Source organism: Chryseobacterium sp. PTM-20240506, from assembly GCF_048296755.1.
GTDB lineage: Bacteria > Bacteroidota > Bacteroidia > Flavobacteriales > Weeksellaceae > Chryseobacterium > Chryseobacterium proteolyticum.
The window spans coordinates 403,701-1,326,446 of record NZ_CP182581.1; the positions used below are offsets into that span (position 1 = coordinate 403,701).

The 922,746-nt window shown below is 36.6% G+C and carries 805 protein-coding genes, 7 tRNA genes, 1 other RNA gene, 2 pseudogenes and 1 riboswitch; of the genes and pseudogenes, 454 read left to right on the top strand and 361 right to left on the bottom strand.

Annotated features, from left to right (window positions below; genetic code table 11):
- Window positions 1-7 precede the first annotated feature (7 nt).
- Window positions 8-1,273 carry an MFS transporter gene (locus ACNFU2_RS01740; RefSeq protein WP_418123441.1) on the top strand — a complete coding sequence of 422 codons (1,266 nt, stop codon included), beginning with the start codon at window positions 8-10 and terminating at the stop codon, window positions 1,271-1,273.
- A 61-nt stretch (window positions 1,274-1,334) separates the two neighbouring features.
- Here ACNFU2_RS01740 and ACNFU2_RS01745 read toward each other — a convergent pair whose 3' ends face one another.
- Window positions 1,335-1,829: a hypothetical protein gene (locus tag ACNFU2_RS01745; RefSeq protein ID WP_418123443.1), complete on the bottom strand. Its 495-nt coding sequence runs from the start codon at window positions 1,827-1,829 to the stop codon at window positions 1,335-1,337.
- 227 nt (window positions 1,830-2,056) lie between these two features.
- On the bottom strand, window positions 2,057-2,920 hold the full coding sequence (locus ACNFU2_RS01750; RefSeq protein WP_418123445.1) for a helix-turn-helix domain-containing protein: 864 nt from the start codon (window positions 2,918-2,920) through the stop codon (window positions 2,057-2,059).
- A gap of 342 nt (window positions 2,921-3,262) precedes the next feature.
- Here ACNFU2_RS01750 and ACNFU2_RS01755 point away from each other — a divergent pair, with 342 nt between their 5' ends.
- Entirely contained in the window at window positions 3,263-4,393 is a 1,131-nt protein-coding gene (locus ACNFU2_RS01755; RefSeq protein WP_418123447.1) for a 1-acyl-sn-glycerol-3-phosphate acyltransferase, read from the top strand.
- Window positions 4,394-4,513: 120 nt separating this feature from the next.
- Here ACNFU2_RS01755 and ACNFU2_RS01760 read toward each other — a convergent pair whose 3' ends face one another.
- Window positions 4,514-5,143, bottom strand: coding sequence for a class I SAM-dependent methyltransferase (locus tag ACNFU2_RS01760; protein ID WP_418123449.1), 630 nt, complete (start codon window positions 5,141-5,143; stop codon window positions 4,514-4,516).
- 1,011 nt (window positions 5,144-6,154) lie between these two features.
- Between ACNFU2_RS01760 and ACNFU2_RS01765 the strand changes: the two genes are divergently transcribed.
- The 7 genes from ACNFU2_RS01765 to ACNFU2_RS01795 all read left to right on the top strand — a co-directional run bounded on the left by ACNFU2_RS01765 (window position 6,155) and on the right by ACNFU2_RS01795 (window position 57,411).
- The gene (locus ACNFU2_RS01765; RefSeq protein WP_418123451.1) at window positions 6,155-31,969 is read left to right on the top strand and encodes an SDR family NAD(P)-dependent oxidoreductase; all 25,815 of its coding nucleotides are present in this window, start codon (window positions 6,155-6,157) and stop codon (window positions 31,967-31,969) included.
- Window positions 31,970-31,982: 13 nt separating this feature from the next.
- Complete coding sequence (locus ACNFU2_RS01770; RefSeq protein WP_418123454.1) at window positions 31,983-35,138, top strand: SDR family NAD(P)-dependent oxidoreductase; 3,156 nt, start codon at window positions 31,983-31,985, stop codon at window positions 35,136-35,138.
- Between the two features lie 66 nt (window positions 35,139-35,204).
- Window positions 35,205-52,511: an amino acid adenylation domain-containing protein gene (locus ACNFU2_RS01775; RefSeq protein WP_418123456.1), complete on the top strand. Its 17,307-nt coding sequence runs from the start codon at window positions 35,205-35,207 to the stop codon at window positions 52,509-52,511.
- 117 nt (window positions 52,512-52,628) lie between these two features.
- Window positions 52,629-54,917, top strand: a complete 2,289-nt coding sequence (gene fabD, locus ACNFU2_RS01780) for an ACP S-malonyltransferase (protein ID WP_418123458.1) — start codon at window positions 52,629-52,631, stop codon at window positions 54,915-54,917.
- A complete protein-coding gene (locus ACNFU2_RS01785; protein WP_273647758.1) occupies window positions 54,918-55,889 on the top strand; it encodes an acyltransferase domain-containing protein in 972 nt (323 codons plus the stop codon). It abuts the gene before it with no gap.
- An 82-nt stretch (window positions 55,890-55,971) separates the two neighbouring features.
- The gene (locus ACNFU2_RS01790; protein ID WP_273647759.1) at window positions 55,972-56,625 is read left to right on the top strand and encodes an MBL fold metallo-hydrolase; all 654 of its coding nucleotides are present in this window, start codon (window positions 55,972-55,974) and stop codon (window positions 56,623-56,625) included.
- Window positions 56,626-56,667: 42 nt separating this feature from the next.
- A complete protein-coding gene (locus ACNFU2_RS01795; RefSeq protein WP_273647760.1) occupies window positions 56,668-57,411 on the top strand; it encodes a 4'-phosphopantetheinyl transferase family protein in 744 nt (247 codons plus the stop codon).
- Between the two features lie 5 nt (window positions 57,412-57,416).
- Here the strand turns inward: ACNFU2_RS01795 and ppk1 are convergent, their stop codons facing one another.
- The gene (gene ppk1, locus ACNFU2_RS01800; RefSeq protein WP_273647761.1) at window positions 57,417-59,441 is read right to left on the bottom strand and encodes a polyphosphate kinase 1; all 2,025 of its coding nucleotides are present in this window, start codon (window positions 59,439-59,441) and stop codon (window positions 57,417-57,419) included.
- A 382-nt stretch (window positions 59,442-59,823) separates the two neighbouring features.
- Between ppk1 and ACNFU2_RS01805 the strand changes: the two genes are divergently transcribed.
- Together ACNFU2_RS01805 and ACNFU2_RS01810 are read left to right on the top strand one after the other, a co-directional pair.
- Window positions 59,824-60,183 (top strand): VOC family protein, encoded by a 360-nt coding sequence (locus ACNFU2_RS01805; protein ID WP_273647762.1) that lies wholly within the window; start codon window positions 59,824-59,826, stop codon window positions 60,181-60,183.
- Between the two features lie 141 nt (window positions 60,184-60,324).
- Complete coding sequence (locus ACNFU2_RS01810; RefSeq protein WP_418123462.1) at window positions 60,325-61,209, top strand: serine hydrolase; 885 nt, start codon at window positions 60,325-60,327, stop codon at window positions 61,207-61,209.
- A 64-nt stretch (window positions 61,210-61,273) separates the two neighbouring features.
- Here ACNFU2_RS01810 and ACNFU2_RS01815 read toward each other — a convergent pair whose 3' ends face one another.
- Window positions 61,274-62,113 carry an alpha/beta fold hydrolase gene (locus ACNFU2_RS01815; RefSeq protein WP_273647764.1) on the bottom strand — a complete coding sequence of 280 codons (840 nt, stop codon included), beginning with the start codon at window positions 62,111-62,113 and terminating at the stop codon, window positions 61,274-61,276.
- A 228-nt stretch (window positions 62,114-62,341) separates the two neighbouring features.
- Between ACNFU2_RS01815 and ACNFU2_RS01820 the strand changes: the two genes are divergently transcribed.
- Window positions 62,342-63,925, top strand: coding sequence for a Na+/H+ antiporter (locus tag ACNFU2_RS01820; protein WP_172283436.1), 1,584 nt, complete (start codon window positions 62,342-62,344; stop codon window positions 63,923-63,925).
- A gap of 35 nt (window positions 63,926-63,960) precedes the next feature.
- Here the strand turns inward: ACNFU2_RS01820 and ACNFU2_RS01825 are convergent, their stop codons facing one another.
- The 3 genes from ACNFU2_RS01825 to ACNFU2_RS01835 are packed head-to-tail and all read right to left on the bottom strand — an operon-like array spanning window position 63,961 to window position 67,492.
- Entirely contained in the window at window positions 63,961-64,305 is a 345-nt protein-coding gene (locus ACNFU2_RS01825) for a nuclear transport factor 2 family protein (RefSeq protein WP_172283434.1), read from the bottom strand.
- Between the two features lie 29 nt (window positions 64,306-64,334).
- Window positions 64,335-66,659, bottom strand: coding sequence for a chlorophyllase/cutinase-like alpha/beta fold protein (locus ACNFU2_RS01830; RefSeq protein WP_418123464.1), 2,325 nt, complete (start codon window positions 66,657-66,659; stop codon window positions 64,335-64,337).
- A 50-nt stretch (window positions 66,660-66,709) separates the two neighbouring features.
- Window positions 66,710-67,492, bottom strand: coding sequence for a hypothetical protein (locus ACNFU2_RS01835; RefSeq protein ID WP_273647766.1), 783 nt, complete (start codon window positions 67,490-67,492; stop codon window positions 66,710-66,712).
- A gap of 284 nt (window positions 67,493-67,776) precedes the next feature.
- Between ACNFU2_RS01835 and ACNFU2_RS01840 the strand changes: the two genes are divergently transcribed.
- Window positions 67,777-68,751, top strand: a complete 975-nt coding sequence (locus ACNFU2_RS01840) for a T9SS type A sorting domain-containing protein (RefSeq protein WP_306611940.1) — start codon at window positions 67,777-67,779, stop codon at window positions 68,749-68,751.
- A gap of 81 nt (window positions 68,752-68,832) precedes the next feature.
- On the opposite strand, the gene ACNFU2_RS01845 is transcribed toward ACNFU2_RS01840, so the two are convergent.
- From ACNFU2_RS01845 to ACNFU2_RS01860, 4 genes are all read right to left on the bottom strand, one after another.
- The gene (locus ACNFU2_RS01845; protein ID WP_306611942.1) at window positions 68,833-69,462 is read right to left on the bottom strand and encodes a response regulator; all 630 of its coding nucleotides are present in this window, start codon (window positions 69,460-69,462) and stop codon (window positions 68,833-68,835) included.
- An 11-nt stretch (window positions 69,463-69,473) separates the two neighbouring features.
- Window positions 69,474-71,477, bottom strand: a complete 2,004-nt coding sequence (locus tag ACNFU2_RS01850) for a sensor histidine kinase (protein WP_273647769.1) — start codon at window positions 71,475-71,477, stop codon at window positions 69,474-69,476.
- A gap of 155 nt (window positions 71,478-71,632) precedes the next feature.
- Entirely contained in the window at window positions 71,633-72,244 is a 612-nt protein-coding gene (locus tag ACNFU2_RS01855; RefSeq protein WP_418123468.1) for a DUF2306 domain-containing protein, read from the bottom strand.
- Between the two features lie 212 nt (window positions 72,245-72,456).
- On the bottom strand, window positions 72,457-73,497 hold the full coding sequence (locus tag ACNFU2_RS01860) for a helix-turn-helix domain-containing protein (protein ID WP_418123470.1): 1,041 nt from the start codon (window positions 73,495-73,497) through the stop codon (window positions 72,457-72,459).
- 378 nt (window positions 73,498-73,875) lie between these two features.
- Between ACNFU2_RS01860 and ACNFU2_RS01865 the strand changes: the two genes are divergently transcribed.
- Genes ACNFU2_RS01865 through ACNFU2_RS01885 form a run of 5 tightly spaced genes read left to right on the top strand, consistent with a single transcriptional unit; the run spans window position 73,876 to window position 79,715 of the window.
- Entirely contained in the window at window positions 73,876-74,859 is a 984-nt protein-coding gene (locus tag ACNFU2_RS01865) for an L-histidine N(alpha)-methyltransferase (RefSeq protein ID WP_273647772.1), read from the top strand.
- Between the two features lie 20 nt (window positions 74,860-74,879).
- A complete protein-coding gene (gene egtB / locus ACNFU2_RS01870) occupies window positions 74,880-76,052 on the top strand; it encodes an ergothioneine biosynthesis protein EgtB (RefSeq protein WP_273647773.1) in 1,173 nt (390 codons plus the stop codon).
- 9 nt (window positions 76,053-76,061) lie between these two features.
- Window positions 76,062-76,976, top strand: a complete 915-nt coding sequence (locus ACNFU2_RS01875; RefSeq protein ID WP_273647774.1) for an ABC transporter ATP-binding protein — start codon at window positions 76,062-76,064, stop codon at window positions 76,974-76,976.
- Complete coding sequence (locus tag ACNFU2_RS01880) at window positions 76,976-78,541, top strand: ABC transporter permease/substrate-binding protein (RefSeq protein ID WP_306611946.1); 1,566 nt, start codon at window positions 76,976-76,978, stop codon at window positions 78,539-78,541. The genes ACNFU2_RS01875 and ACNFU2_RS01880 overlap by 1 nt, the downstream gene beginning before the upstream one ends.
- 4 nt (window positions 78,542-78,545) lie before the next feature.
- Complete coding sequence (locus ACNFU2_RS01885; protein ID WP_273647776.1) at window positions 78,546-79,715, top strand: MalY/PatB family protein; 1,170 nt, start codon at window positions 78,546-78,548, stop codon at window positions 79,713-79,715.
- A 50-nt stretch (window positions 79,716-79,765) separates the two neighbouring features.
- Here the strand turns inward: ACNFU2_RS01885 and ACNFU2_RS01890 are convergent, their stop codons facing one another.
- From ACNFU2_RS01890 to ACNFU2_RS01905, 4 genes are all read right to left on the bottom strand, one after another.
- Window positions 79,766-80,011 carry a redox-active disulfide protein 2 gene (locus tag ACNFU2_RS01890; protein WP_200245706.1) on the bottom strand — a complete coding sequence of 82 codons (246 nt, stop codon included), beginning with the start codon at window positions 80,009-80,011 and terminating at the stop codon, window positions 79,766-79,768.
- A 61-nt stretch (window positions 80,012-80,072) separates the two neighbouring features.
- Complete coding sequence (locus ACNFU2_RS01895) at window positions 80,073-80,759, bottom strand: alpha/beta fold hydrolase (RefSeq protein WP_273647777.1); 687 nt, start codon at window positions 80,757-80,759, stop codon at window positions 80,073-80,075.
- A gap of 4 nt (window positions 80,760-80,763) precedes the next feature.
- The gene (locus ACNFU2_RS01900) at window positions 80,764-83,340 is read right to left on the bottom strand and encodes a phosphatidylglycerol lysyltransferase domain-containing protein (protein ID WP_273647778.1); all 2,577 of its coding nucleotides are present in this window, start codon (window positions 83,338-83,340) and stop codon (window positions 80,764-80,766) included.
- Between the two features lie 117 nt (window positions 83,341-83,457).
- Window positions 83,458-83,844 (bottom strand): Fur family transcriptional regulator, encoded by a 387-nt coding sequence (locus ACNFU2_RS01905; protein WP_172283402.1) that lies wholly within the window; start codon window positions 83,842-83,844, stop codon window positions 83,458-83,460.
- A 90-nt stretch (window positions 83,845-83,934) separates the two neighbouring features.
- On the opposite strand from ACNFU2_RS01905, the gene ACNFU2_RS01910 reads away from it, so the two are divergent.
- The 3 genes from ACNFU2_RS01910 to ACNFU2_RS01920 all read left to right on the top strand — a co-directional run bounded on the left by ACNFU2_RS01910 (window position 83,935) and on the right by ACNFU2_RS01920 (window position 86,995).
- Window positions 83,935-84,273 (top strand): MerC domain-containing protein, encoded by a 339-nt coding sequence (locus ACNFU2_RS01910; protein WP_273647779.1) that lies wholly within the window; start codon window positions 83,935-83,937, stop codon window positions 84,271-84,273.
- A gap of 6 nt (window positions 84,274-84,279) precedes the next feature.
- Window positions 84,280-85,482, top strand: a complete 1,203-nt coding sequence (locus tag ACNFU2_RS01915; RefSeq protein WP_273647780.1) for a GTP-binding protein — start codon at window positions 84,280-84,282, stop codon at window positions 85,480-85,482.
- Between the two features lie 97 nt (window positions 85,483-85,579).
- Window positions 85,580-86,995 carry an alkaline phosphatase gene (locus ACNFU2_RS01920; protein ID WP_418123476.1) on the top strand — a complete coding sequence of 472 codons (1,416 nt, stop codon included), beginning with the start codon at window positions 85,580-85,582 and terminating at the stop codon, window positions 86,993-86,995.
- A gap of 173 nt (window positions 86,996-87,168) precedes the next feature.
- Here ACNFU2_RS01920 and ACNFU2_RS01925 read toward each other — a convergent pair whose 3' ends face one another.
- Both ACNFU2_RS01925 and ACNFU2_RS01930 read right to left on the bottom strand, forming a co-directional pair.
- A complete protein-coding gene (locus ACNFU2_RS01925; RefSeq protein ID WP_306612903.1) occupies window positions 87,169-88,164 on the bottom strand; it encodes a phytase in 996 nt (331 codons plus the stop codon).
- Between the two features lie 44 nt (window positions 88,165-88,208).
- Window positions 88,209-91,019 (bottom strand): TonB-dependent receptor, encoded by a 2,811-nt coding sequence (locus ACNFU2_RS01930; RefSeq protein ID WP_418123478.1) that lies wholly within the window; start codon window positions 91,017-91,019, stop codon window positions 88,209-88,211.
- 350 nt (window positions 91,020-91,369) lie between these two features.
- Between ACNFU2_RS01930 and ACNFU2_RS01935 the strand changes: the two genes are divergently transcribed.
- Window positions 91,370-94,012: a glycoside hydrolase family 2 TIM barrel-domain containing protein gene (locus ACNFU2_RS01935; RefSeq protein WP_306611954.1), complete on the top strand. Its 2,643-nt coding sequence runs from the start codon at window positions 91,370-91,372 to the stop codon at window positions 94,010-94,012.
- A gap of 121 nt (window positions 94,013-94,133) precedes the next feature.
- Window positions 94,134-95,456: a serine hydrolase domain-containing protein gene (locus ACNFU2_RS01940; RefSeq protein ID WP_273647785.1), complete on the top strand. Its 1,323-nt coding sequence runs from the start codon at window positions 94,134-94,136 to the stop codon at window positions 95,454-95,456.
- Between the two features lie 46 nt (window positions 95,457-95,502).
- Here the strand turns inward: ACNFU2_RS01940 and ACNFU2_RS01945 are convergent, their stop codons facing one another.
- The gene (locus ACNFU2_RS01945; RefSeq protein ID WP_273647786.1) at window positions 95,503-95,937 is read right to left on the bottom strand and encodes an organic hydroperoxide resistance protein; all 435 of its coding nucleotides are present in this window, start codon (window positions 95,935-95,937) and stop codon (window positions 95,503-95,505) included.
- A 357-nt stretch (window positions 95,938-96,294) separates the two neighbouring features.
- Between ACNFU2_RS01945 and ACNFU2_RS01950 the strand changes: the two genes are divergently transcribed.
- Window positions 96,295-97,575 carry an epoxide hydrolase family protein gene (locus tag ACNFU2_RS01950; protein ID WP_273647787.1) on the top strand — a complete coding sequence of 427 codons (1,281 nt, stop codon included), beginning with the start codon at window positions 96,295-96,297 and terminating at the stop codon, window positions 97,573-97,575.
- Between the two features lie 74 nt (window positions 97,576-97,649).
- On the opposite strand, the gene ACNFU2_RS01955 is transcribed toward ACNFU2_RS01950, so the two are convergent.
- The 3 genes from ACNFU2_RS01955 to ACNFU2_RS01965 all read right to left on the bottom strand — a co-directional run bounded on the left by ACNFU2_RS01955 (window position 97,650) and on the right by ACNFU2_RS01965 (window position 99,410).
- Window positions 97,650-98,054 carry a hypothetical protein gene (locus ACNFU2_RS01955; protein ID WP_172283382.1) on the bottom strand — a complete coding sequence of 135 codons (405 nt, stop codon included), beginning with the start codon at window positions 98,052-98,054 and terminating at the stop codon, window positions 97,650-97,652.
- A gap of 158 nt (window positions 98,055-98,212) precedes the next feature.
- Window positions 98,213-98,893 (bottom strand): MFS transporter, encoded by a 681-nt coding sequence (locus tag ACNFU2_RS01960; protein ID WP_418124931.1) that lies wholly within the window; start codon window positions 98,891-98,893, stop codon window positions 98,213-98,215.
- Window positions 98,793-99,410 carry an MFS transporter gene (locus ACNFU2_RS01965; RefSeq protein ID WP_418123482.1) on the bottom strand — a complete coding sequence of 206 codons (618 nt, stop codon included), beginning with the start codon at window positions 99,408-99,410 and terminating at the stop codon, window positions 98,793-98,795. The genes ACNFU2_RS01960 and ACNFU2_RS01965 overlap by 101 nt, the downstream gene beginning before the upstream one ends.
- A 364-nt stretch (window positions 99,411-99,774) precedes the next feature.
- Here ACNFU2_RS01965 and ACNFU2_RS01970 point away from each other — a divergent pair, with 364 nt between their 5' ends.
- Window positions 99,775-101,352 carry a Na+/H+ antiporter gene (locus ACNFU2_RS01970; protein ID WP_418123484.1) on the top strand — a complete coding sequence of 526 codons (1,578 nt, stop codon included), beginning with the start codon at window positions 99,775-99,777 and terminating at the stop codon, window positions 101,350-101,352.
- Here ACNFU2_RS01970 and ACNFU2_RS01975 read toward each other — a convergent pair whose 3' ends face one another.
- Complete coding sequence (locus ACNFU2_RS01975; protein WP_273647790.1) at window positions 101,353-101,688, bottom strand: hypothetical protein; 336 nt, start codon at window positions 101,686-101,688, stop codon at window positions 101,353-101,355.
- 566 nt (window positions 101,689-102,254) lie between these two features.
- On the opposite strand from ACNFU2_RS01975, the gene ACNFU2_RS01980 reads away from it, so the two are divergent.
- On the top strand, window positions 102,255-102,464 hold the full coding sequence (locus ACNFU2_RS01980) for a hypothetical protein (protein WP_228457038.1): 210 nt from the start codon (window positions 102,255-102,257) through the stop codon (window positions 102,462-102,464).
- Between the two features lie 149 nt (window positions 102,465-102,613).
- Here ACNFU2_RS01980 and ACNFU2_RS01985 read toward each other — a convergent pair whose 3' ends face one another.
- A complete protein-coding gene (locus tag ACNFU2_RS01985) occupies window positions 102,614-103,261 on the bottom strand; it encodes a DUF1349 domain-containing protein (protein WP_418123486.1) in 648 nt (215 codons plus the stop codon).
- Window positions 103,262-103,367: 106 nt separating this feature from the next.
- On the opposite strand from ACNFU2_RS01985, the gene ACNFU2_RS01990 reads away from it, so the two are divergent.
- The 12 genes from ACNFU2_RS01990 to ACNFU2_RS02045 all read left to right on the top strand — a co-directional run bounded on the left by ACNFU2_RS01990 (window position 103,368) and on the right by ACNFU2_RS02045 (window position 115,008).
- The gene (locus ACNFU2_RS01990; RefSeq protein ID WP_418123488.1) at window positions 103,368-104,120 is read left to right on the top strand and encodes a response regulator transcription factor; all 753 of its coding nucleotides are present in this window, start codon (window positions 103,368-103,370) and stop codon (window positions 104,118-104,120) included.
- A gap of 93 nt (window positions 104,121-104,213) precedes the next feature.
- On the top strand, window positions 104,214-104,609 hold the full coding sequence (locus ACNFU2_RS01995) for a helix-turn-helix domain-containing protein (RefSeq protein ID WP_418123490.1): 396 nt from the start codon (window positions 104,214-104,216) through the stop codon (window positions 104,607-104,609).
- Between the two features lie 59 nt (window positions 104,610-104,668).
- The gene (locus ACNFU2_RS02000) at window positions 104,669-105,424 is read left to right on the top strand and encodes an SDR family oxidoreductase (RefSeq protein ID WP_418123492.1); all 756 of its coding nucleotides are present in this window, start codon (window positions 104,669-104,671) and stop codon (window positions 105,422-105,424) included.
- 250 nt (window positions 105,425-105,674) lie between these two features.
- Window positions 105,675-106,931, top strand: coding sequence for an aminotransferase class I/II-fold pyridoxal phosphate-dependent enzyme (locus tag ACNFU2_RS02005; protein ID WP_418123494.1), 1,257 nt, complete (start codon window positions 105,675-105,677; stop codon window positions 106,929-106,931).
- 8 nt (window positions 106,932-106,939) lie between these two features.
- On the top strand, window positions 106,940-107,578 hold the full coding sequence (locus ACNFU2_RS02010; RefSeq protein WP_172283368.1) for a TetR/AcrR family transcriptional regulator: 639 nt from the start codon (window positions 106,940-106,942) through the stop codon (window positions 107,576-107,578).
- Window positions 107,579-107,670: 92 nt separating this feature from the next.
- A complete protein-coding gene (gene dnaX, locus ACNFU2_RS02015; protein WP_172283367.1) occupies window positions 107,671-108,756 on the top strand; it encodes a DNA polymerase III subunit gamma/tau in 1,086 nt (361 codons plus the stop codon).
- A gap of 281 nt (window positions 108,757-109,037) precedes the next feature.
- On the top strand, window positions 109,038-109,373 hold the full coding sequence (locus tag ACNFU2_RS02020; RefSeq protein ID WP_172283366.1) for a hypothetical protein: 336 nt from the start codon (window positions 109,038-109,040) through the stop codon (window positions 109,371-109,373).
- Window positions 109,374-109,786: 413 nt separating this feature from the next.
- The gene (locus ACNFU2_RS02025; RefSeq protein ID WP_172283365.1) at window positions 109,787-110,866 is read left to right on the top strand and encodes a chorismate mutase; all 1,080 of its coding nucleotides are present in this window, start codon (window positions 109,787-109,789) and stop codon (window positions 110,864-110,866) included.
- 273 nt (window positions 110,867-111,139) lie between these two features.
- The gene (rsgA, locus tag ACNFU2_RS02030) at window positions 111,140-112,066 is read left to right on the top strand and encodes a ribosome small subunit-dependent GTPase A (protein ID WP_172283364.1); all 927 of its coding nucleotides are present in this window, start codon (window positions 111,140-111,142) and stop codon (window positions 112,064-112,066) included.
- Window positions 112,067-112,074: 8 nt separating this feature from the next.
- On the top strand, window positions 112,075-112,890 hold the full coding sequence (locus ACNFU2_RS02035; protein WP_418123498.1) for a helix-turn-helix domain-containing protein: 816 nt from the start codon (window positions 112,075-112,077) through the stop codon (window positions 112,888-112,890).
- A gap of 124 nt (window positions 112,891-113,014) precedes the next feature.
- Entirely contained in the window at window positions 113,015-114,205 is a 1,191-nt protein-coding gene (locus ACNFU2_RS02040) for a multidrug effflux MFS transporter (RefSeq protein WP_418123500.1), read from the top strand.
- A gap of 386 nt (window positions 114,206-114,591) precedes the next feature.
- Window positions 114,592-115,008 (top strand): nucleoside-diphosphate kinase, encoded by a 417-nt coding sequence (locus ACNFU2_RS02045; protein ID WP_034687444.1) that lies wholly within the window; start codon window positions 114,592-114,594, stop codon window positions 115,006-115,008.
- Between the two features lie 128 nt (window positions 115,009-115,136).
- Here ACNFU2_RS02045 and ACNFU2_RS02050 read toward each other — a convergent pair whose 3' ends face one another.
- The gene (locus tag ACNFU2_RS02050) at window positions 115,137-116,975 is read right to left on the bottom strand and encodes an alpha-L-fucosidase (RefSeq protein ID WP_418123503.1); all 1,839 of its coding nucleotides are present in this window, start codon (window positions 116,973-116,975) and stop codon (window positions 115,137-115,139) included.
- A 117-nt stretch (window positions 116,976-117,092) separates the two neighbouring features.
- Here ACNFU2_RS02050 and ACNFU2_RS02055 point away from each other — a divergent pair, with 117 nt between their 5' ends.
- Window positions 117,093-117,608 (top strand): DUF1772 domain-containing protein, encoded by a 516-nt coding sequence (locus tag ACNFU2_RS02055; protein ID WP_418123505.1) that lies wholly within the window; start codon window positions 117,093-117,095, stop codon window positions 117,606-117,608.
- Window positions 117,609-117,819: 211 nt separating this feature from the next.
- Here ACNFU2_RS02055 and rpe read toward each other — a convergent pair whose 3' ends face one another.
- Together rpe and ACNFU2_RS02065 are read right to left on the bottom strand one after the other, a co-directional pair.
- Window positions 117,820-118,470 (bottom strand): ribulose-phosphate 3-epimerase, encoded by a 651-nt coding sequence (gene rpe, locus ACNFU2_RS02060; RefSeq protein ID WP_172283359.1) that lies wholly within the window; start codon window positions 118,468-118,470, stop codon window positions 117,820-117,822.
- Window positions 118,471-118,577: 107 nt separating this feature from the next.
- The gene (locus ACNFU2_RS02065; RefSeq protein WP_418123507.1) at window positions 118,578-119,654 is read right to left on the bottom strand and encodes a M28 family peptidase; all 1,077 of its coding nucleotides are present in this window, start codon (window positions 119,652-119,654) and stop codon (window positions 118,578-118,580) included.
- A 51-nt stretch (window positions 119,655-119,705) separates the two neighbouring features.
- Here ACNFU2_RS02065 and ACNFU2_RS02070 point away from each other — a divergent pair, with 51 nt between their 5' ends.
- The gene (locus ACNFU2_RS02070) at window positions 119,706-120,410 is read left to right on the top strand and encodes a DUF4294 domain-containing protein (protein WP_172283355.1); all 705 of its coding nucleotides are present in this window, start codon (window positions 119,706-119,708) and stop codon (window positions 120,408-120,410) included.
- 13 nt (window positions 120,411-120,423) lie between these two features.
- Here the strand turns inward: ACNFU2_RS02070 and ACNFU2_RS02075 are convergent, their stop codons facing one another.
- Both ACNFU2_RS02075 and mnmD read right to left on the bottom strand, forming a co-directional pair.
- On the bottom strand, window positions 120,424-120,840 hold the full coding sequence (locus tag ACNFU2_RS02075) for an NUDIX domain-containing protein (RefSeq protein WP_172283353.1): 417 nt from the start codon (window positions 120,838-120,840) through the stop codon (window positions 120,424-120,426).
- A gap of 173 nt (window positions 120,841-121,013) precedes the next feature.
- The gene (gene mnmD / locus ACNFU2_RS02080; protein WP_306611978.1) at window positions 121,014-121,691 is read right to left on the bottom strand and encodes a tRNA (5-methylaminomethyl-2-thiouridine)(34)-methyltransferase MnmD; all 678 of its coding nucleotides are present in this window, start codon (window positions 121,689-121,691) and stop codon (window positions 121,014-121,016) included.
- 85 nt (window positions 121,692-121,776) lie between these two features.
- On the opposite strand from mnmD, the gene ACNFU2_RS02085 reads away from it, so the two are divergent.
- From ACNFU2_RS02085 to ACNFU2_RS02100, 4 genes are all read left to right on the top strand, one after another.
- Window positions 121,777-122,850 (top strand): branched-chain amino acid aminotransferase, encoded by a 1,074-nt coding sequence (locus tag ACNFU2_RS02085; protein WP_172283349.1) that lies wholly within the window; start codon window positions 121,777-121,779, stop codon window positions 122,848-122,850.
- A 90-nt stretch (window positions 122,851-122,940) separates the two neighbouring features.
- Entirely contained in the window at window positions 122,941-123,450 is a 510-nt protein-coding gene (locus ACNFU2_RS02090) for a hypothetical protein (protein ID WP_172283347.1), read from the top strand.
- A gap of 78 nt (window positions 123,451-123,528) precedes the next feature.
- Entirely contained in the window at window positions 123,529-124,566 is a 1,038-nt protein-coding gene (locus ACNFU2_RS02095) for a peptidylprolyl isomerase (RefSeq protein WP_306612905.1), read from the top strand.
- A gap of 188 nt (window positions 124,567-124,754) precedes the next feature.
- Window positions 124,755-125,918 (top strand): retropepsin-like aspartic protease, encoded by a 1,164-nt coding sequence (locus tag ACNFU2_RS02100; protein WP_306611981.1) that lies wholly within the window; start codon window positions 124,755-124,757, stop codon window positions 125,916-125,918.
- Between the two features lie 126 nt (window positions 125,919-126,044).
- Here ACNFU2_RS02100 and ACNFU2_RS02105 read toward each other — a convergent pair whose 3' ends face one another.
- From ACNFU2_RS02105 to ACNFU2_RS02135, 7 genes are all read right to left on the bottom strand, one after another.
- Entirely contained in the window at window positions 126,045-127,409 is a 1,365-nt protein-coding gene (locus ACNFU2_RS02105; protein ID WP_172283343.1) for a M28 family peptidase, read from the bottom strand.
- 2 nt (window positions 127,410-127,411) lie between these two features.
- Window positions 127,412-128,770 carry a M20/M25/M40 family metallo-hydrolase gene (locus ACNFU2_RS02110; protein WP_306611983.1) on the bottom strand — a complete coding sequence of 453 codons (1,359 nt, stop codon included), beginning with the start codon at window positions 128,768-128,770 and terminating at the stop codon, window positions 127,412-127,414.
- Window position 128,771: 1 nt separating this feature from the next.
- A complete protein-coding gene (locus ACNFU2_RS02115; protein WP_172283340.1) occupies window positions 128,772-130,178 on the bottom strand; it encodes a M28 family peptidase in 1,407 nt (468 codons plus the stop codon).
- A 56-nt stretch (window positions 130,179-130,234) separates the two neighbouring features.
- A complete protein-coding gene (locus tag ACNFU2_RS02120; RefSeq protein ID WP_273647798.1) occupies window positions 130,235-131,479 on the bottom strand; it encodes a DUF1015 domain-containing protein in 1,245 nt (414 codons plus the stop codon).
- A gap of 2 nt (window positions 131,480-131,481) precedes the next feature.
- A complete protein-coding gene (locus ACNFU2_RS02125; protein ID WP_306611986.1) occupies window positions 131,482-132,447 on the bottom strand; it encodes a D-2-hydroxyacid dehydrogenase in 966 nt (321 codons plus the stop codon).
- 122 nt (window positions 132,448-132,569) lie between these two features.
- On the bottom strand, window positions 132,570-133,634 hold the full coding sequence (gene serC, locus ACNFU2_RS02130; protein WP_306611988.1) for a 3-phosphoserine/phosphohydroxythreonine transaminase: 1,065 nt from the start codon (window positions 133,632-133,634) through the stop codon (window positions 132,570-132,572).
- Window positions 133,635-133,755: 121 nt separating this feature from the next.
- The gene (locus ACNFU2_RS02135) at window positions 133,756-134,106 is read right to left on the bottom strand and encodes a 4Fe-4S binding protein (protein ID WP_048510542.1); all 351 of its coding nucleotides are present in this window, start codon (window positions 134,104-134,106) and stop codon (window positions 133,756-133,758) included.
- A gap of 59 nt (window positions 134,107-134,165) precedes the next feature.
- On the opposite strand from ACNFU2_RS02135, the gene ACNFU2_RS02140 reads away from it, so the two are divergent.
- The 4 genes from ACNFU2_RS02140 (at window position 134,166) to ACNFU2_RS02155 (ending at window position 136,899) form a co-directional block, all read left to right on the top strand.
- Window positions 134,166-135,200, top strand: a complete 1,035-nt coding sequence (locus ACNFU2_RS02140) for an acyl-CoA reductase (protein WP_418123514.1) — start codon at window positions 134,166-134,168, stop codon at window positions 135,198-135,200.
- Between the two features lie 24 nt (window positions 135,201-135,224).
- Window positions 135,225-135,677 (top strand): peptidylprolyl isomerase, encoded by a 453-nt coding sequence (locus tag ACNFU2_RS02145; RefSeq protein ID WP_418123515.1) that lies wholly within the window; start codon window positions 135,225-135,227, stop codon window positions 135,675-135,677.
- A 33-nt stretch (window positions 135,678-135,710) separates the two neighbouring features.
- Entirely contained in the window at window positions 135,711-136,397 is a 687-nt protein-coding gene (locus ACNFU2_RS02150) for a Bax inhibitor-1 family protein (RefSeq protein WP_345988903.1), read from the top strand.
- Window positions 136,398-136,530: 133 nt separating this feature from the next.
- The gene (locus ACNFU2_RS02155; RefSeq protein ID WP_418123517.1) at window positions 136,531-136,899 is read left to right on the top strand and encodes a VOC family protein; all 369 of its coding nucleotides are present in this window, start codon (window positions 136,531-136,533) and stop codon (window positions 136,897-136,899) included.
- Between the two features lie 123 nt (window positions 136,900-137,022).
- Here the strand turns inward: ACNFU2_RS02155 and ACNFU2_RS02160 are convergent, their stop codons facing one another.
- The 5 genes from ACNFU2_RS02160 to ACNFU2_RS02180 form a co-directional block, all read right to left on the bottom strand.
- Window positions 137,023-137,271, bottom strand: a complete 249-nt coding sequence (locus tag ACNFU2_RS02160) for a DUF6952 family protein (RefSeq protein WP_027375263.1) — start codon at window positions 137,269-137,271, stop codon at window positions 137,023-137,025.
- 2 nt (window positions 137,272-137,273) lie between these two features.
- On the bottom strand, window positions 137,274-137,579 hold the full coding sequence (locus tag ACNFU2_RS02165; protein WP_172283318.1) for a thioredoxin family protein: 306 nt from the start codon (window positions 137,577-137,579) through the stop codon (window positions 137,274-137,276).
- 61 nt (window positions 137,580-137,640) lie between these two features.
- Window positions 137,641-138,273 (bottom strand): peroxiredoxin, encoded by a 633-nt coding sequence (locus ACNFU2_RS02170; protein ID WP_172283316.1) that lies wholly within the window; start codon window positions 138,271-138,273, stop codon window positions 137,641-137,643.
- Between the two features lie 149 nt (window positions 138,274-138,422).
- Entirely contained in the window at window positions 138,423-141,362 is a 2,940-nt protein-coding gene (locus ACNFU2_RS02175; protein ID WP_418123521.1) for an insulinase family protein, read from the bottom strand.
- 12 nt (window positions 141,363-141,374) lie between these two features.
- A complete protein-coding gene (locus tag ACNFU2_RS02180) occupies window positions 141,375-142,568 on the bottom strand; it encodes a pyridoxal phosphate-dependent aminotransferase (protein WP_172283312.1) in 1,194 nt (397 codons plus the stop codon).
- A 121-nt stretch (window positions 142,569-142,689) separates the two neighbouring features.
- Between ACNFU2_RS02180 and ACNFU2_RS02185 the strand changes: the two genes are divergently transcribed.
- The 5 genes from ACNFU2_RS02185 (at window position 142,690) to ACNFU2_RS02205 (ending at window position 148,449) form a co-directional block, all read left to right on the top strand.
- On the top strand, window positions 142,690-144,027 hold the full coding sequence (locus ACNFU2_RS02185) for a M20/M25/M40 family metallo-hydrolase (protein ID WP_418123523.1): 1,338 nt from the start codon (window positions 142,690-142,692) through the stop codon (window positions 144,025-144,027).
- An 87-nt stretch (window positions 144,028-144,114) separates the two neighbouring features.
- The gene (gene rsmG / locus ACNFU2_RS02190) at window positions 144,115-144,750 is read left to right on the top strand and encodes a 16S rRNA (guanine(527)-N(7))-methyltransferase RsmG (RefSeq protein ID WP_273647805.1); all 636 of its coding nucleotides are present in this window, start codon (window positions 144,115-144,117) and stop codon (window positions 144,748-144,750) included.
- Window positions 144,751-144,812: 62 nt separating this feature from the next.
- Window positions 144,813-145,217, top strand: coding sequence for a hypothetical protein (locus ACNFU2_RS02195; RefSeq protein ID WP_418123525.1), 405 nt, complete (start codon window positions 144,813-144,815; stop codon window positions 145,215-145,217).
- Window positions 145,217-145,753, top strand: coding sequence for a DUF922 domain-containing protein (locus ACNFU2_RS02200; RefSeq protein WP_273647807.1), 537 nt, complete (start codon window positions 145,217-145,219; stop codon window positions 145,751-145,753). The genes ACNFU2_RS02195 and ACNFU2_RS02200 overlap by 1 nt, the downstream gene beginning before the upstream one ends.
- Window positions 145,750-148,449: a PD-(D/E)XK nuclease family protein gene (locus ACNFU2_RS02205; protein ID WP_273647808.1), complete on the top strand. Its 2,700-nt coding sequence runs from the start codon at window positions 145,750-145,752 to the stop codon at window positions 148,447-148,449. Before ACNFU2_RS02200 ends, ACNFU2_RS02205 begins: the two co-directional genes overlap by 4 nt.
- A gap of 110 nt (window positions 148,450-148,559) precedes the next feature.
- Here the strand turns inward: ACNFU2_RS02205 and ACNFU2_RS02210 are convergent, their stop codons facing one another.
- From ACNFU2_RS02210 to ACNFU2_RS02225, 4 genes are all read right to left on the bottom strand, one after another.
- The gene (locus ACNFU2_RS02210) at window positions 148,560-150,503 is read right to left on the bottom strand and encodes a T9SS type A sorting domain-containing protein (RefSeq protein ID WP_418123528.1); all 1,944 of its coding nucleotides are present in this window, start codon (window positions 150,501-150,503) and stop codon (window positions 148,560-148,562) included.
- A 161-nt stretch (window positions 150,504-150,664) separates the two neighbouring features.
- Window positions 150,665-151,843, bottom strand: a complete 1,179-nt coding sequence (locus ACNFU2_RS02215) for an acyl-CoA dehydrogenase family protein (protein WP_273647810.1) — start codon at window positions 151,841-151,843, stop codon at window positions 150,665-150,667.
- A 159-nt stretch (window positions 151,844-152,002) separates the two neighbouring features.
- On the bottom strand, window positions 152,003-152,794 hold the full coding sequence (locus tag ACNFU2_RS02220; RefSeq protein WP_172283297.1) for an NUDIX hydrolase: 792 nt from the start codon (window positions 152,792-152,794) through the stop codon (window positions 152,003-152,005).
- A gap of 22 nt (window positions 152,795-152,816) precedes the next feature.
- Complete coding sequence (locus ACNFU2_RS02225; RefSeq protein ID WP_273647811.1) at window positions 152,817-154,007, bottom strand: MFS transporter; 1,191 nt, start codon at window positions 154,005-154,007, stop codon at window positions 152,817-152,819.
- Window positions 154,008-154,184: 177 nt separating this feature from the next.
- Here ACNFU2_RS02225 and ACNFU2_RS02230 point away from each other — a divergent pair, with 177 nt between their 5' ends.
- Genes ACNFU2_RS02230 through ACNFU2_RS02255 form a run of 6 tightly spaced genes read left to right on the top strand, consistent with a single transcriptional unit; the run spans window position 154,185 to window position 164,658 of the window.
- A complete protein-coding gene (locus tag ACNFU2_RS02230) occupies window positions 154,185-157,094 on the top strand; it encodes a SusC/RagA family TonB-linked outer membrane protein (protein WP_273647812.1) in 2,910 nt (969 codons plus the stop codon).
- A gap of 11 nt (window positions 157,095-157,105) precedes the next feature.
- Window positions 157,106-158,659 (top strand): RagB/SusD family nutrient uptake outer membrane protein, encoded by a 1,554-nt coding sequence (locus ACNFU2_RS02235; RefSeq protein ID WP_273647813.1) that lies wholly within the window; start codon window positions 157,106-157,108, stop codon window positions 158,657-158,659.
- Between the two features lie 4 nt (window positions 158,660-158,663).
- On the top strand, window positions 158,664-160,094 hold the full coding sequence (locus ACNFU2_RS02240) for a glycoside hydrolase family 30 protein (protein WP_273647814.1): 1,431 nt from the start codon (window positions 158,664-158,666) through the stop codon (window positions 160,092-160,094).
- 3 nt (window positions 160,095-160,097) lie between these two features.
- A complete protein-coding gene (gene bglX, locus ACNFU2_RS02245) occupies window positions 160,098-162,320 on the top strand; it encodes a beta-glucosidase BglX (protein WP_273647815.1) in 2,223 nt (740 codons plus the stop codon).
- Between the two features lie 45 nt (window positions 162,321-162,365).
- Complete coding sequence (locus ACNFU2_RS02250; RefSeq protein WP_273647816.1) at window positions 162,366-163,175, top strand: glycoside hydrolase family 16 protein; 810 nt, start codon at window positions 162,366-162,368, stop codon at window positions 163,173-163,175.
- A 43-nt stretch (window positions 163,176-163,218) separates the two neighbouring features.
- Entirely contained in the window at window positions 163,219-164,658 is a 1,440-nt protein-coding gene (locus ACNFU2_RS02255; protein ID WP_172283285.1) for a glycoside hydrolase family 30 protein, read from the top strand.
- An 88-nt stretch (window positions 164,659-164,746) separates the two neighbouring features.
- Here ACNFU2_RS02255 and ACNFU2_RS02260 read toward each other — a convergent pair whose 3' ends face one another.
- From ACNFU2_RS02260 to ACNFU2_RS02270, 3 genes are all read right to left on the bottom strand, one after another.
- A complete protein-coding gene (locus ACNFU2_RS02260) occupies window positions 164,747-165,481 on the bottom strand; it encodes a hypothetical protein (protein ID WP_306612026.1) in 735 nt (244 codons plus the stop codon).
- Between the two features lie 215 nt (window positions 165,482-165,696).
- Window positions 165,697-166,509, bottom strand: a complete 813-nt coding sequence (locus ACNFU2_RS02265; protein WP_172283283.1) for an enoyl-ACP reductase FabI — start codon at window positions 166,507-166,509, stop codon at window positions 165,697-165,699.
- A 120-nt stretch (window positions 166,510-166,629) separates the two neighbouring features.
- Window positions 166,630-166,929: a hypothetical protein gene (locus tag ACNFU2_RS02270; protein WP_172283282.1), complete on the bottom strand. Its 300-nt coding sequence runs from the start codon at window positions 166,927-166,929 to the stop codon at window positions 166,630-166,632.
- Window positions 166,930-167,069: 140 nt separating this feature from the next.
- Here ACNFU2_RS02270 and ACNFU2_RS02275 point away from each other — a divergent pair, with 140 nt between their 5' ends.
- A complete protein-coding gene (locus ACNFU2_RS02275) occupies window positions 167,070-167,633 on the top strand; it encodes a DNA-3-methyladenine glycosylase I (RefSeq protein ID WP_273647819.1) in 564 nt (187 codons plus the stop codon).
- Window positions 167,634-167,665: 32 nt separating this feature from the next.
- Window positions 167,666-168,508 carry a hypothetical protein gene (locus tag ACNFU2_RS02280; protein WP_273647820.1) on the top strand — a complete coding sequence of 281 codons (843 nt, stop codon included), beginning with the start codon at window positions 167,666-167,668 and terminating at the stop codon, window positions 168,506-168,508.
- Between the two features lie 43 nt (window positions 168,509-168,551).
- On the opposite strand, the gene ACNFU2_RS02285 is transcribed toward ACNFU2_RS02280, so the two are convergent.
- Both ACNFU2_RS02285 and ACNFU2_RS02290 read right to left on the bottom strand, forming a co-directional pair.
- Window positions 168,552-169,406 (bottom strand): nucleoside phosphorylase, encoded by an 855-nt coding sequence (locus ACNFU2_RS02285; RefSeq protein WP_172283279.1) that lies wholly within the window; start codon window positions 169,404-169,406, stop codon window positions 168,552-168,554.
- 7 nt (window positions 169,407-169,413) lie between these two features.
- A complete protein-coding gene (locus tag ACNFU2_RS02290; RefSeq protein WP_172283278.1) occupies window positions 169,414-169,881 on the bottom strand; it encodes a hypothetical protein in 468 nt (155 codons plus the stop codon).
- Between the two features lie 196 nt (window positions 169,882-170,077).
- On the opposite strand from ACNFU2_RS02290, the gene ACNFU2_RS02295 reads away from it, so the two are divergent.
- The 3 genes from ACNFU2_RS02295 (at window position 170,078) to ACNFU2_RS02305 (ending at window position 175,334) form a co-directional block, all read left to right on the top strand.
- Window positions 170,078-171,931, top strand: a complete 1,854-nt coding sequence (locus ACNFU2_RS02295; RefSeq protein WP_273647821.1) for a cytochrome-c peroxidase — start codon at window positions 170,078-170,080, stop codon at window positions 171,929-171,931.
- 299 nt (window positions 171,932-172,230) lie between these two features.
- Complete coding sequence (locus ACNFU2_RS02300) at window positions 172,231-174,378, top strand: alkaline phosphatase PhoX (protein ID WP_273647822.1); 2,148 nt, start codon at window positions 172,231-172,233, stop codon at window positions 174,376-174,378.
- A 56-nt stretch (window positions 174,379-174,434) separates the two neighbouring features.
- Window positions 174,435-175,334: a leucine-rich repeat domain-containing protein gene (locus ACNFU2_RS02305; RefSeq protein WP_273647823.1), complete on the top strand. Its 900-nt coding sequence runs from the start codon at window positions 174,435-174,437 to the stop codon at window positions 175,332-175,334.
- Window position 175,335: 1 nt separating this feature from the next.
- On the opposite strand, the gene ACNFU2_RS02310 is transcribed toward ACNFU2_RS02305, so the two are convergent.
- Window positions 175,336-175,659, bottom strand: coding sequence for a translation initiation factor (locus ACNFU2_RS02310; RefSeq protein ID WP_172283272.1), 324 nt, complete (start codon window positions 175,657-175,659; stop codon window positions 175,336-175,338).
- Window positions 175,660-175,854: 195 nt separating this feature from the next.
- On the opposite strand from ACNFU2_RS02310, the gene ACNFU2_RS02315 reads away from it, so the two are divergent.
- From ACNFU2_RS02315 to ACNFU2_RS02340, 6 genes are all read left to right on the top strand, one after another.
- A complete protein-coding gene (locus ACNFU2_RS02315; protein WP_418123537.1) occupies window positions 175,855-176,796 on the top strand; it encodes a DUF2268 domain-containing putative Zn-dependent protease in 942 nt (313 codons plus the stop codon).
- Between the two features lie 244 nt (window positions 176,797-177,040).
- Window positions 177,041-178,591 (top strand): 2,3-bisphosphoglycerate-independent phosphoglycerate mutase, encoded by a 1,551-nt coding sequence (gene gpmI / locus ACNFU2_RS02320; protein ID WP_273647825.1) that lies wholly within the window; start codon window positions 177,041-177,043, stop codon window positions 178,589-178,591.
- Window positions 178,592-178,746: 155 nt separating this feature from the next.
- On the top strand, window positions 178,747-179,724 hold the full coding sequence (locus ACNFU2_RS02325; protein WP_273647826.1) for an acyl-ACP desaturase: 978 nt from the start codon (window positions 178,747-178,749) through the stop codon (window positions 179,722-179,724).
- A 91-nt stretch (window positions 179,725-179,815) separates the two neighbouring features.
- On the top strand, window positions 179,816-180,247 hold the full coding sequence (locus ACNFU2_RS02330; protein WP_172283266.1) for a BT0820 family HAD-type phosphatase: 432 nt from the start codon (window positions 179,816-179,818) through the stop codon (window positions 180,245-180,247).
- Window positions 180,248-180,356: 109 nt separating this feature from the next.
- Complete coding sequence (map, locus tag ACNFU2_RS02335) at window positions 180,357-181,166, top strand: type I methionyl aminopeptidase (protein ID WP_418123540.1); 810 nt, start codon at window positions 180,357-180,359, stop codon at window positions 181,164-181,166.
- Window positions 181,166-181,933 (top strand): class I SAM-dependent methyltransferase, encoded by a 768-nt coding sequence (locus ACNFU2_RS02340; protein ID WP_273647828.1) that lies wholly within the window; start codon window positions 181,166-181,168, stop codon window positions 181,931-181,933. The genes map and ACNFU2_RS02340 overlap by 1 nt, the downstream gene beginning before the upstream one ends.
- Window positions 181,934-181,991: 58 nt before the next feature.
- Here ACNFU2_RS02340 and ACNFU2_RS02345 read toward each other — a convergent pair whose 3' ends face one another.
- Complete coding sequence (locus tag ACNFU2_RS02345; protein WP_273647829.1) at window positions 181,992-182,318, bottom strand: DMT family transporter; 327 nt, start codon at window positions 182,316-182,318, stop codon at window positions 181,992-181,994.
- Between the two features lie 161 nt (window positions 182,319-182,479).
- Window positions 182,480-183,043 (bottom strand): Crp/Fnr family transcriptional regulator, encoded by a 564-nt coding sequence (locus ACNFU2_RS02350; protein ID WP_273647830.1) that lies wholly within the window; start codon window positions 183,041-183,043, stop codon window positions 182,480-182,482.
- Window positions 183,044-183,347: 304 nt separating this feature from the next.
- Here ACNFU2_RS02350 and ACNFU2_RS02355 point away from each other — a divergent pair, with 304 nt between their 5' ends.
- From ACNFU2_RS02355 to ACNFU2_RS02380, 6 genes are all read left to right on the top strand, one after another.
- The gene (locus ACNFU2_RS02355) at window positions 183,348-184,349 is read left to right on the top strand and encodes a LacI family DNA-binding transcriptional regulator (protein ID WP_418123543.1); all 1,002 of its coding nucleotides are present in this window, start codon (window positions 183,348-183,350) and stop codon (window positions 184,347-184,349) included.
- A 33-nt stretch (window positions 184,350-184,382) separates the two neighbouring features.
- A complete protein-coding gene (locus tag ACNFU2_RS02360) occupies window positions 184,383-185,279 on the top strand; it encodes a carbohydrate kinase family protein (protein ID WP_418123545.1) in 897 nt (298 codons plus the stop codon).
- A gap of 75 nt (window positions 185,280-185,354) precedes the next feature.
- Window positions 185,355-186,230, top strand: coding sequence for a GTPase Era (gene era / locus ACNFU2_RS02365; RefSeq protein ID WP_172283251.1), 876 nt, complete (start codon window positions 185,355-185,357; stop codon window positions 186,228-186,230).
- A 66-nt stretch (window positions 186,231-186,296) separates the two neighbouring features.
- Window positions 186,297-186,725: a DoxX family protein gene (locus tag ACNFU2_RS02370; RefSeq protein ID WP_273647833.1), complete on the top strand. Its 429-nt coding sequence runs from the start codon at window positions 186,297-186,299 to the stop codon at window positions 186,723-186,725.
- 215 nt (window positions 186,726-186,940) lie between these two features.
- Complete coding sequence (locus tag ACNFU2_RS02375; protein ID WP_172283247.1) at window positions 186,941-189,343, top strand: alpha/beta hydrolase family protein; 2,403 nt, start codon at window positions 186,941-186,943, stop codon at window positions 189,341-189,343.
- An 86-nt stretch (window positions 189,344-189,429) separates the two neighbouring features.
- Window positions 189,430-189,966, top strand: a complete 537-nt coding sequence (locus tag ACNFU2_RS02380; protein WP_172283245.1) for a hypothetical protein — start codon at window positions 189,430-189,432, stop codon at window positions 189,964-189,966.
- 47 nt (window positions 189,967-190,013) lie between these two features.
- On the opposite strand, the gene ACNFU2_RS02385 is transcribed toward ACNFU2_RS02380, so the two are convergent.
- On the bottom strand, window positions 190,014-190,703 hold the full coding sequence (locus ACNFU2_RS02385) for an HAD family hydrolase (RefSeq protein WP_273647834.1): 690 nt from the start codon (window positions 190,701-190,703) through the stop codon (window positions 190,014-190,016).
- A 77-nt stretch (window positions 190,704-190,780) separates the two neighbouring features.
- Here ACNFU2_RS02385 and ACNFU2_RS02390 point away from each other — a divergent pair, with 77 nt between their 5' ends.
- Window positions 190,781-191,350, top strand: coding sequence for a Crp/Fnr family transcriptional regulator (locus tag ACNFU2_RS02390; RefSeq protein ID WP_273647835.1), 570 nt, complete (start codon window positions 190,781-190,783; stop codon window positions 191,348-191,350).
- 27 nt (window positions 191,351-191,377) lie between these two features.
- Here ACNFU2_RS02390 and ACNFU2_RS02395 read toward each other — a convergent pair whose 3' ends face one another.
- The 8 genes from ACNFU2_RS02395 to ACNFU2_RS02430 form a co-directional block, all read right to left on the bottom strand.
- Window positions 191,378-192,745, bottom strand: a complete 1,368-nt coding sequence (locus ACNFU2_RS02395) for an MATE family efflux transporter (protein WP_273647836.1) — start codon at window positions 192,743-192,745, stop codon at window positions 191,378-191,380.
- Between the two features lie 71 nt (window positions 192,746-192,816).
- A complete protein-coding gene (locus tag ACNFU2_RS02400; RefSeq protein ID WP_172283238.1) occupies window positions 192,817-194,001 on the bottom strand; it encodes a sigma-54-dependent transcriptional regulator in 1,185 nt (394 codons plus the stop codon).
- A gap of 56 nt (window positions 194,002-194,057) precedes the next feature.
- Entirely contained in the window at window positions 194,058-194,717 is a 660-nt protein-coding gene (locus ACNFU2_RS02405; protein WP_418123549.1) for a YggS family pyridoxal phosphate-dependent enzyme, read from the bottom strand.
- 112 nt (window positions 194,718-194,829) lie between these two features.
- Complete coding sequence (locus ACNFU2_RS02410; protein ID WP_273647838.1) at window positions 194,830-195,696, bottom strand: polysaccharide deacetylase family protein; 867 nt, start codon at window positions 195,694-195,696, stop codon at window positions 194,830-194,832.
- Between the two features lie 126 nt (window positions 195,697-195,822).
- The gene (locus ACNFU2_RS02415) at window positions 195,823-196,551 is read right to left on the bottom strand and encodes a DUF72 domain-containing protein (protein ID WP_306612047.1); all 729 of its coding nucleotides are present in this window, start codon (window positions 196,549-196,551) and stop codon (window positions 195,823-195,825) included.
- A gap of 59 nt (window positions 196,552-196,610) precedes the next feature.
- Window positions 196,611-199,475: a heavy metal translocating P-type ATPase gene (locus ACNFU2_RS02420; protein ID WP_273647840.1), complete on the bottom strand. Its 2,865-nt coding sequence runs from the start codon at window positions 199,473-199,475 to the stop codon at window positions 196,611-196,613.
- Between the two features lie 280 nt (window positions 199,476-199,755).
- Window positions 199,756-200,316: a helix-turn-helix domain-containing protein gene (locus ACNFU2_RS02425; protein ID WP_273647841.1), complete on the bottom strand. Its 561-nt coding sequence runs from the start codon at window positions 200,314-200,316 to the stop codon at window positions 199,756-199,758.
- Window positions 200,313-200,708, bottom strand: coding sequence for an acyl-CoA thioesterase (locus ACNFU2_RS02430; RefSeq protein WP_172283226.1), 396 nt, complete (start codon window positions 200,706-200,708; stop codon window positions 200,313-200,315). Before ACNFU2_RS02430 ends, ACNFU2_RS02425 begins: the two co-directional genes overlap by 4 nt.
- Before the next feature lie 577 nt (window positions 200,709-201,285).
- Here ACNFU2_RS02430 and ACNFU2_RS02435 point away from each other — a divergent pair.
- Window positions 201,286-201,642 (top strand): RNA recognition motif domain-containing protein, encoded by a 357-nt coding sequence (locus ACNFU2_RS02435; RefSeq protein WP_172283224.1) that lies wholly within the window; start codon window positions 201,286-201,288, stop codon window positions 201,640-201,642.
- Window positions 201,643-201,769: 127 nt separating this feature from the next.
- Here the strand turns inward: ACNFU2_RS02435 and ACNFU2_RS02440 are convergent, their stop codons facing one another.
- Both ACNFU2_RS02440 and ACNFU2_RS02445 read right to left on the bottom strand, forming a co-directional pair.
- Entirely contained in the window at window positions 201,770-202,237 is a 468-nt protein-coding gene (locus ACNFU2_RS02440; RefSeq protein WP_172283222.1) for a BlaI/MecI/CopY family transcriptional regulator, read from the bottom strand.
- Window positions 202,238-202,245: 8 nt separating this feature from the next.
- The gene (locus tag ACNFU2_RS02445) at window positions 202,246-202,848 is read right to left on the bottom strand and encodes a phosphatase PAP2 family protein (RefSeq protein WP_273647842.1); all 603 of its coding nucleotides are present in this window, start codon (window positions 202,846-202,848) and stop codon (window positions 202,246-202,248) included.
- 125 nt (window positions 202,849-202,973) lie between these two features.
- Between ACNFU2_RS02445 and pdhA the strand changes: the two genes are divergently transcribed.
- The 7 genes from pdhA to ACNFU2_RS02480 all read left to right on the top strand — a co-directional run bounded on the left by pdhA (window position 202,974) and on the right by ACNFU2_RS02480 (window position 209,726).
- A complete protein-coding gene (gene pdhA, locus ACNFU2_RS02450) occupies window positions 202,974-203,975 on the top strand; it encodes a pyruvate dehydrogenase (acetyl-transferring) E1 component subunit alpha (protein WP_172283218.1) in 1,002 nt (333 codons plus the stop codon).
- Between the two features lie 96 nt (window positions 203,976-204,071).
- Window positions 204,072-205,688, top strand: a complete 1,617-nt coding sequence (locus ACNFU2_RS02455; protein ID WP_345988801.1) for a pyruvate dehydrogenase complex dihydrolipoamide acetyltransferase — start codon at window positions 204,072-204,074, stop codon at window positions 205,686-205,688.
- Between the two features lie 140 nt (window positions 205,689-205,828).
- Window positions 205,829-206,497, top strand: coding sequence for an ABC transporter ATP-binding protein (locus ACNFU2_RS02460; protein WP_172283214.1), 669 nt, complete (start codon window positions 205,829-205,831; stop codon window positions 206,495-206,497).
- Window positions 206,498-206,509: 12 nt separating this feature from the next.
- Complete coding sequence (locus ACNFU2_RS02465; RefSeq protein ID WP_273647844.1) at window positions 206,510-207,079, top strand: murein L,D-transpeptidase catalytic domain-containing protein; 570 nt, start codon at window positions 206,510-206,512, stop codon at window positions 207,077-207,079.
- Between the two features lie 37 nt (window positions 207,080-207,116).
- Window positions 207,117-207,794, top strand: coding sequence for a RadC family protein (gene radC / locus ACNFU2_RS02470; protein ID WP_172283210.1), 678 nt, complete (start codon window positions 207,117-207,119; stop codon window positions 207,792-207,794).
- Window positions 207,791-208,711 (top strand): hypothetical protein, encoded by a 921-nt coding sequence (locus tag ACNFU2_RS02475; protein ID WP_273647846.1) that lies wholly within the window; start codon window positions 207,791-207,793, stop codon window positions 208,709-208,711. The genes radC and ACNFU2_RS02475 overlap by 4 nt, the downstream gene beginning before the upstream one ends.
- 184 nt (window positions 208,712-208,895) lie before the next feature.
- On the top strand, window positions 208,896-209,726 hold the full coding sequence (locus tag ACNFU2_RS02480) for a phytanoyl-CoA dioxygenase family protein (RefSeq protein WP_306612055.1): 831 nt from the start codon (window positions 208,896-208,898) through the stop codon (window positions 209,724-209,726).
- On the opposite strand, the gene ACNFU2_RS02485 is transcribed toward ACNFU2_RS02480, so the two are convergent.
- Window positions 209,721-210,467 carry an FkbM family methyltransferase gene (locus tag ACNFU2_RS02485; RefSeq protein ID WP_273647848.1) on the bottom strand — a complete coding sequence of 249 codons (747 nt, stop codon included), beginning with the start codon at window positions 210,465-210,467 and terminating at the stop codon, window positions 209,721-209,723. The two genes, ACNFU2_RS02480 and ACNFU2_RS02485, sit on opposite strands and share 6 nt — an antisense overlap.
- Before the next feature lie 185 nt (window positions 210,468-210,652).
- Between ACNFU2_RS02485 and ACNFU2_RS02490 the strand changes: the two genes are divergently transcribed.
- Together ACNFU2_RS02490 and ACNFU2_RS02495 are read left to right on the top strand one after the other, a co-directional pair.
- Window positions 210,653-211,165 (top strand): hypothetical protein, encoded by a 513-nt coding sequence (locus ACNFU2_RS02490; RefSeq protein ID WP_273647849.1) that lies wholly within the window; start codon window positions 210,653-210,655, stop codon window positions 211,163-211,165.
- 22 nt (window positions 211,166-211,187) lie between these two features.
- The gene (locus tag ACNFU2_RS02495) at window positions 211,188-211,799 is read left to right on the top strand and encodes an inorganic pyrophosphatase (protein WP_172283200.1); all 612 of its coding nucleotides are present in this window, start codon (window positions 211,188-211,190) and stop codon (window positions 211,797-211,799) included.
- A 126-nt stretch (window positions 211,800-211,925) separates the two neighbouring features.
- Here ACNFU2_RS02495 and ACNFU2_RS02500 read toward each other — a convergent pair whose 3' ends face one another.
- Entirely contained in the window at window positions 211,926-213,653 is a 1,728-nt protein-coding gene (locus tag ACNFU2_RS02500; RefSeq protein ID WP_273647850.1) for an amidohydrolase, read from the bottom strand.
- Between the two features lie 132 nt (window positions 213,654-213,785).
- Between ACNFU2_RS02500 and ACNFU2_RS02505 the strand changes: the two genes are divergently transcribed.
- Window positions 213,786-216,527, top strand: coding sequence for a sodium-translocating pyrophosphatase (locus ACNFU2_RS02505; protein WP_172283198.1), 2,742 nt, complete (start codon window positions 213,786-213,788; stop codon window positions 216,525-216,527).
- Window positions 216,528-216,590: 63 nt separating this feature from the next.
- On the opposite strand, the gene ACNFU2_RS02510 is transcribed toward ACNFU2_RS02505, so the two are convergent.
- The gene (locus tag ACNFU2_RS02510; protein WP_273647851.1) at window positions 216,591-217,730 is read right to left on the bottom strand and encodes an aminotransferase class I/II-fold pyridoxal phosphate-dependent enzyme; all 1,140 of its coding nucleotides are present in this window, start codon (window positions 217,728-217,730) and stop codon (window positions 216,591-216,593) included.
- A gap of 89 nt (window positions 217,731-217,819) precedes the next feature.
- Here ACNFU2_RS02510 and ACNFU2_RS02515 point away from each other — a divergent pair, with 89 nt between their 5' ends.
- The 4 genes from ACNFU2_RS02515 (at window position 217,820) to ACNFU2_RS02530 (ending at window position 220,284) form a co-directional block, all read left to right on the top strand.
- Entirely contained in the window at window positions 217,820-218,872 is a 1,053-nt protein-coding gene (locus tag ACNFU2_RS02515; protein WP_418123558.1) for a M28 family metallopeptidase, read from the top strand.
- Between the two features lie 93 nt (window positions 218,873-218,965).
- Window positions 218,966-219,409, top strand: a complete 444-nt coding sequence (locus ACNFU2_RS02520) for a GNAT family N-acetyltransferase (RefSeq protein WP_306612061.1) — start codon at window positions 218,966-218,968, stop codon at window positions 219,407-219,409.
- Window positions 219,406-219,774 carry a glyoxalase gene (locus tag ACNFU2_RS02525; RefSeq protein WP_172283190.1) on the top strand — a complete coding sequence of 123 codons (369 nt, stop codon included), beginning with the start codon at window positions 219,406-219,408 and terminating at the stop codon, window positions 219,772-219,774. Before ACNFU2_RS02520 ends, ACNFU2_RS02525 begins: the two co-directional genes overlap by 4 nt.
- A gap of 6 nt (window positions 219,775-219,780) precedes the next feature.
- Window positions 219,781-220,284 carry an endonuclease V gene (locus tag ACNFU2_RS02530; RefSeq protein WP_273647854.1) on the top strand — a complete coding sequence of 168 codons (504 nt, stop codon included), beginning with the start codon at window positions 219,781-219,783 and terminating at the stop codon, window positions 220,282-220,284.
- Between the two features lie 147 nt (window positions 220,285-220,431).
- On the opposite strand, the gene ACNFU2_RS02535 is transcribed toward ACNFU2_RS02530, so the two are convergent.
- Genes ACNFU2_RS02535 through ACNFU2_RS02545 form a run of 3 tightly spaced genes read right to left on the bottom strand, consistent with a single transcriptional unit; the run spans window position 220,432 to window position 224,402 of the window.
- Entirely contained in the window at window positions 220,432-222,021 is a 1,590-nt protein-coding gene (locus ACNFU2_RS02535) for an MFS transporter (protein WP_273647855.1), read from the bottom strand.
- Between the two features lie 5 nt (window positions 222,022-222,026).
- The gene (locus ACNFU2_RS02540) at window positions 222,027-223,073 is read right to left on the bottom strand and encodes an HlyD family secretion protein (RefSeq protein WP_172283185.1); all 1,047 of its coding nucleotides are present in this window, start codon (window positions 223,071-223,073) and stop codon (window positions 222,027-222,029) included.
- Window positions 223,074-223,082: 9 nt separating this feature from the next.
- Window positions 223,083-224,402, bottom strand: coding sequence for a TolC family protein (locus ACNFU2_RS02545; protein ID WP_273647856.1), 1,320 nt, complete (start codon window positions 224,400-224,402; stop codon window positions 223,083-223,085).
- A gap of 166 nt (window positions 224,403-224,568) precedes the next feature.
- On the opposite strand from ACNFU2_RS02545, the gene ACNFU2_RS02550 reads away from it, so the two are divergent.
- The 7 genes from ACNFU2_RS02550 (at window position 224,569) to ilvA (ending at window position 233,383) form a co-directional block, all read left to right on the top strand.
- On the top strand, window positions 224,569-225,357 hold the full coding sequence (locus tag ACNFU2_RS02550; RefSeq protein WP_273647857.1) for a helix-turn-helix transcriptional regulator: 789 nt from the start codon (window positions 224,569-224,571) through the stop codon (window positions 225,355-225,357).
- Between the two features lie 768 nt (window positions 225,358-226,125).
- Window positions 226,126-227,025 (top strand): aminotransferase class IV, encoded by a 900-nt coding sequence (locus ACNFU2_RS02555; RefSeq protein WP_172283179.1) that lies wholly within the window; start codon window positions 226,126-226,128, stop codon window positions 227,023-227,025.
- A complete protein-coding gene (ilvD, locus tag ACNFU2_RS02560) occupies window positions 227,018-228,700 on the top strand; it encodes a dihydroxy-acid dehydratase (protein ID WP_418123563.1) in 1,683 nt (560 codons plus the stop codon). Before ACNFU2_RS02555 ends, ilvD begins: the two co-directional genes overlap by 8 nt.
- Window positions 228,701-228,710: 10 nt before the next feature.
- Window positions 228,711-230,450, top strand: a complete 1,740-nt coding sequence (gene ilvB / locus ACNFU2_RS02565) for a biosynthetic-type acetolactate synthase large subunit (protein WP_418123565.1) — start codon at window positions 228,711-228,713, stop codon at window positions 230,448-230,450.
- An 8-nt stretch (window positions 230,451-230,458) separates the two neighbouring features.
- Window positions 230,459-230,998, top strand: coding sequence for an acetolactate synthase small subunit (gene ilvN / locus ACNFU2_RS02570; RefSeq protein WP_228457034.1), 540 nt, complete (start codon window positions 230,459-230,461; stop codon window positions 230,996-230,998).
- Window positions 230,999-231,066: 68 nt separating this feature from the next.
- A complete protein-coding gene (ilvC, locus tag ACNFU2_RS02575; protein ID WP_273647860.1) occupies window positions 231,067-232,128 on the top strand; it encodes a ketol-acid reductoisomerase in 1,062 nt (353 codons plus the stop codon).
- Window positions 232,118-233,383 (top strand): threonine ammonia-lyase IlvA, encoded by a 1,266-nt coding sequence (gene ilvA / locus ACNFU2_RS02580; protein ID WP_418123568.1) that lies wholly within the window; start codon window positions 232,118-232,120, stop codon window positions 233,381-233,383. Before ilvC ends, ilvA begins: the two co-directional genes overlap by 11 nt.
- A 440-nt stretch (window positions 233,384-233,823) precedes the next feature.
- Here the strand turns inward: ilvA and ACNFU2_RS02585 are convergent, their stop codons facing one another.
- On the bottom strand, window positions 233,824-234,387 hold the full coding sequence (locus ACNFU2_RS02585; protein ID WP_273647862.1) for a 5' nucleotidase, NT5C type: 564 nt from the start codon (window positions 234,385-234,387) through the stop codon (window positions 233,824-233,826).
- Between the two features lie 81 nt (window positions 234,388-234,468).
- On the opposite strand from ACNFU2_RS02585, the gene ACNFU2_RS02590 reads away from it, so the two are divergent.
- Window positions 234,469-235,218, top strand: coding sequence for a DeoR/GlpR family DNA-binding transcription regulator (locus tag ACNFU2_RS02590; RefSeq protein WP_172283170.1), 750 nt, complete (start codon window positions 234,469-234,471; stop codon window positions 235,216-235,218).
- A 43-nt stretch (window positions 235,219-235,261) separates the two neighbouring features.
- Here the strand turns inward: ACNFU2_RS02590 and ACNFU2_RS02595 are convergent, their stop codons facing one another.
- The 3 genes from ACNFU2_RS02595 to ACNFU2_RS02605 all read right to left on the bottom strand — a co-directional run bounded on the left by ACNFU2_RS02595 (window position 235,262) and on the right by ACNFU2_RS02605 (window position 237,061).
- The gene (locus ACNFU2_RS02595) at window positions 235,262-235,435 is read right to left on the bottom strand and encodes a hypothetical protein (protein ID WP_172283168.1); all 174 of its coding nucleotides are present in this window, start codon (window positions 235,433-235,435) and stop codon (window positions 235,262-235,264) included.
- Between the two features lie 83 nt (window positions 235,436-235,518).
- On the bottom strand, window positions 235,519-236,466 hold the full coding sequence (locus tag ACNFU2_RS02600) for an MBL fold metallo-hydrolase (protein WP_418123571.1): 948 nt from the start codon (window positions 236,464-236,466) through the stop codon (window positions 235,519-235,521).
- A gap of 523 nt (window positions 236,467-236,989) precedes the next feature.
- Window positions 236,990-237,061 (bottom strand) — tRNA-Arg (locus tag ACNFU2_RS02605).
- 165 nt (window positions 237,062-237,226) lie between these two features.
- On the opposite strand from ACNFU2_RS02605, the gene ACNFU2_RS02610 reads away from it, so the two are divergent.
- Together ACNFU2_RS02610 and ACNFU2_RS02615 are read left to right on the top strand one after the other, a co-directional pair.
- A complete protein-coding gene (locus ACNFU2_RS02610) occupies window positions 237,227-238,024 on the top strand; it encodes an SDR family oxidoreductase (protein ID WP_172283165.1) in 798 nt (265 codons plus the stop codon).
- Window positions 238,025-238,100: 76 nt separating this feature from the next.
- Window positions 238,101-239,015 (top strand): helix-turn-helix domain-containing protein, encoded by a 915-nt coding sequence (locus tag ACNFU2_RS02615; protein ID WP_172283163.1) that lies wholly within the window; start codon window positions 238,101-238,103, stop codon window positions 239,013-239,015.
- A gap of 37 nt (window positions 239,016-239,052) precedes the next feature.
- Here the strand turns inward: ACNFU2_RS02615 and ACNFU2_RS02620 are convergent, their stop codons facing one another.
- Both ACNFU2_RS02620 and ACNFU2_RS02625 read right to left on the bottom strand, forming a co-directional pair.
- A complete protein-coding gene (locus tag ACNFU2_RS02620) occupies window positions 239,053-239,625 on the bottom strand; it encodes an AAA family ATPase (RefSeq protein ID WP_418123574.1) in 573 nt (190 codons plus the stop codon).
- A 30-nt stretch (window positions 239,626-239,655) separates the two neighbouring features.
- Window positions 239,656-240,642, bottom strand: coding sequence for a GlxA family transcriptional regulator (locus ACNFU2_RS02625; RefSeq protein WP_418123575.1), 987 nt, complete (start codon window positions 240,640-240,642; stop codon window positions 239,656-239,658).
- 120 nt (window positions 240,643-240,762) lie between these two features.
- Between ACNFU2_RS02625 and ACNFU2_RS02630 the strand changes: the two genes are divergently transcribed.
- Window positions 240,763-241,212 carry a DUF1569 domain-containing protein gene (locus ACNFU2_RS02630; RefSeq protein WP_418123577.1) on the top strand — a complete coding sequence of 150 codons (450 nt, stop codon included), beginning with the start codon at window positions 240,763-240,765 and terminating at the stop codon, window positions 241,210-241,212.
- Between the two features lie 70 nt (window positions 241,213-241,282).
- Window positions 241,283-242,431 carry a hypothetical protein gene (locus ACNFU2_RS02635; RefSeq protein WP_418123579.1) on the top strand — a complete coding sequence of 383 codons (1,149 nt, stop codon included), beginning with the start codon at window positions 241,283-241,285 and terminating at the stop codon, window positions 242,429-242,431.
- A gap of 50 nt (window positions 242,432-242,481) precedes the next feature.
- On the opposite strand, the gene ACNFU2_RS02640 is transcribed toward ACNFU2_RS02635, so the two are convergent.
- Together ACNFU2_RS02640 and ACNFU2_RS02645 are read right to left on the bottom strand one after the other, a co-directional pair.
- A complete protein-coding gene (locus ACNFU2_RS02640; RefSeq protein WP_418123581.1) occupies window positions 242,482-243,921 on the bottom strand; it encodes a S41 family peptidase in 1,440 nt (479 codons plus the stop codon).
- A 51-nt stretch (window positions 243,922-243,972) separates the two neighbouring features.
- On the bottom strand, window positions 243,973-245,829 hold the full coding sequence (locus tag ACNFU2_RS02645; protein ID WP_418123583.1) for a helix-turn-helix transcriptional regulator: 1,857 nt from the start codon (window positions 245,827-245,829) through the stop codon (window positions 243,973-243,975).
- 233 nt (window positions 245,830-246,062) lie between these two features.
- Between ACNFU2_RS02645 and ACNFU2_RS02650 the strand changes: the two genes are divergently transcribed.
- Genes ACNFU2_RS02650 through ACNFU2_RS02670 form a run of 5 tightly spaced genes read left to right on the top strand, consistent with a single transcriptional unit; the run spans window position 246,063 to window position 249,122 of the window.
- The gene (locus ACNFU2_RS02650) at window positions 246,063-246,386 is read left to right on the top strand and encodes a DUF4870 domain-containing protein (protein WP_172283152.1); all 324 of its coding nucleotides are present in this window, start codon (window positions 246,063-246,065) and stop codon (window positions 246,384-246,386) included.
- Window positions 246,387-246,405: 19 nt separating this feature from the next.
- Window positions 246,406-246,879 carry a hypothetical protein gene (locus tag ACNFU2_RS02655; RefSeq protein ID WP_273647871.1) on the top strand — a complete coding sequence of 158 codons (474 nt, stop codon included), beginning with the start codon at window positions 246,406-246,408 and terminating at the stop codon, window positions 246,877-246,879.
- Window positions 246,879-247,376: a hypothetical protein gene (locus ACNFU2_RS02660; RefSeq protein WP_345988735.1), complete on the top strand. Its 498-nt coding sequence runs from the start codon at window positions 246,879-246,881 to the stop codon at window positions 247,374-247,376. Before ACNFU2_RS02655 ends, ACNFU2_RS02660 begins: the two co-directional genes overlap by 1 nt.
- 29 nt (window positions 247,377-247,405) lie before the next feature.
- Complete coding sequence (locus tag ACNFU2_RS02665; RefSeq protein WP_306612076.1) at window positions 247,406-248,386, top strand: hypothetical protein; 981 nt, start codon at window positions 247,406-247,408, stop codon at window positions 248,384-248,386.
- Window positions 248,387-248,390: 4 nt separating this feature from the next.
- Complete coding sequence (locus ACNFU2_RS02670) at window positions 248,391-249,122, top strand: hypothetical protein (protein WP_172283145.1); 732 nt, start codon at window positions 248,391-248,393, stop codon at window positions 249,120-249,122.
- A 362-nt stretch (window positions 249,123-249,484) separates the two neighbouring features.
- Here ACNFU2_RS02670 and ACNFU2_RS02675 read toward each other — a convergent pair whose 3' ends face one another.
- Window positions 249,485-250,591, bottom strand: a complete 1,107-nt coding sequence (locus ACNFU2_RS02675; RefSeq protein ID WP_172283143.1) for an epoxide hydrolase family protein — start codon at window positions 250,589-250,591, stop codon at window positions 249,485-249,487.
- A 309-nt stretch (window positions 250,592-250,900) separates the two neighbouring features.
- Here ACNFU2_RS02675 and ACNFU2_RS02680 point away from each other — a divergent pair, with 309 nt between their 5' ends.
- Entirely contained in the window at window positions 250,901-251,539 is a 639-nt protein-coding gene (locus tag ACNFU2_RS02680; RefSeq protein ID WP_418123587.1) for an NAD(P)-dependent oxidoreductase, read from the top strand.
- 54 nt (window positions 251,540-251,593) lie between these two features.
- On the opposite strand, the gene uvrA (ACNFU2_RS02685) is transcribed toward ACNFU2_RS02680, so the two are convergent.
- Window positions 251,594-254,386 carry an excinuclease ABC subunit UvrA gene (gene uvrA / locus ACNFU2_RS02685; protein ID WP_418123589.1) on the bottom strand — a complete coding sequence of 931 codons (2,793 nt, stop codon included), beginning with the start codon at window positions 254,384-254,386 and terminating at the stop codon, window positions 251,594-251,596.
- Window positions 254,387-254,992: 606 nt separating this feature from the next.
- On the opposite strand from uvrA (ACNFU2_RS02685), the gene ACNFU2_RS02690 reads away from it, so the two are divergent.
- Both ACNFU2_RS02690 and ACNFU2_RS02695 read left to right on the top strand, forming a co-directional pair.
- Window positions 254,993-256,801, top strand: a complete 1,809-nt coding sequence (locus tag ACNFU2_RS02690) for a TonB-dependent receptor plug domain-containing protein (RefSeq protein WP_418123591.1) — start codon at window positions 254,993-254,995, stop codon at window positions 256,799-256,801.
- A 53-nt stretch (window positions 256,802-256,854) separates the two neighbouring features.
- On the top strand, window positions 256,855-257,571 hold the full coding sequence (locus tag ACNFU2_RS02695; RefSeq protein WP_418123593.1) for a DUF2490 domain-containing protein: 717 nt from the start codon (window positions 256,855-256,857) through the stop codon (window positions 257,569-257,571).
- Here ACNFU2_RS02695 and ACNFU2_RS02700 read toward each other — a convergent pair.
- The 10 genes from ACNFU2_RS02700 to ACNFU2_RS02745 form a co-directional block, all read right to left on the bottom strand.
- On the bottom strand, window positions 257,568-258,014 hold the full coding sequence (locus tag ACNFU2_RS02700; RefSeq protein ID WP_172283136.1) for a phosphohydrolase: 447 nt from the start codon (window positions 258,012-258,014) through the stop codon (window positions 257,568-257,570). The two genes, ACNFU2_RS02695 and ACNFU2_RS02700, sit on opposite strands and share 4 nt — an antisense overlap.
- Before the next feature lie 79 nt (window positions 258,015-258,093).
- On the bottom strand, window positions 258,094-258,429 hold the full coding sequence (locus ACNFU2_RS02705; protein WP_273647878.1) for a YegP family protein: 336 nt from the start codon (window positions 258,427-258,429) through the stop codon (window positions 258,094-258,096).
- Between the two features lie 112 nt (window positions 258,430-258,541).
- A complete protein-coding gene (locus tag ACNFU2_RS02710) occupies window positions 258,542-260,332 on the bottom strand; it encodes an acyl-CoA dehydrogenase family protein (RefSeq protein WP_172283132.1) in 1,791 nt (596 codons plus the stop codon).
- A gap of 109 nt (window positions 260,333-260,441) precedes the next feature.
- Window positions 260,442-261,620 (bottom strand): thiolase family protein, encoded by a 1,179-nt coding sequence (locus ACNFU2_RS02715; protein ID WP_172283130.1) that lies wholly within the window; start codon window positions 261,618-261,620, stop codon window positions 260,442-260,444.
- Between the two features lie 49 nt (window positions 261,621-261,669).
- Window positions 261,670-262,023 (bottom strand): four helix bundle protein, encoded by a 354-nt coding sequence (locus ACNFU2_RS02720; protein WP_273647880.1) that lies wholly within the window; start codon window positions 262,021-262,023, stop codon window positions 261,670-261,672.
- Between the two features lie 39 nt (window positions 262,024-262,062).
- Window positions 262,063-264,468 (bottom strand): 3-hydroxyacyl-CoA dehydrogenase NAD-binding domain-containing protein, encoded by a 2,406-nt coding sequence (locus ACNFU2_RS02725; RefSeq protein ID WP_418123597.1) that lies wholly within the window; start codon window positions 264,466-264,468, stop codon window positions 262,063-262,065.
- A 62-nt stretch (window positions 264,469-264,530) separates the two neighbouring features.
- Window positions 264,531-264,980 carry a MarR family winged helix-turn-helix transcriptional regulator gene (locus ACNFU2_RS02730; RefSeq protein ID WP_418124934.1) on the bottom strand — a complete coding sequence of 150 codons (450 nt, stop codon included), beginning with the start codon at window positions 264,978-264,980 and terminating at the stop codon, window positions 264,531-264,533.
- A gap of 164 nt (window positions 264,981-265,144) precedes the next feature.
- On the bottom strand, window positions 265,145-266,068 hold the full coding sequence (locus ACNFU2_RS02735; protein WP_418123599.1) for an ABC transporter ATP-binding protein: 924 nt from the start codon (window positions 266,066-266,068) through the stop codon (window positions 265,145-265,147).
- Between the two features lie 345 nt (window positions 266,069-266,413).
- Window positions 266,414-267,385 carry an iron chelate uptake ABC transporter family permease subunit gene (locus ACNFU2_RS02740; RefSeq protein WP_418123600.1) on the bottom strand — a complete coding sequence of 324 codons (972 nt, stop codon included), beginning with the start codon at window positions 267,383-267,385 and terminating at the stop codon, window positions 266,414-266,416.
- Window positions 267,386-267,408: 23 nt separating this feature from the next.
- Window positions 267,409-267,975 (bottom strand): TlpA family protein disulfide reductase, encoded by a 567-nt coding sequence (locus tag ACNFU2_RS02745; RefSeq protein WP_172283120.1) that lies wholly within the window; start codon window positions 267,973-267,975, stop codon window positions 267,409-267,411.
- Window positions 267,976-268,004: 29 nt separating this feature from the next.
- Between ACNFU2_RS02745 and ACNFU2_RS02750 the strand changes: the two genes are divergently transcribed.
- Both ACNFU2_RS02750 and ACNFU2_RS02755 read left to right on the top strand, forming a co-directional pair.
- Complete coding sequence (locus ACNFU2_RS02750) at window positions 268,005-269,129, top strand: iron-sulfur cluster-binding domain-containing protein (protein WP_418123603.1); 1,125 nt, start codon at window positions 268,005-268,007, stop codon at window positions 269,127-269,129.
- Complete coding sequence (locus ACNFU2_RS02755) at window positions 269,126-269,743, top strand: SanA/YdcF family protein (protein ID WP_418123605.1); 618 nt, start codon at window positions 269,126-269,128, stop codon at window positions 269,741-269,743. Before ACNFU2_RS02750 ends, ACNFU2_RS02755 begins: the two co-directional genes overlap by 4 nt.
- Here ACNFU2_RS02755 and ACNFU2_RS02760 read toward each other — a convergent pair.
- A complete protein-coding gene (locus ACNFU2_RS02760) occupies window positions 269,740-272,352 on the bottom strand; it encodes a BamA/TamA family outer membrane protein (protein WP_172283114.1) in 2,613 nt (870 codons plus the stop codon). The genes ACNFU2_RS02755 and ACNFU2_RS02760 overlap by 4 nt on opposite strands.
- On the opposite strand from ACNFU2_RS02760, the gene ACNFU2_RS02765 reads away from it, so the two are divergent.
- Window positions 272,338-273,063 carry a TrmH family RNA methyltransferase gene (locus ACNFU2_RS02765; protein WP_411246912.1) on the top strand — a complete coding sequence of 242 codons (726 nt, stop codon included), beginning with the start codon at window positions 272,338-272,340 and terminating at the stop codon, window positions 273,061-273,063. The genes ACNFU2_RS02760 and ACNFU2_RS02765 overlap by 15 nt on opposite strands.
- Before the next feature lie 78 nt (window positions 273,064-273,141).
- Here ACNFU2_RS02765 and ACNFU2_RS02770 read toward each other — a convergent pair whose 3' ends face one another.
- The 5 genes from ACNFU2_RS02770 to porQ form a co-directional block, all read right to left on the bottom strand.
- Entirely contained in the window at window positions 273,142-273,639 is a 498-nt protein-coding gene (locus ACNFU2_RS02770) for a phosphoribosyl-ATP pyrophosphatase (protein WP_172283110.1), read from the bottom strand.
- 3 nt (window positions 273,640-273,642) lie between these two features.
- On the bottom strand, window positions 273,643-273,951 hold the full coding sequence (locus ACNFU2_RS02775) for a phage holin family protein (protein ID WP_172283108.1): 309 nt from the start codon (window positions 273,949-273,951) through the stop codon (window positions 273,643-273,645).
- A gap of 82 nt (window positions 273,952-274,033) precedes the next feature.
- Window positions 274,034-274,381: a YtxH domain-containing protein gene (locus ACNFU2_RS02780; protein ID WP_172283107.1), complete on the bottom strand. Its 348-nt coding sequence runs from the start codon at window positions 274,379-274,381 to the stop codon at window positions 274,034-274,036.
- Window positions 274,382-274,477: 96 nt separating this feature from the next.
- Window positions 274,478-275,152, bottom strand: a complete 675-nt coding sequence (cmk, locus tag ACNFU2_RS02785; RefSeq protein WP_273647888.1) for a (d)CMP kinase — start codon at window positions 275,150-275,152, stop codon at window positions 274,478-274,480.
- Window positions 275,153-275,215: 63 nt separating this feature from the next.
- Window positions 275,216-276,205, bottom strand: a complete 990-nt coding sequence (gene porQ / locus ACNFU2_RS02790; RefSeq protein ID WP_172283105.1) for a type IX secretion system protein PorQ — start codon at window positions 276,203-276,205, stop codon at window positions 275,216-275,218.
- A gap of 167 nt (window positions 276,206-276,372) precedes the next feature.
- On the opposite strand from porQ, the gene pyrH reads away from it, so the two are divergent.
- Together pyrH and frr are read left to right on the top strand one after the other, a co-directional pair.
- Window positions 276,373-277,080: a UMP kinase gene (gene pyrH / locus ACNFU2_RS02795; protein ID WP_172283104.1), complete on the top strand. Its 708-nt coding sequence runs from the start codon at window positions 276,373-276,375 to the stop codon at window positions 277,078-277,080.
- A 112-nt stretch (window positions 277,081-277,192) separates the two neighbouring features.
- A complete protein-coding gene (frr, locus tag ACNFU2_RS02800; RefSeq protein ID WP_172283103.1) occupies window positions 277,193-277,747 on the top strand; it encodes a ribosome recycling factor in 555 nt (184 codons plus the stop codon).
- Between the two features lie 166 nt (window positions 277,748-277,913).
- Here frr and ACNFU2_RS02805 read toward each other — a convergent pair whose 3' ends face one another.
- From ACNFU2_RS02805 to ACNFU2_RS02815, 3 genes are all read right to left on the bottom strand, one after another.
- Window positions 277,914-279,365, bottom strand: coding sequence for an LptF/LptG family permease (locus ACNFU2_RS02805; RefSeq protein ID WP_273647889.1), 1,452 nt, complete (start codon window positions 279,363-279,365; stop codon window positions 277,914-277,916).
- A 65-nt stretch (window positions 279,366-279,430) separates the two neighbouring features.
- Window positions 279,431-280,078, bottom strand: coding sequence for a LolA family protein (locus ACNFU2_RS02810; protein WP_273647890.1), 648 nt, complete (start codon window positions 280,076-280,078; stop codon window positions 279,431-279,433).
- A gap of 68 nt (window positions 280,079-280,146) precedes the next feature.
- Entirely contained in the window at window positions 280,147-282,660 is a 2,514-nt protein-coding gene (locus tag ACNFU2_RS02815; protein WP_418123610.1) for a DNA translocase FtsK 4TM domain-containing protein, read from the bottom strand.
- Between the two features lie 634 nt (window positions 282,661-283,294).
- Between ACNFU2_RS02815 and ACNFU2_RS02820 the strand changes: the two genes are divergently transcribed.
- From ACNFU2_RS02820 to ACNFU2_RS02855, 8 genes are all read left to right on the top strand, one after another.
- Window positions 283,295-284,986, top strand: coding sequence for a hypothetical protein (locus tag ACNFU2_RS02820; protein ID WP_418123612.1), 1,692 nt, complete (start codon window positions 283,295-283,297; stop codon window positions 284,984-284,986).
- A 44-nt stretch (window positions 284,987-285,030) separates the two neighbouring features.
- Window positions 285,031-285,531, top strand: a complete 501-nt coding sequence (locus ACNFU2_RS02825) for a hypothetical protein (protein ID WP_273647893.1) — start codon at window positions 285,031-285,033, stop codon at window positions 285,529-285,531.
- A gap of 264 nt (window positions 285,532-285,795) precedes the next feature.
- A complete protein-coding gene (locus ACNFU2_RS02830; protein WP_273647894.1) occupies window positions 285,796-286,443 on the top strand; it encodes a cysteine hydrolase family protein in 648 nt (215 codons plus the stop codon).
- Between the two features lie 62 nt (window positions 286,444-286,505).
- The gene (locus ACNFU2_RS02835; protein WP_172283096.1) at window positions 286,506-287,087 is read left to right on the top strand and encodes a Crp/Fnr family transcriptional regulator; all 582 of its coding nucleotides are present in this window, start codon (window positions 286,506-286,508) and stop codon (window positions 287,085-287,087) included.
- 196 nt (window positions 287,088-287,283) lie between these two features.
- A complete protein-coding gene (ccsA, locus tag ACNFU2_RS02840) occupies window positions 287,284-290,550 on the top strand; it encodes a cytochrome c biogenesis protein CcsA (protein ID WP_273647895.1) in 3,267 nt (1,088 codons plus the stop codon).
- A gap of 182 nt (window positions 290,551-290,732) precedes the next feature.
- The gene (locus tag ACNFU2_RS02845) at window positions 290,733-291,599 is read left to right on the top strand and encodes an SPFH domain-containing protein (RefSeq protein ID WP_418123615.1); all 867 of its coding nucleotides are present in this window, start codon (window positions 290,733-290,735) and stop codon (window positions 291,597-291,599) included.
- 69 nt (window positions 291,600-291,668) lie between these two features.
- Entirely contained in the window at window positions 291,669-291,863 is a 195-nt protein-coding gene (locus tag ACNFU2_RS02850) for an Arc family DNA binding domain-containing protein (protein WP_418123617.1), read from the top strand.
- Window positions 291,864-292,115: 252 nt separating this feature from the next.
- A complete protein-coding gene (locus ACNFU2_RS02855) occupies window positions 292,116-293,285 on the top strand; it encodes a hypothetical protein (RefSeq protein WP_418123619.1) in 1,170 nt (389 codons plus the stop codon).
- A gap of 108 nt (window positions 293,286-293,393) precedes the next feature.
- Here ACNFU2_RS02855 and ACNFU2_RS02860 read toward each other — a convergent pair whose 3' ends face one another.
- Window positions 293,394-293,591 (bottom strand): hypothetical protein, encoded by a 198-nt coding sequence (locus ACNFU2_RS02860; RefSeq protein WP_172283065.1) that lies wholly within the window; start codon window positions 293,589-293,591, stop codon window positions 293,394-293,396.
- Between the two features lie 133 nt (window positions 293,592-293,724).
- On the opposite strand from ACNFU2_RS02860, the gene ACNFU2_RS02865 reads away from it, so the two are divergent.
- The 10 genes from ACNFU2_RS02865 to ACNFU2_RS02910 all read left to right on the top strand — a co-directional run bounded on the left by ACNFU2_RS02865 (window position 293,725) and on the right by ACNFU2_RS02910 (window position 305,200).
- Window positions 293,725-295,275: an aldehyde dehydrogenase family protein gene (locus tag ACNFU2_RS02865; RefSeq protein ID WP_273647897.1), complete on the top strand. Its 1,551-nt coding sequence runs from the start codon at window positions 293,725-293,727 to the stop codon at window positions 295,273-295,275.
- Between the two features lie 106 nt (window positions 295,276-295,381).
- Window positions 295,382-296,707: an L-lysine 6-transaminase gene (gene lat / locus ACNFU2_RS02870; RefSeq protein ID WP_418123622.1), complete on the top strand. Its 1,326-nt coding sequence runs from the start codon at window positions 295,382-295,384 to the stop codon at window positions 296,705-296,707.
- 63 nt (window positions 296,708-296,770) lie between these two features.
- Window positions 296,771-297,001 (top strand): DUF2007 domain-containing protein, encoded by a 231-nt coding sequence (locus tag ACNFU2_RS02875; RefSeq protein ID WP_273647898.1) that lies wholly within the window; start codon window positions 296,771-296,773, stop codon window positions 296,999-297,001.
- 155 nt (window positions 297,002-297,156) lie between these two features.
- Complete coding sequence (locus ACNFU2_RS02880) at window positions 297,157-297,669, top strand: GNAT family N-acetyltransferase (protein WP_172283053.1); 513 nt, start codon at window positions 297,157-297,159, stop codon at window positions 297,667-297,669.
- A gap of 116 nt (window positions 297,670-297,785) precedes the next feature.
- A complete protein-coding gene (locus ACNFU2_RS02885) occupies window positions 297,786-298,241 on the top strand; it encodes a transcriptional regulator (protein ID WP_172283050.1) in 456 nt (151 codons plus the stop codon).
- A 6-nt stretch (window positions 298,242-298,247) separates the two neighbouring features.
- A complete protein-coding gene (locus ACNFU2_RS02890; protein ID WP_172283048.1) occupies window positions 298,248-299,432 on the top strand; it encodes an efflux RND transporter periplasmic adaptor subunit in 1,185 nt (394 codons plus the stop codon).
- Window positions 299,432-302,578 (top strand): efflux RND transporter permease subunit, encoded by a 3,147-nt coding sequence (locus ACNFU2_RS02895; protein WP_172283046.1) that lies wholly within the window; start codon window positions 299,432-299,434, stop codon window positions 302,576-302,578. The genes ACNFU2_RS02890 and ACNFU2_RS02895 overlap by 1 nt, the downstream gene beginning before the upstream one ends.
- An 89-nt stretch (window positions 302,579-302,667) precedes the next feature.
- On the top strand, window positions 302,668-304,083 hold the full coding sequence (locus ACNFU2_RS02900) for a TolC family protein (protein WP_172283044.1): 1,416 nt from the start codon (window positions 302,668-302,670) through the stop codon (window positions 304,081-304,083).
- 143 nt (window positions 304,084-304,226) lie between these two features.
- Entirely contained in the window at window positions 304,227-304,721 is a 495-nt protein-coding gene (locus ACNFU2_RS02905) for a GNAT family N-acetyltransferase (protein WP_418123626.1), read from the top strand.
- Complete coding sequence (locus tag ACNFU2_RS02910) at window positions 304,721-305,200, top strand: MarR family winged helix-turn-helix transcriptional regulator (protein ID WP_172283040.1); 480 nt, start codon at window positions 304,721-304,723, stop codon at window positions 305,198-305,200. Before ACNFU2_RS02905 ends, ACNFU2_RS02910 begins: the two co-directional genes overlap by 1 nt.
- 430 nt (window positions 305,201-305,630) lie before the next feature.
- Here ACNFU2_RS02910 and ACNFU2_RS02915 read toward each other — a convergent pair whose 3' ends face one another.
- Together ACNFU2_RS02915 and ACNFU2_RS02920 are read right to left on the bottom strand one after the other, a co-directional pair.
- A complete protein-coding gene (locus ACNFU2_RS02915; protein WP_172283038.1) occupies window positions 305,631-306,008 on the bottom strand; it encodes a membrane lipoprotein lipid attachment site-containing protein in 378 nt (125 codons plus the stop codon).
- A 216-nt stretch (window positions 306,009-306,224) separates the two neighbouring features.
- Entirely contained in the window at window positions 306,225-306,458 is a 234-nt protein-coding gene (locus ACNFU2_RS02920; RefSeq protein ID WP_172283036.1) for a hypothetical protein, read from the bottom strand.
- A gap of 257 nt (window positions 306,459-306,715) precedes the next feature.
- Here ACNFU2_RS02920 and ACNFU2_RS02925 point away from each other — a divergent pair, with 257 nt between their 5' ends.
- Window positions 306,716-307,312: a Crp/Fnr family transcriptional regulator gene (locus tag ACNFU2_RS02925; protein WP_418123628.1), complete on the top strand. Its 597-nt coding sequence runs from the start codon at window positions 306,716-306,718 to the stop codon at window positions 307,310-307,312.
- Between the two features lie 85 nt (window positions 307,313-307,397).
- Here ACNFU2_RS02925 and ACNFU2_RS02930 read toward each other — a convergent pair whose 3' ends face one another.
- Complete coding sequence (locus ACNFU2_RS02930) at window positions 307,398-307,994, bottom strand: Crp/Fnr family transcriptional regulator (protein ID WP_172283032.1); 597 nt, start codon at window positions 307,992-307,994, stop codon at window positions 307,398-307,400.
- A 439-nt stretch (window positions 307,995-308,433) separates the two neighbouring features.
- On the opposite strand from ACNFU2_RS02930, the gene ACNFU2_RS02935 reads away from it, so the two are divergent.
- Window positions 308,434-308,507, top strand: a tRNA-Ala gene (locus ACNFU2_RS02935).
- Between the two features lie 337 nt (window positions 308,508-308,844).
- Window positions 308,845-309,039, top strand: coding sequence for a bacteriocin-like protein (locus ACNFU2_RS02940; protein WP_407933714.1), 195 nt, complete (start codon window positions 308,845-308,847; stop codon window positions 309,037-309,039).
- A gap of 165 nt (window positions 309,040-309,204) precedes the next feature.
- On the opposite strand, the gene ACNFU2_RS02945 is transcribed toward ACNFU2_RS02940, so the two are convergent.
- The gene (locus tag ACNFU2_RS02945) at window positions 309,205-309,855 is read right to left on the bottom strand and encodes a hypothetical protein (protein ID WP_418123631.1); all 651 of its coding nucleotides are present in this window, start codon (window positions 309,853-309,855) and stop codon (window positions 309,205-309,207) included.
- Between the two features lie 153 nt (window positions 309,856-310,008).
- Between ACNFU2_RS02945 and ACNFU2_RS02950 the strand changes: the two genes are divergently transcribed.
- The 16 genes from ACNFU2_RS02950 (at window position 310,009) to ACNFU2_RS03025 (ending at window position 327,452) form a co-directional block, all read left to right on the top strand.
- The gene (locus ACNFU2_RS02950; protein WP_228457032.1) at window positions 310,009-310,578 is read left to right on the top strand and encodes a C40 family peptidase; all 570 of its coding nucleotides are present in this window, start codon (window positions 310,009-310,011) and stop codon (window positions 310,576-310,578) included.
- A gap of 160 nt (window positions 310,579-310,738) precedes the next feature.
- On the top strand, window positions 310,739-311,551 hold the full coding sequence (locus tag ACNFU2_RS02955) for a 2,3,4,5-tetrahydropyridine-2,6-dicarboxylate N-succinyltransferase (RefSeq protein ID WP_172283025.1): 813 nt from the start codon (window positions 310,739-310,741) through the stop codon (window positions 311,549-311,551).
- Between the two features lie 28 nt (window positions 311,552-311,579).
- Entirely contained in the window at window positions 311,580-312,749 is a 1,170-nt protein-coding gene (locus tag ACNFU2_RS02960; RefSeq protein WP_418123634.1) for a glycosyltransferase family 87 protein, read from the top strand.
- Between the two features lie 4 nt (window positions 312,750-312,753).
- Window positions 312,754-313,683 (top strand): glycosyltransferase family 2 protein, encoded by a 930-nt coding sequence (locus ACNFU2_RS02965; protein WP_172283022.1) that lies wholly within the window; start codon window positions 312,754-312,756, stop codon window positions 313,681-313,683.
- Window positions 313,684-314,460: a polysaccharide deacetylase family protein gene (locus tag ACNFU2_RS02970; protein ID WP_172283020.1), complete on the top strand. Its 777-nt coding sequence runs from the start codon at window positions 313,684-313,686 to the stop codon at window positions 314,458-314,460. It abuts the gene before it with no gap.
- Window positions 314,457-315,554, top strand: coding sequence for a glycosyltransferase family 4 protein (locus ACNFU2_RS02975; RefSeq protein WP_418123637.1), 1,098 nt, complete (start codon window positions 314,457-314,459; stop codon window positions 315,552-315,554). The genes ACNFU2_RS02970 and ACNFU2_RS02975 overlap by 4 nt, the downstream gene beginning before the upstream one ends.
- A gap of 247 nt (window positions 315,555-315,801) precedes the next feature.
- Window positions 315,802-316,659: an ATP phosphoribosyltransferase gene (gene hisG / locus ACNFU2_RS02980; protein ID WP_172283016.1), complete on the top strand. Its 858-nt coding sequence runs from the start codon at window positions 315,802-315,804 to the stop codon at window positions 316,657-316,659.
- A gap of 2 nt (window positions 316,660-316,661) precedes the next feature.
- Entirely contained in the window at window positions 316,662-317,945 is a 1,284-nt protein-coding gene (gene hisD, locus ACNFU2_RS02985) for a histidinol dehydrogenase (RefSeq protein ID WP_418123640.1), read from the top strand.
- Window positions 317,946-318,971 (top strand): histidinol-phosphate transaminase, encoded by a 1,026-nt coding sequence (gene hisC, locus ACNFU2_RS02990; RefSeq protein WP_306612146.1) that lies wholly within the window; start codon window positions 317,946-317,948, stop codon window positions 318,969-318,971.
- A gap of 2 nt (window positions 318,972-318,973) precedes the next feature.
- Window positions 318,974-320,068: a bifunctional histidinol-phosphatase/imidazoleglycerol-phosphate dehydratase HisB gene (hisB, locus tag ACNFU2_RS02995; RefSeq protein ID WP_306612148.1), complete on the top strand. Its 1,095-nt coding sequence runs from the start codon at window positions 318,974-318,976 to the stop codon at window positions 320,066-320,068.
- A 1-nt stretch (window position 320,069) separates the two neighbouring features.
- Complete coding sequence (gene hisH, locus ACNFU2_RS03000; RefSeq protein WP_306612149.1) at window positions 320,070-320,648, top strand: imidazole glycerol phosphate synthase subunit HisH; 579 nt, start codon at window positions 320,070-320,072, stop codon at window positions 320,646-320,648.
- A 2-nt stretch (window positions 320,649-320,650) separates the two neighbouring features.
- The gene (hisA, locus tag ACNFU2_RS03005) at window positions 320,651-321,373 is read left to right on the top strand and encodes a 1-(5-phosphoribosyl)-5-[(5-phosphoribosylamino)methylideneamino]imidazole-4-carboxamide isomerase (protein WP_306612151.1); all 723 of its coding nucleotides are present in this window, start codon (window positions 320,651-320,653) and stop codon (window positions 321,371-321,373) included.
- Window positions 321,366-322,130 (top strand): imidazole glycerol phosphate synthase subunit HisF, encoded by a 765-nt coding sequence (gene hisF, locus ACNFU2_RS03010; protein WP_273647914.1) that lies wholly within the window; start codon window positions 321,366-321,368, stop codon window positions 322,128-322,130. Before hisA ends, hisF begins: the two co-directional genes overlap by 8 nt.
- Window positions 322,117-322,704: a bifunctional phosphoribosyl-AMP cyclohydrolase/phosphoribosyl-ATP diphosphatase HisIE gene (hisIE, locus tag ACNFU2_RS03015; RefSeq protein WP_306612154.1), complete on the top strand. Its 588-nt coding sequence runs from the start codon at window positions 322,117-322,119 to the stop codon at window positions 322,702-322,704. Before hisF ends, hisIE begins: the two co-directional genes overlap by 14 nt.
- A gap of 231 nt (window positions 322,705-322,935) precedes the next feature.
- Window positions 322,936-325,056 (top strand): TonB-dependent receptor, encoded by a 2,121-nt coding sequence (locus ACNFU2_RS03020; protein ID WP_418123644.1) that lies wholly within the window; start codon window positions 322,936-322,938, stop codon window positions 325,054-325,056.
- A gap of 398 nt (window positions 325,057-325,454) precedes the next feature.
- The gene (locus ACNFU2_RS03025) at window positions 325,455-327,452 is read left to right on the top strand and encodes a glycoside hydrolase family 97 protein (RefSeq protein WP_306612158.1); all 1,998 of its coding nucleotides are present in this window, start codon (window positions 325,455-325,457) and stop codon (window positions 327,450-327,452) included.
- A 68-nt stretch (window positions 327,453-327,520) separates the two neighbouring features.
- On the opposite strand, the gene ACNFU2_RS03030 is transcribed toward ACNFU2_RS03025, so the two are convergent.
- The 9 genes from ACNFU2_RS03030 to thrS form a co-directional block, all read right to left on the bottom strand.
- Entirely contained in the window at window positions 327,521-328,699 is a 1,179-nt protein-coding gene (locus tag ACNFU2_RS03030) for a M28 family peptidase (protein WP_418123646.1), read from the bottom strand.
- Window positions 328,700-328,827: 128 nt separating this feature from the next.
- A complete protein-coding gene (locus tag ACNFU2_RS03035; RefSeq protein WP_306612162.1) occupies window positions 328,828-330,012 on the bottom strand; it encodes a M28 family peptidase in 1,185 nt (394 codons plus the stop codon).
- Between the two features lie 127 nt (window positions 330,013-330,139).
- Window positions 330,140-331,315: a M28 family peptidase gene (locus tag ACNFU2_RS03040; protein WP_306612164.1), complete on the bottom strand. Its 1,176-nt coding sequence runs from the start codon at window positions 331,313-331,315 to the stop codon at window positions 330,140-330,142.
- 110 nt (window positions 331,316-331,425) lie between these two features.
- Window positions 331,426-331,770 (bottom strand): 50S ribosomal protein L20, encoded by a 345-nt coding sequence (gene rplT / locus ACNFU2_RS03045; protein ID WP_172282993.1) that lies wholly within the window; start codon window positions 331,768-331,770, stop codon window positions 331,426-331,428.
- Between the two features lie 121 nt (window positions 331,771-331,891).
- A complete protein-coding gene (gene rpmI, locus ACNFU2_RS03050) occupies window positions 331,892-332,089 on the bottom strand; it encodes a 50S ribosomal protein L35 (protein WP_034676300.1) in 198 nt (65 codons plus the stop codon).
- A gap of 180 nt (window positions 332,090-332,269) precedes the next feature.
- Entirely contained in the window at window positions 332,270-332,833 is a 564-nt protein-coding gene (locus tag ACNFU2_RS03055; RefSeq protein ID WP_172282991.1) for a hypothetical protein, read from the bottom strand.
- A gap of 173 nt (window positions 332,834-333,006) precedes the next feature.
- The gene (locus ACNFU2_RS03060) at window positions 333,007-333,828 is read right to left on the bottom strand and encodes an alpha/beta fold hydrolase (RefSeq protein ID WP_306612175.1); all 822 of its coding nucleotides are present in this window, start codon (window positions 333,826-333,828) and stop codon (window positions 333,007-333,009) included.
- A gap of 191 nt (window positions 333,829-334,019) precedes the next feature.
- Complete coding sequence (gene infC / locus ACNFU2_RS03065) at window positions 334,020-334,550, bottom strand: translation initiation factor IF-3 (RefSeq protein WP_172282988.1); 531 nt, start codon at window positions 334,548-334,550, stop codon at window positions 334,020-334,022.
- Window positions 334,551-334,621: 71 nt separating this feature from the next.
- Complete coding sequence (thrS, locus tag ACNFU2_RS03070) at window positions 334,622-336,541, bottom strand: threonine--tRNA ligase (protein ID WP_172282986.1); 1,920 nt, start codon at window positions 336,539-336,541, stop codon at window positions 334,622-334,624.
- Window positions 336,542-336,634: 93 nt separating this feature from the next.
- On the opposite strand from thrS, the gene ACNFU2_RS03075 reads away from it, so the two are divergent.
- Together ACNFU2_RS03075 and ACNFU2_RS03080 are read left to right on the top strand one after the other, a co-directional pair.
- Window positions 336,635-337,828 carry a DUF4932 domain-containing protein gene (locus ACNFU2_RS03075; RefSeq protein ID WP_273647922.1) on the top strand — a complete coding sequence of 398 codons (1,194 nt, stop codon included), beginning with the start codon at window positions 336,635-336,637 and terminating at the stop codon, window positions 337,826-337,828.
- 8 nt (window positions 337,829-337,836) lie between these two features.
- Window positions 337,837-338,796: a dipeptidase gene (locus ACNFU2_RS03080; RefSeq protein ID WP_418123652.1), complete on the top strand. Its 960-nt coding sequence runs from the start codon at window positions 337,837-337,839 to the stop codon at window positions 338,794-338,796.
- 52 nt (window positions 338,797-338,848) lie between these two features.
- Here the strand turns inward: ACNFU2_RS03080 and ACNFU2_RS03085 are convergent, their stop codons facing one another.
- The gene (locus tag ACNFU2_RS03085; protein ID WP_306612181.1) at window positions 338,849-340,393 is read right to left on the bottom strand and encodes a hypothetical protein; all 1,545 of its coding nucleotides are present in this window, start codon (window positions 340,391-340,393) and stop codon (window positions 338,849-338,851) included.
- A 146-nt stretch (window positions 340,394-340,539) separates the two neighbouring features.
- On the opposite strand from ACNFU2_RS03085, the gene ACNFU2_RS03090 reads away from it, so the two are divergent.
- The 4 genes from ACNFU2_RS03090 to leuB all read left to right on the top strand — a co-directional run bounded on the left by ACNFU2_RS03090 (window position 340,540) and on the right by leuB (window position 344,964).
- Window positions 340,540-341,703, top strand: a complete 1,164-nt coding sequence (locus ACNFU2_RS03090; RefSeq protein ID WP_273647925.1) for a 2-isopropylmalate synthase — start codon at window positions 340,540-340,542, stop codon at window positions 341,701-341,703.
- 38 nt (window positions 341,704-341,741) lie between these two features.
- On the top strand, window positions 341,742-343,130 hold the full coding sequence (leuC, locus tag ACNFU2_RS03095; RefSeq protein ID WP_172282978.1) for a 3-isopropylmalate dehydratase large subunit: 1,389 nt from the start codon (window positions 341,742-341,744) through the stop codon (window positions 343,128-343,130).
- A 120-nt stretch (window positions 343,131-343,250) separates the two neighbouring features.
- On the top strand, window positions 343,251-343,850 hold the full coding sequence (gene leuD, locus ACNFU2_RS03100) for a 3-isopropylmalate dehydratase small subunit (RefSeq protein ID WP_172282977.1): 600 nt from the start codon (window positions 343,251-343,253) through the stop codon (window positions 343,848-343,850).
- Window positions 343,840-344,964, top strand: a complete 1,125-nt coding sequence (gene leuB / locus ACNFU2_RS03105; protein ID WP_172282975.1) for a 3-isopropylmalate dehydrogenase — start codon at window positions 343,840-343,842, stop codon at window positions 344,962-344,964. Before leuD ends, leuB begins: the two co-directional genes overlap by 11 nt.
- 75 nt (window positions 344,965-345,039) lie before the next feature.
- On the opposite strand, the gene ACNFU2_RS03110 is transcribed toward leuB, so the two are convergent.
- The 10 genes from ACNFU2_RS03110 to ACNFU2_RS03155 all read right to left on the bottom strand — a co-directional run bounded on the left by ACNFU2_RS03110 (window position 345,040) and on the right by ACNFU2_RS03155 (window position 355,908).
- The gene (locus ACNFU2_RS03110) at window positions 345,040-345,225 is read right to left on the bottom strand and encodes a hypothetical protein (RefSeq protein ID WP_172282973.1); all 186 of its coding nucleotides are present in this window, start codon (window positions 345,223-345,225) and stop codon (window positions 345,040-345,042) included.
- A 10-nt stretch (window positions 345,226-345,235) separates the two neighbouring features.
- Window positions 345,236-345,841, bottom strand: a complete 606-nt coding sequence (locus ACNFU2_RS03115) for a DUF4230 domain-containing protein (RefSeq protein ID WP_172282971.1) — start codon at window positions 345,839-345,841, stop codon at window positions 345,236-345,238.
- 3 nt (window positions 345,842-345,844) lie between these two features.
- Window positions 345,845-346,411: a thioredoxin gene (locus ACNFU2_RS03120; protein WP_273647927.1), complete on the bottom strand. Its 567-nt coding sequence runs from the start codon at window positions 346,409-346,411 to the stop codon at window positions 345,845-345,847.
- 3 nt (window positions 346,412-346,414) lie between these two features.
- Window positions 346,415-346,882: a nucleoside triphosphate pyrophosphohydrolase family protein gene (locus ACNFU2_RS03125; protein WP_172282968.1), complete on the bottom strand. Its 468-nt coding sequence runs from the start codon at window positions 346,880-346,882 to the stop codon at window positions 346,415-346,417.
- A gap of 194 nt (window positions 346,883-347,076) precedes the next feature.
- Complete coding sequence (locus tag ACNFU2_RS03130; protein ID WP_418123656.1) at window positions 347,077-347,496, bottom strand: hypothetical protein; 420 nt, start codon at window positions 347,494-347,496, stop codon at window positions 347,077-347,079.
- Window positions 347,497-347,509: 13 nt separating this feature from the next.
- Complete coding sequence (locus tag ACNFU2_RS03135; protein WP_418123658.1) at window positions 347,510-348,217, bottom strand: hypothetical protein; 708 nt, start codon at window positions 348,215-348,217, stop codon at window positions 347,510-347,512.
- A gap of 421 nt (window positions 348,218-348,638) precedes the next feature.
- Window positions 348,639-350,873 carry a reprolysin-like metallopeptidase gene (locus ACNFU2_RS03140; RefSeq protein ID WP_418123660.1) on the bottom strand — a complete coding sequence of 745 codons (2,235 nt, stop codon included), beginning with the start codon at window positions 350,871-350,873 and terminating at the stop codon, window positions 348,639-348,641.
- Between the two features lie 249 nt (window positions 350,874-351,122).
- Window positions 351,123-354,053, bottom strand: coding sequence for a reprolysin-like metallopeptidase (locus ACNFU2_RS03145; protein ID WP_273647932.1), 2,931 nt, complete (start codon window positions 354,051-354,053; stop codon window positions 351,123-351,125).
- 201 nt (window positions 354,054-354,254) lie between these two features.
- The gene (locus tag ACNFU2_RS03150) at window positions 354,255-354,752 is read right to left on the bottom strand and encodes a DinB family protein (protein WP_273647933.1); all 498 of its coding nucleotides are present in this window, start codon (window positions 354,750-354,752) and stop codon (window positions 354,255-354,257) included.
- A gap of 16 nt (window positions 354,753-354,768) precedes the next feature.
- Entirely contained in the window at window positions 354,769-355,908 is a 1,140-nt protein-coding gene (locus ACNFU2_RS03155) for an acyl-CoA dehydrogenase family protein (RefSeq protein ID WP_172282956.1), read from the bottom strand.
- Window positions 355,909-356,103: 195 nt separating this feature from the next.
- Between ACNFU2_RS03155 and ACNFU2_RS03160 the strand changes: the two genes are divergently transcribed.
- From ACNFU2_RS03160 to ACNFU2_RS03185, 6 genes are all read left to right on the top strand, one after another.
- Window positions 356,104-357,978: an endonuclease gene (locus ACNFU2_RS03160; protein ID WP_273647934.1), complete on the top strand. Its 1,875-nt coding sequence runs from the start codon at window positions 356,104-356,106 to the stop codon at window positions 357,976-357,978.
- Window positions 357,979-358,182: 204 nt separating this feature from the next.
- On the top strand, window positions 358,183-358,788 hold the full coding sequence (locus ACNFU2_RS03165; RefSeq protein WP_172282953.1) for a SatD family protein: 606 nt from the start codon (window positions 358,183-358,185) through the stop codon (window positions 358,786-358,788).
- A gap of 1 nt (window position 358,789) precedes the next feature.
- On the top strand, window positions 358,790-359,485 hold the full coding sequence (locus ACNFU2_RS03170) for a DUF3307 domain-containing protein (RefSeq protein WP_306612199.1): 696 nt from the start codon (window positions 358,790-358,792) through the stop codon (window positions 359,483-359,485).
- Between the two features lie 32 nt (window positions 359,486-359,517).
- Entirely contained in the window at window positions 359,518-360,237 is a 720-nt protein-coding gene (gene purC, locus ACNFU2_RS03175) for a phosphoribosylaminoimidazolesuccinocarboxamide synthase (protein WP_172282949.1), read from the top strand.
- A gap of 110 nt (window positions 360,238-360,347) precedes the next feature.
- A complete protein-coding gene (purF, locus tag ACNFU2_RS03180; RefSeq protein WP_306612201.1) occupies window positions 360,348-361,841 on the top strand; it encodes an amidophosphoribosyltransferase in 1,494 nt (497 codons plus the stop codon).
- Between the two features lie 166 nt (window positions 361,842-362,007).
- Complete coding sequence (locus ACNFU2_RS03185) at window positions 362,008-362,955, top strand: glycerophosphodiester phosphodiesterase family protein (RefSeq protein WP_306612203.1); 948 nt, start codon at window positions 362,008-362,010, stop codon at window positions 362,953-362,955.
- A gap of 101 nt (window positions 362,956-363,056) precedes the next feature.
- Here ACNFU2_RS03185 and ACNFU2_RS03190 read toward each other — a convergent pair whose 3' ends face one another.
- The 3 genes from ACNFU2_RS03190 to ACNFU2_RS03200 form a co-directional block, all read right to left on the bottom strand.
- Window positions 363,057-363,761 (bottom strand): porin family protein, encoded by a 705-nt coding sequence (locus ACNFU2_RS03190; RefSeq protein ID WP_418123665.1) that lies wholly within the window; start codon window positions 363,759-363,761, stop codon window positions 363,057-363,059.
- 498 nt (window positions 363,762-364,259) lie between these two features.
- Window positions 364,260-364,820, bottom strand: a complete 561-nt coding sequence (locus ACNFU2_RS03195) for a porin family protein (protein WP_273647937.1) — start codon at window positions 364,818-364,820, stop codon at window positions 364,260-364,262.
- Window positions 364,821-364,962: 142 nt separating this feature from the next.
- The gene (locus ACNFU2_RS03200) at window positions 364,963-365,610 is read right to left on the bottom strand and encodes a porin family protein (protein WP_172282940.1); all 648 of its coding nucleotides are present in this window, start codon (window positions 365,608-365,610) and stop codon (window positions 364,963-364,965) included.
- Between the two features lie 509 nt (window positions 365,611-366,119).
- Between ACNFU2_RS03200 and ACNFU2_RS03205 the strand changes: the two genes are divergently transcribed.
- A complete protein-coding gene (locus ACNFU2_RS03205) occupies window positions 366,120-366,482 on the top strand; it encodes a hypothetical protein (RefSeq protein ID WP_418123667.1) in 363 nt (120 codons plus the stop codon).
- A gap of 59 nt (window positions 366,483-366,541) precedes the next feature.
- The gene (locus tag ACNFU2_RS03210) at window positions 366,542-366,892 is read left to right on the top strand and encodes a hypothetical protein (protein ID WP_306612208.1); all 351 of its coding nucleotides are present in this window, start codon (window positions 366,542-366,544) and stop codon (window positions 366,890-366,892) included.
- A gap of 75 nt (window positions 366,893-366,967) precedes the next feature.
- Here ACNFU2_RS03210 and aroB read toward each other — a convergent pair whose 3' ends face one another.
- Window positions 366,968-368,014 carry a 3-dehydroquinate synthase gene (aroB, locus tag ACNFU2_RS03215; protein ID WP_306612209.1) on the bottom strand — a complete coding sequence of 349 codons (1,047 nt, stop codon included), beginning with the start codon at window positions 368,012-368,014 and terminating at the stop codon, window positions 366,968-366,970.
- A gap of 101 nt (window positions 368,015-368,115) precedes the next feature.
- On the opposite strand from aroB, the gene ACNFU2_RS03220 reads away from it, so the two are divergent.
- Entirely contained in the window at window positions 368,116-369,285 is a 1,170-nt protein-coding gene (locus ACNFU2_RS03220) for a pseudouridine synthase (RefSeq protein ID WP_194304269.1), read from the top strand.
- Window positions 369,286-369,480: 195 nt separating this feature from the next.
- Here ACNFU2_RS03220 and pncA read toward each other — a convergent pair whose 3' ends face one another.
- A complete protein-coding gene (gene pncA, locus ACNFU2_RS03225; RefSeq protein ID WP_306612213.1) occupies window positions 369,481-370,086 on the bottom strand; it encodes a bifunctional nicotinamidase/pyrazinamidase in 606 nt (201 codons plus the stop codon).
- A 266-nt stretch (window positions 370,087-370,352) separates the two neighbouring features.
- Between pncA and ACNFU2_RS03230 the strand changes: the two genes are divergently transcribed.
- The 5 genes from ACNFU2_RS03230 (at window position 370,353) to ACNFU2_RS03250 (ending at window position 373,634) form a co-directional block, all read left to right on the top strand.
- Entirely contained in the window at window positions 370,353-371,495 is a 1,143-nt protein-coding gene (locus ACNFU2_RS03230; RefSeq protein ID WP_306612215.1) for a DEAD/DEAH box helicase, read from the top strand.
- Window positions 371,496-371,678: 183 nt separating this feature from the next.
- Entirely contained in the window at window positions 371,679-372,215 is a 537-nt protein-coding gene (locus ACNFU2_RS03235; RefSeq protein ID WP_172282930.1) for a YfiT family bacillithiol transferase, read from the top strand.
- Window positions 372,209-372,670 (top strand): DUF1569 domain-containing protein, encoded by a 462-nt coding sequence (locus ACNFU2_RS03240; protein WP_306612218.1) that lies wholly within the window; start codon window positions 372,209-372,211, stop codon window positions 372,668-372,670. The genes ACNFU2_RS03235 and ACNFU2_RS03240 overlap by 7 nt, the downstream gene beginning before the upstream one ends.
- Window positions 372,667-373,047 (top strand): bacillithiol system redox-active protein YtxJ, encoded by a 381-nt coding sequence (gene ytxJ / locus ACNFU2_RS03245; RefSeq protein ID WP_172282928.1) that lies wholly within the window; start codon window positions 372,667-372,669, stop codon window positions 373,045-373,047. Before ACNFU2_RS03240 ends, ytxJ begins: the two co-directional genes overlap by 4 nt.
- Window positions 373,044-373,634, top strand: coding sequence for a Crp/Fnr family transcriptional regulator (locus ACNFU2_RS03250; RefSeq protein ID WP_172282926.1), 591 nt, complete (start codon window positions 373,044-373,046; stop codon window positions 373,632-373,634). Before ytxJ ends, ACNFU2_RS03250 begins: the two co-directional genes overlap by 4 nt.
- On the opposite strand, the gene ACNFU2_RS03255 is transcribed toward ACNFU2_RS03250, so the two are convergent.
- Window positions 373,631-375,055, bottom strand: coding sequence for a PLP-dependent aminotransferase family protein (locus tag ACNFU2_RS03255; protein WP_172282924.1), 1,425 nt, complete (start codon window positions 375,053-375,055; stop codon window positions 373,631-373,633). The genes ACNFU2_RS03250 and ACNFU2_RS03255 overlap by 4 nt on opposite strands.
- An 89-nt stretch (window positions 375,056-375,144) precedes the next feature.
- Between ACNFU2_RS03255 and ACNFU2_RS03260 the strand changes: the two genes are divergently transcribed.
- The 24 genes from ACNFU2_RS03260 (at window position 375,145) to ACNFU2_RS03375 (ending at window position 396,595) form a co-directional block, all read left to right on the top strand.
- On the top strand, window positions 375,145-376,029 hold the full coding sequence (locus ACNFU2_RS03260) for a DMT family transporter (RefSeq protein ID WP_418123673.1): 885 nt from the start codon (window positions 375,145-375,147) through the stop codon (window positions 376,027-376,029).
- Between the two features lie 258 nt (window positions 376,030-376,287).
- Window positions 376,288-376,527, top strand: a complete 240-nt coding sequence (locus tag ACNFU2_RS03265; protein WP_273647943.1) for a hypothetical protein — start codon at window positions 376,288-376,290, stop codon at window positions 376,525-376,527.
- A gap of 258 nt (window positions 376,528-376,785) precedes the next feature.
- Window positions 376,786-377,265 carry a Crp/Fnr family transcriptional regulator gene (locus ACNFU2_RS03270; RefSeq protein ID WP_418123675.1) on the top strand — a complete coding sequence of 160 codons (480 nt, stop codon included), beginning with the start codon at window positions 376,786-376,788 and terminating at the stop codon, window positions 377,263-377,265.
- Window positions 377,266-377,276: 11 nt separating this feature from the next.
- The gene (locus ACNFU2_RS03275; RefSeq protein WP_418123677.1) at window positions 377,277-377,381 is read left to right on the top strand and encodes a hypothetical protein; all 105 of its coding nucleotides are present in this window, start codon (window positions 377,277-377,279) and stop codon (window positions 377,379-377,381) included.
- A 41-nt stretch (window positions 377,382-377,422) separates the two neighbouring features.
- Window positions 377,423-378,037 carry a Crp/Fnr family transcriptional regulator gene (locus ACNFU2_RS03280; RefSeq protein WP_418123679.1) on the top strand — a complete coding sequence of 205 codons (615 nt, stop codon included), beginning with the start codon at window positions 377,423-377,425 and terminating at the stop codon, window positions 378,035-378,037.
- A 220-nt stretch (window positions 378,038-378,257) separates the two neighbouring features.
- A complete protein-coding gene (locus ACNFU2_RS03285) occupies window positions 378,258-379,067 on the top strand; it encodes a hypothetical protein (RefSeq protein ID WP_418123681.1) in 810 nt (269 codons plus the stop codon).
- A 72-nt stretch (window positions 379,068-379,139) separates the two neighbouring features.
- On the top strand, window positions 379,140-379,730 hold the full coding sequence (locus tag ACNFU2_RS03290; protein WP_418123683.1) for a DUF892 family protein: 591 nt from the start codon (window positions 379,140-379,142) through the stop codon (window positions 379,728-379,730).
- Between the two features lie 21 nt (window positions 379,731-379,751).
- Complete coding sequence (locus ACNFU2_RS03295) at window positions 379,752-380,099, top strand: hypothetical protein (RefSeq protein WP_273647947.1); 348 nt, start codon at window positions 379,752-379,754, stop codon at window positions 380,097-380,099.
- An 11-nt stretch (window positions 380,100-380,110) separates the two neighbouring features.
- Window positions 380,111-380,491, top strand: coding sequence for a hypothetical protein (locus ACNFU2_RS03300; RefSeq protein WP_418123685.1), 381 nt, complete (start codon window positions 380,111-380,113; stop codon window positions 380,489-380,491).
- 39 nt (window positions 380,492-380,530) lie between these two features.
- Window positions 380,531-382,666, top strand: coding sequence for a catalase (locus tag ACNFU2_RS03305; RefSeq protein WP_418123687.1), 2,136 nt, complete (start codon window positions 380,531-380,533; stop codon window positions 382,664-382,666).
- 48 nt (window positions 382,667-382,714) lie between these two features.
- The gene (locus ACNFU2_RS03310; protein WP_418123689.1) at window positions 382,715-383,884 is read left to right on the top strand and encodes a zinc-dependent alcohol dehydrogenase; all 1,170 of its coding nucleotides are present in this window, start codon (window positions 382,715-382,717) and stop codon (window positions 383,882-383,884) included.
- 44 nt (window positions 383,885-383,928) lie between these two features.
- Complete coding sequence (locus ACNFU2_RS03315; protein WP_273647951.1) at window positions 383,929-384,429, top strand: CinA family protein; 501 nt, start codon at window positions 383,929-383,931, stop codon at window positions 384,427-384,429.
- A gap of 4 nt (window positions 384,430-384,433) precedes the next feature.
- Window positions 384,434-385,234, top strand: a complete 801-nt coding sequence (locus ACNFU2_RS03320; protein WP_418123691.1) for an SDR family NAD(P)-dependent oxidoreductase — start codon at window positions 384,434-384,436, stop codon at window positions 385,232-385,234.
- Window positions 385,235-385,239: 5 nt separating this feature from the next.
- Window positions 385,240-385,992, top strand: a complete 753-nt coding sequence (locus ACNFU2_RS03325; RefSeq protein WP_194304268.1) for an SDR family oxidoreductase — start codon at window positions 385,240-385,242, stop codon at window positions 385,990-385,992.
- Window positions 385,993-385,997: 5 nt separating this feature from the next.
- Window positions 385,998-387,467: an alpha-amylase gene (locus tag ACNFU2_RS03330; RefSeq protein WP_418123694.1), complete on the top strand. Its 1,470-nt coding sequence runs from the start codon at window positions 385,998-386,000 to the stop codon at window positions 387,465-387,467.
- Window positions 387,468-387,491: 24 nt separating this feature from the next.
- A complete protein-coding gene (locus tag ACNFU2_RS03335; RefSeq protein ID WP_306612248.1) occupies window positions 387,492-387,635 on the top strand; it encodes a hypothetical protein in 144 nt (47 codons plus the stop codon).
- A gap of 44 nt (window positions 387,636-387,679) precedes the next feature.
- On the top strand, window positions 387,680-389,191 hold the full coding sequence (locus ACNFU2_RS03340) for an FAD-dependent oxidoreductase (RefSeq protein WP_418123696.1): 1,512 nt from the start codon (window positions 387,680-387,682) through the stop codon (window positions 389,189-389,191).
- 17 nt (window positions 389,192-389,208) lie between these two features.
- Window positions 389,209-389,865 (top strand): DUF6766 family protein, encoded by a 657-nt coding sequence (locus ACNFU2_RS03345; protein WP_411246972.1) that lies wholly within the window; start codon window positions 389,209-389,211, stop codon window positions 389,863-389,865.
- An 84-nt stretch (window positions 389,866-389,949) separates the two neighbouring features.
- Window positions 389,950-390,630 (top strand): response regulator transcription factor, encoded by a 681-nt coding sequence (locus tag ACNFU2_RS03350; protein WP_418123698.1) that lies wholly within the window; start codon window positions 389,950-389,952, stop codon window positions 390,628-390,630.
- 119 nt (window positions 390,631-390,749) lie between these two features.
- Entirely contained in the window at window positions 390,750-392,036 is a 1,287-nt protein-coding gene (locus ACNFU2_RS03355) for a sensor histidine kinase (protein WP_418123700.1), read from the top strand.
- Window positions 392,037-392,123: 87 nt separating this feature from the next.
- Window positions 392,124-392,867 (top strand): hypothetical protein, encoded by a 744-nt coding sequence (locus ACNFU2_RS03360; RefSeq protein ID WP_418123702.1) that lies wholly within the window; start codon window positions 392,124-392,126, stop codon window positions 392,865-392,867.
- A gap of 64 nt (window positions 392,868-392,931) precedes the next feature.
- Entirely contained in the window at window positions 392,932-393,360 is a 429-nt protein-coding gene (locus ACNFU2_RS03365) for a hypothetical protein (RefSeq protein ID WP_418123704.1), read from the top strand.
- Window positions 393,361-393,365: 5 nt separating this feature from the next.
- Window positions 393,366-395,789, top strand: coding sequence for a TonB-dependent receptor domain-containing protein (locus ACNFU2_RS03370; RefSeq protein WP_418123706.1), 2,424 nt, complete (start codon window positions 393,366-393,368; stop codon window positions 395,787-395,789).
- A gap of 17 nt (window positions 395,790-395,806) precedes the next feature.
- Complete coding sequence (locus tag ACNFU2_RS03375; RefSeq protein ID WP_418123708.1) at window positions 395,807-396,595, top strand: phosphatase PAP2 family protein; 789 nt, start codon at window positions 395,807-395,809, stop codon at window positions 396,593-396,595.
- Window positions 396,596-396,632: 37 nt separating this feature from the next.
- Here ACNFU2_RS03375 and ACNFU2_RS03380 read toward each other — a convergent pair whose 3' ends face one another.
- Window positions 396,633-398,087: a PLP-dependent aminotransferase family protein gene (locus ACNFU2_RS03380; RefSeq protein ID WP_418123710.1), complete on the bottom strand. Its 1,455-nt coding sequence runs from the start codon at window positions 398,085-398,087 to the stop codon at window positions 396,633-396,635.
- A 100-nt stretch (window positions 398,088-398,187) separates the two neighbouring features.
- On the opposite strand from ACNFU2_RS03380, the gene ACNFU2_RS03385 reads away from it, so the two are divergent.
- Genes ACNFU2_RS03385 through ACNFU2_RS03395 form a run of 3 tightly spaced genes read left to right on the top strand, consistent with a single transcriptional unit; the run spans window position 398,188 to window position 399,797 of the window.
- Window positions 398,188-398,643 carry a cupin domain-containing protein gene (locus ACNFU2_RS03385; RefSeq protein WP_273647963.1) on the top strand — a complete coding sequence of 152 codons (456 nt, stop codon included), beginning with the start codon at window positions 398,188-398,190 and terminating at the stop codon, window positions 398,641-398,643.
- Window positions 398,644-398,674: 31 nt separating this feature from the next.
- A complete protein-coding gene (locus ACNFU2_RS03390) occupies window positions 398,675-399,559 on the top strand; it encodes a dihydrodipicolinate synthase family protein (protein ID WP_418123712.1) in 885 nt (294 codons plus the stop codon).
- Between the two features lie 4 nt (window positions 399,560-399,563).
- Complete coding sequence (locus tag ACNFU2_RS03395; protein WP_306612258.1) at window positions 399,564-399,797, top strand: thioredoxin family protein; 234 nt, start codon at window positions 399,564-399,566, stop codon at window positions 399,795-399,797.
- Between the two features lie 83 nt (window positions 399,798-399,880).
- Here the strand turns inward: ACNFU2_RS03395 and ACNFU2_RS03400 are convergent, their stop codons facing one another.
- A complete protein-coding gene (locus tag ACNFU2_RS03400) occupies window positions 399,881-400,387 on the bottom strand; it encodes a pyridoxamine 5'-phosphate oxidase family protein (protein WP_411246974.1) in 507 nt (168 codons plus the stop codon).
- A gap of 287 nt (window positions 400,388-400,674) precedes the next feature.
- Between ACNFU2_RS03400 and ACNFU2_RS03405 the strand changes: the two genes are divergently transcribed.
- From ACNFU2_RS03405 to ACNFU2_RS03425, 5 genes are all read left to right on the top strand, one after another.
- A complete protein-coding gene (locus tag ACNFU2_RS03405; protein ID WP_418123714.1) occupies window positions 400,675-401,913 on the top strand; it encodes a Na+/H+ antiporter in 1,239 nt (412 codons plus the stop codon).
- A 136-nt stretch (window positions 401,914-402,049) separates the two neighbouring features.
- The gene (locus tag ACNFU2_RS03410; RefSeq protein ID WP_418123716.1) at window positions 402,050-402,844 is read left to right on the top strand and encodes a helix-turn-helix domain-containing protein; all 795 of its coding nucleotides are present in this window, start codon (window positions 402,050-402,052) and stop codon (window positions 402,842-402,844) included.
- 179 nt (window positions 402,845-403,023) lie between these two features.
- On the top strand, window positions 403,024-403,980 hold the full coding sequence (locus ACNFU2_RS03415) for a nitrilase family protein (protein ID WP_418123718.1): 957 nt from the start codon (window positions 403,024-403,026) through the stop codon (window positions 403,978-403,980).
- A gap of 138 nt (window positions 403,981-404,118) precedes the next feature.
- The gene (locus tag ACNFU2_RS03420; protein ID WP_418123720.1) at window positions 404,119-404,727 is read left to right on the top strand and encodes a Crp/Fnr family transcriptional regulator; all 609 of its coding nucleotides are present in this window, start codon (window positions 404,119-404,121) and stop codon (window positions 404,725-404,727) included.
- Window positions 404,728-404,817: 90 nt separating this feature from the next.
- Window positions 404,818-405,462 (top strand): NADPH-dependent F420 reductase, encoded by a 645-nt coding sequence (locus ACNFU2_RS03425; protein ID WP_418123722.1) that lies wholly within the window; start codon window positions 404,818-404,820, stop codon window positions 405,460-405,462.
- Between the two features lie 50 nt (window positions 405,463-405,512).
- On the opposite strand, the gene ACNFU2_RS03430 is transcribed toward ACNFU2_RS03425, so the two are convergent.
- The 4 genes from ACNFU2_RS03430 to ACNFU2_RS03445 form a co-directional block, all read right to left on the bottom strand.
- Complete coding sequence (locus tag ACNFU2_RS03430; RefSeq protein WP_418123724.1) at window positions 405,513-405,872, bottom strand: rhodanese-like domain-containing protein; 360 nt, start codon at window positions 405,870-405,872, stop codon at window positions 405,513-405,515.
- Entirely contained in the window at window positions 405,869-406,171 is a 303-nt protein-coding gene (locus ACNFU2_RS03435) for a DUF3817 domain-containing protein (protein ID WP_418123726.1), read from the bottom strand. Before ACNFU2_RS03435 ends, ACNFU2_RS03430 begins: the two co-directional genes overlap by 4 nt.
- Before the next feature lie 2 nt (window positions 406,172-406,173).
- Window positions 406,174-406,632, bottom strand: coding sequence for a hypothetical protein (locus ACNFU2_RS03440; protein WP_418123728.1), 459 nt, complete (start codon window positions 406,630-406,632; stop codon window positions 406,174-406,176).
- Between the two features lie 70 nt (window positions 406,633-406,702).
- On the bottom strand, window positions 406,703-407,293 hold the full coding sequence (locus tag ACNFU2_RS03445) for a TetR/AcrR family transcriptional regulator (RefSeq protein ID WP_418123730.1): 591 nt from the start codon (window positions 407,291-407,293) through the stop codon (window positions 406,703-406,705).
- Window positions 407,294-407,479: 186 nt separating this feature from the next.
- Here ACNFU2_RS03445 and ACNFU2_RS03450 point away from each other — a divergent pair, with 186 nt between their 5' ends.
- From ACNFU2_RS03450 to ACNFU2_RS03460, 3 genes are all read left to right on the top strand, one after another.
- Window positions 407,480-408,709, top strand: a complete 1,230-nt coding sequence (locus ACNFU2_RS03450) for an MFS transporter (protein ID WP_418123732.1) — start codon at window positions 407,480-407,482, stop codon at window positions 408,707-408,709.
- A gap of 184 nt (window positions 408,710-408,893) precedes the next feature.
- Window positions 408,894-409,472 (top strand): nucleosidase, encoded by a 579-nt coding sequence (locus ACNFU2_RS03455; protein WP_418123734.1) that lies wholly within the window; start codon window positions 408,894-408,896, stop codon window positions 409,470-409,472.
- Between the two features lie 179 nt (window positions 409,473-409,651).
- Window positions 409,652-410,542: an MBL fold metallo-hydrolase gene (locus tag ACNFU2_RS03460; RefSeq protein ID WP_418123736.1), complete on the top strand. Its 891-nt coding sequence runs from the start codon at window positions 409,652-409,654 to the stop codon at window positions 410,540-410,542.
- A 20-nt stretch (window positions 410,543-410,562) separates the two neighbouring features.
- Here the strand turns inward: ACNFU2_RS03460 and ACNFU2_RS03465 are convergent, their stop codons facing one another.
- From ACNFU2_RS03465 to ACNFU2_RS03475, 3 genes are read right to left on the bottom strand one after another with little or no spacing between them, the layout of a single operon-like run.
- Window positions 410,563-411,018 (bottom strand): PCC domain-containing protein, encoded by a 456-nt coding sequence (locus tag ACNFU2_RS03465; protein WP_172282837.1) that lies wholly within the window; start codon window positions 411,016-411,018, stop codon window positions 410,563-410,565.
- Between the two features lie 21 nt (window positions 411,019-411,039).
- Window positions 411,040-411,216 carry a helix-turn-helix domain-containing protein gene (locus tag ACNFU2_RS03470; protein WP_418123738.1) on the bottom strand — a complete coding sequence of 59 codons (177 nt, stop codon included), beginning with the start codon at window positions 411,214-411,216 and terminating at the stop codon, window positions 411,040-411,042.
- An 8-nt stretch (window positions 411,217-411,224) separates the two neighbouring features.
- Window positions 411,225-411,632, bottom strand: coding sequence for a Crp/Fnr family transcriptional regulator (locus ACNFU2_RS03475; protein WP_418123740.1), 408 nt, complete (start codon window positions 411,630-411,632; stop codon window positions 411,225-411,227).
- Between the two features lie 562 nt (window positions 411,633-412,194).
- Here ACNFU2_RS03475 and ACNFU2_RS03480 point away from each other — a divergent pair.
- Window positions 412,195-412,536, top strand: a complete 342-nt coding sequence (locus tag ACNFU2_RS03480) for a helix-turn-helix transcriptional regulator (protein ID WP_172282833.1) — start codon at window positions 412,195-412,197, stop codon at window positions 412,534-412,536.
- A 6-nt stretch (window positions 412,537-412,542) separates the two neighbouring features.
- Here the strand turns inward: ACNFU2_RS03480 and ACNFU2_RS03485 are convergent, their stop codons facing one another.
- Window positions 412,543-413,274, bottom strand: coding sequence for an MBL fold metallo-hydrolase (locus ACNFU2_RS03485; RefSeq protein WP_418123743.1), 732 nt, complete (start codon window positions 413,272-413,274; stop codon window positions 412,543-412,545).
- A gap of 166 nt (window positions 413,275-413,440) precedes the next feature.
- Here ACNFU2_RS03485 and ACNFU2_RS03490 point away from each other — a divergent pair, with 166 nt between their 5' ends.
- The gene (locus tag ACNFU2_RS03490; protein WP_418123745.1) at window positions 413,441-413,971 is read left to right on the top strand and encodes a GNAT family N-acetyltransferase; all 531 of its coding nucleotides are present in this window, start codon (window positions 413,441-413,443) and stop codon (window positions 413,969-413,971) included.
- Here ACNFU2_RS03490 and pdeM read toward each other — a convergent pair.
- The 4 genes from pdeM to ACNFU2_RS03510 form a co-directional block, all read right to left on the bottom strand.
- Window positions 413,968-414,612, bottom strand: coding sequence for a ligase-associated DNA damage response endonuclease PdeM (gene pdeM, locus ACNFU2_RS03495; protein ID WP_172282827.1), 645 nt, complete (start codon window positions 414,610-414,612; stop codon window positions 413,968-413,970). The two genes, ACNFU2_RS03490 and pdeM, sit on opposite strands and share 4 nt — an antisense overlap.
- 144 nt (window positions 414,613-414,756) lie before the next feature.
- The gene (locus ACNFU2_RS03500; RefSeq protein WP_418123747.1) at window positions 414,757-417,207 is read right to left on the bottom strand and encodes a ligase-associated DNA damage response DEXH box helicase; all 2,451 of its coding nucleotides are present in this window, start codon (window positions 417,205-417,207) and stop codon (window positions 414,757-414,759) included.
- Window position 417,208: 1 nt separating this feature from the next.
- Window positions 417,209-418,789 (bottom strand): ATP-dependent DNA ligase, encoded by a 1,581-nt coding sequence (locus ACNFU2_RS03505; protein ID WP_418123749.1) that lies wholly within the window; start codon window positions 418,787-418,789, stop codon window positions 417,209-417,211.
- Entirely contained in the window at window positions 418,786-419,808 is a 1,023-nt protein-coding gene (locus tag ACNFU2_RS03510; RefSeq protein ID WP_418123751.1) for a ligase-associated DNA damage response exonuclease, read from the bottom strand. Before ACNFU2_RS03510 ends, ACNFU2_RS03505 begins: the two co-directional genes overlap by 4 nt.
- A 216-nt stretch (window positions 419,809-420,024) precedes the next feature.
- Between ACNFU2_RS03510 and ACNFU2_RS03515 the strand changes: the two genes are divergently transcribed.
- From ACNFU2_RS03515 to ACNFU2_RS03530, 4 genes are all read left to right on the top strand, one after another.
- Window positions 420,025-420,813, top strand: a complete 789-nt coding sequence (locus tag ACNFU2_RS03515) for an SDR family oxidoreductase (protein ID WP_273647981.1) — start codon at window positions 420,025-420,027, stop codon at window positions 420,811-420,813.
- Between the two features lie 72 nt (window positions 420,814-420,885).
- Entirely contained in the window at window positions 420,886-421,287 is a 402-nt protein-coding gene (locus tag ACNFU2_RS03520; RefSeq protein WP_418123752.1) for a GlcG/HbpS family heme-binding protein, read from the top strand.
- 18 nt (window positions 421,288-421,305) lie between these two features.
- A complete protein-coding gene (locus ACNFU2_RS03525) occupies window positions 421,306-422,127 on the top strand; it encodes a helix-turn-helix domain-containing protein (protein ID WP_418123753.1) in 822 nt (273 codons plus the stop codon).
- Window positions 422,128-422,133: 6 nt separating this feature from the next.
- Complete coding sequence (locus ACNFU2_RS03530; protein ID WP_418123755.1) at window positions 422,134-422,634, top strand: hypothetical protein; 501 nt, start codon at window positions 422,134-422,136, stop codon at window positions 422,632-422,634.
- A gap of 23 nt (window positions 422,635-422,657) precedes the next feature.
- Here ACNFU2_RS03530 and ACNFU2_RS03535 read toward each other — a convergent pair whose 3' ends face one another.
- The 7 genes from ACNFU2_RS03535 to ACNFU2_RS03565 form a co-directional block, all read right to left on the bottom strand.
- Window positions 422,658-423,572 (bottom strand): helix-turn-helix domain-containing protein, encoded by a 915-nt coding sequence (locus tag ACNFU2_RS03535; protein ID WP_172282815.1) that lies wholly within the window; start codon window positions 423,570-423,572, stop codon window positions 422,658-422,660.
- Window positions 423,573-423,601: 29 nt separating this feature from the next.
- Window positions 423,602-423,856 (bottom strand): Atu4866 domain-containing protein, encoded by a 255-nt coding sequence (locus ACNFU2_RS03540; RefSeq protein ID WP_418123757.1) that lies wholly within the window; start codon window positions 423,854-423,856, stop codon window positions 423,602-423,604.
- Between the two features lie 5 nt (window positions 423,857-423,861).
- Entirely contained in the window at window positions 423,862-424,713 is an 852-nt protein-coding gene (locus ACNFU2_RS03545) for an SDR family NAD(P)-dependent oxidoreductase (RefSeq protein WP_172282811.1), read from the bottom strand.
- A gap of 110 nt (window positions 424,714-424,823) precedes the next feature.
- Entirely contained in the window at window positions 424,824-425,744 is a 921-nt protein-coding gene (locus tag ACNFU2_RS03550) for a helix-turn-helix domain-containing protein (RefSeq protein ID WP_306612292.1), read from the bottom strand.
- 59 nt (window positions 425,745-425,803) lie between these two features.
- Window positions 425,804-426,523, bottom strand: a complete 720-nt coding sequence (locus ACNFU2_RS03555) for an SDR family oxidoreductase (protein WP_273647987.1) — start codon at window positions 426,521-426,523, stop codon at window positions 425,804-425,806.
- Window positions 426,524-426,632: 109 nt separating this feature from the next.
- Window positions 426,633-427,094: a PPC domain-containing DNA-binding protein gene (locus ACNFU2_RS03560; protein WP_306612295.1), complete on the bottom strand. Its 462-nt coding sequence runs from the start codon at window positions 427,092-427,094 to the stop codon at window positions 426,633-426,635.
- A 20-nt stretch (window positions 427,095-427,114) separates the two neighbouring features.
- Complete coding sequence (locus ACNFU2_RS03565) at window positions 427,115-427,957, bottom strand: NAD(P)-dependent oxidoreductase (protein WP_273647989.1); 843 nt, start codon at window positions 427,955-427,957, stop codon at window positions 427,115-427,117.
- A 316-nt stretch (window positions 427,958-428,273) separates the two neighbouring features.
- On the opposite strand from ACNFU2_RS03565, the gene ACNFU2_RS03570 reads away from it, so the two are divergent.
- From ACNFU2_RS03570 to ACNFU2_RS03590, 5 genes are all read left to right on the top strand, one after another.
- Complete coding sequence (locus ACNFU2_RS03570; protein ID WP_273647990.1) at window positions 428,274-428,900, top strand: chloramphenicol acetyltransferase; 627 nt, start codon at window positions 428,274-428,276, stop codon at window positions 428,898-428,900.
- Between the two features lie 154 nt (window positions 428,901-429,054).
- Window positions 429,055-430,242: an MFS transporter gene (locus ACNFU2_RS03575; protein WP_273647991.1), complete on the top strand. Its 1,188-nt coding sequence runs from the start codon at window positions 429,055-429,057 to the stop codon at window positions 430,240-430,242.
- 106 nt (window positions 430,243-430,348) lie between these two features.
- Window positions 430,349-431,047, top strand: coding sequence for a DsbA family oxidoreductase (locus ACNFU2_RS03580; protein ID WP_273647992.1), 699 nt, complete (start codon window positions 430,349-430,351; stop codon window positions 431,045-431,047).
- Window positions 431,048-431,161: 114 nt separating this feature from the next.
- Window positions 431,162-431,956, top strand: a complete 795-nt coding sequence (locus ACNFU2_RS03585) for a helix-turn-helix domain-containing protein (RefSeq protein ID WP_273647993.1) — start codon at window positions 431,162-431,164, stop codon at window positions 431,954-431,956.
- Between the two features lie 70 nt (window positions 431,957-432,026).
- A complete protein-coding gene (locus tag ACNFU2_RS03590; protein WP_273647994.1) occupies window positions 432,027-433,043 on the top strand; it encodes a S41 family peptidase in 1,017 nt (338 codons plus the stop codon).
- Window positions 433,044-433,136: 93 nt separating this feature from the next.
- Here the strand turns inward: ACNFU2_RS03590 and ACNFU2_RS03595 are convergent, their stop codons facing one another.
- On the bottom strand, window positions 433,137-434,234 hold the full coding sequence (locus ACNFU2_RS03595) for a taurine catabolism dioxygenase TauD (protein ID WP_273647995.1): 1,098 nt from the start codon (window positions 434,232-434,234) through the stop codon (window positions 433,137-433,139).
- 213 nt (window positions 434,235-434,447) lie between these two features.
- Here ACNFU2_RS03595 and ACNFU2_RS03600 point away from each other — a divergent pair, with 213 nt between their 5' ends.
- From ACNFU2_RS03600 to ACNFU2_RS03640, 9 genes are read left to right on the top strand one after another with little or no spacing between them, the layout of a single operon-like run.
- A complete protein-coding gene (locus ACNFU2_RS03600) occupies window positions 434,448-435,971 on the top strand; it encodes a pyridoxal phosphate-dependent decarboxylase family protein (RefSeq protein ID WP_306612301.1) in 1,524 nt (507 codons plus the stop codon).
- On the top strand, window positions 435,943-438,369 hold the full coding sequence (locus ACNFU2_RS03605; protein ID WP_273647997.1) for a GNAT family N-acetyltransferase: 2,427 nt from the start codon (window positions 435,943-435,945) through the stop codon (window positions 438,367-438,369). Before ACNFU2_RS03600 ends, ACNFU2_RS03605 begins: the two co-directional genes overlap by 29 nt.
- On the top strand, window positions 438,362-439,675 hold the full coding sequence (locus ACNFU2_RS03610; protein WP_273647998.1) for a lysine N(6)-hydroxylase/L-ornithine N(5)-oxygenase family protein: 1,314 nt from the start codon (window positions 438,362-438,364) through the stop codon (window positions 439,673-439,675). The genes ACNFU2_RS03605 and ACNFU2_RS03610 overlap by 8 nt, the downstream gene beginning before the upstream one ends.
- A 6-nt stretch (window positions 439,676-439,681) precedes the next feature.
- Window positions 439,682-441,490, top strand: a complete 1,809-nt coding sequence (locus ACNFU2_RS03615) for an IucA/IucC family protein (protein WP_273647999.1) — start codon at window positions 439,682-439,684, stop codon at window positions 441,488-441,490.
- Window positions 441,487-442,890, top strand: a complete 1,404-nt coding sequence (locus ACNFU2_RS03620) for an MATE family efflux transporter (protein ID WP_273648000.1) — start codon at window positions 441,487-441,489, stop codon at window positions 442,888-442,890. Before ACNFU2_RS03615 ends, ACNFU2_RS03620 begins: the two co-directional genes overlap by 4 nt.
- 1 nt (window position 442,891) lies before the next feature.
- Complete coding sequence (locus tag ACNFU2_RS03625; RefSeq protein ID WP_172282766.1) at window positions 442,892-443,137, top strand: acyl carrier protein; 246 nt, start codon at window positions 442,892-442,894, stop codon at window positions 443,135-443,137.
- A 4-nt stretch (window positions 443,138-443,141) separates the two neighbouring features.
- Window positions 443,142-444,530, top strand: a complete 1,389-nt coding sequence (locus tag ACNFU2_RS03630) for an AMP-binding protein (RefSeq protein WP_273648001.1) — start codon at window positions 443,142-443,144, stop codon at window positions 444,528-444,530.
- Window positions 444,517-446,961 carry a TonB-dependent receptor gene (locus tag ACNFU2_RS03635; RefSeq protein ID WP_273648002.1) on the top strand — a complete coding sequence of 815 codons (2,445 nt, stop codon included), beginning with the start codon at window positions 444,517-444,519 and terminating at the stop codon, window positions 446,959-446,961. Before ACNFU2_RS03630 ends, ACNFU2_RS03635 begins: the two co-directional genes overlap by 14 nt.
- A 2-nt stretch (window positions 446,962-446,963) precedes the next feature.
- Entirely contained in the window at window positions 446,964-448,172 is a 1,209-nt protein-coding gene (locus ACNFU2_RS03640; RefSeq protein ID WP_273648003.1) for a PepSY-associated TM helix domain-containing protein, read from the top strand.
- Window positions 448,173-448,215: 43 nt separating this feature from the next.
- Here the strand turns inward: ACNFU2_RS03640 and ACNFU2_RS03645 are convergent, their stop codons facing one another.
- The gene (locus ACNFU2_RS03645) at window positions 448,216-449,706 is read right to left on the bottom strand and encodes a PLP-dependent aminotransferase family protein (RefSeq protein WP_172282759.1); all 1,491 of its coding nucleotides are present in this window, start codon (window positions 449,704-449,706) and stop codon (window positions 448,216-448,218) included.
- A 65-nt stretch (window positions 449,707-449,771) separates the two neighbouring features.
- On the opposite strand from ACNFU2_RS03645, the gene ACNFU2_RS03650 reads away from it, so the two are divergent.
- The 17 genes from ACNFU2_RS03650 to ACNFU2_RS03730 all read left to right on the top strand — a co-directional run bounded on the left by ACNFU2_RS03650 (window position 449,772) and on the right by ACNFU2_RS03730 (window position 471,565).
- The gene (locus tag ACNFU2_RS03650) at window positions 449,772-450,389 is read left to right on the top strand and encodes a hypothetical protein (protein ID WP_273648004.1); all 618 of its coding nucleotides are present in this window, start codon (window positions 449,772-449,774) and stop codon (window positions 450,387-450,389) included.
- Window positions 450,347-451,504 (top strand): aminotransferase class I/II-fold pyridoxal phosphate-dependent enzyme, encoded by a 1,158-nt coding sequence (locus tag ACNFU2_RS03655; RefSeq protein ID WP_273648005.1) that lies wholly within the window; start codon window positions 450,347-450,349, stop codon window positions 451,502-451,504. Before ACNFU2_RS03650 ends, ACNFU2_RS03655 begins: the two co-directional genes overlap by 43 nt.
- Before the next feature lie 151 nt (window positions 451,505-451,655).
- Window positions 451,656-452,273, top strand: a complete 618-nt coding sequence (bioD, locus tag ACNFU2_RS03660) for a dethiobiotin synthase (protein WP_273648006.1) — start codon at window positions 451,656-451,658, stop codon at window positions 452,271-452,273.
- Window positions 452,266-453,264, top strand: coding sequence for a biotin synthase BioB (gene bioB / locus ACNFU2_RS03665; RefSeq protein WP_273648007.1), 999 nt, complete (start codon window positions 452,266-452,268; stop codon window positions 453,262-453,264). The genes bioD and bioB overlap by 8 nt, the downstream gene beginning before the upstream one ends.
- A gap of 216 nt (window positions 453,265-453,480) precedes the next feature.
- On the top strand, window positions 453,481-454,764 hold the full coding sequence (gene bioA / locus ACNFU2_RS03670; RefSeq protein ID WP_273648008.1) for an adenosylmethionine--8-amino-7-oxononanoate transaminase: 1,284 nt from the start codon (window positions 453,481-453,483) through the stop codon (window positions 454,762-454,764).
- A 247-nt stretch (window positions 454,765-455,011) separates the two neighbouring features.
- Window positions 455,012-455,548: a GNAT family N-acetyltransferase gene (locus tag ACNFU2_RS03675; protein ID WP_418123767.1), complete on the top strand. Its 537-nt coding sequence runs from the start codon at window positions 455,012-455,014 to the stop codon at window positions 455,546-455,548.
- 78 nt (window positions 455,549-455,626) lie between these two features.
- On the top strand, window positions 455,627-456,442 hold the full coding sequence (locus tag ACNFU2_RS03680) for an alpha/beta hydrolase (protein WP_273648010.1): 816 nt from the start codon (window positions 455,627-455,629) through the stop codon (window positions 456,440-456,442).
- 158 nt (window positions 456,443-456,600) lie between these two features.
- A complete protein-coding gene (locus ACNFU2_RS03685; protein ID WP_273648011.1) occupies window positions 456,601-457,308 on the top strand; it encodes a DUF421 domain-containing protein in 708 nt (235 codons plus the stop codon).
- 334 nt (window positions 457,309-457,642) lie between these two features.
- Window positions 457,643-459,490: a chloride channel protein gene (locus ACNFU2_RS03690; RefSeq protein WP_273648012.1), complete on the top strand. Its 1,848-nt coding sequence runs from the start codon at window positions 457,643-457,645 to the stop codon at window positions 459,488-459,490.
- Window positions 459,491-459,533: 43 nt separating this feature from the next.
- Complete coding sequence (locus tag ACNFU2_RS03695) at window positions 459,534-460,214, top strand: response regulator transcription factor (protein WP_172282743.1); 681 nt, start codon at window positions 459,534-459,536, stop codon at window positions 460,212-460,214.
- Window positions 460,214-461,581 carry a HAMP domain-containing sensor histidine kinase gene (locus tag ACNFU2_RS03700; protein ID WP_273648013.1) on the top strand — a complete coding sequence of 456 codons (1,368 nt, stop codon included), beginning with the start codon at window positions 460,214-460,216 and terminating at the stop codon, window positions 461,579-461,581. The genes ACNFU2_RS03695 and ACNFU2_RS03700 overlap by 1 nt, the downstream gene beginning before the upstream one ends.
- A gap of 100 nt (window positions 461,582-461,681) precedes the next feature.
- On the top strand, window positions 461,682-462,380 hold the full coding sequence (locus ACNFU2_RS03705; protein WP_273648014.1) for an MgtC/SapB family protein: 699 nt from the start codon (window positions 461,682-461,684) through the stop codon (window positions 462,378-462,380).
- Window positions 462,381-462,489: 109 nt separating this feature from the next.
- Window positions 462,490-465,195, top strand: coding sequence for a magnesium-translocating P-type ATPase (gene mgtA / locus ACNFU2_RS03710; RefSeq protein WP_418123771.1), 2,706 nt, complete (start codon window positions 462,490-462,492; stop codon window positions 465,193-465,195).
- A 67-nt stretch (window positions 465,196-465,262) separates the two neighbouring features.
- Complete coding sequence (locus ACNFU2_RS03715) at window positions 465,263-466,402, top strand: efflux RND transporter periplasmic adaptor subunit (RefSeq protein ID WP_306612314.1); 1,140 nt, start codon at window positions 465,263-465,265, stop codon at window positions 466,400-466,402.
- A gap of 8 nt (window positions 466,403-466,410) precedes the next feature.
- On the top strand, window positions 466,411-469,509 hold the full coding sequence (locus tag ACNFU2_RS03720; RefSeq protein ID WP_418123773.1) for an efflux RND transporter permease subunit: 3,099 nt from the start codon (window positions 466,411-466,413) through the stop codon (window positions 469,507-469,509).
- 1 nt (window position 469,510) lies between these two features.
- Window positions 469,511-470,806: a TolC family protein gene (locus ACNFU2_RS03725; protein WP_418123775.1), complete on the top strand. Its 1,296-nt coding sequence runs from the start codon at window positions 469,511-469,513 to the stop codon at window positions 470,804-470,806.
- A 9-nt stretch (window positions 470,807-470,815) separates the two neighbouring features.
- On the top strand, window positions 470,816-471,565 hold the full coding sequence (locus ACNFU2_RS03730; protein WP_306612318.1) for a porin family protein: 750 nt from the start codon (window positions 470,816-470,818) through the stop codon (window positions 471,563-471,565).
- 266 nt (window positions 471,566-471,831) lie between these two features.
- Here the strand turns inward: ACNFU2_RS03730 and ACNFU2_RS03735 are convergent, their stop codons facing one another.
- From ACNFU2_RS03735 to ACNFU2_RS03760, 6 genes are all read right to left on the bottom strand, one after another.
- Window positions 471,832-472,908, bottom strand: a complete 1,077-nt coding sequence (locus tag ACNFU2_RS03735; protein WP_306612320.1) for an NAD(P)H-dependent flavin oxidoreductase — start codon at window positions 472,906-472,908, stop codon at window positions 471,832-471,834.
- Window positions 472,909-472,934: 26 nt separating this feature from the next.
- On the bottom strand, window positions 472,935-473,309 hold the full coding sequence (locus ACNFU2_RS03740; protein WP_306612322.1) for a nuclear transport factor 2 family protein: 375 nt from the start codon (window positions 473,307-473,309) through the stop codon (window positions 472,935-472,937).
- 71 nt (window positions 473,310-473,380) lie between these two features.
- A complete protein-coding gene (locus ACNFU2_RS03745) occupies window positions 473,381-474,112 on the bottom strand; it encodes an SDR family NAD(P)-dependent oxidoreductase (protein WP_172282728.1) in 732 nt (243 codons plus the stop codon).
- Window positions 474,113-474,116: 4 nt separating this feature from the next.
- Window positions 474,117-474,335, bottom strand: a complete 219-nt coding sequence (locus ACNFU2_RS03750) for a tautomerase family protein (protein WP_172282726.1) — start codon at window positions 474,333-474,335, stop codon at window positions 474,117-474,119.
- Window positions 474,336-474,356: 21 nt separating this feature from the next.
- The gene (locus ACNFU2_RS03755) at window positions 474,357-474,899 is read right to left on the bottom strand and encodes a YceI family protein (RefSeq protein WP_273648024.1); all 543 of its coding nucleotides are present in this window, start codon (window positions 474,897-474,899) and stop codon (window positions 474,357-474,359) included.
- A gap of 108 nt (window positions 474,900-475,007) precedes the next feature.
- Window positions 475,008-475,658: a Crp/Fnr family transcriptional regulator gene (locus ACNFU2_RS03760; protein ID WP_306612325.1), complete on the bottom strand. Its 651-nt coding sequence runs from the start codon at window positions 475,656-475,658 to the stop codon at window positions 475,008-475,010.
- A gap of 306 nt (window positions 475,659-475,964) precedes the next feature.
- Here ACNFU2_RS03760 and ACNFU2_RS03765 point away from each other — a divergent pair, with 306 nt between their 5' ends.
- The 5 genes from ACNFU2_RS03765 to ACNFU2_RS03785 all read left to right on the top strand — a co-directional run bounded on the left by ACNFU2_RS03765 (window position 475,965) and on the right by ACNFU2_RS03785 (window position 484,830).
- Window positions 475,965-476,297 carry a hypothetical protein gene (locus ACNFU2_RS03765; RefSeq protein WP_306612326.1) on the top strand — a complete coding sequence of 111 codons (333 nt, stop codon included), beginning with the start codon at window positions 475,965-475,967 and terminating at the stop codon, window positions 476,295-476,297.
- A gap of 82 nt (window positions 476,298-476,379) precedes the next feature.
- The gene (locus tag ACNFU2_RS03770) at window positions 476,380-480,717 is read left to right on the top strand and encodes a CusA/CzcA family heavy metal efflux RND transporter (RefSeq protein ID WP_418123779.1); all 4,338 of its coding nucleotides are present in this window, start codon (window positions 476,380-476,382) and stop codon (window positions 480,715-480,717) included.
- Window positions 480,718-480,724: 7 nt separating this feature from the next.
- Window positions 480,725-481,873: an efflux RND transporter periplasmic adaptor subunit gene (locus tag ACNFU2_RS03775; protein WP_418123781.1), complete on the top strand. Its 1,149-nt coding sequence runs from the start codon at window positions 480,725-480,727 to the stop codon at window positions 481,871-481,873.
- 201 nt (window positions 481,874-482,074) lie between these two features.
- Window positions 482,075-483,616 (top strand): MDR family MFS transporter, encoded by a 1,542-nt coding sequence (locus ACNFU2_RS03780; protein ID WP_273648028.1) that lies wholly within the window; start codon window positions 482,075-482,077, stop codon window positions 483,614-483,616.
- 35 nt (window positions 483,617-483,651) lie between these two features.
- Window positions 483,652-484,830, top strand: a complete 1,179-nt coding sequence (locus ACNFU2_RS03785) for an acetyl-CoA C-acyltransferase (protein ID WP_273648029.1) — start codon at window positions 483,652-483,654, stop codon at window positions 484,828-484,830.
- Between the two features lie 82 nt (window positions 484,831-484,912).
- Here ACNFU2_RS03785 and ACNFU2_RS03790 read toward each other — a convergent pair whose 3' ends face one another.
- On the bottom strand, window positions 484,913-485,779 hold the full coding sequence (locus tag ACNFU2_RS03790; protein WP_273648030.1) for an alpha/beta fold hydrolase: 867 nt from the start codon (window positions 485,777-485,779) through the stop codon (window positions 484,913-484,915).
- A gap of 95 nt (window positions 485,780-485,874) precedes the next feature.
- Between ACNFU2_RS03790 and ACNFU2_RS03795 the strand changes: the two genes are divergently transcribed.
- Window positions 485,875-486,759 carry a LysR family transcriptional regulator gene (locus ACNFU2_RS03795; protein WP_273648031.1) on the top strand — a complete coding sequence of 295 codons (885 nt, stop codon included), beginning with the start codon at window positions 485,875-485,877 and terminating at the stop codon, window positions 486,757-486,759.
- Between the two features lie 19 nt (window positions 486,760-486,778).
- Here the strand turns inward: ACNFU2_RS03795 and ACNFU2_RS03800 are convergent, their stop codons facing one another.
- Window positions 486,779-487,312 (bottom strand): carboxymuconolactone decarboxylase family protein, encoded by a 534-nt coding sequence (locus tag ACNFU2_RS03800; protein ID WP_273648032.1) that lies wholly within the window; start codon window positions 487,310-487,312, stop codon window positions 486,779-486,781.
- A gap of 152 nt (window positions 487,313-487,464) precedes the next feature.
- On the opposite strand from ACNFU2_RS03800, the gene ACNFU2_RS03805 reads away from it, so the two are divergent.
- A complete protein-coding gene (locus ACNFU2_RS03805) occupies window positions 487,465-488,322 on the top strand; it encodes a helix-turn-helix domain-containing protein (protein WP_172282705.1) in 858 nt (285 codons plus the stop codon).
- A 283-nt stretch (window positions 488,323-488,605) separates the two neighbouring features.
- Here ACNFU2_RS03805 and ACNFU2_RS03810 read toward each other — a convergent pair whose 3' ends face one another.
- Complete coding sequence (locus ACNFU2_RS03810) at window positions 488,606-488,950, bottom strand: mannan-binding lectin (protein WP_172282703.1); 345 nt, start codon at window positions 488,948-488,950, stop codon at window positions 488,606-488,608.
- Window positions 488,951-489,328: 378 nt separating this feature from the next.
- Window positions 489,329-490,741, bottom strand: a complete 1,413-nt coding sequence (locus ACNFU2_RS03815; protein WP_418123785.1) for a PLP-dependent aminotransferase family protein — start codon at window positions 490,739-490,741, stop codon at window positions 489,329-489,331.
- Window positions 490,742-491,035: 294 nt separating this feature from the next.
- Here ACNFU2_RS03815 and ACNFU2_RS03820 point away from each other — a divergent pair, with 294 nt between their 5' ends.
- Window positions 491,036-491,959 (top strand): DUF3078 domain-containing protein, encoded by a 924-nt coding sequence (locus ACNFU2_RS03820; RefSeq protein WP_172282699.1) that lies wholly within the window; start codon window positions 491,036-491,038, stop codon window positions 491,957-491,959.
- Window positions 491,960-492,037: 78 nt separating this feature from the next.
- On the opposite strand, the gene ACNFU2_RS03825 is transcribed toward ACNFU2_RS03820, so the two are convergent.
- Both ACNFU2_RS03825 and ACNFU2_RS03830 read right to left on the bottom strand, forming a co-directional pair.
- Entirely contained in the window at window positions 492,038-493,255 is a 1,218-nt protein-coding gene (locus ACNFU2_RS03825) for an MFS transporter (protein ID WP_418123788.1), read from the bottom strand.
- A 77-nt stretch (window positions 493,256-493,332) separates the two neighbouring features.
- Window positions 493,333-494,181: a helix-turn-helix domain-containing protein gene (locus ACNFU2_RS03830; protein ID WP_273648034.1), complete on the bottom strand. Its 849-nt coding sequence runs from the start codon at window positions 494,179-494,181 to the stop codon at window positions 493,333-493,335.
- Window positions 494,182-494,413: 232 nt separating this feature from the next.
- Between ACNFU2_RS03830 and ACNFU2_RS03835 the strand changes: the two genes are divergently transcribed.
- The 5 genes from ACNFU2_RS03835 to ACNFU2_RS03855 all read left to right on the top strand — a co-directional run bounded on the left by ACNFU2_RS03835 (window position 494,414) and on the right by ACNFU2_RS03855 (window position 502,263).
- Entirely contained in the window at window positions 494,414-495,514 is a 1,101-nt protein-coding gene (locus tag ACNFU2_RS03835; RefSeq protein WP_273648035.1) for a sensor histidine kinase, read from the top strand.
- A complete protein-coding gene (locus ACNFU2_RS03840; RefSeq protein ID WP_306612337.1) occupies window positions 495,511-496,275 on the top strand; it encodes a LytR/AlgR family response regulator transcription factor in 765 nt (254 codons plus the stop codon). The genes ACNFU2_RS03835 and ACNFU2_RS03840 overlap by 4 nt, the downstream gene beginning before the upstream one ends.
- Before the next feature lie 255 nt (window positions 496,276-496,530).
- On the top strand, window positions 496,531-497,652 hold the full coding sequence (locus ACNFU2_RS03845) for an efflux RND transporter periplasmic adaptor subunit (RefSeq protein WP_306612339.1): 1,122 nt from the start codon (window positions 496,531-496,533) through the stop codon (window positions 497,650-497,652).
- Window positions 497,653-497,692: 40 nt separating this feature from the next.
- The gene (locus tag ACNFU2_RS03850; RefSeq protein ID WP_418123791.1) at window positions 497,693-500,845 is read left to right on the top strand and encodes an efflux RND transporter permease subunit; all 3,153 of its coding nucleotides are present in this window, start codon (window positions 497,693-497,695) and stop codon (window positions 500,843-500,845) included.
- A 2-nt stretch (window positions 500,846-500,847) separates the two neighbouring features.
- Window positions 500,848-502,263 carry an efflux transporter outer membrane subunit gene (locus ACNFU2_RS03855; RefSeq protein WP_418123793.1) on the top strand — a complete coding sequence of 472 codons (1,416 nt, stop codon included), beginning with the start codon at window positions 500,848-500,850 and terminating at the stop codon, window positions 502,261-502,263.
- Window positions 502,264-502,359: 96 nt separating this feature from the next.
- On the opposite strand, the gene ACNFU2_RS03860 is transcribed toward ACNFU2_RS03855, so the two are convergent.
- The gene (locus ACNFU2_RS03860; RefSeq protein ID WP_418123795.1) at window positions 502,360-502,911 is read right to left on the bottom strand and encodes a DUF6624 domain-containing protein; all 552 of its coding nucleotides are present in this window, start codon (window positions 502,909-502,911) and stop codon (window positions 502,360-502,362) included.
- 35 nt (window positions 502,912-502,946) lie between these two features.
- A complete protein-coding gene (locus ACNFU2_RS03865; protein ID WP_172282683.1) occupies window positions 502,947-503,411 on the bottom strand; it encodes an SRPBCC family protein in 465 nt (154 codons plus the stop codon).
- Between the two features lie 238 nt (window positions 503,412-503,649).
- On the opposite strand from ACNFU2_RS03865, the gene ACNFU2_RS03870 reads away from it, so the two are divergent.
- Window positions 503,650-505,464, top strand: coding sequence for a hypothetical protein (locus ACNFU2_RS03870; RefSeq protein ID WP_418123797.1), 1,815 nt, complete (start codon window positions 503,650-503,652; stop codon window positions 505,462-505,464).
- 96 nt (window positions 505,465-505,560) lie between these two features.
- Here ACNFU2_RS03870 and ACNFU2_RS03875 read toward each other — a convergent pair whose 3' ends face one another.
- From ACNFU2_RS03875 to ACNFU2_RS03885, 3 genes are read right to left on the bottom strand one after another with little or no spacing between them, the layout of a single operon-like run.
- Window positions 505,561-506,277 carry a GLPGLI family protein gene (locus ACNFU2_RS03875; RefSeq protein WP_418123799.1) on the bottom strand — a complete coding sequence of 239 codons (717 nt, stop codon included), beginning with the start codon at window positions 506,275-506,277 and terminating at the stop codon, window positions 505,561-505,563.
- Between the two features lie 46 nt (window positions 506,278-506,323).
- On the bottom strand, window positions 506,324-506,662 hold the full coding sequence (locus ACNFU2_RS03880) for a hypothetical protein (protein WP_418123801.1): 339 nt from the start codon (window positions 506,660-506,662) through the stop codon (window positions 506,324-506,326).
- Window positions 506,663-506,675: 13 nt separating this feature from the next.
- Window positions 506,676-506,981: a hypothetical protein gene (locus tag ACNFU2_RS03885; protein ID WP_418123803.1), complete on the bottom strand. Its 306-nt coding sequence runs from the start codon at window positions 506,979-506,981 to the stop codon at window positions 506,676-506,678.
- A gap of 615 nt (window positions 506,982-507,596) precedes the next feature.
- Between ACNFU2_RS03885 and ACNFU2_RS03890 the strand changes: the two genes are divergently transcribed.
- The 3 genes and pseudogenes from ACNFU2_RS03890 to ACNFU2_RS03900 all read left to right on the top strand — a co-directional run bounded on the left by ACNFU2_RS03890 (window position 507,597) and on the right by ACNFU2_RS03900 (window position 510,591).
- On the top strand, window positions 507,597-508,541 hold the full coding sequence (locus ACNFU2_RS03890; protein ID WP_418123804.1) for an aldo/keto reductase: 945 nt from the start codon (window positions 507,597-507,599) through the stop codon (window positions 508,539-508,541).
- A 133-nt stretch (window positions 508,542-508,674) separates the two neighbouring features.
- Window positions 508,675-509,673, top strand: a complete 999-nt coding sequence (locus ACNFU2_RS03895; RefSeq protein ID WP_306612356.1) for an aldo/keto reductase — start codon at window positions 508,675-508,677, stop codon at window positions 509,671-509,673.
- A gap of 16 nt (window positions 509,674-509,689) precedes the next feature.
- Window positions 509,690-510,591 (top strand): annotated as a pseudogene (locus tag ACNFU2_RS03900) (helix-turn-helix domain-containing protein).
- Between the two features lie 65 nt (window positions 510,592-510,656).
- On the opposite strand, the gene ACNFU2_RS03905 reads toward ACNFU2_RS03900, so the two are convergent.
- A complete protein-coding gene (locus ACNFU2_RS03905) occupies window positions 510,657-511,274 on the bottom strand; it encodes a DUF892 family protein (RefSeq protein WP_418123807.1) in 618 nt (205 codons plus the stop codon).
- A gap of 265 nt (window positions 511,275-511,539) precedes the next feature.
- On the opposite strand from ACNFU2_RS03905, the gene ACNFU2_RS03910 reads away from it, so the two are divergent.
- Window positions 511,540-511,974 carry a low affinity iron permease family protein gene (locus ACNFU2_RS03910; RefSeq protein ID WP_273648046.1) on the top strand — a complete coding sequence of 145 codons (435 nt, stop codon included), beginning with the start codon at window positions 511,540-511,542 and terminating at the stop codon, window positions 511,972-511,974.
- A gap of 5 nt (window positions 511,975-511,979) precedes the next feature.
- Here the strand turns inward: ACNFU2_RS03910 and ACNFU2_RS03915 are convergent, their stop codons facing one another.
- Window positions 511,980-513,245 carry an NAD(P)/FAD-dependent oxidoreductase gene (locus tag ACNFU2_RS03915; RefSeq protein WP_172282669.1) on the bottom strand — a complete coding sequence of 422 codons (1,266 nt, stop codon included), beginning with the start codon at window positions 513,243-513,245 and terminating at the stop codon, window positions 511,980-511,982.
- A gap of 115 nt (window positions 513,246-513,360) precedes the next feature.
- Here ACNFU2_RS03915 and ACNFU2_RS03920 point away from each other — a divergent pair, with 115 nt between their 5' ends.
- Window positions 513,361-514,356: an aldo/keto reductase gene (locus tag ACNFU2_RS03920; RefSeq protein ID WP_418123809.1), complete on the top strand. Its 996-nt coding sequence runs from the start codon at window positions 513,361-513,363 to the stop codon at window positions 514,354-514,356.
- Between the two features lie 56 nt (window positions 514,357-514,412).
- On the opposite strand, the gene ACNFU2_RS03925 is transcribed toward ACNFU2_RS03920, so the two are convergent.
- Complete coding sequence (locus tag ACNFU2_RS03925) at window positions 514,413-515,879, bottom strand: PLP-dependent aminotransferase family protein (RefSeq protein WP_418123811.1); 1,467 nt, start codon at window positions 515,877-515,879, stop codon at window positions 514,413-514,415.
- 267 nt (window positions 515,880-516,146) lie between these two features.
- Here ACNFU2_RS03925 and ACNFU2_RS03930 point away from each other — a divergent pair.
- The 6 genes and pseudogenes from ACNFU2_RS03930 to ACNFU2_RS03955 all read left to right on the top strand — a co-directional run.
- Window positions 516,147-516,209, top strand: a pseudogene (locus tag ACNFU2_RS03930) (carboxymuconolactone decarboxylase family protein); the annotation flags it as partial.
- Between the two features lie 33 nt (window positions 516,210-516,242).
- On the top strand, window positions 516,243-516,485 hold the full coding sequence (locus ACNFU2_RS03935; protein ID WP_418123813.1) for a carboxymuconolactone decarboxylase family protein: 243 nt from the start codon (window positions 516,243-516,245) through the stop codon (window positions 516,483-516,485).
- Window positions 516,486-516,488: 3 nt separating this feature from the next.
- Entirely contained in the window at window positions 516,489-516,920 is a 432-nt protein-coding gene (locus ACNFU2_RS03940) for a GNAT family N-acetyltransferase (RefSeq protein WP_411247094.1), read from the top strand.
- Between the two features lie 75 nt (window positions 516,921-516,995).
- Window positions 516,996-517,403 carry a GNAT family N-acetyltransferase gene (locus ACNFU2_RS03945; protein ID WP_273648051.1) on the top strand — a complete coding sequence of 136 codons (408 nt, stop codon included), beginning with the start codon at window positions 516,996-516,998 and terminating at the stop codon, window positions 517,401-517,403.
- Window positions 517,404-517,631: 228 nt separating this feature from the next.
- Window positions 517,632-520,403, top strand: a complete 2,772-nt coding sequence (gene acnA, locus ACNFU2_RS03950) for an aconitate hydratase AcnA (protein ID WP_418123816.1) — start codon at window positions 517,632-517,634, stop codon at window positions 520,401-520,403.
- A gap of 27 nt (window positions 520,404-520,430) precedes the next feature.
- The gene (locus tag ACNFU2_RS03955) at window positions 520,431-520,889 is read left to right on the top strand and encodes an NUDIX hydrolase (protein ID WP_172282663.1); all 459 of its coding nucleotides are present in this window, start codon (window positions 520,431-520,433) and stop codon (window positions 520,887-520,889) included.
- A 2-nt stretch (window positions 520,890-520,891) separates the two neighbouring features.
- Here the strand turns inward: ACNFU2_RS03955 and ACNFU2_RS03960 are convergent, their stop codons facing one another.
- The 5 genes from ACNFU2_RS03960 to ACNFU2_RS03980 form a co-directional block, all read right to left on the bottom strand.
- A complete protein-coding gene (locus ACNFU2_RS03960) occupies window positions 520,892-521,503 on the bottom strand; it encodes an alpha-ketoglutarate-dependent dioxygenase AlkB family protein (RefSeq protein WP_273648053.1) in 612 nt (203 codons plus the stop codon).
- A gap of 69 nt (window positions 521,504-521,572) precedes the next feature.
- Window positions 521,573-521,743 carry a lmo0937 family membrane protein gene (locus ACNFU2_RS03965; RefSeq protein WP_172282659.1) on the bottom strand — a complete coding sequence of 57 codons (171 nt, stop codon included), beginning with the start codon at window positions 521,741-521,743 and terminating at the stop codon, window positions 521,573-521,575.
- Window positions 521,744-521,846: 103 nt separating this feature from the next.
- The gene (locus ACNFU2_RS03970; RefSeq protein WP_418123819.1) at window positions 521,847-522,071 is read right to left on the bottom strand and encodes a hypothetical protein; all 225 of its coding nucleotides are present in this window, start codon (window positions 522,069-522,071) and stop codon (window positions 521,847-521,849) included.
- Window positions 522,072-522,083: 12 nt separating this feature from the next.
- A complete protein-coding gene (locus ACNFU2_RS03975) occupies window positions 522,084-522,311 on the bottom strand; it encodes a glutathione synthase (protein ID WP_306612377.1) in 228 nt (75 codons plus the stop codon).
- Between the two features lie 198 nt (window positions 522,312-522,509).
- Complete coding sequence (locus tag ACNFU2_RS03980; protein ID WP_418123820.1) at window positions 522,510-523,280, bottom strand: XRE family transcriptional regulator; 771 nt, start codon at window positions 523,278-523,280, stop codon at window positions 522,510-522,512.
- 61 nt (window positions 523,281-523,341) lie between these two features.
- Between ACNFU2_RS03980 and dinB the strand changes: the two genes are divergently transcribed.
- Complete coding sequence (gene dinB / locus ACNFU2_RS03985) at window positions 523,342-524,505, top strand: DNA polymerase IV (RefSeq protein WP_418123822.1); 1,164 nt, start codon at window positions 523,342-523,344, stop codon at window positions 524,503-524,505.
- Window positions 524,506-524,509: 4 nt separating this feature from the next.
- Window positions 524,510-527,563: a DNA polymerase III subunit alpha gene (locus ACNFU2_RS03990; RefSeq protein WP_418123824.1), complete on the top strand. Its 3,054-nt coding sequence runs from the start codon at window positions 524,510-524,512 to the stop codon at window positions 527,561-527,563.
- Window positions 527,564-527,567: 4 nt separating this feature from the next.
- Here ACNFU2_RS03990 and ACNFU2_RS03995 read toward each other — a convergent pair whose 3' ends face one another.
- Window positions 527,568-528,386 carry a hypothetical protein gene (locus ACNFU2_RS03995; RefSeq protein WP_418123826.1) on the bottom strand — a complete coding sequence of 273 codons (819 nt, stop codon included), beginning with the start codon at window positions 528,384-528,386 and terminating at the stop codon, window positions 527,568-527,570.
- A 563-nt stretch (window positions 528,387-528,949) separates the two neighbouring features.
- Here ACNFU2_RS03995 and ACNFU2_RS04000 point away from each other — a divergent pair.
- From ACNFU2_RS04000 to ACNFU2_RS04030, 7 genes are all read left to right on the top strand, one after another.
- Window positions 528,950-530,713, top strand: coding sequence for a TonB-dependent receptor plug domain-containing protein (locus ACNFU2_RS04000; protein WP_418123828.1), 1,764 nt, complete (start codon window positions 528,950-528,952; stop codon window positions 530,711-530,713).
- Window positions 530,674-531,906: a TonB-dependent receptor domain-containing protein gene (locus tag ACNFU2_RS04005; RefSeq protein ID WP_418123830.1), complete on the top strand. Its 1,233-nt coding sequence runs from the start codon at window positions 530,674-530,676 to the stop codon at window positions 531,904-531,906. The genes ACNFU2_RS04000 and ACNFU2_RS04005 overlap by 40 nt, the downstream gene beginning before the upstream one ends.
- 6 nt (window positions 531,907-531,912) lie before the next feature.
- On the top strand, window positions 531,913-533,376 hold the full coding sequence (locus tag ACNFU2_RS04010; RefSeq protein ID WP_418123832.1) for a RagB/SusD family nutrient uptake outer membrane protein: 1,464 nt from the start codon (window positions 531,913-531,915) through the stop codon (window positions 533,374-533,376).
- A 232-nt stretch (window positions 533,377-533,608) separates the two neighbouring features.
- A complete protein-coding gene (locus ACNFU2_RS04015) occupies window positions 533,609-534,268 on the top strand; it encodes a phosphatase PAP2 family protein (RefSeq protein ID WP_418123833.1) in 660 nt (219 codons plus the stop codon).
- 272 nt (window positions 534,269-534,540) lie between these two features.
- Window positions 534,541-535,233 carry an MgtC/SapB family protein gene (locus tag ACNFU2_RS04020; RefSeq protein ID WP_418123835.1) on the top strand — a complete coding sequence of 231 codons (693 nt, stop codon included), beginning with the start codon at window positions 534,541-534,543 and terminating at the stop codon, window positions 535,231-535,233.
- Window positions 535,234-535,379: 146 nt separating this feature from the next.
- Entirely contained in the window at window positions 535,380-536,564 is a 1,185-nt protein-coding gene (locus ACNFU2_RS04025) for an MFS transporter (protein WP_172282630.1), read from the top strand.
- A complete protein-coding gene (locus ACNFU2_RS04030; RefSeq protein WP_273648063.1) occupies window positions 536,558-537,307 on the top strand; it encodes a DeoR/GlpR family DNA-binding transcription regulator in 750 nt (249 codons plus the stop codon). Before ACNFU2_RS04025 ends, ACNFU2_RS04030 begins: the two co-directional genes overlap by 7 nt.
- A gap of 227 nt (window positions 537,308-537,534) precedes the next feature.
- Here ACNFU2_RS04030 and ACNFU2_RS04035 read toward each other — a convergent pair whose 3' ends face one another.
- The 5 genes from ACNFU2_RS04035 to ACNFU2_RS04055 form a co-directional block, all read right to left on the bottom strand.
- Window positions 537,535-538,278: a succinate dehydrogenase cytochrome b subunit gene (locus tag ACNFU2_RS04035; RefSeq protein ID WP_273648064.1), complete on the bottom strand. Its 744-nt coding sequence runs from the start codon at window positions 538,276-538,278 to the stop codon at window positions 537,535-537,537.
- Complete coding sequence (locus tag ACNFU2_RS04040; protein ID WP_273648065.1) at window positions 538,248-539,000, bottom strand: SDR family oxidoreductase; 753 nt, start codon at window positions 538,998-539,000, stop codon at window positions 538,248-538,250. Before ACNFU2_RS04040 ends, ACNFU2_RS04035 begins: the two co-directional genes overlap by 31 nt.
- Before the next feature lie 220 nt (window positions 539,001-539,220).
- Window positions 539,221-539,640: a cupin domain-containing protein gene (locus ACNFU2_RS04045; protein WP_273648066.1), complete on the bottom strand. Its 420-nt coding sequence runs from the start codon at window positions 539,638-539,640 to the stop codon at window positions 539,221-539,223.
- A gap of 178 nt (window positions 539,641-539,818) precedes the next feature.
- On the bottom strand, window positions 539,819-540,106 hold the full coding sequence (locus tag ACNFU2_RS04050) for a DUF6150 family protein (protein WP_172282622.1): 288 nt from the start codon (window positions 540,104-540,106) through the stop codon (window positions 539,819-539,821).
- A gap of 107 nt (window positions 540,107-540,213) precedes the next feature.
- On the bottom strand, window positions 540,214-541,062 hold the full coding sequence (locus tag ACNFU2_RS04055) for an AraC family transcriptional regulator (protein ID WP_172282620.1): 849 nt from the start codon (window positions 541,060-541,062) through the stop codon (window positions 540,214-540,216).
- 87 nt (window positions 541,063-541,149) lie between these two features.
- Here ACNFU2_RS04055 and ACNFU2_RS04060 point away from each other — a divergent pair, with 87 nt between their 5' ends.
- The 27 genes from ACNFU2_RS04060 to ACNFU2_RS04190 all read left to right on the top strand — a co-directional run bounded on the left by ACNFU2_RS04060 (window position 541,150) and on the right by ACNFU2_RS04190 (window position 568,932).
- Window positions 541,150-542,340, top strand: coding sequence for an MFS transporter (locus ACNFU2_RS04060; protein ID WP_273648067.1), 1,191 nt, complete (start codon window positions 541,150-541,152; stop codon window positions 542,338-542,340).
- 182 nt (window positions 542,341-542,522) lie between these two features.
- Window positions 542,523-543,353, top strand: a complete 831-nt coding sequence (locus ACNFU2_RS04065) for a helix-turn-helix domain-containing protein (RefSeq protein ID WP_418123840.1) — start codon at window positions 542,523-542,525, stop codon at window positions 543,351-543,353.
- 52 nt (window positions 543,354-543,405) lie between these two features.
- The gene (locus tag ACNFU2_RS04070) at window positions 543,406-544,539 is read left to right on the top strand and encodes an FAD-dependent oxidoreductase (RefSeq protein ID WP_418123842.1); all 1,134 of its coding nucleotides are present in this window, start codon (window positions 543,406-543,408) and stop codon (window positions 544,537-544,539) included.
- A gap of 146 nt (window positions 544,540-544,685) precedes the next feature.
- Window positions 544,686-545,312, top strand: coding sequence for a TetR/AcrR family transcriptional regulator (locus ACNFU2_RS04075; protein WP_418123844.1), 627 nt, complete (start codon window positions 544,686-544,688; stop codon window positions 545,310-545,312).
- 100 nt (window positions 545,313-545,412) lie between these two features.
- Entirely contained in the window at window positions 545,413-546,699 is a 1,287-nt protein-coding gene (locus tag ACNFU2_RS04080; protein WP_418123846.1) for a TolC family protein, read from the top strand.
- 15 nt (window positions 546,700-546,714) lie between these two features.
- Window positions 546,715-547,644 (top strand): HlyD family secretion protein, encoded by a 930-nt coding sequence (locus tag ACNFU2_RS04085; RefSeq protein ID WP_172282610.1) that lies wholly within the window; start codon window positions 546,715-546,717, stop codon window positions 547,642-547,644.
- 83 nt (window positions 547,645-547,727) lie between these two features.
- Window positions 547,728-548,669, top strand: coding sequence for an ABC transporter ATP-binding protein (locus tag ACNFU2_RS04090; protein ID WP_418123848.1), 942 nt, complete (start codon window positions 547,728-547,730; stop codon window positions 548,667-548,669).
- A complete protein-coding gene (locus ACNFU2_RS04095; protein WP_418123850.1) occupies window positions 548,659-549,402 on the top strand; it encodes an ABC transporter ATP-binding protein in 744 nt (247 codons plus the stop codon). The genes ACNFU2_RS04090 and ACNFU2_RS04095 overlap by 11 nt, the downstream gene beginning before the upstream one ends.
- 2 nt (window positions 549,403-549,404) lie before the next feature.
- Complete coding sequence (locus ACNFU2_RS04100; RefSeq protein WP_418123852.1) at window positions 549,405-550,511, top strand: ABC transporter permease; 1,107 nt, start codon at window positions 549,405-549,407, stop codon at window positions 550,509-550,511.
- Window positions 550,508-551,632: an ABC transporter permease gene (locus ACNFU2_RS04105; RefSeq protein ID WP_418123854.1), complete on the top strand. Its 1,125-nt coding sequence runs from the start codon at window positions 550,508-550,510 to the stop codon at window positions 551,630-551,632. The genes ACNFU2_RS04100 and ACNFU2_RS04105 overlap by 4 nt, the downstream gene beginning before the upstream one ends.
- A 127-nt stretch (window positions 551,633-551,759) precedes the next feature.
- Window positions 551,760-552,086: an ArsR/SmtB family transcription factor gene (locus ACNFU2_RS04110; RefSeq protein WP_172282600.1), complete on the top strand. Its 327-nt coding sequence runs from the start codon at window positions 551,760-551,762 to the stop codon at window positions 552,084-552,086.
- A gap of 57 nt (window positions 552,087-552,143) precedes the next feature.
- Window positions 552,144-552,617 (top strand): DUF6428 family protein, encoded by a 474-nt coding sequence (locus tag ACNFU2_RS04115; protein ID WP_418123856.1) that lies wholly within the window; start codon window positions 552,144-552,146, stop codon window positions 552,615-552,617.
- 33 nt (window positions 552,618-552,650) lie between these two features.
- Complete coding sequence (locus ACNFU2_RS04120; RefSeq protein ID WP_172282596.1) at window positions 552,651-553,268, top strand: protein-tyrosine-phosphatase; 618 nt, start codon at window positions 552,651-552,653, stop codon at window positions 553,266-553,268.
- A gap of 10 nt (window positions 553,269-553,278) precedes the next feature.
- Window positions 553,279-554,313, top strand: a complete 1,035-nt coding sequence (gene arsB / locus ACNFU2_RS04125) for an ACR3 family arsenite efflux transporter (protein WP_418123861.1) — start codon at window positions 553,279-553,281, stop codon at window positions 554,311-554,313.
- Between the two features lie 77 nt (window positions 554,314-554,390).
- On the top strand, window positions 554,391-554,786 hold the full coding sequence (locus ACNFU2_RS04130) for a DoxX family protein (protein WP_273648078.1): 396 nt from the start codon (window positions 554,391-554,393) through the stop codon (window positions 554,784-554,786).
- Window positions 554,787-554,864: 78 nt separating this feature from the next.
- The gene (locus ACNFU2_RS04135) at window positions 554,865-555,935 is read left to right on the top strand and encodes a sensor histidine kinase (protein WP_418123863.1); all 1,071 of its coding nucleotides are present in this window, start codon (window positions 554,865-554,867) and stop codon (window positions 555,933-555,935) included.
- Window positions 555,916-556,617: a LytR/AlgR family response regulator transcription factor gene (locus ACNFU2_RS04140; protein WP_418123865.1), complete on the top strand. Its 702-nt coding sequence runs from the start codon at window positions 555,916-555,918 to the stop codon at window positions 556,615-556,617. The genes ACNFU2_RS04135 and ACNFU2_RS04140 overlap by 20 nt, the downstream gene beginning before the upstream one ends.
- A gap of 147 nt (window positions 556,618-556,764) precedes the next feature.
- Window positions 556,765-559,785, top strand: coding sequence for a SusC/RagA family TonB-linked outer membrane protein (locus tag ACNFU2_RS04145; protein ID WP_418123867.1), 3,021 nt, complete (start codon window positions 556,765-556,767; stop codon window positions 559,783-559,785).
- 11 nt (window positions 559,786-559,796) lie between these two features.
- Complete coding sequence (locus ACNFU2_RS04150) at window positions 559,797-561,236, top strand: SusD/RagB family nutrient-binding outer membrane lipoprotein (RefSeq protein ID WP_418123869.1); 1,440 nt, start codon at window positions 559,797-559,799, stop codon at window positions 561,234-561,236.
- An 866-nt stretch (window positions 561,237-562,102) separates the two neighbouring features.
- Window positions 562,103-562,981, top strand: coding sequence for a DUF3347 domain-containing protein (locus tag ACNFU2_RS04155; RefSeq protein ID WP_418123871.1), 879 nt, complete (start codon window positions 562,103-562,105; stop codon window positions 562,979-562,981).
- A gap of 15 nt (window positions 562,982-562,996) precedes the next feature.
- The gene (locus ACNFU2_RS04160) at window positions 562,997-563,491 is read left to right on the top strand and encodes a DUF305 domain-containing protein (RefSeq protein WP_172282580.1); all 495 of its coding nucleotides are present in this window, start codon (window positions 562,997-562,999) and stop codon (window positions 563,489-563,491) included.
- 57 nt (window positions 563,492-563,548) lie between these two features.
- Window positions 563,549-564,193 carry a DUF3347 domain-containing protein gene (locus ACNFU2_RS04165; RefSeq protein WP_418123873.1) on the top strand — a complete coding sequence of 215 codons (645 nt, stop codon included), beginning with the start codon at window positions 563,549-563,551 and terminating at the stop codon, window positions 564,191-564,193.
- A gap of 1 nt (window position 564,194) precedes the next feature.
- The gene (locus ACNFU2_RS04170; RefSeq protein WP_172282577.1) at window positions 564,195-564,647 is read left to right on the top strand and encodes a heme-binding domain-containing protein; all 453 of its coding nucleotides are present in this window, start codon (window positions 564,195-564,197) and stop codon (window positions 564,645-564,647) included.
- 23 nt (window positions 564,648-564,670) lie between these two features.
- Entirely contained in the window at window positions 564,671-566,971 is a 2,301-nt protein-coding gene (locus ACNFU2_RS04175; protein WP_418123875.1) for a multicopper oxidase domain-containing protein, read from the top strand.
- 145 nt (window positions 566,972-567,116) lie between these two features.
- Window positions 567,117-567,578, top strand: a complete 462-nt coding sequence (locus ACNFU2_RS04180) for a PA2169 family four-helix-bundle protein (RefSeq protein WP_418123876.1) — start codon at window positions 567,117-567,119, stop codon at window positions 567,576-567,578.
- A gap of 33 nt (window positions 567,579-567,611) precedes the next feature.
- On the top strand, window positions 567,612-568,397 hold the full coding sequence (xth, locus tag ACNFU2_RS04185) for an exodeoxyribonuclease III (RefSeq protein WP_172282571.1): 786 nt from the start codon (window positions 567,612-567,614) through the stop codon (window positions 568,395-568,397).
- A gap of 109 nt (window positions 568,398-568,506) precedes the next feature.
- Window positions 568,507-568,932: a hypothetical protein gene (locus tag ACNFU2_RS04190; RefSeq protein ID WP_172282569.1), complete on the top strand. Its 426-nt coding sequence runs from the start codon at window positions 568,507-568,509 to the stop codon at window positions 568,930-568,932.
- A 73-nt stretch (window positions 568,933-569,005) separates the two neighbouring features.
- Here the strand turns inward: ACNFU2_RS04190 and ACNFU2_RS04195 are convergent, their stop codons facing one another.
- Both ACNFU2_RS04195 and ACNFU2_RS04200 read right to left on the bottom strand, forming a co-directional pair.
- Window positions 569,006-571,897, bottom strand: a complete 2,892-nt coding sequence (locus tag ACNFU2_RS04195; protein WP_418123878.1) for an AsmA-like C-terminal region-containing protein — start codon at window positions 571,895-571,897, stop codon at window positions 569,006-569,008.
- Window positions 571,898-572,181: 284 nt separating this feature from the next.
- Window positions 572,182-572,499, bottom strand: coding sequence for a DMT family transporter (locus ACNFU2_RS04200; RefSeq protein WP_418123880.1), 318 nt, complete (start codon window positions 572,497-572,499; stop codon window positions 572,182-572,184).
- Between the two features lie 394 nt (window positions 572,500-572,893).
- Here ACNFU2_RS04200 and ACNFU2_RS04205 point away from each other — a divergent pair, with 394 nt between their 5' ends.
- The 3 genes from ACNFU2_RS04205 (at window position 572,894) to mug (ending at window position 575,342) form a co-directional block, all read left to right on the top strand.
- Window positions 572,894-573,799, top strand: a complete 906-nt coding sequence (locus tag ACNFU2_RS04205; protein WP_273648091.1) for a helix-turn-helix domain-containing protein — start codon at window positions 572,894-572,896, stop codon at window positions 573,797-573,799.
- Window positions 573,800-573,875: 76 nt separating this feature from the next.
- On the top strand, window positions 573,876-574,712 hold the full coding sequence (locus ACNFU2_RS04210; protein ID WP_306612418.1) for an SDR family NAD(P)-dependent oxidoreductase: 837 nt from the start codon (window positions 573,876-573,878) through the stop codon (window positions 574,710-574,712).
- 129 nt (window positions 574,713-574,841) lie between these two features.
- Entirely contained in the window at window positions 574,842-575,342 is a 501-nt protein-coding gene (gene mug / locus ACNFU2_RS04215; protein ID WP_273648093.1) for a G/U mismatch-specific DNA glycosylase, read from the top strand.
- Window positions 575,343-575,361: 19 nt separating this feature from the next.
- On the opposite strand, the gene ACNFU2_RS04220 is transcribed toward mug, so the two are convergent.
- From ACNFU2_RS04220 to ACNFU2_RS04230, 3 genes are all read right to left on the bottom strand, one after another.
- Window positions 575,362-575,967 (bottom strand): DNA-3-methyladenine glycosylase, encoded by a 606-nt coding sequence (locus tag ACNFU2_RS04220; protein WP_273648094.1) that lies wholly within the window; start codon window positions 575,965-575,967, stop codon window positions 575,362-575,364.
- Between the two features lie 239 nt (window positions 575,968-576,206).
- Complete coding sequence (locus tag ACNFU2_RS04225) at window positions 576,207-578,378, bottom strand: S9 family peptidase (protein WP_273648095.1); 2,172 nt, start codon at window positions 578,376-578,378, stop codon at window positions 576,207-576,209.
- Between the two features lie 11 nt (window positions 578,379-578,389).
- Window positions 578,390-579,784: an aminopeptidase P family protein gene (locus ACNFU2_RS04230; protein WP_273648096.1), complete on the bottom strand. Its 1,395-nt coding sequence runs from the start codon at window positions 579,782-579,784 to the stop codon at window positions 578,390-578,392.
- A gap of 183 nt (window positions 579,785-579,967) precedes the next feature.
- On the opposite strand from ACNFU2_RS04230, the gene ACNFU2_RS04235 reads away from it, so the two are divergent.
- The 7 genes from ACNFU2_RS04235 to ACNFU2_RS04265 all read left to right on the top strand — a co-directional run bounded on the left by ACNFU2_RS04235 (window position 579,968) and on the right by ACNFU2_RS04265 (window position 587,373).
- A complete protein-coding gene (locus tag ACNFU2_RS04235; protein WP_273648097.1) occupies window positions 579,968-580,846 on the top strand; it encodes an AraC family transcriptional regulator in 879 nt (292 codons plus the stop codon).
- 96 nt (window positions 580,847-580,942) lie between these two features.
- On the top strand, window positions 580,943-581,848 hold the full coding sequence (locus ACNFU2_RS04240; RefSeq protein ID WP_273648098.1) for a dihydrodipicolinate synthase family protein: 906 nt from the start codon (window positions 580,943-580,945) through the stop codon (window positions 581,846-581,848).
- Window positions 581,849-581,864: 16 nt separating this feature from the next.
- Window positions 581,865-583,346: an aldehyde dehydrogenase (NADP(+)) gene (locus ACNFU2_RS04245; RefSeq protein ID WP_273648099.1), complete on the top strand. Its 1,482-nt coding sequence runs from the start codon at window positions 581,865-581,867 to the stop codon at window positions 583,344-583,346.
- Between the two features lie 3 nt (window positions 583,347-583,349).
- The gene (locus tag ACNFU2_RS04250; RefSeq protein WP_273648100.1) at window positions 583,350-584,348 is read left to right on the top strand and encodes a 4-hydroxyproline epimerase; all 999 of its coding nucleotides are present in this window, start codon (window positions 583,350-583,352) and stop codon (window positions 584,346-584,348) included.
- 8 nt (window positions 584,349-584,356) lie between these two features.
- Window positions 584,357-585,622 (top strand): NAD(P)/FAD-dependent oxidoreductase, encoded by a 1,266-nt coding sequence (locus tag ACNFU2_RS04255; RefSeq protein WP_273648101.1) that lies wholly within the window; start codon window positions 584,357-584,359, stop codon window positions 585,620-585,622.
- Between the two features lie 81 nt (window positions 585,623-585,703).
- Entirely contained in the window at window positions 585,704-586,651 is a 948-nt protein-coding gene (locus ACNFU2_RS04260) for an alpha/beta hydrolase family esterase (RefSeq protein ID WP_273648102.1), read from the top strand.
- A gap of 227 nt (window positions 586,652-586,878) precedes the next feature.
- Window positions 586,879-587,373: a GNAT family N-acetyltransferase gene (locus tag ACNFU2_RS04265; RefSeq protein WP_273648103.1), complete on the top strand. Its 495-nt coding sequence runs from the start codon at window positions 586,879-586,881 to the stop codon at window positions 587,371-587,373.
- A gap of 45 nt (window positions 587,374-587,418) precedes the next feature.
- Here the strand turns inward: ACNFU2_RS04265 and ACNFU2_RS04270 are convergent, their stop codons facing one another.
- The gene (locus ACNFU2_RS04270) at window positions 587,419-588,747 is read right to left on the bottom strand and encodes a hypothetical protein (RefSeq protein ID WP_273648104.1); all 1,329 of its coding nucleotides are present in this window, start codon (window positions 588,745-588,747) and stop codon (window positions 587,419-587,421) included.
- Between the two features lie 230 nt (window positions 588,748-588,977).
- Between ACNFU2_RS04270 and ACNFU2_RS04275 the strand changes: the two genes are divergently transcribed.
- The 11 genes from ACNFU2_RS04275 to ACNFU2_RS04325 all read left to right on the top strand — a co-directional run bounded on the left by ACNFU2_RS04275 (window position 588,978) and on the right by ACNFU2_RS04325 (window position 603,084).
- Window positions 588,978-589,394: an RrF2 family transcriptional regulator gene (locus ACNFU2_RS04275; protein WP_172282551.1), complete on the top strand. Its 417-nt coding sequence runs from the start codon at window positions 588,978-588,980 to the stop codon at window positions 589,392-589,394.
- A gap of 79 nt (window positions 589,395-589,473) precedes the next feature.
- Entirely contained in the window at window positions 589,474-590,187 is a 714-nt protein-coding gene (locus ACNFU2_RS04280; protein ID WP_172282549.1) for a phosphoadenylyl-sulfate reductase, read from the top strand.
- 10 nt (window positions 590,188-590,197) lie between these two features.
- Window positions 590,198-591,106, top strand: a complete 909-nt coding sequence (cysD, locus tag ACNFU2_RS04285; protein ID WP_273648105.1) for a sulfate adenylyltransferase subunit CysD — start codon at window positions 590,198-590,200, stop codon at window positions 591,104-591,106.
- Between the two features lie 47 nt (window positions 591,107-591,153).
- On the top strand, window positions 591,154-592,392 hold the full coding sequence (locus ACNFU2_RS04290) for a sulfate adenylyltransferase subunit 1 (RefSeq protein ID WP_273648106.1): 1,239 nt from the start codon (window positions 591,154-591,156) through the stop codon (window positions 592,390-592,392).
- Window positions 592,393-592,395: 3 nt separating this feature from the next.
- Complete coding sequence (epsC, locus tag ACNFU2_RS04295) at window positions 592,396-593,226, top strand: serine O-acetyltransferase EpsC (protein WP_273648107.1); 831 nt, start codon at window positions 592,396-592,398, stop codon at window positions 593,224-593,226.
- 27 nt (window positions 593,227-593,253) lie between these two features.
- Complete coding sequence (cysK, locus tag ACNFU2_RS04300) at window positions 593,254-594,165, top strand: cysteine synthase A (protein WP_418123887.1); 912 nt, start codon at window positions 593,254-593,256, stop codon at window positions 594,163-594,165.
- Between the two features lie 26 nt (window positions 594,166-594,191).
- Window positions 594,192-595,037 (top strand): uroporphyrinogen-III C-methyltransferase, encoded by an 846-nt coding sequence (cobA, locus tag ACNFU2_RS04305; protein ID WP_273648109.1) that lies wholly within the window; start codon window positions 594,192-594,194, stop codon window positions 595,035-595,037.
- The gene (locus tag ACNFU2_RS04310; RefSeq protein WP_273648110.1) at window positions 595,027-596,736 is read left to right on the top strand and encodes a diflavin oxidoreductase; all 1,710 of its coding nucleotides are present in this window, start codon (window positions 595,027-595,029) and stop codon (window positions 596,734-596,736) included. The genes cobA and ACNFU2_RS04310 overlap by 11 nt, the downstream gene beginning before the upstream one ends.
- Window positions 596,737-596,775: 39 nt before the next feature.
- The gene (locus ACNFU2_RS04315; RefSeq protein ID WP_273648111.1) at window positions 596,776-598,449 is read left to right on the top strand and encodes an NADPH-dependent assimilatory sulfite reductase hemoprotein subunit; all 1,674 of its coding nucleotides are present in this window, start codon (window positions 596,776-596,778) and stop codon (window positions 598,447-598,449) included.
- A gap of 236 nt (window positions 598,450-598,685) precedes the next feature.
- Complete coding sequence (locus tag ACNFU2_RS04320) at window positions 598,686-601,562, top strand: TonB-dependent receptor (RefSeq protein WP_273648112.1); 2,877 nt, start codon at window positions 598,686-598,688, stop codon at window positions 601,560-601,562.
- Window positions 601,563-601,566: 4 nt separating this feature from the next.
- Entirely contained in the window at window positions 601,567-603,084 is a 1,518-nt protein-coding gene (locus ACNFU2_RS04325) for a TSUP family transporter (protein ID WP_273648113.1), read from the top strand.
- A gap of 88 nt (window positions 603,085-603,172) precedes the next feature.
- Here ACNFU2_RS04325 and ACNFU2_RS04330 read toward each other — a convergent pair whose 3' ends face one another.
- Window positions 603,173-603,961: a PhzF family phenazine biosynthesis protein gene (locus ACNFU2_RS04330; RefSeq protein WP_418123891.1), complete on the bottom strand. Its 789-nt coding sequence runs from the start codon at window positions 603,959-603,961 to the stop codon at window positions 603,173-603,175.
- Window positions 603,962-604,060: 99 nt separating this feature from the next.
- Window positions 604,061-604,546: a DoxX family protein gene (locus ACNFU2_RS04335; RefSeq protein WP_273648115.1), complete on the bottom strand. Its 486-nt coding sequence runs from the start codon at window positions 604,544-604,546 to the stop codon at window positions 604,061-604,063.
- A 719-nt stretch (window positions 604,547-605,265) separates the two neighbouring features.
- Here ACNFU2_RS04335 and ACNFU2_RS04340 point away from each other — a divergent pair.
- The gene (locus tag ACNFU2_RS04340) at window positions 605,266-606,057 is read left to right on the top strand and encodes a hypothetical protein (protein ID WP_273648116.1); all 792 of its coding nucleotides are present in this window, start codon (window positions 605,266-605,268) and stop codon (window positions 606,055-606,057) included.
- Here ACNFU2_RS04340 and ACNFU2_RS04345 read toward each other — a convergent pair whose 3' ends face one another.
- On the bottom strand, window positions 606,058-606,966 hold the full coding sequence (locus ACNFU2_RS04345) for a helix-turn-helix domain-containing protein (RefSeq protein ID WP_273648117.1): 909 nt from the start codon (window positions 606,964-606,966) through the stop codon (window positions 606,058-606,060).
- A gap of 30 nt (window positions 606,967-606,996) precedes the next feature.
- On the bottom strand, window positions 606,997-607,920 hold the full coding sequence (locus tag ACNFU2_RS04350; RefSeq protein WP_273648118.1) for an NAD-dependent epimerase/dehydratase family protein: 924 nt from the start codon (window positions 607,918-607,920) through the stop codon (window positions 606,997-606,999).
- Window positions 607,921-608,232: 312 nt separating this feature from the next.
- Between ACNFU2_RS04350 and ACNFU2_RS04355 the strand changes: the two genes are divergently transcribed.
- On the top strand, window positions 608,233-608,739 hold the full coding sequence (locus ACNFU2_RS04355; RefSeq protein ID WP_273648119.1) for a hypothetical protein: 507 nt from the start codon (window positions 608,233-608,235) through the stop codon (window positions 608,737-608,739).
- Window positions 608,740-608,766: 27 nt separating this feature from the next.
- Here the strand turns inward: ACNFU2_RS04355 and ACNFU2_RS04360 are convergent, their stop codons facing one another.
- On the bottom strand, window positions 608,767-609,462 hold the full coding sequence (locus tag ACNFU2_RS04360; protein ID WP_273648120.1) for a VIT1/CCC1 transporter family protein: 696 nt from the start codon (window positions 609,460-609,462) through the stop codon (window positions 608,767-608,769).
- Between the two features lie 468 nt (window positions 609,463-609,930).
- Between ACNFU2_RS04360 and ACNFU2_RS04365 the strand changes: the two genes are divergently transcribed.
- Window positions 609,931-610,200 (top strand): bacteriocin-like protein, encoded by a 270-nt coding sequence (locus tag ACNFU2_RS04365; RefSeq protein ID WP_273648121.1) that lies wholly within the window; start codon window positions 609,931-609,933, stop codon window positions 610,198-610,200.
- 122 nt (window positions 610,201-610,322) lie between these two features.
- Here ACNFU2_RS04365 and ACNFU2_RS04370 read toward each other — a convergent pair whose 3' ends face one another.
- Complete coding sequence (locus ACNFU2_RS04370; RefSeq protein ID WP_418123895.1) at window positions 610,323-611,117, bottom strand: CPBP family intramembrane glutamic endopeptidase; 795 nt, start codon at window positions 611,115-611,117, stop codon at window positions 610,323-610,325.
- A 159-nt stretch (window positions 611,118-611,276) separates the two neighbouring features.
- Complete coding sequence (locus tag ACNFU2_RS04375) at window positions 611,277-612,047, bottom strand: T9SS type A sorting domain-containing protein (RefSeq protein ID WP_273648123.1); 771 nt, start codon at window positions 612,045-612,047, stop codon at window positions 611,277-611,279.
- A 290-nt stretch (window positions 612,048-612,337) separates the two neighbouring features.
- Here ACNFU2_RS04375 and ACNFU2_RS04380 point away from each other — a divergent pair, with 290 nt between their 5' ends.
- The 9 genes from ACNFU2_RS04380 (at window position 612,338) to ACNFU2_RS04420 (ending at window position 619,057) form a co-directional block, all read left to right on the top strand.
- A complete protein-coding gene (locus ACNFU2_RS04380) occupies window positions 612,338-613,138 on the top strand; it encodes a helix-turn-helix domain-containing protein (protein ID WP_273648124.1) in 801 nt (266 codons plus the stop codon).
- A gap of 26 nt (window positions 613,139-613,164) precedes the next feature.
- Window positions 613,165-613,989 carry an SDR family NAD(P)-dependent oxidoreductase gene (locus tag ACNFU2_RS04385; RefSeq protein WP_418123898.1) on the top strand — a complete coding sequence of 275 codons (825 nt, stop codon included), beginning with the start codon at window positions 613,165-613,167 and terminating at the stop codon, window positions 613,987-613,989.
- Window positions 613,990-614,262: 273 nt separating this feature from the next.
- Window positions 614,263-614,871 carry a dual specificity protein phosphatase family protein gene (locus ACNFU2_RS04390; RefSeq protein WP_273648126.1) on the top strand — a complete coding sequence of 203 codons (609 nt, stop codon included), beginning with the start codon at window positions 614,263-614,265 and terminating at the stop codon, window positions 614,869-614,871.
- A gap of 45 nt (window positions 614,872-614,916) precedes the next feature.
- A complete protein-coding gene (locus ACNFU2_RS04395) occupies window positions 614,917-615,777 on the top strand; it encodes a PhzF family phenazine biosynthesis protein (RefSeq protein WP_306612442.1) in 861 nt (286 codons plus the stop codon).
- Window positions 615,778-616,115: 338 nt separating this feature from the next.
- Entirely contained in the window at window positions 616,116-616,820 is a 705-nt protein-coding gene (locus tag ACNFU2_RS04400) for a hypothetical protein (protein WP_273648127.1), read from the top strand.
- Between the two features lie 129 nt (window positions 616,821-616,949).
- Entirely contained in the window at window positions 616,950-617,357 is a 408-nt protein-coding gene (locus tag ACNFU2_RS04405; protein ID WP_273648128.1) for a GNAT family N-acetyltransferase, read from the top strand.
- Window positions 617,358-617,590: 233 nt separating this feature from the next.
- Window positions 617,591-617,986 carry a VOC family protein gene (locus ACNFU2_RS04410; protein ID WP_273648129.1) on the top strand — a complete coding sequence of 132 codons (396 nt, stop codon included), beginning with the start codon at window positions 617,591-617,593 and terminating at the stop codon, window positions 617,984-617,986.
- Between the two features lie 204 nt (window positions 617,987-618,190).
- The gene (locus ACNFU2_RS04415) at window positions 618,191-618,856 is read left to right on the top strand and encodes a DMT family transporter (RefSeq protein ID WP_418123901.1); all 666 of its coding nucleotides are present in this window, start codon (window positions 618,191-618,193) and stop codon (window positions 618,854-618,856) included.
- Between the two features lie 42 nt (window positions 618,857-618,898).
- Complete coding sequence (locus tag ACNFU2_RS04420; RefSeq protein ID WP_418123903.1) at window positions 618,899-619,057, top strand: hypothetical protein; 159 nt, start codon at window positions 618,899-618,901, stop codon at window positions 619,055-619,057.
- Window positions 619,058-619,127: 70 nt separating this feature from the next.
- On the opposite strand, the gene ACNFU2_RS04425 is transcribed toward ACNFU2_RS04420, so the two are convergent.
- Window positions 619,128-619,733 (bottom strand): DUF1062 domain-containing protein, encoded by a 606-nt coding sequence (locus ACNFU2_RS04425; RefSeq protein WP_306612447.1) that lies wholly within the window; start codon window positions 619,731-619,733, stop codon window positions 619,128-619,130.
- 497 nt (window positions 619,734-620,230) lie between these two features.
- Between ACNFU2_RS04425 and ACNFU2_RS04430 the strand changes: the two genes are divergently transcribed.
- The 5 genes from ACNFU2_RS04430 (at window position 620,231) to ACNFU2_RS04450 (ending at window position 622,973) form a co-directional block, all read left to right on the top strand.
- Entirely contained in the window at window positions 620,231-620,560 is a 330-nt protein-coding gene (locus tag ACNFU2_RS04430; protein WP_172282498.1) for an ArsR/SmtB family transcription factor, read from the top strand.
- 73 nt (window positions 620,561-620,633) lie between these two features.
- Window positions 620,634-621,119 (top strand): SRPBCC domain-containing protein, encoded by a 486-nt coding sequence (locus ACNFU2_RS04435; RefSeq protein ID WP_273648131.1) that lies wholly within the window; start codon window positions 620,634-620,636, stop codon window positions 621,117-621,119.
- Window positions 621,120-621,254: 135 nt separating this feature from the next.
- A complete protein-coding gene (locus ACNFU2_RS04440) occupies window positions 621,255-621,833 on the top strand; it encodes a YdeI/OmpD-associated family protein (protein WP_273648132.1) in 579 nt (192 codons plus the stop codon).
- A gap of 18 nt (window positions 621,834-621,851) precedes the next feature.
- On the top strand, window positions 621,852-622,265 hold the full coding sequence (locus ACNFU2_RS04445; RefSeq protein WP_172282493.1) for a DoxX family protein: 414 nt from the start codon (window positions 621,852-621,854) through the stop codon (window positions 622,263-622,265).
- A gap of 150 nt (window positions 622,266-622,415) precedes the next feature.
- Window positions 622,416-622,973 (top strand): DUF4256 domain-containing protein, encoded by a 558-nt coding sequence (locus ACNFU2_RS04450; RefSeq protein WP_172282491.1) that lies wholly within the window; start codon window positions 622,416-622,418, stop codon window positions 622,971-622,973.
- 263 nt (window positions 622,974-623,236) lie between these two features.
- Here ACNFU2_RS04450 and ACNFU2_RS04455 read toward each other — a convergent pair whose 3' ends face one another.
- Entirely contained in the window at window positions 623,237-624,208 is a 972-nt protein-coding gene (locus ACNFU2_RS04455) for a hypothetical protein (protein WP_306612452.1), read from the bottom strand.
- A 239-nt stretch (window positions 624,209-624,447) separates the two neighbouring features.
- Here ACNFU2_RS04455 and ACNFU2_RS04460 point away from each other — a divergent pair, with 239 nt between their 5' ends.
- Both ACNFU2_RS04460 and ACNFU2_RS04465 read left to right on the top strand, forming a co-directional pair.
- Window positions 624,448-624,948 (top strand): hypothetical protein, encoded by a 501-nt coding sequence (locus ACNFU2_RS04460; RefSeq protein ID WP_306612454.1) that lies wholly within the window; start codon window positions 624,448-624,450, stop codon window positions 624,946-624,948.
- 58 nt (window positions 624,949-625,006) lie between these two features.
- The gene (locus ACNFU2_RS04465; RefSeq protein ID WP_306612456.1) at window positions 625,007-625,336 is read left to right on the top strand and encodes a hypothetical protein; all 330 of its coding nucleotides are present in this window, start codon (window positions 625,007-625,009) and stop codon (window positions 625,334-625,336) included.
- A gap of 48 nt (window positions 625,337-625,384) precedes the next feature.
- Here ACNFU2_RS04465 and ACNFU2_RS04470 read toward each other — a convergent pair whose 3' ends face one another.
- Window positions 625,385-626,416 carry a threonine aldolase family protein gene (locus ACNFU2_RS04470; protein ID WP_306612458.1) on the bottom strand — a complete coding sequence of 344 codons (1,032 nt, stop codon included), beginning with the start codon at window positions 626,414-626,416 and terminating at the stop codon, window positions 625,385-625,387.
- A gap of 85 nt (window positions 626,417-626,501) precedes the next feature.
- Between ACNFU2_RS04470 and ACNFU2_RS04475 the strand changes: the two genes are divergently transcribed.
- A complete protein-coding gene (locus ACNFU2_RS04475; protein ID WP_172282483.1) occupies window positions 626,502-627,155 on the top strand; it encodes a metal-dependent transcriptional regulator in 654 nt (217 codons plus the stop codon).
- A 60-nt stretch (window positions 627,156-627,215) separates the two neighbouring features.
- On the opposite strand, the gene ACNFU2_RS04480 is transcribed toward ACNFU2_RS04475, so the two are convergent.
- A complete protein-coding gene (locus ACNFU2_RS04480; protein WP_306612461.1) occupies window positions 627,216-629,645 on the bottom strand; it encodes a TonB-dependent receptor in 2,430 nt (809 codons plus the stop codon).
- A gap of 417 nt (window positions 629,646-630,062) precedes the next feature.
- Between ACNFU2_RS04480 and blaIND the strand changes: the two genes are divergently transcribed.
- Entirely contained in the window at window positions 630,063-630,785 is a 723-nt protein-coding gene (blaIND, locus tag ACNFU2_RS04485; RefSeq protein WP_306612463.1) for an IND family subclass B1 metallo-beta-lactamase, read from the top strand.
- Between the two features lie 131 nt (window positions 630,786-630,916).
- Here blaIND and ACNFU2_RS04490 read toward each other — a convergent pair whose 3' ends face one another.
- The 3 genes from ACNFU2_RS04490 to ACNFU2_RS04500 are packed head-to-tail and all read right to left on the bottom strand — an operon-like array spanning window position 630,917 to window position 633,958.
- Window positions 630,917-632,056, bottom strand: coding sequence for a hypothetical protein (locus tag ACNFU2_RS04490; protein ID WP_172282477.1), 1,140 nt, complete (start codon window positions 632,054-632,056; stop codon window positions 630,917-630,919).
- A 26-nt stretch (window positions 632,057-632,082) separates the two neighbouring features.
- Window positions 632,083-632,985 (bottom strand): TssN family type VI secretion system protein, encoded by a 903-nt coding sequence (locus ACNFU2_RS04495; RefSeq protein ID WP_306612465.1) that lies wholly within the window; start codon window positions 632,983-632,985, stop codon window positions 632,083-632,085.
- A 55-nt stretch (window positions 632,986-633,040) separates the two neighbouring features.
- On the bottom strand, window positions 633,041-633,958 hold the full coding sequence (locus ACNFU2_RS04500) for a type VI secretion system baseplate subunit TssG (protein WP_228457021.1): 918 nt from the start codon (window positions 633,956-633,958) through the stop codon (window positions 633,041-633,043).
- Window positions 633,959-634,301: 343 nt separating this feature from the next.
- On the opposite strand from ACNFU2_RS04500, the gene ACNFU2_RS04505 reads away from it, so the two are divergent.
- The 5 genes from ACNFU2_RS04505 (at window position 634,302) to ACNFU2_RS04525 (ending at window position 638,779) form a co-directional block, all read left to right on the top strand.
- Window positions 634,302-635,093 carry a S1/P1 nuclease gene (locus tag ACNFU2_RS04505; RefSeq protein ID WP_273648137.1) on the top strand — a complete coding sequence of 264 codons (792 nt, stop codon included), beginning with the start codon at window positions 634,302-634,304 and terminating at the stop codon, window positions 635,091-635,093.
- A 237-nt stretch (window positions 635,094-635,330) separates the two neighbouring features.
- The gene (locus ACNFU2_RS04510) at window positions 635,331-636,197 is read left to right on the top strand and encodes a sigma-70 family RNA polymerase sigma factor (protein ID WP_055859010.1); all 867 of its coding nucleotides are present in this window, start codon (window positions 635,331-635,333) and stop codon (window positions 636,195-636,197) included.
- 318 nt (window positions 636,198-636,515) lie between these two features.
- A complete protein-coding gene (locus tag ACNFU2_RS04515) occupies window positions 636,516-637,109 on the top strand; it encodes a hypothetical protein (RefSeq protein ID WP_273648138.1) in 594 nt (197 codons plus the stop codon).
- A gap of 23 nt (window positions 637,110-637,132) precedes the next feature.
- On the top strand, window positions 637,133-637,642 hold the full coding sequence (locus ACNFU2_RS04520; protein ID WP_273648139.1) for a GNAT family N-acetyltransferase: 510 nt from the start codon (window positions 637,133-637,135) through the stop codon (window positions 637,640-637,642).
- Window positions 637,643-637,660: 18 nt separating this feature from the next.
- Window positions 637,661-638,779: an FAD-dependent monooxygenase gene (locus ACNFU2_RS04525; protein ID WP_306612472.1), complete on the top strand. Its 1,119-nt coding sequence runs from the start codon at window positions 637,661-637,663 to the stop codon at window positions 638,777-638,779.
- A 126-nt stretch (window positions 638,780-638,905) separates the two neighbouring features.
- Here the strand turns inward: ACNFU2_RS04525 and ACNFU2_RS04530 are convergent, their stop codons facing one another.
- From ACNFU2_RS04530 to ACNFU2_RS04565, 8 genes are all read right to left on the bottom strand, one after another.
- Window positions 638,906-639,379, bottom strand: a complete 474-nt coding sequence (locus tag ACNFU2_RS04530; protein WP_418123913.1) for a DUF3347 domain-containing protein — start codon at window positions 639,377-639,379, stop codon at window positions 638,906-638,908.
- Window positions 639,380-639,491: 112 nt separating this feature from the next.
- A complete protein-coding gene (locus tag ACNFU2_RS04535; protein ID WP_306612476.1) occupies window positions 639,492-639,869 on the bottom strand; it encodes an HYC_CC_PP family protein in 378 nt (125 codons plus the stop codon).
- Between the two features lie 170 nt (window positions 639,870-640,039).
- On the bottom strand, window positions 640,040-642,271 hold the full coding sequence (locus ACNFU2_RS04540) for a TonB-dependent receptor plug domain-containing protein (protein WP_306612478.1): 2,232 nt from the start codon (window positions 642,269-642,271) through the stop codon (window positions 640,040-640,042).
- A gap of 44 nt (window positions 642,272-642,315) precedes the next feature.
- The gene (gene kdsA, locus ACNFU2_RS04545; protein WP_306612480.1) at window positions 642,316-643,125 is read right to left on the bottom strand and encodes a 3-deoxy-8-phosphooctulonate synthase; all 810 of its coding nucleotides are present in this window, start codon (window positions 643,123-643,125) and stop codon (window positions 642,316-642,318) included.
- 114 nt (window positions 643,126-643,239) lie between these two features.
- Entirely contained in the window at window positions 643,240-643,770 is a 531-nt protein-coding gene (locus tag ACNFU2_RS04550) for a DUF1697 domain-containing protein (RefSeq protein WP_273648143.1), read from the bottom strand.
- A gap of 61 nt (window positions 643,771-643,831) precedes the next feature.
- Entirely contained in the window at window positions 643,832-645,316 is a 1,485-nt protein-coding gene (locus tag ACNFU2_RS04555; RefSeq protein ID WP_418123917.1) for a hypothetical protein, read from the bottom strand.
- A 100-nt stretch (window positions 645,317-645,416) separates the two neighbouring features.
- Complete coding sequence (locus tag ACNFU2_RS04560) at window positions 645,417-648,902, bottom strand: DUF2723 domain-containing protein (protein ID WP_306612482.1); 3,486 nt, start codon at window positions 648,900-648,902, stop codon at window positions 645,417-645,419.
- A 177-nt stretch (window positions 648,903-649,079) separates the two neighbouring features.
- On the bottom strand, window positions 649,080-652,565 hold the full coding sequence (locus ACNFU2_RS04565; RefSeq protein WP_273648146.1) for a DUF2723 domain-containing protein: 3,486 nt from the start codon (window positions 652,563-652,565) through the stop codon (window positions 649,080-649,082).
- Window positions 652,566-652,789: 224 nt separating this feature from the next.
- Between ACNFU2_RS04565 and ACNFU2_RS04570 the strand changes: the two genes are divergently transcribed.
- The 4 genes from ACNFU2_RS04570 to ACNFU2_RS04585 all read left to right on the top strand — a co-directional run bounded on the left by ACNFU2_RS04570 (window position 652,790) and on the right by ACNFU2_RS04585 (window position 658,041).
- Complete coding sequence (locus ACNFU2_RS04570; protein WP_273648147.1) at window positions 652,790-653,827, top strand: PLP-dependent cysteine synthase family protein; 1,038 nt, start codon at window positions 652,790-652,792, stop codon at window positions 653,825-653,827.
- An 80-nt stretch (window positions 653,828-653,907) separates the two neighbouring features.
- Entirely contained in the window at window positions 653,908-655,179 is a 1,272-nt protein-coding gene (locus ACNFU2_RS04575; RefSeq protein ID WP_172279656.1) for an aminotransferase class I/II-fold pyridoxal phosphate-dependent enzyme, read from the top strand.
- A gap of 130 nt (window positions 655,180-655,309) precedes the next feature.
- On the top strand, window positions 655,310-655,777 hold the full coding sequence (locus ACNFU2_RS04580) for a glucosaminidase domain-containing protein (protein ID WP_273648148.1): 468 nt from the start codon (window positions 655,310-655,312) through the stop codon (window positions 655,775-655,777).
- A 74-nt stretch (window positions 655,778-655,851) separates the two neighbouring features.
- Entirely contained in the window at window positions 655,852-658,041 is a 2,190-nt protein-coding gene (locus ACNFU2_RS04585; RefSeq protein ID WP_273648149.1) for a B12-binding domain-containing radical SAM protein, read from the top strand.
- Between the two features lie 113 nt (window positions 658,042-658,154).
- Here the strand turns inward: ACNFU2_RS04585 and ACNFU2_RS04590 are convergent, their stop codons facing one another.
- The 3 genes from ACNFU2_RS04590 to atpD form a co-directional block, all read right to left on the bottom strand.
- Window positions 658,155-658,973: a hypothetical protein gene (locus tag ACNFU2_RS04590; protein ID WP_273648150.1), complete on the bottom strand. Its 819-nt coding sequence runs from the start codon at window positions 658,971-658,973 to the stop codon at window positions 658,155-658,157.
- A gap of 79 nt (window positions 658,974-659,052) precedes the next feature.
- Window positions 659,053-659,334, bottom strand: coding sequence for a FoF1 ATP synthase subunit delta/epsilon (locus ACNFU2_RS04595; RefSeq protein ID WP_172278362.1), 282 nt, complete (start codon window positions 659,332-659,334; stop codon window positions 659,053-659,055).
- 89 nt (window positions 659,335-659,423) lie between these two features.
- Window positions 659,424-660,932: a F0F1 ATP synthase subunit beta gene (gene atpD / locus ACNFU2_RS04600; protein WP_172278364.1), complete on the bottom strand. Its 1,509-nt coding sequence runs from the start codon at window positions 660,930-660,932 to the stop codon at window positions 659,424-659,426.
- Window positions 660,933-661,253: 321 nt separating this feature from the next.
- Here atpD and ACNFU2_RS04605 point away from each other — a divergent pair, with 321 nt between their 5' ends.
- Entirely contained in the window at window positions 661,254-662,180 is a 927-nt protein-coding gene (locus ACNFU2_RS04605) for a bifunctional riboflavin kinase/FAD synthetase (protein ID WP_273648152.1), read from the top strand.
- Window positions 662,181-662,216: 36 nt separating this feature from the next.
- Here the strand turns inward: ACNFU2_RS04605 and ACNFU2_RS04610 are convergent, their stop codons facing one another.
- Both ACNFU2_RS04610 and ACNFU2_RS04615 read right to left on the bottom strand, forming a co-directional pair.
- The gene (locus ACNFU2_RS04610) at window positions 662,217-665,960 is read right to left on the bottom strand and encodes a DUF3857 domain-containing protein (RefSeq protein WP_273648153.1); all 3,744 of its coding nucleotides are present in this window, start codon (window positions 665,958-665,960) and stop codon (window positions 662,217-662,219) included.
- A 7-nt stretch (window positions 665,961-665,967) separates the two neighbouring features.
- Window positions 665,968-666,321 carry an MmcQ/YjbR family DNA-binding protein gene (locus ACNFU2_RS04615; protein ID WP_273648154.1) on the bottom strand — a complete coding sequence of 118 codons (354 nt, stop codon included), beginning with the start codon at window positions 666,319-666,321 and terminating at the stop codon, window positions 665,968-665,970.
- A gap of 239 nt (window positions 666,322-666,560) precedes the next feature.
- Here ACNFU2_RS04615 and ACNFU2_RS04620 point away from each other — a divergent pair, with 239 nt between their 5' ends.
- Window positions 666,561-667,217 carry an NAD(P)H-binding protein gene (locus ACNFU2_RS04620; protein ID WP_273648155.1) on the top strand — a complete coding sequence of 219 codons (657 nt, stop codon included), beginning with the start codon at window positions 666,561-666,563 and terminating at the stop codon, window positions 667,215-667,217.
- Window positions 667,218-667,322: 105 nt separating this feature from the next.
- On the opposite strand, the gene ACNFU2_RS04625 is transcribed toward ACNFU2_RS04620, so the two are convergent.
- From ACNFU2_RS04625 to ACNFU2_RS04675, 11 genes are all read right to left on the bottom strand, one after another.
- Window positions 667,323-667,838, bottom strand: coding sequence for a VOC family protein (locus tag ACNFU2_RS04625; RefSeq protein WP_306612490.1), 516 nt, complete (start codon window positions 667,836-667,838; stop codon window positions 667,323-667,325).
- 79 nt (window positions 667,839-667,917) lie between these two features.
- On the bottom strand, window positions 667,918-668,493 hold the full coding sequence (locus ACNFU2_RS04630; protein WP_172278374.1) for a glutathione peroxidase: 576 nt from the start codon (window positions 668,491-668,493) through the stop codon (window positions 667,918-667,920).
- A 48-nt stretch (window positions 668,494-668,541) separates the two neighbouring features.
- Complete coding sequence (locus ACNFU2_RS04635; RefSeq protein ID WP_273648156.1) at window positions 668,542-669,204, bottom strand: histidine kinase; 663 nt, start codon at window positions 669,202-669,204, stop codon at window positions 668,542-668,544.
- Between the two features lie 139 nt (window positions 669,205-669,343).
- Window positions 669,344-670,069 (bottom strand): 3-deoxy-manno-octulosonate cytidylyltransferase, encoded by a 726-nt coding sequence (gene kdsB / locus ACNFU2_RS04640; RefSeq protein WP_418123923.1) that lies wholly within the window; start codon window positions 670,067-670,069, stop codon window positions 669,344-669,346.
- Window positions 670,070-670,126: 57 nt separating this feature from the next.
- The gene (locus tag ACNFU2_RS04645) at window positions 670,127-671,092 is read right to left on the bottom strand and encodes a phosphatase PAP2 family protein (protein ID WP_418123925.1); all 966 of its coding nucleotides are present in this window, start codon (window positions 671,090-671,092) and stop codon (window positions 670,127-670,129) included.
- Between the two features lie 96 nt (window positions 671,093-671,188).
- Window positions 671,189-672,442 carry a pyridoxal phosphate-dependent aminotransferase gene (locus ACNFU2_RS04650; protein ID WP_273648159.1) on the bottom strand — a complete coding sequence of 418 codons (1,254 nt, stop codon included), beginning with the start codon at window positions 672,440-672,442 and terminating at the stop codon, window positions 671,189-671,191.
- A 136-nt stretch (window positions 672,443-672,578) separates the two neighbouring features.
- Window positions 672,579-674,294, bottom strand: a complete 1,716-nt coding sequence (locus ACNFU2_RS04655) for a phospho-sugar mutase (RefSeq protein WP_273648160.1) — start codon at window positions 674,292-674,294, stop codon at window positions 672,579-672,581.
- 187 nt (window positions 674,295-674,481) lie between these two features.
- Complete coding sequence (locus tag ACNFU2_RS04660) at window positions 674,482-675,180, bottom strand: GIN domain-containing protein (RefSeq protein WP_306612496.1); 699 nt, start codon at window positions 675,178-675,180, stop codon at window positions 674,482-674,484.
- Between the two features lie 6 nt (window positions 675,181-675,186).
- A complete protein-coding gene (locus ACNFU2_RS04665) occupies window positions 675,187-675,897 on the bottom strand; it encodes a DUF3667 domain-containing protein (RefSeq protein WP_273648162.1) in 711 nt (236 codons plus the stop codon).
- A gap of 24 nt (window positions 675,898-675,921) precedes the next feature.
- Entirely contained in the window at window positions 675,922-676,872 is a 951-nt protein-coding gene (locus tag ACNFU2_RS04670; RefSeq protein ID WP_172278390.1) for a glycosyltransferase family 2 protein, read from the bottom strand.
- 17 nt (window positions 676,873-676,889) lie between these two features.
- On the bottom strand, window positions 676,890-677,468 hold the full coding sequence (locus tag ACNFU2_RS04675; RefSeq protein ID WP_172278392.1) for a DUF4199 domain-containing protein: 579 nt from the start codon (window positions 677,466-677,468) through the stop codon (window positions 676,890-676,892).
- A 132-nt stretch (window positions 677,469-677,600) separates the two neighbouring features.
- Between ACNFU2_RS04675 and ffs the strand changes: the two genes are divergently transcribed.
- Window positions 677,601-677,698: signal recognition particle sRNA small type (ffs, locus tag ACNFU2_RS04680), an RNA gene on the top strand.
- Between the two features lie 15 nt (window positions 677,699-677,713).
- Here ffs and ACNFU2_RS04685 read toward each other — a convergent pair.
- The 6 genes from ACNFU2_RS04685 to gyrA all read right to left on the bottom strand — a co-directional run bounded on the left by ACNFU2_RS04685 (window position 677,714) and on the right by gyrA (window position 684,617).
- Window positions 677,714-678,400: a metal-dependent hydrolase gene (locus tag ACNFU2_RS04685; protein ID WP_411247407.1), complete on the bottom strand. Its 687-nt coding sequence runs from the start codon at window positions 678,398-678,400 to the stop codon at window positions 677,714-677,716.
- 97 nt (window positions 678,401-678,497) lie between these two features.
- The gene (locus tag ACNFU2_RS04690) at window positions 678,498-678,947 is read right to left on the bottom strand and encodes an SRPBCC family protein (RefSeq protein ID WP_418123929.1); all 450 of its coding nucleotides are present in this window, start codon (window positions 678,945-678,947) and stop codon (window positions 678,498-678,500) included.
- Between the two features lie 15 nt (window positions 678,948-678,962).
- On the bottom strand, window positions 678,963-679,892 hold the full coding sequence (menA, locus tag ACNFU2_RS04695; RefSeq protein ID WP_418123931.1) for a 1,4-dihydroxy-2-naphthoate octaprenyltransferase: 930 nt from the start codon (window positions 679,890-679,892) through the stop codon (window positions 678,963-678,965).
- A 67-nt stretch (window positions 679,893-679,959) separates the two neighbouring features.
- Complete coding sequence (locus tag ACNFU2_RS04700; protein ID WP_172278400.1) at window positions 679,960-680,796, bottom strand: 1,4-dihydroxy-2-naphthoyl-CoA synthase; 837 nt, start codon at window positions 680,794-680,796, stop codon at window positions 679,960-679,962.
- Window positions 680,797-680,966: 170 nt separating this feature from the next.
- Window positions 680,967-681,992: a tetratricopeptide repeat protein gene (locus ACNFU2_RS04705; protein WP_411247413.1), complete on the bottom strand. Its 1,026-nt coding sequence runs from the start codon at window positions 681,990-681,992 to the stop codon at window positions 680,967-680,969.
- A gap of 24 nt (window positions 681,993-682,016) precedes the next feature.
- Window positions 682,017-684,617: a DNA gyrase subunit A gene (gene gyrA / locus ACNFU2_RS04710; RefSeq protein WP_273648167.1), complete on the bottom strand. Its 2,601-nt coding sequence runs from the start codon at window positions 684,615-684,617 to the stop codon at window positions 682,017-682,019.
- Between the two features lie 148 nt (window positions 684,618-684,765).
- Between gyrA and ACNFU2_RS04715 the strand changes: the two genes are divergently transcribed.
- Window positions 684,766-685,080, top strand: a complete 315-nt coding sequence (locus ACNFU2_RS04715) for a DUF4286 family protein (protein ID WP_172278406.1) — start codon at window positions 684,766-684,768, stop codon at window positions 685,078-685,080.
- A gap of 316 nt (window positions 685,081-685,396) precedes the next feature.
- On the opposite strand, the gene ACNFU2_RS04720 is transcribed toward ACNFU2_RS04715, so the two are convergent.
- From ACNFU2_RS04720 to ACNFU2_RS04730, 3 genes are all read right to left on the bottom strand, one after another.
- Entirely contained in the window at window positions 685,397-685,636 is a 240-nt protein-coding gene (locus ACNFU2_RS04720) for a hypothetical protein (RefSeq protein WP_172278408.1), read from the bottom strand.
- A 134-nt stretch (window positions 685,637-685,770) separates the two neighbouring features.
- Window positions 685,771-686,271 carry a GNAT family N-acetyltransferase gene (locus ACNFU2_RS04725; protein WP_273648168.1) on the bottom strand — a complete coding sequence of 167 codons (501 nt, stop codon included), beginning with the start codon at window positions 686,269-686,271 and terminating at the stop codon, window positions 685,771-685,773.
- Between the two features lie 4 nt (window positions 686,272-686,275).
- On the bottom strand, window positions 686,276-686,788 hold the full coding sequence (locus ACNFU2_RS04730; RefSeq protein ID WP_172278412.1) for a DUF421 domain-containing protein: 513 nt from the start codon (window positions 686,786-686,788) through the stop codon (window positions 686,276-686,278).
- A gap of 143 nt (window positions 686,789-686,931) precedes the next feature.
- On the opposite strand from ACNFU2_RS04730, the gene ACNFU2_RS04735 reads away from it, so the two are divergent.
- The gene (locus tag ACNFU2_RS04735; protein ID WP_172278414.1) at window positions 686,932-687,471 is read left to right on the top strand and encodes a hypothetical protein; all 540 of its coding nucleotides are present in this window, start codon (window positions 686,932-686,934) and stop codon (window positions 687,469-687,471) included.
- A gap of 33 nt (window positions 687,472-687,504) precedes the next feature.
- On the opposite strand, the gene ACNFU2_RS04740 is transcribed toward ACNFU2_RS04735, so the two are convergent.
- The 3 genes from ACNFU2_RS04740 to uvrA (ACNFU2_RS04750) form a co-directional block, all read right to left on the bottom strand.
- Window positions 687,505-687,639, bottom strand: coding sequence for a bacteriocin-like protein (locus ACNFU2_RS04740; protein WP_172278416.1), 135 nt, complete (start codon window positions 687,637-687,639; stop codon window positions 687,505-687,507).
- A 125-nt stretch (window positions 687,640-687,764) separates the two neighbouring features.
- Window positions 687,765-688,160, bottom strand: a complete 396-nt coding sequence (locus ACNFU2_RS04745) for a hypothetical protein (protein WP_172278418.1) — start codon at window positions 688,158-688,160, stop codon at window positions 687,765-687,767.
- 349 nt (window positions 688,161-688,509) lie between these two features.
- Window positions 688,510-691,338, bottom strand: a complete 2,829-nt coding sequence (gene uvrA / locus ACNFU2_RS04750) for an excinuclease ABC subunit UvrA (RefSeq protein ID WP_418123936.1) — start codon at window positions 691,336-691,338, stop codon at window positions 688,510-688,512.
- Between the two features lie 155 nt (window positions 691,339-691,493).
- Here uvrA (ACNFU2_RS04750) and ACNFU2_RS04755 point away from each other — a divergent pair, with 155 nt between their 5' ends.
- The 3 genes from ACNFU2_RS04755 (at window position 691,494) to ACNFU2_RS04765 (ending at window position 693,186) form a co-directional block, all read left to right on the top strand.
- Window positions 691,494-692,057: a Crp/Fnr family transcriptional regulator gene (locus ACNFU2_RS04755; RefSeq protein WP_418123938.1), complete on the top strand. Its 564-nt coding sequence runs from the start codon at window positions 691,494-691,496 to the stop codon at window positions 692,055-692,057.
- Window positions 692,058-692,192: 135 nt separating this feature from the next.
- Window positions 692,193-692,867 (top strand): type 1 glutamine amidotransferase domain-containing protein, encoded by a 675-nt coding sequence (locus ACNFU2_RS04760; RefSeq protein ID WP_418123940.1) that lies wholly within the window; start codon window positions 692,193-692,195, stop codon window positions 692,865-692,867.
- Window positions 692,868-692,886: 19 nt separating this feature from the next.
- A complete protein-coding gene (locus tag ACNFU2_RS04765) occupies window positions 692,887-693,186 on the top strand; it encodes a putative quinol monooxygenase (protein WP_273648173.1) in 300 nt (99 codons plus the stop codon).
- Window positions 693,187-693,237: 51 nt separating this feature from the next.
- On the opposite strand, the gene ACNFU2_RS04770 is transcribed toward ACNFU2_RS04765, so the two are convergent.
- The 3 genes from ACNFU2_RS04770 to ACNFU2_RS04780 form a co-directional block, all read right to left on the bottom strand.
- On the bottom strand, window positions 693,238-695,121 hold the full coding sequence (locus ACNFU2_RS04770; protein ID WP_172278428.1) for a type VI secretion system baseplate subunit TssF: 1,884 nt from the start codon (window positions 695,119-695,121) through the stop codon (window positions 693,238-693,240).
- Window positions 695,122-695,142: 21 nt separating this feature from the next.
- A complete protein-coding gene (locus ACNFU2_RS04775) occupies window positions 695,143-695,583 on the bottom strand; it encodes a GPW/gp25 family protein (protein WP_172278430.1) in 441 nt (146 codons plus the stop codon).
- Window positions 695,584-695,773: 190 nt separating this feature from the next.
- Window positions 695,774-697,189 carry an APC family permease gene (locus tag ACNFU2_RS04780; protein ID WP_418123943.1) on the bottom strand — a complete coding sequence of 472 codons (1,416 nt, stop codon included), beginning with the start codon at window positions 697,187-697,189 and terminating at the stop codon, window positions 695,774-695,776.
- Window positions 697,190-697,333: 144 nt separating this feature from the next.
- On the opposite strand from ACNFU2_RS04780, the gene ACNFU2_RS04785 reads away from it, so the two are divergent.
- A complete protein-coding gene (locus tag ACNFU2_RS04785) occupies window positions 697,334-697,849 on the top strand; it encodes a DUF4920 domain-containing protein (RefSeq protein ID WP_418123945.1) in 516 nt (171 codons plus the stop codon).
- Between the two features lie 64 nt (window positions 697,850-697,913).
- Here ACNFU2_RS04785 and ACNFU2_RS04790 read toward each other — a convergent pair whose 3' ends face one another.
- Window positions 697,914-699,023, bottom strand: coding sequence for a M14 family zinc carboxypeptidase (locus tag ACNFU2_RS04790; protein ID WP_418123947.1), 1,110 nt, complete (start codon window positions 699,021-699,023; stop codon window positions 697,914-697,916).
- A gap of 830 nt (window positions 699,024-699,853) precedes the next feature.
- On the opposite strand from ACNFU2_RS04790, the gene ACNFU2_RS04795 reads away from it, so the two are divergent.
- The gene (locus tag ACNFU2_RS04795; protein WP_418123949.1) at window positions 699,854-700,393 is read left to right on the top strand and encodes a helix-turn-helix transcriptional regulator; all 540 of its coding nucleotides are present in this window, start codon (window positions 699,854-699,856) and stop codon (window positions 700,391-700,393) included.
- Between the two features lie 55 nt (window positions 700,394-700,448).
- On the opposite strand, the gene ACNFU2_RS04800 is transcribed toward ACNFU2_RS04795, so the two are convergent.
- The 34 genes from ACNFU2_RS04800 to atpB form a co-directional block, all read right to left on the bottom strand.
- The gene (locus ACNFU2_RS04800; protein WP_273648180.1) at window positions 700,449-701,468 is read right to left on the bottom strand and encodes a T9SS type A sorting domain-containing protein; all 1,020 of its coding nucleotides are present in this window, start codon (window positions 701,466-701,468) and stop codon (window positions 700,449-700,451) included.
- Window positions 701,469-701,649: 181 nt separating this feature from the next.
- Window positions 701,650-702,822: a proline dehydrogenase family protein gene (locus ACNFU2_RS04805; protein ID WP_172278440.1), complete on the bottom strand. Its 1,173-nt coding sequence runs from the start codon at window positions 702,820-702,822 to the stop codon at window positions 701,650-701,652.
- 64 nt (window positions 702,823-702,886) lie between these two features.
- A complete protein-coding gene (locus ACNFU2_RS04810; protein ID WP_172278442.1) occupies window positions 702,887-703,816 on the bottom strand; it encodes a UbiA family prenyltransferase in 930 nt (309 codons plus the stop codon).
- Between the two features lie 11 nt (window positions 703,817-703,827).
- On the bottom strand, window positions 703,828-704,754 hold the full coding sequence (locus tag ACNFU2_RS04815) for a mevalonate kinase (protein ID WP_273648182.1): 927 nt from the start codon (window positions 704,752-704,754) through the stop codon (window positions 703,828-703,830).
- A gap of 177 nt (window positions 704,755-704,931) precedes the next feature.
- Complete coding sequence (locus tag ACNFU2_RS04820; RefSeq protein WP_273648183.1) at window positions 704,932-707,097, bottom strand: T9SS type A sorting domain-containing protein; 2,166 nt, start codon at window positions 707,095-707,097, stop codon at window positions 704,932-704,934.
- 180 nt (window positions 707,098-707,277) lie between these two features.
- Window positions 707,278-708,768, bottom strand: a complete 1,491-nt coding sequence (locus ACNFU2_RS04825) for an MFS transporter (protein WP_273648184.1) — start codon at window positions 708,766-708,768, stop codon at window positions 707,278-707,280.
- A 199-nt stretch (window positions 708,769-708,967) separates the two neighbouring features.
- Window positions 708,968-710,146, bottom strand: coding sequence for an acetyl-CoA C-acyltransferase (locus ACNFU2_RS04830; protein ID WP_273648185.1), 1,179 nt, complete (start codon window positions 710,144-710,146; stop codon window positions 708,968-708,970).
- Window positions 710,147-710,209: 63 nt separating this feature from the next.
- Window positions 710,210-710,629, bottom strand: coding sequence for a hypothetical protein (locus ACNFU2_RS04835; protein ID WP_306612517.1), 420 nt, complete (start codon window positions 710,627-710,629; stop codon window positions 710,210-710,212).
- Window positions 710,626-711,012 (bottom strand): hypothetical protein, encoded by a 387-nt coding sequence (locus ACNFU2_RS04840; protein ID WP_172278454.1) that lies wholly within the window; start codon window positions 711,010-711,012, stop codon window positions 710,626-710,628. The genes ACNFU2_RS04835 and ACNFU2_RS04840 overlap by 4 nt, the downstream gene beginning before the upstream one ends.
- 76 nt (window positions 711,013-711,088) lie before the next feature.
- Window positions 711,089-712,156, bottom strand: a complete 1,068-nt coding sequence (locus tag ACNFU2_RS04845; protein WP_418123953.1) for a hypothetical protein — start codon at window positions 712,154-712,156, stop codon at window positions 711,089-711,091.
- A gap of 82 nt (window positions 712,157-712,238) precedes the next feature.
- A complete protein-coding gene (locus tag ACNFU2_RS04850; RefSeq protein ID WP_273648189.1) occupies window positions 712,239-712,991 on the bottom strand; it encodes a hypothetical protein in 753 nt (250 codons plus the stop codon).
- A complete protein-coding gene (locus ACNFU2_RS04855; protein ID WP_172278460.1) occupies window positions 712,969-713,511 on the bottom strand; it encodes an RNA polymerase sigma factor in 543 nt (180 codons plus the stop codon). Before ACNFU2_RS04855 ends, ACNFU2_RS04850 begins: the two co-directional genes overlap by 23 nt.
- Window positions 713,512-713,670: 159 nt before the next feature.
- On the bottom strand, window positions 713,671-715,053 hold the full coding sequence (locus tag ACNFU2_RS04860) for a nucleoside permease (protein WP_418123956.1): 1,383 nt from the start codon (window positions 715,051-715,053) through the stop codon (window positions 713,671-713,673).
- A gap of 21 nt (window positions 715,054-715,074) precedes the next feature.
- Window positions 715,075-715,674, bottom strand: a complete 600-nt coding sequence (locus ACNFU2_RS04865) for a bifunctional nuclease family protein (RefSeq protein WP_172278464.1) — start codon at window positions 715,672-715,674, stop codon at window positions 715,075-715,077.
- 107 nt (window positions 715,675-715,781) lie between these two features.
- The gene (locus ACNFU2_RS04870; RefSeq protein ID WP_172278466.1) at window positions 715,782-716,729 is read right to left on the bottom strand and encodes an electron transfer flavoprotein subunit alpha/FixB family protein; all 948 of its coding nucleotides are present in this window, start codon (window positions 716,727-716,729) and stop codon (window positions 715,782-715,784) included.
- 43 nt (window positions 716,730-716,772) lie between these two features.
- Window positions 716,773-717,519, bottom strand: coding sequence for an electron transfer flavoprotein subunit beta/FixA family protein (locus ACNFU2_RS04875; protein WP_065394252.1), 747 nt, complete (start codon window positions 717,517-717,519; stop codon window positions 716,773-716,775).
- Between the two features lie 148 nt (window positions 717,520-717,667).
- Window positions 717,668-718,375: an SDR family oxidoreductase gene (locus ACNFU2_RS04880; protein WP_273648191.1), complete on the bottom strand. Its 708-nt coding sequence runs from the start codon at window positions 718,373-718,375 to the stop codon at window positions 717,668-717,670.
- Between the two features lie 79 nt (window positions 718,376-718,454).
- The gene (locus ACNFU2_RS04885) at window positions 718,455-719,486 is read right to left on the bottom strand and encodes a T9SS type A sorting domain-containing protein (RefSeq protein ID WP_273648192.1); all 1,032 of its coding nucleotides are present in this window, start codon (window positions 719,484-719,486) and stop codon (window positions 718,455-718,457) included.
- Window positions 719,487-719,876: 390 nt separating this feature from the next.
- Window positions 719,877-720,749 (bottom strand): T9SS type A sorting domain-containing protein, encoded by an 873-nt coding sequence (locus ACNFU2_RS04890; RefSeq protein ID WP_273648193.1) that lies wholly within the window; start codon window positions 720,747-720,749, stop codon window positions 719,877-719,879.
- 308 nt (window positions 720,750-721,057) lie between these two features.
- The gene (locus tag ACNFU2_RS04895; RefSeq protein ID WP_273648194.1) at window positions 721,058-722,437 is read right to left on the bottom strand and encodes a dipeptidase; all 1,380 of its coding nucleotides are present in this window, start codon (window positions 722,435-722,437) and stop codon (window positions 721,058-721,060) included.
- Window positions 722,438-722,605: 168 nt separating this feature from the next.
- The gene (locus ACNFU2_RS04900; protein WP_172278476.1) at window positions 722,606-722,881 is read right to left on the bottom strand and encodes a hypothetical protein; all 276 of its coding nucleotides are present in this window, start codon (window positions 722,879-722,881) and stop codon (window positions 722,606-722,608) included.
- A gap of 140 nt (window positions 722,882-723,021) precedes the next feature.
- Complete coding sequence (locus tag ACNFU2_RS04905; protein WP_418123959.1) at window positions 723,022-724,092, bottom strand: THUMP-like domain-containing protein; 1,071 nt, start codon at window positions 724,090-724,092, stop codon at window positions 723,022-723,024.
- Window positions 724,093-724,359: 267 nt separating this feature from the next.
- Complete coding sequence (locus ACNFU2_RS04910) at window positions 724,360-724,800, bottom strand: DinB family protein (protein WP_418123961.1); 441 nt, start codon at window positions 724,798-724,800, stop codon at window positions 724,360-724,362.
- Entirely contained in the window at window positions 724,797-725,963 is a 1,167-nt protein-coding gene (locus ACNFU2_RS04915) for a methylmalonyl-CoA mutase family protein (protein WP_273648197.1), read from the bottom strand. Before ACNFU2_RS04915 ends, ACNFU2_RS04910 begins: the two co-directional genes overlap by 4 nt.
- A 43-nt stretch (window positions 725,964-726,006) precedes the next feature.
- Window positions 726,007-726,360 (bottom strand): FtsB family cell division protein, encoded by a 354-nt coding sequence (locus ACNFU2_RS04920; RefSeq protein WP_172278484.1) that lies wholly within the window; start codon window positions 726,358-726,360, stop codon window positions 726,007-726,009.
- Window position 726,361: 1 nt separating this feature from the next.
- Window positions 726,362-726,976, bottom strand: coding sequence for a uridine kinase (gene udk / locus ACNFU2_RS04925; RefSeq protein ID WP_273648198.1), 615 nt, complete (start codon window positions 726,974-726,976; stop codon window positions 726,362-726,364).
- Between the two features lie 130 nt (window positions 726,977-727,106).
- Window positions 727,107-727,412 (bottom strand): ATP-dependent Clp protease adaptor ClpS, encoded by a 306-nt coding sequence (locus ACNFU2_RS04930; RefSeq protein WP_172278488.1) that lies wholly within the window; start codon window positions 727,410-727,412, stop codon window positions 727,107-727,109.
- A gap of 11 nt (window positions 727,413-727,423) precedes the next feature.
- Window positions 727,424-728,782, bottom strand: a complete 1,359-nt coding sequence (locus ACNFU2_RS04935; RefSeq protein WP_172278490.1) for a hemolysin family protein — start codon at window positions 728,780-728,782, stop codon at window positions 727,424-727,426.
- Window positions 728,783-728,887: 105 nt separating this feature from the next.
- Complete coding sequence (atpG, locus tag ACNFU2_RS04940; RefSeq protein WP_172278492.1) at window positions 728,888-729,751, bottom strand: ATP synthase F1 subunit gamma; 864 nt, start codon at window positions 729,749-729,751, stop codon at window positions 728,888-728,890.
- Window positions 729,752-729,837: 86 nt separating this feature from the next.
- Entirely contained in the window at window positions 729,838-731,415 is a 1,578-nt protein-coding gene (gene atpA, locus ACNFU2_RS04945) for a F0F1 ATP synthase subunit alpha (RefSeq protein WP_172278494.1), read from the bottom strand.
- A gap of 18 nt (window positions 731,416-731,433) precedes the next feature.
- On the bottom strand, window positions 731,434-731,973 hold the full coding sequence (gene atpH, locus ACNFU2_RS04950; RefSeq protein WP_172278496.1) for an ATP synthase F1 subunit delta: 540 nt from the start codon (window positions 731,971-731,973) through the stop codon (window positions 731,434-731,436).
- A 2-nt stretch (window positions 731,974-731,975) separates the two neighbouring features.
- Window positions 731,976-732,470, bottom strand: coding sequence for a F0F1 ATP synthase subunit B (locus tag ACNFU2_RS04955; protein ID WP_172278498.1), 495 nt, complete (start codon window positions 732,468-732,470; stop codon window positions 731,976-731,978).
- Window positions 732,471-732,576: 106 nt separating this feature from the next.
- Window positions 732,577-732,795, bottom strand: a complete 219-nt coding sequence (locus ACNFU2_RS04960) for an ATP synthase F0 subunit C (protein ID WP_007844726.1) — start codon at window positions 732,793-732,795, stop codon at window positions 732,577-732,579.
- 47 nt (window positions 732,796-732,842) lie between these two features.
- Window positions 732,843-733,970, bottom strand: coding sequence for a F0F1 ATP synthase subunit A (atpB, locus tag ACNFU2_RS04965; protein WP_411247467.1), 1,128 nt, complete (start codon window positions 733,968-733,970; stop codon window positions 732,843-732,845).
- 460 nt (window positions 733,971-734,430) lie between these two features.
- Between atpB and ffh the strand changes: the two genes are divergently transcribed.
- A complete protein-coding gene (ffh, locus tag ACNFU2_RS04970; protein WP_172278502.1) occupies window positions 734,431-735,792 on the top strand; it encodes a signal recognition particle protein in 1,362 nt (453 codons plus the stop codon).
- Between the two features lie 66 nt (window positions 735,793-735,858).
- On the opposite strand, the gene ACNFU2_RS04975 is transcribed toward ffh, so the two are convergent.
- The 4 genes from ACNFU2_RS04975 to ACNFU2_RS04990 all read right to left on the bottom strand — a co-directional run bounded on the left by ACNFU2_RS04975 (window position 735,859) and on the right by ACNFU2_RS04990 (window position 739,249).
- A complete protein-coding gene (locus ACNFU2_RS04975) occupies window positions 735,859-736,494 on the bottom strand; it encodes an outer membrane protein (protein ID WP_418123967.1) in 636 nt (211 codons plus the stop codon).
- A gap of 233 nt (window positions 736,495-736,727) precedes the next feature.
- Complete coding sequence (locus ACNFU2_RS04980; RefSeq protein WP_345988051.1) at window positions 736,728-737,384, bottom strand: outer membrane beta-barrel protein; 657 nt, start codon at window positions 737,382-737,384, stop codon at window positions 736,728-736,730.
- Window positions 737,385-737,596: 212 nt separating this feature from the next.
- Entirely contained in the window at window positions 737,597-738,094 is a 498-nt protein-coding gene (locus ACNFU2_RS04985) for a hypothetical protein (RefSeq protein ID WP_172278508.1), read from the bottom strand.
- 195 nt (window positions 738,095-738,289) lie between these two features.
- Entirely contained in the window at window positions 738,290-739,249 is a 960-nt protein-coding gene (locus tag ACNFU2_RS04990; RefSeq protein ID WP_172278510.1) for a PhoH family protein, read from the bottom strand.
- A 362-nt stretch (window positions 739,250-739,611) separates the two neighbouring features.
- Here ACNFU2_RS04990 and ACNFU2_RS04995 point away from each other — a divergent pair, with 362 nt between their 5' ends.
- The 6 genes from ACNFU2_RS04995 (at window position 739,612) to rplI (ending at window position 744,917) form a co-directional block, all read left to right on the top strand.
- Complete coding sequence (locus ACNFU2_RS04995) at window positions 739,612-740,439, top strand: SAM hydrolase/SAM-dependent halogenase family protein (protein WP_273648201.1); 828 nt, start codon at window positions 739,612-739,614, stop codon at window positions 740,437-740,439.
- Window positions 740,440-740,502: 63 nt separating this feature from the next.
- On the top strand, window positions 740,503-741,813 hold the full coding sequence (locus ACNFU2_RS05000; protein ID WP_172278514.1) for a dihydrolipoamide acetyltransferase family protein: 1,311 nt from the start codon (window positions 740,503-740,505) through the stop codon (window positions 741,811-741,813).
- Between the two features lie 236 nt (window positions 741,814-742,049).
- Window positions 742,050-743,408, top strand: a complete 1,359-nt coding sequence (locus ACNFU2_RS05005) for a chloride channel protein (protein ID WP_273648202.1) — start codon at window positions 742,050-742,052, stop codon at window positions 743,406-743,408.
- 144 nt (window positions 743,409-743,552) lie between these two features.
- A complete protein-coding gene (rpsF, locus tag ACNFU2_RS05010; protein ID WP_172278518.1) occupies window positions 743,553-743,894 on the top strand; it encodes a 30S ribosomal protein S6 in 342 nt (113 codons plus the stop codon).
- 30 nt (window positions 743,895-743,924) lie between these two features.
- Window positions 743,925-744,227, top strand: coding sequence for a 30S ribosomal protein S18 (gene rpsR, locus ACNFU2_RS05015; RefSeq protein ID WP_007844708.1), 303 nt, complete (start codon window positions 743,925-743,927; stop codon window positions 744,225-744,227).
- 180 nt (window positions 744,228-744,407) lie between these two features.
- A complete protein-coding gene (gene rplI, locus ACNFU2_RS05020; protein WP_172278520.1) occupies window positions 744,408-744,917 on the top strand; it encodes a 50S ribosomal protein L9 in 510 nt (169 codons plus the stop codon).
- A gap of 77 nt (window positions 744,918-744,994) precedes the next feature.
- Here rplI and ACNFU2_RS05025 read toward each other — a convergent pair whose 3' ends face one another.
- Window positions 744,995-745,798 (bottom strand): helix-turn-helix domain-containing protein, encoded by an 804-nt coding sequence (locus tag ACNFU2_RS05025; protein ID WP_418123973.1) that lies wholly within the window; start codon window positions 745,796-745,798, stop codon window positions 744,995-744,997.
- Between the two features lie 137 nt (window positions 745,799-745,935).
- Here ACNFU2_RS05025 and ACNFU2_RS05030 point away from each other — a divergent pair, with 137 nt between their 5' ends.
- The 4 genes from ACNFU2_RS05030 (at window position 745,936) to ACNFU2_RS05045 (ending at window position 751,401) form a co-directional block, all read left to right on the top strand.
- Window positions 745,936-747,273, top strand: a complete 1,338-nt coding sequence (locus tag ACNFU2_RS05030) for a TolC family protein (protein ID WP_418123975.1) — start codon at window positions 745,936-745,938, stop codon at window positions 747,271-747,273.
- A gap of 4 nt (window positions 747,274-747,277) precedes the next feature.
- Window positions 747,278-748,324 carry an HlyD family secretion protein gene (locus ACNFU2_RS05035; RefSeq protein WP_418123977.1) on the top strand — a complete coding sequence of 349 codons (1,047 nt, stop codon included), beginning with the start codon at window positions 747,278-747,280 and terminating at the stop codon, window positions 748,322-748,324.
- Window positions 748,325-748,433: 109 nt separating this feature from the next.
- A complete protein-coding gene (locus ACNFU2_RS05040) occupies window positions 748,434-749,996 on the top strand; it encodes a hypothetical protein (protein WP_418123979.1) in 1,563 nt (520 codons plus the stop codon).
- 16 nt (window positions 749,997-750,012) lie between these two features.
- Window positions 750,013-751,401: an aldehyde dehydrogenase gene (locus tag ACNFU2_RS05045; protein WP_418123981.1), complete on the top strand. Its 1,389-nt coding sequence runs from the start codon at window positions 750,013-750,015 to the stop codon at window positions 751,399-751,401.
- A gap of 32 nt (window positions 751,402-751,433) precedes the next feature.
- Here the strand turns inward: ACNFU2_RS05045 and ACNFU2_RS05050 are convergent, their stop codons facing one another.
- Complete coding sequence (locus ACNFU2_RS05050; protein ID WP_418123983.1) at window positions 751,434-752,006, bottom strand: thioredoxin family protein; 573 nt, start codon at window positions 752,004-752,006, stop codon at window positions 751,434-751,436.
- Between the two features lie 79 nt (window positions 752,007-752,085).
- Between ACNFU2_RS05050 and ACNFU2_RS05055 the strand changes: the two genes are divergently transcribed.
- Genes ACNFU2_RS05055 through ACNFU2_RS05065 form a run of 3 tightly spaced genes read left to right on the top strand, consistent with a single transcriptional unit; the run spans window position 752,086 to window position 754,567 of the window.
- Window positions 752,086-752,970 carry a lysophospholipid acyltransferase family protein gene (locus ACNFU2_RS05055; protein WP_172278532.1) on the top strand — a complete coding sequence of 295 codons (885 nt, stop codon included), beginning with the start codon at window positions 752,086-752,088 and terminating at the stop codon, window positions 752,968-752,970.
- Between the two features lie 6 nt (window positions 752,971-752,976).
- Complete coding sequence (locus ACNFU2_RS05060) at window positions 752,977-753,963, top strand: glycosyltransferase family 2 protein (protein ID WP_418123985.1); 987 nt, start codon at window positions 752,977-752,979, stop codon at window positions 753,961-753,963.
- A gap of 49 nt (window positions 753,964-754,012) precedes the next feature.
- Window positions 754,013-754,567: a 3'-5' exonuclease gene (locus ACNFU2_RS05065; protein ID WP_172278536.1), complete on the top strand. Its 555-nt coding sequence runs from the start codon at window positions 754,013-754,015 to the stop codon at window positions 754,565-754,567.
- A 2-nt stretch (window positions 754,568-754,569) separates the two neighbouring features.
- Here the strand turns inward: ACNFU2_RS05065 and apaG are convergent, their stop codons facing one another.
- The 7 genes from apaG to glgB all read right to left on the bottom strand — a co-directional run bounded on the left by apaG (window position 754,570) and on the right by glgB (window position 765,121).
- Window positions 754,570-754,956: a Co2+/Mg2+ efflux protein ApaG gene (gene apaG, locus ACNFU2_RS05070; protein ID WP_194304229.1), complete on the bottom strand. Its 387-nt coding sequence runs from the start codon at window positions 754,954-754,956 to the stop codon at window positions 754,570-754,572.
- Window positions 754,957-755,039: 83 nt separating this feature from the next.
- Window positions 755,040-756,290 carry a 2-oxoglutarate dehydrogenase complex dihydrolipoyllysine-residue succinyltransferase gene (odhB, locus tag ACNFU2_RS05075; protein WP_172278540.1) on the bottom strand — a complete coding sequence of 417 codons (1,251 nt, stop codon included), beginning with the start codon at window positions 756,288-756,290 and terminating at the stop codon, window positions 755,040-755,042.
- A 39-nt stretch (window positions 756,291-756,329) separates the two neighbouring features.
- Window positions 756,330-759,146 (bottom strand): 2-oxoglutarate dehydrogenase E1 component, encoded by a 2,817-nt coding sequence (locus tag ACNFU2_RS05080; RefSeq protein WP_418123987.1) that lies wholly within the window; start codon window positions 759,144-759,146, stop codon window positions 756,330-756,332.
- A 123-nt stretch (window positions 759,147-759,269) separates the two neighbouring features.
- Window positions 759,270-760,310, bottom strand: coding sequence for an SRPBCC domain-containing protein (locus ACNFU2_RS05085; RefSeq protein ID WP_172278544.1), 1,041 nt, complete (start codon window positions 760,308-760,310; stop codon window positions 759,270-759,272).
- Window positions 760,311-760,379: 69 nt separating this feature from the next.
- On the bottom strand, window positions 760,380-761,648 hold the full coding sequence (locus ACNFU2_RS05090; protein ID WP_345988030.1) for a glucose-1-phosphate adenylyltransferase: 1,269 nt from the start codon (window positions 761,646-761,648) through the stop codon (window positions 760,380-760,382).
- 115 nt (window positions 761,649-761,763) lie between these two features.
- Entirely contained in the window at window positions 761,764-763,170 is a 1,407-nt protein-coding gene (locus ACNFU2_RS05095) for a glycogen synthase (RefSeq protein WP_418123990.1), read from the bottom strand.
- A gap of 1 nt (window position 763,171) precedes the next feature.
- Window positions 763,172-765,121, bottom strand: a complete 1,950-nt coding sequence (gene glgB / locus ACNFU2_RS05100) for a 1,4-alpha-glucan branching protein GlgB (protein ID WP_418123991.1) — start codon at window positions 765,119-765,121, stop codon at window positions 763,172-763,174.
- A gap of 215 nt (window positions 765,122-765,336) precedes the next feature.
- On the opposite strand from glgB, the gene ACNFU2_RS05105 reads away from it, so the two are divergent.
- The 9 genes from ACNFU2_RS05105 (at window position 765,337) to ACNFU2_RS05145 (ending at window position 774,739) form a co-directional block, all read left to right on the top strand.
- A complete protein-coding gene (locus tag ACNFU2_RS05105; RefSeq protein WP_418124886.1) occupies window positions 765,337-766,458 on the top strand; it encodes an alpha/beta hydrolase-fold protein in 1,122 nt (373 codons plus the stop codon).
- A 5-nt stretch (window positions 766,459-766,463) separates the two neighbouring features.
- A complete protein-coding gene (locus ACNFU2_RS05110; RefSeq protein WP_418123993.1) occupies window positions 766,464-767,879 on the top strand; it encodes a M17 family metallopeptidase in 1,416 nt (471 codons plus the stop codon).
- A 140-nt stretch (window positions 767,880-768,019) separates the two neighbouring features.
- Window positions 768,020-769,231, top strand: a complete 1,212-nt coding sequence (locus ACNFU2_RS05115) for an ATP-grasp domain-containing protein (protein WP_172278554.1) — start codon at window positions 768,020-768,022, stop codon at window positions 769,229-769,231.
- Between the two features lie 34 nt (window positions 769,232-769,265).
- Window positions 769,266-769,979: an alpha/beta hydrolase-fold protein gene (locus tag ACNFU2_RS05120; RefSeq protein ID WP_418123996.1), complete on the top strand. Its 714-nt coding sequence runs from the start codon at window positions 769,266-769,268 to the stop codon at window positions 769,977-769,979.
- 53 nt (window positions 769,980-770,032) lie between these two features.
- The gene (locus tag ACNFU2_RS05125; RefSeq protein WP_172278558.1) at window positions 770,033-770,986 is read left to right on the top strand and encodes an ATP-grasp domain-containing protein; all 954 of its coding nucleotides are present in this window, start codon (window positions 770,033-770,035) and stop codon (window positions 770,984-770,986) included.
- 35 nt (window positions 770,987-771,021) lie between these two features.
- Window positions 771,022-772,140, top strand: a complete 1,119-nt coding sequence (locus ACNFU2_RS05130) for a carboxylate-amine ligase (RefSeq protein ID WP_172278560.1) — start codon at window positions 771,022-771,024, stop codon at window positions 772,138-772,140.
- 31 nt (window positions 772,141-772,171) lie between these two features.
- A complete protein-coding gene (locus ACNFU2_RS05135; protein ID WP_418123998.1) occupies window positions 772,172-773,005 on the top strand; it encodes a type 1 glutamine amidotransferase in 834 nt (277 codons plus the stop codon).
- A gap of 75 nt (window positions 773,006-773,080) precedes the next feature.
- Complete coding sequence (locus ACNFU2_RS05140) at window positions 773,081-774,265, top strand: hypothetical protein (RefSeq protein WP_418124000.1); 1,185 nt, start codon at window positions 773,081-773,083, stop codon at window positions 774,263-774,265.
- Between the two features lie 24 nt (window positions 774,266-774,289).
- Window positions 774,290-774,739: a hypothetical protein gene (locus ACNFU2_RS05145; RefSeq protein ID WP_418124002.1), complete on the top strand. Its 450-nt coding sequence runs from the start codon at window positions 774,290-774,292 to the stop codon at window positions 774,737-774,739.
- Window positions 774,740-774,781: 42 nt separating this feature from the next.
- Here ACNFU2_RS05145 and cphA read toward each other — a convergent pair whose 3' ends face one another.
- Window positions 774,782-777,409 carry a cyanophycin synthetase gene (cphA, locus tag ACNFU2_RS05150; RefSeq protein WP_418124004.1) on the bottom strand — a complete coding sequence of 876 codons (2,628 nt, stop codon included), beginning with the start codon at window positions 777,407-777,409 and terminating at the stop codon, window positions 774,782-774,784.
- A gap of 199 nt (window positions 777,410-777,608) precedes the next feature.
- On the opposite strand from cphA, the gene ACNFU2_RS05155 reads away from it, so the two are divergent.
- The 3 genes from ACNFU2_RS05155 (at window position 777,609) to ACNFU2_RS05165 (ending at window position 779,797) form a co-directional block, all read left to right on the top strand.
- Window positions 777,609-778,496: a cyanophycinase gene (locus tag ACNFU2_RS05155; protein WP_172279675.1), complete on the top strand. Its 888-nt coding sequence runs from the start codon at window positions 777,609-777,611 to the stop codon at window positions 778,494-778,496.
- Between the two features lie 124 nt (window positions 778,497-778,620).
- Window positions 778,621-779,463 carry an isoaspartyl peptidase/L-asparaginase gene (locus ACNFU2_RS05160; protein ID WP_418124005.1) on the top strand — a complete coding sequence of 281 codons (843 nt, stop codon included), beginning with the start codon at window positions 778,621-778,623 and terminating at the stop codon, window positions 779,461-779,463.
- Between the two features lie 97 nt (window positions 779,464-779,560).
- Window positions 779,561-779,797, top strand: a complete 237-nt coding sequence (locus ACNFU2_RS05165) for a YtxH domain-containing protein (RefSeq protein ID WP_172278571.1) — start codon at window positions 779,561-779,563, stop codon at window positions 779,795-779,797.
- Window positions 779,798-779,847: 50 nt separating this feature from the next.
- Here the strand turns inward: ACNFU2_RS05165 and ACNFU2_RS05170 are convergent, their stop codons facing one another.
- Window positions 779,848-780,648, bottom strand: a complete 801-nt coding sequence (locus ACNFU2_RS05170) for a class I SAM-dependent methyltransferase (protein WP_418124006.1) — start codon at window positions 780,646-780,648, stop codon at window positions 779,848-779,850.
- Window positions 780,649-780,708: 60 nt separating this feature from the next.
- The gene (locus ACNFU2_RS05175) at window positions 780,709-781,371 is read right to left on the bottom strand and encodes a GNAT family N-acetyltransferase (protein ID WP_418124007.1); all 663 of its coding nucleotides are present in this window, start codon (window positions 781,369-781,371) and stop codon (window positions 780,709-780,711) included.
- A 159-nt stretch (window positions 781,372-781,530) separates the two neighbouring features.
- Between ACNFU2_RS05175 and ACNFU2_RS05180 the strand changes: the two genes are divergently transcribed.
- Window positions 781,531-782,472, top strand: coding sequence for a ketopantoate reductase family protein (locus ACNFU2_RS05180; protein WP_418124009.1), 942 nt, complete (start codon window positions 781,531-781,533; stop codon window positions 782,470-782,472).
- 53 nt (window positions 782,473-782,525) lie between these two features.
- On the opposite strand, the gene hisS is transcribed toward ACNFU2_RS05180, so the two are convergent.
- From hisS to ACNFU2_RS05200, 4 genes are all read right to left on the bottom strand, one after another.
- A complete protein-coding gene (gene hisS / locus ACNFU2_RS05185) occupies window positions 782,526-783,893 on the bottom strand; it encodes a histidine--tRNA ligase (RefSeq protein WP_306612568.1) in 1,368 nt (455 codons plus the stop codon).
- Window positions 783,894-783,985: 92 nt separating this feature from the next.
- Complete coding sequence (locus tag ACNFU2_RS05190) at window positions 783,986-784,618, bottom strand: MgtC/SapB family protein (RefSeq protein ID WP_273648217.1); 633 nt, start codon at window positions 784,616-784,618, stop codon at window positions 783,986-783,988.
- 203 nt (window positions 784,619-784,821) lie between these two features.
- Entirely contained in the window at window positions 784,822-785,277 is a 456-nt protein-coding gene (locus ACNFU2_RS05195; RefSeq protein WP_228456952.1) for an HRDC domain-containing protein, read from the bottom strand.
- Between the two features lie 13 nt (window positions 785,278-785,290).
- A complete protein-coding gene (locus ACNFU2_RS05200; protein ID WP_172278583.1) occupies window positions 785,291-785,626 on the bottom strand; it encodes a single-stranded DNA-binding protein in 336 nt (111 codons plus the stop codon).
- Between the two features lie 172 nt (window positions 785,627-785,798).
- Here ACNFU2_RS05200 and ACNFU2_RS05205 point away from each other — a divergent pair, with 172 nt between their 5' ends.
- From ACNFU2_RS05205 to ACNFU2_RS05260, 12 genes are all read left to right on the top strand, one after another.
- Window positions 785,799-786,695, top strand: coding sequence for an arginase family protein (locus ACNFU2_RS05205; RefSeq protein WP_273648218.1), 897 nt, complete (start codon window positions 785,799-785,801; stop codon window positions 786,693-786,695).
- A gap of 10 nt (window positions 786,696-786,705) precedes the next feature.
- Window positions 786,706-787,302, top strand: a complete 597-nt coding sequence (locus tag ACNFU2_RS05210; RefSeq protein WP_172278587.1) for an HPP family protein — start codon at window positions 786,706-786,708, stop codon at window positions 787,300-787,302.
- 4 nt (window positions 787,303-787,306) lie between these two features.
- On the top strand, window positions 787,307-787,651 hold the full coding sequence (locus ACNFU2_RS05215) for a hypothetical protein (RefSeq protein WP_172278589.1): 345 nt from the start codon (window positions 787,307-787,309) through the stop codon (window positions 787,649-787,651).
- 25 nt (window positions 787,652-787,676) lie between these two features.
- Window positions 787,677-788,582, top strand: a complete 906-nt coding sequence (locus ACNFU2_RS05220; protein ID WP_418124013.1) for a TIGR01777 family oxidoreductase — start codon at window positions 787,677-787,679, stop codon at window positions 788,580-788,582.
- 86 nt (window positions 788,583-788,668) lie between these two features.
- On the top strand, window positions 788,669-790,924 hold the full coding sequence (locus ACNFU2_RS05225) for an ATP-binding cassette domain-containing protein (protein ID WP_418124015.1): 2,256 nt from the start codon (window positions 788,669-788,671) through the stop codon (window positions 790,922-790,924).
- A 119-nt stretch (window positions 790,925-791,043) separates the two neighbouring features.
- The gene (locus tag ACNFU2_RS05230; protein ID WP_418124017.1) at window positions 791,044-791,625 is read left to right on the top strand and encodes a Crp/Fnr family transcriptional regulator; all 582 of its coding nucleotides are present in this window, start codon (window positions 791,044-791,046) and stop codon (window positions 791,623-791,625) included.
- 67 nt (window positions 791,626-791,692) lie between these two features.
- Window positions 791,693-792,052, top strand: a complete 360-nt coding sequence (locus ACNFU2_RS05235; protein ID WP_273648222.1) for a DUF4406 domain-containing protein — start codon at window positions 791,693-791,695, stop codon at window positions 792,050-792,052.
- On the top strand, window positions 792,039-792,620 hold the full coding sequence (gene nudK, locus ACNFU2_RS05240; RefSeq protein WP_345988003.1) for a GDP-mannose pyrophosphatase NudK: 582 nt from the start codon (window positions 792,039-792,041) through the stop codon (window positions 792,618-792,620). Before ACNFU2_RS05235 ends, nudK begins: the two co-directional genes overlap by 14 nt.
- A gap of 133 nt (window positions 792,621-792,753) precedes the next feature.
- Complete coding sequence (locus tag ACNFU2_RS05245; RefSeq protein ID WP_418124019.1) at window positions 792,754-793,335, top strand: hypothetical protein; 582 nt, start codon at window positions 792,754-792,756, stop codon at window positions 793,333-793,335.
- A gap of 383 nt (window positions 793,336-793,718) precedes the next feature.
- Complete coding sequence (locus ACNFU2_RS05250; protein WP_418124021.1) at window positions 793,719-794,261, top strand: hypothetical protein; 543 nt, start codon at window positions 793,719-793,721, stop codon at window positions 794,259-794,261.
- A gap of 52 nt (window positions 794,262-794,313) precedes the next feature.
- On the top strand, window positions 794,314-794,694 hold the full coding sequence (locus tag ACNFU2_RS05255; protein WP_418124023.1) for a VOC family protein: 381 nt from the start codon (window positions 794,314-794,316) through the stop codon (window positions 794,692-794,694).
- Window positions 794,695-794,707: 13 nt separating this feature from the next.
- Window positions 794,708-795,241 (top strand): Crp/Fnr family transcriptional regulator, encoded by a 534-nt coding sequence (locus ACNFU2_RS05260; RefSeq protein ID WP_172278607.1) that lies wholly within the window; start codon window positions 794,708-794,710, stop codon window positions 795,239-795,241.
- A 13-nt stretch (window positions 795,242-795,254) separates the two neighbouring features.
- Here the strand turns inward: ACNFU2_RS05260 and ACNFU2_RS05265 are convergent, their stop codons facing one another.
- The gene (locus ACNFU2_RS05265) at window positions 795,255-795,716 is read right to left on the bottom strand and encodes an Lrp/AsnC family transcriptional regulator (RefSeq protein ID WP_172278609.1); all 462 of its coding nucleotides are present in this window, start codon (window positions 795,714-795,716) and stop codon (window positions 795,255-795,257) included.
- 154 nt (window positions 795,717-795,870) lie between these two features.
- Window positions 795,871-796,057, top strand: a riboswitch (cobalamin riboswitch).
- 258 nt (window positions 796,058-796,315) lie between these two features.
- On the opposite strand from ACNFU2_RS05265, the gene metE reads away from it, so the two are divergent.
- Complete coding sequence (metE, locus tag ACNFU2_RS05270; RefSeq protein ID WP_418124025.1) at window positions 796,316-798,625, top strand: 5-methyltetrahydropteroyltriglutamate--homocysteine S-methyltransferase; 2,310 nt, start codon at window positions 796,316-796,318, stop codon at window positions 798,623-798,625.
- A gap of 131 nt (window positions 798,626-798,756) precedes the next feature.
- The gene (locus tag ACNFU2_RS05275) at window positions 798,757-800,526 is read left to right on the top strand and encodes a hypothetical protein (protein WP_418124027.1); all 1,770 of its coding nucleotides are present in this window, start codon (window positions 798,757-798,759) and stop codon (window positions 800,524-800,526) included.
- A gap of 138 nt (window positions 800,527-800,664) precedes the next feature.
- Here the strand turns inward: ACNFU2_RS05275 and ACNFU2_RS05280 are convergent, their stop codons facing one another.
- Window positions 800,665-800,787 carry a hypothetical protein gene (locus ACNFU2_RS05280; protein ID WP_418124029.1) on the bottom strand — a complete coding sequence of 41 codons (123 nt, stop codon included), beginning with the start codon at window positions 800,785-800,787 and terminating at the stop codon, window positions 800,665-800,667.
- A 286-nt stretch (window positions 800,788-801,073) separates the two neighbouring features.
- On the opposite strand from ACNFU2_RS05280, the gene ACNFU2_RS05285 reads away from it, so the two are divergent.
- Window positions 801,074-801,520 (top strand): KTSC domain-containing protein, encoded by a 447-nt coding sequence (locus tag ACNFU2_RS05285; protein ID WP_418124031.1) that lies wholly within the window; start codon window positions 801,074-801,076, stop codon window positions 801,518-801,520.
- 154 nt (window positions 801,521-801,674) lie between these two features.
- On the opposite strand, the gene ACNFU2_RS05290 is transcribed toward ACNFU2_RS05285, so the two are convergent.
- The 4 genes from ACNFU2_RS05290 to ACNFU2_RS05305 form a co-directional block, all read right to left on the bottom strand.
- Window positions 801,675-804,860, bottom strand: a complete 3,186-nt coding sequence (locus ACNFU2_RS05290; RefSeq protein ID WP_418124033.1) for an efflux RND transporter permease subunit — start codon at window positions 804,858-804,860, stop codon at window positions 801,675-801,677.
- Between the two features lie 7 nt (window positions 804,861-804,867).
- Window positions 804,868-805,929 (bottom strand): efflux RND transporter periplasmic adaptor subunit, encoded by a 1,062-nt coding sequence (locus ACNFU2_RS05295; protein WP_172278619.1) that lies wholly within the window; start codon window positions 805,927-805,929, stop codon window positions 804,868-804,870.
- Between the two features lie 9 nt (window positions 805,930-805,938).
- Window positions 805,939-807,306 carry a TolC family protein gene (locus ACNFU2_RS05300; protein WP_172278621.1) on the bottom strand — a complete coding sequence of 456 codons (1,368 nt, stop codon included), beginning with the start codon at window positions 807,304-807,306 and terminating at the stop codon, window positions 805,939-805,941.
- Between the two features lie 97 nt (window positions 807,307-807,403).
- Window positions 807,404-807,997, bottom strand: coding sequence for a TetR/AcrR family transcriptional regulator (locus tag ACNFU2_RS05305; protein WP_172278623.1), 594 nt, complete (start codon window positions 807,995-807,997; stop codon window positions 807,404-807,406).
- Between the two features lie 181 nt (window positions 807,998-808,178).
- Between ACNFU2_RS05305 and ACNFU2_RS05310 the strand changes: the two genes are divergently transcribed.
- Window positions 808,179-812,093 carry a T9SS type B sorting domain-containing protein gene (locus ACNFU2_RS05310; protein ID WP_418124036.1) on the top strand — a complete coding sequence of 1,305 codons (3,915 nt, stop codon included), beginning with the start codon at window positions 808,179-808,181 and terminating at the stop codon, window positions 812,091-812,093.
- Window positions 812,094-812,132: 39 nt separating this feature from the next.
- On the opposite strand, the gene ACNFU2_RS05315 is transcribed toward ACNFU2_RS05310, so the two are convergent.
- From ACNFU2_RS05315 to recQ, 7 genes are all read right to left on the bottom strand, one after another.
- Window positions 812,133-812,957, bottom strand: a complete 825-nt coding sequence (locus tag ACNFU2_RS05315; protein ID WP_273648231.1) for a S1 RNA-binding domain-containing protein — start codon at window positions 812,955-812,957, stop codon at window positions 812,133-812,135.
- Between the two features lie 199 nt (window positions 812,958-813,156).
- Window positions 813,157-813,996, bottom strand: coding sequence for an arylamine N-acetyltransferase family protein (locus tag ACNFU2_RS05320; protein ID WP_418124038.1), 840 nt, complete (start codon window positions 813,994-813,996; stop codon window positions 813,157-813,159).
- Window positions 813,997-814,027: 31 nt separating this feature from the next.
- The gene (locus ACNFU2_RS05325) at window positions 814,028-814,900 is read right to left on the bottom strand and encodes a DUF4476 domain-containing protein (RefSeq protein ID WP_273648233.1); all 873 of its coding nucleotides are present in this window, start codon (window positions 814,898-814,900) and stop codon (window positions 814,028-814,030) included.
- A gap of 109 nt (window positions 814,901-815,009) precedes the next feature.
- Complete coding sequence (gene lpdA / locus ACNFU2_RS05330) at window positions 815,010-816,413, bottom strand: dihydrolipoyl dehydrogenase (protein WP_273648234.1); 1,404 nt, start codon at window positions 816,411-816,413, stop codon at window positions 815,010-815,012.
- Between the two features lie 128 nt (window positions 816,414-816,541).
- Window positions 816,542-816,940 carry a cupin domain-containing protein gene (locus ACNFU2_RS05335; RefSeq protein ID WP_273648235.1) on the bottom strand — a complete coding sequence of 133 codons (399 nt, stop codon included), beginning with the start codon at window positions 816,938-816,940 and terminating at the stop codon, window positions 816,542-816,544.
- Window positions 816,941-816,988: 48 nt separating this feature from the next.
- Window positions 816,989-818,074 (bottom strand): glycosyltransferase, encoded by a 1,086-nt coding sequence (locus tag ACNFU2_RS05340; protein ID WP_273651050.1) that lies wholly within the window; start codon window positions 818,072-818,074, stop codon window positions 816,989-816,991.
- Window positions 818,075-818,123: 49 nt separating this feature from the next.
- Window positions 818,124-820,328: a DNA helicase RecQ gene (gene recQ, locus ACNFU2_RS05345; RefSeq protein ID WP_172278637.1), complete on the bottom strand. Its 2,205-nt coding sequence runs from the start codon at window positions 820,326-820,328 to the stop codon at window positions 818,124-818,126.
- Between the two features lie 161 nt (window positions 820,329-820,489).
- Here recQ and ACNFU2_RS05350 point away from each other — a divergent pair, with 161 nt between their 5' ends.
- The 5 genes from ACNFU2_RS05350 to ACNFU2_RS05370 all read left to right on the top strand — a co-directional run bounded on the left by ACNFU2_RS05350 (window position 820,490) and on the right by ACNFU2_RS05370 (window position 827,140).
- Window positions 820,490-821,449: a KpsF/GutQ family sugar-phosphate isomerase gene (locus tag ACNFU2_RS05350; RefSeq protein ID WP_273648236.1), complete on the top strand. Its 960-nt coding sequence runs from the start codon at window positions 820,490-820,492 to the stop codon at window positions 821,447-821,449.
- Window positions 821,450-821,563: 114 nt separating this feature from the next.
- Complete coding sequence (locus ACNFU2_RS05355; RefSeq protein WP_418124042.1) at window positions 821,564-822,259, top strand: type 1 glutamine amidotransferase domain-containing protein; 696 nt, start codon at window positions 821,564-821,566, stop codon at window positions 822,257-822,259.
- A gap of 175 nt (window positions 822,260-822,434) precedes the next feature.
- Window positions 822,435-823,262 carry a twin-arginine translocase subunit TatC gene (tatC, locus tag ACNFU2_RS05360; RefSeq protein WP_273648238.1) on the top strand — a complete coding sequence of 276 codons (828 nt, stop codon included), beginning with the start codon at window positions 822,435-822,437 and terminating at the stop codon, window positions 823,260-823,262.
- 277 nt (window positions 823,263-823,539) lie between these two features.
- On the top strand, window positions 823,540-825,171 hold the full coding sequence (locus tag ACNFU2_RS05365; RefSeq protein ID WP_306612594.1) for a M1 family metallopeptidase: 1,632 nt from the start codon (window positions 823,540-823,542) through the stop codon (window positions 825,169-825,171).
- 112 nt (window positions 825,172-825,283) lie between these two features.
- Complete coding sequence (locus ACNFU2_RS05370) at window positions 825,284-827,140, top strand: peptidase M61 (RefSeq protein WP_273648240.1); 1,857 nt, start codon at window positions 825,284-825,286, stop codon at window positions 827,138-827,140.
- A 61-nt stretch (window positions 827,141-827,201) separates the two neighbouring features.
- On the opposite strand, the gene ACNFU2_RS05375 is transcribed toward ACNFU2_RS05370, so the two are convergent.
- From ACNFU2_RS05375 to pepE, 3 genes are all read right to left on the bottom strand, one after another.
- A complete protein-coding gene (locus ACNFU2_RS05375; RefSeq protein WP_273648241.1) occupies window positions 827,202-828,371 on the bottom strand; it encodes a sensor histidine kinase in 1,170 nt (389 codons plus the stop codon).
- Window positions 828,372-828,378: 7 nt separating this feature from the next.
- Window positions 828,379-829,752 carry a D-alanyl-D-alanine carboxypeptidase/D-alanyl-D-alanine-endopeptidase gene (gene dacB, locus ACNFU2_RS05380; RefSeq protein ID WP_306612597.1) on the bottom strand — a complete coding sequence of 458 codons (1,374 nt, stop codon included), beginning with the start codon at window positions 829,750-829,752 and terminating at the stop codon, window positions 828,379-828,381.
- A gap of 100 nt (window positions 829,753-829,852) precedes the next feature.
- Entirely contained in the window at window positions 829,853-830,548 is a 696-nt protein-coding gene (gene pepE / locus ACNFU2_RS05385; protein ID WP_306612599.1) for a dipeptidase PepE, read from the bottom strand.
- Window positions 830,549-830,740: 192 nt separating this feature from the next.
- Between pepE and ACNFU2_RS05390 the strand changes: the two genes are divergently transcribed.
- Window positions 830,741-831,292, top strand: coding sequence for a tetratricopeptide repeat protein (locus tag ACNFU2_RS05390; RefSeq protein ID WP_306612601.1), 552 nt, complete (start codon window positions 830,741-830,743; stop codon window positions 831,290-831,292).
- Window positions 831,293-831,336: 44 nt separating this feature from the next.
- On the opposite strand, the gene ACNFU2_RS05395 is transcribed toward ACNFU2_RS05390, so the two are convergent.
- Window positions 831,337-831,825, bottom strand: a complete 489-nt coding sequence (locus ACNFU2_RS05395; protein WP_306612603.1) for a YdeI/OmpD-associated family protein — start codon at window positions 831,823-831,825, stop codon at window positions 831,337-831,339.
- Between the two features lie 213 nt (window positions 831,826-832,038).
- Between ACNFU2_RS05395 and fsa the strand changes: the two genes are divergently transcribed.
- Window positions 832,039-832,692 carry a fructose-6-phosphate aldolase gene (gene fsa, locus ACNFU2_RS05400; RefSeq protein ID WP_172278659.1) on the top strand — a complete coding sequence of 218 codons (654 nt, stop codon included), beginning with the start codon at window positions 832,039-832,041 and terminating at the stop codon, window positions 832,690-832,692.
- 53 nt (window positions 832,693-832,745) lie between these two features.
- On the opposite strand, the gene ACNFU2_RS05405 is transcribed toward fsa, so the two are convergent.
- The 3 genes from ACNFU2_RS05405 to ACNFU2_RS05415 form a co-directional block, all read right to left on the bottom strand.
- A complete protein-coding gene (locus ACNFU2_RS05405) occupies window positions 832,746-833,633 on the bottom strand; it encodes a GLPGLI family protein (RefSeq protein ID WP_306612605.1) in 888 nt (295 codons plus the stop codon).
- A 62-nt stretch (window positions 833,634-833,695) separates the two neighbouring features.
- Window positions 833,696-835,543, bottom strand: a complete 1,848-nt coding sequence (locus tag ACNFU2_RS05410; RefSeq protein ID WP_306612607.1) for a M56 family metallopeptidase — start codon at window positions 835,541-835,543, stop codon at window positions 833,696-833,698.
- A gap of 1 nt (window position 835,544) precedes the next feature.
- Window positions 835,545-835,910, bottom strand: coding sequence for a BlaI/MecI/CopY family transcriptional regulator (locus tag ACNFU2_RS05415; RefSeq protein WP_172278665.1), 366 nt, complete (start codon window positions 835,908-835,910; stop codon window positions 835,545-835,547).
- A 331-nt stretch (window positions 835,911-836,241) separates the two neighbouring features.
- On the opposite strand from ACNFU2_RS05415, the gene ACNFU2_RS05420 reads away from it, so the two are divergent.
- Window positions 836,242-836,823 carry a hypothetical protein gene (locus ACNFU2_RS05420; protein ID WP_172278667.1) on the top strand — a complete coding sequence of 194 codons (582 nt, stop codon included), beginning with the start codon at window positions 836,242-836,244 and terminating at the stop codon, window positions 836,821-836,823.
- A gap of 72 nt (window positions 836,824-836,895) precedes the next feature.
- Here ACNFU2_RS05420 and ACNFU2_RS05425 read toward each other — a convergent pair.
- The 4 genes from ACNFU2_RS05425 to ACNFU2_RS05440 all read right to left on the bottom strand — a co-directional run bounded on the left by ACNFU2_RS05425 (window position 836,896) and on the right by ACNFU2_RS05440 (window position 837,301).
- Window positions 836,896-836,968 (bottom strand) — tRNA-Met (locus ACNFU2_RS05425).
- A gap of 38 nt (window positions 836,969-837,006) precedes the next feature.
- A tRNA-Met gene (locus ACNFU2_RS05430) sits at window positions 837,007-837,079 on the bottom strand.
- A gap of 38 nt (window positions 837,080-837,117) precedes the next feature.
- Window positions 837,118-837,190 (bottom strand) — tRNA-Met (locus ACNFU2_RS05435).
- 38 nt (window positions 837,191-837,228) lie between these two features.
- Window positions 837,229-837,301 (bottom strand) — tRNA-Met (locus ACNFU2_RS05440).
- 101 nt (window positions 837,302-837,402) lie between these two features.
- Between ACNFU2_RS05440 and ACNFU2_RS05445 the strand changes: the two genes are divergently transcribed.
- The 5 genes from ACNFU2_RS05445 to ACNFU2_RS05465 all read left to right on the top strand — a co-directional run bounded on the left by ACNFU2_RS05445 (window position 837,403) and on the right by ACNFU2_RS05465 (window position 840,669).
- The gene (locus ACNFU2_RS05445; RefSeq protein ID WP_172278669.1) at window positions 837,403-838,014 is read left to right on the top strand and encodes an L-threonylcarbamoyladenylate synthase; all 612 of its coding nucleotides are present in this window, start codon (window positions 837,403-837,405) and stop codon (window positions 838,012-838,014) included.
- A gap of 156 nt (window positions 838,015-838,170) precedes the next feature.
- Window positions 838,171-838,929 (top strand): peroxide stress protein YaaA, encoded by a 759-nt coding sequence (gene yaaA, locus ACNFU2_RS05450; RefSeq protein ID WP_418124048.1) that lies wholly within the window; start codon window positions 838,171-838,173, stop codon window positions 838,927-838,929.
- Entirely contained in the window at window positions 838,930-839,778 is an 849-nt protein-coding gene (gene prmC / locus ACNFU2_RS05455; RefSeq protein WP_418124050.1) for a peptide chain release factor N(5)-glutamine methyltransferase, read from the top strand.
- A gap of 56 nt (window positions 839,779-839,834) precedes the next feature.
- Window positions 839,835-840,221, top strand: a complete 387-nt coding sequence (locus ACNFU2_RS05460) for a 5-carboxymethyl-2-hydroxymuconate Delta-isomerase (RefSeq protein WP_418124052.1) — start codon at window positions 839,835-839,837, stop codon at window positions 840,219-840,221.
- Between the two features lie 88 nt (window positions 840,222-840,309).
- A complete protein-coding gene (locus tag ACNFU2_RS05465) occupies window positions 840,310-840,669 on the top strand; it encodes a DUF4180 domain-containing protein (RefSeq protein WP_172278677.1) in 360 nt (119 codons plus the stop codon).
- Here ACNFU2_RS05465 and ACNFU2_RS05470 read toward each other — a convergent pair.
- The 7 genes from ACNFU2_RS05470 to ACNFU2_RS05500 all read right to left on the bottom strand — a co-directional run bounded on the left by ACNFU2_RS05470 (window position 840,620) and on the right by ACNFU2_RS05500 (window position 849,407).
- The gene (locus ACNFU2_RS05470) at window positions 840,620-841,636 is read right to left on the bottom strand and encodes an NAD-dependent epimerase/dehydratase family protein (protein ID WP_418124054.1); all 1,017 of its coding nucleotides are present in this window, start codon (window positions 841,634-841,636) and stop codon (window positions 840,620-840,622) included. The two genes, ACNFU2_RS05465 and ACNFU2_RS05470, sit on opposite strands and share 50 nt — an antisense overlap.
- Entirely contained in the window at window positions 841,633-842,418 is a 786-nt protein-coding gene (locus tag ACNFU2_RS05475) for an SDR family NAD(P)-dependent oxidoreductase (protein WP_418124056.1), read from the bottom strand. The genes ACNFU2_RS05470 and ACNFU2_RS05475 overlap by 4 nt, the downstream gene beginning before the upstream one ends.
- A 144-nt stretch (window positions 842,419-842,562) precedes the next feature.
- The gene (locus ACNFU2_RS05480; protein WP_418124058.1) at window positions 842,563-843,663 is read right to left on the bottom strand and encodes a helix-turn-helix domain-containing protein; all 1,101 of its coding nucleotides are present in this window, start codon (window positions 843,661-843,663) and stop codon (window positions 842,563-842,565) included.
- A gap of 32 nt (window positions 843,664-843,695) precedes the next feature.
- Entirely contained in the window at window positions 843,696-844,349 is a 654-nt protein-coding gene (locus ACNFU2_RS05485; protein WP_172278685.1) for a rhomboid family intramembrane serine protease, read from the bottom strand.
- 14 nt (window positions 844,350-844,363) lie between these two features.
- Window positions 844,364-846,952 carry a DNA gyrase/topoisomerase IV subunit A gene (locus ACNFU2_RS05490; protein ID WP_418124060.1) on the bottom strand — a complete coding sequence of 863 codons (2,589 nt, stop codon included), beginning with the start codon at window positions 846,950-846,952 and terminating at the stop codon, window positions 844,364-844,366.
- A complete protein-coding gene (locus ACNFU2_RS05495; RefSeq protein ID WP_273648257.1) occupies window positions 846,952-847,437 on the bottom strand; it encodes a hypothetical protein in 486 nt (161 codons plus the stop codon). Before ACNFU2_RS05495 ends, ACNFU2_RS05490 begins: the two co-directional genes overlap by 1 nt.
- An 86-nt stretch (window positions 847,438-847,523) precedes the next feature.
- Complete coding sequence (locus tag ACNFU2_RS05500) at window positions 847,524-849,407, bottom strand: DNA topoisomerase IV subunit B (protein WP_172278691.1); 1,884 nt, start codon at window positions 849,405-849,407, stop codon at window positions 847,524-847,526.
- Between the two features lie 219 nt (window positions 849,408-849,626).
- Here ACNFU2_RS05500 and ACNFU2_RS05505 point away from each other — a divergent pair, with 219 nt between their 5' ends.
- From ACNFU2_RS05505 to ACNFU2_RS05530, 6 genes are all read left to right on the top strand, one after another.
- On the top strand, window positions 849,627-852,482 hold the full coding sequence (locus tag ACNFU2_RS05505) for a sensor histidine kinase (RefSeq protein ID WP_306612615.1): 2,856 nt from the start codon (window positions 849,627-849,629) through the stop codon (window positions 852,480-852,482).
- Window positions 852,451-853,179, top strand: a complete 729-nt coding sequence (locus ACNFU2_RS05510; protein WP_273648259.1) for a LytR/AlgR family response regulator transcription factor — start codon at window positions 852,451-852,453, stop codon at window positions 853,177-853,179. The genes ACNFU2_RS05505 and ACNFU2_RS05510 overlap by 32 nt, the downstream gene beginning before the upstream one ends.
- A 275-nt stretch (window positions 853,180-853,454) precedes the next feature.
- Entirely contained in the window at window positions 853,455-854,684 is a 1,230-nt protein-coding gene (locus ACNFU2_RS05515) for a T9SS type A sorting domain-containing protein (protein ID WP_418124064.1), read from the top strand.
- Between the two features lie 185 nt (window positions 854,685-854,869).
- Entirely contained in the window at window positions 854,870-855,580 is a 711-nt protein-coding gene (locus ACNFU2_RS05520; RefSeq protein ID WP_273648262.1) for a hypothetical protein, read from the top strand.
- A gap of 3 nt (window positions 855,581-855,583) precedes the next feature.
- Window positions 855,584-856,246: a YiiX/YebB-like N1pC/P60 family cysteine hydrolase gene (locus ACNFU2_RS05525; protein ID WP_273648263.1), complete on the top strand. Its 663-nt coding sequence runs from the start codon at window positions 855,584-855,586 to the stop codon at window positions 856,244-856,246.
- Window positions 856,247-856,381: 135 nt separating this feature from the next.
- Window positions 856,382-857,530: a methionine aminotransferase gene (locus ACNFU2_RS05530; protein ID WP_273648264.1), complete on the top strand. Its 1,149-nt coding sequence runs from the start codon at window positions 856,382-856,384 to the stop codon at window positions 857,528-857,530.
- A gap of 21 nt (window positions 857,531-857,551) precedes the next feature.
- Here ACNFU2_RS05530 and cls read toward each other — a convergent pair whose 3' ends face one another.
- The 3 genes from cls to ACNFU2_RS05545 all read right to left on the bottom strand — a co-directional run bounded on the left by cls (window position 857,552) and on the right by ACNFU2_RS05545 (window position 860,913).
- A complete protein-coding gene (gene cls, locus ACNFU2_RS05535; RefSeq protein WP_418124069.1) occupies window positions 857,552-859,018 on the bottom strand; it encodes a cardiolipin synthase in 1,467 nt (488 codons plus the stop codon).
- A gap of 104 nt (window positions 859,019-859,122) precedes the next feature.
- A complete protein-coding gene (locus ACNFU2_RS05540) occupies window positions 859,123-859,887 on the bottom strand; it encodes an SDR family NAD(P)-dependent oxidoreductase (RefSeq protein WP_172278707.1) in 765 nt (254 codons plus the stop codon).
- Window positions 859,888-859,974: 87 nt separating this feature from the next.
- On the bottom strand, window positions 859,975-860,913 hold the full coding sequence (locus ACNFU2_RS05545; RefSeq protein WP_273648266.1) for a helix-turn-helix domain-containing protein: 939 nt from the start codon (window positions 860,911-860,913) through the stop codon (window positions 859,975-859,977).
- Window positions 860,914-861,063: 150 nt separating this feature from the next.
- On the opposite strand from ACNFU2_RS05545, the gene ACNFU2_RS05550 reads away from it, so the two are divergent.
- The 3 genes from ACNFU2_RS05550 (at window position 861,064) to ACNFU2_RS05560 (ending at window position 861,891) form a co-directional block, all read left to right on the top strand.
- A complete protein-coding gene (locus ACNFU2_RS05550) occupies window positions 861,064-861,219 on the top strand; it encodes a bacteriocin (protein WP_172278712.1) in 156 nt (51 codons plus the stop codon).
- 141 nt (window positions 861,220-861,360) lie between these two features.
- Window positions 861,361-861,519 (top strand): hypothetical protein, encoded by a 159-nt coding sequence (locus tag ACNFU2_RS05555; RefSeq protein ID WP_273648267.1) that lies wholly within the window; start codon window positions 861,361-861,363, stop codon window positions 861,517-861,519.
- Between the two features lie 198 nt (window positions 861,520-861,717).
- Complete coding sequence (locus ACNFU2_RS05560) at window positions 861,718-861,891, top strand: bacteriocin (RefSeq protein WP_273648268.1); 174 nt, start codon at window positions 861,718-861,720, stop codon at window positions 861,889-861,891.
- Window positions 861,892-861,978: 87 nt separating this feature from the next.
- On the opposite strand, the gene ychF is transcribed toward ACNFU2_RS05560, so the two are convergent.
- The 7 genes from ychF to ACNFU2_RS05595 all read right to left on the bottom strand — a co-directional run bounded on the left by ychF (window position 861,979) and on the right by ACNFU2_RS05595 (window position 869,393).
- On the bottom strand, window positions 861,979-863,070 hold the full coding sequence (ychF, locus tag ACNFU2_RS05565) for a redox-regulated ATPase YchF (protein WP_273648269.1): 1,092 nt from the start codon (window positions 863,068-863,070) through the stop codon (window positions 861,979-861,981).
- A gap of 113 nt (window positions 863,071-863,183) precedes the next feature.
- Window positions 863,184-863,735: a ferritin gene (locus ACNFU2_RS05570; protein WP_418124072.1), complete on the bottom strand. Its 552-nt coding sequence runs from the start codon at window positions 863,733-863,735 to the stop codon at window positions 863,184-863,186.
- Window positions 863,736-863,968: 233 nt separating this feature from the next.
- Window positions 863,969-865,573: a glycoside hydrolase family 10 protein gene (locus ACNFU2_RS05575; RefSeq protein WP_273648270.1), complete on the bottom strand. Its 1,605-nt coding sequence runs from the start codon at window positions 865,571-865,573 to the stop codon at window positions 863,969-863,971.
- Between the two features lie 126 nt (window positions 865,574-865,699).
- Complete coding sequence (gene typA / locus ACNFU2_RS05580) at window positions 865,700-867,505, bottom strand: translational GTPase TypA (RefSeq protein WP_273648271.1); 1,806 nt, start codon at window positions 867,503-867,505, stop codon at window positions 865,700-865,702.
- Window positions 867,506-867,691: 186 nt separating this feature from the next.
- A complete protein-coding gene (locus ACNFU2_RS05585; RefSeq protein WP_373428008.1) occupies window positions 867,692-867,949 on the bottom strand; it encodes a DUF1294 domain-containing protein in 258 nt (85 codons plus the stop codon).
- Window positions 867,950-868,042: 93 nt separating this feature from the next.
- Complete coding sequence (locus tag ACNFU2_RS05590; RefSeq protein ID WP_172278727.1) at window positions 868,043-868,579, bottom strand: type 1 glutamine amidotransferase domain-containing protein; 537 nt, start codon at window positions 868,577-868,579, stop codon at window positions 868,043-868,045.
- A 136-nt stretch (window positions 868,580-868,715) separates the two neighbouring features.
- The gene (locus tag ACNFU2_RS05595; protein WP_273648272.1) at window positions 868,716-869,393 is read right to left on the bottom strand and encodes a YceI family protein; all 678 of its coding nucleotides are present in this window, start codon (window positions 869,391-869,393) and stop codon (window positions 868,716-868,718) included.
- Between the two features lie 223 nt (window positions 869,394-869,616).
- Between ACNFU2_RS05595 and ACNFU2_RS05600 the strand changes: the two genes are divergently transcribed.
- Both ACNFU2_RS05600 and ACNFU2_RS05605 read left to right on the top strand, forming a co-directional pair.
- Window positions 869,617-871,740: a Tex family protein gene (locus ACNFU2_RS05600; protein WP_418124076.1), complete on the top strand. Its 2,124-nt coding sequence runs from the start codon at window positions 869,617-869,619 to the stop codon at window positions 871,738-871,740.
- A gap of 10 nt (window positions 871,741-871,750) precedes the next feature.
- Complete coding sequence (locus tag ACNFU2_RS05605; protein ID WP_273648274.1) at window positions 871,751-872,320, top strand: RDD family protein; 570 nt, start codon at window positions 871,751-871,753, stop codon at window positions 872,318-872,320.
- A 54-nt stretch (window positions 872,321-872,374) separates the two neighbouring features.
- On the opposite strand, the gene ACNFU2_RS05610 is transcribed toward ACNFU2_RS05605, so the two are convergent.
- The 3 genes from ACNFU2_RS05610 to ACNFU2_RS05620 all read right to left on the bottom strand — a co-directional run bounded on the left by ACNFU2_RS05610 (window position 872,375) and on the right by ACNFU2_RS05620 (window position 875,637).
- A complete protein-coding gene (locus tag ACNFU2_RS05610) occupies window positions 872,375-873,946 on the bottom strand; it encodes a M20/M25/M40 family metallo-hydrolase (protein WP_273648275.1) in 1,572 nt (523 codons plus the stop codon).
- 165 nt (window positions 873,947-874,111) lie between these two features.
- A complete protein-coding gene (locus ACNFU2_RS05615; protein WP_418124079.1) occupies window positions 874,112-875,260 on the bottom strand; it encodes a hypothetical protein in 1,149 nt (382 codons plus the stop codon).
- A gap of 200 nt (window positions 875,261-875,460) precedes the next feature.
- Window positions 875,461-875,637, bottom strand: a complete 177-nt coding sequence (locus tag ACNFU2_RS05620; RefSeq protein ID WP_089026768.1) for a histone H1 — start codon at window positions 875,635-875,637, stop codon at window positions 875,461-875,463.
- 360 nt (window positions 875,638-875,997) lie between these two features.
- Between ACNFU2_RS05620 and ACNFU2_RS05625 the strand changes: the two genes are divergently transcribed.
- The 6 genes from ACNFU2_RS05625 to ACNFU2_RS05650 all read left to right on the top strand — a co-directional run bounded on the left by ACNFU2_RS05625 (window position 875,998) and on the right by ACNFU2_RS05650 (window position 884,143).
- Window positions 875,998-879,339: a DEAD/DEAH box helicase gene (locus ACNFU2_RS05625; protein ID WP_273648277.1), complete on the top strand. Its 3,342-nt coding sequence runs from the start codon at window positions 875,998-876,000 to the stop codon at window positions 879,337-879,339.
- 106 nt (window positions 879,340-879,445) lie between these two features.
- Window positions 879,446-880,360 carry a helix-turn-helix domain-containing protein gene (locus tag ACNFU2_RS05630; RefSeq protein WP_172278741.1) on the top strand — a complete coding sequence of 305 codons (915 nt, stop codon included), beginning with the start codon at window positions 879,446-879,448 and terminating at the stop codon, window positions 880,358-880,360.
- Window positions 880,361-880,451: 91 nt separating this feature from the next.
- Window positions 880,452-881,657, top strand: a complete 1,206-nt coding sequence (locus ACNFU2_RS05635) for an MFS transporter (RefSeq protein WP_273648278.1) — start codon at window positions 880,452-880,454, stop codon at window positions 881,655-881,657.
- Window positions 881,658-881,889: 232 nt separating this feature from the next.
- A complete protein-coding gene (locus ACNFU2_RS05640) occupies window positions 881,890-882,948 on the top strand; it encodes a sensor histidine kinase (RefSeq protein WP_273648279.1) in 1,059 nt (352 codons plus the stop codon).
- A gap of 3 nt (window positions 882,949-882,951) precedes the next feature.
- Complete coding sequence (locus ACNFU2_RS05645) at window positions 882,952-883,686, top strand: LytR/AlgR family response regulator transcription factor (protein ID WP_273648280.1); 735 nt, start codon at window positions 882,952-882,954, stop codon at window positions 883,684-883,686.
- A 55-nt stretch (window positions 883,687-883,741) separates the two neighbouring features.
- The gene (locus tag ACNFU2_RS05650; RefSeq protein ID WP_273648281.1) at window positions 883,742-884,143 is read left to right on the top strand and encodes a hypothetical protein; all 402 of its coding nucleotides are present in this window, start codon (window positions 883,742-883,744) and stop codon (window positions 884,141-884,143) included.
- A 325-nt stretch (window positions 884,144-884,468) separates the two neighbouring features.
- Here the strand turns inward: ACNFU2_RS05650 and ACNFU2_RS05655 are convergent, their stop codons facing one another.
- Window positions 884,469-886,013, bottom strand: a complete 1,545-nt coding sequence (locus ACNFU2_RS05655; protein ID WP_273648282.1) for a tetratricopeptide repeat protein — start codon at window positions 886,011-886,013, stop codon at window positions 884,469-884,471.
- Window positions 886,014-886,742: 729 nt separating this feature from the next.
- Here ACNFU2_RS05655 and ACNFU2_RS05660 point away from each other — a divergent pair.
- Entirely contained in the window at window positions 886,743-887,267 is a 525-nt protein-coding gene (locus tag ACNFU2_RS05660) for an SRPBCC family protein (protein WP_306612639.1), read from the top strand.
- A gap of 278 nt (window positions 887,268-887,545) precedes the next feature.
- On the opposite strand, the gene ACNFU2_RS05665 is transcribed toward ACNFU2_RS05660, so the two are convergent.
- From ACNFU2_RS05665 to ACNFU2_RS05690, 6 genes are all read right to left on the bottom strand, one after another.
- Window positions 887,546-888,349, bottom strand: a complete 804-nt coding sequence (locus ACNFU2_RS05665; protein WP_273648284.1) for an SDR family oxidoreductase — start codon at window positions 888,347-888,349, stop codon at window positions 887,546-887,548.
- A gap of 16 nt (window positions 888,350-888,365) precedes the next feature.
- Window positions 888,366-890,027 (bottom strand): FAD-binding dehydrogenase, encoded by a 1,662-nt coding sequence (locus ACNFU2_RS05670; RefSeq protein ID WP_306612641.1) that lies wholly within the window; start codon window positions 890,025-890,027, stop codon window positions 888,366-888,368.
- 907 nt (window positions 890,028-890,934) lie between these two features.
- A complete protein-coding gene (locus tag ACNFU2_RS05675; RefSeq protein ID WP_306612643.1) occupies window positions 890,935-891,540 on the bottom strand; it encodes a hypothetical protein in 606 nt (201 codons plus the stop codon).
- An 11-nt stretch (window positions 891,541-891,551) separates the two neighbouring features.
- On the bottom strand, window positions 891,552-892,685 hold the full coding sequence (locus tag ACNFU2_RS05680) for a lactonase family protein (RefSeq protein ID WP_306612645.1): 1,134 nt from the start codon (window positions 892,683-892,685) through the stop codon (window positions 891,552-891,554).
- 133 nt (window positions 892,686-892,818) lie between these two features.
- Window positions 892,819-894,120, bottom strand: coding sequence for a M20 metallopeptidase family protein (locus ACNFU2_RS05685; protein WP_273648287.1), 1,302 nt, complete (start codon window positions 894,118-894,120; stop codon window positions 892,819-892,821).
- Window positions 894,121-894,424: 304 nt separating this feature from the next.
- On the bottom strand, window positions 894,425-895,216 hold the full coding sequence (locus tag ACNFU2_RS05690) for a hypothetical protein (RefSeq protein WP_273648288.1): 792 nt from the start codon (window positions 895,214-895,216) through the stop codon (window positions 894,425-894,427).
- A 207-nt stretch (window positions 895,217-895,423) separates the two neighbouring features.
- Between ACNFU2_RS05690 and ACNFU2_RS05695 the strand changes: the two genes are divergently transcribed.
- Window positions 895,424-896,455: a helix-turn-helix domain-containing protein gene (locus tag ACNFU2_RS05695; protein WP_273648289.1), complete on the top strand. Its 1,032-nt coding sequence runs from the start codon at window positions 895,424-895,426 to the stop codon at window positions 896,453-896,455.
- A gap of 307 nt (window positions 896,456-896,762) precedes the next feature.
- Here the strand turns inward: ACNFU2_RS05695 and pgl are convergent, their stop codons facing one another.
- The 3 genes from pgl to gndA are packed head-to-tail and all read right to left on the bottom strand — an operon-like array spanning window position 896,763 to window position 900,409.
- Window positions 896,763-897,473: a 6-phosphogluconolactonase gene (pgl, locus tag ACNFU2_RS05700; RefSeq protein ID WP_273648290.1), complete on the bottom strand. Its 711-nt coding sequence runs from the start codon at window positions 897,471-897,473 to the stop codon at window positions 896,763-896,765.
- 25 nt (window positions 897,474-897,498) lie between these two features.
- Window positions 897,499-898,980, bottom strand: coding sequence for a glucose-6-phosphate dehydrogenase (gene zwf, locus ACNFU2_RS05705; protein ID WP_172278766.1), 1,482 nt, complete (start codon window positions 898,978-898,980; stop codon window positions 897,499-897,501).
- A 10-nt stretch (window positions 898,981-898,990) separates the two neighbouring features.
- Window positions 898,991-900,409: an NADP-dependent phosphogluconate dehydrogenase gene (gene gndA, locus ACNFU2_RS05710; protein ID WP_273648291.1), complete on the bottom strand. Its 1,419-nt coding sequence runs from the start codon at window positions 900,407-900,409 to the stop codon at window positions 898,991-898,993.
- A 371-nt stretch (window positions 900,410-900,780) separates the two neighbouring features.
- Here gndA and ACNFU2_RS05715 point away from each other — a divergent pair, with 371 nt between their 5' ends.
- From ACNFU2_RS05715 to ACNFU2_RS05725, 3 genes are all read left to right on the top strand, one after another.
- On the top strand, window positions 900,781-901,140 hold the full coding sequence (locus ACNFU2_RS05715; protein WP_172278770.1) for a prevent-host-death protein: 360 nt from the start codon (window positions 900,781-900,783) through the stop codon (window positions 901,138-901,140).
- Window positions 901,141-901,384: 244 nt separating this feature from the next.
- A complete protein-coding gene (locus tag ACNFU2_RS05720; RefSeq protein WP_273648292.1) occupies window positions 901,385-902,755 on the top strand; it encodes a T9SS type A sorting domain-containing protein in 1,371 nt (456 codons plus the stop codon).
- Between the two features lie 373 nt (window positions 902,756-903,128).
- Window positions 903,129-903,359: a hypothetical protein gene (locus tag ACNFU2_RS05725; protein WP_418124086.1), complete on the top strand. Its 231-nt coding sequence runs from the start codon at window positions 903,129-903,131 to the stop codon at window positions 903,357-903,359.
- A gap of 119 nt (window positions 903,360-903,478) precedes the next feature.
- Here ACNFU2_RS05725 and ACNFU2_RS05730 read toward each other — a convergent pair whose 3' ends face one another.
- The 5 genes from ACNFU2_RS05730 to ACNFU2_RS05750 all read right to left on the bottom strand — a co-directional run bounded on the left by ACNFU2_RS05730 (window position 903,479) and on the right by ACNFU2_RS05750 (window position 910,381).
- Complete coding sequence (locus tag ACNFU2_RS05730) at window positions 903,479-903,670, bottom strand: winged helix-turn-helix transcriptional regulator (protein ID WP_418124889.1); 192 nt, start codon at window positions 903,668-903,670, stop codon at window positions 903,479-903,481.
- Between the two features lie 195 nt (window positions 903,671-903,865).
- Entirely contained in the window at window positions 903,866-904,870 is a 1,005-nt protein-coding gene (locus ACNFU2_RS05735; RefSeq protein ID WP_273648294.1) for an SDR family oxidoreductase, read from the bottom strand.
- Window positions 904,871-905,434: 564 nt separating this feature from the next.
- A tRNA-Arg gene (locus ACNFU2_RS05740) sits at window positions 905,435-905,506 on the bottom strand.
- A 71-nt stretch (window positions 905,507-905,577) separates the two neighbouring features.
- Window positions 905,578-907,344, bottom strand: coding sequence for a TonB-dependent receptor (locus ACNFU2_RS05745; RefSeq protein WP_273648295.1), 1,767 nt, complete (start codon window positions 907,342-907,344; stop codon window positions 905,578-905,580).
- Window positions 907,345-907,417: 73 nt separating this feature from the next.
- On the bottom strand, window positions 907,418-910,381 hold the full coding sequence (locus ACNFU2_RS05750) for a tetratricopeptide repeat protein (RefSeq protein WP_273648296.1): 2,964 nt from the start codon (window positions 910,379-910,381) through the stop codon (window positions 907,418-907,420).
- 176 nt (window positions 910,382-910,557) lie between these two features.
- On the opposite strand from ACNFU2_RS05750, the gene ACNFU2_RS05755 reads away from it, so the two are divergent.
- Window positions 910,558-912,240 (top strand): APC family permease, encoded by a 1,683-nt coding sequence (locus tag ACNFU2_RS05755; RefSeq protein ID WP_273648297.1) that lies wholly within the window; start codon window positions 910,558-910,560, stop codon window positions 912,238-912,240.
- Window positions 912,241-912,513: 273 nt separating this feature from the next.
- Window positions 912,514-912,828: a DUF962 domain-containing protein gene (locus ACNFU2_RS05760; RefSeq protein ID WP_273648298.1), complete on the top strand. Its 315-nt coding sequence runs from the start codon at window positions 912,514-912,516 to the stop codon at window positions 912,826-912,828.
- Between the two features lie 106 nt (window positions 912,829-912,934).
- Here the strand turns inward: ACNFU2_RS05760 and ACNFU2_RS05765 are convergent, their stop codons facing one another.
- Window positions 912,935-914,956, bottom strand: a complete 2,022-nt coding sequence (locus tag ACNFU2_RS05765) for a hypothetical protein (RefSeq protein WP_273648299.1) — start codon at window positions 914,954-914,956, stop codon at window positions 912,935-912,937.
- 150 nt (window positions 914,957-915,106) lie between these two features.
- Between ACNFU2_RS05765 and ACNFU2_RS05770 the strand changes: the two genes are divergently transcribed.
- Window positions 915,107-915,454, top strand: coding sequence for a DUF4377 domain-containing protein (locus ACNFU2_RS05770; protein ID WP_172278784.1), 348 nt, complete (start codon window positions 915,107-915,109; stop codon window positions 915,452-915,454).
- A gap of 47 nt (window positions 915,455-915,501) precedes the next feature.
- On the opposite strand, the gene ACNFU2_RS05775 is transcribed toward ACNFU2_RS05770, so the two are convergent.
- Window positions 915,502-916,434 carry an SPFH domain-containing protein gene (locus ACNFU2_RS05775; protein ID WP_418124090.1) on the bottom strand — a complete coding sequence of 311 codons (933 nt, stop codon included), beginning with the start codon at window positions 916,432-916,434 and terminating at the stop codon, window positions 915,502-915,504.
- Between the two features lie 76 nt (window positions 916,435-916,510).
- Window positions 916,511-917,866 carry a deoxyguanosinetriphosphate triphosphohydrolase gene (locus tag ACNFU2_RS05780; protein ID WP_172279687.1) on the bottom strand — a complete coding sequence of 452 codons (1,356 nt, stop codon included), beginning with the start codon at window positions 917,864-917,866 and terminating at the stop codon, window positions 916,511-916,513.
- Window positions 917,867-917,936: 70 nt separating this feature from the next.
- Between ACNFU2_RS05780 and ACNFU2_RS05785 the strand changes: the two genes are divergently transcribed.
- The 3 genes from ACNFU2_RS05785 (at window position 917,937) to ACNFU2_RS05795 (ending at window position 920,359) form a co-directional block, all read left to right on the top strand.
- The gene (locus tag ACNFU2_RS05785) at window positions 917,937-918,671 is read left to right on the top strand and encodes a DNA-formamidopyrimidine glycosylase family protein (RefSeq protein WP_273648300.1); all 735 of its coding nucleotides are present in this window, start codon (window positions 917,937-917,939) and stop codon (window positions 918,669-918,671) included.
- 244 nt (window positions 918,672-918,915) lie between these two features.
- Window positions 918,916-919,626 carry a glycosyltransferase family 32 protein gene (locus ACNFU2_RS05790; RefSeq protein WP_172278790.1) on the top strand — a complete coding sequence of 237 codons (711 nt, stop codon included), beginning with the start codon at window positions 918,916-918,918 and terminating at the stop codon, window positions 919,624-919,626.
- 121 nt (window positions 919,627-919,747) lie between these two features.
- Window positions 919,748-920,359, top strand: coding sequence for a DapH/DapD/GlmU-related protein (locus ACNFU2_RS05795; RefSeq protein WP_273648301.1), 612 nt, complete (start codon window positions 919,748-919,750; stop codon window positions 920,357-920,359).
- Between the two features lie 18 nt (window positions 920,360-920,377).
- Here ACNFU2_RS05795 and ACNFU2_RS05800 read toward each other — a convergent pair whose 3' ends face one another.
- Window positions 920,378-920,611: a DMT family transporter gene (locus tag ACNFU2_RS05800; protein WP_418124093.1), complete on the bottom strand. Its 234-nt coding sequence runs from the start codon at window positions 920,609-920,611 to the stop codon at window positions 920,378-920,380.
- A 664-nt stretch (window positions 920,612-921,275) separates the two neighbouring features.
- Between ACNFU2_RS05800 and ACNFU2_RS05805 the strand changes: the two genes are divergently transcribed.
- Both ACNFU2_RS05805 and ACNFU2_RS05810 read left to right on the top strand, forming a co-directional pair.
- Window positions 921,276-921,782, top strand: a complete 507-nt coding sequence (locus ACNFU2_RS05805; protein ID WP_273648303.1) for a MepB family protein — start codon at window positions 921,276-921,278, stop codon at window positions 921,780-921,782.
- A 71-nt stretch (window positions 921,783-921,853) separates the two neighbouring features.
- Window positions 921,854-922,576 carry an AAA family ATPase gene (locus tag ACNFU2_RS05810; protein WP_273648304.1) on the top strand — a complete coding sequence of 241 codons (723 nt, stop codon included), beginning with the start codon at window positions 921,854-921,856 and terminating at the stop codon, window positions 922,574-922,576.
- Window positions 922,577-922,746: the final 170 nt, after the last annotated feature.

Consider the following 922,746-nt stretch of genomic DNA (forward strand, 5'->3'; position numbering starts at 1 on the left):
AGAAATTATGGAACAACAACCTTTGCCCTTTACGGGCTATCAGAAGTTTGTCATATTTATTTTAGCAATTACCCAGTTTACGGTAATATTGGATTTTATGGTAATGTCTCCACTGGGCGATATGCTCATGAAATCACTTAGCCTAAAACCTTCAGCTTTTGGCTTTGCCGTTTCTGCCTACGCTTTCAGTGCGGGAGTTTCAGGATTGCTGACGGCGGGTTTTGCCGACAGATTTGACAGGAAAAAACTTTTACTATTTTTTTACATCGGATTTATTATCGGAACTATTTTTTGCGGTATGGCACAATCTTATGCGGCCCTGGTCGCCGCGAGAATTATTACAGGCCTTTTTGGAGGAGTGATAGGCTCTATTTCTATGGCTATTATAACTGATTTGTTTGTGCTGCAACAAAGAGGTAGGGTAATGGGATTTATTCAGATGGGCTTCGGAGGAAGCCAGGTTCTTGGGGTGCCTATCGGGCTTTATCTGGCTAATAAATGGGGCTGGGAAGCACCTTTCTGGATGGTAGCGGCTTTGAGTGTCGTTATTGCTGTTTTAATTTTCCTGAAATTGCAGCCTGTAAACAAACATCTTTCGGTACAACGGGATAAATCTGCTTTTCAGCATTTGTGGCATACAATTGCAAAAAGTAATTACAGGGTAGGATTTGCCGCTACAGCCTTACTTTCGATCGGAGGTTTTATGATGATGCCTTTCGGAAGTGCGTTTGCAGTTAATAACCTTGGGCTTACCAACGAACAGCTTCCTATGTTATTTATGGTTTCTGGGGTTAGCTCATTGGTGATCATGCCTTTGATCGGAAAATTAAGTGATAAAGTAGATAAGTTTAAAATATTTGCAATAGCTTCAGTATGGATGATGGGGATGTGCGTGCTTTATACTAACCTGTCCGTAACTCCGTTATGGCTGGTGATGATATTTAATATCCTGATGATGATTGGTATTATGAGCCGTATGATTCCTTCTTCTGCTTTAACGAGTGCCATTCCGGATTTACAGGACCGTGGCGCTTTCATGAGCATTAACTCTTCTCTGCAGCAAATAGCAGGTGGAATATCTGCAGCGGTTGCAGGCGTGATCGTTACCCAAGAAAGTAAAGGGGCTCCCTTAGAGCACTATAATATAGTGGGATATGTGATCGTTGCCATTTCTATATTAGGTATCTTCTTAATGTGGAGAGTGGACAACTTAGCAAAAAAGAAAACCGTTGATAAAGCTCCCATAGAAGAGCCTGTTCCTTTATCGGAGTAAATACAATGCAAAATAAAAATGTTCGGATTTTCCGAACATTTTTTTAAGCAAAGAATGAAATTTAGAATGACACTTGTTGATTGGATCTTTTTTGTTTGATGTACTGGTATACCGAACCCGCGAGAAACAGAATAAAGAGCGCTCCCAACGTTTTTCCTATAATAGGGTCGCTGATATCTTTTGCCAATGGATGTCCTAATGGAACACGGGTAAAAGTTTCATTAACCGTGGGCACGAGTGACAGAAAAAAGCTGAAAGAGAGTGAGAAATTTTCAAAATACCGTGCTCTGTTACTGTTTTGCTTTTTTGAAAAAAGAAAATATGCGGCAGACACCAAAACGATGATAAAGATGGAAAAAATATGTCCTGCATTAAAACCTCCATGCTTTGAAATTCCCAATGCTGTAAGTGAGGTGATAAGGGTTCCGTAAAAATATATTTTTCCCGGTAGTCTGCTAAGATCGATCTTGCCGTATTTAATAAATGATAGTAATGCTCCTGCAATGGCAGCAATTCCAATAATCGTATGGAATATTCCTAAACCTGATAGTCCCATTTTATGATGTTTTTAATTTATAAATCCTTTATTTGAAAAAATACAGTTCAATTGTTTTTTTTCAATATTTTCCCAAGAGGAACATTGCAAAGTTGCGTCAGAAAAAAAGAAATAGCTTTGCGATTTCGTTCAATTGTTTGGTATTTTGGTTCATAAAAAAGCATCCTTAAACCAGTTTTAAGAATGCTATAAGGGACGATTTTTAACAGAAATAAGTAAGTGGAATATTATATCGGGTTATCGTCTTTTATTTTTTGACGGTAGTTCGTTGGACTCTGATGATATTTTTCACCAAAGCTTTTTGTAAAATTAGCCAGATCATTGAATCCGCATTCAAATGCAATATCAGTGATGCGCTGATCTGAAACCGCAAGAAGTTCGGCAGCTTTTTCAAGCCTTTTGTTTCTTATATAGTTGGCAGGGGTATCATTATAGAGTTTTGAAAATTCTCTTTTAAAGGAAGACACACTCAGGTTAGCCCGTCCTGCAAGCTGTTCGATCGTTAATTGTGAAAACAGATTGGCTTCAATGATTTGCTTGAAAGTGTAAGTTGTAGGAGAAAAAAGCTGTGATAATATCACTTGTATTGCTTCCGCATTTTGGGTTTGAGCTAACAAAAGTATAATTTCCTTGAGCTTCAGGATCAGGATATCTTCATTTACCAAAGACGGATTCTCAAAATAAAACAACAGTCCTTCAATATATTTTTGAATTAAAAATTCATTGTTGATTTTTTCATTGGATTGATTTGAAATGATGTTTCCGGGAGGATGAAGTAATAAAGGCAATTCCCGATCGTAGATTTTCTTTAGTATGTCCGGATAAAAAGTAACAATTACAACTTCACAGTTAGTCTCGGAGGCAGCATGATAGATTTGCTTACCGGAGGTGATACAATTGAGAAGTAAAGAATAATGGGTAGGTATATTAATTTCATCATTATTCTTCTTATATTGTAGTTCCCCTTTTAAAACATATAGAAAACACGCCTGTTCGGTAACTGGAAAATCATAATTAAAAGGTGAGGTCAATGCAATTTTTTGCATTAATGTCTTACCAAACAGGTCATATTTTTTATAATCATTTACCATAACTTTATTTTTTATCCGGTCCTGTAATGGATAGCACTATCATCGAGAGAATGTTTTGCATACCATTAAAATATCTATCAAATATAGATCAGAAAATCTAATTTTAAGTGAGAACGTAATAAAACAAAATTTTATCAGCTGTTTTTTAAATATCTCGACATTATTAATCAAGATATTGGTCAATAGTACTTTGTTGTACCGGTCAGTTTTTCAATCTGTATTTTCTTTTTAAACATAAACTTTCAATAATCAATTTACCGAATAACAATTATGACATGAATCATCGGGCGTAGTCAATATTTTTTTGTTCTTTTGCAGTGCTTTTAATTTTTAAATAATAATATGTCAAAATTTGATGATATCAGGCCTTTTTATGATGATGAAGTTAATGATGCTCTGAAGAGTGTTGCAAAACATCCTATGATGAAGGCGTTGATGCGTTTTACTTTTCCTGATCAGGACGAAGAATTTTGGCTTGGACAATTTAAAGATATTCATTCCATTAGCGATTTTCAACACCACTTTATAGCGTATACCGTTCGCCAGATCCTGAAGCAAAGCTCTGAAGGATTAAGTACTTCCGGATTCGAAGACCTGGATAAGGATACAGCCTATCTGTTTGTTTCCAGTCATCGTGATATTGTTCTGGATACCTCTCTGCTCAATTTGGTATTGCTGGATGAGGGACTTGTAATGACATCTTCGGCAATTGGGGATAATCTGGTACAGAAATCATTCCTTCATATCCTTGCAAAACTGAATCGTAATTTTTTAGTTCAGCGTGGACTGCCGATCCGTGAACAACTAAACAGTTCAAAGATCATGTCCGAATATATTTATGAGCTGCTTACTAAAGAAAACCGATCTGTATGGATTGCACAAAGAGAAGGCCGAACCAAAGACGGCAATGACGCTACACAACAAGGAGTTCTGAAAATGCTTGCCATGGCAGCAGGGGAGCAGTCATTAACCGACTTCTTTAAAAGTCTGAAAATAGTTCCGCTATCTATTTCATATGAATATGATCCTACAGATGTTCTGAAGATGCCGCAACTTATGGCGAAATCAAGAAATGAAGTTTATATTAAAGATAAGGATGAGGATTTTACAACAATGCTAAGCGGAGTGCTGGGCCAGAAAAAACGCATTCACCTGCATGCAGGAAAGGTACTTGGGACTGAACTTGATGAAATCGGGTCAGAATTTGATAACAAGAACAAACAGCTACAGGCCATTGCTCAGGTAATCGATGATTCTATTATCCGGAATTATAAACTCTGGCCAACAAATTTCATTGCCTACGACCTTTTGCATAAGACCAGTCAATATTCCGGATGTTATACGGAAAATGAAAAGATGCTGTTCGAAAGAAGAATGGAAATGCGTATCGACATTTCCGATGCAGAGCTGAAACAAAGCTTTTTAGCAATGTATGCAAATCCGGTTATCAATAAAAATAAATACAATAAATAGCAGGCTTTAGCATATTTGAAATCTGTAAAATAGAATTCTTTTTTAATGCGAAAAGGGAATGAGATAAACCTGTAAACTTAAACTCTTCTGAGTTTTATCATGTATAATATAACACACAGGTCAATTCAGTTTTCCGATCAATACCATGTCAGTAATCATCACACCATCATTATCGGAAGAATTAAAACGTTTTACCTGCAACATATCAAAATTATTTTCCTGGAAAGCTTTTGCTAAATAATCTTCCTGATGGTAATAAAGGTAAACCTGATCTCCTAAACTGGATGTGATCAATCCTGATTTGCTATAATCATCTTCCATCGTACTCAAATAAAATACACCTCCGGGCTTTAACAATGCGGAGACATCTTTGATTAAGGTGATCGCTTCATCACGTGTTAAATAAGGAAGGCAGAAGCCACAAACAATTCCGTCAAATTTTTTTTGGAGCTTATGAATATCCCGGCAATCCATCAGTTGAAAATCTGCTGTAGGATTATTGGCTTGGGCAAGATCAAGCATTTTCGAGGATAAATCGATTCCTAATATGTTGTATTCTGGTTTTCTGTCCAATAAATATTTAGTAATATTTCCCGGACCACAGGCAATATCAAGAATATCGGCACGATCAGCCTCTATTTGATCGCAGAAGAAATTAAAAGTGTTCCCAAACAAGCTTACATCCATGAACTTATCCTGGTATATTTTTGCGGCTTTATCAAATGCCTCAACGGGTTTTAATATTTTCATGATTATAGATTTTGGTATACCAATTTAAATAAATATTATCAATCTCTAAGAAAAAGTAGGGCAGTTTTGAATATATACTTAAAATGGATTCATGATCAATTGACTAGAATAAGCAAAAGTCATGTTATTAATACTCGATTTGTCAATTTCACCTGATAACATAAATGAGTAAAATTGAAGACTTACAAGCTTTTTGCTGGTTTTTGCTTTAAGTGCAATTGAAAGGATTCTTCATCTAAACCTTATTTTTAGTTAATTAAGAAAATGTGAACAACATAAAATTATGCGATAAACGAAATTTAGGGTTGAAGGATGAAGATTTAGGTTACTCTATTATGGGTGTTTCACCGTAAAATGAAAAAATGATATTAATAAAGCTTAAAAATAAAATGATTTATAGATTTCCATTATTAGACTTTTTAATTTCAAATTATTGACTAGATCATATTGGACTATATTGTTATGCGATAAAGCTTTACAGTTAATAAAAAATTCACCCTGATGTGATTATTGTTATGCAGAGAATAATATTGGTCTAAAAGCTTTATAATGAATAAACTAACTGCAATATCTCAATTTGTTATATTTAATTTAATTAAACAACCTTATAATTTAATATTATTTTAATGCTGTTTGTATTAATAAAAAACTTACATTAGCATATCACCAAAATGAGACATAAAGAATCAAAAAGTATGAAAAGCCTATGAATAAAGGCTTTATATGTTAAAACTAAATGAACAAAATTAAATTTCTATGAAAAATGTGTCAACACAAAAAAAAATTAAACACCTGTTCAGGGTCTTTGAGACTTTTAATCCTAACCTGAACAAATTTTCATCTACGGATCACATTCACTCTTCCAAAATATCGAATTTAATACGGCATTAATCATCTACCGCTAAATATTCTATAGAATACACTTTATGTGAGGCTATTTTAGAACAACCCAATGATTATAAGATCAGGTGGGTGGGATAGCTTGTTTCTATTTTAAAAAAACAGATCAACATGGAAGATACTTCAAAAAATAATCTTCAGCTGGATAACCAGTTGAACAGGACAGATATTGCCGTTATTGGAATGTCATGCAGATTTCCCGGAGCGGATAATTATCATGATTTTTGGAATAACCTTATCAATGGAACCTTCAGTGTAACGGAGATTCCGGAATCGCGTTGGGATTGGCGGGAATACTATGGTGATCCCGCGTCGGACATACCAAAAACTAATAGCAAATGGGGAGGATTTATCAATGATATGGATAAATTTGATCCTTTATTCTTTAATATATCCCCTAAAGAAGCTAAATATATTGACCCCCAGCACAGAGTCTTTTTAGAGGCAGCGTGGCATGCAGTGGAAGATGCAGGATACAGCACGGAGAGCCTGTCTGGCAAAAAAGTAGGAGTGTATGTTGGGGTTTCCAAAAATGATTACGCAGAAATGCTGCAATCTACGCATCAGGAGATTAGCTCGTTCGTTTCTACTGGTACGGTACATTCTATTTTGGCGAACAGGGTTTCTTTTTTCCTTGATATCAGAGGGAAAAGTGAAGTGGTAGATACCGCTTGTTCCAGTTCTTTGGTGGCATTGCATAATGCTATCAGGGATATTCGTTCAGGAAATTGCGAATCTGCTCTGGTAGGTGGTGTGAATGCATTGATTACACCAACCATGTATTTGTCTCACGGGAAATCAGGGATGCTCTCCTCAGAAGGTAAATGCAAAACCTTTGATGAAAGTTCTGACGGATACGTACGTGGAGAAGGAGTAGGATGTATTTTCATAAAACCATTGTCTGCGGCAATAGCAGATAACGATCGTATTATCGGTGTGATTAAAGGAACAGCAGTGAATCATAATGGCCGTTCCAATTCATTGACTTCCCCAAGCGTACGTGCACAGGCTGAAGTAGTAAATGCTGCTTTGGAAGATGCTGCTTTGGAAGCAGGAAATGTAAGCTATATTGAAGCACACGGTACGGCAACGCCATTGGGTGATCCTATTGAGATCAGTGCTTTGAAAAAAGTCTACAGTCAGTATGGAGCGGATGAAAATATCAATTGCACTTTAGGGGCACTAAAAACCAATATCGGACACCTGGAAAGTGCTGCGGGTATAGCTGGGCTTATCAAAGTTTTGCTATGTATGCAGAATGGAAAAATTCCGGGGATATTGCATCATAAAAAGCTGAATCCATATATCGATTTAAAAGGAAGTCCTTTTGTTATTTCTACTGAAAATACAGAATGGAAGCCTTCTGAAAGCGGAATTCAAAGTGGAGCATTGACAGCCGGGGTAAGTTCTTTTGGAATGGGGGGAGTAAATGCACATGTTATTTTACAGGCGTATGATGGAGAACAAATCAGAAATACGGAGGAAAACGTAAAGAGTTATACCATCCCATTATCTGCAAGAACAGAAAAACAGTTAAAAGCATATGCTGAAAGAATTACAGATTTTATAAGAAAAAATAGGGCAGAATTACGCATACAAGATATTGCCTTTACCCTTCAAAACGGAAGAGATACAATGGCTGCTAAAGCTGTTTTCGTAGTTTCTGACGTAGAAGATCTTATTAAGCAGTTAGAAGAATATATTTCCACAGGAAAAATTAACAAAACCGAGACGGATGCTGAAAATCAACTGGCTGATGGTGTAAGAATTTCTTTACCGGGATATCCTTTTGAAAGAAGAAGATGCTGGATGGATGGAGCTTCTGTTTCAGTGTCCACTTCAAATTCAGCAATTGTTCGGGAAGTGGGATCACCATTGATGCAGTTTTTAAACAAAGATCAGCAACAATGGGAATATGAAGCTCTTTTACAATCAACAAATTATTTTATTCGTGATCATGTAGTGCAAGGCGAATGCATGATGCCGGGGGTTGCTTATCTGGAAATTGCAAGATCGGTAGCAGAACAGGCTTGTGGACGTCCGGTTAATGAATTGAATGATGTATGCTGGATGCATTCGGTAAAAGTATATGAAGAGAATGTTCCTTTACAGATCAAACTTACACCAATAAATACAGGATTTTCATTTGAAATCACAACTACTGACGGGGTTCACGCCAATGGAAATGTCTCACTGAAAAGCAATACAACTTCCGCAGGATCTATTGACTTGCAAAAAATAAAACAACGTTGCTCCACTGTAAAAACAGCAGAAGAAATCTATCATGAATTCGCAAAAGAAGGTTTGGCTTACAAGGAAACTTTCCAAACCATCACAGAAGGCTTTTTTGCCGCTGATGAAGCAATATGCCTATTAAAACCTACTAAAAAAGAAAATCCGGTTTCCTCAAAAGTCTGGGAACCGTCTTTATTGGATGGGGTTTTTCAGACCGTTGTTGGATTATGCATCTGGGGTCATGTAGAAGCCCAACATCAGTTATTACCATTTTATTTAAAAGCGATCCGTTGTTATGGTAATCTGGCAGATGCTCATTATGCTTATGTCAAAAAATCAGATACATACCAGAATGGAAACAGGTTTTCATTTGATCTGTTTTTGTGTGATGAACATGGAAATGTGATCCTTGAATTTAATGAATTTGTGAAAAGAGCTTATAAATCAGGACCTGTGACCATTGAGGAAACGGCTGTACCTGTTATTGAGAGCTTACATTATACGACCGATTGGCTAGAAAGACCATTAGGAATCCACGCAGAAAGACCTGCTTCTGTTATTATTTTTGATACGGACGCTTTATTATATGAAAAGATAAAGGCAGAATTAGGTTATACAAAACCAGTTTTGGTATTACCGGGGGATTCTTATGAGAAAAAAGATCAATACACCTATCAGCTTGATGTTGCAGATACGGCATCTTTTAAAAATCTGCTTAAAGATCTTGAAGAAGACGGAATGGTTACAGATAACTGGATCTACAGATGGGGGATGAGCCGTGGTGAGAAGGTCGCTGAAAATATGCAGGATATTTATGCATTATTGTATCTGTCACAAGCTTTAATTACTGCTGAATATTCAGGACGCATTAAATTACTGTTTGCATACAATTATAATGATACAAAATCTGCTGCGATACAGCAAATGGCAGGTGGATTTGCGAGAACCTTGGCTTATGAGAATCCAAGAATTTCAATTCTAACACTGGGAATCAGTGAGGCAGATATATCTTCTTATAAGGATATCATTGTGCAGGAGATGACGCATTATGTGATGGCTCCTCTCCTGGAAGTAATTTACCGTAACAGTCTAAGACAGGAAAGAACCGTTGTTCCGGTAAAACAACTGGACAATGCATCATCAGAACTGTTGTTAAAAGAAAACGGATGTTATATCATTACTGGTGGCACCGGTGGTTTAGGAATGGTATTCGCGGCTTATTTGGCGGAACACTATAAGGCCAATATTATATTAATAGGCCGAAGCTTAAAGAATGAAGCCATTGAAGAAAAGCTTCAGCAATTAAAACAACTTGGAGGAAATGCATCATACTACAGAGCTAATGTGGCTGATAAAAGAGCACTTTCTGTGACTATTTCCAAAATCAAAAAGAAATTTAAAACGATTAACGGAGTCATTCATGCAGCTGGTCTGATTGAAGACTCTTTTATCATCAATAAAAAAGCAGATTCATTTGAAAGAGTGATCACTCCAAAAGTATATGGAACGATCAATCTGGATGAATGCCTTCAGAATGAAACGCTTGATTTCTTTATCGTATTTTCTTCAATAGCTTCATTGATGCCTAATCAGGGACAATGTGACTATGCTTCTGCTAACAATTTCCTTGATCACATGATGGAAATCAGGAACAGAAGAGAAATAGAAAAAGGAAATCATGGAATCAGCCTGGCTATTAACTGGCCTTTATGGGAAAGCGGAGGAATTAGTGTTTCCGATGAAGAAAGAGAGCATTTATGGCAGGTATTCGGAATGAAACCGATGCTTAATGAAGATGCCTTAAAAGGTTTTGTAAAATTATTAAGCACAGACAATAACTCAACATCAGGTCAGGCGGTATTGATTGAAGGAATTGCAGCTAAAATAGAATCTCACCTAAGTGTCGAGCATGTATTTGATCAAGCCCATAGTGAAAAAAGAGACTCTGAAAAAGGTGATTTCTCTTCAATACTTAGAAATATGATTGCTGATATTTTACCTAAAACTTCAGTAATAAAAGATACAGACAGCTTCAATAAACTAGGTCTTGATTCTTCAGGATTGGTAAAGCTTTCTGCAAAATTGACTGAATATGTGGGAGCAACAATCAATCCTGTTTTATTGATTGAATACAATACCATCAAAAATCTTGCTGCTAATATTGCCAACGAGGTTCCATCTTTTGATCCTGAAAAGATCAAAGAATCTCTGCCAAACGACACTAAAAAGAGTTATATAGCAACTACTTCATTGGTAGATGCTGAACGATCAGACGTAAAGAACTTACTGTTTAGAAAACGATATAGCAATGAAGAATTCTTCATGCAGGATCATGTGGTGGATGGAAAATACAATGTTCCGGGAGCCTGCTACATTGAAATGGGAAGACAGGCTGCCACATTGCTTGGAAAAAGGATTTGCAGTTTATCCAATAATTACTGGCCGGAAGTATTATCATCAGCAGGACCTGCAATCAATGCTTTTATTCAGATGGTACCAAAGGGTTCATTGTATGCTTACGAAATATTTAGTGAAGATACCAATGGTCGAAAAACAGTACATGCAATGGGTGATGTCAACATGGAAACATTCATTGAACCGGGCGAACTGGGAACTTTTGATATTCAGGCAGCTCAAGAAAAATTAAATATAAGTATAAGCAGGGAAACGGTTTATGAACAAATCATCGCTGAAGGATTACACGTAGGACCTTCTTTTATGCCGATGAAGGAACTGTGGACCAACAAAGAAGAAGCTCTAGGACACCTAATCTTGCCTTTACACGTGGCAGAAACATTGTCAGATTATATTTTACATCCGAGTATGCTTACAGGAGTATTCCAGACCGCTATTATTAATAATAAGCCTAATGGCTTGGAAAATTCCAAATACATTCCGGTGGCCATAGATGAGATTGTATTTACAGGTCAGATTCCTGCGGAGTGTTACGTACATACCATAGCTCACGAAGCTAACAAAACCAGAAGCGGCATCAGAAAATTTGATGCTCAGGTGATGGATATTGAAGGAAATATTATTGCTAAACTTAATGGGTTTTCAATCAAAGAAACAACCAATGCATCCAATACTATAACTTCAACTCAATCAGTAGCCCCAAGAGTGAAAGCTGTTGAGAGTGGTGAACTTGCGATAGAGCGTATTGAAAGTCTTTTGAAAGCTTTGTTACACGAAGGAGTTGGTCTGGAAGAAGAGGAAATGGATGCTGAAACATCTTTTGAAGAACTGGGAATTAACTCCAGAATGATCATCGATCTGAATAGATTGTTAGCAAAAACCTTCGGAAACTTATCCAAAACCCTATTTTTTGAATACCGCAATATCAATGAGCTGGCAGGGTATTTTCAGAAAAAACATGTGGGTGTATTAAAAGATCTATTAGGTGAACCGGAAGAAATTGATTCAACACCGGAAAGGGTAGAAGAGATTGCTTCTGTTGAGCATTCAACAGAAAAAAGCACAAACAAAGACATTGCTATTGTTGGAGTGAGTGGAAAATATCCAAAATCGAATACGCTTTCTGATTTCTGGGATTTGATGAAAAAAGGAGACGACTGTATTGAAGAAATTCCGCAGGATCGTTTTGATTATAAGGGACATTTTGATGAAGATAGAGAAAATGGACTGTTATATGCCCGTTGGGGTGGTTTTATCAATGATGTTGATCAATTTGATCCATTATTTTTTAATATCTCACCAAGAGAAGCAGAGAAAATCGATCCTCAGGAAAGGTTATTTTTAGAGGTAGTCTGGTCCACGTTGGAAGATGCCGGAATTACCCGTGAGAAACTCACAGAACAATCTAAGAAAGTAGGTGTTTTCGTAGGTGCATTATGGCAGCCATACGTTAACCTTGGAATAGAAGAAACAGCCAAAGGAAATCCTGTCGCTCCAAGTGGCCTTTTATACAGTATTCCTAACAGAGTTTCTTACTTCTTTAACTGGACAGGGCCAAGTATGGCCATAGACACTGCTTGTTCTGCATCATTAACGGCTTTACATTATGCCTGTGAAAGCATCAGAAGCGGAGAATCGGAAAGCTGTATTGCCGGAGGTGTGAACTTATCATTGTCATTGAGCAAATATTTATTCCTGAGTCAGAATAATTTCTTAGCCAGTGACGGACGTTGCAGAAGCTTTGGTATTGGAGATGGTTATGTACCAGGTGAAGGGATCGGTGCAGTTTTGCTTAAACCTCTGGAAAAAGCAATTGCGGATGGTGACCAGATTTATGGGGTGATCAAAGGAACTACCGTTAATCATAATGGAAGAACCAATGGATATACCGTACCAAGTCCTAATTTACAAGGGGAATTGATTCAGTCTGCTTTGCAAAAGACCGGAATTGATCCACGCACCATATCGTATGTAGAAGCTCATGGAACAGGAACATCTTTAGGAGATCCTATTGAAATGACGGGACTTTGTAAAGCTTTTGATGAATATACAGATGATAAACAATTTTGTGCCATCGGTTCTGTAAAATCAAACATCGGGCATTTGGAAGCCGCAGCGGGTATTGCAGGACTGACAAAAATTCTGTTACAGTTTAAACACCAGCATTTAGTACCATCTATTCATTCTGCAACACTGAATCCGAATATCAGTTTTGAAGATACACCCTTCTATGTTCCTCAAAGTTTAGTGCCATGGAAAAGACCGTTGATCATTAATCAGAACGGACAATCTGAAGAATTGCCATTAAGAGCGATGTTAAGTTCTTTTGGTGCCGGGGGAAGCAATGCTCATCTTATTATCGAAGAATTCAGAATACCAGAACAGACTTCTAAAAATGAATTAGAACAGGATCCTGCGATCATTGTCTTATCAGCTAAAAATGAAGAACGCCTTCAGGAACAGGTGTTTAACTTAAAATATAGTTTAGAAAAAGATAACACCTTATCATTGGCGGATATCGCTTATACTTTACAAACAGGAAGAGAAGCCATGGAAAACCGGGTAGCCTTTGTTGTGAAGGATATTCCATCATTAATAGGTGTACTGGATGACTTTTTAAAAGATACAGATTCTCAAAAAACATATACAACAGGAACCTGTAAAATAGGAACTAAAGGAGAAGAAAAATCTACCGAAGTTCAGAATAGGATCAAGGTCGGGGATTGGACTGGAATTGCTGATCTATGGATACAAGGATTCTTATTCGACTGGAATTTGCTTTACGCTGGAAAACAACCTCGTAAGATCAGTCTGCCTACCTATCCTTTTGCAAGGGAACGCTACTGGCTTCCTAATGCTGAAGGAAAATTGAATCCAACAGGAAAAATTGTTGACAGAACATTACATCCACTGGTACACCAGAATACATCTGACCTGGATCAACAACAGTTCAGCAGCACTTTTAGTGGTGAAGAATCATTCTTAGCGGATCATCAGGTACGCCATAATAAAATCTTACCAGGAGTTGCTTATCTGGAGCTGGCAAGGGCTGCGGGTAAATTCAGTACCCATAAGCAAGTTACCCAACTTAAAGAAGTAAGCTGGATCAATCCTTTCTGGGTTCATCAATCAGAAACACTTCACATAGGATTACACCGCGATCAGGAAGATGTGGTTTATGAAATATACAGTGGCCATGAAGACACCCTGATTACTCATAATAGTGGAAGACTTTCCAATGTTTTAACGGCAGCTCCTGAAAAAATGAATATTCAGCAGCTTAAAAAAGACTGTGTCAATGAAATCACAGGATCAGAATTGTATAACGCCTTTGATTTAAAAGGATTAAACCTGAAGAGCAGTTTTCAGCAGGTAGAGACCTTATATGTGGCAGAAGAATATGCTTTGTCAAAAATAAAATTGGTGAATAACGAAGGTTGCGTATATCCGCCTTGTATTATGGATAGCCTTCTTCATGCCATTTATGGTTTAATGGATTCTTATTCATTGGTACTGCCTTTTTATGCAGGAGAAATTAATTTCTATAAAGGACTTGAAGAAGCCCAGGAGCTTTGGGGTTATGCGGTGAGAAAAAAAGAAGGAGATAACGACAAGGTTGTAACTGCCGATTTTTATTTATTAAATGAAAACGGAGAAGCATTATTATCCTTTAAAGACTTTATCTTCCTGCCTTTGGGAAGCAAGGATTCCGATCATTCAGGAATAAAGACTTCTTCGAATGAAAAAGGAAAAGTAGTGTATTATCAACAGGAATGGAAAGAAGAAGCCTTAAGCTCAGAACAACTTGAAACCGCCAATCAGATAATTCTTATTGCTGGTGGTGCCATAGATTTGTGCGATAAGCTTCAGGAAGAACTGGGACTGGAAGTTATATCCATCAACCAGGAAAAGCCAGTGGCTTTCTTCAATTCCGTATTATCTAAAATAAAAGAAAAAATAAAGGAGAAAGGGCGTACTCAAATTACGATCGTTTGTCAGAACAGTGATTACCCTGAGTATGGTTTTGTATCCGGATTGCTTAAAACAGCACATCTTGAGTATCCTGGAATTACAGGTAAAGTACTTGCCGTGGATCATTTATCCGTTAAGAATTTGGGAGAACTTACTTCAATGATTGAAGCGGAGCAGCATAATAAAGATGTTGAAGTAGCCTATACTAATGGTGTAAGAACCGTGAAAAGATCAGTGTCTGTAAGTTTTGACTCCCAAAATACAGAAGGTATAACCTTTAAAAAAGGAGGAGTTTACCTTTTAACGGGTGGTGCAGGAGGCTTAGGTTTGAAGATCGCAGAGCATATTTGCAGTAAAAATAATATTACACTGGTACTAGCAGGCAGAAGTGTATGGTCTGAAACCATTAAGACTTTAGTGTCTAAAATACCTGGAGCTGTTTATCATCATTGTGATCTGAGCAACTTTGAAGAAACCCAGAAACTGGTACATCTTATTAATCAGGAATATGGTCCTTTAAATGGCGTGATTCACAGTGCAGGTGTCCTTAGAGATAGTTATATCATCAATAAAACATCTTTACAGGTGGATGAGGTTTTTGCAGCTAAAGTAGAGGGGACAAAAAACATTGATGAAGCGACCAAAGATCAGCCATTAGATTTTATGGTATTCTTCTCTTCCATAACAAGCATTAAAGGAAATGCCGGACAGGCGGATTATGCTGCTGCTAATGCTTATTTGAATACGTATGCGACTTACCGAAATACAGAAAGGAATAGTAAAAAAGCAAACGGTAAAACTTTAAGCATCTGCTGGACTTTATGGAAAGATGGCGGAATGCAGGTGAATGAAGAAGACATAAAGCATTTGGAAACACACCTGGGATCACTTTCACTTCCATCCGCAGATGGTATAAGGGCTTTTGATACTTTACTAAAAAATGGGAAAGGAGAAATTCTGGTTACCTATGAAAACACTCATGAAGATGTACAGATTTCTAAAATTAAGGTAGAAGATGCTCCAATAGCCCAAGTAGCTATTGGTCAATCTGAAATTTCAGAAAAAGTTTCAGGTAAAATTATCGAAACAGTAGCAGTGTTGTTAAAATTAAACTCTGCGGCTATTAAAAGAGACAAAGCATTTGGTGATTACGGTTTTGAGTCTGTTTCATTAACCAGATTTGCCCGCCAGTTAAATGCATTTTATGAGCTTAAATTATTACCCACTGTTTTTTATAATTATCCGACGATCAATGATCTGAAAGATTTTTTAATGGAAGAACATTATGCGTCAGTAACTCAAAAACACAGCTCATCTGTAGTTGTAAAATCAGAAGAGGTTCAACCTGCCACGATCATACACAAACGAGTTGCTTTCAATAATGAGGGACGTACCGCATTACCAAAAACAGCTGTGAATGTCATCAGTAACAATACTGATACAATACAAAAAGCAGTTGCTATTATTGGGATCAGTGGACGTTTCCCTGGGTCAGATGATTTAGATGCTTTCTGGAAAAATATCAGTCACAATAAAGATCTGATCACTGAAATTACCCCAGACCGATGGGATTGGAAAGCGTATTACGGAGATCCGTTAAAAGAAAAAAATAAGACCAAAGCTAAATGGGGCGGACTGATCTCCGACATTGATAAATTTGATCCTTTATTCTTTAACATCTCTCCGCGTGAAGCAGAACTGATGGATCCACAACAAAGAATCACTCTGGAGGCCGTATATCATGCTCTTGAAGATGCAGCAATTGCACCGGATAAGATCAAAGGAAGTGACACCAGTATTTTTATTGGAGTTTCCACATCCGACTATTCTATGTTAGTGAATAATCAGTCTGATTTAACCGGACAGGGACATTATGCAACCGGATCAGTACATTCTATCCTGGTCAACAGAATATCTTATTTATTAGATATTCGTGGGGCAAGCGAGCCTGTGGATACCGCTTGTTCTAGTTCACTGATTGCCATTCACCGTGCCGTAGCACACATCAGAAACGGAGATAGCAAAATGGCAATTGCCGGAGGGGTAAATGCACTTCTTTCTCCGGAATTGACTCTTTCATTCAGTGAATCTGGAATGCTAAGCGTAGATGGACGTTGTAAAACATTTGACGAAAGTGCTAATGGTTATGTACGTGGTGAAGGAGTAGGAGTGGTGATCTTAAAATCATTGGAACAGGCAGAAGCAGACGGAGATCATATTTACGGAATTATCCGTGGAAGCGCAGAAAACCATGGTGGAAAAGCCAATACATTAACTTCTCCAAACCCGAATGCTCAAAAAGAACTGTTGGTTAAAGCGTATAGCAGAGCAGGAGTTCATCCGGCAGATGTAAGCTATATAGAGGCTCATGGAACAGGAACTTCGCTGGGAGATCCCATTGAAATAGAAGGATTGAAATTGGCTTTTAATACTTTATATAAACAGAGAAATCAAACTTCGGCAGAAGCTGCCTATTGCAGTATTGGAAGTGTCAAAACAAATATTGGCCACCTGGAAGCTGCTGCAGGAATTGCAGGGGTAATGAAGGTCATCCTGGCGATGAAACATAAAACACTGCCTGGAAATCCTCATTTGATTCAGACCAACCCATATTTAAATCTGGATGGAAGTCCGTTCAGGTTGCAACAAAATACAACCGACTGGAATGTTGCTGACAACAAACCAAGAATCGCTGGAATCAGCAGTTTTGGTTTTGGTGGAGCCAATGCCCATTTAATTATAGAAGAATATATTCCTGCTACCAGAAAAGAAATTGTGGAAGGACAGCCTGCTGTTATTCTACTGTCTGCAAAAAATGCAGACCGGTTAAAAGCTAAAGCATTGCAGTTGAAAATGTTCTTGCAAGCTCATCCGGATACTGATTTACACGAACTGGCTTATACGTTACAATCAGGACGTGAAGCGATGGAAGAGCGTCTTGCATGGATTGCAGAAAGCCAGGAAGATCTATTGACTCAGTTGGAGAACTACACCAATGGCAATAGCTTTGGATTCTATCAAGGAAATATCAATCAGGAGCAAATCGGCTTCCTTCTCGAGGGAACTGCAGGAAAAGCCTATGTGGAAACAGCTTTTAAAAATAATGAGATCAAAAGCCTTGCTCAGCTGTGGGTAAAAGGAATTGATGTTGATTGGAAACTATTATACACAGATATGTTACCAAAACGCATCAGTCTCCCTGTTTATCCATTTGCAAGACAACGGTACTGGATCCCTGATTCTCCTAAAAGAATAGTGCATGCACCAATCACAGAAAATCATCTGCATCCCTTGTTACATACCGATGAATCTAATGGTAAGCAAAAACAATACGCGGCAGTATATGATGGAACTGAATCTTTCCTTTATGATCACATCGTAAATGATGAGAAAATACTTCCGGGAGTAGCCTATCTGGAAATAGCGAGAGCAGCAGGGGCTTTGAGCTCCCAAAAGCAAGTGGTAAAATTAAAAAATGTGAGTTGGCTGAACCCGCTAAAACTTGAAAATGGAATGGTCTCTATTGCCGTTACATTGGATCCAGAACCAACAGGTCTTAATTACAAAATTTATAATCAGAAAAATAGCCAGCTTCTTTATGGAAACGGTTTGATCATTACCGGTGAGGGAGAACCTCTCGGAAGATATGATCTGGAAATGATGAAAGCGGCCTGCTCAAAGGTTATTCCTGGAGCAGAAGTTTATCACAATTTCAAAGAAAACGGATTGAACCTTGGAAAGAGCTTCAGAGGAGTTGCCCAAATTAACGTAGGGGAGAATATCGCTTTATCAGAGATCCGTCTTGAAGAACTGGAAGGTTGCATGTATACACCGGGTATTATGGACAGTCTCTTGCATACTATTTACGGATTGGTTATTTCAGGAGGAGAAGCCTATTCATTGGAGTTACCCTATTTTGTAAAAGAAGTATATTTTTATGAGCCTATAACAGATGCTTCAGTATTGTGGGGCTATGCCAGAAAAAGTGAAAATTACAAAGACGGCGATCAGGTCGTTGCATACGATCTGGATCTCCTGAATAATGAAGGAGATGTATTGTTAAGCTTCAAAGATTTTGTGGCACTTCCCTTGGATGGTCTTGAAACTACGGTACAGGAAGATACTCCTGACGAAACTGTTGAAAAATCGGTTGACGAACAAATAACAGCACCAGTTGAAGCAAGTTTGCTAAAGAAAAAAGCGACCGATAAGATCATCAGTATTGTTGCTGAATTAGTAAGAATGGAGCCTGCCGAAATTGAAAATGATAAAAAATTCGGAGATTATGGGTTTGATTCCATTTTATTAACCCGTTTCAACAATGAGCTCAACGGTTATTATGATCTGGATCTGATGCCAACGGTCTTTTATAATTATGCAACCATCAATAAACTGGCTGCATTTATGACAGAAGAATATACGGAGGCACTCACTGCATTGCACGGAGAATCTCCTGCTGCTCCAATAGCTAATCCGGTTGAAAAAATCACAATAAAAAAGAGCGCTTTTTCAACAACCTTTGCAACACCTGTAAAGCAATCAGTAAAACAGTTCACTCCTTACAAACCAAAACCACAATCCGTCAATGAACCTATTGCTATTATTGGGATGAGTGGACGCTTTCCGGGATCACCGGATCTGGATACTTTCTGGAAAAATATCAGCGAAAATAAAGACCTGATCACAGAAGTTCCCGCAGACCGATGGGATTGGAAAAAATATGACGGAGATCCTTTAACGGAAAAGAATAAAACCCGATCCAAGTGGGGAGGTTTCCTTACCGATATCGATAAGTTTGATCCTGCATTTTTCAGTATTTCTCCCATGGAGGCTGAGCTAATGGATCCTCAACAACGTATTCTCATGGAGTCCGTATACCAGGCGCTGGAAGACGGTGGAATTGCAACAGAAAGCATTAAGGGGACCAATACCGGAATATTTATAGGAGTTTCTGCCTCTGACTATTTGATACGCCTTCGCCATGAAACCGATTTAGCGGGACAAATGCATACCACTACAGGCTCCGTACATTCCATGATGGTGAACAGGATTTCCTATTTACTGGATATCAATGGACCAAGTGAACCGGTAGATACGGCCTGTTCAAGTTCATTAATTGCCATCCACAGGGCGGTTGAAAATATCAGAAACGGTATGTGTAATATGGCCATTGCAGGAGGAGTGAATGCACTACTTTCTCCAGAGTTGACTCTTTCTTTCAGCCAATCAGGAATGTTGAGCAAAGACGGAAGATGTAAAACGTTTGACCAGAGTGCCAATGGATACGTAAGAGGAGAAGGAGTAGGAATTATTGTCCTTAAATCATTGAAACAGGCCATTGCAGATGGTGATCCTATTCATGCGTTGATCAGAAGTACCGCAGAAAACCATGGGGGAAGAGCGAACACCTTAACTTCACCTAATCCGATTGCACAAAGAGATCTTTTGCTTCATGCCTATCGCAGTGCCGGAATTGATCCGCGTGATGTGAGTTATATTGAAGCTCACGGAACCGGAACACCTCTTGGAGATCCGATAGAAGCAGAAGGACTGAAGCTTGCATTTAAAGATTTATATAAAGATAAAGGACTTCAACAGCCTACAGAACCGCATTGCAGTATCGGAAGTGTAAAAACCAATATCGGACACCTGGAATCTGCAGCAGGTATTGCAAGTACTATTAAAGTACTACTGTGTATGAAACACAATACATTGCCAGGAAATCCACACTTAAAAAATCCTAATGAATACCTGAAATTAAACGGAAGTATCTTCCAGTTGCGAACAGAGACAGGTCCCTGGATCAGATCCGATAACCGTCCTAAAATTGCGGGAATCAGCAGTTTCGGATTCGGAGGCGCCAATTCACATATTATCATTGAAGAATACCGACCTGATCAGACAACTCCTTATCAGGAAGACGGCCAGTCCATTATTATACTTTCTGCAAAAACTAAAGACAATCTGAAACAGCAGGTGAGTAACCTTTTAGATTTTGTTCAAAAAAATCCTGAAGCGAATCTTTTTGATATCGCCTATACCCTGCAAACGGGCAGGGATGAGATGGAAGAAAGACTGGCCTTGGTCGTAACCAATAAAATCGAATTGATGAGCAGACTGACAGATTATCTTTCAGGAAATTCAGAACATGGATTTACGGGAAATATAAAACAGGATAAAACGGGTTCCGGAAATGCCTATATCAGTATTGCCATTGACAATAAAGACCTCAATTCATTGGCAGGCTTATGGGTTAAAGGAGCATCTGTAGATTGGAACCTGCTATATATCAACGGACGTCCTTCGAAAATCAATTTACCTGTTTATCCGTTTACCAAAAACAGATACTGGATCCCTGTCAGTTCATTCCTGCTAAAAACAATGGCAAATACCAGAATTCATCCATTACTGCATATGAATGAATCGGATTTAAATGAACAAAAGTATACCAGTATTTTTACAGGTGAGGAAGTTTTCCTGAGCGATCATAAAGTAAGAAACGAAAAGATATTGCCGGGAGTTGCTTATCTCGAACTGGCAAGAATTGCCGGAACATTGAGTACAGGCCAAAAGGTAACACAACTTAGAAATATCAGTTGGGTCAATCCGATTTCCATCGTGGATGACTATGCAAAGATTTCAACCGCGATTTATAGGGATGGTGATCAGCTTTGTTATGAGGTCTATAACGATAAAGAAGTGGTACATGGTAATGGTCAGATATCCACCGATAAGCTTATCCAGCCGGAAAAAATGGACATCAATGCTTTGAAGGCTAAAGCCGATAAGGTATTGGATGGGAAAGGAATGTACAATGAATTTTTGGCTGCAGGACTTGATCTCGGTGCTGCCTACCAGGGAGTTCAAAAGATGTATGCAGATGACCATGGTTGTTTAGCTAAAATTAATCTGACAAGCCTTGAAGGCTTTATGTATACTCCTGGAATCCTTGACAGTATGCTCCATACCATTTATGGTTTCCAGCAACTCGCTGACGAAACGTATTCATTGGCACTTCCTTATTTTATGGGAGAGATGAGCTGCTACCAGACATTAGAAGGACAATCATTGTGGGCATATGCACGAAAAAATGAGCAAACCAAATCAGAAGATAAGCTGGCAGCATACGATATTGATCTGATCAATGATCATGGTGTCGTTTTAGTAAGTTTCAGAAACTTTGTAGCCCTTCCGTTAGATGGTTTTAAACCCACAAAGTCTGTTAAAAAAGATATTGATACATTTATCTATCAGCCGGTTTGGGAAGAAATGGTTGCAAAAGACTCCTCCAAAGTACGTGAAACTGAGAAACAGTTCATTTGGCTTGCAGGAGGTACAGATTCATTGGCAGAAACATTAAAAGAAAGATTGGGAATCCCGGTACAGACCATTGCAATCGATCAGCCAATCGAATATTTTACTACAATACTTGAACAGCTTAAAAGTTACTTGAAGAAAAATACTTCAATGCATATCACAGTGGTTTACCCAAATCATCAGTATCCACAGGCAGGGTTTATTACCGGTTTGTTAAAAACGGCAGTTCAGGAAAATCCTGGAGTTACCGGACAGACCATCGGTGTAGACAGCTTCGATCCTGATTTTCTGGCAGAATTACTGAAAAATGAAGTAAGTAAAAATGCTGAAATCCGTTATGATCAGGGTATTTTCAAAACAAAACAGTTCAGACCGGTAGTAAAAGATATTCTAGCGGTAGATCAAATGGCGATCCGTGAAAATGGAGTATACCTCATTACAGGTGGTGCCGGTGGTCTCGGACAGATTTTCGCGAAGCATATAAGCAAAACTAAAAATGTGAAAATTATCCTGACAGGTAGAAGAACGGCAGATCAGGAAATAGAAAAACTACTGTCTGAAATTCCGGGAACAGTATATTATTCATGCGATATTACAGATTATCAGGACACAGAGCGATTGCTTACAACCATCAAAGAAACCTATCAGGGATTGAATGGAATTATCCATAGTGCCGGAACGTTGAAAGATAGTTTTATTCTGAATAAAACCCAGGAACACTTGGAACAGGTGCTTCATCCTAAAATTACAGGAACGAAGGTATTAGATGAAGTAACAAAAGACGAACCTCTTGATTTTATGATGTTCTTTTCATCCGTTGCAGCGGTGACAGGGAATGCAGGACAATCAGATTATGCGTCGGCCAACACCTATCTGGATCATTATGTGGAATACCGAAATGAAGCGGCTGCCAAAGGACAGAGATCAGGAAAAACAATCAGTCTGAACTGGCCATTATGGAAGTCCGGTGGAATGCAGGTAAGTGCAGCAGGAGAAAAATACCTTGAAAGTCAGTTTGGTATGATTCCAATGGCAACACAAACAGGTCTTGAGATGTTCGATCTTATTCTGAAAGCTCAATCAGGACAATATGCGGTGTATTTTGGTAAAGAAGAAGGAATTTCCAAAACGACAGGTAATGCAGTTGCAAATACCACTCAAAAAAATGTTTCAGTACCTAAAAGTACAAATGAAAACGTAGGTGGTTCAAAAACGGCGAAAGATAAGATCGTTAGAGAAGTGAGTGAAATTGTAGCAAAACTGCTTAAAATGGAGGTTTCGACGGTTGACCAGGAAACAGAATTTGGTGAATATGGTTTTGATTCCCTTTTAATGACCCAGTTTACCAGTTCATTGAATAATTTCTATGATCTTAAATTAATGCCTACGGTATTTTATAACTATCCGGCTATTGGAGTATTTTCAGAATTCCTGATCAAAGAATATCCAAACCTTGCAATAGAAAGTAAAAATGATTCAAGGGCTGTTACTCCAGCTCAGGATTCAACTCGATTTGATCAATTTTCCGGGCGTAAAAACAGAAAACATTCTTCACAATACAACAGCTCACCGGTAAAGGCAGCTCAAAAGCCAGCTGAAGAGGGAATTGCTATTATAGGGATCAGCGGACGTTTTCCGGGATCACCTGACATCAATACTTTCTGGGAGAGAATTAAAAATAATGAAGACCTGATCACAGAAATCCCTGAAGATCGATGGAGCTGGCAGGAATATTACGGAGATCCTCAAAAAGAAAGCCGCAAAACCAAAGCAAAATGGGGTGGATTTATCAGCGATATCGACAAATTTGATCCTTTATTTTTCAATATTTCGCCTAAAGAAGCTGCTTTAATGGATCCTCAGCAAAGAATTACCCTTGAAGCTGTATACCACGCTTTGGAAGATGCAGGAATAGCCACTTCCGCATTAAGAGGAACCAATACCGGAACCTTTATCGGAGTATCTGCGGTAGATTATTCCATGTTATTGAATAACGGAACCGATCTTACAAGTCTGGCACAGTTTTCCACAGGTGCCGCTCATTCGATATTGGTAAACAGAATTTCTTATCTATTGGATATTCATGGACCAAGTGAGCCGGTGGATACTGCGTGTTCAAGTGCATTAATTGCCATTCATCGAGGCGTAGAACACATCAGAAACGGACATTGCGATATGGCCATTGCAGGTGGAGTCAACGCCATACTGTCTCCGGAACTGACGCTTTCCTTCAGCAGTGCAGGGATGTTGAGCGAAGATGGAAGATGTAAAACTTTTGATCAGCGTGCCAATGGTTATGTCCGTGGAGAAGGAGTGGGAATTGTGATCCTCAAGTCTTTAAGCAAGGCTGTAGCTGATGGTGATCATATCTACGGAGTGATCCGTGGAACGGCTGAAAACCATGGTGGAAGAGCTAATACGTTAACCTCTCCGAATCCCAATGCACAAAGAGATCTATTGGTAAAAGCATACCGAAATTCAGATATAGATCCACGTGATATCAGCTACATAGAAGCACATGGGACAGGAACAGCGCTGGGTGATCCTATAGAAATTGAAGGGCTTAAGCTTACATTCAATACATTATATGAGGATAAAGGACTACAGCAAACACAAAAAGCCTATTGCAGCATTGGTAGTGTAAAAACAAATGCCGGACATCTTGAGTCTGCAGCCGGAATGGCCGGATTAGCAAAAGTATTGATGGCCATGAAGCATAAAGTTTTACCTGGTAATCCGCACTTGCAAAATCCAAATGCCTATTTACAAATGGAAAATACCCCATTCCGTTTACAGAAAGAAACTACAGAATGGACCAGCGAAGGAAATAAGCCACGAATTGCCGGGATCAGCAGTTTCGGATTTGGAGGAGCCAATGCACACATCATTATTGAAGAATATCAGTCATCAAAATTGACTCATAAAATAGATGGCAGTGCTATTATTCCATTATCGGCAAAGACAAAGGGGCAACTTCAACAACAGATTATCAATCTTAAGAACTATCTGGAGCTGAATCCTCAGCTTGATATACATAATGTCGCTTATACTTTGCAAAATGGGCGTGAAAAGATGAAGGAAAAAGCGGTATTTATAGCAGCTAATACCAAAGATCTTATCAACCTTCTTTCTGAAAAAAGAGATCTGAATGTTCCTGTTTGCAAACCGGAAGAAAATAATAGAGCTTTAATTTCAACGGCAGAAAACTGGTTAAGCGGAGTATTAAAAGATTGGTCTGCTTGTTATCTGGGTCAGAAACCAGCTAAAATAAGTTTACCAGTGTATCCGTTTGCACGTAATCGTTATTGGATTCCGGAAGGAAAAAAGACATTAGCCGTTTCTGCAAAAGAGCCAGATCAGGAACTATTTGAATATTCTTCAGAAAACATAACAATAGAAGAAAGAGCTGAACCTGCTGATGTAAAGACTAAAACAGCTCAGGATAACAGTTGGCTGATGGAAAAATTAATTCAGATCGCAGCAGCAACGATTGTGTTGCCTGAAGAAGATTTTGATACGACCACTCAGTTTAAAGACTATGGTTTTGATTCCATTATGGGTGTTGAATTGGTAAACAATATCAATTCCGAGCTGAATATCACCATCAAGGCAACTGATTTATACAGTTATCCTAACATTAATTTAATGACGGATTATGTGTTAAAGAATTTCTCTGAAGAATTGCAGGCTCCTGTTGAGGTTCATCACTATGCTGTTGCAGATAAAACCATATTAACCGAAAAGAAAAGTCAGGCTGCTGAAAATAAAGTTTCAAAGCATTCTTATTCCACCGCTGAAATTGCGATTATAGGAATCAGTGGACAATTCGGAACGGCCAATGATCTGAATGAATACTGGAAAGTATTGGCTGAAGGGCAGTGTCTTGTCAAAGAGATAAAGGATGAGAAATGGAGGAGAGATGATAACAATGTGGAAGGACAGAAAAGATGGGCAAGCTGTTTGGAAAATCCGGACTATTTTGATCCTTTATTCTTTAAACTTTCAGGGTCTGAAGCAGAAATGATGGATCCTATGCAGCGGTTATTCCTTGAACATAGCTGGAAAGCTATTGAAGATGCAGGAATTGACCCAGACTCTCTTTCATCTCTGAAATGCGGTGTATATGCAGGAGCAGGACACAGTGATTATATTGCTGGAACTGAAGGAACATTACCTTCGGCGCTTTGGGGAAATTCAAGTGCGATATTGGCCTCAAGAATTTCTTATTTCCTTAATTTAAAAGGACCTGCAATAGCCGTCAATACAGCTTGTTCAAGCTCTTTGGTTGCAATGGATCTTGGATTTAACAGTCTTCAAAGAGGCGATACAGATCTTGTTTTGGCGGGTGGTATCAATATTATCAATTCTGCCCATTCACATGATATGGCGGTAAGAGCGGGTATGCTGTCTGCAGATGGACGATGCTACACCTTTGATAGTAGAGCTAATGGCTTTGTGATGGGAGAAGGTGTTGGTGTTGTTGTTTTGAAAAGGCTGGCAGATGCAGAACGGGATAACGACCGTATTTATGGAGTGATCAAAGGAAGTCTGACCAACCAGGACGGAACAACCAATGGTATTACCGCTCCAAGTGTAGTATCTCAGGAAGAACTGGAGAAAGAAGTATATGACAGGTTTAATATCAATCCTGAAACCATCACCTACGTGGAAGCTCACGGAACAGGTACGGGATTAGGAGATCCTATAGAATTTGAAGCTTTAAATGCATCATTCAGAGCGTACACCAATCAACAGAATTTCTGCAGTCTGGGAAGTGTGAAAACAAATATAGGTCATGCTTTAGAAGCTGCCGGAGTGGCTAGTGTTTTAAAAGTACTTCTGGCAATGAAACATAAACAATTGCCGCCTAGCATTAATTATGAGAAGCCTAATGCGTTAATCAATTTTAAAGAGAGTCCATTTAAAATACAGGATACACTAACCGATTGGAATACACCGGCTAATACAAAAAGAAGAGCGGCCATCAGCAGCTTTGGTTTTAGTGGAACCAATGCGCACATGGTTATTGAAGAATACATCCCTCAGGAAAAGAAAGAGATTAAGCATAGCGGAGATGTATTGATTGTATTGTCAGCTAAAAGCAGAGAACAATTGATTGTACAGGCTGAACAGCTTGTTAAACATATTAAAAATGAACCGTTGATCAGCTTATATGATATTGCTTACACCTTGCAGGTCGGAAGATCAGCAATGGAAGAAAGATTGGCTATTCCAGCAAAAACAATTGAGGATCTGGTTGATCGACTTACTGATTTTACAATCGGAAAAGAAGGGCATTATTTTACTGGAAATATCAGACATTATAAAAAAGAAGTCAGCCGATCTTCCGAAGCATCTGCGATTCAAAATGCTTTAGCCAATAAATTCTGGACAGCTGTAGGAGAATATTGGGTAAAAGGATTTCCTGTAAAATGGAATGTATTATATCAGGAAACGAAGTGTAATAAAGTGAGTCTACCTCATTATCCTTTTGCAAGAGAAAGATATTGGCTGAAATCTGAACAGAAAATAGTTACAAGTTCTGCTATTGCACATCCATTATTGCATCAGAATAATTCCAGTCTAAAGAATTGTTTGTTTAGCAGTCTGCTGAATGGAAGTGAATCTTTTTTAAGAGATCATAAGGTCTTTGGAGAACAGGTTCTGCCTGGAGTCGCTTATCTTGAAATGGCCCGTGTAGCAGGTGAGATGGGTGCTGAGGTTTCAATAGCTCAATTAAGAGAAGTGAACTGGTTACAACCTGTAAAGGTTAATACTGAACCAGTACAACTTCATATTAATATTGAAACTTTGAATAATGAATGGACTTATAAAATCTATTCAGGTCCGGATGAGAAACAGTTGCATGGACAAGGAATAATGGGATCGGTTTCCAACGTAGTTCCTCAGATCAAAAACATCAATAAGTTACGAAATAGCTTTATTTCAAAAATGGATAAAGCAGCCTATTATGAATTGTTCAGATCTATTGGATTGGACTATGGAACAACCTTCCAGGGAGTTCAGGAGGTTTGGTATAATGAGGAGTCTGCATTATCAAGAATTGAGCTAACTCCAGAAGCTGGATTTACTTTATCCCCTGGAATGATGGATGGCGCATTACAAACCTGCATGGCGATCAGTCTTTCTGATCAAAGCCAGCAATTGATGTTGCCATTCAGTGTAAGGGAGATCAATATCTATAAGCCTTTATCACAAGAAATCTGGTGTTATGTGAGAAAAAACAGTTCAGGTAAACAATCCAGCAGTTATGAGATTGAAATGCTGAATCAGCAGGGTGAGGTTCTGATCAGTTTCACTGAGTTAGTGGTTTTAACATTAGAAAACAACAACAGTACATCTTCGGTGGCTCATGAGAATAAACGTCAGAATAAGGAAACTTCAGAGAGTGGTATTGGATTGTACCTGTATGCTAATGAATGGCAGAAAGCAGGTGTAGAGGAATTTAATTCAAAAAGAACAAACACATCAGTTGCTCCTTTGGTATTTTTGGCGGGTGGTTCTGCAGTATTAGCAGAAAAGCTGGAAGAGAGCCTGGAATGTGAAGTAAAGATGATTCATGAAAATGCTCCGGAAGAAACTTTCATTCAGATTCTTGAAGAAATACAGCAAAGAAAACCTGTAGGGCAAATGATTCAATTGGTATATCCTGCCGGAGAAGAAATGGATTATAGTTTTCTTTCAGGATTATTGAAAACAGCAGTACAGGAAAGCTTAGTGTCCGCAGGAAAACTAATTGAAGTAGACAATCTGTCGATTAACGGATTGAATGAATTAGTGAGGATTTTACAAATTGAACAGGAAAATACCGATGCTGAAGTTCGATATCACCTTGGAAGAAGAGAAGTAAAAAAACTGAAAGTTTTAAACATAAACGACAATCAAGAGGTAAAAACAGCCGCTAAAGAAAATGGTGTTTATCTGATCACTGGAGGTGCAGGCGGATTGGGATTATTATTTGCAGATTACTTCAATCAGACTGCAGGCACAAAAGTAATATTGGTCGGCAGAAGTGAGCTTAATGCTTCACAAAAAAGTAGATTAAGAAAATTGTCCAGCACCGCTTACGAACAATGCGATATTACTGATCTTGGAAGCGTAACGGCTTTAATGAAAAAAATCAAAAATGAATATGGCCGTATTGATGGTATTATTCATAGTGCTGGGGTAACCAGAGATAGCCTGATGATTCACAAGACAGCAGCTGAGGTTAGGGATGTTTTCTCTGCTAAAGTAAAAGGAGCTAAAAACATTGATCTGGCAACCAAAAATGAAAATCTTGATTTCACGGTTTATTTTTCATCATTAGCGGGAATATTCGGGAATACAGGACAGTCGGATTACGCATCAGCTAATTTGTGGCTGGATCATTTTGCTTCACATCGCGAAATGGAACGGCTTCGTGGAAAAAGAACAGGAAAGACAGTAAGCATCAACTGGCCATTATGGAAAGAGGGCGGAATGCAGATCAGCACAGAACACGAGAAATATATGGCGCATCATTTTGGTTTATGGCCAATGCTGACTGCTGATGGACTTCGTGCTTTTGACACTTTATTGAACAGCAATTTCAATCAGGGAATTGTCATCTATGGAGATCCTGAAAAACTGGGAATAGAAAAAGGAAGTTCACTACTTCAAAAAGAAGTGGCAAAAGAAACTCCGGTTTCCCAGGCTGATGACCATTTATATGAAGCATCTATAGAATATATTGGGACATTGATAGCCGGAACCTTAAAGATCCCTGTGGCTAAATTACAGCAGGATATTCCTTTTGAAGAATTTGGTATCGATTCTACGATAGTCGTAAGATTGACGAACCTATTGGAAGAAAAACTCGGTAAGGTTTCAAGAACCGTATTTTTTGAATGTCAGACCTTGGGTGAATTGGTTTCTCATTTCCTGAAAACCCATCGCAATGAACTTATGAAACTAACAGGATCAGCAACAACCGTTGATCATAAGAAAGTAGCCTTTACAGATCAGGTAAAAAATATACAATCTACAGCATCTGATAAGGCAGTAGATCAACGAACAGAAACTCCTGAAAAAGAACTTCCTGAATCATTAATACTATCTGAAGAGATTGCCATTATCGGATTGAGTGGAAAATATCCTGATGCTAAGAATCTGGATGAGTTTTGGGAGAATCTTAAATCAGGAAAAGACAGCATCAGAGAAATCCCTGAAGACCGTTGGAAGATCAGCGATTTTTATGATCCTGTAAAAGGTAAAGAAGGCAAAACCTATAGCAAGTGGGGTGGATTTATGAAAGATATTGATCTTTTTGACCCTTTATTCTTTAATATTTCTCCAAGGGAAGCAGAAATCATGGATCCTCAGGAAAGACTTTTCTTACAAACGGTATGGGAAACCATGGAAGATGCGGGATATACAAAAGCCAAACTTCAGGGGAAAGTAAATGAAACAAGCGGTATGTCAGGACAGGTTGGAGTATATGTAGGAGTAATGTACGAAGAATATCAGTTATTCGGAGCAGAAGAAACAGCAAAAGGAAATCCGACAGCTTTACTGGGCAACCCAAGCGGTATTGCCAACCGGGTATCTTACTTTTTCAATTTCCACGGACCTAGTATGGCGGTAGATACGATGTGTTCTTCTTCTTTAACGGCAATCCATATGGCTTGTAAAGATTTACAGTCAGGAGAAATAGAAATGGCTGTTGCAGGAGGAGTCAATCTAAGTTTGCACCAAAACAAATTTTTAATTTTAAGTGAAGGTGGATTCGCCTCCAGCAAAGGCCGATGCGAGAGTTTCGGAGAAGGTGGAGAAGGCTATGTACCGGGTGAAGGAGTTGGAGCTGTGTTACTAAAACCTTTAAGCCGTGCTGTTGCTGACGGTGATCGTATTTACGGAGTGATTAAAGGAACAGCTGTCAACCATGGCGGCAAAACCAATGGTTACACCGTCCCGAATCCAAAAGCTCAGACTGCGGTCATTAAAGCGGCCATGAAAAAAGCAGGAATTCAGCCGGAAGATTTCAGCTATATAGAAGCACACGGAACAGGAACAAGTTTAGGAGATCCTATAGAATTGACCGGATTAAAGAATGCATTCGAATCTGATGCTAAACAATTTTGCAGCGTAGGTTCCGTAAAATCGAACATTGGGCATTGTGAATCAGCAGCAGGAATATCAGGATTAACAAAGGTGTTGCTTCAAATGAAACATCGTCAATTGGTTCCTTCTCTGCATTCTGAAGTACTCAACCCGAACATCGATTTTGAAAACAGTCCATTTAGAGTACAACAGTCTCTGGAAGAATGGTCAACACAAGATAATAAGGCACGGATCGCTGGAATCAGTAGTTTCGGTGCAGGAGGAAGTAATGCCCATATCATTATTCAGGAATATGTTAGCCCGCAGCCTGAGAATCGAAACGTTTCCGGACCAGCAATTATTGTATTGTCAGCTAAAAATGGAAACAGACTCCGGGAGAAGGTTTCAGATCTGAAGAATTTTGTTGAAAAAAATGCAGAAATCAATCTTCATGATCTTGCTTATACCTTACAGACAGGACGAGACGCATTGGAAGAGCGTTTGGCATTTTTAGCCGAAAGCAAAGCTGATCTGCTCTTACAACTGAATAATTATCTCAACCACCATCTTGAAGAATTGCTTACCGGAAATGTCCGTAAAGATGATTCAGGGTTCATGCTGGAAGGAAAAGCTGGAAAAGCTTATCTGGAAAGTGCTCTCCAGGAAAGGGAAAGCGAGTCTCTGATCAAATTATGGATCAAAGGAGCGGTTATCGATTGGGACGTGTTATATCAGGATGATAAACCATCCATCATCGGTTTGCCATCTTATCCTTTTGCAAGGGAAAGCTACTGGTTTGCCAAAAAGGAGGAAGATCCTGTAAAACATACGATTCAGGTACAGCCTATAAAACAAGTTCGGGATGAACAAAAACTACATCCTCTTTTACACGCTTATAAAAATTAATTGACTTATTATCATGAAACAACACCAATTCAACAGTATATATAACGGAAAAGAATTTTTTTTAACGGATCATAAAGTGCTTGGAACAAAGGTACTGCCTGGGGTCACTTATCTTGAGATGGCCCGCGCGGCAGGAGAATATGTTGCCGGAAAAGACGTTACTCAACTCAGGGATATTAGTTGGCTACAACCCGTTAAGATCAGTGACGCATCCGTTCAGCTTTATATGAACGTCGTGGAGCAGGGAGATGGATTAACCTATGAAATCTTTAGCGGTGAAGCCGATACTCAATTGCACACCAGAGGTATTTTAGGGACAGCTGACCAGCAGTCTCCGGAAATAAGAGATATCAACCATCTTCGTGATCTTTTTAAAGATTCCGGAAGCCATAAAGAAGGTGCAGATTATTATAAAATAATGAATTCCATTGGGCTTGAATATGGGAAAACCTTTCAGGGGATCCAGGAAATTTTTCACAATGGAAAAGCAGCTTTATCAAGAATAGCTTTATCAGCGGCAGAAGGCTTTGTATGGACTCCGGGAATGATGGATAGTGCGCTGCAAACCTGTATGGGAATTAGCCTTGCGGATCAGAATCAACAATTGATGCTGCCCTTCAGTGTCCGAGAAATGAATATTTACCAGGCGCTTCCGGAAGAGATCTGGTGTTATGTCACCAAAAACAGATCCGGTAAACTGGCTAATAGCTATGATATTGAATTATTGAACAATTTCGGAGAACTGGTAATTCGTTTTTCTGAATTTGTTGTAGTACCTATGGAAAAGAATGCTAAAACAAATGATAGCGTTAATGTAATTCCAGAACTCCACTTATACAATTATAATTGGAAAGCTGAAGCTTTAGATGAGGTCAATGCAGGATTATCAAAAACTGAAACAGGTGATGCTCCATTGGTAGTATTGGCAGGTGGATCTGCTGTATTGGCTGAGAAATTAAGCGAAAGATTGGAATGTGAAATAAAAACAATTAACGAAGGAACACCAGAGTCTGTTTTTATCCAGGTTTTAGAAGAAATACAAAATAAAAAGTCTGCTCAACTGCAGATTCATTTTGTTTATCCTGTTGCAGACGAGCTTGAATATGGTTTCATTTCAGCGATGTTGAAAACAGCCGTACAGGAAAATCAAATTTTACAAGGGAAAACAATCGGTGTAGAAGGCCTTTCGATCAATGAACTGGATGAATTGACAGAGATTTTACAGGAAGAACAAAGAAACCATGAACCGGAAGTACGTTATCAATCCGGGCAAAGAGAAGTTAGAAGCTTAACAGGAATTTCTGATAAAAATCCGGGATTAAAAACAGAGATCAAAGAAAATGGAGTGTACCTGATCACAGGTGGAGCTGGCGGACTGGGATTGATCTTCGCAGATTATTTGAATACAATACCGGGAACACAATTAATTCTGACAGGCAGAAGCGAATTAAACCCTACACAACAGGAAAAAATTAAAGGATTTAGAAATGCACAGTACGAGCGTTGTAATGTTACGGATTTAAAGTCTGTTACAGATTTAATTAAAAAGATAAAAAATAACTATGGTCATCTGGATGGAGTGATTCACAGTGCAGGAACTACCCGGGATAGCTTAATTACCAAAAAAACTACATCAGAAATTCATGATGTCTTCTCTGCTAAAATTACCGGAGCTCAGCATATAGATCAGGCAACAAAAGATGAGCAACTTGATTTTATGATGTTTTGTTCATCATTAGCAGGTGTATTTGGAAATACAGGACAGGCAGATTACGCCGCTGCTAATGCCTGGTTGGATTATTTTGCCAACCACAGAGAGAAAGAATGTAACCAAGGAAAAAGAACAGGCAAAACGTTAAGCATCAACTGGCCTTTATGGAAAGAAGGCGGAATGCAGATCGATGCAGACCAGGAAAAATATATGTCCAGCCATTTTGGATTATGGTCAATGCCTACTTCTGATGGGATTTCCGCTTTTGAAACTTTGTTGAACAACATTTCATCGCAAAGCGTTGTGGTATATGGAGAAGAAGATAAGTTGAACTCATGGATGAATGGGTCTTCAACTTCTAAGACCAGCCAAAAGAAAACGGGTGGAAATGATAAAGCATTGTATGCCGCGTCCATGATCTATTTAGGAGATGTAATGACGAAAGAACTCAGAATGAAGAATCATAAGCTGGAACCGGATACATCTTTTGAACAATACGGAATCGATTCTATCATGATCACAAAACTGACCAATCGTCTGGAAAGCATCTTCAACAATATCCCACGGACCTTATTTTTTGAATGCCAGACATTAGCTGAAGTCACCGAGTTTTTCGTTGATGCTTACCCTGAAAAATTAATCGAGCTTACTGGTGTAAAAACAGCATTGTCAGAAGAAACAGTTATTTCTAAACCAATAAATGAGGGCATTAAAAACGATATAAAACCTGCTTCCCAGGTTGTGGAAAAACCTATTACAAGAAATATCTCAGCTGTTAATGAGCCTATTGCCATTATCGGACTTTCAGGGAAATATCCTCAGGCTAAAAATCTTTCAGAATTTTGGGATAACCTGAAATCAGGAAAAGACAGTATTACAGAAATCCCTGCAAACCGCTGGGATCTTACAGATTTTTATGACGAAGAAAAAGGAAAGGCAGGAAAAAGCTATAGCAAATGGGGCGGATTTATTGATGAAATAGATCATTTTGATCCCTTGTTTTTTAATATCTCTGTTCGTGAAGCAGAATTAATGGATCCACAGGCACGTCTTTTTCTTCAAACAGCCTGGGAAACATTCGAAGATGCAGGGTATCCTAAAAAGAAACTGGAAAGAGGAAGAGATAAAGATGCTACCCAGCCGCAGGTAGGTGTTTATGTAGGGGTGATGTATGAAGAATATCCTTTATTTGGAGCTGAAGAAAATGCAAAAGGTAATTTCGTAAATCCTGGCGGAAGCATCAGCAGCATTGCCAACCGGGTATCTTACTTTTTCAATCTGAATGGGCCCAGTATGGCAGTAGATACCATGTGTTCTTCTTCTTTAACAGCAATACATCTTGCTTGCGAAAGCATCCAGAATGGTAATTGTACAATGGCTTTAGCCGGAGGAGTAAATATCAGTGTACATCCGAATAAATATCTGATGCTGAGCCAAGGGATGTTTGTCTCCAGTTAAGGCAGATGCGAAAGCTTTGGAGAAGGAGGAGAAGGTTATGTTCCGGGTGAAGGAGTGGGTGCTGTATTGCTAAAATCGTACAGCCAGGCATTAGCAGATGGAGATCGTATCTATGGTTTAATTAAAGGGACCGCTCTTAATCACGGAGGTAAAACCAACGGGTATACCGTACCGAATCCAAAAGCACAGGCTTCCGTAATCAAAGCTGCCATGAAAAAGGCGGGTGTAAAGGCTGAAGATTTCAGCTATATCGAGGCGCACGGTACCGGAACAAGTCTTGGAGATCCTATTGAAATAGCAGGATTAAATAAAGCTTTTGAATCTAAAAACAAACAATTCTGCAGCATTGGCTCCGTAAAATCCAATATTGGGCATTGCGAATCAGCAGCAGGAATATCGGGATTAACCAAGGTTCTGTTACAAATGCAGCACCGCCAACTGGTACCTTCTCTGCACTCTACGATACTAAATCCTAACATAAAATTTGAAAATACACCATTTAAAGTTCAACAAGAACTTGAAGAATGGCCTGTTGTAAATAATAAACCAAGGCTTGCCGGAATCAGTGGATTTGGTGCAGGAGGAAGCAACGCACATCTGATCATAGAGGAATATGTAGGTGAAAATGTTGCTTACAGACAGCAAATGCCATTGGTAATTGTATTATCAGCCAAAGACGAAGAGAGATTAAAAGTAATTGTTGAGAACCTCAAAAAGCATATTGAAAATCATTCCGAAATCAATCTTGATGATCTTGCTTACACGCTTCAAACGGGAAGAGAAGCAATGGAAGAAAGACTGGCTTTTATTGCAGAAGATAGAGAAGACTTGCTTTCTCAGCTGTCTTGTTATCTGGAAAAGAATACACAGAATTTATACATCGGGAATATCCACAATGATCAACTGGGAATTTCTCTGGAAGGAAAGTCTGGGATGGCTTATCTGGAAAGCATCATCAGAGAAAAAGAGAGTCATTCTTTAGCTCAGTTATGGGTAAAAGGTGTGAATATTGACTGGAATCTGATTTACAATGATGCCAAACCATCTGTTATTAGTTTACCATCTTATCCTTTCGCGAATGAACGTTACTGGTTTCCAAAAGGAGACGGAGAATTAGTATTAAAAGCAGGTTCAAAACTTCACCCTTTATTGCATACTAATACTTCTAACCTTAGAGAACAGCAGTTTACCAGCATTTTTACAGGGAAAGAATTGTTTTTAACGGATCATCTGGTACATGATGTTAAGACATTACCGGGAGTTGCTTATCTGGAGTTGGCAAGAGAAGCAGGCGAGCAATCTTTACAGGCAAAAATTACAAAATTAAAAGAGGTTAGCTGGTTACATCCAATTGAGATCAACGATAAGGAGCAAACTGTTTTTACCAGTGTGTTTACTTCAGAGAATGAAATAGAATTTGAAGTCTATACCCAGGACGATGCCGAACAGGTACATTGCAGAGGGATTTTATCTACTGATGAATTGTTCATTCCTGAACAGAAAAATATAAAAACAATCAAAGAACGATTAACTCATACAATAAGTGGAAGTGACTGTTATACTTTATTCCAGGAATCTGGATTAGACTATGGTAAAAGTTTCCGTGGCATCCGGGAGATGTATTATGATGAAGACGAAGTTTTATCAAGAGTTTCCTTACCAAAGGATCGAGCTTTGGTTTTAACTCCGGGAGTTCTGGACAGTGCATTACAATCATGCATAGGAATGCAGCTGGCAAAAAGCACCAAAGAGATTTTATTGCCATTTAGCGTAGCTGAAATAGAGTTGTATCAGGATTTAACAGATGAATTGTGGTGTCACATTAAGAAAAATAAAGCAGGGAAGAGAATTAGCAGCTATGACATTGATCTTTTGAATAATCAAGGACAGGTTGTTCTTCGTTTCAAAGAATTGGTATTGTTACCTGTGAATGGTTTTGTAGCCAATGATAGTGTTAATGATACCGAAATGGTTCCGAAAGGACTTAGCTTATTAGCTGATCATTGGAAGTATCAGCCAGAACCTGTACAATCTCTTAGAGATACAATGCCGATCATCATATTGGCAGGAGGATCCGGGACCATGGCCGATGATCTTTACAATCATTTCTCATTAACGGTTACGGCCATTAATACAGTAAAAGAGGAAGATTTCTTTATGGATATGCTTTCTCTGGCAAAAACAGTAATGCCTCATAAAAAGGCAACTCATATTGTCGTTGCTTGTAGTCAGGATCAGTATTATCAGTATGGTTTTATTACTGGTTTACTAAAAACGTTAACCCAGGAAAATCCTAGAATTACGGGAAAACTGATCAGCATAGAAGATCAGGCATTTCAAAATCTTGAAGAATTGGGTGGTATTTTGATGAATGAAAAACAGAATCCAGACCATGAAGTGCGTTATTCAGCAGGAAAACGCGAGGTGAGATCAATGGAAAATAGGTTGATTGATTCTTCCACAGCTCCCGTTCACATCAAGTCAGACGGAGTATATCTGATTACTGGCGGGGCTGGTGGATTAGGGTTGATCTTTGCGCAATATCTTAATAAAACAGAAGGAGCAACAATAATTTTAACGGGCAGAAGTCCACAGTTGAATCCTTCTCAACAAAAAGCTGTTGATCAATTAGATAATGCATTGTATTATCCTTGTGACATCAGTGATGAGTCAGCAGTCAATGATCTTATTCAAAATATCATTGAAAAACATACGAAACTTGACGGTGTTATTCATAGTGCGGGAGTGATCCGTGACAGTATGATCCTTCAGAAAACAAAAAAGGAAGTAAAAGAAGTCTTTGCGGCTAAAATAAAAGGAACCAGAAATCTGGATATGGCAACGAAAGACCTTCCATTAGAGTTTATGATCACTTGCTCTTCCGTAGCGGGGGTCAATGGAAACGCCGGACAGTCTGATTATGCTTCAGCAAATACCTGGATGGATAATTATGCCCATTACAGAGAAAGTGAACGGATGAATGGCAGGCGTTATGGAAAGACCTTAAGCATTAACTGGCCACTCTGGAAAGAAGGCGGAATGCAAATCAGTGCTGAAGCTGAAATCTATATGATGCAACACTTTGGTTTGGCACCGATGCCAACTGATGTGGGTATTAAGGCATTTGAAAGCTTAATGAATAGTGGAATTACCCAGGGAATGGTACTGTTTGGAGATACTAAAGAGGAGAAGGTTTTGGTGGAGAAACCAGAAGAAATATCCTATTCACCAACAGAAACTTCTGTCAATAATGATAGTCTTTACAATGCGTCCATAATCTATCTGCGTGGCCTTCTGGCAAAAGAGTTGAGAATGCCTGAAGAAAAATTAAAGGCTGAAGTTCCTTTTGAGCAGTACGGAATTGATTCCGTATTGGTGATCAGGCTTTCTAATTGCCTGCAGGACGTATTTGGTAAGTTACCCCGTACCTTATTCTTTGAATACCTGACCCTGAAAGAGCTTTGTGGCTACTTTATGGAAGCTCATCGTTCATTACTTTTAGAATTAACAGGATTGGCTGTAGTTAAAGCTTCGGCACCTTTGACAAAAGAAGTTATAAAAACTGAGAGACCTGTTGATGTTCAAAACAGACGCCAGCGTTTTTCAATGGTACAACAACAATCTGGGAATAAAAACATCAACGAAGATATTGCCATTATCGGTATCAGCGGACGTTATCCGGATGCCAATAACCTGGAAGAATTCTGGGAGAATCTTAAAATCGGAAAAGACTGTATCACACAGGTTCCGGCGGACCGTTGGAATGCAGATGAAATGTATCATGAAGAAAAAGGTCGCCCTGGAAAAAGCTACAGCAAATGGGGTGGGTTTATGAATGACATTGATAAGTTTGACCCCTTATTTTTCAGTATCTCACCAAGAGAAGCAGAATTGATGGATCCTCAGGAACGTCTTTTCCTGCAGACCGTATGGGAAACGATAGAAGATGCGGGATACACCCGTGACAGTATACGTTCAGAAGATGCCGAAACCGGAATTGCTAAGAAAATCGGAGTCTATGCCGGAGTAATGTATGAAGAATACCAGTTATTTGGTGCTGAGGAAAGAATGAAAGGGAATTTTGTAACGCCGGCCGGTATAGCAAGCAGTATTGCCAACAGAATTTCATACTTCTTTAATTTCAATGGTCCGAGTATGGCCGTTGATACGATGTGCTCTTCTTCCTTAACGGCTATTCATTTAGCATGTAATGATCTGATTGTTGGAAATACCGATGTGGCTGTTGCCGGAGGAGTAAACATTAGCGTACATCCAAATAAATATCTGATGCTGAGCCAGGGACGTTTTGTGTCTGGTGCAGGCCGTTGTGAAAGCTTTGGTATGGGTGGAGATGGATATGTACCTGGAGAAGGTGTTGGAGCGGTATTATTAAAGCGTGTAAGCGAAGCGATTAAAGATGGTGACCATATTTATGGTTTAATTAAAGGAACCGCATTAAACCACGGCGGTAAAACGAATGGATATACCGTTCCAAATCCAAAAGCTCAGGCTGCAGTAATTAAAGCTGCGATCGAGAAAAGTGGCGTTAAGGCAAGTGATTTAAGCTATGTAGAAGCCCACGGGACAGGAACTAGTCTTGGAGATCCGATCGAAATAGCAGGCCTGAACAGAGCATTTGAAACTACAGAAAAACAGTTTTGCAGCATCGGTTCTGTCAAATCCAATATCGGACATTGTGAATCGGCAGCAGGAATTTCAGGATTAACCAAAGTGATCTTACAGCTTAAGCATCAGCAGTTGGTTCCTTCATTACATTCCGCTGTTCTAAATCCGGATATTGATTTTGAAAACAGTCCTTTTAAAGTACAGCAGGAGCTTGAAGCATGGCCAACAAATGAAGGGAAACCTCGTATCGCCGGGATCAGTGGATTTGGCGCAGGAGGAAGCAATGCTCATATCATCATTGAAGAATATGCAGCTTTACCAGCCAGGAAATTGGACTATAAAATGCCTGTGATCATTGCATTGTCTGCAAAACATGCCAGCAGAATTGCCATCCAGGTGGAGAATCTGAAAAATTTCTTAGAAAAAAACAGTCAGGCAAATTTATATGATGTTGCCTATACCTTACAGGTAGGTAGAGAGGAAATGGAGGAAAGGCTGGCATTCATTGCGACTGATAAAGAAGATCTGATGGTTCAGTTAAGCGATTATCTGGATCAAAAAACAATGAATCCAATCAGAGGAAATATTCGTAAAAAAGATGAAAACTACATCCAGCACACAAAAGATTTGCTTTCTATAGCAATGGCTTGGGTGAATGGAGTGGATACAGACTGGAGTTCTCTTTATCCTAAAGGATTTCCTTCAAGAATCAGTTTGCCGGCTTATCCATTTATAAAAGATCGATACTGGATTCCTATCGTTAACGACGGAATTGTACAATATGGTCAGAATAATCTGCACCCATTATTGCACAGCAATGATTCTGACCTGAATGAGCAGAAATTTATCAGCACCTATACGGGAGAAGAAGATTTCTTAACACAGTGTGAGATCACCAATTATAAAGAACTGCCATCTTCTGCCTTATTAGAACTCGCAAGAGAAGCGGGAGAAAGAAGTTTACGTCAGCGTATTACCCAATTGAAGAATGTGTCATGGGTTGATCCGATCAGAGTAAACGGAGTTCCTGCCAATGTTCAGATCAACCTCTTTAACGCAGGAAATGAAATTGGGTATGAAATCTACACAAAACATAAAGAAAATAAGACACAGCTTAATGGTCAAGGCTTACTGAATACGGAATTTCAGCAGCCCCATGATCAAAAGAATATTGAAGATTTAATACAATACTATCAGTATTCTATTGAAAAAGAGGCGCTTTACAACTTGTTTGCAAAAGCAGGTAAGACTTATGCAGCTGACTTTCAGGGAGTGGAAATATTGTATTTCGATAAACTTGATGCACTGGCAAAAATCGTATTACCGGTTACTGATGAATTTATTCTTTCTCCGGGAGTATTGGACAATATCGTACAAACCAGCACAGGTTGGTTGTTAAGTCAGGGAGAACAATCTCTTTATCAGCCTTCAGATGCTGCTGAAATAACCATTTTTGGAACATTACCATCAGTGATCTGGTGCCATGCAACATTTGAGAAAAAGCAAAGTGGAGCTTTCTGTTGTCAAATGGATATTATGGATGAAGAGGGAACTGTTTTACTGCATTTCAGGGATTTGGTATTGTCACCTCAGGTTACCTCTCAAAGCACTTCGGGTAAAGCTTCATCCATTGCTCACAAACCTATGTGGGACAGGATAATTACCCAGCCGGAAGCTTCAGTTTTAATTGAAGGAAAACAGATCCTTGTTACCGGAGGTTCAGATCCGGTATTTGGTGAAGAACTTGGAAAATGGCTAATGAATCAAGGTGCGGAGGTGACCGCTACAGAAACTTTAGATGCAGTTCCTGATGATGTAGCAGGTGTTTACCTTTTACAGGGATTAACTGAAATAGGGGATGACTCATTAATGGATGATCATTCTGCAAGAGAATTAGCCGTATTTACTAGCATAAAACAATTATTAGATGCAGGAATCAAAGACTTGAAACTTACCGTATTCACTTCTAATACACAGAAAGTTTTGCCGGATAGTAAGGTAACTTCTGCAGGCAGTGGGATGATAGGAATGACAGGAGCTTTGATAAAAGAACAACCTCAATGGTCAGTTAACCGGATTGATCTGGGTCTATCTGCATTGAAAAATCCTGCGAAAATCAATTGGGCAGATCTATTTACAATCAGTCTTGATAATAAAGAAAATGCAGTTACTGCTTTGAGAAACGGGCATTATTACAGACAGCATTTGTATCCTATTGTATTACCTGAAGTAAATTCTTCAACGTTTAGAAACGGAGGAACTTATGTATTGCTAGGGGGTGCAGGAGGATTAGGAAAAGCAACTACAGAATACCTGGTAAAGAACTATCAGGCGAAGATCATCTGGTTGGGAAGAAGAGTCGCTGATGAAGCAATTATGATAGCTCAGGAAGAAATTGCCAAACTGGGACAAAAACCTGAATACTACTCATGTGATGCTACTGATCCAAAACAGGTTGAAAAAGCTTATAAACTAATTAAAGAAAATCACAGCGAGGTTCACGGTCTGTTTCACTCAGCAATTGTTTTGCATGATATGCTTTTGAAAAATATGACTGAAGATGATTTTAAAAAAGCGTTCATGCCTAAATCTCTGTCCAGCCAGAATTTGGTACATATATTCAAAAACGAACCTCTTGATTTTATCTGTTTCTATTCCTCAGCACAATCTTTGGTACATGCTCCGGGACAAGCTAATTATGCGTCAGGGTGTTCTTTTAAAGATAGTTATGCGCTTAATGTAAACCACCTGTTGAATATCCCTGTTAGGATCATCAATTGGGGATATTGGGGCGAGATCGGTATTGTAGCGGCAGATGGTTATAAAGAAAAAATGAAGCAGGCAGGTATTGAAAGCATAGAGACGGAAGAGGGAATGCACTTGCTTGAAACCGTGTTAAACAACAATGAACAACAGATCGTTGCTTTGAAACTCTCTGCTGCAACGGCTGCTGCTATGCCTACCATGCATCATGAGAAGGAGATTTCACAAGTCAAATCCAGTTCCGTATTACAAATGGAAGAAGCGGATGCTCTTATTTATCCAAAAGCAGATGAGCAGGATCAGATATTTGAAATGCTTTGCTGTAAAGGAATCTTGAAAGTATTACTTCAACTTGGACTGGAAGAAAAGCAGACTACGGGTCAAACAATCAGTAGTTTAAGATCTCAGCTTTCCATTAGTGACAAATACGAACAGTTATTTTCTGTTTTGATTCATTTATTGGAGACAAAAGGATATGTAACCGTAAAAGACGCTCAGGTTTTTGTGGCGGAGGAAACAAAAGACGCTCTTAATGATTTTGATTTCGTACAGCAGATGAGTGAACTTGTGATGAATGGACAGGAATATCGTCCTCATGGAACACTGCTTAAGATTTGTCTGGAGTCCTTCATAGAAATCATAACAGGAAAGATACAGGCTACTTCAGTGATGTTTCCTGGGGGAAGCATGGATTACGTAAGCGGTATTTATAAAGGAAATGCACAATCCGATTACTTCAACGATTTGTTGACAGGGATCATCAAAAATAGTGTTGCTACCAGTATTCCTTATTTGAAACCGGGTGAAAAGATCAGAATATTGGAAGTAGGAGCAGGAACAGGAGGAACAAGCCAGTTTGTTTTCAGAGCGTTGGAACCTTATAAAGACCATCTTTTCTACTTATACACGGACCTTTCACACAGTTTCCTTCATTATGCAGAGCAACAGTTTAAAACAATGGCACCGTATCTGGAAACAGCTATTTTGAATATAGAATCGGATCCTTCCGATCAGCAGATAGAACTAGGCAGTTATGATATCGTGATTGGTGCTAACGTAGTGCATGCCACTAAAAACATGGCCGTAACCCTGAATAATATCAAAGCTTTATTAAAACAGGATGGCCTACTGATCATGAATGAAATAGCACGCACAGAAATATTTACCACATTAACTTTCGGATTATTAGACGGATGGTGGCTGTATGAAGACCGCGGAATACGATTAAACGGAAGTCCTGGACTATCATCAGAAAGCTGGCAAAATGTGTTGAAAGAAACGGGTTATCTTCAAGCAATAAGCTATCCTCAGGGAGAAGTCCTTTCACAACAGATCATTTGTGCTACCAGCGATGGAAAGATCATTTCCGAAATAAAACAACCAGAAAAAAAACATGAAATCAAAATGGTGCCTCCTGTTATACAACAGACTACAGCAGCACCAAAACAGAAAATGCCTGTTATGAAAAAAACAATAGATAATAATAGCCTGATCCAACAGCTGACCAAAATAGCTGCCGATTTAATCAAACTTCCACCAGGCGATTTTGATATAGAATGCCAGTTTATGGATTATGGTTTTGATTCCATCCTGAGTATGGAACTCATCAAAAATATCAATGAAAAACTGAAGGTGGATCTGAAATCTACAGATATTTTCAGCTATGGAACCATCCAGCAGCTTGCTGAGCATTTAATGCAGAACTTTAGCGAAGCATTACAAGTTGAAGTGGCTGTTGAAACTTCAGTTCAAGCTTCAGTTCGTGAAGTGGAAACACCTTTGAAAACAAGATTTACTGCCCCTGTTAAAGCTCAGGAACCAGTATATCGCCATGAAAATGATATCGCCATCATTGGGATGAGCGGACAGTTTGGAGCTGCCAACGATCTGGATGCATTTTGGGAAGTTTTGAAAAATGGAAAAAGTCTGATCGGTGATGTACCTGCAGACAGATGGCAGGGATATACTCACAATGAAGGACCAAAATGGACAGGCAGTTTTTTACGGGATATTGATAAATTCGACCCTGTTTTCTTTAAGATTTCAGGAAATGAGGCCGAAATGATGGATCCGCAACAGCGTTTGTTCCTGGAGCATTGCTGGAAAGCCATTGAAGATGCAGCGATTAATCCGAAAAGTTTAAAAGGCAGCAAGTGTGGAGTATATGCAGGAGTGGCTCCAAGTGATTACAATATCCGGGAATGTGAGGAAGCTTCAGTAATGTGGGGGAATTCCAGCGCCGTATTAGCAGCAAGAATATCTTACTTCTTAGATCTGAAGGGAGCTGCAATTTCTGTGGATACAGCGTGCTCAAGTTCTCTTTTGGCGATGGATATGGGGTGCAGCAGCTTACAAAAAGGAGAAACCGACCTGATTATTGCGGGTGGAATCAATATCATGACAACGCCTGGTTTTTATTCTCTGGCCAGCAGAGCCGGAATGATGTCTTCCACAGGACAATGCCATACTTTTGATAAAAAAGCGGATGGATTTGTTCCGGGTGAAGGGGTAGGAGTTGTGATCATGAAACGTCTTGCGGACGCAGAACGAGATGGAGACAGAATTTATGGAGTGATCAAAGCCAGCTTAACCAATCAGGATGGAGCTTCCAATGGAATTACAGCACCAAGTGTTCTGGCACAACAGGAACTTGAAAAGGAAGTCTATAAAAAGTTCAATATCAATCCTGAGACCATCAGCTATGTAGAAGCACATGGTACAGGAACCAGTCTGGGAGATCCTATTGAGTTGGATGCCTTGACGAATGCTTTCAGAAAGTATACAGAAAAAACACAGTATTGCAGAATCGGAAGCGTTAAAACCAATATTGGTCATACATTAGTTGCTGCAGGAGTAGCAGGTGTTCTGAAGATCATGCTTTCTTTAAAACATAAACAATTGGTACCCACCTTGAATTTTGAAGAATGCAATCCTTTAATTGATCTTGTCAATAGCCCTTTCCAGGTAGGAAGTGAATTAACTGATTGGAAAACAGAAAATCAGGCACCAAGAAGAGCGGCCATCAGCAGTTTTGGTTTTAGTGGAACGAACGTACATATGGTCATTGAAGAGTATCCGGAAAATAAAGTGTCATCAATTTCTACCGAACCGGCATTGATCATTATTTCTGCAAAAAATGCAGAAAGACTTAAAAATCAGGTTAGTAAATTGCTGTCTTGGTTAGAAAGAAATCCACGAACTAATATTCAGGATATAGCTTATACCCTGCAAGTCGGAAGAGAACCGATGGAAGAACGTTTTGCTCTACTTGCTGCAGACCAGGCCGATCTGATGCTTCAGTTGGATGGATTCCTGAAAGGGAATACTGAAAACCTGATGATCGGAAACATCAAAAAGGATAAAGCAGACTTTTTACTGGAAGGCGGAGCTGGTAAGGCATATATTGACTATGCTATTGCCCATGGTGAGATCAAATCGTTAGCAGTGTTATGGACAAAAGGAATAACCATCAACTGGGATTTATTGTACCAGGAACAACGTCCGAATAAAATCAGTCTTCCTACATATGCTTTTGCCCGTCAGAGTTACTGGATTCCGGAGGTTAAATCTACTGTCAACCGTCAGCAAACAAGTTATCTGCATCCACTGATCCACCGTAATACCTCAACAGTTAAATCTTTCCAGTTCTCCAGTACTTTTACAGGAAACGAAGAATTTTTAAGTGATCATAAAATACAGAATGAGATTATATTACCGGGTGTAGCTTACCTTGAAATGGCAAGAATTTCAGGAACCGAGCTTTTATCAGAAAAGATAACCGTTCTTAAAAATATCGCATGGATGAGTCCTGTACGTGTCAATGGAAAGGCAGAAGAGGTGCATATTCGTTTGAAAAGCATTAATGAAGAACTTAGTTATGAAATCTATTCATTGAATGGACAAGAGCAGCTTCATAGCCAGGGTCGTATTTCAACGCAATCTTTGCCAGTGAAGAGTTCATTTGATCTTACATCTATTCAAAACAGAATGTCAGAGAGTGTGGACCGAGCAACATGTTATGATATTTTCAGACAGATGGGACTTCAATACGGAAATAGTTTCATGGGAATTGAGCATATGTATTACTCATCCTCAGAAGCATTGTCGAAGATTACATTACCAAAATTACAAGGATTCAGTGTTTCTCCGGGTCTTTTGGATAGTGCATTGCAAACCTGTATGGGAATGGGCTTTATCGATAAAAAACCGGTTACTCAGCTTCCATTTAGTGTTAAAGAAGTTGTATTCTATGAAGAACTGCCTCTTAATATCTGGAGTTATGCCAGAAAAAGCAAAGCCAATCAGGGAAATGGAGCTGTAATTACCTATGATGTAGATATTCTGGATGATCATGGAAAAGTATTGATGAGTTTCCATGATTTTGTTACCCTTCCGGTAGATGGAACTGAGAAAACAGAATGGTCGGATGCTGCAACAGATGCCTGCATATTTACGATGAATTGGGAAGAATGTGCTGCAGAAAGCTTTGCCGGACATGATAACGAAGCGATTCCAATGGTCTTGTTGGTAGACAGCCCGGCACAACTTGCGGAAAATCTTAAAACAGAATTGGGAATTGAAACCACAACGATCGATGGGGCAGTTGCCGAAGATTACCTGATTGATGTGATGTCTGTAATTAAAAAAAGAGCATTAGAGAAAAATACGTCCCATTTACTGATCGTTTGCTGTATTGCAGATTATCTGGATTACGGCTTTATATCGGGGCTGCTTAAAACAGCAAGTCTTGAAAATCCGGGAATCACAGGGAAGATCATCAGTGTGGAGCGACTTTCTGTAAAAGATGCACCGGAACTGACCTCAATTTTACAGACAGAACTAGGTACTGCCGATGCAGAGATCCGTTATGAGTCCGGGCTTAGAAAAGTGAAAAAAATTAACGAAATTAATATTTCGGATAATGACGGATTAAAAATTAAAGAAAACGGAGTGTATCTGATCGTAGGGGGAGCAGGAGGAATAGGCAGATTATTCGCTACCCACATCAACAAAATACCAAAAACGAAAGTAATCTTAACAGGTAGAGGTCAGCTAGATGAAGAAAAAGAAGCTTTCATTGCGGGTCTTGCTCATGGAGATTACTTCAGTTGTGATGTGAATAATAAAGAAGAGGTTGTGAGTTTACTGGATCAGATTAAAGAAAAATACCACCGAATAGATGGAATCATCCACAGTGCAGGGGTAACCCAGGACAGTTTGATCGTCAATAAAATTCCTGATGAAGTTGAAAAAGTTTTTGCTGCTAAAGTAAATGGCGTTAAGAACATTGACGAAGCCACCAAAGATGAAGCTCTTGATTTTATGGTGCTGTTTTCCGGATTAGCCGCCATCACAGGAAATGCAGGCCAGGCAGATTATGCAGCCGCTAATGTCTATCTGGATAATTATGCCGTGTACAGGGAATCTGAGCGCAATAAAGGGAAACGACAAGGGAAAACGATCAGCATCAATTGGCCATTCTGGAAAGAAGGTGGAATGGTAATGGACGAGACCAATCAGGAATATTTAGACAAACAATATGGATTGTCTCCTTTACCTAAGTCGGTTGGAATTAACATTTTTGATCAATTATTAGGCAGTAATTACACCCAGGGAATCGTAACCTATGGAAAAGTTGATAAAATACGATCTCAATTACTGAACAGATTAGTAGTAAAACAGAAACAGGTACAAGCGCATGCTATGCCTAAAAGTGCTGAATTACAGGATAAGGTCGCATCAAAATTATTGGAGATCACGGCTCAGCTGTTGAAATTATCCGAAAGCGATATTGAAAGGGATGAAAAACTGAGTGATTACGGATTTGACTCCATTTTACTGATCAAGTATTCTAATGAACTCAATGATTTCTATGATACGGACCTGACTCCTGCTGTTTTCTATAATTATCCAACGATCAATGATCTGGCTGATTTCCTTCTCGAAGAATATCAGGAGAAAATAACAGCCGTTCATCAGCCTGAAGCATTATCGGATAGTACCATCAATGATGTAGAAGAAATTCAGGAGGAAGAATCACCAAGATATCCGCTTTCAGAAGGTCAGAAAGGACTTTGGTTTATACAGCAACTGGAACCTGAAAATACAAATTATAATGTTCCTGTATCGTTTATTATTCCGGGAACCATCGATTATAATGTCATGAAAAAAGCATTTCAGCTAACGCTTGATGAATATCCGGTTCTTAAGTCCCGTTTTCTTACTGATGAAACCGGAGAGATTTATAATCAAATTCAAAATGTATCAGAAGTTGAAGTGGATGATCAAGAGCTTGCTGAAGGTCAGAACATCAATGAAGTTTCATGGAATCTGGTAAGAAAACCATTCAATCTGGAGATAGAATTACCGGTAAGATTATATGTCAGAAGAGACCTTGCAGCCCATAATAATTATATTCTATTGGTATTTCATCATATCATTTTTGATGGAATGTCAAGCTCTGTGTTTATAGCTTCTCTTTTTGAAAAATGCCAAAAACTTTTAGACGGAGAAAAAATAGTGGCTAAAGAACCTGATTTTGCCTATTTCAGTTACGTAGAATGGGAAAAGAATTTCATTCTAAGTAAGAAAGGAGAGAAAAGTCTGGCGTATTGGAAAAAGAATTTATCTGGGACACTACCCATAATTAATTTGCCTTACGATTTGTACAAGCAGAACAGTACCAAAACAACTACGATTGGTATTGAAAGAATAAAGCTTGTGGAGGAGAAAGTAGATCAGCTCAAAGAATTAGGCAAAAAGCTGAAAGTCAATCTTTCTGTCTTATTCTCAGGGATCTATGCAATGTTACTTCATAAGTTGACCACAGAGGAAGACCTATTGATCTTGATGCCGACTGCAGGACGTCCTAAAAAGGAGTATGAAAACAGTATTGGTTATTATGTCAATATGATGATATTGCGTAACAGAGTGTCTGGAAACCAGACTTTTGCAGAGTTGGTGAAAAATATTCAAAAAGGAATGATAAATGGAATGTCTCATGCAGCTTATCCTTTGCCTAAATTATTATCAGATCTGAATTTAGACCGTTTCGGTAATAGAGAAACACCATTCAAAGTATCATTCATTTATCAGAACATCTTTGATGAAATATTAACGGGAGGTGGTTCAGGTATTGAAATTTATGATGAAGTATATCAGGAAACGGCTCACGTGTATTCTTTGGAAATACAGGATCTGAGAAAAGAAATCATTGTAAGCCTGAAATATGATCAGGATGTATTCAGTCCGGAGCTGATACAACAACATATGGGATATTTCATGGAGCTAATGAATGGTGTTCTGGAAAATACAGCAAGACAGATAAAAACGTATGAAGTTCTATCCAAAGAAGAAATCAATTACTTCCTTTACGAAAGAAATGACACAGCGGTTGAATATCCGAAACATAAAACATTATCTGATCTTTTCGAAGAGCAGGTCCTTAAAACCCCTGATCAAATTGCAGTAGTGCACGATGGGAGACGAATTACGTATGCTGAATTAAATGAAATGGCGAATCGTTTAGCGGGAGAACTTGTAAAATCAGGTCTTCCGGCTAATGCTCCTGTTGCGATGGTTTCCCATAAAAGCTTAGAGCAGGTTTGGGGCGTATTGGGAATTCTGAAAGCTGGTGGACATTATATTCCTGTTAAAGGCAGCCTGCCTGAAAACAGGATGAATGAATTGATTAAACAGACGGAATCCACTATCGTTTTGGTACAACCGGATTATATGGATAAGGTAAGCTTCTCTGAGGAAGTGAAAATAATCCTTCTGGAAGAAAGGACTTTCGCCGAAGAATCAGCGGATCATGAAACTGTAAAAGTTCCGGATACAGAACTGGCTTATATCATTTTTACTTCAGGATCTACCGGAAAACCGAAAGGGGTAATGATCGATCATCGTGGGGCTGTCAATACCTTGTATGATATGAATGCAAGATTTGGCATTACTTCAGATGATAATGTATTTGGAATATCCGATCTCAACTTTGACCTTTCTGTTTACGATATATTCGGAACATTTGCCTGTGGAGCAACATTGATCCTACCTCTGGAAACAGAAGGATTGAATCCCGATATCTGGCTTCGTTATGTGAAAGAAGAACAGGTGACTGTTTGGAATTCAGTACCTCAGATCGTGAATTTGTTGATAGAAAGACAGGAAGATACTTCTGAAATGCATCTTTCCAGCTTAAGAATGTACTGGATGAGTGGAGACTGGATTCCTTTGGATGTACCGGGCAGAATAAAAAAGATCAATCCGGACAGTGCTGTGATCAGCCTTGGTGGAGCAACAGAAGGTTCTATATGGTCTATTCATTATCCGATCGGTGAAATCAATCCGTCATGGAAGAGTATTCCTTACGGGTATCCTTTAGGTAATCAGGAAATGTATGTTTTAGATATCAACCTTTCTCCTTGCCCAGTGAATGTTCCCGGAGATATTTATATCGGCGGAATTGGGGTAGCTAAAGGCTATCACCAGGATCCAGAAAAAACAGCTGCCAGTTTTATTGAACATCCCGGAATGCAGAAACAATTATATCGTACCGGAGACATTGGCTGTCAGCATCCTGACGGATTTATTGTATTCCTTGGAAGACAGGACGGACAGGTTAAGATCAATGGATTCAGAGTTGAGTTAGGAGAGGTGGAAACCATTTTGCAGTTATCTCCGCTCGTAAAACAAGGCTTGGTTCTAACGGTAGAAGATGATAACAGAAATAAAAGACTGGTTGCATATGTCGTAGCAAATGATGTTTTTGACAAAGAAGAAATGCAAAAGCATTTAAGAGCTCATCTGCCTGAATATATGGTTCCTTCCATATTCATTGAAATAGATAAAATTCCGTTGTCTTCTAATGGTAAGGTTGATCGGAAAGCTTTGCCAAGCGTTGATCCAAATGATATTAATCAAAGTGAGTTTACAGCACCATCGGATGAAACAGAACATAAGCTGGCGGAGATATGGATCAGGCTATTAAAATTAAATAGGGTAGGTATTCATGATGATTTTTTCGATGTGGGTGGAAACTCATTAACGATGATTCAGTTAGCCCATAAGATCAATACTGCATTTGATAAAGACATTCAGCTGATCCACATCATGAAGAATCCAACGATTGCAGGAATTAAAATACTGATCAATGGTAATGAAGAGTCCTGTGAAGAATCTGTTTTAACATTAAGAGAAGGAAATATGGAAGAAGTAACTTTTGTTATTCCAGGTGCGCTTGGGTCAACAGAAGGTTACTTTACCCTGGCAGGTAATTTACCTGGGGAAGGAGCTGTTTATGGACTGCAGATGAAGGGGATCACAGCGGATGAAGCTCCTAATAAAAGTATTGAAACAATGGCATCTTATAACCTGGAACAGATTAAACAGACGGGAGTCATTGGAGGTATCAATTTATTGGCACACAGTTATGGTGGTATTGTAATCTATGAGATGATCAGACAGGCGAAGGAATTGGCCATCGAAATCGACAAGGTTATCTTCCTGGATTGCTTCACAGATCCGCTTTCTTCTTTCAATTCCTTAGAGGAAGCTCAAAAATTGGGAACTTATTTCAGATCACTGATCCAATTCAGTCAGCCATGGTTGAGTGACGATGCCGTAGAAGAGCTTGTGAAACAACTGCCGCAAGAGGATTATATGCCATTTATCTGTGATACAGTCCATACACTTCCAGCTAAAACAGTAGCCAGAATGTGGGAGGTATTCCGGGCCTCTATTTCAGCGGTTTACAAGATGGAAGAAAAGCTGGATCAAACTTTAATTTTCGTAGAGGCAGATAATACGAAACTTTCAGGCGAAGATTGGGGAGATCAGGGAGCTGCTGCAGGCTGGGATCAATATTTCAGCGATGTGCAGATCATCCCTACAGAGGCCAATCACTTTACCATTGTGAATACACCATATTGTACAGAATGGTTAACTAAAATAAATACCGAAGAAAATATAAAACAGACACTTTAATAATCACAATAAACACACAATAAGACATATGAAACACCCATGCCAAAAATTATTTTAACACACAAGAAAATGATTATGGGTGTTCCATATGACCATAAAAACAATAAATATTAGCATATGAAAGCAGTAATGTTTCCGGGGCAGGGATCCCAATACAAAGGAATGGGAAAAGACCTGTTCAATCAGTTCAGAAAAGAAACAATTTTAGCATCAGAAATATTAGGGTACGACCTTGAAGAATTATGCATCAAAGATCCTGAACGTCAGTTGGGGAAAACACAATTCACACAACCTGCATTATATACGGTAAATGCATTTACACATTATGCCAACTCATCAGGAAGTAAACCCGACTTTTTCATTGGACACAGTCTGGGAGAATATAATGCCCTGTTAGCAGCAGAAGCATTCAGCTTTGAAACCGGATTAAAGCTGGTTCAGAAAAGAGGAGCTTTGATGGCTGCGGCATCCGGAGGTGGAATGGCAGCGGTATTGGGACTTAAAGTGGATGCCGTACAAAAACTTTTAGCAGAAGGAGGATACAGCGATATAGATATCGCCAATATCAATACTCCGACTCAGATTGTAATAGCGGGACCTCAGGATTCCATTGACAGGATCGTGCAGGAATTTGAAGAACGTAAGATTAAAATATTTCCTCTTTTTGTAAGCGCTCCTTTCCATTCAAGATATATGAAACCTGCGGCTACAGAATTTAAAGATTATCTTCAAAACTTTAGTTTTTCAGCCTTAAAGACTCCTGTGATTGCAAATGTTACAGCAAAACCTTATCCTGATGGACAGATCATTGAGCTTTTGGCTCAGCAGATTGAAAGCTCTGTACAGTGGACAGATACCATCCGGACTTTAATGGGGAAGGGAGTTACCGAATATGAAGAAACAGGAAGTGTTATTTTAACTAAAATGGTCAATGAAATTACAGAAAACTGTACGCCATTGATCCATGAAGAGGAAATTGTAATCGAAACAGCAAAACCTCATGTTAACGGATCAGTGAATGGTAAGGTAAATGGGGAAGCTTCAAAAAAAGAATGCCTTTCCACCCGCTTGGGAAGCCATGAATTCCGTAAAGATTATGGTCTTAAATACGCATACGTTGCAGGATCTATGTACCGAGGAATTGCTTCACCTCAATTAGTAGTACGCTTGGGAAAAAACGGATTCATGGGATTTTTGGGAACAGGAGGAATGCCATTGACAGAAATAGAAAAGAATATTATTAAAATTCAGGAAGAACTGACCCATGGAGAACCGTATGGCGTTAACTTCCTGCATAATTTAAATGATCCGGCTTCTGAAATGAAAGCTATCGAGCTTTTACTTCTTTATGGAGTAACGAATATTGAAGCTTCGGCCTATATGCAGATGATGCCTGCTTTGGTGTATTACAGATTAAAAGGTTTACAGAAAGGACCAAACGGTGAAGTAATATGTAAGCATAACATTATTGCCAAAGTTTCCAGACCAGAGGTTGCAGAAGTGTTTATGCGTCCCGCCCCTGAAAAAATTGTGAGACATCTTCTGGAAGAAGAGTTGATCACTCCCGAACAGGCAGCACTTTCCAAAAAGGTACCGATGAGTTATGATATTTGTGTGGAAGCAGATTCAGGTGGGCATACCGATCGTGGAATTGCTATGGTTTTGTTACCGTCTATCCAACGTTTAAGAGCAGATATTATGGCGGAATATGCTTATGATAAAGGAATACGAGTTGGATTGGCAGGAGGAATAGGTACCCCTCAGGCAGCAACATGTGCGTACATCATGGGAGCCGACTTTATAGTAACAGGCTCTGTGAATCAATGTACGGTAGAAGCAGGAACCAGCGATGCTGTAAAAGACCTTTTACAGGACATCAATGTACAGGATACCGATTATGCGCCGGCAGGAGATATGTTTGAAATTGGTGCTAAAGTACAAGTGCTTAGAAGGGGAGTGTTGTTTGCTGCAAGGGCAAATAAACTATACGCATTATACAATCAGTACAACAGTTTAGACGAGATCCCTGAAAAGACCTTAACACAATTGGAAAAAACGTATTTTGAAAAAAACATTAGTGAAATATGGAACGAAGTACGCGAATATTGTAGAAATGTGGGAGCTGAGGCAGAGATTACCAAAGCGGAACAGAATCCTAAAAATAAAATGGCTTTGGTCTTCCGTTGGTATTTTGGGTATACCAATAGACTGGCTTTTGAAGGAAATATTGAGAATAAAGCCAATTTCCAGATCCATACAGGTTCTGCACTTGGAGCATTTAATCAGTGGGTCAAAGGTACTCCGATGGAAAGCTGGAAAAAACGCCATGTTGACGAGATTGGAGTCAATATTATGGTAGGAGCAGCAAAATTATTAGAAAACACAGCATTAATGGTAAATAATTAGATGACAGAAAACGAGTTTAAAAAACATATTGTATTCTTATTTTCCGGACAAGGAAGCCATTATCGCGGGATGGGACGGGAATTGTACGAACAGCACCCGAAATTTAAAAGCTGTCTTGAAAGACTGGATCAAATGGTACAAAAGCAGCTCAACTACTCATTGATTGATGAACTGTATACCAACACAGAAGAATCGTTCGATGAGTTGTTGATCACCCATCCTGCAATTGTTGCTGTTGAGATTGCTTTGTATGAAGTTCTATTGGAAATGGGAATTAAACCGGATTTTATATCGGGTAACAGTTTGGGTGAATTTGCGGCAGGTGTTGCTAATGGAGTATGGGATGCTGCCAGTGCTGTTGAAGCTGCAATAGAACAGGCTAAATCCATCTGCCGTGCTGATATTGAAGGTGGTATGCTGGTAGTTTTTGCCGAAGAAATAAAATTGAGAAGTCTCTATAAACAACATCAGCTATTTCTTGCATCAGATAATTTTAAAGGACATTTTACTTTATCAGGTAAAACGTCTCACTTAGAAGTATTTGAAAGTAAATTGTCTGAAGAAGGAATGAGTACTTTTCGGCTTCCTGTCAATGTTCCTTTTCATTCTCCATTAATGAAAACTGCAAAAGCAGATTTCGATCAGTACAGCAGTTCAGCCAGTGCTTTTAAAGCTCCATCCAAAGGATTTATATCGGGTTTTGAAGCGAAAGAAATCAATGAGCTGACAGCTGATTATTTCTGGCAGGCGATAAGTCAGTATTCTAATTTTACAAAAATAATTGATCTTCTGGAAGCCAAAGGTCCCTGTCTGTATATAGACATGGGACCTTCGGGAACCAGTGCTGCATTTGTTAAATACAATCTGCAACCTGAAACTTCTTCTGAGGTACTAACCATTATGAGCCCTTACAGAAGAGAAATTGAGCAGCTGGAAAAATTACAGCAAAAAATAAAAGATACAGTAGTATGAACACCCATGTCAAAAATTTTTTGACACCCTGGGAAGTGATGATGGGCATTCCATCTGATCTTAAAAAAATAAATATAAACAGATGAAAGTAGAAGTTTTCCTCGTATCTGGTCAAGGTATTAAAAATCAATGTTACCTCATTCATGATAACCATTCCGGAATATTGATCGATCCGGCATGGGACTATGAGTTGATCAGCAGTTTTTTGAAAGACAACCATATTACATTGAGAGGGGTTTTATTGACTCACTCTCATTACGATCATACAGATCTGGCCTCCATTTTTGCAGTATATTATGGGGTACCGGTATATATGTCAGCCATTGAAATCAGACAATATGAATTTACATGCCCTAATCTCATCGCTATCCAGCATTTGCAGGATGTCATGGTAGGTCAGTTTAGTGTAACGGCCTTACTGACTCCGGGACATACGAAAGGAAGTGTTTGCTATCTCATTGATAAGCATTGTTTTACAGGAGATACTATTTTTATTGAAGGAGTGGGCATCTGTGACAATAGTGGAATCAATTCCCTTTATGATTCCGTACAGTTTATAAAACAATATTTACCCCAGCAGGCCTTAATCTGGCCGGGACATTCGTTTGGTGAACAGCCGGGAAAAGAACTAAGTTTTCTACTGCAGAACAACATCTATTTCCTTTTGAACAGAAGAGATGCTTTTACAGATTTCAGGATGCGGAAGAATCAGCCAGACCCTTTTTCTTTCAAATAATAATGCTAATTTTATGCGTTTATTGACGATGAACTTATTGCTATGAATGTATCCATACAAAATAATAGTGCAGTTGAAAAATTAGCTTTACAGAGAGCAGATGGTTTGTATCCTGCTGCTATTGCAGTAACTCAGCACTCGCTGGCTCACTTGAAAGAAATACGACATTCTTTTTTGCATCAGGAAGAACTGGACTTTTTTGGTACATTAAAGTTACCTAAAGTTCAGCACAGTTATTTGCTGGGTAGATACGCTGCCAAAACTGCATTAAGTGCATTTATGAATGAAGTTGTTTTACCAGATACAAAAATAGTTTCCGGAATATTCCAGCAGCCCGTTCTTCATTTATCCGGAGCGGGAAATATCCAATTAAGTATTTCTCATACTACAGAAATGGGGATAGCTGTGGTATTTCCGGAAGGACATCCGATGGGGGTAGACGTAGAAGCTGTTAGTGCAGAGCAGTCAGATACCATTAAAGGAGTTATTACTCCTCATGAGAAAGATAAGCTTTTGGATATTGATGGTGATGAAAACAAAAGTCTTACTGTTTTATGGACGATAAAAGAAGCCCTGTCCAAAGTCCTGAAAACCGGTCTTATGACTCCTTTTCATTTATATGAAATTGAGGATATTGAGCATAAAGGAAATGTTATCGTTTGCAGCTTTATCAATTTTCCTCAATATCAATCCATATCCTGGGTGTCAAAAGGACATGCATGGTCCATTGTATTACCTAAAAAAAGTAGTTTGGATACAGCAGTGATTTCACGATTGTGTTTGTAGAACAGTTATTTTTTCTTTGACTTTTTCTCTTTCTTTTTGTACCAAAGATAAGTAGCCTGTTGAGATGAGCTATCCGGTTGCCCGGCCTGGTCTTCGGAAATACTCTGGCCTTTACTGTTAATGATCCTCTTTTTGGTATGGTCATTCAGCTCCATATTGATAATAGCGTTAATCTCCTGCATGATTTTTTTATCCTTTATAGGAAAGGCAACTTCTATTCTGCGGTTGAGATTCCTGCTAAGCATATCTGCCGAAGAAAGGTAAATTTTTTCTGCTCCATCATTGTGAAATCGATAGATACGGGAGTGTTCAAGATAACGGTCTACAATCCTGTAAATCTTGATGTTTTCCGTATAACCTTTAATTCCCGGCAGCAGAGTGCAGATCCCCCTCACAATAAGGGTAATTTCAACTTTTGCATTATTGGCTTCAATTAGTTTACTGATGATTTCCTTGTCATTAAGACCGTTGATCTTCATGAATACTGCTCCTTTCTTGCCATTCTCAACATTTTGTATTTCAATATCAATATGCTGTAAGATATTTTCTTTAAGATTAAATCCTGCGACCCATAAATTAGAAATAGGGTAATTTTTTTCTTTGGTTTTAAAAAACCTGAATACCTGCTTCAGATCATCCGTATATTCTTTTTGAGAGGTGAAAAAGCCAAAATCGGTGTATGTTTCTGCTGTATTTTCATTGAAATTTCCTGTTGATAGGTAAGCATAATTCTTTGTCTTTCCTGCATTTTTTAAGGTTAATAGAGCCACCTTGGCATGTACTTTAAGATTAGGCATACTGTAAATGATCCTGATTCCGGCCCTTTGCATCTCGTTGGCCCAGAAGAGGTTGTTGTTTTCGTCGAATCTGGCTTTTACCTCAACAAAAACAGTTACTTTTTTTCCATTTTTTGCAGCGCTGATCAGAGCATTAGCAATGAGGGACTGTGAAGATATGCGGTACAGGGTTACTTTTATTTCCGTTACATCTTTATGAATAGCAGCCTCGTTAAAAAACTGTAGGACATAATGATAAGATTGATATGGGAAATGGAGCAGCTGGTTTTCTTCACCAATGACTTCAAATATTGATTTCTTGGTCTCAAACGGGAAATATTTCAGCGGTGGGAAATTTTCGTTCTGAAGATCCGGAAAATTGGGATTAGGAAACTTAAACAGATCAAAAAAATTATGATGAGTACCACCTTCAATCATTTCGTAGTCCTTCAGATGGAATGCATTTTTACATAGCTTTCTCATTTCTTCGGGCATATTAAAATCATACAGGAATCTTGTAGATGAACCCGATTTTCTTTCCTGCAGTTTCTTTTTGATCTTGGAAACCAGATTTCCGCTAGCTTCGTCCTCAATCAGGTAATTTTCATCCCGGTTAAGTTTAATAGCAAATGCTGTAGAGGTTTTCTGGTCAGGGAATATATAATGCAGACATTTTTTAATTATTGTGTCTATGGATATGATGTAATTTTTTCCTTTTACAGGGCTCAGTAATTTATACCGGTTCAGCTTATCAGCTGGTATATTGATGTAACAATAGGTGATTTCGCCATTTGTATTTTTTAGCCGGATCAATAAGTAAAGCTGCCTGTTATTTAAAAAATACTCCTGATTTTCGTCTTCTGACAAATAAACAATTTGGATATAAGAAAGGATGGTTGTTTTAAAGTGACTGTCGATCTCCTCTGTATGCAGGGGGAGCAAAGACTGATTTTCGTAATAGATGATCTTATTTTCGTGAAGTTCCGGGATAATCTGCTTTTTCCATATCGAGCCGAATGTATTCTGCTGGCGGTTAATTTCCTTACTAACCTTCTCAAACAAACTGCTTTTTTCAGGAATAGAATGCAGATCGCTGATCTTTACCCGGTAAAATTCATCAAGATTGGAAGAATGAATGGCAAGGAATTTTATTCTTTCATACAGAGGATTGGTTTTATCAGCCGCTTCCTGTAAAACACAGTCATTAAAAGATAACCAGGACAATTCGGATGGAAATATATATTTTTTAGACATTTTATAATTGTTGAAGTCAAATATAGATAAGGATGGAATTCAAATTTCATTTAGAAAATCCTCTTTCAAAATTTCATTAAGCGATATTGAATGTGAAATTAATACAATTTTTAATATCAAAACCATAATTCATGGTTAGTTTGCGAAATATTAATACTGGAAATTAGATAAGACCCGGTTATTGTGATAAAGCAAAATATAGGTGATCTTAAATATTGATTCCTGATCAAAATAGACATGAAATGAGGCTGAACATGTACAAATACAGGGATAAGCAATAGAGAAAAAGCGTAATCGTTAGCGCTTGATTATTAAATAATCTATTGAATCTATATTTTAAATTAAAAAATAATAGCTAAATTCACTTTTTAACAAAAAGAAGATGAAGCTTAATCATATCAATTTAGTTGTTGCCAATGTTGAAAAGACAACAAAATTCTTTCAGACCTATTTCGGTTTTAAATGTGTAGATGTAAAAGGAGATTATATCGTTAGTGTATTAAAGGGAGAAGGTAATTTTACACTGGTATTGATGAAAAACCGAGAAGGAACTCCTGCTTACCCCGAAGCCTTTCACATAGGATTTATGCTGGACACCATAGAACAGGTTAATGATATATACCAACGTTTAAAAACGGGAGGTATCGTAGGAGAACAGGAACCCCGCAAAATAAGGGATAGCTTTGGTTTTTATTTCAGCTATGAAAACCTGATGATAGAGGTGGGGCATTATTATGAATAGTTTTTGGTTTGATTAAGGTAGAGGATTTTAAGATTTTGATTTTGTAAATCTTATACGAATGTTTTAGATAATAGGTTGAATGGAATCAGGAAAAACTAAAAATTTAAAATAGAAAAACAATAATAAAACAAACACATTCAGATGAAAAAAGGGTTTATGTATTTTTTGCTGGTCATTTTTATGACGTCGTGCAGGAGTACTTCTGTGGAAACAAATTTAACAAATGACATCAATAAATTGATAGATGGCAAAAAAATGGACATAGGAGTTTCTGTCAGAAATAATGAAGGAAATGAATTAGTTAAGATTAATAATGATAAGAAATACAGGCTATACAGTGTATCAAAATACTTTTTAGGTCTTTATATTTTACATCTTGTAGATCAGGGAAAGATGAATCTGAATCAACAGATTGTATTTTCTAAAGAAGATTTAAGACCAGATACCTATAGCCCTCTGAGAGATAGTATTCCCCAGGGAACAACAATGTCTCTTAAACAGTCCGTCTCTTTTATGCTTAAACGTAGTGATAATAATATATTCGATAAGCTTGCGAATCATGTTCCCGGAAGCTTTGGCGGCCTCAATACTTTTATCCATGAAATTCGCATGGGAAATCCGGGAGATTTCAGTATTATGTATGATTATACCAGTCCTTTAAAAGACTTTGAATCAAATAGGATTACCCCTGGTTTTGCTACAAAAATCCTTTATCAGGTTGAAAAGAAGAAAATATTATCTCACGAAAGTTTTGATCTGCTAAAAAACGGAATGGAACATTCGGTAACAAATACCAGAATACAGGGATTGATACAAAATAAAACAAAATCATTTCATAAATCAGGAACATCAGGCAGGGACAATGGTGTGCTCCGGGCATGTAATGATATTGGAATTGTAAATCTTCAAGATGGTAAATCTTTCAGTATTGCCGTATTTATATCCGACTCCCATGAAGACAATAAGACCAATGATGATGTAATAGCAAAAATAACGGACTTAGTGTATAGTAAGTTGAACAAATAAATGCTCATGTACTTTATGTGTCTGATTTGTATGTTTATGGACGGACTTTAACACTGTACTTTTCTTAAATTATTTCCCGTAAAAATAACGGCCATATATTGTCTTTGAATTGTTCACGGAAAATGCCAAAATGCCCGATAGTATCAGTATTAAAATCTTTTGGAACCAGATGAATTCTGGTCAGATCTGCCCTTTCATATTTTTTACTGAGCCAGTCAACGGCTTTTCTGGGGGCAAAATGATCATCTTCAATGCTAACAGAAATTAAAGGGGTTGTGATGTTTTTGAAAAATAGATCCTGCTTCGGAATATGATCAAAAAGATAATTAGGTGACAAACACCATTTTCCCCATTGTTTAGCAACATTTTTAGGTAAATTTTCCATACCGCTGATTCTTTTGGAAGGAAGGTAATTAAAAAAGCTGATCAGTAGAGGAAACATCGCTTTCCAATAAGTCCATAACTTATATTTTTGAAACCCTTTCCAGAATTTCCAGTATCCGCTCTGGGCTGCGACAAGAATAATTTTACCAGCCTCTGTAGAAGATGATGATAACCCGATAAGCTGACCTCCGATACTGTGCCCCAATAAAATGATATTCTGGTCCGGATAATTCTTTTTAGTGTATTCTGTTACAGCATGCAAATCGGTTTTTCCCCAGTCTGAAGCACCATTATTCAGTTTTTGAATAGGCTTTTTAAGAGATTCTCCTATACCAAGGTAGTCAAAAGTAATGACTGAAACTCCATGATCAGAAAGGAATTGTGCAAACTTTTTATAATAAGATTGTTTTACTCCGGTAGCTGATGATATGATCAGAATATTTTTACTGTCAGGAACTTCGTAAATATGGGCAGAAACAGGATACCCTTCATTGGTTTTGATTTCTACTGTTTTCATCATATTTGGTTATGTAGTTTGAATAAATAATGATTTCTCATTATTAAGAGGTTTTTGATAAAATAGTGAATAAAAATTTTTAATAAATGTAAGCCATAATTTTTTTAATAAGAGAAGAATTGCCTTGATTTTAAGTGTTATACATAATTTTTATTGAAAGTAATCTCCGAAAATACTATTTTTAAAATCCGTATCATTTCAAATAATTATTTCAAACAACGAGTAACGAATATGCACGAACTATTACCTTTCATGTTAGCCTTGATTATAGCAATTGTATTGATCGAAATGTTGGCTGAAAAACTGAGAATTGCATATCCCATACTTCTTGTTGTTGCCGGGCTGCTGATCAGTTTTATTCCCGGGCTGCCAGGCATACAGATTGATCCGGACCTTATATTCTTTATTTTCCTGCCGCCTATTCTCTTTGAAGCTGCATGGAGTATTTCATTTAAAGAAATGAAAAAGTGGTGGCGGATCATTGGAAGTTTTGCGTTTCTGGTTGTATTTTTTTCCGCGCTCACAGTTGCATTGATATCTAATTATTTTATTCCGGGTTTTACCCTTGCATTAGGTTTTCTGTTAGGAGGAATTGTATCGCCTCCCGACGCGGTTAGTACGGGAGCAATTATGAAGTTTGTGAGAATTCCAAAATCCACCTCCGCAGTTCTGGAAGGTGAAAGCTTACTGAACGATGCCTCATCGCTTATTATTGTCCGCTTTGCTTTAGTAGCTATAGGAACGGGACAATTTATTTTCCAGACGGCGATTACGGATTTCTTCTGGATGGTTATAGGAGGAATAGGAATCGGACTTTTAGGAGGATGGCTCTTTATCCAGGCTCATAAAAGACTGCCTACGGATGCACCTTCAGATATTGTGTTTACACTGGTGGAATCCTATCTGCTGTATTGGGTGGCTGAACAGGCACATAGTTCAGGTGTGCTGGCCGTAGTCGCCGGTGGATTGTTTTTATCCACCCGGAGGCTTACTTTTCTCAGTAGTGCCAGCAGGATCAAAGGGCTCAGTTTTTGGGAAGCGCTGATCTTTATTTTAAATGGTATCGTATTTATGATCATCGGATTAGCTCTTCCGGAAATTGTGAAGGGGCTTAGGGCAGATGGGATTCCTTTAAGAACAGCAATTTTTTATGGAGCCCTTGTTACGGTAATTTTAATTGCTACCCGGATGATCTCTTCTTATGCCGCACTGATTGCAACTGTTATGTTCAGGCCCAGTGTTGCTCCCGGAAGAGGTTTAAGCCGCCGGAGAATACTTGGCTTACCGCTGTTATTAGGTTGGACAGGAATGCGGGGTGTGGTGTCATTAGCCGCTGCTTTATCTATTCCGTTGACCTTACCGACCGGAGAAGCTTTTCCACATAGAAATCTGATATTGTTCGTCACCTTTACAGTGATACTTTTTACACTTCTTATCCAGGGGCTTACTCTTCCTCTTATCATTGAACGCTCAAAATTGTTTGATTACGGCAGGGAATTACCGGAGGATGAAGCAAAAATGAAAGTAAAAAACCATCTTGTGGTAGAAACAATACGTTTGTTAAAAGAAAAACAAAAAATGGGGGAGTATGAAGATCCTCATTTACAAAAGATGATTGACCAGTGGGAATATAAAATAAGCCAGCCGGAACATTTGAGAATGACCGAACGGACCAAACAGAATTACCTCGAATTGCTGGAAAATCAGCGTAAGTTCTTATCGGGACTTAACAAAGATCCTGAATTGCATGAAGAATACATCAATTGGCAAATATATCAGATCGATCTGGAAGAAGAGAGAATCAGACTTTTATAAATCAATAAAACGGGCTTTGGCCCGTTTATTTTTTATTAATCAGTATAAAATGCATGCATCCTTTTCACCTTGCCCTCATCATTAAAGAACATCACCTCAATTGCTTTTTTGTTCATAATGGATTGGTAATACAATGCAACGGAATTGATACCGTAAGTGACATCATACAGTTCAAAATGCAAATCGGGTACCTTCTCAAGAGCACGCCCCCAATATTCTCTAACAGCTTCTTTTCCTTTAAGGGTATCTTCACCTGATGTGAATGTTTTGATCATCGGAGTAGTGATCTCGATATCATCTGCATAATGGCTCAGGATGTCTTCCAAATTATGAGAATTCCAGGAGTTGATCCAAAGGTTGGCAAAATTTTTAATGTCCATAGAATATTTAGTTTTTTAGGGTCAATAGATTAATGGGTAGAAGTAGGAAGTTTAACAAAGCTGATGTCATCCAGAATAACTACACCTTCCGGAGTTTTATCAAAGATCAATGAGATCGATTTCAGCTTATCCAGATCCAGTTCCGGATACTTTTTTCTGACGGTATCAAGGTCAAAATAAAAATAGTCTGGAATAGATTCTGCATCAGGATTATCATTGAAAAAACTGAATTTGGTTAAGTTCTTTTTCAGTTGAGGTTGTAAAGGTGCACAGTCACTCAAAAGGAAATGTGCTTTTTTTCCGTTTTGATCCGTCAGCTCAATACTGAAATCGATGGCCTTTTTTTGCAGATCTTTTTTTACGGACTCCTCCTTTTTAGTTTCTTTTTTTCCTTTCCGGGCTGCTACCGAAGATTCATCGCTCTCTGCAAGATTAAATGCCAATGCTTTTCCCTTTAAATCCTGGCGGAGGCTGTCAGGGAAAGTAAAAGTATATTTTCCTGGTTTATTACCGTTTTCACTGTGATTCCACCCGATATAAGCAGCTCTTGAAATTTGACTGTTCCAGATCAGCTTCTGCTGGGCTTCCCGCCATAAGCTAAGGTTTTCACCCGTGATCTGTACGCCTTTTAAAGTGGCAGTAGATAGGTTGAGATCTTCTTCATAACGGGCAACAAATGTCGTTTCACTATCCTCAAACTGATTGAAATAAATATGGTTCGGAAGCCATTTTCGTCCATACCGATAATCTGTAAAAAGAGGTTTGTAGACGTTTTCTCCTTTCAGGTTAACATCTAAAAAAGCGGATATGTATACTTTTGCGATCTGTTGTTGTTCCTTTTCAGGCATCAGGTTTTTCATATTGAACTGATTAATATACGGACTGCTGGAATCATAGCTTCCCCATGAAGTATTGAACTGTCCGTGGTTTGCCTGATGAACATACAATCCAGCTTTGAGTCCCTTATAATGCCGTGAATACTGAATCCGTTTATATGTGGCAAGTCCGCCGTAAGACTGCATGTCCATATCATGAACTCCCTGGATGACAAAATAATTGATGTCTTCCAGGGGTGCTAAAATAGATGCCGGCTGATACTGTCCGTCCACCGGTGCAATAGCTATGTAAGCTTTTATATTAAAATTAAAATCGAATCTTTCATTGGCATTGTCAGGAAAATAAGGCAGCTTATTGAACAGCGCAGCGTGCGACATGGCTTCCCCACCTCTGGAATGTCCTATGAGCGCAATCTGATCCATATTGATCCTGTTAAAAAACGGATTACGAGGATCCTGATTCCATTTTCTCCAAAGCTGCAGATGTTTAAGCATCAGCCAGCCTCTTGCTCCGTTTTCGTCTTTGAATCCTTTTTGGTCGATATCCGTAAAACTTGTATTCAGGAAATTTTCATCAACGGATGCTACAATATATCCTTTGCTTGCCAGAAGCTTACCCAGATAATCATATCCTTTTTCAGACCAGTCCTGGGCCAGATGATTGCCATGAACGATCAATACCAAAGGAGCCTTTCCATTGAGATTTTCAGGATACCAAACCATTGCATTCAGGGGAAGTTGCGTTTTATCAAATCCAAAATAGCGTGTACGGAGTTTACCGGACATTCCATCCCATGAGTTAAGAAGTATGGAGCCGTCTACAGAAGCTGTTTTAATATTTACATCCCGGCCATAGATCGTACGGTGTTTGTCTTTTCCCGATCCGTAAGTAAGGAAAGCTACTTTGTATTTTCCCGGAAGGGAAGGGTCAGGAGCATTGATCGGGAGGGGAAGTTTCCCGGACATTTTATAATTTTTAACTGCTGAAGGAGTATTCCCCGAATCCAAATAAATATAACCGCCAATCACGATTCCAAGAATTCCAATAAAAAGTGAAGTTGCGGTAAGTATTTTCTGACGCAATGACCAGCTTGTTTTAGATTTGGATCTCCAATAGAACAAAGCTCCAAAGGTAAGAGAAGGAAAAAGAACAAGAAATACAATCAATACCCAGCGAAATGTAGATGTAATTAAAATAAGATAGAAGAAAAAAAACAGGGTAAAACCGATTGCATGTCTGAAATTAGAAGGTGTTCTGCCTATTAAGCCGGCCAACCAGCCTATTAATCCGCCAATAAGGTAACTTACCAGAAGTGAAATCAGCAGAAATAAAATGAAATTTCCCCATCCTATGGCAGGAAGGAATTTATCCGCGGATACCAGAATGAAAAAAATACAGGAACTCAAAAGAATGCCATACCCGCTTGCTTTTAATGTCTGACGGCTTGGAGCAATCGAGTTTTCTAAACGTTGAAACCAACCTGTTATTTTTTTCCATAGTGAAGTTTTTTCGTTCATAATATATTGCTTGGTGTTTGTTTTTATAAAATGGAAGTCTACTCTAGAAGCTACAAATCAACTGCTGAAAAAGGAGGGTGGAAGTACTTGGGATCAGCATATTCAAATTCGAAATTCAGTTCAGCGATCAGTCTGGCTGAAGAGATTTTCTTTCCTTCCGGTTTTGTGGTATCTGTGTTCAATATGTTTTTCTGAATACTGATGACTTCTGATTTGGTGGGATGAAGTGGGGCAACCACATTATAGATTCTGGAAGAACATTGCTTTTCAATCATTTTCTCAATAACCGAACAAATGTCGTTGTAGTGAATATGATTGACAAAAAAATTGAGATTTGAGACATTATATTTGCTTAGAAAACGATCATCTCCCATGAGACCAGCCAACCTTAAAATATTAGTTTGGGGATATCTGGTTCTGATCATTCTTTCTCCGGAAATCTGATCAGGAGATACATCTTCCTCGATAAATTCTTTACTGAGATCAGGATATACCCCTGTTGTACTCATAAGAAAAATCTGTCCGTCATAATCTTCTATAAATGAAAAAAGATTCTGGATCCTGTTGTATAAAGAACTTGCACAGCAGCTTTTTCCCGAAATGGGAATAGTAATGATCAGGACATCCAGTTCATTGATAATCTGCCATTGATCCATTTTTTCAGTCAGCAGATAATCGGGAAAATTGACAAGGTAAGGATGAAATCCTTGTTTTTCCAAGTGCTTAGCCTTGTCCGGACTTGTTATTGTTGTATAGACCTCAAAGGTTTCGGACAATTTTGTTGCAATCCTTGATCCCAGCCAGCCACAACCGATTATTCCTGCTTTTTTCATATTAACTTTTTTTATCTCCTTCCTAATTATAATGATGTGAATTCGAACTTGTGTACTATTATTTTTTTTAAGTAGGTGAAATTAATCAATTTATTTAGTATATACCTGCTGTCAGGTAGAAAAAAATACGCTCCGGCAGGTATTGGAGGGGCCTCTTTATGCAGGTAAATTTGCTTTTATAATTGATGAAAGGAAGGGTAATAGCTTGTAACCATATTTTCGCTGGATCTGGAATTCATTTCATGGATTTAACAGTATATATTTTAACACCAAACAATAACAAAATGAAAAAATTAATCTGTACTTTTTTATTTTTAACAGGGTTGAGCATTGCGGCACAACCCACAGTGACGAGAGCGGCACTTGATAAAATTAACATTACCACTGATGTTTATCATGCCAATGTTTCGGCATCTTTGAATCCGGGACCTTCCGGAGCCGGACAAACCTGGGATTTCTCATCTTATGTAGGCACACCCGTAATCAGTACTAAACTATATCCGTGTCCGGGGCATGCTAATTGTTCTAAATTTCCAACGGCCAACAGAATAAGCGAATTGGTAGGAGGAAGTACTTACGATTATCTTCTCAATAGTGATACGGAAGCCACAACTATTGGTAATTACAGTACACCGGGAGATGTAATGATGACCTATACTGATCCCTTGATCAATTACAAATTTCCTGTTAATTACCTTCAGGAATTTACAGATACTTATCAGATCAATATTCCTGGTACGGTAGAGAACGGACAGGAAAACTTTAAAGTAGACGGATATGGCACTGTGATAACACCTAACGGAACTTTTCAGAATGCTTTGAGGATTAAGAGAGTAAGAACGGCAACCCAAACCAGCGGCGGAGTATCTCAGGACTATCATAATGAATCGTATCAATGGGTCACTGAATCCAACGGACCAGTTCTGGTAATTGCATTTAATACATTTACAACTAACGGACAAACCACGACCCAGCCTTCATTGGCATATTTTTCACCGTCGTCTACATTATCTACGATAGATATGGATAACAAAAAAGATGAGATTGTGATTTATCCTAATCCGACATCAAAATTCATCACAATAAAATCTAAAGATGACATTAAGAATATCAGTATTATCAGCCTAGATGGTAAAGTTGTTCAGAAAACACAGAATTCCGGAATGATCGATGTTTCAGAGCTGCCTAATGGAATATATGTGGTTCACGGAGAATTAAAAAGTGGGAAAATTATTTCGAAAAAAATCAGTAAACAGTAATTTTTTTCATTTTTTATGATGGAAAGGTACTATCCGCTTTGGATAGTACTTTTTATTTTATGTGGAGATCATTTCCTTTTGTCAAAGTCCGTTTTCTTTTGCAAATTTTAAAAGTTCAACCACATTACGGACCTCACATTTGTTCAATAAATTTCTCCGGTGAGTTTGTACTGTAAGATAGCTTAAGAAAAGGATATCCGAGATCTCCTGTGTCGATTTACCTTCCGATACCAGCTTTAGAATTTCTTTCTCCCTTTGGGTTAACCTGGGAACCGATTTAAGATCATAAATACTGGTCTTTTCAACAATTGTTTCAATTTCTGAGCTAAAAGCCATTTCTCCGGATACAGCCTTATTAATGCAGGATTTGAATTCTTCGAGTGACGCATTTTTTAGCAAATATCCATGTGCTCCGTTTTTGATCATTTGTAAAATAATGCTTCTTTCGGACTGGCTGCTCATTGCCAATACGATGATTTTAGGATGGTTTTTTTTTATTTTCAGGCACAGATCGATGCCATTGATGTCCGGAAGAAATACATCCAGCAGAACAACATCTGCTTTACCAAGATGCTCATAATTGAGGAGCGCTTCACCGGTATTAAAGCTCCGGACAATTTCCACATCATCTGATTTCGAAAAAAGCATTTGCAGTCCCTCAGCGATAATAGGATGGTCATCAACAATAATTGTTTTGTAGGGTTTTGTCATGATGGGTGCAGTTAAATGGATAATTCAATATTAAAAGTAGTAGGATGATTTGCAGAAGATTGGATGTCTATTTTTCCATTAAAAAGTTCCACTCTGCTTTTTAGATTTTTCAATCCCTGCCCTGTAAAGTTCTTGATTTGACTGGTATCGAAACCTTTACCATTATCTTCTACCGTAATGAAAAAACGGGATTGATTCTGGCTGCAGTCCACCAGGATTTCTGTACAGGATGAATGTTTCAAAGCATTGTTCAGTAATTCCTGAATAATTCTGTAAATCATAATCTGAATATTTTCCGGAATATCAGACCGGATCTGATTGGCCTGGAAATAAATACGGATGTCATCGGTTTCCAACATATGGCAGAGGTCATTTAATGCATGTTCCAGACCTAATTTGAGAAGCGTTTCCGGAATAAGGTTAAAAGAAATCTGCCGTAATTCAGTAATTGAATTGTTCAGGATTCCATTCATATTTTCAATTTCATCCTTCGATGCAGGTCCCGAAGAACTGCTTATCTTTAAAAATCTGGTTCTAAGGGAAGATAGCATACTTCCCACGCCGTCATGGAGGTCCCGGGCTATTCTCTTACGTTCATCTTCTTCTCCTCTGATCACCGCCTGCATGACTTCTATTTCCTTCTGATTTTTTAAGCTTTCCAGGTTTTGTACATAATTAAGGGACTGTTGGGTGGCTATTTTCTTCTGATTTTTTGAATTGATCCAAAGGAAGATAACAAGTAATAACAGAATAACCGAAACCGCAACCAGCAAACCATAGTAAAGTTTATTGTTCTGTGCAACCAAACGATCACGTTCGCGTTGAGCTTCAAGCTGGCTGATCTTCTTCTCATTTTCCGCCCGGTTAAACTTGGCTTCAAGAGCTGCTATTTTTTCCTGATACTCACTCAGGTTGAGGCTGTCATTGATCGTATTGTATCTGGACAGGTATTTATAAGCATTTTTGGTATCCCCCAGACTTTCAAAGGTCTGCGCCAGTTCCTTGGTATAGTTTCTCTGGTCAAGGGCAAAATGGGTCGTGCTTCCTATAAGATCCAGCAGCAGGTTTTTAGCATCTTCGAGCCGGTTCAGAGCTTTCAGGGGTTCATATTTGGAAAACTTCAGTCGATTGGTTAAAAGGATATCATGATGGAGGGTACTGTTTACAATCCCTTTATCATAACTTTTTAAAGCATTATTAAACTGTCCGAGTCTGTAAAAATAAAAGCCCTCAGCTGTATAATAGCTACCGTTGAGATTAGAATCCGGATATTTTCTAATGATATTGTATGCGATATCAAGAGATTTTTTAGCCTCCGCCAACATATGAAGGCGGCTTTTGTTTTCAGCATCTATAATATAGATGTCGGCCTTTGTTTCCTGGTAAGTATATGTAGATCTGGAGGCCTGTTCAATATATTCCTTAGCGGTTTTCAGGTAGCTGTCTGCCTTAATCCTTTCATCATAGTTCATGAAAATGGTTGCAACGGATTTGTAAAGAATACTCAGAGTTTCCAGATCGTTTCCTTTTTTACCCGTAGGGATGGCTTCATTGATGAGAATTTTCATCCCTTCCAGCTCATTGTTCTGTAAAACTTTGATAAGAGATATGTTTTTCAGGATAAAAGCCTGTAATGAATATGAGTCCTTGGTTTTATATTTCCTGAGCTCAGTAAGAGCAAGGTTGAGCTGCTTACCATAATTGTCAAAATCTCCCTTGCTTACTAATCCTGCCGCATTATAATAAATAGCCGCAGCTTTTAAGAAAGGATATTTGAGTGCTATCTTATTGGCAGTAAGGAGATATCTGTCAGATAGCTCGTTCTTTTTACTTCTTCTGAATAGATCGGCCAGCTTAAAACTGTTTATTCCTCGTATGCTGTCTGACTTGGTTGTCTGTATAACATGAGTAAGGCTGTCGATATAAGGACCATCATCATCAAGGGTGTAAAACCTTTGAGAATAAGAAAAACTGAAAGTGAAAGATACCAGTAACAGGAGTAATTTTCTTTTCATACGTATAAATTGTGATCTTTGGTGCAGCAAAAATAAAATTCTTACTTATACAAATATACATTTATCACCATTTAAATGGTAGATACTTAAGTGCAGTTCGTGGATTTTTATCTGGTTAAACAACTCAAGCCTTCATGAGACATCTTTTCAAAACATTATTGATTCTGCAATGAGTGAGTTTTATTAATATAATATGCTACTAAGAGATTTGGAACCCAGCATAGCCAGGCAACAATAAGGTAGGATATATTTGGTGTCCCTATAGCTATTTTTAATAAAGGCATCCACAGTCTTAGTGTTACTGCTGCAAAAGTACAGGCATAGCTATAGGTCATCAGTTTCTGATGCTGTAAAACATCACCTCTTTTTATCTTTAAAAATGCGGCAACGGTTGTAGAAAACCAAATCATTCCCAGGCTTATAAAACCTAATGAAGAAATAATTCCTCCATTAGCAAAGAAGCCAATATATATACCCGATACTGAGCTGATAATTACTGAGAATATATATGTTTTACCTATTATTCTGTGTAAAACTTTATGCTTATTCCTAAATGTTGCCCCAAACTGTCTCCATCCAATAAAAAGAGAGATACCCCCGAAGATTATATGGCTAAAGAAAAGAGCTCTCCAGACTGTATCATGAACAACTTCAGGAAGCTTGGTTTGTAAAAAAGTATGTTTGTGATCAACAAAAAGATAAATTAAAGGATATAGTCCGATTAATAATGCAAAAATAACCAGGATAACGAACAAAAATATTTTCATAGTAAAAGAGCTTGAGTTAAATGGCTTAACAATAGGGTGTTAAATGTTGTTTTTTTAGCAAAAGTGCGGATTGTTAAAAAAATAAATGCCCCAGAATGTAAGGTGGAACTAATTTCATACACATAAAATAACTGATTGAGCGGATTGTTTTGTGGAAGTCGAATAATTATTTTCTTTCTAACCTCTAACCTCTAACCTCTAACCTCTAACCTCTAACCTCCAATCTCAAGATTCTGCTCCTTTAAAAAGTCTCTCGGGGAACAATTCATATATTTTTTAAAATTGCGGTTAAAAGCAGTTTTGGAATTAAACCCACATTCAAATGCCAGTGAAAGAATAGTGAATTTTTGATTTTCCGGAAGGATAGCGATTCTTTTAAATTCTTCAATCCTTTGTATATTGATGTAATCGTAGAAGTTTTTGTCTTCAATGGTATTGATAACCTGAGAAAGAGTATTGGGATGTACTTCGATACTGCCGGCCAGTGTAGCCAGGTTTATTTCGGGATCTTTGAAAAGTTGTTCAGATTGCATTTTGGAAGTCAGCCTGGTGTAGATTTCCTGGATTGAGGCTTCGTTTAAAATCGATTTCTGATATTTAATCTGTTGATTTTCATTAGGCGGTGTGGTATCATCTTTTTCAGTATCTTTTATTTTTGGCTCTGGTAAATTTAAAATTCCTGCTTTGGTAATTCCGAAATAAGCCGCCAGTAATATAAAAATTACAACTGAGGTAAATGTGATTCTGTCATCTTTAAGGATAACTAAGATCCAGATTACAGCGATTCCAAAAATAAGGTAATATACCCAGTTCAAGTTGATCCTTTCAATGTTAGAATACTGTTTTGCAATACTGTCTTTGTATTTTTTTAATGATCTGATACTAAGTATGATATATGTAATTCCGGAAATATAAATAAGTATATTGATATTTTCTCTTATGTTTTGATACCTCATTCCGCCATTATGATAAATTAAAATCTTATCTTTTGTCGAAAGTAAATAGAAATCCCACAAAATAAGATACACGACCAAAGGAGGAATGAAATGCAGAATCCTCAGATATCTGCGATTGTTTTGCTGAGTAAGCGTAAGGACATATACATAAAGCATAGGTCCATGTATCAAAGGAAGAGGAATCTCTAATCCCAATAAATAGGGAGTAGTAATATTGTTTTCGGAAAAATTTAAATAAAATAATGTCAAATGAATCCCAATGATAAAGAACCATAATGCCAAAAGGTAATCTGCCATCATTTTCCTTTTCTTACCTAAAATGAGAAAAGAAGAAAAATAAGCAATAAAGATTCCTGATAAATAGAACATGTTACAATACCAAACCGAGTAATGACCAAAAATAAAATATTAAAATCATATTTCTGAGGTATATTTTATTTAACGGACATTTTTCAGGGTTGGGAGTGAATAACCTGCTATTAATAAGAACTTTTTAATATGAATTTTGACTTTTAAATTTTCATAATTTTATTAAAAAGATGGAAAATAGAATAGCTAAATCAAAATTTAAGTGTACATTTAATTATATTGAATGCGCCAAGCAACTACTTTTATGAAGAGTAATGAGGAGGACGGTAATTTGTAGTGCTTACCGAACTATAATGAAAACGTAAAATGAACTCAAACACCAATTCACAAATAAAAAACAATCACAATAAGACCGGAAATTTTTTCCTCGATGTAAAAAAAGGACTGGATAGCAATCCCAAAAGATTATCTTCAAAATATTTTTATGATGAAGTAGGAGACCGGCTTTTCCAGAAGATAATGGCAATGCCTGAATACTATCTTACCCAATGTGAGCTTGATATATTTCAAAATAAAACAGCCGATATCGCTAATCTGATAGGTTTTGACAATACTCCTTTCGATCTGATCGAACTGGGGGCAGGTGATGCTATGAAATCGACCTATCTTCTTAAATATATGATAGATAAGGGGTTGGATTTTACTTATATGCCCATTGATATTTCAGGTAATATTTTATCTGTCCTGGATCAGAAATTAAAAAAGGAGATACCTGATTTAAAAGTTACCCAGCTCGAGGGAGAATATTTTCAAATGCTCAATAAAGCGGCCTCGCTTTCCTCAAGAAGAAAAGTCATTTTGTTTTTGGGAGGGAACATCGGTAATATGGAACTCGAAGAGGCTAATGCATTTTGTATAGGATTGAAAGATCACTTGAATCCCGGAGACAGGATTCTGATAGGGTTTGATCTTAAAAAAAATCCTCACACCATCTTAAATGCCTATAACGACGCCACCGGTATAACAGCAGCTTTTAACCTTAATCTTCTTACGCGTATCAATAAGGAACTTAATGCTGATTTTAATATTGAGCAATTTCAGCATTATCAGACGTATGATCCTGTAAGCGGAGCATGCAGGAGTTATCTCGTGAGTCTGGCCGATCAGGTGGTAAATATAGATCATACGGAGATTATATTTAAGGAAAATGAACTGATAGATATGGAGGTTTCACAGAAATTTTCTGAGGCCGATATAAAAGAATTGGCAAAGAAAACGGGCTTTGAGATTGACGGAGAAATTAAAGACTCGAAGAAATGGTTTATTGACTCCGTCTGGAAGTTTAAATAAATAATAAAAAATCTAAAAAGATGATAGCAAATCCTAAGATTATTGATGCCGTAACGACTTACAGGAATATTCGCAGCCATTCGTTGGCTATTTGTGCTCCTCTTGAGACTGAAGATTTTGTCGTACAGCCTATCGTGGATGTAAGCCCGCCAAAATGGCATTTAGGACATACCACATGGTTTTTTGAAACCTTTATTCTCGTTCCGAATTTTCCGGGGTACACTGTTTTTGATCCTCAATATAATTTTGTATTCAACAGCTATTACGAAACCATAGGAGCAAGAGTCATCCGTACAGACCGGGGTAATTTGAGCCGCCCTTCAGTGGCAGATGTGTATCGCTACAGGGAATATGTGGACCGCCAGATGACTGCTTTTCTTCAGAGTGAATTTATGAACCCTTCCATTGAGCCGCTTTTGGAGCTGGGACTCAATCATGAACAACAACACCAGGAGTTGTTGCTTACGGACATCAAATATATTTTAGGTCACAATCCTCTTTTCCCGGCGTACCGGAAAGATAAGGAAGAGAGCAAGGAAATAGTTCTGACCGGTGAAATGATCAGATTAAGTGAAGGGGTGTATGAAATTGGTTTTAATGGTAATGGCTTTTGCTTTGATAACGAACTGGGAAGACATAAAGTATACCTCAACAATTTTGAAATAAGTGACCGTCTGGTTACCAATGGCGAATATCTGGAATTTATAAATGACAACGGATATAGGGATTTCAGACATTGGCATGCAGAGGGTTGGGACTGGGTGAAACAAAATGAGGTGAAATCACCGCTATATTGGCATTGGATCGATGAAAAATGGATGTATTATACCTTAGACGGTTTACAGGAAGTAGATCCTGACGAAGCGGTTTGTCACATCAATTTCTATGAAGCTTCAGCTTTTGCAGCATGGAAAGGAATGCGTCTTCCAACCGAAGCGGAGTGGGAGGTTGCTTCCGTACATTTTCAGTGGGGAGAAAGGTGGGAATGGACGGGAAGTGCTTATTTACCATATCCCGGATTTAAAAAAGAAGCGGGTGCCGTAGGCGAGTATAACGGAAAGTTTATGGTCAATCAAATGGTTTTAAGAGGGGCTTCCGAAGCTACACCGAAAGGGCATAGCAGAAATACATACAGGAATTTCTTTCATGCAAGTCTTCAGTGGCAGTTTACAGGAATAAGATTAGCGAGATAAGTCCTGCCTATGATTAAAGTAGAATCACTCACCAAAAAATTTGATGACCGGATTGCCGTTGATCATATCTCTTTCGAAGCACAGGATAAAGAAATTCTGGTGCTTCTCGGAACAAGCGGTTGTGGAAAAACCACAACCCTGAAAATGATCAACCGTCTGATAGAAGCTGATTCTGGTGATATCTGGATTGACGGACAAAATATTCTTGAAAAGAAACCGGAAGAACTCCGCATGCATATTGGCTTTGTTATGCAGCATGCCGGGCTTTTTCCTCATTATAACATCCGCCGGAATATTGCTGTGGTTCCCGAGCTGCTCAAATGGGAGAAAAAGAAGATCAGAAGCAGAACGGAAGAACTTATGGAAAAGCTTCACCTGCCGGAAGAACTGCTTTCCCGTTTTCCCCAGGAATTAAGCGGCGGACAGCAGCAACGGGTCGGGATCGCAAGAGCTTTAATAGCAGATACCCCAATATTATTAATGGATGAGCCTTTTGGAGCATTAGATAATATTACTAAAGCGGATATTCATTCTGAATTTAAATCATTAGAGGAACTTAAAAATAAAACCATTATTCTTGTTACACATGATGTACAGGAAGCCTTCGAGCTGGGGCAAAGGATCTGCCTTATGAATGAAGGAAAGATTGTCCAGATCGGAACTCCCAAGGAAATGCTCTATCATCCTGCCGGGGATTTTGTGAAAAATTTCTTTGCAGAAAACAGGCTTTTGCTTGAATATAAAGTTGCCACGCTGGATAATATAAGTCCTTTTCTTGAACAGAACGAAAGTTTGAGGGAAGAATTTGATAGAAAGGAAAATGTGTGGAATATTTTACAGAAACTCAGTGCAGATAAAAGCTATTCGGATCAGTACGAAAAACTGAGCGAGGCATTTAACCTTTACAGAAAAGCACAGGCATAATGACACAGCAGAACCTCTGGCAATTTATTGCCGAACAGCAGGATAAACTTCTTCTCCAGATTATACAGCATCTTGGGCTTACTTTTGTATCATTACTCCTGGCAATAATTGTGGGTGTTCCGTTAGGAATATTCATCGCCAGAAAGAAATTATTTGCCAACCCTGTCCTGGGAACTGCCGGTATACTGCAAACCATTCCGAGTATAGCTTTACTTGGATTTATGATTCCTGCCTTTGGCATCGGGGCTACTCCAGCCATTGTAGCATTACTGATATATGCCCTTCTACCAATTATACGGAATACCTATACTGGAATTACGGGAGTAGATCCTTCGGTTGTAGAAGCTGCCCAGGCAATGGGAATGAACAAAAAACAGCTCTTGTTCAAAGTAGAGCTTCCATTGGCAATGCCTGTAATCATTGCAGGAATAAGGACAGCCGCAGTAATCAATGTAGGTGTGGCAACTTTAGCCTCATTTGTTGCGGCAGGAGGATTAGGAGAATTTATATTTGGAGGAATCTCCCTTAATAATACCAATATGATTTTAGCAGGAGCCATCCCGGCTGCGTTACTGGCTATTATCCTGGATCAGCTGATTGCTGTTTTACAGAAATCCGGCTATAGGAGGCTTCGTAAGATGCTGTTCATTATTCCCATAGTTTTGGTTATTATTGGAGGTGTATATGTGTTTAATTCCTACTCCGGAACCAAGCTTAAAGCAGGTTTTACGCCTGAATTTATGGGAAGGCAGGATGGAGATATTGGCTTGAGATCAGTATACGGGCTTAATGCCAAACCACTTATTGTAAGTGATGCCATTATGTATAAAGCAGCTTACGATAAGGAACTGGATCTCATAAGTGGATATTCTACAGACGGAAGGATTAAAGCCTATGATCTGTATGTACTGGAGGACGATAAAAAAATATTTCCACCGTATTTTGCCGCACCCATTATAAAGACAAAAACATTACAAAAGTTTCCGCAGCTGCAAGAAACGCTCAATTTGCTGGCAGGAAAATTCAATGACTCTGTCATGACGGATCTTAATTATCGGTCTGATTACCTCCACCAAACCCCGGAAAAAATTGCAAAGGACTTCCTGAAGCAGCATGATCTTTTCAAAAATTCCCGAAAAGGGAATGGAGGGACGGTGCGGATCGGCTCCAAAATTTTTGGAGAGCAATATATTCTTACAGAAATGTATAAGATGCTTATTGAAGGCAATACGGATTATAAAGTAGAAACCAAAACAGGCTTGGGAGGAACGAAAATTTGTTTCGATGCATTAGTTAATGATGCCATTGATTTCTATCCTGAATATACGGGAACAGGCCTTTTGGTCCTTTTAAAACCTTCGGAAACAATTTTAAAAGAGGTGAGCCCAAGTCCTGAAAAAACCTACAACTATGTAAACGCGGAATTTAAAAAACAATATGGTATAGAATGGCTTCAGCCTTTAGGGTTTAATAATTCCTACGCCCTGATGATGCGACGGGAACAGGCCCGGCAATTAAACATAAAAAATATTTCAGATCTCAAAAACTATCTAGATACTCCTTAATTCAATGACTTATAATTTCGACGAAATAATCTCCAGACGAGGCACCAATTCCATCAAATGGGATTCTGTGGCAGATGATAATGTACTCCCCATGTGGGTGGCTGATATGGACTTTAAAACCCCTCCTGAAATCATAAATGCTCTTTCACGGAAAGCTGAACAGGGAATGTTTGGATATAGCTTTACTCCCCATGCACTTTATGATGCAATTATCAGTTGGTGGGAAACAAGTCATGAGGTCAGTTTAAAAAAAGAATGGCTGCTTCCTGTTCCGGGAATGATTCCGGTAATTTCTGCTATTGTAAGAACATACCTTCAGCCGGGAGATCATATTATAGTACAATCACCTGTATACAACCATTTTTTTTTACTGATTGAAAATTGCGGATGCCATGCGGTTGAAAATCATCTGATCTACGAAAACGGAAACTATCAGATTGATTTTGAAGACCTCGAAATGAAGGCTTCAGACCCTCAGAATAAAATGCTGCTGCTTTGTAGTCCCCACAACCCTGTAGGAAGAGTATGGACAAGACAGGAACTGGAAAAAATAGCTTCAATATGTTCGAGACATAATGTGATGGTTATCTCTGATGAAATTCACGCCGATATCGTGTATAAAGAAAACAAGCATGTGCCATTTCTTTCTGTAGCGGAAGATTATGATCTACTTTCTGTAACCTGCGGTTCTCCCTGTAAAACATTTAATTTGTCCAGCCTGCCTGTGTCATATGTTATTACTAAAGATCAGGAGTTTAAAAAACAAATTTCAAAAATATTATCCGTACAGGAGACTTATGGTATCAATCCATTTGCGGCTGAAGCTTTAATTGCTGCCTATACACATGGAAGGGACTGGATGGAGGAATTAAAAGAATATTTGTATAATAATTATCTGTTTTTAAAAGATTTCTGCAAAGATCATTTACCCAATATAACCATTGGCCTATTACAGGCGACCTACCTTGTATGGCTGGATTGCCGGATTTTGGGTAAAGGATCTGAAGAACTTTCAAAACTCCTGTTTAAGGAAGAAAAATTGTGGCTGAATCCGGGAACAATGTATGGCAGTTCCGGGGAAGGTTTTTTGCGAATGAACATTGCCTGTCCCAGAGAAGTTTTGGAAGAAGGTTTAAAACGGTTTGAAAAATATATCAATAAGAAACGGGATTAACTTATATTCCTATTTTAAAAGCCTTTCAATAATTCTGGAAGGCTTTTATTTTATAGATTTCTATCGGCCTTTTCTTTTTTAAGTTGCTTCCATTTATTAATATTTACAATTAAAATAGGAACCAGAGCGATAGGAATCACGGCCAAAGCACTGAATTTGTGTTTGAATGTTAGAAAAAGATTACTAAAGAATAAAAGTGGAATAGCAACCATAAGCAAAATGGTTATTGCTTTTGAATTTTTTTCCTGATTAATGAGTTCCTCATTGGTGTATTCTGTTATTGGTTTATTTTTCATATTATTTTTTGTTGATGACTTCAAGGTTATTAATTTTTCCAACCGGTGCGGTCGCTGTATTTTATAAATTAAGATTGATAAAGTTGGCCAGCATCTTCGTATTATTTCCGTAATGATGGTTTCCCGGAATATGTTTCATCTTATAATTACTACCCAGCTTTATTTCATAATACGGAAAATGGGCAAATTCAAAATCACTTACAATAAGCAGTACAGGAACTGTTCCCATTTTGTTGATCTCCGGGATGACCTGTACACTTCCTTTGGGCTCAACTCCAAAATATTCATCCAGGTGAATCTGAAAGTCATTGCTTTTGGAAGGCCCCATAATAAATACTTTTTGGATCTTGCTTTTCAGATCAGGAGTAAAACGGTTATATACAAATGGAGTTACATCAGCACCAAATGAAAACCCAAGAAGAACTACTTTTTGATTTTTCCGTCCCTGCAATTGCTGGTTGATGTAATTCTCTATATCTCCGGAAGTTTGTTCCGGTGTTTTTTTATTCCAGAAGTAAGCCTTCGTGTCCAAAGCAAACACATCATACCCTAATTTGTGGAGATCTGTACCCAGGCCTTTTGTAAAAGTATTAAAGCCGGCGTCGCCACTGATGTAAAAGATAACAGGTTTGTCGGTGTTTGAATTCCATTCCGTTATTTTGAAGTCATTATCTTTTTGACAGCCTGAAAAAATGATCAGTAGGGATAATGATAGGAGATTGCCGAATTTTCGTAGTCTATTCATCATTTTTCTATGGTTTCATCACTTTATTTAATGCCGTTGGTATCTGGAGCAGTTCAAAATCACTGTTATAAACAAGATACTGATCTTCCCAGAGACTGGCATATTTCTCTTTAAAGTTTCGCAGTGTTTGATAATGTTTAAAGCTACCGACCCTCTGATATGCAAACTTCATGATATCCTCAGCCGTATTATGGGTCTGTTGTATCCCTGCCATTGGAGTCATTCCCATGTTTATGTATTTCAGGTTTTTGCTTTTGGCATATTCTACAAGTTTTACGATCAGTACATCAGTACTGCCGTTGGGAGCATCTTCAGTTTTTCTGATCATATCATAGCTGCACTCGTCAGGAGCACAATGGGGAATTATATTCAGAAATGCAACGCATCGTCCGTTATTATCAGAAATGGTAATAAGATCCTGGTTTCTTACCGTATCGCGATCAAACATTCCCTCTGCAAAAACAATTTCCTTTTTATCAAATTCCCTGAGCCATTCATCAGAAACACTTTGGATCTGGTCTATAGTTTTATCATCCTGAGGCGCATATCGTATTTCCGTAATATAACCGGACTTTTCAACCGCATTGATGCCATTCCTGATCGTCTTTTTATCTTTTCCTGTAAGCGTAAAACCTTCAGCATCCAGGATGGCATCCTGACCGATAAACAATTTTTGTTTTTTTAAGGGATTAAAATAAATAATACCACTTTCACTCACTCTGTAATAGCAGGTTTTTAAATTGTTTTTCTTACAGAACAGATCGAATTCCCTGATCAGGTCTGTTTTGTGATGTTCAGCGCATACGGGCTCTTCGAGAACAACTGCAAATCCATTCGCCGTACGAAAAGACACAACCCCATTAATTTCTTCAGAAAAATAAAACTCCTTTTCTTTGGCCAACTTAAAATAATCCAATGAAGATGTTCCGAATTCTTCTATCAGCTGTTTAGCGTTAATGGCATTTTCTTTCTCATCTTTCACGACCCAGGAATGAGTTCTGTAAAACGAAAGAATGAGCACCAACCAGGAAATTACCCCAAGAATATAGTTAAGGTTCTGGAAATCCCGTGCAAATCCGGTAAGAGGGGTAAGTCCCGAATCTTTGAACAGCAGGAATGTGTACAATGTATAATAAAGGGCTTCTTTCTTTGTAAAATCAATGCCGAAATGGGATTTACTGATAAAGTAAAAGCTGAAATAGTTGAAAATAAGGATAATGGTGAATATTCCTAAAAACCAGCTGAAACCTCTTTGTAAAGAAACGATTTTAGTCGTAAAGATATACTCCTTTCTGCTGTACCAGAGAAGTCCCAAAGTAAATGCAGAAAATAAGGCCTCCTCATAGTCAAGTGCTTTAGACAAATTAAAAATAATGGATACTATGGTGAGTACTACTGCAAAATACCAGGCTCTTTTATATCCCCGGAAAAGATTAGCGGAGGTTACAAGCAGCAAGACCCCGGAAATGAGCGTGATCATTTTGGAAATATGGATCAGCTCCCAGGGCAGATACCCTTTCAGGATGTGTAAACGATCCGTAAGGGCTGGAGTAATTACCGAAAGGATATTGATGATGCCCAATAAAAAAATCATAACTACAGGTAAAATACGGGCCAATAGTTTCCGTCCGCTCCATAGGTAAGCAAAAATCCCAAGAACCAATGGAATCCAGAATTCAAAAAAACGGTAGAGCAGAGTAATGCCTAAACCGTCAGCGTGGCTGTATCCGAAGTTCGTAAGAATATAGGTAAGCGAAAACTCCACGGCTCCCAAGCCACGGAGGAAAGGGGAGACGATCATCAGTAGAATCGAAACAACATACGATATCGCTGCAGCAGAAAATGATGCCGGAACTCCGAAAGCATACATGGCAATCAGGAGATGGAAAACACCACAGAATTCAATAAGTACTGAAACTAAAATAGTGATCCAGAAATACTTTCTGTCGATTTCATTATTGAATATCTCATCTATGGAAGCAATGAATTTAGGAAATTTCCGATCCAGAAACTGGTAGAAGGAATTTTTCTTACGGAACGAAACGAATACTGAATAACTGCCTAAAAGAATAGCAGCCAAGACAATAATCCCCACCCAGCTGTCATTGAAGCTTTTATTGATCAGGACTGCGTAAGCAATTAACGGGATTCCTACGATCATTACCGTTAGTAATCCTACAAATCCATAAATTGCACTTGCCTGATGGATCTTGGAGGATTTATATCCTTTTGTTCTGATATTCCTGGGAAGGTATGCCAGCGAGCTTACACCTCCGGCAGGAAGAAATACACTGAGAAAGTTTCGTTTTAAAAATAAAACGGTGGCATCAGATATCCCTACATTCAGTTGGGTTGCACGAAAGCTCGTTACATACATTAAACCTTGGAGCAGGACATAAATCAATGTTAAAAGTATACCTGTCAGAACCCAGCTTAATTTTGAGTTTTGCAATTGAGGGCCTATGGTTGCGAGTTCGTGTCTTTCACTGCGGAAAAATACGAAGGCCAGTAATAAAATAATAACTGCCAGAAATTCTTTCCAACGAACCAGCCTGAAGATTTTTGAAAATTTTATGTTTTTCATATTCGTGATATAGAACCCTTTCATGTATTTTTTACGCTGAAATGTCCTGAAATCAAAAATAAATAAAAAACGTGTAGCAATTCACAGATATTTTACTTTATTTAAAGTAACCTGTTGTTAGTTCTGATAGCATTTCGGACAGATTCCACTTACCACAAAATTGTAGCTTTTGGCAACAAAGTGTTTAGGGAGTGTTATTTCAGGAACCACATTTTCTATGCATGTTACAGACAAGCATTTTTCACAATTAAAGTGAATATGATTATGAGAGTGATCATTTTCTGTGCAATGATGGCATTTTGCGTAATTTACAACACCATCCACATTAACGATCTTATGGATTTTTCCTTCCTCTTCAAGACGGTCGAGCACGCGGTAAGTGGTAACACGGTTGCACAGATCCCCGATTTTTTCCTGGATAGCAGTGTGAGATAATGCGCTGTCAGAGCTATTAATAATGTTTAATATTTCTGTTTTGGCCTGGGTGTTTCTGACTTGTTTCATGATTTTATTGCAACTTTGTTGCATTAATTAAAATTAATATCTACATTTGCAACAAAGTTACGATAAGTATTTTAAACTTAAATATCATTTATGAAATCAAAAATTTTAGATGCAGTAGGTATTTCCGCAGCGGTTTTATGCCTGATTCATTGTATTGTCTTTCCTTTACTGATGATCGTTCCCCTTGGAATATCCCACAATCCCTATATCGATCTGGCGTTTCTGCTCATCGGAGCCATCGTAGTTTATAGAGTCACGAAGAAAATCTCAAAAACATGGCTGAAATGGTGGTTTTGGATCTCCATTCTTTTAATCTCCGTGTCTGTATTGGTAGACCTGATTTTTGAAATCCATATTCCTTTAATATATGTTGGAGCTGCAGGTTTAATTGCAGGCCATATTTTCAATTTTAATAATCATCAACATTAACCTATTATGGAGAATAAACTTCCCGTAACCGTGCTCAGCGGATTTCTTGGTGCCGGAAAAACGACATTACTGAATCACGTTTTACACAATAAAGAAGGTTTAAAAGTAGCGGTAATCGTTAATGATATGAGTGAAATCAATATCGATGCACGCCTTGTAGAAAATCAGGGTACATTATCCCGTACAGAAGAGAAGCTGGTGGAAATGAGTAATGGCTGTATCTGCTGTACTCTTCGCGAAGATCTGATGATTGAAGTAGAACGGCTGGCAAAAGAGAAAAGATTTGATTATCTCTTAATTGAAAGCACCGGTATCAGTGAGCCTGTTCCAGTAGCACAAACTTTTACCTATGCAGATGAGGAAAACGGGATTGATCTTTCCGCATTCAGCTATGTAGATACAATGGTTACTGTAGTGGATTGCTTTAATTTTTTTAAAGATTTTGGCTCCAACGAGTTATTAATGGACCGCGATCTTACTGATATGGAAGGTGATTTCCGTACGATCGTAAATCTGCTGACGGATCAGATAGAGTTTGCCAATGTAATCATATTGAATAAGACGGATATGGTAAACTCAGAAACTATTGGCTTTTTAAAAGCAACCATCGGAAAGTTGAATCCTGCTGCAAGGATTATCACTTCTGAATTTGGGAAAGTAGCTCCCGGGGAAATACTGAATACTCATTTATTTGATTTTGAAGAAGCCCAACAATCTGCCGGATGGCAGAAAGAGCTGGAAGCAGAACATCATACTCCGGAAACTGAAGAATATGGAATAGGATCATTTGTTTTCAGAAACAAAAAGCCATTCCATCCGATGAGGTTATGGACCTATCTGAACGAACAATATCCGGAAGGTGCTTTACGGGCAAAAGGTTTATTCTGGCTTGCTTCACGTCCTGATGACGCATTGAACTTTTCGCAGGCAGGCGGTTCTTTCCGTCTTGAAAAAGCAGGAGTATGGTGGTCCAGTATGCCTATGAGCAATAGAGTGCAGTATTCTTCATTTCTGCAAAATCAGGAATTTATAGAAAGCCGGTGGGATAAAAACTGGGGGGACCGCATCAATGAATTGGTCTTTATCGGGCAGAATTTAGATCAGGAAAAGATGATGGCAGATCTGGAGTATTGTCTCTTAACCGGAGATGAAAAGAAAATGTTTGATGAATCTGTAATTTTTCAGGATCCTTTTCCGCAGAATATATGATCAATTCTGTTAAAATTAAATTTACAATTAATTAATGCAACATTGTTTCATTATTAAATTTTAATTATCTATATTGCATCGTGAAATGTTAATGAAAATGAACAGACGAAAGTTTCTAAAAGGTTCGGCATTGCTTTCCGGATTGTTTGCAATTAATCCGGTTAATGTTCTGGCCACCGAACCTGCTGTAAAACCCAAATCCTACAAAAAAGCTAAGAATATCATTTTTATGGTAAGCGATGGAATGAGTTCCGGAACACTGGCGTTAGCGAACCTGTATTCCCAGAATATCCTTGGGAAAAGTGGAAACTGGATCAATTTATATAAAGAAAATAAAGTATCCAGAGCATTTATGGATACTGCCTCTGCGAGTTCAATTGTTACCGATTCTGCTGCTGCAAGCTCATCTTTCGGTGGTGGGTTCAGGGTAAAGAATGGCGTACTAAATATCGGCGCTAATGGTGAAAAATATGTTCCCATCTGGCAGAAATTTAAAAAAGCGGGTAAAAAAACAGGATGTGTCACTACTGTAACCATTACCCATGCCACACCTGCCGGCTTTTGTATCAATTCAGCCAGCAGGAATGCCGAGCCTGAAATTGCGGAAATGTATGCTGAAATAGGATTTGACGTGATGATGGGGGGAGGAGATGAATTTTTTAATCCCGCGAAAAGAGAAGACAAAAAAGATGTATACGGTTTGTATAAACAAAAAGGATATCAGATTCTAAAAAACCGTTCGGATCTGCAGAATATCGATAAAAGCAAACCGGTATTAGGAGTATTCAATACAGGAGCACTACCTTATTCAATTGATAGGGCTAATATAGCAGCTTTACAATCTACACCAACAATTGCTGAGATGGCAAAGACGGCAATAGACCAGATGAAAGATCATAAAGAAGGTTTTGTGCTTCAGATTGAAGGAGGTAAGGTGGACTGGTCTGCACATGCAAATGATGTTGCGGCACTTATCCATGATCAGATTGCTTTCGAAGAAGCTGTAAAAGTAGCTGTTGATTTTGCTGAAAAAGATAAGAACACATTGGTTATTATCACCACAGATCACGGCAATGCCAATCCGGGAACAATTTATGGCGCGGATGCTACCCGAAACTTCAATACTATTGCCCATTATAAATTCACCAATGAATATGTCCTGAATGCAATCCATCCCGATTTTAACCTGCAGCAAACGAAAGACTGGATCTATGAGACCAACGCCATAAGCCTGGCTGATGATGAAGCTAAAAGTCTTTTAAGTTTCTACACCAGTCTTGATAAAGAAGGTGGGTTATATAATTATAAAAAGCTTCCCTTTAAACTGTATTCGGAAATTCAGAAAAAGCATAATTCTGTTGGCTGGATCAGCATGGATCACTCGGGTGATTATGTGGAACTTGCCATGTTCGGGCCGGGAAGTGAACTGCTAAAACCTTTCGTAAAAAACACAGATTTACATTATATCATGCTTGAAGCCACAGAGCTTTCAGCACATACCGGTAAGCTTTGATCTTGCGGTATCCGGATTTCAGAATAAATATTTTTTTTTCATATTTATATCTTTTGGTGGAAAGAAGCCTTTACGTAATAGTAAAGGCTTCTTGTTTTTCTATATTAAAAATAGATTTCAACCGTGGTATTTCAATGATGAATATATTTTACATCAGTTATCCATACTGAAAATCAGTTCTTTATCTGGCTTTTAATTCTATCTTCAATCGTTCTCCAGTCATACAGATGAAAAACCTTTCCGTTGCTCATTGCTACAAACATCCCTTTTGGAAACTTTGGACCAAGGTTTACGTTTGTAACCTCCGAACCATCGCTTTCACTGGTTGAAACCGGAATTTCTGCAATCTTTCCTTTTGACGGATTTTCCCTCATATAGACGTTGAAAGTATCTTTTTGCTGGTTGGAAACAAGGATATATCCATTCTTTGAAGAAGTAGGGTAGATGGAAATTCCTTCCACATCAGATGTGAAATCACCCTTTCCGAAAACCAGAAGTTCCTCATTTCCTTTAGATGGATCTGCATAATACTGATGCACCCCGAATTGTTCATCAGAATAATAAATATATCCTGCTTCATCATCCACCGCAATGCTTTCTATTTCTTTCAAGCCACTGTATTTTCCAAACTTCCGTACAACCTCGCCCGTAATTTTCCCTTCTTTTTCGGTTAATTTATATTGCCACAAATAGCCATCTGCCGGTCCGGATTTTCTTCCGACAACAGCAAAAAAATCGCCTGTTTCAGGGTTTTTATAAAGAGAAATTCCCATGGGAGATCGCTCTTTTTCACCATCAAAAACAGGGAATGCACCAACTTCCTTTAATTCAGGAAGAGAATAAAGTCTAACTGTATTCGTTTCCCTTTCTGTAACGGCAGCAAAATCTATTGTATTTCCGTGTAAATAAAATCCATATTCGAGATCTACATTATTCGGACGTTTTAAGCCCGTAACTTTGTTAATGATCTTTCCATTCAGGTCGAAAGCATACAGCCCGCCATTGGTATCCTTATCGGTACCTATGATAATGCTTTTTGAAGCATCTTCCGGATTGATCCAGATAGCCGGGTCATCGGTATCATAACCGACCTGTTCTGTAATAACAGTTGGTTCTATTTTTTTTCCCAATTCATTTTGTCCTGCACAATTAATGAGCAAAGGTAACATGATGAGAGCAACACGTGTATTTATCTTTATCATTCTGTATAACATTAAAAATCAAACTTTACACCCATCGTAAACCGGGGCCTGTAATATTCTACCTGAGCTGTTCTGCTTTGAATTCCCTGATAGTACCTTAACGGCTGATTCGTTAAATTATTGGCTTCAGCAAATACTCTCAGCTGGCTGGTAATTTTGAATGAGGCATTTGCGTCAAGGAACAACTGCTTGTCATAATAGCGGTCATCGAACGAATTTCCACCCAGTTCATCAATATAAGAAGATGCATAATTCATAGAAACCCTTGCTGAAAAACGTTTATTTTCCCACGACAGAGATCCGTTGAACATGTGGGGAGCTGCTCCCGGTAATCCTACATCTGTTCTTTCCACACCTTCTTCGTTCGTAATTCCTTTGGCTTTGGATTTAGTATAGGTATAATTAACATATACTCCAAGACCCTTCCAGAATGCCCCCGGAATAAAGTCCAGCTGTCTCTGTAAAGCGACCTCAAAACCATAGATGTCTACATTATCTCCATTTCTTTGTTGCGTAAATCTCCAGTTACTCTCCCCGTCAGGAATAGGATTGGTCTGACCTGTAAAATCTTGTGAAAAATCCGCCGCTGTATAGTTTTTTCTGGAATAGGTATAAATAAAGTCTTTCAGGTTTTTATAAAAGACACCTCCTGAAAGAATCCCCACTGATTTAAAGTACTTTTCTGCCATGAAATCGAAATTATACGCATATGTTGCTTTAAGATTTGGATTTCCTGCAGATATCAGCTCATCTGCCAAAATAACGTTTAAGAAAGGTACGAGTGCATAATAATTAGGACGTGCCAAAGCCGTAGTAAAAGCAGCCCGGAAAACAAGATTCTGTTCCGGAACATATTTGAAGGAAATATTAGGTAAAATATTAGTGTATGTGTTTTTATTATTGATCTTTCCTACAAGATTTTCTTCATCCATTACATAGTTTCCTGTATAATCAATTGTGGTCGTTTCAAGACGCGCACCGGCAATCATAGAGAATTTGTCACTGAGATCCTGATCCCATCGGATATATCCGGCATATATATGCTCTTTTGCACGGTAGTTACTGGAAAGGAATTCTTCCGGCTTAAGTTCTCCTTTAAATAGATTGGGATTAAACAGATCCAGTCCTCCCATGTACGACGTACTTACAAAAGCCCCCGGAACATAATTACCCGGCTGAAAGTTATAACCATCAAAATAGGTAGTTGGAACCGTTAAAAGACTTCCCAAACTGTTAAGCGGTTCAAAAGCATAATAATCATTTTCTCTTTCTTTTTGTTTTATACGTAAACGCGCTCCCACACGTAATCTTCCTTTCTGATCCTCAATCACAGAAAGTGGGAAACGTAGATTTACTTTTGCTCCGAATTCCTTTTCCTGGGTGAAACTGTTGGAATCAGAAAGATCACTTAATTTATAACTCCCGAGATTATCTGATGTTGCAGGATTGATCATTGGTCTTTCCGGATCACTGAGGTCACTCAGGAAATTTACGTTTTTACGTTCAAACTCTATATGTCGTTCATGAGGCTTTTTTTCACTGGCGGTAGCATAATTCATAGACCAGTCCAGATCAATTTTGGAACCCAGGAGATGTTCTCCTCTTAATGCATAGTTCTGAACTTTCTGTTTTTCAAGACGCGTATTATCGTTAGCAGCATCTCCACCTTTATCTTGTCTCGTAATACTTCCGCTCCATCCTGTGATTTCAGTTTCATCCGTATTATACACAGGTTTTATTTTGTAGCCCAAAGCATACCTGTTTTCCTTATCATTCCTGAAATTATACATTGCAGAAGCATAAATTTTGTTTTTCGAATTGAATTCATAATCCATATTCAGGTCAAAACTATGTCGTATACGATGTTCATTATAATAACGAACTCCCATTTTACTGATATAGGCTGTCTTTGCAATATCTTCGGCAAGGCTCCAGGTCGGTTCTATATTATCCGATCCGAAATTGTTATTATTATAGGAAAAACTAAAAACGGCACCCAGTTTATTATTCAGAAATCGGTTTCCATATACGAAGCCTGCGGTATAATTTCCCTTTTCACGAATCGGATTGTATCCGCCTGCTAATGTTGCGGAAATTCTTTGCCCGTTAGGTGAAGCTCTTGTAATAAGATTTACAGATCCACCTATTGCATCCGCATCCATATCCGGCGTCAATGTTTTGTTGACTTCAATTGTTGCAATCATATCGGACGGAATCAGATCCATTTGAACATTTCTGTTATCACCTTCTGCAGATGGGATACGGTCACCGTTTAAAGTCACCGAATTCAGATTGGGAGCGAGCCCTCGGATGATAAGATTTCTTGCTTCCCCCTGGTCATTCTGTATCGTAATTCCAGGAACTCTTTTCAAAGCATCCCCAATATTGGCATCCGGAAAACGCCCAATCTGATCAGAAGAGATTACATTGGTAATATTGGCATTATTCTTTTGTTTATTCAGGGCTCTGGCCTGGTTCCGTAAAGTGGCCCCGGTTACCACAACCTCTTTAATCTGGGTTTCTTTTCTGGTAAAAATGATGTTTTGTCTGGTGTTTTTATCTGCTTCCACCACAATGTTGTATTCATTACTGCCATATCCCATATAATCTACCTTCATTGTATAATTTCCCGCAGGAACATTCAGGAAAACAAAATTTCCATGCTCATCCGATGTCGTATAAATGTTTCCAGGTGCAAGGGAGATCTTTGCTCCCGGTAATGTAATTTTCGAATCATCATTGATATTTCCGGAAACGGTCCCGGATTGTGCATAAAAATAGATGGATGCACACAATAGAACAGACGTTAAAATTTTCTTCACTTTAGTATATTAATTCTCAGTGTAAAAATAGGTTCTAAAGCTTGGAACGGGCTGAAATTAAGATGAACGTTGCTTTAATAAATTATTAATAATATGTGAGTTTTTATGTTTAAATTTTAATGTAATTATAAACAAATAAAGTTGTTTTTTAATTAAATGGATAGGACTTGAACTAAAAGCATATGGAATGTCTTACAATGAAATATAAGAATGGTTTTTATATTAAAATGTGAATTAACTAAAAGAAAGAAAAAAAACTAAAGCACGATAATTTCTATTAAATTTGTATTTGTCTCTATTTGAGACAATAATTACATTGTAACAAATAATTATTTCCAAAATCCCGAAGTATGACCTATTCGATAAGAAATCTGATTATAGTATTCCTGTCATTAATTCCGTTTGTGTCTTTTTCACAAAGGATCAAGCAAAGTATTAATACTTCCTGGCAATTTCACAGAGGAGTTGAAAAAGATGATAATAAAAAAGGATATTGGGAGCAGGTAAATATTCCCCATACATGGAATGTTGAAGATGTTATGGATGATGAACCCGGGTACTATCGGGGAATAGGATGGTACCAGAAAGAATTGTACATTCCTGAGGGTTGGAAGGATAAAAACATATACCTCTATTTTGAAGGGGCCAGCCAGGTTGCAGAAGTATTTGTAAATGGTAAAAGGGCGGGGGTACATCGAGGATCTTATCTTGCATTTAGTTTCAATATTACCAGCCTTTTAAACGAAGGAAAAAATACAATCAGGGTAAAAGTGGATAACAGCCATGATCCTGATATTCCCCCGCTTGGAGGAGATTTCAGCGTATATGGTGGTATTTACCGGGATGTCTATCTCATTGCAGTAGACAAAAACCATTTCGATATGGATAATTATGCAAGTAGCGGTGTGTTTATTTCTACTCCTTCCGTAAGTGAAGAATCTGCCAGTGTTCAGATCAGGGGGAAAGTTTCTGTCAGCAAAAAGGTTAAAATTACAACAACGATTTATGATAAAGAAGGCAAAGAGGTCGCCGTTTCTGAAACGGATCCTGATAAGGATGGAAGCTTTACGGTTCAGGTAAAAAACATCAAAAAACCAAATTTATGGAGTCCTGAAAATCCTTACCTGTATAAAGTTGTGAATGTATTGAGAGATGCAAAAAATGAGATCGTATATGACGAGGTGGTCAATCCTTTAGGTTTTAGATGGTATCATTTCGATGCTGAAAAAGGATTTTATCTGAACGGTAAACCCTATAAAATTATGGGAGCAAGCAGGCATCAGGATTTTAAAGGCATGGGATCTGCTCTTTCCGACGCCTTGCATATCAATGATGTGCAATGGCTGAAGGATATGGGTGGAAATTTTTTAAGGGTTTCTCATTATCCCCAGGATCCTGCTGTTATGGAAGCATGTGATCGCCTTGGAATATTAACTGCTGTGGAAACACCGGGTAACAATCAGATCACCGAAAGTGAAGTTTACACTCATAATATGCTCGATATGCAACGTGAAATGATACGGCAGAATTATAATCATCCGAGCGTAGTTATATGGAGTTATATGAATGAGGTTCTTATTCAGCCCTTGTATAAGGACAAAACACCGGAAAGAGAAAAGTATTGGAAAAATCTTCATGAGCTTGCTCTGAAAATGGAAAATCTCTGCCGGGATGAAGATAAGGAAAGATATACTATGATTGCATTTCACGGAGATTTCGATTTATATAAAAAAGTTGGACTTATCGATATACCTAAAATCGCGGGATGGAATTTATATCAGGGATGGTATGGAGGGAAATTCGGAGACTTTGAAACTTTTGTTTTAAAGCATCATAAAGAATTTCCTTTAAAACCTTTGATTATTTCCGAGTTCGGAGCAGATTCAGATTACCGGCTTCACAGTTTCAGCCCTGTAATTTTTGATAAAACCCAGGAATATGCTAATCTTTATCATGAATCCTATCTTAAGATCATTAAAAAATACGCCTTCATTGCAGGTGCCATTGTATGGAATCTTGCAGAGTTTGGAAACGAAAGCCGTCAGGAAGCCGTTCCTCATATTAACAACAAAGGATTACTTACGACGGACCGAAAACCAAAAGACAGCTATTTCATATACAAAGCAGCATTGGCTCAACAGCCTTTTGTGAAAATTGGAGGCTCGGACTGGTTGTACCGGGCACAGCAGGCGGACCCCGGAAGTAATACAGAAGCCACTCAACCGGTAACAGTGTATAGCAATCAGAAAGAAGTGAAGCTTTGGAATAACGGACAATTGATTGGCATACAAAATGTGAAAGACGGGAAAGCTGTCTTTGCATGCAGTTTTAAAAATGGACTTAACACCCTCAAAGCTGTTACGGACAGAGGTGACGAAGATCTTATAGCCATTGATTTTCATGTAATTGCCAATCAGTTGAAAAATACGGAAAATACATTTACAACTTTAAATGTAAGTTTGGGAGATCAGAGAATGTTTGAAGATGAAGTAACGAAAGAAAGCTGGGTGCCTGAGCAGGAGTATAAACCGGGAAGCTGGGGATATGTAGGCGGAAAAGTGTATCGGGAAGATGAAAAAAGTGAAAAGTACGGTTCAAGAAGAAATATACTGGGAACTGCTTATGATGCAATGTATGAAACACAGCGTGTTGGTCTGAAAAGCTTTAAAGCTGATGTCCCTGACGGACTTTACGAAATTACACTGCACTTTGCGGAGCTCCTTACCCCTACGGAACAGGAAAAGTTGGTGTATAACCTTGAAAGCAATACCCGGTCAGAAAATAAGTTGGGATATACTCGGAAATTTGATGTTTCCCTGAATGGTTTTATTTTTCTTGAAAATCTTTCAGACGATAATCATCTTGCTCCTATTACAGCATACAGTACAAAAACTACTATTTTGGTAAATAGAGGACAGGGAATAACAGTTGGTTTTATTCCTCATGAAGGCGAAGCCATTTTAAATGGAATACAGCTTAGGAAGATATTTTAGTATCAAAATAGAGGATTTGGATAAGGCTGGGTACAGGTAAAAAAATAAACTTATTACTATATTTTTCTAACTTTAAATCGGATTATTCGTAAAGCCTTTTACCACCAAAAAACCAATAATTATGAAATATCAATTTTCGCTGATGCTTTTTTTACTGTTCTTTTCACTGGGTTTTAGTCAGGAAGGTTCGCAACTAAATGTAGGTGTGGAAAATACTACAATAAAAAAGGAAGCAGATGAATATTTTTCATCTCTTACAGCTCTAAGGCAGTTTAATGGAAATGTTATAATTGCAAAAAATGGAGTGGTGCTTCTCAATAAAACATACAATTTACAAAACGGACCTAGGGATATGCTGATCAATAGAAACAGTACATTTATTATTGCTTCTGTTTCAAAGGTTTTTGTAAAATATGGAATCCTGAAATTGGTAGAACAGAACAAAATATCGCTTAACGATCATTTGTCAAAGTTTTTGTCTGGTTTTCCGGAAGGAGAAAAAATCACCATCCGGCATCTTATGCAGCATCAGTCTGGCTTACCAAGGGAAATTACAGATTATGAAAAGTTTGATAAATTATCCGGTGACCAGATCATTGAATTGGCTAAAAAGGAAAAACTTTTATTTGAACCCGGATCCCAGACATTATACTCCAATATTGGATTTTTATTATTGCATAACATTATTAACAAAGTAGCTTCTGAGGGTTATCTAAAATTCATAAAAAAAGAAATATTTGACCCTATTGGTCTTCACAATACCAATGAATATAATGGTAAGAGTCCGATTAAAAATTTTGTGAATGGATTTGATATAGAAGATGGGAAAATAATTAAAGCTTCTGCAAAGGAACTCGATCGGTTTGAAACCGGCAATTACGCTTCAACGATTGATGATCTTTTCCATTTCTCCCAAGAAGGTTTTAATGGTAAACATCTTCAAAAAGATCTTATTAAAGAATTGTTTGACGAAAATGATGTATTGGCACAAGCTGGCGGCAGACCTGGATACCGGGCTTATTTTTATAAAAACCGGAAAACCGGATTTGATTTCATTTTTCTAAGCAACTACACCGGAGTTCCTTTTCAACAGGTGACGCAAGATATCGTGAAGATATTTGAAGGAAAAGCATACCATGTTCCTCGAGCAATAAAAAGACAAAAGATTAGTCTATCTGAAAATGTAATGAAGCGGTATGAAGGAAAATACATTCTCGAAATCGACCAATCTCAATATTTAGTCATTACCATTAAGGAGGGAAAATTGTACATTACTAACAAAGATGGCGAGACCTCAGAAGGTGTCCCTGATTCTGAATTTACATTCTTTTTTGATCCTGCCTCAAATGACGGACTGATATTTACCTTAAACAAAGATACAGGAGTTTATGAACTCGAGATGATATCGGATGGATTACATCTTAAAACTAAAAAGGTAAATTGATTAAATTCTAAAAAAATCCACAACTTCAATGTTGTGGATTTTCTTTTTAAATAAGAGTAGTACTTACCTTGATATTACCGTGTATTGCCTTAGAATAGGGGCAGGTCTGATGAGCGAGTTCTGTTAATTGCTGTGCAATCTCTCTTTCCAAACCAGGAAGAGCAATAGAAAGCCGGGCCTGTAAAAGGAAGTCTTCCCCATTCATTCCCAGATCTACTTCGGCATCCACATAAGTCTCAGAAGGGATTAGTACTCCCAATTTTTTGGCAGCAAGACCTAAAGCTCCGATATAGCAGGCGGACCATCCTGCAGCAAATAACTGTTCCGGATTTGTCCCCGCCATTTTTGATCCCGGAGGAGATAATAACAGATCCAGATTTCCATCATCACTTTTAGCGTTGCCTTGTCGTCCTCCCGTAGTTTTTGTTTTCGCAGTATAGAGTACTTTTACTATTTCTGCTGTTTTTTGATCATTGTTCATGAGTGTAAATTTTAGTTAATAATTGTTGAAATACTTTGCAAAGAAAGTCTGAATCTTCTTCGGTTACCAGCTTCATAAGGGTGAAACAGACATTTTGGAGGATGAGGCGGGCAAATAGGATCTGGGATATTTTTCAGGGGTTTTAGGAAGAACAATTTTGAAGGATATACTATGATTAGAGCAGAAAATAATGATCAGAATAAGTACTCAAAAAGCGGGTGTAGATTTTAAGTTTTGAAATGACCGGTTTATCGTTCATTTAGTCTTATTGGACCTGATGATGATTGATCTGCGACGAGCAGCACAATACATTTGCCGAAAAAATAATTAAAAAATCAACTTCTTAAAATCAAAACAATGGAAACAAAAGCAAACAATTTAAAAACGACTATTACTGCAGGTGTATTTATGTTATTATCAGCAACATCTTTTGCACAGAATACAACAAAAGAAACTGAAACCATCCGCCCTTACCATGTACGTATTCCCAAAACTGCCATCAAAGAACTTCGCCAGCGGATCAATGCGACCAGATGGCCAGGTAAAGAGACGGTAACAGACCAGTCACAAGGAGTAAGACTAAACCAGATTCAGGATCTTGTAAAATACTGGGGAAATAGTTATGACTGGCATAAGGCGGAAAATAAACTAAATGCCTATCCACAGTATATAACTAAAATAGATGGGTTGGATATTCATTTCATTCATGTACGGTCGAAATATAAAAATGCAATGCCTTTGATTATTACGCATGGTTGGCCAGGGTCTGTATTTGAAGAATTAAAAGCCATTGAACCTCTTACAGATCCTGTAAAATATGGTGGAAAAGCTGAAGACGCTTTTGATGTAATAATTCCTTCTATGCCTGGTTACGGGTTTTCAGAAAAACCTAAAACAACAGGTTGGGATGTTGAAAGGATAGGCAAAAGCTGGGATGTTCTGATGAAACGTCTGGGTTATCATCATTATGTAGCCCAGGGAGGAGATTGGGGTGCGGTTATTGCCGATGCGATGGGCCGTCAGGCTCCGGAAGGGCTTCTGGGAATCCATGTCAATATGCCTGCAACTGTGCCTGCAGAAATAGCTGATATTCTAAAAGCGGGAGGCCCGGCACCTGAAAGTTTGTCAGAAAAAGAAAAAGCAGCTTTTGCCTCATTGAATAAATTATATACCCGCGGCGGTGGTTATGCTGCAATGATGGTAACACGTCCTCAGACACTTGGTTATGGACTAACAGATTCACCTGCAGGACTAGCCTCTTTTTTCCTGGATAAATTCAATGAATGGACATACAGTGGTGGAAATGCTGAAAAATCCCTGACGAAAGATGAGATGCTTGATGATATCAGTTTATATTGGTTCACGGATACCGCTGTTTCATCTGCACAACTATACTGGGAAAATAATAATAACAATTTTAATGTCGTAGAGCAGAAAACAAGAGACATCAAAGTGCCTGTAGCCATTACTGTATTTCCCGGAGAAATTTATCAGGCTCCCAAAACATGGGCAGAAAAGGCATATCCTAACCTGATGTATTTTAATGAAGTTACAAAAGGAGGACACTTTGCATCCTGGGAAGAGCCCCAGATTTTTGCACAGGAACTCCGGTCGGCATTTAAGCCTTTAAGAAAATAAATGGGATAAAACAGAAACAAAAAAATCCACAGCTTCAGAAAGCTGTGGATTTATATATAGTTGTTATGTTTACATTATTGGTGATATTGCATTCGTGTAAAGGCCTCTTTTCCGAAAAGGCATGAAAAAATATTCTGAAACTCATGAATGTATCTGCACCGGATTGAGTTGCCGTAAATCTTTAAACCTTCTACGATTTTTTTGGGGCTCAGATCGATGTCATATTTAATAAACTCTTCCGGTCGCTCATACCGGATGCGTTGTTCAGAACTGTATGTTCTTGAAAAACCGAATTCTTCCAGCCATTCTTCAGTGATCTGGATTGGATTGATGGCATCAGCCGGGGCAGAGATACTTTGGATATCATTTTCAATTTTTACAAAATAATCTTTTGCATTATTTTGGAAGATCTCTGTGATTGTGAAAATTTGATTTTTGTACTCAACTAAATTTCTAATCTTTAAGTCTGCAACGTTCATAATATTTAGTGTTAAGGAGGTTATTAAAAATGATGTGTGTTAATAAATAGAGTTGCAAATACTATGCCTGACAGAATATATTTTATTTAAATATATGTTAATGTATTAGGTTAATATTTATGGATTATAAAATATTACTTGAAATAAATGATTATTACTTACGATACTTTGTGGATATTGTTAAATTTTAAGGATGCAAGCAGAAAGGCTGTAAGTATAGCTACAATAAGGAATATGATAAAATAACTCCACGAAGTGCCGTGTAGTAAATAACCGGTGCCACTCCCTAGAATACTGGAACCAAAATAATAAAATAGCCAATACATAGAAGTTGCAGAAGATTTTCCTTCTTTTGCACGGAGCGCTGTCATTTGGCTCGCCATAGTATGGGCCGCAAAAAAAGAAAGTGTAAATAATCCGAGTCCGAAAATAACAATGTAGATATTTTCCGAAAGAAGAAGGATAACGCCGGCAATCATAAATAATATTGATCCTTTCAGAATATTCTTCTGTTCCGTTCTCTTTGATAAACGGCTGGTAATCATCGTTCCGAACACTCCGAATGTATACATCAAAAATATAAATGCAATATAAAAATGATTGAGCGAGAATGGAACGGCTTCCAAACGGAATGTAAGATAATTATATACACTTACAAAAGCTCCCATCAACAGCGCCGCAACAAAATACAACCTTAGCATATAAGAGTCTGTAAGGAATCTCTTCATCTGTTTTATTTTAAGGTGATAATCTACTTTTTGCGGATTGAAAAATTTTGATCCGGGAAAAAGCCTCCAGAATAGTAAACCAAGGATAAGGCTCTCGATGCCTATGATCAGGACTGCTTTCTGCCAACAATTCTCCTGAAAGAAGTGTCGCCAATATTCTTCCGCTCATTCCTCCTATTGTATTCCCGCTAAGATACATACTTATAGCCAGGGCAACCACAGATGTATGGACCTCCTCGGTGAGATAGGCCAGAGCTACCGCGGACACACCGGAAATCACAAAACCTTTTAGAATGCCAATGAATATCAATACGGTAAGACTTGGAATCCATGCCGAAATAATAGTGAGAACAGCTGAAGACAGAAGGGAAAATGCCATTAATCCCTTTCTTGAATAGCTGTCTGCATTAAAAGCAAAGAAAAAAAGGCCTGCTGCCATTCCTATTGTAGAAGAAGAAACGAGCAAAGAGCTGTCTCCTACGGTCGTATGGAAATGATCTGCTACCAAAGGAAGCAATGGCTGGAAAAGATAAAGTTGGGCAAATACAGATAATCCGGAAAGAAAAATACATAATTTAATGTAATGAAAACGTTTGCTTTTTCTTTCTGCTTTTTCAGATAAGTTCATGGGATACATATTCCTTTACTTCATAACCATAAAGGATTATACAAATTTCCAGATAAATTTTCAATTTGAAAAACGTTTATTTTTGATAATATAAATCGTTATAAGCGATCATGAAAAATAAATTCTTCACACTCTGATTAAAAAAGCTCTTTTTTAAATTTGAATATCTTCTAAATAATATCAACGGACTAAGGAATTCTTATCATCAACAGTGATTTCTGTTTTACGGTTTTAAAAGCGATGAAATAGAAACAAATGTTAGATTTTTTAAGGAATGACCTCTTGTAAACGTTTTATAAATTCAATTTTTTTTTTGGATTAAAAGTCAGCAAATCATTATCATTGTATTTCTAAACATGATAAAATGATTGAAAATTTCCCCTTTTATCTGTCACTTATTGTTGCTATCGTATTACTTATAATGCTGGCCAATAAAATAAAGGTGGCTTATCCTGTTCTTTTGGTAATTGCAGGATTACTGATTAGTTTTATTCCCGGTATTCCCGCCATAAAGGTTGATCCGGAACTTATCTTTATTATTTTTCTTCCACCCTTGCTTTATGAGGCAGCCTGGTCTATTTCCTGGAAGGAATTATGGAAATGGCGGCGCATTATCGGAAGTTTTGCCTTCGTTGTTGTTTTTCTTACTGCAATTTCCGTCGCTTTTGTAGCTAATTATTTCATACCCGGATTTTCTTTGGCATTAGGGTTTTTGCTGGGAGGAATTGTTTCTCCGCCGGATGCTGTAAGTGCAGGTGCCATTCTTAAATTTGTGAAAGTTCCCAAAAGGATGTCATCAATCCTGGAGGGGGAGAGCCTTTTAAACGATGCTTCTTCTCTTATTATTTTACGTTTTGCAATGGTAGCTGTAGCTACCGGGCAATTTGTATGGCATGAAGCGGCGTTAAGCTTTTCCTGGATGGTTGTAGGAGGACTCGGAATCGGCCTGGTCATAGGATGGATTTTCATGGAGTGCCATAAATACCTGCCTACAGATGCCAATATGGATACCATTCTTACAATTGTAGCCCCTTACATTATGTACATCTGTGCTGAAGAAGTGCATAGTTCCGGTGTACTTGCGGTAGTGAGCGGCGGCCTGCTACTCTCTAATCACAGGCATCGTGTATTAAGTGCTTCATCACGTTTACGGGGAATCAATGTTTGGGAAAGTTTCGCCTTTGTATTAAACGGTTTGGTGTTTGTGCTAATCGGATTAGACCTTTCTGAAATTACTTCAGGACTGGAAGGAGTAAGTCTTTCTGCAGCAATAGGATATGGCCTTTTAATAACGGGTGTGTTGATAGTTGTCCGGATTTTGTCTGCTTATGGAGCCGTGATCATTACTCTTATTGCCAGAAATTATATTACGGTAGCGGATAAGAGAAGTCCCGGATTCAAAGCTCCATTAATCATGGGATGGACGGGAATGCGTGGGGTAGTTTCTTTAGCAGCAGCACTTTCAATACCTATTAAGTTATATCCTGGTGGTCCTGATTTTCCTCAGCGAAACCTGATTTTATTTATTACTTTCATTGTTATATTGACCACATTACTGCTTCAGGGTCTGACCCTGCCTTTTATAATCAGAAAAGTAAATATGCCCTCCTTTAATGATCATCTTCCGGATGAAGAAGCCGATGAACAAATTAAAAGAGAAATGGCTCAATATACGCTTGAACATATCACGAATAATTATGGAGAAATGTTGAAGACAAGTCCTTTCTTACAAAACATACATGACAAGTGGCAGGGAAAAATAGGAGATGATGCTCAGATCAGGATTTCTCCGGAAGTTAAATCTGCATACATGGCTATCCTAAACCAACAACGGACCTGGCTGGTAGATCAGAATCATGGTGACCGCTATGATGAAGACATTATCAGAAAGCATCTGATGAGAATTGATCTTGAAGAAGAAAGAATAAGATATACCCATTAATCAATCCATGTTCAATGAGGAAAGAAGCCTCTGCAAATATTCGTTTTCCTTTAATACCTTTTGATAGGACTGCCTCGCGTAAGAAGGCGAAAGCTTATACACTTCCGTGATGGTGTGAAACTCTTCGGTTTCAATATCTTGATTGAGGTGAACGGAGTAATCGCTAATATATTTATCAATAATTCTTTTCTTCATTTCGCATAAAGTACAATTCCTTATTTTCTGCAGAGAATTTAATATAAGAGATTTATCTCCATGGAAATTAATGATATTTTTCACAAATGATAAATTATGCTTATCCTGCAATTGGTAGTGGGATTCATCTTCAAAAATCATAATCTGGCAATAGTTTTTAATTTGTTTAGAATTTTTTAAACCAATTCCATTATTTGTGTTTAAATTTTTCACTTCAAAAATCTGACCAAAATATATAAATTATGATGGAAAAAGTTTTTTCAGAATTTTTTATATGATTGTTTGTGGTTGCTTACCGGTTTCCAATAAAATCTATAGCTAATGTAGAATTATTTCTACGTATTGTGACTTTTTATTCTATGCAATTTATTTTAATAAAAAGTAAGGGAGTCTTATTTTTGTTACACTGCTTTTATAATCCCGATAAGGTTCATTTTAGAAGGATAATCTTTATTAATTATAGAGCATAACAATATTTAACATACTTTTAAGTACAAGTGTTTAAGGCTGGAAACCTCTTGAAGAGATTTTCAGCCTTATCTTTTATTTAATGAAGCAAAGTTTTTGATTAAATATATTCATGTAGATTGTGTTAGAGTAATATATGTTTAATCAATTGCATACTAATTATTTATATGGATTTTTAAGAAGGAAGTAAGCTTATATTTTTGGTCTCTTTTTTGATGCTAATCAGCAAACACAAAACAATGATGAAAGAAAAATTTAAGCATTTGCTTGGAAAAACACGTCGTGAAATAGTAGAAGAAATAGGTGATGGTTTTAATTTTCCGCATAATGAAATCTGGACCTATGAGGTAGGGAAAACCTGGATTGGAAGAAAAATTATTTTGTCAATCAGGTTCAAGAATAAGAAGGCTTCCGAGATCGCTTTTTATAAAAGCTTTAAAAAATGTTAAACATATATTTAGTTTAGTTCCTAATTGCTACCATATATTTTCTGAATTTATTGAAAAAATGAAACTGAAATATCAATATGTCAATGAAAAACCTCCCAAAAATGGGAGGTATTAAAAAATTGACTGTATATTGAAATGTAACTCAATCGTTATTGATGATTGTCAAGCCATTGTAAACGACGTTCATCGGGTAAATGCTTAACTTTAAAATTTTCGAAAACAGCATTAAATCCTGCTCCGTCAGGACATGCAGCCATTAACCCGACCATTACCGGAGTATTGTCCTGTAGATGGGCATTGCGCATCATGATGTAATTTTTATCGTCGAAAGAATAAAATACTTCTACTGCATCCAGTCTCCTTACTGCCTTTATCCATATCGCTGAAGGGATTTTATCCAGGGTAATGACACTCCAGTCGCTCGTCGTATGAGTAACGACCGTACTTAGATTATACTTTCCGTCTACAAATTCGATTCCGGCTTTGATGTAGTTTTCTTTATCCACCCTCAGTATCAAGCCCATCTGATCAAATCTGGCCTTGTAGTTTCCGTTTATTTTTACTTTAGCTTCAAATTCACCACCATAAGTGGTATAATAAAATGGTGCATCATCTACTGTAAAGCCGTAATGAGAGATTCTCCAATAATCACTTTGCGGAGTTACAAACATAGACAATGTATTGCCCTTAATCTCCCATTTTTCAGGTTCATTAAACCACATCATTTTTTCTAATGTCTGGGCGAAAGTTGTATTGATAAACAATAGGGTGCAAAAACTTAAAATGATTCTCCTCATGACGCAAAATATCTTTTCATATCAATATATAACTGAATGTAAATTATTAATTTAGCAAAAGTAAAACTTAACAATAGTATCATCAATACTGATAAATAACCATTTTATGAAGATTGTAGAAACATTGAATGAAACATTGCTGATTAAAGGGATAAATAAAAGCAATGAATGTTTATTAGATATTGATGTGTATAAAAACATAGCTCGTGTGTATACCCAAATGGAAAACACCATTTCTGTATTAAGTGATATGCAGGAAAACAGAAGCTACGTTTATAAATCCGATACTGCCCTGGAACTTGGATTGGAAAGGGAGATAGAGCCACTAATCATAAATTCCATCTGGGAAGAGGAAATCCTGAAGAGAATACATCCTGATGATAAGGTTAAAAAATACATTCATGAACTGAGATTTTTCAAGCTGATGGATTCTTTTAAACCGGAAGAAAGAACCCATTATAACGTTTTATCCAGAATAAGGATGAAAGACAAGAATGGGGAATATGTCTTTGTGCAGCACCGTATGTTTTATTTCTATTCTCCTTACAATAACAAACTGAGATTTGCCCTCTGTCTTTATAATGTCGCTATTGATCAGTCTATACTTTTACCTCCGGACTTTCTGATCATTAATTCAATAAAGGGGAAGATTGTTGCGGAGGATAAACTCAATTACAGAAACATTTTATCGCAGAGAGAAATGGAAATTTTAAAATATGTAGGAGAGGGTTTTACCAGTAAGGAAATTGCAGACTTACTTTTTATTAGTGTAAATACAGTAAGCCGTCACAGGCAAAATATCCTTGAAAAGCTGAAAGTAAAAAATTCAATACAGGCATTCAATGACAGCTTTCATTGATTAATGAAGGCTAATCTTCCGAAAAGTTCACCATAAACTTGCGTAATATCTTTTTAAATTGGTATTTTTAGTAAAACACATAACGATACTTATATGAAAAAAGACGTAAGAAATTTGAAGAGGGGAGAAGAAATCACCAATAGTTATATGGTATTCTTAGATAGGCATATTCAGGATGTTATTTCCGGCAATGTATCTGAATTTATGGAAGTGAATGAGATTGCGGACAGCCTGGCTGTTTCTCACACCCACCTTACGGATACGGTAAAGAAAGAAACCGGGAATCATCCTTGTTATTTTTATGATACTAAAATCGTAGAGCAGATACAGGTAATGCTTGCACAAAGCGATTTTTCAATTGCTGAAATAGCCAGGATATTTACTTATGATCCCTCCAACTTTTCAAAATTTTTTAAAAAGTTTACAGGAATTACACCTGGAGAATACAGAAAAAGAACAAAGACAAAAGTTCCAAAAAGTTCACCATAAAAAAACTATTCCTAATGCTCACATTTGTAAGACATAACTAATTAAAAAGAAACATAATTATGTCAAAAAATGATTTAAAAGGAAAAGTGGTTTTAATCGCCGGAGGAGGAAAAAATCTTGGTGGATTATTAAGCAGAGATTTTGCCTCAAAAGGAGCAAAGCTTGCTATTCACTATAACAGTGAAAGTTCAAAAGCAGAAAGTGAAAAGACTTTAAATGAAGTTAAAGCGTTGGGAGCGGAAGCTTTTCTGTTTCAGGGGGATCTTACAAAAGTTGAAAACATCACAAGATTATTCGACGAAACGATAAAAACTTTCGGTGGAATTGACATTGCGATCAATACTGTAGGTATGGTTCTTAAGAAGCCTTTTGTGGAAACGACAGAAGCAGAATATGATTCTATGTTTAACATCAACTCCAAAGTGGCATATTTCTTTATTCAGGAAGCTGGAAAGAAATTAAATGATCACGGGAAAATTTGTACGATTGTTACATCGTTACTGGCTGCTTATACCGGATTGTATTCCACATATGCAGGAGCAAAAGCTCCGGTTGAGCATTTTACGAGAATGGCTTCCAAAGAATTTGGTAATCGTGGTATTTCTGTAACTGCTGTTGCACCGGGACCAATGGATACCCCGTTCTTTTATGGACAGGAAAGTGATGATGCTGTTAATTATCATAAATCTGCTTCTGCTTTAGGTGGGCTAACAGACATAAAAGATATTGCACCTCTTGTAGAGTTTTTGGTAAGTGACGGATGGTGGATTACGGGTCAGACCATATTTGCAAACGGAGGATACACAACAAGGTAGATCTCTTATTCAACCGATAAAAAAGGTGATTGTTTATGCAGTCACCTTTTTCTTTTTCTTCAGTATGACTCTGTATTTGGCCTGTGAATGTTATAATTAATTATTATAAATGGATTTTGTTGTAAAATTATTTGATTTTTAATTGGTAAGATCAAAATATGGTATTTATAATAAATTTTCGATGAAAATTAAAATCAAGAAGAGTGAATTATTTATATATTTGCCTGCTAAACAACTAATAATATAAAGGATGAGTATCGATTTTACAACAGCGACATTTAAGGATTTTGAGAATATTCCTGATTATGATATCGCTCAGAGGGCAGAATATTTTTACGAATTCCTGGATCACATGAAAACCAGGGGACACATGAATTATAGACTGAAAAATAATTCAGCAGCCGATGCAGTGTTAAATATCAGCATTGCAGATCGCAATAAGGAGTATGTAAGTTTTGTATCAAGTGATTATTTAGGGTTTACACAACACCCGAAAGTAAAGCAGGCAGCTATTGAAGGAATTGAAAAATATGGTACGGGTACAGGAGCCTCACCGCTTATTGGGGGGTACTTTGATTATCATAATATTTTGGAAAAAAAAATCTCTGCCTTTTTTGGGAGGAATGAAGATGAAGTAGTCTTGTTTACTACCGGATATGCAGCTAATAGTGCGACTTTGCAGATTTTAATGCAGAAGGAAGATATTGCTATACTGGACATGGGAGTGCATGCAAGCGTACATGAAGGATGTGCTTTTACCAATAAAAAAACATTTCCTCACAATAATTTGGAAGCTTTGGAACATATTTTGAAGATGTCTGAGAGTATGTACCGTACAAAGCTCGTTATCATTGACGGAGTCTACTCTCAGGAGGGTGATACTTCACGGGCCAAGGAAATATATGATCTTGTGAAAAAATACAATGCCTATCTTATGATAGATGATGCCCATGGTGTTGGAGTTTTGGGAAAAACAGGAAGAGGAGCTTTAGAGGATGACGGTTTATTGGATAAAGTGGATTTTATAACAGGAACTTCGAGTAAGACTTTCGGTAACCTGGGAGGATATGTTATTGCAAATAAAAAAATAGCATCATTCCTAAAGTTTCAATCGAGACAACATATATTCTCTGTTACAGCGCCACCTTCTTCCGCCGGAATAGTAAAAGCAATTGATCTTGTTGATGAAGAACCCATTTGGAAAGATAAACTGTGGGAAAATATCAATTATCTAAAAACAGGTCTTAATGATCTGGGATTGGATACAGGAATTACCTGTTCTGCTATTATCCCGGTAAAGATTGGAGATCAAAATAAAATGTGGGATATCGGTAGAATATTAATCGAAAACGGAGTTTACACGAATCCTATCATGTATCCGGCCGTAGCGAGAAAAGATGCCCGTATCCGGATGACGGTAACAGCGCGACATGAAAAAGAACATTTAGATAAAACGCTTAATGTCTTTGATGATATTAATAAAAAAATGCATATTGCGAAAAAATAATAATAATTATGCCTAGAAAAGTGGTGCAAGGTCCTATAAGGGACAAAGAAAAAACAAAACAGAAACTGCTTGCTGCAGTGGGTAAAATTCTGAGAGTAAAAGGCTATGCCGGACTGAAAGTAAGTAAAATTGCAGCGGTTGCCGGTTTTGATAAAAAACTTATCTATGAATACTTTGGCAGTACAGATAAGCTTATTGACGAATATATTAAATCTCAGGATTATTGGAGTAAATTCAGCCCGAATATTGAGGAGGAAGTACAGGTTGGAAAAGGTAAAGAAGCCCTTACTCAAGGAATTCTTATGCAATTCGAGAGTCTGAAGAAAAATAAAGAATTACAGAAAATCATTCTGTGGGAACTTTCTGAAAGTAAGCCTATCCTTAAAAATATCTTAAAGCAAAGAGAAGATGTTGGGGCTAATTTATTTGAAAATGTTACAGACCCATATTTCGGAGAAGATGCAACAAGTTTTAGAGCTTTATTGGCTTTAATTGTAGCTGGTGTTTACTATCTTAATCTTTTCCCGGCCTATAACGGAACCGAATTTTGTGGTCTTGATATGAGAACGACTGAAGGAAGAGCCGAGATTGAAAAGGTGATTGTGGAGTTAATAGATAACGCCTACAAGAAAAAAGCTGCTCAGTAAAAATTTTCCTGTTTGATGTGAGATATATTTTTTGTGGATAATTTGAAGACTTTTGACTTTCAAATTAGAACTATATTTCTTATTTTTGACCAATGGAAAATTTTATCGTATCTGCAAGAAAATACCGCCCGCAAGAGTTTGACACTGTTGTTGGACAATCCCATATTACAGATACTTTAGAACATGCAATTGAAGAGAACCAGTTAGCACAGGCTCTACTATTTTGTGGGCCTCGTGGTGTTGGTAAGACAACCTGTGCCAGAATTCTGGCCAGAAAGATCAACGAAAAGGATGGTTCCGTTTCAGAAGACGGTTTTGCTTATAATATTTATGAGCTCGATGCTGCCTCAAACAACTCAGTGGATGATATTCGGGAACTGATCGACCAGGTTCGTTTTGCACCGCAGGTTGGCCAGTATAAGGTATACATTATTGATGAGGTGCATATGCTGTCTTCTGCAGCCTTCAATGCTTTTCTTAAAACACTGGAAGAGCCGCCCGCTCACGCAATTTTTATTCTTGCAACAACGGAAAAACATAAGATCATTCCTACGATTTTATCCCGTTGCCAGATATATGATTTCAAAAGGATCGTTATTGAGGATATTCAGGGGCATTTAAGAAATATAGCCCAGAAAGAAAATATCCAATATGAAGATGATGCTTTATATCTTATTGCGCAGAAAGCAGACGGTGCATTAAGGGATGCCCTTTCGATTTTCGACAGGCTTTCTACATTCTCCCAGAAAAATATTACATTGGCTAAAGCTGCTGAAGTACTTAATATTCTTGATTACGATCAGTATCTCAATATTCTGGACCTGGCTAAAGACAATAAGATTCCTGAAACCCTTTCCGCATTCAATGAAATTGTAAAAAAAGGTTTTGATCCGCATATTTTTATCGCAGGACTTGGAAACCATTGTAGGGACCTCATGATGGCTCAAAATGCTTCAACGATAGATTTAATTGAGGTAGGAGAGAAAACAAAAACTAAATTTGTAGAGCAAAGCCAGAAATGGAATGTTCAGCAATTGATTGATGCCATTGAAATCTGCAACCATGCAGACATCAACTATAAAAATTCCAAAAACCCGAGACTTACTGTAGAAATTGCATTAATGCAATTATGTTCATTGACTGCCCAGGCAGACGTTGCTAAAAAAAAAAGTTTATAATACTAGCTCCGTTTCTTAGTGAGAAACAGGAAATAAAACTTCCCAAACAGGAAAAATCAGAGCCAGTAAAACAGGACAGCATTGAAAAACCTTCGACTCCCATAGGTCATCAGGCTGAACCCACGATAAGAAAAACATCCAAACCTTTATCAAAAGGTATTTCTTCAGGATTCAGCATTAATTCTTTTTTAAATAAAGAGGAAAAAGAAGAAAAGGAAGAAGCTGTTGTTACTAAAGCTGATAATCTTCCGCAGCATCATTTTACCGAAACGGATTTGTTAATGGAATGGAATTTATTTTTAAAACAAATCCAATTCAAACAAGCAGTAGTTTTCAATGCTATAAAATCTTTTAAACTGGTTAAAATTGATGAGACAACAGTACAGGTTTTATATCCTTCGGACTCAGCAAAAGCTGAATTTGATAAAATAAGTGGAGAATTTTTCAATCATTTTAAAAGAAAAGTACTTAATTATTCAATTGAAATTGATTATAAAAAAGACGTTCAAAACCTTAAGATAGAGGTGGTTACGAAGAAAAAAATATTCGAAAAGTTCGTTGAGAAAAATCCTTTATTAAAAGATCTTGATGATTTAATGAAGTTTGATTTGACATAATTTTATATCTTTGTCAAATCTTTTTGTTCAAAATGGATTTTTGACAAAAACAAATGATTTAATTGTAAAGCTAAAGAATAGACAATTACAGAATAAAGTGGAAAAATTATTAGTCCCATCTCTGTCTACTTTAAACCTTTTTGGTTTTATACCCGCTGATTATTTTAGCGGTTATTTTAGCTTTTCGGCTACTTATTATAGAAATTTTAGAAGTTATTACCGATTTTACTGGTACTACTAATTAAATTTCTTTCCAAAAAATAGGAATTAACGGATCTTCTCTCATTAATTCCTCATCCCAATAAAAAATTTTTAAACGGCATTTTTTGAAAAGAATTATAAAGAAACTTTATAAGGGAAGAACCGTTTGTGCATTATAATAAATTAAAAATAAGATAAAATAAATTAACAGAATGAATTTAAAAGATTTAAAAAACGATTGGATTAATGAGTTTTCACAGCCATTAATGATTGCCGGGCCATGCAGTGCTGAAAGTGAAGCTCAGATGTTGGAAACTGCGAGAAGGATAAAAGAAACCAATGCGCAGGTGCCTGTTTTCAGGGCAGGTATCTGGAAACCACGTACAAAACCCAATGGATTTGAGGGAGTCGGAGTTATTGGATTAAATTGGTTGAAAAAAGTAAAAGAAGAATACGGCTTCAAAACAGCTACCGAGGTAGCCAACGCACATCACGTTTTTGCCGCTTTGGAAGCAGATGTGGATATTCTTTGGATCGGAGCCCGTTCTACTGTGAATCCATTCACCGTTCAGGAAATTGCAATGGCTTTAAGAGGAACGGATAAACCTGTATTGGTTAAAAATCCTGTAAATCCGGATCTGGCATTATGGATCGGAGCCTTGGAAAGACTTGTAGGGCAAGGGATTCACAATCTGGGAGCTATACACAGAGGTTTCTCTACATACCAGAAAACAAAATACAGAAACAATCCGAACTGGCAGATTGCTCTGGATTTCAAAAGCCAGTTCCCGAATATTCCGATGCTGATTGATCCTTCCCATATTTGCGGAAACAGAACTGGATTGGCAGATATTACCCAGGAGGCAATGAACGTAGGTTACCAGGGAGCTATCATTGAAAGTCACTGTAATCCAGATGAAGCATGGAGCGATGCTTCACAGCAGATTACACCGGAAGTTTTAGCTGAACTTATTGGTAATCTAAAAATGAGAAATGCAGGATTAGCAGGATTTGACGGTGAAATGGGAAGACACAGAACGTTGATTTCTGATCTCGATTTTCAGTTAATTGAGCTTCTTTCCCAAAGGATGAAAATCTCTGAGAAAATTGGCAAGCTTAAAAAAGAGAATGATATCGCTATTTTCCAGCCGGAGCGTTGGAAAGTGATTACCGAATATGCTACTCAAAAAGCAAAAGAAACAGGAATGTCACAGGATTTTATTGAAAAGGTTTTCAAAGCGATACATGAAGAGTCGATTGAAGTACAGAACAATATTATGATTGAGAAATAACAATTATAAAATAATAAATAACGGATTCAGGGCTTAAGAATCAGACGTGCACGAAACAGAAACTTCGTTACGAAACTGAATCTTAAGTCCTGAATTTTTTAATATTGATCTTATGATGAAATCGGAAAATATATTTTCTTATTTTCAAAAGCCTTATAGTCTACTTTAGCTTTTCATTTTTCCCAGCTCTGTATTTTGAATGTTCCATTTTAAACTCTGTACTATACATCCTCCTACCTATCACCGAATTCCTTATATTTGCATTCTATACGTATGAAAGGAAAAATTATTAAATCTACAGGAAGCTGGTACCAGGTTCTGGAAATGGAAACCGGTAGAATTTTCGAAGCCAGAATTCGCGGCAAGTTTAAACTTATCAAAACCCGGCTTACGAATCCTTTAGCTGTGGGAGATTATGTAGAGTTTCAGCTGGAACAGGATGATATTGCCTGGATTACTAAAATAGAACCACGAAAGAATTACCTGATAAGGAAATCGGTAAACCTTTCCAAAGAAGCTCATATTATAGCTTCTAATATTGATCTTGCATGTTTCATTTTTACACTTCGGTATCCGGAAACTTCTCTGGGATTTTTAGATCGTTTTTTAGCGTGTTGTGAAGCATATAATATTGTACCTCTTATTTTATTTAATAAAATTGATGTCCTGAATGAAGAAGAAATAGAGATCGTAAAAGATATAGAGTTTATGTATCAGGAAATCGGATATGATACACTTGAGATATCATCTTACTCCAAACTTAATCTGGATCAGCTTCAGGAAATTTTAAAAGATAAAACTTCTGTATTTTTCGGACATTCTGGTTGTGGTAAATCCACATTGGTTAACGCAATGCAGCCCGGATTAAATCTAAAGACTTCAGAAATTTCAGATAGCCATCTGAAAGGAAAGCATACGACTACGTTTGCCCAAATGCATTTTTGGAATTTTGGAGGAAATGTTATTGATACACCCGGAGTAAGGGAATTTGCGATGATTGATATAGAAAAAGAAGAAGTACAACATTACTTTCCTGAAATTTTCAAAAAAAGGGAAGACTGTAAATTCCATAACTGTATGCATATCAATGAACCTAAATGCGCAGTAGTGGCTGCCCTGGAAACAGGAGAAATTCAGCATTCCCGATATTCTACTTATATAAAATTAATGGATGAAGCAGAAGAAGCTTCTCAAAAATAGTCTTATTCATGAGTGAGGAAAAGCATATTCCTGTTCATAACCTTACCTATCAGGAATTTCAGCTGACCACTTTGGAAAATGGACATCCTGAAAATTTTAATGACGTCCACAGGCATAATTTTTTTGAGATCCTGTGGTTCAAAGAGGTAAAAGATGATAGTCATCTTGAACTTGATTTTGAAAATTATCATCTCAAAAATAATCAGATATGTATTATAGCTCCGGGACAGGTGTTCAATATGAAGCTCCGGGGTGAAAAAGGATACGTCTTTGCCATAAGCCGGGAAATCTTCCAGGAAATTTGTGACGTGGAACTCATCCTTACCAATGGGGCAGCTCCTTTTTTTCCTGATTATGAAAGCCGGAAAAATTGCCAGGGGATCATTAAGCTGCTTGAGGACGAATACCATGGAAATTGCCGGATGAATTTAATCAAAGCTTATTTAAAAGCTTTTTGTATTATTATCACAGAGGATCTTACTTCACAAGAGCCTTTACTCCATGACAAGCAACGTATACAAAAGCTCCTTACGCTGATCGATACCTACTATATTACACAAAAAGAAACCCGATTCTACGCAGAAAAACTTAGCATAAGCGCTCATCATCTTAATGACATTGTGCGGATTTCACGTGGGACAACAGTAAAAAAAATGATCGCTCAACGCCTTTTACTTGAGGCAAAAAGAGAATTAAGTTTTGGAGCTCTGACAGTAAAAGAAGTAGCCTTCAGATTAGGCTTTAATGATTCTTCTTATTTTTCCCGTTTTTTTAAGAAGCATTCAGGGTACAGCCCCGAACAATTCAAAAATATGAATGACTGATTCCAGGGATAATCCTCAGTTTGTCCTGGTAAGCCTTCAATAGTTTCATTGGATGACCTTTAATTTTATAAGAATTTTGCATGCTGTAAAAGTCAATGTTGGCATGTAATGATTTAAAAAAATTATGAAAAAACTGAGTATTATTGTATTTATTCTGGCTCTTTTAAACACGCTCGAATCTTTAAGTATAGATCTTTATCTTCCTGCTTTTCCTGTTATGGCAAAAATTTTCGGAACCGATATAGGGCATATCCAGATTTCCATTTCCATTTTTTTTGCCGGTTTTGCTATCGGGCAGCTACTATGGGGACCTTTATCTGATAAAAAGGGGAGGAAGCCTATGCTGTATTGCGGATTAATCCTATTTATGATTGGAGCCGTTGCTATTATCTTTACCGAAAATATATATGTGTTGTGGATCATGCGTTTTCTTCAGGCTTTTGGAGGAAGTGCCGGGATTGTCATTGGTAGGGCCATTGTAATAGACCTCTACGACAAAGAAAAAGCGGTAACTATCTTTTCCAAGCAATCTCAGATAAGCGGGATTGCTCCCATTGTAGCACCATTAATGGGCAGTATTTTTCTGAGGTTTTGGGGATGGAATAGTGCGTTTAGCTTTTTAAGCATTTTAGGAGCTATCACTTTATTTCTTGTTGTTAAGTATATTCCGGAAACCAATTCCCGGATAGCATCACCTGAAACTTCGGAAACTGAAATCCAATTAAAAAATCAGCTGAAAGTTATTATTTCCAATAGAGATTTTATCAACAATACTATTATCGGGAGTATTGCTTTTGCATCACTGATTATTTATATTTCCAATGCTCCATTCCTTTTTATGGAAATTCATGGATTTTCCAGTGAAGTATTCAGCTTTATATTTGCCTTTAATTCCATGGCATTAATATTTGCAGCCTATATTACTCCGAAATTAACCCAGAGAGTTAAGGATACCCGAATTCTATTTTCTGCTGCTATCCTGTTGTTGTCAATGAGCTGTTTACATTTATTTATATCTCTGGGCCAATTGTTCGTGGGATTGGAAGTTGCGGTTCTGTTTTCTTCTCTTATAGCAATAGGACTTCTTTTTCCTATTACTACTGCCCATGCATTATCTCCTTTTAAAGAGGGTCGTGGTACAGCTGCAGCCCTGATGGGATTTATTCAGTTAATGGTTACCTTCCTCATGTCAGCTATAGTTGGTTTTTTAGAATCTCAATCCATTATGCCCATGATTATAGCGCGGATCGCACTGGCAGGGGTTGCTGTCTTTTTTGCTTATAGAACTTTTTTGGCAAAAAAGGTTTACGCTTAGAAATATCTCATTTCGATCTTGTTGATAATAAGATTTTTAAAATAAAAAAAATGCCACTTTGACATGTATGTTGGAGTGGTATTTTTTTCGAAAAAATATCGTTTTTTTACTTTTTGGGGTTCTTGGTGATGATTTTGGGGATTTTTTTTTGAGAAAATAAGGGAGATATCATAGATTTTAACAATAAAAAACCCAGCCGAAGCTGGGTAAAAACTAATAACCATGAAAACTCAAATTAAACATGAGAATCGCAATAGAATAAACAATTACTGTGCCAAAGATGAATTTACTATTTCTTAATAAAAGTTATTTTTATGTTAAAAAAAATTAAAATGGAGATAAGGTTTTTTTTTGTAATTTTGCGGCATTAAAAAAAATATACGTTTATGTCTAACATTACATTCACTATGATTAAGCCTGACGCAGTTGCAGACGGACATATCGGTGCTATATTAGGTAAAATTGCAGAAGGAGGTTTTAAAATCAAAGCTTTGAAGTTAACTCAACTTACTGTAGCTGATGCTAAAAAATTCTATGAAGTACATGCTGAAAGACCTTTCTATGGGGAACTAGTAGAATTCATGAGCTCAGGACCAATTGTTGCAGCTGTTTTAGAAAAAGACAATGCAGTGGAAGATTTCAGAACTCTTATTGGTGCAACAAACCCTGCTGAAGCTGCAGAAGGAACTATCAGAAAAATGTTTGCAAGAAGCATAGGAGAGAATGCCGTTCACGGTTCAGATTCTGACGAAAATGCTCTTATCGAAGCACAATTCCATTTTTCCGGAAGAGAGATCTTTTAAGACCAGAATTTATTCAAAATATAAATCCGGAGATAATTCTCCGGATTTTTTATTTTCAAACCCTGCTATTGGGAAACTTTTATAATAGCCGTTTTTTAGAAGCGGTTAATATGATGTAATCTCAGATCCTATAAATTACTTTCTATAGCACCTACTTTTTCACGGTATAATTCCAATGGTTTATCCAGAAGTATAGCAATGACTGTCATTTCTTTATCCAGCCTTTCTTTTGGAATGTCAATATAGATAATTCCAGGCCGGTCACTCCAGTACAATTTATTGTAAACAGTATGGTCGATCATGGAACCTTCCCCAACAATACGAATTCTTGAAATGCCATTTTTAATTCCTTTTAAAGTAACCTGCCCCGTGGGAATTCCTTCTACAAAAAGATAAAGAGTTTGTTTATCTTTTGAAAGGGCACTCATACCTGCATAATGCCCATCCGGTAATCCTTTTCCTGTTTCAAAAAGAGCTTCGGCATGATCGCTGATCCATGATAAAGTTTTCGTATTCGTTTTTGAAGTCTTTGGAATGCTCATATCCATCCCATCTGCGGTAAGTCCGGAATGGTCCAGGAGATTATTGCCATTATGAATTTGTTCAGCAATTTCGTAGACAGCGGCAGAAGTATCGGAATGATCAGTGAGTTGTTTTAAAGATGGAATATCTCCTTTATGGGGGGCTTTAAACTGAATTTCCTTATTAAAATTAAGCTCAATAACAGTCACATCCTGATCAAATTGTACATTAGAAAAATGTAAAGTCAGGTTTCCGGCAGGATCGGTTACCATATTTACCTTTGCATTGGGATCACTAAGAACTTCTGCAGAAACCGGGAAGGATTTTAACCCATATATTTTTGTGAAATTTTTAGCTTCCTCAAGATACAGAAACAGTTTTTTATGATCTTTAGATATTGCAGATTTTCCTTTGTAGTTTTCAAAAGGCAAGCCCCTGCGTGTTCCATATATAGCCTCAGGATATTTAGAGGTCCAGCGTCCCAGGTTTTGGAGGATTTTTACTTGCTCTTCCGGAATGGTTCCATCTGCTTTAGGACCGATATCCAGAAGTAAATTACCACCCATACTGATTACATCTGCCAATGTTCTGATAATCATATTAGGAGTTTTATAATGGTGATCAAAAGGTTGGTATCCCCATGAATCATTCATGGTGTAACATAATTCCCAGTATTCACTTTGAGGGCTGATGACCGGGATTCCTTGCTCCGGAGTTTCGTAATCTCCATGATTGGTTAACCTTGAATTGATAATAATATCTGGATTATATTTTTTTAAATTATCTAAAGTTTTTGATGCCTGCCATTCCTCAGAAGTATGTTCCCAATCGCCATCAAACCATAAAAGATCGGGGTGGTAACGGTCTGACAGATCATTGAGTTGTGACTGATAATATTGGATGAAGTTTTGCCATCGTCCTGGATCATTCTTAATTTCATATCTCTTCTTTGTTCTGGTGTTGATATCATAATAAGGATGGCTCCAGTCCGGCAGAGAATAATAAAGACCAGTTTTTAACCCTGATTTTTTAAGTTCGTCAATAAAGGGTGAGAGAACATCTTTTCGGGCTATTGAATTTTTTGCAATAGTAGTCGCTTTTTCAGCCTGAGAGTTCCAGAGAGAAACCCCATCATGGTGCTTTGTGGTGATTACGGAATATTGTGCCCCCGAATTTTTAATAAGTTTTGTCCAGTAGGCTGGATTATATTTCGCAGCAGAAAATCCATTCAGCTGCTTCATATAATTTTCATGGTTAATATAGTTATTAAAAAAAGACCAGGATTCCGAAATTCCATCTACCGAATAGATTCCCCAGTGAATAAAGATCCCCAGTTTTGCATCCTGAAACCATTCCATTTTTTTCGGGTTGGGCTTATTTTGTGCATTGCTATTTCCTGCAACCAAAGTTCCGAACAAAAAGGCAATGATCCACTTATTTCTCATGCTTATATTTTTGTGTACTAAAATAACAAAAGTCTTCTTTAATTTCCTAGTTGGAGCGCATATTCATTTTGTGAGTGATTGTATTCAGAATAAAGCTAATTTTATAAAATAAACAAAATGATAATCACCAAAACAAAAGACATGAAAATGACAACACTTATTCTGATCATTACTGGAACACTTACAGCCCTTATTGCAGGATTATTTTATGCTTATTCCTGCTCGGTTGTACTGGGATTAGGGAAACTATCCGACATGGAGTACCTGAAAGCAATGCAGTCTATAAACCGTGAAATTCTCAATCCGGTCTTCTTCCTGAGTTTTATGGGAACGGCAGCGATGCTTCCTATTTGTACTTATATATTCAGAGGGCAGCATCCGTCTTTTCTCTTGCTTTTATTGGCTACAATAATTTATCTGGTTGGCGTTTTCGGGGTTACTGTGGTAGGTAATGTACCTATGAATGATCAATTGGATCAGTTTAATATCGGAGATGCTACTGCCGAAGCATTAAAAAAAGTGCGTGAAGCTTTTGAAAACAGATGGAACCTTCTCAATAACATCAGGTCAATATGTTCTACCATCAGTATTGTTCTGGTTATTTGTGCCTGTATATGGGCTAAAACGAAATAATGTTCAGTATTAGTACTTAATGCAAATTCCGTATTTTTACGGATGCACGGTATTGTGTTTTATTAGCATCTTTACACAAGCATAGAACAACGAAAATCTAAGCTAAAGTCTGAATGACTGAAACTAATAACCATCGTAAGCTCAGATTTTCAACGAATTAAGGCAGCCTGAAGGGCTGCCTTTTTATATAGGTTCAATAATGAGACGTTACTTAAATTTTTAACAGCTCAATTGTTCTCTCAGGATTTTCAGAAGAGAAAACAGCATTTCCTGCCACCAGAACATCTGCGCCTGCTTCGAATAATTTCGATGCATTATCTAGGTTAACACCACCATCCACTTCAATAAGAGCAGTGGAATTATTGGTTAAGATCAGGTCTTTGGTCTCAGCAATCTTCTTATAGGTGTTCTCAATAAATTTTTGTCCCCCGAATCCTGGATTTACACTCATCAACAATACCAGATCTACATCTGCTATGATATCTTCCAGCATTAGAACCGGAGTGGAAGGATTCAGTACAACTCCTGCCTTAGCGCCTCTGCTCTGAATAAGGTGGATCGTTCTGTGCAGGTGCGTGCAAGCTTCATAATGTACAGAAATCAAATCTGCTCCGTGGTCAATAAATTCCTCAACATATTTTTCCGGTTCAACGATCATTAAATGAACATCAACAAATTTTTTGGCATGCTTCTGAACCGTTTTCATTACAGGAAAACCAAATGAAATGTTCGGTACAAATCTCCCATCCATCACGTCAATATGGAACCAGTCTGCCTGAGAATTGTTCAACATTTCAATATCTCTTTGCAGATTCCCGAAGTCTGCTGATAAAAGGGAAGGAGCAATTAGCTTAGTTTTCATTTTTACTTTTATATTAGATTTATTAAAGATATCAGATGCCAGACACCAGATATCAGACCTGTTTTTTTTAAAGTCTGACATCTGACATCTTTTATCTGATGTCTTTATTAGTGGTATTTCAATTTCATTTCCGGCTGGATCTTTAAAATAGTTTCATAGATAAGGGAGATCACGTTTCCTACATCTTCTTTTGAAACCATTTCTACTGTTGTGTGCATATACCGCAAAGGTAATGAAATCAATGCACTGGGAACACCACCATTAGAATGGGCGAATGCATCAGTATCCGTTCCTGTAGATCTGCTGGCTGCAGCTCTTTGGATTGGGATTTTCTTTGTTTTTGCAGTATCTATAATCAGTTCTCTGATGGTATGATGCACACTTGGAGCAAAGAAAATCACCGGCCCGTTACCACACTTCTGATCACCTTCTTTTTTCTTCTCGATCATAGGAGTGGTTGTATCATGTGTTACATCTGTCACGATGGCGATGTTGGGCTTTATAGTATCGGCAATCATATCTGCACCGTACAAGCCTACTTCTTCCTGAACAGAATTTGTAATGTACAGACCGAAAGGAATTGTTTTTTTATTTTCTTTTAATAATCTGGCTACTTCTGCAATCATAAATCCACCGATTCTGTTATCTAAAGCCCTGCACACGAAATAGCGATTATTCATTTCGAAGAATTCGTCAGGATAAGTAATCATACATCCTACATAGATACCCATTTCTTCAACTTCTTTTTTAGAAGTTGCTCCACAATCGATGAAGATATTTTCAATTTTAGGAGTAGGCTCATTTTGATTATTGCTGCGGGTGTGAATTGCAGGCCATCCGAACACACCCTTTACAATCCCGTTTTCTCCATGGATATGAACTACTTTTGAAGGAGCTATCGTTTGGTCGGAACCTCCGTTTCTTATTACATAAATTAATCCGTCGTCCGTAATATAATTCACATACCACGAGATCTCATCAGCATGCGCTTCAATGACTACCTTGAATTCAGCTTCAGGATTGATAATTCCATAGCAGGTTCCATAGTGATCAACTTCAATTTTGTCTACATAAGGTCTGATATAATCCATCCAGACTTCCTGTCCTTTGTGCTCGTAACCCGTCGGAGATGATGTATTTAGGTATTTTTCTAAAAATTTTAAAGATTTCTTTTCAAATTTCATAAAAAGGAATGATTTTTGCGTTCAATATTAGCTCTAATACGCGTAAAAATAATGAATTTTAGCAAGATTTTTTGTCTTTTTCTTTTCTTTTTTGGGATTGGTGTTTTTGGACAAACGGATTCTATTATTGCTAAACCCCTGAGCCAATACCCTCCGGAGGAGTTAAAAGTAGATGAATTTGGAAATAAATATTACTATGATGAAAGACAGAAAGCCAAATTCTATGAAATAAATGGAGAGACAGTTGTTGTGATGGATGAACTTGTCCTTCTCAACAAACCTAAATTCAATAACCAGCTGGACAGGAATTATTATTATTTTCTAAATAAAAAACTATACAGGGTATATCCTTTATTTGTAGCAGCTTTACAACAGTACAGGGATATTCAGAAAGAAATGACCAATCTCGACAGTAAGGCAAAAAGAAAATATGTAAGGGACCGTCAGAATATCCTGGCTGATCAGTACGAAAAGCAGTTACGCGATCTTACAACAACAGAAGGTCAGGTTTTTGCCAAGCTTATGAACAGGGCGACAGGAAAGAATGTTTATGAGATTATTAAAGAACTAAGGGGAGGGTGGAGCGCTTTCTGGTGGAATGTTAAAGGTAAAATGGCCAGTATCGATCTTAAAGATCAATATGACCCTCATAGAAACAGAACAGATGAATTCATAGAATCACTATTACAATCCAACTGGAATTCTGGCTATCTTCAGCCATATCCGGGAGCCGGTGATTTTAAAATAAAAAAATAATACCTGTAAGTAATTACAGGTATTTTTCTTTCAGTTTATCAAATACGATTTGATCAATGGGTAAAGGAAATGGATTGTCCGGTCTGTTGATATCGATCCATTCCGTTTTTTCTATACAAGGATCCAGAATAAGGAAATCTTCTTCGTTGATAATATTAACTATATAATATATGGTAAGGAGTTGTTCATTTTCTCTGAAACGGGATACTAAAAAATCTTCTTGTGTATAGAAGTGTTCCACGATATCTATTTTTACATTGAGCTCTTCATCAAACTCCCGGTGGAGACATTCCAGTAATCCTTCTCCGTACTCCAAACCTCCTCCCGGAAATTTTACAAGCTGGTCTCCGGCATATTCTTCAAATAAGGTAAGTACTTTTTTTTCCTTTATCGCACAGGCATATACTCTGACGTTGATCTTATCTATCATATATATATTTTGTATAGCTAAATTAAGGAAATTTGTGAAAAAAAAGAAGTGAATTGAAAGTTGAAAGCTGAAAAATGAAAGGTGGATCATAAGATCTCAGATGTTGTAAATCCTGAACCTCTGATCCGCAATTCTTATAATTACCAAACCTCAGGCTTCCGATTTTCTATTGATCACCCTCTCTTTATGGCATTCAGCATTTCCCTTTTCCCCGGCGGACCTTGTTTCTTCTCTACAGTAAAATTAAGTTCCTGAAGGATTCTTCGGACACTTCCTTTGGAAGAGTAGGTTGTTAATAATCCGTTCACATTCATTTTGTCTGAAACCATCTCAAATAATGGTTTTTCCCATAGATCAGGTTGTACGCGCGCACCAAAACAATCGTAGTATACAAGGTTTATTTTAGGTAAATCAATGTTTTTTAATTCAAAAAAATCACATTTTATTTTTTTTAAATTAAAATTTTTAACTATTTCTACTGATTTTTCCCATTCTGCAGCATGAATTTTATGATAAATTTCTTTGAATTCAATGTTATCAAAAAGTTCAAAATAGGCCAAATCTTTAATTTCCGATTCATTTATGGGATATTTTTCCAGAGAAAAATAGTTGATGACATGATTTTTATCAGTTTTTAAATATTCATTAATTGTAACCAAAACATTCAAACCTGTCCCCAAACCGAGTTCTAAAATATTAATTTCGTAATCATTTATCAAAATTAGTCCATTATTGATAAACACGTGTTCGGCTTCTTGTAATGCTCCGTGATGAGAATGGTAGTTTTCATTTAATTCATTGATAAACAGTGTTTTACTTCCGTCGTTTGTGGTCTTTATCTCTCGTTTCACCCTATTTTTTTGTCAAATTTAGTCTAAAATTTTTATATTTAGAAAATTATGTTAAATTTGTAGAACATCATAAAAAATTTTAGAAATGATAATTCAAAAAACTGAGAATTCCAGACTTTCATCATTCGACCCAAATAATTTTTCTTTTGGGAATACTTTCATAGACCATATGGTAATATGTGAGTATGAGAATGGAAAGTGGGGGGACGTAAAATTGGTGCCTTATGGGCCTTTAGCCTTTACACCTGCAATGATGGGGGTAAATTACGGACAAGCTTGTTTCGAAGGAATGAAAGCTTATAAAGATCAGGAGGGACAGGTTTTCCTATTCAGGCCTGAAAAGAATTTTGAACGTATCAATAAATCGGCTAAGCGTCTTGCAATGCCTGAGGTAACGGAAGAAATGTTTTTAGATGGTCTGAAAGCATTGGTAGATATCGATAGAAACTGGATCCCTCAGGGAGAAGGAATGTCTTTGTACATCAGACCTTTGATTTTTGCTACTGAAGAAGCTTTAAAAGCAAGAGTAGCAGAAAAATATATGTTTGCAATTGTTGCAACACCTGCAAAAAGTTATTATACTGAACCTGTTTCAGTAAAAATTTCCGATCATTATTCAAGAGCTGCTAACGGAGGTGTAGGATCTGCAAAAGCTGCAGGAAATTATGCTGCATCATTTTATCCTACTCAGCTGGCAATAGAAGAAGGATATGATCAGATCATCTGGACGGATGATGCTACTCACGAATATTTTGAGGAAAGCGGAACAATGAACGTTTTCGTAAGAATCAACGATACTGTATTTACTCCTCCTACTTCAGAAAAGATCCTGGACGGAGTTACAAGAGACAGTTTCATTCAATTGGCTAAAAAAAGAGGAATTGAAGTGAAAGTGGAGCCAATACCTGTAAAAGCTGTAATTGAAGCGCAGAAGAATGGTACATTGAAAGAAGTTTGGGGGGTTGGAACTGCTGTTGTTACAACTATTTTCCAGGCATTAGGATACCAGGGTGAAAAACTGGATTTACCAAAATTATCTGATGAAGAAAGCTTTGCAGCAATCCTTAAAAATGATTTGGTAAGCATACAGACGAATCTTTCGGATGATTCGTTCGGATGGAGAGTGTTGGTAGAAAAAAATGTGTTGGAAACCGTTTAATTTCTACTTTGAAAATTATATAAAAGCCAAGATATTCTTGGCTTTTTTTGTTTATTATATCCTGTGAAATGCTTATTTTCGCAAAAGTTTATGAAAAAATTACTCTTCATATCAGTATTGGGATTGCTGAGCTGTAACAGGAATTCACAGGCTCATCCGCCATTGGGTGGGGTTTTGAGCCAGAAAGATCTGGATATTTCGAAAGCAAGGATGAAAAACCTTAACGCTTCGGAAAGAATGCATATTCAGGAGTGGATCAAAAATCAGCCGGTGAAATTTTATCCTACCCAACTCAACTATTGGGTCAATGCTGAAGGTTTTGATACAAGAGAGAGGAGACCGGATAATTCCCTGATCTCTTATTCTTATGATCTTTATGATTTTGATCAGACCAAGATCTATGATCAGCCTGTTGAAAGAAGAGATGCCAAATTCGGGCACTTTGATGAATTAAAAGCGGTAGAAAATGCTTTGCGTTTTATACACGATGGTGAGGAAGTTACGATTTTGGTTCCATCTTCTCTGGCGTATGGTACTTATGGAGACGAAAAAAAAATAGATAACGACATCCCATTAATCATAAAATTAAAAGCTCAATAAATGAAATTGTTTAACAAGAATATAATTCTGGCAGCGGCAAGTATATCGCTGATGAGTTGTACACCAATTTATAAAAAAATGAACGTAGACAAAGAAACTTACGAAGGTCTTAAAGACGGACTTTATGCTAATCTTCAAACTTCAAAAGGAAACCTTATTGTAAAGTTTGAAGACAAAAAATCGCCTGTTACTGTAGCTAACTTTGTTGGTCTTGCAGAAGGGAAAATTGATAACAAATCTAAAGCTAAAGGAGTTCCTTTTTATGATGGAACTATTTTCCATAGAGTGATCAAGGATTTCATGATCCAGGGGGGAGATCCTCAGGGAACCGGAATGGGAGATCCAGGATATAAATTCGAAGATGAGAGAAACGACCTTCGCCATACAGGAAAAGGTATTTTATCAATGGCTAACTCAGGACCTAATTCAAACGGATCTCAGTTTTTCATTACAGAAGTAGCTACTCCTTGGTTGGATGGAAAACACACAATCTTCGGAAAAGTAGTAAAAGGAGAAGAGGTAATTGATGCCATCGCTAATGTTGAAAAAGGACCTCAGGATAAACCTAAAACAGATGTTGTTTTAGAGAAGGTGAATGTTTTCAGTAAAGGGGATGAATATAAGAATTATGATCCGGCTAAAACTTTCAATGAAGGAAAAGCTAAGATTCAGGAAAACAACAAGGCTTATTTAGCAAAAGAAGAAGCTGAGAGAAAGAAAAAAGAAGAAGAATTTAAGGCTAATCAGGAGAAGATGATAGAAAACCTTAAAGCGGGAATGCAGAAAACTGAATCCGGATTATATTATAAAATTACGAAGACTACGGATGGAAAAACTCCGAAATCAGGAGACAATGTATCTGTACACTATGCAGGTAAATTGGTAGACGGTAGTGAATTCGATTCTTCTTTTAAAAGAAATGAGCCGATCGAAATTCCAATCGGAATGGGTAGAGTAATCAAAGGATGGGATGAAGGAATCCTGTTACTGAAAGAAGGTGAAACAGCTACCTTATTGATCCCGCCTGCAATGGGTTATGGAGAAAGAGGGGCAGGAGGTGTTATTCCACCAAATGCATGGTTAGTTTTCGATGTTGAGCTTGTAAAAGTGAAATAATTCAAATACCATTATAGGAAAAGCCGGCTTTTTAGTCGGCTTTTTTTATTGGGATAAAAACACAATTAATTTAAGGATGGGAAACCAACTCTTTTAGCAAGATAAGTCCATGTAGAACTATATGAGCAGGATCGTGTTTTTATTTCGTGATCAACGGTAAAATTACTATTTTAGCTCAAAATAATTTAATGAAGCAAGTATTCTCCTTATTTTTCCTTTTTATTTTAATAATGATTTCAGCTCAGGGAAAGCGATTCTTTGAAAGTGGAGAAGTACAATTGACACAGCCTGTTGAGAAAATTAATCTGAATTTTATTAATGATTTACCACTTGTAAAGGTGAACATTAATGGGAAATTGTATAATTTTTTGTTTGATTCCGGTGCCCCTACCGTTATTTCCAATACCATTTATACTGAGCTCAATCTACAGAAAGAGCATACCAGTAAAGTAAAGGATTCCCAGAAAAATAAGCAGGAACAGATTTTCACAAAATTACCGGAAATGACTGTTGATAATGTGGTTTTTAAAAATATAGGTGCTATTGTAATGGACCTGAATGGTTCTGAGCTTGGCTGTTTTAAAATTGATGGTATTATTGGTGCTAATCAGATGGCAAAACTTTTCTGGAAAGTGAATTATTCTGAAAATTTGCTTGAAGCGACAAAAGATCTTTCGAACTTTAAGTTCGATGATTATGAAACTGTAGTCCCCTTTGATTCACAAAATCAGAAAACACCGGTCGTGGAAACTAAAATTTTAGATAAAAACATCAGGCTTACTTTTGATACCGGATTTACAGGAAGGCTTAAGATTTTAGAAAGTGATTATGATCAAAAAAAGATAAAACAATATGTTGAAACTTACGGAATTAGTTCTGTGGGGGCCTTTGGGGCAGGAAAGCCGGTCCCAGGATTTATTTTTAAAATGCCTGCATTAGGTTTAGGAAACAGAATCTTTGATAATGAAATGGTCATGACCGGAAATTCAAGATTAATAGGAAATGATTTTTTCAAAGACTTTGCATTTATAATGGACTGGCAGAATAAAAAGATTTACATGAAGAAGATTAAAAATGATCCGCCAACACTGGAATCTTTTGGTTTTGGATACCGTTTTATTGATACCAAGCCGGTTGTTGCATTTATATTTAAAGGAGAAAGTTCCTCTTTGGAAATTGGTGATTCAATCTTAAGCATAAATGATGTGGATCTGGATCATTTGAATAAAGAATCTGCTTGCCATTATATGATGAATCGGGTGGAGAGGGATTATAAAACTATTGGAATCAGAGTAAAAAGAGCCGGTAATATTATGGATCTGAGAGTTGATAAAAAAGAATTTCTAAAATAGGTACAAACAGTCTACCTTAAATATTTCGATAACTAATCAAATAACCTGGTTTTTCGTTACGGTAAATAATGAACTTCCAATAGTACATAAAATAAAAAAACCGCCGTACGGCGGTTTTTTTATATATTACCAGTTCTTATCGATCATATAAATAAGTTGGGTCATTGTTACCGCTCCCAGCAGCAATTCTCTCCGGTTTACTTTTTCGAAAGTATCTTCATGAGTATGATGAATATCAAAATACCGCTGAGAATCCGGAACCAATTCTGCTGTAGGTACTCCCATAGCATGAAGGGGAGAAATATCAGCCCCGGAGTATTTTCCTTCAAAATTATAAACTCCGTAAGGGAGGAATAATGGAGCCCAGCCTTTGATCTGATTTCTTTTTGCATCATCCATCTCCAGAGCAACTCCTCTTGGACTGAAACCTCCGGCATCGGATTCTATAGCAAAAAGGTGCTTTTCATTGGTGTCTTTAGCGGTTTTTCCATATTGTAAGCCACCTTTTAATCCGTTTTCTTCGTTGGCGAAACATACTACCCGGATCGTATGGTTGTTTTGAATACCCAATTTTTTAAATGTTCTCAAAACTTCTATACTCTGTACAATTCCGGCTCCGTCATCATGAGCGCCTTCGCCCACATCCCAGGAATCCAGATGTCCACCGACAACGATTACGCTTTTATCTTTTTTACCTGTTATTTCCCCGATAACAGAGTGGGAGAGCTTTTCTCCTTTCATTCCACAGTTGGAATTCAAAGTAGCCAATACCTTTTGGGTTTTTAAAAGTTGTTCCAGTTCATCCGCTGTTGTATTTCCGATTGCAACAGCCGGTACTTTGTCTACATTATCTTCGTATCGCATAGCACCCGTGTGAGGAATATCGTCAAAAGCTGATGAAAGAGAACGGATAATGGCAAATCTGCCCCCTTTCTTAGCCGTTAAAGCTGCGGCAGTTACTCTATACTTAGCAGCATCCCCATAACCTCTGAAAGTTTCTATAAACGATTGACTGAAAGGATAATTAAAAAACACGATCTTGTCTTTTACTTTCTCAGCAGGAAGACGATCGTATTCCTCCATGGATTTTACCATAATGACTTCTCCGGAAACATCTTTTCCGCCCGTACCTTCAGAATTTCCTAAAGAAAGCATTTTAAGGGTCTTCCATCGGCCACTGTTTGCTGTGATCTTTAAAGATTCTTTTCCTCGTTCCCAGACAGGAATGGTAACTTCCTGAAGCCATACCTTATCAGCTCCGGCATCACGCAGCTTCTGCGCTGCCCACTGAACTGCTTTTTCATAAGCCACCGAGCCACTTAAACGATGGCCAATGTTTTTGGTCAGGTCTCTTAGCTCTGTATATCCTTTTCCGTTGTTAAGGATCTCTTTGGATATTGTACTGAATTGTATTGAATCTTCTTTTACTTTTACCTGACCAAACAAGGTCATACTTAAAAGGAATAAAGATGTGCTTACTATTTTTTTCATGTCTACCAGTTTTTATCAATCATATAAATAAGTTGTGTCATTACTACGGATCCCAGAAGCAGTTCCCTGCGATTTACCTTCTCAAAAGTATCTTCTTCCGTATGGTGGATGTCAAAATACCTTTGAGGATCGGGAACCAGCTCAGCTGTAGGTACTCCCATCTCATGGAGAGGAGCGATGTCGGATCCTGAATATTTTCCATCAAAATTATAAACGCCATAGGGTAAAAATAAATTAACCCAACCCTGGATCTGTTTTCTTTTAATATCATCCATTTCTAAGGATATTCCTCTTGGGCTAAATCCTCCTGCATCAGACTCTATTGCAAAAAGGTGTTTCTCATTGGTCTCTTTTGCAGTTTTTCCATATTGTTTGCCTCCTTTGGTTCCATTTTCTTCATTCGCAAAACAAACTGCTCTTATGGTATGATTATTTTGAATTCCTAATTTTTTAAATGTCCTTAAGACTTCTATACTCTGTACGATTCCGGCTCCATCATCATGAGCACCCTGGCCCACATCCCAGGAATCCAGATGGCCACCTACAACAATTACGTTTTGGTCTTTTTTACCGGTAATCTCCCCAATAACAGAGTGAGAAAGTTTTTCTCCCTTCATCCCACAGTTAGAATTGAGTGTTGCAATCACTTTCTGGGTTTTTAAAAGTTCTTCCAGTTGATCTGCAGTTGTATTTCCTATACAAACTGCGGGAATCTTTTCAATATTATCCTCATATTTCATGCCTCCGGTATGCGGAACATCGTCCAATGCAGAAGACAAAGAACGGACGATTGCAAATTTACCCCCTTTCTTTGCGGTAAGTGCGGCCGCAGAGCGTCTGTAAGCACCGACATCCCTGTAAGCTATGAAAGTCTGTACATAATTCTGATCAAAAGGATGGTTAAAGAAAACGATCTTACCTTTTACTTTTTCAGCCGGAAGCTGCTCGTATTCTTCCAATGATTTGACCATAACGATTTCTCCGGAAACATCTTTTCCTCCTGTTCCTTCAGAGTTTCCCAAAGAAAGCATTTTGAGGCTTTGGGGCTTTCCTGAACCGGCTTTTATATATAAAGACTCTTTTCCCCTTTTCCAGACTGGAATCCTAACTTCCTGCAGCCATACTTTATCTGCCCCGGCATTGCGAAGTTCTTTCGCTGCCCATTGTACCGACTTTTCGTAGGCTTCCGAACCACTTAAACGATTTCCAATATTTTGTGTTAGATCTCTGAGTTCTTCATATCCTTTTCCATTATTTAGAATTTCCGTGGAAATTTTACTGAATTGTATTGAATCTCCCTGGGCCTGAGCATATGTTGCTATGCTTAAGAGAGCTAATGTGGTTTCTATTAATTTTTTCATATTACCAATTTTTATCAATCATGAAAATCATTTGTGTCATAGCGACAGCTCCTAGGAGAAGCTCTCTTTTGTTTACTTTATCAAAAGTATCTTCGGAAGAGTGGTGGTAGTCAAAATAACGCTGAGTATCTACGACTAATTCCGCAAGTGGGATATCCAGTTTTTTTAATGGTGAAATGTCTTGTATAGCGTAGGTTTGATCGAAATCATACACTCCATAAGGGAGAAAATAGTTTTTCCAATCAAATATCAATCTTCTTCGCTGTGGAGCCATATCCAATGAAAACCCTCTTGGAGAGTAGCCTCCCGAATCCGTACCTAAAGCAAAAATGTGTTTTTCATCTTTCTTTTTCACATAAGCAGCGTAGCCTTCTCTTCCCTGGCCACCGTTTTCACTATTGGCGTACAGGACAACTCTTATGGTGTGGTTGTTATCAATTCCTAAAGCTTTAATTGCTCTTAATACTTCGAGGCACTGTACGACTCCTGTGCCGTCATCATGAGCTCCTTCTGCAAAATCCCATGAATCCAGCTGTGCTCCTAAAAGGATTACCTTAGAATCTTTCTTTCCCGGAATTTCTCCGATGATATTATGATTGATCGTTTCTCCTTTTGATTCTGCAGACATATTAAGCTTTGCCTTGACAGTCTGTTTTTTTAACAATTTTTCCAGTTCATTGGCTGATTTTGCGCCTATGGTTACTGCTGGTATTTTTACTCTGTCATCGGGTTCATAATAGATCATTTTGGCGTGGGGAACATCATCAGATGCTGTAGTGAGAGATCGGATGATCAGGCCTTTCGCCCCTTTCTTGCCAATTACAGAAGCGGAGAGCAATTTAGATTTTGCAGAAATAAGATAGGAATCTACAGTATTGATGATCTTCTGGTCAATGGGAGAGTTCACAAAAATGATTTTATCCTTTACCTGAGCTGAAGTAAGAGCATTGAGTTCCGGAATATCATTCACAAGCAAAATATCTGCTGTAAGGTCTTTACCGCCTGTTCCTTCAGAGTTTCCGAAAGAAAGCATTCTGATATTTTTCCACTCTCCATTGTTGGTTTTTATCTGTAAAGATTCCTTTCCCCTGATCCATACTGGTACTTTAACTTCCTGCTTCCATATATTTTCGGCACCTGCTTCTTTCAGCTTTTTTTCTGCCCATTCTGTAGCTTTTGTATAACCCTGTGTAGCACTGAAACGAGGACCTATACCTTTAGTTAATTCTCCTAAATTCTCGTAGGCAGTACCATTGATTAAGATTTCATCAGAGATCTGTTTAAATTCATCTGCGTAGTTGAATTTGGCTGTGGTTAATTTTTTCTGAGGCTTTTTTTGAGTTTTTTTTTGAGAAAATAAAAATCCACTCAAAAAGAGTGGAAGTATGATAATGAATATTTTTTTCATTTTTTGATTTACCTTTTCTTTTCCGTGCATAAAAGTAGGAAAAAAAAGGAAATAATTTAAGGTTTCATGTCGTACATTAAGAGTGCTGTAACCAATTTCGGTTCAATAAATGTACATTTTGGAGGCATACTCAATTTAAGATCTGAAATTTTAATCATATCGTTAAAACTTACCGGATAAATTCCAAAACCTACTCGTCCTTCACCGTTGTCTATTTTCTCTTTTAGAATAGTGATACCTTCAAGATTGGAAGTTCCCTTTACATAGGAAATTTTATCTGAACTATCAGGATCTTCTATCTTCAATATGTTTTTAAAGATGTATTTGTCCAATAAATGGTGGTCAAGATTATCCAATGACATTTCCTGGGAACGAAGGTCATGCTTCACGTGCAGCGAATAAAATTTACCGTCCAGATACATCGAAATATGGAATTTCTGAGAAGGGTAGTATGGGGTTTCTTCTTTTTCGTGAATCAGGAAATAATGTTCAAGCTGTTTTAAGAAATCGTCAGCAGATAAGTCGTTAATATCACTTACAATTCTGTTGTAATCATGGATTTTAATGGACTGATTGGACACGATAAAGCTGAATACAAAATTATAGGCTTCAGTACCGTTGTGTCTTTTATTTTTATCTTTCTGATGCTTTGCATTCAATGCTGTGGAACCAATTCTGTGGTGACCGTCGGCAATATAAAAAGAATCTATCTGCTCGATGACCTCCTTGAATTGCTGTAATTTAAGACGGTTGTCTATTCTCCAGATTTTGTGTCTGATCCCTTTAGAGTCAACGTGGTTGAAGATCGGCACGTTTTTCTCCTCATGGTTCATAAGAAGCTCCACTTTGGAATTGGCAGGGTAGGTAAGAAGTACCGGTTCTGCCTGTAAGTTTACTTTTTCAAGATAATGTGCCAGCTTTTCCTTCTTCTGGGGGATGGTACTTTCATGTCTTTTGATTTTTCCGTTCCAAAAATCTTCAAGACTTGTTAGACCAAGTAATCCTCTGAAAACCTGTTTGTTGGGGTAGATCTGTTCATAAAGATAGTATGCAGAACTGTCCTGAACGAGTTTTTTCTCTTCCAGAAGTTCTTCAAACGTAGAACGGATCTTCCTTAGGTTCCGGTCAATATCTTTTGATTTACTTACAACATAGGGCTTTATCATATTGATGTAAGTATTTTCAACCTGAGCTTTTTCTGCAATTTCCTCTTGGGTGAAATTGTCTAATGGATGGGTAGGAAAAGTTTGCTCAAGATCTTTATGAGGTCTAATTCCGCGAAATGGTTTAAAAACAGGCATATTTATTTTATAGTTTCTTTTTGTAGCTTAATAATTTGTTCTGCAAGTTCTGCCCCGATCTTTTCCTGGGCATCCACTGTATTGCCTCCTACATGAGGAGAAAGAGACAAAGATGGATTCATCAGTAAGATCAGTTCAGGAGTAGGTTCATTTTCAAAAACATCCAGTGCAGCTCCCGCCACTTTTCCGGATTCAATGAAATCAAGAAGGGAAACTTCATTGATTACCCCACCTCTTGCAGTATTTACGATATAAACACCATCTTTCATTTTCTCGAACTGATCGGTGTCTATAATATATTCATTGGTTTTAGGAGTATTGATACTTATAAAATCAGTGTCCTTATAGAAAGAATCAGAATCGTTGGTAGATGTAATTTCAAAATCCAGGGTTTGTCCGTCAAAAAAAGATAACGAAAGGGTCTTTGTTTTAGGTTTTCTCGTCAATACCTTAACCTTCATTCCTAATGCAATTCCCATTTTCACTACTTCCTGACCAATACTTCCAAAACCAATCACGCCTAATGTCTTTCCCGAAAGCTCATAGGCATTGCTGAATGACTTTTTCATTGCATCAAAATGAGTTTCTCCTTCCAAAGGCATTAATCTGTTCGATTCGTGAAGAAACCTTGCTAAGGAAAAGAAATGGGCAAATACCAGCTCGGCTACTGACTTAGAAGAAGCTGTAGGGGTATTGATGACTTGTATTCCTTTGCTTTTGGCATATTCTACATCAATATTATCCATTCCGATCCCGCCTCTTCCAATGATCTTCAAACCCGGGCAGGCATCAATAAGATCCTGTTTTACTTTGGTGGCACTTCTTACCAGTAGAACATCAACATTATTTTCGTTAATAAAATTGATGACATGATCCTGCGCAACACGGTTGTTCAGAATTTCAATTCCAGCTTCTTTTAAAGCCAGTTCTCCTGCTTTGGAAATTCCATCGTTAGCTAAAACTTTCATACTTTCTTTTATTTAAAAATCTAAAGATTTGAAAAATTTAAATATTTAAAATTGGTTCGCAAATTAATAAAATTATAATTAGCATTATAATCTTTCAATTCTTCAATTTTTTAATACCTCAATTACTTAATGGATTTCATGACATCAACAAGAACCTGAACACTTTCAATAGGCAAGGCATTGTATAGACTTGCTCTGTAACCTCCAAGGCTTCGGTGTCCGTTTAACCCATTGATTCCTGCTGCTTTCCATGCATTATCAAAAGCTTCTTTTTTAGACTCATCGACTAATCTAAAAGAAACATTCATTAGTGAACGATCCTCTTTTACACAGAACGTTTCAAACAAAGGATTGTTATCTATTTCGTCGTAAAGAAGTTTAGCTTTAGCCTCATTTCTTTTTTCTGCTGCTGCAATTCCTCCGTTTCTTTCAAGATACTGAAGTGTTAATAAAGACGCATATACCGGGAAAACCGGTGGTGTATTATACATTGATTCTTTACTGATGTGCTGTTCATAATCAAAATAAGAAGGCATGTTTTCTCTTCCTGTTTTTCCCAGGATTTCTTTTTTTACAACAACCAGTGTTACACCTGCAGGTCCCATGTTTTTCTGAGCTCCGGCATAGATTAAATCGAATTTAGTAAAATCCAGTTGTCTTGAAAAAATATCTGAGCTCATATCGCAAACCATCAATGTATCCACTTCGGGAAACGATTTCATCTGAGTTCCATAAATAGTATTGTTGGATGTGCAATGGAAGTAATCATAATCTGAAGAAACAGTATAGTCTTTTGGGATGAAAGAGTAATTTTCCTCTTTTGAAGAACCTACAACATCTACAGTTCCTACTTTTTTAGCTTCCTTTATAGCTCCGGCAGCCCAAGTTCCTGTATCCAGGTAAGCAGCTTTACCACCTACTTTCATAAGGTTGTATGGAACCATTGCAAACTGTAAGCTAGCACCACCACCTAAATATAATACTTCATAATCATCACCCAGGTTCATCAGCCTTTTTACAATGGCACGTGCTTCGTCCATCACCGCAACAAAATCCTTACTTCTGTGAGAAATTTCAAGAATAGATAACCCGATACCGTTGAAATCAAGAATAGCTTCTGCTGATTTTTGAAATACCTCTTCTGGTAAGATACATGGTCCTGCGCTGAAATTGTGCTTTTTGCTCATATTTTTATTTTTTTGGTTGTACAGGTGTTTTTAGAACCTGTGGTTTCACTTTATATTCTTAAAATAGATTTATAGAAATTATAATTAAAAAGCCGTCTCATAATTGATGAGACGGCATTTTTTATTCACCGTGTAAGAACGCTTTTTTATTTAGTAGTGCTTCTTCGGATTCTACATGATCTTCATCCGGAACACAGCAATCTACAGGACAAACTGCAGCACATTGTGGTTCTTCGTGGAATCCTTTACACTCTGTACATTTATCAGTAACAATAAAATAAACATCATCACTTACAGGTTCCTGAGGTGCATCCGCATCTACCGTTAATCCTGATGGCAATGTTACAGTACCACTTAACTCAGTACCTTCGGAAGCTTTCCAGTCTACGGCTCCTTCATATATTGCATTATTCGGGCATTCCGGTTCACAGGCTCCGCAATTAATGCATTCATCAGTTATTTTAATAGCCATCGCTAATTTTTTTTAAATTTGCACAAAATTACAAAATATTCCCCAATTTTGCAGTAATTATGAATATCGAAAATCAAGTTTTAGGACTTATTAAACTAAGTGATTATATAAGAGCGTATTTAGCAAAAAGTACGGAGGAGTTCAACGAAAGTGATTCTGAATTTGAATTATTGTTGAGAAAGTCGGAAATAGAGAACCCGTGGTTTACTATTGATAATCAGAAATTTGCTTTCCGGCAATGGGCTGAATTGCTTGCCGAAACGAATATAAAAGATTGGCTTAAAGACTATTCTGCATCTGAAACTTCAAAGCGGGTAGGGCTTATCCTGGCAGGAAATATTCCTCTTGTAGGTTGGCACGATGTGATCTCTGTTGTATTAAGTAATCATATTCCGGTGATCAAATTATCGTCAAAAGATCAATATATAATTCCTTTTTTATTAAAAAAATGGAAGGAATTTTCTGATAATAACGTGGAGTACGAATTTGTTGAAAGATTAGACAATTTTGATGCTGTAATTGCTACAGGAAGCAATAATACCGCGAGATACCTGGAATACTACTTTAAAAATCACCTGAATATCATTCGTAAAAACAGGACATCGGTTGCTGTTCTGAAAGGAGATGAAACAGAAGAAGAGCTTAAGCTTCTCGCGAATGATATTTTCCAATATTTCGGATTAGGTTGCAGAAATGTCACGAGGATTTTAATTCCTGAAGATTTCCTGATCGACAGGCTTTTTGAAAGTTTTATCGATCATAAAGATATCATCAATCATCATAAGTATGCTAATAATTATGATTATAACCGCGCAATTTATCTATTGAACCAGGATAAGTTCTGGGATAATAATTTTGTGATGTTAAAAGAAGACGATAAATTGTTCAGTCCTCTTTCTGTTATCAATTTCAGCAGGTATTCTTCAATGGATGAAGTGAGAAATTTTATTGCGGAAAATGAAGAAAATATCCAATGTATTGTGGCTAAAGATGAATTAGGATTAGACTCTATTCGTTTTGGAGAAGCCCAGAATCCGGGATTGAATACATATGCAGATAATGTGGATACCATGAAGTTCCTGGAAATAGTCTAACTTTAAGCCACCAAATCTCATAGTATGAAAAAATTGCTTTTTACCATAAGCCTCTTTACCGCGTCATTTTTATTTTCACAAAAAGTGGTAGGCTTAAAAATTCAAAATGACAACAGAAAGGAATCAACAGTAGAGCTTGATAAGGATAAAATTGCATTATATAATGAAAAGTATTTTGCATTTATACAGGCTCTGAAAACTTCTGCTGATCGTGCAACAATCGATGGTTTACTTTCTGAAAAGGTAAAGACCATCGTGACTGATAAGGTATTGCAGAAGCTTAAAGACGGGATTCAGCTGGAGAAAAAAGCTGAAGTCTTTAAATCAGGTCATCAGACGTTGATGGATGGAGTAAGCTATCCTTTTATTCAGTATAAATATTCTGATGATAAATCCCCTTTGCCAAAAGATCTCATTACTGTTTTATTTGAGGAAGATGGCAGGATTATTGGAGTAAAACCTGTCGAGAAAAAATAAATAAATTCATTATATTTAAAGAAAATATAAATTATGATTAAAGACGTTTTAGTAGCACAGTCTACCGATGTAGAGAAGGCTGCTTTTTACAAAAAAACCTATTTGCATGTTGCGCTTTCTATCCTTGCTTTTATTGGAGTTGAAACGATCTTATTGAAAACAGTTCCACAGGAGCTGATTTTTATGATGTTTGCTCAGAAGTATGCATGGTTATTGATTATCGGTGTTTTCTGGCTTGCTTCCGTTTTGGCAGCTAAATGGTCGTTGTCGCAAAGCAAATCAACACAATATTTAGGGCTTGGATTTTATGTTTTATTGGAAGCTGTTATTTTCCTGCCTTTGATTTATATTGCAATGGTATACTCTGGGCCTAATGTTATTTTTCAGGCGGCTATGTTAACCATCGCTATGTTTGCTGGTATATCGGCCGTAGCATTTACCTCCAAAAGGGACTTTTCATTCCTGAGAAACATCATTGTGATTGGTGGATTTATAGCAATTGGCCTTATTGTAGCCGGAATGATTTTCGGGTTCAATCTTGGACTTTGGTTTTCTGTAGGTATGGTGATTCTTGCTTCTGCAACCATTCTATACCAGACAAGTAAACTTAAGGATTCTTATGCTACAGATCAATATGTAGGTGCGGCTCTTCAACTTTTCGCTTCAATCATGCTTTTATTCTGGTATGTTTTAAGCATCCTGATGAGCAGAAGAAGCTAAATAATCAACACAATATATTTGAAAGATCCCGATGTTATGCATCGGGATCTTTTAGTATATCAAAGCCTTAAAAAATACAGGATGTCAATTTTTTTGTATTTTGGGCGCAACAACTTAATACCAAAACTTGATTATGGAGACAAAATTTGAAGGAGGAATTAATATTGCCATAAAAATTCCTAAAAACAAATACGAACAAACGATCTCTTTTTATAAAGATATTCTCAAAATGGAGGTTGAAGAGAAGTCTATCGACAACCCTACAGTATCAAGAACTCACGAAGTGAAGTTTGGCGGGAATACAGTGTGGCTTGATTGTGTGGATAATTATACCCATTCCGAAACATGGCTTGAGCTTAATGTGCCTGATGTACCGGCAGCGATATCTCATCTCAAGAATCATCATGTAGAAACATGTGATGAATTTGAAAAAATCCCTGATAATATGCATTGGATCACAGATCCTGCAGGGACGGTTTTTATTATTAAACAGCGTGATTGATATTGTCAAAGGCTGTAAACTAAAAAAAATCCTGATGTATTATCATCGGGATTTTTAGTATTTAGACATCAGGTGATCTAATCTTTAAATACTTTAATCTTTTAATTTTAAAATAAATTAAAACTATTTATCTATAGATCCTAATACCTTTTGTGCAAAAGAGTTTAAAGCATCTTTTTCGCTCATTCCGTTCTGAACATTAGCATGAACTTCTAACGCTCCACAGATATTGGTAATAAGCTCTCCTGCTACATTTAAATCTTCTTCACTTGTTCCTCTGAATTCACTGAAGCTTTCCAATACTTCAAGGGTCTTTTCCAGGTTTTCAGGGGTCTGATTCTGATAAAATTGTCTGATTACGGGTAACTTCATAATTATAATTCGTTGAAAAGGTTAATTAAACTTTCTGCCTGATTGGATTGAACCTGGTTAACAAGCGCTCCGTTTTTAAAGATCGCAAACGTAGGAAGATTATCTACTTTAGCCAGTTTTCTGCTTTCAGGTAATTTCTCAGCGTCTACATAAAGAAATGGAATTGCTTCATTTTCAGAAGCCAGTTTTTTGAACTTTGGTTTCATAATTCTGCAGTTTCCGCACCATGTAGCACCGTATTGAACGACTACCTTTTCATTATCGTTTACTATATTCTGTAATGTATCTTCTGTTAACTCTGTGTACATAATTGTTGTGATTTTAATTTAAAAAAAATGGGGTCTGAAAATTCAAACCCCATTATTATTTTTAGTTTTTAGCTAAATATTCAGCGGTTGAATTTCTGTCAGCTTTCATAGCCTCTTTACCTTCTTCCCAGTTTGCAGGACAAACTTCTCCATGCTTTTGAACGTGAGTATAAGCATCTATTAGTCTTAAATATTCTTTCACGTTTCTTCCAAGTGGCATATCGTTTACAGACTCATGGAAGATTTTTCCTGTTTCGTCGATAAGATATGTTGCTCTGTAAGTTACATTAGAACCTGTAAAGCTTTCATTTCCTTCTTCATCGTATTCGAAATCCTGATCTACAATTCCTAGGATGTTTGCTAATTGTCTGTGAGTATCAGCTAAAAGAGGGTAAGTTACACCTTCGATACCTCCATTGTCTTTTGCAGTGTTCAACCATGCAAAGTGTACTTCGTTAGTATCACATGAAGCTCCGATTACTTTAGTGTTTCTTTTTTCAAATTCACCTAAAGCATCCTGAAAAGCATGAAGCTCTGTAGGGCAAACAAAAGTGAAATCTTTTGGATACCAGAATAAGATAACTTTCTCTTGATTTTTAGTCGTTTGTTCAAAAATGTTGATTCTTAAATCATCACCCATTTCAGACATCGCATCGATTGTTAGATTCGGGAATTTTTTTCCTACTAAAGACATAATTTTTCTGTTTTTATATTTAAATTTTCTGTTGCAAATATAGGAATGATTTGTCTATCAAACAAATGTAAATCGATTAATAAAATCTATAATTGTTTTCAAACCGATAGAAAGAAAAAAGCTCTGAATTCAGAGCTTTTTCATTATATTTAGTAACCGAAAATTTCGTTTAAGTTGAGTTTTTTTACCTCTCCTAATTTTTTCATGTCGGCTTCATTTACTTTGTCCTGAGATGCTACAATACAGTAGGTGAAATTTTTACCTTTCATTTCCTTATCGTGGAAACTGTTAATGTCTGCGAATGACAGTTTAGGAGCCTGATCATAAACATTCTTTCTGATATCAGTAGAATTGCCCAGCTTTTGAGCTCTTAAATAAGTAAAGATGATTCCGTCCTGGGTGATTCTTTCCGAAGCGATAGATTTCTTTAAACCACTTTTAGCTGTTTCAAATAGTTGTTGAGACTGCGGTAAAGTAGTGAGAAGCTCATTCATCGCTGTAGTGGACTCATTGAATTTATCTGCCTGAGTTCCTACATAAGCAGTAATCATATCTTTATCTTCTTTTTTGCTTGGAAGAGAGAAGTAAGAATAAGTAGAATAAGCCAGGGCTTTGGATTCTCTTATGGTCTGGAATACAATTGATCCCATTCCACCTCCGAAATAATTATTGAATAAGCTTACCGTAGGAGTAATCGTTGCATTATATTGCTCTCCGTTTCTTACCCAGAAAACTTCAGCCTGAACCATGTCATAATGAGCAAATAATACTTTGGTCTTATCTGTTGGCACCTGGGTGAAAGTTTTAGACTTCGGCATATCTTTTAAGGTAGCCGGAAGCTTGTGGATGGGAGTGAGGGATGCAACGGCTTCACTTCCGGATTTCGGACCGTAATACAATACTTTGTGTTTGTAGTTGAACAAATCGTGAAGTATTTTGATCAGGTCTTCTGCTTTTAAGGCATCAAGTTCTGCATCTGTCAATACATTATTAAATGGATTTTGAGGGCCATATTGTGCGTAGCTTCTCAATCCAGCCATGATGCTGCCTTTATTCTGTTTTGCATTGGCTCTCGCTTTTTTCAATCTTGCTTTATAAGAATCTAGAGCAGCCTGGTCAGCTTCACAGTTTTTGATCAGGTCTTCGAATAAAGCTAATGTTTTATCAAAATTTTCGTTGAGACCTTCTATGGTTACATAGGTTTCCTCATTTCCGGCGCCTACGCTGAAACTTGATGCAAGTTTATAGAATTCCTTGCTGATGGTTTCGGACGATTTATTTTTGGTTCCGAGGTATTGAAGGTATTCTGCTGCCAAAGGAAGCATTTTGTTGTTCCATTTTCCTGAATCGAAGTGATAATACAGCCTGAATAATTCATTATCTGTATTTTTTACAGAAAGAACATCGATGCCGCCTAATTTATTTTTTGCGATGTCTTTATCGAAATTCAGCCAAACCGGTGCGATGGCCGACTCAGGCATTTCGTTGATCTTTTTCAGGAAAGGAGACTGGTCGTCCCTGTTTACAGAAACAGGAGTAATTGTAGGCTTATCTACTTTTACAATGTTTTTATCTTCTCCTTTTCTCTTATAGATGGCAACGTAATTGTTGTCCTGAAGATATTTGGAAGCAAAGTCCATGATATCTTTTTTAGTAAGTTTCGATATCTCTTCTACATATTCCAAAGCTGCTTTGTGGTCAATATCAGAAGTGAACTCATCCATTAAAGTACTTGCTCTTGAAGAGTATTTTTCATTATTCTGAATGATATTCTTCCTTTCGTTATTTACGATAGATTGTATAAGATCATCAGAGAATTCTCCCTTTCTTAATTTATCAATCTCCTGCAGTAACAATGTTTTAACCTGATCTAAAGATTGACCTTCTGTAGGGTTTCCTTGGAGGAAGAGAACAGAGTAGTCTTTTAAAACATAAGGGAAAGCATAGGCGGCTAATAATTTTTGTTTTTTCACAAGATCAAGGTCAATAAGTCCCGCTTGCCCGTTGGTTAGCATGCTTCCTATCAGATTCAGAAGTCTGGCATCTCTTGTTGTCGCCCCCGGAAATCTGAAGCCTATCGTGATGTTTTCTGGGTTAGGGCCAAATACTTCTTTAGTGATCGGTGCAGTAATAGGCTGCTCCTGCCCAACAGTGTAAGCAGGAATCTCCTTAGGTTTCATATAGGAGAATTCCTTATCGATTTTAATGATCATTTCATCAGGATTGAAATCTCCAGACATGATGATTCCCATGTTGTTAGGAACATAATAATTGTTAAAATATTCTCTGATTGCTTTTAGGGAAGGGTTCTTTAAGTGTTCAACGGTTCCGATTGTAGTTTGTTTCCCGTAATTGTTATTTGGAAATATGGCTGCGAACATCGCTTCATAAACTTTTCTTGAATCATTATCCAGGCCGCGGTTCTTTTCTTCATAAACTGCTTCCAGCTCCGTATGGAAAAGCCTTAAAATGGGCTGTCTGAATCTTTCTGCCTGAACAGCTAAGAATTTATCGGTAACATTTGAAGGGATGTCTTCCGTATACACCGTTTGTTCAAATGATGTAAAAGCATTGGTGCCATCTGCTCCCATTCCTGACATCATTTTATCATATTCATTGGCAATGGCATATTTCGCTGCCTCGCCGGATACTTTGTCTATTTCTTTGTAGATCTCTTTTCTCTTGGCTTCATCTTTTGTCTGATTGTATTTTTCATACAATGCATCGATCTGATCCAGCAGAGGTTTTTCTTTTGCCCAGTCTTTGGATCCGAACTTGTCGGTACCTTTAAAAAGCATGTGTTCAAGGTAATGGGCTAAACCTGTATGGTCAGCAGGGTCGGTTTTGCTTCCTGCTTTGGTAGCAATATACGTCTGGATTCTTGGGTCCTTTTTGGTTGGACTTAAAATAACAGTTAAGCCGTTTTTCAGTTTATAATATCTTGCGGCGGTTGGGTCATTGGTTACATATCGGTAAGTATAACCGTTGGCCTTAGCTTCTTTCCACTGGAAATCCTGTGCATGAACATAGCCCGTAAAACTAGCTGCTGCAATGCTTGTTGCAATAGTGATTCTCTTTAATAAATTCATCGGTTGGTATTGTTAGTTAAATTTTTCTAATAATTCCTTGATTCTTCTCATGGCCTCTCTTAGATCATCTTCTGATGCAGCATAAGAGAATCTGATGCATTCAGGGCTTCCAAAGGAAACACCGCCAACGCATCCTACATGGGCATTTTCTAAAATAAACATAGCAAAATCATCAGCATCTTTAATTTCGGTTCCGTTCAAAGTTTTGCCTATATAGTAAGAAATATCCGGAAAGAAATAGAAGGCTGCTTTAGGCAAAAGAACCTTGAATCCCGGGATTTCAGTGATCAGATCATAGACAAGATCTCTTCTTTTTTTGAAGGCATCAATCATGTATCTGTATTCTGAAGGATCTGTTTTCAGAGCAGTAATAGAAGCTCTCTGGGCCATTGTATTGGCTCCGCTGGTCATTTGCCCCTGAACTTTTTCACAAGCTTTCGCCAACCATTCAGGACATGCGGAATATCCTATTCTCCAGCCTGTCATCGCAAAAGCTTTGGACATTCCGTTGATTACGGCTGTTTGCTCATATACTTCAGGAAACTGGGCAATAGATGCTGTTTTAGTTTCATAGTTGATAAACTCGTAGATTTCATCAGAAATCACAGTGACATGAGGGTATTTAGCAATGACTTTAGCCAGGGATTTTAATTCGTCGTAAGTGTAATATCCACCGGAAGGATTACAAGGTGAACTGAATAAAACAGCTTTGGTTTTATCTGTAATCGCTTCTTCCAGCTGTTCGGCAGTGATTTTGAAATCAGTTACATAAGAGGTTGGAACCATAACGGAATTTCCGCCCATCATTTTTACCATTTCGTCATAACTTACCCAATACGGTGTTGGAAGGATCACTTCATCTCCGTCATTGATGATGGCAGCCAGAACATTTAAAATAGCTTGTTTGGCACCATTGGAAACACATATTTGTGTAGGTTTATATTCTAAATGATTATCTCTTTTTAATTTATATGCAATAGCTTCACGAAGCTCCAGAAAGCCCGGAACAGGCGAGTAATGACTGTAATTTTGATTAATGGCATCAAAAGCCGCTTGTTTTATATTGTCGGGAACATCAAAATCCGGTTCGCCAAGTGTTAAGCTGATAACGTCTATTCCGTTGGCTTTCATTTCTCTAGCCTTATTAGACATTACAAAAGTCTGCGAGTATCCAAGTCTTTTTACTCTATCTGAAAGTTTGTCCATGTAATATTTTTGTATTGTAACAAAAATATATAATAAAACTTAATTTAAATATAATATTAAAATAAAAAAAGCTTCTCAAGCTGTACGTTTTGTATATTTAAATCATCTTACATTTAATCTTATGAAATATTCTGTTCTTCTGCTGTTGATTCCGTTTATAGGTTTTTCACAAATACCTGAAAAAGACGGTGAAATAAAAAAATATGTTTCCGAGGTAAACTCAGATTCCCTGAAAAGTTATATCAACAGTCTTGTAAGTTTTAATACAAGACATACGTTAAGCAAGATAAATGATCCGGAAAATGGGATAGGAGCGGCAAGGACCTGGGTTTTAAGTAAGTTTAAAGAATTTGCAAAAAATTCAGGGGGAAGAATGGAAGTTTATTTGCAGCAGCAAGATATTCAGCCGGATGGAAAAAGGGTAGATCAGGTGACTAATCTTGGGAATGCGTGTGCTTTTTTAAGGGGGACTGACCCTGATGACAAAAGGGTTTTCCTGATTTCAGGACATCTAGATTCTCGTGTTACGGATGTAATGAACAGGACATCGTTTGCTCCAGGGGCAAATGACGATGGAAGTGGAGTAAGTGCTGTGATAGAAGCGGCAAGGGTTCTCAGCAGATCCAAGTTTCCGGCATCTATTATTTTCGTTGCTTTTTCCGGAGAAGAACAGTCGCTGCTTGGTTCTAAATTACTGGCAGAGAAAATGAAAAAGGAGAATGTGCAATTAGAAGCTGTTTTGAATAATGATATGATAGGAAATGCCAAAGCGGGAGAGACTGGTGAAATCAATGATTACACACTGCGGGTGTTCAGTGAAGGATTGCCTTATGCTGACCTGGATAAAAAAGCTTTGGGATTAAGAAATCTGGGCTTGGAAAATGATGGCGAATCCCGTCAGTTAGCGAGATACATTAAGGAGGTTGCTGAAAAATATGTGAAAAAACTTGAAGTAAAGCTGATCTACAGAAATGACAGGTTTTTACGTGGAGGAGATCATTCGAGCTTTGTGAACTATGGATTTCCTTCTGTAAGATTGACGGAATATTATGAAAATTATGATCATCAGCATCAGGATATAAGAAAAGAAAATAATAAGCAATATGGTGATCTTCCTGAGTTTATTGACTTTAATTATTTACGAAAGAATGTAGCTGCCAACGTTGCTGTATTAGCCAGTCTTGCTAAATCTGCATCAAAGCCCGAGCAGGTTGAAATAGAAGTTAAAGAACTTACCAACTCTACTGTTCTGCATTGGAAAAAACCAAAATCGGGACTGGCTGCAGGTTACTATGTGTTAGTGAGAGAAACAGATAATCCCTTGTGGCAGAAGAAAATATTTACCAAGGAGCTTTCACTGAAAATCCCGCTCTCAAAAGACAACTATATTTTTGCAGTACAAACCGTGAATACAAGCGGAAACGTAAGTGTACCGGTGATACCCGCTATTGCAAAATAATCTTATTGGCTTAAAAACCCTGATTTAGGCGACTTAATTTGAATACAACGTGAAATAAACTTATTTTTGCAAATTATAATAATTCTTATGTCTATATCGTTACTATTAAAATATTTTCCGGATCTCACAGAAAATCAGATACAACAATTTACTCAATTGGAAAGTCTCTATAATGAGTGGAATGAAAAAATCAATGTGATTTCCAGAAAAGATATGGAATCTTTATATGAAAAGCATATCCTGCATTCATTAGGGATTGCTAAAGTAATGGAGTTTTCTCCCGGAACCCGGGTTCTTGATATTGGAACGGGAGGTGGTTTTCCCGGAATTCCTTTAGCTATTTTATTTCCGGATTCTCAATTTACACTCATAGATTCCATCGGTAAGAAGATCAGTGTTGTAAATGCTGTTGCAGAAGGAGTAGGACTTACTAATGTTACTGCAATCCATGGTAGAGCTGAGAAATTAAAAGAAAAATTTCACTTTGTAGTAAGCCGGGCGGTTACTCAAATGCCTGAATTCCTAAGATGGTTGAAAGGTAAATTTGAAAAAGAACAATTTAATGCAAAGCATAATGGGGTGCTATATCTGAAAGGAGGAGATCTCGCTGAAGAACTCGCCGGTTTGAAGTGTGAAATTTATAATCTTAATACTTATTTTAAAGAAGAGTTTTTTGATACCAAAAAAGTAGTTTATTTATCGAAAGGAAATTTTAATTCTTAATTTTCGTTAACAAAGGAATAATTTTTGCTAAATATTTATTAATAATCGAAAAATATTGTGTTATGAAAAGACTTTTAAATATTGGGTTTTCTGCAATAATTTTAGGGATAGTTGTTGCTTCCTGTCATGATGATGATTATGAATCCATACAATCTATTGATAAGGTAAAAATTGATAGTGTAAAAATTTCTAAAGACACGATGAACGTTTTTGATATTCAGCATATAAAAACTTATTCTTCTTATGTGTCACAATGTGAAGGCTTCTATGGCTATGATTACATTCACAGTGATAATTTAACCAGAACGGTTACTGCTTATAAATTCCGAACTGATGCTCAATGTTCACAATCTACCCATCAGGGTATGAATCAGATCAATTTCAATCCTCAGCAGACCGGAACTTATACCTTTAAATTCTGGCAGGCAACGAACAGCTGGATCACCAAAACCATCGTAGTGAAATAATGAAGTGGACCATCTTTATTTGTCTTTTGGTATCCGTTCAGATATTCGGTCAGAAAATTATCTGGAAAGAAGATCAGAAGCTTACCTGGGATGATTTTAAAAGTCCGGTGAGCAGAAAAAGCAATAAAGATGTAGTTGCCTATACCCATTGTGGTTGGGAATATTCCGTTGTCACTTCCTCCAACCCTGCATCTCCTGTGAAAATTGAAGTTCTAACTATTTTCAATAAAGATAAGTCGTGGAAAGATGTAAAAAGGATCAATGATTATGTGTTACTCCACGAGCAAAAGCATTTTGATATTGCTGAACTATATGCCAGAAAGCTTCGGAAAGAAGTAATGGAAAACATTAAAACCGCAGGTGATTACCAGAAAAAATTCAAAGCTATTTATGACAGGGTGTTGCATGAATACAGAGATTTCCAGATTGCCTATGACAAAGAAACACAAAATGGAATGAATAAGGAAAAGCAAGCTGAATATAATACCAGTATAACGGAACAGTTAGACCAATTAAATAGCTATAAAAAGTCTTGAAATTTCTCAATAAAATCATTCACGAACTCTTAGCCCAAAATACAGATTTATCCGTATTTAATATTGTTATTCCCGGAAAAAGGCCCATTGTTTTTATCCGTCAGATCCTTGAGGAAAATAATTATTCAGGATTTCTGCCCAACTTTTATACGATAGAGGAACTTATTGACCGTATTGCGGATAAGCAACCCATTCAGGGGATTGCCCTGTGGCTTTTTGCGTTTGATGTCTATAAAAGTCTTAACCTGATTCCCAATGATAATTTCTCTGACTTTCTGAAGTGGTTTCCTACTTTACAAAAAGACTGGGATGATATTTTGAAATTTTCGGATAGTGATGAAGTAGTACTCCAGTATATGTTTGATGAAGAGAGGATCAAGGAATGGGCTCAGAATTTAGGAGAAGATGATGATGTTCCAAGGAAAAAGTTCCTTAATTTCTGGAGGAATATGAATATTTTTCTTCCTGTTTTAAAAAAGAAATTACAGGAAAGGAATTGGGCTACTTCAGGAATGATCCATGAAACAGCTAAAGCTAAAATAAACGATTTCGCCAAGGCGACCGACCAGCAGTTTGTATTCTGTGGGTTTAATGCTTTCACTCCTGTGGAAGAAAAGCTGGTGAGAAGTTTGCTCCAATGGGATAAAGGACAGTGCTTTTTCCAGGCGGATCATTACTATTTCGATGATGAAAGACAAGAAGCCGGAAAGTTTCTGAGAAATCATAAGTTGTGGAAGGAGTTTAATGACAGCAGGGCTTTTCAGTGGATCGAAGATGATTTTAACCAACCTAAAAACATCAAAGTTTATGAAGTATCCGGTAATGTAACTCAAACAAAAATACTGCCTGAAATATTCAGTGAAATTGAGAACAAAACCTATTCGAATACTGCATTGGTGCTGCTGGATGAAAATCTGCTTCCGGCAAGTCTGGATGTTATGCATGGTATTGACCATCTGAATATTACCATGGGGTTTCCTCTGAAGAATCTCTCTTTTTCCAATGCTGTCAAACAGCTTTTCTATCTCCAGAAACAATTGGAAAAAAATAAATCCTCATATTATTACAGGGATTTGTTTCCCATCCTCGAAGAGCTCCCGAAATCACCTGAGGATGAACAGATTATCAACCATTTTAAAGCAAGGATAGAAGAGAGAAATATCGTTTATATATCCCAGAAGCTATTACGGGAACTTTTAAGCGGACTCTCTTATTTTCATTTACTTCAAAAGGCAGATTCAACAGGACGATACCTTGACATGCTTATTGATTTTTGTAAGAAGATTAAATGGTTGGAAATAGATGATATCCAATATGAAAATGTTTCCCATTTTGAAAATGCATTCAGGATCATTAAAAATCAGGTGACCCCTTATGATTTTGAGATTAAGATGGAAACGCTTGAAATACTTATTAATCAGCATATTAATTCCGAGAGTATCGACTTTCAGGGAGAGCCTTTAAGAGGATTGCAGATCATGGGATTGCTGGAAACCAGGCTTTTAAATTTTGAGAACGTGATTCTGCTATCTGTAAATGAAGGAAAGCTGCCATTAGGAAATTCGCAGAATACTTATATTCCTTTTGATATAAGGAAGTTCTTTGATCTTCACACCTTTTTGGAAAATGATAGTATTTATGCCTACCATTTTTACAGGCTGATTCAGGATGCTCAGAATGTACATCTTTTATTCAATGCTTTAAGTTCAGGCGTTAATAGTGGTGAAAAAAGCCGTTTTATTACCCAGATTGAAATGGAAAGCTCACACAATATCGAGCACCTGATTATAGAAAATTCCTCCGAACCCATTTCCTCTCAGCCTATTGAAATCAATAAAACGGATATTGTTCTGGAAAGACTTGAAAAATGGAAAGAAAAAGTATCTGCTTCCCATTTGACGAGTTACCTTTATAATCCTATCGATTTTTATTTATCAAAGATTTTAAATACATCGGAAACTGATGAAATCGAAGAAGAATTGTCTGTTAAAAATTACGGAAATCTGGTTCATTATTCACTTCAAGAAATATATGAAGTACTTAAAGGTAAGATATTAAAAGAAAATGATTTAAAAGAATCAATTAAAGCAATAGATCAATATATCGATATAGCAATTGAAAAGCTTAAACACCAGCCGGAATTCTATGAAAAGGGAATGAATTTTATCCATAAAGCAATTGCAAAAAAAGTAATTGAAAGCATTCTTACTTACGATCTGGATCTTGTAAAGTCAGGAAACAAACTGGAAATTATTGCCATCGAAAGAAGGTTTGAGAATGTGGATTTTTATCTGGACGACATCACAAAAGATAAAGTTTCTTTCTTTGGATTTATAGACCGCATAGACCGCCTCAACGGAACTGTAAGGATTATCGATTACAAGACCGCAAAAATTAAAAATCTGATCGTAAAAATTGATGCTGATAATGTAGATGCCTATTTTCATAACAGCGACAGAAAACAGGCTCTTCAGTTGTGTATTTATCAGTATGTAATTCAAAGTCTTCCTGAATTCTGGGGTTTTCCTGTTGAAACCGGGATCTGGAGTTTCGCAGAGGCAAAAAAAGGGGTTGTTTCCCTGCAATTTGAAAAAGGTGGTATTGATGAAGCTATGAAATCGGTACGTAGTCTTATTCTTGAAATTCTTAACCCTGAGGTTAGTTTTAAAGAAAATATCAAATCATTTACTAATTAAGCTGAATGAATGCTGATGTTCACAGAGTTCTTCCTATAAAAAAAGCTGCGTTATATATGTAATATAAGGCAGCTTTGGAATCAATATAATTTGAAATGAAGAAAGTAATGTTATAATTTTATTTTCTTGTGAATAGTTTTTCCATTAGATAGGGTTACCTGCGTTACATACACTCCCGGCTCCAAAGATTTGGATTCAAAGCTGGAGGCAGTAAGATCCACATTTTGTATTAATGTTCCTGAAATTGAATAAATATGAATGTTTTTCAGGCCATTTTTGGCGCGGACTTTAATCTGATTATTTTGAGAGAATATATCAGTACTGTTTTCTACATTATTTCCGGTGATGCTCTTATTGAACTGAAGACCATAGAATTCTGTTAAGACTTCAAATGTGTAATTTTTTGATTCTAAGGTATTTGTGTTAATTCCGCCTTCTCTTGTATATTCTTTTTGAGGAATTGTTTTAACAAGGCTTCTATTCTCATCAAATATATTAATAGCCATCAACTCATCAGGATTGATCTTTAAACTGATTATATTATTGTTTTCGGAATTTACAATATCCTTTTCGTTAATAGGAGTTGGGGCATTTTTGATATACGAGATCCATTTATTTTCATCGTTTTGAGATACTTTTAGTAGATATACACCATCTTGTAAAGTGCCTAAATTCTGATGAGTTAATGAGTTTCCTTGAGAATTATCTTTGTTAAAATCTTTTATTTCAATCACTTCCATAGATCCTGAATTAGGTTGTATCTGTGACGAATAAAGAGGATTTAGCTTTGGTTGTGAATCAGCGGACTTTGAAGTGATTTTCGCCCATTCATTAAAAAGCCCACCGCTCCTGAGGGTATTAAATTTTGCATTAGATGCCAGAACAAATGGAACTATTCCTCCAACATGTCCCAGAGGGCCCCAGTAAAAAGACTGAAGCTTATATTTATCCAGATCCCACCATGAGTAATAGCCTCTTTGTACATCAATCGTTTTTGATGTATTTTCAGGTGGGATCGCAAGATCTACACTTGAGTGCCCTAAAGTCATAGGCGTTTTGTTATACCAGTCATAAACATCATTTGATTTTAAACAAAGTCTGAGTTTATTATTGTTGTTATTAGTAACGTCATTCACAAAATTATTTATGAAAAGTTTTCTCCAGATGAGAGGTCCCCATACTAACCCTCCATTATCCTGCAGGACATGATAATTATACTTATCCATATATTCCGCGGAGATAACCTCTGAAATACTGGTGTTATATGTTTTATATCCTATGTTGTTACAGGTATTTACTACGTTGGCCAGGAAAGAAGTAAATGGATAGACATCTTTTTCTAAAACCCCTTTTTGCAGTGTAACTCCTGAAAAATCATACGGCCCGTCACCCATGTAGGCATACTTGAATTTCAATTGAGTGGGATTCGAATCGTTCAGCTTTTTTAAAGTAGACATTGCAGCGTGTGCTCCCTGGGAATATCCTGTCAGAAAATATTCATCATAACGCTTTATCCCTAACTGTGCTAATACTTTATTGGCAGCTGTTACAAAATCGATAGTTGCGCTGGCTTCAGTAGGGTAATGGACATAAGGATGAACGCCATCACCACTTCCCATTCCCACATAGTCCGGAGCCATAAGGATATATCCATTCAGTACATAGGATAATTCAACAACAAATCCTGCGTATAATACACCCCTTAAATTAGAAGGAACATTATTTCTGCTGTCTGTTGTTCCATGGTCGGAAACAACGGTAGACAGTTTGTAGTTAACGTTAGGGTACATAACCAGACCGGTTGCTTTTACCAGTGTATTGTTTTCATTTTTAGTGTAGTAAGTAATTTTGTACGCTTTCAAACCCACGTTAAATCCATTAAGATAACTTACAAAATCAGGAGCATTTTGTTCTCCAAGGTTATTGGCGATAAAATTGATAACTCCCTGGGGAGTTAAATCCAGCTTTTGTTCAAAACTGGCTACGTCTCCTGCCTGCTGAGAAAAGTAAAATGGAGCAGCAAGTCCAAGCAATAAAAGAGTAATTTTTTTCATAATGACAATTTTTGGTTAGGTTAATATAGAATTTTTAAAAATTAAATTCACCTTGTTGAGATATCAATAATTATTCATTGAATAGTAGTATTGCAATTATTACAAAATAAAAGCGTCCGGTCAGCTGACCGGACGCTTTATACATCTCTATTATTTTATACTTAGAAAGCATTAATACCAGTAATATCCATTCCGGTAATTAACAGGTGAACATCGTGGGTTCCCTCATAAGTAATTACCGATTCAAGGTTTGCAGCGTGTCTCATCATTGGGAATTCCCCCATGATTCCCATTCCTCCTAAAATCTGACGGGATTCTCTGGCGATATCTATAGCCATTTTTACGTTATTTCTTTTAGCCATTGAAATCTGTGCAGGACTTGCTTTGTGATCGTTTTTAAGATTTCCTAACTGTAAACAAAGCAATTGTGCTTTTGTAATTTCTGTCAAAAATTCAGCTAATTTTTTCTGTTGTAGCTGATAAGATCCGATTGGATTGCCAAATTGTTTTCTCTCTTTAGAATACTGAACAGCAGTACAGTAGCAGTCAATTGCTGCCCCGATTACTCCCCAGGAAATCCCGTATCTTGCCGAGTTAAGGCAAGAAAGAGGTCCCTTTAATCCCGTTACTCCAGGAAGAAGGTTTTCTTTTGGAACCTTTACATTATTGAATACCAATTCTCCGGTTTTAGAAGCTCTCAAACTCCACTTATTATGTGTTTCAGGAGTCGTAAATCCTTCCATTCCTCTTTCAACGATTAATCCCTGAATTTTTCCTTCTTCATTTTTAGCCCAAACTACCGCAATATCGCATAAAGGAGAGTTTGTGATCCACATTTTCGCACCATTCAGAAGATAATGATCTCCCATATCTTTAAAATAGGTTTCCATAGAGCCGGGATCTGATCCATGGTTAGGCTCCGTTAATCCAAAAGATCCGATCATGTCTCCGGATGCCAGCTGAGGAAGGTATTTTCTTTTCTGTTCCTCAGAACCAAATTCATTAATAGGAAACATCACCAAAGAACTTTGTACAGAAGCGGCAGAACGAACTGCTGAATCTCCTCTTTCCAATTCCTGCATGATAAGACCATAAGAGATCTGATCTAATCCGGAACCACCGTATTCTACCGGAATGTATGGACCAAGCGCACCTATTTTCCCTAATTCTTTCATTAAACCAGGTAAATCTGTATGATTTTGAGCAGCATGATCTATCTGAGGCATTACAAAGCTTTCTACCCAATCCCTTATAGATTGGCGGATTAGCTTGTGTTCTTCGGTAAGTAAGGCATCAATTCCGTAATAGTCAGGAATACTTGTAAGAGGATAATATGACATTTTTTAAATTTTCCTAAAAATAGCATTTTTCGCGATTTCAGAAAAATTTTTTTTGCTTGCTTTATTTCAGCCTATTTTTTTAATGTACCTGCAGGACATATAGAATTACGCCAACTTTTTAGGATGACGATAATCTAAGCTTTAAATAAGAACGTTGAATTATTCCTCTTCCTCTTCGTTGGAAATAGGATAGTGGTTGGCGGAATTATGGATTTTATTCTTAAATTTATAGAGATAAGGCGCTTTGTTGGCAGAGCCATCATATAGTTTTTCCAGTCTTTCAAGAATATTTAGGCTTAATATTTTACGCTGAAAATTATTCCTTCTGAATTTCTGGCCTAAAATGGTTTCGTACAATGACTGCAAGTCCTTCATGGTAAATTTCAACGGTAATAAATTGCTGGCAGCCACCTCGGTATTGATATTCATTCGAAGGTATTCCAATCCTGTTTCAATAATTTTATCATGATCAAATGCCATTTTAGGCAGGTTGTTCACTTCAAACCATTCACAGGTTTCATTAAAAGCGTCCGGAAAAGTATTGGCAAGGGAAAAGTCAATAAGACTGCAATATCCTACAGTGATGAACCTTTGAAATATCCAGTGATTTCTTGGTACTTCTATGCCTTTATTTTTAAGCAGGATCTGGTGGACATTGTTTTCCGTACGGTCTATCCTTCCAAAGGTATGGAACTGTTTCAGGAAAATGTCCTTCAGGTGGGTTCTTTCGTAAAGTACACGTTGAGCAGCCTCTCTCAGATCTTCATCATTAAACACAAATCCGCCGGGAAGTGACCAGAGATCTAAATCATGATATTTTAAGAGCAGAACTTTCAGGATATTATTGTGAAAACCAAATATGGTACAGTCCACTGAAATGTGGGCTACAAAGTCTTTAGTATCAATAAGCTCCTTAAGCGTTTCTTTATTTTTTGAATCCTTGATTTCCATGGGAGTAAAAATAAAATTATTTTCAATATGTTTTTTTAATAAGTTTAAAATAAATCAAACTTATTGAAAAAAGGACAGTTACAATAAATAAAATGTATAGTGGATAGTACGTTAGTAATTGATTTTCAAAGAGTAGTGATATAACGATAGAACTTACTGAACTTCCCAAAGACGAAAAAATAACGATTAATGAAGTAAAAAGATTCGTTTTTTCTTTATCCACCTGAACAATCATTTTGGAATTAAGAACCGGATAGAGAGGAGAAAGAAACAATCCTATAACAGGAAATAAAAATAAAATGACCTTTGAATCTTCAGAATCAAGGTATTGTATTCCTAAAATACCTGCTAACACGAAAATAATAAACAGTAAGCAGAAGATATAATATTTTGAAAGATGAAAACGATGGATAACGTTCGCGGTGATTGTTCTTCCTACATAAGAGAAAAGAGCTAAAAAGGAAGATGCCTGAAGGGCAAAGAACGAATTGACCTTCAAATGGTTTTTATAAAATGAAGGTAACCAGGAATTAAAGCTTTGCTCAACAAATACAATGGAAAAGACAACAACCAGAAATACAACAATAGAAGGAGTTATAAATCCTGACAGGTCGGAAAGAAAGGTTTTATTTTCAAAATTCTTTTCCGGTTCAGCGATCTCCAATCTTGAAAACAAAATAATGGTAACAAAGGAGAGGAAGGAAATTCCGATAAACCCAAACTTCCAGTATTCCGAATATTGACTGGAGATCAGCCACCCAAACCCCGTATTGACCACAAAGATCCCGATCATGAATGATGCTTCTACATTACTCATGGTTTTGGTAAGGGATTTTTCATCGGAAATATTATTTCTGATAATTCCGAAAACACAAATCTTCCCTATGGCAAAGCATGTCCCTATAATAGCAAACCAAAGCTTATAAAACCAGAATACTTTTACGAAGGGGAGAATTGATGAACAGATTCCTACAATAATCAGAGCAAAGATCAAAGCTTTTTTTGTCCCGATTCTGCTTATAAAATTGACGGCAAAAAGAGAAAAAAAGGCAATTGGTAAATCTTTGAAAGATTCTAAAAGTCCCAATTTTTCATAAGTGATTTTGGCTTCGGAAAGTTGCAAGATAACAATACCCATGCAGTTTAAGACCATAGAGAAAATGAGGAAGGTAAGTTTTAACGGAAGTGAAATATTGTGAAGCTTGCTCGTCATTTTGGGGATTAATTTTATTAAATTTTTATGAGTTTTTATGAAATTTTAATCAAAAAAAAGGGCTTTGAACCCCCAAAAATAAAAGAAATATTAAAATATTTATTAATATAATGTTAACTATTTAAAAAAAAATATATTTTTATTGTCTCAAAATGAGAATTAAAAAACTAACTGTATATGAATATTAGAATATCAAGAGGTTTGGGAGTAGTTGCTGTACTATATTTTACAGCTAATTTCAGTGCCCAGAAAACAGCCAATGATACTCTTCCGAAAGAACAGAAAATTGAGGAAGTGGTAATGATTGGTTATGGTACTCAAAAGAAGAGTAATGTGACCGGAGCAATATCGAGCATCAAAGCTTCCGATATTGATGACGTTCCTATGGGAAGACCAGAGCAGGTTCTGCAAGGTAGGGCAGCGGGTGTTTCCGTAATTTCAAATTCCGGGCAACCGGGTTCTCCTGCTACAATCAGGGTCCGTGGTATTACCAGTTTTGGTGCGGGAAGTAACGATCCCTTGTGGGTTGTAGATGGCATCGTAGTGGATAACATTGCCTGGTTAAATCAGTCCGATATTGAGGGAATGGAAATCCTGAAAGATGGTGCTTCGGCTGCAATCTACGGGGTTTCTGCAGCGAAAGGGGTTGTCCTGATTACTACTAAGAAGGGAGCTAAAGGAAGATTAAACCTTTCTTATAATGGTTTCTTTGGAGTAGGAAGTGCTGCAAAAAAACTGGATCTCCTTAATGCTACACAGTATGGGATGATCATGAACGAAGCTAATATGAATGATGGAAGAGCACCTGAATTTGCAAATCCTTCAGCTTTGGGAAATGGAACAGATTGGCAAAAACAAATTTTTAATTCTGCTCAACGTTCTTCCCATGAATTCAGCATCAGTGGAGGAAGCGATAAATCTACTTTTTATACTTCATTTGGTTATTATGACCAACAGGGTATTGTATTGCGGGATATCTCTAATTACAAAAGGATTAACGGAAGAATTAATTCCACGCATAAAGTATTTGATTTCTTAACGGTTGGACAAACTTTTGCCTATACACATACTAAATCACAGGGAATCAATGCGAATGGAGAGTTTGGTGGACCTTTGAGTTCCGCGATCAACCTCGATCCAACAACTCCTGTAGTAGTAACAAACGGAGTGGCTAATCAGCCTTTTCCTAGTGACTACATTAATAACCCAAATCACATCAACGATCCTAACGGAAATCCATATGGAATCTCTCACTATGTAAGTAAAGAGATGTCCAACCCATTGGCTTTCCAGCAAACTCAGTTAGGAAGGTATAACTGGACGGATGATTTGGTTGCCAATGTATTTGCGGATTTGAAGTTAAGCAAGCACCTGAGCTTTAAATCAAGCGTAAATGGGAAGCTTTCCTATTGGGGGAATCAGGCATTTACGCCGGTATCTTATTTAAGTTCTGCAGTTAAGAATGACTTTAACAGCTTATTCAGAGAAACACAGAAAAAATTTGAATGGAGTACAGAGAATACGGTTACCTATCAAAATAAATTTGGACAGCACAGCTTAAATGTATTGTTGGGACAAGGATATTATGAGTATAATATTTCTTCAGGTCAAAACACTACTTATAAAAACTTACCTACGAATAACTGGCAGGAAGCTTCTTTTAATTTTGAAATTCCTCAGTCCGACAGATCTACCAACGCTTGGGACGGGAAAGAAACCCATAAAACATCCTATTTTGCGAGAGTGGTTTACGACTATGCAAACAGATACCTTTTCACCGGAACAATTCGTAGAGACGGATCATCAAAATTCGCAAGAGCTTATCACTGGGGGAACTTCCCGGCAATGTCTTTGGGATGGAATGTATCCAATGAAGAATTCTGGCCGGAAAATAATGTTATTAACAGCTTTAAGCTAAGAGGGGGATATGGAGTCTTAGGAAATGATGCCATTGATGATTTCCAATATGCCAACTTCCTGATTCCTGGAAGTAATTATACCTTCGGAGATGATGTAATCCATATTGGATATGCGCCAAGTACATTAGAGAACCCTAATCTGAAATGGGAAAGGACATCTCAGCTAAACATCGCTGCGGATTTAAAAATCTTTAAGAACTTTGATTTATCAGTAGATGTGTACAGAAAGAAAAGTACGGATATTTTGAGAAAAATCGATCTTCCGGGTTACCTTGGTCTGATCAACAACCCTTGGAGAAATATCGGGGATATGAATAATGACGGGGTGGAAGTAAGTCTTGGATATAAAAAGAACTGGGGTGATTTTGGATTTTCAGCAAACGGAAATTTTGCTTATCTGAAAAATGAAATTACAAGGCTTGAAGGAGATAAACCTTATGTAAACTTTGCTTCATACCAATCAATGGGAGCTGTTTCCAGACTACAGGTTGGTTCCTCTTACGGATCATTTTATGGATATCAGAACTTAGGTATTTTCCAAAACCAGGCAGAAATTGACGCGTACAGAAATGCTTCTGGAGGTGTGATTCAGGCTAACGCAAAGCCAGGAGATTTCAAGCGACTGGATGCTAATGGTGATGGAAAAATTGATGAGAATGACTATGTAAACCTTGGGAATTCTGTTCCAAAATATACGTTTGGACTTACCCTGAATATGAACTACAAAAACTTCGATCTGATGATATTTGCTCAGGGACAAGCAGGGAACAAAATATTCCAGGGATTGAGAAGACTGGATATCCAGGAAGCCAATTATCAAACAACCATTCTTGATCGTTGGACAGGAGAAGGAACTTCCAACACCATTGCAAGAGTGACTAAAGATGATCCTAATCAAAACTATACAAGAATGTCTGATTATTATTTGCAAAAAGGTGATTATTTACGTTTGAAACTGGTACAGGTAGGATATACACTTCCAAAAAATCTTTCTGAAACAATTGGAGCAAGTAAAGTAAGATTCTACGTTACGGCAGAAAACCTTGTTACTTTCACTAAGTATACGGGATTTGATCCTGAAATAGCAGGAGGAGATACATTCGGAATCGACCGGGCGTATTATCCACAGGCAAGAACTTTCCTTTTCGGAGCTAGTGTACAATTTTAATTAAAAGAAAAATGAAAAATAAAAGATTTATATATAAGAGTTTATCTGTCTTATTATTAGCAGGAATAGGCTTTGGAGCTGTTTCTTGTAATAACAGCAACCTAGAGGATGTACAGAACTCAGGGACATTTGAACCCGATAATTATTTTAGAAACGAAGCTGAGTCATTCAGTGGTCTTGTGGCTGTGTATGATATGTTGAGAAAATACTCTGGTGGATTTGAAAATGAGGTTACTTTCTTCAACGGAGCATCTGATGATTTCTATTCCGGAGGGGGAAGTTCCACGGATGGTGCAGGAATACAGGGGTTTTCTAATTATACGATCAATCCTATTATTATGCCTCCTAGTTATTGGAAAGATTTTTATCAGGGGATTGCGAAAGCGAATCTATTGTTTGAAAGGATTCCGAATTCAAATATGGACGAACAGAAAAGAAAGCGTTTCATTGCAGAAGCAAAAGTCCTAAGGTCATTGTATTATTTTGAATTATTGAGGATATTCAAAAATATTCCATTGATTTTAAAACCGATTAAATATGACGATGATTACTATAATATTCCTCAGGCAAAACCTGAAGATGTGTATACCCAGATAGAATCCGATATTCTTTCCGCTATTAATGATCTGCCGGTATCCATTGCATCAACAAACAAAAGTGAACTTGGAAGAATCACACAAGGATCTGCTCGTGCTATATTAGGCAAGATTTATTTATATGATAAAAAGAATTCTGAAGCGGCTACCCAGTTTGCAATGGTAAACGGAACTCCAGGAGGAACGAGCCAGTATGGATATAAATTGGTTGCTAATTTTGCCGATCTGTGGGTGGTGAACAATAAATTCACATCAGAGTCTATATTAGAAGTAATGCATACCAATAAGAGTAATGCAGACTGGGCATTTTGGGGAAGTGGAAAGGATGAAGGAAATACAGTCAACCAGATGGTAGCAATAATATCTTACGGAAAGGTGGCTCCGGCACCAGGACAACCTGCAAATGATGCACCGGACATCTATAAAGGATGGGGATTCAATCCTGCAACCGACGATCTGTTTAATTTCATGCAGGGAGATCCTCGTTTAAATGCGACCATCTTTAATGCAAAACAATTAAAGCAAGACGGTAAGATTACCTATACGCCAGGATTCAAGGATACAGGATATTTCTTACAGAAATTTTTACCTACAAATGCTGATAAATCCACGGAGCCGGGAGCTACAGAATTGAACTTCCGTCAAAATTATATGGCCATCAGATTAGCAGATACTTATCTTATGGAAGCAGAAGCTTTAGGAGGTTCCGGAGCAAGAGCTCAGGCCCTACTAGATGCTGTAAGGGATAGAGTAGGATTGCCTTCAGTTCCGGTTTCTATGCAGGCTATTAAAGACGAAAGAAGGAGAGAGCTAGCAGGTGAAGGACACAGATGGTTTGACCTGGTAAGATGGGGGGATGCTCCGGCAAAATTGGGAGCAAGAGGCTTTACTGCAGGTAAAAATGAAATTTTGCCAATTCCTTTTAATGAACTAGTAAATACAGCATTAAAACAAAACCCTGGCTACTAAAAACATGAAGTTTCACAGTTTATATAGTTTCTTTTTTAGAAGTATCACACCACTTTGTGGTGTGGTACTTTTATCTTTATCAGCATGCAAGTCACATTCGGTAAGTACAAGAAACGAAGTTCAGATATGGCTTACGAAAGGAGATGAGAGTATAAAATTACAACAGCAACCTTCAATTGGTTTTACAAACAATCCGGGTAGCAGTCAGAATATTGAAATTGATGACCAGCAGAAGTTTCAATATATTGACGGTTTCGGATATACGCTGACAGGAGGAAGTGTGGAAGTAATCAACAGGCTTTCAGAAACTAAAAGAAAAGTATTATTATATGAACTTTTTGGTAAAAAGGATCAGTCCATTTCAGTCTCTTATATAAGATTGAGTGTCGGAGCTTCAGATCTTGACAGTGAAGTTTTCTCCTATGACGATTTACCGGAAGGACAAAAAGATTCATCATTACAACATTTCAGCCTTGCAAAGGACAAAGATCTGATTGCTATGCTAAAGGAGATTTTAGCAATTAATCCTAAAATTAAGTTTATTTCGGCACCCTGGTCTGCACCTGTCTGGATGAAAGATAACGGAAAGTCAAAAGGGGGAAGTTTAAAGCCTGAGTACTATAAGGTATATGCTGATTACTTTGTAAAATACATTCAGGGAATGAAAAAAGAAGGGATTACAATTGATGCCATTACTCCTCAGAATGAACCCTTACACCCGGGAAACAATCCGAGTTTATATATGACCTCTGATCAGCAGAAAGATTTTATTAAAAATCATTTGGGACCTGCTTTTAAATCTAAAGGCATTACAACTAAGATTGTTGTGTACGACCACAATTGTAATAAACCTGAATACGCAACCAACATACTGAGTGATCCTGAAGCTTATCAATATGTGGATGGTTCTGCATTCCATCTTTATGAAGGCGATATTTCTGCGTTAAGTACTGTCCATAATGCTTATCCTGATAAAAACCTTTATTTTACAGAGCAGTGGACAGGCTCCAGGAGCAACTTTAATGAAGATCTGAATTGGCATACCAAGAATGTGATCATCGGTTCTATGAGAAACTGGAGTAAAATAGCTCTGGAATGGAACCTTGCTAATGATCCGCAGTATAAGCCGCACACTGAAGGGGGCTGTACGGAATGTAAAGGAGCCATTACAGTTTCCGATAAAGAAAATTTCACGAGAAATGTTTCGTATTACATTATTGCTCACGCTTCTAAGTTCATTCCGGCAAACTCGCAAAGGATAGCTTCATCTCAAACCGATAATCTGTCGACTGTAGCATTCAGAACACCTGAAGGAAGAACAGTTTTGATCGTACAAAATAATAATAAAACAGAAGAGACCTTCTCTCTTAAATTTAATCAAAAAACAGCTCAGGTAAGTTTACCCGGAAACGCTGTTGCAACCTATATTTTCTAAATTATGAAAAGAGTTTATTTCTTACTGGCATTTGCCACTTTCGGCCTCAATACATACGGACAAAAAACAATCGACCAGAAAGTTTCTGAGCTTTTGTCTAAAATGACATTAGAAGAAAAAGTAGGACAATTGGTTCAATATAGTGGTTTTGCTTATGCAACAGGACCTCAGAATTCCAATTCGGCAACTGTTCTTGAAGAAATAAAAAAAGGTAAGGTAGGTTCCATGCTCAATGTAGCTGGTGTAGAAGAAACAAGAGCTTTTCAGAAATTGGCATTGGAATCAAGGTTGAAAATTCCATTATTATTTGGCCAGGATGTGATCCATGGATATAGAACTACATTCCCTGTGAATATCGGACAAGCTGCGAGCTGGGATTTAGGATTAATTGAAAAGTCTGAAAGAATTGCAGCAACGGAAGCTTCAGCATATGGCATCCACTGGACTTTTGCACCGATGGTCGATATTGCCAGAGATCCGAGATGGGGAAGGGTCATGGAAGGCTCGGGTGAGGATACATATCTCGGTACTTTAATTGGCCTGGCAAGAATCAAAGGATTTCAGGGGAAAGGTTTAGGAAACCTTGATGCTATAATGGCCTGTGCCAAACATTTTGCAGCCTATGGTGCTGCAGTGGGTGGCAGAGATTATAATTCTGTGGACATGAGCCCCAGACAATTGAATGAAACTTATTTACCCCCTTTTAAAGCAGCAGCAGAGGCCGGAGTTGCTACGTTTATGAATTCATTTAATGACATTAATGGAATTCCTGCGACGGCAAACCAATACATCCTCAGAGACCTGTTAAAAGGGGCGTGGAACTATAAAGGCTTTGTGGTTTCAGATTGGGGCAGCATTGGTGAAATGGTGAACCACGGATATACAAAGGATAAAGCGGAAGCTGCTGAAAAGGCTATTATCGCAGGAAGTGATATGGATATGGAAAGCCGTGTTTATATGGCTGAACTTCCTAAACTTGTAAAAGACGGAAAAGTAGATCCGAAATTTATTGATGATGCGGCCAGAAGAATTTTAATTAAAAAATTCGAAATGGGATTATTTGATGATCCTTACCGTTTTAGTGATGAGAAAAGACAAAAAGAACAAACAGATAATCTTGAGAACAGGAAGTTTGGGAGAGAGTTCGGTTCAAAAAGTATCGTCCTTTTAAAAAATCAGAATAGCGTTCTGCCACTTTCAAAATCTACAAAAACTGTAGCTTTGATAGGTCCTTTCGGGAAAGAAACTGTTGTGAATCATGGTTTCTGGTCTGTAGCATTCAAAGATGACAATCAAAGAATTGTGAGCCAGTTTGATGGAATTAAAAATCAACTGGATAAAGGTTCCACATTATTGTATGCCAAAGGATGTAATGTTGACGATCAGGATCGCTCTATGTTTGCTGAAGCAATAGAGACGGCAAAAAAAGCGGATGTGGTTATTATGACCTTGGGTGAAGGGCACGCTATGAGTGGAGAGGCGAAGAGTAGAAGCAATATTCACTTTTCTGGAGTTCAGGAAGAATTATTGAAGGAAATTGCAAAAACAGGAAAACCAGTTGTATTAATGATTAATGCAGGAAGACCTTTGGTTTTTGATTGGGCAGCGGACCATATTCCAACAATTTTATACACATGGTGGCTTGGTACTGAAGCAGGAAATTCAATTGCGGATGTCCTTTTTGGTTCTGTAAATCCGGGTGGAAAGCTTCCGATGACTTTTCCCAGAACTGAAGGTCAGATCCCTGTGTATTATAACCATTATAATACCGGAAGACCGGCAAAAACCAATAAAGAAAGGAGTTATGTTTCAGCATATATTGATCTTGATAATGACCCTAAATTTCCTTTTGGATATGGATTGAGTTACACAAAATTCAAATATTCCGATATGACATTAAGTTCTGAAAATCTTAGAGGAAATCAATCTTTACAAATTAAAGTTAATGTTTCCAATAATGGAAATTATGACGGTGAAGAAGTCGTGCAGCTTTATATTAGAGACTTATTCGGAAAAGTGGTAAGACCGGTAAAAGAGTTAAAAGGATTTCAAAAAATATTCCTGAAAAAAGGAGAAACGAAAACTGTGAGTTTTACACTGTCATCTGAAAATTTAAAATTCTATGACGACAAGTTGAATTTTGATTGGGAAGGGGGTGAATTTGAAATTATGGTAGGAACAAACTCTGAGGAAGTTCAGACAAAGAAAATTAATTGGATTAAATAGCCAGGATTACTAATGCGGGTAGTAGCCCGCTTTATATTAACGCATATGAAATTTTTTTTTCGAAATAGTTTACATGTATGGGTTGGAGGGATGCTGCTGTTTTCAGTGTTAGATTGTGCTTCATATAAAACAGATTCCGGCAGGAAGCTGATCTGGAGTGATGAATTTAATGGAAAGGGATTACCTGATTCATCAAAATGGAATTATGATGTAGGCGGAGGTGGTTTTGGAAATGAGGAAGCTCAGTATTATACAAAAGACCGTCCTGAAAATGCAAGAATGGAAAATGGGAATCTGGTGATCGAAGCAAGAAAAGAAGCATGGGATAAAAATAAATACACATCTGCACGACTTTTAACCAAAGGGAAGTTCTCTTTTCAATATGGAACAATTGAAGTAAGGGCTAAATTACCCAAAGGAAGAGGAACGTGGCCTGCCATATGGATGATGAGTGAGAATATGAAGAAGTGGCCGGATGATGGAGAACTTGATATTATGGAACATGTGGGATTCAATCCCGGATACATCCATGCATCAGTGCACACGAAAAAATACAATCATATCAAGGGAACTCAGAAAACAGATACTTTGATTGTTAATGATGCCAGTGAACGCTACCATGTGTATAAAGCAGACTGGACGCCGGAAAAAATAGAGGTTTATATTGACGATAAAAAATTTTTCACGTACGAGAACGAGGAAAAAACAAACGAAGCCTGGCCCTTTAACCGGCCATATTATATCATTTTGAATCTGGCTATAGGTGGATTCTGGGGTGGGAAAGAAGGAATTGATGACTCTATTTTTCCTCAGAAGTACTATATAGATTATGTACGGGTTTATAAGAATAAATAATGAAGGGAGTTGCACAGCTCCGTAAAAACAGGAAGTAATAATAATGAAAAAACTAATTGTAAGCTGTCTTATTGCAGGGATAGCCAGTCATGTCAACGCACAGAATTACTGGAAGAAGAATGCCGGAAAATCGGCCAGGGTTATACTGACGAATTCCAAAACTGACGAAAAGATGGTAGATAAGGGAATGGTGCAGTTTGCAAAATTTGATCAGCCTAAAGAAAATGAAGCCTGTGTTTTTGTAGACCCGGATTTTAAATATCAGAAACTGATCGGAATCGGAGGTGCAATAACAGATGCAGCTGCAGAGACGTTTTATAAACTCCCGAAGGATAAGCAGAAAGAAATCATAGAAGCCTATTATGGTAAGAATGGATTAGGCTACACTGTAGTGCGTACCAATATGAATTCATGTGATTTTTCAAGTGATTCGTACACGTATGTAGAAGATAATGACACCTCATTAAAATCATTCTCCGTTGCTCATGATGAAAAATATAAAATACCGATGATCCAGGAAGCTCAAAAGGCGATAGGGAATCAATTCAAATTGTATTTTTCACCATGGAGCCCACCGGCATGGATGAAATCGAATAAAAATATGCTGAATGGAGGCCGGCTTGAGAACCAGTATTATCAGACCTGGGCGGATTATTATATAAAGTTCATCAGGGAATATGAAAAAAGAGGAATCAAAATCTGGGGATTAACTGTACAAAATGAAGCCATGGCTAAGCAAACCTGGGAATCTTGTTTGTACACTGCTGAAGAAGAGGCCGCTTTCCTGAAGAATAACCTGGGACCCACTCTATGGAAAAACGGATTTAAAGATAAAAAAGTAATGATCTGGGATCATAACAGAGATCTGATCTTTCAAAGAGCCACAACAACTTTAAGTGATCCTGAGACTTCAAAATATGCTTCAGGAATTGCATATCATTGGTATGAGACCTGGCACAATAAGACCCAGTTGTTTGATAATGTTGGGGAAACACACAGGGCATTTCCGGATAAGTTCCTGGCTTTTACAGAAGGATGTAAGGAAGTTTTCAATATGTCAAGGATCAATGATGTAAGTCTTGGTGAATTGTACGGAAAAAATATGATCAATGACTTTAACAGAGGTACTTCATTATGGACGGACTGGAATGTTTTGCTTGACGAAACAGGAGGGCCGAATCATGTAGGAAATTTATGTTTTGCACCGATTATTGCAGATACCCAGTCAGGAGAAGTACATTATACCTACGAATATTATTATGTAGGGCATGTTTCAAAGTATATTAAACCCAATGCGCAAAGAATTGGAAGCTCTACCAATACATCAGGGTTGATTTCTACCTCATTCATGAATGAGAACGGCCAGTTGGTTACCGTTATTATGAATAATACAGATAGTGATATCAATGCGAGCCTCTGGATCGAAGGAATGGCTGCCAAACTTCCTGCGCCGGCGCATTCCATACAAACAGTAATTCTATAATACACTTCATATTAATATTTTTTTATTAAAGTAGGCTGTCTTTTTTAGACAGCCTACCTTGTTTTTTATTAAAAAATAAAAATGATTTTTACAATTCCTCCAGTAAAACATAGGTTCCTACAGATGTTCTTGTAGATGCTCCTGAAACATAATATCCTGAGTTTCCGGCATTACTTCCTCCATAACGTACCTTGAGTTCAACATACGCGTTGCCAGTGGAGCCTGTTGTTACGATGATAATAGGAGGAGTAACACCTCCATCATCAAAGGTTTCTGTAGACGATTCCGTATATCCCTGGGTTGTTACGATTGCTTCAGCGTCACCACCGGCTGAAAACAGAGATGTGATATAACCGGGAGTAGTATTGCTATTACCAGTGGTACTTCCTTTAATTCCAATGTATCCGGTTATTTTAAATGTTTTATTGGGGGGTAAATTAATTCTGTCTTTTTGGCTATTAAAGGACAGGTGATCCGTATTAATGCCGCTTACCACACCATCATATGTTAAGTTGTAGTCAGTCCCTTTTGTAGTAAGAAACTGCGATGAGTTTTTGGAAAGTACCGCATAGATTTTTCTTCTGATCACTTCAGGATTGCTGTCCGATAATTTCTCAACATTCACTTTTTGAACAATCCCATTATCATCTGATGTTAAGATATATTTCGGAGCGGATGCAATACTGTCTACGTTCCTGATTCTTGTGTTTCCATTCACATCAAGAGTAGCAGTTGGGGCTGTTGTGTTAATTCCTACCTGTCCAGTTTGCGAGTACGCAAATGGCATAATGCTTATAAAAATAAGTATTTTTAACTTCTTCATAATTTGTTGCTTTTTGGCAAAGTTAAATTAATTCAATTATAAGAGAAAAAATACGAATTAAATATATTATGTTTGACATATAATCAAAACGTTCTATGTGTCATTTTTTGTAAAATAAGCCGATTTAGGTAAAGCTATATTAATAGTAAGCTAGCAAATAAAAAACAGGCTGTCTTGAAAAGACAGCCTGTTTAATTTTTTATTAAGAAAGTTGATTATTTCTCAACGTCATACTTACTAATTACTTTCTGAGTAACACCCGAACTACTGAACCCACCGTCATGGAACAGATTCTGCATTGTTACTTTTTTGGTAAGATCAGAGAAAAGTGTAACACAGTAATCTGCACATTCAAGTGCCGTAGCGTTTCCAAGTGGAGACATGTCTTCTGCATATCCAAGGAAACCTCCGAAACCTTTTACTCCACTTCCGGCAGTGGTAGGAGTAGGAGACTGGGAAACCGTATTTACACGAACTTTTCTTTCCCCCCAATAGTTTCCGAATGTTCTCGCGATACTTTCAAGATAAGCTTTGTTATCAGACATATCATTATAATCAGGGAATGTTCTCTGAGCAGCAATATAAGTAAGTGCCAGGATGCTTCCCCATTCATTCATACAGTCTTTTTCCCATGCCACACGCATTACTTTATGGAAAGAAACAGCGGAGATATCCCATCCTTTTTCCAACCAGTCGTAGTTCATTTCTGTATAATGTTTTCCTTTTCTTACATTTACGGACATTCCTATGGAGTGAAGGATGAAATCTATTTTTCCGAATTTTGCGATCGCAGCATCAAAAAGTTTTTCAAGATCTTCAACAGAAGTAGCATCTGCTCCGATAACCTCTGAGCCTGTTTTTTCAGCTAAACCGTTAAGTTCTCCCATTCTCAAAGCAATAGGAGCATTAGATAAAATAAATTCAGCTCCTTCTTCATGGCATCTTTCAGCAACTTTCCATGCGATCGATTGTTCATTAAGGGCCCCAAAAATAATTCCCTTTTTGCCTTTAAGTAAACCGTATGACATAATTTTTTAATGTTTATTAATATTACAAATGTAGCGATAATTTGTGTTTAGAACATAATAAAAAAACGGAGCCTTATAAAAAGGTTCCGTTTTTTTGAAAATATTTATATGACTGAAATTTTAATTGGTTTTTTTATTCCATTCCGCTTTTACATCTTCAGCCGCATCCTTGGTTTTTTCCCAGGCTTCATCTGCCTTATCCTTGATGTCTTCCCAAGTGTCAGAAATATTAGCTTTTACCCTGTCAAGCCAATCTTCCTGACTAGCTTCTTCGTCATTGTTTCTTTTTTCATTGATATAATCCCTAGCTTTGTCTGCTAAATCATTAATTTTCCATTTCGCATCGGTCGCTGCATTTTTTAAAGAGTTTTCTGTTTTATTTACTGCATCCTCTGCTTTGTTGTAATCCGAATTGTTCATAACATTTATTATTTAGTGTTGTTTATAGTAAAACAATAACCATTCCTAAAATCCGGCTCTGTTGTTAAAATTTTCATAATCTTTTGTTATAGTTTTCTAAATCCGTTTTATCTTTAAAGGGATAAATACAATCTTGAAATATGGAAAAAATACGTTGTGGATGGTGTGAAAAAGATGATCTGTACAGGAAATATCATGATGAAGAATGGGGGAATCCTGTTTATGATGATCAAAAGATTTTTGAATTTCTGATTCTTGAAAGTTTCCAGGCAGGATTAAGCTGGTATACTATTTTAAGCAAAAGAGAACATTTTACGAAGGCTTTTGATGGCTTTGATTATAAAAAGATTGCAAAATACCAGGATAAAAAAATTGAGGAGCTTATGCAGAATTCCGGCATTATAAGAAACAGGCTGAAAATTTTAGCAACCGTCAACAATGCACAGAAGTTTATGGAAGTCCGGAATGAATTTGGAACTTTTTCCGAATATATCTGGGGTTTTGTTGGTGGTGAACCTATTGACAATAAGCCCAAAAGCTTGGAAGATGTTCCAGCCACTACTGAAATTTCCGATATTTTATCCAAAGACCTCAAGAAAAGAGGTTTTAAATTTATGGGATCAACGGTAGTATACGCCCATATGCAGGCGACCGGTATGGTAAATGATCACATCGAGAACTGTTTTCTGAGGTTGCAATCCTGATACAACAACAAAATTATATAAAACTAAAAACGATGAATAGAATTTTACTTATGGCAGGTCTGATCTGCGCAAATTTAATGTTCGGGCAATCCAAGAAGTCACTTGAAAAGAGGCCTTTTATTCCGGTTGAAATCACTAAAACTGATGGTTCTACCGAAAATATTTTGTTAAGAGATATTTATTTCCCCAAAGCTGAATCCTTTATGGGGATTGTAGCACAAAATAAAAATAAATCTGTTTTTGAGAATGAACAATTATTTGAATACAAAACTTCTGAAGCGTCGGAGATCAAGAAAATAGGGTATCATGATATTCAAAAAATAAAGGTAGTAGATAAGTATGATGATGAAGTTATAGGTTATGAAAAGCTGAGCATTAAAAAAGTGAGTAAGGATAATGATGTGAAAGATAAAAATTATACAGCCATCCTTCCCATTCTTTACGATGGTAAAATAGATATTTACGGGTATGAATATACAGTTTGTGGCAATGGTATGGGATGCATGTACGCAGGCACGATTATGTATATTAAAAATGACAAATCAGATTTTGCCGTAATGCCTGTTGATGTGGATGAAGTTTCATTGTTTAACCTGGGAAGCCTCGATGAAAAATTAATTAATGCTTTTAAATATGCCGGTGGGGATTGCCCTGAATTTGTAAAGTATCTGGATAATCTTTATATAAAATTACAGGACAGGGATTTTAGGAAAAAAATGAAGCAGGACATTAAAGACAATTACCAAAAAGCGATTGATGAATCTAAAAGTCTTGATAAAAAAGATAGATTCAATTATGTTACACGAAAAAGATCCGAATATGATATTAAAATGTTTGTGAAGATCATCAATGAATATGAAAAGAATTGTCCATAAAACAAAAGGATTTCAATTTTGAAATCCTTTTGTTTTTTTCTTATTATTTGATTATTCTCTCCAATACCCATTCAATAAGGTTCTTTTCCGATGCATGGTGATCAGAGGAAAATTCCCCACGTCTTCTGTTGGCTATTACATTATTTACGGTAATTGCTTTGTGTCCCAATAGCTTTGAAAATGCATAAATTGCCGAAGTTTCCATTTCGAAATTAGTAATGCCAAGTTCGTTCAATGTCTCCAGGAATTTATCATCCAGGGATTTCAGACGAAGTTGTCTGCCCTGTGGAGCATAGAATCCAGGGAATGTGGCGGTATTTCCATGATATCTGGCATCTTTGTAGTATTCAGCAATATCTTCAGCCCAGTCAGCAAAATAAAGCATTGGCTTAATTTTCTCATAAGGGAACTTTTCGATAAAGTTCTTTGAAAAATCATTTTCAAAATGGTAATCCTTATAAAAGTGCATAAGACCATCCAAACCTACAACATTTTGGGTTACCAGCATATTGTCCACCTGTACATCTGGATTCACGCTACCGCATGTTCCCATACGGAAAAGTTCAAGCGCCTTATGTTCAGTTTTAATTTCCTTATTTTTAAGGTCGATATTAACCAGGGCATCCAGCTCATTCATTACAATATCGATATTCTCCGTACCGATTCCGGTGGACATTACTGAAATTCTTTCACCGCGTAAAATTCCTGTATGGGTATAGAATTCCCGTTTATTCTTTTTAATCTCTACTTTATCAAAATACTGAGATACTTTCGGAACCCTGTCAGGATCACCAACCAGGATAATTTTATCCGCAATATCTTCAGGTAAAAGGTTTAAGTGGTAAACACTTCCGTCATCATTTAGTACCAGCTCGGAAGCTGCAAGTTTATTTAGCATATTATGTTTATTTTTTTATGTCAATGAAAATGGCATCTTTATAAGGAGAACTTACAAGCTCATAAATAGAACCGTACTCTTCTACGATCCTTTTCTGGCCATTGAAAACTTCGTAAACGGTTACTGTTGTTTTTTCAAAGTTTTTAGGATCTTTTCTCTGGGAGGTAATTTCATAAAAATGATTATCTTTTTTCAAAACAGAAACCAGCTCTTCTTTAGTTGAATTATTCGAAGACATCATTCCCGGAAAATCCATTACAACATCTTTTAATTCGGTATAAGTTTTATAAGGTTTGGTCTCGCCGTTGGAGTAAACGTAAACTTTAGGTACGGCCTGATCCTGTACCAGACGGATCAGGTAATAATCATTACCCTTTTTTTCTGCATATACTGCCATTTCCTGACCTAATTTCTGGGCAAAAATCCCAAATGAGAAAAGACTTGCTACAAAAGCCAGTAGTAATTTTGTTTTCATAATGATATTTCGTTTTTGATTAGTTGTAAATATATAAAATCCTCATCCCATTAATCTCACATCATATTTTAAAAAGAACAGGCAGTATATCCGGCTTTTCAGTATAATGAATTTGGTTTCGGGGTTTAAAATTAATAAAAATTCATGAATTAAAATATAAACATTATTTAATCCAGATTTAAAACTGAGATAATGTATGATGATTACATTTGCCGCTAAAAATTTCATGAAATACTCTTTACTGCTTATTATTTTAACTTTCGGTTTTGCAATCATGTCATTTAATCCTACAGATAAAGGGACGAAAAATGAAAATACTTTTATCAATAACGGGTTAACCGACTTTAAAAATAAGCTTGAACAGTTGAAAAGAGATGTTTACCTGTTTGGGGATGACAAAATATCTCTTGAAGATCTGCAGAAATCATTGAGTACTACCCGAAACTCTTTTAAGGAAATAGAATTCTATATTGCCTATCATTACCCTGAATTCACAAAAACCCATCTTAATGCTGCTCCGTTATTTCATATTGAGGCAGCCGGAACGTCCGCCTATACTTTGCCCCCGGAAGGATTACAGGTTTTGGATGAACTGATTTACTCGGAAGAGGCAGCTGAACAGAAAGAGAAAATAAAATCCATTACTGATTTTTTGTACAATAGTTATTCTAACTTTTATTTAAGCTCGGTAAAAAACGGATTGAGCAAAGGTGTCAATAAAACATTACCGCTCCGCATTGAGTTAATAAGGATTTATAGCTTGGGAGTTACAGGCTTTGATACACCCGGTTCTTTAAATATTTCTGAAGAGGCAGCGTATGCGCTTTTGGGAATAAAAAAATACATTAATGATGATCCTTATTTCAGGAATTATAATATTCAGAAAGCAAATACCATTCTTTCTGATGCAACCGGATACCTGGCAGTTAATAAAAATTTTGAAACATTTGACCGCATTGAATTTTATAAAAAATACATCCAGCCTCTTTATGAAGAATTTGGAAACTGGGACGGAAGAACGGATGACCTCAAGGCGTTTTCGGGATGGAATGTTCAGAACAAAAACTTTTTCAGCAGCGATTTTCTGGATCCCTATTTTTATACTCTTTTAAAGGCTTCTGAAGATAATCCTGAGCTTAAGAAACTGGGCAAAGAAATATTCTATGACCAAAGTGTAAGTGGAAATGGGAAAATGAGCTGCGCTACATGCCATTTGCCGGAAAATGCTTTCACAGACCTTAAAGGAAAGTCGCCAAGTAACGTTGAAGGAAAAACCGTGTTGCGGAATTCTCCTTCTTTGTACAACGCGGTATTTGCTAAAAGATTTTTTTACGATATGCGTGCTTTTTATATCGAGCAACAGGCAGAGCATGTTATCTACAATGAACAGGAATTCAATACGAGCTATGAAAGTATTATAAAAAAATTAAAGGAAAAACCGGAATATAAAAGAGCATTCCGTGCAGCATTTAAAGATGGGAAGATCAGTAAAGAGAATTTCTCCAAAGCATTGAGTTCATATGTAGCTTCCCTTTATTCTTTTGAAAGTGATTTTGATCGCTTTATGAGAAATGAGAAAGAAATCTCAGATGATGCTAAAAAAGGATTCAATTTATTCATGGGAAAAGCCAATTGTGCAACCTGTCATTTTGCCCCTCATTTCTCAGGATTGGTTCCTCCCTTCTATAATGAGAATGAATCGGAAGTGTTAGGGGTTACAAAAGCGCCGATCAGTAAACTGCCTTTAGAACTGGATTCTGATTTGGGAAGAGTGAAAAGCCCGGTGAAAAAAGAAAATTCCTGGATCTATGAAAATTCTTTTAAAACCATGACAGTAAGAAATATTGCGCTTACAAAGCCTTATTTTCATAATGGAGCATTTAATACTCTGGAAGAAGTGCTGGATTTTTATAATGAAGGAGGAGGCGAAGGTCTGGGGTTAAAAATAAATAACCAGACTTTACCAGCGGATAAACTTAATCTTACCGAAACTGAAATGAAGCAGATCATTGCATTTCTAAACGCTCTGACGGATGTAAGCAAAAGATAACAGGGAAGTGTTTATAATGAGCGGGCTAAGGCTTATTTTGATTTAATAAATGAATTTCGAAACTCGAAATGATCGTGCTATACTTAAAAAGTAATCGTATTAAGTTCAATATTCCACTTATATGGTAATTATCACATAACCACGAATTTCAAATCCTGCATCATATTTAACACAAACTTAATTCACTTAACATTGGGTTTTTAATTTTGTAACATTGCTGATACTTTATTTAAAACTCTATTAATAGAGGGCTGGTGATAAAAAAATAGTTTTGCAACATCTAATAAATCGAAATTATTATGAAGAAAAAACTACTAACAGTTGCAGCTCTTGCACTCGTATCAGGTTCTGCCCTTCAGGCACAGACCTTTGTTTTCAATAAAAATTCCTCATGGAGGTATATCGACAACAACCAGGCGCAGGTTACCCAGTGGAAAGATACCAATTTTGATGTTTCTTCCTGGTCTACAGGAAACGGTCCGTTAGGATATGGTGATCCTGTAACTACCACTATTAATTCAGGTCTTACTGCAGCTTATTTTGCAAAAGATTTTAGTGTTAATCTTGCTGATCTTTCCGATACTATGGAGTTAGGAGTGATGAGAGATGACGGTATTGTTGTATACCTTAACGGACAGGAAGTAGTAAGGGACAATATGCCTACCGGAACTATCGCTTTTAATACACCTTCTGTGACCACAATTGACGGTGCTGCAGAGAATGTATATAATGTTTTCTCGATTCCAAAATCAAAATTTGTTAACGGAAACAACAGGATATCCATTGAACTGCACAACAGAAGCGGACAAAGCTCAGACCTGAGAATTGATGCTTATTTAAAAACGGTAAGCGGAACAACGAACCCTGTTGGTTGTAATGCGGCTCACATCAGTTGTTTCACTTCTATTGTTCCTACTTCACAAACCAATAAACTGATCATCCCTGCCGAGCATAAATATCAGCTTATTTTAAAAGAAGGGGATGCCTATACACAAGGAGGTGGATTAGTAGGTGGACAGAATGATTTTACCGCTTATGTCGCTAAAAACTCCAGCTCAACCGATGGTTATCTTTCAGTAAACCATGAAACAAATCCAGGTGGAGTTACGATGGCTGAAATCAATTATAATGCTTCAACGAAGCTTTGGCAGCTGACAAAATCCAGAGCTGTGGATTTCTCTACACCAAGCCTTGTACAGACGATCAGAAACTGTTCAGGAGGTATTACTCCTTGGGGAACTGTGGTTACAGCTGAAGAATCTGTAACCTCAAGTGATACCAATGCTGACGGATATAAAGATTATGGTTGGTTGGTAGAAATTGATCCTGCAACGGCTCAGGTAATTTCACAGAATGCGGACGGTTCTAAAGGGAAATTATGGCAGATGGGTATAATGAATCACGAAAATGTAGTGATCAATAATGCAGGAACGACAGCTTATTATGGTGAGGATGGAGGAACCCATCTGGTTTATAAATATGTAATGGATACACCCAACAACCTTTCATCAGGTAATCTTTATGTACTGAAACTGGATCAGGGATTAAGCAGTACAGGAGATCCGGTAGTAAATACAGCAACATGGATCCAGGTACCTAATAAGACAAAAGCAGACCAGAATAATACAAATAACCTGGCTTTTTCATTAGGAGGTACAAAATTCAACGGAATAGAAGATGTGGATATCAGCCCATTGGATGGGAAGATTTATTTTACTGCAAAAGGTTTAAATAAAGTATATCGCTTACAGGATAACGGAACTACCGCTTCTCAAGTAGAAACGTTTGTCGGAGGGCTTTCTACTGTATATTCTTTCAATACGGCACAAGGGATCAAATCAGAAGCATGGGGAGATGGGAATGACAATCTTACTTTTGATGAACTTGGGAACCTTTGGGTGTTACAGGATGGAGGAAAAAATTATATTTGGGTAGTAGCTCCGGATCACACTCAGGCGAATCCTAAAGTGAGACTTTTTGCTTCTATGCCGGCAGGTTCTGAGCCTACAGGACTTACCTTTACTCCAGATCATAAATTCGGATTCTTTTCGATTCAGCATCCGGATGCGACAATCTCTACAGATGTGGATGCCACTGGAAATACAATTGACTACAGAGGAAAATCGGCCACCATTGTTGTCGCTCTTAAAAATAATTTAGGACAAAACGGTACTTTGGGAACAATTGACGCTAAAACGGAAAGTACAGTTAGTGTAGCTCCAAACCCGACGTCAGGAATTGTGAAGATCAATTCTTCTAAAGGCTTGAAAGATATTTCTGTAACAGCCTACAGCATGGATGGTAAAATTGTATTCACAAAGAAATTTACAGGCTCTCATACTGCGTTGGATTTAGACTTTACATCCCAACTTGAAGCTTCCCGTGTTTTGATCGTAAATATCGAGGCAGAAGGATTCCAGAAAACAGTAAAAGTAATAAAGAAGTAATGTATTAATATTCAGTTGCTGCCGGTAATTCTGTTATCGGCAGCTTTTATCTATCTATGAAAAAACTTTCCTTATTGATTATTCTGTTCGCACTGAACTACAGCTATGCACAGATTGATCCGGTAAAATATCCTACCTACACGACTATCGAAGATGCTTTAAAAAGTGAAAAGCCGGTATACAGTATGAGTTTCAGAGGTAAAGGTTTATTTAATCTTCCTTCTGATATAAGAAAATTTACTTCCCTGTTCTTTCTTAATATCATGGGAAATAATCTGGAAAAGATGGATCCTCAACTATTTGCTTTGAAGAATCTGGAGATACTGAATGTCAATGAAAACAGCATCAAGTTTATTCCGGATGAAGTAGGAGAGCTTACTCAATTGAAAACCCTTTCAATGAATCTGAACAGCCTGACCTCTGTTAATCCTAATATTGCCAGGTTACAGCAATTGAAAGTAATTCATCTCGATGCTAATAATCTGAATGTTTTCCCGGAAGCCTTAACGGAAATTCCGGCATTGGAGGAAATTAATCTCCAGGATAATCAGATCAGCTTTATTTCCGAACGTCTGAATCAAATTAAAAATTTAAAATACCTGAATCTGGCAGCGAACCAGATCAATGATCTTGGCAATCTTGAATTTCCCAAGAATCTGAAGTATCTGGAATTACAGCAAAATGCTATTTCCAAACTACCTGAATCCCTTTTTCAATCAAAAAATCTGGAGTTCCTTAACGTGAGCCAGAATAATATTCAGGAAATTCCGGCAAAAATAAAAGGATTGAAAAATGTGGTAAGTATGAACTTTGCAAACAATAACTTAAAAGACCTGCCTAAGGATATTTCTCAGCTGAAAAATCTTAAAACATTGATATTAACGGGGAATCCTATGGATAAGGCTACCATTGAAAAATATAAGAAATTGCTACCTGATACTCAGATCTATTTCTAAGCTATCCGCCAACCCTTTTCGTTTTATAGCCCATATCTTTAAGAATCTCCATAATCTTATCTCGGTTATCCCCCTGAATAATGATCATCCCATCTTTTTCCGATCCTCCGATCCCTAAAGTGGTTTTGATCTTTTTGGAGATTTTTTTCAAATCTTCTTCACTTCCTTCCCAGCCTTCAATCACTGTAACGGGTTTTCCATTTCTTCCTTTTTTTTCAAACTTGCATATCAGGGGTTCTTTCTGCTTGAATTTTTCTTCAGGCATTTCAAAATCCTGCTCTTCATGGTCAGGAAAAAGGTTCTTTAGTTGATCTCGTAAATCCATAAAGCAAAATTAAAAATAATAATTAATACCTCGCCGCAGATTTTTCATAATCATAAGCAAAAAGTATTCATTCCAATAGTATATGCCGTGAATGCCTATTGATTTAAAGCAAAAAACTTTTGTATTCCACATTAAATACAAAGGCGATTTTCATATTTTTGGAATTCATAAAATACACTCAACTAAAATGAGATCATGAAAATAAAAACAAGGACCATTCTTATAGCATTCACTTTAATTTTTGCAGGGGTAAATGCTCAGATAAATTTTTCCACAAATCCTCTGGATGCTGTCTTTGAAACAAGAGATACTGATAAATTCTGGAAAGCTTTTGATCAGATAGAAACATCAAAGAAAAATCCTTTTGCAGATTATGTAAAAGACGGATCTCCCGGAGTAAAAGGTTTTATGGAATTCAGGATCATCAATGCCGATTCTTTATATTCAAAAGTAAAAAAGAAGAGGGAAGATTATTTAAAAAGCCGGAATGTACTGAGTGGGATCAATCAAAAAGAAAAAAGGACAAGGGCAAGGGCAATTTACAGCGCTTTAAAATATTGGTATCCCGAAGCTAAATTTCCACCCGTATATTTTGTCTATGGAAGATTTAATTCCGGAGGAACGACTTCTAATGATGGTATTATAATTGGCACTGAAATGCTTAAAAATCTGGATGGCGTTACGGGGCTTATTGCTCATGAATTGATTCATTTTCAACAAAATATTATGGGAAATGACATGCTGCTAAAATATACCTTGCTTGAGGGAGGAGCGGATTTTGTCAGCGAATTGATATCTGGTGAAAATATTAATGTAAAAGCATTTCAATATGGTGAAGCACATGCTGATCCTTTAAAAAAGGAGTTTGTCGCTTTATTAAAGGGAAACAGTGCTACGGACTGGCTTTATGAAACCAGTAAAAAAGATGACCGTCCTAATGATTTAGGATATTGGATGGGATATAAAATTTCAGAAGCCTATTTTAATAAACAAACAGATAAGCATAAAGCAATCCATGATATATTGAATATCAAAGATCCCTTGTTATTTTTGAAAGAAAGCGGTTTTTTAGATCAATACATCAAAGAATACACAAAGAAAGACCACAAAAAGTTTGAAGACTTTTTTAAAGCGTAAACTGTAAACGTTTGAATATTTGAATTGGTGAGAGTTCATACAAGTATAATGCTGTTCATAGGAATAGAGATTGAGCAGCCACCATTATTATTAATGAGAATCTTATTGAATTTCAAAATCCGTTACTGTAAAAAAATCCATTGTTTAAAGAGAAATAAATAAAAGCTTTAATAAAAATTTAAGTCTTTAAAAGGATCAGTTTCATTGGAAAATAGGTAAATTTGTATATTAAAAGTTACAAAAAATGTCGAAAAAAGCAATACTGGCCATACTTGACGGATGGGGACTGGGAAAAAATCCTGAAGTTTCAGCACTTGATAAAGCCAATACACCATTTATAGATAGTTGTTTTCATAAATTTCCACACACCACACTTGAAGCGAGCGGTACTGCAGTAGGTCTTCCTGCAGGACAGATGGGGAATTCAGAAGTGGGACACATGAATCTTGGAGCAGGAAGAGTGGTTTACCAGAATCTTGTAAAACTGAATATGGCTGTAGAAAATGGTACCCTCGGGGAGGAAAAAGTTATTCAGGAAGCTTTCGAATATGCTAAAAGGGAAAATAAAAAAGTACATTTTATCGGATTGGTTTCCAATGGAGGAGTACATTCCCATATCAATCACTTAAAAGGTCTTTTAACGGCGGCTAAAAATTTCGGACTGAATGAAAATGTTTTTGTCCACGCTTTTACAGACGGTAGAGACTGCGATCCGCATTCAGGATTGGGATTCATCAAAGAACTTGATGAACATATGCTTGCTACGACCGGAAAACTGGCAACTATTGTCGGAAGATATTACGCCATGGACAGGGATAAGAGATGGGAAAGAGTGAAATTAGCTTATGATGCGTTAACAGAAGGCGTAGGACTTCAGACAACTGATGCATTGGCAGCAATCAAGCAGTCATATGATAATAATGTTACCGATGAGTTTTTAAAGCCGATTATCCTTATGAATACTACGGAAACAGGTAATGTGGTTCCTGTAGCTAAAATTGTGGATAATGATGTGGTTATTTGCTTTAATTTCCGTACCGACCGGGGAAGAGAGATCACAGAAGTTCTGTCTCAGAAAGATTTTCCGGAATTCTTTATGCGTAAGCTGAATCTGTATTATGTTACCCTTACCAATTATGACAAGACCTTTAATAATGTAAAGGTAGTTTTTGATGAAGAAGTTTTACAGGAAACGATGGGGGAAATCATCGAAAAAAACGGTAAAACGCAGATCCGCATTGCAGAAACAGAAAAATATCCTCACGTTACTTTTTTCTTTTCCGGTGGTAGAGAGAAAGAATTTGTAGGGGAAAAAAGATTGCTTTGCCCAAGCCCTAAAGATGTTCCTACTTATGATCTTAAGCCTGAAATGTCTGCCTATGATATTACCAATGCTATTGTTCCGGAACTGGAAAATGAAACTGCGGATTTTGTTTGCCTGAACTTTGCGAATACGGATATGGTAGGACATACCGGAGTATTTGAAGCTGCTGTAAAAGCTGCTGAAACGGTAGATAAGTGCATTGAGAAAGTGGCTACTACAGCTTATGAACATGGTTATGCCGTCTTTATCCTTGCAGATCACGGGAACTCAGATGTCATGATCAATCCTGATGGGACACCAAATACACAGCATTCCACGAATCTGGTACCGCTTATTATAATGGATAAGGACCGTACCTGGAATTTAAAACCGGGGAAATCCGGAAAACTGGGCGATGTAGCTCCGACTATTTTAAAAATAATGGGAATAGACATTCCGGAAAGTATGACAGGAGATGTTTTAGTAAACTAAGATTACCAATAAAAAATAAAAAATGCCGTTACATTAATAATGGCATTTTTTATGATATATGTCATACATATTATGAGAGACATAAGTTATTATGCTCTAAATAATAAATAAATCCTATCTTTGTATATTAATTATAATAAATCTAAATAACTGAAATGTATCAAACGCTGGTAAGGAAGGAAGTGATGAGTATTCTAGAAAAGGAAGTAAGTTCTTTTCTGGAAAAGTTTTTGACGCCAATTGAAAAAATATGGCAACCCTCAGATTACCTTCCGGATCCGTCAAGTGAAAATTTCAAATATGATTTAGAAGAAATTCAGACCTTCGCTCGTGAAATGCCTTATGACCTTTTTGTAACCCTTATCGGTGACTGTATTACAGAAGAGGCTCTACCATCCTATGAATCTTGGTTAATGGGTGTAGAAGGTATTGATCAGGAAGAAAAAGTAGGCTGGGCCAATTGGGTAAGATCATGGACAGGTGAAGAAAACAGGCATGGTGATTTGCTGAATAAATATCTTTATTTATGCGGCAGGGTTAACATGAGAGAAGTAGAGATTACGACTCAGTACCTGATCAGTGACGGTTTTGATCTTGGAACAAGTATGGATCCTTACAGAAACTTTGTATATACAAGCTTCCAGGAAACAGCAACTAATATTTCGCATAGAAGGGTAGGTACTTTAGCTAAACAATCCGGAAACGGGAAATTGGCAAAAATGTGTGGAGTGATTGCTGCAGATGAAGCAAGACACGCTAAAGCATATAAACATTTCGTTGCAAAGATCCTTGAGCTGGATCCGTCGGAAATGATTCTGGCATTTGAAGATATGATGCGTAAGAAAATTGTTATGCCGGCTCACTTAATGAGACAGTCAGGACAGAAAGCAGGTGAGTTATGGGGACATTTCTCAGATGCCGCACAAAGATGTATGGTGTATACCGGTCAGGATTATATCAATATCATGAGAGATCTGCTTGACGAGTGGAAAATAGAACACATCAAAGGTCTTACTGAAAAGGCTGAAAAAGCACAGGAATACCTTATGAAGCTTCCGGCGAGATTACAGAAAATTACAGATAGAGTTTCTACTCCTGACTTACAATTCCAGTTCAGTTGGGTGAAAAGTTAGGTATGGAATACTTAAAAAATAAAAGTAAGAGTGCCAAGTGTTTTTGGCACTCTTTTTATTTCTTATCTTTGCACAGCTAAAAACGCAGAAAATGTTAAATAATAAAAAAATTGCTGTAGACTTCGACGGAACCATCGTTGACGATGCTTATCCGGGGATCGGAAAAGCGAAGATCTTTGCATTTGAAACTTTAAGAAAACTTCAATCCGAGGGTTACAGGTTAATTCTTTGGACATACAGACACGGAAAAACATTAGATGAGGCAGTAGAATTCTGCAAGAAAAACGGAATAGAATTTTATTCTGTAAACGGTAGTTTTGAAGGAGAAGTTTTCGACCCTGAAACACAATCCCGAAAAATAGATGCAGACTGGTTTATTGATGACAGAAATTTAGGTGGTTTTCCGGGATGGGGAGAAATCTATAATATTATCCACGAAAGGATAGAATTCCGTGTGGAAGGTAAAGAAGTTTTAGCATACTCCAAACTTAAGAAAGAAAAGAAAAAAGGCCTTTTCTGGTAAATTAATAGATATGAGAAGGAGACATTAGAAATTAGATTTTTGCATGTCTTTTATTAAGATTAAATCATTAATCTAACTTCTAAAATCTACTATCTAACATCGTATAAAAATGATTCAATTAAAAACAATAGACGAGCTTCGTCTTATGAAACAAAGTGCTCAATTGGTTTCCAAAACATTAGGAATGTTAGCGAAAGAAATCAAACCGGGAATTACGACTTTGTATTTAGATAAATTAGCCCATGATTTCATTAAAGATCATGGAGGAGAACCGGCATTCTTAGGATACGGGGGATTCCCCAATTCGCTGTGCATTTCTCCGAATGAACAGGTAGTTCACGGCTTTCCCAATAATGACATTATTAAAGAAGGAGATGTTCTTTCTGTAGATTGCGGGGCTGTTTTAAATGGCTTTGTGGGAGATCACGCATATACCTTCGAGATAGGGGAAGTGAAGCCTGAGGTTAAAAAACTATTACAGGTTACCAAAGAATCCCTTTATAAAGGAATTGAACAATGCATCCGTGGGAAAAGGATTGGAGATATTTCTCATGCAATTCAGGCTCATTGTGAAAAAGAAGGATATGGAGTAGTAAGAGAGCTTGTAGGACATGGATTAGGAAGAAAGATGCATGAAGATCCTCAGGTTCCGAATTACGGCAGACAGGGAAGTGGAAAAGTGATCAAGGATGGTCTTGCCATTGCTATTGAGCCTATGGTTAATCTGGGAACTGAAAAAGTAAAATTCCATAATGACGGATGGACGGTAACTACCCTGGACAATCAGCCATCAGCACATTTTGAGCATGATGTGGCTGTGATCAACGGGAAACCTGTATTGCTATCTACTTTCCAATACGTATATGAAGCATTAGGTATTCAAAGTGATGAGGAGAAGCCTTTTCAAATGGATTTCTAATGAAAAAAGTAACCAAGCTTTTACTGAATACTATTCCGCGTCCTGCGCTTATTACGATGAGCATCTGGGCAAGGCCGCTTATCTACCAGTTTTTTAAGGGAGATGAATTTTTCGATCCTATTGATGGAAAGTCATACCGTAAGTTTCTTCCGTATGGCTATGGAAAACAAAGGGAAAATGCTTTATCTCCAGGAACATTAAGTTTGGAAAGACATCGTCAGATGTGGTTATACCTTCAGAATGAAACCGATTTTTTTATTAAGAACTATAAAGTTTTGCACATCGCTCCAGAGCAGGAATTTTTGAGAAAGTTCAAAAGGATGCGTAACCTGGATTATATTTCTGCTGATTTATATTCTCCTATTGTAGATGTGAAAGCAGATATCCTGAACCTTCCTTTCGCTGATGACAGCTTCGATATTGTTTTCTGCAACCATGTATTAGAGCATATTGAAGATGATGCAAAAGCAATCAGTGAATTATACAGGGTAATGAGACCTGGAGGATGGGGTATTTTCCAGGTACCCATGAAGAATTCACTGGAAAAAACCTATGAGGACTTTACCATAAAGGATCCTAAAGAGCGGCAGAAACATTTCGGGCAGTATGATCATGTACGTTGGTATGGAATGGATTATTTCGACAGGTTGAAAAAGGCCGGATTTGATGTTGATATCAATTTCTATTCACAAAAGTTTACCGAAGAAGAAATTAAAAAATACGGATTAAGATACAATGAGATCTTACCTGTTGTTTTCAAAAAATAAATAAAAATGTCTACACCATAATGTAGACATTTTTATTTGGTTAAAGATACAGCTTTAATTAGTGAGATGCTGCTTTCAATCCGATGATGGAACCAATCAGCGTTGACAAGAAGAATATCCTCCAGAACGTTACAGGATCCTTAAAAAAGAGCATTCCCATTAAAGCAGTGCCTACTGCACCAATCCCCGTCCATACAGCATATGCAGTTCCGATAGGTAAAGTTTGCGTTGCCTTGATTAAAAGAAGCATACTAATGGTCATGGTAACCAAAAAACCGGCAAACCAATAATACATTTCTGATCCTGATGTTTCTTTTGCCTTTCCAAGACAGGAAGCAAAAGCTACTTCAAACAACCCTGCAATAATTAAAATAATCCAGTTCATTTTTTTATTTTTTTCTGATGCAAAGTTCTGTATTTAAAGGGGAAAATAATTTTACAAATGTTAAAAAATGAAGCTCCAAAGTTTTTTGTGATCTAAGATAGTTTTAGTAGGTCAAAATTTTTATGATATGTCGTACTTTAAAATGCTGATTTTATACAGTGTTACTTGATTTCAGCACGGATTCTGCTCAGACTTACCTGAGTAATTCCGAGATAAGAAGCAATGTGTCCCAACTGAACCCTTCTCAAAAGATTGGGTTTGTCACGCATCAGGTCTTTGTAGCGTTCGGTAGAAGTTTTGAACTGTCTGGATATAATTAACTCTTCTGTTTTTACAAGCTCTCTTTCCGCAAACTTACGGCCCCAATTGGCAATATAGATGTCTTCATTGAAAAGTTTTCGGAGATATTCTGTTTCTAACCGGTACAACTCACATTCTTCCAGCAGCTCTATACTTTCATAACCCGGTTTATTCTCTACATAACTTTTCATGGAGACGATCGTTTCTCCTTCACTGCCAAACCAGAAAGTAATATCATTATCCTGGGTGGAGGCATAGGCACGAACAATTCCCTTTTTAATAAAATAAACATAAGGAATGATCTTATCTGCTTCCATAAGGCAAAATCCTTTGGGGTAAGCTGCTTCAGTAATATGAGCTTTAAGCTTTTCCCGTGAAGATTCAGGAAGAATCAGTAAATTATCGATGATTTCGTCTATAGTCATGAAGGCAAATTCTAATCAGTCAAAATTATTTGTTTTTACTGATTTAATGAAGATGTTATGGTTAATTTTTACATTTGCGATCTTTAAAATGAGTAAATCGCAAAATACTATTCTGGTCAATTAGGATTAAACAGCTGAGAAATAATGAAAATAAGATTTGTATATTTCTGATCTATAGTTATATATAAGATAAATTTGTGGTTTTTCAAGAAATTATGGGCATCTGTAATTTGATATAAAATAAATTCTGTTTTTATTTCATTTTTAGTAAATATAAAATATTTTTGTACGCCAAATAAACAAAATGAAGAGAGCTTCCATAAAAGACATTGCAAGAATTGCCGGAGTTTCCGTTGCAACTGTTTCTTATGTGATCAACAAAAAGGAGGGAAGCAGAATCAGTGAGGTAACCAGGAATAAAATTCTGGATATTGCAGAAGAAATCAATTATACACCCAATAAGATTGCCAGAAGCTTAAAAATGAGCAAAAGCAAGTTAATAGGTCTTATTGTTCCGGATATTTCAAATGATTTTTATTCCAATATTGCGCGTTGTATAGAAAATGAAGCCATGAAGCTGGGGTATACCATACTTATCGGAAGTTCTGATGAAAACCCTGATAAGTTTAAAAAGCTTACGGAGCTTTTTTCTCAGCAACAGGTGGACGGAATGCTTGTAAGTCCTGTAGCAGGCTCTGATGATATCATTAAAAAACTGCTAAAGGACGAATATCCTATTGTGTCTATTGATTATTATCTCGAAAATGTTGAGCTTCCTGCAGTAACGCTCAATAATTTTGAAATTTCCGGGCAGGTTTTCAACTATCTGATGGAGCATAAATTTGATGAATTGATCTATGTGGGATATAATACCCATCTTCCGCATTTGCTTGACAGACAGCGAGGGTTTGAGAGAAAAATCAAGGAACACGGTATTGCATCAAAGAAAGTGCTGGTAGAAATGGTAAATGTTACCTCAAAAGTTCATGCAGGATTAGATGAACATCTTAAAATAGGTGCAGGAAAAACAGGATTATATTTTTTAAACAATAAAATAGGAAATGCAGGATTGCATTATCTTGTCAAAAATAATATCAGGGTTCCTGAAGATGTTTCTGTCATTGCTTTTGATGAAACCGATGCCTACAATTTATTTCCTACAGAAATTACCTATATAAGACAGCCGTTGGAAGAAATGGCCAGACAAGCTGTAAAACTCCTCGATGAACAAACAAAAAATTTCTCTGAAAAGGGAGAAACAGTAGTTTGTGAAGCAGAATTAATTATAAAAAAATCAGTCAAATAAAAAATTTAACCTATATATTAAACGTTTAACCTAATGAAAAAAAATAATCAGTATGTAGTATGTTTCGGAGAAGTTCTTTGGGATATATTTCCACAAGGATCCAGAGCTGGAGGAGCACCTTTTAATGTAGCTTATCATGTTTCTAAAACGGGAATTGATGCGAAGGTACTCAGCAGAATAGGGAACGATGATCTTGGTAACCAGCTGGTCAGTCAGATCAAAAACTGGGGAATGACAACGGACTATATTCAGGTCGATGCTGATAAACCAACGAGTACCGTTGTAGCTACTATTGATGAGGATAATGAAGCCAGCTATGAAATTATTAATGAAGTAGCCTGGGATTATATAGAAAACCTTCCGGAGCTTACTGAGTTGGTATCTCATGCCCAGGCATTTATTTTCGGAAGTTTATCCGCACGGAATAAAAAAACAAGAGAAACTCTTTTTAAGCTTTTGGAACATGCAGAACTTAAAATATTGGATGTCAATTTCAGACCTCCTTTCATAGAGGTACAGCTTATTAAAGATTTGCTTCATCAAGCTGATATTGTAAAGATGAACAAAGCAGAAATGAGACAGATCATCGATTTTCTTAATGAAGAATATATTGATGAAGATCAGAGTGCTGCTTTAATTCAGGATCATTTTAAGATTAAGGAAATAGTTCTTACCAAAGGAAGCAAAGGTGCCAGGTATTTTAAAGGGACAGAAAGCTATACCTGCACGGCTGTTCCGATCACCATTGCAGACACTGTAGGAAGCGGAGATTCTTTTCTGGCGGGATTTATATCCAAAAGAATACAGCAGGAAGCTCCGGAAATCATTATGAAAGAAGCTGTTGCATTAGGAGCATTCATTACGTCAAAAGAAGGGGCATGTCCGGAGTATGAATATGAAGAATTTCAAAAGTTCAGGGACCAGCATTAAAGACTTAAATCTTTAAAATTTATCCTAAAGACCAGTTTTCTTTTACTAACTTTGCAGTCCGTAATATAATTTTTTATGCACAAATCAGGATTTGTAAATATAGTTGGAAAACCTAATGCAGGAAAATCAACGCTCCTTAACCAGTTGATGGGAGAGAAGCTTGCGATTGTAACGCAGAAGGCACAGACAACACGTCACCGTATTTTTGGAATTTATAATGAAGAGGATTTACAGATAGTATTTTCCGATACTCCCGGGGTGTTGGATCCTAAATATGGTCTTCAGGAGAAGATGATGGATTTTGTAAAGGACTCTTTACAGGATGCCGATGTATTTTTATTCATTGTAGATGTTACAGATAAAGCGGAACCTTCGGAATTTCTCATTGAAAAACTGAATAAAATTCCGGTTCCGGTTTTACTTTTATTAAATAAGGTAGACCAGACCAACCAGGAAGGTCTTGAAAAGCTTGTAGAAGAATGGCATAACAGAATTCCTAAGGCCGAAATTTTACCGATTTCTGCATTAAATGCCTTTAACACGGACGTTATCCTTCCAAAGCTAAAATCGATGCTTCCGGAAAACCCGCCTTATTATGATAAGGACCAGTATACAGATAAGCCGGAACGTTTTTTTGTTAATGAGGCAATCCGTGAAAAAATCCTTTTGAATTATGAAAAGGAGATTCCTTATTCCGTAGAAGTGGTTACCGAACAATTTAAAGAAAAGGAAGGAATCATTTTTATAGACTCTATTATCTATGTGGAAAGAGATACCCAAAAAGGGATTATCATTGGCCACAAAGGGGAAGCAATAAAAAAAGTGGGTACGGAAGCGAGAGTGGATCTAGAGAAATTTTTCGATAAAAAAATTCACCTGAACCTGTTCGTAAAAGTGAAAAAAGACTGGAGAAAAAACGACAGGGATCTAAAGAATTTTGGGTACAGATAAACTAAAACATCAATAATCATCGTTGTATAGAAAGATTTTACTATCTTTAAACTAAATTTTTCATACATGAATTATAGTAACTCAAATTCTAATCCCATATTTAGAGATATTATACTGTTAATTGTGAGAGTTTTTATTGGATTTGCCATGCTTTCACACGGATATCCCAAACTCCAGATGTTATTGGAAGGCGGCAAGATAGATTTTTATGATTTCTTAGGACTTGGTCCGCAGATCTCTTTAATTCTTACCATTATAGCAGAGTTTGTATGCTCAATACTCCTTATTTTAGGATTATTTACCAGAGTAGCTCTGGGTTTCCTTATCTTTACAATGATTATTGCGGGATTTGTAGTTCATGGATCCGATCCATTTGAGAAAAGAGAGCTGGCTTTTATTTACCTCTCTGTTTATCTTCTTTTAATCGCTTATGGAGCCGGAAAGATCTCGGTGGATTACATGATAGAAAAACGAAAAAGGGCATCCGATTGGTAGATGCATACCGATATAAATAAAGAGGGCATACTTGTATGCCCTCTTTTTGTTTTATAAAAGATAAAATTCACGATGTATCTTCACCGTATAATCTCGATTACGTTGTAAAAATTATTAGGTAATTATCGGATTTTACAAGTTGCAGGACAGGCTAAATGATTGTTGTTTACCCTTTATAATAACAAAATTTACTAAATTCGTAAAAAATGTATATAATGAAGATAAAACTAACCGTTTGCCTTCTTGCGTTCCTTAATTTTTATGAAGCGCAGGAAAATGTTACTTATCAAAAGCCGTCTGCTGAAATTCTTAAACTTGCAGACTACGAAAGACCTCCAAGTGTTTTAATGAACAGTAAAAAGGATTGGGTAGTTTTCACTTACCGTCCTACCTATAAAACCCTAGAAGATCTTAGTCAGCAGGAAATGAAATTAGGTGGTCTCAGAATCAATCCTGTGACGAATATTTCTAGTTCAGCAACTTACTCCAATAACCTTAAGGTTAGAAAAATCAATGATAAAAGTGAGGTTCAGGTAAAAGGATTGCCTTCCAATCCTAAAATAACCAATACTTCTTTTTCTCCCGATGAAAAAAAGTTTGCCTTTACTAATACAACAGCAAAAGGAGTAGAGCTTTGGATCGTGGACCTTGAAACGGCAACGGCTAAGAAAGTTACCAATGATAATCTCAACGCCAACCTGGGTAGTCCTTATACGTGGTATAAAGATTCTCAGAATTTACTGATAAAAGTGCTTCCGCAAAACAGACCTGCATTGATAGATTCAAGCAAGGATCTGCCAACAGGACCTATTGTATCTACTGCGGATGGAAAAGTATCCCAAAACAGAACGTATCAGGATCTTCTTAAAAATCCTCAGGATGAAAAAAACTTTGAAATTCTTACCGCTTCAGATATTTATAACGTAGATCTTTCCGGCAACGTAAAAAAAGTGAAAGATCAGGACATGTATGCAGGTCTGAGCTTTTCACCGGATGGGAATTACCTGATGGTTACAACAATCAAAAAGCCTTTCTCGTATATCGTTCCTTTGAACAGATTTCCCATGACAACAACTGTATATGATGCTAAAGGAAGCATGGTGAAAGTCGTAAATGAAGTCCCTTTAAATGAGATTATGCCTAAAGGTTTTGCCTCAGTAAGAACAGGTAAAAGAGATATGGGCTGGAGAAGCGATGCCCCGGCAACACTTGTTTACGCAGAAGCGCTGGATGGAGGTGATCAGGCTAGAACTGCTGAATACAGAGATGAAATCTTCACCTGGGAAGCACCGTTTAACAATGCGGCAAAATCGTTCTTTAAAACGAAGCAGAGATATGAAGGAACGAGCTGGACCAATGATCATTATGCTATCGTTTCTGAAGATTGGTATGATACAAGAAATACTAAGTCATTTTTAGTAGACCTGAACAACGGGGAGTCAAAAGTAATTGATGACAGAAACTATCAGGATGTTTACAGCGATCCCGGAAATTTCAATACCACAAAAAATGAATTCGGAAGAACTGTAATTGATATGAAAGGGGGAAAAGCTTATCTCATCGGAGCAGGATTTACAAAGGACGGACAGCATCCTTTTATCGATGAAATGGATGTGAAAACATTAAAAAAGAAAAGACTTTACACTTCAAACTTAAAAAATGCTAAGGAAGATATTATAGATATCCTTAATCCCGCAAAAGGTGAGGTACTGACTATCCAGCAGTCTGCGAGCCAGTATCCTAATTATTTCAGGAAAAACATCAAATCTAATAAAGCAGAAGCTGTAACTACTTTTGCCAATCCTTTCGAAAGCATCAAAGATGTGTATAAGGAAGTGATTACTTACAAAAGAAATGATGGTGTAACGCTAACGGGAACTCTTTATCTTCCGGCAAACTATGACAGAAAAGCAAAAAAAGAAAAACTTCCCTTGCTGATCTGGGCTTATCCTACAGAATATAAAGATAAAAATACGGCAGGGCAGAATACTCAGAATCCTAACGACTTTACCTTCCCTTATTACGGTTCTTTTGTATACTGGACCACAAAAGGATATGCTGTTCTGGACGATGCTGCATTCCCGATCATAGGGGAAGGAAAAACAGAACCTAATGATACTTTTATTCCGCAATTGGTAGCAAATGCAGAAGCAGCAATTAATGCTGTAGATCAGTTAGGCTATATCGATAAGAAAAAAGTAGCCGTAGGAGGGCATTCCTATGGGGCTTTTATGACCGCTAACCTTTTAACCCATTCTAAATTGTTTGCGTGTGGAATTGCCAGAAGCGGAGCTTATAACAGGACATTAACGCCGTTTGGCTTCCAGAGTGAGCAAAGAAACTACTGGGATGTACCTGAAATTTATAACACAATGTCACCATTTATGAATGCTGATAAAATGAAAACACCATTATTGCTGATCCATGGTGATGCGGATAATAATCCGGGAACATTCACTTTACAGACGGAAAGATATTTCCAGGCACTGAAAAATCTGGGTGCTCCCGTAAAGATGGTTCTTTTACCTAAAGAAGCCCACGGATATGTCGCAAAAGAAAATATTCTTCATTTGCTATGGGAACAAGATCAGTTCCTGGAGAAATGTCTCAAGAAATAAATTGAAAAACTCGTCCAAAGGGACGAGTTTTTTGTTATTTTTAGCTGAAATTTACATATTAAGTTAAAAAGTAAGAAGTAGCACTTATGAAAAAAATATTGTTAGCATTACTTTTATTCATTTTTATTGGAAAAATTTTTGCACAAACTGATAGTCTTGAAACTGGAAAATATTTTTCAGCAAAAAGGCATTTTGAAAAGGAATACATAAAACAAAATTATTTAAACTCTGATGTAAAGGTTGAAAAGGATAGAATAATAATTGATGTTATAAAAGATGATGGCTTTTCAGGAGATTTAGGAAATAGAATTACCTTAATTTTTGGACATAAATTATTTAGTCCATTAGAATTAGACAATGAGAATGCAGTTCAAATATTTAGTAATAATGAACTTGTATTGTTGAATCCGAATCCGCAGACAAAAAGATTTAAGTTTTGGATAATTCCCAAAAATAGGGTTGGGCATAAAAATTCATTTGAATATATGCTGCAAGGAAGAGCTAATCCTTCGGAATACTATTTTGAACTTCAAAATATGAATGCTGATGAAAAGACAAGCTTTGAAGAATTTATTAAAGGTTCAAAACTTACCTATTTAGCATATGGGGGAATTATCATATAATTATATTCGTTGTCCACTTATTCAGGAAGGATAAAATCAATTGATCATTACAAATATTTCAAAACCCCACTGATATCATCAAGTTCAATAAATCTTTCATGTTTCAGCTGATGTTCATGTTGCTCGTGAGCCCAGGTGATATGGAAAGGGATATGAGCTGCATAGCCTTCTATCTCAAGAACAGGTAAAATATCTGATTTTATGGAATTTCCCAACATAAGAAAATGTTCAGGTTTGCAATCCAGATGCTTCAATAGCTTTTGATAATCACTATTTTTCTTATCACTCATAATTTCTATGTGATGAAAATATTTTTCGAGCCCGGATTTTTTAAGCTTACGTTCCTGATCAAGCAAGTCTCCTTTTGTAGCCATAACCAACCTGTATTTTCCTTTTAGTTGTTCTAAAGTCTCTGTTACACCTTCAAGAAGTTCTATAGGCTGCTGAAGTAAATTATGCCCCAATTCAATTGCTTTATTGACCAGTTGGAGTGAAGCTGTTCCGCTTGAGACTCTGCAGATGGTTTCCACCATAGAGAGCATAAAACCTTTGACCCCATAACCGTAAAGGTGAAGATTCTGCATTTCGGTTTTAAATAATTCCTGGGAAACGGAGTGGTGTGGAAGGTAGTCTTCCAGTAAAGCACAAAATTCCTTTTCCGTTTCCTGAAAATACGGCTCGTTTATCCAGAGCGTATCGTCTGCATCAAATGCTATTGTTGTTATATGATTTTTCATTTTACTTTTGTACATTTCTGAAGGCAAAAATCAGAATAAAAAATACATCAGAAAAGGACATTTGTCCCGGACCCTATATGTTACGAACGAACGAAGCATTTTTAAAGTATTTAGAGCAGCTATACGTAAATCAGGAGCGTAAAGAAGATATTGTTATAAAATCATTTTCAAAGGGGCAGAAAATATTTACCCAGAACGAAGCGGCGTCGAAAGTAATGCTTATTCGTGAAGGAATTACAAAATGCTATTTTGTAGAGGAAAATGAAAAGGAATATATTATGGAGTTTCTGGGAAAAGGTGAAATTATAGGTGAAATAGAGTTTATTAAAAATATTAATTGCCTTTGCTCCATCGAAGCTATGACCAATGTTTCTGTATACGCTATTTCCATCCCTTATTTGAGATCGGTGATTAAAAATGACCTTACGTTGAATAACCTTTTGCTGGATGTATTTGCTGAACGTATTGTAAATACATCGACAAGGGCGTCTTACCAGCAGCTGTACACCACTGAACATAATCTGGCAAAGCTTCTGAAGCTACAGTCCAAACAGGAGATTGAAATTTCAAAAGAAGATATGGCTGCTTATTTAGGAGTGACCATAAGAAGCCTAAACAGGGCGTTGAAAAGTCTGAATAATAAGTAAAAAAGCGGTCTGACAAGACCGCTTTTTTTATATGGATGCATTCTGCCTGATTTTCTTTGCAGACATATTTAAAAAACGTTTGACCAGGAAGATCGCAGAAATGGTTAATCCCAATCCTAAAGCAATCCACATTCCGAATGCTCCCATATTTAGGGTAACACACAATAAGTAGCCCAATGGAACGGTAATCACCCAGTATGCTATAAAAGTGTAAATAGAAGGGATTTTCACATCCTGTATTCCTCTAAGCATCCCCAATGCTGTAACCTGAATTCCATCAGATAACTGGAATAATGCTGCGATAATCATTAGTTTTGAGGCCAGTGTTATCACTTCAACTTCTTCTTTTTTGGTGAAGAATGTTGGGAGAATATTTCTACCCAGAATAAATACAATTCCACAGATGCACATAAAGATAAAGGCAATTTTTAAATTATTAAGCCCAACTTTTCTCAGCTCTACATAATTTTGTTCACCCATCTTCCTTCCGATCATTACGGTAGAGGCTACACTGAATCCTACACATAAATTAAAGGTAAACGAGGCCATGCTTAATGCAATCTGGTGAGAGGCAATATCGTGAGCTGAAATCAATCCACAGATGAAAGCGGCTCCCGCGAAGGCAGTTACTTCAAAGAACATTTGCAAAGCTGTTGGTAGTCCTAATTTTACCATTTTATCGAACATACTTCTGGAGAACACATGGATCTTTAATGAAAAATCTTTGATATAGCGTCTTGTTCTTTCTTCTTTTAACAAAACGAAGTAAAGAAAAACCACCATAAAAATCCGGGCGATCAAACTGGCCAAAGCAGATCCTTTTACTCCCATCGGAGGTAATCCGAAAAGGCCCTTGATAAAAACGTAATTTAAAACAATATTAATAACGTTTGCAATAATGGTTGCTTTGGTCACACCAATCGTGTAGGATAGCCCTTCAGAAACCTCTCTCAAGGTCTGAAACGCCATAAAGGGGATCATACTGATCGCCATAATTCCCAAAAAATGAACTGTATCAGGAACGATCTTCGCAGGCTGTCCCGAATGATAGAGTAGAGGTAATCCCAGTAACAGGACTGCCATTAAAATGATTCCTACAGTCATATTGATCACAAATCCATGGCTGAATACGGAATTAATTCTTTCATGGTCGTGTCTTGAATGTGCTTCCGAAACAAGGGGAGGGATCGCAAAAGAGAATCCCAGTGCCAGTACAAATGTCGAGAAAAATACGGCATTTCCTAGAGAAACGGAAGCTAAAGCATCTGCGCCTAATAGTTTTCCGACAATAATATTGTCGAATAAGTTAACAGATACTTGCCCTACCTGCGTTAGCATTACGGGTAGCGCCAAAGTAAGGCATTCTTTGGTATAGTTTTTATTTAAAAAGCTCATAGTTTTAACAAAAAAAAATTTGCAGTGTTACTACTGCAAATTTTTTATAATTTATTTAGTTTATAATTAAATTATTTTCTTACAAAATTTGCAACATCCTCCTTGGAAACTGTGCTTCCACCTAGAATAATTAATCTTTCCACAACATTTCTTAATTCTCTGATATTTCCAGTCCATGAAAGGGCTTTAAGCGCTTCAATCGCTTCATCATCAAATTTTTTCACGGCTGTACCATGTTCATCCGAAATCATTCCTGAGAAATGTTCTACCAATAATTTGATATCTTCTTTTCTTTCATCCAACGGAGGTACATAGATTTCAATTACAGATAACCTGTGGTAAAGGTCTTCTCTGAATTTCCCCTCTTCAATTTCTTTCTGCATATTTTTATTCGTGGCAGCAAGAACCCTTACATCAACTTTTATTTCTTTGTCGCTTCCTACAGGAGAAACTTTGCTTTCCTGAAGTGCTCTTAAAACCTTTGCCTGTGCAATAAGGCTCATATCTCCGATTTCATCCAAGAAGATAGTACCTCCTGTTGCCTGTTCGAATTTTCCCTGCTTATCTTTGATAGCTCCGGTAAAAGAACCCTTTACGTGTCCGAAAAGTTCGGATTCGATCAGTTCTGATGGGATCGCCGCACAGTTTACTTCGATCATAGGTCCCTTTGCCCGTTCACTTTGATTGTGAATAGCATGCGCTACCAGCTCTTTACCTGCACCGTTAGGCCCGGTAATAAGAACTCTTGCATCAGAAACAGCTACTTTTTCGATCATATCCTGAATCTTCTGTAATGCAGGAGATTCACCGATCATTTGGTATTTTTTGTTGACTTTTCTTTTAAGTGTTTTATTTTCACTCTGTAGCGTCTTATTTTCCTTTTTCAGGGTTTCTTTCGCTAAGGCATTTTTAACACTGGTGATCAGTCTGTTGATATCGATAGGCTTAGAAATGAAATCATATGCTCCATCCTTTAAGCAAGAAACAGCAGAATCAATATCTGCATGCCCTGAGATCATAATAAAAGTAGTTTCGGGTTTTAACACCAAAGTCTGCTTCAAAAGCTCTGTTCCTGAAAGTTTTGGCATCTTTATATCGGAAATCACTAATGCGAAATCTTCTTTTTCCAGGTGTTTGTAACCCTCTAAACCATCTTCGGCTACTACAAATTCATAATTGGTAAGTTCATCAGACAGAATACTGTGCAGTACTCCTGAGATTGCTTTTTCGTCTTCTACTATAAGGATTTTTTGCATAGTTGCAAATTTAGATTTTTTGATTGAATTATTAGCAAAAACTATACCTAAATACTTTATTTAGAATAATCTCTTCGCCCGAAAATTGCAGAGCCAACCCGTACGGAATTTGCCCCGCATTCAATGGCAATAGGGAAATCATCACTCATTCCCATTGATAAGGTATCCAGTTTTTTTAATTGATTTAATTCATCAAAAACTTTTTTTAAGGTTAAAAATTCCTTTTTTACCTGTTGCTGATCGTCAGTGAATGTAGCCATCCCCATAAGTCCGGTAATGTGAATATTAGCAAATTCACCATTGATGTATCTTTGGAAGAGCTCTCTGGCTTCCGATATTTCAAGACCGAATTTACTGTCTTCAGCAGCGATTTTTACCTGCAGAAGAACCTTAATTTTTCGGTTATGTTTTCCTGCTTCTTTATTGATCTCTAGCAATACTTTTTCAGAATCCACACTCTGGATCGTGTCGATAAATTCAGCAATATATTTTACCTTATTCGTTTGCAGATGCCCGATAAGGTGCCATTGAATATCTTTCGGAAGCAGAGGATATTTCTCCATAAGCTCCTGGACTTTATTTTCACCGAAAACTTTCTGTCCCAGGTCATAAGCCTCCTGAATAGCTGAAACAGGATGGGTTTTTGAAACGGCTACCAATTGAACTCCTTCGGAAAGCTGTCCCTTTATATTGTTGTAATTTTCTTTAATATTCATAATTGCAAATTTCTGAATTCTTATAGCAAAAAGCTAATGATTTTATAAAATTTTAAATAGGTCTGAGTTACTTTTTTGCCATGAAATTTCAGAATGAGCCTTGTTTCATGTTTTAATTTAAAACTTCATTGATTTTAGGATAAGCGGAAATCTTTCTGAATACAAAGCGATTGGTCTTCTGTAGTTTTTCAATAAACAGATCGAGCTCATTAATTGAATCGGTATCCGAAAGATACTGATCATGGGTAAGGAACACCAAATGTCTTGATGTTTTTTCAAGGTCATTAAAAAAGATGCTGTCTACTTTTTTCAACATGGCTTCGTGACTTCCTTTAAGGACCATTCTGTTTGTGGGCTTCCATTCCAGATCCCAGCCGATTACTTTATATCCTGCCTTTTTTAAATGATCGGCTGCCAGCGAAGAACTTTTAATATCCGTAACATTGATGTTGTTGAGCCTCCAGATATTTCTGCCCGGAGTTCTGGCGATTTTATTGTGCAGTGTAAGACTGTCCTTTGCTCTGTCAAAATCATGAACAACTGCTTCCGGATTTTTATAAAAACTGGAATATTTGTTGTGGGCATGCGAAAAGCTGTGATTAGCCAGTTCAATCAATGGGTCTGCTTTCAGCAGTTCCATATCATTCTTTTGTCTGTTGCTGTCATAGCTGTGTTTTCCCACTATAAATGCAGTAGCACATACATTTCTTTTGCGTAAAACTTTCAGAAGGTTTTCGGTCCCGCGATTAGGACCATCATCAAAAGTAAGATAAATAACTCTTTTGTCTGTCGGGGTTTCGTCATCCTCCAATTCGGTGACTATTTTTGCGACGGGATGGTCTTTGGAAATCATCTTTTCAGAATCTTTCGCGTCTTTTTTCTCATTACAGCTGTTGAATAAAACTGAAGTTGCACTCACCAATGCAAACATCCCAAGAAAAGTCAGGTTTCGCGACTTTTCCGCAAAAAGGTTTTTCATAAAAAAATTGGAGATTAAATGTTAATTATCGTTAAAATTTACAAATAGATGTTAACAATATGCATGCCAATTTTTACAAAAAAATAAGTTTTAATAATATTTTAATCTATTAATTGTAAAGGGTTTTCAAGATAATATCTTTTTCAGATACAGCCCGTTTTTTATCGCGGCAGTTCCCCAGGTGTTATTGAAAAATATAAACGCTTTCTTTTGTGATTTTTTTATTTTTTCGGTTAAATGATTGAGAAATTCGTGAGTGTACTCAGATTTGTAGAGAATAGGCTTTCCATGAAGTCTATAATAAATGATTTCAGGATGATTACTCATTAAGTCTTCCGGAAGGTTTCCGGGAAAACTGACACCGGAAAAAATAATGTTTTTTTGCTTTAAAGCCTTTAAGACTTCATCAGTCCACCATGAAATATGTCTAAATTCCATTACATTTATGAAATCAAAGTCCGGATGTGTTAGTACCAAATCAAGGTTTTCGGGAGTATTTTTGAAAGAAGGGGGAAACTGATATAAAAATCCGGATAGCTTATTTTTTAATTCCTCATGGATGTGACGGCAAAAGATTTCGATCTCGTCCTTACAATCTTTCATTCTTTTTTCGTGGGAAATCGTTTTGGGGATTTTAATAAAAAACCTGAATTCTTCAGGAGTTTCATCAAACCATTTTACAAGAGTTTTCAGAGTCGGTTTTCTATAAAAGGTAGAATTAATTTCCACAGCATTGAATTCTTGAGAATAGAGCGTAAGGAAATTTTTCGCAGATGCATCTTGTGGATATAGAGAGCCTTTCCAATCATTATTATAGAATCCTGAGCAACCGATATGATACATTTCTTTTTTCATGGTTTTATAAAGTTCCTCCGGATTTGATCTATAAACCTGGAATCCGGAGGAAAATTTGATTATTTAACGTCGAGATCGACAGCGTTTAATCTTAATGAATTAAGAATCACCGATAAAGAGCTGAAACTCATGGCTGCGGCTGCAATCATCGGAGATAACAGAATTCCAAAAAAAGGATACAATAATCCTGCCGCAATAGGAACTCCTAATACATTATAGATAAAAGCAAAAAAGAGGTTTTCCTTAATATTCTTCAATAGTTTTTCACTCAGAAGCTTAGCTTTGGCTACACCTATGATATCTCCTTTTAATAAAGTAATCTCTGCACTCTCAATAGCGACATCCGTCCCTGTTCCCATAGCAATTCCGATGTCGGATTGTGCCAAAGCAGGAGAGTCGTTGATTCCATCACCTGTCATTGCGACAATTTTTCCTTCTTTCTGAAGTTTTTTAACTTCATTTAATTTATCTTCAGGTAAGCAATTGGCTTTGTAGTGTATGATACCCAGCTCATCCGCTACAGCTTTAGCTGTATGTTCATTATCGCCGGTCATCATCACGATATCCAGACCTTCTTTCATTAAGAGCTCAACGGCCTTTTTAGAACTTTCTTTGATTTTATCCCTAAAGCTTATGAACCCTAAAACATTATGATCCTCGGCAATATATGAAATCGTATGCGCTTTGGACTGAACTTCAATTGCCTTCTGTTTTAAACTATCAGGAATGGCAATCTGATGAGAGGTCAGGAGATTTTCGTTTCCAACATACACCGTTTTTCCATCGATGATTCCTTTTACCCCTTTTCCGGATATGTTTTCAAACTTTTCCACCTTCGCGGAAGAGATTTTTTGATCCTTAGCTTTTTTAATGACTGCGTTAGACAGAGGGTGTTCTGAATTCTGATTCAATGAATAGGCTAATTTTAAAATCTGATCCTGATTTCCGTTATCCACTGTTTCAATGTGTTCTACAGATGGTTTCCCTTCGGTAAGAGTTCCTGTTTTGTCCGTAATAAGAACATTTACTTTGTTCATTTGTTCCAGAGCTTCGGCATTTTTAATCAGGATGCCGTTTTTAGCCCCTTTTCCGATTCCAACCATCAAAGACATTGGAGTAGCAAGACCTAATGCACAAGGACAGGCCACAATAAGTACAGCTACAGCATTGACGAAAGCAAACAAACTTCTTTTACCTTCGGGCCCGAAGAATTGCCATCCAACAAATGTTAAAGCGGCAATAAGGATAACCGTCGGTACAAAGATTTTTGAAACTTTATCGGTTAATTTTTGAATAGGTGCTTTACTACGACTTGCTTCATTCACCATTTTGATGATCTGGGACAATAGGGTTTCATCACCAACTTTTTCAGCTTTCATAATAAAAACCTGATTCCCGTTGATTGTTCCTGATGAGACCTTATCATCCATATTTTTTTCTACAGGAATCGGTTCTCCGGTGATCATACTTTCATCAACAATAGAGTTGCCTTCCGTTATTTTTCCGTCTACCGGTATCTTTTCTCCGGGCTTTACCTTTAAAAAATCACCGATCTTTACTTGAGAAAGAAGAACCCTTTTTTCTTCTCCATTTACGATCAGGTTGGCTTCATCCGGTGAAAGATTCATCAGCTCCCTGATTGCATTTCCAGTTTTTTTATGAGCAGCGGCTTCCATGAGTTGTCCCAGGATAACCAGCGTAAGAATGACACAGACCGCCTCAAAATAAAGCGGGATCTCATGATTGTGACCGCGGATTTCATGTGGGATGATATCCGGAAAAAGAAGAGAGACAATACTGAAAATAAATGCTGCAGAAACTCCCAGGGCAATCAGACTGAACATGTTCAGATTCCATGTTTTAAATGAAACCCAGCCTCTTTTCATTAAAAACCACCCAGAATAGAAAAGCACAGGAAGTGTTAAAGCCAGCTCAATAAAACCCTGAATCTGATGAGAGAACGGGAAATTAATCAGCATACCTCCCATAGAAAGAATAAATACGGGAACGGTAAATAGCAATGAAATAATGAATTTCCTTTTTAATATATTATAGGTTTCATCATCTTCTTCCCCTCCAGTATCAGGCATTCTTACGAGATCCATTCCGCATATGGGACAGCTTCCAGGCTCGTCCTGTATAATTTCAGGATGCATAGGGCAGGTATATTTTGCGGTCTTTTTCTCAGGATATTTTACAAGATCCATCCCACAGACAGGACACCCTACGTTGCTGTCATAAGTTTTGTCTCCTTCGCAATACATCGGGCAATAGTATCTTCCAGCCATATCATCCGTAACTTTAGGAGCTTCATGATGATGGTGGGTTTGTGAATGAGAATGAGAATGAGAATGTTGATGGGTATGTTCTGATGATGAATTATTAACAAGCTCTTGTGTAATTTCTTCCAGGTGCATATGACAAACCGGACAGTCGCCTTTTTCATCATATATTTTATCTCCTTCACAAAACATCGGACAATAATATTTTCCAATATGGTCTTTGAAGTTTTCCGGCAAATGTTTGGAAGAATAGGCCGGTTTGTAATTAGGGTCCTTAGCCTGCTTTTCTTCAATAGGAACAAGGTACATATGACAAACCGGGCATCGTTCTCCCTGTTTGAAGTATACTTTATCTCCCTCGCATTCCATAGGACAATAGTAAACTGAAGATGGAGAAACACGATCCTGAGGTTTAATGAAAGCTTTTTCCGGCTGCGTCTGATCTTCCAGCTGATAATAGCCAATCTCGGCTAAAGCCTTGTTTAGCGTATTAAGGTTAATTGCAGTATCTGAGATAATAGTTGCAAGATTATTTTCCAGACTGATATCTGCTGTAATACCCTCGATTGAATTTAGCTTTTCAGAGATTTTTTTCTGACAACCGGAACAGCTCATTCCGAGTATTTTATATTGTTGTTCCATGATCTTAAATTATGATACAAAATTCCGTAAAGGAAAATAATGTATGTTATAAATTTAAGGATAATAGTTATAGAATTTGGGAAATCGGGTATTTGGATGTTTGAGAGTCGGAGGGTGTTAGGGTATTGAATAATGGAGTAATATTGAGTTATTTGGGATTTTATTATCTTGTAGTACTTAAGCATTTATCTGCTTAAAGGCTATTTTATCATCTCCAATTATATGCTTAAACCGTCAAACAAATAAGCTCTAATTAATCCCATACTCTCTGATACTTCATTCAAAAACTGTCAAGCGGTTTTCTGTTATGGACTTTCAGTTTTTTAAACTCAGTAGGGGTGAATCCTGTGCTGTTTCTGAATTGTGAGGATAAATGCTGTACACTTTTATAACCAAGCTTTCCTGCAATTTCCGTTAAGGTAAATTCGTTATACAAAAGAAGCTCCTTTACCTTCTCTATCTTTTGAAGGATGAAAAACTGCTCCAAAGTAATATTCTCATTTTGGGAAAAGGTTTTTGAAAGGGAACTGTAATCCTTATGTATTTTTGAAGCCAGAAATTCTGATAATAAAAAGTCTTCATCAATATCAAGTTCGCTGATTTTGGTAATAATGAGATTTTTGATTTTCTCAACAAGTTGATGGGAGGAATCCTTTATTCTTTCAAAACCTGTTTTTTCCAATTCTGTTTCAATGAAACGCATATCATGATCTGAAATATCTGATTCCGTTTCCACTTCCCCAAGTTGTATGGATTGTATTCCGATCCCAAAATCATTAAAAATAGAAGAAACGGCAGAAATGCACCTGCCGCAGACCATATTTTTGATGAAAATTTTCATAGCTGGTTATTTAATCGGTCCTTTACGAATTCAACCTGTGTTTTACCATGAGGAAGAGGATTTCCGTCTTCACCTAGATTGACCATTACAATTTTATCTACCGTGATAATGGTTTGATGCGTCATTTTATTTCGTACCTCGCATCGCAATGTAATAGAACTCGAACCGAATGCTGTTACTTCAATCCCGATTTCAACAATATCTCCCTGTTTGGCAGAACTAACGAAGTTGATTTCCGAAATGAACTTCGTAACTACTTTTGTGTTTTCTAACTGAATGATAGCATAGAGAGCAGCTTCTTCATCGATCCATTGTAATAACCTGCCTCCAAAAAGTGAATGATTAGGATTCAGATCTTCGGGTTTTACCCATTTTCTAGTGTGATAGTTCATACCTTAATAATTTGCCCCACAAATTTAGCGCTAAAAACTGGCTTAATCAAACGAATAGGATTTAGTTATCAAAAGAGAAATATTTATTTTCTCGATCAGAAAATTTCATCATTTCGCAATATCAAACTCATCATATCATCTTTTTTCATTTTTTATTATTTCCGTTTTATTTAATCATTTGATATATAGTATTTTAAAAATATGTAGTTGTGTTTATTAAAAAATATTCAATGATAAGCTTAAATAGATGTGGTTTTAATTTAAATTTTAGTAATTTAATAGTATTTGTTGCTATATAAGTGTCATTTTACTATAAGATCTAGTGTTAAAAAATATTTAATTTTCCCAAATATTGCTTATGATATTATTGATATACATATATAAAATATTGTTTTACGATAATTTTTGTAAATAGATCAAATGTGGGTGATAAAATACTTGTAAAAACGCTTTGATTTGAAATTTTAAATTGTATCTTGCGAACGTTTATATTTGGAATCAATATTTGTTCATTTAATATATGTTGCTTTTCTTTTATATACCAAATTTTTATTAATTATTATAATTTTATTTAACAATGAACATTTTTGTTTCAAACATCAATTACTCAACTAAAGAGTACGAATTACAAGATTTATTCGCAGAATTTGGAGAAGTATCTTCTGCTAAAATCATTACAGACAAGGAAACTGGACGTTCCAGAGGTTTTGGTTTCATAGAAATGGGAGAAGAAGAAGGAAAGCAAGCTATTGAAGCATTAAACGCAAAAGAATTTAACGGAAAAACACTTAACGTTTCAGAAGCTAAACCAAGAGAGGAGAAGCCAAGAAGAAGTTTCGATAACAACAGAAGTGGTGGTTATGGAAACAACAGAGGCGGTGGATACGGCGGTGGTAACAACCGTGGTGGAAACGGCGGCGGAAATCGTTGGTAAAAAATATAAGCGGCTTTTAAGCCGCTTTTTTTATGTCTTTTTATTTCGTGTTCCTTGTTAATTAATCAATATAAATAAATTTATACGATACTGTTTTACTTATTTATAAATATGCCTTCTTCGGGGGCTAATCTTTTTTCTTCTTTTTCTTTTTATCCCTGTTTTTCTTATCCTTTTTGGGATTAAGGATCTCATTGGCAATCTCCAGCTTCGGTATTTTGGTTTTTACCGGTTTTATTTCAATTTTAAGATCGAAATACTCTTTTAAATCATCCTGTGATATTAATTTTTCATTCAATAGGAATTGTAAGATCTCTTTTCCCGAATCATGAAAGAAGTTATGCGAAAGTTCTTTTAATAAAAACTTTTTATAATGTTCATAGGGTATGGTGACTGAATATTTAAAAATCCTGCCTTCTTTCTGTGTAGAAAGATATCCCTTTTCAACAAGGATCTTTAGGTAAGTGGATACAGTATTCTGGTGTGGTTTTGGTTCCGGATGCTGCTCCATAACATCTTTCAGGTAGAATGAATCGAGCTTCCAAAATAGCTTCATTAAGTTTTCTTCTGCAGTTGTAAGATGATTTATTTTCATAAGATATTCTAATGTTGAAAGTGTATACTGCAATAAAGATAAAGAAAAGAAATTAAAAATGCTATTGCTGCACCCATAAATACTTCTTTTATAGTATGCCTCTTTAATATTACTCTTGTAATTCCCACAAGAACAGCTATTCCCAGCCATAAAAGTCCCATTTTCCAACTAATGGCATAAAATAAGCCGGCGACAAAAACATTGAAGGCCGTATGCATAGAGCTTTTAATAAAAAAATTACTTATCTGTAAGGAAAAAAGGAGAATAAGGATAAAAAGCATTAGAAAATCCAGTGAGCCATATTTGATATAGTGAAAAAGTAAATAGGCAATCACAGCAATTGCAGCAAAAATATAAAATGTCTTCCTCTGAACCCTGTTTGAAACATCCATATTGGTATATCGTCCGGTCTTTACATTCCAGATCAGCCAGATAATAATAGGAATTATAATGATAAGTAAAATAGGAAGAAAGTAAGTAACTGAGTCTTTAAGGGAATATTCATGAACACTTTTATAAACAAAGAATAAAAATAAAGATACCAGCGGACTGAAAAATTCTGAGATAATTCTGGAGATTTTATGCAATGCGGATGTTTGTTTTTCTTCCATGTTTAAATTAAAAACTCAAATATAACATTATAAGTAAAAAAACAATTGGTATGTATACAATAAAAACAAAGTTTTTTTTATAATTTTGCTCAACTATTTCATAATAAATAAGCAAGAGCTAGCACATGAAAGAATTTTCTAAAGAGGTATACCTTAAGTGGTATGAAGATATGACAATGTGGAGAAGGTTTGAAGACAAATGCCGTTCTCTTTATCTAAAACAAAAAATCAGAGGTTTTTTACATTTGTATAACGGTCAGGAAGCTATTCCAGCCGGATTTACCCATGCAATGGATTTAACCAAAGATAGTATGATTACTGCTTACAGATGTCATATTCATCCAATGGCAATGGGAGTAGACCCTAAAAGAATTATGGCGGAACTTTGCGGAAAGGCTACAGGTACATCCGGAGGTATGGGTGGATCTATGCATATTTTTAGTAAGGAACACCGTTTTTACGGAGGTCACGGTATTGTAGGAGGACAAATTCCTTTGGGAGCTGGTATTGCTTTCGCTGATAAGTATTTTGACAGAAAAGCTGTAAATATCTGTTTCTTTGGAGATGGAGCAGCAAGACAGGGATCATTACATGAGACATTTAACATGGCAATGAACTGGAAGCTTCCGGTAGTATTTGTGGTAGAAAACAACCAGTATGCGATGGGAACTTCTGTAAAAAGAACTGCCAACCATGAAGATATCTACAAATTAGGATTAGGATATGAAATGCCTTGTCTTGCAGTAGATGCAATGGATCCTGAAAAAGTGGCTGAGGCAGCTTATGAAGCTATAGAAAGAGCAAGAAGAGGAGATGGGCCTACATTCATTGAAGCAAGAACATACCGTTACAGAGGTCACTCGATGTCGGATGCTGAGCCGTACAGATCCAAGGAAGAAGTATCTATCCATAAAAAAGATGATCCAATCGAATTGGTAAAAGAAAGAATCCTTGCGAATAACTGGGCTACAGAAGCAGAATTGGAAACTATTGAAAATAAATCCAGAGATTTTGTTGACGAATGTGTGGAATTTATGGAAAATTCCCCATATCCAACCGCGGAAAAAATCTATGAGTATGTATATGCACAGGAAGATTTCCCATTCGTAGATAAACTGGAAAACTAAACATAATAGGAGATCATATGATGATGACCGGGAGTTATTATCATATCCCTTTCATTATCAAATTATCAAATTAATTCATTATCATATTAAAAAATTATGGCAGAAGTAATTACAATGCCTCGTCTTTCCGACACAATGACGGAGGGGAAAGTGGCGAAATGGCATAAAAAAGTTGGAGATAAAGTAAAAGAAGGAGATATTTTAGCTGAAATTGAAACAGATAAAGCTGTTCAGGATTTCGAATCTGAGATAGAAGGAACCCTTTTGTACGTAGGTGTAGAAGAAGGCGGTGCTGCAGCTGTAGATTCTGTTCTTGCAATCATTGGTAATGAAGGTGAAGATATATCCTCATTAAAAGGAGGAAGCGCTCCGGCAGCGGGAGGATCTGAAGAGAAAAAATCCGAAGAAGAGGTTAAAACCGAAAATAAAGAAACGAGTGTAGAACAAGCTTCTTCTGAAGTTCCTGCAGGAGTGGAAGTGATTACAATGCCAAGACTTTCTGATACAATGACAGAAGGAAAGGTAGCGAAATGGCATAAAAACGTAGGAGATACCGTAAAAGAAGGAGATCTTCTTGCGGAGATCGAAACTGACAAGGCTGTTCAGGATTTTGAATCTGAATTCAACGGGGTATTATTAAAGCAAGGTGTCGAAGAAAACGGAGCAGCTCCGGTAGATTCGGTATTGGCAATTATAGGACCTGCGGGAACAGATGTTTCAGGAGTAGGTGCTGCAAAATCATCGGGTGCTGTTTCAGAAAAACCAGCTGAACAAAAATCCGAAGTGAAGGCAGAAGATAAACCAGCTGCTCAGGCGGTGAGTTCATCATCTACGGATAGAATTGCTATTTCTCCTTTGGCTAAGAAAATTGCTCAGGAAAAAGGCGTGGATATCCATGGTGTACAAGGTTCCGGAGAAAACGGAAGAATTGTAAAAAAAGATATAGAAAATTATCAGCCTTCTCAGGCTAAGCCCGCAGCATCTGCTCCGACGGCAAGTCCTGCAGCTCAGGTTGCTTTAAATTTTGTTCAGGGAGAAGATACGGAAACTCCAAACTCTCAGGTAAGAAGCATAATTGCAAAACGTCTTGCAGAAAGTAAGTTCTCTGCACCTCACTATTACCTGATGGTAGAGATCAATATGGATAAAGCAATTGAGGCAAGAAAAGAAATCAATTCCTTACCAGACACGAAGATCTCTTTCAATGATATGATCATTAAAGCAACAGCTGTTGCGTTAAGAAAACATCCGCAGGTAAATTCAAGCTGGGCAGGTGATAAGATCATTCACAGAGGAAACATCAATATCGGAGTAGCCGTTGCGATTCCTGATGGCTTGGTAGTTCCTGTTCTTAAAAATACAGACCAGATGAACTACAATCAGATTTCTGCGGCTGTGAAAGATATGGCTTCAAGAGCTAAATCTAAAGGCTTAAAAGCAAATGAAATGGAGGGTTCTACATTCTCTATCTCTAACCTTGGAATGTTCGGAATTGAAACATTTACAAGTATTATCAACCAACCCAACTCTGCAATCCTTTCTGTTGGAGCAATCATTGAAAAACCGATTGTTAAAAACGGAGAAATTGTAGTTGGAAACATTATGAAGCTATCTTTAGCATGTGACCACAGAGTAGTAGATGGTGCTACAGGAGCTCAATTCTTACAGACTTTAAAAACATATCTGGAAAGTCCTTTGACTTTGTTACTGTAACAAATCCGGATGATATAGATAAAAACCTCTCGTTACGAGAGGTTTTTTGTTTGTAGATCTTGTAATTCAATAGAATTTCAATCATTAAAAAATTAATGTAAGATCATTAGAGTTTTATTTATATTCACTATTTTTGAAACATGATTATAGCAAGAAATATCCATAAATCTTATGGAAATTTAGAAGTGTTAAAAGGGGTTGATATTCATATCAAAACCGGGGAAGTAATTTCTATTGTGGGAGAGTCCGGAGCCGGAAAATCTACTCTATTACAGATTTTGGGAACATTGGATTCACCTACTAATTCAAAACTTTACGACACCGAAATTACATTGGCTGGCGAGTCATTTATCAATATGACAGATAAGCAGCTTTCTAAATTCAGAAACCAGAATATTGGTTTCGTATTTCAGTTCCATCAGTTGCTTCCTGAATTCACAGCACTGGAAAATGTTTTGTTACCTACCAAAATTGCAGGAGCAAATGAAAAAGAAGCGCTGGAAAAAGCTTATGCGCTATTTGAAGATCTAAGAATTGAACAGAGATTGCATCATAAGCCGAACCAGTTATCTGGTGGAGAAGCACAAAGGGTAGCGGTAGCAAGGGCACTTATCAATTCTCCCAAAACTATTTTTGCTGATGAACCAACGGGGAATCTTGATTCAAAAAATGCGGATGATCTGCATCGTTTATTTTTTGATCTTAGGGATAAATACAATCAGACCTTTGTCATTGTAACCCATAATCCCAATCTTGCGGAGATTACAGACCGTAAGCTGGTGATGAAAGATGGAATGATTATAGAATAGTTTGCTTCAATCATGCAAAAAAGGATGTTCTTTTTTCTGGTATTATTTATTTTTGTGGGCTTTAAGTCACAGATCAACTCTAATTTGCCGGAAGCAAAGATCATCGAAATTAAAAGATTCTTAGCCGGGAAAAGTTATAATCAAGACCTCGCTATATTCATTAATTATAAAATCCACTCCGGTAAATACCGTTATTTTGTTTACGACCTGAAAAATAATACAATACTTCAGCAGGCTATTGTTTCTCATGGAAGTGGTTCCGTTAATAAAAACACGGACGTCCTTAGCTTTAGTAATACTGAAGGCTCTTTTCAGTCTTCCTTGGGGAAATTTGAAATCAAAGAAAGTTATATAGGGAAGTTCGGGAAATCTTACCGGTTAAACGGTCTTGATTCAAGCAATAATAATGCAATGGGCAGAGCTATTGTTATTCATTCATACGGATGCATACCGGATAAAGAATCACAAACGCCTGCTTGTCTGAGCCTTGGCTGTCCGATGTTATCGTCTGGTGCTTTTCAACAAACCGCCCGCTTTATTGATTCATCTAAACTACCGGTAATATTGTATGCTTTTTATTAAAAATTCGTACTTTGTACTTTTAATTTAAACTTCAATTATGTCCATTAAATTTCTTGCTGAGGATGACAGGCCACGGGAAAAATTTTTACGAAAAGGTAAAGATTCACTTTCCGATTCTGAATTATTGGCCATTGTAATGGGAAGTGGAAATAAAGATGAATCTGCCCTGGAATTAGCCAGAAAGATTTTATCATCTGTTAATAATAACTGGAATGAACTCAGTTTGCTATCCGTTAAAGAGCTTATGAAGTTTAAAGGGATAGGTGAAGTAAAAGCACTGTCAATTGCTACCTCTCTTGAAATAGGACGCAGACGTGCCCGGCAGGAAATCTCAGACAAGCCGGTTATTTCGAATAGTAATGATGCTTATGTCATTTTTAAAAATCATTTATCGGATTTAAGGACTGAAGAATTCTGGGCACTGTTCCTTAACCAAAGTAACAAAGTTACCCAGATTTCACAGCTGACACAGGGGGGGATCAGTCAATCTATCGTTGATGTACGGGTTCTTTTCAAAACTGCGCTGGATAATTTTTCTACAGGTGTAATTATAGCACATAATCATCCTTCCGGAAGTTTAAAACCCAGCCGTGAAGATCTCACCATAACCCAAAAGATAAAGGAAGCGGGAAGGTTTTTAAGCATCCAGCTTTTGGACCATTTAATAATAACCCAGAATGCATATTTTAGTTTCTCAGACGAAGGATTATTATGATTAAGAGAGTACGATACCCTGAAATTGATTTTAAAAAATATACCCAATGCCTGGAAGGCTCTGAACAAAGGAAATATTCAGCTTCTAAAACTTTTTTAGATATCACGTCCCTGGATAAATGGGAATTGCTTGTTTACAATGATTATGAAGCAGTAATGCCGGTTCCGTACGTAAAAAAATACGGAATAAAAATTGTTCACAATCCTATGCTTTGTCAGCAGCTAGGCGTTTTTTCAAAGAAAGATGATGTTTCAATCAACCAGGCGTTTTTGGAATTTTTACAGGAAAACTATCTGATAAGAATTTACCAGTTCAATGATTGTAATCAGTTTCAATCTACAATACCATTGAGAAAAAATTTCCTTATTCTACCTGATGCATACGAAAGGGTATATGCCAAATATTCACCTAAAAGGAAAAGGAAGTTAAGGCTTGACGAAAACGTACTGGAGAATTCCCTGATTAAAAATGTAAGCTTTGAAGAGGCCCGAAGTTTTATTTCGGCCAATATGCTTGGACTTGATAAAGAAGGTGATCTTAACGGCTTTTTAAGGATTTTTGAAGTATTTTATAAGCTGGGTAAAATTAAATTTTCAGCTTTTTATTTTAAAGATCAGATCATTAATATAATTGCGCTTTATGAAGATTTAGGTACTGTTGCCTTACTTGGAACATTTAACGATAAAGAACATGTAAAAATTTCTGGCGCATCCGTTCTCATCGATCATGCAATCAGGAATCATATTGAAAGTAAAATATTTGATTTTGAAGGAGGAGAGCTACCTAATATTGAAGAGTTTTTCAGAGGATTCCGTCCGGAATTAAGACCTTATGGGGTTCTGCAGAGTTCTGTGAAATCTTTGGCTGAGAATTTAGTGAGATTAATTATTAAAGGAAAATTCTCAACATTAAAATAGATGACAAGACCTGTATCTCATTTAGATTCGTTCTAAATATTATTTGTACCTTTATGAGGTTATTTTAACAACCTATTTAGCGATGTTCAAGCAGATCCGAAATTACAAATTACCTTACGTTATTTATAATTTTTTCAATAAGAATAAATTAAAACATAATATTCCGCTTTATAAAAAGTATGGTGTGAAAAAGAACTACTTTTCAAGTATTTCAAGTAAAGATTTTTCGCATCTTCCTGCAAGCAAAAGAGAAGTGCATCAGGAAAAGATGATGAATACGGATTTTTATAAAAGCCTATCGGAAGAAAATAAGGAAAGTGCATCCAGTTATAATGATAATGGATATCTGATCTTAAAAAATTACCTTAATTCTTCAACGGTGGACCAGATCAATGCTGAAATCGAAAAATTAATGAATGACGGGACTTTGAAATTCCGTTACGGCGGTAAGCTGATGTTTGCTATCCATCATTCGGAAATTATCAGAAGTATTGGTAATGATAAGGAGTTTCTCGATTTTCTATCGGTGTTACTGGACGGGCAGGCCAAACTTTTCCAGAGTATCAATTTTATTAACGGGAGCCAGCAAAAAACACATTCGGATAGTATCCACATGACTACCTATCCTCTGGGAGGATTATTGGGCGTATGGATCGCTTTGGAAGATGTAGACGAAAATAACGGAGCATTGCACTATATTCCGGGAAGCCATCAATTACCTTATTTCCTGAATTCTGATTATGATAATGAAGGAAGTGTCTTTAAAATCGGTAAAAAAAGTTATAAGGCTTATGAAGAGTTTTTAGAAAATAAAGTTCAGGAGCTGGGATTAAAGAAAGAGGTTTTTCGAGCTAAAAAGGGAGATCTTTTAATATGGCATGCGAACATTCTCCATGGAGGGGAACCACACCTGGATAAAAGCAGAACCCGCAAAAGTCTTGTTTATCATTATTTTGATGAAAACAGTGTTTGCTATCATGAAGTGACCCAACGTCCCGCACTTTTTGAATTATAAACCGACTGGTTTGCATGCAAAAAACACATCTTTACTCTGGTTTTTTATGGTAAATTGATATGGACTCAGATCTCTGTTTAACGTAATGGAATCATAAGGCGGGTGAGTTTCAATTACTATATTCTCTACATTTTGAAGCCATGAATTATTTTTGCTGAGTAGTTCAGCTTCCGCTCCTTCAATATCGATTTTAAGAAGATCAATATTTTGGATACCATTATTTTTCATGATGCTTACAATAGATAAAGCGTCCGTAAGAATACCGGTTTCAGATATTTTTTGATTGTAAGAAAGTTCATCTCCACCAAAGTGTAAAGTATCATCTTCAAAATAGGCTGCTGCATGTAAACAAATAATATTCTTAAATGACTGCGTATTAGCTTTTAGCAGTTCAAAATTATCCCGGGAAGCTTCTACTGCATAAATTTTAGCATTTGGATATTTCAGAGACAGGTAAATGGAGGTCATTCCGATGTGAGCACCAAGATCAACTATAATCTCAGGGCTTTTGTTTAAGAATTTAAGATGATCGGTATAGGTTTCTTTCCAGAATATTTCGTAGAAAATATCAATATCACCTTTAAAGGTCCTCAAATACAGGCTGAATTCTTTTTTATTCTTCTTAAAATTATATACAAAGGTCTCATTGTTATTAAAATTGAGATCGTTCTTTCTGAATTTGGAACTGTACCTTTTTGAATTCACAATAATTGTAAAAAAGGTCTTCAGAGTACCGCTCATATTTTTATTGAAAATTACCTTTGAAATGTAGTTTTTTAAAGACATTATAAATTATAAGATGGTTGACAGTACAAATTAATGGTATTTATGTTTATTTCACTATTTTTTTGATAGGAAAATAAAAAATAAAAGCTTTAAACTTGCATAGTGAATAGTAAATTATTAGTAATTTTGCACATCGAATTATGACAAGTTTTTCAGAATATCTGCCGTATGCTTTTGCTCTAATTATTGCAATTCCTTTTCTGGTTTTGCTGAGACAATTTGTACATAACTATATTACCCTTAAAAACCAGGAAATAAAGCTTCTGTCCGTGAAATCAAATTCTGAGAACAAGAGCCATTCATATGAAAGGATGACCTTGTTTCTGGAAAGGATCAAACCTTCGAATATCGTTCAGCGGTTTGATAAGGATCTGGCAGTTCATGAATTTATTTTTCTTACAGAAAAAACGATCAATGAAGAGTTCGAGTACAATTCTTCTCAGCAGCTTTATTTAACGAAAAATTCATGGAAGAATGTTGTCGATTGTAAAAATGCAATTATAGATTTGCTTCATAAGACGTATGAAGGTCTTAATAATAATGCCGATCTTAATGAATTTAAAACGGTTTTTATTATGAATTACATGAATGCTGAAGATTATATTGCTGTTACCATAGAAGATTTAAGAAGAGAAGTTTTAATATTATCATAACAAAAAAATTAAAATATAAATAATGATTCCAAATTTTAAAGCACATCCGTGGCATGGAATTTCTGCAGGAGAAGATGCGCCAAATGTTGTAAATGTATTTGTGGAGATTGTTCCTTCAGATACGATTAAGTATGAAGTTGATAAGGAAACTGGATATTTAAAAGTAGACCGTCCTCAGAAATTTTCAAATATTATCCCTGCTTTGTATGGTTTTGTGCCAAGAACATATTGCCATAATGAAGTTATGAAGCTTGCTGTTGAAAGCGGTGCTGACGATGTAACAATGGGAGATCATGACCCATTGGATATTTGTGTATTAAGTTCACACAACATCCACTCAGGAGGAATGTTGATGGAAGCTATTCCAATCGGTGGTTTCAAAATGATTGATGGAGGTGAGGCAGATGATAAAATTGTTGCTGTAATGGTAGGTGATCACGCTTTCGGACATTTCAGGGATATCGCTGAATTACCGGAAGCTGAAGTAAGAAGATTGATGCATTACTTCTTAACATACAAAAACTTACCGGATGAGCCTGCAAAATGTAGAATCCAGGAAGTTTACGGAGTAGAGCATGCAAGAAAAGTAATAAAAGCATCGCAAAAAGACTACGCAGAAAAATTCGGGGGCTAAAATAAAACAGCATTCGGAACACAATATATAAGGCAGATGAATTTTCATCTGCCTTTATATTTAAATGAAGTAGGAAAAGGACCTCCGGTCATTAAATATAACCCTTGATCGTATTATAAGAACCTCCTATTTTCTTTGATAAACAGAAACTCCTTCTTTAATCGTTTCCAATACTTTAATATTCCTGATTTGTTCAGGATCAATGGTTAATGGATTTTGATCTAATATGACGAAATCAGCAAGCTTTCCAGCTTTGATTGAGCCTTTCCTTTCTTCTTCCTGAAGCTGATAAGCTGCATTAATCGTGATGGCTTTTAATGCCTGAAGAGGGGTTATTCGTTCATTGGGACCCAGGATCCTTCCGGAACGGGTTTTCCTGTTCACTGCAGAATACATTGCTGTAATCAAATCGGGTGGCGTAACGGGAGCATCGTGATGCATGGTGAAGATAATTCCTGCTTTTAACGCTGAATTTGCAGGACTGATGAATGATGCCCTTTCCGGCCCGAAAACGCTTGAATAATGCCAGTCTCCCCATAAATATACATGAGTAGAAAAATAAGAAGGAATAAGCCCTATATCTTTAATTTTCTGAATATGATCCGGACGGCTGTTCTGAACATGGATCAGGGTAGCACGGAGTTCCGGCCTGTAAATATTTTCCTCTTTCAGTTTTCCGATCACCCGTAAGGCCTGATCAATAGCAGCATCACCATTTACATGAAGCTGTGCGGTGATATTGTTTTGAAATAAAGTTTTCAGATCATCGTATAAGACCTGGTCAGAAAATATCGGAAAGCCTTTATAATCTGCTGACTGGCCTTCGGGAGGAACGAGATAAGGCTGGGTAAGCCAGGCCGTTTTTCCCTGTGGCGAGCCGTCATCTGAAAATTTAAAACCGCCAAGTTTTAAATGATTGTTGTATTTCATATATTTCGGCTTAAAGGTACTCAGCTCCTTTTTGAAATACTCATAATCGGGAAAATACACAACATCTGCTTTAAAAACGTGTTCGGATGCCGCTTTTTCCAGAAGGGCCACACTTTCGCCCATTGTCCTTCCGTCACAGATGGTGGTCTGGCCATAGCTGAGCCATTCATCCTGAGCTTTCTTAAGATTCTGCATGGCCTGCTCCTGAGCATTTCCTGTTTGTTTACTCATTTTTTCTGTAAGGGAAAGAAGCGCTGAAAAGCTTGCGTTTTCTTCTAATTTTCCATTAAGCTTTCCTGTTTTTTTATTTCGCCCGTAATGGCCTCCTTCCGGATCTTTTGAAGAATCTGATATCCCTAAAAACTTTAGCATGGCGGTATTGGCTACACTTGCATGACCTGATGTATGAATAACAATAATAGGATTGATTTTGCTTATAGCATCCAGTTCGTCCCTGGTCGGATGTCGGTGTTCGGTCATGATGGCATCATCATATCCATTGCCTATGACCGGTTGATTAGCAGGAATAGCATGGTCTTTAAGGTATTTTCTGATGGTATTCTGAAGGTCTTTAATGGAATTAACCGTACCATAAGGTTCAGGAAACAGATCGATTGCCTGCAGCATCCCCGCTCTTGAAGTGAGGTGGCTGTGAACATCAATAAAACCGGGAAGTAAAACTTTCCCCTCAAGATTGATGATCTTCGTTCCTTCATCTGTGTAACGTTCAGCTTCTGCCTTTATTCCGGCGAAAAGTATTTTACCATTTTTTAAAACTACTGCCTCCGACTGGGGAAGTGTATCTTCCATTGTTAAAATTGTTCCTCCAAAATAAAGAATTTCTGCTTTTTCTTTGTGAGGTCTTCCTGCACAGCTGATAACAATAAGAACTACTGAAAATAGTAAATAAATTGATGCTTTCATACAATATTGTGTTTTTGTGGTGTTCTTAAATTTACGAATAAATATATTATCGGCCTAGTCTTAATAAACCATAAGAATTTTTGTTATATTTATAAAACTAATTACTATTTATTAATATAAAAATAATAAACTATGGATTTGTTCTATTTAATTCCGGTTTTTGGTGTTATTGCTTTACTATACACTTTTATACAAAGTAATTGGGTGCAAAAACAGAATGCCGGAAATGAAAAAATGAAAATTATCAGCGGGCATATCGCTGACGGTGCGATGGCTTTTCTAAAGGCCGAGTACAAGATTTTAACTTATTTCGTAGTAGTTGTGGCGATCTTATTAGCCGTAATGGGAATGAGTAATTCTAATTCCCACTGGAGTATCGGGATTGCCTTTGTGGTAGGAGCTATTTTTTCTGCTTCTGCAGGTTTTATTGGGATGAAAATAGCAACCAAAGCCAATGTGAGAACTGCAGAAGCTGCGAAGACTTCATTGTCTAAAGCTTTAAAAGTTTCATTTACAGGAGGTTCAGTAATGGGAATGGGGGTTGCAGGATTAGCCGTTCTGGGCTTAGGAGCTCTTTTCCTGATCATTAAGCAGATCTTTGCTGCTGATGCTCCGGTTGATTCTCATGAGATGGAAAAAACGATTGAGATCCTTACCGGGTTTTCTTTAGGCGCAGAGTCTATTGCATTGTTTGCCAGAGTGGGCGGCGGTATTTATACTAAAGCGGCCGACGTAGGGGCGGATCTTGTAGGGAAAGTGGAGGCAGGAATTCCTGAGGATGATCCCCGGAATCCGGCTACCATTGCAGATAATGTGGGAGATAATGTAGGGGATGTGGCAGGAATGGGAGCCGATTTATTTGGTTCTTACGTAGCCACTGTTCTGGCAACAATGGTACTGGGAAGAGAGACAATTTCGGTGGATTCTTTCGGGGGATTTGCTCCCATTCTGCTTCCGATGCTTATTGCAGGAACCGGGATCATTTTTTCCATCATAGGGACCTTATTTGTCAGAATTAATGACAATGAAGGAGCTTCAACTTCCAGTGTGCAGAATGCATTGAATCTGGGAAACTGGGGAAGTATCGTAATTACTGCGGTAGCTTCTTATTTCCTGGTTACTTATATTTTACCTGAAACAATGGTATTAAGAGGTCATGAATTTACCAAAATGGGTGTTTTCGGGGCTATTATGGTAGGATTGGTGGTAGGAACTTTAATGAGTATCATCACTGAATTCTATACAGCGATTGGTAAAAGGCCGGTTTCTAGTATTGTGAGACAATCTTCGACCGGTCACGCAACGAATATTATCGGAGGTCTTGCTGTAGGAATGGAGTCTACTTTGCTTCCTATTATTGTTTTGGCAGGAGGTATTTACGGATCTTATCTATGCGCCGGTCTTTATGGAGTGGCTATTGCAGCGGCCGGAATGATGGCGACAACAGCTATGCAGTTAGCGATTGATGCCTTTGGACCCATTGCTGATAATGCCGGAGGAATTGCTGAGATGAGCGAGCTCCCGAAAGAAGTTCGTGAGAAAACAGATATTCTTGATGCTGTAGGAAATACCACCGCAGCTACAGGAAAAGGATTTGCTATCGCTTCTGCAGCATTAACAGCCCTGGCTTTATTTGCGGCATTCGTAGGAATTGCAGGAATTGACGGAATCGATATATACAGGGCTGATGTTTTAGCCGGCTTATTTGTAGGGGGAATGATCCCTTTTATTTTCTCGTCACTGGCAATCACAGCGGTGGGGCAGGCGGCAATGGCCATGGTGGAAGAAGTAAGGAGACAGTTTAGAGAGATCCCGGGAATTCTTGAAGGGACTGCTGAACCCGAATATGAAAAATGTGTTGCCATATCAACGGATGCGTCGATAAGAAAAATGATGCTTCCGGGAGCCATAGCGATTATATCTCCTTTATTAGTAGGTTTTATTTTTGGTCCTGAAGTATTGGGTGGATTCTTAGCCGGAGCTACGGTATGTGGTGTTCTGATGGGGATGTTCCAGAATAATGCCGGAGGTGCGTGGGATAATGCCAAAAAATCTTTTGAAAAGGGTGTAGATATCAACGGTCAGACTTATTATAAAGGTTCAGAGCCTCATAAAGCTTCTGTAACCGGTGATACTGTGGGGGATCCGTTCAAAGATACTTCCGGACCATCGATGAATATTTTAATTAAATTAATGTCTATTGTTTCTTTGGTGATTGCGCCTACATTGGCCACTTTACATAAAGATAAGATTGAAGCTGAAAGAAAAGCGACAATTGAAAATTTATTGAGCAAAGCCGGTGCACATTCAGGTGTTGAAAATATGGATCCTGGAGTTTCTGGAATTACTGTAACTCCAGCCGAAATCAAAGGACATTTGAATGAAAACGGAGATTTTGTATATGAAACCGGAAATATCAAGGAAATCAAGCTGAACAATGGAAAAACCATTTCACTTGGAGAAAACAGCCGTCTGTTTGAGATGTATAACAGCATAAAAAACAAAAATCAATCTGTTCTGGATCCTAATCATTGGTACACAATTGAAAATCTTTATTTTGAAAGTGGTTCCAGTGATCTTAAGGCGGGTTCTGATGCTCAGCTGGCTAATTTAGCGGAACTGTTGAATGCTTTTCCGGGTCTTAGGATAAAATTAGGTGGTTATACAGATGATACAGGAAATCCTGACAGTAATAAAAAACTATCCAACTTAAGGGCTCAAACAGCTAAACTGAAACTTTTAGAAATGGGTATACCTTCAGATAGAGTAGAAGCAGAGGGATATGGTTCCCAATTCCCTGTTTGTGAAGAAAATGATACCGATGAATGTAAAGCAAAGAACAGAAGGATTGACGTAAGGGTCCTTTCTTTATAATTCAAAATAATATCTACAAAAAGCACCGCAAATTGTGGTGCTTTTTTATGTGGAGCAATCTAGCTACAGGTTCTTTTTTAAATGTTCCATCGCCCGGATGATCATATCATCGCTTTTAATAAAGCTAAATCTTACATAATCAGAGTTTTGCCTTGAATTATAAAAGGCTGACAAAGGAAGGCATGCGACCTGTTTTTCTGTGGTCAGCCACTTTGAAAATTCAACATCAGTCATGGTTTTAGAGATGTTTCTAAAGTTAACCAATTGAAAAACACTTCCTTCTGACCGCTGTTCAACAACTAAAGGCGTATTTTTAATTAATTCATTGAACAGATCTCTCTTCTTTTGCATCAGGAGTTTGTTTTCCAGGGGATCAAAAACCTCAAGGTATTTTGCAATAGCATATTGAGCAGGACCATTGGCACTATAGGAAATATACTGTTGATGACATCTGAATTGAGAGGATAGAGGTTCCGGCGTAAGCAAATAGCTTACTTTCCATCCTGTTGTATGGAACATTTTACCAAAGGAAAAAATGCAGAACGTCCTTTTTCTAAGTTCTTTGTGTAAAAAGGAACTGTAATGTTCCTGTTCATCATAGCAATAGGTGTCGTAGATTTCTTCCGATATAAGATAGATTTCCTGATGATTGATCAGATCATAAAGATGATTCCAATCCTGTTCTGACCATATTTTGCCGGTGGGGTTTTGTGGAGAATTCACAATGATTGCTTTGGTCTTTTCCGATAAACAGCATTGAAGTTTATCCCAATCTATATCAAAATCATTTCCAAGATCATAATATACAGGAACACCACCATTGAGAACAATAGAAGGAGCATAAGTGTAATAGGATGGCTGGATAATAATCACTTCGTCTCCGGGATTTATAATGCTTTTTAAAGCCGTATATAAGGCAAAGGTTGTACAAGGGACTATGGTGATCTCTTCCTTTTTCAGATGGATCGGATTTTTACGTTTTTCATTAAACCTGATGATGGATTCTATAAGCGACGGGCTACCCGCAAGCGGTTCGTACTGATGGTGAATCAGATCAACTGATTCTTTAAGGTAATATTTGAGGCGGTGATCAATATCAAAATCAGGTAACCCTAGTGATAAATCATAACTGTTATGCTTTGCGGCCAGCTCAGACATATCAGTAAAAAAAGAATAATGTGTAAATCCGTAAATATTTTCCACCTTTTGCGTGTTTATATCAAATATAAGGAAATTTAGAATCGGTTATAGATTAAATAAATTTTGTTACTTTTAGTAAAATTATTTTTGTAATGAGAAAAATACTTATTCCACTATTGGCTGTCGCGATATTATCTTCTTGCGAAACTGCTAAAGTGACATCGGAAAATCAAAACGGACAATCGGCTTCAAAGGCAATGTCTAAGTCTGAGAAAGCTTTTCAATCTGCATATAAAGAAATTAAGCTAGATGACCTGAAGCAAAATTTATATGTGATTGCTTCCGATGAAATGGAGGGCAGAGATACCGGAAGCCCGGGACAGAAAAAAGCGGGAGAGTATATGGTTAAATTTTACAAAGATTTCGGAATTTCTTATCCAAAAGCTTTAGGTTCATATTATCAGAAAGTACCCGCATCTTTCATGCAACAGAGAGGAGGGAGAAATCTTCCTGATTCTGAGAATATCCTTGCATTTATTGAAGGTTCTGAGAAGCCTGACGAAATAGTTGTGGTTTCTGCGCATTATGATCATGTAGGTACGAAGAACGGGATCGTATACAATGGGGCTGATGACGATGGAAGCGGAACTGTAGCTGTGATGGAGATAGCTAAAGCTTTTCAAAGTGCTAAGAAAGCCGGTAACGGACCCAAAAGATCCATTTTATTCCTGCATGTAACGGGAGAAGAGCATGGATTATTCGGATCAGAATATTATACGGACAATCCGGTCTTCCCATTAGCCAATACGGTAGTAGATCTGAATATCGATATGATCGGAAGGGATGATCCTGAAAACAGAGGAAAAAACTATGTGTATGTAATAGGCTCGGAAATGCTGAGTTCACAGCTGAAAGTAATTAATGAAGCAGCCAATAAAAAGACCAATAATTTAGCACTTAATTATAAATATGATGATCCTAATGATCCTGATAGATTGTATTACAGATCGGATCACTATAACTTTGCAAAGAATAATATTCCTGTTGCTTTTTTCTTTGACGGAATCCATGAAGACTATCATAAACCAACCGATGATGTTGAAAAGATTGATTTCAGTTTATTGCAAAAAAGAGCTCAGCTGGTATTCACAACAGCGTGGGAAATTGCCAACAGACCGGAGAGAATTACGGTTGATAGAAAATAATAGATAATAAAATACTATAATCAATTACTTTATATAAATGATGTAATTATTTATTATATAGTTGTTTATTTATTTTTATTGAAGTATTACGTGATGGTAATTCGAGAGGCGAAATCAGAAGATATTTTTCAGATACAGATAGTGAGAAATGCTGTAAAAGAAAATAGATTGTCAAATCCTGATCTTGTTACTGATAAAGATTGCGAAGAATTTTTATTTGAAAGAGGGAAAGGTTGGGTGTGTGAAATCAATGATCAGGTTGTCGGTTTTTCAATTGTTGATTTGAAAGAAAATAACATTTGGGCACTATTTGTTCACCCAGATTTTGAAGGTCTTGGAGTAGGGCAAAAGCTTCACCACATCATGCTGGATTGGTATTTTCAGCAAACTAAAAAAAGTGTTTGGCTGGGAACAGCTTTTGATACAAGAGCTGAAAAGTTTTACCGGAAGATAGGCTGGAATGAAACAGGAACTCATGGAAAGCACGAAATTAAATTTGAAATGACTTATAAAACCTGGAAACAAATAAAGCCATGAAACAAAAAATGAAATCAATTCGACCATTTATTGGTGCTCAAAACTTTATGGAAAGCAGATCTTTTTATACGGATCTGGGATTTGAGGAAATTGTTTTAGAAGAAAAATTATCATTATTTAAAAAACAAGATATTGCATTCTATCTTCAGGATGCATATGTGAAAGAGTGGATTGATAATACCATGATCTTTGTTGAAGTAGAAAATGTGGATGAATATTGGCAGGAACTTTTGGATTTGAACTTGACAGAGAAATATAATACTATAAAACTAACGCCCGTAAGAACCCTGAATTGGGGAAAAGAATGTTTCGTGCATGATCCTTCTGGTATTTTATGGCATTTTGGAGAATTTTTCAACCATTAATTGAAGATGATTTACGCTTTTGATACCTACTATTATGAGAATTACGCCTACACAGTCTGTCTGGCATTCAAAGACTGGGAAGATGATCTGGAAACAGCAGCTTACAGTGAAAAAACTCCTATAACTTCTGATTACGAAAGTGGAGCTTTTTACAAACGGGAACTTCCATGTATTCTAAGTTTATTATCAAAGATTGATCTCAAAAATGGAGATATTCTGTTAGTAGATGGTTATGTGACTCTCAATAATGAAGGTAAGATTGGACTCGGAGGATATTTATATGAAAAATTAGAAGAAAAATATCCTGTTGTGGGAATTGCAAAAAATGAATTCTCCGCTCCTGACTCTCAGCGGAGAACAATCTATAGGGGGGAAAGTAAAACACCGTTATTTCTTACTTCGAAAGGAGTTGATGTAGATTTCTTAAAAAATAAAATAGAGAAAATGCACGGATTGTACAGAATACCGACATTGTTGAAAAAACTAGATCAATTGACAAGAATTGCTTAATTACAACCTTCTTATCTACAACTAGGTGAGGACTTTGTCATAATTTTGAATTTTATAAAAGGATAAAAACGGATAAGAAGCAGAATATATAATTCTGCTTCTTATTTCGTTAATGTAGTCCATAATAAACGGAATTTACGAACCAGTTTAATAAGGTACATTTCCTTTTCGCAATCTGAGAACAATATTTTGAATTCCAGGTAAGCATATCAAAATAACAATTACAACAAGCAATCCGATCAGCATAATATCATAATAATCTTTTGTTGAGCGTATTAATATCTGTTGTTTTATAAAATAATTGAAGTAAGCATTTGAGGCTCCTTTGGAAGTATACATATCGTTGCCTGCATTCAAATAAGCTTGTTGAATATTCTGCAGGGTAATTGATAATTGGGGATTCGTTTCTGTCAATGATTCTCTGAGCTTATCATTGGCTTCAGATCTGGTATATAATTGTGTATAATTGTTTACAGCCATACTGCTGCTAAATCCTAAGAATCTGGCAAAAATACCAAGAAAAGCAGCATTGAAGGCAACCTTTGGAGGTGCTGAAGAAACCATAAATGATACAATAGGAACAAACAAGACCCCTGTAGAAACTCCATAGATGAACATTGGAAGAATAAAGTCTTTTGTTTCGCCCGTAGAAGATACAAATTGTAACATGTAGAAATAATAGCAGGCCATGATGACAAATCCTGTGATAATAATTCTTATCAAGGAAATCCCCATTAAGATAAAACGAGCAGTGATTGCCATGCTGATTGCTGTACCTAAGATAACGCCTATCCAAACAGGAATAATATGGAGAGGATCAGTGGCAAGGACAACTTCTATATAACCATAGGTAAGGCCGGTTGTTCCTTTAAAAATATAAAAAACAAAAAGCAATAATAAACCGATGACAAAATTTTTGGCTTTAAAGATCTGTAAATTAATCAATGGATGTTTTAACCTGTTTTCCCGGACTATAAAAAGAAACAATAGGATGATAAAGAACATACCCAACAGAACAATAACTGGACTATCTAACCAATTGAGCTGCTGTCCATATATCAAAATGTATCCGATAACAGAGGAAAATGTAAGATAGTAGAGATACCCGATCCAATCTACTCTGTAGAGAGGAATCTTTTTTGAAAACCTGGCTTTTGAATTCATGCCTATTAAAATCACAAAAAGCAGAGTAATGAGCATTAAAATCAATCCGAAAAACAGCCAGTTAAAGTCTAAGACATCAAGTAAAATACTACTATAAATAGCATATACGGGAACTGCGATCTGTATGGCTGCATAGAAAATACTGTAACCGATAACTCTTGCTCTCGTGGAAGATAAACGGGAAAAAACCATATTGAGGATGATACTGCAAATGAGTGCACAGGCAATTCCCTGAACGACTCCACATACCAGAAATAATCCCCAGTTTTTAGAATAAAAACAGATGAGTGAATTCACCGAATTTAATGCTAACCCTATTATCAGATATTTCCTGGGTGCAAAATATTTAGTAATACGAAAATCTAAAGCTAAAAAAGTGACTGCAGAAGAATAGGTAAGTACCATAGCATATTGAACATCTGTTGGCTGGACTCCATAATATCCTGCCATACTGATAGGCCTTCCGTACAGAGCAAAGCTGAATAAGGAGACCATTAATATGGTAAAAATAATGCTTCTGGCCAGCCATTCAGGGATCCAACTTTTAAATATGGGCATATTGTGGGCTTCCATTAGCTTTAATTTTTGTTGATATACACATTAGCATTCATTCCTGCAGATAGCCCGGACAGTTTCTCCTTGGTTTCTGTAAGTTTGATTCTTACAGGAATACGTTGTATTACTTTTACAAAATTGCCTGTAGCATTATCTGGTGGTAGAAGAGAATAGCGGGAACCTGTAGTAGGAGATAAGGATTCTATGACACCTGAAAATGTTTCTCCTGGAAAAGCATCCACTTCTATATTGACCTTTTGGCCTATTTTGAATGTCTTGATCTGTGTTTCTTTGAAATTGGCTACCACCCATTTCTCCTGCGATTTATTGACAAGAAATGCCAGAGTCTGCCCAGGTTGAATCAGTTGTCCTTCCTGAATGTTTTTTTTTCCTATTTTACCATCAAATGGAGCCGTGATTACCGTATAACGTATATCGAGATCCTGCCTTTCTATAGATGCCTGTCTTACTTTTATTTCAGCATTTATTGCGAAACGTTGTGCTTGTATATCATTGAGTTTTGACTCTGCTACCCGAAGAGATGCGAGCGTTTCTTCGTAATCCGATTGATTGGTTAATAGGGAAGTATGTACATTATCAAATTTTTGTTGAGTAGTCGATTCATCTGCCAGAAGGTTTTTATAGCGATCGTATTCCTTTTGCTGCTGATCCAGTTTAGCTTTGATTCCTGAAATATGGGCTTTTATGACATCAATATTTTTGATCTGGGTTTGTTCACTGGCGCTTAGTATAGGGAGTTTGGCCTCCGATGTCGCTAATTCTGCTAAAGCTGTTTCTTTTTTAAGATCATATTCATCCCTTTCAATACGTACGAGAGTATCTCCTTTATGGACTTCCTGATTATCCTGATAATAAATTTTGCTGATATATCCCCCAACTTTAGCATTTATAGGTGATAGATAAGCTTCTATCTGTGCATCATTGGTCTGCTCATACCAATATCCTTTCCAGAAATGAAGTACAGCCCAAGTGATGATTACGATTAATAATAGTATTCCTAACCATTGTGTTGCTACTACTATAATACGGTCTGTTTTATTCTTGTTCATAATTTTATTTTAAAGTGTTCCTGTGATAATCAATAGTTTTATATGGCTTAGTCTTAAATTTGCTTCAGCAGATGTAAGATTGAATTTAGCTTGTAACAGAATGTTCTCAGCATCTAAAAGATCGGTCAGAAGAGATTGCTGATTGAGGTAGCTGTTTCTGATTACTCTCACACTTTCAGTACTTTGACGGATGGTAAGTTCTGCTGTCTCTACACTTTCTCTTGCCTGTTCTCTTTCAAGGAAAGCATCTCTTACTTTAATCGATAGGTCGTCTTGTTTTATCCGGCTCTTTTCAATCTCCTGTTTTTTCAGGTTATATGCATGAGCAATAGTGTGTTTACTCTTATAAAGATTGTCTACAGAGTAGGTTACCTTTAAACCTATTTGACCAAATCCCCAGAGATCATTGGAGTATGGATAAAATGAAATTTGAGGATACGTATAGTTGTATCTGGAGTATAAAGAAATCCTTGGTAATAGGCTTGATTTTACCTGCCTAATATTAAGCTCACTTAATGTCTGATTTGTGTTAACAATCTTAAGATCAGGTGAATTATCGAGTGCAGCTGCAAGATAGTCTTCATAATTAGATCCTTGTAAATTTTTGTTTTCCAGAATATCTTCAGAAGAAATAGCCAGTGGCTCAGTACTACTTCTTCCCATCAGAATGTTGAGTCGTTGCTTGGTAAGATCAATTTTCTTTTTTACATCCGAATCACTGAGTTGCAATTGAGATAGTTTGACTGAGATTCTTAATACATCACTCTTCAATACAATACCATTCTTGTTAAGATTTTCAATGGTGGATAGCTGCTTCTTTTCGCTAGAAATTTCGGAGGAAATAAATGATTCAAATTCCTGGAATTTGTACAGATCGTAATAGGATGCAGCGATCATATATTTTACATTATCTTTCTGTAATTCAAACTCATATTGTTTGCGTATTTTCTCTTCTTTTTTAATTTCAATGTTTCTTTTGTCTTTTCCTCCACTATAAAGATTGAAATCCAGATTGTAGCCCAATCCATAACCATATCCCTTAATTGGAACACTTTGAGGTGACGAAAACAGACCATTTTCATACAGAAGAAACTTGGAGTTAAGACGAAAATCTCCAACGACAGACAATTCTGGTAATTGCTTATCTTTTGCTTCTAAAATACTGATATCGCTTTCTTCTTTTGCAAGTTCTGCAAGTTTCAATTGTTTGTTTTGTGACTCTGATATATTCCAGATTTCATTCAATGTCAATACGGAGGGATTATCCTTTATTTGTGCTTTTATACCAGCCGAAACAGCCAGGTACAGAAGTATGATATATCTTTTCATTGTCAGATTACATTTTTATACTGGCAAAATTATTGTGGATTAAAATGAGTCTTTTTATAATATTAGCCTTATTTTTGTTTATTCTGGCCAATATTTTTAAGTTTATCTCTATTTGATAAGTCATTATCAGTGTTCTGTTGTAAAATTTTAAAATCGACTCCTGCCTATGAAAACGATAAAAGAAGTAAGAGAAAAAGTAGATGCTCATCCTGCATCCATATTGATGATCCGTCAGCAATGGGAACAAAGACTACCCATGCATAGGCATCAGAAAGGGCAGTTGCTTTTGGTTATTGGTGGAATGGCAAAATTGAGAACAAAAGAAAAAGATCTTTACATTCCACGCAGTCACTATATCTGGATGCCTAAAATGTACTCGCATAATTTGATGTTCAATTCTAAGGATCTTGATATCATTAATATTTACTTTCCGGAGGAAGAAAAATTTAATCATCCATTTTACGATGATCTGGGGATATATCCTGTAAGTAATCTACTTTCTGAGCTTTTGAAATTCGGAAAGGATTGGAATGGAGATTTCTTTCCAGATTCATGGGAATATGAATTTCTTCTCACTATGAAACATTTACTTCCTAAGGAGAATCTGAAAAAATTTTCTATCCAGTTGCCTACCACCAGTGATGAACGTCTTACTGCAATTATAAAATTTGTTCGAAACAATTTAGAAAACCCACTCACACTAGAAGAAGTAGGGGGTAAATTTGGATTTAGTGTAAGAAGTCTGACCCGTATATTTACCAATAAATTGGGGATTTCGTTTATCCAGTATGTAAAGATGGTAAGGATCATTCGTGCAATGGAATTACTAAAAGATACCACTCTGAGTATGAGTGAGATTGCTTATGAAATTGGCTATTCCAATATTTCAGCATTTAGCAATACATTTCAGCAACTGACTAATATGAGACCAACAGAATTTAAATCGATGCTTTAATGAAATAATTATTCCCGTCTGTAATTGCATCTTAAGCTTTTCTATCAAGGATTATAGATACCATTAATCATTTTGTTTTTTATTGAGATTTAATTAAAAAAATGATAAAATATTTTTTTAATTAAAAAAAGTTTATACATTTGTCACATCAAAAAATAAAAGTGAACAGTACATTCAACAATATTATTACTATCGTTATTGTCATTATCGGATTCCGGTGATGAGCGATGGTATTGTTGAAACTCTATAAAATTATTAGAAAGCCATCCTCATCCGGGATGGCTTTTTTTTATACCCGAATTTTAAAAAATCTAAAAAAATTAAAATATGTATTACAACAAAAAATTTAAACTCCATAATCTGAAAAAGGTTCTGAAATCATTCGGAGTTTGCAATCATTCTTTTCAATCGGATAGCAATGATACATCCGGTGCTTTTTATCTAACAAATCAAAGTACTGTAGGACTAATGATTTTATAATGCAGAAGTGAAGTCTTTTTATAATTCTGCTATTGTAGAATTAGATAATTTAAATTATTGATTATTAGTGTTTTATATTTATTTTATCGTGATTTGAATATTGTAATTTTAATTGAAATATGAAAGATAGAAAATATACAAGCCTTAGTTTTGAATCAAAATTAGAAAAGAACTTCATGTACTGCTTTTGGAATCGGAACAGGTTAAGTAAGGTTTATTACCATGTTGACCCGACTGATGAGAATAGCTTTTTTTATGTCTAAACTTAAAATAATTTAAAAAATAAATATGTATTACAACGAGAAAACGATGCTTTATTATGACGGAAAGTTCCAGGAGGCTACTACTGCTTCTACGGGTCTTTACGGACAATCACTTCACTACGGATATGCTGTCTTTGAAGGAATTAAATCATACAAAACAAAGAACGGGACCAAAATTTTTAAGGCAAAAGAACATTATGACCGCCTGAAAAAATCAGCAGAATTAATGATGATTCCTTTTGATTATTCTACGGAAGAGATGATTGACTTGACCTATAAGCTTTTGGAAATGAATAATTTAAGTAATGCATACATCAGGCCGTTAGTAATTTGCTCTCCTAACATGAGCCTTTCAAAAGGAAACAAAAGTTCTTTGATTATTGAAGCGTGGAGTTGGGATAACGGATACTTATCCGACCATGCAAGGATAATGACCTCTTCTTTTGAGCGCCCCAATCCGAAGGCATTTAGAATAGAAGCAAAAGCGAGTGGTCATTATGTAAACTCTATTCTTGCATCGCAGGAAGCCAAAGATAAAGGATTTGACGAAGCAATGCTTTTAGATGGCAATGGAAATGTAGCGGAAAGTTCAGGAGCTAATATTTTTTATGAAAAGGATGCAAAATTATATACACCGGCAAAAGGGAGTATTCTTCCGGGGATAACCAGAGCGACAATGTTCGAGATATGCGATCAGCTAGGGATTAGCTACGAAGAAAAATTCTTTAAACCTGAAGAAATGGAAGGAGCAGATGCCGGATTTTTTTGTGGTACTGCAGCGGAAGTGGTTGCGTTAGAATCATTGAATAATATTCCATTTAAACTGAAGTGGGAAAACAGTGTGTCTGCTTTGATTCAAAAAGCTTACAGACATCTGGTTTTTGAAGAAGATTATTCCTATTTAAAACAGGCGTTGTATGTGTGAGACATTAAATAAATATTCCAGGGTTCTCACTCAGGATCCTACTCAACCGGCAACCCAGGCGATGTTTTACGGAATCGGCTTTAAAAAAGAGGATTTCGATAAAGCCCAGGTTGGAGTAGCGAGTATGGGATATGACGGAAATACCTGCAATATGCACCTTAACGGGCTGGCAGAACTGGTTAAAAAGGGAGTAAACGGACAGAATCTCGTTGGCCTGATGTTTCATACCATAGGAATCAGTGACGGAATGACCAATGGGACAGATGGAATGCGATATTCTCTTGTCAGCAGGGATGTGATTGCAGACAGCATTGAAACGGTGTGTGCAGGGCAGTACTATGACGGTCTTATTACAGTTCCGGGATGCGATAAAAATATGCCCGGATCCCTAATGGCAATGGCGAGATTAAACAGGCCATCGATCATGGTATATGGGGGAAGCATAGAAGCAGGACACTATAAAGGCAATGATCTCAATATCGTATCAGCTTTTGAAGCATTGGGAAATAAAATTGCAGGAAAGCTTTCTGATGAAGATTATGATGGAATCATCAAAAACTCCTGTCCAAGCGCGGGGGCTTGTGGTGGGATGTATACAGCCAATACAATGGCTTCGGCGATTGAAGCACTGGGTATGAGCTTACCATACTCATCTTCTTATCCGGCTCTAAGCAAAGAGAAAAAGGAAGAATGTGAGTTTGCCGGACATTATATGAGGATATTGCTGGAAAAAGACATCAAGCCTTCCGATATCATGACGCCAAAGGCTTTTGAAAATGCCTTGAGAATCATTATGGTTTTAGGGGGAAGTACGAACGCAGTCCTCCATTTCATTGCAATAGCAAAGAGTATTGGTCATCATTTAACGCTGGATGATTTTCAGAAGATTAGCGATACTACACCTTTGCTGGCTGACCTGAAACCTAGCGGCAGGTACCTGATGAAAGATCTTCATGAGGTAGGAGGAGTACCGGCTGTGATGAAATATCTATTGGATCTCGGACTTCTCCATGGAGACTGCCTTACGGTAACCGGAAAGACAATGGAAGAAAACCTTAGAAATATTACTTCAATTATAGATAGGAAACAGGATATTATCAGAGATATCAGCAATCCGATAAAAGAAACAGGCCACATCCGTATTATGTACGGCAACCTGGCGGAAAGAGGCTGTGTGGCCAAAATTACAGGCAAGGAGGGGAATTTCTTTAAAGGAAAAGCAAGGGTTTTTGATGGTGAAAAAGAATTTATCAAAGGCATTGAAGACAAAATAATCCAGGAAGGTGATGTAGTTGTGATTAAGAATGAAGGCCCTAAAGGCGCTCCTGGAATGCCTGAAATGTTGAAACCAACTTCTGCATTGATGGGTTCCGGACTAGGTAAGAATGTAGCATTAATTACGGACGGGCGCTTTTCCGGGGGAACTCATGGTTTTGTGGTAGGGCACATTACACCTGAAGCCTTTGAAGGAGGATTAATTGGTTTGGTTAAAGACAATGATGTGATCGAACTAGATGCTGTAAAGAATACCATCAACCTGATTATATCAGATGAAGAATTAAAAGAAAGAAAAGCCGGATTCAAACAACCGGATTATAAAGTAAAAACAGGGGTGTTATACAAGTATGCAAAGCTGGTATCAGATGCCTCTCAGGGATGTATAACAGATTTTTAAATTGAATATAATGGAATCAACATTTAATGCATTAGAAACAGAAAGGTCTACACAGACCATAAAAAAATTGAAAGGGGCAGAAGTTATTTTGGAAATCCTGAAAGCTGAAAACGTCAATACGATCTTCGGATATCCTGGTGGAGCTGTCATTCCGATTTATGACGCATTATATGATTACAAAGACGATTTAAAGCATATTCTCGTTAGACATGAACAGGGAGCAATCCACGCAGCACAGGGGTTCTCCAGGTCTTCGAACCATACCGGGGTAGCTATTGCAACCAGTGGCCCGGGAGCAACCAATCTGGTAACAGGACTTGCAGATGCTATGATTGACAGCACACCGGTTGTTTGCATAACCGGACAAGTATATGCATCCCTTTTGGGATCTGATGCTTTTCAGGAAGTAGATGTGATCAATGTTACCGCTCCTGTTACCAAGTGGAATTGCCAGGTAACCGATGCTAAAGATATTCCGACAGCTTTGGCAAAAGCTTTCTATATAGCAAGATCAGGGCGACCGGGTCCTGTATTGGTGGATATTACTAAAAATGCACAACTTCAGGAAATCGATTTTACAGGATATGAGGCCTGTAATTCCATCCGGTCTTATCATCCTAAACCCCGAATCAGGCATGAATACATTGATCAGGCTGCTCTATTGATCAATGCTGCTAAAAGACCATTCCTACTTTTCGGGCAAGGAGTGATTATAGGAAAGGCAGAAAAAGAGTTACAGGATTTGGTTGAAAAAACCGGCATTCCTGCGGCTTCTACTGCTTTGGGTTTAGGAGCACTTTCTACAGAACATCCGCTTTATGTAGGAATGCTAGGAATGCATGGACATTATGCTCCTAACAAATTAACCAATGATTGTGATGTGATTATCGCTGTAGGAATGCGATTTGACGATCGTGTAACCGGAAAATTGGATCAATATGCCAGACAAGCTAAAGTAGTTCATCTCGATATTGACCTTGCGGAAATAGATAAAAATGTAAAAGCGGATGTCCCTGTTCTTGGTAATTGTAAAGAAACACTTCCTCTGCTGACTGAGGCTCTTTCAGAAAACTCACATAAAGAGTGGCTGGATCAGTTTAAAGAACTGCATCTTGAAGAAAATCTTGAGGTTGTACACAAGGAATTGAATCCGGAAACAGAAGAACTTACCATGGGAGAGGTGTTAAAATACCTGAACCAACTCACCCATGGAGAGTACATCATCTGTACGGATGTGGGACAGCACCAGATGATTTCCTGCAGATATGCTGAATTTAAAAAATCAAAAAGAAACGTCACTTCCGGTGGTCTTGGAACAATGGGATTTGGTCTTCCTGCAGCAATAGGTGCAAAAATGGCAAATCCTGACAAGCACGTGATCTGTATTGCCGGAGACGGTGGTTTTCAGATGAACATCCAGGAGCTGGGAACTATTTCACAATTCGGAATAGGGGTAAAGATGATTGTTCTGAATAATTCTTTTCTCGGGATGGTTCGTCAATGGCAGGAACTCTTTCATGACAAGCGATATTCTTTCGTGGATATTACCAGTCCGGACTTTTCTGCTGTTGCTGAAGCCTATGGTATTAAAGCAAAGCATGTAAAAGAGAGAGCTTTCCTGGAATCTTCATTAAAAGAAATGCTTGAAACAGAGGGATCTTATCTTCTGGAAATAAAAGTAGGGAAAGAAAATAATGTTTTCCCGATGGTTCCACAAGGATGCAGCGTAAGTGAAATCCGCTTAAAATAAAAATAAATATGATGAATAAACAGGAATACACCATAAGCGTTTTCACAGAAAACCAGGTAGGATTACTCGCCAGAATAGCAACGGTTTTTTCTAGAAGGGGGATTAATATAGACAGCCTGAATGTTTCACCTACAGAAATTACAGGTATTTCCAGGTTTACCATTGTAGTGGAAACTACATATGAAACTGTAAGGAAAATATCCCGCCAGATTCAGAAGCTGGTAGAAGTGATAAAAGTATATTACAATACCAATGAAGAAATCGTATGGCAGGAACTGGCACTTTTTAAAATAGAAACCAATGTCGTTTCTGAAAAATTCTATGTTGAAAGGATTTTAAGACAATATGGTGCAACCATCGTAAGTGTAAGAAATGATTATACTGTTTTTACGATTGTGGGACATCATGAAGAAATAGGCCGTTTTCTAGACCTTCTGGAGCCTCATGGTCTTATAGAGTTTATCAGAAGCGGAAGAGTAGCAGTTATTAAATCCAATGAAGCTTTCCATAAAAAGCTGACGGCCCTTGAAAAAATGGCTTATCAATAAAAAACACAAGTTCAATATATATAATGTGGCCAGAATTGGCCGGAAAAATAACAATTAAAAACAAAATTATGGCATTAATTAAATTTGCAGGAGTAGAAGAAAATGTAGTAACAAGAGAAGAATTTCCAATTGAAAAAGCGCAGGATGTATTAAAAAATGAGACTGTAGCGGTTTTAGGATATGGTATCCAGGGACCTGGTCAGGCTTTAAACCTTCAGGATAACGGAATCAATGTAATTGTCGGACAACGTAAGAATTCTAAAAGTTGGGATAAGGCAGTACAAGATGGATTTATTCCGGGTGAAACATTATTTGAATTAGAAGAGGCAGCACAAAGAGGAACTATTCTGTGCTATCTTTTAAGTGATGCTGCACAGATCGAATTCTGGCCAACATTAGAAAAACACCTTACCCCTGGAAAAACATTATATTTCTCACATGGTTTCGGAATTACCTATAATCATCAGACTAACATTGTACCGTCTAAAGAGGTAGATGTAGTTTTGGTAGCGCCTAAAGGATCCGGAACATCTTTAAGAAGACTTTTTGTGGAAGGTAAGGGATTGAACAGCAGTTATGCTATCCATCAGGATGCAACGGGAAATGCGAAGGATAAAGTAATTGCATTAGGGATTGCGGTAGGCAGCGGATATTTGTTCGAAACCAACTTTAAGAAAGAAGTATATAGTGATCTGGTAGGAGAAAGGGGCTCATTGATGGGTGCAATACAGGGACTTTTTGCGGCTCAGTTTGAAGTATTGAGAGCACAGGGACATTCACCTTCCGAAGCCTTTAATGAAACCGTTGAGGAATTAACACAGTCTTTAATGCCTTTGGTGGCAGAGAACGGAATGGATTGGATGTATGCCAACTGTTCAACAACAGCCCAAAGAGGAGCTTTAGATTGGTGGAAAAAGTTTTATGATGCTACTAAACCTGTATTTGAAGAGCTGTATCAAAGTGTGAAAGAAGGAACTGAATCACAAAAATCAATTTCAAGTAACAGTAAAGAAAATTACAGGGAAGGTCTTAATAAAGAGCTTGAAGAATTGAGAAACAGCGAATTATGGCAAGCCGGGAAAGTCGTAAGATCGTTACGTCCGGATAGAGAATATGAATATGAAAAGTAAAACCATTACTTTCCCTTCCTTAGATGCTGTTAAAAAGGCCCGGAAAACCCTGGAAAATATTGTCAATACAACACCACTACAGGAAAGCGTTAGACTTTCCAGACAGATTGGAGCGAATATTTTTTTGAAAAGGGAAGATATGCAACCGGTCCGTTCCTATAAGATCAGGGGTGCCTATAATAAAATCTACAGCCTCCACAGAAATGATAAAACCGGAAATGGTGTTGTTTGTGCCAGTGCAGGAAATCATGCCCAAGGCGTTGCTTTTGCATGCAGGAAAATGAAGATCAACGGAACGATTTTCATGCCCGTCACGACTCCTAAGCAAAAACTGGAGCAGGTAGCCATGTTTGGGGAACAGTATGTTGAAATAAAGCTTATAGGCGATACTTTCGATGACTCAAAGAATGCGGCCATAGCATACAGTGAAAATTCGGGAGCTGAATTTATCCATCCGTTTGATGATGTGGAAATCATTGAAGGGCAGGCTACCTTGGCCATGGAAATTCTGGAACAAGCAAAGGATCCTATAGATTTTGTACTTGTACCACTTGGAGGGGGTGGTTTAGCAGCCGGTATTATCACTGTGTTTTCGATTTTATCACCTCAAACGAAAATCATTATTGCAGAACCAAAGGGAGCTGCATCGATGAAGGCATCTGTAGAAGCCGGAACCAATATCGAATTGTTGCAAATTGATAAATTTGTAGATGGAGCTGCTGTTCAAAAGGTAGGCGACCTTACTTTTGAAATCTGCAGGGACCATATCCATGAGTGTATTGCTGTTCATGAAGGGAAAGTATGTGAAACTTTATTGGAACTTTACAACAAGGATGCAATGGTGCTTGAGCCTGCAGGTGCATTGACGATAGCTGCACTGGAGCTCTGTAAAGAAGAGATAGCGGGAAAAAATGTTGTATGTATTGTAAGCGGAAGTAACAATGATATTACAAGGACGGAGGAGATTAAAGAAAGGGCAATGCTTTATAAAGGATTGAAACATTATTTTATTGTAAAATTTCCTCAGCGACCGGGTGCTCTTAAAGAATTTGTTCTGAGTGTTTTGGGAACATCGGATGATATTACTTTTTTTGAATATACCAAAAGGAATTCCCGGGAAACTGCTTCAGCGATCGTTGGTATTGAAGTTCCTTCTTTTTCAGACTTTGAAGGATTATTAAAGAGAATGAAGCAGGCAGGGTATTATGAATCATATCTCAATGATTCCCCCAATATGATGAATATTTTAATTTAGATTAATGAATCAAGCCACTTACAAAAGTGGCTTGATTATTTGGTAAACATAAGCTTTGACCGGTAATAAATAACCGTTATAGTCTTATGGATACTTAAAATAAGGCTAAACTGATAAATGTCATGGTGTTTATTATTTTTATTCAGTCTAAATAAATATAAATTTGTTGTAGCAAAATAACAATAAGAAATAGAGAGATAATTACTCTCAATTATTAAGGTTTGTTTTTTGGAAAGTATAATAAAAATAACACAACTAATCATATCCATATCAATTTTTGTTTTTTTTACCGGTGAGGCCATATCTCACCGGTTTTCTTTTATTATAGGATAAATGTTCCTGTAAAAAGAAACCCTTCCTATTATTGGAAGGGTTAGTTGTTAGAGTAAATTATTTCGGTTTATTAGATAAATCAAATCGTTACGATTATTCCTGATGGCTTAAACAGCTTCAGATTTACTTAAATTCCTGATATCATTGAATAATGTCCGTACTTCACCCCATGTATTTACTCTTTGATGGTGATCTATATTACTGTTGTGTCCTGCGTTAAACATAATTGGTCTTCCCTTACAGAAATCCAGATTTTTAATATGGTCATCAATAAGGTAGTCCGTATCGATTACACTCTTATCTCCGCACATAATGATATTTTTCCATGAAATAAAAGGGAAGTGCTCCTGCAGCCATTGGTATTTTTCATATAATGAAAGCGGAAACTCCATTGCTGCTGTCACAATATATACATCATAATCTTTCATCAGTTCCTGTACTACCTCTATGGCACCAGGCATCACTGGCAAGGTGCGGAAAAATCCCGGAGTTTGCAGATATTCGAATATTATTTCTTTGTTGGGAAAAGCGTCCGGTTCCGGTTTACCAATCATATCTTCCCGGCTGATTAAAATGCCATGATCCCTGTGATACCAGGCGATTAATTGTGCCTCTACATCTGCAATTACACCATCCATATCTATAGCGATCGTTTCTTTTTTATTTTTCATTTTGCAATTATTTGCAACAAATATATAAAATATTGCATAAAGTTGCATTATCTTGCAATAAATATTTTCTATATTTGTGTTATGATAAAAGCTGAAAGACAGGATCGCATTCTGGAATATCTGGCCAAGGACAAAAAGGTTTTGCTTGATCAATTGAGCAAAACCCTTAAAGTATCTGAAGATACCATACGCCGGGATATTAAAGAATTATCCGATAAAGGGTTGCTTAAAGCTGTCCGTGGTGGTGCTCTTCAACGGTCATCAATGCCGTTGCATTTTAAGGACCGGCAGAATATTGATGTAGCCCACAAAAAGATGATTGCAGAGAAAGTTTTGGAATATATCACTCCCGGCATGGTGCTGCTTGTGGATTCAGGAACCTCAGCATTGGCTGTAGTAGCGAATTTGCCAAAGGATATCGCTTTAACTGTTGTCACCAATAGCTTTCCTGTGGCTTCCCTTTTGGAAGACCATACAGAAATTGAAGTTTTGTTTATGGGGGGAATGCTGAATAAAATTTCATTCTCTACAACAGGATACGAAACCATACAAAGTATAAGAAATATCAGGGCAGATATCTGTCTACTTGGTGTTTGCAGTATTGATCTGGAGATGGGTGTGACGGGAGATGATTACGAAGATAGCCTGGTTAAAAGAGTAATGATAGAAACTTCAAAATGTACGATTGCCTTATCGACCTCAGATAAACTGGGAAAATCGGAATCCTTTTACATATGCGCCACGAATTCCCTGAATGTTATCATCACAGAAGCTGATCCCGATTCTGATTATTTAAAACCTTATATAGAAGCGGGTATAGAAGTACGGTAAAATCAAAAGGCAAAGAATAACTTTCTTTGCCTTTTGATCAATTCTAATCGATAATAATGGCCATGCATAACCCATTAGGCCCTGCTTGTGATCTTGGACGGCATGCTCCGTTAATGCAGCACCAGTCATCACCACATTCCAGGTTGGCAGGACATTGCAGGTACCCACCATTAATACGTCTTAGCTCACTTCTTTCCAATGATTTTAAATTTTTCATAGTACATAGTTTTAGTTGTAAAACAAATGTAATGAATTATTTAGTAGGAAATTATCTGTTATTTAAAAAACCTGTTTATCTTTTTACAAAGTGATTTTTTCCCCTTGTACAGGAAAAATATACCGGATTCCCAAAGTATTTTTTTCCTTCAGTTGCTTCTTAATTTTCTCTATGTTATCATCCACAGGTTTCAGGTGGGTAATGATTACAGGGACGTTTTTTAGTTTTCCGGGTTGACAAAAACCGTTCAGAATATTCAATTCATTTTCCAATAAAGCTGGAGTAAGATGTCCAAATAATGATTTATCCGGTTGTTCATTTGGAAAAGAAACTTCTATTAGAATTCCTTTTAGCTTTTGCTTATTTACATATGGAGCAACCTGTTTCCATAGTTTTTCGAGCTTATTGCTTTTTTCTATACGATCGCTTCCCGTATCTCCCAGGTAAAGAAGGTAATCGTCATTATACCGTAAAAGAAAAGCTGTACTTTGATAAGGGTTGACGTGGCTAAGCGGAAAAGCTGTCACATACATTTCTGTGTCTGTTAGAGGTATTTCCCTGTTTTCTTCCAGACTGATCATTTTATATTTACCTAACCTGGGTGTTTCTCCGGTATCGGTAAAATTAGCCCAGCTTTGCCACGAGAAATATTTATCTGTAATGATGTTTCCAACAGAAGGTAGTGTATACACGGACTTTTTTGTATCATCCGGGCTGTTGATGATCAATCCGCTTACATGATCAAGATGTGCATGGGAGATAAGATAGCCTTTGATATTTTGTTGGATCACCTGCAATGCAGAATTTTGTTTAAAATTTCCCTTCTCTATTGCTTTTTCAATTCCGGAACGTATTGTTCCGGCATCAAGAGTAATATAATTGTCAGAATGCACAGGAGCAGCCATGTAGCTGGATAAATTACTTTCATCACCTCCACCATAAATCCCCAATGGGATTACTTTGAAGCTGTTCTGTGCGGAACAAATGGCTGTCGACAAAATAATAGCCAGGCTGAAAAATTGTTTTATCATGTAAAATACGTGTTATTGTTATGAGGAATAATGGAAATACAAATTTAATTTAAAACATAGCGATCACAAAACAAATTAAGAAATCTATGTTTTGTAAGACTCCAGGTAATTATAATTATGTTTATTACAATTCTGAAATAAGGGAAAAGGGCTTCTCATAAATGAAAAGCCCCTGCTGCAAATGCATTACATATAAGCATGTAATAAGTTATTAAATAAAAGCTTCCCGCTGGAGGGAAGCTTTAGACTAAAATGATGAAAATTATTATTAAGGTGATGTTTCGTATTCAAAAATAGTGATTGCTATACATTTGTTTTTATGATCATGATCATAAAGTGGTGAATTATACTAGTCGTTTATCAAAAATAATTATGGATTTACTTTACCAAAGTAGCGTCAAGTTCTATTTTTCAACTATGAAAAAAAGAACTTTCACTTCAAATAAAGTTGCCGCTTGTTTAATTCCGATTTTGAATGTTTCGGGGGATACTATTTTTAGAGCTTTGAACAAAAGGTGATGTGTAGCCTCACCAGGGATCGAACCTGGATCTAAAGTTTAGGAAACTTTTGTTCTATCCATTGAACTATGAGGCCTTAGTGGGTCAAATATATTAATATCCATTTAAAAATAAGCCATGTTCAGCCATTTTTTCTTTCAAAAAGGCTGATTTCCATTTTGGCTACATCAATATCCGTTTTGGCAACTTCAGTCATTTTCCGAGTACGGACATTTGTATTGTAATTTTAATACAACAAAAAATGAAAACAATTTTTATAACAGGTGCCTCTACAGGACTTGGAAAAGCGAGTGCTAAATTATTTCAAAGCAAAGGATGGAATGTAATAGCAACGATGAGAAATCCGGAATCTGATACCGAACTGCATACTTTAGAAAATGTAACGTTACTTCCTTTGGATGTTACCAATCCGGAACAGATCAAATCTACAGTAAAAAAGGCATTGGAGATGAGTTCGATAGACCTTGTATTCAATAATGCGGGATATGGTTTAATAGGACCTTTGGAAGCTTTAACAGATGATCAGATCGTAAAACAATTAAATACCAATCTTTTGGGAGTGATCCGTGTTACACAGGCATTTATTCCTTATTTCAGGGAAAAGAGAAGCGGAATGTTCATTACTACAACTTCTATTGGAGGCTTGATTGCTTTTCCATTAGGATCTACCTATCATGCCACGAAGTGGGCATTGGAAGGATGGAGCGAAAGCCTGGCATTTGAACTGAATACCTTCGGGGTGGATATAAAAACCGTTTCTCCAGGCGGGATTAAAACAGATTTTATCAGTAGGTCGCTGGATATGGGTACCCAACCGGAATATGAACCAATGATCAATACTATGTTTTCCAATACGGAAGCGATGATGGAAGGGGCTTCAGAGCCTGAATTAATTGCTGAAGTAGTATATGAAGCTGCTACCGACGGTAAAAAGCAACTTCGCTATGTTGCAGGTAAAGATGCTAATGAGCTGTATGCACAACGTCTGGAGATGGGAGCAGAAGCATTCCGTGAACAATTCGGAAAGCAATTTATATAAATATTCATTCAAAGAACAGTGCAGATATAACGACTGCACTGTCTTTTTAACTTTAAATAATGCTTACATTTATATTATGGAAAAGAAAGATAATGCTCCTCTGAAAATTTCCTCTATTTCCGAGCTGCACGATATATTACAGGTTCCCAAACCGCTACATCCTCTGATCAGTCTTGTGGATAATACCACAATGAGTGTAAATAAAGAAATACTAAACCGGAATTTTGTCTTGAATTTTTACAAGATATCATATAAATTTTCTGAAAACGGGAAAATGGGATATGGGCAAGGATATTATGACTTTAACGAGGGTGGAATGATGTTTACGGCTCCCAACCAGATCCTGTCCACTGACGAAGAAGCGGAATACCATGGATATACCTTATTCATACATCCTGATTTTATTAGGAATTATCCCTTGGCTAAGAATATAAAGAAATATGGCTTCTTTTCTTACGATACAAATGAAGCACTTCACTTATCCGACAAAGAGAAGAAGCTTATCGTAGGATTGCTGGATAATATCAATGGAGAACTCCATACTGCGATTGATGATATCAGCCAGGATGTCATTATATCTTATATTGAAGTATTACTCAATTACAGCAACAGATTTTATAAGCGTCAGTTTATTACCCGCAAAACCGTAAGCAATGATCTTCTTTCCCGGATGGAAAAGATCCTGGAGAATTATTTTGAAGATCAGGAGACCTTACAAAATGGACTTCCTACCGTTGAGTTTCTGGCTTCCCGACTGAACCTGTCACCCCATTACCTGAGTGATATGCTTCGTAACCTTACAGGTCAAAATGCCCAGCAACATATCCATGAAAAATTAATTGAAAAAGCGAAAGAATATCTTACAACCACCAGCTTATCTGTAGCAGAAATAGCTTATCAGCTGGGATTCGAGCATTCACAATCATTTAATAAATTATTCAAAAAGAAAATGAATATTACACCCCTAATGTTTAAGCAATCGTTTAACTGATTATTGCAAAGGGCTGTAATGTAAGAATGGTTGCTTTTTATTGTTGGAAATCACTTTGTATGATATTCCTGAGAATAAAGTTTGCCCGTGCCTGCGGAGTATCAGGCGGTACAACTATAGGCGTATAACCATAATCAATATAGGTAGACCTCATCACATCATAAGTTTCTGCTGCTTCTTCCCAGGTTTGCTTTCTTTCGCCGTCTGTTCTGTAGATTTCCGGCCAGGGTGGAAGAATAAATACCTGGGGATTATAGAAATAGTTTGTGGTAATATTTTTCATTTCAGAGGTAACAGGTAATTGAATCATACGTGCATAGCAAAAAGCATCTATAATCCCACGATCAAAAAAAACAATCTCATCCCGAACATCAGAAACAGCCTCATAACTTTGTAAAGATGCACTGATCATAAGATCCGTATAGAGCTCTCTGTTTCCCCATGGAAGTCCATTTCCTTTATTCTTTATCTGTTCTTTAATGATTTGTCTTGCATCTTCTTCTACCGTCCGATATCCTGCATTTTCAAGCTCGTTCAGTAGAGTTGTTTTTCCAACACCGGGACCACCGGTGATGATGTAAAAGTTGTTCCTACGGTATTTCATTCCCATTTTTATGGAGTTTTTTAAAAGGAAAATGATTTAATCTATTTCCTGGCTTTTATATTTGTTCCTGTAATCTGCCGGAGTGAGTCCTGTGATTCTTTTAAAGACCGTTCTAAAGGTTTTAAGATCGTTATAGCCGATACTGTAAGTAACATCAGCAATATTGTGTTCTCCAGATTCAAGAGCTTTCTTCGCAGCTTCCACCTTTACACGCTGGATGTACTCTATAGGATTTAAGGAAGTCGCATTTTTAAAACGGCGGATAAAATTTCTGCGGCTCATATTCACCTGGCTGGCGATCTGTTCTACTGAAATTTCTGTTGTAAATTCCTTTTCAATATAACTTTGTGCTTTATGGATTTCATCATCATTATGCCTGCGCTGTCCGGAAAAGATCGTAAAAATGCCTTGGGAACTTCGTCCATAGTCAAGAGCATAGAATTTGCTTAAAGAAACCGCCACTTCTTTACCGCAGTTTTTTTCAATGAAATACAAAATTGCATTCAATGATGAAAATCCGCCACCGCCTGTAATGATCGCCCTTGAATGAGTAACCACATGGTCCGGTTTGAAATCGATCAAAGGGTATCGATACTGAAGATCTTCTATAGCGTTCCAATGTGAAGTCGCAGGCATATTATCAAGAAGTCCGCTTTCAGCAAGGAAATATGCTCCGGTAAAAAGACTGATGAACTCACATTTTTGTTTATACTTTTTCAGGATCCATCCAGTTAGTACAGCATTTTTTGTTAATATGGCATTCACATCTTCCTGTCCGGATTTCATGGGAGCCACAATCACCACATCTGTATCGAATTTTTCTGCCAGTGTTCTGCTACAGCAAAACTGCATAGGCAGCCCGGATGAAACTTCTTTATGATGAACACCGATAAGTTCTATATGAAAGGGAAGTGGCCTGCCATTCATTAATGCCATCTCATTGGCACTGCTTAAAAGTGCTGTTACCGTGGAGACTGCTGTAGGCATAGCATCTTCATACACTATAATTGAAATATGTTTCATAATATCAGTGCTTGTATACTCAAAAGTACATAATTAAATGGCACAAAATGCACTGCATGTTGTCATTTATGCGTTGCCCCTTTTAAAAAGAAGCTCTTTAATTTTACATAAAAATCAGTTATGAAAACAATATTTGAACATAAAGACAGGCAGGAACTGATCGAAAGGATCAGTGCACTAACAGATAATAACACTGCACAGTGGGGAAAGATGAATCTTTATCAGATGATCAGACACTGTACCGTTTGGAATGATTGGATTTTAGGAAGAAATAAACAAGAGTATAAACAGGAATTTTTGGGAAAACTATTTGGGAGAATGGCTTTAAAAAGATTATTGCGGGAAGGAGCTGTCATGGATAAAAATGTACCGGCCGGTGAATTTGCCATTAAAGAAAAAACAGGAGATACGGACTTATATAAAAAAATATGGTTGGAGCAGATTGCTGCTTATGAACACTATTCAAATCCTGATTTTATCCATAATTTCTTTGGGAAAATGAAAACAGAGGATTTGGGCATGTTTGTTTATAAACACATGGATCATCATTTACGGCAGTTTAATGTATAATATTCATAATATAGGATACTAATCATTATTTCTTGCTATATTGGTCTTTCACTAATCGTTAACTAATATCATGAAATACCTATATTTAGTAGTATGCTCACTTTTAATTATTGCCTGTAAAGGACAGGGAAAAACAGATCTTTCAACATTGAGATTGAATGAGTCCATTGAAGATCTGATCGACTTTAAAAATAAAAATATGGTTGAAGTAAATACTGTTGAATATCCCTTTTGTTTATTTATTGAAATAGATAATTCAGAGAAGTTTACGTTTGACGGAATAGATTTAAAAGGACAAAAAGTATTTTTCCAGATTAATTCCGAGCGATTGAAAACAGACAGTATTACAAAATTTGGTGGAGGTCATTTTGATATGCAGGGTTTTAAAGATAAAAAAGAACTTGCTGCAATTCTGAAAAAACAAAAAGCAGATCCCACGATATATGGATTCAGGATAGAAATGAAAACTCCTGCCCTGAAGAAAGAAATCCTAAAAAAGCTCGAAAGCCGTTACGGAAAGGGAATTAAAAATCCTAATACGGATAATGGGCTATACTGGAATGTAAAAAAAGACAATCGATATATTTTCTATGCACCGGACTATGACAGGCTAATTATTCTGAATAATATAAACCTTTCAAAAACATGTTATTGGGATGCTATGAACGGACTTATAGATTTTGGCGGATGTGACAATGAATCTTATACTAAGGAACTCACCAAGAACAGAACCGATTCTAAAGATATCAAAGATAAACCTGTTATCAAAATTGATAAAAACTGGAATATAAATGGTCTTACACTTGGTACTTCAACCGAAGCGGATTTTGTTAAATCTTCACTCAACAAAAATTTTGAAAGAATAACCACCGTAGATTCAAAAGGAGACCTCAAAGAATTGATGCAGCAAAATACTTATAATAATTTTCATTTTTATTTCACAGCTGGAAAAAACGGTGAAAATGATCAGGAAAATAACATTTTGAAAGGTTATGCGATCAATGATTTTGAAGCGGTGGAGGTTTCCTTTGGGAATCAGTTGAAAAAAGGAATGAAAGGAGAGGATGTATTAAAGATCATAGGTAAAAATGATGTTGTAGGAGATCCGGGATTAAAGTACTCCAATTATTTAGAGATTAAAAATCCTGCTTATAAAATCAATTTAATATTTGATGATAATCAATTGTTTTCAAGCATGTATGTGCTCAAAAAAGAATAGAAATTGTGCCAGAAAGAGATAAAGCTCCGGTAAATCCGGAGCTTTAATATTTATTCCATGATCCACTCGGTAGCTTTTTGTAGAACGGCATCAACATTTTTATCCTCTGAAGGAGTAATCATAATGTCCGGTTGTATGCCTTCCTTGTATTCTTTTCCTGTCCGGTCCATTTCGTAGGAAACCGCAAGGTAAAGTGTTCTTCCATCACTCAGTTCGTATCCCTGATTTGCACTGGTAAGTCCTGCAGAAGGCTGACCAAAGGTTTTAACATTCTTTTTTCCGATAAAGGAAATAGTGGTCGCCTCACCACTACTGGCTGTCATAGGTCCTATTAAGACTGCTATTTTAGGGTTCTGATCATGTAGCGTATAGGGTTTTGAAACAGAAACACTATACATACTGCCATCTTTGTATTTCCAGGCACTTTTGCTTTTTCCATCTTTTGTAAAATAACCCAAAGCTCCCTCTCCTGTTAAGGGGCCTAATCCCGTTATCATGGGATACATATTGCCTCCGGTATTGGATCTGAGATCCACAATCCAGCCTTTCAGGGTGTTTTCTGAATCAAGCTTTTTAATCATACCCTGTATTTTTTCAGCAAAAGCATTACCTACTTCTTTGTTAAGAGATGAAAATGCGGGGACCATAATATAACCGATCTTTTGGTCCAATAATTTATATTCAGGTTCAATAGGAGAACTTTTGGTACTCTTTTTTTCTTCAGCATATTGTTTGTTGTCCACGAAAGAATGATTATCTCCTGCAGCCCGCAACACTTTTATAATATGTTGAATAGCAGGAGCTGTATCTTCCTCTGTTGCCATACCTCCGGAAAGTTTCTGAAGGTTATTATCCAGTGAAATCCAGTCTATTTTATCTTTAAAAATCGAATTTTTCTTTACGATGTTTTTAAATTGATTAATATACTTCAAAGCGGTCTTCGAAGCTTCCTTATCGGAAAATGGGATTTCCGTGACAGAAAAATCATCAAACCAAACTTTACCACTTCCTTTTAAAAAGCCACCCAATACAAAGTAGTCTGCCTGATCATTAAGTATAAATTCCAGGGTGTACTTTTTCCAATCTTCATTTTGGACTATTTTACGGTTTTGGGAAAAAGAATTTCCGAAATCAACCATAGTATTCTTTCCATCCCAAACCTGTGCCCAAAGAGAAATATTACCCTGGATATTTGCTGATTTTATAAAAGCACCGATTTCAACTTTTCTTAATCCTTTTCCAGGAATCTTTACTTTTTGAGAGAAAGTTTGTAATTCATTAACATGATCCTGTTTACCGAAGATTTGTAATGAGCCGTTACCGGAGTGTTTAACCTCACCATCATATTTCATCTCATATGGGTCGAGGACTTTATGGCTCCAATCCGAAGGATAATTGTTTTCTGTTTTTTCAAAGCCGGGATTTTGTAATTGGGCTGACGCAAAGATGCTACCGGCCAAAAGAAAAATACCAATGGAAATTTTTTTCATGGTTTAAATTTGATTTCTAAAAATAGGAATATTTAAAAAATATCCAACCCTCTAATTACCTAATTTCTGAAGGAAAAGATTAAGATCTTCCTCTTTGTCCAGTCCTAATTTTTGTTTGATCCTGTAGCGGCTCATTCTTACACTTTTAGGCTCGATATGCATCAATTGGGAAATCTGGCGGGTATCCATTTTAAGATAAAGGTAAGCACAAAGCTTCATATCAAGAAGGGTAAGCTTTTTATGGGCTTTTTCGTTGATGAGGTTAAAGAAATCGGGGTGAACTTTCTGGATCTGGAGTTTTGCATCTTCAAAATCATTATCAAGAACGAGCTCTTCTTTCATAATCTTCTGCATATTCAGAGAGCTGTCATCGGCAAGTTTATCTTTGATGCTATGCAACATGCGGTTTTTATGTTCCAGCTGAAGGACGTTGGCCATTGCTTCTTTTTGAAGTTGCTGCTGCTGGGCTTCCAGCAGTTGTTGTTCTGCCCTTAATCTTGCCTGTTCTTCCTTCTCCAGTTTTACCTGCATTTCAGATTCGTGTTTTTCGAATTCAAGTTGTTTCTCCCGTTCTAAGGAAAGACGCAGTTTGAAATGGTAGGAACGAAACATAAAAAGGAGTCCAAGTAATGAAGCGATAGCAATGCAAACATATAAATAGTTTTGAAGTTTACGGCTTTCCTCCCTTTCTTTGAGTATTTTCACTTCATTATTCTTTTTTTCTGTTTCAAATTGTATCTCAAGCTTCTGTGCATTAAGGGCTTGCTGCTGATTAAAATTCTTGTCGCTGTATTCGGTTACTTCCGCCTGAAAATCCAAAGCTTTTTCAAAATTGCCCTGATTTTTATAAAAGTTAGACAAAGCCTGGGTAATATTGATTAAAGTATAATAGTATGGGGCTTTATCGGCTTTCATCAGATGATAAGCTTCTAATAGATACTTTTCTTCTAAAAGAGTATTACCATCTCTTTTGGCATATTCACTTAATATCCCAAAGCTACTGGCTTTAACTTCTGAAGCATTAGGATTATCTTTTAATATATTCCCCGCTGTCTCGGCATAATAAATGGCTTTTTTTTCTGCATCTTTATCATTGGCTGGAAAATATTTTAAATATACATTGGCAATATTGTTACAAGTGATGGCATAGGTATATCTGGATACTCTTGTTGGATATTTCAGATAAAGATCTTCAGACTTTCTTAAATAAAAGAGAACACTGTCCAGTCCTTTTTTTTCTTTGGAAGAATTGTAATTATATTCGTGGGCAACGGATAAGGCTGCATACGCATTACTGAGAAGATTGTAATTTTTTGTTTTTTCTGCATTTTCAACTGTTTTGTGCGCATAGTTATTGACTTGGGGTACATTATTCCATGTTGAATATGAGGCATAAAGCTGATAATAAAAACAGGCTGCAATATAAGGGTCCAGTGATTTTTCCAGCTCTTTTAACCCGAGCTGACAATATTTTATCCTTTTTTCGTGATCATCCAAAGTTTTATACAAGAACACTTTTGCATAATATGCGGAAGCCATTGCCTGAGGATTTTTAGATTGCTGGGCAATCATTAAAGCCGAATCACTTATCTTTTTTAAAGAGGCTATTTGCTGATCATTGGCTTTTATAACTGTGAGAAGTGTATAAGCTTTTGTTGCTTCAAGGTAATTCTTATTCCTTAAGGCGATACGGGCACTCTGCCTTGCCTTATTTTCGGCAGCAGAATAGTTTCTGTTTATTCTGTAAGCTTCTGCAAGTTGATTTAATAAAAAGGGCTTTTCTTTTTCCTCAGTGGCCGGTTTATTAATTGCCGATTGAAGACTGTCGGTATACACACCCTGAGGAAAAACATGACAGCTTATTCCTAAACAGGTCCATAAAAATATTTTGTAGAATACAGATTTCATATACTTAAAATTAAGATAATTTGTTAGATTCCCGCATAAAAGTTTGTAAATATGGACGAATATATAGAATAGCAAGATGCTGGAAACCAGTGCTGTTTGATTCCTGTAGTCATATTGTAGACACCCTTATAAGAGAAGTAGATGTTTTGTAGCATCATAAAGTTTGGAAATACGCGCCATTCAAACGAATCTTTGTCTTAGCAATATTGCTGTATAATTAATCACAGATTTTTATGAACAACAAAACTTTATCTATCGTTTCCTATATTACTCCTATAGGCTGGATTATAGCCTATCTATCAGGAAAAGACAATGCAGACGCTCTACTTAAATATCATTTAAGACAGTCTTTAGGACTTATGATTATAAGTATCCTTTTCAATATTTTAATGAGAATACTGGTTTCTGTGACACCTGCATTATCTTTTTTAGGTATCGCAGGACTTCTTATTACCATATTCTGGATATTGGGAATCATTAATGCCGCAAACGGAGCAGAAAAGCCGGTTCCCGTATTCGGAAAAATGTTTGAAGATAAATTTAATTTCATTGGTTAACACAAGCAGGAAAATTAATATGGACGATTATAAATATTTCATCCGTGAAGGCAATCAGTTTCATCTTAAAACCAAAGTCTCAACTGCAGTTCTAAGAACAATATTATGTGTAGTAATAGCTGTTGTTTTGTATTACATAATCCCTCCGGAAAATAAAATAAGGCTTTGGTCAGCTGTTCTTTTCGTGTTCTTTGCATTGGTTAATTTGTTGAGGACAACAAAAAAATTGATCATCGATACACAGGCCAGAACCATCATTCATAAAAATAATATATTGAGTGGAGAAGCTGTTTACCGTTTTGAAGATTTTGAACAATTTTATGTACTCGTGGGAAAATATCTTTTTATCACCATGGACAGTACAGCTTTCTTAATATTTGATCAGAATGGCAGAGAGAAGAGAGTTCCGGTCGTTGTAGGGCTTTTTAGTTCAAGAACTCCACAAAATGCCATTAATGAAGTAAGCGAAATCATGAATATTGCAGAAAAATAATGGAATCGAATAAATATCAACTGGAAATAACCTCCACTGAATTAAGTATAAAACCTTATTTCGGATATTTACCAAAGATAAAGATATTCGCTTTTCTGGCTATTGTTATATTCTGTTTTGTTCCCTTTTTCACCCAGCTGAATGATAACATCCGATATACGTTGTATGGCCTTGGTGGGATCATGTTATTGTATGCGGTATATGATTTTATCTTTTGGGCCGGTATAAAATTCCTGTTTGATAAAAAAACAAACAGTATTTACAAGATTTACCCATTGTCGGTAAGAAAAAGATTAATGGCTTTTGATGAAATGACAATTATCAATACTGCAGAATATGGTGACAGGGCTTATGCCATAGGTAAAAAGAAGAAACAGTTTCTAAGAAATTATCCTATTAGTGATACCTTTTCCGGAAGTAAAAGAAGTAATAGGAGAGAGGATGAATACGTAGAACAGATACTGAATCCTATTCTTGAGTTTGTAAATAATCCTTAAATCTAAAGTCACTCCAAATACATATCAATATGAAAAAAAAGATTGTTATATTCTGGATACTGTATATGTTGTTTTTTGCAATCCCATTTCCAATGATTTTGTATTACAACATCAAGGGGGATGACCCTACTGATCTCAGCCTTGTAAACCCATGGCTTGCTTTAGGTATTTTAGCCGTTTCTCTTATATTATGGATCATTATTCTTACCGGGTATTTTCGCAAATGGATCCTGTCTAATTTTACAGCAAAAAAGAATATTGAATATTTAAACAAAAATGGAGTCCCTCGCAAAGCCGAAATAATTGAAGCTGTAAAAATAAAGGAGGAGAGTAAATATAACTCTTATGACCTAAAACTATTATTTAAAAATTTAGTAGATACTGAAATTGTCCAGAAAACAACGGTAAACGATTCAAAACCTCAGCAGCATCGATTTGAAGCCGGGAAAAAGATTGATATTCTTATTGACAAAGAAGTAAAAAGAGAACCTTATTTTATTTTTGCAGGAACTGAAGCGAAGATCAGTATCCTGACTATTTCTCTTATTTGCTTAGGATGGCTTGCGCTTGTTGCAATTATTTCCTGGTATTATATCTACTCTTATCATACGGAAAGTATGGGAATGGGTTGGAGGTTTATGGTTTTCTGGCATCCTCTTATTCTTTGCCCTGCCATTCTTTTGCTGTATAGAGTAGGATTTCCTTTGATTATAAGAGTATTTGAAGGAAAAAAAAAGGGTGAAGCTGCGCTTATTAAATTGAAAGGGATAAAAACTACAGCCAGATTACTGAGCGCCAACCAGACAGGAACCTATATCAATGAACAGCCCATGGTTCTGTTTAAAGTAGAATATATAGATTTCCAAAATCATACAAGAAGGGCAGAGCTCAAAAAAATTGTAAATCTTCTTGACCTGAATATAGTAAAACAGGCAAACATAGATATTTTTTACCTCAAAGAAAATCCTGACCTTGTTGCATTTGCCTCTGATTTGGATCAAATTAGTTAACACCATGAAAAAATCAATCATTATAATAATTGCAGGCAGTACTCTTTTTACAGGTTGCGAACAGATTTCAAAGAGTGTTAAGGATACCCTTAAGCCTGTACCAAAAGATAGTATTTCTACCTATGTAAAAAAGGAAGAAACTTTTCCTGAAAGCCCATTTGATCCTGCAGTAGAACGGCAGATAGAAGAAGCGCAGCATATGGTCAATACTATTTTGGAAAAACATACTAAAACCCATGTTCAGACTCATCAGGAAGGTAAAAGCACAGACTTTCTAAGCAACGAAGAAAAATTAATCAAAGCTGAGGAAGCACTGAAAAAGCTGCCTCAGTACATGGGTAAAGAGATCTTTATCTACTCTTCCGTTTATTTTTATAACGACGGCAATATCAGGCTGATGCTTCAGCATCCTCAGAACCCGGAATACATAGACAATTACCGTTATGAAAATGGTAAATGGTCTGATCCCAGCCCGGAACAATTATCCGTTAAAGATAATATTAAAACCAGGTTGGTCCCCTTAAGAAAGCTTCCTTTCGTAAATATTGCCAAAGCGGCAGAAATCTATAATGAAAAAACAGCTCGCGTTGAAGGAGCAAAGCCTGTTACAAATATTTCCATCTCGGTCTGGAACAATATGATAAGATGGTATCCTTCAAGCATTAACGGAAGCAGGGAACGCTATTCAATTGAGCTAAACGAAAACGGAACATTAAAAAAATTTGAGAGAGAGTAGTAAGGAGGTATAATATAAAAGAATCCGCTCTTTAGGAGCGGATCCAGTAGATTAATACATCTCATTTTTTTAATTAGACAACAATAAAAAGCACAGCCGACAATGCTGTGCTTAAATTTTTATAAATTTAATTGCAATTTCAAATCTGAAAAAAGCAAAAAACGATTTCATTTCAGTTGTATTACATAGTAAATGTAGGAATAATTTTAATACAAAACATGAATTAAATGTTAAAATTCACAAGTTATCCACATTTTTTTGTGGATAAGTCTGTGATTCGGTCTTTCAATATATTTATTGAGTTAACCAATTTGAGGTTTTTGTCCTTATCATGGTGTTTTGAGAACCAATTCTTAGCGCAGCTACAAAGAATAAAAGAATGATCTCAATTCATCTGAAAATACCTCGGGTATTTCCAATGCTGCAAAATGGCCGCCATTATCCAGTTTTTTAAAAGAGACAACATTGACAAACCGTTCTGCCCATTCTCTGGGAAACTGGGCCTCACGGGGAAGCACTACAATTCCCGCAGGAACATCGGTTTTTTCCAATGGCTGAGATCCTCCCCATTGTGCTATAGCATCGGCTTTATACATTCTCATGGATGTACCGATGGTCTGGGTGACCCAATAGATCATAATATTCGTAAGCAACTCATCGCGTCCTCCAAAAGCTGTTTCGATTAATTCAGGAGGAGCACCGGCGTTTCCAAAACTAATGATCCATGCCGCTAACCCGACAGGAGAGTCATTGAGTGCATAAGCCAATGATTGTGGTTTTGTAGAGTGAACCATAGCGTAAGCACCTTCGGAATACCACCAGCGCTGTACAAACTGGGCAAATTGCTTTTCTTCCTCTGTCATTGTATTCGGATCTTCCTGTCCCATAGGGTAACCGATATCCGTAAAATGAACTCCCTCCATAATATCCGGATATTTGGAAGCTAAAGCTTTGGTAACTCCCATTCCCACGTCTCCACCCGCAGCACAAAATTTATTATACCCTAATGTTTCCGTCATTAATTTGATCCATACATCTGCTACGGCTTCACTACTAATGGCAATCTTATCAGAAAAGCCAAAACCGGGAATAGAAGGAATAATAAGATCAAAAGTTTGTTCACCCTCCGTAAGCAGAGGAATTATTTTGTGAAAACGATAAAAGGTATCCGGCCAGCCGTGGGTTAGCAATAAGGGGATGGAATTGCTTCCTTTTCCTTTTATATACTGGAAATGAATCTGAATCCCGTCAATGTCAGTTGTATATTGGGGATATTGATTCAACTGGTCTTGATGTTTTTTCCAGTCGTATCCATTGATCCAGTAGTCTGTAATTTCCTTCAGGTACTTTTCGCTTGTTCCGAAGTGCCAGTCAGAACCTTCAGCTTCTCCGGGCCATCGGGTGTTTTGAATTCGGTTTTTCAGATCTGTAAGAACAGTCTCTGAAATGTTTACGGTAAATGGTTTCATATGATTTGAATTTGGTTGTATGAGTTGCATTATGGTTCTTAACAAATATAATTCTTTAATTGTTTTGTAAAGTCGTATTAATTAGATATTTATAAATTTTTATACTGCTGTTTTAAATTAAATAAGTAAATTTATCCTATTAAAATCTCTTTATAAATATCATCAGTATTTACCGGTAAGATTCTATAACCGGGCTTTATAAGGGTTCAGGCTCCTGGACTCCTTGTCTTTTTATATTTACATAAAAACAAAACCAATGGTAATATCATATTACCGGCGTGTACAGTTTATAACATTAAAGAGATTCTTATGAAAACAAATACAATAGCCGTGATCGGCGGTACCGGAAAATCCGGAAAATATCTTGTTCGTCAGCTTTTGGAAAAAGGCTATTCCATTAAACTTTTGCTCAGAAATCCCGAGAATTTTATATCAAAAAATTCTCTGATAGAAATTATGAAAGGGGATGCCAGAAATTATCAGTCCGTTCATGCTTTACTTAAAGATTGCAGCTGTGTTATCAGTACTTTAGGGCAGCCGGTTGGTGAAGATCCTATATTCAGTGATGCCACAGGAAATATTCTAAAGGCAATGACCTTTCACGGTCTTAAAAGATATATTGTAACTACCGGATTGAATGTTAACACCCCTTTTGATAAAAAAAATATAAAGGTGAAACAGGCAACAGGCTGGATGTATCAAAACTATCCGAAAACAACGAAAGACAAGCAGACAGAATATGAATTACTTACGACAACAGATCTGGACTGGACATTGGTAAGACTTCCTTTAATTATTCAGACCGATGAACATTTCAATGTGGAAACCAATCTGGAAGATTGTAAGGGTGAAAATATCAGCGCAGCAGACCTGGCGGAATTTCTGATTTCACAAATTGAAGACACAACATACATCAAGGAAAGCCCATTTTTGTATAATGTGCTTTAAAATCATTTAATAAGATTAAAAAAACAGAGAGTCAAATTTGACTCTCTGTTCATATTAATTTTCTAATTTTTCTTTGATATATTTGGCCGTATGCGACTTTTTATTGTCTGCCAGTTCTTCAGGTGTCCCGGCAAAAACTACTTCACCACCATATTTTCCGGCTTCAGGACCAATATCAATGATATAATCTGCAGATTTGATGATGTCCGGTTGATGTTCTATAACAATTACAGAATGCCCGAGATCAATCAGTGCCTGAAGAGATTTCAGTAATTTTTGGATATCATGGAAATGGAGTCCGGTTGAGGGTTCATCAAAGATAAATAAAGTCTTATCCGTTGTTACTCCTTTTACCAGGAAAGAAGCAAGTTTTACACGCTGTGCTTCACCTCCCGAAAGGGTAGAAGAGCTTTGCCCAAGCTGTAAATAACCTAAACCAACCTCCTGCAAAGGTCTTAATTTCGTAACAATTTTGTCTTCATGATTTTCTTTAAAAAACTCAAGAGCTTCATCCACCGTCATATGGAGGATATCAGAAATATTCTTCTCATCAAACTTTACTTCCAGAATTTCATTTTTGAAACGGGTTCCTTTACAGGTTTCACATTCCAGCTCGATATCAGCCATAAACTGCATAGAGACATTGATAACCCCTTCTCCTTTACACTCATCACATCTTCCACCATCTACGTTGAATGAGAAATGTTTCGGTTTATAGCCCATCATCTTAGACATCTTTTGTTTGGCAAAAAGATCTCTGATATCATCGTAAGCTTTAAGATAAGTAACAGGGTTTGAACGTGAAGATTTCCCGATAGGATTCTGATCGATGAGTTCAATATTCTTGATCAGTTTTTTAGGAAATTCCACTGTATCGTAATCTCCCTTTTTTCCTCCCATTCCCAACTGTATCTGGATATCGTTTGTGAGAATTTCTTTCATTAGTGTAGATTTGCCACTTCCGGAAACTCCTGAAATAACAACCAGATTTTCCAAAGGAACATCTACATCAATATTTTTGAGATTATTTTGTCTGGCTCCTTTAATATGGATCCATTCCTTAGCTTTCCTTCTTTTCTCAGGAACTTTAATTTCCAGTCTGCCTGTTAAATATTGAGAGGTAAGGGTATCAGCATTTTTTAATTCTTTGTAATCCCCGGCAAAAACAAGTTCACCGCCCAGGTAACCGGCTTCAGGACCAATATCAATAATATAGTCTGCAGCTTTCATTACATCTTCATCGTGTTCAACAACGATAACGGTATTTCCCAAATCCCGCAGATTTTTTAAAACTCCGATTAAATTTTCAGTATCCCTGGAGTGCAACCCGATTGAAGGTTCATCCAGAATATAGATGGAACCTACTAATGAACTTCCCAAACTGGTAGCAAGGTTGATCCTCTGGCTTTCTCCTCCAGACAGCGTATTGGATGTTCTGTTAAGGGTAAGATATCCTAATCCCACCTTTAATAGGAATTCCAGACGGGTAGTGATCTCATAGAGAAGCCTTTTAGCTACTTCCTGATCATGTTCCGAAAGCTGTAAAGAATTGATTAAAGGGAAGAGCTCGTCAAGCGGTAATTCAATCGTAGACTGGATATTATGCCCGTCAACTTTTACCCAGCTTGTTTCTTCACGAAGCCTTAAACCTTCACAGGTTGGACAAAGTGTTTTACCCCGATAACGGGAAAGCATGACACGGTATTGGATCTTGTATAAATTTTCTTCAAGCATTTTGAAGAAATTATTGATCGATGGAAAACTGCTGCTACCATCTCCTTTCCATAAATAATTTTTTTGCTCCTTCGTAAGCTGATGATAAGGCTTATGGATAGGAAAGTCCCCCGCTTTTTTGATGAATGCTTTTTTCCATTCACTCATCGTTTCTCCTCTCCATGCCACAACAGCATCTTCATAAACGGAAAGGGTCTTGTTAGGAATTACAAGGTCTTCATCGATTCCTATTACTTTTCCATAACCTTCACAAGTAGGACAAGCACCATAAGGATTATTAAAACTAAAAAAATGGACATTGGGCTCCAGGAATTCTATCCCGTCCATCTCAAATTTATTGGAAAACTCTCTAACTTTTCCTGTTTCAATATTTTTAAGCGAGCAATACCCTCTACCTTCGTAGAAAGCCATCTGAATAGAGTCTGCCAATCTTTGAAGAAAACTCTCATCTTCTTCATAAGCAAAACGGTCGATCACCAGATTAATGACCATTCCTTTTTCAGGAGTAAATCCAAAGCTTTCCAGATCTTCAATTCCTGCAACGTTATCATTAATCTCCAATCTCGTAAAACCGGCTAGCTTGAGGACATTTAAGTTCTCTGCAAAATTGTCAATATCATATTCCAGTGGAGCCGTTAAAAGAAAAGAAGAATCCTTCTTTGAAGATTTAATAAAATCCACGACATCTGTCACCGAATCTTTTTTTACCTCCTGTCCTGAAACCGGGGAAAATGTTTTCCCGATTCTGGCAAATAAAAGTTTAAGGTAATCATAAATTTCTGTGGAAGTTCCGACTGTTGAACGGGGGTTGGAAGAAATAACTTTTTGCTGGATAGCAATTGAAGGAGCGAGTCCTTTAATATCATCCACTTTTGGTTTTTCCAGTTTCCCTAAAAACTGTCGTGCATACGAACTTAAGCTTTCAACATATCTCCTTTGTCCCTCCGCATAAATTGTGTCAAAAGCGAGTGATGATTTTCCGCTTCCGGACACTCCTGTGATAACGATCAGTTTATTTTTCGGGATTAATACATCGATGTGCTTCAGGTTGTTAAGATGTGCATTTTTAACAAATACCTGCTTTTTTATATCTATTTCTGTAATTGATGCCATAGTAAAATTAAGACCAACAAAAATACGAATTTTTAACGGATTTTCTTCGTCTAATTATCGCTTTTACTATTCAAAAAATCTATTAAACAGACTGTTAATATTTACAAAATAAAAACATTGACCGGTCATTGTTTTGGTACTTTTTTGATAAAAAAACACTTATGTAAATACTTTAAACAGACCAATTGATTATTTCAATAATAAAATATTATTACTGTAGTGTATTAAACAATAAATTATGAAATGATAGCAATGAATCTGTTCATCAGCATTAATTATTAAACAAAGAAGGAAAGATGCAATATATTATTTAGCATGTTAAAGAAATTTTATGAATTTTTATGTTTTTTTAAGTTGCAGTATTGCTTCGTATTTTAAATTTATTTAACATTGCAGCGTATAAATGTATATAATAATGGTAAAGTTATTCAGAGACCTTGTTACACATTTAATGAGAAAAAGGTAATTACTTCCCCACACAAGATGCAGTCCACTGCATCTTTTTTTATTTATATCAATTAAAGTATTATGATAATAATCATTTGTAAGTGTTGTTCAAGTCGTCTAATTTTGGAAATCTTAAAAAAATCTTAAATTAAGGATATAATGAAAAAGCTGGGAGCCTTTTTTTTTCTGGGAGCTATTGTAATGGGACAAGCACAGGAAAAAGCATCAGATATTGAAACGATAGAAGTTCAGGGAAAATTTATAGCTACTCCCTATAAGAGTGCCAATCAGAATATTACCATAATTTCAAGAGAAGAGATCGCAAATGCTGCGGCCAAAAGTATTGATGAAATTCTTCAGATGGTTCCTGGAATGGATATCAGAAGAAGAGGGGCCAATGGTGTACAGAGTGATGTAGGATTTCGTGGAAGCTCATTTGAACAAGTCCTTATACTATTAAACGGGATTCGGATGAATGATTCACAAACGGGGCACAATTCTTTAAATATTCCGGTGGATCTGGAAGATGTTGAGCGCATAGAAATTATTAAAGGTCCCGCAGCACGAAGGTTTGGCCAAAATGCCTATGCGGGTGTCATCAATATCATCACCAAAACAATTTTAGGTAAAAAGGTAAAAATAAGTGCGGAAGGCGGAGATTATGAGACCTATGGTTTCGGGTTGAATGCCCAATTGGGAAATGAAAAGTTTTCCAACTCCCTGCAAGCTAATTCATCCACTTCCCAAGGATATATGCATAATACGGATTATGAAATACGGAATGTGTTTTACCAGAGCAAATTAGGGATTAGAAATGGAGATATAAGACTTCAGGCAGGTTTTTCAGAAAAGAAATTCGGAGCCAATGGATTTTATTCATCACCGAAGGCTACAGAGCAGTATGAGGAGATGCAGGCTTCCATTATCAGTTTAGCCCACCAGCAAACTTTTGGGAAACTGAAACTTAATTCTAATGTATATTGGAGAAGGGGACAGGATATGTATTTATATAACCGGCAAAATCCTGCTCTGTACAGGAACATGCATATCGGAAATAATGTTGGAGGAGAAGTTAATTCAAGTTATACATGGGGATTGGGAACGACAGGGGTTGGTGTCGAACTGAGAAAAGAGTTTCTGGTGAGTAATAACCTTGGAGACAGAAACCGTTTTGTCACCCAGGTACTCTTTGAACATCACTTTTCATTGCTGGACAAAAAACTAAATATCAGTCCCGGAATTTCGTGGGCTAATTATTCCAAGGAAGGAAATTTCTTCTATCCTGGTCTGGATGTTGGTTATAATTTTGATTCCAATAACAAGGTCTATGCGAATGTGGCAAGAGTGCATAGGGTGCCAACATTTACAGATCTGTATTATATAAGTAAAACAGAGCAGGGAAACCCTGGTCTTTTGCCTGAGAATGCCGTTTCATCAGAAGTGGGATACCAATATCAGAATAAAATATTACTGGCGAAAATCAGTGGTTTTATGCGCAGTTCAAAGAATTCTATCGATTGGGTAAAGAAATCCTTGGAGGACCCTGTATGGTATGCTCAAAATGTAGGAGAAATTGATACGAAAGGGGTTGAGATAGAATTTAATCACAGATTATTCCCTTGGGTAAAATATTCTTTGGGGTATACGTACCTGGATACCGAATTTAAACAGTCTAATGATTTTGTTTCAAGATATGTTCTCGATAATCTGAAACATCAGTTGGTTGCCAAACTTGAGACAGGTTTCCTGCAACATTTCACTAATGAATTAGTATACCGTTATAATGACAGAGTGAATCTTGGCAGCTATAATTTATTGGACGAAAAAATTAGTTTCGTTAAAAAGGATTTCTCAGTCTATGTTCTGATTAATAATGTTACGAATACGAAATATACCGAAACCTTTGGTGTTCAGATGCCTAACAGATGGTTTCATATAGGATTTACCTACAATATTAATATTAAGTAAAGTTAATATTAACGAGTGGTTAATTAATTTTATTTTTGCAAAAATTTTTTCAGATGAAACTTTTCTTAGGTTTAAGTTTGCTATGTAGCATGGCATTTATAAAGGCACAAGAGCATATTTCAAGCTTTAATGCTGTAACCCTCACCTATAAATTTCATCCAAAATTTTTCTTGTATGCAGAAGGTCAGCTTCGAGGAAATGAAGATTATACTTATCCCGATTATTACGAAATAAAAGGAGGGCTGGGATATAATCTCACAAAAAACCACAAGCCGTTTATAGGCCTTGGAAGATATGTGAACTATAAAACCCAGAGCTTAAGCAGGGAGGAATTCAGGGTATGGCTCCAGGACGTTATCGACGTTAAGAAAGGGATTGTAAAATTTGAGAATCGTCTCCGCGCGGAGAAGAGCTGGTTTTACGAACCTAAAACAGATAAAACATCTCAAAGGATGCGTTATCGTTACCGTTTGAATGTAAGCGTACCTCTTAATGCGAAAACAATCGAAAAAGGAACTGTATTTGCCAATGCTTATGACGAAGTATTTTTTGTAAGCCCTATGAAACCTACATTTGCCCGAAACAGGGTTTACGGTGGATTCGGTTATCAGATTGACGAATATTTCGGTGTTTTATGTGGTTACCTCTGGCAAAGAGAATTCGATGCAACCGGGAACAAAAACCTTCATTTTATTTACTTAGCCCTGAACATTAATATCGATGGCACCGATCACCATACAAAAACTTATGAATTCCCGGGAGCGGATTAATATTTTTCGATCAGATAATGATATGCCTTAAGGTATTTATTAAATCTTTTAATGTCTTTAGGAGTAAGTTCCCTGTTTACTCTTCGTAAATCCATATTATCCCGCAGATCGTTTAATTTGACAGCTACAGCAAGGGGAGATCTTTCAGTTCGTTTTATGAAATCGTCATAGTCCTCTTCAGGATCGAACTTGGTAAGGCAACTAATGGCAAACAGGATATATTCCGGAAAGCCCTCATTTCGTAAAAAATCAAGACTAAACTCAGAAGGGTGATCTTCTACGACATCATGCAATACCCCTACGATTTTTTCATCCATTGTTTTTCCGTACTCCATAACACGCATTACATGGGCAATATAGGGTGCATGGTATTTATCGGTCTGCCCTTTATGCGCTTTATCAGCAATCTTTATGGCTCTGTGTAAAAGTTCTTCTTTAGTCATTTTTTTTGAAAAGATTCTGTGCAAAAATAGAAAATGCCTTAAATAAATAAGACATTTCTTTTAATTATTTTAAAATATTTTATCCCTGTGTTTCGTCTTCAACAGATGCAATGGGAGCGTTGTTTTTTACTGATTCTATGCCGTTCTCCATACCATTTTCAGATTCATACATCTGGCTGGTTCCAATAATCTGGCCATTCCCTGCTTTTAGATTAAAATAAGACTTTTCATTAGAAGAAGTTTTTCTTTCAAATTTAGAGTCGTCTCTAGAATTGATTCTCACGGATTCTATGCCGTTTTCACATCCTGATTTGGAGCTGTATCCCTGGCTTGTTAAGATTACCTGGCCGTTTCCTGCTTTCAGGTTGAATTGATAATCCCCGTTTGTTCTTGTAGAAATAATAAATTTTCCCATAATTTATTTGTTTTATGATTATGTTTCGGTTATTTAAAAGTAACAAAAATTTATAAAACAAAAAAGCACTTCAAAGTGAAGTGCTTTAACATCAAATTTATTTTAGAAAAGACTAATAATGTCCTTTTTCAATATAGTGTGCTGCAACTTTTTCAGTAAGAGCAACTATATTAGGATGATTAGTATATTTTGTAAATCTTCTTAATCCGGAAAGCATCATTCTTTGCTCATCTCCCTCAGCAAAAGAAACAATTCCTTCTTTAGCAGCAACGATGATTTTCTCAACTGCTTTGTAAAGGTTAAGCTGAGCCATAGCTGCTTCTACAGAATCAGGAGTAAAGTGCTTTTCAGCTCTTAAGATTGCAGATTCTGCCATGTAGATCTGATTAAGGATTTCTGAAGCATTTAGCAATAAGTGTTGCTGCTTTTCAATATCCATCATATATTTTTGAAGGGCAGCTCCTGAAACCATTAAGAATACTTTTTTAAGGTTTGCAATAATCGCTTTCTCCTCACTCATAAAGGCAGAATAATCCGGCACCTCAAATGAAGGGATACCCATTAATTCTTTACTGATTGCCATAGCAGGAGATAACAGGTCTAATTCACCCTTCATCGCTCTCTTGATCAGCATTCCTACAGCAAGTAATCTGTTGATCTCATTGGTGCCTTCATAGATTCTTGAAATTCTTGAATCTCTCCAAGCTGCCTCCATAGGAGTTTCCTCCGAGAATCCCATACCTCCGTATACCTGAATTCCTTCGTCAGCTGTATGTTGCGCCAGGTCAGATACGAAAACTTTAAGAATTGAACACTCTACAGCAAATTCTTCAACACCCTTTAATTCTGCAGCCTGATGATCTAATCCTCCCGCTACCAGTTCGTCAATCTTATCCTGAATATCTTTAGCCGCTCTGTACGAACCTGCCTCACTTACAAATATCCCTGTTGCCATCTCAGCAAGCTTCTTTCTGATCGCTCCGAAAGTTGAAATAGAAACACCAAACTGTTTTCTTTCGTTAGCATACTGGATAGAGTGGTTGGTAATTCTTCTCTGAGCATCAAGACAAGCTGCAGCTAATTTGATACGACCAACGTTCAATGCGTTCAAAGCAATTTTAAATCCGTTGTTTCTTTCTCCCAAAAGGTTTTCAACAGGAATTTTCATATCGTTAAAGAAAACCTGACGGGTAGAGGATGCACGGATCCCTAATTTATGCTCTTCTTCTCCGAAAGTTAAACTTTCAGGATTTTCAAGTTCAGAACGGTTGATTACAAAGCCTGTAATATTTTTATCATCATCGATCTTTGCAAACAGAGTGAAAGTATCGGCAAATCCAGCATTGGAAATCCACATCTTTTGTCCGTTGATGATATAATGTTTACCATCTTCAGATAATTTAGCTCTTGTTTTTCCTGAGTTGGCATCAGAACCTGCATCCGGCTCTGTTAAACAATAGGCTCCAAACTTAGTTCCTGTAGCCAGATCCGGAAGGTATTTTTTCTTTTGCTCTTCTGTACCGTAAAGAACAATTGGTAATGTTCCGATTCCGGTGTGCGCTCCGTATGCCGTAGCTAATGACCCGGTAACTCCCGAAATATAATCGCAGGCAAGCATGGTCGTTACAAAGCCCATTCCCAGTCCTCCATATTCCTCAGGAACAGCAATTCCAAGCATACCCATTTCACCAAGCTTACGCATTGTCTCTTCTGTGAATGCATAATCTTTCTTTTCGAAACGTTCCTTTTGCGGAACTACTTCTCTGTCAATAAATTCTTTCGCAGAATCACGAAGCATTTTTTGTTCCTCATTAAGTTCTTCAATAGAGAAGATCTCATTGGCAGGAATTTCTTTAATTAAAAACTCACCACCTTTTCGTGTTTTATTAAGTGTATCACTCATTGTTTTTTATTTTTTTAGATTAATTATTTGTATTAAAGTATTCATGTAATATGTATTTATGAAGTTTCCCTCATCATGAATACTTTTTACGTCAATACATCAATACATTTTATAGAAGTTCAAAAATACTTGCTGCTCCCTGTCCTGTTCCTACGCACATTGAAACCATACCGTATTTATTTCCGCGTTTTCTCATTTCATCCAGAAGCTGTACAGTAAGCTTTGTTCCGGTACATCCAAGAGGGTGCCCCAGAGCGATTGCTCCTCCGTTTACATTAAGGATATCAGGGTTTAGACCTAATTCTTTTTTGATGGCAACTGACTGGGAAGCGAAAGCTTCATTTAATTCAATTAATTCGATGTCTTTTAATTCAAGGCCTGCTTGTTTTAGTGCTTTTGGAATAGCATAGATAGGTCCCATTCCCATGATTCTAGGCTCAAGTCCTGCAGCGGCATAGGCAACAAGCCTTGCTTCCGGCTGTAAACCTAACTCTTTTACCATTTCCTCACTCATAACCATTACGAAAGCAGCTCCGTCACTCATCTGAGAAGAGTTTCCGGCTGTTACGCTTCCTCCGTTGGCGAATACAGGTCTTAGTTTGGCCAAACCTTCTAAAGAAGTATCTTTTCTTGGTCCTTCATCAACAGAAAAATCAAACTTTTTGGTTTGCATCTTCTGATTTTCATCCAAGAAATTATATTCTACAGGAAGGGGAACAATCTGATTGGCAAACTTACCTTCAGCATTAGCCTTTAAAGCTTTCATATGAGATTCAAAAGCAAACTGATCCTGTTCTTCTCTTGTGATCTTATATTGTTTTGCCACTTCTTCCGCAGTATAACCCATTCCCCAATAATAGTCAGGGTTTGTTTTGGCAATATCAGTTTCCGGAACCGGCTTGTATCCTCCCATAGGAATATAAGACATTGATTCAGTACCACCGGCAATAATACAATCCGCCATTCCAGCCTGAATTTTAGCTGAAGCAATAGCAATTGCCTCACTTCCTGATGCACAATATCTGTTTACAGTTACACCCGGAACTTTATCCGTATTCAATCCCATCAAAGAGATCAGACGCGCTACGTTTAAGCCCTGCTCAGCTTCAGGCATTGCATTTCCTACGATAAGGTCATCAATCCTGTTTTTATCCAATTGCGGAAGCTCAGCCATTAATTTTTCAATTACTGTAGCCGCCATTACATCCGGACGTGTAAAGCGAAGGGAACCTTTAGGCGCTTTACCCACCGCTGTCCTGTATCCTTTTACTATATATGCTTGTTTCATTTTTTTGTATTTAAGTATTAATGTAAAATGTATTAATGATCTAAAATGTTTAAGTATTAAATTTTTGCTTCAATTTGGCCAGCATATTTTGAATATGTTTAGTTTCTGAATAAATAATATCAAAATCATCATTTTTGAAAAACCCCAAATCATTAGCGATTAATATTTGTGTTTCGAATTCAAAGGATGATCCTAAGGCAATATTCAGGAAATGTGAAAACTGAGCATCTGTATCACGACCCGCACCTTCAGCAATATTTGAAGAAATTGAATAAAGACTTCTTCTTGATTGAGAGGTAAGTCCGAATATTTCATCTTTTGGAAAATCAAGCGTGGCCAGGTAAAAAATTTTACAAAGTTTCATTGATTTTGTCCAAACTTCTAGGTCTCTGAAATTGTGCATCGTTAATACATTAATACTTTTTACATTTTACAGAAAATTCTAATTCCTAAGTGGTTTTCCATTCTGCAACATGTACTGTATTCTTTCCAGGGTTTTTCTTTCTCCGCAAAGTTGAAGGAAAGTTTCTCTTTCAAGATTCAACAGGTATTGTTCGGTTACAACAGTTGGTTCGGAAAGATTCCCACCTACCATTACATTGGCCAGTTTATCTGCGATCTTCTTGTCGTGTTCAGAAATAAAGTTTCCGGTTAACATCTGGTCTGTTCCTACATAGAACATTCCCAATGCATCTTTTCCTAAAACTTTTACGCTTTGTTCAATAGGTTGTGTGTATCCTTGCTCTGCTAATAATTTTGCAATCTTTTTAGCCTCTGCAATTTGTCTGTTTTTACTTACGGAAACAATATCTTTTCCTTTTTCAAGGATTCCCATATCATAGGCTTCGTAGGCTGAAGTTGCTACTTTACCCATGGCAATGTTCATGAAAGCTTCGCGTAACCTGTTATTTTTCACATCATCGGTGTGAAATTCTCTTGAAGTTCTTAAAGTTAATTCTTTAGTACCACCACCACCAGGAATTACACCAACTCCGGTTTCTACCAGGCCGATATAAGTTTCCGCAGCAGCAACTACACGGTCAGCGTGCATGGTCATTTCGCAGCCGCCACCAAGAGTCATTCCATGAGGAGCCACTACGACAGGAATTGAAGAATAACGAACTCTCATCATTGATTTCTGGAAATAAGCTATAGCCATATTCAGATCATCCCAGTCCTGTTCGATAGCCATCATAAGGATCATAGCTAAATTGGCACCTACCGAGAAGTTGGTCCCCTGGTTACCGATTACAAGGCCATCGTATTCTTTTTCAGCTAAGTCGATCGCACGGTTAAGTCCGTCAAGAACTTCTCCGCCAAGAGAGTTCATCTTGGAGCGGATCTCAAAATTGATAATTCCGTCTCCCAGATCTTCAATAGCTGAGCCTGAATTGCTCCAAAGTGTTTTATTCTTTCTGATATTATCTAAAATAATGAAGGCATCCTGCCCCGGGATATTGTTGTAATTTCCTGAGCTTTTGTCATAATAGATACTTTGACCTTCATCATTAACTTTATAGAATGTTTGTCCTTTTTCCGCCAATTCTTTAGCCCAATCAGAAACCTCATAGCCTGCATCTTTCGCAAGTTCAATACCTTTTTGAATACCTACGGCATCCCAGATCTCAAACGGACCGTTTTCCCATCCGAAACCAGCTCTCATGGCATCATCAATTTTATAGATGTCATCAGAAATTTCCGGGACTTTATGAGATACGTAAGCGAATAACGCACCCAAAGATTTTCTGTATAATTCTCCTGCTTTATCTTTTCCGCCGATTAAAACCTTGAATCTGTCGATAGGTTTATCAATGGTTTTAGTAAGCTCAAGGGTAGGGAAAGATGATTTTCCCTGAAGTTCATATTCTAAAGTATCCAGATTTAATCCGTGAATTTCAGATTTTCCATCCGCATTCTTCACTTTCTTGTAAAATCCTTGCTGTGTTTTAGAGCCTAACCATTTATTATCCATCATTTTCTGGATATAATTGGGAAGCGCAAACACATCATTAAAGTCATTGGCTTCTGAACCACTTTGGCGTACACCGTTAGCTACCATAACCAGAGTATCCAAACCTACCACATCTGCTGTTCTGAAGGTTGCTGATTTTGGACGGCCGATCACCGGTCCTGTTAATTTATCTACATCGGAAACGGTAAGACCTAACTTCTGTACATTATGTAAAAGATCCATCATAGAAAATACCCCGATTCTATTGGCAATGAATGCCGGTGTATCTTTTGCCAAAACGGTAGTTTTACCCAAGAACTTAGCTCCGTAGTTCATATAGAAATCAACAATCTCAGGATCCGTATCATTGGTTGGGATAATCTCCAAAAGAGGAAGATAACGTACCGGGTTGAAGAAGTGGGTTCCTGCGAAATACTTCTTGAAGTCATCGCTTCTTCCTTCCGTTAATAAGTGGATAGGAATTCCCGATGTATTAGAAGAAATTAAAGTTCCTGGTTTCCTGAATTGTTCAATCTTTTCATAGACAGATTTTTTGATGTCCAGTCTTTCAACGACCACTTCAATAATCCAGTCTGTATTTTTTATTTTCTGTAAATCATCATCAAAATTTCCTACTTTGATTCTATCTGCAAATTTTGGAGAATAGAGTAGTGCAGGACTCGCTTTTTTAAGTTTTTCAAAGTTCTCTGCAGCAATTCTGTTTCTTACTGCTTTATCATCTTTGGTCAAACCTTTTTTTTGTTCTGCTTCAGTCAATTCAAAGGGAACAATATCCAAAAGCAAAACTTCCACACCAATATTGGCGAAGTGAGCTGCGATACCGCTTCCCATGATTCCTGAACCAAGAACCGTAACGTGTTTGATTCTTCTTTTCATCTGTAAACTATTTATTATTTATTTTTATTGGGTCAGACGTAACCTTTCGGTTGTATGTTAATTTATTTTCTGTTATTCAGATCGTTGGCAATTTTCATGATTTCATTCATCACTTCCTTAAAAACTTCCATTTTTTCCGGAGCAATTTTATCCATGACCCTTTTGTTGAAACTTAAGACCACTTCTTTTGAAAGATTTCTTGAGTTTAGCCCTTTGTCTGTAAGTTTTATGATAACCTCTCTTTTGTCGGTAGTGGTTTTCTCCTTATAGATATAGCCGTTATCTTCCAGAAGTTTTATAATTCTTGTAAGAGAAGTAGGCTCAATGGCCATCTTGGGTCCCAAATTTGTGCTTCTTGTCCCTTCCTTAGGATCTATTTTAAGAAGCGTGAGCGCCTGAACGGCTGTAGAATCGTGCTCCTGGGCAAGTTCTGTGAACATTTTGGATACAGCAAGCCAGGTTTGTTTTAGAACCAGATCTACATTTTCTATTTTTTCTTTGTTGTTATCCATCATTTTTGGTAATAGGTTTTTATCAAATTTAGTAAATATTATGCATGCATAGTATTTATTAACGTTAAAATTTGTTAACAATCTGATAGTAAATCGATTAAATTGTATGATTAGCATAATACTATGCATGCATAGTATGTGAAATAAATAATAAAAAGTACGTATTAATGAATGTTTCTGATGGAATCAATGATTTCTTCGAATGATTCACATTGATGTTTTGTGTTATGGTAATAAATTACCCAAAACTTGTTTTGAAACTCAAATTTAAAAGATAAGAGGTCTTTTTGAAAGTTTTTTTGAAGCAGTGAATACAGCATCTCCTTATAAATTGGAGGGGCAGAAATTTCCGGTGCGACAAAACTTTCGTTCACCTGAAATAAAGAAACGTTGGTCAGTTCATCGTGTTGGAGGAGGATATCTTCAACAATCCCTGAATACAAATGATTGTCTTTTACGTACCATATCTTATCAGCAAATTCTTTTGCCAGCCGCCAGTCATGGGAAGAAAAAAGGATAAGTTTGTTTTGTTCCTTTGCCAGCCTGCGTAATGTTTTAAGGATGATAATCTTATTTTTTTCATCAAGATGAGTGGTAGGCTCATCCAGAATAATAATAGGGGAGTTTTGTGTCAAAGCACGTCCAATAAATGCTTTCTGAAGATTTCCATCAGAGAGATTTTTCAGGAGTATATCCTTATACTGATTCAAATTCAGTTCACTGATGATATGTGAAACTTCATCTCTGTCCTCTTTTTTTAATTCAAAATAATATGGATAATAAATATATTTTCCTAACGAAATAAGATCTTCCACCGTATAGTTTTGTGGAATAACCGCCTTAGAAAAAACAATGGCAATATTCTCTGCAATTTCTTTAACAGACAGTTTCTTTATATTCTTACCATTTATTAAAATTTCTCCTTGTAATAGTGGTATCTGATGTAAAATTGATTTAATCAGAGTGGTTTTTCCTACACCATTGTTTCCAATCAACAAGCATACGTCTCCTAAATTCAAATGGGTATTAGTATTTGAAATCAGGGTGGTATTATAACCAATATGGGCTTGTTTGATTTGTAGATGCATTTTGAATTTTAATTCGTTAAATAGATCATTATTAAAAAGAGGATAACTGGCGTGATGCTAAAGATTAAATATAAAAATTTATTTTCTTTTACTTTGCATAAACTATAAATTGCCAAAGACAAAGAACCGATGAAGCATATTGGTAATGTAACCATAAAGTAGTGAAGGTGCCCCACTGAATATATCCAATGCAATTCTTTATCAAATCTCAATGTTTTAGAATATTTTAAAAAGGTAATGCCAGAAATAAATAGAAAGATGTTTATGACTATTAATCGTTTTAGTGACATTTTGTGTTTTTTATAATACTTTGTTTACATTTTTCCAAAATAATAGCGAAATTATTTAAATCTTATTCTGCTTCAAAAGCATCACAAGGATAACGGGGATTCCAAAAATAGAACTTATCACATTCAACGGAATCTGACTTTTCTCTGCAATAATTGAAAACAGTAACATCATCAGCATTCCCAGCATCATATTCAAGATCCACTGCTGCCATAGTTTTGCAGGATTGTAAATAAGTCTGCAAAAATGAGGAACAATAATGCCTATAAACAAAATAGGCCCCAAAAATGCCGTTATAGATGCTGATAGGAGCGAAGCGGCTATGATGATGAACAGCTTTAAATGATGCAAGTTTACTCCAAGGCTCTGTGCATAGGAGCTTCCCAAGGAATTTCCAATTAATGGTTTAATGGTTTTAAAAGACATATATAAGCCGATAATGACCAAGACAGATAATACAAGGATCTGGTTTCTGGTGACCATATTATTTGCGCCGAAAGACCATAGGATATAATTTTTCAGACTTTGATTTTCTGCATACAACTGAAGTAAAGAAACAATTGCTCCGGCCAGTGCGGAAACTAAAAACCCGAAGATAATAAGATAAGATTTGTCCTGAAATTTCTTAGAAATGGATAAAAGTACGATCATCAGGAAGAAACTGCCGATAATCGCTGATAAGCTCAGGAAACTGTTCTGGAGATAATCCGGAAGCAGAATATCATGTGAAAAGAAAATATAAAATGAAACAGATAAACTAGCTACGGAGGTAATACCTAATATATCCGGCCCTGCTAATGGATTTTGGAAATATTCCTGCATCAGAAACCCTGAAGTGGGAATGGAAATTCCGGCTAAAAGCATTACCAAAACCCTGTTGATACGAATGTCTGCAATCTGGCCGTTGGCTGAGCTATAAAAAAAATCCTTTAGGTTTAAACTTAAAAATCCTGTATTCAGATTAATAACCGCAGCTAGAATAATAGCGATTATAAATAAAAAACACAGGATTTTGAATTTTTTTGACATTTTCAGAAGTGATTCTGTACAATTTATTTTAAGAATGAATCGATCTTAGAGTTTAAAAGTTCTTCATTCATCATTCCAAGATATTCATCAGTTTTCGCTCCTTTTCTCATGTAAGTAAAAGGGATAGAACCACCGTCCCATTTTTTAAAATTTTTCGGAAAGAAATTCTCATCAAGCTTTTGGCCATCCAGTAAGATTATGTTTTTTGCAAGATCATTTTTTTCTGCAAAATCTTTAACTGCAGTACTCCAATCAGATTTTTTATCCAGATTAACAAAAGTAAACTTTACAGGTTTTCCTTTCAGTTCTTCCATTTTTTTTCTGAAATGTGGAATTTCCTGAATACATGGCCCACACCATGTGGCAAAGAAATTAGTAACATACAGTGTGTCATTATTTTTTGCCAGATAGTCCCCAATGTTTTCGGGAGAAATTTCTTTTGAAATATAAGCTGTATGATCAGCAGAAGTAGTATTTTCCGCAACAGCTACTGAATCCTGGGATATCCCTTTGTCATCAGTTTTTGAACTTTCTTTTTTACAACTGGTCAGCGCAAATATAACTAGGGTTGATAAAATGATCTTCTTCATAATTATTTTAGTATTTTTGATTTTGAAGTATGGAACAACAAATCTATAAAGGGAAACTCACAACGTTTCATTGGTTAAAAATAGCGAAAAAGGAAGAACTGACCAAAAATACTTTCTCCTTGGAATTTGAGATTCCCGGGAATTTACAGAAGAATTTTGAATTTGAAGCGGGTCAGTTTGTCAGTATTAAATTTCAGTACCATGGAAAAGATATCATCAATGATTATTCAATGACATCGGCTCCTTACGAGAAAAAAATTAGCCTGGGCATAAAAGTAAATTCTCCTATAGGAGCAACAGCAGAACTGTTTAAAAATTATAAGGTTGGAGATGAACTATTGGTAAGTGAACCGGGAGGTCGATTTACTTTAATATCTAAACCCAGTGAGTTCAGAACGATAGTCGGTTTTGCTGCAGGAATCGGGATAACCCCTGTGTTAAGCCATTTCAAAAATATTCTTCATAATGAGCCCAGAACGCGACTGTTTTTGTTTTTCGGAAATAAAAATTCTGACGGATTAATCTACCGGGATCTTTTGGATAATCTGGCCAGAACTTATGGGGACAGATTACAGATATTTTATTTCTTTTCGCAGGAAAAAACACCGGATCAGCTTTTTTATGGAAGGCTAGATGCGAAAAAGTTAAACCTTATTATCAATCAGATTTTGCACCTTGATGATACAGACGAAGAATCCACCATCTGGGATGCAGTAGATGAAGTTCTGATCTGTGGAAAAGGGGAGATGATAAAAACACTGGCCAATGCCTGCTACCATCATGGAATCCCGAAAAAAAATATTCATTTTGAACTTTTTGAAGAGTTTAATGATGATATTTATCCTATAGAAAAAGAGTTTCCGTTGATTGAAAATGTGGAAATCGATTTTAAAATATTGGGAAAAGACTACAGTACCCATCTTCCGGATAACAAGGATAAAATTCTGCAGCAATTGCTGGTTCAGAAATTTCCTGTTCCTTATTCCTGTAAATCCGGAATTTGCGGAAGTTGTGAATGTTATTTGGAAGAAGGAGAAGTTGAATTACTAGAGAATGAATATTTAACGGAAAAAGAAGAGTTGCAAGGGAAAATATTAGCATGCATGTCTATAGCAAAAACAAAGAAAATAAAGCTTAACTTTGATCTCATTTGAGAGCTGTAAAAAACATATTCAATCTTATTCTCACATCAATAGAAATTGGAATTCTAGTGATATGTTTGGCTAATGCCTGGGTGTTTGCCCTTACTAATGGGAGGACCTATACCAAAATATCAAAGATACCACCTCGTGAGGTCGCTCTGGTTTTAGGTACTTCACCTAAGATGAGATCCGGACTATCCAATCCTTATTTTACGAAAAGAATGGATGCTACTGCATTATTGTATCATCATGGGAAAATCCGTAAAATAATCGTAAGCGGTGAAAAAAGCAAAGGTTATAATGAACCGGCTGCGATGAAAAATTATCTTGTTTATCAGGAAGGAGTTCCTGAAGAAATCATTATTGAAGATCCGAAAGGCTTCAATACATATAAGAGTATTTTACGTTGTAAGGATGTGTACAAAAAAAATAATGTCATTATAGTATCTCAGGGATTCCATAACCTTCGGGCCCTATTTTTCGCAAGAAACAATAATATGAATGCACTGGGATTTGATGCACAGGATGTAAATAAACCAGAAAGCTACTACAGAAATCAGTTCAGGGAGATTTTCGCAAGAATGATCGCTGTAGTCTATTTCTTGTTGGGAATTTCTCCTGATTAGAAAGGATATCCAAACGCTACATTCAATGTAGGTTTAAAAGGCTGGAAATCTTTGAATCTCCATCTGTCACCGGTAGGTTTATTAGGATCATAGATTTTATACGCAAAATCAAGCCTTAAAGTGATGTATGCAATATTTACCCTTAATCCGAATCCACTACCGATACCCACCTGGCCTAAGAATTTATTGAATTTAAACTCATCGCCATATCCATCATTATAATCCCTGAGACTCCAGGTATTCCCAATATCGGTAAACAGCGCCCCTTCATACATATCGTTGAAAGGCAGACGATATTCAATATTTGTAGTAAGCTTTAAATTATCTGTCATATAAGTACGAACTCTTTCATCAATCTGAGAGTCAGCGGGACCTAAGCCTCCAAAAGCAACCCACGCCCGGATATCATTGGATCCCCCGTTGAAATAAGACCTGATAACCGGCATCGATGAAGAGTTTCCGTAAGGTATTCCTACTCCTACGAACTGACGAAGTACTAAAGTCTGATTCCCGTTAAACTTAAAGTACTTTCTTACGTCAATATCAAATTTTACAAACTGTGCATAAGGCACTCCAAAAATTGTTCTTTGAGGACTTGTGATTACACCTCCGCCATCATTTCTTTTTTGATTAAAAATGCTTAATATATTACCAGCCAGTTCTACCTTTCCATTAAAGTAGAAAGCGTTAGGATAATCCTTCTTACCGATTTCGTTATACACATAATTATAGATCATGGAAGAAATAAGAACATCCTGGGTTTGCCTGTCTTTATTGACAAGAATTCCTGTAAATGCAGTAAAAAGATCCGCACCTGCCTGATCTAAAGAATTACGGTAGGCATTATCGGTAACAATCTGTTGAGATACTTCATCTACTGAAAGCTGTCCGGATAAAAGCTTGGCTTTCGTTGCTGCACCTTGCGGGCTGTTTTGAAAGTAATTCTCGAATATTTCATCTTTTAGATCACGATCGTTTGTAAAGTAATCATAATAAGCCGATTTATTTTTTGTTAAACTTAACTGTGTATTAAAAAGGGTTAACCTGTGGGATACTTTATCATTAACCGTAGCGAGATAATTAAGGCCGGTATTGAAGTTAACTCTTCCTAAACCGATATTATTTTGTACAGTAGCCCCCAGAACAATTGATGATGTAGGGCTGTATCTTTTAGGAATCAATTTATAATAATCAAAAGGCAGTAAAAGTCTTGGGAAATTCAGGGAAGCCTGTGCTGATAATTCATAGGCTAATATCCGCTGACTGATATCTTTGGTGCTTCTGATAGAACCAAAAGTACCCGCCAGACTTGTCGAAAGGTTTTCTGCTCCTCTAAAAACATTTCGGGTAGTAAGGTCTATGGAGGGAGAAATCCCAAGATTTAATAACTGCGAATAATTGATATCCGTTCCTACTTTTAATTCATATTTCGGAAGCGGTTTAAGTATATATAATACATCAATAATACTATCATTCGGAGAGCCTTCACCTCCGTGTCTTAAAGAATCTTTTGCTTTCAGAATGCTAAAGTTATTCATAGACAGGAGATTCCTTTTGGTAAGGTCAAGCTTTTTCTGATCATAAATCTGTTTGTTTCCAACTATGATATTTCTCCATACGGAACGGGTTGTATATTTATTATCAACCTTATGGAACCGTATTCCTCTTAAGCTGTCTTTGGTTGTATTTTTACGGTATTCTGATGCTTCATTAACGATGGCTACGTCTATATTACCAATAGTTGCCCTTTTATAAGGAGTATCAATGGAATCTTTATGAATTTCAAGGGTGAGAGGAACCTGTTTTCTGCTTTTTAGTGAATCGGCGACAAAATAAATTTCATCATTGGCGCTATTGAATCTGTAATACCCATAATCCCTCATGATTTCATTAAGTCTGGTAACTTCTTTTTCAAGAACCGTTTGATCAAGTACCTGTCCGGATCTGATGAGGGTTCCGTTAATTTTCTGCTGGTAAAGATTATGAAGAACCGGATCCGGAATATTGTAATAATATTCTTTGATATAAGTAGGATCATTATGCGTAATGAAATACGTAACAGCCGCTTTTTTTGCTGCAGAATCTATTTTGGTTTTAAACTTTACTTCTGCATCCCAGTACCCTTTGTAGGTAAGTCGTTTTTCAATGGATTCGGCTCCTTTTTCCACTTTTGTTTGATCCAGGATAACAGGAGGTGAACCCCAGTTGTGGTATAACCTGTCTAATAAAAGGCTTTTTCCCACACTACTTTTCATATTGTATTTAATGAAGAGCGAATCCCTGAGCTTTTGCGTTCGCATTTCGCTAGGGTAGGTCATGTATTCATTAAGAATAGTGTCATATTTAGGATTGGCGGCGTTGTATAATAATAAGCCTAAAGGCATAAAAAGGAATTGCTTCTTATTGGGTTTTTGCTGAACATAACCCTTTAGCTCTCCATCAAATGGTTCTTTTTTATCAGTAAAAGTGAATGTATTCTTCGTAAGCAAATATTCGCCATCGGGAACTTTCTTTGTGGTGCTACAAGCATAAAGAAGAGTAACAAATGTTGCAAATGATATAATTTTATAATATTTTTGAGGAGAATTCTTATAATGCTTACAGCTCATACAATAAAAATTTTACAGTCTTTAGATAAAAAGAAGTTCCGACAAAAATACAATTTGTTTTTGGTTGAGGGTAATAAAATCATTTGTGAACTTCCCAATTCTAACTTTAAAATTAAAGAAATATTATCTACAGATCCAGAGAAAATTAAATTTTCTGACGTTCCTATTATCCATATATCTGAAAATGAGCTGAAAAAGATCAGTTTTCTTAAAACACCTAAAGATTCCGTTGCCGTTTGCTATATGAATTCTGAGAAAAAGATGGCAGACCCGGATATACAGATTGTATTGGATGGGATTCAGGATCCCGGAAATCTGGGAACTATAATCCGTTTAGCCGATTGGTTTGGGATAGAACAAATTATTTGCAGTGAAGATACAGTGGATTTTTATAATCCCAAAGTGATTCAGGCAAGTATGGGATCTTTTACAAGAGTGAATATGGTGTACTGTAATCTTACCGATTATCTTTCGAATACGGAGAATGTAAACATAGGAACCGATATGGAGGGAGAAAATATATACCAATTCGAGAAGCCTAAGAAACTAAACCTGATTTTAGGAAATGAAGGAAATGGAATGCGACCGGAAACGGAAAAGTTGCTTCATAAAAGTATTAGTATTCCTAGGTTTGGTACATCTCAGTCAACGGAAAGTCTTAATGTATCTATGGCAGCAGGAATTATATTGGGACAATTGTTTTCTAAATAGATTCCAAAAGTCAGAGGTTAGCTGGATTAAATTTTAAAGATAACCTTTAGCTAACTTCTAACCTCTGGTTTGTTATTTTTATATTAATTGCTCCATGCTGGACACACTTTTATTTTTCTGATAACTTTCAAGCTTTTTTCTGACAAATTTTAATGCAATTGGCGCAAGATAAATCATAGCCACACCAAGCAGTTTCTTTTTCCAATTAGAACTACGCATATTTTTCTTTGCATAGTTTCCAACAAGGGCAGTAGCACCTAACCTGATGATACCATCCAGTGCATTACCCTTGAGCGCTGAGCTTGCAATACCCATTGCTGTATTTTTGCTGATAAACATATCTTTCACCTCAGAAGTAAGCTGTTTAGCAATCACATCCTTTCTCAGGACTATTTTTTCATCACCGTCTTCATCTACTTTTTCCTGAAGATATTGATCCGTTAAACCATTGGTAAATGCGCTTAAACTTTCTTTTGTATTCTTGAATGTAAGAAGGTTTTCCAAATCATCAAGTTCTGCCTTCAGTAACTTCTTCTTTATTCTTAATTCTTTCAGACTTTCATAGTTTCTGCTCATAGTTTAATGATTTAAAAATTTAATAACCTGGTCCGCTACGGTATTTACAATTCTCTTTTTAAACAGAACAACAAGAATCATTATCAATAAGTAAAATGCAGCTACAATAAGGAATCCGTAGGAGTAGTTATCCAACGCTTTACCGATAAGAAATGCAATTCCAAAGTTGAAAAGAATAATAAAAAAAGCAAAAGCAACAAGCAATACGACCAGATAGGTAATCATACCTGCGGAGAGTGATGACTTTTCGGTAGCTTCTATTTTAAGTAGATCTATTCTCTTAGATGCATATTCTTTAAGAGTTTCTATCATCTGTTTTTCTTTAAAGTTACAAAAAAAGGAACTTTAATGCAAAAAGTCCCTTTCATAATTTAAAAATTAATTGAAATTATTACTATTTAAGATCGTTTAATTCTGCTTCTACATCTTTTACTACATCTGTAGTTTTAGAAACAATCTGATCTTTATATTTATCATATCCATCTTTTACGGTATGAGCAACACTGTTTGCTGTTTCTTTAAAAGTAGAAGATATATTGTCATACTGATCTTTTACTCTTTCAGAAACTTCTCCGTATTTTGTTTTAGCCTGATCTTTAAGATCGTTAGCTTTTGTTTTAATCTTTTTTCTCGTTTCTTTTCCTTCTTCCGGCGCATAAAGCATTCCAAGTACTACACCTGCTGCTGCTCCAGCTAGAAGTCCCGCTAATATACCTGCTGTATTGTTTCCTTTTCTAGACATTTTTCGTTTTTTTTAATAGTTAAATAATATTAGTTTTTACTTTGTTAAATATTACAATTAATATACCAAATGAGCCTATGGTCCTATTAAAAATTGTTAAATCTTTTGGATATAAGACAGTATGGCTTCGATGGTTTCTTCTTTAGAAAGTTCGGTATTGTCAATAACAATGGCATCTTCAGCTTGTCTTAACGGAGCGATTTCTCTTTCACTGTCAATTTTGTCTCTTTCGATAAGATTTTCTTTTACCTGCTGCTCGTTTGCTTCGATATTTAAACTCAAAAGCTCGTTGTATCTTCTTTTGGTTCTTTCATCGATGCTTGCCGTAAGGAAGAACTTAAAATCAGCATTGGGAAGAACTACCGTCCCGATATCACGGCCGTCCATTATAATACCTCCTTTTTCGGCAAGGGAACGCTGGGATTGTAATAAGAAATCCCTTACTTCCTTTTGTTTAGCTACAAGGCTTACATTGTCAGAAACTTCATTAGTTCGGATCTCCTTTGAGATATCATTATGGTTCAGATAAAGAACCAGTTCACCTTCATCATTTTTAAATTCAAGCTGGATCTGATCTAATAATGAGAAAAGTCGATTAAGGTCAATAGAACCTTTTTCGTCCTTACAATTTTGCAGGGCAAACCAGGTAACTCCTCTATAAAGCGCTCCGGTATCCAGGTGAATAAGTCCTAATTTATCGGCAATGACCTTTGATATTGAACTTTTTCCGGTAGAGGAGTATCCATCGATAGCTATTACAGGTTTTTTCATACTGCAAAGTTCAAGATTTTTTTTAAAAAATCAAGGAAATGGAAAATTAAATATTGAAAAAGTTTAATAGCGATGCCCGCTAAGGTCCATAGATATTCCTATTTGATTCACATTGGAAGAGTTATGGTATCTTACATGAGCGTAATCTACACGGAATCTTGAAATTTTAATTCCAAATCCTCCTGATAGTCCAGAGAAATTTCTTTGGTCAGCTACAGCCAGTTCATTTCCTCTTTTCACATTATATCCTAATCTGATATTAAAGTTTTTTTCCGGAAATAATTCTGCTCCAATAGAAAAGTGATCTGCAATTTTTCTTCCCACATTCACTTCCTGACCGTCTACGTTAAACGGAGATGAAATATCGAATTGTTGTAAATCATGGGCCGTAATTGTAATGGCAAGTGGAATAGCCTTTAAGATTCTCGTATATCCCAGATCAATACGAAACGGAAGGTTCTCACGGGTGCCATTAAAAGATTTGAACTGATATCCGAAATTTCTTGCGACAAGAGAGAGAACTTCTTTGTTTTTTTTATTATGGTAAGTAATTCCGGCAGTTCCTGAAATAGCAGAAGAAGTATAGGTATCTATTTTTGAAGTAATAAAATTAATACCTCCTCCAATGGTCCAGTCTTCTTCAAACTGATAGGCGTAACCAGCTCCGATGGCAACATCGGATGCGTTGAATTGTCCGTTTTCAAAACCACTTTCATCAGTCCTTGGAATATCACCATAACTCATATATCTGGCGTTGATTGTAGCCATGTGGCCATTATCAAAATCTTTAGCAAAAGCAATCGTTCCGTATTTGGAATCCGCAAGATATGCTGCTCCGTTCACAGAAAGTTGTTTGTCTGAATCTTTATTAAGTAAGGCCGGATTTGCTATAGCAAAGGAAACATCATAATCTCTTATAGTAATTGCATCGCCACCTAATGCAGCCTGTCTGGCAGATACGGGAATGTTTAAGAAAGGATAAACATTTGTTCCCGTTTGTGCATAAGAAACAATTCCTGACAGAAATAATGAAAGAATGATAATTTTCTTCAATTCAATTTATAATTATTGCAAAAATAATCCTTTTTTGTAGTTGTCAAAATATTTCTAACATTATTTACAGCTAAATATTTTTCTTTTTTCAATATTTTTAATGATTATATTTGCAAAATCAAATTTCAGGGATATAAACCCTATTTAAAATTTATTAAAAATTAAAGATGAAATATAAAAGAATCCTTCTAAAACTTAGTGGTGAAGCCTTAATGGGGAACAGACAATATGGTATTGACAATGACAGACTTCAGGAATATGCTGTTGAAATAAGAAAAGTAGTAGATAAAGGTTGTGAAGTTGCCATTGTAATTGGAGGAGGAAATATATTCCGTGGAGTAGCAGGTGCTGCAAAGGGAATGGACAGAGTTCAGGGCGATTATATGGGTATGCTTGCAACAGTGATTAATGGAATGGCTTTGCAAGGTGCTTTGGAAGACGCCGGTATTAAAACCAGACTTCAATCTGCTATAGAAATGGACAAGGTAGCTGAACCATTCATTAAAAGACGTGCAGTAAGACATTTGGAAAAAGGAAGAGTGGTTATTTTCGGAGCAGGAACCGGAAACCCTTATTTTACAACTGATACTGCAGCTACATTAAGAGCCATTGAAATTGGTGCTGATGTTATTTTAAAAGGAACAAGGGTAGATGGAATTTATGACAGTGATCCTGAAAAAAATGCGGACGCTGTAAAATATAATTCTTTATCTTTCGATGAAGTTTTCGAAAAGAATCTTAAAGTAATGGATATGACTGCATTTACTTTAAGTCACGAAAATAAACTTCCTATCATCGTATTCGACATGAATAAAGAGGGGAATTTAGTAAAGATTGTAGACGGAGAAAACGTTGGTACTTTAGTGGATTTATAGTCAGTAAAGTAAATAGATAAAGAGATTTAAAAATTATTTATTGTTGATCCCATACCACTGAGGTAAAGATCATCGTTTATAAATGTGTAATTTATCAAATTTTAAATATATAATGGAAGAATTAGATCTAATAGTAGAGTCTGTAAAACAGGACATGGAAGCGGCTATTAAGCACCTTGAACATGTATTTCAAAGAATTAGAGCCGGACGTGCTTCTACTTCAATGGTTCAGGATGTGATGGTTGAATATTACGGAGCTCCAACTCCGATCAACCAGGTTGCTAATGTTTCGGTTCCTGATGCAATGACGATTTCTATTCAACCTTGGGACAGAACAGCAATCAATGCTATTGAAAAAGCTATTATTAATTCAAACTTAGGTTTTGCACCTTCTAACAACGGGGAGAATATTATTTTGAATGTTCCGCCTTTAACAGAAGAGAGAAGAAGAGATCTGGCAAAACAAGCTAAAGGAGAAACCGAACAGACAAAGATTGTCGTAAGAAATGCAAGACAGGACGGTTTGAAAGAACTTAAAAAACTTGAAGGTGTTTCTGAAGACGTTATTAAAGGCGTTGAAGAGGATATCCAGGCACTTACTGATAAGTATGTGAAAGCTTGTGATGACCACCTTAAAACAAAAGAAGCTGAAATTATGAAAGTGTAACTTTCGCTTTAGAACATATACTAAAACAGGCCTCATTATGAGGCCTGTTTTTTTATTGTAAATAAGGCTGAAGGTGTTTCTAATATCTAAAAATAAAATTGTTAGAATGATTTGGAAACGGGAGCCTTTCCCTTTTAAAAAACGCTCCGGAATCCGGAGCGTTTTGTTATTGATATCTTTTATGTTCTTTGTTTTTAGAAAACCTTTTGGTAATAGGTTTGAGAAATGCCTTGTATTTTTCAGCGTCAAAGAGTTGCGAATCCGTTAATGCTTTATAGGTCATAATCACTCCGAACGGGAACAGTATAATATTAGGGAGCCATGCTGCCAGATATGGATTTAATGTTCCTGCCCAGGCAAGGTTTTCCATTCCCACATTAATCACATAGAAAATAATAAATATAACAATGGCAATAATTACGGGAACTCCCATTCCTCCTTTTCTGATGATGGAACCTAAACTGGCACCGATAAGGAAGAATATGATACAGGTAAATGAATAGGAGAGTATTCTTTGCTGATAAATAACAACTTTACTGAAATACTTAACATTGGGTTTGAAATCATTGGCTTTACCGTTTAGTGTGGTTTTCAGATTATCCAATCTCGTATAGGCATTGTAGATAATCTCCATCTTCCTGTTTCCTTTTACCGTATCCAGTTTTAGTTGTTGTTTAACCGGAGCTTTGGATTTATTGTTTTTATCCATATAGCTGACTGTGGAGTTGGTCTGATTCAAAACATCGTCCGTGACGGTGGAAAAGAATCTTTCGTTGTCTTTTTTATTAAGATCAATAGTTTTATTAAGCTGATTGAATGTCTGAAAACGGTAATCATCCGTGATCTGCTCTTCTTCGATTGCTTTATTAATGAGCTCGCTAATATCAAAATGCGAAACAAGAGTATCAAATTTAATCGCCTGATCCGGTTGCTTTAATCTTACATTTTCACCTTTCCCTGCAAAATTATCTTCAAATACATAGCCCTTATAAAGCTCAAGTTTTAAGTAATGGTTGTTAGCTGCGGGAATAAATTTCCCTTTTTCAGCGACAATAGACTGCTGGTTTTCGAATGTGCTAGCTTTTCTGTGAACAAAAACACCTTCAATACTATTGTCTTCGTGGATTTTATCAAACTTCACCATATAACCGGGTATCTGATCAATAAACTGCCCTGGAGTAAAGTTAAGAGCGGGTTTTGTCTGAGCAATATTGAAAAGCATATTTTTCGCTTTTCTTTGAAAATCCGGGATAATATTATTAGAGAAAAAGAACAGCATTATAGATAATATGGTGGTGACCCCAAAAAGAGGAACCATAACCCTGGTTAATGAGATTCCGGCGGCTTTCATAGCTGCAAGCTCGTACCGCTCCCCAAATTCACCAAAAGACATAATACTTGCTAAAAGGATCGTAAGAGGCAAAACCATACTGATAACACTTACCCCTAAATAAAAAAGGAGCTTAATAATTTGCCAGTAGCTTAATCCCTTTCCCATAAACTGCCCTAACTGAACCCAGATAATGTTTACAATAAATATGAAAAACAATACACTGAATATAAAGAAAAATGGTCCGAAAAAGGTTTTTATGATATATCGGTCTAGTATTTTTAACATTCGCCAAAATTAATGAAAAAGCCACAAAGTTTACTTTGTGACTTTATAAATTATTACTTTTTTAATTACAATTCTGTAATAACGTAATTTTTAAATTTATTCTTATCGAAAACAAACATGTTAGGATCTAATTCCTGGTTCTCCTTGTATTCTTTTATTGCAATTACTGCAACATCTTTGTTGCTTCCATGCTGTTCAAGTTTCACCATTTGTTTCTTAGCTGAGTCTACAAACAGATAAACATAGCTTAATCCATTAGGCTTAACCGGAGTAAGCTTGATCAGATCAGCACTTACACCATTGACCACTTTCTTTCCTCCATAAACTACATTGTAATCATTTCTGTAGGTAGAAAGGTAATTGATAGGGGAGAACATAGTACTGCTTCCGTTAGGTTTGGCAATCGTTACTTCCATGTCGTCAGCATTAATATTGTAGATCTTGCTACCATCGAAAATCTGTTCTGTATCCATGATTTTCAATTTATATTTATCACCTGATGAGTAATAGATTCCAGGCTCTGTTTTAGCAACCTTGCCATTGACACCGCTTCCAAAAGAAAATTTAAAATAGGTATTCTTTTTAGAATTATAATTGGAGGTGATATCATCCAATATCTTTTTAGCTTTTGCATCTATTTTCTGTGCATTGGATAATCCAACAGCTCCTACCACAAATCCTCCTAATATAATTTTCGAAACTATGTTTTTCATTTTTTTATTTTAATATTCTTTAGACATTTTTTCCACTTCAAAAGTTAAACATTATGGCATGTTTTCCTTTATTTACGCAAATCTTCCAAAAACTGTTCCAAAGAATGAAGGTCGCTAATAATCACTTCCCTTGCCTTTGCGCCATTAAAGCCTCCTACAATACCACTAGCCTCCAGCTGGTCCATAATTCTTCCCGCTCTGTTATATCCTAATTTAAGTTGTCTCTGAAGCATGGAAGTAGATCCCTGCTGAGTAGAAACAATAATTCTGGCTGCTTCTTCAAACAGTGCATCTTTTTCGTTAGGATCGAAAGAACCTACTGAACTTGTTGCATCTTCAGAAACGTATTCAGGAAGAAGAAACGCAGAAGCATATCCTTTTTGCTCGCCAATAAATTCTGCAATTCTTTCTACTTCAGGCGTATCTACAAAGGCACATTGCAGTCGAAGAATTTCATTTCCATTAAAGTAAAGCATATCCCCCTTACCAATCAGCTGATCAGCACCGGTAGAATCAAGAATTGTTCTTGAATCTACACTTGAAATTACCCTGAATGCTGCTCTTGCAGGGAAGTTTGCTTTGATCATCCCTGTAATTACATTTACGGAAGGTCTTTGGGTAGCAACAATGAGGTGAATTCCTACCGCTCTTGCCAGCTGTGCCAGTCTTGCTATCGGTAATTCTACTTCTTTACCTGCTGTCATAATTAAATCGGCAAATTCGTCAACCACCAGAACGATGTATGGTAAGTAACGGTGTCCGTTTTCAGGATTTAGTTTTCTTTCAGCAAATTTCTTATTGTACTCTTTTAAATTCTTACAAAATGCATTTTTAAGTAAGTCATATCTGTTATCCATTTCAATACAAAGAGAATTCAGTGTATTGATTACCTTATTGGTGTCCGTTATGATGGCATCATCCGTATCCGGAAGTTTTGCTAAATAATGTCTTTCAATTTTTGAATATAAAGAAAGTTCCACTTTTTTAGGATCAACCATTACGAATTTCAGTTCGCTTGGATGTTTTTTGTATAAGAGAGAAGTAAGAATTGCATTAATACCTACTGATTTACCCTGGCCGGTTGCACCTGCCATCAGTAAGTGTGGCATTTTTGATAAATCGGCCATGAAGATCTCGTTGGAAATGGTTTTTCCAAAAACGACAGGTAGATCCATGTCTGTATTCTGAAATTTGTGCGAAGCGATTACAGAGCGCATAGAAACCATAGTAGGATTCTTTCTTGGAACTTCAATTCCAATGGTTCCTTTTCCAGGCATAGGTGCAATGATCCTGATCCCCAAAGCTGAAAGATTCAGGGCAATATCGTCCTGTAGCTTTTTAATGGCGGATACCCTGATTCCTGCTTCAGGAACAATTTCATATAAGGTTACTGTAGGTCCGATGGTTGCCTTAATTTCAGCAATACCTACATTAAAGTTCTTTAAAAGACCAACAATCTTATTTTTATTCTCTTCTAATTCTTCTTTATTGATTGAAATCTCCTCATTACCATAATCTTTTAGTAATTCCACCGGAGGCATTTGAAACTTGGCCAGATCTAATTTGTGATCATACAAACCATGTTTTTCTACTAGTTCCTGGGATTGCTTTTCTGTGTCATCTAAAACATCAATTACAGGAGCAATTTCAACATTGAACTTAATATTTTCCTGCGATGGAGTAGATGGTGTAAGATCAAAGGCCTGTTCCGGAGTTGAAACCGGAAGACCTGGTTTGGTATTAAGATTAAGGTTGATCGGCTTAGCATTGTCATCATCTTCAAATGAAGTATGATTAGGAGTAGTGATGGTTTCCAGGTTTGTAGATACCGGGACCTCAGGAAAACCTTTGGGTACCTTTACCGGTTCCTGTTGTTTCACGGGCTCACTCATATCCGTAACCGAAATATTAGGATGATTGTCGAGTGCTTCTTCTTCCAGCTCTTCATCAGCCACAAAGTTTTCGTCAGAACTAGGCATCATGGATTTTACCTTTCCGATCGTATTTTCATTAATATTATTAAGTTTTGCTTTGATGGAACTCGGACGTAAGTTAAACTCAAGGATAAAATATAAAGCTATACTTGAGGCCAGTACCAACCAAAGACCAACAGTTCCTATGATTGCATTAAGCGAATCCATAATCTGGTAGCCATAAACGCCTCCCAGAACACCTTGCCCTTTTGTAACAGCTCCCATGAAAATAGGAACCCAGCAGATAAAAAACAACGAATGACCTATTGTTTTCCAAGGTTTGAAAATTTTCTTTTTTAAAATTAAAGTTCCGAAAACAAGGAAAAGGAAAGCTATAATAAAAGAAGCTACGCCAATACTTTCAAAAATGAAAATATTCCCGAGCCAATCTCCAACTTTACCAAAAATATTAGAGGATTGTATGCTTTTATCAAGCATGGTTCCTGCCTGGCTTTGATCTGCCTTCCAGTTCATTAAATATGAAATGAATGAAAATATAAGTACGACAGAAAAAAGTATAAAAGTAAGCCCGAAAAATATACGGGGTTTCGATAGGATTTTGCCTTTTTCAGACATGTCTTGCTGCTTTGTTTGTGTCTTTTTGTCCATAATATCAATGAGGGCAAATTTAGTGTTTTTTCAATATTAAAATAATCTTTTTTTATTCAAAAGCATTTTACAATAACTCTATGATCCTTTTCAGACATCAGAAAATCCTGATTATTGAATTTGATTCTAAATAATATCAAATGAAATTAAAAACTCATATAAAAATGAATAATTTTCTATTGACAAAATTTTATCATTATGAAATTATTAATTGAAAAAAAAGAATCATTATCAAATATATTAACAATCATTCGCTTATTCTGTGGTTAAATTGTATTTAAAAAGTATATTTTTATTAAAATAATTTATAAATTTACACTAAGGTAATATTAAGAAGCATTAATTATTTTGTTGATATTATTTACAGACATTACTTATTGTTTAAATATTCCACAATTTTTGTCTAATTTAAAAACACACATATAAATGAAAACAAAAAATACTTCCCAACATAAAAGTATTATTTCAATACTACTATCTTCTTTATGATCTTGTTATTAATTCTGGATTATTGACCACATTACTTACCATGAGTATTTTGGCTGATTTCTAGTTTCACCATTGCCGATTATTTTTTTTGAGATAGTCGGGTCATATCAATGAATATACTTACAAACAATTAAAAGAAACATCAATGAGAAAGCAATTATTATTTACAGCAATGATATTCAATTCATTATTGTGGTCTCAATCTCCCGGAGGCGTTTCTGCTAACCTTCAAATATGGGTAAAAGCAGATGCCGGAACGAATACAACAGTAGACAATACGCAGGTTGCTATATGGAATAATCAAAGATCAGGCGGAATTAATGGTATTGCCAACCAGGGGATGCCGGGTTATTATGCGGACCCAGGTGTAAGTGCAAGACCAGTCTACAGGACAGCAACCTCTATTCCTAATTTTAATTTTAATCCTGCAATTGAAATTACGAGTACCAATCAATATAGATCGGGATATAAATTTCCGGGAGGATTTCCAGATAACACCACCAATGCACTGACCTCCTATACATTTCTTACAAGAACCGCTTCTGCCACCTATAGATCGGTATTTGTAATGAATGGTGTAACAAGAAATTCCAATGTATCTCCAATAGCAGGAGTTTGGCAATCTCCATTTTTCGGGACCCGCACCAATCGTCCAGAATTTTATAATGAAAAAGAATCCGGGGATGTGTTTTTTGGAACAAATACTATAAATACTGTTAATACACAGTTTCCAAGTATACAATCATTTTATAATGAGTTGTCCGGAGGAAACATGAATTATTTTTTTGATAATAATGCGCTTGCTTTTGGCAATCCTTCCAATAATGTATCTTCTACAAGCAACTATCCGGGAATGGTTCTTTTGATGGATAATGACGGGGGATCTGGTAGCAGTTCATTGGAAGGAGATAGGATTGGAGAATTTATTTTATATTCTGGTACACAGACAGCTGTAGAAAGGCAAAGTGTAAATTCTTATTTAGCTGTTAAATATGGAATTACTTTGCAGCAACCCCTCAATTACATTGCCTCCGACAAGACTACTGTTACCTGGAATTCTGGACTGAATACCAGTTTCAATAACAACATTTTTGGGATGGCGAAAGATGACGATACAGCATTAAACCAAGTGGTTACAAATAGCGTTAATCAAAACAATAATAGCATGCTAATCGTATCAACCACGAATGATTTTGTTTCGGCAAACAATGCTGCAGGTAGAACAAGTTTTTCGCAAGACAAAACCTTTCTTATAATGGGAGATAATAATAATCAATCCTTAACCTTACTCAATTATGGTATAGCTCCGGGAAAGATTATTCAGAGGACGTGGTTAGCACAAAAAACGAATGACACGGGTTCTTCCTGGCTACAAGCTAACCTTACTAATTATACCAGTATTGTGGCAACAGATAAATTATACATGATTGTAGCTGATAACAGTGGACTTTCACAGAATGTACAATTTATTCCGGCAACAAGTTTTACTGGAGGGAAAGCTGTATTTAATTATTCGTTTCCTGCTAATAAATATTTTACCTTCGGAACCAATATTCAAACATATTGTACTAAAGATCCGGTTACAGGGACACCAAACAGTATGACGAAATTTGGTATTACAGGTCTTCGTGAAATCCTGCCCAACTGGCCAACCAATATTCCTAATGGTTTTATAGCATTAGAATCAAAAGATAAAGGTTTTGTTATTACCAGAACAACTTCCGCAAATATTGCTGTTCCGGTAGAAGGGATGCTGATTTTCGATACTACAGATAATTGCTTTAAACTGTATAACGGTACTTCATGGAACTGTATTATCCGGTCTTGTAATGACTAACCCTAGACAGATGGCTTAAATTTTAAAATTATAAAATAGAAAACATGAAAAATATATTAGCTATATTAGGATTGCTTGGAATTGGTTTTATCCACGCCCAAATAGCGATCGGTAAGCAAACAGTAGACGGAGATGGTATTCTTGATTTCGCTTCAGGTACAACTAACGGAATTTTACTTCCTATTGTAGAAACTCTCCCAGGTAACGCTGTTGCTGGAACTCTTTTAATGGATAAGAATGATAAGATCTTAAAAATGAATACCGGCTCCGGCTGGGTGAATATGAGTGATCCCGGGTCCACTACAAATGTTATATTTAATACGAGTGCCGAAACAGCGGGAAATAACAGAGTGATTATAGGCTCTTCTACTACAAGTGCTCCCGGAGTCCTTGTTTTGGAATCTTCCAATAAAGCATTGATTTTACCCAAGGTAGCTAATCCTCATCTTAATGTGAGAACCCCGTATCCGGGGATGATATGTTATGATACCGTCAGTAAGACAATAGCTCTGTTTGATGGTTTGAAATGGAATTACTGGAAATGATCAGACTCAATTCATAGGAATAGTAGACCTCTACTTTATTTATAAAATTGCCCATTATATCCTTGTGGGCATTTTTTATGTTTTTTTCCAATCCTGGAAATATTTAATAAGACTTTCCAAATTGGTTTTAGAAAAATAGTAGATCTACACAGTTTGATATTCGGCATTAATTTGAAATGTCTGTGGCTTGTACTTTCTTTTTTAAACTAGTTCAAATGCTATTGATGATACCTCCTGTAATTTTGTACCATCAATTTATAATAAATGAAAAACATATTCAAAAGGATGCTGACGTTATGTATAGTATTCGTTACACTTTCGTCTGCAAAAGCACAACAAAATAACATGACAATGGAAAACACGGCATTATTAATCATCGATGTACAAAACGATTATTTTCCCGGAGGAAAAATGGTTTTAGAAGGGGCAGAAACTGCAGGTAAAAATACCAGTAAGGTGTTGGAATATTTTAGGAAAAATAATCTGCCAGTCATTCATATTAAACATATAGCAACCAATGAAGGAGCTGATTTTTTCCTTCCGGACACAAAGGGTGCTGAAATTCATAACCTGGTTTTACCAAAAGGGAATGAGAAAGTAATCATCAAACATTTTCCAAATAGCTTCAGAGAAACAGAACTTCTTGCCTATTTAAAAGAGTATAATATTAAAAATTTAATTATCACCGGAATGATGACCGATGTATGTGTGGAATCTACTACAAGAGCAGCTTTTGATCTGGGTTTCAGTAACACGATTGTGGGGGATGCAACGGCAACAAAGAACAGGGAGCTGGATGGAGAAATTATAAAAGCAGCAGATATTCAGAAATCTTTCCTGGCGGGTATTTCTTCATTAGGAAATTTATACAGCAGAATCATAAGTACAGAGGATTTGCTGGCAAGTAAATAAGATTAGTTTAAAATAAGGATACCGGTCATAATATCGGTATCTTTATGTTTTAATTTTATACGATGTCTGACCTACTTTATCATTACATCAAGCAATATGTCGATTTTTCTGAGGATGAATTTAAAAGATTTTCCGAATCTTTTAATAAAGTTCAATTTCCGAAAAATGACTTTGCGCTGAAAGAGGGAAATTACTGTCTTTTTGAAGGGTTTGTTACAAGCGGCTGTTTTAAAGTGTACTATCTCAACGAAAAAGGGATGGAGCAAACATTATATTTTGCAGTGGAAGGATGGTGGATTACGGATATAGATAGTATGATCAATCGTGTTCCCAGTATCTTAAATATTCAAGCGCTGGAAAATAGTGAAGTTCTTATGGTTTCAAAAGAAAATAAAGAACATCTTTACAAAACCATTCCCTGGGTAGAGAAGCTTTTCAGAATCATGAATCAAAGGTCTTCAGTGGCACTACAGAGGAGGATTCTTTCTTTGACCGGTAAGACGGCAGATCAGCGATATATTGAATTTCTTGAAAAATATCCTGGTCTCGAACAGAAAATTACACAGCAACAGGTCGCATCATATCTTGGTATCACCCATGAATTTTTAAGTAAAATAAGGAAAAAAATAAGCCTTCAAAAATAGACAGACTCAATGACTTGTATAGCTTTTTTTCATTCTTATAATCGTAGTTTTTAGTTTTAAATTTTCTTTAATGTTTTGTGGCTTATTAAGAATAATTCAAAATAAGTAATATAGGCTTTAAAATGATAAAAAACATCTTTTTTTATCGACCTTTTACTTAATCATGCTTATTTTTGCATGTCAAGTAAAATAAATCATGAAGAAGATCCAAGATATTCTTATTTCAACCAGAACAATGGCGGTTTTGCTGTTGGTCTTTGCATTTGCCATGGCATATGCAACGTTTCTCGAAAACGATTATGGAACCCCTACGGCGAAAGCATTAATTTATGAAGCAAAATGGTTTGAGCTGATCATGGTATTGCTGATCTTAAATTTTATCGGAAATATCGGCAGATACAGACTTTGGAAAAGAGAGAAGTGGCCGGTTTTGGTTTTTCACCTTGCATTTGTCTTCATTTTTATCGGGGGAGCTATTACAAGGTATGTGAGTTTTGAAGGAACAATGCATATCAGGGAAGGAGAAACTTCTAATGAAATAGTTACGGATAAAAACTTCTTTAAGATTCAGATTGAAGAGAAGGGAGATGTGCTTAACTACCAGGATATTCCTTATCTGATGTCTCCTTTGCACAAAGATTTCAGCGCAACCTATGACTTTCACGGAAAAGAAGTAAAGATTTTTGCCAAAGAATATATTCAAAGAAAAAAAGACAGTCTTGTGGCCGACCCGAGTGGTACTGAATACCTGCACTTGGTTTCAACGGGACAGACCGGAAGACAGAATATCTACATCAAGCCAGGTGAAACAAAATCCATTAATGGAACGCTTGTTACTTTTAACAGAGCGATTGAAGGAGCTGTGGAATTTAAAAATGAAGGAGGGAAATTATTTGTTAAAACTCCTGTTGATGCAACGTATATGACGATGGCAACTCAGGCGACCGGAAATACAAAGAAGGATGAATTCCAACCTTTGGCATTGAGAAGTTTATATAGCATCAATGATCTGAAATTGGTTGTTCCTGAAGGTTTAAGAAAAGGAAAACTGATCGCGATTGAAGGAGATAGAAAGAAAGATCAGGCAGTTCCTGATATGTTGAAAATAGAAATCCACGGTCCTAAAACAAAACAGTTGGTTGAACTATCTGTAGAAAAAGGAAATCCGAATGCATTCAAGCAGATCACGATGGATGGATTGAATATCATGGCAGGTTTTGGTCCTAAAGTATACAACACTCCTTTTGCACTGAAACTGGACGACTTTGTAATGGAAACATATCCGGGAAGTTCTTCGCCTAGTGCATATGAAAGTCATGTGAAGATCATTGACGGTGGTAAGCAGACACCTTATAAAATCTATATGAACCACGTTCTGAACCACGGAGGATACCGTTTCTTCCAGGCAAGTTTTGATCCGGACAGAATGGGAACTGTATTATCAGTAAATCATGATTTCTGGGGAACTTTGATTTCTTATATCGGATATACGTTTTTGTTTTTAGGCATGTTTTTAATTTTCTTCTGGAAAGGATCACATTTCTGGAAATTAAATAAAATACTGACTGATGTGAATAAGAAAAGAGCCACCATGGTGATTGTATTATTGCTAAGTTTAGGATTAAATGCTCAGAAAATTGAAACCCATGGAACTACTGACGGAAGCAGAGAGCACATCCATGTAGAAGGCGATGATCACGCTCATGCACAGGCTTCCCAAATGGGACAGACGGAAACTGCTCCGCGACAAAATTCTCTTGCAGCTCCATTTTCTAAAATGAGATTAATTTCTGCAGATGAAATCATCGCTAGAAACAAAATAAGCAAGGAACATGCAGATAAATTCGGATATCTTTTGGTACAGAATTTTGAAGGAAGAATTGTTCCGATCAATACTGAAGCTCTTGATGTTTTAAGAAAGCTTTATAAAAAAGACGAATTTAAAGGAACGGATGGAAAATATCTTACTGCAAATCAGTGGTTTTTATCCATTAACACAGATACTCCTAGCTGGACAATGGTTCCTATCATTAAAGTAGGTTCTAAAGGAGGAGATGAGCTGAAGAACAAAACCAAGGCTGATGAAGATGGTTATACTTCCCTGATGAATTTGTTTCCTGCGGATGCTAACGGTAACCTTACCTATATCCTTGAGCATGACTATAACATTGCTTTCCGTAAAAAACCGGCTGAGCAAACCAATTATGACAAAGAAGTTATTTCTGTAAATGAAAGAGTTCAGATCTTCAATGAATTTTTCAGCGGGCAATTTATGAGAATTGTGCCTGTGAAAAATGATCCGAACCACACATGGCATTCATGGCTGGACCAGAAATTTGAACCGGATATGGAATCTCAACAGGTAATGGGACCTTATTTTGCTGAAGCATTAGCTGCTCAGAAAACAGGAGACTGGAGAAAAGCAGATACTCAATTGGCAAGACTTTCAGAATACCAGCAAAAATGGGGTAAAAGTGTAGTTCCGGCTAAATCTAAAGTTGATCTGGAGGTATTCATGAATAAAGTGAATATCAACTTTAAACTCCTGATTTTCTATACACTGATAGGAGGGCTATTACTGATTTTAGGTTTTGTTGAATTATTCAAGCCTAATAAGATATTGAACAAGATCATCAAGGTGATTATTGTGTTAGGTCTGGTAGGATATATATTCCATTTCCTTGGATTAGTGGCAAGATGGTATATTTCCGGGCATGCACCATGGAGTAATGGTTATGAAGCAATCATTTTCATTTCATGGGTAGGTATTTCAGCCGGATTGTTATTGTATAGAAATTCCAATGCTTTGATTCCTGCAGCCGGATTTATGGTAGCGGTTATTATGATGGGATTTGCTCACGGAGGATCTGCTCTTGATCCACAGATCACACCATTAGTACCTGTATTAAAGTCGTACTGGCTGATTGTGCACGTAGCAATCATTACATCGAGTTATGGATTTTTTGCCCTGTCGATGATTATTGCTGTCATTTCACTGGTATTCTATATTATTTCGAGTAAAGAAACATACAAAATTCATCATGATACTACTTTAAAAGAGCTGGTTATTGTTTCTGAGATGTCTCTTACTATAGGTTTGTTTGCTTTAACGGTAGGGAACTTTTTAGGAGGAATCTGGGCGAATGAGTCATGGGGTAGATACTGGAGCTGGGATCCTAAAGAGACATGGGCATTTATATCTATCATGGTATACGCTTTTGTGTTACATATGAGATTGGTACCCGGATTAAGAAGCAAGTGGGCGTTCCATGTAGCAACAATGTTTGCTTTCTGCTCAATGGTTATGACCTATTTTGGAGTTAATTATTATTTAACGGGACTTCACTCGTATGCAGCAGGAGATCCGGTACCAGTACCGGCTTGGGTATATATCGGACTTTCAGTAATGATATTATTGTCTACAGCTTCTTACTTTAAGTTTAAAATGCTGAACAAAAAATAAGCGTAAATACATACACATACTAAATCCCGGAATGATAGTTTCCGGGATTTTTCTTTGTCTTTAAGGCAAACGGAATTAGGTATTATTACTAAGTAAAAAATTTTAAGATTATCATTTTTAATTCAAAATTTATTTATAACTTTATGATATCAAAATAATATCATTTTAAAATTAATACCTATATGGAAAAAATCTTAAAACCTATGTCCGGCTACTTAACCCTTGTTATTTGTTTGGGTTTATTTATAGCTGCAGTTTACTTCTTCATCAGCGGAGTAGATCAGAGTATTACTTATGTTGTTTTAGCCATGCTTTGTTTTCTGACTTCATGTTTTTTCTTAAAAGGTCTGATGATCATTCAGCCTAATCACTCAAGAGTCTTGAATTTCTTTGGAAAATATGTAGGAACAGTGAAAGATAACGGACTGTTCTTTATCAATCCATTATACTCATCCCAGAAGATGTCGCTTCGTTCTGAGAACTTGCAGGGACAAACATTAAAAGTGAATGATAAAATGGGTAACCCAATCGAAATTGCTGTTGTCATCGTATGGAAAGTAGGGGATACCTATAAAGCAGCTTTTGATGTAGAACGTTATTCTGATTTTGTAAAAATGCAGAGTGAGGCAGCGGTACGTCACCTTGCTATGAGCTTTCCTTATGATAATTTAGAAGATGATCATGCACCAATTACTTTAAGAGAGGGTGGTGATAAAATCAATTCTATTCTGGAGCAGGAGCTTACTGATCGTCTTTCTAAAGCCGGAATTATAATCCAGGAGGGCAGAATATCACACTTGGCTTATGCATCCGAAATTGCAGGTGCCATGCTTCAGAGACAGCAGGCTACAGCTATCGTTGCAGCAAGAACAAAAATTGTAGAGGGCGCGGTAGGAATGGTTGATCTGGCATTGAAAAAACTTTCGGCAGAGAACATCGTAGAGTTGGATGATGAGAGAAAAGCTGCAATGGTGAGTAATCTGATGGTGGTTCTTTGTGGTGAGAAGGCAGCAACTCCGGTTCTTAATGCAGGAACTTTATACAATTAAAACTTCTTTTTGGTTAAAGAATCGACCTGAAACCATAGGCGATCTTATCATGAAATTTAAAAGTAAAAAATGAAATCTCAAAAATCTCAAAATTCTTCTGAAAGCACTCAAAAAGGCAAAAAATCATTTGTGATAAGGATAGAAGAATTAACGTATAAACTTCTTGAGAAATGGGCGAATGATGAGTTTAGGAGTGTAAACGGACAAATTGAGTATTTGCTTCATCAGAGTCTTATTGAGTCGGGAAGGAAGAAAAAGGAATAGCAATGGAATAGCTAAAAGGCAAAATTGCTAAGTTTAATAATTGTGAAGGAATTGAAAGCTGGAACTTTGACAGCTTTTGATTTCCTGCACTGTAAAGCAATCTTTCTAAGGAAAATAAAATCAGGATTAGGGATAAGTATATTAATAATGAAAATATAAATCTTAAATTATAGATAAAAGTACTATTTTAGAGTGATAAAGTAATGAACTACTCCAAATAATATTTTTCAGTATAATACATAAAGCAATATGGTGAAAAAGACATTTTTCTTATTCGTAATACTATTTTCAACAAAATCCTTCGCCCAAGAGCAATATAAATTTTCAAATGATATTGAAAATGACATCCAGAATGATAAAAATGGAGACGATTACAGATATCAGGTGGGAGCAATGAAATATTCCGTTTCGAACTATTACATTAAGGGTTTACAAACCTGGGATAAACTTGGACGTAAAAGAAAAAAAATATCTAAAGATGACAGTTTGAAATTAGTAAAGCTTAAAGTTGAAAATGCTAAAAACTATATTTTAGACCAAACAAAAAAAGAGCAAATAGTAATTCTTAATGAAGCACATCATTACGCAAGTCATAGAACATTTGCAACATCCCTCTTAAAAGGACTTTATGAAAACGGTTATCGTTATTTGGGCTTGGAAGCTATTGGAGATGATTCAATAAATGTTAGAAAGTTTCCTACAACAAAAAGTGGTTTTTACACCTCTGAACCACAATTTGGTAGTTTTATTAAAACAGCTTTAGATCTGGGTTTTACTCTCTTTAAATATGAAGCAGTACAAGGAGAAAACGGAAAAGACAGAGAGATAAAACAAGCGGATAACATCTATAAATTTATGCAGGAAAATAAAAATGGAAAATATATTATTTACTGCGGTTATGGGCACGCATATGAAGGAAAAGATCCATATTGGGAAAAAACCATGGCAGGAAGACTTTCCGACTTAACAAAAATCAACCCATTTACAATTGACCAAACAGAGTTTTCTGAAAAAAGTGTTACCGAACGTAATAGTCCTCTATTAAAAATTATAAAGGGGAAGGATCCTGTCGTTTTGCTGGACGAAAATAACAAGGCATTCAAAGGAAGTCAAATTGAACCTTTTACGGATATAAAAGTGGTTCATCCCGTTACAACATATATCAAAGATAGACCTCGTTGGATGCTTAATGAAAACCGGAAACTTTATGAAGTACCAAAATCAAAGATTAAAAGTTATCCTTCTTTAATTTTTGCCTATAGAAAAGGAGAGTTTGACAATAATGGTGTTCCTGCGGATATGATAGAATTACAGAGTGATAAAGACTCAGGATATCTTATTCTGGATAAAGGAGGTTATGATATTATAGTAAAAGACAAATCATATAATGTAACCAATAGGTTTGATAGCTCAATAGAATAAATAGTAACTGTACCAGTTGCCAACTTATCATTAGCTTTTAGTTAAACTTCCAAAAAAAAGAAAGCAGAGAAATTTTCTCTGCTTTTTTTATTTTAATAATACGCACTATTAATCGAATAGAGCGGTAAAATAATTGCTGATGATAGTCCAGAAATTTTTTCCGAGAAAATAGATCAGGGTTGACGTAATAATCCCTTTTACGGTAAAGAATATAATCCCTCCGATCCCAAAACGCTTAACCCATTGTTTCCATTTTGAAGTATTCTCTTTGACAGGCTGCTCGTCTAGTGGTTTATTATTTTCCATTTCCGAAATTAAACTATTGATATGACAAAGATAGGTATGTTTATAATTAGTCCAAATAAAAACGTTAGGAAAATTAATTTTTTGCGGTTCGCATAATATTTTTATCTTTAGAGAAAACGAAAAGGAATATTTTATGTCTAAAAAAGTCAAGGATTTCGGTATCGAGAAATCCCTAAAAAATCTAGGTATTAAAGATGACAACAAAGGAACTTCTGTAGGGGGGAAATACTTTGCATCGGGGAAAGTAATTGAAAGTTATTCTCCTGTTGATGGAAAATTAATTGCTAAAGTAAAAACATCGAATGAAGGTGATTATGAAAAGGTAATTCATTCTGCTCAAAAGGCTTTTCAGGAATTCAGGTTAATCCCGGCACCTAAAAGGGGGGAAATCGTAAGACAATTAGGTCTAAAACTAAGAGAATATAAAGATGATTTGGGAAAACTTGTTTCGTATGAAATGGGAAAATCCCTGCAGGAAGGTCTTGGTGAAGTTCAGGAAATGATTGATATCTGTGATTTTGCGGTTGGTCTATCAAGACAGCTTCATGGATATACGATGCATTCTGAAAGACCAGGTCACAGAATGTACGAACAATATCACCCGCTAGGGATTGTGGGAATCATTACGGCTTTTAACTTTCCGGTAGCTGTTTGGGCTTGGAATACAGCATTATCATGGATTTGTGGGAATGTTACGATCTGGAAGCCTTCCGAAAAAACACCTTTCTGTGCAATTGCATGTCAAAATATTTTAGCAGAAGTTCTTAAAGAAAATAATCTTTTTGAAGGAATTTCTAGCGTATTGGTTTCAGATCATGAGATCGGGCAAAAATTAGTTGAAGATAAGCGTATTTCTTTAATTTCGTTTACAGGTTCAACAAGAGTAGGAAGAATGGTTTCTTCTAAAGTAGCAGAGAGATTTGGAAAATCAATCCTTGAGCTAGGTGGAAATAACGCCATCATTATCTCTAAAGATGCTGATCTTGATATGTCTATCATTGGTGCTGTATTTGGAGCTGTAGGAACTGCAGGGCAAAGATGTACATCTACAAGAAGACTGATCATTCATGAAAGCGTTTACGATGAAGTGAAAAACAGATTGGTAAAAGCATACGGACAGCTGAAAATAGGAAACCCGTTAGATGAATCCAATCATGTGGGACCATTGATCGATACCGGTGCTGTTACCCAATACGAAGAATCAATAAAAAAATGTAAAAAAGAAGGCGGTAAATTCATCGTAGAAGGCGGCGTTCTAAGCGGTAAAGAATATGAATCAGGATGCTATGTAAAACCATGTATCGCGGAAGTAAAAAACTCATACGAGATTGTGCAGCATGAAACTTTTGCACCAATTCTTTATTTGATCAAATACAAAACTCTTGACGAAGCCATCGCTATTCAAAATGATGTTCCTCAGGGATTGTCTTCTGCAATTATGACCCAAAACTTAAGAGAGGCAGAATTATTCCTTTCCCATGCAGGTTCAGATTGTGGAATTGCCAATGTAAATATCGGAACTTCAGGTGCTGAAATCGGCGGAGCATTCGGTGGTGAAAAAGAGACAGGAGGCGGTAGAGAATCCGGTTCTGACGTTTGGAAATACTATATGAGAAGACAAACGAATACCATCAATTATACTACAAACCTTCCTTTGGCACAAGGGATTAAATTTGATATTTAATAAAAAAACAACATTTAAATCATTTTAAGATTTAAGAATTTAAAAATTAATACCCATGAATGCTTAATCTTTTAATCATTCAATTTTTAAATCACATCAAAATATTATGGAACAAACAATTGATATAAAAGCAAATAAAGTTAAAGAAACAGTAGGGAAACATGTACTTGCAGATGGTTTTGATTTCGTTATGGATATCGAAAGATCTCATGGATCATGGTTATATGACAAACTTACTGACAGAGAATTTTTGGATATGTTTTCTATGTTCGGTTCAGGATCTATAGGATACAATCACCCTTATCTTGTAAGTAAATCAGATTGGCTAGGTAAAATGGCGGTTAATAAGCCTACCCTGGCAGATGTTTATTCTGAAGAGTATGCTCATTTTTTAGAAGTTTTTGAAAGAGTAGTTATTCCGGAAGAATTGCAATATGCGTTTTTTATTGAAGGGGGAACATTAGGTGTTGAAAATGCAATGAAGGCATGTTTCGACTGGAAAACCCGCAAAAATTTTGCTAAAGGACTTCAGACAGAAGCCGGAATTTGTATTCACTTCAGACAGGCATTTCATGGAAGAAGCGGTTATACTTTAAGCTTAACCAATACTTCCGATCCAAGAAAATATCAATATTTCCCGATGTTTGAATGGCCAAGGATCCTTAATCCAAAATTAAGCTTTCCTATTACAGAGGAAAATCTTGAAGAGACCATTAAAAATGAAAGAATGGCGTTATTACACATCGAAGAGGCAATTCTTTACAATCCGGATAAAGTGGCATGCATTATCATTGAGCCGATCCAGGCAGAAGGAGGAGATAATCACTTCAGGGATGAATTTTTCGTTGAACTAAGAAAGCTGTGTGATCAGAATGAGATCCTGCTGATTTTTGATGAAGTTCAGACAGGTATTGGAATTACCGGAAAAATGTGGGCTTTCCAACATTTTACGGCTAAGCCGGACATTATTTCTTTTGGTAAAAAAGCACAGGTTTGTGGTGTTTTAGCAAATAAAGAAAAATTTGATGAAGTTCCGAACAATGTTTTCAGAGAGAGTTCAAGAATCAATTCTACATTCGGAGGAAACTTTATAGACATGCTCCGTTTTCAATTGGTTATGGAAGTGATTGAAAAAGAAAACCTTGTTGAGAATGCTAAGGAGGTTGGAGAATATCTATTGGAAGGGTTGCAAAATCTGGCTCAGAAATATCCTGAAAAGATTTCCAATGCAAGAGGAAGAGGATTGATGTGTGCAGTAGATTTACCTTCCGGAGGACAAAGAAATCTTTTAGTAAATGAACTTTTCAAAGATGGATTAATAATTTTACCATGCGGTGATCAATCCGTTCGTTTCAGGCCACATTTGAATGTTTCGAGAGAAGAAATTCAATTGGCTCTCGATAAAATTGAAAATAATATTAACAAAATTTAAAACGGTGGATTTGTGATTTAGGAAAAATCTTACTATATTTAGATATTCAAAAAAGGATAAAATATGGAAAGAAGTACGAGAGTATCAGTTTTTGAAAGTGATAATCCTTCAGAAATTCAATTGATCAAGTCTAAATTAGATGACGCTCAAATCACAAACACAGTTGAAAATAATTATCTCACTTTTACAACAACGCCAACGGCAACATCGCTAAAGCTCATGGTGGATCTGGAAGATGAGAAAAAAGCATTTGAAATTATTGACAATTATATACAACAAAGTGCAAACCAATAAAACAATTTCATAATTTTAAATTTTACTACTTCGAACCGAAAATTAATTCAATTAATTTTCGGTTTTTTTATTTAAATTTAATGCTAAAGAAATATATAAGGTTGAAAATAATCTTAATTTTCTTTCTTTTAAATCCTGACAACAATTAAGAATCTATGACGCAGCAAATTAAGTTCAGAAAGGCCGAAATTAAAGAGAAAAATATCATCTGGGACATTATCCAGCAATCAATCGAAAGGAGAAGATTGGACGGGAGTACTCAGTGGCAAAATGGTTATCCGAATGAAGATACTATAGAAAGTGATATTTCGAAAGGTTTTGGTTTTGTTCTTACAGTAGATGATGTTATTGCCGTTTATGTTGCCCTGATATTTAATGACGAGCCTGCTTATAGTACCATTGATGGGGCATGGCTTAGTGACGGTGAGTTTGTTGTTGTTCACCGTGTAGCTGTTTCCGAAGAGTTTGCCGGACAGGGACTTGTAAAAAAACTATTTGATCATATAGAAAATTACACAAAAAGCCAGGGGGTATTGAGTGTAAAAGTAGACACTAATTATGATAATATTGCCATGCTGAAGATTCTTGAAAAGCAAGGTTATTCCTATTGCGGTGAAGTAGTTCTTGCCGGAGGAGTCCGAAAAGCATTCGAGAAGATTATAATTTGAGCGAAAGGTTAAATCCTTTTCCATTGAATTTTTAAAACGCTATATATTTATAAACTCTATTGCGTTTGTTCGTTTAGTTCTGAACTAATTTATACTTTTGCTCAAATTTGTATATTATGCATAAAAGTATAGAAGTTGATGAAAAAATTTTTCAGGATGCCGTAAAATTCTATGGTACCAACCTGAATATTCCTCCATTAGCTTCAAAAATATATGCTTATCTCATCTTCGATTTTGAAAAAGTAGGAATTACTTTTGACGAATTTGTAGAAGTGCTCTCAGCCAGTAAAAGTTCCGTTTCCACCAGTATTTCATTATTACTCAACTCTCAGCTTATTATCGACCATAATAAGATCGATGAGAGGAAGCGGTATTTCTTTATCAATGATGAGCATATGAAGATAAGGTTTGAAAAAATTCTCCAGAAATTACAGGATGAACTAAAACTACTAGACGATTTAAATAACTTTAGAAAGGTACACGATGAACATTACAATGAAAAACTTAGTATTTATAAGGCGCTATTGAATAAAAATATTTCAAATATTCAGGAATCTATTAATAAACTATAATTTAAAATGACAAATAAACTATTCATACTTTCTGTTGCAGCTATCTCACTGACAGCCTGCAAAAAAGAAGCTCCAAAACAGGATGGTGCAAAACCTTACCCTGTAATTTCGGTGGAACAAAAGAATATCGTAGGATACCAGACATTCCCTGCGAGCATACAAGGTAGAGTAAATAATGATGTAAGGGCTAAGATTCAGGGATATATTACCCAACTATTAGTAGACGAGGGGCAATATGTAACCAAAGGACAACCTTTATTCCGTCTTGAAACCAATATACTTACTGAAAATGCAGCTGCTGCAAAGGCAGGTATCGGTGCTGCCGAATCAACGGTGGCTGCCGCACAGGCTTCGGTAAATGCAGCTCAGGTGGAGGTGAATAAACTTAAACCTCTGGTTGCTAAGAATATCATCAGTAACGTACAGCTTCAAACAGCACAGGCTAACCTGGCTCAGGCTCAGGCACAGCTTCAGCAGGCGGTTGCTTCAAAACGTCAGGCGACAGCCAATTACAAAGGGGTAGAAGCTAATATCGAATATTCTATTATTCGCGCACCTATTTCGGGGGTTGTTGGAAAACTTCCTTTAAAAGTGGGTAGCTTGGTAGGACCGACTGATCAGACTCCTTTAACGACAATTTCAGATACCTCCGAGGTATTCGCCTATTTTTCGATGAACGAAAAAGAATATTTCAACTTTTTGGAGAAATCTGTAGGAGCCACAATGCCCGAGAAAATCAAAAATCTTCCTATGGTTGATTTACAGCTGGCTAATGGAAGTATTTATCCTGAAAAAGGGAAGATCGAAGCTATTACAGGACAAATTGATCCCACTACAGGAACCATTCAGTTCAGAGTAGCATTTTCAAATGCCCAAAAGTTACTTAGCAACGGGAACAGTGGAACAATAAGATTACCTAAAGCGTATGATAGCGTTTTGGTTGTTCCGGAAAGTGCCACATACGAACAACAGGGAATTGTTTATGTGTATAAAGTTGAAAAGGATACTGCTAAAAATGTAGTAGTAAATGTAATTGACAGAATTGACAACATGGCGTTAATAAAATCAGGAATAAATAAAGGAGAAACTATAGTGGCAGCAGGTATCGGTGGTTTGAAATCCGGAACTCCTGTAAAGCCAAAACCTATAAAAATGGATAGCCTCGTTCAATCTATAAAACCGAAATTCTAATGATAAAAAACTTTATTAACAGACCGGTTTTATCCACTGTTATTTCAATATTAATTGTTATACTCGGTGTTTTAGGCCTTATTTCATTGCCTGTTACCCAGTACCCGGACATTGCGCCTCCTACAGTGAGTGTTACAGCAAACTATACGGGAGCTAACGCGGAGACGGTGATGAAAAGTGTGGTAGTTCCTTTGGAGGAACAGATTAACGGGGTAGAAGGAATGGATTATATCACCTCTTCTGCAGGAAACGATGGATCTGCCAATATCCAGGTTTTCTTTAAGCAGGGGATTGATCCGGATATTGCAGCGGTAAACGTACAGAACCGTGTTACAAGAGCAACACCATTACTTCCAAGTGAAGTAACCCGTTCAGGGGTTGTAACTCAGAAGCAGCAAACCAGTGCCTTGATGTATATGTCTTTCTATTCCGAAAATAAGGACCTCGATGACGTTTATCTTCAAAATTTCCTGAATATTAATATTATTCCTAATATCAAAAGGATTAATGGAGTTGGAGATGCTCAGGTTTTCGGTGGGAAAAACTACTCGATGAGAATATGGCTGGATCCTGCGAAAATGGCAGCCTATGGAGTAACACCGGATGATGTTACAGCGGCTATTAATGAGCAGAGTAGAGAAGCAGCAGCTGGATCCATCGGACAAAACAGTGGTAGTTCTTTTGAATACATCATTAAATATGTAGGGAAATTTAACGAGAAATCTCAATATGATAACATCATTATCAAGTCTCTTGCCGATGGCCAGAATCTGATGCTTAAAGATGTTGCCAAAGTTGAATTGGCTGGGCAATCTTATACCGGAATTGGGGAGAATGGAAATAATCCTTCCATCAGTATGGGATTCTTTCAGACACCAGGTTCCAATGCTCAGGACATTATTAAGAATATTAAAGCATACTTAAAAGCATCAGAGGGAAGTTTTCCTAAAGGGATTAAATATACTTTCAACTTTGATACCAATGAGTTCCTTGATGCCTCTATTGATAAGGTTGTTCATACCTTAATTGAAGCATTTATTCTGGTATTCATTGTAGTGTATATTTTCTTACAGGATTTCAGATCTACTTTGATCCCGGCTATTGCAGTTCCGGTATCTATTGTGGGAGCATTCTTCTTCCTGAATTTGTTTGGATATTCACTCAACCTTTTAACCTTATTCGCGTTAGTACTTGCTATTGGTATTGTAGTGGATGATGCCATTGTCGTCGTCGAGGCCGTTCACGCTAAAATGGAGCATGGTATTTCCGATGCTAAAAAGGCTACCGTAGAAGCGATGGATGAGATTACAGGAGCAATTATTTCAATTACATTGGTAATGGCATCCGTATTTATTCCGGTAACTTTTATTACCGGTCCGACAGGGGTATTCTATCAGCAGTTTGGTATTACACTTATCGTAGCGATCATCATTTCGGCAATCAATGCATTAACGTTAAGTCCGGTTTTATGTTCACTATTCCTTAAACCTCATTCTGAGCATCACCAGGAATACAAGAATATGAATATCCTTCAGAAGTTCTTCTATAAATTCAATATAGCATTTAGAACAACCACTGAACGTTACGGAAGAGGATTTGTTTTCTTATTAAGGCATAAATGGGTTACCCTGATCATCTTTGCCATTACAGGAGGAATTTTATTCTGGGCAAGTTCAACGATGAAAAAAGGATTCGTTCCTACTGAAGACCGTGGAATTATCTTTACCGATGTGCAGCTTCCTCCGGGATCATCTATGGAAAGAACCTATAATGCATTGAAAACACTACAGGCTAACGCAATGAAAATTCCGGGAGTCCAAAACGTTACCATTTCTACCGGTAGAGGTTTCTTATCCGGAAACGGAAGTAATAATGGTCTTGCCTTTATTAAATTAAAACCTTTTGATGAAAGGAAAAAAGATAATTTAACCTCTGAAGATATTACGAAAAAACTATTTGGAATTTCAGGGAAAGTACCGGATGCCAAAGTCGTATTCTTTCAGCCACCAAGTGTACCAGGTTTTGGTAACAGTGCAGGATTTGAGATGGTATTGCTGGATAAATCCGGTGGTGAATATACAGCGCTTGATGATAAAACTAATGAATTCATCGGTAAGCTTATGGAAAGACCCGAGATAGAGTTTGCACAGACCTCGTTCAATACAAAGTACCCGCAATATCAAATGGAAATTAATGTTCCTTTGGCAAAACAATTAGGAGTTTCTGTAAATAGCATCCTAAGTACAATGCAGGGATATATTGGAGGGATTTATACAGCTGACTTTACGAAATACGGAAAACAATTCCGAGTAATGGTTCAGGCTCTTCCTGAAAACAGAAAAAACATCGATAATCTTAACGATCTCTATGTAAAAACAGGTTCGGGTATAATGTCTCCTATTTCGCAATTTGTGACATTAGACAAAACATATGGTCCACAGTCTGTAAGTCGTTATAACCTTTTTACATCAGTAAAAATTACAGGGGGTAATTCCCAGGGGTACAGTTCCGGGGATGCTATTACTGCGGTACAGCAGGTAGCGAAAGAAACCCTGAATCAGAATTACGATGTTGAGTTTACCGGATTGACAAGAGAAGAATTAAACTCCGGATCTCAGACCGTATTAATCTTTGGGCTAAGTTTAATTTTTGTTTACTTTATCCTTTCTGCGCAATATGAAAGTTATATTCTTCCGCTGATTGTTGTGATCTCACTTCCATTAGGGGTAATGGGAGCTTATTTTGGACAAAAAATCATGGGCTTGGAAAACAATATCTATTTCCAGATTGCCTTGATCATGTTGGTCGGATTATTGGCTAAAAATGCCATTTTGATTGTTGAATTTGCAGTTCAGAGAAGACATCATGGTGAAACCATTGTCATGTCTGCAATCAATGCTGCGAAGGCAAGATTAAGACCGATTCTGATGACCTCATTTGCCTTTATATTTGGTCTATTACCATTGGTGCTGGCAAGTGGAATCGGAGCGGTAGGAAACAGATCTATTGCAACGGGTGCTGCCATTGGATTATTGATAGGAACGGTATTAGGGCTTATCGTAATTCCTGTATTGTATGTGATCTTTGAAACATTGCAGGAAAAAATCAAACCGATTAAAAGAGAAGACATCAATTTAGCTGAATAAAAATAAAAACCAGAGAGGTAGAAGTAGAAGAATAATTGAATTTCCGATCTTACTTCTAACCTCTGGTTTCTAACTTCCAATTTTTAACAATGAAAAGTTTAATAAACATCATAAAAGGAATAACTTTTTCAGTTTTCATACTGGGAGCCATTTCATCATGTATGGCGAGAAAAGAGTATGAAAGACCGAAAAATGTCGTGGACGAAAAGCTTTTCCGTACCGATATGCTTCCTAAGGACAGTGCAAGTATTGCTGATATCTCCTGGAAAGAAATTTTTACGGATCCCATATTACAGGGGCATATTTCAAAAGCTTTAGAAAACAATTTAGATATCAGAATTGCATTACAGAGTATTGCCTCTGCCGAAGCTTATCTTAAACAAAGTAAAGCAGCATATCAGCCAACGGTTTCAATCGGGCCCAATTACACGTTTCAAACCCAATCCATCAATACCCAGTTTGGTCAGATCATTGGAGAAAGACGTTATGTAAATCAGTTTGATATTACAGCGACTATAGGTTGGGAAGCGGATATCTGGGGTAAATTAAAAGCTCAGGAAAAAGCGCAGCTTGCCACTTATTTAGGAACAGTTGCCGCACACAAGGCTGTAAAAAGCAGTTTGGTAGCCTCAGTAGCTTCTGCTTATTATCAACTGCTGACTTTCGATTCGCAGAAAAGAATTATTCAGGAAACCATTGATGTCCGGGAAAAAAACCTTGAAACAACAAAAGCTCTGAAAGAGTCAGGAACGGTAACTGAAGTGGCGGTTCAGCAAAGTGAAGCGTTGGTTTTTAATGCGAAATCTCTACTTATTGATATTGATACTCAAATCCAGTCTTTGGAGAATACAATGAGTCTGTTGATGGGAGAACCTTCTCATGCTATTGAAAGATCAACACTAGAAAGCCAAAGCCTTCCGAAGGATATCAAGCTTGGATATCCGGCTCAATTACTGGCCAACCGTCCTGATGTAATGCGTGCGGAATACAATCTGATGAATGCTTTCGAATTAACCAACTCTGCGAAAGCACAGTTTTACCCTACACTAAAACTTACCGGAACCGGTGGAGTACAGTCTGTAGATATTGATCATTTATTCAGTGTGAATTCATTATTTGCCAATGTAGTAACAGGCTTGGCACAACCTATTCTCAACAGAAGACAGATCAAAACGAATTATGACGTGAGCCTGGCCAATCAGGAAACGGCTTATCTGAATTTTAGAAAAACAGTTCTTACTGCAGGAAAGGAAGTATCTGATGCAATACGGGTATTTGGAGTGCAGGATTCTTTTATTGAACTTAAAAGAAAGGAACTGGACGCGTATAAAAAATCTGTAGATTTTTCTCAGGAATTGGTTAACTATGGTATGGCCAATTACCTTGAAGTGTTGAATGCGAGTGTAAATTCATTGAATGCAGAATTGAATATTTCAAATGCAGAATACAACAAAATGAAAGCTGCAGTTGACTTATATCAGGCACTAGGTGGGGGTTGGAAGTAATTCTCCAGCCACTTTTTAAATAGATCAGACGCATGCAGATATTGTATGCGTCTTTTTATTGATAACATAAATTATTGTTGATTGATTAAATATATTTGTTTTTATGTAGTTAACTACGTAGTTTTGTACATTAAATAAAAATTATGACATTAGAAATCCAACCTATCGGTAATACTTATTCCGAACAAGTCATAGATTTGATTCTGAATATTCAGCAAAAAGAATTTAATATTCCTATCACGATCGAAGACCAGCCGGATCTTTTAAAGATTGAAAGCTTTTATAAAGAAGGGGGCGGAAACTTTTGGGGCGCTTTTCTGGATAAAGAGTTGGTAGGTACCATTGCTTTAGTTAAATTTGACGAAAAGGCTGCAGCCATCAGAAAGATGTTTGTTAAAAAAGAATTCAGGGGAAAAGAACATCAGATCGCACAAAAATTATTAGATATCCTGATTTCGTATTGCAGGGAAAATAAAATTGAAGAAATTATGCTGGGCACAGTTTCTGTGCTGAATGCAGCCATGCGTTTTTATGAACGTAACCGGTTTCAGAAAATTGCCAAAGAAAATCTCCCTCCTTCGTTTCCTCTGATGAGTGCTGATAACGTCTTTTATATTCTTAATTTAAATGAGGTCTAATGAATGTTATTAACGAATCCGGAATTCTTGCGATATCCACAAGATTACAAAGGTTAAGTGAACAGCTCCGTAAAGATGGAGCTTTGGTTTATAAGGCTTTTGATATTGATTTTGAGCCTAAGTGGTTTCCTGTTATCTTTACACTTTATCATAAACAGCCCCTGAGTGTTGTGGAGCTGGCCAATGAAATAGGGTATACCCATCCCTCTACAATAAGCTTACTTAAGGAACTTGAAAAGGAGAAGATGATTATTTCAAAGAAGGATAAGCAGGATGAAAGAAAACGTTTGATCGGATTAGCACCCAAAGGCCTTGAACTCATCGAAAAAATGAAGCCTGTATGGGAACTTATTTCAACTGTTTTGGGAGAAATTGCCGACAATAACAATCACTTATTAAAAGCCATTGATGAAGCAGAAGAAAAACTGGCAAATCAGTCCTTTTTACAACGTGCTTTACAATTGAAAAATACCAAGTAAAATTTCTGATAGTACTCAATTTTACAGCTTATACATATGAATAAAATGAATCCTGCACTACGCAGGATTTTTTTTGAATTCTGTTTTTTTAATGTTAATGGGCTTTACGGGCTTTTTTTTATATGATAGATGATGTAAATTTAATCTATTGATATTCTATAAGTTGACATTAAACCTGAAATTTTATTGAAAAAATCACTTCATAGGGTACAGTATTTGCAGATAACAAAAGCGCACACGCAAATCATGCTTTACATACGATAAATATTAAGGTTTTCCTTAAAATTGATTATATAAAAGCAACACACCACATCATTTTTTTATATATTATTAAGATAAATCTCCGGTAGCATACCGGAGATTTTTACGTTTTAAATAAGAAACAAAAAAAGGTGACCACTGGCCACCTTTTTATATGTAGTAATAAACCTTATTGACTTTTATCTTTTTCCCCAGTCCATGATCCGGATCTTGTAGGGGTAGGAACAGCATTTGTCCAGCTTCCGTTTCCTTTTTTATCAGTACCCAGGTTTCCGTTGAAAGAACCATCAGACGGAAGACCAACTGAAGCGTTTAACTCCCCTGAATCATTTAAATGACCGGCAATCTTGTAATTTTCATTATTAACATCAGAATGCATTGTTCCATTTACGGTTCCATCACTTGCGACTACAATATTCCAAACCCCTTTATCGCTTCCATCATAAGTTCCTGACCAGGTTCCGATGTAATCATAGATCGTATCATCATCTGAGCTACATCCTATTAGTGCAAAAGTTGCTAATAAAAGAAAAAAAAGTTTCTTCATAGTTTTGATAGTTTTACAAGAGTGGAGAATATGGGAATCTTCATTTTCTCCTTTTTAGTTAAAATCGTTAGTAATCCTCGTTTCTGTTGAGCGCAAATATATAATTTTTTATTTAATTTGTGCACTTTTTGTGTTTTTTTTGTAAAACAAATAATTGAATATTTGTTTTGCAGGATCTAATAACCGAGATCAATAAAAAGATAAAAATCTAAACTATCAATTGTAAATTGATGGCTTATCTCCTGATAAAACTTTATGCCCTAAATAAAAAAGCAGATGAATAGAATCCTTGGGAATACGAAGCTGTAGGTTATGTGAATTAATCATTTCAAATTTCCATTGATGTTCAACACAATAAAGCATCATTTCTTGTAAATCTTTATCCAAAAGAGCAAGTATTACAGTCACTTCATCATTGCTTAATGTTTCTTGATTTAAACTAGGTTCCATTGCTATTTTCAAATATGTTTATCCATTATCAAGCAATGTGCCACAGTAAAGAGAAAATGAGGAATGTGGTATGTATTTTTTTACTTTTTATCAGGAGAATTTCTTCTTGTTGATAATCGGATGGTAACTGCTATTCGTAATGCCTTATTTTTAAAGAATATAAACTATCCGGAATGCCTTCAGTTGTACTTTTTGATACCACATTTCACTAATTATTGATAATATACCTATAATTTTGAATGACCAAACATTAAGAAATGATAATATGCGAAAATCTGTTACTTCAAAATGGGGGAGAAGTAATAGAATATAGGGCTAATGAATGTATAGTAGAAGAGGCTACTCACGCAAAATATTATTTACAGATTATAAAAGGTACAGCAAAGATGAATTCAGTTCATTTTGACGGTAAAGAATATTTTTATGGCCTGCCTTTCAATGGGCATTGCATTGCAGAATCTTATTTATTTACTGATAAAAAATATCCTTTTAGTGCAATAGCGATTTCAGATTGTAAGATCATTCGCGTAGAAAGGAATCAGTTTATACAACTTATAGAAAATATTCCTTCTCTTTTAGTCAATTTATATGCCTATACAGCAGAAAGGATCCACTATAAAAATCTTATGCTCTCAACACTGGGATGTGTCACTTCTCAGGAGCGATTAACTATTTTATTAGATTATATTAAAGAGTTTTATACATTAAATGATACCCGCCCCTTTATTATACCTTATACCAGACAGCAATTGGCATCGTTGACGGGGTTAACTATTGAATCGGTCATAAGGACAGTTAAAAGGATGGAGAGCCGTAATTTGCTTTCAATCGTAAATGGGAAGATTTTCTATTAAATCTTTTTCAAGCCATAAAAAAAGAGTCTTTCTTTTTTGAAAGACTCCACAGATTATTTTTTCCTATCATTAGGTATTTTACCCGTTAATAATGGATTTTTCCTCTTTCTATTTTCAGGATATTTTCCGTTTCCATTTTTTTTATGGTTCTTATCACCGTTTCTACCGTCAGACCGGTAAGGTTTGCAATCTGTTGACGGGTAAACGGAACCTGGACAGTATCAGATACCTCTCTTAAATTATAATCTTTAATATAATCCAGAACTGTTTTAATCTTTGTAGCAGGCTCAATGCCTGATAAATTAAAAAGCATTAAATATTTGTAATACAACCTTTCAGACAAACATTGTAATAAATTCTGCATTATGTTAGCATCCTGGCTTACAAGATTATTAAAATCATTTTTGCCAAGACATAACAGGATGCAATTTGTCTTCGTAATTGCGTTCATTGGATAAGGTCTGTCTGTAAATAACAGGGACTCACCAATACTTTGTCCGTCATTTAAAATGTTCTGAATAAATTCTTTTCCGTTTGAGTGGTAATTAAATAACTCCACTGTACCAGTACATATCTGATAATAATATTTAGGTTGACTGCCTTCTTCAAATATTATTTCATCTGGTTGAAATTCCTTGTAAACCGCACCATGTGCCAGCAATAAATCTTCACGTATTATCATAATTGTAAGCTTTTAGGTTATAAGAATAATTTTTATAAAGATTGATGAAAAATTCTCAGCAAATTCCAAACCAGTTTTTACCTCCGTGTGGTATGTAGACGTCATTTTCTATGTTTTTTCAATAAAAAAAGCTTCCCATATCGGGAAGCTCAACGACTGTAAAAACGATGAAAAATTATAAGTATAAATTTAAGTGTACTCTTATAATACATTTATGATTGCAGTCATAAAGACTACGGATGATAGAAAAAAGTAAAAAATATACCTTGAAAAAATGAATTGTAATCCTGGTACAGCTATTTATTCCTGAGTTTACTAAATTTTGTATTTATTATTCAGTTCATTACAGAAGTTTATAAATAAAATTTTAGAAAATATTTGTATATGCGCTATAAATACTTACTTTTGTACCGCTTCAGAAAATGAAGTCCACAAAAATGGGGAATTAGCTCATCTGGCTAGAGCGTTAGACTGGCAGTCTAAAGGTGACGGGTTCGATCCCCGTATTCTCCACAAACAATGAGCAATCCCTTTATATAAAGGGATTTTTTATTTCAACAATAAGCCTGATATACAAAAGCACAATTATTTTTTATAAACTCATAAATAGCTCATTGCTTAAGTTTTTTTACGTATACATTGAGTATGTTTTCCATTAAAGTATTTTACCCGTTTTAGCAAATAGATTAATTATTGTAACTGATAACAAAGTCATCATAAAGAAATTGTTAAAATCACTGATACAGTTTTACAATTATTATTTCATATTTAAAATTAGCTTTATTTTATTTATTCGTATTGTATATTTCTTTATTTTTATTATATTCACAATTCATAAAATAAAACTACTATGAAAAATCTAAAAAAAGTTTCAAGAGCGAAACTAAAGCAAGTTAACGGAGGGGGCCCTGATAAACCAGATACCGGAATCGGAACAGATCCAACAGGTCCAGCATGCGGAGGATCACATTGTCCAACTGCAGAATATCAATGTTGTTATCACCCAACTGGTAATTATTGTGTTACTACCCACTGTGACGATTAAGAAATACTTCCCTCAAATGAGGGATTTTTTGTTTCCTTTTTTACTGTTGCTGAATATATTTCAATTGCTTTTTAGGTTGCTGCTTTTGTCATATCCTGGCATGATGCATACTTAATATTTCAATATAAAGGGGAGCTAAAAAAATATATGACGGAATGGTTTACATTACACAAACCCCATATTTAAAATCTCACCTTTTCTTTTCAAAACCATAAAATAAAGGAGAAGATCATCGTCAGAAAAATGCTTTTCGAACCTGATCATTTCCGTGTCAGGTTTCAAAGCCTCGGTTTGTTCAAACTTTTCAATCGAATACGAGTCAGTATCTACCTTTAAAGTAACAATGGTAACTTCATCAGCTTCACTTTTTTTATGAATGTGAAGATTGTTCTCCCAAAGGTCAAATGAGACAGAAATATGGTCTGAAATAACCGGGATCTGTCCAAACTGAAACTCCTTGAGCAGTTTTTTTCCCTCTTCCAAAGGCAATCCATGTTTCACATTACGGTTTCCTCTTACTGAAATCTGATCAAGATCCTTAATTCTCGTCATTGTTTTCGCGAAACTTTGATAGAGTAGCGGGTCTCCAGCAGCTTTAACGTAATGGTCCAGGGCCTGGCGTATTATTTTCCCCACTTTTGAGCAATGTCCAAATTCGGAACCGTTTTGTCTTACTTTTTCGTAGGAAGCGCTTTTTTTGAAAGCACTTTTATTAAACCCACTTTTCTTCCGAACGACATTTTTTCCGTTCAAAGTGTAAAAAACAAGGTCACCAACTGATCCTGTTATTTTAATTATGCTTTCATATGTGGCCATTTTCTCAAAATTAAAACCAAATATAGTGATAATTAAATAAATATAAAATTTTAACATATATTTATAATATAGTTGTAGTATAGAATATATAGAATTAAAATATAAAATGTATATTTGTAGATAATTACGTACATCGGTAAAAATCAAGCAGATATGACAACAGGATTATTTATTGGAAAAATGAGAATAAAGCAGATTGCTGCTTTGCTGATTGTAACCTCTACTGTGATTTCATGCGGAAGCAGTAAAAGTGTTTCTTCAAAAAAGAGTAACACAAAAACAGTGGCAAGATCTGAAAACCTCAGACGTCTGGATTCAAATTTCAATGGGAAAGTGTCTGGCTCAATCAATAGTATTCTGAAAGATGCTGAAAAGTACATTGGAACTCCGTATAAATTTGGAGGCAGTACTTCTTCAGGATTCGATTGTTCCGGTTTTACGGTAAAAGTATTTGAAGAAAACGACCAGAAATTACCTCGAAGATCTTCTGATCAGGCAGATACGGGAAAGAAAATTGACATCAGTGAAGTGAAACCCGGGGATTTGCTGTTTTTTGCAACTGCAGGTGGAAGCAGAGTATCGCATGTTGGCATTGTTCATGATATCGGAAACGATGGCGAAATCAGATTTATCCATGCTTCAACCTCAAAAGGGGTGATGATTTCTTCTTTAAATGAAAAGTATTGGAATAAAGCGTATCTGCATGCCCGAAGGGTTTTGTAATGAGTAAATATTCTGTATTATCTTTCTGTTATCATTTCAGTTTTTATACGACGGCAGATTGATTTAAATCATTTTGCATTCACTAAGTTTCAAAAGGTTTTGCTGAACTTTTTTGTATCTTTGGCCGGTATAATTATTCAAATTAATTTAAATTATAAACATGTCGTTACAACAAACTATTGAGAACATCTGGGATAATAGGGACTTATTACAAAATGAAGATAGCCAGAAGGCGATAAGAGAAGTTATTTCTTTATTGGATTCCGGGGAACTTCGTGTTGCTGAACCTACGGAAAACGGGTGGCAGGTAAATGAATGGGTGAAGAAAGCTGTAGTAATGTATTTCCCGATTCAGAAAATGGAAACCATTGAAGTGGGACCATTTGAATTCCATGACAAAATTCCTTTGAAAAGAAATTATGCTGAAAAAGGAGTACGTGTTGTACCTCATGCTATTGCAAGAGAAGGAGCTTTTGTTGCTTCAGGAGTAATTATGATGCCTTCTTATGTAAATATCGGGGCTTATGTAGATTCAGGAACGATGGTAGATACCTGGGCAACCGTTGGAAGCTGTGCACAGATCGGTAAAAATGTTCACCTTAGCGGTGGTGTTGGCATCGGTGGTGTTTTAGAGCCATTACAGGCTGCACCGGTAATTATTGAAGACGATTGTTTCATTGGTTCAAGATGTATCGTGGTAGAAGGAGTACATGTGGAAAAAGAAGCGGTATTGGGAGCGAATGTAGTATTAACTGCTTCAACAAAGATCATTGACGTTACAGGAGATCAACCGATTGAGATCAAAGGTAGAGTGCCTGCCCGTTCAGTGGTAATTCCTGGAAGCTACACCAAACAATATCCGGCAGGGGAATATCAGGTTCCTTGTGCTTTGATTATTGGGACAAGAAAAGAATCTACAGACAAGAAGACTTCTCTTAATGATGCATTAAGGGAAAATAATGTAGCTGTATAAGCGCTTATCCATCTAATACTGCACAATTTTGAAAGATAAAGTTTTAAAATTTATACTAAACCCTAAATATATATTTGGGGTTTATCTTATTATATCGGTAGTTACTGCAATTTCCAAGTATCTGAGAGGAGATTATGCGATCAACAACTATCTGATTTTTAAAAATGTATTTTTTAATACCATTCATCAGAAAAATTTATTTATCCATTATCCTGACCTCTATTTTGATTTGAATCATTATGGAGTTTTTTTTAGCTTATTGATTGCTCCGTTTGCCGTTATGCCGGACTGGCTGGGAATTTCACTCTGGAATCTGATTAATACTTTTGTATTTGTATTTGCCATTTATAAGCTTCCGTTTTCGGATTCCAAAAAGGCGATATTCGGATTGCTGTGCCTCCAGGAGTATATTACCGCTGCATTAAGTCTGCAGTTTAATGTAGCTCTTACAGGGCTTTTGATATTATCTGCAGTATACATCTATGAAAGAAAAGAAGTACGTTCGGCTACAGCGATTCTCATTGGTGTTTTTGTGAAAATATATGGTATTGTAGGATTGAGCCAGTTTTTCTTCATCAAAAATAAGATGAAGTTTATTATTTCGGGGATTGTAATTGCCGCATTGTTTTTTGTCATTCCTATGATCTATTCCGCTCCTCAGTTTGTCATACAGAGCTATGCAGATTGGTTTCATTCTATTATAGAGAAGAATAATGAAAACCAGGTATTGGGAAATATGCAGGATATTTCATTAATGGGTTTTGTAAGAAGAGTTCTTGGGGATGCCTCCATTTCCAATCTTATATTTTTAGCTTTTGGCTTACCATTATTTGCTTTGCCATATGTGAGAATAAAACAATATAAAAATTATGCTTTTCAGCTAATGATTCTGGCTTCTACATTATTGTTTTTGGTGCTATTCAGCTCAAGTTCAGAATCACCTACGTATATCATTGCTGTTGTAGGAGTGATGATCTGGTTTTTTCTTCAGAAAGAAAGAACACCATTTGTCATTGGATTGTTGATTTTTGTGATCATTTTTACTTGTTTTTCAACTTCAGATCTTTTTCCTAAATCAGTCAAAAATGATTATATCATCAAATATTCATTAAAAGCGGTACCTTGCATTATTGTTTGGCTAAGAGTTGTGTATGAACTTTTAACCAAAGATTTTGAAAAAAATTATAGCCTGAACTGATCCGATGAAAAAAATTTCTATTGTAATACCAGCCTATAACGAAGAAGGAAACGTAGCTATGATCCATCAGAAGATCAAAGAGGTTTTTTCCGGGTTAAAGGCTTATGATTTCGAAATTATATTTGTAAATGACGGAAGCAGGGATAATACACAGCAAAAACTTGAGGAACTGTCCGAGCTGTATGATGAAGTGAAATTTATTGAATTCTCAAGGAATTTCGGGCATCAGCCGGCAGTAAAAGCAGGGATGGATCAGGCTTACGGAAATGCTGTGATTTCTATGGACGGAGATCTTCAACATCCTCCGGAGCTGATTCCTGATATGATCAGAAAATGGGAAGAAGGCTATGATGTTGTATTAACGGTAAGGACCTATCCGAAAGAAATTTCTTTCTTTAAAAGGAAAACATCCGATTTTTTCTATAAGCTGTTATCTAATCTTTCTGATGTAAACCTTACTAAAGGGGGAGGATCTGATTTCAGACTTTTGGATGCCAGTGCTGTGGAAGTAATGAGGCAATTCAATGAAGATGATTTATTTTTAAGAGGACTGACAAGCTGGATGGGCTTTAAACAAACAGCCCTTAATTTCACGGCTAATGAGAGGTTGGCTGGTAAAAGTAGTTATAATCTCAAGAAGATGATAACTTTTGCTTTCACGGGAATAACAGCTTTCAGCGTAAAACCTCTTTATATTGCGGCTTATTTGGGATTCCTGTTTTCTGCAATATCAGTGATCGGCTATGGAATCTATGTGATTCATTCTTTTGTGTCTCATACAGAAATTTCAGGTTGGGCATCTTTGATTATGACGATCGTATTTTTTGGTGGCTTACAGCTTATCATCCTTGGAATTATCGGGATGTATCTGGGCAAAATTTTTAAACAGGTTAAAGAAAGGCCTAATTACATTATTAAAAATAAAAAATTATAAATGGTTTTATTAAGTTTTGACATCGAGGAATTTGATATGCCATTAGAGTATAAAGGAGAAATTCCTTTTGATAGGCAGATCTCTATTTCTCAGAAAGGATTGGAAAGAATACTTGACCTTTTGAAAAAACATCAGGTAAAAGCGACTTTTTTTTCAACTGTTGTCTTTGCAGAAAACAGTAAACATTTAATCGAAAGATTGTTAAGCGAAGGACATGAACTGGCTTCCCATACATGGTTTCATTCTGAATTTGAGGAAAAGCATTTAAAAGAATCCCGGGAGAAACTTGAAGAGTTATTTTCAGCAAAAGTTACCGGCCTGCGGATGCCAAGGATGATGCCTGTTAATGAAATGGCAGTGGAAAAAGCGGGTTATTCTTATAATTCTTCGATTAATCCAACTTTTTTACCGGGAAGATATAATAACCTGAAAGTATCCAGGACTTACTTCAAAGAGGGAAATGTTACCCAGATTCCGGCTTCTGTTTCTCCAAATTTCAGGATTCCTTTATTCTGGCTGAGTTTCCATAATTTTCCCCTTTCCATCTATAAAAAAATAGCTTCAGATAGCCTGAAGAAAGATAAGTATCTTAATATATACTTTCACCCATGGGAGTTTGCTGAAATTAAGGATGAAGCCTTTAAACTTCCCGGCTTTACGGTGAAAAATTCCGGAATTGATATGGTCGAAAGGTTTGATGAATTCATAGGATGGCTGAAAAATAAGAAGTATAGCTTTGGAACATTTCAGGAATTTCAAAAAAAGATAGAATCATGAAGATAGCTTTTGATGCTAAACGTTTTTTCCATAATACTTCCGGGCTGGGTAATTATTCCAGGGATCTTGTAAGAATTCTTTCAGAATATTTTCCCAGTAATCAGTACCTGTTACTCAACAAAAATAAATCAGACAGGGGGGCAGATATACTTCAAAACCCTAATGTTCAGTTTGTTGAAACCTCCAAAGGAAGTATGTCCCGTCAGTTCAAAATGGGAAAGGATGCCCAGAAAAGCGGAGCCGATATTTTTCATGGTCTATCCGGGGAATTGCCTTTAAAATGGGACAAAAAACCAATAAAGAAGGTTGTAACGATTCATGATCTTATTTTCGTAAGATATCCTCAGTATTACTCATTTTTTGACCGCAAGATTCATTTATGGAAATTTAAAAAGGCGGCGCAAAGTGCAGACAAAATTATTGCTATTTCAGAACAGACCAAAAACGATATTATCCAATATCTGAAGGTACCTGAAAATAAAATTAAAGTTATTTATCAGGGTTGTCACAAGGCTTTTAAAGAACAGCAGCCCGAAGATTTGATTAAAGCTACAAAAGAAAAATTTAAACTTCCGGAAAGATTTATTTTAAATGTAGGGACTATTGAGGAGCGTAAAAATCTTTTAAATGTTTTAAAGGCTATCAATGGAACCGGAATTCCTTTGGTTGTTATAGGACGGAAAACCGGATATTATAAGAAACTGGAAACCTTCATCAGGAAGAATAAATTAGAAAATCAGGTTCACTTTTTAGAAGGAGTTTCTATGGATGAACTGGCCGTTATCTATAAGTTTGCTGATATTTTTATTTATCCCAGTTTATTTGAAGGATTTGGAATCCCTGTTATCGAAGCGCTTTTTTCAAAAACCGTTGCCATAACAAGTAATATAAGCAGTCTGCCGGAAGCGGGAGGAAAGAACTCCGTTTATATTAATCCGGAAAATCATTTGGATATTCAATCCAAAATACAATTTTTATGGGATAATCAGGCCGAAAGAAAACGTCGTGCTGATCTGGGTTTTGAGTTTGTTCAGAAGTTTAATGACGAACCTATTGCACAGGAACTGATGAATTTATATCATGAAATTTTGTAAAAAAATTTTGTTATTTAAAAATAAGTCCTACATTTGTACCACAATTTTCAAACATGAAACCGAATTTTTTAACACTACATCATTATCATCATCATCTCTGCTAAGACGGAATTGATTGATAGTAGCCTGTGTTAAAATCAAAAAATAATTAAAAACCGTCTGAGTAACAGACGGTTTTTTGTTTCAAATTCTTCCCGGAAACTTTTCAAAAATACTTTTCATTTACTCAGACCCAATATGTGCAACAATGAGTAAATTAAAAATTGCCATCCAGAAGAGCGGCAGACTTTATGAAGATTCTTTACAGCTTTTAAAAGATTGTGGAATTTTCGTTAACAACGGAAAAGACCAGCTAAAGGTTTCTGTAGACAATTTTCCATTTGAAATCATGTATCTCAGAAACTCTGATATCCCTCAATACCTTGAAGATGGTGTGGTGGATATCGCCATTGTAGGTGAAAACCTGCTGGTAGAAAAAGAAAAGCAAATTGAAATTGTTCAGAAGCTCGGATTTTCAAAATGCAGGGTTTCTCTAGCAGTTCCCAAAGATGTAGAAACCGATGAACTGAATTATTTTCAGGGAAAGAAAATTGCTACATCATATCCCAATACCCTTAAAAAATTCCTGGCAGAAAATGCTGTATCAGCAGATATTCACGTTATTTCAGGCTCTGTTGAAATTGCTCCCAATATAGGATTGGCAGATGGGATCTGTGATATTGTAAGTTCGGGAAGCACTTTATTTAAAAACGGATTAAGGGAGACTATCACCTTATTGAAATCTGAAGCAGTACTTGCTAAAAACCTTCAGTTGAATGAGGAAAAAGAAAACATTCTGAATCGGTTTTTATTCAGGGTCAAGGCTGTGCTCAAAGCAAAAAATTCCAAATATATTCTTATGAATGTACCTGATGATAAGATCAAAGATATTTCCAGAGTACTTCCGGTTCTTAAAAGTCCTACCGTACTTCCCCTGGCTGAAAAAGGGTGGAGCAGTATTCACTCCGTTATTGACGAAGAAAGGTTCTGGGACGTTATTGATGAACTCAAGGACAACGGAGCACAAGATATTCTTATAATTCCAATCGATAAAATGGTGATTTAATTATGTTTATACACAGATATCCTAAAAAAGAAACATGGAAGGAGCTGGTTAAGCGTCCTGCCCGGAAAAAAGAAGAAATCTCAGAAATTATTTCAGAAGTATTCAGGAAGATAGAAGAGGAAGGTGATAAAGCATTGCTTGAATTTACGAAGAAATATGATTCTGCTGATATTGAAGAAATAGAAGTTTCCCAAGTCGAGATTGAACAGGCGAAATCTTTGGTCAGCCCAGCGTTAAAAAAGGCAATTCAGGAGGCGAGCGAAAACATTACAAAATTTCATGCTCTGCAACAACCGGAAACGAAAAAAATAGAGACTACAAAAGGAGTGATTTGCTGGCGGGAAAATCGTGCGGTTGATAAAGTAGGGATCTATATTCCCGGAGGAACTGCGCCTTTATTTTCAACGGTTCTGATGTTGGCTATTCCTGCCCGTTTAGCCGGATGTAAAGAAATTATTCTGTGCACTCCTCCGGATAAAAATGGAAATATTAATCCTGCCATTCTTTATAGCGCAATGATTTGTGGGGTGACCAGAATATTTAAAGCAGGAGGAGCACAGGCTATTGCAGCAATGGCTATCGGAACGGAAAGTATACCAAACGTATATAAAATATTCGGGCCCGGAAATCAGTTTGTGGTTGCAGCAAAAGAATATGCACAAAACTATGGGGTAGCCATTGATATGCCTGCAGGGCCAAGTGAAGTTCTGGTTATTGCAGATCAGCAGGCAGTGCCTGCTTTCTGTGCGGCTGATCTTCTTTCCCAGGCAGAACACGGAAGTGACAGTCAGGTTGTTTTTATTTCTACAGATTTTGGAATATTTACTGAAACGATCAAAGAAATAGATAATCAGATCAAAAAACTTCCCAGGAATCAATTTGCGGAAGAGTCTTTAAACAACAGTTATTTTATTTTACTTAATACGGTAGAAGAAGCAATAGAATTCAGCAATTTATATGGTCCGGAACACCTTATTCTGGCAATAGAAAATTTTGAGGGATCTATTTCTTCAATTCAAAATGCTGGGTCCGTGTTTTTAGGAAACTATTCCTGTGAAAGCGCCGGAGATTATGCCAGTGGAACCAATCACACACTTCCTACCAACGGATTTGCACGCAATTACAGCGGTGTTTCATTGGACAGTTTTGTAAAGAAAATCACTTTTCAGGAGCTTTCAGCAAAAGGCTTGCAGAATTTGGGAAAAACAATAGAAATAATGGCAGAGGCAGAAGGATTATTTGCCCACAAGAATGCCGTTTCAATACGATTAAAAAATAAAAAATAGATGAAACAATTAACGATCAGTCAATTTGTACGGAAGAATATTTTAGAGCTACAACCTTATATCAGTTTCAGGGATCATAATGAATTTGAATCACCGGTTCTAATGGATGCCAATGAAAGTCCTTTTGGAGAGTTTAACCGGTATCCGGATTCTACCCAGAAGAAGCTTAAAAATAAAATTGCAGATCTCAAGGAACTATCTCCAGAGCAGATCGCAATCGGAAACGGAAGTGATGAGCTTATAGACCTGATCATAAGGATTTTCTGTGAGCCCAAAAAAGACGCTATCATGATGATGAATCCATCTTTTGCGATGTATGCATTTTATGCTACGATCAACGAAAACAAGGTGATCAAAATGGATCTTGACGAAAACTTTGAGATTATCAAGGAAAACTTTCTCAAGATATCCATGGAAAACCGGCCTAAGATATTTTTCCTTTGTTCGCCTAATAATCCTACGGGGAACAGTGTCGATGATATTGAATTCTACTTACAGAATTTTGATGGAATTGTAGTAGTCGATGAAGCCTATATTGAATTTTCAGATAAAAAATCCAGCCTGGAATTGCTGATGAAATATCCAAACCTTATCGTTCTTCAAACTTTTTCAAAGGCCTGGGGAAAAGCGGGAGCAAGAGTTGGGATCGCCTATGCTTCTAAAGAAATCATTAATCTCATCAACACTGTGAAGGCTCCTTATAACGTTAATTCTTTAAGCCAGGATTTGATTTTAAAAAGCATCGATCAGATAGATTTGTTTCAGCAGAATGTTGAAAATATATTAATTGAAAGAGCCTGGTTAAACAATGAGCTCAAAAAGCTTCAATGCGTGACTAAAATTTTCCCTACCGATGCCAATTTTTTCCTGGTTGAATTTACCAATGCAGACCAGGTTCATCAAAAGTTACTGGCCAATGAGGTACTTACCAATAAAAGGGCTCCGGCTATTCCTGATTGCATACGCATCAATATCGGAACAAGAGAAGAAAATATGAAATTAATTGCTGTTTTAAATAGAGTGTAATTATGAAAAAAGTACTGTTTATAGACCGTGACGGGACACTCATTATTGAGCCACCTACAGATTTTCAGGTTGATTCTTTGGAGAAACTGGAGTTTTATCCGGGTGTTTTTCAAAACCTTTCCAAAATAGCCAGGGAACTGGATTATGAATTGGTAATAGTAACCAATCAGGATGGATTGGGAACTGAAAGCTTCCCTTACGAAGACTTTATTAAGCCTCAGGAAAAAATGTTGAATGCTTTTAAAAATGAAGGAATAATTTTCAATGATATATTAATTGATAAAAGTTTTGAACGTGAAAATCTTCCTACCCGAAAGCCAGGAATAGGGATGCTTGGTCAATACATCTATGGAAATTATGATCTTGAAAACTCATACGTTATCGGAGATCGATTGACAGATATTCAGTTGGCCAAAAATTTAGGATCAAAAGCAATTTTTATCAGTGAAATGGCTGATGATAATGCTGCTTTGACAACCAAAGAATGGTCGGAAATTTATCAGTTTTTAAAAGATATGCCAAGAAAAGCAAAAGTTGCAAGGAAGACTAATGAAACAGAAATAGAAATTGAAGTTAACCTCGATGGGAAAGGCAACTCCAGTATTTCAACAGGACTGCACTTTTTTGATCATATGCTTGAGCAAATTTCAAAGCATGGAAATTTAGATCTAAGTATTCAGGTGAAGGGAGATCTGCAGGTAGATGAACACCATACGATAGAAGATACGGCCATCGTTCTGGGGCAGGCTGTTCTTAAAGCATTAGGAAATAAGAAAGGGATTGAAAGATATGGCTTTCTACTTCCGATGGACGACTGTCTGGCCCAGGTGGCTCTGGATTTTGGAGGGAGACCATGGCTGGTTTGGGATGCTGATTTTAGAAGAGAAAAAATAGGAGATGTTCCTACTGAATTGTTTTTCCACTTTTTTAAATCATTTTCCGATGCATCTCAATCCAACCTGAATATTAAAGCGGAAGGAAGCAATGAGCATCACAAGATCGAGTCTGTTTTTAAGGCTTTTGCCAAAGCTTTAAAGATGGCTGTAAATCAGACCGATCAGAATTTTAATTTACCTTCAACTAAAGGAAGCTTATAAGATGATTGCAATTATTAAATATAATGGCGGAAATGTACAATCCGTTCAGAATGCCTTGGGTAGGTTAAACGTGGAATCAGTGGTCAGTGATGATTTTACTATTATTCAACAGGCTGATAAAGTGATTTTCCCTGGCGTAGGAGAAGCATCTTCAACAATGGAACTTTTAAAGGAAAAAGGACTTGATACGTTCATCCCCGGGTTAAAACAGCCGGTATTGGGAATATGTTTGGGAATGCAGCTGATGTGTAAAGATAATGAAGAAGGAAATACTACAGGAATGGGAATTTTTGATATCAATGTCAAAAAATTTCCGGCGAATGATATAGTTCCTCATATGGGATGGAATACAGTAAACGATTTGAAGAGTCCTGTTTTTTCAGGTATTGAAAAAACAAATGACCTGTATTTCGTGCACAGCTACTATTGTGAGCTTTCTGAGTATACGACTTCTGTTTGTGATTATATACTTCCATTCAGTGCGTCACTACAAAAAGACAATTTCTTTGCTACCCAGTTTCACCCTGAAAAGTCCGGGAAAGTGGGGGCAAGATTACTTCAAAACTTTTTAAATCTGTAATTATGAAGATCATTCCTGCTATTGATATTATTGACGGAAAATGTGTACGTCTTTCTAAAGGAGATTACAACACAAAGAAAATATATAACGAAAGCCCCCTTGAGGTGGCAAAAGAGTTTGAAGATTCCGGTATTCAGTATCTCCACCTGGTAGATCTGGACGGAGCTAAATCCAGGCATATTGTAAATCAGAAAATATTGGAATCAATTGCTCGCGAGACTTCCTTGCAAATTGATTTTGGAGGAGGATTAAAAACACCGGAAGATATTGAGACGGCTCTTAATGCTGGTGCAAGTCAGGTGACTATCGGGAGCATTGCAGTTCAGGATCCGGAACTCTGTTACGCTTTGGTCAGCAAATACGGTCCTGAAAAAATTATTCTCGGAGCTGATTGTGAAAACAGAAAAATAAAAACTTCCGGATGGCTTGAAGAAAGTCAAATTGATGTAATCTCTTTTATCCTTCAATATAAAGAAAAAGGAATTAGGCAGGTAATCTGCACGGATATTTCTAAAGACGGAATGCTGGAGGGACCGTCAATCGATCTGTATCAGGATATTTTAGGGAATGTTCCTGTTAATCTGATTGCCAGTGGAGGAATTTCAGGTATCGGGGATGTATATAGGATGAAAGAAATAGGCTGTTCCGGAACGATCATCGGAAAAGCTATTTACGAGGGGAAAATTGAATTAAAAGAACTTCAGAACTTTATTGAAAATGCTTAAAAAAAGAATTATTCCATGTCTTGATATTAAAGATGGGACAACCGTGAAAGGAATTAATTTTGAAGGACTCCGAAATGCAGGAGATCCGATCAGCCTGGCTAAAAAATATGAAATTGACGGTGCGGACGAACTGGTCTTTCTCGATATCACAGCTACTATTGAAGAAAGAAAAACCTTTGTAGAACTTGTCCGGGATATCGCAAAAGAATTAAGCATTCCTTTTACAGTTGGCGGAGGAATCAATTCTATTGAAGATGTAAGAAAACTTCTTGAAGCGGGAGCAGATAAGATCAGTATCAATTCTTCTGCTGTCAAGAAACCACAGCTTATTACAGATCTGGCCAATGAATTCGGAAGTCAGTGTATTGTGGTTGCCATTGACACAAAATTCGTGTATAATGAAGATTGGGTCCACATTAAAGGCGGAAGAGAAGCAACAGAGCTGAAAACTTTGGATTGGGCTAAAAAAGCTGAAGTTTTAGGTGCCGGTGAAATTCTTCTGACATCAATGGATGGTGACGGAACCAAAAAGGGATTTGATATCAGGATAACCAAAGCGGTGTCTGAAATTGTCAATATCCCCGTAATTGCTTCAGGAGGGGCAGGAACAATAGGAGATTTTACAGAAGTATTTCAGGAAACAAAAGCTACCGGTGGTTTGGCTGCGAGTATTTTCCATTTTGGAGAAATTCATATTCAGGATGTAAAAAAAGAATTATTATATAAAAAAATACAGGTAAGAAATGATCAATTTTAATAAAACAAACGGGCTGGTTCCGGTTATTATACAAGATGCACGGACTTTACAGGTTTTAATGCTCGGCTATATGAATGAAGAAGCATGGAACAAAACCAGGGCGGAAGGAATTGTTACCTTTTTCAGCCGGTCAAAAAACAGATTATGGACAAAAGGAGAAGAGTCAGGGAATTTTTTAATGGTAAAAAGTATCGATATTGATTGCGATAAGGATACTATTTTGATAAAAGCTACTCCTAAAAATGTGGTTTGTCATACCGGAAGCTTTAGCTGTTTTGGTGAAAAAGATTCCAAGGGATTTTTATATGAGCTGGAGGAAAAAATAGGACAAAGAATTGATGATAAAACAGAGGGATCTTATACCTACTCACTATATCAGAGAGGTATCAACAAGGTTGCCCAGAAAGTAGGTGAGGAGGCCATAGAGCTGGTAATCGAAGCAAAGGACGATAATGAAAAATTGTTTAAGGATGAAGCTGCGGACCTGATGTATCACTTTTTAATTCTGTTGAAAGCCAAAAACTTTTCCCTGAAAGACATTGAACGCATTTTGCTGGAGAGGAATGGAAGATAAAAATATTTGGCACATTATATTAGATGTGGGTTAGCTAGTAAACATGACATTTATCTTTTAATGTGTAAAAAATAAAATTACTTAATTGAATTTTTGGATTTTTTACATTAAAATAAGTTTTTATAATTCAATCGTTTTTCATTTTATCTGATTGGGTTGAATCTGTCTTATTTAGTAAAATATTAAAAGCATTACTTTTGCCTTTTAATTATTCTAAATAAGAACACGTAGATGAAAAAAAATATTTTTTGTTTGGGAAGCTTGATCGCAGCTTCCTTAATACATGCACAAAAAAAAGATTCACTTGATCAAAGGAGACTTGAAGAAGTTATTATCACAGCATCAAGGTCTCCCGAAATTGTAAAAAAGACGGCTTCTACAGTACATATTATCCATAAAAAAGAAATTGAAGAGCAGTCTCTGATATCTCCTGATCTCAGTAATATATTAGCTTATAAAGTTCCGGGACTTGCTTTTGGTAATAATCTCGTAGGAAATAGAGGCCAAACCCTGAGGGGTAGAAATGTACTGATCATGATCGATGGTATTCCTCAATCAAGTCCGTTACGAAATAATGACAGAGAGATCAGAAGTATTGATCCGTCAGTACTTGAACGTATTGAAGTTGTTAAAGGAGCAACATCCATTTATGGAAATGGTGCAGAGGGCGGTATTATCAATTATATCACTCAGAAAAATACTAAGAGCAAACCATTTTCAGGAAAAACAGTTTTGGGCTTTACCAGTCATGATTTATTCAACAGTAATATGTTCAAATCGGACGGTGGCGCTGGCTACAGGGTTTCCCAGAGTTTTTTTGGAAACTTAGGAAAGTGGGATTACCTAATTAACGGTACAATTACTCAGAATGGAGTGAAAATAGACGGTGATGATTTGGTTCAAAATCCAAGATATGGATTAGGAGAAACCAGTGTAGGAAACGTATTCGGAAAAATAGGATATAATATAGATGATGATAATAGAGTGGAGTTAATGTATAATTATTATTCCAGTTTACAGGATTCTAAATATATTCTTGATATCGGAAAGTATGGAGAAAGACCTTCTACAGGAAAATTAGGAAACAGAGAAGGGGTGAAAGAGGGAACAAGATATAATCATAACGGATATTTAAAATATATCAATAAAAATATTTTCCATCAGACTTCCCTCAATACAACGCTTTATTTTCAGGACTTTTATACAATCTATGATTATCGTAACCCACCAAGATGGAAAACAGGGGGACAATCGGCTATTTTGGAAAAGAAATATGGTTTCAGGGCAGATTTTAATACTGAATTTAAAAAAGGAAATGAGCTGATAGGTTCTTTAACCTATGGTCTTGATTTACTCAATGAGAAAACAAGCCAGCCTTTGGTAGACGGAAGAATATGGGTTCCTGAAATGAGTATGCTGGCGGCTGCTCCTTTTGTACAAGGTAAATTGTTTATCACCAAAGATTTAACTGTTAAAGCAGGATTACGATGGGATAAGATGTCTGTAAAAGTTCCGGATTATACTACATTGCCTTCTGGAAATGCCTCTGAATTTAATGTGCAGGGAGGCCAGTTAAATTATTCCAATATATCATATAATGTAGGAGTAAGTTATGTTGCAATTGACTTTTTCCAGCCTTTTACCTCTTACTCAAGAGGATTTAATATTTATGATTTAGGACGAGTGCTGAGAGATGCTAAAACTAATGTTTTAAATGAAATCAATACGGATCCTGTTGTTATTGATAATTACGAGATTGGATTTAACAGTAAAATTGGCCGGGCTGTTGATTTCTCAGCGAGTTATTTTTATAATTATTCAAAATTGGGGGCAGACCTGGTCTCTGTAAACGGATTTTGGACGCCTTTGAGAGCGCCACAGTACATTAGTGGAGTAGAGCTGGCAATGAACGTATATCCGACCAGAGGATTAATTATAGGAGCTAATTATACTTACCAGGAAGGAAAAGTAGACGTGAAAAATGATAATAGCTATGATAAATATTTGAGCGGATTGAGGATCGCTCCAGCCAGACTTAATTCTTATATCAAATGGAATAATAAATCCCAGAAGCTTCAATTAGGAGTTTATCATATGTACTCCTTTAAAAGAGAACAATTTGAACCGGTATCCGGAAAATATCAGGAAGGAGAAGGTCCTGTAAAGGAATTTAACCTTTTTAATTTTCAAGGGAGTTACCAATTTAATAATGTAATTACGGTAGGATTAGGAATAGAAAATGTCTTGAATAAAACCTATTATACTCCAACTTCAATGTACACTGCACGAGATGCAGAGTATGTAAGAGGAAACGGAAGGTATTATACCTTGTCTCTGAATTTTAATTACTAGACTAATTTTAGCTATATGAATAATGAAATCCTATCTGCTTTTAGATAGGGTTTTGTGTTTTAAAGAATATAATCCTCTTTGTCCTATGTAATATACATTATTTCTTCAATCTGGTTCTGAACGAAATGCCCAGAGCAATAAAGAATGCTGAGGATTCTCTTGATATTTCAGCTCCCGAAGAGAAATCAATTATAGAGTTAGGATTTATGAGATAGGTAATTCCTCCATTAATAGGAGAATCAGTTTTTGCATTCTGAGCGCCATAGCAGTATTAGGCATAAAAAACTTATAAAGCAGATGATATTTTCAAAACATTTTTCATAATTTACATTTTATTTTCAAAACAACCTTAAAGAATATGCCATAAACAGAATTTGTACAAATACCCAGTAATATTTATGAAAAAAAATGATTTTATTATTTTCATCTTATTCTGTCTGATACTTTTGCCTACAGGGGTTTCAGCTCAAAAACAATTAATACTCACTTCTCCTGATAATAAACTGAAAACCTTCATCAACGTAGGTAAAACAGTAGAGTATTCCGTGCTACACAATGGAGATGTAATGCTCGACAAATCTGCTATCTCCATGACACTTGATGATGGATCTTTCTATGGGAAAAATGGAAAACTTTTAAGATCGTCAGAAAAAAAAGTTAACCAGACTTTCAATGTGCGGATATATAAACGCCAGCAAATTAAAGACTATTATAATGAACTGATATTAGAGTTTAAAGATTATCATATTATTTTTAGAGCTTATGATGAAGGGATTGCTTACAGATTTGTGTCTTTAGCTAAAAAGCCATTTAAAATAATGGCTGAACAAGCTGAATTTAATTTCCCTGCAGATCAAAAAGCTTTTATCAACTATACCAATAAACCGGAAACAGCTCCTTTGGAAAAACAATTTTTCAACTCGTTTGAACAACCTTATTTTCATTATCCTTTATCCGAATGGAATAAGAAAAGACTAGCTATCAATCCTTTACTTGTAGAAGGGGTAAAGGGTAAAAAGCTTTGTATTGCCGAATCTGACCTGATCAATTACCCGGGAATGTTCTTATATCCGGGAGATAAATCCAATAGTTTAAAAGGCGTATTTGCACCTTACCCGAAAGAAGTTCAGCAAGGGGGACATAATAATTTGCAGATGCTCATAAAATCTCGTGAAAACTTTGTTGCCCAATTCGATAAAGGGACAGACTTTCCTTGGCGAATCATTATTATTTCCGAGAAAGACTCAGATTTGACAGATAGTGATATCGTCTATAAATTGGCAACTCCTTCTCAGGGAGATTATTCATGGGTGAAACCAGGAAAAGTAGCCTGGGATTGGTGGAATGATTGGAATTTGTACAATGTAAATTTTAAGACCGGGGTTAATAATGAAACCTACCGATATTATATCGATTTTGCTGCTCAATATGGAATAGAATATGTGATTCTTGATGAAGGCTGGGCAGTGAATAAGAAAGCAGACCTCTTTCAGGTAGTCCCTGAAATCAATCTGCCGGAATTGATTGCTTACGCAAATTCCAAAAAAGTAGGGCTTATTCTTTGGGCAGGGTATTATGCTTTTGATCGTGATATGGAAGCTGTTTGCAGACATTATAGTGAAATGGGAATCAAAGGTTTTAAAGTAGACTTTATGGATCGGGATGACCAGATCATTGTTGACTTTCACCGGAGAGGGGCAGCAATGGCTGCAAAATATAAGTTGTTGATAGATTATCATGGGACATATAAACCTACAGGGCTACAACGAACCTATCCTAATGTTATTAATTTTGAAGGGGTAAACGGATTGGAGCAAATGAAATGGGCAGATCATCTTGACCAGGTGACCTATGATGTAACCATTCCATTTATCCGACAGATAGCAGGTCCAATGGATTATACTCAGGGAGCAATGCGTAATGCAACCAAAGATAATTTCAAAAGTGTTGATAGTGAAGCTATGAGCCAGGGAACACGATGCCGTCAGCTGGCAGAATATATAGTCTTTGAGTCTCCGTTAAATATGCTTTGTGATAGCCCGTCAAATTATATGGCAGAAACGGAATGTACAGAATTTATTGCTAAGGTTCCTACCATTTGGGATCAAACCATAGCTTTAGATGGTGAGGTCGCAAAATATGTAGCAATAGCCCGTAAAAAAGGAGATGATTGGTATATGGGTGCTTTAACCAACTGGAATGCACGTACTGTAGAATTAGATTTATCATTCCTAGGAAAAGGCAATTTCAAAGGTGAAGTATTTAAAGATGGAATCAACGCGAATCGTGTTGCTAAAGATTACAAAAAGGAAGTCATTGACATTCCAGCCAATAGAAAATTAACCGTATCAATGGCGTCAGGAGGAGGTTACGTAATAAAGATCACAAAAAAATAAAGAATTATAAAAACCAAAAGCTTTCTAAAAATAGAAAGCTTTTGTATTAAGATATATAGTATAAGTGATTATTCAATCATAATTTTTCTAACTACTGTATGCTCATCGGCTTTAAGATTTCCTAAATAAACCCCTTTTGGCAAATTAGAAACATTAATTCTTGTCTGGTTTTCTTGCTTAAGTAAAGACCTACCTAACAGATCGGTGATTTCAAAACTGAAGTTGCTAACGGAAGATGGTAATTCCAGACTCAGAATATCTTTTGCCGGATTGGGATAAATTTTAATGGATTCAAGCTTATCTGCGGCGGTTTCTTTGGTATTCAAAACTAAAGATGCCGTAGTGGATGCTACTGCAAAATGCTGAAGTGCCCCCACCGTTGCTTTTCCTACATTGAAAATATATACAGGGTCTGTATTCGCAAAGGTATCATTCACAGTATGCGGATAACTGCTTCTTTTATACTCAAAGTATCCTGTAATTACTTCTCCTTTCTGTTCAAAAGGGATATAGTCCGTATCTTCTGCCGGATCAATCCCTGTAAGTAGTGGAGAATATAGAGTAGTACAGGTTACCAGCTGTTGTGTAACCGCACTTGATGCCACATTATTGCTGCTTACTCCTCCCTGATCCTCATCACAGTATATTCTGTTATTTACATTCCCCATTTTTCCACCTACCTGGTCAAGATTGAATACCAGTTTTATATCCAGCTTTCGAACACCGTTTTGATAAGCTACATTGTTTACATAATGAGAACTTCCTCTTAATCCCTGTTCTTCCCCGGAAAAATGAATAAACTTGATAGAATATTCTGTCGGAACATTTCTAAGGATCCTGGCAGCTTCCAGTATAATTGAAGTACCACTACCGTTATCATTGGTTCCCGGACCTACGATGCTATCAAAGTGCCCACAAATAATAACATATTTATTAGGATATACTGTTCCTGTTTTGGTGATGATCAGGTTTTTAGAACTTGTGCTTCCAAAGGTAAATGGATCCTCAACAATCTGGCTTGCTGTGTAGCCGTAAGATAAATATTTGTTTTTGATCCACGTAAGCGCATTGGCATTATTGGTAGAACCTGTTGTTTTTACACCAAGATTTTGGAACTGCTGCAGATTGGTTGTAATATTGGTTTGTGTAACCTGGTTAGCCCTGTCCTGATAAACTTGAATGAAGGTTTGAGATTGTAATTGCTGGCCTAATAAAGCGCAAAAAAGAAGAGTAATTATATTTTTCATTGTTAGGTGATTTTTGTAAAAGTAATCATAAAATCACAATGAAAGAATAAAAATATTATGTAATAAATAAAAAATGCTCTTATTGTTGATAATAAAAGCATTTTTGTAATTGGGAGATATTTGATGATTTATTTTTCTATAACAATTTTTCTTGTTGTAGTCTGACCTTTGGCTTTTATAATGACTAGATAAGCTCCTTCCTGCAAACCGGAAACATCGATTTTTCCTTGATTTTCTTTTTTGATCAGAATATGTCCTAAAAGATCTGTCAGCTCAAAGTTGAATTCTTTAATGGTATCAGGTAAATCAATAGTTATAATATCTTTTGCCGGGTTAGGATATATCTTTACTGATTCTATTGATGCCTGAGCTTTTGTTTCTTCTGTGTTTAGAACCATTGCTGCGGTTGTAGATGCAACGGCAAAATGTTGGAGCGCACCAACAGCAGCTTTACCTACATTGAATACATATACAGGATCTATATTGGCAAAGGTATCATTTACCGTATGCTCATTATTGCTCCTGATATTCTCATAAAAACCTGTGATAATATCTCCGTTTTCTTCAAAAGGAATATAGTCTGAAGCATATGCGGTAGCCATTACTGTCTGAAGAGGAGAGTACAGACTTGTACAGGTAGCCAGCTGTTGGGTAAAGGAGCTCGATGTTGCATTATTGGCAGAACTTCCGTTAACTCCCTTTTCACATTTTATCTTATTGTTGTTATTTCCTAATTTACCTCCCACCTGATCAATATTGAAGACCAGTCTTATATTAAGTTTGCGAACTCCGTTTTGAAAAACTACATTGTCCGCATAGTGGTAGCTCCCGTAAAGTCCCTGTTCCTCTCCTGAAAAATGAATGAATTTTATTGAATACTGGGTAGGGACATCTTTTAAAATTCTTGCGGCCTCTAATAAAATTGAAGTTCCGCTTCCGTTATCACTTACGCCGGATCCTGTTACCGTATCATAATGGGCGCAAATAATTACATACGTATTGGGATATGTTGTCCCTGTTTTCGTAATGATCAGATTCTTTGAACTCGTACTTCCAAATGTAAAAGGATCTTCAACGATTTGACTGGCTGTATAGCCATAAGAGAGGTACTTATTTTTTATCCACGTGAGAGTATTCGCATTGTTCGTGGAACCTGTAGTTTTGACACCAAGGTTTTCAAATTGCTGTAAATTCGTTGTAATATTGGTTTGAGTAACCTGATTGGCCCTGTTCTGATAGGCCTGAATAAATGTTTGAGATGATAGTTGCTGACTTAGCAGGCAAAAAATTAGAAAAGTAATTACATTTTTCATTAGTTGGTGATTTTTGCAAAAGTAATAATAAAATCACAATGAAAGAATATTAATTTTGTAGTATAAATAAAAAATGCTTTTATAACGTGTAATAAAAGCATTTTTAAATTATTTTTTTAGCGGTGAGTTATTTGCTGATTATTACTTTCCGTACAGCGGTATGATCAGCAGTTTTTATTATAGCTAAATAGGCACCGTTTGTCAGAGAAGAAACCTGGATCGCTTTCTTATTATTCTGTTTAATTAAAGTGTGACCTAGCAGATCTGTTAATTCAAAATTAAAATCATTAATCGTATTTGGCAGGTCAATTGTCAATACGTCTTTTGCCGGGTTAGGGTAGATCTTTACAGATTCTAATGATTTCTGTCCTTCTGTTTCGCTTGTTCCCAAATTCAGAGTTGTTGCTACAGCAAAATGTTGAAGAGCACCAACCGCTGCCATACCTACGTTGTAGACATACACAGGATCTATATTGGCAAAGGTATCATTTACCGTATGTTCATTATTACTTTTGATATTCTCATAAAAACCTGTAATGATATCTCCGTTTTGTTCAAAAGGAATATAATCTGAGGAATATGCATTAGTAATTACAGTCTGAAGAGGGGAGTAAAGACTTGTACAAGTGGCCAGCTGTTGGGTAAACGCACTTGAAGTTGCATTATTGGCAGAGCTTCCGTTAACGCCTTTCTCACACTTTATCGTATTATTGTTATTGCCAAGTTTTCCACCTACCTGATCTATATTAAATACCAGTCTTATATTCATCTGACGGATATTATTCTGAAAAACCACATTGTCTGCATAATGATAGCTTCCTTCCAGTCCCTGTTCTTCTCCTGAAAAATGAATGAATTTAATAGAATATTCTGTTGGAATATCTTTTAAGATTCTTGCAGCTTCCAATATAATAGACGTTCCGCTTCCATTGTCGCTAACTCCGGAACCGGTTATGGTATCATAATGTCCGCAGATAATTACATAGGTATCAGGATAAACAGTTCCTGTTTTGGTAATAATTAAATTCTTAGAACTGGTACTTCCAAAGGTAAAAGGATCCTCAACCATCTGACTTGCACTATATCCGTAAGACGTATATTTATTTTTGATCCAGTTTAAAGTATTGGTATTATTTACAGAACCTGTTGTTTTTACACCCAGGTTTTCAAACTCGTGTAAATTAGCTGTAATATTGGTTTGTGAAACCTGAGTTGCTCTGCTTTGGTAAGCCTGAATAAAGCTTTGTGCCTTTGCGCTATAAATAGCAATGGAAAAAAGAAGTAGAGTAGTTATTTTTTTCACTTGATAAAAGAATTACAGAATTATTATATTTTTAATGAAACAAATGTATATAATAAAAAAATCCTGAGCAAAAAACTCAGGATTTAATATTGATAACAAAAAATTTTACATTATTTTACTTGATCTACAACTGCTTTGAAAGCTTCAGGGTGATTCATTGCTAAATCTGCTAAAACTTTTCTGTTAAGCTCAATGTTGTTCTTTTTAAGAGCTCCCATAAATTGAGAGTAAGACATTCCGTGCTCTCTTGTTCCAGCGTTGATACGCGTGATCCAAAGTGATCTGAAATTTCTCTTTTTCTCTTTTCTTCCACGGTAAGCATATTGCATTGCTTTTTCTACCGCGTTTTTAGCTACAGTCCAAACGTTCTTTCTTCTACCGAAAAAACCTTTAGCTTGTTTCATGATTTTTTTTCTGCGAGCTCTTGAAGCTACTGCATTTACTGATCTTGGCATAATTTAAATTGTTTTTTTGAAAAGGGCGGTAAACTTTTTCATTACACTTATCTGCTCCGTTTCAGGGTTAAAAATTCTGAATTGTTTTAATTCCTATAAACCGAATATAGATTTATAAAAACTACTTAATTGCTAATTGACGTTGAACGCTTTTCTCATCCACTTTAGCTACGTAAGAAGTAGTAGTAAGATTTCTCTTCTGCTTAGTTTCTTTTTTAGTTAAGATGTGGCTTTTGTAAGCATTTTTTCTTTTGATCTTACCAGTTCCGGTAAGAGCAAAACGTTTCTTAGCACCTGATTTCGTTTTTAATTTTGGCATTGTCTTGCTTTTTTATTATTTTGTTATCAATATCTGATTTACTTTCTTCCCAAAGACACTTAGGAATAATAGTGTGCAAAGATACAAAAAATATCAATTCGAATTTTCAAAATTGTGATTTTATAGTATTTTCAAAAAACCACTTCTATAAAAAGTGGTTACAAATCATTAAATTACTCACTAGATATCCTTATGAGTTATTTCTCTTCTTTCCTGATTATTTCCACCCAGAATAACTTTAACTCTAAAACCACTACCGATTAAATATCCGGTTCTTGAATAAAGCTGAAGCTTAATATGTGGGTTGGAAACGTTCCCTGCAACTGCGCTGTCTGAATTCCAAAGAGGAGTATCGTTATTGTAAATAACAAGATTCCCATCATTTTGTGCAATAAGTTTTGGGGTACCTCCGCTTCTTACCGTATTAGATGCCCATAGTACTCTGTAGCTGCTAGGTGTTTCAGCATATAGGACAAGATTACTATCTCCTTGCATTACCAGACGGTAAGTAACACCCTGATTTTCTAAACTAATTGATTCGCCGGCATTTAACACCTGAGGATGATTGGTTGTTTCCGAAATAAATGTTAATGTGGTAAGACCACCACCAGGAATAGATTTATTTGCATTCGCAGTTGTTTGTACCTTTCCATTTTCTACAATTACATTGTCAAGAGTATCGTCCTGACCACAAGATGCTAAAAGCATTGAAAGACTTACAAAAGTCAATAATTTTATCTTCATATATTATTTTTTTGAGCCGCAAAAATAATAAAAAATCAAATTAACTCACAATTATAAGACTTAATATATTTTAATTTTCTCTTTATTAATCGCATTTTCAGGAAGATAAATTTATAACAAAAAAAAGACCGATTGGTGAATCAGTCCTTTTAGTTTTTATTTCAATTAAGGTTTTATGATTGGAAAAAAGCAAGAAGATCTCTGTTAATAGTTTCAGCTTCAGTCGTTGGCATACCGTGAGGGAATCCCGGATAAGTGATCAACTTTCCATTTTTAACTAATTTTGCGGCTACCACACCTGTAGTTTCATAAGGTACAATCTGATCATCTTCCCCATGAAGCACCAATACCGGAACATCTGTACTTTTAAGATCTTCTGTAAAATCAGTTTCCGAAAAAGCTTTGATACAGTCATAATGTGCTTTAATTGATCCCATCATTCCCTGTCTCCACCAGTTTCTCTGGATACCTTCGGAAATGTTAGCTCCTTCTCTGTTATAGCCATAAAAAGGGAAGGTAATATCGATATAGAATTGCTGCCTGTGGTGTGCCGTATTGTTACGGATATCATCAAAAACAGAAATCGGGACACCGTTCGGGTTATTTTGATTTTGAACCATAATCGGGGTAACAGCGCTTATTAAAACAGCTTTGGCAACTCTTCCTTTTCCATGCTGTGCTACATATCTGATCACTTCACCGCCTCCTGTGGAATGTCCTACGTGGATCACATCTTTCAGGTCTAGTGCCGTTACAATCTCATCAACATCTGATGCATACGTGTCCATATCATGTCCCTCCGCAGTCTGGGTGGATCTTCCATGCCCCCTTCTGTCGTGAGCAATGACTCTGTATCCTTTTTCCAAAAAGAAAAGCATTTGAGCATCCCAGTCGTCACTTGATAATGGCCATCCGTGATGAAAAAATACAGGTTGTCCTTTTCCCCAGTCTTTGTAATAAATTTCAGTTCCGTCTTTTAGTTGAATTGTACTCATTGTTTTTAATTTTATGATTAGTAATTTAATTTTTTAATATCTATGATATTTTAATCTTATTTCTAATTCAAAATTAAATTTATTAATAAACACAACTCTTAACATAGGATATTTTATTCGGAATTGAATAAAAAAAAACCTCAAATTTCTTTGAGGTTTATATTGGAAATTAAATTCTGAATTTAATTTGATTATTTAGCTGCTTTTTTAGGACTCATCATCATAATCATCCTTTTACCTTCCAATTTAGGAAGCTGGTCTACTTTACCTACATGCTCAAGTTCCTGTGCAAGTTTTAAAAGTAAAATTTCTCCCTGATCTTTAAAGATAATTGAACGTCCTTTGAAAAATACATAGGTTTTAAGTTTCGAACCTTCTTCCAGGAATTTCTCAGCGTGCTTTTTCTTGAATTCATAATCATGGTCATCTGTCTGAGGCCCGAAACGGATCTCTTTTACAACCACTTTTATTTGTTTTGCCTTAAGTTCCTTTTGTTTTTTCTTTTGCTCGTATAAAAACTTCTTATAGTCTAATACTCTTGCAATAAAAGGTTCTGCTTTGTCTGAAATCACAACCAGGTCTAATTCCTGATCCTTGGCTATCTGCAAAGCCTTATCTAATGGGTAAACTCCAGGTTCCACATTGTCACCTACCAAACGAACTTCTCTGGCTCTGATTTTACCATTAATTTGATGCAAATCCTCCTGTACCGGACGACGCATTGGGCCTCTGTTGTTAAATCTTTGTGCTATTGTCTTAAATTTTATTGGTTAACTTTCTATTGACAGCTTTCTTATATAGCTGCTTCTTTTTTAAAATAATTGACGAAATCTTCCATCTTCATTACGCCAAGATCTCCTTCTCCACGTCTTCTTACTGAAACGGTTCCGTCTTTTTCTTCATTTTCACCGATCACAATCATGAAAGGGATTTTCTTTAATTCTGCATCACGGATTTTCTTTCCGGTCTTCTCATTTCTGTCATCAATCAGACCGCTAATATCGTGATTTTCCAAAAATTGTGAAACTTTTTTTGCATAATCTACATATTTTTCACTAATCGGTAGAATTATATACTGATCAGGGCTCAACCATAAAGGAAAATCTCCTGCTGTATTTTCTAATAAAATAGCGATAAATCTTTCCATAGAACCAAACGGCGCTCTATGAATCATTACCGGTCTGTGCTTTTCGTTATCATTTCCGATGTAGTGAAGATCAAACCTTTCCGGCAGGTTATAGTCCACCTGGATGGTTCCTAACTGCCATTTTCTTCCTAACGCATCCTTAACCATGAAGTCCAGTTTAGGGCCATAGAAGGCAGCTTCACCATATTCGATAACGGTTTTCAATCCTTTTTTCTCTGCTGCATTGATGATGGCATTTTCAGCTTTCTCCCAATTCTCATCAGAACCGATATATTTTTCCTTGTTTTCAGGATCTCTTAAAGAAACCTGTGTAACAAAATCCTCAAATCCTAAAGATTTAAAAACATAAAGTGTTAAATCTATTACTTTCTCAAATTCTTCCGACAGCTGATCCGGAGTACAGAATAAGTGGGCATCATCCTGAGTAAATCCACGTACTCTTGTCAAGCCGTGAAGCTCTCCACTTTGCTCATATCTGTAAACAGTACCGAACTCTGCATATCTTTTTGGAAGATCCCTGTAGCTCCATTGTGAAGTTTTGTAGATTTCACAGTGGTGAGGACAGTTCATAGGCTTCAGCAAAAATTCTTCACCTTCATTCGGTGTTTTAATAGGCTGGAAACTGTCTGCCCCATATTTATCCCAGTGTCCTGAAGTCACATACAGCTCTTTTGAACCAATATGCGGGGACATCACGAATTCATAGCCTCCTTTTTTCTGAGCCTCACTAAGGAAGTTTTCTAATTTTCTTCTTAATGCAGTACCTTTTGGAAGCCATAGCGGAAGTCCGGCACCCACTTTTTCAGAGAATGCGAAAATCCCTAATTCTTTTCCAAGTTTTCTGTGATCCCTTCTTTTTGCTTCTTCCAATCTTTCCAGATATTCTGTAAGCTCTTTCTGTTTTGGGAAAGAAATACCGTAAACCCTTGTCAATTGGGGGTTCTTTTCATCACCTCTCCAGTATGCTCCTGCTGCATTTAATATTTTTACGGCCTTTACAATTCCTGTATTGGGAATATGACCTCCACGGCATAAATCCGTGAAATTATCATGAGTTACAAAAGTAATTTCTCCGTCATTAAGATTGGAGATCAGTTCTACTTTATAAGGATTATCTGCATAAGTTTTTAATGCCTCTTCTTTGGAAACAGGATAGAGGGAGAATGTAGAACCTTTCTTAGCATTCTCTAAAACTTTCTTTTCAATCTTTTCAAAATCCTTTTCAGATAAACTTTCGTCTCCAAAATCTACGTCATAATAAAATCCATTTTCTATGGCTGGGCCGATAGTAAGCTTAGCATCAGGATAAAATTCAAGGATGGCCTGCGCCAGAAGGTGGGCAGAAGAATGCCAGAAAGCTTTCTTTCCAAGATCATCATTCCATGTCAATAGCTGTACCGTAGAATCCGTCGTTATAGGTGTGGTAATCTCTACTTGTTTGCCGTTTACGACTGCGGAAATGGTATTTCTAGCCAATCCTTCGCTTATAGATTTTGCCACATCTAAAGGAGTTACTTCTCCCTCGAATTCTTTGACACTATTGTCTGGAAGTGTAATTTTTATCATTGTTTACTATGAAATTTTAAGATGCAAAAATACGCATTTTTTATTTAAAATGGTATATTAACGTATATTTGAATAAATAAATAATTCAAAATAATGAAAAACCTATTAACGGTATTTACTGTTTTATTTTTCACATTCTCTTTTTCACAAAAAAAAGCCCCAAAATTTCAGGTTTCTTACAGCAAAAATATAGATACTTATTTTTTAGCTGAGATCCTTTCAGCTGAGCATAGGAAGATCAATAAAGATTTTGAATTATTCAAGATTAAAGAGTGCTCAACCTACCAGCCTATTGTAAAAAGAGCATTGGAAAAATATGGGCATCTGAAAAATTCTAAAATCGCTCATCTTACTGCAAAGATTAATGATACGCTACTCAGTAAATATGGCATTGGAAATGACGCAATCATGAAACCGCTTTTATCACATAAAGAATTTCCATTAAAAGGCTGGAATGATGACTATTTATTTGAAAAAAATACGCTGACCAAAGTACAAAATGATGAAATAACATTCCTTATTAAAAACTACATCTCAGAATTGCAGCAATTTTATATACAGGAAAAAATTGGGGATTTCTTTTCAGAGAATAAAACATTCTATGAAGGTGGAATTAAAGAATATTACCAACAGATTCCCGCGAATTTTGTTTCAGCAATGGAACATTACTATGGAGAAAGATTTGGCAGCTATACTGTTTTCATTTCACCAATGATGATGTGGCCAATAGAAGATAATGAAGGTCGTGGCATTGGTACTGATATACAACATTCGGGAGGAAAGAAAAGTATTTATGAAGTTGCAAGCCCTTTTATGAGAGTGGCAAAAGAAGGGGAATGTGGATATAACAACCAGTTTCAGGCGAGGTTTTTAACTATTCATGAGTTTGGTCATGCATTTATAAATAAGGAAGTCTATCAGAATAAGGATAAGCTCAATATGTTTAAGGATTTGTTTGAAAAATCAAACTTAAAAGAAATCATGACAAAAACAGGTGGCGTTGCCGATTATCAGACTTGCGTGGTAGAACATCTGGTAAGGTTGGGGGAAATTGAAACAGCCATTATACAGAATGATCTTGAACGTGCTAAAAAACTAGAGGCCTATCATCTGAAAAATCATTTTATTTTTCTCCCTCAGTTAGAAAGAAAGATAAAGGAATACAATGCTAACAGAAAAAAATATAAGAAATTCGGAGATTTTGTTCCGGAACTCTTAAAAGTATTTGAAAATAGTGATATTAAGTGGATTAATAAAGAACTCGACATAAATAAAGATAAAATATAATGAATGAAATGAATTTTGATTTACACTGTGATTTATTGTATTATCTGCTAAGAAAAAATTCAAAACCAGATGACAGGGAGTTGGGGTGTTCATTGCCCTATTTAAGAGAAGGAAATGTAAAATTACAGGTAATGGCCATTTACACAGCTACAGCTATGAACAGTACGGCCGAAGGAATCAGGCAAAGTGAGGTATTCGCTGATTTATTGAATACTGATGATTTCTTCCTGTTTGATCCTTCAAATTATGAAGCACACGAAAATAAGGATCGGGCAGGAGTACTTGCTTCCATAGAAAATGCATCCTCATTTTGTGAAGAGGATTCTGACCTCGAAACAGGTTTTAAAAACCTGGAAGCTATTATCAATAACACGCAGAAAGTCCTTTATATAGGACTTACGCATCATACAGAAAACCGATTTGGGGGCGGAAATAATTCAGGGACAGGATTAAAAGAAGACGGAAAAGTAGTTCTGGATTATATTTCGGACCGAAAAATTGCCATTGATCTTTCCCATACAAGCGATCAGCTGGCCTATGATATTCTTAATTATATCGATCAGAGAAACTATCATATTCCTATCCTGGCAAGCCATTCCAATTACCGCACTATCTATGATAAAAAGAGGAATCTTCCTGATGAACTGGCAAAAGAAGTGATTAGGAGAAAAGGTCTTATCGGACTTAACTTTATCAGGAATTGTGTTCATGAAACTGATCCTTACAAGCTATATGAACATCTTCAATATGGGCTTGATCTTGGTGGAGAAAATTCAATTGCTTTTGGTGCAGATTTTTACTACTGCAAAAACTATCCGGATCCGTCAAAGCTTCCCATATTCTTTCAGGAGTTCGAGAATGCTACCGCCTATGAAGCAATCAATAAAAAGATTTCCGAAAATTATTCCGTTGAGCTAATGGAAAAAATAAGCCATAAAAATGCTCTGGATTTTATAAAAAAGCTTTAAAATAAACACCAGATGGTGGCTTTAAAAGTCGGTTACCATCTGGTGTTATTTATTATTTCAGTCTTTTATACTTCACTTTTTTCTTTATAATTTCAATTACATCCACATGCTGAACTTTTGACTGTATCCAGCCATGGATATCTATATAAAAGAGTGAACGTCTGTAATATTCATTGTTTTCATATTGATCCAGTTTCCGGTCAAATGCTTCAAATGCTTTTTGTCTTTCATCCAAAACAAGGTTATTGAGATTTTTAAAAAAATCGATGCTTTCAAAATGAAATTCTTCCGGCTTTTTCATCTTTAAAGCGAACTTTAAAGTAGCTTTAATAAACTCATCGTAATCTTCGTCATTTCCGGATTCATGCTTGGACATAAGGATCAGAATCCTCGTATGAAATAAAAGATCTTCCTGTACGTTGCCTTTTGACTCGATGATCTTCATAGAGTAGCGCATCGATTCATTATACTTCTTGCTTCCAAAAAACATAGCTGCCATCTTAAGATACAGAATCATAAAATGGTGCTCATCAATTTTATCCCGGAGCTTTTCCATCTTCATTTCTATTTCTGGAATAAGCTTCGTTCCACTGAAAAACTCTCCTTTTACGAAATGGATATTCATTAAAGTATTGGAGTAGGTAAGGAATGTAAGAGCCTGTAAATTCTCATTTTGGGCAAATCCAGGTGAAGAAACCGTTTTAGTGAAATTTTCAAATTGTTTTTCTAAAATATCGATATTACCATAAAGGAAAAGGATCTTCAGTAAATAAGTATTGCCTTTGATATACCACACCGGATGACTAAAAATCATTTCGGGTTTCTGATGAAACAGCTCTACCCACTGATAAGCATATTTCAGCGTGTATTTGTAATCCTGCAATAGCTGATTTTTCCAGACATGCGCTTTATAATACCAAAGTTTTTCAGTAAAATTTAAACTGGAAGGTTTTATATTTTTAATCTGAGAGTTGAAGATTTCCAGTACCTCTTGCCTGTCCGCATCGTTTTTCACATACCCATGGGTGAGCATTTCACTGTATAACTTCAATGAAAGATTGGAAAGTTCAGTTGTGTATTGGTTTTGTTTGCTTATTTCTTTAGACTCTCTTATTAGTTCTTCGGCCCTTCCGTCTATACTTCGTGTAATAAATTGGGACTCAATTACCTTCTCAAGGTCAATAATCTCTGAAGCGATGCTTTTTTCATCTAGTTCCAGGGCAGATTGCTTCGTTTTATCCAATATTTTTAAAGCCTGCTTGTATAGTCCTTTCTGATACAGGATATTGGCAAAATCAAGTTGCTCGCGAAGCTGAATCCTGTAATTTTGATGGCTCGGGTTCATACGAAGGCTTACTAAGATTTGCTTATAGAGATGCGCTTTCAGGTTAGAAAGCTGCTGCTTGGTAGAAATTTTCTTCTCTATGATGACAGACTCGTTATACTCAGTCATTTTGTCAAGCTCAGAGAAAAGTAGTAGAAATTTAGCATCTACATTAATTCCTAAACGATTAACATAAAGCTTAAATTGCCGTTTCTCAGAAGTGGTTAATGATTTAATGAGTACAAATAAGAAGTCTTTCTGCAATTCTGCCATTGTAAAATTTAATAATTTAAATTATTGATTTTATTATACTTACGTTTAGTTTTTCATTATTTGAATATTGTAATTTTCATTAAAATTGAAAATGTAAAAAATATGCAAGCCTTAGTTTTGGATCAAAATTAAGTAAAAACTTCATTATGAATTCCGAAAAAATTGAAATTTTTGATACCACTTTGCGTGATGGGGAACAGGTTCCGGGATGTAAGTTAAACACAGAACAAAAATTAATTATCGCCGAAAGGCTTGATAAGCTAGGGATTGATGTAATAGAAGCCGGTTTTCCGGTATCAAGTCCGGGAGATTTTCATTCCGTTTCTGAAATTTCCAAGTTGGTACGAAATGCAAAAGTTTGCGGACTGACCAGGGCCAATAAAAAAGATATCGAAGTGGCTGCCGAGGCATTGCAATATGCAAAACGCCCCAGAATCCATACAGGAATAGGAACTTCAGACTCACATATTAAATATAAATTCAACTCTACCAGAGAAGACATTATTGAACGGGCAGTGGATGCTGTAAAATATGCTAAAAGCTTTGTGGAAGATGTTGAATTTTATGCAGAGGATGCAGGAAGAACCGATAATGAATACCTTGCCAGGGTTTGTGAAGCTGTAATAAAAGCCGGGGCAACCGTTTTAAACATTCCTGACACCACAGGATATTGCCTGCCGGAGGAATACGGACAGAAAATTAAATACCTAAAAGAAAATGTAAAAGGCATTGATAAAGCAATCCTTTCATGCCATTGCCATAATGATTTGGGATTGGCAACTGCTAATTCCATTGCAGGAGTAATGAACGGGGCAAGACAAATTGAATGTACGATCAACGGATTGGGAGAGAGAGCAGGAAATACGGCTTTGGAAGAAGTCGTCATGATTCTGAAGCAACATAAAGACCTTAGACTTCATACAGATGTTAATTCCAGAATGTTGAATACAATGAGTTCTTTGGTATCAGACCTTATGGGAATGCCTGTTCAGCCTAATAAAGCAATCATAGGAGCCAATGCGTTTGCCCACAGTTCGGGCATCCACCAGGATGGTGTGATCAAGAACAGGGAAACTTATGAGATCATGAATCCTGAAGATGTGGGAGTAACCGAATCTTCGATTATTCTTACAGCAAGAAGCGGACGTTCTGCTCTTGCATACCGTTTTAAGCATATCGGCTTTGATGTTACCAAAAATGAGCTGGACTTTTTGTATGGGGAGTTTTTAAAAATTGCAGATGCTAAAAAAGAAGTGGATAATGATGATCTTAGCCTGATGATGAATGCATTAACGAGAAAAATCAGTTAGGCATTTCACATCATTTCTCAATAAAATCAAACAAAAAAATGAACAATAATAAGAAAACACTTTTTGATAAGGTCTGGGATGCTCATGTGGTGGAAACAATTCCTGACGGACCGCAAATTATTTATATCGATAAACATCTTATTCATGAAGTAACAAGTCCTCAGGCTTTCGCTGAACTGGAATCCAGAAATCTTGAAATATTCAGGCCTGATCAGATTGTAGCTACAGCGGATCACAATGTACCGACTTTAAATCAGGAGCAACCTATCCGCGATGAGTCTTCAAGAAACCAGGTACAACAACTTACTGAAAACTGTACTAAAAATAATATCGAACTGTATGGCCTTGGGCATCCCTATCAGGGAATTGTCCACATTATTGCACCGGAACTGGGGATCACACAGCCGGGAATGAGCATTGTATGCGGAGATAGTCATACTTCTACACACGGAGCTTTCGGAACAATAGCTTTTGGTATCGGAACCAGCCAGGTAGCACAGGTTTTTGCGAGCCAGTGTTTATTGCTCAATAAACCGAAATCAATGAGGATTACGGTTAATGGAAAGCTTAAAAAAGATGTCCAGCCTAAGGATGTTATCCTGTATATTATTTCTAAAGTAGGGACTAATGGGGGAACCGGTTATTTCTGTGAATATGCGGGGTCTGTTTTTGAGGAAATGTCGATGGAAGGAAGAATGACGGTATGCAATATGAGTATTGAAATGGGAGCCAGAGGAGGAATGATTGCTCCTGATGAAACGACTTTTGCCTACGTAAAAGGAAAACCTTTTGCACCAAAGGGAGAGGAGTGGGAAGAAAAGCTTGCCTATTGGAAGAGCCTGAAAACGGACGAAGATGCCATATTTGATGCTGAATTTAGTTTCGATGCATCAGAAATAAAACCTATGATTACCTATGGAACAAACCCGGGAATGGGTATCTCTTTGGATGAGATTATTCCTGTTCCACAAAATGAATCTGAGGAAAAGGCGTTGCAATACATGGGATTAAAAGCCGGTCAGTCTCCTTCTGATATTAAGGTAAATTATGTATTTATTGGAAGCTGTACGAATGCAAGGATTGAAGATTTTCGTTCTGCAGCGCAATATATTAAGGGGAAGAATAAATCTCAAAATGTTAAAGCGCTTATTGTTCCTGGATCCCAGCTAGTCGTAAAGCAGATCTATGAAGAAGGCCTTGATAAAATATTCAATGATGCCGGTTTTCAGATCAGGCAGCCCGGATGTTCAGCCTGTCTGGCCATGAATGATGATAAGATTCCTGAAGGTGAATATTGCGTTTCGACCTCCAACAGAAATTTTGAAGGCAGACAGGGACAGGGAGCCAGAACTATTCTGGCAAGTCCGTTGACTGCTGCTAAAGTCGCCATAGAAGGCAGAATCAATATTTTTGAAAATTTAAATTAATAATAAGACATACAAATAGAGGATGTTAAAAATGGCTGCTTTTGTTTGAACTGATTTCTCATACATTTTAAATAAAGCAGCTTTTAACCAAAACATATTGTAATCTAGTAAACTAAAGCAATGCAAAAGCTAACTATAATAAAATCAAGTGCAATTCCTTTGCCTGTAGAGAATATAGATACTGATCAGATCATTCCGGCAAGGTTTCTGAAGAGTATAGACAAAAAAGGGTTTGGAGATAATCTGTTCAGAGATTGGAGATATGATGTTCATACCAATCAGCCAAATGCTGATTTCATTTTAAATAAACCCCAGTACCGCGGTGAGATTTTAGTAGCCGGTAATAACTTTGGTTGTGGGAGTAGCCGTGAGCATGCTGCCTGGTCTTTAACCGATTATGGGTTTAAAGTGATTGTATCCAGTTATTTTGCGGATATTTTCAAAGGAAATGCTTTGAATAACGGTTTGTTGCCTGTAAAGGTTTCTGATGTATTCTTACAGGAAATCTTAACGGACATTACAGAAAATCCTGAAAAGGAAATTACCATAGACGTTGAACAGCAAACTATAAGTTTTAATGGTAAAACAGAATATTTTGAATTGGATTCTTATAAGAAAATATGTTTGCTTAACGGATATGACGACATTGATTTTCTGATCAGTAAAAAAGAAGCCATAAAAGAGTTTGAATTAAAAACACAAAAAGTATATGAACAATAATTATTTCAAAATAGCTGTACTTCCCGGAGACGGAATTGGTCCTGAGGTGGTCAGTGAGAGTGTGAAAATCCTTAAAGTAATTGGTGAAGTGTTCCAGTACAATTTCCAGTTTACCTATGGATTGATGGGAGCGGAAGCAATTTTTCAGACAGGAGATCCGTTGCCTGAACAAACACTGGACATTTGTAAAGAATCAGATGCCGTGCTTTTTGGAGCGATAGGCGACCCTGCTTTTGATAATAATCCCGACGCAAAAGTAAGGCCTGAACAGGGATTGCTGAAGCTTCGTAAGGAATTAGGGCTTTTTGCCAATATCAGGCCGTTAAAAACCTATTCTTCATTGATTGAGAAAAGTCCTTTGAAAAGAGAAATCATTGAAGGAGCGGATATTCAGATTTTTAGGGAATTGGTGAGTGGGATCTATTTTGGTGAAAAATTTACCGATGAAGAAGGATCTTATGCCTATGATGTTTGTAAATACAGCAGGGAAGATATTATACCTATTGTCCATATGGCATTTCAGGAAGCCCAAAAACGTAAAAAGAAATTAACGCTTATTGATAAAGCTAATGTTCTGGACACTTCAAGATTGTGGAGAAAGATCTGTAAGGAAATCGCCCAGGAATATCCTGAAGTTCAGTTGGATTTTATGTTTGTAGATAATGCTGCGATGCAGCTGATCCTTAATCCTAAACAATTTGATGTTATCGTAACGGAGAATATGTTTGGAGACATCATTTCTGATGAAGCGAGTGTAATCGGCGGTTCCATAGGACTTCTGCCTTCCGCATCTATAGGAAATGAAAATGCACTATTTGAGCCTATTCACGGGTCTTATCCGCAGGCAAAAGGCAAAGGTATTGCTAATCCTGTAGCCTCAATATTGAGTACGGCAATGATGTTGGATCACCTGAAATTGAATCAGGCAGCAGATAAATTGAGAGAATCGGTAGAACATGCCATTGAAAACAAATATGTAACCGTAGATCTTAATGCGAAGCAATCTTATTCTACAAGCGAAGTAGGGGACTTCATTGCGGACTATATCAGATTTTCCGAAAAATCATATTACAATTTTGAGAATATCAAGATCGGAAAATCCACTATTGTATAGTGATAACTAAGAGTTTGATTTTATTTTTTTTATATTGAAAAGGTCTGCTTCTTCTGAAGCAGACCTTTCATTATTTTACCGACGGGTATTATCTGTTTTTCCGGACTTATTCTTCGAAGATTTTTCAATATCCTCTTTATCGATATCCGGTGGATTGGTTTTCTTAGATGATGCAGGAATATCTGGGAAATCCTGGTTTTGTTTTTTCGATTCTGCAGCATTGGCAGATTCCTTCTTTTTAGCATTATCTTTTGAATTCATAGCTTAGATTTTAAAGTTCTAAAATACCGAGTTGACCTGTTTTGTCTTCAATGGTATAATTCAAAGCCTTTGCCAAAACAAAAATATTATTAAGATTTTCCATCAATTGCTTACGTCCTTCATTTCGTAGCTTATTTTCATCAATAGCTTTAATAGCTGTTTCTTTTGCTTTGTTGGTTACATTTTTAATGTCTTTTTCAGAAATCCTGTTAAAGAAAGAATCGTCAAGCGACTGTATTTCCACACTTGGAGTAATTCGGATATCGGCATTAGGCAGCTGAGTAATAACCAGTTTTTTATTGATCGAATCCACCTCTATCTTCATTTTATTAAGATCGTAGGAAACCTGGGCATTGGTCTTGGTATAGGTGATTATACTGTTACTGGATACTTCGTTTCCGAATACTTCATAACCCATTTTGGTTTTCTGCATGCTGGAAATATTCTGTTCCAAAACCACCATTTTATTCATTTTGGAAATCTGGTTCGTCAGAATATAATAATCCGATTTTTCCGTTTTGCCTCCAAAATTAAAACAGGACTTAAGACCGAAAAACAGGAAAAGCATCACAAGAATTCCTGCTACAAAAGATAATATAAGCTTATTATTTTTCAATATTTACTTTTTAAATATTTCTTTAAGTACCGATTTGTCATCTTTTTTCAGAATTTCTACCAGATCCCTTTCTACATAACCGGTTTTGGGCATTTCAATAATTCTTCCGATTTCTTTATCATATTTTTCAACAATAATAGTCGGAACTTTCTGGATATTATAAATACCTTCTTCTCCTGATGGAGATTCCTTTTTGCGATTGACTGCAATAATGGTCAGCCTGTTATCCGGAAAATTTACTTCTTCCAGAATTCTCATCAGTCTCGGAAAGTCCCTGTGGCTATCCTCACACCAGGTTCCCATGAAAACAATAATGTGATAAGAACTTATTTTAGCTTTTTTCAAGTCTGCAATGGCCTTCTGATCTAAAGCATATTCATCATGCTCTTTCACATACCAATCTGCATAAGGTGCCTTTAAAAACTGTTCTTTTAACTGGTTACCCAAAAGCATTTTGCCATCATTCTGGGTTTCTACCTCACGGTTTACAACCACTTTCTGAGCACTGAGCTGCTGGGTAGCCAGGAACAATCCTGAAATAGCAACAGTATTTGTAATAAATTTTTTCATATTTTATTTCTCGATGATCGTTTTCAAATCAGCAGGAGAGTAGTATTTGTTTTTCAGAACTTTGTGATCCGTTTTTCTGTAAACGTTGAATTTTTCTCCTGATTTTTCATAAAAAGATTCTACTTCTTTTTCTTTATAGAATTCAACAGTTTCATTTGCCTGCTCCTCGTTGTCACATGCTTTTGACATATTGGAACGCTGAACTTCGTTGAAAAGCTCTACAAATTTGTTGCCAAGACCAAATTCTAAAACAGCACCACTCAAAACGTATTGTAAATCACATAAAGCATCTGCAATTTCAACGATATCATTATCTGCGATTGCTTGTTTTAATTCGTTTAATTCTTCCTGTAACAGTTCAACTCTAAGATTACATCTTTCAGGAGAAGGAATTTGTGGTGTTTCTAAAATAGGGGCTTTAAAAGTAGTATGGAATTCTGCTACTTGGTTCAGACTATCAATTTTATCCATGAATTTTTTTATTTAAAGCAAAGATAGAAAACGATTTGCTAATGGTAAAATGTACAACGCAAAATGTACCTAAAAACGGTAGAATATAGACTACTTCTCCGTAATCTAAGCTTCATGATCCTCTGTCGGATTTTGCATATAATCATGTTAATTAATAACCACGCGAAATTATCAAAATGATGATTAAAAACAGATTACTCCATTTTTTCAAATTTCCAGACCCCGGAAATATGTAAGACCGTTGCTCCCGGTTGTTTTTCACCATAACTGAAAACACAGATATAAGAGGAGTGGCAGGATGGACAATCCGTACCAAAGTATAAGGTAGGTAAATTAGAAACCGTTAATTCTCCAAAATGCAACATGCTAGGGAGGGTTGGAGCAACAATACCATTATCTATCAATTCATTTTTCGAAAGGACTTTGTCACCCTCATAAATCTGAAGGATCGGGAACCCTGATTGATAAGGGATAATTTCGAGTTTATTTTCATAACCGCAGTCACAACATTTACCTGTTGTGACTGCAGATGGGATAATTTCATCATTGGTAAAAACTGCTTTTGCTACGAGAGCTTTTCTGCCAATTCTTATTTTTTTTGATATTGAATACATCAGGATCTGTCTTTTATTGAATCACTGTACCTACTAAATTGTTGTAATGACCGCTTGGACTTTTTTTTATGGTTATTTTCACATATCCTTCCTCCGCCAACTTATTCCAGGTTTTCTGATAACCGGTTGCCGGATCTATAGGGATTTTCCACATCGTTTGTTTTCCGCCACCTACCTGATTGAACCAGGGAATTACATCAGCTGTTTGGGAAGTGAAAGGTAATGAATTATTCAGAACATCGATCTCATAATAAAAATCATAGGTGTTTTCAGGTTGATTTAATGCTCTTTGAGAGAAAGTATACACATACCCGTTTATAATAGGACTTGTAAAACTGCCTCCTAACGTAGGAATTCCGCTTCCATTATAATTAATCGCTCCGCTGTATCGGTCAAACTTTTGCCCGGCCTGAAAGGGAACATTATCAACTATATTGTATCCTCCATTGGCAGGGGGCCAGCCTCCATTTAGATTATTGGCTTTAAAAAGAGCTTCCAGTTCACTCCATTTTCCCTGTTTGTATAATTCGAAAGCCTGATTCCGGATATCCTGGTTAACCAGTCCCGCGGTGTCATAAGTTAATGCAAATTCATCAGCGTTCTTATAAAATACGTGGGTAACTCCGTTTGTGTTATCAATTTCATCATCCCTGTCCGAACTACAAGCAGTCGAGAAAAAAATAACGGATAAAAAAAGGAAGTACTTCAATAAATGTTTCATAATAATTAGTTTTTTATTTATAATTAAGTTAGTGTCAGCAGGCATATCTTTTTCATTAATATTCATCTAATGAATATTGGCGGTCATCTTCGGAATAAATTTATTGGTTCACTTTGGATGTAAAATAAGACGCTTATTAAGACTTTATCCAAAGTAATGGAATGCAAAGTGATATGAATCAAGCAATGCTTACTAATAGTATCTTCGACCCAAATACCCGGTGACAGGCGGTACAATGATTCGATAAATTTAAATTAAAAAACTATAACAAAAGAATAAATTATTTTAAAAATTAATAATTAATGAATTATTTACTTTTTTAGTTTTTAATTTTAGAATTTATTACTTTTCTATAAGATGAATTGAATAAAAAAAGGCCGCTCTAAAAAGAGCAGCCTTAAGATCATTGTTATCAAGATAATTATTCTTTAATAAACCTTTTTGTTGTTTCTCCAGTCTGAACTAAATAAACTCCCTTAATAAGGCCACTTACATTAATGGCTCCTCTTTCAAGTTTTCCTGAATTAATTAGTTTCCCGCCCATATCAAAAATTTTATATTCTTCTGAAGTAGCGTTTGAAACATTTAAGATATTTTTTACCGGGTTAGGGAAGAGCTTCACCTCGGTGATCAGATCTTTAGTGATGTCTTTTTGTTTGGCTGAAGATGCAGTTACCTTTATATTGGCATTGTTCACATCAAAGAAAATGTGATTGCTTCCTTTTACCATAATTCTTCCTGTTGTTGTTGCAACATTAGGAATTGTTACTGCCTGGGTACCGTCATTTGGAGTTCCCGCCAGCAAAGTAGTCCAGGTAGTTCCACTATTGGTTGACCATAATATATCCACATTAGCCGCATTTACATTATTTCCTGTAGTTCCTGCAACGTCCCATGTTATGGTTTGAGAGCTTCCCCCGGCATAAGTTACGGCAGAATTTTGGGAACTCACCTTAAATGGACCAGCTGTAGAGTTTACTGTAATTATAGCATCATCGGAATTATTTCCTGATCCACCGGCTCTGTTATCACGAACCGTAAATCTGAAATTCAGTTTTCTTGCCACATTAGATAATGCTTCTACTGTGATTTCGGATCCTGAGGTAGTTGTAGCACCAGCAAGGATAGAAGCCATTCTTGGGAAATACCTGGTAGGAGAGGCAGTTGGTGTCCATGATCTGAATGTAGGACCAGCAGTTTTTGTAGCACTGGCTGCAGAGCTGGATCCTGTTTGTGAAGAAGTTCCCTTATCCATTTGCTCCCAGATGTAAGTTAATGTATCTCCGTCAGCATCCGTCCCGGTTCCTGTCAACATAAAGGGTGTGCCTTTAGGAATAGTGTAATCAAGACCTGCATTAGCTGTTGGGATGGAATTTCCTGTAGCAGTATTTACAGAGCAGGTTGCCGCTTTAATATTGTCCGTAATCTGTTGAATGCTTAAAGCATGGAATAAAGCGTCCGAATGAGCTTGCACATCATAACTTGTAATCCCTGCATAGCCCATAATGGTAGATCCGGATCCCGGTTCTACAGGTTGCAATCCGGTTTGGGTCTGATAAGACCATGTATGATTACCTCCAAACTGATGTCCCATCTCATGAGCTACATAATCTATATCAAAACTATCTCCTGAAGGAACTCCGTCTGCCGGTGAGGTGTATCCGCTTCCCTTGTAATTCTCAGGTGAACCATCAGAATCTAAAGTCTTATCATTGCTACAAATACAGCCTATACAACCTGCATTACCACCACCACCATCTTTTCCGAATAAATGTCCTATATCAAAATTGGCATCACCAATTGTTGAATTTAAGGTTTGCATAAGTTCATAATTCCAATTATCAAGCTGTGATGAAGGGGAATAAGGATCGGTGGATGAATTGGTGTAAATGACATCATCATTATTTGAGATAAGGACCATTCTGGCAGCAAAATCTTTTTCAAACACTCCGTTTACACGGGTCATTGTGTTATTCATAGCAGCCAGGGCATTTGCTTTAGTTCCTCCAAAATAAGACGTATACTCACCGGTGCAGGAAAGGGCTAATCTAAAGGTTCTTAACTTTGAATCATCAGCATTCGGTCTTGCAGCAAGAGTTGTTTTCTCAATCCCTTTCTGTGCAACATCAATCACTTTACATTCAAATTTATTAAGTGCATCCTTTTTATCAGACTTCCTATAAATTACATACGTAGAAAGATCCTTCGTGTAAGGCTCAATAAAAACAGCAGAGCGGTCACCGTAAATTTCCATAGAAGAAAGCCCCAAAGGAGAAATACTGAAATACACAGTCGAACTTTTATCTTCTGCTCCCTGTCCAACATACGATTTAATATCCGGATATTTCGCAGCTAAAAGAGGATCAAGGTTTGAGTTTTCCCTTACTTTAAAATTTTCCATTTTTCCTTCTGAATTAGGAAAAGAAATAATAATTTCTGATGGTTCTCCCGCAGACAATCTTTTTGGAGCTTTTGAAAGGACGCTTTTGAGTGCATCAAGATTTAGTGAGTACACTTTTGGATCAGTAATGCCGGTTTTGTTCTCAAAAACCTGCGATGCTGTCTTTGGTGAAGTTTGAGACCAGAGACGATCGGTCTGCGCGAAAGAGATGCCCGAAATTAAAAGCACCCCAATCATGGATAACTGTTTTTTCATATAAAATATTGTTTAATTGTGGAATACCAAAGCTAACGAAAATAATATTACGAAAAACGTACTTAATTCATATTTTTACTAGGTATTAATTATTATTTTCATTTACGAATTGAATAATAGTTAATTTTTTAATAAAAAATGAATAAAATAAATTAAAACAAAATAAATGATTAATTTTTTTCTAAATCAGCAAATAAAAAAACTACCTCTGGCGAGGTAGCTTTTTCATTTAATTCTGATTTAATATTATTAATCTTTAATGAATCTCCTTGAAATTTCACCAATTTGTATCATATAAGCTCCTTTTACGAGATTATTTACATTAACAGATCCTCTTTCGAGTTTTCCTGAATTGATTAATTTTCCTGTCATATCGAAGATTTTATATTCTTCAGATGTTGTATTGGAAACATTAAGGATATTTTTTACCGGATTAGGATAAAGTTTGATATCTGTAAGCATATTATTGCCACCTAATATGTCTCCTTTAGATGTTGATCCGATATTTACTGTGTAATCCTCAACTTGTCCATACGTATAAGTTCCGCAAGATGATGATGGGATAGAGCTGTACTGCATCATTACTCTCATTCTTGTAGAGCCAAGTGCAGCAGAGGCAGGAATCGTTATACTTCCCGTTACCGGTGTTGTAGTAGATCCTGATTTGGTCCATACCAATTCGCCGCTATCTGTAAAGACTCCGTTTTGATTGTAGTCAATATATACTGCGTACGCTTCACTGTATACGGTTGAAGTCCATACCGGAGTAATAGAAATTGTATAGGCAGTTCCTCTTGTAACATTAGTGGAAACAGATGTGAAATTTTCGTATCCTGCAGTTCCCGTAGAAGTGTTGTTGATTGTTCCAAACTTCACGTTTCCTATTCTTTCGTCAGCAGTATTGTTTGCACTTGCTGAACAATAAGTTACCGTGCTTCCTGCAAGAGTTGTTACACTTACGGAATTACTGGCTGCTGAAGTGTTTCCTGCGGCGTCTTTTGCTTTAACGGTAAAGCTGTAAGTGGTAGATGGACTTAAGCTTGTTACTGTATAAGAAGTAGAAGCAGTAGATCCTATTAATGAAGCACCCTGGTACACATCATATCCGGTAACCCCTACATTATCCGTAGCTCCGCTCCATGATAAATTGGTTGTGGTTGCAGTAGTACCGGAAGCAGCAAGAGTAGGTGCTGTAGGCGCTACAGTATCAGTTCCTCCTGAACCTGCATTTACCGTGATGTTAGCATTATTTACATCAAAGAATACATGATTGGAACCTTTTACCATAATTCTCCCTGTTGTCGTAGAGGCATTAGGTATGGTAACAGCCTGGCTTCCATCATTAGGTGTTCCGGCCAATAATGTAGTCCAGGTATTTCCACTGTCAGTTGACCAAAGAATATCTACATTAGCAGCATTTACATTATTTCCTGTAGTTCCTGCTACATCCCATGTTACAGTTTGGGAAGTTCCTCCTGTATATGTCGTTGCTGAATTTTGGGACGAAACCACAAATGGTCCTGCTGTAGAATTTACCGTAATCACTGCATCATCAGAATTGTTTCCTGAACCTCCGGCTCTGTTATCACGAACTGTAAATCTGAAGTTCAGTGTTCTTGCTACATTAGATAAAGCTTCTACAGTAATTTCTGAACCTGCGGTTGTGGTAGCACCGGCAAGGATAGAAGCCATCCTTGGAAAATATCTGGTTGGAGAAGTTGTTGGAGTCCATGATCTGAAAGTAGGTCCGGATGCTTTTGTTGCGCTGGCTGCAGAGCTTGCTCCTGTCTGTGACGAAGAAGCATTGTCCATTTGTTCCCATATATAGGTTAAGGAATCTCCGTTTGAATCCGTACCGGTTCCTGTTAACATAAATGGTGTGCCTTTAGGAATAGTGTAATCAGATCCTGCATTAGCGGTTGGAATTGCATTTCCTGTTGCTGTACTTACAGGACATGTTTTAGCTTTAATATTATTAGTGATCTGCTGGATACTTATTGCATGGAAAAATGCATCAGAATGGGGTTGTACATCCTGAGAGGTAATTCCTGCATATCCCATGATGGTAGATCCTGAACCAGGTTCCATATTAGCTCCGGTTCCTTCATTGCTCATAGAGAATGTATGGTTTCCTCCGAACTGATGCCCCATCTCATGCGCTACATAATCAATATCAAAATTATCTCCTGAAGGAATTGCATCCGCAGGGGAGGTGTAGCCGCTTCCTTTCGAGCCGTTTGTACAAACACATCCGATACATCCGGCATTTCCACCACCTCCGGTAGCCCCGAAAAGGTGTCCGATGTCGTAATTAGCCTCGCCAATCACAGAAGTTAGGGTATTTTGAAGTTGCGAATTCCAATTATTCATACTGCTTGAAGGAGAGTAAGGATCCGTAGAAGCATTAGTGTAAATTACAGCATCATTGTTAGAAATTAAAACCATTCTTGCTGCGAAATCTTTTTCAAAAACACCGTTTACACGGGTCATTGTATTGTTCATTGCAGCTAAAGCGTTGGCTTTTGTTCCCCCAAAATAAGTAGTGTATTCTCCCGTGCAGGAAAGTGCTAATCTGAAAGTTCTCAGCTTGGCATCATCAGCGTTAGGTCTTGCAGCGAGACTGGTATTATCAATCCCTTTTTGGGCAACATCAATAACAGTACATTCAAATTTGTTAAGATTGTCTTTTTTGTCTGATTTTTTATAAACCACATACGTTGAAAGATCTTTGGTGTAAGGCTCGATGAACACAGCCGATTTATCACCATAGATTTCCATCGAGGATAATCCTAAGGGTGAAATACTGAAATAAACTGTGGAATTAGAATCTCCAAGACCCTCACCAACGTAAGATTTGATGTCCGGATACCGGGCTGCCAGTTGTGGATCAAAATTTGAATTTTCCTTTACTTTAAAGTTTTCCATTTTCCCGTCGGAATTAGGAAAAGAAATAATGACTTGTGATTTTTCGCCGGCAGCCAGTCTTTTGGGAGCTCTTGAAAGCGCGTTTTTCAAACCGTCTATGTCCAGTGTATAGACTTTTGGATTATTGATGTTCGTTTTATTCTCGAAAACATTTGCAGATGTTTTCTGTGAACTTTGAGACCAGAGACGATCGGTCTGAGCGAAAGAAATGCCCGTCATAAAAAGCACTCCAATCAGAGTTAATTGTTTTTTCATAAAATATTTGTTTGATTGTGGAATGTCAAAGCTAATAAAAAATTTACAACAGAAAACAAAATTTTTTAAGAAAATTTTTGATTATATTTTAAATATATTAAGCATTATGTTAAGAATAATAAAATTCATATTGTATCAAAAAAAGAAAATAGCATACGTAAAATACGCATGCTATTCATTTATTGATAAGTTAACTCTACATTACAATCTATCATCAGCCGTAGGGCCATACAATCCAGGAACTTTATTTCCCGTTGATCTCAGATAAACAACCAGTTCTCCTCTGTGATGATATAAATGATTAAATAAAAAGCCTCTGATTACCTGAACTCTTGGAGTAGGAGCGAAAAGAATTTTTCCATTCATTTCCATTTTCCACTCATTAAAATATGTACTTTCATCAGAGTCCTCTATTACTTGTTGGGCTCTACTGACATTATTTTCAAACTTTGCTACAATATTTTGAATTGTGGAAATATCCCCTTTATCATATTGGTAGATTCCCATATCGAAAGTATCCTGATTGAAAGTATATTCATACCAGTTGTAAATCTCTGCAATATGTGAAGCCAGTTGGCCCGTGGTCCAGCTTTTATCGGAAGGTTTCCAGTCCAGAACACTGTCGGGAATTGCATTTAAAATTTTCCGGGTATTCTCTGCTTCATAGAGAAACTCACCTAAAAGAGCCTGTTTAATCATGATAGTAGAAAATAAATTATTGTGTAATATCTCTTCCGATTACCAATCTCTGGATTTCTGAAGTTCCTTCACCAATGGTACAAAGTTTAGAATCTCTGTAATATTTTTCTGCAGGAAAATCTTTAGTATATCCATAACCTCCAAAGATCTGAACTGCATTATTTGCAATTCTCACACAAGCTTCAGAAGCAAATAACTTCGCCATTGCTCCTTCTTTGGTCATTTTTTGTTTTGCATTCTTTAATGTACAAGCCCTGTGAATAAGAAGTTCAGCAGCGTCAATTTCAGTTGCCATATCAGCAAGCATGAAATTAATAGCCTGAAAGCTTGCGATAGATTTTCCGAACTGATGTCTTTCCTTAGCATACTTTAATGCTGCTTTATATGCACCTCTTGCTGTCCCAAGACTTAATGCTGCAATAGATATTCTTCCCCCATCCAGGATTTTCATAGCTTGCTTGAAGCCTTCTCCAACTTCTCCTAAACGATTAGAATCTGGTACACGTACATTATCAAAAATTAATTCAGCCGTTTCAGAAGCACGCATTCCCAGTTTGTTCTCTTTCTTTCCTGAAGTGAAACCCGGCATTCCCTTTTCCAAAACAAAAGCAGTTGAATTATTCTTTGCTCCTTTTTCTCCCGTTCTTGTCATTACGACTGCAATATCTCCGGAAATAGCATGAGTAATGAAGTTTTTAGCTCCATTGATTACCCATTCATCACCATCCTTCACAGCTGTTGTAGACATTCCTCCTGAATCAGAACCCGTATTGTGTTCTGTTAATCCCCATGCTCCAAGTACTTTTCCTGTTGCAAGCTGAGGCAGCCATCTATGTCTTTGCTCTTCATTTCCAAATTCGTAAATATGGTTCGTACACAATGAGTTGTGTGCGGCTAAAGAAAGTCCGATAGAAGGGTCTACCTGAGAAATTTCGTCAAGAATGGTAACATATTCGTGATAGCCTAACCCGGAACCTCCATATTGCTCAGGAACAACAATTCCCATAAAACCCATTTCTCCTAATTGATGAAATAGATCTTTTGGAAAAGTCTGGCTCTCGTCCCATTCCATAATATGGGGTCTGATGTTTTTTTCAGCAAATTCTTTTGCTGTTTCTGCTATCATTTTGATGTTGTCAACAATCTCGGTATTCATTATATAAGTAAATAGTTAGTTCTCAAAGATACTTAAATTGTAGAAATACGAAAATAAATTATCCAATGCGTAATATTATGTCTACAATAAATTAACTATCAGTTTTTTACATAATATAATTTAATAATTTTTTAATAAAAATCGTGTAAAGAGATATTGATTATTTATCTACTTTACAATACCAAATTTTAGAATATGAAAAAACTTTTACGATCTATTATCTTATTTTCCTCTTTTGTTTCAGCACAAGCTCCGGCCGGATATTATGACGGAACAACGGGACTTACCGGATTTGCATTGAAGTCCAGATTGCATGACATTATTTCGACCAAGAACATAAGCTGGCATTATGGTGATCTCACCAATTATTATAATCAGACGGATCTCGATATTTATTATGATCATGATGCAAGCAACACGACCATACTATTGGATATGTACTCTGAAATTCCGACAGGACCGGATGCTTACGAATATACGACCGCTAATCTTATAGGAAGTTCGTCGGCAGAAGGACTCGGATGGAACAGAGAGCATATGATGCCTCAAAGTACATTTTACAGTAACTATCCCATGTATTCGGATTTGTTTTATGTAGTACCAACAGATGCAAGGATCAATCAGTTGAGAAGTAATTATCCTTATGGAATTTCTACTACAACACCTTCTAATGTATTTTACACCTTTACCAATTCTTCCAAAATCGGAAGAAGTGCCATTCCCAATTATGCTTATACAGGACGTGTTTATGAACCGATAGATGAGTTTAAAGGAGATATTGCCAGGAGCTTATTGTATTTTGCGGTGAGGTATGAAGGAAAATTAGGAACTTTTAAATTCAACAATAATGCAAATCCGGCCTCGGATACCAATCCTCTGGACGGTACGGAAGAAAAAGCATTTGATGATGCGTATATAGCTATGCTTCTCCAGTGGCATGCCCAGGATCCTGTTTCCCAAAGAGAAATTGACAGAAATAATTCTGTTTACATGATACAAAAGAACAGAAATCCATTTATTGATCATCCGCAATGGGTAAATGATATCTGGGGACAGGTTCCGGACACGGTTTCTCCTCAATCACCAACGAATCTAACTGTGAGTCAGACAAGCACCTACTTTACAACATTGAGCTGGACGCCAAGTACAAGTTCCGATGTTATTGGATATAAGATTTATCAGAATGGGTCGCTGGTGGCATCAACAAGAAATACCTCGATAAGCATCGATCATCTTTCTCCTTCTACCAACTACAATTATACGGTTAAAGCCTATGATAACGGATATCTTTTTTCACCAGACAGTAATATTGTTTCAGTAACCACTCTTGCTTCCGATGTATATTCCAAAGACCTTTTTGTTTCTAAATATTTAGAAGGAACATCCAATAATAAAGCTATTGAGATTACCAACAGAACGGGGCATGCGGTGAATTTAAGCAATTACAGGCTTGCTATTCAGTTTCCTAGTGGTACCAATTATTATTTTCCCGCTCCATATGAGCTGGAGGGGACCGTACAGAATAATGAAACTTTTATGATTTTAAATCCTAACGCCAGTTTTTCATGCTTTGGCAATGAAAGCGCTAAGTTTGTTACTGCAGCCCCGCAAATGACATTTTCAGGAAGCCAGTATATTGAGCTGAGCTATAAATCGGCAACTGTTGATGCTATTGGTATCAAGTCCCAATCCAATTCATCTCAATTGACTGACGTTTCTCTTTACAGAAAAGCTAATGTTACTCAGCCCACAACTTCTTTTAATATAAATGAATGGGATGCACATCCTGCTGATCATTGTGAAGATACGGGAACTTTATTTTTACAGGATATTCAGTATTCCGGACAGGAAGAGCTTAAAATATATCCTAATCCTGTCAGTGAAAATATATTTGTAACCGGAAAAACAGAAGGCATAGAAACGGCACAGATCATCGACTGGTCCGGAAGGGTATTGATTACTGAAAAAACACCTTTCCTAAATAAAAATAATATTTCCGTGCAGAATTTACAATCCGGTCATTATCTTTTAAAACTGGATAACAAAGTATTTAAATTTATCAAGAAATAACTTTATAAAATTCAGAAAATAGATTTTTTCACTTTAAAAAGTAATGAAATTATAGTTCTGGAAATTAATTTTCAAAGAGCTCATATCCCGTTGAATCTACTGTTTTACAGGATATTGATATAAGCAGATTCACTAATAATTAATATCTATAAGTGTTTCTGCTTATATCTTTTATTTATAAGTAATTATGCTTATATTTGCAAAATGATAGCGGTCATCACCGGTGATATTATAAATTCGCAACATGCAGACACAGAAGTTTGGATTACCAAACTAAAGAATCTCCTGGAGAATTGGGGGAGCTCACCCCTCACATGGGAAATTTACAGAGGAGATGAATTTCAGTTTAAGTGTACTATCGATGAAGTTTTCTGGCGTTTTCTAGCCATAAAATCTATTATAAAAAGTCAGGAAAATTTAGATGTAAGGATAGCCATCGGTATTGGTGAGGAAAACTTTTCATCCGAAAAGATTACCGAATCCAATGGAACGGCCTACGTTAATTCCGGAAGATTACTGAATGGATTAAAGAGTGATGGTGATACTGTTGCTATTAAAACATCGAACGAAACGGTAGACAGGGACCTCAATATTCTTTTAAAGTGGGCTTCAAAAGATTTTGATAACTGGACAATGGCTACCGCAGAAATTATTCATGAAATGATTATGAATAAAGATATCACCCAGGAAGATCTAGCCAGGAAGTTTGCCATATCGCAATCTTCGGTAAGCCAGAGGCTAAAACGGGCGAACTATGACCTTATCGTAGAGACAAATCAATATTTTAGAAAGAAAATTTCAGAACTGTAACATGATTTTCACTAAACTCATATTGGCACATTTACTCGGAGATTTTATTCTTCAGCCAAATTCATGGGTTGCTGATAAAGAAAATCGTAAACTTAAAAGTAAGTTTCTGTACCTGCATGTTCTCATACATACCGCTTTAACTTTTATTTTCCTCTGGAACCTTCAACTTTGGTGGGTGGCAGCGTTGGTAGGTATTTCTCATTTTATCATTGATGCCGCTAAGCTTATCTTTCAAAACATTAAAACAAAGAAAAGATGGTTTTTTATTGATCAGGTTCTTCATATTCTGGTCATTCTAGGTGTTTCATTTTATTTTAAAGAATTTGATGTAACGATATTTGAAAATCAGGAATTTCTGAAAATAGTAATGGCTGTTTTATTTTTAACGACGCCTTCATCTATTATCATTAAAATATTACTGTCTTCATGGACTCCGGTTGCTGAAGCTCAGAATAATATACAAACCGAATCTTTAACGAGTGCAGGTAAATATATAGGAATCCTGGAACGTTTGCTGGTATTTATTTTTATTCTGGTAAACCACTGGGAAGGGGTAGGTTTCATGGTTGCTGCCAAATCTGTATTCAGATTCAGTGACCTTGCACAGGCAAAACAACGAAAGTTGACTGAATATGTATTGGTAGGAACGCTTTTAAGTTTTGGAATGGCTGTTTTAACGGGAATTTTAATAAAATAATTATAAATCTAACTATAAAGACAATTTAGAAAATGGAAAAGAAAGAAATGTTGTACGAAGGTAAGGCTAAACAAGTGTTTGCTACCGATAATCCTGATCAAGTAGTAGTGCGTTTCAAAGATGATGCTACGGCTTTCAATGCTCAGAAAAGAGGACAGGTTGATCTTAAGGGCGAAATGAACAACGCGATCACCACTTTAATTTTCGAGTATTTAAATGAAAAAGGGATTAAAACTCATTTCATTAAACAATTGAACGAAAGAGAACAATTGGTAAAAAAAGTATCCATTATTCCTTTGGAAATGGTTGTAAGAAACTATTCTGCCGGAAGTATGGCTCAGAGATTAGGAGTAGAGGAAGGTATAAAATCTCCGGTAACTATTTTTGATATCTGCTATAAAAAAGACGAATTGGGAGATCCTTTGATCAATGATCACCACGCTGTTTTCTTAGGTGCAGCTACGTATGAAGAGCTTGACGAAATGTACGAGCTGACTTCTGATATCAACGAAATCCTTATCGATCTGTTTGATAAGATGAATATCATCCTGGTTGACTTCAAGATCGAATTAGGGAAAACATCAGATGGTGAAATTATCCTGGCAGATGAAATCTCTCCTGATACATGCAGATTATGGGATAAAGACACCATGAAAAAATTAGATAAAGACAGATTCAGAAGAGACTTAGGTGAAGTAACTGAAGCGTATGTCGAAATCTATAACAGACTGAAAGCTTTACTTAATAAATAAGTAATACGGAAGATTTATAATCAGACTTGAGATTGTATTTAACATAATATTGAATTTCACATCTAATTGTAGAATCTATCAAAATAAAATCTAGATTAGAAAAAATAGAAATGAAAAGTTTAGACATTCATAAAAGTGAATATTTAAAACAGTTTAAAAACCAGACTTACGGTAGAAACCTTTTCAGAACAAGGGAAGAGGAAAGACTTGATGCTCCGAATGAGGAGTGCGGTATTTTCGGATTGTATTCTGACAATGATCTGGATACGTTTTCCCTTTCTCAGTTCGGACTTTTTGCTTTACAGCACAGAGGACAAGAGGCTTGTGGTATTTCCGTTCTTAAAAACGGGAAGATCAATAACCTGAAAGACGAGGGGTTGGTTTTAGACGTTTATAAAGATATTCAGGATCCTGAAGCTTTTATGGGGAATTCTGCAATAGGGCATACACGTTATACTACAGCAGGAGACAAAAAGAAGTACAATTTCCAGCCATTTTTTGCGAAAAATGAATATGACCAGATTATACTTTCGATTGCACATAACGGTAATTTAACGAACGCAAAAGAACTGAAAGCCGAACTGGAGGCAGAAGGTGTTGTTTTCAGAGCAACTTCAGATTCTGAGGTTATCTTAAGATTAATCCAGAAAAACCTTGATCTGGGATTAAGAGGAGCGATCAAAGCAACAATGGAAAAGATCGAAGGAGCTTATTCCGTAGTAGGAATGACGAGAAATAAGTTTTTTGCATTCAGGGATTTCAACGGGATCAGACCGTTGGTTTTAGGAGCTATTGATGAAAAATCATATGTGGTAGCTTCTGAATCTGTAGCATTGGATGCAGTGGGAGCACAGTATGTTCGTGATATTTTACCTGGAGAGATCATCTACACCAACGAAAATGAGACCGGATTACAGTCTTATATGGTGAATGAAAAAGGAAAACAAAGAATCTGTTCTTTCGAATATATTTACTTTGCAAGACCTGACTCTACATTAGAAAACATTAATGTGTATGAGATCAGAGAAAAGTCGGGTGAAAAAATCTGGGAACAAGCTCCTGTGGATGCAGATATCGTTATCGGAGTTCCGGATTCAGGAGTGCCTGCAGCGATTGGCTTTTCAAAAGCATCAGGGATCCCTTTCCGCCCGGTTTTAATTAAAAACCGATATATCGGAAGAAGTTTTATTGTTCCGACTCAGGAAATGAGAGAAAGGATCGTTAACCTGAAGCTGAATCCTATTATATCTGAAATTAAAGGCAAAAGAGTAGTTATTATTGATGACTCTATTGTAAGGGGAACTACTTCTAAAAGACTGGTTAAGATTTTAAAGGATGCCGGAGTAAAGGAAATCCATTTCAGAAGTGTTTCTCCTCCGATCATTGCACCTTGTTATCTTGGGATTGATACTCCATCAAAAGATGATTTGATTTCAGCCAATATGACGACTGAAGAGCTAAGAAACTACCTTGGAGTAGATTCTTTAGAGTTCCTCAGTACAGAAAACCTTAAAGAAATCTTAGGATCTTCCAATCACTGCTTTGGATGTTTTACAGAACAATATCCTGTAGCAAAAGGGGAGGAAGTAGAGCTATTTAATTAATTGTCTCAACAATCAATACATAAAAAGACCTGATAGCATAATATCAGGTCTTTTTTCGTTTTTATTGTCGAAAAAAATAATTGATATAAATGTAGCAAAAGCTTAATATTACTGTCGTACAGGATATGCCGGTATCCTTTAATTTTGCGTAATTAAGATCAGGATTATGAAAAGTACATTTATCACAGGTATTTTATTTCTGTTTATTCAGCTATATTCAGCTCAGTCTTTTGATACCCAGGCGCATAGGGGTGGAAAATCCTTATATCCGGAAAACACCATCCCTGCAATGAAAAATGCTTTAAAAATGGGTGTTACGACACTTGAAATGGATCTTGCCATCACAAAAGACAAGCAGGTGATTCTTTCTCACGATGCATTTCTTTCACCTGAACTGGTAACAAAGCCTGACGGAACATTTATTCCCCGGGATTCCGGATTTTATTACAAAATTTATGAAATGCCTTATGCAAAGATCAAAACTTTTGATGTAGGGATGAAAACACTAGCCAATTATCCTGACCAAAAGAAAATGAGGGTACAAAAACCGCTCTTTTCAGATGTTATAGATGCCTGTGAGAATTATGCCCGGGAACTTAAAAGGCCTTTGCCGTTTTATAATATAGAGACTAAAACGCGACCTTTTTCGGACGATATTTTCCATCCTGAACCTAAGGAATTTGTCGATCTGATGATGAAGATCATTGTAGGAAAAAATATCCAGGACCGGGTTATTATTCAATCCTTCGATCCAAGAACCTTAGAGCTTATCCATGCACAATATCCTAAAATAATGACTGCCTTACTGGTAGAGAAGGTGGATGATAAAAAGCTTGCCCAGCAGCGGAATTATTTTAAAAATATCCCTGTCGAAAAATTCAGAATGTATCCCGATCATCTTAATGGAGTATCGGGTGATATGAAATTCTTAAGTTTTACTCCTACAATTTACAGTCCGGATCAATCTCTTGTCACACCCGGATTGGTGCAGGAATGTCACAAACTCGGAATGAAAGTCATACCATGGACAGTAAACTCGAAAGAAAGACTGCAGGAATTAAAAGAAATGGGAATAGATGGGGTGATCAGCGATGACCCTCGAATTTTCGAATAGATTTGCCTTACCCATACAATAGAAATGGCTGGAAGTTATTCTTCCAGCCATTTTATAATGCAGAAAACTACATTCTATGGTTAAAAAATTGGTTGTTGTTATTAAAACTTATAATTCAAACCTAGTTGGAATACTCTGTTGTTGTTTTCAGCAGCAGGTCTGCTTTTATCAATCTTAGTCAAGCTATTTACATATCTTGCGTTGATTCCCAGATTACGTGTGAAGTAGTATCCTAAACCTAGACCTAGACCAAAGTTGAATTTGTTGATGTCATCTTTGTTGATCGTTTCAGAAACTGAATTTTTCTGAGTGGTAGCGATACCGTTTGTAGTGCTTGTAACAGTATTTTCACCTTTGTTTTTTCCATCGATGAAATAACTGAATTCAGGACCTGCTTCTACATAAAAGTTCTCCGCTGGCTTAAACTGAACCATTACCGGTACTGAAACATAATTCAATGTTGTTTTGTAATCACGTTGAGTTTTTACAGTAGTAGCTCCCGTTGTAACTTCAGTAGAAGAAAGAACACTTCTTGCTCCTAATTGGTTATACAATGCTTCAGGCTGTATGCTGAATTGCTTGGAAAGAGGAATATTTACAAAAACACCGGCATTAAATCCTATTTTCTGATTGTTTGCACTTAATTGTTGCTGACTGAATTGAGCGGAGTTAGCTCCACCTTTAATACCAAATCTGATTGGTTCTTTTTCTTTGTTAACAGTAGTAATAGTAGCTGTTGTTTGTGTTTCCTGAGCAAATACTAATGAACCAGCAACTATTGCTAGTCCTAGAAATAACTTATTCATAATTTTATTTTTTAAATTGTACTATTTCTTGTTATCCGAATTATTCATTCAGATGGGGTGTATTTTGCAAAAGGCTTGCCATAATTATAATTTTATGATTTGCAGAAAGATAAGCTGTGAGCCACTTCTTTAAAAGAATAAGTGATAATCCACATACGTGGGATTTTTTTAGTTAAAACAATCTAATTTGTTTAATTTTTAAGTTAAAATTGCTTGAAAAAAAATGCAAACTTTTTTCATTTTTTTTATTCAACACCCTTTATTCATCGTTAATTATGACCATTTTCACCCAACTTTCCAGATGAATTGAAGCTTACAAAAATGGCAGGTGACCATTTTGATCAGACTTTTATACTTTTTTATGATCATAATTTGTTGATCAATGGATGCATTGCAATGATTATTCAATGTGAAAACAGAACATTACAGGAGATCCGGATATAAAAAAACGGTTAAATTTATTAAATCTAACCGCTTATCTTGTTATTAAGTATATTATTACTTATTAAATTTATAAGTAAGACCGATCTGGAATACGTTATTTTTCCCATCTGCCTGTACGTTATTAACTTCTTTAGCAATATCTATAACACCCGCAACATATCTTGCATTCACACCGATATTCTTCGTAAAGAAATATCCTGCACCAAGACCTACACCAAAATCAAAACCTTTCACAAAATCCTTTCCATCTCTAGAATAGGAATTGTATTTAAATTTTGAATTGATCAGGAAACTAAACTGAGGTCCTGCTTCAAGATAAAACTGCGGAGTTGCATTATACTGGAACATCACAGGAACAGAGATATAATCTAAATTTACTTTAACATCATTATTTCCATCAGCTTTTGCGCCTAATCCATTGTATAAGATTTCGGGTTGTACACTAAAGCTAGGAGCTACAGGGACATTCATTAAAACCCCACCATAGAATCCTGCTTTTGATTTTGAATCACCACCTGAAATTGTAGAAATATTAAGACCTGCTTTTACTCCAAATGTTTGAGCAAACGTTAATGAACCAGCAACGATTGCCAAACCTAATAATAATTTTCTCATGATTATATTTAATTTTAATTTGTACTGTTTTGCTGCAAAATTCTTGCCAAATTATGTTAAAGTAACAAAAATGGTTAAATTTAACCATTAAATCTAACCATTTTATTGAAATCAAAATTTGTTATCTGAATGTGTTTTATGCTTATTTAAATTTGTAAGCTAAACCAACCTGGAATACGTTGTTTCTCATCGCATCACCATTGTTGTTTTTGTAGATATCTGTTAATCCGGCAGTATATCTAGCTGTAATTCCTAGGTTTGGTGTGAAATAATATCCTGCACCAATACCGATTCCAAAGTTGAATGTGTTGAAAGCATCTTTGTCAAGACTTCTCGTTCTTGTGCTTGTATTATCATTCGTAGAACTTTTGAATTTATCTTTAGCACTTACTAAAAATCCGAATTCAGGACCTGCTTCCAAGAAGAATTCAGGAGTTGCATTATACTGGAACATTACCGGTACAGCTATGTATCCTAAATTTCTTGAAGATTCATCCTTAAAGTTATTACCTAATACTGTATATTCTCTGGTTACTTTTGAACCCAAGTCATTATACAATACCTCCGGTTGAATGCTGAATGAGCTCGCTACCGGGATGTTTGCAAAAACCCCTGCATTGAATCCGATTTTAGATTTTGAATCACTAAGGTCAGCTCCTTTTGAAAGAGATGAAACGTTCATACCACCTTTAACACCAAATGTAACCGGGTTAGAAGATGAAGTAGAAGTTGTCTGAGCGAATGCTAATGAACTTGCAGTTACTGCTAATCCTAAAATTAACTTTTTCATAACTTAATTTTTTTAATATTTTACTATTCTTAATTTTAAATTTTACTACTTGTCAACTTTCGTTTGACGCAGAGTATCTTTCAAATTAGATGCCAAAACATAAAACATGACAAAAGTCAGGTATATAAACACTGCTAAAAACTACTATAAAATACTAGAAATCAGACCAATAAAATAAATAAACAAACATTTGTTTAACATATCTTAAAAACAGCTTAAATTCTAAATTAGGCTTATTTCGAGTAAAATAATACTCAAATGACTTGAACGTAATTGATATATATTACTCCTTTTTTGAAATTAGTGGAATTTATTTTAAAATCAAGGCCGGATGAAAATTCCTTTATGAAAAACCATAAGGCCTGTAATGAATAGTAATTTAAATCATTCTTTTAATATATTTTTAATCGTCTGTAATACAATACAGTATATAAGTTGTAATTTTGATAATAAAACTTAAGGATCAGGGTTTATATTGAACCTTAAATGAAAAATAAACTAATCTGGGAATGAAACAAAACAAGCAGTTGAAATTTATACTTCCTATTCTGGGATTGGTTATTCTGCTGCTGTTGACTATGGTGGCTGGTAAAACTTTTTATCCATTAAACGTATGGGTAATGATCTGCCTGGGTATTTTAATCATTGCATTAAGTTTAAAATTAATCTATAATCTATTTCTATCCAAAGCAGCTCAATCTTTATCATCCAGGCAATACGTCGATGAACCTGGACAAAAGATCTTCTATATTTCAACTTTCCGGACAAGTTTGCTAAGTATGTCAATGATATTTTTGTCCGCAATTTTCATTTATCTTTTCACTCAGCTATTCCCTGAAATTATTGAAGAAATTTATATGGACCTTCGGTAATAGTAATTGTTCTGATGCTCTTATATGTTATTTTATTTATAGGATCTATTTATTGTTTTTTGACAGGAATTAAGCTTTTTATCAGACGAAGGAAAATCGTACAGCTAATTATCAATGATGACAGCATCGAATTTCTCCCTGTTTACGACTTTGGAACGGCAGCCCGAAACATAAGTGCGCTATCTTTATTTTTTAAGAAAAAAATGCGTAAAGCTTATTTTACAGATCAGATTTCTGTTGAAAAGGTTAATAACACCTGGAACGGAGACAAAATAAAAATTTATATTGAAGGGATCGGTTTTTACCTACCCTTTCTATATGATGATGTGGAGGACCTGGAAAAGGTATTTCAAATGATTAGACATCGGCTGATAAAGCATATTCAATTCACTACTCATGATACACTGTAGAGGTGATCTGATCATTAAAAAATCCTGATCAAACAATCAGGATTCTTAATTTTATCTAAAAAGTAAACAGGCATGTTAAGCATCATTCAGTTTTCTGTAAAAATGCAGTGATTTTTCAATATTTTCCTGGCTGCATTCATGGTCAAAAACACACGATCCTACTCCGGAAAGCAAAGAAAAATTAATCTTCTTTTCCGTATTCTTTTTGTCGTTTAATAATAGAGACATCAGATTTTCATTGCTAAAATCACTGATATCCAGGTATGGATAATACCTTTTGATATGGTCAATGATCATTTCCGAATCTTCTTTTGAAATTAACTTTTCAAGGTGAGAAAGATGTGCTTCACAGATCATTCCGGCAGCTACTGCTTCTCCATGTAAAACCGGATTTCCCTGTTCAAGACAAGAACTTTCGATAGCATGACCGATTGTATGTCCGAAATTTAAAGTTTTTCTGACATTTTTTTCATGAAAATCCTGATCTACAACATCCTGTTTGATCGCCATCGAGGTCTGAATGTGTGGTAGTACTGATTCTACATCCAGCTTTTGTATTTTGATCAGATTCTCCCAATGTAAACGGTCTGCAATTAACCCGTGCTTCAGCATTTCAGCAAAACCACTTCGTAATTCTTTGAAGGGAAGTGTTTCTAAGAACTTAGGATATACAAAAATCTGTTCAGGAAAGGTAAAGGTACCTACCATATTTTTGTAGTGCATCAGGTCAATACCTGTTTTTCCTCCAATAGAGGCATCACACATCGATAATAGAGTAGTAGGAACATTAATGAACTGGATCCCTCTTTTATAGGCTGAGGCAACAAATCCGCCCATATCGGTAATAACACCACCACCGAGGTTTATAACCAGAGCTTTTCTATCTGCCTGCATTTCCGTTAAAATCTCCCAAAGCTGATTGGCAGTCTGAATATTCTTCATTTCTTCACCCGCTTCTATCTCCAGGATTTCAAAAGCAAGATCCGTTTCCATATTGCCTAAAAGTACCGGAAGGCAATATTCATGTGTATTTTCATCAACCAATATGAAAATTTTGCTGAAAGATTTTCCATGCAAAAAATCATTAAGCTGGGAAAACTGATCGTTTAATAGTGTTATCATTTCTGGAATAATATATATTTAATTGTAGAACAATATTGCAAAGTTATGATTCTTAATTTTTAACTCGTAACTAAATTACTATCTTTGCAAAAATATTTAGAATGAGCAGAGATAATAATAAATCAGGGAAACCACAAAGACCAAGAATTTCAACCAGAAAAAATTCTGATGATTCTCGTGCTTCTAAATCTGGAAATTCTTCAAGATCAGGTTCTTTCAAGAAATCTTTTCCTAAAGCAGGAGAGAGAAATTTTGATCACAAAAGCAGCAGTTCGAAGTTTAAGAGGAGTGAGGAAAGTTTTGAAGGACGTGCTGAAGAAGGTAAATCAAAACCTGAGAGAACACCTTATATTACCAATCAAAGTGAAGGACGAGAAAAAAAGACCTATGGAAAACCAGGTCCTAAAAGAGGAGGGAAAAGTTTTGATGCAAGAGACAAATATGAGAGAGGTAGCTTAAAATATGGTAGAAGACCTTCATCGGGCAATGACAGAGATGAAGATAAAGCAAGATCTTTTGTACAGAAAAGAAGATTGAGCAAGATCGAAAAAGATGTCCATAAAGATACGATCCGTCTTAACAAGTATATAGCCAATTCAGGAATATGCAGCAGAAGGGAAGCAGATGAACTGATCACACAGGGTCTTGTAGAAGTAAACGGAAAAGTGGTTACTGAAATGGGCTATCAGGTTCAGAAAAGTGATAAAGTAGTTTTTGACGGACAAAATATTACTCCTGAAAAACCTGTTTATGTCCTTCTGAATAAACCGAAAGGATATATTTCCACTACAAAAGATGATAAAGCTAGAAAAACGGTAATGGATCTTGTTGCAAATGCGTCTCCTTATCGTGTATTCCCGGTTGGAAGATTGGACCGTTCCACAACAGGTGTTATTCTTTTAACAAATGACGGACATATGACCAAAAAACTGACACACCCGTCTTTTGATGCTAAAAAGATCTATCATGTAACACTGGACAAAAAACTGACACATGAAGATATGAAACTGATTGCTGAAGGTATCCGTCTGGATGAAGGAGTTGCTACGGTGGATCAGATTTCGTTTATTGAAGGAAAGCCTAAAAATGAGGTAGGAATTGAGATCCATATCGGATGGAACCGTGTCATAAGAAGGATATTCCAGAGATTAGGGTATGAAGTGGAAGCTTTAGACAGGGTGATGTTTGCCGGTTTAACAAAGAAAAACATCAAAAGAGGTCACTGGAGAATTCTTACGGAATTAGAAGTTAACAATTTAAAAATGCTTTAGAGATTAATTTTTAATTGATCAAAAAGGTTTTTAAACTGAAAAATATAGGCGTGGTAAAAGAATAACCACGCTTTTTTATTTAATACCATTCAGTAAAAACTATTTGTGTCATTTATACTGATTTCATTCCGGTGTAATCGATACACAAAAAGCACAGTAATTAACTGTGCTTTTTATTTTTATGATAATAAAAGACTATCCTAAAACAGTAACTCCCTTCTGGATCATTTCGTAAATGGCGTCTCTACCGTTATCCGGTTTTACATTAACCGCGCGTGTTCCGTTAAAATGAAGGCAGGTAACATATCCGTTTGCTACAGCATCTGTACAGGTGAACTTTACACAATAATCCATTGCCAGACCGACGATTTCCAATAACTGAATGTCATGGTATTTTAAGAAATCATCCAATCCGGTCTTCATAAAGTGATTATTGTCCTGAAAACCGCTATAAGCATCAATTTCGGTATTCTTTCCTTTTTGAATAATGTGGGTTACTTTATCCCTGTTAAGATCTTTATGAAAATCTGCCCCGAAAGATCCCTGGATGCAATGATCCGGCCACATAAATTGCGGAACACCACCTAAAATAATACTTTCTCCTACTTTTTTTCCATTGTTGCTGGCAAAACTTTTATGGTCTGCGGGATGCCAATCCTGGGTTAAAACAATCTGGTCATATTCGTTTTCCTCCATTAAAAGATTGATATAAGGAATAATTTCATTAGCTCCCGGAACCGCTAAAGCTCCACCTTCACAAAAATCATTCTGAACATCTACTATTATTAGTGCTTTTTTCATATTTAAATCTCGAATTTTTGATAAATTTACAAAAACTAATACTCAAAAAATTATCCAAACACGAATTATCGGACAAAACGACACTTTATGAAAGAATTCACCATTGTCAATGGATGAGTTCATCCCAGAAAATGGTCCTTGATTATAGATTAAATTTTTAAATAATTAATTTCTATCCCAACAGACTCATTCACCTGTAAAATTAATAATCCGGTTCGGGTGTAAACCAAATATCAATAGTTTATCTTTGCAGCAAATATGTATTTATGTCATTTGAGTCTTTGGGATTATCACACAATATTATTCAATCTGTCAAAAAGCTAGGCTATTTAAAGCCATTTCCAATTCAGGAGCAAGCTATTCCTGTTATTTTACAGGGAAAGGATTTGATGGGAATTGCACAAGCCGGTTCGGGAAAGACGGCTTGTTTTGTGATGCCTATTTTAGAAAAATTACAGAATGCAGAAGTTAAGAAAGACCGTAATATTCAGGTTTTGATATTGGTTCCTACGCGTGAGCTGGCAATCCAGATTGATGAAGTTTTCAGAGCCTTTACCGGAAACCTGAAACGTGATATCCGTACGATGGCAGTATATGGTGGAGTTTCTATCAACCCTCAGATGAAAGGAATGTTCGGAGTAGAAGTCCTTATTGCGACCCCAGGACGTTTATTGGACCTGATAGAACATAAAGCTTTGAGCATTTCAGAAATAAAGCACCTGGTGATTGATGAGGCAGATAAAATGTTCCAGCTTGGATTTGGTGACGAAATGAATAAGCTTTTTGCTTTAATGCCGGCGATGAAACAAACGACTATGTTTTCAGCAACTGTAGATGATAAAGTTTCTGAAATAAAAGAACGTTTATCCCATAATCCCGTTATTATTGAAATAAAAAAGGAAGCAGTTGAAATTGATAATATTGAGCAACTGGCTTATCATGTTTCTCCTGAACATAAAGGGCCTTTCCTGCGTTATTTAATCAAAGAGAAAAAGGTTGAAAAAGCTTTGGTATTTGTATCTTCAACAAAGTCAGCAGATAATCTGGTTGAAAAGCTTAAAAAGAATAAAATTAAAGCAGTAGCCATTCACAGTCAGAAGTCACAGGGTGCCCGACGAAATAATCTGGAAGAGTTCAAGGTAAACGGTGCTCAGATTTTGGTTGCTACGGACTTACTGGGACGAGGCATTCATATTGAGTCTTTGCCTTGTGTGATCAATTATGAGCTACCACGTTCACCTTTGGATTATATTCACCGTATCGGAAGGACAGGACGAGCCAATGAAAAAGGTACCGCCATTTCAATCCTCACGGATGATGAGTTGCAACATTTCAGGGTTATTCAAAAGAAAATGGGTAAAAAAGTGACATTGCAAAGAACGGAAGGAATCGATCTTCACGGTTATTAGAAACAATAAAAACGCTTCAATTTTTTTTAAGAATTGAGGCGTTTTATTTTATCCCGTTAATCCCTATTTTTTTGTTGGCTGATAGCTTTTCTTGTAGTAATTTTAGAAAAAATTCCGGAAGGGCAAAAACCTTTCTGTTATTTATTGAAAGGATGAAGAACATATTAACCACGATAATTAAAAATGAGCAATTTAGAATTAAAAAAATATCCGATCGGACCATTTGAAAAGCCGGAAAGCATCGATGACATCCAATTGGATGAATATATAAAAGTGATCAAACACTTTCCTGCCAAACTGAAAAATCTGATTGAAAACTTTTCGGATGATCAATTGGATACCCCATATCGGGAAGGTGGATGGACGGTAAGACAGCTTGTCAATCATATTGCAGACAGCCATATTAATAGTTTTATTCGTTTTAAATTGGCTTTAACGGAAAATAATCCAACCATAAAACCTTATGAAGAGGCAAAATGGGCTGAACTCCAGGACAGCAGAAGTTCTCCTGTGAAACCGGCAATGAGAATGATCAAAGGAACTCACGAAAGATGGTATATCCTCCTTAAAACACTCACGAATAAGCAATTCGAAAGAACATTTCATCATCCTGAAAACCATCAGGATTATGACCTTAGAAGCTATCTGGCATTTTATAGCTGGCATTGCAATCATCATTTTACTCATATTGAAAATCTGAAGAAGGAGAGAGGTTGGTAAAAAAGAGTCTGCATAACCGAATCTATTTTGATGAGATCCTCAACAGGGTTTCTATGCTTACTGAAAATTCTCCAGGAAAATGGGGTAAGATGAATGTTGCTCAAATGTTAAAACATTGTGACCTTATTCTTGGCATTGCATTGGGAAAAACCTGGCTTTCCACTATCAATCCCCTTTTTGAGACAATAGGAGTGCTCACTAAAATAGAAATGCAGGTCTTTAATAACGGAATTCCCCGAAATATGCCTACTTTTCGAAAACTTATCGTTAATTTTGACTGTGATTTTACTGAGGCCAGAAAAGGACTCTTAGAAACAATGAATGAATACTGGGAATGTTATACCCAAGATAACCTGCCTGAAAAGCATGTTCTATTTGGAAAAATGAAAGAGAAAGACTGGGGTTTTCTGGAGTATAAACATCTCGATCATCACCTAAAACAATTTAATGTATGAGTTTTTTTGATAAAATATTTGGCGGAAAAGAAGAGAAACCGGAACAGAAATCTTTCTGGAAAAAAATAGAATCCGAGGAAGATCTCGCAGAAGCTATAGAAAGATCATACCATAACAAGGTTGCCATATTCAAACATTCTACCAGTTGTTTTATCAGTAAGACGGTGCTCAGGAATTTTGAATCGGAAATTAAGGATGCCGGTACCAATGCAGATTTATATTTTCTTGATTTGCTGGCATACAGACCTATTTCCAATAAGATAGCAGAAGATCTTGATGTAACCCATCAAAGTCCTCAACTGATTGTAGTAGAAAACGGAAAAGCCGTAAATAATGCTTCGCATCAGAATATATCAATAACCCAAATCGCACAATGAAGAATATTAATAACTACCTAGCTCAGGTTTTAAATGTTCCCACAGAACAGGTTAATGGCTGTAGCTTGCACTATGAAGTAAAGAAAGTTCAAAAGAACCAGTTCCTTCTGCAATACGGCGAAATTTGCCGCTATGTGTTTTTTGTAGAAAAAGGGCTTTTAAAGATGTATTCGATCGATAAGAACGGAAAAGAACACATCATACAATTTGCCCCTGAAAGCTGGCTGATTTCTGACCGCACCAGTATTTACTTTAACGAACAATCGGTGTATTATATAGAGGCTGTGGAGGATTCCGAAGTTTTATTTCTTCATCCGGACTTTTTTAACAAACTGGTCTCCCAGTTTCCGGACAGTGCAGAAAGACGGGATATTCTTTTACAAAAGCACGTCAGAAGTCTTCAGGACAGGATCAGCTCATTATTAGGCGAGACTGCGGAAGAAAGATACCTTAAATTCATTAAAATGTACCCGGATTTATTATTACGGGTACCACAATGGATGATCGCATCTTATCTAGGAATTACCCCAGAAAGCCTTAGCCGTGTAAGAAAGGAATTAGCAAGGAAAAACTTTGTTGTTGATTAAGATTCCCTCTCAATCATTTTAGCCATTTTTCCTACCTCTATTAGCTTTTGTTGGGTTTCTTCTGACCAGGGAAGCCCGATACACATTCTCATACAATTTTCAAACTGATCCTGGAGACTGAACATTCTTCCCGGTGCAATGCTTATACTTTGCTTAATGGCAAGGTCGTATAATTTCCGGGTCTGTATTTTTTTATCGAATTCCACCCAGAGGGAAAGCCCTCCTTGTGGCCTGCTTGTTTTGGTTCCTTCCGGAAAATGCTGCGCAATGGTCTGGACATAATTCTGATAATTAGCCTGCAGGGTTTTCCGTAGTTCCTGAAGGTGTTTTTCGTATTTCCCGGTTTTTAAGAAATTAGCAACGGCTTCATTTACAATAGAAATAGAAGAGGTGGAATGAAGAAGTTTGAGTTTGAGGATTTTGTCTTTGTACTTTCCGGGAGCAATCCATCCTACACGATAACCCGGGGCAAGCGTTTTTGAGATAGAGCTGCAATATAAAACATTTCCTTCTGTATCAAAGGATTTACAGCATTTCGGACGGTGTGTTCCGAAATAAATATCCCCGTACACATCATCTTCAATAAGCGGAATATTATTTTCGGCAAGAAGTTTTACAACTTCTTTTTTATTTTCATCAGACATGCAGCTTCCTAAAGGAGTATTGAAATTAGGGATCAATAAGCAGATGTCAATTTTAGGAATAGCTTTTTTCAGGGATTCGATTTCAATTCCATGGGCAGGATGGGTAGGCAATTCCAGTACTTTAAGTCCAAAGCCGGTAGCCAGTTGTAAGATGCCCGGATAACATGGGCTTTCTATAGCTATTGTATCTCCCGGTTTTCCTAAAGCCATCAGACAAAATGACAAAGCATTCATTCCACCGTTGGTCGTCACAAGGTCATTTTCGCTAAAGTTTCCGCCCCAGGATAAAGATCTTTGGGCGATCATTCTTCTTAATTTTAAATTCCCTTGGAGTTCCTCATACTCTGCGCCTCCATATTCAAGCTCCCGTGTGGCATGGATGATTTCCTTTTTAAGTTTTGCATGCGGTAATAATTCTCCGGATGGAATTGCTATGGAAAAAAGGGTAAGATTTTTCTTTCCCATATTTTCATACACTTTACTGATGAGTTCATCGGGTTCGTTATTATTGGCAATCAGTGATGGCCTGCTGACTTCAGGAAGCGGAAGCTTTACCGAAAGTAACTGACTTACAAAATATCCGGACTGTGGTTTGGGTTCAATGAGCGACATGGATTCCAGTTCCAGGAATACACGCTTTGCCGTGTTCATGCTAATCTGATGCTCAAGGCATAATTTTCTTACCGACGGAAGCTTATCACCAGGCTTCAAAACGCCGCTTGTAATCTGTGAAACAAAACCATTGGTGATCTCTGTGTACAAAAAATTTTTACTCATATCTTAAACTGTGCTCATGCAAATATACAAAACTGAGACTGTGTTTATTTATTTTTCCTCTCTAATTTTGATTTATAATAAAATATAAAATGATAACGAATAAAATTTCAAAAGATCAGGCTCTTAGCGGATGGATCAACGGATTTATCGGAGTATTGCTATTCAGCGGTTCGCTGCCGGCCACAAAATTAGCCGTAATGGATATGAACCCAATTTTCGTAACGATCGCGCGGGCAACCATTGCCGGTGTATTGGCTTTATCTGTCATTCTCATATATAAAGAAAAACGTCCGGTAAAGGAACAGATATTCCCATTAGCTCTGGTCTCATTGGGATGTGTTATTGGTTTCCCTTTGTTGTCTTCTCTGGCCCTTCAATATATCACATCTGCACATTCTATCGTGTTTTTAGGAATGCTTCCTCTTGCAACGGCTATATTCGGGGTACTCAGAGGTGGCGAGCGACCGCATCCTGTATTTTGGTTTTTTTCTATTGCCGGCAGCCTTTTGGTCATAGGATATGCTGTTTCGCAAGGGATATCAGCTTCTCCTGTTGGCGATATTCTGATGCTTGCCGCTGTTGTTTTATGTGGGCTTGGTTATGCGGAAGGTGCTAAGTTGTCAAAAACACTAGGAGGGTGGCAGGTGATATCCTGGGCGCTGATACTGGCTTTACCCCTTATGATCCCTTTATTTTTCCTCTATTTTCCCAACCATATTGAAACCGTAAGCGGACAGGGATGGTTTGGCCTAGCTTATATTTCATTATTCAGTATGTTTATCGGGTTTATTTTTTGGTATAAAGGACTTGCGCAGGGAGGAATTTCGAGTGTAGGGCAATTACAGCTTTTACAACCGTTTTTTGGACTTGCATTGGCCGCCTATCTGCTTCATGAACCTGTAAGTATAGGAATGCTGGGAGTGACAATTGGTGTGATTTTATGTGTTGCCGGGACCAAAAAATTTGCAAAATAAAAGGTTTAAAAATATTATAACAAGAAAAGATTGCTGTAAGGCAGTCTTTTTTGTTGTATATAAATCACTCTGGTAAGGCTTTATGGTATTATAAATTAAACTTTCACACAAAAAGCCTTATGATCGAAGTCATAAATTCATGAATGTTTTATCTGTAGATTTGAAATATAATTATTAAATAATCGTTCATATATAAATATGATTGATTTTTATTTAAAATTATATTATATACACTACACACCACAAAATAAAAATATTATGAAATTGATCTTATCATTAAGCATCATGGGTTTACTTATCCTGAGCTGCAAAAAAGAAAAGGAAAATCAGATGAATAACGGCGTTGACACGGTAACTACAGTTCCGGGGGATACGATGGGAGCTGTTCCTCCAGCCTCTGACACGATGACTACATCATTGCCTTCCAGAGACAGTACTGCCCAATCCGGCACAACCACTATGCCTGCACAAGATTCTACCACAAATAAAAAGAGATAATTCTTCAAATTAACGTAAAAATTCTTTCAAGTAATTGGGTATTCGTGATATCTCACGAATGCCTTTTGTTGATAGATTTACGTAAAATATTTATATATAATAATTTGTATTTCAATCAGTTAATTAAATCATAATTAACATAAAAAATAATCAATAGGTGCAATTATTGCACTTGTAAAAGCATTGGTCCATTAAAATATTTTACTAGGGTGTTTTTTGTGAACTTTGTTTATATAATAATACCAAAAACTAAATATTATGGTAATCAACGAAAACGTCTTATATTCTATGGGAGCTGAGACAAAACAATATAGTCCTTCGGATTTTATTTTTAGTGAAGGAGATTTTGCACACTATTATTATCAGATTGTAGAGGGTGAAGTAAAATTGAATAATTATAATGAAGATGGTAAGGAATTTATCCAGAACATCTTATCAGAAGGACAATGCTGTGGCGAGTCTATTCTCTTCATAGATAAACCTTATCCTATGAATGCCGAGGCATTGACGGAATGTAATATCCTGAGACTTTCTAAAAATCTTTTTTTTCAATTGCTGGAGGAATCTCCTGAGCTCTATCTTGAAATCAGCAACTTTTTATCCCAAAGGCTTTATTATAAATATGTAATGATGCAGAATATATCTTCCCTTAATCCTATAACACGCCTAAAAGGTTTGATGGATTACCTGAAGAGCTTTCATAATGACAAAGCCCTTATTCGTTTTCTATTCCTTTAACCCGACAGCAGATGGCCAACCTTACAGGCTTGTGTGTAGAAACAGTTATACGATCTTTTAAAAAAATGGAAAAAGAATGCACCGTGCAGATTGAAAACAGAAAAATTTTGTACTAAGGTTTAGTTTTAGTATTTTTCTGGGTACAAATGGAAACAGAATGAAAACAATAAGCTGCATGAACATTGACCAGGAACTTTTATATTCTTTTGGTGCAGAAGATAGAACATATAAAAGAGGGGAATTGATTTTCAGAGAAGGTGACCATGCGCTTTATTATTTTCAGATTGCTGAAGGAAAAGTAAAGCTTAATAATTATAATGAAGAGGGAAAAGAGTTTATCCAGAATATATTAGGAAAAAACCAGAGTTTTGGAGATCCATTACTCTTTCTGGATAAATTATATCCAACAAACGCAACGGCGTTAACATCTACACAAATTATAAGAATATCAAAAGAAAGCTTTCTGAAATTACTGGAAAAAAATCCAGATCTTTCTTTAATGATGAACACCTGCCTTTCTCAAAGGCTATATTATAAAATACTGATGACCCAGTATATGGCATATCAGAATCCTGTATTTAGATTGAAAGGGCTCATGGAGTACCTGAAGAGCTATTCGGAGAATGACTGCCAGTTTGAATTTCCTATAGAGCTGACAAGACAGCAGATTGCCAACCTTACCGGGTTGCGTGTAGAGACTGTTATCAGAACGTTAAAGAAAATGGAAAAAGAAAATTCTATTAAAATCGAAAATAGACGAATTTTATATTAGTAACATGATTCAAGTCATAAGAATAGGCATTTTAATCTCCTATCTTTGATATACTAATTTACAACTAAGGAATGTAATTCCTTTTCCAGAGTAAAATAATTACTCCTTTTTTTGCTGTACAATTTATTTAAAAACATCAAATCATTAATTGTTGTTCAATACTAGTCACGTCCAATAATTAATAACATCACGCAATATTAATTACAAAAAATTTAAAGTTATGAACACCAGAAATTCAAACAATCGAAGTTCAAGAGGTAATTCATCCAATGAGTCAAGATCAACACTTGAAGAAGTGTATCAATTAGGTTATGACCATGGTTATAACGATGCATCCGAAGAAGAGGATTATGATGATGATTTCTCAGATTATGAGGATTATTATGATAATGAATATGATGACGACGATGAGGAGTATGATGATGAAGATTACGACGATGAAGATGACGATTATGAGGATTATGATGACGATGACGACGACGACGATGACAATGGCAGTGGCAACAGAGGTCGTGGTAGGTCAGGAAATGGAAATCAGCAAAGAGATAGTCAGGGCCGATTTACATCAGGAAGAGGAAGAGGAGGTAGCTCTGGTTCCCGTAGCAACTCTAATTCCGGATCACGTTCCGGAGGAAGAAGGAGTTCATCAGGAAATGGAACTTCAAGAAGAGGTTTTGCATCTATGAGTAAAGCTGAGCGTACAAGAATTGCCCGTATGGGTGGTGAAGCTTCGCATGGAGGTGGAAGGTCTTCTTCGGGTTCCAGATCTGGAAATTCCGGTTCCAATAGCAGATCATCAAGCAATAGTAGTTCCAGAGGTTCAGGTTCTAGATCAAATAGTGGTAACTCCTCTGGACGTGGGACAAATTCCGGAAACGGAAGTTCAAGAAGAGGGTTTGCTGCCATGAGCAAAGCTGAACGTACAAGAATCGCCCGTATGGGAGGTCAGGCATCTCATGGAGGTGGAAGATCTTCTGGTTCGGGATCAGGTTCCGGAAGATCAGGATTCGGAGGCAGACGTAATTCATAATTTATATTATTAATCAGATTGTCCCTTCCCTGATAGAAGGGGCAATCTTTATACTATTAAACACCACACATTATGGCAACGAAAACATCAGAAACCAATACAGCTACAACAACTCCTGAAAAGAAAATAACAGTAGGAAACGCTTCTGTTAATGAAAAGGAGATGAAAGATTCTTCCCTCCATCAATTTTTTGTAAGTGCATTAAAAGATATTTATTTTGCTGAAAATGCAATTATTGATGCTCTCGAAAAAATGCAGGAAGCCGCTACGACAGAGGAACTGAAAGATGCTTTTGAAGATCATCAGTTACAAACTAAAAAACATGTAAGCCGCCTCGAAAAGGTTTTTAAATTAATCGATGAGAAGCCTGAAAAGAAAGAATGCGAAGCTATAAAAGAGATCATTAAAGAAGGAGAAGAGATTATAAAATCCACCAAAGACGGATCGATGACCCGGGATGCCGCTTTAATTATTGCCGCGCAGAAAGTAGAACATTATGAAATAGCAACCTATGGTGGCCTTGCTCAGCTCGCTATAACAATGGGACATGATAAGGCAGCGGATCTTCTGGAAAAGACCCTCGAAGAAGAAGAGGATACAGATTACACCTTAACTGAGATCGCTGAGACCTACATCAATTTTGATGCTGAGCAGGAAGATTAAACATTTACCTATATAAGCCAGATGGATGCTTCTATTGATCTGGCTTATTTAATACCTTATAGCAAAATGAATTACCAGGCGATAATCAAATCAATACAATGTGATCAGTTTAAAGAGGTTACCAATAAAGGGAAATGGCTGGAAGACAGTGCCACTGTATATGCCAAGGAAATCGGACAGAATATTTTTCTTGTTTTTATTACGGTGAAGAATATTGAAACCGAAAGCATCAGAGCCATGATAGGCCATTTTGACGACTTTAACAGTATTGGATCAAAGGAACCGAAACAGCTCATGTTTTATCTTTCCATAAAGAACAAAGAAGATCTGCATTATTTTGACAAGTATCTGAAAGTCCCAGAAATTTAAAATTCACGGTTATGATATTTGAAAATGAAACATTAAAACATTCGGGCCTCTATGATAAAAATAATATCCTTGAGAATGAATCTTTATTTCCCGGTATCATTAATACCTATGGGGTAAGTGCATTTGTTATGAAATCTTTGGAAAAAATAAAACATAATGCCAGCTGTGGACAATTGAAAACAACACTGGATAATTATACAACAGAATGTATTGCTTCCATCACCCGATACCAAAATGAAAGTTCAATAACCCATCCCAATATTCATGAAACAACAGGGAATATGAATTTTACATTATATGCTAAAACAGCTTATTATAAGGTCTTAAAAGAAGAAGAATATCTTCGGAAACTTATCAATAGTCTGGACAGAGAAATAAATCACATAGAATAACAGCTCTTCGGAGTAACACCAATCAACAATTACACTATTATGAAAAAAGATGCACAAAATAATCAAAAGATTGAACAACTGGAATCATTAAGTACCTCTAACGACAACGAAATGTTAACAACCAACCAGGGGCTTAAAATTAATGATAACCAGAATTCGCTAAAGGCAGGAGAAAGGGGACCCACCTTACTGGAAGATTTTATTCTCAGGGAGAAGATCACCCATTTCGATCATGAGCGTATACCCGAAAGAATAGTTCATGCGAGAGGTTCAGGAGCTCATGGCGTTTTTAAATTAACAAAAAGTCTTTCCCAATACACGAAAGCTAGATTCCTCAGTGAGATAGGTAAAGAAACTCCAGTTTTTGTCAGGTTTTCAACGGTTGCAGGTAGCCGGGGAAGCACAGACCTGGCAAGGGATGTAAGAGGGTTTGCTGTAAAATTCTACACAGATGAAGGAAATTATGATCTGGTGGGGAATAATATGCCTGTATTTTTTATTCAGGATGCTATAAAGTTTCCTGATCTTATCCATGCCGTAAAACCGGAACCCGACAACGAAATTCCACAAGCTGCTTCAGCACACGATACTTTCTGGGATTTTATTTCTTTAATGCCGGAAAGCATGCACATGATCATGTGGCTGATGAGCGACAGAGCCATCCCAAGAAGTTTCAGAATGATGGAGGGATTCGGTGTCCATTCTTTTAAACTGATTAATGAGGAAGGGAAATCCCATTTCGTGAAATTTCACTTTAAGCCAAGGCTGGGAGTGCATTCTGTTGCATGGGATGAAGCCTTGAAGATTTCAGGCGCAGATCCGGATTTTCACAGGAGAGATCTTTGGGAGGCCATCGAATCGGGAAGTTTTCCTGAATGGGATCTGGGGGTACAGTTAGTGCCTGAAGAAGATGAGCATCGTTTTGATTTTGATCTTCTAGATCCTTCCAAAATTATTCCTGAGGAAATTGTTCCCGTAGAGATTGTAGGAACTTTAACTTTAAACAGAAATCCTGATAATTTTTTCGCTGAAACAGAACAGGTCGCTTTCCATCCCGGACATCTTGTTCCCGGAATAGACTTCAGTAATGATCCACTGCTTCAGGGTAGGTTGTTTTCATATACAGATACCCAGTTATCCAGGTTAGGTTCACCCAATTTCCATGAAATTCCCATCAACAGATCTGTAAATACCGTACACAATAACCAGCGTGACGGCCATATGAGACAACAGATCGTTAAAGGAAAAGTAAGCTACGAACCCAATTCTATAGGAGGTGGATGTCCTTTCCAGGCTATGATGAAGGAAGGAGGATTTGTTTCTCATCAGGAGCCTGTCTCAGGAGCTAAAATAAGATCAAGAAGTAAGAGTTTCGTTGATCATTATTCCCAAGCAAAACTGTTCTATAACAGTCAATCTGATCCGGAACAGCGCCATTTGCAAAACGCTCTTATTTTTGAACTTTCTAAAGTAACCATTCCTGCAATCAGGGAAAGGTTAGTGGGTCAACTAGCATTCATTGATGAAAAGCTGGCTTCCATTGTAGCAAATAAATTAGGGGTAAAAGTTAAAAAACCTGAGCAACCCAATCAAAGTATACCGGCAGATGCGGATCCGAAAGAATTGCAAAGCAAAGAAAAGGAACCTGAAATTGCGAAATCGGACGCTTTAAGCATGGAAAATACGGTTAAAGATACTATTAAAAGCAGGATCATTGGATTTATAATGGGGAACGGAACAGATGCTACATCAACAACGCAGCTGAAAAACCTTCTTGAAAAGAATGGTGCCCAGGTACAGATCATAGGTCCGAGCGTAGCACCCGTGACAGCTGATGATGGTACTTCTTTTATTCCCAAGCATTCTCTCACCAGTACAAAGAGTGTATGTTTTGATGCGTTATTGCTTTGTCCGGGAGAACTGTCTGAAAAAGAGCTTTTGAGCCCTGAAAACAAACATGCAGTCCTCAACTTTATAAACGAAGCATATCAACACTGTAAAGCTCTTTATTTTGGAGCTGGAACGGATAACCTTTATGCTAATTCTAATGTAGCTCATAAAAAGCACGAAGACCCTGCGATTATAAAAGCATCGGATCAGAATTCAGTAGACCGGTTTATCGACGCTATTGCCCGTCATAGGGTGTGGCATCTGGAGACGGAAAGGAATTCTTAGAAATTCATACCACACACCAACAACACCATCACACCAAAATATTACATTATGAAAGCTGCAGTTTTTCACGCACCAGGTAAAATTACCTGCGACACAGTAGACGATCCCGTTATTCAGGATTCAAATGATATCATTTTAAAAGTAACCTCTACAGCCATTTGCGGAAGTGATCTTCATATGTATTCAGGGGGATTACCACAAGTTCGTCCTATGGTCATGGGACATGAATTTATGGGAATTGTAGAGGAGCTGGGTAAAGGCATCACCCATCTGAACATTGGAGACCGGGTGGTTGTTCCATTCCCCGTTGCCTGTGGAGGCTGCTTTTTTTGTCAGCACGATCTGCCGGGTGCTTGTGAAAACAGTAATCCGGAACATTATGGACCAGAAGGCGGAATCCTTACCGAAAAAGGAGGAGGCTTATTCGGGTATACGGATCTTTATGGCGGTTATGATGGTGGGCAGGCACAATATGTAAGGGTTCCCTATGCTCATTTCGGACCCAGAAAAGTAGCCGATAACCTTACCGATGAACAGGTTTTATTTCTTACCGATATTTTCCCGACAGGCTATACCGGCGTTATGTGGGGCGAATTAAAAGGTGGAGAAACAGTAGCGGTCTTTGGGGCCGGACCCGTTGGTTCCATGTCGGTAAAAAGCGCCATTCTTCATAATGCCAAAAAGGTCATTGTAATTGATACTTTACAGTACAGGCTGGATCAGATCAAAAGGCTGACGGGCTGTGAAACCATTTTATGGGAAAATGCCCAAAATACCATTGAACAGATCAGGGACATGACGGACGGGCGGGGAGCCGATCTTTGCATTGATGCTGTTGGTTTCGAACCTGAAAGAGATTTGCTGGACAGGGCAAAAGCCATCCTGAATTTTGAAAAGGGATCAATCAAGGTATTGGAGGCCTGCATGAGTGCGGTAAGACGTGGAGGAACCGTCTCTATTCTGGGGGTCTATCCTGTGAATTACGATAATTTTAAACTCGGACAGATCTTTGATAAAGGAATCATTTTAAAAGCAGGACAGGCTCCTGTACATCCCATTATAGACAAACTGATGAAACATGTAGAACATGGGGAAGTAAAACTCGATGATATTATCACCCATCGTCTCGGGCTGGATGAAGTAGCCAAAGGCTATGAAATCTTCGACAAAAAGGAAGATGGCTGTGTGAAAGTCGTCCTGGACCCATGGAAAGTATGAAACACGACATGGTACACCAATTAATCACTTAAAAATTTACGATTATGAAATTTCAAGAAAATTTGCTTCAATATATAAGCCAGTCCTTACTTAAAACAGGAGAAACAATTGCTGTAGCAGAAAGTGTAACATCAGGCTTATTACAGCTTGCATTTTCACAAATGCCAAACGCTTCTCTATTTTATAACGGTGGTATCACCGCCTACACTTTACCACAGAAAGTTATATTTCTGGATGTGGATCAGAAAGAAGCTGAAGAATGTGATTGCGTATCTGAGAATATTGCCAAAACCATGGCCCTGAGTGTCGCAAGATTATTTGATACAGACTGGTCCATTGCAACAACAGGTTATTGTACACCGGTGAGAAGTTCATCCTATAAAATATTTTCATATTTCGCATTTTCATACAAAGGAGAAATTGTTCTGAGTAAAAAGCTTGAACTTCATCCTAAAACTCAGGCATTGGATGCACAGTTATATTATACCGAATTTATTCTAGGATGCTTTAAAAGTGAGCTTAACCAGGTTTTAATATTAAAATAAATTTATGGAACGTAAAAATCAATATGCACTCATTACAGGGGCTACCAGTGGAATAGGCTATGAGCTTGCCAAAATTTTTGCCAAAAACGGATATGACCTTGTTATTGTTTCCAGAAATCATGATCAGCTCAAAATTAAAGCAGAAGAATTTAAAAGCTACGGAGTGAATGTGATCCCTATCTCCAAAAATCTTTTCCTGCAGGATGAAGCTTATTCTTTGTACTCTGAACTTAAAGCCAACGCCATTAGTCCGGAAATTTTGGTTAATGATGCAGGCCAGGGAGTTTATGGTAAATTTCAGGATACCGATATACACAGGGAAATAGACATCATCAACCTCAATATCACATCGGTGGTGATCCTGACTAAACTATTTTTAAAGGATCGCATATCCAAAGGAAGTGGAAAAATACTTAACCTGGCGTCCATTGCAAGCAAATCTCCCGGGCCCTGGCATTCCGTTTACCACGGTACTAAGGCATTTATATTATCATGGTCTGAAGCTATCCGTGAAGAACTGAAGGATACCGGAATTACTGTAACAGCCCTTTTACCGGGACCGACAGATACGGATTTCTTTAACAAAGCAGATATGACCAGGAGCAAGATCATGGAAGATAAAGAAAATTTTTCCTCTCCGGCAGATGTTGCCATGGATGGATTCAATGCTCTGATAAAAGGAGATGATAAGATCATTTCAGGGACAAGAAATAAGTTAAATGTTGCGATGCTTAATGTATCGACGGACAGCATGGCTGCTCAGAGAATGGGTGCCATGCAGGAGCCGGTTTCAGAAAAACACTAAAGATCATGGGAGAATTAAGATTAAACAACAAGTCGGTTCTTATCACAGGAGCTGACAGTGGCATTGGAAAAGCGGTCGCCTTGTTGTTTGCAAGGCAGGGAGCTAATATTGCCATCATTTACCATGCTGATGATGAGGATGCAGAAAAAACACAGAATGACATTATGATGATCGGCAGAAAATCAATCCTTTTTAGGGGAGATATCAATGACTATGAATTTTGTGAAAAGACGGCAGCGAAGGTTGCTGAAGAATTCGGAGGCATAGACATCCTCGTGAATAACGCAGGAGTTCAGTTTCCTGCAGAGGATATCGAACAATTGGAGGAAGAAAATATCAGAAAAACATTTGATTCCAACATCATCGGAATGATCCTCCTTACAAAAGTAGTTTTCCCTTATCTGAAAGAAGGGGGAAGTGTTATTAATACAACCTCTGCGGTGGCTTATCAGGGACACGAAGAACTGGTAGACTATTCTGCTACAAAAGGGGCAATCGTATCTTTTACCCGTTCCCTGGCATTACAGTCGAAATCCAAAGGAATCAGGATCAATGCTGTTGCACCGGGACCTGTAGCAACACCTCTTACCAAGGAAACTTTTGGTGAAGAAGAGGAGGATCCCAGCAAACCTCCGTTTGAGAGAAATGCAACTCCCGAAGAGGTTGCCTACAGTTTTTTATTCCTTGCCAGTACAGAATCTGCGCAGATTACGGGGCAGGTTTTACATCCTAACGGAGGACTTATTGTGAATGGATAAATGATATGAATGGAGTTATTATGCAATTTTTCCATTGGTATTATGAAGGAAACCTCTGGAAAGAGTTTTTAGAAAAAGCAGATGATCTAAAAGAAATTGGGATAACTGCCGTATGGTTTCCTCCTGCTACAAAAGGCGGGCTGGGTAAAGAGGGAAGAGGCTACGATGTATATGATTTATATGATTTAGGGGAATTTGATCAGAAGGGGACAGTAGCCACACGATATGGAACAAAAGAAGAATACCTTACCGCAATTCAAAAAGCGCATGATATTGGAATGTCGGTGTATGCGGATATCGTTCTTAACCACAGGATAGGAGGGGATGAAAAAGAAGATATTATCGTACATGAAGTAAACGGAGAAAACAGAAATGAAATGGTAGGAAATTCTTTTTCAGCATCGGCTTTCACGAAATTTACTTTTCCCGGGAGAAATGGAAAATACTCGGATTTCATATGGGATTTTCACTGTTTTAGTGGTATAGATACTATTGTTAAGGACAACAATGAAAAGCAGGGAGTTTTTAAAATCCACAATACGTCGGGGCAGGAATGGAATGACTCTGTCAGTCATCAGTTTGGAAATTACGATTATCTGATGGGTGCTGATGTGGAATACCGGAATCCGGAGGTTGTTACAGAAATGAAAAGATGGATTAAATGGTATGTGGATACGACTAAAGTAGACGGACTTCGTCTTGATGCGTTAAAACATATTTCCTATGATTTTTTAAAAGAATGGATTACCTACATAAAAACGGAGCTTAAGCCTGATATTTTTATTATGGGGGAATTGTGGAAAGATGAGGTAGTAAAAATCAACGACTTTTCTGAATTCATGGAAGACCTTTTATGTTATTTTGATGTTCCGTTGCATTACCATTTTTATAATGCCTCCAATGAAGAAGAGAAATATGATCTGAGAAATATTCTGGATGGCACTCTTTTAAGTCAGAATCCCAGATGCTCAGTTTCATTTGTAGAAAATCATGATACCCAAAAACTTCAGGCATTGGAATCTGTCGTTAAAGATTGGTTTAAACCGATTGCCTACACATTGATCCTTATGAACGAAAATGCTTATCCATGTATTTTCTATCCGGACCTATACGGCGCTGAATATACTGACTTGTCAGAGGGTAAAGAAATTAAAGTTTCTATGCCTAAAGTTCATCTTTTGCCACTGCTTCTAAAAGCCCGGCAGGAATTTGCCTATGGTGAGCAGATCAACTATTTTGATGATCCGAACTGCATTGCATGGATGAGAAAAGGTGATGAAAAACACAGAAGATGTATCATCATCATTTCTAACAACGGTGAGGGGGCCAAAGAAATTGATCTGGGGAAAGAAAATGCTAATTCCGAATATTTCGATTTTCTTCAACAGAGAAAAGATAAAATAAAATCAGATGAGAACGGAAAGGCCCTTTTTAAAGTAAATGCCCGCTCTGTAAGCATCTGGATTCAAAAATAATATCAACCACCAAATACTTGTATTATGAAAACAACAGCAACGATCCTTTTAGGTATTTTTTGTCTCTTTTCTACGGTTTCATGCAGATGCAATCTTGAAGAAGATGAGCCAAAGGCAAAATATAAAAGTCCGGATGTCGAAAATGACACCATCACTCTTAAAAAGTAGGGTGCATTAATAGTAATTTGGAATAACAACTTAAAACATCTATTATGTTTAGAGACGGCGTACGAAAAAGTATATGGCAGGAAGAAATCAGGAAATTCCCATCTAAAATCCATACAGACCCATTGTATGATGTAGCCATAGTAGGTGGCGGTATTACTGGTATTTCAACAGCAATGCGCCTGCAAAAGGCCGGCAAAAAGTGCATTATCCTGGAAGCCTCCAATATTGGCTTTGGAACAACAGGAGGCACCACTGCTCACCTGAATAATTTCTTTGATACCACCTATGCTGAAGCTATTAAAGATTTTGGATTAGATAATGCCATACTCTTAAAAAATGTAGGAATAGAAGCACTTCATATTATTAAAAACAATATCCATGAGTTTGATATTGATTGCGATTTTGAGATGAAAACCGGCTATCTTTTTGCTCTGGATGAAAAGCAGGAGGAGAAACTCGCTGATATTATAGAAGGCTCTTCAAAAGTAGGACATCGTATTGATTCTATTAATGATATTCCATTTCCCATTCCATTTAAAGCAGCTGCAATTATTCCTGATCAGGCGCAATTTCATCCGGTTAAATATATAAAAAAACTTACCGAAGCTTTTATCGCCGCCGGTGGTGCGTTTATCGAAAAGTGCCTTTGTGAAAGCCATGAGGAGTTTGACGATATGGTGAGATTGCATACATCGAAAGGCATAATCAATGCCACACATGTAATTTATGCCACTCACATTCCTCCAGGGATTAACCAGCTTCATTTTATGAATGCACCTTATAGAAGTTATGCCATTGCATTTACCTTAAAAGGTGATTCATACCCGAAAGATCTTGGTTATGATCTGGTAGATCCGTATCATTATTACAGGGTTCAGGAAATTGATGGGAAAAACCTCCTAATTGCAGGTGGGGAAGACCATAAAACAGGACATTCTGATGATACAGGAGTATGTTTTTCGAGGCTTGAAAATTATGTGCGTCAGTATTTTGACGTGGGGACAGCTCAATACAGTTGGTCCAGTCAGTATTACGAGCCGGTAGATGGCTTACCCTATATCGGAGTATTGCCGGGAAGTAAAGGTCGTATTTATACAGCAACGGGATTTCGGGGAAATGGGATGATCTTCGGAACGATTACCTCACAGATCTTAAGCGATTTAATTGTAAAAGGATCTAATAAATATGAGCAGCTTTTTTCTCCCGGAAGGATCAAACCGATCGCTGGATTTTCAACTTTTGTACAGGAGCAGGCAACAGTAGTGTTTGATTTTATTAAAGACAAATTACTCACTGAAAAAATAACTTCACTTTCGGAGATTAAAGACGGTGAAGCCAAGGTGATCCGATACGAAGGAGAGTCTTATGCGCTGTACAAAGAGAAAGGAGGGAGTTTACATATGGTAAAGAGTACCTGTCCGCATGCAAAATGTGAAGTAAGATGGAATAGTGCAGAGATCACTTGGGACTGCCCGTGTCACGGATCCCGTTTTAATGTTAATGGTAAGCTTCTTACGGGCCCTGCCGTGAAGGATTTGCAAAGAATAGAATCTTAATTTTAAAACTTACGGTCATGTCAAAAAATAATTTCTTTTACCGGAATAGTCTGAGTATTGTTTTAATTTCTTTAATGCTCATTTGTCTTTTGGGGCAGTTTTTAACCGGCTGGAATACTCAGAATAAAGAATTACTAGAGGAAGGAAATGCTACTCTCAGCCTGAGTGAATATGTATACAGCGGTCATTTCATTCAGGCGACTTTTGAAAACTGGGAAAGTGAATTCCTCCAGATGATGATCTATGTTTTACTGACGATTTCCCTTAGACAAAAGGGCTCCAGCGAATCCAAATCCCTGGAAGAAAAAGAAGATGTAGACAAAGAACCTGTCCCACATCCAAAAGCACCCTGGCCTGTGAAGAAAGGAGGTATTTGGCTAAAGATGTATAAGCATTCTCTATCCATAGCCTTTGCCATTTTATTTCTTTTAAGCTTCGCACTGCATTTTTACGGTAGTCTCAAAGAGTACAATACGGAGCAGATCTCCAAGGAAAAACCAGTAATTACAGCATTTAATTATATAACAGAATCCCGTTTCTGGTTTGAATCATTTCAGAATTGGCAAAGTGAATTTCTAGCTGTTTTTTCTCTTGTTATTCTATCCATCTGGCTTAGGGAGAAAGGGTCACCAGAATCTAAACCCGTTGACATGGCTCATGACGAAAATCCCTGATTAATGTTTTCTATTTTTTTGGATTTTTAGCACTATTTTAGTTTATTCAAAATTTCTTCAAAATTGGATATGTAAATTAGTCCCATGAAAATTCTGATCATAGAAGATGAAACCGAGCTGGCCAAAAGCATTTCTGAATATCTGTCGGAAGAGGATTACCTATGTGAGTTTGCCACTACTTTTCTTGAAGCAACAAGGAAAGTAGAAATGTTTCAATATGACTGTATCCTTTTGGATATCATGCTTCCCGATGGCAATGGGCTCAAAATTTTAGAAGAACTAAAAAAGCAAAACAAACAGGACGGAGTTATTATTATTTCTGCAAAAAATGCTTTGGATGATAAGATCAACGGATTACAAATGGGAGCAGATGATTATCTGACGAAACCATTCCATCTTTCCGAGCTTCTGGCAAGGATATATTCTATTATCCGCAGAAAACAGTTTAATAATTCTAATGTCATCAGCCAGGGTGAGCTCCTTATCGATCTTTTGGCAAAAAAAGTATCCATTAATAATACCATCGTGTTGCTTACCAAAAAAGAATTTGATCTTTTAATCTATTTTATCGGTAATAAAAATAAAGTAATTTCCAAAAGTACTTTGGCTGAACACCTTTCAGGTGATTTTGCTGACATGCTTGATAATCACGATTTTGTGTATGCCCACGTTAAAAATTTAAAGAAGAAGCTTTACGATGCAGGATGTAATCATTATTTGAAAACAGTATATGGAACAGGTTATAAATGGGAAGAGGAAGATTAGGAGACAGGTATTAGAACTTAGATATTAAAAATATGATATAAAATTTTCCGGATTCTGAAATTCGGTCCACATAAAGTAAACCTCATGATTAATAATATAATGATTATTTTCCCCGAACTTTGAAACCTTTACTAAGTAAAACCACAAAACCTTTCCTGATCTACGTTCTTATCGTATTGGTCATCAGTATACCCATTTATTACTGGGTAGTGGATACTATTTGGAAAAGTGAACTGGATGAGCATAATATAACCATTGTAGAGAAAACGGCTTATAGCTTTAACCACTTAAAACTTTCGGATAGTGAGCTGGAAAAAAGCATTGCCCTCTGGAACAAGATTCAGCCAGGAACTGATATTGAATATGTTTCAGGTAATGACGCGCAAAAAGACGTTACATTTACAGTAGAGAAAAAGAAAACTTTTTCTGAAAAGCCAGAGGTCGAACGCTACCGGTGTTTAAAAAAGACGGTTTATATCAATCATAAACCATTTCTTTTTACAGTAGAAACCAATATTGAAGAATCGCATGAAACAATAGCTGTTATTGCTGCCATTACTGTTTTTTTCTTTATTCTTATTGTTGTGGGACTCTTATTCCTCAATAGAAGACTCTCTCGTTCCATCTGGCAGCCCTTCAGAAATACATTGGAAGAACTAAAAACTTTCAATCTGAATAGTCAGAATACCATCGATTTTACCAGCACTGATATTACAGAATTTGAAGAACTGAACGAATCCTTAAAGAAGTTGATAGAACATAATGTTTCAGCTTATAAAACTCAGAAGGAATTTACGGAAAATGCTTCTCATGAGCTGCAAACCCCCTTGGCTATTATCAAAAATAAGTTGGATGTTCTATTGCAGAACAGGGACCTTACGGAAAGACAATATGAAATCATAGAGGAAATCAACAGGGCTTTGACCAGAAGTTCAAGAATCAATCAGAATCTTTTATTACTGGCTAAGATTGAAAACCGTCAGTTTGCTCAAAAAGAAAACCTGGAAATGAGTGGAATTCTCCACCAGAGTTTAGATATGCTTCAGGAGTATTTTGATCAAAAGCAGATACATATTCGTTCAGAGATCACTGAAAAAGTATATATTAATGGAAATCATACATTAGCTGAAACGCTGGTCAATAATCTTCTGATCAATATGGTAAGGTATACCCCAAATAATGGAACAGCTTATGTAAAGCTTTCCGAAAAACAGTTGGTCATTTCCAATTCAGGATCTGTTCAACTGGAGAAAGAGTCTCTATTTAAAAGGTTTTCAAAAGCTTCTACAGACAATAATGGAAGTGGTCTTGGATTGGCTATTGTGAAAGAGATTTGTAATCATCAACGGTGGACCATAACATATCATTTTGAGCATCATCATCACATTTTTTCTGTAAATTTCTAATAATCCCGAAGGTATGATGCGGATGCCATAAATCTATTCTTTCATTCTAAATTTCTTCCAAATTGATCAGGAACTTTGAATGAAAAAATGAAAACGATTAATAAAGTAGCTTCTGTCACGCTTCTTTTCTGGCTGATGAAAATAACGGCTACGACCTTGGGTGAAACTTTCGGGGATTTTATATCCATGACCCTCAATCTCGGATATACGATGGGTATTCTTGTTACCTTATGCCTTTTTATCATCACTATTTCAATCCAATTAACGGTTAAGCAATATATTCCCATTGTTTACTGGCTGGTAATCATAGGAACCACTACTTTAGGTACTGAAATTTCTGATTTTATTGACCGGACTTTAAAAGCAGGATACCTAGCAGGCAGTTTAATTTTAGTTGCAGGACTATTAACGACGCTTTTCTTATGGTACCGAAAATATAAGAATCTTGAGGTTTATCCTGTTTTTGAAAGAAGCAAAGAGATCTATTATTGGATTAGTATTCTTTTTTCAAATAGTCTCGGAACGGCATTCGGTGACTTCCTGAGTGACAATCTGGGATTAAGTTATTTAACGGGAGCCTGGGTTACCGGTATCATTATCCTGGTCGTAGTTCTCCTGCATTATCATACCAAAATCAATCATGTTTTGCTATTCTGGATCGCATTTGTTTTTACAAGACCGTTTGGTGCTACCTTTGGTGATTTTCTGGCCAAACCTCTTTCAAAGGGAGGACTTGATCTGGGAACACTCAATGCGTCATTGGTTTCCCTGGGACTATTACTTTTCATGATCTTTATTTCTCATAAAAAGCAAGAAAATAAACCCCTGTAATCCCATCTTCTAAATTTATTCTAAATCATACCCGATCATTGTATCATTAATTAACTATCATACAATGAAAAAATCAGGAATTTTAATAGCATTTATAGTAGGCGCAGCCATGATTCATGCACAAAAGATCCAAACAAAAGATGTCCCGGTTCAGGTACAATCTTCGTTCACCCGAAAATTTCCAGACGCTCATCATGTAAAATGGGAAAAAGAAAAAGGGAAATTTGAAGCGGGATTTACATCTAAAGGAACTTCTTATTCAGCTCTGCTGGATGCAACAGGAAACATTATTGAGACTGAAAAGCTGATCAATCCACAATCACTTTCTACTCCCATTAAACAGTTTATCATTAAAAAATATCCGGAATCCTCTATAAAAGAAGCTGCTCAAATAACAGATTCAAAAGGGGTGGTTACTTACGAAGCAGAAGTGAATGGAATGGACATCATCTTTGATGCCAACGGTAAATTTTTAAAGGAAATTAAAGACTAGAAATAATGGGAAAATTCAGGTTGTTATTTTTGTTCATCATTCTATCGTTTTCTTCAGTGATCAAAGCCCAGGTGTCATCTGTAACTGTTTCCGGCCTCGTAACGAATACCGGGAAAGCTGCATTACCTTACACCAGCGTTATTTTAAAATCATCAAAAGACAATGCATTTGTATCGGGAACAATTACCAATGAAGAAGGACGATATTCCCTTACGGAAGTAAAACCCGGAAATTATCAGATTGAAGTTTCAATATCCGGATATGATACGTATAGTCAGCCTCTTTTTGTGGGTAGCCTTTCAGAGTTTCTGGATATTCCTCCCGTTGAGCTTGGACAGCATCTTAATGATAAAGAAACAAAAATAGAAGAGATTGTGCTTACAAGTGATAAAAAAAATGAAGTGAGCAACCAGCTTGATAAGAAAACTTATTCTGTTGCGGATAATATCAGCCAAGCCGGAGGTTCTGTATTGCAAAGCATGCAGAATCTCCCGGGAATAGCAGTACAGGATGGAAAAATACAGCTTCGTGGAAATGATAGGGTGACTGTTCTGATTGACGGAAAGCAAACTGCTTTAACGGGATTCGGAAGCCAGACCGGATTGGATAATATTCCCTCCTCGGCAATTGATAAGATTGAGATCATTAATAATCCCTCTTCAAAATATGATGCTAACGGGAATGCGGGGATCATTAATATCATCATGAAGAAAAACAAACAGAATGGTTGGAATGGAAAAGCAGGCTTTACACTGGGACTCGGATCTTTATGGGAAAGAAAACAAAATCTTCCTACGATACGCCCACAATACAAAACCACTCCCAAGATCAATCCATCGATTTCCCTGAATTACAGAAAAAATAAGATCAATGCTTTTTTACAGGCGGATAACCTTTATACCGAGACCCTTAACAAAAATGAATATGTAAGAAGAATATATGATGATGGAACGGTTATCAACTCACAGTTGAAAAGAAACAGAAATACCAATTTTCTGACTACAAAAGCAGGAATAGACTGGAATATCAATAGCCAGAATACATTGACAATTTCAGGGCTTTACGGAAGTGAAAAAATAAAAGATCGTGGAGATCAGCCTTTTTTTAACGGAGACTTTTCACAGCGTTTACGCTTGTGGCAATTTTTAGAGGATGAATTAAAAACTACGGTAATGGCTACGGCTTCTTACCAGCATAAATTTAAAGAGGCTGGTCACCTGCTTAATATAGGTTTCAATTATACTTTCCACAGGGAAGATGAAAAATATTTCTATGATAATTTTCTGCCTTCTTTAGCAGGAACAGATGCATTTAAACTTCTTTCCGATGAACAGGTTTATGATTTCAATATCGACTATGTGAAACCTTTGAAATATGGACGTATTGAGGCTGGAATCAAGCTTAGAAACAGAAATATACCGACGAATATGAATTTTATCCCGGGGATCAATTCTGTAATTGATGCCAATGCAGGAGGCTGGGCAAACTATAAAGAACTGATTCCGGCAGTATATGGTAACTATGTCTTTGAAAATAAAAAATGGGAAGCAGAACTGGGCTTAAGAATGGAGTATGTAAAAATTCGGTATGATGTAAATCCCAATCATCCTACATATTCAAGTAACGGATATAATTATACCCAGCCTTTTCCTAATCTGAGATTGGCTTATAAGCTTAATGATCACAATAAGTTTTCTGTATTCTATAACAGAAGGGTAGACCGTCCTAATGAGGTTGACATCAGGATATTTCCAAAGTATGATGATGCTGAAATTATCAAGGTTGGAAATCCAGGTTTACGCCCGCAATTTACGAACTCAATTGAACTGGGGCATAAATACAATTGGGACAGTGGGTATTTGTATTCTTCAGTCTATCATCGTTTTTCAAGCGGAACAATTACCAGGATCTCCAGTATTGTTCCCGGAAGTAATTTGATTTATGCCGTATTTCAGAATGCAGGAAGAAGTTATAATTCCGGGATTGAAGCCATCTGGAATCAGAAGATCTCCCCGGTTTATTCATTCAATATCAATGGAAATGTGTACAGGAATCAGATCAACGCCTTTACGGTGGAAAATTTATATCCTCAACCCAATCCTTTTTCAGCGGAGAAACAAACTGCTGTTTCAGGGAATATAAAATTCAATAACACCTTTAAGTTTTCTAAAGGCATTAATGCTCAGCTTACAGCAGTTTATCTTGCACCGGATATTATTCCACAAGGAAAAGTCAAAGGTCGTTTTTCAATGGACCTTGGAGTAAAAAAATCCATTCAAAACGGAAAAGGAGAAGTTTTTCTAAATGCAACTGATCTTTTTAACACCCTCGTCATGAAAAAACAAATCCAGGGTAGTGGATTCAGGTATACAAGTGACGATTATTATGAAACTCAGGTCATCAGACTAGGCTATAGTTATAAATTTTAATTTCAAATATAATTCAAATGAAAGGTTTAATTGCAGGCATCATTTTAATTTTCATAGGCTTTCAGAATGTTGTTGCTCAGGATAGTATAGCTGTAGACAAAGTTAAAGACAGTATAATTTCTCCTGTTGCATTGAATACGGATCAGGCCAATCATCAGTTTTCTTATAAAAAACTAATCATACCCGCGACATTAATTACCTATGGTGTAGCCAGTTTAAGTATTAAAGGACTCAAACAGCTTAATTCTTCAACACAATATGAAATCAGTGAGCACAAGCCTGATCCTATAAAACTGGACAATTATTCCCAGTTTGCACCAGCAGCTCTGGTATACGGATTAAATGCCATTGGAATTAGAGGACAGCATAATTTCAGGGACAGAAGTATTATTTATGGTACTTCCTTACTTATTTCCTCCGCCTTTACATTGCCCCTTAAACATCTCACAAAAGAAGAAAGACCTGACGGGTCGAACAACCTGTCCTTTCCGTCCGGCCATACTGCAATGGCTTTTGCCTCGGCCCAGTTTATGTTCCGGGAATATAAGGATACTAATTTCTGGTTGGGAGTTTCCGGATATTCATTTGCTGTTTTTACGGGAGTATACAGGATGCTGAATAATAAGCATTGGTTCGGAGATGTGGTAGGTGGTGCAGGTTTTGGTATTTTATCTACAGAATTGGCCTATTGGCTTTATCCTAAAATCAATAAACTTTTAGGAGGAAAAAGTGAAAGATCTCAAACCATGGTAATGCCATTTTATCAGCAGGGAAATGTGGGAATAGGTTTAGTTAAAAATTTCTAAAAAAGCATTTTAAAAAACAATAATCAACGAAGCTTTCCTAAGCGGGAGAGCTTTGTTGATGTAGTCCGGACAATATTTCCCCGATAATCTTAATACTTTGCTCCAGCTGTTCCTCTGAAAGAGAACCGTAACTGAGTCTGAATCCATTAATATGTTGATCAAAACCATAATGCTTGGGATGAATTATTTTAATTTTATGATCTAATAACAAACCAGTTACTGTATCCCAGTTCAATTCTGCTTTAGGTACAATCCAGAAAGCAAGTCCTCCATCTGGTAAATTAAAATCCGCACAACCCGCCATATGTTGTTTTAAAAGCCGGTATACAAAATCTCTCTTATTCCTGTAATGAATAGTAGCTCTTTTAATATGCTTTCGTACCGCTCCTTCCTTGATCAGCTCCAAAACAGCCTGTTCCATAATCACATCGCCTTGTACATCAATGATCTTCCTCAATTCTCCGATCTTTTCAAGCAATAAAGTGTCCTTGGTTGCTAAATAACCAATTCTTAAAGCCGGAGCAACAACTTTACTCATAGTCCCGATATATACATAATTGTCTAGCTCTGCAAAACTTGAAAGGGGAAGGATGGGCCGGTAACCAAAATGAAATTCATTATCGTAATCATCTTCAATTATCGTAATGCCATATTCATTGGAAAGCTCTACTAATTTTAGCCTTCTAGCGAGACTTAAAGTAACGGTTGTAGGATACTGTCTGTGAGGCGTTAAATATATCGCTTTTATCTTTTTGTTCTTTTTCAGAATTTGAATAAGATCTTCCACGATTATACCTTCTTGATCTACGGATACGGGCAAAAGTTGGGCTCCTGTATGCTCAATTGCTTTCCAGGCAGGCTTATATCCTGGATTTTCGACCACTACATAATCTCCGGGATTTAGAAGGCTTTTTGCAGTAAGAAACATGGCCATCTGGCTTCCCCGGGTTATGGAAATCTCATGTTCAGTGGTATCCATTCCTCTTTGGTGATTAAGCATCCGGGAAATTGCTCTCCGGAATTCCATGTCGCCGTGGACATCTGTATATCCCATCATCTGCCATCTGGCTTTCCTGTCGAATATCTGACGGTAAGCTCTGGCCAACTCAGTAATAGGAGCTATTTTACTGTCTGGATGCCCGTCATCAAAATCAATGATAAAAGGATCTGCATAAGGGATATGATCATTTATACGGGCTTTGGTATCAACGGGATAAATTTCAAATGAAGAAGGTAATCTGTCAGAAACAAAAATACCTTTACGCTCTTTAGAGATTGCCCAGTCCTCATTAATTAAAACCTGGTAAGCCTCAACGACTGTATTTCTGTTCACTTCAAGCATTGAGGCCAGAATACGACTGCCCGGAAGTACATCTCCGGCTCTTAATCTTCCGGAACGGATATCTGCTATGATGGTATCTGCAATCTGAAGATATACTGCTTTTGAGCTTTTTTTATCGATTTTAAATTCTAATTTCCAAGGACGCAACATCTGGACTACCTGTTTTTATAAAAACTGAATCAGTTAACTGGTCCAAATATAAAATAATTTTGTCATGCAATAATGCAAAAAACATTAAATATTTTACATCATGGACAATGAAAAATTCAGTTCAAAAGATTTTCATAAAACTTTTGCAAGACCAGAATTCCAAAAACCCAGTCATCTCATTCATAAAAATGTAGAAAGAGCTGGTGAGCATAATCAGTTTTCAACGGAAAGAAAACATCCTGTTTTCTTTGTGGATCTGCCCAGTAAAAATGTAAGCATGACTATTGGAGGATTATTACCCGGGCAGCAAACCAACAGGCACCGTCATACTTATGAAACCGTTCTTTATGTTATAGAAGGAAAAGGGTGGACGGAAATAGAAGGCGAAAAAGTGGAATGGCAGGCCGGAGATGCTGTATATATTCCATCGTGGGGATGGCACAAGCATCAAAACCTCAGTGATACCGAACCTGCAAAATACATTGCCTGTGAAAATGCTCCGCAATTACAAAACCTGGGCGTAGCATTGAGAGAGGAAGAAGGAAGAGATTTGTAAAATCAAATTACCATTTAAAAAGAAGAAATACATGAAAAATGTTCCATTTAAAGGGATCATTGCCTATCCTATAACCCCATTTGATACAAATGAAAAAGTAGATCTTCCTCTTTTCAAAAAGTTAGTCGAAAGACTTGTTGTTTCCGGAAGTAACGGTATTGCACCTTTGGGAAGTACCGGTGTATTGCCGTATTTATCGGATGAAGAAAAAGAGGCCGTTACTGAAGCAACACTAAAGCAGGTAAAGGGAAGGATCCCGACACTGGTGGGTGTTTCTAATTTAACCACTGAAAAAACAATATATCATGCACAATTTGCTGAAAAGGCGGGAGCTGATGCTGTAATGATCATTCCAATGAGTTACTGGAAATTAACAGATGACGAAATCGTTGCTCATTATGATAAAGTAGCCGGTAAAATATCAATACCCATTATGGCGTATAATAATCCGGCAACCGGTGGAGTAGATATGTCCCCGGCCTTACTGAAAAGGTTGTTGGAAATTCCCAATGTTACTATGATTAAAGAAAGCACAGGTGATATCCAAAGAATGCATTACCTGCGAAAAGAGCTTGGAGAAGATGTCGCTTTTTATAACGGATCAAACCCGTTGGCGCTTGCTGCATTTGCGGCTGGTGCAAGAGGATGGTGTACTGCAGCTCCTAATTTAATTCCTGAACTGAATATAGATTTGTACAAGGCCATTGAAAATAACGAATTACAGGAGGCTCAGGATATTTTTTATAAACAGGTGGAATTACTCAGGTTTATTGTTTCCAAAGGACTTCCGAGAGCGATTAAAGCTGGTTTAAATATCCTGGGTGAAGATGGAGGCTGCTTAAGAAGCCCTCTAAAACCCTTGCAGGAAAATGAAATAAAAGAGTTAAAAAATATTATTAATAACCTTAAAAATTAATCAAATGAAAAAATCCGTTTTTTATCATGCGGGATGTCCTGTATGTGTCAGTGCAGAGCACGATATCATTAACCTGATCGGTCAAGACCATATAGAAGTTGTACATCTTGGAGAGGAAAGGGACAGAATTGATGCTGCAGAAAAAGCTGGTGTAAAGTCTGTACCTGCTTTAATTACTCCTAACGGGAATGTACTTCATATTAATTTCGGAGCATCGCTGGAAGATGTGAAAAAATAAAATGAAAACAGGTCAAAACCTGTATTAATAGAGAAGTAAAATACTAAAAAAGCAGACCGAGAAATCGGTCTGCTTTTTTATGATCAAATGCTGGCGTTGCCTTCCACACCATCAGCATTATTGGTTTTGATTCCTGTAACGGCAGAAGCAACAAAGCTTAACAAACTTACCAGTTTTCCAGCCTTAGTGTCCCAATAATAGGTTTCTTTCGGTTCCACTCGGATAATCGTCACATTAGGATCATCTTTACCATCGAACCAGGCCTTTGCCATTGCAGACCATTTTTCCTCAATTGTAGCTCTATCCTTGTATACAGATGCTTCACCGTATACAGAAAGATACTGGGAATCATCATTATTCATAAAGAATAGTTGAACTCTTCGATCTTCTTTGATCTCAAAATTTTTATTGCTGGTTTCACTGCTTATAAACCATAAATTCCCGCTGTCATCCGTTTCCTGCAAAGTCATGGGACGGGAATTAACAGGAACAGTTTCCAGTTCTGTACAAAACATACAAATTCTTGCTTTCGTCGAAAGTTCCTGAATCTTTTTGATTGCCTCCAAATGGACAAGATCTTTTGTTGACATAATATTATATTTTAAGTGATTGGTTAAGAAAATTGAATAAAATGATAATTCATTTCAGGTATTACACTTCAAAAATCTAACCATAAATGCCAATACGAAATATTTAGTCTATTAAAAACTTGTATTTGTGGTATATTTTTTCCCCTTCTTCTAAAATAAATTTTCCTCTGGTCTTGGTTAATACAAAGAAAATGAAAGGACTTTTGATAAGCAGAAATAATATTTTGTTACTTTTATACACTCAACAACAGTTAAAACGACACATTTTCTGAAATACAACAAACCTGATGGAGAACTATGCAGTCATTTTAGTAATTATGGCCCTGATGATCGGGGTGTCCGGTTTAGCCGGTAAATTTAAGGTTCCCGTCCCCATGCTGCTTTTAATTGCCGGGGTGATGATCGGGTTTGTTCCCGCTATGCCAGAGGTTGAAATCAATCCGGAGATCATTATGTTGCTTTTCTTACCTCCTTTATTGTATGATGCAGCATTTAATATCTCATTTCAGCAGTTTAAAACCAATCTCAATACAATAGGTACCCTGGCTATAGGACTTGTTTTTATGACTACTGCAGGTATTGCTGTGCTGGCTTATTACCTAATTCCCGGAATGACATGGCCATTGGCTTTTGTCTTAGGCGCTATTCTATCTGCAACCGATGCTGTGGCAGCTTTAGGCGTAACAAAAGGATTGGGTCTCTCCCATAAAACAATGACTATACTTGAAGGAGAAAGTTTGATCAATGATGCCTCTGCGTTGGTAGCATATCGTTTTGCCGTAGCTGCCGTAACAGGAGTAGCTTTTGTAACCTGGAAAGCGTCCATTGAATTTTTATGTGTACTAGGAGGAGGATTTCTTATTGGCTGGATTATTTTTATAGCATTAAGATTCTCTATTGCCTTCTTCCGTAAAGATGCCATGGTTGTAAACAGCCTGATCCTTTTAATGCCGTTTGTAACTTATCTTATTGCAGAACATTTCAAAGTTTCCGGGGTAATTGCTGTTGTTATGTTAGGTTTGGGAATGTCTAAACTGAGCAGGATTAAATTTCCTGATCATGTAAAGGAACAATCCCGTAATTTCTGGGATATCATTATTTTTCTACTCAATGGATTGATCTTTTTATTGATTGGACTGGAATTCCCTGTTATTTTGAAGAAAATGCCTCAAATCCAGGTATGGACCTACGCGGGTTATGCTGCTATTATTGTGATTGTAACCTTACTGATCAGAATGGCCAGGGTATATCTGCAGCAATTTAACCTTCAAAAGGCATTTCAGGGTAAAAGAAAAATCAGCGAAGAAGCTTTGTTCGACTCCAAAACGAGCTTTATTCTTAGCTGGTCGGGAATGCGCGGAATTGTTTCTTTAGCCATTGCATTAGGTCTTCCAACAACGATTAATGGAGGAGAACCGTTTCCGATGCGTAATGAAATTATCTTTTTATCTGTCGTTGTGGTTTTGATCTCCTTATTAGGACAAGGTTTAACGTTACCATGGATCGTTAAAAAGTTTAAATTATAAATGGTATAAGCATATTCAAATAAAGGCTTTAATTGCTTGTTTTCATCACTCAAACTCTTGCTACACACTATGTAGATTGGATACCCCGTTTCCGGGATGGCATATTTTATTAGTTATTTTTACCTAATTTTGGATCATGCAGGTTTCTCCTTCCAGTCAATTATCCGGTTTTATCAAACATTACATCTTTTTAAAAAATACTGAAAAAGATCATAAAGACTTGCGTTTATTTGCTGACGGGAATACAGGGCTTATCCTATCACCCGATATGAATATGTCCGATGGTTCAATGCAAAGCCTGCCCTCATCTTTTTTTTATGGTCAGCCAACTGTCTACAAAGATCTTTATACAAAAGGGGAGTTTTCTTTATTGGCAGTCGTTTTTCAGCCCTATTTTTTCAATCTTATTTTTGGTGTGTCTGCTAAAGAAACTAAAAATGAAATCATTTCTGCAACTGATATTTTAAAAAATCAGCTCCTACCATTCCAGGAAAGTCTTTATAAAAAAGATGATCCGCAGTCGATAATCAATGCTTTGGATCTCTTCTTCTTAAAACTGATTTCCAAAAAAAATATGTCTGAGCTTTGGCTGATAAAAGCCCAGCAATATCTTTTACAAAATAAAGGAACGGTATCTTTAAAAAAGCTCGAACGCTTTACAGGATATTCCGAAAGGCATATCGAAAGGACATTTGAAAACCATATTGGGATATCTCCTAAGAGGTACAATACCATCATACGGCTTCATCACTTTTTGAGTCTTATGAAGAATACCACTGAAAACACCACCATGACAAGTCTTTCTTATGAAGCAGGGTATACGGATCAGTCACATCTGATCAAAGATTTTAAAAACATCATTGGCCTGACTCCCGGACAATATCTTACAACGAAGAATAAATTAGCCGTTAATTTTATAGAGCTTCATTGAACCAATTTAAAGCACAATAAATAAAAAACGGTAACAATTCATTTTCTATTCGCTGGATATAATGAACGTGTTTTTTTTTAACTATTAATTTTATTTTAAGATAAAAACGCCACAGAGAAAATGGCGGATTTTTACAATTCCGGAATACTTCAAGCTTATAGCTTTGCTGAAAAAAAAATATGACCAATCTAAAAATTTCAAGCGCGCAATTCGAAAACAAAAGTGGAGATAAAGAATACAATCTTTTAGTCATAGAAAAGCTAAGCGAGGAAGCTGCCCATAAAGGTTCACAAGTTATTGCCTTTCACGAATGTTCAATCACAGGATATACATTTGCCCGAAAACTAAACAGGGAACAAATGCTCGATATTGCCGAATTCATTCCGAAAGGCAAAAGTATACAGAAACTAAAGGAAATCGCAGGGAAATTTAACATTACCATATTAGCCGGTCTTTTTGAAAAAGATGAGCATGATAACCTGTTCAAAGCCTATGTTTGTGTCGATAAGAACGGATTGGTAGCGAAATACAGGAAACTGCATCCTTTCATCAATCCCCATCTTAGTCCGGGACAGGAATACTGTATTTTTAATATTCATGGATGGAAATGCGGAATTTTGATCTGCTATGATAATAATATTATTGAAAACGTAAGGGCTACCAGACTTTTAGGAGCAGATATTATTTTTATGCCTCATGTTACCATGTGTACACCCTCCTCAAGACCGGGAGCCGGTTTTGTAGATGCTCAACTTTGGAAAAACCGGGAAGCCGACCCCACTTCATTACGCCTTGAGTTTGATGGAATGAAAGGACGCGACTGGCTTATGAAATGGCTGCCCGCAAGAGCTTATGACAATGGTATCTACGTTATTTTCTCCAATCCCATAGGAATGGATGATGACCAGCTGAAAAATGGCTGCTCCATGATCATTGATCCTTTTGGAGATGTTCTGGCAGAATGCCGCTCATTTGAAGATAGCTTTGCAACCGCTTTGATCACTTCTGAAAAACTCTTCCAGTCAGGAGGACACCGGTATATTAAAGCGAGACGGCCCGATCTGTACCGGGATATCATTGGACGCGAGCATCAGCCTGAACAGAAAGTAATCTGGTTACATCCTGAAAATGACTAAAATCTACGGATTTGCACAGTTGTATTATTGCCGGAATATGCGGGACTCACTGAATAAGAATTATGATTTCCTTAAATATTGCTGATCAATGGATAAAATTAGCAAAGGAATAGTAAATTTGTCATACGAATCCATTTTATGAAAGAAAATCCCGGACAAGATTCAGTAGAGCCATTAATTGATTATTTTAACCAACGCATTCCTTTAAATGCGGAGGAACGCCTACTTGTAAGTGAACTTTTCAAGCCCAGATTATACAGGAAAAAGCAATATGTTCTTCAGGCAGGAGATCATTGTAATCACTTTAATTTTGTGGTCCGGGGATGCCTCAGGATGTATAAGGTAGACGAAAAAGGCCATACTCATATTATCCAATTTGCTGCAGAAAACTGGTGGATCAATGATATTGGAAGTTTTCATAAGAAACAGCCTTCAGAACTTAATATTGATGCCTTGGAGGATACCATGCTTTTGCAGATCACCCGGGAGGATTTAGTTACTTTGTATACAAATGCTCCTAAATTTGACAGAATCTTCAGGGTTTTGCTGGAAAACAGTTTTATTACATTACAAAACAGATTGTTGCAAAGCATAAGTTCTACGGCAGAAGAACGATATCTTTTCTTTATACACACGTATTCCCATTTATCTAATCGTCTGTCACAAACACAGATTGCATCTTTTTTAGGGATTACACCTGAATTTCTCAGCAGACTTAGAAACAGACTGGTAAAATCAAAATCTTAAACCAGATCAATCGTATTTCTTGATGCAGTTCATTGGAAACAGACCATTTTTCGATGGATATTTGTCTTATCAATTTAAAAAGAAATCATTATGACACCATCATCAAAAGTAGCCGTAATCGGCTTGGGAAATATCGGTCAGGCAGTAGCAGGAAATCTTTCAAAGTCCAATACCTCATTTATTGCTGCAGATCGTAATTTAGAAAAAGCAAAGGAACTTTCTGAAAAATGGAATGCTGAACCAAGTGATATTCCAGGTGCTGTAAAAAATGCAGATATTCTAGTCCTTGCTATTCCTTTTGGGACCATCAGTGGATTTATGAAAGACTATTCCGCAGATCTGGAGGGTAAAATCATCGTTGATCCGTCCAATCCGATTGCTCCCGCAGAAAGTGGAGGATTCAAGAAGGTTATCGGAGAAAATGAATCAGCAGGAGAAATCAATGCATCTTATCTTCCTCATGGTGCAAAATTAGTTAAAGCACTGGGAACCTTAGGTGCCGAAACGTTGTCCAACGCAGCATATCAATCTCCAGAAAAAGCAGTCTTATTCTATGCTACAGACGATACCAGTATCGATCCTCAGGTAGAAAAGCTAATTCATGATACCGGCTATGATCCATTAAGAGTAGGAGGGATCGATCAATCGATCAGGATAGAAGTATTTGGCGACCTTCATGAATTCGGTGCTTTGGGAAAACTGGTTACCTTATCTGAGGCAAAGCAGAAAGTATAAAGATTTTAAAATATTAAATCGAAAAGGTCTTTAAATCTTTTCGATTTTTTTTAATCCGGTTTCAAGGTCTTCTCCAAGTCACTCCACGCTCCACCATTATAAACTTTTAGAAATCCCCTTTCTTTTAAAATACTTTCAGCTTTTACACTTCTGAGCCCATGCGAGCATACGGTGATATACGTTTTATTGGGATCTAATTCGATATACCTTTCCCTTATTGTTCCTAAAGAAATATTGACGGAACCATTAATATGGCAGGTTTCATATTCTTTCTCCGTCCGTACATCCAGGATAACGGCTCCGTTTTTAATAAGTTGGGGCAAACCATTGTCCAGAGTCTGGTATCTGTAGACCCGGTAGATGACATAAATCCCAAGCAAAATTCCCCAGAAAATAAGAAGGTTTTTCATAGCTTGCTTAGTATTTTTTTATCAATATAAAAGGTTCCGAAAGGAATAAAGCAAGCTATTAAGACTTTCCATGTTGTCTCTTTAAATTTCCATTGTTGCTCAACTCCCACACTCAGGGTATTAAAAAGGAAAAGCAGAAACAGAGAACCGTGAACCGGTCCCATGATTTTTACTAGAGAAGGATTTTCCATTCCATACTTCACAGGAACAGCAATGCACACGAGGGTTAATAACGAGATCCCTTCAAGAATAGCAAGGATCCGCAGGCGTCCGATTTTGGTTTTAAGTAAATCTGTCATAATTATCTGAAATAAGGTCTGTTTGCAAGAGGGGAGAAAGGCCACGGGATCGCAATAAGAATGATAAGCAATCCGACGCCAAACCATACGAGTATAGTCCTAAACTTATCCTTGTCGGTTTCTTTACGTTTTGCCAGGGCAGAGCCAATCGTAATCATAACAATAGAAATCAGCATTAGGCAAATGTGGATCAGTCCAAAAAATAACAGGTCACCGGTATCTTTAGCTACCTTGAAATTCTTCCAGAAGTAGGAGACAATAGGACTTTTGGAGTATAGTATAATTCCCAGAACAAGCTGGATATGGGCAATCGTTGCTGTCCAGTGTCTCACGGAATCATCAGTTTTAGAGAATTTGCTGTTTGAACGGTATCCTTTATAAGCTCTGAATATTGCATATATAAGGCTTATTAAAACCAACCACCGGAAGATGGAATGCAGAAAAGTAAGCGTCTGGTACATGTGTAGTTTTTAATACGCAGACAAAGATATAATAAAAACATACTAATTAGTATGTTTTTAAGTAAAAAAATTATTGAAAGCCTTGTAAATAAACCTTAAGTTGCTTTAAATAAACAAGATAAACTGATTTGTTGTTTTCTAATTTTCCTAAATTACGGATTCCCCAATAGCCCGACATTACAAAGACTGCAATTCCTTTAGCATCTGCTTTTTCACTAACCATTCCATTTTCTTTGCCTTTATCAATTGCCTGGATCATTGCTTCCTCCCATTGGCCCGACAAACTGTTCAGTGCTTTTGTGAATTCTATATTCCATGGAGCCATTTCTTGTGTGAAATTCGAAGCAGGGCAACCGTATTGTACTTTTAAAAATTCATTATCCATCAGAAGGGAATACATTAATTGATATACAGCATCCAATGGATCATCCGTATTTTTAAAGGGAGCAATAAAAGTGTCCTGAAAGGTAGTTTTCATCAATTCATTGATGATGGCCAACCCCATTTCATCTTTTGTTTTGAAATGATAATAAAAAGCTCCCTTTGTAACCTGGGTGGTTGCTATGATCTCGTCTACGCTTGTTGTCTGATATCCATTGGAATAAATCAGTTCAAATGCTTTCTGGAGAATGTTTAGTCGGGTGGCTTCAGATTTTTTCATTAGATACTAACCGGTATTTTTCTACAAATAAACAATATTTTTTCATCATTACAAATTCGGATCCGGTTAAATTCAACCTCTAAACTATTATAATTATAATAAATAACTACTATTTAACTAATTTTCATAATACAGAATTTCATCGGAACTTTGTCCTGTTAAAAGAACAACCAAAAACATAATACAATGAATCATCAGAATGAAATAGCTGTTTCCGACAAAACAGTCACCCAAAAGATAAAAAAAGGCCTTCCTGCTGCGCTATGGGCATTAACGATCAGTGCATTTGGAATCGGAACTACAGAATTCGTTATCGTAGGTCTTTTACCAACAGTAGCAGGAGATTTAGGTATTTCCATTCCTTCAGCAGGCTTATTGGTAAGCTTGTATGCTATAGGAGTAGCCATAGGAGCTCCCGTTTTGACAGCTTTAACAGGTAAAGTACCCCGCAAAACGCTTTTGATCTCCATTATGATCCTATTCGTTATCGGAAATGGATTAGCTTCAATAGCCCCTGGATTTATTACATTAATTTTAGCCAGAATTTTAACAGGATTTGCTCACGGAGTCTACTTTTCTATCGGATCTACGATCGCAGCATCTTTAGTTCCTGAGGAAAAAAGAGCTACGGCAATATCGATTATGTTTGCAGGCCTCACTTTAGCCATTGTTACCGGTGTTCCACTCGGAACATTTATCGGACAGCATTTTGGCTGGCGGGCAACTTTTATCGGAGTCGCTATTTTAGGAATTATCGGGTTATTGGCCAGTATGATTCTTGTGCCTGCCCATTTACAAAATGGAAAAACAGCTTCTTTACAACAACAGTTAAAAGTACTTACCAATAAACGTTTAATTTTTGCCTTTTTAATGACAGCTATGGGATATGGCGGAACCTTTGTCGTTTTCACTTATCTATCACCAATTCTGCAGGAAATTACAGGGCTGAAAGAATCTGTTGTAACGTTGATCTTACTGATTTATGGAATTGCTATTGCTCTGGGAAACCTTATCGGAGGAAGATTAGCTAACAAAAATCCCCTGAAAGCATTATTATGGATGTTTATAGCACAAGGTCTGGTTTTATTTCTTTTTTACTTTACGGTTCACAGTCCGGTTTTAAGTATTATAACCTTATTCTTCCTCGGAGCATTATCTTTTGCCAGTGTTCCCGGATTACAGCTTTTAGTCGTTCAGATTGCAGAAAAAGAACTTCCGGGAACACAGGATGTGGCGTCAGGCATTAATATTGCCGCCTTTAATATCGGAATTGCGATAGGATCCTATTCAGGTGGGCTTATTGTAACATCATCTTTAGGAATTGGAAGTACGCCATGGATCGGAGCTTTATTCCTTGTCATTACAGTAATGATTACATTATACAGCATTCACCTTGGAAAAAAACTGTTGAAATAATTGGCGGAAAAACGATTAACTGTTTATCCGTATAAAAAGACTCAACCCTTTTGGGATGAGTCTTTACATACAACACCAAATCTAACTATGTTTTGAACAGTGTGAGAAAAAACCATTTGCACAGATTTTTTATATGCTTTTTAATAAATACATTTGCATCCGTTATTTCTAAAAATTATTACTCATGATAGCAATTAATTCTGAGCATACATATCCGTTAGAAGGCACCCTCTTTGTTTTCGCACTGGAATCTGAAGCCGCAGATCTTTTTAATGATACCCATAAACTGATCACCGGAATAGGAAAGGTGAATGCTGCCTCAGCACTCACCAGGGAAATCCATTCCAGAAAACCGAAGCTAATTGTTAATCTGGGTTCCGCAGGGAGCAAAACATTCGGTAAAGGAGAAATTGTTTGTTGCACAAAATTTATCCAGCGCGATATGGACGTAAGAGGTCTTGGGTTTAAAAAATATGAGACTCCGTTATCGGGAATTCCACCTGTCCTCGAATACGGATTGAAAATGGATGGAGTACAACAGGGGATATGCGGAAGTGGTGACAGCTTTGAAATGGATCATATAGAAACAGATTATAATGTAGTGGATATGGAAGCTTATCCTCTGGCATTGATTGCGATGAAGGAGGAAATTCCTTTTCTAAGTTTGAAATATATTTCGGATGATGCTGGCAGTGATGCTGCTGACGACTGGTCGGTACAGGTACATCTTGCTGCCGAGGCATTCAGGAAGTTGTTGCTTTAAATAACAGAAATTGCCTGTCAGAAAGGATTAATTTTAATTTAAAGTATTTTTTTTATTTATAAAATTATTTAATTTTGCAATACAGTAAATCAATTTACCACCAGTTCTTATGATCTGGTGTTTCTTATTTAAAACAGTTTTTGAAAACTGATATAGGAATATATTAATTCAGAAAGCGAATGAAATCAAAAAATAGCGCATCGATCCATATTCCAATGGGGGAAATGGATGTTTATATTGTATCGGACGGATATTTTGGAATAGGTAATCCACAACCTATTTTAGCTCCTGAAATTGAAGAAGAGAATGTACAGGATGCTTTAAAATCTTTACACTTACCCGGATCTGAATACGAGATGCCTATTACCACCCTTTTTATCAAGAGAGGAGACCGTCATATCCTTGTGGATACCGGCGAAGGGTATCATGATCCCGTAAACGCTGGCTGGCTTCAAAATAGCTTATCGGAAGCAGGGTTCTCACCGGAAGACGTTACGGACATCCTGATCACGCACGCACACAGGGACCATATCGGAGGAATCCTTTTTGAAGATGGCAGAAGAAGATATCCTAATGCAAAATATCACATACCGGCTCCGGAATATAACTTCTGGAACAGCGAAACAAAAGATTTCTCCAAAAGCAAAATGACTGTTTATCCAACAGGAAAAATACAGACCGATATCCTTGGAGCGATTAAAAATGAGCTTACTATTTTTGAGCCCGGCGATGTATTATTCTCATGCATCAAAACAGAACTGGCACCCGGCCATACACCTGGGCATATTATATTGCATATATTTTCCGGTGACCAATCTATCACACACCTCGTAGATGTGGTTCATTCTTCTTTGCTCATTGCTCATCCGGATTGGGGCACCCAATGGGATGTTAATTTTGAAGAAGGAGTTGCTACCAGAAAGCGGATTTTAGAAAGTTGTTCTGTCAACAATACTTTAGTGACCACCTGCCATCTTCCGTGGCCGGGGATAGGATATATCGGGAAAACCGAAAAAGGCTGGCAATGGATTCCGAAAGCACAATCAGATCCCTATTCAATAAGGATCTGAAGTATTTTTGGATAATACAATTAATTAAAACTCCAGAAGCTGGTATGGCAGAGGTCCAGAAACTCATCGGTGATTATCCGGTCATCTGCAGAATAAAACAGGAATTCCGTACAACCGTGTACTTTAGCATCAATCAGCTGACCCGACAATGTGGTTTCATTTCTCCATTCGAGGGTAGCATTCAAGGAAACGGATATTTTTCCTTCGTGATCTGAAACAGCTCCTGAAATATTCTGAATTTCTATGGGATTATTTAAATGGGTATATAAATACTTCTTTACAATAGGCTCTAAAAAGCGAAGGGTCATCTCTTTGACGATTCCTACACCCGAAAAATTTCCTGATTTGATCCTTTCATACGAGACAAAATCATTTAAAGCATCCAGAACATCTGCTTTGTCCTGAAGCTTTACAATGTAGTAATCTTCAATTCTGTGAGCGGTCCATAGATTGCCGGTAACAATTTGTGAATTCATGATAGTTAGTTTTGCTTAAAATTAATAGAAAATTTTTCGGTTCACAATTTTTAATTCATTTTCTTTTTCCATATTTTTTATAACACGAATTACAGTTTCTACACGAAGCCCTGTTAAAGAAGCCAATTGTTGCCTGGTTAAAGGGATTTGAAAAGAATACGGTGTCTTATTTTCGTCATAGCTTTTAAGATAATCCATTAAGAGTTTTAATTTGGAAGCGGGATTTTAACGGAAAGATTATACAACATAACATATTTGTAATACATCCGTTCTGCCATACACTGGTAAATATTGTTGGAAACTTCAGGATTTTCTTTCATTAAAATTAAAAAATCCGATTTAGAGAGTTTGAGGACTGTGGAGGGGGTGAGGGATTCCGCGTTCATGGGATAGGGTTTATCGACAAACAAAATGGATTCTCCAAAGCTATTCCCATCCGAAAAAATATTCTGAATGAATTCTTTTCCGTCTTCCGTATAATTATTGAGTTTTATTTTTCCTTTAATAATTTGGTAGTAATGTAGTGCAAGTTCTCCTTCCCGGAATATCGTGTCGCCTGATTTATAATTTTTAACTTCTGCTCCATAGGAAAGCAATAGATCTTCATTTATCATGGTAATATCAGCTTATAAGGTTAAAAATTAAATATGCTGGTAAGGTAGCCGCTACCTTTGTTTAGTAAAGAGAGACTAATTTTCGGTAATTTCCTAAAAATCACGTACCACATCAGTACCACGTATTTTATTTGTCGGTATGTGGAAACATGCTGCTATAACAAAATAGAAAAACATTGATCATGATCATAAAAAGTAATGAGTGAAGCGGTGTACATTTGAATTCTCACTTAAAAAATGCGGAATCTGGAAAAAACACTAAAAATAAATCTGACTGGCACTATGGAGAGACTCGCGTGGTATCTATGTGGTATTTTAATTTAACAAAAATTTAATCATTTTTTCTTTCTTTGTCTTTGTTAAAGCAAACTTTATTTTTAAAGGTATGAAGGAATTGTAAAAAATAGTTCAGTCTAAAAAATTAATGGTGTTCCTATTGTTTTCAATAACAATCAGAAGATTCTAAATGTATTAAAAATAATAGTGAGAAAGCGTATTAAACTCTGTAGCAGTGTAATAAAATGATAACGTTGCAGAAACTAGTAGAGATGAGAAAAATATTATGAAAAACGAAAAACCTGGATTTAATTTAGAAGATTTAAACGAAAAATTTTTTGCTCAAGACGAAATTATAGCATTAGCCAAAGAAAATTCTCCACGTCTATTGAATAAATTCAGATTAGTTTATCCCAATTTCTTTGAAAAAATATCCCTTATACAACCCGATTTAAAAAATTCGGAATTGATTTTTTGTGTTTATCTAAAACTGAATTTATCAACAAAAGAGATTGCAACCTATACTTTTGTAACGCCAAAAGCCATCCAGAACAGAAAAAACAGAATCAGAAAAAAGCTGTTCATTCCCTCTGAAACAGACATTTACAAGTGGTTTAATGATTTATAGGAGGATTTAGAACTGTATAGCCGTTTTATCAAGATCGTGATACAGTAATATATTCCAATGTTTTTCTTCGGCTTGCTTTTGCCAGTCTTGTCGTAATTCCATAGCTTTTCTGCCATCAAAATCGCTTTTATAAGCGAGATGATAGTGCAGATAGGCTTCCTGTGGCAAATCGTCAGCACCATAAAAGGCCGTTTGCCCATCCTCAGTGATCCAGAAAACCTGCATAAAAGGAGTATGTCCTCCAACCACTTGGTAAGAAATTTCATTGGTAATGCTGCCTTTATCATCACTCATCCAGACGATGTTTGGTAATTGAACAAGCTTATCCAGGGTATCAAAATCAAACGATGGATTTCCGGTATTTTCACGTGCATATTCCAATTCACGCTTCTGGATATATAGGTCAGCATTGGGGAAAGTAGCCTCAAAGCCGGTTTCAAGGTGCCGGATCGCTCCTTCGATATGATCTTTATGTAAATGGGAGAGCAGGACTTTGGTAATCTGATGACGGCTGATATTTTCTTTTTCCAGAATGTCTAAAATAACCATTTTTCCTGTTTGATTTTTCCAGCCCAATCCGGAATCAAGCAGAATATAATCGTTTTTAGTAATGATCAGAAAAGGTTGTACAGCCATTTTTATTCCTTGGGCAAGATCAATTTTCGCCGTGGTTAAAATACTGAAGTCTTTGGTTGGGCTGGCTACAAAATTACCTTCTTTTAGTGGAATGATTTTCATGTTGCAAATTTCCTGAATATTTGTAAATATTGAAAACTTTATTTTCAATACAAACTATCGGTAAAACCAATGTTATTATCAAAAATGTCAATTTTTATCAACTCTGTATCCATCCCTTTTTATAATCTATTTGTAATTTTGCAATTAGTAATAAGCAACAGTAAACATGAGCTCGATAATACTCAATAAAGCATTTCCGGAAGACCTGGATATCCTGCAGATCCTCGGAAAAGAAACTTTTTCGGAAACCTTTGCAGCAAGCAATTCCAAAGAAGAAATGGATCTTTATCTTGAAAAAAGTTTTAATAAAGAAAAACTGACTGATGAATTGAATAATCCCGAATCTTATTTTTTTATTGCCTGGGAAGAAGATAACCCGATCGGATATCTGAAACTGAATTCTGGAACTGCACAGACTGAGTTACAGGACCATTCGTCACTTGAAATTGAAAGAATCTATGTAAAGAGCAGCCATCACGGTAAAAAAGTGGGTCAGCTTCTTTATGAAAAAGCATTACACACTGCCCAAGAGCTAAATAAGGCTTATATCTGGCTTGGCGTATGGGAAGAAAACCATAGGGCTGTTAGTTTTTATAAAAAGAACGGTTTTGAGGAATTTGACAAACATATTTTCCGTTTAGGCAATGAAGAACAGACAGATCTTATGATGAAGAAAACATTGAATAAACAATTTTAAATTTCATAGATCTCGGCATCGGTAAAAACAAAGAATTTTCCTCCTTTAGGAAGATTCTTTGTATCTAATCCGGTAAATTCACTGTAAGCCGGAAGAAGCAACTGTCCGGATGTTTTTACAAAACATGGAAGACGGATGTTTTTAACCGGAGAGCTGATGACAAATCCCGGATGAATATGCCCTGTAATCTGGAACTTTGGATTCGAATTGTCGAAATCATGAATAAACAGGATATCTCCTAATTCAAGCACATCAGCTTTAAAATCAAGACATAATTTTTCATCCAGCACTTTGGAAATCCGGTCATGATTTCCTTCCACAAGATAGAATTTCAGATCCGGATATTGATTTTTCCATGCACAGAATTCATCCACGTCAGAATTATTTCCGGCATGAAGCAGATCGCCTACCATGATAAATTTTTCAGGCTGAAAATAAGCAATCAGCACAGAAAGACGCTCCAGATCACTTTTCATTACATGGTTCGCCAAAGCAATTCCATTTTTTCTGAAATGGGCTGTTTTCCCGATGTGGAGATCGGATAAAATCAGTGCTTTCTCTTTTTTCCAAAATACAGCGCGCTGATTGGTTAAGGTGAAGATTTCAGATTGAATGGTTACGTTTTTTGTGGCGATGTTCATTTATTTGTTAGAGGTTAGAGGTTAGAGGTTAGAGGTTAGAGGTTAGAGGTTAGAGGTTAGAGGCAAAGTTAAAGATTATTGAGTATTCCGGTCTTTTCTCTTTTCTCTTTTCTCTTTTTTCTTTGCTCTATTTACTCTCTTTTTCTATTTTCTTCCCTTAGTCGCTTGTTGTATCAGCTTTTGTATCCTTGTATCTAACCCTTCACTTGAAAGCGTCTGACGAAGACTGTCAACTTTAATAGGAAAGCTTAAAGGGGTAAAAGTATTGGAATATTTTAAAACAATCTTTGATTTTTCTATTCTCTTAAAAGCTTCCACGAGCCTTTGCTCCTGAAGCTGCATGTTGAAGACCTCCGTATAGGCCTGACGAACAAGGAAGTGATTGGGATCATAGTCTTCCAATACTTTAAAAATAAGACCTGCTGAGCTTTGCAAAGCTTTGTTCGATCTTTGTTGTCCGGGAAAATTCTGAATCACCATTCCGGAGATCACGGCAATATCCCTGAATTTTCGCCGGGCCATTTCAGCCGAATTAATACTCGATATTACATCAACCATAAGATTATCCCGGGTCAGGATCTTTTGCAGATTATCTTCATGTATTGGAATCTCCTTATCACTGAACAATTCAAATCCGTAATCGTTCATGGCCATTGAAAATGAAATAGGAGCCAGTTTTGAAATCCTGAAAGCGATCAGGGCTGCCATCACTTCGTGGACTAAACGTCCCTCGAAAGGGTACATAAACAAATGGTAACCTTCTCTGTTTTTAATAAGTTCTACCAGAAACTCATCTTCTCTCGGTATATGGGACCTTTTTTCCTGATTAACCAATAATGGATGTAAAAATTTCAGCTCTTTTTCCGAAGATGAAGGATTCAATGCACCGGAAAGTTTTTCCCTTAAGAAATGCCCCAGATTTGAACTTAAAGGTAACCTTCCTCCAAGATAGCTCGGAGCCAGAGCTTTTCCCTTTGCCAACCGTACATAAACGGTCATATCCTTCACCATTGCTACCTCAAGAACTCTTCCAGCCAAAATGAACTTCTCTTCTTTTTTAAGCTTTGAAATAAAATATTCCTCAACCATTCCGATATAGCCTCCGGAAATAAATTTCACTTTCAGCATGGCATCACTTACAATCGCTCCCATGTTCATTCTGTGCAGCATAGCTATTTTGCGGGAAGTAACTTTAAACAAACCATCTTCCATAATAACTACCTTATGAAACTCCTCATAACTTTTCAGAGCACTGCCGCCAATGGTAAGAAAATCTATTATAGCCTGCCATTCTTCATCCCTTATTTCCTGGAAAGTATAAATGTTTTTAATTCTCTGATAGGTTTCGTCAGGGTAGAAACCATCACCTACAGCTAAAGTCATCAGGAACTGAACCAATACGTCAAAACACAAAACCTGAGGCTCTCTGGGCTCTATAACTTTCTGTTTGACGGCTTCCTTCAATGCTGCCACCTCGATCAGCTCCAGGGAATGGGTAGGAACACAATATATTTTTGAAGTTTCAAAAGGGGAGTGTCCGCTTCTTCCTGCCCGTTGCAGAAATCTTGCGACTCCTTTTGCTGATCCTATCTGGATCACTGTATCAACAGGTTTAAAGTCGATACCTAAATCTAAAGATGAAGTAGAAACAACAGCCTTTAATTTGCCGTTACTTAAGTTTTCTTCAATCCAGATCCTTAAATGAGCATCTATGGAACTATGGTGAATGGCAATTTGCCCGGCAAAATCAGGATATGCATTTAAAAGCAGCTGATACCACATTTCACTCTGGCTTCGGGTATTCGTAAAAACAATGGTAGATTTGGATTCCAGAATGATGGGAACAATTTTATCTGCCAGTTTAGCCCCGAGATACCCAGCCCACGGTAAAATTTCAACTTCATCCGGAAAAACAGGAATGATATCGATCTTTTTATGTTGTTTGACTGTGATCTTCACTTTTTTTACATCATACGGTATCAGAACATCCATTGCTTCTTCAAGATTGCCTATTGTGGCGGTAATTCCCCAGATCTTTAGTGTTGGAGCATATTTTCTGACCTGCGAAATTCCCAGTTCCACCATCACACCTCTTTTGGATCCCAGCAGCTCATGCCATTCATCTACAGCAATACAATGAAGATTCTGGAAGAATCTGACATGATTTTTCTGCCCCAGAAGCAAGTGTAAACTTTCCGGTGTTACGACAAGGATTTCAGGCATATTTTTTACCTGCTGCTGTCTGGTTTTAGGATCAGTGTCACCATTTCTGACACCTACTGTCCAATCCAACCCGATTTCATTGATAGCTTCTTCCATGGCTTTAGCAATATCTTTGGAAAGGGATCGGAGAGGAGTGATCCAGATCATTTTAAGTCCTTTTTTAAATTTCTCAGGATGATTAAGAAAATCTGTAATTAACGCCAAAAACACGGAATAGGTCTTACCAAATCCCGTAGGCGCAATAACCATTCCGCTGTATCCGTTTCCAAATTTCCACCAGGTATCCGTTTGGAATTTAAATGGGGTATTGCCTTTTTCAGCCATCCATTGCTGGATAACCTTAAATCCGTTGGTATGTTCAAAAGCACTCAAACTATTGTATCAGTTTTTTTATTTCTTCAAGATCATCAATTTCATCTACCGTTTTGTCTTTCCGCCATCTTACGATTCTCGGAAAACGTAGAGCCACCCCGCTTTTATGCCTGCTGCTGAAACCTATTCCTTCAAAAGCAATTTCAAAAACAAGTTCCGCCTTTACAGTCCGGACAGGACCGAATTTTTCAATCGCATTCTTATTAACAAACCTGCTTACTTCCATGATCTCCTTATCCGTCAATCCTGAATAAGCCTTAGCAATTGTTACCAGTGAATCTCCATTTTTAACTGCAAAACTGTAGTCTGTATAGTAAGCACTTCGTCGGCCACTTCCTTTTTGAGCATAGATCAGCACTGCGTCAATGGTCATGGGATTGATCTTCCATTTCCACCAATCTCCTTTTTTCCGTCCTGAATGATACGGAGAGTTTTTTTGTTTAAGCATTAAACCCTCACTATTAATATCCCTGGAGCTTTCCCTGATCTGATCCAGTTCCTCCCATTTTTCAAAATCAACGATTGCTGACAGCTTTAATTTTTCGGGATTTTCATTCAGGAATAATTCTTCTAGCATTGCTCTTCTGGCTGAGATAGGCTTTTCGCGCAGATCATTTCCCTCAAGCTCAATAAGATCATAGGCAAATACTTCGATAGGAACATCAGTAAGCATTTTTTTTGTGACATTTTTACGGTTTAACCTTTTCTGTAATTCATTAAAGTTTAAAACTTTATCATCCCTTACCGCAAGTATTTCTCCATCTATGACAAAATTCCCCTGCATGGCCTTTACAGACTCTGCAATTTCAGGAAACTGTTCTGTTACCAACTCTTCACCCCGGGACCAGATGAATACTTCATCATTTCTCCTGATGATCTGCCCGCGGATTCCATCCCACTTGTATTCTACGAGCCATTCATCCGGATTTCCCAATTCCGAAAGCTCTTTCTCCAAAGGATAGGCAAGACAAAATGGATAAGGACGTGAGTTATCTGTATTTACTTTTTCGGCGGAGATCAGTTCCTGGAAAGAAACTTCACCGGGATTCCATTTCCCAATCATACTGTGCATTAGTGCACTGGCTTCCTGTCCGGAATACTTTGTAAGCGCATTAATCAGTGTTTTATCCGATACGCCGATCCTGAAGCTTCCGCCCAGTAATTTATTGAATATTAATCGTTCCGTATAATCCAGCCCATTCCACGATTGTAAGACAAACTCTTTTTTCTCAGCTTCTGTCTTTTCTTTTAAGTTCACAATATCATTCATCCACTGTGAAAGACTTCGTTCTATTTTTTCGGTAGGTTGCGGAAGAATCAGAGAAAGTGTTTCTCCAAGATCCCCGACAGAAGAGTAGCTTTCCTGAAAAAGCCAGAAAGGCAGCTTTGTAATCTCCAAAGCCCATTCTTTCATATAATTTGTATTGACATTCCTTTTGGGTCTTTTGCCTGTAAATAAGGCTATAAACCATACTTTATCTTCATCAGGAGCACGCTCAAGATAATCAATGATCGCATCAATTTTGGCATTGGTTTTATTGGTGCTTTCCAAAGCGTTGATCAGTTCTGCAAAATGTCTCATGATTCGGGGTTTTCAATGATTTCTTTTTCAGCTTCTTCTTCATCGTCGCCAAATTGGGTGGCTACCACATCTGCCTTAATTCCTATCTCATTTAAGTATTTTGAAAAAACTTCAGTCTGGCCATGGGTTACATGTACTATTTCAGCTTCGGTAGCTTTTACAGCTTGTAACAATCCACCCCAATCCGCATGGTCACTCATTGCAAACCCTGCATCAGCACTCCGCCATCTTCTGGCCCCGCGAACCTGCATCCAGCCGGAGCAAATTGCCGTAGCGGCATCCGGTATTTTACGGATAATATTGGTATCCAGTAAAGCAGGCGGAACAATGACAATTTCACCCTGCAGGTGTTTTATGCTTTCTCTGAAATCCGGGATTTCATACTCAGGCAAGATGATTCCGGCACTTTCAAATGCTTCGTTAAGCTTTCCGATAGAGTAGTGGACATGTATCTTACCCAGGCCCTCTACAGCTTTCATGATACGCTGAGCTTTTCCAAGAGAATATCCTACAAAAACTGAAGTCTTGGAATTTTCCTTATTTCTCAACACCCAGTTCTGAAGCTTTTTATTAAGATCCTCAATATCCAGCCAATTATAAATGGGAAGTCCGAAGGTACTCTCAGTAACAAATTCATTACACTTTACCAATTCAAAGGGTGTACTTAATCCATCATCCTGAACCTTATAATCTCCGGAAATCACACTTACATATCCTTTATATTCTAACCTGACCTGGGCAGAACCAATAATATGTCCGGCAGGATGAAGGGAAACTTTTACTCCATTGATCGTGGTAACTTCTCCATATCCTACACTCTGACATTCGATATCGGGACCAATTCTCTGGTATAAAATAGGTTTTGTAAAATCATGGCAAAAATACTTCTTCATTCCCCAACGGGCATGATCAGCATGGCCATGCGTTATAACCGCAAGATCTACAGGACGCCACGGATCTATGTAAAACTGACCCTGGGGGCAGTATATTCCTTTTTTTGTGAATGTAATTAGTTTCAAATGAGGTATATTTTGTTATCGATAAAAGATATAATGCTTTTATAGCGATTTGGTTTAATTTATCATTCAAAAAGCTGACCAATTATCATTAAATCATGAAAAATAATCATTTTTCAGTGTGAACTTCCCAGCAATAAAACATTGGACTTTTCACCAATAAACAAAGACTGTATAAATCTGAAATTTGTCTTATGACTAACCCATAAAAAGTACAAAATGAGTAAGACGATTTTAATTACAGGAGCAGCAAGCGGATTTGGAAAAATAGCAGCTTTCGATTTAGCAAGAAAAGGACACCATGTAATTGCTACAACACAGGTATACCCCCAGATGAGCGACATGATCCGTGAAGCCAAAGAGCAAGGGGTAGAAATGACTGTTGATAAACTGGATGTTACCAATTCAAGAGATATCGCTTATATCTTAAAAAAATATGATATTGATATTTTAATAAGCAACGCCGGTATTATGGAAGGCGGACCTATTGCTGAACAGCCTTTGGATCTTATCCGTTCAATGTTTGAGGTGAATGTATTCGGGGCTTTGGAACTCGCTCAGGGATTCATTAAAAAATTCGTTCAAAAGAAAAGCGGAAAAATAGTATTTACCTCTTCTATGGGAGGTTTGTGGACGGTTCCGTACGTAGCAGCATACTGCGCATCAAAACATGCTCTGGAAGCTATAGCTGAGGGCTTAAAGACAGAACTGGCTCCTTTTAACATCAAAATTGCAACATGCAATCCGGGAGTATTCGGAACCGGTTTTAATGACAGGGGAGTGGATTCCATAAGACATTGGTATGATCCTAAAGAAAACTTCACTCCGGAATCTGCTTTTGCAGGCGCTGAAGAATCATTAGCCCATCAACTGGATCCTCAATCCATGGCAGATGTTATTGTAAATGTTACGTTGGATGACCATAGCAACTTCAGAAATTTGCATCCAAAGGAAACCGAGGATTTTGTAAAACAATTACAAACAGAAGCCTGGAGCGCAAAGAGCTAAAAACACATTTACTTATAGAATGCATGAATATTATTGTTCATGCATTCATTCTCCCATTTAAATTTAAACGACATGAATATTACTTATCACGAAGCAACAAAAGCATTAAACGAATCAATTAAAAAAGCAGAAACACTTGGTATTCCCGTAAGCATCGCCGTTGTAGATACCGGAGGACATCTGGTTTCTTTTGCCCGCTTAGACAGTGTATACGGAGTGATAGATTTTGCTATAAAAAAAGCAAGAACGGCCGTTATGTTCGGAGTAGACACGGAGGTAATGGGAACCATCATTGCTGGCGCAGACATTCACGGATATGGTATGCTGAATTCAAACGGCGGTCTCCTTACGATTGCCGGTGGCGTAGTCATCAGGAATGAAAAAGGGAATATAATAGGTGCTATCGCGTCTTCAGGAGGTACTGTGGAGCAGGATAGAGAAATAGCACTTGAAGGAGCCTCTTCTATTTTTTAAATTTTGCATATTTGTATAATGGCTGAACAATCTGAAATATTATTTAATCAACTGGTGTATTCCTGTGCATTTGAAAAACACAGGGGACATGAGGAATTTATTCCTGATCATTTCCTTGGTTTTCAGCTGTCTGGTGAAACCCACGCTTTCCATGATCAGGGGAAAACCGTTATAAAGGAAAATACAGTGGTTCTGGTGAGAAAAAACCAGCTGATCAGGACCATAAAGTATCCTGCCAAAAGTGCAAAATACCAATTTATTTCTATAACACTGGATAAAGAAACTTTACGGCAATATGCCGCTGAAAATAAAGTAGTAACGGACGATGTATTCCATAATAACAAGAAAATATTCTTTGAATCTGATGCATTCTTTTCGAATTATTTTATTTCGCTTACTCCCTACATCGATAAAACAAAAACAATTAGCTCCAATCTTGCTTCCTTAAAAGTGAAAGAAGCTATTGAGCTTATTTTACAGAGTAATCCTGATTTTAAAAATCTGCTTTTTGATTTTTCCGATCCCCATAAAACGGACCTGAAGGAATTTATGAATAAGAATTTCATCTTTAATCTTTCTATAGATGCCTTTGCAAAGCTTACAGGACGCAGCCTTTCAGGCTTCAAGCGTGATTTTCAGAAGACATTCAATATGCCTCCTAAAAAATGGCTTAAGGAAAAAAGGTTACAGGAAGCGTATTATCTTATCAAACATAAAAATAAAAAACCGGCTGACATCTATCTGGATCTTGGATTTGAAAACCTGTCCCATTTCTATTATTCATTTAAAGAAAAATATGGTCTTACTACTTCTGAAATTTCACCACAGTCAGTATCCTGATGTATTATGATGAATTATATTCAGCAACTTCATCATTGGGCAAAAGGGGATCTGCTTCAGGCTAAAATCATGTTGGCCTGGGCCTTTATTTTTTGTCTACCGCTCATCTGCTATTGTTTTAAAATCAATAAAATCTTTTATAAAGGTCTCATTATTCCATTAATTTTACTGGTCCTCATGCTTTTTGGGTATGGTAGCTATTTATTAATCACAAAAGACAAAGAGGTTCAGAAATTAGAACAGCAGTATTTAGAAAATCAAAAGGAAATTATTAGTAAAGAACAATCCAGAGGAAATGCCAACAGTCAGAGTTATGTCGTTTTTAAAACAATCTGGGGTTCATTGCTTCTGGTTTCCATTGTAATCTACCTTCTGGCAAGCAGTATGTATATAAAAGGTTTTTCAGCAGGGTGTATTATTCTGTTTTTAACTTTATTGATTACAGATACCTTATTTCATGCCAGGCTGAATGTTTATCTTTCTCTTTTACAAGAACTTAACAAGTAAAAGGTAAACATAGAAACAATCTTTTATGAAAAAAACTTTCTGAATTCCAATGGGGATTGGGCCGTCTTTTGTTTGAAAAGTTTACTGAAAGATTGCGGATGCTCAAAACCCAATTCATAGGCAATTTCGCTAACGGACAGACTGGTTGTACTTAGCCGTTCCTTTGCATAGTCGATAAGCCTGTTCTGAATATGGTTCTGCGTGCTTTGCTGAGTGTGAATACGCAACAGACTTCCCAGATAATTAGGAGAAATATTCATTTCTTCAGCAATAGCTTTCACTGTGGGTAAACCATTGCTAATGATCCTTTCATGATCAAAGAATTTAGAAATTGTTTGTTCAAAACGTTCTATGACTTCATGATTGGATTTTTTCCTGGTCAGGAACTGTCTTTCATAAAAACGTTCGGAATATATGAGAAGCAGTTCTATCTGTGCAATGATCAGGTCCTGGGTAAATTTATCGATATTAGACCGGTATTCTTTTTCTATATTCAGCAGAATTTCTACAATAGCTTTTTCCTCTTTGTCTGAAAGAAATAAAGCTTCATTCACTGCATATTGGAAAAAATCATAAGATTTGATCTTTTTGGCAAGTGACGTATTCCACAGAAAATCTGGATGGATCAGAAGTATCCAGCCTGTAGGTTCCACTTTAGCATTCTGATTGATCTCCACCTTTAAAAACTGTAAAGGAGAAACAAATGATAAAACCCCGGAATCAAAATCATACTCCTGCTGTCCGTAGTTAAATTTAGCATTAACATTCCGCTTTAAACCAATAGAATAAAAATTCTGAATCCATTTCATTTCATCATCCTTCACAGGGTAAGAAACCCTGCTATAATCAATCAGACTGATCAGCGGATGTTCAGGTCCTTCAAGATTACAAAAATGATGAAACTCAGAAATCGAATTAAAGCGAAATGTCTTTTCCATATCTTATACTATGATGCTAAATTAGTGAATCAATTTTCTTTGTACAAAATCATACCTCCATGATATAATATCCCTTCTTTAAACTCTCCGTCAGCTGTAAATCCTGTGTCATCTTTATAATCAATATGATTACCTGAAACGATATAACGTCCCTGATAAGCACTTTCTCTTGAGCCACGTGCTTCATCATACCGGTTGTCCGGCAGCAATTCATGACGGACATATCCATCCTCTGTTACCCACATTCCGATGTATTCTTTTGTTTCTTCGATGGTCTTATTCATTTTTATTATGAAAGTTCTGTGTATGCGGTAGACAATGTGTAATTTTTCCACTGTTCCGCATCTTGGTTAATCATATTAATTTTATTTTTAAGTATATCATAGGCATCATTTCCCAGCAATAAATGCACAGGTGGCTGAGCCTCCTTACTTATGGCAATAAGCACTTCAGCAGCCTTCTCCGGATCGTTGGCCTGGTTTCCATTAATTGTATCAAGGTGTAATTGCTCAGATTCACGGGCTGCTTCGTATGCTTTAATGGTATTTTTAGGTGTCCTTACAGAACCTTTAGCAAGAAAATCTGTGCGGAAATAGCCCGGATAAACCACTGTAGCTTTTACGCCGAAAGCTTTAGCTTCTTCAGCAAGAGCTTCAGTGAATCCTGCAACAGCAAATTTAGTAGAACAATAAATTCCCCAACCCGGAAAACTTCCAAATAAACCTCCTACAGAAGCAATGTTAAATATATTTCCGGAACCCTGATTCCGTAAATAAGGCATAACATTTCTGATCACATTTAAGGAGCCAAATACGTTCACATCAAAATTTTCTCTGGCTTCTTCGTCCGATAATTCTTCCAGAGTACCTATCTGGCCATATCCTGCATTATTGACAATAACATCCAATTGTCCGAAATGTGCAATGCTTTTTTCCACAGCCTCTTTTACGCTGGAATCATCTTGTAAATTAACTTCCAATGGTAAAAATGCATCAGAGGCATCACCTATTTCTTTAACCAAAGATTCGGCATTCCGGCTTGTCGCTACAACGCGGTATCCTTCACTTAATAATTTTCTTACCAGACTAAGCCCCAAACCTTTTGAAGCGCCTGTAACAAACCATACTTTTTTTGTTTCCATTTTTTTATTTTTTTGATCTTAATTGATGATACAAAGATCATAAGGAAATCAAAATTTAAGATAACCCGATCAACTAAAAATGTAATCAAATCGTGGAAGAACTTTTTATTCTAATTAAAAGATTGCCTGAATGCCAACGGAGACATATCCGTTTTATTTTTAAACAGCTTGCTGAATGATTGCGGATGCTCGAATCCCAATTCATAGGCAATTTCGCTCACCGATAAATCAGTTGTTGAGAGCTTTTCTTTAGCTTTTTCAATTAATTTCTCATGAATATGCTGCTGGGTAGTTTGTCCGGTAAGTGTTTTTAATAGTGCGCTTAAATAATTATAGGAGAGGTTAAGCTCGCCGGAAATAAACTGCACCGTGGGCAATCCTTTTGATGCGAGATCATGATCATTAAAATAGGCTTCCAGTAATTCTTCAAGTCGGGCCAGGATCTTATGATTGACCGCCTTTCGTGTCATAAACTGCCGTTCATAGAATCTTTCGGAGTAGTTCATCAATGTTTCAAGATGCGAAACAATGATGTTCTGGCTGAATTTATCAAGATTCAAATGGCTCTCCTGTCTGATATTCCCAATGATCTGGTCAAGTATGATTTCTTCCTTATTTGAAAGGAACAGGGATTCAGTTAAGGAATAATCAAAAAATCCATATTGCCTGATCTTTTTTGCCAGTGATGTATTCCACAAAAAATCAGGATGGATAAGCAACATCCATCCCGACTGTTTATTTTCTGAGGTAGTTTCTGCTGCTATCCTGAACACCTGGTTGGAAGAAATGAAAAACATAATACCTTCATCAAAATCACATTCCTGTTGTCCGTACTTTAGCTTGCCGTTCATTCCCCGTTTAACTGAAATATGGTAAAAATCAAGGATCCAGTTGACTTCACCGATATCAGAAGGACGTTTCATTGTACTGTAATCGATCACGCTGATTAAGGGATGCTCTGGTGGTGGCAGCCCTCTTAGCTTATGGTACTCCGTGATCGTTTTTATCCTTATGGTCTTTCTTTGTTCCATATTTAAAAATGTGAATTATAATACCACGAATACAAAATTTCACATTCGTGGTTTATTCTTTACCATGCAACCTTACCATCTTTTCTGAAGAAACTTCCTGTAGGTCCTTCTTTGTCCAAAGTAGCATATTTTACGATAATTTCTGCAGCCTGCTTTGGGCTTTGCGTCCCCATAAAATTATTCAGGTCGGTTGCTGTATAACCCGGCTCAACACTGTTTATTTTAAAATTTGTACCATCGAATTCCCTTGCCAGTAATACTGTAAAAGCATTTAATGCAGTTTTAGAAGCGCTGTAAGCATCATATATCCTATGATTAGGATTCTGTGAACTGTTCTGGATTTCCAGGGAAGCCAGCTGACTGGAAACATTCACAATTCTGGGCTCGTCTGATTTTTTCAGCAGGTTCACCAATTCCTGTGTAGTCTGTACAGCTCCAAAGAAATTGGTTTCAAATATTCCTCTCAGGTTTTCCATTTCACAGGAAGAAATATTTTGTGGCTGCTTACCTGCAATACCTGCATTATTAATTAAGACATCGAGATGGTCTATGCTACTCTCCAGTTCTTTTCTTGCGGATTGTATCGACCTCAAATCCGTTACATCAATTTCCAGCAGATCCACATTATTAAATCCCTCAGCATTTAATTTTTCTACTGCCTCAGTTCCATGAGACCGACTGCGACATCCAAGGTAAACATGATATCCAAGTTTTGCTAATTGCCGGGTAGTTTCAAAACCTATTCCTTTGTTTGCTCCTGTAATCAATACTGTTTTCATATGTTTTATTTATACATACAAAGTTGCGAATGTATCTATCAATTAAAGTAGCCGGATATATGATTGTTGTAGCTGAATATAATATACAAACAAAAATTAAGGTATTTCCTTAGTTTTCAATGTCATAAAAGTTAATTCCCACTTCCTCATCTTTGACCTTTACTATTCTGGTATCCAGCGGATAAAAAATAAATTCTCCGGCACCGCAAATTTTTGCATCCAAAAGATGTCCTGCCAGAGCTGTATAATCCTGTCTGCCTAACGTGATATGCAAATGGAGTAGTGGCTGGCCGTTGAGCTCAGAAACATTCCCGGAAATATTAGAGACTTCCATTTGTTCATTGAACGTTTTATCCACATATTTCTTTGTTGAGGGTACAAAATAACGAAGCGTCGCTTCACTTACAGCACCAATTCCTGTTATTTCTCCCGATTTGATGTCTTGATTTATTACAAAATCGGTCAACGCTTCCACAATACCTGAATGGTTTTTCACACTCACAATATAAGTGGAATTTACTTTTTTAGCAGTCCAATTATTTCCTTTTAAAATAGCAGTACTCGTACTCATCATATTTCAATTTACACTTATTATTTCTTAAGATAATTGATGATCCCGATAACATCATCTTTTCCAAATCCTTCATCATGGGCAGATTGATAGGTTTCAATAAGCGTTTTTGATAAAGGATAATCAGCTCCTGCATTATGGGCTAAAAGGATATCTTTTAACATCAGATCCAGGGCAAATGCCGGTGCATAATCATCATTGATCAGTAGTGGTGTTTTTACTTTTGTGGCACCACTTCCACTTGCACTTTCATTAATTATATCAAGCATGTCCTTCCTGTCGATTCCCAATTTATCTGAAAATAAGACCGTTTCCGCAAGGCCCTGATAGAGCGTAGACAGAAAATAATTCACCGAAAGCTTAGCAGCGATTCCTTTTCCGTTCTCTCCTAAATGTCTGATCTTTCCCAGCTTTTGTAAATAAGGTTCAGCACGATCAAGATCCTTTTCATCACCTCCTGCCATGATGATCAATGTTCCATCAGCTGCAGGTTTGGTACTTCCTGCTACAGGTGCATCGATAAAACCGGCTTCCTTTATCTTAACTGCAGAGGAAATATCATTGGTCGCTTGTGGAGAAATGGTACTCATATCTACGAAAAGTTTTCCATGAATATCCTCTGAAAGAATTTCTTCATATACCTGGCGCACTGCTGTATCATTGGTCAGCATTGTAAAAATAACATCATTGTTTTTTACCAGCTCAGTAACTTTGGTATATACGGTTGACTTCTCCTTAAAATCATTTGCTTTTTCGGTGGTTCTGTTATAGACAGACAAAGGAAATCCTGCTTTTTCTAAATTTTTAGCCATGGGATGCCCCATATTTCCTAATCCGATGAATCCAATTTTTGCGTCTTCCATATTTTTATTTTTTGTAAAATGTAAAAAGTATTAATAATGAATTGAAAGTTGGGAAATACAGCTTAGAGATTAGATGAGCAATGATAATTATGGATGGTTATTCATAACTGCCTCAGATTTCATATCCTGTAACCATTGATTTAAAATCCGGGATTCATAATTTACTTCTTATTTCTTAAGCCTTACAATGTGTTTTTCTATCCAAACAACAATCAACGTATCAAAATTACGCATTCCAAAATCAATTTTATTACCCTTACATTTTTTATAATGAGAAAACTTACAGAAATTTGCAGAAAAAATAAGCAGTATAAAAATGAAGATCATTGATGTTGAAAAGTGGAACAGAAAAGAACATTTTAATTTTTTTTCAAAAATGGCAAGTCCTTATTTTGGTTTTACAGCAGAAGTGGATTGTACAAAAGCTTATGATACTGTAAAAACTAACGGTCATTCTTTTTTTGCCTATTACCTTCATAAATCGATGGTTGCCGTGAATTCTGTTGAAGAACTGAAAATGAGAATTGTTGATGACCAGGTGGTCATTTTCGATGTCATCGATGCGGGAAGTACAATCGCCAGGGCAGACGGAACTTTTGGTTTTTCTTACATTCCTTTTTCAGAAAGCTTTGAAGTTTTCAATAAAGAATTACAAAAAGAAATTCAGGCTGTACAAAGCTCCACAGGATTAAGATTAAGTACTGATAGCGTCACCAAAGCTTTAATAAGACATTCTACTATTCCCTGGAATTCTTTCAGTGCACTGCTGCATCCTACGAATTTTGATAAGACGGAATCTATTCCGAAAATTACATTTGGAAAATACAGCATCCGTAACGGAAGGAAATATTTACCGGTTTCCATAGAAGCTCATCATGGTCTGGCAGACGGTCTTCATCTGGCAAAATACTTCGAAGAATTTCAAAAACAATTGGATTTATAACGAATAATTTTAATGTAATTAAATTATCTTTGCAGGTAATTAAAAGGTTTCTTTTTCTTTCTGACCGGAATTTAAATCCTCGATTTGATTCCGGAAATCAGGAAAGATACTTATCTCATTATTCTATAATTAATTTTGAATTTAAAACGTTAGTATGCAGGCGAGTTCTTCTCAGGGCATTTCCAGAACTGTGATATGGCTGATGGCTATTATTTCAGGGTTGGTAGTTGCCAACAACTATTATAATCAGCCACTATTGGCACTCATTTCAAATGATGTACATATTTCAGAAAGTGCTGCCAGCAAAATATCCGTACTGACCCAGATAGGATATGCACTGGGATTGCTTCTTATTGTTCCGTTGGGTGATAAATTTTTCCGTAAAAAACTGATTTTGATTGATCTTCTTTTGGTTTTCGGATCACTTTTATGGATGACCTTTGCTACTCAACTATGGATGCTGTATGCGGCGAGCTTACTGATCGGAATGACCTCTGTTATTCCGCAGCTTTTTGTTCCTATCGCAGCAGAACTTTCATCTGATGAAAAGAAGTCTTCCAATATAGGATTGGTAATGTCCGGATTACTTTTGGGTATTCTCTTATCCAGGTTTGTAGGGGGAATCCTGGGAGAAATTCTGGGTTGGAGGGCCGTTTTCGGTATTGCGGCAGGCTTGATGATACTCGTTTGGTTTGCAGTGTATAAAATGCTTCCTGAGCTCTCACCAAATTTTAAGGGGACATACAAAGATCTGATGCGTTCTGTATTTCATCTCGCAAGAACACAGCCTGTTTTACAACTGGCCTCTTTCCGGGGCGCAATGGCTTTTGGCTCTATGTGTGCTTTATTCACCACTTTGGTTTTTCATATGGAGAAACCTCCATTTAATGCCGGTTCATCTGTGGTAGGGAGTTTTGGCCTGGCAGGGGCAGTAGGTGCTTTAGCCGCAGCCAAAGTCGGGGCATTCCAAAAGTTCATGAATATCAACAGGATCATATTCTACTCACTACTAATCGTTTTAGGCAGCTGGGCTTTTACCTATTTTGCAGGATACACGTATTGGGGTTTGATTGTAGGAGTCATCCTGGTTGATCTCGGAGTACAATCCAGTCATATTATGAATCAAACCAGTTATTTTCTGATCAGAACCAATGCGGTCAACCGCCTGAATACGGTTTATATGGTCTGCTACTTTATCGGTGGATCATTAGGAACATGGCTGGCATCGGTTGCATGGCATTACGCACAGTGGGAAGGGGTGTGCTTCGTTGGAGCAAGCTTTGGTCTCTTAGCTTTAATCGCTCATTTGATCTTTAGCAGGAAAGTAAGTAAAACATTGTAATCCGCGTTTCTATTCGTAAAACGAAGTAGATCCAAGTTAAATGTAATAAATTTTGTTACATTAAAATTAAATGGTAACTTTGCAGAACATTACAACAAGAATTACAATGAAAATAGAAATATGGTCGGACGTTATGTGTCCGTTTTGTTATATAGGAAAAAATAATTTTGAACAGGCTCTTCAAAAATTGCCATTCAAAGATCAGGTAGAAGTAGAGTGGAAGAGCTTCCAGCTGGATCCTACCTTAAATACAGGTGAAACAAAGAATACACTTACCTACTTCAGAGAGAAAAAAGGCTTTCCTGAGACCCAGGCTACGCAAATGATCAGCCAGGTTACTCAAATGGGAAAAGGGGCTGGTATTGATTTCAATTTTGAAACTGCGCTTATAACCAATACGTTTCCTGCACATAAATTGTTGCAGTTATCTAAAAAATACAACAAGTCCAATGAAATGGAGGAAGCTCTGTTCATCGCCCATTTTATTGATGGCAAAGACGTGGGGGATGTTGATACATTGGCAGAAATTGCAGAATCACTGGGTATTGATAAAGAGGAGGCAAAGCATGCAGTAACTTCAGAGGAATTGACATCAGAAGTCAATGAAGACATCCAACAAGCCAGAAATAATGGAATTACCGGCGTTCCATTTTTTGTTTTAAATGGAAAGTATGCTGTTTCGGGCGCTCAACCTGTTGAAGTTTTTGAAAATGCACTCCAGCAAACGTATAAAGAAACGGTTTCTCCATTCACAGATCTTTCTAATGGAGAAAATGCCTGTGACCCCGATGGATGCAGCATTTAACTGATATAATATTCAGAAGACAATTAAATTACGTTATATAGAAAAACCTGAAGAGATTTTCTTCAGGTTTTTCTTTTGTATTTGTAATTTTATACCCTTATTTATTGTCAGATTATGGATATCCATTTTTACCAACCAAGAAATCCTGTTCTTAAAAAATATATCCAGGGATATTATTTTATGGATAAAGATGAATCTGCTTCGTCTATCAGATATCTGACATTTCCAAACAATTTTTTCATTGTTTCAGCCTGTCAGGATGCCGAGATCAGATCGGATGAAGGCAGTATGGAAATTTATCATTCTCCCATAAAAAATATAGTGATTGATTTGGTCTCCCGATGCACAGGATCTACGGAAATCTTTTATGAGAAACCCATTAATGAAATTACCATCTACTTTAAACCTTTGGGGATCTATCATTTTTTTAATGCTGACAACTGCTTAATTCTAAAAGATAAAATTTTATCTTCGGACTTTCGTGAGGCTATGGATAAGATACTGAATGAACACGGGAAGGAAATACAAATAAAAGCCCTGGAAGATTACCTGCTCTCTAAATTCATTGATAAGCATCTGACTGGAGCCGAAAATATCATCAAAGACCTTGAGAATGATATCAGTATCCTGGACATTGCGGAAAAGAATGGCATTACAAGACAATACGTTAATAAAATTACCAAACGGTTTGTAGCAAAACCAGCCTCCGAATATCGTAAAATAAACCGGTTTCGAAATTCCCTGCTGCGAAACAAACAGGTGAAAAATCTTACGGAATTATCCTATGAAAATCTTTTTTACGACCAGTCTCATTTTATCAAAGATTTTAAGGAACTTACTCAAATAACTCCAAAAACATTCTTCAAAAAAGTTAATACAGAACAAAATAATATCTGGTTATTTATTTAATCTGTTTCCTTTTTTACAATTCTCAATTTTTCCTGCCCCGTACTTTTGTCATGAACTTAAATTATATCTCATGAAGAAAACACTTGTCCTCATATCATTATTATATTCTTTATCATTTGGCTGCCAGAAAACAAACAACCCTGTTGTGAAAGATATTCTGGAAAAGGTCAAAGAGCACTATACAGATAAAGATCTTTATAAAAAGCTTGAAACGGAATTTCAACCGGAAGACTGGGATACACTGACCGGAAAAGAACTGGCTCAGAAGCTTACTGAAAAATTGAGGACTGTGTCCGGTGATCAGCATTTTTTTATTAAATACAAGGACGGTCTAACATCTGAAAACAAGAAAAATGCAAAGGAAACCGCCGCTGAAAATAATTTCCTTAATAGCCTTGAAAATTTCGGATTCGAAAATGTAAAAAGATTGGAAGGGAACATTGGTTATATTAATTTCAAAGGGTTTGCAGAATCCCGTTCAAGTGCAAAAACACTTGCATCAGTAATGGATTTTGTTGCGAATACCAACTCTTTGATTATTGATCTTCGTGAAAACAGAGGAGGTGATAACGGAATGCTTATCTTATTTTGCAGTTATTTTTTCAAAGAAAAAACCAATCTGTATTCTACCTATTTCAGAGACAAAGAAAAAACGGTTCAAAATACTACCCGAACAAAAGTTTTAGGAAAAAAATACCTTGATAAAAATGTCTATATCCTTACGAGCAGGTCTTCTTTTTCTGCTGCGGAAGGATTAGCCTACTTTCTTAAAAACTATAAACTCGCCAAAATCATTGGAGAAAATACCGGAGGGGCGGCAAATCCTGTAGACGAATTTATTATTGCAGATCAATACCTCACCGTTATTCCAGTCGGAAAAATTACAGCCACAATAACCCATGGAAACTGGGAACACACAGGTGTTTCCCCGGATATAAAAACCACAGCGGAAAATGCTTTAAAAACAGCATATATTCTGGCTTTAAAAGAGATCATGAACAGTAAAATACAAACAGAATTAAATAGGGATGAACTGGAAAGTCTTATTGAGAAATTAGAAAATGAGAAAAGCAAGATGGCAATTTAAGCTTATATTTTCCAAATTGTAATACATCATAAAAATCCTTTCTGCACAAATGCTCAGAAAGGATTTTATAGTAAAATTTAAATCTTTAAATGATTAGAAGTCTTTGAAGTTTTTACCCAAATGTTCTTCTATTACAAAGAATGGATCTTCTTTGAGGGTATGTCCTCTCATATCTATAAGACTTACTTTACTCATCATACGAAGCATGATCCTTCTTTCACAGGTATGTTCAACACCATTAATATTTTTTATTCCCGCGCGGAAAGCGGATCTTCCGTGGGCACATAAATGATTATTAACGACGATAACGTCTCCTGCCTGAGGAGTAAAATCTGAATAAATCAGATGTTTTGCTTCCTGCCAGAATTTGCTGAGCGCATGATGGGCAATATCTGTTTGCTTAATATCCGGATTAAACAATTGCTCTGCGGCATCAAATCTCATAAACGGCAGTTCCTTATTTCCGTATAAAATAGCATCTAAAGTATCGATTTCCTCTGCCTCGGTTTTTAGATTCGCATCCTTAGGAATTTTAAAGATCGGATCAAATAAAGGTTTGTAATCTTCATGAATAGATTCATGGGAACGGATAGAGTAAAGGGTAGAAGGTACCTGTTCTTCATTACGGATATACATAAAGCTTAAAAAGTCTGCCTGATGTTTAAGAAAAGCATCTTCCGTATGGACATACAGATCTGTAGCTGATCCTGATCCCGTCTGAGTATCCCGCATTTTTTCATCCGGAATGATCGCATGGATCAGCCCGCCTCCCTTACGCTGTGAATAATACTGTACCGGTTTCGATGGAAGAGCACCATGCAACAAAGCACAGGCAAATCCGTATTGATTGAATTTTGAGTAATCCGCCGATTGCCAGTTGGGTGGAGTCGTTCCTATTTTTTCCTGGTCAATGTCAAAAAGGCCCTGGAAAATCAATGCACCATACTGCTCTCTGGAAAAATCGCTGGCAAATGACGCCAGAACCTTTAATAATCTTTCCGGTAAAAAATAAGAGGCCAGTTGATGAACCTGCATGACAAACTCTCTGTTTTCAAAAGTTCCATATTTTCTTTCGAGATGATCTACCGCGTCTTTGATCATCCTGCGCTCGCTATCTGTAATCTGAATGGCTACAGGAAGTACTCTTTCCATAGTCAAACTGCTTTCTTCAAGAATTTTTAGAGAATTCATTAAAAAAAATTTTGTGTTAGGATTAAATTATTATATTTGTTTTTAATTATTCTAAATAACAATTGCGTTGTCAAATTTATGAATTTTTAATTAAGTACCAAATAAAAAATGCAAAAAAATAAAACTTAACGTATTGATTACGAGATATATAACCTATGTCCAAATAAAAATAAGTCAACACCATTTTTTTTAATCAACGTTATAAATAAATATATGAACAACGAAATTTTGCCTCACGAAGGAGTGATAAACGACACTTTGAATCACTTTTCGGGGAAATTTGAAAACATTTTTCATCAGGATAATTATGATCACTATCGTTCCGCTATCAATGACACTTTAGACCTGGTCGGAACATTTCTTCATAGAAACGACAAACCATTTAGCGGAATAGAAGCTAAAACAATGAAACAAAAGGTTCAGCACATTGACCTGAACCAAAAACTCTCTTCTTATGAAGAGCTCCTGAATGAGGTGGATGACATCTACGTAAAGCATGCCACAGCCTTTCACCTTCCTCAATATGTAGCCCATCTCAATTGCCCTATTGTAATTCCAGCATTAGCCGGAGAAATTCTTGTGAGCGCTATCAACTCTTCACAGGATACTTATGATCAGAGTGCCGGCGGCACTTTTATGGAAAGAAAACTGATTGACTGGACAGCAGAAAGATTAGGGTATTCTTCTGAAAGTGATGGTGTATTCACCGCAGGAGGTTCACAAAGTAATCTGATGGGATTGGTGATGATGCGGGATGTCTTCTCTCAAAAAAACTTACATCACAACATCAAACAAGACGGCTTACCGCCTGAAGCCGGCCGTTTTAGAATTTTCATTTCCGATAAAGCGCATTTCAGCAATTCAAAGAATGCATCTATTATGGGGTTAGGGGAAAAATCCATAATAAAAGTTCCCACTGACCATGAATTCCGGATGGATATTACATTGCTTCAGAAATATATGAAGCGTGAGATCGAATTAGGAAATATTCCTATCGGGATCATAGCAACCGCCGGAACAACAGATTTTGGCAATGTAGACCCATTGGAGGATATTGCGAATATCGCGGCTCAACATAATATCTGGATGCACGTAGATGCAGCATATGGTTGTGCCTTACTTTTAAGCGCGAAATACCGTCATCTTTTAAACGGCATTGAAAAAGCAGATTCTGTAACAATAGATTATCATAAATCATTCTTCCAGCCGATCAGCAGTAGTGCTTTCATTGTTAAAAACAAGAGAGAACTTCGAATCCTTAAACATCATGCCGATTATCTGAATCCTGCAGAAATGGATGAGGAAGAGATTCCTGCACAGATCAATAAGTCTATTATACAAAGTACCCGTCGATTTGACGCCTTAAAACTTTGGTTTACCTTAAGAATAATGGGGCAGGAACAATTGGCTGAATATACCGACAGGGTGATTGATCTTACTAAAGATGCAGCAGCAATGATCACTGAAGACCAGGAATTTGAATTGCTATCGCATACTGACCTTAGTGTATTGGTATTCCGTTATCTGAGAGACGATATTGAAGATCTGAATGCACTGAACTTACATATAAAAATGAAATTGTTCTACAGTGGAGAGATCCTGGTAGCAAGTACCAAGGTTGATGGTAATTTCTATCTGAAATTTACTTTCCTGAATCCTATTACTACTACTGAAGATATTCATCAAATATTAAACACAATAAAAAAGCATGGAGAAAATTTTGGAACAACAAACTAATGTTGCAGAAAAAGCGCTTACCATTACAAGCAGAATCTTATTGAATGGTATGTTGCGGGAACTGGGGAACGGAAGATTTTATGAAGGAGTTCCAAAATATGATACCCTTACAGCCCGGGCACTTCAAAACAGCAATTACCCGCTATACATAAGATTTGAATTAAAAAAGAGCAATCTGTTTTTATTCGCCCCTGTTGCTTATCGTTCCGAAAGTTCATTTCACGATTATGCAATGCCTTTATGGGCCGTTGATCATAAAAATGAAAGCATTTTTGAGGTGGATATCGACCAGCTGACAGCTTTGGTTTATAAAGAGCTTTCTGAGCAATTCAGTGAACAAGGGTTGGAATTATTTACCAAAAGAATCCAAAGCAGCTTCAGAAACCTGGAACTGATCATGAATGCTGGTGCTCAGGAGAATGATCCTGTGTCTTACTCCTTTCTGGAATCTGAGCAGAGGCTTCCGGCAGGGCATAATCTTCATCCTTTTACCAAAGCAAGGATGGGATTTTCAAAAGAAGAACAGCTTTTGTATGGTCCTGAATTCAATAAAGAGATACAGCTTGAGTATTTTTTAGTGCATAAAAACAATGTTGTAGAAAACTCTGTTTTAGAGATCTCCTACAATGAATTTCTGAAAAGCATCGTTTCTCTGCCTTCGGACTTTGGAAAAAATTATCTTAAAGAAGGGGAAAGCCTGTCCGACTTCTATATCGTTCCATGTCATCCCTGGGAAGCCAGTTATCTTTTATCGATAAAAGAAGGCTCGGAAATGATAGAAAACAGGACATTAATTCACATCGGAGCCCTGGGAGAAGGATTTTATTCAACATCTTCTATAAGAAGCATGTACAACCCTCATATTCCATGGATGCCAAAGTTTTCCCTGAATGTTCTTTTAACCGGTTCGATCAGGATCAACACTGAAAAAGATTTAAAAAGAGGCTATGCTTCAGCATTATGGCGTAAGCACGCAGCTTCAGCATTTGAAAAGGATTTTAATCAGTTCAAACTTCTTTTAGAACCTGTAACATTGGCAGTCTACCACAATGATAAAAACATTGATAGTCTTAATTTATTAGTTCGCGAGAATCCGTTTTTACCTGAAGATAAAATACTTTTACTCGCCAGGTTATGCCAGGATGAGCCTGCTGACGGAAAGACTTTTATACAGAAATTTTTCTCGGATGTTTCAGATGTCCTGGGAATGGGTCTTGAAGAATCCATAACCACATGGTTCGAAAAGTATATTAAACTATTAATCGCTCCATTAAACCACTTATACAGCCATTATGGAATGGCTCCTGAGGCTCATCAGCAGAACCTGTTGATTCAGCTGGATGATCAATTGCTTCCTCAAACACTTTTTGTAAGAGATGCACAGGGTTATCTCCTCAGAGAAAGTTCGAGAGACCAGTATACCGGGCTGGCTAAAGAATATCCGGAGATTGAGGATCTCTTTATCAAAGATGAGCGTCTTTTAGATATCATTTCTTATCATGTACTGGTGAGCAATTTTTCAGCACTTATCGCCTCATTAGGAAAAACAGGGTGGATAAGTGAACGAATGCTGATTGATATATTATACCGGGAGTTTGATGCCGTTCACCATGAGATGCCTTCAGCGTTTACCAACTATGCCCTTCAAAACAGGTATTGGGGAACCAAAACAAACTTTAAGGCAGTAGCCAATGAGATTGATGGAATTACCAGTGCCGGGGCTATTTCTTATGCCAGGATTCCCAATCTTCTTTACAAATATTTCTTCTCGGATCAGCTGATCAATCCAAAAGGAAACGATGTGTTCTTCAGGCGTTATTTTCAGAAAGAAGATGTTACAATCAGTATGCGTCCTATTAACCTTGATGAAGATCTTGAAATGCTTCATGAATGGTTCAATCGTGAGCATGCTGTAAAAATATGGCAGATGAACTGGCCGATTGACGAGCTGGAAACCTATTACCGACTGATGTTACCGGGTGACGAAGCCCACAGCTATATTATTTCGAGTAATGATGAACCTTCCTGCAATATTGAAGTTTACTGGCCATGCCGGGATATTGTGGGAGATTATTATGATGTAATGCCTACAGACTATGGGACGCATCAGTTTATAGCTCCGACAGATCCTAAAAAGAAATATGTTTCTCCTTCCACACAATCTATGGTAGATTACGTATTTGCCCAACCGGAAGTTGGAAAAATGGTAGGAGAAGGCTCTGTAGATTCTTTTGCATCCATGATGAATAAGGCACATGTAGGCTTCAAAATAGAAAAAATCATTGAAATGCCACACAAAAAAGCCAATCTGAACTTCTGCTACAGAGAATGGTATTGGGAAAAATTCCCACAAAACAAAGATGTACAAATCACCGCAAAAATCGCTGAACATGACTAATGAAACCATATATAATGTAATAGGAATAGGTATCGGGCCTTTTAATTTAGGGCTAGCTGCTTTATCCAATCCTATATCTGAATTAAAAACACTTTTTCTTGATCAAAGGGATGGCTTCGACTGGCATCCGGGATTAATGATAGACCACGTAACCCTTCAGACACCGTTTTTGTGTGACTGTGTTTCGATGGCAGATCCTACCAATCCCTTAAGCCTTCTTAATTATCTTAAAGAAACCAACAGGTTATATAAATTCTTTATCAGGGAAGATTTCTTCATTCCCCGAAAAGAATACAACCGCTATTGTCAATGGGTAGTCAGCCAATTGCCACAATGCCGTTTTTCCACACAGGTTGTCGATATTATTTATGAAGACGGACTTTATCTGATTACCACGCTTCACACCAAAACCAAGGAGGCGGTAGTTTTTAAAGCGGAAAGACTCATCCTTGGTACCGGGACACAGCCCCATATTCCTTCATTTATTCCCAAAGAAGATTCCAGGATCCTTCATACAAGTTCTTATTTGTACAGAAAAGAGGAGCTTTTAGCTAAAGGCCGTAAAATAGCCGTAATTGGTTCAGGGCAAAGTGCTGCGGAAGTCTTTTACGATCTTCTTCAAAGCCGCAATGAAAATACGGAATTAGGATGGTATTCCCGACCTGACCGGTTTTTCCCGATGGAATATTCAAAGCTTACCTTAGAGCTTACTTCCCCTGATTACGTAGATTATTTTTACAGCAGAAACGAAGCTGCCCGCAAAGCTATCTTAAGCAAGCAACAGGCACAGTTTAAAGGGATCAATTATGACCTGATCAACCAGATCTACGATTTTATCTATGATCTGAATATTGATAATGCCGATCCAAAGCTTACGATCATTCCCAACAGCCAGCTGGATCGGGTAGATAACAGCAATACAGAACGTCTTACCCTTGAATTTACACAATTGGAACAGGATATCCCTTATGAACAGGAAGCTGATTATCTCGTAATTGGAACAGGATACCGTTATCATGAACCTTCATTCTTAAAAAATATTGAATCAAGAATTAAAAGGGATTCCAACGGGTTATTTGCCGTGAACAGAAATTACTCAATAGATCATAACGGAGGTGAAATTTATGTGCTTCATGCAGAAGTCCATACCCATAGCTATATTTCTACCGACCTTGGAATGGCGGCTTACCGTAATTCTTATATCATCAATGATATTCTGGGAAGGGAGCATTATAAAATAGAAAAGAAAATAGCCTTCCAGGATTTTGACGTTGAAAAACACGCAATGCCAACCGCCAAAATATAATGAATAATGAGTAACGATAATACGATAATTAACCAGAAACACTGGCTACAGGCTAACAGGGACCTTATGGCCAAAACAATCGCCGAATTAATGCATGAGGAGCGATTAAAGCCTGTCGCTGTATCTCAAGATGAAGAAGGATATACCACCTTCAGCCTTGAGACAGGATTTGAAAACATAGAATATAGCTTCAGGGGACAGGAAAGAATGATGGATTTCTGGCATATTGATAAAGCCAGTATTACAAAAACAGAGAATGGCGAAAAAACCGACATCCTTAATATTCCTCAATTTTTCCTTGAAATGCAGGCGGTTTTTGATCTTGATTCCAATACATTAGCAAAATACACAGAAGAATTACTGCATACTTTATATTGTGATTCCCTGATCTTGTCCAGAGGGATTATGACTTCAAAGGATCTGGCATCCAGTAATTACCAGACAGTAGAGCACCAAATGACAGGTCACCCATGGGTTATTGTCAATAAAAGCAGATTAGGCTTTTCACCTACTGACCTTGAAACCTTTGCCCCGGAAGCGGATAAGAGCTTAAAAGTCCTTTGGTTTGCCGCTCATAAGAGCAGATCATCTTTTCATTCTTTAGGGCATATCGATCAGGAAGAATTTTACCGCTCTGAAATCGGGGATGAATTATATCAGAATTTTCAACAAAAACTGATCAACAAAGGAAAATCAGTTGAGGATTATCATTTCATCCCGGTGCATCCCTGGCAATGGGAACATAAGTTAAAGATCCATTTTGCCGGAGACCTTGTCTCCGGAATATTAATTCCGATGGGAGAGGGTAATGACGTTTACAGCCCGCAACAGAGCATCCGTACTTTATTCAATGCAGATCATCCTGAGAAGAGATACTTAAAAACGGCTGTCTCTATTCTGAGTACCGGAAACATCAGAGGACTTTCCCCTAAACAGATGAAAATAGCACCCTCCATTACAGATTGGGTAAAAGGACTGATCAAAGGGGATGCTTATCTGGAAAATAAAGGAACCATATTTCTCGGTGAAGAAGCTTCAATCGCTTATCACCATCCGCAATACGGTGCTATTACAGGCGTCCCATATCAATATAATGAGTTCCTGGGAGCATTATGGCGTGAAAGTGCCGGATCTTATTTAAAGGAAGACGAAGAAATGTTTACCATGGCTTCATTGCTCTATGTGGATCAAAACGGAGTTCCCCTGGTACAAGCTTTTGCTGAAAAAGCAGGAATCAGTGTAAGACAATGGATCACAGAATATCTCGACGCTTATCTTACTCCTCTTCTTCATATCTATTACACCCATTCTCTTTGCGTAACACCTCACGGAGAAAACATTATGGTGGTATTGAGAAACGGGCTTCCACAAAGAATTGTTATTAAAGATTTTGTAGATGACATTGTTTTAACGACAGAAGCCAGAGAAAAATTACCGGATCATCTGGCAGACGGCTTGATTCAGTCCTCAAACAAAGAAAATGTTCCATTGTCCATTCTTCTTGGGGTTTTTGATGCCTTTTTCAGATATTTATCAAACGTTCTTCATACCTATTCGGATCTTAAAGAAGAAGAGTTCTGGACACTTGTTCATGAATGTATAGAGCATTACAAAAATCAAAACCCTGATTTAAAAGACCGCTATGCAAAATATGATCTGTATGTTCCGTCATTCAAAAGATTCTATATCAACAGTGTACGCTTGAAAAATAACGGTTACAGTGAAAACAAAGCATTTGCTATTCCAAAGAAAGATGGTGCTTTACCCAACCCATTGTACCAGATAGCCAATAAAAATTCTGTTGTGGCACTATGAAAAAGTTCCTGCATCTTGTAAAAGACGGTTCTGTATTTGCGTACGGAGCATTAGCCGGGAGAAAAACCGAGCTTACCAGCGGAAGCATCAACCGTTCAATCTTCAGTTTAGCCATTCCTATGGTGATGGAGCTTGTTATGGAATCTGTTTTCGTGAGTATCAATCTTTTAATTATTGCGAAGCTTGGAGATAAGGTCCTCGGACTTGTTGGTATTACAGATAACTACATCAATTTTGCCAACGCGATTGCCATCGGTCTTGGGATAGCGGCTGCTACATTAACGGCAAGGAGAGCAGGTGAAAAAGACAAGGAAGGAATGGGACAAACGGCACAGTATATCATACTGCTTGCGTTTGGATTTGCCCTCTTGGTTGGGGGACTGTCATTTATTTTCGCATCCGATATCATCGGCTTTCTCGGGATTAAACCCGATAGTATTGATCATGGAGTCCTTTTTTCCCAACTGGTATTTTTAAGTATCGGATTGGTTATTCTGAGGCTTTCCATTAACGGGCTTTTCAGAGGGGCCGGGGATGCTTCCCTTGCTATGAAATCCCTTTGGCTTTGCCATATATCGAGTATGGTATTCGCGGTCATCTTTGTTTTCGGACTTGGTTTTATTCCTGCTTACGGATTAATGGGATTAGCTTATGCTACTGTTTTATCCCGTCTGCTCGCGGTAATATACCAGTTTTTTATCCTCCTTACAGGAAAAACTAGCATCAAGATCGGTACGAAGTTTCACTTCGACCTTTCCTTAACAAAGAAAATCCTCAAAATTACCTTTGGCGGACTGGTTCAGTATATTATTCCTGCCTCCAGCTGGCTGATTATGGTGAAGATTATTGCAACCTTTGGAACCACCGCACTTGCAGGTTACATTATTGCCCAAAGGATAGCTTCTGTGGCAACCATGCCTGCCTGGGGAATAGGAAATGCTGCGGGAGTTCTTACGGGCCAGAATCTGGGAGCAGGAAATCCGGATCGTGCGGAAAAAACCGTATGGAGGGCAGGAGGAATCAACATGACATATCTCGTGGCTGTTGCTTTATTCTGGCAACTGGCAGCGGAATATGTTGTTACCTTTTTTACTTCGGAAGCCCAGGTCGCTCAGTATGCAGTCCAGTATATCCACGTGGTTTCAATGGCTTATTTGTTATTAGGCTTTACAATGGTGATCAGCCGCGCACTTAATGCTGCCGGAAATATCATGCAGGTAACCCTGCTGTATATGATCATGTTTTATGTTATTCAGCTTCCTTTGGCTTATCTCCTTGGAGTAAGGCTTCAATGGGAACTGAAAGGAATATTTACAGCTATCGTTTCTTCGGAAATTGTACTGGCTGTGCTTTTCCTTATGATCTTCAGAAATGGTAAATGGAAAACTATAAAAATTTAAAATGCACACAACAGACGAATTTTATGAAATTATTGCATCAGCAATTGCAGTAAAAAAAGAAATGATTGATGAAAACCTTACCTACCAGGAAATCCCGGAATGGGATTCTATGTCCCATCTTCTTATAGTAGAAGCATTGGAACAGTTCTACCAAATAAAGTTTGATTTTAATGATATTCTTGAAATGGGAACTGTAGGAAAGATCCGCGACAAAATGAAAAAATACGATGTACTCGTAGAAAACTAAGTATATGAAAATTTTAGAAAATGTAATTGCCAACAGAAGCCTCTCTTTTATAGAGGCTTCCAGTGGCAAAAGTGTTCCGGTAGGAACATTGTACCGGTCATTAGGCCTGAATCCTGTAGAAAAAGGATTGATTTTTTTATACAATGACAATCAGCTGTCCAGTATTGAAGTTTTACTGAACTTCTATGGTACGGCTCATGCCATTGCAATTCTGGGACAAAAGCTTCACCCGGACTTCAAAGAACGCCTGGAAGCAGAATACCGTCCGAAATACATCTTTGATCCGTCACGGGAAGAGCTTCAGGGATATTCATCCAGAGAATTCTCAGAAACAATTAAAATCTTTGTTAAAGAAGATTATAAACCGGAAGTTTCCATTCATCCGGATATTAAGATTCTTTTAAGCACCTCGGGAACAACAGGAGTTCCTAAGCTGGTTAAGCTTTCGGATGAGAGTCTTTATAAAAATGCGGTGAGTATTCTGCAATATATGCCTATCCTGGAATCGGATGTAGTTCCGTTAAATGTCCCGATTAATTTCGTGTATGGTTTTTCGATTTTCACTACCAACTGTATGCGGGCAGGGAAAATAGTATGCACGGATAAAGATATTATGCAAAAGGCATTCTGGGATGAAATGGAAGAGTACGGATACAGTACACTGGGTGGCGTTCCATACCTTTATGAAAATCTGAACCGAATAGGCTTCTTCAGAAAAGACAGTAAAAGCCTACGATACATGACCCATACAGGAGGGGTGATCAACGGAGAACTTCGAAAAACGATCTTCAATTACTGTCATGAATTTGAAAAACAATTCTTTGCCCAATATGGACAGACAGAAGCCGGAGGAAGAATGGCTTACCTCAGTACCGATGGACTTCTTGAAGAAGAAACGTCTATTGGTAGCCCGGTACACGGCGCAAGCTTTGAGATCGATCCGGAAACAGATGAACTTCTTTTCTTCCATGAAAGTATATGTGGAGGATATGCCAATACACTCCATGATCTTGCAACTTATGAGCAACCCAAAGTGCTTCGTACAGGAGACACCGCCAGGAGAGGACAAAATGGACTGTATTATATTACAGGAAGAATAAAACGCATCATGAAGCTATTCGGAATTCGTCTCAACCTGGATGAGGTTGAATTTATTCTTAAAAATGAACTGGAGGGAAGCACATTTGTATGCCTGAATTCCAATGACAAAAAGATCATTGTATTATATGACAACAATGAAATTGATCCTCAGATTATCACTGAAACCATAAAGAATAAATTACGCATCAATCCTCAATATGTACGCACGGAACATATAGAGACATTTCCATTATCACAAAACGGCAAAATAAATTATCCCCTGTTACAAAACCTTCAGCATGAAAACATTTAGAACCCTTATATTACTTTTACTTCTTGTCAGCTTTCCCGTAATTGTCTCTGCACAACAGAGCGAACGTGTCAACGGCAAGATCATGCTGTCTGATAAAGCACCGGTAAAAAACGCGCTTTTAAGACTAGTAAATACGCCTTATCAGGCAAAAACCAATAATTCAGGAGAATATTATTTTGACAACGTGCCGCCTGGGGAGTATACTCTTCAGGTGGTTTTAAATGATATCGAACTCACACGTGAAACCATTCGTATTGAGAAAGATGTCTATGAAATCCCGGTTATTTATACCGCGGTGGAGAACAATGTTATTGAAGGAATTACCGTATATGCTGTAAGCAGAAATAAATTTCTCGATAAGGACAGTACTTCAATTGCTAAAATGCCGTTGAAAAACCTGGAAAATCCACAGATGTACACCAGCATCAATCAGCAGATCCTTAAAGAACAGCTTGTTTATGATGTTTCAGATGCTTTGAAAAATGTTCCTGGTGTTGTGAAAATGCAGGGAAGCGCCGGAAGAGCAGGAGACGGAAGTTTCTACTATAACTTAAGAGGTTTTCCAACAAGAGTTTCTATGGTAGACGGTGTCCCGGCAACCACCAACTCTGAAATTGATCCTTCAGATATTGAACGTATTGATGTAATCAAAGGACCTTCCGGAACATTATACGGTGGAGCGGTAACATCATTTGGCGGACTGATCAATGTTGTAACCAAAAAACCAAAAGATTATTTCGGGGGAGAAGTTTCCTATTTATTGGGAAGTTATAACCTGAATCGTGTTACAGCTGATGTTTATGGTCCAATCACCGATTCCAGAAAAACTTTATTCCGATTAAATGCAGCATATCAGTATCAGAACGGATTCAGGGATTCTGAGTTCAGAAAGTCTATGTTTGTTGCTCCTACACTGAGTTATCAGGTTAATGACAGATTAAAGTTCAATCTTGGAGCGCAGATTTATACCTACGAAGGAACGAATACGCCGATTATTTTCCTTGCCAGAACACGCCCGTTTGAAGCACATACTCCACAGGAGCTTGGATTTGACTGGAAAAGATCATATTCCAACAATGATATGAGTTTAAAAGCTCCGTCTATCAATGTAAAAGCTGAGGTTAATTATAAAATTTCCGACAACTGGAGTTCGCAGACTTTGATTTCGAGAAACTACAGAAAAACAGAGGGATTATACCAGTATCAATTTATCCGATCACCTAAAAGAGACGATATGCTGGAACGTAACGTACAATGGCAGAATTCCGAAGGAGCTTCCACAAGTATCCAGCAGAATTTTAACGGACAATTTAAAATTGGGAAAATTAAAAATAAACTCCTGATCGGATTGGATTATTTAAATCAGTCACTGAACAATAATAATTCTCCAATCGTTAAGTATGATACGATCAACGGAAGGGATCTTACGGGTAAATACGGTGCAATATCAAAAGATCTGGCTCTTCAGAAAATACAGATTTTCACACAAAATGCTATTACTAAAACAGGAAAATCGCCATTGGAAAGAAATACAATTTCAAGCAATATGTATGGGGCTTATATTTCTGATGCCGTTTATATTACCGACCGTTTAATTACATTGCTTAGTTTACGTTTTGATCATTATGAAAGTAAAGGTCAACTTGACCTCAATACCAATACGAATACAGGTGCATTCAATCAGAATGCCTGGTCACCGAAACTGGGTATTGTTTACCAGGTATTTAAAGATCGCCTGTCTGCATACGCCAACTATATGAATGGTTTTAGCTATGTAGCTCCGAGCTCTCAGCCGCTTCCAGATTATAGCGGAGATTTTAAACCTCAAAGATCTAATCAATGGGAAGCTGGAATTAAAGGAAATTTGTGGAGAAACAAGGTGAATTTTACGATCGGATATTACAATATCCTTGTCGACAATATGCTAAGGGCAGACGTTGTGATTCGAGATGGAAAAGGGTATAATGTAACCATTCAGGATGGAGAACAAAGAAGTAAAGGAATTGAAATTGAAACCATTTTAAACCCTATCCATGGTTTAAATATTATGGCAGGATATTCATACAATGACAGTAAATTTGTAAGATCCGCGGCCAATGTGGAAGGCCGCCGTCCTTCATCTTCCGGTCCTGCAAATGTATTCAATTCATGGATCAGTTACATACTCCCAATCAACGGACTACAGGGATTAGGTATAGGTTTCGGACTTAATCGTGTAGGTAAACAAATAACAGTGGATAATGCAACTACAGGACAATTTATATTTCCTGCCTATACATTGATCAATGCTTCTGTCTCTCTTGAAAAAGAAAGATACAGACTAGGATTTAAAATGAATAATTTAGGGAATGCCCAATATTTTGCAGGGCAAGGTGTTGTAGTAGCCCAAATGCCTCGTAATTTTGTAGCTGAGGTTAGCCTTAAGTTTTAATAATGAATTCTAAATTGAGAAAAATCACATATCAATTACATCTATGGCTCGGACTAATGTCCGGGCTTATAGTTGTAATAATGGCAGTTACCGGTTGCATCCTGGCATTTGAAAAAGAATTAAAACATACGTTCTATCCTGAAAAATATTTTGTCAGATCAGTTAAAAATGAAAAGCTCCCATTTTCGGAACTAAAATTGAAAGCTAAACAGGCATTACCTGACAGCTTAAAACTTAGCAGGGTAGAAATATCTTCCGATCCTTACCGCAGTTATGCATTCCGTTCCCTGAAAATGAATGACGAAGCATGGACATATTGGGGAACTTATATTTATTATTACAGGGTTTATATAGATCCTTATACCGGAAAAGTTCTTGCAGTTGAGAACGCCAAAACCGACTTTTTTGAAATTGTGATGGATCTCCACAGAAGATTATTGCTTGGAGAAAAAATAGGAAAGACCATTACGGGATATTCCACACTGATTTTAGCGATCATGCTTTTTTCCGGCTTAGTGATCTGGTATCCCCGTAAAATGAATAAAAATGCATTGAAAGGCATGTTTTTTATTAAAACATCAGCTAACTGGAAAAGAATTAATTATGACAGTCACAATGTTCTGGGTTTTTATGCTGTGATCCCTCTGCTTCTGATCTGCTATTCCGCAGTGATATGGAATTTTGAAAATATTGATCAATGGGTAAAGAAAACTTTAAACGGAAAGGCCCACACTGAACAAAAAGCTAAGAGTACAGTACCCGCCACCGGGTTCTCCAATCAAAAAATGATCCTGGATATCGTAGGGAATAAAGTGGAAAAAAGTCTGGCAGGTAAAAAATCCGCATTGATCAGTTTTCCCAAAAAAGAAGAGGGAACGTACTATGCAGAGATAACATATGGTGATAAACAATACCAGAATGAGCAATTCAATTTTGATCAATATACCGGGGAAACTTTAAAACATCAATTGTATAATGACAAAAATATCGGGAACGGAACCGCTCTAAGAGGAAGAAATTACGATCTGCATACAGGAAGTATTCTGGGTACGGCAGGCAGAATTTTATATCTCATTGCTGGTTTAATTGCGGCATCACTTCCCATTACAGGATTTATGATTTATCTAAACAGGAAAAAAAAGAAACCAACAAAAAGGAGTCATGCAAAAATTCATAAGCGAAGACATTCCTTTTTTCAAAATAGCCACTAAAAAGAGTAATAAAAATAGTACTCATTTTTATGGGCTTAAAAAATTATGAAATCAGTCTCTTTACATTTTCAGATAAAATTCTGATACTTTGTTCCATTTCTTCGAAAGTTAAGTTTCCAAATCCCAGCCTCATTGCCGTAAGATTTTTGTTTTGATACAATAATGTTTTAGGAATGAATAGGTTATTTTGAGCGCAATTCCTGCTGAGCTGCATAAGGTTCAGGGGAACATTCCACTCAATCCAGATCGCTAAGCCACCTGATGGTTTTTGGAACCGTATATATTCCCCAAGATATTCTTCCAGTAAAAGAGCGAACTGGTCCCTTCTTTCCTGATAAATCTTGACCGATTTCTTAAGATAACGATGAATTTCTCCTTCAGCAATCATTTCACCCAATACCTGCTCCATAAGAATATCACCCTGACGGTCTATAATTCCCAAATATTTACGCAATTCAGTCATCAGGTTTTCCGGAGCCACAATAAATCCTGTCCGGAATCCCGGGGCAAGTGATTTTCCGAAAGAACCGGTGTAAACAACCATTCCGTTTGTATCTGCACTTGCTAAAGGAAGGATAGGACTCTTATCATAATGGAAGTCATAATCGTAATCATCCTCCAGGATCACAAATCCAAATTCGTTCGCCAGATTCAACAGCTCTAGTCTTCTTTGAGCACTTAACGTTACCGTGGTAGGATAGTGGTGGTGAGGAGTGAGATATAACATCCGTATCTTTTGCTTTTTACAGGCCTCCCTTACATATTCCACCATAATTCCTTCTTCATCGATAGGAACAGGAACAATATGAACCCTGGCTTTCTCCAGTATCATATTAACCGAAAAATAGCTCAGTGCGCCTACCAATACAGTGTCGCCTTCTGATAAAAGTACTTCCGAGACAATATAGATGCTCATTTCCGTACTTCTTGTAATAAGCAGATTTTTTTTGGAAATAGGAAGCCCTCTTGATAGATTCAGGTAATGAGAAAGGTTCTTTTTAAAGAATTCACTTCCGTCATGATTATAATGGCCAAGCATTTTATGATGTGCTTTACGCTTGAGAATAGCACTGTAAATCTTGGAATGCTGGTCAATCTGTGTTAACCTGATATCCGGTACCCCATCATTCAACAGATATTCACATGCAGAATGCTCAAATGGGTTATCGAGGATATTAGACGTTTTAAAAGAAAAGCCTGTTGTTTTCGGATAATGTTCAAGGTCATTGGTTTCAAAATTTTTAACCTTTGTAGGCTCATCCTTATTTTTCCCGATAACAAATGTCCCCTTATTCGGGATGCTGTCTACCCAGCCCTGAGCAAACAGCTCATCATATACGGCAACAATTGTATTACGATGTACTTCAAGGGTTTGACTTAAAGCCCTGGTTCCCGGAAGTTTGGTCCCAAAAGGAAGGTAACCACGCTGAATCGCATTGATCAGCTGATTGGCAATCTGCATATATATTGAAGCGTCTGAACTTCTGTTAATTTTGACAAAACTCTGATAAGGAATTTCAACCGGACTATCCATAATATTAAAACTGGCACCATTCAACCATCCGGCAATATACTACATTTGAATCAAAATAAAAATACATGGAATTTTACAATCTATTAGAACGTATTGTAAAAAATAATGAGGTTCATGCCAAATGGCTGAATACATTATCTTTTATGGAGAATGCAGGAGCCAGAAAAATTTCCAGCTGTGAGCATCCTACCCAGGTGAGCCAGATCCAGCTAAAACATGCAGCAGAAGAACACCGCCATGCCTACTATCTGAAAAAGCAGATCGGAAAGCTTAATCCCGACTTTTGTAAAACCTATGAAAAAGAAGAGCTTCTGGCTTCATTGGCAACCCGTCAATATCTGCACTCTTTGGATATTAAAGCGTGTAAATATTTACAAAAGGCATTTTCCTTAACCAAAGAAGAGCTAAAATATGCTGCTTACCTTTTTGTAACCTATGCCATTGAAGTACGTGCCGATGAGCTATATCCCATATATCAGGATATCCTGACTAAAGAATCTTCTAAAATTATGGTAAAGTCAATCATTCTTGAAGAAGAAGGACACTTAGAGGAAATGATCAATCAACTGAATGAGTTTTCACCAGACTGGCAGCTTCATGCAGAAGAGATTCTTAAAATTGAACATCAGTTACATGAACAATGGATCAGCTCCATTACAAAAGAAGTAATACAGCTGAATTAAAAATGGGAGGGGGTCAATTAGCTCATTTCCAGCAGGCATTGGATAAAAGAAGAGAGCAGGGAATCTTCAGATCTCTCCGGCCTAAGCTTGAAGGAACAGATTTTTATTCTAATGATTATCTGGGTCTGGCACAAAATAAAGCATTTCAGCATTATTTGCTCGGGCAGGTTCAGAATAATCCTGCATTATTAGCAGGCAGCACAGGATCAAGACTAATCAGTGGTAATAGTGCAGTAGCCGTTCACACGGAGGAATTTATTGCCCACCAACATCAATACGATTCAGCATTGCTTTTTTCTTCCGGATACAATGCCAATCTGGCTTTGTTCTCAGCCCTGCCAGGAAGACAGGATACTATTATTGTAGACGAACACATCCACAGATCGGTACACGATGCCTGCTGCATCACCCATGCAAAAAAGATCAAGTTTAAACATAATGACCTTATCAGCTTAGAAGAAAAATTAAGCAAAATTCAGGGAAACTGTTATATTGGCATTGAAAGCCTGTATTCGATGGAAGGTGATTTTGCTCCGATCCAAAAAATTGTTGAGCTGGCAGAACAATACAATGCCCATCTCATCGTGGATGAAGCTCATTGTTTTGGTGTTTTAGGATATGGATTAGTTAATGAAAATCAATTACAGGACAGGGTTTTGGCTACTGTGATAACTTATGGTAAAGCTTTAGGGGCACATGGAGCAGCTATTTTAAGCAGTCGGCTGATCAAAGACTATCTCATTAATTTTGCGTCTCCTTTTATTTATACCACATCAGCACAGGATGTTCAATGGAATTCTGTAAAAGCCGGTTATGATTTCCTGAAAATCCATCCTGAATTAGCATTAGAACTACAGCACAATATCACCCTTTTTAGAAAACAAGGACTTCAAAGCCCTTCAGCAGAAAGCAGCCCGGTACAGGCTATTGTTATTCCTGATAACCAACAATTACAATTGCTGCAAAAAACATTATCGGAAAAGGGAATGCTCACCTATGCAATCTACAGTCCAACCGTGAAAGAAGGAACAGAAAGATTGAGGGTATGTCTGCACAATTTTAATACCGAAGAAGAGATTATTGAGCTTGCCACAACAATCAGAGAAATTATGTGAATGTAAAATAACGAAATCACAGAATTGAGGATTTGTAGTTGATTATCAAGAGGTAAAAGCCTTCTACTTTTTAACAACATTATAAATCCACAATTTTAAGATTCAGCAAGTAAGCTGTTCAGCGATTTCGCCTTTAAACAATATTAAACCTATGAAATTATTTGTCACCGGAATAGGAACCGAAATAGGAAAAACAGTTTGTTCAGCAATTTTAACCAACCATTTTAAAGCAGATTACTGGAAACCCGTTCAATCCGGAGATCTGCATTATACGGACAGTATGAAAATTAATAATTGGGTGGGACATGAGGTCTGTTGTTATACCGAAACCTACCGTTTACAATTGGCAGCTTCTCCTCATCAATCTGCAGCAGCAGAAGGAAAACAAATCAGTGTTGACGATTTTCAGTTACCGGATACATCAAATACCCTGGTCGTAGAGGGAGCCGGAGGATTAATGGTACCACTTTCGGATCATGAATTTATGATTGACCTGATAGAAAAACTGCAATTACCTGTTGCCCTGGTAGTCAGAAATTATTTAGGATGTATCAATCACACTTTGTTATCCATAATGGCTTTAAGAGAAAGAGGGCTTTCATTAAAATACCTGATCCTTAACGGATCTTTTCCAACCGATACAGAACGGGTGATCATCAACTATATAGAAAAAGAAACCCATATCATCAGAATACCTGAGATAGATTCAATTACAAAAGAAAACATAGAAACAATATCAAACAATTTAAAACACGTATACAATGGATAAAACAACAAAACTTAGAAATGACTGGACGAAAGAGCAAATAGAGGAAATATTTAACCTGCCTCTATTAGAACTTGTATACAAAGCTGCGACCGTTCACCGGGAATGGCATAACCCTGAAGAAGTACAGATTTCAACGTTATTATCAATAAAAACAGGAGGTTGCGTGGAAGACTGTTCCTATTGCGGACAAGCTGCACGCTATCATACGAATATCAAAGTACAGGCCTTACTTCCTACAGAAAAAGTAATTGAACATGCTCAAAAAGCCAAAGATTCTGGATCTTCAAGGTTCTGTATGGCTGCTGCGTGGCGTGAAGTACGAAACAACAAGGATTTTGATCGCGTAATCGATATGGTGAAAGGAGTAAACGAGCTCGGATTAGAAGTATGCTGTACATTGGGAATGCTCACAGAAGAGCAGGCAATACGTTTACAGGAAGCAGGGTTATATGCTTATAACCACAATCTGGATACCTCTGAACAGTATTATGAAGAAATTATTTCAACGCGTACATTCGATAACAGGATCAATACCATTAATAACGTTAGAAAAGCAGGAATTACTGTATGCTCCGGAGGGATTATCGGTCTTGGGGAAACCAATGGGGATCGTATTTCCATGCTGCTGACATTAGCTACAATGCCTAAACACCCGGAATCTGTTCCGATCAATGCCTTAGCCAGAGTAGCCGGAACCCCTCTTGAAAACAATCCCAAAGTAGATACCTGGGAAATGGTGAGAATGATCGCTACCGCAAGAATTGTAATGCCATCATCAATGGTTCGTTTGAGCGCGGGACGCATCGAGATGACCGAAACCGAACAGGCATGGTGCTTTATGGCAGGAGCTAATTCCATTTTTACCGGAGAAAGGGAAACTCTTTTAGTAACCCCAAACCCTGGAGTTTCAGAAGATATGCAAATGCTCAATACCCTCGGATTGAAACCGATGAAAAAAAGAGAAGAAGCCTTTGTGAATAGTGAAAGTTAGAAGTTAGAGGTTAGAGGTTAGAGGTTAGAGGTTAGAGGTTAGAGGTTAGAGGTTAGAGGTTAGAGGTTAGAGGTTAGAGGCAAAATTACAGATAAGTCCAGGTCTTTATTCTTTATTCTTTATTCTTTATTCTTTATTCTTTATTCTTTTCTCTTTTCTCCTCTTTTTCTCCCCTTCATCATACACACTAAAACAACACACAATATAAATCAATCTATGCCGAACGAATTACAAAAAAGAGACCGGGCCGTGAACTGGCATCCGTATACTCAGATGAAAACAGCTGACGATGCAATTCCTATCGTCAAAGGAAAAGGAGTATATCTCTATGACAATGAAGGTAAAAAATATATCGATGCTGTTTCATCATGGTGGGTTACTTTGCACGGACATGCTAATGAGCATATTGCCGAACGTGTTTACAGTCAGCTGAATACATTAGAGCAAGTTATTTTTGCCGGATTTACCCACGAACCAGCGATACAGCTTTCTGAAAACCTCCTGAAGCTATTACCGGATAATCAGGAGAAGGTTTTTTATTCAGATAACGGATCTACTGCGGTAGAAGTTGCTTTAAAAATGAGCATCCAGCATGCTTACAATCAGGGAAAATCAAAAACAAAGATACTTGCTTTCAAAGATGCTTATCATGGAGATACCTTTGGAGCAATGTCAGTGAGCGGAAGAAGCATCTGGACCCAGCCTTTTGGCGAAATGCTGTTTGAAGTAATCTTCATAGATACTCCGAATTCTGAAAATCTGGAAGAATTAAAAATCCGGATTGAAGGTTTTGCCGATGATGTGGCCTGTTTTATTTACGAACCATTGATACAGGGAGCTGCCGGAATGCTGGTACACCATGCTGAAGATCTTAGTAAGCTTATGAAGTTCTGCAGGGAAAAAGAAATCATCCTGGTTCAGGATGAAGTTTTTACAGGATTCGGAAGAACGGGAAAACTTTTTGCAGCGAATCACCTGTCCGAACAACCTGATATCATGTGTTTTTCAAAAGGATTAACAGGCGGAACAATGCCAATGGGTATTACAACCTGCTCAGAAGTGATTTTCAATGCTTTCTTATCCGATGATAAGTATAAAACTTTATTCCATGGGCATTCCTTTACAGCAAATCCTTTAGCCTGTGCTGCGGCACTTGCCAGTATGGAGCTTTTATTACAGCAAGATACACAACTTGCCATTGAAAGAATCTCCCAACAACATGCTGATTTTACAAAAATCCTTCAGCAGCATGAGAAAGTGGAAAATGTCCGCCAAATGGGAACCATTCTGGCCTGGGAGCTCAAAACGGATCAGGGAACTTCGTATTTTAATGAGACCGGAAAAAAGATCTACAATGAATTTCTGTCCAGAGGAATTATCATGCGCCCGCTGGGAAATGTGATGTATCTGGTTCCTCCTTATTGCATTACCCCAGAAGAGCTTGACTTCATTTATGAAAATATCATAGACGTTCTTAACCTATTTCTGAAAATGAAATAGCCCATACTCTCGCTGCCGGCAACGATACACAGATTTAAAAAAACACAAAATTATGATCTGTTACATTAAGCATGGTATGCGAGAGTATATTTTTGCATCTTTTTTCGCTGATTGGAGGAGATACTGAAGAAAAGTAAATCTTTAATTCCACGCTGTCTAAATTTAAAGTTTAATGATCAATTTTTCCCATGAATATTGATTCTTACCCCTTAAACTCTTAAATTAGCTCCTCATAATAACTATTACAATGATTCTTGAAACAGAGAGATTAGTCCTCAGAGACCTCCATGTAAGTGATAAAGAAGCTCTTTTCGAATACCGGTCAGATGCTGAAACCAATGAATTCCAAAGCTGGATCCCCAAAACAATAGATGAAGTGGAAGCTTTTATTCTTAGAAATCCTAAAGAATTCAATCAGCCGGAAACCTGGTATCAGCTTTTGATTACGGACAGGAAGACAAATGACGTGATCGGGGATGTTGGCATCCATTTTATAGACAGTGACAACAAGCAGGTCGAATTTGGAATTACCCTGAACAAAAAACACCACCATAAAGGGTATGCTTCAGAAACATTGAAAAGCCTCATTGATTTGATGTTCAAAGACCTTAACAAGCATAGAATTACAACCTCTGTTGACCCCGCAAACAAAAGTTCAATTGATCTCATGAATCGTATAGGTTTCAGAAAAGAAGCTCATTTTGTTGAAAGCTTATATATAAATGGTGTTTGGGTTGATGATCTCGTTTTTGCTTTACTGCAAAAAGAATGGCTTAATAAATAGCTTTTTGAATATATCTGGCACAATTTTGCCATGCTATTTCAAAATATCACTACGTATTTAATTAAATATTTTTAGCGCATGAAAAATTTGGTAAACCTGCTTCTGATACTGATCACTTTCGGGCTTACACCCGCACAAAAACTCATCCACAAAGAAATTTTCAGCCCACGGATGAACAAAAATATTAAAACCATTATCATTACACCCAATATTAAGCCTAAAGAAACGTATAAAACAGTTTATATTCTTCACGGGTTCAGTGGGAATCCGGACAGGCTTGTAAAGGAAGACCTGCCTAATCTGCTTGACAAAGCCAAAACCTACAACACGATTTATATCCTACCTGATGGCAATTACAGCAGTTGGTATGTAGACAGCCCTTTGAAAAAAGACTCACAATATCAGACTTTTATCGGAAAAGAGCTGGTAGACTATATCGATAAGAATTATCCTGTAAAAAAAGAGAAAAAGTACCGTGGTATCTTAGGATGGAGTATGGGTGGCTATGGTGCGTTAAACATCGGCGTAACTTATCAGGACACTTTTGGGATTGTGGGAAGTTCATGTGGAGCTTTAGACCTAAAATCTATTGGAAAAGGTTACGAACAATACAAAGTTAATGAGGTTTTAGGCCCTTTGGAAAAGCTTGATCCAAAGTTTCTTACGGACAGTAAAATAGAGAAAATGATCAGCGCTAATCAAACCTATATTTTCGATTGTGGTACTGAAGATCAGCAAATGATCATGATGAACAGGAAATTTCATGAAAAACTCGTAGCCAATAAAATCCAGCATCTATACACAGAATCACTGGGCGGCCACACTACGGAATACTGGAGCAGATCATTATCAGATCAACTGGCTTTATTCAATAAATATTTTGATAACAAATAATCAAAAATAATTTGAGATAGTGACTTCAAAAATCTAAGAAATCATACTAACTATAAAGTATCGAATAAGCCTCACATAAAGCAAACTAATCTTTTACAGCCATTTCATTTCCTATTGAAATGGCTTATTTTTTGGATGTTCATTCTAAATTAATTTCTATGATATCCATACTGCTCTTAGAACTCAACTGGAAAGAATTACTGATGGGACATGAGGAATGGTCATTTATTCTTGAAATCATTCTTCGTACGGCTATTATGTTTCTGACGATCATTATTGGCCTCCGGGTTCTAGGCAAAAGGGGTGTAAAACAACTCTCGATTTTTGAACTTGTTGTGATTATCGGTTTAGGTTCTGCCGCCGGAGACCCCATGTTCAATAAAGACGTCGGAATTATTTCTTCCATCATTGTTTTCCTCGTGATCATCATTATGTACAGCATCATTACCTATCTGATCGGAAAATACAAAAACGTTGAAAAAGTCATTGAAGGAACTTCTATCTGCCTTATTAAAAATGGGAAGTTTGCTATCGAGAACTTCAAAAAAGAAAATCTGGGAAGCGATGAATTTTTTGCAGAGTTAAGATTAAAAGGCATATCACAGCTGGGACAGATCGAAACAGCTATTGAAGAAATTTCAGGAGAAATCAGCGTATTTTATTTTGAAGATGCCCAGGTAAAATATGGTCTCCCTATTATGCCGGACTCTTTAAAAAAAACCGTAAAGTACATCGATGAAGAAGGATATTATTCATGTACTTTCTGTGGACAAACGGAAATAAAAAATCAGGGAAATGCAGGAGATTGTCCTGTTTGTAAAAAAGATGAATGGGTATTGGCAAGCGATAGGAAAAGAGTGACATAAACATCAATTAAAGTTTAAAAAAATTCCTAAACTGTAAAAATTGAGTTCTAGTAAAAACTTTTTTTCATTTAGCAATCTTTATAAATCGCGGTACTCCTGGCAAACTTAAAAAAACAATCCTGATCATCTCATGATAATTAAAGTTTCCTAAAATCTAAGTGTTCTTTTTTCCTTATATTTGTTATCCCAAGTATCAGTTTTAAATAAAAACTGTGAAAAGTCTCATTAATCATTAACCCTTTTTATAACATTAATTTCCTCTTTACATGGTAATATCTGTGTAAAGCAATGGAAGAATACTTGTAAAAAACACTCAAATACCCGATAATTACACGTGAAGATTCACAATAAAAGAAAATACCTCAGTTTTCTTAAGTTTAAAAGAGATTTTCAGAAATATGGTCTCGAGAAAGTACGCAGCTATGAACTTGTACTTCATTGGCTAAGCAACAGACTCAGCCGCAGCCAGTTTCTTATTCTTTCGGGTATCCTGGTTGGATGCACTGCCGGACTGGCAGGTGTGATCCTTAAAACATTGGTTCATACCATCCATTATTTCATTGTCAATAAAGTCCATTTTGAATATCAGATCCTTTTTTATATTGTTTTTCCTTTTTTAGGAATTGTACTGACCACCAGTATTGTTCTTACTTTATTTAAAGGGCAGGACAGGAAAGGAATCGGCGCCATTCTTTATGAGATAGCTCAAAACTCCAGTATCGTTTCTTCAGTAAAAATGTACTCGCAGATTGTGCAGAGTGCCATTACCGTAGGATTGGGAGGATCTGCAGGGCTGGAAAGCCCTATCGCCGTTACCGGTGCTGCCATAGGATCAAATTATGCGCAGACTTATCGTTTAGGATATAAAGAAAGAACTTTGCTTTTAGCTGCAGGAGCAACAGCAGGCATTGCGTCCGCATTCAATGCCCCGATAGCAGGAGTAATGTTCGCATTTGAGATCCTGTTGACGGGAGTTGTCTTTTCCGATTTTATTCCGCTTGTAGTTGCTGCGGTCTGCGGAAGTCTTTTATCCAGGATATTGCTTCAGGAGGATATCCTTTTCAGGTTTCACGCCAGAGAATCTTTTAATTACCACAATGTTCCGTATTATCTGATATTAGGTATTGTTACAGGTTTATATGCCAGATATTTTGTGATCATCTCCCAGAAAGTAGAACATTTTATTAAGGAGCTGAAAGTTTCCCGCATCCGTAAGGCAATGATCGGAGGAGCCGCGTTGTCTTTACTTTGCGTCCTGTTTCCTCCGTTATTTGGTGAAGGTTATGAAACAGTAAAGGATTTCACCAATGGAAATACCCATTTTATAATTGAAAACAGTCTTTTCAGATACTTTGAAATCGGAAACTGGACGGTCATTATTTTTCTGGTCCTGATATGCCTGTTAAAAGCTTTTGCGACTTCTATTACCATTTTCAGCGGAGGGAACGGAGGGAACTTTGCACCTTCACTTTTTGCGGGAGGTACGGTCGGTTTTCTTTTTGCCATGATCTGCCAGCAAATAGGGTTTGAGGATGTTCCTGTTACCAATCTGGTTCTTGTAGGAATGGCAGGCGCTATGAGTGGCGTACTATATGCACCTCTTACGGCTATATTTCTTATTGCCGAATCCAGTTTCGGGTATGATCTTTTCATCCCGTTAATGATTGTTTCTGTAATGTCCTATTTAATGGCAAAGTGGTTTTCCCCGATATCTCCGGAGCTAAAAAACATGGCTGATGAGGGCAAAATATTTACCCATGAGCATGATAAAAACCTGATGTCTTCACTTCGTACAAAAGAATTGATAGACCGGGACTCCCAGACTATCAGCCAGGATGCTCCCATTAATGATTTGTATGAACTGATCAAAAATGGAAAAAAGAACATATTTGCAATAACGGATGATGAAAAAATGCTGAAAGGAATTCTAACATTGGACGATATCCGGCCTTTGCTTTTTAACAGGGATAAAGATGCGTCATTCACCATCCAGCAGCTTATGAAAGCTCCGCCTGCAGTTATTCACCCCGAAGATGAGCCTTTGAAGATCATTCAGATTTTCGATGAAACAGGGGTTTGGAATTTACCTGTTGTGGATGCTCAAAACCGTTTTATCGGCTTCATTTCAAAATCTACCGTTTTAATGAGCTACAGGGAATTGCTGAAGGAATATTCCGATTAGAATCCTTTTATTTTAAGAAACAATATTTGATATCTTTGTATCCATGAATATCCTAATCATAGAAGACGATCAGAGAGTTGCCCAGCTTACCCAAAGAGGTCTGGAAGAACAGGGATTTACGGTAACTCTGGCTTATGACGGGTTGTCCGGAAAGAAATTAGCCTTACAGAATGATTACGATCTTGTGATAACGGATATCGTTCTTCCTAAAATGGATGGAATCGACCTTTGCCGGGAAGTACGCCTTATCAAGCCTGACCTTGCGATCATTATGCTTACCGCATTGGGAACAACAGACGATAAGGTAGAGGGTTTTGATGCCGGTGCAGACGACTATCTCGTAAAACCGTTTGAAATGAGGGAATTACTGGTAAGAATAAGAGCTTTACTGAAACGCAACAACAAAGCTGCTCAGAATTCGGGATTTATCCTGCGTTACGCTGACCTGGAAATGAACCTTCATACCAAGATCGTTAAAAGGAATACAAAAGATATCAACCTCACTCCGAAAGAATTCAAACTGCTCGAATACATGCTGCACAACCCGGAAAGAGTGCTGTCAAGAGTAGAAATTGCCGAAAAAGTATGGGATACCCATTTTGATACGGGAACTAATTTTATCGATGTATATATCAATTACCTTCGTAAGAAAATAGATAAAGATTTTGATCAGAAACTCATCCATACCAAATCCGGTATGGGATTTATTCTTAAATTGGAGTGATGCAAATCAAAACCAGGCTTACCATATTATTCACCATTATTACAGCAACTATTTTGCTGGTATTTGCTTTTGTAATCTATTTTTCCGCAAGCCAAAGCAGGGAAACCGAATTTTATGCGCTTTTAAAAAAAGAAGCTTACACCAAAGCCAATCTGTTCCTGAATGCTAAAGTAGACAAACATACCCTCCAGGAAATCTATCACAATAACCGTAAAACCCTGAATGAGGTTGAAGTAGCTATTTATAATACAGATCATCAGCTTTTATATCATGATGCAGTGGATATTGATTTCGTAAAGGAAACCTCAAAAATGCTTGATGATATCAATTCCAAAGGAAACATTCAGTTTTATCAGGATAACTGGCAGGTGATTGGGGTTACTTATGCGTACCAGGGACAAAAATATCTGGTTACGGCGGCAGCGTATGACCAATATGGATACAGCAAAGTCAGTAATTTATTGAAAACGATCGTCATTGTTTTTATATTTTCAATCATCATCATTTTTCTGGCAGGAAGAATCTTCTCAAGAAAAGCGTTTCAGCCAGTAAATGAAATGACGGAAAAAGCTCGGAATATTTCAGCAACAAATCTCGATCTTAGACTGGAAACTACAGGAAATAAGGATGAGTTATCGGAACTGGCCAATACATTCAATGACATGCTCAATCGTCTGGAAAGCTCTTTTGATGCCCAGAAAAATTTTGTTTCCAATATTTCCCATGAACTGAGAACCCCTCTGGCCGCAATCATTACCGAACTGGAACTTTCTATTAATAAGGAGAGGACCAATAACGAATATAAAACAGTGATCAACAATGTATTAGACGACTCCAAAAAGCTGGTCCGTTTATCAAACAGCCTTCTGGATTTTGCCAAAGCAAGTTATGATCCTACGGAAATTTCCTTTAAACCTGTAAGGATCGATGAGATATTGCTGGATGCCCGTCAGCAGGTTCAGAATTATAACTATGATTATAAGATTGACCTCAATTTCAAAGCTGATATTGATGATGAAAACCAGATTACGGTAAATGGAAATGAGTATCTTTTAAAAGTGGCATTTGTAAACCTTCTTGAAAACGGATGTAAATTCTCCGATGACCATAAAAGTACAGTCTCCATTATATTCAGTAATGAAAAAATTATCCTTACATTTTCAGACCTTGGAATTGGTATTTCAGAAACAGATATGAACTTTATTTTTGCTCCTTTCCATCGAGGTGAAAATAAAGAATTTGCGGATGGAAACGGAATAGGGCTTCCTCTTACCAAAAAAATAGTTGATCTGCATAAAGGCAGCATCACCGTATCTTCACAAAAAAACAAAGGGACAACCTTCACGGTAGAGCTCCCTCATTTATAAAATTTCTAATAAAATTCTAATTTTTTTCTAGTGGTTCTCTAACCGTGTTTGTGGCAGATTGTAAAGACCTTTGTGCCAGCAAAATAAAAGAAGAGGAATCATGGGATTATTGGAATTTACAATCAGACTTTTAAGCGGAATGTTATTAGGTTCCGCCATCGGTATCGAAAGACATTGGCGTCAGAAAAGTGCGGGTTTACGTACCAATGCTCTGGTTTCCCTGGGTGCTACGGCCTTCATTCTTCTTTCCATTAAAATCGGTGGCGATGCCACCGGAAGGATTGCTTCATATATTGTAAGCGGTATAGGCTTTCTCGGTGCCGGAGTTATCATGAAAGACGGACTCAATGTACAGGGATTGAATACCGCTGCAACCATATGGTGTTCTGCCGCTGTAGGTGCTCTTAGCGGAATGGGTCTTCAGATGGAAGCCGCGGTAGTTACTGTTACCGTTATGTTCACCCACATTATCCTTCGTCCTATAGGTATTCACCTAAACAGATTCACTTTCGTAAAATCCGGTAATGTACAGACAGACTATCTCTTTACAATAAAATGTACGGCCGAAGTGGAAAACCATATTCGTGTACTGCTCATGCAGATGCTGGGAAATGATGAAAAATTGTTACTGAAATCCCTGTCAAGCGATGATGTAGATGATAATGTTATCATCACCGCTGTAATCGTTACTGCAACGCCTCAGGACAGCCTTATTGAGCGGACAGCAAGCCGCCTTACCATAGAGGAAAAAGTACATAAGGTCAGTTGGGAGATTATAGGTACCCAGTCGGAATTATAATCTCTCTCTTTAACCAAAATTACCTTTTCGCGTAATGATCTACTAAACATGCATCAATCCTGTGATGCAGGATATTCTGTTCCTTTTTAACTCATTAATACCATGAGTCATGATAAAACTAAAAGAAAAAATTAAAAACCCATTTCATTCTGTAATCAATTCAGACGGAATGAATATCGGAACCATTACCAAGCTGCAAAATGCATCCAGCCAGGATGATAAATTTGTATATGCTATGCTGGAAACCAGTGAAGAAGGTATAACAAAGATAACGGCTGATGAACGTAAAGCCAGGTTCGGACACAATGAAATTCAACATCAGAAAGCTCCCAAATGGTACATCCAGCTGTTAAAAGCTTTTGCCAACCCTTTCATCTATATTCTGCTGGCTATTGCTGCAGTATCCTTTATCATTGATGTATGGCTCCCTCCCGCAGAAGAACGTGACTTTAAGACGGTAATCGTGGTTTCGGTTATGATCCTGGTCAGTACGCTCTTGCGTTTCGTGCAGGAATACAGGAGCAATGCTGCTGCTGAAAAGCTGAAAAGCATGGTAAAAACAACGGCTACTGTACTCAGGAAATTTCAATCTAAACAAGAAATACCCATCAGCGAGCTTGTTCCGGGCGATATTATTTATCTGTCTGCCGGAGATATGATTCCTGCGGATTGCAGGATTGTACAGAGTAAAGATTTGTTCGTCAGCGAAAGTATGCTTACAGGCGAAGCATTACCTGTGGAAAAGAACCATCTTCCGATCCGCGATGCAGAAACTAAACAGGTCATAGAACTTAATAACCTGTGCTTTATGGGAACTAATGTGGTAAGCGGCTCAGCGACAGCAGTTATTGTGGTGACCGGAGGCTATACCTATTTTGGAAGCATCAGTAAATCCATCACTGGAGAACGTCCTGAAACCAGTTTTGATAAAGGAATCAATAAAGTGAGCTTTCTATTGATCCGTTTTATGCTGGTTATGGTTCCCGTGATTTTTTTGGTCAACGGGCTTATAAAGGGAAACTGGCTGGAAGCGCTGTTGTTTGCTATTGCCGTTGCTGTAGGATTAACTCCGGAAATGCTTCCGATGATCGTTACAGCTAACCTGGCGAAAGGAGCTGTAAACATGAGCAAACGTAAGGTGATTGTAAAGCGCCTGAATTCCATCCAGAATATCGGTGCTATGGATATCCTGTGTACAGATAAAACCGGAACCCTTACTTTGGATAAAATTGTCCTTGAAAAACACCTTAATGTCCATGGAATAGAGGATGACGAAGTATTGAAATGGGCATATCTGAACAGCTATCACCAGACAGGACTAAAGAATCTTTTAGACAAAGCTGTTCTTGAGCATGTTGAGCTTCATGATTATTTAAAAGTGGAAGAACAATACCTGAAGGTAGATGAAATACCATTTGATTTTCAGCGTCGCAGAATGTCTGTTATCCTTAAAATGCACAACGGAAACCATCTCCTTATCTGCAAAGGAGCCGTAGAAGAAATGCTGGAACTATGCAGTAAAACTTTCGATCCGGGAGATAACAGGAATATTCATATTGAAAATGATAAAGCCGTTCCCATGGACGACGCCATGCGTAAGATCGTGCTGAAAACTTCAAAAAAAATGAATGAGGAAGGACTCCGGGTGATCCTTGTTGCCATCAGGGAATTTGATGCCTCTCATCCGCTTACTTATACATTGGAAAGTGAAAAAGACCTTACCCTTACCGGATTCATCGGTTTTCTTGATCCTGCCAAGCCATCAGCTCAGCCGGCGATAGAAGCCTTACATAAATTGGGTGTTGGGGTAAAAGTACTCACCGGTGATAATGAAATTGTAACCCGGAAAATTTGCAAAGATGTAGGAATTCCGGTTCACCATATTATCAACGGAAGGGATCTGGATGAAATATCAGACGAAGTTCTGGCAGAGCGAATGGATTCTGTTTCTGTATTTGCCAAACTAAATCCTTTACAAAAAGTAAGGGTTGTAAGAATTTTACGCGATCAGGGACATACGGTGGGCTTTATGGGAGATGGAATTAATGATGCAGCGGCCCTTAAAGAGTCGGATGTAGGGATCAGTGTAGATACAGCAGTGGATGTTGCAAAAGAAAGCGCAGATATTATCCTTCTTGAAAAAGACCTTATGGTTCTCAGAAAAGGGGTGATCTACGGGCGAAGAACCTTTGGGAATATTATCAAATATATTAAAATGACTGCGAGCAGTAATTTTGGGAATATGTTCAGTATGCTGGGAGCGAGTGCATTTCTGCCTTTCCTTCCTATGCTGCCTGTTCATTTGCTGATCCAGAATTTATTGTACGATATCTCTCAGATTTCTATTCCCTGGGACAAAATGGATGAAGAATTCCTTGAAACACCAAAAAAATGGGATGCAGGCGGAGTGGCTAAATTTATGTTCTTTATAGGACCTATAAGCTCTATTTTCGATTTCGCCACATTTGCCGTGATGTATTTTGTGTTCAAAGCCAATACACCAGAACATCAGACCCTGTTTCAAAGCGGATGGTTCATTGAAGGTTTACTTTCGCAGACCCTTATCATTCATATGATCCGTACAAGGAAAATTCCTTTCATACAAAGCTGGGCCACCGCTCCGGTAGTTGCCTTAACAACTTTAATCATGATTATAGGGATTGCTATACCTTTCTCACCATTTGCAGCAGCTTTAAAGATGCAGCCTTTACCATTAAGCTATTTCCCATGGCTACTAGGTATACTCACTTGTTATTGCCTGCTCACTCAATGGGTGAAAAACTGGTTTATCAGAAAATTCAATACCTGGTTGTAAGAAAAAGAATTCCTTTTCAAGTATTTATCGATCCAATTTCAAAAAAACAATTAAAACTATAAACGTAATGACTATTAAATCAGCACGATTGAAAAGCAATATGTCCGCAATGATATGGCTGACAACTGCATCAATCTTTCTTTATTCCTGTAATAATAAGAAAGAACAGTCTGAAAACACAGCACCGTATATCACAAAAGGAGATACGATCATTTTGCAGAAAAATACTCCGATACTTTCCAAACTAGTTTTGCATAAAGTACAGGAAGAAGAATACAATCCCAATTTACTTACCGTAGGAACGGTTAAAGCGATTCCCAATACCTATGCAGAAGTTGCCTCACCATTTGCCGGAAGGATATTGAAATCATACGTTAAACTAGGGCAGAAGGTAAATTCCGGATCGCCTTTATTTTCAATAAGTTCCAGAGACTATCTCGCTGCACAAAAAGAATACCGTGACGCCCAGCAGGAATACCGTCAGGCCGAACTGAACCTTAAGCGTCAACAGGATTTATTACACCACGGCGTGGGTATCCGGCGTGAAACGGAAGAAGCTGCCACAGAATTCCAGATTAAGAAAACAGCACTCGACAACGCATCGGGAGCTTTGCAGATTTTTAAAAATGGTAAAAATATGTCTCCGAATACTCCTCTTGTCGTTGTATCTCCAATACAAGGAGAAGTGGTAACGAATAATATTGTTATGGGACAATACCTGAAAGAAGACGCTCCGCCTATTGCCGTAATTGCAGAGCTTTCCAAAGTATGGATAGCAGGACAGGTAAAAGAAAAGGACATTCGTTTTCTGCAAAATTTAACCTCGGTGGAAGTCAATATCAGCGCATTACCGGATAAAAAAATTATGGGAAAAATTTATCATATCAATGAAATTGTCAATGAGGAAACCCGAAGTGTGGAAGTCCTGGTGGAGTGTGAAAATGATGACCGGCTTTTAAAACCCGGGATGTTTGTGAATGTAAAGTTCATTAACACCGCGGAGAAAAAAATTTTTGTTCCTGCTAAGGCTGTCCTTCAGTTCAATGATAAAAATTATGTGCTGGTACAGACCTCTCGTAACCAATATGTAAAAAGGTATGTAGAAACAGGAATTACGGAAAATGATAAAATACAGGTCCTCAACGGGCTGAAACCTGGCGAAACGATCATCAGTGAAGGAGCTTTCTATCTTCTGGATGCTAAATAAGGAACCCAATGAAAAACATATTAAACAATATCATTGCTAAACGATGGCTGATACTGGCATTGTTTGCACTGCTTGCTCTTTTCGGATATTATTCATGGAAACAACTTTCTATAGAAGCTTATCCCGATATCGGAGATGTTACTTCCCAGGTTGTTACTCAGGTACCCGGTTTAGCTGCCGAGGAAATTGAACAGCAAATTACCATACCTATTGAACAGGCAATAAATGGACTCCCAGGAATGCATGTCATGCGAAGCAAAAGTACCTTCGGATTATCCATGGTAACCATCGTTTTCAATGACGGGGTCGATGATTACTGGGCAAGGACCAGAATTAAAGAAAGGCTGGGGGATCTCGAACTTCCGTATGGAGTAACTCCTGGGCTGGATCCGCTCACCTCTCCAACAGGAGAGATTTACCGCTATATCATTGAGAGTAAAACCCATGATCTACGTGAGCTTACTGATCTTCAGAATTTTGTAATCATCCCGAAAATAAAACAGGTTTCTGGAGTGGCAGACGTTACCAATTTTGGTGGGATTACCACCCAGTTTCAGGTAGAACTGGATCCGGTAAAGCTGGAACAATACAATATTAGCCTTAAAGAGGTGGCAGAAAAGCTTGAGGCCAACAATGCCAACTCAGGTGGAAGTGTTATGAACAGGGGAGACCAGTCTTACGTTATCCGTGGAATCGGCCTGGTTAAATCTCTCGAAGACATGGGTAGGGTTGTCGTAAAATCAGTTAATGGCTCTCCCATATACATGAATGACATTGGCAAAATAAAATATGGGAACCTTGAACGTAAAGGAGCGCTAGGCTACTCAGATCAGCGGGGTGTTAATTACTCGGACAACATAGAAGGTATTGTTCTGTTGCTCAAAGGAGAAAATCCATCTGTCGTATTAAAAGGAGTAAATGATGCTGTTGATGATCTTAATAAAAACATCCTTCCAAAAGGTGTTCAGATCCATGTTGTATTAGACAGAACCAACCTTGTTGATAATACATTACATACCGTATCTAAAACTTTACTTGAAGGAATGACCTTGGTTATCATCGTATTGATTGTATTCCTTGGAAGCTGGCGCGGCGCCCTGCTTGTGGCCATTACCATCCCCCTGTCTTTGCTTATTGCATTTATATTAATGCATTTCACTAATATTCCGGCTAACCTTTTATCCCTTGGGGCTATCGATTTCGGGATTATTGTAGATGGGGCTATTGTAATGCTTGAAACGATTTTAAAGAAACGGGAAGATCATCCTGAAGAGGAACTGGAAGAAAAAACCATTACTCAAAAAGTAAAAGAAGTAGCCAAACCCATATTCTTTGCCACCATCATTATCATCACCGCTTATTTGCCATTGTTTGCTTTTGAAAGAGTAGAAAAGAAATTATTTACGCCAATGGCATTTACAGTAGGTTACGCATTGCTGGGTGCCCTTGCTGTTGCATTATTCCTCATTCCGGGACTGGCTTTTGTCATCTACCGGAAACCACGGAAGATTTACCACAACCGCTGGCTTGAGAAAATAGGGACGGCATATCATAACAGAGTTCAAAAGATCATGAGCCGTCCTAAACGGATATTTATTCCATTGATTGCTATCCTGCTGACGACAGGCGTTTTAACAGCCCTGGTAGGAAAAGACTTTTTACCTCCGCTGGATGAAGGATCAATATGGCTTCAGGTTTCTTTACCACCAGGCATTACAGTAGAAAAATCAAGAGAAATGAGTGATACGCTCAGGGCGCATACTCTTAAGCACAAAGAAGTAACGTATGTAATGGTACAGGCTGGAAGAAATGACGACGGAACTGACGCCTGGACACCTTCCCATTTTGAGGTGAGTGTGGGACTAAAACCGTATAGCGAATGGAAATGGGGAAGAAGTAAAGCGGATCTTATCAAAGAACTTGAAGCAGAATACGCAACCATGCCGGGATACAATATTGCTTTCACCCAACCGATGATCGATGGCGTAATGGACAAAATTTCCGGGGCCCATAGTGAACTCGTTGTTAAGGTATATGGAAATGATTTTAAAGAAACAAGACGAATAGCAGAAGAAGTAATGGCTACTTTAAAAAAGGTAAAAGGAGCCGTGGACCTTGCTATAGATCAGGAGCCTCCATTGCCCCAGTTACAGATAAAGGTAGATCGCGAAAAAATCGCCCAATATGGACTCAATGTATCTGATGTTTCAGATCTTATAGAAGTAGCAATCGGGGGAAAAGCTGTTTCAAAAGTATATCAGGGAATCAAAGTATACGATATTATTACGAGGTATAACGAAACCAGCAGAAATACGCCGGAAAAAATAGGTAGCCTGATGCTTACCAATGAATCCGGGGCGAAAATCCCACTATCCCAGGTTGCGGATATACAGTTGAATACAGGGGAAAGTATGATCGCACGTGAAATGAACAAGCGTCATCTCACCGTACGCCTTAACCTTCTTGGTACCGATTTAACGTCATTTTTATCACAAGCAGAAAATGCCATCGAAAAAAATGTAAAATATGATCACGAAAAATACAGCATCAAATGGGGTGGTCAGTTTGAAAACCAGAACCGTGCCTACGGAAGGCTTTCTGTTATTGTTCCCCTGGCGCTTTCCATTATGTTTATTTTGTTGTATGGAGCTTTCCAGTCATTCCGTCAGGCCGGGCTTTTAATCAGTATAGTTCCGCTGGCTCTTTTCGGAGGAATGCTTGCTCTCAATCTTCGGGGCATGACCCTGAATATTTCATCAGCAGTAGGTTTTATTGCTTTATTTGGAGTCGCCATACAAAATGGGGTAATCATGATCTCCCACATCAATGACCTGCGAAAGAAAGGGTACGACCTGAAAAAAGCAGTAACAGAAGGAGCTTTCCATCGCTTCCGTCCGGTTCTGATGACCGCTACTGTCGCTATATTGGGGTTATTTCCTGCCTCATTGGCTACAGGTATTGGCTCTGATGTACAAAGACCTCTGGCCACTGTAATTGTGTATGGACTCCTGTTTTCTACCATCATTACCCTGTTTGCACTTCCTGCACTTTACTATCTGATAGAAAATAAATGGGGAAAGAATTTTAATGTACCAAAAGAAGATTAAAATGATCACAATAAAAAAATATACACAGCTTTTTATCATAATATTCCTCGTTTCAGCCTTCAATATAAAGGCCCAGAAGATTGATACTGCATTCGCTAAAAAACCAATTGATTATATGACCTATATCAATCTGGTCGGAAAAAACAATCTGGCATATTCTGCAGAAAAATTCAATATCAATATTGCCGATGCCGCGATACAAACCGCCCGGATTTTTCCGGATCCACAATTAGGCTTCGGATGGTTTGATAACGGACAAAGAAGAATGAAGATGGGCTATGGTTTTAACTCTGAAGTAAGCTGGACATTGGAAATGGGTGGCAAAAGAAAAGCCCGTATAGAAGTTGCTCGAAATCAGGCACAGCTTAGCCGTCTTCTTCTGGATGATTATTTCCGTAATCTCCGGGCAGATGCTACACTGGCGTATCTCTCTGCTATCCAGAATAGGATCGTGCTGGATGTAGAATCCAATTCTTATCTGCAGATGAAAAAACTGGCGGAATCCGACAGTATCCGCTTCAAATTAGGAGTGATCACCCAGGTAGATGCCAGGCAATCAAAGCTGGAAGCAGGTACTATGCTGAACGATGTATTTTCTGCAGAAGCAGAGTGGAAAGCTTCATTAGCTAACCTTTCACTTTTGTCGGGAAAAGCTAAAAGTGATTCTTTATGGTATCCTCAGGGCGATTTTTCAGGGTTTGAACGTCAATTTTCCTTATCGGATCTGGTTATTGAAGCTCAAAACAACAGGGCAGATTTAAAAGCAGCCCTGCAAAGCAAAACCGTTTCTCAAAGTCTGCTTAAGCAAGCTAAGGCTGACCGCGCGATTGACCTGGGACTGTCATTTGGTGTTAATAATGCTTCTTACGTGAGAAGTACCATCGCTCCCACACCTGCAATGACTACTGTAAATGCAGGAATCAGTGTTCCCCTGAAATTTTCAAACAACAGATCGGGAGATCTGAAAGCAGCACAATACGGTACCTTACAGGCAGAAACAACCTACAAACAGACTGAGCTCCAGATTCAAACCGAAGTTACCCAGGCATATTACACCTATATCGCAGCTCAAAAGCAGGTGAATCAGTTTAAATCCGGTTTGCTTACAGAAGCTAAAGCTATCCTTGAGGGCAAAATATACAGCTATAAGAGAGGTCAGTCTTCCTTACTGGAAGTCCTGAATGCACAACGTACCTATAATGATGTACAGCACGATTATTACGGAACACTTTACAACTATGCCGTTGCATTGGTAGAGCTTGAAAGAGCTGCCGGAATATGGGATATTAATTTATAATTAACAACAATGAAAAAAATATTTTTTATACTGATCATATTATTTGAAGGGCATTTTATATATGCTCAACAGAATTCTGATACGTTAAAAACAGATTCCATAGAATCAAACACAAACAAAGTAAGCTGGGGTGTGAAAGCGGGTATTAATTCTTATAATTTTTACGGCAAAGAGAGGGATTTTATTTTTGCAAATCCAGACACAAAATTCAAACCGGGCTTCCATGCAGGCGTATTTGTTAACACCCGGATAAGCAAAAATATAGAACTGACCCATGAATTGATTTTCAGCCAAAGAAGGGTAGGTGTCTCCTATAAGGATAGTTCTGACAAAACTTATAACTCAGTGATCAACAGTTCTTATATTGATATTATTCCTGTGAACATGAATTACCGCCTATCCGGATTTAAATTCTATGCGGGGCCGTATGTAAGTGTTTTAGCAGCAGCCAATACAAAACGAAAAGATGAAAATGGTAACGTTTTCCGGGATAAAAGCATTTTCGGAGATGCGGCCAATGATGAAAGCAAAAGCTATTATCTTCAGAAATTTGATTTTGGAATGAATATCGGTCTGGACTACCAACTAAAAGACAGATGGTCGGTAGGGCTAAGATACACACATGGTTTTACAGATCTTTTTCAGAATGCCAACAGTTCAGCAAACGGCAATGCTAAAAAAGATAAAATTAAAATATACAATCGGGGACTTATGCTTTCTTTAGCATATGACCTGACATCATATCATTCTTATAAATAATGCAAAAAGGAATCAAAATCTCAAAGTTCTACAACAGAACAGTAAAAACACAAAGAAACTATATATATTTTTTGGTTCCTTTTAATCCAATACGATCATCTTATATCGTAGATTATTTATTTCTAAATTAGTGTTAAAGCCGGGTTTTAACCCGGCTTATTTTAGTTCCAAAATGTATTAACACGCTAAAACCTGCATAAAGAATTCTATAAAACTATAGCGTCTTTGTGCTCAAATTCTTAGATGTAAGTTGCCTAAGGAAACTATCATCCAGGAAGTATTTTTGAGGCTTCAGTAATTAAACTATCCATCAATACCGTTGCGCTTTTATGCTTAAGAACCGGTGCGATCTGCCCACCCCAGAAAAATACCATTTCATTTTTCCCTTGTTCCAGAGCGGCCTTACGCAAAGATGACATAAAAGTAGTTTGTAATGGAAAAGGTAAGTGAGGAATCTGTTTTTCTGAAAGATCCTTTAAAATTTCATTGGTTATTCCTCTGCCTAAACGTCCGGTATAAGCTCTTGACAGCCTCGTGTTTTTTGACGACTCTGAAAAAAGAGCCTCTCTATGAACAGGCAAAGCACCGGATTCCTCACAAGCCAGAAACGCAGTTCCGATTTGCACTCCTTCCGCTCCTAATGTAAGCGCAGCTGCAATTCCGGTCCCATTAGCAATTCCACCGGCAGCAATTACCGGTATTTTAATCCTATCTTTTATCAACTGTACAAGAACGAATGTGCCCGTAGTTGAATATTCAGCCTTATCCAAAAATGAAGGTCTGTGACCGCCGCTTTCAAACCCTGAAGCAACAATAATATCTACTCCAATATTCTCCAGAGCTATCGCTTCGTCCAATGTCGTTGCGTTTCCCGCCAAAAGAATTCCTCTTTTATGGCATTCCTCGACAACAGTTGGATCCAGCAACCCAAACATAAAGCTGAAAACCTTTGGTTTAATATCCAAAACCGTCTGCAGCTGATTCTGAAACCTGGATTCAAAAGAGGGTGGAAGAGCGGGAACATCTATTTGCAGTCGGTCAAAATAAGGTCTAAAAGCCTCCACAGTTTCTTTATAGCTTTTTTCATTGTCTTCCGCACTTACAAAATCTGTATCGGAAACCCAAAGATTAAGATTATAGGGCTGGGACGTTTGAGATCTTATTTTCTGATCGACCTCATAAATTTCCTGCGGACTAAGGGTATATGCTCCAAAACCACCTAATCCACCCTTATTGCTTACCCGTGAAGTGAGTTCTACTGTAGATAAGCCTCCTCCGAAAGGTCCCTGCCAGATAGGGTATTCAATTCCAAGTAAATCTGTAATTCTGTTTTTATTCCACATAATAAGTGATTTGATTGGGTTACCAATTATTCAACATCCGTAAGGGTTTTGTTTACGATCAGCCATTTCCCGTTTATTTTATGGAAAGTAATAAAATTATAGTAATTATAATCGTACATCTTCACATTGAGCTTTACTGAAGCAATAGAATTGATCACGTCGATGGAAATAATCTCCGGATGAAACGGTGCTCCTACCTTTTCCGGGCTGACCCGATTGCCTACACCTTCGATGTATTGTTCCGCTGTTTTATAATACGCTACTCCTTTTATATCTCCGAATAGAAGGGCGTCTTTGAAGAAGACTTCCTTCAAAAGTGTTGTATTCCCTTCAAAAATGCCTTTGAAGTAATATTGCTCAAGTGCGGTTCTTATAGCGGTTTCTTCTGTACTATTTTTCATAGTGTTGATTTTTTGAGCATGGCTGCTTAGTGGAATACCCAGCAACCATGCTATTAATAATACAATTTTCATTATAGGTAATGTCCGGCTCCCATGCCGCCATCCACATTGATTATCGCTCCCGTGATCAGTTTGTTGCATGCAATGCTGTAAACCATTTGTGCAACTTCTTCAGGTTCACCGATACGGTTCAGTAAATGAATTCCTGCTGCCTGATCGATATTTTCATCGTGCATAGGGGTTCTGATCAGCCCGGCGGCAACGGTATTTACTCTGATATTATCTTTTCCAAACTCGGCGGCAAGCTGATGTGTTAAAGCATGGATCGCACCCTTACTCGATATCGGAGCCGTAGAAGGAGATCCTGCCATAGCGTGATATACCAATGGAGAACCTATATTAATAATAACTCCATTTCTCTGCTTCTGCATCTGAGGAATAACCGACTGTGTCGTAAAAAAGGTCCCTTTAAGGTTTGTTCTTAAAAACCTGTCCAGATGATCTTCTGTTACTTCAAGAAATGGTTTGTTTTCATAAATTCCTGCATTATTGACAAGAACATCTGCTGAACCAAATCGCTCAATCGCTGTTTTTACAAGTAATTCACCAATAGCTTTGTCGGCAACATCCCCTGCAATCATTGCCAAATGATCTCCACCTCCCAATTCATTAAAAACCTCCTGCAATTTAGATTCTGTTCTTGAATTAATAACTACATTACTTCCTTTTTCCAGAAAATACCTGGCGATCTCCAATCCGATTCCTGAGGATGCACCTGTTATGATGACCGTTTGTTTTTCCATTTTTCTATTTTTTATCGGTGGAAAATCCCTGTTCTTTCAACGCAGATACCTGCTCTCCGGCATATCCCCAGTTATCATCTTCTATTTCATCAATCACTACATGGGTAAGATGCGGATCTTTATTCAAAACTGAAGTTACCAGTTCTGTTACTCCTTTTATCAAAAGTTGTTTTTGTTCTCTTGTAACTCCGTCACGCAGAACTTCTATTTTTATATAAGGCATGATTGTAAATTTTTAAGGTTATTAATTATTTTCAACTGATTCAGCAACCAGATTAATGGTGAGGTCAAAATTGTTGTATATCAAGGTATCCCCTAAATCCGTAAAGAAATTACCTGATCTGAATTTCATATTATACTTAGTACGGTCAAGAACAATTTTACTTTGAATAGTTGCTGAGTTTGGAGTGTTCTCGATTTTTAATACAGTATCAATAGGATGGGTGATTCCCTTAATCGTAAGATCTCCGTTTACATAATACAGATGATCATCACCAGGCTCTATATGCCTGATTTCAAAGGTAGATTCCGGAAACTGATCCGAATTAAAGAAATCATCGGAAGCTAAATGACCCGCAAACTGAGCGTTGGTCTCAGCATCTTCGATATCAAGAATTTTTATAGAACGGGTATCTATAATAAATGTTCCTGAAGATAGTTGGTTGTCTTTAAAAGTAAATGACCCCTCTTTGATTCCGATGGTCCCATTATGAGCACCAGTTATTTTTCTTCCGGTCCATTCTATTGTACTTTTTTCATGGTCTACTTTAAAATTTTGTGTATTCATTTTTTCTATGTTTAAATGTTGACACAAAGTTCAGAAGGGGACGTTAAAAAGTTACGTGACCTGGGTCACAATTTAATTTTACTGAAAAGCAATGAGTAAATTAAGAGATCAGGATTGATACAAACGGCTTAAGGTTTCTCTGGAAACACCGAGATAAGCAGCTATAAGATGTTTAGGGACAAGATTATACAATTGAGGATACATTGATAAAAGTTCTTCGTATCTGAATTTAGCATCGTTATTCATTAGTGAAAGAAGGCGTTTCTGTACTGCAACATAGCCTTTATTGGTTCTCCACCTGAAAAAATGCTCCATTTCATGAATTTCGCTGCATATCTTTTCTCTGTTTTTATTGGATATGGCCAATACGGTTGCATGGGTAATGCAATCAATATTTATGGTTGCCTTCTGATGACTGTACAGTGCATTATAATCGGAAACCCACCAATTTGGCATTGCAAATTGTAAAATAAACATCTTCATGGCATCATTTAGATAAAACGCCTTAAGGCAACCCTCAAGGACAAAATATTCGTGATCTACATGATTTCCTTCCGACAAAAGCATCTGTCCTTTTTTCAGACTGATCAGGGTAAAATGCGAAAATACATAATCCAGTTGCTCTTCATTAAGAGAAACAAATTGTGACAGATGTTGCTGTAATATCTCTTTAGGATGGGTCATCAATTTTTTAATTGAATTACAAATATACAATGTAAAACATTTCCCCAAAACAGCCCTTAACTTTATCTTATCCATTAAGAAGAACTTCAGTCTAATTTTAGTAGGGTAAAGAAAACAATTGCAATAATACCTAAATACCAAAAACGGATGATCCAGGTACAGCAGCAAAAAAATGTAAAATATTGAAAATCAAAAATTATCATCTCAAAAAACATGGGGTTATAAAACCCTAACTTTGATTGTTATCGTATTAATCAAACTTTAGTAAAAAGAGTAAAACATGCATGAATAAAGTATTTTTTAACAATTAATTCACGTAAAAAAGACCAAAAAACCTTATCTTTGTCACCTATGCTGAAGTGGATTTCTATATTTTGTTCTATGACTTACGTATTTGCGACAACAAATATGGCGGAAGTATTGAAGGCTCCGGTCTTTATAGAACATCTGATGGAATATGACGGCAATTGTGTAGAATTTCTGGTAGAACATTATGATAATCATAAAAAAGACCAGGATTGGGATACCGATCAGAAACTGCCCTTCATCAATCCTCCTGTTGTGCTTATGGTATATGCACAACTTCCGGAAACCCTATTTCATATTGAAAAAATAAAAGAATTTCCGGTTCAGCAAAAAAACACTTTTTATCAGGAAAAAGATTTTTCCGGACTCTATCTTTCCAGCATTTTCCAGCCTCCACGCCATTCTTAATTAATCTCTGCACAATAACTATGCTTTAAAATACTTTTTAGAGCAGCTTAATCTTGTTATCTATCAATTAATTAATTTTTTCATGTTAAATAAAATTATTGAGTTTTCTGTAAAGAATAAACTCATTATTGCCCTTTTTACAATGGGGCTGATTCTTCTTGGAATCTATGAAACAACAAAGCTTCCAATTGATGCCCAGCCTGATATTACCAATAATCAGGTACAGATTATCACTGTCGCACCCTCATATGGAGCAGCTGATATCGAACGTCTGGTGACCTTTCCCATTGAACAGGCTACCAGTAACATCAATGGCATAACAGAGCTCCGAAGTTTTTCACGGTTCGGCTTATCCCTTGTTACGGTGGTATTTAATGATAATACCGATGTATATTGGGCAAGACAACAGGTTCAGGAACGTCTGCAGATAGTCCAGGATAATATACCGGAAGGAATCGGAAAACCGGAATTGGGACCTATCTCCAGTGGATTAGGTGAAATATTCCAATATGTGGTGCGGGCAAAAAAAGGCTACGAGAACATCTACGATGAGACCGAACTGAGAACCATCCAGGACTGGATCATCCGCCGCCAGCTTCTGGGAACAAAAGGAGTTGCGGATGTCAGCAGCTTTGGAGGAAAACTGAAACAATATGAGATTGCTATCAATCCCAATAAATTACAAGCATTTGATATTACCATCAATGACGTTTTTGATGCCCTGGAGCGGAATAATCAAAATACCGGCGGGGCTTATATTGAAAAGAAGGAGACTGTATTATTCATTAGGACAGAGGGGCTTCTGGGAAGTACTGAAGATATAGGTAATATTGAAGTATCAGCAACAGGAGAGGGGATTCCTGTTCTTATCAGGGATGTGGCGGAAGTAAAAACAGGATATGCCACACGGTATGGAGCGATGACCTATAATGACACAGGAGAGGTCTCGGGAGCTATTGTACTAATGCTTAAAGGAGAAAATGCCAATGAAGTAATTGGTAATATTAAACAGCGTCTGGAAAAAATTCAGGAAACCTTACCGGAAGGTGTTGTTATTGAGCCTTTCCTGGATCGTGCGAAAATGGTTAACAATACTATCAGTACCGTAAAAACCAATCTGATGGAAGGAGCCCTGATTGTTGTTTTCATTCTTGTTCTCTTTTTAGGAAACTTCCGTGCCGGTCTGCTTGTCGCTTCTGTAATTCCACTGGCAATGCTTTTTGCCATAATCATGATGAACCTTTTTGGAGTCGGAGGAAACCTCATGAGCCTCGGTGCTCTTGATTTCGGACTTATCGTTGATGGGGCTGTTATTATCGTAGAAGCTGTGTTGCATCAGCTTGCCCATAAAAAACATTTCGGGAAAGATCATATCCTCAGCAAAAAAGAAATGGATACACAGGTTTCAGATTCCGCTACCAAGATGGTAAATAGTGCGGTTTTCGGGCAGATTATTATTCTGATCGTATACCTTCCTATTTTCACATTACAAGGGATTGAAGGTAAAATGTTCAAACCCATGGCTCAGACTGTCGCGTTTGCATTGATCGGGGCCTTCCTGCTTTCCCTTACTTATATTCCAATGATGAGTTCCCTGGTTCTTAGCAGAAAGAAAAAGACCAAAGACAATATTTCAGACAAGGTGATGACCAGGGTAGAAACCGGGCATCAAAAGCTTCTGATAAAAGCATTGAAGTACAGAAAAACCATTATTATCACAGTGCTTCTCCTTTTCGCAGGAGCTGTTTTCACCCTTTCCCGGATGGGAGGAGAGTTTATTCCATCATTGGAGGAAGGTGATTTTGCTGTAGAAATGCGTATCCTGCAGGGAAGTAATATTAATGAAACGAAAAAAGCAACCACCCAGGCGGCGCACATTCTTTTAAAACAGTTTCCAGAGGTGCAAAAGGTAGTCACTAAAATAGGAAGTGCCGAAATTCCCACAGAGCCGATGCCAATGGATGCGGGTGATATGATCATTGTTCTGAAGCCTAAAAAAGAATGGTCGTCTGCACGATCATTCCCGGAATTATCCGAAAAGATGAGCAAAGCATTGCAGGTTATTCCCGGGCTCAAAACAGGTTTTCAGTTCCCGGTACAAATGCGCTTTAATGAATTAATGACCGGAGCAAGACAGGATGTGGTGTGTAAAATTTATGGAGAAGATCTGGACAGCCTTGCTGTATATGCCAAAAAGCTGGGTGGGATTATCAATACAGTAAAAGGTGCACAGGATCTTTATCTGGAGCCTGTTGTCGGAGCGCCACAGGTAGTTATCGGTTATAACCGTGCCGAGCTCTCGCGTTACCATATTTCCGTAATGGAAATCAATAGGGTGATCAATATGGCTTTTGCCGGACAAACTGCTGGAGCCTTGTATGAAGGTGAAAGAAAATTTGATGTCGTGGTAAGAATGGACAGTGAACATAAAAAAGATATAACAAGTATTCAAAATCTTCTGGTTCCGACTGCTTCTGGTGAGCAGATTCCTTTACACCAGCTGGCCAGCATAGAATTGAAAAGCAGTCCCAACCAAATCCAGAGGGAAGATACCAAAAGAAGAATTGTTGTCGGATTTAATGTCCGTGGAAGAGATGTTCAAAGTATCGTGGAGGAACTTCAGCAAAAGACCGATAAAGAATTGAAACTCTCTTCAGGTTATACCATCTCTTATGGTGGAGCCTTTGAAAACTTAAATGAAGCTAAAGCAAGATTAGGTGTCGCTGTTCCTATTTCATTGGTAATGATCTTTTTGCTTCTTTTCTTCGCATTTGGTTCCGTAAAACACAGTTTGCTGATCTACACCGCAATTCCGCTATCAGCCATTGGTGGAGTTTATTTTCTGGCCCTCAGGGGAATGCCTTTCAGCATCAGTGCAGGAGTAGGATTTATTGCATTATTTGGTGTTGCGGTACTTAATGGAATTGTTTTGATATCAGAATTCAACCGATTAAAAAATAATGGAATAACCAATCTCAGCAGAATTGTTTTAATGGGCACAAGAATCCGGCTTCGTCCCGTACTGATGACTGCTTTTGTCGCTTCGCTGGGCTTTCTTCCTATGGCGTTAAGCAGTGGTGCAGGGGCAGAAGTACAGAGACCTCTGGCTACCGTGGTTATAGGAGGCTTAATGCTTGCTACGCTCTTAACCTTATTTGTCCTGCCTATTTTGTATGTCTTATTTGAACGAATCAATAAAAATAAAATGAAATTCTCAAAAAAAAGAAACTTTAAAAAACTAACCATACTCCTGTTATTCATTTCTTTCGGAAGTATTCAGGCACAGGAAAACATTACACTGGATCAGGCATTGGAAGCTGCCTTCCGGCAAAACGGAAACTATAAGAATTCCAGACTCATTTCAGCCAATCAGGAAAAACTGAAATCAAGCTATCTCGACATTCCTCAACTGGAAGTGACAGCAGGTATCGGCCAGATACAGGGAATCGAAACCGATAATTCGTTTTCCGTATCTCAACGCATTAGTTTTCCGACTGTTTATTCCAGAAGAAAACAATTGCTGGATGCGGAATGGGCTTCAGGTCTTATGAATCAGCAGCTCACCCAAGCCCAACTGACTAAAGAAGTTTCAGAAGTTTTTTACAGAATTATTATTCTAAAGGAAAAGAAAAAAGTGCTGGATTACATCAGTGAGCTGTACAATGGCTTTGCCGACAAAGCAAGTTTACGTTTGAAAAAAGGAGAAGCCAATATTCTCGAGGAGTCAACGGCCGAAATTCAAAGGGAACAGGCCGCAGTGCAGCTGAATATTCTTGAAAACGACCTCAATATTGCACAGCTCCAGCTTCAGGTATTGCTTCAGTCGGAAAAAAGATACCTGCCGCTTACTGATCAACCCGTCCTGAATGTTGACTTTCAAATTCCGGGGGATGTCTTAAGAAATCATCCGCAGCTCCAGTATCTGAATCAGCAAATCAAGGTGAATGAAGCAGAAGCCCGTTTAGAACAAAGCAAACTCCTTCCGGATCTTCTTGTAGGATACACTAATCAGAGCATGAAGAATATCAATAACAACCGTTTCAATTCCGTTCAGGTCGGTGTTGGGATCCCTCTATTTACAAAAGGACAGCGAGCACTGGCAAAAGCAACAAAAGCAAAAGTGGCCATTGCAGAAAATCAATACCAAAGAAAAGAAACCGAACTGAAAAACAGGTATGAACAGCTGGCCAATACCTATGCTAACCAGCTTGCGATCATACAAAATTACGAACAGAAGCAACTGCCCAAAGCTGAAACAATTCTTAAAGCAGCCCAAAAACAAATGGAAGCAGGAGAGATCGATTTCCTCAATTGGGTTATTTTAACCAATCAGGCTGTTAAAATAAAGGTTGATTATATCGAAAATTTAGATCGACTCAATCAAACGGGGGCCGAGCTTAATTTCTTAATTTCAAAATAATAATATCATGTATTTCAGAAAATCATCATTATACATCATTGTTGCGGCCTTATTTTTAACCTCATGTTCGGGAAAGAAAGAGGAAACCACAGTCTATGAAAATAAAAAACTGGCATCAAAAAACCAGAATATCGTTCAGTTAAGTGATCAGCAGATCAAAATTACAGGGCTTACCTTGACAGGTATTCAAAACAGGATCATGGAAAAAACGGTACGGCTGAACGGAAAAGCAGACATAGCTCCGTCTCATATCAGTTCTCTTTCCAGTATTATGGGAGGACATATAAAATCGATCAATGTTATTAACGGGAGTCATTTCAGAAAAGGACAGGTACTGGCTGTAGTAGAAGATCCTCAGTTCATACAGCTTCAGCAGGATTATCTCGTTACAAAGGCCCAGCTTGAATCAGCAAGATTGAACTTCAACAGGCAAAAAGACCTCAACACCAGCAAAGCCAGTAGTGACAAAACATTACAGACCGCCCAGGCGGATTATTCCACACTGAACGCTACATTGAAGGGACTGGAAGAAAAACTCAGGATCATAGGCATCAATGCGAAAGGACTAAATTCCGGAAATATTAAAAGCAGAATAAGCATTCATGCCCCTTTTAGCGGTTTTGTAAGTAAAATATGGGTTAATAATGGTCAGTATATCAATCCTTCCGATACCTTATTTGAACTGATTGACCCTGCTGGTCTGTTATTGGAATTAAAAGTATTTGAAAATGACGTAAATGATATAAAAACCGGGCAGGAGATCCTGGTGTATAATAATCAGAACCCGGACCAGAAATATCCTGCCAAAATTATAAGCCTTGTTCCCAATATCGAAAATGGAGGATCCTCGGTAGCTATAGCCAAATTGTCCGCATCCAGCACAGAGTTTGTGCGCGGAATGTACATCAATGCAGAAGTAAGCATTAGTGGTAGAAATACGACCGGCTTACCCGGCGAATCTATAGTATCATTTGAAAATAAGAACTATATCTTTGAAGACCTTGGAAATCACCGGTATAAAATGATCCCCGTAATCACAGGAATTTCAGATAATGGATTTACGGAAATTCTCAAATCTGAATCGTTAAAAAATAAAAGACTGGTACAAAAAGGAGCTTACAATCTCCTGATGATCCTTAAAAATAAAGCAGAATAATCATTTTAGCACAAAGCCGTTCAACCGTTTGAACGGCTTTTTATGATTCCGAAAATAAATATACCGATTGGTATATTTATTTTATATCTTTGCCATTTAAAAATGGAACTACTGAATTAAAGACGGTTTATTCCTTTTGTTTGAATCATAAAATTTTTTAATTCAAAATATACCGATCGGTATATTAAATAGTAAAATGCTATGAAAAGAATCATTCTTATTATCACGGTAATCTCCGCAGCCATTATGGAGCTTATAGACACTTCCATAGTAAATGTTGCCCTCAATTATATGAGCGGAAACCTGGGGGCAACATTAGAAGACATTTCCTGGGTGGTTACAGCTTATGGAATTGCCAACGTTATTATTATTCCGATGACCAGCTTTCTGGTCAATAACCTTGGCCGGCGGAATTATTACATCGGCTCTATTATCCTGTTTACCTTTTGTTCTTTTATGTGCGGCAACTCCACAAACCTCTGGGAACTCGTCATGTTCCGGTTTCTGCAGGGAATTGGAGGTGGAGCATTATTATCTGTATCTGCCATGGTTGTATACGAGTGTTTTCCAAAAGAAAAACAGAATATTGCCAGCGCTTTATTTGGGATCGGGGTTTTTATAGGACCCACGATCGGGCCTACACTCGGTGGATTTATTACGGATAACTTTTCATGGCGATGGATCTTTTACATCAACATTCCTTTAGGAATACTGGCCGCTATTCTATGTTTAAAATTATTACCCGAATCTCCGACCCGGCAAAAGGTTAAAAAGATCGACTGGCCAGGAATTATTCTCTTAATTATTGGTATCGGCTCTTTACAAACGGTTTTGGAGCGTGGGGAAACGGAAGACTGGTTTGCTGCCCGTTATATTATTTTCCTCACTGTAGCAGCTGTCCTTTCACTCGTTCTTTTCGTTCACAGGGAGCTCACTATACCACATCCCGTGGTAAAGCTATCGGTTCTTAAGCACCCTTCACTCAGTATCTCTGCCATACTTACCTTTATAACCGGGATTGGCATGTTTACTTCCATTTACCTCACTCCTGTACTGGCACAACGCTTTTTAGGATTCAACCCGGCTCAGGCTGGTCTTTTACTGCTTCCGGGTTCCATTATTGCCGTATTTGCGCTGATCATTACCGGGAAAGTTTTGCAAAAAGGAGTTCCTCCTGCATTGGTAGTATTTCTTGGTTTTTGTTGTTTTATTTATTTTAACTGGTCTATGGCACAGGTAAACCTGGATGTTTCTTTTGCTACAATTTCCATTAATCTTATATTCAGAGCACTGGGAATGGCTTTACTTACCGTTCCGCTTGCATCACTTGCCGTTTCTTCTTTAAAAGCTGAAGATATGCCCCAGGGAACCGCTATTAACAACATGATGCGCCAGTTGGGTGGTTCATTTGGAATATCCATTATCAATACATATATCGCAAGAAGGGTTGCCCTTCACCGTACCGACCTTATCTCCAACCTTACTCCGGATAACCGTTCGGTAATGGATCGTCTTCAAACCTATACTTCACTTTTTCAGAGCAAGGGATTCGGTCTTCCTGAAGCACAGCAAAAAGCAATAGGTCTGGTGGAAAAAATTGTGGTGAAACAATCATTTTTTTTAAGCTATATCGATGCCTATATGGTTATTGGTCTGGCATTTATATTTGTCTTACCTTTATTATTATTTTTCCTGAAGAGGAATAAAAATAAAAAAATAGTAATCGTATCAGCAGACCATTAAAACAGAATCATATAAAATATAATAAAATCAATATCATGAAAGAAGTATTCATTGTATCAGCAAAACGTACTCCCGTCGGAGGATTACTTGGGAATCTGTCCACTTTTACAGCCACACAGCTGGGCGCTCTGGCCATTCGGGAAGCTTATAAAAACATTTCTCTGGAACCGGAATTACTGGACAGTGTTTATATGGGAAATGTACTGAGTGCAGGAGTAGGACAGGCTCCGGCAAGACAAGCTGCTATTTTTGCTGATATCCCGTATGATAAAGATGCCACGACCATCAATAAGGTATGTGCTTCAGGAATGAAGGCAACTTCATTGGGAGCACAGCAAATCCAGACAGGCCTTGAACATCTCATCGTAACAGGCGGAATGGAAAGTATGAGCAATACACCACATTATGCCTTCATAAGAAACGGAAAAAAATTAGGAGACCTTACCCTTACTGATGGGATGACTAAAGACGGTTTATGGGACGTTTATCATAATTTCCATATGGGAAGTGCGGCAGAGCTGGGAATTAAAAAATATGGACATACCCGGCAGGAACTGGATGATTATGCATTGTCTTCTTATCAGAAATCACAAAACGCAACTGCACAGGGGAAATTTAAAAATGAAATTGTTCCTGTAGAATTCACCAAAGGAAAAGAAACCATTACCATCGATAAAGATGAAGATATTTTTAAGCTTATTCCTGAAAAAATGGCTCAGCTGAAGCCTGTTTTTGAACGGGACGGATTGCTTACCGCGGCCAACTCCAGTAATCTGAATGACGGTGCCGCAGCTTTGATTCTCGCTTCGGCAGAAGCTGTAGAAAAATATCAGCTGAAACCGCTTGCCAAAATTATCGGTTACGCAGATGCCGCCCAGGCACCGGAATGGTTCACAACATCTCCGGCTCTTGCTATTCCAAAAGCTCTTTTAAGTGCCAACCTTGACCTTTCAGCAGTAGATTATTTTGAGATCAATGAAGCTTATGCCTCAGTTGTACTTTCCAATCAGAAGATCTTAGGTTTTGATCCTGAAAAAGTGAATGTATATGGCGGCGCAGTAGCCATCGGACATCCTATAGGAGCTTCCGGGGCCAGAATTCTTGTGACGCTTGTCAATGTCCTTCAACAGGAAAAGGGAAAATATGGTGTAGCTGCCATTTGTAATGGCGGCGGCGGAGCTTCCGCTATGGTTATCGAAAATATGAATATATAACTAAAGTATTTTTAATTTCCATTAAAAAATGTCTGGCCAGATGAATGACCGGACATTTTTTTATGAATACAATATTCCAGGCTTACGAAGGCAGGCCTTTTAAAAACTCCCTGATGTCATTACTTATTTCTTCTGTATGGGTTTCCAGTGCGAAATGTCCGGTTTCATAAAATTTTACAATAGCATCAGGAATATCTTTTTTGTAAGCTTCCGCTCCCGGAGGCAAAAAGAAAGGATCATATTTTCCCCATGCAGCCAGGAACCGGGGCTGGTATTTTCTGAAATATGCCTGAAATTCAGGATATAGTGCCACATTAGTCCGGTAATCCAGCATCAGGTCAATCTGAATATCATTCATTCCCGGGCGGTCCAGAAAATGCTGATCCAGAGCATAAGATTCAGGGGCGATAAGCGAAAGATCCTTAACACCTTCCTGGTACTGGAATTTGGTCATCTTTTCAGAAGTAAAATCACTTAAGAGCTTACGGTTTTCCGGAGTAGGATCTTCCCAGTATTTTCTTATCGAACTCCAGCTGTCACTAAGACCTTCTTCATATGCATTCCCATTCTGAGAAATAATTCCCGTTATTTTTTCGGGATTGGCTAAAGCTAACCTAAGACCGGTAGGAGCACCATAATCAAAAATATAAAGGGCAAATCTTTTTAATTCCAATCTATCAATAAATCCCTGCATTATCCTGGCAAGATTATCAAACGTATAGCTGAAGTGGTCAGAATCCGGAGCATCACTAAACCCGAAACCCGGTAGATCCGGTGCAATGATATGATATTGATCATTCAGCTTAGGAATCAGGTTGCGGAACATGTGTGAAGACGTAGGAAATCCATGAAGAAGCAAAAGAACAGGAGCATCTTCAGGCCCGGATTCACGGTAAAAAATATTCAGACCATCAACGTCTGTATTGTTGTAATAAATGGTTGGGTTCATAATTGTTTTTATTTTTTTGTTATTTCAAAATTACGCCATACATTTGATTACATAAAACGATTAATTATGATATGAATAATCATAAAAAATGATACATGAATTTAAATGATTTAAAAATATTTGAAGCAGTAGCTGCTTCCGGCAGTTTTACAAAAGCTGCGGAAGTTATGTGTACCGTACAATCCAATGTTACCGCAAGGATAAAAACGCTCGAAGAAGAACTGGAAGCTCAGCTTTTTACGCGTACTTCCAGAAAAGTTTCTTTAACCACGGCCGGACATGCATTTATTCAATATGCCCGTAAGATTTCACACACAATAGAAGAAGCCAAAAAGGAAATTAAAAATTCTGATCAGATAGGAGGGAACCTGTGCATAGGATGTATAGAGACAACACTGGTATTTAAAGCCCCCGAAATCCTTTCGGGTTTTATGAATGCTTATCCTCATGTCCAGCTGGAATTTAAATCGGACACCCGCTCAAAGCTTATTGATGATGTTCTGAATTATAAGCTGGATGCGGCGTTTGTTTCTGCACCTATTCATTCCGCACAACTCGAGCAGATCCACATCAAGCAGGATGAGCTGGTTATTGTGACTTCTCTGGATGAAAGATCAGTCAATCAAATTCTCAAAAAGGACAATCTGAATATTGTTGTTTTTGACCAGGGTTGCGTTTACAGGGCAAGGCTTGAAACTTTGCTCAATGCAAGGGGAGTGATACAATACAAGAGCATGGTCATGAATTCTATTGAAGGGATCATTAATTTCGTTGAAGCAGGCCTGGGAATTACCTTGCTTCCGCTTGAGCTGATTGAAAAGTATTACGGTGGCAGGAAATTGAAAACCTTTAAGCTCAGTAAGGAGATCAATACCATATCCACTTCTCTCATCTACCTGAAAAGCATTCCCAAATCCCAAGCTTTGGAATCTTTTATCGGGATGTATGCAACAGGTAATAAAAAAGCAATCTCTTTTTGAGATTGCCTTTTGTAATTATTTACAGTTCCGGAGCTAATGGCCAGTCTACGGGAATTTTTGTAGCTGCAAACAAGTAATTGGTTATTGTTTTATCACCGATCGCAATAATCACATCTACCAAATGGCCTTCGGTATATCCTTCATTGAAAAACTGATTTTTTGTCTCCTCAGAAATCTCACCCTTATTGCTTACTGCCTCATAAACCAGTTGCCCTAAGGAATTGAGTTTTGAATCAAAAGATATTTTTGCTTTTCTGATTTCAAGGATCTGATCATCATCAAATCCGTTCAGCTTTGCAATAGCAGTGTGAGCACTTAAACAATACAGGCAATTGTTATACTGGCTGACAATAAGGTTCACTACTTCTTTTTCTTTTGCTTTTAAGGATGACTTGGCATTTTGCAAGGCAAGATAAGTGGCAAGCCCATTTTCCGAATGTGCAAAAGTTGCATACAGATTAGGAACAAAGCCAACCCCTTTTTCTAATTGGTTAAAAATATTTTGATTTGCTTCTGAAAGCTGCTCTTTTTGAGGAATCTGAAAATTTTTCATTTGTAATTGTTGTTTAAAATTAATACGACAAAGTTCAGTGATCCCTGACCTCAAAAAAATAGAACAATTTCCCGAAGATGTATGCTTTTTTCCCTTTCCAAATGATACATTTGTTCAAATAAGACTTTTATTAAAAATTAGTGAGATAAAAGATGATCTATAATTTCTATAATAAACAGACGGAAGCAGCTTGCCGGCTTCTTGTCCATGAAGAAAAATTTGACAGGGTTTTCTACGGAAAAGACCGTAAAGACAAATTTCTGACATTGGCATGGAACCAGGGTCCGGACATTTTTATTACAATAGATAAAATATCCTATCTATTCAAATCAGGCAGCATACTTTGCTTAATGGTCAATCAGTCATTTGATTTTCCCGACAATTCACAAATCATCGTATGGCAGTTTAATAAAGATTTCTACTGCATTGAAAGTCATGATTCCGAAGTAGGGTGTGTAGGATTTCTTTTTTATGGTTTGTCTCAAAGTATGTTTGTTTCCGTGGAGGATCAGGTCCGTGATAAACTCACATTGCTACTGCGTATTTTTATTGAAGAATTCCAGGATGTAGATGATATCCAGGAGGACATGCTCCGGATGCTGTTGAAGCGCCTGATCATCCTGATTACACGGTCGGCAAAAAAACAATTTGTTGCAGATCAATTTCCTGAACAAAAACTGGATATTATCCGGCAATTCAGTTTACTGGTTGAAAAGAATTATAAGTCGGAACATTCCGTAAAGTTTTATGCAGATCAGCTTCATAAGTCTCCCAAAACCCTGTCCAATCTTTTTAATCTCTATAATAACGGAACTCCCTCTGAAATCATTCAGCAAAGGATTATACTGGAAGCTAAAAGATTACTGCTTTTTACCAACAGCTCAGCCAAAGAAATTGCTTATGAATTAGGATATGAAGATGTTGCTTATTTCAGTAGCTTTTTCAAAAGGGTAACGGGACTTTCACCTCTGGCGTTCAAAAAGCAATCAGCAGGAATTTCCACTCCATAAAAAAGCCTCCCGAGGGAGGCCTTAAAAAACACAAATGATGAAAAAAAATTATTTCGAAGTGCAAATATAATAAAATATATTATGTAATACATTATAATTTTATTAATATTTTAATTCAATTTTAAATAACATATTAATATTATGCATACATACTATTAATATATTTTCAAATATAGGTATAATTCTTTCAGAGGAGTTTTTTCTATTTAAACATACAGCAAGTATTTCAGATCCATAAAAAAACCTCCGGGAAAAATCCCGGAGGTTTGAAACTTTTTATTGACTAAAATTTGAATACACAGCCGCAAACGCTCATTTTACCTTCAACGACTGTTGTCCATTGTCCGTTCCAGGTACCACCGTAAGAGGCACAAATGGAAGGGCATATTTCTTTTGCATCTTCATTGCTCCAGATAGGACCTGCCAGAACATCCAATGTATATTCTGTGCTTCCTGTAGGAACCGTATCGTACTCAACTTCAATTACACTCATTTCCCCCTCAACAATGGTAGACCATTGTCCGGTAAATTTTCCTAAATGTGCCGCAGCAATACGACCTCCTAATTTCTGAGCCTGATCGTTGCTCCAAAGCGGACCTGCAACGATGTTGATTTTGAATTTTGACATGGTGTTTGTTTTTTATGTTTTAACATACCAAAGGTGCAACTATAATAAAACAAACACTAGAGTAGAAAACACCATTTTTTTTGGTCAGTATTTATACCTACTGCTTTAAAAAAAAATGAGTTAACCCCCATCAATAAAGGGCTAATAGGTTTAAATTATTTCTCCGAAATTAGATATATCAGATTGATCAATGGAAAATAACAGAAAAAACAAAAGAAGTTAATTTTTTTAAGAGAAAAGGACATAAAAAAAGACGAAGCTATAATTATTACTTATAGCCTCATCAATTTTTTCAATCATTTGGTTTTGTTGGTACAAATTTAGAGCAATTCGTACGACAGGTACAGATACAGTTGCTGTTTTTTATTAGGGCACAGATTACCATTTACTGGCAATTTCCCCAAGCGTCTTAAGATCGGAGTTAACTTTATCTGTCCATTCCATCGCAAAATTAAGCCTCATACAGTTGTTATACTGATTGTATTGGGTAAACATTCTTCCCGGAGCAAAAGTAATATTCCGCCTGATGGCCATATCAAACAGTTTGACAGTATCAATTTTTTTATCAAGTTCCAGCCATACCATAAATCCACCTTCCGGCTGGGAAACTTTAGTATTATCAGGAAAATAATCCTCAATGCCCTGCTGAAGCTTCAGACAATTATTTTGTACTATTTTCCGGAATGTACGAAGATGATGATCATACCTTCCGTTTTCTAAAAAATGGGATATGGCTTCCTGATACAAAGCAGGGGTAGAAAGCGTTTGTATCAGCTTCTGCTGGATAATTTTATCCTTATACTTGCCCGGGATAATCCATCCGAGCCTGTAACCCGGTGCCAGTGTTTTGGATATGGAATTCACCAACATCACAATACCGGCTTCATCAAATGCTTTACAGGGTTTCGGCCTCTCGGCTCCATAATACACATTCCTGAAAATATCATTTTCAACTAATGGAATATCCCATTCCGTAAGCATTTTTACAAGCTCCTTTTTATGATCGTCAGGCATGAGTGTACCTAAAGGATTATTGAAGTTAACCACAAAACAGCATGCACTTATGACAGGCAAAACCTTTTTCAATGCTTCGAGATCTAAACCTGTAGAAGGGTCTGAAGGGATTTCTACAGCTTCAAGTCCCATGGCATTTATCATTTTAAGAATACCAAAGTAAGCGGGACTTTCTACAGCAACCTTATCTCCGGGTTTGGTAACCGCCATCAGGCAGGTAAACATTCCGTTCATCGCTCCGGACGTTGCTATCACATCATCTTCTGTAACTTTACCCTCCAGCATAAATGCCCATCTGGCAACCGTTCTTCTAAAATTGAGATTTCCCTGAACAGATTCATAGGTTGCCCCGCCATTTGCCAGGCTTCGCATAACTGTAGTCACGCTCTTATTAAGCTGGGCGATGGGCAGCAGGCTTTTTTCCGGCAGCCCGAGGGAAAAATGGGTAATGTCCGTATTTTCCGAAGAAGCAAATGTCTTAAGGAAAAGATGTTCCGGGTACTGCTCTTTTTGCAGGGATTCCAGGATAATAACAGAAGGAAGAGAAAATTTCCTTTGTGAAGCTTTACTTACATAGTAGCCGGATTTAGGTCGTGGTTCTATCAACGATTTACTTTCTAATTCCAGAAATGCCTGCCGAACGGTATTGATGCTTACATTATATACTTTCTGTAAGGTCCGTATAGAAGGCAATTTATCACCAAGCCTTAACGTTCCACTGAGAATCTGCTGCTCAATGATCCCGGCAATTTTCAGATAAAGGATTTCTTTTTTCATTCAATCGGTATTATTTCTGTGTATTTCAAAATTAAGAAATTAAATCCCCGTTTAATAATTTATCATGCAGATAAAGAGTCACAAGCACTGTACTAATTAATAAAAAAATGATTTCTATCAGAAATACCGCTTAATACGATATATTTCATACAAAAGTGAATGATCTGTAAAATATTGTTCTATAACTTTTTAAAATTGTATTATAAAAAATCTTAATTTTAAGTAATTTTAGATTTTTTTAATATTTTTTAACAAAATTTATATTTCTATTTTTGCAACCAAATCTTATAAATTATGAAAAAAATTTTATTAACCCTTTCTCTTTCTTTGGGAATTTTTGCTGCAGCACAAGAAGCAAAAACAGAGGCTCCGGCTGTTGATACGACAAAAGCATGGAGCATTCAAGGTCAAAATACATTAATGCTGAACCAGGCGGCATTCTCGAACTGGGTAGGTGGTGGAGCAAACAACGTGGGGTGGCTTGCCGGTGTGAATTATAACCTTACCTATGAAAAAGGGAAAGACCTTTGGGAAAATATTATTATCCTTGGATACGGACAAAACAATACCCAGGGCGTAGGAACAAGAAAGACCCAGGATGTAATTAATCTTTCAAGTAACTATGGGAGGGAGATCGCTAAAAATTGGTACGCATCCGGTGGTGTAAGTTTACAAACTCAATTTGCTCCGGGCTATGAGGATGGAAATAATCCTGATGCGAAAAAGATATCCAACTTTATGGCTCCTGGATACCTCAATGTAGGGGCAGGTTTTACATATAGACCAAATGATAACTTCACCATGACATTACGTCCGGCAAATGCAAGAGTAACTTTTGTACTGGATAAAGACCTCCAGTATGCAGGAACTTACGGCTTAAAGAATGATGGAGATTCTTCACTATTTCAGTTCGGTTTCCTTGGAACAGCCATTTATAAAATAAAGATCATGGAAAACATTAACCTTACGAATACAGGGTCTGTCTTTTCCAATTATTTAGATCATCCTGAAAGACTGGTCCTGTCTTACAGCGGAATTTTAAATATGAAGATCAACAAATTTATTTCAACCAACATAACGCTGGATCTTTTATATGATCACAACCAGATCAGAAGAACACAGCTGAAACAGACTTTGGGAGTTGGTTTTGCCTATAATATTGATAACGGGAAAAAACGTTCTGATAAAAAAGACAATCAATCCTGGATGAAGAAGTAGCACTATTCATCGAAAAAATAAAAAAGACTAACCGAAGAATGGTTAGTCTTTTTTATTTAGTATGGAGAAAAATGAAAATTATTGATGTCCGCTTTTTCTGCCCATTAAAGTCAGCATAGCCAGAAGCCCACTGATCGCGCCAAAAAAATAAATAGACTGATATCCCAGCCAGCCTGCAATAATCCCCGCTATCGGACCAGCCAAGCCTAGTGAAAGGTCGAAAAAAGCTGAATAAGCTCCCAGTGCTGTTCCTCTCATTTGCGGAGTTACCTTTTTAATGGCAAGTACTCCCAAAGATGGAAATACCAGGGAAAAACCAATTCCCGTAAGTGCACAGCCTACGATTGCCATCCATCCCGAATGAGAAAAACCTATCAATAGCTGCCCTATGATCTCAATAGCAAAAGACCCTAAGGCTACTTTATAACCACCGTACTTGTCGGGAAGGGAGGCAAATAATATTCTGGTAAGAATGTAAAATCCACCAAAACAAACAAAAGCAAGAGAAGCATGCTCCCAGTTTTTCTCAGCGAAAAGCAAAGCGATAAAGGAAGCTATGCATGCAAATCCTATGGAAGAGAAAGCCAGTGCCAATCCCTGATCGGAGACTTTTGCAATCACTTTATAAAAAGGAGTTCTTATATGAGTAGGATCCGCTTCAAGGGTTGGCAGCCGGGTTGTTGATAACCAGCTCACTACAGAAAGGACCAGAATTAATGTAAAAGGAACAACACTACCGAATTGGCTTCCCATCCATATACTTAACGGGGCTCCTAAAGCGATTCCTCCATACATTGAAATTCCGTTCCAGGTCATTACTTTGCCGGAATTGTGTGCTCCCACCAGTCCAATTCCCCAGGTTAGCGCTCCCGTTACCATCATACTTTCAGAAATACCATGAATAATTCTTGACAGAATCAGCAATCCTAATGCTAAAATTGGGAAATGTACAGAGGAACTTCCTGCAATATAAAGGATCCCGGCTGCAAAAACCATAAATATCCCTCTGTGATTACTGATTTTAGCCCCAAGTGTATCGGTTATTTTACCGGCATAAGCCCTTGTTAATAAAGTAGCTAAAAACTGAAGCCCCATCACACCCCCCACGATAAAGGAGTCGAATTTCAGTTCATTTTTAATCAGAGCCGGTAAGGCACCCAGTGTAATTCCAATTGTAAGGTATACCGCAAATACGGAAATTACAATCGGAGCGAGAACTTTTTTTAAAGGTATGTTGCTGTGATGATGAGTATCTCCAATCTTAGGAGTTACCATAGTTGTACTTTTGATTGCCATATTGCATCGTTTTTTTAGTTATTTTTCGAGTACAAAAGTAGATCGGCAACATACAATTAGCGATAGCTATTCAATGGCTATAATTGGACAAATAATGGTTTTCTTTTCCGGAATTCAGATGCTGTATAACCGGTATTCTTTTTAAAAAAGCGCGAAAAATAAGTATAATCATCATATCCAAGGTCAAAAGCAATTTCCTTAATATCCATGTCAGTATAGTACAAAAGACGCTGAGACTCCAGGATAATTTCCTGCTGTATCCAATGACTGGCTGCAAAACCTGTGATTTCTTTTACCACCTCATTCAGATACAGAGGGGTGATATGAAGTTTCACTGCGTATTCCTTTACCTGTTTCAATTCCCTGTAATGCGATTGAATCATTTGTTTAAAAAGCAATACTGTCTTATATTTCTGTCCGCCAATGACTTTTTCAGAATGCTTGTTTCTGACCAACGCTCTTACCATAAGACCTGCCAGGCTATCCGTAAATGAATTGATAAGATTATTTTGAAAAGAAACTTCATTATGAGCCAATACAGCATCAAAAACCGGAATAAACGAAAACAGACTGTCATTCTTTTCAACTTCTGCAGCCTGGTTAGAATTGAGGTAAGTAGTGAAAATCTCAAGATAAGTTTTAGGAATCAGTGCCGTTTCTATAAACACCAACCAGCCTTTAGAATGCTCATTTTTTATATACCGGTGAACCTGTCCGGGCGCAACATATAACACTGCAGCTCCATGAAGTTCAACCTTACGGAAATCCAGTTCTAATGAAGAATATCCTTCCTGCTGAATAACAAACATAAAATGTTCATCGCGGTGAGCTGCCTGTACAGATTCTTCAAGTTCACCCATAGGACAAATTTCTATACCGGTACTGTTGAGTTCGTTTGTATGGAGTAAAATGTTCGATTTTGCCATCACTGAAACATTGGGCTGTTAGAGCGTGTAAATGTAATCATATTGCCTGATATTTTAATAAAAGCAACACTTTCTTTCATATGATATATATGGTAATATGAGGCATTCGTTTTAAACCATTTATTTTACATTTCATCTTAAATTTTTCCTGCTTGACTCAAAAAACAGATGCGCATTTAGAAAATCAATATTTATATTTACAGAATTAATGGTTCCAAAACCTACTTGCTCTATGATGAGAAAAACCCAAATAAGGAAAAAAAAATTATTATCTGCCACCAAAAAACGCCTGGTCATATGGGCTGTGGCAATCATTTCATTTTATTTATTTTCTTATCTTATGGATCCTTTTGATCCGGTATGGGAAGACTATGTTAAAGATCCGTTGGATTTTCTGATCAGTGATTTTCTGTGGGTGCTTCTTTTTTCAGTTATTATTTCGGAGGTAAGCATATTGATCGATAGCCAGCTTAATAAGTTGCTTCCATGGAGTAACCGGGGAATAAAACGCTTATGCATACAAGGCATTCTGCAAATTGCCGTAAGCATTCTTTTTGTGGCCATTATCATTAATATTTTTTCCAATACTCCCGACATAGCCAAAATGGATTATCGTAAAGAAATGACCTTGTTGGGGCAATGGGTAGCTACCAATATCATTATTTCCCTGCTCATCAGTGCCGTAAATACAGGAGATTATTTACTGGAAAACTGGAAAAAATCTGCCATAGAAGTAACCCAGCACAAGCTAAGGGCTTCTAAACACAAACAGGCTGCAATGGCTGCAGAGCTACAGGCTCTGAAACTACAGATAGACCCTCATTTTATTTTTAATAACCTAAGCGTTTTATCGGAACTTATTCTGGAAAACCAGCAATTAGGTTATGAGTACGCTGAAAATTTCTCTAAAGTTTACCGCTATCTTGTTATTAATTCAAAAAAAGATGTGATCTCTTTAGACGAAGAATTGAAATTTTTAGACTCTTACATTTTCCTGATAAAAAAAAGAATCGGTGACGGAGTCAATTTCGAGATCTCTATTAATCCGGAATTAAGGAATATGATGATCCCTCCTTTAACTCTGCAGTTTTTGGTAGAAAATGCCATCAAGCACAATCAAACACTCAGATCCAATCCTCTACAAATAAAAATTTATACATTAACCAGCAAAAATCTTGTTGTCTGCAACACTTTGATCCCTCTCATCAATAAAGCCGAATCTTCCAAAGTGGGTATTAAAAACATCATGAACCGGTTTGAATTGCTTGGAGATAAAAAGCCGTTGATCCTTCAAACAGAAAAAGATTTCCTTGCCAAAATACCATTATTATGAAGCTCAATAAGATCTTAATCGTAGAAGATGAAAAGCCTAATGCGGACCGCCTAAAAAGGTTATTGCTGAAATTGCGGCCCCATGCTGAAATTGTATCTGTAGAAGATTCCGTAGCATCAGCAGTACAATGGTTGGAAGAAAATCCGGCTCCTGATATCATCATGATGGATATCCAGCTGGCAGACGGCTTAAGTTTTGAAATTTTCAATCAGACAGAAATTAAATGTCCTGTGATCTTCACCACCGCTTATGATGAATATGCAGTAAAAGCATTTAAATACAACAGCATCGATTATCTTTTAAAACCTGTTGAGGAAGAGGAGCTTGAAACCGCATTAAAGAATTATGAAACCTTTATGGAAACCATTCCATATGTAGGAACTGCTATAGAGGGACTGCTGAACTACATCCAGCCCAAAGATTACAGGAAGCGTTTCCTTTTAGCCCACAGAGACGGTTATAAAACCCTGCTCTCGGAGGATATCCTCTATTTTTTTACTGAACTGGGCATCAGCAGGGCTGTTGTAAAAAACGGAAACACAGAAATTGTTCCCCAGACCTTAGAGGAACTGGAAAAACAGCTGGATCCTAAAATGTTTTTCAGAGCCAACAGGCAGTTTATCATCAACATAGATTCCGTACAGCATATTTCCAATTACTTTAACGGAAAGCTAAAACTCGACCTGGTCAGGCATCCGGATATTGAAGTCATTGTAAGCAGGGAAAAAGCTTCGGCACTGAAGTCCTGGATGGATTATTAGATCACCTATATGATTTCTACGATAGTGGAAATCTTTTTTTTATCATACAATTTAAAATTCTTTATCCCAAACATTTGTTCGGGGTAATACTCTTTATCATTTCAGTAATAGGAAAAATCTCGTTTTATACCCTTTTCTTTTCATTTCAGCTATTAAACGCTTCATCCCCGAATAATTACGTTTCACTGAAATTCTCCCTATCAATGCCCTTTTTTTGCGATTATTTTGTAGTCAACAAATAGTAAATCGTATATTATGAATTGTAAAAAAGGTTATTTCGTACTGCTATTGACAGCAGCTGTTTTTCTCCAGTCCTGCAACTCCGGAAAAAGCCAGGAAACAGGTGAGCAAATGTCTGCACTTCCTACCGATTTTATACAGCTGAAATCAGGAAATGCTGATATTTCTTCCGGATATCCGGGAAGTATCGAAGGACAGGATAATGTGGATATCAAAGCCCAGGTCACAGGCTATCTGGAAACGGTATACGTAAAAGAAGGGCAATATGTACAAAAAGGGCAGACGCTTTTCAGGATCAATCCTTCAGTCTATAATGAACAGGTAAATAATAGTGATGCTGCATTAAAAATAGCATTGGCCAACCAGGCGAGTGCCAGACTTGAAGTAGAAAAACTAAAACCATTGGTGGAAGGAAATGTGGTTTCCGATATGCAGCTGAAAACAGCTCAGGCAAGCTATGCAGCAGCAACAGCTCAGGTCGCACAGGCTAAATCTGCATTAGGCTCTTCAAAGATCAATGCCGGATTTGCGTATATAAAAGCTCCTGTATCGGGATATATTGGCAGGATCGTCAACAGAACCGGAAATCTGATTACCCCTTCTGATGCCACTCCGCTTACCACACTTTCCGATATCCATACAGTGAATGTTTATTTTGCAATGAACGAAGCCGATTTCCTTCGCTATACCAAAGCCAGAATGGCCTCCGAAGATCAAACCGGAAACGTTGAACTGATCCTTCCGGATGGTTCTACCTATCCATATAAAGGAAAGTTGGAAAATGCCAGTGGAAATTTTGACCGGATGACAGGAAGTATGCAGCTGAAAGCAATATTTCAAAATCCTGATCAACTTCTTCGTGCAGGAGGTACAGCGCGGGTAAAGATTCATCAGTATGTGGATGATGTCATTAAATTACCTAAAACAGCTGTAAAAGATATTCAGGACAGATTTTTTGTTTACAAACTGAATGCTCAGAACAAAGTTGTTATGACTCCAATTGAAATCTCAGGAGGAACCATCTCTGATTATTTCGTTTCATCAGGAGTGCAGCCGGGAGATAAAATAGCCATCAACAGGATTGATGTCCTTAACGAAGGAGCATCAGTACTCCCTAAAATCATCCCTTCAAAATAGATTCTAAAAACACAATGTACTCATCCAAAGAAATTAAGACATGCTAAAAAAGATCATAGACCGACCGGTATTGGCCACTGTAATTTCCCTTATTATTGTAATATTGGGAATCATAGGCCTCAGCAAACTTGCGGTAACCCGGTTTCCGGATATTTCGCCGCCTACCATTATGGTTTCCGGATCTTATCCGGGAGGAAATAGTGAAACCGTTATCCGCTCCGTAGTAACACCTTTAGAAGAGCAGATCAATGGAGTGGAAGATATGCAATATATTAAGTCAAATGCCAGTAATGACGGAACTTTTTCCATTTCAATTATATTCAAACAAGGAGTTAATCCCGATCAGGCTGCCGTAAATGTACAGAACAGAGTGCAGCAGGCAACCCCTATTTTACCTCAGGAAGTTGTGAGAATGGGATTAACCACCTCCAAGCAGCAAAACAGTATGATCATGCTGTTTAACATTTATACTGACGATAATAAAAAGTATGATGAAACCTTTTTACAGAATTATGCCAACATCAATCTTATTCCACAGGTAAAAAGGGTAAAAGGTGTAGGGCAGGCTCAGGTTTTCGGAGCTAAAGATTATTCAATGAGAATCTGGCTGAATCCGCAGAAAATGTCATCTTACGGACTGGAACCTGCTGATATTTCCAATGCTGTAGCTGATCACAGTCTGGAATCTGCTCCCGGTAAACTGGGTGAGGAATCCAATGCTTCCCTTGAATATGTTATCCGGTACAAAGGAAAGAAAAACAAACCTGAACAATTTGAAAACATCGTTGTTAAAAATGACGGAACCAAACTGATCCGCCTTAAAGACGTAGCAAGAGTAGAATTCGGATCAATTTCTTACAGTGGGGATAATCTTTCAAATGGTAAAAATGCCGTGACTGTTGCTATCATGCAGACTACGGGATCCAATGCCAATGAAATTGAAATTGGAATCAACAAATCCATTGAACAGCTCTCTAAATCTTTTCCTCCCGGAATTAAATATTCCAAAGTGATCAGCACCAAAGAAAGATTGGACGAAGCAACGGGACAGGTAAAATCTACATTGATAGAAGCATTTATTCTGGTGTTTATTGTTGTGTTTATTTTCTTACAGGATTTCAGGTCTACCATTATTCCTGCTATTGCGGTTCCCGTAGCGATTGTCGGAACCTTCTTTTTCCTTCTTGTACTAGGGTTCACGATTAATGTACTGACACTTTTTGCATTGGTTCTGGCCATCGGTATTGTCGTTGATGATGCAATCGTTGTCGTAGAAGCGGTACACAGTAATATGGAAGGAACCAGCCTTACCGGTAAGGAAGCAACACACAAAGCCATGAATGAAATTACCGGAGCTGTTATTTCAATTACCCTGGTTATGTCTGCCGTATTTATTCCGATCGGATTCATGTCGGGTTCAGCAGGATTATTTTATAAACAGTTTGCCTATACGCTGGCTATTGCAATTATTATTTCGGCAGTGAATGCATTAACATTAACACCTGCATTATGTGCCGTTTTTCTTAAAAATAACCATTCCCATGAGGAAAATGGTAAGAAGAAAGGGTTTGGAAAAAGATTCGCGACCGCTTTCAATGCCAGCTTTAATAATTTAACGGGCAGATATGTAAAAGGCGTACGCTTTCTGATCAACAGAAAATGGATTGCCGGAGGTCTGATCATAGGGATTATCGGGGGAGCCGCATGGCTGATGACTTCTACGTCCAAAAGTTTTGTGCCTATGGAAGACGACGGACTGTTTATGTATACCTTAAGTATGCCGCCAGGGACAGGATTAACGAAAACAACAGAGGTATCTGATAAAATGAATGCCATGCTGAAAAAACTGGATGCTATTCAGGAAAATACATCTATCACAGGTTATAATTTATTGAGTAATAGCTCAGGGCCGGCCTATGCTATGGGATTTGTAAAATTGAAGCCTAAAAAAGAAAGAGGAGAAACCCAGGATATTGATGAAATCATGGCCATTGTTAACGAGAAGTTTTCAGGTATCAAAGAGGGAAGTGTCATGACATTCAGAATGCCACCGGTGGAGGGATATGGTATGACCAACGATGCGGAAATTGTACTTCAGGACCGCATGGGACGTGACCCACAGATTTTAAAGGCTAAAGCTGATGAGCTGATCGGACAGCTGATGCAAAATCCAAACGTAGCTTTTGCCTACACCATGTTCCGGGCAGATTATCCGCAAATGGAGCTGGAAGTGGATGAAGACAAAGCCAAACAGCTGGGCGTAAGCATTTCCAATCTTTTAGGAAGTATACAGACTTATTTTTCAGGAGACCAGTCTCAAAACTTTTCAAGATTCGGGAAATTCTACCGGGTAAATATTAAAGCGGATGGAGTTTTCAGAATGGATGCGGAAGCCTTTAATGATATCTTCGTGAAAAACAACAAAGGTGAAATGGTTCCGGCTAACACCTTGATCACTTTAAAGAAAGTATATGGTCCTGAATCTGTTGGACGATATAACCTTTACAATTCATTAAACATCAACGTGACCCCAAAACCGGGAGTAAGTAACGGTGCATTAATGACATCCCTGGAAAAAACACTGGATAAACTTCCATCTGATTATAGTTACGAATGGACCGGATTGAGCTTAGAGGAAAAGTCATCAGGAAATCAGACTATTGCAATCTTCGGTCTCTGTCTATTGTTTGTTTATCTCCTCCTTGCTGCCCAATACGAAAGTTATATACTTCCATTAGCTGTAATGCTTTCCATTCCTACAGGAATTGTTGGAGCGTTCCTTGGAATAAAAGCAATAGGATTCGACAACAATATTTATGTACAGGTTGGCTTGATCATGCTGATAGGACTTTTAGCCAAAAATGCCATTCTGATCGTTGAATTCGCTGTCCAGCGGAGAAAATCAGGAATGTCTCTTCTCGAGTCGGCTCTTGAAGGGGCGAAGTCCAGATTACGCCCTATTATTATGACTTCACTGGCATTTATTGTGGGGATGATTCCTTTGATGTTATCCTCCGGAGGAATGGCTTCAGGAAATAAATCCATCAGCGTGAGTGCGGCAATGGGAATGCTGAGCGGGGTTGTTCTGGGAGTATTTGTGATTCCAGTATTATATATGTTCTTTCAATATATCGATGAAAAGATTTCGGCAAAGAATCCTAATGTTTCTAATGTTTCATCACTAAATCAATAAAAATGAACACATTTTATATAAAAAATTTCCTTTTATCGGGATTGGCAGCAATACTCCTGTTGTCCTGCGCCGTAGGAAAAGAATATAAGAGACAGGACCTTAATGTCCCTCAAACATATAAAGAGTCCACGAAAGTAACCGGAGATACGGTTATACTTCCCTGGAAAACATTTTTTAAGGATCCTCAGCTGATTAGCCTTATCGACAAAGCTCTCCTGAAGAATAATGAGATCCATACCGCGCTTAAAAATATGGAGCAGCTTGATCTCGCCTACAAGCAGGCCAAAAACAATCTTATGCCAACTGTAGATTTCAGTGCAGGGGCCAACAGGGCATGGGCTTCAAAAAACAGCTTGAATGGTTCCCTTAATGAACAGTTTACCGGAACCAAGTATATTGATGATTTCAGCGCAACGCTAAGGTTGTCGTGGGAAGTGGATATATGGGGAAAGACCAAAATGCAGAAAGAATCCGCTGCAGCTGATTATTTTGCTCAAAAAGAAAATATAAATGCCCTTAAAACACGCATCATCGTACAGGTAGCTCAGGCCTACTACAATCTGATCAGCCTTGATGAACAGCTGAAAATAGCAGAAAAAAATATTGAGCTAAGTGATAATACCCTAAAAATGATGAAGCTGCAATATACAGCAGGACAGATCAATTCATTAGCAATTCAGCAATCTGAAGCCCAGAAGAAAACAGCTGAACTTCTTATTCCTTTGGCCAGGCAGAATATTTCAATACAGGAAAATGCTTTAAGTATTTTGTGTGGCGAATATCCTGGAAAAATCGACAGGGGAAACTCCATGAAAAATATGATCCCCGAAAATACATTGTCAGAAGGGGTTCCCGCCCAGCTTTTAAGCAGACGTCCAGACCTGAAAGCAGCAGAGCTGGCTGTCATCAGCCTGAATGCTAAAACAGGTCTTTCCAAAGCCGCCATGTATCCGAGCATAAGCCTTACTCCACAAATTGGAATCAACTCGAATAAGTTTAATACATGGTTTGATCTCCCGGGATCCATCACCAAGACCCTGGCTGCTAACTTAGCCATGCCTTTGTTACAGAAAAGGCAGCTGAAAACGGCTTATGAAACAGCTGTTATTGAACAGGAAAAAGCGGTGATAGCATTCCGGCAATCCATGATGACAGCAGTAAGTGAGGTTTCCGATGCAATGGCCAAATCTAAAGGAACATCAGAAAGGCTCGCATTATTGGAACAGAGAACTGCTATTCTGGACAAAGGAATCAATGATGCGCTTAAATTATATAAAAGTGGTATGGCAACTTATCTGGAGGTAATCACTGCACAGAATAACAAGCTCCAGAACGATCTTGAGTATGTAAACATTATCCTGGAAAAGCTAAATGCAGAAGTAGACCTTTACCGGTCTTTAGGAGGAGGGGTTAATTGATACTCAAAATACGATTACTTTTGTGAAACTGCCTTGTAAAATGAGGCAGTTTTTATTTTTTTTAATTGATCCCTTTTACAAGCTACAAACAATAATCTACCGGTCAGAATCAATCATCTTTATATACTCTTCAATAGTTCCTAAATTCATGGATTTTCTCCTTGCGTTTACGTGGCTTGAATCTGCAATATCTTTAAAAAAAACCTTGCCCTTGTCATCTATAGAATATTGGGTTCCATATATCTGTTTCCTGTTATTTAAAATCTCAACCCTGTCAATAAGGTAAGCCAGCTGAGACCTTTCAGCATTTCCTCTTTTAACAGCTTCCTTCATTATGGGAAGATATTTTTCCATTACAGATAATTTCCCCGCGTGCTGTACCGTAACGAATAAAGCAAGATTAGCATCTTTTCCAATCTTATCCTTTCCCAACCAACCCAGACTATCAATAATTTTTGTAACGATCATCAAATTATTTCGATCTATCGGATTTTGCTTTTGTGGATTGTATACGGGTGCCCTGTACTTTTGATCGTCAACCAATACTTTTTCCAGCTGATATTTTATAATACGGTATTCATCATCTTTCTTTTTACAGGAAGAAATAAGCAATACATTTAATAACAGGATAAAACAACTATGTCTCATGGTATTGATGACAAATTCATGAACTAAAAGTCAGATTACTTTTTCTCATTAAACATTTTTTCCAGAATCTGATAACGATAATTAAAAATATGTTCAATTTTCTTTTTCACAAAAAGCCCATGGGCTACTTCTCCTAAAACACCCATTGGCAGCTCATAATTAATCGTGTCCCTCATTAAAACACCTTTTTCGTTGGGAATGAATTCGTGAAAGTGATTCCAAAGTTTATAAGGTCCTTTTTTCTGAAAATCAGTAAAGCTTTTTTGAAAAGAAACCTGAATAATCTCAGTTTGCCAGCTCATCTTAATCCCCAGCAATGGAGAAACATAATAATCAATTATCATCCCTTCATAAATTTCATCATTCTCCAGCTTGGTCAGGACAATAAAGTTCATATCTTTTGGAGTAATTTTTGAAAGATTATTGGCTGAAGAAAAAAATCTCCATGCTGTTTCCAGATCACAATAAAGCTGCTGTTCACGTTGAAGTTGATGTACCATTTTGTATCGTCAATTTTAAAAGTTTGAGTCCTTAGGGAAAAGTTAAGTCATTAGTTTTAAAAAACAAGTGTTCTTTTTATTTTTTTTCATAAATAAAAGGTCGACATGAATAAATTCTCTGTTTACCCTTTTAATAAAGGAAAATGTAATATACCATATCCGTATACTTTAGTAGAAAAGGGTATAAAATAACCCACTATTTCAGGCTATCTTTCCGTCCTATTTTTATCAAAACAAAATGACAAATAAACCCTTACACAGTTTCCATATTCCGGTGATGGGACTAGCCTATACTATTGACAGTCCGATACGGGTTGCACAATATGGAATTTCCTCCGTTATTTCGATCATAGATGACGAGATTATAGAAAAAATGAAGAATTTTTACGCTGGAAAATTCAATCTCAATTATCCATTCATCTCTACAAAAACTGAAGATTACAGAGCTAGAAGAATAACGGACTACCTTAATATGGTAGATGACATCGTTAATAAAAAGTTCGAATCCTTTAAGCAGGAGATTATCAAGAATGCAGAAACACTCAGAGAATTTATAGGCATGCTACCGAACACTTCTTCTATTAAAAGCAGATTGCAGGATTTTGCAGATCAAAAAGACTATGTAGGTTCCGGTATCAGAAAATTTATTGACGCTCATCTCAGTCCCGGGAATATAGATGTGAATATTATGACAAAAGTAGATAAGGATAATTTCGCGAAAAATGAACAGCTTCCTGTAATGCATAATGACGCCCACGCGTCGTTACGGGGATTTGCTCATAGCAGACTCTCTTCATCTGTGGTACTTTCCGCAGGAATGAATCCACGTTTATACAGCTACCTCGAAGAATTTGATGATTTTTTTCCGGACAAAAATGGAAATCTGAAAAAAAAGATCATCCTCAAGGTAAGTGATTTCCGTTCCGCCATGATCCAGGGAAATTTTTTAGCAAAAAAGGGATTATGGGTCTCAGAATACAGAGTTGAATCCGGGCTCAACTGTGGTGGTCACGCTTTTGCAACGGAGGGCTTATTATTAGGTCCCATTTTGGAAGAATTCAAACAGAAAAAGAATGAACTCATAAATTCTGCTTATACTCTTATGATTGCAGCTTTAGAACAAAAAGACAGATATACGGCTACTCAACCGCCGGAAGTAAAAATTACCGTTCAGGGAGGAGTAGGAACTTCCGAAGAACATGATTTTTTACTTGAATATTATCATGCAGACAGTGTAGGATGGGGCTCTCCATTTTTACTGGTTCCTGAAGCGACATCTGTAGATAAAGTAACCCGCGATCTCCTGGCCCGATCTAAAGAAAATGATTTTTATCTCAGTACGATTTCACCTTTAGGAGTTCCTTTTAATACTGTCCGGGGAACCTCCAATGAACTTCTTAAACATCAAAAAGAGGCTCACGGAAAGTACGGTAGTTCCTGTCCCAAAAAACTGCTTGCACTAAACAAAGAATATTCCTCCAAAGGAAACTGCACGGCATCACGGAAATACCAAGCTATCAAATTAAAAGAGCTTGAGAAAGAAAAAGAAACCCTCAGTGAAGAAGAGTTTAACAACAGGAAAAAAGAAATAACTAATAAGGCCTGCTTATGTGTGGGGCTTGTGAATGCAGCCTATATGGAACAGGAGATTCAAATAAAAGGAGAGGATCAAGGTGTAGTTATTTGTCCGGGACCTAATCTGGCTTATTTTGATAAAGAAGTTTCTCTCACTGAAATGGTTCAGCACATCTATGGCAACGGCAATATCCTTCCGGACAATAAACGCCCGAATATGTTCATTAATGAGCTGAAAATGTATGTGGACCACCTGAAAAAGGAAATCAAAGCGGTAACTGACACGGTTACTCTTTCCCAAACAAAGAAATGGAATATCTTCAGAAAAAATCTACTGGAAGGCATTGCTTACTACGAAAACCTGTTCTGTACCACCGCATTTTTTAATAAAGAAAAAGAAAATATGAAACATCAACTTGAAGAGTGTAAAGTAATGATCTCACAAATTATAATTCCACAGATAGAAAATAAAAACTAACATACCTGTAATTCTATAATAAGGATAAATTCAAATCCGAATACTAGAAAATATTCAGGATGGCTTTTAACAAAAGACACCACAATGGGTGTCTTTTTAATTTTTTTCTATAGGATTTATTTTTATATTTCCTTTTGTAAACTTCTTGATTACATTCATTCTAGCCTCAATCATTTTCTTACGGTCAATAAAATTGATATTCTCATCGTATAGAATATTTTGGGACTTTTTTGTAATAGCTAAAAGTTTATAATGAAAGTTTTCCTGATCATCATATACTTCAAGAATAAGCCCCGGTAAACCAGCAAATTTATATGGGCCATCAGCTATTGGGATATCTTTTGTGTACCATGCAATAAATTTTCTACCTCTAAATGTAGCTTCTGCCTTATAACATTCGTATGTTAAAACATTTTTTTTCTCATCAATAAGTTTCCACTGCATCGCAGGACTTTTTTCCTTATAGCCAAAGTTTATATTTTCAATTTTATCACTATATATCAAATCAGGTTGTTGATAATCTTTTTTTATTACATGAGACACCTTGAACATTGGTCTTGATGACATTTGAAAAAACAGCTGACTATCTATTATTGAATCAATTTTATATTTTTTATCATTTTGAAAAATTGATTCATTATCACCAATATATAAAGTAAGCATATCATCACTTTTAGTACTTAGTGTTGAATCTGCTTTAAAATCAACATTGTAAATTATTTGAGTATGAGACTTAAACACTTTAAATTTCTTATTCTGTGAAAGCACAATCCCAAATAAAAATATAGAAACAATGGAGAGTATTTTTTTCATATTTTATTATATAAAAGGTGGCTGATATAACAGCCACCTGGATAGTTTATTTTTTGGTTACAATAATAATTTTTTTGACATCATTATACGGGTAATTTAATTTACTTATTTCTGTACTGTCCTCAATTACTTTTATTGTACGCACCTTTTCTGTATCCATTAATTTATGAAAGGTTTCAAAATCTATAACCTTATCATTAGCAATTATTACCGTTTGCTTTTTTTGTTTGTCAAAGTAACCTTTAACTTTACCGGAATTCTTAAAAAATTCATCAGAATTATTATAATCAACAATTGGTAATTTTTGAAATTCTAATGCTTGAGCATTTTTTCTGCTGCAAGAAAAAAGTAAAAAGAAAGTAGATAAAATAAGTAAGTTTTTCATATTAATTTCAATATTAACCCATGTATGATCCTGCTCCAGTACAAGGAGGTGTGATAACAGTCGATGATGTAGCTTGACTAGCTGACTCAAATTCCCAATATGTAATACCTCCCACAGTTTGCTCTGTATAAGTTCCGTATTGATAGCATGTGCCACAACAGGTAGTATCATAAGCTATAAACCCATTAAAGCTAATTTTTTTAATATTATTTTGCGCTGCATTAATCGTTTCAGCAGATTTTACATTACTTTTTGTTGGGGAAGCGGCACACAATATACCTGATGTAGCAATACCTAAAATAAGAATTAATTTTTTCATTTTGATCGTTTTTAATTTTAATATTTTTTTGTGATTGCAATCATTACAATAGTACAAAATTATTTTTATTCACCATTACGGGAAGCCCTATTTACTAAAACTTTCTGCTTGTATAGAATGTGAAAAAGGTAAACATTATTTATGCTTCATAATTTTCTATGATTTATTTCAATTGCTTTTCATTAAGCTCAAACTTTTTAGCCAAATTTCAAGTTTTTGCAGCCTTTCAATGATCTCATACTGAGTTAAATCTTTAAGGTCAATTAAATATACAGTGTTGAAAGAATCTAAAATTTTATTACCCCATACCTTCCAAAAATCTTTGCCCCTTAAAAAGTATCATCATTAAATTCCTTTGCGTCTTTGTATTTAAAATCATAATCTTAATTGACAGAATAAACTCTTATGATCAACCGTATTGTATTAATATTATCTTAAATAATCTTCTGTCCGCTATTCTTAAGAAAATTTTTCTTTAATTTTATACTACTGAAGATAATTCTACATCTTCAAACAATTCAGAAAACAAGGAGATCAACTATCTTAACAGTTTTCAATTGTGGGTTCATAGAGCACCACATCAATGATTATGACTAAAAAATTAATTTTTAATGTATGGAAAAGAGAATGATAAAAAATACGGATTTATCGGTCGCACCGATTAATTTCGGAGGAAACGTTTTCGGATGGACATTGGATGAGCAACAATCTTTTGACATCCTGGATCAGTTTACAGAAGCCGGATTCAATTTTATAGATACTGCTGATACCTATTCTTGGTGGGTAAATGGAAGAGGGGGACAGTCTGAAGAAATTATCGGAAAATGGTTGAAGAGCCGGGGCAAAAGAAACGATCTTGTCATTGCGACTAAAGTAGGATCAGAAACCAAAGAACATGGTTTTGATATCAGTAAAAGACATATCCTGAAATCTGTTGACGAATCTCTGAAAAGATTACAGATCGATCATATAGATCTTTATTATACCCACTTTGATGATCATAAAACCCCGGTTGAGGAAACTCTTGCGGCGTATGACGAAATTATAAAAGCCGGAAAGGTGCGTTATATTGCAGCTTCCAATCTTACTCCGGAACGGCTTACCGCTTCTTTTGAAGCTTCAGAAAAGAATAATTTACCCAGGTATGTCGCTTTACAACCTCATTATAATTTATTAGAGCGTGAAAAATTTGAAAAAAATTACGCTCCTTTGGTGGAAAAATATGATTTGAGCGTATTCCCATACTGGTCTTTAGCGGCAGGTTTTCTAACCGGAAAATACCGCAGTGAAGCAGATCTTTCTAAAAGTGCCAGGGGAGAAGGTGTCCGCAAATATCTGAATGAAAAAGGGGAGCGAGTATTAAAAGCTTTGGATCAGGTAAGTGAAAAACATCAGGCCAACCAGGCTTCTGTGGCATTAGCATGGCTATTAGCCAATCCACTTATTACCGCACCTATCGTAAGCGCAACCAGCCAGTCTCAATTACAAACCTTGTTTAAAGCGACTGAACTTCATCTGAGTAATGAAGATGTACAGCTTCTGAATGAAGCAAGCAAATAAAAACAAAGCCTCATACGAGGCTTTTGTTTTTATGATCTATATACCCTTGATTTACATACGTTGTTCAGTGTTTTGCATACATGCTGTTTTTTATTTCTTACGAATTTTGAATTATTAAATAAACAGTATGAAAATGAATACAATACAATTAGGAAATCAGGGATTGAAAGTTCCTGTTATAGGTTTAGGATGTATGGGCATGACAGGTTTTGAAGATGGAAATATGTATGGTGAAGCAGATGAGAAGGAAGCTATTGCGACCATTCACAGATCATTGGAGCTAGGAGGTAATTTTCTTGATACAGCAGATCTTTACGGTCCGTTTAAAAATGAGCAGCTTATTGCCAAAGCTACGGAAAACAATCGGGACCAATATATTATTGCTACCAAATTTGGTTGGGAAATCAATGACCAGGATAAGGTTACCTGGGCCATCAACGGAAAGAAGGATTATGTAAAGAAATCAGTAGAACGTTCCTTAAAAAACTTAAAGACCGATTATATTGATCTTTATTATATGCATCGGCTGGATAAAAACACACCTATAGAGGAAACTGTAGGAGCAATGAGCGACCTGGTAAAAGAAGGAAAAGTGAAATACATCGGCTTATCGGAAGTATCTTCAGAAACCATCAAAAGAGCCCATATTGTTCATCCCATTACAGCTGTACAAAGTGAATATTCATTATTTGAGCGTACAGTAGAAGAAAGAGGAGTGATTACAACATTACAAGAGCTAAAAATAGGGTTTGTGCCTTATTCTCCGCTCGGACGCGGTTTTTTATCCGGACAAATCCGTTCCATTGATGACTTGCCTGAAAATGACTTCCGACGCGCAATCCCTCGTTTTCAGGAACAACATTTTTATAAAAATATTAAACTGGTAGAAGCCATTGAGTCTATGGCAAAAGAGAAGAACATTACGTCTTCCCAACTTGCATTAGCATGGATTATCAGTAAAGGCTTTGTCCCGATTCCAGGAACAAAACGCAGAAAATATCTGGAACAGAATATTGATGCTGTTCATATTCAGCTTACAGAAGAGGAAATTTTAAAACTGGAAAGCATTATTCCTTTAGGCACTGATACGGGAGCTCAATATGATGAATTCAGTATGGGACTGTTAGATTAATTATTACATTTGTTTTATGAATGCTATTCAGTCGGTTTCAGCTTTTCATCGCCTATTATCCTTACCGGAACCTAAACATCCGTTGGTAAGTGTTATTAATCTTTCCCATTCTATATTTCTGGAAGATGAAATATGGAAAGGTTTTGTGAACAGATTTTACTGTGTTGCCTTGAAAAGAGAAGCAAAAGGCAAGATCAAATATGGTCAGCAGCATTATGACTATGATAAAGGAGTATTAAGCTTTACTGCACCTAACCAGGTACAGTATTTAGACTTGCAAAATATGGAATGCGGATCAGGTTACTTATTGATCTTTCATCCTGATTTTTTATTGAAACATCCTTTGGCATCTTCGATTACGGGTTATGGTTTTTTCTCCTATGCGGTAAATGAAGCTTTACATTTATCGGAAGATGAGGAAGATGATCTGATTGCAATACTCAAAAAAATAGATAAAGAATGTCAGCATATCGATCGTCATACCCAGGATATTATTTTATCTCAGATTGATCTTTTGCTTAATTATTCCAATCGTTTTTATGAACGGCAGTTTATTACCCGCAAAAACAGCAATCATCAGCTCCTAACAAAATTCGAGCTTTTCTGAATGATTATTTTGATCATGAACAATCTGTAGATAAGGGTTTGTTAACCGTTCAGCTTATTGCTGAAGCAATGAACCTATCTCCTAATTATCTCAGTGATCTGTTAAGAATTCATACAGGGCAGAATACCCAACAACATATTCATGAAAAATTAATAGCAAAGGCTAAAGAAAAACTGTCGACCACTAATTTATCTGTGAGTGAAATCGCCTATGCATTAGGCTTTGAACATCCTCAGTCTTTCAGCACTCTATTTAAAAAGAAAACAAAAATGGCTCCGATGGAGTTCAGAACTTCCTTCGGAATAAAATAATACCTAAATTTTTATAAAAAAAAATCCTCAATTAAAATTGAGGATTCTTTGTTGTATTAATCATATTATTTCATTGCTTTCTTATTCAGAGCAGTATCTGCGATACTGGTAAGGAGTTCATCGCATTTTTTCTCTTCTTCCAATGTTTTTAATAAAATTTTCAGACATTTGGTTTGCTTCAGAACCTTAGCATAAGCTGCTAAAGTACCATAGGTTGCAATTTCATAATGTTCTACTTTCTGTGATGCTGCAATAATTCCGGCATCCCGTACAGAGCCTGGTTGTGTTTCTTCCATAATACTTTTCCCTTCATCCAGCAATCCCTGCATGGCATCACATTTTTTTGCCTGAGCTTTCTTGCCCAAAGCAGCAAAACATTCTTCCAATCTTTTTACATGGTTTTCGGTTTCAGCCAGGTGACTTGATATCGCTTTCTTCAGGCCTTTATCTTCAGCATTTTTTTCCATTTTCGGAAGAGCTTTCGTTAGTGCTTTTTCAGCCCAGTAAATATCCTTAAGCCCATCTTCAAACAGATCCTTGAGTTCCTTTGCCGCATCCTTTTTAGCGGGAACCTTTCTTGCCGGAGTTTTTACCGCGGCTGTTTTTTTAGCCGGGGTTGATGCCGATCTGGCTCTTGAAGACGTTGCCGTTTTTTTTCCTGGTGTTTTTGTACTCGTTGCCATATTAATATTTTTTGTGGTTTATGCATTAACTGGTTACAATAATAAAGCCAAACGCAACAACGAAACCTCAAATTATTTAAATACTTAACATTAATTTAACTTAAAAATGAAATATTGAATAAAAATAAATAGAATTAAATACGCAATTACTAATTCTAATTATGACTATGATCATAAAAATAACAGTTGCTGAATCTTTATATTCGAAATAAATGAAAAGACATTAAGCATCACTAAAATGTATGTCTTCCAATCCACTATTATTATGAAAAAGAATCTTTTTGACAAATTCGCAGATAAAGCTGTTTATTTTACTGGTAGTGCCGCTGCATTTATCACAGCAACAATCCTCGTTATTGCCTGGGCTTCCGTAGGACCTATATTTAATTTTTCGGAAGTCTGGCAGATGGTTATCAATACCGGAACCACAATAATTACTTTTCTCATGGTTTTCCTTATCCAAAAAGCACAAAATAAGGACTCAAAAGCCATACAGATTAAACTTAACGAGCTAATTGCTGCTCATGAACACGCCAGTAACCGGATCGTAGATATTGAAGATCTTACAGAAGATGAACTGGACCAGCTTCATAAATTCTATGAAAAACTGGGAAAACTACCTAAAAAAGAAGCTTCTCCCACCCGTTCAATATCAATAGATGAGCAATCAAAATCTGCCTGTAATCAGCGGTATAAATAAAACTGTTATTTATCTGTATTCCTCTTTGGATAGAGTATTAAACGGATGGAAGGGTTATTGGTAATAAACAACCGAAGCCAATCAAAAGCAAGACGGACCTTACTTCCAAATCCTACCAAAGGAATGATATGAATAAATAACCAGGTAAGCCATGCTATAAAACCTTTAAAAGAAAATTTTGGGAGGTCTACTACCGCATTGTATTTAGAAATAATTGCCATGCTTCCTTTGTCATTATACTCGAAAGGTTTCAAAGGTTTACCTTGTGCAATATACTTAAAGTTATCAGCTAAGTTATGCGCTTGCTGTATGGCTACCTGCGCCAGTTGAGGATGCCCGTTTGGATATTTTTTTTCCGTGAGCTGAAGACAAATGTCGCCTACAGCGTAAATATTTCTCATTCCTTCCACTTCATTATATCCGTCTACCAGTATTCTTCTTCCACGACCGATAGCTTCTTTTGGAATACCGGGAACTTCCCGGCCTATGACACCGGATGTCCAGATCAGGGTCTCGGTTTCAATGGATCTTCCATCAGAAAGGATTACTTTATTGTCAATATAATCTTTCACAGAGACGTTCAGAATAATTTTTACCCCTAATTTTTTCAGTGTCTCATAAGAAGTTTTCTGGGCCATTTCGCTCATCGGGGAAAGAAGGGTAGGAAGGGCATCAATAAGATACAGGTTGGAAAGCCCCAGTTTAATTTCTGGATATTCTTTTTCAGCAATATATTTTCCCATTTCTGCCAGCATCCCAGCAAGTTCCACTCCTGTAGGTCCACCTCCTGCAATAACAATATTCTGAAGACGACCTGCTGCTTTCATATCCTTATTTCTTGCCGCTTCTTCCAGGGTCAGAAGCATATGATTTCGAAGATAAAGAGCTTCAGTAATACTTTTCATAGGAAGTGCACACCTCTGAACATTTTCCATCCCGAAAAAATTAGATTCGGTTCCTAAAGCAAGAACGAGATAATCATAGCTTAAATTTCCGGTATCAGTTTCTACGGTTTTGGTTTCTGAAACCACCTTAATTAGATTTCCCATGTGAAACCGTACATTTCGGAACTTTGAAATCATTCTTCTGAAAGGATAACTGATATTTGAAGCCTGAATAAAAGAAGTGGCTACCTGGTAGATGAGAGGAGGAAAGAAATGGTAATTATTTTTATCAATCAATGTGATCTCAAACCGTTCGTCATTTTTAAGTGATTTGATGAGATTAATCCCAGCAAATCCTCCGCCTACAATGATGATGTGCTTTTTCATACTTACTATTTTGAGTGGTTACAGTAAGAGTCCAATAATAAGACCAAAAAAAATTAAAGTTCATAAATGCACAATGTTTGCTTGCTTTACTATAACCCAACATAAAAAGTAACATATGAAAACAGACATTCTAACGGAAAAGCACAAATTAGGATTAGGAGGAGTAGCTATAGGAACTGCTTTTGCTGACATTACGGATGAAGAAGCGCACGAAGTCCTGCAAAAGGCCTGGGACCTGGGCATACGGTACTATGATACCTCACCCTGGTACGGATTGACAAAAAGCGAAAGAAGATTTGGACAGTTTTTACAGGGTAAGGATAGAGATGACTTTGTTTTCTCTACAAAAGTAGGCAGATTATTTAAGGAAGTCCCTAAATCTGAGGTTCCACCCACCATGTGGAAGAATCCATTAAATTATGACTTCCGGCATGATTATACAGCAGATGCTATAAAAAGGTCAATCGATGAAAGCCTTGAAAGATCAGGGCTCGACCATATTGATATTGTATACATCCATGATCTTTCTGAAGATCAGGTCGGTGACCGGTATCCTTACTTTCTGAAACAGGCAAAGGAAGGAGCTTTTAAAGTACTTTCAGAGTTAAGGGAACAAGGAATTATAAAAGCCTGGGGAATGGGTGTTAATAAAATAGAGCCTATTTTGGACTGCATTGAAGCTGCTGACCCAGACATCTGCCTTTCTGCTACCCAATATTCTATTTTAGAACATGAAGATGCCGTAGACAGACTACTTCCGGCCGTAAAAAAAGCTGGGGTAAAACTGGTTTCCGGAGCCGGTTATAATTCAGGATTTATTGCGGGGAGAAACCGCTATAATTATAAAGACGTCATTCCCAAAGGGATGACAGAAAAAAGAGACCGGATTGCAGAAATAGCAAAAAAATACAACACAGACATTGTACATGCAGCCCTGCAATTTGTTTTGGCGGCTGATGAATTTGCGGCCATTATTCCCGGAGCCAGTCAGCCGGATCAGGTGCATGACAATGTAGAAGGACTGAATGCTGTAATTCCTCCTGATTTCTGGAATGAGATAAAATCTGAGGGATTGATTTATGAAAAAGCTCAGATCCCAGATTACAGGTAGAATTTTAATATTATTAAACAGAAGCCTCTCATTGTGAGAGGCTTTTATTTGATGGCTTATACTCCGGCTGCTTTTTTCAACAATTCAACCGCTTCTGTCAGTTGATTCTCATTCAAAGAAGCAAACCCAAACCGGCAGGCATTCAACTGGGCGTTTTTTCCGGTACAATAAACAGTCCCGGAAACAACCAAACCATCTTTATGTGCTTTCTTCAAAATATCCGACAATTTAAATTCAGAATTAAATTTTAGCCATAATGCCATTCCTCCCGTTGGTTTTGTAAAAGTAACAACATCAGTCAATTCTTTACTGATCAATTCTGAAACCAGATCACATCGTTGGGCATACAAACGGTTGGATCTCTGAATATGACGGGCTAGATCACCATTGTTAATGAGTCCGGCTGCTGCCTCTTCAATAATAGCATCACCCCTGATATCAATAAGTTTTCTAAGCTTACGGGCAGCTTCTAAAAAATCGGCTGTAGCCACCATATATCCAAGGCGGAAAGGAGTCCCAAGAACTTTTGTAAGAGAACCTATATAAATAACTCTTCCATTATGATCCCCACTGGCCAGAGGAAGATAAGGGTCATATTTAAACTGAAAATCATAATCGTAATCGTCTTCAATAACTGCAATATCATATGATTTAATCAATTTCAGCATATGTTGTCTTCTTTCTACACTCATCGTCACTGTAGTAGGATGATGATGATGAGGGATAATGTAGATCATTTTAATATCATTTTTCTGCAGAACCTCCTCAACCGATCGTGTGCACATTCCTTCATTATCTACGGGTACGCGGATAAGCTCGGCCCCTAATTTTTCAAAAACAAGATTTGCGATAAAGTAGCTCGGGTCGCTTACAATTACTTTATCACCTGGCTTTATAATAAGCGAAGCAGCAATATAAATTGCCATTTGCGCACCACGTGTGGTAAAAATATTTTCTATCTCCATATCCAATCCCCGGGTATGCTTCAGAAAAGTAGATAATGCAATAGAAAGATTGGAGTTTTCTGATATCCTATGCCTCAAAACAGCTTTATATGTAATTTCATCCAATGCCTTTTTAAACTGTTTGGTTATGGTTGTAACCGGTAAAAGTGAAATATCCGGCAAACCATCATCGATAATTATCCTGCTGTTTTCAACAGAGAGAACAGGATTTAAGATCATTTCCAAACGTTCAAAGTTGATTGCTCCTTTATGCGCAAAGGCACTTATTTTATTTTTTTTATAAGATCTGGGTTTAATCCGGGGCAAATCATAAGATACCCTATATCCTTTCCTCGGCAGATTATCCACCCAATCTTCTGAAACCAGAACATCATAAGCTGCAGTAATTGTCTTTCGATGAAGCTGAAGATCAAATGCAAGACCTCTGGTACTTGGCAACAGGGTTCCGGGAAGGAGCTTTCCTTCCTGAATTAATGAAATAAGCTGGGCTGCAATCTGTCGATACAGAGGTTCAGTTGTATCCGCATTAATGAGAATCAGATTCTTATAAGGAAGCATAATCTGGAATTTACTACTACAAATATAAATAATCTGGACTACCAAATTAAATAAATCTGGCTCCGATTACCACCTTTCCTGCGGTCTAATTTTGTATCATTAAAACAAATAAAACAATTGAAGTTAAACTACTTGCATTAATTAAAATTTAGTTATGAAAAAGAGACTCGCATTACAGAAATACCTGCCACAGGCTTATCAATTGATGAAAGAAATGGACGACCTTATTAAAAAGGAATAGACCCTCTTCATTTTGAATTAATCAAGATCCGCGGTTCACAATTAAACGGTTGTGCATATTGCCTTAATAAACATATTACTGATGCTGTTCAATATGGAGAAAATCCACAGCGGATTTACGTATTGAGTGCCTGGCATGAGGCTAAAAACTGGTTTACTACTGAAGAACAGATTATTTTACAGCTTACTGAAGAGATTACATTAATAGGCTCTCATGGAATAAGCGATAGCGTATATGACAAAGCTGTAGAAACTTTCGGAGAAGAAAAAACAGCTCATTTGATATTAGCCGCTATCAGCATCAATAGCTGGAACCGTATTGGTGTTGGTCTTCAGATGCACCCCGTACAATACAAAAATCAATAAATAATGGAAGTAAAAGAAGCAAAAACAAGAGCAGACATAGAATTTTGCAAAGAAGTAATTCTTCAGTTCCGTACGAATCTGAAGGAAGATAATTATGTTGATCAGATTATAGAAATGATGAATGAGGAAGGTTTTAAACTACATTATATCCCCAACGATACCAATACAAAAGCTGTAGCATTTATTGGCTACCGCCCGCTACAAATGCTGAGGACCGGTAAGATTATTTATATAGATGATCTGTTCACTTCTTCTGAATGTCGTAGTAAAGGATTTGCAGGTTTGTTATTGGATCACGTAACCAAAGAAGCGGAAACAACAGGAATACAGTCTGTTCATCTGGATAGTGGTTATATGCTCCATGACGCACACCGTTTATATCTTAATAAAGGCTATGTCCTTGCCTGTAATCATTTTGCAAAAAAGATTTCTTAACTGATGTAAAAAAATCAATCTGACAAACGGAAATCTATCACTCAATCTAACTATCTAAAAATCAATAAAATAAAAATGATCAGTTATCAAATAGAAGAAAAAATAAGCACTGAAGAGTTTACCGATATTCTCCTCACTTCAACCCTTGGCGAAAGAAGACCTGTAAATAACTCCAGAAGAATCAATGGAATGCTGGAACATGCAAACCTCATTGTAACAGCGCGTGATCAGGGAAAGCTGGTAGGAATTGCCAGATCGTTAACAGATTTCGTTTACTGCACTTATCTATCAGATCTTGCCGTGGATAAAGCATACCAGAAAACAGGCATCGGAAAAGAACTTATCCGTTTAACTAAAAAAGAAACTCCCGAAGCAAAACTTATCTTGCTGGCAGCTCCAAAAGCGATACATTATTATCCTAAGATTGGAATGGTACAGTGGGAACAATGCTACATTCTGGATGATATTGATGCTCTTAAATAATAAGTTGAATTCATCACCTCTTTTGTGATTAACTAAGTAAACAAACATATTATTTTATCATTATGGATAAGGCAATATTTTCGTTTTAACAATTCCCCATCTATCTTTTGGGTTAAGTAGAAGTAGACTAAAGAAAAAAAAAGGTTCTTTAATGTTAATATATCCTAATGTTCTTTTCATATTTCTTTTTTTGAGGTAACTTAGTATATATAATAAAAAACACCTGAAATGAACACCCCAAACGCAAAATCTGTACAACAAATTACTATTGATGGAAAATCTTATACTTATAGCTCTTTAAGAAACCTGCCGGGAGGTGTGGATCATCTTCCGTTCAGTATCCGTATTCTTCTAGAAAATGTTTTAAGGAATTATGACGGCTTTGGTATTACAGACGAACATATCAATACCTTACTGCAATGGACACCTGCTCCTAATGATAAGGATATCCCTTTTAAACCCGCCAGGATCCTGATGCAGGATTTCACAGGAGTACCGGCAGTAGTAGATATGGCTTCTTTAAGGGCAGAATTTGTGAGGCAGGGAAAAAACGGACAAAAGATCAATCCAGCTATTCCGGTAGATCTGGTTATCGACCATTCCGTTCAGGTAGACTATTTCGGAACCGATTATTCTTATGACCGGAATGTAGAACTGGAGTTTGAAAGGAATAAGGAACGGTATGAAGTTCTGAAATGGGCACAACACGGGTTGAATAATTTTACCGTAGTTCCTCCCGGAATGGGAATATGCCATCAGGTTAACCTGGAATATTTAGCAAAAGGGGTGATCAGCAGAGACGGATGGCTCTTTCCTGATACATTGGTAGGAACAGACTCACACACGCCAATGGTAAACGGAATCGGGGTTATCGCCTGGGGTGTTGGTGGAATAGAAGCGGAAGCAGCTATGCTGGGACAGCCTATTTTCTTTACCTGTCCTGAGGTAGTAGGTTTAAAACTGACAGGAAAAATTCCTGATCATTGTACTGCTACCGATATGGTTCTTTCAATCACAAAGATCCTTAGAAACCAGGGAGTAGTTGGGAAATTTGTGGAAGTCTTTGGTGAAGGGCTGGATCATTTAACGGTTACCGACCGTGCTACCATTTCCAATATGTCTCCGGAATTCGGATGTACGGTTACTTATTTCCCTATCGACTCACGTACTTTGGAATACATGCATGCTACCAACCGTTCTCCGGAACAGATCAAAATTGTTGAGGAATACTGCAAAGAAAATCTTTTATGGAGAACCGGAACGGAAGAAATTAAATATTCATCCGTCGCAGAACTTGATCTGTCGACCCTTGAACCAACGGTATCCGGGCCTAAACGTCCTCAGGATAAAATTTTAGTTAAAGATCTTAGCCAGAAATTTTCTGAAGTTTTAAAAGACGAGCATCATCGTAATTACGAACCTATTTCCAAAAGAACAGAGTATGCCTGGTTAGCGGACGGAGGTTCGGGAACGGAATTTACGTTTGGAAAAGTTCCTATTGAAGGAGAACTTCATTCGGAAGTTATTCAGGACTCTTTACGAACTGTAAGGATCAAACAAAATAATTCTGAATTTGTCTTAAGTGACGGAAGCATTGTAATTGCAGCGATTACCAGTTGCACCAACACATCAAACCCTGCTGTTATGGTAGGAGCAGGACTTTTAGCCCGAAATGCCATAGAAAAAGGACTTCGAACAAAATCATGGGTTAAGACATCTCTGGCACCAGGTTCCAAAGTCGTTACAAAATACCTTGAAAGATCCGGACTTAATACAGATCTGGAGGCACTTCGCTTTCATACAGTCGGCTATGGCTGTACCTCATGTATCGGAAATTCAGGACCACTTCCACCTGCTATTGCAACAGCAGTTGATAATGGCGAGCTGGTAGTAGCTTCGGTACTTTCCGGAAACAGGAATTTTGAGGCAAGAGTGCATCCGCAGGTTAAGATGAATTTTCTCATGTCACCAATGTTGGTTGTTGCCTATGCTTTGGTTGGACATGTTGATATCAATTTAATTACAGACCCTCTGGACTATGATCCGAATGGACAGCCCGTCTATTTAAAAGATATCTGGCCTTCATGCGAAGAGATCCAAAGAACGATCAATGAGTGCATGAAACAGGAAGATTTTGAAGACGTTTATAATGTAATCTTTGATGGTTCAGAAGACTGGCAGGATCTTGAAGTTAACCTGGATCAGAATTTCGAATGGAACAAAAGCTCAACCTATATCAAAGAAGCTCCTTTTTTTGAAAATATCAAGGCTCAGCCGGATCCTGTAACCGATATAAAAAATGCAAAAGTGCTGCTGTATCTCGGAGACTCTGTAACCACCGATCATATTTCACCGGCGGGATCTTTTAAAGAAGACTCTGCGGCAGGAAGTTATCTGAAAGCCAATAATGTAAACAAAGAAGATTTTAATTCTTATGGTTCCAGAAGAGGAAATCATGAAGTGATGATGCGCGGAACTTTTGCCAACGTAAGGATAAAAAATAAAATAGCTGACAGAGAGGGTGGATACAGTCGTTATTTACCTACAGGAGAAGTTAAAACGGTTTTTGATACGGCGATGCAATACCAAAAAGACCAGACACCACTGATTATTTTAGCGGGTAAAGAATATGGATCAGGATCCTCCCGTGACTGGGCTGCAAAAGGAACTTTCCTGTTAGGTGTAAAAGCGGTGATCGCTGAAAGCTTTGAACGTATCCATAGAAGCAATCTGGTTGGAATGGGTGTGGCACCATTGGTTTTCAATGATGGAGAAAATGCAGCCTCTTTAGGATTGGACGGAACGGAAACGTATACCATCACCGGTTTAGAGGAAAATCTGGTTCCGCATAAAATGCTTAATGTAAAAGCTGTACACCCTTCAGGAAAAGAAACAGTATTCACCGTTAAGGCAAGATTAGATTCGGCAATAGAAATTGAATATTATAAAAACCAGGGAATATTACAGTACGTTTTGCGGGATTATTTAAAGAATAATTAATCTCCGGAATCCGGACTATACGATGGAATGAAAACAAGTGCAGGCATCTTATTATTTAAAAAAGAAAATAACCATCTGTTTTATTTTCTAGTTCATCCGGGAGGCCCCTTCTGGAAGAATAAAGATAAAGGTGCCTGGTCCATTCCCAAAGGAGAAATAGAACAGGGGGAAGATCCCCTGGAACGGGCCCGCATAGAATTTAAAGAGGAAACCGGACAATCTATAGAAGGAGAATTCATAGGACTGACTCCCATCCGGCAGAAAGGAGGTAAAACAGTGCATGCCTGGGCAATAGAAACAGATATTGAAACGACACAGCTTTTCAGCAATTCTTTACAAATAGAATGGCCGCCAAGATCAGGAAAACGTATGGAAATACCGGAGGTAGACCAATGGGAATGGTTCGATTCAGAAGAAGCAAAAATACGTATTAATCCAGCGCAGGTGTTGTTCCTTTCAGAACTGGAGGAACTGTTGCAAAAGTAAGATTACAATTCTTTAATCAATCGAAAAGTAAGGTTGATCCGGGGTTGCATAGGCTTGGTTGATTTCGCAATTCTATGTTCCCAGTTAACCTGCAAATTACCTTTCATGATCAACAGCGATCCATGCGAAAGAGGGAGGCTGTATTTTAAATGATGATCATCCACTTTACGGAAATCAAAATTTCTGACCTGTCCAAGACTCAGAGAAGCGATCACAGGCCGGTTCCCCAACTCACTGTCTCTGTCCCTGTGCCACGCAACGGAATCATTGCCATTTCTGTACAGGTTCAGTAATACCGAATTGAATGTATATCCGGTTGTCTGTTCCAAACGCTGTTTCAATGCCAGTAATTCAGGTGACCATGGATTAACCACAACACGGGTACCACTTAACTGATAAGATTTGCCTTCGTCTCCATACCAAGCGGTCAGGCGTGGCGTCAAAACTTCTTTGTCATACATTTTCTGAGTCGTCTGGATCCATGGGGCAGTTTCCATTAAAAACTCCTGAAGCTCTTTTGCTTCCTGTTGTGATAGGAAATGATCTGTATATTCCAATAACTCTTTAGGAAACTGGTAATATTCTTCTGCATCAAATAAGCTAAGCTGGTCCATTGTAAGAAATTAAAAAAATATCCTTCACCGGTAAATAATCCGGTAAAGGATATTTTAATATTTTAAATTTTAATCAAGAGGCTTTCTGCCTGAAATAATATTATAAAGAACGACAATAATGGCAATAACCAATAAAACATGAACTAAATATCCGGTACTTATTCCGGGTATAACGTTTAGCATTCCTAAAAGCCAAACAACAATACAAATAACTGCGACTAACCATAATAAACTTCTCATAACTGTATATTTTAAGTGATTTATTTTATTAAAGCATACCTTATGCCTTTTGTTATTCAATTTTTATCCTGAATTCAGAACCTCAATACGTTTCTTTCGTTGGTTACTCCTCTTTTCTAAAACTTACAACCTGATATTCACCATCCGAACAAAACTTTTTACAACTTTCATCATCAAATTTATCAGGAGCTTTCAGAAAAGCCTCAATGTATTTTTGACTCTCTTCCGTATTAGCTGGGGTAATAATGATATGATAATCCTTCAATACCGTCTCATCAGCTTTTTTTAAAGATTCTTTTCTATGCTGAACTGCTTCGTTGTACTTCATATTGCTTTTTTATTACTTTTCAAAGATAAGTCTGCCCTCAAACGGCTCACTCCAACTGATAAAAATACGGTCGTTCAGTCTTCTTATCATAGCCTGTATAACCTCATAACTTCCATCTTCATTTCTTTTCTCTACAGTAAGATTCGAGCCTTCCCCAATTTCTGTTTTTTTGTATTCAACCTGATATCGTCCGTCATCAGTTGGTACAAAATCTTCTTTATGTAAATTTCGATGTGCCATGATATAAAGTATAAGAATTCGGTTTATATAAAGAATAAATTATGCCATTTTTTACAAATATGTTATTTTTTTTCACTTTTAACATACAACACAGCAATCAATCCCATTATCAATAGCATATCTGCAGGATTTCATATATTTTGATAATCAATCATTTATAAGGTAATTCAACTTAAAACGGATTTATTTTTATCATCACTACAATCCTGATACCTTTTGATTAAGATTTTTGATATCTCTCCGCAATTCCAGAAACATATCTTTTACACTTTGGGTGTGGTCTTCATTTTCAAATTCCCGGATCGAAATTCCACAGGCATATTCCCAAACTTCCAGTAAATCACTCAAAATAATATCATAAGGCTCATAAAATGGATTGTCAGCCGCTATATGAAGTGCATTTTCTTTTCTGGATTTAAATCTTTTATAAGTAATTCCATCATTTAACGTTACGAAGATGTATGTTTTATCAGGCTTCAGGTCTTCTGTTTTTTCAATGTATTTTCCGACAATATAAGAACCATCTTTAAAAGGCGGCATCGAATCTCCTTCTACAGGAAAAGCCCTGTATTTTCCATTTGTAAGAAAGGGTAGGGAGATATTCTGGAGGCTTTCAATGTACCCTGGATCGGTATATCCGGACAGGTATCCCATCGATGCTTTCTGAGGAATAATTTCAATGCTGTTATTTCCTGATTGATCAACTACGACGGGGAGCACAATTCTGTTATCGGGAAGATTAATAATATCATTTAATGGATATTTCTTAAGGTCTATCGTTACCATCAGATCGATACTTACCCTATAGTACCTGGACATCTTAATCAATAGCTCTATCGGAGGTTGTGAAGCGCCATCTTCATATTTTGCATACCGTCCGCGTGTTATTAATAACTCATCTGCTACAGCTTGTTGAGATAATTTCAATTGATATCGTAAATACCTTATATTTTCTGCTAAAATTGACATTGATACAAATTATATCAACAAATATAATAATTTTGATACAAATCATAGCTAATTTTGTTTCGTGGAACGATCGATTGTACATATGGACCTGGATACATTTTTTGTATCCTGTGAGCGTCTTAATAACTCAGAACTTAACGGAATCCCTCTGATCATAGGAGGTGGGGACCGTGGGGTAGTAGCCTCGTGTTCCTATGAAGCAAGAAAGTTTGGAGTACGCTCTGCCATGCCGATAAGAATGGCACTTAAGCTCTGCCCTGATGCTAAAGTGATCCGTGGAGATCATGAAATGTATTCCAACTTATCCCATCTGGTAACAGAGGTCATTCAAAGTAAGGTTCCGGTAATGGAAAAGGCGAGTATTGATGAATTTTATCTCGACCTGTCCGGAATGGATCAGTTTTTCGGATGCTATCAGTGGACTACAGAAATTGCTGCTGCCGTCACAAAAGAAACGGGGCTTCCCATCAGCTTTGCATTATCCAACAACAAAACCGTCTCAAAAATCGGAAGTGGGGAATCTAAACCCCATGGAAAGCTCGAAATAAAGCCGCAGAATATGCAGGGATTTCTTAACCCTTTATCAATAAGGAAGATTCCGATGGTAGGAAATGCTACTTTTCAGCTCCTTTCAAGAATAGGAATCCGCACCATTCATACATTATCTGAAATGCCTGTTCTGGTATTACAACAGATGATCGGAAAAAACGGGATTGAACTCTGGAAAAAAGCCAATGGAATTGATGAGAATCCGGTCATTCCTTATTCGGAAAGGAAATCAATCTCAACGGAAAGAACTTTTTCGAATGATACCATGGATATGGTTTCTTTAAAAGGGCTGATATCGGGAATGGCTGAGCAGCTGGCCTATCAGCTCCGGAAAGAAAGATGGTTGACTTCAACGGTAACGATTAAGATCCGGTATTCCAATTTTGATACGGAGACCAAACAATGTAAAGTATCTTATACTTCTGCAGATCACACCCTTTCACGGGTTGCCCTGGAATTATTCCAAAAAGCCTACACCAGAAGAATGCGCCTTCGTCTGGTAGGATTACGCTTCACAGGACTGGTTCATGGAAACCATCAGATGGATCTTTTCGAAGATACTGAAGAGCTGATGAATCTTTATCAGTCGATGGATTATATCAAAAATCGTTTTGGAGCCCAGGCTGTCGGCAGAGCTTCCGGATTTGATTTAGAAAATAAAAACAGATTATTCTAACGCTATGTTTCTCAATTGTCATTCTTTCCACAGCCTTCGTTATGGCACACTATCCATCAAAGAGCTGGTAAAACAAGCTCAGGAATCAGGAGTCCGGGAATTGGTTTTAACCGATATCAATACCATTACCGGAATCTACGAATTTAAAACGTTATGTGACCAATGTGGTATAAAACCCATCGCCGGAGTTGAAATAAGGAAAGAGGGTAGGCTTCTTTATATCGCTATTGCACAGGAATTCAGCGGGATTGGAGAGATCAACCAAATGATTACGGATTATAACTGCAATGGAAAAGACCTCACGGAAGCCGCTCCGCAATTTGCCAATGTATTTGTGATCTATCCTAAAGAAAATATTCCTGAAACACTTAGAGAAAATGAGTTTATAGGGATCCGGGAGGAAGAATTGACACTTCTTATCCGTACTGAATATCAGAACCTCATCCATAAAATGGTGGTACTGCATCCGATAACATTCGCCACCAGAAAGGATTATAACCTGCACTGTATTCTTCGGGCCATAGATAACAATACACTCCTCAGTAAACTGACTGAAGATGACACCTGCCATAAAACGGAATATTTCAAACGGGAACAAAGTATCCGTGATGCTTTTTATCAGTATCCAGAAATTATTAAAAATACACAGCATATTCTCAATTCCTGTCATTTTGAGTTTGACTATAAGAGAGTTAAAAATAAATTACATTACACCCGGTCCAAAGAAGGAGACCTTAAAATGCTGACCAGACTGGCCTATTTAGGATTAAAAAAACGCTATGGCTTAGATCATGAAATTGCCAGAGCAAGGGTTGAAATGGAGCTTAAAGTAATTGATGAACTCAATTTCAGCTCCTACTTCCTGATCGTCTGGGATATTATAAGATACAGCAACAGAATGGGATTTATGCATGTAGGACGGGGAAGTGGAGCCAACAGTATCGTAAGTTTCTGCCTGGAAATTACGGATATTTGTCCGCTGGAACTGGATCTGTATTTTGAACGCTTCCTCAATCTGAATAGGAAGACCCCTCCAGACTTTGATATTGACTGGAGCTGGCAGGAAAGGGATGCTATTCTGCAATATATTTTTGATCGCTATGGAAAAAAACATGTCGCATTTTGCGGAACTAATGTTGAATTTAAGTACAAATCGATATTGCGTGAAGTAGGCAAGGTTTTTGGCCTGCCAAAAGAAGAACTGGACGAGCTGACCAGCCAACGGATGGAACTGCATGATAAGAACCTGGTTATAGAGCATGTTCATAAATATGGTAAATTATTAGAAAAATTTCCTAATCAAAGGAGTATGCATGCTTGCGGAATTCTGATTTCGGAAGAGCCTATTACCCATTTTACAGCCCTTGAAATGCCTCCTAAAGGATTTCCCATTGTCCAGTTCGATATGAATGTTGCTGAAGATATCGGTTTTGAAAAATTTGATATCCTTTCCCAAAGAGGTTTAGGAACCATTAACGATACCGTTAAGCTGATCAAAAAAACAAGGAATATTGATATAGATATTCGGGATACCTCAATTTCCAAAGATGAAGAAGTGTGTAATGAATATCTGGCACAAGGCAGAACAATAGGTTGTTTTTATATTGAAAGTCCTGCCATGCGGGGGCTCTTGAGAAGGTTGAAATGCGATAACTATAAAATTTTAGTGGCGGCTTCTTCCATTATCAGACCCGGTGTTGCCCAAAGCGGAATGATGCGCGAATACATCTTCCGGCATAACCATCCCGACCAGTTTGAATATTTTCATTCCGTATTTGAAGAACATCTGAAAGAAACTTATGGAATCATGGTGTATCAGGAAGATGTGATCAAAATTTCCCAGTATTTTGGAGGATTATCATTAGCAGATGGAGATATTCTCCGGAGAGCGATGAGCGGGAAAGGTCGCTCTATTGAAAAGCTTCGGGAAGTAAAAGCTAATTTTTTCAAATCCTGTGAAGAAAAAGGACATTCGTTACAGCTTACTGCTGAAGCCTATCGCCAGATCGAGTCTTTTGCCGGGTATTCATTCTGTAAGGCTCATTCTGCTTCCTATGCGGTAGAAAGTTATCAGAGTTTATATCTGAAAGTATACTATCCGCTGGAGTTTATGGTTTCCGTGATCAATAACATGGGTGGATTTTACCGCACCGAGGTGTACATTCATGAAACCAAAATGTCGGGTGGAATTGTCTGCAACCCTTGCGTGAACACCAGTGATTTTCAAACCACCCTGCACGGAAAAGAAATTTATCTCGGGTTAATGCATTTACAGGGGCTTGAAACCAGGATTGCCCATTTTATCGTTGAGGAAAGAGCCAGAAACGGGAATTATAAATCCCTGGAGGATTTTATCCGAAGAGTCCCTGTCGGACTTGAAACCGCACAAATACTTATTTTCATCGGAGCTTTCCGGTTTACCGGAAAACAGAAAAACGAACTACTGGTGGAAGTAAGGATGCTCCTGGTTAATTTCAAACCGGAAAACAGAGGATTGATGCTGATCGAAGAACCTGTTAAGGAATACAAGCTTCCCCGGCTGAAAAGGGAGACTTTTGAAGATGCTTTCGATGAAATTGAAATTCTGGGGTTTACCATATCATGCAGTCCTTTTGACTTGCTGAAGACCGGTTACAGAGGTTCCGTTTTTGTGAAAGACCTGCTACAGTACCATAAAAAACAGGTAAAAATGCTGGCCTACCTCATCTCCAGAAAACATGTCCCTACCAAAAAAGGAACGATGTATTTCGGAACCTGGATCGATGTGAATGGCGATTACTTTGATACTGCCCATTTTCCGGACAGTCTTGAAAAGTATGCATTTCAGGGTGGGGGATGCTATCTTCTTCTAGGAACTGTGGAAGTTGATTTTCATTTTCCGACCATTACGGTTACCAAAATGGCCAAAATGCCATTCATTCCTGATCCAAGATATGCATATGACAAAGAAATGCAATACGATATTCATAAACAGATCAGAGAGGACGTAAGTATGACAAACAGGCTTCCTTATCCCCAAGCCCACGAAATCGGACTCCCCAGAAACAAGCTGAAATAAATATTTATTTCTTTTTATAAGGCAGATTCCAGATCAGGTCAGCGGCAAGATAATGGACACCACCCTTATGTATGCTGTGGCTGTCTCTGATCAGGTCATCCATATAACCGATATCTACCGTAAAAGGAGAATTGGGAATATCAAACATATAATAAGCAGCAATACGCATTTCCCGGTATCCAAAAGGAGTCCATTCTTTATCCGGCTCATTAAGATGGCTCACAGAAAATAATCCTTCTACGCTAAGCATCAATTTCTGGCTATTCTCTGATGGCAGACTATAGGTGATCTGGCTTTTAAGACGGGTCCTTAACTGAAAATCTTCTTCCACATTATGGAAGTCAGGATCAAAAAACTTTCTGAATTCCTGTCGCACGGTATTTTTAAGCTTCCATCTTTCTCCGAGATTAAAAGTATATGCATACCTCCCATAGATCCTGAATTCCTGCTCTATACCTTCTTTTTCATAAGGGGAGACCTCATCATATTGAGGCTGACGACGATAACTGAATGCATAACTGTACTGCTGGTGCGGGGCAAACGAATGATACACCTCATGATTCAATACCAGGATCGCCTGCCTGGAAAACAAATTATTCCGGTCCGGCTCACTTTTACGGCCTATCGCAACATAACTTAAAGTTTGCTTTTTCCCCAATGAATCCAGTCTGCGGCGAACACCAAATGCACCCCAGAATGCTGTATTGGCTTCCCCTAAACCCGGCGGGCTGATCTGGGCTTGTAAAAAGAGACTTCCGAACAGCAATAAGGCTCCGGCAATTTTTTTTAATCTCAACGGTCGTTCCGATAAAACATTCTTCATTATCACAAATTTAAAGGCTTTTTAACTCCACGTATTATTTAAATGACTTTTAAAGTGTCGAAAATCGGGACAAAATCTGGAAGAATTCTGGAATCCATGTTATAATTTTAATTAGTCTACTAAATTAATAGACTAATATGATTTATCTCATGTCCCTCCTTGGTTAAGATTTGTGAAGAATTAAATACTTTTGACACAGTTAAAAAAATAAACTTTATTCTCATGAATAAAACTTCATCTCATCCTTATTTATGCACGATGACAGCAACGGTATCCATTCAAGACGAATGGAGTACAGGCAACTGTCTTTCACAACACGATCTTATGTCACAATACATGTGTTTTGATTTTATGATGTGCTACATGATGATGAAGTCATAAGCCACCTTTACTGTAGAAATTAAAACCCAATAATTACAGGTTTTAAACAGAAGCAATTCCCGTACAATTTAACGACTCTATTATAGCCGTCCCGGAAAAGGAGGGAGGAGGATTATTATTTCTTACCGGAAAAAAACAGTAAGCATCCATCTCATTTTTTAACCTACTTAAATTAATATATAATGAAGAAAAACCAATGTAAAATTGGTGCACTGGCCATGATCTTAATTGCAGAATTTGGCTTTGCACAAAATAGGGACAGCCTTTCCACCAAAGAGCAGTCTATAAAAGAAGTCGTGGTGGTAGCCTTTGGAAAACAGAAAAAAGAAGAAATAACAGGGTCCGTACAGTCTTTAAAGACAAAAGATATTGCTAATCTCCAAAACGGAAATATTTTACAGGGAATCGGGGGTAAAGTAGCAGGAGTACAGGTAGTATCCTCAGGTCAGCCGGGTTCACAGCCTGTCATCAGAATGAGGGGAATAGGTTCGATCAATGCTTCAAGTGATCCATTAATCGTATTGGACGGCATTCCTTATAACGGAAACCTTAACAGCATTCCGGGATCTGATATTGAAAGCATCTCGTTTCTTGAAGATGCTTCTTCCAACGCATTATATGGTTCCAGGGGAGCCAATGGTGTGATCATTGTGAACACCAAAAGGGGTAAATCCAAAGGACTTCATATAGAAGCAGATATCAGAACAGGGGTTAATTTCAGATCTGTTGAAGATTATTCAGTGTATACTTCACCACAGGATTACTACACCGCTTATTATAACCGGGCAAGGATCGGTGAAATTGCCAGATTAACACAACCCGGAGCGGTTCCTTCCGGTACTAACCCTCATGAAGTTGGAATAACTGCTCTGACCAGCTTGAGATACAATGCCTACAACGTCCCTTTCAGTCAAATGATAGGGCAGGATGGTACCTTTAACAAAAGTGCCCAACTTATCTACCAGGACAACTGGAAAAAACTTCTTTTTAAACCCGGATTAAGAAGAGAAGCCAATGTAGGGATCAGCGCCAATAATGACCAGGTAAAATCCTATACCTCCCTGAATTATTTAGATGATAAGGGATATCTTATTTCTTCCGGTTTTGAAAGATTCGGAATACGATCCAATCTGGATTATACTATCACCTCAAAGTTAAAACTGATCAGCAGCCTGTCTTATACTTACAGCCAGCAGGATTTTGGTGAATCGGGAGGATTTTCCAATCCGTTCCAGTTTGCAAGAAATATTGCTCCTTTTTATCCTGTTTTCCTTAGGAATGATAATTACCAGATCATTTATGACAATAATGGAAATCCACTCTATGATTACGGGGATTCCAGTGGTCCAAACGGAGCAGGAAGGTCTTATGCTGTCTATGAAAACCCGGTAGCCAATCTTCAGCAGGATAAATTCCGGACAACAAGCAATCTCACCAACATTAATCTGGGCCTCAATTACGAAATTGTCAAAGGATTGGATTTCACCTATAACTTTGGAGCATATCTGGAAAATCTTAAAGACCTCAGATATGGCAATACCGTCGGAGGAACTTCATCATCCGTCGGGGGAACCATCAATATGGGCTCCACATTCAAGCATACATTAAACCATCAGCAGCTCCTTACTTATCAGAAAAAACTGGACAAACATAATTTCAATATCCTTATTGGGCATGAACTCAATAAAATAAAAAATGAAGGGTTTTCCGGATCAAAACAACAACTGTTATTACCCAACTCGTTATCTTTTGACAATGCTGTAAAAATAACAGATTTATCGGGGAATGGCTATGAATATGCTGTAGAAGGCTACTTTTCCAGATTACTTTATAACTATGATAATAAGTATTTTTTCAATGCCAATATCCGAAGAGACGGATCGTCTGTATTTTCGCCGGATAGCAGATGGGGTACCTTTATGGTCTGGGAACTGCATGGAATGTAGCCAAAGAAGATTTCCTTAAAGATAATAAAGTAATCAGCTCCTTAAGGTTAAAAGCTTCATACGGTCAACAAGGTAATGATAACATATTACTTAATGACGGAACAAGGGATTATTATGCATACCAGGACATCTATGGCATCAATAACTTTGGAAATGATAAGCCTGTTCTTTCCCTTAAAAAGCAGGGAAATAAGGACTTAAAATGGGAAACTTCCAAAAACCTGAATGCAGGTTTTGAAATATCCCTGCTACAAAACAGGATCAGCCTGAATGCAGATTATTTCGAAAGAAAAGTATCCGATATGATCTATACGCTTCCATTACCGCCTTCCAATGCCGGATCCTACATAAAGTACGGCAATATCGGTGACATGATCAACAGGGGAGTCCAGGCAAATCTAAGCGCTGAAATCCTGCACTCCGATCAATTCCAATGGAATGTATATGCGAATGCCACCCATTACAAAAATAAAATCACCAGATTACCGGCCGAACAAAGAAATACAGGTCTTGTTTCCGGACTTTTTATCCTTACGGAAGGAGGCGACAGGTATACTTACTATCTTAAAAAATTTGCAGGTGTAGACCCTTCTAACGGAGATGCTTTATGGTACCGTACAGCATTAAACCCTAATACCCAGAAAGAGGAAACAACTGTTACCCGGAATTATAAGGATGCAACAGATTACAATACGGGTAAATCCGCCATTCCAAAAGTATATGGTGGTTTCGGAACTGATTTTACTTATAAAGGATTTAACCTGGCTGTCAATTTCTCTTATCAGTTCGGTGGATACGGCTATGATGATATTTACAGGTCTTTATTCCATTCTGATAGCTATGCTTCTAATTATTCTACAGATCTAAGCAAAACATGGACACCGGAAAATCCGGGTGCAGAGCTTCCAAGGGTAGATCTTACCTCTACGAATCAGAATGGAAATTCCACGCTTTATCTTATAAAATCGGATTATATCAGTCTTCAGGATGTTATATTATCCTATCAGCTTCCGGACGGATTTCCGCAGCAGGCAGGTTTATCGGGGCTGAAAATTTACGTTACAGGAAACAACCTTTACCTATGGTCTAAAAGAAAAAGTTATGATCCGAGAGCTTCATTAACCGGCGTATCCGATCCATACCGTTACTCTTTATTATCCAGTATTTCCCTAGGTTTTAAATTAACATTTTAAGAAAATATGAAAACAATACAATACTTTATAGCAGCCCTGTCAATAAGCGTTATGATGACAAGCTGTGCCAATGATCTGAATACAGATCCGGATGGAGATATCTCCGGTGAACAGTTGAATAATGATCAGTCATCACCTGAAAAAATACTGGGTGGAATATACCTTGATCTCCGCAGCAACGGAGCCGGAGGAACGACCTTACATTCTGATTTTGGAATTATGGCGATAAAAGCAGGATCAGACTTGATGTCTAATGACGTTATCCAGGCTAAAAATCAGCATTTGGGAATGTTTTACAATTATGATGCAACGAATGCCAATAATTCTGCATCCGAATTTGTATGGACTACATTTTATGCGAGAATCTTTATCATCAACAAACTTCTGGATGGTCTGCAGAAAAATGGTAACGATAATAATAAAGCCATTAAAGGACAACTTCTCGCCCTCAGAGCTTACTCCTATTTTTATCTGGTGCGGTTTTACGCCAACGATTACAAAGGTCATCAATCGGAGCCGGGAGTTCCTTTGGTCTTAACAAGCAGCAATCCAAGCCAGGGACTTCCCAGAGCAATCATATCGGATGTATATAAACAGATTGCCAGTGATATTGAAGAATCTATTATACTTCTGGATAGCTATGCCCGCCCATCCAGAGCCCAGATAGACCAAAGAACGGCAAAAGCTATAGCCTCAGAAGTTTATTTACAGACAGGAGATTACATAAAAGCAGCAAAATATGCTGAAGAAAGCAAGCAGGGAATAGCACTGATGACCGAAAATGAGTATACGACAACCGGGTTTTCCAATATCAATAATCCGGAAGTATTGTGGGGCTTCCACAATACGACCTCCACAATGAGTATTGGAAATTACTATGCTTCTTTCTTCTCTATGTTTGATAATACCAATAAAGGATATGCCGGTGCTGCCGGTATCTATAAGCTTATCGACAAAAGGTTGTATGAAGCTATTCCAGAAACGGATTATCGCAAAAAAGTATTCAACGGAGCACAAAGCAATTCCTATACTTTTAATGGAGAAACAAGAAATTATCCTGCATATGTGAGCTGGAAATTTAAAGACCCTACTTTTTTTGAAGGGGATTATATTTATATCAGGGCTTCATCATTATATTACATACAGGCTGAAGCCCTGGCCAGACAGGGAAGGGAAGCAGAAGCCAGACAGGTATTGTATGAAATCACTTCGAAAAGAAACAGTGCCTACACGTTATCTACCAAAACCGGAAATGAGCTGATCAATGAAATTATCCTGCAAAAAAGGATAGAATTATGGGGTGAAGGTTATGACTGGTTTGACATGAAAAGACTGAATGTTCCTCTGGAAAGAATATATCCGGGAACCAACCATACGTTTGGCAGATTCAATCTTTCACCCGATAAATTCAGGTTCCAGATTCCTAATAAAGAGATCAATAACAATCCACAGATCAAACAAAACGACTAGCAACACACATTCATTCATATCAACAAATTATTAGCAATTTGTAGCCGGAGTATTTTCACTCCGGCTTTTTTGTATACTACTTCTATGGCAATTCAAATTATAGCCTCGCATTAGCACACATTTTGTTATGATAGATGCTCAGTATTACCATAATGAAATTAATTGATCTCTGGTCAATTCAAAATTAATTTGAAATTGGTGTACTTATTTTATCCTGATTAATTTTTAAAATATGAAATTCCTAATTTATCTGGAGGCCAATAAAAAACTTCTATTTAAAGCAATACTCATGAGTTTAGTGGTGCTGTTTATTCTGTTGAGCCTTTTTGTTACTTTTATTTCTCCCGAATATCTGGACCTCCATATTTCCAGAGAAATACAGGAGAATCAAACCAGGAATCTTGACGCATTAATGATAGGTATCAGCTGGTTGGGAAGAACCCCGGTATCAGTGGTTATGGTTTTCCTTACTGCCCTTGTACTGGTTTTATTACGGTATAGAAAAGAAGCCGTATTTATTGTATCCACATTGTTATCAGGACTTGTAGGCTTAATCCTTAAAATAATCATCAATAGACCGCGTCCTTCCCAGGATCTGGTCGTTCTTTTAGAAAAAACCCAATACCAGAGTTTTCCAAGCGGACACGTTTTATTTTATACCACTTTTTTCGGAGCGCTGATTCTAATTTTCCTTCATATGAAGACCATAAAATATACCGTGCGTATATTCCTTGTTGCCGCATGTCTGCTGATGATATTTGCAGGAGCTTTTTCCCGTATTTATCTGGGAGCACATTGGTTTACAGATGTTTTAGGCGGATTTATTGTAGGGATTCTCTGTCTCTTTGCTTTGGGATCCGTCTATGTGAAAAATATAAGAACTGCACCATAAAGTTGCTGAATAGTAAAGTGATATAATGGCGAAAAGGCAAAATTGCATAAAACCGGCTTCTCAAAAAACAAAATTTACAATTCAATAAATCTGCAATTTTACCTTCCAGCTTTATTCGATTCCGGCTTTTCGCTTTTTCGCGATGTAACAATACTTCAAAATGGTATCTTTTTTGCGACCATATCCGTATGAGTTGTTTTATTTCTGCTTATTGAAACTCAGTCCAATAGCAAAACACTCTGAATATTCGTTACACTTTAATTCTTAACATTATGCTTAATTATAACTTAGCTAATCAGGAAATAGCCATCCGCCTGCTTGTTGCTGCTGTATTCGGTGGTCTTGTCGGTTGGGACAGACAAAGGAAAGAAGGGGTGGTAGGTTTAAGAACCCATATGTTGGTTTGTGTAGGTTCTTCTTTAATTATGATTGTTTCTGCCTTTGGCTTTAATGATATTATGGGAAAACCTTCTATTGTGCTCGACCCTTCAAGGATTGCTGCTCAGGTCATCAGTGGAATAGGCTTTTTGGGAGCCGGTACCATTCTTTTTCTCAGACCACAAATTATAATCGGACTTACTACAGCGGCTGGATTGTGGGCTGTTGCAGGTATCGGATTAGCCGTTGGGGGTGGCTTGTATTTTCCAGCCTTCATTGCCACGGTGATCATCCTTGTTATTCTGGCTCTTTTAAAACCATTTGAAAGAAAGCTTTTTAAAAGTACAAAAGGTAAAACCATGACCTTGTTCTATAATTCCGGACTGATCAGCCTTGCTCAGATTGAAAGTATATTCACTAAATATGAGTTGGTTACAAGTGAAATATTCATACACAGCAGTAAGGACAGCTCATCCGATGAACTAAAGGTTACCTTTGATTACAATTCCCCTCCATCTCAAATACTTTCAGCATTAGATGAGTTTAAAACGATTGAAGGGATAACTGAGATTAATTCTCATATCTAATAAATCTTTCTTTAAATTCTTTTTCAACTTTAAGAATTATACAGCAAAATGATCCGCTTCATTTATGCAGATTTATGCATTAAGCAAGATTAATATTGCGATATAATGCAAATTTGCATATTTTCGCAAAACAAATAATTACATTAATGGTCTCTGAAACGGTAAAGAAAGCAAAAATAGCTACCCAGCTTATATTTTTAGTTTGTGGATTGGGAATTGCGAGTTGGGCACCTATGGTTCCCTTTGCTAAAGACAGGCTTAGATTAGATGAAGCCGATTTAGGCTTACTGTTGCTTTTGCTGGGAGGAGGAGCCTTGTTGATGATGCCGTTATCAGGACTCCTGATCAATAAAATAGGGAGCCGGAAAATTATAGCTGTAAGCGTTTTGTTGAGTGCATTACTTCTTCCTTTTCTATTGATTGTATCGGATGTTTATATTATGGGAGCCGTTCTTTTCGCATTCGGGTGCAGCATAGGAACGATTGATGTAGCTATGAATGCTCATGGAGTACAGGTGCAGAATCAATATGGAAAACCTATTATGTCATCCCTACACGGACTCTTTAGTGTTGGCGGGCTTTTCGGTTCTTTAGGACTGGGTTTTCTTATGAAGCTGGGATTAAATCCGATTTATGCGGCAGTAAGTATATCCGTTTTGCTTATTTTCCTTTTGATCATTCAATTCAGATATTTATTTGATCGTGAAACGGAAAGAAAAAGCATTATCCAGTTTTCCCATGTGGATCCTGAAAGTAAAACGACTTCCCGTTTTCAATGGATGGATTCGAGAGTTTTAATTCTGGGGATCATGTGCTTTATGGTTTTTCTCTCCGAAGGAGCTATGTTGGATTGGAGTGCCGTATTTCTAAGAGATGATAAAGGCGTAGAGTCTGAATTTTCAGGGATAGGATATGCTGCTTTTTCTGTAGCCATGGCTGTTATGAGATTATCGGGGGACTCCCTTATCAGCAAATTAAACAGCAGGATAGTGGTCATAGGCGGAAGTATTATTGCTGCAGCGGGAGTAATTATTTTAACGTTTAGTCCATGGGTACCGCTATCTCTTTTTGGCTTTATATTACTCGGATTGGGAGCTGCCAATATCGTTCCTGTATTTTTCAGTGAAGGTGGGAGGATTTCAGGAATTTCTTCCACGGTTGCCATTCCTGCAATTACGACAATAGGTTATGCCGGATCACTGGCAGGTCCTGCTTTACTAGGCTTTATTGCGCATCATTTTTCTTTGACTGCTGCATTTGAAATTATAGCTTTGCTATTTGTTGTGGTCGCCATCATATATAAATTCAGAAATACTTCGTCATCATGTTAAAAGAAGAACGTTTTGAGGTCATCCTGACCCAGCTAAAGAAAAAAAAGAAAGTTATGTTTGAGAGCCTTGCCTCAGATCTTAATGTTTCTGAAGACACGGTACGAAGAGATATAGAGCAGCTTCACCGCAATGGTCTTTTATCCAAGGTTCGTGGAGGTGCTATTTTAAGAGAGAAAGATCCGCTATCTTTTCATGACAGGCAGTCTTTTTTGGCCGAGGAGAAAAATGTAATTGCTTTAAAAGCTCAGCAATTCATTAAGGATGGGATGACCCTCTTTTTAGATGGGGGAACAACCCTCTGTGCAGTTGCGAATTATATGCCGGCAACTATCAATATCCGGGTTATAACGAACAACACCTCGCTTATTCCTATACTTAGTAAATTCAAAAGGGTAGAACTGATTCTGTTGGGAGGAATTTATGATAATGATTTAGCCGTTACTACAGGAAATGCAACCTGTCATGAAGCGTCCCGGTTTATTGCAGATCTTTTCATCATGGGAACCTGTGCAATAGATGCAGATTTTGGTGCATCAGCAACTTCTATGACTGATGCGGAAACCAAAAGAACCATGATCAGATCATCAAAAAAAACAATTGCACTCGCCAATCAAAATAAACTCCGACGGACAGAACCCCTTAAAATCTGTGATATTTCAGATCTTGATGTATTAATTACAGATCTATCTGCCGATCATGATGAACTGGAATCTTTCCGGAGGTTAAATGTTCAGATTGTGTAGAGAACAGTATTATAAACTGTACGATTGAATGTTAAAAATCAATCTAAAAGCTTATGTTACCGTCATTCTTTTTCTAGGACAAACGGCTTTTTCTTTTCAGCCGATTCTCTATAATTAAAAAATACATAATATTATAAGTAAGATAAGTCATATTTATCATGATAACAAAATCAACCTGCTATTGAGCAGGTTGATTTTGTTATCAATATTCCGGAGCACACTTCTCTCTATTTTATCCATCCAAAATAAATCGAAATGGGCATCATCGCCAATGTAAATGGTATTATAACGGCAAAAGCATAACCCAAATTGAGAATCAGGCAATTGAATTTATTGGGGTTACCACCAAGAGAACGGAATGCACTTTGGAAGCCATGGGCCAAATGCCAGGCAAGGGATGAACATCCAATCAGGTATATAACCACTTCAACAGGATTCGTGAATTTATCAATCATCATTTGGTACAAGGGAAGTTCTTCGCCCGACTGAAACTGATGAATTCGATTAGGAATCCAAAAATTTCGGGTGTGAATAACCAGGAATAACAAAAGCAATGTCCCTAATAAAGTCATGCTTTTACTATACCATGTAACTCCTGACAGCCTTTTTTCTATTGCATAACCAACCGGCCTGGCTTTTTTATTCTTATACCACAGCATATATCCCTGGGCAATATGAATAATAAATCCAATAACCAGAAATACCTCAATCGTCCTGATTATAGGATTGGTAGCCATAAAATGGGCTCCGATTCCAAATGTTTCCCCATGATCATTATAAAAAATAAGCGCATTAACCGAAGCATGTACAATAAGAAAGCTGATTAGAAATAAACCGCTTAATGCCATTACAACTTTTCTTCCTATGGAAGTTGTGATCAGGGTATTTTTCTGATAGTTCATAGCTGCTTTTCTGAGATAATGTAAGATCTTCCGGATAATCAACGCCTGTTTTCGGGCTTTGCAATCCATTCAGAATATTTGATCACTCCTACATAAGCAGGATGTTCCGGAACCAGTGTCTTTTCTTCCAGTATAGCTCCTGAATAAGGTGCAGCCGTATCTGTTTCAACCTGAATATCTTTTCCGGTTGATACAATATATTGCTTTATCCAGTCATCCAGTCTTATTTGATCCGGACCTCCTATTTCAATCATTTCATTGACGGGTTTTTCAACTGCGATTTTACTCATAAATGCAGCGACTTCAGCACTTGCCATAGGCTGAACAAATGCATCTGAAAGCCATACTTTTCCGTCTGATGTTCCTATCGTTGCAATCCCTCCCGCAAATTCAAAAAATTGTGTGGCATGAACAATGGTAAATGGTATTCCAGACTCTCTGATCATATCTTCCTGAGTTTGCTTAGCCCTAAAATATCCACTCTCTTGCAATTTATCTGTTCCTACTACTGATAGCGCAACATAATGCTGCAGTCCGGCTTTCTTTGTCGCGGACAACAAATTATGGGTGGAAGTTTTGAAAAAGGTCATCACATCATCATCTGCGAATGATGGTGAATTCGATACATCAATCACTACATGAGCTTCTTTAAGGGCCTCATCAAGACCTTCTCCGGTAATTGTATTAACGCCGGAACTTGGTGAAGCAGAGATAACTTCATGTTCATTTTTAAGAATATTTGTTAGCTGACTTCCTATAAGTCCGCTACCTCCGATGATTACAATTTTCATTTTTTTTGTTTTGATTATTAATACAACAAAACTGGAAATAAAAAAGCTATATCTGCTTAAACTGGTTTAAGAAAATGCTAACCATTCAGATTTCTACAAAATGGGATTCATAATCTCAGCAGAATAAAATAATAAAAAACCTCATTTTAAAAATTAAAAATGAGGCTTATCAAATTTGTAAAATGTCCTTCTCCAGAAGTGAAATGCAGATTGAGAAACTTTATTTTTTTTCCGGAACTAAAAATGGTTTCCCTTTATCTCCGACAAAAAAGGCAAGAAGCCTGGCTGGCTTATCTTTACTCATATTTCTCGTTCCTGAATGTAGTCCGTCTGGTTTTTCATAAAAGGCATCGCCGGCTTTATAATGATATACTTTACCATCAAAGGTAGATTCCAGTTCACCCTCTAAAACGTAACCAAAAGTAGGAATAGGATGCCGGTGTGGCGCAGAGACTTCACCCGGAGAAAAATTAACGATAACCATTTTTACTTCCTGCTCTTTAAGCCCGGAAGTTTCTATGAATTGTTTGAAGATAACACGTGGTGGGATTTCAGATGCTGAATCCCCGGAATGTTGTGCTTTTGCATTCATCACAAAAGCAAAACAAAAGGCAATAGGAATGATTGCTGATTTTTTCATTGTATCCAGTTTTTTCTTTGATTATTACTAAAGCAAAACTGAAAATAAAAAAGCCATATAAGCTTAAACTGGTTTAAGAAATATTACTTTAAAATTCATTCTGTTCCCAACAAAAAACCACTGCAATACAGTGGTTTTCTATTATAAAAAATATAATTTCTATGATTCAGTAAATGGATCAGCTTTTAAGCTTACCTTTCAACGGGTGCTCGCCCTGCCATCCGGCACTGGCATCATTACCCACATAATGAATTGATAAATCTGCAGCGGCTTTGGAATTGGAAAAACAAATCGAACGATCCGAGCTGTTCTCCAGTTTCTCAATATACCAGAACGCTTCATTTTCCAGAGCTTTCAGTTTAGAGTTTGTTTTATAGACCAGTAGATCAGCTGAGCTTTCAACATCAGTTTCATAAACTACAAGATCATTTTTAGATTGAAAATTTTTAATACTAATACTTGGCATGTGTTCGGTGTTTTGGAGTTATTATATTTCGGTATTGAATCAATTCCGTAGGCCTAAAGGTAGTAAATTATAATTTAATGGATCACAATGCTTTATATCTCCTTCCATTAAACCATTTCTTTAACCTTCTGTTTAGATTTTCTGAATTCGGTTAAACTGATCTTGTGGCGCTTTTTGAAAAACTTATTGAGGTGGCTTTCATCCGCAAAACCAAACTCGCTTACGATTTCATTGATCCGCATATCACTGAACATCAGTCTGTGCTCAATCAATCGCATTTTGTAGTTATAGATATAGTTCTGAATAGTTTCTCCACATTGATTCTTAAAATAGCTTCCCAAATAAGTTTCAGATAATCCAAATTTCTGACTGATCACAGAAGCCTTCAGCTGTTGTGGGTCATAGATATGGGTCTGAATGTGACCGATGATCGATAACATTCTTTTGTCTGCATTCACCGTTGCATTGACGGGCCTCATCTTAGAAATATTTCTTGCTGCAATCACAATTAATGCGTTTACATAATGAAGTGTGAGATCCTCCTGATAAAGATCACTATGCTTCATATTGTGCAGAAGTGAATCTACGATTGATTTTACCAGGAATTCATCCGGCTTGTTTTTCAAAACACAGCCTGACAGATGTGAAGCATGATACAATAAGCATTCAATACAGTTTATGCTTTTCCAATTGTATTCTCTTACATAATTCTCACTGAATTTAACAAATAAAAATTCTGAGATCTCAGAAATCTCAAAATAATGCTGGTCATTAGGAGTGAGCATGATCAGGCTACCTTTGTTGTAGGTAACTTTATTATCATTGATTTCTAAAAATCCTGATCCGGAGATAACATAGACCATCTGAAAAAAAGAAAACTGCAGATTCCTTACGGGGCACTTTTCTGTTTTACAGTACTCTACATCTACCAATCGGTCTATATTTTCTTTATTCATCCTGCAAAATTACTCAATTATCATTAAAATATACTGATTTATTAAAAAAAATCTGTCCAATTTTGTGGAATAATTTTAAGACTCATCATGAAACGATCGATTTATATTTTGGCTCTGGGAGCTTTTGGAATCATTACTACAGAATTTGGGGTAATTGGAATTCTACCCAACATCAGCAGGGAATTTAATGTATCTATAGATACAGCCGGTTGGCTGTTAAGTGCTTTTGCACTTACTGTGGCTGTTTCATCTCCTTTTATCACTGCATTTACCACTAAGATCAACCGTAAGCTTTTATTATGTATGGTGCTTGGTGTATTTGTATTATCAAATCTTCTTTCTTCTATTTCAACCAGTTTTACCATGTTGATGGTAGCACGGGTTCTACCTGCGTTTTTGCATCCGCTGTTCTGGAATATTTCAATGGCAATTGCATTTAAACAGGGTGGTGCTAAAGCCGTTTCTGTGGTAATGGCAGGACTTAGTTTGGCTACCGTTTTAGGAGTTCCGCTTACCACCTATGCAGCGGATTTCTTTAATAACTGGCAAGCCTCTTTTTATATGGGAAGTTTTGTGAGCCTGATTGCGTTTTTAGGATTATTATTCTTTGTTCCGTCCATGCCCGCAAGTAAAGATAAAACATCACAAAATCAATTATACGTATTAAAAAGTCCACAACTTTGGGTCAATCTGATCTCGACTATTCTTACATTGGCAGCTATGTTTTCAAGCTATACCTATCTGGCGGCTTATCTGGAAAAAATTACGCGGATGAATGGAGCAGAAATAAGTGTAATGCTTCTTTTATTCGGAAGTATGGGAATTCTGGGGAACTGGCTTATGGGGATTGCACTAAACAGAAATTTACTTGTTACCGTACGATTGTTTTTTGTGTCTCTGATTGCCGTTCAGATATTAGCCTATTACTTCGGGGGAATTTTTGTGGCGATGGTTCTGATTCTTTCCCTTTGGGGAATGATACACACCGGAGGCTTCCTGGTTCCTAATATCCGTACCACCCAGGCAGTCCCTCACAGCGCCCTTGAATTTGTCAACAGCCTGCTGACTTCCTGCTACAATATCGGGATATCATTAGGAGCTCTTGTGGGTGGTTTAATTATTGCAAAATATGGAATTCATCAAATTGTCTGGATCAGCATTGCATTATTGGGAGTTACACTCGCCATCAGCTTTATTACTTTTCCGAAAAAAATAGAAATAGAATCAGAAGCTGAGGAAAAAGAAGAAATAACAATTTCTCCTGCAGTTTGCGAATAAATCATATTTGACTAAATAATAAATTTTTTCTCCTCATCTCAATACAGTTTTTATTCTGAATATTCTGCAGAAAAAGATTGTATTGAGATTATTTCTTCTTGGGTTATGATCAATCGTGACCATTTTATTTTTAATTTAGTATTACTTTTTAAATATAGCTTTAATACCAACATCCATTTATTATGCCTCCCGAAATGTATCATCAGGAATTTGATGTCCCGGAACAATTACAGGATACTATAAAATGTTTCTGGTACAACAGGAGGGATTCAACAGAAGCTCAATCCGTCTTTGAAGTAACTCCTGATGGCTATGCTGAAATTATTTTTTATTTCAGTGGCGAATGCAGCGTTGCTCAAAACGGAATTCTTCATCCGTTACCTTCACCATTTATGATGGGACTACTCAATCAGCCTGTTCATTTCCATATGGCCAACCGGCTGGAGATTATCGCGGTAAGATGTTTCCCATGGACGATTTTCGATTTGCTGGAACTTCCTTCCGGTAAAGTAGGGGTACATACTTTTGAACACCCAATAGCACAGCTTCATTCCACATTGGATGCATTGATTCAGCAAGGTAGAAAAGAAGAAGCTATAGATCAGCTAAAACAATATTTCCTTACACTGCGTTCACATGTTTCTACCGACAGCATGTTATTCAAAGCAGGAGTTGCCATGACAAAGGCCAAAGGTACTTTACCCGTCAGCCAGGTCGCTGAAGCGGCTCATGCAACAGTAAGAACTTTAGAAAGAAAATTTAAAGAGTCATCCGGTCACACCGTTAAGGATGTATCGGGTCTGATGCGTTTTGAGCAGGCCAGAAATCATTTATGGCTGCATCCTGATGTTAATCTAGCCGGGTTGGCTGTTGATCTTGGATATACGGACCAATCCCATTTAAGCAGAGAGTTTAAACGGTATACCGGTATTACTCCTGCTGCGTTCGCTAAAAAAGCTAAAAAAGGACAACGAGTGGTAAGCAATGATTTTGTCGCATTTGTACAATCCTAAGCTTACTGCATTTCTGACATTTGTATGGAAATTAACATACAAATTAAAAGACATGCAATATTTATTAAAAGACAAGAAAGTAGCGATCATCGGTGGCGGACCTGTAGGTTTAACTATGGCCAGACTACTTCAGCAAAAAGAAGTCAATGTAGCCGTTTATGAAAGAGACTTTGACGCCCAAACACGAATATGGGGTGGGACGCTCGATCTTCATAAAGGTTCCGGACAGGAGGCCATTAAAAAGGCCGGACTGCTTGAAAACTACTATACAACCGCAATTCCCATGGGAATTATATTTGCCGATCGACAAGGCAATACTTTACATACCAGAAAGCCAACTCCGGAAAACCGGTATGATAACCCTGAAATCAACAGAAATCAGCTAAGAAAGATCCTGCTGGAAAGCTTAGCTCCAGATACCGTTATCTGGAACAGAAAGCTGACCAACCTCACAGAACATAATGGCAAATGGTTGCTACAATTCGAAAACCAGCCCGATGCAACAGCTGATCTAGTGATTGTGGCCAACGGAGGAATGTCAAAAGTTAGAAACTATGTCACCGATGCCGAAATCGAAGAAACCGGTAGCTTTATTATCCAGGGTGATGTTCCGCAGCCTGAGATCAATTCTCCTCAAATGTACGGGCTGTGTGATGGAAGCAGGCTCATGACTTCAAACCAAGGAAGCTTATTCGTTGTCAATCCTTATAACAATGGTTCGCTGACTTATGGTTTAATTATACAAAAACCTCAAGAATGGGATCAGGGCCATGCTTTGGACTTTCAGGATAAAGAAAGTGTAATTCAGTTTCTTTCCGAAAGATTACCGGATTGGGGCAAACCTTATCAGGAAGTATTTCAGGCAACTTCCTTCTTCGTTGGATTACCAACCCGAAAATTACCATTAAAACAGTGGAAAGATAGCAGACCGCTTTCCATAACTCTGATCGGTGATGCAGCCCATCTGATGCCTCCTTTTGCCGGACAGGGTGTAAACATTGGCCTGGTAGATGCCCTTACATTATCTGAAAATCTTACTGAAGGTAGTTTTGAAACTGTAGAAGCAGCTATAAAAGATTATGAACAGAAAATGATAAAGTACGCAGCTGAAGCCCAACAAGAATCAGCCGTTAACGAGGCAGAAATGCGCGATCCCGATTTTTCTTTCCTACAGCTTTTTAAATAACAATAACCTTCTGCATAAAGAGATATAGCCTGGGTTGACGCAACTCAGGTTATATCTTTATAAAAAATAAATTTAATCATTTGATTAAATTACTTGTTTAACCTAAAAAATATTTTCTACCTTTGCAACAGAAGAACGATTGTAATATGAAAGAAGAATCTAAAAAAAAGGATACTACAACAGAAGAGAAGATCAAGGAAGCCGCACGAATCGTATTTTACAGAAAGGGATTCGCTGCAACCAGAACCAGGGATATTGCTGAAGAAGCAGATATCAACCTGGCATTGCTCAATTATTATTTCAGAAGCAAGGCCAAATTATTTGAGATTATCATGCTCGAAACTATGGCTGGATTCTTTCAAAGCTTGTTAGTGGTGCTAAATACAGAGAAAACAACTCTCGAAAAGAAAGTAGAAGAGGTGGTAGGGAAGTATATCGACCTGATCATCAAAGAGCCGGAAATTCCGACATTCATCATCAGTGAGCTTCGTAATAATCCTAATCTTCTATTGCAAAAAATCCCTTTAAAAGAAGTGATTCAATCTTCTGTCTTTTTAAAGCAACATCAGGAAGCGGTGAAAAAAGGTAGTATTATCGAGCCTAATCCTTTACATTTTCTAATTAACCTGTTGGGGCTTACCGTATTTCCCTTCATAGCAAAACCAATGTTGATTGGAAGCAGTGAACTGAACGATAAAGAGTTCAATACCTTAATGATTCAACGTAAAAAGCTTATTCCGATCTGGGTAAAAGCCATGATGGCGGCAGGCTAATTTTTTTTGACCCTAATTTAATCAAATGATTAAAACGAAATTTTAAACACGAATTGGAAAAATAAAAAAATGATTTTTAACCTATAAACGATGAGTTATTATGTACAAAAATGCTCAAAAATACCTGCTGGTTTTCGTTCTGGGTTGTGTCTCCACAACTTCTTTTAAATCTCAGCTTCAAAGCCTTAGTCTTGAAGAATGTTATCAGCTGGCAAAAGACAATTACCCGCTGATCAGAAAAAAAGGCATGATTGCAAAAACAGCCGGTTACAATATTGAAAACGCCAATAAGAAATATCTTCCCCAGGTTTCTTTTTCCGGCCAGGCCACATACCAGTCTCAAACCATCAGTTTTTCGGATGCACTGGGAGCACTCCCGATCAATGCCGCACTTCCTTCACTCAGTAAAGACCAATACAAAATTCAGGGAGAGATAGACCAGGTATTGTACGATGGAGGAACCACTCACAACCAGAAGGAACTGATAAAAGCCAATACTGAACTACAGCAACAAAACATTGAAACAAGCCTTTATACATTAAAGCAAAGGGTCAATAATCTGTTTTTCTCCATCCTGCTTATGGATGCACAGCTAAAACAAAACGACCTCAACAAATCCAACCTTCATACCCAGATCCAGAAGACAGAAGCCGCATTAAAATATGGTGTTGCATACAGAAGCAATCTGGATGAACTAAAAGCAGAGATCATCAATATCGATATGATGGCAACAGAGTATAAAGCTAACCGGGAAGCCTATCTTAAGATGCTTTCCATTTTCATTGGGAAAGAACTTTCAGATTCTACGAAACTTGAAACTCCCGACAGTGATTATTTTCAAACAGAAATTATAAGGCCTGAGCTCAAAGCTTTTGATCTCCAAAACTCCATTTATGACCTCCAGAAAAAACAGTTGAAATCCGATTTTCTCCCCAGGGTAAGTGCATTCTTCCAGGGAGCATATGGAAGGCCTACACTTAATATCATTGAGAATAAGTTCGGTCCGTGGTTTATTACAGGAGTAAGGTTTAGCTGGTCCCTTGACAGTTTGTATACCTCATCCAACAAAAAAGAAATACTAGAGTTAAACAAAAAAACTGCGGATGCAGACAGAGATACATTCCTTCTGAACACAAAACTGGATCTTACGCAGCAGGATGAACAGGTAAGAAAATACACCCAACTGATCACACAGGATGAAAACATCATTGCCCTGCGGCAATCTGTAAAACAATCTGCAGAAGCACAGCTTGATAATGGAGTAATCACCATCCACGAATACATTCAGAAACTCAATGCTGAACATCTTGCAAGACAAACCCTGGTTCTTCATCAGATTCAATTATTACAGGCCAGATACAATCAGAAATTCATAACCGGAAATTAATAATCCATTGTTACAATGAAAAAAATAATCATCCCCTTAGCCTATACTTTACTCTTGACGGCATGTCAACAAAAAGATAATTTTGACGCTTCAGGAAACTTTGAAGCCGATGAGGTTATTGTATCCGCACAGCAAAACGGTGAGCTGATTTCTTATTCCGTTCAGGAAGGATCGCAACTTCATGCAGGAAGTAAAGTAGGACAAATAGATGTGAAAGTAGCCACTCTTCAGAAAGAGCAGGCCGAAGCAAGCATCGGAGCCCTAAACCAAAAAACCAATAATGCGGATGAGCAGAATCTGCTGATCAAAAAACAGCTTGCTGTACAGGAAGCTCAACTGGCACAACAGCTCCGTGAACGAATACGTACAGCTAACTTATTGAAAGCAGATGCTGCTACAAGGAAACAGCTCGACGATATCGATGCCGCCATTGATCAACTAAGAAAACAGATTGAAGCCACCCGCCAGCAACGATCAGTCAATAACTCCAATGTCAATACCCAAAACAGAAGTATTCTCAGTGAAAAAGCTCCTTTGGAGAAAACAGCGGCCCAGTTTCAGGAACAGATTAACAAAGGACAGATTATTAACCCTGTTAATGGAGTAGTGCTTGTTAATTATGCCCTCAAAGGAGAAATGCAGCTGATCGGTAAGCCCTTGTATAAAATAGCCGATATCAGTACCCTTGATTTACGGGCTTATATAACGGGAGTCCAGCTTCCTCAGGTTAAAATAGGGCAGCAGGTAAAAGTAAGAATCGATCAGGGTAAGAATGGATTCAGGGAATACAAAGGAACCATACAATGGATCTCATCTCAATCCGAATTCTCTCCAAAAAATATTCAGACTAAGGACGAAAGAGCCAATCTCGTTTACGCTATAAAAGTACGTGTAAAGAATGATGGTTATTTGAAAATTGGAATGTACGGTGAGGTAGTTTTTTAATTAAAAATGGAAAATTAAAAAGTTCAATCTTTTCCTCTTTCAACTCTCAACCCTCAATTCATAATTCATAATTCAAAATAAAAATGAATTCAGTAATAGTAAAAAACCTGACCAAGTCCTACGGCGATATAAAAGCCATTGATGAGGTTTCATTTGAAGTAAAAAAGGGAGAACTCTTTGGGTTAATCGGTCCTGATGGTGCAGGTAAAACCTCTATTTTCAGGATTCTTACCACACTTTTACTTCCTGATAGTGGAACAGCCACTGTGGAAGAACATGATGTGGTAAACGATTACCAGATTATCCGAAATAAAGTAGGCTACATGCCAGGAAAATTCTCACTATATCAGGATCTCACCGTGGCAGAAAACCTGGACTTCTTCGCTACCTTATTTGGAACAACCATAGAGGAAAATTACAGTCTCATTAAAGATATTTATGAGCAGATCAAACCATTCAACAACAGAAGGTCAGGTAAGCTTTCAGGGGGAATGAAGCAAAAACTGGCTTTGTGCTGCGCATTGATCCATAAACCGGAAGTGCTGTTTCTGGATGAGCCAACCACCGGTGTGGATGTGGTTTCAAGAAAAGAGTTCTGGGAAATGCTAGGAAGATTAAAGGAGCAGAATATAAGCATCGTTGTTTCTACACCTTATATGGATGAAGCCAGACTTTGTGACCGGATCGCCTTGATACAGGGAGGAAAGATCATGTCTGTAGATCAACCCGAAACAATCGTCTCCAATTTTCCCAAATCCCTTTTTGCAGCCAAAGGCACCAATATGTACCAATTGTTGGAAAACCTGAGATCTGACCAAGCTGTTGAAAGTTGCTATGCATTCGGAGAATATCTTCATCTTACTATGGTTTCTGATACGGCAACTGAAAAGGAGGTGACAGAACTAGCCCAATCGTATCATCCTGATGAATTTGAGATCAAAAAAATTACCCCCACTATTGAGGATAGTTTTATTCGTCTGATGCGTGAACAAAAAGAAATAAGAGAAACGAACCATGGGAAATAAAGCAATTATCTGTAAAGATCTGACCAAGCAGTTTGGAGATTTTAAGGCCGTAGACGGTATTTCCTTCGATGTAGATCAGGGCGAAATATTCGGTTTCCTGGGAGCCAACGGGGCAGGGAAGACCACCGCCATGCGTATCCTTTGTGGCCTTTCTTTTCCAACCTCAGGAAAAGCAATAGTAGCCGGTTATAATGTATACAAACAACAGGAAGAGATCAAGAAAAATATAGGCTATATGAGTCAGAAGTTCTCTTTATACGATAATCTTACTGTATTGGAGAATATTGAGTTTTATGGAGGAGTATATGGCGTATCGCGTTCAGATATAAAAACACGAAGCAATGAACTCATTTACAGATTAGGACTGGAAAAAGAGGCTAAAAAACTGGTGGGTTCCTTACCGCTGGGCTGGAAACAAAAGCTGGCCTTTTCAGTAGCTGTTTTTCACAGGCCTAAAATCGTATTCCTGGATGAACCCACAGGTGGAGTAGATCCCATTACAAGAAGGCAGTTCTGGGATATGATCTATCAGGCAGCAGCGGATGGGATCACGGTGTTCGTGACCACCCATTATATGGATGAAGCAGAATATTGTAACCGGATTACTGTAATGGTGGACGGAAGAGTAGAAGCCATGGATACCCCCGCCAACCTGAAGAACCAGTTTGGAACCCACTCGATGGACGAAGTTTTTTACCAGTTGGCAAGAAGTGCCAAAAGATCAGGAGATTAGTTATGAAACAGTTACTCGTATTTATCAGGAAAGAATTTTACCATGTTTTCAGAGATCGGAGAACCTTACTTATCCTTTTTGGTTTGCCTGTCGTTCAAATCATCTTATTTGGATATGCATTAAGCAGCGAGGTAAAAAATATAGGCATTGCCATACAGGATAATGCCCATGACATCCATTCCGTCCAGATCATTTCCAAAATACAGGCAAGCCCCTATTTTACAATGCATGGACCCATCCTGAATTATCCGGATGTGGAAAGAAGGTTTAAAGAAGGAAGCATCAAATGTGCAGTTATATTCCCGGTCAATTTCGGAAAAGATCTCTATCGTACAGGCGGAGCGCAAATTCAGATTATAGCGGATGCATCAGATCCCAATACCGCAACGATATTAACCAATTATCTCAACAATATCATTAATGATTATCAGCAACAACTTAATCCCAATATCAAAATCACATATAAAATAATTCCCGAAATAAGGCTGTTATACAATGAAGAACAAAACGGATCACTGAATTTTATTCCGGGAGTGATTGCTTTAATTTTTATGATTGTGAGTACGGCTTTAACCTCTGTGTCTGTCGTTCGTGAAAAAGAAATGGGAACCATGGAAATCTTATTGGTTTCTCCTTTTAAGCCCGTTATGGTCCTGATGGCCAAAGCCATTCCTTATCTTGCATTGTCTTTGGTCAATTTTGTGATCATCCTGCTGCTATCTGTGTATCTGCTGGATGTAGAAATCCGGGGCAGCCTGCTTTTATTATTTGGAGAAAGCATCTTATTCATTATTACATGTCTTTCCCTGGGATTGCTTATCTCGAATGTAACCAACTCCCAACAGACAGCCATGCTGATTTCTATGATGGGAATGATGCTACCTACATTATTGCTTACAGGATTTATGTTCCCTATAGAAAATATGCCCTGGATATTCCGTGTCGTATCACACATCCTTCCCTCAAGATATTACTATGATATCGTAAAAGCAGTTATGCTGAAAGGACTGGGCTTTAGTTATGTATGGAAAGAAACTCTCGTCTTACTCATTATGGCAGGTGGACTCTTAACGCTTGCCTTAAAGAAATTTAAAATCCGCTTGTCATGAAAGTATTAAGCTTTATTTTAAGAAAAGAATTCCGTCAGATCTTCAGGGATAAGATTATCCTGACAATGATGTTCATGATGCCGACAATACAGCTCATCATCATGCCATGGGCGGCTAACTTTGAGGTAAAAAATATTAATATTGCATATGTTGATCATGATCAAAGTAGCTACTCCCACAGACTGATCAACAAAATTACTTCATCCGGATATTTTAAAATTGCAGGAAACCCGGATTCCTACCAAAAAGGATTGAAAATGATTGAACACGGTGATGCCGATCTTGTTCTGGAGATCCCTGCTCACTTTGAACGCAATTTGGTCCACGAGGAAAGCCAGAAAATAAATATATCGGTAGATGCGATCAACGGGACAAAGTCTTCTCTGGGAGGTAGCTATCTGGTATCGGTTATCGGAGATTTTAACAAAAATCTGGATATTAATATTAAATCACCGGTTAAAACCACCACTGTATCTCCGGCAACCATTAAAGTGGCAAGTACCAACTGGTATAATCCAAGGGCAGAATACAAATACTATATGGTTCCTGGAATACTGGTCCTGCTTCTGACACTGATCGGAGGATTCATTACGGCTCTTAATATTGTCAAGGAAAAAGAAATCGGAACCATTGAACAAATTAACGTTACTCCCATAAAAAAATGGCAATTTATCCTGGGGAAACTGATTCCTTTCTGGATTGTAGGAATGACTGTTTTTACCATCGGACTCATTGTAATGTACATTATTTACGGCATATTTCCTGAAGGGAGCCTTTTGACTCTTTATCTTTTTGCAGCAGTTTACCTTATTGCATTATTAGGGTTGGGCCTCCTGATCTCTACTTTTGCCGATACACAGCTTCAGGCAATGTTCATTGCATTTTTCTTCATGATGATCTTTATGCTGATGAGCGGATTTTTCACCAACACCGAAAGCATGCCCGACTGGGCGGGACAGATATCCAATTTCACTCCTGTTACCCATTTCATTAAAGTCGTAAGGCTTATTGTACTGAAGGGAAGTGGATTCTCTGAGATCAAAACCGAGTTTTTCTACCTGCTGGGATTCGCATTGCTCCTGAATTCACTGGCAATTTACAACTACAGGAAAACGAGTTGAAAGTACTGAAAATCAATAACAATTGTAAAATTACTTTGTTCATATTTCTAATAATCAATTATTAAAATGGAAAAAATATTTTTAGTGTAATATATTAATCGTAATATTGCAATATAAAGTTATCATTATGGGAGCAACCAAGACAGACCATTTTACGGATAAACAGAATAAAATAGCCACTATTGCCAAAGCATTGGGACATCCTGCACGGATTGCTATTATAGAATACCTTTTAAAAGTAAACGCATGTATATGTGGGGATATCGTTAATGAACTTCCGCTGGCACAGGCTACGGTTTCCCAGCATTTAAAAGAATTAAAAAATGCAGGGCTCATCAAAGGAAATATCGAAGGAACTGCAATTTGCTATTGCATTGATGAAAAAACTTTTGAAGTTTTGAACGAATATTTCTCGGGGATTATTTCCACTGTTACTACACAAAAATGCTGCTAATACATTTTTTTGACCTTATCAATCGTAATATTGCAATAAACAAATAAAATAAAAACAATGAAATTATCTGAAATCAAAAACATCTTACCAACATTACATAATGTTGAATTTCAATTGGAAGACGGAACATTTGTACCTGAGCATTTTCATGTTACCGAGGTCGGAACGATAACAAAATCCTTTATTGATTGCGGAGGAACCATAAGAAATGAAAAAGTAGTCAATTTCCAGCTTTGGAATGCCAACGACTATGAACATCGCTTAAAACCCGGAAAGCTTCTCAATATCATCGCACTATCCGAGGAAAAATTAGGAATTGAAGACCATGAAATAGAAGTGGAATATCAGAACATTACCATCGGAAAGTATGATCTGGATTTCAATGGAAAAACCTTTGTCCTTAAAAATAAAACCACAGCCTGCCTGGCTCAGGAAGCTTGTGGGGTTCCACCTGAAAAGAAAAAACTCAAATTATCAGACCTTTCTTCCCAATCAGGTGCTTGCTGTACACCAGAATCAGGATGCTGCTAATCAACTGTCCCATCTTAAAAATAAACAAAAATTATGTATCCATCAGTTTTAGAAACTATAGAAAAATTAAAGGCCTTTGAAATTACCCAGGAAAGAAAAGTCCTGCTACAACCTCTTACAGAATTCATCCAGGCAAAATTCAATGCCGGAAATCCAATAAATCTAAACTTTATTTGTACACACAACTCCAGAAGGAGCCATTTGTCACAGGTCTGGGCACAAGCAGCAGCCGATTTTTTTGCCATTCCAAAAGTAACTTGCTATTCGGGAGGGACGGAAGAAACAGCTGTATTTCCTACGGTTATAGAAACTCTGAAACAACAGGGATTCCAGATCCTGAAAATAGCTGAGAACGGAAATCCTGTTTATTCAATCAGGTATAATGAAGAGTCCCAACCCATTATTGCTTTTTCTAAAAGATATGACAGTGCGTTTAATCCGGCCAACAGTTTTGCAGCAATCATGACTTGTTCTCAGGCAGATGGAGGCTGCCCCTTTATTCCAGGTGCAGAAAAGCGTATCCCCATCACTTTTGAAGATCCTAAAATTTCAGACAATACTCCTGAACAGTCCAAAGTTTATGATGAAAGAAGTCTAGAGATAGGGGCAGAAATGTGGCATGTTTTTTCCCAGGTAAAACAACTCCATTAAGATCAATACTATGCAGCCAAAATTAAAATTCCTGGACAGGTTTCTCACTTTATGGATATTCATTGCTATGATCTCAGGAATTATCCTGGGCAATGTATTTCCCGGAATCCCGGATATGATCACCTCATTATCAGTGGGAACAACCAATATTCCTTTAGCCGTCGGTCTAATCGTAATGATGTATCCGCCATTGGCAAAAGTGGATTATTCCCTTCTTCCTGTAGCATTTAAAGATAAGAAGGTTATCGGTGTTTCACTATTGCTGAACTGGCTGATTGGCCCTGTTTTAATGTTTATATTAGCTGTTTTATTTTTAAGGAATGAACCGGATTATATGGTCGGCCTGATTCTCATAGGATTGGCAAGATGTATTGCAATGGTCCTTGTCTGGAATGACCTTGCAAAAGGTAACCGTGAGTATGCAGCCTTGCTGGTAGCTCTTAACAGCATATTCCAGGTATTCAGCTACAGTTTTATGATTTGGTTATTCATCAATGTCTTACCCGGAAAACTCGGCCTTGCTAATTTTAATATCAGCGTATCCATATCAGAAGTAACAGAAAGTGTTTTGATATATTTGGGCATCCCGTTTTTTGCCGGTTTTCTGAGCCGTTATTTATTTACAAAATTGAAGGGAAAGGAATGGTACCAGAGAAAGTTTATTCCTAAAATATCTCCTTTAACGCTATATGCCTTATTGTTTACCATCATCCTTATGTTCAGCCTTAAGGGGGACAAAATTTTGGAACTCCCTTTAGATACGCTAAAAGTAGCCATTCCGCTTATCGTCTATTTTATAGTGATGTTTATGATGAGTTTCTTTATCAATAAGCTATTGAATATTCCTTACGATAAAAATGCAGCCATCGCATTTACTGCAACAGGAAACAATTTTGAACTTGCCATCGCCGTATCTATCGCCGTGTTCGGAATCCATTCTCCGCAGGCATTTGTTGGTGTGATCGGACCTTTGGTTGAAGTTCCGGTTCTGATACTATTAGTTAAGGTCAGCTTATGGTTAAAAAACTATAGTAACAAGCCATAACCATTTTTGTATGCACTTCAGGGTTGTTGATACCTGAAATAAAACCAGACTTTTTCCTATGACCTATTTTTGGTTATATGAAAAAGTCTTTTTTCCTTAGGTTTGCGTTATCCGTGATTTTATTGATGCACAGTGTTGATTCCATTGTGAGTGGGGATGTTAATAAATTTGGCATCCATTTTTTGAATACCATTGGTTTCAGTCCCTGGGGCTTGTATATCGCGTGGATGGTTAAATTAACCCATCTTTTATCCGTCCCATTTTTGGTTCTGAACAAATATATAAAAGCGGTCGCGATATGCAACATACTGATCTTTATATCAGGGATCTATTATGTCCATGCACAAAACGGCTGGTTTGTGGTAGGAGGGGGTACCAACGGAATTGAATTTAATTTCCTTTTGATCTTTTGTTTTCTGAATCTTATGTTTCCGGAAATTTCCTTTAGAAAGAAAGAAGCAGGTCGTTCATAGACAAAAAGTTTCGCTTCATAGCTTTTCTGCTTTTATATTGGTTTGAAAAATAGTATTTTGTAGTTTTAAATCGACAGCTTGAAAACCAATATCAAATCGAAATTATATACCCATCTGGTTTTTTGGATATTGTATTATATCCTTGAGGCTTATCTTGATTTCTATTGGTCCCGGTATCAGTTTCCGGATTTCAAGTGGCAGATCAGGCTTCAGAACACCCTGACTCTTGAGTTGGGATATTTTTTTGTCAAAGTCCCTCTTGCCTATGCGTTACTCTATGTTTACGAAAAAACAGGCATCAGTAAGCTTCTCAAGTATCTTTTTTCTATTCTCATTGTGATCTTTGCCGTGTTGGGGCATCGGTTTTTTACGCATTATATCATTTATCCTTACATATACGGAGTTACGGAAACCCTTGACGGGAAACAACCTTCGGGGTTTATCAACGGACTTGTTGCTTTCAATTCATTCATGGATCTTATTTTTATGGTCGGATTGGTATTCGGAGTTGAAATTACCCGGCAGAAGAACCTTCTCAAGAACCAGATATCCATGCTGAAATCGGAAAAACTGGATCAGGAACTCACCATGCTGAAAGCCCAGATCAATCCGCATTTTCTGTTCAATACGCTTAATAACATCTACGGAATGGCCCTGAAAAAGGCCGATGAGACCCCAGACGTCATTCTCCAGCTTTCCAAAATCATGCGTTATAATATCTATGAAGCAGCTGAGCGACACATTTCCATTGCAAAAGATATTGAGAACATTAAAGATTTTATTGAAATTCAGAAAATCCGTCACAGGCGGCTTTTTGTTAATTTTAAAGAAGACATCGATAATACGTCGCAGGAAATTTCACCGTTGATACTGATTCAGTTTATTGAAAATGCATTTAAACATGGTGTATCCGAAAGTCTGGGCAATTCATTTATACATATAGATATTCGCCTCAAAAACGGCATCCTCCATTATTCTGTAGAAAACTCCAAAGAACAGATAGCCAGTGATTCTACTAAAATAGGATTAAAAAATATCCGCAGACAACTGGAATTATTGTATCCGGAACATATCCTTTCTGTGGAAGATAAAAATGATCGGTATAACGTTAAACTAACCATTGACCTCAATGATACATTCAGCATCTAAAAAATACAACTGCATTATCGTGGAAGATGAGCCTATTGCAGCTGAAATTCTGGAAAATTTTGTAATCCGGAACGAAGAACTCAACCTTGTTGGAAAATGTGCCGATGCTGTACACGCAAGCAGCCTTTTAAACATTCATAATGTAGATCTTATGTTTCTGGATCTCAACCTTCCCGTTATAAAAGGATTTGATTTTCTGAAAAAATTAAAGAACCCTCCCTTTGTCATTGTAACCACAGCTTATCATCAATATGCGGTAGAAGGGTATGAGCTCGATGTCGTGGATTACCTGATGAAACCCATTCCTTACGATAGGTTTGTTACTGCCATCAGTAAATTCAGATACATTATGGAATCCGAAGAAGCTTTACTGGAAATTGCCGACCGTGATTACATTTTCATTAACAGCGGAAAAAAACAGGTTAAGATCACACTTCAGGACATTTTCTATATTGAAAGTCTGCGCGAATATATTAATATCCATACAAAAGCAGAAACGCTCACCTTTAAAATGCCCATCAGTAAAATTGAAAAAAGCCTACCTTCAAAAATATTCTTCCGTATTCATAAATCCTATATTGTTTCTAAATTAAAAATAGAAGTTAAATCAGCCAATATGATTCAGATAAACGGTAAAAAGCTTCCCATAGGCAGAACGTATAAACCATTTGTTGAATTGTAGCATTCTTTAAGCCTTTATTCTGTAATGGTATTATTTTTCCGGCCTCCAGTTTTAGTAGACGTTATCCAGCTGTTGATATATACATTTCATTAAAATATTCACCAATTATTGAATTTTGACTCATAACAGTTAAAAAAATCAATAATTATGAATTACCGGATAAAGCTTCTCAGCGCAGGTGTCGTCTTTTTTATAGGACACGGGCTTGTTTTTGCACAGGGAAAGCAAGATACCATTAAAACCCAGGATATAGAAGGTGTGGTGGTAACTGCTTTAGGAATAAAGAGAGAAAAAAGATCTTTAGGATATTCTACCCAGGAAGTAAAAGGCGAAGAAATCAATAAAAATCCTACCACCAATTTCATTAATAATCTATCCGGTAAAGTGGCTGGTCTTGAGATCAAGCAGTCTACCAACTTCGGAGGATCAGTCAATGCTGTTTCCAGGGGATATAAATCTATCCTTGGAGATAACCAGGCTTTATTTGTGGTAGATGGAGTTCCCATCATCAACAGGAATATCAATTCCCCGCTTCAGGTTAATGGCTTTGGAGGCTATGATTACGGCAGCCCGGTTTCCGATATCAATCCCAATGATATTGAAACACTCAATGTATTAAAAGGAGCTGCAGCCACCGCATTGTACGGATCCAGGGCACAGAATGGAGCCATAATCATCACAACGAAAAAAGGCAGGAAAAATACCCAGGGGATCGGTCTGGAATACAGTGGAAGCATTTCCGTTTCTACTGTGGATAAGTCAACCTTTCCAAAATATCAGACAGAATATGGGCAGGGATACGATGGAAACATTTTCAATTCTTATCAGGGACATCCGATTTCCTCTTTTTCAGATTCTTCCTATGGAGCGCCATTTGATCCTAACCTTATGGTGTGGCAATATGATGCATTTATTCCCGGTTCACGCAACTTTGGAAAGAGAACACCATGGGTAATGGCCAAAAACGGACCGGTAACTTTTTTTGAGAAAGCGATTAATCAAACCAATAATATCGCACTAAGCGGGGGAAATGACCGTGCTACCTTCAGATTAAGCTATTCCAATATCAATGCAACAGATATTCTTCCCAACTCTTCCCTGATCAAAAATAATTTCGGGGGCAATGCGTCGTATAAAATAACGGATAATCTTACCGCTACAATCTTTGCCAATTATGTAACCCAAAATACCAAAGGCCGGAATTCTACGGGTTACGGGGATAATATTATGGGTAATTTCAGGCAGTGGTGGCCTACCAATGTCGATATTCAATACCAAAAATATCTTTATGAAACATTTAATAAAAACTATACCTGGAACATCCTTTCTCCTGATGATTTACGTCCGGGTTATTGGGATAATCCTTATTTTACACGCTATAAAAATTATCAAAACGATAAAAGGGATCGTTTTGCAGGAAACTTCAGCCTGAGCTATGATCTTTCCAAAAGCATCAATATACTGGGAAGGGTAGGTATCGACGGATATACGATGATCACAGAAGAGCGGAGAGCCAAAGGCTCAATCCCTGCATTCTTTAGTTTTAATCCTATTGAGCAGCCTTCAGGATATGCTATTACCGATTTCCGCTTTACAGAAACCAATTACGACCTTATCGCAACCTACAAAAAGAATATTGGAGAAAATTTTAATATCCAGGCACTGATCGGGGGAAATATCAATGTCCAGTCCAGCTATTCCAATTCCCAGACCACATCCGGAGGATTGTACATCGATGACCTGTACACCATTTCCAATTCTGCAGCAACACCTGCAAAACCCCTGATATCGGATACATCAAAATATGTTTACGGAGCGTTTATCCAGGCTTCCTTAGGATATAAAAACACGTATTACATTGAAGGGACTTTCAGAAGAGACCAATCCAGTTCATTGCCTAAAGGAAAAGAAGCTTACTACTATCCATCCGTTTCAGCCAGCATGGTATTTTCCAATCTGCTGCAACAAAAATGGCTGAGTTTTGGAAAGATAAGGGCTGCCTACGCAGAAGTAGGTTCTGACACCAATGCAGATCAATTGAGAAACAGGTTCATTGTTCAGTCATCCTTTGGAAACAACCCTGTATATTCTTACAATACGGTCTTGCGGAATGCCGACCTGCTTCCGCAAAAGCTTAAAAACCTTGAATTGGGTACCAATATGCAGTTCTTTAAAAACAGAATAGGTTTTGACGTTGCCTGGTTCAGAAATATTGCCTTTGATCAGATTTTACCACTTCCTATTTCTCTTGCCAATGGCTCCGGAAGCAAAATTCAGAATACAGGGGAGCTTACCACCAAAGGATTTGAAGTCTCATTCAATATAAGTCCTTTAAAATTGAACAACTTCAACTGGGATATGAGCATCAACTGGTCCAATCCTAAAACAAAAGTTACCGCCTTAAGAGAAGGGACAGAAAACATTTCAATAGGAACGCTTCCGGGAGGGATTTCTATCAACGCACCACTTAATGAGGAGTATGGAAGCATCTGGGGAGCACATTTTGTGTATGATCCTAATGGAAATAAGATCATAGGAAAAAACGGGGCTTACCTTCACACGGATGATACCAATCACAACCTGGGAAGTTTCCAGGCTGACTTTATTGCCGGACTCAACAATTCTTTTACCTATAAAAATTTTAATGTAAGCTTTCAGATCGATTGGAAAAAGGGAGGAAAGATCTTCTCACTGGACCAATATTTCGGCTATGGAACAGGACTTTATCCCGACTCTGTAGGATTGAATGATTTAGGTAATCCTATAAGAAACACATTACCTAATGGAGGAGGAGTTATATTACCCGGAGTGATGGAGGATCCTAATAATCCGGGACATTATATTCCCAACACGATACGTCTGGATCGTTCCAGATCCAGCCAGATCATTGAAACCGACCCACCTTCTTCTGCCTTTGTTTATGATGCCAGCTTTATAAAGCTCCGCCAGGTATCCGTTTCTTATACTTTCGATAAGAAATCTCTGGGAAATATAGGTATTCAGAGTCTCACATTGGGTGTTGTGGGAAGTAACCTCTGGATCATCCACAAAAATCTTCCTTATTCAGATCCCGAAGCGGGTTTGTCATCAGGAAATATTCAGGGATATCAGTCCGGAGTGATGCCTGCAACCAGAAATTTTGCATTTAACCTGAAAGTTAATTTTTAAAAACTATGAAAATGAAAAATAAAATAATGATAAGCTCTATACTATTTTCGGTATTAATGGGCTGCACATCGGAAGATGTAAATAATGATCCCCATGTCACTTATAATACGATCCCGGAAACTCTTATTACTTATGCAGAAAAGGAACTGAGCGATTATATGAACACTCCCAGTGTGAACGAAAATAATTTTCGCCTTATTATGCAGTATTGGCAGGAAACCGTTTATGTGAATGAAAGCAACTATAATTTTACAGCAAGAAATGTTTCCAATAATGTATGGACCGATAATTATGTAAATGTGCTTAACAGCCTCAATAAAGCTAAGGAACTGATAGAGCAGTACCAGCCTTCCGCTTCCGAAGTGACCAGCTGGCAGGCTAAAAAGCAGAATCAGCTGGCCATTATTGATATTTTATCAGTTTATACATTTCAGACTTTGACAGACACTTATGGAGATATTCCGTACAGCCAGGCTCTCAACAATGAAAAATACCCGCTTCCGGTTTATGACGATGACCAAAAAATTTATGAAAGCATGATTAATCGCCTTATGGCGGACATTAACAGACTGAAGGAAGGAGAAGGGACTTTTGGCTCCGGAGACATTTTGTATGGTGGAGATATCGCAAAATGGAAAAAATTCGGGAACTCGTTACTTCTGAAACTGGGAATCGCTATTTCCGATATTGATGCAAACCTGGCCAGGACAGCAATCAATACAGCGATTTCCGGAGGAGTAATTACGGATCAGTCTCAGAACTGTATTTTCAGATACCTTGCGGAGACACCCAATTTCAGCCCTATATTCGAAAATCTGGCTAATAATGGAAGAAACGATTTTATTGGAGGAAAACCTTTTATAGATTATCTCAATGCTAATTCCGACCAAAGGGTAACCAAGTACTTCAGAGATGTAAACGGAGTTTATCTGGGACAGACCATTGGAGCTCCCGGAAACTTTTTCGCCTTTTCGTCTCCCGGAATCTTTGCTTATGTTCCGGTGACTCCGGGAAACCTGATGACGCATACAGAAGTAACATTTTATCTTGCAGAAGCAGCTGCCCGGTTTGGAATCGGAGGAAATCCGGAGACGCTTTATAAAGATGCTGTCCGGGCCTCATTCCTGGAATGGGAACTTTCTGCCCAGGAGGCTGAAACTTACCTGACAGCCCACCCTTATAACCCCGGCAACTGGAAAAAATCAATCGGAGAACAGGCATGGATTGCTCTATATAATCATCCTGTAGTAGCATGGAATTTTTACCGCAGGCTGGATTATCCCGCTCTTCAGGCTCCTCCTACCGCCATTAACAATGCAGAAGGAAAAGTCCCTGTAAGACTGCAATATCCATCGCTTGAAGCAACTACGAACGGAACCAATTATTCCAAAGCCGCCACCGCTATCGGAGGAGATAAATTAACGACTAAAATCTTCTGGGATATCCATTAAACAGCATTTATAAATTCACACAATCAACTTCATATTAAATTTTTTCAGTTGTGATTTTAGCCTGCATGACTCATGCAGGTTTTTTATTAAAACTTTTATAGACCGGACTCTTGTAGTCGTAGATCATTTTATTTTTTTACACACCAATTGATCATCTTTGAACTGTGAATCAGGGTTGGCAAAAACACTATCATACCTTATTTTTCCAAAGAACATAACAATATATAGGTTAGTATTCACGCTGTGAATCGTTAAGGCTTAATGAGTTTTCAGACTCTTAAGCCTTTTTTTTGTCCTGTAATAATTCATGATCCGTAGAGTAAAAAAACAAAGATGTGAGGCATAAATTGATGTTCGATTAAAAAAAAACATTAATTTTGTATATTATTATGTTTCAACGTAAGTACATATTGATTTTTATTCTATTGGGATTTTTATTCATGCCCAAGCAAATCTATGCATGTGCTGTAAAAATTTCCTTACAAGAGAAATCGCGTTGTGAACTCAATATTTCAAAATCTATTAAAAAAGATCAGTGTAATTCCTGTGGTTCTAAAAAATGTCCAGGAAAATGCAATAATCCTTTATGCAAATGCCCGGCATCCAATTTAAATCCAACTTTACCGGACAGACATGATTTTAGTTTTCTTACAGTAGAAGTCTTTTCTCCTGTTTCTTTTTTAACTTATGAAAGTGCTGTTTCTAAAGGCTTTCAATCCATTTGGTTAATCCCTAAAATAGGCTAGATCCTGTATTTTATAGCCTAAAGTGTGCCTTTTTGTAAGGATACACTTCAATTTCTTTCCATTCAATTTATTAACTGAAACAACAGGAATATTCCTTTTGTTCACAAAATACTCTATACAATGAAATCAATATCAAAAATATGGATAGCATTCAGCTTGCTGTTTTCATTACTAATCTATGCCCAATCTCAAAATATAAAAACAGAAACCGTAAAGATCTATGGGAATTGTGACATCTGTAAAGCGAATATAGAAAAAGCGGGAAACCTAAGAAAAATAGCCACAGTAAGCTGGAACAAAGATACCAAAATGGCTACTTTAACCTACGATCCTCAGAAGACCAGTCAGGACGAAATATTAAAAAGAATAGCTCTGGCAGGGTATGACAGTGAAAAATTTTTAGCTCCTGACAATGCTTATGCAGCATTACCGGAATGTTGTCATTACAAAAGGGATTTAAAACCCGCTTCTCAAAATAAGGCTATGGACATGAATATGAAGACTGACCATATGAACCATGACCAGAAAAAAACGGAAGAAAACGACATGATAGCTACCCAGAATACATCTCAGCTAAAAGCTGTTTTCGATAACTACTTCTCTTTAAAAAATGCACTGGTTAAAACAGATGCCGATAATGCATCAACTAAAGCTTCTGAACTGTCAAAAGCAATTAAAGCAGTGGAAATGAACCAACTTTCAAATGAAGAACATATGGTTTGGATGAAGGTAATGAAGGACCTGATCCTTAATGCAGAAAAGATTTCCTCTGCTAAAGATGTTGCTAAACAAAGAGAAATATTTGCTTTATTATCTAAAAATATGTACGACCTCGCAAAGGTATCCAAACAGGGTAATCCTATATATTATCAGCATTGTCCTATGTATAATAATGGGAAAGGAGCTGATTGGCTGAGCCTGGAAAATGAGATCAAGAACCCTTATTTTGGTTCTCAGATGATAACTTGTGGCAGCACAGTAGAAACACTTGGTAACTAATAAATAATATCAGTTATGGATAATCAATCAGATCATCACGGAATGCAACATAAAAACCATACAGGAATGTATAAACGATTTATCATGATGGCTGTTGCTATGTTTGTTGCCATGTACTTCATTATGTATTCAATGATCGACGGAATACAAAATCTCATTCCCAATATCAATAACTTTTATATGACCTTGCTTATGGTATCCGTCATGTTAATTATTGAATTATTGATCATGAAGGATATGTATAAAAACAAGAAAATCAATGGGATCATCATTGTATTTTCTCTTGCTTTAGGCATTTTTTCCTGGTTCGGAATCAGAGAACAGATTATGGTGGATGATAAAGAATTTGTAAAGGGAATGATTCCTCATCATGCGGCCGCTATTCTTATGTCAGAAAAGACAAAACTTACTGACCCGGAATTGATACAACTCCAAAAAAACATATTGGAAACCCAGGCCAATGAAATCGAACTCATGAAGCGGAAGCTTGAAGAACTCAACAAAAAATAAGGTAAAACTCATATTATAACAATTATGAAATCAAAAAAATTTAATCGTACATATACCATGAAAAATATATTCTTATCAATCAGTGTTGTCTCAATGATGGCAATTACTTTATTCTCCTGTACAAAATCACCGGATAAAAATGCGGAACAACATACAGACCATGCTTCTGCAACAGAAACACAATCAGCTGCCCAATTAGAAAATACCAATACAGCAGAAGAAATCAACAATAAATCAAATGAAAAGACAGCTGTCAAAGACCGTGTTAACAATTTTTCTATAGATCCTTTAATCAAAGATTATTTAATTTTAAAAAATGCACTTGTTGCCGATAACGATCAAGCTGTTGCTACTGCCGGAAAACAGTTATTAGCTACCCTAGAGAAGGTAGATATGAAAACTATCCCTGCAGATAAGCATAAAGCATATATGGAAATTGCAGAAGACGCTAAAGAGAATGCGGAGCATATTGGAGATAATGCAGGAAAAATAGATCACCAAAGGGAACACATGATGTCATTAAGTAATGACATGGCTGATCTTATTGCAACATTTGGAACGACCCAAAAATTGTATCAGGATTACTGCCCGATGTTCAACGATGGAAAAGGTGCCATCTGGATCAGCGAAGCAAAAGAAATTAAAAACCCTTATTACGGTAATAAGATGCTCACTTGTGGTTCCGTAAAAAAGGAATATTAAAATGAAGATAGTACTAAAGATTTTTGCAGCTATTATGCTGCTGGTTTTTATTGCTGTACAATTTTATCAGCCTGCCCGGAATGCAGATAAAAGGCAGGTTTACAAAACCGATTTTATAAAGACCCATAAGACAATGCCCGTTGAAGTAAAAACCCTATTACAGACCTCGTGTTATGATTGTCATAGTAACAATACCAATTATCAGTGGTACGATTACATACAGCCTGCACGAAGTTTAGTAGACAAACACATTAAAGATGCAAAAGAGGATTTGAATTTTAACGAATGGGCCACTTACTCGGGTCGAAAGCAGGAAAGATTAATAAACTCAATTAAAAAACAGATTGAAACTAAAAAAATGCCAATGTCATCCTACACGCTTATGCATAAAGATGCAAAACTGAATGACCGGCAGATAAAGCTGATAACAGATTGGCTGGAAAAGCAAGAATAAGTTTCATATAAAAGAAATATACAATGAATATATCCCAAAATATCTCGTTAAAGGTACTTCTGACAGTATTTATACTCCTGTGCTCGAAGACTATTTTCGCACAAAAAGTCGTCCGTTACGAGCTATATGTAAAAGATACCATAGTTAATTACGCAGGTAAAGAAAAAAGAGCCATTGCAGTAAACGGGCAAATACCGATGCCTACATTGACCTTTACGGAAGGTGACATTGCTGAAATAGTGGTCCACAACCAGTTAAAAGAAAATACTTCACTGCACTGGCACGGAGTCTTTTTACCCAATAAGGAAGATGGTGTGCCTTTTCTCACCCAAAATCCAATAAAACCAGGTGAAACCTACACTTATCGCTTTCCAGTGATTCAAAACGGTACTCACTGGTACCATTCCCATTCAGGAATGCAGGAGCAAATTGGTATGTACGGGAGCCTCATCCTGAAAAAGCGTGAAGAGGATAAAAGATTTAGAAAAGGAATCGACGATTTGCCAACCGTTCCTGTTATTTTAAGTGAATGGACAAACCTTAATCCGGACAATATTCACAGAATGCTTCATAACGCCAATGATTGGGCAGGAATAAAAAAGAATGCAACACAATCTTATGTCGAAGCTATCAAGGAAGGTTATTTTAAAACCAAAATCGCCAATGAATGGAAGCGTATGACAGCAATGGATGTAAGTGATGTGTATTACGATAAAATATTAATGAACGGGAATAACGCTACAGATTTAAAAACCGTTAATGGTAAAACATTAAAAGCCGGCGATAAAGTAAGGTTACGAATATCAAACGGTGGTGCATCATCTTACTTTTGGCTTCGTTATGCAGGAGGAAAAATAACGGTTGTCGCCAACGATGGAAATGACGTTGAACCGGTAGAAGTCGACCGTTTGATCATTGCCGTCTCCGAGACTTATGATGTAGTTGTAACAATTCCTGAAGATGGTGTTTCTTACGAGTTTTTAGCTACTACTGAAGACAGAACCCAGTCAGCCAGTTATTACATTGGAAATGGGATAAAACAGCTTATTTCACCACTTCCAAAATTAAAATATTTTGAAGGAATGAAAATGATGAACGGGATGATGAAAATGAACGGAGACCTGAATGATATGGGCATGAAAATGAGCTTAAACCAAATGGATATGAATGTCGTGATGTATCCTGAAATTACAGGAGAAGCTAAGAAAAAAGGCAAGCAAAAGGAAGAACCCAAAGAAGACCACAGCAAACATACCATGAATATGGATATGGATAATGATCCCAACCGGTATAATGCCAATGCTTTGGGTGACATTAAAACGCTAAACTATGCCATGCTACAATCTCCTTTCGATACCACGCTTCCCAAAGATGCCCCGGTAAAAGAACTCAGGTTTACGCTTACAGGAAATATGAATCGATACGTATGGAGTATGGACAATAAAGTTCTTTCCGAAACAGATAAAATTCCGGTTAAAAAAGGAGAGATCCTGCGTATTACGATTTATAATAATTCCATGATGAGACACCCGATGCACCTGCATGGATTTGATTTCAGGGTGATCAATGGTAAGGGGGAAAAATCTCCTCTGAAAAATGTTCTCGATATTATGCCGATGGAAACCGATACCATCGAATTCCTGGCCAATGAAGAAGGGAACTGGTTCTTCCACTGTCATATCCTTTACCATATGATGTCCGGAATGAACAGGGTATTTGCCGTTGGTGATTATAAGAATCCTTTACTGCCAGACAAGGAAAAAGCCTATATGGCTTTGCAGATGGAAAGCAATATGCCACACTTTATGGCGCAGAATGATTTTGCTACCAATGGTAATGACGGGCAGGCCATGCTGCAGAATGCAAGATGGTCTTTAGGAACGGAATGGCGTCTGGGATACAACAGCATGCACGGTTATGAGGTAGAAACCCATCTGGGCAGGTATATAGGTAAAATGCAGTGGTTTATGCCTTTTATTGGTTTTGACTACCGTTACCGGAAAATGGGAATCGACGAACACGAAACCAATATCTTCGGGCAAAAAAACGAAAAAGATAGCCGTAGGGCATTCAGTTTAGGTTTTATGTACACTTTACCGATGCTGGTTAATTTTCAGGCAGAAGTATATCATGATGGTATTGTGCGTCTGCAGCTCATGCGTGAAGATATTCCGATCTCCAGAAGATTGAGAGGAGACTTCATGGTAAATACCGATAGGGAATATATGGCAGGGCTCAGCTATATCATCAACAAAAATATCAACATCCGAACCCATTATGATAGTGATATGGGCTTTGGAGCAGGTATTACCTTAAATTATTAAAGGTGGCACTTTAAAAACAAAATGGCTCGGGAGCAAAGCTCCCGAGCCATTTTTATTGAATGAATTTATGCCTGAAATCCAGAATATTTTAACCCTTGGGGCATAATTCTTGTACGAATTGAATACACCACAAAAAAAAGTAAATATGGAAAATCAAGAAACCGTAGCAGTCCTTAACGATCTGCTGCACATCAGCAACGACCGGATTGCCGGATTTGAAAAAGTAGAAGGAAAGGTATGGGAGTCTTATCCGGACATCAAAGATGATTACGATAAGATGATCACCCAATCAAAAATCATGAAAAATGAACTGATCAACCTGATTACCGAAAAAGGAGGAACTCCCGAAGATTCACCTTCTGTTGCAGGATCACTTCACAGAATATGGATTGACATTAAAAACTCTTTTCTCGTAGGGGATAAGGTAGAATCTACCCTGGAAAATGTTGCTTTTGGAGAAAAAGCGGCAATAGAGGCCTATCAACAAGCTATCGATAGCGGACACCTCTATGATAAGAGCCTGGAGACCGTAAAAGAACAACTGCACAACATAAAACAGTCCTACGCCCAGTTTAAAAAAATTGAGGATTATAAGAAAAAGGATTAACTTATAAATACTATTCACCAACTCATAAGGACCATGAAAATAGCTACGTATAATGTAAACGGAGTGAATGGGCGGCTGCCTGTTCTGCTTCGCTGGTTACAAGAAGCACAACCGGACGTGGTATGCCTCCAGGAACTGAAGGCGCCACAGGAACGTTTTCCCCTGAAAGAAATAAATGATGCAGGATATAATGCCATCTGGCATGGCCAGAAAAGCTGGAATGGAGTAGCCATACTTTCAAAAGGATATGAAATCACAGAGGTTCAGAGGGCTTTGCCAGGGGATCCGGAAGATATTCAAAGCCGCTATATCGAAGCAATCATTGATCAGATTGTTATTTGTTGTTTGTATCTCCCCAATGGCAATCCTTATCCGGGACCAAAATTCGAATATAAACTGGCATGGATCGATCGCTTGAAAAAAAGAACAGATGAGCTTATAAAAATGGACCTGCCCGCCGTTGTTATTGGTGATTTTAATATTATTCCGACACCATTTGATGTACATAAACCCGAACGATGGGAAAATGATGCATTATATCGGATCGAAGTAAGAAAAGCTTTTGAGAAAATGCTTAAAAAAGGTTGGCTTGATTCTATCAGAACCTTGTTTCCTGAAGAAAAGATCTATACGTTCTGGGATTACCTCTACAAAGCATATGACCGCGATGCCGGAATCAGGCTTGATCATGTTCTGTTGAGCCCTTATCTATCATCCAGGTTAAAATCGGGCGGTGTTGACCGGCATGTTCGTGGCTGGGAAAAGAGCAGTGATCATGCCCCGGTGTGGATAGAATTAGAAAAAGAAGGGAAACAATAACCCTATCTTTCCTGTTATCTTTTATTCCAGGCATATCAATAATAAATCTTTTAATTTTAGTTAAAAGATTTTTCGTAATATTATAGAACGTTTTATAAAATACAAACACATGAAAAATACAAAATTATTACTGGCAGTAATGATCACTGCGACGTTTACCACTACAGGATGGGCTCAGAAAACAACTCCAAAAGTAGCAGGTGGGGATAAAGACCAACACGGGTGCATCGGTTCAGCCGGTTATACCTATTCCGTTCTAAAAGATGATTGCGTAAAGCTTTTTGAAGAAAAGATACAGCTGAGAGAAGCTAATCCTCAGAAATCCTACGTTTCCAATGCTGTAGTTATCTTGAGTAAGGACAAGAAAAAGGCGGAATTGTTCCTTCCTGAATCCAAGGGAAGTATCATTCTCAACAGAACCCTTGAATACTTAAACACATCGGTGTATAAAAGTAAAAAAGGAACGTATAACCTGAATAAAGAAAAGGATAGTTATACACTCAGGAAAGGTAAGAAAATCATTTACAGTATTTAAAAAAATAAAGCCTGCCGGTCAGGCTGTTGATGACCAGAGCCCGTTATTTGTTTATAGCGGGCTCTGATTTTATTTATTTTTCTTTAAGATCTTTTTTAATCTGCTTCTCAGCATTTTCAGCTTTTTTTTCCTGTGCTTCCTTCTCTTTACGCTGCTGCACTCTGGATTTTTTTTCAGCACGCCTTTCCTGGCGTATTACTTTATTCGATTTCGTGTTATACAAAGCATCAACGATTCCTTGTCCGGTTTTACTGAAGATTTTTATTTTAGGTTTGTCATGGGTCCCCGTTACAACTACCGGAAAGCCGATCCATCCTCCCGGAGGAAGACCTATTCTTACCCGCAGATCCAGTAAACCGTTGAAACTTGTTGTTCCACTGATAGAAGGTCTTAGGACAGATACTTTAAAGGTGAATTTATCAACGTGGATCAGGTTATTTTTGATCACGGTTTCGATATTAACTCCTTTCATATCCGGATTATTAAAAGCATTTGCACCAACATTATCACCAATTACCGAAAGCATCTTAAGATTTTTTACCTCTACATCCCGGAGGTTTACAATACCACCCCCTTCAAGGGACGGATAAATAGGCCTCATATTTTTATCAAAATCTCCTTTCAGTTTATAATCAAGAGACACAATCCCTTTTACATTCTTAGCAGCAGTAACCATTTCCCGGACCATATCAATTTCTTTATAAGCCCTTTGTACATCAAAATCCAGTACCTTAAGCGCAATGTCATAATTAGCCGTTAATGGAGATTCGTCCTGATAACGTGCATCAATGTTCATGCGGCTTCCAATGATATCAAAAGAAGTATTTTTAAGATACACCTGACCCGTATTTACAGAAGCCAGACCTTGAAGATGATTGAGATCAAGTCCCCTAAATTCGACTTTTTTAACATGGGCTTCCAAAGAGACATCAAGGTTTTTCGGAATAATTACCACACCGCTGCTTTTAGGATTTTCAACTTTTGCATATTCCACTTCAATCGATTTATCTGCATTATCTCCATCCTTAAGTGCCATGAACTCGTCAATAAGAATATAATTGGAGTTTAATCCAAATTTTCCGTGAAGAGTTCCCTTTCTTTCAATAAAATAGTTGATCGTATTGAGCAGATATCCGTTTAATGCAAAATCCGATTTCCCATAAGTGGCCAAAAACTTTCTGAACCACATTTTCTCATTTTCAAACTGAAAATTTCCTTCTTTGATATAAAATGATTTGGGAAGATACGATGTAGTAGCCTTTATATTTTTAAGAATCAAAGTTCCTTTGTTATCCAGCTTACTGTATTGGCCGGTAGTTGCATAGCTCTGACGTCCGTTCAGGGAAAGATCCGCCATAATAAGTCCGCTTACATCAAATCCTTCTTTTGCAAACACTTTATAGATTCTGCCCACATTCAAAACACCTTTTGCTTTAACTTTATAAAGCAGATCTTCAAAATCATGCAGATCAGCATTAACATAGACAGGATTCCCTTCAAAATCAAAACTAAAAGGATCCAATTTCACTCCGAGGCTTTTAAACGTTCCGTCTGTATTATTAATGTTGGCGATCAGGTTGATATTCTGAATAGGGTTGGGGTAATATTTCGTCTTCAGCCAACCGTCTTTTAAATGAAGATAACCCTCCGTCTTTGGGAATAATTTTTTATCCAGGCTGAAAATCCCGTTTGCCTTGATATTCGTATCCATAAGCCCACGAACATCAATATTCTTCAAACCTAATGCCTGATCAAGAGTCTGAAGATCAACAGCGCCTTTTACATCGGCATTCACCATCATTTCATTAAGTCCTTTCGTTCTTATAACCGCACGGAAATTATTGTTTTTACCCAGATCAAAACTCAGATTCCTGAGATTCAGATTCATCTGTTCCGCATCTAATGAAGGAAGATCTACCATAAGATCCATATTCAGGTTGTTCATAGGAACAGGAGCTTTTCCATTGGAGACAAATCCATCTTTTACCAGCAGTCTGGCATTTAACCTTGGTTTCAGCTTTTTAGGTTCACTGAATCTTCCTTTCAGGCTGAAAAACAGATCGCTGTTTCCTTCAATTTTAGTGTCTTTTGCCCAGTCCAGATATTGCGGCGGCAGTACCGAGATCATATCGCGGATCGTTGTCTTTTCAGATGCAGCATTGATGTCGAGATTATATCCGTCCTTCAAAATACTAAGAGAACCTGTAAATTTTAAGGGCAGATCATTGATCCTTAATTCGTTTTTCCTTAGTACAAAAGTTAATGCATTCGTATTGATCCGCGTAATGAGATCTGCACGCAAACTTTTTTGTTTGGCGTAATAGATTCTATTGAGGGCAAAGTCTACTTTATTGATCTCCAGATCGGTTTGCAGATCAAAAATATCTTTGCTGAATCCGCCTTTACCTGTGTAATTCAAGCCTTTAGCATCTACCAGCACTCTGGCAGAATGATCATTGTATTTGATATTCCAGTTTCTGAATTTGATAAGGTCCAGCTTTATAGATGCTCCTTCTTCTGTACTATCCTTAGGTGTTTGTGAGGGCTTGGAAACATAAACATTATAGTTGGCTTCTCCTTTACTGTTGACGAAAACATTCGCGTTGGCATCCGTTACGTATATTTCATCAATCTTCACCTCACGGTCAAAGATCAGGTTTTTAAGATTGATTCCCAAGGCCACTTCTCTAGCGGCAAGTAGAGTATCTTCCTGAAATGGCTTTGAACCTTTCAGGATAAGCTGATCCACAGAAACCGTTAGCGATGGGAAATGCCTGAAAAAGGAGAGGTGGGTCTTTTTATAATCCAGTTTACCCGCAAGATGTTTATTGGCAAATATTTTTACCTGCTGGGAGATAGTTCCCGGAAACAATATAGGGATGATGAACATCAGAAAAAGAATGGATGCTATAGAAATTCCCAGCCATTTCAAAACTTTCAAAATTATTTTTATAAACTTTTCCATAAAATTGCTATTATAATTTTGATTTCGATATTATTTTCCTCTTATGAGTAAATAATAATTAACAACCATCTAAAATCAAGCCATTCATCATTAAAGCATTGTTTCAAACATGTAAACAAATACTTCACTATAAAAACAACAATACATTAATAAACAAATAATTACAACAATAGATTGCAATCAAATTATAGTTTATATGATCTATGAAAGTTTACAATAATTTTAACAAAAAAGTACCTCTAAGAGGTACTTTTAAATTCTATAAATTCGAAAGAGTTTTAACTCTAAAACAATTTAAGTCCTACAATTCCAACTACGATCAGCAATGCAGACAACAATCTGAAGATATTAGCCGAATCCTGAAAGAATATAACCCCTACCAATAAAGTGCCTACCGCACCGATTCCTGTCCATACCGCATAGGCTGTTCCAATAGGAATGGTTTTCTGTGCATACCACAGCATAGCACCGCTGATCGTCATACAAATGACAGATAGAAAGATCCATCCGAATTTATTGCTATCAGCCTGTTGCGACATTTTGATTCCCAAAGGCCATCCGATTTCAAAAATCCCTGCGATAATTAATGCAATCCAGTTCATAATTTATTATTTTTTCATCTGTTATACTGTTCTCAAAAAGTAGGATTGGAAATACACCAATCCTACCAAACATGATTAAATTAGAATGAACCTTTCCGGCATGAAAGGATAGACTGTACAGATTTTTATTGATTCTTAACCATGTTTGCCAATCATAAAAACTGAAAACTTTGAGTAATGAAGTGTACAGCATTTTTACTTTGTAAAAGTAATAGTAAATACTAGTTTTCAACAGATTAAATAAAGTGATCTGACATAATCCGTAGGTGAAGTGTAGTTTTCAACGGATGAAACGTCACATATATATTTACTGTAGATCTTCCTTTTTTACACAATAGCAGATTTAGGGAGAATAGCTTATCTTTAGGTAAGTATTTTCATTTTTAGCATTACCATGGGAAAATCAACGGAATCACTTGAGGAATTTTACAAACATAAGCTTACGCATCTTTCCCAGAGTCCAGGAAAGGACAGTGGTCTATTCAATATTTTTAGTATTGAAGAAAATATGATTAACGGAACAAGTTCACCAAGCTATATCCGGAGAACCTTTTACAAGATCATGCTTTTTAAAGGGAATAATGTATTCCATTACAGTGACAAAAGCATACCAGTTGAAGGAGATACTTTATTATTCTTTGATCCTAAAATGCCTTATACTTACGATCTTTTGAAACCCGAAAGCAGCGGATGGTTTTGTGTCTTTAAAGAAGAGTTTTTTCAGGATACCCAGCGGATCAACCTCAGGGAACTGCCTTTATTTTCAGGGGCAGACCATCCGGTATTTAAACTCAATTCCGAAGAGTCTGAAGAAATACGTATGATCTTCGAAAAAATCTATAAAGCAAATAATACAGAATACATCTACAAACATGAACTGATCAAAAGCTATATCAGTGAAGTGATCTATCTTGCCATGCAATTCCGTCCCAGTGAAGATATTTCTTTACATTCCGATTCAAATTCGCGCATTACGGCTCTATTCCACGAACTGCTCGACAGAGAGTTCCCGATAGAATCCAAAACAGACCGGTTCGAGTTAAGATCTCCGCGTACAATTGCCGAAAGGCTTTCAATCCATGTCAACTCACTCAACAGAGCTATAAAAACTGTAACAGGCCTTACAACTACGGAACACATTTTTGCTAAGCTCACTGCAGAGGCTAAATCCCTGCTAAAACATACCCAATGGAATATCGCAGAAATAAGCTATGTTCTGGGGTTTGAAGACCAGGCTCACTTTAATAATTTTTTTAAAAAACAAACGGGTATGAATCCATCTGCCTTCAGACAGGTTTGAATCTGACAAAAAATGGTTTTAATATCACAAAGTAAGGCCGGGTAACGGGATCTACCTTTGTAAAAAAAAAGAAATCATGACAGGTACAAAAATCTGGTATATCACCGGAGCTTCAAAGGGGATGGGGTTTGCAGTAGCTCAACAATTATTAATTAAAGGCCATTGCGTTGCCGCTACATCCAGGTCTGTAAGCTCATTAGAACCACTTTTTCAGTATGGAGAAAAATTTCTTCCACTGGAAGTTGACCTTAAAAAAGAGAGTTCTATTGCTCAATCCCTTAAGACAACCTATGAAAAGTTTGGGAGACTGGATGTTGTGGTCAATAATGCCGGGTACGGACTTGGCGGTGCGTTGGAAGAACTTACGTCAGAGGAAATTAATGACAATTTTGAAGTCAACTTTTTTGCTGTCGTTAAAGTTCTTCAGCAGGCTTTACCGTATTTAAGAGATCAGAGATCAGGGCATATTATTAATATTTCATCTATAGCCGGCTTTGCTCCCGGAACAGGCTGGTCGATGTATAGTGCTACAAAATTTGCAGTTAGCGGACTTTCTGAAGCGCTTTCGAATGACCTTAAACCTTTTGGCATCCATGTAACGAATGTACTTCCCGGGTGGTTCCGGACAAATTTTGCCAATACAGATTCCATAGCTTATAATAAAAACAGCATAAAGGATTATGATTACATTCGGGAGGCTCATGAAAGAATGAATACTTTGAACGGAAACCAGCCGGGAGATCCGGATGAAATAGCAGATGTATTTTTAGAAGTAGTTAATAACCCTGCACCAGCTGTCAATTTATTTTTGGGCAGCGATTCTTTCAACAGAGCTCAAAGTAAAATAGAACAGCTTTCCCAGGAAATGAGCAGATGGAAAGATATTTCTTTTTCTACAGATTTTCCCGGATAAAAAACTAAGTTATCAAGACCCTCCATAAACCAGCAAGCTTTTTTATGGAGGTTGTTTTATATAAAACAGGAGCGGACCATTAAAAATTTCTAAATTGCGATCATCAAACAATAACATCCAGTTCTTACAATGCTGACCGATATTATAGCAAAGGATCTCAATATTATCTTCTGTGGAATCAATCCGGGCTTAAAATCTGCGGACGATGGCCACCATTTTTCAGGCAGAAGCAATCGTTTTTGGAAGGTTCTTCATCAATCCGGTTTTACTCCCTACCAGATTGAAGCAGTACATGATACCACGATTCTGGATTTTGGATATGGTCTTACTACGGCTGTAGCAAGACCCACATCGCGGGCAGATGAGCTTTCAAATGAGGAATTCGACCAGTCTCTTGAAATTTTTAAATCTAAAATCACAACTTTCCACCCCAAATATGTGGCTTTCCTGGGGAAGGCAGCCTATCAGGCCTTTTCTGGAAAAAAACAAATCTCATGGGGAAAACAATCCGAGGATTTCTGCGGAGCTAAAGTCTGGATATTACCAAATCCAAGTGGCCTGAACCGTAGCTTTACCTTTGAAGATCTTGTTCACTCTTATTCAGAATTGTATCACGAAATTCAAAAGTAAAAAGTACTTATATAAATTTTTATATTTTATTTGGCTTGCTTACATATTGATTGCCTTTCACAAAAAACCTCCAGGGCAGAAGGGCATCTTCCTGGGCATAAGCAACTCCTACACGTGGAGATGCCACGATATCATCAGGCGAATAACGAATACCATGATCTTCGATCCAGATTTCTTCCCCTGTCAAATCTTTTTTGTTGAATGTGCGGTCAATTCCCAAAGCTTTGGCTGCTGAACCCGGTCCGGAAGAGATCGCTGCTTTTGTAAAAGGCATATTTCTTCTTTGTTCCATAATTTCTTTCCCTACCAATGGTTCGACTGCCCTTACTAATACCGCGTGCGGCTCATCACGTACCGAGCTTACAATATTGAAGAGATGGTGAATTCCATAGCACAGATATACATACGAAACACCTCCTTCATGATACAGTGTTTCTGTTCTGTCTGTACGCCGTCCTCCATAGGCATGGGAAGCCTTGTCAAGAGCACCGAAATAAGCTTCAGTTTCAACAATAATACCTGCCGTCACCTGATCACTGATCTGCGTGAAAAGCACTTTTCCCAAAAGGTTTTGAGCGAGAAATATAACGTCCTGGTTCTGATAATAGGAGAGTGGTAGTTTCAAAACAATGGTTTTAAAATTTAATACAACAAAATTAACGATATAAACAGCAATCTGCTAATCGTCTGTAGATTCTTATTAGATTTGAACTTTAAGATCCTACCTATTCACTAAAATAAAAGTAGTGCATAATAACAAGGTTAGCCATGGAATCTGCACACTGGTTTTTAAAAGAAAATAGCTCTTAGGTTACATCTGCTATAAAAAGAAATAAAAAATCCCACATTACTGTGGGATTCTTTTTATCTAGGTCCGGGAGGACAATGTTCTTTTAAATATTGGGTAAACAATGTAGCCAGGTGAAGCGAAGTTCCTTCTCCTTCACTGATTGAGTGTGTCCTGTTAGGGTAGGACATCAGCTGGAACTGCTTGTTGTACTTGATCAGCTCATTCACATAGACCTCTGTATTCTGATAATGCACATTATCATCTCCTGTTCCGTGAACCAGCAGAAGGTTCCCTTTCAGATTTTTAGCATAAGCAAGAGGAGATCCGTTTACAAAATCTTCTCTGTTTTCCTGTGGAAGTCCCATATATCTTTCCTGGTAGATATTATCATAGAACAATTGATTAGCCACCGGAGCAATCGCTATCCCTGTCTGATAAATGTCCGGATATTGTCCCAAAAGATTCAGTGTGGAAGAACCGCCACCGCTCCAGCCCCATACGGCAACTCTGGAAGTATCAATATAAGGCCATTTTGCAAATAAAGCTTTAGCTCCCATTGCCTGATCACGGATGTTCAGCTGTCCTATTTTACGGTAAACAGATTTTCTCCATTCACGACCTCTTGGAGCCGGAGTTCCACGATTTTCAAGTGAAACATATAAATAGCCATCCTTTGCCATATCTCCGATATATAAGCCGTTCCAGCCCGTATAAAAGCTATCGGTTACGGTTTGGGCTCCAGGTTCTCCATATACTGTAAAGACGATCGGATATTTTTTATTCGGATCAAAGTTTTTAGGTTTTACCACCCATCCGTCCAGGGTAATTCCATCCTGTGTTGTAATCTGGAAAAATTCGGCCTTAGATCTCGAAGGGTCTGCTTTGGTGGAATTTTTTGCAGCTACCAGTTCTTTATGATCAGGAAGCGATATAATGGAACCATTGGAACGGGCATTAACACTGCTGTTACTAAATATCGCCAGTTTTCCATTGGATGAAATGCTGTATTTGTTAGTTCCAGGATAAGACTCAGGAGTAACCCTTTCAGATTTCCCGCCGTTCATGCTCACTTTGTACAAATATTCCTGAGTGGCGTTCTTTGGTGAAGCTAAAAAGTAAATCAGTTTGTTAGGAACATCAAAAAATTCCGGTTTTATCACATCAAAATCATCTTTTGTAATCAGTGTTTCTTTTCCGTTCAGGTCTATTTTATAAATGTGTCTCCATCCGTCTTTCTCAGATAACCATAAAAATTCTTTACCATTGTTGATCCAGTCCCATCCGCTCGGATCATTGTCGTTCCAACGGGATTTGATATCGATCCACGCAGGATCCGTTTCGGTATAAATGGTTTTACTGTTTCCTGAATTGGCATCGGCCACAATTACCTTACTCTGGTTTTGTTTTCTGTTCAACTGCTGTAAAATAATAGATTTGGAATCCAACACCCATTCCATTCTCGGAATATAGTTCTGCATTTCATCCCCTGCAATATTTGCTTTTTTTGAGGACTTTGAAGCCAAATCATATAACCAGATGCTACAACCAGAAGGATTTTCTCCAACTTTAGGATATTCTACGGGAATCGTAAAAGAATATAGGCTATCAGTATTATTGATCATCAGGAAGTTCTTGGTTCCACGTGCATCCAGTTTCCAATAAGCAATTTTACTTCCATCCGGAGACCATCTGAATCCATCCTGAGTCCCGAATTCTTCTTCATAGGCCCAGTCAAAAGTTCCGTTGATGATCCTGTCTGTTCCGTCATTCGTAATTTTACTGTACTTGTTGTTGGAAAGATCTTCGATGTATATGTTATGCTTAGATACATAAGCTACCTTTTTCCCGTCCGGTGAGAATTTGGCAAACATCAGGGATTCACCGGGTAATCCTTTTCCAAGCTGTGTCAGCCTTTTACTGGCTTTATCAAAAATCCAGTAATCACCGCGGGTATTGTCCCGCCATACCTTCCGGGTATTGGCAAAAAGCAAAAGGCTTTTTTCATCCGGAGACACCTCGAAACTTTGTACATCCAGAGCTTCTGAACTTCCTGGTGGAATTAATTCGCTCGAACTTAAAAATGTCTGGTTCTTTCCGGGATTTAATAAATTTACGGTTTCAATTCCGTTTTTGGTAAATGAATAATAAGCATTGCCATCAGGCGTCCATTGTGTTTTTTGCGCCGCAAGAGGCGACAGGCACAGGAAACACAGTGCAATGTTAATCAGTTTTTTTATGCTTCTCATATAATAATTAATTAAGATATATGTTCTTTTCTGTAATTCTCAATTTCTTCCACAGTTTTAATCAATCCGTTTCCCAGAAGTTTGTATCCCTCATTCGTAATCACGAAATCATCTTCGATACGTACGCCTCCAAAATTCCGGTATTCATTAACTTTATCGTAATTAATAAATTCTGCATTTTTATTTTCAGCCTGCCATATATCGATCAATTCAGGAATTATATAAATACCCGGTTCAACCGTTACCACGAAACCGGTTTCTAAAGATTTACCTAAACGTAAAGATTTTAGCCCAAATGTTTTTGTATCCTTTGGTTCATCTTCAGTATATCCTACATATTGTTCCCCAAGGTCTTCCATATCATGAACATCAAGCCCCATCATATGTCCTAATCCACACTGAAAAAATAGGGTATGGGCATGATTTTTTACTGCTTCTTCCGGATTTCCCTTCATTAATCCTAAATCGACAAGTCCGTCTACCAGATGCCGGGACGCTTGTAAATGAATATCCCTGAATTTTACACCTGGTTTTAAAAGACGCTGGGCATTTTCAAAAGCATTTAGAACTACCTCATAGATTTCCTTTTGCTGGGTACTGAAAGTTGTACTCACAGGAAATGTTCTGGTGAGATCGCCGGCATATCCCATTGCTGTTTCAGCTCCTGAGTCATTCAGGAAAAGATCTCCGTCTTTCAAAGTATTAAGGCGGTAGTGATTGTGCAGGATGCCTCCGTTTATCGTTACGATTGGCGGATAGGACATCTGGCATTCTTTATCTCCTGCCAGGTGCTGAATTGCATTGGCAATTTCATATTCTTTAACTCCGGGTCTTGCCATGCGCATTGCCAGCAGATGCATATCATTGGATACATTTACAGCCTGTTCTATCTGAACGATCTCTTGAGGTTCCTTTACCGAACGTTGTTTTACAATCGCTTTGATCATCTCTACAGAGGGCTGTAATTCTGCTACTTTAATTCCCAAAAGATCACTTAGCAAAATTTTATTGAAAGATTGATATGGTGGAAGATAATGCACCTTCCGGTTAGCTGTTTTTGCCTTCAGAATGTATTGGGAAAGTTCCTTGTAGGGTAAAGTTTCTGATACTCCTGATTTCTGGCTTTTCTCTTTCAGTGTTTCCTGTCTTCCCATCCATACGATATCATCGATGCTCAGCTCGTCGCCGAAAATAATCGTTTTATTTTCATCGATGTCAATGATAGCGGCAATACGAGGTTCCTGAATTCCAAAATAATACAGAAAAGTACTATCCTGGCGGAAATAATAGGGATTATGTTCAAAATTAACAGGGTTCTCTATATTCCCTAAAAATAAAAGAATCCCGTTCTTTATACTGCCTTGTAATGCAGTTCGTCTATCCTGATAAGTCTGTGCTGAAAACATATAATGCATATAATTTTGATAAGGTTTAAAGTTACAATTTTGTTATATTTCTAAAGGATTTGTTCACGAAAAATAAATAGCAGGTAAAGTTTGGATTTTAAAATGATATACAGTGTTTATATTTTGCTTAAATTCGACCATATTTTAACACCATATTCTTTCATTACAAAATTCTGATCCTGTATGAAAAGTCTTCAGTTTTCAGTTCCTGCTGATACCAGCAAAAGCATCCGTATTCAAGAGGATATTATGCCTAACTTCTACCCCCATTTTCATCGGCATACCGAAGTCCAGATCATGTGGATCATTGAAGGACATGGAACATTAGCCATAGAACAAAACCTTTTCGCTTTTGAAGCCGGTGATATTTTCTATATCGGAGCCAATCAGTCACATGTTTTCAAAGGTGATTTTAATAAAGGAGAAAAACAAAAAGTTCATGCCGTATCCATCTTCTTTGATCCCCATAAAAAATTATCTCCCATCTTTAACCTACCCGAATTTGAAGAGTTGAAACATTTTATGGATCACTCTGAAGTGGGCTTCCAGATCGCTTCTGAGGTAAAAGCCGAGATAAGCGTCAGCATCAACGAATTGAAAAAATCGAAGGGTATAGATCAAATTCTAAGCTTTATAAAGATCCTCACTCATTTGATGCAAAACAGAAATCTACACATTCCATTATCAGCAGAAAAAAATATGCCTGTTGAGATTTCTAATTATGATCAACGCATCATAGATGCCCAAAACTATATCAGGAAAAATTTTGCCCAGAATAAGCTGACTCTTGATCGTATTGCGAAGGAAGCATGTATGACTCCACAGGCTTTTTGCCGCTCTTTTAAAAAGAGGACCGGAATTACTTATATTGAATTCCTTAATGAATTACGGGTACAACGCGCATGCAAACTGCTGATCTCTTCCACCATGTACAATATCTCGTCAGTAGCTTTTAACAGTGGTTTTACGAGCCTGACTAATTTTAACCGGGTTTTTAAATCAATTATGAAGCATTCTCCCAAAGAATATCTTAAGCGGTACAAAGACACCATTTTGGATTAAAAAGACACCATGTTAAAATATGGTTACAATTCATTAAAATATTAACATTCGTCGATTTAAAATTCCGGTAGTTTTGGAGAAAAATATAATTTGATTATGAATACAAAACTTAACTGGGAAGGTATTTATCCGGCAGTGTTGACTCCATTCACAAAAGAGGGGAATATAGATTTTGAAATGTTTGCTAAAAATACAGAAGCTCAGATTGAAGCGGGTGTCCATGGAATCATATTGGCTGGAACATTAGGAGAGGCAAGCGCTTTGGAAACAGAGGAAAAATTTGAACTATTAAAATATGCAAAGAAGATTACAGCTGGAAGAATCCCTGTCATTTTGAATCTTTCTGAGAATACTACAAAAAATGCAATCAACTTTGCAAAGAAAGCTAAAGAACTAGATGCAGATGGATTGATGTTACTTCCTCCTATGAGATATAAAGCGGACAGCCGTGAAGTCGTAGAATATTTTAAAGCCGTAGCAACTGCGACTGATCTTCCTATTCTTATTTATAATAATCCTGTTGATTACGGAATTTATGTAACTCTTGATATGTTTGAAGAGCTTATTGCTTATCCTACAATCCAGGCCGTTAAAGAATCTACAAGAGATCTGGCCAATGTTACCAGAATGATCAACCGTTTTGGCAAAAGAATTAAAATTCTTGGTGGTGTAGATACCATTTGCCTTGAAACTCTGATACTGGGTGCTGATGGTCTTGTTGCCGGTTTGGTCGATGCATTCCCTAATGAAACAATGGCAATGTATAACCATGCTAAAGCTGGAAACTATGATAAAGCAGTTACGATCTACAGATGGTTCATGCCTTTACTGGAATTGGATATTCATCCTAAACTTATTCAATACATCAAACTTGCAGCAACCGCAGAAGGGATAAGCAATCCTTATGTAAGAGCTCCAAGATTAGAACTTCAAGGCGAAGAAGCTGAAAAAATCAATACAATTATTGCAGATGGAATAGCGAATCGTCCCTCATTAGATTAATGTCATAGATACAGTTATGATTGAAGAAACATCAAAAGAAACTATTGATCGAAAAATTCAGAAGGCAACTGAGGCTTATCAGTTCCTGAAGAATTCAACGATAATGGAACGTGCGGCGTTAATGAACGCTATAGCAGATAAAATTGAATCCCTGGGAGATGAACTTCTGGAGACAGCACATGCTGAGACTTCATTACCTATGACCAGACTTGCAGGTGAAAAAGCAAGAACAATAGGACAATGGAGAGGTTATGCTAAAGCAGTAGCAACAGGGATCTACACCGAACCAAGAATTGATCTTCCTCAACCGGATAAACAAAAAGGAGATCTGAGAAAATACAATATAGGATTGGGTCCTGTAGTGGTTTTTGGAGCCAGTAACTTTCCATTTGCATTTTCTACTGCGGGAGGAGATACTGCCAGTGCAATAGGTGCAGGAAATCCTGTTATTGTAAAAGTACATCCTGCACATCCCAAAACTTCGCAGATCATGGCAGAGGCTATAACAGAAGTGATAAAGGAACAAGAATGGCCTGAAGGTATATTCAGCGATATTACAGGAATATCAAATGATGTTGGAGCTTATTTAACTCAACATAAAGATATTAAGGCTGTTGCTTTTACCGGTTCATTTGCTGGTGGGAAAGCTTTATTTGACCTCGCCAATCAGCGCGAGGAACCTATTCCTGTATTTGCAGAAATGGGAAGCATCAATCCTGTATTTGCCTTTCAGAGTGTATTCCAAAACAGAGCAGAAGAATTGGCAAAGGAATATGCTGCTTCTTTAACATTGGGTGCAGGTCAATTCTGTACCAATCCTGGTGTATTTATAGCGTTGAAAGGAGAGGGACTGAATAGATTTGTCAATGCACTAAAAAAAGAAATTCAAGGGATTACTCCTGCCAACATGCTTCATAAAGGAATTTTTGAAAATTTTGAAAAACATAAAAGGACAGCTTCAACACAACCAGAGGTTCACCTTATTGCCGAATCTCATACGGAAGCCCAGGAATGGCAAGGACGTGCAAGTGTGATACAGACCAGCGGCAGAAACTTCATTAAAAATCATCTTTTAAGTGAAGAAGTTTTCGGGCCTTTTGGTATCGTTGTCGAATGTGAGAGTCATGAAGAAATTATTCAAATTGCTCAACAGTTAAAAGGACAGTTAACCATAACCGTAGCAGCTACAGTTGAAGATGCACGTGAAAATTCTGATGTGATTAATCTTTTAAAAGATAAATGCGGAAGATTATTATTCAACGGAATGCCAACAGGTGTTGAAGTTGTTTATGCCATGCAGCACGGAGGACCTTTTCCATCTACCACAGATACCCGTTTTACATCAGTAGGACCGGATGCCGTGAAACGATTTGTCCGTCCGATCTCTTTTCAGAACTGGCCGGATGAATTTCTGCCGGAAGAATTAAAGAATGAAAATTCACTACAAATTAACAGAATTGTTGATGGAAAAATTCAGTCAGAACCAATAAAATTATAACAGATGAACAGAACATTTTTTTGTATCGACTCCCATACTTGTGGATGCCCTGTACGCCTTGTGGCTGGTGGTGGACCCATGCTGGAAGGGAATTCTATGATGGAACGCCGGCTTCATTTTATGAAAGAATATGACTGGATCCGAAAAGGATTGATGTTTGAGCCAAGGGGGCACGATATGATGAGTGGCAGTATCCTTTATCCACCTATTGATGAAGCTAATGATGTCGGTGTTTTATATATTGAAACCAGTGGATGCCTTCCCATGTGTGGGCATGGAACCATCGGAACAGTCACCATCGCTATAGAAGAAGGCTTGGTTGTTCCAAAGGTTCCCGGGAAATTACGGCTGGAAACTCCCGCTGGCCTTATTCTTATTGATTATGTTGAGGAAGGAAAGAAAGTAAAATCTGTAAAACTAACGAATGTAAAATCTTTTCTGTACGCCGAAGATCTGGAAGTAGATTGTTCGGGTTTGGGGTCTATAAGAGTAGATGTAGCCTATGGTGGTAACTTTTATGGAATTATCGATCCTCAGGAAAATTTCAAAGATATCTCTGGTTTTACAGCCAGCCAGTTAATCCATTATGGAAAAATGATCAGAAAGCTTTTGAATGAAAAATATAGTTTCATTCATCCTGAAGATGAAAACATTACAGGATTAAGCCACATTCAGTGGACAGGTAAGCCTACAGATCCTAAAGCAAATGGACGTAACGCAGTTTTAGTAGGTGAAAATGCTCTGGATCGATCTCCTTGTGGTACGGGAACTTCTGCAAGAATGGCGCAATGGTATGCTAAAGGAAAACTAAAAGAAGGCGAGGAATTCATTCACGAAAGTTATATCGGATCCCAATTTATAGGCCGGATTGAAGGAACCGCAACCGTTGCCGGAAAACCAGCCATTATCCCTTCAGTTGAAGGCTGGGCGAGAATTACAGGGTATAATCATATTATTATTGACGACGAAGATCCATACTGGTTAGGATTTCAGGTTATGTAAACAGACAAATGACACAAAATAAAGGAAAAGCACTGGTTATTGGTGCAGGAATCGTAGGATTAAGCTCTGCATACTACCTCTTACAAAAAGGCTGGCAGGTAGAAATTCTGGAACAGAATGATCTGTCCAACAATTGCTCTTATGGCAATGCAGGAATGATTGTTCCGAGTCATTTTACACCTTTAGCTGCACCAGGAGTAGTGACACAAGGTATCCGATGGATGTTTGACAGTAAGAGTCCGTTTTATGTAAGACCTTCACTAAGCTCACAACTACTATCCTGGGGGTTGAAATTTTTAAAACATTCCAATCAGAAGCATGTAGATCGTTCTGCATCGGCTATCCGGGATCTTAATTTAGCAAGCAGCCAGCTTTATAATGAGCTCGCTAAAAAAGAAGAATTTAATTTTGAGCTTACTCAGAATGGAATCCTTATGCTTTATAAAACAGAAAAAGTCGCTGAAGAAGAAATTGAACTTGCTCATACTGCTATCAAATTAGAACTGCCTGTTGAGATTCTTGATCAGAAAGAAATTCAAAGCTTAGAGCCGCATGCTAAGCTGGATGTCATTGGTGGAATTAATTATAAATGTGATGGTCACATGAATCCTATAAAACTGATGAGTCAGATGATCTCATATCTTAAAAACAATGGGGTTGTTTTCTATACTCAACATGAGGTAACGGGATTTGAAATACAAGGAAGAACAATTAAAGGCATTATTGCAAATGGCAAAAAATTCACTGCAGATCATTATGTAATGACGGGAGGGTCTTTTCTTCCGGAACTGGCACAAAAAGCAGAAATTAAAATCCATTTAATGCCTGGTAAAGGATATTCATTCATGCATCAACCAGACAACCCATCCAACAAACTGGAACACGCTGCATTATTACTGGAAGCCAGAGTAGCAGTAACGCCAATGGGAGGACAAATACGCTTTGGGGGTACCATGGAGCTTGCACCTCATCGTGATAAAAAGAACATGAACAGAGTAGAAGGTATTGTACAATCAATCCCTAAGTATATGCCGGACTTTCAGGTACAAATACCAAAAGAATCTGATGTTTGGTTTGGATACAGACCCTGTGCTCCAGACGGACTTCCATATTTAGGACAATCTTCTAAACTTGACAATTTAATTATTGCAGGTGGCGGTGGAATGATGGGACTCAGTCTTGGACCCGTTTTTGGAAAAACAGTTTCCGAAATCGCCAATGGTCAAAAACCAACAGCCGATATCAGTAAATTCAATCCCGAAAGATTTAGCTAAAAATTACATTTTACATTCGACATTTTACAATTCAACACCAAAATCACACCATAATTAATAATGAAAACAACACCTATCACAATGATGCTATTATTACTCAATTTCCTGCTTTGCTATTCATGTGAAAGCAAAGAATTGGAGACCATAACAGACCAGCCAGAGGCAAAACCCACAACTATGGCTAAGAATGTTTCTTTAATCGGCGAACAGAGAGAATACACTTTTTCACCCGAAGCAGGTGGAGAGAGAAGTTACTACATTTCGATTCCTGAAAATTATGACGATACTAAAAAATACCGTTTGGTTTTTGTTTTTGCAGGAACAGATTCGACCGGAGAATTTATGCATGAATGGATGGGACAAGGTTGGAATTCCAACACTCCTGGACTGGAAAAATTAATGGACAATACAATTTTTGTTTATCCTGATCAGAAATACATATGGGGTACTGGAACAGGTTGGGCTCTTGGAAGCTATGCCGGACAATATGGAGGAATGCATGATATTCAATTCACAAAAGAACTTCTTGCATTGATCAAAAATGAATATACCATTGATAACAACCGTATTTTTGCTACCGGACATTCCTGGGGCGGTGATATGACCAATGTTACAGCTTATTTCTTAAATGGAGTATTCACAGCTATTGCTCCCATAGCATCCAATAGACCATTTTGGTTTGAAAATAGCAATGGTAATTATGTTGCTAATTCCAATTATCACGGAAACACGGCCGTGTGGGTGTTCTTTGGGCTTAATGATGATCATTTTGGTAACATCAGTCCTAATGGGCTCTTCGGAATACAGCAAGCTGATTTCTGGAGACTGAAAAACGGAACAAGCGGTACCCCCACATCTACACCAATTGGAAGCAGTACTGATGTTACAAAAACGTATGGTGGGGGCACAGCAGCCGTAAAGCTTAGCCTTTATAAAACCGGACAATACTCAGGCAGTGGCAGTCTTCCTGGTCACCAACCCCCAGATTATTACTTCAAAGCAGTAACAGATTGGTTCAAAACTTTTTAATTGACACATTTCTAAAACAAAACACCACCATTTAAAACAACTTAAAATTTTCCTCCTACTGAGGGTGGCAAATCAAAGATTTGACAGGTGGTCTATTAAAAATAATAAATATATAGTTGAATGTTGATAAGGCTTAATGACCAACAATGGCGTTAAGCCCTTTCTGATTAATATCATTACTCATTTTACAGTTATTTATGTAATTTTATAATCGTTAAAATATTCTTATGCATTATCAAGACGATACCATCATCATACGTGAGTTTACCCATCAGGAATTACCTCTTTTTCTTTCTCTTTTCGAAAATAAAAACGTTACCAGCTTTCTGCCCCATAAAACCCATCAGGAATATATAGAAATGTTCGAAAAAGCTTTATCAGATTATAAAGAAGGTTCACTCAGCAGATGGGGAATTTTTAATGCTGAAAATAATGACTTTATAGGAATGGGGGTTGCCAGAATCTTTGCAGATCATCCTGAACAAACCGAAATCGGATACGTACTCAGTGAAAATTATTGGGGAAAAGGGGTAGCAACTCTTGTATGCAAAGCCCTTGTCGGGTATTGTCTTTCACTAAGAGAAACAAAAGATATCGTTGCCGTAACTGATCTGGATAATATCGCATCACAAAAAGTTCTTGTTAAAAATGGCTTTAACAGGATGGAAAACCTGGCAAGGGAAAATGAGGAATTGGCCTATTTTATATTTCAGAAAAATTAAATAAGTATGTTTGTTTAATTCTGCCCGGTTTGCGGAAAAAACATCTCACTTCTCATTCCCACTCAGAGATTTCTTATTTGCATAGTAATTTCTAATCCCCGTTGAAATCTGCAAGGAATAATCGGTGGTTACATAATTTTCTCCTTTGTAGCTGATCTCATTTGCACCCGGCGCGATATCTTTAAAAAATTGTCTGAATGATTCCGGGGAATAATTCTGCCGTGTTGTAGAACTTTTAAAATCACCAAGAGGCAAAGTAACGCCTCTATCATTTACTGCTGCATTTCCGTGACAAGAGATACAGGATGAGACAGGATTATCAATCGGACCATTAAGCCTTCCACCCAATCCATGATATTTGAGAAAAGCAGCATAATAATTTTCTTTCGACCCGATCAATGCAGGATTAATAAATGATTCCGTTAATTCCCGGTTGATAAATGCACCATCCCGGTTAAGATCCTTCACCACACCCGAATCATTCCCCCAGCTTAATCCTACCGGAACCATTCTCTCCCAGACTGTTTTTCCTTTCTCTGATCCATCATACATAAACGTACCGTATACCCAACCCGTTTTTAATGCTCTATGATCTTTTACAGCAATATCGATCTGCAGTAACCGAACAGTACGATCAATCCTTTTTTTGTTGGCACACTCGGCATTGGGATTGCACAAATAGATATTTGCTTTCCATTCAAGCGTATTGTTCAGGAAGGGAAGCTTTTTGGTATCGGCATCTGTAAACAGCAGCTTAAAACTTACCGTTCCTTCGGGGAAATGGGATTTCCCGGGATCAGGACTTTGTTTTGCTCCCGGCCAGACTTGCCCTAACGTATATCCTCCCGGAGAATTATATATACCGACTGCCCAGTTTTCCAGCTCAACATCCTGAAGATCGTGCAGTTTGTATTTTGGGGTTGCAAATTCTCTTGTCAGGCCATGGATATACTCCCGACCATTTCCTATATAGTCAGTACCTGCATATTTTTCATCATCGTGAAGCCATGGAGCATGGTACCATTTTCTGATCCGGTTTTCCTGACCTCTGAAATTCACGTCTGTATTACCTTCCAGACAATAGTGTAAAACCGTATGCATGTAAAGCTGAGGATCTTTGGTGAAATCAATACTTTGCCAGGGATAATTTTCTAAAACCAATTCTTTAGGATAGTCCTGACTCAGCTCAAAAGGTTTCAATCCCACAGGAGGCACATAATTAGCATTATAGCTTGGATATAAAGATGCAGTATATATGATCTTTTTTGTTATCGTTACTTTCTTGAAAGACACTCTATTTTGAGGGGATTGCTGGCAGCCAACCAGAAAAATAAGTACCATTAAAATACTTAAGAACTCTAATCTTTGTCTCATATCAATAGTTTGATCATAAGGATAACAGGTTAATCTTAAAGCGAGTAGGGGTCTTTTAAAACTTAATATGTACTATTAAAAAAGTTCTCTATGCAGCTTTTCAAGATCTCTTCAGAATAAATAATTACTGTCCTGACGGGTGGCCAATCAACAATTTTACAAAATGGCTATATATTCCCACCTGAAAAACATTTCATTAATAAAAGAAAATGTTATAACTTGCAGTCATTATGATGTCCAAACGTTGCAAATATGCTTTAAAAGCAATGGTCAGGTTAGCAAGAAATTACAATCAGGGCTTTCTGCCTACGTCTGTTATAGCACAAGATGAGCATATTCCCAGAAAATTTTTAGAACAAATTCTTTTAGAGCTGAAGAGGGTAAAACTGGTGAACAGCAAACAGGGAAAAACAGGAGGATATTATTTACTGAAATCTCCTGACGAAGTTTCTCTCGCTGATATTTACAGGATTTTCGACGGTCCTATTGCATTGGCGCCATGTGTTTCCTTAAACTTTTATGAACCCTGTGATGATTGTGTGGATGAAGAAACCTGTTATCTGAGAAATGAATTTATTATCGTAAGGGAAAAAACAAGAAAAAGCATGATGGAGGCCACTCTGACTACGTTTATGAAAAAAAGTTAGTTTTTTTTAATTTTAAATACTACTAATTTGGTAGGATTAATAGGATTATATATATTTGCAGGAATAATTTCAATCTCAAATGGAAAATAATCTGAAAAAAGAATTCGAAAAACTGCTTGAAGAAGTCTCTGACCATGCTGTTAATACTGAGTTTCTACAATTACTTGCAGAAAGGTTTCCGGGTGAGGTTATTTTTTCAACAAGCTTCAGCTACGAAGATCAAATAATCACTCACCTGATAAAAAATCTTGATATTGATATTTTCACGTTGGATACCGGGAGGCTCTTTGAACAAACCTATGAAACATGGACAGCCAGCAGGGCTTTCTTTAAAAAGAACATCAAAGCCTATTATCCCGATACGGAAGAAATAAGAGAGTTTGTTTCACAAAACGGACCGGACTCATTTTATCAATCGGTGGAGCAGAGGAAGGCATGCTGTACAATCCGTAAAGTACACCCTTTGAAAAAGGCATTGCAGGGTTATAAAGTATGGATAACTGGATTGAGATCCGAACATTCTGCCAACAGACAAAATATGCCGCAATTGGAATGGGACGAAGATAACAGGATCATCAAATTCCATCCATTGCTTCACTGGACTTCAGACCAGGTCCTGGAGTATGTTCAGACTAACCACTTACCCTATAATCATCTGCATAAAAAAGGATTCGTCAGCATTGGCTGTGAGCCCTGTACAAGAGCTGTAAAAGAAGGTGAAGATTTCAGGGCAGGCCGCTGGTGGTGGGAAGATGCCAGTAAAAAAGAATGCGGTTTACATATCCATAAATAAAGAAAAAAATATGTCAAAATATCATTTAAATTATCTCGACCAGTTAGAATCTGAGTCTATTTATATCTTAAGGGAGGTCGCGGGACAGTTTGAGCGGCCCGCATTGCTGTTCAGTGGAGGAAAAGACAGTATTGTTCTGGCTCATCTTGCTTCAAAAGCATTCCGTCACGGGAAGATCCCTTTTACATTTGTTCATGTGGATACCGGACATAATTTTCCGGAGGTTCTTAATTTCAGGGATCAGCTGGTGAAAGAGCTGGAAGTGGACCTTGTTGTAAGAAAAGTAGAAGATACGATAAAAGCTAAAAGCCTTACAGAACCTAAAGGCAAATTTCCAAGCAGGAACTGGCTGCAAACCTATACTTTACTGGATACCATTGAAGAATTTGAATTTGATGCCTGTATAGGAGGTGCCCGCAGAGATGAAGAAAAAGCTAGGGCGAAGGAAAGAATTTTTTCTGTGCGTGATGAATTTGGACAATGGGATCCTAAACTCCAACGTCCCGAACTATGGAATATCTTCAATGGAAAAATTCATAAGGGAGAAAATGTAAGAATTTTTCCAATCAGCAACTGGACCGAACTTGATGTCTGGAATTATATCCGAAGAGAAAAAATTGAATTGCCATCAATTTACTTTTCGCATGACAGGGAGGTGGTAGATTTTAACGGACAATGGATTGCCAATTCAGAACATGCTTCCTTAGAAAGCCACGATTTTATTACTACAAAAAAAATACGGTATCGTACGGTAGGCGATATGACCTGTACCGCAGCGGTTGAATCTCATGCTGTAACCATAGATGCAGTAATCGAAGAAATTGTTGCAACCCGCATTTCCGAACGTGGAGAAACAAGGATCGACGACCGTGTAACAGAAGCCGCTATGGAAGATAGAAAAAAAAGAGGCTACTTTTAATCGTCTATCATCTATCATTTATAACTAATCATTTATAACTAACAGATATGGATATTTTAAGATTTATAACAGCAGGAAGTGTTGATGACGGTAAAAGTACCCTTATCGGAAGACTGTTGTACGATAGCAAAAGTATTTTACAGGATCAGTTGGAAGTCCTTGAAAAGCATTCTAAAAATAAAAATGAAGATGGAGTGGACCTGGCGCTTTTAACGGATGGTTTACGTTCTGAAAGAGAGCAGGGAATTACCATTGACGTCGCTTACAGGTACTTTTCAACAGCTAAAAGAAAATTTATTATAGCCGATGCTCCCGGCCATGTGCAATATACCAGAAATATGATCACCGGAGCTTCCAATTCGGATCTGATGGTCATCCTTATTGATGCACGTAAAGGAGTCATTGAACAAACAAGAAGACATTCTATCATCGCTTCATTACTCAAGCTGAAAAAAGTAGTTGTAGCCATTAATAAAATGGATATGGTCGATTATTCGGAAGAAGTTTTTGAAAGCATTAAATCCGATTATTCCAAGATTGCCGATAATCTGGACTTACATGACGTAAGCTATTTTCCCATTTCAGCGCTGAAAGGAGATAATATTGTAAGCTTATCTTCTAAAACAGAATGGTATAAGGGAAACGCTCTTCTGGAATACCTGGAACAGGTAACTCTTGATGAAGAATTGAATAGTGGAAGCCGTTTCCAGGTGCAGTATGTAATTCGTCCACAGACAGAGGAATTACATGATTACAGGGGATATGCCGGACAGATATTAAGTGGAAAATTTCAAAAAGGGGACAAAATCCAGATATTTCCGGCTGTTTCATCAAGTGAAATCACAGCAATTGAAATTAATGGAAAAGAAGTTGAAGAAGCCTTTGAAGGACAACCTGCCGTCATTCACATTGCTGATGATCTGGATATTGGGAGAGGTGATCTTTTTGCGACCGAAGAACAGCTTCCCATTATAGAAAAAGATCTGGAAGTACTCTTATGCTGGCTCGACCAGAAATCATTACAGCCCGGTAATAAATACCTGTTACAACAGAATAGCAGACTTGTAAAAACAATAGTAAAAGCAGTAGACTATAAGATCAATGTCAATACGCTGGTACAGGAACAGGCTGATGGGGAGATAAAGCTGAATGAGATCGTTAAGGTTACCCTGAGAACAGCACAACCTCTTGCTTACGATAGTTTTATTAATAACAAAAGAACCGGATCTGCAATTTTGGTGGATGAAACATCTAATTCTACGGTGGCAGCATGCATAATTCAATAAAAAATGACAGCATTTAGTAATTTAATCGATAGAATCCGGGACAATAAACAAAATAGCGGCTATGTTTTTTTTGATAAAGCAAAAGCCAAAAATTTTGTTACGACCCTGTACGAAGTTCTTTTTCTTCCTGAAAAAGAAGAGATAAAAGATCAGTTGGAAGAAAATTTTGCCAGATTATATGGCGAACTGTTTTGCCTTATCAACAGCATAACCGGTGATGAAGAAATTGCAGAAGTGCAGACGGATAGCTTTTTTGATGCACTCCCTGGAATTTATGATCACCTCATCAAGGATGCCCGTTCTATACTTGAGTTTGATCCCGCTGCGGATTCTCCTGAAGAAATACTTCTTGCTTATCCAGGATATTTTGCTACGTATGTCTACAGAATCTCTCATCAGTTATGGAAACAGGAAATAAGAATTTTACCGCGTTTCATTTCTGAATATGCCCACAGCAAAACAGGGATCGACATCCATCCTGGAGCGGTGATCGGGGAACATTTTTTTATTGATCACGGAACAGGAATCGTGATCGGGGAAACAGCCATCATTGGAAACCATGTCAAGATCTATCAGGGGGTAACCTTGGGAGCTTTGAATGTTTCGAAGGAAAAAGCCAACCAAAAAAGACATCCGAATATTGAAGACCATGTTATTATATATTCCGGAGCGACTATCCTCGGCGGAAATACAACAATAGGCAGGGAAAGCATTATCGGTGGAAACGTATGGATCACTCAAAGCGTTCCGTCTAATTCCCTGGTGTATAATAAAGGGGAAATAAGAATAAAAGATAACAACACATTACCGGAGTCGCTGAACTTCGTTATATAAAAAGAGAAAAATAAAAATTGTATTGGTATGAAATTTCAGAACGCATTAGAAACGATTGGAAATACGCCAGTCGTAAAGATTAATAAACTTTTTAATTCAGATCATGAAGTCTGGATCAAACTGGAAAAAAGCAATCCCGGTGGAAGTATCAAAGACAGAATTGCATTAGCAATGATCGAAGATGCAGAAGCAAAAGGATTATTAAATAAAGATACTACCATTATAGAGCCAACCAGTGGCAATACAGGAATAGGACTTGCGCTTGTTGCTGCAGTTAAAGGATATAAACTTATTCTCGTAATGCCCGAGAGCATGAGTATAGAACGCCGCAAGATTATGGAAACCTACGGTGCTGAGTTCGTGCTCACGCCAAGGGAAAAAGGAATGAAAGGTGCTATTGAAAAGGCTAACGAACTGGCAGAGGAAATCCAGAACTCATGGATTCCGAAACAATTCGATAACCCTGCCAACGTAAAAATACATACCGAAACTACGGCACAGGAAATTATAAAGGACTTTCCCGACGGACTGGATTATGTAATCACAGGAGTGGGCACCGGAGGACATATCACTGGAATTGCTAAAGTTTTAAAGGAAACCTTTCCCAATATCAGGGTAATTGCTGTAGAACCAGAGCTGTCTCCCGTATTAAGCGGCGGAAGTGCCGCGCCTCATCCTTTGCAGGGACTGGGAGCAGGATTTGTTCCTTCCATATTGGATATAACACTTCTAGATGGCGTCATTACTGTAGGTAAGGAAGAGGCATTTGAATATACACTGAAAGCAGCAAAACAGGAAGGACTTTTTGTAGGAATTTCAACAGGTGCTGCATTGGCAGCGATTGCAAAACATCTCCCTGAAATACAACCCGGAGCAAAAATTCTTACCGTAAATTATGATACCGGAGAAAGGTATCTTTCGATTGAAGGACTCTTCTAAATCCTTTAACTAAAAACCGATTTTAAATGAATACAAGTATCAAAGCACCCAAGGTATATCTTATCGGTGCAGGACCCGGCAACCCTGATCTGATCACTGTAAAAGCAGTAAAAATTATTGCTGAAGCAGATGTTATTCTGTGTGACCGACTTGTAAGTCCTGAAATTTTAGAGACTTATGTCAGCAAAAACGCAGAAATAATATATGTAGGTAAAGAATGCAGTAAAAATGCTTCTACCCCTCAATCGGTCATTAATTCTCTAATGGTAGATTATGCTCGCCAGAACAAAACCGTCGTACGGCTTAAAGGAGGAGATGTATCAGTATTTTCTAATATCCTGGATGAACTCCAGACTTTAAGAGAAAATCATATTCCATATGAAATTATCCCTGGTATTACTGCAGCTTTAGGAGCAGCAGCCTACGCAGGCATGCCTTTAACAGCCAGAGGATACGCCACATCAGTCCGTTTCTTAACCTATTATAAATCTGAAATTCTTACAGATGAATACTGGAAGGAACTGGCCGGGACCGACGACACTCTCGTCTTTTATATGTCCAAAGGTAATCTTGCCGGTCTGGTTAAGAAGTTCATCAGGCTGAACATTTCCGATGAGAAAAAAATAGCTGTCGTTGAGCAGGCCACAACACCTTATCAAAAGGTATATACTTCTTCTTTTGATGACTTTGAAAATAATTTTAAAGGTAAAACATTTGCCTCACCGTCACTGGTGATTATCGGCAAGATCGTGAATCTGCATGAAGAGTTTTCGTGGCTGGAAAATGCAGCAGAAGAAGGTCTTTATTTTAAATCGGTTGAAAATGGAAGCCTAATACAAAAAACTCAAAACTTTTTCGAATATGCTGTCTGAAACAAAATTAAATGTCCTTAAACAAATATCCGGGGAATTCTCCAGGGACGAAACCATCTGGGCAAGCGGATATTTAGCCGGTCTTGCAGGAACTCCTGCGACTGCCGTGCTACCACCTATCCATACAGACCAGCCAGACCCCATCACTACAAGGAAAATAACCCTGGCATACGGTACGGAAACGGGAAACAGTAAAAAGCTGGCAACAGGACTTGCAGGGATTATCAAGAAAAAGGGAATTCAGGTCAAATTAGCCGATCTCTCCCAATATAAGCCTAAAGACCTTGGTAAAGAAGACTATTTCTTTGTGATTATCAGTACGCAAGGAGAAGGAGATCCACCTGTTCTGGCAAAAAAATTCTATGATTATATCCATGAAAATGAAATCAATCTCAGCAATCTTAAGTTCGGGGTTCTGGCATTGGGAGACAGCAGTTATCCTTTATTCTGTAAAACAGGAGAAGACGTGGATTACCGTTTTGAGCTATTGGGAGCAAAACGTATTGTTCCTTTAAAAAAATGTGATATTGATTATGAAAGCGAAGCCGGAACCTGGATAGAACATGTTTTTGAAGCTGTACAAAAAGCATCAGAAGGAAATTTAAAAAATGCTTCAGCTCCAAAACAACCTTCCGGCCGAAGAAAATATAAGGGAAAAATATCTGCAATCATCAACCTCAACGACATCACTTCAGAAAAAGAAACCTATCATATTGAGATTGAAACCGAAGAAACCCTTAGTTATCAACCGGGTGCAGCTTTAGGGATTATGCCTTTTAATTCACAGGAAGCAGTGGACGAGATCATCCGGCTTACCGGAATCAATTCCCAAAAGCAGATACAAACTACAAAGCTTACCGCCAGCGTGCAGGAGCTTTTGCATAAACACCTTAATATAAGTTATTTATTAAAGTCTGTCGTTGCACAATATGCCAAGATCACAGGTCATTCAATTCCGGATGTCCGTTTAGGTCTTTTGGATCTTCTAAGGATCTATCCGGTAAAGGGACCTGATGAGTTTGAGCAGGTTATTAAAATACTGACAGGCCAATCCCCACGTCTGTATTCTGTTTCTTCTTCACTGGAAGCGCATGGTGATACTGAAATTCATATTACGGTAGCGAAATCAGAATTTTTCATTGATGACCAGAAGCAAAATGGTTTATGCAGTGGTTATTTAAGTCAATTTAAGGAAGGTGAAGAGCTTGAATTTTATATTCAGGACGCGGGACACTTCAAACTGCCTGAACCGGAAAAAGATATCATTATGATAGGGCCCGGCACCGGGATTGCACCTTTCAGATCGTTTCTTTGGGAACGGGATGCCACGGGAGCGGAAGGAAGAAACTGGTTATTTTTCGGGGATAGAAATTTCATTTCAGATTTCCTCTACCAATCGGAACTGATTGATTTCCTGAAAACAGGAACATTAACGCATCTGGATACCGCATTCTCAAGGGATACTGTTGAAAAAATTTATGTCCAGCATAAGCTGAAACAAAAAGCACAGGAGGTATTTTACTGGCTGGAAGGGGGAGCATCCGTCTACGTTTGCGGAACCAAAGACCCGATGAGCCGTGATGTAGAAGAAACTCTTCTGGATATCATACAGGATGAAGGACGACGTAGCAGAACCGAAGCAGTAAGCTATCTCGAGGAAATGGAACTTAGTGGCAGGTACGCGAAAGATGTTTATTAAAATCTGCCGGAAATAATCACCAATTAAAAGAAAATAATAATGAGCAATAAAGATAACCTTTCGCCGGTAGAAAGAATAAAAACCGGAAGCAACGGACTCAGAGGTACGTTAAAGGAAAGTCTTGCGGATGATTTCACAGGATCTATAAGAGAAGACGACCAGACCCTTATCAAATTCCATGGAATGTACCAGCAGGATGACAGGGACAGAAGGGAGGAGCGGGTAAGCAAGAAACTGGAGTGGTTGTATTCATATATGATCAGACTGAGACTACCCGGTGGATTTTTAACCCCGGAACAATGGATCGGATTGAATGGCATTGCCGAAGATCATTCTACAGGCACGATAAAAATTACAACAAGACAAACCATTCAGCTGCACGGCATTTTAAAATCACATTTAAAACCTACGATCCAGAATTTCAATATACAGCATCTCGATTCCATTGCAGCCTGCGGGGACGTGAACAGAAATGTAACCTGTACTGCGAATCCTTCGGAGTCCCCATTGCACAAGGAAGCTTATGAATTAGCCGGTAAAATCAGTGAAATGTGTCTTCCTAAAACCAAGTCCTATTATGATATCTGGATCGATGATGAATTAATAGTCGACAGGAAAGTTGAAGAAGATCCTCTGTACCAGGACAGATATCTTCCGAGAAAACTGAAAATTGGAATTGCTATTCCACCTAATAATGATGTAGATGTATTTATCAATGATATTGCACTCATCGCTATCATTGAAAACAATAAAATCGCCGGCTACAATATTGCAGCAGGAGGAGGCTTGGGTGCAACACATGGAAATGCGGCTACCTATGCACGTTTGGCTTCAGTATTAGGGTTTGTGGATACCGAAGAGAAAGTTTTAAAGGCGGTATATGAAATCATCACCGTACAGCGTGACTTCGGAAACAGAAGTGACAGAAAACTTTCCAGGCTAAAATATACAATCGATACAATGGGAATCGAAGGATACAGAGCGGAGGTTGAAAAAAGAACAGGCTTTGCCTTCGAACCCGCCAGGGAATTTAAGTTTGAACAAAGAAAAGACCGTTACGGCTGGACACAAAACCATGAAGGAAATTGGTTCTACACCGCATTTATTGAACATGGAAGAGTTCTCAACACGGATAATTACCCGTTAAAATCAGGTTTATTAAAAATTGCAGAAACCGGCAAGGTTAATTTCCGCTTTACTTGTAACCAAAACCTTATTCTTGCGGATATTAAAGAAGCTGATAAACCTGAAATTGAACGTCTCCTGAAAGAATATGGTATTTCTGGGTATACAACCGGAGCCAGCGCATTGCGCAAAAACTCCGTAGCATGTGTAGCCTTAAATACCTGTTCCCTGGCTTTAGCAGAAGCACAGCGTTATCTGCCTTCCCTGGTAACCAAAATAGAACCCGTACTCGAAAAATATGGCCTTTTGGAAGAAGATATCACGATCAGAATGACAGGTTGCCCGAATGGTTGCGGAAGATCACCTAATGCAGAGATCGGTTTTGTGGGTACTGCTTATGGTAAATACAACCTTCACATTGGGGGAGACCGCTTAGGAACCCGTCTTAACACGAAATTCAAAGAGAATATCGGCGAGGAAGAAATCATTGAAACGCTTGATGAGCTTTTTGGAATTTACATACAAGATAAACTAGAGGAAGAAACTTTCGGTGATTTCTCCTATCGTTATTTACAAAACTTAAATTGAAAATATGACACAACCATTTTATCGTCAGAAACAAACTAAAAAACAAAACCATTCTATTTTAGGTAAACGAATGTGTATGTGCTGTTGATTTTAAATCAATGATAGCATTAACTGTTTAAATTATTTAAATCACAAGCCACAAAGACTTTAATGTTGCTTGTTTTTAAAAACATATCTGAATCCTCCCTTATTAAAAGTTTAAACAGGCTCATTCACATAACCTAAAAAATGAAAAAATGAAAAACAATAAGCAGGGATATTTTCTGCAGAGATCAGCTGTATTTCTATTGATCTTCTTATTTTGTACTCTTGCAGAAGCGCAGCAGCAGCTCGTAGAGTTAAGCGGAACGATAAAAAATACCGATACCCGGAAAGGGATCAGTACCGTAAAGGTGCAGGTTGAACACACTGAGGATACTTCATTAACAGATCAACAGGGTAATTTTAAAATACGTACAAGGGTAAAAGTACCTTTCAGGCTGATCATCAGCAAAGAAGGTTTTCTCACCCAAACGGTGGAAATATTATCCCTATCCAATAAAATTGCGGTGGAACTTAATCCGCAGAATGCCATCATTGATGAAGTGGTCATCTCTGCATCAAGAGTTCCGGAAAAAGTTTTAAAATCACCAATAGCTATTGAAAAGATTGATATCCGGGCGATCAGGGAAAGCCCTGCTGCATCTTTTTATGAAACCCTTGAAAATGTAAAAGGGTTACAACTATTAACGTCCAGCCTTACTTTAAAAATTCCTAACTCAAGGGGATTTAATTCTCCCAATAATTTCCGGTTTATGCAGCTGGTAGATGGGGTAGATGTACAATCTGCCACATTGGGTGTTCCTTTAGGAAATGCAATCGGACCTACAGAGCTGGATATACAGTCTATGGAGGTTACACCTGGTGCAGCTTCTGCGCTCTACGGAATGAATGCCATCAACGGACTGGCAAGCCTTCAGACAAAAGATCCTTTTACCTCCGAAGGGCTCAGCGTTTATTTCCGGGGCGGCGTGAATCATGTAGACAACGTTAATCATAAAATAAGTTCTCTGGGGGAGAGTGCAATACGGTTTGCAAAAGTTTTAAATAAAAATCTGGCGGTAAAAGTTAATGCCTCTTATTTCAGCGGAGTCGATTGGATCTCGAATAATCAAACCGATCAGAACGCCAATCCATTGATTACGGCCAATCCCAATTTTTCATTAGCTAATAACCCTGCAGAGGATCTCTGGAACAAATACGGAGATGAAAGAAACAACCGGGTTGCCGTAAAAGTAGATTATAACGGCAAACCTACCACATTCAATGTATCGAGAACAGGGTATCTTGAAAAAGACCTTGTAAGTCCTGAAGTAAAGAACATTAAATTTGATGCGGGATTATATTACCGTTTTGGAGACCAGTGGAAGACTTCATATGTATACCGGTACGGATTGCTGGACGGAACCTTCCAGAGGGGAAATAAAATCCGCCTCCAAAATGCGACGGTGCAGAATCACAAAGTTGAACTGACTGGTAAAGAGCTTACATTCAGAGCGTATGTCTCTATAGAAAATACAGGAGATTCCTATAATCTGAAACCATTAGCGGATAATCTTGATCTTACGAATCTTTCTAACAGCAACTGGAGAAATGCATTTCAGACGGCTTTGCAGAACAGTATTAATGCCGGTGTAAGCCTTAATGAAGCTTTTATTCTTGCCAGAAGGGAAGCCGATAAAAACAGAGTAGTCCCGGGAACCCCGGCTTTTGAACAATTAAAAAATACAATTATTGGGATTAATAACTGGGATTCGGCCAATGGAGGAGTGGCAGGAGCACCTGCAACCGGAGGAGCAAAACTGGAGCAAAAATCGCGTTTTTATCAAGGGGAGCTAACCTATGATTTCAGCAGATTTGTAAAAATATTCAATCTCCTTGCGGGTATCGATTACCGTCTTTACAGCATTACTCCCGATGGAAACAATTTTGTAGATTTTAATAGGCCGGTTAAAGAAAGAAACATCCCTTTAACCGACGGAACATTTGGTAAGGATGTTATCTATCAGAAATATGGGATTTTCGCCCAGGTTACCAAGCTTTTCTTTGACGATAAATTAAAACTTAATGCCGCCTTAAGGGTGGACAGAAATCCTGAATTTGAAGCTAAAGTGAATCCGAGGATAAGTATTGTCTATTCTCCTGTAAACCAGCACAACTTCAGAGCATCATTTCAGAATGGATATCGTTTTCCTTCATTATTTGAAGCATTGTCTTTCGTCAACAACGGAAATGTAAGAAGGGTCGGAGGACTTTCAAAGGTCAACGAAGGATTAGGATATCTCGAAAATTCTTACACGCTAGCATCAATTGATCGATTCACTTCTGCTGTGAATGCAGATGTAGACGGAGGGAAAACCCTTAACCAGGCGGCCCTGGACAATAAGAATCTTTTAGCCGTTGCCAATCTTCAAAAGTTACAACCTGAAAAGATCAATTCATTTGAGGTAGGATACAAATCGGTTTTCTTTAATAGTAAACTGGTTCTGGACTGGGATTTTTATTATAATATCTACGAAGGTTTTCTGGGACAGGTAGAAGTGGCCGTACCTAAAAACGGTCAGGTGGGAAGCAATAATGCAGTGCTGGATATGACCGACCGAAGCAAGCAGGATCGTTATCGGGTATATACCAACAGCAACAGTACTTATAAAAGTTACGGGACCTCTCTGGGAATCAGATATAATATTATTAAAAACTACAATATCAATGCTAACGTTTCTTACAATGATCTGGCTTCGAACAATGCATCCGACCTGTTCATTACTTCATTCAACACCCCAAAATGGATGGTAAATGTAAGTATAGGAAACAGGGAGATCATTAAAAATATCGGATTTACAGTCGTAGCAAGATGGCAGAATCAGTTTTTATGGGAAAGTCCTTTGGCCTCGGGGAATATTCCGGCATATTACACCATAGATGCACAGGCAACATGGAAGCTTCCTGAGATCCATGCCAATGTAAAGGTTGGAGCTACCAACCTTTTTAACAGGCGTTATTTTCAATATGCAGCCGGGCCTGAAATAGGCGGATTGTATTATCTGGCTTTTACCTATGATTTAAAACTATAATTAAATGAGCAATTCCTTATATCCCATATTTTTAAAGCTGGAGCAGCTGTCACTCCTTATTATCGGTGGTGGCAGGGTTGCCCTTGAAAAGCTGGAATCGGTACTGGGTAATTCCCCTGAGACTTCAATTAAATTGGTAGCCAAGGAAATTATTCCGGAAGTAAAAGCTTTACAAGCCCGGTTCCCTAATATCCAGATACATGAAAGACCCTATAATGAGAATGATTTTAATAATGCAGATCTTGCGATTATTGCCGTAAATGACCTTGAGCTCGCAGGTCAGATCAGGGAAAAGGCACGGAATCATGATTTATTGGTGAATATTGCGGATAAACCGGATTTGTGCGATTTTTATCTAGGATCCATTGTCAGGAAAGGAAGTCTGAAAATTGCTATTTCAACCAACGGAAAATCGCCAACCATTGCCAAAAGATTAAGGGAAACATTTACCGAAATCATTCCTGATGAAATGGATATGGTACTGGACAATATGCAGGATATTCGTAACCAGCTAAAGGGAGATTTTAATTATAAAGTAAAAGAACTGAACCGGGTAACGACAGAATATCTTGCTGATGGAAAAAAAAGCTTTTCGAATTCAGATCTGGAAATCGAAAAGCTGATCCACATTACCAAAATAGCCCAGAGAAGAGCAAACATATATCTCGCTGTCATCGGAGTTTTACTTCTTTTAGGCGTATTAGGAATTATTATTTATCAGTTTAACCTTTCGGATGACATTCAGGTGTTCCTTAATAAGGACGGCCATATTTTTTACTGGATGCTTCTTACCGGTTTTCTGGCAGAAATTGTAGCAGGATCAATGGGTATGGGGTACGGAGTAATATGCACCACTATACTTTTGTTGCTCAATGTTCCGCCACCCGTAGTAAGCGCAAGCATTCATTCTGCAGAATCATTTACTACTGCAGCCGGAAGTTTCAGCCACTATAAACTGGGAAATGTCAATAAAAAACTGGTTTGGGTTCTGTTTCCGCTGGCCATTGCCGGCTCTGTGATCGGTGCATTAACCTTATCCCATTACGGCGAATATTATGCGCATATCGTAAAGCCTATTATCGCTTGTTATACTTTGTATTTGGGACTGAATATTCTTAAGAATGCTTTCAAGGAAAAAACAAAAGATCATATAAAAACAAAAAAAAGAACCAACCTTAGGCTTCTTGGATTGGTTGGGGGCTTTATAGATTCATTCGCCGGAGGCGGTTGGGGGCCGTTGGTTACAGGAACCCTGATCAAAGAAGGAAGAATTCCGCGTTATGTTGTAGGAAGCTCTACTGTTGCTAAGTTTCTTCTAACCCTTACCAGTGCTGTTACTTTTATTTTTACCATTGGTATCCATCATTGGAATATCGTGCTTGGACTTTTACTGGGTGGTGTTTTCACTGCTCCTTTTTCAGCAATGCTTACTTCCAGGCTTCCTACAAAGAAAATGTTTGTGGTTGTAGGAATAGTGGTTATTGCAATGAGCCTTACCACAATTATCAAATCGATAATCTAGCAACCAGGATTTTACCTATACAGAAAAAGCTCCCTCACGGGAGCTTTTTTGCTAACAATATAGATGTAATGATTACTTCCTATAAAAATCATTCCGTCCACAGATGTCCGGCAGCATACGTTTTTGCTTTTCCGGCAATGATCACCCGATCACCCTGATCCTCACAATATAACTTTCCTAATCTTTCGGAAAGCTGCATTGCAAAAAGATCTTTTTTCCCCAATCTGTCAGACCAAAAAGGAATTAATGAGCAATGAGCCGAGCCTGTTACCGGATCTTCAAGAATACTTGCCTGCGAAGTAAAATATCTTGAAACAAAATCGCTGTGGTCACCTTTTGCAGTTACAATCACGCCACCCGGGTCCAGATTGATCTTATCAAAGATTTGCCTGTCGATTTTGATGTTTCTGATATCATCTTCATTATCATATACCAGAACATAATCCCTGGATTTAAATACCTCTTTAGGCTGTATATTCAATGATTTTGAAATCAAATCCGGTAAAGAGGACGGGGAAGGCATTCTCGAAGGAAAATCAAGATAATATAGCCCATCCCTGTAGGTAACTTTTAAATTACCGCTTTTTGTTTCAAAGATAATTTCATTCCTGTTATAGTTTAAAACTGAAATCAGACAATGGGCCGTTGCCAGTGTTGCATGTCCGCATAAATCCATTTCAATTTCAGGGGTAAACCAGCGAAGATGTATTCTTGAACCGAGGTCTATAAAAAATGCTGTTTCGGCAACCGCGTTTTCCATAGCTATCTTAAGAAGAGTTTCATCCGGAAGCCATTCTTTTAATGGTACAACACATGCCGGATTACCTCTGAAAAGCTCATCTGTAAATACATCTATCTGATATAATTCTAATTTCATAATTACGGATATAAACTTGTTTCCTGCAAAATTAAAAATTTCTTTTCATCTTGGTATTCCAACAGGGGCAATATCTTTCAGATGGACCTTTAGGTATATTTATGCATTTATTTTTTTCGAAGTATCAATCCCAAATCCCACACATCCCCGGAATAAGAACAGGGTAAGAAAAAGGAAATAAAGGGTTTGAGGCAGATAAAGAAAATAACTCAGCCAGGTAAACGCATCCATTTCATAAACTCCGGTTTCCGGCTTAATCGGAATAAGCTCTTTAGGAATTGAATTCAGATCATGTGTCAATAAGGCTACCAGAATTATGATCATCAGAACAACAGAACTTATTCTCGTCCAGAAACCCAACATTAAAAATAAGCCAAATACACACTCGCAAAAAGCTGTAAAATGAGCAGTGAACGCCGGAAAGGGAAAGCCTATACTGCTGATGGTATTGAACATATATCCCTGGAAAATAGGGTGGAATAATTTATTAAACCCTGCGATAAAAAAGAACAGCCCTATCAGGATTCTACAGATAATATAAATGGTATTGCTGTTTTTTTCAAAGTTTGATATGGTTGTTTTCATTATATTTTTTAATTCATTTTAATTAAACATTATTGAAGGCACAGAAATCCCGGCCTTGCATTTTATTGAAATCCAGATCACAGATTATGAAGGAATAAAGCAATGTGCATATATTCCGGCATATAGATCCTGGATAGTATTATTGTAAGCAATAATAAGGTTCTGTCATTGTTGGATAAGACCAAAGACAATCAGAAATTAAGCTGTTATTTTTGGGGGAATCCAAATCGAATAAAAAAAAGAAGAGTAGGATGGATCATCATATAAAAAGAACCGGTTTTTTACATCCTTTTCAAATCTACCGAATGTAAAAGATGAAAATGGTGCAGTAAACAATGATGAGAAACCTGAACAATAATTGCCATTACATTTAACAGGCGTTGTATTGTTTTCTTTGAGAATAACTTTATCACATTCTTTATGGGAAGTTTCCTTAATGTGAAAAAAGACAGTGGTCGGAGCTGTAAAAGAATTTGTACCAGACTGAATGATCAACAAATGGGTAAGCATCAAAAATATACTCAATACCTTTATATAATGCCATAAACCGATTTGTTTCACCATAAGCACTTCCTTACACCAGACAAAGGTAATAAAATATTTACGGGTGAAATTCCTTACATCCATTCACTACTGATGTGATATTTATCAATTATTATAACTGTTTTTTATTTAATAGTTTTGCACAAATAAAAATCACACCAAAAATATTAGGCACCATGAAAAGATGCATCCTGTCGATACTATGTTTTTTATCAAGCTATATTCTTTCGGCACAAAATGCCGACAATTCCCTTCAGGGATATTACAAAGCAAGCAGTGACGATACACTTTACAGCAGTTTTAACTTCGATGGAAACGGGAAAGTTGCGATAGGTGATATGGATTATGGAGATTATTTTACAAGAAATGACAGTTTAATTATTTATCCTGATAAAAGCATTTTCATCTTTAAAATTAAAAAAGGAAAACTGCTCGGGATTTCCAATTGGGTTGAAAAAGGCGTCTGGGTTCAGAAAAAAGACAGCTCCGAAGTCAATAACAGAAAGAGTCCTCTGGAGGCTCAAAACAAAGCCCGGCTTTTAGCAGAATACTATGATAAGACAAAAAGTCCTTCAGGTTCAGATCTGGATTTTGAAGCCCTGTTTTCAGGAAAAACCGATGAAGTGAATGAAGAACTTTGTAATAAAGGATTAGCAAAGGCCTGCATGAATCTTTTTGGGCTCAAAATGATGAAGTATACTCCCGGGCTTTTGACCAAACCGGAGAAAATCGCCTCAAAAAAAATACAACCTCATCCTGAATTAATTGCCCTGTCAAAGAAAATAATAAGCATGGGAGAGCCTGAAGGGTATACGGTTCTGGGAAGCTATTATTATACATTAGGATTAAAAGAAAAAGCTTTTAAAACCTGGGATGAAGGAGAAAAGAACGGAAGCTTAAAATCCGGAACCACCAAAGCCCTTATTGAATTTCAGGAAGAACTGGAAAAAGAGGCCGCAAAAGAATAATCAGTTAAAAGTCTGCCGGAATTCAAGTGGAGAAAGCGAAGTCCTGTTCTTAAACAAACGGTGAAAAGATTGCGAATGCTCAAAACCAAGATGATAGGCAATTTCCGAAACCGACATTGAAGTCGTAGACAGCAATTCTTTAGCTTTTGCAATCAGCCGGTTCTGGATATGCTGCTGTGTTGTTTGTCCCGTATGGACACGCAACATATCGCTGAGATAATTAGGACTGATGTGCAATTCGTTCGCTATAAATTGTACGGACGGAATTCCATTGATGATGAGGCTGTTATTTTTAAACTGCTCATCAAGCAGTGTTTCCAATTGCGTTAAGAGATCATTATTTACTTTCTTTCTGGTTAAAAACTGACGGTTATAAAAACGGTCACAGTATTTCAAAAGCAGGTCAATATTGGAGATCAGTAAATCCTGGGTAAAAACATCCATATTATTTTCCGTTTCCCGCCGTATATTGGCGATAATTTCCGTAACGGAATTTTCTTCTTTTTCGGAAAGGTGTAAAGCTTCATTGGCAGAATAGGAAAAATAACCGTAATCCTTTATGGAAGAAGCAATAGGATAGCCCTGCAAAAAATCCGGGTGAATCACCAATACACTTCCTTTAACGTCAGAAAGCAGAATATCTTCAAACTGCACCACCTGATGGGGAGCAATAAAGTACATGATTCCATCTTCAAAATCATAATATTGCTGACCGTATTTGAATCTTCCCGCACAATCACTTTTAATCGCAATAACGTAAAATTCCGTTGTAATAGCACTCAGAATGGTATCCGGAGACACAGACACTTCATTAAAATCAAAAACACTGATCAATGGATTCGTAGGTTTTTTAAGCTTCAGATAATGATGCATTGCTGTAATAGAAGATACTTTTTCAGGAGTTTTCATCGTTTGTTGTTTTATAAGTTACCGTGTATTTTACTGCTCTTTTTTTATCTGTTCTATGCCTTTTCGATATGGGGTTACCTCAAAATCCGGGAATCTGTTTCTGAATTTTGAATCATCAAAAAGGTTATCATATTCATATCTGGGAAGAAGTTCCTGCAGTTCTTTTGCTTTCTCATTAAACAGGGCCCCAATCCTGAAAGCAAATTTAGGAATTGTAAAATATCTGAATTCCTGTCCATAAATTTCCGAAGCCAAAGCAATGAATTCTTTATAAGTCAGCCGATGATCATCAACAGGTAAGTGCCAGGTTTGACCATAGGCATTGGGTGTATTACCAATCAAAGCGGTAGCTCTGCTCGCATCGGGTGTCCAGATTAAGCTTCTTAACTTATCATCTCTTAAAGGAACCTTTAGTTTTTTTCCCTCTTTAATAGCATCGAAAATAAAAGCGTTGGTAATGCTCTGTGTTTTTCCGGGGCCATAGAATTCCGGAGCTCTGCAGATGACAATATCCATAGTTCCTGCTGCCATTTCTTTTAAAAGCATTTCTGCCATTTTCTTCCTTACTCTTCCTTTTCTACCCACAGGAGCAAACGGTGTTTCTTCCGTAAGAACGTTACCATTTTGAGGATACATGTAGGTATTATCAAAAAATACCAGCCTGGTTCCGTTTACTTTACAAGCCTCAATTATATTTTTTGTAATAAGGAGAAACTGTTTTTCCCAAAGATCCGAGTCCATCGGAAGCCCTAGTGTGAAATAAGCAATTTCACTTCCTTTCACCGCCTCAACCGCATTTTCTTTAACAGAGAGGTCCGCTGAAAAGACGGTATCCGTGTCATTTACTTTTTTTGCATTTCTGCTTACAATTCTGATATCGGAAGTAAAATTCCGCTTTAGCTCCCTTGCCAGTTCTTCGCCAATCTGGCCATTAGCACCTAATATTGTTTGCATAATTATGAGTATTTATTTCTGACTTATATTCCTATGCAAAATTCGGGCATAATCTGAATGAAATTGTATCCCGATCACCTGAATTTGTAACATAATCTCTGTTCTTGCCCTACACATATTTCAATCACAGGTGTTGATCATTCTAACGTAATGACAAATCCCAATTCCATTCCTAACCTTATTTATTCTAAGAAAAAATACCGGAAATTCCTGTACTAATCCGCATTCTTGAACGTTGTGAAGGAGGTGTATTTATGCTAAACTTGTATATTTGCCCAACAATCAAATTCATTCGAGACAAAGAGAATATTAATGATGCCAAATGATGCTTCCCATAAGCTTATCCCAATGACCGATTTTGTCATTGAGTATTATTCAAACGAAGGATACGCCGATCTTCAGACATTAAATCTGATGAAAAATTATGCTAACTTTCTGAGGCATCCCTTAACGCTTGCCCTGTTTGTTCCTGTAGATCCAAATGGGAATGTCTTGAAGGAACCTAAAAACTATTCTTCCTGGAAATCGCTTAAGCACAATGAAGTTCTTTCCGATGATACTCCTGCTGTAAGCGGATTTGAAGAATACAATGTGTATAAGAAAGCCGAACAAAACTGCTTTTTTGAAGGCTTTAAAGTGGCCTACAATGGGTATTCGGTCGTACGCATTACAGCATCCTATGATGAATCGATAGAATTATCTTTCAATAAAAATGATTTAAAATTTCAAACATTTACGGATATTGAATCTCTTACCGTTTTTGATGAGATCTATCTGAGCCCTACGGCATTAAAAATGATTGGCATCAAAAGGAAATAATAGGGCAGAGGTCACTGTTGGCAAATATCAGGAAACGGTTACTCCAAAAAGATGTCCTATCAGTGCCGTAATCCCCATCGCAGCAGTTCCCCAGAAACAAATCCTTATCACAGCAATTCCGATTTTTGAGCCTCCTGTTTTTGCAGAAACAGCTCCCAAAGTCATCAGAAAAATAATGGAAAATCCATATTGAAAATAAACCATCTGATCAATAGGAGCTAAAAGAGATACAAGAAAGGGAAGCATGGCGCCCACAGCAAATGATGCCAACGAAGCAATGGCAGCCTGCAATGGCCTGGCCTGGCTGATCTCATTAATTCCTAATTCATCCCGGGCATGGGCTTCCAGGGCATTGTGCTCACTTAATTCAACGGCAACTTGCATTGCTGTTTCCTTACTCACACCTCTTTCTTCGTATATTTTGGCAAGTTCTTTAAGTTCCATTTCCGGCATTTCTTCCAACTCCCTTTTCTCACGCAGAAGATCAGCTTTCTCGGTATCCTCCTGTGAACTCACCGATACGTATTCACCTGCAGCCATGGACAAGGCACCGGCGATCATCCCGGCTAATGCAGCCAGAATGATCGTGTTACGCTGTGATTCTGCAGCGGCAACTCCTATAACAATGCTTGTTGTAGATAATAAACCGTCATTGGCTCCCAAAACGGCTGCCCGCAGCCAACCAACCCTGTTTACATAATGTTTTTCCTGTTGATGATGCATACACGAATGAATAAATAGTTATTCTCATCTTAAATATAAGGAAATAATACCGTATTCTACTTTTGTAAAAATAAAAAGACAATGCTAAACGCCATTTCAACAATTTCTCATTTCGAAAAAAATATTTATAATCTCTAATCAACAGTACATGCACCTCCTGGGGTCAAACATTTGTTTAGAAATTTGTTGTTTTACAGGAGCGAGCTGTAACAATAATACAACATTAAAATAACGCAACGCTACAACCAGGATCTATAAATAAATATTCATTCCGGAAAAAAAGCCCCCTAATATCCGTTAAAATGCATTCAGAAAGGGTGTTTTTACAAAAACGATATCCATACTAAACACCCGATATATTAATCGAATATTAAATTATAAGAATATTTAATTATTTTTTTCAAAAAAAATTTGTCATATTATAATTTTTCATATCTTAGTGATGTATTAATCATAAAAAATTATATCATGAAAAATTTAAAAAAATTAGACAGAGAGCAATTGAAAACTATTTCAGGAGATGGATTCCTTGATCCAATCTTAGGATTAGTAGGTGGTGTATTAGGAGGTGTTGGAACTATCGTTGGCGGTACTATCGGTGCTGTTGGTGGTGCAGTTGGAGGAACTGTTGTTCAAGTGATCAAAAATCTTGAAAACGGACTTTGCCAGGTGCAGTGCGGAATCAACAACGTAGTACACATTACTGTTGTTAGCTGTGGAGCAAACACTTGCAACTAATAAAAAATTAAAGACTAATAACCGCTCCGAAAAGGGCGGTTTTTTTATGCTCAGAAATAAGCAATACAAATCTTGGTCACATTAATCAGCGGGTATAGAACCGGAGATTTACGGACAAACTTTTATTTTAAAAATGGATAGGTAAAAAACAGAATATGAATGATATTCAATAAAAAATGACTCAATATATTCACCAGTATATTGTTTGATCTCTGGTAAATTAAACCATACATAATCCCGGCTATTGCAGCATACAGAACATACAATATTCCACCCGCCCAATGCAACGCTCCAAAGCTTAATCCGGCAATAACAACAGCAATTATCTGACTGTTTTTAATATTCAGCAAAGACAAATGCCTTTGAAAGAAACCTCTGAACAAAACCTCTTCGGCCATGACGACAAACAATACATTATTCAAAGCCCATACAAAGAAATACTGATGAAATTTAATATCAATTCTTACAAAACTAAATAATAGTGTGAGTCCCATCAGCAAAAGAATGGTCATCAAAATCAGGGACCAGCTTTTCTTCAAAGCGGACCTGAAACCAGTTCCAGGCGGTACTACAAATAACAACAGGGTAAGTCCTGCCAACGTTTTATCTATATTAAAGTACATTGTGAAAGGGACACCGTCTTTTGAAACCTGTATTTTGTCGAAAATGAGCACATTATTAAACCCCGGCAACAGATGCTGAAAAATAATAATCGAAACAGCCAGAATTACCAGTGCCAAAGTATGATATAAAAACCTGCTGTATTTCAGGTTCTTTTCCAGAACAGTATACAGATAGACCAAAGCTGCAAACAACGTTATAATTAAAAATCCTGTAACAGATATAAGCTGAGTGAAGATGCTCATCATCAAAACAGAAAATAATACTCCTGTTTTAATGAATTCTTTTCTTTCCATATGGTTGATGATACTTTAATTAAACTAATAACTGCTTGGTTTCTGAAAGTAAAAATAATAATAAAAAAGCCAATTAAGAATTTTCTGTTGGAACTGAATAAAAAAGCTCCTGCAAAATGCAGGAGCAATACCTATTGAGAGCAGTTTTTTTTGATTTATTTATTTTTTAACCAGTTTCAAACTTCCGGCTTTACCGGTACTGGATCTCCATTGAACAATATAAGTACCGCTCAAATGATTTTGAATATCAATAGGAAGCTTTTGTAAACCGGCTTCTAAATCCTTAGAATAAGCATTTATTGTTTTACCATTAATATCTGCTATGTTTATTGAAACTGTTTCCTTACCTGCAGCCGTATAATACAATTCGCTAAGTCCCATGCTTGGATTTGGAGCTATTAGTGGTGTATTTTGAGGGTTTGCTGTTTTTGAAACCGGTATACCACCTCCCGGAATGCATATATTACATTCAAAACGGGTAATTCTCATGAGATATTTATTGGTAGCAATACAGGTAATCGCAACACCGTATCCGAATTGACCGGTATAGTAGGTCACAGGAGGAATTATAGTCTCATCTCCAACATGGGTTCCAAGCTCATAATATCCGCTTTGTAAGGATGGAGTACTAAAAGTTACATTAACATAGGTGACAGGGGCCGGGCTCCCGGGAAGAAGATAGATCACAGGAAAATTATAATCCTTTGAGGAAACAACATCTGGAAGAAAAGTATTTGTTCTTATATTAGAGCCAATTTTTATATCCAGAGTAACATTTGTATGGGCGTGCCCTGGTACGGTTTCACCTATAAAATTGTCATCCCTGGTAAAAGTAATGTTATAGGTATCTCTTACAGGAGCAATTATCTGCGCAATTATCTGACTTTGAAAGAAAGACATAAAGGATAAAAATAGAATTAGTTTTTTCATGCAATTAAATTTAGGTTAGTAAAATATTTTTAATAAAATTGAGATTAAAATAGGGTACAGCCAACAAACAACTAGCAACTGAGCAAACTGGTCTAGTATCTGTCTTGTTTTCCCTAGTAATCGTCTATAACATACTATTAAAAGAAACTCCGATAATGCTCATATTAAAATGATACGACCCATCATCATATCATTCAGTCCGAGCTTTTCAACAAAGTATTTTGAGCTTTCCAGCAAAGTTAAACTCTGATTTCCCCCATAATTTTGTCCATGCAAATAATGATACAAGCATGGAAAAGAAAGAATCAACTGTTTTAGGACCAAGATTAATATTAAATGATTATAAGGGAGCTGATGTAGAAGGAGAGGCCTTTGTAACCGACCATATCTTCAGCTATATCCTGCAGGGAAAACATGAGGTATGGCTTGGCAACAAAAAATATTCGTTTCAACAGGGAGATTTCAGATTCTTCAGAAGGAATCAGCTGGCTAAATACGTTAAAAATACCGGTGCTGATGGCTTTAAATCAATTGCTATCCATATTGACCAAACCACTTTAAAGGAAATGAGTCATCAATATGGGTGGATAGCAGATGAAATGAATTTGTCCGGAGAAGTGCTTTTGATCAGTCCCGACAATCTTCTCAAAGGATTTACAGAATCTCTGATTCCCTATCTGCAGGAGCCTGAAATTGATCATCATATTCTAATGTTAAAAACCCGGGAGCTGATCATGTTACTGATCAAAAACAATCCACAGTTTAAGAATATCCTTTTTGATTTCAGAGAGCCGGGTAAAATTAATCTCGAGGCATTTATGAATAGCCATTACAGATATAATATCAGTATTGAACGTTTTGCCTTTCTTACAGGGAGAAGTCTGGCCGGATTCAAAAGAGATTTCGAGAAGCTTTTTCTGACGAGCCCCCGCAGGTGGCTCGTCAGAAAAAGACTGGAAGATGCTCAATATCAAATAGAGGAAAAAGGAAACAGGCCTTCTGATATATACCTGGATCTGGGATTCGAAGATCTTTCTCATTTTTCATATGCTTATAAAAAAGCGTTTGGCTACGCTCCCAATAAAAAATAATATCAATAAAAACCAATACAATAATAATGGATATACAATTAAAAGGAAAAAGAGCATTAATTACAGGTTCAAGCTCCGGCCTCGGCGAAGCTATTGCAAAAATGCTAGCAAATGAAGGTGCTATGGTAATTATCCATGGCCGTGATAAAAGCCGTGCCGAGAACGTTGCAAAAGCAATAATCGATAAAGGAGGGTCTGCAAAAATTGCTATAGGGGATCTTTCAACTGATGAAGGAGCAGATCAGGTAGCCGCCGAAGCACTCCAGTCTGGAAAGATAGATATCCTGATTAATAATGCAGGTGCAACTTCCCATAAGTCCTGGGGTGAAGCGACAGCCGATGACTGGCTGGATATTTACAATACAAATGTAGTTTCATATGTACGGATGATTCAACGTATTGTGCCACAGATGAAAAATCTGGGTTGGGGAAGGGTAGTCCATATCGGAGGAGGCCTTGGCATACAACCGATTAAAGAGCAGCCTCATTACAATGCAACCCTGGCCGCCCGTCATAATATGTCTGTTTCGCTTGCCAGAACACTAAAAGATACGGGCATCACATCAAATGTGGTGTCGCCGGGTGCCATTATCAATCCAATGGTGGAAGACTGGCTCAAAAATGCAGCCCCGAAATTTAATTGGGGAACAGATATGGAGGAGATCAAGTACAAAGCTGTCCAGGAACTTATTCCGAATGACACAGGAAGGTTTGGTGAACCCGAAGAGATTGCAGGAGCTGTAGTATACCTTTGCAGTCATTTTGCCGACTACATCAGTGGTTCTGTTCTTCGGGTAGACGGCGGTACAATACGTTGCCTGCAAATAATAAAATCCGGCAGACCCAAGTGATCTGCAGGATCAGTAGAATTCATTTGATGCATAATATATCAGTTCTTTTAGACATTTACAGAAAATTATTGAAATAAAAAGGAGATCCAGAGGTCTCCTTTTCTTTATATTTAAAAGCTAATTACCAGCTAGTTCCATTTAAAAAAAAGCCTAATAAACCCCGGATAGGCCTTAGATCAAAAAGGTTTTTTACTTAAAATATTTTTATAAGAGAAAATGAATATTTTTAAATAAATTAGAGCTTTCCACGATACAAGATTTAATCATTCAATCATGAGCCTGAATTTTAAAAACAATACGCTGAAAAAAATACTAATTCCGCTTTTAATAATAGCTTTTTTATTTTTAATTGGTGCCCTTTATCAAAAGAAGGTGCGGTATAATTTAGTCACCATTTCAGAAAACAAGGTGTACAATTCAGGAGTTATTCCTCCTGACAAATTACCGGAGGTATTAAAGAGTCACAATATAAAAACGGTTATTGACCTACGGGATGGCCTGCAGCAAACGGAACTCAACCCGGAAACAAAGAAACAGGTAAATGCGGAAGAAAATGCCGTAGATAAGCTTTCAGGTATTCATTATTTCAATTTGCCCACCGATCAGATTCCCCAGGACAGCACGGTAAAAAAGTTTTTATCTATTATGGATAACCCTAAAAATTATCCTGTTTTGATCCATTGTCATCATGGTGTTGGGCGTTCCCGTTTATTCAGCTCACTGTACAGAATTGAATATGAAAATTTCACTAACGAAGAGGCCAGAGCAAATGCCCGTTTCCTTTGGGAGTTCGGTAGTAATTTCTCTAAAAATTCGGACAAAGGAACTTATCTGTTGAATTACAAGAAAAGAACATCAGGCAAAAAACAGGATTCTTTATAAGAGATAAAATAATATATCCAACAAACTGAATAAAAATTAAATATAATGAAGTACTACCATGTAGATGTTTTCTCAAAAAAGAAATTTTCTGGAAACGGATTGACCATTTTTGAGATTAATGAGGAATTTGATAAAAAGAGCATGCATATTCTAACGCAGGAAATGAAGCAATTTGAAAGTATCTTTTATTATAAAATCAATCCGAACACTTTCAGAGCATACATATTTACAGTTGAAGAAGAGCTGGATTTTGCAGGACACCCCATAATCGGCTTGTCTGCAATGCTTCACGATCTTTATTCCCCGGAAAAGGAGAGAAACAGCTGGACTATTGAGCTTAATGAAAAGCCGGTTGTTGTGGAAACAACAAAAAAACCAAACTATTATTCAGCAAGAATGAATCAGGGAATTCCGGAATTTAAAACGGTATTAAGGAAAGAACAAGAAACTGAATTTTTAAGCTATTTAAATCTGAGCATGGAGGACAAATTCGAAGAATTTCCATTTCAGGTGGTTTCTACAGGTTTACCTTACTTAATAGTTCCTGTAAAAGCCAGTGCATTAGGCAAATCAAAAATTATAATTCCTGATTTAGAAGTTAAGCTTAATGAAATTGGTGCCAAATTCATATTTGTTCTGGATGTTGCCGGAAAGCAGGGGAGAACCTGGGATAATCAGGGTTGGGTAGAAGATGTTGCCACAGGAAGCTCAGCTGGTCCTGTAGGTGCCTACTTAGTTGAGAATAAAATTGCAGAAATAAATAACGAAATCATTATTGAGCAGGGGCATTTTTTGGGAAGACCAAGCCAGATTAAAGTTATGGTCACCGGTGAAAATGAACAAATGGATCATGTTTTTGTAGAAGGGGATGTTTGTAAAATCGCACAAGGAGAAGTATTCATCTAACTAAGAGCAAATGTGCTCCTGATATATATTTAAATACTATACAAAAACCAGGCTTACAATAAGCCTGGTTTTTGTATAGTATTTATAACTAACCGTTATGTGATCATTTACGGCATCCCGTAGGTTATGATAGATTAGATTGATTATCTTTGGTTAGTACATAAACAGAAAAGACTACTAAATATTTGAGATAGAACAAAGTAGGGATATTGATAAGTTTAGAATGGTAACATCAGATTTTTAGGATTTTTATTTGAAAAATGCACAATATTTCTGAAATTTAATATTTAAAATCTCAAAACGAATATTAAATAAAACAACTATAATAAATAACAATTATGAAAAAAACAATTACTTTTTTTACTATTATTTTCTCAATAGCTAATATTCAAGCTCAAGAAGATATTGATTTATTGACTTACGAAAACACTCAGGACATTAATTTTTTCAACACTATTAAAAATGGTGCTCAGGTTAAAGAATATATAACGACGAATAAAAATAGTGTGAAAGTTGGTGATACATTAATATTAGGATATCCTACATCTCAAGAACTGAATACAAGAACTTATTCAGGAAGTTATGGAGGTAGAGCAAGAGGAGGTATTTCACAATCAAGAAGTACTTCAAAAAAAACTTATGAATTTATACAAATGGGCAGACCAGCTGGATTTGGAAGTATTATGTCTGCTATGGGTGGTGATGCACAGAATATGGCAGACAACAGTTTAAAGAACACTACAGTTATTGTCAGAGAGATAAAAGCATACCATAGAGGTAGTAAAAACAAGCCTTTGTATGTAGTTATGGTTTTGGGAGAAATAAATGGTCGAGCTTTCGGAATAAATAAATATTTAAGTGTAATGGATACAGAATTAGGAATTGAATCTGGTGAAATTCTTTTAAAAAACAGAAAGATGACTAGAGATGAAGCGATAGCAAAATTAAAGGAAGCAAAAGATCTAGTAGAAATTGATATGATGAGCAAAGAAGAGTTTGACAAATTAAAAACAGAACTCGCACCGATTATCAACAATAAATAAAATTAAACCATACACAACTTTGTATAGTTAAAACAATCAGTCTTTAGTAAGAATTAAAACAAATCGGCTCTGCCAACTTACAGATAAATTTGACAAGGCATTTGACAACACTTCGTTATAGGGAATTATATGAAAGACATAATATATAAATTAAACAAAGAAATAGAAATTGAAAAAATAATAGCCCTATTATTTGATTCTGATTATTTGCCAATTGAAGATATGAATGATAAAATCCGTTTACAAAAAATGTTCACTAATGCAAATCTGATAGTTTCTGCTTGGGATAATACAAAACTTGTTGGAATTGCTCGTTCTTTGTGCGACTTTAGTTATTGTTGCTATCTTTCAGATCTTTGCGTTGACTTACAATATCGAAATCTGAATATTGGAAAAAAATTAATTGAACTCACAAAAGAAAGTGCAGGCAATGAATGCAAACTAATTTTACATTCAAATGCAAATGCATTTAAATTTTATGAAAAAATTGGAATGAAAAATATTTCTGAAGCATTTATAATTCAAAGAAATTATTAAGTATGCTTATTATAAAAAGATACATAAATTTATACTAGCATATACAATTTAACATAATATAAATTATAGGACTTTTTAAATTCATTCCGAATAGGGGTAATTATCCTTCATACGCTGATCTTTCTGTCATCTTTTCAAATACCCGATTCTCAGCCATTACAAATCTTGTCATATGGCAATGCAGATTCTTTATAAACCGTATACCTTTATCCTAACCAAAAAATAAAATCATTATGAAACCTAAAATGATCTGGTCAAATCTGGCCGTAGCCAATCTTGAACGTACCCACAAATTTTATACAGACTTAGGATTTAAACCTAATGGTCCGCACACCTCTGATCAGCTGGTAAGCTTTTTCTTTGGTGACAATGATTTTGTGATCCATTTTTTCCTGAAAAATATCCTGGAGTCCAATCTTAAGCCGTTAGAATTCTGCGACACCCAGAAAGTCCATGAGATTGTTTTTACGCTATCTGCAGAAAGCAAAGATCAGGCAGATGCCTGGGCTAAAGAAGTTGAAAAAGCCGGTGGCACCATTGTTTCGGCGCCTCAAAGTTTCGGAGATCATTACTATGGATTTGTTTTTTCCGATCCTGACGGCCATACCTTTAATGTATTCCATATGTAGTATTCCTGGATTTAATTCTTATATTTGCTGCAATACAATCCAATATGAACCATTCAAGCTGTTTGCCTCCTCCAAGATTTTAATATTTCTAAAGTGTAACTGAAGTATTAACGCCGATAAAATTTTATTGGCTGTTTTCTAATGCTTCAGATTCAATTACTTATTAATTAAAATCTTTGTCTTTACAGAAAGGCAAATTGTCTAATGAAAAAATCATATGTATTATTACATCTGGCCGTTATACTGGCTGGATTTACAGGAATATTCGGAAAACTCATCTCGCTTAACGAAGGTCTTCTGGTCTGGTACCGGCTGTTATTCTCCACTCTCATTTTATTTGTGATTCTCAAATCGCTGAGAATCCCTTATATGATTTCAACCCGGGGAAAATTCCATATAGCCAAAGTTGGAATACTGATTACCTTGCATTGGTTATTTTTTTACGCAAGTATCAAATACGCTAATATCTCCATAGGTGTAGTGTGTTATTGTCTGACCAGTTTCTTTACAGCAATATTCAAACCTGTCATCGATAAAGAACCGTTTAAAATTTCTGAGCTGTTGCTGAGTTTATTAACGGTTTTTGGGATCAGTCTGATTTTTCATTTTGATACATCGTATCAATTAGGAATTGGTTTGGGTGTTATTTCATCCGCTATTGGCGCTTTGTATACCATTTTCAACAAGCGCCTGGTTCAACATTATGACACCAAAGTCATTAATTACTACCAGATGCTTAGTGGAACTGTTTGCCTGGGAGCTGTCCTACCGGTTTATCTTTATTTTTTCCCAGTAGAAAGTGTGATTCCCGGAATGAAAGATATCGGTAATCTGATGATCCTGGCTCTTTTTTGTACAGTGGGTCTCTAAGTTATATTTGCAGAGGTTTTAAAAAAGATCCCTGCATTTACAGTGAACTTAACCTTCAATCTAGAGCCTGTTTATGCAATTATCATGGCCTTTTTATTCTTTAATGAAAGCAAACAGGTAAATCATTCATTCTATATTGGACTTTCTCTGATTATTACTTCTGTTGTATTACAGACCTTCATTTCGATCAGGAAAAAATAATATATACAAAACCCTCTTCCTTTATGGTAAGAGGGTTTTAAAATTAATTTAAATCACAAAATAGTGATAATTAATTATTATACATGCTTTTCAATCTTACTCTGTTTATCCGTACTATATCCTTATTCTTGATCTTATGCTTCTTTTGCAGTGGCCCTTGCAGGATATGTATTGCTTCTTCCTTGATCAATTGGTTCAGTTTATTTGTCGAAAGCTGTAAGCATTTTTTTATAACAGATGAAAATTTAAGATTAAAATCAAAAGGATATTTAATTTCAAAGGTTATGATATCATGGTCACCATTCAGAATATCTTCTGCTGAAACCTTTTCATACTCCAGCTCATACCGGACACTCTCAAAATCCAGTTCAACATTATTTTTCCGTGCTGTTTCCCTGGAAAACGCGTAATCCCAGGCTGTCTTTGTACAATTCTCCGAAAACTTATTAAAAAGATTTTTATCTATGTTTTCTGGTTTTATACGGGAAAAAATCGTCATATTATAAGAGCTCCCACATTTTAAACAGTTGTAAATTAACCATATATCAATATTCTTTTTTTGAGCGTTCATCCTGAACTTCTCACTGCAATAAAATCTATCGCTGCTGCAATGACTGCATTTTCTTTTTAAAAAGGGAGTATTCATTATTTTTACCTCCCAAATATATTGTATCATTTAAAGTATGCTTATTATTCTTCATTAATTTTGGGATATCATTTAATAATATTATAGTCTTGATCCATAAGATGATCAGGACACTGTAGAAATAATTCATGCAATTGCCTTTGTAAGCAACCCAATAAATAATATGATTAAATGAAAAACCTGTTCGGGTATAGAATTACCCAAATAAAGAAATAATCAGCCTGTGGTTTGTGAGGCCGATTTTAAGCTACTATAAGTTTAAGAATAGTTCTCAATGATCGTTGATTTGTGATATAAATATAATCAATCTCTTGTAAACAGCGATTATTTGATCGTTTTTTATTCGTTACAATTGCTTTTTGAGAATAATATGATTTTTCCTAACCTTTACAACTACCCTGTCTCCGGGCTCAAAGCCGCAATCCAATGCTTTACAAAAGATTTATATAAAACAATTTCAATTTTTTTTGTAAAATATTTGCGTAGCTAAATAACTTCATATATATTTGTAGTCAAATAACTACACGATGAATTTAAGAAGAGATGTATTCCAGGCAATAGCAGATCCTACCCGAAGATCTATTTTGATGTTGGTGGCGGCCCAATCAATGACCGCAGGAGCCATTGCTTCTAATTTTGATACTGCCCGCCCTACTGTTTCGAAGCATTTACAGATCCTTACGGAATGTGAACTTTTAACCCAGGAACAAAACGGCCGCGAAATGATATACCACCTAAATCCCAATAAAATGAAAGAAATAGCCGATTTTATAGAACCCTTCCGCAAAATGTGGGATGAGAAATTCAATAAGCTGGAAAGCGTGATGAAAGCATATCAAAACATAAGTAGTAAGTAATGGGCAATGAATAATTACACCTAACAACTCTTACTCTCCCCCTCTCAAACACCAAAACCCTCAAACCAAAAACATGGAACTAAAAACAAAAATTCACGCCGAAGACGGCAAGCAGGAAATCTTCATCACCAGGGAATTTGATCTTCCTGTCCATCTTCTCTTTAAAGCTTACACAGAACCCGAATTGGTAGAACAATGGATGGGAACTAAAGTGGTAAAAATGGAAAATAAGCAACATGGCGGCTACCGTTTTGAAACCTCAAACCCGCAGGGCGACGTAGTCTTCAGTGCCAACGGAACGATCCATGAGATCATTCCCGATCAGAAAATAATCCGGACCTTTCAAATGGAAAATACACCCTTCCCCGCTCAGATCGAGTTTTTAGAGTTTGAAAAATTAACTGACACAACCAGCAAAATTACCATCCAAACCATCTATAAATCCGTAGACTTCAGGGACCAGCACCTGAAATTACCATTTGCCCAGGGAATCAATATGGCCCATAATCGACTTCAGGAAGTGGTTAAGGGAATTGAGAAATTAGAAATTAGAGATTAGAAGTTAGAGGAAAATAACCATTTCATTTTTTAACCCCGGAATTCGAATCCTGCAAACCTCACCCTCACACACTCAAACCCTCCCACTCTCAAACCCTAAAACTCTCCCACTCTAAACCCTATAACACAAAACACCATGAATCCAAAAACAGACTTTTTCTTTAACGAATCCGGCCAATGGCAAAAAGAATTTAAAAAATTAAGAATCATTGCTTTAAGTACCGAACTTGTAGAAGATTTAAAATGGGGATGTCCCTGTTATACCTATGAAGGGAAAAATATTTTTTTGATCCACGGGTTCAAAGACTATTGCGCCCTACTCTTTTTTAAAGGTGCTTTAATGAAGGATCCTGATAACATTCTGATCCAACAGACGGAAAATGTACAGGCCGCAAGACAAATCCGCTTTACAGATCTGGAACAGATTAATGACCTTGAAAAAATTCTTCGGGAATACATATTTGAGGCTGTTGAAATTGAAGAATCGGGAATTAAAGTTGAAATGAAAAAGACCAAAGAATTCGAAGTGGTGGAAGAATTTCAACAGAAGCTGGATAAAGATCCTGTTTTAAAACAAGCTTTTGAATCCTTAACACCGGGAAGACAAAGGGCTTACCTACTCCATTTTTCCTCTGCTAAACAAAGTAAAACCCGTGAATCAAGAATTGAAAAATGCATTCCTCAAATTCTTGACGGTAAAGGAATTAACGACTAATCACAAAAAAATTATACTATGGAAACACAATCAAACAAATCCGAAAAAAGAAACAAGATCATCTATTGGATATTTACCCTTTGGCTGGCATTGGGAATGGTATCAACTGCTGCGGTTCAGCTTTTAAAAAATAAAGATGAAGTGGAAAACTTTACCAGCCTTGGATATCCGGCTTACCTCATGACCATTATCGGAGTATGGAAAATCCTGGGTGTCATCGCCGTACTTATTCCTAAGTATCCTTTATTAAAAGAATGGGCTTATGCAGGATTTTTCTTCGTGATGTCAGGAGCTATTATTTCCCATCTTGCTTCAGATCACAATTCAAGTAAAATTTTTGCTTCACTATTGCTTTTGGTACTTACTCTGATTTCATATTACTTCAGACCTGCTGACCGAAAAGTTGGATTTGGTAATAATAATGTATTGTAAGTTTTTTAATCTGATTAAAAATATCTGCATGATCAGTTAGACAAAAATTTTAAAAAATATACCTAAAACGCATATAATCAGTAACTTCAGGAATACGTGTTATACGAAATCCCATCCCATTAAAGAATAACAAAAAAACATCAAATTAATATGAATAAGAAAAAATTAACTTCACAACAGAGTCAGGAACTTTTAAAAATTCTGAAGACGCGTTTTGAAAAAAATACCGGCCGTCACAAAGGCCTTGACTGGAGTAAGATCCAGACCAGGCTTGAAGCACAACCTGAAAAATTATGGTCACTTTCTGAAATGGAAGATACTGAAGGAGAGCCCGATGTCATCGGTTACGATAAAAAATCCGATGAATACATTTTTGTCGACTGCTCTCCGGAAAGTCCAAAACGAAGAAGCTTATGTTACGACTACCAGGCCTGGGAATCCCGTAAAGCCAATAAGCCGGAAAGTAATGCCATCGACAAAGCGTCAGAAATGGGAATTGAATTACTAACTGAAGAACAATACCGCCAACTTCAGGAATTAGGAAAGTTTGATCTGAAAACATCCAGCTGGGTAAAGACACCACCTGAAATTCGTGAATTGGGAGGCGCCATCTTCTGCGACCGCCGGTACAATACGGTTTTCATGTATCACAACGGTGCAGATTCATACTACGCTGCAAGAGGATTTCGTGGAAGTTTGAGAGTTTGAGAGTACTTGTGTTTGAGAGTTTTGGGGTTGAGAGTTAGAGGGTCTGAGAGTTTGAGAGTATTAGGGTTGTAGAATACTGGGTTGGTATAAGGTTGTTTGATTTGGTAGGTGGTTCTAGATATCGTTAAGGTTGAGAGTATTTATATTGTAATAACTCTCAACTTTCAACTCTTAACTTAACTTTACATCTTGAACCTTATTGCAGCTCTCAAACCCTCAAACTCTCAAACTCTCAGACTCTCAAACACAAATACAACTCCCCCTTATTCTTCAACTTTCAATTCCCTTATCCACAGTGTTTCCACGCTCCAAAAGATAATATCCACACCCAGATAGTTCCCGGCATATTCTACAAACTCTTCTTTTGTGAAAGGTTTCTTTGTTTTTGGATTTTTATATGTGAGTGTTGGCTCCTGGACTGCCATTGCAACTAAAGAAAGTTGTCCTTTATACTGATTAAAGAAGGGATAGGAATTTTTCATCTGGGCTTTTTTGTTGGGAACAATATCAGGACCGCCTAAACCCACATTATTTTCTTTGGCAAATTTAAATAGCCTGGACATATATTGATGATCATTTTCCCATTCACAAGGAAAGAAATTTACATACTGCAAAACGTTGGACTTTTTGAATACCTCTTTTGCAAACTTTAGATTATCGATCTCTGCCTGAAAATAACGGTCACAGCTGAAACCGGTTTTATCTTTTTTCATCTCAATGTCTATAGATGTTTCCGGTAAATTAATACCTTGAATTCTTCCGTCAAATTTTTCAGCTAAAGCGCCAATGAGCTTTTGAAATCTTTTTTGAACTTCGGGATTCCATTGTTGGGTGACCCAACCATTCCCAACAGGCTTATTTTCACCAGGGTTATCATATTGCGGAACCAATCCTCCTTTATATTCCTTATCTTTTAATATATAATCCGGAACGTATCGGGCTTCGGGTTCAAAAAAGCGGTCCTGAAGCTGGATAAACAACTTTCTATCCAGTTGGCTTAGGAAATTGAGATCATTTTCAATCCGGGAAAAATCATAAACATCTTTTTCTTTTTCCAAAGATTTCCAATTATACACAATTTGAACTCCTCCGATCTCTTTGCTTCTTATCTTTTTTTCCAGATCATGAAGATCACCTGAAGAAGTATAAATATAATTTTGAGGTTTTTGAGATTTGAAAGAACTTGCTCCAAAGAAAATGAAAGCAAGACAAAATATTTTAAAACTTTTTATCATATCCGATTTTTATTATCCTTTATAAGCACTTTTTATGCCTAAATGAGTTTTTGATATACGGGAAAATATCAGGGAAAGTTTTTTTTAAGCGATTCTCGGCAATTAGGAAAAATTTGATATACACAAGTATTTCGGGTTTTTTTTTAAAATAAATTTTATTTCCATTAAATATATCTTTGATTTAAATAGTTTGGTTAATTTAGCAAAATCTAAATTTGATTTAATATAATTCTAAGGATATGAAAAAATTAATTATGTTGGGTTCATTATCATTCTTTTTAATGAATTGCAATAAAAAATCGGAACCTGTAACTCCAAAAGTGGAAACCGATTCTGTTGCAGTTGAAGAGCCAGTGGTTGATACATTAGGAACAAAGTCATTTTGCTATTTAGGAGTAATTGGTAAAGACAGTGTTTTTGCATCTATTGATGATAATCTGGGAACCATCTCAGGTAAATTAGCTTATAAAAACAGCGAAAAGGACAGTTCTAAAGGAGATATAACGGGCTTTAAATCAGGAGATACATTAAAACTCACTTATGAATTCCAATCAGAAGGTACTAAAAGTAAACGCGATATTTTCTTTATTCAGAAAGACAATACATTAATTGAAGGAATTGGAGACCATAAAGAAGAAGGCGGACAAAGTAAGTATGCCGACGAAAAGAAAGTTGCTTACAAAGATGGACCGAAAATGAATGTTGCTGATTGTGCGCTTGTATCCAAAGCATTAAAATAATACAGCTTCTTGCATCACATTAGCGACTTTCCACGAATACAAACCAAAATCATGTTCTATGCAGACACTTCAATTCAGGCCTTTTTCACAGTCCGAATTTATCGAAGATTTAAGGAGAATATTTCCTCAATATAAAATTCAGACAAGTTTTGGAACATTACAGGTTCGTACAAGTGGTTTTACTCTTACCGGAAATGTAAAAATAACGACCAATCCGGGAATAGGTACCGTTATTACACAAACCAACAGTGATATTCCTCTATTTTATTTTATCTTCTCTTTTCCGATCGCTATTTATATCAGAATGAAAAAAGATAAAATAAAACATCTTGAAGATGAAGTGGTTGCGGGTATAAAGCAAATACTTAGGCAAGATCCCCACGGTTAATCAGCAGTGATGCAAACTAAAAAAACAGCCATATGGCTGTTTTTTTAGTTATGACTCTCTGTTAATAATTTCAATAAAATCATTGATGCCTTCGTCAGGAGTATTCCAAGAAGTAATCAACCGGATTGCAGAATACTGGTCATCGATCTTTTTCCAGATGTAAAACTCAAATTTTTGGGATAAAATATCGATAAGCTCATTACTCAAAATGGGAAATATCTGATTGGTATAAGTCACGGATAAAAAGGCAGTTCCTTTTTCCTGTAGGGCATTTTTTATTTTCATCGCCTGCTGGTTCGCATGTCTGGCCAGATCAAAGTACAGATCATCTTTCATCAGTTCCAGAAATTGGATTCCAAGTAACCTTCCTTTTGCCAGCAAAGCCCCTTTCTGTTTGATATTGAACCCAAAATCTTCCTGAAGAACAGGATTATTGATCACAATTGCCTCCCCTATCAGAGCTCCGTTTTTAGTTCCTCCCAAATAAAAAACATCAGTAAGCCGGGCTACTTTTTCAAGACTCAGGTCACTTATTTCTGCCGTTAAACCATGTCCAAGCCTTGCTCCATCCATAAAAAGATACAAGCCTCTTTCTTTGCAAAATGCGGAAAGATCCTCCAGTTCTCGGGCGGTGTAAATGGTTCCTAATTCTGTTGAGTTGGAAATATAAACCAATTTTGGCATCACCTGATGCGGAACATTGGTATGGCTTTCCAAAACCGTTATGATATCTTCCGGCGTTAATTTCCCATCTGCTTTTTCAATGCCTAGAATCTTATGGCCTGTAGCTTCAATAGCTCCGGTCTCATTATTTAAAACATGACCTGTAGAAGCAGAAATTACAGCCTGATAGGGTTTTAAAATAGATGAAATAACGATCAGGTTAGCTTGTGTTCCGCCTGAAACGAAATAAATTTCTGAATCTTTTTTTCCTATTTTTTCTCTGATCAGTTGTTTAGCTTCTAAAGAAAAACGGTCTTCCCCGTAACCGGCTTCCTGCTCGAGATTAGATCGTAAAAGTGCTTGTAGAATATTGGGATGACATCCCTCTGAATAATCGTTTTTGAATGAAAATTTCATAGATCAAAATTAAAAAAATTGAAGACAACAAGCGCAACATTTCCACAATATTTTGTTAGATTTGTAGGTAAAATCGTCTAACATTTTGAAAACAACATTAACAGAAGAAAATTATCTGAAGGCTTTGTTTCATTTGGTTGATAATGAAGGGAAAGTAACGATTAACGAACTGAGTAAATTTTTAAATGTAAAAATGCCCAGCGTTAATAACATGATGAAAAAATTTGCAGAAAAAAGCTGGGTTGTTTATGAAACCTACAAACCTCTCCGAGTTACCGAAAAAGGAAGACGGGAAGCAGCTTTGGTAGTGCGTAAACATAGATTGACGGAGATGTTTCTGGTGAAAAAAATGAACTTTGGCTGGGAAAATGTGCATGAAATTGCAGAACAATTGGAACACGTACACTCCCAGATCTTTTTTGATAAAATGGATGAAATTCTGGATCATCCGAAATTCGATCCCCATGGAGAGCCTATTCCCGATAAAGATGGAAATATTATTGCTCAGGATCTGCAGAAGCTGAGCAATTGCGAAGTCGGTGAAACCGTAGTTTTTGCATCCGTTACACTCTCAGATGATGCTTTCTTAAGCTATCTCACGGAGAGAAAGTTATTACTGAATACAAAGATAAAGATCATTAAAATTGAGAGTTTCGATAAATCCGTAACAATTGAAATCGAAGGAAAAAAAGAAATTCTAAGTAAAAAAGCGACGGAGAAAATACTGGTAAAAAAGTAAATCCTAAGTATAACACAAATAAGGTGGCCTGGAAAAAATCCGGCCACTTTTTTTATATCCTTAAAAAGGAACAATAAGTTTTAAAGATACATTCCTTCCCATATTATAAATATTGCCTAAATACTTCAAACGGCTAAGATGCGACTGATAAGCACGGTCAAAAACATTATTCACCTGAAACTGGAGGACTGCGGAATGATTTTCCGAATAGTTGATAGCCATGGACGTTCCTATATTACATAAGGTATAGTCAGATGTTGCAGTTTCAGTACCATTGAGGTTAAGGTATCTGTTCTGCGCAGCTGAATATTCTATTTCTGCCATTGGAGTAATCGAAGAAATAATTGTGGAACCTGTAGCTATTTTCTGGGATATATTGCCTGATAATCTCAGCGGAGAGATCAATGGAAGATATTCGCCGTTGATTCCCTGGTTTTTAAACATCTTTTCCCGGTTGAATCCATAAATAACCGAAAAACTGGTTTCAAAATTAAATCCCTTCCACTTCTCAGGATGAAGAGAAAGCCATGCTTCCATACCATAAAGTTGGGCAGAAGCCTGCTGATATTGGTAGGTTTTGTTTCCCTGGGAATCGACGAGAGGATTTCCCTGACTGTCTATAAGCAATGAAAGATATATATAATTCTGAATATTATTGTTAAACAAACTCACGTCTGCAGAAAAATCTTTAAAGCGTGTACTGACTCCCAAGTCTTCCTGTAATGAAAACTCCGGATCAAAATTCCTGTTTCCTTTGTAAATAATATGAGCTCCCGGATCCAATCCATTGGAACCTATTTCTGTGATATTAGGAGCTCTGTAGCTTCTTCCGATATTTGCTTTAAGACTGATGTGCTTCGTTAACTGAAACGCTGATCCTATGCTGGCAGATAGTCCGCCGAATGTTTTATGATACAAGGGAAATCGAAGTTCGGCACTGGCAGATGATGATGGGACGTGTTCTTCAAATTGGGTGATAGGATTTGTTCCTATATAAAAGTCACTCCATCGAATATTCCGAAGATCATACCGCGCACCACCACTGATGTTGAGTCTTTTGTATTTCCATTTTACATAAGCATAAACTCCTTCCTCCTGCAGATCATAGTCCGGAATAGGAAAATCAGTTGCTGATTTATTTGTATTATTCTGCATCATACCATTCACTCCGGCAGAAATTTCAAAAGACGAAAATTTTGGAAAATTATAGCGTACCCCATAATTTAACGTGTTGAGTCGTACATACATCCCGGCCTGGGAGGGAAATGTAGGATGATTGTATTCACGGCGGATATTTTGTTGTAATGCCAGCTGGATATCCAGATCACCTTTTTTCAACTGTTCGGTATGTTGAGCATATAGCCTGTAATGCTGAATTCTCTGGTGCAATGGGGAAAGAGCATAAGAGTTAAGATCTTTTTCCGGCACAATAGGTCTTTTTTCCATATCATCATCATCTCCCTCTCCTACCTGATAAGTAAATTTTCCGGTTTTTGGATCTCGACTACCATCCGGTATTCCCTGGAGATTATCATATAATGTAAAATTGATCTTAGAAAAACGGGTGTCTGTTTTATATCCTAATAAAAAAGACAAGTTCTTTTCTTCAAAATTGGTATTGTAGACCCTTCCATCAATAGAATTTCTAAAGTTTTTAGCCATTCGGTAAGAGCCGGTTAAGGCTGCTATAAAAGAGTTCTTTTTGTATCCCACCTGCATTCCGTTCCCGATAAGATTATTATTTCCCTGGTATTCATTTGTTATTTTACCATGTACTACTCCATCATCCAGATTCGGAATATAGGGAAAAAGACTTACAACGCCGGCCAATGCATCAGAACCAAACATCAGGCTTGCAGGGCCTTTTATAACTTCAGCCCTTTCAATCATATAGGGACCGATCTCTATACCATGCTCATCTCCCCATTGCTGACCTTCCTGACGTACCCCGTCATACAAAGTCAAAACCCGGTTATAACCCAATCCCCTGATAAAAGGTTTGGAAACATTCGGTCCCGTTTCTACCACACTCATTCCCGGTGCAGATTTTACAAGGGCACTTATGATATTGGTAGCTACCGATTTTTCAATCTGTTTAGAAGAAATACTGATCACTGCAACAGGATTTTCCTTAATTAAAGTTTCTTTTGAAACCCCAGTAATAACCACTTCATCAATTGTATTGCTATTACGTAACAATAAAATATCCGGAATAGCCGTAGAAGCTTTCTCTACAAAAATGTCCTGCTGCACTTCCTCATACCCTTTCGCCTTGATAACAAGCTGATAACTACCCGGAACCAGATTTTCCATAATGTAGTTACCGGTTTTGTCGGCTACCGTCTTTTCTTTTGTTCCTTTGAGTATTACTTCGGTATTCGGAAAGTCTCCGTTTTCATAAAGTATCCTTCCTTTTAATTGTGCATTTTGGGCACCTACTATAGAAATAGTAAAAATACCGGATGCTGACAGCATAAATCTGAAATTCATATACATTGTATTAAACTATGATCATCAAAGGCTATGGCTAAACATTAAAAAGCCTATTCGTGAACAAAGGCAAAAGTATAAAAATTTTAATTAATGCAACAATGTTGCTTTAATTATTTATCATATTCTTCTCATTACTCTGGAATCCTACCTGAAAGTAACAAAGTTAATTTCACAGACGAAGTGAAAATGGTTGTTCAAAACCACTACGGAGATTTCACAACATTATCATGCAGATAAATTTGCGAGCAAGTATTTACCTCATACAGAATGATGGTGACTGATAATCGTTAAAAAAGGGTTAAACCTTCTTCAGCAAATGGTCAATATTTTTATTTTAATTAGGTTTGCAAATCTTTCTGCTTCAACTTTTATTCTTCTTAAAAGCAGTATCATTAAATTATTATTCTAAAAATTATGAAAAAAAGAAGTCAGTTTCTGATTATTTCCATTGTGTTTCTAAGCCAGTTCATCCATGCCCAGATAAGAGATTTTGTAATAGAACCACCTATTAAGCCCAATTTGTATATATACAAAACTTTTGGAGTATTTGGTGGTAAGGAATATTCTACCAACGCAGTATATCTTATTACTAAAAAAGGAGTCGTTTTATTTGATGTTCCATGGCAGAAAACACAGTATCAAAGCCTGATAGATACAATACAAAAGCGCCATAATCTTCCTGTTATTGCTGTATTTGCCACCCATTCCCATGAGGACAGAGCAGGAGATCTCAGTTTTTATAATAACAAGGGCATCAAGACCTATGCAACGGAAAAAACCAACGAAATCTTAAAGAAGAACGGAAAAGCAACCTCTACTGAAATTATAAAAACAGGAAAACCCTATCGCATTGGAGGAGAAGAGTTTATCGTTGATTTTCTTGGAGAGGGACACACTGCAGATAATGTAGTGGTATGGTTCCCAAAATACCATATATTAGATGGAGGATGTCTGGTAAAAAGCAGAATGGCGGCAGATTTAGGATATACCGGAGAAGCTAATGTAAAGGCGTGGCCTCAGACAATGGCAAAATTAAAATCCAGGTATGCCGGAGCAACGATGGTTATTCCGGGACATGATGAATGGAAAGGTGGAGGTCATGTAGAGCATACAATAGATCTCCTGAATAAAAAATAGCAAAAACCCAGGCAACTTGCCTGGGCTTTTTTTATTTAAACATACTTTCTGCTGTGTTAATCATGTTTACAAAGCTTGTTTCATCAAAAAAATCCCGTAACACGGGATTTTAATATTTTAATATGGATCAATTAATCCAATACGCTCCAACCTCTTTTCGGATTAGCGTTATTGGAAACTTCCTGTTCATTAACGATGATATTTTCTTTTCTCTGACCGATATAATCAAGTTCACTTAATTTGGAGAAAATAATTTCAAGACTTCTGAGCATCTGCTGGATATAAAGCAAAGGCTCACCACAATTGTGATGATCATAATTGGTTTCAGCAACAATAGAAAGCTGATTCAATAACGTATGAGGGGCAATTTCACTCCATTCCAAACTGTAATTCAGCATTTCTTCCAGCTCGGCAGGAACCAGAACCTGGGTAGAATTATAAAGACGAAGCGCCAGCTTTGCGAAAGAATCAATTAAAAATACCGGTGGTTGCCAGGGAATCACATTTCTGAACTGAAAATACATATCCCCGAACGTATTGATCATGGCATTACACAAAAACTTAACGTTTTGTGCCAGTGCCGTATTCTGATTTTTATGAGAAGCTTTCTGAATGATCTTGAACGCATACTGCTGTAGATTTCCAATAGATTTAGCAAAACTGCCATAGTAATCAATAAGAACAGGATGGCTCTGAATAGAAGTACATGGCGGAATAAAATTGGAATTAACCTGGGCAATATTACCTTTAAGATCAACCTTTCCCACGATCAGATAATTTCCTCCGGAATAGCTGCTGTTGAGCGACGTTACAGGAAGAAGTTCAATATGGTAATTCGGCTGGGCATTTGGGTGTCTTGGAGGGATCTCTTCAGGATCGATATCTCCAAAAGGTACTTTATCAAACGGATTTACTGAAATCAGAATGTAATATTCTCCATCAGCCTGTTCTTCATTCATGGACTTCGCCAATGATTTTACGCTTACCCTTCTGTCCGACAGCTCCATTCTGTATCCGGCCAGTGTTACAGCACTGCAACGTTTGATAACCAGCTGTACATCATTCGTCGCGGTATTGTGAACATCAAAAATGGTTTTATCTGTAAATTCATTTGAGATAGGAAGAAGCCCGTAATTATAAGGAGTGATTCCCAATGAATTGGAATCCCTGATGGTATCAATTAAAAAATTATCCTGATCATTCAGGTGTCTCTGGGAAACTTTCATCCCGTCAACCCAATTGATTGCAAAATGTTTAATAGGCTGTATCATATTAAATACTTTTAAATTTTGTGTGGTTATGATTTTCTTGTTATTCCTTCTTCTTCATGCTGAATAACCCTCTTACAAATTACGACTTCATTTTCAGAAATCCCGTTTGTATTAATATCCTGGTTAAAATCAATATATTTTCTAAAGCTGAAAAATGATTTTTTAGTATAAAAGATCCAGTAATAAGATTCTCTGTCTGCATCCGTAAGGTGAATGATCGATTTAGGATTTTTGTGATTGTAGTCATCCACTACCCTATAAAACCAGTCTCCAAATGTTACTCCGGTTGGCAAAGTCTTAGCCTTAATTCTGAACCTGTTGGAATCTTCTAAGTTTTTACTCAATTCCACATTCAATACCATAAGTCTATCAAAATCCGCGCCTTCAAAATCCGGAAGCCTCTGCTCTGGAGAATAACGCCATGTTTTATAAATATCCACCGGAATACTGATAAACTGAACATAGCAATAATGAAACACCATCGGAACAAGAAATATGATAACACTCGTTGCAGACATGACCGCATTACCGGTTCCCACACTCATCCATTTGAACAGCAATACAAAAAGATATCCTCCGAAAGCAATACACGTTAATGAAAGTATAGACTCAAATAAAATGCTCATCGGCAATGAGTCAATGTGTTTTTTGAAATATTTATCCAATAGGTTGACATGGATAATTCCAAAAATAAGGTAAATGATTTGTGCTATAAGATACCAATACGGGTTAAATAGATTTCCGGCAAACCCAAAAAATCCGGGCAAAGCCAAACATAAACTGCATAGCAGCACATAAATAATAATGACCTTAATTTTAATTGCAGGTTTATTTCTTCTGATTATACCGAGTATAACCATCATGATTACTGCTATTAAAGGCATTAAAATATATCTTAAAAAGATTCCCTTTACTGAAGAAATTTCCATTGGTTGTTTTTCAAATTTATAATGTATTGGTGCTTGTAAATATAGCTAAATTATTTTACAGAAATGTAGAGTATCCAAGGCGGTTTGCATTTCTTTCATCATCTTCCAGCTTAAATGAATATTCCTGTTTTTCGGTGATAAAATTTTCCACTACATCTACCGTTACAGGGAGAAAATAATCGTATAACGCCTGGAGAACTTTTCTGAATGGATTTCCGGGAATATACATTTTCATTTTTTCGTACGGAATGGGTCCTATATTCACAACCCAGTTACGCTGTCCGTCCATATGCCTGCCACTGGGAATATAAGTAACTCCCAATCGGGAATTTCCTAAAAGCATAGAGTCGTCATTTTCCTCTATATCCTCAATAACATTAGGAGTGAAGGTAACTTCTACCGGTACCTGAAGGAAGGCAGTCAGGCATCTTTCAAACCACCTTTTATCTCCACGGATGTTATGGAAAAAAGGTAAAATATGCATAAAAATATAGGCATTCTTTGTATCCAGATGTCTTACAATAGGCCACAGCTCACTGATCGTTTCAAGCAGTGTATCGGTATCGCTTGATACATCAAAGTCAAACTCCTTAGACAGAGCACTGATTTCGGTAAAAAAGATTTCTAATTCAAATGGACGAAAAAATTTGCGCGCGTCTTCCTCAATCCTTTTTTGTTTGCGGATCTCCTTAACAACACTTTCTACATTCTTTCTTGAGGTACTTAATGAAGGGGGATGAAACAAACCTTCCGGAAGATAGTCGTATATCCCTTCCCTGTAAGTTTCTATCGTAAATACTTCTTCATCAAATCCCAGATAATTACTTGAAATACTTTTGATATCTTTAAGATAAGCCCTGTCATTGATGCCTATACGATCAATGAAAATATTGCTTACACTCCTGTGATATTTCAAAAGATTAACGGCTACAGACTCTGCTTTAAAATCTGTCTGCAGCTTATTGTAATGCATATCTACAATATTATTCTCATACATAGTGTTTCCTGTGATTATGGCCTGTAAAGATAATATATCTCATCGCAATGAAAAAAAAAAATATTATTCAATTTTTATATTTCTACGACAATACTATCGATAACAGCAGTAAAAATATAAAAATTTTGTATAATCAAAGCGGGTTCCGGATAAAAAATATAAAATAAAAGAATACGTAGCTACCTGTTAATTGGAACATGGTTTAATCCATGAATATGATTAAATTTTATTAACCTTATTATAATAATAAGAAATTCACTTTTTTACGCCTTATTACCAAAAGCTAAGTTATCTTTGCAGATTGAAAATGTTATTTACAATGAAAAGTATTTATTCTAAAATTTTAATTTTAGCATTCATTTCCTCTTCTCTTTATTCATTTGCGTGGGGATTAACGGGACACAGAATTATTGCAGAAATCGCAGAGAATCATCTTTCCGGAAAGGCAAGAAGAGAAATCAGAAAAATTATGGGCAAGGAACGCCTGGCCTATTGGGCTAACTGGCCGGACTTTATTAAATCGGATACAACAGGGGTATGGAAGCAGGCTTCAGCATGGCATTATGTAAATATTGATCCGCAGACTGATTTTAAAACCTTTGAGCAAAATTTAAAAGCACAGGCGGGACCAAGCCTTTATTCTCAGGTAAATACGTTATCTGCACAGGTAAAAGATGAAAAAACCCCTGAGAAAGATAGAAAAATTGCATTGATTTTCCTGATCCATATTATGGGAGATTTAGCACAGCCTTTACACGTAGGAAGAGCGGAAGATCTGGGAGGCAACAAGATTAATGTTACTTATTTCGGAGAAAAAACCAACCTGCACTCTGTCTGGGACGGAAAATTGGTTGATTCCCAAAAATACAGCTACACGGAATATTCAAGATTACTGGATATCAAATCAAAAGATGAAGTGAAGCAAATTCAGTACGGGACATTGGAAGACTGGTTGTACGATTCGCATAAAATTGCCAATAAAATATATGCGCAAACACCGGATGGATCCAAATTATCATTTGACTACCAGTATAAGTTTAACGATACTCTGGAAAGGCAACTTCTTTACGGAGGTTTAAGACTGGCCAAATTGTTGAACGACCTGTTTTAATAAGATTGATCGTGATAGAACTCAGGGTGGTATGTTGAGTTATATTTTTGTTCAACATCTAACCTCTAAAGTGTGATTCTAAAAATTTCAACGATTAAAAAGATAGGGCGAAACTTCGGTTTCGCCTTTTTGTTTGCGCAAAATTCAGTTTATGTTTAAAAAAAATTAAAACTGGTGTAACCTTTTGACCTCTTCAAGCGTATAATATATAGTAACTCTAGTTTGAGGATAAAATAAATGAGACAGTTAAAAATTACTAAGCAGGTAACCAACAGGGAAACTGCTTCATTAGACAAGTATTTGCAGGAAATTGGTAAGGTAGAATTGATTACTGCAGACGAAGAAGTAGATTTGGCACAAAAAATACGTGCAGGTGACAGAGCCGCACTGGAGAAATTAATCAAAGCCAACCTTCGTTTCGTAGTTTCTGTATCTAAACAATACCAAAACCAGGGACTTTCTTTACCCGATTTGATCAATGAAGGTAATTTAGGATTAATGAAAGCTGCAAAAAGATATGATGAGACCAGAGGTTTCAAATTTATCTCTTACGCAGTTTGGTGGATTCGTCAATCAATTTTACAGGCTTTGGCAGAACAGTCAAGGATTGTAAGATTGCCACTAAACAAGATTGGCTCAATTAACAAAATCAATAAAGCATACGCTCACCTTGAACAGGAAAATGAAAGACCACCTTCTCCGGAAGAATTGGCTGAAGTTCTTGATATGAGCGAAGAGGATATTAAAGAATCTATGAAAAACTCCGGTAGACACCTGTCTATGGATGCACCTTTAGTAGAAGGTGAAGATTCTAATCTTTACGATGTATTGCGTTCCGGAGAATCTCCAAGCCCGGATAAAGATTTAATGCTTGAATCTCTTCAAATTGAAATTGAAAGAGCATTGAACACTTTAACTCCAAGAGAAGCGGATCTTGTAAGATTATACTTCGGATTAAACGGAAAACATCCAATGACTTTAGAAGAAATTGGTGAGACTTTTGACCTGACGAGAGAAAGAGTTCGTCAGATCAAAGAAAAGGCGATCAAGAGACTAAAACATAATACAAGAAGTAAGATTTTAAAATCTTACCTGGGTAAATAATTTAGCCTAAACAATTAGCAGCGGAGTTTGATTTTCAGACTCCGCTTTTTTTATCTTTGTATTTATGATCGAGATTTTTTTTACTCTCAATCAAAAGCCGGCGAAAGCCTCAGGATAAAAGGCTACTTCAACTGCGGAATTTTAAATCCGGACTTTATAATTTTCATAAATTTTAAAAATAAAGGCTTTGATATCAATTCCATTTTATAAATTCAATGTTTGTAACAATACAAAAAATATATTCAACTAATCAAATTAAATAATCAGATCTTCGGAAAAATTCTGTAGTCAACAAATATCAACTGAAAAAAACAACACATGAAAAAAATACTTTACATCATATCCCTTGTTGCCTTACTAATCTCCTGCAAAGAAAATAATTCGGAGAATGCACCTATTGCAGATAATTTAGTGGATCATGCAGAATCTTCTGTTTCAGGATCTTTTAAAAGTGGTCGGGGTGGTGATATGATCGACCAGATTTACTCTGAATTGATTAAGAATGACAACAATCTGAAAGTACTGGATGATAAAATAAGCGATGCAAACAGGGAAGCCATTCAAGTTATTTTTAAGTATAAAGAAGTCCTTGACAAATCTGAATCATACTACCATGATGCTCAGTACCATACTGATGCAATAAGCGATTCCATTCTGAAAAATGAAATAACCAAATCTATCAAAGCAAGCTCTGATCAATATTCTTTAAAAGTCAAAAACATAAAGGATCTTATTAGTCAGATCGATGTCAATGAAAAGAAAATGAATGATCTTTACACCGCTTTTAAGATCAGAAAGACACTTCCTGAAATTGAAAAATACCAGCAGGCTCATCCTCTGAAAACAGACCAACTGAACATATTCATTAATAAGCAAAATACGCTATTAAAGGAGCTGAAAAACCTGAAATAATTCAGAATACAATAAAAATCCAAATGATGCAATATACCACTCAATGGCTTACTGATAAAAGCCGGATTAAAGAACTTGTTGACTTTTTTATTACCCATAAAACAAAGTCATACATTTCACATGGAGAAATAATTTCAGGAAGAGCAGAAAGTTCGGAAGAATGGAGTGCTGATCTTGAATCCATTCTGACAGAGCAGTTTAACAGTGATTTTAATGCTGGAAGTCCTTCTGCATCAACGGTCAGGATTTTAATTGCAGAAAACGCTGAAAAAGAAATCATTGGGATGCTGGTTTTTAATGTGATTTACAGTGGTTTTAAAAATTATGCAGTGCTAGAAGACATGCTCTTAGATCAGTCTTACCGCGGGCAATCTATCGGAAGTACCCTCCTGGAAAGTGCGATCGAAGAATCCGGTAAGTGGAATATCAGCTTTCTCCTTTTGGAAAGTGGTATTGATAATAAAGGAGCTCATCATTTTTTTGAAAAATATGGTTTTAGAAAAGTTTCCGAAAATTATATTTTAACCCTGTAAGCAGATAATCAAGCTGATATGAATTCAATTTCAATTATCGGAGCCGGAATCGGAGGTCTCACCCTTGGCAATATCCTTAAACAACATCAGCTGGATGTTACATTATATGAGTCAGCTCCTGAAATTAAGCCAGTGGGATCAGGAATTATGATGGCCATGAATGCGATGAAGGTATTTGAACAACTAAATCTAAAAGAAAAAGTTGAAAATGCAGGGAATAAAATTCATGGGATCTCTATTACTGACGGTTCATTTCGATCTATTTCAAGAACACATAGTTCAGATCTTGAAAGAAAGTTGAATGTCTCCAATGTAGCCATTCATAGGGCGGAGCTGCAAAAAATCCTTGCTGAAAACATAGGTTTCGAAAACATTCAGCTAAGTCATAATCTACAAAGTATAGAAAAAAATGATAACTATACGTTACACTTTGAAAACAGAACAGCCGTAGAAAGCATGGTTGTTTTTGGAGCGGATGGAATAAAATCCAAAGTTAGGAATCAGATCTTAAAAACAGGAACCATCAGAAATACAGGACAAAAGTGCTGGCGGGGCATCGTTAACTACGATCTCCCGGAAGAGTACCATCATGAAGCTCTGGAAATGTGGGGAAAAGGTAAACGTTTCGGTTTTGTAAAGATGTCAGCTACAAAAGTATATTGGTATGCCGTAATAAGTGATAAAAGCTTTAAACCAGATATTGATCTCTGTTCTGTTTTCAGTGATTTCAATCCATTGGTAACAAAAATCCTACAAGCAACTTCTCCCGGGGATATCATTTTAAATGATATTACAGACCTCTCTCCCATACCTGAATGGTATTCTGACAATTTATGCCTGATAGGTGATGCCGCGCACGCAACAACTCCTAATATGGGGCAGGGTGCATGCCAGGCCATAGAAGATGCTTATATCATCGGAAAATTGCTCGTAGAGAATAAAGATTTTAACCGGGTCTTCGAAAATTTTCAAAAAATAAGGAGAAAAAAAGTAGACTATGTTGTCAATACCAGCCGGATGATTGGAAAAATATCTCTGTGGAAATATGGCACAGGATTCAGGAACTTTTTAATGAGGCAAATCCCTGAAAGTACCAATAAAAAACTGATTGAAAAACTGGTATATCTGGAGCTATAACCATTATAGAGTCAACAATCTTCTTCCGCTAAGTCAGTAAACAGAATAAAAAAAATGTATAGCTTTAATTAAATTACACTTTAAATAAAACTATACAATCAATTATCTTAAAGACAGTTAAGGTCTTTATTTAATTTCCGACTTTATACTCCCACATGAAAGCATTTTACTTCCGTAGTAAGGATTTACAACCTGCTTTTCATTACTTAGCCAGCTTCCGTCAGCCATAGGACAATACATTACAAAAACAGGTTTTCCGGATAGTTTGAACTGCTTTGTCAGCGCGATCATATCTTTTGAAAGATTCAGAAAGGCCTCTCTTTGGGTATCTATACTTTTGGTTCCGGAAATAGTACCGGCATTCTTTTTCAGAGCAGACAAATGAGTCGATGAAATAACTTTAGGATCTATTGCAGCAGCTGTCTTAACGAATTCTGCAGCGGCTTTTGATGTTTTATCAGCATCGTCCGTTGTTAAAGCTGTTTTAATAAAAATATAATCCTGGTATAATTTTGAAACCTGAGGGTTGGATTGTGACTGTGCAGATAAAGACAGTACTGAGAATATAGAAAGTACTGCTGTAATGATATACTTTTTCATTGTTTTAAATTTAGAATTGAAAATTTTATTATTAATAAGGTCCTGGAATATCACAGATGGTGATAATCATCTTTGTTCATCCAATAAAAACCATTGGACGAAAGATTAAATTTTAAATTCTGAAATTACAATGTTCAATAAAAATAGGAACTGATCTCCTATCAGGTGGTGGATTGACAATGGTTTGAGAAAATTTTTCAGCTGAAAAAGATCGGTCTGCATAAAAAGTTTCGTCACTTTGAAGCCTTGGAATCGCTTTCAGTAATTTGATTTTCAGAAAATCTGACTTTTGTGACTCATCAACTTTTAAAACCTTAATTTCTGTCTTGCAGCAGTCCTTTTTGGACTTAACACCACATTTAGAGCATATGTCGTCGGTTTTCCGGCTTACAGAAACCAATTCTTCCATGCAATAATGCACCCTAAAAACAGCTCCGGAAGAAAATCCGAAGTAGAAAATAGAAAACACTATGGCCAGAATCTTTTTCATATGTTGAAGCAAAGGTAAAAATATCTTTGATTTTGTTGTTATAAAATTATGTAACGTTGTTATAAAATTCGGGAAATAAAAAGCTTCTGAAATCTTCAGAAGCTTTTTTATATGTTATCTATTTCAGATTAACCGTTTTTAATGATCAGACGGTCATCTCAGTGAAAATCTTATTTAAGCTTAAATTCAAGTTTTACATTGAAAAATCTTCCGGTCAGACGTACCGGTACCGGATACATCAGATTAGTATTCGCGTCGGTAATCCATTGATTGGCTACCGTATTCCGGATATTAAATGCATTGAATACCTGTACTCCTAAAGTAAGCTCCTCAAAATTGCCCCAGAAACCATATGTCTGTTTTTTATCTTTTGAATCAATGAATACTTTGGATAGTCCTATATCCACTCTTTTATAAGATGGTAAGGTACTCTGATATTTATACGGGGCATTCACGTCCGGTGCACCGTTCTGATCCAATATGATCGGCGATCCTGTCGGTAATCCCATTGCATAGGTTAGAGTAAGATTCACTCTCATTGAAGGAAATTGAGGCATATAATCCTGATAGAACATCGCAAATCTTAACCTCTGATCGGTAGGTCGGGGAATATTCCCTCTCCCATCGATATTTTCATACACCCTCGCATAACTTGCAGACAGCCATGAATCAATTCCGGGAACAAATTCTCCGAATAACCTGGCATCAAGTCCATAGGCATATCCGGAAGCATTATTTTTCCCTGAATAACGGATCCTTACATTATCCATGTAGTATGGAATAAGATCATCCATCTTTTTATAATAGGCTTCTGTAGTTAATTTAAACGGACGATCATACATCTGGAACTCATAATCATTTGCCAGAATCAGCTGTATGGAACGCTGGGATTTGATGGTGTTATTGAAATTCCCGTCCAGGTCCTTAATCTCTTTGTAAAAAGGTGCCTGATAGTATATCCCTCCCGAAAGCCTGAATAACATATCCGTATCCCAGTCAGGTTTTACAGCAAACTGAACGCGGGGCGAGAAAATGGTTTCATTATTAAAGCTCCAATGAGCAACCCTTGCTCCGGCGTTGATGAAAACCTTATTGGTTCCCCAATAAAATTTCTGGGAATACTGTGCATAGGCTGATAACCGTGTCGGCTCAATAGCGTTCTGCCCTGCTATCCTGTATAATAATTTAAGATCTCCCGGTGTTCCGAATCTTGGATCATCTATAGGTCTTGGGATACTGTAGCCGGCAGAGTCAATTAATTTCCATTCATTGGTAAGATCCTTGAGGTTTTCTTTTTCATATTTAAACCCTACTTCGATATCAGTATTCACATTCGGAGAAAAACGTCCTCTGAACTGGGCTCCGTAGGTTCTTACGAAAAGATCATTCCTTGCATGGTCTATCTGTCCTCCAGTATCATAGGTCGTTATAGGTGCTCCGGTGATCGGATCAAATGTTTGTAATATATATTGGGATTGAATAGAATAATATTCTCGCTCCCTGTTTTGATAGGCAAAAGCGTCTAATGTAAATCTCCACTTTTCCGATGGTTTGAAATTCATCGAAAGTGTTCCCATCATGTTTTTATACTGGTCATTTTCTTTTCCTGCATAAAAAACAGTAAGATTAAGAGGTCTCTGAAGCGTTCCGAAATCCACACTCCTTTCTTTAGGAATCATTTCATAATCATTCTTGGAATAATATCCTACAAATGAAAGACTAAGCTTAGGATTGAAATGATAATTGATATACGATTGAAAATCCCAATAGGTAGGATTAAAATTGGTATCTTCTTTCAAGGTATTCAGAACTAGATTGGTATTTCTGTACCGGCCGGAAAATAAAGCAGTCAGCTTTTTATTTTTTGAAGCCAAACCGGTCGTTAGTCTGCCTCCGATCAAACTTGCTTCCCCGGAAAGTTCAAATTTCTCAGGTTCCCGGTAATAAATATTCAGTGCAGAGGACATCTTATCTCCATATCGGGGTTCAAAACCTCCTGCAGAAAAATTAACTGTTGAAACCATATCGGGATTGATGATACTTAACCCTTCCTGTTGAGAGTTTCTGATCAAAAAGGGCCTGTAGATTTCAATATCATTAATATAGATAAGGTTTTCATCATAGTTTCCACCACGAACCATATATTGTGAAGAAAGCTCTGTATTGGAGTTTACGGAAGGTAAGGTTTTCAGAATTCCTTCTATTCCTCCCGAAATACTTGCAACATTCTTAGCATCTTTGGCTGAGATTTTTACAGTACTGAGATCACTGGTTTTACCAACGACTTTTTTCTGGAACACAACTTCCTCAATATCTCTGTATTTTGCAGTATCCTTCTTTTTTGTCTGAGAGAACACTAACATGGGAACCATAAGGCTCAGCGGTAAAACTAGTTTTTTCAAAAGAAATGTTTTAAGAATTTCTAAAATTAAGTATTTTTTAACAATTACAAAATCGATTCTTTAATTCTTGTTAATTTTTGTAACAAATCTTCTAATAAATCCAGCCTTAACATATTAGCTCCATCAGATAACGCCGTTTCCGGTGTAGGATGTGTTTCTATGAAAAGTCCATCCGCCCCTACTGCAATTCCAGCTTTTGCAATTGTTTCAATCAGGTCTGGTCTTCCTCCAGTAACTCCTGAATTCTGATTAGGCTGTTGTAAAGAATGGGTAACATCCAGAATAACAGGGGCATATTGCCTCATAGTAGGAATCCCTCTGTAGTCAACGATAAGGTCTGTATAGCCGAAAGAATTTCCTCTTTCAATAATTGCTACTTTCTGATTATCGGAATCTGTTATTTTCTGAACAGCGAATTTCATAGATTCCGGAGACAGGAACTGTCCTTTTTTCAGGGTCACACATTTTCCGGTTTTCGCTGCTGCCACCAAAAGATCCGTCTGACGGACTAAAAATGCGGGAATCTGTAAAACATCTACATACTGGGCAGCCAAAGCTGCATGCTCATTTTCATGAATATCTGTTGTTGTAGGAATATTAAAAGTTTCCCCAACTTTTTTTAGAATTTCAAGAGACTTTTCTTCCCCGATCGTAGTAAAGGAATCTACTCTACTTCTGTTGGCTTTCTTGAAGCTTCCTTTAAAAATATATGGTATATTATATTTGTTGGTAATTTCTATTACTTTTTCAGCAATCCTCAATGCCATGTCTTCGCCTTCGATGATACAAGGTCCTGCTGTAAGAAAAAAGTTTTTTGAATCTTTGTGATGGATATTATCTAAATACTGAATCATTTTATTATAATTAAAAAGTTCAGTAAAAATACTTATAATGTTTCAGAATCCGAAATTATTTAAAGCCTTAATATTACTGGAATTTCAAGGTCTTTTTCCAAAACATTAATAATATTAAGACTCCATCTTCTTAAGAATTTTCTCAAAAGTATTAATATTTCTACTGGTAAACTGGTCTTTCATACTTTTCTTTCCCAGAATTTTCCCGAAGCTGGAGTCTAATGTATTCCCCTTAGGAACCTGCCAGTAAAAAATATCATTGATAATCTCACCCTTCTCATTTTCAGCTTTGGAAGACAATTCAAATTCTTTCATTAAAATAGCTTCTACACCTTCATTTCCTATAAAAGTATAGCTATGAAAATCTTCGTTTTTTTCAAAGGGATTTCCGTTCCAGAAGTTTTCAATTTCAGCACCAGACCTGATAAAAAGAAAAGCATCATAAGAAAAATGTTCAGACATTGCTGCTTCCAGAATTTTTTTAAGATCTGCCACATTCTTATCGGAAGAAAAAACAATATTTCCGGAAGCCAGAATAGAGCTTACGTTTTTCATTCCGGCTTTTTCAAAGACTTTACAAACATCGGCCATTTTCATGTTCGTTCCTTTTACATTCACACCTCGAAGAAAAGCACAGTATTTCATAGTTTTAGTTTTTTAAGGTTTGATTATTACAGGTTTGTCAAAAGTTGAGAGCAACTACCTATCACTTTATCCTAACGTACAAATTATAATCCGTCCCGGAAGGTTTAAGACGATAAATCTTTTCCAGAATTGTATTCTCACTTTTTAGATGGTCTTTTATCCTGAATTCTTCCAATAATCTGTAGTGAGCTTTATAATATTCCGCATCTTTTCCTTTAAATAAGTCATTATAAGAAAGCAGATATTTGGGTTTTCTTTTTTTAACGGTGTTGATCCAGTAATTGGCTTTATCTTTCTTGATTTCGGTCTGAATCTGTTTATCCACCAAACCAACTTCATCAATTGTCTTCAACCCAGAAAAATAAGGTACATATCCTGCTGGTTCTAGTAAGATCCACTGATTTTTATCTTTTTCATAAAAGTTTAAGGAAGTTCCGATCGATCTTCTGTAATTCCATTCTCCGTTGCCTGTTGCAATGGAATGTATGGTCTGGAAAATCATCATAGGAACGATATAAATAATAACCAATAAAAACAGCCATAGATCTTTTTTGACCTTTTGCTCGAGCACAAAAATAAGGACCGGGACAAAAAGTAAAATCTGAGGAACCCAGTAATACCAGTCGAATAAACTTTTCTGAGAAAGAAAGACCAGTTGCTTCACCCATCCAAAAATGAAAATCATCCATAAGAAATAATTCCTCTTTTCTCTTTGGCGGACCAGAAAAACAAAACAGGCCAATTCAAAAAGCAGCACAACGATTGTAAACGGATTAAAATCGCCGGGTAATTTGAGCATTCCCCAGAAGTTTCCGTAGTTAGAAATAAAATATTCCACATCCTGCCCGAATGTAAAATTCTTATCATAAAGTAGTTTTTTAGCAACAATGGTATTGTTAACCCATTCTCCAAAATAAAACCAGTTGAACGCCAGGGCAAAGGAAATCCCCAGTATTCCACCAAAAATGTAGCTCCATCGTATTTTCTTATTCCAGAATATATCGACCAGGAATACAATACCTAAAAAAATAACAGTATCAATTCTTGTAAATAAAATAAGGATAGGAAGTACAATAAATGCCCATTTCTTTTCCTTTTTAAAACCATAATACAGCAAAGCCATTTCAAGGAAGAAGAGAAGCCCATATTCCATTCCCAGAATTGAAATTTTTATTGAAGGTGGTAAAATTCCAAACAGAAAAATAAAAACAGCTTTATGCCATGGATTTTTTAAAAGCAGATGAGATAAGAATAAACTTCCTATTGTAAATAATATGGAGTTGAAAATAAGAAGAGGTTCAATAAAGTATTCTTTACCGAAAATAAGGTTGAACAGGTAGGAGACAAAAACATACAGATGCGTTGTAGATGCCGATATTTTTGTATCTCCGTTAAACCCTATTACTCCATAATCCATTAAATTCTGTGCGACCCGCCAGGTGATGAATGCATCCTCCTGAATATGGTGCGTCAGTAAGAAAAGGAGCTTAAAAACCACTGTAAAAATTACAGCATAGATTGGAAGTTTAGTTGTTCTTTCAGACATTGTGCTTCTTTAATGCCACAAATATAACCTTAAAAATTTATGAATACAATAACAAAAAAACGGAACCGAAGTTCCGTTTTAAGTATGTTTTGAAAGCCTTTTATTGGGTAGCTTTCATGATTGCTGTTGTAATCTGCTGTTCTTTTTCCTTGGAATAAGTAGAATCAAAAGGTTTCATAATATCAAATAAGTACTGATAGAACGGAGTGATTCTCTGTACATTTTCAGATTCATTCATCGCTTTTTCCTTACCCATTTGCTGGAGGCCTTTAATGAACACATTGAACTTTTTATCTATAGGCTCTATCGACTTCACAAGATAATCATATGCTTTATCTTTCCGCCCAATAGCTTTGTATGCAGAAGTTACAGCAGAAACCACAAGAGAATATTCCATAGGTTTAGCTCCCATTTGTCTTCTCAGGTATCTCTGATCACCAGGGCTAAGGCTTAAATAGTAATCATACTCTTCAAATATTCCTTTCTTAAGAACTTCTGCCAATTTTAATCCCTTCTGTTCCTGTCCAGCTACAATATATCCGTACACAATTGAGCTTAAAGAGCGAGGATCATTGTATTTCTCCGTCGGGATCTCTTTTGCGGCAAGATCTAACAATTCAATTGCCTTATTTTTCTGTCCGGCGGATGATAAAGCTCCTACAGCTCTGCTGACTGTTGATCTGTAATATATAATATTGGATGTTGCAGTTTCATCATAATGATTGGTAAGATCTTTAAAATTACCCCATTTGAAGTTTTTAACCACATTGTATAGAGAGTTGGCGTCTACCCTTCCCATATCTCCATCGCTGCTAGGTGGTGTATGAATAGGAACCAATCGGTAACTGAAACCATCAAATTGTAAATAATCATCCAGATAGAAAATATTTTCACTGTCATAAATTCCACCTGAGGAGAAGTTAATCGGTCTTTTCCAATCAAAATTGGCAAAAATATCGAACATCATAAGGTTTCCCTTAAAAAGAGTATTCGCTTTATAATCGATCATAATCTGATTGACAGTATTTGGAAGATCACTTGGATTGATAATCCCTGCTTTTAAAGCATTTTCCTTGTTGACAGGTAAAATAAATTTACTCACCGGTAAGAAGTTGTATTTCTCGTAATGTGCCTCTCCGAAAATCATTTTAAGAATTTCATCCTTTTCAGGAGATTTCATTTTGATGAAACTGATTGCTTCTTTTAGAGTAATGGAATCCTGGGTAAGATATTTTCTAAAAGCCTGAAATTCCGTTTCAGGCGCTCCATGTTCTTTAAGATTTTCAAAAATATTCTGCCAGTCTTCTTTTTTCATAATGTAAACCTGATCGTTCACACCATCTTTATAATCCTCACGCGTAAGTTCCCCAGGGATTGGATTGGCGTTATAGGTTTTTCTCTTTACCTGATCACAGTACCAGGGAGTAGCAAGCAATGTAAAGTTGACTGTTTTTACATCATCACGGAAATTTTCGGTTTCCTGAATCGCCCAAACAGGAAAGGTATCATTATCTCCATAAAGAAATATAATATCCTCTTTGGGCAAAGACTTCAGAAATGAGTAGGCATAATCGTGTGCTGCTGATTTACGGCTACGGTCATGCGTATTATAGTTCTGGAATCCCATCATAAAAGGTATACCCAGTAAAATCACTCCCGCAACAATATTCGCTGCACCGGACTTTACTTTAGACTGTAAGAACCATAAAATAGCACCCGCTCCTAAACCTATCCATATAGCAAAAGCATAGAATGAGCCCACCATCGCATAATCTCTTTCTCTAACCTCAAAAGGTTTTACTCCCGTATAAAAAACAATTCCGGCACCTGTGAGAATAAACAATGACAGCAATGCGTAAAACCTCCCAAAATCCCTGTTAAGCTGGAAGAAGAATCCGATTAATCCTAAAATAAGGGGTAAGAAGAAAAAGGCAACCGTGCTTTCATTTTTAAATTTAGCAGGCATCTTATCCTGATTTCCCCACATGGCATTATCTATAAAAGAAAATCCGGAAATCCAATTTCCATTGGTACTTTCCATATGTCCTTCTCTGTCGTTTTGTCTTCCTACAAAATTCCACATCAGATATCTTACAAAGTAATATCCGTTCTGGAAAGTAATGAAGTAATCCATATTCTGAGCCAGAGAAGGCTTCTGAACATTAATAAGATCGTATGGCTTTACTTTCAGGTAATCTGCTGCCGTAATCGTTTTATCTTCGTATTTCTTTCTCAGTTCATTGAAGATCTCTTTTGCCTGAGGATTATCTGCCACATCTTCATTTCCATAATTGAAGGTGAAGTCAGGAGCCCCATACATTGAAATATAGTTCGCCATAACATCTTTATCTTCGTTAAACATTCTGGGCATTAAACTTACCTGGGACTTACTGAAAACATAGTTAAAACGCTCTCCTGTTTTTCTATAGGTTCCTGTTTTTTCATCCTTTTCATAAATGTCGCCGGTTTTCTTTGTTTTAAAACTTCCGTCTTCATTTTTCTCAATTCCGTTGGCATCAAGGAAAGCGGTATAGTTTTGCCCGTAAATTGTCGGCCAGTCTCCATATTGAGCTCTGTTATAATAATCTAGCATACCGATAGCCGTATCGGGATCATTCAGGTTCATTGGCGGGTTTGCGTTAGCTCTGATTGGAATGACCATCCAACATGAGAAGCCGATTACCATATAAACAATTGATAATGCTACGGTCTGATAAATACTTTTTTTACTTTTTCTCGCATATTTAATCATGAAATAGCATATTGCTACCATAAGAATAAAAGCCGCAATTGTTCCTGAATGGAAAGGAAGTCCCAAACCATTGACGAAGAATATCTCTAGTTTACCAAACATCGTCATGATGAGTGGGAAGATAATTTTAAATACAATAATCAGAATCCCCAACGTGATCAGATTTGCCCAGATGAAATTTTTCCACGTGAACTTATAGTTTCTGGCGTAGTATACCAGGCAGATTGCGGGGAGAGATAGCATACACATCATGTGTACACCTACTGAAAGTCCAACGATAAAGAAAATAAGAATGATCCATCTTTCATTGTCCGAAGTGTTATACTCATTTTCCCATTTGGTGATCAGCCATACCAAAAGCGCAATAAACATTGAAGCCATGGAATACACTTCCCCTTCAACCGCTGAAAACCAAAAAGTATCGGAAAATGTAAAACACAACGCGCCTATCACACCGGCAAAAAGAATCGAAATTTCCTGATGTTTGGTTACTTCTTCAAAATCTTTATTCAGTAATCGTCTTACAAAATGCGTAATGGTCCAGAATAAAAATAAGATTGTAAAAGCACTGAACGTAGCAGACATTGCATTGATTACGATAGAATAATTTTCGCCTTTTCCTAATGCAAAAATGGCCGCTACAGCGCCCACAATCTGGAATAAAGCAGCCCCGGGAGCGTGCGTTACTTCTAATTTTACTGCAGAAGATATGTACTCACCACAGTCCCAAAAACTCAAATAATGTTCTATCGTTGAAAAATAAGTAATAAATGCAATAACGAAAATCACCCATCCTAAAACGGTGTTCCATTGCCTGAAAGTCCAGTTTTTCATATAATATATCAGTTTATCTTTGCCTACAAATTATTAAGCGGTCAAGGATTATTTTCCAGTGATATCTTTAATAATATAGCTATTCTCTGTAAGACATTTAACCACTTAATTTTATTACATCCAAAGCAAAAAAAAACGGAACCGAAGTTCCGTTTTTAATTATGTTTTGAAAGTATTTTATTGGGTCGCTTTCATAATCGCTGTTGTAATCTGATGCTCTTTTTCTTTGGAATAAGTAGAATCAAAAGGTTCCATAATATCAAATAAGTACTGATAGAACGGAGTGATTCTTTGTACATTTTCAGATTCATTCATCGCTTTTTCTTTACCCATTTGCTGAAGATCTTTGATTAACACATTGAACTTTTTATCAATAGGCTCAATAGATTTCACAAGGTAGTCGTATGCTTTATCTTTCTGCCCAATAGCGTTGTAAGCTGTAGTTACAGCAGAAACCACAAGAGAATATTCCATAGGTTTAGCTCCCATTTGTCTTCTCAGGTATCTCTGATCACCAGGGCTAAGGCTTAAATAGTAATCATATTCTTCGAATATTCCTTTCTTAAGAACTTCTGCCAGTTTCAATCCTTTTTGTTCCTGTCCTGCTACAATATATCCGTACACAATTGAACTTAATGAGCGAGGATCATTGTATTTTTCTACCGGAATTTCCTTAGCAGCAAGGTCCAGTAACTCGATCGCTTTAGCTTTTTCACCTTTTAAAGAAAGGGCTGCCGCTGCTCTGCTCGCTGCACTTCTATAGCTGATGATATTGGAAGTTGCGGTTTCATCAAAATGAGCATTTAAGTCTTTAAAATTACCCCATTTGAAGTTTTTCACCACATTGTACAGAGAGTTGGCGTCTACCCTTCCCATATCTCCATCGCTGCTAGGTGGCGTATGAATAGGAATCAGTCGGTAGCTGAAACCATCCAATTGCAAATAATCATCCAGATAGAAAATATTTTCGCTGTCATATACTCCGCCTGAGGAGAAGTTAATCGGTCTTTTCCAATCAAAATTAGCCAGAATATCAAACATCATCAGGTTGTTCTTATAAAGAGTATTGGCTTTATAATCGATCATAATCTGATTAACAGTATTAGGAAGATCACTTGGATTGATAATCCCTGCTTTTAAAGCATTCTCCTTGTTGACAGGTAAAATAAATTTACTCACCGGTAAGAAGTTGTATTTTTCATAACGTGCCTCTCCAAAGATCATTTTAAGAATTTCATCCTTTTCAGGGGATTTCATTTTGATGAAATTGATTGCTTCTTTTAAAGTAATGGAATCCTGGGTAAGATACTTTCTAAAAGCCTGGAATTCCGTAGAAGAGGCTCCTTGTTCCTGAAGGTTATTGAAGATATTCTGCCAGTCTTCTTTTTTCATCAGGTAGATCTGATCATTCACACCATCCCTGTAGTCTTCGTGAGTTAACTGGCTTGGAATGGCATTGGCATTATAGGTTTTTCTTTTTACCTGGTCAATGTTCCATGGTGTTGATAGCAAAGTAAAGTTGACCACTTTTACATCATCACGGAAATTTTCGGTTTCCTGAATCGCCCAAACCGGATATGTATCATTATCACCGTATACAAATAAAATATCCTCTTTTGGCAATGATTTTAATACGGAATAAGAATAATCATATGCTGTATACCGGTTACTTCTGTCATGTACATTATAATTCTGGAATCCCATCATAAAAGGTATACCCAGTAAAATCACTCCCGCAACAATATTCGCTGCACCGGACTTTACTTTAGACTGTAAGAACCATAAAATAGCACCCGCTCCTAAACCTATCCATATAGCAAAAGCATAGAATGAGCCTACCATCGCATAATCCCTCTCCCTAGGTTCAAATGGTTTTACACCTGTATAGAAAATAATTCCAACGCTGGTAATAACGAATAATGATAATATAGCATAGAATCTTCCAAAATCCCTGTTAAGCTGGAAGAAGAATCCGATTAATCCTAAAATAAGGGGTAAGAAGAAAAAAGCAACCGTGCTTTCATTTTTAAATTTAGCAGGCATCTTATCCTGATTTCCCCACATGGCATTATCTATAAAAGAAAATCCGGAAATCCAGTTTCCTTTTGTATTTTCCATATTCCCCTCAAGGTCATTCTGTCTTCCTACAAAATTCCACATCAGGTATCTTACAAAGTAATATCCGTTCTGGAAAGTAATGAAGTAATCCATATTCTGAGCCAGAGAAGGCTTCTGAACATTAATAAGATCGTATGGCTTTACTTTCAGGTAATCTGCTGCCGTAATCGTTTTATCTTCGTATTTCTTTCTCAGTTCATTGAAGATCTCTTTTGCCTGAGGATTATCTGCTACATCTTCATTTCCATAATTAAAGGTGAAGTCAGGAGCTCCATACATTGAAATGTAGTTCGCCATCACCGATTTGTCTTCATTGAACATTCTGGGCATTAAACTTACCTGGGACTTGCTGAAAACATAGTTAAAACGTTCTCCTGTCTTTCTATAGGTTCCTGTTTTTTCATCCTTTTCATAAATGTCGCCGGTCTTCTTGGTTTTAAAGCTTCCGTCTTCATTTTTCTCAATTCCGTTGGCATCAAGGAAAGCGGTATAGTTTTGTCCGTAAATTGTCGGCCAGTCTCCATATTGTTCTCTGTTGTAATAATCAAGCATACCGATAGCCGTATCGGGATCATTCAGGTTCATTGGAGGGTTTGCGTTAGCTCTGATTGGAATGACCATCCAACATGAGAAGCCGATTACCATATAAACAATTGATAATGCTATGGTCTGATAAATGCTTTTTTTACTTTTTCTCGCATATTTAATCATGAAATAGCATATTGCTACCATAAGAATAAAAGCAGCAATTGTTCCTGAATGGAAAGGAAGTCCCAAACCATTGACGAAGAATATCTCGAGTTTACCAAACATCGTCATGATGAGTGGGAAAATAATTTTAAATACAATAATCAGAATCCCCAACGTGATCAGGTTTGCCCAGATGAAATTTTTCCACGTGAACTTATAGTTTCTGGCGTAGTATACCAGGCAGATTGCGGGAAGAGATAACATACACATCATGTGTACACCTACTGAAAGTCCAACGATAAAGAAAATAAGAATGATCCATCTTTCATTGTCCGAAGTGTTATACTCATTTTCCCATTTTGTGATCAGCCATACCAAAAGCGCAATAAACATCGAAGCCATGGAATACACTTCCCCTTCAACCGCCGAAAACCAAAAAGTATCGGAAAATGTAAAACACAACGCGCCTATGACACCGGCAAAAAGAATCGAAATTTCCTGATGTTTGGTTACTTCTTCAAAATCTTTATTCAGTAATCGTCTTACAAAATGCGTAATGGTCCAGAATAAAAATAAGATCGTAAAAGCACTGAACGTAGCAGACATTGCATTGATTACGATAGAATAATTTTCGCCTTTTCCTAATGCAAAAATGGCCGCTACAGCGCCCACAATCTGGAATAAAGCAGCCCCGGGAGCGTGCGTTACCTCTAATTTTACTGCAGAAGATATGTACTCACCACAGTCCCAAAAACTCAGCTTGGGTTCTATTGTTGATAAGTACGTGAAAAATGCAATGACGAAAATCACCCATCCTAAAACGGTGTTCCATTGCCTAAAAGTCCAGTTTTTCATAGTATAAAATCAATTACGCGAAAATAGGGCTTTTATATGATTTTATATCGATTTTAACAATTTTTTAAAATACTGGTGTGGTATTTGCGTTAATAAGTCTGTAACCATTGAGGAAGGAAAAATATCGATTTAAGTAATGACAGCTTAGAAATCAAACAAAAGTTTAGAAATTATTTATTTTTTTGTATTTTTGCCCTCAGATTTTTATTGAAAAATAGCAAATAATGAGTAATGTTTACGATAATATCCTTGGCCTAATAGGAAACACTCCTATGGTGAAGCTAAATACTGTAACGAAAGATATTCCTGCAACTGTTTATGCCAAGTTAGAATCATATAATCCTGGACATTCCACTAAAGATAGAATCGCACTTCACATTATAGAAAACGCTGAGAAAAAAGGTTTATTAAAAGAAGATTCTGTAATTGTAGAGACCACCTCAGGGAATACAGGATTCTCTCTTGCAATGGTTTGCATTATCAAAGGGTATAAATGCATTCTTGCTGTAAGTGACAAAACAAAACCTGAAAAGATTGCCTATCTTAAAGCTCTTGGAGCGGTAGTGTATGTTTGCCCTGCTAACGTACCTGCGAATGATCCCCGATCCTATTATGAGGTTGCCAAAAGAGTGGCTTCTGAAACACCTAATTCTGTTTATATCAACCAATACTTTAATGAGTTGAATATTGATGCCCATTACCAGACTACCGGACCGGAAATATGGGAGCAGACAGAAGGAAAAATCACACATCTTTTTGCATGTACAGGAACCGGGGGAACTTTATCCGGGTCAGCAAAATTTTTAAAGGAAAAGAATCCGAATATCAAAATAATAGGAGTAGATGCAGACGGATCTATTCTGAAAAGTTATCATGAAACCGGAGAAATCCATAAAGAAGATGTTCACCCCTATCAGATTGAAGGAATGGGAAAAAATCTTATTCCTGCCGCCTTACTTTTTGATAAAGTCGACCAGTTTGTAAGAGTGAATGATGAAATGTCTGCCTACAGAACCCGTGAAATAGCTCTGAAAGAGGCGATCATGGGAGGTTATACGACCGGAGCTGTTACCCAGGCGCTTATACAATATGCCCAATCTAACGAATTTTCAAAAGATGACCTGGTTGTATTAATTTATCCTGATCATGGATCAAGATACATTACCAAGGTATACAGCGACAAATGGATGGCGGAACAAGGTTTTGTAAACAATTGTGTTCACAACTACGATGAAGTTTTCAAGACAGAATTCATCAAATAGAAATAATTACCATACAAATCAAGCCTTTTTTGTAGATCACAAAAGGCTTTTTTTAATTAAATAAAATCACTTATAAAATGTTGGATATTTTTGAAAGAATAAAAGAAAATCCAGGACCTCTTGGACAATTTGCAGATTATGGAGAAGGCTATTTTATTTTCCCGAGACTTGAAGGGCCAATCGGACCTAGAATGCAGTTTCAGGGAAGAGAAGTCATTTTCTGGAGTGCTAACGATTATTTAGGATTATGTAATCATCCTGAAGTTTTGGAAGCCGATGCAAAAGCCGCTGCTGAATACGGGATGTTTTATCCAATGGGAGCAAGAGCAATGTCCGGGGAAACAGAACAGCATTTACAACTGGAAAGGGAGCTTGCTGATTTTGTTCAGAAAGAATCTGCTTATTTATTAAATTTCGGTTACCAGGGAATGGTTTCTACCATTGACGCTTTGGTTAGCAGAAATGATGTAATCGTATATGATGTAGATTCACATGCATGTATCGTAGATGGGGTAAGACTTCACTCCGGAAAAAGATTTACCTATAGACACAATGATATCGAAAGTCTTGAAAAAAACCTTCAGAGAGCAACAAAAGTAGCTGAAGAAACCGGTGGTGGTATTCTGGTAATTACAGAAGGGGTTTTCGGAATGAGAGGTCAGCAGGGGAAGCTTAAGGAAATCTGTGACCTGAAATCAAAATATAACTTCAGACTTCTTGTAGATGACGCTCATGGATTCGGAACTCTTGGAAAAACAGGAGCCGGAGCTGGTGAAGAACAAGGATGTCAGGATAAAATCGATGTATATTTCTCTACTTTCGCTAAGTCAATGGCCGGTTTCGGAGCTTTCATTGCCGGAGATAAAGAAATCATCCGATACTTAAAATTCAACTTAAGATCACAAATCTTTGCAAAATCCCTGACGATGCCAATGGTTATCGGAGGGCTTAAAAGATTAGAGCTTTTAAGAACAAGACCTGAAATTAAAGCTAAACTTTGGGAAAATACCTATAAACTGCAAAACGGTCTTAAAGAAAGAGGTTTCAACATTGGAGACAGTAATACTTGTGTAACGCCAGTAATGATGCAGGGAACACCGGTAGAAGCAACTCTTTTGGTTAAAGATTTAAGAGAAATTTACGGAATTTTCACATCTGTAGTTGTTTACCCGGTAATTCCTAAAGGAATGATATTACTAAGATTGATTCCAACGGCGTCTCATACAGATGCTGAGATCAATGAAACATTAGCTGCCTTTGAAGCTATTCACGATAAACTGGTGGGTGGTCATTATAAGGAGCAAGCTGATAATTATCTGAAGGAGAACAACGTTCAGTTTAAAGAAATTTAAAACAATACAAAAGGCCATTTGAAATACAATGGCCTTTTTATCTATAATCCACTTCTGAATGAGTGGTAAATATCTGTCTTTTAATTTTTTAAAAGTCATTATTTTATGTAATAGATTGATATCAAAATAGATGTATATTAGAAATTCCAGAAATATTAAAACAGCAATTATCGGCCTGTTTCTTACGCTTTTCTTTACAACAGCTAATGCCCAGCATTCTTATATAGATAACCATAAAGATATTGCAGCAGATCTCTCAAAACAATACGGGATTCCAAGCTCGATCATACTCGCGATAGCTATTGTGGAGTCCGGAGCCGGAACCAGCAAGGCTAGCAAAACCCTTAATAATCACTTTGGTATTTTGGGAAAGAACGATGTGAATAATTCTAAATTTAAAAGCTTTAGTACCGTTCGCGAAAGCTATGAAGCTTTTTGCCGTATGCTTTCCAAAAAGAAAATTTATACCCGGTTAAAAGATAATAACAACAGTAACGATTGGGTTAAAGCTATTGCTTCCACAGGTTATTCTACCAAACCTAATGAATGGATAAAGAAAATAAATTCTACCATTGCTAAATTCGGCTTACAAAAATAAGTTCAATTCATCTTTTACAGGCCATTAATTTTTTTGTATGATATAGATGTGATAATTTTGCAAAAAAATTCCTATTGAAAGATCTTCTTCTGATTACTCCGCCTTTTACCCAACTTAATACTCCTTATCCTGCCACGGCTTATATTAAAGGTTTTTTAAATACCAAAAATATTACCAGCTATCAGATCGATTTGGGGATTGAAGTTATTTTGGAACTTTTTTCAAAAGAGGGTCTTCAGAACATTTTTTCCAGGAAAATTGATCTTGAAAAGTTGTCAGAAAATACCCAAAGGATTTTCGCTCTAAGGGATGAATATATAAAAACCATTGATCAGGTCATTCATTTCCTGCAAGGTAAAAATGCCACTTTGGCCCGCCAGATCTGTAGCATGAATTTTTTACCGGAAGCTTCCCGGTTCAATCAGCTGGATGATATGGAATTTGCTTTCGGAAACATGGGGCTTCAGGATAAAGCAAAACACTTGGCCACATTGTATTTGGAGGATCTATCTGATTATATTGTTGAAAATATAGATTCCGATTTTGGTTTCAGCCGGTATGCAGAACGCCTGGGGAAAAGTGCCAATTCTTTTGACGAGCTATATTCCAAATTATCAGACCGGCAAACATTTATTGATGATATCACATTAGAAATTTTAGCGGAAAAGCTACAGACCGTACAACCCAAACTTGTCTGTTTCTCTATCCCCTTTCCGGGGAATTTGTACTCCGCTTTTCGATGTGCCCAATACATCAAGAAAAATTTCCCAAACATTAAAACAGCGATGGGTGGTGGCTTTCCAAACACGGAATTAAGAGAAATAAAAGATCCCAGGGTTTTCGAATTCTTCGATTTTATTACTTTAGATGATGGCGAACTCCCAATTGAACTTCTTTATAACCATCTAAATAACCCAACTGAAGAAGCCGAATTTAAAAGAACTTTCCTCATTGAGAACCATACGGTAACTTATAAGAATAACTCTAAACGACACGACTATAAACAGGCACAGGTCGGAACACCGGAATATAAAGATCTTTTACTCGATCAATATATTTCAGTCATTGAAATTGCCAACCCAATGCACAGTCTGTGGAGCGACGGAAGATGGAACAAGCTTACAATGGCTCATGGATGCTATTGGGGAAAATGTACTTTTTGTGATATTTCGCTGGATTACATAAGAATCTACGAACCTGTTTCTGCAAAAATCCTGGTCGACAGGATGGAGGAGCTTATTAAAGAAACTGGAGAAACCGGTTTTCATTTTGTGGATGAAGCTGCCCCACCTGCTTTAATGAGAGAAGTTGCGCTGGAAATTTTGCGCAGGAATCTCGTGGTGACCTGGTGGACCAATATCCGTTTTGAAAAGAGTTTTACCCGAGATCTTTGTTTTTTACTGAAGCTTTCGGGTTGTGTTGCTGTTTCAGGAGGACTGGAAGTAGCCAGTGACCGTCTTTTAAAATTGATTGATAAAGGGATTTCCGTTGATCAGGTGGCTCAGGTTACAAGAAATTTCACTGAAGCCGGTATAATGATCCATGCCTACCTTATGTACGGCTACCCTACCCAAACTGTACAGGAAACAATTGATTCACTGGAAATGGTACGGCAGCTCTTTGAAATGGGAATTCTGCAAAGTGGATTCTGGCATCAGTTTGCCATGACGGCTCATTCTCCGGTGGGTTTACATCCTGAAGAATTTGGCGTTACTCCTATTAAACAGGAAATTTTATTTGCCAATAACGATATTGATTTTACAGATAAAACAGGAATTGACCATAGTAAATTCAGTTTCGGATTAAAAAAATCGCTTTTCAATTATATGCACGGAATCAATTTTGATATCCCATTACAGGATTGGTTTGATTTTAAAATTCCCAAAACAACCATTCACCCCGATTATATCCACGATTGCCTTTTAGAAGAAGATCATTTTGTTTTTAAAGGAAACTCAAAGGTTATTTTTATGGACAGAAATGTTGTTGCCGAGAATTACATAAAAACAAAGAAACAAAATTCGTGGGCATATACGCAACTGACATTCCATTTAAAAACAAATATCGTAAAAATAGATCTGGAGCAGCCAAAAGCAGAATGGCTCATGAAAGTGCTTGCGGAAAACGCCATTGAAAATGCAAAAAAGACAACCCTGCAACAGCTTAAAATTCAGTTTGAAGAGAACTTCGAGGATTTTGAACTGTTCTGGTTTTCAAAACCTATACAGCAACTTAAAGATAATGGTGTCATTTTAAGTTTGTAGTTTCTAATTGAGAAGTCTACCGGGATCTTTAGCTGATCCAAATTTTGATTGATTTTTATAAATGAATCAAACCCGGCATTCCATAGACAATTAAATTATTAAACACTAAACTTTTATTTCTCTACACCATCTTTTACGACCTGTCCTACAACAACCTTTTCCTGAATTTTAATAAAATTCGGATCTAAAATTGCCATCCGTTCTGCAATAGCTTTATAGGTCGGAAATTTTAAAATTGAAGCCCTTCCGGACATTTCCCTGTACAATGTAAAACTTTTTCCACCAGCTGTTTTGATCTGCTTGGTAGTGGTAATGTATTTGCCAATATATTTGCTCTTAGCATCATAGATTTCAATATCTACAAATGTTTTCTCGGCAATCTTATCATCAGATCCGAAGCTTACCGGCAAATTCGTAAAATATCCGACCGGGACACCATTGCTGAGAATTTCCCCTACATTGTTGACTTCAATTTTCATCTTGTCAATTTTACTCCGTATGGAATAAGCATCCTTGGTTTTAGTATCAAGCTTTCTTTTGGGTGTATTTTGAAAAAGCTCATCTAAATTCTTAACATTAATGCCTTTGTTATCAATGATCTTGAGGTCTTTTATACAAGTATATACTGCAGATCTTTCTTCACCGGAAAAGGCTGAAGGAGAGCTGTAATCCAACTCAATGGTCTTATCCCTGTTGTATACCCTGTTCAATTTTATGTAACTGTCTCTTACAGAATCCACGACGCTTTTATCAACAAATTCTATTGTATAAATAGGCGTCTCCTTCAGGTCCATAAAAGTGTACTCACTTGATTTATTTGAAATTTTAGCAACATGTACTCCATCAAGACTTATAATACCCCTTTTGGTTTTAAAATTCTGGGCGTTTAATACAATTCCCATCATCATAAACAACATGATCATACTCCTCATAAAATCAGATTTACATTACATAAAAAAAAGTGTAACCAAAGTTACACTTTCTTGAAAATATATTTAGCTTTTCATTTAATTACTCACAAAGGATAATTCCTTTATTATGATTAAATTCTACAACACCGCTTTTGATAGAATAAGAAAAAACAGAATCTTTTTCATTCTCTCTGGTAAGGTTCTTGGCATAAGCTTCATCGACAGAATTCACAAACAGCTTTACTTTACCATTAATTAATGAAGAAACGATTCCTGCGTGGTTTTTCATGATGTGAAATTCACCATTTTTTCCCGGAAGTAAAACAGAGTTTACCTCGCCTTCAAAAACTACGTATTCTGGTGTTAAAATTTTTATATTCATTTTAATTTAGATTAAAAGATTTCAGATCTCAGATTTCAGACAACCTTTAAAGTCTCATGTCTAGTATCTGATATCTCATGTCTAACTTATTAAGCGTTATCAGCTAACATTTTTTGTCCTGCTGCGATAGCTTCTTCAATAGTCCCCTTCAAGTTGAAAGCGGCTTCTGGTAAATGATCAAGTTCTCCATCCATAATCATGTTGAATCCTTTGATGGTGTCTTTAATATCTACCAATGAACCAGGGATACCTGTAAACTGTTCAGCAACGTGGAAAGGCTGAGACAAGAATCTCTGAACTTTTCTTGCACGGTAAACAACAGATTTATCTTCTTCAGAAAGTTCTTCCATACCAAGGATCGCAATGATATCCTGAAGAGCTTTGTATCTCTGAAGAATTTCTTTTACTCTCTGAGCACAGTTATAATGTTCTTCTCCGATAACTTCCGGTGCAAGGATTCTTGAAGTAGAAGCCAATGGATCTACCGCAGGATAGATACCTAAAGAAGCAATTTTTCTATCTAGTACTGTAGTTGCATCCAAGTGAGCAAATGTAGTTGCAGGAGCCGGGTCAGTTAAGTCATCCGCAGGTACATATACTGCCTGTACTGAAGTAATAGATCCGTTTTTAGTAGATGTAATTCTTTCCTGCATCGCTCCCATCTCAGAAGCAAGCGTTGGCTGGTAACCTACCGCAGATGGCATACGTCCAAGAAGTGCAGATACCTCTGAACCAGCTTGTGTAAAACGGAAGATATTATCTACGAAGAATAGAACGTCTCTACCTTGTCCGCTTTCTCCTCCATCTCTATAGTACTCAGCTAATGTAAGACCAGAAAGGGCTACTCTCGCTCTTGCACCTGGTGGCTCGTTCATCTGTCCGAAAACGAATGCAGCTTTTGAATCTTTCATCGCTTCTAAATCTACTTTAGAAAGATCCCAACCACCATTTTCCATAGAGTGCATGAAATCATCACCATATTTGATAATTCCTGATTCCAACATCTCTCTCAAAAGGTCATTTCCTTCTCTCGTTCTTTCACCTACTCCGGCAAAAACTGAAAGACCTCCGTGTCCTTTTGCAATATTATTAATCAACTCCTGGATCAATACTGTTTTACCAACACCGGCACCACCGAACAATCCAATTTTACCTCCTTTTGCATAAGGCTCAACTAAGTCGATTACTTTAATACCTGTAAATAAAACTTCTGCAGAAGTTGACAACTGATCAAATTTCGGAGCTTCTCTGTGGATAGGTAATCCATTTTCTTTAGAGATATTCTGAAGCCCGTCGATAGCATCACCAACAACGTTGAATAGTCTTCCGTTTACAGCCTCACCAATCGGCATTGTAATAGGATTTCCATATCCGATTACTTCCTGACCTCTTGTAAGACCATCTGTAGCATCCATTGCGATACATCTTACCGTATCTTCACCAATATGTTGTTCTACTTCTAAGACTACTTTTTCACCGTTTCCTTTAGTAATTTCTAACGCGTCATAAATACTTGGAACTGCTTCCACATTATTAAAAACTACGTCGATTACCGGACCAATAATTTGAGAAATTTTTCCTTTAATTTGGTTTGCCATTGCTAAATTTTTTCTTGGTGCAAATATAATGATTCTTCATAAACCCACAATTGGTAAAAAAAAGATTTTTATCATGCTTTTCTGATCAAATGAACAGAATCGGAAATCAAAATTCAGGTACAAAATTCACTGTTAAAAATCTCAAACAGACTGATTAAAATTTAATAATTGATAATTTATACTGTTATTCATTCACAAAAATTAAAATTGACAACAATTCTCAGACAGCAAATTATCGAAATTGTTCATTGAAAATAACTCTTACTATATAATAATAGATAATTTTAAAGGTTTTATATTTGCAGTCAAATTTTTTCCGTTTTGAAAGTTTTCAAGAATTTTAATGACTATTCCGCGCAAAAGCCTTTAGCACTGTCTTTAGGAATGTTCGACGGGGTACATTTGGGACATAAATGCATTATTGATGAACTAAAAAAAATAGGGGCAGAAAACCAGTTGGAAACTGCGATCCTTACTTTTTGGCCACATCCAAGATTTGTTTTTAATCCCAATGAAGATTTAAAACTTTTAAATACCCTGGAAGAAAAAAAATTGTTGGTTGATAAATATGGGATCAATAATTTGTTTTTAAAAGAATTTGATGAAGAATTCAGAAATCTTACAGGAGAAGATTTTGTTCGCCAGATCCTTATAGATAAATTGAATGTAAAATACCTTATTATAGGATACGACCACTCTTTTGGAAAAAATAAAAGCGGAAATTTTGAACTTCTCCAAAAACTGTCTAAAGAATTGGATTTTGAAGTGGAACAAATGGAAGCCATCAATATCCACGAAAATAATATCAGTTCTACCAAAATCAGAAATGCTCTCTTAGCGGGAAATATTGTAGAAGCTAATGAAATGCTTGGCTACTCCTACTCTGTTTCAGGAAAAGTAGTTCATGGTAAGAAAATAGGAAGAACTATTGGCTATCCTACCGCTAATATCAGTACCGAATCTATTAAGTTATTGCCTAAAAAAGGAGCATATATTGTTGAAGTTTATATTAAAGGACAGCCATATAAAGGAATGCTCAGTATAGGAACCAATCCTACTGTAAACGGCGACGCACTAACGGTTGAAGTGTATATCCTAAATTTCAACGAGGACATCTACGATCAGGAGATCACTGTAAAATTCAGGGATTTTCTTCATGATGAAATCAAATTCGAAGGTCTTGAAAAATTGATCGAAAGATTGGATGAAGATAAAAGACTTACTGAAGAATTTGATTTTAAAAAATAATAAAAGCTTACAAAATTTGTAAGCTTTCTTTTTGATTTATTTATATCCTAAAATTTGATTTTCCGTATTTACTGAATCTTCAACAAATTTTTTAAATTCCGGATACTGTTCTTTTTTAATATTATCCCAAGGTGTATTGGCTGTCCGGGTAATTTTCAATTTGTTATTTTTTTGTAATTCATAATTAATCGAATACTTAAAATTATTATAAGTCAGTGTTTTATTTTCCGGAATTTCAATGAACTTCATACTTTCCGGAATATTGAGATACACTTCTTCTACATATTCGTTATGTTTTTCATATTTGGTATATTGAATATCTGTATTTCTGTTTTCTGTTGCTACAACTTCCTTTGTAAATGGTTTTGTCACAAAAGGAATCTTCATAATCTTTAAACTTCCCACAGACTGAGGTTTATCATTAATACTAAATTGTACTTCAAAACTAAGAGGTTTTGATGTTAGGTCTTTTCCATCAATCAACTTCACAGTTGTTACATTAATGATCTTATCAAGCACAGAACCGTATTGTTCCTCCATACTTTTCTTCCTGTAATCATCTGTTTGATCATCTTGAAAAAATTCATTAAAATAACTTTTCGTTTCTCCCAATACATACTGTTTTGTAGAAAAGTTCTGATTGTCTCCATTAATGGTAACGTCACTAACTGTTCTAAAAACACTTTTAACATTATTATCGCTCGATAAACTGATCAGATCTGTGGATGTATTCGATTTATCAATAACAAGAGCTTTTGCATTATAATTAAGTTTAACTGCAGAGTTAAAAGGTAAATATTTTCCTGTCATTTCGAGAAAAGTTTCTTTTCCGTCAAGATTAACTTTTACTATACAGTGATTAAAACTAAGATTGGGCAATAAGAGACGCTGAGAGGAGTTGTCATTAGTTTGAACCAATACAAGGTTTGACTTCAATCCTGCCTGATTTCCTAAAATCAAAAACAAAGTAGAAAGATCTTTACAATCTCCTAATTTAGTAGAAAGTGTTTTAGATGGTTTTTGAGGGATATACCCACTTTGACGGAAGTCGACTGAACTATAACTTATGTTTTTTTCAATATAGTTATAGATTTTCTCAGCCTTTACCATATCATTCATTCCTGAAGTTCCTGCAGGAAAAATTTCTTTAAAAGATCTCTCAACAACTTTGTCTGAAACAACACTTTTTTGGATCAGATCAGCATACCATTTGGCTATTTCCTGCCATGTTTTAATTGAATTCACTGTTACCGAAATAGTCGAATCATAGAAACTTGGACCATAATACTCTTCCAGATCTACTTCGGGAAGATTATCTAATTTCCATGTCTGGAATAATTTATCCCCAATTTTCTTCTTCGTAGACGTTACTTCTTTATTATTGCTTTTTACCTGATAATTTAGACTTTCAGGAGTAATAACAGTAAAAATAGATTCTACCACAGGGTATTCAGAATCAAAATAAGAACTTAGGTTAAAATCTTTAGAGAATCGTCCTCCATTTCTTTCCAAGCTTTCTTTTTGAATAAGAATTACGTCTCCTACTGATAAATTTGTAAATACAATCTCATCTGCGGATTTTTCTCCCGGAATTATACTTCCATTTTGCTTAATAATTTCAGATTTTATTACATCATCATCATAATCAACATAATACTCTTTCAATTCTTCAATTCCCTTTTCTGAAGTAATTTCATAAACATATGTACTTCTTTTTTTGAGTCCCCCTTCTGCAAATACATTTACAATGTACTCATCCAAAAGTGTTGTAACTCCCTTTTTTCCTTTTATCCCCTTATTTCTGCGTTCACTGATAAGTTGGTACAATTCCTTTTTAGATACTTGTGTAATTTCATCCTGGGTTTTATCAAGATCCCTTAACAACTTATGCATTTGTTCATTTTGCGTATTATGAGAAAGGGAAAGTTTTGCAAATTTTATAGCGTCCTGTTTTTTATTTAATTTTGCCAAATAATCTGCTTTTGTAGCTAAGATTGAATAAGAATAAGGAAAGTTTTCTAAAGCATTTTCTAATTCAGTAGCATATTCAGGATTCTGGTAATCTCCGTCTAAAATGCCTAAATATTGTGATCTGAAAGAATTTACCGTAGGATACAGTTCAATATATTTCTTTAAAATTTTCTTCTGATCTTCTACCCTATTTGCTTTTTCATAGTAAGAATATAAAGTTGACATTACATCATTACTATTCTTCTTTTCATATACTTCTTCAAGTTTTTTAATGGTCGAGCTTTGATCCTTTTTATCAAAATCTTCTAATGTTGTAAAAACTGTAAAAAACTTCTCATTATTGGCAAAATATTTTTTAAGGTTTGCAATATGCATTTTTGCTTTAACAACATCACGATTTCTCATTGCAATTACAACATCAAAAAATTCGCCTAATGGTTTTGCTTTTGTTTTATATAAAATGTTCCTGTACTTTTCAAGTTCCTCGATAGACATACTCTCAAACTTTTCGCTTTCTACCATTTTGATCATCGGTACTATATAGTATTCAGGATCATTTAGCTCAATATTTTTAAAAACTTCATTGACTTTTTTATCATCTTCTACATTCGTATAATAGATTGTAAACAGAGATTGAATAAGAGAAGACTTAGGGTAAGATTTCAACAATTCATCAATCAACTCTTTCGCTTGTTCATTTTGAAAATTACTAAGATAGGCTGAGGCTAATAAATATTTATAAAAAAAACTATTTGGAGTTTGTCTAAGCTTTTCTTTTAAAGCTTTTTCAAATTTCAAAGGAACTTCTTTAGCTTGTAACTGATTAAGTGGGGTTTTCTGATAATCCTTAAAAGTATCAAAATATTTAAGGTCAGAAATTTTATTAAAATTCAGATCAAAAGGCACCACCATAAAGGCATTCTTAGAGTTCTTCATGTCAAATTTTAACATAATTCTATTCATTCCTTTAGGTAGATTTACTTCTACCAGATGTGCTCCTAGGTTTGTATATCCGTCATTTGTACTTGATAGTATTTCAGAATCATTTAAAAACAGTCTGAATTCAGTGTTTGTATCTACTTCAAGCAAAATTTTCCTTTCTGTAGGATTTTCTACAAAACTTTGGGCATACATAATTCCTCTTCCATACTCTATTTCGTTAATAAAAAACTCAAATCCATCATTTGATGGAAGTTTCTTATTATACCACCCTACATTTCCAAAGCTATTAGCATTGAAAAGTTTATCATTTTTCGCATAAGATTCCGGATCATATTCGTTGTACAAACCGCTTCCGTTAAGATTTTCAAAAACACCTGCATACTGCCATTTATCGATCCTGCCTATTCTTGCTAAAGCTTCATCGGCGGATTTGTAGTTATTTCTTATCCTGTCCAGGGTCGCTTTATATTCTAAAATAGTAACTGTATTTGCATAGGTTTCATTTTGAGCTAAAAAATCTATTTTCTTATAAGAATTATCGTCCAATCCTGATCTTTCATTATCTCCCAATACAAATCTTCTTTTGAAAATAGGATACAAATAGGCTTCATCCAGTTTGAAATTAACGAAATTTTTAATAAATGTTTCATCAAAAGACATTTCCCCCAATTCCTCATCTATTAAAGCATCTAAAAATAAAGATTCAAAACCATTTAGCTTTTTGTCTTTTAAATTTTTATCATAAAAATTTCTGGCCTCCTCTCTTTTATTATTCAATAAAAGATTCCATGTTTTAGTCTCTTCCTGAGTTTGTGCAAAGGCACTGACTGATAAAAAGTAGATAGCGGAAATTAGTACTTTCCTCATAGTTAGTTTATAAATTATTAATGGTATTTTGATATTTTTTCGTTAATGAAGAGAAAACAAGATCATAGGAGTGATCAATCATTTTAAAAATAAGATCTCTTTTTAAACCATCCAAAGAAACTGAATTCCAATGGGTCTTATTCATGTGATAAGCACCGGTGATCTGTGGATATTGCTCCCGAAGTTCGGCACTCCATTCAGGATCGGTCTTTACGTTGATTGCTAAGGGCTGTCTTTCCAGTCCCATTAATAAAAACATTTTCGTTCCTACTTTCATCACAAGCGTTTCATTGTCAAAAGGAAAAGTTTCGGTGACTCCTTTTTTTGCAAGACAGTAATCCAATATTTCGTTGGCATCCATTTTTAATAGCTGATTGTTTTAATGGGTTATTAGTTAAAAGATGAAAATGAGAGTTTAATAGTTGATAGTTGATAGTTGATAGTGCAAAATTAGTGTTTATCAAGTTCTTTTAATCTTTTAATCTTTTAATCTTTTAATCTTTTAATCTTTTAATCTTTTAATCTTTATTATTAATTTCAAATTTAGTAAATTTAGGTAGGAAAGAAAAGTTCACAACATCATCACTAATCACATTTATTATGAAAGCTTTGGTAATTGGCGCTACAGGTGCTACCGGTAAAGATTTAGTCAATCAATTACTTAACGATAAGGAATTCGATGAAGTTGATGTATTTGTCAGAAAACCTCTTAATATCAGGAGTGATAAATTAAACGTTCACATCGTAAACTTTGATGCACCGGAAGAATGGAAAAAAGCAGTAAAAGGTGATGTTGCTTTTTCGTGCCTGGGAACCACTTTGAAAACAGCTGGAAGTAAAGAAGCCCAGAGAAAAGTAGATTTCGGCTATCAGTATGAATTTGCAAAAGCTGCGAAGGAAAACAATGTGGATGACTACATTCTTGTTTCTGCATACGGGGCAAATCCTAAATCCAAAATTTTCTACTCCAAAATGAAAGGCGAACTTGAAGAAGCTGTTAAGCAACTGCATTTTAATAAAATAACCATCTTTAAACCTGGCATGCTGGAAAGAAAGGATTCCGACAGAACGGGAGAAGTTCTCGGAAGCCGAATTATAAAATTTGCCAACAAAATCGGACTTTTGGAAAGCCAGAAGCCATTGCCAACTCATATTTTAGCCAAAGCCATGATCAATTCTTCTAAAATCAAAAGCTATGGGTATTCCAGTATAAAACTGGGAAATATATTTTGTTTTGCGGAGAAAACGAATGAATGAAAGGTTAGAAATTAGAGATTAGAAGTTAGAGGTTAGAGGTTAGAGGAAGATAATAATTTGAGGTGATAAACTTATATTTTTTGGTCTGAGCCGAAGCTCAGACTTTTACTTCGTCGTTTTACTGTTCATACTTTTCCCTAATTTTTCATATTCAACATCATTAGGCTCCCAGAGTTCGATTTTGTTTCCTTCTATATCCATGATGTGTACAAACTTTCCATATTCATAACTTTCGATCTTATCCACGATGGTTACATTTTCTTTTTTTAACTCTTCAACCAGTTTATCAAGATGTTCTACCCTATAATTGATCATGAAGTCTTTTTCTGACGGTTGAAAATATTTTGTTTTTTCACTGAAAGGACTCCACTGGCTAAATCCTTTTTTAGAGTTATCAGTCCCCTGGTACCACTCAAATACCGCTCCATATTCATTGGTGTGAAGCCCCAGGTGATCGCTATACCATTCTCTCATTTTCTTAGGATCTTTACATTTAAAAAAAATTCCACCAATCCCTGTTACTCTTTTAAGACGGTCCTCACTGCCATCAGTAGCAGATTTAAAAGCAAATCCTAATATAAAAGAAATTAGAATGCAAAGCGCAAAAATGATCTTTTTCATGAGTTACGTTTTTATTTATTTAACCATATAAAAAAAGTGGGTGAAAACACCCACTTTGTAAAAATATACTTTTTTTTGTTTACTTAAAATATTTTGTAATCGCCTGATCAGTTGGCTTCGTAGTGCTTACAAAGCTATCTACTAATTTACCGTTTTCATCGATCAGGAATTTAGTGAAGTTCCAAAGGATCGTAGTATTCTTAACTCCGTTTAGTTCTTTTTCTGTCAGATATTTAAAAATAGGTGCTGTATCATCCCCTTTTACAGAAACTTTAGCAGCCAATGGAAAAGTTACCCCATAATTTTTCTGGCAAAACGCACCGATCTCGGTATTGGTTCCCGGTTCCTGACCTCCAAAGTTGTTTGCAGGAAAACCCACTACTACCAATTTATCTTTATATTCTTCATAAACTTTTTCCAGATCCGCATATTGTGGGGTAAATCCACATTCCGAAGCCGTATTTACAATCAGGATCTTTTTCCCTTTAAAGTCTGCAAAATTGATCTCTTTGCCATCAAGGCTTTCTACTTTGAAATCATATATTGTTTTTCCCATAAGTTCATTGGTTTTAGCTTTAGAAATTTCACTTTTTTGGTTGGTACAACTCTGTAAGAACGCTACAAAAGAAAGTAGCAATAAGAAGATCTTTTTCATGAGTAATATGATTAGTGGCAGTTTTCACTGCGTTATTTATATAGACTATTAAAATTTAAAGATATTGGCAGGAAAAACTTTGTTGATGTCTATTTTATTGATCTGCATTACAAAATCCCCATCTTTTTTAGGGCTTGAAGATTCAATTCTGAAAGGCATTAATAGATTTCCCACTTTTCTATACTCCGAATACGTTAATGTTTCATCTTTTTTTATTTCCTTAAGAAGCATATAGGTATTGGTATCAAAATAATAGAAATTTTTATTGACATTTTTTGTTAATTCTACTTTATGGCAATAAATATCTCCCACTTTCTCTTTTCCCAGATATTTAGCTTCAAAACCTTTATTCTCCCAGTCAATGAAATCATTATCAAAACTTTCGGGAATATAATTCGGATATTCCTGAACTTTATTTGTGGCATAGTTCATTGCATATCCTTTACTTCCGTCATAGCCTTCAATCGCAGTTTCTTTATTATTAATGGTAAGAACTGTTTTAGTGAGATTCGGGCGTTGCTGATAAATTTTTATCGGATATTCATCTTTGATCCCCAAAATTACTTTCCCTTGAAGTAATACTGAATTTAACAGCTTCCAATTTGTCAGTCCACCTGATAGTTCAATATTTTTATCGATAATTTCCTTAGCGGTCTGTGCAAAAGTAATTTGTGAATAAATCAGTACGAATACTAAAAGTAATTTCTTCATTAATTCAATTTATAATTCAAATATAAGGCGAATTTGTAAGAAAGCAAATTTGTGAAAATGTAAAATCGTACTCATTTAACAATTTTACAAATTTGCTATTTAGTAATTCAGCCCTTCTTCCTTTTTGCCTGTTGGCAATTTAGTTGATCAATTTTCTTGCTTTTTCCAAATCCTCAGGTGTATCAATTCCAACTCCAATAAAGTTGGTCTCTATTAATTTAATTTTCATCCCATATTCCAGGTAACGGATACATTCTATTTTTTCCGAAATTTCTAAAGGTTTCATTTCCAGTTTAGAAAACTGCAGCAGTGCATGCTTCCTGAATGCATATACTCCAATGTGCTTGAAATAATCTACAGCATACGAGATCTCCCTGTGGTAAGGAATAACTGAGCGGCTAAAGTATAATGCAAAACCATTATTATCGGTAATAACTTTCACATTATTTGGGTTTTCAATTTCCTCCTTTTCAGTCAGCTTTATCTTCAGGGAAGCTAATGAAATTTCCTGATTCTGGTCTTCTTTAAAAACTTCAATCAGCTGTTTTAGAGGTTCTGTCTTTAAAAAAGGCTCATCACCCTGCACATTGATCACAATATCACAATCTATATGCTGAACTGCCTCCGCAATACGGTCACTTCCTGTTTCATGCTGCCCGGTCATTACGGCCTTTCCTCCATTATTAATAATCTCATCATAAATAACCTCAGAATCACACGCTACAAAAACTTCATCAAATAAACCCGTTTCCAGAACATTCTGATAGGTGGTCGTAATTACTGTTTTACCACCTAAAATCTGCATTAATTTTCCGGGAAACCGGCTTGCTTCGTAACGGGCGGGAATAACTGCTATGATCTTCATTGAACGATTCTTATTATTTTAATTTTTTTTAAATATAAGCAAAATATGGACTTCTTCTTAAAAAGAAACGTTTACTCCCACCATATTATAGCCTAGATTCGTAGAAGCAATAAAATTCAATTTATATTTTACTTTTCCTGTACTTGCTCCTGAAACTGTATATCTGTTTTTCGAAATGGTTTTCCCTATAAAATATCCCATGAGCAAGGCTAAAGGATAATCCGATGCCCAGTGAACCTGGCTTTGCATCATCTGAAAAGCCATCGCTCCTGCCAATGTATATCCTACTGGTTTAATCCATACTGCGTCAGGATAATTATCTGCAATCACCGTGATAGCCGACATAAATGTTGTTAAATGTCCCGATGGCATCGCATCATAACTTGATGTATTTTTAGCAAAAGCTGCAAAGCTTGGAAAAGGAGTCCAGTGTCCTCCGGGATTACCATTTTCTATTGCTATAAAAGGACTTTCCCTGCCTGTAATCCTTTTTATTGTTTGTGAAAAAACACCGGAAAGCAATAAACTTTCCATTAAACCACTGGCGGTTGCCTGAGCCCTGTAGTCATCTTTTATCCAACCATACGTCGCAAAACCTATCCCTAACAATACAACTGTAGAGCCATTACCGATGAGATATAAACCTGAGCCGATATCTTTCGGTATTTTTATAACTCCTCCGATTTTACTGTAATTATTATCGGCACTCATCCCCCATTTTTCACCCAGCTCTCTTGAATTATCAATCAATTTCTGATCGAATGGAATAAGCACCAAAGTACTTGCTATTGCACCTCCTAAGTAATAAGCATGATCCTTTGCAACAAAGTCCTTATTAGTATCTATAAAATCTTTTGGAGCCCTGGTAATAAATTCGAAAAGCTTAGGCTTATGATAGGTTCGCACAGAACCGTCTTTGAGAATATAGCTCTGTGATTTTAACGATTTTTCGATGGTGCTGTCTTTTTTCTGCGACCATACCATTACTGATATGGGTAATAACAGCCATTTAATTTTTTTCACTTTGTGTTTTTTTGATACCCGCAATCAGCTAACCGGTTCATGAGACTTTCAATAGAAACAAAAGTTCATTACAACAACTGATTGCGGGTATTTATTTTATTTTAAATTGCTTAATGCCTGCTCTAATTTTGGCATCATTACTTCAATTTCGTTTACTGCTAATCCTCCTACAGAAGCACGGAACCAAGGTTCAGATTTTTCTTCTCCGAAGGCAGAGAAAGGAACTAAAGCTACACCCGCTTCATTGATTAGATAAAAAACAAGATCAGATGAATTTTCTATAGTGTTCCCATCCGGTTTCGTTTTTCCGATATAATCCAACTTGATCGTAAGGTAAAGGGCTCCCATAGGCTCAATGCTTTCTACCGCTAATCCTTTGCCTTTTAAATCCTGGATTCCTTTATGAAGAACTTTAAGGCTTTCTTCCAGTTTTCCTTTAAATTCATCAACAAAAGTATTTACATCTTCAGAGTTCTGGTAATATTTAGCTGTTGCCTCCTGCTCCGGCTTAGGTGCCCAAGCTCCTACGTGTGTAAGCAAAGCTTTCATTTTATCGATAATATGAGATGGCCCGAACCCCCATCCTACACGCACTCCTGTTGCAGCAAGACATTTTGAGATCCCATCAATATAAATCGTATAGTCTTTCATTTCAGGGAATAGAGAAACGGGATCATAATGTTTAGCATCAAAAGTAAGATTCGAGTAGATTTGGTCATACATCAGATATAAAGGCTTTTCATCAGCGCCTCTTTTTTTGTTTTCTTCGATGATGAGTTCGCAGATTTCAGAAAGCTGGTCTTTTGTAAACATCGTTCCTGTTGGGTTCAATGGCGAACAAAGCGCTAATAAAACAGCACCACTTAAGTGAGGTTTAAGATCAGCAGCAGTAGGTAAAAAGTTATTTTCAGGGGTTGTCTTCACCTCAATAGCATCTGCAGAAGTAAGATAAGCATAGTGATTATTATTCCAAGAAGGAATAGGATAAATAACTTTATCACCTTCATCCACAATTGTCTTATACACTGCATAAATCAAAGGTCTAGATCCTGCAGTAATTAAAATATCATTGGCTGAATACTCCAGATTCCATCTTGATTTAAGATCTTTTGAAACTTCATTTCTTAAAGATAAAAGTCCGTTTGCAGGCGGATAATTCGTCAGATTATTCTGATAAGCTTTCTGAATCTCCTCCTTTAACTTTGCAGGTATCGGATAGATATTAGAATTCAGGTCACCAATAGTAAGATTGGCTATCTCCGCTCCTTTTGCCTTTAAATCATTTACTTCATTACCAATTTTTACAATTTCAGAACCAATCAGGTTCGCCGCTAATTTTGAAACTTTCACTTTATTTAAATATTTATTGTTTTTGACTAATGTTATATGTTATTAAGTATAAGTTATAAATTTTGTTTTTAATTAGAGAGCTCTTTCCTAATACTCTCATTTATAAATGTATAAACCAAATTTATAACTTTCATTTTCAGTCTAGTTTAAGATCTGCTTTTACCTGATCAATTTTCTCATCCAAAGATTTTAATTTATCTCTGAAATCAGCTTCGGAAGTAATCATATCTTTTACCGAAATATAAAACTTGATCTTTGGTTCTGTTCCGGAAGGTCTTACACAAACTTTAGTTCCATCCTGAGTATAGTAAATCAATACATTGGATTTTGGAATCTCATTCATAACCTGTTTTTCATTTTTAGAAACAATAAAATGGGTTTGTTCCTTAAAATCTTTAATATCTTCAACCAAAGACCCCGCGATTTCTTTTGGAGGGTTTTCTCGGAAATTTTTCATCATGTTCTGAATTTCTTCAGCTCCGTCCTTACCTTTTCTGACAAGATTCACCAATCCCTCATAGTACATTCCTGTCTCCTGATATATCTCAATCATATATTGATACATCGTTCTGCCATTGGCTTTGCACCATGCTGCAATTTCGCACGCCAAAAGAATACTTCCACAAGAATCTTTATCACGAACAAAATCCCCGGTCATAAAACCAAAGCTTTCTTCTCCTCCGCAAACAAATTTTTCTTTTCCCTCAGCTTCACGGATCATTTTTCCGATCCATTTAAACCCGGTAAGACCTGCCTTACAGGCAACCCCAAATTTTTGGGCAATATCAAAGAAAATATCTGACGTAACGATCGTAGAACCAATAAACTCTTTTCCAGTGATCTTATCCAGTTTTCTCCATTCATTTAGAATATAATACGTAAGAATAGTATTGGTTTGATTACCATTCAGCAGTTGCATTTCTCCATCAAGGTTTCTCACTGCAATTCCCAATCTGTCACCATCCGGATCTGTTCCGATCACAATATCAGCATTGGTAATTTTTGCAAGATCCATTGCCATTTCCAATGCAGCAGGCTCTTCAGGATTCGGGGAAGCAACAGTAGTAAAGTTTCCGCTAGGAATCATCTGCTCTTTTACAAGATCCACTTTTTTGAATCCTGCTTTTTCCAAAGCCTTCGGAACCGTTGTATAAGTTGTTCCGTGAATGGATGTAAAGACAATATTCAGGTTCTCTTTGCCAACATTCTGATACGTGGAATTCTCAATACAGGCATCAATATAAACATCATCCTGCTCTGCCCCGATCCATTCAATAAGATCATCGTTTCCGTCAAATTTAATTTCATCAAATTTCACAGAATACACCTCATTGATAATTGCTTCATCATGAGGCGGAACAATTTGAGCTCCATCATTCCAGTATACTTTGTATCCATTATATTCCGGGGGATTATGAGAAGCCGTAAGTACAATACCCCCGTTACATTTTTTATCACGAACGGTAAAAGACAATTCCGGCGTAGGTCTGTGATCTTTAAAAAGCAATACCTTAATTCCATTAGCCGTTAAAACATCAGCTACCAGTTTTCCAAATTCTTTGGAATTATGACGAACGTCATAAGCGATAGCTACTTTAATTTCCTCATTAGGAAATTGCTTTAACATATAGTTCGCAAGTCCTTGTGTAGCTTGACCTAAAGTGTACTTATTTAAACGATTCGTTCCAACCCCCATAATTCCTCTCATACCTCCGGTCCCAAATTCCAGTTCCCTGTAAAAAGAATCTTCCAGATCAGGAGAATTACTATCAATTAATAATTTCACAGCATCTCTCGTTTCCTGATCAAACGTTTCACTTAACCAAAGTTTCGCTTTTTCTAATGTTGTCATATTTGTATCTTATTTAAGCTGGAAGTCTGATGTCGGAGGCCTTTCAGCTGTCTCCATATCAACTTTTGCAGCGTATATTTATTATTCTTTTATTGCATTGTATATATTTCTTTACAACTTTATTCAGAAATATATTTTCTATTCTTTTTTATAAACAATTACATGCTCTCCTAACTTTCAGCTTCTATTATAGCGTCTTATTTTCAACCTTTGTTGTTTTATCAATTTTGAAAGCGCGGATAGGATCATTATAATATAAAAACTTTGCTGTATTCTGAATATGTCCTTTAAGAGAATCTTTTACATTAACTTCAGCATAATTCCCGTTTTTAGAATCAATATTCAGGTTGGTGATTTTCCAATACGGAGCAATCAGGCTAGCCGTATCAGAAATCTTTATTACTGCATTTTTAGTTTCTCCTAAAAAATTAGCCCTACTCCTGTTCACCATCTCTATTTCCGCTCTTCTTGTGTTCACTGAACCCATAAATGTAGCGTTATTCTTTAAATTAAGCTTAAAATTATCTGTTTTTATTTCACTCGAAATATTCATTTCTACAGAATCTGAAATGGAAACTTTTTCAAGATTATATTTTGAATAAATGGTCACATTATAAAAATCAACTCCCTTTGTTCCTCTTTTTTCTTTTATTGAAAGAGTTTTGTCTTTCACATCTACATCTAAATTATTGGCAACATTTGGATAAGTCTCTATTTCAACAAAATTTTTAGGTCCTCTTGCATAAAATACCCTAAATTTCCCGTTAAGGTCCAGGTTGACAAATTCAGAAACATCCACATCTTTTCTCTCAATATTTCCTTTGGGTGAAACTTTTCCACAAGAAATTACGGCTACAAGCACAAATATGTACAATATATTTTTCATACTTACTTAAAATATTTTATATAAAACTGCAATTATTGCAAGACTTTCTATTCCCATTACCACATAAAGAATTGATACTCTCACCATTAAACCTGGTTTTGAGTATGATTTTTTAAAAGCATTCCAATAAGTGATTGCAGGAAAGAGAATAAAAAGAACGAATAAAATTTTATCAGCAATATCAGTAATTTTTGATAAAGGCTTCCATAAACCCATAAAACTTACGATATCATCTAGCAAAAATATAACTAAAATTCCTAAAAGACTTACTGTTCCAAGGATAAAATGCTCACCAAGATTCAATTTTACCTTTTTAAAAATAAAAAAAGCGTTAACTGCGAGCATTGGGATAATAACAAAGAGGATTGTTTTGGAGTATCTCGCAAAAAAAGTTCTTACTTCAGAAGATTCAGGAATTGCTTCTTTCGTTGCAAATTTTTCGTAAAAATGTAAGGTCAGGACATTAAAGCTAAAAAGAATCAGCAACAACGAAATAAAGTTGTAATATCTGATTCTTTTTCCTGCTATATAATCCATTGCTGTTTTCCCGGGCCGAAACAAAATACTCTTTATTGTTTTGAAAAAACGGGTTTCTACATGCCAGATGGATCCTAAGATGTCATTTTTAATAAGTGAGATATGAGTTATTCTTGTTGTGTCGGTCTTCTGTCCGCAATGAGCACAAAACTCACCGGAGATTGTATAACCGCAGTTCAAACAACTCTTTTTAACCATATCCTATTAAATCACTTCATCAATATTATAATTTTTATGTTCTCTATTAGTCCTGATGATCATTTCTCCTAAGAAGCCGGCAATAAAAAGCAATGTTCCCATAATCATCATGGTTAAAGCAATAAAGAACCATGGATTATTGGTAATCAGGTGACCATAAATTCCTCTGGAAACATCAATTAATTTCGAAACACCCAGCCAAAATGCTGAAAGGAATCCAAAAATAAACATAGTGGTTCCCACCGCTCCAAAAAAATGCATAGGCCTTCCTCCGAAACGGCTTACAAACCAAAGTGTTACTAAATCCAGGAATCCCCGGATAAACCTTTCAGTACCAAATTTGGAAGTCCCGTAAGGCCGGGCCTGATGACGGACTTCTTTTTCCGTAATCCTTTTGAATCCTGCATTCGCAGCCAGAACTGGAATGTATCGATGCATATCTCCATATACATCAATAGATTTAACGACCTGTTTTTTATATGCCTTCAAACCACAATTGAAATCGTGCAGCTCCACTCCTGAAACTTTTCTAGCAGCAGCATTGAAAAGTTTAGACGGAACATTTTTGGTCATTACATTGTCAAACCGTTTCTTTTTCCACCCTGAAACAATGTCGTAATTATCTTCAACGACCATTTTATAAAGATCAGGAATCTCTTCAGGAAAATCCTGTAAATCAGCATCCATTGTAATGATCACATCTCCGTGTGCTCGTTCAAACGCTGCATGCAATGCCTGGGATTTCCCATAATTTCTGGAAAATTTAATTCCATGAATCTGTGGATGCTGTACCTTCAGATTTTCGATAATGCTCCAGGACAAATCCGTACTTCCATCATCTACAAACCAGATTTCATAGGATAAATTGTTCGTTGCGCAAACCAGATCAATCCTTGAAAACAGCTCTTCAAGAGAGTCTTCTTCATTAAGTAGCGGAATAATTATAGATAAGTTCATTTAATTTTTATAAAGATTTATTGATGAATCGTTTTTGTTCTGAAAAACGCTCCGAAAAACAGGGACAAAACTACGTAAAATATAAGAATTGCTGCAAAATATCCTGAAAAATGACTTGCAGTAAGCATATCTTTTCCTTTTACAGCTTGTGGAGAAAAGCTTTGACTTCTCTCTTTGTATTTTTGATCTAATTCATCAATGTCTTTCTGATGTTTCAAAATCTTTCTTGCAGACTGATATTCAGAATCTAATTCAGATTTTTGTCTTTCAACATACTGGTAATTTAACAGTTTTTTAGCATCTGTATCAACAAAATTCAGGAACAGGTAAATGCTAAATATGGAAAGAATCCCACCAATAAACATGGGCACAAAAGATCTCTTGAATGCTTCTCTGAAACCCATTTTATGGGTATTCCAACGTGATTTAACAGACCAGAATGCTCCTCCTGCATAAATAACAGGCAATACGAAAGCATTGATTTTGAGGGATGTATCAAAATAATGAATTCCTGAGAAGAAGTAGTATGCTACAAAAAAAACAATCATTGTAGCGATAAATAGTATAATTCCTATAGTGGATGGACTTTTCGTCATATTCTTATTTTTAGAAAAATTTTAGAAAAATTATTACCCTAAATTTCAGCAATTTAGCACCAGTAAAGCTTTTTTTCGTTCATTTTTCTGTAATATTATTTTCAAATTTATAATTAATTCCTATCTTTGCACCGGCAAGTCCTACACAACCAGCTCCTGAGAATCCTCCAGGGTGGGAACACAGCAAAGGTAATCGGTCGTAGCGGTGTGATGTAGGTAGCTTGCCATTTTTTATTTCCCTTAGTTTAAAATTCAAACTCCTCTCCCAATTTCGGTAAAACAAGCTCTACATTTTTATCACTAAAATGTTTTAAGGCACTTTCATGATTTATTTCAATAGCCGGGAAAGTATCAAAATGACATCCTATTACTTTTGGTGTTTTTAGCAATTCAGATGCTGCAAAGGCCGCTTTTCTCGGGCACATTGTATAATGGCTTCCAATTGGTAAAATGGACAAATCAATGTTTCCGTAAAGCCTTGGAAATAATTCCATATCTGCCATTACCCCTGTATCCCCTGCCAGATAAATATTCTTACCTTCAGGTAATCTGAAAATATATCCCACAGGAACACCTCCATAGCTTCCATCAGGGAAAGAACTAGTATGGTGAGCCGGAACCATGGAAATTTTAAGATCGTCGATTTTTGCCGATCCTCCTAAGTTCACATCATCTTTGTTTTTTGCAGCCTTGAAGTATCCACACACTTCAGGCACCCCGATAACGGTAGCTTCTGGATGATATTCCAAAACTTCCGCCACATCTGCTATATGATCACCATGAGCGTGGGTCAGCAGGATATAATCGATTTTCTGGGCAGAAATATCAAATCCGGACTCTGCTTTTTTATAATTATAAAAAGGATCACTTAAAATAGTCTTATCCTTGTATGTGAACAAAAAACAATTTTGTCCTAAGAATTGTATTTTCATTTTGATTTTATTTTAATTATGTTAAATATAATTGCCAAGTATTTCTAAATAATGTTTCAAAGATTTGTTGATATTGAATAAACAAAGAATACATCATTTATTTTTGGGGAAATTTATCTTCAATCAGCCTGAGGTTAATGCCATGTTCCAGATATGCTTTACAACCGTCTAAAACTGTCGTAAAACCACCCGTATTATCATTAATTGTCTTTAAAAGATCTTCACCTGTCTGGGTAAATCCATAGCTTTTAATCACAACCAAAGTCCCTTTCTCCATTTCTTTGAATTCATAATCCACATTAGATAAAGGATCACCCCATTCTGTTTTGATAAGATGATTGGGAATGATTTTATGAACAGTGACATTATTTTTCACTCCATACATTTCCCATTCCCAGGTAATTGTTTTACCTTCTTCAAGTCTTCCGCTCGATTTCGTAAACCAAAATTGAGTGGTTAGTTCAGGATTGATAAATGTTTCAAACACCTCATGAACAGGTTTTCTGATAAGCATTTGAGCTTCAACGAATGCTGGAGAATTACTCATACTGATTAATTTTGTTTAGTTAAAAAAATTAAGTCCGATTGCTGTCAGTACAGCCATAGTAAACGTCAGGATACCCACTTGTTTCAAATACTGATCAAGTTCTTTAGGCTCCTTTACAGACATTATTTTCCTTCTCAGTTTAGCAAACGGGATTAACAGGATCATTACAATGAATACATAGTAATTTTGCGACTGTATAAAACCGTTTATTCCTAAAAAGATAAGGATTAAAATCAGAGGAAGCTGCAAAAGGATCATCTCATAAATCATTGCATTCCTGAAACCTAATCTTAAAGCAAAGCTGTTCTTCCCAGATAATCGATCAGTTTCAATATCCCTCATATTATTAAGATTTAAAACAGCCATACTCATCATTCCGACTGCCGTTCCCGGCAATAAGATATCCCAGCTGAATGTTTTTGTGAACAGAAAATAACTTCCGCAAACAGAAACCAAACCAAAAAAGATAAATACAAAAACGTCTCCCAATCCCATGTACCCGTAAGGCTTCTTACCTACAGTATAGCCGATTGCCGCTAAAATACTTGCAACTCCCAGACCTATAAAAATGTAAAACTCATTCATATAATCGGGAATGAATGCAACGTACAGCAAAACAACAGTTGCTATAAAGGACAAGGTTGAAAATAGGATCACTGCATTCTTCATTTGCTTTGCTGTAATCTTTCCTGAAGCTACTGCTCGACTTTCGGCCTCACTGATTCTTTTTGCATCTGTCCCTTTTACGCCGTCACCATAATCATTGGCATAGTTTGATAAAATCTGATAAAGAAGGGTTACCAGCAGGGCTAAAGCAAAAATCCTCCAATCCCAGGTCCCTCCTTCACCGTATAATTTCCATTTTGCAATGAAACTACCCATAATAATTCCGCTCAAAGAAAGCGGTAAAGTTCTTAGCCTTGCGGCTTTTATCCAATCTTTCATAGTTATAATTGATAAGCGATAATTGATAAATGATACCGTGATCATTTATCAACTATCATTTATATTTTTATGATATCCATTGATTTTCCCCGAAGTCAGGTTTTCTTTTTTCCAGGAATGCATTTCTGCCTTCCTGAGCTTCTTCAGTCATATAAGCCAAACGGGTAGCTTCTCCTGCAAAAACCTGTTGTCCCACCATTCCATCGTCAGTTAAGTTCATTGCGAATTTCAGCATTCTGATGGAAGTCGGAGATTTGGCTAAAATTTCCTGTGCCCATTCATAGGCTGTATCTTCTAATTCTTCATGTGGAATAACGGCATTCACCATTCCCATCTCCAAAGCTTCCTGAGCAGAATAGTTTCTTCCTAAAAAGAAAATTTCACGGGCCTTTTTCTGGCCTACCATCTTTGCAAGATATGCAGAACCATAACCACCATCGAAGCTTGTAACGTCAGCATCCGTTTGTTTGAAAATAGCATGTTCCTTACTAGCTAGCGTGAGATCACAAACCACATGAAGCGAATGTCCTCCACCTACTGCCCAACCCGGAACAACGGCAATTACTACCTTAGGCATAAAACGGATTAAACGCTGAACTTCTAAGATATTCAGACGATGTCTTCCATCTTCACCTACATACCCTTGATGTCCTCTTGCTTTTTGGTCTCCTCCACTACAGAAAGCCCATCCTCCGTCTTTAGGACTTGGTCCTTCTCCTGAAAGCAAAACAACACCTATTGAAGAGTCTTCATAAGCGTCATAAAAAGCATCATATAATTCTGAAGTTGTCTTAGGTCTGAAAGCATTACGAACCTCCGGTCTGTTGAAAGCAATTCGAGCTACACCATTGCATTTTTTATAGGTAATATCTTCGTATTCTTTAGCGGTTTTCCACTCAATCATCTTGTAAAAATTTTTCTCAAAGATACGGAATTGCAGAGAATTTTAACGTTCCAAAAACAAGGATTATCATGTAAAAAAACATTGAAACTGAGGAAGCTCATTTTCGGATTAAAAAACAAAAACCGAAACAAAATTGTTTCGGTTTTCTATATCAATTCTTTTAAAGAATATTATTTAGCTTTTCCCTGAAGTTCAGCTTCTTTAGCTTTCATTTCAGCCATCTTAGCCTGATTCTTAGTAATGCTGTAAATCTCCTTCAGCATAGTAACCGCATTTGCATCATTAGGAAGAGCCTTATACCAGCTTTCAGCATAAGGTAAAGCTTTGTTAAATCTTTCTTTTCTGGCTTCAATAAGCTTCGTTGCATCATCCGGCTTAGTTTTTCTAAGCGTGTTGATTTCATTTACCGCTTTATCATCTTCTCCGATTATTGTATACACTAAGTTTTGATAAGCATTGGCAAAATCAGGCTTCAACTCAATTGCTTTTTTAAAAGAAGCTTCAGCATCTGCACCGGTAGCAGGATTTTTAGATTGCATAACTCCTAAATTGTACCAGTTGGTAGCATCATTAGGATTTTTCGCTAATTGCTCTTTTAAAGTAGCCACAAATTTATCTGTATTTCCTGACTGATAATAAGCCGTACTTTGGAAGTCTTTCAGCTTAGCATTATTAGGAAATTTAGCTAATCCTTTTTCAATGATAGCTACAGCCTCGTCATTCTTCTTGGCATTTAAAAGCAATGTAGATAAAGTCTCATATAAATCAGGCTCTACACTTGGAGTTTGCTCTGTTTTGAAGTCTGAATAATCTGAAGATTTTTTCAGCATCTCCCAAGTTCCTTTATCATAAGTAGCAACCTGACCTGTTTTTTTATCTTTTGCCGTATAGTTGGTCTGAACTCCTGTATATCCTGAATTAATCAATTCAGTATAGATCTTAATGGCTTCATCAACGTTATTAGCCAAAGCATAGTTAAGTCCTGCATAATACATATACACCTTATCATCTTGGCCATTCGTTTTTAACAGGTTATAAACCTCTAAAAACTTAGGAGCCGCAACAGCATAGTTTTTCGCATTATATGCATCCATAGCTGCTTTGTTAGCATCTTGTAGCTGAGCATTTACATCCTTCTTCTGTCCGAAAACAAAAGCTGAAGAAATAATCGCTATACTTAAAATTAGCTTTTTCATAATCAGAATTTATTTTATTTACATTTATTCTTCAGAATCTGAATCTCCGGTTTCATCGGCAGACTCTTCATTTTCCGAATTATTTTCTAATTGTGGTGTTACATTTGCATCTGCATCACTGCTTTGTGTAGATTCTGCTCCTTCTTCTCCTTCCTCTAACTCTTCTTCTACATCCTTATCCATCTCCACTTTTGCAATCGCCGCAATTTCATCATTTTTCTTAAGGTTGATCATTCGAACCCCTTGTGTATTTCTACCCATAACCCTCATTTCATCCATATTCATACGGATAGCAACACCGGATTTATTGATGATCATCAATCCATCTTCATCCGTTACATTCTGGATGGCAATAAGATTTCCTGTTTTTTCGGTAATGTTTAAGGTAATAACTCCTTTTCCTCCTCTGTTGGTAATTCTGTAATCTTCTACAGCAGTTCTTTTACCATAACCCTTTTCAGAAACCACTAAAACGGTTTCATTCTCTACATCGTTCACAACAATCATACCAATTACCTCGTCATTATCTTCCATGGTAATACCACGAACCCCGATAGATCCTCTACCTACCTCTCTTACTTTTTCTTCCGGGAAGCGAATACATTTACCATTTTTAGTAGCAATCATGATCTGAGAAGTTCCGTTCGTAAGCCATGCTCCTAACAATTGGTCATTGTCCCTGATTTCAATAGCATTAATACCATTAACTCTTGGCCTTGAATAAGCTTCAAGAGATGTCTTTTTGATCGTACCGTTCTTAGTGATCATAACCACACTCATCTGATTGATGTATTCAGCATCTTTCAGATCATTGGTTCTGATATATGCTTTGATCTTATCGTCCGGTTCGATATTGATAAGGTTTTGTACAGCTCTTCCTTTTGCCGTTTTAGAACCTTCAGGGATTTCAAATACCCTTAACCAATAACATCTTCCTTTTTCTGTAAAGAACAACATATACTGGTGATTGGTCGCAGAAACAATATATTCAAGGAAATCTTCATCTCTTGTTGTTGCCGCTCTGTTTCCTACACCACCCCTGCTCTGGATCTTATATTCTGACAGGGAAGTCCTCTTGATATATCCTGCGTGAGAAATAGTAAGAACTACCGCTTCATTAGGAATAATGTCTTCAATTGACATTTCACCTCCTGAATAATCGATTTCAGTTCTTCTTTCATCACCATATTTTTCTTTTACTTCAAGTAATTCCTCTTTAATGATTTCAAACCTTCTGCTTTCGTTAGCAAGGATATCTTCTAAATTCAGAATTTCTTTCATGATCGCGTCATACTCATCACGGATCTTATCCAGTTCCATTCCCGTTAAACGAGCCAAACGCAGATCAAGAATTGCCTGGGCCTGGATTTCAGAAAGATCAAACTCCTGAATCAATCCTTCCTTAGCAGCCTGTGGGTTTACACTGTGACGGATTATAGAAATTGCCTTATCCAGAGAGTCCTGCGTACCGATCACCTTCATGAATCCTTCAAGGATATGTGCTCTTTCTTTGGCTTTCTTAAGCTCAAACTGAGTTCTTCTTATAACAACATCATGTCTGTGCTCTACAAAGTGATGGATAATATCCTTTAAATTTAATTGTTCCGGTCTTCCGTGTACCAAAGCAATATTGTTGACACTGAAAGATGTCTGAAGTGAAGTATATTTATATAATAAATTCAATACAACATTCGGAATCGCATCATTTTTCAGCTCATATACAATACGAAGTCCGTTTCTGTCGGACTCATCTCTTATCTCATAAATCCCTGGAATTTTCTCATCTTTAACCAGCTCAGCTGTCCGGGCAATCATTTCAGCTTTGTTTACCTGATATGGAATTTCAGTTACGATAATAGCATTTCTGTTTCCTATCTCTTCGAAATTAACTTTTGCTCTAAGAACTACCCTTCCTCTTCCTGTATGGAATGCATCTCTTACTCCATCGTATCCATAAATAATTCCTCCTGTTGGAAAATCCGGAGCAACGATGTGCTGCATCAGCTCATCTATGGTAATTTCTTTATTATCGATGTAAGCAACAATAGCATTAACAGACTCAGACAGGTTATGCGGGGCCATGTTGGTTGCCATACCTACGGCAATACCGGAAGTTCCGTTAACTAAAAGATTAGGGATTTTAGTAGGCATTACAGTAGGTTCCTGTAAGCTGTCATCAAAGTTATTCTGAAAATCAACTGTTTCTTTGTCAAGATCAGCAAGAACGTCGTCAGAGATTTTTTTCAATCTTGCCTCAGTATAACGCATTGCTGCAGGTGGATCTCCATCCATTGAACCGAAGTTCCCCTGACCATCAACCTGTGGATAACGTAAACTCCAGGATTGCGCCATTCTTACCATTGCATCGTATACAGAAGAGTCTCCGTGAGGGTGATATTTACCTAAAACATCCCCAACAATTCTCGCAGATTTTAAGTATTTTCTATTAGAAAAAACCCCTAATCCATACATACCATAAAGCACTCTTCTATGAACGGGTTTTAAGCCATCTCTTACGTCAGGTAACGCCCTTGAAACGATAACCGACATCGAATAATCGATATAAGATGACTTCATTTCATCAACAATGTTGATAGGAATTAGTCTTTCTCCTTCTTTTTGCATAAACAAATTTTATTATAATGACAGTCAGACTTTTAGCTGTGAGTCTGAAAATTATTTATTTTGGTTTTTTAATAACGGGCTAATTTACGAAATTTTTACCGATTTTTGTGGTAGAATTTATCCACAAAATCTTAAAAATTCTTAAAATATGAGCCTATTAAGTATAACTTTCCATTGCACAAAAAATAATCTTGAAGAGTGGGAAAATTATATGGATGAGACATTGGTTTTAATGACTGAAAATCTAATGGATGTAAACAAATATATTCTTTCTGAGATCGAAAGTGATTATATCGACGAAGGGAAGAATTATAATCTCTTGCTGATCTTTGATAATGATGAGCTTCGGACAGATTTTATCGAGAGTGAGCTCTTAAACATTAGAGAAAGAGTTGAAAAACAGTTCGGGCAAGAGGTCATGATATTCAATACTTTCTTGAACCCTAAAAAAACAAGAATGTAATCATAAAAAAGCTCTGAGATTTCAGAGCTTATTTGTTGTATTAAAAATTAATTATAAATCTCTTTCATTACCTCGAATGATGCGGAGGTCCATGTGGTCTTGGCGGTGGAGGTGGATGATGCAGACAAGAAGTAAGCAGGAAAACCAACGCCAGTATGCCGATAGTTTTAGTCAGGGTTTTCATATTTTTTCTTTTTATGATTACCATAACAACAACAATCTGGATGCCAGATATTTACTTTATACATAATAAATTCTAAAACACCTTATAAATTAAAAACCCTGCTTTTCCAGGGTTTTAATTTTTCAAGAGATGTTAATCTCTGTGATGTTTTTTATGTTTCTTGTGTCCTCGTCCTCTATCATCATCATATTCGTAATAGTACACTCTTTTTTTAACCTGGCCCGGTGCATAGTATCTTGCACTTCCGCCATACACTTTCTTAGCTTGGCCCGGAGGTAATCCTCTCCTTCCATGGTGGTATTCCTGCACTGTACAGCTACTTAGCATTAAAGTCAAAGAAACCACACCTAGCATTTTTATCAAACCGTTCATATTTTCATTGTTTCGAATTTCGAAATGTATATAAACAAGGTTGATGCCAAAAGCAAAAAGAAGTTAGAGGTTAGAGGTTAGAGGACAAAGTTAAAGTTTAGGAATGCGTTGCCGTTTTTTAAAGCGGACACTGCCTAATCAAACCCAACTGTCTCACTTCTCTTTTCAAGCATGACAAGATCTTTCCACTCTCCATTGAGCTTTCCCACTTTTTTACGAACTCCCACTGTTCTGAATCCATTCTTCTGATGAAATTTTATAGAAGCTTCATTTTCCGGAAATATATTAGACTGTAAAGTCCAGAATCCATGATATTCACTATCCAGAATCATCTTTTTAAGCAGCACAGATCCCAGCCCTTTTCCCTGGTACTGATTATCAAAATAAATACTCACCTCAGCAACACCTTTAAAACATTCTCTTTTACTCACAGGCTTCAAAGCCGCCCATCCGACTACTTCATTATTTTCATTCTCCAATATCCACCTGCAATCATTGAAAAATTCCGTATTCCAAACTTCTCTGTTAGGAGCCTCTGTCTCAAAAGTGGCAATCCCACCATCAATTCCCTGTTGAAATATTTCTAATACACGTACTTCGTCACTGGGAAGCATTTCTCTGATCTCGTAGTTCATTTTATTACTGATATTTTCTTTTATTTTTTCTTTTTATCCTCGAATAATGAGTCTGCTTTGTCTGGTTATCTTCCGAAACAACACTGATATTCCCATCCACTTCCAGAATCGATAACCTTACATCTTCTATTCTTTCTACTCCATGCTCCCTGATCGCTTCCTCCAGCTCATCTTTGGTAATTTTTACTGTATTTAAAGCTTTTTCATCGATCTTACCATCCTTTACCAGGATTACAGGATTTTCTTCCATAAACGTTTCAAAAGAACGGTTAGAAAACATTAATCTTTTTAGTATAAAATTGGCGGCAAAAAGAACAAGTGCAGCAATGAGACCACCCTGCAAGGAAGTATCCTGACCCACCATTGCATTTTGCACTGCATTGGAGATTAATAATAACAAGACTACGTCTCCCGCGTTAAGCTGAGATAGCTGATTTTTGCCGAACAGACGGATCGCTACGACCATAAACAGGTATACGCAAAGCGAACGGACTACAACATCTAGGATAGGATTCACCAATTATATTTATATCTATCAAATGTATAAATTTTTATGATTCTGATGAGTATTTTTTAATAGAGTCCTATCAAATTCAATTATGAAAAATTATAAAAGATTGGCATAAAGTTTGAGCATCTGTTAGCATCAAACACAATATTATGAAACGACTGCTTTTTTTCCTATCTCTACTGCTACTTTTTAACAGCTGTGTAACAAGCAAAAGCAGCAATGAAAAGGAAATAACAGCTAAAATCGACCAACTCTATAAATACACTTCACCGTCCAATTCTACTTCTTCAAAGGAACTTTTTTCTCCTGATCTAAAAAATATACTTGATCAAGCAAACAGGATAGCTGATGCGGATGCCCAAAGAATAAAAAACAGCAACTATCCCACTGATAAACCTGCAGCAGTAGAAAGCTTTATTTTCACAGGAGTACCTGATGCTACAAATCAAAAAATAAAAAGCATAAATGTAACCGGAAATACAGCAGAAGCCATCGTGGAAATGGAAATCAGTGAATATAAAGCAGACGATAAAATATATCCTACTCTGGTTTGGGAAAATACAATTCAACTGATCAATGATAAGGGCTGGAAAATTGACAATATCATTTTTACTCAAAGGTCTACCCTCAAAGAGCAACTCAAGGCTTTTATTATTGAAACAAAAAAGGCCCTGTGCTATAACAAATAAAAAAGCTGCTTCGTCAAGCAGCTTTTTTTTATTTTAAGGACACTGAGCGATTGGAACTTCGCTACATACTGTCTTATTCAATCTTTCACAGTATACGCAGTATTTTTTAGGTTCTCCACCATACACTGATTTTAATTCTTCCTTGTTAAGTTTCTTTAAATTTCTCATACTTTTTAATTTTAATGTTTGGTAAATTTAAAACGAAGAACAAATTAATTTATTACAGTTTTTTGCAGAAAATTTTCACTATTTACACTTAAAAACTATCAAAACTTCTTTTATGAAAAGATTTATTACCTGTTATCAATCTCAACTGTTACAGGCATTACATAGGTATAAGCAATAATGTTGTTATTAAAATCTTTACGATTTATTTTCAGATTCGTTAAAACATTTTCAATCTCTTTACTTACGTTCTTGCAATCACCTGTTGAGTGTACATTCACAATTTTTCCATTTTCTGTAATATCAAATTTCACTTCTGAATTCACAACACCTTGTTTATATTCATAATTAGTAAAGTCGAAATTATTGATAAGCTCTTTTCGTATTTTATTGAACGTATCATTTTTGCTCAGCTGAATTTCAGGAATGACATTACCATCTGTAGTCTGTGCTTTTAAAGTACTCAATGAAACAAATCCTATAATGGACAGGAATAGGGCACCTATTTGAATTTTATTTTTCATAACTAATTGATTTTAAATATTGTAATATTCCATTTATAATTGCTACTCTAAGTTATTAAAAATAATTCATATTCAGTTCATATTTAATTAACATTCAGTTAATATTAAAACATAAAACACTAAATAACAGATATTTAAATAGATTAATCATGTGAAAATTTAATATTGGAGTTGAGAAAACCACCTTTTTATACCCTATTTTATCGAAATCTTTCCTATCCAATTGGCTTTGATAATCAAGAATCTTTTAGATTTAGGAATAAAAAAGAGGATAGTACACTATCCTCTCTTTATAAAATGAATTCCGTAATTAAAATATCTATTCCAATGAAGTATAAATATTGGATACCTATAGTTCTTTTTTCAGAAATTTACCGGTCAAACTTTTCTTAGACTTCACGATTTCTTCCGGAGTTCCCTGGGCAACAATCTGTCCGCCATGCTTTCCTCCTTCAGGTCCCACATCAATAATATGGTCGGCCAATTTGATTACATCCATATTGTGTTCAATAATAATGAATGAATTTCCGAGTTCTACCAATTGATTGATCGCATCCATCAAAATTTTAACATCTTCAAAGTGCAGACCCGTGGTAGGCTCATCAAGAATATAGAGTGTATTTCCGGTTTGCCTTTTGGCAAGCTCAGTAGCCAGTTTAATACGCTGGGCTTCTCCTCCTGATAGTGTAGTTGATTGCTGTCCCATTGTAATATACCCTAAACCTACATCCTGTAAAGTTTTAACTTTACTGTAGATCTTAGGAATAGGTTGGAAAAACTCTACTGCTTCATCAATTGTCATATCCAGTACATCAGAAATTGATTTACCTTTATAACGGACTTCAAGGGTTTCCCTGTTGAATCTTTTCCCATTACATGTTTCACAGTGTACATACACATCCGGAAGAAAGTTCATTTCAATTACTTTCAATCCACCTCCCTGACATGTTTCACATCTTCCACCTTTTACATTGAAAGAAAATCTTCCCGGCTTGTAACCGCGAATCTTACTTTCCGGAAGCTCTGCAAAAAGGTTTCTGATATCAGTAAACATTCCAGTATAAGTTGCTGGATTGGATCTCGGAGTCCTTCCAATCGGAGCTTGATCTACATCTACTATTTTATCAATATTCTCAAGCCCTTCTATTTTTTTGTATGGCAAAGGTTCCTGAACCGCTCTGTAAAAATGCTTGTTCAATATAGGATATAATGTTCCGTTAATCAGAGAAGACTTACCACTTCCCGAAATTCCTGTTACCACCACAAGCTTTCCTAAAGGAATATTGAGATTTACATTTTTAAGGTTGTTTCCTGTAGCTCCTTTTAAAACGATGCTCTTACCATTTCCAGATCTTCTTTCGGCTGGTATTTCGATTTTTCTTTTCCCATTAATGTAATCCGCTGTGATAGTGTCGGCTTTCAAAAGATCTTTAGGTTTTCCCTGCCATAGAATTTCACCTCCAAACTTCCCGGCCCTAGGACCAATATCCAGAACCTCATCCGCTTCAAGGATCATATCTTTATCGTGCTCTACCACTAAAACAGAGTTTCCGATATCTCTCAGGTTCTTCAATGAATTGATCAGCCTCTCATTATCCCTTTGGTGAAGTCCGATACTGGGTTCATCCAGGATATAAAGAACATTAACCAATTGAGAACCGATCTGTGTAGCCAGACGTATCCTTTGGGATTCTCCCCCTGAAAGCGTTTTTGAGCTTCTGCTTAAGCTTAAATAGTCTAATCCTACATCCAGCAAGAACTGAAGCCTGGTTTCGATTTCTTTTAAGATTTCGTAAGCAATAATTTTATTTTTTTCTGAGAATTTATCTTTAACATCATGGAGCCAATCTTTCAGATCAGCCAAACTCAATCCATTAACCTCAGCAATATTTTTACCATCAATTTTAAAGCTCAGACTTGATGGCTGCAGGCGGGTTCCGTTACATTCAGGACATGTTTCCTCTGTAGTAAAATGTCTTTCCAATAAAACCCCTTCATAAGATTCCTTCTCATCAATAATTTCTTCCATAAAAGGAATCAATCCATCAAAATTAATCTTTATCTTTTTAGTGATCCCTGCATATTTAAGGTCTTTGTTAAATTCTTTATGACATCCATAATATATATATTCCAAAGCTTCTTCAGGAATATCCTTCATGGGAGTTGTAAGACCTAAACCAAATATCTCCAGGATATTTTTAATCTGTGCTAAAATCCATTTATTCGATTTAATATCTTCTAAAGGCAACAGACCTCCCTGATTAATGGATAATTTAGGGTTTTCCACAAAATAATCCGTATTAATCTTTTTAATAGTACCAAGACCTTTACAGTCCGGGCAGCTTCCTTTCGGCGAGTTGAAGGAGAATGTGTTGGGTTCCGGCAATGCTAATGAATGTCCTGTTTCTGCATCCATTAAGTTTTTTGAAAAGTACTCAATTTCCGTACTTCCTAATTTTTGAATTCCGATAATTCCCTCTCCCATCTCCATAGCAGTTCTGAGTGACTTCTCCATTCTGCTTTCAGATGCATTTTCTCCAATGATCCAACGGTCAATAACGATATCAATATCGTGTGTCTTATAACGATCAAGCTTTAGATCATATTCAATATCCTGTAGTTCACCATCAATTCTTGCCTGCCCATACCCTTTTTTCGCCATCTGTACGAAAAGCTCATGATAATGCCCTTTTCTTGAACGTACTACAGGGGCCATAAGCATGATCTTTTCCCCTTTATAGTTTTCTTTAATAGTTTCAAGAATCTGGTCTTCCGTATAGTTAACCAATTTTTTTCCTGTAGAAAGGGAATAGGCGTCAGAAACCCTTGCATATAACAGACGAAGGAAATCATACAATTCCGTAACCGTTCCTACCGTAGATCGTGGGTTTTTATTTGTTGTTTTCTGCTCGATAGCAATTACGGGAGATAATCCTTCTATCTTATCGACATCAGGACGTTCCAATCCTCCCAAAAATTGTCGTGCATAAGCAGAAAATGTTTCTATATAGCGACGCTGGCCTTCTGCAAAAATGGTATCAAAAGCCAATGAAGATTTTCCACTACCGGAAAGCCCCGTAATAACCACTAATTCATTGCGTGGAATTTTGACATTGATATTTTTAAGGTTGTGCTCGCGTGCGCCGTAAATTTCTATATATTCTGTTGATTTACTCATAATTTGGCGTGACTTTACCTGAAAATCACAATGTGCAAAATTACGGAATTTTATGGAATTTTTTATGTTAAAAAGTGTTAGATTAATTAACTCTAAAAGTCCTGTTTTTGTTTTTTTAAAGTTTAAATTTACATTGCTTTAACCCTAACTAATCAATGCAAAGACTACGCGACCATATTGAAGAGATAACGTCCCTTACTGATGAAGAATTCGAATATATCAAACCATTTTTTACACTCAGGAAAGTCCGTAAGAATCAATTTCTGCTTCACGAAAGTGATGAAGTAAAATTTGAATTCCTGGCTTTAGATGGAATTTATAAAGTTTTTTACATCGATGAAAATGGAAAAGAACATATTGTACAGTTTGCCAAAAAGAACTGGTGGATGACCGATTACATCGGTTTTTTTAAGCAAAACAATGCAACTATGTTTGTGGAATGCCTGAAAGAGGGTGAAGTGGTATGCCTGACCCTTGAAGGAAGAGAGAAACTAGCGGCTGAATTTCATAAAATGGAACATTTCTTCAGAGTAAAACTTACCAATGGATATATTGCCTTACAGCAAAGGATTACATTACTATTATCCAGTACACCTCAACAGCGATATGAAGAATTCTCAAGATTATACCCGGATCTTATCCTCCAGATCCCGAAAAAATATGTTGCGGAATATCTGGGCGTAAGCAGGGAGACTCTAAGCAGATTGTATACCAAATGATAACAAGTACTGAGTGTGATCGAAATCACACTTTTTTTGTGACTCCGATCCTTCTTTTAGCATGCCTTATCACCATAAATTTGCTATATCAATCGGAAGAATTCCGACGAAGCAAAATAACAAATAATTCAAGTCATGAAACCAAAAGTATTAATCATTGTGTCCAATGCCAGCTCAATCGGGCCGGAAAATAGAAGAACAGGAACTTTCCTTCCGGAAGTAGCACATCCGTATGCAGAATTTTTTAAAGCCGGTTATCAGATTGATTTTGCCAGTCTGACAGGAGAGACACCATTTTTAGATGCCTTAAATTTAGCTGATGATCCTGATAATTTAAAATTCCTTACAGGTACCGGATGGTCAGATATGCAAAAAGCAGCTTCGTTATCCGGTTTTAATAGTAATGAATATGATGCTGTGTTCATACCCGGTGGTTTAGCACCAATGGTAGACATGCCGGAAGCACCTCTTCTCAAGAAATTTATAGCTGAGATATATGAAAAAAATGGTATTGTAGGGGCCGTATGTCATGGTCCTGTATCTCTTCTCAACGTACAATTAAGCGATGGAAGCTATTTGGTAGCCGGAAAAAATATTACATCCTTTACCACAGAAGAAGAAGACAACTATGCGAGAAAAGATGTTCCCTTTGATCTTCAATCTGCTTTAACGGAACAAGGCGCTATTTTCCACGCAGCACAACCATGGTCAGCCAACAGCATTGCTGATGGGAATCTGATTACAGGACAAAACCCTGCCTCCGCAAAAGGAGTGGGTGAAAAAATAGTTGTTGCTTTAGAAGCTACATAATCTAATTAAATCTAAAAAAATGAGCCAGAAAGAAGTTTATGTATATGCGAGGTGGCAGGTAAAAGAGGGAGAATTACCTACCGTATTGAATATGATGAAAGAAGTTGCTGAACAAAGCTCCCGGGAAGATGGAAATTTATTTTATAAACTCCATCAGAGTCAATCGGATAAGAATACATTGATTTTATTTGAAGGATACAAAGATTCAGAGGCTGTAGAGATACATCGTAATTCTGAATATTTTAAGAAATTGGTGTTGGAACAAATTGTTCCTTTACTCGAAAGCAGAGAAGTGATCCTTATGGATAAAATTGTATGATGCCCTTATAAAATTAAAATTCCGGAAATTATGTTTTTCCGGAATTTTAATTTAGTTTTCAAAAAAGTCAACATCTTCGTTACTGATACTGACAATATATTCTATACCATCTATTGCTTTAGAAATGATCTGGTTCCGAAGCATGTTGGACATATTCTCCCAATACGCTCTTCCGTAAAAAGAATAATTCTGAGGGATAATTTCAATCTCTACTGTTCGTACAAAACCTTCCTTAGGCTTATTACTGATCATAGTTCCCCTTCTCACCCTTACCTCTTTCAGTTCATCTTTAAGTACCATTCTGCAATAATTTTTCACATCTTCCAATGAGATTATCTTATCGCGGGTTGTAAGTGCATATTTATAGGCCTGAATACTGTCTGTCCCTTTTTGTTCTTCAGCTCCTCCAATTGTTTCTGTAAGAAGCACTAAAGACTGTGATTTCAGCTGATTGGATAATTCGGTTCCCGGACGCATATGATTGGCCAGAGTACAATGAGTAATCCAAAAGGATGCATATGTATGATCGGTCTTTTCAACAGGTTCCATAATAACATAATTCAGTTCCTGCTTGATACTTCTTTTAGCATTATTAACCTTTTGTACCATTGATTTCATTTTATCAGACATCTCGCTCAACATCCCTTTTACATTGTCCCTGTTTAAAAGTGAAAATGCTGCAATCTCGTCTCTTGTGAGTTCCAGAACATTGGCAATCATATCGACTGCATTTCTGTTGGTAAAGCGTTCCATTCCTCCTTTTCTTACCGTATAAAGTCCTTTTTTAAGGTCGTCGGTCGGAGTAAAAGGAATTTCCGTATATCTCCTTCCCTCTCCATCCTGTACCTCATCAACATATAAGAAATGTTCTCCCTCATCTGTTACCAAAGGAATATTATTTCCCATGATATCAAGGCTGTATTCTGTTTTTTTCCATCCTCTGTTATAAATAGGAAAAGCATTGAAAACAAATGAGAAATTATCCAGAATTTCTGAAGAAAACTGTGGCGGAAATTCAAAAGTCAGCCATAGATATTGTTTTCCATCAATATATTTTTCTATCTCTTCTCTTCCTTCAAGAAAATTCAGATTCTGTGGGAGTTTACCGGCTTCCGAAAACAAGCTGTTTGATAATCCCGTTATTTCAATGAATTTGTGATGGTAGATGCTTTTAATATCTTCGATTGTTTTTGTCCTGATCGATTGTTCACGGAACATTTGTTCATATCCTTCTGCCTGTGCATTTTTAAGATATGATAAGCCTTCCCTCACAAATAATGGATTACCATCACTTGTAACCGTAAGATAAGGCAATAGCTTATAAACAAAGTCCAGATGTTCAAAGGCAGGATTGGAACAAAATATACTTAAATATTTAGGAAAATTCTCACTTACGTACTTAGAGACATCCACTCCAATGGTTACCTTACGGTAATCTTCCGGTTTTCCCTGAAATCTTGAAATAGGTATTTTATTCAGTCGGTCATCGATACTATAGCATGTATTCCCTACAAACATAATAGAAGTTTGAATTCTATTGATTCTTACATTACCGATTGGCGTAAAAGGAATGTTAACCTGTTTATCCGATTCTGATTTAACCGTAGAGGTCATCTGCTTTCTAAAGAAAAACTCCGTATGCTCAAGCAATACTTCTGAAGATTCTGAAGGTTGAGTAAAGGCAATAGCATGCGACGGAATTGGATGTGTATAAATAGAAGGAGTCAGTAATTTTGCCAGTTTCTCTAAAATACGGGCATTTACGGTCTGTATTTCATTATTTGCTTTAAAAATTTCAGTACTGAAGGCATCTATCAGTAATTTCACAAACGGGTCCAAAGATTGTGGACTTTTCAATCCCCATACTTTCGTTGCGTTTTGAAGCATTCTTGCCTTTACAGATTCTTTGGAATATATATTTTGATCTAGATTCATAAATTTCAATTACAATAAGCATTAATCAATAGACATAGGGCTCAGGAACAGTTCTGTAGAAAAGCTAAACCGCTCACCGGTTGCCTCCATTTTGGCATTAATGGCAATCTTTACTTTTTTCTTTATTTCCGTATGCTCTTTGGTATCGTAGCTATGTTCTACAATTTGTATGTGGGCGTCAATCTGTGGCTGAACAATTCTTGGTTCATATTCCTGTATCTGTCTTTTTAGACTTTTAATGAATATATTCTCCCAAACAGCGCTTGTAACTCCATTATCGAATTCAAGGTTCCAAACATCATTTCCGTAATTTTCATCATATCTGTTTTCTCCTTTTTTAGTGGTTATCAGCAACATAATGTTATGGGCTATACTCTCTCCCATGTCGCAGGTATCAATACTTCCTCCTTCGGACATTAGTGTTGACGGAACAAAAGGCATTCTGTAATTTGGTGTGTCCATATATCAACTTTTTTGTTTTGACAGTATTATTTCATTCGCATAAAACAAAATACCAATTTAAACATTTTCAGGAAATAATAAGAAATAAAAATATCATTTAAAAATTACGGCTTTCAAAGTATCTTGAAAGCCGTAAACTATTTTTTACCTCCCGTTGCCTGGATGTTTTTTATTTAGCAAATAGATCGTACTACTGATCTGTTTTTTTGTTCCTGTTGATAAAATAATAGACAGGAAGCCCTAATATCACCATTATAAACCCCGGCCAGGTATATTGTTGCTTATAGATCAATAGTAAAATACAAAATCCGGTTCCTATTAATAAATAAATAAGAGGAGTAACAGGATATAACCAGGTTTTATAAGGTCTCTCAAGATTAGGCTGTTTAAATCTTAAATAAATTACACCAAAAACAGTAATCATATAGAATAAAACAATCACAAAAGAAATCATATCCAGTAAATTTCCATACTGTCCGCTCAGGCATAATAAAGAAGCCCAGATTCCCTGCATCCAAAGTGCATTTCCGGGAACTGCATTTTTATTGTTTTTTTCTGCCGACTGGAAAAACATACCATCTTTCGCCATTGTCTGGAAAACCCTGGCTCCTGCGAGGATCAGTCCGTTATTACATCCAAAAGTAGAAATCATGACCAGTAAAGCAATAATAATTGTTCCCGCACTTCCAAATATATGATGCGAAGCAGCTACCGCTACTCTGTCATTAGCCGCGAAAGCAATGGAATCCCGGTCCAAAGCATTAAGGTATACATAATTTACTGCTATATACAGAAGCATTACGGCAGAAGTACCATAGATCATTGCCTTAACCACATTTTTTTTAGGATTATCAATTTCGCCGGATACAAAAGTAACACTCTCCCAGGCTACGGAACTGAAAACGGAACCTACCATAGCTGCGGCAATACCTCCAAGTAAGGTCATTCCTCCAATAGGCTCCCATCCATGTTTAAGAAAATTTCCGCTAATATCTTTTTTCAGATTGTTAAATGAGTCATAACCAAATCCAAAATTTTCAGAAAGATGGGAAACATCAACTAAAATAAATCCGGCTGCAATAAGACCTATTAATGCTATAATTTTAGAGCCTGTAAAGATATTCTGTAAAATCTTCCCGCTTTCTACTCCTCTTGTGTTGATGTATGTAAGAAGAAGAATAACGGCAATTGCTAATATCTGGATCCACGTTATCTTAAACTCGCCACTCTGGAAAATTGCTTCAGCATCATTAAGTGCTGGAATCAGGTAAGCAGTAAATTTACCGAAAGCCATTGCAACGGCAGCAATAGTACCCGTCTGAATAACCGTAAAAAGCCCCCAGCCATATAGAAACCCCATCTTTTTACCGAAAATCTCCTTAAGGTAAGTATATTGCCCTCCTGCTTTAGGAAACAATGCAGACAGTTCCCCATAGCTTATTGCTGCTGCCACTGTCATTATTCCTGTAATAACCCATACTACGATCAACCAGTATCCGGATCCCAGATTCCGCATCATATCGGCACTTACAATAAAGATTCCACTCCCAATCATAGAACCCATTACCAACATAATGGCATCCCAAAGTTTTAATTTTTTCTGCATAGATTATTTAGAATTTCCAAATATAAACAAATAAGTTTCTGATTTTGAATTTTATGCAAAAATTACAAATACACCTATTTTTTATCAAGTATATCTAACTTATTAATTCAATTTTTATTGTTATTTTTGAAAAAAATATTAAAAATGAAATTCAAATCCATATTACTTGCGGTTGCAATCACTACTTCTGCTGTAGCATTCGCTCAGGAGACATCACAGAAAAAGTTCGCTCCGCCGGCAGGAAATGCTATCGTGGGAGATACTTATGGTGCTGGTGTTGACTCATCAGTAGAATCTAAGGCGATTACGGTTGAAAAACTTGGTAAAAAACTGAAAAAAGAAAATAAAAAACTTGAGAATGTAGCCATCAAAGGAAAGGTAACCGATGTATGTGAGAAAAAAGGATGCTGGCTAACTATTCAGACTGAAGATAATTCTCAGTTCTTTGTAAAAATGAAAGATTATGCATTCTTCGTTCCTACTGCTCTGAAAGGGAAAAACGTTGTTTTGGAAGGAAATGCCGAAAGAAAAGTAATCTCTGTAGATGAACAAAAGCATTATGCTGAAGATGCTAAAAAACCACAATCAGAGATTGATGCTATCACAAAACCAAAAGAGGAAGTGAGATTTGTAGCTAATGGAATCAAAGTTGTTAATTAATCCTGCAAACCTCATCTGATAAAACAAAAGCGGAACAAATGTTCCGCTTTTTATTTTTCATTTTTTAATCTTCAATACTAAAATCTACTTTTTCATCCAACTTAGGGTATTTGGTAGCGCACACAAATTTCTTTCCCGTACAATCTATTTCAAGCCATCCCTTTCTTTTCTTTACTTCTCCTACCTCCATAACAAATGGAATAAAAGACAAATCATCTTTTCCTTCTTCTTTAATTTCTCTGTACTGAACTGCGATATCTAAAATACAATGATGATCTGTATTCAGTTTTACATTTCTGTAGATAATATCGTAGTGGCTTTCTTTATTCTCCGGAATATCGAGGTAAGATTCCCAGCCTGTAATATCAGAATTAAGTTCACTGATTGCTTTTAAAGCATAGAATAATGCTATAGTATAATATTTTCTTGTTCCTGTCCTTGTGTAATCATCTACAAAGTGTCCTCCCTCAAATAGAATCGTAGGCATTCCTGCTTTAATAAAATTATCACCGGTTGATGTTGGATAAAACTCATCAGAATATCTTCCAATCTGATTAGGAATTAAATCTTTTAAATGATTGTATATCCTTCCAATCACTGCCATACATTTTTTTCTGTTGTCCGTAACGGTGCGCTCTTCATTTTCAGAGGGAGCCAAAAACGAAAGTGTGGCTGGATGGATTCCATCTGTTGTAAAAATAGTCCTTTGCTCATGTAAATTCAGAGCATAATCATATTGGTTTGCAGATACTGTATTCTTAAGGAACTTAATCTCTTTACTGGCCTCATTATGAAAATCCCTGTTAAGGTCTATATCCGTTGCATTTAGCCTTGTCCATCTTTCAGAGCCATCAGGATTTAGCATAAAGATAAAGTCAAGTTTGATCTTGCTGAATAAATCTTCCTTCATTTCAGGATATTTATCAAGACTTACCAGTAAGTCAAGCATAGCATGGGTAGCGTTTGATTCATTTCCATGCATTTGCGACCATGCCAGTATTTTAATAGGTCCACTGCCAATACTTAATTTATAAATGGGCTTCTCCAAATACGATCTTCCGATCTCTGTAATATATTCGCTGAGATTCGTCTGTAGGTAAAAAAATAATTTTTCAGGGGAAATATAGCGATTAGGAAAATTTGGATTTTGAAGATAGATCTGTTCAAAGTTCATTTCATAATAATTTACATGAGTCAAAATTAGCCATTTTTAAAGAGAAAATAAAATTAACATTTGTAACTTTATTAAACAATGTAAATTGCCATAATGTCTGTGGATAAAATTGTGGATTGCTAATAATTTAATATAATATTATTAAGTAATTTAAAATCAAATATTTACTACGATTATCTAAATGCTTATTTTAAATTTACTTGAAGTGGTCAATTCCCTATTTATCCTCAATTGAGGGTAATGTGATTAAACACAGTAAGATGTGGAAAACATAAATTTCCCGCCTTGTATACAAATGTAAATTGTGGATTATTTTCTTATTTTTTTTGATTTCCGTCATTAAATAGGACAGATAAAAAGTCATTTTATTATATAGTAATGCATTGAGGAATTTTCAGATTAATCTTAATCAGTTTCTCATAAGAAATTGCCATTAATAGACACTTAGCGTTTAAATTTGAGTATAACTTCATATTATATATGGTTGAAATCAGGCATTTATCATTGGTCCTACTCCAGCGTCATTCAAAAAGACAATAAATAGTGATAAATAGAGCCTTATCAGAAGATTAATACTAATTTTTGAACAGCATCCTATTAACAGGAAATTTATTGACTTCTTATTTTAAGTATATATCACTAAAATCAGATATGAGGATAAATTGTTGAATAAAAATTATAGTAGAATTTATGAGTAATATAATATGTTGTTTATCAGCAATATACCTATTTACTTTTGTATATTATGAATGCAAATAATTATTTACATTTGTATTTTGCATTTGTAAATTTATTATTTACATTTGTAAAACAATTAAAAGCTTATTTTCATGAGTTTAAATGAAAGAATTTCTAAAGTTATCGAGTATTCAAGACTTACTCCTTCTGAATTCGCAGATGAGATCGATGTACAGCGATCTTCCATTTCTCATATCACTTCCGGAAGGAACAAACCTTCTTTGGAATTTATTATAAAAATAAAATCCCATTTCCCTGAAATCCTTTGGGATTGGTTAGTCAATGGCGAAGGTGAAATGCTCAAATCAGCCTTACCCGAAACTTCAGTTCCGGAACCAGATGAACCGGATGAAGAAAAGTTAAAGCCTACTTCTCTCCCTGATCTGTTTACCATGATGAACGATGATGAAGATTTCGGCATTGATGAAGATGAAATTGTTCCCCAAAAACAACCCCTTCGAGAATCTCCTATACCGTACAAGGTTAAAGCTCAGGAAAAAATAAACGATTCTCAGCGATTAGAGAATTCAAATGAGAGAATTATTAATCAAGTAATTGAAAATCAACAAATTAAGATAAAAAGAATCGTTTTGTTTTATGAAAACGGAAAATTCGAAAGTTTTGAGCCATAAAAAGCCTGATCTACGAATTTGATCAGGCTAAAAATAGTTTAAGAAAAAACTAAACCTATTGTTTTAAAAGTTTAGTCATTTTTGTAATCTCATTACTTTTAATTTTTAAAATATAATTTCCTGTAGGAAGTTCAGAAACATTATATTCTTCTGAACCTTTTAGTGTTTTCACTAACTTTCCTGATACATCAATTACTTCCACACTGCTGATCTTAATCTTTTCGGGATTACTAATTTTAAAAATATCTTTTACAGGGTTGGGATAAACCTGTATCCTGTTATCATATTGCATCACTTCATTAGTTCCCAATGTTGTTGATGTAAATGTTATTATAAAGGGCATATCAACAGTATAATCAGGTGCTGTTGTAGGATTGCCATCATCTATTAATGAAATCCATGTTCCTGCTACGGCATTATTTTGTTTAGCATTAAAGCTGGCAAGCCCTCTGCTTCCTGGTATAGTAACAGAAGGTAAAAAACCTGCATTTGCTGTAATTGCGTTTTGTAATTGATATTTTATCCAATAAGTGCCAGCGTTTAAAGTAACAGGTGTACTTGCCGTAATTTTCCAAATTTTCCTTGTTGTCCCTGGTACAGAAGCTGAAGTAGGTACTGCACTATTAAATATTCTATATGTATTATAATCTACCCCTGTAGTATATCTATTAGTTGTATCATTCCCAAAAACACTTACCGCACCTGACACAGAAGGATCAGAACTGAATATATTTACCCTTACTGTATTAAAAGGAGATGTTGTTCCTGTATATCCGGTTTGATAAGCAAAAAAATCTATCGTACTAATTTGCCATTGAGCACCGGGAGGAATTGTAAAATCATCTGCAATAAAAAAGCTACTTGTGGTTGAACTATAAGTCCCTCCATAGCCCGAACTTGTATTGGACTCTGTTGTATTTCCTGTATTATTCTGAACTTCAGACCATGTGTATCCAGCAGGTGCAGTAACACCGCTTTTCGAAGTAGTTCCGGTACTTAAACCTCCATTAGTGTAGGTTTGTGCTAAGGTAAAATTTGCTATTGTGATGATAGCAATAAGTAAAATTTTTCTCATTTATTTTATTTTTAATGTGTTAACCAAATATATTAAATCAATAAATAATTAACAATAAAAATAAAATAATATTAAATTATTTTCATCAAAAAGTCTTATTCCACTAAATCCACCTTAATAATGCGAATAAAAAAACCTCACTATTGGTGAGGTTTATTATTTTTTAAATAATTGGTATTAATTATTTACTGTTTTTTCTTCTTTCTAATTCTTTCTTTAACAGTCCCAGTTCTCTACCGGTCTGCCCGGCCACAGAAGTGTTTTCCTGAGCTCGTCTGGTCAAATAAGGAACTACGTCTTTTACTGGACCATAAGGAAGGTATTTAGCCACATTATAGCCTTTATCTGATAAAGCGAATGTAATATTATCACTCATCCCGTAAAGTTGCCCAAAATACACATGAGGATTACCCGTTTCCAGAGATTTTGTTTTCATTTTATCCATAACCAACTCGGAAGAGATCTCATTGTGGGTTCCAAAAAATGCTGAAACTTTATCTAAATGATTCATTACAAAATCAATTCCTGCATTATAGTTCCTATCAGTTGCTTCTTTATTAGGCTGGATAGGATCTGCATATCCCTTTTGTTCTGCTCTGGCTCTTTCCTTTTCCATGTAAGCCCCACGCACTATTTTATATCCGATAAAATAATTCTTTTCTCGGGCTCTTTGCAAATGGCTTTCCATGTATTCCAGCCTTCCGGTTCTGTACATCTGAATCGTATTCCAAACAATTGGTTTTTCTTTGTTGTACTTTTCCATCATCTCTTCACAAAGATGATCTGCAGCATCCTGCATCCATGTTTCTTCTGCATCAACCATTACTTTCTTATCGTTCTCATGACAAAGCTTACAAACCTCATCAAACCTTCTTACCACTCTTTCCCATTCTTCTTTCTGGCTGGTCGTTAGCTCTGCGTTTTTACCAACTGCTTCATACAGATCAATTCTTCCAAAAGCTGTAGGCTTAAAAACAATAAATGGAATTGCCGGATTTCCTACGGAAAATCTTACAATATCCTTGATTTCCTTACATACTGCATCAAAAGTTTCTTCATCTTCTTTTCCCTCAATTGAGTAATCGAAAATACTTCCAACCCCTCTTTTAAATAATTGCTTTACCACTTTCATGCTTTCTTCCCGTGTTTCGCCACCACAGAATTGTTCAAATAAAGTATTTTTTACAATTCCGGTTACAAACGGAAAATTATGATGAACGGTAAAATTAAGAATAGAAGTTCCAACACTGGTTAAAGCCGGTTGTTCAATCATTTTAAACATCCAATATGCTTTTCTTAATTGGGCATCTGTTTTGTCTGCAAATGCAACTTTAGTATCGTTAAAAATGGGCATTCCTTTTTATTAAATTTAATTTTGCAAAGGTAATAATAACCTTAGTCTTTTTAAAAAATATTTTTTAAAATTTACTTTCGATCCCGTTCAAAAGCATCGCAATAATTCCTACGAAGACCCAAAGTCTTAATATATTCAATGTTATGAACTTGCTTTTCCGGGAGTAGTTGAGGAGTAAATAAATACATAAAATCATAATAAACATCCCGCCGACAAAGTAATAAGCCATAAAACCTGAAACTCCGGTTCTCATAATTAGCTTCATAGACACCACCATCGTTACAATAAGCAGAGATACGATGATGATTTTAGTTGTTTTATTTTCGAAATAATTAGGAATTGTAGTATATCCAAACGCTTTATCAACGCTTTTGGTTAGTGTGTCTTTTACAATATCAATGCATAAAAGGATCAAAAAAAGGAAAATGGCCATTAAAAGAACCTTTTTGGAAAAAGTTTCATAGTATACCATCATCCCAAAGAAGGGATATAATGTAAGACTTACAAAAGTAAGGTTATTCAGCAGCAATACACGGCTTAACTTATGGCTGTAAAACCACATAAAAAACTGATAGATCAGAAAAAAAATAAATACGTTATGTGAAATAAACCAAGCAACTCCCAGGGAAATAACACTTAGTGCGAGGTACGCGTACAAGAAATATTTCTGGGCAATAAAACTTTGAATTCTTGTACGAAAAGGTTTCACCACATGGTCCTTTTCAAAATCGTAGAATTGGTTGATAATTCCTCCCGCTAGAATGCTCAGTACCGTACAGAAAATAATACCGTGAACCTTAAAATCGAAGACAAAATTTCGAAGACTTTCCTCCTGATTAAATAAGAAAAAAGTAGATACATAAAGCGCAAATGTAAGCAAGATCGCTACAAAAAACCTTGCGCCTAAAAGAAAGCCCACGAACTGTGAGAATCTATAAAATAAAGATTTAGATATATAGTTTTTTGATTGGAAAGTTTCTTTTTCAGAATTCATTCCCAATCTGTTTAAAATCTGTAAATAACCTCTTTGTTAAAACCATCAAGCATTTTTTCCGCCTTTTCATAGTCTTTGGTAAATCCAAGTATATATCCTCCGCCACCGCTTCCGCATAGCTTAAGATAATAGGCATTGGAATCCAGACCTTTCTTCCATATGTTGAAAATACTTTCCGGAATCATTGGTCGAAAATGTTCATAAGCCCAGTGTGAAAGTTTTTTCAAGTTTCTAAAGAAAGGATTCATATCCTTTTTCAGAAAAGCCTCGATACAGGCATTATTATAACGGATAAACTCCTCTTTTAATGTTTTACGGAAACCTTCTGTCTTCATTTTTTCAAAGAAAATCTGAATCATCGGGCCGGTTTCTCCGGTCATTCCGGAATCTATAAGGAAGATTGCTCCTTTTCCTTCTTCCCCTTCAGGAATAGCAACCCTATCGAGATTTTCTTTGTTTTCGATAAGGATGGGAAGATTCATATAACAGATTAAAGGATCCATTCCTGAGCTTTTGCCGTGAAAATAGCTTTCCATTTCTCCAAAAACAGCTTTCAGTTTTTTAAGATTTTCTTTGGAAATATTCTCCGGGTTAAGCTTATTCATAGAATAACGTTCAAAAATAGCAGCTACTAAAGCCCCTGAACTTCCTACCCCATATCCCTGAGGAATATTAGAATCAAAGAAAAGTCCATTTGAAATATCTTTTTTAAAACTTTCTATATTAAGTTGGAAGTCATCAGAAAGATTAAGATCCGCAAGAAAATCAGAATATTTCTGCAGATGCTGATTTGATTTCAATTCAAATTCAGAATTCAGATCAGAGAATTTTAAAGCTCCTTTATAGAAACTATAAGGTACCACAAGCCCCTGGGAATCTTCTATCATCCCATATTCTCCAAACAGAATTATTTTTGCGTAAAATAGAGGGTTCGTCATCTTGACAATAAATCTTTTTGCAAATTTAAGATTATTCTGCTGAATATAATCAAAATCCGGGCCGAATTACAATATTTTTTGAACAATAATGGATTTGTAACCATAAGCCTTATTCATACTTCCAACCTGATCAACCCAATAAAAAAGCCTGATTTGATCAGGCTTTTTTATTGGGTATTATTGTTTTATTAATTTCTTTATTACCGTCTGTTTTTCCGTTTCTACAGAAACTACATAATTTCCTGTTTGTATTGATGAAATATTAACTTCTGATTTATTTCCCTTTAATGAATCGGATGACAATACTAACCTTCCTGCTTCATCGTACATTTTATAGGATCTGAGGTTTTCCTTGGCTGAAATGACAATCATATTCTTTGCTGGGTTAGGATAAATATTCACGGTATTGTCTTTTGTACTTACATCTTCAATACCTAGAACAGCACATGAAAAACCTGCTTTCCAGCCACTTCCTGTTTCAGCAGGATCCGATACAAACCTTACAGTAATAGCACCTGTAGCATGAGTAGAAGTAAATACTCCCGGCAATGTATTCCCAGTTAAAGTCCCATTAGCAAACAAAGGTGAAGTCGTTGAAGGACCATTATAAATATACATATAATCATAGTCTTCTTCCAGTTCAAGTTCTGTAAAAGTCATGCTGAGTGCCGAGCCGGAACTCGGATAAAAAGTTTTTACAATAGTTTCATTATTACCATAAGCACCATTCACCCCTCCTGTATCCGTAAATAATATACCTCCACACCAATTGGCATCTGTTAGAAATAACTGGGATCTTTGAAAAGCATTTGATCCCGAACAACCCGATCCTACAAAAAGTCTGTAGTAAGTGGCCGGTTGAAGGTTCGCTAAATTAATATTTTGAGTGGTTGTATTTCCTGATGTTACAACTGTCCCGTCCATTGTTGTCAATTTATACTTCCATGAAGTAGAAGTTCCATCCGTAATAGTAGCATTTGCTGTATTTGTAGTAACATTAGAAATATTCATAGCCGTAATGCTAAGCGCACAAGGTGTTGTACAGTTGGTTCCCAGACAAGGTTTGGAGTCGACGGTATTCCTGATTAGTGCTGCAGGCTGAGGACCAAATCCATTACTAAAACTTATTCCCACCCCTGAAACCAGGTGACAATAACTCATGATCGTACCCTTTACCGTGGTGGCCGGAATCGGGCCTGTGCAGCCTTCACTATACCCAGCTTGTGCACCACATCCGTCTATTGCTGTTCCATTACCATTCCATGCACAAGCATGGGTATGGGGAGAACCTAAACTATGTCCCATTTCATGAGTCATTGCTTGGATAGTCCATGAATAAACAGGAACATTGGAATAGGTCTGAGAGATGCCCGAATATGCATATTTGTTTCCCGTGCAAAGTGAATTGAGATAGGCAATACTCGTTGTAGCCGGAGCATTTACTAAATGAGCAAGATCTCCATTAAAAGTAGGCCTGTTTGTTCTGAAGCTGCTAAGATTAGCACCAGGAGTTCCTGTATAAGGATCCGCAGTAGTCCAGATAAAAATTTCATTAAGGGCTACTTTTATATCATCATTATTATAAAGTGTTGCGATATTGTTATGAACAGCCGTAAGCCAATTCGTTACCGTTGTTGTATTGGAGCCGTTATTTTGATAAGGAGCAAAACAAACTTCATAATAAATCCGGACACAGTTTTCAGTAACAGCTTTATTAACAGTAGCAGGATCAAATGATGTCTTTTGAACCTGATTTTCTTTTAACTCGTCTACTCCACAAACAAAAGGATTCGTGTCTGTAAGTTTTGACTCAGAATAGCTTACAAAATCTTCCGAATTCTTTATTTTTCCGACAATAACATTTCCTAATTCAGAGGATGAAGCTACTCCAACTACATCATCTTCAAAGAAGCTAAAAGCAACGATCGAAGAATTATCTCCCTTAATGATACCTCTGTAATACGCTCCAGGGTTATATGGCACAATTTCCCCTGTATTGGTGGTTACTTTAAAGTTATCTGTAAAAATCTGATGCTTGTAAAGCTCTACGGTAAGCTTTTTATCTCCTTCGAAAGGAAATGAAATTTCAATAGATTCAGGCTTGTCTCTGACCAACTTTTTTAGATTTACAGAATGGATAGTCATTGCAGTAATATCTGTGGCTGCCCTTTTATATTCCTCCATTTTAGGTGAAGTTCTATTAATATTGAAAAGATCATATTTCTCAAAGTGTTTACCTTGTTTATGATATTCTGATATTTTCTGCGAGACAGGCCTTAAATTCTGAGCAAAATTTAAGACAAAGCATAACGAAATGCTAAAAAGTAGAATTTTCTTTATCATTATTAATTTTTATACAAATAAACAAAAAAATCTACACCTAGTGATTAATCGTCATGAAAATTATTAAAATGATAAGTACAATATAACAAAAAGGCTAATTAATTAACAATATGCTTCTATCATTTTTTAGACCTTTTTAATAAAAAAGACGCTTATAAGCGTCTTTTTTATTTATGTCGTCTACAATGTATCACGATCTTTCAGCATTTTGACCTTCAGGAACCTAATCAGTATAAGGCCAACCCCAAAGAATAAAGTCATTGAAAGGGCAGCAATACGCATATTATTAAAATGCTCAATCAATGTTGCGAAAATAAATGTTCCGATAATAATGGCTATTTTTTCCAATACATCATAAAAACTAAAATAGGTTGTATTTTCCATTGAATCTTCAGGTAACAGTTTTGAATATGTTGATCTGGACATGGCCTGAAGCCCGCCCATCACTAAACCTACAACTGCTGCAACTCCATAAAATTGATATTCAACATTTGGATTTTCTTTATTTAAGAAATAGGCCCATAGACAGGCTACAATCCATAACACAATAGCGATAGAAATTACATTTTTATTTCCTATTCTCTTTGATAATCTGGAGAAAATTATAGCTCCTATAATTGCCTCGATCTGGATTACCAGAAGAGTCCCTATAAGCTTATCCTGTGCGAGATTAATTTCACTTTTACCAAATAGCGTAGCCATGAGGAAAATGGTTTGCATTCCCACACTATAAAAAAAGAAACTCGAAAGGAAAAATTTCAGATTTTTATCTTTAAAAAGCTCATTTCCTACCTTAAAAAGTTCATGAAAGCTTTCTTTGGCAATATCTTTATAAAAGCTCATATTATCTTTAAGTACCTCAAAAAAACCTCCTTGTTCTGCGTGCTTTTTGAATATATTCTTATAATTTAATAAAACCAGATCCTTTGGCAGGTTATCTTTTACATTTCCAAATTGTGGCAAATGTTTAAAAGTATACTGGGAAAAACCAAACCACCATGCTCCCGTTAATAAGAAACTTATTCTTGTAAATAAAAGTTGTTGGGCAGCACCTTTAGCGAAAACCTGAATCAGAACTAAACAAATAACAACTAAAACTACAGAACCAATATAACCGTAGACATAACCTTTTGCTGAAAGAGCATCCTGCTTATCCGGAGTTGCGATATCGGGTAAAAATGAGTTATAGAATACCAGACTTCCCCAAAATCCTACACTTGCTGTAATACTGAAAAGTAATCCTAAAAATACATTATGCATTCCTGTAAACATAGCCAATCCCATACATGAAGTAGCTCCAAGATAACAGAAGAATTGCAAAAATGATTTTTTATTTCCGATCGTATCTGCCAAAGAAGATAAAAATGGAGATAATAATACTACGATAAAGAACGATATGGTAAGTGAATATCCATACACTGCATCAGGTTGATATTCTTTTCCAAAAATCTTTATTAAATGCCTTACAGGAACATCAATCCATTGTTTTGTCTCAGTTACATACTCCTTTTTTTCATATGCGGTAGTAAGAATAGAATAATAAATAGGAAAGATGGTAGAGGTAATAACCAAAGAGTAAACAGAATTGGCCCAGTCGTACACTGCCCAAGCCTTCATTATCTTTGGATTATTCTTAATATTTTTTGGTCGTTGATTCTCTGTTTCGGACATTTCAAATATATTAGATGCACAAAAATAGAAAAACCGCTGAATATTCAGCAGTTTTTTTTATTAATTAGAATATCCTGATATATTATCAATTCTTTAAATACTATTGATATGTAGAGGTCTTGAATTATAATTACAGGTTTTAAAACAAAAATTGGAGCCTTTAAAGCTCCAATTCAAATATTTAAAAAGAATTTGAATACTAGATATTTTCAATAACAATAGCTGAAGCACCTCCACCACCATTACAGATAGCAGCAGCCCCATATTTAGCATTGTTTTGTTTTAAAACATTAATCAGAGTAACAATAATCCTTGAACCAGAGCTTCCCAGTGGATGTCCTAAAGCGACAGCCCCTCCATTTACATTTACTTTGGCGGAATCTAATCCTAAGATCTTATTATTAGCCAAACCAACGACTGAAAATGCTTCATTAAATTCAAAGAAATCGATATCTGTAAGTTCTAACCCCGCTTTTTTAAGCGCAATAGGTAAAGCTTTAGCAGGTGCTGTTGTAAAGTTTTCAGGCTCCTGAGCTGCATCAGCGTAAGAAACGATCTTCGCTAAAGGCTTAAGTCCTAATTCTTCCATTTTTTCTTTAGACACAAGAATCAAAGCTGAAGCACCGTCATTTAAAGTTGAGGCATTAGCTGCAGTTACAGTTCCTGCTTCTTTTTTAAATACTGTTGGAAGTGTTGGCAATCTGTCAAAATTAACAGCTTTATACTCTTCATCTTCAGCAAAAATTACAGGTTCTCCTTTTCTTTGAGGAATCTCAACAGATACAACCTCATCGTTGAATTTACCTTCACTCCATGCTTTAGCTGATCTTTTATAAGATTCGATAGCAAACTGGTCTTGCTCCTCTCTTGAGATAGAATAATCTGTTGCGCATTTTTCTGCGCAAACACCCATGTGAACTTTATTGTAAACATCTGTCAGACCGTCTAAAACCATTCCATCCTGCATTTTAACATCGCCTAACTTGGTTGCTATTCTTGCGTTATAATAATGAGGTACTGAAGACATATTTTCCATTCCTCCGGCAACGATTATATCTACATCACCTGCTTTAATAGCTTGTGCCGCCATTGTTACGGCTTTCATTCCTGAAGCACAAACTTTATTTACTGTTGTGGACGGAGTTTCGATAGAAAGTCCTGCTCCTAATGCCACCTGACGGGCAGGTGCCTGCCCTTCTCCTGCCTGTAATACGTTCCCCATGTAAATTTCCTGAACCAATTTCGGATCAAGACCAATTTTGTCTAATGCTCCTTTTACGGCAACAGTTCCCAGCTTTGTAGCAGGAACAGTTGATAAACTTCCCATAAAACTCCCCATTGGTGTTCTTACTGCGGAAACGATGAATACTTCTTTCATGTGTATGATTTATTTTTTTTATTGATATATGTAACCTTACGGCTTCATTTTATTTGATAGTAATTAGTTCATTTCTTCGACTTTACTAATTATAAATTCTGTCGTTTTATTATTATATTCTGAAGTAATTTTAATAAAATTACGATCAGTTTCTAAAACCCTGTTTACCATCACTTCTCCCAGCTTCATAGGGTAGCTTTCTTCAGATTTGGCTATCAGCGTAACTTTATAATTACAATCATCTACGAAATCTAATCGTGATTTTATATAGTCTTTACCTTTGTTATAATATTCTGTTTGAATATTGTCTTGTACAGTCATTACCCATTCGTCAATAGGCATATCCACACGTAAGAATTTTCCTGTTTTGATATTCTGACATTTTGCAGGTTGATCTGAAGTCAGAAAAATATTTTGCTGGGCTCTTACCTGTGATAAACTTAAGATAAAAAGCAAAATGAATAAAATGTTGAGATGTTTCATATTTTTGTTGTGTTTTTTTTAATTAATAATAAAAATGCTCCTAAAAACTCTATAATCCATCCCCATTTTAGCTTAACCACACCCGCAAATGTCTCTCTCCATGATGCAAAAGGAAGAAAACTGAAATAATTCAAAGATTGCATTTTAATGGCAACCAGCGTAAATATAAACAAAAGGATAAGTAAAAAGCCTAGAATTTGCCCCATCTTAAAACGATTATTGACCACTCCAAAAAGAGCACAAACACCCAAAATCCAGCAAATTATTGCCAGTGAGTGATCCAGCTTCCAGTAATTCCAGTTTCCAATAACAGGAACATGAACCAGCGGTAAAAAGCTTCCTGCGATTACTAATAATGATCCTATTAACTGAATATTTTTCATAATTCTTAAAATGCCAAAATACAAAAAAAAACACACTTATAAAAGCGTGTTCAATATCATGATATCCTATTAAAAATCAAAACATTAAATTGAAAATTTCTAAACCTATTTGTATTCCGTTTTTGTTTTTCATCAGGGCATCATCATTAAAAATAGGAGTAAGATCTTTTTTAACATACAAACTAATCCCTCGATAGCCTATACTGAGTTTTGTTCCAAAAAGGAAAGGATTCATCCCATCTTCTATCCTCTGTTTAAAAATATTCCTTTTTGACTCTTCATTGGAATATCTGTATTTTATTTTACTTCCGATTTTTACGCCTCCATATACACCGAGACCTACTCTAAACTGTGGCTGACTGTTATCCAGAAATTTTTCACCACCATAATTTACGTACTTAGGATTTAATACAAACTGCACTTCAAGAGGAATTTCAATATATTCTGCCTTTAATTGTGAAGATTTCAGATTACCCATCGTAAAAGGTCTTTGAAAGAGTTTTCCATCAGCTTGTGCAAAAACCATTGGTTTCTTCACATTATAGATATCCGATCTCAACCCAACTCCAAAATTCAGCAATACGGGGCTGGCATTACTTCCTGCCTGCACTTCAAATCTAAACTGATAAGAAAGAGACCCTGACTTTCCTGAACGGAGTTCTTCAGAATCGTTAGAAAAATTAAACGGAGCAGACTTATCTGTAAGATTTAAAAAGCCTCCACCAATAAGAACCCCTGCATGATTTAAAAGACGTTTCATATCTGTTTTTTTCTCATCAATACTTTTACCCAGAACAGATTTTCTTACTTTCTCTTTTGTTATATCCTCAAAGCTTTCTTTTTCAGCATCAACCTTTTCATTAATACTATTTTCATACTTCACCGCAATTTCACCATTCATTTTTTTCTTATCATCAGCAGAAATCTTTCCATCCTTAAAGTCTTTATCAACAGCATCAAGCTCTCCATTCATTTTTGTCTTTTCTGAAGTAATAATGCTGTCGATTTTTGCAGTATAATTATTAATTTTTTCTTTCAAAGTTTCCCGGGAACGGGAATCGTAATAATTCCCTGATTTTTCCTGTGAAAAAGCCATTACAGAAGCAGTCATCATGATGGCAGAAATTAGAGCTTTATTTTTCATTTTTCTTGTTTTTATTAATTATTCCAGCTGTCCAGCTGCATTTGAGTTGGATGATATATTGTGATTATAAGTCGAAATTGTTTTAATCTGTTTTGGTATGGACAGTGACTCCTAATGTTACAGCCGCTTTTGAAAGGTGCGGTTTTAGTTTATCCAATTCAATTCTTATGTACGGTCCTTTTTCCAGGTTTCCTTGTATTTTATCATATTCTCTTCCAACAAGTAAGTCTGAAGCCTCTATATATTTTGCAGTTTTTTTCTCAGTTTTTTGATTAACCGTACCTAATTTATTTTCAGATATCTTTTCTTCCTCGGGAATTACAAGATCAACAGGCTTTATTTGAACGCCAGATGCTATAGGATGAAGATCGTGATCTGCTTCATAATTTGACACTTTAATATCCTTTGTAATAGCCCTATTATGATCACGATTGGATGTGATACTATCTACTCTTTCCTTCTCTTTACCATTTGTTGCAATACTACGATCAACAATATCCGAAGATATAGCAGAATGATCCAGATGCTCATTCCGGAATGCTAACTCTGGTTTATTATCTAAAGTCTCAGTTTTCTCGTTTGACTTGTCATGGGCAATTATATGTGCAGTTTTTGTCCTGTCTATATTAAAATAAACAAGAATTCCTGAAGATAATAAGAACAGAATAATTGCTGCATATTTCCACCACTTATAAGGCGATGAAACAGGTAGATTTTCAACTGAAATATCTGCTTCATCCAAACCTGCTTCTATTTTGTTCCAAAGATCATGAGATGGCTTTATCTCCATTTCTTCATATCCGGATTTTAATTTATTCAGCATTTTGTTTTTCATTTTCTTTAGTTTTAAAAAATTCAACCAGCCACCTTTTAGCTTTGTTTAACTGACTCTTACTTGTCCCTTCGGAGATATTAAGGATCTCAGCTATTTCCTGGTGCTTTTTCTCTTCAAAAACATATAAATTAAAAATAATCCTATACCCTGGTGGCATTTTAGAAAATATTTCTTCAAGATTAATTTCTTCCAATCCTTCTTCAAAATCGTCATCAGAAAAATCATCGGCGATTTCTACATCTGCATATAAAATGTTTTTTGTTTTCCTTATAAAATTTATTGAGTCATTGATTATGATCTTTCTCAGCCAAAATGGAAAACTCTTATAATCTCTGCATTCATTCAATTTAGTAAAGCACTTTAGGAATGCATTTAATAGAATATCTTCAGCATCATGGATATTATTGGTATAAGAATTCGCAACAGCCAACATTTTACTTGAAAAAGCATCATAAAGAGCTTTTTGAGCCCTCCGATCCTGTTTTTTAGCAAGTGTAAAGTTTTCTTCTAAATTCTTCATGTTTTAGTTTCTATCTTAAAGACGTGGAAAAATACAAAAGGTTGCCTGAAAAAATAAAAAAATGCACTTTATTTCTAAAGTGCATTGTATTGTATTGTATTGTATTGTATTGTATTGTATTGTATTGTATTGTATTGATAATAAGCTTAATATTTTTTTTTAATGATTGATATGGGCTACTTCTTTAGGATCGTGTTTGTGTTTAAATAAAAGAGCAAAAAGAATAGCCAAAACTAATGCATACGCAGCAAAAGATAACCAGATATTCTGCCAGTCTTTTACCATCACAATAGAGGACAAAGTTCCATCGGAATTAACAGCTGCATTAAAAGAATTTTTCAGAATTTCTAAAAATGTCCGATTATCGGGAGTTGTTTCCAGATAAGCAGATAAATCACTTACATTAGTAAATTCACGTGTAAAGAATTTATCAATCGCCCAACCTGCCATATAACTTCCAAAAACAGCTCCAAAACCATTCGTCATCATCATAAATAAACCCTGTGCAGAAGAACGGATCTTTTTATCGGTTGTGGTCTCTACGAAAAGGGAACCTGAAATATTGAAGAAATCGAATGCCATTCCATAAACAATGCAGGAAAGAATAATCAGTGCAAGCCCATATCCTTCAGGAATTCCATATGCGAAAAAGCCAAACCTTAAAACCCAGGCAAGCATTGACATCAACATTACTTTCTTTATACCGAATTTCTTTAAAAAGAAAGGAATTGCAAGGATAAACAGTGTTTCCGAAACCTGTGAAATCGACATAATAATTGTTGATCTCTGCACCACAAAAGAATCTGCATATTTAGGAAAATGAGCAAATTCACTCAAAAATACATCACCATACGCATTGGTAAGCTGTAAGGCAGCCCCTAAAAGCATGGAAAATAAAAAGAATAATGCTGTTTTATAATTAGCAAAAAGTTTAAAGGCATTCAGTCCTAATTGCTCTGATAACGGAGCATTTATATCAATCAGTTTTTGAGGTGGGCATTTAGGTAAAGTTAATGCATAAATTCCTAATAAAATTGCAACAACGCCTCCGATATAAAATTGTCCTTCGGTTGCTTTGTTTCCTGTAAGATTTGTTATCCACATGGCTACAATAAATCCTATTGTCCCCCAAACCCGTATAGGTGGAAAGTCTTTTACAACATCCAGATTACTATTTTTCAGTATTGTATATGAAATAGAGTTGGCAAGAGCAATAGTAGGCATGTAGAAACACATAGCAGCCAGCATGACATAAAAGAATGAATTAGGGTCGCCTGTATGTGGCAAGATAAATAAGACAATTCCGTAAAGAATCTGTAAAACCGAAAAAATCCGCTCTGCATTTACCCAACGGTCTGCTATAATTCCGGTTATGGTAGGCATAAAGATAGAAGCTATCCCCATTGTTCCGAAAACAGCTCCAAACTGAGTTCCATCCCAATGTTTTGTACCGAACCAAAAATTAGCCATCGTAATCAGCCATGCACCCCAAACAAAAAACTGCAGAAAGCTGAGGATGGTAAGTCGTAATTTTAAATTCATAGTTTAATTGTAAGTATCTCTTTAGTCAATTTTCTTTTTCCTCCTTTTGATTTCTTCCTGAATCTCCAAAGCGGTGTCAAAGTCTTCTTCCTTTACAGCATCTTCCAATAATTTCTGTAATTCCTCCATAGAGAGAGATCTTAAATTATCTTCTGTCTGAACTGTTTCAGAAAATGACTGTTCCTCCTTGGAAACATCTTCCAATTCCAAAAGAATTCCTGCTTCATTTAAGACTTGTTGAGTGGTAAAAATAGGCGCGTCAAAGCGTACTGCCATAGCAACAGCGTCAGAAGTTCTGGCATCTAAAATCAGTTCTTCTTCCGTTATTTTATTTTTGAAGTTTATGTTGGAAAAGAAAACTCCATCTACAATTTGATAAATAATCACGGACACCAATTCATAATTTGCCGAAACTATAAATTTTGTAAATAAATCATGGGTAAGAGGACGTGGTGGATGAATATCTTTCTCCAGACCAAGAGAAATGGATTGTGCCTCGAAATTTCCTATAACAACAGGTAACTTTATGTGTGTTTCTTCATGTTCCAATAACAAAGCGTACGCCCCTGATTGGGTCTGGCTGTACGATATTCCTCGAATAATTAGCTGTTTATAATCCATAGCTACAAAGATAAAGTAATTTTTGAATGTAAGTTTTACTTTTTGGACAAAAATAAAAGCTCGGAAAAACCCGAACTTTCATTTTTTATATAGTATAAAACTAAATTTTATCCTTTGATTGCTTTAATTTTTTCAGTTAATGCCGGAATAATCTGGAATGCATCACCAACTACCCCATAATCTGCTGATTTGAAGAAAGGAGCTTCCGGATCACTGTTGATCACAACAATTGTTTTAGAAGAGTTTACTCCTGCTAAATGCTGGATAGCACCGGAAATACCTACTGCAATATAAAGGTTAGGAGAAATTGCTTTACCTGTTTGCCCTACGTGCTCAGTATGAGGTCTCCAACCAATATCGGAAACAGGCTTGGAACAAGCTGTAGCCGCGCCCAAAACATTGGCAAGGTCTTCAATCATTCCCCAGTTTTCAGGACCTTTTAAACCTCTTCCCGCTGAAACTACAATTTCAGCTTCTTTAAGATCCAACTTCCCTGAGCTTTGTTCATGAGAAACCACCTTAGTATCTTCATTAGCCACTGATAAGTTTTTCACCTCTTCAGAACCTGACACCGGATTCTCTTTAATTCCGAAAGCATTTTGAGAAACAGTAATAATTACTCCTGTACCCTCAGCTTTAGCATGCATAAATCCTTTTCCTGAGAAAGCTCTTCTCTTCACCTGGAACGGAGAAATACTTTCAGGAGCTGCCAATACATTGGTAATTAAAGAAAAATTCTTCATTACAGCCAACATCGGAGCTACGGAAGAAGCATCGGTAGTATGAGGAAAAACAATTATGTTTCCATTCGCCACCTCACTCACTGCCTGAGCAAATGCTTTTGCTGAAAAGTTTTTAAGACCTTCGTCTTTAATATTGATGACATTAGATGCTCCATATTTATATAATAAATCTGAAGAATCTGTAGGGTTTACAGAAATTGCTGTAACGGTATCTCCCGCCTGATCAGCAATAGCTTTAGCATACGAAACTGCTTCAAAAGCTGCTTTTTTGTAAACTCCGTTTATATTTTCTGCGTATACGAATACTGCCATTTTTTTTGAATTAAAAGATTAAAAAATTTAATAATTAAAAGATTTAGATCACTTTAGCTTCTTCGTGAAGTAATCTTACCAGCTCATCCAGATTGTCCGGAGAAACCATTTTCACAGCAGCTCTTGGAGGAACACTATCATAAGAAACTCCCTGAACTTTCACTTCAGAAGAAGTAGGCTCAACAACCTGCAAAGGTTTTGTTCTTGCAGACATAATCCCTCTCATATTAGGAATAATTAGATCTTTTTCGTCCACCAAACCTTTCTGTCCGGCAATCACAGCAGGAAGTTTTACAGAAATCGTTTCTTTACCTCCTTCAATCTCTCTTACTGCAGTAGCTTCGCTTCCATTAACATCCAAACCAACAGATGCATTCACAAACGGCTGATTTAGCAACTGTGCTACCATTCCGGGAACAGAACCTCCATTATAATCAATAGACTCTTTTCCACAAAGGATAAGATCGTAACCTCCATTTTGAGCAACAGCAGCAATTTCTTTAGCTGTTGAATAACTATCTTTTGGATCAAGATTTACTCTAACTGCATCATTTGCACCAATTGCCAATGCCTTTCTGATAACCGGTTCCGTTGCAGCATCTCCTACATTAATAACCGTCACTGTAGCTCCTTGGGACTCCTGAAGTTTAACTGCCTTTGTCAACGCAAATTCATCTAATGGATTGATTACCCACTGAATTCCGTTTTTGTCGAAAGCAGACTTATCTGCTGTAAAGTTAATTTTGGAAGTAGTATCCGGAACACTACTAATACAAACTAATATTTTCATGTGTACTATTTTATTTTTCTCTTTATTGCATAAAAGCCTGGTGTTGTTATGCAGAGATTTTGTTTGATTAATTTCTGTAAATATAAATAAAAAATATATTATGCATGCATAATACTTATGATTTTATTATTCAATACATTAAATGTATTTATTTTGCCGGTTTAGTCGCCCTGAACTCTATCTTACTAGGTAAAACCCTTGGATTCATTTTTAAAATATCCAACACCAGATTTCCCATATCTTCAGGCTGAATTTTCCATGCATCTTTTTCTGAAACAACATTCCCGTTGAAATTCGTCGCTACAGATCCCGGCATAATGACTGTTGTTTTAATATTATATTTTCTTAGATCTATCATTGCGGCCTGTGTAAAGCCAACAACCCCAAATTTTGAGGCGTTATAACCAGTTCCGTTTTCAAAAAAATTAGCTCCTGCCAGACTTGAAATTGTAATATAATATCCTTCCGTCTTCTTTAACTCCTCAACTGAAGCTTTTAACGTATAAAAAGGGCCGGTTAAGTTCGTTTCTATCATAGTATTCCATTCTTCCACAGTAAGTTCATCTACGGGCTTAAATATCCCTAATCCTGCATTTGCAATTACAAAATCTACTTTTCCAAACTTCTGTACAGTGTATTTTATAGCTTCCTCTTCACTTTCAAGACTTCTCACATCTGAAACAATCCCTAAAACCTGTCCGGAATATGGCTGCAATTCTTTTTCTGCTTTCATTACATCTTCTCTTTTACGTCCTGAAAAGGCAACTGATACTCCGTTTTCCAATAAAATTCTGGCAATTCCAAAACCAATACCTTTGGTCCCACCTGTTATATAGGCTACTTTATTTTTAATCATACTTTTTACTTTAATTTCCCTAAAATAAATAAAACGCTTCAATTGAAGCGCTTTATATGAAATAAGATTTATCAGTAATCTATTTTTTAATGAATTTTTTAGAAAATGTATCTCCTTTGGTTTCAATATTGAGGATATATGTGCCCGGAAGAAGATTCGTTACGTCTACTTTATCACGATCAAGTTTAACACCAATACTTCTTCCAGCTGTATCAAATACTTCAACTTTAGTAATCTGTGACTTTGATTGTACTGTAATAAAATCTGTTGCAGGATTAGGATAAACTGAAATACTATCTTCTTCTACAATTGCGTCTTTTGCCCCTAGCACTGCATTATTTGTAGCGGTTAATGTATAATTGTCAAAAGAAGTGATATGAGCTACCGTATTTCCCGGACCAACTATTGAAGTGAAATCCATTTCATAAGGATCTACACCTGCAGCAGCTGGTAAATATGTTGCAGGTGGAGTACGAACCACACCTCCCGGGCCAGTCCATGTAACCGCTCCCGTAATTTTATTGTATGTGCATTTTAATGTTATCCATGTATTGGCAGGATAAGTATAGGTATTGGGTTCCAAATAAAATAGAATATTCCCGGTTACCCCTGTTGTAGTATTTGTATAATATGCTATTCCTACAACTCTTTGTGTGGCGTATTCATATCCGGCTCCAAGCAATGTTTTATGCGTTGTTTGGTCATAAACCATCACAGTTCCTCTAGCTACACCCCCTGTGATGCTTCCTGTATATAGGTTAAATTCCAATGACAGGATATCATTTCCTGAGGTTCTTGCAGCCCATGCGGCTGGTAATCCATCCTTCCACATATACTTTTGATCTGTTGCATTCGCACTTCCGGTTAGCTGTAAAGATTTGCCATGAGAAGCATCAATATTTACAATTTGTGCGTCTGTATTAGCTCCCCCAGCAAAATCTGTACGAAAGCCACCTTGTCCTGTGGCTGGAACACCCGGGGAACCTGGGGTAACACTTACCCCCACATTTCCTATGACATAGGAATTAAAATTATCACTTTGTAAAGATTGAGCATTGAATGTTTGAAACAAACCAAACAAAAACGCGCTAATTGATAAAACTTTTTTCATAACATACTTTTTTTAGTTAAACATATTATTATAACATTAATTTTTAGTACAAACTTCATTACCAAAGAATGTACTTCTATTGATAAGACAACTAAAATCTAAAAAGGTTGCTTATGAAAAAAATAAACATTTAATATCAATCGCTTAATAAAACAAAGATTCTATATACTCTCAGTAACTCATTGATTGATTTTTTTTATCATTCCTTATCCTAAGCCTAACCAATTTTATGTTACAAAACTATTTTGATACTTAAAGATTACCAATACTTGGAAAAGGGTAATTATTTCTACCTAGTTTTAGGTATTTTTAAGATTAATCAATGAAATATTTTGGCAATAAAAAAAACGCTCCGGATTGGAGCGTTTTTTATACTAAAGTTTATTAGCTTTATTCTTTAATGATTTTTTGAACATATACTTTTCCATCACTTGCCTTAACCTTTAAGATATAAGTTCCTTTGGTAAAGCTTGATACGTTTACTTCATTAACATTTTTATTATTAGAAATTGAAGTAATCACTCTTCCATTCATGTCATAAATATCAATTCCTTCAGATTTTAAACTGTTACCAAATCTGAATTTCAAAACATCTTTAACCGGATTTGGGAAGATTTGTAAATCTTTTGAATTAATTACCTCTGTAACACCTAGAGTATTCTGTCCTGTAATAGTCATTACCCATCTTGCAGAAGCAAAACCTGCTAAAGCTCCGGTTCCTGTTGCAATAGGTGTGTCAATACCACAAGTTTCTGAAGATAAATAAGACGGTCCTGTCTGAGCTCCAGGATGAGTTCCTAAATAGAAGGACTGAGGTGGAGTTGCTGTAGATCCATCATGATATATTTCCACAACAAATGTTCCTCCTGCCGGAACCACTTGTGATAGTGTTGCTCCCGTACTAACCATCTGCCCAACATTAGCCGGAGCTACGTTTACATTAGCCGTCCCTAAAAGTGTCGGGGTTCCTGTTGGAAACGTACCTGCCAAAGTATAAAGGTTTACCTCTACAGGGAAAGTAGTATTGGCTGTTTGTACTCCAAATGCAATATTGGTAATATTATAGTTGTAATTAATACCATAGTCTGATAGTTTAAATACTCTATAATAAGAATTATCGGCAGTATAGCCGTTAGCCTGACTTCCACACGCCACAGAACCTGTAGTTGCTACAGTATTAGGAACTGCATTTTGTGTAATAACTTGAGAGTAAGCAGCACTTGCGATTAACGCAACTGCTAAAGATGTAAAAATTTTCTTCATGATATAATTTTTAAATTTAAAATGTAAATATATTTTATTTTTTTGATTTAAAAAAATTTTAACAAATAAATCAAATAATCAAGAATAACAAGCTATACAAGCAATTAACAAAACAAAACAATCCACTTAGCAGTGAAAAATATTCATTTTACAAAATAATTTAATTATTAATAAAATAAACCATAAATAACATTTTAATGTAAAAATACCTGAGTCAAAATAAAAAAGATAGGATACCTAGTGGGGTATCCTATCTTTTATTTGTTTACTACAATATGTGCAAGCACCTAACTTCTCATACTGTTCTGTTATTTTGAATAATTTTCAAAAAAGAGCGGAATACTTTCGATTCCTTTATAGAAATTAAACAATCCATAGTGTTCATTAGGCGAGTGAATGGCATCAGAATCCAATCCAAAGCCCATCAATACAGACTTTGCTCCTAATACTTTCTCAAACATTGAGGTAATAGGAATACTTCCTCCTCCTCTGTAAGGTAATACCTCTTTTCCAAATGCCGTTTCCATTGCTTGCTTAGCAGCTGCAAATTCCTTAGTGTCAGTCGGTAAAACATAAGGCATCCCTCCATGATGCGGAGTTACTTTTACCCTTACTGTATCCGGAGCAATTTTTTCGAAATATCTGGTAAATTTTTCAGTGATTTCTTCCGGAGTCTGATAAGGTACCAAACGCATAGAAATTTTTGCAAAAGCCTTTGAAGGAATAACTGTTTTTGCTCCCTCTCCGGTATAGCCACCCCAAATTCCATTACAATCCAATGTTGGGCGGATTGATGTTCTTTCTAAAGTCGTGTATCCTTTTTCTCCTTCTATGTTACCTAATCCGATAGCTCTTTTAAACTCCTCAGGATTATCTTTCAATTTATTCATTTCAGCTCTTTCCTGATCTGAAACAATATCTACATTATCATAAAACCCGTCAATTGTAATATGTCCATCTTCATCGATTAACTTTGCAATCATTCTTGAAAGAACGTGGATTGGATTGGGAACTGCACCTCCATACAATCCGGAGTGCAAATCCCTGTTTGACCCCTCTACTTCTACCTCTACATAACTTAAACCTCTTAAACCTGTTGTAACAGTTGGCTGCTCATTGCTGTAAATATGAGTATCAGAAATCAGAATGCAATCACAAGACAGTTTTTCTTTATTTTCATTAACAAAATCACCAAGACTTACGGATCCTACTTCTTCTTCTCCTTCTAAAATAAACTTAACATTACAAGGAAGAGTATTGGTTTTCATCATCGCTTCAAATGCCTTTAGATGCATAAAAAACTGTCCTTTATCATCCGCAGAACCTCTGGCAAAAATAGCCCCATCCGGGTGAAGCTCTGTCTTTTCTATATAAGGTTCAAAAGGAGGTTTCTTCCATAATTCTAAAGGATCAGCAGGCTGAACATCATAATGACCATATACCAGAACAGTGGGAAGATTTTTATCTAAGATCTTTTCTCCAAAAACAATTGGGTAACCAGCTGTTTGGCATACTTCCACATTATCGGCTCCCGCATTTTTTAGATGTGTTGCACATACTTCTGCACATTTCAATACGTCATCTTTATACGCAGGATCTGCAGAAATAGAAGGAATTCTCAATAACTCAAATAATTCATCCACGAAACGCTGTTTGTTTTCGTTGATGTAATTTAATGTCTCTTGCATTGTAAAAATTTGTTTTGTTAAAATTAAAGAAAATGGTCAGCAGCAGCAAGCAAAAACAAAGAATTTTCCTTTAGCCAATTATTTATTTAGAATCGGCCAAATACTACACACCAAAAACAAAAAATGTCCTGCAACCTGGCAAGACATTTTTATATTTTCTAATAATAATTAGTGTTCAGCTTTAGCTTTTTCAGCTTCTACGGGTTTTGCTGCAGCAGTACTGTCTGTTTTTGGAGCTTCTGTTCCATGTTTTTCAGCAACAGCAGCTTCTTTATGTTCAGCTGTAGCATCATGACCATGAGTTTCTCCACCTTTTTGCACATCATCTGAATATCTTTCTGCTCCCTCTTCTAGCTTTAAAGTATTCTTATTTCCTCCAGCTTGTATTTTTTTACAGCTTACTGCTACACTTGCAATGGCTAAACATATAATTAATTTTTTCATATGTAAGATTTATTTTTTTTAAAAGGTCATATGGAATCGCTCTATTTTAGTCTATTCTAAATTATCCCAACAGCCGCGATTTCATGCTTAAATTTTAGATTGCCCAAAATTAAGAAATCCTGCTCCTTTTGACAACATTTTTACACTGATTTTAAAATAATTTTACCTTTTTTGGATTGTGTAAAAATAAGATATCTTTCTCCACCATCCTTCAGGTTGTATTTCTTTTTGATTTCATCTGGTTTCAAAGGATAGTTCTTTGAAATGATATTAAATTGCTCCTTCTTTTTAATCTGCTTATTTCCAATAACTTCCATTTCCATAACTCTTCCCGGAAAGCCTTCAATTTTCTCTGTTGAAGTGTAGATATGAGTGTTGGGATGAAGTTTTTTTAAGGAAAATCGTTCAGATATAAGATTAAACGCACCTGCTTTTAAAATGGAGTTATTTGGCAAATATATAAAACGCTCTGGTTCGGAATATTCTGAATGAACAAATTCTTCATTACCCAATTGAAATACAAAGTCCGACTCTCCACTATCTAAGTTGATACAATGGCACATGACTTTTTCAGGCTCATCATGTGTTAGAAATACGACAACCTCTTTTACCTCATTTTTTAATGCGATAATATCAATTCTTGAAATATTCTTTAATACAGAGAGAAGATATTTTAAATCAATCAGTGGCGATAGTTTTACTACTACCTTATTTGAAATGGATAGTAAATGATCCTGGATTTCAAGAATATTGGGTGAGAGATCTTCTAAAAGAAAAACTTTATTTTTACTACTATCTCTTCTGGCCGGATCCAAATACGTAACATCAAAAACTTCTTTATTCTGCTCAAGAAAATTTTCAAGCTTTAGATTAATAAATTTGGCTTTTTTATTTAAAACCGACCAGTTATGTTCAACTATTTTTAAAAGTTCAGTATTTTGTTCTACTAAGACTATATCATCAAAATTTTGTGACAGATAGTAGGCATCAATTCCAAAGCCACTGGTAAGGTCAATGAATTTTTTCCCACTTATCAAAGTTGATTTATAAATCGCTGTTTTTTCAGAAGACGATTGTTCCATATTGAGCTGAGGAGGAAATATAATTTCATCACGTAATAAAAAAGGAAATTTCTTTAAAGCAACTTGTCTTCCCTTTATTTGATGAACGATTTCCTGCATGCTAACTTCAGCAAATGGCGATTTTTTCAATAATAATGAATGTAAATCCGTAGTCAGATTTGCATTTATAAAATTTTGAACCTCTTTTTTTAATATTTCAACCACAGATTTCCCTAATATACAAGATGTTTATGTTTAATTTTTTAATATTCTAAATTTCCATTTATTTTTCTAAATATCCTTTTAGCAATTTAGCAATGCAATCAGTAGTGAAACCAACTAAAATTTAGAGTTTTAAGCCTGTTAATTTCAAGTAGATCGATAGAGAAGAATACTACAGCTTTAAATAATATAAAATTACCTTTTATAAAAGATATAGTCTGTTAATAACGGCTCAATACCGTTTTGCTTTAATAGAGAATTAATCTGCCCTCTGTGATAAGTAGAATGATTGATTGTATGGAAAAGCATTTCAAAGACACTATTTTCAAATTTTGTCCCCTTTGAGTTCTGATATCCTATTCGGTTATCAAGACTAAAATTCTGAACAATCTGAATACTTGTTAAAAAATTCTGGTGATTGATCTCTTCCAGATCTTCAAGTGGATTGACCTGCCAGACTTCGAAAGTTTCTTCTCCCAATATCCTTGCATTCCAGATTTGTTGAGCATTAATCGTATGATTGATTAATGCAATAGTTCTTTCATCTATTTTCGGCGTATAATCTTTAACCAGCTTAATTATTTTCTGATTATAATGATGTGTATATTCAAATAAATCAACTAGCTTATCGATCATAATTCAAACATTTCCGCCCAACGTACAGGCTTTATCTCTTTTTCAGAATACAATTCATCAATTGATCTTTTAGCTTCCAATTTTGGATAAAGATTCACTCCTATTAATTTGATCTTTCCTTCTTCCACCCACTTCTGCTCTTCAATAGCGTGCTGATAGATTTTTTTCTGAATAACTCCCTGTCTGATTAATTCCAGATAGCCACCCCCGTCTTCTATTTCCAAAAACAGACCCCAGGATTTTTCTGCAATTTGTCGTGTGAGATCTTCAACATAATAACTCCCATTGGCAGCATCTTCAAAAACATTAATGATACTTTCGTAAGCCAACACGATCTGTTGCTTGAAAGAAATTTCCTCTGAATTATCCGTACTTCTGCTTACAAGATAATTATTGCTATAAACCGCATCAGCACCACCAATCATTGCTGCGGCAAGCTCCAATGTGGAACGGATAAGATTATTTTCACTATCCGAAACTGCTTTATTTCTTAATGAAGTTTCAACAAAAATATAAGGGATTTCGTTAAGGTTATATTCTTTTGAAAGCTGGTTAAAGATGAGTTTAAATGCTCTTATCTTTGCCATTTCAAAAAAATAATTTCCTCCTACGGCAATTTTAAAAATCAATTTATCTAAGATTTCAGCTCCAAAAACTTCAATAAGTTCTTTCGTTTTTGCTAATGCTATTCCAAGTTGCTGATAAATTGCAGCTCCTGCATTTTGATGAAGAGAAATATCTATACAAATATTTCTTCTGAAATCTTTAGCTAATAGCTCCCTGGCCAACTGATCATTAATTATTCCATCTTGTTCATTAAATACATCAATCAGCGAAAAGTATTGATCTTCATCCTTTGGGCTGATATGCTCTGCAAGATCTTTATTATTAACGAAAATGGTTTTTCCTTCTAAATTTTCAACATTCTGATTTAAAAGAAATGCAAAAACATCATCTTCCAGACTTTCATGGTACTGGGCAACCAAATGAGTGCTTTCTTCAACTTTGGGAAGATTGACCAAAAGCTGTGGTACAGAATTATAGAAAGGTTTTACTACAATTCCTTCTAGATTTTCTTTTTTCAGAATTGTGTAGATATCTTCTGTTTTAAGTTGCTTTTTTACTAAATTTTCCCAATCAGGAAGGGTATTAATATTTGACATTTAGTGGAAAGTTATAGGATTAAGAGCTTTTATTTTATGAATTTTATTTCTTCGATATTTTAGTGCTATCCACAACAAGAATGAAGATTTCCTCATCAGGTTTTTTCATAAAATAATTTTCTCTTGCGTATTTTTCTTTTTCAGATTTATTATTCATGAGCTTTTTATAAAAAGTATCATTTTTTTCATATTCCGTTTTATAATACTGCAATTGTTCCTGGTATTTACTGATCTCACCATTGAGCTCATTAATTACCAGAAATGATGTTTTATCAAAGAAAATCATCCACACTAAAAACAAACAGATAGTAATAAAATACCTGTTTACAATGTATTTCTGAAGCAGTTTAACGACTTCGGATTTCGGTTGGATGTCTTTAATTAATTTATTTGCCATTTTAGTGTTTTCTCAACGAGTTTTTTATCACAGTAGTTAAAAAATCAATCGCTACAGAATTTTGCTTCATATTAGGGATGATAAGATCAGCCTCATTTTTTGAAGGTTCAATAAATTCCTGATGCATTGGCTTTAAAGTAGTTTGATAGCGATGTAAAACTTCACTTAAATCTCTACCTCTTTCCTGGGTATCTCTTCTAATTCTTCTGATCAGCCTCTCATCAGAATCTGCATGAACAAAAACTTTCAAATCAAATTCTTTCAGCAGCTCTTTATTAGTAAGAACTAAAATACCTTCCACAACCAATACATTTTTAGGTTCTACAGTCACATGGTCTCCGGTTCTGGAATGCGTAACAAAACTATAAATGGGCTGTTCAATGGGCTCATTATTTTTTAAAGCTTTGACGTGTTTTAACATCAGTTCAAAATCTATAGACTTCGGGTGATCATAATTCAAAGCTTCCCTTTCAGCCAATGTAAGATTATGGTTATCATGATAATAATTATCCTGTGACAAGATGTTCATTCCTTCGATATCAAGCTGTTGGAGTATTTTATCCACAACTGTAGTTTTGCCGGATCCAGTTCCTCCTGCAATTCCTATTACAAGCATTCTTTTTGAGTTTCTATATAGTTGGTACAAATATACTATTTTACTTGAATGCAAGTAAAGTAATTCCATCTTTAAATTATATGGAAAGCACATACAAATAAAAACACCGGCAATGATACCGGTGTTTTTGTTATACTATTTCGCTTGTCAGCTCTCTTGAAATCAATTTCTCATGCATAGGCTTCAGTACATCCATAGAGCCTGTTTTTACAGTGCATTTGCCCTTATAATGAATCAGGATCGTACATTGCTCAGCCTGCTCAAATGTATGCTTACAAATTTCCACAAGGCAGTCGATCACATAATCAAAAGTATGTACATCATCATTATGTACAATCAGCTTATACACATCATCCGTTTCTTCCAACACGAGAACTTCTTCCTCGTACTGGCGTTTTGGATTTTCGTAATCCTTTATACTGTTATAAAAAATCATTTTAGAATTATTTAAACTTCCCCTAATTTATCCGCCAAATCATTGATAACATTTGGACCTTCATACACCAATTCTACCAGCTCAACGCTTTTATTATTCATTTTTAGAATTTTAAAATGGTAGTTTTCAATATCAAACTCCTGATTTTCCACAGGAATATCTTCTAATGCGTGGAGAATAAATCCTGCTAATGTATTATATTCGCTTTCTTCAGAAGGAGCCAATTTTTTAGGCAGGAATTCATTAATTTCTTCGAGAGGTTGTGTAGCCTGAACCCAATAGATGTTGTCTCCAATCTTATCAACAATTTTATCTTCGTCATCTTCCTCATCCTGAATTTCTCCCACCAGCTCCTCGAGGATATCTTCAAGTGTTATAATACCTTCGGTACCACCGAATTCATCAATAACAATTGCCAGGTGTTGCTTTTTCTGCTGGAAGATCTTAAGGAGATCGGAAATCTTTTTACTCCCCACTACAAAGAAAGCATCACGCATAAGGGTTTTCAGATCTTCATGATTCAGCTCACCTTTTCTTTTAACAAATTCTCTGATAATCTCCTTTGTATAGAGAATACCGATCACGTTATCAATAGAGTTTATATATACGGGAATTCTGGAATAACCACTATCCATAATTTTATTGATAATATCGTTGATATCTTCCTCAAAATCTATTGATGTAATATTCTGTCGGGGAACCATGATTTGCTTTGCAGAGTGATCTGTAAAATCAAACGCATTCTTAATAATCTCATAGTTTTCCTCTTCTATTTCTCCGCTATCAGCACTTTGTTTTACCAAAAGCTGAAGTTCTTCTGTAGAATGGATTTCCTGCTCAGATGCGGGATGGATTTTCATTAATCTTAAAACCCCGTTCGACATGGAATTCATCAACCAGATAAAAGGTTTGAAAATCGTATAGAAGATCCTCAAAGGAACAGCAGTTGCCATCGTGGTAGCTTCTGATTTTCTGATTGCAATGGATTTGGGAATCAATTCTCCAAACACTATATGCATAATCGTAATAAGAACAAAACTGATGATTAACGATATAGAAGTAACTGAAGCAGCACTTAATTGAAAATTGATAGATATAAAGATATTCTCTACAATATGGTGTAATGCGCTTTCTCCTACCCAACCCAGGGCAAGTGAAGCTAATGTAATTCCTAATTGTGTTGCAGAAAGATATTCATCAAGATGTTTTATGATGTGCTCTGCCTGTTTAGCCATTGAGTCCCCCTCTGCGGCCTTAATTTGAATTTGCGAATAACGAACTTTAACAATTGAAAATTCAGCGGCTACGAAAAAGCCATTAAGTAATACAAGAAACAAGGCTAGCAAAAGCCTGACTATGTCCGAGTCCATTTAGAAAATTATATAAAATTTAGTTTTACAAAGATATAGAAAATAAAAATAACAAAAAAAAGCATCGATATACTCGATGCTTTAATATTTTACTAAATATTTTTCTTATGAATTTTTCAAAGCTTCTGCTCCCGAAACGATCTCAAGGATTTCGTTTGTAATAGCAGCCTGTCTCGCTTTGTTATAGAAGATTACCAAATCATTCTTCAAAGCCTGGGCATTATCTGTTGCTTTATGCATCGCAGTCATTCTAGCTCCATGCTCAGATGCCACTGAATCTAAAACAGCTTTGAAAACCTGAGTTTTTATAGATTTTGGAATAAGGTTATCCAAAATTTCATTCTTGTTAGGTTCAAAGATATAATCTGTTTCTACTTGTGGTTCAGTAGTTTCAGGCATCAGGATAGGAAGAAGTTGCTCTTTGGTTACTTCCTGAGTAGCAGCATTAATGAATTTATTATAAATTAAATAAATCTCATCAAATTTACCCTCCTTAAAGCTGTTCATAACCCCTTCTGTAAGGTTAGAAACTGCATCAAAGTTCAAATTATCAAAAACGGCACTTTCATTAGCATATACAGTACGGCTTCTTCTTACAGCATCATATGCTTTTTTACCGATTGTAAGAACTTCAATATCGTATTGAGAATTATTCTGAAACTGAATATTAAGCTCTTTTACAATAGATGAGTTAAATGCACCGGCAAGTCCTCTGTTTGACGTTACAGCGATAAAAAGCACTCTTTTAACCTCTCTCTTTTGAGCATATATAGAAACCTGATCAGGATCTGAACTAGAGTTTACATTCTGAATGATTTCTTGTAGTTTCTCGGAATAAGGTCTTAACATCACGATTGCATCCTGTGCTTTTTTAAGTTTCGCAGCAGAAACCATTTTCATAGCACGTGTAATTTGCATCGTAGATGAAATTGAACTGATTCTTCCTCGTATTTCTTTTAAGTTTGCCATATTGGGTTAGTTGTTGGTTGTCGGTTGTTGGTTGCTAGTTTTAGAAATTTCTGTCAACTATCAACCAAAAACCATCAACTAATTTTTTAATTATATTTTGAAGCTAGATCGTTAGCAGCTTGCTTAAGAACGTCTGTAATTTCGTTATCAATTTTTCCAGATTTAATAGCAGCCATCGTTTCAGGATGCTTAGATCTTAAGAAAGCGATATATTCCGCCTGGAATTCTTTCACTTTTCTGATAGGAACGTTTCTTAACAAGTTCTCAGTACCTGCATAGATCATTGCTACCTGGCTGTCTACCGGAAGTGGAGAGTTAACCGGCTGCTTAAGAAGCTCCACGTTTCTTTCCCCTTTAGAGATTACAGCTAAAGTAGATGCATCTAAGTCAGAACCAAATTTAGCGAACGCTTCTAGTTCTTTATATTGAGCCTGGTCAAGTTTCAATGTACCAGACACTTTTTTCATTGATTTAATCTGAGCGTTACCCCCTACCCTTGATACGGAGATACCTACGTTAATTGCAGGACGAACCCCAGAGTTGAATAGATCAGATTCAAGGAAAATCTGTCCGTCTGTAATTGAAATTACGTTAGTAGGAATATACGCAGAAACGTCACCAGCCTGAGTTTCGATAATAGGAAGTGCAGTTAATGAACCACCCCCTTTAACCAAAGGCTTCAAAGATTCAGGTAGGTCATTCATCTGGCTTGCGATGTTATCATCAGCGATCACCTTTGCAGCTCTTTCCAATAATCTTGAGTGAAGGTAGAAAACGTCTCCAGGATAAGCTTCACGTCCCGGTGGTCTTCTCAATAGAAGAGAAAGCTCACGGTAAGCAACAGCTTGTTTAGACAAGTCATCATAAACGATAAGAGCTGGTCTACCTGTATCTCTGAAATACTCACCGATAGAAGCACCTGCCATAGCAGAATACACCTGCATCGGAACAGGGTCTGATGCATTAGCGGCAACAATTACAGTATAAGCTAAAGCTCCTTTATCAGAAAGAGTTTTAACGATCTGAGCTACTGTAGATGCTTTTTGTCCAATTGCAACATATATACAATATACAGGTTTCCCTGCATCAAAAAATTCTTTTTGGTTGATGATCGTATCAATAGCAACAGTCGTTTTACCTGTTTGTCTGTCACCAATGATAAGCTCTCTTTGTCCTCTTCCTACAGGGATCATAGAGTCGATCGCAACGATACCTGTTTGTAGAGGCTCAGTTACAGGCTGTCTGAAGATAACTCCAGGAGCTTTTCTTTCCAATGGCATTTCGTATAAATCCCCTGTAATAGGACCTTTACCATCGATAGGGTTACCAAGAGTATCTACTACTCTTCCTAGCATACCTTCCCCTACTTTAATTGAAGAAATTCTGTTTGTTCTTCTAACTGTATCACCTTCTTTTACTAATTTACTTTCTCCTAAAAGTGCAACCCCTACGTTGTCCTCTTCAAGGTTAAGTACAATACCTTCTACATCACTAGAAAATTTAACCAACTCTCCGTATTGTACGTTTTCTAACCCGTATACACGAGCAATACCATCACCGATGGTTAAAACTGTACCTACTTCCTCAACGTTAGATTGAGTGTCGAAGTTGGCCAATTGTTGTTTTAAGATCGCAGATACTTCTGCCGGATTTATTTCTGCCATTGTATGGTTGTTTTTGTCTTAATTTAATTGAAAATCTTTTTTAACCTGATTAAGTTTGCTTTTAACAGATGCATCGATCTGCTGGTCTCCTACTCTTAAAATATAACCCCCTAAAATCTTAGGATTTACATTAACCTTCAAATCAAAATTTGAAGTATTTTTTACCAGGTTTGTAGATCCTAAGATCTGATCAATATTTTCTTTTGAAAGCTCAGTAGCAGTAGTTAAAGTGATTCTCTGTACACCATTAACATCTTCTACTTTATTGATAAATTCCTGAGCGATATTCTTCAACTGGCTTTCACGACCTTGTCTGATAACCAATTTGATTAAATTCTGCGAAGAAAGTGACAAATCTTTGAAAATCTCATCAGCTACTTCTATTTTCTTTTTAGCATCAATGTAAGGTGTAAGGAAAAACTTGTTCAGATCCGCAGATACTGACATCAGCTTTACCACATCTTTCATTTCAGAAAATACAGTAGCCGTTTGCCCTGTTTCATTTGTGAAATCAAGCAAACCCTGTGCGTATCTTTTAGCTACTTTAGATGTAAGCATTATTAGTTAAGGTTAGATTTGTTTAAATAATTTTGAACCAACTCGTTCTGAGCTTCGTTGTTATCTAATTTTTGTTTTAAGATAGACTCAGCGATATTTACAGATAAAGCACCAATTTGAGTTTTAATATCTGCCATTGCAGCATTTTTCTCAGTCTCAATAGTTTGTTTAGCTGCTTCAATCATTTTATCTCCTTCAGCTTTAGCAACATCTTTAGCCTCTCCTACAATTCTATCTTTAATTTCTCTTGCTTCTTTCAGGATAGCATCTCTTTCAATTTTAGCTTCACGAATGATTCTTTCGTTATCAGCTTTAAGATCTTCCATTTCTTTTTTAGCCAATTTAGCTTGATTTAATGCGTCAACAATAGAAGTTTCTCTGTCATTTACTGCATTAACGATTGGTTTCCAAGCGAATTTTGCTAAAAGAAACAACAGGATAACAAAAGTAAGCGTCATCCAAAACAAAAGTCCAATTCCAGGTTCAATAATTCCCATATCTGTAAATTCTTTTTTTAATGTGATAATTTTATGGATATCTTTTTAAAATTCTTAGCAGCAGCCAACCGCTTCACTGCTAAGAATATTCTCTTTTGAGGATAAATTACTTGATGAAAGCACCAAAGATGATCGCGATAAGACCAGCACCTTCAATAAGACCAGCAGCAATAAGCATTGCTCCTTGAATCTTACCAGCTTGTTCTGGTTGTCTAGCGATAGCATCCATTGCATGTCCACCGATTTTACCGATACCAAGACCTACTCCTAGTACTGCTAAACCGATTCCTACGTAAATTAATCCTGCTCCAGTTGATAAATCCATAATAAATAAATTATATTAGTTAAAATTATTTTAAAAATAATGCTCTATTAGTGAGCGTGTTCTTCATGACCATGTTCGTGCTCATGTTCTGCTACAGCAATACCGATAAATAGTGCTGATAATACTGTAAATATATATGCTTGCAAGGCAGCTACCAATAATTCCAATACAGAAACAAATAATGCTAATGGTACTGATGCAAATCCTAAAAACGGAGATTTAAAAATAAAGATCAAAGATATAATAGCCAAGATCATAATGTGACCTGCAGTAACGTTAGCGAAAAGTCGCATCATTAACGCAAAAGGCTTTGTAAAGATACCAATGATTTCGATCGGAACCATAATAGGATATAATAAGATCGGTACCGGCGGCATAAAGATATGTTTCCAATAATCTTTATTAGCACTGAACAAAGTAATCAATAAGGTAATAACAGCCAATACAGCAGTGATTGCAATGTTACCAGTAAGATTAGATCCTCCAGGGAAGAAAGGAACCAATCCGAAAAGGTTATTGAACCAGATAAAGAAAAATGCTGTTAATAAATAAGGCATATATCTTTTATATTTAACTGATCCGATATTCGGGATTGCTACCTCATCTCTGATAAACACGATCACAGGCTCCATTATTTTTCCAAAACCTGTCGGAAGCTGAGATTTCTTATAGTTTCTTGCCATTCCAATAAATACTACCAGCATAAAAATCACTGATAAGAACATTGATGCTGCATTTTTAGTAATGGAAAGATCAAAGTAAACATTATCTGATTTTTGTTTCCCACCTATTAATGCAAACAAAGTTGCTTTTTCAATTCCTTTAGTAGAAACCACTTGTCCCTCTTCCAATGTATATCCATCATGTTCATGACCGTGAGCGATCTTGTTAGAAAGGAAAGTATGCCATCCTTCATTATCTTTAATAATTACAGGTAATGGAATTGAAACGTGATGTTCTTCCCCATTATCATCTTTGGTAGTCCATAAATGCCATTCGTTAGAATCACCAATGTGTTCCATGATCATTTTGGTAGCATTAAAGCCCTTTTCCGCTTCTGTATGCTCTACTTTTTCAGCTGCCTTCTCACCTTCAGATTCATGTTGTGCATTAGCTAAACCACTAATAAACACAAATAAAAATGCGAAAAATAATGAAGAAATTTTTCTGTTCATATCTCTTTTTTAATCGTGTGCAAATATATCGATTTTATTAAACTTTACCAATATTAAAAATTGATTTTTATCATCAAAAAAGTCAAGATTTGTTAATGAGTTTTATTATAGATAAGTATATAAGGAACGATGCGATAATAAAGCAAATTACAATAAATAGAAAATTAGCTTTTGTTTTATCAATAACAAGCAAAGAAATAACAAGCCATACAAGATCTTTTGAAAGGTTTACCACCAGAAATTTCATCCCCGCGTCTGGTCTGCCATATAAATATCTTTTAAATATTATATAAACAATACTATTAAGGACTATTATTAAAAGTACAATAATTAAACTATTCCAAATATTCATTTTGCAAAAATAAAATTATAATTTATTAAGCAAAATAAATCTCCGCAATGTATATCATATATATTATTAAAAAATCCTTATTTTTGCAGACTATAATTTATAACACATATGTTTAATAGTTTACAGGATAAATTAGACAAGGCGCTTCATAATATTTCCGGACGTGGAAAAATTACGGAAATCAATGTTGCGGAAACCGTAAAAGAAATTCGTAGAGCATTGGTAGATGCCGATGTTAATTATAAAGTAGCAAAGGATCTCACTAAAAGAGTTCAGGATAAGGCTTTAGGACAAAACGTTCTCACTTCTCTTACTCCTGGCCAATTGATGACTAAAATTGTTCACGATGAGCTGGTAGATCTAATGGGGGGATCCCAGGAAGGTATTAATCTTTCGGGTAAACCTACCATAATCCTTATTGCAGGTCTTCAGGGTTCCGGTAAAACTACATTTTCCGGAAAACTTGCCAATTATTTACATACTAAAAAGAATAAAAAACCTTTATTGGTAGCGTGTGATGTTTATCGTCCCGCTGCAATCGATCAGTTAAAAGTACTGGGCAGCCAGATAGGGGTTCCTGTTTATACAGAAGAAGGAGCTACCAATCCGTCTACCATTGCTGAAAATGCCATCAAGTTTGCAAAAGAAAAAAACCATGATGTTGTAATTGTGGATACTGCAGGACGTTTGGCGATTGATGAGCAAATGATGAATGAGATCAAATCTGTTCATTATTTCATCAAGCCTCATGAAACATTGTTCGTTGTAGACTCTATGACGGGTCAGGATGCTGTAAATACTGCAAAAGCATTCAATGATGCATTAAATTTTGACGGTGTTGTTCTTACCAAATTAGACGGTGATACAAGAGGGGGTGCTGCTTTAACGATCCGTTCTGTAGTTGAAAAACCGATTAAATTCATTTCCACAGGGGAAAAAATGGAAGCTCTAGATCTTTTCTACCCGGAAAGGATGGCGGACAGGATTTTGGGAATGGGAGACGTTGTTTCCTTAGTAGAAAGAGCTCAGGAACAATTCGATGAAGAAGAAGCCAAAAAACTTCATAAAAAAATTGCTAAAAACGAGTTTGGTTTTGACGATTTCCTAAAGCAGATCAATCAGATCAAGAAGATGGGTAATATGAAAGACCTGATGGGAATGATCCCTGGGGTGGGAAAAGCTATTAAGGATGTTGAAATCAGTGATGATGCATTTAAACACATTGAAGCAATTATCTACTCCATGACTCCGGAAGAAAGAAGAAGACCTTCTATTATCAATACGCAAAGAAAACAAAGAATTGCAAAAGGCGCAGGAAGAAAGATTGAAGATGTAAACCAATTGATGAAACAATTTGATCAAATGGGTAAAATGATGAAGATGATGCAGGGACCTCAGGGTAAACAAATGATGCAGATGATGAGTAAAATGCCTAATATGCCTGGAATGGGCGGAATGTTTGGAAAATAGGAATCCATCAATCAATATAAAAACCGGCTCAATTGAGCCGGTTTTATTTTTTAGTCTGACTGATTATTATTTATCAGATTTCTGAGATTTTGATTTAATGAAGTAAGAAAAACCAATATTAACTCCAAAAGTTTTAACGTTAGTTTTTACATCGGTATTCATAATTGTTTCTTTATTAGAAAACTGATCATATGAAACCCCTAAATTAACCCCTAAAGATTGTGTCGCCATATACGTTACTCCTCCTTTTACCTTCCATGCCAAACCATCTGTAGTAGTATCAGATGAAACTGAACCATCACCAAAATTTCCTTCACCTGTATTTTTAACAGACGAATATCCGATCCCTGCTCCAAGGAAAGGAACAAACTTGCTATCATTAACAAAGTAATAAGTAGCAGTTGGCATTACAGAAAAATTATTGGTTTTAGATTTGATGCCCTGATATTTTGTTGTAGCACTCATAAAACCTAAGTCAATTCCAACGGCTAACTTATCAATTACAAAATACCCCACTGAAGGAGATACAGAAAAAGTGCTCACTTTAGGCCCATCTATCGATTGTCCGCCAGCTTTAATTGTTGTAGTAATGTTGTTAAATCCTAAACCAGTGTTTCCACTGATAACCCAGTCTCCTTTAGTCATCTGAGCGTTCGATAATCCAAAAAGTGCAATAGCACCAGTTAGTAATAGTTTTTTCATAGTTATTAAAATTTAATTTATACAGGGTTCTATTTGTGGAAATAGAACTCATTATTAGTTATCATTTGATATAAAAAGTTACAAGTGGCAAATTTAACATAAATTTATCATTTATTTAATATTTAATTAAACAATATTATAATCTCTTTTACACCATTGTTTTCAGGAATTTCAAGCGATAAAAAAGGTCTGAGCAAGCTCAGACCTTTTTTTATTGTAAAATAATGTACTAATTACTTAGCAAAAACATATTTAACTCCGAAAGTTACAGAAGATAAATTCAATCCGAAGTTATAGTTGTTTGTAGCATCACCATCTTTTGGCTTGTAGTTGTTGTAACCGAACTCACCGATAGTAGCTTCGATAGACCAGTTCTTGTTCAAGAAGTAATCTAAACCTGGCTTCACAGTAACACCAATTTGCGTGTATTTAGCTTCGCTAGAAGTAGAGTTTGAAACTGTAGTATTTCCTGAAGTAGATACTGAGTTATTTTCTAACTTAGTTTTTCCGAACTCCATTGGTACTGCTAATTGTCCGAAGATATATAATTTTTCAGACAAAGTCCAGTATTTTCTTACGAAAGGAGCAACAACGAAAGCTGGCTTCTTAGTGATATTCTCACTTACAGTTGTAGTGTTAAGAATAGTTGTAGTAGTAGTAGCTGTAGTTTTTTCAGTTTGGTAACCAACACCTAAACCAATTGCTAAGTTTGTGTTAACAAAATATCCAACTGTAGGTAATACATTGAAGTTTTCTGTTTTAAGATTACCATTGTTAGTTTCTTCTTGAGAATAACCAACAGATCCTGATAAATATGTAGTACCTTTAGCAATCTGAGCATTAGATAAACCGAAAAGTGCAATAGCACTCGCTAATAATAATTTTTTCATTTTAAAAAATTTTAATACTTTCTGAGAGCAAATTTACAGAGGGTCCCTCTAATATTAAAATTTGTTAACGTGATTAATATCATCCAAAAATACTCGCTTTTTACAGGAAAAAAATGCACTTAATATATTATATTATTTTTTTCACAAATTTTTGAATAAAAAAACTCCAATTCTGCAATTGGAGTCCTTAAAATTCGGAATTTTTAATAATTTTATCTTAAATAGAAATTATATCCGATGTTTACAGCGCCTATTGTCCAGCTTGATCTGTATCTTCCAAAATCACGTCTGTTACTAATGCTTTGGTACCCTATATACAATTCACCTTTAGACATCTGATATCCAAATTTCGGTTGTGCATAGAAACCTCCATCCATTCCGTCTTTTACAGAAATAGCATAACCAAGATCCAATCCTACAAAAACAGGAGCTCCTGAGAACTTATACTTTCCTGAAACAGCCACCGGAATAAATCCAAAATCATCAAAGTTATCCTTTCCAAAGAAATGTGAATACCCTGAAGCAACTCCCAGATCCAATCCTTTTGTAATATTCCACATATAAGATGCATCAACACCTAAAGTAAATGATGAAACATCACTGGCATCAGCAACAGGAATTCCGATATGTCCTCCTAGTTTAAAACCTTCTTGCGCATTTACTGCACTTCCTAAAAGCGCAAAAGCGCCCACTAATAATAGTTTTTTCATTTTTAAATAGTTTTGATTGATGCTGCAAAATTAACGTTTATTTTTCATTCTGCCTCCCGTTAAAACACGGATAAAAAAAACACTTACCAGGTAAGTGCTTAAAATTATTTTAAACTAGGGTGAGCGTAATTTAATCTTGCTGAATAATTAAACCTATTAATTTCCATCAAATTTAAATCGGCCCCCAATGTTTGATTATTCATTTCGAAGCCTTTTCTCTTCGTCATTATAAGCCAGGATAATTTTCCTTACAACCGGATGTCTTACAACATCCTCTTCAGTTAGATGCACAAAACCAATTTCATTTACACCATGCAAAATCCTCATTGCTTCTTTTAGTCCGGATTGCTGATTTCTTGGCAAATCGATTTGGGTAGGATCCCCTGTTATAATAAATTTAGCGTTCATACCCATTCTGGTAAGGAACATTTTCATCTGGGCATGGGTTGTATTCTGTGCTTCATCAAGAATTACGAAAGCATCATCCAGGGTTCTTCCTCTCATAAAAGCTAAAGGTGCCACTTCAATAACTTTCTTCTCCATAAAACCTTCAAGTTTCTCGTGAGGAATCATATCTCTTAAAGCATCATATAAAGGCTGTAAATAAGGATCTAATTTTTCTTTAAGATCCCCCGGCAAAAATCCAAGGCTCTCCCCTGCTTCTACAGCGGGTCTGGTAAGTATAATTCTTTTAACCTCTTTATCTCTTAAAGCCCTGGCTGCTAAAGCAACACTGGTATAGGTTTTCCCTGTTCCTGCAGGTCCTATAGCAAAAACCATATCCTTTTTCTCGGTTTCTTTAACCAGTTTTTTAAGATTAGTCGTTTTAGCTTTTATAATTTTACCATTGACTCCTTTTACAATAATATCCTGATCAAAAATCAGATGTTTTTCATTCTCATCCTTAATATTGAGAATACTCTCTACATCTTTCAGTTCAATAGAATTATTTTTTGAAATAAATTTTACAATATCATCAAGTTTTTGTTTAAATATATCCAGAGCTTCCTGATTTCCTTTAGCTAAAATAGAGTGATCTCTGCCTGTAATTTTTAGTGTCGGAAAGCTTGATTTTAATAAATTGAAATATTGGTTATTAACTCCATAGAAGATTTTCACATCGATATCTTCCAAATCATATGTTAATTCAAACATGTAAGCATTTTTTTATTAGAATCTAAATTTAAAGTTTTTTTTTCATACTTATATTAATTTTGTTATCCACAATTTTCATTTAAACACCTTTATAATACAATTAGCTAACTCTTAGTTATATAAAATATCAATTCTCTTAAAAGGTACCACAATATTGATTATATAAACACTTGTAACAGGTATAATGTGGTACCTTTTTAATTCTTTTTCTTAGTATTAAAAGATATTATATTCAATGTAATAAAAGGAGGTTTAAACTCATGTAAGCTTCTTTTTTAATTATTTTTTATGAGTTATAAGCACGAAGTTTTCCTTTATTTTAAATAAATTTGCAGGACTAGTATTATTCCACAACTACAAAAATGTCAATTATTACACTCACTTCTGATTTCGGAAATTTAGATTACAGGGTTTCGGCTATGAAAGGCAAAATTCTTTCTTTAAATCCTGAGGTTAATATTATTGATATTACCCACGAAATTCAGGCATATAACCTTATCCAGACTTCATATATCATACGGAACGCGTATAAACATTTTCCAAAAGGAACTATTCATATTCTGTCTGTAGACAGTTTTTATCACAAGTCAAGAAAAAATATTCTTTATAAAGCAGATGGTTCTTATTTTCTTGCTGCAGATAATGGTTTACTTAGCCTTGTTTTTTTTGATATCAAACCTGAGGCTATTTATGAAATTACTCTGAACAACAGGTTTGATGATATCATTAATTTCACTTCCACAGATATTTTCGTTCCTGCTGCCGTACATTTAGCCAACAGTGGCCTTCCGGAAGTAATCGGACGGAAAATAAAAAGTGTAAAAGAACTTCTATTCCCGAAACCTGTCTATAATGAGACTGAAAAGATGATTATCGGGGAAGTGATGTATATTGATAATTTCGGAAACATAATCTCAAATATCAACAAAGATTTTTTTGAAGCCGCAGGAAAAGGACATGAAAATTTCACGATCAAATTCAGGAATTTAAGTCTTTCAAAAGTATTTTCCAGCCACACGGAAGTTGTTTCAGACTGGAACAGGGAAACCGAATTCCATGGGCAATCCGCAGCCATTTTTAATGACAGCCAACTATTGGAACTTACTATCTATAAAGGAAGCAAGAAAAATGGTGCAAGAAGTTTATTTGGACTGAATGTAGGCGGGAATATTTATATAGAATTTTCGTAAAATTATATATTCCGTAAAAAAACCGATTTTTTTTATATATTTGTCAAAATCTAAAAAATAAAAATGGCAGAGTACAAATTATTGCTTCCTTCCATGGGAGAAGGTGTTATGGAAGCTACAATTATCACTTGGTTATTCAATGAGGGTGATCAGGTAAAGGAAGATGATTCCGTAGTAGAAATTGCAACAGATAAGGTTGATTCAGATGTTCCGACACCAGTTTCGGGAAAAATTGTGAAAATCTTAAAGCAAAAGGATGAAGTTGCAAAAGTTGGTGAAGCCATTGCTATTTTAGAAATTGAAGGAGAAGGCGGAAATACAGCTACAGAAGAAACGATCACTGAAGCCCAGGTATCAGCTCCTGATACCGAAACTTTAAAAACGATTGAAGAACCATTAAAAACGGGAACTTCAACAGTTGAATTCTCAGGAGATCTTTATTTATCGCCTCTTGTAAAATCTATTGCACAACAAGAAAACATTTCTGAATCTGAATTAAAATCTATTAAAGGAAGCGGTTTAGAAGGAAGAATTACCAAAGAAGATATTTTAGCATTTGTTAATAACAGAGGAAACCAGCCAAAGACAGCACCTGTTCAGCAAGTTGCCTCTACTCCACAGCCGGTTGCAACAACTCCTGTTGTAACACCTGTATCAGTTTCAGCTGGTGATGAAATCATTCCAATGGACAGAATGAGAAAAATCATTGCTGAAAATATGGTAAAAGCAAAACACATTGCACCTCACGTTACTTCTTTCATTGAAACAGACGTTACCAACGTTGTAAAATGGAGAAATAAGCATAAAGATCTGTTCGAAAAACGCGAAGGTGAAAAACTTACCTTTATGCCGATTTTCGTAAAAGCGATCGTAAAAGCAATTCAGGATTATCCAATGATCAATGTCTCTGTAAATGGAGATAATATCATCAAAAAGAAAAATATCAACATTGGTATGGCAACGGCTTTACCGGACGGAAACCTTATCGTTCCTGTCATCAAAAATGCAGATCAGCTTTCACTATCAGGACTTGCAAAGGCGATTAATGATTTAGCTTATAGAGCCAGAAACAAGAAATTAAGACCTGAAGATACTCAAGGTGCTACTTACACTATTTCCAATGTAGGAAGCTTCGGAAACTTAATGGGAACCCCTATTATTCCTCAACCGCAGGTAGCTATCCTTGCCATCGGTGCTATTGTTAAAAAACCGGCAGTACTTGAAACTAAAGACGGTGATGTAATCGCTATCCGCCAGTTAATGTTTATGTCTCACTCTTATGACCATAGAGTTGTAGATGGTTCTTTAGGAGGAATGTTCTTAAAACATGTTCATGATTACCTTCAAAACTGGGATCTGAATACAGAAATTTAGAAATTAAAGCAGCAATAAATTTTGCTTGTTATACGATACAAACCTTCGAAATGAATTTCGGAGGTTTTTTATTATTGCATTTGTGATTAAATAATATTATTTTTAAAACAAACTTTAAATGATGAAATTGAAATACAATAACGTTAACTTCTTGCTATCCTATGGCTTAAATAATTACAACTATTATTTAGGAATAAAAACAATATCTGCTCTTCAAGGTAAAACAAGACTATAAAATGTACTCAGTTTTTATATACCTCCGCAGAAGTCTCAAAAAATCTTTTGATAATATCCGCAATGAACAACTGAAGTACAATTTGCTTCAGGCAATTCCTTTCTGGATTGGTTCGGTGATTACGGGTTTTTTTGCAGTGATGTATGCTAAAATATTTGCGTGGGGTGAAAGTCTTTTAAATATCATTTTCAATTGGCATTCATGGATGATCTTCATTATTGCTCCCATTGGTTTTGTTTTGTCCTGGTGGCTGGTAAAAGAATTTGCACCGAATGCCAAAGGAAGCGGAATTCCACAGGTAATGGCTGCCGTAGAGCTTGCTAATCCCAAGGAACACAAAAAGATCAGAAGCCTTTTGAGTCTTAAAATCATATTCTTTAAAATTATTTCTTCTGTCATTTTGGTAATCGGGGGTGGTGCTGTGGGACGCGAAGGACCAACCATCCAGATCGCAGGTTCTGTTTTCAGAAAGGTAAACGAATATCTTCCCGAATGGTGGCCGAAAATATCAAAAAAAAATATGATTATGACAGGTGCGGCCGCAGGTCTTGCAGCAGCTTTCAATACTCCTTTGGGGGGAATTGTATTCGCGGTGGAAGAACTATCAAAAACTCATATTAATTATTTTAAAACAGCTCTTTTTACAGCTGTTATTATTGCAGGCTTAACTGCGCAAACCCTGGCAGGATCTTATTTATATCTTGGTTATCCCAAAACGCATGATGTCTCGCTGATGGTAATGTTCCCGATCATGCTTGTAGCGGGTATTTCAGGTATTCTCGCAAGTCAGCTGTCTGTTATCATGCTTACCATGAATAAGTGGAAAAAGAAAAATCTGAAAACGGATAAGTCAAATATTTTATTTCTTGTTATTTGTGCGCTTATCATTGCTTCTATTGCTTATTTTATTAACAGAGAGATCTTAGGATCCGGTAAAGAAATTATGGAAAGAGTTCTTTTCACAAAAAACAAGCATGAAGACTGGTATGTGCCCATCTTAAGAATGCTGGGACCGGCTTTATCCTTTACATCAGGAGGAGCCGGCGGCATCTTTGCTCCTGCTCTCTCCGCAGGCGCAAGTATTGGCTCCGTCATTTCAGGAGTGATTCATCTTACCCAAAACGAAACGAATGTTGTCGTTCTTGCGGGAATGGTTGCTTTTCTTACGGGAATTACAAGAGCCCCTTTTACATCGGCGATTATCGTCCTTGAAATGACTGACAGGCACTCATTAATATTCCATTTAATGCTGGCCGGAATGGTATCGTCTATTGCTTCTATTTTAGTAAGCAGACATTCACTCTATGACGTGATAAAGATGAATTTTTTAAGTGAAATAAGAAGCAAAGAAGAAGTCTAATACTATCAAAAATAATTTATAACTCAGACTTTCTACTATTATCTTTAGCAGTTCCACACAAACAAATCTGCCGTATCTGTTGCATACTTAAAATACTTTCACTACTTTTGCACCTCGAAATAATTAATAAATTCATTTAACATTATGAACAATTACGAAACTGTTTTCATTTTAACTCCCGTTCTATCTGACGCACAGGTGGAGGAAGCAGTAAAAAAATTTGAAACTCTTTTAAAAGAGAAAAACTGCGAAATCGTTGCTAAAGAGAACTGGGGATTAAAAAAATTAGCTTATCCGATCCAATTAAAAAAGAACGGATTCTACACTTTAATTGAGTTTAAAGGAGAAGGTACTATCGTTGCTGATTTAGAATTAGCTTTCAAACGTGACGAAAGAGTAATCCGTTACCTTACTACAAAACTTGACAAGCATGCTATTGACTATGCTGTAACAAGAAGAACTAAAGTAAAAGTAGCTAAAGCTTAATTATTAACCCATTATTAAAAAAGACAAGACATGGCAATAGATGAAATGGCTAAACAAGCCTCAGCTGGAGGAGAATCAGAAGTAAAATTCCTTACTCCACTTGATATCAATACAAAATCTGAAAAGAAATATTGTAGATTCAAAAAATTCGGAATTAAGCATGTAGATTATAAAGATGCTGATTTCTTATTACAATTCGTAAACGAGCAGGGTAAAATTTTACCAAGAAGATACACTGGAACTTCTTTAAAATACCAAAGAAAAGTTTCTGCTGCTATCAAAAGAGCAAGACACCTTGCTTTAATGCCTTACGTAGCTGACTTATTAAAATAAGATATAAAGAAACAAGAAGAAAGAGAAAAGATGGAGATCTTTTTCTCTTTTTTTAAGTTGCTGAATAAATAATTAATTCTAACGATTTTTAGATTAAAGGAAAGAAATAATTTCTAAGACACCAGTCTTTTTTCTTTTTTCTTTGTTCTTTTCTCTAGAACTAAAAAACGGACAACAACAATGGAAATTATCCTAAAAAAAGACGTAGAAAACTTAGGACTTGAGTTTGATACAGTAAACGTAAAACCAGGTTATGCAAGAAACTTCTTGATTCCTCAAGGTTACGCACTTTTAGCTACTCCTAAAAACAAAGCAACTTTAGAAGCAACTTTAGAAGCTAGAAAAGAAGAAGAAGCTAAATTAATTGCTGCTGCTAACGCTGTAGTTGAGCAATTGAAAAAAACTACTATTACTATTCCTGCTAAAGTTGGATCTGGTGATAAACTATTCGGATCTATCAACAATGCTGACCTTTCTGCAGCTCTTGCAAAAGCTGGTGTTGAAGTTGAGAAGAAATACATCAAAATTCCAGGGAACACTATTAAGAGAACTGGTAAAGTAACTGCTGTTGTAAGATTACACAGAAACGTAGAGTACAACTTCGAGTTTGACGTTGTTTCTGATGCTCCTGTTGTAGCTCCAGCTCCAGCGGCTAAAAAAGAAGAAGCTAAAACTGAAGAAGAAGCTTAATAAAAAGAGAATTTATTTCTCACACCATATAAACCACTTCATTCGAAGTGGTTTTTTTATGCCCTGATATCTGTTGCCTATTCATTTCCTCTCAACTTCTGAAGATATTCTGTCGGGGGTATTCCAATTACTTTTTTAAAGATATTACTGAAGGAAGACAGACTGTTATACCCTACCATCATTGCAATCTCGTACATATTGTATTTCCCTTCAAGCATAAGTTCCAATGAACGGGTTATTCTTAAAGCTCTTAAAAAACGAACGTAATTCATGCCCAAAATCTCTTTAAATTTTCTGGACAATGTTCTTGTACTCATTCCAAATTCTTTTGCTGTAGATTCAATGGTAAGGTTCTTCTCCAGGTTGGCATGGATGTATTTGGCTACCTTTAGCAATGTTTCATCTTCCGGGAAAGGATGCTGTACAGGAAACGCTAATTTTTTATCTCTTTTTTCAGGTAAAATTCCCTTAAGTGCTTTGAGAAAATAATATTTAGAACCGTCATTTTTTGTGATTTTCCCATCCCATTCTTTTGTGTATAAAATCATTTCCCGAAGTAAATGACTCACAGAATAAATATTGATTTCATCAAAAAAGCCATTTTCATCTCCATCTTTTTTAAAGTAAAAATTGTATAAATCCACTTTTGGGCTAGATGTAAATATATAATGGGGGATTCCGGCAGGGATCCACATAAAACATCTCGCAGGAAGGTACCAGTGCCTAAGTTCAGTAAAGATATGTACGATACCGCCTTCTGCATACACCAATTGGGCAGAACTGTGATTATGGATATCTGTTTTTACATTACCGGTAAGTACATGATATACATAAAATTCTGCGTCTTCTTCCTCTACCGCTTTAAAGTGACTATCATTCATGAGATAAAGGTACTGAGAATATTTCTATTTGGCGTAAATGAGCAAATCTTTTTCTGCTTTAACAAATCATGTCTAGACGTACTGCTCGTACCTTTGCACTATCAAAATCAATTTAGCAAAAAACCTTTAATTAATTTATGAAAATGATATTTAGCACACGCAGATATCACTGGATTGCGTTGTGCTTATTATTGATAAGCATGTCCCTACACTCACAAGTGATCGATTATCAACATCTCAGCCTTCAACAGGCATTAGAATTAGGTCTGAAGAATAATAAAAACATTCAGATCAGCCACCTCAAACAAAGCATGTCTGAAACAAAAGAGAAAGATCTTAAAATGGAAAGATTGCCGGACATTGAATTTCATACCAGCTACACTCAGGTATCTGATCTTTTTCAGCATGAAAACGGAATTTTGGGAAAAGCAACCCGATATAATGTTATTAACGGGATGTATGATTTTACCCTTTCCGCTTCCATTCCGGTATATATGGGTGGAAGAATTAAAAATACGGAGAAGAAATCATCTGTAAACACTGAAATTTCGAAATTACAAACCCATCTGGATGAAAGATCACTGAAAATGCAAATCATTACCGCTTTTCTTCAGATTCATCATTTAAAGGAACAACAAGAACTTATTGCTGAAAAAATGAAGGAAGATTCTGTAAACATAAAACAGGTAAAAGCCTTAAAAGCAAACGGAGTGGTTACTTTTAATGAAGTATTAAGAACATCTTTGCAACTTTCTAATCACAAAATGAGCTGGACAGAACTTGATAATGACATTCAGATCGCGGAACACCAGTTAAAAACAATTTTATTTCTTCCGGACACTCAGGAAATGCATGCTGAAACAGAAGATCTTATTTCTGAAAATGCAGAAATTCCGTATATCAATGAGCTGACCGAAACAGCTTTAATTAAAAATGAATATGTTGAAATCACCAAGAAAAATCTCTCTTTAAAAGAGCTTGATCAAAAAATCGTAAAAGCCAATTATCTTCCCAAGATTACTGCCGGAGGTGAATATTTCATAAAATATCCCAATATGATGTTCTTTCCCCCTGAGCCTTATGCTTATCGTTTAGGAATGATTGGGGTAAACCTAACCTATCCTATAGAGAGCTTATATAAGAATAAATATAAAATGCAGGAAGCAAAGGAAAATATAGACCTTGCCAAATTACAGATTGAAGAGAAGGAAGAAAGTTTAAAACATTCGGTTTATGAAGCGTATAAAAAATTTGAAGAAACTGAACAAAAAGTAAAAATAGCAGAGGAAGCTATTAATCAGGCAAAAGAAAACTATCGGATCGTTAAAACAAAATACGCAAATAAATTAAGCCTTATCACCGAATTGATTGATGCTGATAATACATATCTGGAAACTCAATCCAATCTTATTTCTGTGAAGATCAACCGACAATTAAAATACTATCAACTCCAATATACTATCGGAAACTTATAAAACTATGACTAAGAAGCAATTGACTAAAAAAGAAGAAAGAATCAACAAATCGATTACTTTATTAGCCTGGATTCTCATCATAAGCGGAATTACAGGGATGATAAGTTTCTATCTTTTTTCCAGAAAGAATGTAACAACAAATGATGCGCAAATCGAACAATACATCACACCGGTTTCAAGTAAAGTTTCAGGCTTTATTAAAGACATAAGGTTTAATGAAAATCAGTTTGTCCATAAAGGAGACACTTTAATTGTAATTGACAACCGGGAATTCATCAACCAGGTAAAAATGGCCGAAGCCAACCTGCATGCAAATTCAGAAAATATTGCAACCATCCAAAGTGGTGTTAATACTAAAGAAAGTGATACTAAAATCATCGATGCTAAAATAGCTTCAGCAAAAATTGATATATGGAGAACGGAACAGGATTATAAAAGATACAAAAATCTTTTGGCTGAAGATGCTGCCACCGAACAACAGTTTGAAAATGTACAGGCTTCATATGATCAGGCTAAAGCCAATCTGCTGGCATTGGAACAGCAAAAGAAAGCAATTAGAGCTGGTGCTAATGAACAAGAGACCAAAGTAGCTCCCGCAAAAAGTCAGATTCAGCAAAGCTCCGCTAATCTCAGTAATGCAAAATTATTTCTTTCGTATACAGTAGTTACTGCCCCTTATGATGGATGGGTCGGAAAAAAAACGATTCAGGAAGGCCAGCTGATTAAAGAAGGACAAGCTTTGGTTCAGATCGTCAGTAAGGAAAAATGGATCATTGCCAATTATAAAGAAACCCAACTGGGGCAGATTGATCAGAAGCAGGAAGTGATTATTGAAGCGGATGCTTTTCCGGATATTGAATTTAAAGGAAAGATAGTTTCCGTATCCCCTGCATCAGGTTCTCAGTTTTCTCTGGTTAAGCCCGATAATGCAACCGGAAATTTCGTAAAAATAGAACAGCGTTTTCCAGTAAAAATTATTTTAGAGAATGGCAAGGACAATGAAAAATTACTTTCAGGAATGAATGTACTGGTCAGCGCTAAAAAACTATAGAAAGCGAAAAATTCACCATGCATGCGGTGATATAAAGGAATTTGAGACCTTATATCCATCCTTAATCCCCACTATCCGTAATTCCAAATCTACTATCTAAGTTAAAAAAATGCAACATAATTCAGTTTATTATAAATGGGTACCACAATGGCTGAAACTGCCGCTCCTTATTCTGGCGCTGTTTCCCCACCTGATGTTATTGTCTATCCTGCATTCCAATAGTGCCTTCACGGCTTCCTTTATGGATGTGGACCCAGATGATATCCAATACTTATTGATTTTGATGTACGGGACATTTGTGGTTACCCTTTTAGTTTTGCAGCGATTTATGGCCTATTTCAGCGTAAAATACTATATTTTGCTGATGTCCTCTATTTCAGTAATTATACTGTATGTATTATCAGTCACCAATGATTATCATATTGTTCTTGTCATCCGCTTCCTGGAAGGGATATTCGGATTATTGGAAGGCGCTATTTTTTTACCCCTTATTATAGCGGAATTGAAGACTGTTCATGCTAAAGTAATTGCTTATCTTTTCATGTACACCATAATGCTTACCGGAGGAACAGTTACCACCTCATTATTAAAATCAAGCATTCAGGATTACGATTTTCAGCATATGATTCTGATGATCGCTTATTTCCACATTTTTGTATTGATTATCGGAATTGCGTTATTCAACAAAAACAGATTCTTTCCCAAAAAGCCATTGTATCAGCTTGACATTACCAGCTGGTTTTTATTGTGGACCTGCTTGCAGGCGGGAGCTTACGCTATTATCTATGGAAAACGCCTTATGTGGTTTGAGTCCCATATCATTATTTTATGCTTATTCATATTTTTAATATCGGGAGGATTATTTATTTTAAAACAGAGAAATTCAAAACGCCCAATTTTCCATTTTGAAGTTTTCCATTCTAAAAATGTTATTGCGGGTATGGTCCTTTTTTTTGTTTTTTATCTGATCCGTTCAGCTTTGAATAATGTATACAGTATCATGGCTACCGTATGGAAATGGCCCTGGGATTATATTGTAGATGTTCAGTATTGGAATGTGGCGGGAACACTTATTGGCGTTTTATTATCCGGGATCTGTTTAATGAAAGGTGTTTCCTCCAGAATGGTCTTCTTTACCGGGTTTTTATTACTCGCCATTGATTGTGCCTGGTTCACATATACCTTTTATCCCGATACAACACTTTCTACCATTTGCCCTCCGCTATTTTTACAGGGAATAGCCCAGGGGCTTTTATTCACCCCTCTTGTTTTCTTTTTAATAGCAGGGCTTCCGGAAGATTATGTAGCAAATGGCACGGCAATGGGAACCACTACCCGATTCTGGACGACTGCTATAGGATATGCTTTAATGCAGAATTTAATGCTCTTTCTTACCTTAAAACATTCTGATGCCTTAAGCTATAACATGACAGATACCAATCCTGTTTTTTATTCGCAGTGGACACAGATTTTCGGAGCAAATATCTCTAAGCTACCGGTGAATGAATCTTTATCATTAACAGCCGGAGCGTTTAAAGCAAAAATTACATTACAGGCTATTTTACTTTCCAATATGGAAATATTTACCGGCTTATTCTGGCTGGCATTTATTACGGCACTTTTACTGCTTTTATATCATCCCGCTAAAATTGCGATCAGAAATATAATGTAATTTTTAGGCAAAAAATTTGCATTGCTTTCCCAAATTTGAAAGCATGGACATTCAGGAAATCTCATCAGCTCAGAAAGCATTTTTCAAAACACATAAAACAAAAAGTATAAAGTTCAGGAAAATGTACCTTGAAAAGCTTAAAGAAATCATCACACAGAATGAGGAGCTCTTATATAAAGCAATAGAGAAAGATTTTGGAAAATCAAGATTTGATACATTTACTACAGAGTTATCTTTTGTTCTAAAGGATATTGATTATTATATAAAAAATCTGAAAACGCTTTCAAAACCCCAAAAGGTTTCAACCAACCTTGCTAATCAGATCGGGAAAAGTCTCATTTATCCTGAACCTTTAGGATGTATTCTTGTAATTGGTGCATGGAATTACCCTTATCAACTATCCCTTTCTCCACTTGTTGCCGCCTTAGCAGCAGGAAACTGCTGTATCCTTAAACCAAGTGAAATTGCCGAAAATACAATGGAAGCAATGGCTAAAATTATCAATGAAAACTTTCCTTCTGAATATGTTTATGTCTATAAAGGTGGAATCAATGAAACGACAGATCTTTTGAAACTCAGGTTTGATAAAATATTTTTTACAGGGAGCACCAAAGTAGGAAAGATTGTTTATAAAGCTGCTGCGGAAAACCTGACGCCAGTAACCTTAGAATTGGGAGGAAAATCACCCGCCATCATTACTAAAGAAGCAAATCTTGAAGTTTCAGCCAAAAGAATCGTTTGGGGTAAGTTTTTAAACGCAGGACAAACTTGTGTTGCTCCGGATTACCTTGTTGTAGAAGAATCCGTGAAAGAGCAGTTTCTGGAAATGCTCCGGAAATACATTAAAGAATTTAAATATGAACCCGGATCAGAACAATACACAAGAATCATTAACCAAAGAAATTTTCAAAGGCTTATTCAATTGATCCAAAAGGATAAGGTATATTTCGGAGGTAATTATAGTGAAGAAAAACTTTATATAGAACCAACCATCCTAACGGATATTGAATGGAAAGATCCTGTCATGGAAGAAGAAATCTTTGGTCCGATTCTACCCGTGATTTCATTCACCCACTATAACCAAATGATCAATACGATTACAGAATTAGAGAAACCTCTTGCTGCTTATCTCTTTACGAATAACCCAGAAGAAAAAGAAATTTTTAAGCAAAAGATCACTTTTGGCGGAGGATGTATCAATGATGTGGTAATGCATTTAAGTAACGACCATCTGCCGTTTGGGGGAGTAGGAAATTCAGGAATTGGCCATTATCATGGTAAATATGGGTTTGAAGCTTTTTCACACCAGAAATCGATCCTTGAAAGGGTAACATGGGGCGAACCCAATATAAAATATCCGCCATATTCTGATAAAAAACTAAAATGGATTAAGAAACTTTTATAAAACAAAAAAACCGGGAAATTCCCGGTTTTTATTTATGATTTAGGTATCCATTCGTTGAAAAATGCTTTTACTTTTTCAAGATTATATCCTTTATCCTGTTCCAGAACATCACTTTGCTGAACATGAATCATTTTACCATTTTTATCCAGAACAATAAACACAGGATATCCGAATTTATCTCCCGGATTACCATATTGAGCAAAAACTTTTTCATTTTTGTTGTCCGGAGAGAAATTAAGGTGATAGTATAAATAATTTTTATCAACAATATTTTTTAATTCAGGTGTGGTTTGTACAAACTGATTAAAGCGTAAACACCAGATACACCAATTTCCACCGGCCTGGATCATAATATTTTTATTTTCTTTTTTTGCCTGAGCAATCAGTTTATTAATATCTTTTTGAGCATCCGCTTTCGGATCATATGGCTTCGGTAACTTAGCCTTCTCCTCAGCGGCTTTTCTTTTGGCATCCAGTTCTGCATGATCAGTCTTTACAATTAATGCCTTATCTCTTGAATCCTTAACCTCCTCAGTCCTCTTTGTTTCCTGTGAAAAAACAAAAGTACCTGCGATCAGGAAAGCTGCTATTGATAATTTTTTCATAATATAAAAGTAAAAAAATAATACTTATTGCAAGCAAAAATAGAACCATATTTTTATTATCACTAAATTTGCATGTTTTATGAATTTCCTGATCAAGATACTATACCTGATTTCTAAGCTCCCGTTGAAAATATTATATATTTTTTCGGATATCATTTTCTTTTTAAACTACTACATTGTAGGTTATAGAAAAAATGTAATCACCCAGAATCTAACCAGATCTTTTCCCCTGAAATCAAAAAAAGAGATCGCAGAGATAAGAAAAAAATTCTATCGTAACTTTTCAGACTACCTGGTAGAAACTGTAAAATCCTTTAGTATTTCACAAACAGAGGCCAGGGTAAGGATGCAGCATATCAATCAGGATGTATTTCATGAAGTCCAAAAGGAAGGAAAAAATGTTATTTTATTGGCCGGACATGTTTTTAACTGGGAATGGATTAATGCATTGGCTACTATCGTTCCTCAGAAAAACTGCCATCCTGTATACCGCAAAGTAAACAGTGAATTCTGGGAAAACCAGATGAAAAAGGTCCGGAATAAATTCGGAAATAAGGCGTTGGAAGCCAATGAGGTTATTCTCAATATTTTCAGGAGTAAAAATGATGGCGACTCCATTTATATGTTCGTTGCCGATCAAACACCTCATGTTTCTCATGTCAACTACGGATTGGAATTCCTGGACCAGAGAACCCCAGTATTTATAGGATATGATAAGTTGGCGACAAGAATGGACCTGGCTTTCATTTACTGTGAAATGAAAAAAGTAAAACGTGGTTTTTATCAGGTAAATTACCATAGAATTTATCCGGACAGTGAAAAGTTTGTTGAGCACGAGGTAGTAAAAAAGTTTCATAAATTACTGGAAAACACCCTTCATAAACGTCCCGACAACTACCTTTGGTCACACAGGAAGTGGAAATATCAGGACTCTATTAAACACTTTGATTCAGAAAAAGAATAATACAGAATGTCTAAAAAATTAGCAGTTGTTATTTTAAACTGGAATGGTAAGGAGTGGCTGGAAAAGTTTCTTCCTGCCGTTGTCCGCTTCTCGGCTGATGCGGATATATATGTTATTGACAATCTTTCTACAGATAACTCCATCGATTATCTAAAATCACAGTTTCCGACCGTAAAGATTATTTACAATGACAAAAATTATGGCTTTGCGGGCGGATATAATACCGGATTGAAAAATATCAGGGCTGACTATTACTGCCTTCTTAATTCTGATGTAGAAGTAACAGAAAACTGGATTGCCCCTGTCCTTGACCTTTTTGAAAGAGATCCTGAAATTGTAGCTATACAACCCAAGGTTTTATCCTATCAGAACAAAAAATATTTTGAATTTGCAGGTGCTGCCGGGGGATTAATAGATAATTTAGGATATCCATATTGCAGAGGAAGGGTTTTTGATGATGTAGAAGAAGACAAAGGACAGTATAATGATGAAGCAGAAATATTTTGGGCATCGGGATGTTGTTTCTTTATCCGTTCAAAGGATTTTCAGGAACAAAATGGATTTGACGAAAGATTCTTTGCTCATCAGGAAGAAATCGATTTATGCTGGAGGCTGATCAACACGGGAAAAAAAATATACTATACAGGGAAATCCACTGTTTATCATGTAGGAGGAGGAACTTTAAATAAGCAAAGTCCGCAGAAGACTTATCTGAATATCAGAAATAACCTTTCCATGATGCTTAAGAACCTTCCTTTCCCAAAACTGATCTGGCTTATTTTTTTCAGACTTTGCTTAGACAGTATTGCGGGTATTTATTTTGGATTAAAAAATGGATTTCCTCATCTTTGGGCTGTTGTAAGAGCACATTTTGGCTTTTATGCACAGGTTCCCGGAACCTGGAAACTCCGTCAGAAAAATCAAAAGAATATTTTCTATCAAAGCAAATGGCTTATATTCAAACACTTTATTGGAGGTAAAAAGTCTTCATAAGCTTTGGCTTTTCAATTATAATTCATAACTTATCATATTATCAATAAAAATGGATTTTTGTGCAATAGATTTTGAAACGGCAACCAACGACAGAAGCTCTGCTTGTGAACTTGGAGTCTGTATTGTTCAGGATTCCAAGATTGTTGAAACCAAAACCTGGCTTATTAAACCACCCAGTTTTCCTTATTTTAGCCGATTTAATGTTGCGGTTCACGGTATAGAACCAGAAGATGTAAAGGATGCTCCTACTTTTGATGAAATCTGGTATGAAGTGGAAGAAATGATGTATGGAACGCTTATGATTGCTCATAATGCAGGCTTTGATGCAGGGGTCTTAAGAGGGTGCCTTAAACATTATGGTATATTCACACCAAAACTGAATTATTTATGCAGTATTCAGCTGGCAAAAAAGTCCTGGAATTATCTCCCTAGGTATGGATTAAAACATCTGTCAGAATATCATCAGATCAGCCTTAATCACCATAGGGCTGGAGATGATGCCGAAGCTTGTGCTAAAATCTCTTTATTAGCCTTTGAAAAGTTATTTCTAAGTACAAATGAAGAAATTTATGATTACCTGCGGCCTAAAATCAAACAACTCTGATTCTAATTGCTCAATACTTCTGAAAGCAGGTTGAATTTAGGAATGTCTATTTCAAAACTTTCCTGAGTTTCCATGTTTTTAACCAGGTATTTTCCGCTCATATTCCCTACTCCTGAACGAAGCATTACGTTAGAGAAATAACCGAAATTTTCACCTGTTGAGATCTCCGGAGTCAATCCGATTACCCCATCTCCGATGATCTCAGTATATCCGAAACCTACATCGAAGATTAACCATTTTCTTTTCAGAATCTTAATGGGAAAACCACCGTCGTTTTCTATGGTTATATTATACTTAAAAACATAACGGTTTTCTGAGGGGTAACTGTTTTTACTATCATATTCAGGTATGACTGAAACTTTGATATTAGAAGTTATTTTTGAAAACATCACTTAACATTTGTTTAAATAAATACAAAAATCTCGCCTTTTTTGAGGCGAGATCGTAACTTATATTATAATTTTCTTAAAATTTATAATTCCAGAGCTTTTCTTTCATCACCTCCCATTAAAATCTCAACAGGATTATCGATACCTTCTTTTACAGCTACAAGGAACCCTACGGATTCTTTTCCATCAATAATTCTGTGGTCATAAGACATTGCAACGTACATCATAGGACGGATAACTACCTGCCCGTCTACTGCTACAGGTCTTTGAATAATGTTGTGCATTCCCAGAATTGCAGATTGTGGAGGATTGATAATCGGAGTAGACATCATAGATCCGAAAGTACCACCATTTGTAATTGTGAATGTACCACCAGTCATTTCATCAACACTGATTTTACCGTCTCTTACTTTAGTAGCTAAATCTTTGATGTTTGCTTCAATACTTCTGAAGGTCATGTCTTCAGCATTTCTCAATACAGGAACCATTAATCCTTTAGGACCTGAAACCGCGATTGAAATATCACAGAAATCATAGTTGATTTTGAAATCTCCATCGATAGATGCATTTACATCAGGATACATTTGCAAAGCTCTTGTAACAGCTTTTGTAAAGAAAGACATGAAACCTAGTCCAACTCCGTGTTTTTGGGCAAACTCTTCTTTATATTGTTTTCTGATTCTGAAGATCTCAGACATGTCAACCTCGTTGAAAGTAGTTAACATTGCCGTTTCATTCTTTACAGAAACCAGTCTTGAAGCGATTTTTCTTCTTAGAACTGAAAGCTTAGTAGTCGTTGTTGCTCTTGAACCGTTAGTAGAAGATACACTTCCCATAGCAGGAACAGCAGCTAATTCAGCATCAGTTTTAGTAACTCTTCCATCTCTTCCGGATCCGGTAACTTGCCCTGCATCTATTCCTTTTTCATCAAGAATTTTTTTAGCAGCAGGAGACGGAGTTCCCGTTGCATATGTCTGTGTAGCAGCCGCAGGTTGTGCAACCGGTTTTGGTGCTTCCTGAACAGGTGCTGGTTTTGGAGCCTCTTCTTTCTTAGGAGCTTCAGCAGCAGGAGCAGCTGCCCCTTCTGGTTTAGGAGCATCTACATCAATTAAGCAAACTACCTGACCTACTTGTACAACTTCACCTTCTTCTGCTTTTAAAGTAATTACACCACTTTGCTCAGCTGGAAGTTCAAGAGTTGCTTTGTCTGAGTCTACCTCAGCGATTGGTTGATCTTTTTCTACATAATCACCATCTTTCACAAGCCAAGTCGCGATTTCAACTTCTGTTATTGATTCGCCCGGTGAAGGAACTTTCATTTCTAAAACTGACATATCGTATTTTTTATTTTTTTATTAATTATTATTTATTGATTAAGCTGTTACAGGTCTTTTTGCAGGCGCATCGTTTGTGTTAAAAACCCTATTGATTACTGCATTCTGATTTTTCTCAAACATCTTGTGACTACCAGGAGCCGGAGCACCACTTGGTACCGGAGCTATTACCTGAATACCTGTATCTCTGAAGTTTCTAAGGATATAAGACCATGCCCCCATATTTTCAGGTTCTTCCTGAGCCCAGATCAATTCTTTTCTATTATCATATTTGCTTAAAATTTGCTCAATAGCATCTGTTTGTAATGGATACAATTGTTCAAATCTAACCAGAGCAATATCTTCATTGTTAAGTTCCTCTTTCTTCGCCAATAATTCAAAATAGAATTTACCTGAACAAAGGACAACTTTTTCTACTTTTTTAGGATCTGCAGTAGCATCATCCAAAATAGGCTGGAAAGTTCCGTTCGCAAAATCTTCTAATGGAGAAACAACTTTAGGATGTCTTAGTAATGATTTAGGACTCATTACAACCAACGGTTTTCTGTAAGACCATTTCAATTGTCTTCTCAACAAGTGGAAATAGTTAGCTGGGGAAGTGATATTGGCTACCACAATATTTTCGTTCGCACAAAGTGTCAAGAATCTCTCCAATCTTGCAGAAGAGTGTTCTGCTCCCTGTCCTTCGGAACCATGTGGCAATAACATTACCAATCCGTTCTGAATCTTCCATTTCTCTTCAGCAGCAGCCAGATATTGATCAACAATAATCTGAGCACCATTTACGAAATCCCCAAACTGAGCTTCCCAGATTGTAAGCGTGTTTGGAGAAGCCATAGCATATCCATAATCAAAACCTAAAACTCCGTATTCTGAAAGGTGAGAGTTATAAACATCAAATCTGCTTTCAGAAATATGTCTTAATGGAATATACTCTTCTTCCGTATCTTCTGTTTTTACTACGGCATGTCTGTGGGAGAAAGTTCCTCTTTCCACATCTTCCCCTGAAATTCTGATATTGTGTCCTTCAGCAAGTAATGTAGCATATGCTAACCATTCTCCTAAAGCCCAATCTAAAGAATCTCCCTCAATTGCTTTTACACGGTTTTCAAAAAGTCTTGTAATCTTATTGATAAATTTCTTATCAGCAGGAAGTGTAGACATTTTAATAGCCAGTTCCTTAAGCTTAGCTAAATCATATTTTGTATCTACAGGAGACTGCATTGCTCCTCTTTTTGCAATAGGATAGTTTGTCCAGTCATCAGACATGAAAACATCCATTGCATTTTTCTCAATCTCCTTAGATGCATCGAAATCTTTATCCAAAAGTTCTTTGAAATCAGTTTCCATTTTCTTCAGGATATCATTAGAAACAATACTGTCCTGAATTAATTTATCCTTATAAATTTCTCTTGGGTTCGGATGCTTGGAAATCAGTTTATATAAATTGGGTTGAGTAAATCTTGGTTCATCCCCTTCGTTATGACCATATTTTCTATATCCCAGTAAATCGATGTATACATCTTTTCCGAACTTCGCTCTGAAATCAGCTGCAAAGTGGATTGCATGAACTACTGCTTCCGCGTCATCAGCATTTACGTGCATTACCGGAGACTCAGTTACTTTTGCAATATCCGTACAATAAGTGGATGATCTTGCATCTGCATAGTTGGTTGTAAATGAAACCTGGTTATTCACAACAATATGCACCGTACCTCCTGTTTTGTATCCTTCCAAGGTCATCATCTGCGCTACTTCATAAACAATTCCTTGTCCTGCAATAGCTCCATCCCCATGGATAACGATCGGTAAAATTTTAGAATAATCCCCTTTGTATTTATCATCTACTTTAGCACGGCAGATCCCTTCTACCAAAGCTGCTACTGTTTCCAGGTGAGATGGGTTCGGAGTAAGATTGATAGAAACTTCTTCACCTGAAGCTGTTTTGATCTTTTTAGAAGATCCTAAGTGATATTTAACGTCACCCGAGAATACATCTTCTTCAAATTCTTTTCCTTCAAATTCAGAGAAGATCTGTTTGTAAGATTTACCAAAAATATTGGATAGTACATTTAATCTTCCTCTGTGAGCCATACCAAGCACCACCTCATCTACACCAAGCTGAGAAGATCTTGAAATCAACTGATCCAAAGCAGGAATCAATGTTTCTCCTCCTTCCAGTGAGAATCTTTTCTGACCAACAAATTTCGTGTGAAGATAATTTTCAAAAGCTACAGCCTGATTCAACTTCAATAAGATCTCAGTTTTTTCATTGGCTGAAAGACTTGGATGGTTTTCATTTACCTGCAACCATTTTTTGATAAAATCCTTCTCTTCAACATTGTTGATATAAGTATATTCAACACCGATAGAGTCACAATAAATGTTTTCCAGGTGCTTAATAATATCCTGCAATGTTGCAGGCTCTTTCATCCCTGTTTCAACAGCACAGTTAAATTTCGTATTTAAATCCTCCTTGCTCAGACCGAAGTTCTCGATATCCAGAGTAGGTGTATAGTGTCTTCTTTCTCTTACCGGATTTGTTTTTGTAAACAAATGCCCTCTTGTTCTGTAAGCCTCAATAAGGTTTACTACTTTAAATTCTTTCTTGATGTGCTCAGGAACTTCTCCGTTTGATACCGCCTGAGATATTTGCTGTACTGCAGGAGCAGTAGTAGCTGGAGCTTGAATGTATTGGATGTTATCTTCATCACCGTAGTTCTCCAAAGCAAAATCAAAGCCTTGAAAGAAGGCTTTCCATGATGGCTCTAAAGAATCCGGGAATTTTAAGTACTGTTGGTATAAATCCTCAATTAACTGAGAATGAGCTGCGTTTAGGAATGAAAATCTGTCCATTATTACAGTTTATCTATTATTAAAATTTGTTTGTATAATTAATCCTCAAATTTAATAAAAAAAACCGACTTGGGACAGCCTCAGATTACTAAAAAAAACATAAAATATATAATTTCCAATAATTTACTTAAAGACAGATAGGGAAAGCTTCATGTTCACGTCCTGATCATCCATCGGGCGCTCCATAAAAACCTGACGAATATCACCAAAACGCATCTCATCTTTCTTTGCTTTTTGAATCAATTGCTGAATTGCTTTTACTCTTCCGGCATAAGGTCCTTTGTAATACATCACATAATTCTGCGTAGGGTTTACAGATCTGAAACTAAAGTTATTATCTGTAACTCCTATCTTTTTTGACAATGGTATCCCCAGGAAATAGGAAACCTCCTTATCTTTATAATTATCGGCGTCAGTGATCAGGATGGGAAACCCGAATTCATCCTCTTTTTTTCCAAGATCCATGCTTACATAATTGTAAACTTTATTGTAGTTCATAACGATGTTTTTGTACAAAGCATCTTTCTTGTTGGAGGTGCTGACATTAATTCCCAGCAATAACTTTTCCTCTTCATTTTCTACCATTAAGCTATCGTATTTTATTGCAGCCATCTGGTTATCTTTTTCCACCTTATTTCCGAGAACGTTCTTAAGGTTGGCCATACTTTTATCGATATTTTCTGTAAAACGGTCCTCCGTCCAGAAATTCTCCACTCTCCTCAGCACAGAAAGTTTAGGGGTATGAACATACCATGTGATTTTTGTTTTTTCTGCAGATAATGCTTTGAATTTAACATCGACAAGCGTTGGGTTCTCATTTTTATCTTCAAAAAGCTGATATTTAAGGGTTTGATTAGGGTTTTCATACCGGATAAACATCTCTCCGTCTCTATCATTTTTTGGATCAACGTAACTTATAGCGCTTCCCATTCCCTCGTAGGGAGTATAATAATCAATATCAATAGTTTGGGAATTTGTAAAGAAATTATTCCAACGGGTAAAATTCTGCAAATTATTGAATTGGTGAAAGACTTTATCCAAAGGATAATCTATCTCTTTTTCAATTTTAAAATCTTTACTTTCATCCACAAAATAATACATGGAAGCAGCATAAGCCCCTACCAGTAAAACAACAATTACACTTATTATTTTAAAAAAACGCATCGTACAAAAGTAAAACAAATAAAAAAAGTGACCAATATATTGATCACTCTAGTTTTAAGTTTATGAAAATTATCCAATATGAGTTCCCGGAGGCAGCACAGCTCCTTTTTTCACCACAACAATACCATCCTGCACGGAATGGGTTCCAAAGTCGCCATCCTGTAAGTGCTTCCCTCCGATAATCCTTACATTATCTCCTATATAGCAGTTTTTGTCTAGAATCGCTTTTTCGATGTAACAGTACTTCCCTATTCCCATGTTAGGACGACCATTCCGGTCATTCATGACAATTTCAGTAGTATTCTGATAGAAATCCGATCCCATTACATAAGAATTTACGATCGTACTTCCTTTATCGATACGGGTCCTGTTTCCGATCACTGAATTTTCAATTTTGTCCGCCATAATAATACATCCATCTCCAAAAACAGCTTTACTAACGTAAGATCCATTAATTTTGGATGGAGGTAGCATTCTGGCTCTCGTATAAATCGGTGACGAAGAAAATAAATTAAACTGTGGAAAATCCTGACAAAGATCAATATTAGCCTCGTAAAAAGACTCAATTGTTCCAATATCAGTCCAGTATCCTTCATACTGATAACTTAATGTAGCATATTTTCCTATTGAATTAGGAATAATATCTTTCCCGAAATCATCCCCCGCACCTTCATCAAACATCTTTTTAAGAATACTCTTTGTGAAAATATAAATCCCCATAGATGCAAGGAATTCTTTCCCTTCATGTTTGTTATGATCAGAAACTTCAGACTTCCAATCTCCTAAAATATCCATCCCTGGTTTTTCAACAAATGAAGTAATATTTCCTTCATCATCGGATTTCAAAATACCAAACCCTGTTGCATCCTTGGCATTTACAGGAATAGTCGCAATAGTTACATCCCCTCCTTTTTTAATATGATAATCCAGCATTTCCCTGAAGTCCATCTGATAAAGCTGATCCCCAGAAAGGATAAGAATATAATCATAATCATATTTTTCAAGGTGTTTCATCGACTGACGAACCGCATCTGCAGTACCCTGGTACCAGCTCTCATTTTCAACATTCTGTTCGGCAGCTAAAATATCTACAAATCCTTTACTGAAGATATCAAAATGATATGAGTTTTTAATATGAGAATTTAAAGAAGCAGAGTTAAACTGGGTTAAAACCAAGATCTTATTCAGTCCCGAGTTTAGACAATTGGAAATAGGAATATCTACCAGTCTGTATTTTCCGGCAATTGGAACGGCTGGTTTTGACCTTGAATAAGTTAACGGAAAAAGTCTCGTTCCTCTACCTCCTCCCAAAACAATGGAAATAACGTTGCGATTCATAAATATCTTGCGTTTAATTTAGTTTAGATTACTTTTTTATTCACTTTAAGTATTTCTACAATACTTCTTTTCCTCATTATGTCACTACAGAAAACAAAACAGGTTATACTTCGTTTTATTTATTGTATAACGCAATATACTTCTCCGCAGACTTCTCCCACGCGAAATCAAATTGCATATTGGCAGTGATAAGGTCCTCCATCACACCTTTTTGATAATATATATGCATCCCTCTGTTCATCGCGTGAATTACATCATCAACTCCCGGATAGGAAAAATTTAATCCCGCTCCTCCTGTAGATATATCCTGCACAGTATCTTTCAATCCACCGGTGTATCTTACAATGGGAACCGTTCCGTATCTCATGGAATACATCTGATTCAATCCGCATGGCTCTACCCTTGAAGGCATCAGCAAAAAGTCTGCTGAAGCATATATTTTATGGGACAGATATTCTTTATACCCCAGATCAAGAGCAAAATTACTGTACAAATGTTCATATTCTTTTAACTTATCTTCTATATATCTGTTACCGGAGCCCAGAATGATGACATTTAAAGCACCATAGCTCTGTCTTATACTCCTCCATACAACATCGGGCAGCAGATCGGCTCCTTTTTCTGTTGCAAACCTTCCAATAAATGCAAACAAAGGAAGTTCCGGCTTCAGACCATACTCTTTGCAAAGTTTGGCTTTACTCTTTTTCTTCTGTTCTACGGCATCTTCGATACTAAAGTTATAGTCCAGCATAGGATCAGTCTCAGGATTCCATACTTCAGTATCAATACCATTGATGATTCCGTATGCTTTTCCGAATTCTTCGCGAACCAAGCTTTCAAGTCCTCGGAAACTTATAAAAAGCTCTTCCAGATAGCCTTCCGAAACAGTAGTGAATGCATGTGAACATTTGATCATACACGCCAAAGGATTAATCAATCCGTTCCAGTCTAAAAGTCCCCATCTGTAGTTATCAAACACAGGCATATATTGTGCCATATTCCAGCCCATCATCCCTTGGTATTCACCATTGTGAATTGTCCCAATCGTTTTAACCCCCTTAAGAAATTTAAATTCAGGACAATATTCAATCATAAAAGGAACCAGGCCCGTGTGATAATCATGACAATGCAAAACATCAGGACGGATTTCCATGGCACTCAGCCAATGCAAGACACCATGCTGAAAAGCTAAAAACTGGAAACTTTCATCCTGGTAACCGTAAGGATTATCCCTGTCTAAAAGCCCTGGAATTTTCACCAGGTATAACTCAAAGCCTAAAACATTTGTTTTTTCTTTCATTACCTGAACCTGAAGCATATTGGGTCCCTGATGAATAAAACCATCAAAAACAATATCAAACTCATGATCGTAAATAAAAGATTTATTATACCAAGGCATTACAACCTTTGCATCCACTCCTTTTATTTTATTCTGATATTTTGGCAAAGCTCCTACAACATCTGCTAAACCGCCTACTTTTGCTATCGGATAACATTCCGTACTAAGATGATAAACAATCATTTTACTTTTTATGTAATTTAATTCTATGTAATTTATACTTTTTATCTTTTTTCTGCTTTAAAATCAATCCGGCGAGTGGCGGCAGTTTTAAAGTTATGGATTGGGGCCTGTTCATCCAATCCCCTTTCTCTTCCCTGATAATAAAAGGATCTACACCACTGCCACTGTATATTTCATCATCGGAATTAAAAATAACTTCCCAATGTGTTCCTTCGTTCACTCCTATTGTATACTCAACGATACGGGGTGTAAGATTAAGAACGACCATGCAAACATCATCCTTCCGTTTTCCCTTTCTTAAATATACAAAGACAGAATTATCCTTATCATCGGCTTCCACCCATTCAAATCCTTTGGGATTAAACTGGTTTTCATACAAAGCAGATTCTGATCTGTACGCATGATTGAGATCTTTGACTAATGTCTGCAATCCTTTATGAACAGGATACTGTAACAAATGCCAATCCAGGCTTTGCTTAAAATTCCATTCAGCAGTCTGACCGAATTCATCTCCCATAAATAGCAGTTTTGCTCCCGGATGCGTATACATGTATACATAAAGTGCCCGAAGATTGGCAAACTTTTGCCATTCATCTCCCGGCATTTTATAAATAAGACTTGCTTTCCCATGTACAACTTCATCGTGAGATAAAGGCATCATATAATTTTCGTTATACATGTACATGGACGCAAAGGTTATTTTGTGATGGTTGTTTTTTCTGAGGATGGGATCAAGTTTAAAATAATCCAGTGTATCATGCATCCAACCCATCATCCATTTCATTCCAAAACCCACACCACCATCATGCACCGGCTTGGTAAGCATTGGAAAATCTGAACTTTCTTCAGCAATCGTAATAATTGCATTTCCGAATTCTTTATATACTGCTGTATTAAATTCCTGAAGAAATATTTTTGCTTCAAGATTTACATTCCCGCCATACTGATTTGGCTCCCACTCTCCTTCATTTCTGGAATAATCCAGATGGAGCATGGAAGTTACGGCATCTACCCGCAATCCATCCGCATGATATCTTTCCAGCCAAAACATGGCGTTGGAGATCAAAAAAGATTTTACTTCATTTCTTCCGTAGTTGAAAATGTAAGATTTCCAGTCCGGATGAAATCCTTTTCTCGGGTCTTCATGCTCATATAAAAAAGACCCATCGAAACGATGGAGTCCATTCGCATCTCCCGGGAAATGAGAAGGAACCCAGTCCAGTATTACGCCTATATCATTCTTATGAAGTTCATCAATCAGGAACATTAAATCCTGAGGGGATCCGAATCTTGAAGTTGCGGCATAGAAACCTGTGATCTGATATCCCCAACTGGGATCATAAGGAAACTCCATGACGGGCATAAATTCTACGTGCGTAAACCCCATTTGTATGATGTAAGGCACCAGCTTTTTGGCTATATCACGATAATTTAAAAACTTATCAGGATAGTCTTCATCTCGTACCCATGAACCTAATTGCATTTCATAAACAGAAATCGGAGCTTCCAACCGGTTCTTTTTCCATCGGCTGTCCATCCATTCCTGGTCCTTCCATTCATACCATGTAGTAGAAATCAGAGATGCTGCCTGTAAATTTTGCTCCCAACTTAATGCATAAGGATCACTTTTCTCCAAAAGATCACCATAAGCCGTTTCTATAGCATATTTATATAAAGTTCCCCATTTAAGATCAGCAATAAAGCCCTCCCAGATCCCGGATCCATCCCACCGGGGATATAAAATATGCTCTTTATGATTCCAGTTATTAAAATTCCCAATCACAGAAACCTTTTTCGCATTGGGTGCCCAGACAGAAAAATAAACTCCTGAAACCCCGTCTTTCTCTACGGAATGTGCCCCAAACTTATCGTAAAGCTTGTAATGCTTACCTTCTTTGAAAAGATAAACATCATGATCCGTAAAAAGTGTATAGGTTTTAACAGAGTTCATTAGTGTTTAATTTTATATGCTTTGAAACTACGAAAAATACAGATAGAAACAATTAATTATAATTCAAATAATTGTTATAAAAGTTCTTTCATCCACCTCCCTATCAAATATATAAAATTTAATAGTCTTCTGATTGTTTTTTACCAGAAATTTTCAACGTTTATATATCTAAAGTTTTTTTATAATTTTAGCCTTAACTTTTTATAAAACGCATGATGAAGTTTAAGCTTTACACTGATGAAAGTGATGACAGAACTGTTTATATAACAGGAAATTTTAATAACTGGAACCCTAAAGATGATCTATACAAGCTTACTTCCATAGATGCTAACAACTATAGCATTGACATTAGTGATGAATTTTTGCCGTCAGCAATAGAATACAAATTCACAAAAGGAGGCTGGGAAAATGTAGAGCTTGACCAGTATGGAAATATTACTCCCAACAGAAAAGTAAACAAATCGATAGGAGAAGCCTCTGACATGGTAAAGAAATGGAGGCTTAACTGGGGACCTTTTAAAGATGAATTTTTTCCCATTATTGAAATCATCTCAGAAGAATTTTACATTCCACAACTCGACAGATACCGAAAAGTATGGGCGTTACTTCCCTACGATTATTATATTTCCAACAAAAGCTATCCTGTACTCTATCTTCAGGACGCGCAGAACCTCTTCAACGAAGGAAGTGAATACGGCAATTGGGAAATAGATAAAAAACTCTCTATTCTTGCAGAATACGGACGTGGGGATGTCATCATCATCGCCATTGAACACGGAAGTCAGGAAAGGATAAAGGAATATATATTCGACAATGATCATGTTGCTCACGGTTCCGAAGGCAAAAAATACATACGCTTCATCACAGATACGCTGAAACCTTTCGTCGATGAAAATTACCGGACCAAAAAAGACAGGGAAAATACAGGTATCGGCGGAAGTTCCTTAGGTGCCCTTATTAGTATTTACAGTGGATTTCTATATCCTGAAGTATATTCAAAATTACTGATTTTCTCTCCTTCGCTTTGGGTAGAGCCTAACAATAATTTTCCAATGATGAACTTCCGTATTCCCTTCAAGACTAAAATCTATTTATACGGAGGAGGAAAGGAAGGATCTAAAATGGTAAAAAGAATCCGCATATTTGAAGAATATTTAAAAAAATGGGAACAAAAAAATCTTTTTGATTTCGAATTTAAAACCAGTATTAATCCTGAAGGTACACACAGTGAATTCTATTGGTCGCAGGAGTTTCCGAGGGCCATCGAATGGCTATTTTATGACAATACAGAAAATCCTGTAGAAGTAGCACCACAACAACAATCAATCAAACCGTAAAAATTATGAAACTAATCAATAAAAAAAATAAAAATTACATTCAGGTTTTTCAACTATTTACAGAAGAAGAATGGATCAAAAAAAATAAAAGCTTTAACAAAAATATTTCCACCTTTTTTACAGGAAAAAAGAATGAAGTTTTCATCAGCGCTAGTGAAGATAGCATTACTTATTTTATCGGATTAGGAAAATCGTCTGTTCAAAGTTTTGAGATCCAGCAGGTGGCAGTAAAATTTTCACAAACACAAAAAAATAATTTAAAAGCTGTCCCTACTCTGTTGATGAGCGATTTCATCAGCCAAAAACAATTTGAAGAATTTATCAAAGGACTGTTATTAGGAACATACAAATACCCATTTGATAAAAGCCATCCTTTCTGGAGCCCTGAATTTGAAATTCACTTTGAAAATATAAGCCAGAAAAAACTGGATAATATCAGCCAAAAAGCATTAGCGTTGTCCAATGGTCAGACAGCCTGCCAGGAATGGTTAAATAAACCTGCAAACCTTAAGACCCCACCCGTTTTAGGCTCATACCTTAAGGATCTGGCAAAAAAACATCAGCTTAAATACACTGTATTCAACAGAAAAAAATGTGAGGAATTAGGTCTTGGAGCGTATCTCTCAGTTAATCAGGGAAGCGCTTATGATGCTGCCTTCACCATATTAGAATATCGGACAACCGTAAAAAAAGCAAAGACCATTGGATTAATTGGAAAGTGTGTGGTTTTTGATACCGGAGGCATTTCATTAAAAGATCATCAGAACATGCATTATATGAAATCCGATATGGGCGGAGCAACTGCTGTTATAGGATCTTTAATTTATGCTTCAGAGATGCAGCTTCCTGTAAACCTTGTTGTAATTTTACCTATTACCGATAATGCTATTTCTGAAAAAGCTTTTCTGCCAAGTGATGTCATCACAGCTTACAACGGAAAAACTATAGAAGTTCTGAATACTGATGCAGAAGGCAGAATGATATTAGCCGATGCTCTTTCTTATCTGGCTAAAAACTACAAAACAGATCTTCTTATTGATCTGGCAACCCTTACAGGAAGTTCAGTAAGAATGTTTGGAGATACCTGTGGTGCTTTGTTCTCAAACAATGAAGAAGTGAAAAATCTGTTATTGCAAACAGGTGACAGAACCAATCAAAGGCTGTGGAATCTTCCCTTGTGGGATGTATGGAAAGAAGACATACAATCTGATGTAGCAGATCTTAAAAACATTTCCTTGAAGCCCATTGGTGATTGTATTGTAGCGGCCAAATTTCTGGAACAATTTATAGAAAATCATCCGAAGTGGGCTCACCTGGATATTGCGGGAGTCGCTTTCGGGAGTGTTGGTTATGCCAAAGAAAAAGCAGCAACAGGTTTTGGAGTGCAATTGCTGACGGATTTAATCGAAAATTATCATTAAAAATTAGTTTATTACAAAATTTCTCTGTATAATTGATTTAGGATTTTCAAAATCTCAGCAATGGCTAATTTTTAATATTAATTAGTTAATAAAAAATTGCTTTTATTTTTGATAATTCATTAAATTTTTAAAAACACTGTATGGAGGAGAAAACTATAGTATGTATTTCGTGCTATTACAAGGGCTATGATTTCATGGACGAAATGAAGATGCTCGGTAATAAAATAATCCTGATTACATCCGAAAATATCAGAGAAAAGAACTGGCCGTGGCATGCGATCGATGAGGTTTTTTATATGCCCGAATTAAAGCCGTCCGTATGGAACCTTGAACATCTTATTCAGGGATTCTCCCATCTTATGCAGACCCGAAAAATTGATGCTGTCGTTGCTCTCGATGATTACGACGTTGAAAAAGCAGCACTGATCAGGGAGACTTTCCGTATCCCAGGGATGGGACAAACTACCCACCGCTATTTCAGGGATAAACTGGCAATGAGACAAAAAGCCAAAGATTCGGGTATCAACGTGCCAGAATTTACAGCAGTCTTTAACAATGATGAGGTTAATACTTTTATTGAAAACGTCCCTGCTCCGTGGGTGTTAAAGCCCCGTTCCGAAGCTTCTGCATCGGGGATAAAGAAAATCACTTCTAAGGAACAGCTTTGGGAAGCCTTAAATGAGTTGGGAGAAGAACGCCATCTTTTTTTACTGGAAAGCTTTAAACCTGGAGATGTTTTCCATGTAGACAGCCTTACTTTTGATAAGGAAGTGGTGTTTACATCAGCATCTCAATATCTGGCCCCGCCGATGCAGGTTTCCCATGAAGGAGGTGTTTTCAGAACCAAAACTTTAAGCAGGCAATCTGATGAATTTAAAGCTCTTGAAGAAATTAATGCAAAACTCCTCTCAAATTTTGGATTACTGAATGGAGCCACCCATACTGAATTTATAAGGAGTAAAGAAGACGGAACATGGTATTTTCTGGAAACCTCTTCACGTGTAGGGGGTGCACATATTCCTGATCTTGTTGAAGCTTCCAGCGATATCAATATCTGGCGCGAATGGGCAAAGATTGAAGACGCACTCCTGAGATCAAAAAAATATGAAGTAGCCAAACCCGTGGAGTACCATTCCGGGTTGATCATTGCCTTAATTAAGGATCAAAAGCCTGATTACGGTCCGTTCGAATGTGAAGAAATCGTTAAGTACCTTCCTATAGATTATCATGTCGGGATAGTATATAAATCTGGAAACGCCGACATTATACAGGAAAGACTCGACTTCGCAGCAGAGAAGATCAATACCGGATTACTGAATATTTTACCTCCGAAAGGGAAACCCACAAGTTAGTTCGGTCTGTATTCAAATTATAATTATTCCAAGCATGCCACATATAGAACATACTGATTATTATTCAAATATATTGGGAATAAGCATCAAGGTAGAAGTAACAGGACATTACGGCTATCCTATCATCATGTTCCCTACTTCGCAGGGATTATATACCCAGAATCATGATTTCCACCTCAACGGAAGCATCAACTGGTTTGTAGAGCAGGGCAAAGTAAAGCTGTATAACCTTCAGACCATTGACAGTTGGAGTTTTTATGATGATGCTATATCGCCGCAGCAAAGAATAAAAAATTATGAAAGATATGTTCAGTTTCTTATTCAGGAATTTGTCCCTTATATTCAGAAATTACATAAAACACACCGGGTTGCTATAGCCGGTGCCAGTTTCGGAGGATACCATGCTGCAAATTTTGCATTCCGGTTTCCTGATGTCATCTCACATTTATTCTGTCTTTCCGGGGCATTTACGATCCGGAATTTCATGGACGGATATTCTGATGATCTTGTATATTATAATTGCCCCAGAGAGTTCGTCAAAAATGATGAGGCCTGGAAATATAAACATATGCATATTGTCTTAAGTACTTCTGATCAGGACATTTGTAAGGATAAAAACCTTGAAATGGCAGCAATCCTTCAATCAAAAGGAATAGATTACTGGTATGATGAAAGAAAATGGATCAATCACGACTGGCCGTTGTGGAGAATGGTATTTCCGACGTTCATCAGCGCATTTTTTTTCTGAAAAATCAGGTTCTGACAATCATTTATTAGTATAAAACAATAAAAATAACAATTATGAAAAAAAAGGTGGGAATTCTATTTGGTATGGAGGATACATTTCCCTGGGCATTTATCGATAAAGTAAATGAGCTGGGAAATGGCGAGATTATAGCAGAACCTGTCCATATTGATAAACTTGAACAAGGGGCTGATTATGGTTATGCTGTTATTATAGACAGGATTTCCCATGATGTTCCCTTCTACAGGGCATACCTCAAAAATGCTGCACTGAATGGGACCTATATTATCAATAATCCGTTCTGGTGGAGTGCTGATGAAAAATTTTTCAATAATGCACTGATGACAAAACTGGGAATTCCTCTTCCCAAAACGGTATTATTACCTTCTCACGAAAGGCCAACCAATACTACGGAAACATCATTCAGAAACTTAAAATTTCCTCATGACTGGGAATATATATTCGATTATGTAGGTTTTCCCGCTTATATGAAACCTCACGACGGAGGAGGCTGGAGAAATGTGTATAGAATTGAAAATCCGGAAGATTTATGGAATAAACTGGGTGAAACAGAACAACTCGTGATGATGGTTCAGGAAGAGATTATTTTTGATGATTACTACAGGGTATATTGCCTGGGTAGGAAATACGTTCATATCATGCCTTATGAGCCTCGAAATGAGCCTCATTTAAGATATGCAACCAATCATCAGACTGATGGTGAAGAACTGGAAAAACTATTGAAGACCATTCACGATTATACCATAACAATGAATGAGGCCTTAGGATATGATTTCAACACCGTGGAATTTGCAGTACGGGATGGAATTCCTTATGCTATTGATTTTTGTAATCCTGCGCCTGATGCCGACAGAAATTCTGTAGGAGAAGAAAATTTTGCATGGATTGTGGAACACGCTGCTCTGTTTGCGATTGAAAAAGCCAAAGAATATGTTCCAGGAAAGCCTAATATTTCCTGGGGAAATTTTGTAAAAGACTCCATACGATAGATCAGTGAAAGAGAAAATAAAAAAACACTAAAAGGATGCACCAGTTTACTATAGGAATCGAAGAAGAGTATCAGATAATTGATGTTGAAAGCAGGGATCTTATTTCTCATGTTTCTAAAATTATTGAAGGTGGTAAAGCTGTTTTAAGTGAAAATTTAAAACACGAAATGCATGAATCCATGATTGAAATGGAAACAGGAATCTGCCAGAATATTCAGGATGCAAGAACTGAGCTCACGAATTTAAGAAGGCATCTCATTAATATCGCCCATGAACAGGGGCTCAGGGTATCAGGAGGCGGAACCCATCCTTTCTCCCATTGGTCGGACAATTCCATTACCCAGGGTGAACGTTATGTAAAAATTGTAGATGATATGGGAGATGTAGCTAGGGAAAATCTCATTTTCGGTCTTCATGTTCACATTGGTATTCCCAATCGTGAAGAGGGAGTAAGAATTCAAAACGTAATGCGATATTTTCTTCCCCATGTTTACGCCCTATCAACCAATTCTCCATTTTGGATCGGAAGAAATACAGGTTTTAAATCATACAGACAAGAGATCTTTGTCAAATTCCCAAGAACAGGGATACCAAGCTATTTCAACTCATTGGCTGAATTTGACAGCTATGTAGACCTTCTGGTGAAAACAGGAACGATTGATAACGCCAAAAAAATATGGTGGGATCTTCGGGTACATCCATTCTACCCTACTATTGAATTCAGAATCTGTGATATGCCGTTAAGGATTGATGAAACGGTTTGTCTGGCTGCCATTATGCAGAGCTTAGTAGCCAAAATTTATAAACTTCACAAGCAAAATTTAAGTTTCAGAAGCTATAGAAGGCTTTTATTAAACGAAAATAAATGGCGCGCATCAAAAAGTGGTATAGAAGCACATCTTATCGACTTTGGTAAAGAGGAATCGGTGCCATATCCGGATCTCCTGAAAGAACTGCTGGAATTTATAGATGATGTAGTTGATGAGTTAGGATGCAGGAAAGAAGTAGAATACGCATGGAAAATACTTGAAAACGGAACCGGTGCAGACAGGCAGCTTCAGATCTTCAGGGAAACAGGAGACCTTACTAAAGTGGTAGATTATATGATCTCCGAAACAGAATACGGCATTACCCACGGCGAAATCATTTCATGATATTTTTGGTAACTTTGCAAAAATATGATGTATGAAAGATATTAGAATTGCTCTGTTGGACATGAACAACAATCATGTTAACCAAGGATTTAGAAATATTAAAGAAATTTCTGAAGCCTTCAGGCAAAATTCTGAAGAAAATGTAAGCATTGAGGTATTTGATGTACGCTACAAAGACGAAATTCCGGATATCAGAGATTTTGATATTTTCATTTCATCCGGAGGGCCGGGAAATCCTCATAAAGAAGGTTTGGGCTGGGAAATAAAGTACGCTGATTTTTTAGATGCCGTATATAACCATAATAAAGAAAAGGAGGATAAGAAATATTTGTTTCTCATATGCCATTCGTTTCAGATAGGAAGTATTCACTGGAATCTGGGAAATGTATGTCCAAGAAAATCTTACTCTTTTGGAGTAATGCCTATCCACAAGACAGAGGAAGGAGAAAGTGAATTCTTATTTAAAAATCTTTCGAATCCTTTTTATGGTGTAGATTCGCGGGCATTTCAGTTTATAGAACCGGACCATGATCGTTTTGAGGAATTAGGAATGAAGATCGTTGCAATAGAAAAATTCCGACCTCACATAGACCTTGAACGGGCTGTTATGGCAGTTCGTTTCTCAGAAGAGATCTTTGGAACACAGTTTCATCCCGAAGCAGATCCGGCGAGCATGCTTGAAAATCTAAAAGATGAAAAGAACAGAGCTGCAATGATAGAAAACTTCGGAAGAGAGAAATATCTTGAAACACTTGACCGCATTGATGATGAAGACAAAATTGTTTTGACAAGAGCACAGATCCTTCCGGCATTTTTACAGTTTGCGAAAAAAAATATTCTGAAAAGAACAGGTGTAATTGCTTGAAATAAAAAGTAAATAAACGCAACCCCATAAATCGAGCAATTTTGCTCGATTTTTTAAAATCACAAAGAAAAAAATATGATCCCAAAATACAGAAAGCAATTTAATAAAGATTTTTCGCAGGAAAAATACAATCAAGTTAAAGATATTCTTACGCAAAAAAGCGGTATTGAGCCTGCATTCAGAATTTCAGAAAGTCCGTTTTTTCTTACTAAAGAATTTGAAACCAAACTCATTGACGCCAGTGAAAGCATTATCGATCAAATAAAGGCTTTACCTAAAGAAATTCTTCAGAAAGCTATCCCGGAGAATTGTAAAGTTCCCAATGATACAGATCAGCCTCACTTCTTCACCATTGACTTTGGTGTTTGTAAAAATGAAAATGGAGAGATTGAGCCACAATTGATAGAACTACAGGCCTTTCCTTCGTTGTATGCTTTTCAGAAAACTTTTGAAAATACTTTTTGTGAAGTTTATCCCTTTCTTTCAGCAATTAAGAATCCCATGTCTGCTGACCAGTTCACTCATTATTTGAAAGAGTTAATTATCGGAGATGAAAATCCGGAAAATGTAATTCTTCTCGAGATTTTTCCCGACAAACAAAAGACGGCAATAGATTTTGCGCTGACTGAAAAATTACTCGGAATAAAAACAGTTTGCCTCACTAAAGTAAAAAGAGAAGGAAGAAAACTATACTATGAGGATAATGGCAGACAAATTCAGATAAAAAGGATTTATAATCGTGTTATTTTTGATGAATTGGACAGAATTCCGGGTCTTACTCTTGAATTCGATTTTCGAGAAGAGGCAGATGTTAAATGGATCACCCATCCCAATTGGTTTTTTAAAATTTCAAAATACCTTTTACCTTTATTACGACATCAGTTTGTTCCTAAAAGCTACTTCCTCCATGAGTTTCCCGAGCATGAGAATCTTGAAAATTATGTTTTAAAACCTTTATTTTCGTTTGCAGGTAGTGGTGTAGAACTCAATCCTACCCTTGAAATAACAGATTCTATTACAGATAAGGAAAATTATATATTACAACGGAAAGTACAATACGAACCTGTTTTTGAAGATATCAATGGTGAATTTTCAAAAGCAGAGATCCGTTTATTGTATATTTGGCGGGAAAATGATGAACGTCCTATCTTACTTGAGAATCTGGGCAGAATGACCAAAGCTGCCATGGTGAATGTAGATTTTAATAAAAAAGATGCCATCTGGATCGGTAGTTCTAATGTATTCTTTGGAGAAATGTAAAAATAATTAAAATAATATCTGTTTATGGAACAAAATTCCGCTTTTGAAGAGTTTGACAATACCACTAAAAGGCGCGACCTATTACCGGTATGGATCAAGATCTTTACCTGGTTTTTCTTAATTGGAGGGTCTGTAGCATCCCTGATACTAATTGCAGGATTTTTCCTGACAAATGTATCATTATCAATTTACGGAATCAAAGCCAATCATCCTTATACTATTCCCGGTCTCATCGTTTGTATTCTTTTAATTTTTAAGGCCATTGTAGCTTATGGACTTTGGTTTGAAGAAAAATGGGGTCCAAAAACAGCAATTATTGATGCCATTATAGGTATTATAGTTTGCATTGTCATGATGGTAGTTGTTCCTTTCGTTAATTCAAACATCAGCTTCACCATTAGACTTGAACTAATCCCTCTCTATTTTTATCTGATGAAAATGAGGGAGATTGAGAAGAGATGGACAAGCTCATAAAAGAAAAACCTCCAAATGGAGGTTTTTTCAATATATTCTTAATCAGATTTTATCGTCTTCCAGCAATTCTTTAGCCTGATACTCCTGGACAAGATCAATCGCATTTGAAATCACATCGCTCAGGGCAGTAATAAATGTTCCTTCTTCAGCCATTCCGATAGCATGTTTCAATGCCTCAATTTCTTTTGGAATAATTTCATAACTTACATCTCTTCCGGCTTCATTAATTCCGTCTATAATCAGACCGTTAATTTCCTCTTCTTTCCTTCCCCGAAGATGTTTTTCATTTCTTATGATAATGTAATCAAACATTCTCCCCGCAATCTTGCCGCATAACCGTATGTCTTCATCTCTCCGGTCTCCTACCCCTGAAATAATTCCAATTTTTTTGGTTGACTCTACATTTTTAAGATAATCTTCAATCGCCTCGTAGCCATTTGGATTATGGGCAAAGTCTATTAAAACCTTGAAATTTTTAAACTTAAATATATTTAATCTTCCCGGTGTAAGCTGTGCACTTGGAATAAATGTTCTAAGTGAATTTGAAATATCCTCAATACCAAAACCGTACAGGTAGCAGGCTAAACTTGCTGCCAGAACATTTGCGATCATGAATTTGGCCTTACCTTCCATTGTAATAGGAAAATCTTTAGCCCTTCCAATGCGGATCTTCCAGTCTCCTTTTTTAATGGTTACAAAGCCTTCTTCATACACACATGTAATTTTTCCTTCTTTCGCGAACTTCTTAATATATGAATTATTCTCGTCCAAGCTGAAAATTGCTACATTGCTGTCCAGATCATTTACAATTCGAATTGAATATTCATCATCGGCATTCATTACACTCCAGCCGCTTTTCTTTACACTATCCAACACTACTCTCTTTACTCTGGTAAGATCTTTTAGATTATGGATATCATTCATCCCCAAGTGATCTTCTTTAATATTGGTTAAAACGCCAATATCACACTGTGAAAAACCTAACCCTGAACGCAGGATTCCTCCTCTGGCAGTTTCTAATACCGCAAATTCTACAGTCGGATCTTTTAAAACAAATTCAGCGGAAAGCGGACCTGTGGTATCTCCTTTTGTAAGCATGGTATTCTGAATATAGATTCCATCTGAAGTTGTAAATCCAACTCTGTATCCGTTATTTTTAACAATATGGGAGATCAGTCTCGTCGTGGTTGTTTTACCATTAGTCCCCGTTACAGCTATAATAGGAATTGTAAAAGGTTTACCCTGTGGATACAGCATATCTACAACAGGAGCAGCCACATTCCTCGGAAGACCTTCACTCGGAGCAAGATGCATTCTGAATCCAGGAGCTGCATTTACTTCAATAATGGCCCCACCACTTTCTTTGAGTGGCTGAGTCAGATTTTCAGCCATGATATCGATACCACAAACATCAAGACCGATGATTTTAGAAATCCTTTCGGCCATGGTAATATTTTCAGGATGTACCATATCCGTTACGTCAATTGAGGTACCTCCCGTAGAAAGATTGGCAGTAGATTTCAGGAAAACGACTTCTCCTTTCTGAGGAACCGTCTCCAGTGTATACTGAAGCTTTTCAAGAAGCTCCATCGTATCCTTATCAATTTGTATTTCCGTTAAAACATTTTCGTGACCATAACCTCTCCTCGGATCTTTGTTTTCCTTTTCAATCAGTTTTGCTATATCATGTTCTCCGTCACCTACCACGTGGGCAGGTACCCGTCTGGCTGCTGCAACCATTTTATTATTAATGACCAGAACCCTGAAATCATATCCGGTAATGTATTTTTCAACGATCGTTTTTTTAGAATAGTTCTGGGCATGTTGCAGACCAATTTTAGCACTTTCCCAATCATTTACATTGATAGACGACCCTTTTCCATGATTCCCATCCAATGGCTTAAGAACAATCGGATATCCGATTTTTTTAATAACCTTTTCCAAGCCTTCTTCATCCGTCACAAGGTCACCTATGGGAACCGGAATTGCCGCATCATGAAGCATCTTTTTAGTAAGCTCCTTGTTACATGCAATATCTACCGCAATTGAACCTGTTTTACCGGTAATCGTTGCCTGGAATCTTTGCTGGTTAACTCCGTATCCCAATTGTACCAGAGAATTGGTTCCTAATCTGATCCATGGAATTTTTCTGGAAACGGCTTCTTCTACGATACTCCCTGTAGAAGGACCTAAACGAACACGTTCCCTGATTTCCTTTAATTTATGAACGCATTCACTGATATCGTATTCTTTTCCTTCGATCAGGGCTTCAGCAATTTTTACGGCTTCTTCAGCAGCATAAATTCCTGCATTTTCTTCAATATAATCAAATACTACATTGTAAACTCCGGGAGTTTTTGTTTCACGGGTTCTTCCAAATCCGGTGTCCATTCCTGCCAAAGTCTGGATTTCGAGAGCGATGTGTTCAATAACATGTCCCATCCAGGTTCCCGTTTCTACCCTATGAAAAAAGCCTCCTCTTACGCCCTCCGAACAGCGATGGGTAATCAAGGAAGGTATCAATTTTTCTATACGTTCTCTGAACCCTTCAATCTTATTGGTAGGAAAATTCTCCATCTCTTCGAGGTCCAACCGCATCTGTATCAGCTTCTTCCTTCTGATGCTCCAAATATTTGGACCACGTAAGGCCTGTATCTTCTCAATTTTCATAGTCAATTTGCATTTTTCTTGATTAATAATAACATCTTCTAAAATCAAAGATAATGTAAAACCATAAACAAAACCATAGACCATTTAAAGATTTCCCAAAAAAATTAAATATTATTAACAATCTTAAAATCCTCAAAATCAATTTATGTATAATTGATATTTCCTCGAGTACTAATAATTTTTTAAATTTGCATACATGATGAAACCTGTTGGAAAATTAATTGTTATCGGAGGTGCTGTAAATAAAGGAAGTTTTGCAGAAACCGATTATGATCAGAACATAGAAAAAAACCTTAATTTTTTTGAAAGAGGTATTTTAAGAAAGATCATTAATGAGTCTAAGCTCAAAGAAAATTCTGTAATAGAAATCGTTACTACAGCTTCACAGATCCCTCAGATTGTAGGAACGGAATATAAGAAAGCATTCGAATTTCTGGGCGCAAAAAATGTCAACATTCTGGATATCCATAACCGGGAAGAAGCCAATTCTGATGCTATGGTAGCAAGAGCCAATGCAGCGGACGTGGTGATGTTTACCGGTGGGGACCAATTGCGGCTTACATCTATCCTTGGTGGGACAAGATTCCACGATACCATTCTTTTAAAATACCAGGAGCAGGATTTCATCTATTCCGGAACTTCTGCCGGAGCTGCTGCAGCTTCAGAAAACATGATCTATCAGGGTAGCAGCTCGGAAGCATTATTAAAAGGAGAAATAAAAACCACTCAGGGGTTAGGACTTATTGATAATGTAATCATTGATACCCACTTTGTACAAAGAGGACGTATCGGAAGACTTTTCCAGGCAGTTGTTAATAATCCAAGAACATTAGGAATCGGATTGGGAGAAGATACAGGTCTTTTTATACATAATGATGTAATGACTGCTGTAGGTTCGGGTCTTGTGATTATCGTGGATGGACGTTTTATCAAAGATACCAATCTTACCAATATCAACTTAGGAGAACCTATATCCATTGATAACCTTACCGTGCATGTCATGTCGATGAACGATCATTATGACCTTACCACAAGAACATTAACGATTGAGAATTCACAATTCAATCCTATTCCACAGGACAAATAATTTGATCCCGAAAAATTGAGAGCGAAGAATTGAAAATTTTTAGTGTATATAAACTAAAAACCTTATAATTTATAGTCAATATAATCGTAAGTTTACCACCTTCAACTTTCATTTAAATAAAAATATGAAAATAATCATCCACGGTGGTTTCTTTTCCGAAAGTGACCAAAGCCATGAAGTAAAAGTTGCCAAACAAAATTCATTAAAAAATATTGCACAAAAAGCATTTGATTATCTGCAATCCAATTCAGCTTTTGATACCGTAGCGTATGCAGTATCTCTTCTTGAAGATGATGCCCTGTTCAATGCAGGAATCGGTTCCCAGATCCAAAGTGATGGTATCATTCGGATGAGTGCAGCGATCATGGATGGAGAAATACAGAAATTAAGTGGTGTTATTAATATTCAGGATGTTAAAAATCCCGTATTTGTAGCAAAGGATCTAATGAAGGAGGAGGATCGTGTTTTAGGAGGTAGTGGTGCAAAAAAATATGCTTCAGAACATGGTTTTGAAGATTTCTCTACAGAAATTCCCCAAAGAAGAAAAGAATACGAAGCAAAAATCAATAACGGTGGAAAAGGAACTGTAGGCTGTGTAGCCATAGACAAGGATGGAAAACTTGCTGTTGCCACTTCAACCGGTGGAAAAGGATTTGAAATTCCCGGAAGAATTTCTGATTCAGCTACTGTTGCCGGAAATTACGCTAATTCATTTTGTGCCGTAAGCTGCACTGGTGTAGGTGAAGATATTGTAAGCAATGCTACAGCAACAAAAATTGTGACCCGGGTAACTGATGGAATGAAATTGAAAGATGCATTTCATAAAACCTTTGAGGAATTAAAAACTATTGATGGCTTTGCAGGTGCGATTGCTATTGATAAAGATGGAAATATCTATCATCAGGACTCTTATCCTACGATGGTTTTTGCAAGTTTTGATGGTGAAAATTTTGAAATATTCAATTAATTTAACATTTTTTTATTACTGCTTTCATTTTTTTGGCACGCAATTTACATGATACTAAACAACAAATTTTTAATATTAATTTAAAAAAATAGAAATCATGGGAAATAAGACAAACGGATTATTAGCTTTATTAGGTTTAGGTGCTTTAGCATATTGGAAGTACAAAAAATCCACACCAGAAGAACAACAAGCTGTAAAGGACAAAATCAACAACGTTAAGGACAATGTAAACAAGTGGGGAAATGATCTTAAGAACAAAGCAAATGATGTTGCATCCCAGGTTCAGGACAAAGTTGATGAGGCTAAAACAAAAGCTCAGGACTCTTTAAGTTAAAACAAGTTTTTTTTAACATTCATATACAGAAAAGTCATCGTAATACTTATTTACGATGACTTTTTTTGTGCTTCCAATGCAAATACCAAAGGTATATGATTTCCAAATTGCGGTATTCTCCATTTACCTTTCTCAGATTCTACAATGTGTTTAAAACAAGGATAGGGAGACCAATCAAATTCCTGAAAGTCATTTATGGTCATGTTATTTTTAATTAGATTCTGGATAATCTCTGCCAATGAATGATTCCACATCACATATTCCTGAGTAATATCGGCTGATGGATCTGCATACGTTCCGTTATATGTTTCAATGATCGGTTTTTCATTGAAATAATTATAAGCAACCCTATTAAAGTCATCATCAAACATCCAGACAACAGGATGAAATTCTGCCACGATAAACTTCCCATCCGGTTTTAAAAAGTGAGCAATAACCTGCGCCCACTGATCCAAGTCTGGAAGCCATCCTATGGTTCCATAGCTTGTAAATACAATATCGAACTTTTCATTTAAAACATTGGGAAGATCGTAAACATCAGAGCAAATAAATTCAGTATCGGTTCCACACTTCTTCGTCAAATCTCTTGCAGTGGCAATAGCTTTGTCAGATAGATCAATTCCGGTAACCACAGCTCCCAGCCTTGATAATGATATTGAATCTTGTCCAAAATGGCATTGCAAATGCAGGATCTTTTTTCCTTCAATATTTCCTAAAAGATCGAGTTCTATGGAATTGAGTGAACTTCTTCCATTTAAAAACTCATCAACAAAATAAAAGTCCGATTTAAGATGGGGTTCCACCTTAGCATTCCAGGAGTTTCTGTTAATTTCTAAATAATTCTTTTCCATGATTGAACATATAAGTGCTATGATGTGTATTGTAAACAATCTTAATTTTAATTCCCCGAATCAGTCATCCAGAGAATCATCGGATGGAATCACAATAGAAGTGTAAGGACTGTAAATCTCCCACCCTAAAGTTTCATATAATGATTTACCCTCTGTAGTGGCCACCAGAAAATTATTCCGGGCGCCTTTTGACAGTGCTATTTTTTCAAGCTCTTTCATTAGTAAAGAAGCAAGTCCTTTTCTTCTGTGTTTCTCATCTGTAATGATCTGATCATACACAGCCATATCATCAACAATAGCAACTCTTCCTATCGCTCCCTGCTCATTTCCATTTTTGGTCATTACCCTTACAACATGCGTAGAATTATACACGTCATGATGAATCGTGTAGTCATCTGGGAGACCACGCTTTAAAGCAACCATGGGATGAAAACATGACATCATATACTGGTCACCCTGAATTTTCCATTTTGAGGGGATTTTATCCTTAAAAGTTTCAAAAGCTGAGGAAACTTTCAGATATACCCATGGTTCATCAATTATTTTCGACAGCTGAATAAAATCATCATTAGGTTCAGAAAACAGATATCGCTTTTTCTGCATAGGAGCATTGACATCAACAGTAAAACCGGATTTATATGCAACCGGTAAAGGTAATTCTCTTGATAACGACCATCCTTTCAACCACTTTTCTAATATTTCGGCTGAAGCTTTATTTTTCATGATAAGGCTATTAAAAATGTTGACATAAATATAATAATTGATTGATCTTATCTCACAATAAATATAGATTATATACATCTCAAAATATTAAAATAAATCACCATCTTTAACATAGTGTATTATTAAAGGCCAGGTTTTAAACAGATAAAAAATAATTTCATGAATAAAAAACATATTGTAATCATAGGTTTAGGAGGTGTAGGTGGCTATTTTGGCTTTAAAATAAGCCAGAATAATGAAACTTTCCACCAATATATCATATCATTTGTTGCAAGAGGTGAAACCTATAAAAAAGTGAAAGCGGAAGGCTTGACCTTAATTTCCACTGAACACCGATATAGTAAAACATGGGCTAATTCAGTTTATGAAAATATCCGGGAAATTGTAAAACCTGATCTTGTATTGATTTGTGTAAAAGAATACGACCTGGAAAGAGTTTGTCAAGAACTGAAAGAAGTCATTACTGAAAATACCATTTTATTACCTATGATGAATGGTGCTGATATTTATGACAGAATAAGAAAAATAATTCCTGCTCATGTTATATTGCCTTCATGTGTTTATGTGGCTTCTCATATAAAAGAAAAAGGAGTTGTAGAACATAAAGGGAAAACTGGAAAGTTGATTATTGGCAGGGATCCACAAAATTTTTCCCAAAACATAGATTGGGTAATCAATGTTCTCAAAGAAAGCAGGATCGATTTTGATTTTAAAGATGATGCCTTAACTGATATCTGGACCAAATTTACTTTTATAGCAAGTTTCGGACTGGTAACAGCTAAATACAACTCCTCTATTGGTACCGTTTGTACAGATCCTGCACAAAAAAATGAGGCAGAAGAAATAATGAAGGAAATAAAAGCAATTGCAGATAAAAAGGGGATTTTACTTGAAGATAATATCATCGAGAATACTTTTGAAAAAGCATCAGCATTTCCTCATGAAACTCCTACTTCCCTTCAATTGGATATTAATTCCGGAAAAAAAGAAAGTGAACTGGAATTATTTGCAGGAGCAATTATCAAATACGGAAATGAAAACGGAATCAAAGTACCTTTTACTCAAAAAATATATAATGAAATAAAGGCTAAGATAAAATAAAAAAAGAGTCTTCTTATCTTGATAAGAAGACTCTTTTTAGTTATTAATCTAGACTATCCCAAAAACTCTTCCAAAGAAACTGTTTTTTGCTCTCCGGCTTCAAGGTTTTTAAAAGTCACTGTTCTGTTTTTAATCTCTTCTTCACCCAGGAATACCAGGTTTTTAATTCCCTTTTTTTCCGCATAAGTGAATTGCTTATTAATTTTTGCACTTTCAGGATAAAGCTCGGCAGAAATCCCCTTTGCTCTGAGTTGAATAATCAGCTTTAGAGCTTCAAGTGTTTCTTCCCCTCCGAAATTAGCAAACAAATATTCTACTTTCGACGCAGCCTCTTCCGGGAAAAGACCTAGCTCTTCCATAACCAGATAAATCCTGTCTAATCCGAAAGAAATACCGATACCCGGAATATTTTTAACCCCGAATACAGCCGTAAGATTATCATATCTTCCACCACCACCGATAGAACCCATTTGAGCTTCATCGGCTTTCACTTCAAAGATAGCTCCTGTATAATAATCCAACCCTCTTGCTAATGTAATGTCGAAAACAAGGTTCTGCAAGTCTACGCCAAGACTTAAAGATTGCGTAAGAACAAACTCCAGTTCCTCTACTCCTTTCAATCCTATTTCATTTCCTACAAATTTTTCCTTCAGCTGAAGAAGGTTTTCCAAAGCATCATCCGATTGAGAGAATAAGAAATCTAGTTTATCGATAGATTCCGGGGAAATTCCTCTTTCAAGCAATTCCTTGATTACACCGTCTTTTCCAATCTTATCCAATTTATCAAGTGCTACAGTAAAATCAATAAGCTTATCTGTAATTCCTGCATATTCTGCCAATCCGGAAAGGATTTTCCTGTTGTTGACATGAATCGTTACCGAAACTTTCAAGTCTGAGAAAGATTTCAGATACAGCTGAATCAGCTCTACTTCCTGTAAAAGACTTTCACTGCCTACTACATCGGCATCACACTGGTAAAACTCCCTGAACCTTCCTTTTTGAGGGCGGTCAGCTCTCCAAACCGGTTGAATCTGATATCGTTTGTATGGAAATGTTAATTGCCCGTGATTCATTGCCACGAATCTCGCAAAAGGTACGGTAAGATCATAGCGAAGAGCTTTGTCCGTAAGACTTTCTGAACTGAAAGGCTTATCCAATGCTTTTTGAAAATCGGTAAGCATCTGTGTCTTTTTATCTTCTTTAGCTTCATTGATGCTCGAGTTCAGAATCTTAAAAATTAACCGATCTCCCTCTTCTCCATATTTCCCCGTTAATGTCGAAAGATTTTCAAAACTTGGTGTCTCCAAAGGCTGGAATCCAAATAATTGAAAGTTATTCTGTAAAATATTAATGATATATTTTCTTCTTGAAACTTCCTGTGCGGTAAAATCTCTCGTTCCTTTTGCTAAGCTTGGCTTCATTCTATAATAGGTAAATGATAAATAATAATTGATAAGTCTTGCAAAAATAAGGAATTGAAAGGACTTTTTAAATTCCGGAAGATTTTAATTATTTAAAATTTGAACTCATCAATTCCCTTATCATTAAACAGTATTTTTGTACAAGCCTCATGATTTTTCAAAGCTCCCTGTACACGCCATATGATCGTATATTTCTCTCCGATCCTCATCTGTTTACCCCTGCTCGATTTTAGTCCGTATTCTTTGAAAAGGGCTTCATATTTATCCACCACTTCATCATTATAAGAAAGGGTAATCTGATAAGTATAGCGGGTTGTAATCCTATCGATAACGTTCTGTATGTATTTGAAAAGGACCAAAAGTAAAACTACAGATAGGGAACCGATAAGAGCTTCCTTATAATATTCCGCACCTATCGTCATACCCAGTGCCGCACAAATCCAAATAGTCACAGCTGTTGTAAGTCCGGATACCCTGTTTTCCTCCTTAAAAATAACTCCCGCCCCTACAAAGCCGATTCCTGTAATAATATTAGCTGCAATCCGATCCGGACTTCCCTCGACACCAAGACTCAAAGATAGCATGGTAAACATACACGAACCCAATGTCACTAATATCATTGTCCTAAGTCCTGCAGATTTTAACTGGTACTCTCTTTCGATCCCGATGATTCCTCCAATTACAATCGAAAATACTATAGGGAGTATATCGTTTATACTAATCATTTATCTTTTTTTTGCCTATGTCAAATTATTATTTTTTTGTTTTATTTACAAATGTCTTATAAAAAAATATTATCAGTTTTCAGTACGTGTGCCCATTATTTACCGGTAGGTTTCATAACATAAATAGGTATGGAAAAAGCTGAAGGAATACAGGTCCCCCAGCTTTTCATTGTTTCACAATTTGTGTTTGATCAATTAGTAAATCAGATACTTTCCAGAATTTCTATAATCTCTTCACCATAGTTTTCTATTTTATGTTTTCCGAAACCTTTGATGTCTAATAATTCTGCTTTTTTTGCCGGTTTATATTTTGCTACGGATAACAGCTCTTTATTACTGGCTATAAAATAAATTGGGAGATTTTGCTCTCTTGCTTTTTCCGATCTCCATAATTTCAGGGCATCGAGAATTTTTTCTTCATCCCTATTCAGCATTTCATTTTCTGCCGAATATTTTACACTTTTGGATTCTTTTACAGCAGATACTCCTGCTTTCAGTTCTTCGAAGTATAAGACAACTGACCAGTAAAGCTCGTCGTGTACAAAAGCGGTTTCCGTTTTAATAATTTCATGATTTCCGAGAAAATCGTCCAATGCCTGCTGATCTGTATACAGATACTCTTCGGGCAGCCTTATTTTAAAAACTTTTACTCTCATCATCTGTGTTTTTGTATTATTTATTACCCCCTAACAGCAGGATTTCATCAACCCTTATTTCTGTAATATACCTTTTTACACCATCTTTATCATCGTAAGATCTGTAGGTAAGCTTTCCCTCAATAGCGATTTCTTTTCCTTTGGGAACATACTTCTGAAGGATCTCCGCAACTTTTCCAAAGGCAATCAGATTATGCCATTGTGTTTCTTCTACTTTTTCACCTTTTGCATTGGTGTAGTGATCACTCGTTGCTAAAGACACGCTTGCTTTTACATTCCCACTGTCGAAGTTGATCATTTCTACTTCTTTTCCTGTGTAACCGATTAATGTTACTTTGTTTCTTAGTGACATAACTATAAATTTTAAAGATTAATATTATCAGATAAGAGACGTTCACTGCTTTCTCAAATCTCTGTTGCAAAGATTGCCATCCCAGCCCATTAAAGTCGGTTATAAACTATTTAAATTCATTTGTAGTCGTTTGTAAACGGATAATCCGTACCTTTGATTAAATATTCATGGTATGAAAAAAGAGATCAACATCTTTGAATTTCCTTTTAATCTAGGCCTTACTAAAAAAGAACATGAAACAGAGCCCGGAGTAAAAAAACTTCCGGATTGGCTTCGAAAACTTAATTTTCATGCTAAGCTCCATCCTAAGAATATTTTGAGACTTAATGGTCCTGACTATGCAATGGATTTTGATGAAGAAACCCAGGTAAAAAATCCAGATCGAATCATTGAATATGCCCAAAAGCAATCTGACCTGATCCTGAAAAACTATGATAAAGACACCCTCAATGTAATCATTGGCGGTGACTGCAGTATTTTAATAGGAACTGCAATCGCCCTTAAAAAGCTGGGAAATTTTGGTTTGTTTTATCTTGACGGGCATACTGACTATATTCCACCTGAACTTTCATCAAGTGGTGGCGTAGCCGGAATGGATCTGGCTATCGTTTCAGGAATGGGACATCAAAAACTCACCAATATTCGTGGCCTGAGGCCCTATTTTCTTGAAGAAAACATCTTCTGTGTAGGGAATGCAGAAACAGACGATGAAGACTATGTAAACCAGGTTATTAATTCAGGCGTTCATTATTATGATCTGGAAAGTCTACGTAAAAATGGTTTCAGCAAAACGGCTGAAGATTTTTTAAAAATGATTCAACAGAAAGGTTTGGATGGTTTTTTCATTCATTTCGATGTTGATGTATTGAATGATCAGATTATGCCGGCTGTTGATAGCAGAACAGAAGATGGAATCGACTATAATAACCTCCGGGAAATTCTGACCCCATTGATTGAGAATGACCAATGTTTTGGAATAGAAATTACTATATTAGACCCTGACTACGATAAGCAAGGCGTCTACACAAAGGCATTTGTTGAAAATTTAACCCAGATAATAAAAAAATAAAGAAGAATTCATGAAGCAGAAAATAAAAAGAACACTAAGGGTTTCGAAATATGTAATTTATAAAGAAACTCTTGTCGATTACAAAGAACATTTCTGGTCTTTTTTAGGTGCATTTTTTGGAATCGGAATCATTGCATTCATCCAGTCGCACTATCTTTTGGAACAGGAGAACATTTTTCTGATCGGCTCGTTCGGGGCATCCAGCGTTTTAATCTATGGAGCCATTCAAAGTCCGTTGGCACAACCCCGGAATCTTGTAGGAGGTCACGTTCTTTCAGCATTGGTGGGTGTAACGATTTATAAAATAGTTCCCGACGTGCTATGGCTGTCAGCTCCGTTGGCTGTTGCGTTTTCAATCGTTCTGATGCAGTATACGAAAACCCTGCATCCACCCGGTGGTGCTACAGCGTTGATCGCCGTTACCTCATCAGGAAAAATTCCGGAACTGGGATATTGGTATGCATTATCTCCTGTTCTATCGGGGTGTATCATCCTGCTTCTTGTTGCTTTATTTTTCAATAATATTACCTCCAACAGAAGTTATCCCAACCATACAAGATTTCTGCGGTTGTTAAAGAAAAAGCATCAACACAAAATGAAAAAATAATATTATGAATTGTCTAGAATGTGGCGAAAAGATCATCGGAAGATCAGACAAAAAATTCTGCAATGACGCCTGCCGCAACGCCTATAACAATAAGCAGAATAAAGACTCCAATAACCTGATGCGGAACATTAATAATAAACTTCGCAAAAACTACCGTATTCTTACGGAAATAAACGTGGAAGGTAAAACAAAAATTTCACGTTCAAAGCTGGATGGCTTAGGTTTTGATTTCGATTACATCACTAACATTAAAGTTTATAAAAACGGTTCGGAATATAAATTTATTTACGATTACGGTTATAAACTTTTGGAAGATGATTTTGTATTGATTGTAAAAAATCAAACCTAAGAATACACCACCCAAATTAATATCTATGAAAGAAGTTGTTTTAATTACCGGAGCTAATGGAATGGTTGCCCGAGAGCTATCAAAAAAGATAGATCCGGAATATACGGTCCGGTTGCTGACCCGGAAAAAGACCAAAGACAATGAATACGAATGGGATATTAGTAATAGGACAATTGATGATTCGGCATTTGAAAATATCAGTCATATCATTCATCTTGCTGGAGCCAATATTTCTGAAAAAAGATGGTCGGATGACAGAAAAAAAGAGATTATTTCCAGCCGGATTGATTCTGCAAAACTTATTCTTGATACTTTAAAAAAGAAAAACATCAAGTTAAAATCTTTTATATCAGCTTCCGCCACGGGAATTTATGGAGCTTATACTTCACAGAAAATTTTCTCAGAGGAAGATGAAAAAGCCGATGATTTCCTTGGAAAGGTAGTTATGCTTTGGGAACAAGCTGCTGATGAATTTCTTAGTCAGAATGTTGCAGAAAGAGTTGTTAAAGTAAGAACATCCATCGTGCTATCTGAAAAAGACGGAGCCCTAAAAAAAATGGCAACTCCCGTGCGGCTGGGAATCGGCTCGCCCATTGGAACCGGAAAACAGTATATGCCGTGGATTCATCTGAAAGATATCATCGGAATATATGAATTTGCTCTAAAAAATCCTCAGCTAAAAGGAGCTTATAATGCTGCATCACCACAACATACAACCAACGAACAGTTTACGGAAAAAATTGCAGAAGTTTTACACAAACCTTTGTTTATGCCTAATGTTCCGGCATTTGTACTGAAGATCATTTTTGGAGAGCTTTCTGTTGCTTTACTGGAAGGCTCAAGGGTTGATTCCCAAAAAGTTCAGGATGCAGGCTATAGGTTTCAGTTTCCTGATCTGAGAGATTCGCTGGAAGATTTACTGAAGAAATAAGATCCATGGTCTTTTCTCAGAGGATACATAAAGAGAAAGTATCTGTTAATATTGAAGTATCTGATTTCATATCTAAATACCACATTATGAAAGACATCATTGTTATCAAAGCCAGACAGAATAATCTTAAAAATATCTCCTTAAAAATACCTAAGAACAAAATCACCGTTTTCACCGGAGTATCGGGATCAGGAAAATCTTCCCTGGTTTTTGAAACAATCGGGGCTGAAGCTCAGAGGCAGATCAATGAAACCCAAAATAGCTTCATCAGAAACCGCCTGCAACATTTTGGTGTTCCGAACGTAGATAAAATTGAAAATCTAAATGTTCCATTTATCATTAATCAAAAGAGATTAGGAGGTAACGCCCGTTCTACAGTGGGAACCGCAACCGATATTTATGCTTCTTTACGATTACTTTTTTCAAGAATCGGTGAGCCTTTTGTGGGATATTCCAATGTATTTTCATTTAATAATCCCCAGGGAATGTGTCCTGAATGCGAAGGTCTTGGATTTGTACAAACGGTAAATACTGAAACTCTCTTTGATAAAAATAAATCCCTAAACGAAGGTGCTATACGGTTTCCTACTTTTCAACCCGGTGGCTGGCGGCTGACCCGATATATTCATTCCGGATATTTTGACAATGATAAGAAATTAAAGGACTATACAAAAAATGAATGGGAATTATTACTGAATGCTGAAGAGCACACTCCTAAACATCCTTCAAAAGAATGGGGAAAAACGGTGAAGTATAAAGGAGTAATTCCAAGGATTGAAAACTCATTTTTAAAAAAGGACTCAAAAGAGAATATCACCAGAAAAGAAACGCTAAAAAAAGTAATCATTACTAAAGATTGCCCGGTCTGCAAAGGAAAAAGATTGAATCCAAAAGTTTTGTCCTGTAAAATTGCTGATAAAAACATTGCCGATTGTACAGCATTATCAGTGGATGAACTTCTGGTATTCATCCAGTCCATCCCCTCCAAAACCTACTCTTCCATCTTATCGGAGCTGGAAAAAAAACTTCAGAATCTCATCGATATAGGATTGCAGTATCTCACGCTGGACCGGCAGACAGATACTCTGTCCGGAGGTGAATCTCAACGGGTAAAAATGGTAAAACAGTTAGGAAACAGTCTTGTCGATCTGTTGTATATTTTTGATGAACCCAGTATTGGTCTTCATCCCAAAGATATTGATCATATTGTAGACATTATAAAGAAAATCAGAGATAAAGGAAATACAGTATTGATCGTAGAACATGATCCTGATCTTATTAAAATAGCAGACCTTGTCGTAGATATGGGACCTGCATCCGGAAAAAATGGAGGCGAGATTATGTACCAGGGAACTTTTAAGAATCTAAAAACGGCTAAAAGCAAAACCGGAATCTATTTCAGCAAAATTCCAGATTATAATAAAAATCCCCGATCAGCAAAAGGATTTATTGAAATAAAAAACGGAAGTATGTTTAATGTTAAAAATATTGACATAAAAATCCCGAAAGGAGTTATGACGGTTGTAACGGGAGTTGCAGGTTCTGGTAAAAGCACGCTGATCAATAAAATACTCCCTCTTTTTTATCCGGAATTAACCGTCATTGATCAATCTGTTTTTACGGCCACCAGCCGTTCCAACCTGCTTACTTATCTCAATCTTTCCAATACGGTCCGAAAGCTCTTTGCAGAATCAAACAATGTTTCGGATAAGCTTTTCAGCCGGAACGGAGAGGGCGCCTGTCCCAATTGTAAAGGTCTTGGAATAGAAAAAGTGGATCTCGCATTTATGGATGATATTGAGCAACCTTGCGAAGTTTGTCAGGGATCAGGATACAAGCCCGAAGTTCTTCAATATCATTATCACAAAAAAAATATTGCTGAAGTGATGGATATGACCGTTTTAGAAGCGCTAAGTTTTTTTCCCGAACAAGGATTCGGACATGAGCTTACCCTGCTGATCAAACTTGGTTTAGATTACCTTACTTTAGGCCAGCGACTCGACAGTTTTTCCGGCGGTGAAAGGCAGCGTCTAAAATTAACAAAAGAATTAAACCATACTGCCAGGGTTATAGTTCTGGATGAACCCAGCACCGGACTTCATCCTATCGACAATGAAAAGTTGCTTTTATTTTTTGAGGAGCTTGTGAATAAAGATAACACCCTTATCGTCATTGAACATAATCTGGATATTATTGCTCAGGCAGACTGGATTATTGACATTGGTCCCGGAGCCGGAAAGTTGGGTGGTAAAATTATGTTCGAAGGGACTGTAGAACATCTTTTATCCGCTTCCCAGTCTCAAACGTCTAAATATCTGAAAAAACATCTCCATGGAAAATAGTAAGATATGATCTATATCGATCGAAATCTCTCAATTTAAAGGGATTTTACAGGATTTGTTGGAAAATAAATATTAATTTAGCCCGTACATTACAGAGAAATTAAAGGTATCTGATAACCATGAATAACAGCTTAATCTTAAGGAATATATCCCGACATATATCGCTCAGCGATGATGAAGCCAATTACTTCAATTCTTTGTTACGCGAAAGGAAAGTCAGAAAAAAAGAAAGTATCCTGAAACAGCAGGAACCCTGTAAAGAAATCAGCTTTGTTCATTCGGGCCTACTGCGTGCTTTTTATCTGGATGCGACAGGTAAAGAATCCACAATTATGTTTGCCCTTCCTGATTGGTGGATCACTGATATGTATTGTTTCGTTAATGAAAAACCCGCTATGCTGAATATTGAAGCACTTGAGGATAGTATTATTTTTCAATTGAAAAAAGGAGACCTGGACAAATTGTATTCCACGGTTCCGAAATTTGAAAGATTCTTTAGAATCGTGATGCAGAATGCTTATACCAGGGAACAGCTCAGGATTATTGAGAATCTCTCCCTGTCTTCAGAAGAACGTTATAATGCCTTTATCCGGAAATATCCTGTGGCGGCAGAACGTATTACCCAAAAGCAAATCGCTTCTTATCTTGGGATCACACCCGAATTTCTAAGTATCATAAAAACCAATAAAAATAAAAAATGAATACTCTTAAACTATCTTATTTTTTTTACATGGTTTCTTTCTTTATTTTACTTAAAAATAAAAAATAATGCTAATATTAATTGCCGGACCTTACCGAAGTGGTACCCACGATGATCCAAAACTCATCAAACAAAATCTGAATAAACTAGAATCAGCAGCATTGCCCATTTTCAGGAAAGGTCATATCCCGATGATCGGTGAATGGGTGGCATTACCACTGATACACCTTGCCGGTTCAACAAAGATAGGTGATGAAGCCTGGCAGGAAATACAATATCCGATTGCCCACAGAATTCTGGAAAAATGTGATGCTGTATTACGGATAGAAGGAGCATCCAAAGGAGCTGATGAGGATGTAAGAATTGCTCAAGAAAGAGGACTGAAAATTTATTATCATATAGAAGATATTCCCTATGCAGAACAGTAAAGTGAAAATCATAAAGACTGAAATCTTATCAGATAACTGGTACACCCTGAAAAAGGTTACCTATGAAAAGATAAAAAACGACGGATCAGTAGAAATCCAAAGCAGAGAAGCTTACGACAGAGGAAACGGTGCCACAATCCTGCTTTACAATAAAAATACAAATACGGTTATTCTGACAAAGCAATTCCGATTACCTACGTTTATTAATGGAAATTCAACAGGAATGCTTATAGAAGCCTGTGCAGGGTTACTGGATGATGACAATCCTGAAGATTGTATCAGAAGAGAAACCGAAGAAGAAACAGGCTACCAGATTTCGAGGGTAGAAAAAGTTTTTGAATCTTATATGTCTCCGGGGTCAGTAACTGAAATTCTTCATTTTTTCATTGCGGAATATTCTAAAGAAATGAAAATAGCAGATGGTGGTGGCCTTGAAGAAGAAGGTGAAGATATTGAAGTGCTGGAGTTATCTTTCGGTGAAGCATTGCAAATGATCGATAACGGGGAGATCAAAGATGCAAAAACAATCATGCTCCTTCAATATCTTCGTGTAAAAAATATTTTGTAGCATCATCTTTGCTGCTAAAAAACTAATATCATAAAAACTGAATTTAAAATAAAATAAGTATTTTTCATTCCTGGTTTCTTAGCCTTAGAATTTCCCGAAAAGGATGTGAGAAGTACACTTAAAATTTAAAAATATGAAACGGAAATTTTCATTAATTATCTTATTATCATTATCATTAGCTGCCTTTGGTCAAAAAAAGGAAAGTGTAAGCATTAAGGAAAAAGCACTTACCGAGCAGTTCAAAAATGATTATAAAAAGAAGACTTATAACAAATTTGAAGGAAAGATCGTTGTGAAAGATAATCAGATACAATTTGATGATAAAACCATTTTCTATGATAAATCGGATAAACTAACAAGTTTAATTTTACGGGAAGGACTTATCTATCCGCAACTCCTGACCGATTATCAAATGGAAAAATTCATAGAGGAAAGTACCGACAAAACCCAGAAAAGATTTCTGCGTCTTCAGAAAAATCCCCGTGCCGGTTTCGATGTCAATAATGTAAAATTAAGCAATACCATAGAACTAACGTTCCTCGAATCCAGCCTGAAGGCCAAAAGATTCAGAGTGACCTGCAAGGATAGTAAACTGGGCAATTTAATTCAATATCTTTTTGAACTGACGAATAAAAATGCAGATAAAGAAACTTCTATGGAAGAGTTTGTTAAAAATTCAACTTTGACCTACCTGCAGCAGCAGAGGCTAGATTAGAAGATCTTTAATTATAGCAGTGTCAGATGATTTTAAAAATTTCAAGCATCAAACAGCTTAATATAATTTTCTTATTATTTTCAATTTATCAGATAATTGCACTAGTGTCGCTTTTTGGATGCTACCCTTCAGATATATTTTACTGTCAATATTCTATTTATGGTTTGATGATAACATATCCCATTTCAGTTGTTAGCTTTATGATTAGATTTGCTGCTAGGGATTCAGAAATAATAGTCATTATTATTCAATCATTTATTTTTTTGGTCTCTGCTTTGATTTACATATTGTTAAAACGTAAAATTCAACAATCCAGTAAGGCAAGATGACATTGCTCTTGAAAATTATTATGAGAAATTCACCATAGATTATAATCAACATAAATGTTAAAAAAAACATCAACATCCCAAATAGTATTTTTTAGTGTTTTTCTAATCATTTTCTTTGTACATAATTTTGTATTACAACCGATGATCAGAGAGACCTACTTATCTTCTGATCTCAAAAATTTTGAAGAAAGCTCCTGGAAATATACAGTGATTGTATTTTTCGCTCTTTTGTCCCTAATGTTTTTCTTAACAATTAAATCAAAAATAAAAGATCTTTCAAACTTACCCATTGCTATTTTTGTTTTAGGACTCAGTTGTTTCGCAGGATTACATCGTCCAATAAATGATCTTTTACTTTACATCAATATGAAAGTAGAGAAAGGAAGAAATTCAAAAGAATATAAAGTTGTTAATCATCAAGATTATAAGACCTTTTGGTTGAATGGTAAAACCTCAATACATGATAATAATGATTTGAATAAAGTAAATACATTCAGGCTGAAAAAAAATTTAAAACCCATTTTTGAAATGAATACCAATGATACAGTCCTTGTTCCATTGAGAAGGGGTCTGATCAATATTGATTATCTTTATTAATATTTCAAACACAGCATAAAAAATATGCAGTGTTTACATTAAAAACAATACCATGGAAATTCAAAACATTGATCATATCGTTCTAACGGTAGCTGATATCGAAAAAACCATCTCTTTTTATACAAACATCCTGGGATTTGAAGCGGTCTCATTCGGAGATAACCGGAAAGCGCTTGCTTTTGGAAACCAAAAAATCAACCTGCATCAGAAAGGCAATGAATTTGAGCCAAAGGCACTACATGCCACTCCCGGTTCTGCAGATCTGTGCTTTATTGCCACAACAGATGTACATGATATTTTAAAAGAACTTAAAGAAAAAAACATCGAAATCATCGAGGGTATTGTTATCAGAACCGGAGCAATAGGCAAAATAAGGTCCGTCTACTTCCGGGATCCTGATCAGAACCTGATTGAAGTGAGTAATTATATTTAAAATCTTCTTGAGCATGTCCCCAGATAAAAACGCCTTGGCTAAAATCCTTAGTAATTTCGAACAGGAAGAATTGCCCAGCAAAACCTTGCTAACGGAAGAAGGTAAGATGGCGCGTAAATTTTACTATCTCAAAAAAGGAGTTGCCAGAGGTTGGCTTAATAATGACGGTAAGGAAATTACATTTCAGTTTTTGTTTGAAGGAAACTTTATTTCGTCGTGGGAAAGTCTGTTTTATAATTCTCCAAGTATTTATAATATCGAAACGATAGAACCCTGTACTGTATATAGCACTTCTATTGAGGATTTCAGACAAATAATTGAAAATAATCCGGACAGCAAGGAACTTTATTACAGCTATCTACAGGAACGCTTACTTAAATATCAGAAGCTCTTTATTTCCCGTATAAAAGATTCTGCAGAGGAAAGATATAATGAGCTTATAAAGCAATCCCCCGAGATTTTCCGCCGGGTTCCTCAGTATTATATTGCATCTTATCTTGGTATCACTTCTGTATCATTAAGCAGGATCAGAGGAAAAAAAATCTAGTAAGAGATCTGCTCTATATAGTAACTCCATGGTTATTCTTCACTTCTGCCATTACAAAAGTACTGTGTGTGCTTCCTATCGAGTCGACGGAACCTAATTTATTAAATACAAAATCCTGGTAGTGTTTCATATCGCGTACCTGAACTTTGAGAAGGAAATCAAAATCACCCGAAATATTATAGCATTCCGCCACTTCGTCTATCAGTGTAATTTCCTGTACAAACTCATTTCCCACAGACCTGTCGTGGATCTTTAATTTAACCTGACAGAAAACTGTAAAACCACGATTCAGTTTCTCAGCTTCCAGGACAGCCGCATAATGTTTGATATAACCCTCCTGCTCCAACCTTTTAACACGCTCAAAAACAGGAGATGGAGAAAGATTAATTTCCTTTGCCAATTCTTTAACGGTCAATTTTGCATTTTTTTGAAGTATTCTCAACAATTGAAGGTCTTTATCGTCTAGTCTTTCCACAGGATAATATTCTTTTTTCGATTTATATTTTCAAATTTACAGAATAAATAACTCACAAATTCAATTCAAACAAAATAATATCCTTAATTTTTACATTTACACCAATTAAACATCTTAAATTAATACCTTTACAACCTATTTTGTTCTTTAACATACTTCATCAAACGGAAAAGGTTTTACTTAAGGTAGATTAATAGGGAATCGTGTGGAAATCACGAGCTGTCGCGCAACTGTAAGTAACACAACAGAGGTTTTTGTCCCTGAATATCCACTGCTACAAGCGGGAAGGATGACAAAAACTGTTACAAGTCAGGAGACCTGCCTATTCCGAATTGACAATGCTTTCGCGGTCTGAAGCTTTTGGTCATACAGATGATACTTTTGAACGTATTGAATTGGGTTTTAAACTCAGAATTTATTTGAGTTTAAACGTAATGTTTTTTATGAAAATTAATTTCAGGCTACCCAACAAACTATCCCTCACTGGAAAAATTACGTCTATATTGTATCTTCTCTATTGCTAAAAACTATTTCCCGATTGCGTCATGAAGCATTATAAGAACTTTTAAAACCAAAATTTAATTAAAAGTTTAAAGAAAATGCAAACACACATCCTTGGCTATCCGCGAATCGGTAGCAACAGAGAACTTAAAAAAGCCTGCGAACTATATTGGGCAGGTAAAACATCGTTACAGGAACTTTTAGAGGCAGGAAAAAAGATCAGAAAGCAAAACTGGGAACTACAACAAGAAGCAGGAATTGATCTGATTCCATCCAATGACTTTTCTTTTTATGATCAGGTATTGGACATGACATTATCTGTTGGAGCTATTCCTTCCCGTTATCAGGATATTACATCAAATGAGCTAGATCTTTACTTTGCTATGGCCAGAGGTTATCAAAAAGACGGGCACGATATTACAGCCATGGAAATGACAAAATGGTTTGATACCAATTATCATTATATCGTTCCAGAATTCCAAAAAGATCAGCAATTCAAATTATTCTCCCATAAAATCGTCAATGAGTTTATTGAAGCGAAGGAAGCAGGAATTCATACAAAGCCTGTTATCCTTGGATTGGTAACCTATTTATTATTAGGAAAAGAAAAAGAAGAAGGTTTTGATAAATTGGATTTAGCACAAAATCTGCTTCCGGTTTACGTCGAGATCTTAAAAGAGCTTGAAAACAACGGAGCAGAATGGATCCAGCTGGATGAGCCGTTTTTAGCACTAGACCTTGATCAGAAAGCAAAAGAAGTTTACCAGAACATTTATGCTGAAATTGCCAAACAGTTTCCGAACCTTAAATTCATTGTGACAACCTATTTTGATGGGTTAAAAGATAACCTTTCATTGGCCACTACTCTACCTGTTGATGCACTACACATTGATCTGGTAAGAGCCTCGGAACAATTGGATGAGGTCATCAATGCAATTCCTGAAACATTGATCCTCTCATTAGGAGTCGTAGACGGAAGAAATATCTGGAAAAACGATTTCAATCAGTCTCTGGTTTTCATCAAAAAAGCTATTGCTGCATTAGGTTCTGAAAGAGTTTTCATTGCACCGTCATGTTCATTACTTCATTCTCCTTTCGATCTTGACCTGGAGAAAAATGAAAATATACTATCTCCGGAGATCAAACAATGGATGGCTTTCGCCAGGCAAAAAGTTTATGAAATTGTTACCTTAAAAAAATTAGCTTCAGAAAACCCGGATTACAATACTTTACAGGAATTAGCTGAAAATAAAAAAGCTATTGAAAACCGAAAAGTTTCAACACTAATTCACAATCAGGATGTGAAAAACCGTGTTGCTGTAACTACAGAAAGTGACGCACAGAGAAACAGTCCTTTTAATGTGAGAAAAGAAGCACAGCAGAAAGCATTGGAGCTTCCTTTATTTCCAACAACAACAATTGGGTCTTTTCCTCAAACCAAAGAAGTAAGAAGCTGGAGAGCTCAATTCAAGAAAGGAGACCTGACCGCCCAGAAATATGATCAGCTGCTTAAAGAAGAAACACAGAGAACCATCCAATGGCAAGAGGAAATCGGAATTGATGTATTGGTACATGGAGAATTTGAACGCAACGATATGGTCGAGTATTTTGGGGAACAGCTCGCAGGATTTGCATTTACTCAAAACGGATGGGTTCAAAGCTACGGAAGCCGCTGTGTAAAACCGCCGGTTATTTATGGAGATGTTCACAGGCCTCAGCCAATGACGGTTTACTGGTCGAAATATGCCCAGTCATTAACTCAAAAATGGGTAAAAGGAATGTTGACCGGCCCCGTAACCATTCTTCAATGGTCATTTGTACGTGATGATCAGCCTCGTTCTACCACCTGTAAGCAGATTGCTTTGGCAATCCGTGATGAAGTAAACGATCTTGAAAAAGCAGGAATCAGAATTATCCAGATCGATGAACCGGCTATCAGAGAAGGTCTTCCTTTGCGTAAGGTAGAATGGCAAAATTACCTTCAATGGGCTGTAGAAGCTTTCAGAATCTCCGCAAGCGGTGTCGAGGATGCTACACAGATCCACACGCATATGTGTTATTCAGAGTTTAATGACATTATCCATAATATCGCCGATATGGATGCCGATGTCATCACGATAGAATGCTCAAGAAGCCAAATGGAGTTATTAAATGCTTTCGCAGACTTTAAATATCCAAACGAGATCGGCCCCGGAGTGTATGACATTCACTCTCCAAGAGTTCCATCAAAAGAGGAAATGATTGCATTGCTGAAAAAAGCACAAGCCGTAATCCCTGCAGAACAGCTTTGGGTAAATCCGGATTGCGGATTGAAAACCCGTCATTGGGAGGAAACAGAAAAAGCATTGATCGCTATGGTAGCAGCTTCGAAAGAATTGGCTGCAGCTTATTCGACTGAGAAAGTTTAATAGAACTGATCATTATTTTTTTATTTTGAGGCAGGGGTGAAAGCTCCTGCTTTTTTTTGTGGTTGGTAACAATTTGCTAAACAATTAAATTTTCTTATTTTAGATTTAAACTAATATTTATAAAATCAAACATGAAGTATATTTCTCCTAAGAATTGGACTGACCTAGCAAATCAACAAGGTCTTTTATTTTTTGCTCAAATTTTAAATGAATCATTATTTGACTACACGTTAGACACTTATAAGCCAAAAGCTTTAAATATACGATTATTATGCATTGAAACAATTACTACAATTGATGACGTTAAAGAAGGCTTAATAAAAAAGCCTAATATTGAGCACGTGGTAGATGAACTGTTATGGAGTTTAAATAGTGATTTTTTAGCTAAAAAAATTTTAAATAATCAATTAAATGAAATCATAAAAGAAATCAATTTAAAAAAAAATTCACTTTCTGAATTGAGGCAAATAATAATTCTATTATATCATTATTTTGACAATCATAAATATCTTAATGAGATTAAAAGTACATTAAAAATTTTAATTCCAGTGGGAATAGAGAAAGAAAAAATTTATTCATTAACAAAATTATTGATTACAGAATTAATAAATTACGGTTATTCTCCTGAATATATCTATTACATAACCAATAAATTCTTTTTTAACTATTCAACTACTATTACAATAAACAATCCTGACATTTTTTTCAATTTCTTTGATTTTAAAAAAAAGAACTATTCTATTATTTATAAAGTAAATAAATTGTTTAAAGAATTCGATGATGTGGCGGAAGTTTTAGGTTTCAAAATTCAAACAACATATAAAAACAATAAATTAAAAGGTCAAGAACTAAACTTCATAAATTCAAAATTAAAAACTCAATATTTTGTAGTTTTTAACATACAAGCTATTGATGATAAAGAGGCCAGAACTGAATCAGAGCATGTAATCTTAAAGCTAGGAAATATGTTTTCGTTCTATCATCATAAAGAAGCTCCCGAAATTTCTGAACTTGCGATTGTTATTAATAAAACAGATAAATATTCCATTTTAATGGATAAACCTACAAAATCTATTATAAAAAAATCTGATGTCAATCCCTTCATAGCAACTCAAAAAGTTAAAAATATTTTTGAAGATTTAAATTTACTTGATAAAACCATTCACCGTCTTACAAGAGTTATAGACTTACATAGTATTGCTCTATCATCAAAAGAAATAGAAAACAAATTACTAAGCTTATGGACAGCAGTAGAAACTTTAATACCAAAAGATATTGAATGTGGTAAGGATAGAATTATTCAAATTATCGATGCAATTATCCCTTTTCAAATCTATGGCTATATAAAAAAACTATTAGATCAAGCTGGAAATGATTTCAAACATTTTGACAGAAGAAAATCAATTCAAACTATTCGTTCAGTTGTTAAAAATGATGAAACCAATAAATTTGAAATTTTAGCTGCTTTTATAATGACGAAAGAGAATGCAACAATACGGGAAACTGCAAAAAACTCAATTCAAAATAATCCTTTACTTCAATATCGTTTATTTTCACTAAATAAAACTTTAAACAATAGTAAAAGTATATTAAAACTATTGGAAGATCATAAACTTAAAGTTGAATGGCAAATCCGTCGCATTTATAGGGTAAGAAATTTAATTGTACATTCTGGTAAAAAACCATCCTATGTCAATTTATTAGTAGAACATTTACATAATTATTTTGATGATATGTTAAATTACATAATAGATAAGGGTATAAGCGAAAAGCGAATTACAACAATTAACGAGGCCATATTAGATTGTCAATTAAAAAATAAAACAATGTTGGAAAAAATTAAGCTATTAAAAGATTCTGATATTGATTTAACGAATTATAAAATTGTAAATGATCTATAAACTAAATAAAGTATTTTATTTCTATATGATTCTTATAATCAATTAAAAATAGACAAAGAAAATTTACAAAATAAAAAAAGCATTATCATGTCATGCTTTTTTGTTTATATAATATTATCATGAATAATTCCTGCAAAATTATTCATTTATTCTTTCACCTCCTTCTTTTCTACAGTAATTGGATACATCAGTAGCAATCACATCTGCAATTTGTTGTTGAGTATATCCTTTTTTCTTCCTTAGTAATTTTTCTTTTTGCATAATCTGCTTTTTTACAAATATAAAAAAAATAAGACTTTGTTTCTTTAAATGCTTCTAAGGTATAGGCAAAAACTAATTTACTCCTCATTGTATTCCATCTTCCTACACCAGAAATCATATCCAAATAAATTAATAATGAATAAGTTATGATTTTCTGGAATTAATTACCTAATTTTGCACCCCGAAAAAAGGACCATATAACGGAATATAAAATAGTATTGTACGAATTCATACTTATGGATATAACAATTACATAGAATCCTTAGAATCAATAAAATATATAGATATGAAAAGAGTTGGTGAACATAGAAAGCTTCTTGGGGTAGATAAAACAGTCACATTACAGGAGTTAAAAACCATTTACAGGAATACGATGAAAGATTCTCATCCTGATAAATTTATCGATGATGAAGCCGGAAAACTGGAAGCGGAAGAAAAAAGCAAATCTGTAATTGAAGCTTACCACTTTTTGGTGAGCATTAACCCGGAAACACAGGAAAAGTATAAGGAGGAATATGTAGAAACAACTACAAAATCTAATATTCACGATTTCTATTTTGAAAAACAGGTTCTTAAGATCCAGCATTTAAACGGAATGATGTATGAATACCTGGGAGTACCTAGAAACACCTATATCAAAATGGTAAATGCTGATTCACCAAGCCGTTTTGCAAGAAGACACATTTACGGAAACTTCATCTACAGAAAATCCGGTGAGGCCATGGCAGATTAATTTTTTGTATAAAATAAAAGCGAAGGCTTTCAGTTTATTCTGGAAGCCTTTTTATTGTGGAGAATAGAGTTTAAAATTTTGTTGGCAGCACAGGGAACAATCAAAAAAGCGTATCAAAAATGATACGCTTTTTCGGTTAATTAAGGTTGTTATTTTAATCTAAATGTTTAGGAGTAAATCCGTCATCACTTAGTTCTCTGTGCTTGTAATCAGCCTTCATTTCAGCCTCATAGTCTGTTTTCTCATGCTGACCCATTCTTCTTAGAATTGAATCAAACAGAGAGTATACTACTGGTACGATGATCAAGGTAAGGAATAGAGACGATGTTAAACCACCGATAACTACCCAAGCCAGACCTTTATTAAATTCAGCTCCTGCTCCACTCGCCAATGCAATTGGCAACATCCCGAAGATCATCGCGATGGTTGTCATAAGAATCGGACGAAGACGAGCATGGTTAGCCTGAATCAAGGCATCGTGTGTATTTGATCCTGCTGCTTTTCTAGCATTGGTAAAGTCAACAATCAGGATCGCATTCTTCGCCACAAGACCAATCAACATGATCATCCCTAACATCGTAAAGATGTTCAGTGAATTTGCTGTTAAGGCAAGGATAACCATAACTCCGATCATCGCAAGCGGAATCGAGAACAATACCACAAACGGATAAACAAAACTGTCATATAAGGAAACCATTACCAGGTAAACCAATACGATAGCCGCCAGTAAGGCAATACCTAAAGTACCGAAACCTTCCTGCTGGTTTTCCATATCACCACTCCAGATGTAATCCACTCCGATAGGTTTTTTATCGCTCTTCATGAACTGGTCTGCCCATTCATTCGCAACATCCCCCACCGGTCTACCTACCGCCTTTGCTCTTACTTTTACGGAAGGTGATTTATCTCTACGCTCAAGTAAGCTTGGTCCTGAACCCATTTTCACTTCTGCAAACTGACTCAAACGAACCTTTTCTCCTCTAGGATTTGTGAACATCAGGTTCTTAACATCATCAATAGACTGTCTGTTCGCATCGCCGAAACGGATATTGATATCATATTCATATTCTCCGGCTCTGTATTTCCCGTCTGTGTTTCCGTTGAATGCTGTCTGCATTGTTTGTCCTACACTTTGAAGATTCAAGCCTAAAGAAGCCATTTTATCTCTGTCTATATTTACCTGAACTTCAGGGTTACCGGTATCTGTTGATAGTTCAGCATCTACTGCTCCGGGAACTTTTTTCAGTAGTTCCAGAATTCTTGTTGCCTCTTTTACTGCTGTAGCATTATCAGGAGCTGTTACAACCATTTCGATCGGTGCATTTTCAGCACCCAGGATACCAATTGGAGCTGTTTTAAACTCAACTCCTGTAAATTTCTCTTCTAATGCTCTTTTTACTTTAGCTGCTTTGATGTTTGTACTTTCAGCACGCTCAGATTTATCAGTAAGGTTTACCTGAACTTCAGACTGATAAGTCGTTGCCTGAGCTCCACCAAAACCTGTTGACTGCTGACCAACAGTGGTAATCAGATCCACAACATCTTTATCATTTCTTAAAAACTTCTCTACATCTAAAGTTAACTGGTTGGTCTTTTCAACGGTCGCATCTTTTGATAATTCCATTTGAACTAAGAACTGACCACGGTCGATTGGAGGGAAGAATTCACCACCAATGAAACCAAATGCTACCAACATGAACGAAGAGATCAGAATAATAAAGGTGATCACTACCGTTGATATCCTTCTTAACGTTGACTTCAGACACCACTCAAGAATGCCTGTGATCCAGTGTGTGAATTTATCAATCAGTCCTTCAAACCAAAGAATGAATTTTTCAAACCAGTTTTTACCTGTTAAGTGCTCCAACTTACCAAATCTTGATGATAACCAAGGGATAATGGTAAATGATGCCAACAATGATAATAAGGTTGCAATAACAACCGTGACGCAAAATTGTCCAAGGATGTTTGCTACAAGACCTGAACTCATTGCAATCGGAAGGAATACCACCACGATTACCAATGTAATTGCAGCAACCGTAAATCCAATTTCAGACGCTCCATCATACGCAGCCCTGATCTTACTTTTACCCATCTCCATGTGACGGTAAATGTTTTCCAACACCACAATCGCATCATCCACAAGGATACCAACCACCAGGGATAGTCCTAATAAACTCATCAGGTTCAGTGTATACCCCATCAGGTTCATTCCAATGAAGGCTGCAATTAACGAAGCCGGAATAGAAACCATTACGATAAAGGCATTTCTGATACTGTGAAGGAATAATAACATCACAATAGCTACAAGTACGATTGCCAGGAACAAGTCAAAAATAACGTGGTTGGCAGATTCAAGAGTAAAATCCGTAGTATCATTCACTACCTTCACTTTTATCCCCTGAACTTTATACGCTTCTTCTACTTTTGCTATGGTTTTCTGAACACTCTCAGATACAGCAACCGCATTCGCATCAGACTGTTTCTTAACCTGCATTAAGATCGTCGGAAACTGGTTAAATCTCGCCACTTTCTCAACATCTTTCTGAGAGTCGAAAACGGTAGCAATATCGGATAAACGAACTTGAGCTCCATCTTTATTGGAAACAACAAGGTTGTTCATTTCCTGGATCGATTTATATTTTCCGGATAATCTGATCGTAGATTTTGTCGTTCTCGATTTCAAACTTCCTGTAGGGAAATCCAGGTTGGATGAAAGGATAGCCTGCTGAACATCTCCGATGGAAAGCCCATAACCCTGCAATTTTTTCTCATCAAGATTCACCTGAATCTCTCTTTCCTGTCCACCTACAAGATCAACCTGCGCTACTCCGTTTACACGGGAGAAAATAGGCTCTATTTTTTTATCTAAAAGGTCATAAAGTTCTTTGTTATTCAATTTATTCGAAGAAACACTCATCGTAATAATAGGTAAATCATCCAATGAGAATTTATTCAGTGAAGGCGGATCTACATCATCCGGAAGGTCTTTAAGAACTGCATTTACTTTACGCTGAGCATCATTCAAAGCATAATCCACATCCGCACCATCGTTCAGCTGAACCATGATCACGGATAAACTTTCATATGAAGAAGACTCTACTTTTTTTACATTTTCCAAAGAACCTACGGCATCTTCAATTTTCCGGGTTACGGAAGTTTCCACCTCTGCAGGCGAAGCTCCCGGATAGGTCGTAGAAATTGTTACCATATTGGTTTCAAACTTCGGAATCAATTCGTATCCCATGAGTGTATAACTCAGGATACCTCCCAGTGTCAGAATTGTAAATAATACAATTACCAACGAGGGTCTTTTGATCGATATTTCTGCTAACTTCATAAGTCTACTACTTTACAATATTGATTTTTGACCCGTTATCCAAGTTGATCTGTCCGCTGGTAATTACCTGTTGACCTTCAGTAAGACCTGTAAGAATCTGTACTTTATCTCCGTACACTTTTCCGATCGTTACTTTGATCAATTTGGCAGTTCCATTTTGAACTATAAACAACTGGCCAGAGCTCACCCCGTTTACAAATGCTTCCGCAGGAACAGTAAGCATGTTCTGAGTTTCAGCTCCGTTGTTTGTTTTGAATACTGCAGTTGCATACATACCGGCTTTCAGGTTTCCTTTGTTCGGAACTTCAATTTCTACCGGGAAATTTAAAGAAGCATCACTTTTAGGAGCAATAAATGTAATTCTTCCACTGAAAGAATCTTCAGGTAGAACATTTACGCTAATTGGAACTACCTGACCTAACTGGATTTTCCCAACCTGGCTTTCATCCACCAGAACGGAAAGTTTTAAGGTATTGATATTAACGATCTCAAACATGGAAGTTCCCACTGAAACTACAGTTCCAGGCTCCACCATTTTTTTATTAATTGTACCGCTGATCCCTGCCCGGATGCTGGTATCATTTACTCTTACACCCTGAGCTTTTACAGCAGCCTGCATATTTTTAAGCTGTAATCTTGAATTATCAAGCTGTTGCTTGGTAACTCCTCCTGTTTTATAAGCATTTTCATAACGCTGATTGTCGATAATTGCGTTTTGTAAGTTATTCTGAGCCTGTGATACATCTACCTCAATAGCATCTCTTTTAATAGTTGCTAAAGTCTGACCTGCAGAAACTCTTGAACCTTCTTTTACTAGAACACTTACAATACGTCCTGCAATTTCAGAAGACTGATTCATTTCCTGCTTTGGAAGAAACGTTCCATTCGCTGAGTAATCCGTATCGATATTTTCTCTCTTTACGGTTACCACATTAACGTTGATCTTATCAACCTGCTTGGCAACTTCTTTTACTTCCTGTGTCTGTTTTTCTTTGTTTCCCGCAATCTTATAAGCTGCTAAACCAATAAGTACAGCCGCTACGATGATATATATTAAAGTTTTTTTCATTTTAGTTTATTATTGGTTTTCTAATGTATTTAATTCTCCTTTAGCTTTGATCAGTTTTATCTCAGCCTGCTTATAATCCAGCAATGCATTCGCATAATTCTGTTTTGCCTGAGTAAGAGCATTTTCAGAATCCAGAACTTCTGTAAGTGTTGCTAAACCATACTGATAATTGGATTGTGTGTTGCTTTGAACCCTTTCTGCCAGTCCTACATTATTCTTCATGCTTTCGATATTGATGATCGCATTTTCCATATTGGAAATAGCATTTTTATAATCCAGGTTCAGGCTAAGCTTAGTTTTCTCAATATCCTGATCCAGATCCTGAATATCGATTTCAGCCTGTTGAATCTGAGCCTTGGTTTGGCCACCCATAAAAATCGGAACTTTAATGGCCAGACCTATGGAAGCAAAATCACTCCAGTTGGTTCCCTGAGAAGATCCTGTGAAATAAGGAAATTTATTTCCTAATCCCTGCCATCCGTAATTGGCTGTTAATCCCACGGTAGGATAAAGATAAGCTTCTGTTGCTTTTTTACTAAACTGTAATAACTCTCTTTGTTTATTTAGTACTTTTAATTCAGATCTTTGTTCCAGGCTCACATTGGTTGCTAAAAGCTGCGGATTGGGTTCGATTGTTTTTTCTTCAAGCTCTATCGGTGTTTCAATAGGAACTCCCATATAAAACTTCAATGAATTTTTAGCCACTTCCACTCCGTTGATCAGCTGTTGCCTGTTCGATCCTATATTATTAAGCTGAACGTTGGTACGGTCCAGGTCTATAGATTTAGCAAGGCCATTATCAACTAAACTTTTGATCACATTTCTTACCCTTTCCGTATTAGCATAACTGGCTTCAATCGTCTTAAGATTTTCTTCCTGAACAAAAACCTGATAATAAGCTGTCGCTACATTTTCAATGATTTGTTCATTGGTCAGCTGTGAATTAAGAATATAAAACTCACGGGTAGATTTAGCCGCTTTTAAACCGATGAATACTCTCTGGTCAAAAATATTCTGGTTAAGCGTTACAGAGTTTACAGACTGCCATTTTGTTCCGAATGTCACCGGAATCATTTGTCCCGGCATTCCTAAAATCTCACCAGGAAGAACAGACTTCTGTAAAATAGGATTAAAAGTATTGCTGATATTAGCACTGATCTGCGGTAAAGCACCGGCTCTGGCTTCATCAATCTTATATTCAGCTTTTTTTACCTGTAAAGCAGCTTTCTTAGCTTCTGCCTTATTTTTCAGGGCCTGCTGAATGGCTTCTTTTAAAGAAACCTGTTGCTGAGCATGTACCGATGAGTAACCGAAAATCATAAATGCTGCAGCTATCCCTATTTTTAGCTTTTGTGCAGTTATACGTTTTCTTTTCATAATTTTATTACTTCGTTTATTTTTTTAATAGATGTTCTTCTTCAAATACTTTATTCCTAAAGGACGGATCATATTTAAAAATACTTTAAGCTTTTAACTAATTTTTAAATAAAATATTCAGTATGATCTCTTTTCTCTCTGATATGATCTTATCAAATTCTTTATCACTGATCATTAGATTCTCCATCAAAAGAGGACGTATTGCGCTGGGAAATACCAATAAAGAAACCATATTCAGAATAAATTGGATAGGTTTCATTCTCTCTATATTTCCTGCTTCCATTTCCGTTTCAATGTCTTCATACATCTTTTTCAAATCATCTTCCTCTATATCCTTCTGATGACAATTCCCTTTATTGATCTGTGAAACAATATAAGTTTCCAGATAAGGATACTGAAGGCTTGTTGATAAGCTGCCTTCTATAAACTGGCTTATTTTCTCTTTAAAAGGCAGATCGGAATTCTGTATAATTTTAGATTTCTCTTGTTCTACTTTTTGCGCTTCATTAAATACAATCTGCATCAGATTATCTCTTGAACGGAAATAGTAATTAATAAGCGTTCTATTCACTCCGGCTTCATCTGCAATCTCTTGCGTAGTAGCATCAAACTTCCCTTTCACAAAGAATAGGTGCTTCGCAGTTTCTTTGATCAATTCTTGTGTTTGGTCTTTTTTTGCTTGATTTGACATTTTTGTTAAACAAATTTGTGCAAATGTAGATCAAATTTTTTTTTTGACAAAATTGTTAAACAAAATAATTAAATGAATCTCATGATTTCCATCATGTTTTAAAACAAACACTTACAGATGAATGATTATTAATCCCGATAAAGTGAGGCGTTTTTATATATTTGCCGGAAATTAATAATAGATGCGGAAAATTTTATTTCTTTTATCAGTGTTCACCTATGGACTCACATTTTCTCAAACCAAAGCTATACAGGATAATCAGTATTTTTTTTACGAAAACAAAGGCCAGATTGTTGATCAGGATGGAAAAGAAAATACTGATGTAAAATATTTGTACAATTCAGCAGGGCTGAATGTTCAACTTCGATCTAATGGGTTTTCTTATGATGTATACGAAACGAAAAAGACATCCAATCCTAATTCCCAAAAATTTAAAAAAGATAAATCTTTAAACGCTAAAACGTATTATGAGGATGAATTCCTTTACGAACATTTATTTCATAGAGTTGATATTGAATTACTAAATTCAAATAAAAGTGTTGCAATTATTGCGGAGGGAAAATCTTATGATTTTGACAATTATTACAACATTCCCAATAATTCTAAAGGAATAACCAATGTACACAGGTTCCAAAAAATAGTATACAAGAATATTTATTCAAATATTGATTTGGTATTTTTTAAACCAAAAGACACTATGAAGCCCATTGAGTACAATTTTATTATCAATCCAGGCGGAAAAATTTCAGATATAAAAATGAAATTTAGTGGGGCTCCAACCTCAATTAAAGATGGTAAGCTTACCTTGGATATGCGTTTTGGAAAAATGCAGGAAAATATTCCCAACAGTTGGATTAAAAACAAGAATATAAATGTAAGTATTCCCGTTTCTTTTAATGATATTGGTAATCAAACTTTTAGCTTTAATACTCCAATTGACATTTCCACTAAAACTATTATCATTGATCCGGTTCCAACAAGAATCTGGGGAAGCCATGCGGGTGGAACAGGTGATGATTATGGTAGAATAAAAACTGATAGTCAAAATAAGGGTTACTTATTTGGTACCACCAGTAGCTATACTAATTTTGCTACTTCAGGTACCTATCAACAGAATCTTGCCGGTGGACTTGACTCTTTTTTAATGAAGTTGACGCCAAGCGGACAAAGACTTTGGGGAACATATTATGGTTTTGGAATGACTGATGTTTTCATGGATGTTGATTTTGACGAAGATTTTAGTATTTATGCCGGGGGAACTATTCAAAGAGGACCATACAATGAAAATATTGTTTTAGTAAAATTTGACAATAATGGCGCTCTTGTCTTTCAAAAAGAATTTGTTTCCAGCAGACAAGACAAGCTTTATTCCGTTTCTTATAATCAAAATAAGATATATATCGGAGGAGATGCTTTCAGTTCTGATTTCCCAACTGTGAATGCAATGCAACCAACAAAATCTACACCTCTTGGATATACAGATGGAATTTTAGCCTCTTTAAATTCAACAACAGGTAATGTAGATTGGGCAACTTATTTTGGGCAAAGTGATGGTTCAACTTCTATTTTCCATATTTTTTCTTCAAACAATGATCTTGAAATAATTGGAGCTACACAATCTTCAAATATCCCCATGATTAATGCCTTTCAATCTATAAAAGGTGGAGAATCAGACGGAATCTATATTAAATTATCGAAACAAGGAAACACCATTCTTCGATCAAGCTATTATGGAAACGCAGGATCTGAACTTGTGTTAAAAGCAAGAATTGTAAATAATATTTTAATTCTTCCGGGAAAATATACTACAACTGCTTTTCCTCAGGGGCAGCCAGGAATTTGGCGTGTTAACCTTGCGAATAATACCGTTACAAAAAACTACTTTAATTTTCATGGAGATCCTCAATTATTGGCATATCCTGACACTTCGGGAAATGTTTTCTTCACAGGTTTACATTTCAATGGCCTTCCGGATATATCGACTCCCGGTGCCTATATGGGAATGCCGGCACAATATAATTCTACATTTTTAATTAAATATAACCAAAATGATGTAAAGGAATGGGGTACTTATTATACAGGAAATGGTGCGACACAACAAGGAGAGGTAACAAAAGATAATGATGATGCGATTTATTTAACAGGAATGTCAGGTGGAAATACATCAGGTATCGCAACCCCTGGAACATTTCAGCAATTACCTGGTGGTGGAAACGATATTTTTATTGCTAAATTTAAGGATTGTACATCAGCCGCTACAGTAACCTCAAACTCTCCTGTTTGTATCAATTCATCCATCCAATTACATGCAACCGGGGGAACAACATATAGCTGGACCGGACCTAATGGATTTAGTTCTACCCAACAAAATCCTGTTATTTCAAATGCTACAGCGGCTAATGCAGGGACATATATTTGTCAGGTATCAGGGTCAGGCGGTTGTGACGGAAGCTTCACTGTAAATGTAATCGTAGGAGATACTGTTGCACCGGTTCCAAATATTGCCAATATGCCGGATGTCACAGGAGATTGCCATACTGTAATTTCAACTTTCCCAACAGCAACTGATAATTGCGCAGGAATTATTACAGCAACCACCACAGATCCGCTTTCTTATTCTGTTCCGGGAACTTATATAATCCACTGGACATATAATGATGGTCATGGAAATACGGCAACACAAAACCAAAATGTAATTATAACCTCTCCGGCTCTCCCTGCAACACAAAATTTACAACAAACATTTTGCGCTACTAATCAGCCAAAAGTTTCAGATATTCAGATCATTGGTCAGAATATAAAATGGTATGATGCATCAGGAAACCTTTTACCTTTAAATACAGGGCTTGTAAGCGGGCAAACCTATTATGCTTCACAAACCATTAACAACTGTGAAAGCAACAAAATAGCAATTCAGGTGACGGTTAATTCCACTCCTAAGCCAGCAGCAAATGCTACTCAGGATTTTTGTGCCTCTGCCAATCCTACGTTAGCTAATCTGGCTGTTACGGGAGCATCACTTGTGTTTTACAATGCGGGAGGGAATATTTTACCTCTCAGTACACCGCTGGTACATGGACAAACATATTTTGTCACTCAAACATTGAACGGGTGCAAATCTGAAAAGCAATCCATAGCTGTTACATTGTCCATCAATAATGTTCCGGCTCAGGATGTCACAGATGCTTTATGCAATACTTCTACCGGAACAACAATGGCTATTAATCTTCATTCGTATGAAGGAAATATTATTTCTAACCCGCAAAACTACACTTTTACTTATACAGATAGTGCAGGAAATACGATTCCAAATCCTTCAGTTTATATGATGAGCATTGGCTCAAGTATTATTCATGTAAAAGTATCTACCCCCGATGGCTGTTTTATAGTGATACGATTAAGCTTAACATTAAATCCAAAGCCTAAAATCAGTCTTCCAGAAAACATTGATTTTTGCAAGGGAAAAACATTAACACTCGATGCAGGAAGCGGATTTGCTTCTTATCTATGGAATACAGGAGCTACAACACAGACAATTATAGTATCCGTTCCCGGAAACTATTCTGTGAAAGTAACCAACAGTTTCGGATGTGAAAGCATTGCAAATACGCAGGTTAGCTATTCTGTTTTAGCTGAGATCGTTTCTGTAACAATTGCTAATAGTTCTGCAACTGTTTTACTTTCAGCTAGTGGAAACTATGAATATTCACTTGATAATGTGACATGGCAGGATTCCAATGTCTTTAATAATTTAAGCATGGGAGAATATACTGTTTATGTAAGAACAAAATCAGGTTGTATCATTGGCCAGAAAAACTTTTCTATCTTCAATATTCCTAATGCAATTACTCCTAATGGTGATGGGATCAACGATAAATGGAAGATAAGAGGCCTTGAAAATTATACAGGAACTGAAGTAGGCATCTATGATAGAAGAGGTATTCCGGTATTCAAAGATATCATCAGTAAAAAACCTTTTGAATGGGACGGAAAATACAATTCATTACCATTGCCTACAGGAAGTTATTGGTACATTATAAAGGTTTCGGATGGGCGATTATACAATGGTTGGATATTGATTAAGAACAGAGAATAAAAACAAAAAAACGAGCAGAAAATTCTGCTCGTTTTATATTTATAATAATCTGATCTTATCCTCCATAATATCGATGATCTTATCTTTATAAAGACCTCCGATTGCTTTCTTGAAGTTCTTTTTACTCATCTGGATTTCACCTTTGATCTCCTCTGGAGTAGATTTATCAGATAGATAAAGAAGACCATAGTTCTCCTCTAATTTGGTAAGGATTTTTTGCTTAAACTCATCAATATTTTCAAAACCTTCAGGCTGTAAGGAAACGTCAATCTTACCGTCTTCACGAATGGCTTTAATGTATCCTTTTTCTTCAGATAGCGGATATAATTTCTTGAAAACATCAGAAGCATAGATCAATCCTATATATTTTTTATTAATAACAACATTCCACCCCAGTTCACTTTCATTCATCATGATCAGATCTACTTTATCCCCTTTCTGGAAGGGCAGATTTTCATATTGAGGATTCCTTTTAAACTTTGTTGTTCCTGTGATCAGTTCCAGATCCTCATCTACATAAAGATATACCAGATATCTCTTGCCTTCAATAATTTTGGATTTTTGTTGCTTATAAGGAATGAATAAATCTTTAATAATTCCCCAATCCATAAAAGCACCACTAGGTAAACTCTGAACACTTGTCATTACTGCATACTCTCCTACTTCAGCCAATGGAATTTCAGTAGTGGCTTTTAATTTACCATCATCCTGATACACAAAAACTTCAATTTCATCCTCAATTTCCTTATCTTCCTGAGCGAAAACCTTTGGTAAAAAAGCCTTTTCACCCGATTCATCGATCAGGATCCATCCTGAATTATTTTTTTCTGAAATTTTTAAAGTTTGAGTTCTTCCGAGTTGCATTGATGATAAAATTAGTCTGCAAAGGTACGGAAATATAAAATGACTCCTTCAGAAATAATTCCGTCAGCTTCTATTTCCCTGAATTTCCTGATTTAATTTTATTAATCAGACCCAATATTCCTTTACCAGTTTATATTTATAAAGAGGTCTATTTTAAAAGAGAACTTAGCTACAAAGTTGATTATTCATCGACCGGTTATTAAGTTGTCTGAAAACGAATCCGGATTTCGTTCAGCTTGTTATACATTGTGCTTAATAATTGATCCGAAAGCTTGTCAAGATTAAAATGTGTGGCCAGGATAAACCTTAGTTGATCAGGCTCAGTAATTTCAAGACTTTCTTTTCTTCCATCATTTCCGCGTATAGTGAATGCATGATTAAAAAGGGAATATCTGGATTTTTCATCTACACTGGAAATCATAAGAGATTTACCAAATACAGAATCAGGTCCAGTAGCCACAAACCAATTTGCCATTTCCAGGTCAGGCTTCTCCACTTCTTCAAGTGAAAATTTATAGATCGGAAGCCATTCTTCCTTCAAAACCTCCAACTGATAAAAAATGTCATTGTTTACCAATCGAAACACTCCATTTGGAGTTTCCTGCTCTATATTTGCCTGAAGTAATATGGGTGAAGTAAGCGTCATTGAACCGAAACCCACGTCTACAAGGTATTTTAGACCCTTAATATCCGTAGTGAGCATCATGTGTGATCTTGCCGTTGCTTTACCATTGGCACTATTCCACAGGACTCTGGCCAGATGCATTTTGATAGTAAACCCTAAGTTCGTCAGGATATTTTTAAACAGTATATTTTGTTCATAACAGTATCCACCTCTTTGAAGTGTAACCAGTTTATGGAAAATGGCACCTATGTCTAAAGAAGGAACGATGCCCATGAAAGAATCAATATTTTCAAATACAATATGTTTAGGATGCAACTGATGTAATTTCTGCAAGCCTTTCAGCTCGCCGTTATCTTCATGGTTCCAGTACGTTCCCAACCGTTTTAAATACAATTCCAATTCTGATCTTTCCATAATTTAAATTTAAAATTTGTCTAGATGCTTATTATGAGTTTGCTATATATTCCATTAATTCCCGCTTACTGCTTTCGAAATCAAAAGCATCATACACCATGAAATACCTGTTCTTATCTGCACATTTTCGGTACATGGATTTCGCCAGGGTCAATTTATTCTTATCAAAACTCAACGATTTTACAAGATCCCTTATCTGCTGTGAAGTAAAAAAAGAAGTACGCATCTGCTGATTAATCAATGCTATTTTACCGTCATCAAATTTCTCATTATTCTGAAGCATTTCAAAAAATTGGCTGAATGTGCGGGCATCCATAGTATTGCCTGGTTGATTCCAGTTTCCGGATTGATTACCATAAGGATTATTCCATATATCATTCCAGTCGTTGAAGCCATAAGATCCGTCCTGAACCGGGTAAGAATCCAATAAATATAAACCTTCATTGGTAAAAAAATCGAGTACCATTCTGTTGTTATTCCTTAACATCAGAGTCGATCTGTAAATTAAAAATCCATTATCATAAATTGATATGGGCATTCTCCCGGATTGCAAATCAAAGAAACGGTATTTTCCGGAATTATTTGAAATGGATTGATCACCAAGTTCAACAGTGAAATATCCCAGTTCAGGAATCCTCAGAAAAACTTCTGCATATCCATAATTTTGGTTCCAATGATAATTGGGATTTTTAAAACCATTATTTTGATTACCGTTTCGAAATCCGGAATTGCTTTTAGTAGTATTATTTTTAGTAGTATTATTTTGTTGATTTCCTTTGGCCGCTGAAGATTTCATTTCAGTCACAGAAGCTTCATTTTTTAACAGTTCTCCTGCTTTTCCAGCTTCCTGAGCAAAAGAATAAATTCCGGTAAACATCGCTAAACCAATAAATATATTTTTCATTATTTTACTTTTATATCAGCATCTCTATTTTTATGCCAAAAAAAAGAGAAACCAAGTTTTGGTTTCTCTTTTTATATCAATTTTGAAATTTTTAATCTTTCAGTAAATACTACATATGAATTGGTCTCTTCCCTGTAGCATCCAATGCCGCTTCTTTAACAGCCTCAGCATACGTTGGGTGAGCATGAGAACTTCTTGCAATATCTTCTGCACTTGCACGGAATTCCATAGCAATTACACCTTCAGCAATTAAATCTGCGGCTCTTGCTCCGATGATATGCATTCCTAAAACCTCATCTGTCTTCTCATCAGCAATGATTTTTACCAATCCGTCAATATCACCACTTGCACGGCTTCTTCCTAATGCTCTCATTGGGAATGAACCCACTTTAATAGCAACACCTTCTTCTTTTAACTGCTCTTCAGTTTTACCAACTCCGGCAACTTCAGGCCATGTATATACTACACCAGGAATAAGATTGTAGTTGATGTGTGGCTTTTGACCTGCTAAAGTTTCAGCAACAAATACGCCTTCTTCTTCAGCTTTATGCGCTAACATAGCTCCTTTAACCACATCTCCGATCGCATAAATATTGGCAACATTGGTCTGTAAATGATCATTTACCTTTACTCTGCCTCTTTCATCAAGTTCTACTCCAGCCTTCTCAAGACCTAAACCATCTGTATAAGGCTTTCTACCCACAGAAACCAAACAATAGTCTCCTTCAACAGTAATTTCCTCTCCTTTTTTATCTTTAGCTGTAATTTTTACAGAGTCTCCATTTCTCTCAACAGCAGAAACAGCAGTAGAAAGCATGAATTTCATTCCCTGCTTCTTAAGAACTTTCAGTAATTCCTTACTTAATGCTCCATCCATTCCAGGAATGATCTTATCCATAAATTCAACAACAGTAACCTGAGATCCTAATCTTAAATATACTGAACCTAGCTCAAGACCGATTACACCACCTCCGATAACTACCAAGTGCTTAGGAATTTCTTTAAGATTCAAAGCTTCAGTAGAAGTAATTACTCTTTCCTTGTCAAGCGTAATAAAAGGCAATGAAGACGGCTTGGAACCTGTTGCAATGATTGTATATTTGGAATCGATAGTTTCTGAAGAACCATCTTTCTTGCTGATTTTAATCTGAGTAGCTGATTCAAAACTTCCAACACCTTCAAAAACAGTAATTTTGTTTTTGCTCATCAGATAGTTGATCCCATCTGTATTTTGCTTTACCACTTCATTTTTACGCTCGATAATTCTTGCAATATCTACTTGAGGATCATTGATAATGATTCCGTGACCTGCAAAATTATGTTTTGCGTTTTCGAAATGCTCGGAACTATCTAAAAGTGCTTTAGAAGGAATACATCCAACGTTAAGACAAGTTCCGCCTAAAGTTGAATATTTTTCAATAATTGCTGTTTTGAAGCCTAATTGCGCAGCACGAATTGCAGCAACATAACCACCAGGACCAGAACCTATTACGGTAACATCGAATTGACTCATGTTATTTTATGAATTTGTTTATTATTATCTATCTTAAGTCTTACAAATTTAATGATAAATTACCAAGCACCAAAGTGAGTTTTATCAATTTTAGAATTGATAACAGGACATCCTATCTTTTACAGGAGTTACTTCAATAGTTTGATATTTTCTTCATTTCCTTCTTTTAAATAAATTGCTGAAAAAATGAGTGGTTTTTCAGCTGATGCATTATCAAAATGAAGAATTTTAACGTTTTTTGGTTCATAAAAAGCATCCCCCTCATGGAGTATTATTTTTTGCTGTCCTTCTATCTGAAAAACAGCATCTCCTGATTTTATTATTCCCAATACCGGACAAGGATGCAGATGCTCCGGTGCCGCTATGCCTGCAGCTATTGTGACCTCCTGAATTTCCGCAGTTTTAACTTTCTGATCAAGACCTGTTTTTAGCAACTCTTTTCTGGAAAGCTGGGTGTTCTGAGCCATAAGAGCTACAGAATTCACCATCAAAATAGCTATTGCAAACGATTTAATTATTTTCTCCATGATTACCTTTGGTTTAATAATTAGTAATTAGCCTATTAACAATTTTTGTTATGAACTACGAACTACATCCAACAGAAGTTTTTCGTATTTATCGAGAATAATATTCTTGGAAAACCTTGATTTAATAGAACTTTTAATGGCTTCTTTATCATAGGTCTGATGCAGGATACTCATGATCTTTTGAGAAAAATCTTCGTGATTATTGATATCCGAAATCTCACCGTTTACCTGATGTTGGATGATTTCATTAATACCTCCGGGACAGTTGTTAGCAAGAGCGTAAGTTCCACAAGCACCGGCTTCCAATAACACATTAGGAAATCCCTCATATCTTGAAGAAAGAATGAAAAGGTCCGCGTATTTTAAGTATTGATAAGGATTCTCCTGTCTTCCATGGAAAAATACATGTTTTAATCCCAGAAAATCTTTCATCTGATGCAGGATTTCTTTGTCTTTTCCGTCCCCCAGAATATGGAGCAGAATATTTTCATTTTTTAATCGGGAAAAAACTTTCAGCAAGTTATCGAATCCTTTTCTTGAAGATAAATTTCCAATGGCCACAACATTTTTGTAATTGTACGCAAAGCATTCCGGCTTTTGGGAAACGGCAAGTTTCTGATTGATAAAATCAAAATCCACCGGATTATTGATCTTCACAATCTTATCCGATTTTATATTAAAGTTCTTCATCAGATCCCTCATCATGTCATCACTTTGTGCGATGATCCGTTGATAGCTATTATAAAAATTATAAAAGAATTTAATTTCTTTCCGCGTCACATGCTCACTTACCACATTTGTTTCTCTGGCAATGAACTTCGTCCTTGGAAAAAGCTTTATAAACAATGATAAATATGCATTTACCTCACCAAATCCTGAAAATACAATATCAGGTTTCCTTTTATAGATCTCCGATAAAATAGGCTTTAATGAATGTCTGATTCTTTCTGTATTGATATCAATAATTTCAACATCTTTTTCAAGAAAGCTAAGATAACCTCCTTGTTTCCGTAAAAGCAAAATCTTAGGTTCAAAACGATCCCGTGAAAGATGATTTGCAATTGTGGTAATAATTCTTTCTGCACCTCCGGTTTCCAAATCCGGCAGAATAAAAATAACAGAAATCTTTTTCATCATTGTAAAAGAACCTTACCCATGATCGGATAAGGTTCATATTTTTAATTTAATTAGCTACGTCACTAATGAATTTTATCCTTAACATTCTGACCTCTTCATCAGAAAGCTCATCTCCGAATTCATCCAGCAATACTTTCATGCTATCGCTTTCAGAATCATTCATGAATTCCATGAAGCCATCTACAATATCTTCATCGAAATTATCTTCAATATAGTAATCAATATTCAGCTTCGTTCCCTGGTATACAATACTTTCCATTTCTTTCAACAATTCATTCATTGTTAAATTTTTGGCTCTTGCAATATCCTCAAGATCGATCTTCTTATCGGTACTCTGAATAATAAATACTTTGTGGCTCGATTTATTCGCTACCTGTTTCAGTACCATATCCTGAGTACGTTCAATATTATGGTCTTCAACATAGGTTTTTATGTAGTCGGCAAATTCCTTTCCATACTTTTTGGCTTTTCCTTCCCCTACTCCATAAATCTTGGCAATTTCCTCCACTGTGATCGGATACTGAACCGTCATGTCTTCCAAACTAGGATCCATGAATACCGTATAAGGAGGAATTCCGTATTTTTTAGCTACTTTTTTCCTCAGTTCCTTTAAAAGACCAAATAAATTCTGGTCCAGTCCTCCTCCGGATTGCATCTGCACCTGATCACTTTCCGCTTTTGACTGTGTAAGGTCAAATTCGCGGTCTTCTGCTATCATAAACACGTGATCTAAATTATGGTCCAGAACCTGTAGGCCTTTATCCGTAATCTTTAAAACACCGTACGTTTCAATATCTTTTTGCAGAAAATTCTGAACAGTAGCCTGTCTTAAGATCGTTTTCCAATAGTTATCTTTCTGATCTTTCCCGAAACCGAAATATGAACTTTGTTCAAGCTTGTACGATTTGGTGACAGCACTTTCTTTTCCCGAGATCACAGAGATCAGGTCTTTGGATTTAAACTTTTCTCCAGTTTCCCTGATCAGTTCCAGAACTTTCTTCAGATCTTTTGTAGCATCCTTTAATTTTGGAGGGTTTGATGCATTATCACACATTTTAGCTCCTTCTCCATTAACAGGATCAAAAGCTTCACCAAAGTAATACAAAATATACTGTCTCCGGCTCATGGATGTTTCAGCATAACCTACCACTTCATTTAAAAGTTGTAATCCGATTTCCCTTTCTGAAACCGGCTTTTGAGCAAGGAACTTTTCAAGCTTTTCGATATCTTTCGGATCATAAAAGGCTAAGCAGTGTCCTTCTCCACCGTCTCTTCCTGCGCGTCCCGTTTCCTGGTAGTAACTCTCTAATGACTTCGGAAAATCGTAATGGATTACAAACCGCACATCCGGTTTATCAATTCCCATCCCAAAAGCAATGGTTGCAACAATAACATCAGCATCCTCCATGAGGAATTTATCCTGATTAGCCACTCTTACCTTCTGGTCAAGACCGGCGTGATATGGTAATGCATTGATTCCATTCACTTGTAAAAGCTGCGCAAATTCCTCTACTTTTCTCCTGCTTAAACAATATATAATTCCTGATTTTCCCTTATGCTGATTAATAAATTTTACGATTTCAAGATCTACATTGACTTTCGGGCGTACTTCGTAGTATAAATTAGCACGGTTGAAGCTTTCCTTAAATACCAATGCATTCGTCATTCCCAATGTTTTCTGGATATCATCCTGAACCTTAGGAGTTGCCGTGGCTGTAAGTGCAATAACGGGAACGTCGGCAATTTTATCGATAATCAATTTCAGATTTCTGTATTCCGGTCTGAAATCGTGTCCCCACTCTGAAATACAGTGAGCCTCGTCAATAGCAAAGAATGAAATTTTAACTTCCTTAAGGAAATCCAGATAATCTTCTTTAATTAATGATTCAGGAGCAACATAAAGTAATTTTGTCTTCCCGCTTTTAATATCATCAAAGACCTGCTTGGTTTGGGTTTTATTTAATGATGAATTTAAAACATGTGCTACTCCATCATCAGATGAAAGACCATTTACGGCATCTACCTGATTCTTCATTAATGCGATTAAGGGAGAAACTACAATCGCCGTCCCTTCAGAAATGAGTGCCGGAAGTTGGTAACATAATGACTTACCTCCTCCTGTCGGCATCAAAACAAATATATCCTTCCCTTGTAACAGATTTTCTATAATTTGTTCTTGTTGACCTTTAAAAGTAGAAAACCCGAAATACTTTTTCAATTCGCCCGATAAATTGGCTTTTTTTGCGCTCATCTAATTTTCTATTGCTAAATTTGCATCTAATCCAAAGTTATAAAATTTTTGCTTATAATAAAAGCGAACGAATTTATAAAAAATAAAATTTATATTAAATATTCTTTTTAAAGTATAAATTTATATCGGGAGAATTTTGTATACAAATTGTAAAGGTAAAAATGGAAAGAGCAAATATCATTTCAATAGCAAAAACAACATTAGAAATAGAGATTTCAGAACTTGAAAAATTAAAAAGCAGAATAGACAATGAATTTGTAAAAGCAGTAGAGGTTATTCATTCAGCAAAAGGAAAATTAATTGTTGTTGGAATAGGAAAATCTGCTCATGTGGGAAATAAAATTGTTGCCACACTCAATTCCACCGGAACTCCTTCCCAGTTCCTTCACGCCTCGGAAGCCATTCATGGAGATCTTGGAGTTATCCAGAAACAGGATGTGGTTTTATGCATTTCCAATTCCGGAAATTCACCTGAAATTGCCAATCTTGTTCCATTCTTAAAAGATTATTCTTCATCATTAATAGGAATGACAGGAAACAGAAAAAGCAAACTGGCAGAATTTTCTGAAATCATTTTAGATACCCATGTTGACCTTGAGGCCTGCCCCAATAAACTAGCTCCGACCAGTTCTACTACCATACAGATGGCACTGGGAGATGCCCTGGCAATCTGCCTGATGGAACTCAACGACTTTAAAGAAAACGATTTCGCAAAATTCCACCCCGGAGGAAGCTTAGGAAAAAACTTAACCGCAAGGGTTGAACAATTCCTTTCATCACAAAAACCACAGGTAAGCGAAAATGCACCTGTACGGGATGTAATTATCTCAATCAGCGCATCGAGTCATGGAATTACTGTGGTTACAAAAGAAGATGAAATCATCGGTGTGATTACGGACGGTGACCTGAGAAGGATGCTGTTAAAAGATGAAGATATATCTAAGGTTCTGGCCAAAGATATCATGTCTGCCCATCCTAAAACCATTGAAAAAAATGTTCTCGCAAAAGATGCGATAAAAGTTTTAAAAGAAAACAATATCGGCCAGCTTATTGTAACCGAAAATGGTAAGTACTTTGGAATTATAGACCTTCACAAATTATTGGACGAAGGAATAATCTAAAAAATAACATCTTATAAAAATAAAGTTCCGGCTTGCTTCGCAAGCCGGAACTTTATTTTTACCCTTGCCAACATTTTTTAAAATCCATATCTTGTAAGAACAAATACAAAAAACATGAAGAAAAAAGCATTAATCGTAGTCACAAGTGTGGAAAAATACCCTGAAATGGATCGTGCAACCGGTTTATGGCTAGGTGAGGCAGTTCATTTTTATGAAAAATTATCCCAAAAAGGATATGAAATCGATTTTGTAAGCCCGCGAGGTGGTTACACTCCTCTTGATCCTGTTTCCCTCCAAATGTTTGTACAACCGGTGGACTGGAAATATTATGCAGATCAATCCTTCAGGGAAAAGTTGGCAAATACTTTAGAGCCTAAGGATATTCATGCAGAAGATTATGAAGTTATTTACTATTCCGGAGGACATGGTGTTGTATGGGATTTTCCTGACAATAAGGAGTTACAGGATATTTCAAGAAAGATCTATGAAAACGGAGGAATTGTTTCTTCTGTTTTTCATGGTGCTGTAGGTTTATTTAACATCCGGCTTTCAGATGGTGAATTACTGATTAAGGGGAAAACACTTACCGGTTTTTCAAATTCGGAGGAGGTAGCAGCTGAGTTAGCTGACCATATGCCTTATCTGACAGAAGATGTTTTAAAAAGCAAAGGTGCCAACTATGTTAAAGCCGATAAAGATTTTATTTCTTTCGCCGTTGCTGACGGAAGACTCGTTACAGGCCAAAATCCTCAATCAGGAGGAGCGGTTGGTGAAAAAGTGCTGGAAATATTGGAAAAACAAGAAAAGTAGAAATCTCAAAACTGATCCCGGTAATTTTTTACCGGGATCAGTGATTATATAAAAAGGACAGCAAAATCATAATCAATAATTACAATTACTCATTATAATTTCATAGTTTTGCATGCTTATATATTATAAAGTTTTTACTTTGTAAGACCTTAATATTCTAGATAGATTCTATATAATGGAAGAAAAAAAGGAAATGTCCTTTCTTGGGCACATTGGAGAATTAAGAGGGCATCTGATTCGCTCAATTATTGCTATTATTATTGCCGCTTTTATCATTGGCTTTAATATCAATTGGATTATGGACCATATTTTTTTCGGTCCTACCAGAAATGACTTTCCCACTTTTAAAATTGTTAATCACTTTTCGAGGATGATCCTCGGAGAAGACAGCATACATCTTCCAAAAGAATTTCCTGTTCGTGTACAAAGGCTTTATCAGCAGTTCAATGTCATGATGGCCGTTTCTATTTTCGGGGGGATTGTTCTGGCATTTCCCTATATAGTCTGGGAGCTATGGCGTTTCGTCAGTCCTGCATTACATCCGAAAGAAAGAAAAAATTCGATCTTCATTATCAATGCGGTGTGGATATTGTTTATGTCAGGGGTTTTATCAGGGTACTTTCTGATTCTTCCTTTTGCCGTCAACTTTGGGGTGATTTTCAAAATTTCCGATATTATCGTTCCTCTTTATGATCTGAGCGATTATACCACGTTATTCTTACAGGTTGTATTAGGTATGGGAGTGGTTTTTCTATTTCCTATCCTTATTTATTTCCTTACGACGATCGGAATTCTGAGCCCGAAATTCATGAAAACATACCGAAGACATGCTATTGTGCTCATCATGGTTGTAGCAGCTATTATTACTCCTGCTGATGTTTTAAGTATGATTATGGCAGCCCTGCCATTATTGTTGCTGTATGAATTCAGTATTGTCATGTGTTCTTACACCTATAAAAAGGTTCAGAAACGTGAAGGAAACCTGCCTGTCGTCCAGAAGTAGTGTCAGCAAAAAACAAAGACCAAAAGCGTCTTCTTACTATATTCCCGCAGATTGATCTGCGGGATTTTTTATGGATATAACCACTCGATTTATATTTTTTTTCAGGAGCTTAATCCTGCTTTCCGTTACAATCTTTTTTACAAAAAGGATTTTCACTTCAATCAGGGCTATTGTTTTGCCCGTTGTCACCGATATTAGTTTTAAGAACTATTTTATGCTTTCACAATTTATCTTCAATTAATTTTCTATTTTTGATAGATTAATAATTTGATATCAGATGAAAAAACTTTCATATTCACTTTTACTTGCATCAGGACTTGCTTTTGGACAATTCTTCGAAAAAACGGAAACATTTACAAAGCAGGACACTTTAAAAGGTTCAAACACCAAATTCCGGAACTTTTGGGATGTAAAAAGATATGATCTTTCCGTAGAACCGGATTTTGATCAGAAAAGCATTAAAGGAACCAACAAGATCAGTTTTGAAATCATCAAAGATGTCACCAACCCTACTTTCCAGATCGATCTTCAAAAACCTATGAAAGCCGATAAAGTGGAGGCCAGCTTTCCGATTGCCGACACCAAACAGGATGGGGATTTCATTTTCATCACCACAAATAAAAACTTCAAAAAAGGCGAAAAATACACCATTGATATCACCTATTCCGGAAATCCTGTGATTGCCAAAAAAGCACCCTGGGATGGAGGCTGGGTTTTTACCAAGGATGAAAATGGAAATCCTTGGATGAGCGTTGCTGATGAAGGCATAGGGGTTTCTGTATGGCTTCCTACAAAGGATATATGGAGTGACGAGCCGGATAATGGCATCACTATGAAAATCATTGCTTCCAAAGGTCTTGTTGGGGTTGGAAACGGACGTTTAATCGATAAAAAAGCGGACGGAGATAAAACCATATATACTTGGGAAGTTAAAAACCCAATCAACGGCTATTCTATCATTCCTAATATTGGAAAATACGTCAATTTTAAAGATACTTTTAACGGGGAAAAAGGGAAATTGGATCTGGATTATTGGGTATTGGATTACAATCTAGAAAAAGCAAAAAAGCAATTCCAGCAGGTAAAACCAATGCTATCCGCTTTTGAGTACTGGTTTGGTCCGTATCCTTTTTATGAGGATTCTTATAAACTCGTGGATTCTCCGTATCTGGGGATGGAACATCAGAGTAGCGTAGCTTATGGTAATCAATATATGAACGGATATCTGGGACGGGATCTGTCCGGTACGGGAGTGGGATTGAAATGGGATTTTATCATTATCCATGAAAGCGGACATGAATGGTTTGCCAATAATATTACCGCAAAAGATCAGGCTGACATGTGGATCCATGAAAGTTTTACCAATTATTCAGAAGTTCTTTTTACAGAAAAATACCTGGATAAAAAATCAGCAGATATATATGCCATCGGAATACGCAATATCATAAGCAATGATATCCCGATTATCGGTAAATACGGAGTTCGAAATGAAGGAAGCGGTGATATGTACCCTAAAGGAGCCAGCATGATCCACACGATCAGACAGGTTATCAACAATGATGATAAGTTCAGACAGATCTTAAGAGGCCTTAATAAGGAATTCTACCACCAGACGGTAACTACTCAGCAAATTGAAAACTACATCAATTCGAAATCAGGCATTGACTTTTCCAGTGTATTCAACCAGTATTTGAGAACTATTAAAGTTCCGACACTGGAATACTCTCAAAAAGGAGAAGCATTGAAGTTCAGATACACCAATGTTGTTAAGAACTTCAAGCTTCCTATCAGAATTGACGGAGAGCAAACTATAAATCCAACAGAGGAATGGCAAACGGTAAAATTGAAAAAAGGTACTCCTGTTGAGTTTAATAAAAATTATTACGTGAATTATAAGAAGGTACAATAAGCTGAAATACAGAAGGGCTTTTGCCATTTTAAGAAAAGTTTAATACCACAATGGAATCTTATTTGTAACAAAATCATTTTTAGAACAACTACTTAACTATAAATTCTAATCAATGAAAAAAATAGCACTAAGCTTAGGTATATTAGCCACTGTTCTGGCCAATGCCCAGTCTATTAAAACCAATATTGACCTGGTGAATGTAAAAGACGATAAGGTGGCGGTAACAATGGAATTTCCTAAAATGAAATCCGGCAATGTAAAATTCCATTTTCCTAAAACAGTTCCCGGAACTTATTCCGTGGATGATTACGGAAGATTTATAGAGGGTATCAAATTCTTCGATAACAAGGGAAGAGAGCTGGCCTACACTAAAGTGGATGACAATTCCTATGCACTTAAAAATGCTCAGTTTTTATCAAAGGTAACTTATCTGGTCAATGACAGTTTTGATGATGAATTGAATACTGAAAAACACAAAGCGGTATTTTCTCCGTCTGGAACTGATATTGAAGCTGGAAAAGTATATTTAATCAATACCCATGGGTTTATAGGATATATAGATGATATGCAGGATGTTCCTTACCAGTTGGTCATTCAGAAGCCCGCTGATTTCTATGGAACCACTGCCCTCGTAGATCAGGATAAATCAGAAGCTACAGACACTTTTACGCTGGCTAACTATGCAAAAGTGACAGATTCTCCGTTAATGTACACCAAACCGGACTATATTACTTTTAATGCAGGCGGTATGGATCTGGTTTTAGGCGTTTATTCTCCGACAGGAAAGTATAAAGCAGCTGACTTTAAAACCAACCTTGAAAAAATGGTCGTTGCCCAAAAGAAATTCCTGGGTGATATGAATACCAATAAAAAGTATGCGATCATGCTTTACCTTTCAGGTGGAGAAGGACCTCAGATTAAAGGTTTCGGAGCACTAGAACACCATGAGTCTACAAGTGTTGTATTACCGGAGGCCATGCCTAAAGAAGCTATCGACCAAACCATTACCGATGTTGTTTCACACGAATTCTTCCATACGGTAAATCCTCTGAAAACCCACTCTGAAGAAATTCACTACTTCAATTATGCAGATCCTAAAATGTCTCAACATCTATGGATGTATGAGGGAGGAACAGAGTATTTCGCAAATTTATTCCAAATCCAGGAAGGATTGATCAACAAGGATGAATTCCTGAAGAGAATAGGTGAAAAAATCACCAATTCTAAGAACTATGACGACACAATGCCGTTTACTGTAATGAGTAAAAATGTTCTTGTAGAGCCTTACAAGGATCAGTACAGAAATGTTTACGAAAAGGGAGCCTTACTGGCAATGTGTATGGATATTGAGCTTAGAAAATTATCCAACGGTGAGATGGGTTATCGTGATATGATCAGAAAATTATCACAGAGATTTGGTGAAAACAAACCGTTTAAGGACGACAAACTGATCGATGAACTGGTAACTGTTACCGGCTATCCGCAAGTTAAAGATTTTTACAACAAATATATTGCAGGAAATCAGCCAACACCTTATGCTGACTATTTAAACCAGGTAGGTGTGGAAATAACAAAACAGGAAACTCCACCAATCTTCTGGTTTATTAAAGACCCAAACCAAACAGGATTTAACGAGAAAAACAATACTTTCATTTTTGATGAAAACTCTCCTTTATCTCCTTTTGCAAAAAGCATTGGTTTTAAAATTACGGATGAGATCTATGCAATAGACGGAAAAACTATTGATGTGAAAAATATACAGGCATTTATCAATTATACCAAAACCATCAAAGAAGGACAACCCGTGACAGTAACAGTTCTTAGAAAAAATGGAGATAAGACTGATAAAATAGAGCTGAAAGGAAAAGCAATCCTTGATAAGCTAACAATGGAAACGCTTAAATACAAAGCCAATCCTACACCGGCAGAACAAAAACTGCAGGATCAGTGGTTAACAGGAAAGAAATAATAAACAATACTTAATGAAAAAGCGGGGAACAATCCCCGCTTTTTTTATTTTTACACACTTTCTATCCTTTCTTAATTGTTATCCTAAAAGTAGTCCCCTTGCCCAATTCTGTTTGTGAAATCTTTATGTCACCGTTATGGTATTCCTGCACTACCCTTTTTGCAAGCGACAACCCTAATCCCCAACCCCGTTTCTTTGTTGAATAGCCCGGTTTAAATGCATTTCTTGCCTGCTGCTTTGTCATCCCGCTACCCGTATCTTTCACTTCTACCAGGATATTTTTATTTCTTTCAAATACGGACATTTGCAAAGATCCTTCCCCTTTCATAGCATCTACGGCATTTTTCACCAGATTTTCAATAACCCAGCTCATCAGGATCTTATTATGCGGAACCAGAATAGTATATGTCGGTAGCTGCAGGGTAAAACTTATCTTACTTGAAATCCTGGATTTTAAATATTCATAATTCTCCTGAATCATCTGATTAAAATTCATATCATTAAGCTCCGGCACAGATCCGATTTTTGAAAATCGTTCAGAAATGGTTCTCAGCCTCTCAATATCCTTTTCTATCTCTTCGATTCCTTCAGAATCAGGATTTTCCAGTTTCATAATCTCCATCCATCCGATCATGGATGAAAGCGGAGTTCCGATCTGGTGTGCGGTTTCCTTTGCCAGACCTGCCCATACATATCCTTCATCCGTTTTTTTAATCGTCCTCAGAAACCAGAATGAAAATAACAGGTAGGATAGGATAAATAGCCCTAAGAAATAAGGATAGTACCGCAAATTGTTAAGCAATGAAGAGTTATCATAAAATACAAACTGCTTATCACCGTTTGCCACTTCAATCTCAAATGGAGCATAATTATTTTCCATTTTTGAGATTAGCTTTTTTAGTTCTCCGGGATTTTCAAGAATTTCTTTGGCAATATTTCTTGAACTCCCTTCAAATATAAAAGGTTCTTTATTTTCATTCGTCAAAATTGATGGAATCTGATCATTCTCCGTTAATATCGCAAACAACAGCTCCTGGGTCTCAGAACTTTTCTGCTTATTGTCCTGAAGAATCTTTATCGCAGTAGCGAAAACCTTAATTCTTTCAGCCTCTTTTTCCCTTAAATTTTTAATGAGAATATTAGATGAAACAATCAAAGCAATAACAATCACGGTAAGTAACGTAAATACAAACCAGTTATTGATTCTCGATAAAAACGGACGATTCTTCATACCTTTTTTATTTTAAAATATTCAGAATTTTCTGTAATTCCGTATTTCCGCTTCCCTGATAATTATTGATGATAATGGAGAATACATATTTTTTTCCATCCTTTGCCGTTTGATATCCCGCAAAAGATTTTGTATCCCTCATAGTTCCGCTTTTCATTTTCATCCCGTTTTCCTGCGTTGGGAATCCGTCATAATAGGCATCAAACCATGGTTGCTTTTTAGCATACAAAAGAGCCTGTACCTCCGCTTTTGCCGATACATAGTTCTGAGGAGAAAGCCCGCTTCCGTCTGCAAAATTGATCATATTCGGATTAATCCCATTGGATTTCCAGAACTCTTTAAGATAGGCAACTCCGCTTTTAAAGCTTGAATTTCCCTTTTTCTCTTTCCCCAGCGTCTTAATAAGAGTTTCTCCATACAGATTAATACTCTTTCTTAGAAACCAGTATATAATCTTATCTAACGTCGGTGATTGATACGTAAGAAATATATTTTTCTTAGGAACTTCAAATATCTGTTTCCCCTCAATTTCGAGTTGGGAATTCGTAATAACCTTCCCTGAAAAGCTAATTCCGGCTTCCTTAAGCCACTGTTTTACTTCTACTCCCAATTGTAAAGGAGGATTTGGAGTTGATCCTGAAACAGTAACCGTTTTACCGGCAGGTAAAGTTCCGTTAATCAATGCCACATCCGAGTGTGGTGCCGTGAAAATAAGGCTCTGATCCGAACTTCCACCGGCTTTCAGGTCATTTAACCATTGAACTCCTTCCAGCGGATAGGAAAAGCTTTTAAAAGTAGTGCCGTTGATGTTGATATCAAACTGGTTCTCTCTCCAGTTGATCCCCCAAACTCCGGCGCCGTAATAATTCCCCAGATCATCCCAGGGCCAGCCCCCGGGAATCGTCTGATGGTCAAAATATGAATCATCGATCACCAGGTCTCCGTTAACCTTTGCAATTCCCTGCGTTTTGATTGCTTCGATAAGCTTTTTCTTAAAATTTTCAGGTTTGTATGCTTCGTATCTCCAGCTTCCCAGAGTAGGATCACCATTAGAACTGATCAACAGGTTTCCGTTAAGAACATCTTTTGAAATCGTACCCGAATAACCTGCTATTGTTTTAAAAGTATAATTTTTCCCTAATGTTTCCAATGCTGCCCCAGCCGTAAATATTTTCTGCGTGGAAGCAGTCGAAAGTCCTTTATTTCCCTGATAATCGTAAATCAAACGCCCGTTTTCATCGGTTACATAAAACGATAAACTGGATGCTATTCCTCCTGAAGAATTCATAAGATCCTTTGTAGCATCGTCTAATTTTTGAGCGATATCCTGAGCAAAAACTATTTGTGTAGATAATATAAGAACACCAAGTGTTTTTTTCATTGCATCATTGTTATGGTGATTGATTATTTCGCAACTAATGTTGACTATATCATTGCTGAATAGTCCATTCTTTATTCAAATATAAAAAAAGATAGTGGGATCAGATTAATGAGCTTCCTGCCTCAATTTCATAGGGTGCCTTTCCCTTCTCAAAAATCCTTGTCAGTTCGCTTCCTTCAACCGTTATATTTCCATCAATTCTCCTGATCCAGTTTCCTTCACGCAAACCGATTACCTTTAAGTCATTTTGGGTTAGAAATTCAAGAATTCTGGTTTCCCGGGTTTCGCCGTTATGTTTTAATTCCGGATTTGGATCCAGATAGTGAGGGTTCAGATTAAAAGGGACCAAGCCCATACAATCAAAACTTGGAGGATAAACGATAGGCATATCATTAGTTGTTTTCATATTTTGTCCGCCGATATTGCTTCCCGCGCTGCATCCTAAATAAGGCTTACCTTGTTCTATATTATTCTTTAAAACCGACATCAGATTTTCCTCATGTAAAGTTTTAACCAATAAAAATGTATTTCCACCTCCTGTAAAGTATCCTTTCGCATTATGTAAGGCAGCGGCTTTATCGTCAAATTCATGCAGGCCTTTTACTTTAATACCTATTGTTTCAAAAAAAGAACGGGCTTTTGCCGTATAATCGTCATGGGATATCCCTCCAGGCCTTGCATAAGGAACAAAGATGATTTCATCAACACCCTTATATAATTGTATTAATTCTTCTCTTAAATATTCCAGGTATTCGCCACCGAAAATGGTTGATGTCGAAGCTAATATGATATTCATACAATGAAATTATTGTGGTTATAAAACTAGTTGAAGTACAAAGATAACTGAAACCACAACGAATCAAAAATTAAGCTAAAAAAAATAGCTGTATCCGTTAATATTTTCTAAAAAAACTTAAAGCCTCTAAAATTTAGCCATTTATGGAATTATTATTGAATTTCAAAATGTAGAATTATAAAATATAAGATTATGAAAATCGTTAAAATTAATATCAAAAATCTATTTTTAGGTTTATTATTTGTAGGAGGAATGAGTTTGGTTAATGCACAGGTGGATAGCACCAAAACAACAGCCAATACAGCTGCAACAACTCAAGCTGGAGATTCCAGTATTGAGGGTCTTAAAAAACAAATTGAAGCCAATCCAAAGGATACAGAATCGTTAGCTAAATTAGCTGCAGCTTACCAGGATGCTTCAGATTGGACCAATGCAGTGGCAACCTGGAAAAAGATATCTGTTTTATTACCCGATTGGGCTCCGGCATATTACAGCCAGGCTTATGCATATCAGGCTGCTAAAGATGATGCCAATGCTAAAATTGCTTATGAAAAGTATATAGCAACTGTAAAGCCTGAGGAAGTAGAGCAAAACAAGAAAAACCTTGCGTATGCTTATTTCTATCTGGCCTTTTCAGAACAGCAGAGCGACCGTAATAAAGCAAAAGAACATATAGCTAAGTCGTTACAGTATGACCCTACAAATCAGGATGCTTTAAAACTTAGCAAAACCTTAAATTCATAAAAAATAAAATCCGGAAAATTTTCCGGATTTTTTATTTCTGTATTTTATTTGATCATTTTACCGAAGAAATCGGTTTCTCCTTTCAGATGTCTTATAATTTTATCAATGTTTCGGTCAATGCTTGCCTCGGTTTTAAGGTTATTGATATAACGGACCAATTCCAGCTTTCTTGAAGGAATTAAACTTTCAAAATTACGCAGGGTAACGGAATCTTCCCTGATCGCCTGGTCAAGTTTAGGATGAATAACAATACTCCTGTCCGAGCTATCATATTCTATTGAAACTTCTATTATCTCACCAATTCTTTTGGGAGAATTCTTTAACATAACAAGATTTATATACAATCTCCATTCTCCGAGATACTTCATTAAATTCTGCTTATATTCCACACCATTCACTGTTCCTTTCACAGGAATAGGGCTCTTATCTCTTCCTGAAACTTCAAAAATTGTTTTTAATATTTCTTCAGGAATGAAAACAAAAGGATTAATTCCTATAATTTCAAGCCGTGCTGTAAACAGATTATTTTCCATATATCACAAATTTAGAAAATAGTTTAATAGGATAAAATAGTAGACAATCAATAGATATCCGACAGACCACTTATGTTTTCCAACCTCTAACCTCTAACCTCTAACCTCTAACCTCTAATATCTACCTTCCAGTCTCAAACCAACAAAACAGCAACTAAGTTTTCCACTCGCAAAGTATTCCTTATCTTTGCAGGAATAAATCTATGTAACAAAATGAAATTTTTTATTGACACTGCTAATTTAGAGCAAATTAAGGAAGCTAAAGATCTTGGAATTTTAGATGGTGTAACCACTAACCCTTCATTAATGGCTAAAGAAGGTATCCAGGGAGCTGAAGCAATCAAGAACCACTACAAAACGATCTGTGAAATTGTAGATGGTGATATTTCTGCAGAAGTACTTTCTACAACATATGAGGAAATGATCAAAGAAGGAGATGAATTGGCAGCAATCCATCCAAACATTGTGGTAAAAATTCCGATGATTAAAGATGGTATCAAAGCATTAAAATATTTTTCGGACAAAGGAATCAAGACGAACTGTACATTGATTTTCTCTCCTGGACAGGCTCTTTTAGCAGCAAAAGCAGGAGCAACTTATGTTTCTCCATTCCTGGGAAGACTAGATGATATTTCTACGGACGGGCTTAACCTTATCCAGGAGATTCGTTTGATTTTTGACAACTATATGTACGAAACTGAGATTTTAGCAGCATCTATCCGTCATTCTATGCACATTATCGATTGTGCTAAAATCGGTGCTGACGTGATCACTTCGCCACTGGCTCCGATCTTAAGCCTGTTAAAGCACCCGCTTACAGACAGTGGATTAGCTCAGTTTATTGCAGATTCTCAGAAATTGGCTTAACAGCTTAACCATATTGCATAAAAAATCCCGAATTCATTTCGGGATTTTTTATTTTATTTATAAAGATCAGGCTCTATTTTATTATTGTTATTTTTCATTTCTTCTCTCGCCCTTTTCTCTATATTCCTGTACATTTCATTCATATCAATGTCTTTCCCATCCTTATTTTTCATTCTTACGACAGCTCCGGCCGGAAGTGTGCTCATTGTTTGCTTCATGTCCTTTGTGGGATCTGCCTGATAATCTTTCCAGGCTTTTTTAAACTGTTTTTTTGTTACTTCGATATCTTTGCCCCCTAAACCGATCATAGTTACTCCCGGCATTTGTATGTCTTCGTCCTGGCTTATGTTTGTCTTTTTATTTCCAATCAAAGTCATTATATGCGAACCTGTTTTGTCTTCAAGCTTCACAATTAAACCAGGCAATCCATAGAATTTATAAGGTCCGTCCTGAAAAGGGATATCGGTACTAAACCAGGCAGTCCATTCTCTGCCTCCATAGGTTGTTGTTGCTTTTTGGGTGTTATACTCTCCTATTTTTTGTTTTTCAGAAAGAATCTTCCATTCAGGTTTTTGATCTTCTGCTATTTTATAGATTGTGTTCCCTATTTTTTCTGAAAGTACAACCTTATAGTCGGGGTATGTTTTGGTAACGCTTGTAGCGATCACACCCGGTTTCATATTTTTTTTGATATTAATACTTTCTCCAAAACCGCCTTTCATTTGCTTTGCGATATACGCTTTTGTTGTAGAGTCGGAGACAAATTTTTCACGGCTATAATATTTTGAGCCATTTTTATCAATATCCAGGAGCATTACATCACTTTTTATATCCGCTCTGTTGGTGGAATCCGAGATATATTTATAATCATAATAAAACCTGTTTGCCTGGGCATGAGTAAGTATACTCAAAAGTAAAAAAAGTAAAATATTATTTTTCATAGGTTATTGAGACATAAAAAAGCTTTGCCAATTCTGGATTGACAAAGCCAATTGGAACTTTATTATTTTGTCTGAATTCTTATCTCTCCTGAAGGATCTCCGTCTTTTGTGCGTTTATTCACATTCATACTTTTAATATCCTTTGGATTAATAGCATCAAATTCTTTTCTGGTGACCTCTACTCCGTTAATGTATAATTTCATGTTACCGTAATTATTAGCGGATCCGTTTACTCTTGGAACTGTAAAAGTATTCACATCTTTAAAATTAGAGTTCAGCCTTACTGTCACCGGATTATCCGAATCGCTAAAACTGGATGTATACACATAAACTCTTCTATTGTTGCCATCCAATGCTCTTCTTTCTGCATCCAGCTTCATTCTTTCTGCATCAAGTTTAGCTCTTTTTTCGTTAAGCCTGGCACGCTTTCTATCGAGTTTCGCTCGTTTCGCAGCCGTTTCCATAGCTCCTTTTGCATTCTCGGAAGCCTTGGCAAGTTCTGCTGCATCCCATTTCATATCCTTAATTTCACTGAACTTTAATGCTTTCATTCGAGGAGCTGTCGGAGGGACCGGAGGCGTTGGCATATCCTGGAAATCGAAATTAATTTCAGGTATTTCAGGAATCTCAACGTTCATATTCTTGAGCTCTTTCACTTTATTCTTCCATTCATCGGATTTGAAAAAGTCATTAATTCTTTTAATTTCATTTCCATTAATGGTATAAGCCATTCTGAAATCATCGGAACTTGTAATTTTTCCCATTTCAGCTGACAGATCATTAAGCTCATCTACATTCTTCTGAAACTCTTTACTTTCCGGCTTAAGGCTTTTCAGAGCCATACTTTTTTCCTGAATTTTCTTTCCAAGATCTTTTAATTTCTCTGTTTCTTTTTTTCTTAACAGCTTTTGTTGTGAATCATCAATTTTACCGATTTTGGCAGGAATGGTGTCTTTTGTGATGGAAGTTACATTCTGAATTTTGGCTTCAGGCTGTTCTTCCATTCTGGATACTGCTTCCCGGATCGCTATGTTGGTTTCTTTGATTTCTTTATTCTTCGCATTTACCATATAGGCAAAAGCTACTGTAAATAAAACCGGTAATGCAAAAATCCTTCGCGCATACCCGAATTTGGTTTTGGGTTTTTGTAACATTTTTAGACGTTTTTTTAGATTTGAACTTAAAAACGGACTGGTTGCAGGTAACTGTGTTCCGGAAAAGTGACTTGCTAAAAGCATCTGCGCAAATGCTTTTGTGTCCGATTGTTTGACGGCTTTTTTATCAGCCAGGTATTCATGGATAAGACCGAGTTCTTTTTTCATCATATAAAAGAACGGATTGAACCAGAAGACTGAGGTAATCACTTCGATAAAAATTTTATCAAAGGAATGCTTCTGTTCAATATGTACCATCTCATGCTTTAAGATCTGTTTCCCAATATCAGAATTCAACTGTATTGAATTCTTCCAGAATAGATTTTTAAAGTATGAAAACGGTGCTTCAGTAAGGTTTGTATGGTAAAAATTTATACCATCAAAACTCTCTTTTCGAAATTTCTTTTTAAGCTGTTGGATCCTGATGATCCCATAGATAAGCCTTCCTAAAAAATAGAAAGAAACCAGTCCCAAAGCTGAAAAAATAATTCTAAAATAAATGTGGTCATTGCTTATGTTTTTATGTGAATTAAAATTCTGTAATTTATTGAGCAACAAATACACCTCATTATTCACTTCTATAGTAAAATCATCAACCCTCATAAGAGGTAATAACAATGAAAGTAATATAGCCGATAACAGATAGAATCTGTTATAATGATGAAATGTCTTGTCCTTTAAAGACAACTGATAATACAAAAATGTTACACCAGAACATACAATTACTTTCCCAAAGTATAGAAGTAGAGTTTCCATATCAGTTTTTCTTTTTGAGTTCGTTGAGCAGCATTTCAAGATCTTCTACCGTCATTTCATTTTTTTCTACCAAAAAAGAGACTGCACTTTTATAAGATCCTTTGAAATAATTTTTCACAAGACTTTTCATCGTCTTTCCCGAATACTGTTCCTTTGTGATCAGTGCAAAATATTCATGCTGTCTGCCATAAACATTATAATCAACAAATTCCTTATCCTTTAATACTTTTAGAATAGTTGAAACAGTATTTGTGTGAGGTTTGGGTTCAGGAAACAAATCAAGAATATCCTTGAGGAATCCTTTTTCAATTTTCCATAAATACTGCATTACCTGTTCTTCTGCTTTTGTTAAAGTCTGAATTATCATATCCTGTTCATTTATCTTGAATGATATATCGTCGCTAAATTCTATATCACTATTTAATTAGTTATACAAATGTAGAAATAAATTACATCCAAACAACTATTTTTTTAGTGATAAACAGAATAACTACGTAACTAATTGATATTCAATATAATATTTTTTATTAAAATATGTTAAATTTATAAGTAGTAATCAAATTCCACTGAATTATCAATAGAAAATTCTTTAATTACAATATAAATTCTTAAAACTTGTTAATTTTTATTAAATAAAATTAAAATGAATATGTTTAAACTGGGAAAATATATTTATTTTAGTGCTTTAAAAATTTCTCATGAAAAGATATAATTTACTGATTGTACTATTACTACTTATTTTTAACATTACTAATGCTCAAAAGAAAGGTTCGCCTGCTGCAGATTTCAGCGCTTTAAAGGAAGCAAAAACTAAAATTGAAAATACAGTTCCTGCGGTTATCGGACATTTACAAGCGATCGCTACCAAAGAAGGAGACAATAATATTCTTACCAACGGAAAAGCAGCACTGGGAAAAGAATATGGTATTTTAGAATCTGAATGGTACTTATACAGAGGAAATATGAACAACTGCATTTTAAATAATTCTTCAAAGAAAGCTAAAAAGTGCATGGAATACCACACCCAATACCTGAGAAATACGCTTATCAACTATAAAAACTATATTACTTACCTCACAAAAAAGAATGGATATCTTGGAGTGGAAGGTGATACTAAAATTGATTTTAATCCTAGTGAAATCACTACAAAATTAAATGACGCTTATTTTAATGGTGGTGATGCCTCCAACAGAATGAAAGGAAATCAAAAGAAAGAATTTCTGGGTCAGACAATGGCAGATGATCTTAAATTAAAACCTTATGCTGAGCTAGCACAATAATATAATCCCGCTTTATGCGGGATTTTTTAACATAAAAAAAGAGAATCACTTTGTGATTCTCTTTTGCTTTAGTAGCGGGAACCGGACTCGAACCGATGACCTTCGGGTTATGAGCCCGACGAGCTACCTACTGCTCCATCCCGCGGTATATTTTTAGAGTGTTTACCGAAAACACTTGCTTAGTAGCGGGAACCGGACTCGAACCGATGACCTTCGGGTTATGAGCCCGACGAGCTACCTACTGCTCCATCCCGCGGTGTATTTTTAGAGTGCTTACCGAAAGCACTTGCTTAGTAGCGGGAACCGGACTCGAACCGATGACCTTCGGGTTATGAGCCCGACGAGCTACCTACTGCTCCATCCCGCGGCGTATTTTTAGAGTGTTTACCGAAAACACTTGCTTAGTAGCGGGAACCGGACTCGAACCGATGACCTTCGGGTTATGAGCCCGACGAGCTACCTACTGCTCCATCCCGCGATATTGGATTGCAAATGTACGACTTTTTTTTAAAATTCCTAATTTTTCTTTTAAATAAAGGAGTTTTATAAAAACTATACATTTATTTGTATCTTTGTTTTATGGCAAAAATATTAAAAATTTACCCTGACAATCCTCAGGAAAATCTTATTAATGAGGTGGTTAAAACCTTGAATAATGGTGGATTAATTATTTATCCTTCTGATACTATTTATGCATTGGGTTGTAATATTTTTGACATCAAAGCCATGGAAAAACTGGCTCAGATCAAAAAAATGAAGCTGGAAAAAGCCCAATTTTCAATTATTTGTAACGACCTCAGTCACCTTTCGGATTTTACAAGACCCATTGATACTTCCGTATTTCGATTTTTAAAAAGCCACCTTCCCGGACCTTTTACATTTATTCTGGACGCCAACAAAAGTGTTCCTCTGGCTTATAAAGGACATAAAACAATCGGTATCCGTGTTCCAGACCACTCCATTCCTCAGTTGATTGTTGAAAAATTGGGACATCCGATTGCTTCTACCTCTATCAGGGATGAAGATGAAGTGATCGAATACTCTACCGATCCGGAACTCATCGCTGAAAAGTATGATCATCTGGTGGATATTGTTATAGATTCAGGATACGGAGACAATGTAGCTTCCACTATTGTAGATCTTACTTCCGGAGAACCTGAAGTAATCAGACAGGGAAAAGGGATTATATAAGTTTTCTAAATAAAAGTTAGAAATTAGAGGTTAGAGGTTAGGAAGAAACTAAAAATGGGATATATTTCCGGATTTCCCCAATAACGATTATTATCCAACATTAAATATATATTGTTTATTATATACCTCTCACTGAGGTTCTTATTATATTATTTTATGAAAATCATTACATCACCGGCTAAATTAATGAACGTAGAAAGCTCAACTGACCTGTTGAGATCCACTACCCCGAAATTCATTGAAGAGGCAGAATTTATACAATCATTTTTAAAACATAAATCACCTAAGTATCTTTCCGAACTCATGGAGATCTCTCCTAAGCTGGCAGATGAAAACTGGGAAAGAAATCAAAACTGGAAAGCAAATCCAAAGCCTAAAGAATCTGCACCGGCTATGTTTGCGTTCACCGGAGAAGTATACAGAGGGCTGGATGCCAAAACCATGGATAAAAGTGCCGTGGATTATCTGCAGAAAAATTACAGAATGCTTTCAGGTCTTTATGGCTTGTTAAAACCTTCTGATAAAGTCATGTTGTACCGACTTGAAATGGGCCGTCATTTTGAATTTGATCAATACAAAAATCTATATGAGTTCTGGAGAGAGAAAATTACAGATCAGCTGAACTCAGAAATGAAGAAAAATGAGATTCTGCTTCAACTGGCAAGTAATGAATATGGAAAAGTAATTGACCGGAAAAAACTTAACCATAAAGTAATTGATTTCGATTTTTATGAATTAAAGGACGGAAAATTAAAAACGATTGTTGTGTATACCAAACACGCCAGAGGTCTTGTTGTAAGATTCTGTGCTGAAACCAATGCCCAAACGCTGGACGATGTTAAAGCCTTTAATTATGAAGGTTATATGATCGACGAAGAAAAATCTACAGATACCAAATTGGTTTTTACAAGATAAATGACAATTTCAGAATTTAAAATCCATTTCAAAAAAGAGCTGAGTGATCTGTATACAGCATCTGAAAGTGCTTTCCTGTTTTCTGTTTTTGTTGAAAAATTAATCGGATTGGATCAATTCCAGCAAAGACGGTTTTCTCATCAGGAGTTGCTATCTGATGATGAAAAGGAGCTTCAGAAAATAACCGCAGAGCTAAAAACCGGTAAACCTTACCAACATATCCTAGGTGAAACGGAATTTTACGGGATGACATTTTTTGTGAACGAAAATGTTTTAATACCACGCCCCGAAACAGAAGAACTGCTTGAGATAGCCATTGATACAATCCAAAGTTCGTTTTCTGAACAGAAAGATCTTAAGATTCTTGATATTGGTACAGGAAGCGGAGTTATTCCTTTGGTTCTTAAAAAACATTTTCCGGATGCCGATGTTTCATCTATAGACTTTTCAGAAGCAGCTTTAGAAACAGCAAGAAGAAATGCTGTTTTTCATGAGCTGGATGCTCGTTTTATGTATGGTGACTATCTGAATTTTAAGCTTACTGAAAATTATGATGTCATTATTTCCAATCCTCCTTACATCGGGATTGAAGAAGAAGTTGAAATTGAAGACTCTGTGAAAGGATTTGAACCACAAATGGCGCTCTTCTCCCCTACTTCTGATGCTTTGATCTTCTACAGGAAAATCGCTGAAGATTCGAAAAAAAACCTGAACGGAAACGGATTGTTATTTTTAGAAATTAATCAAAAATTAGGATCCGAAACCCTGGAGCTTTATTCTTTCTTTGCGGAGGCTCATCTTGTAAAAGATTTGTCTGGAAATGACAGGTTTATAACGGGAAAAAGATAGGATTCCGATATTTTCGATTTTAAGTTCTGTATCTTTAGCTCAAATTTCAAATAACCATGCCACATTTTATCATAGATTGCTCAGAAAATATTTTAGATCAGGAATCTCCCGGTGAAATAATGAATGCAGTTTACGAGACTGCAGAAAACTCCGGACTTTTTGCAAAAGGAGACATCAAAGTGAGATTAACGCCTTTTAAATATTATAAGATGGATGATGGAAAGGAAAGCTTTATCCATATTTTCGGAAATATTATGGCAGGAAGAACAATAGAACAAAAGGCCAGCTTATCCAGACAAATAATAGAACGGCTGAATCTGATGTTTCCGGATATACCTATTCTGTCTATTAATATACAGGAGTTTGAAGCAGCAACTTATTGCAATAAATCTTTAATCAACCCTGAAAATACGAATAAGGACAGACACTTTCCTGATCACTGATACTTTTTAAACGAAACAATATTGAGCATAATACTTGTTTTCTTTTACACATCAATAAGCAAATTTTTACATCAAAAATTAAATAATCATGGAATTTAAAACTCACCAGGTCAATGGTATCAAAGTAGCGGAAGTGATTTCCGATAACGCGATTATACAATCGGCTCAGGACGGTATCGATCTCTTAGGTAACGCCTACTATCAGGGGTTTGATAAGGTGATTATCTATGAGAAAAATATAACCCCGGAATTCTTTGACCTCAAGACTAAAATTGCCGGCGATATTCTCCAGAAGTTCTCCAATTACAGAATGGGATTAGCCATTATAGGAGATTTTAGTCAATATGAAAGTAAAAGTATGAAAGATTTTATTTTTGAAAGCAATAAAACCAGGCATATTAATTTTGTTGAAACGTTGAAAGAGGCTTTGGAGAAGTTTTCAAAGTAGTATATTCTTTATTCTGAAAAAAATCTATCGCATCGGCAATTGCTTTATCTACGGACTGGTATTCCAGGTTTAATTGTTCTATTGACTTGCAGTTGGTATAATAATTATCTATTCTCAAAGCTTTCATGTTGGGTGAGCTTAGATTCGTCTTTACATTCAGTGATCTTAGTAAATCCCCTGCTACTCCCAAAAGTATCAGGATGAAATCCGGAAGTGGAAGCAATAAAGGGTTTTGGCGGGTAATCATATTTACTTTTTTAAAGAAGTCTTTATATTTTAAATTCTCATGCCCTAAAAGATACCGCTCTCCGTTTTTTCCCCTATCGATGGCATTAACAATCCCAAAGGCAACATCCTCCACATGAACAAAATTCTTTCCTCCGGATGGGTAAAAAACCAGATTTTTCTTCCATACCCAATAAATAATTTTCCCCGAGCTGGGCTTCCAGTCATAAGGCCCGATCATAAACGTCGGATTTAGAATAACAACTTCAGTGGTTTTGTTGTTTCGTAAAAGAAAACCCTCAGCTTCTGATTTACTTCGGGCATAATAAGATTTTGTGAAGGGATATTTTTGACCGGAGCTTTCATGACCTAGTTCGTCAAGATTCCCATATCCCATCGTATTCGCAGTACTTACAAATAAGAACTTTTTAACCCTGGCTTCAACTGACTGTGAAAACAAATGAACCACGGCATCATAATTTGTTTTTCTGTATTCCTCATAGGAAAGCAGATCCTGCCCAGTTTCAGCAGCAATATGAATGACGAAATCCACCAGTTTAAGATGCGAGGAAACATCAGAAAACAAGCTTCCCTCAACTAACCGGAGGTTTTCATCTTCCTGACCATAATAGCGACTTTTCTGCCGCACCAAAGCAATAACAAAATAACCATCTCTTAATAATTTTTTAACAACATGAGTTCCTAAAAGCCCGGTACTACCGGTAACAAAAACTTTTTTCATGCTTCTATTTCTTTTTTTATTGCGTTCGTCATCAAAGGTAATTTAATCCAGATGGGCAATATCTTCATTACCAGCCAACTTATAGGATTAACCATGATGACAGAATCTCTTTTGAATAGCTGGTTGACACATCGTGCAGCCACCTTATTAGGATCAAGCAAAGTCAGCTTTCCTAAAAAACCCTGTTTTTCAATTCTTTCGCAGACATCTTTATTGGTTTTCATTGCTCCCGGATTCACAACACTCACAAAAACATTGGTATCTTTTAGTTCCTCATGTAATCCCCTGGAAAAGGAATGGATAAATGTTTTGGAGGCGGGATAAACCGTTTTAAAACCAATCGGTGAAAATGCAGCCATGCTGGAAACATTTAAAATATAAGCTTTGGGTTGTTTCAAAAGATTAGGCAACAGCTGATGGGTCATTAAAGAAGTAGCCATAACATTGACCTGTAATATCGTATTGATATAATCAGGCGTAGCATCCACAAATTTTCGGGTTCCTCCCAGACCGGCATTATTAATTAAAATGTAGATATTAAAAGACATGTTCAGCTTCTCTGTTATGTACATTACATTTTCATTTAGTGAAAGATCAATTTCATAATAATGTGTTTTTACATCATAGGTTTTTGCTATTTTTTCACTTAAAGAAGCCACATTCTGACCAGGCAGACTGATAAGAATAACATTGATCTTCTTTTTAGCCAGATGCTCGACAAACGCCTTGCCTAATCCCTGACTTGCTCCCGTTACAACAGCAAATGATTCTTTAGTATACATGATAAAAATTATGGTACAAATGTATCTTTATGAAGATCCTTTTCTGTTCCATCTTATATGACTGAACACATTTAAGCACAAATCATAAACAACTTAAAATCAATATAATAAAAGTAAAAAAGGTTAAAATTTATAAACCTGAACTTATTTTTTAAACTCAGAAGGGGTCTGATCAGTGAATTTTTTGAAGGTGGTATTAAACGAGGTCTTGGAATTAAATCCGGATTCGAAAGCAATCCCTAAAATGGAAAGCTTATTGGCGTCATTATTTTTCAGCAACTTTTTAGCATGCTCGATTCTATATTCATTAATGAACTGAAAGAAATTTTTTTGAAAGCCGGTATTGATCACATACGATAAATGATGAGTAGAAACAGACAGGTGTTCTGCAAGCTTAATTAAATTCAGCTCACTATCCAGGTAAAGTTTTTCTTTTTCCATTACATTTTCAAGCTTTGTTTTAAGCCTGGATAATTCTTCATCAGAAATGAGCTTTCGTTTGATTTCCTCATTTTCTGCTTCATCATTAATGGATATGAGCTCATCCCGTTGTTTTTCCTCAACAGGATAAATTTCTTTTTGCTTCAGCGAGTAATACGCTACAAAATAAACCACTAAAAGAAAAGCTATATTGATGAAAGCGTTTAATGATGTAGAATCATAGAAAAGATTGTAGATAACATATACGATATTGATAATCAAAAGAATGAGAATAATATACTCCAGCCAATTAAGATTGATCCCTTCCGTATTAGCAGAGAATTGCTGAATTCTCTTTTGATGTTTCCGTATGGTAAAATAAGAAAGCCCTGTATAAAATACCGCCTGAAATAATATCAATCCTATAAATGTAAACTCAAAAAAAGATTGGTTTTCAAAGTTTCCGTAACGTTGTAACAACAAATTAATCAGAAAAATAACAGGTAAAACAGCATATTTTACGTCCGACCTCTTAAACTTAAATGAAGGATTTGTAAAAAATAAAACACTGAAATAAAACATAATAGGTGTAAAAAACTGAACGAACTGAACAAAAAGAATGGAATGAATTTCTATCGGAGAAACTTTGATCAGTGACCAAATTTCATCCAGCCAGTACGTAGACCACAAAAAAAGAAACAAACCAAACCATAGGTTGGCTTTTCGGTTAACTTTAAGGGGATTGGCCAGTTTTAACAAAGAAAGCAAAACCAATGAACCATAGATAAGTATGACGATAAAACGATTCAACTCTATTGTATTCATTGGTTTTGATATTTTATTTAAAGATAGGTTTTTTATCCTATTCTTTTCCTGACAAAAATTTCATAGCTTAAATACAGGAGCGGAATCGCCATAATTCCAATATACAAACCGTTATCCATTGCTCTTTCAGGTTGATTGATCACCGCATATAGCAAACCGAAAAAGGCTCCGCCAAGATGCGCTGCATGACCTATATTATCATGTTGTCTGGGATTAAGCATCATATAGACGGAATAGCTGAAATAAAGAAGCCCGAAAATATAGCCCGGAATTCCGATAGGAATAAAGAATATATATATTTTAAGATCAGGAATAAGTGCAATTCCGGCAAATAATATCCCTGAAACCCCTCCACTCGCTCCAATAGCAGAATACCATGGCTGCTTCTGATATATAAACAGGGAAAACATGTTTCCGAGCAGTATAGAACCAAAGTATACAATTATGAAACCCAGATTTCCAAAACCTTCCATTACGATAGGCCCAAAGAAATAAAGGGTCATCATATTAAACAGAAGATGCATTAAATCTGCATGAAGGAAACCTGCAGAAAGGAGACGGATGTACTCTTTCCTGTTTTGGATAGCTCCTACGTTAAATTTATACTTTTCGAAAATACCATGATTATTAAAAGCAATAAAGCTGATAATACTGGTAGCTATAATAACTAATAATAAGATATTCATGATTAATTTAAAATTTAATTTTCGTCACTATCAGTATCTCCTTCAAAAAGGTCACCGATAACCCCACCGTCTTCATCAGTGCCTTCAGTATGTTCAGGCTCTTCATATACTTCCGGTTCCTCTTCTTCAATCTCCGGAACCGTAATATTTATCGCTTTTACCTTGAATTTGGTAAATTGATTTCCGATTGCTTTTATACCTTTCACCATAATAAAATCATCAATATTTATGGTTTCGGGATCACGTTCTTTTCCTTTATCTTTTGAAAAAATGATTTCTGCAGTAGATCCGTTGGCTACTATCACATTCTCAATAAAGGATTTGCTATGCTCCGAAGGCATGAAATTCTGAGGATTGGTATTATTTTCGAGAAGGAATCTTTTAATAAAATACATCTCTTTTTCCCCGTCATAATAAATACAGGTTACAGGCTGCTGCGGCCGCCATTTTTCAAGGATCAGGTAATCATCGTCAAAACGGTTTCCAAGGTCAAAACTTACCAGCTTTGCCTCTCCATTGGAATTAATCGTCAGGATTTTATCATCTCCTTTAAAATTCCCTAACAAAGTACCCCTGCCATCAGCATTTAATCTTCGTACCGTATCATCAAACCAGATTCTTCTTGGAGCCAGGGTTGAAATACCTTCTTCCTTAAGATCTACTTTTTTCACGGAGTATTTAGTCACCAGGTTTCCTTTGGAATCACGGCCTTTAATTGCCAATTCAGAAAAATCGATATCCATCTTATTTTTTCTGATTCTTGGATTCGGTTTCAAGAGAACAGTAACCGTTTCAGCTTCTCCATTCGGATTAGCGGAAAAATAAAGCACTTCGGAGCCTTTTTTATCAGATGCCAGAGGATAATCTGTATTTCTTGTCACCGCCGTCACGGAGAAACGTTTCATATAATACGGACCTTCTTTACCTTCACGGTAGATCATATTATACACTGTTCTCTTGTCGTTTTTCTTCCAGACAGCCACATGCAGGAGATCTTTTCCGATAAAGGTTTTTGCCTCTACTTTGACGATCTTCATACTTCCGTCTTTTCTAAAAGTTATAATATCATCGATATCGGAGCAATCGAACAGGTATTCATCTTTTCTCAATGAGGTTCCTATAAATCCTTCTTCACGGTTTACATAGAATTTTTCGTTAGCCACGGCTACTTTTGTAGCATCAATGGTATCGAAAATTCTTAATTCGGTTCTTCTCTGCTTTTCTTTACCGTACTTCTTCTGAATATTTAAATAATACTCGATAGCATAAGCGATAAGATTAGCAAGATTATGTTTAACCTGCTCTATCTTACCTTCAAGAGCAGCAATATTTTCTTTAAATTTATCTAAGTCGAACCTGGAAATTCTCTTGATTCTGATCTCTGTCAGCTTCAGAATATCTTCCTCAGTTACGGCTCTCAAAAGATGCTTGGTATGTGGTTTTAATCCTGCATCAATAGTTTTGATTACCTCTTCCCATGTCTTTACTTCTTCAATATCGTGATAGATTCTGTTTTCGATGAAAATCCTTTCCAATGAAGAAAAATGCCAGCTTTCCTGAAGTTCGTGAAGTTCAATCTCCAGTTCTTTTTTCAGCAATGAAACGGTATGATCCGTATTCATTCTCAGGATTTCAGAAACACTCAGGAACATTGGTTTATCCCCCACAATTACACACGCATTCGGAGAAATTGTTACCTGACAATCTGTGAAGGCATATAACGCATCAATTGTTTTATCCGGTGATACGTCATTATGGAGATGGATCAGAATTTCTACGGTATCGGACGTATTGTCTTCAATTTTTTTAATCTTGATCTTACCTTTTTCATTAGCCTTTAGGATAGAATCTATCAGATCACTGGTTGTTTTGGAAAAGGGAAGTTCAGAGATAACCAAAGTATGTTTATCGGTCTGTGTAATTTTGGCTCTTGCACGTACTTTACCACCTCTTTGTCCGTCGTTGTATTCAGAAACGTCCAGATACCCTGCTGTAAGGAAATCTGGGAAAAGTTCAAACTTTTTTCCTTTAAGGTGAGCTACTGAAGCATTGATCAGTTCATTAAAGTTGTGAGGAAGTATCTTCGTGGATAATCCTACACCAATCCCTTCTACTCCCTGCGTTAAAAGTAAAGGGAACTTTACGGGAAGATCTATAGGCTCGTTATTTCGTCCATCGTAAGATTTTGCCCACTCCGTTGTCTTAGGATTGAAAACTACCTCCAGTGCAAAAGGGGTTAATCTGGCTTCAATATACCTTGCTGCTGCAGCCGAATCTCCGGTAAAGACATTCCCCCAGTTTCCCTGAGTGTCAATCAGAAGCTCTTTCTGCCCGATCTGTACCATGGCATCAGTAATAGAAGCGTCCCCGTGGGGGTGATATTTCATTGTATTTCCTACAATGTTCGCTACCTTATTGTACCGCCCGTCCTCCAGCTCACGCATGGAATGCATAATTCTTCGCTGAACGGGTTTTAATCCATCGTAGACCGATGGAATCGCTCTATCTAAAATCACGTAAGAAGCATAGTCCAGAAACCAGTCTTTATAAAGTCCGGAAACTTTCTTCAGGCTTTCGCCTTCATGTGAATTTTCTTCTGCCATTATTCGTTTTTAACGTTTTTCTCGTTATTCGCTTTTACTACTTTATTTAAAGAGAATTTCAAATCATTTACTTCTTTTGTCGTCAGGTAAGAAATTTCGTATTTCAACATGGTTGACCCACTATTCTTACTTGAAATTGTAATATATAATCTTTTTACAAAGAGTAAATTGACGATCTCGTATTTTATTAATTTGTATTTTGGAAATTCATCACTTAAAGGTTTATCTAAAAATGGAATGATGTTCCTGTTTTTGAAATTGAGAGCCTCTCCATCACTATCATACTCAAATATTTGTCTTCCGGTAAGATGGAAAGCTAATAACATAATTACCGGTACAATAATCAGCAGATAGCTTTCTGTTCCTAAAATATTAAATTTATATTCTTCTAAAAAGAAGGACACAATTCCGGCTATTAAAAACATTATTAAGAGGGTATTAATAAAGTTGTAGCCCGGTGCTTTATTACGGTTACTTAATCTCATTGTTATTTGTGTTTAAGTTTAAAGGTTATGCCATTTAAGTTTTTTAAAGATTAATTATAACAAAAAAGTTTTTTGGAGGGATCTATTTAACTTTCTACTTCGCTTATTAGTTCTCTGCTATCAATATCCCCGTCTTCTACAACAAGATTTTCAAGAATGAAAACCTGCCTGTCCGGTGTATTTTTACCCATATAAAACTCTAAAAGCTGTTCTATGGTCTGATCTTTTCCAACAACTACAGGCTCCAGGCGGATATCTTTACCTATAAAATGTTTAAACTCATCGGGAGAAATCTCTCCAAGCCCTTTAAATCGTGTAATTTCAGGGTTTTTTCCTAGTTCATTCAAAGCCTTTACCCTTTCCATTTCCGTATAACAATACCGGGTTTCTTTTTTATTTCTCACCCTGAATAAAGGTGTCTGAAGGATATAAAGATGCCCGTTCTTGATCAGGTCCGGGAAAAACTGCAGGAAGAATGTAATCATTAAAAGACGGATGTGCATTCCATCGACATCCGCATCAGTTGCAATAATAACCTGATTGTATCGCAGATCTTCAAGACTTTCCTCAATATTTAAAGCGGCCTGCAATAAATTGAATTCTTCATTTTCATACACTACTTTCTTGGTCAGTCCGTAGCAGTTCAATGGTTTCCCTTTCAGTGAGAATACAGCCTGCGTTTCTACGTCTCTTGATTTCGTGATGGATCCCGATGCGGAATCTCCCTCGGTAATAAAGATCTGTGTATCCCCTTTTCTTTCTGCCTTCTGATCATTATAATGTTGACGGCAATCACGCAGTTTTTTATTATGAAGCGATACTTTTTTCGCCCGCTCTCTTGCCAGTTTCTGAATTCCCGAAAGTTCCTTTCGCTCTCTTTCGGAAATTAAAATTTTCCGTTGAATGGCTTCTGCAATCTCAGGGTTTCTGTGCAGGAAATTATCCAGTTTGCTTTTTAAGAAATCAATGATAAAGGTTCTTACAGTGGGACCATTAGGGCCCATATCATTAGATCCTAATTTTGTTTTGGTCTGGGATTCAAAAACAGGTTCTTCTACATTAATTGAAATGGCAGCAATGATTGATTTTCTGATATCCGAAGCATCAAAGTTTTTGTTGAAAAACTCACGGATTGTTTTCACATATGCTTCACGGAAAGCATTAAGGTGGGTACCTCCCTGCGTTGTATTCTGCCCGTTCACAAAAGAAAAATAGGTTTCAGTCTGTGATTTATCCGAATGCGTAATAGCTACTTCAATATCATTATCCATCAGGTGTACGATCGGATATAGAATTTCGCTTTCCAGTTCTTCTTCTAGCAGATCTTTAAGTCCATTTTCTGAATAATAGGTTTCCCCGTTAAAAATGATCTTCAGTCCCGGATTCAGATATGCATAGTTCCGGAGCATTCTTTCGATATACTCTTTTCTGTATTTGAAATGAAGAAAGATTTCTCCATCGGGTATAAACGAAATTTCAGTACCGTTCCTGTCCGAAGTATCTTTTTCCTCATGGTTTTCCGAAATGATTCCACGTGAAAATTCCGCAACCTTCATTCTTCCGTCGCGGAAAGATCTTACTCTGAAATAATCAGAAAGCGCATTAACCGCTTTTGTACCAACACCATTCAATCCTACGGACTTTTTAAAGGCCTTACTGTCGTATTTACCTCCGGTATTCATTTTGGAAACGGCATCCACCACTTTCCCAAGTGGAATACCCCGGCCAAAATCACGAATCGTTACCTTTCCGTCATCTACTTTTATTTCAATTCTCTTACCCGATTTCATCCTGAACTCATCGATAGAGTTGTCCAGAATTTCTTTAAGTAAAATGTAAATACCATCATCGGCGGAAGAACCATCTCCAAGCTTTCCGATGTACATACCGGGACGCAAACGAATATGTTCCTGCCAATCGAGGGTTCTGATATTATCTTCTGAATAGATTGGATTTATTTCTTGTGACATAAGTTATTTCAGCAAACACACAAAAGTACGAAAATGCTTAAAATTATCCGAATTTTTCTAATTCATTTTTTTCAATATTATGTAATATGTTTTGCATTATTATCAAGCAAATTTTATATTTACATCATTATTCAAGATCAAGTGAAAAACCTACGTGATTTTCTTCTATTTTTAGTAATACTATTTTTTCCATTTCTTTCATTTTCTCAAATCCCGGGATTGGTAAATTATAGTGAGAAAGACGGGTTGAATAGCTCTTATACCTATTCTATGAGTCAGGATGACAAAGGACTTATCTGGATTGGTAGCGATAATGGACTTTTCAGGTTTGATGGTAAGGAATTTAAACAATACAATAAAAAAAGCGGGCTTAAAAACATTGATATCCTTGGGTGCAACCCTCTATCTAATGGTGAGATTTTCATCGTAACCTACCTGAGTGATTTTGCCTATCTGAAAAATGGCAAAATCATCAATCCGGATGATAACAAAGAGCTTAGGAAACTTAAATTCCGTGACACTTCCCATACTTACAGCAGTGGAGATTCAGTTTGTATATATACAGCCAACAATCCAAAAGATATCTATATATACAGACGTGGAAAAGTAACAACAATTCCTCTTTCCTTACATGCAGGTTTTCCCTTAGTGGGTCGTAATCCTTATATATTCAGTATGGATGTGGCCAACCACCTGCTTTACCTTACAGATGATACCCAAAAAGTTATAGCATATGATATCCTCACAAGAAAGAAAATACTATGCAATATTTCATTACCAAAAAGTGCCATCTACAGAAAGGGGGACTTCTTAGTTGCTTACCGTGGAAATACTATTGATATCTTCAAACGAAAAAACAAATTTGAATTCATTAAAACGCAGTCGTTTTCTGTTGGAGAACCGATCCATCAGCTTGTTATTGACCGTAACGACAGATTGTGGGTATGTTTAGATAAAGGAGGAGTTCTTTATTACAAAAATACTTTACAGGATGGGAACCTATCCCGGCCCATGAAGATCATGAATGATTTTGTCATGAATCATATCCTCGTAGACAAGGATAAAAACATCTGGTTTTCCACCAGAAACAATGGTATTTACTTTATTACAGATAAGTTTTTCAACAATTATATCCATCTTCCTGTAAAGAATAATTCTTCCTACATTACAGCTATCGGAAAAAGTGGTAAAAACATTATCATGGGGTACAATGAGGCAAAATTCGGCATTTTAAAATCGAATACCATCATTGATGTATCCCTTGAAAAAAATAGGAAAATTGAAACAAAGGCCCTGTTTTCAAAAGGGAATAGTGTTATACTGGGGCTTAGTTTAAGAACGTACCAATACAATACCGATAATAAAAAAATTACAACCATTGGTGATTATAGCTTAAAAAATATAATCCCTTATAATGACAGTTCAATACTCCTCTGTACTTCCCAGGGTCTTACACTTTATAATTTCATTACCGGGGCCAAATCTGACCTGTTTAATGAAAGAGCCTATACAGCCCTACGCTACGACAAAGATAGTGTCTTTGTTGGAAGTTTTAAGGATGTGTATAAAATGAATGTAAAAACAAATAAAAGAAAACTATTTATTGAGGGATATTACTTCAAAGATATCAAAAAACTTAAGCCTGATGTATATGTAGGCTCAACCAATCTCAATGGCGTCCTGATTTTTAATAACAAAAAGATCCTCAAAAGAATCACTGAAAAAGATGGTCTGTCCACAGACCAGATAAAAAAAATCGAAGTTGAAAATGAAAACGTTTTCTGGGCGAGTACCAACTCCGGTTTGAGCAGGATAGAAATAAAAGGGAAAAAACTGGCCATCGATAATTTCACACAAACCGATGGGCTTCCCTCTAACGTAGTCGCCGGATGCGTTATAAAAGACGACACCATTTATGCCGGAACTTCAAAAGGGCTGGGTATCTTACCTATTCACAACTTGTTAACCCAGCAGAAGTTTATCAATAAAAAAGTAGTCATTAATTCTGTAACCGTAGGGGATAAAGAGATATTTGATCTCAATCAGGAAATTAAAGGGCAAACACCTGACAACACAATAACTTTTGACCTCAGCTTTCCGGATTATATCTCTCAGGGTATGATCAAATTCAAGTATAAAGTCGAAGGTCTGACCGACGAATGGCAAATAAGCAATTCATCTAAAATCATGTTTAATTCAATTCCGCCGGGGAAATATACTTTTAAAGTTTTCGGGCTCGGTTATAATGGAAAACGATCCTATACATTTTCGTCAATAGCATTTGAAATTAAGCCCAAATTCTGGCAAACCTGGTGGTTTAAATTCTTCATCATTATAATAGGATGCTCACTTATTTTTGTGGTGGTTACTATTTACTTTCAGAGAAAAAGAAACAAAAAACTCGAAACGCTTTATTATGAAAAGAAGATTGCCGAACTTGAGTTACAGGCCATCAAGGCACAAATAAATCCACATTTCATTTATAACTGTCTCAATTCTATTCAGTTTTTGCTCTACAAAAAAGATTATGCGGAAACTGAAAACTATTTAAACATATTTGCTCAGATGATACGAAAAACGTTACACTATTCTGAAAAGACATTTATGCAGATCAAAGAGGAAATTGAATACCTTTCTCTATATCTGAATATGGAAAAATTACGTTTAAAGGATCAGTTCGACTACACCATAACACGTTCAAAAAATACAGATGAAAACTGGATGATCCCATCATTACTGATACAGCCGTTTGTAGAAAATGCCATAAAACATGGTGTTTCCGGTTTAAAGGATCGAAAAGGAAATATCAGGATTACATTTGATTATACCGATTCACTTCTTTGTATTACTATTGAGGATAATGGCGTGGGAATGGAAAAAAGACCGGAATCTGCAAAAGCCAATTCTTTCGGAGTGAAATTATCTCAAAAAAGGATTGAAACATTCAGGCAGCTTTTTGAGACTGATATAACGTTGGAGCTGAATAATCTCTCCGAAAAGGACGGAAAACAAGGTACACAAATTAAACTATATATGCCCCCCTATGAAAACCAAAATACAAGCCTGCATCATTGATGATGAACAAGACGGAAGAGATTATATTTCTCTCCTGCTGAAGAATGAGTTTCCGGATATACAGATTTCGTTTCAGGCCTCAAGCGTAGAAGAAGCCTATGTTAATCTTCTGAAAAACGCTCCGGATATCTTATTTTTAGATATCCAGCTAAAAGACGGTACCGCATTCGATTTGCTTTCAAAATTCAAGGAGATCAGCTCGCAGATCATATTTATTACCGCCTTTGAACATTTTGCGATCCAGGCCATAAAAAATGGAGCAACGGATTACCTTCTGAAACCTATCAAAAAGATGGATTTTATTATCGCTGTAAATAAAGCTCTGGAAATCAACAAAAAGAACAGAACTTCTACACCGGCTGTTCACCAGAATAAAATAAGCCTACCTACTATGCAGGGATTCAAGCTTACAAATATCGCAGATATTGTTCGTTGCGAAGCGGATTCCAGCTACACTACATTTTATATGAGTGATAAAACAAAGGTTATTGTATCGAAAACACTGCATGAATTTGAAGATTTTCTTTCCGATTATAATTTTTTCAGAATTCATCATAAACACCTCATCAATCTGAGCCATTTAAAAGAATACATCAAAGGAAAAGGAGGACAGGTGATTATGACTGACAACTCTGTTCTGGATGTTTCCGTCCGTAAGAAAAATGATTTCTTAAATAAAATTGAACAATTGGAATAAATCCTAATCCGATTTTTCAAAAAGCAAAATCCCTCCATCCAACATAATATTTTGAATGGAGGGATATTTTATATGTATGTAAAATATCGTTTGAATCCAGACGCTAAATCACAATTAAGAGAAATTACATAACACTTATTAGTGAAGCAGGAACACTTATTAAATCACAATACCCTGGCATCAGATATCGTAATACATTTATAACAAGTTCATAAACAAATTACTAATAACTAAAGTTTTTTCTGGTTTTTGATTGATAAAACCAGTAGCACATTATGATAAGAATATATTTTTTAACGATTTATTTGTTCCTTGGATGCCTTCTGATGAATGCACAAGCTCCTTGTTCTGATTTTAACGGTACCAGTAATCCTTTAGGAAACTGGCAGCTGGATACTGTAAACAACGCTGTCAATTACAACCTTGGCAGCCCCAATACATTAGACGGTTCACAATATCTTATACTAGATGATCTTTCCGGTGGGTCCTGGTTCATCAATCCTGTTGACTATAAAAACATAGGCCAAAGATTCCTGGGACAATGTCTGTATTTCGATTTTTATCTTGAAAAAGACGGAGGTTTTAATGCCCCACTCCATCCTACTATTTACATTCTTTCAGGAAATCAGGCGATTACGTTTGTTGCCAATGCTACAGTAACCCCTAATAGCGGATGGGTCCGGGTACGTGCTCCATTAGCTTTAGCTACGAGCTCAGCTTTTCCAAGTAATTCAGAAGGTACATGGAGCATGCCGGGAGGTACATGGACTGACTTCAATAATGTATTGAACAATTCAACAGCAGTAATGATATCGCCAGACATTACTTCAAGCCCAAGCGAGAGAGTATACTTCGACAATATTTGCATCAAATCATGTGACGGATGTACAGCAGACTTTAAACTTGAAACATCATTCAGTACACAAGGTAATAACACAGGAACTGTGAATTTAACTCTTACCAATCCAATTCTTGTTTCAACACCCAATAATCCGGGCAGTAGCTACACTGTAAACTGGGGTGACGGAACAACATCTCCTTATGTTTTTTCCACTTTAACCCATACTTATGCCACTCCTGGTACATATACGATATGTGTTACTGAAAAGCAAGGAAAACTACTGGTATGTACAAGATGCTTCACTTTCTGTTATTCCAAATCAACAGTCCCTTCCAGAGAGGCTAATATTGGCAATACAGCACCTCAGATTGATATCAAAGCTATTGGCAAGGCAGAGTTAACAGCGATGGATAATGAGTACAGACTGGTTCCTAACCCCGCTAAAAACTATGTGGATATTCAAACAAATCTATCCTCAAGAGGACCTGTTTCCATAAGAGTTCTTGATACATCGGGAAAAACAGTGCTGGAAAAATCAGAAAACCTTGAAAGCGGCCGCCAGAATATAAAACTAAATACTGAGCATCTTATTCAGGGGAATTATATTGTTGAAATTAAATCAGCCAATAAAATAAATTCTCAAAAATTGATTATTTCAAAATAAAATCCAAAGTTTTTAAAAAGAGCTGTTCATATCCGAACAGCTCTTTATTCATTTTCATGTTGGTTACAGTTAACCTCCGATTAACAACACTTATTAAAAAAACACCAACACTTACAAATTCACAGTATCGGGATGTTTACTATCATGATACTTTTAGTCTACCAAAAAAACAAAAACTTTAACCTATGAAAACAAAAACGCTTCTGGTCCTTGCCGGACTGGCAACTACACAATGTATGTTTAATTCTTGTGGCGAAGACAACACAAACCTGCAAAATGAAAACTACCAATCAACCCAATCATTACCTAAAACAGCTCTAAGCTTTACCAATGGTACTTATTTTACAGATCCTCAGGCTGTAAATGCAGGATTCGAATTTATCCGAAGTAAGTTTGCTCAAAATCCGGGCTATGTTTTAAATCAGCAGGATCTGAATACATTTTACGAAAAAGCTCAAATTGCAACGGATGAAAGATTACCACTTGATCAGGTTAATAATATTATTAACAAAACAGTAAGTTTAATGCAGGTACCTTTTGCACAGGCTGTTCAACAATTAAATATTTCAAGTGCTGCAAAATCATTAGCGATAACAATTAATAACGGTTCAATCATTCATTTAGAGGCGAATGCAGCATATAACAATCTTCCGGCTAATGAAAAATCAATGATTAAGAATATCAATGACTACAAATACAATGCTGAACAAGGAAATTACCTGATTACAGGAATTCCAACCGGTAAACAACCGTTATGGATTACAGGCGGTATGATCGGTATGGTAGGCGGTGGTATCATTGGATTTGCAGTAGCAGGTCCTGTTGGAGCACTTGTAGGAGCAGGAATAGGTGTGGTTGGTGGTATTATAACAGGAGCTATACTAGGAGCTAAGTAAACTATGAGAATTGCATTTCCTTATCAAAAAATAAATTTCTTAATTGCTGTTATGGGCCTTGCGCTCATAATAGCAGTTTTCTCTTTTCATAAAGACCCTTCTTTAAAATATAAAATTAAAAATATTGAACTGAATAGTGAGGCCATTTATTTAATACAAAGAGGTACAACAGGAAAACTGGGAAATGTCGCAAAAGACTTTAATATCAATAATAAATATGCTTCTCATTTGGGAATTGGTTTTGTCAACAATAATATCCTAACCATTTATCATGTGTATGTGGACAAAAATAAAAACAATAACAATCTTTATATTGATAGTATAGACGAATTCATCAGTCCTGAAGACCTGAATTATTTGTCTATCTGGAAACTTAAAAATATTGATACCGCAAGTTTTAAGCATATTAAACAGACCCTTCGCGAATCTGAAAAAGAAAATATCAATTTTGATTTTAAGTTTGAGGAAAACAACAAAGCCTATTATTGCTCGGAATTTATCGTAAGAATATTGGAGAAAAATAATATAAAAATCATGTCTGATCATAAAAAAAACATCGCCGGAATAATGAGCCAGATTTTAAAAAAAGATACCCTTACCTATTTCCCTGTAGATGGCTTTGAAAATAGTAATCAAGTAATCAAAATATTTGAATGGATAAAATAATCTTTTATATCTACTCAAAAAAATAAAATCACAAATAATAAACATCAGGGTTATCGAATTGGGTAACCTTTTCTTATATCCATACTTCTGTATTGGAAAAAATAAATTAAATTCGAAGTATATAAAATACAGTCAATGATACAGCTTCCTCTTTCCAAGCTTTCCAATGTTGGAACTACTATTTTCAGTCAGATGACTCAATTGGCAAATGAAAATCAAGCCATCAATTTATCTCAGGGATTTCCGGATTTTATGCCGGATCCAGAATTACTGAATTACGTGGATAATTTCATTAAAAAAGGGTTTAATCAATATGCTCCCATGGGAGGGATGATTGGATTAAAGGAAGAAATTGCCAGGAAAATTGAAAACAGCCATCAGGCCATTTATCATCCCGACTCAGAAATTACAGTAACGGCAGGGGGAACACAGGCTATTTTTACAGCCATAGCCACGTTCATCAAGAGAGACGATGAAGTGATTATTTTTGAACCGGCTTATGATTGTTATGAGCCGACCGTAGAACTTTTTGGAGGAGTTATCCGGCGTTTTGAAATGAAGGCCCCGGATTATGTGATCGATTGGAATGCTGTAAAAGGAATGGTTAATGAAAAAACCAAAATGATCATTCTTAATAATCCTAATAATCCTTCGGGAAGGATCTTAAAGGAAAGCGATATTCAGGAGCTTATTCATATCGTAAAAGATACACCGATTCTCATTTTAAGTGATGAAGTATATGAAAATATTGTTTTCGACGGAAAACAGCATTTAAGTATCTGCAAATATCCAGAACTAAGGGAAAGAAGCCTTCTGATAGCTTCATTTGGAAAGCTTTTTCATGTTACAGGCTGGAAAGTGGGCTATTGTGCAGCTCCAAAAATCCTGACCGACGAATTCAGAAAAGTTCATCAGTTCAATGTGTTTAGCGTGAACACACCCATTCAGCTGGCGCTAGCCGAATATATGAAAGATGATGAACATTACAACCACCTGAATGAATTTTTCCAGAAAAAAAGGGATTTTCTACGGCAAGGGCTTTCGACTACTTCATTCGAATTACTTGATTGTGAAGGAACATATTTTCAGGCTTTAAAGTATGATAAGATATCGGATAAAAATGATTTTGACTTTGCCAGCGAATTGACAGTGACCCATAAAGTAGCCAGTGTTCCCTTCTCTTCTTTCTACAAAAACAAGATGAACGAAAACGTGATCAGGTTATGCTTTGCAAAAAAAGAGGAAACGTTAGAAAGGGCAATTGAAAATCTATCTAAAATATAGCACATAGGTAAAGGTACCTGGTCAGATGAGTGGAGAAAGCAAGCGGGCTAAATGTTCAAAGAAAATCTTTAGCTTAGGTCTTTTTCTCCATTCATTAAGATGAATTTCAGAGCAATCATTCATATCATGAAGAAATACCTGCTCAATCTCCCGGTTTATTTCCTTATCAAATACAAGAGTATTCACCTCAAAATTCAGCTCCTGACTCCTCACATCCATATTTGCAGTACCTACTGATGAAAAAAGATCATCTATGATCATCGTTTTAGCATGTATAAACCCTTTTTTATAAAAAAAGATTCTCACATTACTTTCCAGTAATTCCTCATAATAGGAATAAGCAGCTGCATTTACCACAACAGAATCTCCGGACTCAGGAACCATAAGCCGTACGTCAAGTCCGGCAATAGCAGTTTGTTTGATGGCATTGAGAACTGTTTCTACGGGAATAAAATAAGGGGTAACAATATATACTTTTTCTTTGGCCGAAAGAATAGCAGAAGCTGTACTCAGCATGATGGAAGGCTTGGTATCCGGTCCACTGGCGGCTACCTGAATAATTGTGCTTCCTTCTTCATCATCCTTATAATTGAAATAGTCTTCAGACAAAGGAGGAATTTTTTCGGTTGCAAATATCCAATTGCTCAGGAATAAAAACTGGAAATAAAAAGCTCCGTTTCCCTGGATATATAAATGCATATCGCGCCAATATTGTGTAGGGTTAGGATTGATATATTTATCAGAAACATTGATTCCACCTGTAAAAACTTTTGTTCCGTCAACAATAATAATTTTTCTGTGATCTCTGTAGTTGACCCTGTTGGCGAGAACCCTGAAAGTAATTTTGTTGACAGGAGAAACTTCTACTCCGGCTTCTCTTAATCTTGCAAGCAGTTTCTTTCCGATTTTACCACTTCCCATATCGTCATAAAGAAAACGGATAATAACACCTTCCCTAGATTTTCTCACCAGTAAATCCGCAAGTCTATTACCTATATCATCATTTTCGTAAATATAATATTCAAGATGAATATGGTGTTGCGCATTTTCAAGAACCTCAAAAACTTTTTGAAATTTCTCCTCTCCGTTAATCAATACTTCTACCTTGTTTTTACGGGTCAGGGGTGAGTGTCCGCCATGATAAAGAAAATTAACGGTCGTTATAAAATCCTCCAGCTCTTTTTTTCTGATACCAAGAGTTTCATAATGCGTTTCTTTGATATATTTTTTAATCCTGTTATAGATTTCCTCGTTTCTTTCAATCTTGAATGTATAGAACTTATTCTTCCTGTAATTAACACCAAAAACAAAGTAAATCACGATCCCTATTATGGGTAAAAAGACGATCAGTAGCAGATAAGCCAACGTTTTGCTGGTGTTTCTGGTATCCATGATAATTCTCACCGCAAGAAAAAAGATCCCTGCAAGATAGAGTATTTCAATCGCAGGTAAAATGTAAGGAAACTGGCTTAAAAATTCTTTAATCATAACCGGTAAGATCGTTCATCAGACAATTATTATTCTACATTAAAGATAGCAAAAAGCAGTAGATTCCTACTGCTTTTATTCATTATTATATCCTTGATATTATCTTACAACGCCATTCCTCCCGACACTTCGATTCTCTGACCGCTGATCCATCCTGCATCTTCCGTACACAAAAAAGCGACTACTCCACCTACATCTTCCGGAAGTCCAGCCCTTCCTAAAGCTGTGATGTTTGAAACCAAAGCATTAACCTCTTTATTATCACGTGTTCTTCCACCTCCAAAATCGGTTTCTATAGCTCCGGGCGCCACGACATTAGCTTTAATCTTTCTCGCACCTAATTCTTTCGCCATATATTTTGTAAGCATTTCAACCCCTGCTTTCATAGATCCGTATACTGACGATCCCGGAAGCGCTACTCTTGCCAAACCGGATGAAATATTGATAATTCCACCTCCATCATTCATAAAAGGCAAGAACTTCTGACTAAGGAAAAATACTCCTTTGAAATGGATATCTATAATATCATCCAGTTGCTCTTCTGTAGTTTCAGTAATCGGAGAATATAAAGCAGTTCCGGCATTATTAATTAAATAATCAATGTTCGGACTTGCGGTGTGCTCCTGTAGATGATCTGTTACATTTTTTATAAAGGCATCAAAACTTTTCACATCTCGTGTATCCAATTGGAAAGCAGCAGCATTTCTACCCAATGCCTTGATCTCATTGACTACAGCATCAGCTTCTTCTTTACTGCTTTTATAAGTAATGATAACATCGAGACCTTTTTCAGCTATTCTCAAGGCTGAATTTTTTCCTATTCCACGGCTTCCACCGGTTATTAAGGCAATTTTTGTTTTTGAATTCATTTTTTCGTTGTTTTTAATGGGACAAAGTTCTGGTATTTGGAGACACAGATGTTTGCTTCAATCAATCTGAAATTTGCAAAATTCAAATCAGGAACGAAACTGTAATGGATTGTATGAAGTTTTTCTCTTAAAGAAATTTGAAAAATGAGCAATTTCCTCAAAACCCAACGCATACGATATTTCAGAAACATTCCAGGTGGTTTGCTTCAATAGTATTTTAGCCTCCTGGATAAGCCTGTCAGCTATAAATTCCGTCGTAGTCTTTCCTGTATTTTCTTTAAGTTTTTTGTTTAAATAATTAACATGCACAGACAGGCGGTCTGCGTAATCTTTTGCTGTTTTAAGCTGGATTCTCTGATCGTAGGATTCAATGGGAAACTGTCGTTCCAATAGCTCTATAAATAAAGAAACAACTCGTAAAGAAGCATCATTGGAGGTCGACAATTTTGTAGCCGGCTGTAACTTTTGTCCGTAATGGATCAATTCGAGTACATAATTGCGGATCAGGTCATATTTAAAAATATAATCAGACTCAATTTCAGTTTTTATTTTCCTGAAAAGTACCTCAATTTCATCTGCTAACGCTGCATCAATTTCAAATACGGGGAATGCTCCCGGTTGAAATATAGGCAAGTCTTCAAGCGTATTATGAGATTTATCCTTAATAAAGAAATCTTCAGTGAATACACAGAAGCTACCCGATTGATTAGGATCTTCAGGAACCCAGTGATAAGGAACCTTAGGCGTTGCAAATAATAGCGCATTCTCTTTTATGGGAATAACCTTATCTGCATATTCTGCTCTATTCCGTCCCCGGATCAGGCTTATCTTATAATATTTTCTTCTGTTATATGGCATTTCAGAAGTTGTCTTTACCTTTTCAATGGTCTGAGCAATATCAAATACATTAAAATGACCAATATCTTTATGCAAACCCTTTGGAAAAATACTTTCAATATCCTTCCCCAGCTTTGCAGTCATTTCCCTATAAAAATCTTCCAGAGAAGCATGCCCTATTTTTTCCATAATTGAGTATTTGTAAAATTCAAATATATAAAGTTACACAAATATTGAATTCCAATCATTTATTGTTAATGTAAATATTTTTCATAATATAGTGACATACAATAAATATTTTTCATAACTTAGTTTAAACTAATTTATTAAAATCATAATATGAAAAATCTGAATCTCCAAAAAGGAAAAAAATTAAACAAAAAAGAGTTAAGAACAATTACCGGTGGACTACAAATGTGTGTGGATCCGGATACCAATCAATGCATCGCTTACGGGCGTCAGTGTGCAGAATTTCAATGCAGATACATTCCTTAAATTGATATTTTTTACGAAGCCACTCTTCCAAAGAGTGGTTTTTTGTACTAATTCAATAAGGCTGAAAATTGATGTTTTCAGATTCAATAAAAGGAAATAGATTAGAAGCATATTTATTACTAAATCATTAACACGATCATCATGAAAAAACAAAATTTACAAAGCGGAATAAGATTAAATAAAAAAAAGCTAAGAACAATTACAGGAGGCCTGATGCAATGCCGTGATCCGAAAACCAACGGTTGCAGGATCTTTTCACTGGGATGTGCAGAGCCTGAGTGCCGTCCGGAACTTCCATAATCCCAACCGCAAAACTTTTCTTATAAGACCATTCTGCATAAGAATGGTTTTATACTATTTTAACGGATCAACTATTAATAAACACTTTAGTTACTGTAAAAATGCATTTTTAAATGTACAGGCACTTTAGGGATGATCATTTCTTACCCTGATTTATTAAACAATTACCAATCAATACATATGAAAAACCAAGACTTTATGAAAGCAAAAAAACTGACAAAAAAAGAATTAAAAACAATCGTCGGAGGAATGCTTGACTGTAAACAGCCTATCGCATGTCCTACTTATCCCTGCGACCCTCCGCTTCCGGATTATCCTAACGGTTGTACAACCATTTCGCCAAGCTGCGCACAAAAGGAATGTCGTTATTAACGGATGCACATTTTTGTTAAAAAAAAACGCTCCCAAATTAATGGAAGCGTTTTTTAATTACTATAACTTTAATATTTCTTTTATACTTTATACATTGAATCTGAAGTGCATAATATCACCATCCTGAACAATATATTCTTTTCCTTCCACAGATAGTTTTCCAGCCTCTTTTACTTTTGATTCCGAACCATATTGTACGTAGTCGTTATATTTGATTACTTCTGCACGGATAAATCCTTTTTCAAAATCAGTATGGATAACTCCGGCTGCCTGAGGAGCAGTCCATCCCTGTCCGATAGTCCATGCTCTTACTTCTTTTACACCCGCAGTAAAATACGTCTGAAGCTTGAGAAGATCATATGCTTTTCTGATTAATCTGTTAACTCCGGGTTCTTCTAATCCCAGCTCTTCAAGGAAAATTTCTCTTTCTTCGAAAGTTTCAAGCTCATTGATATCAGCTTCAATCTGAGCAGCCAAAACCACAATTTCAGATCCTTCTTTTTGAGCCATTTCATCAATTTTGGACACCCATTCGTTTCCATTCTTAATAGAATTCTCATCTACATTACAAACGTAAAGTACAGGTTTTTTTGTTAATAGCTGAATATCGTCAATAATTGGTTTTGTAAGATCATTTACAGGAAACTCTCTTGCATTTCTTCCATCTTCAAGAAACTTCTGAAGGCTTTGCAGCGTTTCATAATTAAGAATGTCTTCTTTTTTTCCTGATTTGATAAATTTCTTAGCTTTATCAACTGCTTTTCCTACTGTTTCAAGGTCTTTCAGCTGAAGTTCAATATCAATAATTTCTTTATCTCTCAAAGGGTCTACGGAACCTTCTACGTGAATGATGTTTCCATTATCAAAACATCTTAAAACATGGATAATTGCTTCACATTCGCGGATATTTGCAAGAAACTGGTTTCCTAAACCTTCTCCTTTGCTGGCTCCTTTTACTAAACCTGCAATATCTACAATCTCCACAACAGCCGGTAAAACTCTTTCAGGATTTACTAATTTTTCCAACTCGAATAATCTTTGATCCGGTACTGATACCGTACCCAGGTTAGGTTCGATAGTACAGAAAGGATAATTGGCAGATTGAGCTTTTGCATTGCTCAAACAGTTAAACAGAGTTGATTTACCAACGTTCGGCAATCCTACGATTCCACATTTCATAATGAAACTATTTTATTTTTAAAGGTCTGCAAAGATAGTGATTTTAACACGAGTTTCATAATAAAAAAATCTGCCGGGAATCCGGCAGATTTTTTTTCCATTTTATTTTCACCTTAAGGATTTGCACCTGTAGCGTTCTGAGCTAAGGGAGCATCATCAGGTGTTTTTTCTAATATCTTATCTAATGTAAACAGAGATTCGTCCGTTGCACGATCTCCACCAGCAATTTTTAATTTATCGATCAGGTTCTGAGCTAAAGTTTCCTCTTCAATCTGTTCCTGAACGAACCATTGCATAAAATTCCAAGTTGCCCAATCCTTTTCCTGAAGGGCAAGATCAACAATTTTATATATCGATGTGGTATTGTCTACCTCGTGATTAAAAATGCCGTCAAAGCAAGCAGTCAGAGATTCAGGATCACTTGGAGGCGCAGGAATGGCATCAACTTTAGGTTTTCCGCCTCTGTTTAGTACATATTCCATAAATTTGATAGAATGGTTTCTCTCTTCCTGCGCATGCCTGTATAGAAAGTTAGCAATACCCTGGTATCCTTTGTCATCAGCCCATATTCCATAAGAAAGAAAAGTGTGTGCTGCATGAATTTCTTTATTCATCTGATCGCTCAAGGCTTTTTCCACCGCAGGTGAAAGTCTGTTCGTATTCATAATATTTTATTTTTAGTGATTATGAATATAATCCTGCAAAAATGGTTCCGATAAAGTTCTTATTCTTTTAAAAAAACACTAAAATCACAACATAAAATACTAGCAAACAATATTTTAAGCTAATAATTTATAGTTATTCTAAAATAAAAGCAGCTCTACAAGAGCTGCTTTTATTGTATCGGCACCAATAACATATCATTTATTCTTTGCTTTATAGTTTTGGAAGCCTTTTATTATTTTATTTTTTTTGCCATGTAATCACTTTCATTTCCCAGCCGGTCAATTGCTTTAATGGCAATTGCATTTAAAGTTTTTCCATCCTTATATTTAGGAATATCTTTTGAAAGTGTGTCTAAAGTCAGAATTTCAATTTCCCAAACGCCATTATATTGCTTAAATAATGCCCACTGAAATACATCTTTCAGATTTTTATTACTCCAGCTTGCCTGAGCAAAACTTCCGTTATCGGCCACAAACAATGTTGGGGTTGAGATAGGAGCAGCTTTAATCCATGGACTTTTTGGCACCAAAGCTTTTTCTTTATAGGGCCCGTTTCTCAGGGTGCTTAACATCGAAGGATTTCTCGTAAGCCCTGCAATGCTCCAATGGATTTCACCGGCATCACCTTTCAGAATCTGTCTGGAAAGTTCTATTTGGTTTTTAATCTCGGAAGGACGATCAGAAGTCCTGATTTCCACTGTATTTAATCCCGGCCATAGGTGGCGTTTCATTGTATTTTCAGATTCCCACCAATTCAGCAAAGCTTCAAAACCCTGCCCTTTAGAATCAATAGGCCAGTACAGTTGGGGAGAAAAATAGTCTACCCATCCTTTATTTAACCATAATTTAGCATCAGCATACAATTCGTCATATTGAGAAGATCCTGTAATTCCTGCAGGATAACCCGGTTTCCAGATTCCGAACGGGCTGATCCCGAATTTTACATAATTTTTTTCTGCATGAACTTCTTTGTAAATCCTTTCAACAAATTTATTGACATTATCTCTTCTCCAATCTGCCCGGGATAAAGTTCCTCCACTGCTTACATATGCATTCCAAGTAGCGTTATCAGGGAAATCACCGCCCTTATTATAAGTTGCATAAGGATAAAAATAATCATCAAAATGCACCGCATCTATATCATATCTCTGCACGATATCCTTTACCACATTAGAAACATGTCCCTGTGTTTTAGGATTCGCAGGATCAAACCAATACATCCCGTTTTTTAGTCTTACCACAATGTCAGAAAGCTTATTGGCCATAGAAAGGCTGTTCACAGCTCCTCCGTTTGTATGATGTGCACGGTAAGGATTAAGCCAGACATGAAGCTCCAGACCTCTTTTGTGGGACTCTTCAATCCAGAACTGTAGCGGATCATAATTGGGATAAGGGGATCTCCCGGTCTCTCCTGTCAGAAAATAAGACCAAGGTTCAATAGAACTGGTGTATAATGCATCCGCAGAGGGACGTACCTGAAATATTACAGCATTAAAGTTGTTATCTTTCAGCATATCCAGCATACTGATGGCTTCGGCCTTTTGCTGATCAATAGATAAATCGTTTCTTGAAGGCCAGTTGATATTCGCAACACTGGCAATCCATGCACCCCGGAATTCCCTGTTAATAGCCGGAAGATTAACTTTAAAAACCTCATCGGCTGGTGGTACAGGAACTGGTTTAGTATTAGCCACAGGAGGCTTTGAAATATTTTTAACGGGATTTGCTGTATTTGGATTTCTTGTTGGTTTTACCGTATTATTCTGAACGGTACGGGAACTTCCACAAGATGCCAGTACCCCCAGCAATATGATCAATTTTAAATTACTAACTTTCATAGGGTGCAAAACTACATTAAATTATTTTTTTAGTTTTTTAAAAATATTATAATAAATTGAATTAATTCAACTTTTATATATAAAAAAAGCCTCGAAAATCGAGGCTTTCACTTATATTGAATTTCATTATGCTTTCGCAGATCTTTCCAGTCTTTTTCTTTCTTCTTCAGAAAGTACTTTCTTTCTCATTCTGATGAAGTTTGGAGTTACCTCGATTGCTTCATCACCCTGGATATATTCCATACATTCTTCTAATGAGAATAAGATTTTCGGAGCAACACCAGTATCTTTATCTTTTCCAGAAGCTCTCATGTTATTCAACTGTTTTGCTTCTACGATGTTTACAACTAAATCTCCTGGTTTGTTTTGTTCACCAATGATCATACCTGCATAGATTTCCTCACCCGGATCAACAAAGAACTTACCTCTATCCTGAAGTTTAGCAATAGAATATTCAGTAGCCGGACCTTGAGTTTTGCTGATCAATACACCATTGTTTCTTCCAGGAATAGCACCTTTAAATGGCTTATATTCTGTAAAACGGTGTGCCATAATAGCTTCACCAGCTGTAGCAGTTAACATTTGAGAACGCAATCCGATCAAACCTCTTGAAGGAATCTCAAATTCCATATGTTGCATTTCTCCTTTAGTTTCCATAATGTGAAGATCCCCTTTTCTTTGAGTTGCCAAATCGATAACTCTTGAAGCATACTCTTCAGGAACATCAACAACCAATGATTCATAAGGCTCACATTTTTCACCATCAATTTCTCTTAAGATAACTTGTGGCTGACCGATTGTCATTTCATAACCTTCTCTTCTCATTGTTTCGATCAAAACTGATAAGTGAAGAATACCTCTACCGAAAACAAGGAATGTATTGGCATCATCAGTCTGTTGAACTCTTAATGCTAAGTTTTTCTCCAATTCTTTCGTTAATCTTTCTTTCAGGTGATTTGAAGTAACATATTTACCGTCTTTTCCGAAGAAAGGTGAATTGTTAATAGAGAACGTCATGTTCAACGTAGGCTCATCAATTGCAGTTCTTGGTAATGGTTCAGGATTTTCCATATCCACAAAAGAATCACCAATCTGGAAAGAGTCGAAACCTACTACAGCACAGATATCTCCAGCTTGTACTTCAGTTACTTTTTTCTTTCCTAAACCTTCAAAAACGTATAATTCTTTTACTTTTCCTTTTACAATTTTACCATCAGCCTGAGCAAGACCAATCCACTGAGATTCTTTAATCTCACCTCTTGTTACTTTTCCGATCGCAATTCTTCCTAGGAAAGAAGAATAGTCAAGAGAAGTAATTTGCATTTGAAGATTACCTTCAGATACTTTTGGAGCAGGAACATATTGTAAGATACCATCTAATAATGGAAAAATATCCTCCGTTTGCTCTAGTGAAGTATTGAACCAACCTTGTTTTGAAGATCCATAGAAGGTTGGGAAATCCAATTGCTCTTCAGTAGCTTCCAGGTTGAAGAATAAATCAAATACCTGATCATGTACTTCATCCGGACGACAGTTTGGTTTGTCTACTTTATTGATAACTACTAATGGTCTTAACCCTAATTCCAATGCTTTTTGCAATACGAATCTTGTTTGTGGCATAGGCCCTTCGAAAGCATCAACTAACAAAATTACACCATCTGCCATTTTAAGAACTCTCTCTACTTCACCACCAAAATCGGCGTGACCAGGAGTATCGATTACGTTAATTTTAACGTCTTTATAAGTAACAGAAATATTTTTAGATAAAATGGTAATCCCTCTTTCTCTTTCAAGATCGTTATTATCCATTATTAATTCTCCACTTTCCTGATTTTCTCTGAAAATGTTTGTAGCATGAATAATCTTGTCAACCAAAGTCGTCTTCCCGTGGTCAACGTGTGCGATAATCGCAATATTTCTAATGTTTTGCATGAATGATTTTTACGGGTGCAAAAATAGTGTTTTTTAATTAATTAATCAGTATGATTATACATTATTTAACAAATTCATAATGAGAAAGTTAAAATAAATCACATGGCAATGGGCTCCCTGGCTCCTTATTCCAAAGTACACATATACCTGACCATCCAGCTGTTAGGCGTTAATTACATCATACCTTCATCTGTATTTTCTAAAAAAATAAACCAATACCATCTGAATAACAAGAACCGCACAAAATCTTAATAAAAAAGATTTTTTCGAAATTTTATGTCTAAAGATAAAAATTCCGAATATTCCTCCTACACTGCCGCCAAACAGGGCCAATGCCAAAAGTGTGTTTTCAGAAATCCTTCTTTGATGCATTTTAGCCTTTCGTTTATCGATTCCGAATATAAAAAAGCACACGATATTAATAGCCAATAAATAATACATCATATCCTGCAAATGTACGACCCTTGTAAAAAATAAGGCATAGTAATTAAAATTTAACCACTATGCCTCATCTTATATTTGATCAGAAATTATAAATTAACCGTGCTTTCCTTCTCTTATTTCCTCAACCATCTTAGCATTAAATGCTGGCAAATCTTTCGGTGTTCTGCTTGTAACAAGACCATTATCCACTACAACTTCTTTATCTTCCCACAAAGCTCCTGCATTTTTTAGATCTTCGCTTATCGAATTCACAGAGGTCATATTTTTTCCGTCTACAACTTTTGCGTTGATCAGGATTTGTGGACCATGGCAAATCGCCGCAACAGGTTTTTTCTGCTGAAAAAAATCTTGTACAAAATGGAGTGCTTTGTCATTTGTTCTTAACTGATCGGGGTTGATCACCCCTCCAGGTAATACCAGTGCATCATAATCAGAAGCATTTGCTTCATTAAGATTTTTGTCCACAGTGTATTCTTTACCCCAGTCTTTTTCGGCCCATGCTTTTATGGTTCCGGAATCGGGGCTTACAATATGCGCAGTCCAACCTTGTTGTTCCAAAAATTCTTTTGGTGATTGTAACTCACTTTCTTCAAAACCATGGGTTGCCAGAATTGCAATTTTTTTCGACATAATATTAAAATTTTTGGTGTTATTAATTAAGAAGAAGAAAAAATGATGCCGAGCCCGTGTTATCAATTACTAAAAAAAGTTAAACATAAAAAAAGAGCTGCTTAATAGCAGCTCCCTATTTAGTATATCTAACAAATTATTTTTTTGCTTTCACATTAACGCCGATCTCAATGTCTTTACTAATCATCCATTCAGCAGGGTCTGCTTCGGAAGTTCCGAATTTAATTCCCCAATCAGCTCTGTTTACAGTAAATTTAGCATCTATAGAAGCGGAATTAGCTGTTGCTTCTACTTTCGCTGGGAAAGTTACATTCATTGTTTTTCCCAATAGCGTAAGATTACCGCTTATTGTTTTATTTGCACCTGCCACAGCATCTTTAGGAGCTTCTTTAAGGTCCGTTACACTGGTAATTTTAAAATCTGAAACCGGATTCTTCTCTACATTAAAGAAGTCAGGAGTTTTTAAATGCGTTACCAGATCTTCCGGCTTCTTGTCCTTTTCAGTTACTGAAGCAGGATCCACTTTAATAGAAGTCATGTCAATAACAAAATTTCCTGCAGAAACCTGATTTCCTTCAACACTAAGGTCACCTGACTTTACATTAAGAGTTCCCCAACGTGGAGCAAAACCTCCTTTATGGTAAGCTTTCCAGTTAACCACAGAAGCTACTGTATCTACGGCAAGCACTTCTCCTTTGCTCTCAGCAACAGCCTGTTCCTGGCCAGCAGCCGAAGCCTCCGCTGATTTCTCTTTAGTACATGATGCCATAAGCAATCCTACTCCTACTAACGCGATAACACTAATTTTTTTCATATTTTATTTTTTTAAAAAGTTTTTGAACTGATCAGGATCGATTCCTTAATTCTGAAATTCAAAAGTAGAAAAACCTTATTACTTATTCTCTTATCATACATCAAGAAATTAAGTTTTCATTTTCAGATATCCATCATAAAGTCCTAAAACCATACAAATATGTAAGGTGTAAGATATTTCACTCACCATATAAATTGCCTATTTTAGCAGTCTAAAATTTAGAATGAATACAACCAGCTATATACAACAAACGCTTAATATACCTGAAAAAAGCATTACGAATACCTTACAATTATTGTCAGAAGACTGTACCATTCCTTTCATCTCACGATATCGAAAAGATACGACCGGAAATCTGGATGAATTGCAGATTGAACAAATTTCAAAACTCAGCAAGCAGTTTGACGAAATCATTAAAAGAAAGGAATCGATCCTCAAATCCATTGAGGAGCAAAACTCTTTAACGCCTGAGCTTCAGCAAAGAATCCAGGATAGTTTCGACATACAGGAACTTGAAGATCTTTATCTTCCATATAAAAAACGGAAAAAAACGAAAGCCGATGCTGCGAAGGAAAAGGGACTTGAACCTCTGGCTAAAATCATTATGAGCCAGAAATCCCATGATCTGGATTCTGTAGTTTCCCGGCATATGAACGATTTAGTTTCTTCTCAGGAGGAAGCTTTGCAGGGAGCACGGGATATCATGGCTGAATGGATCAATGAAAATATGTATGTCCGCAAAAATCTCCGTCGTTTATTTCAACGCAAAGCAGTTATATCTTCTAAAGTTGTTAAAGCCAAAAAAGAAGAGGAAGGTGCACAAAAATTTTCTCAGTATTTTGAATGGGAAGAAAGCCTTGGCAGAACACCCTCCCATCGACTTTTGGCTATGCTACGAGCAGAATCTGAAGGTTTTGTAAAAGTAAATATAGGAATTGATAAAGAAGAGGCAATCGATTTTATTGAAAATGCCATCATTAAATCTAAAAATGAAAGTAGTGAACAAATTGCTCTGGCGATAAAAGACAGCTATAAAAGGTTACTGGAACCCGCCATTTCCAATGAAACACTACAGGAAGCAAAAGAAAAGGCAGATAAAAAAGCGATCGAGATTTTTTCTGAAAATTTAACCCAGCTATTATTAGCTCCTCCTTTAGGAGAAAAAAGAATATTAGCAATAGACCCTGGATACAAAAGCGGGTGTAAAGTGGTATGCCTTGATGAAAAAGGAGACCTTCTGCACAACGAAACCATTTATCCGCATGCACCTCAGAATGAATCGGGAATGGCAATGAAAAAGATACGCTCGATGGTTAACGCCTATAATATTGAAGCTATTTCAATAGGAAACGGAACAGCAAGCCGTGAAACAGAGTTCTTTATTAAAAAAATTGCATTTGACAAACCGTTGCAGGTTTTTGTTGTTTCAGAAGCCGGAGCATCTGTTTATTCTGCAAGTAAGATTGCCAGAGAAGAGTTCCCCAGCTATGATGTGACAGTACGTGGTGCTGTTTCCATTGGCAGAAGGCTTGCAGACCCATTAGCTGAACTCGTTAAAATTGATGCTAAGTCCATTGGTGTTGGACAATATCAGCATGATGTAGACCAGACTCAATTGAAAAACGAACTGGATTCTACGGTTATGAAATGTGTAAACTCCGTAGGGATCAATCTGAACACAGCCAGCAAATCACTTTTAAGCTATGTTTCCGGAATTGGTGAGAAAATGGCAGAAAATATTGTCAATTACCGCGCGGAAAACGGAGCTTTTGAAGACAGGAAACAATTGAAAAAAGTACCCAGATTAGGAGAAAAAGCTTTTCAGCAGGCAGCGGCATTTATAAGAATAAGCAACGGAAAAAATGCATTGGATAATTCAGCGGTGCATCCGGAAGCATACGGTATCGTTGAAAAAATGGCCAAAGACCTGGGAATAAAGCTGAATGAACTTATAGCTAACAAAGAGAAAATTGCATTAATCCAGCCGGAAAAATATATTAGCGAAGAAATTGGTATCCTTGGGATCCGGGACATTTTAAAAGAGCTTGAAAAACCGGGATTGGATCCCAGAAAGGCAGCCAAAATTTTTGAATTTGACCCCAATGTGAAAAGTGTAAAAGACCTGAAAATAGGAATGATCCTTCCTGGAATCGTTAATAATATTACAGCCTTTGGATGTTTTGTTGACCTGGGGATTAAGGAAAGTGGATTAGTCCATATTTCTCAGCTCAAGGACGGTTTTGTTTCAGATGTGAATGAGGTAGTGAAGCTGCATCAGCATGTTCAGGTAAAAGTAACAGAAGTAGACGAGGTAAGAAAGAGAATTCAGCTGAGCATGATCTTATAAAGAATTTAATTTGAAAATCTCGGAAATTAAAGAAAGAAAAGTCATTCACCGGCCGACTCGTTATTTTGACGAGTCCGGCCAAAGAATTTATCATGCATACGAGTATCATTTACCTTATAATCCAGGTTATAAAGGAAACGAGACCGAAAGACTTTTTGCCAAGTGGATAGATATGCTTCCTTTTGGTTTAATTTTCTACTTTCTCCTTCATAAAGTAATTGTTATCAGCATTCTGCTTTCCATACCCTGTGTTATCATTGCAGGAACCATAACGGAATGGTCTTGGGGAACAACTTTAGGCAAGAAAATATTTAAAATTAAAGTCCTGGATGATTACGGAAACTATCCCGGATTTTTAAAATCATTCCAAAGAAATCTTTTATGCCTTGCTAACTTTTCCCCTGTCTTCTCCGAACACACGACCAGAACAATTGCCATGGGAAGGCGAACCGGAACGCGGGTGAATTTCAGCATGCATATGAACAACACGATCTGTAAGACCTATATTGTAAAAGAAAGCAAAATTCCGGAAATCAGGGATCTCCTGAAATATCAGGGTGATCAGAACCTTTTATTGTAAAAGCTTTTTTTAAATAAAAAACCGCCCCAGTGTTGTGGCGGTTTCATTTATTGTTTATTTATAATCCTTTGAATCTCTTCTCGGCTGCTTTGCTTCAGGCCATTTTACAACCTCCCCTTTTTCATCTTGCGGCATTACCCTTCTCTCTCTGCTAGTAAACTCAGGATCTTCAGATGCCATATAAGCTAAGGTAGCTGTTAAAATCACATTATTTTTAAGCTCATCAAAAACGATCTTATCATATGTATCTTTCGTTGTATGCCAGGTATATCCAAAATATCCCCAGTTCAATGAACTTAATGAGAATCCCGGTACACCCGCTGCCACAAACGATGCATGATCAGATCCACCTCCTCCCGGCATTCCCGGAAAATCGGTTTTAATATTATCACGTACATTTTTAGGAACTGCATTCAGCCATTTCCCGATATAATCATATGATTTCAGAAATCCCTGTCCTCCGATATTTACTACTCGGCCAGTTCCATTATCCTGGTTGAAAACAGCCTGAGTTCCTTTCATAATTTCCGGATTATCAGCAACAAATCCTCTCGATCCGTTCAATCCCTGCTCCTCGCTTCCCCAAAGTCCGATTACAATCGTCCTTTTATTATTAGGGTAGTATTTTTTAAGAATCCTAATGGTCTCAAGCATGGTAAGTGTGCCGGTTCCATTATCCGTAGCACCCTGCGCTCCGTCCCATGAATCCAGGTGTGCAGAAAGAATAACATATTCATTGGGTTTTTCCTTTCCTTTGATCATTCCTATCGTGTTGAAGCTTTTAGCTTCAGGAAGTATTTTTGACTGGGCCTCAAGCTTTATTTTGGGTTTAGCCCCCTTTTCTGCCATTCTGTACAACATACCATAATCTTCCACATCAATATCAATCATGGGAATTTTAGATGTTTTCGCTCCGAATATTCTGTTTGCTCCCATAATTCCTGTCCAGTTGGAAATGGCAATCCCTGCTGCTCCCGCTTTTTCCAGAGCTTCCGGAAGTGTATTATTGTCATATCCTATATTCTTTACATAATCACGGAAATCTTTGGAAGCTTGTTCTTTTTCCGCCTTTAGCTTTTCATATAATTCCGGAGTAGCGAATTCTTTGATCTGATCATCAGAACGTCCGATTTTCTGATACTGCGCAATCAATACCATTTTACCTTTTACAGAAGGCAACCACTGATCAAATTCGGCCTTGGAAGATACCTTTGGAAGTACTATAACCTCAGCTTCAATTGCCTTCTTAGTTGCAGGGCTCCATGCAAGTTGTGTGGCAGATAATGATTTCACACGGGGATATACCATATCTACATGGGTAATTCCTCTCTGCCACCCTTTCCAGGTTCCAAATTGCTGAAGGTTTGCATCTACTCCCCATGAGCGAAGTGTTTTAGCTGTCCATTCATTGGCGGCAAGCATTTCCGGAGTTCCTACCAAACGGGGTCCGATACCATCAAGCAGCTCATAGGCCATATTTTCGAGTTGAGAATTATTATTGGCTTCATTCACAAAACTTTCCACAATAGGATTAAGCTTTTCCTGAGATTTTGCGGGAGCCTGTGCCCAAGAAAACTGCGTTGCCAGAACAACTGCCGGCATTGCAAAAAACGTATTTATCTTCATAGCATTATTGATTGGAATAAAGATATAGATTTCAGCGAAAATTGAAAAGAAAAGGAGAACTAAATAAAGGAAGAAAAGCCTTTATAGGAAAATAATTAAGAAATTAAATGGATAACAATTAAAAAAACAGCTTAAAACAACAGTTTAAATTTTTTTCAAAATTTGTTACTTTTCATTAATAAAAGCCTGCTCCTCAGCAGAAAGTATGATAGCATCTTCTTTCTCCTCTTTTACCGGAACATTTTCCCAGATGTTTTTACTGAAGTCTACTCTGTACGAAAGTCCCTCCTTATTTGACTTTTCAAAAGTATTGTAAATAATTTCTCTGCTGAATTTTCTTTCATGCTTCTTTCCCTGGTAAAAAGCAGAGTATTTTTCACCTTTAAGTCTTACCAAGGCGGGCAGATACATTCCGTCTCTTTTATAAAAATCAAAAGTAAGTGAAGCATCCCCTAATTGGTAATCATACTCTATTCCTCCTGCCATTTTTCTTCTGATTGGCGGATAATTTGTCTGCAGATAATTGACTTCAAAATAAGTAATCACTTTATCAGCCTTGTTATACTTAAGCTCTCCTATGAGCTCAATACCCGTACCGGATTTAACCTTAAAAGTCATCAGCTGCTCATCCCCTTCTTCAGAGATTATTTTCCCTGAATATTTTGAGTTAATACTATTAATATGATTAAGTGTACGGTTCAGTTCGAAGCTAAGAAAGTAATTTCCCATATACTCATGAGAAAATTCATTACTCCCCGGCGAAAAAATACTGTCTGACTTTAAATTTTTCAGGTATTTAACATTATTCAGTTGCATCTGGAGAATCTTGTCATAATTTTTACGAATTCCGTCATTATAATTGTAATGGTTACTTTTGCTCCATAATTTAGCTTCCGTAATAACTAAAAAGCAAAGTTCATCATTATCTGATCTTTTTTCTTTGAATACCACATTATACAAGGAAGGCTCATTATAATATCTTTTTTCATAATTCTTTCTTATATCATTAAAAAGTTTTTTTATATCTATACTTACCATTTTTACCTCTTCAATATTTTTGAATGAAGGTTTCAATTTGATAAAAGAATTAAAACCGGTTACTTTTCTTTTCTGATATCCGAAAGCTGATACTTCAAAGTTTCCTGCGTTCTGCCCAAGTGGAGCATAGCCGTCTTCATTGGTGTAAACAACCTGATTATTAAGAACAATCCTCGCATGAAATATGGCTTTCCCGTTTTCTGAATCTATGACTTTTACTTTTTGCGCGGAAAAAAGACCAAAAAAAAGAATCAAATATAAATAAGAATGCTTCATATGATGGGTGATTAATGTAAAACAACTAACTACACAAATATACCCACAAAGGGAAATAAGACAATACCTTGGTAAAATTTAGTGTTATTTAGCTTATATTTTCAAAATTCGCTAAAACAAAGAGATTGAATATCTGAAAGCATCCATAGAAAAATCCCGGCACAAAAAAAGCCAGCTTAAAAAGCTGGCTTTTAGGAAATTTATTTTTTTGATTCCTCAACAGAAACTTTTCTGAAATCTTTGAACAATTTGCTAAGTTCTAAAGCTGATTTACGAGCTCTTGTTCCAGCTGCTTTGTTTCCTTTTTCAGCTTGTTGGTTTGCTTCAGTTGCGAATGCTTCAAATTCCGCGTTGATTTTTTCAATTAGTTCTTTCATTTATTTTAAAATTTAGGGTGCAAATATAGGTTTTATGGTGATTCCAGCCTAACTGTGATGAAAAAAGTTTACAAAAATTTGAAAAAAAATAATCCTTTATAATACCCAATATAAATTCAAATTTTAGAAGGCGGGTGAAATTTTTAATTTAAAGCTAAATTTTTTCCAATATCCTTTTTAAATTAAGGTTTATCACATAAAAAATTCAAGGACCTTGCATCATTAATACTGTATAAAAATTGCAAAGCATTTTTCAATAGGAAAAGAAGCGGAATTTCAATTTTATAATAAGAGTACACAATTCTTTTTATCTGTTTTTATGTACCTTCGTTTTTTATAAATTATCTGCCTGTCCCAACCATGGAACTGCCAAAAGAATATATATTACGGAATACCCATATCAGCACGCTTTCAGTTTATGAACTTTTAAAGCATACTTCAACGGCAAAATTTATGGAAGAAAAAAACTTCCATGATATTGAACCTGTTGCCCTGGAGATTAATTCGGGGGTTTTTACGAAATCTGTTTCGACAATAGGATTTCCAAATATTTCCGTAAGCCAGGTAGGTTCTTCAATTGTAACGGCATGCTCTTGTGATCAATACGGAGAAAAACTTTGTGAGCATCAGGCAGAGATTATTTATTGTATTCTTGAACAGAAAAATTACAGAATATTCTACGATGCCAATCTAAGACAAAGGACATTGGTTTCACATGCTAAAAGTTTCGGGTTGGAAAATGAACCTGACCTTGACACTTATTTCCAGTTGGAATTACAGAACGGAAAACTCAACATTCAATCCAGGATAAAGGAACTTCTCCAGATAGATGAACCAGGCTTTAAACAAAATCTGCTTCCTACGAGGCAATCGGTTTTAAAGGAACTTGCTATACAAGAAACTGAGAGAAAAAGAATATTGGTTATTGGCAAGCACCGGTATTATAATCATCTCAATTTTTCATTAATGGAAGCTGATACTACCCAAAGCGGTAAGATCAAAAACCCGTTGACCCCTATTCATCCTATGCAACTCGTCTGGAAAGCGGATCAACCTGCTGAGATCAAATTCTATACGGCAATCGCTTCTTTTCAGAATAAATTTAATGAAGAAGCGGACGCAACGGAAATGGAAGCCCTGAAGTTAATTATCCGGAATCCACAGGGACTTGATACTTATTACCACGATCATACTATTTCAGAAGCCATTTCTTCTAAATCCCTGATTCCCGTAAAGCTCAATCTGCTGAAAGCCGAAATTCTGCTTACAGTGTTTAAAAAAGAGCCTTTTTATGAGATTACGGGAGAATTACTATTTAATGATATTTCTCTTTCTTTCAAAAATGTAATAATCCGCCATGATTGTTTCATCTATCATCAGAATACATTGAATCTCATTGACAATCCTGATCTTCTTAGGGTGATCAGATTTTTTAAGTCCAATAATGAGATTCTGCTGATTCATGCATCAAAGTATGAACACTTTTTACATACTGTTTTATCTCCATTAGAGACTCATGTCCAAATCAATTACAGCTACATTCGTACTGCCAGTCCGGTACAGCTTCAGGAAAAGGATTTCCAAATGGAAAAGATCATTTATCTTCACCAGGAAGGCAACTATATCTCCATCACACCCGTAATGAAATACGGATCCGTAGAGGTGGCAGTATACTCCCGGAAGCAATTATATGATACGGATCAGAATGGAAATCTGTTTAAAATTGAACGCAATTACGAAGCTGAAACAGCACTTACATCCATTGTCATGATACAGCATGAGGATTTACAGGACCAACTGGAGGGACATGAATATTTCTACTTGTACAAAGATAAATTTCTGGATGCCGATTGGTTTTTAAGAACTTTTGAAGCATGGAGAAATGAAGGGATAACCATCCTTGGATTTAATGAACTCAAAAATAACAAACTGAACCCTCACTCTGCGAAAATCAACATCCAGGTGACAAGTGGTATCGACTGGTTCAATGCTAAACTAAGTGTTCGTTTCGGAGGTAAAGAAGCTTCTTTGAAACAGGTACACCGGGCCCTTCGTAATAAAACAAAGTTTATACAACTGGATGATGGCACCCAGGGAATTTTACCTGATGAATGGATAAAGAAGATCGACAGGTATTTTCAGATTGGTGATATTGACGGAGAGTTGCTTAAAATTCCAAAAGTTAGCTTTTCGGAGGTTTCGGATTGGTTTGAAAAAGAGGTTTTATCAAAAGAGGTACAGACTGAAATTCATTCTTACTCCAAGCAATTCTCTGTGCTGAAAAAAGCACCTGAAATTCCCGTTCCTGCAGGATTGAGAACTACCCTACGAGATTATCAGAAAGAAGGCCTCAATTGGCTGGGGTTACTCGACCATTATAATTTCGGCGGCTGTCTTGCCGATGATATGGGATTAGGAAAAACTATACAGATCCTCGCATTTATTCTATATCGAAAAGAGAAATATCATTCCGGAACCCACCTGATCATCGTTCCTACTTCCCTGTTGTTCAACTGGCAGGAAGAGATTGAAAAATTTGCTCCTTCTCTTAGGGTATTGATGCATTATGGTCCGGACAGGGAAAAATCAACAAACCTTTTTCAGGATTATGATATCATATTGACAAGTTATGGAATGCTCCTTTCGGACATCCGTTTTCTTAAAACATTTCATTTTGATTATATTTTCCTTGATGAATCACAAACAATTAAAAACCCCAATTCAGAAAAATATAAAGCTGCACGTCTCTTACAAGCCAGAAACAGAATTGTTATTACAGGAACGCCTGTTGAGAACAACACCTTTGATCTGTATGGCCAGCTTTCATTCGCCTCACCCGGATTATTGGGGAGCAAACAATATTTTAAAGATACGTATGCCATTCCCATCGATAAGTTTGAATACAACAAACGTACTATTGAACTTCAACAAAAAATAAATCCTTTTATTTTAAGAAGAACAAAAAAGCAGGTTGCCAAAGAGCTTCCCGAAAAAACAGAAATGGTAATCTACTGTGAAATGGATGCAGAGCAACGTAAAATCTATGACCTTTATGAGCGTGAATTACGCGATTTCATATCCGCTTCCACAGATGATGAAACACTAAAAAACAGCATGCATGTTTTGACAGGTCTTACTAAACTCCGTCAGATATGCAATTCTCCTGTATTACTTAAAGAAGGCTACTCAGGCGATCACGCTGTAAAGATCCAATTATTAACGGAACAGATTGAAAATAAATCAAAAGAACACAAAATCCTTGTATTTTCACAATTTGTAGGAATGCTGGACCTCATCAAAAAAGAACTTGAAAATAAAGATATTCCCTTCGAGTATCTTACAGGACAGACCAGGGACAGAGGTACAAAAGTTCATAGATTTCAGACCGATGACAATGTGAGGGTATTCCTCATCAGCTTAAAAGCTGGTGGTGTAGGACTCAACCTTACAGAAGCTGATTATGTATATCTGGTAGACCCATGGTGGAATCCGGCTGCCGAAAACCAGGCCATTGACAGGAGTTACAGAATAGGGCAAACAAAACATGTAGTAGCCGTCCGTATGGTTTGCACCCATACGATTGAAGAAAAAATACTGAACCTGCAGAAAAAGAAAAGTAAACTGGCTCAAGGACTGATAAAAACAGAAGAATCAAAATTACAAGGCTTCAGTAAAGCAGATTTGCTGGAAATTTTAGAATAGTCTGACGGCATTTTCTTCAACCTCCTTTCTAATTTTACACAATACACATTGCTTGCAATATCTGTCGTTAGGTTTTCGTATCTTTGATTTTTATAATTTTAAAGTTATGAGCGATCGGCTGGAAACCATTGAAGACTATTACAGAAATATCAGAGAAAACCAATTAAAAATGTTTGATTCTCACGATTTTGAATTGGGGAAATCACACTTTAATATCTCTATGCGAAGATATTGCAGCTTCAAAAGCCCGTACAATCGTCGTGATTATTACAAAATAAGCTTCATCATCGGTAAAGGAACTTTTAAATATGGACAACAGGAATTGTATGTAGACCGTCCTGCTTTGTTTTTTCCCTCTCCAAATATTCCTTATTCATGGGAATGCGATGGGGATCTGCAGGAAGGCTACTTCTGCCTTTTCAATCAGGAATTCTTTAACGGAAGTTCGGAATTCAAGCTATTTAAGAAAACATCATTATTTAAGGAATGGAGCATGCCTATTGTATTTTTGACAGAAGAACAGACTCAGTTGACAACGGTGTATTTTGAACAAATGTACAAACTCAATAATTCAAATTATCCGTTTCGCTGCGGAAGCATTAAAAGTCATCTGGCATCTGTCCTTCATCTTGCCCTTGAAAACCGCGTAGAAGACGTTGATCCTGATGAACTTCCGGCAAATGTACGCCTGTACCGTCTTTTTGACGAATTGCTCAACAAACAGTTCCCTTTAGATTCTCCTGCCTATCCGCTTGCCCTGAAAACCGCATCAGATTTTGCCGAACGCCTTAATGTACACGTCAATCATTTGAATTCTTCTGTAAAGTCCGTAACCCAGCTTACTACCACACATATTATTAAGGAAAGGATGTTTGAGGAATCTAAAAACCTTTTAAAATACACCAACTGGGATATTGCGGAAATCGGTTACACTTTGGGATTCGATCAACCCTCTCATTTTAATAATTTCTTCAAAAAATATTCAAATACCTCGCCGCTCAAATTCAAGCACGCGATTTAATTCTTTGAATTTTGTAATTTTTTCTTTGTCTTTTAAAATTGATATCAAAAATTCCCGGCTTATTTTTGTATCATTAAAAAAGAGATGAATTATGTTGAGAGAAGCATCTGAACAAAGGATCAGATTGATCACCATTATGGCTTTTATATCCATTCCATTATCGGGGTTTGTTACAGATATATATCTGCCCTCCTTCCCCTCAATGGCTAAAGGAATGCATGTTTCTGAAAAAGATATACAAATTACCCTTACCTCCTATTTGCTGAGCTACGGAATTTCCCAATTATTCGTGGGAGGAATTTTGGATAGCATCGGCCGGTATCGCCCCAAGTTAATCGCATTGTTTTTATTGGTAATTACAAGTATTCTAATCACCATGACCAATAGTATTTTACTGATTTGCCTTCTCCGTATCCTTCAAGGGATAGCCGTATCAGTGCTGGTGGTCGCTACACGGGCTATTTTTGTTGATATTTATGATGCGGAAAAAGTAAAACATTATCTCAGTTATTTTACAATTGTTTGGTCCTTAGGTCCGATTCTCGCTCCTTTTCTTGGTGGATATCTGGAAAAATTATTCAACTGGCATGCTAATTTTTACTTTCTGGCTTTTTATGCCGGAGCCATACTGCTATTTGAATGGTTTTTTAGTGGAGAAAGTCTTCCACAAAAAAAGAAACTCAATTTTTCTGAAAACATCAGCTTGTATAAAATGATGCTCCGGAACCGTATTTTTATGCTGGGCATTATTATTTTAGGATTAAGCTACTCGATTGTTATGCTATTCAATATCACGGGTCCCTTTATTATCGAAAATACTTTCCATTTTACCCCTGTTGTTATCGGATACTGTACACTAATCCTTGGGTTCTCCTGGATGATCGGTGGGTTTATCGGTAAAAAAAGAGTATCATTAGGCTTTAAAGCAAGAATACTGCAACCTATCATATTACAATTAACTCTCATTACGGGACTCATTATTATAAGTTATTTTTCTGAAAGTTTATATATCATGATCCCTTTTGCATTTTTTATTCATATCTGTTCGGGGATTCTATTTACTTCATTCTTCACAACAAGTATGCTTTATTTCCCTAAGAATGCAGGGACTGCCGGTGGACTGATGGGAGGACTGGTGTATATTATTACTTCGGTTACAAGTTTCATTATCTCCGTAAGCGGAACTGTTAGTTTACAGAAAGATCTTTCCTGGCGGTATCTAATTATTGCAATAATCCTTCTGGGTATTATTCTTACCATGAACCACACTTTACAAAAAGAAAAAGCAGAGAATTGATCTCTGCTTTTTTATTTTCATACCTGCTGATTATAAAATAACCCGAATCAAATTGTTGATGCCGGGAATACAATTGTTGATGGATAATGTTTTATGCTAAAGAGTATATGAGTTAATATTGCACTGTCAAAATAAAATTATTGTAATTTCATAGAGAATACGGAAACTTATATTTCTTATTTCCCTATTTAATTAAAATCTAATTATAAAAAGCTCAAAATAAAGTATATTCATGATAACGTTCGCCAAAAAACAATGGAAGCAGATAATGATCATTCTAATGATCTATACGACGTGGAGTGTGGCGGCATTTCTATTTCTGATCCGACTACAGGGATTGGAGACCACCCTGAAACAATTCGGAACAGGAAGTCAGCTTTATATTAATTTTATTCATACTGTTGTAAAGGGAACCATTGTATACTATATTCTTATTTATCAGTTACTGATCCCTCTAATAAAAACCAGAAACTGGAAGAAAGCAATTTTACAAGGGCTTCTTTTCTTTACCATACTGACCATTTATGAATACATATGGAATTTCCAGATTCAAAACCCTAAACCCACAGATCCAAGTTACGTTTCACCCAACGTATTCTTTCTCACTGCTGCATTACTTGATCTTGTTATCATTTTGATAGCCGTCTTTTTTGCCACGATAATAACTTCCAATGAAATGCGTAAGCGTAAAGAAGAGCTGGAGAAGGAAAAATTAAAAGCCGAACTTGCTGCCATAAAATATCAGATCAATCCTCATTTTATTTTCAATTCGCTAAGTTTTATTTATACAAAAACCCTTAAAACAAGCCCGGAGGCAGCCCATGCGGTACATCTTCTTTCAGAGATTATGAGCTATGCTCTGGATGATTGGGATGAACTTGGAACAGTGCCTCTTGCATTGGAAATTGATCATATGAAAAAAGTAATAGAAATGAATCAGATCCGGTTCAATCATATGCTAAAAGTAAAGTATCATCAACATATTGAAACCGATGAAGCTTACATATCTTATGTCCCGACTCTGGCATTGGTTACTTTGGTGGAAAACGCTTTTAAGCATGGGGAATTGAATGATGAAAAAAACCAGGTAACCATTGAGCTGGAAGCCACAAAAAATAAGATCTATTTCCTTGTCAGCAATAAAAAAAAGAAAGGCCCCAAAGAACCCTCAAAAGGAATAGGATTAAGCAATGTGAAGCAACGTTTACAACTCATGTACGGTGATAAGCATTCCTTTGCTGTTAAGGAAGATGAAAACTATTATTTAAATGAAATAACCATTAATCTTTAAATTATGATTAACTGTATTGTCGTAGATGATGAAGCGCACGCAATAGAATTACTTGCATTGCATATTGAGCAAACACCATTTCTGAAACTTGTAGGTTCTGCTATGAATCCGGCAGAAGCTTTACAAATTTTGAATACTACGGAAGTGGATCTCATTTTTCTAGATATTCAGATGCCGGGTATGTCAGGAGTTGAATTTCTACCATTACTAAATGACAGGTATAAAGTCATCCTCACTACCGCTTTCAGAGAGTATGCTTTAGACGGATTCGACCATAATGTTGTAGATTATCTGCTAAAACCAATTTTCTTTCCACGGTTTTTACAGGCAGTACAACGGGCGCAGGAAATCATTTCTTTATCTACAAAAGATGCAGAAGACGATTTTATCATGGTTAAGACAGAATATAAAGGAAAACTAATAAAAATTAAAACCCAGGATATTGTATACATAGAAGGAAAAGGAAAATATGTATGCTTTCATACCAGAGATGGAGAAGAAATCCTGGCATTATTAAATATCGGTGGACTTGAAAATAAATTACCAGGTGATCATTTTCTCAGAATACATAAATCATTCATTATTGCAGTCCCTTTTATTATGATGATCCATGGAAATTTAGTCCAACTCGAATTTACTAAAAACCAGATACCAATCGGGCAGACTTACCGCGAATCTTTTATGAATCAAATGCTGGGTAAAGTAATTACCAATAAAAAAGAAGAAGGCCCGGAATAGGATTACAGACAATAAACCAATATATACACAAACAATCAATTTATAAATCAAAAAAATGAGAAAATCATTATTAATCCAATCCGTTGGAGTTTTAGCCCTTTCACTGGCAACATCATGTGCACCTTCCTATTTTGGGAAAACATATGCTGCCACACAAAACGTAGATGTTTATTTTGATGCTGCTGATGTAAAAAGAGAGCATGAAACAATGGGGACAACAGAAATCAATCAAGGTTTCAGTTCCATGGATGCTATGCAGCAAAAAGCGATTGAATTAGGCAAGTCACGAGGTGCAGACGGTGTTATTATGAAGCTTACAGAAGAGGTTACGGGAAGTTCGAAAAGCGATTTTGGAAACATGAAGAAAGGAAGTAAAAACAATACTTATACCGGTGGGTCGGTAACCACTAACATGAAAGTAAAAAAGATACAGGCTACTTTCATTAAGTATAAATAAGCCAAATGTCCTTCATTCTTATCAGGCTGCTCCTCTGGCTTCTTTCGCAGGCTTTATTTTAAAGATTAGCTGCTTTTCATTTATTTTTTTAATCGTTCAACATTATTTAACAGTTTACAACAAAACTGCAGGAAAAGTAATGTCCGAAAATTAATAAACGTCCCCCAGACAAAACAATGAAAAGCACGTGAAGCCAGTAGAGCCAGCCATCTATATGATAAAGCTCTCCTTATCGTTTAAATAGTCGTTTTCACTATAAACAATTCAGATTGTTTTCATCCGAAGTCACCTGTGGCTTCGGATTTTGATACAACGACCTGTTCCTTTAATTAATAGATGATAGTACCATATATAGCTCATTTTGATTTTTCAGCTCCATCTTTTTATTGATCCTGTATCTTCTCGCTTCAGCTGCTCTGATTGTAGAATTGGCATATTGAGATATTTCCTTAATTCCAAAATTCATCTTCAGAAGCGTACAGAAGTTGATATCCGAAATATTCAGATCAGGGTATTTACTTTTCAGGGTAGGATAAAAATTAGGATATATTTTCTGGAACTCTATGTAAAATGCATTGATATCTTCTTTAGCTAAAAGTATCAGTTCTTTTGTATTTTCTGATTTTGCATTTGAAATGTTATCCTTTACAGTTTCCGTTTCAGCTTTTTCGAGGTTAATGATATCTGCCGGCACTTCATCTGGTATTTTATTCTGAATAGAATTATCCTCTTTATTTCCTTGTTTCTTTTTATAATAAAGGAAACCAAAAAGAGCTGCTAAGAGAATAACACCTGCACCAATAGCAATATTTGTTGGTTTTGATGACACCTCTTCTACATTGTCAGAAACCTTACCATTTATTTTATTAATAAAATTTACATCCCCTGATTTTTTCTTTACCAGATCAACGCTATCTATGATCCGTTTATACTTTTTTGAAAAATAAGTAGATTGTTCATAATCTTTCAATCCTTCATATGATTCAGCCATCATGGCATACACCTCATACTGCTCATATCGGTTATGATCTTTTTGGGAGTCCATAATAGCCCTTGAAAAATAACTAATAGCTGCAGGATAATTCCCGGATTCTTTTTCAACGATTCCTTTATTTATTAAATTCTGGATGATAAATCTATCGTCCGGAAATGAAGCAAGAAACTGATCTGTGATAGCGATATACTTTCTGGCTTCATCTACTTTTTTAAAGCGTGCGAGGGAACCGGCCAGGGACTCAAGTGTACAGATTGTGGTTACCTTCTTCAATCTGCTTTCATTACCTATTTTTAGACATTGTGAATAAGCAAGTTTTTTAAGTCTGACAACCTCTTGCTTGGTACTTTCATTAAAATTTTCACTAATCGTCAATAGCTCAGCCTTTGCCACTGTGATGTGTATATCATTAACCAGCTTATCATTCTTTATAGTAACAAGTTTATTATACTCCTGACATTTATTTAAAATTTGTTTTGCAGCACTTAGGTGATCAAGCTGTAAGAGTACTTTATGATAAGATAACAAAATGCGACATATCATATTGTAATCATTTTGTTTTATCGCCAGATCAACACCTTCATTAATTTTGGCCAAAGCCGCATCAAAATCACCATTAAGTTGATATATCCTAACTTCTTCAAATATTGAATAAACTTGCCCAGGGTAAAATTTCTTTTCACGGGATAGATAATAAAGAACAATAGCATTCTTAAGCGTGAGTCCTGGATTATTATCTCCTGTTATATAATTTTTTTCCAACAACCGGCTTACACTATCAATTTCTTTACTGCTATTCTGTGCCCCGGTATTACTACAAAAAATAAAAAAAACAATAAAGAATGTGGATGTTTTTAATACTTTATTTATTAGCATGTTTCTAAATTAATTAAATATATACAATTGGTAATTATTTTACAGGACTATTGACTGCTTTTCAATACAACTCAATCCCTGTATATTTTGTGTATTTATATGTTTTTCCATTTAACCAATTTACATTTATGACCACAATCAATCATATAAAAAAATGCACTTACACAAATATACATAAATTAACACATCTCTGCACAATAGGCGCTTTAAGGTTTGTTTATAAGTTTTTTCATTATAGTTTTGTGACAGGAAATTATTTAAATCAGAAAGTAAAATAAAACAACAAAAGATCAACTTCAATAAAGATCACTTTAAAAAAAATTAACACAATCTCTTAATTTAACTTAAAAAAAACACAAATGAAAAAAAAATTGCAGTTAAACGCTAAAAAATACATTTAATTACTGATCATCAAAAAATTTCAAGAAGATATATAGTTTTTCTAATAATAAGCAAAAAACACAAATGATGAGAAAAAGTAATAATAAGTCAGTTTTTTATAATTGATTATTCTTTGAGACTTCAAGATAATCATTAATTAGTGTTAATAGTTTTAAACTGTTTTTTATCCGGGGCCAATTGGTCCCGGATTTTTTTAATGACTATTTAAATAATAATGTGTGATTTTTTTTTAAATCAAAAGCAGAACCTGTATTATTTCGTTTTCTTACAATAAACGTGAACAACAAATCGGTAGCTTCGTGTATCAAAATATTCAAAAACAACATTATGAAAAAGTTTCTCTTTAGTGTTTTAGCTTTATTAACAGCGCTGCTCCTGATCATTGGCATATTAGAACTTACCAGTTCTTATAAAGTTTCAGAAGATATCAACCGAAATGCTCCTGTTCAGACCCAACAACATATCACTATCCATGCTTCTCCGGAAAAGATATATCAGACCATGAGTGATGTTAATCATTGGTCTGCCTGGAATAAAGACATCCAGGATCCGGTAATGACGGTACCTTTTCAAAAAGGCAACAGTTTCGATTGGAAAAGTGGAGGTCTTACAATCAGATCCACCCTACACACTGCAATTCCTTATCGCAAAATCGGGTGGTCAGGTCAGGCATTCGGTGCTTTTGCGATTCACAACTGGACATTTGTTCCGAATGGTGTAAACACGACCGTTGTTGTAGATGAAAGTATGGAAGGGTGGCTTGTTACCATGATGCATAAAAAATTCCAGAGCCATCTGGAACATTCTTTACAGGAATGGTTAAGAAATCTAAAAATACAAGCCGAAAAATAGTTTTTTTAATAAAAAAAACCATAATTATTCTACAGATAACGAATAATTAACAAAAATAATGACAATTAATTTTAAAATCTTTATATCTTTATAGTCTAATAACCTGTGTTATTATAATCTCAACAGTTTATATACCTCTCGCTTACCCGGGAGGTTTTATAAAACTGACTACTTCCACTCTGGATTACTACAAAGAATTTATCTCACCTGGTATGAAACAGGATATATAGCCTACCTCACATACATTCTTGATCAATTGGAATTGCCTGTACGATTTTTTAAACTACTTTCGCTTTTCTGGTAATCCTGGCCAGCCATGCTGGGAAAAATCTTTTAAGAAAAACACCCAGAACTTCCTTGCCTCCTATCGCTTTCTGGTATTTTTTCTTTTCAATCGCACGAAGCATTTTTCTGGCAAAAACGTGAACCGGCATACCATTTTGGGTTGCATTATCCATGGTTCCCTGTGAAGATCCGTCTCCGGTTACGGCATTCATTGAAATATTGGTTTGTATAAACCCCGGACAAATAATAGTTATCAGAATATTTTCTTTGTATAATTCTGCCCGAAGAGCATCAAAAAAGCCATGCAAAGCATGTTTTGCTCCCGCATAACCACTCCGCATCGGAGCCCCGAAAATACCCATAAGGCTTGAAACAACAGCAATTTGTCCTCCTCCATTCCTGATCATGTAAGGAATTATTGCTTTGGTAAGGGCCACTGTTCCAATATAATCTATGTCTATCAGACGTTTATCAACTTCAATATCAGTTTCCATTGCCAGAGACCGCTGAGACAATCCTGCATTATTAATAAGAAGATCAATACTTCCGAATTTTCCAGCTGCCTCTGCTGCAACAATAGCCATATTCTTATAGTTGTAAAGGTCCAGTGGTAATACCGCGTACCGATTTTTGGACAGCTTTGCTTTTTGCGCAACTGCTTCCAGCTGATCTTCTTTTCTGGATGAAAGAATTATTTTTGCTGTAGTCTTTGCAGCCAGCTCCATTACCAATGCTTCTCCTATTCCGGAAGAAGCCCCTGTGATCCAAACTGTTTTATCATCAAAGTAGGTGCTCATGATATTGTTCTTTATCTTATTTCAGCCCGGCAATATATTTTCCGGCTTTCATTCCTGAAAAAATACAGCCTCCTAAAAAGGTTCCTTCCAGGGCTCGATAGCCATGCATTCCTCCCCCTCCGAAACCTGCAACCTCCCCAGCCGCATAAAGTCCTTCTATTATTGTATCATCTTCTCTTAAAACCTGTCCATTCAGATTGGTCTTAATCCCTCCTAACGTTTTTCTTGTCAGAATATTAAGCCTTACCGCAATTAAAGGTCCGTTTCGTGGATCCAGTATCTTGTGTGGTGTGGCGACTCTTCCCAATTTATCTCCAAGGTATTTTCTGGTACTTCTTATGTAATTCACCTGTGTATCTTTTGAAAACGAGTTATCCAATTCTCTGTCCCTGGCTTCGATCTGAGATTTTACCTTTTCATAATCCAAAAGATGATCTCCGGAAAGTTCATTCATCCTTTTAATCAGATCCTGAAGATTATCCGATACGATAAAATCTTTTCCATGTTCTTTAAAAGCTTCCACAGGACCTGGTGCTTTTTTCCCAAAGATTCTTTTAAAAAAAAGACCGTAATCCTTATTTGTAATGTCAGGGTTTTGCTCGGAGCCAGAAAGGGCAAACTCTTTTTTAATGATTTTTTGTGTTAAAATAAACCACGAATAAGAAAACCCAGTATCCTGTATGTATTTCAGGGTTCCCAATGTGTCAAACCCAGGTAAGAAAGGCGCTGGAAGCCTGTTTCCATTCGCATCAAACCACAGGGATGAAGGTCCCGGTAATATCCTGATCCCATGATCCGGCCAAATAGGATTCCAGTTTTGAAGACCTTCCGTATAGTGCCACATCCGATCCCTGTTGATGATATCAGCTCCGACATTTTCAGTAATCCCTATCATTTTCCCGTCTACATAAGCAGGAACTCCAGATACCATTTTTTCAGGAGCTTTACCTAATCGTTGCGGCCAGTTTTTGCGCACCAGTTCATGATTAGCTCCTATTCCTCCGGAAGCAATAATAATATGGGGCGCACTGTATTTGAATTGTGAAACAACAATTCTGCTGGTTGCCTCACCTCTTTCTTTATTGTCATTTTCAAGAATGTCTCCTTCAATGCCTGTGACCTTACCATTTTCTGTAATAAGGCCGGTAACGCGATGCCTGAACCTCATTTCAAGAAGCCCTTTTGCTTTTGCTTCGTAAGCCTTTTCTACAAAAGGTTTTACAACTCCGGTCCCAGTGCCCCAGCTTACATGAAAACGAGGAACGGAGTTACCATGCCCATCCGCGGAGCCATCTCCTCTTTCTGCCCACCCCACCATGAACATCAGCTTAATTCCCATTTTAGAAATATAATCATACTTTTCGTTAGCTGCGAAATTCAGATAGGCTTCTGCCCATTGTTTCGGCCAGTAATCTTCTTTACGATCAAAACCTGCTGTTCCCATCCAGTCCTGTTTCGCCAGTTCATAAGAGTCCTTAATTCCTACTCTTCGCTGCTGAGGAGAATTAATCAGAAAAAGACCACCAAAAGACCAGAATGCCTGTCCTCCGATATTCTGTTCTGTCTCCTGATCGATCAATAATACTTTTTTTCCGGCGTTCGTTATTTCCATAGCAGCAGTAAGTCCTGCCAAACCAAAACCTACGATAATTGCATCTGGTTGAAATTCATTGTCCATTGGCGGTAAGTGTAACAAAATTCTATTAACTAAGATAATAGATTTTAACATTATAAAGCGTCAATTATTTTCAGCTTTACTAATTTTATTCCACTTTTATTATGTTTTGAATATTATATGACAAAAGACTTTAATGATGTAAAAGTTGGGATTTAGAAGTAAAAAATATAACAAAAGAAAGGGACCACTTTTGTTATAATACTTAATTTGATATAGTTAAATCCCTTATTATTCAAAAAATATTCGATAAAAAAACAGAAGAATAAAAAAATATATACCACACAACCACTTTAAACACGGGTTTTCCTGTATTTTCTTTATTTTTTACAAAATATTATTCCATATGCTCCGTTTACTATGCACGTGACTCATGTTTGAGTTTCATGGTTATTAGTTTTTATCCTCAACTTAGGTTGAGGATTTTTTATTATATTTGAACATCTTGTGATTTAATCACATTTGTGTTTTTTTTAGGCCTTCTCCGGAAGGCTTTTTTATTGTCTATCGCCCTAATGTTTCCCATTTCGGACTACTTATAATAAATAATAAGAGGCTGTCATTTAAGACAACCTCTTGTATTGGTTATTAGTAAATACCCCCGACAATCTAAATTTTAGCAAATTCGTTCAGTTTATTTACTGGTTAAGTTTCGGCTAAATTACAAAAATTCATTAATTAGTGACAAATTATTATCTGTAATCTACCATTAATAAATAGTTATGCAAATAATTTAATTCACTACAATATGAAATAAAAAGCATAATATTTACATTTTCTCATTAAAAATATTGGTTAAGCTTTTCCTCTTCAATATCCAAGAGAGATATTTACGAATTCATTTTTTGAAGGATATGTCTATTATCAGAATGATTACACTGAATAATCGGTATGAAATATGGATTACTCATTATTTACTAATGATATTAACTGGTTTTCTAAAAGGACTTTTATCTTTTAAATATTGCTTTTCTTCTTCTGTCAGGCCACTCGTTGCCAGTCCAATACTACCCGATATTTGTTCATTTTGATGATAATGCGCAAATTCAATACTGTCAATTTTTACTAATTTATCTATTCCCACATTAGTCATGTCTATCAGGTGGCTTTGATTTATTTCACCATTGATAATTTGTCCTATTAGAAAAAAGGGCCTATTGGTAATTTCTAAAACAAAATCAAGTTTAAACTGAGCTGTTACTACATAATCCCATCTATATTTGCAATACCTGCATTGCTTTGCTTTTGGTGTACGCGCAAGTTTTCCGCATTTTGGACAATTGTTAAAAAATACTTTTTCAGGGTATTCAGATATAATCCTGGTTGCTACATTTAATCTAATCTTTTCATGATCATATTCTGAAGACTCATCTGATTTTAGTTCTCCCAAATCTCCCGTTTGAATATCGGAAAAAGACATGAATGAATACATGCGATAAGTTAAGATTAACTTTTCATGATCAGTCATTAATTCGCTGAAATACGCTATGATATATCTGGCTGTTTCTTTGTCCATAAAGTAAATTATTAGGAACGAGAGTGGTATTTTTTTATCTTCACACAAGATACCCCTTTTATTTTTAGCTTCCTCCCTACTTTCTGCAGCAATCCCGTTTGCTGATTGCGTCTGAACACAAAAACATTTCCACTGGCAGCATTGGTCACGATTAAAAACTTCCCTTCTTCATCTATTTCAAATACTCTTGCCTGTTTACCAAAAGTGGGCTGATATCCTACAGTTTTTAAGGTACCATTTTCAAGTATTGAAAAAATAGCAATATTATTTTCATTACCCCTGTTTGAAGCATACAAGAACTTTCCATCAGGAGAAATATGAACATCTGAACTTTCAAAATTATCTATTACTTCATTTTTATGGGTACTGATTCTTTGGATGTTTTCTAATTTTCCGTTTTCATAGGAATACACATCAATCGCCCCGCCTAATTCTTCGATACAATACGCAAATTTACCATTAGGGTGAAAGGTGAAATGCCTGGGTCCCGTTCCCGCCATAGTAGGAATAAAAGCAGGCTCAGCATCATCCATTGGCTGAACCGCATCATTTTTAAATTGATAAATCCTGATCTTATCCGCACCCAAATCAGAAGCAAATACATAATTAAAGTCCGGTGAAAAAACGGTTGAATGAATATGAGAACGGTCCTGTCTTTCAGGATTGACACTTCCTTCTGAAAACTGGAACCGTTGGACCATCGGATAGATCTTTCCATTATCTGAAATTGGATATACAGAAATACTTCCTTCCGTATAATTCCCATTCAACAACCATTTACCATTTTTGTGAACAGTTACATAAACCGGATTTTCACCACCACTCTTTTGGCTATTGATAAAATTAAGTGTTTTTTTGGCAGGATCAAATTCAAAACTGCTTACACTGCCGGCATTGGGTGTTTTACTTTCCGTACAGGCAAAAATGTATTTTCCGTTGGGCGACAGGGTGATATAGGATGGATTCAGGATATTCTTTGTTTTGAATACTTTTGATAATTTCCCGGTATCTGTATTCAGCTGATATACATAGATTCCATCAGCTGCTTTGTCACGGTTAAAAGATCCAAAAAAAACATAGGTGCTTTGAGAATACATATTAATCCATCCTGAAACAGCAATGGCTATACTTATAATTTTTTTCAATTTACTTTTGCTATGCTAATGAGTTTAATAAAACTATACGATGCTTGATTCAAAACTACATCTTTTTTTATTTAAAATTTTAAAGTTCCCTTTTCAAAAAGGAATTATTTTAAAAAAAGTTTCGTGAAAGAACTTAGTTTTTATAAAGTTGTTCAATAATCAGCGATGAAAAATACTTCACCCCTGTTCTTATGCTTTCTTCATCCACTTGAAAATTTGGAGAATGATTCATAGCAATCATTTCTTTTTCAAAGTTGGAACCTCCAAGGAGAAAATATACACCTGGTATTTTTTGTTGAAAATAAGCAAAGTCATCATTAAAAAACGGAACCTGTCCATAATCAGGAGAAATTGCATTGATCCTGTAAATATCACGAATGGTTTTTATTGCAGTGCCGGTCAGTTTTTCATCATTGATGACTGTAGGGTTTTCTTGTATAAATGAAACTGAAATAAGCTGACTTTTATAAGCATCCTCCACCAATCTTTTAACTTCAGGAATTATTTTCGGAACACGTGATGCATTGGTCTCATACAGATAAGCTTCGAGAAAGAAGTGATCATTTCTAGAATAGACACTCAACTTATCGTCCAGGATGCGATAATCTTTAAAAATAGTATTAGGGTTTATCAATCCTATATCCGGATCTATTATATGCTGAATTTCCCATGGCTTACTTCCTGCGTTCATGCGGGACAAAGAGGTATGAATTTTCCCGGTTAAACTTTTTATCTCCTCTTTTGATAATTCTTTTTTTAATTCAATTCGTATTCTTTTCTGATAAGCAAATACTTCATTCGGCTTCACTATTATTTCTCCTACCGGGAGAGCGGTTACGTGCAGACCATATATTTCATCAGGAGCTATTTTGGAAAATAAATTAGTATTCATTATTCCTTTAGCTCCCATAAAGGTTTCTTCTTCCGGTTGGAATACAAAGTAAACGATTCCTTTTAAATGCTTTTTATTTTTAGCAAGAATTTCAGCGATTCCCAGTCCGATCGCCATATGAACATCATGACCACAGCTATGTTGAATACCTTTTGTTTCTGATTTGAAAGGCTGCGGATCCGGAAAATCATTTAAAAGCGCATCCATATCTGATCTCCAGGCTATTTTCTTTCCTTCACGTTCACCCCTTAAGATTCCTACTACTCCATACCCATATATATCCGTTTCTACCTCAAGTCCTAAGGCAATCAAATACTGTTTTAGCATCTTCTGAGTCCGAATTTCATGACCTGCCAATTCCGGATTTCTATGAAAATCTCTTCTGATCTCAACAAGTTTATTAAAAATTTTATCGGTTTCGAGCTGAATAGATTGATGGGAAAAAAACTCTTTTTTAGAGTTGGATATTACTGGCTTTTTCAGTTTTTGTGCAGAAACAACAGATACACTAAGGTAAATTAAGCTTAACAGAAGTTTTTTCATAGTAAAATTGATCTAAGTTTTTTGAAGAGTTAACGTTGATTATTATATATAATAAACAATCATTGCAGTATTATCATTACAATTTACACACAAATTGTAACTACATTAGTGAAAATCTTAGTTTCCAAAAACTTAATAACTATCATCTTAAAATAAAAGTAAGCTTTACAAAAAAGACGATCATGTAAAAGTTACTTTCTTATATATAATAAAATACAGCCTAGAAAATAATCTCAGGCTGTATAATTATTTTAGAAACAGATATCAGTTATAAATGAAAATATTCATCTGCTTCTTGATAATCTTAGTATTGTTCGAATGCAACAACATATGTTTCGTTTTCGGCTCCTGCCCCATTATTAAAACTATCAAACCCATAAAAGTACCCCGCTTTTAAATCATTACTTCCCGGTATTACTCCATCTTTTGTAGAAATCTGAAACTGAAATCCCCATGGTCTTGTCCAATTTCCATTGTATGATAAAGCATTTGACCATGTATCCCAATTCGATGGAGTAAAGGTAACATTCTGCACACTTCCATTTGTGCTAGACCCAAACCACAATAAACTAGCATAATAAGTAACATCTGAAACAGGAGCTGACAATAATCTTACTTCAATATATGTATAGGAATTATCGCTATTGGCTCCAGGTGTTGTACCATTATAAGTTGCAAATCTGAACTCCAAATTCATGGAAGGCACTTTTAATGTTGGTTTATTAAAGCCATTAGACTGTAGATTCCTTCCTCTGTATTTTTGTTTTAACAATATGGAACCCGACTCATCGTCAGAAGGCTGATTTATTTTATCCCATTGCACTCCATCATTGACATATAAACCAGGACTCACATCATTTACTTTAGCAATGTTGTAGACAACCATACCTGCCACATGTTCGGACAAAGGAGATGGAGAATTTATAGATGATAATGCTAATCTTGGAGGTAAAAAACCTCTATTATCTGAAGTTAAATCAAGCACAGAATTCGAATTTGGTGTTGTTGTATTAATCCCAACTTGAGCAGTAAAAAATAAAGGATTAAAGAATAAAAACAATAATAATACGATACTAATAATCGGGTAATTTTTCATAATAATTTTTTTTTAAAATTTATGTCCTACAAAATTATAGGCACAATTTTTGAAAATCGAATAGTTTAAAAAAAGATATGTTTCATTTTGTAAAAATTATAAAACACTTAAAATCAACCATTTTTAAAGTTTACATCTACGGAAATGATACATGATATTATTCAATGAAATTATCAAAACATCACTTTTATATAATTATATATTGTTATGCATGTACTCGCAGATGAAGTAAAAAATAAAATAGAAAAATTAGAATATTCTTTCGCTAAAAAAATCATATTCTTATTATTGGTGAAACAGTTCATCACATTGTTGTTTGATCTCTATTTTTGGGGAACCAAACACCTTTTTTATGATTTAATATTACTTTTAACAGTAGGGCCTTGTTATATTTTCACTTTAGTTTCTGGGGATTATAACTTTCAGAAAGTTGGAAAACTTACCTTGGCTTATCTTATGCTTTTAAATACTTTTCTGACCATTGTATATTATCAGAATTTTCCAAGTATTATTGTATATGTCTTTATATTTCCTATTGCATTGCTATTATTTTACAACGTAAAGAAAACAGTTTATATATCGGCCATTTTACTTACAGGTCTTCCATTAAGTATTATATTTAACTATTATTTTATAAAAGACAATATAAATATCAATGATATTCTTTACTATGAAGTTTCCAATACTTATATGATTGTCTGGGCATTTATCATCTTTACTGTTTGTTTATACTATGCAATTCAAATTCTTAGATTGAAATCTGTCTACATTTTCTTAATGGAAAATAATATAAGCGTAGAAGGTTTCTTCTTACTGGAGAAACAGAAAAAAATGAGATTGTTTAAGAATAAATATTCTGAGGATGAGCTTTCAATCACTATTTATGAAAAATTATTTAAAAAAATTGAGCTGTTAATGCAAACTGAAAAACCATGGAAAAATCCGGAATATAGTCTCAAGCAATTAGCACGTGATGTGAATTCCAATACCCAATACGTTTCTACAACCATCAATAATTACACAAAAAATAATTTTAAAACCTATCTGAACGAGTTTAGATTAAATGCTTTTATTGCTTCCCTTGAAGACAAAAATGAAGAATTTTCAATGGAGGAAATATATCTTACTATAGGCTTTTATAACAGGTCAACTTTCAACAGAGTCTTTAAGTCTAAATTTAAAATGACTCCTCAGGAATATATTAACAGCAAGGAAATTTTGATTTGTAATGATGCATGAAAACTTTTTACAATTAATTTTTCAGATAATATTATTTAAAATATTTTTCAAAAAAAATCAATATTTCTTTGTGAAAAATCCAGAGAAATCACACAAAGATTAGATAAAATAACTTCTCAATATTAGGATCTAAGGCACTAAAACCACATACAATTTAAAAATAAAACGTCCAGATCCATTATAGATCTAGACGCTCAATATATTCAATTTTCAATCTTTGAATACTTTTATAAAGTATTGAAAAAATTAGCGCTCAGTGACGCGAAGTTCTATTTTCTGATTAAAATAAGTTGAAATAGCTCAGATTTTAACCTCCTGCTTTTTCATCTGTGAAAAACTGAAAACCTTCTTTTTTCTCAATAAGCTGCATCGGATATAATTTGGGATTATATTCTCCGTTGAGTATCTCATTCAGCGCATGCCTTTTAGACTCCCCAAATGCAACAACCACTATGTTATCCGCTTTATTGATCAATGGTGCCGTTAAAGTAATTCTGAACATTTCCTGAGGTTTCAGATAGTAAGCGGATACCCACTTTTCTTTTTCATCCAAAACATTTTCTCCCGGAAATAAAGAAGCCGTATGTCCGTCATCTCCCATTCCTAAAAGAATGAAGTCGAAAATACCGTCCGGCCCAAGAACTTTTCGGATCTGTTGTTCATATTCTTTAGCATATTCTTCAGGTGCCATACCTTCCTTATACATTGGAAAAACCTGATCTTTGTTAACCGGAACCTTATTGAGTAAGGCTTCAAAAGTCATTTTAGCATTGCTTTTGTCATCATCTAAAGGAACCCATCGTTCATCAACCCAAAAGAAATACACTTTATTCCACTCAATCTTTTCTGCATATCCGGGAGTTGCCAGCAAGTTGAAAATAGCCTTAGGAGAAGAGCCTCCGCTTAGCGCGACAACAAATTTATCGTTTTTCTCTATTGATTTTTTTGAAAGATCAACAAAGGTATCTGCTGCTTTTTTATACAGCTTATCCAGATCTTCAAATATCGTAATATTCATTTTTTTCTTTTTAAATTAATACTTGCTACACCCAGCTATGCCCCTGTCTTTCAACCAATGAAATACTGTCATCCGGTCCCCAGCTCCCCGCTTTATAATTAGGGAAAGAGGCATCTTTATTATTTTCCCACGCTTCCTGTATAGTAGTAACTACATCCCAGGCTTCTTCTACCTGATCGGAACGCATAAATAAGGTAAGGTCCCCGATAAGCGCATCCAATAATAAAGTTTCGTAGGCTTCCGGGGTATCCTCCTGACAGACAAAGTTATCAAAGATCATTTCTACCGGTTTTAGGACCAGCGAAAGCCCTGGTTTTTTGGTCATAAACTGAAGTCTGATATCCATCAGCGGCTGAATATTGATGATAAGCCTGTTTGCTGATAAAAGATGAGGACTATCCGAGAACGTTGAATGCGGCAAAGGTTTAAACTGGATCGTAATATAAGAATGTTTTTCTTTCATTTTTTTCCCGGTACGGACATAAAAAGGAACATTCTGCCACCTTTCATTATCAAGGTAGAATTTTACAGCCGCAAAAGTCTCTGTGTTGGAATCCTTAGCAATCCCATCTTCCTGGCGGTATCCCTTTATTTCTACACCGTCTATAATATTCTTTCCATATTGGCCCCTCACCGCATAATGATCGACCTGGTCAGGAGAAATTCTACGGATTGCTTTCAGAACATCTACTTTCCGGTCTCTAATCTCCCCGGATTCAAGGGATGCAGGCGGTTCCATAGCAACCATACAAAGGATTTGCAATAAATGGTTCTGAACCATATCCCGTAATGCTCCGGTTTGCTCATAGAAAGCTCCACGCGTCTCTACCCCCACTTCCTCGGCAACAGTGATCTGCACAGATTCTATATATTTATGATCCCATAAAGGTTCAAAAATAGAATTCCCAAATCTGAATGCCAATATATTCTGAACGGTTTCTTTTCCTAAATAATGATCGATACGATAGATCTGTTCTTCTTCAAATGTCTGTGCCAGAAGACTATTAAGCTCTATTGCCGATTGTTTATTATAGCCAAAAGGTTTTTCGATAATGATGCGGTCTTTTTTAGCATCACCGGCTAAAGCTGTATTTTTAATATGGTTTGAAATGGTAGCTATGAAATTAGGTCCTATTGATAAGTAAAACAATCTGTTGGCCCGTACGCCATACACTTTATCAAAAGCCTCCAGCTTCTCATACAACGACAGGTATGAACTTTCTTCATCCAGCTGATGCTGAAAGTAGGTAATATGTGCCTGAAAGCCTGCCCAGTCCTCAGAAGTCACTTTTTTTCTGGAAAAACGCTCCAGATTTTCTTTAATATAGCTCCTGAAATATTCATCAGTATTATCTGCTCTTCCTAGTGCAACAATATTAAAGCCTTTTGGCATTCTGCCATCGATATACAAGTTATAAAAAGCCGGAAAAAGTTTTCTTTTTGCCAGGTCTCCTGTAGCACCAAAAATTATAATGGTTGTTGGCTGCAAGATTTTATTTTCATTCATTTTTCCGAATTTATTGATTTAGACTTTGCCAAGAAGTATGAAAAACTCCTTCTCTGTCGGTTCGCTGATAGGTATGTGCTCCAAAGTAATCACGCTGAGCCTGGATAAGATTTACAGGAAGAGATGCTGTGGTATAGGCATCAAAATAACCTAAAGCAGTCTGCAGCCCTAAGCTTGGAATTCCATTAGAGGCAGCATAAGCCGCTGTTTTTCTTAATGAGCTTATTTTTTCTTTAACAATAACTGAAATATCCTTATCAAGTAAGATATTGGATAAATGAGGGTCTTGGGTGTACGCCAGATAAAATTTCTCTAACAGCACGGAACGAATAATACAACCTCCTCTCCAGATTTTTACAACATCTTTTAACGGAATTTCAAAACCATATTCCTCAGATGCTTTAACCAGTAAAGCCAGTCCCTGCGCATAACTGATCAGGGTAGCCAGATAAAGTGCATCTCCTACTTCTTTAATAAATGCTTTAGTATCTTCCGGATTTGTTATTTCGCGGTCTGAATACAGTTTAGAAGCGCGAACCCTCTCTTCTTTATATGCTGATAATATTCTTGAAGTAACAGCAATATCAATCGTCGGAATGGAAACTCCGATTTCCATGGCTTGCTCAGAAGTCCATTTTCCTGTTCCTTTTGCCCCTGCTTTATCTAAAATCTGATCCAACAGGTATCCATCGGTTAAAGAATCTTTCTGTTGAAAAATATCCCGGGTGATCTCTATTAAAAATGAGTTCATCTCGCCGCTATTCCACTCTTTAAAAACCTGATATAGCTCATCATTGTTAAGCTTAGCTCCTCTTTTTAGCAGGTCATAGGCCTCACTGATCAGTTGCATAATGGCATATTCAATCCCATTATGAACCATTTTCACATAATTTCCTGCTGATCCTTTCCCCATATATGCGGTACAGGCTTCATTATCCACTTTTGCAGAAATGGCCTCCAACATAGGCTGAAGAAGACGAAATGCTTCCAAATCTCCTCCTGGCATTATACTCGGTCCAAATCGTGCACCTTTTTCACCGCCGGAAACCCCCATCCCCATAAAATGCAGATTTTTTGAGGCCAAATCGGCAATACGTCTGTTGGTATCTTCAAAATAAGAATTTCCTGCATCAATAACGATATCGCCTTTACTTAAAAGCGGAGTCAGGCTTTCAAGAACTGCATCTACAGGCTTGCCCGCCGGCACCATAAGAATAATTTTCCTCGGACTTTCCAATGCGGAAACAAAATCTTCTAGGGAACCTATCCCTTTTATTTTCATTTCTGAAGTGGCCTCAGCCTCTAATTCTTTTACTTTCGCTACATCAAGGTCAAATCCTGCGATTGAAAAACCGTTATCAGCAATATTGTAAAGAAGATTTCTCCCCATTACACCAAGGCCGACCATCCCATAACTATATCCTTCCATTGTATTGGTATTTATTATACAAAGAATAAATTTACGCAAAGCCTATGAGGAAAAAAATAAAAGAATAGAAAAATTCCCTGACTTTTTTCATCTTCCTCATTTATAAGAAGATAGTTTAAAACAAGTTTTTACGGATAATCTTCCGATTTTTAAAAAGGAAAAAAATTCACCTTTATTCGAAATTTTACAGATATACGATCCCTACTATTGAATAACAGTCTATTTATTTCAGTATAACGTGAATAAATATAAAATTATTTCGCATTTCTCCTCTCCTGCTTGACTAGGACCTGATAATTATGAAAATAATCTATTGAAAAATGAATGCTATTTTGTGTAATTAAATCATATATTTGCCAAAATTTAAATTCATGAACTACAAACTTGCGCTTAATACGCAGGAGCCTAACTCTAACATTGTTTTTAATACAATTATGTTTGATTCTTTTAAGATCAATATAGTTGAGAGGTATGCTGGATCAATGAATGCTCGGCCGAAATTGTGTGAAGTTTTATTCAAGGTGAGAACTTTGGATGATGATATCATCCAGAAAAGAGATGGGAATATGAGGGTAAAAATCAAGGGAGATACTTTTGATGATTATCAGAAGTTATCTCAGAAACTAAATTCTTATGAATATAAAAATAAACTGATCAACAGAAAAGATGCTGAACAGGATTACGTTCACTTTATCCTTAGTCTGGTAATTGCAAATTACGATCTCAATTAATTTTTTTGTATTCTTACAATAATTTTTATTGCATATTATTCTAAATCTGTAAGAGGTATTCCTATGGTTATACCTATCGGATTTATTAGGCTCAGGCAATACTGAATTGTCGGACAACTATTCCTTTACGTATTCATCAAGGGAAAAGCTAGCCTTATATGCTGTGGAATGATGAAGACTTGCTATTTCATTTTAATTTTCTATACCGCTTTTTATGTATATTTAAAGCAAACTTTTAACTAAAATGAAACAACAATTATTCTTTAGACAGATTATCTTTCTTTATTTATTCTCCCTTTCTATTTTTTTATTCGGTCAAAATAATACCTGGCAGCCCCTGGGTCCCGATGACTCCAACCAACCTTCGTTCGGAACTTCTGACGTTACCAGCCTTACGATGACACCAAATGGTACCCTATATTTTGGATACAGAGATTATGTGAACAATAGTAAAGCCACTGTAAAGAAGTTTAATGGTACCAATTGGGAAACCGTAGGAACAGAAGGATTTTCGGATGGCATTACATCTCAGATAGATCTCACTACAGCCCCGGATGGCACTCCGTATATTGCCTATCAGGATTATGCGAATGGTAGTAAATTGACGGTAAAAAAATTCAATGGTACCAGCTGGGAAACAGTAGGAATACAAGGATTTACGAGCAGCGGCCCCATTTTTATCAGTTTAGTTATAGCCCCTGATGGAACACCATACGTAGGATATTCAGATAATAATAACAATAAAAAAGCTACTGTAATGAAGTTTAACGGAACGATTTGGGAAACAGTGGGAACATTAGGCTTTTCAGCTGGAGATGCCCAATATGTCAATCTTGCTGTAGCACAGAATGGAACTCTATATGCAGGGTACAGAGACATTGTTAGCGGAGGCAAAGCAACCGTGAAAAAATTTAATGGTACCAGTTGGGAGACGGTAGGAACATCCGGATTCTCGGTAGATCTCAGTGCCATGTATGTAAGTCTTGTAATCGCACCTAATGGTACTCCTTATATTGGCTATTCAGATTTCAATGACAGTGAAAAAACAACTGTTATGAAATTTAACGGTACCAGTTGGGAAACAGTAGGTCCGGCACAATTTTCCGCAGGCACAGCCATTTTTACCAACCTTGCCATAGCATCGGATGGCATTCCTTACATAGCTTATGCAGACGGTACTAACAATATGAGAACTACGGTTAAAAAATTCGATAACAACAATTGGGTAACTATAGGTACACCGGGGTTCTCAGCAGGAGGGGTTAACTATAATGTTGATCTTGTTATTAGCCCGGACAATAAAAAAATAATTGTAGGATACAGTTTATCGGCATCTAATGGCGTTTTTGCTAGGTATTACGATGCAGGAGAACTGAGTATCAAAGAAACCTCAATTCAAAATTCCGGCATATATCCAAATCCTGTAAAAGGCGAGCTCAATATAAAAACAGAGAAAAAGATCAAATTATGTACTTTATTTGATATGGCAGGGAGGATCATTCTAACCACCTCATCCCAAAAGATCAGTGTCTCAGCACTGACAAAAGGAGTCTATATGCTGAATATCCAATTTGCAGACGGCACTTCCTTATCGCAAAAAGTGATGAAAGAATAAAATCAATGTTATTTAGATATAAAAAGGGCCTCTTAAGAGGCCTTTTGTTATGATTACAAACGTCAACTTTTAAATATTATTAGCAAAAATTTTATCCCAACCCACTATTGAATAGTATAATCTTTGGTATCCACTTCTGATAATCTAAAGTAGCCCAATGGTGCATTAGAAGAGTTAGTCTGATTAATAATATTTCCGTTAACAGCTGTAGGAATCGTAGAAAACGGACCGCTTTCTGAGCCTGAGGCATTCAGTATTTTTCTGAAATAATCATAATACCTTTTGGAAACTGCAATTAATTTAATATTGATAAAATCTCAGGTTGGAACGTTTTCAAAAAGCAGTATAAAAGTCAAAAAGCTACTCCAAATTAATGAAAATAGATCAAAGTTTTTCCGATATAGAACCCAGTACAAATTATTATTTATTTGTCCGGGCAGAAAGGGTGAGTAAATCCTATATCGTTAATTCCATGCATATAAATTCTCTAGACAATAATACCATTTACATGAAGGAGAATGAAATCCCCATTGGAAATATATACAGAGATTATTTCTTCAAAGAATTTGTAACAAAAAAGATGTTGGGAAATAACACCTCATAGAAAATTCTGCAATAATCATTGAAACCAATACTTACCGATTTGAAATCATTCCTTAATAGCTATTATAATAATCCTAGTTATACATACAGGGCTTATTTAAATCTATTTGTTTGTTCTGATCACTTTTCTTTTATTTTTTGCCTATGTTTCAAACCAAAATTAAGCAAGGCATCAATGACCGGAAGAATCTCCTCCATATATTGAGTGGGTGTATAAGAAACGGTAACCGGTTTCGTATTATTCACAGTCCAGCTAATCAGCAAATTGTCTTCAAGCTCCTGTAACTCTTTGGATAGAACTTTTGGTGTTATGCCTACAGCCCGAACCTATATCGCCGCCTTGAGCTCCATATAAATATAAAGTGGTAATTACAAAATTTCATACTCTTTTAATAATTGACCGTCCTGAAAAGCACTTCTTTTAGAAAGGAAATAAAGAAATACCATAATATTATTATGGTAAAATGTTTTTTCCGTAACGAATCCATGTTCTAATTGTTGTTAAGATTATGGCTGTCCTTTACCTCCGGCTGCTCCGTAAATCTGTCCAGTTGCAAAACTGGCGTCATCAGCTGCTAATTGAACAAATATAGAAGCGAGTTCTGCAGGCTGTCCCGGCCTTCCGAGCGGTGTATCACCACCGAATTTTTCCAGATTTTCCTGTGTCTGCCCTCCGCTTACCTGCAAAGGTGTCCAAACAGGTCCGGGCGCAACGCCATTGACCCTTATCCCTTTCGGGCCCAGTTGCTTGGCAAGAGATTTCACATAATTGGTCGTTGCTGCCTTGGTTTGTGCATAATCATAAAGATCAGCGGATGGATCATAAGCCTGAATAGACGATAGACCAATGATAGAAGAGCCTGGTTTCATATGAGGCAGAGCTGCCTTTGTGATCCAAAAAGGTGCGTAGATATTGGTTTTCATCGTCCAGTCGAAGTCTTCGGAGCTAAGATCGAGTATAGATTCGTTGGCTTTCTGATGACCTGCATTATTGATCAGAATATCCAGACCTCCGAGTTGCTGTACAGCCTGGGTAACCAATTGCTTGCAAAAGGCTTCACTGCGAATATCCCCGGGGATGGCAATACCTTTACGACCTTCCTTTTTAATGAGCTCAATCACCTGCTTTGCGTCTTCCTCTTCTGCAGGCAGATAATTAATTGCTACATCCGCTCCTTCTCTTGCATAAGCAATAGCTGCAGCCCGACCAATGCCTGAATCACCGCCTGTGATCAGTGCTTTTCTTCCTTCTAATCTTCCAGAACCTACATAGCTCTTCTCTCCATGATCGGGTACCGGTGTCATTTTGTTTGCCAATCCGGGAAAAGGTTGCGATTGCTTATTAAAAGGCGGCTTGGTATATTTGTTCCGGGGATCCGTAAGCTCCTTCGCATTCGTTTTTCTTGTAGTAGTACTTTGTGACTGCGCTAAAGCACCGGGAGCAACGGCTGCCACGGCAACAGTTGCAGCTATTTTTCCGATAGCATCTCTCCTTGTTATTTTACTTTCCATATCAATATGATTTATTTGGTGTTTAAAGAATTTATGATTTGAAAATAAGCAGCAGGACACGCCAATATTAAGTGCGAATTATTGAAAATGTTACTGATTGCTCAATTGCCATATACTCTATTATATTCAGTGATAAAAGATTGTAATTGATTCGGTTTAATAATTATAATCTTATTACAATTATTTAGTGAGTATAAGTGTAAAGGTAATAGACTGCTCAACAAAAGTTTATGACACAGATCATAATTAAATTATTGTTCGAAGGAATGATGATTAATTGTTATTAAAATATCCCTTATGATAGACTGTCCAAAGAATACCATATAACCACAAAAAATTAAAATATGATGGAAAAAAATTATAACATAAGATTTTGTTGGCTGCAAGTTGAGCAGAGCCATTATTGAGTATTATGCAAACTTTATCTACAGTATTTGTAGCACTTCCAGAATGTTTATTTTAAATAGACTAAAATATCAAACACAACAGATTAAACATAAGAGTTGATAAAGAGATTTTACATTTATAAAAAAAAGACAACTATCAAATAGTTGCCTTTTTTTGTGACCGCAGAAGGATTCGAACCCTCACTGTCGGAGCCGAAATCCGAAGTTCTATCCATTAAACTATGCAGCCGATCCGTAATAGATTGAAGTAACAAGATCAGAAGGAATTAAACCTTCTTACTCCTATTCTTTAAAGTACTACTAGAAAGTAATCTTTACACCACCCAAAATCTGGGCTCCCAATACTTTATATCCTTTGTAGGTTTGGTAGTTTGAGTTCAGAAGATTATTTCCGGTTGCAAAAATACTGAAATTTTTGTGAAATTTATACTCTGCGGAAAGATTTAAATCTGCATAACCACCAACTTTATCATTAGTGTTCTCTGTAGACTGATAAATCATAGCAGGATTTGCCACTCCCTCGATAGAGTAAGAGTTTGTCGTTCTGTCACTTGCAAAAATTCCCTTGAACCCTAGCAATAACTTTTTATCAAGCATTGAATATTTTGCACCAATGCTGGCATTAAATAAAGGAACGTTATAAATATTATCGTAATTCTTCAAATTATACTTTGTGAATCTCAATTCAGCATCTAAAACAAGATTTGCCAGAGGAAAATACTGAATGCTTCCTTTGATATCACTTACATTACCGTCATCGTAAATAGCAGAGAATGTATTCGCAAAATTATATGCAGAACGGTTTAATGTAAAATCATTATTGAAAAGATCATTAGCCTTAAAGAAAAGGATATCTCTCATTTTTCCAAAACCAGCTGAGAAATCATACTTGATTGTTTCATCAATATCCCCTCTTAAACCTGCATAAAAATGATATTTGGTTTCTGTAGGCTTCAACATCTGATCGGAAAGGATAAATGGATTTTGCTGCAAAAGGTCACTGTAAGTGTTTAGTTTTAAACCTCCGTCTACCCCTCCATAGAATTTGAATTCTTTTGAAGCTGCCACCTGGAATTCAGCTTTTGGAAACCAGTAGCTTTTATTGTTTTTTACCTGCTCCATAATGGCACTTGAATTTTTACCATTCAGAAATGCAAATGAAGAACCCACCATTAAATAAGACTCTCCCTTAGTGAAAGTAACTTTCGGATCTAAAGTAGCGTTGAAATAATTGGATGAATTTTTATCCCTGATTTCGAAATCGGTTTTAACGGTTTCTAATCCTACTCCCAAATCAGCATTCATGAGAATGTCATTTTTAGACAATTCTACACCATGTTTTGATAAATTCACCAAAACGGATGCCTGGTTTTCCTGAGCGTCAAAATGATCCTTTAAAAAAGAGGATTTAACCCTTACATCATTTAAGATCTCATTTGAATAGAAATCATAGTATCCGTTCACTTTAAATTGGTTTACTCTCTGCGTCAGATCCACATCTGCTGCAGGTTCCAGAGCATAGATTCCGTAATACCTGTTGTTATCCAATCCATATTGGGCATTCAAATTGAATTTTCCTTTTTCTCCATAGGAGTTTAAGAAAGCCCCTATAGTGGCAGAACTCTGTTTGGAATCCCATGCATATTCTCTTTTCAGTCCCAATGTTGACAGAAAATGCACATCAGCCCCTACTTCAAGCTTATTATCAAGGGTTTTGGAAATATTGGCATCTCCTAATATCTTTCCGAAATTCCCCATCCCAAATTGCAGATAATTATTTTGAGCAGATCCTTCAAATTTCGGCGTTACATCCTGACCCTGAATTGTGGAAGTTTTAAAGTCTGAAACAGCAGGAACATCTGTAATCCTGTATTGTACAGGATTCTGAGATTTCTCTTCAGGCGGATAGTTCTTAATAGTTTCTATTGAAGTCTTTTTCTTTTCGATCTTTTTAACTTCCGGTTCTCTTTTTTTATTAAGAATCAGCCTTTCTTCCTTGATCTGGGAAAACGCAATCTGCGAAACCCCTAAAAATAATATAGATAATATTTGAATTTTCTTGTTCATTATTGCTTTGTATTTATGTATCTACGGCATGTATTAATGAAATAATACCCGTCGATACGACCGTACATTTTCTTTATTTTTTGATCTGTTTTTTCACTTCCTTAGCTTCATTAACAATTTCCGGGAAGTCCTTGTAGTTCGCAATGATCTGATCACAAGTATAACTTGCCTGGTAATTATCTTTTAAACCAATATAGTTTTTCGCCATCAGCACCAATGCTTTAGCTCCCCAATACTCCTCAGAAGAATAGTTATTAGCCAGCTTGAAGATGGTTTCGTTGGAAGATTTGAATGCTTTTCCTTTGTTCTGGTAAAATGCTTTTGCATATAATGCTTCTGCTGCCACCTCAGTATTGGAGGATTTTTCAAGAGAAGCGTAAGCTGCCTGGGCATCTTTATCTTTCGAAGAGTTCATGAGGCTTCTTGCCTTGATTACTTTTGCCGTTTCAATAACAGCAGCAGAGTTTTTAGTATTAGCAATAACATCATTGGCCAGCTTTTCAGCCTGAGAGAAGTTTTTCTCCTCAGCATACATCTTCATTAATTCCACATTCGCGTAGTTTTTAATATTGATATCCGAAGAGTTTTTAATATTCTCTAAATATTTTTTAGCTTCTGCACTGTTCCCCTGCGACACATAAATCTGGGCTAAACGGGTTTGTGCATCATCCTGGTAATCATTTTGAACATTAGCAACTTCCTGAAGCACCAATAACGCTTTTGTTGTATTATTTGTTTGATAATAACTTTCTCCCAGTTCATATTTAGCCTGGAAAAGTCCTTCTCCCGTAGGATTTTGTGTAAGGTATTTCTCATAATAAGAAATGGCATTCTTATAGTCTTTTTTCGAGAAATACTGTTTTCCTGTAGAAAGGTTGATCTCATCGATCTCCGAGGCATCTACATTAACCCCAATATTTTTTGCAAAACTTTCGTACCCTGCAACATCTCCATTTTTAGTAAATACAGGTTTAGCCGCCTGAACAATTTTCTGGGCGTATGCGGTATTCTTATACTGTTCTCCCAGCGATTTCAACTCAGCAATCGCTTTATCGTTCTGGTTCTGATCAATATAATTTTGTGCCCTGTAAATAGATGCGTTAGCAACAAGGTCTTTATCTGAAGAGGTTTTAATTACTTTTGCAAAATAATCATTAGAGTTTGTAAAGTCATCCTGTGCCGCATATGCTGTTCCGATCTCATATTGAGAATCATCGTAATAGTCGGATTGCGGATATTTGGACAGAAGGGATTTTAGCGTATTAATTTTAGCCTGCGTATCCCCTTTAAATCCTAAAGCCATCCCCTTCTGGTATAAGGTATAGTCCGTAGAATCCTCATTTTTATCATAGATAGCGATTGCATCATTCAGCTCATTATTTGCATAATGGATATCTGCCAAACGAAGTTCCGCATCATTTTTAAATTCCGGTTTAGGGTTGGTAAGGTATTGTTTAAAGTATGTTTGGGCCTGATCAAATTTTTTGGATTTGAAATAGGCATATCCAAGATCATAAGGCAGCTGTTGCTTCTCTGGAAAGGTAACGGTCAGTAATTTTTCATAACGCACAATTGCTGATGGATAATTTCCTTTCTGATAGTAAGTCTGAGCCAGCCAGTAAAGTGCCCTGCTGTTGAATTCTTTATTGATATTGAACGCAAGGCTTCTTAAGAAATATTTTTCTGCCTCATCATAATTTCCTTTGTTGAACTCCTCTGTTCCCAACAGGTAAGAAACCTCCTGATCTACTTTATCAATTTCAGGAGAAGAGCTTTGCAACCTGTCGATTGCATTTAATGTTTCCTTGTAATTCCCTGAATACAAATAGGATTTCACCAGCAAAGACCTCATCTCTGAAGCATTATCTGCATTCTGGTTTTCATTGATGTAACTCTGGATAACTCCTGAAGGACTTTCAAAAGGGTTTCCGATATCGTAGCTTAATTTTGCGTATTGCTCATGCGCCAGCTTCTTTACTTTTGCATCATAATTCATCTGGTAAGACGATCGGAATGCAGACAATGCTTCCTGTTTTTTATCTACTGCCAGATAAGCATTCCCTAACTGGTAATAAGCATTTTGAGCCAATGCAGAGTTGCTGTTCAGCAATTGATTGTAATAAGAAACCGCTTCATCATATTTCTTCAGCTGAGCAGCTACAAATCCCATTTCATACAAATCGTTCTCAGAAGGACTTTGCTGAACACTCAGGTAATCCTTCAGGTGCGGATATGCAGCAGCATAATCATTCTTCATGAAATAACTTTCCCCAATGATTTTATGAACTTCTGCTTTATAGGAATCAGAAATATTCTCATTCAATAAAAGATTTCCTTCAGAAATTGCTTTATCATAGTCCTTGTCATTGTAGTACATCTGAACGTAATAAGGACGAACCAGCTTTGAATATTTAGGCTGATCTTTTACAGAATCAAAATACTGGAATGCTTTATCATTCTGCCTGTTTGAATAATACAAATGTCCCAGCATATAAGCAATATCCCCTTTTTGAGATTCATCAGCTGATTTATAAGCTTCTTCCAGCGCATCTATTGCTCCTTTAGAATCTCCGGTCATGAATTTTGCATATCCTAATTTCAGAATATACTGAGTATTTTCTTCTTTTGAAAGCTGATACTGATTCACATTTTTCAAAGTCTCCAGCGCTTTATCAAAATCTTTTTTAGCCAGATAATAATCCGCCAGAGGTAAATTAGCCTGAGCAAAATATGCTGAATGCGGATATTCTTTGATAAAGGCCGTTAAACCTTCTTCAGCATGATTTTTCTGAAGAATAACTCCGATCACATTATCAAAAAACTGGGCTGCTTCTTTCCTGGATCTCGACAGATTTTGATTGTAAAAATATTGTCGGGCATATTCGTATTGAGAAGCGTTGTATATTTTGGTTTGGTAAAGATTTTCAGCTAGATTGAATCTGTAATTTTCTTTCTGTGTAAAGTATTGAGACTGTTGAGCATCGGAGATTCCGAAATAGATCACGGCAGCCGCTAAAAGTATTTTTTTTGATTTCATTCTTTATGGAATAAAAAAATTAGTCTATTATATCAACGAAAGTATTGAAAACTTATTGCTTAGGCAAATCCCGGCCAGGAGTTTATGGAAAAATATAGAAAATTTAGCTATTTTTTAACATACTTTTATAATTATCATTACATTTGTTTTTTTTCAACTTCAAATATAAATATTGAATGAATCAACTTTTCAGGAGGAAAAACTATTCAGAAACAGATACATCTACCAGTCTTTTAAGAGTTTTAGGTGTTTGGGACATCGTTTTTTTTGGTATTGCAGCCATTATTGGAGCAGGGAGTTTTAGCAGTTTGGGCGAAGCTGTTTTCAGAGGGGGCCCCGGAGTTATTCTTTTATATTTAATTTGTGGTTTTGCTTGTGGCTTTACAGCGCTTTGTTACGCTGAATTTGCCAGCAGAATTCCTACAGCAGGTTCTGCTTACACATATGCTTACGCAAGTTTCGGAGAATTAATTGCATGGATCATTGGTTGGGCATTGATCATGGAGTACTCTTTCGGAAATATCTACGTGGCTTTTTCATGGTCCGATTATTTTACAAGTTTCCTGGGACGTCTGGGTATGCATATTCCCGATTATCTTACCTGCAGCTATACGGAAGCCCAAAAAGCATTTCTCAACGGTTCAGAAAATAAGGAGTTACTCAACGCCTGGAAATCTGCCCCATTAATAGGAAGCTTAAAGTTCATCGTTGATGTTCCTGCCCTTGTGATCAATGGTCTTATAACATGGCTCTGCTATGTGGGAGTAAAGGAAAGTAAAAATTTCAATAATTCATTGGTTATTTTAAAGCTGGCAGTAATTGTTTTAGTGATTCTTGTAGGATTTTCTTATATCAATACCGATAACTGGACTCCGATAAGCCCTGAAACACAAACTCCATCCTTTATGCCAAATGGCTTTGCAGGAGTTATGAGTGCTGTTTCCGGAGTTTTCTTTGCCTACATTGGTTTTGATGCCTTAAGTGTTCTGTCTGAGGAAACGAAAGATCCTCAAAAAACTTTACCGAAAGGAATGATCATTTCCCTGGTTCTTTGTACAGTGATTTACATTGCTTTAACATTAGTCCTGACGGGAATGGTAGATTACAGAAAATTTGATGGTATCGGCGATCCTCTTTCGTTCATTTTTGAAAAATCAAATGCCAATGTAGCGTGGATGGAACTCGTCGTTTCCTTTGTTGCAATCGTTGCCATTACTACCGTATTACTCGTTTTCCAGATGGGACAACCAAGAATCTGGTATGCGATGAGCCGCGACGGATTGATGCCTGAAAAATTCAAAACAGTACATCCGAAATACAAAACACCATCATTTGCAACGATTGTTACAGGTATTGCCGTAGGAGTTCCTATCCTCTTTACGGACAAGACATTCATTCTTGATTTTACCAGTATAGGGACCATTTTTGCATTCGTTCTTGTTTGTGCAGGAGTTTTAATGCTTCCGGCAAAGGAAAAGATCAAGGGCAGATTCCACCTTCCTTATATTAACGGGAAAATTATATTCCCCGTAATATTTATCGGTGGATTAATAGGTTTTTATATGTGGCAGCCTCAGTTTTTCCACAACCTCATGGATTGGAATGATCCTAAAGAAGGTGAATTCAGAGCTTCAATCTTTGTGTTCATTATTATTAATCTGATCCTTTGTTTCTTTACTTTTGTTAAAAATTTCTCCTTAATTCCTTTGATAGGGTTAAGCTCATGTCTTTATCTTCTTACAGGAATGAGCCATGAAAACTGGTTCTGGTTCGGATTATGGTTCGCTATAGGTTTAGTGATCTATTTTTGCTACGGATATAAAAACAGTAAGCTGGGAAAGGAATCTTCCAGAGACTAATTACAAATAAGCGAAAAGGCTCAATGGCTAAATCGCAAAAAATACTAAAAGGCAAAGTTGCGATTCCGCAGTTTTGCCTTTTATTTTACTCTTAACGCCAGTGATTGATCAGACCTGAAGTCTATTCAGCATTCCTGTATTTTCAATTGTGAAATTTTAAAATTAAATCACGTTCAGGGCAGTTTCACCATTCATAAATCAGCGATTTGATTTCTCACCAAAATTGGCGAACTTATTGCTTTAGATTTTTGGAAACTTAAAAACCATTATACCATGTCTGAAAAAATAAAAACATACAAAGAATTTTATCAGTTTTATCTTACCGAGCACAGTAAAACCGGAACCCGTATTTTTCATTTTCTGGGAACCCTTCTGGTATTTTTAGTTATTGCTTATGTTATCAGTTCAGGAAAGGAAAGGTTCTTATGGTACATTCCTATTTTTGGATATGGTTTTGCCTGGTTCAGTCACGCATTGATTGAAAGAAATAAACCGGCAACTTTCAAATATCCCATATGGTCATTAATTTCAGATTTCCGCTTATTTTTCGAACTTCTGATCGGGAAACAAAAGTTTATCACAAAATAGTCACATTTCATGCACTATCTCAAACGTATAATAAATAATCAGCCCGGGTTTTGCTTAGCAAAACCCGGGCTGATTCAAACTTTTAGTTTTCAACCATTACCTCTCTCTACTTAAACCTCTTTTTAAAACTAAACTTCAGCTGGTTCATCAGTCCCGGTTCGATAATATCAATTCCAAGTCCGAAATTGCTATCAGCAACTGTATGATGTGCAGCCCTGAATGTTTCAAATTCTTCTTGCGGGATTTCAAGATTGACCAAAGGTTTATAGTCGATGAAAACAGTTGCTCCGTTTTTGGTGATCTTCTTACGGCTTGTATATTCAAAATAAGGGTTATTGATTGTACTTTCCTGAACCGTATATTTTTCCTCCGTATCTATTTTCTGATCCGTATACAGATTGATCTCATATTTTTCCGTATCAAAATTGTGCCAGAAAGGCAAATCTTTATGGAGGAAATCCCTGGCACTGGCTTTGATTACATTCCGGTCAAAATACATTAAAAACCGGTTGTTTTGCGGATCTACATAATAAGGATTTTCAACAGTTGCCTGATATTCGATCTTGAATTCGTTCAGCTTTTTGTCATCACTTATAATTTCTATTGAAGCGTCCTTAAAAATGTTCCTTACATCCATTCCGTTTCTGTCATTGGAATAATTCAGGCTGTAAAACAGGAAATTATTCCAGCTGTCTATCACCTCTCTTTTATTGGTATTTTTAAAATACCTTCTCATAGCGTTAGCCCTGTTGCCTTTGTATACCGTTGTTAGTTTTAATTTCCCGGTCTTATTTTCTGCATTGAACTCTACTTTTTCATCTATACAATAGTATGGATAGCGGAATGGTTTTCTCTGCTGTAATTCCTGATCTCGCTTCACTTCCAGATAGTGCATAAAATAAATAAAGCCCCTGTTTTCAATCATCCCGAACTCATCACGGATTGTAGCATCTATGAAATATTCCTCTCCTTTATAATTGATTTTCACAACCACATGATTGAATGAAAGCAACGAAGGCAAATAATATTTGATATAATAATCCGTATGATAATTAACCAAAACAACGGATGAATCGACTCCAATATAATCCAAAACAACTTTCAGCAAAACACATTTCGCCTTACAGTCCCCTTGTTTATTCTCGTAAGTTACTGACGGTTCCTGAGGCTTGTGACCATTCATTTCATCAGCATTGAATATATAATAGATATTATTCTGAACGTATTCAATGGCAAACTGGAGTTTCTCGTCCTGATTGCTAATTGCATCCAGTTTTTCGACAAGTTTTGGAGCAAAATCTTTTAATGAGGACTTATTATAGATATCTTCATATATAGGAGCAATATAATTGGAAAGATCTTTCCAGTTGCTTTCTGTTGCAAAATCAATGAAAGGAAAAATCTCACGGCTGGCATCTACAGGATTGATGTAATTTTCTTCCTGGATCACAAAACGCTCCCCTTTCTTCAGATGATGAGTTTCAGGTTTTAAAACATTTCCCTGCTCATCTCTGAAAAATACTTTTTTATAGGCAACCGGCTCTTCACGTTCATTAACAAAAGTGAACTGATAACTTCCGTAAGCCCAATAATTATCAGGGCTCACCCATACGTATTTAGAAAATTCCTTCCTTAAAAAATCCCGATCTGTAAAAGCCTTTACCCTGGAATCTTCAAGGATCAGAATATCATAAAGCCTCAGATCTTTTATTGTAATATTAATCTTCTTATTACTGCTTAAGATACCTCCGCTGCTTTGATTTTCACTATCCAGAACCTTAATTTTTGTATCTGGTATTTTATCGATCAAAACGCCTTCTCGTAATACACTGATTCTATGAATATGGTAAACTTCATTTTCTTCGACCACTACATCCATTACTGAAGCCCTCTCCAGATTGGAAGGTTCATTAAGGGTGTAAGCCATGCATACATACTCATTGCTTTCCGAATTGCTCGTGTAATAGATCTTGTCCAGAAAATAGCAATAATCCCGCCCTTCATTAATTTGTTTATTAGAGAAATCCGATTCTCTTATCTTTTCAATAAGCTGTTGATCGTCTACACTTCCCGCCCACGACTCAGGTTTTTGAATTTTGTAATTTTCAATGTGAATTTGATTATCCATATTATTATTTGCTATTTAAAATATTTTGGTTAAAATAATTAACAGAGCGGAAATTAAATAATAAATACATAAAAAGCAAGAGTAGAACTACGACTGTTGCATACATTCTTTCGGCACAATAATTGCCAGTAAGTTTTAAAATTTAGATTTATGAAAAATATGATGACGATTGTAAGAGGAGCGCTTCCTGTATTAGCTTTGGCTGTATTAACACAATGTACAACTTCTGCAAAAGTTTCCAACGGAAATGAAAAGACTTTTATTGTTGGGCCCCAGACTGCTGATTGTACGGGAGTGGCACCTATGAAATGTCTTCAGGTAAAAGAAAATGCTTCAGAAAGCTGGACGAATTTTTATAGCAATATTGAAGGATTTACCTATGAACCGGGTTACGAATATGTTTTGAAGGTAAAGACTGAAAAAATAGAGAACCCTCCTGCAGACGGATCTTCTATAAAATACACACTGATCCAACAAGTTTCCAAAACTAAAAAATAAAAAATGCCTCCTTAAAGGGAGGCATTTTTGTATAGTTGACTTATATTCTAATTTTCATGATCTTTTGGAGGTTGCGGGTATTTTCCCTTGGTTGCCTCTCCCACTGTATTAGCTGTAGTCATAGCAACAACAAGATCATTCAGCATTCCACTCGCTGCTGTAGGAGAATTAGGTAACAATACAAGATTACTTCTGCTGCTAGCCCCCACAGAATGGAGTGTATCATAATGCTGCGTCACTACAATCAGAGCAGATGCTTCATGGGAATTAATATCCACATTGTTCAGCATTCTTACAGATTCCTCAAGACCTTTTGCTATTTCTCTCCTTTGATCAGCAATCCCCTGACCCTGTAATTTTTTTGATTCTGCTTCTGCTTTTGCAACAGCTACAATCCTTATTCTTTGTGCTTCGGACTCGTATTCGGCAGCTGTTTTTTCTCTTTCAGCCGCGTTGATCCTGTTCATAGCATGTTTTACCTGTTCATCCGGATCAATATCCGTTACAAGAGCTTTGATAATATCATATCCGTAGCTTTGCATTGCTTCCTGGAGCTCTGCTTTTACAGCAATTGCAATATCATCTTTCTTTAAGAAAACATCATCCAGCTTTAACTTCGGAACCTCAGCGCGTACCACATCAAAAACGTATGAGGTGATCTGGTCGTGAGGACTTTCCAAACGGTAAAATGCGTCGGCAACCTGTGTCCTGATCACCTGAAACTGAACGGAAATTTTCATTTTCACGAAAACATTATCCAAAGTCTTGGTATCTATCATAACGTCCAGTTGCTGAATTCTAAGATTCATTCTTTTAGAAATCCTGTCTAAATATGGTATTTTAAGCTGCAAACCCGCATGGCGCACAGAATGGAATTTTCCTAAACGTTCTACAATAGCTGCAGTTTCCTGTTTTACCGTAAAAAAAGAAGCAAAGAGGGTTACAAGCCCTATAAAAACAATAATGCCTAAATATGTCATAGTTTAATAATTTTAATTGATAGGTCGTATAAGATACGGTTTTGTTATATTTTTTTAACAAAAAAATCAATTATAATTACATGGTCATGCCGATGTCGATTCCTTTGATCTTTCGGTAGAGATCAGTGGCATAATTATCGGTCATTCCCGAAACAAAATCGATCACTCCCAATACCTTCTGGTATTCTGTTCCACTATCATATAAAAACTGGTTAGGAAGAAGTTTTAAAGCCATTTTATCATATGATTTTCTTTCTTCTTTTGATTTTAAAACGGAAGGAATGAAATGATCCAACAATTCGTACATAACATTATACCCTGCGTTTTCAATTTCTACAACAGCTTTATGGTTGTATATCTTTTCGATCGAGAAGCTTTCGATATCCTGCAATGTTTTGTTATTGGATTTATAAATATCCAGCAATGCTTTATCCAGGTTCCCACGGAGAATATCTTCAAAGTTCTCTTTATAGGTTTCAATTGATTTATTGATCAGGGCATTAATAACTTTTGCCCGCAGATAAGAGATCCTTTCATTGTCATTCGAAATAGAAGCCAACTTCTGTTCTACTCTTCTGACATCCTGATTCTCAGATTTAATCAGTTCAAAGAATAGGTTTTCACAATCCGAGGTAGAGACAATCCCCAGACGATGGGCATCCTCCATATCAATAATGTTATAGCAAATATCATCTGCAGCTTCCACAAGCCATACAAAAGGGTGTCTTTTAAAAATATGCGGCTCGTTGCTTTCGCAGATCAGGTTTGTTTTTTCTGCGATTTCCAAAAAAGTTTCCTTTTCATTTTGGAAAAAACCGAATTTTTTCCGATGGATGATTCCTTTTTGTCTTGCAATTGCCTCACAAGGGTACTTGGCAATACTTGCCAGGGTAGTTAGAGTAAGCTGAACTCCTCCTTCATCCTTGCCTTGCTGCTGATGAGCCAAAACCCTGATCGCATTGGCATTTCCCTCAAAATTCACCAGATCCGCCCATTCTTTTTCAGAAAATTTTGGTTTCAGATCTTTTTCATTTCTTTCAAAGTAGCTGGCAATAGCATCTTCTCCGGAATGTCCGAATGCCGGATTTCCCACATCATGACATAAACATGCTGCTGCTATTACATTACCTAAATTGTGCAGATAAAAATTCTTAGACTCTTCTGAAAGATCATGACTGAAACTTTCAGAAATAAACTCTCCTATGATACTCCCCAAACTTCTTCCAACTGATGAAACTTCTAATGAGTGGGTGAGACGGTTATGAACAAAGACACTTCCCGGAAGTGGAAATACCTGTGTTTTATTTTGTAATCTCCTAAAGGCTGCCGAAAAGATAATTCTATCAAAATCCCTCTGAAAATCTGTTCTGGACGCTATAGTATGTGGATTATTTCCCGTACGTTGATTGGTGAAAATCTGATTTAAATTCATCATTTTTCAAAATTACTTCAAATTTTACTTTTACGGAATACTATTTGAATTTTTATAGAAAATTAAAGCTATGCCAGAAGGTCCGTCTATACTCATTATGAAAGAGAATCTCCAGGGATTTACAGGAAAAAAAGTTACCAAAGCCTGGGGAAATGCTCAATTTGAAAAAGAGCCACTTGTAGGAAAAACTCTTCTTGAAATAAGAACTTTCGGAAAGCAAACCTATCTTGTTTTTGATACAGTAAGTGTGCGTATTCATTTGTTGATGTTCGGTTCTTATGAAATTAACGAACAAACAAAGCCGGACAAAAGCTTACGTTTAGCGTTAGCCTTCAAAACGGGAAGCATGTATTTTTATACCTGTTCTGTAAAAATGGTGGATTCAGAATTCCTGTCCACCATAGATTGGGAAGCCGATGTTATGAGTGACCAATGGGATCCTAAAAAAGCAGAAAAGAAACTGAAAGCGAATCCACAAATGATGGTTTGTGATGCTTTGATGAATCAGGATATTTTTTCAGGAGTCGGGAATATTATCAAAAACGAAGTTCTTTTCAGAATCGGAGTTCAGCCTGAAAGCCTTATCGGAAATCTTCCTCCCAGAAAACGTAAAGAACTTATTCATGAAGCCCGGAATTACAGTTTCGAATTTTTACAATGGAAAAAGGAATTCGTGCTGAAAAAGCACTGGCTGGTTCACACCAAAAGCACCTGTCCGAAGTGTGGACGTAAACTTATAAAAAAGCAAACCGGTCTTGGTAAGAGGCGTAGCTTCTATTGCGAAAAAGATCAAAAACTGTATTAACCCCAAAACTTTAATTTCGAAACTACAACAAAACCGACATTCTGTCTTCAAATAAAAGCCTTTCCCATTTGCGAAGTCCTAAAATAAAATTAAAATTTTAGTGCATCTCATTTAACTTAGTTGGTAAATCATTATCCAACTCCCAACACAGCAAATTTTTTCACATTAAATATTGAATTGCCGCCAAAATAATGGTGGCCAGGTGAACTATTGTGTATTATCAAAACTTGTTAATTATTTAATTATGTCCATTCCAAAACAGATTTTTCAAACATTCAAGTCTAAAAAATTACCTTTAATTACTCAGTGGCACATTTGGCGAATGAAGAGAAAAAATCCGGAATACCAATATCATTTCTATGATGATAACGATATCCAAAAATTCATCACGGAGGAATTTCCTCCCCAGTATATTGAAAATTACAATAAGCTAACCATTGGCGCGGCAAAAGCTGATTTTTTCAGATATGCTGTTTTATATAAAAAAGGAGGAATCTATCTTGATGTAGACAGTGCCATCACAAGACCTTTAAGGGATCTCATTAAAGATGATGATGATGCTGTAATAAGCAGAGAAAGACATGATGGCTTGTTTGTTCAATGGGCACTAATATTCAATAAAAATCACCCTTTCCTAAAAAAGACTCTGGACCTTATGCTGGACAATATCGAAACCCACCGATATCCCCACAATATCCATGCTACTACTGGTCCAACGGTTTATAGCGAAGCAATCAGCCAGAGTTTGAAAGAAAATTCAAATATCTCCTATAGATTATTTCCGGGAATTGAGTTCAGAGGTTATCTACAATTCAAATATAAGCTGGGAAAATTCTTCCTGTATGAAAAAAAAGCAGAACACTGGAAGCTAAAACAAACAACCCAGGATATCATTAAACAAAATCAGGTAACATTGCTTCTTGTCATCCATACTTTGATGGAATTTATCATTTAATTATTAACGGCATTCTATTTCACAAAAAATTAGTGATCATTTCATTGGAAATATTTTAAAATCACAAACATAAATTTTAATTTTGTGATCCGCCAATAACGGTTAAATACAAGAGTTTCCTATGATTAATATCAACGATTTTATTGGTGAGTTTTTTGATTTCACCGGCAACACCCATCTTTTTCCCTGGGAAGTTATCAACCATCTGGATGATCTTCTGGCAGAAAAATTCAATCAACTGACTGATGAATATGAAATTTCGGGTAATATTGCTATCCACAAAACGGCTACAATAGAGCAAAATGTTATTTTCAAAGACAGGATCATCATCGGAGAAAACTCTTTTGTTGGAGCCAATGCATATCTCAGAGGTCCTGTTTTTGTAGGAAAAAATTCCAAAATCGGTCCCGGATGTGAAATCAAACAAAGCATCATATATAATGATACTGCCATTGCTCATTTTAATTATATAGGAAACAGCATTATCGGAAACCGGATTAATTTTGAAGCAGGTTCCATTTGTGCAAATCATTATAATGAAAGAAAAGATAAAGAGATTTCGGTTCTTTTTAATAATGAGATCATCAGAACCCAGACTTATAAGTTGGGCTCTCTCGTAGGTGATGATTCACGGATCGGAGCGAATGCCGTATTATCTCCTGGAACTATATTACCTAGAGAGAGTATTATCAGAAGGCTGGAACTTATCGAACAGGTAAAGGCTGATCAGTAAAAATTAATTCTTTTCTTCTTAGTCTCCAATGATGGTAATGCATATAATTCCAACACCTGACCAGATCGCATACGTAATTCCTATCGGGACATGACGAAGTGTAAGACTCAGAAAATAAAAAGCCGCCGAATACCCTGCAATAGTAACAATGGAGGGTATAAGCTTCGAAAACTCCTCGGATTTCTTTAAAAACGTTGTGGCAATAATTTCAAAAACAATGGCAAGGATAAGAAAGAGATAACTGCGTCCCATTAAAAAATCTTTTAGTCACAAAAATAGCAAAAGTGACAGTCTTAATTCAGTTCAATTTTTGTCCATTATTAAATCTTCGTAATGATCTATTTTCTATACAGTTTGAAAAATAAATTTTATTAATATTTAATTTTTAATTTATCACTTTAAAGTGGCTTATCTCTTTTTCGATTTTCCGATAATATGCACTGCATTCCTTTTATCAATCTTTAAATACAGAACGGAAATCTTTTATCAAATTAATAATTTTTACGAATAACATAATAATAATACACATATTTTTTCAAAAATATATTAAATTAATGTAAACAAATAATCACAAAAACAACACCAAGCTAACACCTAAATACCTGATAAACATCACAATTATTCTATTTGGCATGTCATTTGAAAGCTGTAATATTGCAATTAGAAAATTAGCAAAGAAAGTATAATTAAAATTTTAAAAAAACAAAAATGGTAACCTACGCTTTTATCGCAACATGTATAGTAGTATTCGCTTCTTATTTTACAACAGTTAGAAGAGAAAGAAATTAATAAAAGAGTTATACTGCATTCAGTTTTACACTATTTATTAATTGTATTGTTTATGTTTGCCATCTGATTCTGTCAGATCGCCGCTCTTTTACTCAGTAAGAGTAAAAGAGCCCCAAACATAAACCCAATGATTCAAGAACTTACCTTTATAGAGAAATCAGTTTTCACTCAACTGAATCTAACAATTTCACATTTACACCCCGATTTAGAAAGCGAAGAATACCTAGGGTATAACTTCCGACTTAATCAATATCATATCAAATTCAGAAAGGCTAAGATAACTCCGATAAAAAGAGGCCAGTTTGTTACGCTGTGGAAAAGAAATCAACAGACCCAACAAACCGGACCTTTTACCATTTCCGATCCTTTTGATTTTTACATGATTTACACAGAACTCCAAGACAAGGCCGGTTTTTTCTTTTTTCCAAAACAAATTCTTGCAAGACAACATATAATAACATCCTCCGCCAAAGAAGGAAAACGCGGATTCAGAATATATCCGAACTGGGACATCCCGGTCAACAAACAGGCTGCAAAAACAAAAAGCTGGCAGGAAAAATTTTTCATTGACTTCTCAGAAACTGACCATATGGAAAGAATTCGGGAAATTTTATCTGTTTCAGATCACGCTTAATACACTTTGAAATATTTATCTTTGCACTTCAGTATATTCTGGTAAAACCCATCTTTAAATTATTCAAAGGCATGAATCTGTACAACCTTATTATTCAAGACAAAGAAGAAGTTATCCTTAATGATGTATTTCTTGAAACCTCCAATAGGGAACAGTTTGTACAGCTGATTAAAGAACATACATACATCAAAGAACTCCAGGAATATGGACTTCCTGTTAATAATAAAATTTTACTGCAGGGAAGTTCAGGGTGCGGAAAGACAATGACAGCAAAAGCTATTGCTAATGCATTGGGTAAAAATATCATTGTGCTCAATCTCAGTAACATTGTATCCTCCAGGATAGGAGAAACTTCGCAGAACATAAAAATGATCTTTGATAAAGCAGGGCGCGAAAGATCGGTTCTTTTTCTGGATGAACTTGATCAGATCGGAAAAGCCAGAGGTAGTGATGATAAGGATGTAGGGGAAATGAGAAGACTTGTTAATACCCTACTCCAGCTTATTGATTATTACCCGGAAAATTCTTTATTGCTTTGTGCAACCAACCATCCGGAAATTATTGACACCGCATTATTGCGACGTTTCCAATTGAAAATCAATTACGAAATGCCTTCCAAAGAATTTTTAGATCAGTTTTATGACAGCCTCTTAGCACGGTTTCCAGAGGATATTAAGGATATTAAGCGCCAATACAACATTTCCTTTGCCGAAGCTAAAGATTATGCATTTACTATTGTTAAAGGAAACCTTATTAAAAAGCTGGAAGCCCGGACAGAATCCGCCAAAATGTAAAAACTCATCATATCAGTTTTTTATCGCCGCTATTTTTTTGATATCTGTAAAACCACTGTACAGCTATAGTTTTGAATTATATATTATTCAAAACATATAACTCTATAATAATTCACATACATTCGGCATATTTATTGATGATAATCCACTAATAACCAAACATATATACA

Bases quoted from the DNA above. Each gene is read 5' to 3' on its own strand.
- ACNFU2_RS01740 (WP_418123441.1), top strand. From the start codon at position 8: ATGGAACAACAACCTTTGCCCTTTACGGGCTATCAGAAGTTTGTCATA.
- ACNFU2_RS01745 (WP_418123443.1), bottom strand. From the start codon at position 1,829: ATGGGACTATCAGGTTTAGGAATATTCCATACGATTATTGGAATTGCT.
- ACNFU2_RS01750 (WP_418123445.1), bottom strand. From the start codon at position 2,920: ATGGTAAATGATTATAAAAAATATGACCTGTTTGGTAAGACATTAATG.
- ACNFU2_RS01755 (WP_418123447.1), top strand. From the start codon at position 3,263: ATGTCAAAATTTGATGATATCAGGCCTTTTTATGATGATGAAGTTAAT.
- ACNFU2_RS01760 (WP_418123449.1), bottom strand. From the start codon at position 5,143: ATGAAAATATTAAAACCCGTTGAGGCATTTGATAAAGCCGCAAAAATA.
- ACNFU2_RS01765 (WP_418123451.1), top strand. From the start codon at position 6,155: ATGGAAGATACTTCAAAAAATAATCTTCAGCTGGATAACCAGTTGAAC.
- ACNFU2_RS01770 (WP_418123454.1), top strand. From the start codon at position 31,983: ATGAAACAACACCAATTCAACAGTATATATAACGGAAAAGAATTTTTT.
- fabD (WP_418123458.1), top strand. From the start codon at position 52,629: ATGAAAGCAGTAATGTTTCCGGGGCAGGGATCCCAATACAAAGGAATG.
- ACNFU2_RS01785 (WP_273647758.1), top strand. From the start codon at position 54,918: ATGACAGAAAACGAGTTTAAAAAACATATTGTATTCTTATTTTCCGGA.
- ACNFU2_RS01790 (WP_273647759.1), top strand. From the start codon at position 55,972: ATGAAAGTAGAAGTTTTCCTCGTATCTGGTCAAGGTATTAAAAATCAA.
- ACNFU2_RS01795 (WP_273647760.1), top strand. From the start codon at position 56,668: ATGAATGTATCCATACAAAATAATAGTGCAGTTGAAAAATTAGCTTTA.
- ppk1 (WP_273647761.1), bottom strand. From the start codon at position 59,441: ATGTCTAAAAAATATATATTTCCATCCGAATTGTCCTGGTTATCTTTT.
- ACNFU2_RS01805 (WP_273647762.1), top strand. From the start codon at position 59,824: ATGAAGCTTAATCATATCAATTTAGTTGTTGCCAATGTTGAAAAGACA.
- ACNFU2_RS01810 (WP_418123462.1), top strand. From the start codon at position 60,325: ATGAAAAAAGGGTTTATGTATTTTTTGCTGGTCATTTTTATGACGTCG.
- ACNFU2_RS01815 (WP_273647764.1), bottom strand. From the start codon at position 62,113: ATGATGAAAACAGTAGAAATCAAAACCAATGAAGGGTATCCTGTTTCT.
- ACNFU2_RS01820 (WP_172283436.1), top strand. From the start codon at position 62,342: ATGCACGAACTATTACCTTTCATGTTAGCCTTGATTATAGCAATTGTA.
- ACNFU2_RS01825 (WP_172283434.1), bottom strand. From the start codon at position 64,305: ATGGACATTAAAAATTTTGCCAACCTTTGGATCAACTCCTGGAATTCT.
- ACNFU2_RS01830 (WP_418123464.1), bottom strand. From the start codon at position 66,659: ATGAACGAAAAAACTTCACTATGGAAAAAAATAACAGGTTGGTTTCAA.
- ACNFU2_RS01835 (WP_273647766.1), bottom strand. From the start codon at position 67,492: ATGAAAAAAGCAGGAATAATCGGTTGTGGCTGGCTGGGATCAAGGATT.
- ACNFU2_RS01840 (WP_306611940.1), top strand. From the start codon at position 67,777: ATGAAAAAATTAATCTGTACTTTTTTATTTTTAACAGGGTTGAGCATT.
- ACNFU2_RS01845 (WP_306611942.1), bottom strand. From the start codon at position 69,462: ATGACAAAACCCTACAAAACAATTATTGTTGATGACCATCCTATTATC.
- ACNFU2_RS01850 (WP_273647769.1), bottom strand. From the start codon at position 71,477: ATGAAAAGAAAATTACTCCTGTTACTGGTATCTTTCACTTTCAGTTTT.
- ACNFU2_RS01855 (WP_418123468.1), bottom strand. From the start codon at position 72,244: ATGAAAATATTTTTGTTCGTTATCCTGGTTATTTTTGCATTATTAATC.
- ACNFU2_RS01860 (WP_418123470.1), bottom strand. From the start codon at position 73,497: ATGGCAGATTACCTTTTGGCATTATGGTTCTTTATCATTGGGATTCAT.
- ACNFU2_RS01865 (WP_273647772.1), top strand. From the start codon at position 73,876: ATGAACTCAAACACCAATTCACAAATAAAAAACAATCACAATAAGACC.
- egtB (WP_273647773.1), top strand. From the start codon at position 74,880: ATGATAGCAAATCCTAAGATTATTGATGCCGTAACGACTTACAGGAAT.
- ACNFU2_RS01875 (WP_273647774.1), top strand. From the start codon at position 76,062: ATGATTAAAGTAGAATCACTCACCAAAAAATTTGATGACCGGATTGCC.
- ACNFU2_RS01880 (WP_306611946.1), top strand. From the start codon at position 76,976: ATGACACAGCAGAACCTCTGGCAATTTATTGCCGAACAGCAGGATAAA.
- ACNFU2_RS01885 (WP_273647776.1), top strand. From the start codon at position 78,546: ATGACTTATAATTTCGACGAAATAATCTCCAGACGAGGCACCAATTCC.
- ACNFU2_RS01890 (WP_200245706.1), bottom strand. From the start codon at position 80,011: ATGAAAAATAAACCAATAACAGAATACACCAATGAGGAACTCATTAAT.
- ACNFU2_RS01895 (WP_273647777.1), bottom strand. From the start codon at position 80,759: ATGATGAATAGACTACGAAAATTCGGCAATCTCCTATCATTATCCCTA.
- ACNFU2_RS01900 (WP_273647778.1), bottom strand. From the start codon at position 83,340: ATGAAAAACATAAAATTTTCAAAAATCTTCAGGCTGGTTCGTTGGAAA.
- ACNFU2_RS01905 (WP_172283402.1), bottom strand. From the start codon at position 83,844: ATGAAACAAGTCAGAAACACCCAGGCCAAAACAGAAATATTAAACATT.
- ACNFU2_RS01910 (WP_273647779.1), top strand. From the start codon at position 83,935: ATGAAATCAAAAATTTTAGATGCAGTAGGTATTTCCGCAGCGGTTTTA.
- ACNFU2_RS01915 (WP_273647780.1), top strand. From the start codon at position 84,280: ATGGAGAATAAACTTCCCGTAACCGTGCTCAGCGGATTTCTTGGTGCC.
- ACNFU2_RS01920 (WP_418123476.1), top strand. From the start codon at position 85,580: ATGAACAGACGAAAGTTTCTAAAAGGTTCGGCATTGCTTTCCGGATTG.
- ACNFU2_RS01925 (WP_306612903.1), bottom strand. From the start codon at position 88,164: ATGTTACCTTTGCTCATTAATTGTGCAGGACAAAATGAATTGGGAAAA.
- ACNFU2_RS01935 (WP_306611954.1), top strand. From the start codon at position 91,370: ATGACCTATTCGATAAGAAATCTGATTATAGTATTCCTGTCATTAATT.
- ACNFU2_RS01940 (WP_273647785.1), top strand. From the start codon at position 94,134: ATGAAATATCAATTTTCGCTGATGCTTTTTTTACTGTTCTTTTCACTG.
- ACNFU2_RS01945 (WP_273647786.1), bottom strand. From the start codon at position 95,937: ATGAACAATGATCAAAAAACAGCAGAAATAGTAAAAGTACTCTATACT.
- ACNFU2_RS01950 (WP_273647787.1), top strand. From the start codon at position 96,295: ATGGAAACAAAAGCAAACAATTTAAAAACGACTATTACTGCAGGTGTA.
- ACNFU2_RS01955 (WP_172283382.1), bottom strand. From the start codon at position 98,054: ATGAACGTTGCAGACTTAAAGATTAGAAATTTAGTTGAGTACAAAAAT.
- ACNFU2_RS01965 (WP_418123482.1), bottom strand. From the start codon at position 99,410: ATGAACTTATCTGAAAAAGCAGAAAGAAAAAGCAAACGTTTTCATTAC.
- ACNFU2_RS01970 (WP_418123484.1), top strand. From the start codon at position 99,775: ATGATTGAAAATTTCCCCTTTTATCTGTCACTTATTGTTGCTATCGTA.
- ACNFU2_RS01975 (WP_273647790.1), bottom strand. From the start codon at position 101,688: ATGATTTTTGAAGATGAATCCCACTACCAATTGCAGGATAAGCATAAT.
- ACNFU2_RS01980 (WP_228457038.1), top strand. From the start codon at position 102,255: ATGATGAAAGAAAAATTTAAGCATTTGCTTGGAAAAACACGTCGTGAA.
- ACNFU2_RS01985 (WP_418123486.1), bottom strand. From the start codon at position 103,261: ATGAGGAGAATCATTTTAAGTTTTTGCACCCTATTGTTTATCAATACA.
- ACNFU2_RS01990 (WP_418123488.1), top strand. From the start codon at position 103,368: ATGAAGATTGTAGAAACATTGAATGAAACATTGCTGATTAAAGGGATA.
- ACNFU2_RS01995 (WP_418123490.1), top strand. From the start codon at position 104,214: ATGAAAAAAGACGTAAGAAATTTGAAGAGGGGAGAAGAAATCACCAAT.
- ACNFU2_RS02000 (WP_418123492.1), top strand. From the start codon at position 104,669: ATGTCAAAAAATGATTTAAAAGGAAAAGTGGTTTTAATCGCCGGAGGA.
- ACNFU2_RS02005 (WP_418123494.1), top strand. From the start codon at position 105,675: ATGAGTATCGATTTTACAACAGCGACATTTAAGGATTTTGAGAATATT.
- ACNFU2_RS02010 (WP_172283368.1), top strand. From the start codon at position 106,940: ATGCCTAGAAAAGTGGTGCAAGGTCCTATAAGGGACAAAGAAAAAACA.
- dnaX (WP_172283367.1), top strand. From the start codon at position 107,671: ATGGAAAATTTTATCGTATCTGCAAGAAAATACCGCCCGCAAGAGTTT.
- ACNFU2_RS02020 (WP_172283366.1), top strand. From the start codon at position 109,038: ATGGAATGGAATTTATTTTTAAAACAAATCCAATTCAAACAAGCAGTA.
- ACNFU2_RS02025 (WP_172283365.1), top strand. From the start codon at position 109,787: ATGAATTTAAAAGATTTAAAAAACGATTGGATTAATGAGTTTTCACAG.
- rsgA (WP_172283364.1), top strand. From the start codon at position 111,140: ATGAAAGGAAAAATTATTAAATCTACAGGAAGCTGGTACCAGGTTCTG.
- ACNFU2_RS02035 (WP_418123498.1), top strand. From the start codon at position 112,075: ATGAGTGAGGAAAAGCATATTCCTGTTCATAACCTTACCTATCAGGAA.
- ACNFU2_RS02040 (WP_418123500.1), top strand. From the start codon at position 113,015: ATGAAAAAACTGAGTATTATTGTATTTATTCTGGCTCTTTTAAACACG.
- ACNFU2_RS02045 (WP_034687444.1), top strand. From the start codon at position 114,592: ATGTCTAACATTACATTCACTATGATTAAGCCTGACGCAGTTGCAGAC.
- ACNFU2_RS02050 (WP_418123503.1), bottom strand. From the start codon at position 116,975: ATGAGAAATAAGTGGATCATTGCCTTTTTGTTCGGAACTTTGGTTGCA.
- ACNFU2_RS02055 (WP_418123505.1), top strand. From the start codon at position 117,093: ATGATAATCACCAAAACAAAAGACATGAAAATGACAACACTTATTCTG.
- rpe (WP_172283359.1), bottom strand. From the start codon at position 118,470: ATGAAAACTAAGCTAATTGCTCCTTCCCTTTTATCAGCAGACTTCGGG.
- ACNFU2_RS02065 (WP_418123507.1), bottom strand. From the start codon at position 119,654: ATGAAATTTGAAAAGAAATCTTTAAAATTTTTAGAAAAATACCTAAAT.
- ACNFU2_RS02070 (WP_172283355.1), top strand. From the start codon at position 119,706: ATGAATTTTAGCAAGATTTTTTGTCTTTTTCTTTTCTTTTTTGGGATT.
- ACNFU2_RS02075 (WP_172283353.1), bottom strand. From the start codon at position 120,840: ATGATAGATAAGATCAACGTCAGAGTATATGCCTGTGCGATAAAGGAA.
- ACNFU2_RS02085 (WP_172283349.1), top strand. From the start codon at position 121,777: ATGATAATTCAAAAAACTGAGAATTCCAGACTTTCATCATTCGACCCA.
- ACNFU2_RS02090 (WP_172283347.1), top strand. From the start codon at position 122,941: ATGAAAAAATTACTCTTCATATCAGTATTGGGATTGCTGAGCTGTAAC.
- ACNFU2_RS02095 (WP_306612905.1), top strand. From the start codon at position 123,529: ATGAACGTAGACAAAGAAACTTACGAAGGTCTTAAAGACGGACTTTAT.
- ACNFU2_RS02100 (WP_306611981.1), top strand. From the start codon at position 124,755: ATGAAGCAAGTATTCTCCTTATTTTTCCTTTTTATTTTAATAATGATT.
- ACNFU2_RS02105 (WP_172283343.1), bottom strand. From the start codon at position 127,409: ATGAAAAAAATAGTAAGCACATCTTTATTCCTTTTAAGTATGACCTTG.
- ACNFU2_RS02110 (WP_306611983.1), bottom strand. From the start codon at position 128,770: ATGAAAAAATTAATAGAAACCACATTAGCTCTCTTAAGCATAGCAACA.
- ACNFU2_RS02115 (WP_172283340.1), bottom strand. From the start codon at position 130,178: ATGAAAAAAATATTCATTATCATACTTCCACTCTTTTTGAGTGGATTT.
- ACNFU2_RS02120 (WP_273647798.1), bottom strand. From the start codon at position 131,479: ATGCCTGTTTTTAAACCATTTCGCGGAATTAGACCTCATAAAGATCTT.
- ACNFU2_RS02125 (WP_306611986.1), bottom strand. From the start codon at position 132,447: ATGAAAGTTTTAGCTAACGATGGAATTTCCAAAGCAGGAGAACTGGCT.
- serC (WP_306611988.1), bottom strand. From the start codon at position 133,634: ATGAGCAAAAAGCACAATTTCAGCGCAGGACCATGTATCTTACCAGAA.
- ACNFU2_RS02135 (WP_048510542.1), bottom strand. From the start codon at position 134,106: ATGGCTATTAAAATAACTGATGAATGCATTAATTGCGGAGCCTGTGAA.
- ACNFU2_RS02140 (WP_418123514.1), top strand. From the start codon at position 134,166: ATGAATATCGAAAATCAAGTTTTAGGACTTATTAAACTAAGTGATTAT.
- ACNFU2_RS02145 (WP_418123515.1), top strand. From the start codon at position 135,225: ATGAAAAAATTGCTTTTTACCATAAGCCTCTTTACCGCGTCATTTTTA.
- ACNFU2_RS02150 (WP_345988903.1), top strand. From the start codon at position 135,711: ATGATTAAAGACGTTTTAGTAGCACAGTCTACCGATGTAGAGAAGGCT.
- ACNFU2_RS02155 (WP_418123517.1), top strand. From the start codon at position 136,531: ATGGAGACAAAATTTGAAGGAGGAATTAATATTGCCATAAAAATTCCT.
- ACNFU2_RS02160 (WP_027375263.1), bottom strand. From the start codon at position 137,271: ATGAAGTTACCCGTAATCAGACAATTTTATCAGAATCAGACCCCTGAA.
- ACNFU2_RS02165 (WP_172283318.1), bottom strand. From the start codon at position 137,579: ATGTACACAGAGTTAACAGAAGATACATTACAGAATATAGTAAACGAT.
- ACNFU2_RS02170 (WP_172283316.1), bottom strand. From the start codon at position 138,273: ATGTCTTTAGTAGGAAAAAAATTCCCGAATCTAACAATCGATGCGATG.
- ACNFU2_RS02175 (WP_418123521.1), bottom strand. From the start codon at position 141,362: ATGAATTTATTAAAGAGAATCACTATTGCAACAAGCATTGCAGCAGCT.
- ACNFU2_RS02180 (WP_172283312.1), bottom strand. From the start codon at position 142,568: ATGGACAAACTTTCAGATAGAGTAAAAAGACTTGGATACTCGCAGACT.
- ACNFU2_RS02185 (WP_418123523.1), top strand. From the start codon at position 142,690: ATGAAATATTCTGTTCTTCTGCTGTTGATTCCGTTTATAGGTTTTTCA.
- rsmG (WP_273647805.1), top strand. From the start codon at position 144,115: ATGTCTATATCGTTACTATTAAAATATTTTCCGGATCTCACAGAAAAT.
- ACNFU2_RS02195 (WP_418123525.1), top strand. From the start codon at position 144,813: ATGAAAAGACTTTTAAATATTGGGTTTTCTGCAATAATTTTAGGGATA.
- ACNFU2_RS02200 (WP_273647807.1), top strand. From the start codon at position 145,217: ATGAAGTGGACCATCTTTATTTGTCTTTTGGTATCCGTTCAGATATTC.
- ACNFU2_RS02210 (WP_418123528.1), bottom strand. From the start codon at position 150,503: ATGAAAAAAATTACTCTTTTATTGCTTGGACTTGCTGCTCCATTTTAC.
- ACNFU2_RS02215 (WP_273647810.1), bottom strand. From the start codon at position 151,843: ATGTCATATTATCCTCTTACAAGTATTCCTGACTATTACGGAATTGAT.
- ACNFU2_RS02220 (WP_172283297.1), bottom strand. From the start codon at position 152,794: ATGGAAATCAAGGATTCAAAAAATAAAGAAACGCTTAAGGAGCTTATT.
- ACNFU2_RS02225 (WP_273647811.1), bottom strand. From the start codon at position 154,007: ATGACGAGCAAGCTTCACAATATTTCACTTCCGTTAAAACTTACCTTC.
- ACNFU2_RS02230 (WP_273647812.1), top strand. From the start codon at position 154,185: ATGAATATTAGAATATCAAGAGGTTTGGGAGTAGTTGCTGTACTATAT.
- ACNFU2_RS02235 (WP_273647813.1), top strand. From the start codon at position 157,106: ATGAAAAATAAAAGATTTATATATAAGAGTTTATCTGTCTTATTATTA.
- ACNFU2_RS02240 (WP_273647814.1), top strand. From the start codon at position 158,664: ATGAAGTTTCACAGTTTATATAGTTTCTTTTTTAGAAGTATCACACCA.
- bglX (WP_273647815.1), top strand. From the start codon at position 160,098: ATGAAAAGAGTTTATTTCTTACTGGCATTTGCCACTTTCGGCCTCAAT.
- ACNFU2_RS02250 (WP_273647816.1), top strand. From the start codon at position 162,366: ATGAAATTTTTTTTTCGAAATAGTTTACATGTATGGGTTGGAGGGATG.
- ACNFU2_RS02255 (WP_172283285.1), top strand. From the start codon at position 163,219: ATGAAAAAACTAATTGTAAGCTGTCTTATTGCAGGGATAGCCAGTCAT.
- ACNFU2_RS02260 (WP_306612026.1), bottom strand. From the start codon at position 165,481: ATGAAGAAGTTAAAAATACTTATTTTTATAAGCATTATGCCATTTGCG.
- ACNFU2_RS02265 (WP_172283283.1), bottom strand. From the start codon at position 166,509: ATGTCATACGGTTTACTTAAAGGCAAAAAGGGAATTATTTTTGGGGCC.
- ACNFU2_RS02270 (WP_172283282.1), bottom strand. From the start codon at position 166,929: ATGAACAATTCGGATTACAACAAAGCAGAGGATGCAGTAAATAAAACA.
- ACNFU2_RS02275 (WP_273647819.1), top strand. From the start codon at position 167,070: ATGGAAAAAATACGTTGTGGATGGTGTGAAAAAGATGATCTGTACAGG.
- ACNFU2_RS02280 (WP_273647820.1), top strand. From the start codon at position 167,666: ATGAATAGAATTTTACTTATGGCAGGTCTGATCTGCGCAAATTTAATG.
- ACNFU2_RS02285 (WP_172283279.1), bottom strand. From the start codon at position 169,406: ATGCTAAATAAACTTGCAGCTTCCGAGCTGGTACTAAATGATGACGGA.
- ACNFU2_RS02290 (WP_172283278.1), bottom strand. From the start codon at position 169,881: ATGAAAACAAAATTACTACTGGCTTTTGTAGCAAGTCTTTTCTCATTT.
- ACNFU2_RS02295 (WP_273647821.1), top strand. From the start codon at position 170,078: ATGATGATTACATTTGCCGCTAAAAATTTCATGAAATACTCTTTACTG.
- ACNFU2_RS02300 (WP_273647822.1), top strand. From the start codon at position 172,231: ATGAAGAAAAAACTACTAACAGTTGCAGCTCTTGCACTCGTATCAGGT.
- ACNFU2_RS02305 (WP_273647823.1), top strand. From the start codon at position 174,435: ATGAAAAAACTTTCCTTATTGATTATTCTGTTCGCACTGAACTACAGC.
- ACNFU2_RS02310 (WP_172283272.1), bottom strand. From the start codon at position 175,659: ATGGATTTACGAGATCAACTAAAGAACCTTTTTCCTGACCATGAAGAG.
- ACNFU2_RS02315 (WP_418123537.1), top strand. From the start codon at position 175,855: ATGAAAATAAAAACAAGGACCATTCTTATAGCATTCACTTTAATTTTT.
- gpmI (WP_273647825.1), top strand. From the start codon at position 177,041: ATGTCGAAAAAAGCAATACTGGCCATACTTGACGGATGGGGACTGGGA.
- ACNFU2_RS02325 (WP_273647826.1), top strand. From the start codon at position 178,747: ATGTATCAAACGCTGGTAAGGAAGGAAGTGATGAGTATTCTAGAAAAG.
- ACNFU2_RS02330 (WP_172283266.1), top strand. From the start codon at position 179,816: ATGTTAAATAATAAAAAAATTGCTGTAGACTTCGACGGAACCATCGTT.
- map (WP_418123540.1), top strand. From the start codon at position 180,357: ATGATTCAATTAAAAACAATAGACGAGCTTCGTCTTATGAAACAAAGT.
- ACNFU2_RS02340 (WP_273647828.1), top strand. From the start codon at position 181,166: ATGAAAAAAGTAACCAAGCTTTTACTGAATACTATTCCGCGTCCTGCG.
- ACNFU2_RS02345 (WP_273647829.1), bottom strand. From the start codon at position 182,318: ATGAACTGGATTATTTTAATTATTGCAGGGTTGTTTGAAGTAGCTTTT.
- ACNFU2_RS02350 (WP_273647830.1), bottom strand. From the start codon at position 183,043: ATGACTATAGACGAAATCATCGATAATTTACTGATTCTTCCTGAATCT.
- ACNFU2_RS02355 (WP_418123543.1), top strand. From the start codon at position 183,348: ATGAAGAGAGCTTCCATAAAAGACATTGCAAGAATTGCCGGAGTTTCC.
- ACNFU2_RS02360 (WP_418123545.1), top strand. From the start codon at position 184,383: ATGAAAAAAAATAATCAGTATGTAGTATGTTTCGGAGAAGTTCTTTGG.
- era (WP_172283251.1), top strand. From the start codon at position 185,355: ATGCACAAATCAGGATTTGTAAATATAGTTGGAAAACCTAATGCAGGA.
- ACNFU2_RS02370 (WP_273647833.1), top strand. From the start codon at position 186,297: ATGAATTATAGTAACTCAAATTCTAATCCCATATTTAGAGATATTATA.
- ACNFU2_RS02375 (WP_172283247.1), top strand. From the start codon at position 186,941: ATGAAGATAAAACTAACCGTTTGCCTTCTTGCGTTCCTTAATTTTTAT.
- ACNFU2_RS02380 (WP_172283245.1), top strand. From the start codon at position 189,430: ATGAAAAAAATATTGTTAGCATTACTTTTATTCATTTTTATTGGAAAA.
- ACNFU2_RS02385 (WP_273647834.1), bottom strand. From the start codon at position 190,703: ATGAAAAATCATATAACAACAATAGCATTTGATGCAGACGATACGCTC.
- ACNFU2_RS02390 (WP_273647835.1), top strand. From the start codon at position 190,781: ATGTTACGAACGAACGAAGCATTTTTAAAGTATTTAGAGCAGCTATAC.
- ACNFU2_RS02395 (WP_273647836.1), bottom strand. From the start codon at position 192,745: ATGAGCTTTTTAAATAAAAACTATACCAAAGAATGCCTTACTTTGGCG.
- ACNFU2_RS02400 (WP_172283238.1), bottom strand. From the start codon at position 194,001: ATGCAAAAAATCCTTATAGTAGAAGACGAAAAAGCAATCTCAGGAGTA.
- ACNFU2_RS02405 (WP_418123549.1), bottom strand. From the start codon at position 194,717: ATGAATATTAAAGAAAATTACAACAATATAAAGGGACAGCTTTCCGAA.
- ACNFU2_RS02410 (WP_273647838.1), bottom strand. From the start codon at position 195,696: ATGAAAAACCTTTTTGCGGAAAAGTCGCGAAACCTGACTTTTCTTGGG.
- ACNFU2_RS02415 (WP_306612047.1), bottom strand. From the start codon at position 196,551: ATGAAAAAAGAAATGTATCATATCGGTTGCTCAGGATTCTATAATAAT.
- ACNFU2_RS02420 (WP_273647840.1), bottom strand. From the start codon at position 199,475: ATGGAACAACAATATAAAATACTCGGAATGAGCTGTTCCGGTTGTCAG.
- ACNFU2_RS02425 (WP_273647841.1), bottom strand. From the start codon at position 200,316: ATGAAAATTTTCATCAAAAATATGGTCTGCGGCAGGTGCATTTCTGCC.
- ACNFU2_RS02430 (WP_172283226.1), bottom strand. From the start codon at position 200,708: ATGAACTATCACACTAGAAAATGGGTAAAACCCGAAGATCTGAATCCT.
- ACNFU2_RS02435 (WP_172283224.1), top strand. From the start codon at position 201,286: ATGAACATTTTTGTTTCAAACATCAATTACTCAACTAAAGAGTACGAA.
- ACNFU2_RS02440 (WP_172283222.1), bottom strand. From the start codon at position 202,237: ATGAAAATAAATCATCTTACAACTGCAGAAGAAAACTTAATGAAGCTA.
- ACNFU2_RS02445 (WP_273647842.1), bottom strand. From the start codon at position 202,848: ATGGAAGAAAAACAAACATCCGCATTGCATAAAATCTCCAGAATTATC.
- pdhA (WP_172283218.1), top strand. From the start codon at position 202,974: ATGAAAGAATTTTCTAAAGAGGTATACCTTAAGTGGTATGAAGATATG.
- ACNFU2_RS02455 (WP_345988801.1), top strand. From the start codon at position 204,072: ATGGCAGAAGTAATTACAATGCCTCGTCTTTCCGACACAATGACGGAG.
- ACNFU2_RS02460 (WP_172283214.1), top strand. From the start codon at position 205,829: ATGATTATAGCAAGAAATATCCATAAATCTTATGGAAATTTAGAAGTG.
- ACNFU2_RS02465 (WP_273647844.1), top strand. From the start codon at position 206,510: ATGCAAAAAAGGATGTTCTTTTTTCTGGTATTATTTATTTTTGTGGGC.
- radC (WP_172283210.1), top strand. From the start codon at position 207,117: ATGTCCATTAAATTTCTTGCTGAGGATGACAGGCCACGGGAAAAATTT.
- ACNFU2_RS02475 (WP_273647846.1), top strand. From the start codon at position 207,791: ATGATTAAGAGAGTACGATACCCTGAAATTGATTTTAAAAAATATACC.
- ACNFU2_RS02485 (WP_273647848.1), bottom strand. From the start codon at position 210,467: ATGAGCGGTACTCTGAAGACCTTTTTTACAATTATTGTGAATTCAAAA.
- ACNFU2_RS02490 (WP_273647849.1), top strand. From the start codon at position 210,653: ATGACAAGTTTTTCAGAATATCTGCCGTATGCTTTTGCTCTAATTATT.
- ACNFU2_RS02495 (WP_172283200.1), top strand. From the start codon at position 211,188: ATGATTCCAAATTTTAAAGCACATCCGTGGCATGGAATTTCTGCAGGA.
- ACNFU2_RS02500 (WP_273647850.1), bottom strand. From the start codon at position 213,653: ATGAAAGCATCAATTTATTTACTATTTTCAGTAGTTCTTATTGTTATC.
- ACNFU2_RS02505 (WP_172283198.1), top strand. From the start codon at position 213,786: ATGGATTTGTTCTATTTAATTCCGGTTTTTGGTGTTATTGCTTTACTA.
- ACNFU2_RS02515 (WP_418123558.1), top strand. From the start codon at position 217,820: ATGAGAAAAATACTTATTCCACTATTGGCTGTCGCGATATTATCTTCT.
- ACNFU2_RS02520 (WP_306612061.1), top strand. From the start codon at position 218,966: ATGGTAATTCGAGAGGCGAAATCAGAAGATATTTTTCAGATACAGATA.
- ACNFU2_RS02525 (WP_172283190.1), top strand. From the start codon at position 219,406: ATGAAACAAAAAATGAAATCAATTCGACCATTTATTGGTGCTCAAAAC.
- ACNFU2_RS02530 (WP_273647854.1), top strand. From the start codon at position 219,781: ATGATTTACGCTTTTGATACCTACTATTATGAGAATTACGCCTACACA.
- ACNFU2_RS02535 (WP_273647855.1), bottom strand. From the start codon at position 222,021: ATGGAAGCCCACAATATGCCCATATTTAAAAGTTGGATCCCTGAATGG.
- ACNFU2_RS02540 (WP_172283185.1), bottom strand. From the start codon at position 223,073: ATGAACAAGAATAAAACAGACCGTATTATAGTAGTAGCAACACAATGG.
- ACNFU2_RS02545 (WP_273647856.1), bottom strand. From the start codon at position 224,402: ATGAAAAGATATATCATACTTCTGTACCTGGCTGTTTCGGCTGGTATA.
- ACNFU2_RS02550 (WP_273647857.1), top strand. From the start codon at position 224,569: ATGAAAACGATAAAAGAAGTAAGAGAAAAAGTAGATGCTCATCCTGCA.
- ACNFU2_RS02555 (WP_172283179.1), top strand. From the start codon at position 226,126: ATGTATTACAACGAGAAAACGATGCTTTATTATGACGGAAAGTTCCAG.
- ilvD (WP_418123563.1), top strand. From the start codon at position 227,018: ATGTGTGAGACATTAAATAAATATTCCAGGGTTCTCACTCAGGATCCT.
- ilvB (WP_418123565.1), top strand. From the start codon at position 228,711: ATGGAATCAACATTTAATGCATTAGAAACAGAAAGGTCTACACAGACC.
- ilvN (WP_228457034.1), top strand. From the start codon at position 230,459: ATGATGAATAAACAGGAATACACCATAAGCGTTTTCACAGAAAACCAG.
- ilvC (WP_273647860.1), top strand. From the start codon at position 231,067: ATGGCATTAATTAAATTTGCAGGAGTAGAAGAAAATGTAGTAACAAGA.
- ilvA (WP_418123568.1), top strand. From the start codon at position 232,118: ATGAAAAGTAAAACCATTACTTTCCCTTCCTTAGATGCTGTTAAAAAG.
- ACNFU2_RS02585 (WP_273647862.1), bottom strand. From the start codon at position 234,387: ATGAAAAATAAAAAAGAAACGATCGCTATAGATATGGATGGTGTAATT.
- ACNFU2_RS02590 (WP_172283170.1), top strand. From the start codon at position 234,469: ATGATAAAAGCTGAAAGACAGGATCGCATTCTGGAATATCTGGCCAAG.
- ACNFU2_RS02595 (WP_172283168.1), bottom strand. From the start codon at position 235,435: ATGAAAAATTTAAAATCATTGGAAAGAAGTGAGCTAAGACGTATTAAT.
- ACNFU2_RS02600 (WP_418123571.1), bottom strand. From the start codon at position 236,466: ATGATAAAACAATTTTTCAGCCTGGCTATTATTTTGTCGACAGCCATT.
- ACNFU2_RS02610 (WP_172283165.1), top strand. From the start codon at position 237,227: ATGAAAACAATTTTTATAACAGGTGCCTCTACAGGACTTGGAAAAGCG.
- ACNFU2_RS02615 (WP_172283163.1), top strand. From the start codon at position 238,101: ATGGAAAAGAAAGATAATGCTCCTCTGAAAATTTCCTCTATTTCCGAG.
- ACNFU2_RS02620 (WP_418123574.1), bottom strand. From the start codon at position 239,625: ATGGGAATGAAATACCGTAGGAACAACTTTTACATCATCACCGGTGGT.
- ACNFU2_RS02625 (WP_418123575.1), bottom strand. From the start codon at position 240,642: ATGAAACATATTTCAATTATAGTGTATGAAGATGCTATGCCTACAGCA.
- ACNFU2_RS02630 (WP_418123577.1), top strand. From the start codon at position 240,763: ATGAAAACAATATTTGAACATAAAGACAGGCAGGAACTGATCGAAAGG.
- ACNFU2_RS02635 (WP_418123579.1), top strand. From the start codon at position 241,283: ATGAAATACCTATATTTAGTAGTATGCTCACTTTTAATTATTGCCTGT.
- ACNFU2_RS02640 (WP_418123581.1), bottom strand. From the start codon at position 243,921: ATGAAAAAAATTTCCATTGGTATTTTTCTTTTGGCCGGTAGCATCTTT.
- ACNFU2_RS02645 (WP_418123583.1), bottom strand. From the start codon at position 245,829: ATGAAATCTGTATTCTACAAAATATTTTTATGGACCTGTTTAGGAATA.
- ACNFU2_RS02650 (WP_172283152.1), top strand. From the start codon at position 246,063: ATGAACAACAAAACTTTATCTATCGTTTCCTATATTACTCCTATAGGC.
- ACNFU2_RS02655 (WP_273647871.1), top strand. From the start codon at position 246,406: ATGGACGATTATAAATATTTCATCCGTGAAGGCAATCAGTTTCATCTT.
- ACNFU2_RS02660 (WP_345988735.1), top strand. From the start codon at position 246,879: ATGGAATCGAATAAATATCAACTGGAAATAACCTCCACTGAATTAAGT.
- ACNFU2_RS02665 (WP_306612076.1), top strand. From the start codon at position 247,406: ATGAAAAAAAAGATTGTTATATTCTGGATACTGTATATGTTGTTTTTT.
- ACNFU2_RS02670 (WP_172283145.1), top strand. From the start codon at position 248,391: ATGAAAAAATCAATCATTATAATAATTGCAGGCAGTACTCTTTTTACA.
- ACNFU2_RS02675 (WP_172283143.1), bottom strand. From the start codon at position 250,591: ATGAAACCATTTACCGTAAACATTTCAGAGACTGTTCTTACAGATCTG.
- ACNFU2_RS02680 (WP_418123587.1), top strand. From the start codon at position 250,901: ATGAAAACAAATACAATAGCCGTGATCGGCGGTACCGGAAAATCCGGA.
- uvrA (WP_418123589.1), bottom strand. From the start codon at position 254,386: ATGGCATCAATTACAGAAATAGATATAAAAAAGCAGGTATTTGTTAAA.
- ACNFU2_RS02690 (WP_418123591.1), top strand. From the start codon at position 254,993: ATGAAAAAGCTGGGAGCCTTTTTTTTTCTGGGAGCTATTGTAATGGGA.
- ACNFU2_RS02695 (WP_418123593.1), top strand. From the start codon at position 256,855: ATGAAACTTTTCTTAGGTTTAAGTTTGCTATGTAGCATGGCATTTATA.
- ACNFU2_RS02700 (WP_172283136.1), bottom strand. From the start codon at position 258,014: ATGACTAAAGAAGAACTTTTACACAGAGCCATAAAGATTGCTGATAAA.
- ACNFU2_RS02705 (WP_273647878.1), bottom strand. From the start codon at position 258,429: ATGGGAAAATTTATTATTTCTACAAGAACAAACGGGGATTATCAATTC.
- ACNFU2_RS02710 (WP_172283132.1), bottom strand. From the start codon at position 260,332: ATGAGTGATACACTTAATAAAACACGAAAAGGTGGTGAGTTTTTAATT.
- ACNFU2_RS02715 (WP_172283130.1), bottom strand. From the start codon at position 261,620: ATGAAACAAGCATATATAGTAAAAGGATACAGGACAGCGGTGGGTAAA.
- ACNFU2_RS02720 (WP_273647880.1), bottom strand. From the start codon at position 262,023: ATGCACAATTTCAGAGACCTAGAAGTTTGGACAAAATCAATGAAACTT.
- ACNFU2_RS02725 (WP_418123597.1), bottom strand. From the start codon at position 264,468: ATGAAAAGAAGAATCAAACACGTTACGGTTCTTGGTTCAGGAATCATG.
- ACNFU2_RS02730 (WP_418124934.1), bottom strand. From the start codon at position 264,980: ATGGATAACAACAAAGAAAAAATAGAAAATGTAGATCTGGTTCTAAAA.
- ACNFU2_RS02735 (WP_418123599.1), bottom strand. From the start codon at position 266,068: ATGCATCTACAAATCAAACAAGCCCATATTGGTTATAATACCACCCTG.
- ACNFU2_RS02740 (WP_418123600.1), bottom strand. From the start codon at position 267,385: ATGTCAAAAAAATTCAAAATCCTGTGTTTTTTATTTATAATCGCTATT.
- ACNFU2_RS02745 (WP_172283120.1), bottom strand. From the start codon at position 267,975: ATGAAGAAGATCATTTTATCAACCCTAGTTATATTTGCGCTGACCAGT.
- ACNFU2_RS02750 (WP_418123603.1), top strand. From the start codon at position 268,005: ATGGAACAACAAATCTATAAAGGGAAACTCACAACGTTTCATTGGTTA.
- ACNFU2_RS02765 (WP_411246912.1), top strand. From the start codon at position 272,338: ATGCTTACAGCTCATACAATAAAAATTTTACAGTCTTTAGATAAAAAG.
- ACNFU2_RS02760 (WP_172283114.1), bottom strand. From the start codon at position 272,352: ATGAGCTGTAAGCATTATAAGAATTCTCCTCAAAAATATTATAAAATT.
- ACNFU2_RS02770 (WP_172283110.1), bottom strand. From the start codon at position 273,639: ATGAGCAGAAACTATGAAAGTCTGAAAGAATTAAGAATAAAGAAGAAG.
- ACNFU2_RS02775 (WP_172283108.1), bottom strand. From the start codon at position 273,951: ATGATAGAAACTCTTAAAGAATATGCATCTAAGAGAATAGATCTACTT.
- ACNFU2_RS02780 (WP_172283107.1), bottom strand. From the start codon at position 274,381: ATGTCTAGAAAAGGAAACAATACAGCAGGTATATTAGCGGGACTTCTA.
- cmk (WP_273647888.1), bottom strand. From the start codon at position 275,152: ATGAAAAAACCTGTAATAGCTATCGATGGATACTCCTCTACCGGAAAA.
- pyrH (WP_172283104.1), top strand. From the start codon at position 276,373: ATGAAATATAAAAGAATCCTTCTAAAACTTAGTGGTGAAGCCTTAATG.
- frr (WP_172283103.1), top strand. From the start codon at position 277,193: ATGGAAGAATTAGATCTAATAGTAGAGTCTGTAAAACAGGACATGGAA.
- ACNFU2_RS02805 (WP_273647889.1), bottom strand. From the start codon at position 279,365: ATGTTAAAAATACTAGACCGATATATCATAAAAACCTTTTTCGGACCA.
- ACNFU2_RS02810 (WP_273647890.1), bottom strand. From the start codon at position 280,078: ATGAAAAACATAGTTTCGAAAATTATATTAGGAGGATTTGTGGTAGGA.
- ACNFU2_RS02815 (WP_418123610.1), bottom strand. From the start codon at position 282,660: ATGGACAAAAAGACACAAACAAAGCAGCAAGACATGTCTGAAAAAGGC.
- ACNFU2_RS02820 (WP_418123612.1), top strand. From the start codon at position 283,295: ATGAGAAAGCAATTATTATTTACAGCAATGATATTCAATTCATTATTG.
- ACNFU2_RS02825 (WP_273647893.1), top strand. From the start codon at position 285,031: ATGAAAAATATATTAGCTATATTAGGATTGCTTGGAATTGGTTTTATC.
- ACNFU2_RS02830 (WP_273647894.1), top strand. From the start codon at position 285,796: ATGAAAAACATATTCAAAAGGATGCTGACGTTATGTATAGTATTCGTT.
- ACNFU2_RS02835 (WP_172283096.1), top strand. From the start codon at position 286,506: ATGTCTGACCTACTTTATCATTACATCAAGCAATATGTCGATTTTTCT.
- ccsA (WP_273647895.1), top strand. From the start codon at position 287,284: ATGAAGAAGATCCAAGATATTCTTATTTCAACCAGAACAATGGCGGTT.
- ACNFU2_RS02845 (WP_418123615.1), top strand. From the start codon at position 290,733: ATGGAAAAAATCTTAAAACCTATGTCCGGCTACTTAACCCTTGTTATT.
- ACNFU2_RS02850 (WP_418123617.1), top strand. From the start codon at position 291,669: ATGAAATCTCAAAAATCTCAAAATTCTTCTGAAAGCACTCAAAAAGGC.
- ACNFU2_RS02860 (WP_172283065.1), bottom strand. From the start codon at position 293,591: ATGGAAAATAATAAACCACTAGACGAGCAGCCTGTCAAAGAGAATACT.
- ACNFU2_RS02865 (WP_273647897.1), top strand. From the start codon at position 293,725: ATGTCTAAAAAAGTCAAGGATTTCGGTATCGAGAAATCCCTAAAAAAT.
- lat (WP_418123622.1), top strand. From the start codon at position 295,382: ATGGAACAAACAATTGATATAAAAGCAAATAAAGTTAAAGAAACAGTA.
- ACNFU2_RS02875 (WP_273647898.1), top strand. From the start codon at position 296,771: ATGGAAAGAAGTACGAGAGTATCAGTTTTTGAAAGTGATAATCCTTCA.
- ACNFU2_RS02880 (WP_172283053.1), top strand. From the start codon at position 297,157: ATGACGCAGCAAATTAAGTTCAGAAAGGCCGAAATTAAAGAGAAAAAT.
- ACNFU2_RS02885 (WP_172283050.1), top strand. From the start codon at position 297,786: ATGCATAAAAGTATAGAAGTTGATGAAAAAATTTTTCAGGATGCCGTA.
- ACNFU2_RS02890 (WP_172283048.1), top strand. From the start codon at position 298,248: ATGACAAATAAACTATTCATACTTTCTGTTGCAGCTATCTCACTGACA.
- ACNFU2_RS02895 (WP_172283046.1), top strand. From the start codon at position 299,432: ATGATAAAAAACTTTATTAACAGACCGGTTTTATCCACTGTTATTTCA.
- ACNFU2_RS02900 (WP_172283044.1), top strand. From the start codon at position 302,668: ATGAAAAGTTTAATAAACATCATAAAAGGAATAACTTTTTCAGTTTTC.
- ACNFU2_RS02905 (WP_418123626.1), top strand. From the start codon at position 304,227: ATGACATTAGAAATCCAACCTATCGGTAATACTTATTCCGAACAAGTC.
- ACNFU2_RS02910 (WP_172283040.1), top strand. From the start codon at position 304,721: ATGAATGTTATTAACGAATCCGGAATTCTTGCGATATCCACAAGATTA.
- ACNFU2_RS02915 (WP_172283038.1), bottom strand. From the start codon at position 306,008: ATGAAGAAACTTTTTTTTCTTTTATTAGCAACTTTTGCACTAATAGGA.
- ACNFU2_RS02920 (WP_172283036.1), bottom strand. From the start codon at position 306,458: ATGGAACCTAGTTTAAATCAAGAAACATTAAGCAATGATGAAGTGACT.
- ACNFU2_RS02925 (WP_418123628.1), top strand. From the start codon at position 306,716: ATGATAATATGCGAAAATCTGTTACTTCAAAATGGGGGAGAAGTAATA.
- ACNFU2_RS02930 (WP_172283032.1), bottom strand. From the start codon at position 307,994: ATGATAATACGTGAAGATTTATTGCTGGCACATGGTGCGGTTTACAAG.
- ACNFU2_RS02940 (WP_407933714.1), top strand. From the start codon at position 308,845: ATGAAAAATCTAAAAAAAGTTTCAAGAGCGAAACTAAAGCAAGTTAAC.
- ACNFU2_RS02945 (WP_418123631.1), bottom strand. From the start codon at position 309,855: ATGGCCACATATGAAAGCATAATTAAAATAACAGGATCAGTTGGTGAC.
- ACNFU2_RS02950 (WP_228457032.1), top strand. From the start codon at position 310,009: ATGACAACAGGATTATTTATTGGAAAAATGAGAATAAAGCAGATTGCT.
- ACNFU2_RS02955 (WP_172283025.1), top strand. From the start codon at position 310,739: ATGTCGTTACAACAAACTATTGAGAACATCTGGGATAATAGGGACTTA.
- ACNFU2_RS02965 (WP_172283022.1), top strand. From the start codon at position 312,754: ATGAAAAAAATTTCTATTGTAATACCAGCCTATAACGAAGAAGGAAAC.
- ACNFU2_RS02970 (WP_172283020.1), top strand. From the start codon at position 313,684: ATGGTTTTATTAAGTTTTGACATCGAGGAATTTGATATGCCATTAGAG.
- ACNFU2_RS02975 (WP_418123637.1), top strand. From the start codon at position 314,457: ATGAAGATAGCTTTTGATGCTAAACGTTTTTTCCATAATACTTCCGGG.
- hisG (WP_172283016.1), top strand. From the start codon at position 315,802: ATGAGTAAATTAAAAATTGCCATCCAGAAGAGCGGCAGACTTTATGAA.
- hisD (WP_418123640.1), top strand. From the start codon at position 316,662: ATGTTTATACACAGATATCCTAAAAAAGAAACATGGAAGGAGCTGGTT.
- hisC (WP_306612146.1), top strand. From the start codon at position 317,946: ATGAAACAATTAACGATCAGTCAATTTGTACGGAAGAATATTTTAGAG.
- hisB (WP_306612148.1), top strand. From the start codon at position 318,974: ATGAAAAAAGTACTGTTTATAGACCGTGACGGGACACTCATTATTGAG.
- hisH (WP_306612149.1), top strand. From the start codon at position 320,070: ATGATTGCAATTATTAAATATAATGGCGGAAATGTACAATCCGTTCAG.
- hisA (WP_306612151.1), top strand. From the start codon at position 320,651: ATGAAGATCATTCCTGCTATTGATATTATTGACGGAAAATGTGTACGT.
- hisF (WP_273647914.1), top strand. From the start codon at position 321,366: ATGCTTAAAAAAAGAATTATTCCATGTCTTGATATTAAAGATGGGACA.
- hisIE (WP_306612154.1), top strand. From the start codon at position 322,117: ATGATCAATTTTAATAAAACAAACGGGCTGGTTCCGGTTATTATACAA.
- ACNFU2_RS03020 (WP_418123644.1), top strand. From the start codon at position 322,936: ATGAAAAAAAATATTTTTTGTTTGGGAAGCTTGATCGCAGCTTCCTTA.
- ACNFU2_RS03025 (WP_306612158.1), top strand. From the start codon at position 325,455: ATGAAAAAAAATGATTTTATTATTTTCATCTTATTCTGTCTGATACTT.
- ACNFU2_RS03030 (WP_418123646.1), bottom strand. From the start codon at position 328,699: ATGAAAAATATAATTACTCTTCTTTTTTGCGCTTTATTAGGCCAGCAA.
- ACNFU2_RS03035 (WP_306612162.1), bottom strand. From the start codon at position 330,012: ATGAAAAATGTAATTACTTTTCTAATTTTTTGCCTGCTAAGTCAGCAA.
- rplT (WP_172282993.1), bottom strand. From the start codon at position 331,770: ATGCCAAGATCAGTAAATGCAGTAGCTTCAAGAGCTCGCAGAAAAAAA.
- rpmI (WP_034676300.1), bottom strand. From the start codon at position 332,089: ATGCCAAAATTAAAAACGAAATCAGGTGCTAAGAAACGTTTTGCTCTT.
- ACNFU2_RS03055 (WP_172282991.1), bottom strand. From the start codon at position 332,833: ATGAAGATAAAATTATTGACTTTTGTAAGTCTTTCAATGCTTTTAGCA.
- ACNFU2_RS03060 (WP_306612175.1), bottom strand. From the start codon at position 333,828: ATGAGTACAATTCAACTAAAAGACGGAACTGAAATTTATTACAAAGAC.
- infC (WP_172282988.1), bottom strand. From the start codon at position 334,550: ATGCGTCGTCCGGTACAGGAGGATTTGCATCAAATTAATGGTAAAATC.
- thrS (WP_172282986.1), bottom strand. From the start codon at position 336,541: ATGATAAAAATTACACTTCCAGACAATAGTGTCAAAGAATTCGAGGGA.
- ACNFU2_RS03075 (WP_273647922.1), top strand. From the start codon at position 336,635: ATGAAAAACCTATTAACGGTATTTACTGTTTTATTTTTCACATTCTCT.
- ACNFU2_RS03080 (WP_418123652.1), top strand. From the start codon at position 337,837: ATGAATTTTGATTTACACTGTGATTTATTGTATTATCTGCTAAGAAAA.
- ACNFU2_RS03085 (WP_306612181.1), bottom strand. From the start codon at position 340,393: ATGGCAGAATTGCAGAAAGACTTCTTATTTGTACTCATTAAATCATTA.
- ACNFU2_RS03090 (WP_273647925.1), top strand. From the start codon at position 340,540: ATGAATTCCGAAAAAATTGAAATTTTTGATACCACTTTGCGTGATGGG.
- leuC (WP_172282978.1), top strand. From the start codon at position 341,742: ATGAACAATAATAAGAAAACACTTTTTGATAAGGTCTGGGATGCTCAT.
- leuD (WP_172282977.1), top strand. From the start codon at position 343,251: ATGCAAAAGCTAACTATAATAAAATCAAGTGCAATTCCTTTGCCTGTA.
- leuB (WP_172282975.1), top strand. From the start codon at position 343,840: ATGAACAATAATTATTTCAAAATAGCTGTACTTCCCGGAGACGGAATT.
- ACNFU2_RS03110 (WP_172282973.1), bottom strand. From the start codon at position 345,225: ATGAATTCAAAAGATAATGCTAAAAAGAAGGAATCTGCCAATGCTGCA.
- ACNFU2_RS03120 (WP_273647927.1), bottom strand. From the start codon at position 346,411: ATGAAAAAATTTATTACAAATACTGTTGCTATTTCAGGATTGTTCCTG.
- ACNFU2_RS03125 (WP_172282968.1), bottom strand. From the start codon at position 346,882: ATGGATAAAATTGATAGTCTGAACCAAGTAGCAGAATTCCATACTACT.
- ACNFU2_RS03130 (WP_418123656.1), bottom strand. From the start codon at position 347,496: ATGTATTCAATATCAAAAAAAATAAGAATTGGCAGAAAAGCTCTCGTA.
- ACNFU2_RS03135 (WP_418123658.1), bottom strand. From the start codon at position 348,217: ATGAAACATTTATTGAAGTACTTCCTTTTTTTATCCGTTATTTTTTTC.
- ACNFU2_RS03140 (WP_418123660.1), bottom strand. From the start codon at position 350,873: ATGAAAAAACAGTTATCCATGATTGGGGTGCTTTTAATTTCGGGCATC.
- ACNFU2_RS03145 (WP_273647932.1), bottom strand. From the start codon at position 354,053: ATGAAAAAACAATTAACTCTGATTGGAGTGCTTTTTATGACGGGCATT.
- ACNFU2_RS03150 (WP_273647933.1), bottom strand. From the start codon at position 354,752: ATGATTAAACAGGCTCTTTTAGGTGAGTTTCTCTATGAAGCAGAGAAT.
- ACNFU2_RS03155 (WP_172282956.1), bottom strand. From the start codon at position 355,908: ATGAATACCGAGATTGTTGACAACATCAAAATGATAGCAGAAACAGCA.
- ACNFU2_RS03160 (WP_273647934.1), top strand. From the start codon at position 356,104: ATGAAAAAACTTTTACGATCTATTATCTTATTTTCCTCTTTTGTTTCA.
- ACNFU2_RS03165 (WP_172282953.1), top strand. From the start codon at position 358,183: ATGATAGCGGTCATCACCGGTGATATTATAAATTCGCAACATGCAGAC.
- ACNFU2_RS03170 (WP_306612199.1), top strand. From the start codon at position 358,790: ATGATTTTCACTAAACTCATATTGGCACATTTACTCGGAGATTTTATT.
- purC (WP_172282949.1), top strand. From the start codon at position 359,518: ATGGAAAAGAAAGAAATGTTGTACGAAGGTAAGGCTAAACAAGTGTTT.
- purF (WP_306612201.1), top strand. From the start codon at position 360,348: ATGAAAAGTTTAGACATTCATAAAAGTGAATATTTAAAACAGTTTAAA.
- ACNFU2_RS03185 (WP_306612203.1), top strand. From the start codon at position 362,008: ATGAAAAGTACATTTATCACAGGTATTTTATTTCTGTTTATTCAGCTA.
- ACNFU2_RS03190 (WP_418123665.1), bottom strand. From the start codon at position 363,761: ATGAATAAGTTATTTCTAGGACTAGCAATAGTTGCTGGTTCATTAGTA.
- ACNFU2_RS03195 (WP_273647937.1), bottom strand. From the start codon at position 364,820: ATGAGAAAATTATTATTAGGTTTGGCAATCGTTGCTGGTTCATTAACG.
- ACNFU2_RS03200 (WP_172282940.1), bottom strand. From the start codon at position 365,610: ATGAAAAAGTTAATTTTAGGATTAGCAGTAACTGCAAGTTCATTAGCA.
- ACNFU2_RS03205 (WP_418123667.1), top strand. From the start codon at position 366,120: ATGAAACAAAACAAGCAGTTGAAATTTATACTTCCTATTCTGGGATTG.
- aroB (WP_306612209.1), bottom strand. From the start codon at position 368,014: ATGATAACACTATTAAACGATCAGTTTTCCCAGCTTAATGATTTTTTG.
- ACNFU2_RS03220 (WP_194304269.1), top strand. From the start codon at position 368,116: ATGAGCAGAGATAATAATAAATCAGGGAAACCACAAAGACCAAGAATT.
- pncA (WP_306612213.1), bottom strand. From the start codon at position 370,086: ATGAAAAAAGCACTAATAATAGTAGATGTTCAGAATGATTTTTGTGAA.
- ACNFU2_RS03230 (WP_306612215.1), top strand. From the start codon at position 370,353: ATGTCATTTGAGTCTTTGGGATTATCACACAATATTATTCAATCTGTC.
- ACNFU2_RS03235 (WP_172282930.1), top strand. From the start codon at position 371,679: ATGAGCAATTTAGAATTAAAAAAATATCCGATCGGACCATTTGAAAAG.
- ytxJ (WP_172282928.1), top strand. From the start codon at position 372,667: ATGAGTTTTTTTGATAAAATATTTGGCGGAAAAGAAGAGAAACCGGAA.
- ACNFU2_RS03250 (WP_172282926.1), top strand. From the start codon at position 373,044: ATGAAGAATATTAATAACTACCTAGCTCAGGTTTTAAATGTTCCCACA.
- ACNFU2_RS03255 (WP_172282924.1), bottom strand. From the start codon at position 375,055: ATGAGTAAAAATTTTTTGTACACAGAGATCACCAATGGTTTTGTTTCA.
- ACNFU2_RS03260 (WP_418123673.1), top strand. From the start codon at position 375,145: ATGATAACGAATAAAATTTCAAAAGATCAGGCTCTTAGCGGATGGATC.
- ACNFU2_RS03265 (WP_273647943.1), top strand. From the start codon at position 376,288: ATGAAATTGATCTTATCATTAAGCATCATGGGTTTACTTATCCTGAGC.
- ACNFU2_RS03270 (WP_418123675.1), top strand. From the start codon at position 376,786: ATGGTAATCAACGAAAACGTCTTATATTCTATGGGAGCTGAGACAAAA.
- ACNFU2_RS03275 (WP_418123677.1), top strand. From the start codon at position 377,277: ATGGCCAACCTTACAGGCTTGTGTGTAGAAACAGTTATACGATCTTTT.
- ACNFU2_RS03280 (WP_418123679.1), top strand. From the start codon at position 377,423: ATGAAAACAATAAGCTGCATGAACATTGACCAGGAACTTTTATATTCT.
- ACNFU2_RS03285 (WP_418123681.1), top strand. From the start codon at position 378,258: ATGAACACCAGAAATTCAAACAATCGAAGTTCAAGAGGTAATTCATCC.
- ACNFU2_RS03290 (WP_418123683.1), top strand. From the start codon at position 379,140: ATGGCAACGAAAACATCAGAAACCAATACAGCTACAACAACTCCTGAA.
- ACNFU2_RS03295 (WP_273647947.1), top strand. From the start codon at position 379,752: ATGGATGCTTCTATTGATCTGGCTTATTTAATACCTTATAGCAAAATG.
- ACNFU2_RS03300 (WP_418123685.1), top strand. From the start codon at position 380,111: ATGATATTTGAAAATGAAACATTAAAACATTCGGGCCTCTATGATAAA.
- ACNFU2_RS03305 (WP_418123687.1), top strand. From the start codon at position 380,531: ATGAAAAAAGATGCACAAAATAATCAAAAGATTGAACAACTGGAATCA.
- ACNFU2_RS03310 (WP_418123689.1), top strand. From the start codon at position 382,715: ATGAAAGCTGCAGTTTTTCACGCACCAGGTAAAATTACCTGCGACACA.
- ACNFU2_RS03315 (WP_273647951.1), top strand. From the start codon at position 383,929: ATGAAATTTCAAGAAAATTTGCTTCAATATATAAGCCAGTCCTTACTT.
- ACNFU2_RS03320 (WP_418123691.1), top strand. From the start codon at position 384,434: ATGGAACGTAAAAATCAATATGCACTCATTACAGGGGCTACCAGTGGA.
- ACNFU2_RS03325 (WP_194304268.1), top strand. From the start codon at position 385,240: ATGGGAGAATTAAGATTAAACAACAAGTCGGTTCTTATCACAGGAGCT.
- ACNFU2_RS03330 (WP_418123694.1), top strand. From the start codon at position 385,998: ATGAATGGAGTTATTATGCAATTTTTCCATTGGTATTATGAAGGAAAC.
- ACNFU2_RS03335 (WP_306612248.1), top strand. From the start codon at position 387,492: ATGAAAACAACAGCAACGATCCTTTTAGGTATTTTTTGTCTCTTTTCT.
- ACNFU2_RS03340 (WP_418123696.1), top strand. From the start codon at position 387,680: ATGTTTAGAGACGGCGTACGAAAAAGTATATGGCAGGAAGAAATCAGG.
- ACNFU2_RS03345 (WP_411246972.1), top strand. From the start codon at position 389,209: ATGTCAAAAAATAATTTCTTTTACCGGAATAGTCTGAGTATTGTTTTA.
- ACNFU2_RS03350 (WP_418123698.1), top strand. From the start codon at position 389,950: ATGAAAATTCTGATCATAGAAGATGAAACCGAGCTGGCCAAAAGCATT.
- ACNFU2_RS03360 (WP_418123702.1), top strand. From the start codon at position 392,124: ATGAAAACGATTAATAAAGTAGCTTCTGTCACGCTTCTTTTCTGGCTG.
- ACNFU2_RS03365 (WP_418123704.1), top strand. From the start codon at position 392,932: ATGAAAAAATCAGGAATTTTAATAGCATTTATAGTAGGCGCAGCCATG.
- ACNFU2_RS03370 (WP_418123706.1), top strand. From the start codon at position 393,366: ATGGGAAAATTCAGGTTGTTATTTTTGTTCATCATTCTATCGTTTTCT.
- ACNFU2_RS03375 (WP_418123708.1), top strand. From the start codon at position 395,807: ATGAAAGGTTTAATTGCAGGCATCATTTTAATTTTCATAGGCTTTCAG.
- ACNFU2_RS03380 (WP_418123710.1), bottom strand. From the start codon at position 398,087: ATGTTGCGTCCTTGGAAATTAGAATTTAAAATCGATAAAAAAAGCTCA.
- ACNFU2_RS03385 (WP_273647963.1), top strand. From the start codon at position 398,188: ATGGACAATGAAAAATTCAGTTCAAAAGATTTTCATAAAACTTTTGCA.
- ACNFU2_RS03390 (WP_418123712.1), top strand. From the start codon at position 398,675: ATGAAAAATGTTCCATTTAAAGGGATCATTGCCTATCCTATAACCCCA.
- ACNFU2_RS03395 (WP_306612258.1), top strand. From the start codon at position 399,564: ATGAAAAAATCCGTTTTTTATCATGCGGGATGTCCTGTATGTGTCAGT.
- ACNFU2_RS03400 (WP_411246974.1), bottom strand. From the start codon at position 400,387: ATGTCAACAAAAGATCTTGTCCATTTGGAGGCAATCAAAAAGATTCAG.
- ACNFU2_RS03405 (WP_418123714.1), top strand. From the start codon at position 400,675: ATGGAGAACTATGCAGTCATTTTAGTAATTATGGCCCTGATGATCGGG.
- ACNFU2_RS03410 (WP_418123716.1), top strand. From the start codon at position 402,050: ATGCAGGTTTCTCCTTCCAGTCAATTATCCGGTTTTATCAAACATTAC.
- ACNFU2_RS03415 (WP_418123718.1), top strand. From the start codon at position 403,024: ATGACCAATCTAAAAATTTCAAGCGCGCAATTCGAAAACAAAAGTGGA.
- ACNFU2_RS03420 (WP_418123720.1), top strand. From the start codon at position 404,119: ATGAAAGAAAATCCCGGACAAGATTCAGTAGAGCCATTAATTGATTAT.
- ACNFU2_RS03425 (WP_418123722.1), top strand. From the start codon at position 404,818: ATGACACCATCATCAAAAGTAGCCGTAATCGGCTTGGGAAATATCGGT.
- ACNFU2_RS03430 (WP_418123724.1), bottom strand. From the start codon at position 405,872: ATGAAAAACCTTCTTATTTTCTGGGGAATTTTGCTTGGGATTTATGTC.
- ACNFU2_RS03435 (WP_418123726.1), bottom strand. From the start codon at position 406,171: ATGACAGATTTACTTAAAACCAAAATCGGACGCCTGCGGATCCTTGCT.
- ACNFU2_RS03440 (WP_418123728.1), bottom strand. From the start codon at position 406,632: ATGTACCAGACGCTTACTTTTCTGCATTCCATCTTCCGGTGGTTGGTT.
- ACNFU2_RS03445 (WP_418123730.1), bottom strand. From the start codon at position 407,293: ATGAAAAAATCTGAAGCCACCCGACTAAACATTCTCCAGAAAGCATTT.
- ACNFU2_RS03450 (WP_418123732.1), top strand. From the start codon at position 407,480: ATGAATCATCAGAATGAAATAGCTGTTTCCGACAAAACAGTCACCCAA.
- ACNFU2_RS03455 (WP_418123734.1), top strand. From the start codon at position 408,894: ATGATAGCAATTAATTCTGAGCATACATATCCGTTAGAAGGCACCCTC.
- ACNFU2_RS03460 (WP_418123736.1), top strand. From the start codon at position 409,652: ATGAAATCAAAAAATAGCGCATCGATCCATATTCCAATGGGGGAAATG.
- ACNFU2_RS03465 (WP_172282837.1), bottom strand. From the start codon at position 411,018: ATGAATTCACAAATTGTTACCGGCAATCTATGGACCGCTCACAGAATT.
- ACNFU2_RS03470 (WP_418123738.1), bottom strand. From the start codon at position 411,216: ATGGATTATCTTAAAAGCTATGACGAAAATAAGACACCGTATTCTTTT.
- ACNFU2_RS03475 (WP_418123740.1), bottom strand. From the start codon at position 411,632: ATGATAAATGAAGATCTATTGCTTTCCTATGGAGCAGAAGTTAAAAAT.
- ACNFU2_RS03480 (WP_172282833.1), top strand. From the start codon at position 412,195: ATGAAAAACGAAAAACCTGGATTTAATTTAGAAGATTTAAACGAAAAA.
- ACNFU2_RS03485 (WP_418123743.1), bottom strand. From the start codon at position 413,274: ATGAAAATCATTCCACTAAAAGAAGGTAATTTTGTAGCCAGCCCAACC.
- ACNFU2_RS03490 (WP_418123745.1), top strand. From the start codon at position 413,441: ATGAGCTCGATAATACTCAATAAAGCATTTCCGGAAGACCTGGATATC.
- pdeM (WP_172282827.1), bottom strand. From the start codon at position 414,612: ATGAACATCGCCACAAAAAACGTAACCATTCAATCTGAAATCTTCACC.
- ACNFU2_RS03505 (WP_418123749.1), bottom strand. From the start codon at position 418,789: ATGAGACATTTTGCAGAACTGATCAACGCTTTGGAAAGCACCAATAAA.
- ACNFU2_RS03515 (WP_273647981.1), top strand. From the start codon at position 420,025: ATGAGTAAGACGATTTTAATTACAGGAGCAGCAAGCGGATTTGGAAAA.
- ACNFU2_RS03520 (WP_418123752.1), top strand. From the start codon at position 420,886: ATGAATATTACTTATCACGAAGCAACAAAAGCATTAAACGAATCAATT.
- ACNFU2_RS03525 (WP_418123753.1), top strand. From the start codon at position 421,306: ATGGCTGAACAATCTGAAATATTATTTAATCAACTGGTGTATTCCTGT.
- ACNFU2_RS03530 (WP_418123755.1), top strand. From the start codon at position 422,134: ATGATGAATTATATTCAGCAACTTCATCATTGGGCAAAAGGGGATCTG.
- ACNFU2_RS03535 (WP_172282815.1), bottom strand. From the start codon at position 423,572: ATGGAAAAGACATTTCGCTTTAATTCGATTTCTGAGTTTCATCATTTT.
- ACNFU2_RS03540 (WP_418123757.1), bottom strand. From the start codon at position 423,856: ATGAATAAGACCATCGAAGAAACAAAAGAATACATCGGAATGTGGGTA.
- ACNFU2_RS03545 (WP_172282811.1), bottom strand. From the start codon at position 424,713: ATGGAAACAAAAAAAGTATGGTTTGTTACAGGCGCTTCAAAAGGTTTG.
- ACNFU2_RS03550 (WP_306612292.1), bottom strand. From the start codon at position 425,744: ATGGAACAAAGAAAGACCATAAGGATAAAAACGATCACGGAGTACCAT.
- ACNFU2_RS03555 (WP_273647987.1), bottom strand. From the start codon at position 426,523: ATGAAAACAGTATTGATTACAGGAGCAAACAAAGGAATAGGTTTTGAA.
- ACNFU2_RS03560 (WP_306612295.1), bottom strand. From the start codon at position 427,094: ATGAGTACGAGTACTGCTATTTTAAAAGGAAATAATTGGACTGCTAAA.
- ACNFU2_RS03565 (WP_273647989.1), bottom strand. From the start codon at position 427,957: ATGGAAGACGCAAAAATTGGATTCATCGGATTAGGAAATATGGGGCAT.
- ACNFU2_RS03570 (WP_273647990.1), top strand. From the start codon at position 428,274: ATGAAGATCATTGATGTTGAAAAGTGGAACAGAAAAGAACATTTTAAT.
- ACNFU2_RS03575 (WP_273647991.1), top strand. From the start codon at position 429,055: ATGCAGGCGAGTTCTTCTCAGGGCATTTCCAGAACTGTGATATGGCTG.
- ACNFU2_RS03580 (WP_273647992.1), top strand. From the start codon at position 430,349: ATGAAAATAGAAATATGGTCGGACGTTATGTGTCCGTTTTGTTATATA.
- ACNFU2_RS03585 (WP_273647993.1), top strand. From the start codon at position 431,162: ATGGATATCCATTTTTACCAACCAAGAAATCCTGTTCTTAAAAAATAT.
- ACNFU2_RS03590 (WP_273647994.1), top strand. From the start codon at position 432,027: ATGAAGAAAACACTTGTCCTCATATCATTATTATATTCTTTATCATTT.
- ACNFU2_RS03595 (WP_273647995.1), bottom strand. From the start codon at position 434,234: ATGAATTCTCTAAAAATTCTTGAAGAAAGCAGTTTGACTATGGAAAGA.
- ACNFU2_RS03600 (WP_306612301.1), top strand. From the start codon at position 434,448: ATGAACAACGAAATTTTGCCTCACGAAGGAGTGATAAACGACACTTTG.
- ACNFU2_RS03605 (WP_273647997.1), top strand. From the start codon at position 435,943: ATGGAGAAAATTTTGGAACAACAAACTAATGTTGCAGAAAAAGCGCTT.
- ACNFU2_RS03610 (WP_273647998.1), top strand. From the start codon at position 438,362: ATGACTAATGAAACCATATATAATGTAATAGGAATAGGTATCGGGCCT.
- ACNFU2_RS03615 (WP_273647999.1), top strand. From the start codon at position 439,682: ATGAGTAACGATAATACGATAATTAACCAGAAACACTGGCTACAGGCT.
- ACNFU2_RS03620 (WP_273648000.1), top strand. From the start codon at position 441,487: ATGAAAAAGTTCCTGCATCTTGTAAAAGACGGTTCTGTATTTGCGTAC.
- ACNFU2_RS03625 (WP_172282766.1), top strand. From the start codon at position 442,892: ATGCACACAACAGACGAATTTTATGAAATTATTGCATCAGCAATTGCA.
- ACNFU2_RS03630 (WP_273648001.1), top strand. From the start codon at position 443,142: ATGAAAATTTTAGAAAATGTAATTGCCAACAGAAGCCTCTCTTTTATA.
- ACNFU2_RS03635 (WP_273648002.1), top strand. From the start codon at position 444,517: ATGAAAACATTTAGAACCCTTATATTACTTTTACTTCTTGTCAGCTTT.
- ACNFU2_RS03640 (WP_273648003.1), top strand. From the start codon at position 446,964: ATGAATTCTAAATTGAGAAAAATCACATATCAATTACATCTATGGCTC.
- ACNFU2_RS03645 (WP_172282759.1), bottom strand. From the start codon at position 449,706: ATGGATAGTCCGGTTGAAATTCCTTATCAGAGTTTTGTCAAAATTAAC.
- ACNFU2_RS03650 (WP_273648004.1), top strand. From the start codon at position 449,772: ATGGAATTTTACAATCTATTAGAACGTATTGTAAAAAATAATGAGGTT.
- ACNFU2_RS03655 (WP_273648005.1), top strand. From the start codon at position 450,347: ATGGATCAGCTCCATTACAAAAGAAGTAATACAGCTGAATTAAAAATG.
- bioD (WP_273648006.1), top strand. From the start codon at position 451,656: ATGAAATTATTTGTCACCGGAATAGGAACCGAAATAGGAAAAACAGTT.
- bioB (WP_273648007.1), top strand. From the start codon at position 452,266: ATGGATAAAACAACAAAACTTAGAAATGACTGGACGAAAGAGCAAATA.
- bioA (WP_273648008.1), top strand. From the start codon at position 453,481: ATGCCGAACGAATTACAAAAAAGAGACCGGGCCGTGAACTGGCATCCG.
- ACNFU2_RS03675 (WP_418123767.1), top strand. From the start codon at position 455,012: ATGATTCTTGAAACAGAGAGATTAGTCCTCAGAGACCTCCATGTAAGT.
- ACNFU2_RS03680 (WP_273648010.1), top strand. From the start codon at position 455,627: ATGAAAAATTTGGTAAACCTGCTTCTGATACTGATCACTTTCGGGCTT.
- ACNFU2_RS03685 (WP_273648011.1), top strand. From the start codon at position 456,601: ATGATATCCATACTGCTCTTAGAACTCAACTGGAAAGAATTACTGATG.
- ACNFU2_RS03695 (WP_172282743.1), top strand. From the start codon at position 459,534: ATGAATATCCTAATCATAGAAGACGATCAGAGAGTTGCCCAGCTTACC.
- ACNFU2_RS03700 (WP_273648013.1), top strand. From the start codon at position 460,214: ATGCAAATCAAAACCAGGCTTACCATATTATTCACCATTATTACAGCA.
- ACNFU2_RS03705 (WP_273648014.1), top strand. From the start codon at position 461,682: ATGGGATTATTGGAATTTACAATCAGACTTTTAAGCGGAATGTTATTA.
- mgtA (WP_418123771.1), top strand. From the start codon at position 462,490: ATGATAAAACTAAAAGAAAAAATTAAAAACCCATTTCATTCTGTAATC.
- ACNFU2_RS03715 (WP_306612314.1), top strand. From the start codon at position 465,263: ATGACTATTAAATCAGCACGATTGAAAAGCAATATGTCCGCAATGATA.
- ACNFU2_RS03720 (WP_418123773.1), top strand. From the start codon at position 466,411: ATGAAAAACATATTAAACAATATCATTGCTAAACGATGGCTGATACTG.
- ACNFU2_RS03725 (WP_418123775.1), top strand. From the start codon at position 469,511: ATGATCACAATAAAAAAATATACACAGCTTTTTATCATAATATTCCTC.
- ACNFU2_RS03730 (WP_306612318.1), top strand. From the start codon at position 470,816: ATGAAAAAAATATTTTTTATACTGATCATATTATTTGAAGGGCATTTT.
- ACNFU2_RS03735 (WP_306612320.1), bottom strand. From the start codon at position 472,908: ATGTGGAATAAAAACAGAATTACAGATTTACTTGGAATTGAATACCCT.
- ACNFU2_RS03740 (WP_306612322.1), bottom strand. From the start codon at position 473,309: ATGAAAAATAGTACAGAAGAAACCGCTATAAGAACCGCACTTGAGCAA.
- ACNFU2_RS03745 (WP_172282728.1), bottom strand. From the start codon at position 474,112: ATGGAAAAACAAACGGTCATCATAACAGGTGCATCCTCAGGAATCGGA.
- ACNFU2_RS03750 (WP_172282726.1), bottom strand. From the start codon at position 474,335: ATGCCTTATATAAAAATAGAAGTTCTGCGTGACGGAGTTACAAGAGAA.
- ACNFU2_RS03755 (WP_273648024.1), bottom strand. From the start codon at position 474,899: ATGAATACACAAAATTTTAAAGTAGACCATGAAAAAAGTACAATAGAA.
- ACNFU2_RS03760 (WP_306612325.1), bottom strand. From the start codon at position 475,658: ATGGATAAGATAAAGTTAAGGGCTGTTTTGGGGAAATGTTTTACATTG.
- ACNFU2_RS03765 (WP_306612326.1), top strand. From the start codon at position 475,965: ATGACTTACGTATTTGCGACAACAAATATGGCGGAAGTATTGAAGGCT.
- ACNFU2_RS03770 (WP_418123779.1), top strand. From the start codon at position 476,380: ATGTTAAATAAAATTATTGAGTTTTCTGTAAAGAATAAACTCATTATT.
- ACNFU2_RS03775 (WP_418123781.1), top strand. From the start codon at position 480,725: ATGTATTTCAGAAAATCATCATTATACATCATTGTTGCGGCCTTATTT.
- ACNFU2_RS03780 (WP_273648028.1), top strand. From the start codon at position 482,075: ATGAAAAGAATCATTCTTATTATCACGGTAATCTCCGCAGCCATTATG.
- ACNFU2_RS03785 (WP_273648029.1), top strand. From the start codon at position 483,652: ATGAAAGAAGTATTCATTGTATCAGCAAAACGTACTCCCGTCGGAGGA.
- ACNFU2_RS03790 (WP_273648030.1), bottom strand. From the start codon at position 485,779: ATGAACCCAACCATTTATTACAACAATACAGACGTTGATGGTCTGAAT.
- ACNFU2_RS03795 (WP_273648031.1), top strand. From the start codon at position 485,875: ATGAATTTAAATGATTTAAAAATATTTGAAGCAGTAGCTGCTTCCGGC.
- ACNFU2_RS03800 (WP_273648032.1), bottom strand. From the start codon at position 487,312: ATGAAAAATTTTCAGATTCCTCAAAAAGAGCAGCTTTCAGAAGCAAAT.
- ACNFU2_RS03805 (WP_172282705.1), top strand. From the start codon at position 487,465: ATGATCTATAATTTCTATAATAAACAGACGGAAGCAGCTTGCCGGCTT.
- ACNFU2_RS03810 (WP_172282703.1), bottom strand. From the start codon at position 488,950: ATGTCAAAATTCAAAATCAACATCGTTGCAGGTCCGCTTTGGAGCAAC.
- ACNFU2_RS03815 (WP_418123785.1), bottom strand. From the start codon at position 490,741: ATGAAAAAAGAAATCCTTTATCTGAAAATTGCCGGGATCATTGAGCAG.
- ACNFU2_RS03820 (WP_172282699.1), top strand. From the start codon at position 491,036: ATGAAAAAAATTTTATTAACCCTTTCTCTTTCTTTGGGAATTTTTGCT.
- ACNFU2_RS03825 (WP_418123788.1), bottom strand. From the start codon at position 493,255: ATGGCAATCAAAAGTACAACTATGGTAACTCCTAAGATTGGAGATACT.
- ACNFU2_RS03830 (WP_273648034.1), bottom strand. From the start codon at position 494,181: ATGGCAAAATCGAACATTTTACTCCATACAAACGAACTCAACAGTACC.
- ACNFU2_RS03835 (WP_273648035.1), top strand. From the start codon at position 494,414: ATGATGAGAAAAACCCAAATAAGGAAAAAAAAATTATTATCTGCCACC.
- ACNFU2_RS03840 (WP_306612337.1), top strand. From the start codon at position 495,511: ATGAAGCTCAATAAGATCTTAATCGTAGAAGATGAAAAGCCTAATGCG.
- ACNFU2_RS03845 (WP_306612339.1), top strand. From the start codon at position 496,531: ATGAATTGTAAAAAAGGTTATTTCGTACTGCTATTGACAGCAGCTGTT.
- ACNFU2_RS03850 (WP_418123791.1), top strand. From the start codon at position 497,693: ATGCTAAAAAAGATCATAGACCGACCGGTATTGGCCACTGTAATTTCC.
- ACNFU2_RS03855 (WP_418123793.1), top strand. From the start codon at position 500,848: ATGAACACATTTTATATAAAAAATTTCCTTTTATCGGGATTGGCAGCA.
- ACNFU2_RS03860 (WP_418123795.1), bottom strand. From the start codon at position 502,911: ATGAGACATAGTTGTTTTATCCTGTTATTAAATGTATTGCTTATTTCT.
- ACNFU2_RS03865 (WP_172282683.1), bottom strand. From the start codon at position 503,411: ATGGTACATCAACTTCAACGTGAACAGCAGCTTTATTGTGATCTGGAA.
- ACNFU2_RS03870 (WP_418123797.1), top strand. From the start codon at position 503,650: ATGACAAATAAACCCTTACACAGTTTCCATATTCCGGTGATGGGACTA.
- ACNFU2_RS03875 (WP_418123799.1), bottom strand. From the start codon at position 506,277: ATGAAAAAAATACTCTCCATTGTTTCTATATTTTTATTTGGGATTGTG.
- ACNFU2_RS03880 (WP_418123801.1), bottom strand. From the start codon at position 506,662: ATGAAAAACTTACTTATTTTATCTACTTTCTTTTTACTTTTTTCTTGC.
- ACNFU2_RS03885 (WP_418123803.1), bottom strand. From the start codon at position 506,981: ATGAAAAAATTAATTCTTATTTTAGGTATTGCTACATCAGGTATATTG.
- ACNFU2_RS03890 (WP_418123804.1), top strand. From the start codon at position 507,597: ATGGAAAAGAGAATGATAAAAAATACGGATTTATCGGTCGCACCGATT.
- ACNFU2_RS03895 (WP_306612356.1), top strand. From the start codon at position 508,675: ATGAATACAATACAATTAGGAAATCAGGGATTGAAAGTTCCTGTTATA.
- ACNFU2_RS03905 (WP_418123807.1), bottom strand. From the start codon at position 511,274: ATGGCAACGAGTACAAAAACACCAGGAAAAAAAACGGCAACGTCTTCA.
- ACNFU2_RS03910 (WP_273648046.1), top strand. From the start codon at position 511,540: ATGAAAAAGAATCTTTTTGACAAATTCGCAGATAAAGCTGTTTATTTT.
- ACNFU2_RS03915 (WP_172282669.1), bottom strand. From the start codon at position 513,245: ATGAAAAAGCACATCATCATTGTAGGCGGAGGATTTGCTGGGATTAAT.
- ACNFU2_RS03920 (WP_418123809.1), top strand. From the start codon at position 513,361: ATGAAAACAGACATTCTAACGGAAAAGCACAAATTAGGATTAGGAGGA.
- ACNFU2_RS03925 (WP_418123811.1), bottom strand. From the start codon at position 515,879: ATGCTTCCTTATAAGAATCTGATTCTCATTAATGCGGATACAACTGAA.
- ACNFU2_RS03940 (WP_411247094.1), top strand. From the start codon at position 516,489: ATGGAAGTAAAAGAAGCAAAAACAAGAGCAGACATAGAATTTTGCAAA.
- ACNFU2_RS03945 (WP_273648051.1), top strand. From the start codon at position 516,996: ATGATCAGTTATCAAATAGAAGAAAAAATAAGCACTGAAGAGTTTACC.
- acnA (WP_418123816.1), top strand. From the start codon at position 517,632: ATGAACACCCCAAACGCAAAATCTGTACAACAAATTACTATTGATGGA.
- ACNFU2_RS03955 (WP_172282663.1), top strand. From the start codon at position 520,431: ATGAAAACAAGTGCAGGCATCTTATTATTTAAAAAAGAAAATAACCAT.
- ACNFU2_RS03960 (WP_273648053.1), bottom strand. From the start codon at position 521,503: ATGGACCAGCTTAGCTTATTTGATGCAGAAGAATATTACCAGTTTCCT.
- ACNFU2_RS03965 (WP_172282659.1), bottom strand. From the start codon at position 521,743: ATGAGAAGTTTATTATGGTTAGTCGCAGTTATTTGTATTGTTGTTTGG.
- ACNFU2_RS03970 (WP_418123819.1), bottom strand. From the start codon at position 522,071: ATGAAGTACAACGAAGCAGTTCAGCATAGAAAAGAATCTTTAAAAAAA.
- ACNFU2_RS03975 (WP_306612377.1), bottom strand. From the start codon at position 522,311: ATGGCACATCGAAATTTACATAAAGAAGATTTTGTACCAACTGATGAC.
- ACNFU2_RS03980 (WP_418123820.1), bottom strand. From the start codon at position 523,280: ATGTCAATTTTAGCAGAAAATATAAGGTATTTACGATATCAATTGAAA.
- ACNFU2_RS03990 (WP_418123824.1), top strand. From the start codon at position 524,510: ATGTTTCTCAATTGTCATTCTTTCCACAGCCTTCGTTATGGCACACTA.
- ACNFU2_RS03995 (WP_418123826.1), bottom strand. From the start codon at position 528,386: ATGAAGAATGTTTTATCGGAACGACCGTTGAGATTAAAAAAAATTGCC.
- ACNFU2_RS04000 (WP_418123828.1), top strand. From the start codon at position 528,950: ATGAAGAAAAACCAATGTAAAATTGGTGCACTGGCCATGATCTTAATT.
- ACNFU2_RS04005 (WP_418123830.1), top strand. From the start codon at position 530,674: ATGGGGTACCTTTATGGTCTGGGAACTGCATGGAATGTAGCCAAAGAA.
- ACNFU2_RS04010 (WP_418123832.1), top strand. From the start codon at position 531,913: ATGAAAACAATACAATACTTTATAGCAGCCCTGTCAATAAGCGTTATG.
- ACNFU2_RS04015 (WP_418123833.1), top strand. From the start codon at position 533,609: ATGAAATTCCTAATTTATCTGGAGGCCAATAAAAAACTTCTATTTAAA.
- ACNFU2_RS04020 (WP_418123835.1), top strand. From the start codon at position 534,541: ATGCTTAATTATAACTTAGCTAATCAGGAAATAGCCATCCGCCTGCTT.
- ACNFU2_RS04025 (WP_172282630.1), top strand. From the start codon at position 535,380: ATGGTCTCTGAAACGGTAAAGAAAGCAAAAATAGCTACCCAGCTTATA.
- ACNFU2_RS04030 (WP_273648063.1), top strand. From the start codon at position 536,558: ATGTTAAAAGAAGAACGTTTTGAGGTCATCCTGACCCAGCTAAAGAAA.
- ACNFU2_RS04035 (WP_273648064.1), bottom strand. From the start codon at position 538,278: ATGGATTGCAAAGCCCGAAAACAGGCGTTGATTATCCGGAAGATCTTA.
- ACNFU2_RS04040 (WP_273648065.1), bottom strand. From the start codon at position 539,000: ATGAAAATTGTAATCATCGGAGGTAGCGGACTTATAGGAAGTCAGCTA.
- ACNFU2_RS04045 (WP_273648066.1), bottom strand. From the start codon at position 539,640: ATGAAAAAATCAGCAATCATTCCTATTGCCTTTTGTTTTGCTTTTGTG.
- ACNFU2_RS04050 (WP_172282622.1), bottom strand. From the start codon at position 540,106: ATGCCAAGTATTAGTATTAAAAATTTTCAATCTAAAAATGATCTTGTA.
- ACNFU2_RS04055 (WP_172282620.1), bottom strand. From the start codon at position 541,062: ATGAATAAAGAAAATATAGACCGATTGGTAGATGTAGAGTACTGTAAA.
- ACNFU2_RS04060 (WP_273648067.1), top strand. From the start codon at position 541,150: ATGAAACGATCGATTTATATTTTGGCTCTGGGAGCTTTTGGAATCATT.
- ACNFU2_RS04065 (WP_418123840.1), top strand. From the start codon at position 542,523: ATGCCTCCCGAAATGTATCATCAGGAATTTGATGTCCCGGAACAATTA.
- ACNFU2_RS04070 (WP_418123842.1), top strand. From the start codon at position 543,406: ATGCAATATTTATTAAAAGACAAGAAAGTAGCGATCATCGGTGGCGGA.
- ACNFU2_RS04075 (WP_418123844.1), top strand. From the start codon at position 544,686: ATGAAAGAAGAATCTAAAAAAAAGGATACTACAACAGAAGAGAAGATC.
- ACNFU2_RS04080 (WP_418123846.1), top strand. From the start codon at position 545,413: ATGTACAAAAATGCTCAAAAATACCTGCTGGTTTTCGTTCTGGGTTGT.
- ACNFU2_RS04085 (WP_172282610.1), top strand. From the start codon at position 546,715: ATGAAAAAAATAATCATCCCCTTAGCCTATACTTTACTCTTGACGGCA.
- ACNFU2_RS04090 (WP_418123848.1), top strand. From the start codon at position 547,728: ATGAATTCAGTAATAGTAAAAAACCTGACCAAGTCCTACGGCGATATA.
- ACNFU2_RS04095 (WP_418123850.1), top strand. From the start codon at position 548,659: ATGGGAAATAAAGCAATTATCTGTAAAGATCTGACCAAGCAGTTTGGA.
- ACNFU2_RS04100 (WP_418123852.1), top strand. From the start codon at position 549,405: ATGAAACAGTTACTCGTATTTATCAGGAAAGAATTTTACCATGTTTTC.
- ACNFU2_RS04105 (WP_418123854.1), top strand. From the start codon at position 550,508: ATGAAAGTATTAAGCTTTATTTTAAGAAAAGAATTCCGTCAGATCTTC.
- ACNFU2_RS04110 (WP_172282600.1), top strand. From the start codon at position 551,760: ATGGGAGCAACCAAGACAGACCATTTTACGGATAAACAGAATAAAATA.
- ACNFU2_RS04115 (WP_418123856.1), top strand. From the start codon at position 552,144: ATGAAATTATCTGAAATCAAAAACATCTTACCAACATTACATAATGTT.
- ACNFU2_RS04120 (WP_172282596.1), top strand. From the start codon at position 552,651: ATGTATCCATCAGTTTTAGAAACTATAGAAAAATTAAAGGCCTTTGAA.
- arsB (WP_418123861.1), top strand. From the start codon at position 553,279: ATGCAGCCAAAATTAAAATTCCTGGACAGGTTTCTCACTTTATGGATA.
- ACNFU2_RS04130 (WP_273648078.1), top strand. From the start codon at position 554,391: ATGAAAAAGTCTTTTTTCCTTAGGTTTGCGTTATCCGTGATTTTATTG.
- ACNFU2_RS04140 (WP_418123865.1), top strand. From the start codon at position 555,916: ATGATACATTCAGCATCTAAAAAATACAACTGCATTATCGTGGAAGAT.
- ACNFU2_RS04145 (WP_418123867.1), top strand. From the start codon at position 556,765: ATGAATTACCGGATAAAGCTTCTCAGCGCAGGTGTCGTCTTTTTTATA.
- ACNFU2_RS04150 (WP_418123869.1), top strand. From the start codon at position 559,797: ATGAAAAATAAAATAATGATAAGCTCTATACTATTTTCGGTATTAATG.
- ACNFU2_RS04155 (WP_418123871.1), top strand. From the start codon at position 562,103: ATGAAATCAATATCAAAAATATGGATAGCATTCAGCTTGCTGTTTTCA.
- ACNFU2_RS04160 (WP_172282580.1), top strand. From the start codon at position 562,997: ATGGATAATCAATCAGATCATCACGGAATGCAACATAAAAACCATACA.
- ACNFU2_RS04165 (WP_418123873.1), top strand. From the start codon at position 563,549: ATGAAAAATATATTCTTATCAATCAGTGTTGTCTCAATGATGGCAATT.
- ACNFU2_RS04170 (WP_172282577.1), top strand. From the start codon at position 564,195: ATGAAGATAGTACTAAAGATTTTTGCAGCTATTATGCTGCTGGTTTTT.
- ACNFU2_RS04175 (WP_418123875.1), top strand. From the start codon at position 564,671: ATGAATATATCCCAAAATATCTCGTTAAAGGTACTTCTGACAGTATTT.
- ACNFU2_RS04180 (WP_418123876.1), top strand. From the start codon at position 567,117: ATGGAAAATCAAGAAACCGTAGCAGTCCTTAACGATCTGCTGCACATC.
- xth (WP_172282571.1), top strand. From the start codon at position 567,612: ATGAAAATAGCTACGTATAATGTAAACGGAGTGAATGGGCGGCTGCCT.
- ACNFU2_RS04190 (WP_172282569.1), top strand. From the start codon at position 568,507: ATGAAAAATACAAAATTATTACTGGCAGTAATGATCACTGCGACGTTT.
- ACNFU2_RS04195 (WP_418123878.1), bottom strand. From the start codon at position 571,897: ATGGAAAAGTTTATAAAAATAATTTTGAAAGTTTTGAAATGGCTGGGA.
- ACNFU2_RS04200 (WP_418123880.1), bottom strand. From the start codon at position 572,499: ATGAACTGGATTGCATTAATTATCGCAGGGATTTTTGAAATCGGATGG.
- ACNFU2_RS04205 (WP_273648091.1), top strand. From the start codon at position 572,894: ATGGGAAAATCAACGGAATCACTTGAGGAATTTTACAAACATAAGCTT.
- ACNFU2_RS04210 (WP_306612418.1), top strand. From the start codon at position 573,876: ATGACAGGTACAAAAATCTGGTATATCACCGGAGCTTCAAAGGGGATG.
- mug (WP_273648093.1), top strand. From the start codon at position 574,842: ATGCTGACCGATATTATAGCAAAGGATCTCAATATTATCTTCTGTGGA.
- ACNFU2_RS04225 (WP_273648095.1), bottom strand. From the start codon at position 578,378: ATGAGAAGCATAAAAAAACTGATTAACATTGCACTGTGTTTCCTGTGC.
- ACNFU2_RS04230 (WP_273648096.1), bottom strand. From the start codon at position 579,784: ATGTTTTCAGCACAGACTTATCAGGATAGACGAACTGCATTACAAGGC.
- ACNFU2_RS04235 (WP_273648097.1), top strand. From the start codon at position 579,968: ATGAAAAGTCTTCAGTTTTCAGTTCCTGCTGATACCAGCAAAAGCATC.
- ACNFU2_RS04240 (WP_273648098.1), top strand. From the start codon at position 580,943: ATGAATACAAAACTTAACTGGGAAGGTATTTATCCGGCAGTGTTGACT.
- ACNFU2_RS04245 (WP_273648099.1), top strand. From the start codon at position 581,865: ATGATTGAAGAAACATCAAAAGAAACTATTGATCGAAAAATTCAGAAG.
- ACNFU2_RS04250 (WP_273648100.1), top strand. From the start codon at position 583,350: ATGAACAGAACATTTTTTTGTATCGACTCCCATACTTGTGGATGCCCT.
- ACNFU2_RS04255 (WP_273648101.1), top strand. From the start codon at position 584,357: ATGACACAAAATAAAGGAAAAGCACTGGTTATTGGTGCAGGAATCGTA.
- ACNFU2_RS04260 (WP_273648102.1), top strand. From the start codon at position 585,704: ATGATGCTATTATTACTCAATTTCCTGCTTTGCTATTCATGTGAAAGC.
- ACNFU2_RS04265 (WP_273648103.1), top strand. From the start codon at position 586,879: ATGCATTATCAAGACGATACCATCATCATACGTGAGTTTACCCATCAG.
- ACNFU2_RS04270 (WP_273648104.1), bottom strand. From the start codon at position 588,747: ATGAGACAAAGATTAGAGTTCTTAAGTATTTTAATGGTACTTATTTTT.
- ACNFU2_RS04275 (WP_172282551.1), top strand. From the start codon at position 588,978: ATGATGTCCAAACGTTGCAAATATGCTTTAAAAGCAATGGTCAGGTTA.
- ACNFU2_RS04280 (WP_172282549.1), top strand. From the start codon at position 589,474: ATGGAAAATAATCTGAAAAAAGAATTCGAAAAACTGCTTGAAGAAGTC.
- cysD (WP_273648105.1), top strand. From the start codon at position 590,198: ATGTCAAAATATCATTTAAATTATCTCGACCAGTTAGAATCTGAGTCT.
- ACNFU2_RS04290 (WP_273648106.1), top strand. From the start codon at position 591,154: ATGGATATTTTAAGATTTATAACAGCAGGAAGTGTTGATGACGGTAAA.
- epsC (WP_273648107.1), top strand. From the start codon at position 592,396: ATGACAGCATTTAGTAATTTAATCGATAGAATCCGGGACAATAAACAA.
- cysK (WP_418123887.1), top strand. From the start codon at position 593,254: ATGAAATTTCAGAACGCATTAGAAACGATTGGAAATACGCCAGTCGTA.
- cobA (WP_273648109.1), top strand. From the start codon at position 594,192: ATGAATACAAGTATCAAAGCACCCAAGGTATATCTTATCGGTGCAGGA.
- ACNFU2_RS04310 (WP_273648110.1), top strand. From the start codon at position 595,027: ATGCTGTCTGAAACAAAATTAAATGTCCTTAAACAAATATCCGGGGAA.
- ACNFU2_RS04315 (WP_273648111.1), top strand. From the start codon at position 596,776: ATGAGCAATAAAGATAACCTTTCGCCGGTAGAAAGAATAAAAACCGGA.
- ACNFU2_RS04320 (WP_273648112.1), top strand. From the start codon at position 598,686: ATGAAAAACAATAAGCAGGGATATTTTCTGCAGAGATCAGCTGTATTT.
- ACNFU2_RS04325 (WP_273648113.1), top strand. From the start codon at position 601,567: ATGAGCAATTCCTTATATCCCATATTTTTAAAGCTGGAGCAGCTGTCA.
- ACNFU2_RS04330 (WP_418123891.1), bottom strand. From the start codon at position 603,961: ATGAAATTAGAATTATATCAGATAGATGTATTTACAGATGAGCTTTTC.
- ACNFU2_RS04335 (WP_273648115.1), bottom strand. From the start codon at position 604,546: ATGAAAACAACCATATCAAACTTTGAAAAAAACAGCAATACCATTTAT.
- ACNFU2_RS04340 (WP_273648116.1), top strand. From the start codon at position 605,266: ATGAAAAGATGCATCCTGTCGATACTATGTTTTTTATCAAGCTATATT.
- ACNFU2_RS04345 (WP_273648117.1), bottom strand. From the start codon at position 606,966: ATGAAAACTCCTGAAAAAGTATCTTCTATTACAGCAATGCATCATTAT.
- ACNFU2_RS04350 (WP_273648118.1), bottom strand. From the start codon at position 607,920: ATGCAAACAATATTAGGTGCTAATGGCCAGATTGGCGAAGAACTGGCA.
- ACNFU2_RS04355 (WP_273648119.1), top strand. From the start codon at position 608,233: ATGATGCCAAATGATGCTTCCCATAAGCTTATCCCAATGACCGATTTT.
- ACNFU2_RS04360 (WP_273648120.1), bottom strand. From the start codon at position 609,462: ATGCATCATCAACAGGAAAAACATTATGTAAACAGGGTTGGTTGGCTG.
- ACNFU2_RS04365 (WP_273648121.1), top strand. From the start codon at position 609,931: ATGAAAAATTTAAAAAAATTAGACAGAGAGCAATTGAAAACTATTTCA.
- ACNFU2_RS04370 (WP_418123895.1), bottom strand. From the start codon at position 611,117: ATGGAAAGAAAAGAATTCATTAAAACAGGAGTATTATTTTCTGTTTTG.
- ACNFU2_RS04375 (WP_273648123.1), bottom strand. From the start codon at position 612,047: ATGAAAAAACTAATTCTATTTTTATCCTTTATGTCTTTCTTTCAAAGT.
- ACNFU2_RS04380 (WP_273648124.1), top strand. From the start codon at position 612,338: ATGGAAAAGAAAGAATCAACTGTTTTAGGACCAAGATTAATATTAAAT.
- ACNFU2_RS04385 (WP_418123898.1), top strand. From the start codon at position 613,165: ATGGATATACAATTAAAAGGAAAAAGAGCATTAATTACAGGTTCAAGC.
- ACNFU2_RS04390 (WP_273648126.1), top strand. From the start codon at position 614,263: ATGAGCCTGAATTTTAAAAACAATACGCTGAAAAAAATACTAATTCCG.
- ACNFU2_RS04395 (WP_306612442.1), top strand. From the start codon at position 614,917: ATGAAGTACTACCATGTAGATGTTTTCTCAAAAAAGAAATTTTCTGGA.
- ACNFU2_RS04400 (WP_273648127.1), top strand. From the start codon at position 616,116: ATGAAAAAAACAATTACTTTTTTTACTATTATTTTCTCAATAGCTAAT.
- ACNFU2_RS04405 (WP_273648128.1), top strand. From the start codon at position 616,950: ATGAAAGACATAATATATAAATTAAACAAAGAAATAGAAATTGAAAAA.
- ACNFU2_RS04410 (WP_273648129.1), top strand. From the start codon at position 617,591: ATGAAACCTAAAATGATCTGGTCAAATCTGGCCGTAGCCAATCTTGAA.
- ACNFU2_RS04415 (WP_418123901.1), top strand. From the start codon at position 618,191: ATGAAAAAATCATATGTATTATTACATCTGGCCGTTATACTGGCTGGA.
- ACNFU2_RS04425 (WP_306612447.1), bottom strand. From the start codon at position 619,733: ATGATACAATATATTTGGGAGGTAAAAATAATGAATACTCCCTTTTTA.
- ACNFU2_RS04430 (WP_172282498.1), top strand. From the start codon at position 620,231: ATGAATTTAAGAAGAGATGTATTCCAGGCAATAGCAGATCCTACCCGA.
- ACNFU2_RS04435 (WP_273648131.1), top strand. From the start codon at position 620,634: ATGGAACTAAAAACAAAAATTCACGCCGAAGACGGCAAGCAGGAAATC.
- ACNFU2_RS04440 (WP_273648132.1), top strand. From the start codon at position 621,255: ATGAATCCAAAAACAGACTTTTTCTTTAACGAATCCGGCCAATGGCAA.
- ACNFU2_RS04445 (WP_172282493.1), top strand. From the start codon at position 621,852: ATGGAAACACAATCAAACAAATCCGAAAAAAGAAACAAGATCATCTAT.
- ACNFU2_RS04450 (WP_172282491.1), top strand. From the start codon at position 622,416: ATGAATAAGAAAAAATTAACTTCACAACAGAGTCAGGAACTTTTAAAA.
- ACNFU2_RS04455 (WP_306612452.1), bottom strand. From the start codon at position 624,208: ATGATAAAAAGTTTTAAAATATTTTGTCTTGCTTTCATTTTCTTTGGA.
- ACNFU2_RS04460 (WP_306612454.1), top strand. From the start codon at position 624,448: ATGAAAAAATTAATTATGTTGGGTTCATTATCATTCTTTTTAATGAAT.
- ACNFU2_RS04465 (WP_306612456.1), top strand. From the start codon at position 625,007: ATGCAGACACTTCAATTCAGGCCTTTTTCACAGTCCGAATTTATCGAA.
- ACNFU2_RS04470 (WP_306612458.1), bottom strand. From the start codon at position 626,416: ATGAAATTTTCATTCAAAAACGATTATTCAGAGGGATGTCATCCCAAT.
- ACNFU2_RS04480 (WP_306612461.1), bottom strand. From the start codon at position 629,645: ATGAATTTCAGATTTATGCTGTCAGCATCCGGTATTTTTACTATTTCT.
- blaIND (WP_306612463.1), top strand. From the start codon at position 630,063: ATGAAAAAAAGAAGTCAGTTTCTGATTATTTCCATTGTGTTTCTAAGC.
- ACNFU2_RS04490 (WP_172282477.1), bottom strand. From the start codon at position 632,056: ATGATACAGCCTATTAAACATTTTGCAATCAATTGGGTTGACGGGATG.
- ACNFU2_RS04495 (WP_306612465.1), bottom strand. From the start codon at position 632,985: ATGGAAATTTCTTCAGTAAAGGGAATCTTTTTAAGATATATTTTAATG.
- ACNFU2_RS04500 (WP_228457021.1), bottom strand. From the start codon at position 633,958: ATGCATTACAATAAGCTGCAGACAGATTTTAAAGCAGAGTCTGTAGCC.
- ACNFU2_RS04505 (WP_273648137.1), top strand. From the start codon at position 634,302: ATGAAAAGTATTTATTCTAAAATTTTAATTTTAGCATTCATTTCCTCT.
- ACNFU2_RS04510 (WP_055859010.1), top strand. From the start codon at position 635,331: ATGAGACAGTTAAAAATTACTAAGCAGGTAACCAACAGGGAAACTGCT.
- ACNFU2_RS04515 (WP_273648138.1), top strand. From the start codon at position 636,516: ATGAAAAAAATACTTTACATCATATCCCTTGTTGCCTTACTAATCTCC.
- ACNFU2_RS04520 (WP_273648139.1), top strand. From the start codon at position 637,133: ATGATGCAATATACCACTCAATGGCTTACTGATAAAAGCCGGATTAAA.
- ACNFU2_RS04525 (WP_306612472.1), top strand. From the start codon at position 637,661: ATGAATTCAATTTCAATTATCGGAGCCGGAATCGGAGGTCTCACCCTT.
- ACNFU2_RS04530 (WP_418123913.1), bottom strand. From the start codon at position 639,379: ATGAAAAAGTATATCATTACAGCAGTACTTTCTATATTCTCAGTACTG.
- ACNFU2_RS04535 (WP_306612476.1), bottom strand. From the start codon at position 639,869: ATGAAAAAGATTCTGGCCATAGTGTTTTCTATTTTCTACTTCGGATTT.
- kdsA (WP_306612480.1), bottom strand. From the start codon at position 643,125: ATGATTCAGTATTTAGATAATATCCATCACAAAGATTCAAAAAACTTT.
- ACNFU2_RS04550 (WP_273648143.1), bottom strand. From the start codon at position 643,770: ATGAAATACTGTGCTTTTCTTCGAGGTGTGAATGTAAAAGGAACGAAC.
- ACNFU2_RS04555 (WP_418123917.1), bottom strand. From the start codon at position 645,316: ATGTCTGAAAGAACAACTAAACTTCCAATCTATGCTGTAATTTTTACA.
- ACNFU2_RS04560 (WP_306612482.1), bottom strand. From the start codon at position 648,902: ATGAAAAACTGGACTTTCAGGCAATGGAACACCGTTTTAGGATGGGTG.
- ACNFU2_RS04565 (WP_273648146.1), bottom strand. From the start codon at position 652,565: ATGAAAAACTGGACTTTTAGGCAATGGAACACCGTTTTAGGATGGGTG.
- ACNFU2_RS04570 (WP_273648147.1), top strand. From the start codon at position 652,790: ATGAGTAATGTTTACGATAATATCCTTGGCCTAATAGGAAACACTCCT.
- ACNFU2_RS04580 (WP_273648148.1), top strand. From the start codon at position 655,310: ATGTATATTAGAAATTCCAGAAATATTAAAACAGCAATTATCGGCCTG.
- ACNFU2_RS04590 (WP_273648150.1), bottom strand. From the start codon at position 658,973: ATGAGGAGTATGATCATGTTGTTTATGATGATGGGAATTGTATTAAAC.
- ACNFU2_RS04595 (WP_172278362.1), bottom strand. From the start codon at position 659,334: ATGAATATAAAAATTTTAACACCAGAATACGTAGTTTTTGAAGGCGAG.
- atpD (WP_172278364.1), bottom strand. From the start codon at position 660,932: ATGGCAAACCAAATTAAAGGAAAAATTTCTCAAATTATTGGTCCGGTA.
- ACNFU2_RS04610 (WP_273648153.1), bottom strand. From the start codon at position 665,960: ATGAGGAAAGTACTAATTTCCGCTATCTACTTTTTATCAGTCAGTGCC.
- ACNFU2_RS04615 (WP_273648154.1), bottom strand. From the start codon at position 666,321: ATGGATGCCAACGAAATATTGGATTACTGTCTTGCAAAAAAAGGAGTC.
- ACNFU2_RS04620 (WP_273648155.1), top strand. From the start codon at position 666,561: ATGAAAGCTTTGGTAATTGGCGCTACAGGTGCTACCGGTAAAGATTTA.
- ACNFU2_RS04625 (WP_306612490.1), bottom strand. From the start codon at position 667,838: ATGAAAAAGATCATTTTTGCGCTTTGCATTCTAATTTCTTTTATATTA.
- ACNFU2_RS04630 (WP_172278374.1), bottom strand. From the start codon at position 668,493: ATGAAAAAGATCTTCTTATTGCTACTTTCTTTTGTAGCGTTCTTACAG.
- ACNFU2_RS04635 (WP_273648156.1), bottom strand. From the start codon at position 669,204: ATGAAGAAATTACTTTTAGTATTCGTACTGATTTATTCACAAATTACT.
- kdsB (WP_418123923.1), bottom strand. From the start codon at position 670,069: ATGAAGATCATAGCAGTTATTCCCGCCCGTTACGAAGCAAGCCGGTTT.
- ACNFU2_RS04655 (WP_273648160.1), bottom strand. From the start codon at position 674,294: ATGACAACATTAGAAAAAGCGAAACTTTGGTTAAGTGAAACGTTTGAT.
- ACNFU2_RS04660 (WP_306612496.1), bottom strand. From the start codon at position 675,180: ATGAAAAATATATTGTACATATTTGTGCTTGTAGCCGTAATTTCTTGT.
- ACNFU2_RS04670 (WP_172278390.1), bottom strand. From the start codon at position 676,872: ATGAACTTATCTATAATTATTCCGCTACTTAATGAAGAAGACTCTCTT.
- ACNFU2_RS04675 (WP_172278392.1), bottom strand. From the start codon at position 677,468: ATGACGAAAAGTCCATCCACTATAGGAATTATACTATTTATCGCTACA.
- ACNFU2_RS04685 (WP_411247407.1), bottom strand. From the start codon at position 678,400: ATGAAAATACAATTCTTAGGACAAAATTGTTTTTTGTTCACATACAAG.
- ACNFU2_RS04690 (WP_418123929.1), bottom strand. From the start codon at position 678,947: ATGAGTAATTCTCCAGCATTCGTTGAAGCTCAAATGCTTATCAGAAAA.
- menA (WP_418123931.1), bottom strand. From the start codon at position 679,892: ATGAAAGATTGGATAAAAGCCGCAAGGCTAAGAACTTTACCGCTTTCT.
- ACNFU2_RS04700 (WP_172278400.1), bottom strand. From the start codon at position 680,796: ATGATTGAGTGGAAAACCGCTAAAGAATACGAAGATATTACCTATAAA.
- ACNFU2_RS04705 (WP_411247413.1), bottom strand. From the start codon at position 681,992: ATGAAAAAGCTAATTTTAAGTATAGCGATTATTTCTTCAGCTTTTGTT.
- gyrA (WP_273648167.1), bottom strand. From the start codon at position 684,617: ATGCAAAAAGAAGGAGAAAGACTAATTCCTATCAACATTGTTGATGAA.
- ACNFU2_RS04715 (WP_172278406.1), top strand. From the start codon at position 684,766: ATGAGCCTATTAAGTATAACTTTCCATTGCACAAAAAATAATCTTGAA.
- ACNFU2_RS04720 (WP_172278408.1), bottom strand. From the start codon at position 685,636: ATGAACGGTTTGATAAAAATGCTAGGTGTGGTTTCTTTGACTTTAATG.
- ACNFU2_RS04725 (WP_273648168.1), bottom strand. From the start codon at position 686,271: ATGAACTACGAGATCAGAGAAATGCTTCCCAGTGACGAAGTACGTGTA.
- ACNFU2_RS04735 (WP_172278414.1), top strand. From the start codon at position 686,932: ATGAAACGACTGCTTTTTTTCCTATCTCTACTGCTACTTTTTAACAGC.
- ACNFU2_RS04740 (WP_172278416.1), bottom strand. From the start codon at position 687,639: ATGAGAAATTTAAAGAAACTTAACAAGGAAGAATTAAAATCAGTGTAT.
- ACNFU2_RS04745 (WP_172278418.1), bottom strand. From the start codon at position 688,160: ATGAAAAATAAAATTCAAATAGGTGCCCTATTCCTGTCCATTATAGGA.
- uvrA (WP_418123936.1), bottom strand. From the start codon at position 691,338: ATGAGTAAATCAACAGAATATATAGAAATTTACGGCGCACGCGAGCAC.
- ACNFU2_RS04755 (WP_418123938.1), top strand. From the start codon at position 691,494: ATGCAAAGACTACGCGACCATATTGAAGAGATAACGTCCCTTACTGAT.
- ACNFU2_RS04760 (WP_418123940.1), top strand. From the start codon at position 692,193: ATGAAACCAAAAGTATTAATCATTGTGTCCAATGCCAGCTCAATCGGG.
- ACNFU2_RS04765 (WP_273648173.1), top strand. From the start codon at position 692,887: ATGAGCCAGAAAGAAGTTTATGTATATGCGAGGTGGCAGGTAAAAGAG.
- ACNFU2_RS04770 (WP_172278428.1), bottom strand. From the start codon at position 695,121: ATGAATCTAGATCAAAATATATATTCCAAAGAATCTGTAAAGGCAAGA.
- ACNFU2_RS04775 (WP_172278430.1), bottom strand. From the start codon at position 695,583: ATGGACACACCAAATTACAGAATGCCTTTTGTTCCGTCAACACTAATG.
- ACNFU2_RS04780 (WP_418123943.1), bottom strand. From the start codon at position 697,189: ATGCAGAAAAAATTAAAACTTTGGGATGCCATTATGTTGGTAATGGGT.
- ACNFU2_RS04785 (WP_418123945.1), top strand. From the start codon at position 697,334: ATGAAATTCAAATCCATATTACTTGCGGTTGCAATCACTACTTCTGCT.
- ACNFU2_RS04790 (WP_418123947.1), bottom strand. From the start codon at position 699,023: ATGAACTTTGAACAGATCTATCTTCAAAATCCAAATTTTCCTAATCGC.
- ACNFU2_RS04795 (WP_418123949.1), top strand. From the start codon at position 699,854: ATGAGTTTAAATGAAAGAATTTCTAAAGTTATCGAGTATTCAAGACTT.
- ACNFU2_RS04800 (WP_273648180.1), bottom strand. From the start codon at position 701,468: ATGAGAAAAATTTTACTTATTGCTATCATCACAATAGCAAATTTTACC.
- ACNFU2_RS04805 (WP_172278440.1), bottom strand. From the start codon at position 702,822: ATGCCCATTTTTAACGATACTAAAGTTGCATTTGCAGACAAAACAGAT.
- ACNFU2_RS04810 (WP_172278442.1), bottom strand. From the start codon at position 703,816: ATGAATTCTGAAAAAGAAACTTTCCAATCAAAAAACTATATATCTAAA.
- ACNFU2_RS04815 (WP_273648182.1), bottom strand. From the start codon at position 704,754: ATGACGAACCCTCTATTTTACGCAAAAATAATTCTGTTTGGAGAATAT.
- ACNFU2_RS04820 (WP_273648183.1), bottom strand. From the start codon at position 707,097: ATGATAAAGAAAATTCTACTTTTTAGCATTTCGTTATGCTTTGTCTTA.
- ACNFU2_RS04825 (WP_273648184.1), bottom strand. From the start codon at position 708,768: ATGTCCGAAACAGAGAATCAACGACCAAAAAATATTAAGAATAATCCA.
- ACNFU2_RS04830 (WP_273648185.1), bottom strand. From the start codon at position 710,146: ATGAAAGAAGTATTCATCGTTTCCGCAGTAAGAACACCAATGGGGAGT.
- ACNFU2_RS04835 (WP_306612517.1), bottom strand. From the start codon at position 710,629: ATGAAACATCTCAACATTTTATTCATTTTGCTTTTTATCTTAAGTTTA.
- ACNFU2_RS04840 (WP_172278454.1), bottom strand. From the start codon at position 711,012: ATGAAAAATATTCAGTTAATAGGATCATTATTAGTAATCGCAGGAAGC.
- ACNFU2_RS04845 (WP_418123953.1), bottom strand. From the start codon at position 712,156: ATGAAAAATAAAGCTCTAATTTCTGCCATCATGATGACTGCTTCTGTA.
- ACNFU2_RS04850 (WP_273648189.1), bottom strand. From the start codon at position 712,991: ATGAAAAACAAAATGCTGAATAAATTAAAATCCGGATATGAAGAAATG.
- ACNFU2_RS04855 (WP_172278460.1), bottom strand. From the start codon at position 713,511: ATGAAGAATTTAGAAGAAAACTTTACACTTGCTAAAAAACAGGATCGG.
- ACNFU2_RS04860 (WP_418123956.1), bottom strand. From the start codon at position 715,053: ATGAATTTAAAATTACGACTTACCATCCTCAGCTTTCTGCAGTTTTTT.
- ACNFU2_RS04865 (WP_172278464.1), bottom strand. From the start codon at position 715,674: ATGGATTATAAACAGCTAATTATTCGAGGAATATCGTACAGCCAGACC.
- ACNFU2_RS04870 (WP_172278466.1), bottom strand. From the start codon at position 716,729: ATGGCAGTATTCGTATACGCAGAAAATATAAACGGAGTTTACAAAAAA.
- ACNFU2_RS04875 (WP_065394252.1), bottom strand. From the start codon at position 717,519: ATGAAAATATTAGTTTGTATTAGTAGTGTTCCGGATACTACTTCCAAA.
- ACNFU2_RS04880 (WP_273648191.1), bottom strand. From the start codon at position 718,375: ATGATTAAAAATAAAGTAGCCTATATAACAGGTGGGACCAAAGGTATT.
- ACNFU2_RS04885 (WP_273648192.1), bottom strand. From the start codon at position 719,486: ATGAAAAAAGTTTTATCAATTAGCGCGTTTTTGTTTGGTTTGTTTCAA.
- ACNFU2_RS04890 (WP_273648193.1), bottom strand. From the start codon at position 720,749: ATGAAGAAAATTTTTACATCTTTAGCAGTTGCGTTAATCGCAAGTGCT.
- ACNFU2_RS04895 (WP_273648194.1), bottom strand. From the start codon at position 722,437: ATGCAAGAGACATTAAATTACATCAACGAAAACAAACAGCGTTTCGTG.
- ACNFU2_RS04900 (WP_172278476.1), bottom strand. From the start codon at position 722,881: ATGAAAAAATTAATTATATGTTTAGCCATTGCAAGTGTAGCAGTAAGC.
- ACNFU2_RS04910 (WP_418123961.1), bottom strand. From the start codon at position 724,800: ATGATCGATAAGCTAGTTGATTTATTTGAATATACACATCATTATAAT.
- ACNFU2_RS04915 (WP_273648197.1), bottom strand. From the start codon at position 725,963: ATGTCAAATATTAATACCCTTCCTGATTGGGAAAATTTAGTAAAAAAG.
- ACNFU2_RS04920 (WP_172278484.1), bottom strand. From the start codon at position 726,360: ATGGCAAATAAATTAATTAAAGACATCCAACCGAAATCCGAAGTCGTT.
- udk (WP_273648198.1), bottom strand. From the start codon at position 726,976: ATGCTTGTAATAGGAATTGCAGGAGGAACTGGATCCGGCAAAACTACA.
- ACNFU2_RS04930 (WP_172278488.1), bottom strand. From the start codon at position 727,412: ATGATTTTTTATAACAGTATAAAGGATTACGAAAATCCAAAACGCCAG.
- ACNFU2_RS04935 (WP_172278490.1), bottom strand. From the start codon at position 728,782: ATGGACTCGGACATAGTCAGGCTTTTGCTAGCCTTGTTTCTTGTATTA.
- atpG (WP_172278492.1), bottom strand. From the start codon at position 729,751: ATGGCAAACTTAAAAGAAATACGAGGAAGAATCAGTTCAATTTCATCT.
- atpA (WP_172278494.1), bottom strand. From the start codon at position 731,415: ATGGCAGAAATAAATCCGGCAGAAGTATCTGCGATCTTAAAACAACAA.
- atpH (WP_172278496.1), bottom strand. From the start codon at position 731,973: ATGCTTACATCTAAAGTAGCTAAAAGATACGCACAGGGTTTGCTTGAT.
- ACNFU2_RS04955 (WP_172278498.1), bottom strand. From the start codon at position 732,470: ATGGGAATTATTGAACCTGGAATTGGACTTTTGTTTTGGATGACGCTT.
- ACNFU2_RS04960 (WP_007844726.1), bottom strand. From the start codon at position 732,795: ATGGATTTATCAACTGGAGCAGGATTAATTTACGTAGGAATCGGTTTA.
- atpB (WP_411247467.1), bottom strand. From the start codon at position 733,970: ATGAACAGAAAAATTTCTTCATTATTTTTCGCATTTTTATTTGTGTTT.
- ffh (WP_172278502.1), top strand. From the start codon at position 734,431: ATGTTTAATAGTTTACAGGATAAATTAGACAAGGCGCTTCATAATATT.
- ACNFU2_RS04975 (WP_418123967.1), bottom strand. From the start codon at position 736,494: ATGAAAAAACTATTACTAACTGGTGCTATTGCACTTTTTGGATTATCG.
- ACNFU2_RS04980 (WP_345988051.1), bottom strand. From the start codon at position 737,384: ATGAAAAAATTATTATTAGCGAGTGCTATTGCACTTTTCGGTTTATCT.
- ACNFU2_RS04985 (WP_172278508.1), bottom strand. From the start codon at position 738,094: ATGAAAAAACTATTATTAGTGGGCGCTTTTGCGCTTTTAGGAAGTGCA.
- ACNFU2_RS04990 (WP_172278510.1), bottom strand. From the start codon at position 739,249: ATGTTTGAATTAACATATGATTTGGAAGATATCGATGTGAAAATCTTC.
- ACNFU2_RS04995 (WP_273648201.1), top strand. From the start codon at position 739,612: ATGTCAATTATTACACTCACTTCTGATTTCGGAAATTTAGATTACAGG.
- ACNFU2_RS05000 (WP_172278514.1), top strand. From the start codon at position 740,503: ATGGCAGAGTACAAATTATTGCTTCCTTCCATGGGAGAAGGTGTTATG.
- ACNFU2_RS05005 (WP_273648202.1), top strand. From the start codon at position 742,050: ATGTACTCAGTTTTTATATACCTCCGCAGAAGTCTCAAAAAATCTTTT.
- rpsF (WP_172278518.1), top strand. From the start codon at position 743,553: ATGAACAATTACGAAACTGTTTTCATTTTAACTCCCGTTCTATCTGAC.
- rpsR (WP_007844708.1), top strand. From the start codon at position 743,925: ATGGCAATAGATGAAATGGCTAAACAAGCCTCAGCTGGAGGAGAATCA.
- rplI (WP_172278520.1), top strand. From the start codon at position 744,408: ATGGAAATTATCCTAAAAAAAGACGTAGAAAACTTAGGACTTGAGTTT.
- ACNFU2_RS05025 (WP_418123973.1), bottom strand. From the start codon at position 745,798: ATGAATGATAGTCACTTTAAAGCGGTAGAGGAAGAAGACGCAGAATTT.
- ACNFU2_RS05030 (WP_418123975.1), top strand. From the start codon at position 745,936: ATGAAAATGATATTTAGCACACGCAGATATCACTGGATTGCGTTGTGC.
- ACNFU2_RS05035 (WP_418123977.1), top strand. From the start codon at position 747,278: ATGACTAAGAAGCAATTGACTAAAAAAGAAGAAAGAATCAACAAATCG.
- ACNFU2_RS05040 (WP_418123979.1), top strand. From the start codon at position 748,434: ATGCAACATAATTCAGTTTATTATAAATGGGTACCACAATGGCTGAAA.
- ACNFU2_RS05050 (WP_418123983.1), bottom strand. From the start codon at position 752,006: ATGAAAAAATTATCAATAGCAGCTTTCCTGATCGCAGGTACTTTTGTT.
- ACNFU2_RS05055 (WP_172278532.1), top strand. From the start codon at position 752,086: ATGAATTTCCTGATCAAGATACTATACCTGATTTCTAAGCTCCCGTTG.
- ACNFU2_RS05060 (WP_418123985.1), top strand. From the start codon at position 752,977: ATGTCTAAAAAATTAGCAGTTGTTATTTTAAACTGGAATGGTAAGGAG.
- ACNFU2_RS05065 (WP_172278536.1), top strand. From the start codon at position 754,013: ATGGATTTTTGTGCAATAGATTTTGAAACGGCAACCAACGACAGAAGC.
- apaG (WP_194304229.1), bottom strand. From the start codon at position 754,956: ATGTTTTCAAAAATAACTTCTAATATCAAAGTTTCAGTCATACCTGAA.
- odhB (WP_172278540.1), bottom strand. From the start codon at position 756,290: ATGTCAGTTTTAGAAATGAAAGTTCCTTCACCGGGCGAATCAATAACA.
- ACNFU2_RS05080 (WP_418123987.1), bottom strand. From the start codon at position 759,146: ATGGACAGATTTTCATTCCTAAACGCAGCTCATTCTCAGTTAATTGAG.
- ACNFU2_RS05085 (WP_172278544.1), bottom strand. From the start codon at position 760,310: ATGCGTTTTTTTAAAATAATAAGTGTAATTGTTGTTTTACTGGTAGGG.
- ACNFU2_RS05090 (WP_345988030.1), bottom strand. From the start codon at position 761,648: ATGAATCGCAACGTTATTTCCATTGTTTTGGGAGGAGGTAGAGGAACG.
- ACNFU2_RS05095 (WP_418123990.1), bottom strand. From the start codon at position 763,170: ATGATTGTTTATCATCTTAGTACGGAATGTTATCCGATAGCAAAAGTA.
- glgB (WP_418123991.1), bottom strand. From the start codon at position 765,121: ATGAACTCTGTTAAAACCTATACACTTTTTACGGATCATGATGTTTAT.
- ACNFU2_RS05105 (WP_418124886.1), top strand. From the start codon at position 765,337: ATGAAGTTTAAGCTTTACACTGATGAAAGTGATGACAGAACTGTTTAT.
- ACNFU2_RS05110 (WP_418123993.1), top strand. From the start codon at position 766,464: ATGAAACTAATCAATAAAAAAAATAAAAATTACATTCAGGTTTTTCAA.
- ACNFU2_RS05115 (WP_172278554.1), top strand. From the start codon at position 768,020: ATGGAGGAGAAAACTATAGTATGTATTTCGTGCTATTACAAGGGCTAT.
- ACNFU2_RS05120 (WP_418123996.1), top strand. From the start codon at position 769,266: ATGCCACATATAGAACATACTGATTATTATTCAAATATATTGGGAATA.
- ACNFU2_RS05125 (WP_172278558.1), top strand. From the start codon at position 770,033: ATGAAAAAAAAGGTGGGAATTCTATTTGGTATGGAGGATACATTTCCC.
- ACNFU2_RS05130 (WP_172278560.1), top strand. From the start codon at position 771,022: ATGCACCAGTTTACTATAGGAATCGAAGAAGAGTATCAGATAATTGAT.
- ACNFU2_RS05135 (WP_418123998.1), top strand. From the start codon at position 772,172: ATGAAAGATATTAGAATTGCTCTGTTGGACATGAACAACAATCATGTT.
- ACNFU2_RS05140 (WP_418124000.1), top strand. From the start codon at position 773,081: ATGATCCCAAAATACAGAAAGCAATTTAATAAAGATTTTTCGCAGGAA.
- ACNFU2_RS05145 (WP_418124002.1), top strand. From the start codon at position 774,290: ATGGAACAAAATTCCGCTTTTGAAGAGTTTGACAATACCACTAAAAGG.
- cphA (WP_418124004.1), bottom strand. From the start codon at position 777,409: ATGAAAATTGAGAAGATACAGGCCTTACGTGGTCCAAATATTTGGAGC.
- ACNFU2_RS05155 (WP_172279675.1), top strand. From the start codon at position 777,609: ATGAAACCTGTTGGAAAATTAATTGTTATCGGAGGTGCTGTAAATAAA.
- ACNFU2_RS05160 (WP_418124005.1), top strand. From the start codon at position 778,621: ATGAAAATAATCATCCACGGTGGTTTCTTTTCCGAAAGTGACCAAAGC.
- ACNFU2_RS05165 (WP_172278571.1), top strand. From the start codon at position 779,561: ATGGGAAATAAGACAAACGGATTATTAGCTTTATTAGGTTTAGGTGCT.
- ACNFU2_RS05170 (WP_418124006.1), bottom strand. From the start codon at position 780,648: ATGGAAAAGAATTATTTAGAAATTAACAGAAACTCCTGGAATGCTAAG.
- ACNFU2_RS05175 (WP_418124007.1), bottom strand. From the start codon at position 781,371: ATGAAAAATAAAGCTTCAGCCGAAATATTAGAAAAGTGGTTGAAAGGA.
- ACNFU2_RS05180 (WP_418124009.1), top strand. From the start codon at position 781,531: ATGAATAAAAAACATATTGTAATCATAGGTTTAGGAGGTGTAGGTGGC.
- hisS (WP_306612568.1), bottom strand. From the start codon at position 783,893: ATGAAGCCAAGCTTAGCAAAAGGAACGAGAGATTTTACCGCACAGGAA.
- ACNFU2_RS05190 (WP_273648217.1), bottom strand. From the start codon at position 784,618: ATGATTAGTATAAACGATATACTCCCTATAGTATTTTCGATTGTAATT.
- ACNFU2_RS05195 (WP_228456952.1), bottom strand. From the start codon at position 785,277: ATGATGAGAGTAAAAGTTTTTAAAATAAGGCTGCCCGAAGAGTATCTG.
- ACNFU2_RS05200 (WP_172278583.1), bottom strand. From the start codon at position 785,626: ATGTCACTAAGAAACAAAGTAACATTAATCGGTTACACAGGAAAAGAA.
- ACNFU2_RS05205 (WP_273648218.1), top strand. From the start codon at position 785,799: ATGAAAAAAGAGATCAACATCTTTGAATTTCCTTTTAATCTAGGCCTT.
- ACNFU2_RS05210 (WP_172278587.1), top strand. From the start codon at position 786,706: ATGAAGCAGAAAATAAAAAGAACACTAAGGGTTTCGAAATATGTAATT.
- ACNFU2_RS05215 (WP_172278589.1), top strand. From the start codon at position 787,307: ATGAATTGTCTAGAATGTGGCGAAAAGATCATCGGAAGATCAGACAAA.
- ACNFU2_RS05220 (WP_418124013.1), top strand. From the start codon at position 787,677: ATGAAAGAAGTTGTTTTAATTACCGGAGCTAATGGAATGGTTGCCCGA.
- ACNFU2_RS05225 (WP_418124015.1), top strand. From the start codon at position 788,669: ATGAAAGACATCATTGTTATCAAAGCCAGACAGAATAATCTTAAAAAT.
- ACNFU2_RS05230 (WP_418124017.1), top strand. From the start codon at position 791,044: ATGAATAACAGCTTAATCTTAAGGAATATATCCCGACATATATCGCTC.
- ACNFU2_RS05235 (WP_273648222.1), top strand. From the start codon at position 791,693: ATGCTAATATTAATTGCCGGACCTTACCGAAGTGGTACCCACGATGAT.
- nudK (WP_345988003.1), top strand. From the start codon at position 792,039: ATGCAGAACAGTAAAGTGAAAATCATAAAGACTGAAATCTTATCAGAT.
- ACNFU2_RS05245 (WP_418124019.1), top strand. From the start codon at position 792,754: ATGAAACGGAAATTTTCATTAATTATCTTATTATCATTATCATTAGCT.
- ACNFU2_RS05250 (WP_418124021.1), top strand. From the start codon at position 793,719: ATGTTAAAAAAAACATCAACATCCCAAATAGTATTTTTTAGTGTTTTT.
- ACNFU2_RS05255 (WP_418124023.1), top strand. From the start codon at position 794,314: ATGGAAATTCAAAACATTGATCATATCGTTCTAACGGTAGCTGATATC.
- ACNFU2_RS05260 (WP_172278607.1), top strand. From the start codon at position 794,708: ATGTCCCCAGATAAAAACGCCTTGGCTAAAATCCTTAGTAATTTCGAA.
- metE (WP_418124025.1), top strand. From the start codon at position 796,316: ATGCAAACACACATCCTTGGCTATCCGCGAATCGGTAGCAACAGAGAA.
- ACNFU2_RS05275 (WP_418124027.1), top strand. From the start codon at position 798,757: ATGAAGTATATTTCTCCTAAGAATTGGACTGACCTAGCAAATCAACAA.
- ACNFU2_RS05280 (WP_418124029.1), bottom strand. From the start codon at position 800,787: ATGCAAAAAGAAAAATTACTAAGGAAGAAAAAAGGATATACTCAACAA.
- ACNFU2_RS05285 (WP_418124031.1), top strand. From the start codon at position 801,074: ATGAAAAGAGTTGGTGAACATAGAAAGCTTCTTGGGGTAGATAAAACA.
- ACNFU2_RS05290 (WP_418124033.1), bottom strand. From the start codon at position 804,860: ATGAAGTTAGCAGAAATATCGATCAAAAGACCCTCGTTGGTAATTGTA.
- ACNFU2_RS05295 (WP_172278619.1), bottom strand. From the start codon at position 805,929: ATGAAAAAAACTTTAATATATATCATCGTAGCGGCTGTACTTATTGGT.
- ACNFU2_RS05300 (WP_172278621.1), bottom strand. From the start codon at position 807,306: ATGAAAAGAAAACGTATAACTGCACAAAAGCTAAAAATAGGGATAGCT.
- ACNFU2_RS05305 (WP_172278623.1), bottom strand. From the start codon at position 807,997: ATGTCAAATCAAGCAAAAAAAGACCAAACACAAGAATTGATCAAAGAA.
- ACNFU2_RS05310 (WP_418124036.1), top strand. From the start codon at position 808,179: ATGCGGAAAATTTTATTTCTTTTATCAGTGTTCACCTATGGACTCACA.
- ACNFU2_RS05315 (WP_273648231.1), bottom strand. From the start codon at position 812,957: ATGCAACTCGGAAGAACTCAAACTTTAAAAATTTCAGAAAAAAATAAT.
- ACNFU2_RS05320 (WP_418124038.1), bottom strand. From the start codon at position 813,996: ATGGAAAGATCAGAATTGGAATTGTATTTAAAACGGTTGGGAACGTAC.
- ACNFU2_RS05325 (WP_273648233.1), bottom strand. From the start codon at position 814,900: ATGAAAAATATATTTATTGGTTTAGCGATGTTTACCGGAATTTATTCT.
- lpdA (WP_273648234.1), bottom strand. From the start codon at position 816,413: ATGAGTCAATTCGATGTTACCGTAATAGGTTCTGGTCCTGGTGGTTAT.
- ACNFU2_RS05335 (WP_273648235.1), bottom strand. From the start codon at position 816,940: ATGGAGAAAATAATTAAATCGTTTGCAATAGCTATTTTGATGGTGAAT.
- ACNFU2_RS05340 (WP_273651050.1), bottom strand. From the start codon at position 818,074: ATGAAAAAGATTTCTGTTATTTTTATTCTGCCGGATTTGGAAACCGGA.
- recQ (WP_172278637.1), bottom strand. From the start codon at position 820,328: ATGAGCGCAAAAAAAGCCAATTTATCGGGCGAATTGAAAAAGTATTTC.
- ACNFU2_RS05350 (WP_273648236.1), top strand. From the start codon at position 820,490: ATGGAAAGAGCAAATATCATTTCAATAGCAAAAACAACATTAGAAATA.
- ACNFU2_RS05355 (WP_418124042.1), top strand. From the start codon at position 821,564: ATGAAGAAAAAAGCATTAATCGTAGTCACAAGTGTGGAAAAATACCCT.
- tatC (WP_273648238.1), top strand. From the start codon at position 822,435: ATGGAAGAAAAAAAGGAAATGTCCTTTCTTGGGCACATTGGAGAATTA.
- ACNFU2_RS05365 (WP_306612594.1), top strand. From the start codon at position 823,540: ATGAAAAAACTTTCATATTCACTTTTACTTGCATCAGGACTTGCTTTT.
- ACNFU2_RS05370 (WP_273648240.1), top strand. From the start codon at position 825,284: ATGAAAAAAATAGCACTAAGCTTAGGTATATTAGCCACTGTTCTGGCC.
- ACNFU2_RS05375 (WP_273648241.1), bottom strand. From the start codon at position 828,371: ATGAAGAATCGTCCGTTTTTATCGAGAATCAATAACTGGTTTGTATTT.
- dacB (WP_306612597.1), bottom strand. From the start codon at position 829,752: ATGAAAAAAACACTTGGTGTTCTTATATTATCTACACAAATAGTTTTT.
- pepE (WP_306612599.1), bottom strand. From the start codon at position 830,548: ATGAATATCATATTAGCTTCGACATCAACCATTTTCGGTGGCGAATAC.
- ACNFU2_RS05390 (WP_306612601.1), top strand. From the start codon at position 830,741: ATGAAAATCGTTAAAATTAATATCAAAAATCTATTTTTAGGTTTATTA.
- ACNFU2_RS05395 (WP_306612603.1), bottom strand. From the start codon at position 831,825: ATGGAAAATAATCTGTTTACAGCACGGCTTGAAATTATAGGAATTAAT.
- fsa (WP_172278659.1), top strand. From the start codon at position 832,039: ATGAAATTTTTTATTGACACTGCTAATTTAGAGCAAATTAAGGAAGCT.
- ACNFU2_RS05405 (WP_306612605.1), bottom strand. From the start codon at position 833,633: ATGAAAAATAATATTTTACTTTTTTTACTTTTGAGTATACTTACTCAT.
- ACNFU2_RS05410 (WP_306612607.1), bottom strand. From the start codon at position 835,543: ATGGAAACTCTACTTCTATACTTTGGGAAAGTAATTGTATGTTCTGGT.
- ACNFU2_RS05415 (WP_172278665.1), bottom strand. From the start codon at position 835,910: ATGATAATTCAGACTTTAACAAAAGCAGAAGAACAGGTAATGCAGTAT.
- ACNFU2_RS05420 (WP_172278667.1), top strand. From the start codon at position 836,242: ATGAAAAGATATAATTTACTGATTGTACTATTACTACTTATTTTTAAC.
- ACNFU2_RS05445 (WP_172278669.1), top strand. From the start codon at position 837,403: ATGGCAAAAATATTAAAAATTTACCCTGACAATCCTCAGGAAAATCTT.
- yaaA (WP_418124048.1), top strand. From the start codon at position 838,171: ATGAAAATCATTACATCACCGGCTAAATTAATGAACGTAGAAAGCTCA.
- prmC (WP_418124050.1), top strand. From the start codon at position 838,930: ATGACAATTTCAGAATTTAAAATCCATTTCAAAAAAGAGCTGAGTGAT.
- ACNFU2_RS05460 (WP_418124052.1), top strand. From the start codon at position 839,835: ATGCCACATTTTATCATAGATTGCTCAGAAAATATTTTAGATCAGGAA.
- ACNFU2_RS05465 (WP_172278677.1), top strand. From the start codon at position 840,310: ATGGAATTTAAAACTCACCAGGTCAATGGTATCAAAGTAGCGGAAGTG.
- ACNFU2_RS05470 (WP_418124054.1), bottom strand. From the start codon at position 841,636: ATGAAAAAAGTTTTTGTTACCGGTAGTACCGGGCTTTTAGGAACTCAT.
- ACNFU2_RS05475 (WP_418124056.1), bottom strand. From the start codon at position 842,418: ATGTATACTAAAGAATCATTTGCTGTTGTAACGGGAGCAAGTCAGGGA.
- ACNFU2_RS05480 (WP_418124058.1), bottom strand. From the start codon at position 843,663: ATGAATACAATAGAGTTGAATCGTTTTATCGTCATACTTATCTATGGT.
- ACNFU2_RS05485 (WP_172278685.1), bottom strand. From the start codon at position 844,349: ATGAATATCTTATTATTAGTTATTATAGCTACCAGTATTATCAGCTTT.
- ACNFU2_RS05490 (WP_418124060.1), bottom strand. From the start codon at position 846,952: ATGGCAGAAGAAAATTCACATGAAGGCGAAAGCCTGAAGAAAGTTTCC.
- ACNFU2_RS05495 (WP_273648257.1), bottom strand. From the start codon at position 847,437: ATGAGATTAAGTAACCGTAATAAAGCACCGGGCTACAACTTTATTAAT.
- ACNFU2_RS05500 (WP_172278691.1), bottom strand. From the start codon at position 849,407: ATGTCACAAGAAATAAATCCAATCTATTCAGAAGATAATATCAGAACC.
- ACNFU2_RS05510 (WP_273648259.1), top strand. From the start codon at position 852,451: ATGAAAACCAAAATACAAGCCTGCATCATTGATGATGAACAAGACGGA.
- ACNFU2_RS05515 (WP_418124064.1), top strand. From the start codon at position 853,455: ATGATAAGAATATATTTTTTAACGATTTATTTGTTCCTTGGATGCCTT.
- ACNFU2_RS05520 (WP_273648262.1), top strand. From the start codon at position 854,870: ATGAAAACAAAAACGCTTCTGGTCCTTGCCGGACTGGCAACTACACAA.
- ACNFU2_RS05525 (WP_273648263.1), top strand. From the start codon at position 855,584: ATGAGAATTGCATTTCCTTATCAAAAAATAAATTTCTTAATTGCTGTT.
- ACNFU2_RS05530 (WP_273648264.1), top strand. From the start codon at position 856,382: ATGATACAGCTTCCTCTTTCCAAGCTTTCCAATGTTGGAACTACTATT.
- cls (WP_418124069.1), bottom strand. From the start codon at position 859,018: ATGATTAAAGAATTTTTAAGCCAGTTTCCTTACATTTTACCTGCGATT.
- ACNFU2_RS05540 (WP_172278707.1), bottom strand. From the start codon at position 859,887: ATGAATTCAAAAACAAAAATTGCCTTAATAACCGGTGGAAGCCGTGGA.
- ACNFU2_RS05545 (WP_273648266.1), bottom strand. From the start codon at position 860,913: ATGGAAAAAATAGGGCATGCTTCTCTGGAAGATTTTTATAGGGAAATG.
- ACNFU2_RS05550 (WP_172278712.1), top strand. From the start codon at position 861,064: ATGAAAAATCTGAATCTCCAAAAAGGAAAAAAATTAAACAAAAAAGAG.
- ACNFU2_RS05555 (WP_273648267.1), top strand. From the start codon at position 861,361: ATGAAAAAACAAAATTTACAAAGCGGAATAAGATTAAATAAAAAAAAG.
- ACNFU2_RS05560 (WP_273648268.1), top strand. From the start codon at position 861,718: ATGAAAGCAAAAAAACTGACAAAAAAAGAATTAAAAACAATCGTCGGA.
- ychF (WP_273648269.1), bottom strand. From the start codon at position 863,070: ATGAAATGTGGAATCGTAGGATTGCCGAACGTTGGTAAATCAACTCTG.
- ACNFU2_RS05570 (WP_418124072.1), bottom strand. From the start codon at position 863,735: ATGAATACGAACAGACTTTCACCTGCGGTGGAAAAAGCCTTGAGCGAT.
- ACNFU2_RS05575 (WP_273648270.1), bottom strand. From the start codon at position 865,573: ATGAAAGTTAGTAATTTAAAATTGATCATATTGCTGGGGGTACTGGCA.
- typA (WP_273648271.1), bottom strand. From the start codon at position 867,505: ATGCAAAACATTAGAAATATTGCGATTATCGCACACGTTGACCACGGG.
- ACNFU2_RS05585 (WP_373428008.1), bottom strand. From the start codon at position 867,949: ATGATGTATTATTTATTGGCTATTAATATCGTGTGCTTTTTTATATTC.
- ACNFU2_RS05590 (WP_172278727.1), bottom strand. From the start codon at position 868,579: ATGTCGAAAAAAATTGCAATTCTGGCAACCCATGGTTTTGAAGAAAGT.
- ACNFU2_RS05595 (WP_273648272.1), bottom strand. From the start codon at position 869,393: ATGAAAAAAATTAGTGTTATCGCGTTAGTAGGAGTAGGATTGCTTATG.
- ACNFU2_RS05600 (WP_418124076.1), top strand. From the start codon at position 869,617: ATGAATACAACCAGCTATATACAACAAACGCTTAATATACCTGAAAAA.
- ACNFU2_RS05610 (WP_273648275.1), bottom strand. From the start codon at position 873,946: ATGAAGATAAATACGTTTTTTGCAATGCCGGCAGTTGTTCTGGCAACG.
- ACNFU2_RS05615 (WP_418124079.1), bottom strand. From the start codon at position 875,260: ATGAAGCATTCTTATTTATATTTGATTCTTTTTTTTGGTCTTTTTTCC.
- ACNFU2_RS05620 (WP_089026768.1), bottom strand. From the start codon at position 875,637: ATGAAAGAACTAATTGAAAAAATCAACGCGGAATTTGAAGCATTCGCA.
- ACNFU2_RS05625 (WP_273648277.1), top strand. From the start codon at position 875,998: ATGGAACTGCCAAAAGAATATATATTACGGAATACCCATATCAGCACG.
- ACNFU2_RS05630 (WP_172278741.1), top strand. From the start codon at position 879,446: ATGAGCGATCGGCTGGAAACCATTGAAGACTATTACAGAAATATCAGA.
- ACNFU2_RS05635 (WP_273648278.1), top strand. From the start codon at position 880,452: ATGTTGAGAGAAGCATCTGAACAAAGGATCAGATTGATCACCATTATG.
- ACNFU2_RS05640 (WP_273648279.1), top strand. From the start codon at position 881,890: ATGATAACGTTCGCCAAAAAACAATGGAAGCAGATAATGATCATTCTA.
- ACNFU2_RS05645 (WP_273648280.1), top strand. From the start codon at position 882,952: ATGATTAACTGTATTGTCGTAGATGATGAAGCGCACGCAATAGAATTA.
- ACNFU2_RS05650 (WP_273648281.1), top strand. From the start codon at position 883,742: ATGAGAAAATCATTATTAATCCAATCCGTTGGAGTTTTAGCCCTTTCA.
- ACNFU2_RS05655 (WP_273648282.1), bottom strand. From the start codon at position 886,013: ATGCTAATAAATAAAGTATTAAAAACATCCACATTCTTTATTGTTTTT.
- ACNFU2_RS05660 (WP_306612639.1), top strand. From the start codon at position 886,743: ATGAAAAAGTTTCTCTTTAGTGTTTTAGCTTTATTAACAGCGCTGCTC.
- ACNFU2_RS05665 (WP_273648284.1), bottom strand. From the start codon at position 888,349: ATGAGCACCTACTTTGATGATAAAACAGTTTGGATCACAGGGGCTTCT.
- ACNFU2_RS05670 (WP_306612641.1), bottom strand. From the start codon at position 890,027: ATGGACAATGAATTTCAACCAGATGCAATTATCGTAGGTTTTGGTTTG.
- ACNFU2_RS05675 (WP_306612643.1), bottom strand. From the start codon at position 891,540: ATGGACAAAGAAACAGCCAGATATATCATAGCGTATTTCAGCGAATTA.
- ACNFU2_RS05685 (WP_273648287.1), bottom strand. From the start codon at position 894,120: ATGAAAAAACTTCTGTTAAGCTTAATTTACCTTAGTGTATCTGTTGTT.
- ACNFU2_RS05690 (WP_273648288.1), bottom strand. From the start codon at position 895,216: ATGAAAAATTACCCGATTATTAGTATCGTATTATTATTGTTTTTATTC.
- ACNFU2_RS05695 (WP_273648289.1), top strand. From the start codon at position 895,424: ATGCATGTACTCGCAGATGAAGTAAAAAATAAAATAGAAAAATTAGAA.
- pgl (WP_273648290.1), bottom strand. From the start codon at position 897,473: ATGAATATTACGATATTTGAAGATCTGGATAAGCTGTATAAAAAAGCA.
- zwf (WP_172278766.1), bottom strand. From the start codon at position 898,980: ATGAATGAAAATAAAATCTTGCAGCCAACAACCATTATAATTTTTGGT.
- gndA (WP_273648291.1), bottom strand. From the start codon at position 900,409: ATGGAAGGATATAGTTATGGGATGGTCGGCCTTGGTGTAATGGGGAGA.
- ACNFU2_RS05715 (WP_172278770.1), top strand. From the start codon at position 900,781: ATGAACTACAAACTTGCGCTTAATACGCAGGAGCCTAACTCTAACATT.
- ACNFU2_RS05720 (WP_273648292.1), top strand. From the start codon at position 901,385: ATGAAACAACAATTATTCTTTAGACAGATTATCTTTCTTTATTTATTC.
- ACNFU2_RS05725 (WP_418124086.1), top strand. From the start codon at position 903,129: ATGAAAATAGATCAAAGTTTTTCCGATATAGAACCCAGTACAAATTAT.
- ACNFU2_RS05735 (WP_273648294.1), bottom strand. From the start codon at position 904,870: ATGGAAAGTAAAATAACAAGGAGAGATGCTATCGGAAAAATAGCTGCA.
- ACNFU2_RS05745 (WP_273648295.1), bottom strand. From the start codon at position 907,344: ATGAACAAGAAAATTCAAATATTATCTATATTATTTTTAGGGGTTTCG.
- ACNFU2_RS05750 (WP_273648296.1), bottom strand. From the start codon at position 910,381: ATGAAATCAAAAAAAATACTTTTAGCGGCTGCCGTGATCTATTTCGGA.
- ACNFU2_RS05755 (WP_273648297.1), top strand. From the start codon at position 910,558: ATGAATCAACTTTTCAGGAGGAAAAACTATTCAGAAACAGATACATCT.
- ACNFU2_RS05760 (WP_273648298.1), top strand. From the start codon at position 912,514: ATGTCTGAAAAAATAAAAACATACAAAGAATTTTATCAGTTTTATCTT.
- ACNFU2_RS05765 (WP_273648299.1), bottom strand. From the start codon at position 914,956: ATGGATAATCAAATTCACATTGAAAATTACAAAATTCAAAAACCTGAG.
- ACNFU2_RS05770 (WP_172278784.1), top strand. From the start codon at position 915,107: ATGAAAAATATGATGACGATTGTAAGAGGAGCGCTTCCTGTATTAGCT.
- ACNFU2_RS05775 (WP_418124090.1), bottom strand. From the start codon at position 916,434: ATGACATATTTAGGCATTATTGTTTTTATAGGGCTTGTAACCCTCTTT.
- ACNFU2_RS05780 (WP_172279687.1), bottom strand. From the start codon at position 917,866: ATGAATTTAAATCAGATTTTCACCAATCAACGTACGGGAAATAATCCA.
- ACNFU2_RS05785 (WP_273648300.1), top strand. From the start codon at position 917,937: ATGCCAGAAGGTCCGTCTATACTCATTATGAAAGAGAATCTCCAGGGA.
- ACNFU2_RS05790 (WP_172278790.1), top strand. From the start codon at position 918,916: ATGTCCATTCCAAAACAGATTTTTCAAACATTCAAGTCTAAAAAATTA.
- ACNFU2_RS05795 (WP_273648301.1), top strand. From the start codon at position 919,748: ATGATTAATATCAACGATTTTATTGGTGAGTTTTTTGATTTCACCGGC.
- ACNFU2_RS05800 (WP_418124093.1), bottom strand. From the start codon at position 920,611: ATGGGACGCAGTTATCTCTTTCTTATCCTTGCCATTGTTTTTGAAATT.
- ACNFU2_RS05805 (WP_273648303.1), top strand. From the start codon at position 921,276: ATGATTCAAGAACTTACCTTTATAGAGAAATCAGTTTTCACTCAACTG.
- ACNFU2_RS05810 (WP_273648304.1), top strand. From the start codon at position 921,854: ATGAATCTGTACAACCTTATTATTCAAGACAAAGAAGAAGTTATCCTT.